The 922,746-nt window shown below is 70.4% G+C and carries 790 protein-coding genes, 1 tRNA gene, 9 pseudogenes and 2 riboswitches (2 of these 802 cut by a window edge); of the genes and pseudogenes, 432 read left to right on the forward strand and 368 right to left on the reverse strand.

The window, feature by feature from the left end; all coding sequences use genetic code 11:
• Positions 1-753, reverse strand: partial view of an endo-1,4-beta-xylanase gene (locus JNUCC0626_RS05925; protein WP_394618638.1) — the 5' portion only. Its footprint begins 591 nt before the window's first position; the window shows 753 of its 1,344 coding nt (coding positions 1-753); its start codon is at positions 751-753; its stop codon lies off the left edge, out of view.
• Positions 754-1,046: 293 nt separating this feature from the next.
• On the opposite strand from JNUCC0626_RS05925, the gene JNUCC0626_RS05930 reads away from it, so the two are divergent.
• From JNUCC0626_RS05930 to JNUCC0626_RS05940, 3 genes are all read left to right on the forward strand, one after another.
• The gene (locus JNUCC0626_RS05930) at positions 1,047-2,498 is read left to right on the forward strand and encodes a non-reducing end alpha-L-arabinofuranosidase family hydrolase (protein ID WP_394618639.1); all 1,452 of its coding nucleotides are present in this window, start codon (positions 1,047-1,049) and stop codon (positions 2,496-2,498) included.
• 98 nt (positions 2,499-2,596) lie between these two features.
• A complete protein-coding gene (locus tag JNUCC0626_RS05935) occupies positions 2,597-2,773 on the forward strand; it encodes a CsbD family protein (RefSeq protein ID WP_394618640.1) in 177 nt (58 codons plus the stop codon).
• A 129-nt stretch (positions 2,774-2,902) separates the two neighbouring features.
• The gene (locus JNUCC0626_RS05940) at positions 2,903-3,046 is read left to right on the forward strand and encodes a hypothetical protein (protein ID WP_394618641.1); all 144 of its coding nucleotides are present in this window, start codon (positions 2,903-2,905) and stop codon (positions 3,044-3,046) included.
• Positions 3,047-3,048: 2 nt separating this feature from the next.
• Here the strand turns inward: JNUCC0626_RS05940 and JNUCC0626_RS05945 are convergent, their stop codons facing one another.
• Complete coding sequence (locus JNUCC0626_RS05945; RefSeq protein WP_394618642.1) at positions 3,049-3,906, reverse strand: DUF1963 domain-containing protein; 858 nt, start codon at positions 3,904-3,906, stop codon at positions 3,049-3,051.
• A 77-nt stretch (positions 3,907-3,983) separates the two neighbouring features.
• Between JNUCC0626_RS05945 and JNUCC0626_RS05950 the strand changes: the two genes are divergently transcribed.
• The 3 genes from JNUCC0626_RS05950 to JNUCC0626_RS05960 are packed head-to-tail and all read left to right on the forward strand — an operon-like array spanning position 3,984 to position 7,442.
• Positions 3,984-4,469 carry a DUF6301 family protein gene (locus JNUCC0626_RS05950; protein ID WP_394618643.1) on the forward strand — a complete coding sequence of 162 codons (486 nt, stop codon included), beginning with the start codon at positions 3,984-3,986 and terminating at the stop codon, positions 4,467-4,469.
• On the forward strand, positions 4,466-5,287 hold the full coding sequence (locus JNUCC0626_RS05955) for a TY-Chap domain-containing protein (protein WP_394618644.1): 822 nt from the start codon (positions 4,466-4,468) through the stop codon (positions 5,285-5,287). The genes JNUCC0626_RS05950 and JNUCC0626_RS05955 overlap by 4 nt, the downstream gene beginning before the upstream one ends.
• 13 nt (positions 5,288-5,300) lie before the next feature.
• Positions 5,301-7,442 carry a DEAD/DEAH box helicase gene (locus tag JNUCC0626_RS05960; RefSeq protein ID WP_394618645.1) on the forward strand — a complete coding sequence of 714 codons (2,142 nt, stop codon included), beginning with the start codon at positions 5,301-5,303 and terminating at the stop codon, positions 7,440-7,442.
• Between the two features lie 9 nt (positions 7,443-7,451).
• On the opposite strand, the gene JNUCC0626_RS05965 is transcribed toward JNUCC0626_RS05960, so the two are convergent.
• Both JNUCC0626_RS05965 and JNUCC0626_RS05970 read right to left on the reverse strand, forming a co-directional pair.
• Positions 7,452-8,108, reverse strand: coding sequence for a Type 1 glutamine amidotransferase-like domain-containing protein (locus JNUCC0626_RS05965; protein WP_394618646.1), 657 nt, complete (start codon positions 8,106-8,108; stop codon positions 7,452-7,454).
• 8 nt (positions 8,109-8,116) lie between these two features.
• Positions 8,117-9,013, reverse strand: a complete 897-nt coding sequence (locus JNUCC0626_RS05970; protein WP_394618647.1) for a hypothetical protein — start codon at positions 9,011-9,013, stop codon at positions 8,117-8,119.
• A gap of 175 nt (positions 9,014-9,188) precedes the next feature.
• Between JNUCC0626_RS05970 and JNUCC0626_RS05975 the strand changes: the two genes are divergently transcribed.
• Both JNUCC0626_RS05975 and JNUCC0626_RS05980 read left to right on the forward strand, forming a co-directional pair.
• Complete coding sequence (locus tag JNUCC0626_RS05975; RefSeq protein ID WP_394618648.1) at positions 9,189-9,677, forward strand: peptidoglycan-binding domain-containing protein; 489 nt, start codon at positions 9,189-9,191, stop codon at positions 9,675-9,677.
• A gap of 199 nt (positions 9,678-9,876) precedes the next feature.
• Positions 9,877-11,592, forward strand: coding sequence for an AfsR/SARP family transcriptional regulator (locus JNUCC0626_RS05980; protein WP_394618649.1), 1,716 nt, complete (start codon positions 9,877-9,879; stop codon positions 11,590-11,592).
• Between the two features lie 43 nt (positions 11,593-11,635).
• Here JNUCC0626_RS05980 and JNUCC0626_RS05985 read toward each other — a convergent pair whose 3' ends face one another.
• The gene (locus JNUCC0626_RS05985) at positions 11,636-12,079 is read right to left on the reverse strand and encodes a hypothetical protein (protein WP_394618650.1); all 444 of its coding nucleotides are present in this window, start codon (positions 12,077-12,079) and stop codon (positions 11,636-11,638) included.
• A gap of 116 nt (positions 12,080-12,195) precedes the next feature.
• The gene (locus JNUCC0626_RS05990; protein ID WP_394618651.1) at positions 12,196-12,882 is read right to left on the reverse strand and encodes an SDR family NAD(P)-dependent oxidoreductase; all 687 of its coding nucleotides are present in this window, start codon (positions 12,880-12,882) and stop codon (positions 12,196-12,198) included.
• Positions 12,883-12,982: 100 nt separating this feature from the next.
• On the opposite strand from JNUCC0626_RS05990, the gene JNUCC0626_RS05995 reads away from it, so the two are divergent.
• On the forward strand, positions 12,983-13,588 hold the full coding sequence (locus tag JNUCC0626_RS05995) for a TetR/AcrR family transcriptional regulator (protein ID WP_394618652.1): 606 nt from the start codon (positions 12,983-12,985) through the stop codon (positions 13,586-13,588).
• Between the two features lie 6 nt (positions 13,589-13,594).
• Here the strand turns inward: JNUCC0626_RS05995 and JNUCC0626_RS06000 are convergent, their stop codons facing one another.
• Entirely contained in the window at positions 13,595-14,179 is a 585-nt protein-coding gene (locus JNUCC0626_RS06000) for a TetR/AcrR family transcriptional regulator (protein WP_394618653.1), read from the reverse strand.
• A gap of 94 nt (positions 14,180-14,273) precedes the next feature.
• On the opposite strand from JNUCC0626_RS06000, the gene JNUCC0626_RS06005 reads away from it, so the two are divergent.
• The gene (locus JNUCC0626_RS06005; RefSeq protein ID WP_394618654.1) at positions 14,274-15,026 is read left to right on the forward strand and encodes an NADPH-dependent F420 reductase; all 753 of its coding nucleotides are present in this window, start codon (positions 14,274-14,276) and stop codon (positions 15,024-15,026) included.
• Between the two features lie 3 nt (positions 15,027-15,029).
• On the opposite strand, the gene JNUCC0626_RS06010 is transcribed toward JNUCC0626_RS06005, so the two are convergent.
• From JNUCC0626_RS06010 to JNUCC0626_RS06020, 3 genes are all read right to left on the reverse strand, one after another.
• Entirely contained in the window at positions 15,030-16,292 is a 1,263-nt protein-coding gene (locus tag JNUCC0626_RS06010) for a hypothetical protein (RefSeq protein WP_394618655.1), read from the reverse strand.
• 45 nt (positions 16,293-16,337) lie between these two features.
• Complete coding sequence (locus JNUCC0626_RS06015) at positions 16,338-17,156, reverse strand: MerR family transcriptional regulator (RefSeq protein ID WP_394618656.1); 819 nt, start codon at positions 17,154-17,156, stop codon at positions 16,338-16,340.
• 311 nt (positions 17,157-17,467) lie between these two features.
• Positions 17,468-17,977 (reverse strand): hypothetical protein, encoded by a 510-nt coding sequence (locus JNUCC0626_RS06020; protein ID WP_394618657.1) that lies wholly within the window; start codon positions 17,975-17,977, stop codon positions 17,468-17,470.
• A gap of 136 nt (positions 17,978-18,113) precedes the next feature.
• On the opposite strand from JNUCC0626_RS06020, the gene JNUCC0626_RS06025 reads away from it, so the two are divergent.
• From JNUCC0626_RS06025 to JNUCC0626_RS06035, 3 genes are all read left to right on the forward strand, one after another.
• On the forward strand, positions 18,114-19,010 hold the full coding sequence (locus JNUCC0626_RS06025) for a CPBP family intramembrane glutamic endopeptidase (RefSeq protein WP_394618658.1): 897 nt from the start codon (positions 18,114-18,116) through the stop codon (positions 19,008-19,010).
• Between the two features lie 43 nt (positions 19,011-19,053).
• Positions 19,054-19,536: a nuclear transport factor 2 family protein gene (locus JNUCC0626_RS06030; RefSeq protein WP_394618659.1), complete on the forward strand. Its 483-nt coding sequence runs from the start codon at positions 19,054-19,056 to the stop codon at positions 19,534-19,536.
• Between the two features lie 104 nt (positions 19,537-19,640).
• A complete protein-coding gene (locus JNUCC0626_RS06035) occupies positions 19,641-21,158 on the forward strand; it encodes a catalase (protein WP_394618660.1) in 1,518 nt (505 codons plus the stop codon).
• A 56-nt stretch (positions 21,159-21,214) separates the two neighbouring features.
• Here JNUCC0626_RS06035 and JNUCC0626_RS06040 read toward each other — a convergent pair whose 3' ends face one another.
• The 3 genes from JNUCC0626_RS06040 to JNUCC0626_RS06050 form a co-directional block, all read right to left on the reverse strand.
• On the reverse strand, positions 21,215-23,104 hold the full coding sequence (locus JNUCC0626_RS06040) for a beta-N-acetylglucosaminidase domain-containing protein (RefSeq protein ID WP_394618661.1): 1,890 nt from the start codon (positions 23,102-23,104) through the stop codon (positions 21,215-21,217).
• A 67-nt stretch (positions 23,105-23,171) separates the two neighbouring features.
• Positions 23,172-24,731, reverse strand: coding sequence for a C40 family peptidase (locus JNUCC0626_RS06045; protein ID WP_394618662.1), 1,560 nt, complete (start codon positions 24,729-24,731; stop codon positions 23,172-23,174).
• A 22-nt stretch (positions 24,732-24,753) separates the two neighbouring features.
• Complete coding sequence (locus JNUCC0626_RS06050) at positions 24,754-26,295, reverse strand: glycoside hydrolase family 19 protein (protein WP_394618663.1); 1,542 nt, start codon at positions 26,293-26,295, stop codon at positions 24,754-24,756.
• Positions 26,296-26,450: 155 nt separating this feature from the next.
• Between JNUCC0626_RS06050 and JNUCC0626_RS06055 the strand changes: the two genes are divergently transcribed.
• Together JNUCC0626_RS06055 and JNUCC0626_RS06060 are read left to right on the forward strand one after the other, a co-directional pair.
• On the forward strand, positions 26,451-29,672 hold the full coding sequence (locus JNUCC0626_RS06055) for an AfsR/SARP family transcriptional regulator (protein ID WP_394618664.1): 3,222 nt from the start codon (positions 26,451-26,453) through the stop codon (positions 29,670-29,672).
• A gap of 54 nt (positions 29,673-29,726) precedes the next feature.
• Positions 29,727-31,205, forward strand: a complete 1,479-nt coding sequence (locus JNUCC0626_RS06060) for a hypothetical protein (RefSeq protein ID WP_394618665.1) — start codon at positions 29,727-29,729, stop codon at positions 31,203-31,205.
• A 7-nt stretch (positions 31,206-31,212) separates the two neighbouring features.
• Here JNUCC0626_RS06060 and JNUCC0626_RS06065 read toward each other — a convergent pair whose 3' ends face one another.
• Both JNUCC0626_RS06065 and JNUCC0626_RS06070 read right to left on the reverse strand, forming a co-directional pair.
• Positions 31,213-31,614 (reverse strand): hypothetical protein, encoded by a 402-nt coding sequence (locus tag JNUCC0626_RS06065; RefSeq protein WP_394618666.1) that lies wholly within the window; start codon positions 31,612-31,614, stop codon positions 31,213-31,215.
• A 54-nt stretch (positions 31,615-31,668) separates the two neighbouring features.
• Positions 31,669-33,048 (reverse strand): ferritin-like domain-containing protein, encoded by a 1,380-nt coding sequence (locus JNUCC0626_RS06070; protein WP_394618667.1) that lies wholly within the window; start codon positions 33,046-33,048, stop codon positions 31,669-31,671.
• 59 nt (positions 33,049-33,107) lie between these two features.
• Between JNUCC0626_RS06070 and JNUCC0626_RS06075 the strand changes: the two genes are divergently transcribed.
• From JNUCC0626_RS06075 to JNUCC0626_RS06095, 5 genes are all read left to right on the forward strand, one after another.
• Positions 33,108-33,734: a TetR/AcrR family transcriptional regulator gene (locus JNUCC0626_RS06075; protein ID WP_394618668.1), complete on the forward strand. Its 627-nt coding sequence runs from the start codon at positions 33,108-33,110 to the stop codon at positions 33,732-33,734.
• Between the two features lie 62 nt (positions 33,735-33,796).
• Complete coding sequence (locus JNUCC0626_RS06080; RefSeq protein ID WP_394618669.1) at positions 33,797-34,504, forward strand: hypothetical protein; 708 nt, start codon at positions 33,797-33,799, stop codon at positions 34,502-34,504.
• Positions 34,501-35,169 carry a DUF4166 domain-containing protein gene (locus JNUCC0626_RS06085; RefSeq protein ID WP_394618670.1) on the forward strand — a complete coding sequence of 223 codons (669 nt, stop codon included), beginning with the start codon at positions 34,501-34,503 and terminating at the stop codon, positions 35,167-35,169. Before JNUCC0626_RS06080 ends, JNUCC0626_RS06085 begins: the two co-directional genes overlap by 4 nt.
• Before the next feature lie 203 nt (positions 35,170-35,372).
• Entirely contained in the window at positions 35,373-36,806 is a 1,434-nt protein-coding gene (locus JNUCC0626_RS06090) for a S8 family serine peptidase (protein ID WP_394618671.1), read from the forward strand.
• A gap of 77 nt (positions 36,807-36,883) precedes the next feature.
• On the forward strand, positions 36,884-37,249 hold the full coding sequence (locus JNUCC0626_RS06095) for a hypothetical protein (RefSeq protein ID WP_394618672.1): 366 nt from the start codon (positions 36,884-36,886) through the stop codon (positions 37,247-37,249).
• 8 nt (positions 37,250-37,257) lie between these two features.
• Here the strand turns inward: JNUCC0626_RS06095 and JNUCC0626_RS06100 are convergent, their stop codons facing one another.
• Together JNUCC0626_RS06100 and JNUCC0626_RS06105 are read right to left on the reverse strand one after the other, a co-directional pair.
• Positions 37,258-38,664 (reverse strand): PepSY-associated TM helix domain-containing protein, encoded by a 1,407-nt coding sequence (locus tag JNUCC0626_RS06100; RefSeq protein ID WP_394618673.1) that lies wholly within the window; start codon positions 38,662-38,664, stop codon positions 37,258-37,260.
• Positions 38,665-38,833: 169 nt separating this feature from the next.
• Positions 38,834-39,727, reverse strand: a complete 894-nt coding sequence (locus JNUCC0626_RS06105; protein ID WP_394618674.1) for an NmrA family NAD(P)-binding protein — start codon at positions 39,725-39,727, stop codon at positions 38,834-38,836.
• Between the two features lie 84 nt (positions 39,728-39,811).
• On the opposite strand from JNUCC0626_RS06105, the gene JNUCC0626_RS06110 reads away from it, so the two are divergent.
• From JNUCC0626_RS06110 to JNUCC0626_RS06120, 3 genes are all read left to right on the forward strand, one after another.
• On the forward strand, positions 39,812-40,375 hold the full coding sequence (locus tag JNUCC0626_RS06110) for a TetR/AcrR family transcriptional regulator (protein ID WP_394618675.1): 564 nt from the start codon (positions 39,812-39,814) through the stop codon (positions 40,373-40,375).
• A 66-nt stretch (positions 40,376-40,441) separates the two neighbouring features.
• Entirely contained in the window at positions 40,442-41,269 is an 828-nt protein-coding gene (locus JNUCC0626_RS06115; RefSeq protein WP_394618676.1) for a patatin-like phospholipase family protein, read from the forward strand.
• 16 nt (positions 41,270-41,285) lie between these two features.
• Entirely contained in the window at positions 41,286-41,675 is a 390-nt protein-coding gene (locus JNUCC0626_RS06120) for a MerR family transcriptional regulator (RefSeq protein WP_394618677.1), read from the forward strand.
• 4 nt (positions 41,676-41,679) lie between these two features.
• Here the strand turns inward: JNUCC0626_RS06120 and JNUCC0626_RS06125 are convergent, their stop codons facing one another.
• A complete protein-coding gene (locus JNUCC0626_RS06125; RefSeq protein WP_394618678.1) occupies positions 41,680-42,603 on the reverse strand; it encodes an NADP-dependent oxidoreductase in 924 nt (307 codons plus the stop codon).
• A gap of 61 nt (positions 42,604-42,664) precedes the next feature.
• Complete coding sequence (locus tag JNUCC0626_RS06130; RefSeq protein WP_394618679.1) at positions 42,665-44,065, reverse strand: dihydrolipoyl dehydrogenase family protein; 1,401 nt, start codon at positions 44,063-44,065, stop codon at positions 42,665-42,667.
• Positions 44,066-44,139: 74 nt separating this feature from the next.
• Here JNUCC0626_RS06130 and JNUCC0626_RS06135 point away from each other — a divergent pair, with 74 nt between their 5' ends.
• The gene (locus tag JNUCC0626_RS06135; RefSeq protein WP_394618680.1) at positions 44,140-45,084 is read left to right on the forward strand and encodes an AraC family transcriptional regulator; all 945 of its coding nucleotides are present in this window, start codon (positions 44,140-44,142) and stop codon (positions 45,082-45,084) included.
• Positions 45,085-45,095: 11 nt separating this feature from the next.
• On the opposite strand, the gene JNUCC0626_RS06140 is transcribed toward JNUCC0626_RS06135, so the two are convergent.
• Positions 45,096-45,461 carry a hypothetical protein gene (locus JNUCC0626_RS06140; protein ID WP_394618681.1) on the reverse strand — a complete coding sequence of 122 codons (366 nt, stop codon included), beginning with the start codon at positions 45,459-45,461 and terminating at the stop codon, positions 45,096-45,098.
• Positions 45,462-45,546: 85 nt separating this feature from the next.
• On the opposite strand from JNUCC0626_RS06140, the gene JNUCC0626_RS06145 reads away from it, so the two are divergent.
• Entirely contained in the window at positions 45,547-46,059 is a 513-nt protein-coding gene (locus JNUCC0626_RS06145; RefSeq protein ID WP_394618682.1) for a hypothetical protein, read from the forward strand.
• A gap of 12 nt (positions 46,060-46,071) precedes the next feature.
• On the opposite strand, the gene JNUCC0626_RS06150 is transcribed toward JNUCC0626_RS06145, so the two are convergent.
• Positions 46,072-46,650, reverse strand: coding sequence for a hypothetical protein (locus JNUCC0626_RS06150; RefSeq protein WP_394618683.1), 579 nt, complete (start codon positions 46,648-46,650; stop codon positions 46,072-46,074).
• 172 nt (positions 46,651-46,822) lie between these two features.
• Between JNUCC0626_RS06150 and JNUCC0626_RS06155 the strand changes: the two genes are divergently transcribed.
• Positions 46,823-47,137, forward strand: a complete 315-nt coding sequence (locus tag JNUCC0626_RS06155; RefSeq protein ID WP_394618684.1) for a hypothetical protein — start codon at positions 46,823-46,825, stop codon at positions 47,135-47,137.
• A gap of 6 nt (positions 47,138-47,143) precedes the next feature.
• Here JNUCC0626_RS06155 and JNUCC0626_RS06160 read toward each other — a convergent pair whose 3' ends face one another.
• The gene (locus JNUCC0626_RS06160) at positions 47,144-47,899 is read right to left on the reverse strand and encodes an SDR family NAD(P)-dependent oxidoreductase (RefSeq protein WP_430623489.1); all 756 of its coding nucleotides are present in this window, start codon (positions 47,897-47,899) and stop codon (positions 47,144-47,146) included.
• Positions 47,900-48,080: 181 nt separating this feature from the next.
• Between JNUCC0626_RS06160 and JNUCC0626_RS06165 the strand changes: the two genes are divergently transcribed.
• Complete coding sequence (locus JNUCC0626_RS06165) at positions 48,081-48,479, forward strand: MerR family transcriptional regulator (RefSeq protein ID WP_394618686.1); 399 nt, start codon at positions 48,081-48,083, stop codon at positions 48,477-48,479.
• Between the two features lie 22 nt (positions 48,480-48,501).
• Here JNUCC0626_RS06165 and JNUCC0626_RS06170 read toward each other — a convergent pair whose 3' ends face one another.
• Complete coding sequence (locus JNUCC0626_RS06170) at positions 48,502-49,074, reverse strand: hypothetical protein (protein WP_394618687.1); 573 nt, start codon at positions 49,072-49,074, stop codon at positions 48,502-48,504.
• Between the two features lie 126 nt (positions 49,075-49,200).
• Positions 49,201-50,358: a mandelate racemase/muconate lactonizing enzyme family protein gene (locus JNUCC0626_RS06175; protein ID WP_394618688.1), complete on the reverse strand. Its 1,158-nt coding sequence runs from the start codon at positions 50,356-50,358 to the stop codon at positions 49,201-49,203.
• 74 nt (positions 50,359-50,432) lie between these two features.
• On the opposite strand from JNUCC0626_RS06175, the gene JNUCC0626_RS06180 reads away from it, so the two are divergent.
• From JNUCC0626_RS06180 to JNUCC0626_RS06195, 4 genes are all read left to right on the forward strand, one after another.
• The gene (locus JNUCC0626_RS06180) at positions 50,433-51,182 is read left to right on the forward strand and encodes a FadR/GntR family transcriptional regulator (protein ID WP_394618689.1); all 750 of its coding nucleotides are present in this window, start codon (positions 50,433-50,435) and stop codon (positions 51,180-51,182) included.
• Positions 51,183-51,364: 182 nt separating this feature from the next.
• Positions 51,365-52,747, forward strand: coding sequence for an extracellular solute-binding protein (locus JNUCC0626_RS06185; RefSeq protein ID WP_394618690.1), 1,383 nt, complete (start codon positions 51,365-51,367; stop codon positions 52,745-52,747).
• On the forward strand, positions 52,744-54,753 hold the full coding sequence (locus tag JNUCC0626_RS06190; protein ID WP_394618691.1) for an ABC transporter permease subunit: 2,010 nt from the start codon (positions 52,744-52,746) through the stop codon (positions 54,751-54,753). The genes JNUCC0626_RS06185 and JNUCC0626_RS06190 overlap by 4 nt, the downstream gene beginning before the upstream one ends.
• Positions 54,750-56,021 carry a mandelate racemase/muconate lactonizing enzyme family protein gene (locus JNUCC0626_RS06195; protein ID WP_394618692.1) on the forward strand — a complete coding sequence of 424 codons (1,272 nt, stop codon included), beginning with the start codon at positions 54,750-54,752 and terminating at the stop codon, positions 56,019-56,021. Before JNUCC0626_RS06190 ends, JNUCC0626_RS06195 begins: the two co-directional genes overlap by 4 nt.
• On the opposite strand, the gene JNUCC0626_RS06200 is transcribed toward JNUCC0626_RS06195, so the two are convergent.
• The 12 genes from JNUCC0626_RS06200 to JNUCC0626_RS06255 form a co-directional block, all read right to left on the reverse strand.
• Positions 56,018-56,755, reverse strand: a complete 738-nt coding sequence (locus JNUCC0626_RS06200; RefSeq protein ID WP_394618693.1) for a ribonuclease activity regulator RraA — start codon at positions 56,753-56,755, stop codon at positions 56,018-56,020. The two genes, JNUCC0626_RS06195 and JNUCC0626_RS06200, sit on opposite strands and share 4 nt — an antisense overlap.
• Positions 56,756-56,890: 135 nt before the next feature.
• On the reverse strand, positions 56,891-57,985 hold the full coding sequence (chvE, locus tag JNUCC0626_RS06205; RefSeq protein ID WP_394618694.1) for a multiple monosaccharide ABC transporter substrate-binding protein: 1,095 nt from the start codon (positions 57,983-57,985) through the stop codon (positions 56,891-56,893).
• A 162-nt stretch (positions 57,986-58,147) separates the two neighbouring features.
• The gene (locus JNUCC0626_RS06210; protein WP_394618695.1) at positions 58,148-59,317 is read right to left on the reverse strand and encodes a fumarylacetoacetate hydrolase family protein; all 1,170 of its coding nucleotides are present in this window, start codon (positions 59,315-59,317) and stop codon (positions 58,148-58,150) included.
• Positions 59,318-59,368: 51 nt separating this feature from the next.
• Complete coding sequence (locus tag JNUCC0626_RS06215) at positions 59,369-60,724, reverse strand: DUF4303 domain-containing protein (RefSeq protein WP_394618696.1); 1,356 nt, start codon at positions 60,722-60,724, stop codon at positions 59,369-59,371.
• A gap of 36 nt (positions 60,725-60,760) precedes the next feature.
• Positions 60,761-61,114 carry a CU044_2847 family protein gene (locus JNUCC0626_RS06220; protein WP_394618697.1) on the reverse strand — a complete coding sequence of 118 codons (354 nt, stop codon included), beginning with the start codon at positions 61,112-61,114 and terminating at the stop codon, positions 60,761-60,763.
• A 10-nt stretch (positions 61,115-61,124) separates the two neighbouring features.
• Positions 61,125-62,411, reverse strand: a complete 1,287-nt coding sequence (locus JNUCC0626_RS06225) for an ABC transporter substrate-binding protein (RefSeq protein WP_394618698.1) — start codon at positions 62,409-62,411, stop codon at positions 61,125-61,127.
• Positions 62,408-63,535, reverse strand: coding sequence for a hypothetical protein (locus JNUCC0626_RS06230; RefSeq protein WP_394618699.1), 1,128 nt, complete (start codon positions 63,533-63,535; stop codon positions 62,408-62,410). The genes JNUCC0626_RS06225 and JNUCC0626_RS06230 overlap by 4 nt, the downstream gene beginning before the upstream one ends.
• Positions 63,532-64,965 (reverse strand): VWA domain-containing protein, encoded by a 1,434-nt coding sequence (locus JNUCC0626_RS06235; protein ID WP_394618700.1) that lies wholly within the window; start codon positions 64,963-64,965, stop codon positions 63,532-63,534. The genes JNUCC0626_RS06230 and JNUCC0626_RS06235 overlap by 4 nt, the downstream gene beginning before the upstream one ends.
• Positions 64,962-67,169 carry a serine/threonine-protein kinase gene (locus JNUCC0626_RS06240; RefSeq protein ID WP_394618701.1) on the reverse strand — a complete coding sequence of 736 codons (2,208 nt, stop codon included), beginning with the start codon at positions 67,167-67,169 and terminating at the stop codon, positions 64,962-64,964. The genes JNUCC0626_RS06235 and JNUCC0626_RS06240 overlap by 4 nt, the downstream gene beginning before the upstream one ends.
• Positions 67,166-68,761, reverse strand: coding sequence for a trypsin-like serine peptidase (locus JNUCC0626_RS06245; protein WP_394618702.1), 1,596 nt, complete (start codon positions 68,759-68,761; stop codon positions 67,166-67,168). Before JNUCC0626_RS06245 ends, JNUCC0626_RS06240 begins: the two co-directional genes overlap by 4 nt.
• A gap of 112 nt (positions 68,762-68,873) precedes the next feature.
• A complete protein-coding gene (locus JNUCC0626_RS06250; RefSeq protein ID WP_394618703.1) occupies positions 68,874-69,869 on the reverse strand; it encodes a zinc-dependent alcohol dehydrogenase family protein in 996 nt (331 codons plus the stop codon).
• Between the two features lie 87 nt (positions 69,870-69,956).
• Positions 69,957-70,292, reverse strand: a complete 336-nt coding sequence (locus JNUCC0626_RS06255; RefSeq protein WP_394618704.1) for an ArsR/SmtB family transcription factor — start codon at positions 70,290-70,292, stop codon at positions 69,957-69,959.
• Positions 70,293-70,368: 76 nt separating this feature from the next.
• Between JNUCC0626_RS06255 and JNUCC0626_RS06260 the strand changes: the two genes are divergently transcribed.
• The 3 genes from JNUCC0626_RS06260 (at position 70,369) to JNUCC0626_RS06270 (ending at position 72,058) form a co-directional block, all read left to right on the forward strand.
• Positions 70,369-70,554: a hypothetical protein gene (locus JNUCC0626_RS06260; RefSeq protein WP_319974135.1), complete on the forward strand. Its 186-nt coding sequence runs from the start codon at positions 70,369-70,371 to the stop codon at positions 70,552-70,554.
• Positions 70,555-70,701: 147 nt separating this feature from the next.
• Positions 70,702-71,565 carry a hypothetical protein gene (locus JNUCC0626_RS06265; protein ID WP_394618705.1) on the forward strand — a complete coding sequence of 288 codons (864 nt, stop codon included), beginning with the start codon at positions 70,702-70,704 and terminating at the stop codon, positions 71,563-71,565.
• Positions 71,555-72,058, forward strand: a complete 504-nt coding sequence (locus JNUCC0626_RS06270) for a hypothetical protein (protein WP_394618706.1) — start codon at positions 71,555-71,557, stop codon at positions 72,056-72,058. The genes JNUCC0626_RS06265 and JNUCC0626_RS06270 overlap by 11 nt, the downstream gene beginning before the upstream one ends.
• Positions 72,059-72,196: 138 nt before the next feature.
• Here JNUCC0626_RS06270 and manD read toward each other — a convergent pair whose 3' ends face one another.
• The 10 genes from manD to JNUCC0626_RS06320 all read right to left on the reverse strand — a co-directional run bounded on the left by manD (position 72,197) and on the right by JNUCC0626_RS06320 (position 82,718).
• On the reverse strand, positions 72,197-73,462 hold the full coding sequence (manD, locus tag JNUCC0626_RS06275; protein ID WP_394618707.1) for a D-mannonate dehydratase ManD: 1,266 nt from the start codon (positions 73,460-73,462) through the stop codon (positions 72,197-72,199).
• Complete coding sequence (locus tag JNUCC0626_RS06280) at positions 73,459-74,304, reverse strand: LamG-like jellyroll fold domain-containing protein (RefSeq protein ID WP_394618708.1); 846 nt, start codon at positions 74,302-74,304, stop codon at positions 73,459-73,461. The genes manD and JNUCC0626_RS06280 overlap by 4 nt, the downstream gene beginning before the upstream one ends.
• The gene (locus tag JNUCC0626_RS06285) at positions 74,301-75,449 is read right to left on the reverse strand and encodes a mannitol dehydrogenase family protein (protein WP_394618709.1); all 1,149 of its coding nucleotides are present in this window, start codon (positions 75,447-75,449) and stop codon (positions 74,301-74,303) included. The genes JNUCC0626_RS06280 and JNUCC0626_RS06285 overlap by 4 nt, the downstream gene beginning before the upstream one ends.
• Positions 75,433-76,437 (reverse strand): dihydrodipicolinate synthase family protein, encoded by a 1,005-nt coding sequence (locus tag JNUCC0626_RS06290; protein WP_394618710.1) that lies wholly within the window; start codon positions 76,435-76,437, stop codon positions 75,433-75,435. Before JNUCC0626_RS06290 ends, JNUCC0626_RS06285 begins: the two co-directional genes overlap by 17 nt.
• Positions 76,437-77,486, reverse strand: a complete 1,050-nt coding sequence (locus tag JNUCC0626_RS06295; protein WP_394618711.1) for an NAD-dependent epimerase/dehydratase family protein — start codon at positions 77,484-77,486, stop codon at positions 76,437-76,439. The genes JNUCC0626_RS06290 and JNUCC0626_RS06295 overlap by 1 nt, the downstream gene beginning before the upstream one ends.
• A 61-nt stretch (positions 77,487-77,547) precedes the next feature.
• A complete protein-coding gene (locus JNUCC0626_RS06300; protein WP_394618712.1) occupies positions 77,548-78,546 on the reverse strand; it encodes a LacI family DNA-binding transcriptional regulator in 999 nt (332 codons plus the stop codon).
• The gene (locus tag JNUCC0626_RS06305) at positions 78,543-79,718 is read right to left on the reverse strand and encodes a Gfo/Idh/MocA family protein (RefSeq protein WP_394618713.1); all 1,176 of its coding nucleotides are present in this window, start codon (positions 79,716-79,718) and stop codon (positions 78,543-78,545) included. The genes JNUCC0626_RS06300 and JNUCC0626_RS06305 overlap by 4 nt, the downstream gene beginning before the upstream one ends.
• A complete protein-coding gene (locus tag JNUCC0626_RS06310; protein WP_394618714.1) occupies positions 79,715-80,551 on the reverse strand; it encodes a carbohydrate ABC transporter permease in 837 nt (278 codons plus the stop codon). Before JNUCC0626_RS06310 ends, JNUCC0626_RS06305 begins: the two co-directional genes overlap by 4 nt.
• On the reverse strand, positions 80,548-81,423 hold the full coding sequence (locus JNUCC0626_RS06315) for a carbohydrate ABC transporter permease (protein WP_394618715.1): 876 nt from the start codon (positions 81,421-81,423) through the stop codon (positions 80,548-80,550). Before JNUCC0626_RS06315 ends, JNUCC0626_RS06310 begins: the two co-directional genes overlap by 4 nt.
• On the reverse strand, positions 81,420-82,718 hold the full coding sequence (locus JNUCC0626_RS06320) for an extracellular solute-binding protein (RefSeq protein ID WP_394618716.1): 1,299 nt from the start codon (positions 82,716-82,718) through the stop codon (positions 81,420-81,422). Before JNUCC0626_RS06320 ends, JNUCC0626_RS06315 begins: the two co-directional genes overlap by 4 nt.
• Positions 82,719-82,778: 60 nt before the next feature.
• Between JNUCC0626_RS06320 and JNUCC0626_RS06325 the strand changes: the two genes are divergently transcribed.
• Positions 82,779-84,320: a glycoside hydrolase family 3 N-terminal domain-containing protein gene (locus JNUCC0626_RS06325; protein WP_394618717.1), complete on the forward strand. Its 1,542-nt coding sequence runs from the start codon at positions 82,779-82,781 to the stop codon at positions 84,318-84,320.
• Positions 84,321-84,322: 2 nt separating this feature from the next.
• On the opposite strand, the gene JNUCC0626_RS06330 is transcribed toward JNUCC0626_RS06325, so the two are convergent.
• On the reverse strand, positions 84,323-85,066 hold the full coding sequence (locus tag JNUCC0626_RS06330; protein WP_394618718.1) for a Gfo/Idh/MocA family oxidoreductase: 744 nt from the start codon (positions 85,064-85,066) through the stop codon (positions 84,323-84,325).
• Between the two features lie 27 nt (positions 85,067-85,093).
• Between JNUCC0626_RS06330 and JNUCC0626_RS06335 the strand changes: the two genes are divergently transcribed.
• The 6 genes from JNUCC0626_RS06335 to JNUCC0626_RS06360 all read left to right on the forward strand — a co-directional run bounded on the left by JNUCC0626_RS06335 (position 85,094) and on the right by JNUCC0626_RS06360 (position 90,886).
• Entirely contained in the window at positions 85,094-85,840 is a 747-nt protein-coding gene (locus JNUCC0626_RS06335; protein WP_394618719.1) for a 6-phosphogluconolactonase, read from the forward strand.
• Positions 85,837-86,562 carry a sugar isomerase domain-containing protein gene (locus tag JNUCC0626_RS06340; RefSeq protein ID WP_394618720.1) on the forward strand — a complete coding sequence of 242 codons (726 nt, stop codon included), beginning with the start codon at positions 85,837-85,839 and terminating at the stop codon, positions 86,560-86,562. Before JNUCC0626_RS06335 ends, JNUCC0626_RS06340 begins: the two co-directional genes overlap by 4 nt.
• A complete protein-coding gene (locus tag JNUCC0626_RS06345) occupies positions 86,559-87,698 on the forward strand; it encodes an N-acetylglucosamine-6-phosphate deacetylase (protein WP_394618721.1) in 1,140 nt (379 codons plus the stop codon). The genes JNUCC0626_RS06340 and JNUCC0626_RS06345 overlap by 4 nt, the downstream gene beginning before the upstream one ends.
• 130 nt (positions 87,699-87,828) lie before the next feature.
• Positions 87,829-89,139: an alpha-lytic protease prodomain-containing protein gene (locus JNUCC0626_RS06350; protein WP_394618722.1), complete on the forward strand. Its 1,311-nt coding sequence runs from the start codon at positions 87,829-87,831 to the stop codon at positions 89,137-89,139.
• Between the two features lie 270 nt (positions 89,140-89,409).
• Positions 89,410-90,111, forward strand: a complete 702-nt coding sequence (locus JNUCC0626_RS06355) for a hypothetical protein (protein ID WP_394618723.1) — start codon at positions 89,410-89,412, stop codon at positions 90,109-90,111.
• A gap of 214 nt (positions 90,112-90,325) precedes the next feature.
• Positions 90,326-90,886: a snapalysin family zinc-dependent metalloprotease gene (locus JNUCC0626_RS06360; RefSeq protein ID WP_394621976.1), complete on the forward strand. Its 561-nt coding sequence runs from the start codon at positions 90,326-90,328 to the stop codon at positions 90,884-90,886.
• A 26-nt stretch (positions 90,887-90,912) separates the two neighbouring features.
• Here the strand turns inward: JNUCC0626_RS06360 and JNUCC0626_RS06365 are convergent, their stop codons facing one another.
• Entirely contained in the window at positions 90,913-92,832 is a 1,920-nt protein-coding gene (locus JNUCC0626_RS06365; protein ID WP_394618724.1) for a heavy metal translocating P-type ATPase, read from the reverse strand.
• 1 nt (position 92,833) lies between these two features.
• A complete protein-coding gene (locus tag JNUCC0626_RS06370; protein ID WP_394618725.1) occupies positions 92,834-93,208 on the reverse strand; it encodes an ArsR/SmtB family transcription factor in 375 nt (124 codons plus the stop codon).
• 224 nt (positions 93,209-93,432) lie between these two features.
• Here JNUCC0626_RS06370 and JNUCC0626_RS06375 point away from each other — a divergent pair, with 224 nt between their 5' ends.
• From JNUCC0626_RS06375 to JNUCC0626_RS06385, 3 genes are read left to right on the forward strand one after another with little or no spacing between them, the layout of a single operon-like run.
• The gene (locus tag JNUCC0626_RS06375; RefSeq protein WP_394618726.1) at positions 93,433-98,208 is read left to right on the forward strand and encodes a hypothetical protein; all 4,776 of its coding nucleotides are present in this window, start codon (positions 93,433-93,435) and stop codon (positions 98,206-98,208) included.
• 46 nt (positions 98,209-98,254) lie between these two features.
• Positions 98,255-98,623: a hypothetical protein gene (locus tag JNUCC0626_RS06380; RefSeq protein WP_394618727.1), complete on the forward strand. Its 369-nt coding sequence runs from the start codon at positions 98,255-98,257 to the stop codon at positions 98,621-98,623.
• Positions 98,620-99,045, forward strand: a complete 426-nt coding sequence (locus JNUCC0626_RS06385; RefSeq protein WP_394618728.1) for a hypothetical protein — start codon at positions 98,620-98,622, stop codon at positions 99,043-99,045. The genes JNUCC0626_RS06380 and JNUCC0626_RS06385 overlap by 4 nt, the downstream gene beginning before the upstream one ends.
• A gap of 29 nt (positions 99,046-99,074) precedes the next feature.
• On the opposite strand, the gene JNUCC0626_RS06390 is transcribed toward JNUCC0626_RS06385, so the two are convergent.
• The gene (locus JNUCC0626_RS06390) at positions 99,075-99,677 is read right to left on the reverse strand and encodes a TetR/AcrR family transcriptional regulator (protein ID WP_394618729.1); all 603 of its coding nucleotides are present in this window, start codon (positions 99,675-99,677) and stop codon (positions 99,075-99,077) included.
• 107 nt (positions 99,678-99,784) lie between these two features.
• On the opposite strand from JNUCC0626_RS06390, the gene JNUCC0626_RS06395 reads away from it, so the two are divergent.
• Both JNUCC0626_RS06395 and JNUCC0626_RS06400 read left to right on the forward strand, forming a co-directional pair.
• Complete coding sequence (locus JNUCC0626_RS06395) at positions 99,785-100,177, forward strand: ester cyclase (protein ID WP_394618730.1); 393 nt, start codon at positions 99,785-99,787, stop codon at positions 100,175-100,177.
• Between the two features lie 19 nt (positions 100,178-100,196).
• Positions 100,197-100,883, forward strand: coding sequence for an SDR family NAD(P)-dependent oxidoreductase (locus tag JNUCC0626_RS06400; protein WP_394618731.1), 687 nt, complete (start codon positions 100,197-100,199; stop codon positions 100,881-100,883).
• An 80-nt stretch (positions 100,884-100,963) separates the two neighbouring features.
• On the opposite strand, the gene JNUCC0626_RS06405 is transcribed toward JNUCC0626_RS06400, so the two are convergent.
• Both JNUCC0626_RS06405 and JNUCC0626_RS06410 read right to left on the reverse strand, forming a co-directional pair.
• Complete coding sequence (locus JNUCC0626_RS06405) at positions 100,964-101,743, reverse strand: isocitrate lyase/PEP mutase family protein (RefSeq protein WP_394618732.1); 780 nt, start codon at positions 101,741-101,743, stop codon at positions 100,964-100,966.
• An 82-nt stretch (positions 101,744-101,825) separates the two neighbouring features.
• The gene (locus JNUCC0626_RS06410) at positions 101,826-102,773 is read right to left on the reverse strand and encodes a ketopantoate reductase family protein (RefSeq protein ID WP_394618733.1); all 948 of its coding nucleotides are present in this window, start codon (positions 102,771-102,773) and stop codon (positions 101,826-101,828) included.
• A gap of 87 nt (positions 102,774-102,860) precedes the next feature.
• Between JNUCC0626_RS06410 and JNUCC0626_RS06415 the strand changes: the two genes are divergently transcribed.
• Complete coding sequence (locus JNUCC0626_RS06415; protein ID WP_394618734.1) at positions 102,861-103,433, forward strand: TetR/AcrR family transcriptional regulator; 573 nt, start codon at positions 102,861-102,863, stop codon at positions 103,431-103,433.
• A 23-nt stretch (positions 103,434-103,456) separates the two neighbouring features.
• Here the strand turns inward: JNUCC0626_RS06415 and JNUCC0626_RS06420 are convergent, their stop codons facing one another.
• The 7 genes and pseudogenes from JNUCC0626_RS06420 to JNUCC0626_RS06450 all read right to left on the reverse strand — a co-directional run bounded on the left by JNUCC0626_RS06420 (position 103,457) and on the right by JNUCC0626_RS06450 (position 108,834).
• On the reverse strand, positions 103,457-103,873 hold the full coding sequence (locus JNUCC0626_RS06420) for a hypothetical protein (RefSeq protein ID WP_394618735.1): 417 nt from the start codon (positions 103,871-103,873) through the stop codon (positions 103,457-103,459).
• 91 nt (positions 103,874-103,964) lie between these two features.
• Complete coding sequence (locus JNUCC0626_RS06425; RefSeq protein WP_394618736.1) at positions 103,965-104,789, reverse strand: serine hydrolase; 825 nt, start codon at positions 104,787-104,789, stop codon at positions 103,965-103,967.
• Between the two features lie 356 nt (positions 104,790-105,145).
• Positions 105,146-106,006, reverse strand: coding sequence for an ATP-binding cassette domain-containing protein (locus tag JNUCC0626_RS06430; protein WP_394618737.1), 861 nt, complete (start codon positions 106,004-106,006; stop codon positions 105,146-105,148).
• The gene (locus tag JNUCC0626_RS06435) at positions 106,003-106,401 is read right to left on the reverse strand and encodes a GntR family transcriptional regulator (RefSeq protein WP_394621977.1); all 399 of its coding nucleotides are present in this window, start codon (positions 106,399-106,401) and stop codon (positions 106,003-106,005) included. The genes JNUCC0626_RS06430 and JNUCC0626_RS06435 overlap by 4 nt, the downstream gene beginning before the upstream one ends.
• 47 nt (positions 106,402-106,448) lie before the next feature.
• Positions 106,449-107,432: an ABC transporter permease subunit gene (locus JNUCC0626_RS06440; protein WP_394618738.1), complete on the reverse strand. Its 984-nt coding sequence runs from the start codon at positions 107,430-107,432 to the stop codon at positions 106,449-106,451.
• 227 nt (positions 107,433-107,659) lie between these two features.
• A pseudogene (locus JNUCC0626_RS06445) lies at positions 107,660-108,175 on the reverse strand (ATP-binding cassette domain-containing protein); the annotation flags it as partial.
• 170 nt (positions 108,176-108,345) lie between these two features.
• Positions 108,346-108,834 carry a molybdopterin-binding protein gene (locus JNUCC0626_RS06450; protein ID WP_394618740.1) on the reverse strand — a complete coding sequence of 163 codons (489 nt, stop codon included), beginning with the start codon at positions 108,832-108,834 and terminating at the stop codon, positions 108,346-108,348.
• Between the two features lie 180 nt (positions 108,835-109,014).
• On the opposite strand from JNUCC0626_RS06450, the gene JNUCC0626_RS06455 reads away from it, so the two are divergent.
• The 4 genes from JNUCC0626_RS06455 (at position 109,015) to JNUCC0626_RS06470 (ending at position 110,826) form a co-directional block, all read left to right on the forward strand.
• The gene (locus JNUCC0626_RS06455; protein WP_394618741.1) at positions 109,015-109,413 is read left to right on the forward strand and encodes a TOBE domain-containing protein; all 399 of its coding nucleotides are present in this window, start codon (positions 109,015-109,017) and stop codon (positions 109,411-109,413) included.
• A gap of 4 nt (positions 109,414-109,417) precedes the next feature.
• Complete coding sequence (modA, locus tag JNUCC0626_RS06460) at positions 109,418-110,212, forward strand: molybdate ABC transporter substrate-binding protein (protein ID WP_394618742.1); 795 nt, start codon at positions 109,418-109,420, stop codon at positions 110,210-110,212.
• Positions 110,213-110,266: 54 nt separating this feature from the next.
• A complete protein-coding gene (locus JNUCC0626_RS06465) occupies positions 110,267-110,443 on the forward strand; it encodes a LysR family transcriptional regulator (protein ID WP_394618743.1) in 177 nt (58 codons plus the stop codon).
• Between the two features lie 173 nt (positions 110,444-110,616).
• A complete protein-coding gene (locus JNUCC0626_RS06470; protein ID WP_394618744.1) occupies positions 110,617-110,826 on the forward strand; it encodes a TOBE domain-containing protein in 210 nt (69 codons plus the stop codon).
• Between the two features lie 235 nt (positions 110,827-111,061).
• On the opposite strand, the gene JNUCC0626_RS06475 is transcribed toward JNUCC0626_RS06470, so the two are convergent.
• Positions 111,062-111,895 (reverse strand): alpha/beta fold hydrolase, encoded by an 834-nt coding sequence (locus JNUCC0626_RS06475; RefSeq protein ID WP_394618745.1) that lies wholly within the window; start codon positions 111,893-111,895, stop codon positions 111,062-111,064.
• Positions 111,892-113,118, reverse strand: a complete 1,227-nt coding sequence (locus tag JNUCC0626_RS06480; RefSeq protein WP_394618746.1) for an MFS transporter — start codon at positions 113,116-113,118, stop codon at positions 111,892-111,894. Before JNUCC0626_RS06480 ends, JNUCC0626_RS06475 begins: the two co-directional genes overlap by 4 nt.
• Positions 113,119-113,230: 112 nt before the next feature.
• On the opposite strand from JNUCC0626_RS06480, the gene JNUCC0626_RS06485 reads away from it, so the two are divergent.
• The 12 genes from JNUCC0626_RS06485 to JNUCC0626_RS06540 all read left to right on the forward strand — a co-directional run bounded on the left by JNUCC0626_RS06485 (position 113,231) and on the right by JNUCC0626_RS06540 (position 133,066).
• Positions 113,231-113,956: a TetR/AcrR family transcriptional regulator gene (locus JNUCC0626_RS06485; protein WP_394618747.1), complete on the forward strand. Its 726-nt coding sequence runs from the start codon at positions 113,231-113,233 to the stop codon at positions 113,954-113,956.
• Positions 113,957-114,111: 155 nt separating this feature from the next.
• Positions 114,112-115,575 carry an FAD-dependent tricarballylate dehydrogenase TcuA gene (tcuA, locus tag JNUCC0626_RS06490; RefSeq protein WP_394618748.1) on the forward strand — a complete coding sequence of 488 codons (1,464 nt, stop codon included), beginning with the start codon at positions 114,112-114,114 and terminating at the stop codon, positions 115,573-115,575.
• 172 nt (positions 115,576-115,747) lie between these two features.
• Positions 115,748-117,121 carry a lysine N(6)-hydroxylase/L-ornithine N(5)-oxygenase family protein gene (locus tag JNUCC0626_RS06495; protein WP_394618749.1) on the forward strand — a complete coding sequence of 458 codons (1,374 nt, stop codon included), beginning with the start codon at positions 115,748-115,750 and terminating at the stop codon, positions 117,119-117,121.
• A 17-nt stretch (positions 117,122-117,138) separates the two neighbouring features.
• Positions 117,139-117,402 (forward strand): MbtH family protein, encoded by a 264-nt coding sequence (locus JNUCC0626_RS06500; protein ID WP_394618750.1) that lies wholly within the window; start codon positions 117,139-117,141, stop codon positions 117,400-117,402.
• 75 nt (positions 117,403-117,477) lie between these two features.
• On the forward strand, positions 117,478-117,891 hold the full coding sequence (gene panD, locus JNUCC0626_RS06505; protein WP_394618751.1) for an aspartate 1-decarboxylase: 414 nt from the start codon (positions 117,478-117,480) through the stop codon (positions 117,889-117,891).
• A 212-nt stretch (positions 117,892-118,103) separates the two neighbouring features.
• Positions 118,104-119,927: an SIP domain-containing protein gene (locus tag JNUCC0626_RS06510; protein WP_394618752.1), complete on the forward strand. Its 1,824-nt coding sequence runs from the start codon at positions 118,104-118,106 to the stop codon at positions 119,925-119,927.
• Positions 119,928-120,006: 79 nt separating this feature from the next.
• On the forward strand, positions 120,007-120,957 hold the full coding sequence (locus JNUCC0626_RS06515) for an ABC transporter substrate-binding protein (RefSeq protein ID WP_394618753.1): 951 nt from the start codon (positions 120,007-120,009) through the stop codon (positions 120,955-120,957).
• Positions 120,954-122,000: a FecCD family ABC transporter permease gene (locus JNUCC0626_RS06520; protein ID WP_394618754.1), complete on the forward strand. Its 1,047-nt coding sequence runs from the start codon at positions 120,954-120,956 to the stop codon at positions 121,998-122,000. Before JNUCC0626_RS06515 ends, JNUCC0626_RS06520 begins: the two co-directional genes overlap by 4 nt.
• Positions 121,997-123,094 carry a FecCD family ABC transporter permease gene (locus JNUCC0626_RS06525; RefSeq protein ID WP_394618755.1) on the forward strand — a complete coding sequence of 366 codons (1,098 nt, stop codon included), beginning with the start codon at positions 121,997-121,999 and terminating at the stop codon, positions 123,092-123,094. Before JNUCC0626_RS06520 ends, JNUCC0626_RS06525 begins: the two co-directional genes overlap by 4 nt.
• Before the next feature lie 80 nt (positions 123,095-123,174).
• Entirely contained in the window at positions 123,175-123,969 is a 795-nt protein-coding gene (locus JNUCC0626_RS06530; RefSeq protein WP_394621978.1) for an ABC transporter ATP-binding protein, read from the forward strand.
• A gap of 43 nt (positions 123,970-124,012) precedes the next feature.
• Positions 124,013-131,188: an amino acid adenylation domain-containing protein gene (locus tag JNUCC0626_RS06535; RefSeq protein WP_394618756.1), complete on the forward strand. Its 7,176-nt coding sequence runs from the start codon at positions 124,013-124,015 to the stop codon at positions 131,186-131,188.
• Between the two features lie 30 nt (positions 131,189-131,218).
• Positions 131,219-133,066, forward strand: coding sequence for an SIP domain-containing protein (locus tag JNUCC0626_RS06540; RefSeq protein WP_394618757.1), 1,848 nt, complete (start codon positions 131,219-131,221; stop codon positions 133,064-133,066).
• A gap of 51 nt (positions 133,067-133,117) precedes the next feature.
• Here the strand turns inward: JNUCC0626_RS06540 and JNUCC0626_RS06545 are convergent, their stop codons facing one another.
• From JNUCC0626_RS06545 to JNUCC0626_RS06560, 4 genes are read right to left on the reverse strand one after another with little or no spacing between them, the layout of a single operon-like run.
• Positions 133,118-133,369, reverse strand: coding sequence for a phosphopantetheine-binding protein (locus tag JNUCC0626_RS06545; RefSeq protein WP_394618758.1), 252 nt, complete (start codon positions 133,367-133,369; stop codon positions 133,118-133,120).
• Positions 133,370-133,424: 55 nt separating this feature from the next.
• The gene (locus JNUCC0626_RS06550) at positions 133,425-134,282 is read right to left on the reverse strand and encodes a class I SAM-dependent methyltransferase (protein WP_394618759.1); all 858 of its coding nucleotides are present in this window, start codon (positions 134,280-134,282) and stop codon (positions 133,425-133,427) included.
• The gene (locus JNUCC0626_RS06555; RefSeq protein WP_394618760.1) at positions 134,279-136,033 is read right to left on the reverse strand and encodes an ABC transporter ATP-binding protein; all 1,755 of its coding nucleotides are present in this window, start codon (positions 136,031-136,033) and stop codon (positions 134,279-134,281) included. Before JNUCC0626_RS06555 ends, JNUCC0626_RS06550 begins: the two co-directional genes overlap by 4 nt.
• Entirely contained in the window at positions 136,030-137,811 is a 1,782-nt protein-coding gene (locus JNUCC0626_RS06560) for an ABC transporter ATP-binding protein (protein WP_394618761.1), read from the reverse strand. The genes JNUCC0626_RS06555 and JNUCC0626_RS06560 overlap by 4 nt, the downstream gene beginning before the upstream one ends.
• A gap of 80 nt (positions 137,812-137,891) precedes the next feature.
• On the opposite strand from JNUCC0626_RS06560, the gene JNUCC0626_RS06565 reads away from it, so the two are divergent.
• Positions 137,892-147,236, forward strand: coding sequence for an amino acid adenylation domain-containing protein (locus tag JNUCC0626_RS06565; RefSeq protein WP_394618762.1), 9,345 nt, complete (start codon positions 137,892-137,894; stop codon positions 147,234-147,236).
• Positions 147,237-147,294: 58 nt separating this feature from the next.
• On the opposite strand, the gene JNUCC0626_RS06570 is transcribed toward JNUCC0626_RS06565, so the two are convergent.
• The 6 genes from JNUCC0626_RS06570 to JNUCC0626_RS06595 all read right to left on the reverse strand — a co-directional run bounded on the left by JNUCC0626_RS06570 (position 147,295) and on the right by JNUCC0626_RS06595 (position 153,237).
• Positions 147,295-148,512: an FAD-dependent oxidoreductase gene (locus JNUCC0626_RS06570; RefSeq protein ID WP_394618763.1), complete on the reverse strand. Its 1,218-nt coding sequence runs from the start codon at positions 148,510-148,512 to the stop codon at positions 147,295-147,297.
• Positions 148,513-148,516: 4 nt separating this feature from the next.
• Positions 148,517-150,142, reverse strand: a complete 1,626-nt coding sequence (locus JNUCC0626_RS06575) for a (2,3-dihydroxybenzoyl)adenylate synthase (RefSeq protein ID WP_394618764.1) — start codon at positions 150,140-150,142, stop codon at positions 148,517-148,519.
• Between the two features lie 210 nt (positions 150,143-150,352).
• Positions 150,353-151,099 (reverse strand): 4-hydroxy-tetrahydrodipicolinate reductase, encoded by a 747-nt coding sequence (gene dapB / locus JNUCC0626_RS06580; RefSeq protein ID WP_394618765.1) that lies wholly within the window; start codon positions 151,097-151,099, stop codon positions 150,353-150,355.
• Positions 151,100-151,273: 174 nt separating this feature from the next.
• Positions 151,274-152,125 carry a pyridoxal kinase PdxY gene (gene pdxY, locus JNUCC0626_RS06585; protein ID WP_394618766.1) on the reverse strand — a complete coding sequence of 284 codons (852 nt, stop codon included), beginning with the start codon at positions 152,123-152,125 and terminating at the stop codon, positions 151,274-151,276.
• Between the two features lie 92 nt (positions 152,126-152,217).
• Complete coding sequence (locus tag JNUCC0626_RS06590) at positions 152,218-152,535, reverse strand: hypothetical protein (protein WP_394618767.1); 318 nt, start codon at positions 152,533-152,535, stop codon at positions 152,218-152,220.
• 102 nt (positions 152,536-152,637) lie between these two features.
• Complete coding sequence (locus tag JNUCC0626_RS06595; RefSeq protein WP_394618768.1) at positions 152,638-153,237, reverse strand: TetR/AcrR family transcriptional regulator; 600 nt, start codon at positions 153,235-153,237, stop codon at positions 152,638-152,640.
• A 166-nt stretch (positions 153,238-153,403) separates the two neighbouring features.
• Between JNUCC0626_RS06595 and JNUCC0626_RS06600 the strand changes: the two genes are divergently transcribed.
• From JNUCC0626_RS06600 to JNUCC0626_RS06655, 12 genes are all read left to right on the forward strand, one after another.
• Positions 153,404-154,618 carry a cytochrome P450 gene (locus JNUCC0626_RS06600; protein ID WP_394618769.1) on the forward strand — a complete coding sequence of 405 codons (1,215 nt, stop codon included), beginning with the start codon at positions 153,404-153,406 and terminating at the stop codon, positions 154,616-154,618.
• On the forward strand, positions 154,615-154,809 hold the full coding sequence (locus JNUCC0626_RS06605) for a ferredoxin (protein WP_394618770.1): 195 nt from the start codon (positions 154,615-154,617) through the stop codon (positions 154,807-154,809). Before JNUCC0626_RS06600 ends, JNUCC0626_RS06605 begins: the two co-directional genes overlap by 4 nt.
• Positions 154,809-155,960, forward strand: a complete 1,152-nt coding sequence (locus JNUCC0626_RS06610) for an NAD(P)/FAD-dependent oxidoreductase (RefSeq protein WP_394618771.1) — start codon at positions 154,809-154,811, stop codon at positions 155,958-155,960. Before JNUCC0626_RS06605 ends, JNUCC0626_RS06610 begins: the two co-directional genes overlap by 1 nt.
• Before the next feature lie 30 nt (positions 155,961-155,990).
• On the forward strand, positions 155,991-156,296 hold the full coding sequence (locus JNUCC0626_RS06615; protein WP_394618772.1) for a hypothetical protein: 306 nt from the start codon (positions 155,991-155,993) through the stop codon (positions 156,294-156,296).
• 15 nt (positions 156,297-156,311) lie between these two features.
• Positions 156,312-156,878, forward strand: a complete 567-nt coding sequence (locus tag JNUCC0626_RS06620) for a helix-turn-helix domain-containing protein (RefSeq protein WP_394618773.1) — start codon at positions 156,312-156,314, stop codon at positions 156,876-156,878.
• Positions 156,879-156,938: 60 nt separating this feature from the next.
• Entirely contained in the window at positions 156,939-157,373 is a 435-nt protein-coding gene (locus JNUCC0626_RS06625) for an SRPBCC family protein (protein WP_394618774.1), read from the forward strand.
• A 53-nt stretch (positions 157,374-157,426) separates the two neighbouring features.
• A complete protein-coding gene (locus JNUCC0626_RS06630) occupies positions 157,427-157,735 on the forward strand; it encodes a WXG100 family type VII secretion target (RefSeq protein ID WP_394618775.1) in 309 nt (102 codons plus the stop codon).
• 5 nt (positions 157,736-157,740) lie between these two features.
• On the forward strand, positions 157,741-158,670 hold the full coding sequence (locus JNUCC0626_RS06635) for a WXG100 family type VII secretion target (protein ID WP_394618776.1): 930 nt from the start codon (positions 157,741-157,743) through the stop codon (positions 158,668-158,670).
• Positions 158,667-158,906, forward strand: coding sequence for a hypothetical protein (locus JNUCC0626_RS06640; RefSeq protein ID WP_394618777.1), 240 nt, complete (start codon positions 158,667-158,669; stop codon positions 158,904-158,906). The genes JNUCC0626_RS06635 and JNUCC0626_RS06640 overlap by 4 nt, the downstream gene beginning before the upstream one ends.
• A gap of 256 nt (positions 158,907-159,162) precedes the next feature.
• Positions 159,163-159,765, forward strand: a complete 603-nt coding sequence (locus tag JNUCC0626_RS06645; RefSeq protein ID WP_394618778.1) for a transglycosylase family protein — start codon at positions 159,163-159,165, stop codon at positions 159,763-159,765.
• Positions 159,766-159,863: 98 nt separating this feature from the next.
• Positions 159,864-160,823: a polyphosphate kinase 2 gene (ppk2, locus tag JNUCC0626_RS06650; RefSeq protein ID WP_394618779.1), complete on the forward strand. Its 960-nt coding sequence runs from the start codon at positions 159,864-159,866 to the stop codon at positions 160,821-160,823.
• A 29-nt stretch (positions 160,824-160,852) separates the two neighbouring features.
• Positions 160,853-161,269, forward strand: a complete 417-nt coding sequence (locus JNUCC0626_RS06655; RefSeq protein WP_394618780.1) for a DUF6892 domain-containing protein — start codon at positions 160,853-160,855, stop codon at positions 161,267-161,269.
• 16 nt (positions 161,270-161,285) lie between these two features.
• Here the strand turns inward: JNUCC0626_RS06655 and rph are convergent, their stop codons facing one another.
• Positions 161,286-163,889 (reverse strand): rifamycin-inactivating phosphotransferase, encoded by a 2,604-nt coding sequence (gene rph / locus JNUCC0626_RS06660; RefSeq protein WP_394618781.1) that lies wholly within the window; start codon positions 163,887-163,889, stop codon positions 161,286-161,288.
• 253 nt (positions 163,890-164,142) lie between these two features.
• Between rph and treS the strand changes: the two genes are divergently transcribed.
• The 4 genes from treS (at position 164,143) to JNUCC0626_RS06680 (ending at position 167,894) form a co-directional block, all read left to right on the forward strand.
• A complete protein-coding gene (gene treS / locus JNUCC0626_RS06665; RefSeq protein ID WP_394618782.1) occupies positions 164,143-165,810 on the forward strand; it encodes a maltose alpha-D-glucosyltransferase in 1,668 nt (555 codons plus the stop codon).
• Entirely contained in the window at positions 165,807-167,141 is a 1,335-nt protein-coding gene (locus JNUCC0626_RS06670) for a maltokinase N-terminal cap-like domain-containing protein (protein WP_394618783.1), read from the forward strand. Before treS ends, JNUCC0626_RS06670 begins: the two co-directional genes overlap by 4 nt.
• A 64-nt stretch (positions 167,142-167,205) precedes the next feature.
• Positions 167,206-167,511: an ArsR/SmtB family transcription factor gene (locus tag JNUCC0626_RS06675; RefSeq protein WP_394621979.1), complete on the forward strand. Its 306-nt coding sequence runs from the start codon at positions 167,206-167,208 to the stop codon at positions 167,509-167,511.
• Entirely contained in the window at positions 167,508-167,894 is a 387-nt protein-coding gene (locus JNUCC0626_RS06680) for a VOC family protein (RefSeq protein WP_394618784.1), read from the forward strand. The genes JNUCC0626_RS06675 and JNUCC0626_RS06680 overlap by 4 nt, the downstream gene beginning before the upstream one ends.
• Before the next feature lie 10 nt (positions 167,895-167,904).
• On the opposite strand, the gene JNUCC0626_RS06685 is transcribed toward JNUCC0626_RS06680, so the two are convergent.
• Positions 167,905-168,894 carry a carotenoid oxygenase family protein gene (locus JNUCC0626_RS06685; RefSeq protein ID WP_394618785.1) on the reverse strand — a complete coding sequence of 330 codons (990 nt, stop codon included), beginning with the start codon at positions 168,892-168,894 and terminating at the stop codon, positions 167,905-167,907.
• 69 nt (positions 168,895-168,963) lie between these two features.
• On the opposite strand from JNUCC0626_RS06685, the gene JNUCC0626_RS06690 reads away from it, so the two are divergent.
• Entirely contained in the window at positions 168,964-169,629 is a 666-nt protein-coding gene (locus JNUCC0626_RS06690; RefSeq protein WP_394618786.1) for a TetR/AcrR family transcriptional regulator, read from the forward strand.
• Here JNUCC0626_RS06690 and JNUCC0626_RS06695 read toward each other — a convergent pair.
• From JNUCC0626_RS06695 to JNUCC0626_RS06705, 3 genes are all read right to left on the reverse strand, one after another.
• Positions 169,610-170,251 carry a maleylpyruvate isomerase N-terminal domain-containing protein gene (locus tag JNUCC0626_RS06695; protein ID WP_394618787.1) on the reverse strand — a complete coding sequence of 214 codons (642 nt, stop codon included), beginning with the start codon at positions 170,249-170,251 and terminating at the stop codon, positions 169,610-169,612. The genes JNUCC0626_RS06690 and JNUCC0626_RS06695 overlap by 20 nt on opposite strands.
• On the reverse strand, positions 170,248-171,789 hold the full coding sequence (locus JNUCC0626_RS06700; protein WP_394621980.1) for an acyl-CoA carboxylase subunit beta: 1,542 nt from the start codon (positions 171,787-171,789) through the stop codon (positions 170,248-170,250). The genes JNUCC0626_RS06695 and JNUCC0626_RS06700 overlap by 4 nt, the downstream gene beginning before the upstream one ends.
• An 86-nt stretch (positions 171,790-171,875) precedes the next feature.
• Positions 171,876-172,940, reverse strand: a complete 1,065-nt coding sequence (locus JNUCC0626_RS06705) for an NAD-dependent epimerase/dehydratase family protein (protein WP_394618788.1) — start codon at positions 172,938-172,940, stop codon at positions 171,876-171,878.
• A 78-nt stretch (positions 172,941-173,018) separates the two neighbouring features.
• Here JNUCC0626_RS06705 and JNUCC0626_RS06710 point away from each other — a divergent pair, with 78 nt between their 5' ends.
• From JNUCC0626_RS06710 to JNUCC0626_RS06750, 9 genes are all read left to right on the forward strand, one after another.
• Positions 173,019-173,987 (forward strand): hypothetical protein, encoded by a 969-nt coding sequence (locus JNUCC0626_RS06710; protein WP_394618789.1) that lies wholly within the window; start codon positions 173,019-173,021, stop codon positions 173,985-173,987.
• The gene (locus JNUCC0626_RS06715; RefSeq protein ID WP_394618790.1) at positions 173,978-174,613 is read left to right on the forward strand and encodes a MerR family transcriptional regulator; all 636 of its coding nucleotides are present in this window, start codon (positions 173,978-173,980) and stop codon (positions 174,611-174,613) included. The genes JNUCC0626_RS06710 and JNUCC0626_RS06715 overlap by 10 nt, the downstream gene beginning before the upstream one ends.
• A 76-nt stretch (positions 174,614-174,689) precedes the next feature.
• Positions 174,690-175,658, forward strand: a complete 969-nt coding sequence (locus JNUCC0626_RS06720; RefSeq protein ID WP_394618791.1) for a DUF1702 family protein — start codon at positions 174,690-174,692, stop codon at positions 175,656-175,658.
• Between the two features lie 89 nt (positions 175,659-175,747).
• Positions 175,748-176,731 (forward strand): DUF1702 family protein, encoded by a 984-nt coding sequence (locus JNUCC0626_RS06725; protein ID WP_394618792.1) that lies wholly within the window; start codon positions 175,748-175,750, stop codon positions 176,729-176,731.
• Positions 176,732-176,778: 47 nt separating this feature from the next.
• Positions 176,779-178,638, forward strand: a complete 1,860-nt coding sequence (locus tag JNUCC0626_RS06730; protein ID WP_394621981.1) for a CRTAC1 family protein — start codon at positions 176,779-176,781, stop codon at positions 178,636-178,638.
• Positions 178,635-179,660 (forward strand): enediyne biosynthesis protein, encoded by a 1,026-nt coding sequence (locus tag JNUCC0626_RS06735; protein ID WP_394618793.1) that lies wholly within the window; start codon positions 178,635-178,637, stop codon positions 179,658-179,660. The genes JNUCC0626_RS06730 and JNUCC0626_RS06735 overlap by 4 nt, the downstream gene beginning before the upstream one ends.
• A complete protein-coding gene (locus tag JNUCC0626_RS06740; protein WP_394618794.1) occupies positions 179,657-185,389 on the forward strand; it encodes a type I polyketide synthase in 5,733 nt (1,910 codons plus the stop codon). Before JNUCC0626_RS06735 ends, JNUCC0626_RS06740 begins: the two co-directional genes overlap by 4 nt.
• A 1-nt stretch (position 185,390) precedes the next feature.
• Positions 185,391-185,828 carry an acyl-CoA thioesterase gene (locus JNUCC0626_RS06745; protein WP_394618795.1) on the forward strand — a complete coding sequence of 146 codons (438 nt, stop codon included), beginning with the start codon at positions 185,391-185,393 and terminating at the stop codon, positions 185,826-185,828.
• Positions 185,829-185,848: 20 nt separating this feature from the next.
• Positions 185,849-186,358: a flavin reductase family protein gene (locus JNUCC0626_RS06750; RefSeq protein WP_394618796.1), complete on the forward strand. Its 510-nt coding sequence runs from the start codon at positions 185,849-185,851 to the stop codon at positions 186,356-186,358.
• Positions 186,359-186,423: 65 nt separating this feature from the next.
• On the opposite strand, the gene JNUCC0626_RS06755 is transcribed toward JNUCC0626_RS06750, so the two are convergent.
• On the reverse strand, positions 186,424-187,182 hold the full coding sequence (locus JNUCC0626_RS06755) for a helix-turn-helix domain-containing protein (RefSeq protein ID WP_394618797.1): 759 nt from the start codon (positions 187,180-187,182) through the stop codon (positions 186,424-186,426).
• A gap of 598 nt (positions 187,183-187,780) precedes the next feature.
• On the opposite strand from JNUCC0626_RS06755, the gene JNUCC0626_RS06760 reads away from it, so the two are divergent.
• Genes JNUCC0626_RS06760 through JNUCC0626_RS06770 form a run of 3 tightly spaced genes read left to right on the forward strand, consistent with a single transcriptional unit; the run spans position 187,781 to position 191,309 of the window.
• Complete coding sequence (locus JNUCC0626_RS06760) at positions 187,781-188,311, forward strand: DUF5987 family protein (protein ID WP_394621982.1); 531 nt, start codon at positions 187,781-187,783, stop codon at positions 188,309-188,311.
• Positions 188,308-189,969, forward strand: a complete 1,662-nt coding sequence (locus JNUCC0626_RS06765) for an FAD-dependent oxidoreductase (RefSeq protein WP_394618798.1) — start codon at positions 188,308-188,310, stop codon at positions 189,967-189,969. The genes JNUCC0626_RS06760 and JNUCC0626_RS06765 overlap by 4 nt, the downstream gene beginning before the upstream one ends.
• Positions 189,966-191,309, forward strand: a complete 1,344-nt coding sequence (locus JNUCC0626_RS06770; RefSeq protein WP_394618799.1) for a cytochrome P450 — start codon at positions 189,966-189,968, stop codon at positions 191,307-191,309. Before JNUCC0626_RS06765 ends, JNUCC0626_RS06770 begins: the two co-directional genes overlap by 4 nt.
• A 210-nt stretch (positions 191,310-191,519) precedes the next feature.
• Here JNUCC0626_RS06770 and JNUCC0626_RS06775 read toward each other — a convergent pair whose 3' ends face one another.
• From JNUCC0626_RS06775 to JNUCC0626_RS06785, 3 genes are all read right to left on the reverse strand, one after another.
• Positions 191,520-192,518, reverse strand: coding sequence for a hypothetical protein (locus tag JNUCC0626_RS06775; protein WP_394618800.1), 999 nt, complete (start codon positions 192,516-192,518; stop codon positions 191,520-191,522).
• Positions 192,519-192,525: 7 nt separating this feature from the next.
• A complete protein-coding gene (locus tag JNUCC0626_RS06780; RefSeq protein WP_394618801.1) occupies positions 192,526-193,512 on the reverse strand; it encodes a DUF1702 family protein in 987 nt (328 codons plus the stop codon).
• A gap of 137 nt (positions 193,513-193,649) precedes the next feature.
• Positions 193,650-194,594, reverse strand: a complete 945-nt coding sequence (locus JNUCC0626_RS06785; RefSeq protein ID WP_394618802.1) for a carboxymuconolactone decarboxylase family protein — start codon at positions 194,592-194,594, stop codon at positions 193,650-193,652.
• Positions 194,595-194,682: 88 nt separating this feature from the next.
• Between JNUCC0626_RS06785 and JNUCC0626_RS06790 the strand changes: the two genes are divergently transcribed.
• Positions 194,683-195,129 carry a winged helix-turn-helix transcriptional regulator gene (locus tag JNUCC0626_RS06790; protein ID WP_394618803.1) on the forward strand — a complete coding sequence of 149 codons (447 nt, stop codon included), beginning with the start codon at positions 194,683-194,685 and terminating at the stop codon, positions 195,127-195,129.
• Between the two features lie 44 nt (positions 195,130-195,173).
• Here JNUCC0626_RS06790 and JNUCC0626_RS06795 read toward each other — a convergent pair whose 3' ends face one another.
• A complete protein-coding gene (locus JNUCC0626_RS06795) occupies positions 195,174-198,302 on the reverse strand; it encodes a BTAD domain-containing putative transcriptional regulator (RefSeq protein ID WP_394618804.1) in 3,129 nt (1,042 codons plus the stop codon).
• Positions 198,303-198,409: 107 nt separating this feature from the next.
• On the opposite strand from JNUCC0626_RS06795, the gene JNUCC0626_RS06800 reads away from it, so the two are divergent.
• The gene (locus JNUCC0626_RS06800) at positions 198,410-199,996 is read left to right on the forward strand and encodes an MFS transporter (protein WP_394618805.1); all 1,587 of its coding nucleotides are present in this window, start codon (positions 198,410-198,412) and stop codon (positions 199,994-199,996) included.
• Between the two features lie 206 nt (positions 199,997-200,202).
• On the opposite strand, the gene JNUCC0626_RS06805 is transcribed toward JNUCC0626_RS06800, so the two are convergent.
• Genes JNUCC0626_RS06805 through JNUCC0626_RS06815 form a run of 3 tightly spaced genes read right to left on the reverse strand, consistent with a single transcriptional unit; the run spans position 200,203 to position 203,546 of the window.
• The gene (locus JNUCC0626_RS06805; RefSeq protein ID WP_394618806.1) at positions 200,203-201,003 is read right to left on the reverse strand and encodes a TIGR03084 family metal-binding protein; all 801 of its coding nucleotides are present in this window, start codon (positions 201,001-201,003) and stop codon (positions 200,203-200,205) included.
• 24 nt (positions 201,004-201,027) lie between these two features.
• Positions 201,028-202,263: a methyltransferase domain-containing protein gene (locus tag JNUCC0626_RS06810; RefSeq protein ID WP_394621983.1), complete on the reverse strand. Its 1,236-nt coding sequence runs from the start codon at positions 202,261-202,263 to the stop codon at positions 201,028-201,030.
• Entirely contained in the window at positions 202,263-203,546 is a 1,284-nt protein-coding gene (locus JNUCC0626_RS06815; RefSeq protein WP_394618807.1) for a nucleotide disphospho-sugar-binding domain-containing protein, read from the reverse strand. The genes JNUCC0626_RS06810 and JNUCC0626_RS06815 overlap by 1 nt, the downstream gene beginning before the upstream one ends.
• 412 nt (positions 203,547-203,958) lie before the next feature.
• On the opposite strand from JNUCC0626_RS06815, the gene JNUCC0626_RS06820 reads away from it, so the two are divergent.
• The 3 genes from JNUCC0626_RS06820 to JNUCC0626_RS06830 are packed head-to-tail and all read left to right on the forward strand — an operon-like array spanning position 203,959 to position 206,730.
• Positions 203,959-204,576 carry a DUF2306 domain-containing protein gene (locus JNUCC0626_RS06820; protein WP_394618808.1) on the forward strand — a complete coding sequence of 206 codons (618 nt, stop codon included), beginning with the start codon at positions 203,959-203,961 and terminating at the stop codon, positions 204,574-204,576.
• 2 nt (positions 204,577-204,578) lie between these two features.
• Entirely contained in the window at positions 204,579-205,742 is a 1,164-nt protein-coding gene (locus JNUCC0626_RS06825; RefSeq protein WP_394618809.1) for an epoxide hydrolase family protein, read from the forward strand.
• Entirely contained in the window at positions 205,726-206,730 is a 1,005-nt protein-coding gene (locus JNUCC0626_RS06830) for an NAD-dependent epimerase/dehydratase family protein (protein ID WP_394618810.1), read from the forward strand. The genes JNUCC0626_RS06825 and JNUCC0626_RS06830 overlap by 17 nt, the downstream gene beginning before the upstream one ends.
• On the opposite strand, the gene rfbA is transcribed toward JNUCC0626_RS06830, so the two are convergent.
• Entirely contained in the window at positions 206,680-207,555 is an 876-nt protein-coding gene (rfbA, locus tag JNUCC0626_RS06835) for a glucose-1-phosphate thymidylyltransferase RfbA (RefSeq protein ID WP_394618811.1), read from the reverse strand. The two genes, JNUCC0626_RS06830 and rfbA, sit on opposite strands and share 51 nt — an antisense overlap.
• A 151-nt stretch (positions 207,556-207,706) precedes the next feature.
• On the opposite strand from rfbA, the gene JNUCC0626_RS06840 reads away from it, so the two are divergent.
• Both JNUCC0626_RS06840 and JNUCC0626_RS06845 read left to right on the forward strand, forming a co-directional pair.
• Positions 207,707-208,810 (forward strand): DegT/DnrJ/EryC1/StrS family aminotransferase, encoded by a 1,104-nt coding sequence (locus tag JNUCC0626_RS06840; protein WP_394618812.1) that lies wholly within the window; start codon positions 207,707-207,709, stop codon positions 208,808-208,810.
• The gene (locus JNUCC0626_RS06845; RefSeq protein ID WP_394618813.1) at positions 208,807-210,198 is read left to right on the forward strand and encodes an NDP-hexose 2,3-dehydratase family protein; all 1,392 of its coding nucleotides are present in this window, start codon (positions 208,807-208,809) and stop codon (positions 210,196-210,198) included. The genes JNUCC0626_RS06840 and JNUCC0626_RS06845 overlap by 4 nt, the downstream gene beginning before the upstream one ends.
• On the opposite strand, the gene JNUCC0626_RS06850 is transcribed toward JNUCC0626_RS06845, so the two are convergent.
• From JNUCC0626_RS06850 to JNUCC0626_RS06860, 3 genes are read right to left on the reverse strand one after another with little or no spacing between them, the layout of a single operon-like run.
• Complete coding sequence (locus tag JNUCC0626_RS06850; protein WP_394618814.1) at positions 210,188-212,314, reverse strand: helix-turn-helix transcriptional regulator; 2,127 nt, start codon at positions 212,312-212,314, stop codon at positions 210,188-210,190. The two genes, JNUCC0626_RS06845 and JNUCC0626_RS06850, sit on opposite strands and share 11 nt — an antisense overlap.
• Positions 212,272-212,673, reverse strand: coding sequence for an SgcJ/EcaC family oxidoreductase (locus JNUCC0626_RS06855; protein WP_394618815.1), 402 nt, complete (start codon positions 212,671-212,673; stop codon positions 212,272-212,274). The genes JNUCC0626_RS06850 and JNUCC0626_RS06855 overlap by 43 nt, the downstream gene beginning before the upstream one ends.
• 21 nt (positions 212,674-212,694) lie before the next feature.
• Entirely contained in the window at positions 212,695-213,840 is a 1,146-nt protein-coding gene (locus JNUCC0626_RS06860) for an acyl-CoA dehydrogenase family protein (RefSeq protein WP_394618816.1), read from the reverse strand.
• 7 nt (positions 213,841-213,847) lie between these two features.
• On the opposite strand from JNUCC0626_RS06860, the gene JNUCC0626_RS06865 reads away from it, so the two are divergent.
• The 7 genes from JNUCC0626_RS06865 (at position 213,848) to JNUCC0626_RS06895 (ending at position 220,553) form a co-directional block, all read left to right on the forward strand.
• A complete protein-coding gene (locus tag JNUCC0626_RS06865; RefSeq protein ID WP_394618817.1) occupies positions 213,848-214,009 on the forward strand; it encodes a hypothetical protein in 162 nt (53 codons plus the stop codon).
• A gap of 40 nt (positions 214,010-214,049) precedes the next feature.
• Positions 214,050-214,604 (forward strand): hypothetical protein, encoded by a 555-nt coding sequence (locus JNUCC0626_RS06870; RefSeq protein WP_394618818.1) that lies wholly within the window; start codon positions 214,050-214,052, stop codon positions 214,602-214,604.
• A gap of 1 nt (position 214,605) precedes the next feature.
• Positions 214,606-215,127 (forward strand): DUF6239 family natural product biosynthesis protein, encoded by a 522-nt coding sequence (locus JNUCC0626_RS06875; RefSeq protein ID WP_394618819.1) that lies wholly within the window; start codon positions 214,606-214,608, stop codon positions 215,125-215,127.
• A gap of 129 nt (positions 215,128-215,256) precedes the next feature.
• Positions 215,257-216,321, forward strand: a complete 1,065-nt coding sequence (locus tag JNUCC0626_RS06880; RefSeq protein ID WP_394618820.1) for a cobalamin-independent methionine synthase II family protein — start codon at positions 215,257-215,259, stop codon at positions 216,319-216,321.
• A 252-nt stretch (positions 216,322-216,573) separates the two neighbouring features.
• On the forward strand, positions 216,574-218,391 hold the full coding sequence (locus JNUCC0626_RS06885; RefSeq protein ID WP_394618821.1) for an FAD/NAD(P)-binding protein: 1,818 nt from the start codon (positions 216,574-216,576) through the stop codon (positions 218,389-218,391).
• Between the two features lie 136 nt (positions 218,392-218,527).
• Positions 218,528-219,742: a putative PEP-binding protein gene (locus JNUCC0626_RS06890; protein WP_394618822.1), complete on the forward strand. Its 1,215-nt coding sequence runs from the start codon at positions 218,528-218,530 to the stop codon at positions 219,740-219,742.
• Positions 219,743-219,872: 130 nt separating this feature from the next.
• Positions 219,873-220,553, forward strand: coding sequence for an SAM-dependent methyltransferase (locus JNUCC0626_RS06895; protein ID WP_394618823.1), 681 nt, complete (start codon positions 219,873-219,875; stop codon positions 220,551-220,553).
• Positions 220,554-220,599: 46 nt separating this feature from the next.
• On the opposite strand, the gene JNUCC0626_RS06900 is transcribed toward JNUCC0626_RS06895, so the two are convergent.
• Positions 220,600-220,989, reverse strand: coding sequence for an HPF/RaiA family ribosome-associated protein (locus tag JNUCC0626_RS06900; RefSeq protein ID WP_394618824.1), 390 nt, complete (start codon positions 220,987-220,989; stop codon positions 220,600-220,602).
• 137 nt (positions 220,990-221,126) lie between these two features.
• Between JNUCC0626_RS06900 and JNUCC0626_RS06905 the strand changes: the two genes are divergently transcribed.
• Together JNUCC0626_RS06905 and JNUCC0626_RS06910 are read left to right on the forward strand one after the other, a co-directional pair.
• Positions 221,127-222,437 carry a flavin monoamine oxidase family protein gene (locus JNUCC0626_RS06905; protein WP_394618825.1) on the forward strand — a complete coding sequence of 437 codons (1,311 nt, stop codon included), beginning with the start codon at positions 221,127-221,129 and terminating at the stop codon, positions 222,435-222,437.
• Positions 222,438-222,520: 83 nt separating this feature from the next.
• Positions 222,521-224,686 (forward strand): M20/M25/M40 family metallo-hydrolase, encoded by a 2,166-nt coding sequence (locus JNUCC0626_RS06910; RefSeq protein WP_394618826.1) that lies wholly within the window; start codon positions 222,521-222,523, stop codon positions 224,684-224,686.
• Between the two features lie 59 nt (positions 224,687-224,745).
• Here the strand turns inward: JNUCC0626_RS06910 and JNUCC0626_RS06915 are convergent, their stop codons facing one another.
• Both JNUCC0626_RS06915 and JNUCC0626_RS06920 read right to left on the reverse strand, forming a co-directional pair.
• Positions 224,746-227,454 carry a GH92 family glycosyl hydrolase gene (locus JNUCC0626_RS06915; protein ID WP_394618827.1) on the reverse strand — a complete coding sequence of 903 codons (2,709 nt, stop codon included), beginning with the start codon at positions 227,452-227,454 and terminating at the stop codon, positions 224,746-224,748.
• Between the two features lie 89 nt (positions 227,455-227,543).
• Positions 227,544-228,812, reverse strand: a complete 1,269-nt coding sequence (locus tag JNUCC0626_RS06920; RefSeq protein ID WP_394618828.1) for a hypothetical protein — start codon at positions 228,810-228,812, stop codon at positions 227,544-227,546.
• A gap of 143 nt (positions 228,813-228,955) precedes the next feature.
• On the opposite strand from JNUCC0626_RS06920, the gene JNUCC0626_RS06925 reads away from it, so the two are divergent.
• Genes JNUCC0626_RS06925 through JNUCC0626_RS06935 form a run of 3 tightly spaced genes read left to right on the forward strand, consistent with a single transcriptional unit; the run spans position 228,956 to position 232,386 of the window.
• Positions 228,956-229,813, forward strand: a complete 858-nt coding sequence (locus JNUCC0626_RS06925; RefSeq protein WP_394618829.1) for a HalD/BesD family halogenase — start codon at positions 228,956-228,958, stop codon at positions 229,811-229,813.
• 10 nt (positions 229,814-229,823) lie between these two features.
• Complete coding sequence (locus tag JNUCC0626_RS06930) at positions 229,824-230,627, forward strand: class I SAM-dependent methyltransferase (protein WP_394618830.1); 804 nt, start codon at positions 229,824-229,826, stop codon at positions 230,625-230,627.
• Between the two features lies 1 nt (position 230,628).
• Positions 230,629-232,386: a choline/carnitine O-acyltransferase gene (locus JNUCC0626_RS06935; protein ID WP_394618831.1), complete on the forward strand. Its 1,758-nt coding sequence runs from the start codon at positions 230,629-230,631 to the stop codon at positions 232,384-232,386.
• Positions 232,387-232,432: 46 nt separating this feature from the next.
• On the opposite strand, the gene JNUCC0626_RS06940 is transcribed toward JNUCC0626_RS06935, so the two are convergent.
• The 5 genes from JNUCC0626_RS06940 to JNUCC0626_RS06960 form a co-directional block, all read right to left on the reverse strand.
• A complete protein-coding gene (locus tag JNUCC0626_RS06940; protein ID WP_394618832.1) occupies positions 232,433-236,053 on the reverse strand; it encodes a family 78 glycoside hydrolase catalytic domain in 3,621 nt (1,206 codons plus the stop codon).
• Between the two features lie 242 nt (positions 236,054-236,295).
• Positions 236,296-236,991, reverse strand: coding sequence for a helix-turn-helix transcriptional regulator (locus JNUCC0626_RS06945; RefSeq protein WP_394618833.1), 696 nt, complete (start codon positions 236,989-236,991; stop codon positions 236,296-236,298).
• A 5-nt stretch (positions 236,992-236,996) separates the two neighbouring features.
• Entirely contained in the window at positions 236,997-237,194 is a 198-nt protein-coding gene (locus tag JNUCC0626_RS06950) for a hypothetical protein (RefSeq protein ID WP_394618834.1), read from the reverse strand.
• Between the two features lie 124 nt (positions 237,195-237,318).
• Entirely contained in the window at positions 237,319-237,993 is a 675-nt protein-coding gene (locus tag JNUCC0626_RS06955) for a TetR/AcrR family transcriptional regulator (RefSeq protein ID WP_394618835.1), read from the reverse strand.
• A 103-nt stretch (positions 237,994-238,096) separates the two neighbouring features.
• Complete coding sequence (locus JNUCC0626_RS06960) at positions 238,097-239,107, reverse strand: LacI family DNA-binding transcriptional regulator (protein WP_394618836.1); 1,011 nt, start codon at positions 239,105-239,107, stop codon at positions 238,097-238,099.
• A gap of 180 nt (positions 239,108-239,287) precedes the next feature.
• On the opposite strand from JNUCC0626_RS06960, the gene JNUCC0626_RS06965 reads away from it, so the two are divergent.
• Genes JNUCC0626_RS06965 through JNUCC0626_RS07000 form a run of 8 tightly spaced genes read left to right on the forward strand, consistent with a single transcriptional unit; the run spans position 239,288 to position 251,430 of the window.
• On the forward strand, positions 239,288-241,090 hold the full coding sequence (locus JNUCC0626_RS06965) for a glycoside hydrolase family 127 protein (RefSeq protein ID WP_394618837.1): 1,803 nt from the start codon (positions 239,288-239,290) through the stop codon (positions 241,088-241,090).
• 30 nt (positions 241,091-241,120) lie between these two features.
• A complete protein-coding gene (locus tag JNUCC0626_RS06970) occupies positions 241,121-242,356 on the forward strand; it encodes an ABC transporter substrate-binding protein (RefSeq protein WP_394621984.1) in 1,236 nt (411 codons plus the stop codon).
• Positions 242,357-242,360: 4 nt separating this feature from the next.
• Positions 242,361-243,182: a carbohydrate ABC transporter permease gene (locus JNUCC0626_RS06975; RefSeq protein ID WP_394618838.1), complete on the forward strand. Its 822-nt coding sequence runs from the start codon at positions 242,361-242,363 to the stop codon at positions 243,180-243,182.
• Positions 243,179-243,967, forward strand: a complete 789-nt coding sequence (locus JNUCC0626_RS06980; protein WP_394618839.1) for a carbohydrate ABC transporter permease — start codon at positions 243,179-243,181, stop codon at positions 243,965-243,967. The genes JNUCC0626_RS06975 and JNUCC0626_RS06980 overlap by 4 nt, the downstream gene beginning before the upstream one ends.
• 10 nt (positions 243,968-243,977) lie before the next feature.
• Positions 243,978-244,799: a hypothetical protein gene (locus JNUCC0626_RS06985; RefSeq protein ID WP_394618840.1), complete on the forward strand. Its 822-nt coding sequence runs from the start codon at positions 243,978-243,980 to the stop codon at positions 244,797-244,799.
• A complete protein-coding gene (locus JNUCC0626_RS06990) occupies positions 244,799-247,231 on the forward strand; it encodes a glycoside hydrolase family 127 protein (protein ID WP_394618841.1) in 2,433 nt (810 codons plus the stop codon). Before JNUCC0626_RS06985 ends, JNUCC0626_RS06990 begins: the two co-directional genes overlap by 1 nt.
• Before the next feature lie 9 nt (positions 247,232-247,240).
• Positions 247,241-248,644 (forward strand): glycoside hydrolase family 43 protein, encoded by a 1,404-nt coding sequence (locus JNUCC0626_RS06995; RefSeq protein ID WP_394618842.1) that lies wholly within the window; start codon positions 247,241-247,243, stop codon positions 248,642-248,644.
• Positions 248,623-251,430 carry a discoidin domain-containing protein gene (locus JNUCC0626_RS07000; RefSeq protein ID WP_394618843.1) on the forward strand — a complete coding sequence of 936 codons (2,808 nt, stop codon included), beginning with the start codon at positions 248,623-248,625 and terminating at the stop codon, positions 251,428-251,430. Before JNUCC0626_RS06995 ends, JNUCC0626_RS07000 begins: the two co-directional genes overlap by 22 nt.
• On the opposite strand, the gene JNUCC0626_RS07005 is transcribed toward JNUCC0626_RS07000, so the two are convergent.
• Genes JNUCC0626_RS07005 through JNUCC0626_RS07015 form a run of 3 tightly spaced genes read right to left on the reverse strand, consistent with a single transcriptional unit; the run spans position 251,417 to position 252,557 of the window.
• Complete coding sequence (locus JNUCC0626_RS07005; RefSeq protein WP_394618844.1) at positions 251,417-251,788, reverse strand: hypothetical protein; 372 nt, start codon at positions 251,786-251,788, stop codon at positions 251,417-251,419. The genes JNUCC0626_RS07000 and JNUCC0626_RS07005 overlap by 14 nt on opposite strands.
• Positions 251,785-252,261 (reverse strand): SRPBCC family protein, encoded by a 477-nt coding sequence (locus JNUCC0626_RS07010; protein ID WP_394618845.1) that lies wholly within the window; start codon positions 252,259-252,261, stop codon positions 251,785-251,787. Before JNUCC0626_RS07010 ends, JNUCC0626_RS07005 begins: the two co-directional genes overlap by 4 nt.
• Positions 252,258-252,557, reverse strand: coding sequence for an ArsR/SmtB family transcription factor (locus JNUCC0626_RS07015; RefSeq protein WP_394618846.1), 300 nt, complete (start codon positions 252,555-252,557; stop codon positions 252,258-252,260). The genes JNUCC0626_RS07010 and JNUCC0626_RS07015 overlap by 4 nt, the downstream gene beginning before the upstream one ends.
• A 56-nt stretch (positions 252,558-252,613) precedes the next feature.
• Here JNUCC0626_RS07015 and JNUCC0626_RS07020 point away from each other — a divergent pair, with 56 nt between their 5' ends.
• A complete protein-coding gene (locus JNUCC0626_RS07020) occupies positions 252,614-253,093 on the forward strand; it encodes a hypothetical protein (RefSeq protein WP_394618847.1) in 480 nt (159 codons plus the stop codon).
• 42 nt (positions 253,094-253,135) lie between these two features.
• On the opposite strand, the gene JNUCC0626_RS07025 is transcribed toward JNUCC0626_RS07020, so the two are convergent.
• Both JNUCC0626_RS07025 and JNUCC0626_RS50520 read right to left on the reverse strand, forming a co-directional pair.
• Positions 253,136-254,005, reverse strand: a complete 870-nt coding sequence (locus JNUCC0626_RS07025) for an HpcH/HpaI aldolase/citrate lyase family protein (RefSeq protein ID WP_394618848.1) — start codon at positions 254,003-254,005, stop codon at positions 253,136-253,138.
• Positions 254,006-254,027: 22 nt separating this feature from the next.
• Positions 254,028-254,697, reverse strand: a pseudogene (locus JNUCC0626_RS50520) (IclR family transcriptional regulator).
• Between the two features lie 194 nt (positions 254,698-254,891).
• Here JNUCC0626_RS50520 and JNUCC0626_RS07045 point away from each other — a divergent pair.
• A complete protein-coding gene (locus JNUCC0626_RS07045; protein ID WP_394621985.1) occupies positions 254,892-255,446 on the forward strand; it encodes an amidohydrolase family protein in 555 nt (184 codons plus the stop codon).
• Between the two features lie 47 nt (positions 255,447-255,493).
• Here the strand turns inward: JNUCC0626_RS07045 and JNUCC0626_RS07050 are convergent, their stop codons facing one another.
• Complete coding sequence (locus JNUCC0626_RS07050) at positions 255,494-256,972, reverse strand: family 43 glycosylhydrolase (protein WP_394618851.1); 1,479 nt, start codon at positions 256,970-256,972, stop codon at positions 255,494-255,496.
• 483 nt (positions 256,973-257,455) lie between these two features.
• On the opposite strand from JNUCC0626_RS07050, the gene JNUCC0626_RS07055 reads away from it, so the two are divergent.
• Positions 257,456-259,156: a hydrogenase maturation protein gene (locus JNUCC0626_RS07055; RefSeq protein WP_394618852.1), complete on the forward strand. Its 1,701-nt coding sequence runs from the start codon at positions 257,456-257,458 to the stop codon at positions 259,154-259,156.
• A gap of 35 nt (positions 259,157-259,191) precedes the next feature.
• Here JNUCC0626_RS07055 and JNUCC0626_RS07060 read toward each other — a convergent pair whose 3' ends face one another.
• Positions 259,192-259,446 carry a hypothetical protein gene (locus tag JNUCC0626_RS07060; protein WP_394618853.1) on the reverse strand — a complete coding sequence of 85 codons (255 nt, stop codon included), beginning with the start codon at positions 259,444-259,446 and terminating at the stop codon, positions 259,192-259,194.
• 914 nt (positions 259,447-260,360) lie between these two features.
• Here JNUCC0626_RS07060 and JNUCC0626_RS07065 point away from each other — a divergent pair.
• The 6 genes and pseudogenes from JNUCC0626_RS07065 (at position 260,361) to JNUCC0626_RS07090 (ending at position 265,626) form a co-directional block, all read left to right on the forward strand.
• Positions 260,361-261,284: a DUF6461 domain-containing protein gene (locus tag JNUCC0626_RS07065; RefSeq protein WP_394618854.1), complete on the forward strand. Its 924-nt coding sequence runs from the start codon at positions 260,361-260,363 to the stop codon at positions 261,282-261,284.
• A 15-nt stretch (positions 261,285-261,299) separates the two neighbouring features.
• The gene (locus JNUCC0626_RS07070; RefSeq protein WP_394618855.1) at positions 261,300-262,136 is read left to right on the forward strand and encodes an SAM-dependent methyltransferase; all 837 of its coding nucleotides are present in this window, start codon (positions 261,300-261,302) and stop codon (positions 262,134-262,136) included.
• A gap of 146 nt (positions 262,137-262,282) precedes the next feature.
• Positions 262,283-262,486 (forward strand): annotated as a pseudogene (locus JNUCC0626_RS07075) (cold-shock protein); the annotation flags it as partial.
• 30 nt (positions 262,487-262,516) lie between these two features.
• A complete protein-coding gene (locus JNUCC0626_RS07080) occupies positions 262,517-263,209 on the forward strand; it encodes a cold shock domain-containing protein (RefSeq protein WP_394621986.1) in 693 nt (230 codons plus the stop codon).
• Positions 263,210-263,329: 120 nt separating this feature from the next.
• Positions 263,330-263,965 (forward strand): TetR/AcrR family transcriptional regulator, encoded by a 636-nt coding sequence (locus JNUCC0626_RS07085; RefSeq protein WP_394618856.1) that lies wholly within the window; start codon positions 263,330-263,332, stop codon positions 263,963-263,965.
• On the forward strand, positions 263,962-265,626 hold the full coding sequence (locus JNUCC0626_RS07090; RefSeq protein ID WP_394618857.1) for an FAD-binding dehydrogenase: 1,665 nt from the start codon (positions 263,962-263,964) through the stop codon (positions 265,624-265,626). The genes JNUCC0626_RS07085 and JNUCC0626_RS07090 overlap by 4 nt, the downstream gene beginning before the upstream one ends.
• Positions 265,627-265,653: 27 nt before the next feature.
• On the opposite strand, the gene JNUCC0626_RS07095 is transcribed toward JNUCC0626_RS07090, so the two are convergent.
• Entirely contained in the window at positions 265,654-266,562 is a 909-nt protein-coding gene (locus tag JNUCC0626_RS07095) for a LysR family transcriptional regulator (RefSeq protein ID WP_394618858.1), read from the reverse strand.
• An 82-nt stretch (positions 266,563-266,644) separates the two neighbouring features.
• On the opposite strand from JNUCC0626_RS07095, the gene JNUCC0626_RS07100 reads away from it, so the two are divergent.
• Complete coding sequence (locus JNUCC0626_RS07100) at positions 266,645-267,463, forward strand: SDR family NAD(P)-dependent oxidoreductase (protein WP_394618859.1); 819 nt, start codon at positions 266,645-266,647, stop codon at positions 267,461-267,463.
• Between the two features lie 4 nt (positions 267,464-267,467).
• On the opposite strand, the gene JNUCC0626_RS07105 is transcribed toward JNUCC0626_RS07100, so the two are convergent.
• Complete coding sequence (locus JNUCC0626_RS07105; RefSeq protein WP_394618860.1) at positions 267,468-268,241, reverse strand: SGNH/GDSL hydrolase family protein; 774 nt, start codon at positions 268,239-268,241, stop codon at positions 267,468-267,470.
• Between the two features lie 89 nt (positions 268,242-268,330).
• Between JNUCC0626_RS07105 and JNUCC0626_RS07110 the strand changes: the two genes are divergently transcribed.
• The gene (locus tag JNUCC0626_RS07110) at positions 268,331-268,849 is read left to right on the forward strand and encodes a winged helix-turn-helix transcriptional regulator (protein ID WP_394618861.1); all 519 of its coding nucleotides are present in this window, start codon (positions 268,331-268,333) and stop codon (positions 268,847-268,849) included.
• Between the two features lie 314 nt (positions 268,850-269,163).
• Complete coding sequence (locus tag JNUCC0626_RS07115; RefSeq protein WP_394618862.1) at positions 269,164-270,468, forward strand: protein kinase domain-containing protein; 1,305 nt, start codon at positions 269,164-269,166, stop codon at positions 270,466-270,468.
• A gap of 4 nt (positions 270,469-270,472) precedes the next feature.
• Here the strand turns inward: JNUCC0626_RS07115 and JNUCC0626_RS07120 are convergent, their stop codons facing one another.
• The 4 genes from JNUCC0626_RS07120 to JNUCC0626_RS07135 are packed head-to-tail and all read right to left on the reverse strand — an operon-like array spanning position 270,473 to position 275,655.
• Complete coding sequence (locus JNUCC0626_RS07120; RefSeq protein WP_394618863.1) at positions 270,473-270,940, reverse strand: (2Fe-2S)-binding protein; 468 nt, start codon at positions 270,938-270,940, stop codon at positions 270,473-270,475.
• Between the two features lie 9 nt (positions 270,941-270,949).
• Entirely contained in the window at positions 270,950-273,184 is a 2,235-nt protein-coding gene (locus tag JNUCC0626_RS07125; RefSeq protein ID WP_394618864.1) for a molybdopterin cofactor-binding domain-containing protein, read from the reverse strand.
• On the reverse strand, positions 273,181-274,395 hold the full coding sequence (locus tag JNUCC0626_RS07130) for an oxygenase MpaB family protein (RefSeq protein ID WP_394618865.1): 1,215 nt from the start codon (positions 274,393-274,395) through the stop codon (positions 273,181-273,183). The genes JNUCC0626_RS07125 and JNUCC0626_RS07130 overlap by 4 nt, the downstream gene beginning before the upstream one ends.
• A gap of 30 nt (positions 274,396-274,425) precedes the next feature.
• A complete protein-coding gene (locus JNUCC0626_RS07135; RefSeq protein ID WP_394618866.1) occupies positions 274,426-275,655 on the reverse strand; it encodes an oxygenase MpaB family protein in 1,230 nt (409 codons plus the stop codon).
• Between the two features lie 144 nt (positions 275,656-275,799).
• Between JNUCC0626_RS07135 and JNUCC0626_RS07140 the strand changes: the two genes are divergently transcribed.
• Complete coding sequence (locus tag JNUCC0626_RS07140) at positions 275,800-276,447, forward strand: TetR/AcrR family transcriptional regulator (protein WP_394618867.1); 648 nt, start codon at positions 275,800-275,802, stop codon at positions 276,445-276,447.
• Here the strand turns inward: JNUCC0626_RS07140 and JNUCC0626_RS07145 are convergent.
• Together JNUCC0626_RS07145 and JNUCC0626_RS07150 are read right to left on the reverse strand one after the other, a co-directional pair.
• Positions 276,438-278,543 carry a 3-hydroxyacyl-CoA dehydrogenase NAD-binding domain-containing protein gene (locus tag JNUCC0626_RS07145; protein WP_394618868.1) on the reverse strand — a complete coding sequence of 702 codons (2,106 nt, stop codon included), beginning with the start codon at positions 278,541-278,543 and terminating at the stop codon, positions 276,438-276,440. The two genes, JNUCC0626_RS07140 and JNUCC0626_RS07145, sit on opposite strands and share 10 nt — an antisense overlap.
• A gap of 19 nt (positions 278,544-278,562) precedes the next feature.
• Entirely contained in the window at positions 278,563-279,771 is a 1,209-nt protein-coding gene (locus JNUCC0626_RS07150; protein ID WP_394618869.1) for an acetyl-CoA C-acetyltransferase, read from the reverse strand.
• Positions 279,772-280,012: 241 nt separating this feature from the next.
• Here JNUCC0626_RS07150 and JNUCC0626_RS07155 point away from each other — a divergent pair, with 241 nt between their 5' ends.
• Genes JNUCC0626_RS07155 through JNUCC0626_RS07175 form a run of 5 tightly spaced genes read left to right on the forward strand, consistent with a single transcriptional unit; the run spans position 280,013 to position 285,049 of the window.
• The gene (locus JNUCC0626_RS07155) at positions 280,013-281,827 is read left to right on the forward strand and encodes an AMP-dependent synthetase/ligase (protein WP_394618870.1); all 1,815 of its coding nucleotides are present in this window, start codon (positions 280,013-280,015) and stop codon (positions 281,825-281,827) included.
• Positions 281,824-282,441: a TetR/AcrR family transcriptional regulator gene (locus JNUCC0626_RS07160; RefSeq protein ID WP_394618871.1), complete on the forward strand. Its 618-nt coding sequence runs from the start codon at positions 281,824-281,826 to the stop codon at positions 282,439-282,441. The genes JNUCC0626_RS07155 and JNUCC0626_RS07160 overlap by 4 nt, the downstream gene beginning before the upstream one ends.
• 12 nt (positions 282,442-282,453) lie before the next feature.
• The gene (locus JNUCC0626_RS07165) at positions 282,454-283,566 is read left to right on the forward strand and encodes an acyl-CoA dehydrogenase family protein (RefSeq protein WP_394618872.1); all 1,113 of its coding nucleotides are present in this window, start codon (positions 282,454-282,456) and stop codon (positions 283,564-283,566) included.
• An 11-nt stretch (positions 283,567-283,577) separates the two neighbouring features.
• Positions 283,578-284,549, forward strand: coding sequence for an NAD(P)H-dependent flavin oxidoreductase (locus tag JNUCC0626_RS07170; RefSeq protein WP_394618873.1), 972 nt, complete (start codon positions 283,578-283,580; stop codon positions 284,547-284,549).
• 44 nt (positions 284,550-284,593) lie between these two features.
• A complete protein-coding gene (locus JNUCC0626_RS07175) occupies positions 284,594-285,049 on the forward strand; it encodes a hypothetical protein (protein ID WP_394618874.1) in 456 nt (151 codons plus the stop codon).
• A gap of 7 nt (positions 285,050-285,056) precedes the next feature.
• Here JNUCC0626_RS07175 and JNUCC0626_RS07180 read toward each other — a convergent pair whose 3' ends face one another.
• Positions 285,057-286,049 (reverse strand): MerR family transcriptional regulator, encoded by a 993-nt coding sequence (locus JNUCC0626_RS07180; protein ID WP_394618875.1) that lies wholly within the window; start codon positions 286,047-286,049, stop codon positions 285,057-285,059.
• Positions 286,050-286,114: 65 nt separating this feature from the next.
• The gene (locus JNUCC0626_RS07185; protein WP_394618876.1) at positions 286,115-287,386 is read right to left on the reverse strand and encodes a DMT family transporter; all 1,272 of its coding nucleotides are present in this window, start codon (positions 287,384-287,386) and stop codon (positions 286,115-286,117) included.
• A gap of 18 nt (positions 287,387-287,404) precedes the next feature.
• On the opposite strand from JNUCC0626_RS07185, the gene JNUCC0626_RS07190 reads away from it, so the two are divergent.
• A complete protein-coding gene (locus tag JNUCC0626_RS07190; protein WP_394618877.1) occupies positions 287,405-287,611 on the forward strand; it encodes a hypothetical protein in 207 nt (68 codons plus the stop codon).
• Positions 287,612-287,627: 16 nt separating this feature from the next.
• Here JNUCC0626_RS07190 and JNUCC0626_RS07195 read toward each other — a convergent pair whose 3' ends face one another.
• The gene (locus tag JNUCC0626_RS07195; RefSeq protein WP_394618878.1) at positions 287,628-289,043 is read right to left on the reverse strand and encodes an FGGY family carbohydrate kinase; all 1,416 of its coding nucleotides are present in this window, start codon (positions 289,041-289,043) and stop codon (positions 287,628-287,630) included.
• 170 nt (positions 289,044-289,213) lie between these two features.
• On the opposite strand from JNUCC0626_RS07195, the gene JNUCC0626_RS07200 reads away from it, so the two are divergent.
• The 8 genes from JNUCC0626_RS07200 (at position 289,214) to JNUCC0626_RS07235 (ending at position 297,985) form a co-directional block, all read left to right on the forward strand.
• Positions 289,214-289,873 (forward strand): DUF2291 family protein, encoded by a 660-nt coding sequence (locus JNUCC0626_RS07200; protein ID WP_394618879.1) that lies wholly within the window; start codon positions 289,214-289,216, stop codon positions 289,871-289,873.
• Entirely contained in the window at positions 289,870-291,411 is a 1,542-nt protein-coding gene (locus tag JNUCC0626_RS07205; RefSeq protein ID WP_394618880.1) for a sugar ABC transporter ATP-binding protein, read from the forward strand. Before JNUCC0626_RS07200 ends, JNUCC0626_RS07205 begins: the two co-directional genes overlap by 4 nt.
• Positions 291,408-292,526 carry an ABC transporter permease gene (locus JNUCC0626_RS07210; RefSeq protein WP_394618881.1) on the forward strand — a complete coding sequence of 373 codons (1,119 nt, stop codon included), beginning with the start codon at positions 291,408-291,410 and terminating at the stop codon, positions 292,524-292,526. The genes JNUCC0626_RS07205 and JNUCC0626_RS07210 overlap by 4 nt, the downstream gene beginning before the upstream one ends.
• Before the next feature lie 17 nt (positions 292,527-292,543).
• Positions 292,544-293,527 carry a D-ribose ABC transporter substrate-binding protein gene (locus tag JNUCC0626_RS07215; protein ID WP_394618882.1) on the forward strand — a complete coding sequence of 328 codons (984 nt, stop codon included), beginning with the start codon at positions 292,544-292,546 and terminating at the stop codon, positions 293,525-293,527.
• A 52-nt stretch (positions 293,528-293,579) separates the two neighbouring features.
• On the forward strand, positions 293,580-294,560 hold the full coding sequence (locus JNUCC0626_RS07220) for a sugar-binding transcriptional regulator (protein ID WP_394618883.1): 981 nt from the start codon (positions 293,580-293,582) through the stop codon (positions 294,558-294,560).
• A 178-nt stretch (positions 294,561-294,738) separates the two neighbouring features.
• Complete coding sequence (locus tag JNUCC0626_RS07225) at positions 294,739-295,803, forward strand: alcohol dehydrogenase catalytic domain-containing protein (RefSeq protein ID WP_394621987.1); 1,065 nt, start codon at positions 294,739-294,741, stop codon at positions 295,801-295,803.
• Complete coding sequence (locus tag JNUCC0626_RS07230) at positions 295,800-297,521, forward strand: dihydroxyacetone kinase family protein (RefSeq protein WP_394618884.1); 1,722 nt, start codon at positions 295,800-295,802, stop codon at positions 297,519-297,521. Before JNUCC0626_RS07225 ends, JNUCC0626_RS07230 begins: the two co-directional genes overlap by 4 nt.
• On the forward strand, positions 297,518-297,985 hold the full coding sequence (locus JNUCC0626_RS07235) for a ribose-5-phosphate isomerase (protein WP_394618885.1): 468 nt from the start codon (positions 297,518-297,520) through the stop codon (positions 297,983-297,985). Before JNUCC0626_RS07230 ends, JNUCC0626_RS07235 begins: the two co-directional genes overlap by 4 nt.
• A 9-nt stretch (positions 297,986-297,994) precedes the next feature.
• On the opposite strand, the gene JNUCC0626_RS07240 is transcribed toward JNUCC0626_RS07235, so the two are convergent.
• Together JNUCC0626_RS07240 and JNUCC0626_RS07245 are read right to left on the reverse strand one after the other, a co-directional pair.
• Positions 297,995-298,657: a response regulator gene (locus JNUCC0626_RS07240; protein WP_394618886.1), complete on the reverse strand. Its 663-nt coding sequence runs from the start codon at positions 298,655-298,657 to the stop codon at positions 297,995-297,997.
• Positions 298,645-299,832 carry a sensor histidine kinase gene (locus tag JNUCC0626_RS07245; protein ID WP_394618887.1) on the reverse strand — a complete coding sequence of 396 codons (1,188 nt, stop codon included), beginning with the start codon at positions 299,830-299,832 and terminating at the stop codon, positions 298,645-298,647. Before JNUCC0626_RS07245 ends, JNUCC0626_RS07240 begins: the two co-directional genes overlap by 13 nt.
• Before the next feature lie 168 nt (positions 299,833-300,000).
• On the opposite strand from JNUCC0626_RS07245, the gene JNUCC0626_RS07250 reads away from it, so the two are divergent.
• Positions 300,001-300,690, forward strand: coding sequence for a DUF4386 domain-containing protein (locus JNUCC0626_RS07250; protein WP_394618888.1), 690 nt, complete (start codon positions 300,001-300,003; stop codon positions 300,688-300,690).
• On the opposite strand, the gene JNUCC0626_RS07255 is transcribed toward JNUCC0626_RS07250, so the two are convergent.
• A complete protein-coding gene (locus JNUCC0626_RS07255) occupies positions 300,675-301,319 on the reverse strand; it encodes a LuxR C-terminal-related transcriptional regulator (RefSeq protein WP_394618889.1) in 645 nt (214 codons plus the stop codon). The genes JNUCC0626_RS07250 and JNUCC0626_RS07255 overlap by 16 nt on opposite strands.
• Positions 301,304-302,596, reverse strand: a complete 1,293-nt coding sequence (locus tag JNUCC0626_RS07260) for a sensor histidine kinase (RefSeq protein ID WP_394618890.1) — start codon at positions 302,594-302,596, stop codon at positions 301,304-301,306. Before JNUCC0626_RS07260 ends, JNUCC0626_RS07255 begins: the two co-directional genes overlap by 16 nt.
• 135 nt (positions 302,597-302,731) lie before the next feature.
• Here JNUCC0626_RS07260 and JNUCC0626_RS07265 point away from each other — a divergent pair, with 135 nt between their 5' ends.
• Positions 302,732-303,628 carry an alpha/beta fold hydrolase gene (locus tag JNUCC0626_RS07265; protein WP_394618891.1) on the forward strand — a complete coding sequence of 299 codons (897 nt, stop codon included), beginning with the start codon at positions 302,732-302,734 and terminating at the stop codon, positions 303,626-303,628.
• Positions 303,629-303,632: 4 nt separating this feature from the next.
• Here JNUCC0626_RS07265 and JNUCC0626_RS07270 read toward each other — a convergent pair whose 3' ends face one another.
• From JNUCC0626_RS07270 to JNUCC0626_RS07280, 3 genes and pseudogenes are all read right to left on the reverse strand, one after another.
• Positions 303,633-303,854 carry a hypothetical protein gene (locus tag JNUCC0626_RS07270; protein WP_394618892.1) on the reverse strand — a complete coding sequence of 74 codons (222 nt, stop codon included), beginning with the start codon at positions 303,852-303,854 and terminating at the stop codon, positions 303,633-303,635.
• A gap of 52 nt (positions 303,855-303,906) precedes the next feature.
• A complete protein-coding gene (locus JNUCC0626_RS07275) occupies positions 303,907-304,368 on the reverse strand; it encodes an ATP-binding protein (RefSeq protein ID WP_394618893.1) in 462 nt (153 codons plus the stop codon).
• A gap of 141 nt (positions 304,369-304,509) precedes the next feature.
• Positions 304,510-305,504: pseudogene (locus tag JNUCC0626_RS07280) on the reverse strand (LacI family DNA-binding transcriptional regulator).
• Positions 305,505-305,616: 112 nt separating this feature from the next.
• Here JNUCC0626_RS07280 and JNUCC0626_RS07285 point away from each other — a divergent pair.
• From JNUCC0626_RS07285 to JNUCC0626_RS07315, 7 genes are all read left to right on the forward strand, one after another.
• Positions 305,617-306,606 carry a substrate-binding domain-containing protein gene (locus tag JNUCC0626_RS07285; RefSeq protein WP_394618894.1) on the forward strand — a complete coding sequence of 330 codons (990 nt, stop codon included), beginning with the start codon at positions 305,617-305,619 and terminating at the stop codon, positions 306,604-306,606.
• A 4-nt stretch (positions 306,607-306,610) separates the two neighbouring features.
• On the forward strand, positions 306,611-307,579 hold the full coding sequence (locus JNUCC0626_RS07290) for an ABC transporter permease (protein ID WP_394618895.1): 969 nt from the start codon (positions 306,611-306,613) through the stop codon (positions 307,577-307,579).
• Positions 307,576-308,379: an ATP-binding cassette domain-containing protein gene (locus JNUCC0626_RS07295; RefSeq protein ID WP_394618896.1), complete on the forward strand. Its 804-nt coding sequence runs from the start codon at positions 307,576-307,578 to the stop codon at positions 308,377-308,379. Before JNUCC0626_RS07290 ends, JNUCC0626_RS07295 begins: the two co-directional genes overlap by 4 nt.
• Entirely contained in the window at positions 308,376-308,990 is a 615-nt protein-coding gene (locus tag JNUCC0626_RS07300) for a nucleoside/nucleotide kinase family protein (protein ID WP_394618897.1), read from the forward strand. The genes JNUCC0626_RS07295 and JNUCC0626_RS07300 overlap by 4 nt, the downstream gene beginning before the upstream one ends.
• 50 nt (positions 308,991-309,040) lie before the next feature.
• Positions 309,041-310,939: a GH32 C-terminal domain-containing protein gene (locus JNUCC0626_RS07305; protein ID WP_394618898.1), complete on the forward strand. Its 1,899-nt coding sequence runs from the start codon at positions 309,041-309,043 to the stop codon at positions 310,937-310,939.
• A gap of 134 nt (positions 310,940-311,073) precedes the next feature.
• Positions 311,074-311,784: a ThuA domain-containing protein gene (locus JNUCC0626_RS07310; protein ID WP_394618899.1), complete on the forward strand. Its 711-nt coding sequence runs from the start codon at positions 311,074-311,076 to the stop codon at positions 311,782-311,784.
• Positions 311,754-312,842 (forward strand): Gfo/Idh/MocA family protein, encoded by a 1,089-nt coding sequence (locus tag JNUCC0626_RS07315; RefSeq protein WP_394618900.1) that lies wholly within the window; start codon positions 311,754-311,756, stop codon positions 312,840-312,842. The genes JNUCC0626_RS07310 and JNUCC0626_RS07315 overlap by 31 nt, the downstream gene beginning before the upstream one ends.
• A 3-nt stretch (positions 312,843-312,845) precedes the next feature.
• Here JNUCC0626_RS07315 and JNUCC0626_RS07320 read toward each other — a convergent pair whose 3' ends face one another.
• Positions 312,846-313,112 carry a hypothetical protein gene (locus JNUCC0626_RS07320; RefSeq protein WP_394618901.1) on the reverse strand — a complete coding sequence of 89 codons (267 nt, stop codon included), beginning with the start codon at positions 313,110-313,112 and terminating at the stop codon, positions 312,846-312,848.
• A gap of 263 nt (positions 313,113-313,375) precedes the next feature.
• Here JNUCC0626_RS07320 and JNUCC0626_RS07325 point away from each other — a divergent pair, with 263 nt between their 5' ends.
• Together JNUCC0626_RS07325 and JNUCC0626_RS07330 are read left to right on the forward strand one after the other, a co-directional pair.
• Positions 313,376-313,786 (forward strand): STAS domain-containing protein, encoded by a 411-nt coding sequence (locus JNUCC0626_RS07325; RefSeq protein WP_394618902.1) that lies wholly within the window; start codon positions 313,376-313,378, stop codon positions 313,784-313,786.
• A gap of 152 nt (positions 313,787-313,938) precedes the next feature.
• Positions 313,939-314,409, forward strand: a complete 471-nt coding sequence (locus JNUCC0626_RS07330; protein WP_394618903.1) for a peptidase inhibitor family I36 protein — start codon at positions 313,939-313,941, stop codon at positions 314,407-314,409.
• A 55-nt stretch (positions 314,410-314,464) separates the two neighbouring features.
• On the opposite strand, the gene JNUCC0626_RS07335 is transcribed toward JNUCC0626_RS07330, so the two are convergent.
• On the reverse strand, positions 314,465-315,148 hold the full coding sequence (locus JNUCC0626_RS07335; protein ID WP_394618904.1) for a nitroreductase: 684 nt from the start codon (positions 315,146-315,148) through the stop codon (positions 314,465-314,467).
• Between the two features lie 96 nt (positions 315,149-315,244).
• On the opposite strand from JNUCC0626_RS07335, the gene JNUCC0626_RS07340 reads away from it, so the two are divergent.
• Positions 315,245-315,847 carry an FMN-dependent NADH-azoreductase gene (locus JNUCC0626_RS07340; RefSeq protein WP_394618905.1) on the forward strand — a complete coding sequence of 201 codons (603 nt, stop codon included), beginning with the start codon at positions 315,245-315,247 and terminating at the stop codon, positions 315,845-315,847.
• Here JNUCC0626_RS07340 and JNUCC0626_RS07345 read toward each other — a convergent pair.
• Positions 315,844-316,302, reverse strand: coding sequence for a MarR family winged helix-turn-helix transcriptional regulator (locus JNUCC0626_RS07345; RefSeq protein WP_394618906.1), 459 nt, complete (start codon positions 316,300-316,302; stop codon positions 315,844-315,846). The two genes, JNUCC0626_RS07340 and JNUCC0626_RS07345, sit on opposite strands and share 4 nt — an antisense overlap.
• Positions 316,303-316,673: 371 nt before the next feature.
• Here JNUCC0626_RS07345 and JNUCC0626_RS07350 point away from each other — a divergent pair, with 371 nt between their 5' ends.
• The 5 genes from JNUCC0626_RS07350 to JNUCC0626_RS07370 all read left to right on the forward strand — a co-directional run bounded on the left by JNUCC0626_RS07350 (position 316,674) and on the right by JNUCC0626_RS07370 (position 322,985).
• Entirely contained in the window at positions 316,674-317,558 is an 885-nt protein-coding gene (locus tag JNUCC0626_RS07350) for a patatin-like phospholipase family protein (RefSeq protein WP_394618907.1), read from the forward strand.
• Positions 317,555-318,757 carry a macrolide family glycosyltransferase gene (locus tag JNUCC0626_RS07355; protein WP_394618908.1) on the forward strand — a complete coding sequence of 401 codons (1,203 nt, stop codon included), beginning with the start codon at positions 317,555-317,557 and terminating at the stop codon, positions 318,755-318,757. The genes JNUCC0626_RS07350 and JNUCC0626_RS07355 overlap by 4 nt, the downstream gene beginning before the upstream one ends.
• Positions 318,757-319,245, forward strand: a complete 489-nt coding sequence (locus JNUCC0626_RS07360; RefSeq protein ID WP_394618909.1) for a hypothetical protein — start codon at positions 318,757-318,759, stop codon at positions 319,243-319,245. Before JNUCC0626_RS07355 ends, JNUCC0626_RS07360 begins: the two co-directional genes overlap by 1 nt.
• Positions 319,242-320,174 carry a hypothetical protein gene (locus tag JNUCC0626_RS07365; protein WP_394618910.1) on the forward strand — a complete coding sequence of 311 codons (933 nt, stop codon included), beginning with the start codon at positions 319,242-319,244 and terminating at the stop codon, positions 320,172-320,174. The genes JNUCC0626_RS07360 and JNUCC0626_RS07365 overlap by 4 nt, the downstream gene beginning before the upstream one ends.
• A gap of 93 nt (positions 320,175-320,267) precedes the next feature.
• Complete coding sequence (locus JNUCC0626_RS07370; protein WP_394618911.1) at positions 320,268-322,985, forward strand: helix-turn-helix transcriptional regulator; 2,718 nt, start codon at positions 320,268-320,270, stop codon at positions 322,983-322,985.
• Positions 322,986-322,993: 8 nt separating this feature from the next.
• On the opposite strand, the gene JNUCC0626_RS07375 is transcribed toward JNUCC0626_RS07370, so the two are convergent.
• The 8 genes from JNUCC0626_RS07375 to JNUCC0626_RS07410 form a co-directional block, all read right to left on the reverse strand.
• Positions 322,994-323,557 carry a YceI family protein gene (locus JNUCC0626_RS07375; RefSeq protein WP_394618912.1) on the reverse strand — a complete coding sequence of 188 codons (564 nt, stop codon included), beginning with the start codon at positions 323,555-323,557 and terminating at the stop codon, positions 322,994-322,996.
• A 15-nt stretch (positions 323,558-323,572) separates the two neighbouring features.
• Entirely contained in the window at positions 323,573-323,821 is a 249-nt protein-coding gene (locus JNUCC0626_RS07380) for a DUF3040 domain-containing protein (RefSeq protein WP_394618913.1), read from the reverse strand.
• A complete protein-coding gene (locus JNUCC0626_RS07385; RefSeq protein ID WP_394618914.1) occupies positions 323,818-324,741 on the reverse strand; it encodes a carbamate kinase in 924 nt (307 codons plus the stop codon). The genes JNUCC0626_RS07380 and JNUCC0626_RS07385 overlap by 4 nt, the downstream gene beginning before the upstream one ends.
• A 1-nt stretch (position 324,742) precedes the next feature.
• Positions 324,743-325,744: an ornithine carbamoyltransferase gene (gene argF / locus JNUCC0626_RS07390; RefSeq protein ID WP_394618915.1), complete on the reverse strand. Its 1,002-nt coding sequence runs from the start codon at positions 325,742-325,744 to the stop codon at positions 324,743-324,745.
• The gene (locus tag JNUCC0626_RS07395) at positions 325,741-326,997 is read right to left on the reverse strand and encodes an arginine deiminase (protein WP_394618916.1); all 1,257 of its coding nucleotides are present in this window, start codon (positions 326,995-326,997) and stop codon (positions 325,741-325,743) included. The genes argF and JNUCC0626_RS07395 overlap by 4 nt, the downstream gene beginning before the upstream one ends.
• The gene (locus JNUCC0626_RS07400) at positions 326,994-328,370 is read right to left on the reverse strand and encodes an amino acid permease (protein ID WP_394618917.1); all 1,377 of its coding nucleotides are present in this window, start codon (positions 328,368-328,370) and stop codon (positions 326,994-326,996) included. Before JNUCC0626_RS07400 ends, JNUCC0626_RS07395 begins: the two co-directional genes overlap by 4 nt.
• Entirely contained in the window at positions 328,370-329,269 is a 900-nt protein-coding gene (locus tag JNUCC0626_RS07405; protein ID WP_394618918.1) for a universal stress protein, read from the reverse strand. The genes JNUCC0626_RS07400 and JNUCC0626_RS07405 overlap by 1 nt, the downstream gene beginning before the upstream one ends.
• A gap of 75 nt (positions 329,270-329,344) precedes the next feature.
• Positions 329,345-332,095 carry an ATP-binding protein gene (locus tag JNUCC0626_RS07410; protein ID WP_394618919.1) on the reverse strand — a complete coding sequence of 917 codons (2,751 nt, stop codon included), beginning with the start codon at positions 332,093-332,095 and terminating at the stop codon, positions 329,345-329,347.
• Between the two features lie 220 nt (positions 332,096-332,315).
• Here JNUCC0626_RS07410 and JNUCC0626_RS07415 point away from each other — a divergent pair, with 220 nt between their 5' ends.
• Positions 332,316-333,005, forward strand: a complete 690-nt coding sequence (locus JNUCC0626_RS07415) for a sigma-70 family RNA polymerase sigma factor (protein ID WP_394618920.1) — start codon at positions 332,316-332,318, stop codon at positions 333,003-333,005.
• Here JNUCC0626_RS07415 and JNUCC0626_RS07420 read toward each other — a convergent pair.
• The 3 genes from JNUCC0626_RS07420 to JNUCC0626_RS07430 are packed head-to-tail and all read right to left on the reverse strand — an operon-like array spanning position 332,979 to position 336,264.
• On the reverse strand, positions 332,979-334,274 hold the full coding sequence (locus tag JNUCC0626_RS07420; protein ID WP_394618921.1) for a cation-translocating P-type ATPase: 1,296 nt from the start codon (positions 334,272-334,274) through the stop codon (positions 332,979-332,981). The two genes, JNUCC0626_RS07415 and JNUCC0626_RS07420, sit on opposite strands and share 27 nt — an antisense overlap.
• On the reverse strand, positions 334,163-335,707 hold the full coding sequence (locus JNUCC0626_RS07425; RefSeq protein ID WP_394618922.1) for a cation-translocating P-type ATPase: 1,545 nt from the start codon (positions 335,705-335,707) through the stop codon (positions 334,163-334,165). Before JNUCC0626_RS07425 ends, JNUCC0626_RS07420 begins: the two co-directional genes overlap by 112 nt.
• Positions 335,704-336,264 carry a CBS domain-containing protein gene (locus tag JNUCC0626_RS07430; RefSeq protein WP_394618923.1) on the reverse strand — a complete coding sequence of 187 codons (561 nt, stop codon included), beginning with the start codon at positions 336,262-336,264 and terminating at the stop codon, positions 335,704-335,706. Before JNUCC0626_RS07430 ends, JNUCC0626_RS07425 begins: the two co-directional genes overlap by 4 nt.
• Positions 336,265-336,418: 154 nt before the next feature.
• On the opposite strand from JNUCC0626_RS07430, the gene JNUCC0626_RS07435 reads away from it, so the two are divergent.
• The gene (locus tag JNUCC0626_RS07435; protein ID WP_394618924.1) at positions 336,419-339,187 is read left to right on the forward strand and encodes an ATP-binding protein; all 2,769 of its coding nucleotides are present in this window, start codon (positions 336,419-336,421) and stop codon (positions 339,185-339,187) included.
• Position 339,188: 1 nt separating this feature from the next.
• Here the strand turns inward: JNUCC0626_RS07435 and JNUCC0626_RS07440 are convergent, their stop codons facing one another.
• Together JNUCC0626_RS07440 and JNUCC0626_RS07445 are read right to left on the reverse strand one after the other, a co-directional pair.
• Entirely contained in the window at positions 339,189-339,401 is a 213-nt protein-coding gene (locus tag JNUCC0626_RS07440) for a hypothetical protein (RefSeq protein WP_394618925.1), read from the reverse strand.
• Positions 339,402-339,505: 104 nt separating this feature from the next.
• Positions 339,506-340,366: an alpha/beta hydrolase gene (locus JNUCC0626_RS07445; protein ID WP_394618926.1), complete on the reverse strand. Its 861-nt coding sequence runs from the start codon at positions 340,364-340,366 to the stop codon at positions 339,506-339,508.
• A gap of 232 nt (positions 340,367-340,598) precedes the next feature.
• Between JNUCC0626_RS07445 and JNUCC0626_RS07450 the strand changes: the two genes are divergently transcribed.
• The 4 genes and pseudogenes from JNUCC0626_RS07450 to JNUCC0626_RS50525 form a co-directional block, all read left to right on the forward strand.
• Positions 340,599-342,146, forward strand: a complete 1,548-nt coding sequence (locus JNUCC0626_RS07450) for a substrate-binding domain-containing protein (protein WP_394618927.1) — start codon at positions 340,599-340,601, stop codon at positions 342,144-342,146.
• Positions 342,143-343,888: a hypothetical protein gene (locus JNUCC0626_RS07455; RefSeq protein ID WP_394618928.1), complete on the forward strand. Its 1,746-nt coding sequence runs from the start codon at positions 342,143-342,145 to the stop codon at positions 343,886-343,888. Before JNUCC0626_RS07450 ends, JNUCC0626_RS07455 begins: the two co-directional genes overlap by 4 nt.
• Positions 343,889-343,908: 20 nt before the next feature.
• Complete coding sequence (locus JNUCC0626_RS07460) at positions 343,909-344,643, forward strand: class I SAM-dependent methyltransferase (protein WP_394618929.1); 735 nt, start codon at positions 343,909-343,911, stop codon at positions 344,641-344,643.
• 50 nt (positions 344,644-344,693) lie between these two features.
• Positions 344,694-347,768 (forward strand): annotated as a pseudogene (locus JNUCC0626_RS50525) (alpha-(1->3)-arabinofuranosyltransferase); the annotation flags it as partial.
• A 900-nt stretch (positions 347,769-348,668) separates the two neighbouring features.
• Here the strand turns inward: JNUCC0626_RS50525 and JNUCC0626_RS07470 are convergent.
• Entirely contained in the window at positions 348,669-349,880 is a 1,212-nt protein-coding gene (locus tag JNUCC0626_RS07470; RefSeq protein WP_394618930.1) for a lipopolysaccharide biosynthesis protein, read from the reverse strand.
• Between the two features lie 87 nt (positions 349,881-349,967).
• On the opposite strand from JNUCC0626_RS07470, the gene JNUCC0626_RS07475 reads away from it, so the two are divergent.
• From JNUCC0626_RS07475 to JNUCC0626_RS07485, 3 genes are read left to right on the forward strand one after another with little or no spacing between them, the layout of a single operon-like run.
• A complete protein-coding gene (locus tag JNUCC0626_RS07475) occupies positions 349,968-351,641 on the forward strand; it encodes a hypothetical protein (RefSeq protein WP_394618931.1) in 1,674 nt (557 codons plus the stop codon).
• 2 nt (positions 351,642-351,643) lie between these two features.
• Positions 351,644-351,814, forward strand: coding sequence for a DUF2613 family protein (locus tag JNUCC0626_RS07480; RefSeq protein ID WP_394618932.1), 171 nt, complete (start codon positions 351,644-351,646; stop codon positions 351,812-351,814).
• A gap of 31 nt (positions 351,815-351,845) precedes the next feature.
• Complete coding sequence (locus JNUCC0626_RS07485) at positions 351,846-352,544, forward strand: class I SAM-dependent methyltransferase (RefSeq protein WP_394621989.1); 699 nt, start codon at positions 351,846-351,848, stop codon at positions 352,542-352,544.
• Here JNUCC0626_RS07485 and JNUCC0626_RS07490 read toward each other — a convergent pair.
• The 5 genes from JNUCC0626_RS07490 to JNUCC0626_RS07510 form a co-directional block, all read right to left on the reverse strand.
• Positions 352,541-353,542, reverse strand: coding sequence for a DUF3068 domain-containing protein (locus JNUCC0626_RS07490; protein ID WP_394618933.1), 1,002 nt, complete (start codon positions 353,540-353,542; stop codon positions 352,541-352,543). The two genes, JNUCC0626_RS07485 and JNUCC0626_RS07490, sit on opposite strands and share 4 nt — an antisense overlap.
• On the reverse strand, positions 353,527-354,693 hold the full coding sequence (locus JNUCC0626_RS07495; RefSeq protein ID WP_394618934.1) for a glycosyltransferase family 4 protein: 1,167 nt from the start codon (positions 354,691-354,693) through the stop codon (positions 353,527-353,529). The genes JNUCC0626_RS07490 and JNUCC0626_RS07495 overlap by 16 nt, the downstream gene beginning before the upstream one ends.
• On the reverse strand, positions 354,694-355,449 hold the full coding sequence (locus JNUCC0626_RS07500) for a glycosyltransferase (RefSeq protein ID WP_394618935.1): 756 nt from the start codon (positions 355,447-355,449) through the stop codon (positions 354,694-354,696).
• A 580-nt stretch (positions 355,450-356,029) separates the two neighbouring features.
• On the reverse strand, positions 356,030-356,632 hold the full coding sequence (locus JNUCC0626_RS07505; RefSeq protein WP_394618936.1) for a hypothetical protein: 603 nt from the start codon (positions 356,630-356,632) through the stop codon (positions 356,030-356,032).
• A gap of 38 nt (positions 356,633-356,670) precedes the next feature.
• Complete coding sequence (locus tag JNUCC0626_RS07510; RefSeq protein ID WP_394618937.1) at positions 356,671-357,267, reverse strand: hypothetical protein; 597 nt, start codon at positions 357,265-357,267, stop codon at positions 356,671-356,673.
• 162 nt (positions 357,268-357,429) lie between these two features.
• Between JNUCC0626_RS07510 and JNUCC0626_RS07515 the strand changes: the two genes are divergently transcribed.
• From JNUCC0626_RS07515 to JNUCC0626_RS07525, 3 genes are all read left to right on the forward strand, one after another.
• The gene (locus JNUCC0626_RS07515) at positions 357,430-358,362 is read left to right on the forward strand and encodes a BTAD domain-containing putative transcriptional regulator (RefSeq protein WP_394618938.1); all 933 of its coding nucleotides are present in this window, start codon (positions 357,430-357,432) and stop codon (positions 358,360-358,362) included.
• Positions 358,363-358,623: 261 nt separating this feature from the next.
• On the forward strand, positions 358,624-359,493 hold the full coding sequence (locus JNUCC0626_RS07520; RefSeq protein WP_394618939.1) for an alpha/beta hydrolase: 870 nt from the start codon (positions 358,624-358,626) through the stop codon (positions 359,491-359,493).
• The gene (locus JNUCC0626_RS07525) at positions 359,490-361,073 is read left to right on the forward strand and encodes an FAD-dependent monooxygenase (protein ID WP_394618940.1); all 1,584 of its coding nucleotides are present in this window, start codon (positions 359,490-359,492) and stop codon (positions 361,071-361,073) included. The genes JNUCC0626_RS07520 and JNUCC0626_RS07525 overlap by 4 nt, the downstream gene beginning before the upstream one ends.
• On the opposite strand, the gene JNUCC0626_RS07530 is transcribed toward JNUCC0626_RS07525, so the two are convergent.
• The 5 genes from JNUCC0626_RS07530 to JNUCC0626_RS07550 form a co-directional block, all read right to left on the reverse strand.
• Positions 361,045-361,353, reverse strand: a complete 309-nt coding sequence (locus JNUCC0626_RS07530) for a hypothetical protein (RefSeq protein WP_394618941.1) — start codon at positions 361,351-361,353, stop codon at positions 361,045-361,047. The two genes, JNUCC0626_RS07525 and JNUCC0626_RS07530, sit on opposite strands and share 29 nt — an antisense overlap.
• A gap of 241 nt (positions 361,354-361,594) precedes the next feature.
• Entirely contained in the window at positions 361,595-362,719 is a 1,125-nt protein-coding gene (locus JNUCC0626_RS07535; protein WP_394618942.1) for an amidohydrolase family protein, read from the reverse strand.
• Positions 362,716-363,171 carry a hypothetical protein gene (locus JNUCC0626_RS07540; RefSeq protein ID WP_394618943.1) on the reverse strand — a complete coding sequence of 152 codons (456 nt, stop codon included), beginning with the start codon at positions 363,169-363,171 and terminating at the stop codon, positions 362,716-362,718. Before JNUCC0626_RS07540 ends, JNUCC0626_RS07535 begins: the two co-directional genes overlap by 4 nt.
• A gap of 49 nt (positions 363,172-363,220) precedes the next feature.
• Positions 363,221-363,793, reverse strand: a complete 573-nt coding sequence (locus JNUCC0626_RS07545; RefSeq protein ID WP_394618944.1) for a VOC family protein — start codon at positions 363,791-363,793, stop codon at positions 363,221-363,223.
• 38 nt (positions 363,794-363,831) lie between these two features.
• Positions 363,832-364,674, reverse strand: a complete 843-nt coding sequence (locus tag JNUCC0626_RS07550; protein WP_394618945.1) for a fumarylacetoacetate hydrolase family protein — start codon at positions 364,672-364,674, stop codon at positions 363,832-363,834.
• A gap of 187 nt (positions 364,675-364,861) precedes the next feature.
• Here JNUCC0626_RS07550 and JNUCC0626_RS07555 point away from each other — a divergent pair, with 187 nt between their 5' ends.
• Positions 364,862-365,608, forward strand: a complete 747-nt coding sequence (locus tag JNUCC0626_RS07555; RefSeq protein ID WP_394618946.1) for a GntR family transcriptional regulator — start codon at positions 364,862-364,864, stop codon at positions 365,606-365,608.
• Positions 365,609-365,623: 15 nt separating this feature from the next.
• Here JNUCC0626_RS07555 and JNUCC0626_RS07560 read toward each other — a convergent pair whose 3' ends face one another.
• Positions 365,624-368,701: a hypothetical protein gene (locus tag JNUCC0626_RS07560; protein ID WP_394618947.1), complete on the reverse strand. Its 3,078-nt coding sequence runs from the start codon at positions 368,699-368,701 to the stop codon at positions 365,624-365,626.
• A gap of 169 nt (positions 368,702-368,870) precedes the next feature.
• Between JNUCC0626_RS07560 and JNUCC0626_RS07565 the strand changes: the two genes are divergently transcribed.
• The 3 genes from JNUCC0626_RS07565 to JNUCC0626_RS07575 are packed head-to-tail and all read left to right on the forward strand — an operon-like array spanning position 368,871 to position 370,495.
• Positions 368,871-369,584, forward strand: a complete 714-nt coding sequence (locus JNUCC0626_RS07565) for an SDR family oxidoreductase (protein ID WP_394618948.1) — start codon at positions 368,871-368,873, stop codon at positions 369,582-369,584.
• Positions 369,566-370,006, forward strand: coding sequence for a hypothetical protein (locus JNUCC0626_RS07570; protein WP_394618949.1), 441 nt, complete (start codon positions 369,566-369,568; stop codon positions 370,004-370,006). Before JNUCC0626_RS07565 ends, JNUCC0626_RS07570 begins: the two co-directional genes overlap by 19 nt.
• A gap of 18 nt (positions 370,007-370,024) precedes the next feature.
• Positions 370,025-370,495: an HIT family protein gene (locus JNUCC0626_RS07575; protein WP_394618950.1), complete on the forward strand. Its 471-nt coding sequence runs from the start codon at positions 370,025-370,027 to the stop codon at positions 370,493-370,495.
• A gap of 119 nt (positions 370,496-370,614) precedes the next feature.
• Here the strand turns inward: JNUCC0626_RS07575 and JNUCC0626_RS07580 are convergent, their stop codons facing one another.
• The 3 genes from JNUCC0626_RS07580 to mycP form a co-directional block, all read right to left on the reverse strand.
• Positions 370,615-370,947 (reverse strand): hypothetical protein, encoded by a 333-nt coding sequence (locus JNUCC0626_RS07580; protein WP_394618951.1) that lies wholly within the window; start codon positions 370,945-370,947, stop codon positions 370,615-370,617.
• Positions 370,948-371,080: 133 nt separating this feature from the next.
• Positions 371,081-372,676 (reverse strand): hypothetical protein, encoded by a 1,596-nt coding sequence (locus JNUCC0626_RS07585; RefSeq protein ID WP_394618952.1) that lies wholly within the window; start codon positions 372,674-372,676, stop codon positions 371,081-371,083.
• Positions 372,677-372,993: 317 nt separating this feature from the next.
• Positions 372,994-374,430 carry a type VII secretion-associated serine protease mycosin gene (mycP, locus tag JNUCC0626_RS07590; RefSeq protein ID WP_394618953.1) on the reverse strand — a complete coding sequence of 479 codons (1,437 nt, stop codon included), beginning with the start codon at positions 374,428-374,430 and terminating at the stop codon, positions 372,994-372,996.
• A gap of 179 nt (positions 374,431-374,609) precedes the next feature.
• On the opposite strand from mycP, the gene JNUCC0626_RS07595 reads away from it, so the two are divergent.
• Positions 374,610-375,050, forward strand: coding sequence for a hypothetical protein (locus JNUCC0626_RS07595; protein ID WP_189154976.1), 441 nt, complete (start codon positions 374,610-374,612; stop codon positions 375,048-375,050).
• 78 nt (positions 375,051-375,128) lie between these two features.
• Here the strand turns inward: JNUCC0626_RS07595 and JNUCC0626_RS07600 are convergent, their stop codons facing one another.
• Both JNUCC0626_RS07600 and JNUCC0626_RS07605 read right to left on the reverse strand, forming a co-directional pair.
• A complete protein-coding gene (locus JNUCC0626_RS07600) occupies positions 375,129-375,254 on the reverse strand; it encodes a hypothetical protein (protein ID WP_394618954.1) in 126 nt (41 codons plus the stop codon).
• A 274-nt stretch (positions 375,255-375,528) separates the two neighbouring features.
• On the reverse strand, positions 375,529-376,368 hold the full coding sequence (locus JNUCC0626_RS07605; protein WP_394618955.1) for a phosphatase PAP2 family protein: 840 nt from the start codon (positions 376,366-376,368) through the stop codon (positions 375,529-375,531).
• Between the two features lie 294 nt (positions 376,369-376,662).
• On the opposite strand from JNUCC0626_RS07605, the gene JNUCC0626_RS07610 reads away from it, so the two are divergent.
• The 3 genes from JNUCC0626_RS07610 (at position 376,663) to JNUCC0626_RS07620 (ending at position 378,654) form a co-directional block, all read left to right on the forward strand.
• Positions 376,663-376,863 (forward strand): hypothetical protein, encoded by a 201-nt coding sequence (locus tag JNUCC0626_RS07610; protein ID WP_394618956.1) that lies wholly within the window; start codon positions 376,663-376,665, stop codon positions 376,861-376,863.
• 136 nt (positions 376,864-376,999) lie between these two features.
• Positions 377,000-377,332 carry an ArsR/SmtB family transcription factor gene (locus JNUCC0626_RS07615; protein WP_394618957.1) on the forward strand — a complete coding sequence of 111 codons (333 nt, stop codon included), beginning with the start codon at positions 377,000-377,002 and terminating at the stop codon, positions 377,330-377,332.
• Between the two features lie 11 nt (positions 377,333-377,343).
• Positions 377,344-378,654: an alpha/beta fold hydrolase gene (locus JNUCC0626_RS07620; RefSeq protein ID WP_394618958.1), complete on the forward strand. Its 1,311-nt coding sequence runs from the start codon at positions 377,344-377,346 to the stop codon at positions 378,652-378,654.
• An 87-nt stretch (positions 378,655-378,741) separates the two neighbouring features.
• Here the strand turns inward: JNUCC0626_RS07620 and JNUCC0626_RS07625 are convergent, their stop codons facing one another.
• Positions 378,742-379,440, reverse strand: coding sequence for a DUF998 domain-containing protein (locus tag JNUCC0626_RS07625; RefSeq protein WP_394618959.1), 699 nt, complete (start codon positions 379,438-379,440; stop codon positions 378,742-378,744).
• 327 nt (positions 379,441-379,767) lie between these two features.
• Between JNUCC0626_RS07625 and JNUCC0626_RS07630 the strand changes: the two genes are divergently transcribed.
• The 15 genes from JNUCC0626_RS07630 (at position 379,768) to JNUCC0626_RS07700 (ending at position 402,222) form a co-directional block, all read left to right on the forward strand.
• The gene (locus tag JNUCC0626_RS07630) at positions 379,768-381,015 is read left to right on the forward strand and encodes an ATP-grasp domain-containing protein (RefSeq protein ID WP_394618960.1); all 1,248 of its coding nucleotides are present in this window, start codon (positions 379,768-379,770) and stop codon (positions 381,013-381,015) included.
• Positions 381,016-381,080: 65 nt separating this feature from the next.
• Entirely contained in the window at positions 381,081-382,070 is a 990-nt protein-coding gene (locus JNUCC0626_RS07635) for a hypothetical protein (RefSeq protein WP_394618961.1), read from the forward strand.
• An 8-nt stretch (positions 382,071-382,078) separates the two neighbouring features.
• The gene (locus JNUCC0626_RS07640) at positions 382,079-382,816 is read left to right on the forward strand and encodes an SDR family oxidoreductase (RefSeq protein ID WP_394618962.1); all 738 of its coding nucleotides are present in this window, start codon (positions 382,079-382,081) and stop codon (positions 382,814-382,816) included.
• Between the two features lie 33 nt (positions 382,817-382,849).
• Positions 382,850-384,178, forward strand: coding sequence for an aminotransferase (locus JNUCC0626_RS07645; RefSeq protein WP_394618963.1), 1,329 nt, complete (start codon positions 382,850-382,852; stop codon positions 384,176-384,178).
• A 17-nt stretch (positions 384,179-384,195) separates the two neighbouring features.
• Positions 384,196-385,182 carry a 3-oxoacyl-ACP synthase III family protein gene (locus tag JNUCC0626_RS07650; RefSeq protein ID WP_394618964.1) on the forward strand — a complete coding sequence of 329 codons (987 nt, stop codon included), beginning with the start codon at positions 384,196-384,198 and terminating at the stop codon, positions 385,180-385,182.
• A 46-nt stretch (positions 385,183-385,228) separates the two neighbouring features.
• On the forward strand, positions 385,229-386,383 hold the full coding sequence (locus JNUCC0626_RS07655; RefSeq protein WP_394618965.1) for an acyl-CoA dehydrogenase family protein: 1,155 nt from the start codon (positions 385,229-385,231) through the stop codon (positions 386,381-386,383).
• The gene (locus tag JNUCC0626_RS07660) at positions 386,380-386,781 is read left to right on the forward strand and encodes a thioesterase family protein (RefSeq protein ID WP_394618966.1); all 402 of its coding nucleotides are present in this window, start codon (positions 386,380-386,382) and stop codon (positions 386,779-386,781) included. The genes JNUCC0626_RS07655 and JNUCC0626_RS07660 overlap by 4 nt, the downstream gene beginning before the upstream one ends.
• Complete coding sequence (locus tag JNUCC0626_RS07665; RefSeq protein WP_394618967.1) at positions 386,778-388,001, forward strand: MFS transporter; 1,224 nt, start codon at positions 386,778-386,780, stop codon at positions 387,999-388,001. Before JNUCC0626_RS07660 ends, JNUCC0626_RS07665 begins: the two co-directional genes overlap by 4 nt.
• Positions 387,998-389,029, forward strand: a complete 1,032-nt coding sequence (locus JNUCC0626_RS07670; protein WP_394618968.1) for a GNAT family N-acetyltransferase — start codon at positions 387,998-388,000, stop codon at positions 389,027-389,029. Before JNUCC0626_RS07665 ends, JNUCC0626_RS07670 begins: the two co-directional genes overlap by 4 nt.
• 2 nt (positions 389,030-389,031) lie before the next feature.
• Positions 389,032-390,198, forward strand: coding sequence for an MFS transporter (locus JNUCC0626_RS07675; RefSeq protein WP_394618969.1), 1,167 nt, complete (start codon positions 389,032-389,034; stop codon positions 390,196-390,198).
• 17 nt (positions 390,199-390,215) lie between these two features.
• Positions 390,216-399,869 carry a MupA/Atu3671 family FMN-dependent luciferase-like monooxygenase gene (locus JNUCC0626_RS07680; protein ID WP_394618970.1) on the forward strand — a complete coding sequence of 3,218 codons (9,654 nt, stop codon included), beginning with the start codon at positions 390,216-390,218 and terminating at the stop codon, positions 399,867-399,869.
• Complete coding sequence (locus JNUCC0626_RS07685) at positions 399,790-400,503, forward strand: 3-keto-5-aminohexanoate cleavage protein (RefSeq protein ID WP_394618971.1); 714 nt, start codon at positions 399,790-399,792, stop codon at positions 400,501-400,503. The genes JNUCC0626_RS07680 and JNUCC0626_RS07685 overlap by 80 nt, the downstream gene beginning before the upstream one ends.
• 71 nt (positions 400,504-400,574) lie before the next feature.
• The gene (locus JNUCC0626_RS07690; RefSeq protein ID WP_394618972.1) at positions 400,575-401,576 is read left to right on the forward strand and encodes a hypothetical protein; all 1,002 of its coding nucleotides are present in this window, start codon (positions 400,575-400,577) and stop codon (positions 401,574-401,576) included.
• A 135-nt stretch (positions 401,577-401,711) separates the two neighbouring features.
• Positions 401,712-401,897 carry a hypothetical protein gene (locus JNUCC0626_RS07695; RefSeq protein ID WP_394618973.1) on the forward strand — a complete coding sequence of 62 codons (186 nt, stop codon included), beginning with the start codon at positions 401,712-401,714 and terminating at the stop codon, positions 401,895-401,897.
• A 64-nt stretch (positions 401,898-401,961) separates the two neighbouring features.
• Complete coding sequence (locus JNUCC0626_RS07700) at positions 401,962-402,222, forward strand: hypothetical protein (RefSeq protein ID WP_394618974.1); 261 nt, start codon at positions 401,962-401,964, stop codon at positions 402,220-402,222.
• 80 nt (positions 402,223-402,302) lie between these two features.
• Here the strand turns inward: JNUCC0626_RS07700 and JNUCC0626_RS07705 are convergent, their stop codons facing one another.
• A complete protein-coding gene (locus JNUCC0626_RS07705; protein ID WP_394618975.1) occupies positions 402,303-402,929 on the reverse strand; it encodes a hypothetical protein in 627 nt (208 codons plus the stop codon).
• Between the two features lie 233 nt (positions 402,930-403,162).
• On the opposite strand from JNUCC0626_RS07705, the gene JNUCC0626_RS07710 reads away from it, so the two are divergent.
• Positions 403,163-406,048, forward strand: coding sequence for an AfsR/SARP family transcriptional regulator (locus tag JNUCC0626_RS07710; protein ID WP_394618976.1), 2,886 nt, complete (start codon positions 403,163-403,165; stop codon positions 406,046-406,048).
• Positions 406,049-406,081: 33 nt separating this feature from the next.
• On the opposite strand, the gene JNUCC0626_RS07715 is transcribed toward JNUCC0626_RS07710, so the two are convergent.
• The 3 genes from JNUCC0626_RS07715 to JNUCC0626_RS07725 are packed head-to-tail and all read right to left on the reverse strand — an operon-like array spanning position 406,082 to position 407,704.
• The gene (locus JNUCC0626_RS07715; RefSeq protein ID WP_394618977.1) at positions 406,082-406,987 is read right to left on the reverse strand and encodes a sporulation-delaying protein SdpB family protein; all 906 of its coding nucleotides are present in this window, start codon (positions 406,985-406,987) and stop codon (positions 406,082-406,084) included.
• Positions 406,972-407,532, reverse strand: coding sequence for a hypothetical protein (locus tag JNUCC0626_RS07720; protein ID WP_394618978.1), 561 nt, complete (start codon positions 407,530-407,532; stop codon positions 406,972-406,974). The genes JNUCC0626_RS07715 and JNUCC0626_RS07720 overlap by 16 nt, the downstream gene beginning before the upstream one ends.
• A gap of 22 nt (positions 407,533-407,554) precedes the next feature.
• The gene (locus JNUCC0626_RS07725) at positions 407,555-407,704 is read right to left on the reverse strand and encodes a hypothetical protein (protein WP_394618979.1); all 150 of its coding nucleotides are present in this window, start codon (positions 407,702-407,704) and stop codon (positions 407,555-407,557) included.
• A 278-nt stretch (positions 407,705-407,982) separates the two neighbouring features.
• Between JNUCC0626_RS07725 and JNUCC0626_RS07730 the strand changes: the two genes are divergently transcribed.
• The 15 genes from JNUCC0626_RS07730 to JNUCC0626_RS07800 all read left to right on the forward strand — a co-directional run bounded on the left by JNUCC0626_RS07730 (position 407,983) and on the right by JNUCC0626_RS07800 (position 436,610).
• Positions 407,983-411,018: an AfsR/SARP family transcriptional regulator gene (locus JNUCC0626_RS07730; protein WP_394618980.1), complete on the forward strand. Its 3,036-nt coding sequence runs from the start codon at positions 407,983-407,985 to the stop codon at positions 411,016-411,018.
• Positions 411,019-411,119: 101 nt separating this feature from the next.
• Entirely contained in the window at positions 411,120-414,107 is a 2,988-nt protein-coding gene (locus tag JNUCC0626_RS07735; RefSeq protein ID WP_394618981.1) for a BTAD domain-containing putative transcriptional regulator, read from the forward strand.
• Between the two features lie 147 nt (positions 414,108-414,254).
• The gene (locus JNUCC0626_RS07740) at positions 414,255-414,998 is read left to right on the forward strand and encodes a thioesterase II family protein (protein ID WP_394618982.1); all 744 of its coding nucleotides are present in this window, start codon (positions 414,255-414,257) and stop codon (positions 414,996-414,998) included.
• Positions 414,995-418,153 (forward strand): non-ribosomal peptide synthetase, encoded by a 3,159-nt coding sequence (locus tag JNUCC0626_RS07745; RefSeq protein WP_394618983.1) that lies wholly within the window; start codon positions 414,995-414,997, stop codon positions 418,151-418,153. Before JNUCC0626_RS07740 ends, JNUCC0626_RS07745 begins: the two co-directional genes overlap by 4 nt.
• Positions 418,154-418,167: 14 nt before the next feature.
• Positions 418,168-421,377 carry a non-ribosomal peptide synthetase gene (locus JNUCC0626_RS07750; RefSeq protein ID WP_394618984.1) on the forward strand — a complete coding sequence of 1,070 codons (3,210 nt, stop codon included), beginning with the start codon at positions 418,168-418,170 and terminating at the stop codon, positions 421,375-421,377.
• Positions 421,374-424,331: a type I polyketide synthase gene (locus JNUCC0626_RS07755; protein ID WP_394618985.1), complete on the forward strand. Its 2,958-nt coding sequence runs from the start codon at positions 421,374-421,376 to the stop codon at positions 424,329-424,331. Before JNUCC0626_RS07750 ends, JNUCC0626_RS07755 begins: the two co-directional genes overlap by 4 nt.
• Positions 424,328-430,030 carry a condensation domain-containing protein gene (locus JNUCC0626_RS07760; protein WP_394618986.1) on the forward strand — a complete coding sequence of 1,901 codons (5,703 nt, stop codon included), beginning with the start codon at positions 424,328-424,330 and terminating at the stop codon, positions 430,028-430,030. The genes JNUCC0626_RS07755 and JNUCC0626_RS07760 overlap by 4 nt, the downstream gene beginning before the upstream one ends.
• The gene (locus tag JNUCC0626_RS07765) at positions 430,030-431,376 is read left to right on the forward strand and encodes an MFS transporter (RefSeq protein WP_394618987.1); all 1,347 of its coding nucleotides are present in this window, start codon (positions 430,030-430,032) and stop codon (positions 431,374-431,376) included. The genes JNUCC0626_RS07760 and JNUCC0626_RS07765 overlap by 1 nt, the downstream gene beginning before the upstream one ends.
• A gap of 9 nt (positions 431,377-431,385) precedes the next feature.
• Positions 431,386-431,562, forward strand: coding sequence for an MbtH family protein (locus JNUCC0626_RS07770; protein ID WP_253325371.1), 177 nt, complete (start codon positions 431,386-431,388; stop codon positions 431,560-431,562).
• Positions 431,559-431,786, forward strand: coding sequence for an acyl carrier protein (locus JNUCC0626_RS07775; protein ID WP_394618988.1), 228 nt, complete (start codon positions 431,559-431,561; stop codon positions 431,784-431,786). The genes JNUCC0626_RS07770 and JNUCC0626_RS07775 overlap by 4 nt, the downstream gene beginning before the upstream one ends.
• Positions 431,786-433,081: a hypothetical protein gene (locus JNUCC0626_RS07780; protein ID WP_394618989.1), complete on the forward strand. Its 1,296-nt coding sequence runs from the start codon at positions 431,786-431,788 to the stop codon at positions 433,079-433,081. The genes JNUCC0626_RS07775 and JNUCC0626_RS07780 overlap by 1 nt, the downstream gene beginning before the upstream one ends.
• Positions 433,078-434,094 carry a 3-oxoacyl-ACP synthase III family protein gene (locus JNUCC0626_RS07785; protein ID WP_394618990.1) on the forward strand — a complete coding sequence of 339 codons (1,017 nt, stop codon included), beginning with the start codon at positions 433,078-433,080 and terminating at the stop codon, positions 434,092-434,094. Before JNUCC0626_RS07780 ends, JNUCC0626_RS07785 begins: the two co-directional genes overlap by 4 nt.
• An 11-nt stretch (positions 434,095-434,105) precedes the next feature.
• On the forward strand, positions 434,106-435,959 hold the full coding sequence (locus JNUCC0626_RS07790; RefSeq protein WP_394618991.1) for an HAD-IIIC family phosphatase: 1,854 nt from the start codon (positions 434,106-434,108) through the stop codon (positions 435,957-435,959).
• Positions 435,952-436,197 (forward strand): acyl carrier protein, encoded by a 246-nt coding sequence (locus JNUCC0626_RS07795; RefSeq protein WP_394618992.1) that lies wholly within the window; start codon positions 435,952-435,954, stop codon positions 436,195-436,197. The genes JNUCC0626_RS07790 and JNUCC0626_RS07795 overlap by 8 nt, the downstream gene beginning before the upstream one ends.
• Complete coding sequence (locus JNUCC0626_RS07800; RefSeq protein ID WP_394618993.1) at positions 436,194-436,610, forward strand: VOC family protein; 417 nt, start codon at positions 436,194-436,196, stop codon at positions 436,608-436,610. The genes JNUCC0626_RS07795 and JNUCC0626_RS07800 overlap by 4 nt, the downstream gene beginning before the upstream one ends.
• Positions 436,611-436,909: 299 nt before the next feature.
• Here JNUCC0626_RS07800 and JNUCC0626_RS07805 read toward each other — a convergent pair whose 3' ends face one another.
• Both JNUCC0626_RS07805 and JNUCC0626_RS07810 read right to left on the reverse strand, forming a co-directional pair.
• Positions 436,910-438,874, reverse strand: a complete 1,965-nt coding sequence (locus tag JNUCC0626_RS07805; RefSeq protein WP_394618994.1) for a CHAP domain-containing protein — start codon at positions 438,872-438,874, stop codon at positions 436,910-436,912.
• Positions 438,875-439,206: 332 nt separating this feature from the next.
• Complete coding sequence (locus tag JNUCC0626_RS07810; protein WP_394618995.1) at positions 439,207-440,883, reverse strand: RICIN domain-containing protein; 1,677 nt, start codon at positions 440,881-440,883, stop codon at positions 439,207-439,209.
• 350 nt (positions 440,884-441,233) lie between these two features.
• On the opposite strand from JNUCC0626_RS07810, the gene JNUCC0626_RS07815 reads away from it, so the two are divergent.
• Positions 441,234-441,584, forward strand: a complete 351-nt coding sequence (locus tag JNUCC0626_RS07815) for a hypothetical protein (RefSeq protein ID WP_394618996.1) — start codon at positions 441,234-441,236, stop codon at positions 441,582-441,584.
• Positions 441,585-441,587: 3 nt separating this feature from the next.
• The gene (locus JNUCC0626_RS07820) at positions 441,588-445,109 is read left to right on the forward strand and encodes a tetratricopeptide repeat protein (protein ID WP_394618997.1); all 3,522 of its coding nucleotides are present in this window, start codon (positions 441,588-441,590) and stop codon (positions 445,107-445,109) included.
• Between the two features lie 117 nt (positions 445,110-445,226).
• On the opposite strand, the gene JNUCC0626_RS07825 is transcribed toward JNUCC0626_RS07820, so the two are convergent.
• The 4 genes from JNUCC0626_RS07825 to JNUCC0626_RS07840 form a co-directional block, all read right to left on the reverse strand.
• The gene (locus JNUCC0626_RS07825) at positions 445,227-446,123 is read right to left on the reverse strand and encodes a DUF1963 domain-containing protein (RefSeq protein WP_394618998.1); all 897 of its coding nucleotides are present in this window, start codon (positions 446,121-446,123) and stop codon (positions 445,227-445,229) included.
• A gap of 261 nt (positions 446,124-446,384) precedes the next feature.
• On the reverse strand, positions 446,385-446,597 hold the full coding sequence (locus JNUCC0626_RS07830; RefSeq protein WP_394618999.1) for a hypothetical protein: 213 nt from the start codon (positions 446,595-446,597) through the stop codon (positions 446,385-446,387).
• A gap of 768 nt (positions 446,598-447,365) precedes the next feature.
• Positions 447,366-448,256, reverse strand: a complete 891-nt coding sequence (locus JNUCC0626_RS07835) for a siderophore-interacting protein (protein ID WP_394619000.1) — start codon at positions 448,254-448,256, stop codon at positions 447,366-447,368.
• A complete protein-coding gene (locus JNUCC0626_RS07840) occupies positions 448,229-448,948 on the reverse strand; it encodes a TetR/AcrR family transcriptional regulator (protein ID WP_394619001.1) in 720 nt (239 codons plus the stop codon). The genes JNUCC0626_RS07835 and JNUCC0626_RS07840 overlap by 28 nt, the downstream gene beginning before the upstream one ends.
• A gap of 322 nt (positions 448,949-449,270) precedes the next feature.
• Between JNUCC0626_RS07840 and JNUCC0626_RS07845 the strand changes: the two genes are divergently transcribed.
• From JNUCC0626_RS07845 to JNUCC0626_RS07885, 9 genes are all read left to right on the forward strand, one after another.
• Complete coding sequence (locus tag JNUCC0626_RS07845; protein ID WP_394619002.1) at positions 449,271-450,278, forward strand: ribonucleotide-diphosphate reductase subunit beta; 1,008 nt, start codon at positions 449,271-449,273, stop codon at positions 450,276-450,278.
• A 16-nt stretch (positions 450,279-450,294) separates the two neighbouring features.
• Positions 450,295-451,980, forward strand: coding sequence for a ribonucleotide reductase N-terminal alpha domain-containing protein (locus JNUCC0626_RS07850; RefSeq protein WP_394619003.1), 1,686 nt, complete (start codon positions 450,295-450,297; stop codon positions 451,978-451,980).
• Positions 451,981-451,982: 2 nt separating this feature from the next.
• Positions 451,983-452,135 carry a hypothetical protein gene (locus JNUCC0626_RS07855; RefSeq protein ID WP_394619004.1) on the forward strand — a complete coding sequence of 51 codons (153 nt, stop codon included), beginning with the start codon at positions 451,983-451,985 and terminating at the stop codon, positions 452,133-452,135.
• Between the two features lie 431 nt (positions 452,136-452,566).
• Positions 452,567-452,836, forward strand: coding sequence for an NUDIX domain-containing protein (locus JNUCC0626_RS07860; protein WP_394619005.1), 270 nt, complete (start codon positions 452,567-452,569; stop codon positions 452,834-452,836).
• Positions 452,837-453,015: 179 nt separating this feature from the next.
• Positions 453,016-453,249, forward strand: a riboswitch (cobalamin riboswitch).
• 119 nt (positions 453,250-453,368) lie between these two features.
• On the forward strand, positions 453,369-455,684 hold the full coding sequence (metE, locus tag JNUCC0626_RS07865) for a 5-methyltetrahydropteroyltriglutamate--homocysteine S-methyltransferase (protein ID WP_394619006.1): 2,316 nt from the start codon (positions 453,369-453,371) through the stop codon (positions 455,682-455,684).
• 71 nt (positions 455,685-455,755) lie between these two features.
• On the forward strand, positions 455,756-456,631 hold the full coding sequence (locus tag JNUCC0626_RS07870) for a methylenetetrahydrofolate reductase (RefSeq protein WP_394621990.1): 876 nt from the start codon (positions 455,756-455,758) through the stop codon (positions 456,629-456,631).
• Positions 456,631-456,894, forward strand: a complete 264-nt coding sequence (locus JNUCC0626_RS07875) for a hypothetical protein (RefSeq protein WP_394619007.1) — start codon at positions 456,631-456,633, stop codon at positions 456,892-456,894. Before JNUCC0626_RS07870 ends, JNUCC0626_RS07875 begins: the two co-directional genes overlap by 1 nt.
• Entirely contained in the window at positions 456,891-457,694 is an 804-nt protein-coding gene (folP, locus tag JNUCC0626_RS07880; protein ID WP_394619008.1) for a dihydropteroate synthase, read from the forward strand. The genes JNUCC0626_RS07875 and folP overlap by 4 nt, the downstream gene beginning before the upstream one ends.
• An 8-nt stretch (positions 457,695-457,702) precedes the next feature.
• A complete protein-coding gene (locus tag JNUCC0626_RS07885; protein WP_394619009.1) occupies positions 457,703-458,287 on the forward strand; it encodes a chloramphenicol phosphotransferase CPT family protein in 585 nt (194 codons plus the stop codon).
• On the opposite strand, the gene JNUCC0626_RS07890 is transcribed toward JNUCC0626_RS07885, so the two are convergent.
• The gene (locus JNUCC0626_RS07890) at positions 458,284-459,669 is read right to left on the reverse strand and encodes a short-chain fatty acyl-CoA regulator family protein (protein WP_394619010.1); all 1,386 of its coding nucleotides are present in this window, start codon (positions 459,667-459,669) and stop codon (positions 458,284-458,286) included. The genes JNUCC0626_RS07885 and JNUCC0626_RS07890 overlap by 4 nt on opposite strands.
• A 123-nt stretch (positions 459,670-459,792) precedes the next feature.
• Here JNUCC0626_RS07890 and JNUCC0626_RS07895 point away from each other — a divergent pair, with 123 nt between their 5' ends.
• Genes JNUCC0626_RS07895 through JNUCC0626_RS07905 form a run of 3 tightly spaced genes read left to right on the forward strand, consistent with a single transcriptional unit; the run spans position 459,793 to position 463,252 of the window.
• Positions 459,793-460,656, forward strand: coding sequence for a 3-hydroxybutyryl-CoA dehydrogenase (locus tag JNUCC0626_RS07895; RefSeq protein ID WP_394619011.1), 864 nt, complete (start codon positions 459,793-459,795; stop codon positions 460,654-460,656).
• Positions 460,656-462,137, forward strand: a complete 1,482-nt coding sequence (locus JNUCC0626_RS07900; RefSeq protein WP_394619012.1) for an MmgE/PrpD family protein — start codon at positions 460,656-460,658, stop codon at positions 462,135-462,137. The genes JNUCC0626_RS07895 and JNUCC0626_RS07900 overlap by 1 nt, the downstream gene beginning before the upstream one ends.
• Positions 462,137-463,252 (forward strand): bifunctional 2-methylcitrate synthase/citrate synthase, encoded by a 1,116-nt coding sequence (locus tag JNUCC0626_RS07905; protein WP_394619013.1) that lies wholly within the window; start codon positions 462,137-462,139, stop codon positions 463,250-463,252. The genes JNUCC0626_RS07900 and JNUCC0626_RS07905 overlap by 1 nt, the downstream gene beginning before the upstream one ends.
• Here JNUCC0626_RS07905 and JNUCC0626_RS07910 read toward each other — a convergent pair.
• The gene (locus JNUCC0626_RS07910; protein ID WP_394619014.1) at positions 463,228-464,079 is read right to left on the reverse strand and encodes an isocitrate lyase/PEP mutase family protein; all 852 of its coding nucleotides are present in this window, start codon (positions 464,077-464,079) and stop codon (positions 463,228-463,230) included. The genes JNUCC0626_RS07905 and JNUCC0626_RS07910 overlap by 25 nt on opposite strands.
• Before the next feature lie 18 nt (positions 464,080-464,097).
• Between JNUCC0626_RS07910 and JNUCC0626_RS07915 the strand changes: the two genes are divergently transcribed.
• Together JNUCC0626_RS07915 and JNUCC0626_RS07920 are read left to right on the forward strand one after the other, a co-directional pair.
• Positions 464,098-464,781: a GntR family transcriptional regulator gene (locus JNUCC0626_RS07915; protein ID WP_394619015.1), complete on the forward strand. Its 684-nt coding sequence runs from the start codon at positions 464,098-464,100 to the stop codon at positions 464,779-464,781.
• A gap of 13 nt (positions 464,782-464,794) precedes the next feature.
• Entirely contained in the window at positions 464,795-465,172 is a 378-nt protein-coding gene (locus JNUCC0626_RS07920; RefSeq protein WP_394619016.1) for an STAS domain-containing protein, read from the forward strand.
• Positions 465,173-465,190: 18 nt separating this feature from the next.
• Here the strand turns inward: JNUCC0626_RS07920 and JNUCC0626_RS07925 are convergent, their stop codons facing one another.
• Genes JNUCC0626_RS07925 through JNUCC0626_RS07950 form a run of 6 tightly spaced genes read right to left on the reverse strand, consistent with a single transcriptional unit; the run spans position 465,191 to position 471,107 of the window.
• Positions 465,191-465,808, reverse strand: a complete 618-nt coding sequence (locus JNUCC0626_RS07925; protein WP_394619017.1) for an adenosylcobinamide amidohydrolase — start codon at positions 465,806-465,808, stop codon at positions 465,191-465,193.
• Positions 465,809-465,822: 14 nt separating this feature from the next.
• The gene (locus tag JNUCC0626_RS07930) at positions 465,823-466,602 is read right to left on the reverse strand and encodes an enoyl-CoA hydratase (protein ID WP_394619018.1); all 780 of its coding nucleotides are present in this window, start codon (positions 466,600-466,602) and stop codon (positions 465,823-465,825) included.
• Positions 466,599-467,462 carry a 3-hydroxyisobutyrate dehydrogenase gene (mmsB, locus tag JNUCC0626_RS07935; protein ID WP_394619019.1) on the reverse strand — a complete coding sequence of 288 codons (864 nt, stop codon included), beginning with the start codon at positions 467,460-467,462 and terminating at the stop codon, positions 466,599-466,601. Before mmsB ends, JNUCC0626_RS07930 begins: the two co-directional genes overlap by 4 nt.
• Positions 467,459-468,463 carry an enoyl-CoA hydratase/isomerase family protein gene (locus JNUCC0626_RS07940; RefSeq protein ID WP_394619020.1) on the reverse strand — a complete coding sequence of 335 codons (1,005 nt, stop codon included), beginning with the start codon at positions 468,461-468,463 and terminating at the stop codon, positions 467,459-467,461. Before JNUCC0626_RS07940 ends, mmsB begins: the two co-directional genes overlap by 4 nt.
• A complete protein-coding gene (locus tag JNUCC0626_RS07945; RefSeq protein WP_394619021.1) occupies positions 468,460-469,599 on the reverse strand; it encodes an acyl-CoA dehydrogenase family protein in 1,140 nt (379 codons plus the stop codon). The genes JNUCC0626_RS07940 and JNUCC0626_RS07945 overlap by 4 nt, the downstream gene beginning before the upstream one ends.
• 8 nt (positions 469,600-469,607) lie before the next feature.
• On the reverse strand, positions 469,608-471,107 hold the full coding sequence (locus JNUCC0626_RS07950; RefSeq protein ID WP_394619022.1) for a CoA-acylating methylmalonate-semialdehyde dehydrogenase: 1,500 nt from the start codon (positions 471,105-471,107) through the stop codon (positions 469,608-469,610).
• Between the two features lie 148 nt (positions 471,108-471,255).
• Positions 471,256-471,423: riboswitch (cobalamin riboswitch) on the reverse strand.
• A gap of 168 nt (positions 471,424-471,591) precedes the next feature.
• Between JNUCC0626_RS07950 and JNUCC0626_RS07955 the strand changes: the two are divergent.
• Positions 471,592-472,212: pseudogene (locus JNUCC0626_RS07955) on the forward strand (GntR family transcriptional regulator).
• On the opposite strand, the gene JNUCC0626_RS07960 reads toward JNUCC0626_RS07955, so the two are convergent.
• Positions 472,199-474,391: a CBM35 domain-containing protein gene (locus JNUCC0626_RS07960; RefSeq protein WP_394619023.1), complete on the reverse strand. Its 2,193-nt coding sequence runs from the start codon at positions 474,389-474,391 to the stop codon at positions 472,199-472,201. The pseudogene JNUCC0626_RS07955 and the gene JNUCC0626_RS07960 overlap by 14 nt on opposite strands.
• A gap of 183 nt (positions 474,392-474,574) precedes the next feature.
• Between JNUCC0626_RS07960 and JNUCC0626_RS07965 the strand changes: the two genes are divergently transcribed.
• Complete coding sequence (locus JNUCC0626_RS07965) at positions 474,575-474,997, forward strand: hypothetical protein (RefSeq protein ID WP_394619024.1); 423 nt, start codon at positions 474,575-474,577, stop codon at positions 474,995-474,997.
• Positions 474,998-475,262: 265 nt separating this feature from the next.
• On the opposite strand, the gene JNUCC0626_RS07970 is transcribed toward JNUCC0626_RS07965, so the two are convergent.
• From JNUCC0626_RS07970 to JNUCC0626_RS07980, 3 genes and pseudogenes are all read right to left on the reverse strand, one after another.
• The gene (locus JNUCC0626_RS07970; protein WP_394619025.1) at positions 475,263-475,952 is read right to left on the reverse strand and encodes a hypothetical protein; all 690 of its coding nucleotides are present in this window, start codon (positions 475,950-475,952) and stop codon (positions 475,263-475,265) included.
• Between the two features lie 240 nt (positions 475,953-476,192).
• Positions 476,193-476,485 (reverse strand): annotated as a pseudogene (locus JNUCC0626_RS07975) (acetyl-CoA C-acyltransferase); the annotation flags it as partial.
• Between the two features lie 280 nt (positions 476,486-476,765).
• Positions 476,766-477,206 carry a MarR family winged helix-turn-helix transcriptional regulator gene (locus tag JNUCC0626_RS07980; RefSeq protein ID WP_394621991.1) on the reverse strand — a complete coding sequence of 147 codons (441 nt, stop codon included), beginning with the start codon at positions 477,204-477,206 and terminating at the stop codon, positions 476,766-476,768.
• Positions 477,207-477,385: 179 nt separating this feature from the next.
• Between JNUCC0626_RS07980 and JNUCC0626_RS07985 the strand changes: the two genes are divergently transcribed.
• The 4 genes from JNUCC0626_RS07985 to dpgD all read left to right on the forward strand — a co-directional run bounded on the left by JNUCC0626_RS07985 (position 477,386) and on the right by dpgD (position 481,250).
• The gene (locus tag JNUCC0626_RS07985) at positions 477,386-478,900 is read left to right on the forward strand and encodes an FAD-dependent oxidoreductase (protein WP_394619026.1); all 1,515 of its coding nucleotides are present in this window, start codon (positions 477,386-477,388) and stop codon (positions 478,898-478,900) included.
• Entirely contained in the window at positions 478,897-479,805 is a 909-nt protein-coding gene (locus tag JNUCC0626_RS07990; RefSeq protein ID WP_394619027.1) for a cyclase family protein, read from the forward strand. Before JNUCC0626_RS07985 ends, JNUCC0626_RS07990 begins: the two co-directional genes overlap by 4 nt.
• Positions 479,806-479,880: 75 nt before the next feature.
• Positions 479,881-480,501 (forward strand): hypothetical protein, encoded by a 621-nt coding sequence (locus JNUCC0626_RS07995; RefSeq protein WP_394619028.1) that lies wholly within the window; start codon positions 479,881-479,883, stop codon positions 480,499-480,501.
• Entirely contained in the window at positions 480,459-481,250 is a 792-nt protein-coding gene (gene dpgD, locus JNUCC0626_RS08000; RefSeq protein ID WP_394619029.1) for an enoyl-CoA-hydratase DpgD, read from the forward strand. The genes JNUCC0626_RS07995 and dpgD overlap by 43 nt, the downstream gene beginning before the upstream one ends.
• Positions 481,251-481,256: 6 nt before the next feature.
• Here dpgD and dpgC read toward each other — a convergent pair whose 3' ends face one another.
• Together dpgC and dpgA are read right to left on the reverse strand one after the other, a co-directional pair.
• Entirely contained in the window at positions 481,257-482,546 is a 1,290-nt protein-coding gene (dpgC, locus tag JNUCC0626_RS08005; RefSeq protein WP_394619030.1) for a (3,5-dihydroxyphenyl)acetyl-CoA 1,2-dioxygenase DpgC, read from the reverse strand.
• 26 nt (positions 482,547-482,572) lie between these two features.
• Positions 482,573-483,691, reverse strand: coding sequence for a 3,5-dihydroxyphenylacetyl-CoA synthase DpgA (gene dpgA, locus JNUCC0626_RS08010; RefSeq protein ID WP_394619031.1), 1,119 nt, complete (start codon positions 483,689-483,691; stop codon positions 482,573-482,575).
• 200 nt (positions 483,692-483,891) lie between these two features.
• On the opposite strand from dpgA, the gene JNUCC0626_RS08015 reads away from it, so the two are divergent.
• The 4 genes from JNUCC0626_RS08015 to JNUCC0626_RS08030 are packed head-to-tail and all read left to right on the forward strand — an operon-like array spanning position 483,892 to position 487,772.
• Complete coding sequence (locus JNUCC0626_RS08015; protein ID WP_394619032.1) at positions 483,892-484,425, forward strand: hypothetical protein; 534 nt, start codon at positions 483,892-483,894, stop codon at positions 484,423-484,425.
• Positions 484,426-484,427: 2 nt separating this feature from the next.
• Entirely contained in the window at positions 484,428-485,855 is a 1,428-nt protein-coding gene (locus tag JNUCC0626_RS08020) for an FAD-binding oxidoreductase (RefSeq protein WP_394619033.1), read from the forward strand.
• An 11-nt stretch (positions 485,856-485,866) separates the two neighbouring features.
• The gene (locus JNUCC0626_RS08025) at positions 485,867-487,354 is read left to right on the forward strand and encodes an FAD-dependent monooxygenase (RefSeq protein WP_394619034.1); all 1,488 of its coding nucleotides are present in this window, start codon (positions 485,867-485,869) and stop codon (positions 487,352-487,354) included.
• Between the two features lie 16 nt (positions 487,355-487,370).
• A complete protein-coding gene (locus JNUCC0626_RS08030) occupies positions 487,371-487,772 on the forward strand; it encodes a hypothetical protein (protein ID WP_394619035.1) in 402 nt (133 codons plus the stop codon).
• Positions 487,773-487,791: 19 nt separating this feature from the next.
• On the opposite strand, the gene JNUCC0626_RS08035 is transcribed toward JNUCC0626_RS08030, so the two are convergent.
• Genes JNUCC0626_RS08035 through JNUCC0626_RS08045 form a run of 3 tightly spaced genes read right to left on the reverse strand, consistent with a single transcriptional unit; the run spans position 487,792 to position 513,592 of the window.
• Entirely contained in the window at positions 487,792-496,437 is an 8,646-nt protein-coding gene (locus tag JNUCC0626_RS08035) for an SDR family NAD(P)-dependent oxidoreductase (RefSeq protein WP_430623490.1), read from the reverse strand.
• Position 496,438: 1 nt separating this feature from the next.
• A complete protein-coding gene (locus JNUCC0626_RS08040) occupies positions 496,439-507,418 on the reverse strand; it encodes an SDR family NAD(P)-dependent oxidoreductase (protein ID WP_394621992.1) in 10,980 nt (3,659 codons plus the stop codon).
• A gap of 24 nt (positions 507,419-507,442) precedes the next feature.
• Positions 507,443-513,592, reverse strand: coding sequence for a type I polyketide synthase (locus tag JNUCC0626_RS08045; protein WP_394619036.1), 6,150 nt, complete (start codon positions 513,590-513,592; stop codon positions 507,443-507,445).
• Between the two features lie 223 nt (positions 513,593-513,815).
• Between JNUCC0626_RS08045 and JNUCC0626_RS08050 the strand changes: the two genes are divergently transcribed.
• Positions 513,816-515,039 (forward strand): FAD-dependent monooxygenase, encoded by a 1,224-nt coding sequence (locus JNUCC0626_RS08050; RefSeq protein ID WP_394619037.1) that lies wholly within the window; start codon positions 513,816-513,818, stop codon positions 515,037-515,039.
• Positions 515,039-515,533 carry a hypothetical protein gene (locus tag JNUCC0626_RS08055; RefSeq protein WP_394619038.1) on the forward strand — a complete coding sequence of 165 codons (495 nt, stop codon included), beginning with the start codon at positions 515,039-515,041 and terminating at the stop codon, positions 515,531-515,533. The genes JNUCC0626_RS08050 and JNUCC0626_RS08055 overlap by 1 nt, the downstream gene beginning before the upstream one ends.
• 6 nt (positions 515,534-515,539) lie before the next feature.
• Here the strand turns inward: JNUCC0626_RS08055 and JNUCC0626_RS08060 are convergent, their stop codons facing one another.
• Complete coding sequence (locus JNUCC0626_RS08060) at positions 515,540-516,130, reverse strand: TetR family transcriptional regulator (protein ID WP_394619039.1); 591 nt, start codon at positions 516,128-516,130, stop codon at positions 515,540-515,542.
• Positions 516,131-516,251: 121 nt separating this feature from the next.
• Between JNUCC0626_RS08060 and JNUCC0626_RS08065 the strand changes: the two genes are divergently transcribed.
• The 3 genes from JNUCC0626_RS08065 (at position 516,252) to JNUCC0626_RS08075 (ending at position 520,616) form a co-directional block, all read left to right on the forward strand.
• Positions 516,252-517,085, forward strand: a complete 834-nt coding sequence (locus JNUCC0626_RS08065) for an SDR family NAD(P)-dependent oxidoreductase (RefSeq protein ID WP_394619040.1) — start codon at positions 516,252-516,254, stop codon at positions 517,083-517,085.
• A 14-nt stretch (positions 517,086-517,099) separates the two neighbouring features.
• Positions 517,100-517,477, forward strand: a complete 378-nt coding sequence (locus tag JNUCC0626_RS08070; protein WP_394619041.1) for a nuclear transport factor 2 family protein — start codon at positions 517,100-517,102, stop codon at positions 517,475-517,477.
• A 346-nt stretch (positions 517,478-517,823) separates the two neighbouring features.
• On the forward strand, positions 517,824-520,616 hold the full coding sequence (locus tag JNUCC0626_RS08075) for an AAA family ATPase (protein ID WP_394619042.1): 2,793 nt from the start codon (positions 517,824-517,826) through the stop codon (positions 520,614-520,616).
• Positions 520,617-520,722: 106 nt separating this feature from the next.
• On the opposite strand, the gene JNUCC0626_RS08080 is transcribed toward JNUCC0626_RS08075, so the two are convergent.
• The 7 genes from JNUCC0626_RS08080 to JNUCC0626_RS08110 form a co-directional block, all read right to left on the reverse strand.
• Entirely contained in the window at positions 520,723-521,178 is a 456-nt protein-coding gene (locus tag JNUCC0626_RS08080; protein ID WP_394619043.1) for a DoxX family protein, read from the reverse strand.
• The gene (locus tag JNUCC0626_RS08085) at positions 521,175-521,924 is read right to left on the reverse strand and encodes a TylF/MycF family methyltransferase (RefSeq protein WP_394619044.1); all 750 of its coding nucleotides are present in this window, start codon (positions 521,922-521,924) and stop codon (positions 521,175-521,177) included. The genes JNUCC0626_RS08080 and JNUCC0626_RS08085 overlap by 4 nt, the downstream gene beginning before the upstream one ends.
• 61 nt (positions 521,925-521,985) lie before the next feature.
• Positions 521,986-523,122, reverse strand: a complete 1,137-nt coding sequence (locus tag JNUCC0626_RS08090) for a class I SAM-dependent methyltransferase (RefSeq protein ID WP_394619045.1) — start codon at positions 523,120-523,122, stop codon at positions 521,986-521,988.
• A gap of 28 nt (positions 523,123-523,150) precedes the next feature.
• The gene (locus JNUCC0626_RS08095; RefSeq protein WP_394619046.1) at positions 523,151-524,371 is read right to left on the reverse strand and encodes a glycosyltransferase; all 1,221 of its coding nucleotides are present in this window, start codon (positions 524,369-524,371) and stop codon (positions 523,151-523,153) included.
• Positions 524,372-524,380: 9 nt separating this feature from the next.
• Positions 524,381-525,547, reverse strand: a complete 1,167-nt coding sequence (locus JNUCC0626_RS08100; protein ID WP_394619047.1) for a class I SAM-dependent methyltransferase — start codon at positions 525,545-525,547, stop codon at positions 524,381-524,383.
• A 17-nt stretch (positions 525,548-525,564) separates the two neighbouring features.
• Positions 525,565-526,254: an enoyl-CoA-hydratase DpgB gene (gene dpgB, locus JNUCC0626_RS08105; RefSeq protein ID WP_394619048.1), complete on the reverse strand. Its 690-nt coding sequence runs from the start codon at positions 526,252-526,254 to the stop codon at positions 525,565-525,567.
• On the reverse strand, positions 526,251-527,441 hold the full coding sequence (locus tag JNUCC0626_RS08110; protein WP_394619049.1) for an FAD-dependent oxidoreductase: 1,191 nt from the start codon (positions 527,439-527,441) through the stop codon (positions 526,251-526,253). The genes dpgB and JNUCC0626_RS08110 overlap by 4 nt, the downstream gene beginning before the upstream one ends.
• Positions 527,442-527,651: 210 nt before the next feature.
• Here JNUCC0626_RS08110 and JNUCC0626_RS08115 point away from each other — a divergent pair, with 210 nt between their 5' ends.
• Complete coding sequence (locus JNUCC0626_RS08115) at positions 527,652-543,707, forward strand: SDR family NAD(P)-dependent oxidoreductase (protein ID WP_394619050.1); 16,056 nt, start codon at positions 527,652-527,654, stop codon at positions 543,705-543,707.
• A gap of 61 nt (positions 543,708-543,768) precedes the next feature.
• Here JNUCC0626_RS08115 and JNUCC0626_RS08120 read toward each other — a convergent pair whose 3' ends face one another.
• The 3 genes from JNUCC0626_RS08120 to JNUCC0626_RS08130 form a co-directional block, all read right to left on the reverse strand.
• The gene (locus JNUCC0626_RS08120) at positions 543,769-545,418 is read right to left on the reverse strand and encodes a thiamine pyrophosphate-binding protein (RefSeq protein WP_394619051.1); all 1,650 of its coding nucleotides are present in this window, start codon (positions 545,416-545,418) and stop codon (positions 543,769-543,771) included.
• Positions 545,415-547,163 (reverse strand): 3-hydroxyacyl-CoA dehydrogenase family protein, encoded by a 1,749-nt coding sequence (locus tag JNUCC0626_RS08125; protein WP_394619052.1) that lies wholly within the window; start codon positions 547,161-547,163, stop codon positions 545,415-545,417. Before JNUCC0626_RS08125 ends, JNUCC0626_RS08120 begins: the two co-directional genes overlap by 4 nt.
• Before the next feature lie 288 nt (positions 547,164-547,451).
• Positions 547,452-547,727, reverse strand: coding sequence for a hypothetical protein (locus tag JNUCC0626_RS08130; protein ID WP_394619053.1), 276 nt, complete (start codon positions 547,725-547,727; stop codon positions 547,452-547,454).
• Between the two features lie 214 nt (positions 547,728-547,941).
• On the opposite strand from JNUCC0626_RS08130, the gene JNUCC0626_RS08135 reads away from it, so the two are divergent.
• Positions 547,942-548,931: a 3-oxoacyl-ACP synthase III family protein gene (locus JNUCC0626_RS08135; protein ID WP_394619054.1), complete on the forward strand. Its 990-nt coding sequence runs from the start codon at positions 547,942-547,944 to the stop codon at positions 548,929-548,931.
• Positions 548,932-549,172: 241 nt separating this feature from the next.
• On the opposite strand, the gene JNUCC0626_RS08140 is transcribed toward JNUCC0626_RS08135, so the two are convergent.
• Genes JNUCC0626_RS08140 through JNUCC0626_RS08190 form a run of 11 tightly spaced genes read right to left on the reverse strand, consistent with a single transcriptional unit; the run spans position 549,173 to position 558,001 of the window.
• The gene (locus tag JNUCC0626_RS08140; protein WP_394619055.1) at positions 549,173-549,910 is read right to left on the reverse strand and encodes an ABC transporter permease; all 738 of its coding nucleotides are present in this window, start codon (positions 549,908-549,910) and stop codon (positions 549,173-549,175) included.
• Between the two features lie 2 nt (positions 549,911-549,912).
• The gene (locus tag JNUCC0626_RS08145; protein ID WP_394619056.1) at positions 549,913-550,830 is read right to left on the reverse strand and encodes an ATP-binding cassette domain-containing protein; all 918 of its coding nucleotides are present in this window, start codon (positions 550,828-550,830) and stop codon (positions 549,913-549,915) included.
• Positions 550,831-550,834: 4 nt separating this feature from the next.
• Positions 550,835-551,203: a holo-ACP synthase gene (locus JNUCC0626_RS08150; protein WP_394619057.1), complete on the reverse strand. Its 369-nt coding sequence runs from the start codon at positions 551,201-551,203 to the stop codon at positions 550,835-550,837.
• Positions 551,187-552,374, reverse strand: a complete 1,188-nt coding sequence (locus JNUCC0626_RS08155) for an acyl-CoA dehydrogenase family protein (RefSeq protein ID WP_394619058.1) — start codon at positions 552,372-552,374, stop codon at positions 551,187-551,189. Before JNUCC0626_RS08155 ends, JNUCC0626_RS08150 begins: the two co-directional genes overlap by 17 nt.
• A complete protein-coding gene (locus tag JNUCC0626_RS08160; RefSeq protein ID WP_394619059.1) occupies positions 552,371-552,886 on the reverse strand; it encodes a hypothetical protein in 516 nt (171 codons plus the stop codon). The genes JNUCC0626_RS08155 and JNUCC0626_RS08160 overlap by 4 nt, the downstream gene beginning before the upstream one ends.
• Positions 552,883-553,677, reverse strand: a complete 795-nt coding sequence (locus JNUCC0626_RS08165) for a hypothetical protein (protein ID WP_394619060.1) — start codon at positions 553,675-553,677, stop codon at positions 552,883-552,885. The genes JNUCC0626_RS08160 and JNUCC0626_RS08165 overlap by 4 nt, the downstream gene beginning before the upstream one ends.
• Positions 553,677-553,934 carry an acyl carrier protein gene (locus tag JNUCC0626_RS08170; protein WP_363759829.1) on the reverse strand — a complete coding sequence of 86 codons (258 nt, stop codon included), beginning with the start codon at positions 553,932-553,934 and terminating at the stop codon, positions 553,677-553,679. Before JNUCC0626_RS08170 ends, JNUCC0626_RS08165 begins: the two co-directional genes overlap by 1 nt.
• 12 nt (positions 553,935-553,946) lie before the next feature.
• The gene (locus JNUCC0626_RS08175; RefSeq protein ID WP_394619061.1) at positions 553,947-555,206 is read right to left on the reverse strand and encodes a diaminopimelate decarboxylase; all 1,260 of its coding nucleotides are present in this window, start codon (positions 555,204-555,206) and stop codon (positions 553,947-553,949) included.
• Positions 555,203-556,453 (reverse strand): ATP-grasp domain-containing protein, encoded by a 1,251-nt coding sequence (locus JNUCC0626_RS08180; protein WP_394619062.1) that lies wholly within the window; start codon positions 556,451-556,453, stop codon positions 555,203-555,205. Before JNUCC0626_RS08180 ends, JNUCC0626_RS08175 begins: the two co-directional genes overlap by 4 nt.
• Positions 556,450-557,406 carry a 3-oxoacyl-[acyl-carrier-protein] synthase III C-terminal domain-containing protein gene (locus JNUCC0626_RS08185; protein WP_394619063.1) on the reverse strand — a complete coding sequence of 319 codons (957 nt, stop codon included), beginning with the start codon at positions 557,404-557,406 and terminating at the stop codon, positions 556,450-556,452. Before JNUCC0626_RS08185 ends, JNUCC0626_RS08180 begins: the two co-directional genes overlap by 4 nt.
• 37 nt (positions 557,407-557,443) lie before the next feature.
• Positions 557,444-558,001: a GNAT family N-acetyltransferase gene (locus tag JNUCC0626_RS08190; protein WP_394619064.1), complete on the reverse strand. Its 558-nt coding sequence runs from the start codon at positions 557,999-558,001 to the stop codon at positions 557,444-557,446.
• 104 nt (positions 558,002-558,105) lie between these two features.
• Between JNUCC0626_RS08190 and JNUCC0626_RS08195 the strand changes: the two genes are divergently transcribed.
• Positions 558,106-559,773: a condensation domain-containing protein gene (locus JNUCC0626_RS08195; protein WP_394619065.1), complete on the forward strand. Its 1,668-nt coding sequence runs from the start codon at positions 558,106-558,108 to the stop codon at positions 559,771-559,773.
• Here the strand turns inward: JNUCC0626_RS08195 and JNUCC0626_RS08200 are convergent.
• The 7 genes from JNUCC0626_RS08200 to JNUCC0626_RS08230 form a co-directional block, all read right to left on the reverse strand.
• Entirely contained in the window at positions 559,756-562,509 is a 2,754-nt protein-coding gene (locus tag JNUCC0626_RS08200; protein ID WP_394619066.1) for an ATP-binding protein, read from the reverse strand. The two genes, JNUCC0626_RS08195 and JNUCC0626_RS08200, sit on opposite strands and share 18 nt — an antisense overlap.
• Before the next feature lie 771 nt (positions 562,510-563,280).
• Positions 563,281-564,120 carry a LacI family DNA-binding transcriptional regulator gene (locus JNUCC0626_RS08205; RefSeq protein ID WP_394619067.1) on the reverse strand — a complete coding sequence of 280 codons (840 nt, stop codon included), beginning with the start codon at positions 564,118-564,120 and terminating at the stop codon, positions 563,281-563,283.
• Positions 564,110-566,572 carry a glycoside hydrolase family 2 protein gene (locus JNUCC0626_RS08210; protein ID WP_394619068.1) on the reverse strand — a complete coding sequence of 821 codons (2,463 nt, stop codon included), beginning with the start codon at positions 566,570-566,572 and terminating at the stop codon, positions 564,110-564,112. Before JNUCC0626_RS08210 ends, JNUCC0626_RS08205 begins: the two co-directional genes overlap by 11 nt.
• Positions 566,569-567,324, reverse strand: coding sequence for an ABC transporter ATP-binding protein (locus JNUCC0626_RS08215; RefSeq protein WP_394619069.1), 756 nt, complete (start codon positions 567,322-567,324; stop codon positions 566,569-566,571). Before JNUCC0626_RS08215 ends, JNUCC0626_RS08210 begins: the two co-directional genes overlap by 4 nt.
• Entirely contained in the window at positions 567,321-569,000 is a 1,680-nt protein-coding gene (locus JNUCC0626_RS08220; protein WP_394619070.1) for a dipeptide/oligopeptide/nickel ABC transporter permease/ATP-binding protein, read from the reverse strand. The genes JNUCC0626_RS08215 and JNUCC0626_RS08220 overlap by 4 nt, the downstream gene beginning before the upstream one ends.
• Positions 568,997-569,995 (reverse strand): ABC transporter permease, encoded by a 999-nt coding sequence (locus JNUCC0626_RS08225; RefSeq protein WP_394619071.1) that lies wholly within the window; start codon positions 569,993-569,995, stop codon positions 568,997-568,999. Before JNUCC0626_RS08225 ends, JNUCC0626_RS08220 begins: the two co-directional genes overlap by 4 nt.
• A gap of 2 nt (positions 569,996-569,997) precedes the next feature.
• On the reverse strand, positions 569,998-571,662 hold the full coding sequence (locus JNUCC0626_RS08230) for an ABC transporter substrate-binding protein (RefSeq protein ID WP_394619072.1): 1,665 nt from the start codon (positions 571,660-571,662) through the stop codon (positions 569,998-570,000).
• Positions 571,663-571,796: 134 nt separating this feature from the next.
• Here JNUCC0626_RS08230 and JNUCC0626_RS08235 point away from each other — a divergent pair, with 134 nt between their 5' ends.
• Positions 571,797-573,017, forward strand: coding sequence for an ROK family protein (locus JNUCC0626_RS08235; protein ID WP_394619073.1), 1,221 nt, complete (start codon positions 571,797-571,799; stop codon positions 573,015-573,017).
• A gap of 7 nt (positions 573,018-573,024) precedes the next feature.
• On the opposite strand, the gene JNUCC0626_RS08240 is transcribed toward JNUCC0626_RS08235, so the two are convergent.
• On the reverse strand, positions 573,025-573,690 hold the full coding sequence (locus JNUCC0626_RS08240; RefSeq protein ID WP_394619074.1) for a TetR/AcrR family transcriptional regulator: 666 nt from the start codon (positions 573,688-573,690) through the stop codon (positions 573,025-573,027).
• A 99-nt stretch (positions 573,691-573,789) separates the two neighbouring features.
• Here JNUCC0626_RS08240 and JNUCC0626_RS08245 point away from each other — a divergent pair, with 99 nt between their 5' ends.
• From JNUCC0626_RS08245 to JNUCC0626_RS08255, 3 genes are all read left to right on the forward strand, one after another.
• Entirely contained in the window at positions 573,790-574,746 is a 957-nt protein-coding gene (locus JNUCC0626_RS08245) for an SDR family NAD(P)-dependent oxidoreductase (protein WP_394619075.1), read from the forward strand.
• A 17-nt stretch (positions 574,747-574,763) separates the two neighbouring features.
• Positions 574,764-574,934 (forward strand): hypothetical protein, encoded by a 171-nt coding sequence (locus JNUCC0626_RS08250; protein WP_394619076.1) that lies wholly within the window; start codon positions 574,764-574,766, stop codon positions 574,932-574,934.
• Between the two features lie 177 nt (positions 574,935-575,111).
• Positions 575,112-575,954, forward strand: a complete 843-nt coding sequence (locus JNUCC0626_RS08255) for a hypothetical protein (RefSeq protein WP_394619077.1) — start codon at positions 575,112-575,114, stop codon at positions 575,952-575,954.
• 164 nt (positions 575,955-576,118) lie between these two features.
• On the opposite strand, the gene JNUCC0626_RS08260 is transcribed toward JNUCC0626_RS08255, so the two are convergent.
• Together JNUCC0626_RS08260 and JNUCC0626_RS08265 are read right to left on the reverse strand one after the other, a co-directional pair.
• Positions 576,119-576,481, reverse strand: a complete 363-nt coding sequence (locus tag JNUCC0626_RS08260; RefSeq protein ID WP_394619078.1) for an esterase/lipase family protein — start codon at positions 576,479-576,481, stop codon at positions 576,119-576,121.
• On the reverse strand, positions 576,445-576,738 hold the full coding sequence (locus tag JNUCC0626_RS08265) for a hypothetical protein (protein WP_394619079.1): 294 nt from the start codon (positions 576,736-576,738) through the stop codon (positions 576,445-576,447). Before JNUCC0626_RS08265 ends, JNUCC0626_RS08260 begins: the two co-directional genes overlap by 37 nt.
• Before the next feature lie 591 nt (positions 576,739-577,329).
• Between JNUCC0626_RS08265 and JNUCC0626_RS08270 the strand changes: the two genes are divergently transcribed.
• Positions 577,330-578,397 (forward strand): IS110 family transposase, encoded by a 1,068-nt coding sequence (locus tag JNUCC0626_RS08270; RefSeq protein WP_394619080.1) that lies wholly within the window; start codon positions 577,330-577,332, stop codon positions 578,395-578,397.
• A gap of 451 nt (positions 578,398-578,848) precedes the next feature.
• Positions 578,849-580,294, forward strand: coding sequence for a recombinase family protein (locus JNUCC0626_RS08275; RefSeq protein WP_394619081.1), 1,446 nt, complete (start codon positions 578,849-578,851; stop codon positions 580,292-580,294).
• A 461-nt stretch (positions 580,295-580,755) separates the two neighbouring features.
• On the opposite strand, the gene JNUCC0626_RS08280 is transcribed toward JNUCC0626_RS08275, so the two are convergent.
• Positions 580,756-582,270, reverse strand: a complete 1,515-nt coding sequence (locus JNUCC0626_RS08280; RefSeq protein ID WP_394619082.1) for a PIN-like domain-containing protein — start codon at positions 582,268-582,270, stop codon at positions 580,756-580,758.
• A gap of 288 nt (positions 582,271-582,558) precedes the next feature.
• Here JNUCC0626_RS08280 and JNUCC0626_RS08285 point away from each other — a divergent pair, with 288 nt between their 5' ends.
• The 9 genes from JNUCC0626_RS08285 (at position 582,559) to JNUCC0626_RS08325 (ending at position 607,259) form a co-directional block, all read left to right on the forward strand.
• On the forward strand, positions 582,559-583,965 hold the full coding sequence (locus JNUCC0626_RS08285; RefSeq protein WP_394619083.1) for a DUF2397 family protein: 1,407 nt from the start codon (positions 582,559-582,561) through the stop codon (positions 583,963-583,965).
• The gene (locus JNUCC0626_RS08290) at positions 583,962-585,203 is read left to right on the forward strand and encodes a DUF2398 family protein (protein ID WP_394619084.1); all 1,242 of its coding nucleotides are present in this window, start codon (positions 583,962-583,964) and stop codon (positions 585,201-585,203) included. The genes JNUCC0626_RS08285 and JNUCC0626_RS08290 overlap by 4 nt, the downstream gene beginning before the upstream one ends.
• Positions 585,200-590,158 (forward strand): SbcC/MukB-like Walker B domain-containing protein, encoded by a 4,959-nt coding sequence (locus tag JNUCC0626_RS08295; RefSeq protein ID WP_394619085.1) that lies wholly within the window; start codon positions 585,200-585,202, stop codon positions 590,156-590,158. Before JNUCC0626_RS08290 ends, JNUCC0626_RS08295 begins: the two co-directional genes overlap by 4 nt.
• Entirely contained in the window at positions 590,155-591,360 is a 1,206-nt protein-coding gene (locus JNUCC0626_RS08300; RefSeq protein ID WP_394619086.1) for a TIGR02679 domain-containing protein, read from the forward strand. The genes JNUCC0626_RS08295 and JNUCC0626_RS08300 overlap by 4 nt, the downstream gene beginning before the upstream one ends.
• 197 nt (positions 591,361-591,557) lie before the next feature.
• Complete coding sequence (locus JNUCC0626_RS08305; RefSeq protein WP_394619087.1) at positions 591,558-591,782, forward strand: hypothetical protein; 225 nt, start codon at positions 591,558-591,560, stop codon at positions 591,780-591,782.
• Between the two features lie 137 nt (positions 591,783-591,919).
• Positions 591,920-592,501 (forward strand): integrase, encoded by a 582-nt coding sequence (locus JNUCC0626_RS08310; RefSeq protein ID WP_394619088.1) that lies wholly within the window; start codon positions 591,920-591,922, stop codon positions 592,499-592,501.
• Positions 592,502-592,794: 293 nt separating this feature from the next.
• A complete protein-coding gene (locus JNUCC0626_RS08315; protein WP_394621993.1) occupies positions 592,795-598,764 on the forward strand; it encodes a DEAD/DEAH box helicase in 5,970 nt (1,989 codons plus the stop codon).
• Entirely contained in the window at positions 598,761-601,127 is a 2,367-nt protein-coding gene (locus JNUCC0626_RS08320; protein WP_394619089.1) for a hypothetical protein, read from the forward strand. The genes JNUCC0626_RS08315 and JNUCC0626_RS08320 overlap by 4 nt, the downstream gene beginning before the upstream one ends.
• A 237-nt stretch (positions 601,128-601,364) precedes the next feature.
• Positions 601,365-607,259: a hypothetical protein gene (locus JNUCC0626_RS08325; protein WP_394619090.1), complete on the forward strand. Its 5,895-nt coding sequence runs from the start codon at positions 601,365-601,367 to the stop codon at positions 607,257-607,259.
• 277 nt (positions 607,260-607,536) lie between these two features.
• On the opposite strand, the gene JNUCC0626_RS08330 is transcribed toward JNUCC0626_RS08325, so the two are convergent.
• Positions 607,537-608,157, reverse strand: a complete 621-nt coding sequence (locus tag JNUCC0626_RS08330; protein ID WP_394619091.1) for a Wadjet anti-phage system protein JetD domain-containing protein — start codon at positions 608,155-608,157, stop codon at positions 607,537-607,539.
• A 265-nt stretch (positions 608,158-608,422) separates the two neighbouring features.
• Between JNUCC0626_RS08330 and JNUCC0626_RS08335 the strand changes: the two genes are divergently transcribed.
• The 4 genes from JNUCC0626_RS08335 (at position 608,423) to JNUCC0626_RS08350 (ending at position 612,608) form a co-directional block, all read left to right on the forward strand.
• Complete coding sequence (locus JNUCC0626_RS08335; protein ID WP_394619092.1) at positions 608,423-608,725, forward strand: hypothetical protein; 303 nt, start codon at positions 608,423-608,425, stop codon at positions 608,723-608,725.
• A 51-nt stretch (positions 608,726-608,776) separates the two neighbouring features.
• The gene (locus tag JNUCC0626_RS08340; RefSeq protein WP_394619093.1) at positions 608,777-609,274 is read left to right on the forward strand and encodes a glycosyltransferase; all 498 of its coding nucleotides are present in this window, start codon (positions 608,777-608,779) and stop codon (positions 609,272-609,274) included.
• A gap of 300 nt (positions 609,275-609,574) precedes the next feature.
• The gene (locus JNUCC0626_RS08345) at positions 609,575-609,925 is read left to right on the forward strand and encodes an effector-associated constant component EACC1 (RefSeq protein ID WP_394619094.1); all 351 of its coding nucleotides are present in this window, start codon (positions 609,575-609,577) and stop codon (positions 609,923-609,925) included.
• Positions 609,918-612,608 (forward strand): caspase, EACC1-associated type, encoded by a 2,691-nt coding sequence (locus tag JNUCC0626_RS08350; protein WP_394619095.1) that lies wholly within the window; start codon positions 609,918-609,920, stop codon positions 612,606-612,608. Before JNUCC0626_RS08345 ends, JNUCC0626_RS08350 begins: the two co-directional genes overlap by 8 nt.
• 40 nt (positions 612,609-612,648) lie before the next feature.
• Here the strand turns inward: JNUCC0626_RS08350 and JNUCC0626_RS08355 are convergent, their stop codons facing one another.
• The gene (locus tag JNUCC0626_RS08355) at positions 612,649-613,005 is read right to left on the reverse strand and encodes a hypothetical protein (RefSeq protein WP_394619096.1); all 357 of its coding nucleotides are present in this window, start codon (positions 613,003-613,005) and stop codon (positions 612,649-612,651) included.
• Between JNUCC0626_RS08355 and JNUCC0626_RS08360 the strand changes: the two genes are divergently transcribed.
• Together JNUCC0626_RS08360 and JNUCC0626_RS08365 are read left to right on the forward strand one after the other, a co-directional pair.
• Positions 612,991-614,205 carry a saccharopine dehydrogenase family protein gene (locus JNUCC0626_RS08360; RefSeq protein WP_394619097.1) on the forward strand — a complete coding sequence of 405 codons (1,215 nt, stop codon included), beginning with the start codon at positions 612,991-612,993 and terminating at the stop codon, positions 614,203-614,205. The two genes, JNUCC0626_RS08355 and JNUCC0626_RS08360, sit on opposite strands and share 15 nt — an antisense overlap.
• 301 nt (positions 614,206-614,506) lie before the next feature.
• On the forward strand, positions 614,507-615,967 hold the full coding sequence (locus tag JNUCC0626_RS08365) for a recombinase family protein (protein WP_394619098.1): 1,461 nt from the start codon (positions 614,507-614,509) through the stop codon (positions 615,965-615,967).
• A gap of 42 nt (positions 615,968-616,009) precedes the next feature.
• Here the strand turns inward: JNUCC0626_RS08365 and JNUCC0626_RS08370 are convergent.
• From JNUCC0626_RS08370 to JNUCC0626_RS08390, 5 genes are all read right to left on the reverse strand, one after another.
• A tRNA-Leu gene (locus JNUCC0626_RS08370) sits at positions 616,010-616,092 on the reverse strand.
• Positions 616,093-616,199: 107 nt separating this feature from the next.
• Positions 616,200-616,805: a response regulator gene (locus tag JNUCC0626_RS08375; RefSeq protein WP_394619099.1), complete on the reverse strand. Its 606-nt coding sequence runs from the start codon at positions 616,803-616,805 to the stop codon at positions 616,200-616,202.
• The gene (locus tag JNUCC0626_RS08380; RefSeq protein ID WP_394619100.1) at positions 616,802-617,968 is read right to left on the reverse strand and encodes a sensor histidine kinase; all 1,167 of its coding nucleotides are present in this window, start codon (positions 617,966-617,968) and stop codon (positions 616,802-616,804) included. Before JNUCC0626_RS08380 ends, JNUCC0626_RS08375 begins: the two co-directional genes overlap by 4 nt.
• Complete coding sequence (locus tag JNUCC0626_RS08385) at positions 617,941-618,648, reverse strand: ABC transporter permease (protein WP_394619101.1); 708 nt, start codon at positions 618,646-618,648, stop codon at positions 617,941-617,943. The genes JNUCC0626_RS08380 and JNUCC0626_RS08385 overlap by 28 nt, the downstream gene beginning before the upstream one ends.
• Positions 618,645-619,529: an ABC transporter ATP-binding protein gene (locus JNUCC0626_RS08390; RefSeq protein WP_394619102.1), complete on the reverse strand. Its 885-nt coding sequence runs from the start codon at positions 619,527-619,529 to the stop codon at positions 618,645-618,647. The genes JNUCC0626_RS08385 and JNUCC0626_RS08390 overlap by 4 nt, the downstream gene beginning before the upstream one ends.
• Before the next feature lie 226 nt (positions 619,530-619,755).
• Here JNUCC0626_RS08390 and JNUCC0626_RS08395 point away from each other — a divergent pair, with 226 nt between their 5' ends.
• On the forward strand, positions 619,756-622,086 hold the full coding sequence (locus JNUCC0626_RS08395; RefSeq protein ID WP_394619103.1) for a LuxR C-terminal-related transcriptional regulator: 2,331 nt from the start codon (positions 619,756-619,758) through the stop codon (positions 622,084-622,086).
• Positions 622,083-624,659: a LuxR C-terminal-related transcriptional regulator gene (locus JNUCC0626_RS08400; protein WP_394619104.1), complete on the forward strand. Its 2,577-nt coding sequence runs from the start codon at positions 622,083-622,085 to the stop codon at positions 624,657-624,659. The genes JNUCC0626_RS08395 and JNUCC0626_RS08400 overlap by 4 nt, the downstream gene beginning before the upstream one ends.
• Here the strand turns inward: JNUCC0626_RS08400 and JNUCC0626_RS08405 are convergent.
• Both JNUCC0626_RS08405 and JNUCC0626_RS08410 read right to left on the reverse strand, forming a co-directional pair.
• Positions 624,640-625,521 (reverse strand): LysR family transcriptional regulator, encoded by an 882-nt coding sequence (locus tag JNUCC0626_RS08405; RefSeq protein ID WP_394619105.1) that lies wholly within the window; start codon positions 625,519-625,521, stop codon positions 624,640-624,642. The genes JNUCC0626_RS08400 and JNUCC0626_RS08405 overlap by 20 nt on opposite strands.
• An 18-nt stretch (positions 625,522-625,539) precedes the next feature.
• Positions 625,540-625,944, reverse strand: a complete 405-nt coding sequence (locus JNUCC0626_RS08410) for a hypothetical protein (protein ID WP_394619106.1) — start codon at positions 625,942-625,944, stop codon at positions 625,540-625,542.
• Positions 625,945-626,044: 100 nt separating this feature from the next.
• Between JNUCC0626_RS08410 and JNUCC0626_RS08415 the strand changes: the two genes are divergently transcribed.
• The 8 genes from JNUCC0626_RS08415 (at position 626,045) to JNUCC0626_RS08450 (ending at position 633,746) form a co-directional block, all read left to right on the forward strand.
• Positions 626,045-626,713, forward strand: a complete 669-nt coding sequence (locus JNUCC0626_RS08415; protein ID WP_394619107.1) for a GAP family protein — start codon at positions 626,045-626,047, stop codon at positions 626,711-626,713.
• Positions 626,714-626,771: 58 nt separating this feature from the next.
• Positions 626,772-627,929, forward strand: a complete 1,158-nt coding sequence (locus tag JNUCC0626_RS08420) for a PucR family transcriptional regulator (RefSeq protein ID WP_394619108.1) — start codon at positions 626,772-626,774, stop codon at positions 627,927-627,929.
• A gap of 144 nt (positions 627,930-628,073) precedes the next feature.
• On the forward strand, positions 628,074-628,667 hold the full coding sequence (locus JNUCC0626_RS08425; RefSeq protein WP_394619109.1) for a DUF6801 domain-containing protein: 594 nt from the start codon (positions 628,074-628,076) through the stop codon (positions 628,665-628,667).
• Between the two features lie 27 nt (positions 628,668-628,694).
• Positions 628,695-629,585: a glutaminase gene (locus JNUCC0626_RS08430; protein ID WP_394621994.1), complete on the forward strand. Its 891-nt coding sequence runs from the start codon at positions 628,695-628,697 to the stop codon at positions 629,583-629,585.
• Positions 629,586-629,604: 19 nt separating this feature from the next.
• Complete coding sequence (locus JNUCC0626_RS08435; RefSeq protein WP_382437916.1) at positions 629,605-630,930, forward strand: M20/M25/M40 family metallo-hydrolase; 1,326 nt, start codon at positions 629,605-629,607, stop codon at positions 630,928-630,930.
• A gap of 12 nt (positions 630,931-630,942) precedes the next feature.
• A complete protein-coding gene (locus JNUCC0626_RS08440) occupies positions 630,943-631,728 on the forward strand; it encodes an SDR family oxidoreductase (RefSeq protein WP_394619110.1) in 786 nt (261 codons plus the stop codon).
• A 64-nt stretch (positions 631,729-631,792) separates the two neighbouring features.
• Complete coding sequence (locus JNUCC0626_RS08445; RefSeq protein ID WP_394619111.1) at positions 631,793-632,626, forward strand: alpha/beta fold hydrolase; 834 nt, start codon at positions 631,793-631,795, stop codon at positions 632,624-632,626.
• Positions 632,627-632,642: 16 nt separating this feature from the next.
• Positions 632,643-633,746: a hypothetical protein gene (locus tag JNUCC0626_RS08450; protein WP_394619112.1), complete on the forward strand. Its 1,104-nt coding sequence runs from the start codon at positions 632,643-632,645 to the stop codon at positions 633,744-633,746.
• On the opposite strand, the gene JNUCC0626_RS08455 is transcribed toward JNUCC0626_RS08450, so the two are convergent.
• From JNUCC0626_RS08455 to JNUCC0626_RS08465, 3 genes are all read right to left on the reverse strand, one after another.
• Positions 633,727-634,188 (reverse strand): hypothetical protein, encoded by a 462-nt coding sequence (locus JNUCC0626_RS08455; RefSeq protein ID WP_394619113.1) that lies wholly within the window; start codon positions 634,186-634,188, stop codon positions 633,727-633,729. The two genes, JNUCC0626_RS08450 and JNUCC0626_RS08455, sit on opposite strands and share 20 nt — an antisense overlap.
• 170 nt (positions 634,189-634,358) lie before the next feature.
• Positions 634,359-638,003 (reverse strand): hypothetical protein, encoded by a 3,645-nt coding sequence (locus JNUCC0626_RS08460; protein WP_394619114.1) that lies wholly within the window; start codon positions 638,001-638,003, stop codon positions 634,359-634,361.
• Between the two features lie 46 nt (positions 638,004-638,049).
• The gene (locus JNUCC0626_RS08465; protein ID WP_394619115.1) at positions 638,050-638,772 is read right to left on the reverse strand and encodes a helix-turn-helix domain-containing protein; all 723 of its coding nucleotides are present in this window, start codon (positions 638,770-638,772) and stop codon (positions 638,050-638,052) included.
• A gap of 70 nt (positions 638,773-638,842) precedes the next feature.
• Between JNUCC0626_RS08465 and JNUCC0626_RS08470 the strand changes: the two genes are divergently transcribed.
• Positions 638,843-639,778 (forward strand): aldo/keto reductase, encoded by a 936-nt coding sequence (locus JNUCC0626_RS08470; protein ID WP_394619116.1) that lies wholly within the window; start codon positions 638,843-638,845, stop codon positions 639,776-639,778.
• Here the strand turns inward: JNUCC0626_RS08470 and JNUCC0626_RS08475 are convergent.
• From JNUCC0626_RS08475 to JNUCC0626_RS08485, 3 genes are all read right to left on the reverse strand, one after another.
• Positions 639,771-639,983, reverse strand: a complete 213-nt coding sequence (locus JNUCC0626_RS08475; protein ID WP_355296552.1) for a DUF5703 family protein — start codon at positions 639,981-639,983, stop codon at positions 639,771-639,773. The two genes, JNUCC0626_RS08470 and JNUCC0626_RS08475, sit on opposite strands and share 8 nt — an antisense overlap.
• A complete protein-coding gene (locus JNUCC0626_RS08480; protein WP_394619117.1) occupies positions 639,980-640,636 on the reverse strand; it encodes a YncE family protein in 657 nt (218 codons plus the stop codon). Before JNUCC0626_RS08480 ends, JNUCC0626_RS08475 begins: the two co-directional genes overlap by 4 nt.
• Before the next feature lie 232 nt (positions 640,637-640,868).
• Entirely contained in the window at positions 640,869-641,834 is a 966-nt protein-coding gene (locus tag JNUCC0626_RS08485; RefSeq protein WP_394619118.1) for an aldo/keto reductase, read from the reverse strand.
• 72 nt (positions 641,835-641,906) lie between these two features.
• Here JNUCC0626_RS08485 and JNUCC0626_RS08490 point away from each other — a divergent pair, with 72 nt between their 5' ends.
• Genes JNUCC0626_RS08490 through JNUCC0626_RS08500 form a run of 3 tightly spaced genes read left to right on the forward strand, consistent with a single transcriptional unit; the run spans position 641,907 to position 644,480 of the window.
• A complete protein-coding gene (locus JNUCC0626_RS08490; RefSeq protein ID WP_394619119.1) occupies positions 641,907-642,956 on the forward strand; it encodes an LLM class F420-dependent oxidoreductase in 1,050 nt (349 codons plus the stop codon).
• Positions 642,953-643,780 carry an undecaprenyl-diphosphate phosphatase gene (locus JNUCC0626_RS08495; RefSeq protein ID WP_394619120.1) on the forward strand — a complete coding sequence of 276 codons (828 nt, stop codon included), beginning with the start codon at positions 642,953-642,955 and terminating at the stop codon, positions 643,778-643,780. Before JNUCC0626_RS08490 ends, JNUCC0626_RS08495 begins: the two co-directional genes overlap by 4 nt.
• Before the next feature lie 10 nt (positions 643,781-643,790).
• Positions 643,791-644,480, forward strand: a complete 690-nt coding sequence (locus JNUCC0626_RS08500) for a histidine phosphatase family protein (protein ID WP_394619121.1) — start codon at positions 643,791-643,793, stop codon at positions 644,478-644,480.
• Here JNUCC0626_RS08500 and JNUCC0626_RS08505 read toward each other — a convergent pair.
• Positions 644,452-645,627 carry an RNA polymerase sigma factor gene (locus tag JNUCC0626_RS08505; RefSeq protein ID WP_394619122.1) on the reverse strand — a complete coding sequence of 392 codons (1,176 nt, stop codon included), beginning with the start codon at positions 645,625-645,627 and terminating at the stop codon, positions 644,452-644,454. The genes JNUCC0626_RS08500 and JNUCC0626_RS08505 overlap by 29 nt on opposite strands.
• Positions 645,624-645,998 (reverse strand): YciI family protein, encoded by a 375-nt coding sequence (locus tag JNUCC0626_RS08510; protein ID WP_394619123.1) that lies wholly within the window; start codon positions 645,996-645,998, stop codon positions 645,624-645,626. The genes JNUCC0626_RS08505 and JNUCC0626_RS08510 overlap by 4 nt, the downstream gene beginning before the upstream one ends.
• Positions 645,999-646,101: 103 nt before the next feature.
• On the opposite strand from JNUCC0626_RS08510, the gene JNUCC0626_RS08515 reads away from it, so the two are divergent.
• Positions 646,102-646,551 carry a YybH family protein gene (locus JNUCC0626_RS08515; RefSeq protein WP_394619124.1) on the forward strand — a complete coding sequence of 150 codons (450 nt, stop codon included), beginning with the start codon at positions 646,102-646,104 and terminating at the stop codon, positions 646,549-646,551.
• A 71-nt stretch (positions 646,552-646,622) separates the two neighbouring features.
• On the opposite strand, the gene JNUCC0626_RS08520 is transcribed toward JNUCC0626_RS08515, so the two are convergent.
• From JNUCC0626_RS08520 to JNUCC0626_RS08535, 4 genes are all read right to left on the reverse strand, one after another.
• Positions 646,623-648,134, reverse strand: a complete 1,512-nt coding sequence (locus JNUCC0626_RS08520; RefSeq protein WP_394619125.1) for a M4 family metallopeptidase — start codon at positions 648,132-648,134, stop codon at positions 646,623-646,625.
• A gap of 366 nt (positions 648,135-648,500) precedes the next feature.
• Positions 648,501-649,619, reverse strand: a complete 1,119-nt coding sequence (locus JNUCC0626_RS08525; protein ID WP_394619126.1) for a site-specific integrase — start codon at positions 649,617-649,619, stop codon at positions 648,501-648,503.
• Positions 649,616-650,662 carry a threonine aldolase family protein gene (locus JNUCC0626_RS08530; protein WP_394619127.1) on the reverse strand — a complete coding sequence of 349 codons (1,047 nt, stop codon included), beginning with the start codon at positions 650,660-650,662 and terminating at the stop codon, positions 649,616-649,618. Before JNUCC0626_RS08530 ends, JNUCC0626_RS08525 begins: the two co-directional genes overlap by 4 nt.
• Positions 650,663-650,713: 51 nt before the next feature.
• Positions 650,714-651,082, reverse strand: a complete 369-nt coding sequence (locus JNUCC0626_RS08535; RefSeq protein ID WP_394619128.1) for a DUF4180 domain-containing protein — start codon at positions 651,080-651,082, stop codon at positions 650,714-650,716.
• 205 nt (positions 651,083-651,287) lie between these two features.
• Between JNUCC0626_RS08535 and JNUCC0626_RS08540 the strand changes: the two genes are divergently transcribed.
• From JNUCC0626_RS08540 to add, 3 genes are all read left to right on the forward strand, one after another.
• On the forward strand, positions 651,288-652,037 hold the full coding sequence (locus JNUCC0626_RS08540; protein ID WP_394619129.1) for an alpha/beta hydrolase: 750 nt from the start codon (positions 651,288-651,290) through the stop codon (positions 652,035-652,037).
• Between the two features lie 109 nt (positions 652,038-652,146).
• The gene (locus JNUCC0626_RS08545) at positions 652,147-652,656 is read left to right on the forward strand and encodes a hypothetical protein (RefSeq protein WP_394619130.1); all 510 of its coding nucleotides are present in this window, start codon (positions 652,147-652,149) and stop codon (positions 652,654-652,656) included.
• A 66-nt stretch (positions 652,657-652,722) separates the two neighbouring features.
• Entirely contained in the window at positions 652,723-653,718 is a 996-nt protein-coding gene (gene add, locus JNUCC0626_RS08550) for an adenosine deaminase (protein WP_394619131.1), read from the forward strand.
• 47 nt (positions 653,719-653,765) lie between these two features.
• Here add and JNUCC0626_RS08555 read toward each other — a convergent pair whose 3' ends face one another.
• The 3 genes from JNUCC0626_RS08555 to JNUCC0626_RS08565 all read right to left on the reverse strand — a co-directional run bounded on the left by JNUCC0626_RS08555 (position 653,766) and on the right by JNUCC0626_RS08565 (position 655,488).
• Positions 653,766-654,092 carry a hypothetical protein gene (locus JNUCC0626_RS08555; protein ID WP_394619132.1) on the reverse strand — a complete coding sequence of 109 codons (327 nt, stop codon included), beginning with the start codon at positions 654,090-654,092 and terminating at the stop codon, positions 653,766-653,768.
• Positions 654,092-654,634, reverse strand: a complete 543-nt coding sequence (locus JNUCC0626_RS08560; RefSeq protein WP_394619133.1) for a DUF4240 domain-containing protein — start codon at positions 654,632-654,634, stop codon at positions 654,092-654,094. The genes JNUCC0626_RS08555 and JNUCC0626_RS08560 overlap by 1 nt, the downstream gene beginning before the upstream one ends.
• Positions 654,635-654,906: 272 nt before the next feature.
• A complete protein-coding gene (locus JNUCC0626_RS08565) occupies positions 654,907-655,488 on the reverse strand; it encodes a DUF4240 domain-containing protein (RefSeq protein ID WP_394619134.1) in 582 nt (193 codons plus the stop codon).
• A gap of 214 nt (positions 655,489-655,702) precedes the next feature.
• Here JNUCC0626_RS08565 and hrpA point away from each other — a divergent pair, with 214 nt between their 5' ends.
• Genes hrpA through JNUCC0626_RS08580 form a run of 3 tightly spaced genes read left to right on the forward strand, consistent with a single transcriptional unit; the run spans position 655,703 to position 661,589 of the window.
• Positions 655,703-659,569, forward strand: coding sequence for an ATP-dependent RNA helicase HrpA (gene hrpA / locus JNUCC0626_RS08570; protein ID WP_394619135.1), 3,867 nt, complete (start codon positions 655,703-655,705; stop codon positions 659,567-659,569).
• A gap of 16 nt (positions 659,570-659,585) precedes the next feature.
• Positions 659,586-660,125 carry a hypothetical protein gene (locus JNUCC0626_RS08575; protein ID WP_394619136.1) on the forward strand — a complete coding sequence of 180 codons (540 nt, stop codon included), beginning with the start codon at positions 659,586-659,588 and terminating at the stop codon, positions 660,123-660,125.
• Positions 660,126-660,167: 42 nt separating this feature from the next.
• Positions 660,168-661,589, forward strand: a complete 1,422-nt coding sequence (locus tag JNUCC0626_RS08580) for an amidase (protein WP_394619137.1) — start codon at positions 660,168-660,170, stop codon at positions 661,587-661,589.
• Here JNUCC0626_RS08580 and JNUCC0626_RS08585 read toward each other — a convergent pair.
• A complete protein-coding gene (locus tag JNUCC0626_RS08585; RefSeq protein ID WP_394619138.1) occupies positions 661,550-661,891 on the reverse strand; it encodes a winged helix-turn-helix transcriptional regulator in 342 nt (113 codons plus the stop codon). The genes JNUCC0626_RS08580 and JNUCC0626_RS08585 overlap by 40 nt on opposite strands.
• 24 nt (positions 661,892-661,915) lie before the next feature.
• Here JNUCC0626_RS08585 and JNUCC0626_RS08590 point away from each other — a divergent pair, with 24 nt between their 5' ends.
• Positions 661,916-662,275, forward strand: coding sequence for a YybH family protein (locus tag JNUCC0626_RS08590; protein ID WP_394619139.1), 360 nt, complete (start codon positions 661,916-661,918; stop codon positions 662,273-662,275).
• Here JNUCC0626_RS08590 and JNUCC0626_RS08595 read toward each other — a convergent pair.
• From JNUCC0626_RS08595 to JNUCC0626_RS08605, 3 genes are read right to left on the reverse strand one after another with little or no spacing between them, the layout of a single operon-like run.
• The gene (locus JNUCC0626_RS08595) at positions 662,244-663,005 is read right to left on the reverse strand and encodes an ATP-binding cassette domain-containing protein (protein ID WP_394619140.1); all 762 of its coding nucleotides are present in this window, start codon (positions 663,003-663,005) and stop codon (positions 662,244-662,246) included. The two genes, JNUCC0626_RS08590 and JNUCC0626_RS08595, sit on opposite strands and share 32 nt — an antisense overlap.
• Entirely contained in the window at positions 663,002-664,000 is a 999-nt protein-coding gene (locus tag JNUCC0626_RS08600; RefSeq protein ID WP_394619141.1) for an ABC transporter permease, read from the reverse strand. Before JNUCC0626_RS08600 ends, JNUCC0626_RS08595 begins: the two co-directional genes overlap by 4 nt.
• Before the next feature lie 4 nt (positions 664,001-664,004).
• A complete protein-coding gene (locus JNUCC0626_RS08605; RefSeq protein WP_394619142.1) occupies positions 664,005-665,018 on the reverse strand; it encodes a sugar ABC transporter substrate-binding protein in 1,014 nt (337 codons plus the stop codon).
• A 135-nt stretch (positions 665,019-665,153) separates the two neighbouring features.
• Here JNUCC0626_RS08605 and JNUCC0626_RS08610 point away from each other — a divergent pair, with 135 nt between their 5' ends.
• Entirely contained in the window at positions 665,154-666,185 is a 1,032-nt protein-coding gene (locus JNUCC0626_RS08610; protein WP_394619143.1) for a LacI family DNA-binding transcriptional regulator, read from the forward strand.
• On the opposite strand, the gene JNUCC0626_RS08615 is transcribed toward JNUCC0626_RS08610, so the two are convergent.
• Entirely contained in the window at positions 666,169-666,945 is a 777-nt protein-coding gene (locus tag JNUCC0626_RS08615; RefSeq protein ID WP_394619144.1) for an alpha/beta hydrolase, read from the reverse strand. The genes JNUCC0626_RS08610 and JNUCC0626_RS08615 overlap by 17 nt on opposite strands.
• Before the next feature lie 108 nt (positions 666,946-667,053).
• Here JNUCC0626_RS08615 and JNUCC0626_RS08620 point away from each other — a divergent pair, with 108 nt between their 5' ends.
• From JNUCC0626_RS08620 to JNUCC0626_RS08630, 3 genes are read left to right on the forward strand one after another with little or no spacing between them, the layout of a single operon-like run.
• Positions 667,054-667,395 carry an effector-associated constant component EACC1 gene (locus JNUCC0626_RS08620; protein WP_394619145.1) on the forward strand — a complete coding sequence of 114 codons (342 nt, stop codon included), beginning with the start codon at positions 667,054-667,056 and terminating at the stop codon, positions 667,393-667,395.
• Positions 667,395-668,672, forward strand: a complete 1,278-nt coding sequence (locus JNUCC0626_RS08625; RefSeq protein WP_394619146.1) for a caspase family protein — start codon at positions 667,395-667,397, stop codon at positions 668,670-668,672. The genes JNUCC0626_RS08620 and JNUCC0626_RS08625 overlap by 1 nt, the downstream gene beginning before the upstream one ends.
• The gene (locus JNUCC0626_RS08630) at positions 668,662-670,020 is read left to right on the forward strand and encodes a Clp protease N-terminal domain-containing protein (protein WP_394619147.1); all 1,359 of its coding nucleotides are present in this window, start codon (positions 668,662-668,664) and stop codon (positions 670,018-670,020) included. The genes JNUCC0626_RS08625 and JNUCC0626_RS08630 overlap by 11 nt, the downstream gene beginning before the upstream one ends.
• Here JNUCC0626_RS08630 and JNUCC0626_RS08635 read toward each other — a convergent pair.
• The 6 genes from JNUCC0626_RS08635 to JNUCC0626_RS08660 all read right to left on the reverse strand — a co-directional run bounded on the left by JNUCC0626_RS08635 (position 670,013) and on the right by JNUCC0626_RS08660 (position 676,977).
• A complete protein-coding gene (locus JNUCC0626_RS08635) occupies positions 670,013-670,762 on the reverse strand; it encodes a dienelactone hydrolase family protein (protein ID WP_394619148.1) in 750 nt (249 codons plus the stop codon). The two genes, JNUCC0626_RS08630 and JNUCC0626_RS08635, sit on opposite strands and share 8 nt — an antisense overlap.
• A gap of 20 nt (positions 670,763-670,782) precedes the next feature.
• Complete coding sequence (locus JNUCC0626_RS08640; protein ID WP_394619149.1) at positions 670,783-671,751, reverse strand: PP2C family serine/threonine-protein phosphatase; 969 nt, start codon at positions 671,749-671,751, stop codon at positions 670,783-670,785.
• Positions 671,751-673,907 (reverse strand): serine/threonine-protein kinase, encoded by a 2,157-nt coding sequence (locus tag JNUCC0626_RS08645; RefSeq protein WP_394619150.1) that lies wholly within the window; start codon positions 673,905-673,907, stop codon positions 671,751-671,753. The genes JNUCC0626_RS08640 and JNUCC0626_RS08645 overlap by 1 nt, the downstream gene beginning before the upstream one ends.
• Positions 673,908-673,920: 13 nt before the next feature.
• On the reverse strand, positions 673,921-674,877 hold the full coding sequence (locus JNUCC0626_RS08650) for a glutamate ABC transporter substrate-binding protein (protein WP_394619151.1): 957 nt from the start codon (positions 674,875-674,877) through the stop codon (positions 673,921-673,923).
• Positions 674,874-676,115, reverse strand: a complete 1,242-nt coding sequence (locus JNUCC0626_RS08655) for a hypothetical protein (RefSeq protein WP_394619152.1) — start codon at positions 676,113-676,115, stop codon at positions 674,874-674,876. Before JNUCC0626_RS08655 ends, JNUCC0626_RS08650 begins: the two co-directional genes overlap by 4 nt.
• A gap of 106 nt (positions 676,116-676,221) precedes the next feature.
• Positions 676,222-676,977: a TetR/AcrR family transcriptional regulator gene (locus tag JNUCC0626_RS08660; RefSeq protein WP_394619153.1), complete on the reverse strand. Its 756-nt coding sequence runs from the start codon at positions 676,975-676,977 to the stop codon at positions 676,222-676,224.
• Between the two features lie 41 nt (positions 676,978-677,018).
• On the opposite strand from JNUCC0626_RS08660, the gene JNUCC0626_RS08665 reads away from it, so the two are divergent.
• The 5 genes from JNUCC0626_RS08665 to JNUCC0626_RS08685 are packed head-to-tail and all read left to right on the forward strand — an operon-like array spanning position 677,019 to position 682,022.
• Positions 677,019-679,340 (forward strand): DEAD/DEAH box helicase, encoded by a 2,322-nt coding sequence (locus JNUCC0626_RS08665; RefSeq protein WP_394619154.1) that lies wholly within the window; start codon positions 677,019-677,021, stop codon positions 679,338-679,340.
• Positions 679,340-680,098: an SWIM zinc finger family protein gene (locus JNUCC0626_RS08670; RefSeq protein ID WP_394619155.1), complete on the forward strand. Its 759-nt coding sequence runs from the start codon at positions 679,340-679,342 to the stop codon at positions 680,096-680,098. The genes JNUCC0626_RS08665 and JNUCC0626_RS08670 overlap by 1 nt, the downstream gene beginning before the upstream one ends.
• 17 nt (positions 680,099-680,115) lie before the next feature.
• Entirely contained in the window at positions 680,116-680,634 is a 519-nt protein-coding gene (locus JNUCC0626_RS08675; protein WP_394621995.1) for a sugar O-acetyltransferase, read from the forward strand.
• Entirely contained in the window at positions 680,624-681,271 is a 648-nt protein-coding gene (locus JNUCC0626_RS08680) for a DUF2238 domain-containing protein (RefSeq protein WP_394619156.1), read from the forward strand. The genes JNUCC0626_RS08675 and JNUCC0626_RS08680 overlap by 11 nt, the downstream gene beginning before the upstream one ends.
• Positions 681,237-682,022, forward strand: a complete 786-nt coding sequence (locus JNUCC0626_RS08685) for a DUF3626 domain-containing protein (protein ID WP_394619157.1) — start codon at positions 681,237-681,239, stop codon at positions 682,020-682,022. The genes JNUCC0626_RS08680 and JNUCC0626_RS08685 overlap by 35 nt, the downstream gene beginning before the upstream one ends.
• Here JNUCC0626_RS08685 and JNUCC0626_RS08690 read toward each other — a convergent pair.
• Positions 682,010-682,975, reverse strand: coding sequence for a helix-turn-helix transcriptional regulator (locus JNUCC0626_RS08690; protein WP_394619158.1), 966 nt, complete (start codon positions 682,973-682,975; stop codon positions 682,010-682,012). The genes JNUCC0626_RS08685 and JNUCC0626_RS08690 overlap by 13 nt on opposite strands.
• Before the next feature lie 49 nt (positions 682,976-683,024).
• Here JNUCC0626_RS08690 and JNUCC0626_RS08695 point away from each other — a divergent pair, with 49 nt between their 5' ends.
• Entirely contained in the window at positions 683,025-683,501 is a 477-nt protein-coding gene (locus JNUCC0626_RS08695; RefSeq protein ID WP_394619159.1) for a hypothetical protein, read from the forward strand.
• Positions 683,502-683,572: 71 nt separating this feature from the next.
• On the forward strand, positions 683,573-684,076 hold the full coding sequence (locus JNUCC0626_RS08700; protein WP_394619160.1) for a DUF2087 domain-containing protein: 504 nt from the start codon (positions 683,573-683,575) through the stop codon (positions 684,074-684,076).
• Here JNUCC0626_RS08700 and JNUCC0626_RS08705 read toward each other — a convergent pair.
• Together JNUCC0626_RS08705 and JNUCC0626_RS08710 are read right to left on the reverse strand one after the other, a co-directional pair.
• Complete coding sequence (locus tag JNUCC0626_RS08705) at positions 684,058-684,789, reverse strand: SDR family oxidoreductase (RefSeq protein ID WP_394619161.1); 732 nt, start codon at positions 684,787-684,789, stop codon at positions 684,058-684,060. The genes JNUCC0626_RS08700 and JNUCC0626_RS08705 overlap by 19 nt on opposite strands.
• Before the next feature lie 488 nt (positions 684,790-685,277).
• Entirely contained in the window at positions 685,278-685,526 is a 249-nt protein-coding gene (locus JNUCC0626_RS08710; protein ID WP_394619162.1) for a hypothetical protein, read from the reverse strand.
• A gap of 114 nt (positions 685,527-685,640) precedes the next feature.
• On the opposite strand from JNUCC0626_RS08710, the gene JNUCC0626_RS08715 reads away from it, so the two are divergent.
• Together JNUCC0626_RS08715 and JNUCC0626_RS08720 are read left to right on the forward strand one after the other, a co-directional pair.
• The gene (locus tag JNUCC0626_RS08715) at positions 685,641-686,219 is read left to right on the forward strand and encodes an RNA polymerase sigma factor (RefSeq protein WP_394619163.1); all 579 of its coding nucleotides are present in this window, start codon (positions 685,641-685,643) and stop codon (positions 686,217-686,219) included.
• Entirely contained in the window at positions 686,216-687,457 is a 1,242-nt protein-coding gene (locus JNUCC0626_RS08720) for a hypothetical protein (protein ID WP_394619164.1), read from the forward strand. Before JNUCC0626_RS08715 ends, JNUCC0626_RS08720 begins: the two co-directional genes overlap by 4 nt.
• Here the strand turns inward: JNUCC0626_RS08720 and JNUCC0626_RS08725 are convergent.
• Positions 687,441-688,148 (reverse strand): hypothetical protein, encoded by a 708-nt coding sequence (locus JNUCC0626_RS08725; protein ID WP_394619165.1) that lies wholly within the window; start codon positions 688,146-688,148, stop codon positions 687,441-687,443. The genes JNUCC0626_RS08720 and JNUCC0626_RS08725 overlap by 17 nt on opposite strands.
• Before the next feature lie 107 nt (positions 688,149-688,255).
• Between JNUCC0626_RS08725 and JNUCC0626_RS08730 the strand changes: the two genes are divergently transcribed.
• The 12 genes from JNUCC0626_RS08730 (at position 688,256) to JNUCC0626_RS08785 (ending at position 697,113) form a co-directional block, all read left to right on the forward strand.
• Positions 688,256-689,872 carry an MFS transporter gene (locus JNUCC0626_RS08730; protein WP_394621996.1) on the forward strand — a complete coding sequence of 539 codons (1,617 nt, stop codon included), beginning with the start codon at positions 688,256-688,258 and terminating at the stop codon, positions 689,870-689,872.
• A complete protein-coding gene (locus tag JNUCC0626_RS08735; protein ID WP_394619166.1) occupies positions 689,869-690,378 on the forward strand; it encodes a GNAT family N-acetyltransferase in 510 nt (169 codons plus the stop codon). Before JNUCC0626_RS08730 ends, JNUCC0626_RS08735 begins: the two co-directional genes overlap by 4 nt.
• The gene (locus JNUCC0626_RS08740) at positions 690,356-691,132 is read left to right on the forward strand and encodes an arylamine N-acetyltransferase family protein (RefSeq protein WP_394619167.1); all 777 of its coding nucleotides are present in this window, start codon (positions 690,356-690,358) and stop codon (positions 691,130-691,132) included. The genes JNUCC0626_RS08735 and JNUCC0626_RS08740 overlap by 23 nt, the downstream gene beginning before the upstream one ends.
• 39 nt (positions 691,133-691,171) lie before the next feature.
• Positions 691,172-691,681: a general stress protein gene (locus JNUCC0626_RS08745; RefSeq protein ID WP_394619168.1), complete on the forward strand. Its 510-nt coding sequence runs from the start codon at positions 691,172-691,174 to the stop codon at positions 691,679-691,681.
• Positions 691,678-691,899 (forward strand): hypothetical protein, encoded by a 222-nt coding sequence (locus JNUCC0626_RS08750; protein WP_394619169.1) that lies wholly within the window; start codon positions 691,678-691,680, stop codon positions 691,897-691,899. The genes JNUCC0626_RS08745 and JNUCC0626_RS08750 overlap by 4 nt, the downstream gene beginning before the upstream one ends.
• Positions 691,900-691,967: 68 nt before the next feature.
• Positions 691,968-692,657 (forward strand): hypothetical protein, encoded by a 690-nt coding sequence (locus tag JNUCC0626_RS08755; protein WP_394619170.1) that lies wholly within the window; start codon positions 691,968-691,970, stop codon positions 692,655-692,657.
• 56 nt (positions 692,658-692,713) lie between these two features.
• Positions 692,714-693,340, forward strand: a complete 627-nt coding sequence (locus JNUCC0626_RS08760; protein WP_394619171.1) for an SGNH/GDSL hydrolase family protein — start codon at positions 692,714-692,716, stop codon at positions 693,338-693,340.
• A gap of 66 nt (positions 693,341-693,406) precedes the next feature.
• Positions 693,407-694,162, forward strand: a complete 756-nt coding sequence (locus tag JNUCC0626_RS08765; protein ID WP_394619172.1) for a TetR/AcrR family transcriptional regulator — start codon at positions 693,407-693,409, stop codon at positions 694,160-694,162.
• Positions 694,159-694,995 (forward strand): NAD(P)H-binding protein, encoded by an 837-nt coding sequence (locus JNUCC0626_RS08770; RefSeq protein ID WP_394619173.1) that lies wholly within the window; start codon positions 694,159-694,161, stop codon positions 694,993-694,995. Before JNUCC0626_RS08765 ends, JNUCC0626_RS08770 begins: the two co-directional genes overlap by 4 nt.
• Positions 694,996-695,056: 61 nt before the next feature.
• Positions 695,057-695,287 (forward strand): hypothetical protein, encoded by a 231-nt coding sequence (locus tag JNUCC0626_RS08775; protein ID WP_394619174.1) that lies wholly within the window; start codon positions 695,057-695,059, stop codon positions 695,285-695,287.
• Between the two features lie 7 nt (positions 695,288-695,294).
• Positions 695,295-696,539, forward strand: coding sequence for an RNA polymerase sigma factor (locus tag JNUCC0626_RS08780; RefSeq protein ID WP_394619175.1), 1,245 nt, complete (start codon positions 695,295-695,297; stop codon positions 696,537-696,539).
• Positions 696,540-696,579: 40 nt separating this feature from the next.
• A complete protein-coding gene (locus JNUCC0626_RS08785; protein ID WP_394619176.1) occupies positions 696,580-697,113 on the forward strand; it encodes a hypothetical protein in 534 nt (177 codons plus the stop codon).
• A 105-nt stretch (positions 697,114-697,218) separates the two neighbouring features.
• Here JNUCC0626_RS08785 and JNUCC0626_RS08790 read toward each other — a convergent pair whose 3' ends face one another.
• Positions 697,219-697,809: a LysE family translocator gene (locus tag JNUCC0626_RS08790; protein WP_394619177.1), complete on the reverse strand. Its 591-nt coding sequence runs from the start codon at positions 697,807-697,809 to the stop codon at positions 697,219-697,221.
• Positions 697,810-697,917: 108 nt separating this feature from the next.
• Here JNUCC0626_RS08790 and JNUCC0626_RS08795 point away from each other — a divergent pair, with 108 nt between their 5' ends.
• Complete coding sequence (locus JNUCC0626_RS08795; RefSeq protein ID WP_394619178.1) at positions 697,918-698,355, forward strand: VOC family protein; 438 nt, start codon at positions 697,918-697,920, stop codon at positions 698,353-698,355.
• Here JNUCC0626_RS08795 and JNUCC0626_RS08800 read toward each other — a convergent pair.
• Entirely contained in the window at positions 698,348-699,118 is a 771-nt protein-coding gene (locus JNUCC0626_RS08800) for a DUF6597 domain-containing transcriptional factor (RefSeq protein ID WP_394619179.1), read from the reverse strand. The genes JNUCC0626_RS08795 and JNUCC0626_RS08800 overlap by 8 nt on opposite strands.
• Positions 699,119-699,185: 67 nt before the next feature.
• On the opposite strand from JNUCC0626_RS08800, the gene JNUCC0626_RS08805 reads away from it, so the two are divergent.
• The 3 genes from JNUCC0626_RS08805 (at position 699,186) to JNUCC0626_RS08815 (ending at position 703,683) form a co-directional block, all read left to right on the forward strand.
• Entirely contained in the window at positions 699,186-699,740 is a 555-nt protein-coding gene (locus JNUCC0626_RS08805) for a TIGR03086 family metal-binding protein (RefSeq protein ID WP_394619180.1), read from the forward strand.
• Positions 699,741-699,744: 4 nt separating this feature from the next.
• Positions 699,745-700,446, forward strand: a complete 702-nt coding sequence (locus tag JNUCC0626_RS08810) for an aspartate/glutamate racemase family protein (protein WP_394619181.1) — start codon at positions 699,745-699,747, stop codon at positions 700,444-700,446.
• 87 nt (positions 700,447-700,533) lie between these two features.
• Complete coding sequence (locus JNUCC0626_RS08815; RefSeq protein ID WP_394619182.1) at positions 700,534-703,683, forward strand: S8 family peptidase; 3,150 nt, start codon at positions 700,534-700,536, stop codon at positions 703,681-703,683.
• A gap of 32 nt (positions 703,684-703,715) precedes the next feature.
• Here the strand turns inward: JNUCC0626_RS08815 and JNUCC0626_RS08820 are convergent, their stop codons facing one another.
• Genes JNUCC0626_RS08820 through JNUCC0626_RS08845 form a run of 6 tightly spaced genes read right to left on the reverse strand, consistent with a single transcriptional unit; the run spans position 703,716 to position 707,893 of the window.
• Positions 703,716-704,618 (reverse strand): AAA family ATPase, encoded by a 903-nt coding sequence (locus tag JNUCC0626_RS08820; RefSeq protein ID WP_394619183.1) that lies wholly within the window; start codon positions 704,616-704,618, stop codon positions 703,716-703,718.
• A gap of 5 nt (positions 704,619-704,623) precedes the next feature.
• On the reverse strand, positions 704,624-705,034 hold the full coding sequence (locus tag JNUCC0626_RS08825; RefSeq protein WP_394621997.1) for a YciI family protein: 411 nt from the start codon (positions 705,032-705,034) through the stop codon (positions 704,624-704,626).
• 5 nt (positions 705,035-705,039) lie between these two features.
• Positions 705,040-705,438 carry a VOC family protein gene (locus JNUCC0626_RS08830; RefSeq protein WP_394619184.1) on the reverse strand — a complete coding sequence of 133 codons (399 nt, stop codon included), beginning with the start codon at positions 705,436-705,438 and terminating at the stop codon, positions 705,040-705,042.
• A gap of 44 nt (positions 705,439-705,482) precedes the next feature.
• Positions 705,483-706,046, reverse strand: a complete 564-nt coding sequence (locus JNUCC0626_RS08835) for a maleylpyruvate isomerase N-terminal domain-containing protein (protein WP_394619185.1) — start codon at positions 706,044-706,046, stop codon at positions 705,483-705,485.
• 4 nt (positions 706,047-706,050) lie between these two features.
• Positions 706,051-706,722, reverse strand: coding sequence for an RraA family protein (locus JNUCC0626_RS08840; RefSeq protein WP_394619186.1), 672 nt, complete (start codon positions 706,720-706,722; stop codon positions 706,051-706,053).
• A gap of 10 nt (positions 706,723-706,732) precedes the next feature.
• A complete protein-coding gene (locus JNUCC0626_RS08845; protein ID WP_394619187.1) occupies positions 706,733-707,893 on the reverse strand; it encodes an MFS transporter in 1,161 nt (386 codons plus the stop codon).
• A 74-nt stretch (positions 707,894-707,967) separates the two neighbouring features.
• Between JNUCC0626_RS08845 and JNUCC0626_RS08850 the strand changes: the two genes are divergently transcribed.
• Positions 707,968-708,705, forward strand: a complete 738-nt coding sequence (locus JNUCC0626_RS08850) for a DeoR/GlpR family DNA-binding transcription regulator (RefSeq protein WP_394619188.1) — start codon at positions 707,968-707,970, stop codon at positions 708,703-708,705.
• Positions 708,702-709,247, forward strand: coding sequence for an HAD-IA family hydrolase (locus JNUCC0626_RS08855; protein WP_394619189.1), 546 nt, complete (start codon positions 708,702-708,704; stop codon positions 709,245-709,247). The genes JNUCC0626_RS08850 and JNUCC0626_RS08855 overlap by 4 nt, the downstream gene beginning before the upstream one ends.
• Here JNUCC0626_RS08855 and JNUCC0626_RS08860 read toward each other — a convergent pair.
• On the reverse strand, positions 709,224-710,030 hold the full coding sequence (locus tag JNUCC0626_RS08860; RefSeq protein WP_394619190.1) for a helix-turn-helix transcriptional regulator: 807 nt from the start codon (positions 710,028-710,030) through the stop codon (positions 709,224-709,226). The two genes, JNUCC0626_RS08855 and JNUCC0626_RS08860, sit on opposite strands and share 24 nt — an antisense overlap.
• Positions 710,031-710,132: 102 nt before the next feature.
• Between JNUCC0626_RS08860 and JNUCC0626_RS08865 the strand changes: the two genes are divergently transcribed.
• The gene (locus tag JNUCC0626_RS08865; protein ID WP_394619191.1) at positions 710,133-710,966 is read left to right on the forward strand and encodes an SDR family NAD(P)-dependent oxidoreductase; all 834 of its coding nucleotides are present in this window, start codon (positions 710,133-710,135) and stop codon (positions 710,964-710,966) included.
• Here the strand turns inward: JNUCC0626_RS08865 and JNUCC0626_RS08870 are convergent.
• The 3 genes from JNUCC0626_RS08870 to JNUCC0626_RS08880 are packed head-to-tail and all read right to left on the reverse strand — an operon-like array spanning position 710,945 to position 712,509.
• On the reverse strand, positions 710,945-711,481 hold the full coding sequence (locus JNUCC0626_RS08870) for a vitamin K epoxide reductase family protein (protein ID WP_394619192.1): 537 nt from the start codon (positions 711,479-711,481) through the stop codon (positions 710,945-710,947). The genes JNUCC0626_RS08865 and JNUCC0626_RS08870 overlap by 22 nt on opposite strands.
• A complete protein-coding gene (locus JNUCC0626_RS08875; RefSeq protein WP_394619193.1) occupies positions 711,478-712,074 on the reverse strand; it encodes a DsbA family protein in 597 nt (198 codons plus the stop codon). The genes JNUCC0626_RS08870 and JNUCC0626_RS08875 overlap by 4 nt, the downstream gene beginning before the upstream one ends.
• A 57-nt stretch (positions 712,075-712,131) precedes the next feature.
• Complete coding sequence (locus JNUCC0626_RS08880; RefSeq protein ID WP_394619194.1) at positions 712,132-712,509, reverse strand: hypothetical protein; 378 nt, start codon at positions 712,507-712,509, stop codon at positions 712,132-712,134.
• Positions 712,510-712,548: 39 nt separating this feature from the next.
• On the opposite strand from JNUCC0626_RS08880, the gene JNUCC0626_RS08885 reads away from it, so the two are divergent.
• Positions 712,549-713,316, forward strand: coding sequence for an NAD(P)-binding domain-containing protein (locus JNUCC0626_RS08885; protein ID WP_394619195.1), 768 nt, complete (start codon positions 712,549-712,551; stop codon positions 713,314-713,316).
• On the opposite strand, the gene JNUCC0626_RS08890 is transcribed toward JNUCC0626_RS08885, so the two are convergent.
• The gene (locus JNUCC0626_RS08890) at positions 713,313-714,728 is read right to left on the reverse strand and encodes a carboxylesterase/lipase family protein (RefSeq protein ID WP_394621998.1); all 1,416 of its coding nucleotides are present in this window, start codon (positions 714,726-714,728) and stop codon (positions 713,313-713,315) included. The two genes, JNUCC0626_RS08885 and JNUCC0626_RS08890, sit on opposite strands and share 4 nt — an antisense overlap.
• Before the next feature lie 35 nt (positions 714,729-714,763).
• Positions 714,764-715,330, reverse strand: coding sequence for a TetR/AcrR family transcriptional regulator (locus JNUCC0626_RS08895; RefSeq protein ID WP_394619196.1), 567 nt, complete (start codon positions 715,328-715,330; stop codon positions 714,764-714,766).
• 112 nt (positions 715,331-715,442) lie between these two features.
• Here JNUCC0626_RS08895 and JNUCC0626_RS08900 point away from each other — a divergent pair, with 112 nt between their 5' ends.
• From JNUCC0626_RS08900 to JNUCC0626_RS08920, 5 genes are all read left to right on the forward strand, one after another.
• Complete coding sequence (locus JNUCC0626_RS08900; RefSeq protein WP_394619197.1) at positions 715,443-715,724, forward strand: hypothetical protein; 282 nt, start codon at positions 715,443-715,445, stop codon at positions 715,722-715,724.
• Positions 715,725-715,846: 122 nt separating this feature from the next.
• Complete coding sequence (locus tag JNUCC0626_RS08905) at positions 715,847-718,672, forward strand: tetratricopeptide repeat protein (RefSeq protein WP_394619198.1); 2,826 nt, start codon at positions 715,847-715,849, stop codon at positions 718,670-718,672.
• Between the two features lie 88 nt (positions 718,673-718,760).
• Positions 718,761-719,639 carry a helix-turn-helix domain-containing protein gene (locus tag JNUCC0626_RS08910; RefSeq protein WP_394619199.1) on the forward strand — a complete coding sequence of 293 codons (879 nt, stop codon included), beginning with the start codon at positions 718,761-718,763 and terminating at the stop codon, positions 719,637-719,639.
• A complete protein-coding gene (locus tag JNUCC0626_RS08915; protein WP_394619200.1) occupies positions 719,602-719,760 on the forward strand; it encodes a DUF397 domain-containing protein in 159 nt (52 codons plus the stop codon). The genes JNUCC0626_RS08910 and JNUCC0626_RS08915 overlap by 38 nt, the downstream gene beginning before the upstream one ends.
• Positions 719,761-719,869: 109 nt before the next feature.
• Positions 719,870-720,046, forward strand: a complete 177-nt coding sequence (locus JNUCC0626_RS08920; protein ID WP_394619201.1) for a hypothetical protein — start codon at positions 719,870-719,872, stop codon at positions 720,044-720,046.
• 3 nt (positions 720,047-720,049) lie between these two features.
• Here JNUCC0626_RS08920 and JNUCC0626_RS08925 read toward each other — a convergent pair whose 3' ends face one another.
• Positions 720,050-720,541, reverse strand: a complete 492-nt coding sequence (locus tag JNUCC0626_RS08925) for an FBP domain-containing protein (RefSeq protein WP_394619202.1) — start codon at positions 720,539-720,541, stop codon at positions 720,050-720,052.
• Positions 720,542-720,608: 67 nt separating this feature from the next.
• Here JNUCC0626_RS08925 and JNUCC0626_RS08930 point away from each other — a divergent pair, with 67 nt between their 5' ends.
• Genes JNUCC0626_RS08930 through JNUCC0626_RS08940 form a run of 3 tightly spaced genes read left to right on the forward strand, consistent with a single transcriptional unit; the run spans position 720,609 to position 722,046 of the window.
• A complete protein-coding gene (locus JNUCC0626_RS08930) occupies positions 720,609-721,178 on the forward strand; it encodes a TetR/AcrR family transcriptional regulator (RefSeq protein ID WP_394619203.1) in 570 nt (189 codons plus the stop codon).
• A 42-nt stretch (positions 721,179-721,220) separates the two neighbouring features.
• Positions 721,221-721,817, forward strand: a complete 597-nt coding sequence (locus tag JNUCC0626_RS08935) for a hypothetical protein (protein ID WP_394619204.1) — start codon at positions 721,221-721,223, stop codon at positions 721,815-721,817.
• A 55-nt stretch (positions 721,818-721,872) separates the two neighbouring features.
• Positions 721,873-722,046, forward strand: coding sequence for a hypothetical protein (locus JNUCC0626_RS08940; RefSeq protein ID WP_394619205.1), 174 nt, complete (start codon positions 721,873-721,875; stop codon positions 722,044-722,046).
• Here the strand turns inward: JNUCC0626_RS08940 and JNUCC0626_RS08945 are convergent.
• On the reverse strand, positions 722,043-722,408 hold the full coding sequence (locus JNUCC0626_RS08945; protein ID WP_394619206.1) for a VOC family protein: 366 nt from the start codon (positions 722,406-722,408) through the stop codon (positions 722,043-722,045). The genes JNUCC0626_RS08940 and JNUCC0626_RS08945 overlap by 4 nt on opposite strands.
• Positions 722,409-722,471: 63 nt before the next feature.
• Between JNUCC0626_RS08945 and JNUCC0626_RS08950 the strand changes: the two genes are divergently transcribed.
• Together JNUCC0626_RS08950 and JNUCC0626_RS08955 are read left to right on the forward strand one after the other, a co-directional pair.
• Positions 722,472-723,398, forward strand: a complete 927-nt coding sequence (locus JNUCC0626_RS08950; RefSeq protein ID WP_394619207.1) for a helix-turn-helix transcriptional regulator — start codon at positions 722,472-722,474, stop codon at positions 723,396-723,398.
• Positions 723,399-723,416: 18 nt separating this feature from the next.
• The gene (locus JNUCC0626_RS08955; RefSeq protein ID WP_394619208.1) at positions 723,417-724,169 is read left to right on the forward strand and encodes a M15 family metallopeptidase; all 753 of its coding nucleotides are present in this window, start codon (positions 723,417-723,419) and stop codon (positions 724,167-724,169) included.
• A 26-nt stretch (positions 724,170-724,195) separates the two neighbouring features.
• Here the strand turns inward: JNUCC0626_RS08955 and JNUCC0626_RS08960 are convergent, their stop codons facing one another.
• Complete coding sequence (locus tag JNUCC0626_RS08960) at positions 724,196-725,446, reverse strand: hypothetical protein (protein ID WP_394619209.1); 1,251 nt, start codon at positions 725,444-725,446, stop codon at positions 724,196-724,198.
• 536 nt (positions 725,447-725,982) lie between these two features.
• Here JNUCC0626_RS08960 and JNUCC0626_RS08965 point away from each other — a divergent pair.
• Positions 725,983-726,141, forward strand: coding sequence for a hypothetical protein (locus JNUCC0626_RS08965; RefSeq protein WP_394619210.1), 159 nt, complete (start codon positions 725,983-725,985; stop codon positions 726,139-726,141).
• Positions 726,142-726,180: 39 nt separating this feature from the next.
• On the opposite strand, the gene JNUCC0626_RS08970 is transcribed toward JNUCC0626_RS08965, so the two are convergent.
• Positions 726,181-726,618 carry an Lrp/AsnC family transcriptional regulator gene (locus tag JNUCC0626_RS08970; protein WP_394619211.1) on the reverse strand — a complete coding sequence of 146 codons (438 nt, stop codon included), beginning with the start codon at positions 726,616-726,618 and terminating at the stop codon, positions 726,181-726,183.
• Between the two features lie 103 nt (positions 726,619-726,721).
• Here JNUCC0626_RS08970 and JNUCC0626_RS08975 point away from each other — a divergent pair, with 103 nt between their 5' ends.
• The 3 genes from JNUCC0626_RS08975 to JNUCC0626_RS08985 all read left to right on the forward strand — a co-directional run bounded on the left by JNUCC0626_RS08975 (position 726,722) and on the right by JNUCC0626_RS08985 (position 729,836).
• Positions 726,722-727,978: an ArgE/DapE family deacylase gene (locus JNUCC0626_RS08975; RefSeq protein WP_394619212.1), complete on the forward strand. Its 1,257-nt coding sequence runs from the start codon at positions 726,722-726,724 to the stop codon at positions 727,976-727,978.
• Positions 727,979-728,033: 55 nt separating this feature from the next.
• Positions 728,034-728,399, forward strand: a complete 366-nt coding sequence (locus JNUCC0626_RS08980) for a hypothetical protein (RefSeq protein ID WP_394619213.1) — start codon at positions 728,034-728,036, stop codon at positions 728,397-728,399.
• 240 nt (positions 728,400-728,639) lie between these two features.
• The gene (locus JNUCC0626_RS08985; RefSeq protein ID WP_394619214.1) at positions 728,640-729,836 is read left to right on the forward strand and encodes a hypothetical protein; all 1,197 of its coding nucleotides are present in this window, start codon (positions 728,640-728,642) and stop codon (positions 729,834-729,836) included.
• Here JNUCC0626_RS08985 and def read toward each other — a convergent pair.
• A complete protein-coding gene (gene def / locus JNUCC0626_RS08990) occupies positions 729,776-730,360 on the reverse strand; it encodes a peptide deformylase (protein WP_394619215.1) in 585 nt (194 codons plus the stop codon). The two genes, JNUCC0626_RS08985 and def, sit on opposite strands and share 61 nt — an antisense overlap.
• 44 nt (positions 730,361-730,404) lie before the next feature.
• Between def and JNUCC0626_RS08995 the strand changes: the two genes are divergently transcribed.
• The 4 genes from JNUCC0626_RS08995 to JNUCC0626_RS09010 all read left to right on the forward strand — a co-directional run bounded on the left by JNUCC0626_RS08995 (position 730,405) and on the right by JNUCC0626_RS09010 (position 733,339).
• Entirely contained in the window at positions 730,405-730,809 is a 405-nt protein-coding gene (locus JNUCC0626_RS08995; protein WP_394619216.1) for a winged helix-turn-helix domain-containing protein, read from the forward strand.
• A gap of 6 nt (positions 730,810-730,815) precedes the next feature.
• Positions 730,816-731,604 (forward strand): pentapeptide repeat-containing protein, encoded by a 789-nt coding sequence (locus JNUCC0626_RS09000; RefSeq protein WP_394619217.1) that lies wholly within the window; start codon positions 730,816-730,818, stop codon positions 731,602-731,604.
• A gap of 83 nt (positions 731,605-731,687) precedes the next feature.
• Positions 731,688-732,776: an agmatine deiminase family protein gene (locus JNUCC0626_RS09005; protein WP_394619218.1), complete on the forward strand. Its 1,089-nt coding sequence runs from the start codon at positions 731,688-731,690 to the stop codon at positions 732,774-732,776.
• Positions 732,777-732,784: 8 nt separating this feature from the next.
• Positions 732,785-733,339, forward strand: a complete 555-nt coding sequence (locus JNUCC0626_RS09010) for a TetR/AcrR family transcriptional regulator (RefSeq protein WP_394619219.1) — start codon at positions 732,785-732,787, stop codon at positions 733,337-733,339.
• Between the two features lie 71 nt (positions 733,340-733,410).
• Here the strand turns inward: JNUCC0626_RS09010 and JNUCC0626_RS09015 are convergent, their stop codons facing one another.
• Both JNUCC0626_RS09015 and JNUCC0626_RS09020 read right to left on the reverse strand, forming a co-directional pair.
• Complete coding sequence (locus tag JNUCC0626_RS09015; RefSeq protein ID WP_394619220.1) at positions 733,411-734,175, reverse strand: alpha/beta fold hydrolase; 765 nt, start codon at positions 734,173-734,175, stop codon at positions 733,411-733,413.
• A gap of 81 nt (positions 734,176-734,256) precedes the next feature.
• The gene (locus tag JNUCC0626_RS09020) at positions 734,257-734,709 is read right to left on the reverse strand and encodes a hypothetical protein (RefSeq protein WP_394619221.1); all 453 of its coding nucleotides are present in this window, start codon (positions 734,707-734,709) and stop codon (positions 734,257-734,259) included.
• A gap of 116 nt (positions 734,710-734,825) precedes the next feature.
• On the opposite strand from JNUCC0626_RS09020, the gene JNUCC0626_RS09025 reads away from it, so the two are divergent.
• Positions 734,826-735,812 carry a sulfite exporter TauE/SafE family protein gene (locus JNUCC0626_RS09025; RefSeq protein WP_394619222.1) on the forward strand — a complete coding sequence of 329 codons (987 nt, stop codon included), beginning with the start codon at positions 734,826-734,828 and terminating at the stop codon, positions 735,810-735,812.
• Between the two features lie 4 nt (positions 735,813-735,816).
• Here JNUCC0626_RS09025 and JNUCC0626_RS09030 read toward each other — a convergent pair whose 3' ends face one another.
• Positions 735,817-736,356, reverse strand: coding sequence for a TetR/AcrR family transcriptional regulator (locus JNUCC0626_RS09030; protein ID WP_394619223.1), 540 nt, complete (start codon positions 736,354-736,356; stop codon positions 735,817-735,819).
• Between the two features lie 85 nt (positions 736,357-736,441).
• Here JNUCC0626_RS09030 and JNUCC0626_RS09035 point away from each other — a divergent pair, with 85 nt between their 5' ends.
• On the forward strand, positions 736,442-737,653 hold the full coding sequence (locus tag JNUCC0626_RS09035) for an FAD-dependent monooxygenase (RefSeq protein ID WP_394619224.1): 1,212 nt from the start codon (positions 736,442-736,444) through the stop codon (positions 737,651-737,653).
• Between the two features lie 13 nt (positions 737,654-737,666).
• Here JNUCC0626_RS09035 and JNUCC0626_RS09040 read toward each other — a convergent pair whose 3' ends face one another.
• Positions 737,667-739,328 (reverse strand): M14 family metallopeptidase, encoded by a 1,662-nt coding sequence (locus JNUCC0626_RS09040; protein WP_394619225.1) that lies wholly within the window; start codon positions 739,326-739,328, stop codon positions 737,667-737,669.
• A gap of 104 nt (positions 739,329-739,432) precedes the next feature.
• Between JNUCC0626_RS09040 and JNUCC0626_RS09045 the strand changes: the two genes are divergently transcribed.
• Together JNUCC0626_RS09045 and JNUCC0626_RS09050 are read left to right on the forward strand one after the other, a co-directional pair.
• Positions 739,433-740,155: a class I SAM-dependent methyltransferase gene (locus JNUCC0626_RS09045; protein ID WP_394619226.1), complete on the forward strand. Its 723-nt coding sequence runs from the start codon at positions 739,433-739,435 to the stop codon at positions 740,153-740,155.
• 64 nt (positions 740,156-740,219) lie between these two features.
• Positions 740,220-740,798 carry a DinB family protein gene (locus tag JNUCC0626_RS09050; protein ID WP_394619227.1) on the forward strand — a complete coding sequence of 193 codons (579 nt, stop codon included), beginning with the start codon at positions 740,220-740,222 and terminating at the stop codon, positions 740,796-740,798.
• 25 nt (positions 740,799-740,823) lie between these two features.
• On the opposite strand, the gene JNUCC0626_RS09055 is transcribed toward JNUCC0626_RS09050, so the two are convergent.
• The 3 genes and pseudogenes from JNUCC0626_RS09055 to JNUCC0626_RS09065 all read right to left on the reverse strand — a co-directional run.
• Complete coding sequence (locus JNUCC0626_RS09055; protein ID WP_394619228.1) at positions 740,824-741,558, reverse strand: class I SAM-dependent DNA methyltransferase; 735 nt, start codon at positions 741,556-741,558, stop codon at positions 740,824-740,826.
• Positions 741,559-741,600: 42 nt separating this feature from the next.
• Entirely contained in the window at positions 741,601-741,924 is a 324-nt protein-coding gene (locus tag JNUCC0626_RS09060) for a hypothetical protein (protein ID WP_394619229.1), read from the reverse strand.
• A gap of 454 nt (positions 741,925-742,378) precedes the next feature.
• Positions 742,379-742,636, reverse strand: a pseudogene (locus tag JNUCC0626_RS09065) (epoxide hydrolase N-terminal domain-containing protein); the annotation flags it as partial.
• Positions 742,637-742,698: 62 nt separating this feature from the next.
• Here JNUCC0626_RS09065 and JNUCC0626_RS09070 point away from each other — a divergent pair.
• The 3 genes from JNUCC0626_RS09070 (at position 742,699) to JNUCC0626_RS09080 (ending at position 744,756) form a co-directional block, all read left to right on the forward strand.
• On the forward strand, positions 742,699-743,625 hold the full coding sequence (locus tag JNUCC0626_RS09070) for a helix-turn-helix transcriptional regulator (protein WP_394619230.1): 927 nt from the start codon (positions 742,699-742,701) through the stop codon (positions 743,623-743,625).
• Positions 743,618-744,193, forward strand: coding sequence for a pyridoxamine 5'-phosphate oxidase family protein (locus tag JNUCC0626_RS09075; RefSeq protein WP_394619231.1), 576 nt, complete (start codon positions 743,618-743,620; stop codon positions 744,191-744,193). The genes JNUCC0626_RS09070 and JNUCC0626_RS09075 overlap by 8 nt, the downstream gene beginning before the upstream one ends.
• A gap of 62 nt (positions 744,194-744,255) precedes the next feature.
• A complete protein-coding gene (locus JNUCC0626_RS09080) occupies positions 744,256-744,756 on the forward strand; it encodes a pyridoxamine 5'-phosphate oxidase family protein (protein ID WP_394621999.1) in 501 nt (166 codons plus the stop codon).
• Here the strand turns inward: JNUCC0626_RS09080 and JNUCC0626_RS09085 are convergent.
• Positions 744,733-746,022 carry a M20/M25/M40 family metallo-hydrolase gene (locus tag JNUCC0626_RS09085; RefSeq protein WP_394619232.1) on the reverse strand — a complete coding sequence of 430 codons (1,290 nt, stop codon included), beginning with the start codon at positions 746,020-746,022 and terminating at the stop codon, positions 744,733-744,735. The two genes, JNUCC0626_RS09080 and JNUCC0626_RS09085, sit on opposite strands and share 24 nt — an antisense overlap.
• A gap of 70 nt (positions 746,023-746,092) precedes the next feature.
• Between JNUCC0626_RS09085 and JNUCC0626_RS09090 the strand changes: the two genes are divergently transcribed.
• A complete protein-coding gene (locus JNUCC0626_RS09090; RefSeq protein ID WP_394619233.1) occupies positions 746,093-747,538 on the forward strand; it encodes a hypothetical protein in 1,446 nt (481 codons plus the stop codon).
• A 1-nt stretch (position 747,539) separates the two neighbouring features.
• Here JNUCC0626_RS09090 and JNUCC0626_RS09095 read toward each other — a convergent pair whose 3' ends face one another.
• Entirely contained in the window at positions 747,540-748,367 is an 828-nt protein-coding gene (locus JNUCC0626_RS09095) for a M55 family metallopeptidase (protein WP_394619234.1), read from the reverse strand.
• Positions 748,368-748,450: 83 nt separating this feature from the next.
• Here JNUCC0626_RS09095 and JNUCC0626_RS09100 point away from each other — a divergent pair, with 83 nt between their 5' ends.
• From JNUCC0626_RS09100 to JNUCC0626_RS09115, 4 genes are read left to right on the forward strand one after another with little or no spacing between them, the layout of a single operon-like run.
• The gene (locus JNUCC0626_RS09100) at positions 748,451-750,169 is read left to right on the forward strand and encodes an ABC transporter substrate-binding protein (RefSeq protein ID WP_394619235.1); all 1,719 of its coding nucleotides are present in this window, start codon (positions 748,451-748,453) and stop codon (positions 750,167-750,169) included.
• A gap of 45 nt (positions 750,170-750,214) precedes the next feature.
• Complete coding sequence (locus JNUCC0626_RS09105; RefSeq protein ID WP_394622000.1) at positions 750,215-751,120, forward strand: ABC transporter permease; 906 nt, start codon at positions 750,215-750,217, stop codon at positions 751,118-751,120.
• Positions 751,117-751,983 (forward strand): ABC transporter permease, encoded by an 867-nt coding sequence (locus JNUCC0626_RS09110; RefSeq protein ID WP_394619236.1) that lies wholly within the window; start codon positions 751,117-751,119, stop codon positions 751,981-751,983. Before JNUCC0626_RS09105 ends, JNUCC0626_RS09110 begins: the two co-directional genes overlap by 4 nt.
• Positions 751,980-753,512 (forward strand): ATP-binding cassette domain-containing protein, encoded by a 1,533-nt coding sequence (locus tag JNUCC0626_RS09115; RefSeq protein WP_394619237.1) that lies wholly within the window; start codon positions 751,980-751,982, stop codon positions 753,510-753,512. The genes JNUCC0626_RS09110 and JNUCC0626_RS09115 overlap by 4 nt, the downstream gene beginning before the upstream one ends.
• 685 nt (positions 753,513-754,197) lie before the next feature.
• Here the strand turns inward: JNUCC0626_RS09115 and JNUCC0626_RS09120 are convergent.
• Entirely contained in the window at positions 754,198-756,915 is a 2,718-nt protein-coding gene (locus JNUCC0626_RS09120) for a BTAD domain-containing putative transcriptional regulator (protein ID WP_394619238.1), read from the reverse strand.
• 165 nt (positions 756,916-757,080) lie between these two features.
• Here JNUCC0626_RS09120 and JNUCC0626_RS09125 point away from each other — a divergent pair, with 165 nt between their 5' ends.
• Positions 757,081-759,192 (forward strand): choice-of-anchor P family protein, encoded by a 2,112-nt coding sequence (locus JNUCC0626_RS09125; RefSeq protein ID WP_394619239.1) that lies wholly within the window; start codon positions 757,081-757,083, stop codon positions 759,190-759,192.
• Between the two features lie 30 nt (positions 759,193-759,222).
• Here the strand turns inward: JNUCC0626_RS09125 and JNUCC0626_RS09130 are convergent, their stop codons facing one another.
• Positions 759,223-759,612, reverse strand: coding sequence for a cupin domain-containing protein (locus JNUCC0626_RS09130; protein ID WP_394619240.1), 390 nt, complete (start codon positions 759,610-759,612; stop codon positions 759,223-759,225).
• 52 nt (positions 759,613-759,664) lie between these two features.
• Between JNUCC0626_RS09130 and JNUCC0626_RS09135 the strand changes: the two genes are divergently transcribed.
• The gene (locus JNUCC0626_RS09135) at positions 759,665-760,636 is read left to right on the forward strand and encodes a GlxA family transcriptional regulator (protein WP_394619241.1); all 972 of its coding nucleotides are present in this window, start codon (positions 759,665-759,667) and stop codon (positions 760,634-760,636) included.
• Here JNUCC0626_RS09135 and JNUCC0626_RS09140 read toward each other — a convergent pair.
• The 5 genes from JNUCC0626_RS09140 to JNUCC0626_RS09160 form a co-directional block, all read right to left on the reverse strand.
• Positions 760,614-761,153, reverse strand: a complete 540-nt coding sequence (locus tag JNUCC0626_RS09140) for a GrpB family protein (protein ID WP_394619242.1) — start codon at positions 761,151-761,153, stop codon at positions 760,614-760,616. The two genes, JNUCC0626_RS09135 and JNUCC0626_RS09140, sit on opposite strands and share 23 nt — an antisense overlap.
• 3 nt (positions 761,154-761,156) lie before the next feature.
• Positions 761,157-762,029 (reverse strand): non-homologous end-joining DNA ligase, encoded by an 873-nt coding sequence (gene ligD, locus JNUCC0626_RS09145; RefSeq protein ID WP_394619243.1) that lies wholly within the window; start codon positions 762,027-762,029, stop codon positions 761,157-761,159.
• Positions 762,019-763,461, reverse strand: a complete 1,443-nt coding sequence (gene ligD, locus JNUCC0626_RS09150; RefSeq protein WP_394619244.1) for a non-homologous end-joining DNA ligase — start codon at positions 763,459-763,461, stop codon at positions 762,019-762,021. Before ligD (JNUCC0626_RS09150) ends, ligD (JNUCC0626_RS09145) begins: the two co-directional genes overlap by 11 nt.
• Positions 763,462-764,286 carry a Ku protein gene (locus tag JNUCC0626_RS09155; protein WP_394619245.1) on the reverse strand — a complete coding sequence of 275 codons (825 nt, stop codon included), beginning with the start codon at positions 764,284-764,286 and terminating at the stop codon, positions 763,462-763,464.
• Between the two features lie 131 nt (positions 764,287-764,417).
• Complete coding sequence (locus tag JNUCC0626_RS09160; RefSeq protein ID WP_394619246.1) at positions 764,418-765,395, reverse strand: tyrosine-type recombinase/integrase; 978 nt, start codon at positions 765,393-765,395, stop codon at positions 764,418-764,420.
• Positions 765,396-766,170: 775 nt separating this feature from the next.
• On the opposite strand from JNUCC0626_RS09160, the pseudogene JNUCC0626_RS09165 reads away from it, so the two are divergent.
• Together JNUCC0626_RS09165 and JNUCC0626_RS09170 are read left to right on the forward strand one after the other, a co-directional pair.
• Positions 766,171-766,546 (forward strand): annotated as a pseudogene (locus tag JNUCC0626_RS09165) (DUF664 domain-containing protein); the annotation flags it as partial.
• 79 nt (positions 766,547-766,625) lie between these two features.
• Complete coding sequence (locus JNUCC0626_RS09170; protein WP_394619247.1) at positions 766,626-767,420, forward strand: LLM class flavin-dependent oxidoreductase; 795 nt, start codon at positions 766,626-766,628, stop codon at positions 767,418-767,420.
• Here JNUCC0626_RS09170 and JNUCC0626_RS09175 read toward each other — a convergent pair.
• Positions 767,409-767,969, reverse strand: coding sequence for a TetR/AcrR family transcriptional regulator (locus JNUCC0626_RS09175; RefSeq protein WP_394619248.1), 561 nt, complete (start codon positions 767,967-767,969; stop codon positions 767,409-767,411). The two genes, JNUCC0626_RS09170 and JNUCC0626_RS09175, sit on opposite strands and share 12 nt — an antisense overlap.
• 9 nt (positions 767,970-767,978) lie before the next feature.
• The gene (locus tag JNUCC0626_RS09180; protein ID WP_394619249.1) at positions 767,979-768,848 is read right to left on the reverse strand and encodes an SDR family NAD(P)-dependent oxidoreductase; all 870 of its coding nucleotides are present in this window, start codon (positions 768,846-768,848) and stop codon (positions 767,979-767,981) included.
• Between the two features lie 146 nt (positions 768,849-768,994).
• Between JNUCC0626_RS09180 and JNUCC0626_RS09185 the strand changes: the two genes are divergently transcribed.
• Positions 768,995-771,886 (forward strand): NACHT domain-containing protein, encoded by a 2,892-nt coding sequence (locus JNUCC0626_RS09185; RefSeq protein ID WP_394619250.1) that lies wholly within the window; start codon positions 768,995-768,997, stop codon positions 771,884-771,886.
• On the opposite strand, the gene JNUCC0626_RS09190 is transcribed toward JNUCC0626_RS09185, so the two are convergent.
• On the reverse strand, positions 771,834-772,100 hold the full coding sequence (locus JNUCC0626_RS09190) for a hypothetical protein (protein ID WP_394619251.1): 267 nt from the start codon (positions 772,098-772,100) through the stop codon (positions 771,834-771,836). The two genes, JNUCC0626_RS09185 and JNUCC0626_RS09190, sit on opposite strands and share 53 nt — an antisense overlap.
• Positions 772,101-772,102: 2 nt before the next feature.
• A complete protein-coding gene (locus tag JNUCC0626_RS09195) occupies positions 772,103-773,047 on the reverse strand; it encodes a helix-turn-helix transcriptional regulator (RefSeq protein ID WP_394619252.1) in 945 nt (314 codons plus the stop codon).
• Positions 773,048-773,099: 52 nt separating this feature from the next.
• Here JNUCC0626_RS09195 and JNUCC0626_RS09200 point away from each other — a divergent pair, with 52 nt between their 5' ends.
• A complete protein-coding gene (locus JNUCC0626_RS09200) occupies positions 773,100-774,182 on the forward strand; it encodes an epoxide hydrolase family protein (protein ID WP_394619253.1) in 1,083 nt (360 codons plus the stop codon).
• A 54-nt stretch (positions 774,183-774,236) separates the two neighbouring features.
• Here JNUCC0626_RS09200 and JNUCC0626_RS09205 read toward each other — a convergent pair whose 3' ends face one another.
• Both JNUCC0626_RS09205 and JNUCC0626_RS09210 read right to left on the reverse strand, forming a co-directional pair.
• Positions 774,237-774,866, reverse strand: a complete 630-nt coding sequence (locus JNUCC0626_RS09205; protein ID WP_394619254.1) for a class I SAM-dependent methyltransferase — start codon at positions 774,864-774,866, stop codon at positions 774,237-774,239.
• 50 nt (positions 774,867-774,916) lie between these two features.
• Positions 774,917-775,612, reverse strand: a complete 696-nt coding sequence (locus tag JNUCC0626_RS09210; RefSeq protein WP_394619255.1) for an SDR family NAD(P)-dependent oxidoreductase — start codon at positions 775,610-775,612, stop codon at positions 774,917-774,919.
• Between the two features lie 49 nt (positions 775,613-775,661).
• Here JNUCC0626_RS09210 and JNUCC0626_RS09215 point away from each other — a divergent pair, with 49 nt between their 5' ends.
• The 3 genes from JNUCC0626_RS09215 to JNUCC0626_RS09225 all read left to right on the forward strand — a co-directional run bounded on the left by JNUCC0626_RS09215 (position 775,662) and on the right by JNUCC0626_RS09225 (position 777,567).
• Positions 775,662-776,249, forward strand: coding sequence for a PadR family transcriptional regulator (locus tag JNUCC0626_RS09215; protein WP_394619256.1), 588 nt, complete (start codon positions 775,662-775,664; stop codon positions 776,247-776,249).
• The gene (locus JNUCC0626_RS09220) at positions 776,246-776,575 is read left to right on the forward strand and encodes a hypothetical protein (protein ID WP_394619257.1); all 330 of its coding nucleotides are present in this window, start codon (positions 776,246-776,248) and stop codon (positions 776,573-776,575) included. Before JNUCC0626_RS09215 ends, JNUCC0626_RS09220 begins: the two co-directional genes overlap by 4 nt.
• Before the next feature lie 128 nt (positions 776,576-776,703).
• Complete coding sequence (locus JNUCC0626_RS09225) at positions 776,704-777,567, forward strand: sucrase ferredoxin (RefSeq protein WP_394619258.1); 864 nt, start codon at positions 776,704-776,706, stop codon at positions 777,565-777,567.
• A 22-nt stretch (positions 777,568-777,589) separates the two neighbouring features.
• Here JNUCC0626_RS09225 and JNUCC0626_RS09230 read toward each other — a convergent pair whose 3' ends face one another.
• On the reverse strand, positions 777,590-778,222 hold the full coding sequence (locus tag JNUCC0626_RS09230; protein ID WP_394619259.1) for a cyclase family protein: 633 nt from the start codon (positions 778,220-778,222) through the stop codon (positions 777,590-777,592).
• Positions 778,223-778,279: 57 nt separating this feature from the next.
• Between JNUCC0626_RS09230 and JNUCC0626_RS09235 the strand changes: the two genes are divergently transcribed.
• On the forward strand, positions 778,280-778,810 hold the full coding sequence (locus tag JNUCC0626_RS09235) for an AAA family ATPase (RefSeq protein WP_394619260.1): 531 nt from the start codon (positions 778,280-778,282) through the stop codon (positions 778,808-778,810).
• On the opposite strand, the gene JNUCC0626_RS09240 is transcribed toward JNUCC0626_RS09235, so the two are convergent.
• Both JNUCC0626_RS09240 and JNUCC0626_RS09245 read right to left on the reverse strand, forming a co-directional pair.
• On the reverse strand, positions 778,793-779,407 hold the full coding sequence (locus JNUCC0626_RS09240; RefSeq protein WP_394619261.1) for a TetR/AcrR family transcriptional regulator: 615 nt from the start codon (positions 779,405-779,407) through the stop codon (positions 778,793-778,795). The two genes, JNUCC0626_RS09235 and JNUCC0626_RS09240, sit on opposite strands and share 18 nt — an antisense overlap.
• Positions 779,394-779,600, reverse strand: coding sequence for a hypothetical protein (locus JNUCC0626_RS09245; protein ID WP_394619262.1), 207 nt, complete (start codon positions 779,598-779,600; stop codon positions 779,394-779,396). The genes JNUCC0626_RS09240 and JNUCC0626_RS09245 overlap by 14 nt, the downstream gene beginning before the upstream one ends.
• A gap of 26 nt (positions 779,601-779,626) precedes the next feature.
• Between JNUCC0626_RS09245 and JNUCC0626_RS09250 the strand changes: the two genes are divergently transcribed.
• Entirely contained in the window at positions 779,627-780,127 is a 501-nt protein-coding gene (locus JNUCC0626_RS09250; RefSeq protein ID WP_394619263.1) for a CGNR zinc finger domain-containing protein, read from the forward strand.
• 21 nt (positions 780,128-780,148) lie between these two features.
• On the opposite strand, the gene JNUCC0626_RS09255 is transcribed toward JNUCC0626_RS09250, so the two are convergent.
• Positions 780,149-781,018: a pentapeptide repeat-containing protein gene (locus tag JNUCC0626_RS09255; RefSeq protein WP_394619264.1), complete on the reverse strand. Its 870-nt coding sequence runs from the start codon at positions 781,016-781,018 to the stop codon at positions 780,149-780,151.
• 80 nt (positions 781,019-781,098) lie between these two features.
• On the reverse strand, positions 781,099-781,596 hold the full coding sequence (locus JNUCC0626_RS09260; protein WP_394619265.1) for a hypothetical protein: 498 nt from the start codon (positions 781,594-781,596) through the stop codon (positions 781,099-781,101).
• A 50-nt stretch (positions 781,597-781,646) separates the two neighbouring features.
• Between JNUCC0626_RS09260 and JNUCC0626_RS09265 the strand changes: the two genes are divergently transcribed.
• Entirely contained in the window at positions 781,647-783,065 is a 1,419-nt protein-coding gene (locus tag JNUCC0626_RS09265; protein WP_394619266.1) for an amidase, read from the forward strand.
• A gap of 36 nt (positions 783,066-783,101) precedes the next feature.
• On the opposite strand, the gene JNUCC0626_RS09270 is transcribed toward JNUCC0626_RS09265, so the two are convergent.
• The 5 genes from JNUCC0626_RS09270 to JNUCC0626_RS09290 all read right to left on the reverse strand — a co-directional run bounded on the left by JNUCC0626_RS09270 (position 783,102) and on the right by JNUCC0626_RS09290 (position 787,814).
• Entirely contained in the window at positions 783,102-784,178 is a 1,077-nt protein-coding gene (locus JNUCC0626_RS09270; RefSeq protein WP_394619267.1) for a hypothetical protein, read from the reverse strand.
• An 84-nt stretch (positions 784,179-784,262) separates the two neighbouring features.
• Positions 784,263-785,537: an RNA polymerase sigma factor gene (locus JNUCC0626_RS09275; RefSeq protein ID WP_394619268.1), complete on the reverse strand. Its 1,275-nt coding sequence runs from the start codon at positions 785,535-785,537 to the stop codon at positions 784,263-784,265.
• A gap of 28 nt (positions 785,538-785,565) precedes the next feature.
• Positions 785,566-785,991 carry a YciI family protein gene (locus JNUCC0626_RS09280; RefSeq protein WP_394619269.1) on the reverse strand — a complete coding sequence of 142 codons (426 nt, stop codon included), beginning with the start codon at positions 785,989-785,991 and terminating at the stop codon, positions 785,566-785,568.
• Between the two features lie 153 nt (positions 785,992-786,144).
• Positions 786,145-787,350: an SPFH domain-containing protein gene (locus JNUCC0626_RS09285; RefSeq protein WP_394619270.1), complete on the reverse strand. Its 1,206-nt coding sequence runs from the start codon at positions 787,348-787,350 to the stop codon at positions 786,145-786,147.
• Positions 787,351-787,376: 26 nt separating this feature from the next.
• Positions 787,377-787,814 (reverse strand): NfeD family protein, encoded by a 438-nt coding sequence (locus JNUCC0626_RS09290; protein ID WP_394619271.1) that lies wholly within the window; start codon positions 787,812-787,814, stop codon positions 787,377-787,379.
• 86 nt (positions 787,815-787,900) lie between these two features.
• On the opposite strand from JNUCC0626_RS09290, the gene JNUCC0626_RS09295 reads away from it, so the two are divergent.
• Complete coding sequence (locus tag JNUCC0626_RS09295) at positions 787,901-788,341, forward strand: hypothetical protein (RefSeq protein ID WP_394619272.1); 441 nt, start codon at positions 787,901-787,903, stop codon at positions 788,339-788,341.
• On the opposite strand, the gene JNUCC0626_RS09300 is transcribed toward JNUCC0626_RS09295, so the two are convergent.
• From JNUCC0626_RS09300 to JNUCC0626_RS09315, 4 genes are all read right to left on the reverse strand, one after another.
• Positions 788,322-789,128, reverse strand: coding sequence for a DUF3097 domain-containing protein (locus JNUCC0626_RS09300; RefSeq protein ID WP_394619273.1), 807 nt, complete (start codon positions 789,126-789,128; stop codon positions 788,322-788,324). The two genes, JNUCC0626_RS09295 and JNUCC0626_RS09300, sit on opposite strands and share 20 nt — an antisense overlap.
• Positions 789,129-789,138: 10 nt before the next feature.
• Entirely contained in the window at positions 789,139-789,789 is a 651-nt protein-coding gene (locus tag JNUCC0626_RS09305) for an aminoglycoside phosphotransferase family protein (RefSeq protein WP_394619274.1), read from the reverse strand.
• A 56-nt stretch (positions 789,790-789,845) separates the two neighbouring features.
• The gene (locus JNUCC0626_RS09310; protein WP_394619275.1) at positions 789,846-790,274 is read right to left on the reverse strand and encodes a hypothetical protein; all 429 of its coding nucleotides are present in this window, start codon (positions 790,272-790,274) and stop codon (positions 789,846-789,848) included.
• Positions 790,275-790,423: 149 nt separating this feature from the next.
• A complete protein-coding gene (locus tag JNUCC0626_RS09315) occupies positions 790,424-791,458 on the reverse strand; it encodes a S66 family peptidase (protein WP_394619276.1) in 1,035 nt (344 codons plus the stop codon).
• 80 nt (positions 791,459-791,538) lie between these two features.
• On the opposite strand from JNUCC0626_RS09315, the gene JNUCC0626_RS09320 reads away from it, so the two are divergent.
• The gene (locus JNUCC0626_RS09320; RefSeq protein WP_394619277.1) at positions 791,539-793,848 is read left to right on the forward strand and encodes a KAP family P-loop NTPase fold protein; all 2,310 of its coding nucleotides are present in this window, start codon (positions 791,539-791,541) and stop codon (positions 793,846-793,848) included.
• Here JNUCC0626_RS09320 and JNUCC0626_RS09325 read toward each other — a convergent pair.
• Entirely contained in the window at positions 793,845-794,630 is a 786-nt protein-coding gene (locus tag JNUCC0626_RS09325; protein ID WP_394619278.1) for an SCO1664 family protein, read from the reverse strand. The two genes, JNUCC0626_RS09320 and JNUCC0626_RS09325, sit on opposite strands and share 4 nt — an antisense overlap.
• A gap of 1 nt (position 794,631) precedes the next feature.
• Positions 794,632-795,198: a DUF3090 domain-containing protein gene (locus tag JNUCC0626_RS09330; protein WP_382437753.1), complete on the reverse strand. Its 567-nt coding sequence runs from the start codon at positions 795,196-795,198 to the stop codon at positions 794,632-794,634.
• A gap of 78 nt (positions 795,199-795,276) precedes the next feature.
• Between JNUCC0626_RS09330 and JNUCC0626_RS09335 the strand changes: the two genes are divergently transcribed.
• Genes JNUCC0626_RS09335 through JNUCC0626_RS09345 form a run of 3 tightly spaced genes read left to right on the forward strand, consistent with a single transcriptional unit; the run spans position 795,277 to position 798,781 of the window.
• A complete protein-coding gene (locus JNUCC0626_RS09335; RefSeq protein WP_394619279.1) occupies positions 795,277-797,163 on the forward strand; it encodes a prolyl oligopeptidase family serine peptidase in 1,887 nt (628 codons plus the stop codon).
• Positions 797,160-798,008 carry a S66 peptidase family protein gene (locus tag JNUCC0626_RS09340; RefSeq protein WP_394619280.1) on the forward strand — a complete coding sequence of 283 codons (849 nt, stop codon included), beginning with the start codon at positions 797,160-797,162 and terminating at the stop codon, positions 798,006-798,008. The genes JNUCC0626_RS09335 and JNUCC0626_RS09340 overlap by 4 nt, the downstream gene beginning before the upstream one ends.
• A 59-nt stretch (positions 798,009-798,067) precedes the next feature.
• Entirely contained in the window at positions 798,068-798,781 is a 714-nt protein-coding gene (locus JNUCC0626_RS09345) for a poly-gamma-glutamate hydrolase family protein (protein WP_394619281.1), read from the forward strand.
• A 10-nt stretch (positions 798,782-798,791) separates the two neighbouring features.
• Here JNUCC0626_RS09345 and JNUCC0626_RS09350 read toward each other — a convergent pair whose 3' ends face one another.
• Positions 798,792-799,574, reverse strand: coding sequence for a hypothetical protein (locus JNUCC0626_RS09350; protein ID WP_394619282.1), 783 nt, complete (start codon positions 799,572-799,574; stop codon positions 798,792-798,794).
• A gap of 146 nt (positions 799,575-799,720) precedes the next feature.
• Between JNUCC0626_RS09350 and JNUCC0626_RS09355 the strand changes: the two genes are divergently transcribed.
• Positions 799,721-801,874: an NACHT domain-containing protein gene (locus tag JNUCC0626_RS09355; RefSeq protein ID WP_394619283.1), complete on the forward strand. Its 2,154-nt coding sequence runs from the start codon at positions 799,721-799,723 to the stop codon at positions 801,872-801,874.
• A 19-nt stretch (positions 801,875-801,893) separates the two neighbouring features.
• Here the strand turns inward: JNUCC0626_RS09355 and JNUCC0626_RS09360 are convergent, their stop codons facing one another.
• Genes JNUCC0626_RS09360 through JNUCC0626_RS09370 form a run of 3 tightly spaced genes read right to left on the reverse strand, consistent with a single transcriptional unit; the run spans position 801,894 to position 804,762 of the window.
• On the reverse strand, positions 801,894-803,105 hold the full coding sequence (locus tag JNUCC0626_RS09360; protein WP_394619284.1) for an acyl-CoA dehydrogenase family protein: 1,212 nt from the start codon (positions 803,103-803,105) through the stop codon (positions 801,894-801,896).
• On the reverse strand, positions 803,105-804,109 hold the full coding sequence (locus JNUCC0626_RS09365) for a phosphotransferase family protein (protein ID WP_394619285.1): 1,005 nt from the start codon (positions 804,107-804,109) through the stop codon (positions 803,105-803,107). Before JNUCC0626_RS09365 ends, JNUCC0626_RS09360 begins: the two co-directional genes overlap by 1 nt.
• Positions 804,106-804,762 (reverse strand): HAD family hydrolase, encoded by a 657-nt coding sequence (locus JNUCC0626_RS09370; protein WP_394619286.1) that lies wholly within the window; start codon positions 804,760-804,762, stop codon positions 804,106-804,108. The genes JNUCC0626_RS09365 and JNUCC0626_RS09370 overlap by 4 nt, the downstream gene beginning before the upstream one ends.
• A 140-nt stretch (positions 804,763-804,902) precedes the next feature.
• Between JNUCC0626_RS09370 and JNUCC0626_RS09375 the strand changes: the two genes are divergently transcribed.
• The 4 genes from JNUCC0626_RS09375 (at position 804,903) to JNUCC0626_RS09390 (ending at position 810,583) form a co-directional block, all read left to right on the forward strand.
• Positions 804,903-806,402 carry a carboxylesterase/lipase family protein gene (locus tag JNUCC0626_RS09375; protein ID WP_394619287.1) on the forward strand — a complete coding sequence of 500 codons (1,500 nt, stop codon included), beginning with the start codon at positions 804,903-804,905 and terminating at the stop codon, positions 806,400-806,402.
• Entirely contained in the window at positions 806,399-807,901 is a 1,503-nt protein-coding gene (locus tag JNUCC0626_RS09380) for a carboxylesterase/lipase family protein (protein ID WP_394619288.1), read from the forward strand. The genes JNUCC0626_RS09375 and JNUCC0626_RS09380 overlap by 4 nt, the downstream gene beginning before the upstream one ends.
• Before the next feature lie 3 nt (positions 807,902-807,904).
• Entirely contained in the window at positions 807,905-809,164 is a 1,260-nt protein-coding gene (locus tag JNUCC0626_RS09385; protein WP_394619289.1) for an MFS transporter, read from the forward strand.
• Positions 809,165-809,395: 231 nt separating this feature from the next.
• Positions 809,396-810,583 (forward strand): GGDEF domain-containing protein, encoded by a 1,188-nt coding sequence (locus JNUCC0626_RS09390; protein WP_394619290.1) that lies wholly within the window; start codon positions 809,396-809,398, stop codon positions 810,581-810,583.
• Here JNUCC0626_RS09390 and JNUCC0626_RS09395 read toward each other — a convergent pair.
• Complete coding sequence (locus JNUCC0626_RS09395; RefSeq protein WP_394619291.1) at positions 810,580-811,422, reverse strand: alpha/beta fold hydrolase; 843 nt, start codon at positions 811,420-811,422, stop codon at positions 810,580-810,582. The genes JNUCC0626_RS09390 and JNUCC0626_RS09395 overlap by 4 nt on opposite strands.
• 10 nt (positions 811,423-811,432) lie before the next feature.
• On the opposite strand from JNUCC0626_RS09395, the gene JNUCC0626_RS09400 reads away from it, so the two are divergent.
• Genes JNUCC0626_RS09400 through JNUCC0626_RS09410 form a run of 3 tightly spaced genes read left to right on the forward strand, consistent with a single transcriptional unit; the run spans position 811,433 to position 812,794 of the window.
• Positions 811,433-811,897, forward strand: coding sequence for a PPOX class F420-dependent oxidoreductase (locus JNUCC0626_RS09400; protein ID WP_394622001.1), 465 nt, complete (start codon positions 811,433-811,435; stop codon positions 811,895-811,897).
• 16 nt (positions 811,898-811,913) lie between these two features.
• Positions 811,914-812,312 (forward strand): hypothetical protein, encoded by a 399-nt coding sequence (locus JNUCC0626_RS09405; RefSeq protein WP_394619292.1) that lies wholly within the window; start codon positions 811,914-811,916, stop codon positions 812,310-812,312.
• Between the two features lie 56 nt (positions 812,313-812,368).
• Complete coding sequence (locus JNUCC0626_RS09410) at positions 812,369-812,794, forward strand: hypothetical protein (RefSeq protein ID WP_394619293.1); 426 nt, start codon at positions 812,369-812,371, stop codon at positions 812,792-812,794.
• Here JNUCC0626_RS09410 and JNUCC0626_RS09415 read toward each other — a convergent pair.
• The 3 genes from JNUCC0626_RS09415 to JNUCC0626_RS09425 all read right to left on the reverse strand — a co-directional run bounded on the left by JNUCC0626_RS09415 (position 812,791) and on the right by JNUCC0626_RS09425 (position 815,868).
• Positions 812,791-813,399, reverse strand: coding sequence for a VOC family protein (locus JNUCC0626_RS09415; protein ID WP_394619294.1), 609 nt, complete (start codon positions 813,397-813,399; stop codon positions 812,791-812,793). The genes JNUCC0626_RS09410 and JNUCC0626_RS09415 overlap by 4 nt on opposite strands.
• Positions 813,400-813,450: 51 nt before the next feature.
• Complete coding sequence (locus JNUCC0626_RS09420; RefSeq protein WP_394619295.1) at positions 813,451-815,454, reverse strand: sensor domain-containing protein; 2,004 nt, start codon at positions 815,452-815,454, stop codon at positions 813,451-813,453.
• Between the two features lie 72 nt (positions 815,455-815,526).
• Positions 815,527-815,868, reverse strand: a complete 342-nt coding sequence (locus tag JNUCC0626_RS09425) for a hypothetical protein (protein ID WP_030475304.1) — start codon at positions 815,866-815,868, stop codon at positions 815,527-815,529.
• Between the two features lie 295 nt (positions 815,869-816,163).
• Here JNUCC0626_RS09425 and JNUCC0626_RS09430 point away from each other — a divergent pair, with 295 nt between their 5' ends.
• Together JNUCC0626_RS09430 and JNUCC0626_RS09435 are read left to right on the forward strand one after the other, a co-directional pair.
• Positions 816,164-816,925 (forward strand): glycerophosphodiester phosphodiesterase, encoded by a 762-nt coding sequence (locus JNUCC0626_RS09430; RefSeq protein WP_394619296.1) that lies wholly within the window; start codon positions 816,164-816,166, stop codon positions 816,923-816,925.
• Positions 816,926-816,979: 54 nt separating this feature from the next.
• Complete coding sequence (locus tag JNUCC0626_RS09435; RefSeq protein ID WP_394619297.1) at positions 816,980-818,392, forward strand: MFS transporter; 1,413 nt, start codon at positions 816,980-816,982, stop codon at positions 818,390-818,392.
• A 3-nt stretch (positions 818,393-818,395) separates the two neighbouring features.
• On the opposite strand, the gene JNUCC0626_RS09440 is transcribed toward JNUCC0626_RS09435, so the two are convergent.
• Together JNUCC0626_RS09440 and JNUCC0626_RS09445 are read right to left on the reverse strand one after the other, a co-directional pair.
• Positions 818,396-819,286 carry a hypothetical protein gene (locus tag JNUCC0626_RS09440; RefSeq protein ID WP_394619298.1) on the reverse strand — a complete coding sequence of 297 codons (891 nt, stop codon included), beginning with the start codon at positions 819,284-819,286 and terminating at the stop codon, positions 818,396-818,398.
• Positions 819,283-819,630 (reverse strand): PadR family transcriptional regulator, encoded by a 348-nt coding sequence (locus tag JNUCC0626_RS09445; protein WP_394619299.1) that lies wholly within the window; start codon positions 819,628-819,630, stop codon positions 819,283-819,285. The genes JNUCC0626_RS09440 and JNUCC0626_RS09445 overlap by 4 nt, the downstream gene beginning before the upstream one ends.
• 235 nt (positions 819,631-819,865) lie before the next feature.
• On the opposite strand from JNUCC0626_RS09445, the gene JNUCC0626_RS09450 reads away from it, so the two are divergent.
• Together JNUCC0626_RS09450 and JNUCC0626_RS09455 are read left to right on the forward strand one after the other, a co-directional pair.
• A complete protein-coding gene (locus JNUCC0626_RS09450; protein ID WP_394619300.1) occupies positions 819,866-820,621 on the forward strand; it encodes a thymidine kinase in 756 nt (251 codons plus the stop codon).
• A 238-nt stretch (positions 820,622-820,859) separates the two neighbouring features.
• Entirely contained in the window at positions 820,860-821,204 is a 345-nt protein-coding gene (locus JNUCC0626_RS09455; RefSeq protein WP_065919117.1) for an RNA polymerase-binding protein RbpA, read from the forward strand.
• Between the two features lie 81 nt (positions 821,205-821,285).
• Here the strand turns inward: JNUCC0626_RS09455 and JNUCC0626_RS09460 are convergent, their stop codons facing one another.
• Positions 821,286-821,927: a TVP38/TMEM64 family protein gene (locus tag JNUCC0626_RS09460; RefSeq protein ID WP_394619301.1), complete on the reverse strand. Its 642-nt coding sequence runs from the start codon at positions 821,925-821,927 to the stop codon at positions 821,286-821,288.
• 30 nt (positions 821,928-821,957) lie between these two features.
• Here JNUCC0626_RS09460 and JNUCC0626_RS09465 point away from each other — a divergent pair, with 30 nt between their 5' ends.
• From JNUCC0626_RS09465 to JNUCC0626_RS09475, 3 genes are all read left to right on the forward strand, one after another.
• A complete protein-coding gene (locus JNUCC0626_RS09465) occupies positions 821,958-822,782 on the forward strand; it encodes an aldo/keto reductase (RefSeq protein ID WP_394619302.1) in 825 nt (274 codons plus the stop codon).
• A gap of 9 nt (positions 822,783-822,791) precedes the next feature.
• On the forward strand, positions 822,792-823,358 hold the full coding sequence (locus tag JNUCC0626_RS09470; RefSeq protein ID WP_394619303.1) for an SMI1/KNR4 family protein: 567 nt from the start codon (positions 822,792-822,794) through the stop codon (positions 823,356-823,358).
• A gap of 210 nt (positions 823,359-823,568) precedes the next feature.
• Positions 823,569-824,009: an MgtC/SapB family protein gene (locus JNUCC0626_RS09475; RefSeq protein ID WP_430623491.1), complete on the forward strand. Its 441-nt coding sequence runs from the start codon at positions 823,569-823,571 to the stop codon at positions 824,007-824,009.
• 9 nt (positions 824,010-824,018) lie between these two features.
• Here the strand turns inward: JNUCC0626_RS09475 and JNUCC0626_RS09480 are convergent, their stop codons facing one another.
• From JNUCC0626_RS09480 to JNUCC0626_RS09490, 3 genes are all read right to left on the reverse strand, one after another.
• Entirely contained in the window at positions 824,019-824,327 is a 309-nt protein-coding gene (locus JNUCC0626_RS09480; RefSeq protein WP_394619304.1) for a DUF1540 domain-containing protein, read from the reverse strand.
• A 109-nt stretch (positions 824,328-824,436) separates the two neighbouring features.
• The gene (locus JNUCC0626_RS09485; RefSeq protein WP_394619305.1) at positions 824,437-825,204 is read right to left on the reverse strand and encodes an amino acid ABC transporter ATP-binding protein; all 768 of its coding nucleotides are present in this window, start codon (positions 825,202-825,204) and stop codon (positions 824,437-824,439) included.
• Positions 825,201-826,670 carry an ABC transporter substrate-binding protein/permease gene (locus tag JNUCC0626_RS09490; RefSeq protein WP_394619306.1) on the reverse strand — a complete coding sequence of 490 codons (1,470 nt, stop codon included), beginning with the start codon at positions 826,668-826,670 and terminating at the stop codon, positions 825,201-825,203. Before JNUCC0626_RS09490 ends, JNUCC0626_RS09485 begins: the two co-directional genes overlap by 4 nt.
• A 67-nt stretch (positions 826,671-826,737) precedes the next feature.
• On the opposite strand from JNUCC0626_RS09490, the gene JNUCC0626_RS09495 reads away from it, so the two are divergent.
• The 3 genes from JNUCC0626_RS09495 to JNUCC0626_RS09505 all read left to right on the forward strand — a co-directional run bounded on the left by JNUCC0626_RS09495 (position 826,738) and on the right by JNUCC0626_RS09505 (position 829,232).
• On the forward strand, positions 826,738-827,517 hold the full coding sequence (locus tag JNUCC0626_RS09495; protein WP_394619307.1) for an alpha/beta fold hydrolase: 780 nt from the start codon (positions 826,738-826,740) through the stop codon (positions 827,515-827,517).
• Positions 827,518-827,625: 108 nt separating this feature from the next.
• Positions 827,626-828,210: an NADPH-dependent F420 reductase gene (locus JNUCC0626_RS09500; RefSeq protein WP_394619308.1), complete on the forward strand. Its 585-nt coding sequence runs from the start codon at positions 827,626-827,628 to the stop codon at positions 828,208-828,210.
• Positions 828,207-829,232 carry an LLM class flavin-dependent oxidoreductase gene (locus tag JNUCC0626_RS09505; protein ID WP_394619309.1) on the forward strand — a complete coding sequence of 342 codons (1,026 nt, stop codon included), beginning with the start codon at positions 828,207-828,209 and terminating at the stop codon, positions 829,230-829,232. The genes JNUCC0626_RS09500 and JNUCC0626_RS09505 overlap by 4 nt, the downstream gene beginning before the upstream one ends.
• Before the next feature lie 4 nt (positions 829,233-829,236).
• On the opposite strand, the gene JNUCC0626_RS09510 is transcribed toward JNUCC0626_RS09505, so the two are convergent.
• Genes JNUCC0626_RS09510 through JNUCC0626_RS09525 form a run of 4 tightly spaced genes read right to left on the reverse strand, consistent with a single transcriptional unit; the run spans position 829,237 to position 832,701 of the window.
• A complete protein-coding gene (locus tag JNUCC0626_RS09510) occupies positions 829,237-829,770 on the reverse strand; it encodes a hypothetical protein (protein ID WP_394619310.1) in 534 nt (177 codons plus the stop codon).
• 14 nt (positions 829,771-829,784) lie between these two features.
• Positions 829,785-830,954: an ABC transporter permease gene (locus tag JNUCC0626_RS09515; protein ID WP_394619311.1), complete on the reverse strand. Its 1,170-nt coding sequence runs from the start codon at positions 830,952-830,954 to the stop codon at positions 829,785-829,787.
• Complete coding sequence (locus JNUCC0626_RS09520) at positions 830,951-831,667, reverse strand: ABC transporter ATP-binding protein (RefSeq protein ID WP_394619312.1); 717 nt, start codon at positions 831,665-831,667, stop codon at positions 830,951-830,953. The genes JNUCC0626_RS09515 and JNUCC0626_RS09520 overlap by 4 nt, the downstream gene beginning before the upstream one ends.
• Positions 831,664-832,701: a peptidoglycan-binding protein gene (locus JNUCC0626_RS09525; RefSeq protein ID WP_394619313.1), complete on the reverse strand. Its 1,038-nt coding sequence runs from the start codon at positions 832,699-832,701 to the stop codon at positions 831,664-831,666. The genes JNUCC0626_RS09520 and JNUCC0626_RS09525 overlap by 4 nt, the downstream gene beginning before the upstream one ends.
• 80 nt (positions 832,702-832,781) lie before the next feature.
• Between JNUCC0626_RS09525 and JNUCC0626_RS09530 the strand changes: the two genes are divergently transcribed.
• The 5 genes from JNUCC0626_RS09530 to JNUCC0626_RS09550 all read left to right on the forward strand — a co-directional run bounded on the left by JNUCC0626_RS09530 (position 832,782) and on the right by JNUCC0626_RS09550 (position 838,122).
• Positions 832,782-833,477, forward strand: a complete 696-nt coding sequence (locus JNUCC0626_RS09530; RefSeq protein WP_394619314.1) for a response regulator transcription factor — start codon at positions 832,782-832,784, stop codon at positions 833,475-833,477.
• Positions 833,467-835,164, forward strand: a complete 1,698-nt coding sequence (locus JNUCC0626_RS09535; RefSeq protein ID WP_394619315.1) for a HAMP domain-containing sensor histidine kinase — start codon at positions 833,467-833,469, stop codon at positions 835,162-835,164. Before JNUCC0626_RS09530 ends, JNUCC0626_RS09535 begins: the two co-directional genes overlap by 11 nt.
• Positions 835,165-835,198: 34 nt before the next feature.
• Positions 835,199-835,990 (forward strand): glycoside hydrolase family 20 zincin-like fold domain-containing protein, encoded by a 792-nt coding sequence (locus JNUCC0626_RS09540; protein ID WP_394619316.1) that lies wholly within the window; start codon positions 835,199-835,201, stop codon positions 835,988-835,990.
• A 186-nt stretch (positions 835,991-836,176) separates the two neighbouring features.
• Positions 836,177-836,896, forward strand: a complete 720-nt coding sequence (locus JNUCC0626_RS09545) for a response regulator transcription factor (protein WP_394619317.1) — start codon at positions 836,177-836,179, stop codon at positions 836,894-836,896.
• Complete coding sequence (locus JNUCC0626_RS09550; protein WP_394619318.1) at positions 836,893-838,122, forward strand: sensor histidine kinase; 1,230 nt, start codon at positions 836,893-836,895, stop codon at positions 838,120-838,122. Before JNUCC0626_RS09545 ends, JNUCC0626_RS09550 begins: the two co-directional genes overlap by 4 nt.
• Positions 838,123-838,210: 88 nt before the next feature.
• Here JNUCC0626_RS09550 and JNUCC0626_RS09555 read toward each other — a convergent pair whose 3' ends face one another.
• Positions 838,211-839,710, reverse strand: a complete 1,500-nt coding sequence (locus JNUCC0626_RS09555; RefSeq protein ID WP_394619319.1) for an aromatic amino acid ammonia-lyase — start codon at positions 839,708-839,710, stop codon at positions 838,211-838,213.
• A gap of 63 nt (positions 839,711-839,773) precedes the next feature.
• Here JNUCC0626_RS09555 and JNUCC0626_RS09560 point away from each other — a divergent pair, with 63 nt between their 5' ends.
• The 11 genes from JNUCC0626_RS09560 (at position 839,774) to JNUCC0626_RS09610 (ending at position 858,920) form a co-directional block, all read left to right on the forward strand.
• Positions 839,774-841,315 (forward strand): NAD(P)-binding domain-containing protein, encoded by a 1,542-nt coding sequence (locus tag JNUCC0626_RS09560; RefSeq protein ID WP_394619320.1) that lies wholly within the window; start codon positions 839,774-839,776, stop codon positions 841,313-841,315.
• Entirely contained in the window at positions 841,302-842,678 is a 1,377-nt protein-coding gene (locus JNUCC0626_RS09565; RefSeq protein WP_394619321.1) for a class I adenylate-forming enzyme family protein, read from the forward strand. Before JNUCC0626_RS09560 ends, JNUCC0626_RS09565 begins: the two co-directional genes overlap by 14 nt.
• Positions 842,663-844,213 (forward strand): NAD(P)-binding domain-containing protein, encoded by a 1,551-nt coding sequence (locus tag JNUCC0626_RS09570; RefSeq protein ID WP_394619322.1) that lies wholly within the window; start codon positions 842,663-842,665, stop codon positions 844,211-844,213. The genes JNUCC0626_RS09565 and JNUCC0626_RS09570 overlap by 16 nt, the downstream gene beginning before the upstream one ends.
• Positions 844,210-845,205 (forward strand): alpha-hydroxy acid oxidase, encoded by a 996-nt coding sequence (locus JNUCC0626_RS09575; protein WP_394619323.1) that lies wholly within the window; start codon positions 844,210-844,212, stop codon positions 845,203-845,205. Before JNUCC0626_RS09570 ends, JNUCC0626_RS09575 begins: the two co-directional genes overlap by 4 nt.
• A complete protein-coding gene (locus tag JNUCC0626_RS09580; protein ID WP_394619324.1) occupies positions 845,199-846,494 on the forward strand; it encodes a cytochrome P450 in 1,296 nt (431 codons plus the stop codon). Before JNUCC0626_RS09575 ends, JNUCC0626_RS09580 begins: the two co-directional genes overlap by 7 nt.
• A gap of 15 nt (positions 846,495-846,509) precedes the next feature.
• On the forward strand, positions 846,510-847,787 hold the full coding sequence (locus tag JNUCC0626_RS09585) for a cation:proton antiporter (RefSeq protein ID WP_394619325.1): 1,278 nt from the start codon (positions 846,510-846,512) through the stop codon (positions 847,785-847,787).
• Positions 847,788-847,868: 81 nt separating this feature from the next.
• Positions 847,869-854,954 (forward strand): beta-ketoacyl synthase N-terminal-like domain-containing protein, encoded by a 7,086-nt coding sequence (locus JNUCC0626_RS09590; protein WP_394619326.1) that lies wholly within the window; start codon positions 847,869-847,871, stop codon positions 854,952-854,954.
• Between the two features lie 132 nt (positions 854,955-855,086).
• Positions 855,087-856,517, forward strand: coding sequence for a phenylacetate--CoA ligase family protein (locus JNUCC0626_RS09595; protein WP_394619327.1), 1,431 nt, complete (start codon positions 855,087-855,089; stop codon positions 856,515-856,517).
• Between the two features lie 102 nt (positions 856,518-856,619).
• Positions 856,620-857,078 carry a peptidase inhibitor family I36 protein gene (locus tag JNUCC0626_RS09600; protein WP_394619328.1) on the forward strand — a complete coding sequence of 153 codons (459 nt, stop codon included), beginning with the start codon at positions 856,620-856,622 and terminating at the stop codon, positions 857,076-857,078.
• 198 nt (positions 857,079-857,276) lie between these two features.
• Positions 857,277-858,182, forward strand: coding sequence for an ArsR/SmtB family transcription factor (locus JNUCC0626_RS09605; protein WP_394619329.1), 906 nt, complete (start codon positions 857,277-857,279; stop codon positions 858,180-858,182).
• A 57-nt stretch (positions 858,183-858,239) separates the two neighbouring features.
• Complete coding sequence (locus JNUCC0626_RS09610; RefSeq protein WP_394619330.1) at positions 858,240-858,920, forward strand: class I SAM-dependent methyltransferase; 681 nt, start codon at positions 858,240-858,242, stop codon at positions 858,918-858,920.
• On the opposite strand, the gene lnt is transcribed toward JNUCC0626_RS09610, so the two are convergent.
• From lnt to JNUCC0626_RS09635, 5 genes are all read right to left on the reverse strand, one after another.
• Entirely contained in the window at positions 858,835-860,310 is a 1,476-nt protein-coding gene (gene lnt, locus JNUCC0626_RS09615) for an apolipoprotein N-acyltransferase (protein WP_394619331.1), read from the reverse strand. The genes JNUCC0626_RS09610 and lnt overlap by 86 nt on opposite strands.
• The gene (gene mptB / locus JNUCC0626_RS09620) at positions 860,297-861,766 is read right to left on the reverse strand and encodes a polyprenol phosphomannose-dependent alpha 1,6 mannosyltransferase MptB (RefSeq protein ID WP_394619332.1); all 1,470 of its coding nucleotides are present in this window, start codon (positions 861,764-861,766) and stop codon (positions 860,297-860,299) included. The genes lnt and mptB overlap by 14 nt, the downstream gene beginning before the upstream one ends.
• Before the next feature lie 66 nt (positions 861,767-861,832).
• Entirely contained in the window at positions 861,833-863,401 is a 1,569-nt protein-coding gene (locus JNUCC0626_RS09625; protein ID WP_394619333.1) for a sigma-70 family RNA polymerase sigma factor, read from the reverse strand.
• A gap of 94 nt (positions 863,402-863,495) precedes the next feature.
• Positions 863,496-864,266 carry an SDR family NAD(P)-dependent oxidoreductase gene (locus tag JNUCC0626_RS09630; protein ID WP_394619334.1) on the reverse strand — a complete coding sequence of 257 codons (771 nt, stop codon included), beginning with the start codon at positions 864,264-864,266 and terminating at the stop codon, positions 863,496-863,498.
• 47 nt (positions 864,267-864,313) lie between these two features.
• The gene (locus JNUCC0626_RS09635; protein ID WP_394619335.1) at positions 864,314-864,895 is read right to left on the reverse strand and encodes a TetR/AcrR family transcriptional regulator; all 582 of its coding nucleotides are present in this window, start codon (positions 864,893-864,895) and stop codon (positions 864,314-864,316) included.
• Between the two features lie 53 nt (positions 864,896-864,948).
• On the opposite strand from JNUCC0626_RS09635, the gene JNUCC0626_RS09640 reads away from it, so the two are divergent.
• Complete coding sequence (locus JNUCC0626_RS09640) at positions 864,949-865,761, forward strand: VOC family protein (protein ID WP_394619336.1); 813 nt, start codon at positions 864,949-864,951, stop codon at positions 865,759-865,761.
• Positions 865,762-865,812: 51 nt separating this feature from the next.
• Here the strand turns inward: JNUCC0626_RS09640 and JNUCC0626_RS09645 are convergent, their stop codons facing one another.
• Positions 865,813-866,871 (reverse strand): SDR family oxidoreductase, encoded by a 1,059-nt coding sequence (locus tag JNUCC0626_RS09645; protein ID WP_394619337.1) that lies wholly within the window; start codon positions 866,869-866,871, stop codon positions 865,813-865,815.
• Positions 866,872-867,004: 133 nt separating this feature from the next.
• Between JNUCC0626_RS09645 and JNUCC0626_RS09650 the strand changes: the two genes are divergently transcribed.
• Positions 867,005-867,835 carry a helix-turn-helix transcriptional regulator gene (locus tag JNUCC0626_RS09650; RefSeq protein ID WP_394619338.1) on the forward strand — a complete coding sequence of 277 codons (831 nt, stop codon included), beginning with the start codon at positions 867,005-867,007 and terminating at the stop codon, positions 867,833-867,835.
• Between the two features lie 9 nt (positions 867,836-867,844).
• Here the strand turns inward: JNUCC0626_RS09650 and JNUCC0626_RS09655 are convergent, their stop codons facing one another.
• From JNUCC0626_RS09655 to JNUCC0626_RS09665, 3 genes are all read right to left on the reverse strand, one after another.
• Positions 867,845-868,498: a GOLPH3/VPS74 family protein gene (locus tag JNUCC0626_RS09655; protein ID WP_394619339.1), complete on the reverse strand. Its 654-nt coding sequence runs from the start codon at positions 868,496-868,498 to the stop codon at positions 867,845-867,847.
• A gap of 175 nt (positions 868,499-868,673) precedes the next feature.
• Positions 868,674-869,276: a response regulator transcription factor gene (locus JNUCC0626_RS09660; protein WP_394619340.1), complete on the reverse strand. Its 603-nt coding sequence runs from the start codon at positions 869,274-869,276 to the stop codon at positions 868,674-868,676.
• Entirely contained in the window at positions 869,273-870,349 is a 1,077-nt protein-coding gene (locus JNUCC0626_RS09665; protein ID WP_394619341.1) for a sensor histidine kinase, read from the reverse strand. Before JNUCC0626_RS09665 ends, JNUCC0626_RS09660 begins: the two co-directional genes overlap by 4 nt.
• A gap of 181 nt (positions 870,350-870,530) precedes the next feature.
• On the opposite strand from JNUCC0626_RS09665, the gene JNUCC0626_RS09670 reads away from it, so the two are divergent.
• Positions 870,531-871,412, forward strand: coding sequence for an ABC transporter ATP-binding protein (locus tag JNUCC0626_RS09670; protein ID WP_394619342.1), 882 nt, complete (start codon positions 870,531-870,533; stop codon positions 871,410-871,412).
• Positions 871,413-871,441: 29 nt separating this feature from the next.
• On the forward strand, positions 871,442-872,161 hold the full coding sequence (locus JNUCC0626_RS09675; protein WP_394619343.1) for an ABC transporter permease: 720 nt from the start codon (positions 871,442-871,444) through the stop codon (positions 872,159-872,161).
• A gap of 4 nt (positions 872,162-872,165) precedes the next feature.
• On the opposite strand, the gene JNUCC0626_RS09680 is transcribed toward JNUCC0626_RS09675, so the two are convergent.
• Positions 872,166-872,948 (reverse strand): MBL fold metallo-hydrolase, encoded by a 783-nt coding sequence (locus JNUCC0626_RS09680; RefSeq protein ID WP_394619344.1) that lies wholly within the window; start codon positions 872,946-872,948, stop codon positions 872,166-872,168.
• Between the two features lie 90 nt (positions 872,949-873,038).
• Here JNUCC0626_RS09680 and JNUCC0626_RS09685 point away from each other — a divergent pair, with 90 nt between their 5' ends.
• Together JNUCC0626_RS09685 and JNUCC0626_RS09690 are read left to right on the forward strand one after the other, a co-directional pair.
• The gene (locus JNUCC0626_RS09685) at positions 873,039-873,641 is read left to right on the forward strand and encodes a TetR/AcrR family transcriptional regulator (RefSeq protein ID WP_394619345.1); all 603 of its coding nucleotides are present in this window, start codon (positions 873,039-873,041) and stop codon (positions 873,639-873,641) included.
• 66 nt (positions 873,642-873,707) lie between these two features.
• Positions 873,708-874,886 carry an acyltransferase family protein gene (locus JNUCC0626_RS09690; protein WP_394619346.1) on the forward strand — a complete coding sequence of 393 codons (1,179 nt, stop codon included), beginning with the start codon at positions 873,708-873,710 and terminating at the stop codon, positions 874,884-874,886.
• Here JNUCC0626_RS09690 and JNUCC0626_RS09695 read toward each other — a convergent pair.
• From JNUCC0626_RS09695 to JNUCC0626_RS09705, 3 genes are read right to left on the reverse strand one after another with little or no spacing between them, the layout of a single operon-like run.
• Positions 874,870-875,349 (reverse strand): hypothetical protein, encoded by a 480-nt coding sequence (locus JNUCC0626_RS09695; protein WP_394619347.1) that lies wholly within the window; start codon positions 875,347-875,349, stop codon positions 874,870-874,872. The two genes, JNUCC0626_RS09690 and JNUCC0626_RS09695, sit on opposite strands and share 17 nt — an antisense overlap.
• Positions 875,346-876,737 carry a sensor histidine kinase gene (locus JNUCC0626_RS09700; protein WP_394619348.1) on the reverse strand — a complete coding sequence of 464 codons (1,392 nt, stop codon included), beginning with the start codon at positions 876,735-876,737 and terminating at the stop codon, positions 875,346-875,348. The genes JNUCC0626_RS09695 and JNUCC0626_RS09700 overlap by 4 nt, the downstream gene beginning before the upstream one ends.
• Positions 876,734-877,408, reverse strand: a complete 675-nt coding sequence (locus JNUCC0626_RS09705; RefSeq protein ID WP_394619349.1) for a response regulator — start codon at positions 877,406-877,408, stop codon at positions 876,734-876,736. The genes JNUCC0626_RS09700 and JNUCC0626_RS09705 overlap by 4 nt, the downstream gene beginning before the upstream one ends.
• Positions 877,409-877,510: 102 nt before the next feature.
• On the opposite strand from JNUCC0626_RS09705, the gene JNUCC0626_RS09710 reads away from it, so the two are divergent.
• The 7 genes from JNUCC0626_RS09710 to JNUCC0626_RS09740 all read left to right on the forward strand — a co-directional run bounded on the left by JNUCC0626_RS09710 (position 877,511) and on the right by JNUCC0626_RS09740 (position 883,906).
• On the forward strand, positions 877,511-878,233 hold the full coding sequence (locus tag JNUCC0626_RS09710) for an SGNH/GDSL hydrolase family protein (protein ID WP_394619350.1): 723 nt from the start codon (positions 877,511-877,513) through the stop codon (positions 878,231-878,233).
• 42 nt (positions 878,234-878,275) lie between these two features.
• Complete coding sequence (locus JNUCC0626_RS09715) at positions 878,276-878,704, forward strand: SRPBCC family protein (RefSeq protein ID WP_394619351.1); 429 nt, start codon at positions 878,276-878,278, stop codon at positions 878,702-878,704.
• A gap of 33 nt (positions 878,705-878,737) precedes the next feature.
• A complete protein-coding gene (locus JNUCC0626_RS09720) occupies positions 878,738-879,121 on the forward strand; it encodes a VOC family protein (protein WP_394619352.1) in 384 nt (127 codons plus the stop codon).
• Positions 879,122-879,367: 246 nt separating this feature from the next.
• Positions 879,368-880,654, forward strand: coding sequence for an ABC transporter substrate-binding protein (locus JNUCC0626_RS09725; protein ID WP_394619353.1), 1,287 nt, complete (start codon positions 879,368-879,370; stop codon positions 880,652-880,654).
• Positions 880,655-880,784: 130 nt separating this feature from the next.
• A complete protein-coding gene (locus tag JNUCC0626_RS09730) occupies positions 880,785-882,383 on the forward strand; it encodes a cellulase family glycosylhydrolase (RefSeq protein WP_394619354.1) in 1,599 nt (532 codons plus the stop codon).
• A 27-nt stretch (positions 882,384-882,410) separates the two neighbouring features.
• Positions 882,411-883,433: an alpha/beta hydrolase-fold protein gene (locus JNUCC0626_RS09735; RefSeq protein WP_394619355.1), complete on the forward strand. Its 1,023-nt coding sequence runs from the start codon at positions 882,411-882,413 to the stop codon at positions 883,431-883,433.
• A complete protein-coding gene (locus JNUCC0626_RS09740) occupies positions 883,430-883,906 on the forward strand; it encodes a GNAT family N-acetyltransferase (RefSeq protein WP_394619356.1) in 477 nt (158 codons plus the stop codon). Before JNUCC0626_RS09735 ends, JNUCC0626_RS09740 begins: the two co-directional genes overlap by 4 nt.
• On the opposite strand, the gene JNUCC0626_RS09745 is transcribed toward JNUCC0626_RS09740, so the two are convergent.
• The gene (locus JNUCC0626_RS09745; RefSeq protein WP_394619357.1) at positions 883,893-884,735 is read right to left on the reverse strand and encodes a helix-turn-helix transcriptional regulator; all 843 of its coding nucleotides are present in this window, start codon (positions 884,733-884,735) and stop codon (positions 883,893-883,895) included. The genes JNUCC0626_RS09740 and JNUCC0626_RS09745 overlap by 14 nt on opposite strands.
• Before the next feature lie 101 nt (positions 884,736-884,836).
• Between JNUCC0626_RS09745 and JNUCC0626_RS09750 the strand changes: the two genes are divergently transcribed.
• Positions 884,837-885,601: an SDR family oxidoreductase gene (locus JNUCC0626_RS09750; RefSeq protein ID WP_394619358.1), complete on the forward strand. Its 765-nt coding sequence runs from the start codon at positions 884,837-884,839 to the stop codon at positions 885,599-885,601.
• Here the strand turns inward: JNUCC0626_RS09750 and JNUCC0626_RS09755 are convergent, their stop codons facing one another.
• The 4 genes from JNUCC0626_RS09755 to JNUCC0626_RS09770 form a co-directional block, all read right to left on the reverse strand.
• Complete coding sequence (locus JNUCC0626_RS09755) at positions 885,602-887,056, reverse strand: alpha/beta fold hydrolase (protein ID WP_394619359.1); 1,455 nt, start codon at positions 887,054-887,056, stop codon at positions 885,602-885,604.
• A gap of 76 nt (positions 887,057-887,132) precedes the next feature.
• On the reverse strand, positions 887,133-888,011 hold the full coding sequence (locus JNUCC0626_RS09760; protein WP_394619360.1) for an NmrA family NAD(P)-binding protein: 879 nt from the start codon (positions 888,009-888,011) through the stop codon (positions 887,133-887,135).
• Entirely contained in the window at positions 888,008-888,502 is a 495-nt protein-coding gene (locus JNUCC0626_RS09765; protein ID WP_394619361.1) for a PaaI family thioesterase, read from the reverse strand. The genes JNUCC0626_RS09760 and JNUCC0626_RS09765 overlap by 4 nt, the downstream gene beginning before the upstream one ends.
• On the reverse strand, positions 888,499-888,786 hold the full coding sequence (locus JNUCC0626_RS09770; protein WP_394619362.1) for a putative quinol monooxygenase: 288 nt from the start codon (positions 888,784-888,786) through the stop codon (positions 888,499-888,501). Before JNUCC0626_RS09770 ends, JNUCC0626_RS09765 begins: the two co-directional genes overlap by 4 nt.
• A 91-nt stretch (positions 888,787-888,877) precedes the next feature.
• Here JNUCC0626_RS09770 and JNUCC0626_RS09775 point away from each other — a divergent pair, with 91 nt between their 5' ends.
• Genes JNUCC0626_RS09775 through JNUCC0626_RS09790 form a run of 4 tightly spaced genes read left to right on the forward strand, consistent with a single transcriptional unit; the run spans position 888,878 to position 892,184 of the window.
• On the forward strand, positions 888,878-889,381 hold the full coding sequence (locus JNUCC0626_RS09775) for a winged helix-turn-helix transcriptional regulator (protein WP_394619363.1): 504 nt from the start codon (positions 888,878-888,880) through the stop codon (positions 889,379-889,381).
• Entirely contained in the window at positions 889,378-890,049 is a 672-nt protein-coding gene (locus JNUCC0626_RS09780; protein ID WP_394619364.1) for a GNAT family N-acetyltransferase, read from the forward strand. Before JNUCC0626_RS09775 ends, JNUCC0626_RS09780 begins: the two co-directional genes overlap by 4 nt.
• A gap of 54 nt (positions 890,050-890,103) precedes the next feature.
• The gene (locus JNUCC0626_RS09785) at positions 890,104-891,864 is read left to right on the forward strand and encodes a HEAT repeat domain-containing protein (RefSeq protein ID WP_394619365.1); all 1,761 of its coding nucleotides are present in this window, start codon (positions 890,104-890,106) and stop codon (positions 891,862-891,864) included.
• Complete coding sequence (locus JNUCC0626_RS09790) at positions 891,828-892,184, forward strand: 5-carboxymethyl-2-hydroxymuconate Delta-isomerase (RefSeq protein ID WP_394619366.1); 357 nt, start codon at positions 891,828-891,830, stop codon at positions 892,182-892,184. Before JNUCC0626_RS09785 ends, JNUCC0626_RS09790 begins: the two co-directional genes overlap by 37 nt.
• Here the strand turns inward: JNUCC0626_RS09790 and JNUCC0626_RS09795 are convergent.
• The 7 genes from JNUCC0626_RS09795 to JNUCC0626_RS09825 form a co-directional block, all read right to left on the reverse strand.
• Positions 892,181-893,107 carry an SDR family NAD(P)-dependent oxidoreductase gene (locus JNUCC0626_RS09795; protein ID WP_394619367.1) on the reverse strand — a complete coding sequence of 309 codons (927 nt, stop codon included), beginning with the start codon at positions 893,105-893,107 and terminating at the stop codon, positions 892,181-892,183. The genes JNUCC0626_RS09790 and JNUCC0626_RS09795 overlap by 4 nt on opposite strands.
• Positions 893,108-893,130: 23 nt before the next feature.
• Positions 893,131-893,733: a TetR/AcrR family transcriptional regulator gene (locus JNUCC0626_RS09800; RefSeq protein ID WP_394619368.1), complete on the reverse strand. Its 603-nt coding sequence runs from the start codon at positions 893,731-893,733 to the stop codon at positions 893,131-893,133.
• Positions 893,734-893,743: 10 nt separating this feature from the next.
• Positions 893,744-895,144: a fatty acid desaturase gene (locus JNUCC0626_RS09805; RefSeq protein ID WP_394619369.1), complete on the reverse strand. Its 1,401-nt coding sequence runs from the start codon at positions 895,142-895,144 to the stop codon at positions 893,744-893,746.
• Between the two features lie 63 nt (positions 895,145-895,207).
• Positions 895,208-895,570 carry a hypothetical protein gene (locus JNUCC0626_RS09810; RefSeq protein WP_394619370.1) on the reverse strand — a complete coding sequence of 121 codons (363 nt, stop codon included), beginning with the start codon at positions 895,568-895,570 and terminating at the stop codon, positions 895,208-895,210.
• Positions 895,567-897,432, reverse strand: coding sequence for a GH36-type glycosyl hydrolase domain-containing protein (locus tag JNUCC0626_RS09815; protein ID WP_394619371.1), 1,866 nt, complete (start codon positions 897,430-897,432; stop codon positions 895,567-895,569). Before JNUCC0626_RS09815 ends, JNUCC0626_RS09810 begins: the two co-directional genes overlap by 4 nt.
• Positions 897,433-897,477: 45 nt before the next feature.
• Positions 897,478-899,820, reverse strand: a complete 2,343-nt coding sequence (locus tag JNUCC0626_RS09820) for a VIT domain-containing protein (protein ID WP_394619373.1) — start codon at positions 899,818-899,820, stop codon at positions 897,478-897,480.
• Entirely contained in the window at positions 899,817-900,548 is a 732-nt protein-coding gene (locus JNUCC0626_RS09825) for a MerR family transcriptional regulator (RefSeq protein ID WP_394619374.1), read from the reverse strand. The genes JNUCC0626_RS09820 and JNUCC0626_RS09825 overlap by 4 nt, the downstream gene beginning before the upstream one ends.
• Positions 900,549-900,680: 132 nt before the next feature.
• On the opposite strand from JNUCC0626_RS09825, the gene JNUCC0626_RS09830 reads away from it, so the two are divergent.
• From JNUCC0626_RS09830 to JNUCC0626_RS09840, 3 genes are all read left to right on the forward strand, one after another.
• The gene (locus JNUCC0626_RS09830; protein ID WP_394619375.1) at positions 900,681-901,670 is read left to right on the forward strand and encodes a hypothetical protein; all 990 of its coding nucleotides are present in this window, start codon (positions 900,681-900,683) and stop codon (positions 901,668-901,670) included.
• Positions 901,667-902,179: a GNAT family N-acetyltransferase gene (locus tag JNUCC0626_RS09835; protein ID WP_394619376.1), complete on the forward strand. Its 513-nt coding sequence runs from the start codon at positions 901,667-901,669 to the stop codon at positions 902,177-902,179. The genes JNUCC0626_RS09830 and JNUCC0626_RS09835 overlap by 4 nt, the downstream gene beginning before the upstream one ends.
• A gap of 81 nt (positions 902,180-902,260) precedes the next feature.
• Complete coding sequence (locus tag JNUCC0626_RS09840; protein WP_394622002.1) at positions 902,261-903,379, forward strand: BMP family lipoprotein; 1,119 nt, start codon at positions 902,261-902,263, stop codon at positions 903,377-903,379.
• Here JNUCC0626_RS09840 and JNUCC0626_RS09845 read toward each other — a convergent pair.
• Complete coding sequence (locus tag JNUCC0626_RS09845; protein WP_394619377.1) at positions 903,376-904,545, reverse strand: CynX/NimT family MFS transporter; 1,170 nt, start codon at positions 904,543-904,545, stop codon at positions 903,376-903,378. The genes JNUCC0626_RS09840 and JNUCC0626_RS09845 overlap by 4 nt on opposite strands.
• Positions 904,546-904,745: 200 nt before the next feature.
• Between JNUCC0626_RS09845 and JNUCC0626_RS09850 the strand changes: the two genes are divergently transcribed.
• Both JNUCC0626_RS09850 and JNUCC0626_RS09855 read left to right on the forward strand, forming a co-directional pair.
• Positions 904,746-905,138, forward strand: coding sequence for a YciI family protein (locus JNUCC0626_RS09850; RefSeq protein WP_394619378.1), 393 nt, complete (start codon positions 904,746-904,748; stop codon positions 905,136-905,138).
• The gene (locus tag JNUCC0626_RS09855) at positions 905,135-906,403 is read left to right on the forward strand and encodes an RNA polymerase sigma factor (protein ID WP_394619379.1); all 1,269 of its coding nucleotides are present in this window, start codon (positions 905,135-905,137) and stop codon (positions 906,401-906,403) included. Before JNUCC0626_RS09850 ends, JNUCC0626_RS09855 begins: the two co-directional genes overlap by 4 nt.
• Here the strand turns inward: JNUCC0626_RS09855 and JNUCC0626_RS09860 are convergent.
• On the reverse strand, positions 906,342-907,382 hold the full coding sequence (locus tag JNUCC0626_RS09860) for an Lrp/AsnC family transcriptional regulator (RefSeq protein WP_394619380.1): 1,041 nt from the start codon (positions 907,380-907,382) through the stop codon (positions 906,342-906,344). The two genes, JNUCC0626_RS09855 and JNUCC0626_RS09860, sit on opposite strands and share 62 nt — an antisense overlap.
• A 90-nt stretch (positions 907,383-907,472) precedes the next feature.
• On the opposite strand from JNUCC0626_RS09860, the gene JNUCC0626_RS09865 reads away from it, so the two are divergent.
• The gene (locus tag JNUCC0626_RS09865; RefSeq protein WP_394619381.1) at positions 907,473-908,177 is read left to right on the forward strand and encodes an SDR family oxidoreductase; all 705 of its coding nucleotides are present in this window, start codon (positions 907,473-907,475) and stop codon (positions 908,175-908,177) included.
• 10 nt (positions 908,178-908,187) lie between these two features.
• Here JNUCC0626_RS09865 and JNUCC0626_RS09870 read toward each other — a convergent pair whose 3' ends face one another.
• From JNUCC0626_RS09870 to JNUCC0626_RS09880, 3 genes are read right to left on the reverse strand one after another with little or no spacing between them, the layout of a single operon-like run.
• Positions 908,188-908,760 (reverse strand): hypothetical protein, encoded by a 573-nt coding sequence (locus JNUCC0626_RS09870; RefSeq protein ID WP_394619382.1) that lies wholly within the window; start codon positions 908,758-908,760, stop codon positions 908,188-908,190.
• Between the two features lie 40 nt (positions 908,761-908,800).
• Positions 908,801-909,646 (reverse strand): endo alpha-1,4 polygalactosaminidase, encoded by an 846-nt coding sequence (locus JNUCC0626_RS09875; RefSeq protein WP_394619383.1) that lies wholly within the window; start codon positions 909,644-909,646, stop codon positions 908,801-908,803.
• A 31-nt stretch (positions 909,647-909,677) separates the two neighbouring features.
• Complete coding sequence (locus JNUCC0626_RS09880; RefSeq protein WP_394619384.1) at positions 909,678-910,256, reverse strand: TetR/AcrR family transcriptional regulator; 579 nt, start codon at positions 910,254-910,256, stop codon at positions 909,678-909,680.
• A 118-nt stretch (positions 910,257-910,374) separates the two neighbouring features.
• Here JNUCC0626_RS09880 and JNUCC0626_RS09885 point away from each other — a divergent pair, with 118 nt between their 5' ends.
• A complete protein-coding gene (locus JNUCC0626_RS09885) occupies positions 910,375-911,268 on the forward strand; it encodes an alpha/beta hydrolase family protein (protein WP_394619385.1) in 894 nt (297 codons plus the stop codon).
• A 1-nt stretch (position 911,269) separates the two neighbouring features.
• On the opposite strand, the gene JNUCC0626_RS09890 is transcribed toward JNUCC0626_RS09885, so the two are convergent.
• Positions 911,270-912,184 (reverse strand): alpha/beta hydrolase, encoded by a 915-nt coding sequence (locus tag JNUCC0626_RS09890; RefSeq protein ID WP_394619386.1) that lies wholly within the window; start codon positions 912,182-912,184, stop codon positions 911,270-911,272.
• A 109-nt stretch (positions 912,185-912,293) separates the two neighbouring features.
• On the opposite strand from JNUCC0626_RS09890, the gene JNUCC0626_RS09895 reads away from it, so the two are divergent.
• On the forward strand, positions 912,294-912,704 hold the full coding sequence (locus tag JNUCC0626_RS09895; RefSeq protein ID WP_394619387.1) for a MarR family winged helix-turn-helix transcriptional regulator: 411 nt from the start codon (positions 912,294-912,296) through the stop codon (positions 912,702-912,704).
• Here JNUCC0626_RS09895 and JNUCC0626_RS09900 read toward each other — a convergent pair.
• The 7 genes from JNUCC0626_RS09900 to JNUCC0626_RS09930 all read right to left on the reverse strand — a co-directional run.
• Positions 912,687-913,937, reverse strand: coding sequence for an MFS transporter (locus JNUCC0626_RS09900; RefSeq protein WP_394619388.1), 1,251 nt, complete (start codon positions 913,935-913,937; stop codon positions 912,687-912,689). The two genes, JNUCC0626_RS09895 and JNUCC0626_RS09900, sit on opposite strands and share 18 nt — an antisense overlap.
• Positions 913,938-914,118: 181 nt before the next feature.
• On the reverse strand, positions 914,119-914,643 hold the full coding sequence (locus JNUCC0626_RS09905; RefSeq protein ID WP_394619389.1) for an NUDIX hydrolase: 525 nt from the start codon (positions 914,641-914,643) through the stop codon (positions 914,119-914,121).
• A complete protein-coding gene (locus tag JNUCC0626_RS09910) occupies positions 914,640-915,854 on the reverse strand; it encodes an MFS transporter (protein WP_394622003.1) in 1,215 nt (404 codons plus the stop codon). The genes JNUCC0626_RS09905 and JNUCC0626_RS09910 overlap by 4 nt, the downstream gene beginning before the upstream one ends.
• A complete protein-coding gene (locus tag JNUCC0626_RS09915; RefSeq protein ID WP_394619390.1) occupies positions 915,854-917,023 on the reverse strand; it encodes a DegT/DnrJ/EryC1/StrS family aminotransferase in 1,170 nt (389 codons plus the stop codon). The genes JNUCC0626_RS09910 and JNUCC0626_RS09915 overlap by 1 nt, the downstream gene beginning before the upstream one ends.
• Before the next feature lie 24 nt (positions 917,024-917,047).
• Complete coding sequence (locus JNUCC0626_RS09920) at positions 917,048-918,088, reverse strand: GNAT family N-acetyltransferase (protein ID WP_394619391.1); 1,041 nt, start codon at positions 918,086-918,088, stop codon at positions 917,048-917,050.
• Positions 918,085-922,488, reverse strand: a complete 4,404-nt coding sequence (locus JNUCC0626_RS09925) for an amino acid adenylation domain-containing protein (RefSeq protein WP_394619392.1) — start codon at positions 922,486-922,488, stop codon at positions 918,085-918,087. The genes JNUCC0626_RS09920 and JNUCC0626_RS09925 overlap by 4 nt, the downstream gene beginning before the upstream one ends.
• Positions 922,485-922,746, reverse strand: partial view of an amidase gene (locus tag JNUCC0626_RS09930; protein ID WP_394619393.1) — the 3' portion only. 1,193 nt of this gene lie beyond the right edge of the window; 262 of the gene's 1,455 nt are visible here — the last part of the coding sequence; its start codon lies beyond the right edge, outside the window; it ends in the stop codon at positions 922,485-922,487. The genes JNUCC0626_RS09925 and JNUCC0626_RS09930 overlap by 4 nt, the downstream gene beginning before the upstream one ends.

Consider the following 922,746-nt stretch of genomic DNA (forward strand, 5'->3'; position numbering starts at 1 on the left):
GTTGGACGGGACGGGGTTGCCGCTGTTGAAGTGGGCCTGGAAGCCGACGCAGTCGATCGGGACGCCGCGCGACTTGAAGTCCTGCACCATCCGGTAGACGCCCTGGGTCTTGGCGTGCGACCAGTTGTCGGTGTTGTAGTCGTTGTAGCAGAGCTTGGCGTTCGGGTCGGCGGACCGTGCGGCCCGGAACGCGGCCTCGATCCAGTCGTTGCCGGTGCGCTGGAGGTTGGAGTCGCGACGGCCGCCGCTGCTGCCGTCGGCGAACGCCTCGTTCACCACGTCCCACGCGTAGATCTTGCCGCGGTAGTAGCTCGCGACCTGGGTGACGTGGTTGAGCATCGCGCTGCGCAGCGACGAGCCGGACATGTTCTGCATCCAGCCGGGCTGTTGCGAGTGCCACGCGAGAGCGTGACCACGCACCCGCTTGCCCTGGCCACGGGCCTGGTTCACGATGCGGTCCGCGTTGCTGTAGCTGAACTGGCCCTGGTTCGGCTCGGTCGCGTCCATCTTCATCTCGTTCTCGGCCGTGACCATGTCGAACTCGCGGTTCAGGATGCCGACATAGGTGCCGTCGCCGAGTTTGTTCGCGGCGACCGCGGTGCCGAAGTACCGGCCGCTCTGCTGCGCGGCCGCGCCGAGCGTGGAGGCCGCGCCGCTGGCGGGGGACGCTCCGATGATCGCGGCTCCGGCGGCCGCGGCGACGAGGGCGGACACGAGCGCGGCTCGTGCTGCTGACTTCGCTGTCAGGGACATCGTGGCGCTTTCTGATGAGGACCCGCGGAAGTCACGGGTCGGACGGATCAACCCGGGGCTGCGCCTTGTCCACGGGTCGCTGTGTCCTGGCGCGAACAGTATTGGCAGAAGTTGTGCGCGTTATCAACGTTTCGAAACGTGCTGCGGCACAACGGATGCGGCCAATGTCCACTGTGGAGCGCGAAGTGCGTGTGCGCGCTTGTCGAACGCGTTCGACGGTTCCTTGACCGCGTTGGGCACGTTCCTCCACAGTGTGGGCGAATCCTCGTCGCCTCTGCGAAGTGGAGCACCCCATGGCCGCATCAGGCAGTCTTTCCGCTGCCCGTGTCCTGGCCGCAGTCGCCGTCCTGCTCGGCTCGCTCTTCGTCGGCGCCACAACGGTTTCCGCCGCGACCGTCGACACAAGTGCCTGGTACGTGCTGGTGAACCGCAACAGCGGCAGGGCACTGGACGTCTACAACCTCGCCACGAACGACGGAGCGCGCATCGTCCAGTGGGCCCGCAACGACGGAAGTCAGCAGCAGTGGCAGTTCGTCGACTCCGGCGGCGGCTACTACCGGCTGAAGTCCCGGCTGTCCGGCAAGGTGCTCGACGTGCACAACTTCTCGACGGCGGACGGCGGCGCGATCGTGCAGTGGGCCGACGGCAACGGCACGAACCAGCAGTTCCGCGTCGCCGACTCCGACAGCGGTTTCGTGCGCCTGATCAACCGCAACAGCGGCAAGGCCGTCGAGGTCCAGGGTGCGTCGACGGCGGACGGTGGCAGCGTCGTCCAGTACGCCGACTGGAACGGCGCGAACCAGCAGTGGCAGCTCGTCCGGGTAGGTGGCGGTACGAGCTGTCAGCTCCCGTCGACCTACCGCTGGTCGTCGACCGGCCCGCTGGCCCAGCCGCGCCAGGGATGGGTGTCGCTCAAGGACTTCACGCACGTCGTCCACAACGGCAGGCACCTCGTCTACGCGACCACCCACGACACCGGCACGACCTGGGGTTCGATGAACTTCGGCACGTTCACGAACTGGTCGGACATGGGCTCGGCGAGCCAGAACGCGATGAGCGCCGGCGCTGTCGCCCCGACGCTGTTCTACTTCGCCCCCAAGAACATCTGGGTGCTCACCTACCAGTGGGGTCCGACCACCTTCAGCTACCGCACGTCGAGCGACCCCACCAACGCGAACGGCTGGTCGTCCCCGCAGACCCTCTTCGCCGGACGCATCCCCGACTCCGGCACGGGCCCGATCGACCAGACGCTCATCGGCGACGGCACCACCATGTACCTGTTCTTCGCCGGGGACAACGGGAAGATCTACCGCGCGAGCATGCCGATCGGGAACTTCCCCGGCAGCTTCGGCTCGTCCTGGACGCAGATCATGAGCGACACGACGGCGAACCTCTTCGAAGGCGTCGAGGTGTACAAGGTCCAGGGCCAGAGCCAGTACCTGATGATCGTCGAGGCGATGGGCGCGAACGGCCGCTACTTCCGGTCGTTCACCTCCAGCAGTCTCACCGGGTCCTGGACACCGCAGGCGGCCACCGAGAGCAACCCGTTCGCCGGCCGGGCCAACAGCGGCGCCACCTGGACCGGCGACATCAGCCACGGCGACCTGATCCGCAGCAACCCCGACCAGACCAAGACCGTCGATCCCTGCAACCTGCAACTGCTGTACCAGGGACGCGACCCTCGTTCGGGTGGAGATTACGGTCTCCTGCCGTACCGGCCGGGTCTGCTGACGTTGCAACGCTGAGAAAGGCAGTCGGAAACTTTCTCGACCCCAGAAGATTGATCTTCGGCTCGTCCGGGAACCCCGATGTGGCAAGACCTGGCACACCGACGGAGGACGAGATGGGCACCGACGACAAGATCGACGCCAAGGCCGACCAGCTCAAGGGCAAGGTCAAGGAGGGCGTCGGCGCCGCGACCGACGACGAGGGCCTGGAGGCGGAAGGCAAGGGCGACCAGGTGAAGGGTCACCTGAAGGAAGGCGTGGAGAAGGTCAAGGACGCCTTCAAGAAGGACTGACTTCTCCCAAACCCGCTATGAGCGTGCCCCCATATGGTGCACGCTCATAGGCGTACATGAACCACACAGCAGTTCAGTCACACAGCAGAAAGCCGAAAGCACTTGCGCACTCAGCACGGTGACGGGCAGATGCCCGCCGCAACCCCGCACGCCGGCCCGACCGACGGCCTGTTCAGCCACCCCGACCTGGTCGTGGCGGACGGCAGGCCCGGCACGCAGCCCGACGTCCAGTGGGCCCACACCAGCCTCTTCCAGGAAGCGCCCACCAGCTGAACCTATTCGCTGAACATGGTGAACGAGCGCATCCGCTCGAACCGCTTCGCCGCCAGGTCGTCCGTGCTGATCAGGAAACACCCGTAGTGGTAGTCGCTCTCCGTGTAGAACTGGGCGAGCGGCACCCATTCCCTGGTCAGCCGGTACTCCTCGACGTCGCTCGCGCCGAACCGCTCCGGATCGGGAAGTCCCGCTTCGTGCCGGCTGCGGACGCCTGCCATCGTCAGCTGCGTGAACGGGGTGTCCTGCCCGCCGATCCGCGAGCAGTACCCGCCGAGGCGCAGCCACGCGCCGCGGTCCTGCTCCGGCCAGAGCTCGTCGGCCAGTTCGCTGAGTTCCTCGGCGTGCTGCAGCTCGCCGGCCAGGTCCTCCAGCACGCCGTTGTCGAAGTCGTCCTCACCGATCCACCTCGGCAGCACCACCTCGACCGAAGCCGAGAGCGACCGCTCACCGCCGGGCTCGCCCGGTCCGGCCGCCGGCGCGGTTTCCGTGCCTGCCGGAACGTGGACGACGCGGGCGAACTCCGGCTCGTCGGCGGTGAGAGGGGCGAACAGGTCGTCTTCGTGCTGGAGGAAGAACAACAACGTGCCGTCCTCCGGCAGAGCGAGTCCTTCCGCTCTCGGGAGGAGCGCGCAGTCGACGGAGGCGACGAAGGGCAACGGCGACCCGTTGGCGCTGCTGGGCCACTCCACGCCCACCGGTAACCGCGGCACCCCGCCGAACTGTCCCATGACCTGCTCGCCGTCGCGGGTGATCCCGGCCCAGACCGCGAACCGGAGCTGGTCGGCGAACTTGACGATCTCGTCGTCGGGGAAGCCCCGATCGGTTGCGGCGCGGCGGAACTGCTCGTAGCGATCCATGGCGCCGCATCGTGGCAGATCGGGAAAACGTTGCCCTGACTGGGCATCGAACAACGTCGACATGAGACGATCGAGCGGTGAGCTGGAAAGCGATGACGCCCGTCGAGGCATGCGACCTCATGGACATCTGGGACGCCGAGCCGTGGCCGCTCACGCGCGACCAGGTGCAGCAGCGGGCGGTCGAGTGGTTCGGATGGACGATCGAGATCGACAACGGCGTCTCGTACCTCATGAACACGGTGTCGGGCTTCACCATCCCGGACGTGTCGACCATCGGCTCCAGGAGAAACCTGTCCTACCTCGGGCTCAACTTCGCGGACACGATCCGCGAGGTCACCAGGGAGTCGCGCGGTTTCCTCGGCGACGCGTACACCCTGATCGTGCGGGAAGGCGAGTCGCGCTGGGGCACCCCGGCGCTGAGCGATCGCGAGGGGACGAGTTCCGCGGTCTGGGACACGGCGTCCGGCGCGCGGATCTCGTTCACCCTGGCCCTGAAGGGACTTCGAGGAAGGTTCGAAACGCCGCAGGGCGTCGAGCTCGACCGGAAGGCAGGACGCCGGTGAGTCTGGACCGCCTGCCGCCGCCCGGACGGTTCGTGAAGTACCGCGACGTCGCCTACCGGTTGCAGCACATGCCACCCGCCAGGTGGTGGATCACGGCGGACCACGCGGTCGACGAGTCGTTCGTCCAGCAGAGCCGGCGCACCTTCACGAGGCAGCTGACGCACGAGGACGTGCTGGACTGCTACGACCTCGCGCGCCCCGGCACCTACCGCGGCCTGGTCGTCGAGGTGTCGACCAACACGGCGGGGGAGTACGTGGTGACCACCGGCGACCCGAGAGCGCAGGACGAGGGCTTCGAGCGGCGCGATCACCGGATGCCGCTGGAGAAGGAGATCCCGTTCGAGGACACCGAGCTGGAGTTCACCACCACGCTCACGCCGGTGCTGATGCCGTGGAAACTGGCGCACGACTGGGGTTTGTTCGCCGAACGGCTGGTGGACACGTTCCGCGACGTGACCGACGGCGTGTTCCTCATCGTCCACGCGGCGGCCGAACCCAGGCGCTACGTGCAGTTCGCCGGGGCTCCCGACCGGCTCTACGCGGAGGCTCCGGGGACGGAGGTCTGGGCGGACGCGGACGAGTTCCAGCTGCGCCGGTTCGACTGGGTCGCGCCGATCGTCACGCAGCCCAACTGGACGTCGGAGCTGCGCCGCCCCGCGCTCACGACCGAGTTCCAGCGGCTGGCGCGGGCGTGCGCCGCGGCGCTGCACGAGGCGTACGGGATCACGAGCCCGGACGAACTGACGTACCGGGCGTGGCGTCAACCCATGGGTGAACAGGCTGCGGCGGTGGAGTTCCCGGCGCTCGGACTCGGCTGACGGAAGGACACGGGTGAGCGACTCGTCGAAGGTCGGCAGGCACGCGCGTGCGGTGCTGGAGGCCGCGGAGGCGTTCCGCGCCGAGGTGGCCGGGGTGCGCGCGGAACCGGACCGGTTGCTGGCGCTCGCCACCGCGCGGTACCAGGCGGTGCGGGACGGGCTGGTGGCCGAACGGCTCGGGGCCATGCCGGTGGACCAGCTTCGCGACGCCGGTGCGAACCTGCGGCTGAGCACGCTGAAGGAAGCCGGGTACCGGACCGTCGCCGACGTCGCGCGGGCGGGACTGGAGCAACTCGACGGCGTACCCGGCGTCGGGCGGCAGTCGGCCGAGCAGATCCTGAAGGTCGTGCGGGCCGTCGTCGACGGGGTGGTGCGCGACACGACCGTGCGGCTGAACCCGGACCGGGCCGACCGCGACCAGACCGAGCTGCTGCAGCTGTTGTCCAAGCTGCGCAGGGCGAACCAGCTCGTCGGACCGTTGCGCGAGCCGCTCGCGGACGTGCTGGGCCGGGTCGACGCCGACGTGCGGGCCGCGGGCCGGGCGTGGAGCCGGCTGCGGATGTTCTTCTCGTCGGGCCGGAACCGGCGGGCCGCCCTGGAGTCGCTCGACCGGCTCGAGACGTTGCTGGGCAGTCGTGACGCGACGGCGTTGCGCGCGGTGGGCGCGCAGCTGCGGGTGCCGGACCTCGATTCTCGTGCGTTGTGGCGTGACTACGAACTCGACGCGGCCGCCTACAACACGCAGCTCGCCGACCTCGCCGGGGTGCCGGATCGCAGTGCCGCCAAGGGTTTCGTGCCGTCCGACATCGAGCACGAGGTCGACGCCACCCCGCTGGACACCAGCCTGCTGAAGGTGTCGTTGCGCGGCTACCAGGTGTTCGGCGCGAAGTTCGCGCTGGCCCGCAAGCGCGTGATCATCGGCGACGAGATGGGCCTGGGCAAGACGATCGAGGCCATCGCGGTGATGGCGAACCTCGCCGCGGGCGGGCGCACCGGGTTCCTCGTGGTCTGCCCGGCGAGCGTCGTCGTCAACTGGGTCAACGAGATCGCGCGGCACAGCGACCTCGTGCCGCACCGCCTGCACGGCGCGGGCCGCGACAGCGCGGTCGGCGAGTGGCTCGCGCGGGGCGGTGTCGGCGTGACGACGTTCGGCACGTTGCCGAAACTGGTGCTGCCGAAGAAGTTCCGCCCGACCCTGGTCGTGGTCGACGAGGCGCACTACGTCAAGAACCCGGACACGCAACGCTCCCAGGCCGTCAACGCCCTGGTGCAGCGCGCGGAACGGGCGATCCTGCTCACCGGCACGCCGATGGAGAACCGCGTCGAGGAGTTCCGCAACCTGGTCGCCTACCTCCAGCCGAGCGTCGCGGCCCGCACGGGCAGCACCGACGCCGTGGTGGGAGCCAAGGCTTTCCGCCGCGTCGTCGCCCCGGTGTACCTGCGGCGCAACCAGGAGGACGTGCTGGGGGAGCTGCCGGAACTGCTGGAGGTCGAGGACTGGGTCGAGTTCGGCAAGCAGGACCGCGGCGCCTACCTCGACGCGGTGCGCGAGGGAAACCTGATGGCCATGCGCCGTGCCGCCTTCACCCCGCGCACCCCGCGCACCCCGCGCGGGTCGGCGAAGCTGGAACGGCTGCTGGAGATCGTCGAGGAGTCGCGCGACAACGGCTGGAAGGTCGTGGTGTTCTCGTACTTCCACGACGTGCTGGACGCCGTCGCGGAGCACGTCGAGGTCTTCGGGCCGTTGACCGGCGCGACCTCGGCGCAGGGCCGTCAGCAGTTGGTGGACTCGTTCACGGCGTGCGAGGGGCACGCGGTGCTGCTGGCCCAGATCGAGGCGGGCGGCGTGGGCCTCAACATCCAGGCCGCCTCTGTCGTGATCATCGCCGAACCGCAGTGGAAGCCGAGCACCGAGGACCAGGCGATCGCGCGCTGCCACCGGATGGGCCAGGTCCGCAAGGTGCACGTGCACCGGTTGCTGGTCAAGGACAGCGTGGACGCGCGGGTGCGGGAGATCCGCGACCACAAGACGTTGCTGTTCGACCACTACGCGCGGGAGAGCGATACGAAGCACTCCTCCGCGAGCGCATTGGACTCGGCGGTGTCGGTGGAACAACGGGTGGTGCAGGCCGAACAGCAGCGCCTCGGGCTCTAGTGGTGTCGCTCAGAACTTGGTCCACTGTCCTTCCGAGACGACCTCGACGGTCCCGTCGACGACCTTGATGGCCGTCTGCTCGTCGATGGCGTAGGCCGGGCCGTCGATGTCGGCGGCCCACCTCTCGGCGTCGGCCAGGGTGTTCGTGGGGAACGCGCCGAGGTGCGGGAAGATCGAGAAGTCGACGACGCCGAGGGTGCGGTCGTCGGGAGCGGACGGCCACTCGACGAAGTACGAGCCGATTCGGGGCGTCATGACCATGCTGCCGGCGCTCACGCCCACCCAGACCTTCTCGCCCAACGAGGGCAGCAGGTCGGCCAGCCCGGACTCGCGCATCCAGTGGCTCAGGTAGGTCGCGTCGCCGCCGTCGACGAGGAGCACGTCCGCTTCCCGGACCCAGGGCACCCACCGCTGCGCGCCGATCGACGGCAGGGCGGTGAGTTCGAGGACGCCGAGCGACTTCCAGCCCAGGCCGGAGAAGTGCTGCCACCGCGGTTCGGCCGCCACGAAACCGCGCACCGACGCCGGGCCGCACATCGGATGTCCCCACTGGGCCGTGGGAACGCAGAGGGCGTGGCACTCGGAGATCGGCTTGCCGAGCAGCTCCAGGAGTGCGGAGTGGATGGTCGGGTTCGTGACGCCACCCGAGGTGAGCAGGAGTTTCATGAGCCGCCCTAGGAGTATTTGATGTCCAGCTCGGCGAAGCCGTGTGCCTCGAACAACTTCTTGCCGGCCTTCTTGAACGGGTTGCCGCAGTCGACGACCATGATGCTCGCGAGCTTCGGGCACTCCAGCAGCGCCTCGACGTTCACGATCCTCTTCGAGTTGAGTATGGTCAGTTGGCTCAGATCCGGCAGCGCCGGGAACACCGAGCAGTCGATCTCGGCCCGGACTCCGTTGAGGCGCAACGACTCCAGCGTCGGGATCGCGGCGAGCCGGGCCACCGGGAAGTCACGTCCGGTGCCGCCGATCTCCAACGCCTGCAGCGGCGCCACCAGGTGGTCGACCACGTCGAAGTTCTTGACGTCCACCACCTCCAGGTGCCGCAGCGAAGGCAGGGTCGCGAGCTGACGCAGCACGGCGACGTCTCCGGACACGTTGGTGCGCAGGAACTTCAGCGGTGGCAGCGGGTCGACCACCTGAGGCAGTCGCGGAGTGGTGAACGAGCTGACCCAGAGCAGCCCTCGCAACGCAGGGAGGGCGGTGTCGGCGGCGAGGGGGAGCGGCGGGGCCTGGCCGTCGTCGTTGCCGATCACGAGCGACGTCAGCGTCGAGGACTTCAGGTGGGCGAGGAGCCGCGCGGGCACCGTGAGGGAGCTCAGGTTCACCAGGTCCGGCAGGTAGGCGGGCAATACCGCCTTGCTCAGCTGGGCCGGCGTCGGGCACAGCGCGAGGCTGCGGATCCGTGCCTTGTCCTCGGGCCGTGGCGCGCGTCCCCAGGGAATCCGGACGGCGCCGTCCTCGGTGTAGTGGTCGCACTCGTCGGCGTTGCCCACGCAGAAGACCCCGTCACCGCCGAACGGGCCGAGGTACCGCTCGCGGCTGGCGCTGAAGACGTCGACACCTGTCACGCCGGACATCATCCAGGACGGGCTCGGACCGTTCGGGAGTGAGGGCCCGCCGCCGAACGGAGTAGAAATGCGGCCACCCGAAAATTGTTGTATTTGCTTCTGAAGTACCCGTGCCGTGGAATGCTATTGGATGGCATGATGCCGTTTAACGGTGACACGTTGTGGCAGGAGAAGGATGAAGCGTTTGTTCAAGGCTGTCGCTGTGGTGTCGTCTGTCGTCGCACTGACGTTCTCAATGGGAGCGGCCGCGCAGGCGTCGGTGTCCCAGGGGTACATCAGCGGCAGTGGCACCGTGACCGACGACTGGGGTGACGAGGGCGAGCTGTCGCGGTCCACGTTCCCCAACAGCTCCGCGACGGGCATCTGGCAGAAGGTGCTCTACGCGGACGGATACATCGGCGTCAACGACATCGACTGCCGGTTCGGGCCGACCACCGAGGCGGCCACCATCAGGTGGCAGGCGGCCAGGCAGCTCGACGACGACGGCCGCGTGGGTTCGCTGACCTTCGGCCGTGCCGACAACCAGCTCCGGACCACCGGTGATCCGGAGATCTTCCGGTACGACGGCACCGTCCGCGACGAGTACTTCCTGCGGGTCAACGGTCGTTACGAATTGTTTCCCGGGCACGTCGCGTACTACCGGTCCATCTCGTCCGCGTGCTGATGAACGCACGTTGGTGAGTTGAACCGGCTCGTTTTCTGAACACGAGTGGTTCCGGCGGATTCGCGCATTCGGTCCGCCGGAATTGTCGTGCGCTTTTTCGGGGAATTGCTTTTCTTTTGGCGGGTTCGGATTGGTCTCGTCGGGCGAACGGCACGGCAACCCGGCCCGCCGCCGCGCACCGGCGTGCTATCCCAGTCGGATGGGGGAAGTGGAGTTCCGGCTGCTCGGAACTGTGGGGGCCTGGCGTGGGGACCAGGCCGTCCAGCTCGGGCACGGCCGAAGACGGTGTGTGCTGGCGGCGTTGCTGGTGGACGCGAACCAGGTGGTGTCGGCGGAACAACTGCTGGACCGGGCGTGGGGCGACGGCGTGCCCCGGCAGGGCCGCGACACGTTGTACACGTACCTTTCCCGGCTGCGGCAGGTGTTCCGCGGGCTGGACGTGGAGATCACTCGCAGGTCCGGCGGGTACGTGCTGGCCGTCGACCCGCAGTCCGTGGACCTGCACCGGTTTCGCGGGCTGGTGGCACGGGGGCGTTCCGAGAGCGCTCTCACCAGTCGTCTGGCCCTGTTCGACCAGGCGGTGGCGTTGTGGCGGGGCGAGGCGTTCGCGGGGATGGGCACGCCGTGGCTCGACAACGTCCGCGAGAACCTCGTGAAGGAACGGTTCGGCGTCGACCTGGACCGCGTCGACCTGCGACTCGCGCTGGGCAGGCACGGCGAACTCGTGACGTCGCTGGCCGCGGCCGTGCGGGAGCACCCGCTGGACGAGCGGCTGACCAGGCAGTACATGCTTGCCCTGTACCGGTCGGGACGGCAGGCGGAGGCCCTCGCGGCCTACCAGGCGCTGCGCGACCGGCTGGCCGACGCGCTCGGCGTCGACCCGTTGCCCGAGGTGCAACGCCTGCACACCGCGTTGTTGCGGCAGGCACGCGAGGTGGCACCCCCGGTCGATGTGCAGCCACCGGCCCAGGTGCCCGGCGTCGTCCCGCACTTCGTCGGCCGCGCGGAGGAGTTGCGTGAACTCGGCCGACCGGTGTCGGTGATCGTGGGCACCGCCGGCGTCGGAAAGTCGGCGCTCGCCGCGCAATGGGCGCACCTGCACAGCGCCGAGTACCCGGACGGCCAGCTGTACGTGAACCTGCGCGGCTACGACGCCGCCGAACCGATGTGCGCTTCCGTTGCGCTGGAGGGCTTTCTGCGCGCGCTCGGGGCGGAGCGGATCCCACCTGGGTTGGCGGAGCGGTCCGCGCTGTACCGCTCAGCGCTCGCCGGCCTGCGCATGGTGGTAGTGCTGGACAACGCGCGGTCGGTCGACCAGGTGCGTCCGCTGCTGCCCGGACGGCACGGCGGCGTGGTGCTGGTGACGAGCCAGGACGACCTGACGGGCTTGGTCGTCCGCAACGGCGCGCACCGGATCACGGTGGGGCGCTTGACCGAACGGGAGTCGCTCGACCTGCTGCGGCAGATGCGCGGCGACCGAGTCGACGCGGAACTCCCGGCGGCCGTCGAGGTGGCCCGGCGATGCGCGGGGCTACCGCTGGCGCTGCGGGTAGCCGCGCAACGGTCGGCGCGACTGGCGGACGTCGTGGTGGCGCTGAACGTGCTGGGCGACCTCGACGCGTTGGACGTGCCCGGCGACCCGGCGTCCTCGGTGCGGAGCGTGTTCTCGTGGTCGTACCAGGCTTTGCCGCGCTCGGCCGCGAGGCTGTTCCGCCTGCTGGGGTCGCGTCCCGCCCACAGCGCGGCGGCCGCGGCGGCGTTGGCCGGAGTCGATCTGCCCGCGGCACGCCGCTCGCTGGACGTGCTGCGTGCCGCGCACCTCGTCGAGCAGACCGCCGCGGACCGGTTCGAGATGCACGACCTGCTCCGGCGCTACGCCCAGCAACTCGACGCGGATCCGTTGCCGCACAGGTGAACTGTGCCGCGGTGGCGCCGTGACGACGCCACCGCGGCCCGGCTCAGCACGCCACGAGGCTGCCCCTGGTTCCGTTGGGGTTGACGTCCAGCAACGAGTCGCTGACCCAGCCCTGCACACCGGTCGTGGTGTCCCGCAGGTACGTCCACGTGAGGTACGTGACGCCGCCTCTGGTGACCGCGTCGCCGCTGGTGTAGCAGTGGTAGTCGACGTTGTGGGACAACTGCCCCTGGCCGTCGGACGTGCACGCGGTGTGCGGCCCGCGGCGGATGTTGACGTTGCTGCCGTCGAAGAGCTTGCCGGTCCGCGAGTCCTTGTTGCTGTGCGTGTGGGTGCACGACAGGATGCCGAACCCGGACTGGTCGGTGTCCGCGGCGCCCGTCGTGATGGGCAGCGGCTTCTGGTCGGCGGCGCTCGCCGTCCCCGCAAACGCGAGTGCTGCCGAAGCCGTCACCAACAGTGCCGCCACAGCGGAAGAGATCTTCACGCTCGTCCCCCCTCAGGGTCGAAGTGTCCTTGCGCTGCCCGAGTCTGCGCGGCGGGCCTTGCCCAAAACCTTGCGCAAAACCTTGAGAGGCCTCAGGGTCTCGGCCCGCTAGCCGCTCACCACGGCAGGACCTGGCCCTCGTGGTCCAGGAACCGCAGACCGGGTTCGCCGTGATGCCGTTCGAGCACGTCGACCACGGCGGGCGCGCTCTGCTCCACGGTCAGCACCGCCCCCGGCCCGCCGAGATCGGTCTGCACCCAGCCGGGGTTGATGAGCAGCACGGCGCGCTCGTCCTGGTGCCGGGCCGCGTAGCTGCGCATCAGCTGGTTCAGCGCGGACTTGCTGGCGCGGTAGAGCTCGTGCCCGCCGTTGGTGTTGAGGGTCAGGCTGCCCTGCCTGGACGACATGACGCCGATGGTGCCGTTCTCGGCGACCAGGGTTCCCAGCCGTTCGACCACCCGGACGGGGCTCAGCGCGTTGGTGATCATCACCTCGGTGAACGACTCGGTGCTCACCGAGGTGATCGGCACGTTGGCGTGGGTGATGCCCGCGTTGACGAACAGCAGGTCGAGGGTGCGGCCGTGCAGGCGGTCGTGCAGGGCGGTGACCTGGTCGGCGTCGGTGATGTCCACGGTCTCGACCTCCAGCCGGTCCGAGGTGGCGGCGAGGTCGTGCAGGGCCGTGTGTCCACTTCGGACTGTGCCGATCACGTGCCAGCCGCGGCGGAGCAGGTCGGCGGAGATGGCGAGGCCGAGGGTGCGGGAGGCGCCTACGACGAGTGCGGTCCTGCGGGTGGTGGGCACGGGGTGCTCCTTCGAGAATTTCGGTGCTTGGTGTCTCGGAACGGTAGGTGTTTCGAGACACCGTGTCTAGTATTGCGCCGGAATGTGGGATGATCAGCGCATGGACGAGGTGCGCCCCCGGGCCGGTCGGCCGCGCAGCGAGCAGGCGCGGCAGGCGGTGTTGCACGCGGTCGACGACCTGCTGGTCGAGGTCGGGTACGCGGCGCTGACGATGAAGGGCATCGCCGAACGGGCCGGGGTCGGCCGCCAGACGATCTACCGGTGGTGGTCGACCAAGGCCGAGGTGTTGTTCGAGGCCGCCATCACCGACGCGGCCAAGGAGCTCGGCGACACGCCGAGGGCCACCACGATCGACGATGTCGTCGCCTACCTCGACGGTGCGGAGCGGTTCTTGACCACCTCACCCGCCGGTGTCGCGTACCGGGTGCTGGTGGGGGAGGCGCAGCACGATCCTGAAGTGGCGCGGCTGCTCGGGTCGGCGGCGCTGTTCGACAGGCCCGTGGACGGCGTGCTCACGCGCGGGATCGAGCGGGGGGACATCGCGCCCGCCGTGCCGTTCGCGGAGGCGGCGGCGATCCTCACCGGGCCGGTGTTCTACCGCGCGCTGACCGGGGCGGGCGGGCCGGTCGTGCCCACCGGTGTGCTCGCGGCCGCGCTGCTGGCCGCCGTGCAGGACCTCGCCCACCGGCACCAGGAGACGGCCTGACGGGCGCTAGTCGCCCCGCGTCATGCCCCGGAAAGCCACTCGCAGGTACCGATCGGCGGCCCTCGGTTCATGGGCCAGCAACGGTTCCGCGGCGCCGAACAGCCCGCACGCCAGCAGCACCACGTCGCGGGCGTCCAGTTCCTCGTCGAGGCTGCCCTCGCGGTGGGCGCGGTCGACGATCGGGCGTCCGGCCTCGATCAGTCGGGTCACCTGCGCCTGGACGTCGGGCAGTTGCGCCGCGCGTGAGGTGTTGAGCAGCTCGATGAACGCGCGGTTGCTCGCGTATCGGTCCACCTGAAGTTTCATCAACGCCAGCAGCGCCGCGTCCGGGGTGAGGTCGCCGGGCAGTGCGGAGGTTGCCGCCACCAGGTCGTCCACCGCGTCGGTGACGATGGCCGTGAGCAGGGCTTCCTTGGTGGGGAAGTGGCCGAAGACCGTGCCCTTGCCGATGCCCGCGCGTGCCGCGACCTGGGCCACGGAAGCGTCGATGCCCAGCTCCGCGAACACGTCCGCCGCGGCTGCCAGCAGGGCGCGCCGGGTGCGCACGGCGTCGGCGCGCAACGGTCGTTCCGCGGTCTTGTCGCCTGTCATGAGGGTCATTCTAGCTAACTCGACCGGCCGGTCGAGTTCGTGCTACGTTCGAAGTCGACCGACCGGTCGAGTTAGCTCGAAGAAAGCTGTGATCATGTCTGGAACCCTGGCCCTCATCGGCAGCGGCAACGTGGGCGGCGCCATCGCCAAGCTCGCCGTGGACGCCGGCTGGAACGTCGTCCTGAGCAACTCGCGCGGGCCCGAGACGCTCGCGGAACTCGTTGCCTCGCTGGGGGAACGCGCGACGGCGGCGACTACCGAGGAAGCCGTCGCGACGGGCGATCTCGTGGTCGTCAGCGTGCCGCTGTTCGCCTACCGGGACCTGCCCGCCGAGCAGCTGAACGGTAAGATCGTCATCGACGCGATGAACTACTACCCGCAGCGCGACGGGCAGATCGCCGAGCTGGAGAGCGGTGAACTCACCGCGTCGGGGCTGCTTCAGCGCGCGCTGCCGGGCGCGCGGGTGGTGAAGGCGTTCAACAACATCGTCTTCCGGCACCTGGCGGAGCTGCCGCGCCCGTCCGGGGCGCCGGATCGCGCCACGTTGCCGATCGCGGGTGACGACGACGCCGCCAAGGCCGAGGTGACGCGGCTGATGGACGCACTCGGCTTCGACGCGCTCGACTACGGCACCCTGGCGGAGAGCTGGCGCAGCGAACGCGACATGCCCGCGTACGTCGTGCCGTACCACGAGGCCGCGCCGGAAGGGCTTGACCTGCAGGAGTACGCGGGCTGGGTCTACCTGACCGCAGCCGCCGCACCCGCGTCGGCCGAGCGGATCAGCGCGTTGCTGGAGGCCGCGACCCGCCAGACGGCGCACGAGGCCGTCGACATCAGCCGGTTCTGAAGGCTACTGCCCGGCCGTCAGCACGGTGGCGGTCTCCTGCAACACCTCGACGATCTCGTCGGCCCGCAGCTGCACCTCGCCTTCGCGATCGCCGACGCCGTCGATCCGCGAGCGCAGTCGGTACCGCAGCGTGCCGTCCGGCTCGAGCCGCGCGGACAGGTCATCGGTGGTGGGGCCCCAGGACCCGAACTCCGGCGAGCGCCGGGCGATGTCGCTCTGCAGGGAGTGCACGAACTGCGGCACGTACGCGATGTTGTCGAACGGCGTCACGACAGCGCCGTCCAGCCACACCGTGCACGTGCGCAGCTGTGGTCCGAGGGGGTCCACCGGCCCGATCTCCAGCGCGAACCGCGCCCGGTCGCCGATCAGCAGGTCCGTGGCACCCCAGCGCGCGACGTCGAAGTCGAAGTCGAGCGCCGCGACCAGGTCCGTTGTGGACTGATCGAGCGTGAACGACTCGGGTACGTCCACGAATCCCAGGCGCTCCAAGGCATCGCGGTCGACAACGTCGAGGTTGCGCAGCGCGGCCACGTGCAGTCGGTCGGGTCCGGAGAGTCGGACGCCGCCCGCGTACACCTGGGCGGACCGCAGGTGTGGCGCGGAGTAATCGGCGGCACCCAGCTCGACAGCGAACGTCGCCTGGTCGCCGTACGTCTTGGCGGTTCGTGCTCCCCAGGCGTCACGCAACTCGTCGGCCAGCGCGCGGTGCTGCGCTGGATCGTCGCCGCTCAACCGCGCGAAACCCTTGTGGTTCGCGATGTCCGGTCTCGACCGCGTCAGCCCGAGCAGCCCGTTGCCGCAGTGATAGCGCACCAGGTACTCCGGGTCGAGCATGCCGCGGTGGAACGCCGCCACCGACCGCGGCGTGCTCGGCAGCGCCGCGAGTGCGATGGCCGCGGTGATCCGAACACCCCAGTGCTCGCCGCCTTCGAGCACCGCGACCACCTCGGACACGTACTCGGCGTCACCGGTCATCTCGCACAACACCTGCGCGACGCGCACCCGGAACGTGCCCTCGGCCGACGGCAGGGTGGACTTCAGCAGCGCCGCCGCGTCCGAAGGCACACGACCGGCACGTGCCAGCGCGCCCAGCGACTCGACCGCAACGTGATCACCCTCGCCGAGGCCGACACGCAGCATCCGCTCCGCCCGCTCCGGCCCGCGTTCGTGCTCTGCGACCAGCGCGTCGACGTCGGCGCCCTCGTGCCACACCAGGTACGGCTCTCCGAACACCTCTCGGCGGAACTCGTGCCACGCATCGCTCACGCGCGTGAGACTAGCGCCGCCCACGCCGACTCCGGCCCGGAACGATCAGTCCTGGGCGAGGAGTTGGCCGGAGCGCACGACGCAGCGCATCCGGGCGGGGGAGAAGTCGTACGGCATCTTGGTGAACGCCTCGTAGACGCTCATCTGGACGTCGTGCTCCTCGTCGTCGTCGGTCTCGAAGAGTTCGTCCTCGACCGCGTCCAGCCCGGCCGCCACGAGCGCCCGTTCCACGGCTTTGAGGTGGGCGTACCGCAGTTGGGCCAGCTCCTCCACGCGCGGGTCGTCGGGGTCGACGCCGTCGTCGAGGGACTCCTCGGCCGCGTCGAGGCGGTCTTCCTCCGCCCGCAGTTCCGGGTGCGTGGCCAGCACGATCACCGAGCCGGCCTGGATCGCGGCGGCGATCGGGCCGAAGATCCGTTCCGTCACCATCAGGGCGTCCACATCGGACTGCCGCACCGCGCCGGGCGGCAGGTGGGCGAGCCGGTCCGTGACGAGGTCCGACAGCAACCCCAGCGGGCTGCCCACGGCGCGCAGGCGTCGCACGGCCGTGAGCTGGCGACGGATCTCGACCTCTTGTGCGGCCAAGGTTTCCTCGAGGCGGCGCAGGTTCTCGTCGACATCCTGCGCGTCGTCGAACGCGGCCCGCACGTCGTCGAGCCCCACACCCGCCTCGGCCATCCTGCGGATCCACAACAGCCGGATCATGTCGTCGTAGCCGTAGCGGCGACGGCCGTCCGCGCCCCGTTCCGGCTCCCGGAGCAGGCCGATCTGGTGGTAGTGGCGGATGGCCCGCGGGGTCGTCCCGGCGAACGCGGCGGCGTCACCGATCTTGACCTGGCGGGGCGACGTGAACGAGAGGTGCATCGGTGCCTTCCGGGCTGGGGTGCCTTCAAGGACAGCACATGCCGTTACGTCAGCTGCAACTCTCAGCCTGCCCGGCGTGCCGCGGCCACGAGGTCGGCGGGCAGGCCGGGACCGGCGCAGGCGAGCGCGATCAGCATCTGCCGGTAGCCGGGGTTCTGCAGCAGCGGCGCCACTTCGACGAGCGCGCACAGGTCGTCGGGCGAGCCGGCGAGCCGCGTCCGGTAGGCGGCCGCGGCCGCGCGCAGGGTGGGCTCGGACGGCTCGTGCGCCAGGCCCTGCTCGGCCTCGCGGACCGCGGCGGCGAAGTCGCCTTATGCGGCGTGCAGGTCGGCCAGGTCGAGGTGCAGGGACCAGTTGGCGGGGTCGAGGGCGACGGCCCGTTCGAACGCGGCCGCCGCCTGGTCCAGATCGCCGAGTTTGCGCCAGGTGCCCGCCCGGACGACCTCCGTCATCATGGACCGCTCCACGGTGTCCGCCTGGTCGCACAACGCGAACGACTCGTCGACGGCGCCGAACCACGGCCGCAGCCGCTCCCGCATCGCATCGCTGTCGAGGTCGCGGCCACCGTCCAAGGTGCGCAGCGCGGCCTCGGCGAACGCGTCGGCGCTCACCACGCCGAGAAACCGCTCGTCGCTGAACCACGGGGCCGAGGCCCACGCGATGTCGGACCGCACCCCGGTGACCGAGCCGAGCATCATCGCCGCGGCGTCCACGTCACCCTCGAGGAAGCTGACGTACGACTGCGCCACCGCCTCCCGCAGCGCGTTGACCTGCAGGACCTCGGCGAGGTCCGCCGGTCTGTCCCGCCGCCACTCGGCCACGATCGCGTAGGGCTCCGGGTTCTCGGGCTCCGCGGCGACCGTACGTCCAGATCAGAGCGTGGTGGAGCAGGCTCCACCACGAGAACGCCCCCTGACTGCACTGACGCGCACAAGATCGATTCCTAGTGTTCCAGCCATGACCTCAACCCCTGCGGCCCCCGCCAAGAACCGTTGGCAGGCAACGGTTCAGCGCTTCCCGCTGATCACGTTCTTCACCCTCGCCAACGGCATCAGCTGGCTCGCCTGGCTGCCTTACATCCTGTCGCTGGACGGGTTCGGCGTGCTGCACTTCCGCTACCCGGACCTGCTGATGGGCAACCAGCTCACCGCGATCCTGCCCGGCGCGTACCTCGGCCCGCTGACCGCGGCGTTCACCGTCACCGCCATCACCGAGGGCAGGGAGGGTCTGCGACGGTGGCGCAGGAGGCTCTTCCAGTTCCGCGCCGGCGTGGGCTGGTACGCGTTCGCGCTGTTCGCCGTGCCCGTGGCGGTCCTGCTCGGCACGATGGCGGCGACCGACGCCGAAGGCCTCCGCACCCCCTCGCTGATGGTGCTGGCGATCTACGTGCCGATGCTGGTGCTCCAGTTCTTCACGACGGGTCTGGCGGAGGAACCGGGCTGGCGCGACTTCGCCCTCAGCCGCCTCCAGCAACGGCACCAGCCGATGGTCGCCACGCTCGTGCTCGGCGTTCTGTGGATCATCTGGCACCTGCCGCTGTTCCTCACGCCCTGGGGAGGCCCGGACGTCACGGCCGAGACGATCGTCCGCTTCGCCGTGATGGCGCTGGAGATGAGCTTCCTGATCACCCTCGTCTACAACAAGGGACGCCAGAGCCTGCCCCTGGTCATGCTGTTGCACTGCTCCATCAACAACTTCCAGTCCGTCGCGTTCTCGGAGTTCTTCCCGGACGCCGGTGAGGAAGCGCTGTGGGGTCCGGCGCTCGGGCTCGGTGTGCTGGCCCTCGTCGTCGTGGTGCTGACGAAGGGACGGCTCGGCTACACCGCTGCCGGGGAGCAGCGAACCGGGGTGTGACGCACCCTCCCGCGACTGCGCGCGCGGACCTAGCGTCCAGATCATGAACGACGTGAGAGCGATCCAGGACCTGCACACGCGCTGGGTGTTCGGCTGGGACCGTCGCGCCGGCGACGAGCCGTTCGACTTCGGCAGCACGTTCGGCGAGTTCTACGACCTCAGCTCACCGGACGTCCGGCTCTACGACGACTTCGACCCCGAGCACCGGGTGGCGACGACGGCCGACGGCTACGGGGCGATCTGGGAGCCGGTCTTCCGCGACGTGGTGTCCGCGCACCACGCCGTGGACGACGGCCCGCACGTCATCGCCTGCGACGACCTCGCCGCGTCCACGCTGCGCTTCGTGGCGAGGATCGTCGCACCCACCGGCACCACGGACATCCGGACGACGACCTCGCTGGTCTGGCGCCGGGCGGGGCAGGTGTGGCGGATCGTGCGCGAGCACAACTCCACCGAGGTCCTGCCGCCCGGGGACCTCGACGGCCGCTTCGCCGACAGCGGTGCCGCCGGACTGCTGCACCGCTGAGCGCGTGAACTCGATCGTGTGTGTTTGCCCGGCCGCCCCGAGGTCGACCCGGTGGGGGAACGGTGCGTTGCCGCCGCACCCGCTCGTGACGCTGAGAGGACCCGATGACTGACCGTCCCACCACGACCAACGACGCCGGTATCCCGGTGCAGAGCGATGAGCACTCGCTCACGATCGGCCCGGCGGGCCCGATCGTGTTGCAGGACCACTACCTCATCGAGCAGATGGCGCAGTTCAACCGCGAACGCGTCCCCGAACGCCAGCCGCACGCCAAGGGCAGCGGCGCGTTCGGCCGGTTCGAGGTGACGGCCGACGTCTCGCGCTTCACGAGGGCCGCGGTGTTCCAGCCCGGCACCACCACCGACGTGCTGGCGCGGTTCTCGACCGTGGCCGGTGAGCGCGGCAGCCCCGACACCTGGCGCGACCCGCGCGGGTTCGCGGTGAAGTTCTACACGTCCGAGGGCGTCTACGACATGGTCGGCAACAACACGCCGGTCTTCTTCATCAAGGACCCGATGAAGTTCCAGCACTTCATCCGCTCGCAGAAACGCCGCGCCGACAACAACCTGCGCGACCACGACATGCAGTGGGACTTCTGGTCGCTCTCGCCGGAGTCGGCGCACCAGGTCACCTGGCTGATGGGCGACCGGGGCATCCCGCGCACGTGGCGGCACATGAACGGCTACAGCTCGCACACCTACCTGTGGGTCAACGCGGCGGGCGAGAGGTTCTGGGTGAAGTACCACTTCAAGACCGACCAGGGCATCGAGTTCTTCACCCAGGACGAGGCCGACCAGATGGCCTCCGCCGACACCGACTACCACACCCGCGACCTGTTCGAGGCGATCAGCCGGGGCGACCACCCGACCTGGACCCTGCACGTCCAGCTCATGCCGTTCGCCGACGCCGAGAACTACCGCTTCAACCCGTTCGACCTGACCAAGGTCTGGCCGCACGAGGACTACCCGCTGACCGAGGTCGGCAGGCTGACCCTGGACCGCAACCCGACCGACCACCACACCGAGATCGAGCAGGCCGCGTTCGAACCGAACAACCTGGTCCCCGGCATCGACGCCAGCCCGGACCGCATGCTGCTCGGCAGGCTCTTCGCCTACGCCGACGCCCACCGCTACCGCATCGGCGCCAACTACAAGCAACTCCCGGTCAACGCCTCGAAATCGCCCGTCCACAGCTACAGCAAGGACGGCGCGATGCGCTACACGAACGTCTCCGACCCGGTGTACGCCCCGAACTCGAAGGGCGGCCCCCAGGCCAACGCCGAGCAGTACGGCCCCACCGCCACCTGGGCCGCGGAAGGCGACCTGGTGCGCACCGCCTACGTCGCCCACGCGGAGGACGACGACTGGGGTCAGGCCCGGACGATGGTCCGCCACGTGCTGGACGACGCCGCACGGGGCCGGCTGGTCGACAACGTCGTCGGGCACCTGCTCAACGGGGTCTCCGAGCCGGTGCTGGCGCGTGCTTTCGAGTACTGGCGCAACGTCGACGAGGAGATCGGCAAGCAGGTCGAGGAAGGCGTGCGGGCGAAGCAGGACGAGACGGACCCGAAGGCGGAGGAGCAGGGGAACCCGGCCCGGTCGAGCATGCAGCACAAGGCCTGACCACCACGAGCAGGGTGCCCAGCGGGATCTCTCGTCCGCTGGGCACCCGCATCACGTCACGGACGAAGATCGGCCGCCTCCTCCAGGAACGTGTCGAGCACACCGTCGCCCAGCTTCACCTTCCCGTCGAACCGGGTCGTCGAGGGGACGTCCTCGGCACGCCGCACCAGCGCGGCCGTCTCCGCGAACCTGTCGGCCGCAGCCTCGTCGTCACCGTCCACACGGGACGCCAGGCCGTTCAGCGCGGTGAGCAGCGCCTCGGACCACAGGGCGCTCGCCCTGAGCCACGGGTCGGTGTCGCGGGCGAAGCCGTCGTCGGTGATGTTGGTGCGGATCAGCTGGGGTGCGCGGTCGAGCACCTCGGCGTAGTCCCAGAGCGCGTCGATCGCCTCGTGGTGGTCGCCGTTGCGCCAGGTGGTGCGGAACGCGGCGATCCTGCGGGCCAGTTCCGGGGCCTGGTCCAGCCAGGACTCGCCCGGCTCGTCGAGCACCGGGGCGAGGTGGTTGAGGTCGAAGAACGCCTGCAGTGACGCGACCGTGGCGGTGTCGCCGCCGCCGAGCCACTCCGCGTACTGGCGGACGCTGCGCTGCGGGTCGAACGCCGCCGAGTTCCAGGTGAAGTCGGCCACGCCGAAGACGGTGACCTTGCTGGCGTAGGGGAGGTTCATCGGGTTCGCGGTGATGCCGGTGAGGTGGGCGTCGATGCCCGCCTTGCGCTCGGCGTACGGGCCCAGCAGCAGGCGGCCTGCCGCCGTGTCGTAGTCGTTGCACGGGTAGTTGTCCCACACCAGCGGTTTGCGGCCCCACACGCGTTCGGCGTCGGCGGCCTCGAACACCTCGATGGACGTCGGCGTCACGCCGACTCCGGTCCACATCATCACGACGCGCTCGTCGAGACCGGCGCGGTACGTGCTCTTGTACGGGGAGTCGTCGGTGTCCCAGTACTCCGCGGGCACGGTCTGCAGCGCGGCGACACCGGGCAGGGTGGGCAGGAACTCGCGCTGCACCCTGTTGAGCAGGTCGACCTGGGCCTGGGCGATGTGCTGGTCGGAGACGGCGCCGTACTTCTGCTGGTCGGCCGTGCAGTTCCACTTGTCCTGCAGGTCGTCGAGCGGCAACGAGAACGACCGCACGCCGATGTCGTACAGGGACTTGTACTTCGCGGTCAGGGCCGTGTAGTCGGCGGCGCCGCTGTAGCAAATGGACAGTCCCGGCGCGAGCGCGTAAGTGAACTTCACGTGGTTTTGCGCCGCGCTGGCAACGAGTTCGGCGAGCTCGGCGCGGCGGGCGGCCGGGTAGAGCTGCTTCCAGTTGTCGCGGTGGTACGGGTCGTCCTTGGGGGCGTAGATGAACGAGTTGAACTTCACCCGCCCGTAGAACTCCATCTGGTCCATCTCGTCGTCGTGCGACCACATGTCGCCGTACGAGCCCTCGACGACGCCGCGCACCTTCATCGTCGGGTGGTCGGTGATCTGCACCGACGGCACCCGCGACGGACCCATGAGCTGCCACAACGTCTGCGCGCCGTGGTAGGTGCCGTCGGTGTCCGCGCCACCGAGCACGATCTTGCCGGGAGAGACCGACAGGAAGTACCCCTCAGCCGGTACACCGGACGGCAGCGTGACGCCGGACGACCGGATGTTGTTGCCGCCCAACGCTCCCAGTCGAACCACGAACGACGCGGGCCGCTCGTTGCCGTACTCGACGACCGCGACGTCCTGCACCCCGCCGTCGTGCAGCGTGTCGACGACGACCTGCCTGGTCGCGGCGTCGGCGCCGGAGTCGGCGACCACGAGCACGTCGTCGGGCAGCGGCACGTCCGCGCCGGTGCTCTGGATCTGTTGTGGCGCGGGCCAGACTGACGGGATCGGCGCGGCCTGCGCGGTGAGCGGAACGGTCAGTGAAGAAGCCACCACCACAGCGGCGGCTACGGCCTTTGCACGCATCTCATACCCCCAGAAGGCGGAAGTGTAGAGGGGGCGGGCGCCTGTGGCACCCGCCCCCGGACGAAAATCAGCTGACCGTCTGGACCGAGCTGCGGTCCGCGCCGATCTGGAAGTCCCGCACCGAGTCGGGGTTGATCGAGACCCACTCGGCGTCGAGGCCGCCCTCCTTCACCAGGAGACTCGCCGACTCGTTCTGGTTCTGCTGGACCGCGATGCGCTCGCCGTCGAGCTGGAACGCGAACGCCTGCTGGTCCAGCAGCAGCTCCGACGGGGCGTCGAGGTCGCCCTCCTGCACCCACAGGGCGAGGACGCGGTGGCCCCGGTCCGTCCGGTACCCGATCCGGGTGCCTTCGAGCTGGAACTCCACGACGTCGCTGTCGACGGTCACCCAGCCGGGCTCCAGGTCGCCCTCCTTGACCAGGAGGTCACCCGACACGGTCTGCGCGCCCAGCCGGTCGCCGTTCAGCTGGTAGCGGCGGATGTCGTGCTCCTGGAACACCGACGGCGCGTCCAGGTCACCTTCCTGCGCCCACAGGTCGTTGCCCTCGGTGTAGGCGATGCGGGTGCCGTGCAACTGGAAGCTCGACACGCCGGCCGCGATCTCCACCCAGCCGGGGCCGAGGTCGCCTTCCTTGACCAGCAACTTGTCGTCGGTCGTCTGCACGCCGATGCGGTCACCGGACAGCTGGAACGACTTGACCGACGCGTCCTGCTTCACCAGCTCCGACCCGAGTTCACCCTCGGACACGTAGAGGTCGTTGCCCTCGGTGAACGCGATCCGGTCGCCGTCGAGGTCGAAGTCCGTCACGGAGTCGGGGTTGACGGTGTGCCAGCCGGGGCCGAGGTCGCCCTCCTTGACCAGCAGCGCGCCGTCGTTGGTCAGCACGCCGACCCGGTTGCCGTTCATCTCGTACTTCTGGACGTCGCCCTCCTGGAACCCGCCGCCCGCGCCCAGTTCGCCGTCCCTGGCGTAGAGCGAGCCGTCGGTCTCCGTGTAGGCGATGCGGTCGGCACCTGCGGCCGGACCGCTCGACGTGCTGCCTTCGAACAGGCGGACCGCGCCGTAGTAGTCGCCGTGCGTGCTCGCGGGCATGACCCGGACGTGGCCGCCGGAGAACGGGGCCTCGATGATCCAGCCGTCGCCCAGGTACATCGTGACGTGGTGCAGGTTGCCGGGCGAGGTGCCGTAGAGGAGCAGGTCACCGGGCAGCAACGGGTCGTAGCCGTCCGACGCCATGAACCTGTCGACCGCGCGGGACGACTGCCACTGGGTCGTGGTGATGCCGTTGATGATGTCCTCGTCGACGGCGAGGGCGTAGGCGTAGCGGACGAAGCCGGAGCAGTCGAGTCCCTTGACGTTGCAGTCGTTGGGCGCGCCGTTGGCGGGGTCGCAGTAGCCGTAGGAGGGGCCGGGGTCGCGTCCGTGCCCGCCTCCCCACGAATACGGGGTGCCGAGCTGGTCGCACGCCCTGTCGACGGCGTCCTGGGCCTCCTGCGCGGCGCCCGGTGCCAGCGCGCCGCACTCGGGAGCGGCGGTGGCGGTGCCGGCGAAGGCGAGGTTGAGACCGGCGGATCCGGAGATCATCGCCAGTGCCAGCACGAGTCTGGTGAGTTTCGACTTGAACATTTCCGTTGTCCCCCAGCAGTGGTCAGTATCGGTTGCAGGTGATGTGGCCGTCGGGCAGTTCGCCGCCGTTGAAGTAGCGCAGCGCGGCCTTGAAGTCGTTGCAGCGCTGTTCGTCCTCGCCTGGGGCGGTGGCGTAGCCGATCATGCGGCCGACCCCGCCCATGTCCAGGTCGTCGGCGTACGAGTTGGTCGCGGCGCGGGCGACGGTCCAGTACCACCGGGCGATGTCCGCGCTGTACTCGAGCGAGGCCGCGGCCTCGGGGTCGGCGACGAAGTCGTGGCCGAGGTAGTCGCCGGCGCTGCGGTAGTTGGCCACGCCCGTCAGCTGGATGTAGCCACGGCCCTTGTAGGTCGCGGTCTGGCCGCCCTCGCCGGCGTTGTAGCGGAAGCCGCTCTCCTGGTGCAGGGTCGCGACGAACGCCGCGATGCGCGCCGGGTTGTTGATCTCACCCTCGTCCATGGCCGCGTTGAGGCTCTCCAGGCCCTCCTCGACGACGTCCTCCTCGCGGATGAGGCCGTAGATCTCCTTCAGGTCTTCGAGCGTCACGTAGGTGTCGCCCGCACCCCGCTTCGGTGCCATGAGCAGTTGCACGCCGGTGGCGGAGTCCTCGTCCGCGACGAACCAGCCGGGTTCGAGGTCGGCCTCCTTGACCAGCAGCTCGCCGTCCTTCACCACGGCCAGCCGGTCGCCGTCCAGGTCGAACGCGTCGATGTCGGTCTCCTGCACGGTCGACTCGGCGTCGAGCTCGCCCTCCTGGGCCCACAGGTCGCCGTCCTCGACGTAGCCGATCCGGTCGCCGTCGAGCAGGAAGTCCGTGGCCGACGGGGTGATCTGCGCCCAGCCGGGTTCGAGGTCTCCGCCCTTGACCAGCAGTTCGCCGTCGGTCTTCAGCACGCCGACGCGGTCGCCCTCGAGCTGGAACTTCTTGACGCCGGTCTCCTGGTCGATGGACGGGGCGTCGAGCTCGCCCTCCTGCGCCCAGAGGTGGTCGCCCTCGGTGTAGGCGACGCGGTCGTCCTCCAGCTGGAAGTCGGTGACGCCGTTGCCGCTGATCTCGATCCAGCCGGGGCCGAGGTCGCCCTCCTTGACCAGCAGCTTGCCGTCCGGGGTGAGCACGCCGATCCGGTCGCCGTCGATCTGGAACTTCTTGACCTTCGCGTCCTGGTGCACGAGCTCGCCGCCGAGGTCGCCCTCGGTGACGTAGAGGTCCTCGCCCTCGGTGAACGCGATGCGGCCGTCGCGGATCTGGAAGTCGGTGACCGAGTCGGGGTTGACGGTGAACCAGCCCGGCGCCAGGTCGCCCTGCTTGACCAGCAACGAGCCGTCGGTCTTGAGCACCGCGATCCGGTCGCTGTCGAGCTGGAACTTCTTGACACCGCGTTCCTGCTCGACCCAGTCGGCGTCCATCTCGCCCTCCTTCACGAAGAGGACGTCGCCTTCGAGCACGGCGATCCGGTCGGCCTGACCGGTGGCCGCGACCGCCTGGGGCGGCGTGACCAGGAGGCTCGTGCCGACGGCTGCCGCCAGGACGGCGAGCGCCGATCTGCGCAGGCTGGACTTCATGACTTCGCTCCGTTCGGGGTGGGAGAGCTGATGCCGCAGAGCCTGCGCAGTGCCGATGCCGGGGCGGTGACTTCGCCTTGACGCGTGACGTCAACTGCGCGCTCGACCACGCTCAGTGGCCGTACGATCACGGACCTTGGGGGTGGATTTCGCCAATGGAGTTCCGGCTGCTGGGTCCGCTGGAGGTGCTGCGGGACGGTGTCGAGGTGACCGTTCCGTCGGCCAAACAGCGGGTCGTGCTCGCGACGTTGCTGCTCAGGGCGAACCAGGTGGTGACGCTCGACGAGCTGATCGACCGGTTGTGGGAGGGCGACACGCCGACAGGGCCGAGAGGCACGGCGCAGGCGTACGTCATGCGGCTGCGCAAGGTGCTCGGCGACGACGCGGCGGCGATCGAGACCGTCGAGAACGGCTACCGGCTGCGGGTCTCGCCGGACCAGCTCGACCTGGCCCGGTTCCGCGACGAGCTGCGGCAGGCCGAGGGGGACGCCGAGGCGGCGCACCTGCGGGCCGCGCTCGCGTTGTGGCGGGGCAGGCCCCTGGGCAACGTGCCGTCCGGGACGATCCAGCGCGAGGACGTGCCGTGGCTGGACGAGCAACGGCTCCAGGCGCTGGAACGCCGCGTGCAGCTCGACGTGGACGGCGGCGGCCACAACGAGGCGATCACCGAGCTGCGGACGCTGACCGCGGAACACCCGATGCGCGAACGGTTCTGGGCGCAGCTGATGCTCGCGCTGTTCCGCGCGGGCAGGCAGGCCGACGCGCTCGACGCTCATCGCAGGCTGACCAGGTGGCTGGCCGACGAACTGGGCGTCGACCCCGGTGAGGAGGTGCGGCGCCTGCACCTGGCGATCCTCGGCAACGACCCGTCGCTGCACCTCGCGCCCGCCCCCGCGGCCGCGCCGGTCGTCGTCGCGCGGCAGTCGAGCCCGTTGCCGCCGGACACCGCGGACTTCGTCGGCAGGACCGCCGAGATCACCCGCGTGACCGAACTGCTGCGCCCGCACCCGCAGCGCGCCGCGCCGAGGTACGTGGTGCTGTCCGGTTCTCCGGGGGTCGGCAAGACCGCGCTGGCCGTGCACATCGCCCACCAGCTGCGGGAGGAGTACCCGGACGGCGTGCTGCACGTGAACCTGCGGGGCCACTCGCACCAGGCGCCGTTGACGACGACGCGCGCGCTCACGCAGTTGCTGCGCGGTCTGGGCACCCGGCCGGAGCAGGTGCCGCTCGACGAGGACGACCAGGTCGAGCTGTGCGCGTCGTTGCTCGCCGGCACGCGCAGGCTGATCGTGCTGGACAACGCGCTGAGCTCCGACCAGGTCCGCCCGCTGCTGCCGCACGAACCCGGCTGCGCGGTCCTGGTGACGAGCCGCAACGACCTGCGCGGCCTGATCGCGCTGCAGGGTGCCCGGCGGATCGCGCTGGACGCGTTGCCCGAGCCGGACGCGCTGCGGCTGATCGCGGAGATCATCGGCCAGGACCTGGCCGCGGCCGAACCCGAGGCCGTGGCGTCGCTGGTGCAACTGTGCGCGCGGCTGCCGCTGGCGTTGCGGATCGCCGGCGCCAACCTGACCGCCCGGCCCGGCACCGGGGTCGCCGAGCACGTGGCGGAGCTGCGCGAGGCGAACCGGCTCACCGCACTCGCCATCGAGGACGACTCGCAGGCTGCCGTGCGCACGGCGTTCGGGCTCTCCTACGAGACGCTCAAACCGGAGGCGCGGCACCTGTTCCGGACGCTCGGCCTGGTGCCCGGCCCCGACTTCACGCCCGAGGCCGCCGCCGCGCTCACCGACGAACCGGGAGACCTGGCGACCAAGCTGCTCGGCGGCCTCGCCACGGCGAGCCTCGTGCAGGCGCAGGCGGGCAGGCGCTTCCAGTTCCACGACCTGCTGCGGCTCTACGCCCGCGAACGCGCCGAGCTGGAGGACCCGGTCGAGCACCGGGACAAGGCGCTGGCCAGGTTGTTCGACCACTACCTCGGGCGGGCGGCAGGCGCGGCGACGTTGCTCAACCCCGCGCAGCCGTTGCTGCCGTGCGCCGTGCCCGTGCATCGGTTCGCCGGGCACGCCGAGGCGGTGGAGTGGCTGAGCGCGGAGCGGGCGAACGTGATCGCCGCGATCGAGTTCGCCGCCGCGCACGAGGGTCTGCGCCCGGCGGCCTGGCAGCTGGCCGACGCGGTCACCGGCTACCTGCACACGCACCGGCACGACAGCGATCTGCTGGCCGTCGCGACGGTGGCGCTGGCGGCGGCTCGGCACGGGAACCGCCCGGCCGAGGCGGCGATGCTGCGCGCGCTCGGTGTCCTGCACTGGAGCGTCGGCGAGTACCGGAAGGCCGTCGACCACCTGCGTCCCGCGCTGGAGCTGCACCGCGAGCTCGACGATCAGGCAGGGGCGGGAGCGGCGCTGACCGTGCTCGGCGCGGTGCACCTGGAGGACGGCAGGCTGACCGAGGCCGTCCGGTGTCTGACCGAGGCCGCGCGCCTGAACGAACCCGCCGGGGGCGCGACGGCCAGGGTGCGGCTCGGCATCGCGTTGCTGGAGATGGGCGACCCGAGCACCGCCCGCACCCGGCTCGAGGAGGCGCTCACCGCGGCCACCCGGCTGGGGCTCGTGCACACCGAGGCCATCGCGCTCAACACGCTCGGGGCCGTGCACCTGCGGCTGGGCGCGTTCGACGAGGCGATCGAGTGCCACGAGGCCGCGCTGGAGCGGTACCGGGCGCTCGGGTCGCGGCACGACCAGGTCGAGGTGCTGCAGAACCTGGCCGCCGTGCACCGCGACGCGCGCCGGTTCGACGACGCGGTTTCCTACGCGGGGCGGGCGCTGGAGCTGGCGCGCGAGACGGGCAACGTGCGGTTCGAGGCGGACACGCTGAACACCCTGGCCACCGCGCACAGCGGTCTGGGGCGGTTCGATGTCGCGTTGCGCGGTCACACCGAGGCGCTCGAACTGTCCCGTCGCGCCGGGTACCGGCAGGGCGAGGTCGCGTCGTTGATCGGCCTCGCGGCGGCCAGGACCGGGCTGGGCAGAGCCGAGTCCGCGACCATCGACGCCTGGCAGGCCGCCGACCTGGCCCGCACCACGAACCTGGCGTTGCGGGAGGCGCAGGCGCTGACCGTGCTGGCGCAGGCCGAGGTGGAGACGGGCCGGTACGCCGACGCGTCCGCGCACGCCACCCGGGCGTTGACCATGCACACCAAGGCGGGCAACCGGCTCGGCCGGGCACGCACCCACCGCGTCCTGGGTTCGCTGGCGCTGCGGCAGGACGACCCGGCAGGCGCGACCGAGCACCTGACGGAGGCGTTGCGCCTGCACGAGGCGTTGCACACCGGCGAGGCCGACGAGATCAGGGAGCTGATCGGCACGCTGGACTGAACGGCGTCATCCCCGAGTCAACGAGCCGTCAACGCCGGAGGTGAGTCTTCTGCCATGGCCGGAATCAGCAGACGAAACATCCTCAGGGGCGGCATGCTCGCGGCGACAGCACTCTTCACCACCCGCCTCGCCGGCACCTCCGCCGCCCGCGCGGCCGAGGCACCCCTCGCCGTCGCGTACAACGAACTGGAGCTCACCGGGGACCTCCGCCAGTTCCCGAGCTGGTGGATGGGCGGCTACGGCTGGAACCCGCGGGGCTGCGCCGGTCCCGGTGACATCGCCCGCCACCTCAAGGCGCACTGCATGGTCATCCACGACAACGGCGTGCCGAACGTGTTGCTGCGGCTGGACATCATCAGCATCCCGCGCGACGTGCACCAGGAGATCCGCCGGCGCGTGGTCGACGAGGAGGGGCTGGTCGCCGCCGAGGACTTCATGATCGTCACGAGCCACACCCACAACGGCCTGTTCGTCGGCGACACCCATCCCGACCCGGTGCTGGTGCTGGGCGTGAACGACGCGGACGTCGACGCGATCAACGGCACGACGTTCGTGCTGATGGACATGCTCGTCGAACTCGTCCGCAGGACCGTGCAGGAGACCCCGATCCCCGCCACCCTCTGGTACGACGAGGGCTACGAGGAGATCGGCTTCAACCGGGCCGGCCTGGACCACGTGATGACCGACGTCCCGGTGCTGCTGGCCCGCAACGCCGACGACGGCACCCCGCTCGCGGTGCTCTTCGGCTACGCGTGCCACCCGGTCGCCCGCCCGCGCGACGAGAAGATCGACAGCGACTACGCGGGCCTCGCCGCAGACCTGATCGCCGACCGCCTCGGCATCATGGCGCTGTACTTCCAGGGCTGCGCCGGCGACCAGAACCCGGCCGAGGGCGTCACCCTCGCCGACGCCGGCCGCAAGATCGCCGACACCGTCGTGGAGGTGATCGAGCGCGATCAGTTCACCCAGGTCACCGGGCCGTTCCAGAACGCGATGACCGAGGTGGAGCTTCTGTTCAACCGCGACCTGACCGACCCGGACGAGGTGGCCGCCCTGGCCGAGCGCTACGAGGCCAGGCTGGCCGCGCCCGGCACCCAGGAGCAGGCCAAGAGGCACGCCCGGCTGGTCCTCGACCAGATCGAGAACGACACGCTCCCGACGTCGATCCCGATGCCGATCCAGCGCTGGCGCCTCGGCGGCCTCACCATCCTCGGCCTGAGCCACGAGGTCCTGAGCACCTACCACGTGCTGCTCAAGGACGTGGCCGCCGACCTGGGCCTGGGCCACCTGTGGATCATGGCCTACGTCGGCGAGACCCAGTGCTACGTCGGCGCCGACGACGCGCTGCGGGCGGGCGGGTACGAGGTGGGCTGGGAGAACGGGGAGGACGACATCGTCAAGCACGACGGCGCCAGCGTCTCGTACGGCTGGCCGCTGCCGTTGCGCTACTCGCCCGACGGCGTCGACCCTGCCGCACCGGACAGCGCCGAGGGCATCGTGATGAAGGCGTGCACGGAGTTGTTGCGACCCTGAGCGCCGGTCACCTGGGGTGGCGGACCCCGGCGTAGAGCACCGTGCCCCCGGCGAACGCGGCGGCGAGCCCCGCCCAGCCGCGCTGGTTCGCGGCCAGCACCGCCGCGTCCTGCTCGGCGCTTCCGGCCGTGGTGCCGGTCAGCAACGGCAACGCGAAGAGCAGCGCCCCGCCCAGGAGCGCGATGGTTGCCACCACGACCGCCCACGCCGGCAGCGTCGGGTTCCGGAGGTTGAACCCGCCTCTGGTCAGGAAGACCGCGGCCGCCATGAGGGCCAGGGAGATCACGGTCAGCACGAGGTTGGCGGAGCGGGGCAGCAGTGGGCTGCCGGTGGCGAACCCCGACGCGATGACGACGGCGTCGAGGGCGACCACCACGAGCGCGGCCCACTGCAGAGGCACCAATCTCATGCCTGCACACCCTAGGGACGTCCAGGCGGGTGCGGATCCGCCTCTGGCACCAGGTCAGTTCCGCCGGTCGGGCGGCACGTACTCGAACGTCGGTCCCGCCGTCGCCGTGCCGTCCGCCAGCGGCATCATCATCAACGCCTGGGCCTGCGCCTTCACCTGGTACATCGCTCCCACCGTGGCGCCGAGCTTCGCGGGCTCGCCGTCGAAGACCTCCTCCAGTTGCTGGAGAAGGCGGCAGTAGGTGACGTTGAACCGTTCCTGGGCCACTCGGATCTCGCTGCCCTCCGGGTGGTCGCTCGTGCGCGGGTCGGGACGCATGGGCATGACCGACTCGAAGTCGACCGCGATCGCCGCGCCGGTCGGGCCGGACTGCGGCGTGTCCCCGGCCTGGTAGCGGCGGCCGTGCTTGAGTTCCTGGAACCGGTAGTAGTGCGCGACCTCCTCCCGTTCGGGGTGGAAGACGTCGCGGTCGCCGTCCCAGACGTCGGTGCGCGCGGCGCCCTCGCCCTGCTCGGTGATCTCGGTGAGCGCGACCAGCGCGGACTTCAGGTCGTGCACCGGGACGACCGCGCCACCGCCGCCCCGCAGGTGGAACTCGCCGACCTGGCGGGCCGGGTCGCCGCTGAAGACGGCCTCCTCGCCCAGTTCGTCGCACAACCGGCGAATGCCCGCCTCGACGGCGGCGTAGAACTGCCCGATCGTCTCGTACGCGTCGGCTTCCGGTGGCGCGCTGACCGACGCGGGCTGTTCGATCCGCAGGAACGACTCCAGCGCGTCCGGTCCGAACGGCGCCAGGTGCACCTGGAACGACCCGTCGCTGTGCGGCAACGGATGCGGGTAGGCCGGCAGCAGGTCGGGGGAGTCGAGCTTCGGCGTGCCACCGACCGCGTTGAGCAGGTTCGCCGCCAGCGCCAGGTGCAGCATCTCCTCGGCGAGCACGCTGCCCACGACCTGCACGGCCTCGGCGTTGCGTCCCGGGTCGAGCGAGTACAGCGCGCACAGGTACGGCGGGATGGTCGCGTGCTCCAGTTCGACCGCCCACTGCAGGTGGCGGCGGAGGTCCTCAACGGACTCGATCCTGGTGGGAGGCCTCAGTTCCACCACCACCCGGTACGAGGCGGGCTCGGAGGCGATGTGCAGGCCGGACTCGTCGAACAGACGCCGCAGCGACGCGCGCCAGGCCGGGTTGCCGACGGCCTCGTCCAGTTCGCTGCCCGATCTCCACTCCGCGACGTGGACGAACCGCGCGTCCGGCCCGTCGCCGAGGGGCGCGTGCAGGCGGGAGCGCACGAAGCCGGGCTGGGCCGACATGATCCGCGCGTTCTCCTGGTACGCCTCGACGAACCGCGTGGCCTCGGCGGCCGGCACGGTGTAGTTCTTGATCACGACGACCGGCTCGTTCGTGCCGGTGGCCGACTCCAGGGATTGGCTCACGTTCAGGAAGACAGGACAGCCCCCGAGCTTGTGACAACCGGCGGCTCTACGGTGTGGGCGTGGCCGACACCCGACAACGCCTGATCGACGGCGCGATCGACACCCTCCGCACGCACGGTCTGACCGGCACGACCGCGCGGAGCATCGCGGCCACCGCCGGGGTCAACCAGGCGCTGGTCTTCTACCACTTCGGCACCGTCCACGACCTGCTCCAGGCCGCCTGTCTCGCCGCCACGCAGGCGCGCGTCGAGCCGTTCGTCGCACGCCTCGACCAGATCACCGACCTGCGGCAACTCCTCGCGCTCGGCCGTTCCCTGCACACCGAGGAACGCGCCGAGGGCAACGTCATGGTGCTCGCCCAGCTGCTGGCGGGCGCCCAGACCAGCCCCGAACTCGCCGAGTCCACGGCCGCGTCCCTGCACCTGTGGATCGCCCCGATCGAGAGCGCCCTGACGAGATTGCTCGCCGGTTCGCCGCTCGCCGACCTGATCGACACGGCGGGGCTCGCCCGCGCGGTCAGCGCCGGGTTCATCGGCCTGGAGCTGTACGAGGGCGTCGACCCGGACGGGGCGAAGGCCGCGCTGGACGCCCTCGACCGGCTGGCCGTGCTCATCGAGGTCGTGGACGACCTGGGCCCCATCGCGCACCGGGCCCTGCGCGCCAAGCTCCGCAAGAAGAAGTTTTGAGCATCTGCTCAAAACTGCGTTACCCTCCCGTTTGAGCAACTGCTCAAACGGGAGGGGGTCTCATGGCGCGACGACGAACTCTGTACGTGGAGACCGTGATCCACGCCGACCTCGACGAGGTGTGGCGGCTCACCCAGGAGCCGCGCCCGCACCAGCGGTGGGACGTGCGATTCAGCACGATCGACTACTTGCCGAAGGCGCACGAGGACGCGGAGCAGCACTTCCGGTACGCGGTCCGCGTGCTGGGTCTCGAGGTGGGCGGGGTCGGCGTCAGCGTCGGCGAGCGCGTCACCCCGGACGGCTCCCGCACCTCCGCGCTGCGCTTCAGTTCGGCGCACCCGTTGTCGCTGATCCGCAGCGGCGCGGGCTACTGGCGCTACGTGCCGACCGCCGACGGCGTCCGCTTCCTCACCGGCTACGACTACCGGCCGGGCTGGGGACGCCTGGGCGCGCTGGCCGACCGCCCGTTCCGCCGGCTGATGGGCTGGGGCACGGCCTGGTCGTTCGACCGCCTCAGGCTCTGGCTCGAAGACGGCGTGCCGCCGGAAGTGTCGCTCCGCCGTGCGTTGGTGGACTCGGGAACGCGCCTCGCCGTCTGCGCGGTGGCCTGGGCGACCGGTCCCGTGGTGCTCGCCGCCGTTCTTTCTCTCGGTGCGCTGCTGGCGCCGCCGCTGCCGTACACCCCGGCCGCGCGAAGGTGCCGCCGAACGCCACCGGACCGCCGTTCGTCCACCGCGCCCGCGACCCTGTCCACTTTGGAGCACCCGTGACGTCGATCTTCCAGCGCGCCCTCGGTTCGGACTTCGACCGCCTGCACCCGCAACTGCGCCGCCGGTTCGGGTTCGGGTCCGAGGACGGCATCGCCTGCGTGGGCACCGGTGTGATGGAACGGGTGTGGCACGGCCGCGGCTTCACCAGGCCGTTCCTCTGGCTCGGCGCCCAGCGGCACATCCTGCTGCCGAGCCGGGGCAGCGACGTTCCGTTCACCATCCAGAACTACCCGTACCGCGACTCGCTGGGCCGCGAGACGGTCACGTTCGTGCGCACCTTCGTGTTCGACCGGCCGCAGCGGTGGGACGCGACGATGATCTACAGCCCGGAGCGCGGCTGTGTCGTGGACTACCTGGGGACGCACCAACACGTGTCCGTGGACCTGCATATGTCTGTTGTGGACGGTGCCCTGGTGATTCGCAGTGGTGAGCAACGGTTTCACGAGGGGCCGCTGCACTTCCGCATTCCGTCCTGGGTGACCGGTGCCGCCGAGGTCCGTGAGTCGTACGACGAGAAGGTCGGGCGGTTCCGGATCGACGTCGAGGTGTCGAACCGTCGGTTCGGGCCGCTGTTCGGCTACAGCGGGACGTTCACCTGCACCTTTCCCTCGGTCGAGGGTGTTCCCGAGGAGATCCGGCCGGTGCGGGAGCAGGCGAGGGTCTAGCGGCCGGAGTGCCTGCGCGATTGCCGGGAGTAGCCACCTTATCGCCGATCCGCGATTCACCCGAATGCCGATCTGCGTGGTTGTTAACGAGGTCTCCCGGAAAGCGACATCGCAGGTACGACAACGCCTTTTGTGGGCCGTTGCCTTGATTATGCACGCGGTTATCGGTTCTTTTCCGCGTGGAATATCAGGATTGAGGGACCATGGCAGCGCAGGGGACACCCGAACCACTTCCGAATCTCGTCTACGCACAGGCTTCGCCCAAATCCGTCGGTGGCGCGTCGTTGTTCGACGCCGCCGACTCGATCGATCACAACAACGTGGTGAATTACACCTCCGAGGAATCGGTGGTGGCGGACTCGGTGTCGCGCCTGGAAGCGGCCGGGTTCCAGGTTCTGCAGGTGGCGCCGACGACCATCAACGTCGCCGGTCCTCCTGGGCTCTACGAAAGCTATTTCGAGACGCGGCTGGTGACCGAGGAACGCACCGTCATCAAGCCGCAGGTGGGTGAGGACACCGCCACGTTCATCGAATGCCCGGACACCGACGTGCCGGGGCTGATCGACGTGTCGCGCAGTCCGGCCGCCGACGTTCTCGAAGGCCTCGCCATCGAGGAACCGGTGTACTTCCATCAAAGTCCGTTCGCGCCGAAGCGGTCCTATTGGCACCTCGACGTGCCGGGGGACGTGTCGCTCGGGATGAACGCGGACCGGGCGCACCGGATGCAGGTGACCGGTGCGGGCGTGCGGGTCGTGATGGTCGACAGCGGCTGGTTCCGGCACCCGTACTTCACCGGCAGGGGTTATCGGTCCGCGCCGGTGGTGCTCGGGCCAGGAGCCTTGAATCCCAACGACGACGAGTCCGGGCACGGCACCGGGGAGTCCGCGAACCTCTTCGCGGTCGCGCCGGACATCGACTTCACCATGGTGAAGATCAACTTCGTCAACTCCACGGCCGCCTTCAACACCGCCGTCGCGCTCGGTCCGCAGGTGATCAGCTGCAGCTGGGGATCGGACGTGCCCGGGCGGCAGCTCTCGGCGGCCAACAACGCGTTGGCGGCGGCCGTCGCCAACGCGGTGGCGAGCGGCATCATCGTCGTCTTCTCCGCGGGCAACGGTCAGCACGGCTTTCCCGGCCAGCACCCCGACGTCATCTCGGCGGGCGGCGTGATGATGGAACCGGACACCAGCCTGCATGCCACGCCCTACACGTCCGGGTTCGTGAGCAGGGCGTATCCGGGCCGGAAGGTGCCCGACGTGAGCGGGCTGGTGGGCATGCCGCCCAGGGCCGCCTACATCATGTTGCCGTTGCAGGCGGGAGACGCGATCGACAGGGATCTCGGCAACGGGCAGCAGCATCCGGCGGGGGACGAGACCCCGATCGACGACGGCTGGGCGGCGTTCAGCGGCACCTCAGCCGCGGCACCGCAGATCGCCGGCATCTGCGCGTTGGTCCGGCAGGTCGCTCCCGGCCTCACCCCGGTGCAGGTCAAGGACGTTCTCGCCAGGACGGCGCGGGACGTGACCGCCGGGCGCAACGGCATGGGCGAGCAGGCGGTCCCGGGGTACGACCTGGCGACCGGGCACGGTCTCGCCGACGCGCACGGCGCCGTGCAGGCCGCGCAGGGCGGGAACTGACCCGGTGGGGCGCCTGCCGCACGGCTGGCGCCCGCCGCGTCCACCGAGGAGAATCGAGGCCTACTCCCGGAGGAGCGATGGCCAACCAGGAGCGTCCCGACGAGCTGTTGTCGGCGGAGGTCGTCCTGCGTGACGCCACGGGCAGGACGGCGCCACCGATCACGAGTGCGAACCTCGACCGGCACCGGCCCGATCCGGCTCAGGTCGCGCGGGCGCGGAAGTGGTTCGACGACAAGGGTTTCACGACGGGCGAGCCGGCCGGTATCAGCTTCAGCGTCACCGGCCCGCGCGCCCTGTTCGAGGAGACCTTCGAGGTGGAACTGGGAGATGACCACCGGCCGGGCGTCGACGTGCTCGAACTCCCGGTGCCCGCCGCCGCCGCGAACGCCGTCGAGAGCGTGACGTTCGCGGCGCCACCGGACTTCGGGCCGACCTCGTACTGATCCCGCGGTCACGCCGCCTTGCGGGAGCGCGCGAAACCGATGATCCCGTCGAGGATCAGGAACGCCAGCAGGCTGATGCCGAGCAACGGCATGGCGATGCCGAGCGCGATCAGCACGAGCGGTGCCGGGATGACGAACCACAACGGCAGCTGCTGCCAGCCCCCGCGCTGGGGTGCCGTGCCGAACGGGGCCTTGCGGTCCGCACGGGTGGGGCGGCGCTGCCACCACATCCGGTAGCCGAAGAAGATCAGCGTCAGGATCGTCCCGGCCAGAAGGAGAAGCGCGATCTGGTTGGCCAGGCCGAACAGCAGGCCCATGTGCGCGAGAATGCCCAAAGTGGACAGTCGGGCGAGGAACGGCCGGTCGGCGAAGTCCGCTCGGGCCGTGACCGTGCCGGTGGCGGGGTCGACGGCGGCCTTGTCCTGACGGACCGGCCAGAGCTGGTCGGTCTGCCCGACGGACCAGGCGGTGCCGGGCGCGGCGGCCGGGGTGAGTTCGAGCGGCCCGTCGAGACCTGCCCCGCGTCCGGCGGCCAGCACCGTGTCGAACGACTTGGCGTCGACTGGTTCGGTGCCGCCCGCGGAGCTGTGGTGGTCTCCTGCAGCGGGAGCGGTGGGCGCCGAGCCGGGCAACGCGGTGTCGAGGGCGGGTGCCTTGGCGTTGAGGGCGGTCAGCACGGCGCTGAAGTTCTCGCCGGCGTAGTTCGACCACGTCAGTCCGGTGGCGGACAGGAACAACGCGCCCACCAGTGCCCACACGCCGAGGCTCGCGTGCCACGAGCGGCTCTTGCGCACGCCCTTGGCGCCCTTCTCCGGCAGCAGCACCGCGCGGACCCGGCGCCGAGCGGTGCGACGGCGCTGGATCCACAGCACGAGACCGACGATCGCGAGCACCCACAGCCAACTCGCCGCGAGCTCCGAGTAGAGGTTGCCGACCGCGCCGAGCTGGAGGTCGCGGTGGAACTGGTCGAGCCACGTGACGGCCGGTGTCGCGCCGGCCCACGTCGTGAGCTCGCCCTCGACCTCGGCGGTGTACGGGTTGACGTAGACGGTCTTGCTGTACTCCTCGGCCAGGCCGGGGGCGGCGAACACGACGCGCGTGGTGGCCTCGGGGTCGTCGAAGAGCTGCACCGCGGTCACGGTGCCCTCGGGCAACGAGGCCTGCGCGGCGGCGACCTGCTCGGAGACGGGACGGGCGGTGCCCGCGGGTTCGACCCACAGCTTGTCGCTGTAGAGCACGTCGTCGATCTGGGGCGCGAACGCGTAGAGCATGCCGGTGACAGCGGCCACGACCAGGAACGGGCCGATGAGCACTCCGGCGTAGAAGTGCAGCCTGCGCAGCAGCGGCACGACGGAGATCTGGCTGGTGCGGGGTGTCTCGTCGGTTCTGTCGAGCTCGAGCAGGGGAGCGGACATGGGGACCTCTGTCGTGGGGGAGGGAGTGCGGGGGTTGGAGACCTAGTCGTCCGCGCACTCCGGTTGGTTCCCACGGGTTTCGAGCGTGACTCACCGCGCTCGGACCGTCACGGAGGTGCCCGCGACTCATTTGCCCCTCTCACGTCCCGCCGAGGTGCACCGCGCGTCCTCAGTGGACGTTCTGCTGCTTCGCCCAGTCCGCGAACGAGGTCATCGGAATGCCGAACCGGGCCGCGACCGCCGGGTCCGCCGAGATCTCGCTGGTGTTCATGCCCGCCTGGTTCGCGAGCAGCAGGGGGAGCATGCCGCGCGCCTCGCCCTGCTCGACGGTGACGTGCTCGACGTGCGCGGGAGTGCCGGCGGCCGTCAGCGCCTCCGCCATGTCCCGCAACGACAACAGCTCGCCCGCGAGTTCGATGGCGTGGCCGTGGAACCGGGCCGGGTCGGCGAACGCGGCTGCCGCGGCCGTGCCGATGTCGTCGGGAACGATGACGGCCTGGGGCTTGTCCGGGTCCAGCGCGGTCACGATCGCCTCGCCGGTCCCGTGCTCGAACCAGATCGACGGCCGCCGCAGGTTGGTCGCGAAGAACGCGGGCCGCAGTTCGGTCCACGCCTCGAACCCGCTGTCGGGCAACGCCTGCCCGACCACCGCCTTGCTCAGCCAGTAGTGCGGGTCGCCCCGGCGCCCGGCCTGCCCCACCGCGGCGGCCCGCAGGTAGTCGCCGACACCGGACACGGAGGAGTGCACGAACTGCGCCACGCCGGCCCGGCGCGCGGCCGCGACCAGGTTGAGGCCCATCACCGCCTCGGCGTTCGAACCGAGGTCCGCGAGGCTGGGCGTCTGCACCGAGAAGACCGCCCGCGCGCCCCGCAGCGCCGCCACCAGCGACTCAGAGTCGGTCAAGTCGCCCTTCACGAGTTCGGCCCCGGCGTCGGCGAGTGCCTGCGCTGCCTCGGGCCGCCGCACCAGTGCGCGCACCGGCACGCCGTCCGCCAGGAGCCGCCGCGCCACGGCTCCACCCTGCTGCCCGGTCGCGCCCGTCACGACCACCACGTCCGTCATCACTGCCTCCGTCTAAATGGGGTGTGCCCCCGTTTGTCGTTGCTACGATATGGGGCCTGACCCCAGTTGGCAACGGAGCGGTGCATGAAGACCTTGCGGGCCGACGCCCTGCGCAGCCGTGAGCAGATCGTGCGCGCCGCCAAGGGAGCGTTCCGCCGACAGGGGGTGGACGCGTCCCTGGAGGCGATCGCGAAGGACGCGGGCGTGGGGTCGGCGACCCTGCACCGCCACTTCCGATCGCGGCGCGACCTCGTGGAAGCGGTCTTCCAGGACAGCACGACCGCGATCGCCGCCGAAGCCGGCCGCCTCGCCGCCGAACACCCGCCGGGCCCCGCGCTCTTCCACTGGTTGCAGGCTGTGCTGGCCTACACACTGGCCAACCGGGGCCTCGCCACCACCCTGATCCCGGCAGCGGACGAGCACCACGAGGGCTTCTGCGGCCACGACGCCCTGGAGGCCGCGGCGGCAGCCCCGCTGGCGGCGGCGAAGGCGGCGGGGCAGGTGCGCGCGGACGTCACCGTCGCGGAGGTGCTCTCCCTGGTGAACGCCATCTCGTTGCTGGCCGACCACGACCCCGGCGCGGACCCGGAACGGTTGCTGGGCCTCGCGATCACAGGCTTCGCGCCTGGCCAGTGCGAGCAGCACTAGCACATGCCCGGCGGTGACCCAGATGCTAGGTATGCTGGACGACATAGCATCCTGGAGGGAGCCGCCATGCCTTTCGAGGAGAACGCGGAAGCCGGGCGTCCTGGCACAGCCCTGGTCCTGGGCGGCGGCGGACCGGTCGGAGCGTCGTGGACGTCGGCCCTGCTCACCGGACTGGCCGCCGCCGGGATCCCGCTCGCCGACTGCGACGTCCTCGGCACGTCCGCCGGAGCGGTGGTCGGTGCCTGGCTCACGATCGACCCGGACGGACTGCCGAACGTTCCGGCGCTGATGCGCGACCGCGCCGCGTGGCACGCCCGCAACGCCTCCGCCGGACTCCAGGACACCGCGACGTTCGAGGCCGTCCTGACCGACTCCGCGCCCGGCACCGGACGGCCCGCGATGGCGCCGATCTCCGTGGACCAGGCCGGTGACCTGTGGCGCGACCTGCTGCCGGCAGGTCCGTGGCCTGCCCGGCTGCGGATGGTTTCCGTGGGAGCCACCACCGGGGCGGCGCGGGTCTGGTCGGCCGGGGACCACCTGCCCCTCGCCGCCGGTGTCGCGTGTTCCACCGCGGCGCCCGGCATCGCGCCGCCGGTCCGGGTGGACGGCGAGACCTGGCTCGACGGCGGCGTGCGCACCGGTACCAACGCCGACCTCGTCGACGCGTCCGTCACGCGGGTGCTGGTGGTCGCCCCGCTGCCGTCCGCGGACCTGGCGACGGAAGCGGCCCTGCTGACCGGCCGCGGCTGCCGCGTCCGCACCGTCGTCGCGCAACGCTTCTACGCCAAGCCCACCGACCTGATCGACGCGCGGTTCGTCGACGTCGGGGCGGCCGCGGGCGCGGAGCAGGCACGGGACCTCGCGCCGGAGCTGGCGGCCTGGTGGTCGGCGTGAGTCGTAGGCTGGGTGCGTGGCCACGAACTCGGACGCGATGAAGATCGGCGAGCTGGCGCGGCTGACCGGGGTCAGCGCCCGTTCGCTGCGGTACTACGAGCAGCAGGGGCTGGTGCACAGCACGCGGTCGGCCGGCGGGCAACGGCACTACGCGGCCGGGGAGGTCGCGCGGGTCGAGATGATCCGGCGGCTGTTCGACGCCGGGCTGAGCAGCAAGGTGATCGCCCGGTTGCTGCCGTGCGTCGACACCGGCGGCACCGAGGTGGCGGAGGACGCGTTCACCACCATGCTCGGCGAACGCGACAGGCTGACCGCCGACATCGGCCGGCTCGTCGAAGCCAGGTCCGCCCTCGACGAGCTGATCGAGATCAACACGCGCTACCGGCACGAGGTCGGCGCCGCTTGAGAGGTCAGAGGCTCAGGTCGAGGACCAGCTTGCCCGTGGCGTGACCGGATTCGACGAGCGCCAACGCTTCGGCTGCGCGCGCCAGCGGGTACGTCTCCGTGACGTGCGGATCCAGGCGGCCTGCCGTCATGAGTTCGGCGACGCGTTCGAGGTTCGCCCGGTCGAGACGGCGGCGCACCATCTCGCCGCCCAGTTCGGTCACGGACGGGTCGCCGACGGAGACGATCGCGCCCTCGCCCGCCAATGAGGCCATGGCGCGCAACGATTCCCCGCCCACGGTGTCCGCCACGGCGGCGAAACCACCCGGAGCGAGCGCGCGCAGCCGGTGCGCCACGTCGCCGCCGGTGTAGTCGACGAACGTCGCGCCGGTCGCCGTCACGAGGTCCTGTTTGGACGGTCCGGCCGTGCCGGTCACGACCAGCCCCCGGTCCCGCGCGAGCTGGGCCAGCGCGATGCCCACGCCGCCGCCGATGCCGTTCACCAGCAGCGCCGCCCCGGCCGGCAGGTCGAGTTGGTCGAGCACGTCGAGCGCGGTGGTGCCGGCGACGGGGATGGTCGCCGCCCAGACCTCCGGCAACGCGTCCGGGATGCGCGCGGTGGACTCGCCGAGCAGCAGCGTGGTCTCCGCGTACGTGCCCGCGCCGGTCAGCGCGAACCCGGTGACCCGGTCGCCGACGGCCAGTCCGGTCACGTCGTCCCCGACGGCCAGCACCGTGCCGGCCGCCTCCATACCGAGGACCTGGGGGAAGGGCACGTGGCCGTTCAACGCGGTGCCGTGGCCCGACCGCAGCTTGTGGTCGAGCGGGTTGACCCCGGCGGCCGCGACGCGCACGAGCACCTCCGACGGGCCCGGCACGGGATCCGGCCGCTCGAAGAACCGCTGCACCTCGACGCCGCCGAACGCCTTGTACCCCAACGCCTTGCCCATGATCGTCCGCTCCTCAGCCGTCTGTTCGGGACGGTTTCGAAGCTATTCGATGACACCGGTGTCAGCTTCCACCGGTTGTGACGGCCACCACCTTGGTGAGGACCTCGTTGAACGCCTCGGTGGTGCTCGGGTGGGTGTAGATCGACTCGCTCAGCTCGGTCGCGGTGATGTTGTGCCGCATGGCCAACGCGACCGTGTTGACGACCTCCTGGGCGTCGATGCTCAGCAGCGCGGCGCCCAGCACGAGGTCGGTGTCGGCGTCGATGACGAACTTCACGACCCCGCGGGTCTCCTCGACCGTGTAGGCGCGGGGCATCGCGACGATGTCGGCCACGTTCTCCTTGGCCACCTTGATGTTCAGGCCCCGGGCCCGTGCCTGCACCTCGGTCAGCCCGACGGTGGCGAGCGGGGGAGTGATGAACAACGTGTGCGGCACCGCCCTGCGGTCGGAGGTGGTGCGCTTTCCCCGTCCCAGCAACTGGTCCAGGACGACGCGGGCGTCGTCGAGCGAGATGTAGGTGAACTGCTCGCCGCCGTTGACGTCACCGAGCGCGTAGATGTGCGGCTGGCTGGTGCGCAGGTGTTCGTCCACCTCGATGGCGCCGCGCGGGGTCGTGCGCACGCCCGCCGCGTCGAGGCGCAGGCCCTCGGTGACCGGCTTGCGGCCCGTCGCGGGGAGCACCGCGCCGGCTTCGACGGAGTGCGTCCGGCCGTCCTGCTCGTAGACGACCGTCGAGGTGGCTCCGCTGTCGCGGACCTCGGTCACCTTCGCGCCGGTGACGATCGTGACGCCGTCGCCGCGCAGGATCTCGGCCACGGCCGCGGCGATGTCCTCGTCCTCGCGGGGGAGCAGGCGATTGGCGGCTTCCAGCACCGTGACGTGGGTGCCGAAGTGCCGGTAGATCGACGCGAACTCGAGGCCCTGGTAGCCGCCACCGACGACCACCAGCCGTTCGGGCAGGGCCGTCGTCCTGGTGAGTTCGGTGCTGGTGACGAGGTGCGGACTCGTGGCCAGGCCGGGGATCGCAGGGAGGATCGGCTCCGAACCCGTGTTGACGAGGATCGTCGGCGCGGTGACGGTGATCCGGTCCTCGCCTTCGCCGACGGCGACGGTGTGCGGGTCGACGAAGTGCGCCGTGCCGGTGAGGACGGTCGCGGTGTCCTTGCCGTCGAGTGCGTCGAAGTTGCCCGCGCGGAAGGCGGACGTGAGCGCGCGAACGCCCTCGACGGAGTTCGCGAAGTACTCCTGCGCGTCGTCACTGATCCGCCTGGCTCCGGAGAAGTGGACGAGCATCTTGGTGGGGACGCACCCGATGTTGGGGCAGGTGCCGCCGTACATGTTCGCGGACCGCTCGATCAGGACGACCCGCTTGCCCGCGTCGGCCAGCACGTGCGCGGCCGTCTTGCCGCCCTTGCCGAAGCCGATGACGAGCACGTCCGCGGTGATGGTCGTGGTTTCCATGCGGCCCAGTCTGGCCAGGCAGTTGTGATACAAACAGGCTGACGGAACTCATTTTTCGGCCCGAAAGTCGCACGATGGATTCGATCAGCCGACTGCTGCGGATGGCTCGGGTCGGGGCGGAGCTCGACCGCCGGTGCCTGCTGGCCGGAGCGACGAGGATGGACGTCGCCGGTGTCGCGGAGACGCAGGCGCCGTTCCACGTGCTGCTGGAGGGCGAGTGCGCGTTCGCGGTCGGCGGCACTTCGCTGCACCTGCGGGCGGGCGACGTCGTGATCGTCCCCAGTGGAGCGCCACACCGGGTGACGACGCCGGGGCGTGGCCGCGAGCGCGGCGTGGAGTCGTCGACCGGCGGGGTGCTCATCCAGACCCGGACCGCCGGGGACGTCGATCCGCCGGTCATCGACCTGTTCTGCGGGCACTACGAGTTCGGCACGGGCGCCGGACGGCTGCTGTTCCGCAGCCTGCCCGATCCGGTGCACGTCTCGTTCGGGCGGACGGAAGAGGGCGACGAGGTCCTGCGCATGATCAGCGCGCTCATGCGCCGGGAGGCCGGGCGCGACGGCGAGGGCACCGCGGCGATCCTCGCCTCACTGGCCACCGTGCTCCTGGCGATGGTCCTGCGCACCTCGCGAGGTGACGCCACCAAGGCCGCGCTGTGGACGGCGGCCGCCGACCGGCGCATCGCGGGGGCGGTCGAGGCGATGCTGCGCAGTCCCGGTGAGGCCTGGACGATCGACCGGCTCAGCCGGGCCGCGAACACGTCCCGCGCCACGTTCCAGCGGCACTTCACGCGGCACACCGGCACCACCGTCGCGGCGTTCCTGGCGCGCGCCCGGTTGATGGCGGCGGCCGAGCTCCTCGGTTCGTCGGACGCGACGGTGGGTGCGGTGGCCCTGCGGGTCGGCTACCAGTCCGAGTCGGCCTTCTCCCGGGCGTTCCGCGCTGAGGTCGGGACGACCCCGGCGCGGTTCCGGCGCGAGCAGGCGGGACGGAGCAGGGGAACGGGCTTTCCGCGCTGACCGGACGCGGCTCACGACGTCACGATCTCGTCAGGGTCGTCCTGCACGACCTTGCCCGCGATGTTCTTGCGCGGCACGCCGTCCACGTCCACGCAGAGCCCGAAGACCTTGTCCCTGGACGTCCAGCCGTTGATCCCGCCCCGGTTGTTCCCGATCTGCACCCGCTGGCCGGACAACGCCGTGACCCGGTGCAGGTACACGGTTCCGGCGACGCGGACGAGCACGATGTCGTCGACCTCGAGCTTCGCGGTGTCGACCGGTGCGACGGTCACGAGCTGGCGGCTGACGATCAGCGGCACCATCGACGACCCGGTCGGCCGGAACCGCACTCTTTCGCCCTGCGCGACCCGAGCCGCGACGGCGTCCATCATTCCCACGCGCCGTAGCTTCGGCGGCACGTCCGGCGCCGCGCAACGCATTTACCCGCTTGTCCGGTCTTCCTCCAGGCCGGACAATGCGGACATGGGGGAGTGGAAGCGGATCGTGCCGAGTCAGGGCGAGATGTCGGGCCTCGGGATCTTCGCGGGCTTCCTAGCCGCGTTCGCGGTGCTGTTAGCGGGAATGGTCCTGATAGCGCCGGGCAAGGTCGTCACCTGGTGGGGGATGATCTCCGCGATCGCGCTGTGCGCGGGACTGGCCGGTTTCCTGTGGAGGGCGAGCCACGCGGGTGTCCACTTCGGACCGCGCGGCGTGCTGGTCCACCCAGCGACCCGCGGCGCCGAGGTCGTGCCGTGGGACGAGTTCGTCCGGTTCGAGGCCCGCCCCGAGCGGGCGGCGGGCATCGAACCCCGGGGTGCCGTCGTGCACGTCGTCCGCATGACCGGGGACCCGGTGGCGACGCCGCTCAAGCAGTCGATCGAGGCCAACTGGGACCGGACGTTCTACTTCCTCGATGTCGTGCTGTCCGAAGTGGAGTTCGCCGACGCGCTCGCACACCTGAACGCGCAGGCGATCGCGTACAACTCGCGGGCATGAGCGGAGAACGGCCTACCTGGCCGTCGAGTGAATTCCTCGGCCGTACACGAACCGCAGCCCGGCCTCCGCGATCAACCGCTGGGCGTGCGGCAGCACCGGCCGCGACCCGATCTTGTCCACGGCCAGCCGCCGAATCGCCCGGTTGAGCCGCCCGGACGCACTGGTGACGGCGGCCCAGTCCCACTCGGCGGGGTCGCCCAGCCTCGGGTAGGTCGCCGCCCACGCCGAGGCGCGCTTCTCTGAGTTGTGGTTGGTGTGGCTCCACCCCAGCTCCCGCACCCCGTCGACCAGGCCGCGATCGAGCTGGATGAGCCCCCACCCTTCGAGGGTGTAGCGGAACGGGGCCTCCGGGGACACGCCGGGAGCGAAGTCGATGCGGTTCCGCAGCGGTTCCGGCCCCGCCCCGTCGACGAACAACGACAGGTACGCGCAGCGCTGATCGGCCGGCACCTCCGCGACCGAGCGGAACTCCTGAATCTCCGTCCCCGGTTCGGAGTCGGACTCGAACACGCGGAACACCCCGAGACCGAACACGGTGTCCAGCACCGCCGTCCAGTCGTCACCGGCGGCGAAGAAGTCGAGGTTGGGCACGCTCACACAGTATCCGTGCCCGTGTGTTCGTCCCGGACGGTCGGTCTGCCGCCGGGTGGGTGTGGCACACCCCGGTCGGCGCGGCCTTCCTGCGCGTGGCTTCCCGAGGTTGCCTGGTCGAGGACGGTGATCACCGCCGTCGTCACCGAGCACTGACCACGAGGAACCCGACATGCCTGAGATCCTGGAGATCACCACGCTCTCGCCCGCCCCCGGCCTCGCGCCGGAGGACTTCGTGGCCGCGAACGAGGACATCAACGACTACCTGCGGCGACAGCCCGGGTTCCGCTGGCGCCGCATCGCGGTGCGCGACGACGGCACCGTCGTCGACATCGTCGCCTACGACTCGATCGAGCACGCTCGGGCGGGCGCGGGCGGCATCACGGGCGAGATGGGGAACTCGCCCGTGCACGCCACGATCGACCACGGCACCGTCGACTGGCAGCTGACCACCGTGCTGCAGGCCGTCGACGGTCCCGGGGCGTGAGTCCGGTCAGATGCTGAAGCCGCCGTCGACGGTCAGCAGCGCGCCGGAGATGAACGCGGCCTTGTCGCTCGCGAGGAACGCGACCGCCTGGGCGATGTCCGCGGTCTCGCCGTACCGTCCGAGCGGCGTCATCGCGACCTGCGCGGCACCGAACGGCCCGTCCGCGGGGTTCATGTCCGTGTCGACGGCGCCCGGCCGCACGACGTTCACGGTGATGCCGCGCGGCCCGAGGTCACGCGCCCACCCGCGGGCGAGCTGGTCGACGGCGGCCTTGCTGGCCGCGTACTCCGCGACGCCGGGCGTGGCGATCCGGTCGGACACGATGCTGCCGACCAGGATCACCCGACCGCCGTCGGGCAGGAACCGGGTCGCGGAGTGCGTGGTGACGATGGGCCCCAACACGTTGGTGGCCAACATCTTCTGCACGCCGTCGAGCAGGTCGAGGTCTTGCTGGTCGACCGTGCCCATCACGGCGACACCGGCGGAGTTCACCAGCACGTCGATCCGTCCACCGAGGAACTCCGCTGCCTCCTCGACGGCGGTCGACGCCTGGTGCGGGTCCGACTGATCGCATTGCACGGCAAGGGCCTTCGTGCCGAACGAGGTCAGTTCGGCGACCACCTTCTCCGCCTGCTCCCGCGAGTGCCGGTAGGTGATGACGACGTCGGCCCCTTCCCGGGCGAGCTCCCGGGCGATCCCGGCCCCGATGCCCCGCGACCCTCCGGTCACGAGAGCGGTTTTTCCTTGCAGTGACTGGGACATGAGCTGAAACTCCCTGCGCTTTCGGCTGAGTGGGGCGAACTCGGCCAAAGCTAAAGTCTCTCATTAATGAGAAGGTCAAGCCGCCGATCGCGCGGCGGTGACGGAGGCCACAGCCTCGGCGTGACACAGCCCCGAACCTTCCCAATAATGTGAAGGTCCGGACTCAGACGAGGAGTGCCACGTGAACATCGGAGCCCTGGCGGAGAAGACCGGAGTCAAGCCGCGGCTGCTCCGCTACTACGAAGAGGTCGGCATCCTGCACCCCGTGCGCAGCCCGAACGGCTACCGCACCTACGGCGAGCCCGCCGTCGACCGGGTCCTGCAGATCCGGGAGCTGATCGAGTCCGGGCTGACGACGGAGATGATCCGCGAGGTGCTGCCCTGCCTGCTGTCCGGGAAGCCCAACCCGGACATCGAGTCGTGTCCCGCGTCGAAGGACCTGGACGGACTGCGCCGCCAGCTCGCGAGCATCGAACGACGCCTGGACGTGTTGCAGCGCAACCGGGACGCGATCAAGTCGTACCTGGGGGCCTGGGAGGACACCCTCGCAAAGAAGAAGGCCGGCCGGTCCACGAGCTGACCGGCCGGCCTTCTGATCGGGGTCAGGCGATCCGCACGAACCGGCCGATCGGGTACACCCAGCCGCGGGTGAACTCGAGTCCCAGCTGGTGGTCGTACACCTGGCACGCGCTCGGCTGTGGCAGGTCAGGACAGAAGTACACGGTGAGGGCCGAGTAGGTGTAGACGTCGTTCGGGGTGGACGGGTTGTCGATCGGGACGATCGTGTTCCGCACGGAGAACGCCACCGACGCCAGCCGCACGTCCTGGACGCCGTTCGGGTAGTGCACCTCCGATTCGGGGTCGTACACGAGGATGTGGTCGCTGAAGATGCAGACGTTCGCCCCGAAGAAGAAGTCGTACATCTTCTGACCCTGGCTGGTTTCGTAGATGGATTCCGTGACCTCCTCGCGGTAGCAAGGAGTGTTGGGCGGGAACACGCGCGGCGGGCTGATCGGCCACGCGTTGGTCTTGACGTCGCCCGTGCCGGTCGACGACGTCTTCTCCAGGGACGACTTGGCGGACGACTCCGACGCTGATGCCGCCGGAGCCGCCATCACGATCACGGCCAGGAACGCCACGGCCGCCGCTGACAGGCGTGTGAAGCGTGCGAACACTGGAACACCCCTCTGGTTGCAGTGTTTGAACAGGCTTCAGCCTCGCGGGGCGGACTGGACGCAGATTGGACGGAGACTGGTTTCGCCCCGGACCGGCCCGAGATCGCTCCACTGTGGACCGAGCGGCTACTCGAACACCCCGTAGCCCGCGACGGCGTGCGCCCGCACTCCGTCCATGTCGAGCTCCACGCCGATCCCGGGGGTGTCGGGCAGCGTGATGTAGCCGTCCTTCACGATCGAGCCGCTCCCGTCCGGGGCGTGGACGTAGCTGTCCCACACCTCCCGTTCCTCCAGGGCGTGCCACTCCTGGACGTAGAAGTTGGGGATCGCCGCGCACTGGTGCGACGTCGCCATCGTGCCCAGCGGCGTCGACACCAGGTGCGGCGCGAACGGGACGTAGTGCAGCTCCGCCAGGTTGGCGATCTTCTTGGCCTCCGCCAGCCCGCCGCACTTCGGCACGTCCGGTTCGATCACGTCCACGGCGCCGCGTTCGAGCAGTTCGCGGAACCCCCAGCGCAGGTAGAGGTTCTCGCCCGCGCAGATGGGCGTGCTGGTCTGCGAGCGCACCCGCACCAGCGCGTCGACGTTCTCGGCCGGCAATGGTTCTTCGAGCCACATCAGGTCGAACGGCTCGAGCGCCCGCGCGATCCGGCACGCGCTCGGCACGTCATAGCGGGCGTGCAGGTCGATGGCGAGGTCGACGTCCGGCCCGATCGCCTCGCGGACGGCGGCCACGCGCGCGACCATCGACCGCAGTTCGGCCGCGTTGACCGTGTGGTTGAAGTCGTCGAACTTCGCCGGGTGGCTCATGTCGTCGACGTCGAACTTGAGCGCGGTGAACCCCTCGGCGACCATCCGCTGGGCCCGGTCCACGCACCCCGACACCGATCCGGCCGGGTCGTCGCCGTCGCCGCAGTCGGCGTAGAGGCGGATCCGGTCGCGGAACTTGCCGCCGAGCAACCGGTGCACCGGCTGGCCCGCCGCCTTGCCCGCGAGGTCCCACAGCGCGAGTTCGATGCCGGACAGGGCGATCACGAACACCCCGCCCTGGGGGCCCGCGAAGACCTTGCCGCGCCGGAGCTTCTCCCAGCACCGCTCGACGTTGCGCGGGTCCTCGCCGATCAGGAGGGGGGTCAGGAACTCGATCATCCCGACCACGCCGGCCGCGCCCGCGTCGGGATTGGCCTCGCCGAACCCGCTGAGGCCCTCGTCGGTGTCGATCCGGACCAGCGTGGCCTCACCGTGGTAGGCGACCACCGCCGTTGTGACGTTCACGATCCGCATTGCTCTCTCCCGCCACCGGGTTGTGCATATGAACGGACGAACGCGACATCCAACTTGTCCTATAAGCTGATGACATGCAAAGGGGACAAGAGTCTTCGGACGCTGTCAAGGTCCGGACCCTGCCCGTGCAGGTGGCCGCACACCTGACCCGGCGCATCGTGAGCGGCGAGCTGGAGGACGGCCGGGGGCCGTCGGAGCTCGACATCTCGCGCGAGTTCGGGGTGTCCCGCGTGGTGGCGCGGGAGACGCTGAAAGTCCTGGCGTCGCTGGACATCGTCGAGGTGGCGCAGGGCCGCCGCGTCGTCGTGCGCCCGCCGGCGGAGTGGGACTACCTGAGCCCGTTGCTGATCGAGTGGCTGCCCGCCGAGGTCGTGGGCGAGCTGCTGCAGGAGCTCGACCAGATGCGGATGCTGCTCGAACCGGAGCTGGCCGCGATGGCCGCCGCCCTCGTCACCGACGAGACGCTGGAGCGGCTCCGCGGTGAGATCAGCCGGATGGAGGCGCTGGAGGCCGATCCGAACGCCTACCTCGAGGTCGACCACGAGTTCCACATGGAGATCTGCCGGGCGGCGAACAACCGCATCCTGGACCGGATCATGTACTCGGCCCGCTGGCTCGGCACGGCCAGCAGGCGCATCACCAATGAGGCGCCCGCCGCTCTGTGCAAGGCGACCGCCGACCACACGGAGATCTACGAGGCGCTCGTGGCGCGCGACCCCGACCGGGCCCGTGCGGCGATGCGCAAGCACCTCGCCAACAACTCCCACCTCCTCGCGGAGAAGAAGCGGCAGACCAAGCGGTCATCCCGCCGCCGTCAGCCCTGACCGCGACGAGCACCCGAACACCGCGTCAGCAGTCCTTCACCACATGAACGACCCGGCAGCGAAAACCTCGCTGTCCCGCCGGTAGCAGCGTCGCCCCGTCGGACGCGTCCGCCTGACCGGACGCGGGAGGAGTTGTTGTCATGGAAGCGAAGACGGACTTATCGAGGCGTACTTTTCTCGGCGTGAGCGCGCTCGGCGTGCTCGGTCTCGCCGGATGCGGGGGTGGCGGCCCGGCCGCACCGCAGGTGGACGTGCAGGTGCCCCAGGCGTTGCTCGACCAGGCGGCCTCGCTGCGCGGCGGGTCGGTCGGGATGCTCTCGCAGAAGCTGTACTCGGAGGCCGCGAACAAGGCGCTGGACAGGTCGTTGCAGGTCTTCGCGGAGGCCACCGGCACCACGGTCCGCAACGACCTGGTCTCCGGCGACGCGGGCGACATGGTCGCGAAGATGGACGCCGAGGTGAAGGCGGGCACCAGCCGCGACTTCGCGTTCGTGAGCGACCGGCGGTTCGTCGGCCAGCTGCACAACCTCGGCGCGCTCACCGACGTCACCGACGTGGTCGAGGAGATGCGCAAGCTCTACGGGGAACCCGCGACGGAGGCCACCAACTACTGCGTCTTCGGCGGCCGCTGGTTCGCGATCCCGTACCACTTCATCGCGACGGCGATGTACCTGCGCAAGGACTGGTACCAGGAGAAGGGCCTCCCGCTCAAACCGCACTACACGTGGGAAGAGTTGCGCGACAACGCCTTGGAGGTCTCCGACCCGGCGAAGAAGCGGTTCGGCTGGGGTCTCACGGTGAACCGCTCGGGCGACGCCAACGGGTTCATCGCGAACGTCATCAACACCTACGGCGGCGCGCTCGCGGACAACACCGGCACGAAGGTGGTGCTGAACTCGCCGGAGACCGTCGCCGCCGTCACGTTCATGGGCGACATCTACACGAACCCCAAGTACGCGCCGATGCTGCCGCCCGGCATCGGGAGCTGGACCGACTCGAGCAACAACGAAAACTGGCTCGCCCAGATCCTCGGGCTCACGCTCAACCAGTTCAGCGTGTACGCCGACTCGAAGACCAAGAACAACCCGGTCTACGCCAACACCCACCCGTTCAACGGCGCCACCGGCCCGGCGCTCGACAAGCCGCTGGCGTTCGGCGAGTCCAACTCGTTCGTCGTGTTCAAGGGAGCGAAGAACCCGGACCTCGCGAAGCTCGTGGCCAAGTACATGGTCAGCGGGACGGCGCTGCTCGGTGTCGCGAAGGGAGCGCCGTGCCTGGTGAATCCGTCGTGGGACAAGGTGTGGGACTCCGATCCGTACTACACCACCGGTGACCCGGCGTTCCCGGCGCTGCGCGAGCAGACCCGCACACCGCTGCCGGTGACCACGAAGACCGGCTTCAAGTTCCCGCAGGCGCCGAGCCCAGGGGAGCAGGCCGCCGTCGCCGCCTACCTGCTCACCGACATGATGCAGTCGGTCATCCAGGGCACCAGGCCGGCCGACGCCGTCGCGGCGACGCACGCCCGGATGGTGCAGGTGTTCGAGCAGCAGGGCTACAAGCAGTGACCGACCTGCGCACGCGGCCGGCGCCGGCTCGTCCGGCGCCGCGCACGTCGTCCTCGCTCACCCCGTCGCAGCGGGTGCTCGGCCGCGACTGGCGGCTCGCGGCCGCGTTCGTGGGGCCGACGCTGGTGCTGGTCGCCGGCCTGATCCTCGTCCCGATCGTCGACTCGGTCATCACCAGCACGACCGAACGCCACGGCGCCGAGACCGTCTTCGTAGGACTGGACAACTACACCGCTCTCGTCGGCGACTCCTTGTTCCACAAGGGAGTCCTGAACTCGTTCGTCTTCACCGCGTACGCCGAGATCTTCAAGGTCACCCTCGGCCTCATCGCGGCGTTGATGCTGCACCACATGCGCCGCGGCCGGGCGATCGTCGCCGGGGTGATCCTGCTGCCGTGGGTGGTGCCGACGGTCGTCACGGCGTTCACCTGGCGGTCCCTGTTCGACCCGATCTTCGGCAGCGTCAACGTTCTGCTCACCGATTCCGGCATCGGCCCGGTGCTCGCCTCGATCGGGCTCGTCGATCGGTGGCCGGCTGAGTGGTTGTCCGATCCGGCGCTCGCGATGCCGTCGGTCATCCTGGTCAACGTCTGGAAGGGCATCCCGTTCTTCACGGTGACGTTCCTGGCCGGCCTGAAGGCGATCGACAGCCACCTCTACGAGGCGGCCATGGTGGACGGTGCGTCGCCGTGGCAGCGGTTCGTGCACATCACGCTGCCCGGCCTGCGGCACGTCATGATCGTGACGGTGCTGCTGTCGTCGATCTGGACGTTCAACAACTTCGACCTGATCTGGCTGATGACCCAGGGCGGGCCGGGCGACGCCACCGCGCCGTACGTGATGGTGGCCTACTCGAAGGCGATCCAGCAGCTGCAACTCGGCGCGGGCGCCGCGGTCACGCTGGTGATGCTGCCGATCATCGCCGTGCTCGTCGTGGTCCTCGTGCGGATGATGCGCCGCAACGAACTGCCGGTCGCGGGCGATCTGGGCCGCAGGCGGCTCACCCCCGCCCAGCGCCGCGCGCTGCCGTGGGTGATCGTGCTCGTCTCGGTTCTCCTGCTGGTCTGGGCGTCGCCGCACATCGTGTGGAAGGCCGCGCTCGTGCTGGGCGTGTTCGTGGTGCTCGCGGCCGCCGTCGGACGGGTCGTGTCGGCGTTCGCCGCACGGGGCAACAGGGTCGCCGCACGTCTGGTCGGCGGCACGGGTTCGGGCGTCGCGCTCGTGGGGTTGCTGGGTTTCGTGCTCGCCCCGCTGTACTGGATGACGGTCACGGCCTTCAAGTCCGACGACCAGATCGTCGCGCGCACCGACGACCTCTGGCCGACCCCGTGGACCACCGAGCAGTTCACGAACCTCTTCACCGACAGGGCGTTCGGCACCTGGTACCTCAACACGGTCCTGGTGTCGGTGGCGTCCACGGTGATCGCGCTGGTCTGCGCGGCGCTGGCCGGGTACGCGTTGGCGCGCTTGAGGTTCCGGGGCTCGGAGAGCTTCACGGTGACGATCCTGCTCACCTACGTGATGCCGGGCGCGTTGCTGTTCATCCCGCTGTACCAGCTGATGAGCGGCATCGGTCTCAACGACTCGTTGTGGTCGCTGGTGCTCGCCTATCCGACGTTCACGTTGCCGTTCGCGACGTGGCTGCTCGTCGGGTACTTCCGGTCGATCCCGGCGGATCTGGAGGAGGCCGCGCTGGTCGACGGCTGCACGCGGTTCGGGGCGTTCCTGCGGATCACGTTGCCGCTGGCCAAACCGGGTCTGCTCGCGGTCGCGCTGTTCACGCTCACCAACGCGTGGAACGAGTTCCTGTTCGCGTTCGTGTTCATCACCCAGGACGACTACAAGACGTTGCCCGTCGGCATGCAGTCGATGATCTTCGGTGACGTCGTGCCGCAGGGCCAGCTCGCCGCGGCCTCGCTGCTGATCAGCATCCCGGTCGTGACGATGTACGCGTTCGGGCAGCGGTTCCTGACCGAGGGCCTCACCGCCGGGGCGGTGAAGGGATGAGCGAGGCGGTCACCGAGGAACACGTCGACACGGCGTCGCGCCCGAGTGCCCTGCGGATCACCGATCTGCGGGTGGCGAACCTGACCGGCGTGCCGTTCCGCTCGTCGATCATCCGGATCGACACGAACCAGGGCCTGGTGGGCTACGGGGAGGTGCGGGACCAGGCCAGCTCCAGTTACGCGCTCATGCTCAAGAGCCGGCTCGTCGGCGAGAACCCCTGCAACGTCGAGAAGGTCTTCCGCCGGATCAGGCAGTTCGGGCACCACGGACGGCAGGGCGGGGGAGTGTCCGGCGTCGAGATGGCGCTGACGGACCTCGCGGGCAAGGCGTACGGGGTGCCCGCGCACGCGTTGCTCGGCGGCCGCTACCGCGACCGGATCCGGTGCTACGCCGACACTCCGTCGCTGCCGGACCCGCACGCCATGGGCGACCGGCTGCTGGAACGCAAGCGGCGCGGGTACACGATGTTGAAGATGGACGTCGGCATCGACCTGTTGTGGGACGTCCCGGGGGCGTTGATCGCGCCGCCGGGGGCCCGCGAGGACCTGACGACCATGCACCCGTTCACCGGGATCCAGGTCACCGACCTGGGCGTGCAGTACCTGGCGTTCTACGTGGACGTCGTGCGGTCCGTGGTGGGCTACGACGTCGCGCTCGCCGCCGACCACTTCGGTCACATCGCGCTCGACTCGTGCATCCGCATCGGCCGCGCGCTCGAACCGTTCACCCTGGCCTGGATCGAGGACCTGATCCCGTGGCAGCTGACCGACCAGTGGCGTCAGCTGACCGAGGCCGTCGCCGTCCCGACCTGCACGGGCGAGGACATCTACCTGCTCGACGGCTTCCGGCCGTTGCTGGACACCGGTGCCATCCGTGTCGTGCACCCGGATCCGGCGACGGCGGGCGGCATCGCCGAGACCAAGCGGATCGGCGACCACGCGCAGGAACGCGGCATTCCCATGGCGTTGCACCTCGCGGCGTCACCGATCGCGACGATGGCGTCCGTGCACCTGGCCGCCGCCACCGAGAACTTCCTCGCGCTCGAACACCACGCGGCCGAGGTGGAGTTCTGGAGCGACCTCGTCACCGGCCTGCCCCGGCCGTTGACCCAGGACGGCCACATCGCCGTGCCGGACACGCCGGGACTGGGTTTCGGCGACCTCGACGAGGAGCTGCTGCGACGCCACCTCGACCCGCGCGACCCGGTCTTCTTCGCCGAGACCAAGCACTGGGACGCGGAGTCGAGCCATGACCGCCTGTGGAGTTAGCGTCCTTGCGCGGCGCGCCACTTCTCGTACTCGGGCCAGGCGTCCTGCGACAGCGGGTAGTACCGCCGCAGGTCGCCACCCTCGGCCAGCTTGATCCGGGAGAACTCCTCCCACTCCGCGTGTTCCTGGGCGGCGGCGACCAGCGCGGGCGCGAGCTTGACCGGCACCACGACCGCCCCGTCGTCGTCCGCCACGACGATGTCGCCGGGTTCGACGAGCGTGCCGCCGCAGGCCACCGGCACGTTCACAGCGGTCGGGACGATGCCGGTCTGGGCGTGGTAGTTCGGGGTGGCGCCGCGGATCCACAGCCCGAGGCCGAGCTTCTTGGCCTCGCCGACGTCGCGCAGGCACCCGTCGATCACCACGCCCACGCCGCCGCGGCCCTGGAAGTACGTCAGCATCATCTCGCCGAACACGCCGCTGCCCATGTCGCCGCGCGCGTCCACGACGATCATGTCGCCCGCCTGGGCGTGGTACATGACGTGCCGGTGCAGTTGCTTCTCCGGCTCGGCGTACTCCTCGTCGGGGTAGAGGTCCTCCCGCTTCGGCAGGAACTGCAGCGTCAGCGCCGGACCTGCCACGCGCACACCGGGTGTCACCGTGACCGGGCCCTGGATGAACGCGCTGCGGATGCCCATGCGGCTCAGTTCGGCGCTGGCCGTCGCACTGCCGAGAGCCGCGAGGGCGGTGCTGAGTTCTGCGGGCGGGCGAACGATGTCGTGCGTCTCGACCACGTCGGCAACTCCCTCGGATTCGCGATGACCGCCGGTGAATCTCGATGAGCCTGCGATCCGAGACTAGTGCAGGAAACCGTTGTGCAGAGCCAGGAGTTGTTTCGAAAACTCAGGAGACCTTGCGCGGCAACGAGTTCAGCGAAGCTGGTCGTCGGTGTAGTACCCGGAGTCCACCAGGACCTCGTGGTAGTTGGCCTTGTCGACGCTCACGGGGTTGAGCAGGAAGGCCGGGACGATCTTGACGCCGTTCTCGTAGTCGTTGAGGTTGTTGAGCTGGGGCGGTGTCCGGCCCTTCAGCACGGCCTCGGCCATCGACGCCGTGGCCGTCGCCAGTTCGCGGGTGTCCTTGTAGATCGTCGAGTACTGCTCGCCCGCGATGATGGACTTCACGGAGGGGAGTTCGGCGTCCTGTCCCGTCACGACCGGCAGGGGAGCGCCGTAGCCGCTGTTCTTCAGCGCGGTGAGGATGCCGAGCGAGATCCCGTCGTAGGGCGAAAGCACGCCGTTCACCTTGTTCTTCTTGTACGCCGTGGTGAGGATTTCCTCCATCCGCTTGCGGGCGGTCTCGCCGTCCCACCGCAGGGTCGTCACCGCCGTGAAGTCGACCTGACCGCTGCGCACCACCAGCTTCTTCTCGTCGATGTACGGCTTGAGCACGGACATCGCGCCGTTGAAGAAGAACGCCGAGTTGTTGTCGTCCGCCGAGCCGGCGAACAGTTCGACGTTGAACGGGCCGGGCTGAGGGCCGGGGGTGCCGTCGCCGTTGCGCAGGCCCAGCCCGGTCAGCAGCGACTCGGCCTGGTAGATGCCGACGCGGAAGTTCTCGAACGTCGCGTAGTAGTCGACGTTCGGGCTGCCGCGCAGCAGCCGGTCGTAGGCGATGACCGGGATCCCGGCCTCCGCGGCGATCGCCAGCGGTTCGGTGAGGGCGGAGCCGTCGACCGAGGCGATGATGAGGAGTTTCGCGCCGGCGGCGATCTGGCTCTGCACCTGCTTCACCTGCGTGGGCACGTCGTTCTGCGCGTACTGCAGATCGACCCTGTGCCCGCGTGACTCGAGGTCGCGCTTGATGTTGTCGCCGTCGCTGATCCAGCGCTCCGACTTCGTCGTGGGCATCGTGACACCCACGAGAGCGCTCTCATGCGGTTTGCTCTGCTGCCCTGCGGCGGGGGAGCCGCACGCCGCAGCGAGCAGCGCGATCACGGGCACCGCGTACTTCAGTGATCGCATCCACGCACCTCACGTGCCGTTTTGTGACCTGCACCACAAGCGGGTGTGCACGTTAACAACTGATTGACGGCGGATCAAGCGGAGCGCACACAAGGACTTCCGGTCATCAAAGACCTGAATGGCTAGGCCCTGTCCGGCAAGTCCGTCAGGACAGGGCCTGGGTCAGCTCAGCAGTCCGCGGGCGGCGAGGTTCGTCATCAACGCGGTGATGCCGAACGTCCAGTCCTCCGCGTTCTCGGCCGTGGTCACGACGTTCGTCAACGCGCCCAAACGAGGCGACGAGATGCGCACGACGTCCCCGATCCGGTGCGTGAACCCCTCGCCGGGCCGGTCGCGGTCCTCGGTGGGCGCGAACATCGTGCCGGTGAACAACACGAACCCGTCGGGATAGCGGTGGTGGGTGCCGAAGGCGTGGGACACCAGGTCCTCGAGCTCCCGGCTGATCTCGGACACCGCGCTCACACCGTGCAGCTCGAACCCGTCGGGACCGGTGATGTCCAGGGAGATCTCGGTGGCCTTGGCGTCCGCCAGCGTGAACCCGTCGTCGAACAGCCGCAGGAACGGCCCGATGGCGCAGGAAGCGTTGTTGTCCTTGGCCTCCGTGAGCAGCAGAGCGCTGCGGCCCTCGAAGTCGCGCAGGTTGACGTCGTTGCCGAGCGTCGCGCCGACCGGTGTCCCGCGCGAGTTCACCACCAGCACCAGCTCGGGTTCGGGGTTGTTCCAGACCGAACGGGCGAGCACGCCGACCTCCGCGCCCGGCCCCACCGCCGAGAGCACCGGTGCCTTGGTGAAGATCTCGGGGTCCGGCCCGATGCCGACCTCGAGGTACTGCGACCACAGCCCTTCCGCCTGCAACACCCTCTTCACCTCCGCGGCCTCCACCGACCCCGGCCTCAGGTTCGAGAGGTGCCCCTGGACGATCGCGCCGATCTTCGCGCGCACCTCCTCGGCCAGCGCCGGATCGCCGTCCGCCCGCTCCTCGATGACCCGTTCGAGCATGCTGCGCACGAACGTCACGCCCGCGGCCTTGAGCACCTGCAGGTCGACCGGCGCCAGGAACCTGGGCACCGCACCGGCCGGGTTCGTCGTGGCGGCAAGCACTTCCGCGAGCGGCCACGAGGTGCCCGCGTGACTTCGGACGGCCTCCACCGCGTCCGGCCGTTCGAGCAACGACGACACGGTCGGTGCCAACGTCGAGAGGTCGACTACCTCCTCGCCGCGGATCGTCACGACCGAAGGTCCTTGTGCGGAGGGGTCGAACACCCTCGCGACCAGCGTGGCGTCCGCCGCGTCCCGGGGGAGGACGTCGGCGGCGTCGAGCGAGATCCCCATGGAAATCCTCCTCCTGCGCACTGCGGTTCGCAGAGCAGTGAACCGCAGACTTCACCGCTCCAGCGCCTGTTCGCGCAACCAGTACTTCGCTGCCTCCCGCACCTTCGCATCCGGGTCGCCCAACGCCTCCCGGACCAGATCGGCCAGATGACGCGAGTCCCGCCGCCAGTACAGCAACGACAGGATCGCGAGACGGCGCACCGACGCGTCCTGGTCGTCCCGCATCGTCCGGCACAGCACGGGCAGCACCCGCCGCCCGACCTTCTTGCCGAGCTGCCGCCGCCCGAGCACGCTGACGGCGTGCCGACGGATGACCGCGTGCGGCGAACTCAGGCCGAGGACCGCGGCATCGACCTCGTCAGCGGTGATCTCGCAGTAACTGGTGCCAGGAGCCAGCCTCGCCTCCAATGCCGACAGGTAGGCGGGCGAGCGTTCGATGACCTCCGCCAACGGCCCGTAGTCCAGCGGTGGCGCGACGACCGAGTGGTCGCGGAAGGAGGTGTAGGGCCCGGCGACCGCACCGGCCACCACGCTCGCGGGGAGGGTGGCGGCGAGCACGAGGTCGAGCCGGCCGAGACGGGACAGTGCGACCGCGACCCAGTGCTGCGCGTCAGCCCGACCAAGAGCGGCGCGCAACGCGTCGATGACCTGGTCATCGCGCCGGCCGATGTCCGCGAGCAGCTTCGCGGCCTGCCAGGCCCGGCCCGAACCGAGCAGATCGACCAACGCCGGGATCGCCGCCGGACCGAGATCCCGCAGAGCCGCCTCGGCCTCCTCGGAGCCGACGGGCCCGTCGAATGTCCCCAGCAGACCTGCCAGACTCCTCGCGCGCTCGGCCGGTGGGAGCGCTGCGAGCTGGGCCAGGGCGGCCGTTCGCTCGTCCAGTTCCGGAAAGTGGCGGCGCACCTCGGCCTTGCTCAGCACGCGCTTGATCAGCGATTCGTGGTGCTCGTCGTCGAGCAGCAGCACCACGAACTCCCGATCGGTGACGCCACTCGTGCGCAACGTCGTGCGGGCTCGCCGGCACACGCGGACCACCGCCCCGAGGTACCGCTCGAACGTCCGTTGCCAATGACGGGTCGTTCCGGCGCACGCCAGCGCCGTCAGGGCCCGCTCCCACTGTTCGGCAGGCCCGGGCGAGAGCCAGTCGTCGAGGTAGCGGTCCCAGTCCGGGGCACTCCACCGCAGCTGCTCCCGGACGTCCTCTGGTTCGCGCGCCAACGCCTCGACGCTGTTGATCCCCAACTGGGGCAACGCGATCAGGCCGTCCTCTTCGCGGTAGACGTGGTCGAGCACCGCCGCGTAGAGCCGTTCGCCGGGGTGATCGGCCATCGCCGACTCGACGGACCGCACCACGCCGTCGTGCAGAACCCGCTCGAACTCCGCCCAGTCAAAGGTCGCCGTCACGGGAGCACTCTACGGCGAGTCTGATGTGGACGGACCTCAGTTCTCCTCCTCGACCACTTCCTCCTCGATCGGCAGGTCGTCCTTCCGCCACCGCAGCTTGACCTCGAACTGTCCCTGCACGCCGGTCCGCGCGATCACCGCACCGGCCTCCGCGTCCAGCTTCACGCCGAACTTGAGTTCGACCTCGTCCGGCGGGCGGGCCATCGTGCGGAACTGGTCGAGCGCGGTCGAGGCGGCGTCGCGCACGTCGGTGAGCGCCTTCTCGAACGACGCGCGGGCGTCGCGCAGCACGCGGCCCGGACGGCTCGCCCGGGAGACGCCCGGTTCCTCGTCGACCTCGACGACGACCGAGCCGCCGCCGTCCAGTTCGAATCGCGCTAGTTCAGTCATGCACCACTCCTCATCGGCACGGGAACTCCACCCGTTCTTCTTCCGACACACCGGCTCGGACGACCTCGAGCTTCTCCAGCAGCGAGTCCAGCCGCGACGGATCGTCGACGTGTTCGAGCACCGCGCGGTAGAACGCGGTGCGCATCTTCGGGGGCATCAGGTCCGAGGCGTCGAAGCACAGGGACTGGTCCGACGTCAGGATCGTGGCGATCTTCTTGCTGACGTCGTCGCGGTGTTCCGACGTCCCGACCTCGCGGTTCGTCGAGAACGCGCCGCCGTTGCGCGGCCAGATCCGTTGCGCCTTCTCGGAAGCGAGGTAGCTGATCAGCTTCCGGGCCTGGGGCGTGTCGGTGAACATTGCCGCCAGGTCGGCCGAGACGACCGAGGCCGGTGACTTGCCGGCGAAGGCGGGGAACGGGAAGAAGTCGAAGTCCTGCGCGACCTTCGGGGAGGACTCGTAGCCCTGGTAGACGCCCAGGATGAACGACGCCTGGTGGTCGAGCAGACATCCCGGCTGCGGGCCGAACATGGCTCGGCCCGCGTCGCCGAAGTCCGTCAGCAGCGCGGACTTCGGGCCGCCGCGCACGGTCGTGCCTCCGGCCAGCCGGCTCCAGGTCGTCCACGCCGCGCGCACCTCGGGTGACGTCCACGGCAGCTTGCTCGCCGCCCACTGCCGGTAGACGTCGGGACCTGCCTGGTGCAGCAGGACGTCCTCGATCCAGTCGGTGCCGGGCCAGCCGGAGTCCGGGGTGGCGCCGAGGCCCATGCACCACGGCGTGCGGCCGCCCGCGGCGAGTTCGTTCGACAGCGCCAGCAGTTCCTCGCCGGTCTGCGGCTTCGGTCCGGGCAACGCCTTGGTGTTGAACCAGATCGCGCTCTTCAGGTCGGCCTTGACCGCGACGGCGAAGCGCTGCTTGCCGCCGTTCTCCAGCGAGACCTTCTCGAGTTCGAGCCACTGGGCGCTGTACTGGTCCTGGCCGGAGGGCACGATGCCGTCCAACGGAACGAGGTGCCCGTCGCGTGCGTAGGCCGCGAGTTCGCCGGGACTCGGCAGCAGGGCGATGTCCGGGGGAGTGCCCTGCCGCACCTCGGACTGGAGCACCTGGCTCAGCGCGCGGGTGCCGACGTACTCGACGTCGACGTCCTCGTCCTTCTCGAACTCCGCCAGCACTTCGAGGAACCGCTGCTCCTCCTGGCCGGTCCAGGACGCCATGATCTGGACCCTGCCCGCGGCGCCCGCGCTGGAGCAGGCGGGCAGCGCGCTCAGCAGGACCAGCGCGATCAGCAGTCGGATCATCGTCGCTCGTACCTGTATTCCTGGATGCGCGGGTGGAGGCCGAGGAGCACGGCCAGCCCGATCAGCACGGCGCCGATCGGGAGGAGCGTTTCCAGGCCCGAGTAGTCGTCGGCCGCCGCGACGGAGGCGTTGACGTGCCTGGCCGCGTCGGTGAGGGCCTTGTCCGGCACCGGTTCCGGCGTGCCCGTCTGCCGCAGGTCGGACAGGAACCGGACGACCGTGTCGCCGCACCCGCCGTCGGCCGCGGCGCAGATCTTCGTGACGAGGTTCTTCAACTCCTCCTGCGCCTCGGCCCGGGTCGTGGTGATCTGTCCGTCCCAAGTGGACGTAACCTGGCGCAGTTCGTCGGCGGCCGTCTCCACCTCCTGCTGCGCCAGGACGCCGAACACCGTGATCGCGCCGCAGCCGGCGAGCACGACCGTTGCGAACACCAGCGGCAGGTTCCACGACCGGCGGAACCGGTGACGCAGAAACCGTTGCGCAACAACGAGAAGCACGAGCAGTGCGAGGATCGGCACGGCGACGAGCAGCCCCCGCCAGAACGTCGTCGAGCTGCCCGAGAGCTGGCCGCCGAGCGCGTCGTGCTGGGCCTTCACCAGTTCGTCGAACTGGGCCAGCACACCGCTTTCCGGTTCGTGCAGCAGCCGGGACGCGTACCAGAGGTCGACCGCGGCCAGCGACGTGCTCCCGCCACCCTGCCGGTAGTGCGCGTCGGCCTGCTCGACCCACCCGGTGTACGCGACGACCAGTCCCGCCACCACGCGCAGCTGTTTGCTGCCGGCCTCGCCCAGGGTGTTGTCCTCGGCGACCTGTGCGATGGCCTGGCTCGCCACCGCGATCTGGTTCTGGTAGCGGTCGCCCGGCCCGATCAGCTGGGCCTCGCCCGAGCTGAAGCTCCTGATGGCCACCGAGTCCGCCTCGGCGAGCGCGGACCGTGCGACGGCGGCCTCCAGCAGAGCGGGGGCACTGCGGTCCCGCACGGTGTCGATGGTGTCGTGGACGTTGTCGAAGGCGTACCACGACGAGAGCAGCACCAGCGCGGTCACGCCGAGCAGCGCCGCGCGCAGCCGCAGCAGACCGCGCCGGGTGGTGGAGCGGACGTCCGGTCGAGCGAGGGCTGTCATGCGCCCACCTCGAACGTTCTGCCGCAGCCCTCGCAGAACTTCGCGCGGGCGGAGGAGACGTACCCGCAGTGCTCGCACCTGCGATCGGGGCCGGCCGGGTGCGGGCCGGGATCCGGTTCGGCCTCGGGGCCGCGCGTGCCGTGGCTCCGGCTGACCTCGCTCAGCTTGACGTCGAGCAGGTCCAGGTCGGTCCGGATGCGCACCTCGCCGAGTGCCGGATCGCCGACGACGTCGACCAGCCGGTGCAGCCGGGTGAGCACCTTCTCGTTGCGTTGCGCGGAAGCCAGCGCCACCGCCTTGCCCCACTCCCGCGCCGCCCGTTCGGTGTCGCCCTCGTCGTACGCCTCGCAGCCCGCCATCACCGCCCGGCCCAGCTCGGCCTGGTTCGTGGCGTGTGCGACCCGCGAGTCCATCACGCTGGAGAGAACGGTGTTCTCGGTCCACTGCGCGACGATGGGCCGCACGTCGCCCGCCGCGGTTTCGCGTCCGGCGCGCACAGGCAGCAGGGCGACCTCGGCGATCTGGTACTCGAGCAGTTCCAGCCCGTCCGGCCGCACGTCCAGGCAGACGTGGAAGTCCCGGCTCTCCTCACCCCAGGAACCTGTGGGGTACAGGGTGGTCAGCGGGCCCGTGGACGTGCCGAGCGCGGTCAGGTCCGTCTGCGTCGGGAACGTCTGACGCAGGAAGCGCACGCGGGCGAACGGCGAGGTCTCGACCTGGATCAGCAACTCCGGCACGACCTTGCGCATCGCGGCCCGCATGATCGCGGTGAAGTCCTCGGCGAGTTCGGACTCCTCCCGGACGGCGTCGGCCGTGCCGTTCAGCGCGGACACGATGCGCAGCAGCTCCTCGGGTTCCCAGCCGTCACCCACACCGCGCGCGTCGCAGACGAACCGGCCGGAGCAGTCGGCGAGGACCTGGTCGAGCTCCGCGGACGTCTCGTGCTCGTTCTTGCCGTCGGTGAGCAGCAGGACGTGCCGCACGGCCGTCGGACGCGCGGCCAGCAACCGGTCCGCCAGCCGCAGCCACGAGCCCATGGCGGTGCCGCCACTCGCGGTCAGGCGCCGCACCGCCCGTTTCGCTGCGGCCCTGGTCTCGGCGGTCGCCGCGACGAGTCCGTCGTCTTTCGGATAGATCACGCGCGCCGTGTGCGTGCCCTCGACCACGGCGAAGAACGCTCCGTCGCGCAGGGCGTCGATCGCCGCGCCGGTGGCCTCCTGCGCGGCTCGCAGCTTCGTGGGAGGGCTGTGCATCGAGCCGGAGCAGTCGATGGCGATCACCTCGGCGGCTTCGGGGATCTCGCCGCCGGTCAGGTCTTCGAGGCCCTGCGTCGTCACGGTGAGCACCGCGTGCATCTCGGTCTCGCCGGCGAACAGGTACGGGTTCTGGCTCACCGCGAGGCCGAAGGCCGGTTGCGCGTCCGCTGTCATGACCACGTCCTCGGGCGAATCGTGTTGGCCAGGTCGATGAGAATGCCGTGCTCGTCCTCGTTCTCCGCCTGTCCGGCCAGGCCGCGGTACGACTCCTCGAGCAACCGCCGCAGTCCGTCCTCGCTGGGCGCGGAGCCGAAGACCTCGTCGGAGTCGAGGCGGGTACCGGGCTCGCCGACGAGCGGCAGCGCGGCTTCGCGCAGGATCGTGACGAGCCGGTTGCGGCCGTCGGTGTCGAGGTAGAGCGACGGCAGGCGCGTGGCCGCCTCGCGCAGATCGGCGACCTCCGGGGTACCGGACGACAGCCGTCCACAAAGGATGATCACGGCCGCGACGGCGGCGGCGTCGAAGTGCCGCGACACCCTGGGCACCTCGTCGAGCACGGCCACCGCGCCCGCCCGGTCGCCCTCGGCCAGCCGGATCCTGGTCAGTCCGAACGCGGCGCTGCCCTGCGACCGGTCCCGGCGCCAGACCGCCTCGTAGAGCCGACGGGCCCGCTCGAGCTTGCCCTCGTGTTCGGCGCAGAAGCCGAGCGCGATCTTCGGTGCCTCCTCGCCGGGCAGCGCGTCGTACACCGCGGTGAACTCCTGCCGGGCCTGGCCGACCTCACCCCGCGCGAGCGCGAGGAGCCCGCGATGCCACGTGGCCCGCCAGTCGCCGTCCGCGCACCGGGCCTCGCGCAGGCTCGCCGCGGCGAGGTCGAGCTGTCCGATCTCGATCTGCGCCCGGCAGCGGGCGAACCAGCTCTCCGCGGTCGTGAGCTCGGCGGTCTCCAGCTTGTCCAGCAACCGCAGGGCGTTCGACGTGCCGGTGGCGGCGAGGTACTCGGCGGCCTCGTCGACCGGATCGACCCGCGGCACCGGCAGCCCGATCGCGACCTCGGCGGCACTCGGCCGTCCGTCGGGCAGCGGCACGCCGGTCCCGCTGTACCGGTCGGGCCGCGTCCACCTGTGCAACGGGGGCACGTCACCGAGTCCGGAGTCGAGCAGCGCGGCCGTGGCTTCGAAGACGGCCGACGGTTCGGGCCGGGCGACGCCGTCGCGCAGTGACGCGATCTCCCGCCGCACTCCCCTGAGCTGCTCGGCCATCTGCGCGGCCGAGTCGAACCGCCGGTCGGCGTCCTCGTGCCGGGCCCTGGCGATCAGCCGTTTGAAGGACTCCAGTCCCAGCGCGAGGTGTTCGTCGGTCGCGCCCGTCTGCTGGTCCAGCCAGTCGGACGTGCCGGTGTACAGCCGTTCCAGCGTGACGCCGACGGTGTGGACGTCCGACTGCACGGTCAGGCCGCGTGCCTGGAACTCCGCCTCGTCGACCTCGAAGGGCTTGGTGCCGATCCGGCTGCTGTCGCGGTCGTCGGCCTTGCGCACCGCGCCGAGGTCGATGACCTTGACCCGGTCCTCCTCGCCGTGGTGCCCCGGCCGGACGATCACGTTGTCGGGCTTCATGTCGCAGTACAGGTAGCCGCGCCGGTGCAGGTACTCCATCGCCTCCAGCACCTGCAGCACGCAGAAGATGACGTGCTCGACCCGCAACGGCTCCGTGCCGAGCGCGCGTTGCCGGGTGGCCTCGCGCAACGTGAGCCCGTCGACGTACTCCATCACGATGTACTCGCGCTGCTTGCCTGCGCTGTCGGGGTGCGCGACGAAGTTGAGGATCCGCACGATGTTCTTGTGGTCCATCATGGTCATCGCGCGCCGCTCGGCCGTCGCGAGCGCCGCGTACCGCAGGTCGATCAGTCCTTTGAGGACGACCAGGTGGTCGTCCAGTCGCCGGTCCCGCGCCAGGTACACCCAGCCGAGCCCGCCGCGCGCGAAGCAGCCGATCACCTCGTACTGGCCGTCGACCAGGTCACCCTCGTGCAGGTTCGGCAGGAACGAGTAGGGGTGCCCGCAGGCGGGGCAGAACCCCTCGCTGATGGCGGGCTGCCCCGCGTAGCCGCGACCGACCGGCGCCCCGCAGTTCTCGCCGGGACACTTGCGGTTCTCCTCGGGGATGGTGGTGTCGTTGAGGATCCTGCTCGACGGATCGGGGAACTCGAACACCGGCAACGCGAGCGGATCACCGTTCGACCCGCTCACGACGGAGGTGGCCGACACCGCCGTCACCTCCGCGAGGGCCTCCTCGGACAACGGCCGCAGCCAGCACGTGCCGCAGAAGCCCGTGGCCCGCACCGTGCCGCCGCACCCCGGCCGGTTGCACGCCGTCACCGCCGTTCCCCTCTCTTTTCGCCGAGCGCCTGCCGGACCGCGGCCCCGTACCCGCGCACGGCTTCCTCAGCTGGTTGCACATCGTCGAGCCCGCGCGCCAGCAGGTCATGCGCCCGCCGGTACAGCCCGGCGAGTCCGGTGTCCTCGACCAGGCCACCGCCGTCGGCCTTGGCCTGGTAGGCGTTGAGCAGCCCAGCCGCCTCCCGCCGTCTCTCCAGCAGCTCCTCCACCGCCCGCGCCGCCTGCCCGGTGCGCCGCGAGGCCCTGGCGAGCGAGCCCTCGGTCTCCTCCAGCAACGGCCGCACCGACTGCGCGTCCAGCCGCCCGACCGCGGCCCGCAACCGAACCAGCCGCATCCGCAACCCGGCCGCGCGGTGCACGACCTCGCGGTGGTGCCGATCCAGCAGTTCCTCTTGCGCCGCAAGCACCTTGATCTCATCGTTGATGTGGTCCAGCCGCCCGGTGAGCGAACCGAGCTCCCACGACCGCGCCGCCGTGAGACTCGGCGACGACTCGCGCCGGAACCCGAGCACCACCCGTGACCCCTGCTCGACGAGAGGCTTCAGGACCTCCTGCAACAACACCTCGGGCTGCTCGGCGTCGTCCACCCCGTCGATCACGACGGTCATCGGCGGCGTCCCCGCCCGCACCTGCTCGCTGGGAGTGCTGCTCTCGTCCGGTTCGACCCCGGCGCGGTCGATGATCCGCCGGGACACCTGCTCGACGGTCTGGTGGGACGCGGCGATGGCGAGATCGACACTCCCGACCGCGGGCACGGTTCCCTTGGGCGCGCTGCTGTTTTCCGGCCGTGACTCCACAGTGGACAGCCCGACCGCGCGGTGCAACACCTCGCGATCACGCCCCACCACCACCATCACGACATCGCGCGAGTGGTGCCGATCGAGCCACCCGGCCAGCGCCCGCGCCAGCCCGACCTGCTCGACGTCCGGCGTCCCGACGAACCCGTCGTCGAGCGGTGCACCCCCCACGGCCCACCGCGCCACCCCGGGCAGATGCACCAGAATCGTCTCGACGGGAATCATCCAGGCGAGGTGTGCGACGTCGTTGGCGAACTCGCCGACCACGATCCCGATGACCGCCCGCCTGCCGTCCGCGTCCTCCACCACCCCGGCGCCGCTGAACCCGCTGGTCACGGGATATTCGTTGGCGGAGTCGCGGTTGAGCTGCACCCACTCGTGCCCGGGCCCACCCCGCCCGGCGAGCCGCGCGAGCACCGACACCCCGTCGTGCACGGGCCCGGGAAACCCGGCCGTGCGCACCACGAGGTTCCGGCGCAACGCGGTCCGGCGCAGCATCGCGCCCGCACCCTCGACGGGCCCCACGAGATCCAGCAACGCGACGTCACCCCGCCGGTCCTCGAGCGGAGGCACGAAGTGCTCCTGCCTGACGTCGGCGCGCACGGCGGCCCCGCGCATCCGGTCGACGAAGACGTGGTCCGCGCCCTCGGGCACCACATGCGCGCAGGTCAGCACATGCGTCTCGCCGAGCAGCACGCCCGCGCCGAGAACCCCGCCGTCGGCGTCGAGCACGCGCACCCGCCACGGCTCGTCGTCGGGCATGTGATCGACCACGCGACCGACACTAAGTCGGATCTTGGGACGTTCGGGGCCAGTTGGTCGTCAATCGCTCGTATGGACCAAAGAGACGGCCAGGCGCCGCCGGATGGAATTTTCCTTGCGTGGACTAGGAGTGGGACACGGTCACGACGACCTTGCCGATGTGGTTGCTCGCCTCCATGTGCCGATGCGCGTCCACGATCTCGGTGAGGTCGAACGTGCGGTCCACGACCGGCCTGAACGACCCGGTGGCGAGTCCCGCGTTGACGAACGCCACGGCTCGGCGCAGGCGTTCGGGGTCCCTGCTGATCGAGTGCATCGAGTACGTGCGGCTGGTGAGCTGCGGGTAGCTGCTCGCGTTCGGCAGAGGAGTGGGGCGCGGGTCGAGGGCGCCGTAGACCACGAGGTGCCCGCCGGGGGCGATGGCCTGCGCGATGGTTTCGACGCCGGGGCCCGCGATCGGGTCGAACGCCAGGCGGACGCCCTCGCCGCCGGTGATCTCCTTGACGCGCGTGGGCAGGTCCTCGTCGCTCGTGACGATGACGTGGGCGGCGCCCGCGTCGAGGAGGCGTTGGCGCTTCGACGCGTCGCGGGTGGTGGCGATCGGGACCGCGCCGATGTGGCGGGCGATCTGGACGGCGGCCTGGCCGACGCTGCTCGCGGCGGCGCTGATCAGCACGGGGTCGCCGGGGCGGACCTCGCCGGACTCGAACAGCGGTCCGTACGCGGTGATGTAGGCCATCCAGACGGCGGCGGCCTGCACGGCGCCGACGTTCGGCGGGCGGGGGACGACAGCGGAGGCGGGCACGATCACGTGGTCGCCGTAGGTGCCGTAGCTGTTCTGGGAGAAGGCCGGCACGACGGCGATCGGGTCGCCCTCGGTCAGGTGTGAGACGCCCTCGCCGATGGCTTCGACGACGCCTGCGGCCTCGTAGCCGAGGGTGGCGGGGAAGGTCGGCTGTTCGTAGTAGACGCCCTCGCGGAACATGATCTCGGCTCGGTTCAGGCCGATCGCGTCCACTCGGACGCGCACCTCGCCCGCCGCGGGCTCGCCCACCTCGACGTCGTGGAGCGCCAGCACCTCGGGGCCGCCGAGCCGGTCGAACCGCACGTGTCTGGCCACGAGGAGGCCGCCCTTCGGGGTCGGTGAGCAGTGTCGCCCACCCTGCCCCAAAGTTTGAAGGGCGTCAAACTTTGACCATCATCAAAGTTAGGACTCGGCCTCCGCGGCGGTGACGACGGCGGGCAGCAGACCGGGGAACCTCGCCTCCATGTCCTCGGTGCGCAGCGAGTTCAGCTTGGTCGTGCCCCTGTAATGCTGCCGGATCACGCCCGCCTCGCGCAGCACGGCGAAGTGGTGGGTGAGGGTGGAGTCCGAGACCGGCGTGTCGAACGTGCCGCAGCCCTTCTCGCCGCCCTCCCGCGCCAGTTGGCTCACGACCATGCGCCGCACCGGGTCCGCCAGGGCTTCCAGGGCCTGCTGCAACGTGACCTCGGCCAGGTCCGGGTGCTCCACGGTCCGCGGGGTGGTGCGGGGACGTGCCACGGTGCCTCCTCAAGATCGGGCGACGTTCATGGTACGACCGCGATCGAACGTTCGGGGGTCGGTAGCCTTCCCGGTCATGAGCAGAAAACTGCTGGTCGGGCTCGGAATCGTGCTGTTGCTGGTCGGCGGCGTGTGGACTGCCCAGGGGCTGGGCTACCTCAAGGGCAGTTTCATGACGGGGCAGCAGCTGTGGACGACGATCGGGCTGCTGTGCGCCAGCGCGGGCGTGATGATGCTGATTCCGTGGCCCAAGAAGAAGTGACGGAGCGTGCGCCGTCAATCACTGATCCGGCTGGTCTGTGAAAGACGGCGAAATCTGTGAATGAACGTTCTGGTCTTCGGCCCGTATCTAGTCGGAGAACGGAACGCTCATTTGTGTCACGGATTGTCCGACGCCGGGGGAACGCCATTGCCCAGCACAGCCGACTCCGCCGCTCCCGAGGCGGGAGCCGTCCGCCGCTTCTGGTGGCGCACCAGCCAGCCCGCACGGCTCGCGATCGGATGCCTCGGCGTCGTCACGGCGCTGGCCGCCACCGGCGCGGTCGCGTTCAGCGGTGACGACCCCTCGCGAAACCGGGGGAACGGCGCGCACGAGGCGAGCGGGTTCCGGGGCGACGCACTGCAGGTGACCGTGAGTTCGGTGTCCGAGGTGGACCTGTTCGAGGGCGCGGAGCCCGTCAGCGGACGTGTCGTGCGGGCCCGCGTCGCCGGGGTGAGGCCGGTGTCGGACTGCTGGGTGGCGCAGTCGCGCGCCGCCGCCCAGGAGTTGTTGCTCGGCAAGGACGTGCGGCTCGTGGTGAAGCGGGAGGACGCGTCCGGGAGCGATCGGATCCTGGTCGACGTCGAACTGCCGGACGGCGCGGACTACGCGCGGACCGTGGTGAGCGGCGGCGCCGTGCAGGCCGACCTGACGGCGCGCGGCGACCTGGCGTCCGACGAGTCCGCCGCACGGCTGGGGCGCCTCGGGCTGTGGACGGCCGGCTGCGTGCCCGGCGGCGTGACGACGACCGTCTCCGTGGCGCCGACGACCTCCGCCGTGCCGAGTTCAACTACTACGACAACGGTCACGACCACCACGGAGCCTGCTCCGCCACCTCCTCCCGCGCCGGTGCCCACGACCACCGAGCCGGAACCGCCGGACGAGGAGTGGGACGACTTCAGGCTGGGCCGACCGTGTCTCTTCGAGGGCGCGCGCCGGACGACCAAGGACGGCTACGAGATCGTCTGCTCCCGCAACGGCAAGAACCAGTTGAGGTGGCGACGTGCGGACTGACGACGAGGTCGACCTGTTCAGCAAGGTCGCACCCGCTTCCGAGCCGGAGGACGAGCGCACCCCACGAGGCCTGACGCCCGGTGGCTGGGTCCGCACGACGGGCTGGCTCCAGGTCGGCCACCACCCGGTGAGCTCGGTGCTCGTCGCCGCGCTGGTGGGCCTGCTGGGAGCGGTCGTGGTCGCGGCCGCCCTGGTGCGCGCCGATCCCGTGGCCGCCGGAGTCGTCGTGCTGCTGACGCCGGTGGCGTGCGGCGGTGCGTGGTGGTTGTTCACGACGCGGCTCAAGCCCGCGTCCCCGGCGCGCAACCTCGGGACCGTGCCGGTCGGCGCGCTGTCGCCGGGAGATCACGTCCGGCTGCACGGCTCGATCGGGCCGGTCGGCCAGGTGGTGGCGGTGACCGTCGGCGAGGACGTCGAGGTGGACTTTCGCGGCGGGACGCGGCGGACTTGGCCCGGCGACCACGCGGTGCATCGCGTGCAACTTCTCGGCTGAAGACCGCATCTGTTTGGGTTTCGAACACCTCGATGTGCAGGTCTCCTGTCCGCAGGGGCGCGAGTGCCGACGAGGGCGATTCACCCGGCCTGTTGGGCGGGGTGACCGACCTCGTCGCGCCGGTGGCGGCCGGCGTGCTCACCAGTCGTGCATCGACCCGTCCAGCTTGAGCCGGTTCACCGGCAGGTAGGCGCGGGAGTACGGGTGGCGGTCCGCTTCCGCGTCGTCGTGCTCCACGCCCAGGCCCGGTTCGTCGGACGGGGCGAGCAGGCCGTCGGTGAAGCTGTACGTGGGGCGGAAGACCTGGTCGGTGGCCTCGGTGTGCTTCATGTACTCCTGGATGCCGAAGTTCGGGATCGCGACGCCGAGGTGCAGCGCCGCGGCGAGGCCGACCGGGGAGATGTCGGTCGGGCCGTGCACACCGGACTTGATCTGGTAGACGGCGGCGTAGTCGAAGATGCGGCGCAGCGCCGTGATGCCGCCCGCGTGGGTGACGGGGGAGCGGACGTAGTCGATCAGCTGTTCCTCGAACAGTTCGCGGTAGTCCCAGATCGTGTTGAACACCTCACCGATGGCGAGCGGTGTGGTGGTGTGCTCGCGGACCCGGCGCAGCACGGCCGTGTTCTCGGCCGGGGTGACGTCCTCCAGCCAGAACAGGTCGTACGGTTCGAGCTCCTTGCCGAGCTTCGCGGCCTGGATCGGGGTCAGCCGGTGGTGGGCGTCGTGCAGCAGCGGGAGTTCCGGGCCGAACTCGGCGCGGACGGCCTCGAACACGCGCGGGGCGTGCCGCAGGTAGGCCCTCGTGTCCCACTCCTCCTCGACCGGGACGGCCGCGCGGCGGGCGGGTTCGTGGTCGTAGCGGGACGTCGCGCCGGAGCCCACCGCGGCGTTCGCGCTGGACGCGACGCCGTAGACCGAGCCGAGTCCGGGCACTCCGGTCTGGACGCGGATGGCGCGGTAGCCCTGGTCGAGGTGCGCGCGGATGGAGTCGAACAGCTCCAGCAGCTCGGCGCCGCTGGCGTGGCCGTAGGTCAGACAACCGCGCCGGCTGCGGCCGCCGAGCAGTTGGTAGAGCGGCATTCCGGCCATCTTCGCCTTGATGTCCCACAACGCCGTGTCGACGGCGGCGATGGCCGCCATGGTGATCGGGCCGCGACGCCAGTAGGCGCCGCGGTACAGGTACTGCCAGGTGTCCTCGATCGCGTGCGCGTCGCGGCCGATCAGCAACGGCGTCACGTGGTCCTGCAGGTAGGACACGACGGACAGCTCGCGGCCGTTGACCGTGGCGTCGCCGAGGCCGGTCACGCCGTCGGCCGTGCGCAGCCGCAGCGTCACGAAGTTGCGGCCTGGCGAGGACACCAGGACCTCGGCGGAGACGATCCGCGTGCCGTTGTCGTCGGTCATCGAGAGAACCCCCGGTGCTGGGACGTGGTGGTCATGGCGGTGGTGTGCGCGGCGATGCGCGTGGCGGGCAGTTCCCGGTCGTAGACGGCGACCTTGCCGACGGCGCCAGCGAACCACGAGCCGAAGTCCCTGGTTCCCACCCGGAACGGCGCGGTGCCGCCCTCGGGCGTGATGACGACGTCGCGGATCACGAGCTGGTCCTGGTCGCGCAGGACGCCGTCGCGGTAGACCTTGACGTACCCGTGCGGGTACTCGGCGCTGACGGCCGCCGGGTTGATCACGAGGGCGTAGTGGATCCACTGCCCCGCGACGACCGCGTCCTGGAAGTAGGAACCCGCGCCCAGGCCACCGTCGCGGTTGAAGGCGTAGCCGGAGATCCGGTTGGGGCGGTTCTCGGCGTTGGTCTGCGAGTACATCCGCGCGACGTACTCGTGCTGGCCCGGCGCGCCCTTGCCCATCCAGTGCACGTACCCGGTCGACTCGGCGTGCGGGAACTCCAGCGTGTCGGGCCGCATCCACGCCTCCAGGGTGAACGCGCCGGTGGTGGCGGGGCTCAGCGCGTCGCTGCCGGGCACCTGGAGGTAGCCCGTGGCGCCGTCGAAGTCGGTGGCCCGGTCACCGTTGGGCAGGAACGCGACCGAACGGCCGCCCGCGTAGGTGCCGGTGCGGCCGTGGCCACTGGCGTCCTTTTCGGACGAACCGCCGGACATGCGCCAGTAGGCGACCGGGGAGTCCGCGAGCACGGCGGCGTCGTACCCGCAGTGCACCGGACGTGCTGAAGCGGCAGGGGAGAGGCCTGTGAGAAGAGCGATGGCGGTGACGGCGACGAGCAACCTTCTCATGATCTGCACCTTCCGTCGTGGTGGATCCGGGGGTCGGCCGCCCAGCCGGGTGCGAGGCGGTCCAGCGAGTCGGTGTTCTGTCCTGAGTGGACGAGCCAGGCGTCGACGACCCGCAGTGCTGGGCCGGGGTCGACGCCATCCGCGAGCAACTCCCGCACCAGCGGCACGATCCGTTCGCGGAGCTTGTTCTCGGCGTCCAGCGCGATCTGGGCGAGCGCGTGCCGGATGCGGCCGTTGGTGAACCGGACGCGCAACTGCCGCACGTACTCCTCGGCTTCCGGCACACCCCGGGACGCGACGGCCCAGTACTCCTCCAGGTGTTCGGTGAGCACCGGGTCGGTCATCGCGTCCGCCACCGCGGCGTGCCCGCGCGCGAGACCGGCCAGGGCCAGCAGCAGGTGGGCGCCGTTGAGCAGCCTCAGCTTGCGCCGCTCGAACGGCCGGACGTCCTCGGTGAACACGGCCCCGGCCCGCTCCCACGCGGGACGCCCGGCGGGGAAGCCCCCGGCCAGCACCCACTCGGCGAACGGTTCGGTGACCACGGGCGCGCGGTCCTCGACGCCGAGTGCGGCGAGCCGGGCGACGTCGTCCGCCGTGGTGGCCGGCGTGATCCGGTCCGACACCGTGTCCACGAAGGACACGTGCCCGTCGATCCAGCGCGCCAGGTCGTCGTCCGCCTGCGCCAGCAACGCCGACCGGGCGCGTGCGCCGTTCGCGAGCACGTTGTCGCACGGCACCACCGCGATCGGCCCGGCACCGGAGCGCCGCCGGGCGTCCAGCGCCTGGACGAGCCGCCGGGGTGCGGCCGGGTCCGCGTAGCCCGCCTCGGTGATGGTCAGCGTCACCACGGCCACGTCGGGACCGGCCACCAGCCGGTCGAGCACGTCCTGCCGGTCCGCGCCGTACGCGGCGACGAGCGAGGACATCCGGTGGTGCGCGTCGAACTCAGGGCCCCGTTCGACGAGGGTGTAGCGGCAGTCCTGGGCCGCCAGCGTCTCCGCCAGCCGGGCCGACCGGCCGCTGAACGCCGCCACGCCCCACTCCGGGTCACCGAACTGGGTGAACCACACCTGGTGCGCGCGGTGGAACGCGCCAAGTCCGATGTGGACGATCCGCACCGGCGGGCGGTCAGCGGAGCCAGTCATCGCGGTGCTCCTCCACGAAGTCCTCGTCCAGCAACGCCGGGAACCGCTTCCGGGCGTCGGCGATCAGGTCGGCCTGGCCGGGCGACAGCACCTCGGCCGAAGCCAGGCACGCCGACGACGCGAGCAGGCCCTGTTGCCGCAGCACCTCGTTCACCCCGGCCACGCACCCGGCGAACCGGTGCGCCACGTCGAAGACCGCCGCGTTCACCTCGACCAGGTCGGCGCCGGTCGCGAGCAGTTCCCCGGTCAGGTCGACGGCCCGGCGCCGCACCGCGACCGCCGCGCGCGTCCCGACCGCCCACTGGCCGAGCAGCCCGCCCGCCACCCGCAACGTCCGCTCCTGCCCGCCCACCACCGCGCGCCACGGTGTCACGAGGTCGGCGACGATGGTGTCGTCGTTGCCGGTGAGCAGCGCGATCCGGTCCCACCGGTCGTGCTCGACCAGGGCGCGGGCGATGTCGTTGGTGCGGTAGCGGTCGAACGGTGCTGCCTTCACACCGACGACCGCGTCCAGGTCGAACAGCCTGCTCCAGTACGACTTGGGCAGCGGCCGTCCGCCGACCGCCTCCTGCAGCGCGAACCCGATGACGGGCAGCACCTCGCCGACCGCGCGGGCCCGGTCGAGCTGGGCGTCCGGTCCGGAGTCGCTCATCCCAAAGGGGCACAGCAACACCGCGTCATAACCCGCCTCGGCCGCCACCGCCGCCTCCCGGACGGCCTGCGCGGTGTCGCCGATGACACCGGCCACCAGCAACGGCCCGGTGCTCGCCGCCAGGGACAGCACTTCCGCGAACAGCCCGGGGTCGTCGTGCAGCTCGAACTGGGTGGTGTGCACGCCGACCGCCAGACCGTCCACTTCGGACGCCAGGTAGTAGCGGGTCAGCGCGCGCTGGGCACGTTCGTCGAAGGCGCGGTCCGGGGTCAGCGCCAGCGGGTGCGCCGGGATCGTGACGCCCGCGAGCAGTCGTTCCCGCACGTCGGTCGTCATCAGTACCGCCCCTGGCGCTGCTCGAACTTCGTGGCCTTGCCCAGCTGACGACCGCCCGCCCCGACCCACCGCGCTGTCCACTCGATGAGCGTCCTCGCGGCGAGGCTGGGGTAGCCGAACCGCGCGAAGCAGTCGCCCGCGTCGTTGAGCAGCGCGTCGGAGGCCTCAGTGCCGGTGAACTCGACCTCGCGGCCCATCGCCGCGCCGAGCAGCGACGCGATGCGGCGCACCGGGATCGTCTCCGGACCGGTGGCGTTGAGCACCGGCGCCGACGGGTCCGCGAGCAGGACGCTGCGCAGCGCCCACGCCGACACGTCCCGCTGCCACACCACGTTCACCGCGGGCATGGTCACGTCGACCGGACGGCCGTCGGCGATCCGGGCGGCGATGTCCGCGATCACGCCGTACCGCAGTTCGCAGGCGTAGTTCAGCCGGAACATCAACGACGGCGTGCCCCACTGCTCGGAGGCGCCCGCGAAGACCCGTTCGCGGGCCAGACACGACTGGGCGTACTCGCCGAGCGGCCCCGGGGCGTCCTGCTCGGTGCAGCCGCCGTGGGCGAGCGGCGTGAACGGGTAGACGTTGCCGCTGGAGTACACGACGGTCGGCACACCGCGGTAGCGCGAGGCCACCAGCGCGGGCACGGCGGCGTTCGTCCACCACATCCGGTGCTCGGCCCCGGTCGTGCCGAACTTCATGGCCGCGAGGTAGAACACCCCGGCCGCGTCGGGTAGCCCCGCGTACGCCGACGGGTCACCGAGTTCGGCGCTGTGCGTGCGGATTCCCTGCTGCTCCAACGACTCCCGCGTGTCCTTTTCGGACCAGCGCGACACGGCGTGCACGGTCGCGGACGAGCCCGCCGCCTCCAGCGCCCGCTTGGCCATCACGGTCATCGTCGGGCCGATCTTGCCGCCCGCGCCGAGGAGCACGACGTCACCGCCGAGTGCCGCCAGGTCGGTGCCCACGCCGTCGAGCGGCGCGGAAAGCAGGTCCTCCAGCTGTTTCTCGTCTGCGGGAGCCGGTGGCCGCGCGGTGGTCTGCATCAACATCCTCCGATTCAAACGTTTGCACGGTGGAGCGTGAAGAAGGAACGAGAGGGGGAGAAGGAACTCAGGCGCGGGGCTTGCCGACGCTCGCGCGCCAGATCACCTTCGTGCCGACGCCGAGGTGGTTCGGATCGGCCGTGATGCCGGGTTCACCGGCCTCCAGCAGGCGGTCGACGGCCAGCTGGCCCACGCGGGCGCTGAGCCCCTCGACGGTCGTCAGCCCCGGCTGCACCAGTCCGGCCATGACGTCGTCGTGCCCGGCGACGCTGATGTCGTCCGGCACCGAGAGTCCGAGCCGGCGGAAGCCCTCGATCAACCCCGCCGCGAGCACGTCGTCGAACGCCACGACCGCCGTCGCGCCGCCGTCCGCCACCGCGCGCGCCGCCGTGACGCCGTCCTCGTGCCGGGCGGCGGTCGGGTCGAGCTTCACCAGTTCGGCGCCGTGCTTGCGCACCCGGTCCGCCACCGTGCGGGCACGGACCTTGTTCGCCCAGGACCCGACCGGGCCGGGCAGGTACGCGATCGTCTCGTGCCCGAGCTCGCACAGCCGGTCCACCAGTTCGGCGACCGACGCCGTGGAATCGGTGTAGACGCAGGGAATGCCGTCCACCGGCCGGTTCACCAGCATCAACGGGATCATGTCCGCGATCTCGCGGATGTGCGAGACGCTCATCCTCGGCGCGCACAGCAGGATGCCGCGTGTCTGGCGGGCGAACTGCTCGCACACCTGCCGTTCGATGTCGGCCGCGTCGTCGGTGTCCGCGACGAAGACCCCGATGCCGCGCGCCCGGGACCGGGCCTGGGCGGACTTGAGCAGCATCGTCATGTACGGGTTGCTGATGTCCGGCACCACGACGCCGATGTACGGCGAGTCGCCCGCCCGCAGCGCGCGGGCCATCGGGTTCGGCGTGTACCGCAACCGTGCCGCGACCTCGCGCACGTTGCGGACGGTCTCGGGCGAGAGCAGCTCCGGATTGGAGAACACCCTCGACACCGTGGAGATGGAGACCCCGGCCTCGGCCGCCACGTCGGCGAGCTTCGTCTTGCGAGCGCGCCCGGTCATGCCGCGACCAGTTCGGGGTGCATCAGGCCACGGTACTCGGTGACGTCGATCCGCCCGGTCGAACCCGCCCACTCCGGAGCCACCTCGGACAGCAGCGCCGCCCGGCGCGCGCAGGCGGCGACGAGCCGGCCGAGCCCCGCGACCCGTTGTCCGTCCCATGTGGACGAACGGGGCGGTGTGCCCGGTGCGCCGACGGCCTGGGCCACGGCGTTGGTCGTGAGCACGAGATTTCTGGTCGAGCGCAGGGACAGCAACGGGTCTGCCGGCCCGCGGGGGTCGGTCACCGCGCGTTCCAGAGCGGACACCACCGGAGCGGCGTGCGGCACCGGAATCCTTCGCCTGCCTCGACACGCGACCACGCGCTCTCCTCCGTCCGTCACGCGGATGGTGCCGTTCCGGGTGTGCACCAGCACTCCGGGGCGCACGACGACGTCGGTCGAGGTCGTGCCCACCGCCACCACCCTCGGGCCGCGGTGCGGGGTGACGCGCAGGGCGGAGACGTCGTCGCCCTCGATCGGCCGGGCGTGGAAGCACTCGGCCTCGACCGACGCAGGTGCCCAGTCCCGTTCCACCTGGCCCGCGAACAGCAGCGCCGCCTGCACGACGTGCGCCAGCGGGTTGAACAACGGCCCGTCCAGCACGGCCTGCCCGTCGAGGAACCACGTGCCGGCCCACCTGCTGCGCCGGTAGTACTCGTCGGGCCGCGTCAACGCGCCGTGCGCCACCACGTCGTCGACCGGCGGCCTGCCCAGCGCGGTCCAGGCCCGGTGCAGCGCGCCGACGGTGGCGCCCGCGGCCTGGAACCCCACCTCGACCCGCCGGGTCGCGGGCAGGGCGGCGAGCGCGTCGAGGTCCTGCAGCAGCGTCACGGGCGGTTTCTCCAGGTACACGGCAGTTCCCGCGCGGATCGCCGTCCGGGCGAGGTCGAAGTGCGTGTGCGGCGGCGTCGCGATGACCACGCCGTCGACCTGGTGCACTGCCAGCGCCCGCCCGAGGTCGGAGTACCGGGCGAGAGCGCTGCGGTGCTCGGCGAGCAACGCCGACGCCTGGTCACCGACGTGGACGTCGACCAGCGCCACCAGCCGCAGCCGCCCGGCGCGCTGGAGTTCGAGCAGGCTGCGCAGGTGCCGCAGCCCGTAACCGCCGGTGCCGACCAGAACCGTGTCGTTCATCCCTTCAACGCCCCTCCGGCCAGACCCGAGAACACATGACGTTGCAACAGCAGGTACACCAGCAGCGGGGGCACGATCACGACGAGCGCCGCGGCGGAGATGACCCGCTGGTCGGCGGAGAACGCGCCGGACAGGTACTGCACGCCGACGTTCACCGGGTATTTGTCCGGGCTGCTCAGCACGACCAGCGGCCAGATGAAGTGGTCCCACGAGTCGAGGAACCCCAGCACGGTCACCACGGCCAGCGAGCCCTTGGCGTTGGGCAGCATGATCCCGAGGAACGTCCGCACCGGACCCGCGCCGTCGATGGTCGCGGCCTCCTCCAGCTCGTCCGGGATGGCGCGGAACGCCTGGCGCATCACGAAGATCGAGGTGATCGACACGGCCTGCGGGAGCACCACGCCGAGCAACGTGTCCTGCAGCCCGAGGTTCCTGGTGACGAGCAGCGTCGACACGAGGATCACCTCGAACGGCAGCGCGGCCGTGGCGAGCAGCGCCGCCATGTAGAGGTTGCGGCCGCGGAACGGGATCCGGGCGAGCGCGTACCCGGTGAGGGTGGCGAGCAGGAGGTTCGTCGTCACCCCGAGCGCGGCGATGCCCGCGGAGTTCAGCAGGTAGCCGGCGAGCGGGATCTGCGTGAAGGCGGTGGTGAAGTTGTCCAGCGTCGGATCGCTTGGCACGAGACCGCTGAGGAACCCGGTGGTCGACTCGCCCGGTCCTTTGAGGGCGGTGCTGAGCTGCCACAGCAACGGGCCGAGCACCACCGCCGAGGCGAGGAGCATGAGCACCCACCGCAGCGTCGCTTCCCCGCGCGAGACGGTCAGCTCGTTCATGCGGCCCTCCTGCGGCTCGCACCCCAGGTGACGGCGGCGGCCGCCAGCACGAACACGAACAGCACCAGGCTGATCGCCGAGGCGTAGCCCGCCTGCGTGCCGGGCGCGACGCCCTTCTCGAACAGGTAGAGCACGATCGTCTCCGTCGCGTCGCCCGGTCCGCCGCCGGTCATCACGTAGGGCTCGGTGAACACCCGCAGCGCGCTGATCGAGGTCAGCACGGCGACCAGCACGGTCGTCCCGCGGATCTGCGGGAGCGTCACGCTCCACGTCCGGCGCACCCAGCCCGCGCCGTCGATCCGCGCCGCCTCGTCCTGCTCGCGGGACACGTTCTGCAGTGCCGCCAGCGTGATCAGCGTGGCGAGCGCGCAGCCCCGCCAGACCGTGACCAGCGTCAGGCTGACCAGCGCGAGGTGCGAACTCGTCAGGAACGGCAGCGGACCGCTGATCACGTGCAGCCCCTGCAGCAGCTGGTTCGCCAGACCGTCCGAGCGCAGCACGAACTGGAACATCACCGCCACGGTCGCGAGCGGCATCACCATGGGGGAGAACAGCAACGACCGGACGATGGCCGAGCCGCGCAACGACGTGTTGACGAGGATCGCCAGCGAGGTCGAGATCGCCACGATCAACGGGACCGTGATGAGCGCGTAGAGGAACGTCCTGCCGACCGCGGCCCAGAACTCCGAGTCCGCGAACAGCGTCGTGAAGTTGTCCAACCCGGTGAAGCGGCCGCCGCCGACCGTGCTGGCGTTGGTGAACGCCAGCACGAACGTGTTGACCAGCGGGGTGAACAGGAAGGTGCACTGCACCACCAGGATCGGGCCGACGAACAGCAGCGGCACGAACCACCGGTGACGGGCCGCGATCACTGGCGCGCCTTGAGGATCGAGTTCAGCTTCGTCTCGGCGTCCGCGAGCGCCTGGTCGGCCGGCACCTCACCGACGATCGCGCGCTGCACCGACGACCACAGCGCGGTCGTGAACTCGGAGTCGACCGCGGCGGGGGTGGCGTTCGTCGTGCCGTTCTTCAGGCTGGCGGCGGAGATCGCGCGTGCCTGCGCGACCAGGTCGCCGCCCTCGGCAGTGAAGAACGCGTCCTCCAGGGACTTCGCCGTGCTGGGGAACACGCTCGACTGCTTTGCCAGGGCGAGCTGGTTGTCCGCCGACGTCAGGAACTTCGCGAACGCGACCGCTGTGGGCAGGTTCTTCGAGGCCTTCGGCACGGCCACGCCGTGCGCCACGACCCAGGTGCCCTTGCCGTTGACCGCCAACGGTTTCGTGAGCGTCGTCCGCGCGTACACCGCGGGCGCGTTCTGCTGGATGATCTTCAACCTGGAGCCGCCGGTCTCCAGGTAGGCCGTCTGCCCCTCCTGGAACGTCTCGATCTCGCCGCGCTGCTGGGCGGACACGGCGTCGGCGGGGATGCCCCCGGACTTCTGCAGCTTCGCGAGCGACTCGACGAACGCGATCGCCTCGGGGGTGCGCACGACCGCCTCGGTGCCCTGGTCGTTCACCAGCGGCACGCCGAGGCTGCGCAGGTAGGTGTGGAAACCGAGCTGGGTCGGCTGGAAGCCCGCCTTGCCGGTGGCGGCGGCGATCTTCGCGGACGCCTCCACCAGTTCCGGGTAGCTCGCCGGGTCCGGCGCGGAGCCGAGTCCGGCCTGCTCCAGCAACGCGGAGTTCTTCATCAGCACCGGGGTGTTGAGGTACCAGGGCAGGGCCGAGGCCGACGACCCGCCGAAGCTCACCGACTTCCAGGCGGACTCGACGAACCCGCCCTTCAGGTCGTTCGCGGCAGCGCCCATGTCGACCACGAGTCCCTTGCGGGCGAGCGGCGCGAGCGTGCCGGTGTCGAGGTCCATCACGTCCGGCAGCGACCCCGCCACGGCGTCCGCGTTGGTCTTGCGCGCGGCCGAGTTGCTGGGGATGTCGGTCCAGGTGACCTTCGTGCCGGGGTGGTCTTTCTCGAACGCGGCGATCACCCCGCGCAGGTAGCCGTCGAACGTGGGGGACAGCTGCAGGGTCTGGAACGTGATGTCGCCCTTGACCTCGCCGGAGGTGTCCACGCCGCTGCCGGTCTGGGGGCCGTCGCCGAGCCCGCACCCGGCCAGGGCCAGTGCGCCGGCGGCGGCCGTGAACAGCCGGAACGCGCTTCTGCGAGCCATGGTCCCTCCGATGTGAGGTTGGTGTTTACTGGTCGTGCAAACGTTTGATAGAAACTAGATATGCGTTCTGGCAATCGTCAAGCCCCCTTCGCCGATCCGCTCGGTGACGAGGCGGAGACCTGGGTCGACCGGTGGCTCGGACGACTCACGCCTCGGCAGAAACTCGCCCAGCGGCTCGTCGTCCTGCCTGGTCACGACGGTGGCGGCCGTCCTGACGTCGATGTGCGGGCTGCGCTCGCCGCCGGACTGGGCGTGCTGCACGGCCTCGTCGGGACCACCGTGTCGGGCGCGGGCCGCTACCACGCCGAGGTCGACGACCTGTGCGCCGGACTGGGCGTGCCACCCGTGCTGGTGGCCGCCAACCTCGAGTCGGGGATCGGCTACACGCTCGGCGGAGGCGGCACGGACTTCCCGTACCCGCGCGGTGTCGGGTTCAGCGGTTCCACCGAGGTCGCGCGGCGGATCGCCGAAGCCGCGGCACGAGAGGCGCGGCTGGTCGGGTTCCACTGGACGTTCAGCCCGTGCGTCGACGTCCTGACGAACCCCGACGACCCGATCCTCGGTGTGCGGGCGTTCGGGGTGGACGCGATACGCACTGGTCAGCTCGGCGCGGCGCAGGTGCGCGGCTACCAGGACGGAGGCCTGCTCGCCACCGCGAAGCACTTCCCCGGCCACGGGGACAGCGCGCAGGACACCCACTCCGAGTCCGCCGTGCTGGCGAGGACCAGGCAGGACCACGACCGGCTGCACCTGCCGCCGTTCCGCGACGCGGTCGCCGCCGGGGTCGCGTCGGTGATGGTGGCGCACGTGGCGTTGCCCGCGCTCGGCGTGGACGGCCCGGCGAGCCTGTCGTCCCAGGTCAACCGCACCTGGCTGCGCGAGGAGATGGGCTACGACGGCCTGGTCGTCACGGACTCGCTGCGGATGGGGGCGATCGCCGCGCGCTGGAGCACGGCGGACGCGGCGGTGGCCGCGCTGGCCGCCGGAGCCGACGTCGCCAACGTGAAGTGCCTCGCGGGGGAGGTGCCCGCGCTGCTCGACGCGCTGGAGGAGGCGTTGTCGGCCGGGGTACTCGACGGCGGCGAACTCGACCGGTCGGTCGCGCGGTTGCTGCGGGCCAGGACGTGGCTCGGCCTGCACCGCGGGCACAGGATCGACCTCGACCGCTGCCGTGAGCTCGACGCCGGAGGGGAGTGGGAGGACTCCGGGCTGGCTCGCACGGTGAGTGCGCGGGGCGGTCCGGTGACCGGGCCTGTCATCGTGGTCGGGGACAGCGACCTGGCCGCGCGGGTGGCGGCACGGCTGGGCGTCGCGCACGTCGCGGAGCGGCCGGAGGAACCCGGTGCGCTGGTGCGGCCGGGAGCCGTCGTCGTGGCGGTGACCTGCCCGTTGCCCGTCGACGGCGGACGTGACTCCGAGGCGTTCGCGGCGGCCGTCCGGTCCGCTCGCGCCGCAGGTCAGGACGTCGTGGCGGTGGTCAACTCCACCTGTGTCGCCGACGACCTGCGGGTCGGGGCGCCGTCGGTGAGCGTGCCGGCGGTCGACGCGTTCGGGATCGTCTCGCGCGCCGCCGTCGCCGCCGTGGCCGAGGTGCTGCGGTGAGGTCAGCCCAGGATCCGTTCGAGCAGCATGACCGGCTCTACCAGCGCTTCCGGGTCCTGGGTGCCGAGCCCGCGCTCGACCGCGTCGAGGAACGTGGCCACCTGGTCCTCCAGGTAGGCCGCAGGAGCCTCGACCCTCGTTCGCTCGCCCGCCGTGATGGTGAAGGCCTCGGCGTTGGGGCGGAACATCAGGTCGACGGTCAGGTTCTCGCCGATCAGCCGGGCGCGTCGGTTGGTCGCGCCGTGCACGTCCAACGGCCGTGCGGCCAGCTCGCAGGCCAGTTCGACGTGATGGACGCCGTAGTGCGCCAGCCCGCCGTACGGGCTGTGCGGGTCGGCCGGTCCGTCGATCGTCACGGTCACCGCTCCTGTCTGGTCACGCACCCACGCCGCGGCCGTGCGCGTCGCCGTGGCGTCCCGGAATCCCGACCGGCAGGCGAGCACCACCCGCGCTGTCCCGGCCGCGTCGACCAGGGCACGCGCGTCGGCCTCACGGGTGGCCAGCGGCTTGTCGACCCACACCGAGATCCCCGCTCTGAGCAGCGGCAACGCCTGCGCGGCGTGATCACGGCCGTCGCGCGTGCACAGCAGCACCGCGTCCACCTGCCCGATGAGTCCCCCGGCGTCCTCCGGGGCCACCAGCGCCACCGGCCCGGCCAGGAACTCCCGCAGCCGCGCGGGGCGTGAGCTGTCCAGCCCGACGATCGCCAGGCGCGCGGTCGTGTTCAAACGTTTGCACAAGTCCACCGGCTTTTAGTACCACACGGAGGGTTCATGCTCATCAGGGCCGAGAGTGCGATGACGGTCGTCGGAGCGCCGACGCGGGAGGAGATGGGCGCGCTCGCCGGCGCCCACGCGGGCCGGGTGCTGCGCGACGTCCTCGCCGAACGCGCCACGGCACGGGTGATGCTCGCCGCGGCGCCCAGCCAGAGCGCGACCCTGGCCGCCCTCGCGCGGGAGGACGTCGACTGGACCCGCGTCGACCTGTTCCACATGGACGAGTACATCGGGCTGCCGCCCGGTGCGCCGCAGGGCTTCGCCACCTGGCTGACCACGCACTTCGTCCGGCACCTGCCCGGCGCGGTGCTGCACCCGATCGACCCGGCCTCCGACGCCGAGGCCGAGGCCGTGCGGTACGAGGCGGTGCTGGGCGAGGAGCCGTTCGACCTGGTGCTGCTGGGCCTGGGCGTCAACGGGCACCTGGCGTTCAACGACCCGCCCGCCGACTTCGCCGACCCGCGCGGCGCCCGCGTCGTGGCGCTGGACGCGACCAGTCGCACGCAGCAGGTCGAGGAGGGCCACTTCGCGACGTTCGGCGACGTGCCCGCGACCGCCGTGACGGTGACGATCCCGAGGCTGCTCAACGCGGAGGTCGTGATCGCCTCCGTGCCGGGACGGGCCAAGCGGACGGCGGTGCGCCAGACGCTGACCGAGCCGATCGGCCCGATGCACCCCGGCACCGCGCTGCGCACGCACCCGGACGTGACCCTGTACCTCGACGCGGAGTCCGACCCGCGATGACCGCGCTGCTGAGGACCTACGCGGACCGGTTGTGCGCGGCGATCGACGCGATCGTCCGCGACGAGGCGGAGTCGATCGCGGCGGCGGCCGCGCTGGTCGCCGACCAGTTCCGGCGTGACCGCCTGGTGCACGTCCACGGCCCTGGCGGCCACTCCGCCCTGGCCGCGCAGGACGTCTTCTACCGCGCCGGTTGCCCGGTGCTGGTCGCTCCGGTCGCCGATCCCGGCACGTCACTGCTCGGCGGCGCGCTGAACTCGACCGCGACCGAACGCCAGGCCGGCCGTGGAGCCGCAGCCGTCGAAGGCCTCGTCGAGGGCGACCTGCTCGTCGTCGTGAACGCGTTCGGCGTCAACGCGGCCTCGGTCGGCGCGGCCAGGACCGCCCGGGCGCGAGGGGTCCGGGTGATCGCGTTGTCCTCCCGGGCCGCCGCGTCCAGACTGCCCGCCGACCACCCGGCCCGTGCCGGAGACCTGCCGTCGCACGCCCACGTGCACATCGACACGCACGTCCCACCGGGCGACGTCGTGCTCGAAGTGGCACCCGGTGCTGAGATGGGCGGGGTGTCGACGGCGCTGAACTCGTTCGTGCTGCACGCGGTGCTCGCGGCGGCGGTCGCGCAGGCGCCCGGGACGACCGTGTGGCGGTCCAGCTACACCGAGGGAGGCGACGCGCACAACGCGCGGGCCGCCGAACAGGTCAGGGGAAGGGTGCCGCAGCTGTGAAACCTTCCGAAGCGGTCGGCCGTACCGCAGCCGGTGCCGTCGAGGTGGCCTGGCGCGACGACGTCATCACGTCGATCACCCCGATCGGCCCGGCGTCCGACCTGCCGTTGCTCGCGCCCGGCCTGGTCGACCTCCAGGTCAACGGCTACGGCGGCCTCGACGTGAACGGCGGGTCCGTCGGCCCGGACACCATCGCCGAGCTGTCGCACCTGCTCGCGACCCACGGCGTCACGACCTGGCTGCCGACCGTCATCACGGCGAGCGAGGACCGCATCACCCACGCCCTGAGGTGCGTCGCCCGGGCGCGGGCGAACGACCCGGTGGTGGCCCGAGCGGTGCCGACGGCGCACGTCGAGGGCCCGTTCATCTCCGACCGGCAGGGCGCGCGCGGCGTGCACGACCCGGCGTTCGTCCGGCCGCTCGACCCCGGCGAGGTCACCCGCTGGCGGCGGGAAGGCCCGGTCGGGATCCTCACGATCTCCCCGCACGGCGACCAGGCGATGTCCCACGTGCGCGAACTGGTCGCCGCCGGCGTCACCGTCGCGATCGGACACACGCACGCCACCCCGGACGAGGTGACCGCCGCCGTCGACGCGGGCGCCACCCTCTGCACCCACCTCGGCAACGGCATCCCGACCACGTTGCCCCGCCATCCCAACGTGCTCTGGCGGCAGCTGGCCGACGACCGGCTGAGCGCGGGCCTCATCGCGGACGGCCACCACCTGCCGTTCGACACGCTCGAGGTGATGCTCCGCGCCAAGGGACCGGACCGCGCGTTCCTGGTCTCGGACGCCACCGAGATCGGCGGCAGGCCACCGGGCCGGTACCGCACGGCGGTGGGCGCGGAGGTGGACCTGGACGAGCACCAACGACTGTCCGAGGTGGGCAGCGACCTGCTGGCGGGCGCTGCGGCCACTCTGCTGGACGGCGTGCGGAACGTCGCCGCGCACACCTCGTTCGGTCTGTCGGCGGCGCTGGACCTCGCGACCAGGAACCCGGCGCGCCTGATCCCGGGCGCACGACCGGGTGTGGGGGAGTTGCGCGTCGGCGGACCGGCCGACCTCCTGGTGCTGGAACCCGGTCCGGCCGGGCTCTCGCTGGCTGGGGTCCTGCAGTCCGGACGCCGGGTGCGGTGACGGTCCGCGGTTCCCGGATCAGCGGCTTTCCACTTGGGTGGTCTGAACCTTATGCCCAATTGGTATGTACCACTTGCGGTGAGCCCGTCGTACGTTCTGCCCGCAATCACCCTGCGTGCAAGGAGCGGACATGAACCGCAAGCTCATCGCCGCCGCCACAGCGGCGGTCACAGCAGCCGGGCTGACTCTCGCGGTGGCGCTGACGACCAGCGCCACCGCGGCCAACTCGGCTGACCCTGCCCTGCTCGCCGCGATGGCCCGTGACCTGGGCATCTCCTCGGACCAGGCGCGCGACCGCCTGGCCGCCGAGCAGGTCGCGGGCCAGACCGACGCCACCCTGAAGGCGCAGCTCGGCCCGGCCTACGCCGGGTCGTGGCTGGACGGCACCGGCCACACCCTCACCGTCGCGGTCACCGACCCGGCGCTGGCGAACGCGGTCCGCTCACGCGGCGCCGTCGCCACCACGGTCAAGCACAGCGCGTCCGCCCTGGACAGCGCGAAGGTCAAGCTGGACGCTCGCGCCACCACCGCGCCCGACGCCGTTCCCGGCTGGTACGTCGACGTGCGCGCGAACAAGGTCGTCGTGCTCGCCCACGCCGGCGGCGAGCAGCAGGCCAGGGCGTGGACGGCCGAGGCGGGCCTGCGCGGTGACGTCGTCACCTTCGAGGCCAGCACCGAGGACCCCAAGCCGTTGATCGACGTCATCGGCGGCAACGCCTACGGCCTGCCCGGCGGCGGCCGTTGTTCCATCGGCTTCGCCGTCGAGGGCGGCTTCGTCACGGCGGGCCACTGCGGTTCCACCGGCGGCCGCACGTCCAACCCCAGCGGCACCATCCAGGGCAGCAGCTTCCCGGGCAACGACTACGCCTGGGTCCGCGTCGACGCGGGCAACACCCCGCGAGCCCTGGTCAACCGCTACCCGGGCACCGTGCCGGTCGCGGGTTCCCAGGAGGCGGCGGTCGGTTCGTCGGTCTGCCGTTCCGGCTCCACCACCGGCTGGCGCTGCGGCACCATCCAGCAGAAGAACGCCTCGGTCACCTACCCCGAAGGCACCATCACCGGTCTGACCCGCACGAACGCCTGCGCCGAGCCTGGCGACTCCGGCGGCTCGTGGCTGACCGGCGACCAGGCCCAGGGCGTCACCTCCGGCGGTTCCGGCAACTGCCAGTCCGGCGGCACCATCTACTTCCAGCCGGTGACCGAGATCCTGCAGGCCTACAACCTGCGCCTGGTGACCACCTCCGGCCCGACCACGACCACCCCGCCGACCACCACGACCACGAGCACGCCGCCCGGCAGCGGCACGTGGGCTCCGTACACCAGCTACGGCAGCGGCGCCCAGGTCACCTACGACGGCGCGACCTACCGCGTCATCCAGCCCCACACGTCCGTCCCCGGCTGGGAGCCGCCGAACACCCCCGCCCTCTGGCAGCGGCTCTGAGGTGAACCGCCTCCCGACGGCTGCCCCCGTCGGGAGGCGGTTTCGGTGCGAACAGGATCACTCTTCGGGGTAACCGAGCGCGCCGCGATCAACGGCTGACACAATGGGCGAATGGCACTGGGTTACGTCTTCGCTGTGCTGGCCACCCTGGCGTCAGGCAGTGGGTCGATCCTGGAGTCCCTGGGTGTCCGGCGTGCGGGCGCATACGGCGGCAGGTCTCTCGACCTCATCGCACTGCGGCACCAATGGCTATACTTCCTCGGCCTGGGAGTGAACCTCCTGGGCTTCGGCTGCGCGTCCGCCGCCCTGCACCGCCTGCCGTTGTTCCTGGTCCAGTCGATGCTCGCGTTCAGCGTGGGCGTCACGGCCATGATCAGCGCGTTCATGGGCCACCGCCTGCGTGCACGGGGCTGGGGCGCACTGCTCGTCGGAGCGATCGGCCTGGTCCTGCTGGGCGTCTCCGCGGAGCCGGGCCCCGCCCAGGCCCTGTCCTCGCACTGGCGGTGGATCCTCGTGGCCACCCCGATCCCGGTGCTGGCGCTCGCCGCCTACGCCCGCCGCCACCGGCACGTCTGGGCGACCGCCGCGCTGGCGTTCGGCTCCGGCATCTCCTACAGCGTCGTCGGCATCTCGGCCCGCACGCTGCACCTCCCGGACGCCGTCTGGAAGATCGTCCTGGAACCGGCGGCCTGGTCCATCGCCCTCAACGGCCTCACCGCGGCGGTGCTGTTCGCGATGGCGTTGCAGCGGGGCGGCCCGACCGGCGTCACCGCCATCATGTTCACCTCGAACACGGTGCTGTCGTCGTTCGTCGGCCTCGTCTACCTCGACGACCAGGTGCGCGACGGCTACTTCACCGCCGCGACCGTCGGGTTCCTCCTGGCGATCGCCGGAGCGATCGCCGTGGCGCACTACTCGGCCGAGACCCGGCAGAAGTCGCCGGAGAAGGTGCCGGCCGGTACCCCCGCCTGACTCGTCGGCGAGCTGATCTGACGCACCGTAACGGTCATTTGCTCCGTTTCTGCAACTTTCGCTGCATTCGTCCGAATGGTGAACGAAGTCAACCGTCAAGACCGTTGAATCGCATCACGCCAATGGCGGACGAGTGGGTGCGCCGACTTTCTTTACGTTGGACGGCGGAATCCCCGGGATTCCATTCTTCGCACCCTGCAAGCGAGGAGAAATGATGTTCAAGAAAGTCGTTCTTTCCGTCGCGCTCGCCGCGGCCACGACCGTCATCACGCCCCTGACCGGCCAGGCGTCGGCTGCCGAGGCCCCGATCAGTGCCGCGGCGGTCAACGTCTACTACGACGTCAGCAGCGCACCCACGTTCGCGAGTGCCATTCGGCAGGGCGCGGCGAACTGGAACGCGCGGGTGAGCAACGTGAAGCTGGTGGAGAACCGCAACTCGGCCACCCTGCGGTACCGCGAGGGCAATGATCCACGCGGTTCGTACGCCTCCACCAACGGTCACGGGCGCGGCACCATTTTCATCGATTACACGCAGGCTCGGCAGTACTACGTCACCCGCATCACCGCACACGAGACCGGGCACGCGCTCGGCCTGCCGGACCACTACAGCGGTCCGTGCTCGGAGCTGATGTCGGGTGGTGGTCCGGGCACCTCGTGCACCGTCGCCTCGCCGAACGCCAATGAGGTGGCCCGGGTGAACTCCTTGTGGGCCAACGGGTTCGTCGGCACCTACGAGTGGAAGGTGATCTACGAGCAGGTCCCCGTCCACGCCTGACGGCAGCGGACGATCGGGGGCGGCGACTACGTGGTGCCGCCCCCGATCGCCTCGCCCGTCCTGGCCGCGCGGATGGCGTTGGCGATGACGAGCACCTCGGCGAGTTCGTGCACGAACACCACGGTCGCGAGGCCGAGCACGCCGAACGCGGCCAGCGGGATCAGCACGCCGATGATCGCCATCGACAGCCCGACGTTCTGCATCATCACGCGCCGCGCGTGGCGTGCGTGCGAGAGCACCTGGGGCAGGTGGCGGAGGTCTTCGCCCATCAGCGCGACGTCGGCGGTCTCGATGGCGACGTCGGTGCCCATGGCTCCCATGGCGATGCCGACGTCGGCGGTGGCGAGCGCGGGCGCGTCGTTGACCCCGTCGCCGACCATCGCGACCTTGCGCCTGGTGCGCAGCGCGGACACCAGGGACGCCTTGTCCTCGGGCAGGAGTTCGCCGTGCACGGTGGTGATGCCGGCCTGGCGGGCGAGTGCGGTGGCCGTGCGGCTGTTGTCGCCGGTGAGCATCGCGGTCTCGATGCCCAACTCGCGCAGCCTGCCGATCACTTCGGGTGCTTCGCGGCGCAGCTCGTCCCGCACGGCGATCGCTCCGAGCAGAACGCCGTCCCGTTCGACCAGCACCACCGTCGCGCCCGCCTCCTGCCACCGTTCGACGTCGTCGAGCAGGTCGCCCGGTGCGACCCAGCCTGGCTTGCCCAGTCGCAGCCTCTGTCCGTTGTGGACACCGCGCAGTCCGTGACCCGCGACCGCGGTGACGTCGTCGGCGGCCTCCACATCGCCTGCGGCGGCAAGGATCGCGCGAGCGAGTGGGTGCTCGCTGCGGGCCTCCAACGCGGCCGCGGAGGTCAAGACGTCGGCACGACTCGCGCCACCGACGGCGATGATGTCGACGACCTGAGGGGAGTTGCGGGTGAGCGTCCCGGTCTTGTCGAGGGCGACCGCGCCGATGCGCCCCAGTTCTTCCAGTGCGGCACCGCCTTTGACGAGCGCACCCTGCCGACTGGCAGCGCCCACCGCGGCGACCACGGTCAACGGAACGGAAATCGCCAGGGCACAAGGGGAAGCGGCCACGAGCACAACGAGCGCGCGCTCGATCCACACGAGCGGGTCACCCAGCAGCGCGCCGAACCCCGCGATGGCCGCGGCGAGGACCATGATCGCGGGGACAAGTGGCTTGGCGATGCGGTCGGCCAGCCGTTGACCGGTTCCCTTGCGTTCCTGCGCTTCCTCGACGATGTGCACGATGCGCGCCAGCGACGACCCGGACGTGAGCGCGGTGACCCGGACCTCGATCGCGCCACCGCCGTTGATCGCTCCCGCGTGCACGACCGCACCGGCACCGGCCTCGACCGGCACGGACTCCCCGGTGATCGCGGACAGGTCGAGACTCGTGTGGCCGGCCGTGATCACGCCGTCGGTGGCGGCCCGTTCGCCTGGCCGCAGCACCATCCGGTCGCCGACCACCAACTCGCCAGGAGCAACCCGCTGCTCGACCCCGTCGCGCACCACGGCCGCGGTCGGGGGCACGAGGCCGAGCAGGGCACGCAACCCACGACGTGTGCGCGCGATCGCGTAGTGCTCCAGCCCTTCCGCGATGGAGAACAACACCCCGAGCATCGCGGCCTCGGTGAACTGCCCGAGCGCAACCGCACCGATGGCCGCGATCGTCATCAGGGTGCCCACGCCGACCCGGCGACGCAGCAGGTTGCGCACCGCGCCGGGTGCGAACGTGGCGGCACCAGCCACGGCCGACGCGAGCGTCACGACGTCGCCGACGAGTTCGGCTCCGGACAGCTCGACGGCGAAGCCGACGGCCAGGAGCAGCGCGGCTAGGGCGGCCAGTTGGAGTTCGCGGACCTGCCAGATCCTTTGTGGACCATGGTTCTGCTCCACCTCGGCCTTGGGTGTCTCTGCGGGGCCGCAGCACGCGTCGGACACGTCACTCTCCCTTCAGGGCAACGGTGTCGAGGCCGAGGACGGCGGTGACGAGGGCGCGCCCCCGTTCGGTGAGCGCGTACATGACCATGCGGCCGTCGCGGCGGGCGGAGACGAGCCCGGCGATCTTGAGCTGGCGCAGGTGGTGGGACACGAGGTTCTGCGCCTGGCTGACCACCCACGCCATGTCGCACACGCACAACTCGTCGCCCGACAGCAGCGCGGTGGCGATGGTCAACCGGGTCGGATCGCCGAGCGCTCGTGCGCCGGCCGCCGCGACCTCCGCCTCGGGCAACGCGGGGAGGGTGGCCCGGATCTGCTCGGCGTGGGGGAGGTCCAGGCACAGGAGTTCGCAGCCGTCTTCGCGCTCGTTCGTCATATCAACATACTAACGGACGTTGATATGATCTACCTGCAGGGGATTTCCCGGTTGAGGTACACGGGCGCCGCTACTCCGTTAGGGTTGCGTGACCGCATAGTGCAACTGGCTGTATCTGCGCTGCGAGAATCTTTGGAGCCAATGCCTGGCGGACTGATGGGGGAGGGCTGCGCTGTGCCCGCACGCTGTGACTCGCGTGGACCCGGCTGGGTCGGGGGTTCGCGATGACGAACCCGAACCCCTTGGTGGTCAAGCCCGACGCTGAGCCGGGCGGCCTCTTCAACGCGGGCACCGGCGACAACGGCTGGGCGACGGGCATCTCGATCGCCGAGTCCGCGATGGACACCTTCAACGGCATCAAGGACGGCAACTGGATCGAGGCCGGCCTGGGCATGGTCGGGCTGGTCGCGGACGCCGCCGCGATGGCCATCGACCCGTTCGGCACCCTGCTGTCCTCCGCCGCTTCGTTCCTGATGGAGCACGTGCAGCCGTTGAAGGACATGCTCGACTGGCTGGCGGGCGACCCGCCGGTGATCGAGTCGTACTCGGCGACCTGGGGCAAGGTCTCCGAGGAGCTGGGCAAGATCGCCCAGGACTACGTCGCCCAGGTGACGTCCGGCACGCAGGGCTGGACCGGCCCGGCGGCGGACGGTTACCGCGCGAACGCCAAGGTGCAGAGCGACGCGCTGACGGGTGCGGCCTCGGCGGCCGGCACCGTGGGCACCGTCGTGGGCATGATGGGCATGGTCGTGGCGTTCGTGCGCGAGATGGTGCGCGACCTGATCGCCGACCTCGTCGGCAAGCTCATCGCCTGGGTGCTCGAGGCGGTGTTCTCGCTGGGGTTCGGCACGCCGGTGATCGTCGCGCAGGCGGTGACCGCGATCTCCAAGTGGGCCGCCAAGATCACGAAGATCATCCAGGACCTGCTGAACACGATCAAGAAGGTCTCGCCGCTGCTCAAGCGCCTGGTCGAGGTCTTCGAGAAGATCATGAAGGCGGTGGGCAAGCTCGCCGGCAAGGTCACCGGCCTGGACGCCCTGAGCACGAAGAACATCAAGCCGGGCGGCTTCCTGCAGACGGGCCGCACCGACGTGGACCTGCCTTCCGGCAGCCCGGGCCGCGGCAACGGGGGCTCGTCGTCCGACCCGGACAGCCCGGACGCCCCGAACTCACCCAGCTCGAACTCGCCGGACTCAAGTTCGCCGGGCTCGAACTCGCCTGGCTCGAACTCTCCGGATTCGAACTCGCCGTCCGACCGCCCTCGCGACACGACCACGGCGTCGAACACCGCGACCCCGACGAGCGATCCCACCACCTCCCGCCCCGGCCGCGGCGACCCCGGCGACGCACCCACCTCCGCTCCCCGTCCCGGCCGCGATCCGGACGCCGACGCACCACGCAGCACGCCCGGCCCCGGCAACGACGCGCCACGCGGCAACACCCCCAGCCCCGGCAACGACGCCCCGCGCAGCAGCACGCCCAACACCCCCGGTTCGGGCGCCGATGCCCCGCGCGGCAACACCCCCGGCGCCGATGCTCCGCGTGGAAGCACGCCGACCAGCAGCATTCCTGGCGGCGATACCCCGCGCGGCACCGCGCCGTCGGCTGAACACCGTGGCGGAGCCCCGAACTCTCCAGGTAGCGGCTCACCCACCGGTGGCCCGGCCGCGCCGCCGCCCCGCGTCGACAACACGTCGGCGGCCACCGCCGCAGCCCCGGAAGCCCCGAGCCGCCCGGCAGATCCCCACACCGCGAACACAGGTCCGCAGGGCAACCCGCCCGTCACCCCCGCCGGCCAGCCCACCCCTGGCGGAGCGCCAGGTGGTGCGCCCGGCGCGCCTGGCGGTTCGCCGGCCGGTGGTGGTGCGGGCCCGAGGCCGGGCGGCGGAGGTGGCTGGACCGGAACCCCGGGCAGCCGCGGCGACCTGGGCTCCAGCACGCCGCTGAGCCGCGCGGCGGACAGCTCCCGGCCGTCGTCCTTCACCCCGTCGAACGCCGGTCCCGGCCACTCGGCCGGGCCGAACGCGGGCCCGTCGTCCCACGGCGGCCCGACGGGTGCCTCGTCCCATGGCGGCCCAGGTGGTCCCTCGCCCCATGGCGGCCCGACCGGCCCGTCGTCGCACGGTGGCCCGAGCGGTGGCTCGCCGCACGGCTCCGCTCCGTCCTCTGGTCAGCCCGGCTCTCCGGCGCCGAGGCCGCACACCGCTCCGGGCGGTCCGAACCAGCCCGGCCCGAGCCCCCGAGGCGCAGGCCCGGCTCATGCCGGCGGCCCGAGCCACACCGGTCCCGGTGGCACATCGCCGTCGCAGACCGGCCCCAGGCACGCCGGTCCCGGAGGCAACAACGCCGGTGGGAACGGCCCGTCCAACCACGCCCCGCCGCGCACCAACCAGCCCAACACGGGACCGCACCCCACCCAGCCGCACACCGGTCCCCAGCACGGCGGTCCGCAGCACAGCAATCCTCAGCAGCCCGGCCGTCCCCAGCAGAACGGCCCCCAGCACGCTGGCCCGTCCCACGCCGGTCCTTCGCACGCGGGTCCGTCGCATGCCGGACCTTCGAACACTGGCCCGTCGCACGCCGGTCCCTCGCAGTCAGGCCCTCCACGCGGCGGTCCCCAGCACTCGGGTCCCTCGCATGCAGGTCCGTCCCACGCAGGCCCCACGCACCCAGGCGGCCCCCACTCGCGCGGCGGCGACGCCCCCGCAGGTCCCGCCGCACCACCACGCCACCCGGACGCCCCCGGCACCCGGTCCCACGACGGCACCCAGCCGTCCCGCCACGACGCCGGCTCGCCCCGCACCCCGGAGAACGTCCCACCACCCAGGCACGACCCCGACGGCACGCCGGGACCGCACCACGACGCCGACCCCGGCTCACAGCCCGACGCGCACCACCCGGAAGCCGACCGGCCGAGCATCGACGACGCCCACACCCGCCACGGCGAGACGACGCCCGCCGGCATCTCGCACCACCGGGGTGACCCGGAGATGGGCGATCTGCCGCAGCGGGTGCCGCCGGACCCGCGCTACTTCACCGCCGACGTGCACGTCACGCCGGACGGCCGGGCTCGCATCGGCAACCACACCTACAGCCCCGAGGAGTACGGGGATCTGTTGCGGCGCAACGGGTGGGACGGCAAGACGCCGATCCGGTTGATCGGGTGCGACGCGGGGTCCAACGACTTCGCCAACCGGCTGTCGCGGCACACCGGCGCGGACGTGCTCGCGCCCACCAAGCCCGCCTGGACCGACAGCAGTGGCCGGGTTTACACGAGTGACGCCGAGATCGGGCCCGACGGCAACCGGCAGCCCAAGATCCCGCCGAACGGCGAGTGGGAGACCCACCGGCCCGACGGCACGCGGACCAAGGCGAGTGAGGACGGGTTCGTTCCGGGCACTCGGGACGGCGACAAGGCCGACCTCACGCCGGACGACGCGGTCGATCGGGGGCAGCGTCCGCGTGACCTGATCACCGACCCGCCGGAGGGGCGCAACCAGACGCCGCAGGCTTCGGTCGAGTGGGATCCGCCCACGCGGCCCGACGGCAGTCCGCTGCCCGAGGTGCCGGTGCAGGTGCCGCGGGACCGCAGTGTGTTCGACCTCAACGGTGGCGAGCCGTTGCAGCCGAACTCGCGCATGGTCGTCACCGATGCGGACGGCAACCCGCGCGGCACCTACTACACCGACGCGAACAGCAACGTCACGCACGTCGACCGGCAGGTGCCGAACACGCCGCTGGGCACCGGGATGAGCGGCGACCCGGACGCGTCACGGCTGCGGCCGGGCGTGACCTACCGGCTGGAGACCGGTGTCGGCGACCCGCACGTGCTGGTCGGCCGCGACTTCACGCCGTTCCCGGAGGTCGGTTCGTCGCGACCGGACGTGGACGCCCCCAACAGCAGCACCCCGAACACGCCGGACAGCCCGAACACGCCGGACGCCCCGAACGCGCCGGACGCGGACCCGCCGGGCACCCGTTCGCCTGACCGGTTCGAGGGCTTCGACAACGGCCAGACCCCGCCCGCCGTGCACTGGGACCCGCAGGGCGACCCCGACCTGGGTGGTCGCTACCACGACCAGCCGGCTGTCAACGGCTACGACGCCCGCCCGGAACCCGACGGCACCGGGCCGTTCAGCACGCGCAACCACGAGCCGCCGTTGCAGGCGCACTCGCGGTACGAGGTCAACGGCCCGGACGGCGAGTGGCACGGGACGTTCTACACCGACGCGGACGGGCGGATCTCGCACGTCCAGACGTGGTCGGGCAACCAGGCGAACGGCTTCAACCCCGAACTGGGCGACGACGTCACCTGGGGCAGGTGCCCGTTGCCGGACACGACGTACGCCGTGGGGCCGCGGCACGTGGACGGGCTCGACCCGCGCACGCCGATGCAGATGTACCGCACGGACGTGCACGGCGACACGATCGCGGCTTCCGGACGGCCGCACTACGCGCCCGATGGCGTCGACACCAAGTCGTACTACGAGGGGCGGCGCGGCGAGACCCCCGGCAAGATCGCCGAGGGTGTGCAGTCCGACGTCGGCCGCATCGCGGGTGGTGGCTCGGCCGGCAAGACCGACGGGAGCGCCGGTGAGTACGCCGCGGCCAACTACGACCCGGCGGACGTCAAGCAGTTCAAGTGGGCCGGTGGCCACATCATCGCCTACGAGATGGGCGGTCCCGGTGAGCGAATCAACCACGTCCCGCAGTGGGCGCACGAGAACAGCGGCTACAAGATCGACGGTCGCGGCCGCCCGGACACCTGGTACGGCATGGAGACCGACATCGGTAAGCTCGCCAGGCAGGACGGCACGTCGGTCGACCGCATCGACTTCTTCGCCGAGCGGACGACGCCGGACATCCACACACCGGACGTGCTGCACACCCGTGTGCAGGTGACGGACGCGACGGGACCGGGTACACACACGAGGAGCTTCCACAATGTCCCACCCGCAGCCCGGGGTCCCAAGTACAACCCCGCCCCCGACCCCTCCTAGCCGGCGCGAGGAACTGCTGCAGGGCGTCGGAAGCGTCCTGGCGACGGTGCTGCCGGACGGGTGGTACCGGGCGGATCTGCGGTTCTTCGACGCGTCGGTGGTCAGCGACACGAAGCTGGCCGTGCTGATGCGCGACGGCAGCAGGCCGTACGTGGACGCGCCGACGTCGGTCGTCGAGGCGGCGCGGGAGCTGCGCGGACTGTCCTACCAGGACGGTGCGGGCACCTGGTTCTCGTTCCGCTACCTGCTTGATCCGCCGACCCGCTACACGGTGGTGTTCAACTACGACTTCGATCCGATGTGGAGCCCGGAGATCCCCGCCGAGGTGTGGCGGACGGACCTGGAGGTCTACCCGCGCGACGAGGCGCACACGCCGGAGTGGCTGCGGTCGAAGCTCGTCGAGGGGGAGTCGTGACGCTGAACCCGGTGCAGCAGGACGAACTGCTGCAGAAGATCACCGAACGCCTCGTGTACCTGCTTCCCCTGGGCTGGCACCACGTCCAGCTCGACTACCGGGCGCTGGGCGACCACGTGTCCGCGGGCGTCCTGCTGCGGATGGCCGACGGCGGCGTGTCGGGGTGGCCGTTGCCCGCCGAGGTGATCGACATGATCACCGAGCTGAGGGCCGGCACGGCCCGTCCGGAACGTGGCGCCTGGGTGCAGGCGACCTACTGGTTGACGTACCCGGACAACTACCAGGTCGAGTACAACCGGGACAAGGACCCGGGTTTCGCGACCCCGCCGCCGCCCGAGCAGTACCGGCGGGAGCTGGAACGCTTCCCGCGCCAGGAGGAGCACGTCCCGGACTGGCTGCGCGACACCGCCGCCCAGGCCTGACCAAGACGGGAAACTCGGTCCGGCCCGCGTCAGAACGGCCAGGCGCGCAGTGAGGCGTCCGCCAACTCCTGGAGTTCCTCGGCGCTGACGCCGCTCGCCGCCTGCACGGCGATGCCCGCCTGCAGGGTGTGGACGTAGCGGGCGAGCAACGCCGGGTTCGCGTCCGGCGGCAGGTCGCCCTCGTCGACGGCGCGCTGGAACCGGTCGCGGATGCGTTCGTGGCCCTTGTTGCGCCAGTCGACCAGCAGCGCGCGGATCTCGCGCCCGGCCTCGCCGGTGGCCAGGGCTGCTTGCACGCCAAGGCATCCGTGCGGCTGCTCGGGGCACGTGGTGGTGCGGATGGAGCCGGCGAGCAGGGCGGTGGCGACGCGCAGCGCGGTCGGCTCGGCCAGGGCGGCCACGACGTACGCGCTGGGGCCTTCGTCGTAGCGCTGCAGGGCTTTGCGGAACAGCTGCTCCTTGTTGCCGAGGGTCGCGTACATGCTGGCCGTCGAGATGCCCATCGCCTCGGTCAGGTTGGCCAGGCTCGCGCCTTCGTAGCCCTGTTCCCAGAAGACGAGCAGGGCGCGGTCGAGCGCCTCGTCGACGTCGAACGCCCGCGGGCGCCCGGTCGCCCTTCGTCGTGTCTCCACGAGGTGAGTCTACCTGTTCTGGATCGATCGATGCAGAACGTGCTACGGTCGGATTCTGAAACGATCGATGCAGAACTGCGCCGGATCCGCACGAGGAGAGGACGTCGTTGTCCGACAACGAGTTGCGCGAGTTCTACCTGCGCTACCTCAGCGACCTGAACGCCCACCGGTTCGATCGGATGGACCGGTTCATCAGCGACCGGACCACGTTGAACGGTGAGCCCGCCACCCGCGACGACCTGCTCGCGGTGCAGAGAGCCGACGTGGACGCGGTTCCCGACCTCCGCTGGGAGCTCGAGGAACTGCTCTTCGACGGAGACCGCCTGGCCGCGCGCCTGGTCAACACCGGCACTCCGATGAAGGAGTGGCTGGGCGTCGAGCCCACCGGCGCGTCGTTCGCCATCACCGAGTACGCCATCTACCAGGTGCGGGACGGACGGTTCGTGCACATGACCGCCCTGCACGACGCCGGCGAGCTTCGCCGGCAGCTGACCCGCTGACCTTCTCGAGAGGAAACCCATGACCATCACGCTGATCACCGGAGCCAACAAGGGCATCGGCTACGCGACCGCACAACGGTTGCTGGAACTCGGGCACACCGTCTACATCGGAGCGCGCGACGTCGAACGGGGCGAGAAGGCGGCGGCCGACCTCGGTGCCCGGTTCGTGCAGCTCGACGTGACCGACGACGCCTCGGTGAGCACCGCGCTGGCGAAGATCGGTGCGGAGGAAGGACATCTCGACGTTCTCGTGAACAACGCGGGCGTGCTCGCCAACGAATCCCTTGACGGCTCAGCGGCTTTGCGGGCCTTCGACGTCAACGCCGTCGGCGTCGTCCGGGTGACGGAGGCCGCCCTGCCGCTGCTGCGCAAGTCCGCGAACCCGACCGTGGTCACGGTGTCGAGCAGCATGGGGTCGTTCTGGGTGGTGACCAACCCCGAGCGGCCCGAGTACCAGATGCACCTCGCCCTGTACGCCGCGTCCAAGGCGGCGGCGACCATGCTGACCGTCCAGTACGCCAAGGCTCACCCCGGCATCAAGTTCAACGCGCTCGAGCCGGGCACGACCGCCACCGACATGACGGCGGCCTTCGGGATCGGACGGCCGGTCGAGCAGAGCGCGGAGGTGGTGGTCCGGCTGGCGACGCTCGCCGAGGACGGCCCCACGGGGACGTTGCAGGACGAGAACGGCGTCCTGGCCTGGTGAGTGGTCGTGCGTCGACCGCTGCTCTTTCCTGCGACAACCCCGCTCACACCGCAAGTGCGAGCGGGGTCCTGGGGCCGCGGTCAGTTCAGCTTGCGGGTGTCGGCGGGAAGGCCGCCGCCCGCGTAGACGTCCTCGGCGAGCTTCGCCAACGCGGTGAGCGCGACGTTCTGGCTCCACGGCCCGTAGGACACGCGCGAGACGCCGAGTTCCTGCGCGGTGGCCAGGGGGATCGAGCCGGGAATGCCGATCAGGTTGACCTTGCGTTCGCCCAGCGCCTCGACGAGCCGTTCGACCTGGGTGGTGTCGAGCTTGCCCGGCACGAAGAAGTTCGACGCCCCGGCGTCGAGGTAGGCGCGGCCGCGGGTGATCGCCTCCGCCAGCACCTCCTCGGGGTCGCGGTCGCCTGCTCGGACGAACGCGTCGGTGCGCGCGTTGAGCACGAAGTCGACACCGGCGGCCTGCGCGGCGGCGACCGCGGCCTCGACTGCCCGTACGGACTCGTCGAGCGGCTTCATCTGGTCTTCGAGGTTGGCGCCCGCCGCGCCGGCGTCGATGGCCCTCGCGATGGTGCCGCCCGGATCGCCGTAGCCCGCCTCGAGGTCCGCGGTCACCGGCAGGTCGCCGGCCACGCGCACGATCAGGGCGACCTCGGCGATCATCTCGTCGCGGGGGATCTTCTCGCCGTCCGGGTAGCCGCGCGAGGCCGCGATGCCGTGGCTCGGCGTGGCGAGCGCCTGCGTGCCGGGCGTCTCGGCGACGACCTTCGCGGTGATGGCGTCCCACACGTTGACGACGAGCAGCAACTCCGGTGCCGCGTGCAGGGCCTGGAGCCGCTTTGCCTTGTCAGCAGTGGAGGTCATGCCAGCCTTCCGGTCGGCAGGGTCGATGTCCTGCATGGACCACACTCTTCCAGCACTCGTTGCCCCGTGCCCGAGGCGCCGGTCAGGGCGTGAAGGTCGGTTCCGCCGCCTCCAGTCGAGGCACGGCCACCCCCAGTCGTCTGGCCTCGGCCAGGGTGTCGCGGCAGACCTCCCGCGGCTCGGCGGTGGTGGGGTCGGAGTGCGCCTCCAAACTCAGGCGGGCCAGCGCGAAGTGGGTGACGAGCCACGAGAACGCGGGTGCCATCAGCCACGCGGGCAGCCGGTACCGCAGCACGGAAGCCCGGTGCCGGCGCAGGTCCACGCCGCGGGCCTCGACCAGCGGCAGGAGTTCGCGTCCGGCGAGCAACGCCTCGCGGAAGGCCGCCGGCTTCCCGACCAGGTCGGACAGCGATCCCAGCCGCAGTCCCTGGATGAACATGCCCGCGTCGGACACGAAGTGGATCAACAGCCAGCCGGGCAGATCGGGGTGTTCGCGCAGCTTGAAGCCCGCCTCGCGGAACACCTGGCGCACGGCCCGTTCACGCTCGTTCGGAGGAGGGCCCGCCGTCCCGAAGTACACGGCCGGCAAGATCGCGCCGCGGAGCACGCCGTTGTCGCCGAAACCGCCGCCCGCCTGGGGAAAGCCCCACGCGACCCGGTCGAGGGGGAGGGGAGCGACGGCCACCGACGGGTCCTCCCAGACGTTGCCGAAGACGAGCACCGTGGCCTTGCCCAGGCGCGGGGCGAGGAAGGCCGCCGCCTCTGCCAGGCGGTGGTGGGACACGCTCACCACGATCAGGTCGAAGTCGTGGTCGGCGGGCAGTTCCTCGCGCAGCCGCACGGGCCACCGTTCGACCACGCGCTTGCCCGGCAGCCGCCGCCGGGCGTCGATCAGGTCGAGGTCCACCGCGTCCCCGTAGGCCGCCGCGCGGCCCGGCCGGACGTAGAACTCGACGTCGTGTCCTGCTTGGTGCAAGGTCCAGCCGTACACCGTTGCGATCACGCCGCGGCCGAACAGGAGGATCTTCACCGGCACCTCGTGGGGTACGATCTAACTGGAGGTCATCTCCACTTCGACGATATGGAGATGACCTCCACTTGTCAACGGAGGTGTCGCGTGAACGCCGTCAAACCGCTGCGGGCCGATGCTCGACGCAAGCGGGACGCGCTGCTGGTCAAGGCGCGAGAGATGTTCGACGCCGGAACGTTCTTCGACCTGCGCTTCGACGACTTCGCGGGCCTCGCCGGGGTGGGCGTCGGGACGCTGTACCGGCACTTCCCCACGCGGGAGGCGCTGGCCGAGGCGGTCTACCACGAGGAGGTGGCCGCCCTGTGCGGTCGCGTCCGGCAACTCCAGGACACGCTGCCCGCCGCCGACGCCCTGGCCTCGTTCCTGCGCGGTTACGTCGACTACCTGGACGTCCACCGCGGTCTCGCGCGGACGCTCGCCACGCTGATGGCGACGCGCTCGAGCACGCTGGCCGAAGGCAGTCAGGCGCTGGAGCGGGCGGTCCTCGGCCTGGTGGACGCCGCCGTGCGGGACGGCGGCATCCGCCAGGACGTGGACGGTGGTGCCGTGATGATGGCGATGCACGGCATCGGCGCGGCGCACGACCGCGAGAACTGGCGGGCCGAAGCGGACGGCCTCGTCACGCTGGTGCTCGACGGCCTGAACGGCGCTCAGCCGTGACCGCTCCGCACTGAAATCACCGATCAGGAGTCGCGTGAGAAAGTCCCGACCTCGAATTCAGCGGAGTCGGGAGCAATGTTCGCCTTGAGCGTGATGGTGACGTGGGTGATTCCACCCGGAGGGCCCTGCTTGCCGGGGTAGCCCGAAATGCGCCCGTTGTCGACGGTTCGGCTGTCGGTCCCGGCCCACCCGTTCGCCGTGTAGAAGTAGAAATACGCGGTGGTCGACCCGGCGTTCTTGTCGTCGAACAGTCGGATGTTGAGGTTGGCCGACCGGTTCGACCAGTTCACGACCCCGGAGATGCAGCCGCTTCGACCGTTGCACGTCTCTGGAATCGGGTCGGACGGGTAGGCGGCCGCGGTAGCGCTGGTCGCCGCGGTCGACAAGGCGATTCCGATGGTGCCGAGCAATGCGAAAAAGCGGGCATGACGACGCTTCATTAAACTCCCCCTGAAATATCTGACTCCCCCTGAAACAAATCCCTCTTCACCCTGGCATGGTCGCCGAATAGCGGTACCGCTGATTGAGTGACTACCGCATCACGGTGCGGAGGGCCTCGACTGCTCGGGTGAGCGCGGCGCTCATCGTCGCCAGATCGGCGTCCTTGCGCCAGGAGGTCAGCACCGTCACGGCGTACGTGCCGCCGAGCTCGACCAGCCCGGTGCTGTTGAGCACCCGGCGCTCGCCCGAACTGCCCCAGCCCTGCTTGATCGCCCACGTCGCGCCCGGAAGGCCGCCGGGGATGCCGAAGTGCTGGTCGACCCCGTCCGCCGCGACCCGCGGTGCCTCGGCCATCGCCGACGTCAGCAGCGCGCGGTCCTCGGGGTCGAGCGTGCCCGCGATGTGGCGGTAGACGAGGGAGACGTCGGAGGCCGACATCGTCGTGCTGCCCCACTGTCCCGGGACCGCCGGCGGCCGGGTGTGGCGCAGGCCGAGCGCCTTGACCTGGCGCGCGACGATCTCGGACCCTCCGCCCTGCTGCCACAGGCGGCTCGCCACGCCGTCGTCGCTGCGCGTCAGCATGGCGGTGACGTCGTTCTCCACCTCGTCGGAGTTCGCGGAGGTGCGGTGCAGGAGGTCCAACGCGATCAGCAGCTTCACCACGGAGGCCGTCGGCTGGGCGAGATCGCCCTTCCAGGACAACGTCGTCGCACAGGTCTTCAGGTCGACGATCTCCATCGACAGCAAGGGATCGTGCCCCGCGCTCAGCAACGCCTGCCGTGCCTTCTGCACGGCGGGCACCTCACCTGAGGCCGGGGTGAACTCGGTGCACCGCGTGCGCCAGTCGTCCGAGCCGGTTCGCACGACGACCACGACGAGGACCGCGAGCAACGCGGCCACGAGCCCCGTCGGCACGACCCACCGGCGCCGCCGCCGTCGTGGCGGACTCCAGGCGACCGGGCGGGGAAGCAGTTTTTGGGTAGGCGAATCCGCATCACCGTGCATTGGCTGTGGTCCAATCCGAACGAAGGCAGCAGAAAGCCGCACAGCAGAGCCGAAAAGCGAGCCGTGTGAACGAGAAATCAGGCGCGGTTGCCCGCGAGGTGTTCTAGGTCGTGTCCTGCAAGTTTGTTAGGTGACAGGCGCGGGCGAGCGACCCGGAGGCAGTGCCGCCGCCCTGCCCTCATACCGGGCGTATTCGGGCATGGCGGCGGTGCTGTCTCCGGGTCCCTCGGCCGCTACTGTCGCCCGACGAACTTGCAGGACACGGCCTAGCCGCGTGGAGCCGAGCGTGCGCGCGATGCCCGCAGGTAGCCCATCACCAGCGACTCCAGGTCGGGTTCCGCGGCCGTCCAGCCCTGCGGCGCGGGCCGGGAGTCCTTCAGCAGCAACGTGGCCTGGCGCTGGGTGCGGGTCGCGCTGACGAGCGTTCCCTCCACAGCGGACTCGTCGGCGGCCGGACCGACCAGAATCCGGTGCCGTGCCAGGACTTCGTCGATGTCGCCGTCGACCTGGACCCGGCCCTCGTCGACCAGGAGGAGGTGGTCGCACACCTCGCGCAGGTCCGCGAGCAGGTGCGAGGACATGACCACGGTGGTGCCCCGGTCCGCGACCTCCGCCATGATGATCCGCAGCGTCTCGTCGCGGGCCAGGGGATCGAGGTCGGACAGCGGTTCGTCGAGCAGGAGCAGCCGGGGCAGCCGGCCCAGCGCCAGCGCGACGGCCACCTGCGTCCGGGTGCCGGCGGACAGGGTGCGGATCTTCGCGTCCTGGTCGACGCCCGCCTGGAGGCCGAGCACCTCCTGGACGCGGTCGGCGGACCAGCGGTCGTTCATGCCCGCCGCGACGCGCACCATCTCGCGCACGGTGAGGTGGCCGTAGAGCGGCCGGTCCTGGCCCAGGAACGAGACGTCCGGGTGGGTGCCGCCGCGCACCGGCGTGCCGAAGACTCGCAGTTCCCCGGTGGTCGGGCGGACGAGGCCCGCAGCCAGGCGCAGCAGGGTGCTCTTGCCCGCGCCGTTCGGTCCGACCAGGGCGATGACCTTGCCCTCGGGAACGGAGAAGGTGCAGTCGCGGACCGCCCACCTGCTGCGGTACCGCTTGCCGACGGCGGTGGCGCTCAACGGGATCATGATCGTTCCTCGACGGGGTAGTGCTCTTCGCGGACCGCGGAGTACAGGGCGTCGACGTCCTCGACGACCAGGCCGCCCTCCCGCGCGAGACTCATCCAGCGCGCGAGTTCCTTGCGCAGCGGCGCGTCGTCGCCCGCGGTCGCCGCAGAGGCCAGTGACTTGGTCACGAAGGTGCCCAGGCCACGCCGGCCCTCCACGAGTCCCTCGCGTTCGAGTTCGCGGTACGCCTTGAGCACGGTGTTGGGGTTGACGGCGGTGGCGTCCACCACCTCGCGCGCTGAGGGCAGCCGGTCGCCGGGGGCCAGCAGTCCCAGTCGCATGGCCTGCTCGACCTGGTGGACGATCTGCATGTACGTGGAGACCCCGGAGTGCCGGTCGATCCGGAACTCGATCACGTCGATCAGCATAGGTGCTCTCCCGCTCCAGGGCGTCCACCACGCACTCAGCTCTGCCTGCGCAGCGCCCAGACCGTTCCCGCCAGCAGCACCACCGCGAATCCTCCGAAGATCGCCGCGTCGTACAGGTGCGCCACCCAGGCACTGCTCTCCGGCAGCACGAGCGAGTACCGGTTCGCAAGACCGGACTCCCGCATGCACGCCAGGAACTCCTCCTGCCCCTGCGACGCTCCCGGCGTCGCCGCCCGGCACGCGTCGGACACGGTCACGGACCTGTCCCACGGCACCTCCAGCCCGGCGGCGTCGAGCCAGCCCTTGCCGACCGGCAGGGCACCGTCGCGCAGGTCCACCGTCAAGCCGTCCGCAGCGACCCGCCGCTCGGGCGACACGAACCGGTTCAGCTGCCCCTCCAGGGCGAGACGCGCGACGACGAACACCCCGAACGCGGTTGTCATCGCCACGAGGGTGCGGCGGGACACCACGCCCACGAAGGCGCCGACGGCGAACGCGAAGAGCGTGTAGGCGACCGGCGAGACGTGCTCGATCGCGAAGTTGACGGGATGCCACGCACCGTTGATCTGCGGCCCCAGCGTGCCTGCCGCGTCGAGCCACCACCAGACCAGGTACTGCAACGCCGCCACCACGACCAGCGCCGGCACCAACGCGACGACCAGCTTGCTGAGCATCCACCGGGTGCGGCTCACCGACTGGGTGAAGGCCAGGACGTGTGTGCCGTGCTCCAGTTCCTGGGCGAACAGCGGAGCCCCGACGAACACGCCGATCACGATCGGCAGCACGAGGATCAGGATGCGTGCGAGCTGGAACAGATTGCTCCAGTCGTCCAGGAACTCGTTCTGCGCGGCCGACGCGCACGCACGACCGCCGCGCTCCACGCACTCCGTCAGCCCGGAGGACGTGATCTGGTCGACCATGGTCGAGCGCAGCAGCACCAGCACACCCGTGCCGACGACCACCACCCCGAGCAGGGTGAGCAGCTGTACCCGCTGCAACCGGAACGATGCCCACATCATGCCGCTGTCTCCTGTGCCGCCGCCGCACGCATGTGGTGCAGAACCAGTTCTCCGAGCGGGGTGCCGTTCGTGCTGAGCCGGTCGACGTCCCCGGCCAGCAGAATCTGTCCTTTGTGGAGCAGCACGAGGTGGTCGCACACACCTTCCAGCTCTGCCAGCACGTGCGAGGACAGCACCACGGTAATGCCCTGCGACCGCGCCTCGGTCATCAACGCGCCCAACACGGCCTCCCGCGCCAACGGGTCCAGATCGGCCAGTGGCTCGTCGAGCAACAACAGCCGCGGCCGCTTGCCCAGCGCCAGCGCCAGCGCGACCCGCGTCCGCTGCCCACCGGACAGCGTGCCCACCTTCGCGTGGACCGGCACCCCGGCCTGCTCGACGAGGTGCGAGGCGTACGCCTGGTCCCAGGTGGGGTTCGTGCGTGCCCCGAACAGCATCGTCTCGGCCACGGTGAGCTGCCTGTACAACGGCTTCTGCTGGGCCAGGTAGGACACCGCGGGATGCAGCCCCCTGCCGTTCGGCTGGTCGCCGAACACGGAGATCGACCCGGTCGACGGGCGCAACATGCCCGTGATCAGCCCCATCAACGTGCTCTTGCCGGCACCGTTCGGGCCGACCAGGGCCACGATCCGGTTGCCGGGGATCACCAGGGACGCCGGTCCCAACGCCCAGCCCCTGCGGTACCGCTTACCCACGTTCTCGGCGAGCACCGGGTCCGGGTTTCCTCGCACGGTCACGGCCACCTCCTCTCGTCATCGACGAGCTGAAGGTAGCACGGTTCACTATTTAAATAGTGAACCGGGTGACCGGCACCTCCCGGAGGCAACCTGTGGGCTGCCGCGGCGTCCTGAATGGGGGCGTTGTGGTGGAGATTCCCGAGAGCCGAGTCCGTTGTGGACGGTTCCGGACCGGGTCACGTCCTGGTCGTCGCCCGTGCCGCGATGCGGGAGATCTCGATGCACGCGAGGTCGCGGACGTAGCGGCTGGAGCGACCGTCCTGCGGGGTGACGAGCGTGGGCCGGGTGAGCCGGCGGCCGTTGTAGCGGGTGGCGAGCAGGGCCGAGCAGGAGCCGAACTCGGGGTCCACCTCGGCCCAGGACAGCGCCACGCGGAAGCCGTCCTGCGAGCTCGCGATGACGACGAAGCTGAGCTTGTCCATCTTGCTGGCCTGGTCGAGACGCAGCACGACCCTGCCGAGGACCTCGTGCAGCGGCACGCCCTGGACGCAGTGCACCTCGCTCACGCGGGTCGTCCGGTACTGCACGTTGACGGGCTCGCGGGCGTGGGCGTCGAGGTGTGCGGTGGAGAAGGTCCATTCGTCGCTGATGTCCCCGGTGACCAGGACCTGGTCGTCGGGGACCGGGGTGCGCGGTGACGGTACGCGTGCAAACGAGAGGTCCACGCTCTCCACGGTACGACGCCGAACGGTTCAGCAGAAGGCGAATTCTCCGGTTCGCCCGCATGAACGCATCTGCGGCGAACGCAACCCCGGCGATGTCGTGGCAGCGGAGCGAGATCACGATTAACTCCGCAAACACAGCTGAGTCTTGCTTCCGCAAAAGCGGAACCTAGGATGGCTGTCGTGCCGAATTTGCGGATCAGCGAGGCTGCTGTGCTCATGGGGGTCAGCGATGACACCGTGCGCCGGTGGATCGAGAACGGGCGCCTGGCTTCCTTCGTCGGGGAGAACGGCCGCAAGGCCATCGAGGGCACGGAACTCGCCGCGTTCGTGCAGCGGATGTCCGAGACCGCCGAGCTCGGCACCACCGTGGCCGCATCCGCCCGCAACCGGATGCGCGGCATCGTCACCCGCGTCCTCAAGGACGGGGTGATGGCGCAGGTCGAGATGCAGACGGGGCCGTTCCGCATGGTGTCGCTGATGAGCCGTGAGGCCGCCGACGAGCTCGGTCTGGAAGTCGGCAGCATCGCCGTCGCTTCGGTCAAGTCCACTCATGTAGTCGTAGAAATCCCGGAGGCCTGAGGTCATGTCCAGAATCGCGCGCGGAATCGTCGTCACCGCAACGGCCGCGCTGGCGCTCGCGGGCTGCGGCTCCGGCGGGCAGACCGGCAGTGCGCCGTCGTCGGGCTCGGAGGCGCCGACGGTCACCGGCGACGTCACGGTGTTCGCGGCCGCGTCCCTGACCGAGACGTTCACCCAGCTGGGCAAGGACTTCGAGGCCGCGAACCCCGGCACGAAGGTCAAGTTCAACTTCGGCGGCAGCTCGGCGCTCGCGCAGCAGCTCAACCAGGGCGCGCCGGCCGACGTGTTCGCCTCGGCCGCGCCGACGAACATGAAGCAGGTCACCGACACCAAGACCATCACGGACACGCCCACCACGTTCGTGAAGAACAAGCTCGCCATCGCGGTGCCCAAGGGCAACCCCGGCAAGATCGCCGGTCTGCCGGACTTCGCCAACGCGGACAAGAAGATCGCGTTGTGCGCGGAGCAGGTGCCCTGTGGCGCGGCGTCGAAGAAGGTCTTCGAGGTCGCCAAGGTGACGCCCGCGCCGGACACGCTGGAGCAGGACGTCAAGGCCGTGCTGACCAAGGTCTCGCTCGGCGAGGTCGACGGCGCGCTGGTCTACAAGACGGACGTGAAGGCCGCCGGGGACAAGGTCGAGGGCATCGACTTCACCGAGGCCGACCAGGCCGTGAACGACTACCCGATCGCACCGGTCGCCAAGGCGCCGAACGCGGCCGCGGCCAAGGCGTTCATCGAGTTCGTCCTCTCCGACAAGGGCAAGTCGGTGCTGGGCGCGGCGGGCTTCGTCAGCCCGTGACACGGCGCCGAGGGCGGGGACGACGTCCGGTCGTCCCCGGTCCGGCGTGACGCGGTGCTGCGTCGGCTGGAGTACCTGGTGGCGCCGGCCCGCGAGAAGCACTTCGCGCGGGCCGCGGAGTCCTGCCACGTGTCGCAGCCGTCGTTGTCGGCCGGCATCAGGAACCCGTGGCGCGGCTGTTCGCGCACGAGTGCGAGCATCGTCCACTCCGCCAGGGCGAGCACCATGTGACGAAGCCTGTTCGGATTCTTTTCTGCCGCACGGGCGGGCGTGTCCCGGACGCGCCTGCGGGTCGGCGCCGTCCGTTGTGGTCGCACCTGAGGATCAAGGTCGAAGTCGCTGCGGTGCAAGGGTTTCCGAACCCGCATAGGCTTCGGGCAACCCGAAGGTCCAAGGAGAACGAAGTGCGTCTTTCGACCCGCAACCAGCTCACCGGCACCGTCGCGTCGATCAAGGACGGCGCCGTCATGGCCGTCGTCACCGTGGACCTCGACGGCGGCCAGCAGGTCACCGCGTCGATCACCATGGACGCCGTGGCGGACCTGGGGCCGCAGGTCGGCCAGCCGGTGACCGCGCTGGTGAAGTCGACCGAGGTCATGATCGGCGTCGAGTGAGGACCCGGTAACCGGACGGACGTCCGCGTCGGGCACCGTGTTCGCATGCGTCCGGAGTGCTGCCTCGACCTACTGCTGTCCACTGTGGAGGACGGGCGTTACGTGTCGGAGACGGTGGCGCTCGACGTCGGCTGATCGGCGAACTCGCGGTTCCCGGAGTTCTCGCGTCCGATCGTCGAAAGCGAAAGGCCGCAACCGCACGCGCACGGCATGCGCGCGGACGCGGCCGACCTGATCAGCGGACGAGTCGGCGGATCTCGTCGGCGACGAGCGACGGATCGGTGATCGGGACCATGTGCCCCGAGTTCGGCGCGAGCACGTGCCGGCCGCCGGCGTCCAGGGCGGACGCGCGGTGTGCGGCGGTGACGGCCTGACGCACCTTCGCGCCCATGCCCGCCGACCCCAGCGCGCCCGAGATCACGACGACGTCGATGCCGGACAGGTCCGGTGGGTTCTCCAGGAGGGCCCGCAGGTCGCCGACGACGTCACCGAGTTCTGCCTTGCGCGTGCGCATGGTGGCGACCGTGAACCCCTCGCGGCGCATGTCCTCCCGCGCGTCGGCGGGCAGGGCGCTCAGCGTCGAGCGGTAGGCGGTGGCGAGCAGGCCGAGGCGGGCCAGGAGCGTGCTGCCCACCTGGCCGATCGTCTCGACCGCGCGGGCTGCTCGGCTGAACACGAGGTCGCAGCGTTCGTCGGTCGGGTCCACCAGGACGAGGCCGGCGACGCGGTCTTTGCGTTGTGCCGCAGCCGATCGGACGACCGGGCCGCCCCAGCTGTGGCCGACGAGCACCACCTGGCCGTGGTGCGCGTCGATGACGTCGACGAGGTCGCGTGCGAGGTCTGCAAGTCGTCGCTTGGCCGCGGGCGCGCTGCGGCCTAGTCCGCTGCGGTCGTAGACGACGGACGGCAGCGCGAGGTCCTGTTGCACCAGCGCCCAGTACGACCGGTTCGCGGCCAGGCCGCTCTCGAAGATCACCGTGGTGTCGCCGGTGCCGGTGCGGCGTTGCGCGTGCAGCGTGCGACCGTCTCGGGTCGTCACGGCAACGGGTTCGCCTTGCGTGTGCGTCATGTCCGAACTTCCTGGGGAGTGGCGGTGGGGCGCAGCGCGGGGTGCAGCCAGACGAAGAGCGTTGCCACCGCGCACAACCCGGCGGCGACGGCGACGGGCAGCCACGACGCGATTCCGTAGAGAGTCGTGCCGGCGAGCGGTCCGATGACGAACGTCAGGCCGGTCACCAGTTGCACGAGTCCCGCGACCGCGCCCTGCTCGCCGGGGCCGACGAGCAACGTGGGTGCGGTGGTGAATCCTGGTGTCGCGAGGCCGAGACCTGCCGCGAGCACGGCCACCGCAACGGTGATCGACCACAGGTGGCCCGCGGCGAGCAGCGCGAGCATGCCCGCCACCGCGATCGGGGCACCGGCGCGCAGCAGGCGGGCGGCGGGCCAGCGCAGCTTCGGCACCACGGCGCCCTGCGTCGCGACGAGGACGACCCCCGCGGCGAAGCTGACGGCGCCGGTCGCGGTCACCGTGCCGGCCGCGTCGAGGGCCAGCCGGTCCTGGATCAGGAACCCGAGCACGATCAGCACGACGCTCAGCGCCACGTACAGGGCGAACCCGCACACCAGCACCGGCCACAGCCGCCGGTCCCACAGTCGCAACGAGCCGCGCTTCGCCCGCGCCGCGACGCCGGGGGAGTGACCCCGTGCGCCGGGCAGGGTGAGCGCGATCAGGGCCAGGGCGAGAGCGAGCAACGCCGGTGCGGCCCACACCGGTCCCAGCAGTCCGGCGAACCCGAGCGCGCCGCCCAGTGCGGGGCCGAGTGCGATGGCGAGTCCTTGTGCCGCACCGACCTGACCGATCCGGCGGGTGCGGGCACCTTCGTCGGCGGTGATGGTCGAGATCAACGCGATCGCCGCGACCGGCACGGCCCCGATCCCGGCGCCGAACAGCAGGCTCCGGGTGACCAGCATGCCCACGAGCGTGGCGGTGGGGGACAGCGCTTCCGCGACCGCCGCCTGCGCCACCACGGCGAACCCCACCAGGCCGAGCAGGGACAACGTGACCCCGCACAGCAGCACCGGCCGTGGACCGTGCCGGTCGACCGCGCGCCCCCACGGCACCGCCGTGGCCGCGAACACCACGGCCGCGCCGGTGATCACCGCTCCGATCGCGACCTCGGCCAGCCCCAGCGTGCGGGCGAGCGGCGCCAGCACCGGCGACAGCGCCTGCTGCGCGGTGAACGCCACGAGCACGCTCACCAGCAACGCGGGAACCACCCGGTTTCCCTTCACCCCAGCCCCCTTGATTACGCCGTAAACTTGAGTAAGGGTCACCTAAGTAAGATGCGGAAGTCAAGGGCGTGTCGAGGTCGACCGGCAAGGCGGGAGCGGCACAATGACGTCCATGTCCGATCGCGAGCCGGACCGCCCGGAGGTGCCCGCCACCTCGGCGGCGCGGGTGCGGGAGCACGGCCCGCTCAAGCGACCGGTCGTGTCCCGCAGACCCGCCCGTCCGGCGCTGACCCGGGACCGCATCGTCGGCGTCGCGATCGGCGTCGCCAGGGCGGAAGGCGTTGCCGCGGCGAGCATGCGCCGCATCGGCGAGGAACTGGGGACGTCGCCGATGGCGATCTACCGCCACCTCGCCGACCGGCAGGAGTTGTTGCTGGCCATGCTGGACGAGGTCGCGGCGAGCATCGTGCTGCCCGACCCGGTGGACGACCCGCGCACCGAACTCACCGCGATCATGACCGCCGCGCACGCCGCGTTCCGGCGCGATCCCTGGGTCGTCGAACTGCTGCTGGTGGACGGACTGGCCAGCCCGCTCATCCTCCCCGCGGTCGAACGCGTCTTCCTCGCCCTCGAACACGGCGGCCTGACCGGACGTGCCGCTGCGGCCGGGTATTCCTTGCTGTGGCACTACCTCTACGGCGAAACGCTCTCGGCGCAGCACGACCGGCCGGACACCTTCGCCCGTCAGATGACCGAAGACGCGCTCTTCGCCTACCCCGCCATCGGCCGGGTCGCGGCCGCGCTCCGGCCCACCGGCGACCGGGACTTCTTCGCGGGCAACCTCGCCCGCCTGGTCAACGGACTCCTCATCACGCCGGACGAGACGACCGGTCCCTGACGCGCGACCGGAGATCGACAACCAGGTCACCGGCAGTGGTTCAGAACACACGAACAATCAATTTAGGTAAGGCTAAGCTCCACGCCGAGCGGCGGACGGGGCCCATTCGTCCGCCTTGGTGAAGTGCCGTGGTGGGCGGAGGAGCGGGGTTGTCGGTGGGGGAGGCGGACGTGCGCGAGGCGGAGGTTGTCGTGGTGGGCGGCGGAAACGCCGGTTACTGCGCGGCGCACGCGGCGGCTGAGCGCGGGCGACGAGTGGTGCTGCTGGAGAAGGCGCCGCGTGCGCACGCCGGCGGGAACAGCTACTACACCCTCGGTTCGACCCGGCTGGTGCACGACGGTCTCGACGACCTGATCGCCGTCCTCGAACCGGACGAGCGGCACGCGCGCACCGAGGTCCCGCCGTACTCGGCGGCGGAGTTCCTGGACGATCTGGAACGGGTCACCGGCGGGCGGGGCGACAAGGAACTCGCCGAGGTCGTCGTCGAAGGCTCGCGGGACGCGGTGCGCTGGCTGCACTCGTTGGGGCTGCGATTCCGGCTGATGTACGACCGGCAAGCCCACGTGGGGCCCGACGGGACTTTCGTGTTCTGGGGCGGATCGCACGTGTCCAACGTCGACGGCGGACCCGGACTGATGTCGGTGCACGAGGACATCGCGGCACGGCTCGGGATCGAGGTGCGCTACGACAGCGCGGTCACGGGGCTGATCACCGAAGATGGCGCGGTCGTCGGTGTGCGGATGGGCGAGGAAGAGCTCCGGGCCGAGTCGGTGGTGATCGCCAGCGGCGGTTTCGAGGCTAACCCCCAATGGCGTCAGCGGTATCTCGGAGACGGCTGGCAGAACGCGAAGGTGCGCGGCACGCCGTACAACACCGGTGACCTGATCCACGCGGCGCTGGAGATCGGCGCGGATCGTGGCGGTGACTGGTCGACCTGCCACAGCGTGCCGTGGGACGCGTCGTTTCCCGAGAACGAGAGCAATCGCGAACTGACGAACCGGCTCAGCCGGTACGGCTATCCGCTCGGCATCGTCGTCAACCGCCTGGGGCAACGGTTCTTCGACGAGGGCGCGGACTTCCGCAACTACACGTACGCGAAGTACGGAAAAGTGATCCTCGAACAGCCGGGTTCGGTGGCGTTCCAGGTGTTCGACGCGAAGTCGCGCGCGATGCTGGCGGCGTACGAGTACGAGATGCCCGGCATCGTCCCGTTCGTCGCCGACAGCGTCGAGGAACTCGCCGCGGCGATGGACGTCGACGTCGACGGATTCGCGCGGACGGTGCGGGAGTTCAACGCGTCGATCGACACCAGTCGTCCGTTCGACCCGACGATCAAAGACGGCCGCAGTGCGACGGTCGAGCCCGTCAAGAGCAATTGGGCATCGGCAATCGAGGCGGCGCCGTTCTACGCGTATCCGGTCACTTGTGGGATCAGTTTCACTTTCGGTGGTCTTCGCGGTGACGTCGACAGCCGGGTGCTCGATCAGTCGGGCGATCCCATTCCGGGACTTTTCGCGTGCGGGGAAACGCTCGGAGGACTGTTCAGCGCGAACTATCCGACGGGTGCCGGCTTGATCGCGGGAATGGTGATGGGGCGACGTGCCGGCGCGCTCGCCTGAACCGCCACTCGGCGCGCGGGCACGCGTGCGGCGGGGTTCCTCGGTGGCGTGGAAGGTACGTCGACCAAGGTTAGGCTTGCCTAAATCATGTGCTAGGGTTGGCCCTCGATGAGAGATGGTCGGTCATTGTGCTGTTCGTGTTCGACCGGTGGTAAAAGGGGCCAATCGCCAGATGACTGCGAATGAGTTGATCGAGGGTGGTGACCGTCGTCTCGGATCGGGAGATCCGGCCGGCGGTGAGGTCGACGTTCTCGGTATCGGTTTTGGCCCGTCGAATCTGAGCCTGGCGATCGCCATTCAGGAATTGAATGAGCGGCGTCGCGGCGGCCAGCCGCTGACGGCGAGGTTCGTCGACGTCCGGCCGCGGTTCGGGTGGCACGACGGGATGCTGTTGCCGGGCGTGACCATGCAGATCAGCTTCATGAAGGACCTGGTCTCGCTGCGGAACCCGATCAGCCCGTTCACGTTCCTGAACTACCTGCACGAGCAGGGCCGGCTGTCCGACTTCATCAACCTCAAGACGTTCTTCCCGACCAGGCGCGAGTTCCACGGCTACCTGAGCTGGGCGGCGAGCCGGATCGACCTGCCGGTCTCCTACGGCACGAGGGCGACCCGCATCGACTGGCGTGACGGGAAGTTCGAGGTCACGCTCGAATCCACAGCCGGCCCCGAGGTGACGCGGGTCGCGGCACGGCACGTCGTGCTCGGGTCCGGAATCCGGCCGGTGCTGCCGGCGGGGATCGAACCGGGCGACCGGGTGTTCCACAACCACCAGCTGCTGAACCGGCTGGCCGAACTGCCTTCGCGGCCGCACGGCCGTTTCCTCGTCGTGGGGTCCGGGCAGAGCGCGGCGGAGGTCGCCGCGTACCTGCACGACTCGTACCCCGACGCGGAAGTGCACGCGTCCTTCCGCCGGTACGGCTACAGCCCGTCCGACGACACGCCCTACGCCAACCGCATCTTCGACCCGGAGGCGGTCGACGAGTTCTACACGGCGCCGCCGGAGCTCAAGCAGCAACTGCTGGCCTACCACGCGCAGACCAACTACTCCGCCGTCGACGCCGACCTGATCAAAGACCTCTACCGGCGCGAGTACGACGAACGCACGCGGGGCGCGCGGCGGCTGATCGTGCACCGGGTCACCGAGATCGAGCGGTTGAGCGAGGGCTCCGACGGGGTCTCCGTGACGATCCGCGATCTGGGCAACCGGGGCAGCACCGAACTTGAGGTCGACGCCGCCGTCTTCGCCACCGGGTTCCGGGCCGCGGACACCCGCGGCCTGCTCGGGCCGAGCATCGACGGGTCGTCCTCGTTCGAGGGCGACCTCCCGATCGTCGAGCGCGACTACCGGCTGCGGCTGCGCGGCGTGCCCGAACGGATCTTCCTCAACGGCGGCGTCCAGCACAGCCACGGGTTGACCTCGTCGCTGCTGTCCAACGTCGCGATGCGCGCCGCCGACATCCTGCGGGCGATCACCGACGAGCAGCCCGACCACTCCGCCGCTCCGCAACGACTGCCCGCCGCGATCCGCACCGACCCCCGCTAGGACGAGGAGCAGCACTGATGGCCCAGAACCCGTTCGACGACGACAACGGCTCCTTCTACGCCCTGATCAACGGCGAGGAGCAGCACTCGTTGTGGCCGACGTTCAAGCCGGTGCCCGCCGGGTGGAGCATCGCGTACGGCGAACCCGACGGCAGGCCCCGTCAGGAAGTGCTCGACTGGATCGACCAGAACTGGACCGACATCCGGCCGAAGTCGTTGCGGGACCACATCTCCCGGCACGAGGCAGCCGGCGCCGGCACCTCCGATGCCGCTCTCGCCTAGCCACACCTCTTTGCACAGCAACACCTTCCACTGATCGACCTGAACCCACCCGCACAATTCATGGAGGAGCCGGACATGCTTCGCGTCGTCATGGGCGGAAAGATCCACCGCGCCACCGTCACCCAGGCCGACTTGCACTACGTGGGTTCGCTGACGCTCGACGCAGACCTCGCGTACGCGGCGGGCCTGGTCGAGGGCGAGAAGGTTCAGGTCGTCGACATCACCAACGGCGCCCGGCTCGAGACCTACATCATCATCGGGGCCGCCGGCAGCGGCGAGATCTGCATCAACGGTGCGGCGGCGCACCTCATCCACCCCGGTGACCTGGTGATCATCATGTCCTTCGTGCTGGCGGAGGAGGCCGAACTGCTCAGCCACCAGCCCAAGGTCGTCCACGTCGACGCCGACAACCGCATCGTCGCGCTGGGCAACGACCTCGCCGAGCCGGTCCCGGGAGCGGACGGGCAGGTCACCGGTCGCGTGAGGTGACTTCGGCACGGAGCCGCCGCCGCGGCCGGGTTCCCGGAATCGGCGGCGGAAAGCCGACGCTCACCATCTGGTGTTTGAGGTAAGCATTACCTAATATTTCCCGGGGCTCGCGTCGCTGGAACGCGGCCCCTCCGTTCGGAAGAAGAAGATCGGAAAGGCCCGCCCCCGGCATGCCGAAGACCTCACGCAGTCTCACGGTGCACCCTCTTTCCTTGCGAGAGGTCGAGGTCGTGCGGGTGGTGGACCTGACGCCGGGCATGCGCCGGATCACGCTGAGTGGCGAGCAGCTCCGCGAGTTCACGTCGGCGAACGGCTTCGCGCAGCCCGCCTTCGACTCCAGGGGTTTCGACGACGACATCCGCCTGGTGTTCCGGCACCCCGGCCGCGCCGAGACGATTTTGCCGGTGCAGCAGGAGAAAGGCCTGGACCTGCCGAGGAATCCGCGGCCCCTGTCGAAGGTCTACACGGTGCGCCGCTGGGACCCCGAGGCACGCGAACTCGACGTGGACTTCGTCCGGCACGGCGTCGGCGTGGGCACCACCTGGGCATACCGCGCCGAGGTCGGCGACCGCGTCCACTTCTACGGCCCGAGCGCGTCCCGTGCGCTCCCGCACGACGCGGACTGGCTCCTCGTCGCCGGTGACGACACCGCGCTGCCCGCGATCGGCCGCCTGCTCGACGAACTCCCCGGCGACGCGCGGGCCCAGGTGTTCGTCGAGGTCGCCGAGGACGCGCATCGGCTGGAACTGCGGGCGCTGCCGCACGTCGAGGTGACCTGGTTGGTGCGCAACGGGGTTGAGCCGGGGACGACCGGCCTCCTGCGGGATGCGGTCGCGCAGGCCGACTGGTGGGAGGGGCGCCCGTTCGCCTGGGTCGCGGGAGAGCAGACGACGGTGCGCGATCTGCGCCGTCACCTGGTCGAGGACCGGGCGGTGCCGAAGGGGGACGTCGAGTTCACCGGGTACTGGCGTCGCGGCGAGGTCGTCGTCCTGGAGACCGACGGCGCGGTGCCCGACCCCGAGAAGTCGTTGACACCGTTCGAAAAGCTGCACGACTTGACCGAACTGATCCGGCCGATCGCCATCCGCACCGCCGTCGAACTCGGCGTGCCCGACCTGATCTCCCGTGGCGTCACCGGTGTCGCGGACCTGGCGAGCAAGACCGAGAGCGACGAGCGCGCGCTGGGCAAGCTGCTGCGCTACCTGCACTCCGCGGGCATCCTGACCGGGACCGAGCCGGGCCACTACGGCCTGACGTCGGTGGGCGAGGTGCTCACCAACGAGTTCGTCGCCGACACCCTGCACACCAACGGAGTCGTGGGCCGGGAGATGCTCGGCATCTACGGCCTCACCGAGTCGATCCGCACCGGCCGTCCCTCCTACAAATCGGTGACCGGGCAGACCTTCGCCGACGTGCGCGCCGAACAGGGCTACGAGGACCGCTACCTGGAGCGCCTGGCGAAGTTCCAGTCCGCGCTGGCCCTGTCGATCGCCCAGTCCGACCTCCTCACCGGGGTCCGGCAGCTGGTGATCCACTCCGGCGGCGCGGCGGCCCAGGCGCGTGAGTTCGTTGCGGTGCACGAAGACCTGAACGTGACGATCTGCGCGCTGCCCGCCCAGGCCGACTGGCTGCGCCGCGACCTGCCCGACACCATCCCCGACGACCAGCAGCGCGCGCGGGTCGGCGTGGCCGAGCAGTCCGTCTTCGAACCGGGCCCGGCCGCGGACGTCGTGTTCATCAGCCGCGCCCTCAAAGCACTGCCCGACCCGGACGCCGCCCACGCGTTGCGCCGTGCGGCCGAGAACCTCCTGCCCAGCGGCCGGGTGCTGCTGATCGAGGAGGTCCTCGACCCCGCAGCCCTGGACGAGCACGACGGCGAGGCGGACCTGCTCGGCCTCACCGCGCACGGCTCCGGTCTGCGCACCGCCGCCGAACTCGACGCGGTGATCACGCGCGCCGGACTGGTTCGCACGACCAAGCACACCGTCGGCTGGGGCACCACCGTCCACGAACTCGTGCCCGCTGACACCCACTGACCCCCGCCGTGCCCCAAAGAAGAAGAAAAGGATCCGCACACCCATGACCACGACACCCCAGAGAGGGCGCGGAGCGGCCGTGACCGCCGCGATCCTGAGCGCCGCGCTCGTCCTCACGGCCTGCGGCAGCGCTGACAGCGGTAGCGGCGACAACGCCGCCAAGTCCGGCGAGACGCGCACCATCAAGGCCGGCAACGGCGACATCAAGGTCCCCGCCGCCCCGCAGCGGGTCGTCACGATCGGCAACACGGACCTGCCGTTCATCGACATGGGCGGCAAGCCGGTGGGTGTCACCGAGGCGGCCGAGTCCGAACTCGGCCTGCTGCCGGAGGACCAGCGCGCGACGTACCAGAAGGCCACGAGGCTCGGCCAGGAGGTGGACCTCGAGAAGGTCGCCAGCCTCAAGCCGGACCTCATCCTGGTCCAGATCCCCGACGACGAGTTCAAGAAGATCGAGACGCAGCTCGGATCGATCGCCCCCACGGCGTTCTGGGGACTCGACACCGAGTGGAAGGCGCTGGCCGAGGGCCTCGCCGAGGCCGGCAACGTGAAGGACGCGCTCACCAAGCAGAAGTCGGACTACGAGGGCCGCGTCGCCAAGATGAAGCAGACGTACGCGGACGCCATCGCGAACACGAAGTTCGTCAACCTGGACCGCTACTCGAGCTCCGACCCCGGGACGTACGTCATCGGCGACATCGGCTGCGTCGAGATCGCCCAGGACGACATCGGCTTCAACTTCCCGAAGGCGCCCGCCGGCTCTGACCCGCTGGCCTACGCGAACCTGCCCTTCGAGCAGCTCGCCGAGCTGTCCAAGTACGACGTGATCACCTACCCCGCCGACGCCCAGGGCAAGGCGACCGAGGTGTTCTCGCCGGTGGTCGAGACCAACACCTGGAAGGCGCTGCCGTCCGTGCAGGCCGGCAAGGCTCTCGGCGTCTTCTGCCCCGGCAACAACTCCTACGGCGCCGTGCTGCGGTACCTGGAGTCGCTCGACAAGGCACTGGCGACCCTCCCCGCCAAGAAGTGACCGATCTCGCGCTGCGACGACCCGCCGGTCCGGGCACCAGGAAGGTGTCCGGACCGCGTCGTCGTCTGATCGGCCTCGCTGTCGCGCTCGTCGTGCTCGCGGTGTTGCTGGTGGCGAGCATGATGATCGGATCGACGGCCATCGCGCCCACCGTGGTGTGGGACGCCCTGTTCCACCCGGTGAACGACATCGACCAGTTCGCGATCCGGGACTTCCGGCTGCCGCGCACCGTGGTCGGCTTGGTCGTGGGGATGGCGCTGGGGCTCTCGGGGGCGTTGATCCAGGCGTTGACCCGCAATCCGCTGGCCGATCCCGGCATCCTCGGACTGGACGCGGGCGCAACCTTCGCGGTGACGGTCGCCGTGGGCCTGCTCGGCATCCGCCAGATCCAGGGCTACATGTGGTTCGCCTTCGCCGGAACGCTGTTCGTCACCCTCGTGGTGCTCGTCCTCGGATCGACCCGGCGCGGCCAGTCGCCGGTGATGATGGTTCTTGCCGGGCTGTGCGTCGGCTCGGTGTTGCACGGTGCCGGTTCGGCACTCGAGCTGACCAATCCGGATGCCTTCGACGCGATGCGATCCTGGAACGCCGGGACGATCGTGAGCCGCCCGCTCGACCTGCTCCTGCCCACCCTGCCGTTCTTCGCGATCGCGCTCGTGCTGATCTTCGCGGTGGCAGGCCCGCTCAACGCCATGGCCCTCGGCGACGAACTGGCCACGGCCCAAGGCGTCCGACTGGTGCGCACCCGGATCCTCGCGATCATCGCGCTGACCCTGCTCGCCGGCGGTGCCACCGCGATCGCAGGGCCGATCGGCTTCGTCGGACTGATGGTCCCGCACGTCGCGCGCTGGATCGTCGGCCCGGACCAGCGCTGGATCTTCGCCTACAGCGCGCTGCTGGCCCCGATCCTGCTGCTGGCCTCCGACATCCTCGGGAGAGTCGTGATGCGGCCCGCCGAGATCCCCGTCGGCATCGTCACCGCGTTCGTCGGCGCCCCGGTGCTCATCGCGTTGGTGCGGCAGAAGAAAGCGAGCGGACTGTGAGCGTGCGCAGCGGACTCGATCCGCATGCCGGTTCCTCCCGGACCGGGACGAGCCGGGTGGACTTCGGGCGGCGGGTGCTGGTGCTGCGGCGCCGGCGGTTCGCGGTCCGGCTCGACCTGCGCTCGGTCGTCGTGTCCGCGGTCCTCGTGCTGGCGGTCGCCTGCATGGCCGTGCTCGCGCTGATGACCGGCTCGTACCAGCTCAGTCCCGGCGAGGTGATCTCCGCGCTGACCGGGGGGACGACCGGGCTGGTGCACGACATCGTGGTCGAGTGGCGGCTGCCCCGCGTCCTCGCGGCGCTGGTGTTCGGTGCCGCGCTGGGGGTGAGCGGCGCGCTCTTCCAGTCGACGATGCGCAACCCGCTCGCCGATCCGTACATCATCGGCTTCTCCCAGGGCGCCTACACCGGGGCGCTGGTCGTGATCCTGCTCGTCAACGGAACGTACTGGCAGTTGTCCGGTGGAGCCCTGATCGGCGGGACCGTGACGGCCATCGCCGTGTACCTGCTCGCGTACCGGCAAGGCGTGCAGGGGTTCCGCCTGATCGTCGTGGGCATCGGCATCTCGGCGATGCTCGCCTCGCTCAACACCTGGCTGATCCTCAAAGCCGACCTGGACGAGGCGATGGCGGCCGCGACCTGGGGAGCCGGGTCGCTCAACGGCGTCTCGTCGGGCCAGGTCGCCTTCGGCGGCGCCTGCATCGCCGTGCTCCTGCTGCTGGCGGCGCTGTCGAGCAGGTCCATGCGGCAGCTGGAGTTGGGTGACGACGCGGCCGCGGCCCAGGGAGTGCGGGTCTCGGCGACCCGGCTCGGGCTGATCGTGCTGGGGGTGGCGTTGACGGCGACGGTCACCGCCGCGTCGGGACCGATCGCGTTCATCTCCCTGCTCGCACCCCAGATCGGACGCCGGTTGGCCCGCAGCGCGGGGATCACCCTCGGTTCCGCCGCCCTGTTCGGCGCGCTGCTCTGCCTGGCGGCGGACTACCTCGCCCAGCACGTCGCCCCCACTCCGTTGCCGGTCGGCATCGTCACCGTCGTGCTCGGCGGTGGCTACCTCGGCTGGCTGCTGATCATCGAGGCCAGGAGACGCCTTTGAGCACCAACACCAGCGCCGTCGACGGTCTCGCCGCAGCGGGAGACGCACCCGCGGCCAGTTCGCACCCGAGCGGCTCACGTCTGCACGTGGAGTCGGCGACGATCGGCTACGACAAGCGCGTCATCTCCCGGGACCTGTCGGTGGCGATCCCCGACGAGTCGTTCACCGTGATCGTGGGTCCGAACGCGTGCGGCAAGTCCACCCTGCTGCGCGGCCTGTCCCGGCTGTTGAAACCGTCTGCCGGGCAGGTCGTTCTGGACGGCGCGGACATCCACTCCTTCAAGACCAAGGAGGTGGCGCGGCGGGTCGGGCTGCTGCCGCAGTCCTCCATCGCCCCCGAGGGCATCACCGTGGGCGATCTGGTGGCCAGGGGCCGGTACCCGCACCAGGGGTTCGCCCGGCAGTGGACCGAGGCCGACGAGCAGGCCGTGCTGCGGGCGATGGACCAGACGTCGGTCACCGAGCTGTCCGGCCGCCTGGTGGACGAGCTGTCGGGTGGTCAGCGCCAGCGGGTGTGGGTGGCCATGGCGCTCGCGCAGCACACCAGCATCATGCTGCTCGACGAGCCGACCACGTTCCTCGACATCACCCATCAGATCGAGTTGATGGAGCTGTTCACCGACCTGCACCACGTCGGCCACACCCTGGTCGCCGTGCTGCACGACCTGAACCACGCCGCCCGCTACGCCACGCACCTGATCGCCATGAAGGACGGGCACGTCGTCGCGGAGGGCCCGCCGTCCGAGATCGTGACCGCCGACCTCGTGCACGAGGTGTTCGGACTGCGGTGCCTCGTCGTGCCCGATCCGGTCGCCGGCACGCCCTCGGTCGTGCCGCTGGGCCGGGAACGCCCGCCTGGGCGTCCCACGTCCTGACCTTCGTTTCTGCGGTGTATCAAGAGAAGTGGGTGTGCTTCCGTTGACGGCTTTCGATCGTGTGCGGCTGACTGCGAGCCAGCGCGGCAACTGGGTGGCACGGAAGCTCGCTCCCGAGGCCTCGGTGTTCTGCGCCGGTCAGCTGATCTGGCTGGACGGCGCGGTCGACCCGGCCGCGTTCGCGTCAGCGGTGAGCACTGCCTTCGCGGAGACCGACACGCTGCGGGTTCGTTTCGGTGACGACGACGGCGTCCCGTTCGGCTACGTCGACACCACGACCACTCTCTCGACGGAGATCGTCGACGCCGGACTCGGCGATGACCGGGTCCGGGTGCTGGCCTGTGAACGCCTTGCCGCTGCCGGGGAACCGAGGACGACCTCGGCCCTCGTCCGCCGCGAGAACGGCACCTGGGCGTGGATCCTCGTCACCGACATCCTGCTGGTCGACGGCTACAGCATCTCGCTGTTCATCCGTCGCGTCGGCGAGGTCTACTCCGCGCTCCGGGCAGGCGTTCCGGTACCGGACCCGTGGTTCGGCAGGCTGACCATCACCGAGCCCGACGGTGCCGGTGCCGCAGAGGACGTCACGTACTGGAGTGATGTCCTCGGGATCGAGAACTCCGGCCACGGGGAGGACCTGGCGGAGGTCTTCACCTCGTCGAGCCGGCCGGTGGTCGTCCCGGCACCCGATGACACCTACGCGTTGGTTCAGCAGTTCGCCCGCACCGCAAGGGTTTCCTGGACTGACGCCCTGATCGCGTTGTGGGGCGTGTACACCGCTGTCGTCGAGGGTCGTGACAGCGTGGCGGTCCGGGTTCCCCTGATGTTGCGCGACGATCGCGAGTCGTTGAAGACGCCGAGCGCGATCTCGCGGGCGATGCCGGTTGCCACCGCGATCAGTCCGCAGCACGTCTTCGCCGATGTCCTCGGTGTCGTCACGGGCCAGTTGAAGACCTCTCGGCGGCACACGACTGTCGAAGATCACCAGCTCGCTCGGCTGTGGGGCGGTGGTCAGGCCTCGTACCTCGTGCTGCCGACGATCAACATCAGGCTCTTCGAACCGATGTCGAGCCTGGGTGACGTTCCCGCGGTCTCCGAAACGATCAGCACCGGCCCGGTCGGGTCGCTCGACCTCGCGGTGTATCGCAACGCCGACAAGGGAATCCGGCTGGAGCTGACCACCGGGTCCGCCACCGGCGACCCGGTGCGGCACGCCGACCGGTTCAGCCGCTTCCTCGACGCCGCCCTCCGCGGTTCGCCCGCCCGGACCCTGTACGACCTGAGCACCGGAATCGCACCGGATGCCGAGGGGACGCGAGGCGAGACGCTCGCCATCGAGCCGTCCACAGTGGACGCGTTGGTGCGTCGGCGGGTCGAGGCTGATCCGGACGCGGTCGCGATCGTGGCCGATGGCGTCGAGCTCACTTACGGCCAGTTCGATGCTCGGGTGAACGCCTTCGCGCACGCCCTCATCGATGACGGCGTGCGGGTCGGTGACCGCGTTGCGATCGCCATGGCGCGCTCGGTGGACCTGGTCGTGGCGCTGGCCGGGGTGTTGCGTGCGGGGGCGGCCTACGTGCCGATCGATCCGGGATATCCCGTGGAGCGCATCAAGTACATCCTCGACACCGCCGCTCCTGCGCTGGTCGTCACCGAAGTTCAGGACCTGGCCGCCGGTCCGCACACCGCGCCCGTGCTGGATCGGCCGCTGAGCGAGTTCGACGCGGCCGTGGTGATCTTCACGTCGGGTACGACGGGCAATCCGAAGGGTGTGACCCTCACGCACCGCACGCTCGTCAACCGCCTCGCGTGGGGCGAGCGGGTGCTGGACCACCGGGCCGGCGATGTGGCGTTGTCGAAGAGCGGCGTGGGTTTCGTCGACGCGGTGACCGAGTTGTTCGGGCCGATGATCGCGGGTGCCCGAATCGTTGTCGTGTCAGCGGAAACCGCGCAGGATCCGGCGGGTCTGCTCGCCACGGTCGCCCGGCATCGGGTCACGCATCTGCTGACCGTGCCCAGCCTGGCCGACGTGCTCGTCCGTCACGACGACGCACCTGCGGCGTTGGCGTCGGTCCGGTCCTGGGTTTCCTCTGGTGAAGCACTCACTTCGGGCACCGCGGACACGATGCGAACTACCGCGCCGCAAGCAACCCTGCACAACTTCTACGGCTCGTCCGAGGTCACCGGTGACGGCACGGCGGTCGTCATCGTCGGCGACACCTCGATCGGTGTGCCGGTGGCGAACACGACGGCGCACGTTCTCGACGCGTGGTTGCGTCCGGTGCCGGTCGGGGTGGCGGGTGAGCTCTACCTGGGTGGCGTGCAACTCGCGGACGGATACTTCGCCCGGCCAGGCCTGACCGCCGACCGATTCGTGGCCGACCCGTTCAGCGACGACGGCGGACGGCTGTACCGCACCGGCGACGTGGTGCAGTGGAACTCCTTGGGGCACCTGGAATACCTCGGTCGCAGCGATGATCAGGTGAAGATTCGCGGGTACCGGATCGAACCCGGCGAGATCCGTGCGGTCCTCGAACGGCACCAGGACGTGTCGGGTGCGGCGATCGTCGCCCTGGACCACCCGGCCGGCGGGAAGTACCTCGCCGCGTACGTCACCACGACCACGGACGCGCTGTCGTTCGACGCACTCCGCGAGTACCTGGCGAGCTCGGTGCCGGACTACATGGTGCCCACGACGTTCACGCGCCTGAACCGACTCCCCGTCACCCCCAACGGGAAGCTCGATCGCCGCGCGTTGCCGCAACCGGACCTCGCCGCGGGTGCGGCCGACGGCCGAGCGCCGCAGACCGCCACCGAGATCGCCCTCGCCGGCATCTTCCGCGACGTGCTGCACCTCGCCGACGACACGAACCTGGGCGTGGACAACGACTTCTTCCGCCTCGGCGGACACTCGCTGCTCGCCACCCGAGTCGTCGCCCGCGCCAACGCGGTGCTGGGCATCGCACTCACGTTGCGCGACGTCTTCGACCACCCCCGGATCAGCGACCTCGCCCTCATCGCGGACACCTCCACCGCACCCACCGAGACGTCCGGCCCGCGCATCGGCGACCTGCCGCGCCCGGCCGTTCTGCCGGTTTCCCACGGCCAGCAAGCACTGTGGCTGATCGATCAGCTGGGTGGGCCGGGTGGCCGGTACGTGGTGCCGGTGGTGCTGCGGCTGGGCGGCGCGCTGGATCCCGATGCGCTGATCACGGCGGTGCGGGACGTGGTGTCCCGGCACGAGGCGTTGCGCACGTTGTTGGTGGAGGAGGACGGCACGCTGCGGCAGGTCGTCGTGCCCGCTGACGAAGCGGCAGACCGGCTTTCCGTGCTCGTCGAGGACGGGACGAGTGTGGACGCGGTGGTGCAGGCCCGGTTCGATCTCGCGGCCGACCTCCCGATCCGCGTCGCGCTGCTGCGGGCCGACGCGGACGACTGGGTGTTCGTCATCGCGGTCCATCACCACGCGGTGGACGAATGGTCGTTCCCGTCGCTGCTGAGCGACCTGTCGACGGCCTACGCGGCGAGGGCGGCGGGGGAGGAGCCGGGCTGGGCGCCGTTGCGGGTCCAGTACGCGGACTACGCGATCTGGCAACGCGAAGTCCTGGGCGAGGCGGCGGATTCGGGTTCGCTGCTGTCCCAGCACCTCGACCACTGGCGTGACGTCCTCGCGGACGCGCCTGACGAGTCCACGATCACCCCGGACCGGGCCCGCCCGGCGGCACCGAGCCACCTCGGCGCGGATCTGCGGTTCACCGTCGATCCTCAGGTCGTGACCGGCCTGCGCCGGGTCGCGGACGAGCAGGGCGTGAGCATGTTCATGACCCTGCAGGCCGCGACCGCGCTGACCGTGTCGGCGTTGGGCGCCGCCAAGGACGTGGTGATCGGGTCACCGGTCGGCGGACGCACCGAGGACGGCCTGGAAGACCTCGTCGGCTACTTCGTGAACACCCTGCCGATCCGCCACCGGTTCCGCGCCGACGAGTCGATCACCGACGTGCTGCGCAACACCCGGCGGACGGTGCTCGACGGGTTCGAGCACCAGGCCGCGCCGTTCGAGGCGATCACCCGCGCACTGGGCACCGAACGAGCCGTCGGCCGCAACCCGCTGTTCCAGATCATGCTCACCCACCGCGTCGCGGACAGCCGCCGTCCGAACGGCCTGCGCATCGGGAACGTCCTCACGACACCGAGTCACGCGGCGGTGGGCGCGGTCAAGACCGACCTCGACCTCGACGTCTTCGACTCGCTCGACGGTCTGTCGGGGAAGCTCGCCTACGCGACCGATCTGTTCGACGGCGCCACCGCCGAGCGGTTCGTCGCCGTCTTCACGTCGGTGCTGGAGAAGATCGCCGCCGGTCCGCAGACGCGGGTCGGCGACCTGGACCTGTTGCCCGCACAGGAAACGCGGCAACTGGACACTTGGTCGAGCGGCGACACGGCCGACGTTCCCGCGACGACGCTGGACGAGTGGATGCGCCAGCAGGTCGCGGCGAGCCCGGACGCCGTCGCTGTGATCGCGGACGACGGCGTCGAACTCACCCGTCGCGAGTTCGACGCGCGGGTCAACGCTCTCGCCCACGTCCTCGTCGAGGAGGGCGTGCGGGTCGGGGATCGGGTCGCGGTCGCACTGCCGCGTTCGGCCGACCTGGTGGTCGCCCTGGCCGCGGTGATCCGCGCGGGCGCGGCGTACGTGCCGCTCGACCCCGAGTACCCCGCCGACCGCGTCCAGCACATCCTCGCGGACGCCGCACCACGGGTGGTGCTCACGGACCGGCATGTCGAACTGGTTCGCCAACGCCTCGACGCCGGTGTGATCGACCCGCCACAACTCTCGCGTCCGCTGCTTCCCAAGGACGCCGCGTACGTGATCTTCACTTCCGGCACCACCGGACGCCCCAAGGGCGTGCAGATCACCCATCAGGCCATCGTCAACCGACTGTGGTGGATGCGTGATCTCTACGGGATCGGCGCGGCGGACCGGGTGCTGCTGAAGACCCCGTTCACGTTCGACGTGTCGGTGTGGGAGTTCTTCCTGCCGCTCGTCACCGGCGCGGTGGTGGTCGTGGCGCAGGAGGGCGGGCACAAGGATCCGCAGTACCTGCTCGACGTGATCGATCGTCGCGCGGTGACGGTCACCCACTTCGTGCCGTCGATGTTGCAGGCCTTCCTCGCCTCGGACCCGGACCGCAAGTCGGTGGCTTCGATGCGCCGGGTGTTCTGCTCCGGCGAGGCGTTGCCCGTGTCGCCCGCGGCCGGTGCCGTCGCGTTGTTCGAGAACGCGGAGCTGCACAACCTCTACGGGCCAACGGAAGCGGCCGTCGACGTGACCGCTCACCCGGTGGTCCGGGCCGGGCTCGCCGACGCGGTGGGCGTGCCGATCGGCGTTCCGGTCGCGAACACGACGACGCGGGTTCTCGACGCGTGGCTGCGTCCGGTGCCGGTCGGGGTGGCGGGTGAGCTCTACCTGGGCGGGGTGCAACTCGCGAACGGATACGTGTCCCGCGCGGGCCTGACCGCTGACCGGTTCGTGGCTGATCCGTTCAGCGACGACGGCGCGCGGTTGTACCGCACGGGCGATGTGGTGCAGTGGAACTCGTTGGGACAGCTGGAGTATCTCGGTCGCAGCGACGACCAGGTGAAGATCCGCGGCTTCCGGATCGAACTCGGCGAGATCAGCGCCGTCCTGGAACAGCACCCGGACGTGTCGGGCGCGGCGGTCGTCACCCTGGACAACCCGGCCGGGGGGAAGTACCTCGCGGCCTACGTGACCACGGCCGGGGCTGCGGAGGACGCAGAGCTGTTCGACGCGCTGCGCGAGCACCTCGCCCGGTCGTTGCCTGACTACATGGTGCCCACGGCGTTCGTGCGCCTGGACCGGTTCCCGGTCACCGCCAACGGAAAGCTCGATCGCCGCGCGTTGCCGCAACCGAGCCTGGCCGCCGGCAGCGCCGACGGCCGGTCACCGGAGACCGACGCCGAGATCGCCCTGGCGGGCATCTTCCGCGACGTGCTGCACCTCGGCGACGACGTCGAACTGGGTGTGGACAACGACTTCTTCCGCCTGGGTGGCGACAGCATCTCCGCAGCGGGAATCGTGGCCCGTGCCCGTGCGCACGATCTGACGTTCAAGCTGTCCGAGGTGTTCGCGGGGCGCACGATCGGCGCTCTCGCCGCGCTGGTCGAGCCGCCGGACACCGTTGCGGCGGAACCGGTTCTCGTGCCGACCTCCGCCGCCCTCGAACGCCTGCGCGAGGCCGACCCCGCACCGGGCGAGTACGTCTTCACCGAGCTCATCACCCTGCCCGCGGAGTCGACGGTCGCCTCGTCCTTCCGCTCGCTCGTCGCCGCCACGGACGCGCTGCGCCTGTCGGTCGACACTTCCGGCCGGCGGCTCTGGTTCACCCACCTGCTGCCTCCGGACGCGGTCCAGCCCCAGCTCGTGGAGTTGCCCGCCGACACGGACGTCGACGCGCTCAGGGCGGCCGCGGTCGATCTCGTCGACATCTCGGCAGGCCGCCCGGCGGCCCTCGCCTGCACGCCGACGGTCGCGGTGCTCGCCGTCCACGCGGCCATCGTCGACCGAGCCTCGCTGCACCTTCTGGCACAGGCACTTCAGCACGCGGAGGTGTCGCGCCCGGCAGCTCTCGTCCCGGCGCTCGAAGCCGTCGAGGCGGCCGGTGACGCGGTCGCCACGGACGGGCTCGACCGCTGGAAGGGCCTGCTCGCCGGTGCCCAGTCGATCGACGAGCCCACCTTCGCCGACCACGTCTCCATCTTCCGCTGGGACAGCGCTCTCGCCGAAGACGTTGTCAGCAAAGCCATCCGCGACGCGCTCCGCTCGACCGGCATCGCACCGCTGATCGGCGGCGTGGTCGACGAGGACGTCCCGCTGACTCCCGGGAACGCGATCGGTCCGTTCACCGCGACCGCCACCGTCGCTCTCGACGAGGCCGAGCCGGCCAAGACCGCCGAGCTGGCCCTGTTGCGCTACCACAACAAGGCCGGCCGCCGAGCGTTGCGGCGCGCCCCTTCGCCCGCGGTGATCCTCACACGGGTCTACGGGGACGCCGGGGCACCGGAGGGCGTCGAGCGGTTGTACCGCGCGGTCATCCGGTACCACCTCGGCCCGGACGCGACGACGATCACGTTCCTCGGCTTCGCGGAACAGGTCGCCGACGATCTTCGAGCAGCTCTGGCTGATCAACTCCGTTGCTAAAGTCTTGATGTCCGACCACGAGGAGTCGTAGTGCCGCGTCGTGCCCGTCCCACCTTCGTCCACACCATCGCCCTGCGGGAGTTGGAGGTGGCGCGGGTCGTCGACGTCACTCCCGGGCTGCGCCGGGTGACCCTGACCGGTGAACAGCTGGGATCGTTCACCGGCGACGACGGCACGACGTTCCCCGCGTTCACCACCGAGGGTTTCGACGACAACGTCCGGTTGATCTTCCCGTACCCCGGCGAGAGCGACCCGGTGCTCCCGGTCTACCGGGACGGCAAGTTCCGGTGGCCGGCCGACCCGCCCGCGCTGTGGCGGGTCTACACGGTGCGGCGCTACGACGCGCAGGCCGGTGAGCTCGACATCGACTTCGTGAAGCACGGTGTGGGCGTCGCGACGACGTGGGCGTACCGGGCGAAGGCGGGCGACCGCCTGCACGTCGGGGGACCGTCGGCGTCGAGCGGCCTGCCCGAGGGGTACGACCGGTTCCTCGTCATCGGTGACGACACGGCGATCCCGGCGATCGACCGGTTGCTCCGCGAGCTTCCCGACGGCACCCAGGCCGACGTCTACGTCGAGGTGGCTGAGGAGTCGCACCGGATCGACTTCCCGGCACGTTCCGGCGTCGAGGTGACCTGGGTCGTGCGGAACGGACGGGCGGCGGGCACGGAGTCCTTGCTGCACGCGGTGCGCGAGGCCGGCGAGCGCGAGGGCTCGATGTTCGCCTGGCTCGCCGGGGAGCAGTCCGTGGTGCGCGATCTGCGGCGGTACCTCATCGAGGAACGCGGGGTCGACAAGGCCGACATCGACTTCACCGGCTACTGGCGGCGGGCCGAGGTCGTGGCGCTGGACGAGGACCCCGCCCTGCCCGACCCCGAACGCAACGACGAGGCGTTCGAGAAGTTCCACGAGATGTCCGAACTGCTGCCGCCACTGGCGATCCGGACGGCGGCGAACCTCGGCATCGCCGACTGCATCAGCCGCGGCGTGCGCACCGCGGCCGCGCTCGCCCAGCACACCGGAGCGAACGAACGCTCCCTCATGAAGTTCCTGCGGTACCTCCAGACGCTCGAACTCCTTGCGCGAGAAGGCGATGAGTACCAGCTCACGGAGACCGGCGAGTTCCTCACCGACGAGTCCGTGCTCGACCACCTGGTGTCCACCGGGGTCGACTTCCGCATGACACAGGCGTTCCACGGCCTGGAAGCGGCGGTCCGCGACGATCGTCCGGTGCTGGAGTCGGTGACCGGCCAGGACTGGGACGCCCTGCGCGGCGACGCGACGTTCGAGCACAAGCGCCTGGAGGACAAGTCCCGCTTCGCGCAGGTGCTCGCCGAGCCGCTGGCGAAGTCACCCGCGCTCGCGGGCGTCGGCAGGGTGGTCGTCCACGCGCCTGCCGCGGCGGTCCACGCCGACTACCTCACTTCGGGGCATCCGGAGGCGACGGTCGACATCGTCGCGCTGCCCACCGCGGCGGAGTGGTTCCGCAGCGACATTCCCACCAGCATCGCGGACGCGGCACGCCGTGATCGGATCCGGATCGTCGAGCAGTCGGTGTTCGAGCAGACCGAACCCGCCGACGCCGTGCTGATCATCGACACGCTCGGGCAGCACCGTGACGCGGAGGCGAAGCTCATCCTCCAGCGGGCCGCCGCGAGCCTGCGCCCCGGTGGCCGGGTGTTGGTGGTGGAGGCCACTTTCGACGTCGACGAGTTGGACGAACACGACGCCGAACTCGACATCCTGCGGCTGACGCTGCACGGCTCCGGCTACCGCACCGCGGAGGAACTCGACGCGGTCATCGCCGGTGCCGGGCTGAAGGTGGTCGCGACGTCACTCGTGGGCTGGGGCAACACCTTGCGGGTGCTCGCGCCCTGATTGCGTTGTCTCGCCGCGTTCGCACGCGGCGAGACGCCCTCCCTCACCCGGTCAGGAAGCCACTTCCTCACCGGCCTGGAGCTTCTCCATGACCTCGATCCAGTGGCCCAGCCGCGAGTCCTCGGCCAGAGTGATGAAGTCGATCCGGTCGACCCCCGCGGTGCGCCACCGCTCCACCAGATCCATGAGGCGCACCGAGTCCATTCCCTGGTCGCGGAGGCTCAACTCGTAGTCGATCTCCGCGGGCTCGATGAACAACACGTCGGCGACGTCGGCGATCATCTGCTCGGTGGTCAGGCTCATCAAAACTCCTCGTTCACTGCGTGCCAACATCTTTGGACAGTTCCCACCGGCCGTGTCACACGGTGGAGATCAGGACTTCCTCGCCGCTGTACGGGCGCAGGCCGTCGGTGCGGCCCGCGAAGTAGCGGTCGGCCAGGTCGGCCGCCGAGACGTACTCGGAGCCGGTGAAACCCGCCTGCCGCGCCAGTTCAGTGATCTGGTCGGGCTTGTAGAAGCTGATGAACGGCGTACCGGCCCGCCGGTTGCCCTCCCGGGAGGCGCGCCGGATCTGCACGTCCTCGGGGAGGAGATCTTCGAGGTGGCGGAAGAACGTGAGGATCAGCGAGGAGCCGGACGGCAGGCTCGCCACCCGCTTCAGCGTCGCCGACGTGGCCTCTTCGGTCAGGTACATGGTGACCCCGAGCCAGGACACCACCGCGGGACGTGAGGTGTCGAATCCCGCCGCCTGCAGCCGTTCCCACCAGTCGTCGTTCGCCTCGAAGTCGACCGGGACGAGCCGCAGCCAGTCCGGGATGCCGTACCCGAGTTCGAGCAGCCGGTGCCGCTTCCAGTTCTGCGTCTCCGGCTGGTCGATCTCGAAGACGGTCATGGTCGAGCCCGCGTCGGGATGACGCTGCGCGTAGGTGTCCAGGCCCGCGCCCAGGATCACGTACTGGTCCACGCCGCGGCTCACGGCCTGCGCCACCAGGTCCTCGGTCAGCCGGGCCCGGGCGACGACCGTGCCGCGCTTTCCGCGTGAGGCCTCGGGGACCATGTCTCCGCGCTCGCGCCAGTCGTCGTCGTCCTGCGCCAGCCGGGCACCCAGCACGTCCTCGAGGACGTGCGGCTGCTCGTCCACCTGCGTGTGCAGGGCGCGCCACAACGCCGTCCGTACCGCCGTGTTGTCCGGTGTGCCGACAACGTCATTCGTCACGAGCCAGTCCTTCCTGCTTTGTCGTTCATGGTCCGTCCGGCTTCCCACGCGCTCCACAGCCCGCCGTACACGCCACCTGCGGCGACCAGTTCGTCGTGGGTGCCGGTCTCGATGATCCGGCCGTGCTCCATGACGACGATCCGGTCGCACGTCGCGGCTTGGGAGAGGCGATGCGCGATCACCAACCCGGTGCGTCCGTGCAACGCCGCTTCGGCGGCACGGTCCAGCAAGCCCGCGTGGGTGGAGCCCGCCTCGGCGGTCGCCTCGTCGAGGATCGCCAGTTCCGGGTCGGCGAGCAGCAGCCGCGCCAAGGCGAGTTGTTGTGCTTGCGCGTCGGTGAGCGGATGTCCGCCGGTGCCGATCATCGTGTCGAGACCGTCCGGGAGCAGCGCGACCAGACCGGCCGCCCCGGTGGCGTCCAGTGCCGCGCCGATGTCGTCGTCGGTCGCGCCCGGAGCGGCCAGCGTGAGGTTGTCCCGCACCGTGCCGGCGAAGACGTGCGTCTCCTGGGTGATCAACGCGGTCCGGCCGGGCTGGGCCACCGTCCCGGCGACGGGCAGGTGGACGCCCGCGATGACGGCGGCGAGCGTCGTCTTGCCCGCCCCGGAGGCACCGACCACGGCGATGCGTTCACCGGCGGGGATGTCGAGGGTGAGGTTGTCGAACACGCTGGGGCCGTCGCCGTAGCGGAACGCGACCTCGTGCAGCCGCACGGCGATGCCCTCGTCCGCGGTCGCCGGCGCCTCGTCGGTCTCGTCCGGGATGGTGGCGACGCCGATCATGCGGTTGAGCGAGGCGAGGGCGGACTGGAGGTCGTCGACGACGAACAGCAGTCCGTTGACCGGGTCGAGCAGGCGCAGGACGATCAGCGTCGCGGCGGTGGCGGCGCCGACGGTGGACGCGTCCGCCTCGATCAGGAAGAAGCCGACGACGAGCACGGTGGCGAGGCTGAGGCATTCGCCGAGGTTCAGGCGGAGGCTGAGCATGGCCATCACGGTGCGCGACCGGAGCGTGTGCACCGCGACACCCCAGGACGCGGTCATCACGGTCTGGTGCCGCTGCTCCGCGAGCCCGAGCCCGAGCACCGTGGCGTAACCGCGCTGGGACTCGAGGATCTGTTGTGCCCGAGCGCTCATCGCCGCGCGTTCGGCGCCGTACACCCGAGGGCCGATGCGCAGGTACCAGCGCATGACGAGCACGTAGACGGGCAGCACGACGGCGAAAGCGACGGCGTACGGCCATTCCAGCGCCGCGAGCCCGCCCAGCGACACGACGATGGTGAACGCGGAGACGGTGAGCGCGGGGATCACCGCGGGGGCGGCGTCGGCCACGGCGGTGACGTCGTCACTGGTGCGGGAGATCAGGTCTCCGGTCCCGGCGCGTTCGACGAGGTGCTGGGGGAGCGTCATCGCACGGCTCACGAGTTGTTCGCGCAACCCGGCGAGAACGGTGTGGTAGACGCGGGTGGCGAGCACGATCGTCACCGCGGTGCCGGCCGCGCCGAGCACCGCCGAGAGCACCATGGCGGCCGTGACGGTCAGCACCGTGCCGACGTCGGCGGTACCGGCCTGCACCCGGTCGACGAGGAACCCGATGATCACCGGCGGGATCAGGTTGACGGCGGTGCTGACGATTCCCAGCACTCCCACCAGGGCGAGCCGGAGCCGATGCCCTCGGCTGAGCCGCCACACCTCCCGAGCCGTCTCCTTGCCGCCCGCGACCGGCAGCGTGCTCGTGGTTGCCGCGCTCATGAGGTCGTCCTCGCGGGTACCGGTGCGGCGTCGAGCAGGTCGACGACGCGGTCGCAGCTGCCCAGCAACGCGGGGGAGGAGGTGATCAGCAGAGTCGAGTGGCCCGCCCGGACGTCGCGCAGCCGTCGCGCGATCGTGTGTTCCGTGACCGGGTCGACGGCCGTGGTCGGGTCGTGCAGCACGAGCACCGGGGCGTCGCTCGCCAACGCGCGGGCGAGGGCGAGGCGCTGGAGCTGACCGCCGGAGAAGCTGTTGCCGTCCTCGCCGACGGGGTGGTCGAGATCGGCGGCGAAGTCACCGCACGCCGCCGCTTCCGCCGCAGCGGTCACCAGCTCGGGTGAGGCCGCGGTGGCGGTGAGGTTGTCGCGGATCGTGCCGCTGAACAGCATGACGCGGTGCGGGGTGAACGTGACCCGGGAGCGGTACTCCGGCGCGGTCAGCTCCCGCGCGGCGATGCCGTCCAGCCGCACTTCCACCTCGCTGCCGGGATCACGCGGATCCAGCAACGCCTCCGCGACGCGGGCGGCGCTCAGGTCGTCGATGCGCACGCCCACGAGTTCGCCGGGCTCCACCCGGATCGTGCCGCCCGGCGTGGACACCTCCAGCACCGGCAGCGGTCCGACCACTGGCCGGGCTGCGTCGTCCGGCTCGGGTGTTGCCGTGGCGTCGGTCTGCAACGCGTCGAGGATGCGCGCGGAGGAAGCACGGGATCCGGCGAGGTTGGGGATGGAGTCGTTCGCGATCGACTGGATCTGCGGCAGCAACGCCTGAGCGAGGCCGACGGCGGCGATCAGCTGGCCGACGGTCAGCTGCCCGTCCACGGCGAACCAGCCCGCCAGTCCCATCACGGCCGCGACGAACGTGCCGGTGACCACGCCGGAGCCCATCAGGAACCGCCCCAGCACTCCCGCGTTGCGCTTGGCGCCGACCAGCGTGCCCTGGCTCGCCTCCCGGTACCGCCTGGTCGCCTCGGCCTCGGCGCGCATTCCCTTGACCACCCGGTACCCGGCCACGACGTCGGTGGCCAGACCGACCGTGCCGGCGAGCAGTCCCTGGTACTCGCGGGTGTCCCGGGACAGCCGCTCGCTCAGCACGCCCATCAGCCACACCGCGACCGGCGCACCGATCAGCACCGCGAGCCCGAGCACCCAGTGCGTCCCGAGCAGCGACACGGCGATGAAGCCGATGGTCATGATCCGCGCGATCGGCATGATCGAGAGCTGAACGCCGTTGGCCAGCCGGGCGACGTCGTTGGTCATCACCGAGACGACACCGCCGTCCGGCGCGTGGGCGCCGCCCCCGACCGGATGCAGCACGCGGGTCGAGAGGGTGGTCCGGAGGCGGTGCTGGAGCGACTGGATCGCGTACGCGGTCAGCTGGACGGCGAACTTCGCCGCCACCGTCAGCACGAGGTACAGCGCCACCAGCACGCCCAGCCACAGCACCAACTGGCCCGCGTTCCCGGTCGCCAGCGCCCGGTCGATCGCGAGGCCCATCACCACCGGGACGGCCGCTTCGCCGACCTGCCACACGATCGCCGCCAGCGTCGCGGGAACGGTGATCCGCCGCGCGGAGAGGATCACGCGCACCAGGAACCGACCGGCCGTCGTCCCCTCGGGGGTCTCGAACGGCGTGACCTCCGGCGGCACGGTGGGCGCCTGCAGGAGCACGGGCAACCACCGGGTCAGAGGTCCCCGCCCCAGCCCCAACGGGTCAGGACGGTGGACGGACCCGGCGTGGGCGTCGCCGCGGTCAGGTGGCGGGATGGGTGGTGGCACGGCGCAAGGTTAGCCTAGCCTTCATTGACGTAGTAGTGATCGTTGCCTCGGTCGGCGATCTGGTCTCAAGAGAAGTGGGTGTGCTTCCGTTGACGGCTTTCGATCGTGCGGAGTTGACTGCGAGCCAGCGGGGCAACTGGGTGGCACGGAAGCTTGCCCCCGAGTCCTCGGTGTTCTGCGCTGGTCAGCTGATCTGGCTTCCCGGTCCGGTGGATCCGGCCGTGTTCGCGTCCTCGGTGAGCGCGGTGTTCGCGGAGACCGAGGCGCTGCGGGTGCGGTTCAGCGACGACGACGGTGTTCCGTTCCAGGTCATCGACGACGCCGCGACGCTCGCGACGGAGATCGTCGACACCGGCCTCGCCGATGACCGGATTCGGGCGCTGGCCCGCGAGCAGCTCATCGGACCGGCGGCCACCGCGGGAGAGCCGGCGACCTGCTCCACCCTGATCCGCCGGGAGAACGGCACCTGGGCGTGGATCCTGATCACCAACATCCTGCTCGTGGACGGCTACAGCATCTCGCTGTTCATCCGCCGCGTCGCCGAGGTCTACTCCGCGACGCACGCCGGTGAGGCGATTCCGGAGCGCTGGTTCGGCAGCGTGAAGAACATCACGGACGCCCAGAACTCCGGCACCGGGCTCGAAGAGGGTGTCGCGTACTGGAGTGGCGTTCTCGGCGTCGAGTCCGCAAGCCTGGAGAACGGGGAGGACCTGTCCGGGGTCTTCGTGTCGTCGAGCCGGCCGGTGGTCGTCCCGGTTCCTGACGACACCTACTCGAAGGTGCAGCAGTTCGCTCGCACGGCACGGGTTTCCTGGACCGACTCGCTGATCGCGTTGTGGGGCGTGTACACCGCTCTGGCCGAGGGGCGTGACGTCGTCGCGGTCCGGGTTCCCCTGATGTTGCGCGATGATCGCGAGTCGCTGAAGACGCCGAGTGCGATCTCGCGCGCGATCCCGGTCGTCACCGAGATCAGCCCCTACGAGTCCTTTGCTGATGTGCTGGCGATCGTCGCGGGCCAGTTGAGGACTTCTCGGCGGCACACGACCGTGGAAGATCACCAGATCGCCCGCTTGTGGCCTGGCGGCCAGGCTTCGTACCTCACGCTGCCGACGATCAACATCAGGCTCTTCGACTCGACTCCGCACCTGGGTGACGTCGAGGCGGTCTCCGAAACGATCAGCACCGGTCCGGTCGGATCGCTCGACCTCGCGGTGTATCGCAACGCCGACACCGGCATCCGGCTGGAGCTGTCCACGGGCTCCACCATCGGTGACCCGCTGCGGCACGCCGAACAGTTCAGTCAGTTCCTCACCACAGCGTTCGACGGGTCTCCGGCTCGAACCCTGCACGACCTGAGCACCGGACTCACATCCGATGCCGGTCCGGACCTGAAGTGGGCGAGCGGCGAGACTCTCGACGTCCCTCCGTCCACAGTGGACGAGCTGGTGCGCCGACGGGTCGAGGCCGATTCGACCGCGGTCGCGATCGTCGCCGACGGCGTCGAACTCACCTACGGCCAGTTCGACGCACGGGTGAACGCCTTCGCTCACCACCTGGTCGAGCAGGGTGTGCGGGTGGGGGACCGGGTCGCCATCGCCATGACGCGCTCGGTGGACCTGGTCGTGGCGCTGGCCGCGGTGTGGCGCGCGGGGGCGGCGTACGTGCCGATCGACCTGGGGTACCCGGCGGACCGCATCGAGTACATCCTCGACACCGCCGCACCTGCGCTGGTCATCACCGAAGTGCCGCAGCACCTGGCCGAGATCGCCCCGGCGTTGTCCCGGTCGCTGAACGAACTCGACGCCGCCGTGGTGATCTTCACGTCGGGCACGACGGGCAATCCGAAGGGCGTGACCCTCACGCACCGCGCACTCGTCAACCGCCTCGCCTGGGGCCAGCGGGTACTGGACTACTCACCGGACGACGTGGCGCTGTCGAAGAGCGGCGTGGGGTTCGTCGACGCGGTGACCGAGTTGTTCGGGCCGATGATCGCCGGTGCCCGAATCGTTGTCGTGCCAGCGGAAACCGCGCAGGACCCGGCGGGCCTGCTCGCCACGATCGCCCGGCATCGGGTCACGCATCTGCTGACCGTGCCCAGTTTGGCCGACGTGCTCGTCCGTCACGACGACGCACCGGCAGCGCTGACCTCGGTCCGGTCCTGGGTCTCGTCCGGTGAAGCGCTCACCTCGGGCACCGCGGACACCATGCGCACCGCTGCGCCACAAGCAACCCTGCACAACTTCTACGGCTCGTCCGAGGTCACCGGCGACGGCACGGCGGTCGTCATCACCGGCGACACCTCGATCGGTGCACCGGTCGCGAACACGACCGCGCACGTTCTCGACGCGTGGCTGCGTCCGGTGCCGGTCGGTGTCGCCGGTGAGCTCTACCTGGGTGGCGTGCAACTCGCCGACGGATACTTCGCCCGCCCTGGCCTGACCGCGGACCGATTCGTCGCCGACCCGTTCAGCGACGACGGCGCGCGGCTGTACCGCACCGGCGACGTGGTGCGCTGGAACTCGTTGGGGCAGCTGGAATACTTCGGTCGCAGCGACGACCAGGTGAAGATCCGCGGACACCGGGTCGAGCCCGGCGAGATCCGTGCGGTCCTCGAACGGCACCCGGCGGTGTCCGGTGCCGCCGTCGTTGCCCTGGACCACCCCGCCGGTGGCAAGTACCTCGCGGCCTACGTGACCACGTCCGGTACCGAGGACGCTGCGCTGTTCGACACCCTGCGCGAGCACCTCGCCCAGTCGCTGCCGGACTACATGATGCCCACGACGTTCACGCGCCTGGACCGATTCCCGGTCACCCCCAACGGAAAGCTCGACCGTCAGGCGTTGCCGCAACCGGACCTCGCCGCGGGTGCGGCCGATGGCCGGTCACCGCGCACCGCCGCCGAGGTCGCCCTCGCCGGCATCTTCCGCGACGTGCTGCACCTCGACGGCGACACCGATCTCGGCGTGGACAGCGACTTCTTCCGCCTGGGCGGGCACTCGCTGCTGGCCGCACGGGTCGTCGCCCGCGCCAACGCCCACCTCGGCACCGCGCTGACCCTCCGCGACGTCTTCGACCACCCCCGCGTCAGCGACCTCGCCCGCATCGCCGAGACCAACACCGGCACCGTCGAGCCGTCCGGTACGCAGATCGGCGACCTGCCCCGCCCCGACCTGATCCCGGTCTCCTACGGGCAGCAGTCCCTGTGGTTCACCGAGCAGATCGCCGGGCGTTCGGTCTACCGGACCGAGATCGTGCTGCAGGCGGGCGTGCGGCTCGACCTGGACGCGCTGGACACGGCGGTCCGCAGGGTGGTCGCCCGTCACGAGATCCTGCGCACGATCCTGGTGCCGGACGAGGAGTCCTCGTCGCTGCGGCAGATCATCTGCGCGGAACCCGACGGCGACACCTCGGTCCTGGAGGTCGAGGAGGTCGGTGACGAGCCGCTCGGTGACAAGATCGCCCAGGTGGCCGCGCTGCCGCTCGACTTCACCACCGAGTTCGGGCTGAAGTTCCACCTGCTGCGGCATTCCGACGGCGACGTCCTGATCGCTTACGGGCATCACATCGTCACCGACGCGGACTCCTTCGGGATCCTGGTGCAGGAGCTGAACGAGTTCTACCTCGAAGCGGTCGACGGCCGTGCCACCGAGGTCGCGCCCCTGTCGATCCAGTACGCGGACTTCGCGGTCTGGCAGCGGCACGTGCTGGGCAGCCGGAAGGACCCGGAGTCCCGCTACCAGGCGGATCTGCGGTACTGGCAGGACGTGCTGGCGGAGCTGCCGACGGAGACCGTGCTGCCGCTCGACCAGTCCCGCGACGCCTCCGAGGAACGCACCATCCGACCGGCCACCACCTCGCTCACCGGCGAGGAGACGGCCGTGGTCGACGAGTTCCTGGTCGAGCACAAGGCAACGCCGCTGCAGGCGTTGATCGCGGCGTTCTCGTTGGCGCTGTGGGACGAAGGCGCCGGTGACGCGGTGCCCATCGGCACCCCGGCCAGCCTGCGCGACCAGCCCGAGTTGCAGGACCTCATCGGGTACTTCGTGAACACCGTCGTGGTGCGCGCCGACGTCGACGTGAAGGCGGGCTTCGCCCAGTCGTTGCTGCGCTGCCGTGATCGGATGCTCGAAGCCGCCGACCACAAGCTCGTTCCGTTCGAGCACGTCGTCGAGGCGGTGAACCCGCCGCGCCAGGTCGGGATCAGCCCGCTGTTCCAGGTGATGGCCGCGTACGTGGATCGCGGTGGGGATTCGGGGGCGGATTCGCCGCTGACCAACTACACCTCGACCACGGCGGACGGCCCGCTGGCGGCACAGCCCGCGTTGTTCGATCTCGTGTCGAGCATCGAGAGGCTTCCCGGCGGGGCGTTCGGCGTGAACCTGAACGCGGCCCGCGAGCTGTTCTCGGCCGACACCACGGCACGACTGCTGCGCAAGACCGCGCGGTTCCTCGTGCTCGGCGCCCGGCACCCGGAGGTGACGGTCGCGCAACTCGCCCAGATCGTCCGCGCTGACGACGACAACCGGGCCAAGGCCGACGACGGCGCCAGCCGCTTCCGGTTGCCGCTGGAGGACTTCGACATCACCGCGGCTCCGTTCTGGCGGGCGGCGATCGACCACGTCGGTCACACCCTGCGGCTGGCGGTCCGCGACGACGGTGCCGGTGACCTGGTCGCCGAGACCGGCAACCCCGAGCTGCTGGACGCGGTGAAGGAGAAGCTCACCGAGCTGGTCACCGCGTATCAGGCGAAGGTTCCGATGATCGTCGTCCCAGGCGCGGCTGCGGCCGGGTACGAGGACGACGCACTGGCGGCTGTCCTCGACGACCCGTTCTGGGAGGACTGGGTAGATCAGCTCGCCGACGCGAGCGACACCGTGCTGCCGCAGCGAGGCGACTCGGCGGCGTCGAGCGGTACGGCGTCCCGTCAGGTTTCCGTCGCGGACGGAACTTCCCTGCCGTCCGTCGTGCTGGCGGCCGTGGCCGGGGCCCTGGCCGGGATCGCGGAAGGCGACCTGGTCGTGGAGTTCCACGAGTCCGACGGTCCGTTGAGGACCCGCAGGTTCCCCGTGCTGCTCGACGACCGCGATGCCGCCGGACTGAGTCCGCAGCGCGCGGCCGAGTACGCCGCGCTGGCCGGACACTCCCGGTTCAGCCGCTTCTTCGACGACCTTCCGATCCCGCGGATTCGGGTAGGTGTGTTCCGCAGCCTCGCGGAGCCGGTCGCGGCGGTCGGTGTGCCCGAGGACGGACTCGGCATCCAGGTCCACGTCTCGGGCGGCGTGGTCCGCGTCTGGGCCGAGTCGGCGCCCGCCGTCGACGTCGACACGACGGCGCTGGCCGCCACCATCGCCGAGGAGATCGCCGACGCCGGCGTCCCCGCGGCCGGCCGCGAGCGCAGGGACGCGTTCACGCTGCGGCGCGCGGACCGGGTCACGCTGACGCCCGGCGAGGAAGAAGCCATCCGGGCCCGGTACGGGCGTGACGCGCAGATCCTGCCGCTCGCGCCGTTGCAGCGCGGCCTGTTCTACCACCTGTTGCGGTCGCAGGAATCCGACGACCACAACACCTACGTCTCGCAGGTCACCCGGCAGCTCGCGGGAGATCTCGATCCCGAGCGGATGCTGGCGTCCATCGCCGTCACGATGGAGCGCTACCCCAACCTGCGGGCGGCGTTCGTCCCGCCGGGCGACGTGCAGGTGATCCCGTCCGGCGTCGAGGTCCCCGTGCGGGTCATCCGGCTGGACGAGTGGGGTGACGGCGGCGTCGACGTGGAGCGGTTCCTGGCGGCCGAGCGAGGGGAGCCGTTCGACTTCGAGACGCCACCGCTGATCCGGTTCACGCTGCTCGAACACGGCCACCAGGAGTGGACGTTGGTGATGAGCTTCGAGCACATCCTGCTCGACGGCTGGTCCATCAACGCGGTGTTCGGCGAGATTCTCAGCGTCTACGCGGACGACGGCTACGCCGAGAGGGTGCGACCGGCGTCGTTCCGGTCCTATTTGGACTGGGTCGACGACCAGGACCCCGCAGCCGCCTACCGTGCCTGGGACCACTACCTCGCCGAGCTGTCCGGCCCGACGTTGCTGTGCCCCGACCTCGGGGACGCGCAGAGCGAGACCGGTGAGCTGCACCTCGACCTCAGCCCGGCAGAGGCCGCGACGGTGTTCCGCACCGCGCGCGAAGCCGGGGTCACGGTGGGCACCCTGCTCCAGACCGCCTGGGGCATCGCGCTCAGCCGGCTCGTCGGCAGCAACGACGTCGTGTTCGGCAACACGGTGTCCGGGCGGCCGCCGTCGTTGCCCGACGCCGACCGGATCATCGGCCTGCTGTTCAACACCGTGCCGATGCGGATGACCCTGCCGCCGTTCGAGACGAACCGGCAGTTGCTCGCCAGGGTCCAGTCCGAGCAGCTGCACGTCATCGACTACCCGCAGGCCGCGCTGACCCAGATCCAGACGAACGCGGGCGTGCCGGTGCTGTTCGACACGCTGTTCGTGGTGCAGAACGTGCCGCTGGGCAAGAGCACCGGGGCGGACGGAGACGGGTTGCGGGTCGTCGGCGCGAAGGTCGACGACGCGACGCACTACCCGGTGACGTTCGCGATCGACCCGGAGGAACGCGACGGGTCGGCGACCGTGCACGTGCGCCTGTCCTACCGCCGCGACGCGTTCGACGCCCCGACCGCCGAGCAGGTGCTGCGCCGCTACGTGCAGGTGCTCACGTCTCTCACCCGCCGGCTCGACGAGCCCGTCGGCACGATGTCCGCGCTGCTCGCGGACGAGACCACCCCGCACACGGGTGTCGCCGCCGACCTCGTCCGCGACGTCGAGCCGGTCACCGTCGCCGAGTTGCTGGACCGGCAGGTGTTGTTGTCCGGCAACGAAACGGCGCTGGTCGCCGGAGATCGCGTGTTCACCTTCACGGAGTTCTTCGCCGAGGTGAACCGCTACGGCCGCCTGCTCCTGGACGGGGGAGTGCGCCCCGAGCACAGGGTCGCGCTGCTCCTGCCGCGTGACGAGCGGATGGTCATCGCGATGTTCGCGGTGTTCGCCGTGGGGGCTGCTTATGTTCCGGTGGACGCTGAGCTGCCGGACGAGCGGATCGGCTACATGATCGAGGTCGCGGAACCGACCGTCACCCTGGTGACCGACCGCGACGTGGAGCGGCTCACCGGCAACGTCGGCAAGGCGATCAACCTCGACGACGCGACGACGCTCGATCACCTCGCCCGGGCCGACACAGCGCCGATCACGGCGGCCGAACGAGGCGGGGAGATCTCCCTCGACAACCTCGCGTACATCATCTTCACCTCGGGCACGACCGGGCGGCCCAAGGGAGTCGCCGTCGGTTATCGCGGCCTGACGACCATGTACGTCAACCACGTCGAGAAGATCTTCGACCGGGTGGTGGCCCACCAACAGGGTCGCCGGATGAAGATCGCGCACACCACGTCGTTCTCCTTCGACGCCTCGTGGGAGCAGTTGTTCTGGCTGCTGAACGGCCACGAGGTGCACGTCATCGACGAGGAGATGCGCCGCGACCACCAGCGCCTGCTCGCGCACTACGACGAGACGCGGATGGACGGCTTCGACGTCACCCCGTCCTACGGTCAACTCCTCGTCGAAGAGGGCCTGCTCGACCGGGACCGGCCGGCAGGCAGGTCCGTGGCCTCCGACGCGCCCGGCGTCGTGTTCGTCTCCCTCGGCGGCGAGGCCGTCCCGGACAGGTTGTGGCAACAACTGCGCGACGCACCCGGTGTCGAGTCCTACAACCTCTACGGGCCAACGGAATACACGATCAACGCGCTCGGTGCCGACCTGGCCGACAGCACCACGTCGAGCGTCGGCACGCCGATCTTCAACACCCGCGCGTACATCCTCGACGAGAACCTGGACCCCGCGCTGCCCGGCGTCGCCGGAGAGCTCTACCTCGCCGGTGACGGCACCGCGCGCGGCTACTGGGGCCAGTCCGCGCTGACCGCCGAACGGTTCGTCGCCTGCCCGTGGGAACCGGCGGAACGCATGTACCGCACCGGCGACCTCGCCCGCTGGAACGACGACGGGATGATCGACTACCTCGGCCGCGCCGACGAACAGATCAAGATCCGCGGCTACCGCATCGAACCGGACGAGATCCGGGACGTGGTGCAGAAGTTCCCGGAGGTGACGCGCGCCGAGGTGGTCGCCTTCGAACACTCCACGGGCAAGCAGCTGGCCGCCTACTACAGCTCCACAGTGGACGGCGACATCAGCGAGCAGTTGCGCGACCACCTGACCAAGTTCCTGCCGGACTACATGGTCCCGGCAGCCCTGGTCCTGGTGGACTCGTTCCCGCTCACCCCGACCGGGAAGCTGGACCGCCGGGCCCTGCCCCCGGCCGACGTGGCCGCGTCCGGACTCGGCACGGGCCGGGCGCTGGAGACGGACACGGAACTCGCGCTCGCCGCGATCTTCCGCGACGTGCTCGACCTCGACGAGGGTCTTGTCCTGGGCGCTGCCAACGACTTCTTCCGGCTGGGCGGGCACTCACTCGCGGCCATGCGACTGGCCTCGCAGATGAACCGCAAGTTCCCCGTGAACACGGCGATGCGGGACGTCATCACCGCGTCGACGATCGGCGAGCTGAGTGCGTTGCTGGACAAGAAGATGCACCCGGACGCCGATCCCGAGGCCGACATCTCCTCGATCGCGACCTGGTTCACCCCGTCGGCGAACGGGCGCACGCTGTTCTGCGCGCACCCGAAGTTCGGTGCCTCCTCCATGTACTCGGAACTGGCGCCGTACCTGCCGGATGGCGTCGGGCTGGTCGGCATCGACGATCCGGCGATCATCGGCCTGGACGTCGAGTTCGACGACCTCGACAGCCTCGCCGCCACCTACGCCGACGTCATCCAGGGACTGCAACCGGCCGGACCGTACGAGCTGCTCGGTTGGTCCTACGGCGCACACATCATGTTCGCCGTGGCACGCCAACTCCTCGCCAGAGGAGAACGCGTGCGCCCCTTGGTGATCGTCGACGCCATGCCCGCCGGTTCGGAGAACACGACGGAGCTCACCGAACGACCGGGTGGCGCCGAGTCGATGCACGACGAGATGCGCAAGGCGTTCGGCGAGGAGGCGTACACCGAGTTGGTCGCCGACGTGAAGCAGCTCAAGGCCGTCGAGACGGCGGGCCGCCGTTGTGACGTCCTGACGTCGACGCCGACCAAGGGAGTTCTCGACATCGAGGCGCTCGTGATCGCGTCGTCCGCGACCCACACGCCCCGAGTGGCGGAACTGGGCCGCGAGGACGCGCTGGGATGGTCGGGGCACCTGACCAACTTCGCGTTCTTCCTCGCGGAGGACGAAGACCACCAGTCGATCCTGGAGCCGGACTCTGGGCTGTTGAAGTGGGGACCGCTGCTGACGAACCTGTTGGCCCGCTGAGAAAAACCCGAAGCCTGGTGCAGCACGGCGAACCGTGTTGCACCAGGCTTCGAGTCGCTCAGACGACGGCGGCAGCGTCCTGCAGGCTGTCGAACAGGGCCGCGCGCCGCATGTAGGCGCGCGCGGTGTCGAACTTCTCGGCGGTGCGGCGCATCTCGTCGAGCTTCTGCTGACGCACCTGGGGATCGCGTTCTTCCAGCAACCGCTTGTTGGCGATCGTCTGGGCCTGCACGTAGTTCACCGCCGCATGGCGACGCTGGCGGCTGTACAGGTCGAGCAGATCGTCAGCCGCACCCGCGAGCACCTTCGCGAGCTTCTCGGTCAGGTTGACGGCGTCGTGGATGCCGCCGTTCATCCCCATGCCGCCGATCGGGTTGTTCACGTGCGCGCTGTCGCCGGCGAGCAGCACACGTCCCTGCCGGAAGGTCGCGGCCACGCGCTGGTTGACTCCGTACACGTCGCGGTACTCGACGTGGTACGGGCCGCTCTTCGGCAGGAACTTCTGCAACCGCTCCTCGACGCGGGTCGGTGACAACGCGGTGGCGTCGTCCTCGTCCTGGCCGATCGGCAGGATCACCCGCCAGAGCCCCTCGGGCGATTCCCCCCTCACCTTGAACACGTTCGCCCACTCGTTGGGGTCCGAGAAGTAGTTGCGGTACACCAGATCCGGCTTGACCGACTGCAGGTCGAAGCTGGTCGCGATCTTGATGAACCGCTCCGGGTAGGTGAACCCCTCGAACTCGATGCCGGCGAGCCTGCGCACCGTCGAACGGCCACCGTCACAACCGACGACGTAGGCCGCCGTCATGCGTTCCGGACCGGCGGGGGAGGTGTACTCCACCTCGACGCCGTCCGCGGTTTCGGTCAGCCCGGTCAGCGTGTGGGAGAACCGCACGTCGAAGTCGGACTCGTTCGCGTACTCCGCGGAGATGGCGGCGGTCAGCTTGTACTGCTCGAACTGGAGCACGTACGGGAACCGGATCTCGTCCTTCAGGCGGCCGAGATCGAACTCCGCCACGACTTCCCCGGTCGGCCGGTCGTGGAAGCGGTAGATGCTCGACAGGAGGCTGTGGTCCCGGATCTTCTCGGTGACGCCCAACTCGTCGAGCATCTCCAGCGTGCTCGGGTGGATGGTCGCCGCGCGCTGGTCCTTCACCGGCGCGGGCTCTGCTTCGAGCACGGTCACCGGGATGCCGTGCCGGTTCAACGCCAGCGCGCAGACCATGCCGACCGGGCCCGCGCCCACGACGAGGACACGTGTGTTCTGGTTCGGCATGCGGCTAGCTCAGCTCGCGCTGCAGACGCTTGCTGACCTTGCCGACCGCGGTGTACGGGAACTCCGCGACGACCTCCACGACATCGGGCAGCTTGAACGTCGCGAGTCCCTTGTCCCGCAGGAACTGGCGCAGCTTGGCCAGGGTGAGGTCGGCCGCGCTCTCCGGCGTCCGGGGGATCAGGTACGCCTTGATGCGTTCGCCGAGCACGTCGTCGTCGACGCCGACGACGGAGACGTTGTGCACGCCGGTGTGCGTGAGCAGTGCGTTCTCCAGCTCCTCCGGCGCGATCTTCTCGCCGCCCCGGTTGATCTGGTCCTTCGACCGTCCGACGACCCTCATGAACCCGCGCTCGTCGCGCTCGACGATGTCACCGGTGCGGTAGTAGCCGTCCGGGGTGAACGCCAGCGCGTTCTGCTCGGGGTTGCGGTAGTAGCCGCGAATGACCGACGGCCCTCGCGTCAACAGGTGACCGGCCGCGTGCGGAGGAACCTCGTTGCCCTCGTCGTCGATGACGATGCACTCGTCGGCCTCCGAGGCGGGCTTGCCCTGGTAGCGCACGCTGGTGGCGCGGTCGACATCGGCGGGATTGCTGACCACGAGGCCTTCGCCCATGCCGAAGCTCTGCGACAGCTGCACGCCGAACTCCGGCTCGACCCGGCTCGCCACGGATTCGGTCAGCTTCGCGCCGCCGCACATGAGCGTCTTCAGGCTGGAGAGGTCGTAACGCTTGCGCAGCGAGGAGTTCAGCCAGGCCAGCAGGATCGGCGGCACCAGCGAAGCGCGGGTCACGCCGTGCTTCTCGATGAGCGGGAACGCCGTGTCGGGGCTGCCGTTCGGGGCGATCACGATGGTGGCGCCCACGCTGAACGCGCCGAGGAAGCCGGGCGACCGCGTCGACATGCTGTGGCAGATCGGGATGACCAGCAGGTGCACGGTGCGTTCGGTGATGCCGCGTTCGCCGACGCTGCGCCGCAGCGCGTAGCCGTACGTCTGGTGCGTGTGCGGCATCAGCTTCGGCACACCCGTTGTGCCGCCGGACATCTGCAACAGCGCGACGTCCTGCGGGCTGCACCGCCGTGCGTGCTCGAGCGATCCCTTCGACTGCAACGCCTTGTACTCGTCGCCGCCACCGTTGGGTTCGAGCACCACGGTGTGTTCCAGATGGGGCCACTTCTGCTTCAGGTCGGCGGCCATCGCGGCGAGGTCCGTGCCGCTGTCCGACGCGACCGTGATGTACGCCCGCGCCTCGCCGATCTCGATGAAGTGCTCGATCTCGGCACGCCGGTGCGCGACCGGGGCGACGATCGGAACAACCCCGAGCTCCCACAACGCGAAAACGATGGCGATGTACTCGTAGATGTTGGGCAGGTGCACCACCACTCGGTCGCCCCGCTGCAGACCTAAATCCTGCAGGCCGGCCGCGAGGCGCAGCACCTCGTCCGTGAGCTCCGCATAGGTCAACTCGGCCTTGCGGTCGATCACCGCGAGCTTGTCAGGACAACGCTCTGCGGTGGCGAACAGCAACTCCGGCAGCGTCTGATCGCGCCAGTACCCCTTGGCGACGTACTCGGCTGCCGTCTCCGGCGGAAACGGAACGACCCCGTCAAGCGCCAGCGGTTCGATGCTCATTGGTTTCCCTTCGAGGAGCTGCCTCCCAGCCCGTGAAGGGAAGGCTACCCTAAGGTCACCTCGAAAAGCGGTGCAAGATCCGCCACAGAAAACGCTCGGTGTCGATCACTCACGTGACCGGATCACGTTGGTAACGCTGGAAGACGGTGAGGTCGACACCCGGCGCCGGTCAGCGCCAGGTCCCCACCGTCGTCCTGGTGTTGCTTCGTGTCAGCCGAGGTCCAGCACGGCGTCGAGGCCGACCGTCACTCCGGTGAGGTTCGAGACCGCGCGCAGCGAGGTGAGCACGCCGGGCATGAGCGACTCGCGCGTCACGGAGTCGTACCGCAGCCGCAGGATCTCGCCGTCGACGCCGAACAACACCTCTTGCGACGACATGAATCCACGCACGCGGACCGAGTGCACGGAGACGCCCTCGATCTTCCCGCCGCGCACGCCGTGCGGGTCGAGGTAGGTGGCGTCGGGCGACGGCGCGCACCCGGCCTGGGCGCGAGCACGACCGATCAGTTCGGCCGTGTGCTGCGCCGTTCCGGACGGCGCGTCCACCTTGCCGGGGTGGTGCATCTCGATGATCTCGACGGACTCGAAGTACGGGGCGGCCTTCGTGGCGAACCTGGTCATCAGCACCGCGCTGATCGAGAAGTTCGGCACGACGAACACGCTGACGTCGGCGTGGTCGACCAGCGCGTCGCGGATCTGCTCGATGGAGCGCTCGTCGAAGCCGGAGCTGCCGACCACCACGTGCAGCCCGTTCTTGATGCACCACTGGACCTGCTCGTGGGCGACGTCCGGCGGGGAGAACACGAGCACTACATCGGCGTTGTGGTCGAGGATGTCCTGCACGTCGTCATCAATGTCGACCTCGGATACCACGGTCAAGTCAGAGCTGGCCTCAATCGCGCGGACCGACGCCACACCCATGCGCCCGCGGGCCCCCAACACAGCAACTCGAGTCATATGGGTAGCCTAACCTACGTTCACGGCCGACTCTAGTGCGCTGAGTCTCACAGGCTGGGAGCTGCCGGTGCGTTCGACCGTTCGGCTGCGGCCTGCTTCGGCGACGTTCGGGGTGCGGTGGAACAGAGGTGTGGCGTCGTGTCCGGGTCCGTCCTCAATGGACTTCGCTGAGTCTCAGCGCACCTGCTCGGCCTTGAACTGCATCCGCGGCGCCGCGTAGAACTCCTGCGCCTGCACCAGTCGCAGCTCGCGCTCGCCGGAGCGGTAGGTCAGGTCGATCAGGTCGAAGACGCTCGACGAGGTGCGCTCCAACGCCAGCGCCGCGTCCTTCGTCTGCACGTAGTGGGCGGTGAACAACGCGGCCGTGACGTCGCCCGACCCGTTCGCCTTGAACGGCAGGTGCGGCGTGCTCACGAGCCACGCCCCGGCGGGGTCCACGACGAGCATCTCGATCGTGCCCTCCGCCCGGTCGGGCCGTTCGACGCTCGTGACCAGCACGGTCGACGGCCCCATTTCGCGGGCGAGGTCGGCCGACGCCAGCGTCTCCTCGACACTCGCCGGCTCGGTACCGGTGAGGAAGCCCAGTTCGAACTGGTTCGGGGTGATGATGTCCGCGACCGGCACGACCCGGTCGCGCAGCAGCACGGGGATCTCGGGCGCGACGAAGCACCCGGACTTGGCGTTGCCCATCACCGGATCGCACGCGTAGAGCGCCTCGGGGTTCGCGGCCTTCACCCGGCGCACCGCGTCGATGATCACATCGGCGATCCCGGTGCCGCCCTGGTAGCCGGACAGCACGGCGTCGACCTGCCCGAACACCCCGCGCTCCTCCACCCCGAGCAGGATCTCGGCCACGTCCGACGGCGGCAGCAGCGGACCGCGCCACGCGCCGTACCCGGTGTGGTTGGAGAAGTTCACCGTGGGGATCGGGACGACCTCGACCCCGATGCGCTGCAGCGGGAACACGGCGGCGGAGTTGCCGACGTGGCCGTGGGCGACGACCGACTGGATGGACAGAACCTTCATCCGTCCACCCTAGACGGACACCCGGCCACCGCCGTGCCGCCTGGCCTGGCCGACGTGGCGGTGGTGCGGGCCTGAAACCACGTCCGCGCAGGTCAGCAGGCCCTGACGATGACCGCGTGCGCCTTGGGGCTGACGTCGAGGACCTTGACGGTCTTGGCACCGGCGGGCACCCGCACCACGTAGGTGCCGGGGTAGACCGGGTAGCCGAAGCTGCTGCCCGCGGGGGCGGCCGCGGTGCCCGCGATCATCGAGCCGTTGGTGCGGTGGATCGTCGTCGAGACCGCCTTGCCGCAGTTGTTGTTGATGACGATCCGGCCCTTGGTGGCCGCCGTCGCGGTGCCCGCTGTGAGGGCTGACATGACCAGGGTCGCGGTGGCCAGGCCGGTGATGACGCGCCGGGTGGTGGTCATGGTGCTCCTTCAAGCTTTTGGGGCGTTGAAAGATCAAAATAGCCAGGCGCGCGGCTGGGCGCAGTGGGTCGAACGACCGACACCGCGAGTGGAACGACCAGGTCAGCCGGCGGGGGTGGGGACCGGGATCGTGTTGGTGCGCAACAGTTTCAGCGTGGCGCGGGTGATGTCCGCGACGTCGGTGGCGCCGCCGTCCGCGGTCCAGGTCTGGACGATGACCTCGATGACGTTCATGGTGCTGGCGGCGGTCAGCGTGGCGAACAAGGGGTCTGCCGTGTCGCCCGACCTGCGGAGGATCTCCTGGGCCAGCCGCTGGCGCCACGACCAGTCGAGGTCGGCGAGGCCCGCGCGCAGGCCCGTGGTGCGGTAGAAGATCTCGTACAGGGCCAGCAGGCGTGCCGAGTTCGCCGTGATCGTTCGTTCGACGCTGTCCACCACCGCGTAGAGCGCTTCGGACAGTGGAGTGTCGTCTGATTGCGCCTCGAAGGCGTCCATCGCGGCGTTGAGGCCGTTGTCCACGAAGCTGGCTACCAGCGCCTCTTTGGTGGGGTAGTAGCGGTAGAGGGTGCGAGGGCCCACTTCGGCCGCGGCGGCGATCTGCTCGATCGTGGTCGCGTCGTAGCCCTGGGCCACGAACAGGTCGAACGCGGTGTCCGCGATGAACCGCCGGGTGCGTTCCATCTTCGTCTCACGCAAGCCCACGGCGTGCCCCTCCCTCTGGCAGACCTCGAACCGTAGCACTGCCAGGTGGCAGTGGCTGTCATCTGGCAGTCGTTGCGGCAGGGAGTGCCGTCTGGCAGCATCGGTCAAGTGACAGAGACTGCCATTATTTTCGACGGAAGCGGGCTCGACCGTGAGTGAGGCCGGCGTGGACACCCAGACCGGGGCTTTCCCCACCGCGCGGGACGCCCGGTGCCCGTTCGACCCGCCCGCCGAGTACGCCGAGCTGAGGGAGCGGGAGGGCACGGCCGCGCTGACCTGCCCGGTCGGCGTCGAGGCGCGCGTGGTCAGCCGGTACGCCGACGTGCGGGCGATGCTCACCAACCCGAACCTCAGTTCCCACGCCGCGCCGTCCACGCACGTGGTGGCGGGCGGTGTGCTCGAGCGGCCGGTGGCGCCCGGCAGTCTGCTGAACATGGACGGTGCCGGCCACGCGCGGCTGCGGCGACTGCTGACGCCGGAGTTCACCGTCAAGCGGATCCAGGCCATGCGGCCCTACGTCCAGCGACTGGTCGACGACCACCTCGACGCGCTGCTCGCCCACGGCGGTCCGGTCGACCTCGTGGCCGACTTCGCACTGCCGATCCCGTCGCTCGTGATCTGCGAACTGCTGGGCGTCGACTACGCCGACCGCGACCACTTCCAGGAGCAGACCGCGGTGCTGGTCGGCACCACCAGCGACCCCGAGGCGCTCGCGAAGGCCAACCAGGAGGTCGTCGGGTTCATGACGAACCTGGTGCTGGCCAAGGTGGCGGCGCCGACGGACGACCTGCTGGGCCGACTGATCGTGCGGGCCAGGGAGAACGGTCAGGAGCTGAGCGTCGAGGAGCTGGTGACGCTGGGCATCACGCTGCTGATCGCGGGGCACGAGACGACCGCCAACATGATCGGGCTCAGCACGCTGGCGTTGCTGCGGCAGCCCGATCAGCTCGAAGCGCTGCGGGCCGACCCGGAACTCGCGGGCACCGCCGTCGACGAGATGCTGCGGTACCTGTCGATCGTGCAGTTCGGCGTGCTGCGGCAGGCCATCGGCGACGTGACCATCGGTGCCGAGGAGATCAAGGCCGGGGAGTGGCTCGTGGCCGCGCTATCGGCGGGCAACCGCGACGAGTCGGTGTTCCCGGACGCCGACCGCATCGACCTCAAGCGCGAGGCGACCGCGCACCTGGCGTTCGGGTACGGGATCCACCAGTGCCTCGGGCAGCAGCTGGCCAGGGTCGAGCTGCAGGAGGTGTTCGCCCGGCTGCACCAGCGGATCCCGACGTTGCGGCTCGCGGTGCCGTTCGAGGACGTCGAGTTCAAGAACGACGCGCTGGTCTACGGCGTCCGCGCCCTGCCGGTCACCTGGGAGGACGCGCGATGAAGGTCCGGATCGACGTGGACGCCTGTGTGGGTGCCGGCCAGTGCGTGCTCGCGGCGCCCGACGTGTTCGACCAGCGCGACGACGACGGCATGGTCGTCCTGCTGGTGGAGGACCCGCCCGCGCACCTGGAGGCGGCCACCGAGCACGCCGCGTTGCTGTGCCCGGCGCTGGCGATCGTGGTGGACAAGTAGTGGCAGACCTCGACCGGGTGGTCGTCGTCGGCGCTTCGGCGGCCGGCGTCACCGCCGCCGAGACGCTGCGCCGCGAGGGCTATCGGGGCGAGCTCGTCCTCGTAGGAGCCGAGAAAGCGCTCCCATACGACCGGCCACCACTGTCCAAACAGGTCTTGGCGGGCACCTGGGAACCGGAACGAACGCTGCTGCGGCCCGAGTCCGCGTACGCCGGCAACGGGATCGAGCTCAAGCTCGGCAGCGCCGCGGTCGGTCTGGACCTCGACCGCCGCACGGTCTCGCTCTCCACCGGCGAGCAGGTCGCGTGGGACGGTCTGGTGATCGCCACCGGAACCCGCCCGCGCGAGCTGCCGTTCGGCCACGACCTCGCCGGCGTGCACGTGCTGCGGACTGTGGACGACGCCCTGGCGTTGCGCGGAGATCTGCTGCGGGCGTCGTCGGTAGTCGTTGTGGGGGCGGGATTTCTCGGCACGGAGGCGGCGGCGTCGGCCCGGCGCCTGGGCCTCGACGTGGCGGTGGTCGACCCGCTGCCGTTGCCGCTCGTCCGGCAGTTCGGTGCCGAGGTCGCGGAAGCGGTCGCCGCACTGCACGAACAAGGTGGTGTGCGGCTGCGTACCGGGACCGGTGTGGCCGCGCTGCACGGCGAGGGCGCGGTGTCGGCGGTCGAACTGACCGACGGAACCCTGCTGCGCGCGGACGTCGTGCTGGTGGCGATCGGCGCGGCCCCTGTCACGGACTGGCTCGCCGGCTCCGGCGTGCCGGTGGACGACGGCGTGCTCTGTGACTCCACCTGCCGTGCCGCGGAGAACGTGTACGCGGCCGGCGACGTGGCCCGCTGGGTCAACCCGCACTTCGGTGGCCTGATGCGGGTCGAGCACCGGATGAACGCCACCGAGCAGGGCATGGCGGTGGCCCGGGCCCTGCTCGGCGCGCAGACCCCGTTCGCGCCCGTGCCGTACTTCTGGACCGACCAGTTCGACGTGAAGATCCAGGCGTACGGCGTGTTCCCGGCCGGATCGGAGATGGTGGTGGCCCACGGCGGGATCGCCGAGGGGAGGTTCGTCGCGCACTACCTGGAGCACGGCCGGGTCGTCGGTGTGCTCGGGTGGAACATGGCGAAGCAGGTGCGCCAGGACCGGCAACTGATCTGACCGGCCGCACGCGGGCGGTAGGGTCGGCTCGTGGTGTTCGACTCCGCGCGCTTCGACCTCCAGCCGTACGTCGGGTTCGACGAGACCGGCTACGTGCGGCGGACGTACTGCAGCTGGGAGAGCGAGGGCTGGCGATCCCTTCTGGTGCAACGGTTCGAGCACGCGCCGGTCGTCGACGACATGGCGCTGCCGGGAACCGCCGACCTGCACCTCGTCCTGCCCCTCTCCGGCACAGCGGTGATGGAGACGCAGCGGCACGGAAAGCTCGTCCGGCAGTCGTGGGTTCCCGGGCGGCTGGAACTGGTGATCCCGGACCATCCGTCCGTGCGCAGTTAGCGCGGAAACGGTGCCATGCGGAGCCTTCAGGTGCACATCCCGCGTGACGTCGTCGACTCGGCCGCGGTGCGACTGGGTGGCGACGAGGTGGACTTCGAAGCCGTGGCCGAGTCGGTGAACGCCGGTGATCCGCTGGTCGAGGAGGCGATGCGGGCTGTCGGCGCCGCCACCGGGGCCGACGAGCTCTACGCCGAGTCCGCCTCGGCGTTCCTGGCCGTGCACCTGCTCACCCGGCACGTGCGGGTGGCCGTGCCGCGCACGACCCGGGAGGACACGCGGGTTCGCGCCGCCGTGGCGATGATGCGTGAGCGGCTGGCGGAGCCGCTCACCCTGGCCGACATCGCCGGCGAGGTACACCTGTCGGTCTACCACCTGGTGCGGGTCTTCCAGCGCGCGACCGGGCAGACGCCGCACCGCTTCCTCACCGGACTGCGGATCGAGGAGGCGAAGCGGTTGCTGCGCGACACCGACCTGCCGATCGCCCAGATCGCGCGGCGGTGCGGGTTCGCCAGTCCGGGCGCCCTGTCGACCGCCTTCGCCCGGCACACCGGCGTTCGGCCGTCGGTCTACCGCAATTCCTGATCGGCAGCCCGCAATCTCGCGCATTCCTCGCCGGGCGGGGCCGTCACTACCGTCGGCCGCATGAGCGACTACGACGTGACGGCCGAATCAGCGGCGTCGCCTTCAGCGGTGTGGACCCTGCTGCTGGACGCGCGGAGCTGGCCGTCCTGGACACCGATCGACGCACTGGAGATCGGCCAGTCCGAAGGCCTTTCGCCGGACGGCCGGGACGGCGTCGGGGCGACCCGGGCCTTCCGCACCGGCGACGTCGTCACCAAGGAACGGATCACGGCGCTGGATCCCGAGCGGGTGTTCGGCTACGAGGGCGTCGAGAACCCGTTCCTGTCCGACTACCGCGCCACGATCGAGCTGCAGGAGTCGGACGGCGGCACGCGGATCCACTGGCGCGGCGAGTACGTGGTGGCTGAGGAGATGCGCGAGGCGTTTCCGGCCTACCTGCAGGAATTCATGCAGGGCATGGCGAACGGTTTGGCGGAGCATTCGGCCAAAATGTAGGCGAAGTCCGGAAACGTCCGCGCAGTGATGGCGGCCGCTGCCATGCTGGCCCGGTGAAGTACGACAAGGACGCCATCGCCGCCTTCGCCGAGGTGTTCGACGCGGCGCGCGAGCAGGTCGAGGAGATCCGCTCGTCGATGATGAAACCGGAGCTGACCGAGACCGATCTCGGTGAGTCGTGGCACGCCGAGGGCACCGAGTTCGTCCGGCAGTTCGACCGGATCGATCTCGACCTCGGCGACCTGGCGGACGTGCTGGAACACCTGCGCACCACCATGGTCGAGTCCGCCGAGACGATGGTCGGCGCCGACGACGCCCAGCGCGTGCGGATGGACGCCGTGCACCGGCCGGGACAGGGGTGACGGCGATGGACTTCGCGAAGCCGGACGCGGTCGACGAGATGAAGCGGACGATGCTCGACACCGCCGGCACGGGCGAGAGCTCCGACGAGATCGGGCAGCCGCTCGACCGCGGTGTCGAGAAGTTGTTGCCGGAGTACGACGAGAAACTGCGGTTGGACCTGCAGCCGCAGCCCGGCGCGAAGCGCACCGAGATCTCCGGTGTGCAGTGGGGAAAGGTGGAACGGGAGGGTGCCCGGCTGTCCGGTCTGGCCGCGGGCCTCGCCGACATCGCGCGGTGCCTGAAGGACGGCGCGGTGAAGATCGAGGACGCGTGGGACGGTGAGGCGGCGGACGCCTTCCAGGAACGGGTCCGGCAACTCCTGATCGCATTGGCCGCGTACGGCAGTTCGGCGCAGAACGCGGGCAAAGCGGTCGACGAGACGATGCGCAAGGCACGCGAACTCTACGGTGGCAACGGTTACCGCGACTTCTCGGAGAGGCTCTTCGCGTTCGAGGGCGTGCCGAAGCCGCACGAGGTGCACCGCCTCGACGGCGAGAAGATCGACCATATCCCGTTGTGCGGCATCGGCTGCCACGGCGAGGAACCGGGGCAGGGCGAGGCCTACGACATGCCGATCGGCTGGGATCCGAGCGTGAACGGGCGCAGGACCGTGGCCAGGGCCTTCGCCTCCAACCACATCGCCACCGAGAAGTGGTACCGCTGGTACGGCTGGGAGTGGACCGAGGGCGTCGACCACAAGCGGGACATCAACACCGTGCTGACCGAGTCGCGGAACCAGGTCAGCGGCATCCCGATGCTCATCGGCTTCTGGTACCAGGCAACCGACTCCGTGAAGCGGACGATGTCGGAGAACTACCGGGCGATGCTCGACCTGCTCACCAAGCACTCCGAAGCGAAGACGTTCCACAAGCTGAAGCAGGACATGGGCGCATGATCGACGACGCCGACCTGCTCCGCTTCCGCGCCCGCATCGCCGACACGACCCAGCACGGCACGCGGTCGTTCGCGGCGTTGCGGGAGCACGCCGCGGTGCTGGCCGGACAGGCGCAGGCGGCGGAGCGGCGAGGTGAGCAACTCCGGGCGGCCGCTCCTCCCGTGCCGAAGGCACCCCCGGCCCGGCGACCGGCCGAGGACGACGGCTACGAGGTCCGGCTCGAAGACAGCTGGTGACCCTGGCGGGACACCTGTACCAGGCCCGAAACCTCTCAGCCAAGATCACCACCGATTGAGTGATCTTGTCCGCCTCCGGTCGTGCGGATCCCCGAAGTTGTTCTTACGGTCCTGCCTGCGGCTCCCGGAGCCGCTGCAGCACCAGGGCCGGCCGTGCGCTCACCTGTCCAGCGGCAGGCCCTGCCACATCACGGATCAAGCCCCCGTGGGACAGGCGCCGGCAGCGGCGAGAGCAGGACGGGGCCCGAAAAGGGACATGCGTCATCTCCGTGGCAACTTCGCTGGCCGTGCCGTGCTCGTCGCCGTTTCCGCGACCGCGTTCATCACGACGACCGGCGCCATCGCGTCGGCGTCGGCACCGGTCGACTGGGACCGGATCGCGCAGTGCGAGAGCGGCGGCAGGTGGTCGACCAACACCGGCAACGGCTACTCCGGCGGACTGCAGTTCAGCCCGTCGACCTGGCAGGCCAACGGTGGCTCGGGCAGCGCCCACCAGGCTTCCCGCGAAGAGCAGATCCGCGTCGCGGAGAACGTCCTGCGCACGCAAGGCCTCGGGGCGTGGGGTGCGTGCGGGCGACGCGGGGCGAACGGCGGGCAGCCTCAGGCACAGCCCGTCCGGCAGGGACGCGGCACGACCGCCGGAAAGGCCGTTTCCCGGGTGGCGCCAGTGGTGCCGGTGGCCCCGCCGTCCACCAGCAACCCCGACGGCGACTACGAGATCAAGGTCGGTGACACGCTCAGCGGCATCGCCGAGCAGTTGCGCGTCGAGGGCGGCTGGCAGGCGTTGGTGGCGAAGAACGCGCACCACCTGACCAATCCGGACCTCATCAAGCCCGGCGACAAGATCGTGACCAGGTAGCCGGGTCGATCGGCTGGGCGACCTCGGGCGTGCGGCCGCCGCACGCCCGAGGTCGCCCGCGTGATTGCGGGGCGGTTACGTCGGGTATGTACGAATTCGTGACGGACCTGACCTTCGCCTCCGGTGACCTCCTCGTCGAGGGGTACACGGCCGACTTCTCCGACGCGGACCAGCCGACCCTGCTGGACGCCAACGGTTCCCCGGTGAACACCTGGCGGGAGAACTACCCGTACTCCGAACGGATGCCCCGCCCGGAGTACGAGCGCCTCAAGCGGCTGCTGCAGATCGAACTGCTGAAGCTCCAGTACTGGGTGGCCGACACCGAGCAGCGGCTCGTGGTCCTCTTCGAGGGCCGCGACGCCGCCGGCAAGGGCGGCACCATCAAGCGCTTCACCGAACACCTCGATCCGCGGGGCGCGCGGACCGTCGCCCTCGGCAAGCCGAGCGAGCGGGAACGTGGCGAGTGGTACTTCCAGCGCTACGTCCGCGAGTTGCCGACGGCGGGGGAGATCGTGCTGTTCGACCGGTCCTGGTACAACCGCGCCGGCGTCGAGCACGTCATGGGCTACTGCACGAACGAGGAGTACGACCTGTTCGTGCGGCAGGCCCCGCTGTTCGAGCAGATGCTCGTCGAGGACGGGGTCCTGCTCGTGAAGCTGTGGTTCTCGGTGTCCCGCGACGAGCAGCGGACCAGGTTCGTCATCCGCCAGATCGACCCGGTGCGGCAGTGGAAGCTCAGCCCCAACGACATCAAGTCGCTCGACCGCTGGGACGACTACACGGAGTCCAAAGTGGCCATGCTGCGCGCCACGGACACCCGGATCGCGCCGTGGACGGTGGTCAAGAGCAATGACAAGAAGCGGGCGCGCATCGAGGCGATGCGCAGCGTTCTCGCTCGCTTCGACTACGCCGACAAGGACGTCGAGGCGGTCGGCACGCCGGACGTGCTCGTGGTGGGCGCCGCCGACACGCTCCTGGAGGAGGGCGAGGACGCCACCAGCCTGAGCCCCACCCCGATCGCGCCCGCCGCCGAGCCGGGACCGGGCCTGCACCCGTGACCGCACGTCCGTCCACGTACGGTGCGGGGATGAGCCAGCCGATTCCCTTCGTCGACGCCAACTTCAAGCTCGCCGTCGTCCAGGAGCTGATGTACAACCAGGAACTCCTGCCGAAGTTCAGCCTGCGCGACCACGCTGCCGAGCAGGGCTTCACCTACGACGACGGCAGCTTCGAGGCGGTGCCGGAGGCCCTCGCCTACTTCGCGGCGCTCGAAGTGCCGGTCGAGCTCGCCGACAAGATCACCGAGATCTACCTGGACGGCGGCAACGAGATCTACCTGGAGATCGCGCCGGGCTGGGACGGCGAGGACGGGCTGTTCGACGTCCACGAGTTCGCCGACGTGCAGTACTTCCCCAATCTGAAGTCGATGACCCTCCTCTACACGGGCGACGAGGGGGCGCTGGAGGCGCTGCGTGCCCGCGGGATCGAGGCGGACTGGCTCTGACCCGCGGTTCGGCAGGTCAGTCCGACTTCGTCGGTTCGTCGAGGATCTCGACGAACCCCTCGGTCCCGTTCACCCTGATCCGCTGACCGTCCTCGATGGTCCGGGTCGCACCCTCGACGCCGACCACGGCGGGCAGTCCGTACTCCCTGGCGATCACCGCGCCGTGCGTCATCATGCCGCCGACCTCCGTCACCAGTCCCGCGACCGCCACGAACAGCGGCGACCAGCTCGGGTCGGTGTAGGCGGTGACGAGGACGTCGCCCGGTTCGAGGTCGGCGTCCGCGACGTTCAGGACGACGCGTGCCCTGCCCTCGACGACGCCTCCCGAGACGGCGAGGCCGGACACCGCGCCGGACGGCAGGTCGTCGCGGCGGTAGCGGCCGTTGATGGCCTCGCCGTCGGAGGTCAGCACGCGCGGAGGGGTGAGCGCCTCGTACGTCCGGAAGGCGTCCCGGCGGGCGCGGACGATGTTTCCGTAGTCGCGGCCGGTCAGCGTGAGGTCGTGGAACTCCTGCAGCGTCAGGAAGAAGCAGTCCTCTTCGGACTGGAGCAGGCCCGCCGCGACGAGACGCCCGGCCTCCTGCAGGAGAGCCCGCTTGTAGACGGCGTAGCGGCTGATCATCCCGTACTTCGGGTACTCGCGGTAGCCGACGAACGTGCGCACGCGGTCGATCATCGCCTTGGTCTCGGCGGCCTTCCGCTCCCCGTCGGGGAGGGGGAGCAGGCGGGTGAGGACCTCCTGTTCCTGGGCCTGCGCTTCCTGCCTGCCCTGCTCGAAGCGGTGCGCGGCGGCGCCGTGGGCGAAGTTCCGGACGTTCGTGAGGATCATGGGCAGGAGTGCGGCGGGGCGTTCGCTCCAGCGCGTCCTGGTGATGTCGATCTCACCGACGCACCGCATGCCGTACCTGCGTAGGTAGTCGAGGACGGCGTCACGCACGGCGGAGCCGCCGGGGAACCGGGGCAGTTCGTCGAGGAAGTCGTCGCCCGCGCGCTGGAGGAACGCGACGACCTCCGGGTGCGGCCGGACGACGTCCGCGACGTCGAGCAGCGCGAGCCCCATCTCGGAGGTGACGTTGTGCGGCGCGGACAGCGAGAGGGTGTCGGCGGCGTTCTTCTCGCCCAGCCAGTCCGCCAGGTGTTCGTTCAGCCACCAGGTCGCCTGCATCCCGGCCATGATCACCTGGTTGCTCCGCGGGGCGAAGAGGACCCGGCGGAGCTCCTCGAAGTCCGCGAGGACGAACTCGACCAGGTCGGACCCGGACCTGCCCGCGATCGCCTGCTCCAGCGCGGCGACGGACGCCTCGGCGTGGTGGATCAGTTCGGTGACGAGGTCCGGATCCGTCTCGACGTCGGCCTGCTCCGTGCCGGGGAACGAGGGGCCTGACGTCGAGGTGGCCGCAACGAACCCGGTGCGGCCCAGGACGGTGCGCAGCGCGTCGCCCATCAGCGGATCCGCCCTGTCGGCGACCTCCAGGAACGCCGTGCGGCTGGGCGGCGCGGCGAGGATCTGCGTGACGTCGACGAAGAGGCGCCCGGCCGCCTCCGCCATCGGCCGCGGCGTCGTGTGCTGCCAGACGGAGAGCCCCAGCGGCTTCATGGCGTCGGTCATCATCTGCTGGTGACCGACCGAGACGTAGACGTGGTTGTCGTCGTCCGCGGTCTCCGGGATCGGGAAGAGCGTGGTGATGGGCCTGCTCTGGACGATCTGGAACTCGTCGCCGGTCAGGCACCACTCGATGTCCTGCGGGCTGCCGAAGTGCGCCTCGATCCTGCGCCCGAGCCGGGTCAGGCGCACCACCTGCGCGTCGGTCAACGCCGGCTGCTGTCGCCGCGCGGGGTCGACCTCGACCTCACGCGTACCGCCCTCGGGCGCGGCGCGGAGTGCCATGTGTTTGGTGGCGATCTTCCGCTCGATGACCTCCTCGTCGAGGGCGCGGTAGACGTCGGCGTTGACCAGGCCGGACACGAACGCCTCGCCGAGCCCGAACACCGCCTCCGCGCAGGAGATCCGGCGGCTCGACGTCACCGGGTCGGCGGTGAAGAGCACGCCCGCCGAGTCGGGGACGACCATCCGCTGCACCACCACGGCCATCCGCACCCCGTGGTGGCCGAACCCGTTGCGCAGCCGGTAGGTCACCGCGCGCTCGGTGAACAACGAGGCCCAGCAGCGGGTGACGTGCCGCAGCACCTCCGCCGCGCCCACGACGTTCAGGTACGTGTCCTGCTGGCCCGCGAACGAGGCGGACGGCAGGTCCTCGGCGGTCGCGCTCGACCGCACCGCCCAGGCCGTCCGGTCGCCGAGCAGCGCCACGGCGGCCGTGATCCCGGCGGCGACTTCGGCCGGCACGGTGAGGCGCTCGATCTCCTGACGCAGGTGCGCACTTCGTTCGCGAATCGCCTCCCGGTCGTCCTCGGCGAGCCCGCTCAGCCCGTCCAGCAGCACCTCGATCGCCGGAACCTGCCGCAGGGCGCGGTCGAACGCCTCCGTGGTCACGCAGAAGCCGGGTGGCACCGCGACACCGTCGATTCCGGACAGTTCTCCCAGATGCGCTCCTTTGCCACCACAAAGGGCGATTCGCGTGTCGTCGATCTCGTCGAATCCGAGTACATAGCCGTTCATCCGAGCAGTTCCCCCACATCGCCGTGCCTGCGAGTCTCGCGTCAGGCCGCAGATTCTGCGCGGTGGACGGGGTCTTGCCGCAAGCCCCGGGGTGCGCTATACGTTGAAGTGGGAAGAGACGGGCTGGGACGTCCGACGACCTGCTGACGTCGTGGCCACGCACCATCTCACCTGATCCGGTGAACGATTTGATCTTGGCGCCCGCCGTGCCTCACGCTGCCGCAAAACCGACGAGGTGCGAGCGAGAGGTGCCATGGAGCACGAGGCGAACTGGTTCAAGGGCGCGGTCTTCTACGAGGTGCTGGTTCGCGCCTTCTGCGACTCGAACGGTGACGGCACAGGCGATCTGCGCGGGCTGGCGTCCAAACTGGACTATCTCCAGTGGCTGGGCGTCGACTGCCTGTGGCTGCCGCCGTTCTACGCGTCGCCGTTGCGCGACGGCGGGTACGACATCAGCGACTTCCGGTCGGTGCTGCCGGAGTTCGGGACCGTCGAGGACTTCCAGCACCTGCTGGACGAGGCGCATCGGCGGGGCATCCGGGTGATCACCGACCTGGTGCTCAACCACACGAGTGATGCGCACCCCTGGTTCCAGCAGTCGCGAGAGGACCCCGAGGGCCCGTACGGCGACTTCTACGTCTGGAGCGACGACGATTCGGCGTACAGCGACGCGCGGATCATCTTCGTGGACACGGAGACGTCGAACTGGACGTACGACCCGGTGCGCGGGCAGTTCTTCTGGCACCGCTTCTTCAGCCATCAGCCCGACCTGAACTACGACAACCCCGCCGTCCAGGACGCGATGCTGGACGTGCTGCGGTTCTGGCTCGACGTCGGCATCGACGGGTTCCGGCTCGACGCCGTGCCGTACCTGTTCGAGCGCGAGGGCACGAACTGCGAGAACCTGCCGGAGACGCACGACTTCCTGCGCAAGTGCCGCAAGGTCGTCGACGACGAGTACCCGGGCCGGGTGTTGCTGGCGGAGGCGAACCAGTGGCCGTCGGACGTCGTCGAGTACTTCGGTGATCCGGAGGTGGGTGGCGACGAGTGCCACATGGCGTTCCACTTCCCGTTGATGCCGCGGATCTTCATGGCGGTGCGGCGGGAGTCGCGGTTCCCGATCTCGGAGATCCTGGCGCAGACGCCGTCGATCCCGGAGAACGCGCAGTGGGGCATCTTCCTGCGCAACCACGACGAGCTGACGCTGGAGATGGTCACGGACGAAGAACGTGACTACATGTACTCGGAGTACGCCAAAGACCCGCGGATGAAGGCGAACATCGGCATCCGCCGGCGGCTCGCCCCGTTGCTGGAGAACGACCGCAACCAGCACGAGCTGTTCACCGCGATGCTGCTGTCCCTGCCCGGCTCGCCGGTTCTGTACTACGGCGACGAGATCGGCATGGGCGACAACATCTGGTTGCAGGACCGCGACGCCGTGCGCACGCCGATGCAGTGGACCCCGGACCGCAACGCCGGGTTCAGCAGCTGCGACCCCGGCCGGATCTACCTGCCGGTGATCATGGACCCGGTCTACGGCTACCAGGGCCTCAACGTCGAGGCGCAGACCCGCAGCCAGTCGTCGCTGCTCAACTGGACGCGGCACATGATCGAGGTGCGCAAGCAGCACCGCGCGTTCGGGCACGGCGACTACACCGAGCTCGGCGGCTCGAACCCGACCGTGCTCGCCTACCTGCGCACGCTCGGCACCGACGTGGTGCTGTGCGTGAACAACCTGTCCCGGTTCCCGCAGCCGGTCGAGCTCGACCTGGCCGAGCACGCCGGCGCCGTGCCGATGGAGCTCACCGGCGGGGTGCGGTTCCCGGCGGTCGGCGAACTGCCGTACCAGCTGACCCTGCCCGGTCACGGCTTCTACTGGTTCCAGCTGAACTCCGACGTGGAAGGCGGCGACAAGAAGTGACGACGAGCGAGGCCGTCCAGGTCCTGCCCGAGCAGTTCGACCGCTGGCTGGAGGCGCAGCCGTGGTTCCGCGGCCGCGGGCCGGTGACGTGCGAGCGCGCGACCGTCCTGCACCACGGCGATCCGTCGCTGGTCCACCTGGTGCTGGCCTGCGACGACCGCCGGTACCAGCTGCTCCTGGGCGTGCGGGACGAACTGCCGGAACGCCTGACGCACGCGCGGATCGGCGTCGCGGGGGAGCGCGTGGCGTACGAGGCGGTGTACGACCCGGAGCTCACCGCCGTGCTGCTCAGCCACTTCGAGGACTCCGCCGAGGTCGAGGACCTGCGGTTCCAGGGCGCGCTGCCGCCGAGGTACACCGCCGCGCCCGTCGGCCGTCCGTTCCCCGGCCCGCAGCGCAACTCGTCGGTCGTCTACGGCCAGCGGCACGTGCTGAAGTTCTTCCGCGAGCTGACGCCCGGCGACAACCCGGAACTGGTGCTGCACACCGCACTGCACTCGGTCGACGACCCGCACATCGCGGCGCCGCAGGGTGCGCTGGAGTCCGAACTGGACGGTGAGCGCACGACGTTGGCCGTGCTGCACGAGTTCGTGCCGCTCGGCGCGCTGGGCTGGCCGATGGCCACGGCCAGCGTGCGGGACTTCCTCGCGAGCCCCGGCGACGACCCGCAGGCGGCGGGAGGTGACTTCGCCGCCGAGGCGCACCGGCTCGGCCGTGCCGTGGCCCGCGTGCACGCGGACCTGCGCGAGACGCTGGGTGAGCAGATCGCCGGCCCAGGCGAGGAGGTGGAGTTCGTCGCGGCCCTGCACAGCCGCCTGGACGCCGCACTCGCCGAGGTGACCGCGCTCGCGGAGTTCGAGACGGGCGTGCGAGCCCACTACGACGCCGTTCTCGCGACCGGTGAACCGCTGCGCCTGCAACGGGTGCACGGCGACCTGCACCTCGGTCAGGTGCTGCGCTCGCCGCTCACGTGGGTGCTCGTCGACTTCGAGGGCGAGCCGTACCGCGAGGCCGCCGACCGCGTCCGGCCGCGTCCGGCCGAGCACGACGTGGCCACCGCCCTGAGGTCGTTGCACTACGCGGCGGCCCAGCTGCTGGTGGGCGCGGACGACGCGGAGCTGCGTCCCAGGGCGGCGAAGTGGTGGGCGCACAACCGCGCCGCGTTCTGCGCCGGGTACGCGGAGGTGTCGCCGGACCGTGCCCCCGGCGGCGCGTTGCTGACCGCCGTCGAGCTGGACCGGGCGGTGCTGGAAGTGCGGCACGAGCACCGGTTCCGTCCGGAGTGGACGGTCATTCCGCTGGCCGCGATCGCCGAGGTCGCCGGTCGGTAGCCGGCCGACCGGGTTACCTCCACCACAGGCAAGTGACGACTTGCAGGTAGGCGCTCACTTGCCTATGGTTGGGGGCGTGGAAGAGGCACTGTTCAAAGCGCTGGCGGACGCGAACCGCCGGCGCATCTTGGACGAACTCACGGAGCGCGACGGGCAGACGCTGTTCGAGATCTGCACCAGGTTGATCTCCAAGCACGGCCTGAGCCTCACCCGGCAGGCGGTCAGTCAGCACCTGGCCGTGCTGGAGGAGGCGGGCCTGGTCCGTTCGCGTCGTGAGGGCCGCTACAAGTTCCACGACCTCGACACCACGCCGCTCGAGCACGTCGTCACCAGATGGCTCAAGCCACGACCGCCGGAGGGCACCTCATGAAGATCCACCTGACCAGCGTCTTCGTCGACGACCAGGACAAGGCGCTGCGCTTCTACACCGACGTGCTCGGCTTCGTGAAGAAGACCGAGGTGCCGCTCGGCGCGGACCGCTGGCTGACCGTCGTCTCGCCGGAGGATCCCGACGGCACCGAACTGCTGCTGGAGCCCGCCGGTCACCCCGCGGTGCGGCCGTACCGGACCGCGCTGGTCGCGGACGGCATCCCGGCCACCCAGTTCGCCGTGGACGACGTGCGCAAGGAGTACGAACGGCTGAGCGTGCTCGGCGTCCGGTTCACCCAGGAACCGCTCGAGATGGGGCCGGTCATCACCGCCGTGCTGGACGACACGTGCGGCAACCTGATCCAGATCGTGCAGCACGGCTGAGCCCGGCGCGTCAGGGCAGTGGCTGCCACGTGGTGCGCGTGGCGATCGGCACGCGCACGGGCAGCTTGACGACGCAGCGCGGGCCGGCGGCCACGTCGGCCGTGTCGAGGACGGCCACGTTGCTCGAAGCGTTGTCGCGGAACGGGACGAGGAGCCATTCGCCCGCGATCGCGGGCTGACCGAGCGCGCGGCCGCGGCCGAAGTCGTAGCCTGCCGAGTGGTGTGAATCGTGCCGGAACACCGCCGAGCCCCGCACTCCGCAGAGGGTGCGGTGCCGCCGGCCGGACACGACGGCGGAGTCCGCGCTGAGCAGGGGCTCCTCGCTCGCGGCGCCCGTGTGCGTGTCCAGGGTCCACCGCGTCAGTTCGCGCGGCCCGCCGAGCGAGGTCTGCCGCACCGCGTCGAGCACCACTTCCGGTCCGTCCTCGTGGGCGTCGACCGCGTCCGGCACGAAGCACGGCGACACCGGGAACCACTGCGGGTTGCCGCGGGACCGGCGGGGCAGGAGACCGATCCGGGCCTGTTTCCCCGGCCGCCAGGCGAACGGAGGGCGCAGGCCGATCAGTTCGGTGGCGCGGTCGTGTTCCACGGACAGGTCGAGGACGACGACGTGATCCGGGGTCAGGGCGACGGTGTCGATGCGCGCGGGGCCGCTGAGCACGAAACAACGGCCGCGCCGGACCGCTCCGGCGGCGCTCATCGTCACGTGTTCGGCCAAGGAGGAGCCCGGCCTGGTCGCGATCGTGTGCCATTCGCCGGTGCGGGGATCCTGCACCGGCCGGGCGATGCGCAGGCCGTCGCGCACCGCGGGCGCCAGGGTGGGTACGGCGCCCAGCAACGAGAAGCCGGTGGGGCCGCGGTGCCAGGCCGCGGTACCGCCGGAGAGGTGGACGCCGGTGATGGAGACCGGATCGGTGCCGTGCGCGGGATGCGGGACGGACTGCAGGAACCTGCCGTGCAGGTTCGCGGGCAGGTCACCCTCGACGAGGAGTGCTTCCACGGTCGCACCTCCGACCATTGCATAACAGCGTTGTGCTAAACATATCGCTGTTATGCAACAATGTCAAAGGTGAGCCCACGCCGAATGGACCCGCGCACGCACACCTCCCTCATCGAGATCACCGCCGCGTTGCTCGCCACCGAAGGGCCGCAGGCCCTCTCGACGCGCCGGATCACGGCGGAGGCCGGCACCTCGACGATGGCCGTGTACACCTACTTCGGCGGGATGAGCGGTCTCGTGCGGGAGGTGGTGCACGAGGGCTTCCAACGGCTGGAGCGTCATCTGACCGCCGTGCGCTCGACGTCCGACCCGGTCGCGGACATGGCGTTGCTCGGCCGGGCGTACCGGATGAACGCGCTGGCGAACCAGCACCTGTACAGCGTGATGTTCGGTGGTGCCTCGCTCAGCGGGTTCTCCCTGACCGACGACGACCGCCAGCACGGGCGGTACACCCTGACGAGCGTCGTGGAGTGCGTGGGGCGCTGCGTCGCGGCGGGCCGGTTCGCCGACGCCGACGTCGCGCACGTCGCGCACCAGATGTGGATCGCCACCCACGGCCTCGTGACCCTGGAACTGGGCGGGTACCTGGCGGCGCCGCTCGACGGAGAGGCCCTGTTCGATCCCCAGCTCGTCGCGCTGATGGTGGGCGCGGGCGACCGGCCGGAGGCGGCCGTGCGGTCCGTGCGGTCGTCCCGCCGGCGCATCGAGCGCGAACTCAGTGCGATGGCGGGGTGAACGGGCCCCAGGTGAAGGCGGGCAGCCACGGTTCGTGCGGCCCGTCCCAGTCCAGCGCCGCGATGTCGGCGTGGGACCGCCGTCCGGAGAGACTGCGGTGCAGGTCGTGGGTTCCGGCCCGCAGCGTGCGCTCGACCGGGCCGTCTCCCGCCGTCCACGTGCCGCCGGGGCTCTCGATCCGCACGGCGGGCAGGTCGTGCGCCCGCACGGTCGCGGAGAAGCCGCCGACGAGCAGGTCGAGCGTGCTGGGGTAGGCGGGGTGTTCGGGGTCGGGCGGCACGTCCAGGGCGGCGTGCAGGTCGAGGAGGTGGGTGAACGCGTCCATCACCATCCGCGCGGCCGAGCGCGGCCCCTCCAGTTCGACCAGCGGCTCGAGGACGCGGGAGACGCGGTCCCACTCCGCGAGGGCGAGATCGACGTCGGCCCGGTCGTACAGAGCCGTGCCCGCGGGTGAACCCAGCCGTGCCGACACGTTCCCCGCGACCTCCACGAGGTGGTCGACCAGGTCCGCCACCGTCCACTCCGGACACGCGGGCACCGGCACGGCGGCGACCCGCCGGGTGGCGAGCAGTCCGATGTCGAGGCGGACCTGCCGGTACAGCAGGTGGTCCGGCGCGGTCACAGCGGCACGTTCCCGTGCTTGCGCGCCGGTGCCGCGGCCCGTTTCGTGTCCATCATCTCCAGACCGCGCGCGATCGCCGCCCTGGTCTGGGCGGGGTCGATGACGTCGTCCACCAGGCCGCGTTCGGCGGCGTAGTGCGGGTGCATGAGCTGCTCCTCGTACTCGGCGATCAGCTCGGCCCGCAGCGCCGCCGGGTCGGCCGCCGCCGTGAGTTCCTTGCGGAACAACACGTTCACCGCGCCCTCCGCTCCCATGACCGCGATTTCGTTGGTGGGCCAGGCCAGGGACACGTCCGACCCGATCGAACGGGAGTCCATCACGATGTACGCGCCGCCGTAGGCCTTGCGGATGATCACCTGGATGCGCGGGACCGTGGCCTCGCAGTAGGCGTAGAGCAGCTTCGCGCCGTGCCGGATCGCGCCGCCCTGCTCCTGCGCGGTGCCCGGCAGGAACCCGGGCACGTCCACCAGCGTGATCAGCGGGATGTTGAAGGCGTCGCAGAACCGCACGAACCGCGCCGCCTTCTGCGCCGCGGCCGAGTCGAGCACGCCGGCGAGCACCAGCGGCTGGTTGCCCACCACGCCCACCGTCCGGCCGTCGACGCGGCCCAGCGCGCAGATCACGTTGCCCGCCCAGTGTTCGTGCACCTCGATGAACTCGCCGTCGTCCACCACCTCGGCCACGACCGAGCGCATGTCGTACGGCTGGTTCGGCTCCACCGGCACGAGCTGGGCGAGCCCCGGTCGTTCGTCGGTCGTGGCGCCGACCGGGCCGTCGCACGGCGGGGTGTCGAGGTTGTTGGCGGGCAACAGGGACACGAGGTAGCGGACGTCGGCGAGGCACGACTCCTCGTCGTCGTGCACGAACGTCGCCACGCCGGACTGGCTGCCGTGCACGTCCGCACCGCCGAGTTCCTCGTGCGTCACGACCTCGCCGTTGACGGCCGCGACGACGTCCGGCCCGGTCAGGTACATCTTCGCCGTGCCGCGCACCATGAACGTGAAGTCGGTCAGCGCGGGGGAGTAGGCGGCGCCGCCCGCGCAGGGACCGATCACGACGCTGATCTGCGGGATGATCCCGGACGCCGCCACGTGCCGGCGGAAGATGCCGCCGTAGGCGTTGAGGGCCATCACGCCCTCCTGGATGCGGGCGCCACCGCTGTCGTTGAGCCCGATCAACGGACATCCCGTCGAGATCGCCAGGTCCATCACCTTGTGGATCTTCGAGGCGTGCGCTTCGCCGAGCGACCCGCCGAACACCGAGAAGTCCTGGGCGTAGACGAACACCCGGCGCCCGTCGACGGTGCCGGACCCCGCGACCACCCCGTCGGTGTGCGGCCGGTTCTCGGAGATCTTCATCCCCCGCGCCTGGTGCCGCCGGTACAGGTCGATCTCGATGAACGAGCCGGGGTCGAGCAGCAGGTCGAGCCGTTCGCGGGCGGTGTGCTTGCCGAGCGCGTGCTGACGGGCGACCGCGTTCTCGTCCCCGCTCACGACGCGCGAACGCAGCCGGTCCGACTCGTCCAGCACGGACCGCATCGTGCGCGGTTCCGGTGCGGGCGCGGGCCGGGGCACGGCGACCGGCACGAAGTCGAGCTGCCGCAGCGATCGTTCGGACAGGTCGGTCATGCCACCCTCCCCGCTTCGCGCAACCAGCGCACGGTGTCGGCCATCGTCTCCGCCAGCGGACGTGCCGGTGCGGACGAGGCGGTGCGCTGCGCCGCCCGGCACGTGCGGATCGCCCCACCCTGCACCGGAATCGGCCACGGCCACACCGCCTGCAGCGCGTCGGCGAGCATGCCCACCGGCGCCAATGCGGCGGCGGGCAGGAACACGGCGGGCAGCCGGCGTTCGGTGACCTCCCGCAACGTCCGCAGGTAGGCGCGGGTCGAGACGAACCGGCCCGGTCCGAAGCACCGGTGCGGGCCACCGGTGAGCAGGCGGGCGTGCAACGCCGCGGTGTCGCGCACGTCGCCGATCGGGAAGCCGCCGGTCGGCCAGATGGGCATGAGTCCGCGCAACGTGGCCCGCAGGCGGGTGGTCTGGTCGCCCAGCCGTGGATCGTGCGGCCCGAGCAACGCCGGCGGGTAGCTGATCACGGCGTCGTGCTCCCGCGCTATCCGTTCGGCCGCGGCCTTCGACGCCGCGTAGGGCTCGGAAGACGTTGTCACAGGCGAGTTCTCGTCGAGAACCGCCCCGCCGAGCGCGACGAAGCTCGACACGTGCACGATCCGCCCGACGCCGGCCTGCCGCGCCGCTCCCAGCACGGTCTCGGTGGCGAGCGCGTTCGTGTGCCGCATCTCCTGACGCCGGCGCCGGTCGAACGAGTAGACGGCGGCGGCGTGCAGCACGGCGTCCGCGCCGCGCACCAGTTCCGCCACCCGGTCCGGGTCCGTCGCGGTTCCGGCGACCACCTCGACGGCGGCGGGATCGATGCCCAGCGGCCGCAGCACTTCCGGGACCGCTCGCGGGTTCCTCGTGAGGAGGCGGACCCGGTGGCCGTCCGCGATGACCGCCGCGATCGTGTGCGATCCGACGAAGCCCGTGCCTCCGGTCACACTCACCAGCATCCGCACCCCGTTCGCCGTGACGACGAACGCCAGCGTGCCCGCGCGGCAGTCGTGGTGCTTCTTCCAGAGTGCGATGTCCGCTTCGCCGCAACCGCGCACTTTGGAATAAGCGATTGTCACCACGCCACCCCCATTCTGTGATAGGCGCAGCAGCGTGCGAGTCCTTTGTGGATGGATGTAGGCGGCGGAGGAGAACCCATGTCGACGAAGCACCCCGCACCCCGAACAGCGCGGCCGGTGGCCACCTCCGCGTTCGTGAACGGCCACTTCCCGCGCAGGCGCGGGCTGATCGTCCTGCTGAGCGCGCTCGCGGGCTTCGCACTGACGGTCGTGTGGTCGGCGCACTTCGTGGACTCGACCATCGGCGACAACGTCGCGAACACGTTGCTGGGTCACGACGCCAAGGCCACGCCGATCGCCGGGATGGCCGCCGGCATCGCGTTCGCGTTCGTCACGGGCCTCGCCGGCACCTTCACCGCCTGCAACATCGCGGCGTTCGGTGCGATGGCGCCGATGCTGGGCGGGTCGAGCAGCCGTGCCGAACGGATCCGCGGCGCGGTGAAACCGTTGCTGTGGCTGTCGGTGGGCATGCTGTCGGTGTCCGCGCTCTACGGCGCGATCGTCGGGCTCGTGGGCACGTCGATGCCGCAGTTCTCGAACGCGCAGAACGTCGCGGGCACGCTGTCCGGCCGCAGCGTCCAGTCCCTGGTCGTGTTCGGCGTGATCGGCCTGGCGATGACCTACCTCGGTCTCGCCGCACTGGGCGTGGTCCGCGACCCGTTCGCACGCATCGCGCAGCGCTATCCCAACGCCCCCATGGTGTTCATGGGCGTGCTCATCGGCGGGTTCCTGATCGGCCGGCCCTTCGGCCTGTTCCGGCAGCTGTTCCGCGACGCGGCGGAGAGCGGCAACCCGCTCTACGGCGCGGCCGCGTTCTGCCTCCAGTCCCTCGGCAACATCGCGGTGCTCGCGCTGGCGCTCGTGGCCACCGCGGCGTTCCTCGGCGACCGGGTGCGGCGGTGGCTGACCGAGAAGCCCGTGCGGCTCGCCGTGATCACCGGCGTCGCGCTGATCACCGTCGGCGTCTTCACCTTCCTGTACTGGGACGTGCGGCTGCTCGCCCGGCGCGAGCTGATCCCGTGGTACCCCACGGCGCCATGGGCGTGACGGGCGGCGGCCTGCGGATGGCGGGGCTCAGCGGCCTCACGCAGGTCAGCATCCCGACGATCAAGTTCTACCTGCGCGCCGGTCTGCTGCACCCCGGCAGGAGGACCGGGCCGAAGCAGATGCGCTACGACGAGAGCCACGTGCGCAGGCTCCGCGTCGTGCGCGCGCTCGTGGATCGAGGCGGTCTGTCCATCGCCGCGGTCGCCGAACTCGTCGGCGGCAGCGGCGACGTCAGCGTGCCGGACGTGCTCACCACCATCTCCCGCACCACCGCACCCGAGGCCACCCCGCCCGATGTCGGTGAGGTGCGGGCGAAGTGGCGTGACCGCGTCGACGAGGTGCTGGCGAGGGACGGCAGGAAGGTCGCGGACGACAACGCCGCCGCGACCGAGCTGGCGGAGGTGCTGGCGGGCCTCGAACTCGCGGGCCACGCGCCCGACGACGCCCTGCTGGAGACCTACCTGCGCGCCGGTGCGGCGGTCGCGGCCGCCGAGGCGGACCAGGCGCGCGGCGCCGGCGCGACGAGGGAGTGCGCGGAACGCCTGCTGGTGTCCGTCGTGCTGGGCACGGTGGCGCTCGCGGCGGCCCGCAGACTGGGCCACGACCTCACCGGCGAAAACGGCTGAGCGTCACCGCAATTGGAAAGATGCACAATGCCAAAGGTCCGGATGAAGATGGGAGGAGCCTACTAGAGGAGCGCTGATGTCGACGGTGCTCGGTTCGATCAGAAGACTGGTTTTCGCGCCCGCTCTCGCGGACGTCACGTTCGCGGCCCGTGGATTCTCGATTCCTGAATCGGAGACGACCCGGGCACTGGAACAGATTCCCCAGACCGTGATCGCGGGATTCGAATGGGGAATCGACTGCCGCGGGCTGTGGGAGCTGGAACGCAGGTTGTCACTCGTCGCGCCCGAGCTGCGCGGGTTCGCCTACGAGGGCGCGACGATGGCCTGCACGGTCCTGGACGCGATGGACGGCCGCAAGCGCACCCGCGACCTGCTGCGCGGTCCCGGCCTCCCGCACCTCTTCCTCGCCTACATCGGCATCGGGTTCGCCATGGCCCGGCTGCCCCGGCCGCTGTGGCGCAAGGTGGTGCCCGACCTCGACGGCGTCCGGTACCACCCGGCGATCACCTGGCTCGCCGTCGACGGCTACGGCTTCGACCGCGCCTACTTCCAGCCGCGGCGCTGGGTCACCGAGCAGGAAACGCCGAAGCCCTACCCCTGGCAGGACACGCCGTCCTACTTCCCGCGCGCCTTCGACCAGGGGCTGGGCCGCGCGCTGTGGTTCATCCACGGCGCGGAGGTGAAGTCCGTCGCGAGCGCCGTGCGGAAGTTCGCCGGCCATCGTCAGTCCGACCTGTGGAGCGGGGTCGGGCTCGCCGCCACCTTCGCCGGGGGCGCCACCGGCGACGACCTCGAGTGGCTGCGGGCCGAGGCGGGGGAGCAGGCGCCCGAGCTCGCGCTGGGGGCCGCGCTCGCGATCATGGCCAAGGCGGCGGCCGGCCACGTCGACGACCGCGCGGAGCAGGCCCTGCACGCGCTGAGCGATCTGACCGCCACCGCCGCGGTCACCCTCGTGGAGACCTCGTCGATCTCCACCGGCGAGTCGGGTCAGGAGCCCGAGTACGAACGGTGGCGCGCCCGCATTCGCGCGCATTTCACGCAGTGAGAAAACGGTCGAGCATGCTGGAAGATGTCAGACCGCCTCGGTCCTGCAAAGAATGATGACGGGAAATTATCAGTTTGGGAGAGTGCATCGTGACCAAGGCGGGATGGCGCGCTTTGCGGCGTCGGTTGCTGACGCCGAAGAGTTCGGAGGCGACGCTTTCAGTACGTGGATTTCATCACAAGGACGAGGCCGCGAAAGAACTGCTGGAAAGCATCGGCCGGAACTTCCTCTTCGGCTTCGCGACGGCGGTGGAGGCGCGCTCACCCGGTGACGTGGAGCGGCACCTCGACACCGTGCCCACGCAGTTCCGCGGCTTCGCCTACGAGGGCGCGGGCATGGGGTTCGCCACGCTCGACGCGCTGCCGTTCGGTGGTGGCGGCCGGGTGGCGGAGTTCCTCGAGGGAGCGGGCGGCAAGCACGTCTACATGGTGTACGTGGGCGTCGGCTGGGCGATGGCCCGCGTGCCGAGGTTCCGCTGGCCGGAGCTCGCGGTCAGCGACGAGCTGCTGCAGTGGCTCCTGCTCGACGGCTACGGCTTCCACCAGGCGTACTTCCACACCGCGAAGTACGTGCACGGGCACTACCGCGAACCCGACTTCCCCTGGCCCTTCAGCGGACCGGCCTGGTACGCGAACCGCGCGATCGACCAGGGCATCGGCCGGGCGCTGTGGTTCGTGGGCGGTGCGGACGCGGCCCAGGTCGCCGAGCTGATCGACGGCTTCCCCGACACCCGGCGTGCCGACCTCTACGCGGGCGCGGGCCTCGCCGCGACGTACGCGGGCGGCGCGGGACCCGAGGAACTGCGCTGGTTCGCCGAGCACGCGGGACGCCACCGGGCGGTGGTGGCCCAGGGCAGCGCGTTCGCCGCGGAGGCTCGCGTGCTCGCGGGCCTCGCCGTCGACCACACGCACGTCGCCGCCCAGATCCTCTGCGGCACCGACGCGGACGAGGCCGCGCGCCGGGTCCGCGATCTCAAGCCGGCCGGGCCGGGACGGGACGACGTGCCCGCCTACGAGCTGTGGCGCCGCGGCTTCGCCGACCAGTACGTCCACTCAGGAGGTGGTGAGCAGTGAACTGGACCCGCAAGCAACTGCCGGGGATCCTGGCCCTCGTTCTCGTGATGGTGACCTTCCTGATGGCCCGGCTGCCCGCCGCGTCGCAGGCGGAGAAGCGCGACGTGGCGAGCGGTTACGGCTTCACGTCGATGTCGATCTCGCTGCCGGGAGGGTTCGACCAGCAGACGATCCGCAAGGTCAACAAGGACTACTCCCACATCGACGGCTGGATCTCCTCCGTCGGCGCGGCGATCGCGATGAACGACCTCGACGGGGACACCCTCGCCAACGACCTGTGCATCGTCGACCCGAGGATCGACCAGGTCGTCGTCACGCCGGCACCCGGTGCGAAGGAGGAGCGCTACGAGGCGTTCGCGCTCTCGCCGGGCTCGCTGCCGATGAACGACGTGATGGCGCCGATGGGCTGCGTGCCCGGCGACTTCAACGAGGACGGCAAGGTCGACCTGCTGGTCTACCTGTGGGGCCGCACGCCGATCGTGCACATCGCGAAGGACGGCCAGGAGAAGCTCACCGCCGACTCCTACACCGCCACCGAACTGGTGCCCGGCGCGAACGCCACGTCCGGCCGCTACTCGGGCCCCCAGTGGAACACCAACGCCGCCGCGGTCGCCGACTTCGACGGGGACGGCCACGACGACATCTTCATCGGCAACTACTTCCCGCACGGACCGGTGCTCGACTCGTCGGTCAGCGGCGGGGTCGAGATGAACGACTCGATGTCGGCCGCCTACAACGGCGGGGAGAACTACTTCCTGCGCTGGACCGGCGCGTCGGCTGACGGAGCCCGCTACGAGATCCAGGAGGGCGTGCAGGACCTGGACTCCTCCAAGGGCTGGGAGCTCGCGGCGTCCGCCGCCGACCTCGACGGCGACCTGCTGCCCGAGCTCTACCTCGCCAACGACTTCGGCCCGGACCGCATGTTCCACAACAGGTCCACGCCCGGCCGGATCGTGCTCGCCCCGGTCGAGGGCGTCCGCACCGCGCTGACCCCGAAGTCGAAGGTCGTCGGCCAGGACTCGTTCAAGGGCATGGGCGTCGACTTCGGCGACCTCAACCGCGACGGCGTGTACGACATGTTCGTCAGCAACATCACCACCTCGTACGGCATCCAGGAGAGCAACTTCCAGTTCATGTCCCAGTCCGGTGACCGGGACGTGCTGCGCGCCAAGCTCGCCAACAACGAGGCGCCGTGGGAGGACGTGAGCGCACCGGCCGGCACCGCGTGGTCGGGCTGGGGCTGGGACGTCAAGATCGCCGACTTCGCCAACTCCGGTGAGCCCGCGATCGCCCAGGCGACCGGCTTCGTCCGCGGCCAGGTCAACCGCTGGCCCCAGCTGCAGGAACTGGCCACCGCCAACGACCTCGCCCTGCGCCACCCCGTGTCCTGGCCGCGCGTGACGGTCGGCGACGACGTCGGCGGCAACCACCGCCTCGCGTTCTACGTCAAGGACGGCGACCGGTACGTCGACGTCGCCGAACAGCTCGGCCTCGCCATCCCGGTGCCGACCCGCGGCATCGCGACCGGGGACGCCGACGGCGACGGCAAGCTCGACTTCGCGGTCGCCCGGCAGTGGGCGGAACCGGTGTTCTACCGCAACTCCGGACCGTCGCAGGGCAGCGCTCTCACGTTGCGGCTGTGCCACGACGGCGGTTCGCCCGCGGTCGGCGCCCAGGTGACCGCGAAGACTCAGGACGGCCGCACGTTCATCGGCCACGTCGACGGCGGCGGTGGCCACTCCGGCAAGCGCAGCCACGAGGTCCACATCGGACTCGGCAAGACGGACGGACCCGTCGAGGTGCGGATCAACTGGCGTGACCGCACGGGCGAGACCCGTGAGGACACCGTGACGCTCGACCCCGGCAGGCACACGCTCGAACTCGGTACTGAGGCGAAGGAGAGGTGACGGACGTGACGGACGTGGCGGCGACCGTGCCCCGGCACGACCCGAAGGTCATCAAGGCACTGCGCAACTTCGCGATGTCGATGACCGTGTTCAACATCATCGGCTACTCCGTGCTCGGGTTCGAGCAACCGTGGCTGTGGCCGTTCATCGCGCTGCTGACGGGATACACCGTCGAGATCGTGCTCGAGCTCGTCGGGTCCAGAATGGAGGGACGGGCGCCGAGGTTCCTCGGCAACGGCGTGCGGGGCATGGTCGAGTTCCTCTTCCCCGCGCACATCACCAGTCTCGCGATGAACATGCTCATCTACGTCAACGACCAGGTCTGGGTCATGATCTTCGGCGTCACCGTGGCCGTCGGCGCGAAGTGGGTGCTGCGGGCACCGTTGCGCGGCCGACTGCGGCACTACATGAACCCGTCGAACTTCGGCATCGCGATCATCCTGCTGATCTTCCCGTGGGCGAGCATCGTTCCGCCCTACCACTTCACCGAGAACGTGCACGGCCTGTTCGACTGGCTGATCCCGGCGATCATCGTCACCGCCGGCACGATGATCAACGCGAAGCTCACCGGCCGCATGTGGCTGATCGCGGCGTGGCTGTTCTTCTTCGTGGTCCAGTCGGTGGTCCGGGGACTCCTGTTCGGCACGTCGATTCCCGGCGCGCTGCTCACCATGACCGGCGTCGCGTTCGTGCTGTTCACCAACTACATGATCACCGACCCGGGCACCAGCCCGTCGAAGCCGATCTCGCAGATCGCGTTCGGTGGCGGCGTGGCCCTCGCGTACGGGTTCTTCACCGGGGTGCACATCGCCTACGGCCTGTTCTTCGCGACGGCACTCGTGTGCCTGATCCGCGGCATGTTCCTGTGGGGCATCCACTTCGTGAACAAGTCGCGTGAGCAGTTCGAGGCGGCCCAGGCCCTGGCGGCGAAGGAGGCCGAGGCCGACCCCGAGGCGACCACGGAGAACGGCAAGGTCGTCACGCCCCCGTCGACGTTGGGCAAGGAGGTCGTACCGGCATGACGAAGATCGCGATCGTCGGTGTGGCCTGCCGCTATCCCGACGCGACCTCGGCGGCGGAACTCTGGGAGAACGCGCTCGCGGGCCGCAGGGCCTTCCGGCGGCTCCCGGACGAGCGGATGCGCCTGGAGGACTACTGGGACGCGGACCCCGCGACGCCCGACCGCTTCTACGCCCGCACCGCCGCCGTCATCGAGGGCTACGAGTTCGACCGGGTGGCACACCGCATCGCGGGCAGCACCTACCGCTCGACCGACCTGACCCACTGGCTCGCGCTCGACACCGCGGGCAGGGCGCTCGCCGACGCGGGGTTCACCGGCGGCGAGGGCCTGCCCCGCGAACGCACCGGCGTCGTGGTCGGCAACACCCTGACCGGCGAGTTCGCCAGGGCCAACCTGATGAGGCTGCGGTGGCCGTACGTGCGCCGCACGGTCGCCGCCTCGCTCAAGGCCAGGGGCTGGGACGACGAGGAGCTCGGCGGCTTCCTCGCGGACCTGGAGGCCACCTACAAGGACCCGTTCCCCGCCATCGACGAGGACAGCCTCGCGGGTGGTCTCGCGAACACGATCGCGGGCCGGGTCTGCAACTACTTCGGCCTCAACGGCGGCGGCTACACCGTCGACGGCGCCTGCTCCTCGTCGCTGCTGTCCGTGGCGACGGCGGCGGGCAGGCTCGTCGACGGCGACCTCGACGTCGCCGTCGCGGGTGGCGTCGACCTGTCCATCGACCCGTTCGAGATCGTCGGATTCGCGAAGACCGGGGCGCTCGCGCGGTCGGAGATGCGGGTCTACGACCGCGGCTCCAACGGGTTCTGGCCGGGTGAGGGCTGCGGCATGGTCGTGCTGATGCGCGAGCAGGACGTTCAGCCGCACCAACGCGTCTACGCGACCGTAGCCGGGTGGGGCGTGTCGTCGGACGGCTGGGGCGGCATGACCCGGCCGGAGGTCAGCGGCTACCGGCTCGCGCTCGCCCGCGCCTACGAACGCGCGGGGTTCGGCATCGACACCGTGCCGATGTTCGAAGGCCACGGCACCGGCACCGAGGTCGGCGACGCGACCGAGCTGAGGGCGTTGTCCGACGCTCGTGCCGCGGCGAACCCGGCGGCGGCCCCGGCCGCGATCAGCACCATCAAGGGCATGATCGGGCACACCAAGGCGGCGGCGGGCGTGGCCGGTCTGATCAAGGCCGCGCTGGCGTTGCACCACCAGACGCTGCCGCCGACGATCGGCTGCGTCGACCCGCATCCCGTGCTGGCGGAGGACGAGGCGACCCTGCGCGTGCTGCGCGCCGCCGAACCGTGGCCCGCCGGCACCCCGCTGCGGGCCGGCGTCACGGCGATGGGCTTCGGCGGAATCAACACCCACGTGGTGCTGGAGTCGTCCGCGCCGCTGCGCACCCCGGACGCGCGGGCGCTGGAGATCTCGTCCGCCGCGCAGGACGCCGAGGTCCTGCTGGTCGACGCCGAGTCGGCAGAAGCGTTGCGCGCCAGGCTGTCCGAGCTGGCCGAGTTCACGGCGCGGGTGTCCTACGCGCAACTCGGTGACCTGGCGGCGGTGCTGCACCAGGAGTTGTCCGGGCGGCCGTACCGGGCGGCGGTGGTCGCGCGGTCGCCCGAAGACGCCGTGCAGGGGTTCACCCGCGTGCTGGAGGCGGCGAACTCCGGTGCGACGACGTGGTTCGGGCCGGACGGGCGGAGTTTCCTCGGCCACGCCGCGGAACCGGCGACGGTCGGATTCCTGTTCCCCGGTCAGGGTTCCGGCCGGGGCACCAGCGGCGGTGCGATGCGCCGGCGGTTCGCGGCGGCGCGGGAGGTCTACGAACGCGCGGCGCTGCCGTCGTCGGGGGACATGGTCGCCACCTCGGTGGCCCAGCCCCGGATCGTCACCGGGTCGGTCGCGGGCCTGCGCGTGCTGGCGGCTCTCGGCATCACGGCGGAGGTCGCCGTGGGGCACAGCCTCGGCGAGATCACCGCGTTGCACTGGGCCGGGGCGATCGACGAACGAACCCTGCTGCGCGTGGCGTCCGTGCGCGGCGCGACCATGACCGAGCACAGCGCGTCGGGCACCATGGCGAGTCTCGGCGCGTCCGCTGAGGTCGTGAGTGAACTCGTCCGCGGCCTGCCGGTGGTGATCGCGGCGTTCAACGGTCCCAAGCAGACGGTCGTCGCGGGCAGCGAGGACGCGGTGGCGGCCGCCGTCGAGGCTGCGGCCGAAGACGGTGTGTCCGGCACGGCGTTGCGGGTCTCGCACGCGTTCCACTCGCCTCTCGTGGCACCGGCGGCGGACGCGTTGCACGCCAAGCTGAGCACGGAGACGTTCGGCGCGGTCAGCGGGCACGTCGTGTCGACCGTGACCGGAGAGGCGCTGTCGGCCGACGTCGACGTTCCCGCGCTGCTGCGGGCCCAGATCACCGACCCCGTGCTGTTCGCTCAGGCGGTCGGGGTCGCGGCGAAGGACGCGGACCTGCTCGTCGAGGTCGGTCCCGGCCGGGTGCTGACGACGCTCGGGGCTGAGGTGACACAGGTGCCCGTCGTCGCGCTGGACACCGACGACGAGTCGCTGGTGTCGCTGCTCGGCGTCGTCGGTGCCGCCCACGTCACGGGCGCCGCGCTGGACCTGCGGGCGTTGTTCGCGGACCGGCTGGTGCGGCCGCTGCGGGTCGGCCAGGAGTTCTCGTTCTTCGCGAGTCCCTGCGAGCAGGCACCGGAGTCGTCGGTCGGCGCGGCCAACCTCGTCGTGACGGCCGTGGCGGGCATGACCGTCGTCGGCACCGCGACGTCCACTGTGGACGTGCTGCGGGAGATGGCGGCCGCCCGCGCCGAACTGCCCAGCGACGCGGTCGCCCCGGACAGCAGGCTGCTCGACGACCTGCACCTCAGTTCGATCACCGTGGGGCAGCTCGTCAACGAGGCCGCCCAGCGACTCGGGGTGCCGCCCGCCAGCGCGCCGACGAACTTCGCCACCGCCACCGTGCGGGAACTGGCCGACGCCCTCGACGACCTCAGCGCCACCACCAGGGACACCGACACGGCGGCGGCGGTCGTCACCGGTGCCGGACCGTGGGCGCGGGCGTTCGCCGTGGCCGACGAACCGGTGCCGTTGCGCCCGGTCGCGGCCGCCGAGGACAACGGCCAGTGGCAGTTCTACGCCGAGGACGGGCATCCGTTCGCCGAACGGCTGCGGCGCGATCTCGAACGCGGGGCGGCCGGCGACGGCGTCCTCGTGTGCCTGCCCGAGGTGTGCGAGGAACGGCACCTGGAGCTCGCGTTGCGCGGCGCGAAGGCCGCGATGGCGCGCAACGACGGCCGGTTCGTGCTCGTGCAGCACGACACGGGCGCGGCGGCCATGGCGAAAACGCTGCGGCTGGAGGCGCCCGGGGTGCGGGTGACGATCGTGCGCCTGCCCGCCGGGGCGGGTTCCGACGTCGTGCTGCCGGAGGTGCTGGCGACGACGGCGTTCAGCGAGGCGCACTACGACCTTGCGATGCGGCGCACGGTGCCGACGATGCGGGCGCTGCCGGTGGCTCCGGCCGCCGAGATCGCGCCGCTGACCGACACCGACGTGCTGCTGGTCACGGGCGGGGGCAAGGGGATCACCGCCGAGTGCGCGCTCTCCCTGGCCCAGGAGTGGGGTGTTCGGCTCGCGGTCGTCGGCAGGTCCGAGCCCGCCGCGGACGCCGAGCTGGCCGCGAACCTCGACCGGATGAGGGCGAAGGGCGTCGAGGTCGCGTACGCGGCGGCCGACGTCACCGACGCCGAACGGCTGCGGGCCGCCGTCGGTGAACTGGAGGCCGCGCTCGGTCCCGTCACCGCCGTGCTGCACGGAGCCGGACGCAACGAGCCGGCCGCGTTGTCCACAGTGGACGCGGAACGGCTGCGGTCCACGATGGCGCCGAAACTCGACGGCCTGCGCGCGGTGCTCGCCGCCGTCGACCCGGGATCGTTGCGGCTGCTGGTGACCTTCGGCAGCATCATCGGCCGTTCGGGGTTGCGCGGCGAGGCGCACTACGGCACCGCCAACGACTGGCTGGCGGCGTTCACCCGGGAGTTCGCCGACACCCACCCGTCCTGCCGGGCCCTGTGCCTCGAGTGGTCGGTGTGGTCCGGTGTCGGCATGGGGGAACGGCTCGCCGTGGTCGAGTCGCTGGCACGGGACGGCGTCACGCCCATCCCGCCCGACGAGGGCGTGCGGATCCTGCGCCGGTTGCTCGTCGACCCGCAGGCGCCGGACGTGGTCGTGGTGAGCGGCCGCACCGAGGGCGTCGACACCGTGCGGCACGACCTGCCGCCGTTGCCGTTGCTGAGGTTCGTGGACAAGCCGCTGGTCCGGTACCACGGCGTCGAACTCGTCACCGAGGTGGAGTTGAACGCGGGCACCGACCTGTACCTCGCCGACCACCTGCTCGACGGCAACCTGCTGTTCCCCGCCGTCTACGGGATGGAGGCGATGACCCAGGTCGCCGCGGCGCTCACGGGACACGAGTCCACGCCCGTGCTGTCCGGGATCCGGTTCCTGCGGCCGATCGTGGTGCCGCCGCGCGGCACGACGACGATCCGCATCGCCGCGGTGGTCACCGCCGACGACGTGGTGGACGTGGCTGTCCGCAGCTCCGAGACCGGGTTCGAGGCGGACCACTTCGTGGCCCGGCTCTCGTACGGAAAGCCGATGCCCCAAGGGGATCCGGTCGTGCCCACCGGGCTGCCCCCGGTCGCGCTCGATCCGGCGGCGCAGCTCTACGGCGACACCATGTTCCAGGGCCCGAGGTTCCAGCGGCTGCGTCGGTTCCACGAGGCCCGCGCCCGCGACGTGATCGCCGACGTGGCCCTGAGCGCGCAGCCGGACGGGTTCGCCGGCTACCTGCCCGCCGACCTGCTGCTCGCCGACCCCGGCATGCGGGACGCGTTGATGCACGGCAACCAGGTCTGCGTGCCGGACGGGACGTTGCTGCCGGAACGGATCGACCGGCTGTACCCCGCCGGCTCCGGCGTCACCACGGGTGAGGTGCGGATGCACGCCACCGAACGACACCGCGACGGCGACACCTACGTCTACGACGTGGTGGTGTTCGACGGGGACGAGGTCGTCGAACGGTGGGAGGGTCTGCACCTGCGGGCGGTGCGGCGCAAGGGTTCCGCGGGTCCGTGGGTGGCCCCGCTGCTGGGCTCGCACCTGGAACGGGAGCTGGAGGACCTGCTGGGACACCGGGTCGCGGTGGTCGTGGAACCCGACCGCGAGGTCGGCATCGACCGGGCGACCAGGCGCAGGAGCACCGCGCTCGCGGTGAGCCGGTTGCTGGGACGCGAGACCGAGGTCCGGTACCGGGCCGACGGACGGCCCGAGGTCGACGGCGGGACGGTCGTGTCGGCGTCCCACACCGCCGGGGTCACCCTCTGCGTGGCGGCCGACCTCGTGACGGCCTGCGACCTGCAGGACGTGCGCGAGCAGGAAGACCAGGTGTGGCAGGGATTGCTGGGCCGCCGTCACCGCACGGCGGCGCTGCTGGCCGAGGCCGGTGAGCCGTTCGCGGTGGCCGCCACCCGCGTGTGGTCGGCCGTCGAGTGCCTGCAGAAAGCCGGCCTCTCGCTCGACACCCCGCTCACGCCGGAGCCGGGTGGACCGCAGGGCTGGCGGGTGTTCTCGGCGCCGGGACTGAGGATCGCGACGCTGGTGACAGCGCTGCACGGGGTCGCGGAACCCGTGGTGGCGGCCGTGCTGCTGGGGCAGGGGAGCTGACGTGGAGTCGTACTTCGAGATCAGGCACACGGTCGGGTTCGAGGAGACCAACCTCGTCGGCAACGTGTACTACGTGAACTACCTGCGCTGGCAGGGCCGGTGCCGGGAGATGTTCCTGGTGCGGCACGCGCCCGACGTGCTGCTGGAGCTGCAGGACGACCTGAAGCTCTTCACGCTCAGGGTGGACTGCGAGTTCTACGCCGAGCTCACCGCGTTCGACGAGCTGGCGGTCCGGATGACCCTGGTCGAGCTGGCGCAGACCCAGGTCGAGTTCGGCTTCGACTACGTGCTGGTCGGGCCGGACGGGTCGGAGAAGCTCGTGGCGCGCGGTGCCCAGCGGGTCGCGTGCATGCGCGGCCCGAACAACGCGACCAGGCCTGCCCGCGTGCCCGACTCGCTGCGGCTGGCACTCGGGCGGTACGCCCCCGCGGCGGCCTGATCATGACGGGGGAGACCTGCATGGACGAGTTCGAAGACCCGAAGACGTTGCGGCGCGTGTTCGGCACGTTCGCCACGGGCGTCACCGTGGTCACCGTCGGTGGCCCGGTACCGCACGGCATGACCGCGAACTCCTTCACGTCCGTGTCCCTCGACCCGCCGCTGGTGCTCGTGTGCGTCGGTCGTGACGCGTCGATGCACCGGCACCTCACGGACACCGGGACGTTCGGGGTGTCCGTGCTGGCCGCGGACCAGGAGGACGTCGCCCGGCACTTCGCCAGCAGGTGGCGGCCGGCGGGCCAGGCGCAGTTCGACGAGGTGGACTGGGTGCCGGGCACGAGGATCGACGCGCCGCTGATCGGCGGCGCGCTCGCCCGGTTCGAATGCGCGTTGTGGCGCACTTACGACGGAGGTGACCACACGATCTTCCTCGGACGGCTCCTCGCGACCGACGGTCCGGCCGGCCGCACCGCGTTGCTGTTCCTCAACGGCAGCTTCCACGCGCTGGAGCACTCCGGCCTGTCGGCCTGAACCACTGGAGCACCAACGGAAGAAGGCGGGTCGCCACTGGCGACCCGCCTTCTCGTCGTTCCCGCTCAGCTCGCCCGGGAGATCTCCAGCGCGGTGGTGCGGACGTCGAGCAACGCCATGAGCACCGGAGGGTCGATGGCGGACATGGGGCGCAGCACGACGTCGACGACGTGCGCGACCGCACTGCTCGACACGACCAGCGGTCCGTGCGAACCCACGGACGGCGTGCGGTCCGCCGTGTGCTCACTGCCCGGCGGAACCGTGTGGATGAGCAGGTGCCACGCGCCTTCCGGCACGTTCTCCAGCTGGAAGTGGCCCGGGCCGGGCAGCACCGCGCAGCTGATCGGCGCGCCCTGCGGGATCGGGTCGCGAAACAAGCCGACGAACGTGGGGCCGGGCTCGCACTCGATCGGGCAGTAGATCCGGCCGCTGACCGAACTCGTGCGCCGCAGCATGATGTTCTTGCGGTTGTCGACGGAGATTCGCGTCGTGCGGCCGCGCAACTGCCGGTACTCGGTGGGGGAGAGTCCGACGCTGATTTTGAACCGTGAGCTGAACGTCCCGGGGCTGTTGTAGCCGACTCGGTGACTGATCTCCGTGACCCTCAGATCGGTCGCCACCAGAAACCGTTTGGCTTCTTGCAATCGCAACGCCGAGAGAAAACGTGCCGGGGATACTCCGGTGACCCGTTGGAACACGCGGGTGAAGTGAAACTTGCTGAACATCGCGACTTTCGCCATGTCGTCGATGGTGATGCGTTCTCCTAGGTTCGTCTGCATCGCGCCCACGACCCTGGCGACTGCCTGTTCGCCGAGCTTGTCCATTGGCCCCCCGATTCGGCTAATGCGGTGGATGTGGCAGAATATCCAGTTGTTGTGAAAGTGCGTTGGAATCGTCCCAACCGAAGCTAGCAGCGGGCAAAACGCCAGGCAAGGTGCGATTCAGGCATTGCGACCGCGAATCGCCCTCACTCTCGGTAGGCGATTCGCGACTTCTATGTCGCCGGTACGTTCTGCCTATCAACTGAGTGCACGGTCGTACTTTCGTGCGGAGGTGTCGCATTGGTCCGGTTGGTCCAGCGATCTGGATCAACCGGAGTTGTGGGTGCGCTCCCAGAAGGCGCCTTATCCCGGGTTGCTCTCCGTGTGCAAGGGCGATCATTCCATCTGCTGAGTTGATCTCCAATTCATCGAGACCGCAATCCGAAAGATGCGCCGTTCGGGCGACGGTCGAGACAATGGGTGTCCGCGGAAAGCCTCGGCCCGCATTCGGCCGCCTTCCGCGTCTTCCGCCGAACGGGTTGTTCGGCCGGTGAAAGCCATTGCTCGCACCATCGCCGGGCGTTCGCCCGACCGAAGAGGACAGGAGGTCGCGCACGTGACTGCCACCGAACCGGAGACAGGGCAGATCGACGTCACCACGATGACGTTCGAGGCGTTCGCGGACACGATCGTGCCCGGTGAGAAGAGGTGGCCGGAGGACGTCGCGGTCGCGGGGGCGAGCGCGGGTCCCGGTGCCGTCGCGGCCGGCGCCATCGACCTGCTGCGCATGCCGGAAGGCGGCATGGCCGCGTTGCTGGACCCGCTCGCGGGCCTGCTGAACACCCACGCGGCGACGTACGCGGCGGAGCACGACATCGAGCTCGATCCCGCGTTGCCGTCGTTCGTCGCGCTGCCGTTCCCCGGCCGCACGGAGCTGGTGCAGGTGCTGACCACGCCCGGCCATCCGGAGAAGGACGTCTGGGTCGGCATCGCGCTGTTCAGCAACATGGCCTTCGACACGGGCGCCCACATGCACACGACCGACGCGATCGCGGCGGGCCATCCCGGCCTGCTGACGATCGGGTTCGCGCCGCCGGACCCCGACGGGGTGTGGCGCTTTCCCGACTACACCTACGGCAAGCCCCTCGCGCGCCGCCACCCGGACACGACACCCTCAGGGAGCCCGGCATGAGTGCGTCCACAGTGGAGCAGACGGACGTCGTGGTGATCGGCAGCGGGTTCGGTGGCGCGATCACCGCCTACCACCTCGCCGCCGGTGGCGCGCGGGTCGTCGTCCTCGAACGCGGTCCCTGGCTGGAGGCCGACGAGTTCGACCACGACTTCCGGCTCGGCTCGTCGTCCACCCGCGTGTTCGAGTTCGTCGTCGGTGACGGCATGAGCGTGCTGAGCGGCAACTGCGTCGGCGGCGGCAGCGTCGTCTACTTCGCCGCGATGCCCAGGGCGCCCCGGTTCGTGTTCGACCGCCAGGGTTCGATCGGCAGGCGGATGTGGCCGGCCGCGATCACCAGGGACAGCCTCGACCCGTGGTACGACCGGGTCGCGGAGGCCTTGCCCATCAGCACCACCGACTGGGACACGATGACCTACGGCGGTGGCCTCTTCGGCGCCGCGTGCGCCCACGCGGGCCACACCGCGAACCCGGTGCCCGCCGCCATCGACACCGCGCTGTGCACCAACTGCAACTGGATGATGTCCGGCTGCAAGTTCGACGCGAAGCGCTCGCTGCTGCTCAACTACCTGCCCGCCGCCCGCGCCCACGGCGCGGAGATCCGCCCGCTGCACGAGGTCCAGCAACTGTCCAGGACGGACGATGGCGGCTATCGCGTGCACTACAACATGATCGACGTCGAGGACTACCGCGTGTCCACCGGCTCCGGCGCGATCGACGCGAAGATCGTGATCCTCGCCGCCGGCGCGGGCGCCACTCCCGTGATCCTGCAACGGTCCGAACCCACCCTCGGCGCGATGCCGCACGCGGCGGGGCGCTACTTCTCCGGCAACGGCGAACGCCTCAACACCGCGATCCTGGACGAGGACCGGGTGCGGGAGGTGCTCGGCATCAGCATCGACGAGGCCGTCACGTTCCAGGCCAACCAGATCGGCCGCGGCCCGTGCGTCGCGAGCTGGGACCGGCTCGACGGCTCGTTGCCGGAGTACTCGCGGTTCTCGTTGGAGCAGCTGTACTTCCCGCCCGGCCTCGGCACGATCCTCGCCCAGGTGCCCGACGCCACCGGCCCGTCGTGGTTCGGCGTGGAGAAGAAGGAGATCCTGCGCCGCTGGAAGTCCTGGCTGACGGTGTTCACCATGTCCGAGGACGACAACGAGGGAGTCTTCGGCCCTCCTCCGCCGACCGGCAACGCCCACCGCATCTCCCAGCAGATGCTCGGCCGCGGCACGATCAGCTACCAGCCGACCGAGAACACGCGGCGTGGCTGGGCGGAGTCCGACGCCGCCGTCCGCGACATCCTCGAACGCGACGGCATGTCCCGGGTGATGCCCTGGACGAACGACGTCGTGGGCGCGTACACCGTGCACCCGCTGTCCTCCTGTCGCATCGGCGACGACCCGGCGACGTCGGCGCTCGACGAGAACCACGAACTGCGCGGCCATCCCGGCATCTTCGTGACCGACGGCTCCGCCGTGCCGGGCGCGCTGACGGTGAACCCGGCGATGACGATCGCGGCGCTGGCCGAACGCGCGGTGCCCGCGATCGTGCGGGCGGCCCGCCAACGCGGCGTCGGCGTGACCTACGGGGCACCGTCGCCGGACGGCGAGACCTCGGCACGCAACGGCGTCCTCCCGCTCGTCTCGCACATGGTGTCGGAATGACGGCCGCGACCGTCCCCGCCGCGGTGGCTCCCGGTCCACCGCGGCGGGCGACCCTGGCGGTGCTCGCGCGGATGGCCAGGAACCGGTTGCGGGTGATGTCGTCGATGTCCGCCCGGTACGGCGACGTCGTGCGGCTGCCCCTCGGACCCAAGACGCTCAACTACTTCAACCACCCCGACCACGCGAAGCACGTGCTCGCCGACAACGCCGCGAACTACGTCAAGGGCATCGGCCTGTCGCACGCGCGGCGGGCGCTCGGCGACGGCCTGCTCACCAGCGACGGTGAGCTGTGGCGCAAGCAGCGCAAGGTGATCCAGCCGGTGTTCCAGGCCAAGCGGATGGCGCGCTACGGCGGAGTGATCGCCCAGGAGGCGGCGGACACGGCGGAACGGCTGCGCGCGCTGAGCGGGCAGACCGTCGACATCCGCGCCGAGATGACGGACCTGACGCTGCGGGTGCTCGGCCGGGTGCTGCTCGACGCCGACCTCAGCGAGTTCCACACGCTCGGCGCGTCGTTCGAGGCGGTGCAGGACCAGGCGATGTTCGAGATGATGTCGCTCAGCGCGGTGCCCACCTGGGTGCCGCTGCCCCGGCAGCTGAGGTTCCGCCGGGCCCGCGCCGACCTGCAGGACGTGGTGGACCGGCTCGGCGCAGACGGAGCGCGAGCGGGCGGGGACGACGTCGTGTCGCGGCTGGTCGAGTCCACCCGGGCCGAGTCCGACGCGGCCGTCGGGCGGCTCCGGATGCGCGACGAGCTCGTGACGTTGTTGCTCGCCGGGCACGAGACGACGGCGAGCACGCTCAGCTGGGCGTTCCACCTGCTCGACCGCCATCCGCACGTCGCGGCCGCGGTGCACGACGAGGTCGTCGGCGCGCTGGGCGACCGCATGCCGGTGTTCGAGGACCTGCACGCGTTGCCGTACACGTCGGCGGTGCTGCAGGAGGTCATGCGGCTGTACCCGCCGGTGTGGATCCTGCCGCGCCAGGCCAGGGAGTCCGACGTGATCGGCGGCTACCGCGTGGAGGCCGGCGCCGACGTGCTGATCTGCCCGTACACGCTGCACCGGCACCCGGACTTCTGGGAGGACCCCGAGCGGTTCGACCCCGGTCGCTTCACCGGTGCCGCCGCGGGCCGGCCGACCTACGCCTACATCCCGTTCGGTGCCGGACCGCGGTACTGCGTCGGCAACCACCTCGGGATGATGGAGGCGACCTTCGTGCTGGCGACGGTCACCAGGGCGATGCGGCTCACCGGGGTGCCGGGGCGGGCGGCGGTGCCGGAGCCGATGCTGACGCTGCGCATGCGCGACGGGCTGCCGATGACCGTGTCCAGCTGGTGAACACCACAGAAGTGCCGATGGCTGATGGCCATCGGCACTTCAGTGGTGTGGCGCGGAACGTTGCCGGGGGAATTCGCGGTCAGACGGGTGCATCGTGGTGCCGCCCCCACGTCCTCGTACTGGTGGTACGGGGGCGTGGGGGCGGTGCCGCGAGGCACCCTGCTGAGTGTCAATTACCTCGCCGACGTTCCGCGCCACACCACTATGTCCTCAGTGGACGGTTCCGGCCTTTCGCTCGCCGAGGTGGCGGGCCGCCGTCAGCGCCGCCAGGGACAGCAGTCCGAGCAGGTCCCGGTCTTCGGGGTACTGCTCCCGGAACCGCGCCACGTCCTGGTCGGCGACCTGGTGCGGTGACAGCGCGGTGAGCAGGGCGAGCCGGGCGGACGGAACGGCCTTGCCGCCGAGGGCGCGCAGGTGTTCGTCCACCCAGGCCGCGCTGAGCCCCAGCGGACGGCCCAGCCGCGCCGGGACCACGGTGTCGAGCGCGTGGCGCGTTTCCTCGGGGACCTGGGCCGCCGCCACCGCGGTCTCGCTCGCCAGGGTGGCGAACGCGGCGGCGATGGCGGGGGATCCGGCCGCCCAGCCGAAACCCTCCGGCAACTCCGCGTCGAAGCGCAGACCGGTGGCGCGACCGGTCTCGTTCCGCGCGGCGACCTTGCCGGCCATCACCCTGCCGGCGACCCGCCGGGCGATGGCCTTGGCTCGCGGGGGACCGGGCAGGAACGTGCCGTCGAGCAGCACGTTGATGACCCGGTTGAGGAAGTGGAAGTACACCAGCACACCGACGTGCTCGGCGGTGTGCGCCGCGGGGAACGGCGGCGGTACCGGGCTCTCGGCCCAGACCGCGAACGGGCGCAGGGCCGGGTCGAGCTGGTCGCCGCCCGCGCCGGACAGCAGCTGGGTGGCGAACGATCCGGCGCCACCGCCGTAGAGCATGATCGCGTGGGCGTCCACGCAGTAGGTGCACTCGTTGAGCCGGGACACGGTGGCGGCCACGGCCTCCTTGGCGACGCGGGACGCCGAGCCCGCCAGCAGGGGTTCGCGGAACGCCGCCCACGACGCGGCGAGCAGGGCGGGCGCGGCGGAGAACATCGTCACCGCCTCGACGAGCCGCCCGACCTCCTTGGTGGACTGCGCGTAGACCTCGCGGACGAGGCCCGTCGCCCGTTTCGCCGGGACGACCTCGACGTGTTTCACGATTCCGGACATGGCGGCCTCACCGGAAGTAGTTCTGGACGCGCTGACGGAAAACTTCGTACGCGGGCACGGCGCCGTCCTCCGGAAGGTCCAGGATCTCCTTCGCGGCGATTTCCGAACACCCTTCCGCATCGCGCCCGCAGAACACCCGGGCCGCCATTTCGCTGTGCGGCGTCACGAGGTCGGCGACCACCCTGGCGCGCAGGGCGAAAACCGCGCCCTGGGCGACCTCCGGCAGGAATTCACCGGCGCCGTCGGCCAATTTGACCAGTTCCTGCTCGGTGACTCCGCCCGCGTAGGAAGCGGCCAGTCCCGCCCCGCTGAGCAGGTCCGCGTGTCTGTCCGGGGGAAATCGCCTGATGCTGCGCAGGAGCCGGTCGACGTCGCCGCCGTGGATGAACCACATCGCCCGCCCGATGCCGTGGTCGATCACCCGGTTCGTGTACGCGGCGGGCCCGGGCCAGGCGAGCCGCCCGGCGACGCGGTGGTTCTCCACCCACGAGACGTGGTCGAAGTAGGCGAGGTGGAAGCCGTAGCCGTCCATGATCAACCAGCGCAGCGACGGGTGGTCGGCGAGCTTGTGCGCGTCGGGGATGGCCCTTGACCAGAGCATTCGCGGCAGCCTGGCCAAGGCGAACCCGACGCCGATGTAGGCCATGAAGATGTGCTTCGACGCCGGCGCCGAGGTGAAGTCGGGTCCGGCGAGGAACTGCTCGACGTGGCCGCGGCCGGGCAGCGGGGTGAGGGCGTCGCGGATCGCCAGGGCCATGGTGGCGCCCTCGTAGGCGAAGCCGCGGTATTCCCGGGACAGTGCGTCGAGGCGCGCGATTATCGAGCTGTGGTCCTTGTGTTCTATCCCGAACTCGAATCCGTACACGAGCTGCAGAGCGCTCATTTCGAGCTGGGCGCGCGCGGGTGTGTCGACAGCGAACCCGCGCCGGTCGAAGAGGACGTCCGAAGCGTCCGGTGTGATGAACCGTTTGCGAATCAGTCCCGTGGTTGTCATTTCCGGTGGGACCTCCTCTTGAAAAGGCGATTATCCACCTTTCAATGCTGGCACACCGTCCGGTCTGGACGCTTCTCTCACGTTGCTCCCCGGTGAAAAGAAATCGTCGGACAACGGCAAAGCGAGGTGTCGGACAATCAGGCCGGCGACTTCGTCAGCGCCGTCGCGCGGACGGCGGCGGTCATGCTCGCCCACGCCGTGAGCCCGATCAGCGCCGCGTCGTCCGCCCGCACGTCCCGGACCACCTCGTCGTCCACCTGGTACGGGGCGAACGCGGTCAGCAGCGCCAGCCTGGCCGCCGCCCGGTCCGGTGGCCCTACCCGGTCGGTCGCGTCCGACACCCAGGCCCGGCTGATGCCCTTCGGTGTGCCGTCCCAAGTGGACAGTTCGGCGGCGAGCAGGGTGCGCACGGCGTCAGGAACCGGGCCTGAGTCGAAGACGGCCTTCGACCGGGTGAGGGCCTGGGCGACGACCGGGCTGCCCGCGGCCCAGGCGAGGTCGTCGGGCAGCGGTGTCTGCGGCGGCGGGCCGGGTGCGGGTGGGGTGCTCTCGGCGGAGGCGATGAGACCGGTGAGCATCCTCGTCACCGGACCGAGCATGAAGGCCGGCGCGTACGGCGGCATCGGCCGTTCGGTGAGGAAGACGCTCACCATCCGGTTGAAGTACTGGAGCGTCGTCGCGACGCCGAGCACCTCGGGCAGTTCGGCGGCGGTGAACCGGCCGGTGTCCGCGAGGTCCACCGCGGCGCCACCGAACGTGGTCATCGTTCCAGTGTGGACAGTCACGCAGTAGGGGCAGTCGTTGGCCTTCGACACCGCCGCCGCGACGGCCTCCTTGGTGCCGCGGTCGAGCAGTCCGGGCGCGAGCACGACGTCCCGCAACATCAACCAGGACGCCCGCAGCACGCCGGGTGCCGCCGCGTGCAGCACGACCGGCGGCGCCAGTACGCCGAACTCCCGTTCCACGGCGTGGTAGACCTCGAGGACCTCGGGACCGGCCCGACGGAAGGGAACGGGCGCGACGTGCCGGACCTGGGCGAGGGAGAGACCGCGCAGGGCCTTGCGGAGCAGCGAGCGCGCCATCCAAGCCCCCAAAAGGTTGCATGATGCTACTCACTGGAACGCTACGGTACGTCGGTTCGATCACGCAACTGGCGGTTTAGCATGAGGAATGCTCGGACGAAGGTACGACGACCAGGTCTGCTCGGCCGCCCGCGCGCTCGAGGTGGTGGGCGAGCGGTGGACGTTGCTGATCGTGCGGGACGTGCTGCTGGGCACCGTGCGGTTCGACGGTCTGCTGGCGAGTCTGGGCATCGCGCGCAACGTGCTCAGCGACCGGCTCACCGGTCTGGTGGAGCACGGTGTGCTGGAACGCGTTGCCTACCAACAGCATCCGCCGCGCTACGAGTACCGCCCGACCGCTGCCGGTCGTGAGCTCGCGGTCGTCGTGATCGCGTTGATGCAGTGGGGCGATCGGAACGTGCCGTCGCCGGACGGGCCGCCGCGCACCGCCCTGCACGCGCCGTGCGAGGGCGAACTGGTCGCGTGCCTGACGTGCCCGGACTGCGGAGAGCCGGCCGGTCCCGGCGAAGTAGGGATGAGGTGGAACCGAGCCTGACCTGGGTCGTCTGGTTCCGTTGGCACAGGGGCGATCCCGGTCCGCTAACGCGGCACGACCGCGGACCCCTCGTTCGACTCGAACCCGCGCGCGTACTCCGCCGCGAACCTCTCACCCAGCCGCTGCCGGGCCCCGCTCTCCACTCGGTCCCTGTCCGCCCTCTCGGCGGCCGTCAACGTCGCTCCGACGGACCGTCGTGCCGCCGTGGCGACCCCGAGCAAGCGTGCCGCCTCCGCCGGTGACGAATCGGCGAGGCATGCCCCGGCCAGCCCTTCCAGCGCCACGGCGACCGCCCGCTGGTCGCCCAGCGCGCGGGCCACGGTGAGGCCTTCGAGGTGCCGGGCCCTGGCGGTCGCGCTGTCGCCGCGCTGCTCCGCGACGAACCCGAGTTCGGTGAGGATGAGCCACAGACCGATGCCCGGCTCCCAGTCCCACTCCAGCACCGTGCGCAGATGGCGCTCGGCGGCCTCCAGGTCTCCCGCGCGCCGGGCGATGGTGCCCAGGTTGATCTCGGCGAAGAGCTGGCCCGGCTTGTAGCTCTGCTCCCGGGACAGGCGCAGGGCTCGTTCGTTCAACTCGCGGGCGCGCGCGTGGTCACCGCGCAACATCGACGCACGACCCAGCCAGCTCAGGCGGTCCGCGGCCTGCGGCCACAGCCTCAGCTCCTCCGCCATCCGCAGGCCGTCGCTGTGCAGGCGGGTCGCCTCCTCGTAGTCGCCCTCGATCTCGGCCAGGCCGCCGAGCGCCTCGGTCGCGCGCAGCTGCCCCCACCGGTCACCGAGCTCGCGGAACAGCGCCAGACTTTGAGAACCGTTGCGCCGCAACGACTCCAGGTCGCCCCGGGTGTGTGCGCGGATCGCCTGCAGGCTGAGCGTCGCGGCGACGCCCCACCGGTCGCCCAGCGCGCCGAACGTCTGCTGCGCGCGGTTCAGCAGGTCCTCGCTGGTGGTCTGCGCGCCGAAGTCCGACTCGACCAGGCCGAGGAAGAACTGGGCGAACGCCTCACCGCGCGGGTCGTCCAGCGAGTCGTACGCGGCGAGTGCCTCCGCCCGCACGGCGGCCCGGTCCGCGACGTCGCTGCCGAGGAAGGTGATGCCCGCGTGCCAGGCGCAGGCGCGGGCCCGTTCGGCTGACGGCGTGGTGTCGAGGGCCAGGGCGGCCGACAGCGCCCGGCGGGCCTCGGACAGCCTGCCCCGCAGGTACCAGTACCAGGCCAGGGCGTTGACCAGCCGCAGTGCGCCGGGACCGTCGGCGGTGTCGAGGGCGGTGCGCAGGTTCGCGGACTCGGCGTCGAGGCGTTCGAGCCACTCGCGCTGGGCGGGTCCGCGCAGGTGCGGCTCGGCGGTCTCGGCCAGCGCCGTGTAGTGGAACCGGTGCGCCTGCTGGACGTTCTCGGTCTCGCCGGCCTCGTCCAGCCGCTCGCGGCAGTAGGCGGCGACCGACTCGAGCAACCGGTACCGGGTGCCGTCCGGGGTGTCGACGACGGTCACCAGCGACCGGTCGACCAGGCCCGCGACCGTGTCCAGCACGTCGTCCGCCGCGACGATCCCGCCCGCGCACACCGCCTCGGCCGCGGTCAGCGTGCACCCGTCGGAGTGCGCGGCCAGCCTGCGCAGCACCGCGCGTTCGACCGGGCCGAGCGGCTCCCAGCTCCAGTCGATCACCGCGCGCAACGTCTGCTGGCGCGGCGGGGCGTCGCGGTACCCGTCCGCGAGCAGCCGGAACCTGTCGTCGAGGCGGGTCAGCAGTTCGCGCAGCCCCAGCGACCGCGCCCTGGTCGCCGCGAGTTCCAGCGCCAGGGGCACCCCGTCGAGCCGGGTGCACAGCTCGGCGACGGCGTGGGCGTTGCCCGCGTCCAGGGTGAACGAGGGTGCGGAGCGGGCGACGAACAGCCGCACGGCGCTCGACCGCATGACGACGTCGGGTGGTGTGCCGGGGGCCGGCAGGTCGAGCGGGGAGACCGTCCACACCGACTCGCCCGCGATGCGCAGCGGCTGCTGGCTCGTGGCGAGCACGCGCAGCCCCGGCGCGGCGGCCAGCAGTCGTTCGGTGAACGCCGCGACCTCGCGGGTGAGGTGCTCGCAGTTGTCCAGCACCAACAACATCCGCCGCGTGCGCACGGCCTCGGCGAGCACGTCCGCGCCCGGCACGTCCCGGATGCCCAGCGCCGCCATCACGGCGCTCGCGAGCAGGCCGCCCTCGGAGATCGTCGCGAGTGCGACGAGCCAGGCACCGTCCGGGTAGCGCGCGGCCGTCCGGGTGGCCACCTCCACCGCGAGCCGGGTCTTGCCGACGCCGCCCGAGCCGGTGAGCGTGACGAGACGGGAGGAACCGAGCAACGCGCAGACGTCGGACACGGCGGCGTCGCGGCCGATCAACTCGGTGGGGGGCACCGGAAGGGTGGTGCGCTGCCGGCCCAGCGGGGCGAGCGAGGGGTCGTGGCGCAGGATCGACCGGTGCAGCTCGGCGAGCCGCTCACCCGGATCGAGCCCCTGCTCGTCGTGCAGCAGCGCCCGCAGTTCGCGGAACGACGCCAGCGCCTCGCTCTGCCGCCCTGCCCGGTAGAGCGCCAGCATGTGCAGCTCGCGGAGCCGTTCGCGCAGGGGATGGGCCGCCACCAGGTCGCCGATCTGGCCGAGCAGCGCGGTGTGCTCGCCGAGTTCCAGCCGGGCCTGCGCCAACTCCTCGGCGGCGACCAGCCGGTGCTCCTCGAGCCGGGTGATCTCCGCGCGGGCGAACGTCTGCTCGGCGAAGTCCGCGAACGCCGCCCCGCGCCACAGCTCCAGCGCGTCGGTGAGCAGGCGTGCCCGCGCCTGCGGGTCCGTGCTGTCGCGCGCGGTGGTGGTGAGGGCGGCGAACCGGTCGGCGTCGACCGAGTCCGCACCGGTCCGCAGCACGTACCCGGGCCGTTGCGAGGCGAGCAGGTCCCGGGCGCCGGGCTCGCCCGCGGCCAGGGCCTGGCGCAGCTTGGAGATCTTCGTCTGCAACGCGCCCGTCGGGTTGACCGGCAGGTCGTCGCCCCACAGGTCCTCGATCAACGCGGTCGCCGACACCGGGCGGTTGCGGTGCGCCAGGAGGTTCGCGAGCAGGGCCCGCACCTTCGACTCGGGGATCTCGACCGGGCGGCCGTCGGTGGTTCGGACGGCGAGCGGCCCGAGCACCGCGAAGAACATGCGCACACGATACCGGCCGAAAGAATTCCGACAGTGCGGGCGCGCAGGGTGACCGGGATCGATGAGTTCGGGTGCCGACCAGGGCACCACACGGAAGGACTAGTTCCATGGAATCGACCGATCCGGCCGGCAACACCACGCGGGCGGGGCGGCGGGAGTGGATCGGCCTCGCGGTGCTCGCCCTGCCGACGCTGCTGCTGTCGCTCGACCTGAGCGTGCTGTTCCTCGCGCAACCCCAGCTGAGCGCCGACCTGAACCCGACGGCCAGCCAGCAGCTGTGGATCATGGACATCTACGCGTTCATGATCGCGGGCTTCCTCGTCACGATGGGCACCCTCGGTGACCGCATCGGCCGCCGCAAGCTGATGCTGTTCGGCTCCGCCGCGTTCGCCGTCGCGTCCGTGCTCGCCGCCTACTCGACGACGGCCGAGATGCTGATCGTCGCGCGGGCCCTGCTCGGCATCGCCGGCGCGACCCTGATGCCGTCCACCCTCGCGCTGATCATGACGATGTTCACCGACGCCAAGCAACGCGGCTTCGCGATCGGCGTCTGGCTGAGCTCGTTCATGGGCGGCATGGCCATCGGCCCGGTGATCGGCGGCGCGCTGCTCGGCTGGTTCTGGTGGGGCTCGGTGTTCCTGATGGCGGTGCCGGTGATGGTGCTGCTGATGATCACCGCTCCGGTGCTGCTGCCGGAGATGCGCGACCCGGACGCCGGCCGCATCGACCTGCTCAGCGTGGTGCTGTCGCTGGTCGCGATCCTGCCGGTGGTCTACGGCCTGAAGGAGATCGCCCAGCACGGCTTCAGTGCGTTCGCGGGCGGTTCGGTGCTCGTCGGCGTCGTGTTCGGCGTGCTGTTCGTGCTGCGCCAGCGGACGCTCGACAGCCCGCTGCTCGACCTGAAGCTGTTCCGCAGCAAGACGGTGACCGGCGCGCTGGTCATCATGCTGCTGACCTCGGCGACGATCTCGTCCAGCATCATGCTGTTCAGCCTCTACCTCCAGACCGTCCGCGGGTACTCGGCCGTCGAGTCGGGCCTGTGGCTGATCCCCGCCGCGACCGCGCTGATCGTCACGTCGCTGGTGGCGCCGAAGTTCGCGCAGAAGATCCGCCCCGCCTACGTGGCCGCCGCCGGTCTCGTGGTGGCGGCGATCGGCCTGGCGGTCGTGTCGCAGGTCGGCACCGCCACCAGCCTCGTGGCCGTGCTGCTCGGGTTCATTCTCGTGCAGGCCGGGGTGGGCCCGATGGGTTCGCTCGGCACGGAGATGGTCGTCGGCTCGGCGCCGGAGGAACGCGCGGGTTCCGCCGCCTCGGTGTCGGAGACGAGCACCGAGATGGGCGTGGCCATCGGCGTCGCGACCTACGGCACGATCGCCGCGGCGGTCTACCAGAACGTCGTCGCGGTGCCGCCGGGCGTGCCCACCGAGGCCGCCGCGACGGCCGGGGAGACGATCAGCGGCGCCGTCGCGGTGGCGGGCGGACTGGCCGCCGACACCGGCGCGGCCCTGCTCGACTCCGCGCGCGCCGCGTTCACCAGCGGCGTCAACACCGCGGCCGGAGTCGCCGCGGTGATCATGGTGGTGCTGGCCGGGCTCACCGTCGCCCTGCTGCGGCACGTCGGCAAGATCGGCGAGGAGCCTCCAGCCTCGGCCGAGGCTGGCGTTCCCGTGGCGGCGGAAGGGGAACGCCGCTGAGCCGGTCGTGCCGGAACCGGTGACAGCGATCTCCGATCGTTGGTTCCGGCACGACCACCCACGGGTGAGCCCGGCGTCGTACCCCCCACGACGCCGGGCTCATCCGCTTTCCCTCCCCACGACGCGGGGCTCGTTTGCTCGTCCCCACCTCGTCGGCGGCGCGCGAAAGAGGGCCGGGAGTCCCCGGCCCTCTTTCCGTTACCGGGTCACGCGGGCAGACCTGAGAACTGCCCGGCCTCCCGACCCACCCCCGCCGGCCCGCGGTAGGCCTGCGCGATCTCCAGCCAGCCGCGCGCCTCGTCCCCCTCGGCCACCACCGCGAGGTCGGAGTGGTGCCGCCGCCGGGCCACGAGCAGGCAGAAGTCCAGCGCCGGCCCGGAGATCCGCTGGGAGGCGTCCTCCGGCCCGAACGTCCACACCTCGCCCGACGGCCCGGTCAGCTCGAACCGGAACGGCGTCTCCGGCGGCGTCAGTCCGCGCGCGAGGTAGCCGAACGTCATGGTGTGGAACCCGAATCCGCAGAGGTGCTGCAACCGGGCCGTCGGCTCACGCCGGACGCCGAGGGCGTCGGCGATGTCCTGGCCGTGTGCGAAGAGCTCCATCATGCCGCCGGCCGCGAGCACGGGCGCGGGCAACGGGTTCACCAGCCACGGCACGAGCTGTCCGGCGGGCACGGTCGACAGCGCGCCGCCCGCCGCCTGGCGTTCGGCCCGCCAGCGTTCGAGCAGCTTGCGGGGACCGAGCGACAGGAACGGGGCGAGCGCGCCCTCGACGGCCGCGTCGAAGTCGGAGCCGATGCCCGCCACGAGGCCCGCGAAGGCGGCCGGGTCCGAGGCGGCGAGGCCTGCCATGCGGGCGGTCGAGGCGAGGTGGGCGATCTGGTGCGCGATCGTCCAGCCGGGTGCGGGGGTCGGCAGCGACCACTGCTGTTCGGAGAGTGAGGAGACCATGCGGTCGACCTCTTCACCCTCGGCTTTCAGGGCGAGGAACACATTCTGTTCGGTCACGCGTCTGTCCTCCTGGGACCAGGGCTACACGATGTGGACGTCGGGCACGTAACGGATCCAGCGGCCGCCCGACTCGCGGAACCCGATCTCCTTGGCGAGGATCTCTTCGGCGTGGTTCCACGCGAACAGCACCGCGTAGTCGGGGTACGGGTCGGCGAAGGCGTCCGGCGGGCGCACCGGGATGTGCGAGCCGGGGGTGACGCGGCCCTGCTTGGTGACGCTGGTGTCGCAGATGAACGGGATGAGCTCCGGCCCGATGCCGCAGAAGTTCAGCACCGTCGCGCTCTTCGCGGTCGCGCCGTAGCCGACGACGGTCTTGCCCTCCGCGCGCAACGACCGCAGCAGCTCCACCAGGTCGGTTCTGATCCGGGCGACGTTCGAGGCGAACCCGGCGAGCGTCTCCGGCGAGGTGAGGCCGGACCGCTCCTCCTGGGCGGCCAGGTCGGTGACGGCGAGGGACACCGCGCGGGTTCCCTTGCGCGCCAAGGTGTAGCGCAGTTCGCCGCCGTGCACCGGAAGCCGTTCGACGTCGACCAGTTCCAGGCCGTGCATGAGGGCCATGTGCTGCACCGACCGCACGGTGAAGAAGAAGAAGTGCTCGTCGTAGATCTGGTCGAACGAGTTGCGCTCGACGATGTCGGCGAAGTACGGGTCCTCGAACACGAAGACCCCGCCGGGGGAGAGCAGGGCGGCGACCCCGCGCAGGATCGAGCCGATGTAAGGGATGTGGCACAACGTGTTCGCGGCGAACACGACGTCCGCCGGGCCGTGCTCGGCGAGGATCTCCACGGCGGTCGGCTCGTCGAAGAACGTGTTGCGCACCCGCACGCCCTTCGCGGCGGCGCGCTCGGCCACCCCGCCGGACGGTTCCACGCCGAGGTGGTGGACGCCGTCCGCGGCGAACGACTCGAGCATCACGCCGTCGTTGCAGCCGATCTCCACGACGAACGGCGCCGGCCCGGTGAGCTCCTCGCGGCGCAACTTCTCGGCGAGTGCCGCGAAGTGCTCGCGCATGAACCGCGATCCCGACGACAGGTACGGGTAGTCGTGGTGGAACATCCGGTCCCGGGGCACCTCGGACATCAGCTGCACCATCGTGCAGGACTCGCAGACGCCGACGGCGAGCCGGAAGCGGAAGTCCCCGGCGGGATCACCGGGCTGCACGAACGCGTCGGACAGCGGCTGCGACCCGAAGTCGACGAACTCGCGCACGACACCGGCACACACGTGGCAGACGGAGTTCTTCGCGGCGACGCCCATCACGCCCCCGCTCGCTGCTGCTCGACGAGCCGCGCCAGCACCGGCACGAGTTCACCCGGACTCGGCGCGGCGGCGGCGTCGAGGCGCAGCCGTTGCGCTCCCTCGGCGAACGACGGTTCCTCGACGACCCGCATGACCCGTTTGCGCATGACGTCGATCGAGTGCCGGGCGAAGTCGAGGGTGAGTCCGGCGCCCTGGTCGACGACCCACGCCGCGGTGTCCGACGACTCGATGTCCTTGGCCGCCAACGCCCACTCGGTGCCGGCCTCGCCCTCGGTCAGCAGTCCCTCGTCACCGCCGGAGTCGAGGATGAGCTGCGGCACCCGCAGTCCGGCCGCGGCCGAGAACGTGCCGACGCCGCCGTGGTGGATCAGCGCCGCACACGTGGGCAGGAGCTGGTTGAGCGGCACGTAGTCGACGATCCGCACGTTGTCCGGCACCGCCCGCACACCGGCGAGCTGCGTCTCGTTCAGCGTCGCCACGACGTCGACGTCCACTTCGGACACCATCTCGAGCAGGCCGGGCACGTGGTCCCAGCCGCCCTTCATGACCAGGCGCCGCGACTGCCCGAGCGACAACGCCACGCGCGGCCGGTCCTGGGGCTCGTAGAGCCAGTCGGGGACGGCGGTCTGGCCGGAGTAGGGGATCCAGCGCATCGGCACGGTCCTGGTCGCCACCGGCAGCCGCATGCCGGCGGGCAGCGGGTCGATGGTCCACTGGCCGAGCAGCAGGTCGCGGTCGACCTCGACGCCGTGCCGTTCGGCGGCCGGACGCACGGTCTCCGCCAACGGGTTCCAGTTCGTTCCAACGCGGTCGAGCACCCAGGCGAAGTAGTCGAGGCCCCAGTGCAACCGGGCGTGCGCCGCGCCGGTCACCCGCGCGCCGATCGCCGCCGCCGGGAAGCACGCGTCCCACACCACGAGGTCCGGTTTCCAGGCGCGGCAGAACTCCACGAACTCGTCGACCACGGGCAACGGGTCGGACGCGCCGGCGCCGACGGGGTGGAAGTCCCAGATGGGCGGCAGCATGAACTGGCAGAAGACGTCCCACAGGTTCTGCTCGGCCGGGGTGAACGGGCCGAGCGCGCGTCCCGTCTCGTCGAGCAGCACGCGCGTCTCCGGCGGCGTCGGACGTCCCGGACCCATCAGGGCCGGTGCGCTGTCCGCTGATCCGAGGGACACCCCGGTCAGGCCGACCGCGGCGACGGCGTCCGCCAGCGCCGGGTGCGCGGCGACGCAGACCTCGTGGCCCGCGCTCTGCAGCGCCCAGGCGAGCGGAACCATCGGATTCAGATGCGATGGCGTTGGCCAGGGGGTGAACACGACTCGCATGCGGCTGCTCCTCAGCGTGGGGAAAGCGAATGACGGAGGCCCGGCGACGGCCATCCTCAGCCGCGCGGCGCGCCGCCCGCATCTCCGAAGTTGCGGAGCGTGAAACCGCTGGCACTCATGGGTTTCCGACCCCGATTTGCAAGGCGTCGTGAGAGCAATCTGCGAGAAGGAAGTGCCGCTGTCCAAAGCTACGGTCAGCGGGCGCGCGCATCGGATGGAATTCGCAGGTAGAGGAGGAAGTTCCGTGACGGATCAGCTCGCTCCGATCACCGATCGCGCGCCCGCGGCGAAGCCCAGGACGGGCCCCAAGCCCGTGTGGCGAAACCCTTGGTGGATAGCGTTAGTGGCGCTCGTGGTGGCATTCTTGGTCTACGCCTTACCGCCCTACCTCGACCTCGACCCGGCGAAGTCGTTGTCGCCGATCGTCGAGGGCTCCTCGATCCACTACCCGTTGCTGATCCTGCACATCGTCGCGGGCACGCTGGGACTGCTCACCGCCTGCCTCCAGATGTCGACATGGGTGCGGAGCAGATACCCGAGACTGCACCGGACGAGCGGGATCATCTACATCTTCGGCGGCGCGCTCCCCGTCGCGGTGACGACACCCGTTCTGCTCATGTTCTCCGGCGAGATCGCCGCGGGACCGGGCAGGGTCGGCAGGTTCGTGCTCGGCCTGCTGTTGCTGCTGAGCACGCTGGTGGCGTACCGGATGGCGCGCAAGCACCGGTACGCGGACCACCGCCGGTACATGATCTACAGCTTCGCGCTGATCATGGACGGGGTCCTCACCCGGCTCGTGCTGTTCCTGCTCGGTGTCGTGCCGGTGTTCGGCGTGCAACTGCCGTGGACCGCGCAGATCGACCAGGCGCTGCTGTTCGAGATGGTCGGGTGGTGCGTGTGGATCACCAACCTGCTCGTGGCCCAGTGGTGGATCGAGCGGACCAAGCACCGGAAAGTCCTGCCCGCCAACGTGAAAGGCTGACCATGCGCCCGTTCCGGATCGACGTCCCCGACAGCGCGCTCGACGACCTGCGTGCCCGGATCGCCGCGACCCGCTGGCCCGCCGCCGTTCCCGGCACGGGCTGGGAACGCGGAGTGCCGCCGGAGTACCTGCGGGAGCTCGCCAAGCACTGGTCGACCGACTTCGACTGGCGCGCGGTGGAGCAGCGGCTGAACTCCCACGACCAGTTCGTCACCGAGATCGATGGCGCGACCGTGCACTTCCTGCACGTCCGTTCGCCGGAACCGGACGCGCGGCCCCTGCTGCTCACGCACGGCTGGCCGGGCTCGGTGATCGAGTTCCTGGACGTGATCGGTCCGCTGACCGACCCGCGCTCCCACGGCGGCGATCCGGGACAGGCGTTCCACCTCGTCGTGCCCTCCCTGCCGGGCCACGGTTTCTCCGGTCCGGTGGCGGAACCCGGCTGGGACGTCCCCCGGATCGCGGGCGCGTGGGCGGAGCTGATGTCGCGGCTTGAGTACGACTCGTACTTCGCGCAGGGCGGCGACTGGGGGTCGTTCATCTCGCTGGAGCTCGCCAGGCGCGATCCGGAGCACGTCCGGGCGGTGCACGTGAACATGCTCGTCACGGTGCCGTCCGGTGATCCCGCCGAGCTGGCCGCACTGTCCGAACAGGACTTCGGGCGGCTCGGCGGGCTGCAGCGGTTCGACCAGGAGCTCTCGGGCTACCTGAAGCTCATGTCGACCCGGCCGTCGACGGTCTCCTTCGGGCTGAACGACTCCCCGGCCGGTCTGCTCGCGTGGATCGTGGAGAAGTTCAAGGACTGGACGGACCCGGCTGGCGAGCTGCCGGAGGACGCGGTGGACCGCGACCTGCTGCTCGCCAACGTGTCGCTGTACTGGCTGACGGAGACCGCCGGGTCGGCCGCGCAGCTGTACTTCGAGGCGGGGCCGCAACTCGGCGCGATCTTCACGCCGGGTGTGCGGCCGGAACCCGTGCCGGTCCCGCTGGGGGTGAGCGTGTTCGGCGGGGACGTCGTCGCGCCGGTCCGGGCGCTGGCCGAGGCCGACTACCCGGCGATCGTCTCGTGGTCGGAGGTGCCGAAGGGCGGGCACTTCGCCGCGATGGAGGAGCCCGAGGCGTTCGTCGACGAGGTAAGGAAGTTCTTCGGTGCCATCGACGGCTGACCTGCGCGGCCGCACCGCCCTGGTCACGGGGGCGACGGGTTTCCTCGGCGCGCACGTCGCCGAGGAGCTCGTCGCCCGCGGTGCGACCGTGCTGTGCCCGTGCCGGTCGGGGGTGCTCTCGCTCCCGCCGCACGACCGCCTCCGACCGGTGCGGCTCGACCTGCTGGACAGGTCGGGCCTCGCGCGGCTCGTGGCCGCCTACGACGTCGACCTGATCGTGCACAGCGCCGCCCGGGACGGGACGCCCGAGGACAAGCGGCTGCGCGCCGGCACGATGATCGACGAGAACGTGCGGATGGTGTCGAACGTCCTCGACAGCGCGCGGCGCGGCGGGGTCGCGGACACGGTGCTGGTCAGCTCCAGCGACGTCTACGCGGGCACCGTGCCGTGGCCGGTCCGGGAGACCGAGGACCACCACACCGACATGAGGTTCGCGCAGGACGGCTTCTACCTGTCGAAGGTGCACGCCGAGGTGCTCGCCGAGCAGTACGCCGCCGAGCACGGGATGCGCGTGCACCTGCCCAGACCCGCCAGCATCTACGGACCCGGCGACGACTTCGGGCCGCGGTCGCTGCGGTTGATCCCGCGGCTGATCTCCCGCGTGCGGGCGGGGGAGGAGGTCGAGATCTGGGGGAGTGGTGAGCAGACCCGCTCGTTCGTCTACGTCACCGACGTCGTGCGCGCGGTGCTGGCGATGGTCGAGCACCCGCAGCACCGGGTGGCGAACATCGGTACCGGAGAACAGGTGTCGGTGCTGGAGCTCGCGCGACTCGTGGGAGAGGCGCTGGGCAGGCCGGTGCGGATCAGGACCGACCCAGCCAGGCCGGAGGGCCGGTCGAGCCGGAACCTCGACCTGACCCGGATGCGGCAGATCGACGGTACCGAGCCCGTCCTGCTGCGGGAAGGCCTGCGCCGGACCGTCGCGTGGTACCTGGGCTCAGCCGCCGAACTCGCGGACGATCTCCGTGATGTACCGGCCGTATCGTGAGTTGCCGTACCGGCGGGCGGCCGCGAGACAGGCGTCGGTGTCGATGAAACCCATGCGCAGCGCCACTTCCTCCAGACAGGCGATGCCGACGTCCTGGCGTTGCTCGAGGGTGCGGACGTACTGGCTCGCCTCCAGCAGCGCCTCCGGTGTGCCGGTGTCGAGCCAGGCGAAGCCGCGACCGAGGTCGACCATCTTCGCGAGACCGCGGTCGAGGTAGACGCGGTTCACGTCGGTGATCTCCAGTTCGCCCCGTGCCGACGGCCGCACCTGCCGCGCGATGTCGACCACGTCGTTGTCGTAGAAGTAGAGGCCGGTGACGGCGAGGTCGGACCTCGGCCGCACCGGCTTCTCCTCGAGCGACACCAGCCGGCCGGTGTCGTCCAGTTCGCCGACGCCGTACCGTTCGGGATCGCTCACCCGGTACCCGAACAGCACGCACCCCTTCACGGCGGTGCTGTGCTTTTCCAGCACGCGCTGGAATCCGGGTCCGTGGAAGACGTTGTCGCCCAGCACGAGCGCGACCGAATCGCCGCCGATGTGCTCCTCACCGATCAGAAAAGCCTCGGCCAGGCCGTTCGGATGCGGTTGTTCGGCGTAGTCGAGGTGGATGCCGAACTGGCTGCCGTCGCCCAGCAGTTGCCGGAACAGGGGCACGTCGCGGGGCAGCGAGATGATCAGCACCTCGCGGATCCCGCTCAGCATGAGCACCGACAACGGGTAGAAGATCATCGGCTTGTCGCCGACCGGGAGCAGCTGCTTCGAGATCGCCGCGGTCATCGGCCCCAACCGGGAACCGGTGCCGCCCGCGAGAATGATTCCCTTCACGAATCCAGTTAACGGCAGCGGCCGGGGAAAGCCGTGCTATTTGTTCGATAATGCGGTTCAAGGGGTGGTAGGGGGTGATAGGGGTTGGGTCTTCGGGTGCCGGTGAATCTAATTGTGGTGATTCGCTGGAAACACACCCGGAGGTAGTGCCGTGGGAACGTCGGTGTGGGATTACCTGGCCGAGTACGAGGCCGAGCGCGACGACATCCTCGACGCGGTGGACAGCGTCTTCCGGTCCGGCCGGCTGGTCCTCGGCGAGAGCGTCGCGGGGTTCGAGGCAGACTTCGCCGCCTACCACGGCACGCGGCACTGCGTCGGTGTCGACAACGGGACGAACGCGCTCGTGCTCGCGCTCAGGGCCCTGCAGGTCGGGCCGGGCGACGAGGTGATCACCGTGTCGAACACCGCGGCACCGACCGTGGTCGCCATCGACTCCGTGGGCGCCACCCCGGTGTTCGTCGACGTGCGCCCGTCGGACTACCTGATGGACGTGAGTCAGGTGGCCGCCGCCATCACCCCGCGCACGAAGTGCCTGCTGCCCGTGCACCTCTACGGCCAGTGCGTGGACATGGCGCCACTGCAGGAGTTGGCGCAGGCGCACGGCATCCCGATCCTGGAGGACGTCGCCCAGGCGCACGGCGCCCGCCACCACGGCCGGATCGCCGGCAGCATCGGTGAGGCGGCGGCGTTCTCCTTCTACCCCACCAAGGTCCTCGGTGCCTACGGCGACGGCGGCGCGGTGATCACCCCGGACGACAAGGTCGAGGAACGGCTGCGGCGGTTGCGCTACTACGGCATGGCCGAGCGCTACTACGTCGTGGAGACCCCAGGCCACAACAGCCGTCTCGACGAGGTGCACGCGGAGATCCTGCGCCGCAAGCTCCGCCGCCTCGACACCTACGTCGCGGGGCGGCAGGCCGTCGCGCGGCGGTACGCGGAAGGCCTGGGGGACACCGAACTGGTGCTGCCGCACGTCGCGGACGGCAACGAGCACGTCTACTACGTCTACGTGGTCCGCCACCCAGACCGGGACCGGATCATCGAGGAGCTCAGGGCCCGCGACATCTTCCTCAACATCAGCTACCCGTGGCCCGTCCACACGATGACCGGCTTCGACCACCTCGGCTACGCGCCGGGCTCGTTGCCGGTGACCGAGGCGCTGGCCAAGCAGATCTTCTCGCTGCCGATGTACCCCTCGCTCGACCCGGCCGTGCAGGACGAGGTCATCGACGCGCTGCGGGAGGTGCTCCGATGACGGACATCGTCACGCAGATCGCGTTGTCCGCGCACGACGTCGAGGGCGGGCACCTCGACCTGCCGGACTTCCACCGCTGGTTCACCGGGCTCGCCGAGCGGTGCTTCACGGACACCCGGCGGATCCCGCTGGACGCCCTCGACGGCTGGCACACCCTGCCGGGCAGCGGCGACATCGTGCACGCCAGCGGGAAGTTCTTCACCGTCAACGGTCTCGACGTCGCCATGCCCGGCAACGCCGTCCCGCACTGGACCCAGCCGATCATCAACCAGCCCGAGGTCGGCATCCTCGGGATCCTGGTGAAGGAGTTCGACGGACGGCTGCACCTGCTGATGCAGGCGAAGCCGGAACCGGGCAACCCCAACGGTCTGCAGCTCTCGCCGACCGTGCAGGCCACCCGCAGCAACTACACGCGGGTGCACGGTGGCCAGGACGTGCCCTACCTCGACTACTTCCGCGACACGTCCCGGCACACCGTGGTCGCCGACGTGCGGCAGTCCGAGCAGGGCGCGTGGTTCTACCAGAAGCGCAACCGGAACATGATCGTGTCGGTGAGCGAGGACGTCGAGCTGCTGGACGGGTTCTGCTGGCTCACCCTCGGCCAAGTGCACCGGCTGCTGCTCGTCGACGACCTGATCAACATGGACGCGCGGACCGTCCTGTCCTGCCTGCCGTTCACCGGCGCCGGCGAGCTCTCCGGTGCGGGCGACGGATTCCGGGACGTGGTGGCCCGGTCGTGCGGGCCCGCCGTGCCGGGCGTGCACAGCGAGGACGAGATCCTGCGGTGGATCACGGACGTGCGGGTGCGCACCGAGCTGAGCACCCGGTTGATCCCGTTGCACGAGGTGCGGCAGTGGCACCGCACCGAGTACGCGATCACGCACGAGACCGGCAGGTTCTTCGACGTGATGGCGGTCGAGGTGCGGGCGAGCGGACGCGAGGTGCGCACGTGGACGCAGCCGATGATCGAGCCGTTCGGCACCGGGCTCGCCGCGTTGCTGGTGCGCCGGATCGACGGCGTGCTGCACGCGTTCGTGCGCGCGAGCGCCGAACCGGGCTTCCTCGACGTGGCCGAGCTCTCCCCGACGGTGCAGTGCACGCCGGAGAACTTCGACGTCCTGCCCGCGGCGGCCCGTCCGCCCTTCCTCGACCTGGTGCTGCGCGCCCCGGCGTCCTCGATCCGGTTCGACGCGGTGCTCTCGGAGGAGGGCGGCAGGTTCTTCCACCCGCGCACGCGGTACGTGATCATCGAGGTGGACGACGACCTGGAGCACCCCGACTTCCGCTGGGTGGTGCCGCACCAGCTCGTGGGTCTGTTGCGGCACAGCCACTACGTCAACGTCCAGGCGCGGACGCTGGTGGCGTGCCTGCACAGCCTCACCTCGTGAGCAGTTCGCGCGGCAGGTCGTCGCGGCCCGCGATCGAGAGCTTGCGGTAGACGCGGGTGAGGTGCTGCTCGACGGTGCTGACGGTCACGTACAGCCGGCGGGCGATCTCGCGGTTGCCGTGCCCCGCGGCGGCGAGCGCGGCGACCTTGCGTTCCGCGGCACTGAGCGCCCCGTCCTCCGCGGCCGGCTCGCCGGGAAGTCCTGACTCCCGGCGGGCCCTGCGGCCGAGCAGCCGGGCGTCGGCCAGCGCACCCCGTTCGCTCCGGTCGTGGGCGAGATCGGCGAGCGCGCGGGACAGTTCGAGGTGGTCACCGGCGTGCTCGAGCCCGCGCACCGCGTCGTGCAGCAGCCTCGACCGGTCCGCGCCGGACGAGATCCGGGCGAGCAGCCGCACCGCGACCCCGGTCGTCCGAGGGTCCGTCGTGGCCGCGATCTCCTCCTCCAGCAGCGTTCTCGCCCAGCCGGGCTGCCCGAGTTCGATCCTCGCCGCGGCCTCGCCCAGCCGGTCTGCGCACGCCGTGAAGTCGTCGAGGGCCGCGTGGGGCCGGCCCAGCGCGAGGTGGTGGTGGCCCCGGGCCCGCAGGTACCCGGGCCAGAAAGCGCTGCGGGACAGGGCATCGGGCACGCGGTGAGCGCGGGATTCCCGGCCGAGGGCGGCGTCGGCGAGCAGCGCGAACTGGAGCGGGAACCCGAGGGCGGCGCCCCAGCCGTCCGGGCTCAGACCGCCGAGCGCGGACCTGGCGGACGCGGCGGTGGCCAGGACGTCGCCCCGCCGCCAGGAGTCCTCGGCCCGGACCGCGTCGAGCAACGCCCTCAGAGTGCCCTCGGCTTCGTTCGCGATCCTCGCCTGCCAGCGATCGGTTCTGACCAGTCGCAGCGCCTGGGCCAGCGCCTCGGGGGCGGTGTCCGGCCCGCGCTGGCGCAGCACGGCCTCGGGGTCGACCGCCTGAAGTGGCCGGCCTGTCAGGAACTCGTGGCACAGGGACAGTTCCGCCGTGCACCGGCTGATCGCGGGGGAGAAGTCGCCCTGCCACCACCTCGCGCGCACCACCACGGGATCGTCGGAGGTGCAGGGGAGCAGAGTCCGTGCCGCTGCCGCCGGATCGGTGCGCCACTGGGCCCTGCCGAGGTCGACGCGCACGGCCTCGTCCTCGCCGGCCCTCAACGCGAGCCGCAGGCAGTCGACGGCGAACGCGGAGGCGGCGGTGCGTGCCGCCCGGCGCAGCAACGGGATTCCGCCGGTGAGGTCGTCGACCGCCTGGGCGGCGACGCAGTGTTCGGCGACGTCGACGTCCGGAGCGCCGGCGTCGTGCAGCAAGGCCGCCGCACGGCGACGCAGGTCCGCGACCTGCGCGGGTGGGAGTGCGCCGAGCAGGATCTCCTCCGCGCCGGGAAGGACGAACCCGGTGCCGTCGTGTAGCCCGCTGTCCGTGAGCGTGACGACGTCCTGCGGGTGCCGGTTCGTGAGGGCACCGAGGTGGGCGCGGTGGCGGCCGAGCACCGCGAGTCCACACGCGACCTCGAACAGGTCGTTGTCGCGCACCAGGTCCAGGAACGTTCGCCGGGTCACGGGACCGACCTCGCCGCCGTCAGCGCGCGCTGCGGCCAGCAGCGCCGGGTTGCCGGTGGACAACGGCCGCAACCAGATCTGGTGCCAGGTCGACAACTCGACGCGGTGCGGGGAGTCCGTCGCCGCGTGCGTCACGACGACGCGGATGTTCGGAAACCGGCGCAACCACACCAGGAACGCGACGGACTCGGGATCGGCGTGCTGCACGTCGTCGACCACGACGAGCGTCGGCCGGGTGCGGGAGAGGTGCGGCGCCAGCTGGTTCGCGATGCCGTGCGGAACCGACCGTTCGGACCGGACGGCGGTGGCGGCCGCCACCCGTGCCGTCGTCCGGTCGAGAGCCGCGCGCACCAAGGAGGTGCGGCCGCACCCGAGGCCGCCGCTGACGACGACCTGAGGTGGACCGGACAGCACGGCCCGCAGCGCCGCGTCTCGTTCGAGTAGAGGGTGAGAATCCGTGCCCCGCCGGGAATCCCCGTTCGACCGGCGGGGCACGGATCGGGTCAGGCGTTGATCGGGGTGTTCTGGTACGCGGCGATCAGCCATCGGCCGTCCTGCCTGGCCAGCACCCAGGTCGCCCTGATCGCGCGTTCCGGCGCGACCGCCGTGTCGCCGGGCGCGAGCACACCGCCCTGCGTGACGATCACGCCGGCGTCCTCACCGAGGTAGCGCGCGTCGAGCGGTTCGCCGAACACGCGCGTGCCCTGGTAGGGGCCGCCGAACGCCTGCGTCATGAACCCGCGGATGCCGTCCCGGCCGCGCAGGAAGATGTCGTTCGGCAGGATCAGGGTGGCGTCCTCGGTGAACAGCTCGCTGAACGCCGCGCCGTCGTTGGTGGCCCAGGTCTCGATCATCTTGGTGGGCAGCTCGTGCATCTGCGCCGCACCGAGTTCGGTGATCGACATGGTGTGTCCCTTCCCGTTCGATCAGAGGTAGTCGGTGTTCGGTTCGAGGCCGCAGAGCACTCGCCCGTACAGCTCGTAGTTGGTGTTGGGGTGCATGAGGGCGTGCATGTTGAGTGCCTGGACGTCGCGCAGGATCCGCTGGATGGGCACGGTGTTGTAGAGCGAGGAACCGCCGCTCGCGGTCGCCAGCACCTCCACCGCCTGCTTCGACAGGTCGAACACGCGGCCGAGCGCCACCCGTGCGCGGGCGCGTTCGTGGATCGACCACGGCTCGTCGGCCTGCCGCGCGTCGATGTGCTCGGCGAGCCGGGTGGCCTGAAAGGTCGCCTCGTCGATCTTCATGGCGGCCTCGGCGACCTGCAGGTGCGTGATCGGGGCCTCGCGCTGGCTCTCGTACTTCGTGTAGGTGATCTTGCGGTTGGGCAGGCGGTCGAAGAAGTTCTCCCTGGCGGCGTTGGCGAGGCCGATCGCCGCGCCGGTGAACGTCGCCGAGCCCGTCACCATCAGCGGCGCGCGGAACATCGGCGCGCCGGCGTTGGCCTGCGAGGCGTACTGGCCCTGCAGCACCATGATCAGCGGCAGCACGCGTTCCGCCGGGACGAACACGTCCTCCGCGACGGTCGTGACGCTGCCGGTGCCGCGCAGGCCGTACGGGTGCCAGTCGTCCACGATGCCGAGGTCCGACATGGGCACGACGGCCATCAACGGCCAGAGGCTGCTGCCGTCGGGCGTGGGCCCCATCGCGAGCACGACCTGCCACTTGCTGTGCAACGCGTTGCTGACGAACTGCCAGCCGCCCTTGATCACCACGCCGCCGTCGCGCGGGGTGGCCATCGCCGTCGGGCTGAGCACCGAGCACACCCGCGAGTCGGGGTCGGCGAAGACCTCGTCCTGCACGGCGTCCGGGAAGAGACCGGCGAGCCAGCAGCTCACCGCGTTCACCGCGACGTTCCAGGCCGCCGACCCGTCGCCGAGGCCGAGCTGGCTGATCGCCTCGAACGTCGTGGTGGCGTCGGTCTCCAGACCGCCGTACCGGGTGGGCACGCGCATCCGGTAGAGCCCGGCCTCGGTCAGAGCGTCCACCACGTCGTCGTGGAGGCGGCGGTTGTCCTCGTGCCACAGCGCGTGCGACTGCAACAGCGGAACGAGTTTCGAGGCGTTCTGCACGAATTCCGTGCTCGACTGGGAGTTCAACCTGTCCTCCGAAAAGTGTGTGTGGAAAGTCCCGCTGCACGATCCTGACAGCGAGTGGCGGCAGAACGCTTCTCTGGAATTGCAGAATTGTTCGCGCAACCTGCGCAATCTGGAAGAAGCGACCCGGCAGCACGCCCAGTAACGTCCGCCAGGCTGTTCACCTCCCTGGACGGAGCCGGCACATGACGACTCATGCCGGGGCGCGGTCGGCGCCCGGCTCACTCAACGACCGATGGCACCGCGTCGCGCTCAACCTCTTCGCATTCGTGGTGCTCGCGCACTGGGCCGAGCACATCGTGCAGGCCATTCAGGTGTTCGTGCTGGGCTGGCCGCGCCCGCAGGCCGGCGGTGTGCTCGGCCTGTGGATTCCGTGGCTGGTGACGTCCGAATGGATGCACTACGGCTACGCGATCATCATGCTGATCGGGTTCTTCGTACTGGCTCCAGGATTCACGGGCCGCGCGAAGAAATGGTGGAAAATCGCTCTGTGGATCCAGTTCTGGCATCACATCGAGCATTTCCTGCTGCTGGTTCAGGCGTTGACCGGACGAAACCTGCTCGGTGGCCCGGTGCCGGTCAGCATTCTGCAGCTGGTGTTGCCGCGCGTGGAGCTGCACCTGTTCTACAACTTCGTCGTGTTCGTGCCGATGGTGGTCGCCATGTACTTCCACATGAGGCCCTCGCCGCAGGACCGGGCCGAGATGCGCTGCACCTGCGCGGTCGGAGCGGCGGCCTGACGTGCACGACCACGGCTCGACGGTGCCGGTGCTGTTCGGGCCGGTGCTGCTCTACCTGATCGGCTACCTGTCGGTGCCGGCGGTGGCGGGGTTCGCGCTCATGCGGATCGTGACGCCGCCGCCGCGCCGGAGTGACGCGCTGCTGGTGACCGGGGCGTCGATCACGACGTTCGTCGTGGCGATGCTGCTCTTCCCCTCGTTCGCGTTGCCACCGCAGGCGATCGTGGCGCTGCTCGCCGCGGGCATCGTCCCGTTCGTGCTCTGGTGGCGGGCACCGCACCTGATCGCCCGGGTCGTGCTCGTGGCGCCGTGGCTGGTGGCCGCGGCGTTCGTGACGGCGGTGCTCCGCGCTCCCGTCGACCAGCCCGGTGGCTTCATCGCGGCGTTGACCGCGGTGTCGTGGCTGACGTTCTGCGTGCCGAGAACACGCGCCGGCCGCGTCGTGTTGCGGGGGGCGGCGGGAACTCTCGCGCTGGCGGTCACGGCGTTCACGGCGTCGGTGGCGGCAGGTGGCTCGCTGTAGCGGGCAACCGGCAGTTTGATCCACCACATGGGTGGCATGCATTTGTACGCCGATGTTCCTCCATGCCCGCACTGCTAGCTTTTCGGCGAAATTTCCGGTCTGTCCCGTACTGTGCACATAGGGGTGGTCTTGCTTATTCCAACCGAGCCGATCGGCAGCATTCCCCGTTCCCCCGAACTCGTCAGGGGATTGTCCGGGTTCGCTTCCGGCCAGGTGAGCCGGGCCGAGGTCGACGCCCTGACGCAGCAGGCGATCGCCGACACCGTGCAGCGTTTCGAGGCCACCGGATCTCCTGTCGTCACCGACGGCGAACAGGCGAAGTCGAGTTTCGCGACCTACCCCCTCGACGGCGCCACGGCATTGGCCGGTGACGGTGCGGTCATTCCGTTCGCCGATGGGCACACCCGCCAACTCCCACGCCTTACCGGCGGTCCTTTCCGCTATGCGTCGTTCGCCGAGACGTACTTCCGCGGGGTTTCGCAGCACACGGATCTGCCGGTCAAACAGGCGGTGATCGCCCCGTCCGCGCTGAGCCTGCTCTACCCGGCCGACGGGATCGCCGGCTATTCGCGCGAGGAGTTCATCGCCGACCTCGTCGACCAGAGCGAGGCCGACATCCGGCGTTGTCTCGACGCTGGTGCCGACTCCGTCCAACTGGACTTCACCGAGGGCCGGTTGTCGCTCAAACTCGACCCGAGCCGAGGCCTGCTGCGCAGTTTCGTGGAGCTCAACAACCAGGTCCTCGACCGGTTCACCGACGAGGAACGCGCCCGCATCGGCGTGCACACCTGCCCCGGTGGTGACCAGGACTCGACCCACAGCCTCGACATCGACTACGCCGAACTGCTGCCCGACCTCTTCGCGTTGCACGCGGGCCGCTTCTACCTCCAGCTGGCCAGCGAGCCCGACCGCGAACGGGTCCTGCGGATCATCAGCGAGCACGCCCCGGCCGACGCGCGGCTGTTCGTCGGCGTGATCGACCCCATCGACCCGCAGGTCGAGACGCCGGAGGTGGTCCGCGACCGCGTGCTGGAGGCGGCCCGCTTCCTGCCCGCCGACCGCCTGGGCACCTGCGACGACTGCGGGTTCTCGCCGTTCGCCGACGACACCTCGACCTCGCGCGACACCGCGTTCGCCAAGATCGCCGCTCGGGTGCGGGGCACCGCCCTGGCGAGGGAAGCGCTCGGCGTCTGAACCGTGATCGACCTAGTGGTGCGTCTCGGAACGTCGGCGAGGTAATCGGCACTCGGCAGGGCGCCTCGCGGCACCGCCCCCACGCCCCCGTACCACCAGTACGAGGACGTGGGGGCGGCACCACGATGCACCCGTCTGACCGCGCATTCCCCCGGCAACGTTCCGAGCCACACCACCAGCACGACCAGGCGACGCCCGGTCGAACGAACAGGAGTGACGACCAGGGTGCGATTCTCCGACAGATCTCGGCGAGTGGTCATCGTCGGAGCGGGACTCGGTGGCACCGCCACCGCCGTGCGGCTCCTGCGTTTCGCCCGGGAACCACTGCAGGTCGTGCTGGTCGAGCGCACCCCGGAACACCGCAACGCGGGGGTTGCCTACCACCCGGCGGGCAACCCCTGGCACCACGTCTTCAACATCCAGGCCGGGCGGATGTCGATGTTCCGCGAGGACGTCGACGACTTCGTGGCGTGGGCCAACACCGACGCGGACCGCACCGGCTGGCCCGCGCAGTGGCGGGACGTCACGTTCACCGAGTCCGGGCCCGCGCCGCGCCGGATCTACGCCGACTACCTCGCCGACCGCCTCGCCGAAGCCGCCCGCGAGGCGTCGGCGGGCGTGACGCTGGCCGAGGTCGACGGCGAGGCGGTCGAGGTGGTGGTCGACGCCGGTGACGTGCACGTCGTCGTGGAGAACTCCGCTCTGCCAAGGGATTCCACGACACCCGACGCGTCCCTTGTGCGCCTCCGGGCCGACCACCTGATCGTGGCGACAGGGCTGGAGCAGCGGGCACATCCGTTCGCGGCCGAGGTGCTCGACCACCCGTCGTTCGTCCGGCAGCCGTACTCCGCCGCGGGAGTCGAGAGCGTGCAGGGGGTGCGGCCGGACGCCGTCGTCGCGATCATCGGCTCGCTGCTCACCGGGTACGACTCGGCGGCCCTGCTGCTGCGCCGGGGCCACACCGGGAAGATCCACATGATCTCGCGGTCCGGCCTGACGATCCGCACCTATCCGCCGGATCACCGCCACCAGGTCCTCGACCTGCCGCCGCCGAGGTTGAGCGGGGACTACGAGGGCCCCGGTGATCTCGTCCGGCGGGTGAAGGAGGAATGGGACCAGGCCTGCGCCCTCGTCGCCGAGAAGCACCCCGACGTGGCACCGGTGGTGGTGACCGAACGGGTCGCCAAGTCGTGGGAACCCCATCTGCCCCCGCTCCTGCACTGCGTGCCGACAGCCGATCTGCGCATGCTCCTCGACGGCTACGGCAGCGTGCTGGCCACTCTGCGGGTGAGCGCGGTGGCGTACACGACCGAGGTGGTCGACGCGGCGATGACCGAGGACGGGCAGATCAGCCTCGCCACCGGGACGGTGACCCGCATCGACGCCACCGGGAACGGCACGCTGGCGCTGACGGTGTCCACACCGGACACCGCGCGGACCGTCGAGGCGGATCTCGTGATCTCGAACTTCGGCCGGGAGCCGGACTACGAGCGAGCCGGGTCGGCGCTCTGGACGAACCTGCTCGAGAACGGCCTCGCCGTGCGGCACGGGCGCACCGGGCGCGGGGTGGAGGTGGACGAGACCGGTGTCCTGCTCGGCCCGTCCGGTCTGCCGTCCGGCCCGATCTCCGTGGTCGGCGGTCCCCGGGAGGGCGACGAGATCGTGCGGTACGGCCGCATCGGCGCGTTCGCGTTCAACCTGGCCGCCATCAAGAACCACTCGGTCGGCGTCGCCGCGGACGTCGTGCGGCGGCTCGAGTCCTGCTACGACGACGACCAGATCGTTGACGTGACAGCAGATCCGGCCACACCGGCGTTCGCCTGCGCGGTCTCGCTCGAAGCTCGCAGGATGGCCGCACGACGCCGGCACGACCGCGAGGAACTGGCGCACCACCTCGACGACAGCCTGGCGGACGCGCGAGAAGCCCTGGGAGACAACCGACCCACGACGGCCACCCTCCGGTTCGCGGTGAACACGGCGGCCACCACGAAGCTCAACGACCTGTCGGTGACACCGAGGGAACTCCGTTCCTTGCTGCGACTGGACGAACCGGCCACGCCTGCGGGCTGACGTGTGCGGGCACCGGGCATTCCGGAAGATGCAGGCCCGGTTTGGCGACTGCCATCCTCGAATTGATCTGGACCGTGCCGTCAACGCGCTGTCACCGCGCCGCGGCACACCGGCTGGGATGGGTGGAAGGAAGCCTGTGAACCTTCACGAAACACGCGCGGACGTACTGGTCGGCGGACCGCTGAAAACCGTCCGCGGCACCTGCAACCGAACCGGAAAGCCCGTTCACGGCGCCGTTCTGCTGACCGCTGAGCTCGGCCCGAACCTCTACGACGCCATCCTGGCCTCTGCGGCGGTGATCTGCGCACGCGGCGGCCGGACCGGCCACATGCAGTCGCTCTGCCGCTCCCGCGGCATTCCCGTCCTGCGCGTCGACCCGCACGACCTGGACGCGCTCACCGGCGACGTCACCATCAGCCTCGACCGCGGCGTGATCGTCCACGGCGACACGGTCCACGTCCCGCAGCAGGCGGGCCCCCCGGCTTCCGGCCTGAACGACGTCGAGTCGATCTGCGTGGTCATCGCCGACGCATCGGACATCCGTTCGACCAACGACCTCACCCCGCACGTCGAAAGCTACTTCATCCGCGAGGAGTTCCTGTGCCTCAGTGCGGGCCTGAGCCCGGTGGACGCCCTGCGCGCCGGCCCCCGCGAAGCCGAACGCTACGGCCGCGCCGTAGCCGCGGAACTGCACTCGATGGTGAAGGAACTCCTGCCACACCAACGACTGGTCATGAGACTGCTCGACCTCCGCTCCGACGACGCCGCTCGCATGACCGCGCGAAGCCAGGTGGACGCGGAGCCCAACCCCGAGATGGGCCTGCACGGAGCCCGCTGGCTGCTGGCCGAACGCCACTACCCGGCGGCGTTCCGAGCGTTGCGCGCCCACGTGGCCGACCACTTCGGCACGGCCGCCGACCGCCTGAGCTTCGCCGTGCCGTTCATCAACGACAGCACCGAGTTCCTCCGCCTGCGCCTGCACCTGGGCCTGACCACCGACACCCCGCTCGGGGTGTTCGTGGAGACCCCGGCCGCAGTGCACTCCGCCGCCGGCTTCTGCGCCGCCGGTGCCAGCGAACTGTTCGTGGGCACCAAGGACCTCATCCAGTTCTACCTGGCGGCCGACCGCGGCAACCACCGCGTCGCGGACACCTACCAGACCCGCCACCCGGCCGTGCTCGCGGCGCTGCGCGAGATCGTCGAGTCGGGCCGCGCCTCGAAGGTGCCGGTGCACGTGTTCGCCCTCGGTGCCGACGTGGACCACTACCTGCGTCATCTCCCGGCCCGGCGACTCATGATGTGCAACGCCGAACTCCGGCAGTCCGCCGGGCCGGTGCAACTCCCGGCCTGACCCCGAGGCAGCGCGAAAGTCTTGCGACACAAGATCAGGATTCTGCTAGACAGCCCTGGTGGAACGACGTGAACTCAGCGCTCTCGCGCACGCAGACCATCCGATTTCGGCTCCACTGAGCGACAGCACGGTGGAACACCTCCTCCACCGGGCCATCCGCGGGCAGCACGACCACCTGCTCGATCTGGGCTGCGGCGACGGCACCTGGTTGCTCCGCGCGCTGCAGAAGCACAGCGGCGCAACAGCTGTAGGCGTCGACATCTCCGGCGAGGGCTTCGACGCCGTCCTCGCCGAGGCCGCCCGGCGAGGTCTGGCAGATCGGCTCGAACTGCGCCGCGAGGACGTCACGAAGTACCAGTCGTCCAGGAAGGCCGACCTGGTGCTCAGCGTGGGAGCCGCCTACGCGTACGGCGGGCTGCTCCCCACGCTGAACGCCGCCCGGGAGCATCTGACCGAAGACGGGATGCTCCTGCTCGGCGACTGCTTCTGGGAGCACGAGCCCACTCCTGAGGTCCGGGCGCAGCAGGAGATCGGTCCGCAGAAGTTCGCGGATCTCCCGACCACCGTGGCCCAGGTCGTCGCCGACGGATGGACACCGGTCTACGGGTACGTCAGCACCTTGGCGGAGTGGGACGAGTACGAGTGGTGCTGGACCGGCACGCTCGCCCAGTGGGCGCTCGACAATCCCGAACACCCGTCCAGCGACCTCGCCGCTCGGATGGCGGCGGACCACCGCACCGACTGGCTGGGCGGCTACCGCGGTTTCCTCGGGTTCGTCGTTCTCCTGCTGCGGCGCACACCTCCGGCGTGAGCCGAGCGGGGCTGCTGACCGCGCACTCGACGTCGTGGCGACCTGACTAGCCCCGGGGTTCGTCCTCCAGCGTGGCGACCTGGTCCGGGTCTTCCGGTGCGGGCATGTGGCGGATGCTGTCACTGCCCTTGTGGTCGTGGGCGCGGGAGTACCGGGAGTCCAGCACCCGTCCCAGCTTGTGCGCCGCTCCGGCGTAGGCGTCGTCCACAGTGGTCGCGTGGTGGGTGACCGCGACCGGCTGCTTGCCTCCCGGCCGTGCCTCGATGACGCACTTCTTGTCCTCCGGCTTGCTGCCCCCGTCCTCGCTGAGGTGCACCTCCACGCGGGTCAGCCAGCCGCTGAATCGGGACAGGCCGTTCTCCAGGTCGGTGGTCACATAGGTGGCCAGCCGTTCGCCACCGTGGATGTTGTGGTCGGTGTTGACCTGGATCTGCATGAGCACCCTCCGGAACGGGACAGAAATGGTCCTGATCGATACCACTGGAGCGGCCGGTTCAAACAAGGCAGTGATCATCGCGGGGGTCCGGACAGAAACGAAAAGGATCTGTTTCGTAATAGGGTAGGGTGGGATGCATGACCACAGCAGACGGACCCACGGCCGTGTCCGGCGTGATCGTGGTCGGCGCCGGGATGTCCGGGCTGATCGCCGCGCGTGACCTGCGTCGCGCGGGCGTCGACGTGCTCGTGCTGGAGGCCGCGGACCGCGTCGGAGGCCGGGCGATGGCCGAGACGACCGCCCTCGGGTCGCGACTCGACCTCGGTGGCCAGTGGATCGGCCACGACCACCACCGGATCATCGCCCTCGCCGCCGAGCTCGGTGCCACCCAATACCCGATGCACACGGGGCTGTTGCCGACGATGATCGAGCACGGCCGCCCGGTGCGGCTGACGTCGGTGCTTCCCGCGGTGCTCGCCCTGGCAGGGTTGGGCGCGCTGAGCCTGACCGGTACCCACGGCCACTGGAACACCACGACCGTCGCCGAATGGCTGCGGCACCTGCCCGGCGCCACCACGCGCCGCCTGCTCGAGGTCGTCGCGGGGATCTCGTGGACGGCGGACCTCGACCAGTACTCGGTGCACGCGATGGTCGAGATGATCCGGCGCCAGGGCGGCCTGCCGACGATCCTGTCGACCAAGGGCGGCGCGCAGGAATCCCTGCTGGTGGAAGGAATCGGCACGCTCACCGACCGCCTGGCGGCCGACCTCGGGGACCGGGTCCGCACCGGCCACCGCGTCACCGCGATCTCCCGCGGGGATGGCGGTGTCACCGTGACCACGACCGCCGGCACCTTCACCGCGGCGAAGGTCGTGATCACCGTGCCGCCACCCGTCGCCGCCCGGATCGAACACTCGCCGTCGCTTCCTCCCGAACGGATCTCGTTGCAGGACAACACCTGCATGGGATCGGTCCACAAGGCGATCGCGGTCTACGACTCGCCGTTCTGGCGCGAACGCCGGCGAGGTGAGTTCGTGGTGCTCGACTCGCCGGGCCGAGCGGTGTTCGACTCCTCGCCGCCGGACGGGCCCGGTCACCTGTGCACGCTCGTCTCCGGTCCCGAGGCCCGGGCGCTCGACGACCTCGCACCGGACGCGCGCAGGAAGGCGTTGCTCGACCCGTTGATCCCGCTCCTGGGGGCCGGCATCGCGGATCCGGTGGGGTGGCACGAGAAGGCGTGGCACCGCGACGAGCACGTCGGCGGCGGTTACCTCGCGTTGCCGCTGCCGGGCACCACCGGGGGAATCGTGCCGATGGCGCACTCGCCGGTCGGCGACCTGCACTGGGCGGGCACGGAGACCGCCGACGACCATCCCGGTTACCTGGAGGGCGCGATCGCGTCCGGCGAGCGCGTCGCGAAGGAGATCATCGCGGTGCTGTCCCGCTGAACCGCGCGGGCTCACCTCGTCGTCATGGTTTGCGGACGGCGACCTGACAATTTCCCGACATTCGCGTCCTAGCGTCGCGTCACATGCGACTTCCTATCGCGTTGACGAGCGTCGTGGCGACGGCCGCGGCGTTGGTGGCGGTGGCCGGTTCCGGTGCCGCGGCTGACGGTCCGGTGGTCACCTACGAGGACGTACTTCCTCACCTGCAGAAGTTCCAGTCGATCGCCGATCAGCACGGCGGGAACAGGGCGCACGGCACGCCGGGGTTCAAGGCGTCACTCGACCACGTGAAGTCCACACTGGACACAGCGGGGTTCGTGACGCGGGTGGACTCGTTCGAGCAGGACGGTGCGCCGGGGTACAACCTCGTGGCGGACTGGCCGGGCGGGGACGAGAACCACGTGGTGATGCTCGGCGCCCATCTCGACAGCGTGCCGGACGGGCCGGGGATGAACGACAACGCCTCGGGATCCGCCGGTGTGCTGGCCACCGCGCTCACGGTCGCGAAAGAGCGCCCGCAGACCGGCAGGCACGTGCGGTTCGCGTGGTGGGGTGCGGAGGAGACCGGGCTCAACGGGTCCAGGCACTACGTCGACGGCTCGTCCGCCGCGGATCTGGCGAAGATCGACGTCTACCTCAACTTCGACATGGCCGCGACCCGTGACGAGGACCAGTACTTCAACCTCGACGCGGGCAGCGCCGAGGCGACGGAGGCGTTTCGGACGTACCTGGGCGAGCACGGCAAGCAGACCTTCGAGGTCGGCGGCGGCGAGGGTTCCGACAACTGGCCCTTCCAGCAGAAGGGGGTGCCGGTCGGAGGCTTCGCGACCGGGCTCGACGCCTGCTACCACAAGGCGTGCGACAACCTCGCCAACATCGATCCGGCCGTGCAGACGCTGAGCACGAACGCGATGATCAACGCCTTGTGGCAGTTGAAGAATCTCCCGGCGCAGGACATGTCGGGCGTGGGTGATCCCTACTTCCCGAAGGACGGGAACGCGGGGTACGACGTCGAGCACTACGACGTGAAGCTGCGGTACGACCCGGCGAAGCCCGATCTTCTCACCGGTGACGCGACGATCACCGCGACCGCCACCCAGGACCTCTCGCTGTTCCACCTCGACCTGCTGGGCTTCGACGTCGTCGAGTCCACAGTGGAGGGAAAGCCCGTAGTCACCCGGCGGGAGGACGAGCACGAGCTGGTGCTGACCCCGCAGGACATAGTGCGCAAGGGACAGAAGTTCGTCACCCGGATTCGCTATCAGGGGAAGCCCGCGGGCGCGGGGTGGCATCCGATCGAGGGAGGCGGTTTCGCCGCCTACGGCGAACCGCACTCGGCGACGAGCTGGTTCCCGGCCAACGACCATCCCGGTGACAAGGCCACGTTCGCGCTGACGGCGACCGTGCCGGACGGGTGGAGCGTGATGGGCAACGGTGTACCCGGCGAGACGACCAAGGCCGACGGACACAGCACGTTCCGCTGGCACGAGGACAAGCCGATGGAGACCACGCTGGCGACCGTCGCGGTGGACAGGTTCACCATCCACGAACGCACCGCGGCCGGCGTGCCCGCCTACTTCGGGTACGGCTCCGGCGTGACCGTCCTGCCGGAGTCCGAGGAACTCCTCGACCCGATGCTGACGTTCTTCAGCGAGCTGTACGGGCCGTACCCGTTCTCCAGCACGGGCGCGATCGTCGTGCGTGCCAAGACCGGGCACCCGGCGATCGAGACGCAGAGCCGGCCGACGTTCAACGGCATGATGTTCGACGCGAACATGGCGCACGAGTTCACCCACCAGTGGTTCGGCAACAGCGTCTCGATCGCGGACTGGCGCAACGCCTGCATCAAGGAGTGCGTCGCGCAGTACGCGAACCAGCTCTGGGACGAGCACAACGGCGCCGACCTCGACAAGGGCTTCTACCCGGCGATGTACGAGGAGAGCCACGGGAAGCCGGAGTTCTGGGCGACCCGGCTGTACGACCCCGGACCGGGCAAGGAGCTGGATCCCGCGCTGTACTCCAAGGGGTCCATGATGATGCACGCGTTGCGCAAGGCGATGGGTGACGACAACTTCTTCACCCTGCTCCGCACCTGGATGCAGGACCACCGCTACGGCAACGCCACCTGGCCGCAGTTCGAGGAACTGGCCCAGCGCACAGCAGGGAAAGACCTCAGCGGGTTCTTCCAGGCCTGGGCCCACTCGACCACGGAACCGGAAGAGAAGTACCTGTTCCCCGCAGGCCGCTGAGTCACGAACTCGGCGCGGCGTACCAGGACAGCACGTCCTGGTACGCCGCCCGAGACCTGCTACGAGCCGGCGTAGACCTCGAACTCGTAGATCCGCGCGGCCGTGTTGCCGTTGTTCGTCGGCGTGGTCACGTTGAGCTTCACGTACCGCGCCTGCCGTTGCGTGATCGGGTGGTACGACCGGCTCGCCCGCACCGAGGACGCGGTCACGGCGTTCGTCCAGTTGGTTCCGTCTACGGACGTCTGGATGTTGTACGCACCCGTGTTGAACCCGGTGGTCTCACCGCCGAGGCCCGCGTGCTTCAGCACGAACGACCCGACGTTCTGCGTCGACCCGAGGTCGACCTGCAGGAACTTCGTGCCGGACGCCAGCGAGCACCACTTGCCGGACAGGCTGCCGTCGAACGCCTTCGCCGCCTCCTCGGCCGAGTTGCAGGCCGCGGACGCCGTGGCGGGCTTGCCCTGCGCCAGGTTCGTGCCCAGCGCGGGAGCCGGCGGCGGGGGAGTGAAGCCGTCGTTGAACGAGGGCGGCACGTCCGTGGCGGCGGTTCCCCACGAGCTGGGCGACGAGCCCATCGCGTAGTTCAGCGTCGTGTTGCCCGCGATGTCGCCGTACCGCAGCCAGGACCGGGAGGACGCGACCCCGTTGCGGTTGAACGACTGCACGTACTGCGCGCCGGCTCCGGAGGCGTTGATCTGCAGCACCGCGGAAGGCCTGGTGATCGTCACCGACGGGAACAGCGGGCCGTGCAGCGCGAGCACGTCCGAACCCGGAGTCGGCGGGTACATGCCGAGCGCCGCCCAGACGTACCACGCGGAGGTGGCGCCCAGGTCGTCGTTGCCGGGCAGGCCACCGGCCGCCGTCGTGAACGACTCGGTCATCACGCGCCGCACCGCCGCGCTCGTGCCCTGAGGGTAGGCCGCGTAGTGGTACGCCCACGGCACGCCGTGCTCGGGTTCGTTGCCGATGTAGAAGTACGGCAGGCTCAGGCCACCGTTGAGCTGCGTGAAGTGGTGGTCCAGCCGCTGGATCGCGGTCTTCGGCCCGCCCATCAGGTTGATCAGGCTGCTGAAGTTGTAGGGCACCATCCAGGTGTACTGCGACGCGTTGCCCTCGGTGTAGCCGGACGGGCTCGCCGGCGTGACCGGCCAGGCCCACGAGCCGTCGGCGTTGCGCTTCTGCACGTAGCCCGACTCGGGGTTGTAGACGTTCTGCCACCACTGGGCACGCGTCATGTAGGTGTTGTACTTCGCCGTGTCGCCGACGGCCCGCGCGAACTGGGCGATGGCGAAGTCGGACGCCGAGTACTCCAGCGAGTCCGACGGGTCCTCGGTGACGTAGTGCCGGCTGAGGTAGCCCGCCTGACGGCCGCGCGTCGGCTGGCCCTGGGTGGTGCCGCCGTTGGAACTCTTGTCCATCAACGCCAGCGCGGCGGCGGTGTCGAAGCCGCGCACGCCGAACGCGTAGAGGCTCGACACGACGATCGGACCGGGGTCGCCGGTCATCACGAAGTGCTCGTTGCTGTTGTGCGACCACTTCGGCAGCAACCCGCCCTGTTGCCCGTCCAGCACCATCGACTTGGCTATGTCACTGGATTCCGCTGGTGCGAGCAACGCGATCAGCGACGCCCACGAGCGGTAGATGTCCCAACCCGAGTAGTTCTGGTAGACGGTGTGCGACGCCGTGCGGATGGTCTGGTCGAAGCCGCGGTACTGGCCGTTGACGTCGCTGGCGATGTTCGGGTTCTGGAACACGTGGTACAGCGCCGTGTAGAACTTCTGCAGGTCCGCCGCCGACCCTCCCGACACCTGCGCCTTGTTCAGCACGTCGTTCCACGCGCCGTCGGCAGCGGTCCGCACGCCGGCGAAGTCGAACCCGGAGTTCTCGGCCGCGAGGTTGGCCTGCGCGCCCGCCACGCTGACGAACGAGACGCCGATCTTCAGCTGCACCACGGGGTTCGACGACGTGTCGAACGTGACGTAGCCGCCGGAGTTCACGCCGCTGGTGCTCGCGGACCCGGCGTTCACCGTCCCGCCCAGCCACGTGCCGAAACCCGTCGGCGCGCGGTCGAACTGGATGGCGTAGAAGAGCTGGTAGGTCTTGGACGAGCCGCAGAAGCCGCCGCCGGTGAACGTGCCGGTGAGCTGGCTGCCGTTGATCGCGATCGACCCCGAGCGGTTGCCGGTCGCGCTGCGGCTGCTGTTGACCAGCACCCGTGCGGTGGTGGTCGCCGGGTAGGTGAGCTTCATGAACCCGGTGCGCTTGGTGGCGGTCAACTCGACGCCGGTGCCGTAGTTGTCGAGGCGGTTCTTGTAGTAGCCGGGCGCGGCCGACTCGTTCGCCTTCGTGTAGTTGCCGGCGTAGGAGGTCCAGTTCGTGCCGGGAGAGGTGGGGAAGCCGGTGGTGATCGGGAGGATGCCGAGGTCCTCGTTGTTGGGGCAGCCCGCGCCGTTGAAGTGGGTGAGGCTGAACTCCTCGATCTTGGTGTCGCTGTAGCGGTAGCCGGACGGCGAGGCGGTCGGGGTGTCCGGGCTGAGCTGCACCATGCCGAACGGCACGACGGCGCCGGGGTAGGTGCTGCCGCCCGCGCCGCCCGGGACGGGGTTGGGCGAGTTGGAGTTGTCGGTGCCGATGAACGGGTTCACGTGCTGGGTCAGCGGGATCGGGGCGGCGAGGGCGGGAGTGGCGGTGAAGAGGCCTGCGGTGAGCAGACCGGCGACCATCAGGGGGAGTGAGCGTCTGGCACGTCGGTGCAGGGAGCCGAACATGGACCTTCCTCTCTCGGACACGGGCTTCAGACAACGTTGTCATCGCCCGGACGGGCACGAGGTTCGTGCCCGCAGCACTCGGGAGTTCCCTAGCAGGTGGGGAAGAACGACCGGGTGCCACCGGTGGCGGTCCGGTCGGAGAAGCGGCAGCCGAAGCGCGGGTCGCCGGTGCGGCGGACGTCGTCACCGGCCGGTCGCTTGCCTCGGTCGACCCAGGCGGTCAGGTCGCCCCACGCCGTCTGGACCTCGGCGGGGGAGAACTCGCAGTGGTCGATCGTCCTGATCGCCCGCTGCACCACCAGACCGGAGCGACCGTTGCGGGCCGCGTCGTCGCGGTAGTCCTGCTCCATCGAGAACGGCACGAACAGGTCGCCCAGCCCGTGCAACGACACGACGGGAGCGCTCGGCCTGCCCTGGACGGCGGGGATCTCGGTCAACGCCGGGGTGAGGCGCGCGATCGGGTTCGCCGGCCGGACCCGCTGCACGGAGGCGTTGAGGTTCACCGGCTGGTTCGGCCCGTAGCGGGTGGTCAGGTTCGTGGCCAGCTGCAACGGGTTGCTCGCCAGGGTGTCGCCGGTCGGGGTCGCGACGAGGCCGAACAGGAAGTCCTGCCAGTAGGCGAACGCCGCGTCCGTGCCAGGTCGCGCGCCACCGGACAGTTCCGCGACGACGGCGGGGAACTGGGTGTTGCCCGCGAGCGCCTGCCGGATGCGCGGCACCACGACGGTCGCGTAGTCCGGCGGCAACGGGTAGGCGCGGATCCCGGTCAACGCCTGCGCGGTGAGCTGGTAGCTCAGGAAGTAGTCGAACAGCTCGTGGTCGCCCAGCACGCCGCACATCGGCAACGCGCCCGCGTAGAACCCCGGATACTGCTCCAGCGACCGGGCGATGACGTGCCCGCCCATGGAGACACCGGCCAGGAAGACCTTCTTGGGCCGCTGCACCTTCTGCCCGAACAGGGACGCGAGCTCGCGAGTCGTCGTGACGCCGGCCCGGACGTCGTAGCTGTTGCTGTAGTAGGACGACGCCGCCCACGCGTAGCCCTCGTCGAGCCAGCGTTGCCTGAGTCCGTACGGAGGCGCGTCCACGGTGAGGACCTTGCCCTCGCCGCGATAGCCGTGCGCCCACAACGCCAACCGGCCGTTCCAGCGCGGCGGCACCTCGATGACGTAGCCCGCGTGGCTGGCGATGCCCTGGATCACGCGGGTCGGCTTGCCACCGACCTGCGCCGGGGCCAGCGGCGGATTGACGATCGTGTAGCCGGGCAACGGCTTGTCCCCACCGCCACCGGAGGCAACGGCGGGCTGGGCGGTGGACACGAGGAGGAACGACAACGCGACGGTGAGCAGTCGTCTCATACCCGGGACGCTACTAGCGGCCGGGCTCCGCCGACAGGGAGCCGTTCGGCCGCCGCGAAGGTGATCCGGTACCGCCGAATGCGTGGCACGGACAATCTCACAAGGGGCTTGGCGACCGTGATCGCCGCCGTGACACTGACCGGATGGAAGCGGGACTGCTCGAACAGGTCGTGAACACCGCGGACTATCCGCTGGCCGAACCGGACGGCGCGGCGTGGCGGGAGGTCGTCGCGCGCACCCACCGCGACCTGCACACCGTCGGGTGCAGCGTCCTGCCCGACTTCATCCGGCCCGCGCTGCACGAGGACCTGCGGCGGGAGGGCGCGGACATCGCCCCGCACGCCTACTACGACGTCGAGACCGTCAACGCCTACAACATCGACGTCGACACCCCGCTGCTGCCGGACCACCCCGGCCGCACGACGATGGAGCGCGGCAACGCGTTCGTCGCCCGCGACGTCGTCCCGCGCGACGCGATCATCCACCAGCTCTACACCAGCGAGGTGTTCCAGCGGTTCGTCGCCGCCTGCTTCGAACTGCCGGAGCTGCACGAGCTGGCCGACCCGCTGTCCGGCCTGGTGCTGAACGTGATCCCGCCCGGCCGCGCGCACCCGTGGCACTTCGACACCAACGAGTTCACCGTCAGCATGCTGACCCAGGCACCCGAGGGCGGCGGTGAGTTCCAGTACTGCCCGAACATCCGGTCGGCGGACGAGGAGAACTTCGACGACGTCCGCGCGGTGCTCGCGGGCGACGACCGGCTCGTGCAGCGGCTGACGTTGCGCGTCGGCGACCTCCAGCTGTTCAAGGGCCGCTACTCGCTGCACCAGGTCAGCACGGTCCAGGGCGACCGGCAGCGGCACACGGCGATCTTCGCCTACAGCCTGCGGCCCGGCGTCGTCGGCACGGTGGCGCGGACGCGGCAGCTGTTCGGCAGGGTGCTGCCCGAACACGTGGCGGCGGACCAGGCCGGCGTGCGGGTCGACCAGCGACTGGCCTGAGGGGAGACACGTGCGATTCGACGCGACCGGCAAAGTCGAGCTCGACCACATCTACACCCAGCCCGACCCGCGCTCGTACTTCTCTTCGTTGCGCGGGCTCGAGTACCAGATCCCGCAGCTGGCCAAGCCCCACTTCACGGCGTTGATCGAGGAGTACCGCGCGGCGACGGGGATCGACACGCCGACCGTGCTCGACGTCGGCAGCTCCTACGGCATCAACGCGGCGCTGCTGCGGTGCGACCTGACGATGGACGACCTGTACGACCGCTACGAGATGGACGCACGGTCGTCCGCCGAGGTGCTGGCCGACGACCAGGAACTGGTGCGCGAACGCGGGAAGGCGATCCCGGCGCGGTTCGTCGGCCTGGACATCTCGTCGCAGGCCTTGTCCTACGCGACGGCGGCCGGGTTCCTCGACGACGGCGCGCTCGCCGATCTCGAACGCAACGAGCCCACGCCGGAGCAGGCCGGGAAGCTCGCGGACGTCGACCTGGTCGTCTCGACCGGCAGCCTCGGGTACGTTGGCGCGCCCACGCTGGCGCGGGTCGTCGAGGCGAGCGGGGCGCCCTGGATGGCGCACTTCGTGCTGCGGATGTTCCCGTTCGACGAGATCGAGGCGAGTCTCGCTCAGCTCGGCTACGAGACCGTGCGGCACGACGGGGTGTTCCGGCAGCGGCGGTTCATCTCGGCGGAGGAGCAGTCGCGGGTGCTCGACACGCTGTCCGGCGTCGGCGTGGACCCGAGCGGCCGGGAGGACGGCGGCTGGTTCTACGCTCAGCTCTACCTGTCCAAACGACCCATCGAACGCACCTGAGGTGATTGTGAGCGACGGCAAGACGTTCAGCTACGAGGACCAGCTGCCGCGGGTGCCCCTGCCGACGCTGGAGGAGACCTGCGCGCGGTTCCTCGAGTGGTGCGCCCCGCTGCTGACCGCCGCCGAACTGGCGACCACCGAGGCCGCCGTGGAGCAGTTCCTCGCGCCGGACAGCACGGCCCGGTCGCTGCACGCCGCGCTGGAGGAGTTCGACGGCACCGAGGGCGTCCGCAGCTGGCTCGACCTCTTCTGGCCGACCCGCTACCTCGGCCGCCGCGACCGGATCGCGTTGAACGCCAACTTCTTCTTCCTCTTCCGCGACGTCGAGGAGACGCAGGAGCAGCGGGCCGCGGCGTTGATCTCCGCCGCCGTCGCCTACAAGGTGCGGCTCGACGCCGAGGCGATCCCGCCGGTCGTGCTGCGCGGCGAACCGCAGTCCATGGTGCAGAACAAGTTCCTGTTCTCCGCCACCCGCATCCCGCACGCGCAGCAGGACACCGCGCGCACGACGTTCCCGTCGGACGCACGGCACGTCGTGGTCTTCTTCCGCGGCAACGCCTTCAAGATGGACGTGGTCGGGCCGGACGGCGTGCCGCACGACCTCGGCGACCTCGTGAGCGGCCTGCAGGCGATCATGAAGGCGGACCGCGCGGAGTTCTCGGCCGGGCCGCTGACCACCAAGGCGCGGGCGGCGTGGGCGGACAGCCGGGAGGCGCTGCTGGTGGACAACGCCGCCGCGCTGGAGACGATCGAGACGGCGTTGTTCTGCGTGGCGCTGGAGGACTTCGCGCCCGCCGACACGCTGGCCGCGTGCGACCAGCTGCTGCACGGCGACAGCGCGAACCGGTGGTTCGACAAGGCGGTGACGTTCGTCGTCTTCGCGGACGGCCGGGCAGGCATCAACGTCGAGCACTGCGAACTCGACGGCACCACCATCCTCGCGTTCACCGACGCGATGCTGAGCGTGCCGACCGAGGAACACCTCCGGGTGTCCGGCGCTGCCGCACAGGGGCTGCCCGCGACCGAGCCGGTCGAGTTCGTGCTCTCCGAGGAACTGCGCGAGGACAGCGTGGCGGCCGCGGCGTCGTTCGCCCAGTACGGCGCGGACACGGCGACCGTGACGCTGTCGTTCGAGGACTTCGGCAAGCAGCGCGCGAAGGAGCTGAAGATCTCGCCGGACGCCTTCGTGCAGATGGCGTACCAGCTCGCGCACCAGCGGTCGAAAGGCCTGCAGGGCGCGACGTACGAGTCGATCGGCACCCGGCAGTTCCAGAACGGCCGGACCGAGGCGATGCGCGTGGTGACGCCGGAAGCCGTCACGTTCGTGTCCACTGTGGAGGATCCGTCGTCCTCGCGGGCCGACCGTCGCGCGGCGTTGCGGGCGGCGGCGGACGCGCACGTCCGGCGTGCCAAGGAGTGCCAGGCCGGGTCGGCGCCCGAGCAGCACCTGTGGGAGCTGCAGCTGATCCACAAGCGGCGCGGCGGCACGGAGCTGTTGCCGCTGTACGACACGCCGGGCTGGACGATCATGCGCGACGACTACCTGAGCACCAGCTCGGCGCCGTCGGAGCACATCCAGTACTTCGGTTTCGGCTCGACCAGCGCCAAGTGCATCGGCGTCGCGTACGTGCTGCTGCCGGACCGCTTCAACCTCTACCTGAGCACGCCCCGGGCGGTCGCCGAGGAGATGCACAAGTTCGCGACCTACCTCGGTGAGGCCATCACCGAGCTGCAGGACCTGCTCGCCACCGACGACTGACCGCGCGGCCGATGGTCAGGCACGGGCCTGACCATCGGCCGGGCGATCACCCGGTGGCGGGTGCCGTGAACACGTGATCACCGGCGGGAACGTGGAACGACGCCACGCCGGACCCGTACCCGAGCGGAACGGCCCCGGCCGGAGCCGACACCACCGCCGCGCTCCCCGCCGGAACCCGCACCACGGCGGACGTCCCGGAGGGCACCACGACGTGCAGGCTGAACCGCCCACCCGCCGTGCTCCACTCGCTGAGCGCCTCCCCGTACGGGGTGCGGTGCGACGACCGGGCCGACGTGAGGCCACCGCCCGGTTTCGGCGCGACGAGCAACGACCGGTAACCGGGCGAGGTGGAACTCAGCCCTCCGACGGTGCGGTAGAGGAACTCGCCGACGGACCCCATGGCGTAGTGGTTGAACGAGTTCATCCCGGGATCCTGGAACGAGCCGTCCGGGCGGATGCTGTCCCAGCGCTCCCAGATCGTCGTCGCGCCCTTGCCGATCGTGTAGCCCCAGCCGGGGTAGTCCGGCTGCATCAGGATCTGGTAGGCGACGTCGGCGCGTCCGTGCTCGGCCAGCACCGGCAGCAGGTGGGACACCCCGACGAAGCCGACCGTGAGGTGGTTGTTCGCGGCGCGCACCCTGGCCACCAGTTTGTCCACAACGGACTGAACGCGGTTCTGCGGCAGCAGCCCGAACGCCAGCGCGAGCGAGTAGCCCGTCTGCGTGTTGCCGGAGACGGTGCCGTCCGCGGCGACGAGCCGGTTCGTGAACGCGGCCGAGACCTGGTCGGCGAGCGTGCCGTAGGTCGTCGCCTCGGTGGTCCTGCCGATGGCCTGCGCCATCCGCGACACCAGGCGCGCGGACCACGCGAAGTACGCCGTCGAGATGACGTTGCGCGGGGTGTCGTCCTGCACGTTGAGCCAGTCGCCGAACCCGCCCCGGTCGCGGATCAGCGAGGCGTCCGCCGTCGAGCGCAGGTAGTCGACCCACCTCGTCATCGCGGTGAAGTGCTCCTCGACCACGCGCAGGTCTCCGTAGCGCTGCCAGAGGGTGTAGGGGACGATCACGCCCGCGTCACCCCACGCCGCCGTGCCCGCGCCCATGTTGCTGACGTCGGGTGCGACGTCCGTGAACGCGCCGTCGGACCGTTGGGCGTCGACCAGGTCGTCGGTGTACTTGTCGAGGAACGCCGACACGTCCAGGTTGTGCGTCGCGGTCGGCGCGAACGACGCGATGTCGCCGGTCCACCCCAGTCGCTCGTCGCGCTGCGGGCAGTCGGTGGGGACGTAGAGCATGTTCGAGCGTTGTCCCCACACGATGGCGTTCTGCAGCTTGTCGAGCACCGCGTCGGAGGTGTCGAACCCGCCGATCTCCGCGCCGCCCGTCCAGGCGGCCCGGCCGGTGATCGTGTCGAGCGTCGGCGTGCCGGGCAGCCCGGTCAGTTCGACGTAGCGGTAGCCGTGGACGGTGAACCTCGGTTCGACCGTCTCGGGCTGACCCGTGCCCGCGAGCACGACCTGGTCGGTGACCTGCGCCGCCCGCAGGTTCGTCGTGTAGAGCGTGCCGTCGGGGTTGAGGACCTCCGCGTGGCGCATCGTGATCGTGGTGCCTGCCGGACCCTGCGCGCGGAGCCGGTTCCAGCCGGAGAAGTTCTGGCCGAGGTCGAATACCCACACGCCCGGTTTGGGCTGCGTCAGCGCCACCGGCCGCAGGTCCTTCTGCACCTTGGTGCCGGCGTCCACCTGCGCCACGAGGTTCGGCACCGCGCCCTGCCGCACCTGGGCGGTGCGCCAGCCGCTGTCGTCGAACCCGGCACCGTCCCAGCCCGGTGTCGCGAGCCGGGCGTCGTAGTGCTCGCCGTGGTAGAGGTCGTCGGCGGTGATCGGGCTCGGCTTGTACTTCCAGGTGCCGTCCGTCGCCACGGTTTCCGTCGTGCCGTCCACATAGGACATGACCAGCTGCGCCGAGTACCACGGCTGCGTGCCGTAGAACTTGTTGCCGCCGATGCCGAGACTGCCGGAGTACCAGCCGTTGCCGAGCCACGCGCCGATCGCGTTGGAGCCCTGGCGGATCTGCGTGGTGACGTCGTGCACCTTGTACTGCACGCGTTTGCGGTAGTCCGTCCACGCCGGCGCCAGCACGTCGTCGCCGACCTTGGCGCCGTTCAGCTGGGTCTCGTGCAGACCGAGCGCGGTTGTGACCAGCCGGGCGCTGCGCACTGCTTTGCTGACCGTGAAACCCTTGCGCAGCAACGGAGCGGGCTGCGGCACCGTCACCTGGTCGCCCCACGGCGCTCCGCCGATACCGACGAGTGCCCTCGCCTGAGGCCACGCGCTGTCGTCGAACCCCGGCTGCTCCCACCCGGCCGGCGACTGGGTGGACGCCTTCCAGGTCCCGTCGGTCCGCGTCACGACGTCCCCGGCCGTCAGTCTGGCGACCAGACCGGCGGGGGAGTCGGAGGTGTTGGCGCTCGCCACGGCGATGGTGTTGGTGCCGGTCCGCAGCCTGCCGGAGAGGTCGATCGTCCCGGCCCGCTTCCAGGAGTCCGCGACCCGCGGGCTGGCGTAGACCTGCACGCCGTTGACCCACACGGTGGCCGTGTCGTCGGCGGTGACCGCGAGCGTCGCGGCGGCCGGGACGGAGGGCAGCGTGAAGGACTTGCGGAAGTACCTGGTCGCCGCCGGCACCCCGCTGGCAGGGGAGCCTTCCGGGTACCAGATCCAGCTGGCGCCCTCCAGGCCGTGGCCCGCCGGACCCCCGATGAAGGCCCCGCGCCACTCCGACGCGACGTCGTAGAGCCCCGTCTCGAACGACGAGACCGCGCTCCAGGCGCCGGCCCGTCCCTGCGTGTCCCAGACGCGCACCCGCCAGTGGTAGGCGGTCAGCGACGTCAGTGCACGCCCGCCGTGGACGACGTCGACGGACTGCTCGTCGTGCACCCGTCCGCTGTCCCAGACGTCCCCGGTCCCGGCGTCGGCCAGCGCCCGCGTGCTCGCGACGAGCACCTGGTAGGAGCCCTGGCGCTGGGAGGACGCCAGCGTCCAGCCGAACCTCGGCCGCTGGGCGTCCACGCCGAGCGGCGCCACGCGTCGTTCCGTCGTCATCGAGGCGACGGACAACGGCGACACCTCGCCCGGATCGGCCGCCGTGACGCGGTCACCCCACGGCGCCGTGCCGTACGAACCGAGGTCCGCCGCCTGGGGCCAGGCGGCGTCGGCCGAGCCGGGCCGTTCCCAGCCCTCGGCGGCGCTGCGGCCCGCCTTCCAGGACCCGTCGGTGATCAGGTCCGCGGTCGCGCCGGCCGTGACGATCCGCGCGCGGGCGATGAGCCCGGCCGGACCGGTGTTGCTGTTGCGGACCGCGATCGCCAGGGTGTTGGCGCCGGTGACGAGGGCGGAGCGCAGGTCGACGGTGACCGCGCGCTGCCACGAGTCGGTGGCGCGGGCCGACGCGGCGAGCGGTTCGCCGTTGAGCCACACGTCCACGGTGTCGTCACCGGTGACGATCAGCTTCGCGTCGCCGACCTGCCCGGCGGGTTGGGTGAAGGTGCGGCGGAAGTAGCGGGTCTCGGCAGGGGCGGAGACCGCGGGACTTCCTTCCGGGTACCAGATCCAGTGCGCGCTGGAGAGATCGGCGGGCGCCGCGGCGGCGGGGACCGCGACGACCACCGATGTGGCTAAGAGTGCGGACAACATAACGCTGAGTAGTCGTGTGTGAGCGTGCTGCAGGGATCGACTTCGCATCGCGTGCTCCCGGTCAGTGGAGGTCTGTCGGCGCCGGCGGTCGATTGAAACGTTTCAATTCACTGCTCCACCGACAGTAGGACCGGGTCGGTGACCTCGTCAACGCACGTCCGTCATCCGCCTGTGACATTCACACTCGCGGAGTCGCCCGCGCGGCCTCGGGGTGCTCAGGAGCCGGGCGAGACCGGGCGGCGGTGCAGGGGAAGGATGCCGACGCGGTAGGCGAGGGCGACCGCGTGCGCGCGGTCGTGGGCACCGAGGCGCAGCCGGGTCGCCCGGACGTGTGTGCGCACGGTGGGGATGGCGACGTTCAGGCTGCGCGCGATGTACTCGTCGTTCCTGCCTTCGGCGACCAGGGCGAGGATCTGGCACTGCCGGGACGTGAGCAGCTGGCGCCCGCGGGGGGCCGGGTGGTGGCCGTGGTGGGTGAGGGCCGGCACGAGCCGGGGGTCGAGCACGAGTCTGGGATCGACGTAGTGGCCGGACAGGGGTGTCTGCAGGATCGCGCGGAACATCACCGCCGCGTCGGTCTCCCTGCTCAGCAGGCAGTGTGCGCCGGCGGCTCTCGCGAGGCGCACGCCGGCCGGGGTGTGGTCGCGTTCGCGGAAGAGGATCGCGACCCGCAACTGGGGGTTGGTGCTCAGGAGTTCCTCCGCGATGAGACTGCGCGGGTCGACCGCGCTGTCCAGCATGACCACGTGCGGCCGCGAGGTTCGCACGGTGTCGCGGATGACGTCGGGATGATCCGTGCCGCCGGCCCACTCCAGGCCGATGGTGCGCTGGACGGCGGTGCGCAGTCCCTCGCGGAACACGGGAGTCGCGTCCGCGGCCAGTACTCGGACGAACGAGGCCGCGGGCTGCATCGAGGTCACAGAACGCCGCCGAACCGGGGCGCGTCCGCTGTGTCCTGGTCGCTCGTCGTGCCGGTCGGTGCCGTCGTGCCGGACGGAACCGGAGTCCGCGTCCGGAGGAGTGACTCCAGGCCCTCCTGGTGCAGGGACGCGATGTGCTCCCGCGCCTGCTGTGCCGCGTGGTCCAGCCACTGCTGGTTGGTCGGCTTGCTCATCATTAGGCCGTTCGGTTCAGAGTGAGTGGGCCGTGTTGGCCAAACTCCAAGTAAGGGCTACAGGACTGTAGCAGTAACATGGCCGCCCGCACCGAACGCGTCGACATGGCTCTGAACTGCGTGTTCAGCTCTGCAGGAGGGACAGCGGGGGGAGCGGCGCGTCCGGGTCGAGTCGCACCCCGATCGCCTGCAGCGCCACGTCGAGCGAGCCCCAGGCCCACCCGGTCAGGTGAGCGACCAGTTCGTCGCGGTCGAGCAGGGGATCGGGCGACGTCACCCAGCGGACCGCCGCCGTCTCGACCATCCCGATCAGGCCGAACGCCAGCGGGTCGGCGATGCGCGGATCCCCGCCCAGCAGGGCGACGTACGCGGCGAGCAACTCCCGCAGTTGCTCGCCGATCTGCAGGCGCACCGTGGCGGCCGGCTGCTGTTCACCTGTCCGGGTGTTCAGGGAGCGGGAGACCAGGTAGTCGTAGAGCCGGTCGTTGGCGGCGAACCACAGCACGTAGGTGTGCACGATGCGCGAGATGATCTCGCGTGCGCTGCCTTCGGGGTTGTTCATGGTCGGAGCCAGCTCGCCCACGAGCATCTCGCCGATCCGGCGGGCGACCGCGTCGTAGAGGTCCTCCGCGTCTGCGAAGTGCCGGTACAGCGTGGGCCGGGCGATGGCGGCGCGTTCGGTGATCTGTTCGGTCGACACCTGCGGCCCGTGTTCCGCGATGGCGAGCAGGGCGGCCGCCACGACTTTCTCGCGGCGCGCCTCGCGTTGCCCCGCCCAGCGCGCGGCCCGTCCGTCCACAGTGCGACCTTGTCCGTCGTAGGTGCGTCTTCCCTGGGTATTGAACTCACAGGCGGCGGAACCCGACAACCGGGCGCGGCGCCGAAACCCGTTTCGGCGGCGCTCAGGCGGTGGACTCGCGCACGACCAGACGGCAGGGCTGCTGCACGACGCCGCGCTCGGGTGTGCCGCCGAGTGCGGCGAACAGGTGTGCCACGGCGGACGCGCCGAGCCGCTGGAGGTTCAGGTCGATCGTGGTGAGCGGGGGCCGGCAGTCCGCGGCGAAGATCTCCCAGTTGTCGTAGCCGACGACCGCCACGTCGTCGGGCACGCGACGGCCCAGGTCGGTGAGCGCCTGGGCGACACCGCTCGCGATCTGGTCGTTGCCGCAGAAGATCGCGTCGACCTCCGGTGCCGAGGCGGCCAGCAGCCGGGCGGCGTGCCGCCCCCAGCGCTGCGACCACTCCCCGTGCAGCGGTTGTCCTCCGGCGAGGGACAGGCCCCGTTCGCGCAGGACGGAGCGGACCGCCGCGGCGCGGTCGCGGGCGGCCCGGTAGTACTCGGGACCGGTGACGTGGGCGATGTGCCTGCGCCGCAACGCCAGGAGGTGCTCGACGGCGAGTCTGGCCCCGCCCGCGTCGTCCGACACCAGGCTCAGGTCGTCGGGGCTGGTGGACCTGCAGTACGCGTACACGGCCGGCACCGGGATGTCCGCGGTCAGCGACGGGCGCACGTCGTTGCTGTCGCCCACCACGATGAACCCGTCGACCTGCCGTGCCATCAGCGTGCGGATGTGGTGGTTGCGGCGGATCGCGTCACCGCGGGTGTCGCACAGCAGGACCGACATCTCCTTGTCCGACAACGCGTTCTCCGCTCCCAGGAGGATCGGGATGGCGAACCGGCCGTCCAGTTCGTCGGTGAGCAGGCCGATCGCCCGCGTGCGCCCGGCCACGAGGCCCTGCGCGAGGACGTTGGGCTGGAACGACAGGTCCGCGGCGGCCCGCAGCACCCGTGCCCTGGTGGCGGCCGCGACCTGCGCGCGGTCGTTGATCGCCTTGGACGCGGTGGCGATCGACACGCCCGCGCGCTTCGCCACGTCGCCGAGCGTCACCGTCTCCGAACGCCGTCTTCCCATCGAAATCCTTTCGAACGAAATTCGACTGCCCATTCGACGACTTCTGCTCCTGTTGGCGCATTGTCGAAATCGTTTTCGGTCTCCAGAGTGCGTTACGTGACGATGACGCGCAACACCCGATCGATCCGCGGGCCCGTGGTTCCCACCCGTGGTCCTCTCCGTCCATTGGGGACGGACGAGGTGCGCGTCACCGGAGGTTTTTGGGCGGCCAGGCAACAGATCAACGGCACTCGCACCCTCGTGCACGCGCTGCGGTGGATGGACGCCCTGGGCTGGACCGGCAACTTCTCCGCCGTGCGGTCCGGTCGTGGATCACGGGAGCGCAAAGGCCGTGAATTCTCCGACTCCGAGGTCTACAAACTCGTCGAGGCGATGTCGTGGGAAAGCGGAAGAGAGCCCAATTCGGAGCTAGACGAACGAATTGAGGCGCTCACCGCCGGGTTCGCCGCCGCCCAGGCCGACGACGGCTACCTCAACACCTCCTTCGGCAGGGACTGGCAGCGGCCGCGCTACAGCGACCTGGCCTGGGGCCACGAGCTCTACTGCACCGGGCACCTCCTGCAGGCCGCGGTCGCCCGCACCAGGACCGCGGGCGACGGGCCGCTGCTGGAGGTCGCCCGGCGCGCGGCGGACCAGGTCTGCGAGACCTTCGAACGGGAGGACAGCGGGGTCTGCGGGCACCCGGAGATCGAGACCGCGCTGGTGGAACTGGCCCGGCTGACCGGGGAGCAGCGCTACCTCGACCAGGCCGCGCTGTTCGTCGACCGCCGAGGTCACCGGTCGCTCCCCGCGCACGAGTTCGGCTGGTCCTACTTCAACGACGACGTCCCGGTGCGCAAGGCGACGGTGCTGCGCGGCCACGCGGTGCGCTCGCTGTACCTGGCCTGCGGAGCGGTCGACGTGGCGGTGGAGACCGGCGACGACGACCTGCTGCAGGCGGTGGCCGGGCAGTTCGGCCGCGCCTGGGCCAGGCGTGCGCACATCACCGGCGGCATGGGGTCGCGGCACCAGGACGAGGCGTTCGGCGACGACTTCGTGCTGCCCGCCGACCGCGCGTACGCCGAGACGTGCGCGGGCGTGGCCACGGTCATGCTCGCCCAGCGGCTGCTGCTGGCCACCGGCGACGGCCGGTACGCCGGCGTCACGGACCGGGTGCTGCACAACCTGGTCGCGGGCGCGTTCGGCGACGACGGCCAGAGCTTCTTCTACGCCAACACGTTGCACCAGCGCACGCCCGCGCGGCCGGCGCGGGACGGGGAACGGCTCGACGTCGTCAGCGGGTCGCGAGCGCCGTGGTACGAGGTGTCGTGCTGCCTGCCGAACATCGCGCGGCTGCTGGCGAGCCTCTCCTCCTACCTGGTCACCGCGGACGACACCGGGTTGCGGCTGCACCAGTACACCGACTGCGCCGTCGGCACCACGCTGGCGGACGGGCGCGCGGCGGGGTTCGAGGTGCGGACGTCCTACCCGGAGGGCGGGGACGTGACCGTGCGCGTGACCAGGGGCGGCGGACCCTGGTCACTGACCCTGCGCGTGCCCGAATGGGCGGCCGGCGCGGTGCTCGTCGTGGACGACGAACGCCGCCCGGCCGCACCAGGCGACGTCACCCTGACCCGCGACTGGGCCGTGGGACAGGAGATCAGGCTCGAACTGCCGATGGCACCGCGGTTCACCTGGCCGGACTCCCGCATCGACGCGGTGCGGGGCTGCGTCGCGGTCGAACGCGGCCCTGTCGTGCTGTGCGCCGAGTCGTGGGGCGAGCACGACCTCGACGCGCTGAGGGTCGGCACCGGGCACGTCCCGGAGCCGGCGGAGGACGGCGCGGTCGTGCGCGCCCGGTTCGACGCCACCGAGGACACGACGTGGCCGTACGGCGAACCGTCCGGCAGGCCGGGTACGTCGCTGCCGCTGCACCTCACGCCCTACCACCGCTGGGCGCGGCGGGGCCCGTCCACGATGCGGGTCTGGCTGCCCACCGCCTGACCAAGTCTCGAAGGAGAGACCGTGAAAGCGATGTTCGCGGCAGCGGTGCTGCTGCTGGCCACCGCCGCGTGCGGTGCGGACGAACCCGGTGCCGCAGACGACGGCGCGACCCTCACGCTCTGGACCCGCGCCGCGACCGAGTCGGTGTCCAAGGCCTACGCCGAGGCTTACAACGCCACGCACCGCAACAAGGTCGAGGTCACCGCGTACCCCAACGAGGAGTACCCGGCCAAGCTGGCCTCCGCGGCGGGTGCGAGGTCGTTGCCCGACCTCTTCGCCGCGGACGTCGTGTTCGCTCCCCAGTACGCGGTCCAGGGGCTCTGGGCCGACGTCTCCGACCAGTTCAAGTCCTTGCCGTTCAAGGACTCCGTGGCCCCCTCCCACGTCCGTGCGGGAACGTGGGAGGGCCGCACCTTCGCGGTGCCGCACACCATCGACCTGTCCGTGATGCTCTACAACAAGGACCTCTACGCCAAAGCGGGCCTCGACCCGGAGAAGCCGCCGCGCACCTTGACGGAGTTCGCCGAGCACGCCCGCAAGATCGACAAGCTGGGCGAGGACGTCCACGGCACGTACTTCGGCGGCAACTGCGGTGGCTGCGTCGAGTTCACGTTCTGGCCGTCGGTGTGGGCCGCCGGGGGAGAGGTGCTGGACGCCGACGGGCAGAGCGGGCGGATCGACTCGCCTGAGATGGCGGCGGTGTTCTCCCTGTACCGCGACCTCTACGACGAAGGCGTCGCCTCGCCGGGGTCCAAGGGGGAGCAGGGCCCGACGTGGCTCGGCGCGTTGCAGAGCGGCAAGGTGGGCATCGCGCCCGGTCCGTCGGTCTGGCTCGACGCCATCGAGAGCAAGGGCGTGAAGACGGGCCTCGCCCCCATCCCCGGCATCGTCGGTGGCGAGTCGACGTTCGTCGGCGGCGACGCGATCGGCATCGGCGCCACGAGCGCGAAAGCCGTGCAGGCGTGGGACTTCCTGGCCTGGACGCTGTCGGACGAGGCCCAGGTCGAGGTGATCGCGAAGCGCAAGGGCGTGCCCGTGCGCACCGACCTCGCGGCGAACAGGTACTCCTCCGCCGACCCGCGGCTCGTCACCGCGAACGGGTTGGTGGCCAAGGGGAAGACGCCCTACGCGCGCAACTTCAACGCCACCTTCAACGACCCGCAGGGACCGTGGCTGACCGCCGTGCGCGGCGCCCTGTTCGGCGACGCCTCCAGGGCGCTCATGAACGGCAACGACGCGATCACCCAGTCGCTGCGGAAGGAGTGACCCCGTGCGCAGGCGAGCGGTGACCGGAGCCCTCTACGCCACGCCCCTCGCGGTGCTCGTCGGGATGTTCTTCGTGGTCCCGTTGCTGCTCGTCGTCTGGATGTCGCTGCACCGCTGGCCGTTGCTCGGCAGTCCGCGGTTCACCGCGCCCGACAACTACACCGCGATCGCCGGCAACGACCTGGTGGTGTCCGCCGCCTGGTTCACCGCCCGGTACACGGTGCTCATCACCGCGCTGCTGTTCGTCATCGCCTTCGGGCTCGCGCTGCTCGTGCAGAACCGGAGGCCGGGCGTCGGGTTCTTCCGCACGGCGTTCTTCCTGCCGATGACGGTCGGCTTCGCCAGCGCGTCCCTGCTCTTCCTCGGCCTGCTGAGCGACGAGATCGGGGCGCTGCCGGCGGGAGGGGACAGCCCCGCGCTGGGCTCGGCGGTGACGTTGGTGCTGTGGCGGTTCGCGGGCTTCAACATGCTGATCCTGCTGACCGGGCTGCAGGCGATCCCGCTCGACGTCTACGAGGCCGCGCGGATCGACGGCGCGAGCCGCTGGCAGGTGTTCGGGCGGATCACCGTGCCGTTGATGCGGCCGACGATCGCGCTGGTGCTCACGATGATGGTCACCGGGTCGCTGCTCGCGTTCGACCAGTTCTGGATCCTCACCAGGGGAGGGCCGGACAACAGCACCACCTCGCTGGTGATGGTGATCTACCGGGAGGCGTTCGTCCGGCTCGATCTCGGCTCCGCGGCCGGCCTCTCGGTCGTGCTGCTGGTGCTGCTCGCGGCCGTCGGGTCCGTGCAGTTCGCGGTCCTGCGCCGGAGGTCGGCATGAGGACCTCTTACTACGTCACGGGTTCCGCTCTCGCGATCCTGTTCCTGTTCCCCCTGCTGTGGAGCGGATGGGCGTCCGTGCGCACCGACACGGGGTTCGGGCTGGAGAACTACGCGCGGCTGTTCGGGTCCGGCAACGGGATCCGGGCGGTCCACGTGCTCAACAGCGTCGTCGTCAGCGCGCTGACCGTGGCCGCGACCCTGGTCGTGGCGACGCTCGCGGGCTACGCGTTCGGCCGCTTCCGCTTCCCCGGCCGGGACCTGCTCTTCCTGGTCACGCTCGCGATCCTGATGGTCCCGTACGCGACGATCCTGATCGCGCTGTACGTCCTGCTCGGCTGGCTTGGGCTGGAGGACTCGCTGGTCGGCCTCAGCCTCGTGCTGACGGTGTTCCAGCTGCCGTTCTCCGTCTTCATGATGCGCAACAGTTTTGAGGCCGTGCCGATCGAACTCGAGGAGTCCGCGCGCGTCGACGGCTGCACGAGCTTCGGCACGCTGGTGCGCATCATGCTCCCGGCCGTCCGGCCGGGGCTCGTCACCGTCGGGCTCTTCGCGTTCCTCTCGTCGTGGAGCGAGTTCTTCGCACCACTGATCCTCCTGAACTCCACGGACAAGTTCACCGCCGTGCTCGCCGTGGTCAACATGCGAACCGCCAGTCACGGCTCGATCGACTACGCCGCCCTGGAAGCCGGCGTGGTCTTCATGGCCGTGCCGTGCCTGGTGCTGTTCGCGTTCCTGCAACGCAGCTACGTCCGGGGATTCACCTCGGGTGCGCTGAAAGGCTGAGGAGGCCGGTATGACCCGGTTCTGGAAAGGACTTGTGACCGCCATCTTCGCGGCGGCGATGACGGCGAGCGTGGCGGCACCGGCGAGAGCGGACACCTGGGCCCCGCCGTCGAACCTCGTGGCTCCGCTGAACCAGGTGTGGCAGCACGTCGAGAGCACCTACGGCGACCTCTACGGGTTCCGCAACTACGGCTGGGACCAGCTGTTCGCCAACCGCGGCTACCTGAACTTCTGCGTGCGCTGGGACTCGCCCCAGCCGGTGACCGCGCAGCAGCGCGACGCCGTGCACGCCCAGCTCGCGCGGCAGTACCAGAAGTGGATGGCCGTGATGGCGGGCCACAACAACTTCCCGTACGCGTCCGTGCCGATCAAGGTCGTCGGCTGGGCGGTGCGCGACCGCAACCAGCTCAAGTGGACGGACAACTCGGTCGACGTCTACGTCGACGACATCCGCGAGAACGCCCCGCAGTGCTCCGAGGGGTGCGGCAGGTTCTTCAACCGCAACGGTTCCTATCCACGCTGCCCCGGCGGCGTCGCCCGGCACTACGACCAGTCGCTGTGGCTCACGGCGGGCATGGGCGGCGGTGCGGGCGGTGACTGGGGACAGCGGATCGGCAGCGAGTACTTCATGGGCAACCTGAACTCGTCCGACGTGCACATCCTGCTGCACGAGATAGGGCACACGTTCGGTCTGGACGACTTCTACGACTGGACGCCCAGTGGCGTCGGCGGGTTCCTCATGAAGGCGGGCAGCGCGTCCGTGATCACGGAGTTCGACAAGTGGATGTTCCGCGACTGGTGGCGGCACCTGAAGAACAGGTACGGCTTCTGATGGCGCCCCTGCCTTCCCGGCGCGCGGTGCTGCGCGCGGGTGCGATCGCCGTCGCGGCGGCCGCGTTGCCCACCCGCGCGCTCGCCGCGGCTCGCCCGGACTTCGGGGTGTCCGCCGAGCTGTTCGGACTCGGCGCGGTGACCCTGCTGCCGGGGCCGTTCCGGGACAACACCGCCCGCACCCACGCCTACCTGAAGTTCCTCGACCCGGACCGGCTGCTGCACACGTTCCGCCGCAACGTCTCGCTGGCGTCCGGCGCCGTCCCGTGTGGAGGGTGGGAGTCGCCCTCCACCGAGCTGCGCGGCCATTCGACGGGCCACGTCCTGAGCGCGCTGGCCCAGGCGTACGCCGCCACGGGCGACACGGCGTTCTCCGCCAAGGCGGCCTACCTGGTGGGACAGCTGGCGGCGTGCCAGGACCGGGCGAGCGCCGTCGGGTTCAGCACCGGTTACCTGTCGGCGTTCCCCGAGAGCTTCATCGGCAGGGTCGAGGCGCGCGAACAGGTCTGGGCGCCCTACTACACCCTGCACAAGATCATGGCAGGCCTGCTCGACGTGCACCTGCTCACCGGCAACGCCCAGGCGCTGACCGTGCTCGCCCGGAAGGCGGCGTGGGCGGGGTGGCGCAACGGCAGGCTGTCCTACGACCAGCGGCAGAACATGCTCGACACCGAGTTCGGCGGCATGAACGAGGTGCTGGCGAACCTGTACCAGCTCACCGGCGACCCGGCCCACCTCACGACCGCCCAGTACTTCGACCACGCCGAGGTGTTCGACCCGCTCGCCCAGAACCGCGACGCGCTCAACGGCTACCACGCCAACACGCAGATCCCGAAGGCGATCGGGGCGATCCGCGAGTACCACGCGACGGGCACGGCCCGGTACCGCGACATCGCCCGCAACTTCTGGGAGTTCGTCGTCGGCGCGCACACCTACGCGATCGGCGGCAACTCCAACGGTGAGTACTTCAAGGCACCGAACAGGATCGCGTCGGAACTGTCGGACAACACCTGCGAGTGCTGCAACTCCTACAACATGCTGAAGCTCACCGCGCAGCTGTTCCGCACGAACCCGGCGGACGCGCGGTACTTCGACTTCTACGAGAAGACCCTCTACAACCACCTGCTGGGCGGGCAGAACCCGAGCTCGGCCCACGGCCACCACAGCTACTACGTGCCGTTGCGCCCCGGCGGCATCCGCACGTACAGCAACGACTACAACGACTTCACCTGCTGCCACGGCACCGGGATGGAGACGAACACCGCCCACTCCGGCCGGATCTACGCGCACTCCGGCACGACGTTGTACGTCAACCTGTTCATCGCCTCGACGGTGAGCTGGCGCGGGTTCACCGTGCGGCAGGAGACGTCGTTCCCGGAGACGGCGTCGTCGCGGCTGACGATCATCGGGTCCGGGGCGATCGACCTGCGCGTGCGCGTTCCCGGGTGGGCCTCCGGCGCGCAGATCAGGGTCAACGGGGTGGCACAGCCGGTCAGTCCTGGCACCTATGCGCGGATCGACCGGTCGTGGACGAGCGGTGACGTCGTGGAGATCAGCCTGCCGATGGCGCTGAACCGCGAGTCCACTCCGGACAACCGCACGGTGCAGGCGGTGCGGTGCGGCCCGATCGTGCTGGCCGGTGCGTACGGCACGAACAACCTGCAGTCGATGCCGGTGCTCCAGCCGTCGACCCTCCGCGCCACCTCGACCCCGTTGCAGTACACGGCGACGGCGAGCACCGGCCAGGTGACGCTGATGCCGTTCTACAAGGTGCACGGGCAGCGGTACTCGGTGTACTGGACCGTCGCCGCCGAGATTCCGCCGTTCGTCGCGCACTACCCGTTCGACGGCAACGCGAACGACGCCACGGGCAACGGCCTGCACGCGATGCTCGCGGGCGGGGCGGCCTGGACGACCGGCCGCGGCGGGCAGGCCGTGGACCTGTCCGGTTCCGGCGCCCACGTGGTGCTGCCGTCCGGACTGCTGGCGACCGCGTCGTCGTTCAGCATCGCCACCTGGGTGCGGCTGGACACCGTGACGACCTGGTCGCGGGTGTTCGACCTCGGGTCCGGCACCGGGGCGTACGCGTTCCTGACCCCGCTGAGCTCAGCCGGTGGCGCGCGGTTCGCCCTGACCACCGGGGGAGCGGGGGCGGAGCAGCAGATCAACGCGTCCGCCGCGCTTCCGCAGGGCGTGTGGGTGCACGTCGCGGTGACGCAGAACGGCGATCTCGGTGTCCTGTACGTCAACGGCGCAGAGGTGGGCCGCAACTCGTCGCTGACGGCGAGGCTCGGCAACTCGACGCAGAACTGGATCGGGCGCTCGCAGTACGCGAACGACCCGTACCTCGACGGCGCGGTGGACTCGTTCCGCGTCTACTCCCGCGCCCTGAGCGCTTCGGAGGTAGCGAACCTCCACTCGACCGGCACATAAGGAGAATCGATGCGCGCCACCCTGCTGGGCGCCGCGATCTTGCTGGTGGCGGGCGTTGTCGTGGCAACGCCCGCCCACGCGGCCAACCCGATCGTCACCTCCGTCTACACGGCCGACCCCGCACCGCTGGTCGTCGGCAACACGATGTACGTCTACGCCGGACGCGACGAAGCCGCGTCCGGGCAGCAGAACTTCCTCATGCGCGAGTGGCGCGTCCTCTCGACCACCGACGCCGCCACGTGGACCGACCACGGCGCGAAGGCGAACATCGGCACGTTCCGCTGGGCCGGCGCCGACGCGTGGGCCGGCGAGGTGGAACCGCGCAACGGCAAGTACTACTGGTACACCTCGGTCAACGGCAACGGCGCCGGGTGGATGGACATCGGCGTCGCGGTCGGCGACAGCCCGCTCGGGCCGTTCACCGACGCCAAGGGCGGGCCACTGGTCAGCGACAGCACGCCGAACTCGTCCGGGCTCAACATCGACCCGACGGTCTTCACCGACGACGACGGCCAGGCCTACCTCTACTGGGGCAGCTACTGGGGCGCGCGGGCGGCGAAGCTCAAGCCGAACATGATCGAGCTGGACGGCGCGGTCGTCACACCCCAGGGCCTGACGAACTTCTGGGAAGCGCCGTTCCTGTTCAAGCGCAACGGCCTCTACTACATGATCTACGCGGCCAACGACACCAACGGCTGCGTCACTTCGTCCAGCTACGCCTGCCAGCGCTACGCCACCGCCACGAACCCGATGGGCCCCTGGACGCACCGCGGCGTCGTGCTCGGCCAGGTCTCCTCGACCACCAACCACGCGGGCGTCGCGCAGTTCAACAGCCAGTGGTACATGATCTACCACAACGCTCAGGCGCCCGGTGGGGGCAACTTCCGCCGATCCGTCGCGGTCGACCTGCTGAACTTCAACGCCGACGGCACGTTGCAGCGCGTCGTGCAGACGACGACCGGCCCACCGCCGAACCCCGGCGGTGGCAACGCGAACATCGGCCCGGCGGCGACGGTCACCACGTCGTCCGTGTCGCCGTGGGAGACCACGGCGGCGGTCAACAACGGCGTGACCCCGTCGAGTTCGGCGGACCGGTCGGGTTCGGTCTACGGCAACTGGCCCGAGCAGGGCACGCAGTGGCTCGAGTACACCTGGCCGTCCGCGCGGTCGATCGGCCGCAGCGCCGTCTACTGGTTCGACGACGACCAGGGGATCGACCTGCCCGCGTCGTGCCGCCTGCAGTACTGGACCGGCACCGCCTACGCCGACCTGCCCGGTTCCTGCGGGACGGCCGCGAACACCTTCAACACCACCACGTTCCCCACCGTGTCCACCACCCGGTTGCGGCTGAGCTTCACCGCCAGGACCGGCTTCTCGACGGGAGTCCTGGAATGGCAAGCCTTCGCCGCCTGACGGCGCCCGCGCTCGCCGTGGTGCTGGTCGCGGCCGCACTGACCCCCGCCTCGGCCGCCCAGCCCATCGGCTATCCCACCTTCACCGGGCCGTCGATCCCGGCGCCACCGGTGGGCTACAGCACCGGCAGCACCATGCGGGCGATCTACGACGCCGAGAGCGGCGGCACGGACTTCTGGATGGACCGGCTGCTCGCCCGCCCCGGCAACGACCCCGCGGGCAACTTCCTGATGACCCGCGGCCGCGGCCTGTTCATGTACACCCACAACCCGTCGGTGATCGGGTTCGGCGGTCGTTCCGCGTACTGGGACGACATCAGCGGCCAGAACGCCTACTCGGTCGCCGTCTCACCCGGCACGTTCACCGAACAGGTCTCCGGCCGCGTGCAGAAACCCAGCCACTACAAGGGTGTCTTCACCAGCGGTTCGCTCCGGGTCGAGATGACCAAGTTCATCACGCACAACAACGTGGCGGTCACGAACCTGGCGATCGTCAACACCGGCGGCTCACCCGCCACGCTGCAGCTCCGCGCGACCTCGCCGTACGCCACGACCGCGAGCGGCACCGAACTGACCGGCAGCAGGCAGGTGAAGAACAACCTCACTACGATCAGGCCGCGCCTGGCGGGTGACGGGTTCGCGGTGAGCAACGGTGGCCTGGGCCGGTCGGTCACCGTCGGCGCCGGGCAGACCGTCACCACCAAGGTGGCCATGGGCTTCCTCACGACCGAGATCCCGGAGTCGTCGACCGAGTACCAGGCCTACCGCGGGTACTCGCCCGAGACGGCGTTCGCCGCCCACGTCCGCACTTACAACCGTTGGTGGGCCGACAACATCCCGTACGTCGACGTCCCGGACGCGGCGATCAAGAAGAACGTCTACTACCGCTGGTGGCTGATGCGCTTCAACCACCTCGACGTCGACATCCCCGGCCAGGACTACCAGTTCCCGATCTCGGTCGAGGGCGCGACCGGCTACAACAACGCGATCGTGCTCACCCAGCCCATGCACATCGACGACCTCAAGTACCTGCGCGACCCCGTGTACTCCTACGGGCCGTGGCTCTCCGCCGGGCAGACGTCCAAGGGCGGGCGCTTCCTGGACAACCCCGGCGACCCGGAGAACTGGTCGAACTCCTACACCCAGTACATCTCCGAGGCCGCGTGGCGCAGCTACCAGGTCCACGGCGGCCAGCCGTCGATCGCCGCCCTCCTCGCCCGCTACGCCGAGGGCGACGCCAAAGGCCAGCTCTCCTTCTACGACACCAACAACAACGGCGTCATCGAGTACGACTGGGGCGCCCTGACCGGCAACGACGCGGACGCGGTGTCGTTCGACTGGCGCGCGGGCAGGCTGGACCGGGCGGAGACGGCGTACGTGTGGAGCGGAGCCGTTGCCGCGCACCAGGCCTACGCGCTGGCGGGCAACTCGGCGAAGGCCGCCGAGATGCAGACGCTCGCCGACCGCATCCGCACCGGCGTGGTCAACACCCTCTGGAACCCGTCCCGGCAGCTGCTGGAGCACAAGCACGTCGCCACGAACACGCACGTGCCGTGGAAGGAGATCAACAACTACTACCCGTTCTCCGTGGGCCTGATGCCGAACACCGACCAGTACAAGCAGGCGCTGAGGCTCTTCGCCGACGCGGCCGAGTACCCGGTCTTCCCGTTCTACACGGCGAACCAGCGCGACAAGGCGGCCGCCGCGGCGGCGGGCCACCCCGGTTCGAACAACTTCTCCACGATCAACTCGACCGTGCAGTTCCGGCTCTACTCCTCGGTCCTGCGCAACTACCCGAACCAGTGGATGAACGCGGAGGACTACAAGAAGCTGCTCTACTGGAACGCCTGGGCGCAGTACGTCGGCGGCAACACGCAATGGCCGGACGCCAACGAGTTCTGGGCCGACTGGAACGGCAGCTCGATCCAGTACCGGTCCTGGATCCACCACAACATCCTCGGCAGCGGCAACTGGACCGTGATCGAGGACGTCGCGGGCCTCCGCCCGCGCACCGACGCGTTGATCGAACTCTCACCCATCACCATCGGCTGGTCGCACTTCGCGGTCAACAACCTGAGGCACCGCAACGCCGACCTCAGCGTCGTGTGGGACGACCCGTCCGACGGCATCACCCGCTACAACGGTGTCCCGCAGGGCTATTCGGTCTACCTCAACGGAAACCGCGTCTTCACGGTGGACCGGCTGACCCGAGTGCTCTACGACCCCGCGACCGGTTCGGTCACGCTTCCCGCAGGAGGTGCGGTGACCTACCAGACCTCCGCTCCGGGCGTGCGCGCCCCGCAGGACGTGGTGCAGAGCGGCGCGCGGACGGTGGACGTGTTCGCCAAGGCCGGAGTGGACCTGACGTCGTCCAGGCCGAACCTGGCCCAGGGCGCGTCCGCCTCCTACACGGCGTCCGGCACGTCAGCCGCCGCCGCGGTGGACGGCTTCCCGACCAACGACCCGATCTGGGGCACCGCGGGCTCACCCAACGCGACCGACTGGTACGAGCTGAACCTCGGGCAGCAGCGCCAGGTCTCCGAGACACGGCTGTACTTCCGCGACGACCGCGCGGGCAACCGCTACCGGGCGCCCGCGTCGTACCAGGTCCAGTACTGGAATGGCAGCGCGTGGGCCGACGTGCCGGGGCAGGCGCGGACACCCTCCGCACCCCGCGCCAACTACAACCTCGTCCAGTTCACCCCGGTCAACACCCAACGGCTCCGGGTGCTGCTGACCCACGCCGGTGGCTTCAAGACGGGACTCACGGAGATCAAGGTCTACTGAGGCGCAGCAGCAGAAGTCCGACGACGGCGGCAGCGCCGACAGCCAGGTGCGCCGCCGTGAGGGTGATCGCGCTCGCCGTGTCGAAGTCGACGGCGAACACCATGACCGGCACCGTCACGATCGCGAGCGTCACGGCGATCCCGGCCGCCACCGGGACGACCCACCGCCGGCGGGCGAGAACGGCCGCGAGCGTGAAAGCGTCGACGTGCGCGGCTCCGGCAGCGGAGGTGAAGTCGAAGCTCGCCCCAAGCGCGGACCCCAGCGCATAGATGACCAGGTTGATCACAACGGCGCCGACGACCGTGAGGGCCACGACGCCCGGCCGCCGAAGCCGTGCCGCGGCAACGAGGTCGCTCATGATCGGCCGTCTCCGATCCCGAGGAACGCCTCGATGCGGTCGAACGCGCCCACCCACACCTCGCCCACGAAGAAGTCGCGGACCTCCGGCACGGGGAACCCGGTCTGGACGACGCTCATCAGCGTCGCGTCGCCGCGGGCCTCGAACGTGACCACGATGCGCGTGGTCACGGTCATGCCGTCCGGGCCGGACCCCACCGACTCCGTGACGAGCCGATGCGGCCGGTCGATCTCCAGGAACGTCTGCACCTCGCGGATCAGCGACTGCTCGTCGGGTCCCCACACCGCGACCTGGTGCCCGCCCACGCGCAGATCGGTGGTGATCTCCACGAGCCTGGGCTTCTCGTCCAGGATCGAGAACCAGATCTTCTGCTTCTCCGGGTCGGTGTACGCGTCGAACACGTCCTCGGGCGAGGCCGGAAGCAACCGCTCGACGCGCAGCTCCAGCCCTTCGGCCGCCACCTGCTCGCTCATCCCTGCTCTCCGTTCCGCATCGTGAAGTAGGCGTCCAGACCGTCGAGGCGACGTTCCCAAAGCCTTTGGTAGAACCCGATCCACGCCATCGCCTCGTCCAGCCGCTCGCCGCCGAGCCGGCACTGCCGGGTCCGCCCGACCTTCTCCGTGACGACGAGTCCGGCGTCCTCGAGCACGCGCACGTGCTTGGCCTTCCCGGTGACCGTGATCCCCGCGGGCTCCGCCAACTCGCCGATGCTCGCCGCACCGCCACTGCCCAGGCGGAGCAGGACGTCCGGCTGATCGTGGCGGGACAATGGCGTTGAGGCTGGACGTTCGCTGTCGGCCGTGGGACCGAAGGAGGCAGACCGGGATGGCAGACGACCTGATGGCCAAGGTCACGGCGATCGTGCAGCGCGGGCAGGCGGGTGAGCGAGATGCCGCCCGCGCGGAGCTGGAGTCGATGTGGGCCGAGGTCGAGGCCGGCGGGGGCGACGACTTCCACCGCTGCGTGATCGCGCACTTCCTGGCCGATCTGCAGGACGGCCAACGCGACGAACTGATGTGGGACGAGCGGGCCCTCGCCGCGGTCGACGGTGTGAGCGACGAGCGCGCCCAGCAGTTCGACCAGTCGTTGCAGGTTCGGGGGTTCCTGCCGTCGCTGTACCTGAGCCTCGCCGAGGACCACCGGCGACTGGGCGACGCGGCCAGCGCTCACGAGTTCCTCGAGAAGGCAGAAGCCGCTTCTGATGCTCTCGGCGACGACCCTTACGGCGAGCTGGTCAAGGGCATCATGGGCAAGGTGAGGCAGGCGTTGGCCGAGGGCTCGACCGACCCGCTGCCGACCGACTGACGCCGCGGCCGCGAGACAGCGGTCGTGCACGACGTCGACGGCTCACCGAGCCCGGTCGAGCACCTCCCACGCGCTGCGCACCACCGCCGGATCCACCAGCCGTCCGGCCGGGTCCACCGCCGTCGCCTGCCCGCGCCGCCGCGCCTCCTCCAGAACGGCGAGCACCGCGGTCGCCTCCTCGACCTCCGCGGGAGTGGGGGTGAAGGCGGCGTTGATCACCGGAACCTGCCGCGGGTGCAGTGCCGTTCGCGCCCGGAACCCCTGGCGCAACAACAAGGACGTGGAGCGAAGAAGTCGCTCTTCGTCGTGCAGCGCGATCTCCACTGGGCCCACAGGGGGTGCGAGGCCGGCGGCCGCGCTGGCGAGCACGACGGTAAGGCGCACGCCGTGCAGCTGATTCGACTCGGCGTCGGGGCGCAGTCGCAGCTCGCCCGCGAGATCGGCTGCTCCGATGCCGAGCCGCACCACCCGCGGGGCCTCGCAGAGCTGTTCCGCTCGCAGCACACCGGTCGCGGTCTCCACGAGCGCGATGACCGCGACAGCGCCGGCCGGAAGTCCGGCGCCGAGTTCCAGTGAGGTGAGCCTCTCGTCCACCTCGGCCAGCAGCGCGGGCTCTGCCTTCGGGACCCAGACGCCGGTGAGAGCGGGGGACACGACGGCGGCGAGGTCCGCCGCCAGGTGCGCGGGATGGGAGTTGACCCGCGCCCACACCCTGGCTCCGCCGGTCAGGTCGCCGGCCAGCAGCCGGGCGCAGGCCTCGCGGGCCTGGTGCTTGGCGTCGGCGGGGACGGCGTCCTCCAGGTCCACCACCACGTCGTCCGCGCCGCTGTGCAGTGCGCGTGCGTGGCGGCTGTCCTGGTGGCCGGGGACGTAGAGGTAGCTCCGTCCCGGTGGCGCGGTCCTGTCGGGCATTGCGCACCTCTTTCCGGCTGGCTCAGCCGTTGTTGCCGCTGAGCAGAGCGGACATCTTCGCGGCGGCCTCGGTGATCACCGGGCCGAAGGTCTCCGACACGGCGTCCTTGAGACGGTCGTGGGGGCCGCACACGCTGAAGCAGCCGATGGCGCGGTTGCCTCTGGCGACGATCGGCGCGGCCACCGCGGCGGCGTAGGGCTCGCGTTCGCCGTGGCTCACGGAGAAGCCTCGGCGACGGTCCACGTCGAGCATTCCGCGCAGGGTGGTGCGGTCGCGGATCGTGCGGTCCGTCAACGGGGTGAGGTCCACGCCTGCCCACCTCCACGGTCATGCGGACGTCCTGCTTGCTCTCCACCTGGGCGACGTACATGCGTTCCCTGCCCACGACGAAGCTCAGGGTGACGGTCTCGCCGACGGCGTCGCGGACGTCCTCCGTGATCGGCTGCGAGAGCGTCCGGATGTCCATGGAGCCCAGGGAGGCGAGGCTCAGCTCCGTCATCCTCGGGCCCAGGCTGTAGCGGGCCCGCTCCTGGTCCTTGGCGAGCAGCCCGGACTTCGTCAGCGCTTCGAGAATGCGGTGCACGGCGCTCTTGGGGAGGTTGACCGCGTCCGCGATCTCGGTGACGCCGAGGTCCCGGCTCGACTCGGTGAAGCTCAGCAGCACCGCTGAGACTCGCTCGACCGCCTGCATGGCCGTCCTTCCGGTTTGTCAGAGACGGCCGCGCAGCGTGGCCGCCGCGGCTGACCGGCCTGGAGGCCTCCCGCCCGCCGCACTCCGAAGGCCTGGCGATCACGATCGCGTCCTACCTGGCACACGAGACCGGCCTCGCCAACATCAACCTGCTGCACCTGACCTCCCGCAAGGCACTGGACGCCGCCGTGCGGATGGCGGAAGCCTTCCCGCACATCGACTTCCGCCGCGAGGTCACCATCGGCCACCTGCTCGCCGACTACACCACGGCGAGCGGCCTGGGAGGCAAGGTCAACCCACCACTGCGCGACCACGCCTGCTGCAAGGACGAGCGCAAGTTCGGCGAGGGCGAACACCGCGACGACGTCTTCGCCGTCAAGTCGGGCTTCGGCGGCACCGAGTACCTGCTGGCGGGCCTGGTGAGCGAAGGCCGCCGCCGAGGCGTGCCGCTGGGCCGGCTGGCGGACCTCGTCACGGCCGCCCCCGCCCGTCGCTACGGCCTGCGCAACAAGGGAGACCTGGCCGTCGGCTTCGACGCCGACATCGCCCTGGTCGACCCGGACCACCGCTGGGTGGTGCGGGCGGAAGACTCCGAGTCGAGCCAGGAGTACACGCCGTTCGAGGGGCAGGAACTGACCGTCAAGGTCACCGACACGTTCCTGCGCGGCACCCGCGTCCTGCAGGACGGCAAGATCGTCGGTGAACCGTCCGGCCGCTACCAGTCCCGTCCGGTCGGCGCGACGGGCTGACCACCCGACCGGGCGGGGCGTCCGTCCCTGCCCGGTTCAGCTCACGATCAGCGATGCGCCACAGCGAAGTCGTCGAACGCGGCACCGGTGTTGAAGACGCGGACTCCGTTGGCACCGCTGGAGAAGCTCGTGTCGGTCACGGAGATCTTCGGCGTGGTCAGGTCGCCGACGTACACCTTGATCGATGAGCCGACCGCCTCGACCCGCAGGCGGTGCCGGACGTTCGGCCGCACGGTCACCGGTGCCGACGCGAGCTGCGTCCAGTTGTTGTCCGCCTTGCCGAGCACGACCCGTCCGTTGCCGGTGATCCCGGCGTAGTAGCCGCGGTAGGCGTCCGTGCCGGTGGCCACCTGCGTGGCGCGGAACACGACCCCGCTGTCCCCGTTCGCCGACCGGGGCGTGATGTCCGCGTCCTGCACGAAGTCGGTGAAGTTCGTGTCCAGCAACGACTTCCCGCCGTACGACGCACCGGTCTCGTACCGCCCGCCACTCGCCGTCCAGGTGCCGCCGTGTGTGGTCCAGCCGATGGCGTTGTTGTCGTCGAAGTTGTCCTCGACCCGCATGGTGACGGGCTGGATCGTGCCGTCGGCGTTGAACGTCATGCGGTCGTAGGCGAGCTGCCGGTCGTTGGCGCCGGAGCGGCTCAGCGGGCGACGGTGGTAGACGATGTACCAGATGTCGGTGCCGGGCACGTTGATCACGGAGTTGTGGCCGGAACCCCGGGCGACGGCGGCGTCCTGGGCGAGGACGCGGCCGAGCTTGGTGAACGGGCCGGTGGGGGAGTCGGAGATCGCGTACGCCACGGCGTAGTTCGGGCCGGTCCAGCCGTCCTCGGACCACATGAAGTAGTACTTGCCGTTGCGCTTGAACATCTGCGAGCCCTCGGTGAAGTTCGCCGGGGTGATCTCCTTGTACGTGCTGCCGTCGGCGAACGTGCCGAGGCTCGTCATGTCCGCGTTGAGCTTCACGACGTTCGCGTGACCCCACCCGCCGTAGTACATGTACGCCTGGCCGTCGGTGTCGATGAAGACGTCCTGGTCGATGGGCTGCGCGCCGTTGACGAACTGGCTGATCAACGGCTTGCCGATGGCGTCGCGGTAGGGGCCTTCCGGGCGGTCCGCGACGGCGACGCCGATGCCGCCGAGTTCGGAGTTGCTCTGGATGTCGTTGGCGCCGAAGTAGAGGTAGTACCTGCCGTTGCGTTCGATCGGGGCGGGGGCCCAGACCGCGCGGCGGGCCCAGGAGATGTTCGCCTTGGTGAGGACGTCGGGGTGCTTGGTCCAGGTGACGAGGTCGGTCGAGGAGAAGGCGTCGAGGTAGGTCTGCTCGTCGTAGGGGCGCGACGAGGTGGGGAAGACCCAGTACCGGTTGCCGTAGACCGCGACGTCCGGGTCGGCGTACCACCCGTCGACGAAGGGGTTGCCGGCCTCGGCCGTCGAGAAGTCGGGCGGTGCGGGTGCGGCGGCCACGGGCACGCCGCCGAGCAGGGAGAGCGCCAAGGCCGTCACGACGATCTTTGACGTCACGTCTCGTCCAATCTGCAGGGTGTTTACAACGTTGTAAATCACGTCGTGCATCGATCCAAACACTCTCTGTGCGCGACTGTCCAGCCCCGGCGTTGTTGCGATTGAGGTCGAGCTGAACGGAGAAGATTCGACGAGATTCCGCTGCGGCCTTGGCAAAATGATCGCGGAACAATTGCCGGTGGAGATTGCGATTGGCCTGTGCTCATTTAGTCGGACCCGGTTATTCGCTCTACTCAGAGTGGTGCTGAACTGAGCGCGACCGGCCTTTCACACTTCGTGGTTGGGTGCATGTGTGCTTTTTCGGACCTGTTGTGCGCGTCAGGATCCGCACGTAAGCTCCGCTCTCCGATCGTTCTGCTGAGTCGAAAGGGTTGCATTCAGCCACTCACAGTAGAGCGTTCCGAGCCCGGCTCACTTTTGCAGAGCCTGGATTCCTCGAATTGGCGCGAAGCCTCGTCTTGATCAAATGTCGCGGAGGTACCGTTGCGGATCTTGCTGCTCTGTTCGGCTTTCAACGGTCTGTGTCAGCGAGTCTGGCTCGAGCTCAGGGAGGCCGGGCACGAGGTGAGCGTCGAGTTCGCGCTCAGCGAGGACCTGATGCGCACCGCGGTCGAGTCGGTCGCTCCGGATCTGATCCTCTGCCCGTTCCTGCGCGAACGGATCCCCGCTGACATCTGGAGCCGGCACCGCACGGTCGTCCTGCACCCCGGCCCGGTGGGCGATCGGGGCTCGTCGTCGCTGGACTGGGCCATCGCCGAGGCGGAACCGATCTGGGGGATGACGGCGCTCCAGGCGGAGGAGGAGATGGACGCCGGCCCGATCTGGGGCACCCGCACGTTCGCGGTCCCGGCGAGCCCGCCCCGCAAGAGCGCTCTGTACAACGGCCTGATCGCGGACGCCGCGGTCGAACTGGCGCTCGAGGTCGTCCGCAAAGCCGCCGATCCGATGTTCAGACCGACGCCGCTCCACCGAAGAACCGACGCGTGGGGCAGGCTGCGGCCGACCATGCGACAGGCAGACCGCGAGTTCTCCTGGACGGATTCCACCGAGGAGATCCTGCGCCGAGTGCGGGCCGCGGACGGCTCACCCGGCGTGCGCACCGCACTCGCGGGCGTCGACTTGTCGATCTTCGACGCTCGGCCAGGAGCCACGACCACCGGCGAGCCCGGCACGATCGTTGCGCGACGTCACGACGAGGTGCTGGTCCGCACCGGCGACGGCGCGTTGTGGGTCGGCCATGTGCGCGTCAGGGGAAGCGTGAAGCTGCCCGCCGCCACCGCGTTGGCACAACACGGCGTGAACATCCCGCTGTCTTCCGAAATCCCGGCGGACGAGGACATCCGTTACCACCGCGTCGGCGACGTGGGCGTCGTGAGTTTCGGCTTCTACAACGGCGCGATGTCGACCACGCAGTGCGAACGCCTCGCCGCCGCGCTGCAGCACGCGAGTGACCAGGACACCAAGGTCCTGGTGCTCCGCGGCGGAGAGGCCTTCTCGAACGGCCTGAACCTCAACGTCATCGAGACCGCGGCGGATCCGGCGGGCGAGGCGTGGCGGAACATCAACGCCATCGACGACGTGTGCCGAACCATCATCACCTGCACCCGCCAGTTGGTGGTGGCCTCGGTGGCGGGCAACGCGGGAGCGGGAGGCGTGATGCTGGCGCTCGGCGCCGACCGCGTGCTCGTCCGCGACGGAGTCGTGCTGAACCCGCACTACCGCACGATGGGGCTGTTCGGTTCGGAGTACTGGACGTACGTCCTGCCCCGGCGCGTGGGCGAACTCCAAGCGTGGTCGATGACCGAGAGCTGCCTGCCGATGAGCGCGATGACCGCGCTCCGCACCGGTCTCGCCGACGAGATGCTCGAAGGGCAACCGCAGGAGTTCGAGGCAGCGGTCCTCCGCTACGCCGAGAACCTCGCCGCGCACAACAGGTACGAAGAGCTCTTGAACGACAAGCGATCGCGACGCGCGGAAGACGAACGCAACCGTCCATTGGAGACGTACCGCACGATGGAACTCGCCGAGATGTGCCGGGACATCTTCGACGACCGTCGCGGGTTCGCCGCCAAGCGCCACGCCTTCGTCACCAAGCAGAAGCCGACCTCGACGCCACCGCACATCGCACCGCAACGAGCGGTTCAGCTGGCGGCCCCAGCGCTGTGGACACCAGCAGGGCGTTGAGCTGAACCTGGCGGCTGGTCGGGTGACTCCCGCCATCACCCGAAGAGGAAGCGGGCGACCTCGCGGGCCAGCCACATCGGGGAACGGTCCGGTGTGGACGATCGCTCCGGCGGCAGCATGGCCCGCAGCTCGTCGTCCGAGGGCGGGTGCGCGGCCAGGGCGGCGGTGCGCAGGACGTCCCGGCCGACCGCCAGGCCTCCCCGGACCGTCACCTCCTTGTCGTCCGCCGCCCGCACGACCGTGTGGGCGTCCTCGAACCGCTCGTAGCGCACCGACGGTGACTCGACCACGCACTCCAGCGCGCCGTAGGTGCACTTGCCGTCGAACGAGGTGCGGGTGGAGAACTCGATCTTCCGGGCGCCGGGCAGCGGCGCTGAGCAGTGCGTCCCGCAGCACGGCGCGGTCGAACGACTTCGGGGCGACGAGGACCAGCCGCCGCCCGTCGACCCGGTGAGCGTAGGCGTTGCTGTCCTGGCCCTGCACGAAGAACAGGCCGGGCCGCTCGACCTCGCAGGGCGGACCGGCCGGATACCGCGTCTGGTACAGGTCGACCTGGCAGTCCGGCGCGTCGTCCTCCGTGTAGAGCTGCACGAACGGCGACGGCGGGATGACGTTGGGATCCACGCCGAGCGGTATCAGTTGCCACGACAGCTGGTTCGACACCACGCCGTAGCCAGGCACGGAAGCGACGAGCAGCGGTTCGAGCCGGTTCTCCAGCACTCGCCGGTCCACTTCGGACGGCAACGTGGCGGCGAGCGCGTGCAGCAGCACCAGGCCGAAGACGGTCAGCCCGACCACGGACCCGAGCGCCAGGTACCACCGGCGCAGCAGCGCACCCGCCACCAGCGCGAAGAGCAGGGTGCTCGCGGGCACCCACCGCACCACCGACTCACTGAGGCCGAACCGCGACTCCTCGGGCGCCACCTGGGCCACGAAGGTCAGCAGTGCCACGAACACCACCACGGCGAGGAGCGCCACGGCGGCGCTCCCGCTCGTCCCCGCCAACACGGCGACGACCACCGCACCCGGCCACTCTCGCACCGAAAGCCGCCGCGGGGGCATCCGCAGATCTCCTCACTCAGGACTTGCGGCGCGGCACCCCGAGCGTCGGACACGGCTCGACAGTCTCACCTCGGACGCGCTACCAATTGACCTTGAACGGACCACGCGGGTGACGGTTCCGCGACCATTCTTGGGGGACCTCTTGGCAGAGCCAGACCTGGCCTGGGCCGACGCCGGGCACGGCGATCCCGCGTTTCTCGGTGAGATCTTCTCGCTCGCGTTCGTGCGCGGCGTCGAACCCCTCGACGCGTTGCGCCGCATCGGCGGCCTGGAAGACACCCTGGCGCACCGAACGCCCGCGGAGATCGCGGCGACCCTGACGTTCGACGACGGCTATCCCGAGGTGGCCTCGGCGTTCGCGCTGGGCGAGTGGACGGTCCTGGTCCAACCGACCAGTTACACGCTGGGACACCTGGTGGATGCGCTCTCACGCGGCACCGAGGCGGTCGCCCTCGTGCGGCACGACTACGCGTCGCCGAGCTTCGGCCACGCGGTCGACGGCACCGTCACCACCCACTTCAACCTCAACTACCCCGAGAGCCGTGGCGGCTCGGATCCGGACCGGCTGCTCCCACTGATCCGCGCGGCGGGCTTCGACCCGGACGACGAGGACGACTCCGATGACGAGGACGACGAGAGCTGGCGGTACCGCTACGAGGGTGCTGTGGCCCGCGGCATGGCGCTGGCCGGTCGGGTCGTCGGCGCTGCGCCCACGTTCGAGCAGGTCAGCGCCTCCCTGCCGAGCATGCACGTCGACAGCTGGTTCAGCCGCAGCACGCCGGCGCACGTCGAGGACGCCCACGCCGAGGCCGCCCGGCTCGTCGCCGAACTGGACGTGGCCGCCACCCCCGGTCTCGCCGCCGCCCTCGCTGCCGCGCCCGTGGTCGTCACCCAGGACAGCGACCTGGGCCGGCACGTGCGCGAGTGGTCGGCGCTGGCACGGCGGGCGAGCTGGTCGCTCAACCTCGACCGCAGCCGCATGACCGACGAGCAACGCGCCCGCGGCTACCGCTTCGGCCAGCTGACCAGGGCGCTGGCCGCCACGTTCCGCGCCGACCTGGCCTGACCGAGGGAGAACCCGATGCCGGACCTGAAGATCCCCGCCGACGGACTGAGTCACACCGCCCTCTACACCGCCTGGGTCCGGCACGTCGAGGCCTCGCACCCGCACCCGCTCTTCGTCGACCCGCTGGCCGGCCACCTCGTCGCCGAACTGGAAGGTCACCCGGCGCTGGAGGCGTTCATCGCCCAGATGAGCGTCACGTCGAGCGGTTTCCCCGCGTACCACGTGGTGCGCACCCGGTTCTTCGACGACCGGATCACCGAGGCACTGGCCGGCGGCGTGCGCCAGGTCGTGACCCTCGCCGCGGGCATCGACGGACGCACGACGCGCCTGCCGTGCCCACCCGGCACCCGCTGGTTCGAGCTCGACCTGCCGGGCATGACCGAGTTCAAGAGCGCCGTGGTCGCGCGCTCCTGCCTGACACCGGTCTGCGAGCGCGTCGGGGTGGCCGCCGACCTCGCCGCGGACTGGACAGAACCGTTGCGCGCGGCCGGGTTCGACGAGGACCAGCCGACCGCGTGGCTCGTCGAGGGCGTGCTGATGTACCTCACGCCGGCGGAGGGCGACGCGCTGCTGGCCGAGGTGACCGCGCTGTCGGCTCCCGGCAGTCACCTGTTCCTCGAACACCTGCAGGTGTCGATGCTCGACGAGCAGGGTGCCGAGGTGCGCGAAGGGCTGGGCAAGCACGGGGTGGTCTTCACGGCGGCGCGGGACGACATCGGGGACTGGCTCGGCGCCGCCGGGTGGGAGGCGAGCGTCCACGAGGGCGTGGATCCCGCGATCGGCCACGGCCGGTCCGTCGCAGCGGTGCCCGCGGCGTGGCTCGCCGCCGCGACCAGGGCCGCCGGAAAGTGACGGGCCGCCACTCCACCTCGACATGCTCTGAAGCCGCTCACGGCCTGCCGAACGCACTACGACGAGCACCGCGCGCCGGGGTCAGGACTCACCCCCGGCGCCTGGGACACTGGACCCTCGATCAACCGTGAGACCAGGAGTGCACTGTGCAGCAGGGAACCGTCCGCTGGTACGACCTCGAGCGCGGCTTCGGCTTCCTCGCCCCCGACGACGGCAGCGCCGACATCTTCGTGCACGTCTCGCAGGTGCAGGGTGAGGGTGCGGCGCGGGCGCTGCGCGAGGGGCAGACGGTGGAGTTCGAGACCGGTGAGGGGCCCCGTGGTCCGCAGGCGCTGCACGTCGCCGTCACCGGCGATGTCGCGCCCGACGCGGCTCTGGGGGTGCTCGCCACCGTCTCCTGGTACGAGCCGGCCAAGGGGTACGGGTTCGCCGCGCCGGACGGCGGGGGTGCGGAGGTGTTCGTGCACTCGTCCGCCATCGTCACCGGGGGCGTCCTCGCAGCAGGGCAGCGGGTGGCCTTCGTCGTCGTCGCCGGGGAGAAGGGGCCGCAGGCCCAGCACCTGGTGCCGTTGAGCTTCGACGCCGGGGTTCGCAGGGGGCCCGTGGTCGCGGCCGGGGACGGTGCCGACGGCTCCGTTCTGTGGTTCGACGAGGAGAAGGCGTTCGGCTTCGTGGCCGCCGACGACGGGGTGGGTGACGTCTTCCTGCACGTGCGCGCCCTGGTCGACGAGGCGTACCTGCCGGCCGAGGGCGACCGGGTCTCGTTCACCACGGTCAGCGCGGACCAGGGGCGTCAGGCGCGCGACGTGCGGTTCGTGGCCGGCGGCGAGCCGGTGGAGGCCGCTGCGGCTCCCGGTCCGGCCCGTCCGGCGGCTCGCGCCGGCAACGGCACGGTGGCCCGCTACGACGGCGACCGCGGCTTCGGCTTCATCACCCCCGACGCGGGCGGACCCGACCTCTTCGTGCACGTCTCGGTGGTCTCCGGCGAGCCGTTGGAGGCCGGCGATCGGGTGCGCTTCCGCATCCGGCAGAGCGACCGGGGCCCGCAGGCCGACGCCGTCGAGCGCGCCTGACCCCTCCAGGACGGTCACGCCTCGAAGCGGTCGGGACAGCGCCTCGACCGCTCGGCGGAGGACCTCTTTCGATACATCGGTGTATCCGATACATTCTTGTATCCGCGATCGGAGACGAGAGTGACCGGCACCGAGCCCAAACGGCTGACCAAGCGCAGGGTGGAGACGCGGCGGCGGCTGCACCAGGCGGCGCTGGAGGAGTTCGCCGAACGCGGGTTCGGCGTCGTGACCGTGGAGCAGGTGTGCGCCGCGGCCGGGTTCACACGGGGTGCCTTCTACTCCAACTTCGACTCGCTCGACGAGCTGTTCCTCTCGATGTGGGAGGACCGTTCCCAGGTGCTCCTCGCCGACCTGCACGAGGTCCTCGCCGCCGTCGACCTCGGTGCAGTGCGCTCGGTGCGGCAGGTGGTCGAGCTCATGGACCAGGCCGTCGGCCTGGACGACGCCTGGTACCGGGTGACGGCCGAGTTCTCCGCGCACGCGTTGCGCGATCCGGCGCTGCGGCGGGTGATGGCGGCACGCGAGGAAGCCATCGTCGCCACGCTCGCGTCCGTGCTGCAGTCGTTCCTGCGCGGCGCGGGGCGGCGGGCCGAGGATCCCCAGGCTCTCGCGCTGGCACTGGTCGCGGTGCACGACGGGACCTCCCTGCAGTGCCTGACCGAACCCGATGATCCACGGCCGCGACTTCGGCGGCTCGACCTGTTCGAACGGGTCGTGTTCGCCTACACCGCCGAATCGACAGGAGACTCCGAATGACCGCTCAGCACGACGTGATCGTGGTCGGTGCCGGCCTTGCCGGGCTGGTCGCGACCTACGAGCTGACCAAGGCCGGCAAGCGGGTTCTCGTCCTGGACCAGGAGAACCGGAACAACCTGGGCGGGCAGGCCTTCTGGTCGCTCGGCGGGCTCTTCCTCGTCGACTCGCCGGAGCAGCGCCGGATGGGGATCAAGGACAGCTACGAGCTGGCGCTGCAGGACTGGCTCGGGAGCGCGGGCTTCGACCGCGAGCGCGAGGACCACTGGCCGCGGCAGTGGGCGAAGGCGTACGTCGAGTTCGCCGCGACGAAGAAGCGCCAGTACCTGCACGACCTCGGGCTGCGCGTGGTGCCGATCGTCGGATGGGCCGAACGCGGTGACGGCAGCGCTGACGGGCACGGCAACTCCGTGCCGCGCTTCCACCTGACCTGGGGCACGGGGCCCGAGGTGGTGCGCGTCTTCGCGGAGCCCGTGCTGGCCGCCGAACGCGCCGGGCTCGTCACGTTCGCCTTCCGGCACCAGGTCGACGAGCTCCTGGTCGAGGACGGCGCGGTCGTCGGCGTCCGGGGCACGGTGCTGGAACCGTCCGATGTGGAGCGAGGCCGTGCTTCGTCCCGCACGGCGGCGGGAGAGTTCGAGTCGCGAGCCAAGGCGGTCGTCGTCACGACCGGGGGCATCGGCCACAACCACGAGCTGGTCCGCAGGAACTGGCCGGTGGACCGCTTCGGTCCGTGCCCGGAGACGATGATCGCGGGTGTGCCCGCGCACGTGGACGGACGCATGCTGGAGATCAGCGAGAAGGCGGGCGCCAGCCTGGTCAACAGCGACCGCATGTGGCACTACACCGAGGGCGTCCACAACTGGGACCCGATCTGGCCGAACCACGCGATCCGCATCATCCCGGGGCCGTCGTCGATGTGGTTCGACGCGACCGGCACACGGTTGCCCGCGCCGAACTTCCCGGGCTTCGACACCAACGGCGCCATGAAGGCGTTGCTCGCCAGCGGGTACGACTACTCGTGGATGGTGCTGACCCAGTCGATCATCGAGAAGGAGTTCGCGCTCTCCGGTTCCGAGCAGAACCCCGACATCACCGGCAAGAGCATCCCGGACGCCCTCAAGAGCAGGCTCACCAAGGGTGCGCCGGGACCTGTCGAGGCGTTCAAGCAGCACGGCGTGGACTTCGTCGTCGCGAACACCCTGCGCGAACTCGTGGACGGGATGAACAAGATCGCGCGAGGCCCGCAGATCGAGCACGCCGACCTCGAACGGCAGATCCGCGCCCGCGATCTCGGCGTCGCCTCGGGGAACGGCAAGGACCTGCAGATCATGGCGATCGAACACGCTCGCCGGTACCGCGCCGACCGGCTCTCCCGCGTGGCGAAGCCGCACCGGATCCTCGACCCGGCGCACGGGCCGTTGATCGCGGTTCGCCTGAACGTGCTCACGCGCAAGACACTCGGTGGAGTGGAGACGAACCTCGACTCGCAGGTGATGCGCCCGGACGGCAGCGTGCTGCCGGGGCTCTACGCGGCGGGCGAGGTCGCCGGGTTCGGCGGCGGGGGAGTGCACGGCTACAACGCGCTGGAAGGCACGTTCCTCGGTGGGTGCATCTTCTCCGGGCGTGCGGCGGGAATGGCACTCGCGAAGGAGCTCGGCTGAGCCTGAAACCGTTGCCGCATCGCGTACTCAACGCTCGGCGATCAGGCACGCCTGTTCGACGAGGGCGGTGCGAACCGCCTTCGCCGGCCCGGTGAGCCCACCGACCCAGGCGAGGCTCATCGCGCGGCCCACCCAGTCCGGGTCGTGGACCTCCACGCACACGATGCCGTCCGGCAGGGACGCGGCGGCGAGACTCGGAATGGTCGTGATCCCCAGGCCCGCCGCGACGAACCCGAAGCGCGCCGACCAGTCGCCGAGCGCGGCCACCACCCGAGGGTGCGGCACGGTCGGCCACGCGCCGAACTGCGGTTCGCCGCGGGCTCCCGTGCCGACGACCCACCCCTCCCGCGCGAGTTCCGTCACCGGTACGCGCCGGGCACCGGCGAGGCGGTGCTGCCGTCCCACCGCGAGCAGCAGCGCGCCGGACGGCAGCGGGTCGACCTCGACGCCGGTGAGATCCCAGTCGGGCAGGTCTTTGCCGGAGGCCAGGATCGCCAGGTCCAGCCGCCCGGCCCGCAGCCGGCGGATCTGCACCGGTGTCGAGGACTCCAGGAACTCGACCTCGACGGACGGGTGGTCGGCGCGGACGCGGGCGATCGCGCGGGGCACCAGGCGCAGGGCCGTGGTGGGGAAGCCGCCGAGGGCGATCCGGCCGCCGAGCGGCACCGGCGCGTCCTCCAGTTCGCGTTCCGCGACCTCGTACTGGTCCAGGATCGCGGCCGCCCGCACCGCCAGCCGGGCGCCGGCCGCGGTGGGCACGACGCCGCGCGAGACCCGCTCGAACAGGCGCACTCCCGCAGTCGCTTCGAGCGTCGCGATCTGCTTCGACAACGCCGACTGCGTGAACCCCAGCCGTTCCGACGCGGCGGTGAGCGACCCGGTCTCGACGACCGCCCGCAGTGCCCGCAACAGCTGAGGATGAACGTCCAGGCCCATGCTCCCAATCATGCCATCCTGGAATAGCTGATCTGACAAAGCTTCCTTAGTGGAATGGCGGTCGCCGGATCAGACTGGGTTCATGAGCAAAGTTTGGTTCGTCACCGGCACTTCGACCGGCTTCGGCCGTCTCTGGGCGGAAGCGGCGCTGGAGCGCGGCGACCGCGTCGTCGCCACCGCCCGCAACCTCCAGGCCCTCGAAGGTCTCCGGGAACGCTTCCCCGACACCGTGCTGACGCTGGAGCTCGACGTCACCGACCGCGAGGGGGTCTTCGCCGCGGTCGACGACGCGGTCCGCCGGTTCGGGCGCATCGACGTCGTCGTCAACAACGCGGGCTACGGCCACTTCGGCATGGTCGAGGAACTCGCGGAACGGGAACTGCGCCGGCAGATGGAGACCAACTTCTTCGGCGCGGTCTGGGTCACGCAGGCCGTCCTGCCCGTGCTGCGCCGCCAGGGAGCGGGCCACCTCCTGCAGGTGACCAGCGAGGGCGGCGTCCGCGCCTATCCCGGTATCGGCGCCTACCACGCGTCCAAGTGGGCGCTCGAAGGCCTTTCCGAGTCGTTGTGGCAGGAGGTGGCGGGGTTCGGGATCCACGTCACGTGCGTCGAGCCCGGTCCGTACGCGACCGACTGGCTCGACCGCGGATCTCGCCACAGCGACCGGTTGCCCGACTACGCGCAGCGTCGTGCGGAGACCTCCGTGGAGTTCGAGGTCGGCGAGGCCGCCGCTACGGTGCCCGCCGTCCTCGCCCTCGTCGACGCGGATCAGCCGCCGCGCCGGCTGATCCTGGGGCGGCTCTTCCCGGCCATCGAGGAGATCTACGAGGACCGGCTGCGGACCTGGCGCTGCTGGCAACCCGTGTCGCTCGCGGCGTTCGGCACACCGGACGGTCGCTGATCGCTCAGCGGTGTGTTCCCGCGTCGCCGAGGACCCACGGTCCCCGAGGGAGTTGAGTGGGCAGCGGTTGGCCGCGATCGGCCCGCAGGATCGTGTAGAGCGAGCGGATCTCGGCGAGCCGTTGCGTCGCGGTCACCGCCGGGCCCGTCGGCGTCCAGGGGGAACGAGCCCGGCCGAGGATGAGTTCGGCGAAGCTGTGGGCGATGCCGGCGTGCCCGTGCGTGCCGGGGTGGACGCGGTCGATCGACCACATGCGCGGCGCGTGAGTGCGTTCGTCGTGCCACAGATCGTGCATGATCGCGTCGTGCTCGGCCGCGATCGTGCGCACGTGGTCGTTGACCACCTCGAACCGCGAGCGCGTCGCCTGGTGCAGGCGTGCGGGTCCCGGCCAGCGGCGGGTGATGTCCGGCAGGGTCGCCATGACCACGCGGGTGCCGGTGTCGCACAGGGCCGCCACCGTCCGCCGCAGCACGCGGCCCACCTCGGCGCCGTCGAACCCGTGCCGGTCGAAGGCGTCGTTGGCGCCGACCATGACGCTGGCCAGATCGGGTTTGAGCCGCAACGCCTGCTCGAGCTGGTGCTCCAGCACGTGCTGGGCGTGCCATCCGCGCACGGCAAGGTTGTCGTAGCGCAGTCCGGGCCACGCGTGATCGAGCTCGCCGGCCAGGACGTCGGCCCAGCCGCGCAGCGTGCCGTCGAGCCGGGGGTCGCCGACCCCTTCGGTGAGGCTGTCGCCGAGCGCCACGAACCGCCGCACCGGCTGAGTACCGTAAACCATATCCAGCACGGTAGCCGAACCCCTCGGCACGTCGCACGACAGCGGTTCTCGCGGACGCCGGCCGTCCGGCCGTGTGACACAGTGCGCGCATGCAGCAGCGCCGCGCGCACGATCCGACCGAGGACGCGGACCCGCCGTGGAACCGCGACGCGTGGCTCCTGGAACCGGACGCGGTCCAACGAGCGCTCGACGTGCTCGTGCCGCGCAGCGCCGGGCAGGTCGTGCGGGAGGCGTTCTACGGCACCCGGCGCTTCGACGACTTCCGCCGCCACACCGGCCTGACGCCGGGTGTGCTGTCCGCACGCCTGCGCGACCTGACCGACCAGGGCATCCTGACCAAGGTCGCCTACCACGACACCGGATCACGCGGCCGCCACGAGTACCGCCTCACCGACAAGGGCCGGGACCTGGCCACCGCGATCATCAGCCTGCTGACCTGGTCCGACCGCTGGCTTCCGGCCCCCGGCGGCCCGACCGTCGTGCTCGCCCACCGCGGCTGCGGCGCACCGATCCGAACCGAGGTGCGCTGCGCTCACGACCACCTCGTGGATAGCCTCGGCGACATCCAGGCTGCCCCCGGCCCCGGCGCGAGACACCGCGTCGACTGAGAGCTCGACTCGGCGCAGCAGCCACGTGCCATGAATCTGGTGCACAAAGATCGCTATTGCTTCAGTGTTGACCAAATTGAATGCCCAAGCGGTTCTGCCGCCCAGCGCATCCAGCCGACTCACACACGGCACCGACCGGACGGTCCCAGCGGTTCGAACTTCCCACGTGCACGTCGGCGACTGACTCCGGTGTGCGGCACCGCAGGTGGGCCCGGCTGGAGCGGGATCTCGTGGCAGCGGAGACCCGACGGAGAACTCGGCTCGCGCGAAGTCGAAGGTGGCCGATGGACGGCTCCGCCCAGTAGCGTCAGCCCGTGCCAGAAGAGGGTGAGGTCATCGCCGGGCGGTACCGGCTGGTCTCGTCGATCGGGCGAGGATCCATGGGGGTGGTCTGGCAGGCCCGCGACGAGCAGCTGGATCGCATGGTCGCGGTCAAGCTGCTCACCACGGACCGGCGGTCCCCGGACGCGGTGGCGCAGATGTTGCGCGAGGGCCGGGTCGCCGGTCGGTTGCGGCACCCGCACGCGATCAGCGTGTACGAGGTCGTCGAGCACGACGGCAAGCCCTGTCTGGTGCTGGAGCACCTGCCGTCCCGCAGCCTCGCGGCGCTGATCGCCGAACGAGGCGCGCTGGCGCCGGGCGTGGTCGCGGCCGTGGGCAGGCAGGTCGCCGCCGCACTGGCGGCGGCGCACGCGGAGGGCATCGTGCACCGGGACGTCTCGACGTCCAACGTCCTGCTGGCCGAGGACGGCATCGCGAAGATCACCGACTTCGGCATCGCCCGCGCGGTCGGCGAGGGCACGGTGACCGACGCCCGCCTGATCGTCGGCACGCCTGCCTTCCTGGCGCCGGAGGTGGCGGCGGGTGAGCCGGCGACGTTCGCCTCGGACGTGTTCTCCCTCGGCGCGACCCTCTACACGGCGCTGGAGGGCACGCCGCCGTTCGGTGTGGACGACAACCCCTACGCGCTGCTGCAGCGCGTGGTCCGGGGAGAGTTCGAGCCGCCACGGGTAGGTGGCCCGCTCAGCGAGGTGCTTCAGCGCCTCCTGCGTCGTGACGTGGCCCAGCGCCCGACGATGGCCGAGGCCCACAAGCTGCTCGCGGCGGTCGCGGAGGGACTGCCGCTGCCCGCCGGGCCACCGAAGAGCGGGACGCGGATGCTGCGCGTCCGCCGCCACCTGCCACGCCGGGTGATCGCGATGGTCGCCGGTGCGGCCGTCCTGGTCGCCGCCGGTGTGGTGATCGGCACCGTCGTGCAGGGCGATCGGCCCAGCAGCAGCGCCCAGACCAACACCACGACGACGACAACGGCCGCGACCGCCTGCGTTGCCCGCTACGAGGTGACCAACTCGTGGCCGGGCGGCTACCAGGTCGAGGTGACCGTGGGCAACACCAGCGCAGACGGCCTGACCGGCTGGACCATCACGTGGCAGCAGGCCGCGGGCCACACCATCGGCAACCTGTGGAACGGCACCCTGACCCAGAACGCGACCGCGGTGACCGTCACCAACGCCGGCTACAACGCAGTGCTCGCTGCCGGGGGAACCACCTCGTTCGGGTTCGTCTCCGCCGGTCCCGAACCTGATCGCCCGGCCGTGACCTGCTCCAGCGGCACCTGAAACGTCACATCTCCGCGGCTCCGGCCCTGATCGCGTCGCGGATCCGCGGGTAGGTGCCGCACCGGCAGATGTTGCGGATGCCGTCGAGGTCGGCGTCCGTGATCGAACGCCCCTCGGCCGCCACCGCGCGGACCAGGGCGACCGCGGCCATGATCTGGCCCGGCTGGCAGTAGCCGCACTGCGCCACGTCGTGCTCGAGCCACGCCCGTTGCATCGGGTGCAGGTCGGTGCCGGCGAGTCCTTCGATGGTGGTCACCTCGTCGTCCGGCACCAGGTCGCCGACGGGGATGGAGCAGGGGCTGACGGCCTGGCCGTTGAGGTGGCTGGTGCACGCCTTGCACACGTTGATGCCGCAGCCGTACTTCGGGCCGGTGACGCCCAGGAGGTCGCGCAGGACCCACAGCAGTCGCACGTCGTCGGGTGCGGTGACGGTGACCTGTTCGCCGTTGAGGCGGAAGGTGTGTGCTGGCAACGGGTTCTCCTACCTCACGAGGCCGTCGGTGGGGGACTGCGGGATCGGTGGCACGGTCGGCTTGGGGGTGAAGGACAGGGTGGCGTGGTTGATCGGGAAGGTGGTCGGCGTGGTGCCCGTGGCCCGGCCGTAGGCGCAGGCGACGGCGGCCATCGACGCGGCCACGCCCAGTTCGCCGGCACCGCCCGGTCTGTCCGTTGTGGACGGCATGACGAAGATCCGCACCACCGGCGGTGTGTTCCACTGGCGGGTGTAGAAGTAGTTGTCCCAGCTGGCTTCCAGGAAGTGGCCGTCGCGCAGGTGCAGGCTCGAGGTGAGCGTCTGCGCGATGCCGTCCATCAGTGCGCCCATCATCTGGGCTTCCAGGCCGCGCGGGTTCACCGTCAGGCCGACGTCCACGGCGACGAACGCCTTGGTGACGCGGGGTCCGGTCACGCCGTCGCGGATCGGGCGCCGCACGGTCTCCGGCCGGCAGTCGATCTCCACGAGCACCGCGGAGAAGGCGTGGTACTCGCCGTGGAACGCGATGCCCTGGGCAGTGCCGGCGGGCATGGCACGGCCCCAGCCGCCTTCGGTGGCGACCTTCGTCAGCACCGCACGCGCCCGGTCGTCGCGCAGGAAGCCGAGGCGGAACCGGAGAGGGTCCTGGTTCAGCCGGGCGGCCAGCCTGTCGACGATCAGTTCGCGAGCGCAGACGACGTCGGGGGAGTAGACGTTGCGCATGCTGCCGGTGTTGAAGCCCTTGTCCGTCTCGGCGAGCAGGTGGGTGGCGGCGCCGAAGTTGTAGGGCATGGACTGGGAGAGGTGGAAGAACGTCTGGGAGAAGCCGATGTCCCCGACCGGCAGTCGCGCGGCCATGGCCGTGAACAGCTCGCCCAGTCCGTGACCGAGGTCGGTGCTGACGCCGGTGTGCCGTTGGGCGTAGCTGAGCACGGTGTTGCCCACATAGGACACGCGGACTCGTGAGGTCGCCATCGGGTGCGTGCGGCCCTGGCGCGTGTCGTCGGCGCGGTGCCACAGGAGTTTGACGGGCTTGCCGACCTTCTGCGAGACCTCGGCGGCCTCCAGCGCCGCGTCGAAGAAGAGCTTGCGCCCGAACGAACCGCCGCCCTCCGTCACGTGCACGGTGACCGCGCCCGGTGGCAGGCCGAGCCGGGCGGCGATCAGTTTCTGGGCGACGATCGGTGCCTTCAGCGACGACCAGATCTCCGCCCGGCCGGGGCGCACGTCGGCGATGGCGCAGTTGGGTTCCAGGGCGCTGTTGCCGCGGAAGTGGAAGGTGAACCTGCCTTCCACGGTGGGAGTAAAGGGTGGCGGGCCGAGCGGGAGTTCGGCCGCGCGGAGTTCCGCCAGCACGGTGTCGTCGGATTTTCCTTCGGCCGTCCCGGGTTTCCACGACACCCGCAGTGCGCGCACGGCGTCGATGCACTGTCCGAACGTCGACGCTCGCACCGCCACCCCGGTCGAGACGGTGACGACGTCGGTGACGCCCGGCAGCGCGCGGACCTCGGCGAGGTTGAGGACCGAGCCGACCCTGCCGTTGATCGTCGGTGGCCGGCAGAGCATCGTCGGCAGCGCTCCGGGCACGGCGAGGTCCATGGTGAACTTCTTGCGCCCGGTGACCGCCGCCAGTGCGTCCACGCGGTTGTGCGGCTTGCCGATGACGGTGCAGTTCTCCCGTGCCTTCAACGTCACGGCGACCTGCTGCGGTCGCGCGCTGGCGGCTCTTCCCGCCAGCGCGCCGATGCCGATGCTGCGGCCGGCACCGGTGACGATCCCGTTCGCCAGCACCAGTTCTCGGGTGCCGAGCTCGGCCGCGGCGGCCTCCAGCAGGCGGAACCGTGCGGTCGCGGCGGCGACGCGAATCGGGGTGTAGGTGGAGATGGTCGTGTTCGAGGCGCCGGTGAGCTGGTTGAACAGCAGTTCGGGGCGGGCATCGGCCAGCGAGACGCGGACGCGGTCCGGTGACACGTCCAGCTCCTCGGCGATGAGCATGGCCGTCGAGGTGGTGATGCCCTGGCCGACCTCGGCCCGCGGCAGTGCGAACGACACGGTGCCGTCGGCGCCGACCTCGACGGTGATGAGGCCGGACGTCGGCAGTGCCGCCGCGGTCATCACGTCGTTGAGGTCGACCAGCCGGGTGAGGTCCGGCGAGGGGATCTCCTCCTCGCCGGACCCGAACCTGGCCGCGGTGACCAGCGTCGGTGCCGCCAGCACGTATCCGAGGAAGTGACGTCGCCTCACGAGGGCCGGTTCATGTCGGGGATCTCGATGGAGATGCGCCGTCCCTCGGCGAAGAACAGCAGCACGAACCGGCGGATGACCTCCTCGAGCGTCCAGGCGGCCTCCGGGATGAGCGGCAACGGGATCAGGTGCTCGCGGAACGCCACCAGCCTCGGCCACGCGGCGCCGATCAACGCCTCCCAGAACGGCTCACGGCTCAGGCCGATCCAGTTGCCGACGCGATCGCCGACCGTGTACCGGGAGAACGCGCTGATCATCGGCCGGGTCAGGCCGCCGTCGACCTCCGCCACGATGTCGAGCAGGTCGTTCGCGAGCGCCACCCCTTCCCGAGTGGGACCCAGTGTCGGGTCGAGCAGTTGCCGCGACTGCTCGTTGGCGGCGGCCCACGTCGCCGGGATGTACTCGTCGCGGATGCCGAGCATGTGCGCGGTCACCTGCCACACGTGCAGGTAGGCGGCTGAGTCGGCCGGACTGATCCGGACGCCCCACTCCAGCATCTTGCGCATCACGAACGTCGGCAGGCTGTGCCACGTGACGAGCATGTCCGCCAGGCTGATCGGGATCGTCTGGCCGCCGCTCCCGCCCGACCAGCCGGGTGACTGGGGCAGCAGGTGCCGCACGGCCGCGTGCACCATGCGGGTCTTCACCGCGGTCACGATCATCTCGCCCTGCGGCTGGTAGGCGTCCAGGTCACCGACGTCGTAACCGAGCTTCGCGGTCTTGGCCACGCGGTCCTTCATGTCCGCGCCGCCCTTGGAGTAGTAGACGGCACGGGCCTCCTTGGGAATGGCCGTGCTCATCAGGCCGCTGCCGAGTCCATAGAGGACACCGACGTAGATGCCCTTGGTGCGGTTGAACTGTGCAGCGGCGTCGAGCTTGCGCGGGTCGGCCCAGGTGGGCAGTTGGCGTGCGTGCTCGATGAAGTCGCGCACGTCCGACGGCATCCCGGCGGGCACCGGCTGGTCGTTGCGGGTCCACGCGCGCAACGCCTGGTTGACGCGCGGGGTGTCGCCGCGGTCGATCACCGACGCGAGCAGCGCGTCCGCCTCGTCGTCCCACACCCAGTTCGGGTCGGTGCCGGTCCCCGAGCCCGCGAGAGATCCGCTGGGGGACCACGTCCACAGCGACTTGGCGCTGGCGGGCGACGCCAGGCAGAGCGCGCCGAGCGTCCCGCCCGCGACCAACATGCTGCGCCTGCTGATTTCGTTCATGACAGGGAACTCCTCGTCGAGTCCACGTGCTCAGGAAGGCCGGTTGGTGTCGGGGATCTCGATGTGCGTTTCCTTCCCCTTGGTGAGGAAGAACATGATGTAGCGGCGCGCGGCCTCGTCGAGGGTCCAGGCGAGCTGCGGCACCAGCGGCAACGGGATGAGCTTTTCGCGGAAGCCCACGAGCTTCGGCCAGATCGTGGCGATCGTCGGGTCCCAGAACGGTTCGCGGGAGATGCCGTCCCAGTCCGCGATCCGGTCGCCCACCAGGTACCGGGCCAGCGCGTTCACCATCGGACGGCTGATGCTCGCGGGGCTGGTCTGCTCGGCGAGCTGGCCCAGCAGGATGTCGGTCAGCTCCACGCCTTCACGCGTCGGGCCGAGCACCGGGTCGAGCAGTTGCCTCGACTGCGCGTTGGCCGCGTCCCACGTGCCGGGGATGTACTCGTCGCGGATGCCGAGCAGATGCGCGGTCACCTGCCACACGTGCAGGTACGCCGTGGACTCGGACGGGGTGATCGGGACCCGCCACTCCAGCATCTTGCGCATCGCGTAGGTCGGCAGCGTGTGCCAGGTGACGAGCATGTCCGCGAGGCTGATCGGGATCGTCTGGCCGCCGCTCGTGCCGGACCAGCCGGGTGACTGCGGGAGCAGGTGCCGGACGGCCGCGTGCACCATCCGCGTCTTGACCGACTCGACGATGATGGAGCCGCTCGGCCGGTACGCGTCGAGGTCGCCGACGGCGAAGCCGAGCCGGCTGGTCTTGGCGACGCGGTCCTCCATGTCGGCGCCGCCCTTGGAGTAGTACACGGCACGGGCCTCACGGGGGATCGCCGTGCTCAACATGCCGCCGCCGACACCGTTGAGCAGGTTGAGGTAGAAGCCCCTGCTGACGTTGAACCGCGCCGCGACGTCGAGCTTGCCCTGGTCGGCCCACACGGGGAGCTGCCGTGCGCGTTCCATGAAGTCGCGCACGTCGGCCGGAAGGCCGGTGGGCAGCGGCTGGTCGTTGCGGGTCCAGGTCCGCAGGATCGGGTTGATCCTCGGGACGTCGCCGCGGTCGATCACCGCCGCGAGCAGCTGGTCGGCTTCGTCGTCCCACACCCAGTTCGGGTCCGCGCCCGGACCGGAGCCCGCCACCGAACCGGCGGGCTCCCAGGACCACGGTGTTCGCGCCAGCGCGGGAGAGGCCATGCCGAGCGCCCCGAGTGCTCCGAGCGTGCCGCCCGCGATCAACATGTTCCGCCTGCTGAGTCCGTCCATCGCAGGGAAGTCCTCCTCGACTTCGATGTCGGGTTGATACAATGAAACAAGTTCAGTATCTCTGTATCATGGGAGCACGGGAGCGGTCATGATCGCCAGAGGTCGACAGGGGTAATGGCAGTGGAACCTGTACCGTCGGTCGCCATGAGTTCTCCTGACGCCCCTTCGGTTCTGGAGCTGGCGTTCAGCGACGCGGTCGAGGGCGCGGACTCCGACGACGAGGTCACCACGCGCCTGCTCGACGCCGCGTACGAGCAGTTCCGCCGCAAGGGCATCAAGAGGTCGAGCGTGGCGGACGTGGCGAAGCTCGCCGGCCTGTCGCGGATCACCGTCTACCGCCGATTCGCCACCAAGGACGCGTTGGTGCAGCAGGTGGTGCGCCGGGAGTTCCGGCGCTACTTCGACCAGTTCATCGTCGACGTCCAGGGCGCCGAGACCGTGGCGGACCGGGTCGTGGTCGGGTTCGTGAGTTCGTTGCGCGCCATCCGCGACAACCCGCTCATCGGCGGCCTGATGGAGGTCGAACCGGACGCGGTGGTGCCGTCGATGACCGGTGACGAGGGCCGGACCCTCGCCGCCGTGCGGGAGTTCGTCGCGAGCAGGCTGCGCTGGGAGCAGCACGCGGGCACCGTCGCCGAGGCCGTCGACGTGGACGTGGTGGCGGAGATGATGGTCCGGATCTCCGCCTCCTTCCTGGTCATTCCCAGCCACGTCATCGACCTCGACGACGACGAGCAGCTACGCGCGGTGGCCCGGCGGTACCTGGTGCCGATGCTCGACCCTCACTCGTAGCGCTCGCCCTTCTCCGCCTTCTCGACCAGTGAGGCCGGCGGGTCGAACCTGTCGCCGTACGCGGCGGCCAGTTCCCTCGCACGGGCGACGAATCCGGGCAGACCGCCCGGATAGCCGTTGACGTACTGCAGAACTCCGCCGGTCCAGGCCGGGAAGCCGATGCCGAGGATCGACCCGATGTTGGCGTCGGGCACGGACCGCAGCACCCCCTCGTCCAGGCACCGGATCGAGTCGAGCGACTCGGCGAACAGCATCCGCTCCTTCATGTCCTCGAACGGGATCTCGCGCCCTGCCACGGTGAAGTGCTCCTGGAGACCCGGCCACAGCCCGGTGCGCTTCCCGTCGGCGTAGGAGTAGAAGCCCGCGCCGCTCGACCTTCCGCCCCGGCCGAATTCGTCGATCATGCGGTCGACGACGGCCTCGGCGCCGTGCGCGTGCCACTGCCCGCCCTCGGCCAGCACCGCCGCCCTGGTCTCCTCGCGGATCTTGCGCGGCAACGTGAGCGTGAGTTCGTCCAGCAGCCGCAACGGTGGCGCCGGGTAGCCCGCCTGGGACCCGGCCTGCTCGATCGACGCGGGGTGCAGGCCCTCGCCGAGCATCGCCACCGCCTCGTCGATGAACCGGCCGATCACGCGGCTGGTGAAGAAACCCCGGCTGTCGTTGACGACGATGGGCGTCTTGCCGATCTGCCGGGCGAGGTCGACGGCCTTCGCGATGGTCTGCTCGCTGGTCTTCGCGCCGACGACGATCTCCAGCAACGGCATCTTGTCGACGGGCGAGAAGAAGTGCAGGCCGATGAAGTCCTCGGGGCGTTGAACACCCTCGGCCAGCGTCGTGATCGGCAACGTCGACGTGTTGGACCCCAGCACCGCGTCCGGCGCGACGACGTCCTCGATCTCGGCGAACACCTTCCGCTTCACCTCGGGGTCCTCGAACACCGCCTCGATCACCAGGTCGCAGCCCGCGAGGTCGGCGGCGTCGGCGGTCGGCGTGATGCGCGCGAACGCCTCGGGTGTCCTCGCGGAGTACTGCCTGCCCTTCTCCGCCGCGTCGAGCGAGACGTCCTTGAGCACGACGTCGATGCCTGCCTTGGCACAGGAGTAGGCGATGCCGGCGCCCATCATGCCCGCGCCCAGCACGGCGACCTTGTACGTGACGTGCCGCGGGTGGCCGAGTGGGCGGTTGCCGCCGGAGTTGACGTGCTGCAGGTCGTAGAAGAACGCCTGCATCATGTTCTTCGCGACCTGACCGGTCATCAGCTCGACGAGGTAGCTCGTCTCGACCTTCTCGCCGGACGCGAAGTCGAGCTGCGCGCTCTCGACGGCGGCGGCAAGGATGTTGCGCGGTGCGGGCAGGTTCGCGCCCTTGAGCTGCTTGCGCAGGTTCGCCGGGAACGCCGGAAGGGTCGCCGCGACCTTCGGGTTCGTTGGCGCACCACCGGGGATCCGGTAGCCGGCGACGTCCCACGGCTGCTTCGCGTCCGGGTTGGCCAGCACCCACTCCCTGGCCTTCGCGAGCATTTCCGCTGGCGTGTCAGCGAGTTCGTGGACCAGTCCCTTGGTGAGTGCTTTCGCCGGGCGGTACCGGGTGCCGGTCAGCAGCACGTCCATCAGCGCGGTCTGGAGCCCGAGGAGTCGGACGGTCCGGCTGACCCCGCCGCAGCCCGGCAGCAGGCCCAGGGTGACCTCCGGCAGTCCGATGCGGCTGTCCGCGGAGTCCAGCGCGACGCGGTGGTGGCAGGCGAGCGCGATCTCGTAACCGCCGCCGAGCGCGCTGCCGTTCATCGCGGCGGCGACCGGCCTGCCGAACGTCTCCAGCCGGCGCAGCTGGGACTTGAGCACCCGGCACACCTCGCTGATCTCGGCGGCGTTCTCCGGTTCGGCCTTGCTCATGAAACCGACGTCGCCGCCCGCGAAGAAGCTCGCCTTGGCGGAGGTGAGCACGACACCGGTGATCGTCGCGCGCTCGGCCTCCAGCCGGGTGACGGTGGTCTCCATCGAGTCCACGTAGGACTGGTTCATCGTGTTGACGGGCTGGTCGGGGTCGTCCATGGTCAGCACCACGACGCCGTCGGAGCCCTGTTCCCAGTGGATCACGGTGTTCTCCTCGGGGTCGTCAGAGTCGTTCGATGACGGTGGCGATGCCGATGCCGCCACCGGCGCAGAGGCTGACCACGGCCCGGCGGGCGTCGCGGCGTTCGAGCTCGTCGACGACGGTGCCGACCAGCATCGCCCCGGTGGCGCCGAGCGGGTGGCCCATGGCGATCGCACCGCCGTTGACGTTGACCTTCTCCCACGGCAGGCCGAGGTCCTTGACGTACTTGAGGACCACGGAGGCGAAGGCCTCGTTGATCTCGAACAGGTCGATGTCGTCGACGGTCAGGCCGGCGAGGGCGAGTGCCTTGCGGGTGGCCGGGGCGGGACCGGTGAGCATGATCGTCGGGTCGGCCCCGCTGACCGCGGTGGCCACGATCCGGGCGCGGGGCGTGAGTCCGTGCTCCACCCCCGCCTGCTCCGAGCCGACCAGGACCAGTGCGGCGCCGTCCACGACGCCCGACGAGTTGCCGGGCGTGTGGACGTGCTCGATCCGCTCGACCCAGTGGTACTTCTGCAGGGCGACCGCGTCGAACCCGCCCATCTCGCCGACGCCGGCGAACGAGGGCTTCAACTCGCCCAGCGCCGCCTCCGTCGTGCCGGGGCGGGGGTGTTCGTCCTGCGTCAGGACGATGACGCCGTTGCGGTCCTTCACCGGCACCACGGACTTCGCGAAGTAGCCCCCGGTCCACGCCTGCGCGGCCAGCAGTTGCGACCGGACGGCGTACTCGTCGACGTGGTGCCGGGTGAAGCCCTCGATCGTCGCGATGAGGTCCGCGCTGATGCCCTGCGGGACGAAGTACGTGTCGTAGGCCGTTTCCGGGTCGGCGGCCATCGCCCCGCCGTCGCTGCCCATGGGAACGCGGGACATCGACTCGACGCCGCCCGCGAGCACCAGCCGGTCCCAGCCCGACCGGATCTTCTGCGCCGCCGTGTTCACCGCTTCCAGGCCCGAGGCGCAGAACCGGTTGAGCTGCACGCCGGCCGTGGTGTCGGGCAGTCCGGCCGCGAGCGCCGCGGCCTTCGCGAGGTTCATGCCCTGGTCTCCGACCGGGGTCACGACGCCGAGGAGCAGGTCGTCGAGCCGGGCGGGGTCGAGGTTCGGGTGGCGCAGCCGCAGTTCGTCGATCAGGCCGGTCACCAGCGACACCGGTTTGACGTGGTGCAGCGCGCCGCCGCGGCCCTTGCCGCGCGGGGTGCGGAGAGCGTCGTAGATGAATGCTTCGGTCACAGGGTCCTCACGCTTCCTCTTCGCCGCGGCGGGGCCGGCGGGGACAGGTGGTGGGAGTTGTTGACTGACTGTCAATAAGCTCGAACGTAGCAGTCTGTAGCTAGATTACAACAGGTTCTCGGTCTGAATCGACACCGACGAACCGGCAAGGGCAGCTCTATTGACAGACGGTCAACAGTGGCGGCACGGTGGGATCGCTCGCCGACACCTCGTCCGTGGATCGCGTTGGAGGGAGCCCGCCGTGGCCGCAGCAGAGCAGCTGCACCAGTCCGTCGAAGGCCTCACGATCACGAAGCTGTTGCGCCGCAACGCACAGCGGTTCGCCGACCATCCCGCGCTCACCGACGGCATCGGCGAGGACCCGCACACGCTGACGTGGTCCGGACTGCGCACCGAGGTCGCCGTGCTCACCCGAGGTCTCGCCGCCGTGGGACTCGGGCGGGGCAACCGGATGCTGATCGCCATGTCGAAACGGCCGGAGCACTGGATCGTCGACCTCGCGGCGGTCCACCTCGGTGCCCTGCCGTGCAGCACCTACGACACGCTGAGCACCGAGCAGATCCGGTTCGTGGCCCGGCACAGCGCCGCCACCGTGCTCGTGCTGGAGGGCGCGGAGCAGATGCGCCGCTGGCAGCCGGTGCTCGACGACCTGCCGCACCTGCGGTCGATCGTCGTGCTGGACCCGGACGTCGCACCGAGCGGTGACATCCGGTTCGTCAGCTACGCGGACCTGCGCGGCGCCGAGGACCCCGCGTTCGAGACGCTCACCGACGAGGTCACCCCGCACCAGCCGCTGGCCGTCGTCTACACCTCGGGCACCACCGGCGAACCCAAGGGTGTCGTGCTGTCCCACCACAACGTGATCTACGAGTCGTTGATGCAGGACCACCTCGTGCCGTTGACCGAACACCCGCGATCCGTCGCCTACCTGCCGATGGCGCACATCGCGGAACGGGTGCTCGGCATCTACATGCCCATCTGCAACGCGGGCCACGTGACGATCTGCGCGGACCCGACGCAGTTGCTCGCCTCGCTGCAGGCGGTCCGGCCGCACGGGTTCTTCGGCGTCCCCAGGGTGTGGGAGAAGCTCGCCGCCGGGCTGCGGGCGAAGCTCGCCACGCTCACGGGTGAGCAGGCCGCCGCCGTGGCGCTGGCCCGGGACACCTCGTTGGAGGTGTTCCACCTGAGGTCGGCGGGCAAGGAGGTCCCGGCCGGACTCGCCGCCCGTCAGGGACAGCTCGACGCGCAGGTGCTGCGGCCGATCCGCGCGGCCATCGGGCTCGGCGAGTGCGGGCGCGCGTTCAGCGGGGCGGCGCCGATCCCCACCGCGGTGCTGGAGTTCCTGGCCGGGGTGGGAATTCCGGTGTACGAGGTGTGGGGCCTGAGCGAGACGACGGGCGCCGCCACGGTCAGCACCCCGGAGGTGTTCGCGCTGGGTGCGGTCGGACGTCCGGGGCCCGGCATCGAGGTCAGGGTGGCCGACGACGGCGAGCTGTTCGTGCGCGGTCCTGTTGTCTGCCAAGGCTATCTCCGCGCCGACGGGGGAGTGGACCCCGCGACCGACGCCGACGGCTGGTTCCCGACCGGTGACGTCGGTGTCGTCGACGACCGGGGCGTAGTGGCCATCACCGACCGCAAGAAGGAACTGATCATCACCGACGGGGGCAAGAACGTCGCCCCGACGAAGATCGAGTCACTGTTGCGCGCACACCCGCTGATCGCCTACGCGGTCGCCATCGGCGACCGCCGCCCGTACCTCACCGCCCTGATCGTGCTGGACGAGGAGGCCGCACCGCTGTGGGCACGAGCCCGCGGCCTCGACCCGGCGGACCTGGCCGCGCACCCGGAGGTGCTCGACGCGATCGGTGCGGCGGTGGCGGAGGCGAACGAGGTGCTGTCCCGTGCCGAGCAGGTGAAGGAGTTCCGCGTGTTGAGCGTGCCCTGGACGGCGGAATCCGGTGAGCTGACGCCGAAGCTGAGTCTGCGGCGCAAGGCGATCGACTCCCTGCACGCCGCGTCGATCGAGTCGATGTACACGAGGGGAACCACGGGATGAGCGGTCAGCACCAGGCACAGCGACGCCGGATGGAACCGGACGCGCGGCGTGCGGAGATCCTGGGCGCCGCCCGCCGGCTCTTCGGCGCCCACGGCTACACCTCGGTGTCCACATCGGACATCGCGACCGAGGCGGGCGTCACCCGTGCGTTGATCCACCACTACTTCGACACCAAGCGCGCCCTCTACCTTGAGGTGGTGCGGCAGATGATGGTCGTGCCCGCGTCCGTGTCGGAACGGCTGCCGCGGACCACGTCCGAGGAGCGCGTGTCCATCTGCGTCGACCGGTGGCTGGAGGTCGTGGAGCGCAACAGGGAGATGTGGCTCTTCGCGATCGGCCTGGAGAACCTCGGCAACGACCCGGAGATCGAGCAGATCATGCTGGAGGCCGACGAGATCGCGACGGACCGCGTTCTCGAAGCCGTGATGATGACCGACGTCGCCGAAGGGCAGCAGAAGCTGCGGGCGATGGTCCGGGCCCACAGCGGCATGCTCAAGGCCGCCTCCCGCGAGTGGCTCGTGCGCGGCACGCTCAGCCGCGCCGACCTGCACGTGATGCTCACCCGCACCGTTCTGCACCTGGTCGACACCGTCTTCCCCGCCGTGCGGGACTGAGGAGGTCGCACAATGGCAAGAAAACTGACCGACGAGCGCCGCGATCTCGTCGACGCGATCGCGGACTTCTGCCGTCGCGAGCCACGGGTCCAGGGCGAGCCGCACGACCAGGTCGTCTACGAGAAGATGGCCGCACTGGGCTGGCTCGGCATCGCCGTTCCCGAGCAGTACGGCGGTTCCGGCCTGGGCATGACCGACCTGTGCCTGTTCCTGGAGGAGACCGCCTACGGCCTCGCGCCGATCAGCGGGTTCGGCACCACGATCATCGCGGCGGCCGCGTACGAGAAGTTCGGTACGGAGGACCAGAAGCGCGTCGTTCTCGAGGGCGTGGTGAAGGGCCGGGTCGAGGCCATCTCGATGTCCGAACCGGGAGCGGGTTCCGACGTGAGCGCGCTGACGTGCCGCGCCGACAAGGTCGACGGCGGCTACCTGGTCAACGGACAGAAGACCTGGTGCTCCAACGCCCACTTCGCCGACCACGTCCTGCTCATCGCCCGCACCTCGCAGGAGGGGTCCCGGCACCAGGGGCTCACCCAGTTCATGGTGCCCACCACCGCCGACGGCCTGCAGATCAAGGGCATCGACACCATGGGCGGCCGCGAGGTCAACGACCTCTACTTCACCGACTGCTTCCTGCCGGACTCGGCGGTCGTCGGCACACCAGGAGCCGCGTGGACGCAGCTCATGGCCGGGCTGAACCTGGAACGGATGATCCTCGCGGCGCTGATGCTGGGCGTCGCCAGGCGGGCGTTCGACGACACCCTCGCGTACGTGCGTCAGCGCGAGCAGTTCGGCCGCCCGATCGGCTCGTTCCAGGCGTTGAAGCACCGGATCGCCGACATGGCCACGGAACTCGAGTGCGCCCGGCTGCTGCTCGACGACGTGGCCGCCGCGATCACCGCCGAACCGGACCGCGTCTTCGCCCGGGAGGCGTCCATGGTCAAGCTCAAGTGCACCGAGCTGGCCAAGCACGTTGCCCTGGAAGGAATGCAGATGATGGGCGGCTACGGCTACGCCACGGAGTACGGCATGGAAGCGTTGTTGCGGTCGGCCGTCGTGTCCACTGTGTATGGAGGAACGAGCGAGATCCAGCGCGACATCATCGGCAAGACCTACGGGCTGTAGAGGAGTCACGAGTGCTGAGGACGAGGTTCTGCGAGACGTTCGGTGTGGAGCACCCGATCGTGCAGGGCGGCATGCAGTGGGTGGGCAGGGCCGAACTGGTCGCGGCCGTGGCGAACGCGGGCGCCCTCGGTTTCCTCACCGCGCTCACCCAGCCCACCCCGGAGGCGCTGGCGCGGGAGATCGCGCGCTGCCGCGAGATGACGGACCGGCCGTTCGGCGTGAACCTGACGATCCTGCCGTCCATCACCCCGCCGCCCTACGACGAGTACCGGCGCGCGATCGTCGAGTCCGGCGTGAAGGTCGTCGAGACGGCGGGCTCCAACCCGCGTGAGCACCTGCCGGAGTTCCACGCTCACGGGATCAAGGTGCTGCACAAGTGCACCAGCGTCCGCCACGCGGTGAAGGCGCAGGAGATCGGGGTGGACGGCGTGAGCATCGACGGGTTCGAATGCGCCGGCCACCCCGGCGAGGACGACATCCCGGGCCTGGTCCTGATCCCCGCGGCCGTCCGGCGGCTCACGATCCCGGTCATCGCCTCCGGAGGTTTCGCGGACGGCAGGGGACTGGTCGCCGCGCTGGCACTGGGAGCCGAGGGCATCAACATGGGCACCCGGTTCCTGTGCACGCGGGAAGCCCCGGTCCACCAACGCGTCAAGGACCAGATCGTCGCCAACACAGAACTCGACACCGAGCTGATCTTCCGGCCCCTGCGCAACACCGCGAGGGTCGCGGCCAACGCGGTCAGCCGCAAGGTGGTCGACGTCCTCGGCGACGGCGGCGAGTTCCCCGACGTGCGCGACCTGGTGGCGGGCGCGCGGGGGCGGAAGGTGTTCGAGGACGGCGACCTGGAGGCCGGCATCTGGAGCGCGGGCCTCGCCCAAGGACTCATTCACGACGTGCCGACCGTCCAGGAGCTGGTCGACCGCATCGTGCGCGAAGCCGAGGAGCTGATCACCGGACGGCTCGCCGCGGTCTGCCTCTGACACGCGGTGGGTGGCTCGACCGCGCCCACTACGCTCCAGCACCTGTGGCGACGAAGACGGCTGTGCTCGAGGCCGAGGTCGGGATGGGCAACCAGCACTGCTACGTCGAGGACGTCGCGCTGAGGGAGCCGATCGACGCACTCGACTTCTCCGACCCCACCCGATGGTTGCTCGCGATGAAGAACCGGCTGGCACTGATGAGCGAGGCTCGCCGGTATCACCACGCGTCGGTTCGAATCGAGGCCTGGACCGCCGAACCTCCGGCGCACGACGGGTGGGGGTCCCCGCAGGAGGTCGAACTGCGGCTGGACGAGGGCCGGGTCGAGCTGTGGGAGCTCGGCGCGGGCGTGGCGACAGCAGGGCCGGTCGCGCTGGGGTTCCGGGGCGACGTGCGCGTCCGCGGTTACCGCAGAGGCGGGCGTGAGGTGGACGCGCAGCCGGGCATCGTTCGTGGCGTGGAGATGTTCCTGGTGCGGTTCTGGCCAGCCGACCGCGGGTGAACGGATCTCAGCGAAGCGGCACCGCGGAGGCGCGCAGTGCCTCGGCCAGCCACTCGTACGGGAACAGCTCCGGGGCGCTGTCATTCACGGCGGCCACCAGTTCCATGTACCGGTCGAACGGGCTCTTCGGGTCCGGTGGCGTGCGCTCCCACTCGGCGCCCGCCTCCATGTGGTCGGCCGTTTTGAGCCGGAACTCCCGCGTGTCCGGGATTCCCGGCTCGTCCGGCGTGGCGAAGAGGCCGGTCAGCCAGGCGATCCACTGGTCGGCGATCTCCCGGCCCCGCGGCGAGTCCGGCGGCACCTGCGCGCGCGCCGCGTCGATCGCCGCCTGGCCGATCGGCGTGGCTTCCTCGAACGCGTCCAGCATCGGGCCGGAGGACATCATCGGACCGGCGCCGGTGGTGCACACCTCGTGCAGTTCGCGGCGCAGGGACTGCCGGACCTCGTCGTCGCTGAGCAGTTCCGCCAGCGCGATCCACGCTTCCAGCTGGGCCGCGCTCGGGTGGTCGGGGAGTTCCGGGCGTGCGGCACGCCACCACTCGACCATGCGTTCCGGCGCCTCCCAGCCGGTGGTGACCTCGGTCCAGAACTCGTCGATCAGCCGGTCGCGCTCCTCGTCCGGCATTCCCACCAGCCTGTGCATCAGCATGACCTGCTCGGCCGTGGAGTCCTGGCGCAGGATCACCGACAGCACCGCGCGGCGGCTGCGCAACCTCGCCTCGTGCTGCGCCAACAGGGCCATGTGGGCGGTGGCCAGGTCGCGCAGCGTCGCCTCTCCTGCCAGCACCTGACGGATCTCGTCGAGTCCCGCGTCCAGTTCTCGCAGGGTCCTGACCAGTTCGAGGCGTGCGATGCCGGACACGTCGTAGAGGCGATGGCCCGCCGCGGTGGTCGCCGCGGGCGTGACGACACCGGCCTCCGCGTAGTAGCGGACGGCACTGACGCTCAGCCCGGTCCGCCGGGCCACGTCTCCGATGGCGTACAGCTCGTCCATGTCCATGAACACCACTATGGGATCTCAAGTGGCTTCAGGTGCAAGTCCCGGGTCAGCGTCTCAAGTGGTCTTCAGCGGCGGGCCAGGACGACGCCCGCGATGATGATCGCCCCGCCCAGGGGTTCGTTCCAGTGCAGCGTTTCGCCGAGGACGACGACACCCAGGACCACACCGACGACAGGGGCGAGGTAGGTCACCGTGGAGGCGCTGGTCGCGCCCCAGCCGGCGACGACGTTCGTGTTCCACACGTAGGCCAGCCCGGTCCCGACCACGCCCAACGCGCACACCGCGGCGAGGACGCCCCAGCTCGGGACGGCCGCGCTGGTGATCCAGGCGGGGGCCAGGACGAGCACGATCGCCGCGGCCAGTCCGACCTGGACGGTGGCGAGCGGCTCGGCGCCCAGGCCGCGCGGGGAGACGAACCGGCGCAGGTAGACGAACGCCAGGCCGTAGCTGAAGGTGGCGAGCACACAGGCCAGCTGGGCCACGGCGCCACCGCCGAGCAGGATCCGCCAGGGTGCGAGCACCACCAGGACGCCGAAAAAGCCCAGGGCGAGCCCGGCGAGCTTGGCGCGCGTGGGCCGTTCGGCCGGGAGGGCGGCGAGCGCGACGAGGGTGGTCATCAGCGGGGTGGTCGCGTTGTAGATGCTGGCCAGTCCGGAGTCGATGTGCTGCTCGGCCCAGGCGAACAGGGTGAACGGAAGGACGCACAACACCACCGCGACGACGCCCAGGTGCAGCCACACGACCGGCTCGCGAGGCAGGCGCCGGCGGCCGAGCGCGCAGACGGCGCCGAGGGCGAGTGCGCCGGTGATCAGGCGGCCCGCGACCACCTGCAGCGGGGTCAGGCCCACCAGCGCGAGCTTGATCAGCAGGAAGCTCGATCCCCAGGCGATCGCGAGCAGCGCGAACTGACTCGCCACACGATCGGGGACGTGCGCAGGACTGGCTTGCTGTCGGTGGAGCACGTGATCAGGGTGAGGGTGCGCGGGCCGGTGCGCTGGCGGCAATCGGCCGTGGAGCTCGTCAGACGGACGCGGTGACGTTCGTTGATCGGCGAGCCGTTCCTGCAACCGGGCGTGCCGGAACTGGTAGACCGCACCGACCTGCCGCAGCACGCCGCGACGGTGCGCGTCATCGAGAAAAGTCATGAACCGCACCGGAATGTGGCCGCAGGCAGCCAGCCACAGCCGCGTGCAGCCGAACGCGCCCCAGGCTCGGGACAGGCAGACGCTGAGCCCGACGGCTAGCCCGAACAGGCCGCCGGCCGCCACCGCGTGGGCCACGTCAGGCACGTCCCTGATCACCTGTCCACCGATCAGCGCCCGCCGCCGCTCCGACAACGCCGCACCGCGCCCGCCATGCTGGGCCGCGTCAGCGCCTTGATCAACGCGGTCACCGTGGCGACGGTGCCACTGGGCGCCGTCATCGGCACCGCACTCGCCGGACTAGTGGGCCTGACCTCGGCGATGCTGGTGCTCGCCGTGCTCGCCGCCACCACCCCGGTCTTCTACTGGAGCCGCGGCTTTCGCACGGCCGACCTGGCCAGGCCGCGACCGGTGCGGTGAGGTCCGGCGCCTGAGCTCAGGCCGTCGACCGGGCTGCCTCGCGGTGCCGCCGGTACCTCAGGTACCCGTCCTCGTACTGCGGCACCAGCGCGGGCAATGGATCCACGACCGCCTCGGGTGCGGTCCACGCCGTGACGTCCGGGTCCGCGCCGGTCGCCCGCAGCGCGGCCAGCACCGCTCCGCGCGCTCCCACTTCCGGACTGCGCGCCACGTGCAGCGGGCGGTTCAGCACCGAGGCGAAGATCTCCAGCCACGCCCGTGACCGCGCGCCCCCGCCGCACACCACGACGCGTCCGCGCAGACCGGCGGCCTCGAAGCACTCCCGCGCGGTGTACGCGAGGCCCTCGCAGGTGGCCCTGACCAGGTCGGCAGGGGTGGTGGTGAGCCTGATCCCGGTGAACTGACCGCTGGCCGTCGGGTCCACCACCGGCGCGCGTTCTCCCGACGGCGCGAGGTGGGGGAGCGCCTCGACGCCCGACGCACCCGGCGCGGACGTGGCGAGGACCGCGTCGAGGCTCTCGTGCCGCAGGCCCGTCAGGTTCAGCACCCAGTCCAGCGCCGAGGAACCGGACATGGCCGCCATGACCCGCATCCACCTGCCGGGCGCGGACGTGACGTGCATGCCCGCCGGAGCCCCCGACGTGTCGAGCCGGTCGGTGAGCACCTGGCAGCCGAGCGTGGTGCCGACGATCAACAGGCCGTCGCCGGGCAGGTCCACGCCGCCGCCGACGGCGCACGCGGGCAGGTCGAACGGGCCCGAGGTGACGAGGGCGGACGAGGGAAGCACCGGCGTTCTGCCCGGAGCGATGGGCAACGGGGACACCACCGGGGCCAGGAGGTCGGCGCGGTGGGCGAGGCCCGTGAGTCGCAGGATGTCGGCCGAGTAGGTCCCGCCCTCGGGGGCGCCGAACGGGAGCGAGGCGTCCGAGGTGTCCGTCGCCCGCACGCCGGTGAGCTGCCCGAAGACGACGTCCTTGCAGTGCGCGGCCGTGGTGGCGAGGTCGAGTGAGCGGGGCTCGTGCCGGTCCAGCCAGGCGAGGACGGGCGCCATCGAACCGGAGAACACGGCGTTGCCGTTGACCGAGTAGATCTTGGCCGTGGTGCCGTCCTGCGCCCACTCGTCGACGATGCCGGCGCTGCGCCCGTCCATCCAGTTGATCGCGGTGCGCACCGGTCTGCCGCGGTCGTCCACGAGCCAGCAACCGTCGCCCTGGCCGGTGACCGCGACGAGCGACGGGGTCGCCGCGGCCGTCACCTCCTCGATCGCCGAGAGGACCTCGCGCATCAGTTCGCCGACGTCCTGTTCGACGTGGTCGCGCCGGGGGTGCAGCAGGGTGATCGGCCTGCTGGCGCGGCGGATCACCTGTCCGTTCTCGTCGAAGAGCACGGCTTTCGCGACCGAGGTCCCGACGTCGATGCCGAGAAGATCCACCGCTCACCTCGCTCGTCGCGACCGCGCCGTCTCAACGTTCCTGGGCAGCGTAGGCGCCAACAGTCTCGATTCAGCCGTGAACATTTGTCGTGGACATATGTTCACGGCTCGGTTACTGTCCGCTGGACACGTGATCTGGACCACTCGGACCATCGTCTGGAGGACTCGCCTTGTCCGCTCTGACAGTCCCTGGCGGCGCGAGCAGCCGGTCGCTGCGGAGAGTCGCCGTCGCGGTGGCGGCGCTGCTGCTGATCGTGGTGATGGCGCTGAACACCCGGTTCCTCACGCGGGACGAGGTCGCGGCGCTCGCCCCCAAGCCGTTCGACCCCGCCGCGACCGCCGCGGAGCTCTGGAACCGCGCCCGCACCGACCTGCCCGCCACCGCCACGCCGCTCGCCCAGGTCGTGCCCGCGTTGCAGACCGACGTCAAGGCGGCCGCCGCGCAGTTCAAGGCGGTCGCGCCCAACCAGAACGCCTACGCCTTCCCGGTCGCCGTCCAGGGGGCGATCACGGAGGCGACTGACGCCGGTCTGCGCGTCCAGATCGAGGGCGTGCCGACCGTGACCGTCGCGGCCGGGCCCGCGCTCAACGGCTCGGTCGTGCGCGACGCCGTGAAGTTCACCTTCGCGCAGGCGCCGGACCAGACGCGGTTCCAGCAGGTCGGCGACGAACTGCGCAAGCTCATGACCGCCGAGCTGCAGAAAGCCGGGCCGCTGCAGGGGAAGACGGTGAAGGTCGTCGGCGTGATGAACGTCGTCGCGCCCGCGAACACCATGCCCGCCACCAAACCCGTCGTGATCCAGCCGCTCGCGGTCGAGGTGGTCTCGTGACGAGCGACGTGGTGCTCCGCGCCGTGGGCGTCACCAAGGTCTACGGCGTGACGCAGGCCCTGCGGGGCGTCGACTTCGAGGTGCGGCGCGGGAAGGTCACCGTGCTGTTCGGTGAGAACGGCGCCGGCAAGTCCACGTTGATGAAGATCCTGTCCGGCGTGGAACAGCCGACCTCGGGCGACCTGGTCCTCGACGGCGAACCCGTCGTGCTGGCGTCGACCGACGACGCGGTGAAGCGCGGGATCGCGATCATCCACCAGGAGCTCAACCTCTGCCCGAACCTCTCCGTGCGCGACAACGTCTTCATCGGCCGCGAGCTGCGCACCCGGTTCGGGTCGATCGACTACGCCGCCGAGAAGCGCATCACCCAGGACCTGATGGACCGCCTCGAGGAACCCATCACGCCGGGAACCCTGGTGCAGGACCTGAGGGTGGGGCAGCAGCAGATCGTCGAGATCGCCCGCGCGCTCGCCGCCGACGCCCGCGTGCTGATCATGGACGAACCGACGTCGGCGCTGTCGGCCGGCGAGATCGAGGTGCTGTTCAAGGTCATCCGCGAGCTGTGCGCGCAGGGCGTGGCGATCGTCTACATCTCCCACCACCTCGAAGAGGCGATCGAGATCGCCGACCACGCGGTGGTGTTCCGCGACGGCTCGCTGGTGGCGAAGAAGGACGCGGAGGACCTCGACCTCGCCTGGGTCGTGCGCACGATGGTCGGTCGCGACGCCGACTACGACTTCAGCGACGAGCCGCGCGAGCACGGCGAGGTCGCGCTCCGGATCGAGAACCTGACCGTGGCGGAACCGGCGACCGGCCGCGTCGTCGTCGACGACCTGTCCCTCGACGTCAAAGCAGGCGAGATCGTGTGCCTCTACGGCCTGATGGGCGCCGGACGAACCGAACTGCTCGAAGCGATCGCCGGCCGCACGCCGGTCGCAAGTGGACGGACGTTGCTCGGCCCGACCGATCTCGCCGGACGGTCGATCGCCGACCGGATCGCCCTCGGCCTCGGCCTCGTGCCCGAGGACCGGCAGCGCGACGGCCTGGTGCAGATGCTCGGCGTCGGCGCGAACCTGTCGCTGGCGAGCCTGCTCACCACCGTGCGGCGCGGCTTCATCGGCCGCGCCAGGGAACGCGAGGGCATCGACCGGCAGATCGCGGACGTGCGGGTGAAGACCGCGCACCCGCAGGCGCCCATCACGTCGCTCTCCGGCGGCAACCAGCAGAAGGTCGTGATCGGCAAGCTGCTCCTGACCAGCCCCTCGGTGCTGCTGCTCGACGAGCCCACCCGCGGCATCGATGTCGGCGCGAAGGGCGAGATCTTCGCGCTGCTGTACCGGAAAGCCCGCGAAGGCATGGCGGTGCTCTACGCGACGTCCGAGGTCGGCGAGGCGCTCACCGCGTCGCACCGCGTGGTCGTCATGAGCAGGGGCCGCGTCGTCCGCGAGTTCGACCCCCGCACCTGCACGCGCGACGAGGTCATGGCCGCCTCCGGCGAGCAGTCCCCGGTGAACGCCCGAAACGGAGGCGAACTGTGAACACGACGACCACCCCGCCCGTCACCGCCCGGCAGGCGGTGCCCGCCGCGCGGACCCGCTCGCCGATCACGCTCAACGCGGTGCTCGTCGAGGGCAGGGCGCTCATCGCGCTGATCGTGATCATCGTGGCGTTCGCGCTGCTGTCGGACAACTACCTCTCCGCCGGCAACATCGTCACGATCATCAAGCAGGTGGCGTTCAACGCCGTGGTGGCGCTCGGCATGCTGCTGGTGATCCTCAACGGCGGCATCGACCTCTCGGTCGGGTCGACGGTGGGCCTCACCGGTGCCGTGGCGGGAACGTTGTTCCGCGGCTTGGACGTGCCGCTGACCGAGGCCATCGCCTACCCGTCGGTGTGGGTCATCGTCCTGGTGTGCGTCGGCGTCGGTGCCCTCACCGGCTACGTCAACGGGTTGCTGATCGCCCGACTAGGGCTCGCGCCGTTCATCGTCACGCTCGGAATGCTTTATGTGGCAAGGGGTCTGACCCAGGTCCTGCTGAACGGCCAGAACATCACCAACGAGCTGAGCGGCCAGCCCTACCTGGGCAACACCGGCTTCTTCGAGGTGTTCGCCAGCAGGCCGCTCGGACTTCCGCTGGCGGCGTGGGTGATGGTGGCGCTGGCCGTCCTGTTCTCGTTGCTGCTCACCAAGACCCCGTTCGGCCGGTGGCTGTACGCGACCGGCAGCAACGAACGCGCCGCCCAGCTCTCGGGCGTGCCCGTGAAGCGCGTGCAGACCCGGATCTACGTCCTTTCCGGACTGTGCGCGTCCGTCGTGGGAATCCTCCAGGTCGCCAACATCAGCTCGGCGACCGCGGATCTCGGCCAGTTCTACGAGCTCAACGCGATCGCCGCGGTGGTGATCGGTGGTGCGGCGCTCTCGGGCGGCCGCGGCACCGTGCGCGGCACGATCATCGGCGCGTTCGTGATCGGGTTCCTGGCCAACGGTCTGGTCATCATCGGCGTCTCGCCGTTCTGGCAGCAGGTGATCACCGGCGCCGTGATCATCCTCGCGGTCGCCGTCGACCAGATCCAGCAACTCCTCCAGCGGCGCCGCAACGCACGCCGTGCCGCAGCGGCCGTGCGCTCGGCAGAACAGCCGCAAACCTCGTGAGTGAAAGGCAGAACCCCATGACGCACCGCAGAAAGCACGGACGCCGGTTCGCCGCGCTGGGCCTCGCCGCCGCACTGACGCTGACCGCGTGCGGGAACGGCGACAGCCAGGGCGCCTCGACCCAGGCCGGCGGCACGATCGCGATCATCACGGTCGACCCGTCGAACCCGTACTGGAAGGCCGAGGTCGACACGGCCCAGAGCGAGGTCACCAAGGCGGGCTACAAGTTCACGCTCTCGGCGCACAAGAACGACCCCGCGCAGCAGAACACGATGGTCGAGACCGCGATCAACGACAAGGTCGCGGGCGTGATCCTCGACCCGGCGGGCGCGGAGGAGAGCATCGCCGCCGTGCAGAAGCTGGTGGACGCGAAGATCCCCGTCGTGCTGGTGAACGCCGAGATCAACAAGACCGGCCTCGCGACCGCGCAGATCGTGTCGAACAACGCCCAGGGCGCCACGCTCGGCGCGGAGGCGTGGGCGAGCGCGATGGGCTACAAGGGCACCTACGTCGAACTGCTCGGCAAGCCCAGCGACAACAACGCCCAGGTCCGTTCCGACGGCTACAAGGGCGTGCTCTCCCAGTACCCCGACCTCAAGAAGATCGGCCAGGAGATCGGCAACTGGGACCGCACCGAGGGCCAGCAGAAGATGGAGGCGTTGCTGTCCAAGAACCCCGACGTCAACGGGGTGATCGCGGGCAACGACGAGATGGCGCTCGGCGCGATCAACGCGTTGAAGCAGGCCGGGAAACTGGCCCAGGTGAAGGTGCTCGGCTTCGACGGCAACCAGGACGCCGTGGAGGCGGTGAAGCGCGGCGAGATGGTCGCCTCGGTGCTGCAACCGATCGTGGAAGGCACTACCAAGGCGGTCGCGCAACTCGCCGAAACGATCAAGACCGGGAAGAGCGGAGCCTCCGAGGAGAAGCAGGCGCTCGACTGTACGCTCGTCTCGAAGGACGTCGCTCCCAAGGTCAACAACTTCGTCCTCGCCGCGGGGTAGGAGCCGGCCTGTCCGGCGAGCACGACACCGAGAGCGGGGAGACCGCGCGATCATGACTGGCAGCGGGAACGCCTCAGGGCGGGAGCAGCAGCCGCGCATCACGCCCCAGCTGCTCTACGCGGTGGGAGCCCTCTACTACCTCGAAGAGCAGACCCAGGCGCAGATCGCGACCCGCCTCGGCACCAGCAGGCCTACGGTCAGCAGGTTGCTCGCCGAGGCGCGGCGCCAGGGCGTCGTCCGGATCGAGCTCGTGGCTCCCGGCAGCGAGGACGACGAGTCGCTCGCCGAACAGGTGCGGGTGGCGCTCGGGTTGCAGAAGGTGCACCTGGCGCCGTTCGCGCCGCGGGCGGTCGTCGGCGCGTCGCTCGCCTCGGCGCTCACCCGCGCGTTGCGGTCGATGGACCTGATGTCCGACGACGTGCTGCTGGTCGGGTCCGGACGCGCGGTGTACGAGGTCGCGCAGGCGGACCTGCCAGAACTGCCCGGGGTGACGATCGTGCCCACGGTCGGCGGCCAGGACGATCCCGAGCCCTGGTACCAGACCAACGAGGTCACCCGGCAGATCGCGGCGAAGGTCGGCGGCAGGCCCGTCTTCCTGTACGCGCCCGCGCTGCCCGGTCCCGACCTGCACGAGAAGCTGATGGACGACCCGTCGTTCACCAGGGTGCAGGAGCTGTGGGGCCGGGCGCGGTGCGCGGTGGTCGGCGTCGGCGCGCCCCCGGCCGCACGCCGGTCGTTGCCGAGCTTCGTGCCCAAGGACGCTCCGTGGATCAAGGAGGCCGTGGGCGACGTGTGCACGCGGTTCTTCGGCGCCGACGGTCAGCCGCTGGTGTTCGAGGGGTCCGACCGCGTGGTGTCGACGAGTCTCGAGGTGTTGCGCGGGGTGCCGACCGTGATCGCGGTGGCGTCCGGGCACGAGAAGGTCGAGAGCATCCTCGCCGCGGCGGGCGCGGGCTGGTTCACCGAGCTCGTCACGGACTCGCTGACCGCCTCCGAACTGCTCGACGCCGCGAACGGGCGCCTCGCCTCCTGACCCCCGCCGGTGGTGCCGGCCCGCGCTGGGCCGGCCCTTTAGCGTGCCCGAAAACAGTCGCTGAACTGCATGAACAAATGTTCTGAACATGTGTTGACAGCGAGGTGGGTGGCGACCCAGGCTGGAGCGGTAGCAACCGCAGAGGAGGTCGCCGGTGTTCTCCGAGATCCCGAACCGCATGCAGGCCGTCGTCGTGCACGGACCCCAGGACTACCGACTGGAGGAGGTCGACGTTCCCCAGCCGGGAGCGGGCGAACTGCTCATGCGGGTCGAGGCCGTGGGCATCTGCGCGAGCGATCTGAAGTGCTTCCACGGCGCCCCGAAGTTCTGGGGCGACGAGAACCGCCCCGCCTGGGCGCAGACCGGCATCACGCCCGGCCACGAGTTCGTCGGCACGGTCGTCGCCGGTGAGTCCGCGCACGGCGTCGCGATCGGCGACCGGGTCGTGTGCGAGCAGATCGTGCCGTGCGAGGAGTGCCGCTACTGCCGGCGCGGCCAGTACTGGATGTGCGGGCCGCACGACATGTTCGGCTTCCGCAACTACAACGGCGCGATGGCCGAGTACCTGCTGATCCCGGCCAAGGCCAGGGTGCACCCGATCTCGAAGGACCTGCCCGCGCACCACGCCGCGTTCGCCGAACCGCTGTCCTGCGCGCTGCACGCCGTCGAACGAGCGTCGATCACCTTCGACGACGTCGTGGTCGTGGCCGGATGCGGCCCGATCGGCCTGGGCCTCGTCGCCGGGGCGCGGGCGAAGAACCCGAAGCTCCTGGTCGCGCTGGACCTCGACGACGCCAAGCTGGAGCTGGGCCGCCGTTGTGGCGCCGACATCGTCATCAACATCGGCAAGCAGGACGCCGTCGCGGCCGTGAAGGACATGACCGACGGCTACGGCGCCGACGTCTACCTGGAGGGCACCGGCCACCCGTCGGCGGTCGGCCAGGGCCTGAACCTGCTGCGCAAGCTCGGCACATACGTCGAGTACTCGGTGTTCGGCTCGGACGTCTCGGTCGACTGGTCGATCATCTCCGACGACAAGGAGCTCGACGTGCTCGGCGCGCACCTCGGCCCGCACTGCTGGCCCGCCGCCATCAAGATGCTGGAGGACGGCAAGCTGCCCGTCGCCGACATCTGCACGCACCAGCTGCCCATGGCGGAGTTCCAGAAGGGCCTCGACCTCGTCGCCGACACCGGCGGCTCGTCGATCAAGGTCTCGATCCTGCCGAACGGGGCGAGCGCGTGACGAGGATCTTCGACGACCCCGCCCGCTTCGCCGAGGACCAGCTCGAAGGGTTCCTCGACCTCTACGCCGACCGGCTGCGCGGCGTCCCCGGCGGCGTCGTGGCGCACCGCACCGACCGGCCGCAGGTCGCCGTCGTCATCGGCGGCGGGTCAGGCCACTACCCGGCGTTCTGCGGCACCGTCGGTCCCGGGTTCGCCACGGGTGCGGTGGTGGGCAACATCTTCACCTCGCCGTCGGCGTCGCAGGCCGCCTCCGTCGGCCGTGCCGCGGACCAGGGCAGGGGCGTGATCTTCAGCTTCGGCAACTACGCCGGCGACGTGATCAACTTCGGCCTCGCCGCCGACCGGATGCGCGACGAGGGCATCGACACGCGGATCCTGCTCGTCACCGACGACATCGCGTCGTCCCCGGAAATCGCACAACGACGGGGGATCGCGGGCGACTTCACCGTCTTCAAGGTGCTCGGCGCCGCCGCGGCCGAGGGCCACGACATCGACGTCGTCGAGACGTTCGGCCGCCAGGCCAACGACCACACCCGCACGCTCGGCGTGGCGTTCTCCGGCTGCACGATGCCGGGCGCCGACGATCCGCTCTTCACCGTCCCGCCGGGACAACTGGGCCTCGGCCTTGGCATCCACGGCGAGCCCGGCATCCGCGACATGGCAACGCTCCCCGCCACGGAACTCGGCAGGATGCTCGTCGACGACCTGCTCGCCGACGCACCCGACACCACCTCGCGCCGGGTCGCCGTGATCCTCAACGGCCTGGGCACCACCAAGTACGAGGAACTGTTCCTGCTGTGGCGGATCGTGGCCGCCCGCCTGCGCGAGGCCGGACTCACGATCGTCGCGCCCGAGGTCGGCGAGCTGGTCACGAGCCTCGACATGGGCGGCTGCTCGCTGACCCTGATGTGGCTCAACGACGACCTCGAACGCCTGTGGTGCGCCGACGCCTACACCCCCGGCTACCGCAAGACGGCCGCTCCGCTGCAACCGCTGCTCAAGCCGACCGCCTCGGAACACCAGCTGGTGCCCCCGGTGCTCGCCGTGCCGTCCGCGAGCGCGGACTCCGTCGCGCTGGCCGCGACGATCCGGGCCGTGCTGAAGGCCGCCCGCGACACCATCGCCGAGCACGAGCACGAACTGGGCCGCATCGACGCGGTCGCGGGCGACGGCGACCACGGCCGCGGCATGCGCAAGGGAGTGGAAGCCGCCCTGGCCCGGGCGGAGGGCACCGGCCAGGACGCGGGCGCCGGCTGGGTGCTGCGCCAGGCCGGCCAGGCGTGGGCCGACGAGGCGGGCGGCACGTCCGGTGTCCTCTGGGGAGCCGCGCTCGAAGCCGTGGGCCGCGACCTGGACGACTACGGCGCCGCGTTCGGCCCGGACGACCTGGCCCGCGCGGTCCGCGAGTTCACCGCCACCATCCACAAGCTGGGCAAGGCCAAACTCGGCGACAAGACCATGGTCGACGCGCTGGTGCCGTTCGGCACCGAGCTGGAGACGGCGCTGAACACCGGCGTCGCGACCGCGAAGGCGTGGTCGGTGGCGGCCGCGGTCGCCACGCTCGCGGCGGCGGAGACAGCCGAACTCACCCCGCGCATCGGCCGGGCCCGTCCCCTCGCCGAGAAGAGCGTGGGCACCCCGGACGCGGGCGCCACCTCGTTCGCGCTGCTGTGCACCGCGATCGGCTCCCACCTCACCTCGGAGCGACCAGCATGACGACCCTGCGCATCGTCGTCGGATCGGACGACGCCGGTTTCGAGTACAAGGAGTCCATCAAGGCCGACCTGGCCTCCGACGCCAGGGTCGGCGAGGTCGTCGACGTCGGCGTCGAGGCGGACGGGCACACCGCGTACCCGCACATCGCCATCGACGCCGCCCGCCTCGTCGCCGAGGGACGCGCCGACCGCGCGATCCTCATCTGCGGCACGGGCCTGGGCGTCGCGATCTCGGCCAACAAGGTCGAGGGCGTGCGCGCGGTGACGGCCCACGACTCGTACTCCGTCGAACGGTCGGTGCTCAGCAACAACGCCCAGGTCCTGTGCATGGGACAGCGGGTCGTGGGCCTCGAACTGGCGCGCCGGCTGGTCGCCGAGTGGCTCGGGTACACGTTCGACCCGAGCACCGGCTCCGCCGGCAAGGTGCGGGCGATCGACGAGTTCGAGCGCCTCAAGCGAGCCTGAAGGAGCCGATCAGGCCTCGCCGTCCTGCACGCACCGGGCCACCTGGACGCGGTTGGTGACCTCCAGCTTCGCGAACACGCTGCCCACGTGCGTCTTGACGGTGGCCAGGCCGAGGTGCAGCGACCCGGCGATCTCGGCGTTGGACAACCCCTCGGCGACCGCGACGGCGACCTCGCGTTCGCGGCTCGTCAGCCGCGCGAGCAACGCACGGGCCGTTCTTCGCCGTGCGTCGTCGCCCTGGCTGGTGACGACGTTGATGAGGCGGCTGGTGACGCTCGGCGAGAGCATCGGCTCGCCCTGGGCGACGCGGCGCACGGCGGCGACGATGTCGGCGGGCCTGGTGTCCTTCACCAGGAACCCGGCGGCGCCCTCGCGCAGTGCCGTGACGACCAGTTCGTCGGTGTCGAAGGTGGTCAGCACGACGATCCTGGCCGGAGATCCCCGGTCGCGGAGCTGCCGCAGGGCGGTCAGGCCGTCCATCCGCGGCATCCGGACGTCCATCAGGACGACGTCCGGTCGTTCGCGCAGGACCACGTCGACCGCCTCGCGCCCGTCGGCCGCCTCGCCGACGACGTCGATGCCTTCGGCGCCGCCGAGGATCATCAGCAGGCCCGCCCGCACCAGCGGGTCGTCGTCCACCAGGACCAGCCGGACCGCGGTCAGCTCTGCCACGGCAGCCTCGCGGTCACGGCGAACGACCCGTCCGGCCGCGGTCCGTGCACGAGCGTCCCGCCCGCGAGTTCGGCCCGTTCGGCGAGGCCGAGCAGTCCCACCCCCGGTGCTGACGCCGTGCCGGGACCGGGGCCCAGCGGGTTGCTGATCTCCACTTCGAGCACGTCGTCGGCGATCCCGGCGAGGCGCACGACGACGGGCTCGCCGGGCGCGTGCCTGCGGGCGTTCGTCAGGGCTTCCTGGACGATCCGGAAAGCCGTGCGCGACAGGGTTTCCGGAAGCCCGGGCACCTCTCCGCCGTCGAACCGCACCGTCGAGCCCGCCTCCCGTGCGTCGGCGAGCAACGCGGGCAACTGCGCGAGCGTCGGCTGCGGAGGTTCGGGGGACGCGTCCGCGGCTCCGCCGGAACGCAGGACGCCCAGCACCTCGCGCAGCTCGGCCAGCGCGAGCCGGGCGTTCTCCTGGATGGTGTGCGCCACCTCGGCGGTCTGCGCGCGGTCGAGGTCGTCGCGGTAGGAGAGCGCTCCGGCGTGCAGCGTCACCATGGAGATCCGGTGGGCCAGCACGTCGTGCATCTCCCTGGCGATCCGGTTCCGCTCCGCGTCGCGGGCGACCCGCGCGGTCAGCGCCTGTTCCCGTTCCGCGGTGAGAGCGCGCTCGCTCAGCGAGCGGACCAGCGCCCGGCGAGTGGCGGCGTAACGACCGGTGGCCACGGCGGCGGCGAAGAAGACCGCGCTCAGCACCACACTGCTCGCCGGTTCGAATCCGCTGCCCTCGGTGAACAGAAAGCCTGGCCGGTAGAGGAACTCGGACACGACCGCACCGGCGAGGAACACGCTCGCGGCGACCACGAGCGGCTCCCGTCGGCGCCGCGTGGCGAGCGAGGCGACGGCGAGCGCGGCCGGGCCCATGCTCGCCACGGACACGGTGCAGGCAGCGCCAGTGAGGCAGGCCGCGAGCAGAGGATGACGCCGCCGCAACGGGAGCACCGCGAGCGCCGCCACGCCGACCGCGAAGTCGAGCACCAGCGCCGCACCCACGACGTCCTGCTGCGCCGGGGTCAGCGTCCCGGACAGCACCACCGCCGTCTGGGCGCACCACAGCGCCACGCCGACGACCGCGGCGAGCAGGTGGCGCCAGGAGCGGGACCCCAGGCGCAGCAGCAGTTCCGGCATGCCCGAAGCCTAAGGGCGCGAGGTGTGTCGCGGATCAACCGCAAGGCTCGAGCTCCTCCACCTCTGGGTGGAGACGAACGGGCCTCCGTGGGGAGTCGCCCGGTCCTGCGACGGGGCACCGTTGGCGTCATCACCACCACTACCGGCGTTGCGCCACAAGGAGAAGCCATGACGAATCCCAAGACGCTGGCGAGGACGGCCGGTCTGCTGTACCTGGTGGTCGTCGTCCTCGGCACGTGGGCCGAGTTGGTCGTCCGCGCCGGCGTGCACGTCCCCGGCGACCCCACCACCACAGCGGCCAACATCGTGAACCACGAAGCGCTCTTCCGCTGGAGCATCGCGGCGGACGTGCTGATGGCGGTGGCCTTCGTCCTGTTAGGACTCGCCCTGCACCGGCTGCTGCACCACGTGGACGAGGGCGCCGCGATGACGCTCCTGGTCTTCGTCGCGGTCGGCGCGGGCTCCATCCTGCTCAACCTCGCGCTGCAGGCGGGCGCTCTGCGCGCGGCCACCGATCCCGCGCAGGCCGACGGTCTCGCGTTGCTGCTGCTCGACCTCCACGGCGACGGCTACACGCTCGGCGGCGTGTTCTTCGGCCTGTGGCTGCTGCCCATGGGCCGGCTCGCCCTGCGCTCGGGCCTGTTCCCGAAGCCGTTGGGCGTGCTGCTGGTCGTCGGCGGAGTCGCGTGGATCGCCGACCCGGTGATCGCGTTCGCGCTGCCGGAGGCGCCGGAGTTCGTCCGGGCCGTGGTGTCGGCGCCCACGTCGCTGGGCGAGTTCGGCCTGATGATCTACCTGCTCGTCCAGGGCGTCCGGACCTCCGCCCGCCCCGTGGTCCCGGCTCAGCCCTCCAGGTAGGCGAGCACGGCCAGGACGCGGCGGTTGTCGTCGTCGGACTGGTCGAGCCGGAGCTTGGTGAAGATGTTGAAGGTGTGTTTGCTGACCGTCTTCTCGGTGACGAGCATCCGCGCCGCGATGGCGGAGTTGGAACGCCCCTGGGCCATCAGGGAGAGGACCTCCCTCTCCTTGGTGGTCAAGGTGTTCAGACCGGGATCGGCCGACCGGCGGCTCACCAGCGCGGAGACCACCTCGGGGTCGATGACCGTCCCGCCGCCGGCGACCCTCCGCACGTCGTCGACGAACTGCCCGACGTCCACGACCCGGTCCTTGAGCAGATAGCCCACCGCCCCGGCGCGGTCAGCCACGAGTTCCCGCGCGTACAACTGCTCCACGTACTGCGACAGCACCACGACCGGGAGGCCGGGGACCTCGGCACGGGCCTCGATCGCGGCGATCAGGCCCTCGTTCGTGAAGGTCGGCGGCAGGCGCACGTCCACGACGGCGACGTCCGGTCGCAGCGTGGTCAGGGCCCGCAGCAGGGCGGGGCCGTTGTCGACGGCGTCGAGCACCTCGCACCCGTTCGCCTCGAAGATCCTGATCAGGCCGTCGCGCAGCAGTGCCAGGTCTTCGGCTAGGACGATGCGCACGGCAGCGACATCCTTATCTCGGTGGGTCCTCCGGGCGGGCTGTGCACGGTCAGGGTGCCGTCGAAGGCGGCCAGGCGGCGAGCGACGCCACGCAGCCCTTGGCCGGCGTTGACGTCCGCGCCACCACGTCCGTCGTCGGTCACCCGCAGCACCAGCTCGCCCGTGTCCGCCGTGCGGGGCGTGAACTCGACCTCGATCCGGACGAGGTTCGCGTGGGCGTGCTTCATGGCGTTCGACAGGGCTTCGCTTACGGCGAAGTAGGCGGCCGACTCCACCGGCGCCGGCAGTCGTCCGGGCAGGCGGGTGTCCACAGTGGTCTCGACGGGGTTGGTCAGGGCCAGCGCTCGCAGCGCGCCGTCCAGGCCGCGGTCCGCGAGCACCGGCGGGTGGATGCCGCGCACGAGGTCGCGCAGTTCGGCCAGGGCGTCGGCGGTCACCGCCTGGGCGTCGGACAGCATCCGCCGCACGGCCTGCGGGTCGTCTTCGAGCACCTGCTTCGCCAGCCCCAGGCTCATCCCCAGCGACACGAGCCGTGCCTGCGCGCCGTCGTGCAGATCCCGTTCGATCCGGCGCAGTTCGCCGGCCTGGGCGTCGATGTTCTCGGCGCGAGTGGTCGCCAGGTGGGCGACGCGGGCGCGCAGGCGGACCTGCTCGGAGGTGCCCAGCAGGGAGCGCGTCACGACGGCGTTCAGCCGTGCCAACGGACCGGACGTGACGTACCAGAGCGCCAGGAACACCGGCCCGAGCGGCACCAGGGCGAACGACTTCCCGACGCTGTCCAGGCGGAAGCCTTCACCGAGCGGTGTGCGGAACACCTGCGGTGGCGTCAGTTCGTAGATCAGCGGGTAGAGCAGGCAGGTCACGCCGAAGAGGAAGAGCACGAGCGACAGGCCGCTGGTGAACCAGATGGTGAGCGAGTTGACCACCAGCCACGCCCAGTCCCGCCAGCTCGCCGGATCACGCAGGATCGTCCACAGCCGACGCGGCCAGTTCGCCTGGGGGAGTGGCAGGTAGGACCGGTCCACCGGTGCGCCGAGCCGGTCGGACGCCCAACCGCGATGCAGGTCCGCGAACCAGCGCACGAGCACCGCCGCGAGCAGCGTGAGCGGGATGCCGGCGCCGAGCGCGATGAGCGGGATCGACGTGAGCCAGAGCGTCGCCAGCGCCGCCCCCACCGCCGCCGCGAGCAGCAGCACCAGCGACCAGCCCAGCTGGTTCAGCCGCAGGAGCACACCCGATCGCCACGGGTGGGGGACAGGCGCACTGGTGTCGGTCATCGCGCTCCAACGTCGGCTGCGGTCTCCACACGATCATGGCCGGGTGGCCGCTCTTCGCACAGTGGAGTTTCCTCCACCACGATCCGGTGGCGCACCGGATCGTGACACGGCAGCGGGATTCCTAGTGTTCTCGCCATGGTCAATCACACGAACCCCCTGTGCCGCAACAAGATCGCCGTCTCCGGCGTGATCCTGCTGGTCGTCTCGCTCGCCGCCTGCTCCACATCGGACGCCGCGCCGAGCGCACCCACGTCCGCACCCGCTTCCGAGACCACGACCCACAAGGTGGTGAACGCCGAGCATGAGGTCGTCTTCCACGTGACGGACGGAAAACTGCCCGCGCTGGTGCTGGACGCGGGCGGCGGGCTGAGCTCGTCGTACTGGAAGGACCTGGCGCCTCGGCTCGCGCGGGCCACCGGGTCGAAGGTCATCACCTACGACCGGGCGGGGGAGGGCGAGAGCGACGAGGTCTCGGGCCCGTGGCGGGTGGAGAGCGCGGTGTCGGACCTGGAAGCAGGGCTGAAGGAGCTCGGGGTGACCGACGACGTGGTGCTGGTCTCGCACTCGATCGCCGGCGAGGTCGCCACGAACTTCGTGACGAAGAACCCCGGCTGGGTGTCCGGCGCGATCCTCGTCGACGCGAACGTGCCCGACTTCTTCACCGACGAGATGCTGACGGCGTTCGCCCCGGCCGTCGAGGAGCAGAAGGCCGCGCTGCTGGCCCAGCCGTCCACCAAGAAGAACCGCCAGCTGCTCTCGGTGATGGTCGACTACGCCCCAGTCCACCGCGCCTACCACCGGCTCGCCTGGCCGCAGGACGTGCCGGTCACCGCGATCGTCGCGTCCCAGACCCCGTTCACCGACTCGCCCGCCGCGGCCCAGCTGTGGCGCGACGCGCAGGCGAGGTTCGCCCAGGCAGCACCGAATCGCAGGCACGTGGTCGCCGAGAACGCCTCGCACGAGGGGATCGTGACCGAACAACCGGACGTCGTGGCCGGCGCCGTCGACGAGATGCTCAAGACCGTCCGCTAGCGGCTCAGCCGAGCGGAGCGGTGTCCGCGTGCCGGTCGAGAGCGGCGGTGACGCGCCGGTCGGCCGCCAGGCCGCGATCGTCGGCGGACGCGGTCTGGCGAAGGACGTCAGCCAGCCGGGAGTCGGTGGTAGCGGCGGTGTGCGGGCGGTTCTCCGCGATCAGGGAGGCCCTCACCGCGTTGGCGTCGGGGATCACCCTGGTCGCGGTGTCCACGATGCGCCGCAACGCCTCGTCGAGCGGTTCCTCGCCGGCGAAGGCCTCGTGCAGGGCGGCACTGCTAGAGGGTCGCCGTTCCCTCCGGAATGGGCAGTCGTGCCCAGACGACCTTGGTGTCGCGGTCGACGTGCACGCCCCAGTCGACGCAGAGGCTTTCGACGAGCCGCAGACCGCGACCCCGGGTAGGTCCGATGCGCGAGACGCCGAGCACGGGAGCGGTGTCGACGGTCGCGTCGCGGGCCTCGATGACGAGCTCGGCGCCGCGATCGGGGCGCACTTCGCGGCGCAGGACCAATCGCCGTGGATCGTCCGCGTGGTCGCACGCGTTCGCCGCCAGTTCGGTGGCCACGAGCTGCACGTCCGCGACGAAGTCCTCGTCGTGCGTCAGGAGGACTTCGGCGATCTTCTCCCGCACCACCGAGAGGTTGTCACAGCTGAGCGACGTGTCGATCTCGACCTCGTCCGTGGAGCGGTCGAGGACCAGGTGTTCGTTCTGCCCCGCCGCGGAGCGTGGATCTCTCACGCATCCCGATTGCCCTGATCGGCGTTCACCTACACGTCGTTGACCCGAACGGATCAACGGACTGCGTCGATCAGTCGGTCAGGCCTCGTCCGCTTCGGCCCGTTCCCCGGCGGCTCGCACCACGGGGCCTCGGCTCCTGACTCACAACCCGCACCCGCAGGAGCTGCGATGGTCCACTTCGTCGGAAGCCTTGCCGTGAAAGGCTTTCTGGTCGGGTCCGCGATCCGGTCGAGCAGCATGCGGGCGGCCGTGCGGCCCATCGCGGCGATCGGCTGCGCCACCGTCGTGACGGGCGGGTCCACCAGGTCCGCCCACTCCACCTCGTCGTACCCCACGACCGCCAGGTCGCGGCCGACCCGCACCCCGCGTTGCCGGCACTCGTGCAGCACTCCGGAGAGCATGCTGTTGTTCGCCGCCACCACCGCGGTCGGTGGCGACGGCAACGCGAGCAACCGGCCGAGCGCCGCGGCGGCGGGAGCGGCGGCGGATTCCCCGCACAGCACCAGTTCCGGGTCCAGCGGCAGCTTCTCGCGGCTGAGCCCGAGCTGGTAGCCGAGCACGCGTTCGGTCGACGTGGCCAGCCCTTCGGCGCCGCTGATCATCCCGATCCGCCGGTGCCCGAGGGACGCGAGGTGCCGCACGAGTCCGGACGTGGCGTAGATGTTCTCCGGCCCCACCTGGTCGACGTCCTGCGCGGTCGTCAGGCGGTCCACCAGCACGACCGGCATCTTGAGCTGCCGCAGTTCGGCCACAGTGGACGCACCACCGCCCTGCGACGGCGTGAGGATCAGGCCGTCGACCTTGCGCGACCGCAACGTGCGCACCGCGGCCTGCTCGGCGGACGGCTGGTCGTGCGTGTCCACGAGCAGCAGCGTGTAGCCGGACCGGGAGAGCTCGTGCTCGATCGCGGTGAGCAGCTCGCCGAAGTACGGGTTGGCGACCAGCGAGATCGCCACCCCGACCGTTCGGGTGCCGCTCGTGGAGACCGTCCGGGGCACGGCGTCGCCGGTGTACCCGGTCCGTTCGACGGCGTCGAGGACCCGCGCCCTGGTCTCGGGAGCGACCGATCTCGTCGAGTTCACCACGTGCGACACGGTCGTGATGGACACGCCGGCCAGGTCTGCAACGTCCTTCATCGTGGCCACGGGAACTCCTCGGCAGTGCGGCGGGAGGCGTTTGCGCAAATTATTGCGCCGCGTTTGCCGAGCGCAATACCTTTCCGGAAATCCGCCAGCCCGGGAGGCTCACATGGGACATCGAGGTCCTGCTCTCCTCGCCTTACTCGCGACCGTTGCGCTCACAACGGCTTGTACCAGCGCGAAGTCCGGCTCCAGTGAGTCCACTGGCGACGGTCCAATCAGGATTGGACTTGTTACGAAGACGGAGAGCAATCCCTATTTCGTCGCTTTGCGCGACGCGGCCAAGGCGCAGGCGGACAAGAGCGGTGCCGAACTGATCGCGCTGGCCGGGAAATTCGACGGCGACAACGACGGCCAGGTCGCCGCGATCGAGAACCTCGTGCAGAAGGGCGCCAAAACGATCCTGGTGACGCCCAGCAATTCGACCGGCATCCTCGCCGCGATCAAGAAGGCCCGTGACAAGGGGGTGCTGGTCATCGCGCTGGACACGGAGACCGACCCCCGCGACGCGGTGGACGCCACGATCGCCACCGACAACACCAAGGCCGGCTCGTTCCAGGGCAAGTACGTCAAGGCCGCGCTGAACGGGCAACCCGTGCGGTCGATCCTGCTCGACGGCACCCCCGGCTCGACCGTCTCCGAGCAGCGCCACCGCGGTTTCGTGGAGGCCGCCGCGCCGGAGGACCTCGGCACCGAGTGCACCAACGGCGAGCAGAACAAGGCGCAGCAGGCCACCGAGAACCTCCTGCAGCGGGTCGCCGACAAGATCAACGCGGTGTACACGCTCAACGAGCCCGCCGCCCGCGGCGCGTTCAGCGCCCTGAAGGCCAAGGGGCTGTCCGACAAGGTCGTCATCGGCTCCATCGACGGGTCGTGCGACGGCGTGCGGGCGGTGCAGAAGGGCGAGATCGCCGTGACCGTCATGCAGTTCCCCAAGAAGATGGCGGAACAGGGCGTGACGTTCGGCGTCGAGTTCGCCAGGACCGGCCAGAAGCCGAGCGGGCTGGTGGAGACCGAGACCGCGACGATCACGGACAAGCCGGTCGCGGGCGTGGACAGCAAGGACACCGCCTGGGGCCTGCAGAACTGCTGGGGCTGAGCCGATGTCGACCCGCATCTCGCCCAGCGAGTTCGTGCTGCGCACTCCCGCCGTCGGACCCGCCATCGCACTCGTCGTCGCGGTGGCCGTGTTCGGGCTGACCACCGACACGTTCTCCACCCTCGACAACCTGTCGCTGGTGGTCCAGCAGTCGCTCGTGGTCGGCACGCTCGCGCTCGGTCAGACGCTGGTCGTGCTCATCGCCGGCATCGACCTCGCCAACGCGGCCATCGCCGTCTTCGCGACGCTGCTCGTCGCGAAGCTGACGCTGACCGGCACGGCGGGGCCACTGGCACTGGTCGTGGGCCTGCTCGCCGCGGCCGCGATCGGCGCGGTCACCGGGGGTCTCGTGACCGGGCTGCGGCTGCCTCCGTTCATCGTGACGCTAGGCCTGCTGACGATCGTCACGGCGGTCAGCCGCGTCTACGCCCAGGGCCAGAGCTTCCCGGTCACCGACGACGCGCTCGGCTGGCTCGGCACCACCCAGTACCTGTTCGGCCAGATCGAGGTCACCTACGGCATGGCCGTGATGATCGCGATGTTCGCCGGCCTCTGGTACGCGCTCACGAAAACGGGCTGGGGCAGGCACGTCTACGCAATCGGCAACGACCCCGAGGCGGCACGCCTGTCCGGCATCCACGTCCGTCGCACGGCGCTGTCGGTGTACGCCGTCGCGGGGCTCTGCTACGGGTTCGCGGCCTGGCAGGCGCTCGGCCGGGTGCCCAACGCCGACCCGAACGCCTACCAGCTCGGCAACCTCGACTCGATCACCGCCGTGGTGATCGGCGGCACCAGCCTGTTCGGCGGCCGGGGGAGCGTGCTCGGGACGCTGGTGGGCGCGTTGATCGTCGCCGTGCTGCGGTCCGGTCTCACCCAGGCCAGCATCGACAACCTCTACCAGGACATCGCCACCGGCGCCCTGGTGATCGTGGCGGTGGCCGTGGACCGGTTCTCCAGGGGAAGGCAGCGATGACCGCGGTGATCGAGGCGCGCGGACTGGTCAAGCGGTACGGCCGGGTCACCGCGATGGACGGCGCCGACTTCGAGTTGCGGCCGGGCGAGGTCCTGGCCGTGGTGGGGGACAACGGCGCGGGCAAGTCGACGCTGATCAAGACGTTGTCCGGGGCGGTGGTCCCGGACGAGGGCACGATCCTGCTCGACGGCGAGGAGGTGCGCTTCCACGGCCCCCTCGACGCCCGGCGCGCCGGCATCGAGACCGTCTACCAGGACCTCGCGCTCGCGCCCGCCCTCGACATCGCGACGAACCTGTTCCTCGGCCGCGAGCGCCGCCGCGACGACCTGCTCGGATCGGTGTTCCGCCGGCTCGACACCAGGGGGATGCGCGAGGAGGCCGGCCGGATGCTCGACGAGCTGGGGGTCGCGGTGAAGTCCATGAGCCAGCTCGTGGAAACGCTCTCCGGTGGCCAGCGCCAGGCCGTCGCCGTCGCCCGCGCGGCGGCGTTCGGGTCGCGGGTGGTCATCATGGACGAGCCGACGGCCGCCCTCGGCGTGCAGGAGTCCGGCAAGGTGCTGGAGCTGATCGACCGGATCCGCGCCCGCGGCCTGCCGGTCGTGCTGATCAGTCACAACATGCCGCACGTCTTCGAGATCGCCGACCGCGTCCACGTGCACCGCCTGGGCAGGCGTGTCGCGGTCGTGTCGCCTCAGGAGCAGTCGATGAACACGGTCGTCGGCTTGCTGACCGGGGCGTTGCGGATGAACGCCGGCGGCGCGATCGACGAGGTCGGGCTGACCACCGGGCTCGGCAGGTGACCGCGCGGGTGCGGTTCGCGGAGCTCGTGGCACGGGTGCGGGCGCTGCCCGGCAGGCCGCTCGTGGGCATCTGCGGACCGCCTGGTGCGGGCAAGTCGACATTGGCCGACCGCCTCACCACCGCCCTCGGCGAGGCGATCTGCGTCGGCATGGACGGCTACCACCTCGCCCAGGCCGAACTGGCGAGGCTCGGCCGCGCGGAACGGAAGGGCGCGCCGGACACGTTCGACCCGGACGGGTACGTCGACCTGCTGCGCCGCGTGCGCGGCCAGGGTTCCGGAGTCGTGTACGCGCCGCGGTTCCACCGGGAGATAGAGGAACCGGTGGCGGGCGAGGTGCCGGTCCGGCGCGACCACGGCTACGTCGTGACCGAGGGCAACTACCTGCTGATGGACGGCCCCTGGCGGCCCGTGCGCGAGCTGCTGGACGAGGTCTGGTTCCTGCGCCCGGACGAGACGCTGCGCCGGGACCGCCTCATCGCCCGGCACCGCGAGTTCGGACGGAGCCTCGACGAGGCCCGCACCCGCACGCTCGGCTCCGACGAGCACAACGCGGTGCTGATCAACGCCACCGCCGCACGCGCGGACCTGGTCATCTCCAGCGTCCTCTGAACAGTCCTCTGTGGAACGTCCCCGTTCGAAACCCCTGCAGGAGGTACGCGATGAAGCGTAGAGATCTGCTCCGCACCAGTGCCGTCACCGGGCTCGCCCTGAGCCTGCCACCGGCGGCCGCCACCGCCGCGGCCGCCGACTCCGCCGCGCCGAGAGGCCGGAAGGCGGCCCCGGACCTGGTGATCGCCGACTTCGAGGGCACGGACTGGAACGGCTGGACCGTCACCGGTGACGCGTTCGGCGGCGGCCCGGTGCACGGAGGGCAGCAGCTGCTGTCGATGGACGTCCGCGGCTACCGCGGCGACGGGATCGCGAGCAGCGAACGAGCGGGCGACGGTCCGATCGGGACGGTCACCTCGCCCGCGTTCACCATCCAGCGCCGGTACATCTCCTACGGCGTCGCGGGCGGCGACTACGAGTACGTCACCTGCCTGAACCTGCTCGTGGACGGCCAGGTGGTCCGCAGCGCGACCGGCCGCACCAGCGACACCTTCAAGCAGGGCAGCTGGGACGTCGGCGAGTTCGCCGGGCGCCGGGCGCAGATCCAGATCGTCGACACGGCCACGGGGGACTGGGGCCACGTCCTCGTCGACCACGTGGTGCAGACCGACGAGCCCGAAACACCTCCGCTGCTCACCCAGCCGTTGTACCGCGAGACCTGGCGTCCCCAGGTGCACTTCACCGCGCGTCAGTGGGCGATGGAACGGCTGGAACCCGGCCAGCGGCAGGAGGGGTGGCTCAACGACCTCAACGGACTCGTCTACTACGAGGGCGAGTACCACCTGTTCGCCCAGCGCTGGAACAAGTGCTGGATCCACGCCGTCAGCCCGGACCTCGTGCACTGGACCGAGCTGCGGCCGGCGTTCTTCGAGGAGTCACTGGGCTCCGGCGTGCAGTCCGGGTCGATCGTCATCGACTACCGCAACACCTCCGGCCTGTCGCCGAACCCGGCGACCCCGCCGATGGTCGCCTTCTGGTCCCGCAACGACAACCGCAGCCAGTGCCTATCCTACAGCCTCGACAAGGGCCGCACCTGGAAGCACCACCCGGGCAACCCGATCCTGACCATGCCCGAACGTGACCCGAAGGTCTTCCGGTACGAGCCGGGTGGCCACTGGGTCATGTTCCTCTACGGCGACGGCGCGTACCACATCTTGACCTCGCCGGACCTCCTGCACTGGACCAGAACCGGCAACACCATCCCGAACAGCTTCGAATGCCCCGACTTCTTCGAACTGCCGCTGGACGGCAACGCCGCCAACAAGAAGTGGGTGCTCGTCCAAGGCAACGGCGACTACACGACGGGCAGGTTCGACGGGCGGAAGTTCACCGAGGAGACCTCGCGGGCCAGGTCCGACACCGGCCTCAACTTCTACGCCACCCAGAGCTGGAACAACACCGAGACCGGGGACGGCCGCCGGATCCAGGCGGCGTGGATGCGCGACGGCGCGTACCCCGGCATGCCGTTCAACCAGCAGGTCACCATCCCGTGCGAACTGAAGCTGCGCACGATCGGCGGCACACCGAGGCTCGTGCGCACCCCGGTGAAGGAGCTGGACCTCCTGCGGCGCAGCCAGAAGCAGTGGTACGGCACGCTGCCTCCGGGATCGCCGCTGACCCTGAGCAGCGGCCGGGGCGAGTTCCGGATCACCGCCAGGATCGACGTGTCCGCGCGGGCCTCGCTGAGGTTCGACGTCTTCGGCGTGCCGATCCTCGTGACGAGGCAGACCGTCGACGCGGGATCCGGTCCCCAACCGCTCGCGGAGCCCGTCACGTCGCTCGACGTCGTCATCGACCGCACGTCGATCGAGGTGTTCGCCAACGACGGCGAGGTCTCGATCTCGCGGTGCTACCTGCCCAGCGGAAGCGCCATCACGCTCAGCGCGTCCGGCGGGACCGCCGAGTTGAGGCCGGTCGTGACCCAGACCCTGGCCTCCGCCTGGAAGTAGGACCGCGCCTGCGGCAGGCCACAGCGGCTCCTCGTCCTTGACCGATCGTGACGTGCGCGGCACTGTGCGGTGCGGAGCTCCGGTCGAGCGATTCCGGGACCGGACTGGCGGTAAGCGGTTTCCAGGAGGTGCGCGTGGCACAGCCGAAGGCACTGGTGGTCCGCGGTGGGTGGGAAGGCCACCACCCGGTGGCGGCCACCGAGTTGTTCCTCCCGTTCCTGGAACAGAGCGGCTACGCCGTGCGGGTCGAGGAGTCGACCGAGGTGTACGCCGACGCGGCCGCAATGGCACGCACCGACCTGATCGTGCAGTGCGTGACGATGTCGCAGATCACGACGGCGCAGCTGGCGGGGCTGCGCGCCGCGATCGAGGCCGGCACGGGCTTCACGGGCTGGCACGGCGGCGTCGCGGACTCGTTCCGCGCGTCGTCGGACTACCTGCACCTGGTGGGCGGCCAGTTCGTCACGCACCCAGGCAAGGAGCCGTGCGAGCACCAGGGCACGCAGGAGGACAACTTCCTGCCGCACGAGGTGAACATCACCGCGCTCGGCCGGGAGCACCCGATCACCGCGGGGATCGAGGACTTCGCACTGGTCACCGAGCAGTACTGGGTGCTGCACGACGACCTGATCGACGTGCTGGCCACCACGACCCACCCGGCCCGGCCGTGGCAGCCGTGGCACCGGCCGGTCACCTGCCCCGCGATCTGGACGCGCCGGTGGGGCGCGGGGAGGATCGTGGTGACGACTCCGGGGCACAGCCTCGACGTGCTGGAGCACCCGAGTGTCCGAGCCGTCATCACGAGGGGGATGTCGTGGGCGACCCGCACCGCATCGGCGTCGTAGGTCTCGGCGTCATCTCGCGGGCGTATCTGGACACGCTCCGCGGGCGTCCCGAGGTGCGTCTCACCGAGGTCGCCGACCTCGACAGGACCCGTTCGGAGGCGGTCGCGGCCGGACTACCGGGCGTCGAGGCGGTCGACGTCGAGCACCTGCTCGCCGGCGGGAACGTCGACACGGTGCTCAACCTCACCGTCCCCGCCGCCCACGCCGAGATCACGCTGCGCGCCATCGACGCCGGCAAGAACGTCTTCGTCGAGAAACCGCTCGCCGTCACGTTCCAGGACGGCAGGACGATCATCGACCGGGCCCTGGCCGCCGGTGTCCGGGTCGGGTGCGCGCCGGACACCGTTCTCGGCACCGGTACGCAGACCGCGCGGGCGGCGATCGACGGCGGGCTCATCGGACGCCCGCTCTTCGCAACGGCCGTGATGGTCACGCCGGGGCACGAGCGCTGGCACCCCGACCCCGACTTCTACTACACCGCGGGCGGCGGTCCGTTGCTGGACATGGGGCCGTACTACATCACCGCGCTGATCCACCTGCTCGGGCCGGTGCGGGCGGTGATCGGTGCGGCCGGTCGCCTGCGCACCGAGCGCGTCATCGGATCCGGCCCGCGGGCGGGCCTGCGCATCCCGGTCGAGGTGGACAGCCACGTCTCCGGCGTGCTCGAACACGTCAACGGCGCGCTGTCCACCATCACGACCAGCTTCGACGGCGTGGCCACCACCGCCGCGCCGATCGAGGTGCACGGCGAGCTCGGCACGCTCGCGGTGCCGGACCCGAACCACTTCGACGGGGACAACCGCCTCTTCCCGCTCGGCGGCACTGGGTGGCGAACCCTTCCCCGCAGTGCCGGTCACGTCGGCGCAGGGCGGGGAATCGGCCTCTTCGACCAGGTCGCGGCCGGCAGGGAGCGGACCCCGCGCGCCGGCGGCGAGCTCGCGCTGCACGTGCTCGAGACGATGACCGCCGTGCTCCGGGCGGCGAGTGAGGGGCGGCGGATCGAACTGACGACCACGGCGGAGCGGCCGCCGCCGGTGCCGCTCACACCGGCGCGGTGAGCGTCACGCGACGTCGCTCAACGGCAGCACACCGCTCATCGAGTCGATCCCGTCGTCCTGGACGAGGTGAACGGGGCGGTCGAACCGGTACTGCACGACTTCGCGGGCGGAGTCGGTGGTGACGATGCGCACGACGTGGCCGTGCCGGCTGACGGCGGCGGCGCGCAGCGGCACCCGGTAACCAGGCCACGGCTCGTGCCAGAACCACTGTCCGGCAACGACATCGGCGGCGATGTCGCCGACCCGCATCTGTACGACCGACGTGTTCATTGGTCCCTCTCGAGCCGGAGCGGTGGTGGAGCTCGCCAGGAAGGTTCCCGTTTCCGGGCGAAGTCACGCTCACTCGTTCGCGGTACACGGCCCACCGCCAGTCCCCGCTCTTCGGCTCAGGACGCCGGGTGCGTTTGCTGTTCGCCGGACGCGTCTTTACGGTGAGGGCACAACGCGCTGATCGTCCTCTCGAGCCACGGGAGTCGGCACCTGACATCGAGCGCTGACTCCCTGCTCGCGGGGTCGGCAGGGGAGAGCGGCTCATGTACGCCCGCCGGTGCGAGGAATCGGTGTCGTTGTCCGTGCACACCAGTCATCACAGCCTCGACGGCGCTCTGCCCGTGGTGGTCGTGGCGGGCGAACTGGACCACGCCGGCGCCCGGCTGGTCAGAGCGGCGGTGCTCGACCAGGTGGCGCTCGCTCCTCCTGGCGTGATCGCGGATCTGCGCGCGGTCACGTTCCTCGCCGCCACCGGGATCGAGTCGTTGATCAGCACCGACGAGTCCGCCCAGTCGGCCGGGGTCAGGCTGGCGCTGGTGGCCGATCAGCACGCGGTGATGGAACCGCTTCAGGTCACCAGCTGCGACCTCGTGCTGGACGTGTTCGAGAACGTGCCCGACGCTTTGTGGGCCTTGCTCAGCTGGTGCCCGCAGCCGAGTCCTGTTTTGCCATGAACGGTTGGAATCGCAGGTAACGCGCGTCGCCCGCTTACGAACTCGTCCGAATACTTCCGCGGTGTCGCCATGGCTAGTCTCAAATAGGCGTCCGGCGTACCATGGATGCGCAATACTTCACGTCTCTGTTGATTGATTCCATGGGGGGCGTCATGAAGAGAACGCTGTCGATGTTGTTCGTCGCCGTTGTGGTGATGTTGTCATCGCTGGGGACGGCGAGCGCCGAACTCGCCGCAGCAGGGCCTGATGCGCCGAACGGTCGGCATGTGATCGTGCACATGCCGACGCAGCAGAATGTGTCGACGATGGCTCTGTCATGCGGTTCGGGGGACTTTTGCGCGTGGCGGACCTACGACGGCAGCGGTGGTCGCTGCAGCTGGTCGAATGCTGACAATGATTGGTGGACGGCGCCGGTAACCTGTTCCTGGTCTTCGTCCAACCCGGTGTGGTCGGTCTACAACAACGGTGCCAACGCGTCCTATGCCGGTGTGTGCATGTATCCCGTCGCCAACTACGGGGGCAACGAAGCGTGGTGGGCTCCCCGGGGCAAACCGCTCCAAGGTTGGCCAGTCGTGATAATCCGCTCGCACAAGTGGGTCACCGGCGGCCCTCTGAACTGCTGAATACCGCAAATGCAGTGTGGCAGCGCATTTCTCCCTGACCTGGCGTGAGGTTTTCTCAGTTGCGCCCGGCACAGTGCTGCCCGACGAACGACACGGTCTCCGTGAGCGGTGCTCGGCCTGTCCGGGGTTCCGTCGCGGAGATGTCCTCGTAGCCGATCGAAAGCCCGCAGAACAGCACGAGGTCGTCGGGTGGCGCCACGACCTCGGCCACCGAGCGGTGGAACTTCGCCCATGCCATCTGCGGGCAGCTGTGCAGTCCCTCTGCCCGCAGAAGCAGCATCACGGACTGCAGGTACATCCCCGTGTCGGCCCACTGGGGCGAGCCCATGTCGCGGTCCAGGTAGCAGAACAGCGCTGCGGGCGCTCCGAAGCACTGCCAGTTCGCGGATGCCGCCCGCTGCCGTGCTTCCAGGTCGTCGCGATCGATGCCGAGCGAGCCGTAGCGCTGCGTGCCGAAGGCTGAGCGCCGGTCGAGGTACGGGGACTTCAGCGCGGGCGGGTACTGCTGGTACTCCGGCTCGTCCCACGGGTCCTCGGTGGCGAGCCGTTCCGCGGTCCGCTTCTTGAGCTCCGCCAGCGGCTGCCCGGTGACGACGTAACTGTGCCACGGCTGGATGTTCGACGCGGACGGCGCCCAGGTCGCCGCTTCGAGCACGCGTTCCAGCACCTCTTGCCGCACCGGGCGATCGGTGAACGCGCGCACCGCCCTCCTGCTCCTGACCGCCTCGTAGACGTCCATCACAACCTCCACCCCTCACTTGACGTGGTCGTGTGGTTACATCTGAAATAGTATCGTTCGATACGATCGTGATCGATGCGAAGTAGGAGAGACCACATGGCCACGCTGTTGCACATCGACTCGTCCGTGTTCGCCGGGGACGCGTCCCACTCGCGGACCGTCGGGGCCGCCTTCCGCCGGACCTGGGAGGAGCAGCACCCGGACGGCACCGTGATCCACCGGGACCTCGCCGCCGAGCCGGTCCCGCACATCACCGCGGAGGGGCATCTGGACCGGGAGTCCGCCGCGTTCGCCGCGCGGCTGGTGCTGATCGAGGAACTGGAACAGGCGGACGCGGTGCTCATCGGTGCGCCGATGTACAACTTCGGCATCTCGTCGACGTTGAAAGCCTGGCTGGACAACGTGATCCTGATCGGCCGCACGTCCGGGGAGCGCCTGTCGTGTCAGGGCAAGCCGGTCACCGTCATCGCCAGCAGGGGTGGTTCGTACGAGCCGGGCACGCCGCGCGAGGGCTTCGAGTTCGTGCGGAACTACCTGCGGGCCGTGCTCACGGACAAGCTAGGGCTGACCGTCGGCTTCATCGTCCCCGAACTCACGATGGCCCCGCGCAACCCGGCCATGTCCGGGCTCGTTCCGCAGTACGAGGCGTCGCGTCGCCGTGCCCTGGAGGAAGCGGTCGTCGCGGCGAAGAGCGACTAGCCGTCGCTGTGGGCGATCTTGGTCAGCAGCGCCTCGAGCTGATCGCGCTCGCCGGGTTCGAGGACGGATCCGAGCCGTTCGGACTGCGGCGCCGCCACCACGTGGATCTCGTCGAAGAGCGCGAGTCCTGCCGGGGTGATCTCCACCGCGCGCGCCCGCCGATCACCCGGCACGACCGAGCGGGTGGCGAGGCCCTTGCGCTCGAGGTCGTCCACGACGCGCATGATTCCCGCCTTGTCGGTGCCCGTCGCCGACGCCAGGTCGCGTTGCATCACGGGGCCGTGGTTGACGAGTTCCACGAGCACGGCGAAGTGCCGCAGTTCTATGTCAAGTGGACGGAGCGCTTCCCCCATCACCGCGGCCGCGCGCCAATGGGCCCTGCGCAGCAACAGCCCCAGCGCGAAGGGCGAGGCGTCACCAGGGCGGTCGGTGGCGCGGACGGGGCCGGTGCTCATGACGGGAATGCTACCCACGTCCCGGTTGCGGGCCCTGCGGATTCGAGTCCTGCGCGGCGGTGTCACAACCGCGGCGGCTGTCCTGTCCTAGTGGCGTGGCTCAAAACGTCGGCGGCGTATCCGCGCCCAGCAGGCCGTGTCGCGGCACCGCCTCCACGCCCCCGTACAACCAGTACGAGGACGTGGGGGCGGCACCCCGACACGCCCGTCTGAACACGAATACACCGGCAACGTCTTGAGCCACGCCACTAGCTGGTGAACGGATCCGATCTGGTGCCGCGCTGAGGAAGGTGGGTCGTCATGAGGGGCACTCGTCGTCGCAGAGCGCGCGTTCGCGGTGGTTCGCCGAACGTCGTGAGGGGTGCTGACCTGTGAGCGGCGGCCTCGGGACGGCCTTGCGCGCCCTGCCCCGGCCGGTGGCCGTGGCGGTGGGCGGCGGGGGAGTGCTCGGAGCGGCGCACGTCGGTGTCGGGCACGCGTTGGAGGAGCGTGGCTTCGTGCCGGATCTCGTGGTCGGCACGTCGGTGGGTGCGCTCACCGGCGCGATCGCGGCGGGGCACCCCGGCAGGGCCGCGCAGTGGCTGGACACCGTGTGGACCCGGTTGCGGCGCCGGGAGGTGTTTCCGCTCGGGTACATGTCTTCGCGGGCCAGCGTCTTCACCGATCGCGGCCTGCGCCGGTTGATAGGTCGTGCCGGGTTGCCGGAGCGGATCGAGGAGCTCGCGATCCCGTTCACGGCGGTGGCCATGGACCTGGGGTCCGGGGCCGAGGTCCTGCTGGACCACGGCGACCTGGAGTCCGCTCTGCTCGCCAGCGCCGCGATTCCCGGGATTTTGCCGCCGGTGGACAGGGACGGGCGCACGCTCGTCGACGGGGGAGTCATCGCCTACGTGCCGGTGCGCGCGGCGTTGCGGGCCGGGGCGGCCAGCGTCGTGGTGCTCGCGGTCGGGCCGGAGACCTCGCCGCTGTGGCCGATCGTGCCCCGGCGGAGAGCTGGGGCGATCGCCGCGCGGGCGACGGTGCTGGCGTTCCGCCACCAGATCGAGCGCGACCTGCGTGAGGTGTCCGAACGGGTTCCGGTCGTCGTGGTGCCGACCGGGGTCGAGGAGTGGCCCGCGCCGTGGGACTTCCGGCACTCCGGGCGGTTGATCACCACCGCGGCGCGGACCGCGGGGCGGTTTCTGGACGACATGCGGGTCAGCGGGCCCGGTCTGTACCGCGACGCGGGGGCCGGGGTAGTGGAGGTGGGGCGATGAGCACGATCGCGTTCCTGAACATCGGCATGCACGGGCGGGTCAACCCGACGTTGCCGGTCGTGGCCGAGTTGGTCCGGCGCGGACATTCGGTCAGCTATCACACGTCACCGGCGTTCGGCGCCGAGATCGAGGCCGCCGGCGCGACGGTGCACCTCTATCCGGGAGGCGATCAGCCGTTGCCCGATCCGCCCATGCCGATCACGCTGGTGGACGGGCTCGCGCGCACCGCGGCACAGCTCGTGCCGTCGGTGCTCGGCGATCTGCGGCGCGTCCGGCCGGACCTGATCGTGCACGACAACGCCTGCGTGTGGGGAGCCGTCGCGGCGCGTGAACTCGGCGTGCCGGCCGCCTCGTCGTACACGACGTTCGCCTTCAACCGGCAGGTGCCGAGCCCGACCCGTGCCTCGCTGGAACTGCTCTACGGGGCGAAGCCGTCGTACTTCGGGCGGTTCCTGCTCTCGCGGTGGCGGCTGGGGCGCCGCTTCGACACGCGCGGGTTGCCCGTGGTCGACCTGGGCAACATCCGCCAGCCGCTCAACCTGGTGTTCACCTCGCGGGAGTTCCAGCCCGGTGCCGACGACTTCGACGAGTCCTACCGGTTCGTCGGCCCGAGCATCGGCGCCCGTCCACCGGACTCGTCGTTCCCGGTCGACGAGTTGCGCGGCCCGGTGTTGTACGCGTCGCTGGGAACGGTGTTCAACGCCGATCCCCGGCTGCTGCGCACCTTCGCGGCGGCGCTGGCCCCGCTGGGCGGCACCGTGATCGTCTCGACTGGACAGACTGATCCGGCCGCGCTGGAACCGTTGCCCGCCAACGTGATCGCCCGCAGTTTCGTGCCGCAGCCGGAGGTGCTGGCGCGCGCCGCGCTGTTCGTCACGCACGGCGGGATGAACAGCGCCAACGAGGCGTTGTACGCCGGGGTACCGACGCTGGTGGTGCCGCAGGGCGCGGACCAGCCGCTGGTGGCGCGCCGGATGGTGGAACTCGGCGCGGGGCTGTCGATCCGGAGCGCGGAGGTCACCGAGGACTCGGTGCGGGAGCGCGCGCGGCTCCTGCTCGAGGACCCGCGGTTCCTCGTCGCCGCCGGCCGGATGCGGACCGCTCAGCACAGCGCCGGTGGGTATCGGCGCGCCGCCGACGAACTCGAGCGCTACCTGCGGGCGACGAGCCCGGTCGCGCTGCGCAGCGAGGTGGAGTGATGTCGGCCGCCGTCGTGGTGCTGCTCCTGGCCGCCGGGTTGTCCGAGGCCGTCGGCCGCGTGCTGCCCTTCCTGGTGCGGCGACCGGGCACGTCGTGGCAGGCCGTGGCGAGCCTGCTCACGACCGGTGGCCTGATCGAGGCCGCGGTGTTCGCCCTGTGGCCGTTGGCCGCGTGGACCCTGGCCGGGCTGGTGCCGTCCACGTCGTCTCCGGGCGAGGTGCTGACGTGGACACCGGGCCTGGTCGTGCCGCTCGTGCTGGCGGCCGTTCTCGCGTTCCCGCTGCTCGGACCGCTGCTGCACCTCCTGCTGCTGGTGGGCGTGGGCGCGAGCCTGGCGGGCCCGCTGGCGGTCGCGACCGGACTGGGCTGGTGGGCCGCCGCCGGATGCGTCGCCGTCGCGGGAATCGGGCTCGGTGTCGCGGTGGAGGGCGTGCGGCGGCTGGTCGGGCAGTTGACCGCGACCGGGACGAGGGAGGCGATCGCGTGAACGGGTTCCTGCTCTGGGCTCTCGTGCTCGGGCCCGTCCTGCTCGCGGAAGGCCTGCTGGCCCGCTACGAACTGCTCATCTACGGAGCCGGGTGGCGGACTCCCACGAGCGAACTGCCGTCGGGGGTGCCCTACGCGCGCGGCGCGGAGCCTGACCGTCCTCCGGCCGCCTACCTGGTCTACCTGGACGGCATCGGCAAGCGCAGGGTCCGCGACAGCCGTGACGGTGGCCAGCTGGTGAAGGCACTGCTGGAGGGTGCTCCCGAACTCCGGGTGCTGGGCCAGGTCCAGCCCTACTCGCCGCTGGCCGATCCGCTCGCCGACCGGCCGGTGTGGACGTGGCTGCGGCGGCGCGCGGGGCTGCTGTTGTTCCTGCACAACGTCGTGCAGATCTTCGTGGCCGCCGACCACCGGTACCGCCCGCTGTACAACCGCGCTGTCGGCGTGCAGATCGCGACCCAGCTCCAGCGCGCCGGCTACCAGGCCGGCAGCGGCGTGCCGGTGGTGCTGCTCAGCTACAGCGGCGGCGCCCAGGTCGCCACCGGTGCGGTGGAACTCCTGCACGCGACGCTGCGGTGCCCGCTGGTGCTGATCACGCTCGGCGGGTTCCACAACGGCGCCAACGACATCGGCCACGCCGAGCACCTGTACCAGCTCACCAGCGCGGCGGATCGCATCGAACGCGTGGGCACCTGGCTGTTCCCCCAACGCTGGCGGTGGGCGCGCACGAGCGGGTGGAACAAGGCGGCGCGCGCGGGAAAGGTGACCACTCTGCTGCTCGACCCCGCCACCCACGTGGGCCCGTTCAGCTACATCAGCCCCACGGCCGAACTCCCCGACGGCCGCACCCACCTCGCCCGCACCGCCGACACGGTGATCAGGCTGATCCGCGCCCGGCAGAACGCGATCAAGGACGACACGCTGCCGTAGGACTTTCCCGCCGGGACATTTCGGACGAAGATGACTGCCGTCGTCGATCGCGGGCTGACCAGCACTGATCGGCCGAAGCGAAGGCGGGCAGCGGTGCGCAAGCGGGTGGGACTGATCGGCCGGGAGCCGGAGCGGGCGGCTTTCGACCAGATGCTCGCCGCGGTGCGCTCGGGGGAGAGCCGGGTGCTCGTGCTGCACGGCGAACCCGGCGTGGGCAAGTCGGCGTTGCTGGACCACGTGCGGGACTCCGCGACGGGCCTGCGGGTGCTGCGGGCGTTCGGGGTCGAGTCCGAGATGGAACTGGCGTTCGCGACGCTGCACCAGTTCTGCGTGCCCCTGCTCGACCGGATGAAGGACCTTCCGGCACCGCAGCGCGACGCGCTGGAAACGGTGTTCGGGATGCGCGCGGGAGACGCTCCGGAACGCTTCCTGGTGGGGCTGGCGGTGCTGAGCCTGCTGTCGGACGCGTCCGAGGACGGTCCGGTGCTGTGCCTGGTCGACGACTCCCAGTGGATGGACCAGGCCTCGGCCCAGGTCCTCGGGTTCGTCGCGCGCCGCCTGCTCGCCGAGTCCATCGCCCTCGTCTTCGCCTCGCGGGAACGCACGCAGGACCTGTTCGGCCTGCCGGAGCGGGAGGTCGGCGGCCTGACCAAACCAGACGCGTCGGCCCTGCTGGACTCGGCGACGCACGCCGGACTCGACCGCCGGATCCGCGACCGCATCCTCACCGAGGCACGGGGCAACCCGCTCGCCCTGCTCGAACTCCCGCGTGAGCTGACCGTCACCCAGGTGGCGGGCGGCTTCGGGCTGCTGCACACCGACGCCCTGCCGAGCCGGATCGAGGAGAGCTTCCTCAGCCGGATCGAGGGACTGCCGGCACCCAGCCGGATGCTCCTGCTCGTGGCGGCCGCCGAACCGGTCGGCGACCCCACCGTCGTGTGGCGTGCCGCCGAACGTCTCGGTGTCGCGCCGGCGACGGCGCTCGGCGACGAGATGAACGAGCTGCTGTCGTTCGACGTGCGGGTGATCTTCCGGCACCCGCTGGTGCGCTCCGCCGTCTACCGCGCCGCCGGCGAGGACGAGCGCCGGACCGTGCACCGCGCGCTGGCCGAGGTCACCGACCCGGTGACGGACCCGGACCCGCGGGTGTGGCACCTGGCCGCCGCGGCCGCCGAACCGGACGAGGTGGTCGCCGCCGAGCTGGAACGGGCCGCCGTCCGCGTGCAGGCGCGCGGCGGACTGGCTGCCGCCGCGGCGTTCCTGCGCCGGTCCGTCGCGCTCACCGTCGATCCGGCCCGCCGGGTGGAACGTGCGGTGGACGCCGCCGACGCCAGCGTCCGGGCGGGCGACCTGGCCGCGGCGCAGGAACTCGTCGACCTCGTCGAGCTGGACGCGACGGACGAGTTCCACCAGGTGCGGGCGCAACTCGTCCGAGGGCGCATCGCCTACGCGGCCGGCTCCTTCACCGAGGCGCAGGGCACGCTGTTGGCGGCCGCGCAACGGCTGGAACGCTTCGACATGGATCTCGCGCGGGAGACCTACCTCCTCGCGTGGGGTACCGCTGCCGACGGAGGACGGCTCCGGGCGATCTCGCAGGCGATCAGGGAACTCCCCGCACCCGAAGGCGGGCCGCGCCCGATCGACCTGGTGCTCACCGGGTGTTCCCTGCTCGCCATCGACGGCCGCAGCGCCGCGATCGGCACGTTGCGCAGGGCCATGACCGCGTTGTCCGACCTGCCCGTGCAGGACCTGCTGAAGTGGGGCTGGGCGGCCTGTGGAGTGAGCCCGGCGGTCTGGGACGAGCAGGTCATGTGCGCGACCTACGCGCGAGCGGTCGAGGTGGCGCGGTCGGCCGGAATCCTCACCGAGCTGCCGATCTACCTCGTCTGCCTGGGCTCGGCGAACTCGTTGACGGGGGACTTCGCGAGCGCCGCCTCGATGATCGCCGAGGCCGACGCCGTCGCCGCGACCACCGGTGTGCCCGTCGCCCCGTACGCGACGCTCATCCTCACCGCGTTGCAGGGCAAGGAAACGGAGGCGGCACGTCTGGTCGCCGCCACGATCGGGGAACCGGTGGTGGACCGTCGTGCGGCGGGGGTGACGACCGCTCACTGGGCCGCCGCCGTGCTCTACAACGGCCTGGGCCGCTACGAGGAGGCACTGGCTGCCGCGAGGGCGAGTGCCGGGATCGCGCAGCTGATCGTCTCGGTCTGGGTGCTGCCCGAACTCGCCGAAGCGGCGATGCGGGTCGGGGACGACGAGATCGCGCTCGAAGCGGTGCGGCGCCTGGCCGAGGCGGCGGAGGCATGCGACACGAACTGGGCGCAGGGAATCCTGGCCCGCTGCCGTGCGCTGCTGGGCGGGACCGGGGCGGAGGAGTTGTACCGCGAGGCGATCGAACGGCTGGGCCGCACCCTGCTGCGCCCCGACATCGCACGCGCACACCTGCTGTACGGCGAGTGGTTGCGCCGGCAGTCGAGGCGGGTCGACGCACGGCACGAGCTGAACACGGCGTACGAGATGTTCGTGTCGATCGGCATGGCGGCCTTCGCCGAACGGGCCCGGCGCGAACTGCTCGCCAACGGCGAACGCGTCGGTGAGCGCGTCGTCGAGGTGGCGCCGACCGCGAAGCTGACACCGCAGGAACGGCAGATCGCGCTGCTCGTCCGGGAGGGCCTGTCCAACCCGGAGGTCGGCGCGCAGCTCTTCCTCAGCACGCGCACGGTCGAATGGCACCTGCGCAAGGTGTTCACCAAGCTGTCGATCACGTCGCGGCGGCAGTTGCGCGAGGCCCTGCCGCACGGTGACTGACGCCGGTCTCAGGTCCGCCGCAGCACCGCTTCGACGTCGAGGGTGATCTGCACCTTGTCGCCGACCACCACGCCACCTCCGTCGAGCGGCAGCTTGATGTCGACGCCGAAGTCGTTGCGGTCGATGGCGGTCGAGGCCGACACGCCGAGCCGCGTACCGCCCTGGTCGTCCACTCCGATGCCGTTGAACTCCAGCGCCAGGGCCACGGCCCGCGTGACGCCCTTGATGGTCAACGACCCGTCGAGGACGAGGCCTCGGGCGCCCAGGCGGACGCCGGTGGAGTGGAAGGTCCAGTGCGGGTGCCTCTCGACGTCGAAGAAGTCGGCGGAACGGACGTGCGCGTCCCGCTGACTGTTGCCCGTGTCGATGGACGCCGGCCGGATCGACGCCGTGACAACCGAATCCTCGATCTGGGCGCCGGTCACGATCTGCCCGGAGAAGTCGGCGAACCGGCCGCGGACCTTGCCCACCATGAGGTGCCGGACGCTGAACGAGACGTCGGAGTGCGTCGGGTCGATGTCCCAGGTGCCCGCGAGGTAGCCGGGGACGTCGGTGGTGGCCGTGATGGTCATCGTTGCTCCCTGAGGTCACTTCATCACTTGGAATGTCCACTTGAGACCGAGAATCAGCACGATGACGAGGCCGGTCAGCAGCAGCACCGGTGAACCAGCGTTGGCGCCGATCAGCATCAGCACCACCGCGGTCGCCGCCGCGTACCACTTCCTCCTCGTGCTCTTGTCGTCGCCGAACGTGCGGAGCTTCTCGGCGAGCTCGGGATCGTCGAGCTTGATGTTCTTCTCGATGGCGCGCAACGCGCGTTGCTCTCGCCGGTTCATGGCACAGGGCTCCTCGACGTCGTGATCGTCGTGCCCGCGGTGCCCGCGAACACGGCGGCCGCGTCGGCGAGCGAACCGATCGCGGCCGGTCTTCCGGTGGTGCTGACGAACCAGGCGCAGGCCTCGGCCTTGGGGCCCATCGACCCGGCCTGGAGGTCCAGCGCGCGCAGCGCGTCAACGTCCACTGTGGACAGTGCGCGCTCGTGTGTGGTGCCGAAGTCCGCTCGCACCGAGTCGACGTCGGTCAGCACGATCAGCCGGTCGGCCTCGAGTTCGATCGCGAGGAGGGCGGCGGTCAGGTCCTTGTCGACCACGGCCTGCACGCCCTCCAACCGGCCGTGTTCCCGCACGATCACCGGCACGCCTCCGCCACCTCCACAGATCACCGTGGCGCCCGAGGCCAGCAGGCGGCGGATCGTGGGCAGCTCCACGACCAGCCGGGGCTCGGGAGACGCGACGACGCGCCTCCAGCCGGAGGTGTCCCTCGCGACGGTCCAGCCGTGCTCGGCCGCGAGACGGCGCGCTTCCCTTTCGGGGTACGTGGTTCCCACGAACTTCGCCGGAGCGTCGAACGCCGGGTCGTCGTGGTCGACCACGGTCTGCGTGACGACCGCGACGACCGGCGTGGGCACCCCGGCGTTGCCCAGTTCCTGCGCGAGCCAGTAGCCGATCATGCCCTGGGTCTGCGCGCCGAGGGCGTCGAGCGGGTACGGGTGCGTGAGCTCCGGGTCGTTCTCGCTCTCCAGGGCGAGCACCCCGACCTGAGGCCCGTTGCCGTGGCACACCACGAGTGCGTGTTCCGCGGCCAACGGTGCCAGTGCCCGCGCCGCCGCCCGCACGTGCCGTTGCTGCACGGCCGCATCGGGGCGCTCTCCGCGTTCGAGCAGTGCGTTTCCGCCCAGGGCGACGACGAGCACCATGTCATCGCCCCAATGCCGTCACGAGCAGGGCCTTGATGGTGTGCATCCGGTTCTCGGCCTGCTGGAAGACCACCGAGGCGGCGGAACCGAACACGTCGTCGGTGACCTCCGCGCCCACGAGCCCGAACCGTTCGCAGACACGGCGGCCCACGGCCGTGGTGGCGTCGTGGACCGCCGGAAGACAGTGCATGAACCTGGTGTCGGTGCGGCCGGTCCTGGCCATCGCGTCTGCCGTCACGCGGTAGGGCAGCAGCAGCGGAACCCGGTGCTCCCACTGGGATTCGGCCTCGCCCATGCTGACCCACACGTCCGTGTACACGAAGTCGGCGCCCAGCAGACCGGCGTCGACGTCGTCGGTGACCATCACCCGCGCGCCGCTCGCGAGGGAGTGCCGCTGAGCGTCCGCGACGAGGGAGTCCGGCGGCCACAGCTCACGGGGCGCGACGATGCGCACGTCCATGCCCAGCAACGCACCTGTGGCCAGCAACGACCTCGCGACGTTGCTCCGCCCGTCACCGAGGAAGCAGAAGCTGATCGCGCCGACCTCGCCGGGACGGCACTCGCGCATCGTGAGCACGTCGGCGAGCATCTGGGTCGGGTGCCACTCGTCGGTCAGGCCGTTCCAGACCGGTACCCCCGCGTGCCTGCTCATCTCCTCGACCGTGCTCTGCGCGAACCCGCGGAACTCGATGCCGTCGAACATCGCGCCGAGCACCCGCGCGGTGTCCGCGACGCTCTCCTCCTGCCCGAAGTGCGAACCCGACGGGCCGAGGTAGGTGACGTGGGCGCCCTGGTCGTACGCGGCGACCTCGAACGCACACCGCGTGCGCGTCGAGTCCTTTTGGAACACCAGGGCGATGTTCTTGCCCGTCAGAGTGCGCTGTTCGCGGCCGGACGCCTTGGCCGCCTTGAGCTCGGCGGCCAGGTCGAGCATCTCGACGAACTCCGCGCGGTCGAGGTCGGTCACGGTGAGCAGTGAGCGCGGTGAGCTGGCGAGGGTCATGACGGCTCCTTGGACGGGACGGGGTCGCGCAGGATCGGGCAGCTCATGCACCGCGCGCCACCGCGGCCGCGGCCGAGTTCGCTGCCGCGCAGGCCGATCACCTCGATGCCGTGGTCGCGCAGCATCTGGTTCGTGGTGGTGTTGCGGTCGTAGCCCAGGACGACCCCCGGTGCGACGGCGAGGAAGTTGTCCGCGTCGTTCCACTGCTCGCGCTCGGCTTCGCGGCGGCCCTCGGCCGCCTTGAGGATGCGGACGTCGGTGCCGAGGGCCTCGCCGAGCGCCCGGGCCAGGCCGACGCGGGGCTGGACGTCGAGGTCCTTGCCGTTCGGGGTGAGCGACCAGAGCCGGGCGCCGGCGTCGTCGAAGAACGGGTAGGCGACGAAGGTCGCGGTGTCGACCATGGTCAGCACGGTGTCCAGGTGCATCGCGGAACGGGCCTTCGGCAACTCCACGGCCAGCACCCTGGTGGCGTGCCGACCGGCGAAGAGCCAGCGGGCCAGCACCTCCACGCCCATCGGGGTGGTGCGCTCGCCCATCCCGACCACGACCACGCCGTCGTCGATCACGTGGATGTCGCCGCCCTCCAGGGTGGCGGGGAAGTGGTCGAAGTCGTCGTCGCCGTAGAGGAACTGGAAGTCGGCGCCGGCGAACATCGGGTGGTACCGGTAGACGGTGCGGCTGTTGATCGACTCCCGGCGGCGGGCCGGTTTGGCCATCGGGTTGATGGTGACGCCCCGCCCGATCCAGGCCGAGTTGTCCCGCTGGAACAACGTGTTGGGCACCGGGGGCAGGACGAAGTCGTCGGCGCCGAGGCTCTGCCACAGGACACCGTCCGGCCTGATGGCGGGCAGATCCGACTTGAGCGCACCGGCGACGAGGTAGCAGGCCAGCACGTCCGCGGGGAGGTCGAGGAACACCGCGCGCAACTGCCTGGCGGCGGCCGGCCCGAAGCGTTCCTCGGTGCAGACCCGGCTGACGGCGAAGTGCCTTCCGGCCTCGGTTTCCAGTGCCTGCGCGAGAAGGTCACCGAACAGGTGCACGCGCACGCCGTGGTTCGTCAGCACTTCGACGAACTCGTCGTGCTCGCGGCGAGCCTGGTCGGCCCACATCACGTCGTCGAAGAGCAGGTCGTCGACGTTGCCCGGGGTCAGGCGGTCCAGCTCCTGGCCCGGCCGGTGCACGATCACCTCGCGCAGCCCGCCGATCTCCGAGCTGATGCCCACCCGCAGGCCCACGCCCGCGTCGGCGCTCATCGGACGATCTCCTGACCGCGTCGCACCCTGGTCCACACGTAGACGGGCACGCCGAGCAGCAGGCAGAAGACTCCGTAGTAGGCGGCCTGGTAACCGCTTCCCGCCAGCGCCCAGAACCCGAACGCGAGGGCCAGCGCCGAGACCGTGACGTCACGGGCGAGATGCGCGATCCGCAGCCGCCGGCCCTCGCCGAGCAGCCAGCTCAGTTGCGCCGCGGCGGCGAAGAGGTAGGGGATCACCGAGGTGAACACGGACAGCAGCACGACGGTGACGAACACCTGCTCGAAGCTGGTGTAGCTGATCACGGTGAGGCCGGACGCGAACAGCGTCGAGACGATGATCCCGAACGCCGGCACCCCTGTGCGGCTCTGGTTCGCGAACCGCGTCGGGAACAACCCGTCCAGTGCGGCCGCGCGAGGCATCTCCGCCACCGTCAGCGTCCAGCCGACCAGGGCGCCGAACCCGGAGACGACAGCCGCGACGGCGACCGTCGCTCCCGCCCACTGACCGCCGAAGATCGCGTCGGCCGAGTCGCTGAACGGCGCGGTCGACCCGACGAGGTCGTCGTTCGCCACCGTGCCGAAAACCGTGATCGTGCCGAGCAGGTAGACCGCGGCGCACGCCAAAGTCCCCAGAACCGTTGCCCGGCCTACGTTGCGCTGCGGATCGCGGACCCGCCCGGCCACCACCGAGGCAGACTCGATGCCCAGGTAGCTGAACAGGGCGATGGCACCGGCGGCGCTGATCGCGCCGAGCCAGGACGTGCCGCTCGCGTTGAACTCGCCGAAGTTGGCACTGTTGACGAACAACAGCCCGACCGTCGCCATGAACAGCAACGGGATGAACTTCAGGACGGTCGTGACGACCTGGAAGACGGCGATGCTGCGCAGACCGGCGAGGTTGACCAGGGCGGGCAGCCACAGCCCTGTCAACGCGATGACGATCGACCACCCGGTGCGGTGACCGGTGTTCCAGAAGACCTCGACGTAGCCCACCCAGGCCACCACGATCGCCGCGTTGCCCGCCCACGCGGTGATCCAGTAGCTCCAGGCGATGAGGAAGCCGCCGAACTCGCCGAACGCCTCGCGGGCGTAGACGTACGGGCCGCCGGTTCCCGGCCACCGGGCCGCCAGGGCGCGGAACGCCAGGGCGAGAGCGATCGCGCCGATCGTGACGAGTGCGAACGCCACCAACGAGATCGGGCCGAACACCGCGAGCGCGGAGGGCAGGGCGAACACACCGGTGCCGATGACCGATCCGACCACGAGCGCCGACGCCGTACCGACACCGAAACGGCGTTCCGGCTCGGTCCCAGCGGCCGGTGGGGACACTGCGCCGTCCAGGTGCTGAGGGTGTGCGGTGCGCGGGCCCATCACGGCACCTCCGTCGCGTGCTGCGGCCGCACGACCGCCACCGGGCAGGGGGAGTGGTGCAGCACCGAGTGGCTGACCGAGCCGAGCACGAGACCCGCCGCGCTGCCCCGGCCGTGCGATCCGACCACCACCAGCTGGGCTTTCGCCTCGGCTGCCTGGTCGAGCAACGCGCGGGCGGGCTGGTCGCGCACGACGACGCGCCGCACCTCGACGTCGGGGTGCTTCTCGCTCCACCCCGCCAGCCGTTCGGCGAGCACGCTGTTCTCCCCGGCCTCCACCGCGTCCCACTCCACCGGCTCCGTCACGGCGACGGGAATCGCGTAGTCGTTCCAGGCGTGCACCGCGATCAACGGCACGCCACGCGCGTCCGCCGCGTCGAACGCGAACTCAAGTGCCGTCTCGCTGATCGGTGAGCCGTCGACGCCGACCACGATCGGACCGGCGTCGACCGCGTCGTCCCCGCGCACGACCACGACCGGGCACTCCGCCTGGGCGGCCAGCCTGATCGCGACGGAACCGAGCAGCAGCGAGGTGATCCCGCCGAGACCGCGGTCACCGATGACCAGCAGCCCGGCGGTGCGCGACTCGGCGACGAGCAGCGCCACCGGGTAGCCGTCCATGGTCAACTCGGAGATCTCGACACCTTCGGAGGCGTGCCGCGCGGCGTCGGCGGCCGCGGCCACCGTCTCCCAGGTCTTCTGCAGCATCGACTCCCGGTAGTCGCCGAGTCCCGGATCGCCCAGGTGCTTCCTGCCGGACCAGCCGAACGCGCTCACCAGGTACACCGGTGCGCCTCGGCGCGCGGCCTCGCGTGCGGCCCAGCGGGCGGCGTCCAGTGCTGAGGACGACCCGTCGATGCCTACGACGACCGGGAGGCTCTTGTCTCGCCACTGTCCCATCTCGTGCTCCTGTCCGAAGTGGCCGTGTGGCGACTAGGACAGGACGGGTGCGCGGAACCGTGACAGCGAAGCCGGTCAGATGTCGGACAGTGCGGCGCGGAGGTCCCTGCGCGAGCCGATGTCGAGCTTGGCGAACACCTTGCGCAGGTGCCATTCGACGGTGCGGGGACTGAGGAACAGCTCGGCACCGATCTCGGAGTTGGTCCTGCCGTCGGCGGCGAGCCGCGCGATCTGGGCTTCCTGAGTCGTGAGGGCCTCGCGGGATTCGGCCGCACGAGGGCGCACCGTCTCGCCGATGGCCTGCAACTCCCGGCGGGCGCGCTCGGCGAAGGCGTCGGCACCGAACCCGTGCAGCATGGCGTGCGCGGTCCGCAACTGGTCGCGTGCCTCGTCACGCCGGCCCTCGCGGCGCAGCCACTCGCCGTACCCGAGGTGGGCGCGGGCCAGGTACACGGCGACGCGGGTGCGTTCGAGGTGTTCGATCGCCTTGCGGTACAACCGATCCGCGGCGGAGCCGGCGCGCAGCATCGCCTGCGACCAGGCGAGCACTCCGAGCGCCCACTCCGTCCCACTGGCGACGGCGCGTTCCTCGATCAGCCGTGCGGCAGCGGTGGCCGCCTCCGCAGCGCCTGTCTTCACGCCCGCCTCGACCAGTTCCACGAGCGCGAGGCCGAAGATCCCCAGATCGTCGTGCTCGCACGCCTGCTCCGCGCACGCCAGGGCCTTCTCGTGCTGACCGAGTCCGTTGCACAGCACCGCGTTCAGGAAGTACCGGCCGCCGATCGCCCGGCCCTCACCCCAGGTGCTCGCCCAGCGGGCACCGGCCTTGAGAGCCGAGGTCGCTTCGGGATCACCGCGCCACGCCTGCAGCGCCACCCTGGGATAGCCGAGGTGCGAGTTGCCGGTCACCTTCAGAATCGCGTCGGACTCCGCGATCAACGCCGAGGCGAGGTCGAATTCGCCGGAGTGCAGGTGCACGACGGCGCGGTAGGACAACGCCAGAGGCAGGAAGTGCAGCGCACCGGTGTCCCGGGCCGTCCGCACCGCGTGCGTGACCAGTTCGTGCCAGGTCTCGTCGTCCCACATGTCCGCGGCGGTCAGCCACGCGAGCCACAGCCAACGCATGACGTCGTCGCCGCGTTCCGATGCCTCTCGGCGGAACGCGCGCAACGCGTCGTTCAGCAGCGGCGCGCCCTCGACGTAGCCTTCGGCGAACCGCACGGCCAGGCCGTCCAGCAGGGCGTCGACGGGGCGCGCGGGCAGCGGTCCCGCCGGCGCGGCGAGGGCGGCCCCGGCCACCTCCCGCAGCGCGTGCGGGCCGTTCAGCCGACCGGCGAAGACGGCGGAGCCGATTGCTTCGAGGTAGACCTCGCGGGCCTGGCCGTCGTCGAGCCGTTCCAGCCGTCCGGCCGCGTCGAGCAGCAACGGCAGCGCGTCACCACCACGTCTGCGGGCGAAGGCGATCTGGGCGCGCAGCCGGGTCGAACGGCCGCGCTGGAGCGCGTCCAGCGGGCTCATCTCCGCGGCGGCGAGCAGTTCGAGCGCCGCGTCGGGGCTGCCCGCCTCGAACGTCGCGTGCGCCGCGGCCAACGCCCTCGTGCCGCGCCGGAACGGATCCGGGGTCAGCGCGGCGGCGCGAGCGAGGAACGCCGCTGCCGCCGCGACACCGCCACGGGCCTGAGCCCTGTCCGCCGACAGTTCGAGCTCACCCGCCACGGCTTCGTCGGGTTCGGCGGCGGCGTGGGCGCGGTGCCAGGCCCGGCGATCCGGGGCCGACTCGGGATCGGTCGCCGCGGCCAGCGCGCGGTGCACGTCCCGGCGCACCTCGTGGTCCGCCGCGCGGTAGGCCGCCGATCGCACCAGGGGGTGGTGGAACCGGACCCGTGCGCCGAACTTGATCAGACCGGCCGCCTCCGCCGCCGACGCCGCCTCCACCCCGATGTCGAGCAGTTCGGCGACCCGCCGGAGCAACGACAGGTCGCCCACCGGTTCCGCGGCCGCCACGAGCAGCAGCCGTTGCGTCTCGTCGGGGAGCAGGCCGATGCGCCGCAGGAAGCTCTGCTCGATCTGACTCGCGAGCGGGCGCACGTCCGGCCTCGCGAACCCGCCTGCCAGTTCGGCGCCGGTCAGGCCGCGCGGCAACTCCAGCAACGCCAGGGGGTTGCCCCGTGCCTCGGCGACGATCCGGTCCTTCACCCGCTCGTCCACCCGTCCGATGAGGACTGAGTCCAGCAGGGCCCGCGCGTCGCGGTCCGGCAGCCCCCGCACCAGGAGTTCCGGCAGGCCTTCCAGGTGGTCCTCACCCGCGGAGGTCCGCACCGCGAACACGAACACCACCCGTTCGGCGAGCAGCCGCCGCGCCGCGAACGCCAGCGTCTGCGCCGACACGCGGTCGAGCCACTGGGCGTCGTCCACGACGCAGCACAGCGGCTGGTGTTCCGCGGCCTCGGCCAGCAGGCTGAGCACGGCGAGCCCGACCAGGAACCGGTCCGGCGCGGTCCCCGTGCTCAGCCCGAACGCGATCATCAGCGCGTCCCGCTGCGGTCCGGGAAGCCGGTCGAGGTGCGCCATCATCGGCACGCAGAGCTGGTGCAGGGCCGCGAACGCCAGTTCCATCTCGGACTCGGCACCGGAGGCGCGCGTGATCCGGAACCCCGCCGCTCCGTCCACGACGTGTTCGACCAGAGCGGACTTGCCGATCCCCGCCTCGCCGCGCAGGACGAGCACCTGGCTGCGCCCCGACCTCGCCGCCGAGAGCAGCCCGTCCAGCACCCCGGACTCGTCGCGCCGTCCACGCAGTCGGGGTTGAGGTCCGCTGCTCGTCATCACCACCACCGCGCGGGTCGGACGGACCCGCCGATGATCACGCCGGGCCGCCCCATGATGCCCGGTCGGGGTGCGATCCGCACCGGCGTCCACGGGGTGGGGCCAGTGACCACGGGGCCCCTGGTCCCCAGGGGGCCAGGGATCCACCAGTGGCGGTCAAGGGCGCGATCGCGATCCGCGGGGGACGACGGTGGCAGTCCCCGACGAACGGATGCCCGTCATGAACTCGACGAACGAGAACATCGCGCCGATCCCGAGTCCCAGATCGCACCACGACGGGGACGCCGCCGACGCGGCGGACTTCCAGCGCCTGCGGCCGCGCCTGTTCGGGATCGCCTACCGGATGCTGGGCAGGGCCGCCGACGCGGAGGACGTCGTGCAGGACGTCTGGCTGCGCTGGCAGGGCGTGGACCGGGAACGGGTGCGGGACCACATGGCGTACCTCGCGACGATCACCACGAGGACCACGCTCAACTTCCTCGCCCTGGCCCGGGTCCAGCGCGAGATTCCCGTCGCGCGATGGCTGCCGGGCCAGGAACCCGTGACCGACGACCCTTCGCTGACCGTGGAGCGCACGGTCGACCTCGAACAGGGCGTCGTGGTGATGCTGCAGCGGCTGTCCCCGGCCGAGCGGGCGGTGTTCGTGCTGCGGGAGGCGTTCGGCTACCCGTTCCGCGACATCGCCGAGGTGCTCGGGCTGAGCGAGGCCAACGCCCGGCAGATCCGCCGGCGTGCCGGTGAGCACCTCGCCGGGGGCCAGCTCAAACCGCTTCGGCACGAGGACTGCGACCGGCTGGTGGGCGCGGTGCTCGACGCGGGCCGGGTCGGCGCCCTGGAGGACCTCGAACGCACGCTGGCCGGCGACGTGCTGGCCCACCGCCTCTCAGCCGCGCTGAGCCGCGCGTCGTGAGGTCGCGGTGCGTCCTCGCGACCGAAGCCGGGACGCCGCGTTGACCGCCAGTTTGACCAGTTCTTCCGTCCACAGCACCGAGGACGCGACCGCCGCGGCCAGCACCCAGTCGGCGCCGGTGAGCGCCTCGGTGCCGAACACCGACTGCGCGGCAGGGACGTGCACCGCGCAGATCTGCAGGACGAGCACCGCTCCCATCGCCGTCCACAGCTTCCCGTTGCGGAACAACATCGGTCCGAACGCGCTGTCGCTCTCGTCGCGGACGTTGAGGATGTTGACCAGCTGGAACAACACGAACGTGGTGAACGCCAGGGTGTGCGCGACGCCGGCGCCGCGCTCGAGCCCGTGGTGGTGGACCGCCAGGGTGCCGGACACCATCACCACCGCGGACAGCACGATCCTGCCCAGTCGTCGTCGAGACAGGATGTGCGCGCCACGGCGCCGGGGCGGTTCCCGCATCACCGACCTGCGGGCCGGCTCGAGGCCGAGCGCGAGAGCCGGGGGACCGTCAGCGATCACGTTGACCCACAACAACATCAGCGGGTTGAGCACGCCGGTGCCAGCGAACAGGAGCGACCCGGTGATCATGGTGAGGATCGCCGCGACGTTGGTGGTGACCTGGAACCGCACGAACTTCACGATGTTGTCGTAGATCGTGCGACCGGCGCGGACCGCGCGCACGATGGTGGCGAAGTTGTCGTCGGTGAGGATCATCGCCGCGGCCTCCTTGGAGACGTCGGACCCGGTGACGCCCATGGCGATGCCGATGTCCGCGCCCTTGAGCGCGGGCGCGTCGTTGACGCCGTCACCGGTCATCGCCACGGTTTCCCCGCGCCGCTGCAGCGCCTGGACGATGCGGATCTTGTGCTCGGGCGCGACGCGGCCGAACACGCCGAGGTCGGCGGCGGCCTGTTCGAACGCCTCGTCGTCGAGCGCGTCGAGGTCGCGTCCGGTCAGGCCGCGGTCGTGCACCCCGACCGCGCGGGCGATGGACGTGGCGGTGGCCAGGTGATCGCCGGTGATCATCTTGACGGTGATGCCGGCGGTGCGGCATTCGGCGATGGCGTCGTGCGCTTCCGGTCTCGGCGGGTCGAGGAGCCCGAAGAGCCCCACCAGCACCAGCCGTTCGGGCAACGCGGGCGTGTCACCCGTCGCGATCACCTGCGCCGGGCAGGAGCCCGCCGCGATCGCGAGCACGCGCTCGCCGCGTTCGGCCAGTCTGTCGAACTCGCCGGTGAGGTGGGCGCGGGCGGCCAGGTCCAGCGGCACTTCGCCGGAGGACAGCCGCACGTGCGTGGCCAGGCCGAGCAGGACGTCCGGGGCGCCCTTGACGAAGCGTCCACGACGTCTCCCCGGCGGTGGTAGGTGGCCATGTACCTGAGCGCCGAGTCGAACGGGATCTCGGCCACCCTGGGACGGGACGCGCGCAGTGCGGCGACGTCGATCCCCGCCTTGCCCGCCACGGCGACCAGAGCGCCTTCGGTCGGGTCGCCCACCAGCGTGCTGCCGTGGACCTCCGCGTCGTTGCACAGCACGGCCGGGACGAGCAGCCCGCTGAGATCACCGGGGTCCGCGTGGTCCTCGGCGGTGATCGTCCCGCCGGGACCGTAGCCCTCGCCGCTGACCCGGTAGTGGCGGCTCGCGTGCCACAACGACCGGGCGGTCATCTCGTTGAGCGTGAGGGTGCCGGTCTTGTCGGTGCAGATGACGGTCGTCGACCCGAGGGTCTCCACGGCGTTGAGGCGCTTGACGATGGCGCGCTGGCGGGCCATGCGGCGCAGGCCGAGCGCCAGCGTGACGGTGACGACGGCCGGGAGACCTTCGGGGATCGCCGCGACGCCGAGCGCGACCGCCAGCGTGATGATCTCCCCGACGCCGCGACCTGCGTACCACTGCAGCGCCACGACCAGCAGCACCGCGCCGCCGGCGAGGTAGGCGAGGTGCGTGCCGAGCCGGTCCAGCTGGTGTTGCAGCGGGGTCCTGGTGGTCTCGGTGCGGTCCAGCAGACCGGCGACCTCGCCGATCTCGGTGCGCATGCCGGTGGCGGTGACGACGAACTCGGCGCGGCCCCTGGTGACGATGCTCGTCATGTGCAGCATGGAGGTGCGGTCCGAGACGGCGACGTCCGCGGCGACGGCCGCGACCGACTTCGCCGTCGGCAGCGACTCTCCGGTCAGCCCCGACTCGTCGGCCTCCAGCCGCACCTGGGACAGCACCCGTCCGTCGGCGGGCACCCGGTCACCGGCTTCCAGCAGCACGACGTCACCGGGCACGAGGTCCGCGGCGGGCACTTCGGTCACCTCGCTCGCCCGGCGCACCCTCGCGGTCGGGCTGAGCAGGCCGCGCAACGCGGCGACCGCCTGGTCGGCGCGGCGTTCCTGCACGAAGCCGAGAACCCCGTTGAAGAGCAGGACGAGGCCGATGATCAGGGCTTCGGTGAAGGACCGCTCGACCACTCCGGCCAGGGCGGCCGCGACCACGAGCACCAGGTTCAACGGGCTCGCCACCTGGGCCACGAGCGTGCGCCACCACGGCCGTGCGGCGGTCTCGGCGAGCTGGTTGGGGCCGGTGGCGGCGAGCCTGGCCGCAGCCTCGGCCGGAGCGAGGCCGCGCGCCGGGTCGACCTCCAGGCCCGCCGCGACGTGTGGCGCGGAGAGGTGCCACGGAGCCCGCGGCAGCACCCGGCCGATCTCCGTGATCACGGCTCCGCCACGACGACAGGTCCGGGCACCAGGTAGGCGTGGACGAGGTCCGCGAGCTTGACCATGCCCACGAGCAGGCGGCCGTCGACGACCGGGAGGTGCCAGGCGCCTTCGGGCAACATCAACCGGATCGCGTCGGACACGACCACGTCCGCGCGGATCGTCATGAGCTTGGCGGTGACGACCTCGTGGACGCGGGCGTCCTCCACGCTCCTGCCGCGCGCCACCGCCGTGGCGATGTCGGCCTCGGTGATCACCGCGACGGGTTCGCGGGTGTTGTCCGCGACCACCACGAGCGAGGAGTCGTGCGAGTGCCTCATGAGGAACGTCGCCGCGGCCAGGTGGGCCCCGGCCTCGATCGTGATCAGCGGCGGCTTCATGACCTGCCGCACGGTCTGCTGGCACTCGGCCGGGGTCACCTCATCGAGGCGCAGGGAGTGCTCACCGAGCGAGGAGACCGGCAGGAAGAACCAGTGCCGGTTCACGCAGAAGATCTTCGCGTGCTCGACCGGGCCGTCGGTGCTGTCCATGACCGTGAGCCACTGGATCTCGCTCACCTCGGAACACTTTGGACACAGGGTCAGGTCCATCAGCTCGCCTTCCCATCCGCCGGGGGCACTCGTAGCCGTTCGGTCACCACGTGAGACCGGGCGTGGGAACGTGTTGTGACAGTCGTGAGCCGCGCCGTATCGTCGCCGCGGTGGGGGTCCTGTGACGGGCAGCGGCCCGAGAGCCGAGCTCCTCGGCCGGCGTGACGAGTGCCAGGCCCTCGACGACCTGTTGGCAGGCGCCAGGGCCGGGCGGAGCGCGGCCGTGGTGGTGCGCGGCGAGCCGGGGATCGGCAAGTCCGCCCTGCTGAAGTACGTCCGGGAGCGCGCCGACGGATGCCGGGTCGTGCGGGCGTCGGGCGTCCAGTCCGAGATGGAGCTCTCCCACGCCGGCCTGCACCAGCTGTGCGTTCCTCTCCTCGCCGGTCTCGACCAGCTGCCCGAACCGCAGCGGGACGCGCTCGGCACGGCGTTCGGGCTGAACCGCGGTGCGGCGCCCAACCGGTTCCTCGTCGGTCTCGCCACGCTGAGCCTGCTCGCGGACGCCGCCGGCCCGCAGCCGCTCGTCTGCCTCGTCGACGACGCGCACTGGCTCGACCGGGTGTCGGCGCAGACCCTGGAGTTCGTCGCCCGCAGGCTGCAGGCGGAGTCGGTGCTGCTGGTCTTCGCCGTCCGCGAACCCAGTCCCGGCGAGACGTTCGGCGGGCTCGCGGACCTCCGCCTGCCCGGACTGACCGAGCACGACTCGCGCAGGCTCCTGGCGTCGGTCGTCACCGGGCCGCTCGACGACAAGGTGCGCGACCGGATCGTGGCCGAGACGCGGGGCAACCCGCTGGCCCTGCTGGAGTTCCCGCGCGGGCTGAGCGCGGCGGAACTGGCGGGGTTCGGGCGTTCGGGTGCCAGGCCGTTGCCCAGCCGGATCGAGCAGGAGTTCCTCCGCCGGGTGCAGGCCCTCCCGGCCGAGCCGCGCCGGCTGCTGACCGCCGCGGCCGCGGAGCCGGTCGGTGATCTCGCCCTGCTCCGGCGCACGGCCGACCGCCTGGGCATCGACATCGAGGCAGCCGTGTCCCACGCGGAGGTGTCCGCGATGCTCACGCTGGGGGTGACGGTGCGGTTCCGGCATCCGCTGGTGCGATCGGCCGCGTACCGCGCGGCGCGGCAGGAGGACCTCCGGGAGATCCACCAGGCGCTCGCCGACGAGACCGACGCCGAAGCCGACCCCGATCGCCGCGCGTGGCACCTGGCGCGGGCCACCGCCGGACCCGACGAGGTCGTCGCCGCGGAACTGGTGCGCTCCGCCGACCGTGCGCGGGGGCGTGGCGGCGCCGCGGCGGCGGCCGCGTTCCTGGAGCGCGCGGTGACCCTCACCCCGGATCCCGCCCGCCGGGCCGAGCGCGCCGTCGACGCCGCGCAGGCCAACCTCCACGCCGGTGCGTTCGAACAGGCGGCCGCCGTGCTCGCGACGGCGGACAGCGCGCCGATCGACGGCTTCACCCGCGCGCGCGTCGACGTGCTGCTGGCCCAGATCGCGTTCGCCCACAACCGAGGCGTGGAAGCACCGGGTCTGCTGCTCTCCGCGGCGAACCGGTTGGAGCAGCACGACGTCCGGCTCGCTCGTGACACCTACCTGGACGCCACCGCGGCGGCGATCTTCGCCGGTCGCCTGGCCGTCGGCCCCGGACTGCGCGAGGTGGGCAGGCACGCCCGTGCGGCCGCGTCCTCTCCGTCGCCGCGGCTGCCCGATCGCCTCCTGGACGTCATCGCGGTGCGTCTCACCGACGGCTACGCGGCCGCGGCTCCGGCGATGCGGCGCGTGCTCGAGTCGTGCTGCGCAGACGAGGTGACCGCCCACGACGTGCTGCGCTGGTCCTGGCTCGCGTCCGTCATCGCCGCGGACCTGTGGGACGACGAGCGCTGGCAGGCCCTGGTGACGCGCCAGACGAGGATCGCGCGTGAATCCGGTGCGCTCAGCGAACTGCCCGACGCCCTCGACTCGGGCGTGCACATGCGCCTCGTCAGGGGAGAACTTCGCGCCGCCGCGTCGTTGCTCGAAGAGATCAGCACGGTGTGCGCGGCCACCGGCAGCACACCGGCGCGGACGGGACCGCTGGGCCTGGCCGTCTGGAGCGGCCGCGAGCAGGAGGCCCGCGCGTTGATCGACGCGTTGATGAGCGACGCGGTGCCGAGCGGCCAGGGCGCCGTCGTCACCGTCACGCAGTGGTACGCCGCCGTGCTCTGCAACAGCCTGGGCAACTACGCGGACGCGCTCACCGCCGCCCGATCGGCCTCCGCACACCAGGAGGAGTTCGCCTCACCGCGCTGGGGCCTCGCCGAACTCGTCGAAGCCGCGGCCAGGGGCGGCTCACCCGAACAGGCCGCCGCCGCACTCGAACCGCTGTCCGCCGCAGCGCGGGGGAGCGGCACGAACTGGGCACTGGGCGTGGAGGCGCGCTCGCGAGCCCTGCTGGCCGAAGGCACCGCCGCCGCAGACCTGTTCCACGAAGCTGTCGAGAGGCTCTCCCGGACGAGCGTCCGGATGGAACTGGCCCGCGCGCACCTGCTGTTCGGCGAATGGCTGAGACGCGAGGGCCGGCGCGTCGACGCCCGCAGCCAACTGGGGATCGCCCACGAGATGTTCGGCGAGATGGGTGCCACGGTCTTCGCCGAGCGCGCCCGCCGCGAACTCCAGGCCACCGGCGTCACCGTCCGCAAACGCGCCGCCACCCCGGCGAACCACGCCCTGACCCCGCAGGAGACGCAGATCGCCCGCCACGCCGCGAACGGCCTGACGAACGCCGAGATCGGCACCCGCCTGTTCATCAGTTCGCACACGGTCGAGTGGCACCTGCGCAAGGTGTTCTCCAAGCTGGGCATCGCCTCCCGCAAGGAGATCCGCGACATCCTGCCCGAGGACGCGGCGACCTCGGCCTGACTCACAACGCGAACGGGTCCCGGGGCGGCCCGGCGTCCCTCGTCTCCACCGCGTCGAGCAGGCTGTGCAGCCCGACCTCGTAGCGCTGCACGTCGGTCGGATCGAACTGCCAGTTCGCGATCGGCTCGAGCATCTCCTCGGCGAAGTGACTGCCCTCCACCAGTTTCAGCTCGTCCTGCACCGAGTGCTCCAGTTCGCGCCGGTCTCCGGTCATGGTCGTCCCCTTCCTCCGCTGGTTCCCAGTGAAGACCGGACAGCCGATCGTTCTGTGACACGGACCGCGCCGCCTGCGCGACGCGGTCCGTGCCGAGATCGGGGTCAGCGAGCGTCAACGGCCGCACGCGCGGCCCGTTCGATGATCCGCGTGACGGACTTCGGGTCCGTCATCAGACCGAGGTGCCCGGCGCCGTACTCCACGACGGTGGCGCCGGCCTTCCTGGCCATGGCCCGCTGAGCGCCGTACGGGATGACCTTGTCCTTCGTGCCCACGAGGCTCCACGAGGGAATCGTCCGCCAGGCAGGCACCCCGGACGGCTCGTCGATCGCGAGGGCGGCCGGCCGCTGCGTGGCGGCGACGAGAGCCTTCCCCTCCGCGTTCAACCCGTCCGCGAACGCCTTGAGGACAACCGACTTCTTGATGTACAGGTCACTGGCCGGCGTAGGCGGGAGGGACGCGGGAACGAAGTCGAACACGGTCGTCGGATCCCCCGAGAGCGCGGAGTCCGGCCCCGCCAGAGCCACCACCCGCTCACCCTGATCGGGAGCGAACGCGTTGACGTACACGAGCGCCTTGACGTTCGGATTCCCGTTGGCAGCATTGGTGATCACGGCCCCGCCGTAGGAATGTCCAACGAGGACGATCGGGCCCGGCTGCGCCTCCAGGAAGGTCTTCACGTACGCCGCGTCGCTGCTGAGCGACCGCAACGGATTGGCGACGGCGACGACCTTGAAGCCCTCGCGCTCCAGTCTCGTCACCACACCGCTCCAACTGGAGGCGTCCGCCCACGCCCCGTGCACGAGCACGATGGTGGGCTTCTTCGCAGACCGGTTCTCCTGCGCGGTGGCGCCCAGCGTCGGCGTGACGCTCAACGCGAGGAGGACCGCCGAAAGAGCGATGAACGCGATGGAACCGCGCCGCGTCCTGGCACGGCGAACAGCGGAACTGGGTTTGCTGGTCATGGTTCGGTCCTGTTCTGGGGGATGGTCGACTCGGCCAGGAGGACCGGACGACCTGCCCGCCGCGTGACAGCAGTCCCGAGACCGGTTCGCTGCGGAACTCGCCACGACCCTGGGTGAACTGGGACCGGCGCGGGCCGGGCGAACGCCCGCAGATACCTCAAGGATCAACTCATCCGGGAAAACTCGGGCTAGGCTGCCTCGACCAGTCAGCGGCGACGAGGGGTTGGGGCCTGTGGCTCGACGTTCGGACTCACCCGTGGTGATCCTGAGCATCCTGCTCGTGCTCTCACTCGCCGGGTGGTTCGGCTTCGACTACCTGCACGAACGGCTCTCCTCTTCGAGCTGTGACACGGTCGCCACGCTCAGCGTCGTGGCCGCGCCGGGCATCGCCTCGGCGGTGGCCCGCGTGTCGGAACAGGACGGTGCCGCGTGCTATCGAGTCGAGGTGATCGCGCGGGATTCCGCCGAGGCCGTCGAGTCCCTCGCGCAGGCCAAACTGGATGTGTGGATCCCGGAGTCGTCCCAGTGGCTGCTGCGCGCCCAGCGGCGGGATGCTTGGGACATCCCCGTCACCGGCCCGTCGATCGCGTCCTCGCCCGTCGTGCTGGGGCTGACCGAGACCGCCGCGCGGCGGTTCGGCTGGCCGGAGCGAACGCCCACCTGGGCCCAGGTGTTCAGCGGCGAGTCGGCGATCGGACTCGTCGACCCGGCCGTCGACCCGGCAGGCCTGTCGGCGTTGATCGCCACGGGTGAGCTGGCCGGGTCCGCTCCTGACCCGGCCGGTTCCTACGCTCTGACGCTGCGCAAGCTCACCAAGCACACCGTCCAGAAGCCCGCCGACCTGTTCGATCCCGCCCGGCCGCTGGACGGCGTGGTGACACCGGAGTCGGACCTGGGAAAGCACGGCCTGGTCGGGGTGTACGCCGATCCCGCGGTGCCTTCGCTGGACTACCCGTACGTAGTCCTGCCCGGTGCCGATCAGGGCAAACGTGATGTGGCGCAACAGTTCCTGAGCCGCCTGCTCGACCAGGCCTCCGCCGGGCAGTTCGCGCAGGAGGGCCTGCGCGGGCCCGACGGGCGGGCCCTCGGGGGTTCGAGCGCCGCGGTGGTCCGGCCGGTCGCCCCTCCCGCCGACCCCGACCAACTGCTCAACCAGTGGGCGGCGGTCAACCGCAGCGCCCGGATGCAGGTGCTGCTGGACGTGTCCGGGTCGATGGCCCAGGTCGTTCCCAAGGCCGCCACCGACCGGATGACGCTCACCGTCCGGTCCGCCGAGTTGGGCATCAAGCTGTTCAAGCCGACCACGAAGGTCGGTCTGTGGCGGTTCTCCACGAACCTTGACGGGGACAAGGACTACAAGGAACTCCTGCCGGTGCGGCCGGTGGGTGACCTCCTGGCCGACGGCTCGCTGGACGAACTCCGCAAGGTCAAGGCGATCAACAACAGCGCCACCGGCCTGTACGACTCGGTGCTGGCCGCCTACACCTCGGCCCGGCAGAACTGGGAGCCGGGCCGGATCAACCTGGTGGTGGTGCTCACCGACGGCAAGAACGAGGACCCCCGGGGGATCACCCAGGAACAGCTGCTCGCCCAACTGGCCGAGTTGCAGGACCCGAAACGGCCGCTGCAGATCATCGGCATCGGCATCGGTCCGGACATCGACCCGGTCGAGCTGCGGGCGATCTCGCGGGCGACCGGCGGCGACGCCTACACCACCGAGGACCCGACCAAGATCGTCGACGTCTTCTACGCAGCGATGGGCAGGTTGCTGGAGACGTGACCACTTCCACCACCGAACCGCGGCAGATCGTCCTGGCCTGGCCCCGGCCGATCACCCTGGCCGCGATCGCGATCGGCGTCATCCCGTTCGTGATCCACGCCTGGATGGCGTTCAACGGCTACTTCGGGCACGACGACTTCGTGATCCTGCACCGGGCGGCGGCCCACGGGCCGTTCGACCTCGACTACCTCTTCCAGGACTACAGCGGCCACCTGGCGCCCGGCATGTTCCTGCTGGCGTGGTTCGTCACGGCGGTCGCGCCGCTGAGCCACGTGGTCGCCGTGCTCCCGCTGCTCGTGATGCTCGCGGTGGCGTCCGTCCTGTTCTGGCGGGTGCTGACGCGGTGCTTCGGGTCGCGCTGGACGCTGCTGGTGCCGTTCGCGGTGTACGCGTTCTGCCCCCTGATCCTGTACCCCACGCTGTGGTGGGCCTACGGCGTGCAGCTCTTCCCGTTGCTGCTGACCATGTTCGGCGCGATCAACGCGCACCTGACCTACCTGCGCACCCGCGCCACGAAGCAGGTCGTCATCACCCTGCTGTGGACCGCCGCCGGGCTGGCCTTCTACGAGAAGGCGGCGTTGTTCGTCGTCGTGCTGTTCGGGCTCACGCTGCTGCTGGGCGAACGGGTGCCGTGGCGGGTGTGGCTGGTGCACGCGGTCCCCGTCGTCGCGTTCGCCGTCCTGTTCCTCAGCCTGACCACCAGCCGTGTCAAGAACGACCTGCCGTCCGCGGACGCCATCGTGGAGTTCGCCGGCCTCGCGGTGGGGAACACCTTCCTGCCGGGGTTGTTCGGCGGCCCGTGGACTTCTCCCGCGCCCGGTGCGACCATCTCGACGTCACCGCTGTGGTTGCGTCTCACCGTGGCCGCGGTGGCCGTGGTGGTGCTCGTGGCCGGACTGCGCGAGGCGCCGCGGCGTGCCGGGGCGGCGTGGCTGATGCTGGCCGGGTACTTCGCGGTCGACCTGGGGCTGGTGATCGTGACCAGGCTGCCCGAGATCGGGCCGCTGATCGGCAACGACCCCCGGTACATCGCCGACGCGGTGCCGATCGCCGTGCTCTGCGCGACGTTCGCGTTCCTCGAACCGGGCGAGCGCGAGCGCACCGGCGACCTGAAACGGCCGGTCGTGCTCGGCCTGGTGACGTTGCTCGGGATCAGCGCCACGTTCAGCTTCCTGTGGCTCGCACCCGGTCTGCGGTTCGCCAAGTCGGAGCAGTACGTCAGCACCGCGCGAGCCGCGCTGACGGCGAACCCGTCGATCGCGCTCTACGACACGCACGTCCCGGGCGAGATCATCTCGGAGTGGTTCGTCTACGACGGCCTGGCCTCCAGGGTGGTCGGTCTGCTCCCTCAGCGGCCGAAGTTCGACCAGCCCGCGGAGGAGATGTTCCTGCTGGACGACAACGGATCGCCGCAGAAGATCACCGGCGTCGAGGATCCGGTCGTCGGCAGGAAGGGGCCGGTGGCCGACTGCGGCTACCCGGTCGGCGGCCAGGTCGTGACGATTCCGCTGAGCGGCCGGGTGGAGGGCCGCCAGTTGCTGCGGATGGAGTACTACACCTCCAGTGCGGGCCCGGCGCGGCTCGCGCTGGGCACGGTCGTCCAGGAGGTGAACGTCGCCGCGGGCCTGCACGTGCTCTACGTCGCCGTGAACGGCGGCTCGGACCGGCTGGAGATCAACCGCGGCACCGATGTGGACCCGATGTGCGTCGTGGACGTCCGGATCGGTTCCCCTGCGACGTGACCGGACCTACACTCCGGCGGATGACCTTCGACCAGGTGCGCCGCGACTGGACCCGGCTCGGCGAAGCGGATCCGCTGTGGGCCGTGCACGTGGCGCCGGACAAGCGCGGCGGCCGGTGGGAGGTCGACCAGTTCCTCGAACTGGGACGGCGGGACGTGGCGATCGCCCGTGAGTGGCTCGCCCGGCTCGGCCTGCCGGTGACCTGGCGGCGGGTGCTGGACTTCGGGTGCGGGGCCGGGCGGCTGTCGCAGGCGCTGGCCGAGCACGCCGACGAGGTCGTCGGCGTGGACGTCTCGCCGCCGATGCTCGCCACCGCCGAGAAACTGGACCGCAGCGGCGGGAAGTGCCGGTTCGTCCACAACGACACGCCGGATCTGCACCGGTTCCGCGACGGCGATTTCGACCTGGTCTACACCGAACTGGTGTTGCAGCACCTGCCGCGCACGGCGATCGAGGGCTACCTGGCGGAGTTCATGCGCGTGCTGCGTCCCGGTGGCGTGGCGGTGTTGCAGTGCACGACGAGTCCGTTGTGGACGGTCCGGGGCGTGCTCTGGCGGTTCGCTCCCTACCGCCTGGTGGCCTGGGGGCAACGCGTCGTGCTGCGCTACCCGGCGCCGATGCGGATGACCGCGCTGGCACCGGACCGGCTCCGCGCCGTGGTGGCCGCGCACGGCGGTGAGGTGGTGGACAGCGTGTCCGAGGACATCCCGGTGAGCCACTGGCGGTCCACGAGATACGTCGTCCGCAAGAGGTGACGCGCGTCAGAGTGGCCGTGGGCTTGTACCGCAACCCCACGGCGTGGGTCATGCTGGGTCTCACGCTGCTGTCGTTCCTGCAACGCCCCGGCCGCACGACCTTCGACACCAAGCTCGACCTCGTGGTCGACCCGCTGGCGTTCCTCGGCCGCGCGCTGCACCTGTGGAACCCCGCGGCCAGCGGTGGCGAACTGCAGAACCAGGCGTACGGCTACCTGTTCCCGATGGGGCCGTACTTCGCGTTGTGCGACGTGCTCGGGCTGCCGCCGTGGATCTCCCAGCGCCTGTGGTGCGCCCTGCTGCTGTGCGGCGCGTTCGGCGGTGTCCTCGCGGTCGCGCGGGCGTTGCGGATCGGCACCGCCCCGGCGCAGTACCTGGGGGCCGTCGCGTACGCGCTGGCGCCGCGGATGCTCACCGAGATCGGCCCGCTGTCGGCGGAGATGGTCGCCGCCGCGATGCTGCCGTGGATCCTGCTGCCCCTGATCAAGGCCGACCGGATCTCCTCGCCACGACGGGCGGCCGGCCTGTCCGGGCTGGCGACCCTCGGCGTCGGCGGGATGAACGGCGCACTGGTGCTCACGGTCCTGCTGCTGCCCGGTCTGTGGCTGCTCACGCGGCAGTGGACCGCGCGGCACGTCCGGCTCGTGCTCTGGTGGTGCGCGGCCGTGGTGGCGGCCGTGCTGTGGTGGTTGCTGCCGCTGATGCTGCTCGGCGAGTACAGCCTGCCGTTCGTCGACTACGTCGAGTCGGCCGCCAACACCACGGCGCCGACGTCGCTGTTCCAGGTCCTGCGCGGCACCAACCAGTGGGTCGCCTACGTCGTGCAGGGCAGCCCGTGGTGGCCGTCCGGTTTCATGCTGGTCGACAACCCGGTCCTGATGCTGGCCACCGGGCTCCTCGCGGCGGCCGGCCTCGCCGGGCTGGTCCGCCGCGGACTGCCGGAGCGGCGCTTCCTGACGATCGGCGTCGTCGCGGGCGTCGCCGTGATGACCATCGGTTACGTCGGGGCGCTGGACAGCCCGCTGTCACACACCGTTCGCGCCCTGCTGGACGGTCCGCTGGCCCCGCTGCGCAACGTGCACAAGTTCGAGCCCGGCCTGCGGCTGCCGTTGATGCTCGCGTTCACGCACGCGGCGTCCAGCGTCCGGATCCCGGCCGCCGCGACCACCGCGGTCGCGGGCAAGGTCCGGCTCGCCGTCGGCGTCCTGCTGGTGGCCGTGATGGCCGTGCCCGCGTGGACGCTCACGTTGCGGCCGGGGCCGGGGTGGCAGGAGATCCCGGACCACTGGCGTTCCGCGATGACGTGGCTGGCCGACCAGGACCCGCACGCCCGCACCCTCCTGCTGCCCGGCACCGGGTTCGGCGAGTACACCTGGGGCAGGACGGTCGACGAGCCCGCCCAGGCGCTGGCTCGGGCACCCTGGGCGCTGCGCAGTCAGATCCCGCTCGGCTCGGAGGGCAACACCCGGCTGATGGACGCGGTCGAGGACGCGCTCGCCGACGGGCGCGGCGCACCGGGACTGGCCGACTTCCTCGCTCGGTCCGGGCACAGGTTCCTGTTGGTGCGCAACGACATCGACCGGGTCGCCACCGGTGCGCCACCGGTCGCGATGATGCGGGACGCGCTGGCCCGCTCCGCCGGGATCGAACGCGTGATGACGTTCGGCCCGATGGTCAGGCCGGGGGACCAGCCGGTCGTCAACGCGATCGACCTCGACGCCGCGCCCGCGCCCGCGGTGGAGATCTACGAGGTGAAGCGGCCGGTGCCGCGCGCGGTCGCGGTGAACGCCGAGGACGTCGCGACGGTGAGCGGTGGGCCGGAATCCCTGTTGCCGCTGCTCGACTCGGGAGTGCTGCGGGGAGATCGTCCTGCCGTGCTGGCCGGTGACGGCGGCGCGCCCGAGAGCCGGGACTGGCTCGTCACCGACGGGCTGCGCCACCGGGAGCGCAACGTCGGGCGGGTGCGCGACAACCTGAGCCAGACCCTCGCCGCCGACGAACGGCTGAGGCAGGACCGGCCGGTGGCCGACATCCTGCCGTTCTCCGGTCCGGAGCACCTGACGGTCGCGGCCTACCGCGGGATTCGCGGCGTCACCGCGTCGAGTTCGGCCGGGTTCGCGGACTCCGTCCGCGCCTCCGACGCGTCGTCCATGCCGTTCGCCGCGATCGACGGAGATCCGTACAGCGCCTGGCAGGCCTCCACCTTCGCCGGACCGGCCGGGCAGTGGCTCGAAGTCGGCCTGGACACACCGCGGGTCGTCGACCAGGTGACGGTGCGGATGGTCGACGACATCCGGGTCGGCTGGCCGGTCACCCGGATCAGGATCACCACCGACTCGGGTTTCCGCGACCACGACGTCGCCAGGGGCACCGCGGAGCAGGTGTTCGCGGTGTCGCCGGGGCTCACGAGCAGGGTCCGGGTCACCGTGCTGTCGGTGGCGGCGGAGTTGACCAGCGGCTCCGTCGGCATCGCCGAGCTGTCGGTGCCCGGAGTGACCGCCCACCGGGCGTTGCGGGTGCCCACCGACGTCCTGCCGAGCCCCGAACAGCGGACGACCTTCGCCTTCAGCCGCGGCCCCCTGCCGCGCTACTCCTGCACCGGTACCGACGGAGACCAGCGGTGCGACGTGGGACTGGCCCGCAGCGGCGAGGAACCCGACGGGATCCACCGGCTCTTCCGCACCCGCGACGACGCCAACTACCGTCTCGAAGGGACGGTCCTGCCCGCCGTCGGCGGCACCCTTCCCGTCACCGCACCGGGGGTGACCGTCTCCAGCACGACCCAGTTGGCCGGTGACCCGGGCGCCGCTCCGCTGGCCGCGGTCGACGTGAACCCCTCCACGACGTGGATCGCCGACTACACCGACGAGGAACCCACGCTGCGCCTGGCCTGGCCCACCGCCCGCGACGTGACCGGCTTGCGGCTGACCACGTCGGCGCAGTCCGGCGCGTCCCGCCCGACCGAGGTGCAGATCACCACCCCGGAGCTGAGCCGGACCGTGCCGGTGTTCTCCGACGGCTCGGTCGACTTCGTCGCGACCACCGACCGGCTGGACATCACGATCAAGAAGAGCGAAGGGGTGCCCGGCCGCGTTCCGGGACCGGCGGGCATCAGCGACGTCGAGATCGTCGGCGCGCCCGACCTGGTGCGGCCGATCCCGCTGGACACCCCGTTCACCGTGCCGTGCGGCTCCGGCCCGGCCGTCACCGTCGACGGAACCTCCTACGCCACCACGGTTTCCGGCACGCTGCGGGACGTGTTCCAGCACCGTCCGCTACCGCTGGGCACCTGCCGGGACCTGGTCGAAGGCGTCGACCTCGGAGGCCGGGAGCACGAGGTGAGCACAGCTCGATCGGCCTCCTTCGTGGTGCAGGACCTCACCCTGCGGCCCAGTGCTGCGGCCGCCACCGAGCCGCCGCCGGGTCAGCGCGCGATCGACTTCGAGCGGTGGGATGCCGCACACCGAGAACTGCGGGTGGCCGCCGGGCAGACCGCGGTCCTCAGCGTTCCGGAGAACGCCAACGACGGCTGGGTGGCCAAGGTGGACGGCAAGCCGCTCGCCCGCACCAGGATCGACGGGTGGCAGCAGGCCTGGGTGCTGCCGGCCGGTGGCGTGACGACCGTGGTGCTGGACTTCGAGCCCGACACCACCTACCGGCAACGGCTGCTGGCCGGCGCCGCCGCGGCGGCGCTCCTGCTGGTGGTCACGCTCCTGCCGGTGCGCAGACGGGTCCGGATCAGCACGTCCCCCGCGGGCAAGCGGTGGGTACCGGCGGCGCTGGTGGTGCTGCTCGCGGCCGTCGGCGGGATCCTGCCGGTCGTCCTGCTGATCGCGAGCCTGCTCGTCCGTGCCGTGGCCCAGCGGTTCACCGCGCGGTTCAACGTCACGGCCTTGATCGTCGTCGCCGGGATGGCGACCGCCACCGTGATCGCGGTCGTCGGACGCCTGCAAGGACACGGGCAGAACTGGGCGTACGGAACCGCCACGCAGGCCGCCATCCTCGTCGCCCTGGCCGCGGCGGTGTCACCGTGCCTTGCCTGGTTCGACCCGGGACCGGAACTCGATCAGGGCTCCGAAGCAGGCGAGCAGGGCGGTGGCGGTGACGGCCCCGGCGACGACCTGGACCGGCGAACCGTGCCACCAGCCGAGCACGAGCACGACCTCGAACCCGACCGCCAGCCAGGTCAGTGACGTGGACCAGCGGTCGGCGCCCGCGATCCTGGAGTACAACAGGATCTGCACGAGCGACAGCAGCGATCCGACCAGGGCGAACGGCCACACCGGAAGGCTGCTCGCCGCGTAGGCCGAACCGCCGACGAGCGACACCACCGTGCGGCCGAACACCGCGCATCCCAGCACCACCACCGCGTCCACGGCGGCGCAGACGCCCAGCGCGATCGGCACGATCCGGCGGCGGGTCTTCTCGTCGGCCAGCTTGGGCAGGACGACGACGGCGATCGCGTACGGCAGCCAGTACGCGATCTTGGTGATCACCGAGCCCACCGCGTACTCCCCGGCCTCGTGGGCGGGAAGGCTGTGCCGGGCCAGCACCAGGTCCACGTTCACCAGCAGCACCAGCGCCAGCAACGCCTGCACGGTGTGCAGCACGTCGCGCACGTGCCCCGCGGTGCGGGGGCCCGGCACCGGTCTGCCGCAGATCAGCCAGCCTGCGAAGGCGACGACGACCGACCCCGCGAGCGTTCCGGCGAACGCCCCGGCGGGCGTGCGGAACACGAGCAGGCCGAGCAACGTGCCGCCGACCCGCCCGACCCCCTCGGTCGCGATCAGGCGGGCCATCGAGCGGAACCGCTGCGTGCCCTGCAGGACTCCGTAGCACAGGCCGACGAGCGTGATCGGCGCGAGCGAGCAGGCGAGCAGCAGCACCGCCCACGGCCCCGGCAGGTGCAGCAACACCATCAGCACGGGGGACACGGCCAGCGCGGTGACCAGGACGGTGGCGCTGGTCAGCAGACCGAGCGTCACCAGCGGCCCGCGATCCTGGTCGGGCGCCCGCGCCACCCGCAGGGCGATCACGGTCTGCAAGCCCATCGCCGGCACCGCGCCGATCGCCAGGAGCGCCAGCAGTGACCCCATTTCGCCGAAGACCGCCGGCGCGAGCAGCCGCGCGGCGATCACCGTGAGCAGGTAGCTGGCGACGTTGCTGCCGCCGAAGGCGACCGTGACCGCGATCGCGTCGACGCGGGTCCTGGCCGGAAGTGTGTCCGCCACTGGCATCTTCCCCTAGGTTACCGAGGGGTAATGGTCGGGGAACTATAGTCCCGCAGTCCAGGCTTCGGGCTGCCGACGAGAAGAGCGGGTGCGATGCGGCTGGTTCTGCCCGCGGTGTCCGCCGTGCTGGCCCTGCTCGTGCTCACCCCGTTGCTCGGCCGCGGCTTCGTCCTGAACTACGACATGGTGTTCGCGCCGGACCAGTCGCTCCTGCCCGACGGCCTCGGCCTCGGCTCGGCGCTGCCCAGGTCGGTCCCGGCGGACGCGGTGATGTCGTTCGCGACCGCCCTGCTGCCGGGCGACGTCGTGCAGAAGATCGTGCTCCTGGCGGCCTTGTTCGCCGGTCCGCTCGGCGCGGGCAGGCTCGTGCCCACGAACTCGGTGGCGATCCGGGTCGTGGCCGCGGTCTGGTACGGGTGGAGCGCGTACCTGGCCGAGCGACTTCTCATGGGCCATTGGCCGTACGTGGTCACGTACGCCTGCCTGCCGTGGATCGCGGCGGCCGGGCTCGCGGTCCGCCGAGGGGACCCCAAAGCGCTCCCGAAGCTGATCCTGGCCTGCGCTCCCGCGGTTCTCACGCCGACCGGTGGCATCATCGCCGCGGTGCTCGCGGTCGTGTGCTCGGGCCGCCGCGCGCTCGCGGTCACCGTGCCGGTCACGGTCCTGCTGAACCTGCCGTGGCTGCTGCCTTCCGTGCTGCACCCCGGCGGTTCACTGTCCAGTCCGGACGGTGCCGGGGCGTTCGCCGCCAGGGCCGAGAGCTGGGGCTCTCCGGTCATCAGCGTGCTCGGCCTCGGCGGGATCTGGAACGCCGAGGTCGTGCCGGGCAGCCGGGGGATGCCGCTGCTGCCGGTGATCACCCTGCTGTCGGTCGCCGTGGCCCTGGTGGGGCTGCGTTCGCTCGCGCCGCGATGGGGCCTGGCGCCCGCGCGGTCGTTCGTCGTCCTCGGCGCGATCGGCGTCGCGATCGCGGTGTTCGGCACGCTGCCGGGCGGCGGTGACGTGCTGGCGTGGGCGGTGTCCCACGTGCCCGGCGCGGGTCTGCTGCGGGACTCGCAGAAGTGGGCCGCGTGGTGGGCGCTCCCGCTCTCGCTCGGGTTCGCCCTCGGGGTGGAGGCGGTGGGGAAGTACCTGATCAACAGGACCGCGCTGGTGGCGCTGGCGGCGGTGCTGCCGCTCGTCACGATGCCCGACTTCGCCTGGGCGGGATTGGGGCGCCTGGAGGTGGTGGACTACCCGGCCGACTGGAGTGCCGTGCGCACCGTGCTGGAGGCGGATGACGGAGCGGGCGACGTGCTGGCCCTGCCGATGTCCGCGTTCCGGCGGTTCTCCTGGAACGGCGACCGGACGCAACTCGATCCGGCGCCCCGGTTCCTGCCGAGGACGGTCGTCATCGACGACGTTGTGCACGTCGGTGGCAGACCGGTGGCAGGGGAGGACCGCAGGGTTGCGACGATTCGCCGGGCGATGGCCCGGGGCGGCGATCTCGGCGCGGTCGGGATCGGCTGGGTGCTGGTGGAGCACGGCACCCCCGGCAGGGTCGACCCCGGTGTGCTCGGGGGTCTGCGGGAGGTGTGGTCCGGGCCGTGGCTGACCCTCTACCGGGTGCCGGGGGTGATCGCGCCGCCACCGGCCGGAGCGCCGCGATTGCCTGTTGTCGCAGGAGATCTCGGTGCGTTGGCGGTTGTCGCGGGCAGCCTATTGTGGCTGCTGTTACCAGCCGGTAGATTCAGCCGACCTAGGCACTCGCGGACAGTCGAGGAGTAAGCGTGCGCACATTGATCGGTGCCGTCATCGCGGTCGTCGCCGGGCTCGCGTTCGCCGGTGGCGGAACGTACGCCCTGGTCACCTCTCTCGCGCCGGACAAGGCGGTCCAGCTCGAGAACGCCCCGGCTCCCAACAACTCCAACCCCGACACCGTCAACTACGGCACGCCGTAAGGTGCCGAGCCAGGCGACGCTGGACCGGTCGATCCGCCTGTTCAAGGCGTTCCGCAACGAGCAGACCGACCGGGACACCTTCTACCGGTTGCTGGCCGAGGACTCCGCGCGGCAGGTCGCCGAGTTCACCTCCCTCGCCGGCCGGAGTGTTCTCGACGTCGGTGGCGGCCCCGGGTACTTCGCCGACGCGTTCCGCGCGGCCGGTGCCTACTACGTCGGCCTGGATCCCGACGTCGGCGAACTGTCGGCCCGCGGCGAGTACGCCGAAGGCATGATTCGGGCCAGTGGCACGCGATTGCCCATCCGAACGTCCTCAGTGGACATCTGCTATTCGTCGAACGTGCTGGAGCACGTGGACGAGCCGCGCACGATGCTCGACGAGATGGTGCGCGTGACGAAGCCCGGCGGGACGGTGTTCCTGTCGTTCACGCCGTGGTACTCCCCGTGGGGTGGCCACGAAACCTCGCCGTGGCACTACATCGGCGGTCACCACGCCCGCCGCCGATTCCGGGACAAGCACGGCCAGGAGCCCAAGAACCGTTACGGGGAAAGCCTTTTCGCGGTGTCCGTCGGCTCGGCGCTGCGCTGGGCGCGGAACCACCCGGAGGCCGGCCTGGAACGCGCACTTCCCAGGTACCACCCGTGGTGGGCGACCTGGGTCGTGCGCGTTCCGGTGCTGCGCGAGGTCGTGTCCTGGAACCTCGTGCTGGTACTGCGGAAGAACCCTTAGTCGGCGCGGCGGCGGCCGGCGAGCAGCAGGACGACGCCGGCGGCCAGCAGGACGCCACCCGCGATCCACAGGATCACCGGAAGGCCGGTGAGCAGCCACAGCTTGGACTTGTTCTCCTCGGCCACCCGGACGTTGGCGTCGACCGTCTTCTTGTTGACCTCCAACGTTCCGTCGAACACCGCGGTGCCCCGGCCCGCGTTCTGGTCCGGGGTGCGCAGCTCCTGCTTCACCGACTGACGCAGCTTGATGAGCGCGCCGGTCTCCGGCTCGATCCACATCGTCTTCTCCGCCTGGTAGTACAGCTTCACCGCGACGGACGGTTCGGACTTGCCGATCAGCGAACCGGGCACGTCCCGGCTGTCGACGTCGGTGGCCGGCACGGACTGCTTGAACCGGTACACCGGCAGGCCCTGCAGCGTCTCCTCACCGTCGAACTTGGCGTCCACCGGCCTGCCCACCCCGCTGTCGTACCAGGGGTAGGTCCGCTTCTCGGTCTGGAAGGGGAACTTGAAGTTCAGTCCGGGGAACTGAGCCTGGCCGCGCGTGCCGGGGATCTTCGTGTCCTTGCCGTTCTCCTGCTTGGCCTTCTGGAGGTACTGCGTGGTGCAGGGCGCGACGGCCTCCGCGGTGAACCGGTCCAGGCACAGCTCGCGCACGCTCGCGCTGAGCGTCAGCTTGTCCTCGTCGTCCGTGATGCGGGTGGCCTCGACCCACGCGGTCACGCCGCCGTCGGCCTGGACCTCGGGCGCCCGCAGGTCGCCGGAGACGAACGTGGTCGACGTCAGGTTGAGGTTGCGGCGGATCTCCGGCTGGGCCGGGCCTCCGTCCTTCTCCACGTAGACGAGTGCGGTGATGCCGCTGCCCTGGGCGACCGCGGTCGTTTCGGGGCTGTGCGGGACCTTGGCGAGAGCCGGATAGGCGTAGAACCGCAGCAGCAGCCCGGTCGCGATCCCGAACACACCGAGTCCGAGCAGGACGAAGGTCAAAGCGCGTCGCAAAGGTCCTCCTCAGGAGTTGGGCCGCCGACGCGGCCTGTGGTTGAACTGTCGAGCAGGGTGGAGACCACGACGACGAACATTCGTCCGCTGGTGGCCCAGTCGAAACCGCCGGCCCAGGCCCGGCACGCGTCGGCCACGGCCGCGGCGTCGTCGGGGCGGGACAGCAGCGTGAGAGCGTCGTGGATCGCGCCGCCGACGTCCTCGTCGTCCCGCACCAGCCAGCCGGTCTCCTCGTGCCGCACGGAGTCGCGCAACCCGTCGACCTCACGGCAGACGGTCGGGACGCCGTGCGCGGCCGCCTCGATCACGGCCAGTCCCCAGCCTTCGCCGTCCGACAGGGTGACGTTGAGCCAGGATTCCCGCAGCAGAGCGCTTTTCGTCGAGTCGTCGACGAAACCGTGCACCACGACGGAATCCGCGAACGGTGCCGCGGCTTTGCGCACCGCGGCTTCGTCCGGTCCGCGGCCGATCACGTGCAGGCGCAGACCGGGCCAGTCGCCGCGCAGCGTGCCGACGATCTCGATCAGCCGGTCGACCCGCTTGTGCGTGACGAGCCTGCCCAGGCACACCAATGAGGGGTGTTCGGAACGTGTGCCGTCCGCGGACGGCGGGTGGTCCGTGCCGTTGGGCACCACGAAGATCCGGCCACGCCAACCGAGGCGCTCGCGCATCGCGCGCACGGTGGAGCGCGACACGGCGACCGTCACCGCGTGGCGGTAGACCCTGCGCGCGGCAGGACCTTCGAGCCAGCGGCCGATCCGGGCCAGCCACGGCGGGAAGTGCACGGCGAACTGGGCGTCGTGCACGTGGTGCATCACCAGCACGACCTTCGTCCACCTGGCGACCACCAGAGGGCTGAAGAAGGGAATCCCGTTCTGGCAGTCGATCACCAGGTCGATGCGGCTTCGGTTGCGCAGCAACCACAACAGCGCCCAGAAGTACACCGTCCACCGGCCGCCGCGACGCACGGTCGACTCGTCGCCGCCGCTCTGCCCCTCGCCCTTGGCCGTGAGGAAGGTGACCTGCGCACCGGCGGCGGTCATCGCGTCCGCCATGCGGGCGGCGTACTCCTCGGCGCCACCGGCGTGCGGATGCCCGCGGTCGCGCCAGTTCACGACTACCACCCGCGCACCGTTGAGCGGTGGTCTCACTCAGGCCACCTCCGCGACGGAGGGCACGACCGGGGCCACGGCGGGCGTCTTCTCCGCACCGAGGATCGCCCGGATCCTGGCAAGCGCGGCGAAACTGCGGTAGCCGTCCCGCATCGGGCGGAACGTGGACCCCGGCACGTCCCTCCAGTTCACCGGCAGTTCGACGATCATCGCGCCGATCCGTTGCGCCCTGGCGAGCAGTTCGACGTCGAACGCCCATCCCGGTGTGCGCAGCGGCCGGAAGATGGCGTCGGCGGTGTGCCGGTCGAAGAACTTGTAGCCGCACTGGGTGTCGCCGACGCCGGGCACGATCGTGTTGGCCGCGTACCGAAAGGCCCACGCACCTGCCTGCCGGACCTGGGTGTGCCTCGCCCGCACGATCGAGTCCGGGTGCGCCCGCGATCCGACGACCACGTTCACGCCGGTGCTCAGGAACCTGAGCGTCGGCGCCAGCGCTGCCATGTCGGTCGCCAGATCGGCATCGCAGAAGCCGACGTAGCGGCTGTCGGTCCGCAGCACCCCGGTCCGCACCGCCGCGCCCTTCCCCGGCTGGGCACAGCGGATCAGCCGCACCGGGATCGACCCGGACCGGTGCTCGCGGGCGACCTCGCCGCTGCGGTCGGTGCTGGTGTTGTCGACCACGACAATCTCGCACTGCTCACGGGTGGCGGCGAGCGCCGCCGTGAGCCCGGACAACGTGGCCGACAGCCGCGACTCCTCGTTGCGCACAGGCACGACAACGGAAAGCAGTGTCATGTCTTCGCCCCTGTTCCGGGCGCGCAGAACCCCGCAGGGTGTCGCAAGAGTCCTCCCATGACGTGACGCAGGTCTCAGGGCGGCGAAAGTTACCCAACGGTAGTTCCCGGGAAATAAAATGGAAGTGTGATGTGCGTCACATGACCTGCGAAGTGACAGACGCCTCCGAACTTTGTACCGTTCAGCGCCAAAAAATTGAGCTGGACGGGCTAATCAGGTGGCCGATGACCGAACGGGCATCTTCGTCGAACAAAGACCCCGCGAAGAACCGCCACGCGTCGGGCGGGAGTATCGTCAATAGACGAAGAACGCAGGTCAGATCATCTGAATGGATCTACCAGCGTGATGAAGTGGCGGGTCAGGCGCTTCCGATACCACAAGTCCGCGCACTTGACCGCGTCGTCCCTGGCGTCAGTTGCGTATCGATTCATGCAAGATCGGCATCGGGGACGCAAAGAAAGCGGCCGTCCGATTCAAATAGTTAATGGATACGGTCCGTTCCGTAATATGGGCAAGCAATTCAGGCGCACCACGAGTCGCGCTCTCTCCGTCGTCACGCGATCGTCCGACTACCTCCGGATCAGCACTCGAGCAGGTCGCTGGTGTTCTCCTTGATGTCGATGTCCGGGATGTACCCGGCGGTGTACGCCCACTGCACACCGTTCCGGCCGGCCACCTGGATGCTCAGCACCATCCGGTTGCCGACGTTGTCGGTGGTCCGGCACACGCCGATCACCACCCGGTCGAACCACGCGGTGCCGATCCTGGGAGTGCTCAGGCCGGGCGCCGCGTACATGCCCGTGTCCCGCCGCGGGTAGAACCTGCCCCAGAAGTCGCACGGCAGCAGATCGCTCATGGGAGTGCTGAAGTCGCCCGGCCAGATGTAGCCGACGGATTCGGCCCACTGCACGCCGGTGCGCCCGGTCCTGTTGATGGCCAGCGCCATCATCACGCCGTTGCTGTCGGTCGCCGTGCAGACGGCGTCGACGTAGTTGCCCACCCACACCGTCCCGGACCGGGGAGTGCTCAGGCCGGGCGCCGAGTACAGGCTGGTGTCGTGCCGCGGGATCACCCACTTGCCGACCCCCAGCACGCCCGCCTCCGGTGCCGCGGCCTGCGCCGGGATGCCCGTGAACGCCATCGTCAACGCGACCACCGCGGTCGCGATCTTCCAGATCCTCATGTGAGCCCCCAGGTTTCTTGGTCGTGGATCGAACCGGTTCAGCACCAGGCCAGGTCGCTGGTCAACTCGATGATGTCCTGGTCCCAGACGTAGCCGGCCGTGTTGGCCAACTGGACACCCGCGCGGCCCGACTCGGCGACGCCGAGCACCATGCGCCTGTTGTTGCTGTCGACCGTCTTGCAGACCCCGAACAACCGTTGCTGGGCCCAGACGGTGCCGGTGCGTGGCGTGCTCAGACCGGGAGCGGAGTACAGGCCGGTGTCGACACTCACCCGGAGGGCGGGGAACTCGGTGCAGGTGAGCAGGCTCTCCGGGACTCCGTCGAGGTCGCCCGGCCAGATGTAGCCGGCCGTGTTGGCCCACTGCACACCGTTGCGTCCCGGACGGTTGGCGCTGAGGGTCATCAACTTGTTGTTGCTGTCCGGCTTGCGGCAGTACGCGGTTGTGGCGTCCCCGCCCCACGCCGTGCCGACGCGAGGCGTGCTGAGGCCGGGGGCGGCGTAGAGGCCGGTGTCCCGCACGACCGTCACCCCGATGCCCAGCACCCCGAACTCGCTCGCCGTCGCCGGCGATCCGGCTCCGGTCAGGACGGACGCGGCCATGACGAGCGCCGCCGTGATCCCCCAGGTCTTCACGAGAACTCCTCCGTGGTCGATTCGGCCGGGCTGACGCTACCGACGCGACGTTGGCCGGGACGTTGGTGCGCAGCTGACCGCCAGGACACGGCGGAACAGTTGCTTCACGGCGTTTCTGGGGCAGGATGGACCATCGAGGTTGCCGGTCTGGGGGGATCGAAGGTGACGGAGCACGACGCGCTGCGCGATCAGCGCAAGAGCAGCGGACTGACCCAAAGCGAGCTGTCGCGGCTCAGCGGGGTGTCCGTGCGGACCATTCGCCACATCGAGTCGGGCCACGTCGCGCGGCCCCGGCACGAATCGGTGCGGCGGCTGTTCGCGGTGCTGGGGCCACCCGCGACGAGAGCGCTCTCCGTCGACGTGCTGGGTCCGCTGGTCGTGCGCAGGGGCGGTGTCCTGCCGATCAGCTCACCGCAGCAACGGGCCCTGGCAGGCCTGCTCGCGTTGCAGCCCAACAGGATCGTGTCCCACGCGGAGACCGTGGACGTCCTGTGGGGGCACACGCCGCCCGCGACGCACCGGGAACTGCTGTACGCGATCGTGTCACGGCTGCGGCGGCACCTGGGCGACACCGCGATCGAGACGACGGGCTCCGGCTACCGGCTGAACGTCGAGCCGGACCGGGTCGACCTGTGCAGGTTCGCCGAGCAGTCCGCCAGGGCTCAGGAGGGCGGCGACCCGCAGGCCTTCACCGAGGCGCTCGGCCTGTGGCGCGGCCCCGTGCTCGCGGACCTGCCCGAGGCGTTGCGCCGGCACCCGCGCGCGCTTTCCTTGCAGCAGCAGCGAATCGAGACCGCGGTGGCGTTCGCCGACCGGGCTTTCCCCGGCCGCGCGGCCGCTGTCCTGCCGTGGCTCGCGGAGCTGGCCGAGATCGAGCCGTGGCACGAGGAACTGCACGCGCGGCTGATCCTGCTGCTGGCGGACACCGGCAGACAGGCCGACTCGATCTTCGCCTATCAGCGGATCCGCGACCGGCTCGACCGGGATCTGGGGTTGCTTCCCGGTCCTGCGCTGAAACGCGCGCACGAGTCGGTGCTGCGGCAGGAGGTGCCGCGGGCCGACGACGCGGACCGGTACGGAACCGGCCGTTGGTGAGCCCGCCGAACCCCAAGCCGTGCACGGGTGTTGTCCGTCGGTGATGCCTGAGTTGAGAGTCGTCCGGACAGACTTCCCAGGTGCCTGACCGACGGGCGTTCTCGCGTCGAGCGTTGGGCATGACCGGGCACCACCGCAGCCGAGCACGGTTCCTGGTGGGGCGGTGGGAACGGCCGCGGTGTTCGGTCGGAATCCGTCGGTCTTGCTGTTATCACATATTTCATTTAGTGTGACCGCGGCCACTACCAGCAGGAGAAGCCCGTGGATGACCTGACTGTCACCGTCGACGGCACCACCATCGCGATGACCGCCCACCCGCCCACGTCCCGCGTCGACGGGCTGCCGCTGATCGTCACGCTGCACGGCGGCACCTACACCAGCGCCTATTACGACGTCGCCGGCGGGCCGCTCGGGTCGTTCAACGACGTCGCTCGCCGGGCCGGGTTCGCGGTCCTCGCGGTGGACCGTCCCGGGTACGGCGGCAGCGGGACGTTGCCGGAGGAGGAGAACACCTTCGCGCGGCAGGCCGAGCTGCTCGACACCGCGATCGGAGTCGTCGTGGCCGGTCGCCCGGAGTCCGGCGTGGTGCTGGTGGGGCACTCGATCGGCGGCATGGTCGCGCTGGAGATCGCCGCCCGCCGGCCCGAGTGGCCGCTGCTGGGCGCCTCGGTCACCGGCATGGGCGCGCGGATCCCTTCCGGTGGCGCGTCCGAAGCGTTGGGAAGTCTGGGACTCTCGGGTGTGATCGACCTTCCGGTCGAGCAGCGCGACGCCGTCATGTTCGGTCCGCCGGGATCGTTCACCGACAGGGCGCGGGAAGCCGCGCACGCGAGCTACGCGCCGACTCCGTTCGTCGAGCTGGTGCACGCGCCGCGGTGGGCGCGGGAGCGGCTGGCGGAGGTGGCCGGGAGGGTGTGCGTGCCCGTGCACAACGCGCTGGCCGAGCACGACGCGTTGTGGGACAGCTCGCCGGAGGCGCTGGCCGAGTTCGCCGCCGCGTTCAGCTCGCCGGCCACCGCGGAGCTCGTGCCGGGGGTCGGGCACTCGATCGACCACCACCTGCTGGGCGGGGGAGTCCACTTGCGACAGCTCGCGTTCGCGTTCCAGTGCGGCACGGCGGTGCGCGCGTGACCCACACGCCCGTCCTCATCTCCGGTGCGGGCCCGGTCGGCCTGTGCGCGGCGGTCGAGCTGGGTCTGCGCGGCATCGGGTGCGTGGTCGTGGAACCGCGCGCCGAGCCGACCCGCCTGCGGCCGCGGGCCAAGACCCTCAACACCCGCACGATGGAGCACTTCCGCCGCTGGGGCCTGGCCGACCGGCTCCGCGCGCGGGCGCCCCTGCCCACGTCGTGGTCGAGGGACATCGCGTTCCGGACCACGTTGCTCGGGCGGGAGCTCACCCGGTTCAGCGGGGTGCTCGGGCTCGGCGACGAGGGCGTGTCGCCCGAACTGGGCCAGCAGATGCCGCAGTACGTGCTGGAGGACCTGCTGCGCGACGTGGTTTCCGAGCTGCCCGCGTGCGAGCTCCGGCTCGGGTCGCGGGTGGTGTCGGTGGCCGACGGCCAGGACCACGTCACCGTCGGGGTGCGGACGGGCGACGTGGTCGAGCACGTCACCGCCTCCTACGTGATCGGCGCGGACGGGGCGCGCAGCGCGGTCCGCGAGGCGATCGGCGCCTCCTACGTCGGAACGTGGGCGTCGCGTCCCAACGTCGGCGTGACCTTCCGGTGCGAGCAGCTGCTGGGACGGGCCGCGCCGGCCGTGCAGTCCTGGCTGCTCAACGACCGCGTACCCGGCATGACCGGCCCGGTGGACCTGGACGGAACGTGGTGGCTGATCGCGTTCGGCGTGGACGGCACCGCGCCGGACCTGGACCCGGTCGCCCTCGTGCACGGCGCACTGGGCGAACCGCTGCCGGTCGAGATCGTCAGCACCGACCCGTGGACGGCGCGGATGGAGCTCGCCGACCGGGTGCGCGCCGGGCGGGTGTTCCTCGCCGGCGACGCGGCCCACCTCAACCCGCCCTTCGGCGGGCACGGCCTCAACACGGGGATCGGTGACGCCGTCGACCTCGGGTGGAAGCTGGCCGCGGTGCTCGACGGGTGGGGCGGCCCCGGACTGCTCGACTCCTACGAGGCCGAGCGCCGCGTGGTGCACGAGCGGGTGGTCGAGGAGGCCACGGCGAACATGGGCACGCTGGCCAGCCATCTCGTGCGCGACGAGCTGGAGAACGCGGGCCCCGTCGGTGACACGGCGCGCGCGGCCGTCGTGCGGGAGGTCCACGCGACCAAGCGGCGTGAGTTCTACAGCCTCGACCTCGTGCTGGGCCACGGGTACGAGGGCTCCTCGGTGATCGCCCCCGAGCAGGTCCCCGGTGCGGCGGACGACTGGGCCACCCGCGTGCGCGCGGGCCGCAGGTTGCCGCACGCCTGGCTGGAACCCGGGGTGTCCACTCTGGACAGAATTGGAACCGGCTACACCGTGTTCACAGTGGACGGTGCGCCGGTGACCGAGCTGGCGGAGGCCGCCGAACGCGCCGGCGTGCCGCTGTCCGTGGTGCGGTGCGACGACCCCGCCCTCGCCGCGTCGCTGGGCGCGGACGTCGTCGTGGTCCGGCCGGACCAGGTCGTCGCGTGGCAGGGGACCGGGCAGCCGCACGACCCGGCGGGACTGCTCGACACGCTCACCGGTCGCGGCGCGGTGAAGGCCTGACCGCACCGGCGGCCATCATGTCGTTGAACCGCGTCGTGACGCCGACCTCGTCCGGTCGTTGCGCGTCCCGGCGGGCACGGGCCGACGCCACCAGCACCTCGGTGGCGCCGGTCTCCAACTGCCGCACGGTCTCGGCGAGGAAGTCGTCCAGCGGCATGGCACGGGGATCGGTGCGGTTGACGTCCATCAGATCGGTCCGCGTGTACGGCGGCGCGATCTCGCGCACCTCGACCGCGGTGTCCCGCAACCGGTAGCGCAACGACAACGTGTACGAGTGCATCGCCGCCTTGGTCCACCACGTCCCGCACGCCGAGAGCGCGCAGGTGTGCGGCTGAGGCCTCCGACCGGACGCACGCGCGCACCTCCCGGCCCGCGGCGAGCAACTTGGGGACTAGGCCGTGTCCTGCAAGTTCGTCGGGCGGCACTGCCTCCGGGTCGCTCGCCCGCGCCTGTCACCTAACAAACTTGCAGGACACTACCTGGCAACCGGCCCTGGTTGCCGTTCGCGGCGGTGACGAGGATCAACGGTCCACCCTCGTGCCACCGATCCACACCCCGCGGATCCGGCGGGTGGCGGTGATGTCCCGGGTCGGATCGCCCTCGACGAGCACGAGATCGGCGCGACGGCCGGGTAGGACGGCGCCGCGGTCGGTCAGCCCGAACGTCTCCGCCGCGAGCGAGGTGGCCGCGCGCAGGGCCTCGACCGGGGTGAGCCCGGCACCGACGAGCCGGTCGAGTTCGTCGTGCAGGGACGAGCCGTGAGGGACCTGGAACGGCGTGCGCGGGTCGTCGTTGGCGTCGGTGCCCGCCAGCACGACCTTCCCCTTGCGGCGGAAGAGGTCCACGGTCGCGGTGGCGTGCCGGTAGTGCATCCGCGCCGCCGGCACGACGAGCGACAGCAGCCGCATCTTCAGCTGACCGCCGATCGACCGCACGACGCCGTCCATCATCGCCAGGGTCGGGATGATCGCGACCGGCGTGTGCTCCAGCAGAGCGGCGTCCTCCTCGCCCAGGCCACCGGTCAGCGCGGTGTGCGTGACCACGTCGACCCCGGCGGTCACAGCGGTGCGCAGGGTGGCGACGCTGACGACGTGGGCGACCGTGACGAGACCGGCCCGCCGCGCCGCCGTGGCGACCGCCGCGACGGTGTCCCCGCCCAGCGGACGGGCGCCGGGCATGCGCGCGTCCTCCAGGATGATCTTGATGTGGTCGGACCCGTCGGCGACCCGGTCGGCGACGAACCGCGCGGCGTCGGAAGGTCCGGCCACGGCCGCGGACGGCGGGAACCCCAGCTTCGTGACGAACGACGAGCCCGGGGCGACCGCGGGACGACCCGCCGAGCGCAAGGTGGGCAGACCGGGCTGGTGCTTGAGCGCCATGGTCGCGTCGAACTTCGGCGCCGCCATGTCCAGCGCGGTCGTCACGCCCCACCCGGCCATCGCTTCCAGGTGGGCGCGTTCGCTGACGTGCGCGTGGGTGTCGACGAACCCCGGCAGGAGGGTGTGGCCGGCACCGTCGACGTGTTCGGCGTCGGCGGGAGCAGGATTCCGGTCGATCAACCCGCCGGCGAGGACGACGCTCGTGGGCTCGCCGAGTCCGTCGCCGTCGAAGACCCGGACGTCGTGGATCACGGTGGCGCGGCTCATCGGGCGACCTGTGCGGTGGCGCGCTCGTAGGCGGCCCTGACGGCGGGGACCAGCCGGGCGGCTTCGACCGGGTCGACGTGGTCGGGCACGAGCTGCAGGATGGCGCCCGAGCGGCGGTGCGGGGGCACGTCCTCGCCCCGCGCGGTGATGACGGCGTGGAAGTGCGGGTAGTTCTCGCCGAACACGAGCAGGTACGTCGCCGGTGCCCCGGTCGCCTCGGTCACCGCGCCGACGAGGTCGCGTGCGCGGTGGGCGAGCGAGCCCAGTTCGTCGTCGTTCAGGCCGGTGATCCGCTCGGCGTGCCGCCGGGAACGCAGGACGAACCAGCCCGGCACGGCGTAGGCGGGCACGACCTCGGCGGCCCAGAGCTCGTCGCGGAAGACGATCGAGGCGTCATCGATGCCCTCCATCCCGCACAGCAGGCATTCGGCGTCGGGCAGGTCAGCTGACATGGGTGTCTCCGAAGCTGGTCATGGGTGCCGACACGGGACTCCGGGGTGGTCAGGGAGCGCCGACGAGCACGGACAGGGGGTTGGGCAGGTTCGCCTTGAGCGACCACGCCCTGTTCGTCAGCTCGTCGACCCCGGCACCGGCCCGGCGCGCCTCGAGCATCGCCTGCGGGTCGAACGCGGGACCGACCGAGTCGGCGGCGTACTCGGGCCCGTTCATGTAGGCGGTGGCCTCGGCGGGCTCGGCGAAGTTGTCGACCTGCATCTCGACGAAGTTGCCGTCCGGGTCCTGGTAGTACATCGACGTCGTCACGCCGTGGGCGATGCAGACCGCCGGGGTGAGTCCGTTGGCGCGCAACGACTCGTAGCGCGCCAGCAGGTCGTCGAGGTGGTCGAAGGTGTAGGCGGAGTGGTGCATCGCCGCGGTGGCCGGGGTCTTGCGCTGCAACGGGGCCGGCGAGTTGAGCAGCGCGATGCGGTGGTGCTCCTCGTCGAAGGTGATGAAGGTCAGGTTGGCGTCCTCGTAGACGACGTGCGCGTCGAGGACCGCGCAGTACCAGTCGCGCATCTCGCCGGCCTGGCTGGTCTGGAACACGATGTGGGCGAACTTCGGGGTGGCGGACATCGGCTTCCCTCTCTCGTCGGTGAGCGAAGTGCTGGGATCTAAGGGGCGGTGACGAAGGTCGTGCGCATCGAGCCGATGCCCTCGGCGAAGGTCACCAGCTCGTCGCCGGGGCGCAGGAACCTGGCCGGGGTGCGCGCCATGCCGATCCCGGCAGGCGTCCCGGTGAAGATCACGTCCCCCGCGTGCAGGGGCACGACCGCCGACAGGTAGGCGATCAGTTCCGCCACGGAGAACACCATGTCTCCCGTGCGGGACTTCTGCATCTCCTCGCCGTTGAGCCGGCAGCCGAGGACGACGTCGTCGCGGTCGGCGAACTCGTCGGGGGTGACCAGCACCGGCCCCATCGGTGCGAAACCGGGGTAGGACTTGCCGAGGCTGAACTGCGGCGCCGGCGGCTTGAGCTGCAGCTGCCGCTCCGAGAGGTCCTGGCCGATGGTCAGGCCGGCCACGTGGTCCCAGGCGTGCGCCGCGGGCGTGCGGTGGGCGTCGCGGCCGAGTACGACTACCAGTTCGGTCTCGAAGTCGACCGTGCCCGGCGGGAGGCCCACGACGGCGGAGGGCCCGGTGATGCTGGCGGGGAACTTCGTGAACACCACGGGCGTGTCCGGCAGGTCCATTCCGGACTCGGCGGCGTGGTCGCGGTAGTTGAGCCCGATCGCGAACACCTGCCGGGGTCGCGGTGCCGGTGCCTCCAGCCGTTCCTCGTCGTACGGCGCGGTCGCACCGCCGTCGTACGCGGCCGCCCAGGACCGGAAGTCGTCCCAGCGGGCGAGGAGAGCCTGCGGGTCGGCGGAGAACGCGCCTTTGGAGGCGGACTCGACGTCGACGAGCCCGTCGTCGGCGAGCAGGCCGGCCCGTCCGGCGGCGTTGACGATGCGCATGAGAGCTCCCTTGCGTGGGGTCGTGTCGAGGTCAGCGCACATCGAGCGTCGTCATCGCGCTTCCCGGCCCAGCTGCACCAAGTGTTATCACATATATCGAGTGGTGCGCCAGGTGCGGATCGGGCGGCCGCTATAGTTGATATCGGTCGAGACCGGGCCGTCCGGACGCGGCGCAGGAGGAGTTCACGTGGCAATCCCGTCGACCGGTGTGCGCCCGATCGAGACGCGGTCCGTGGCCGAGCAGGTCACCGCCGAGCTGCGCCGGTCGATCCTGTGCGGAGACCTGGAACCGGGCCGTGAGTTCTCGTTGCGCGAGATCGCCGGGATGCTCAACGTCAGCTTCATCCCGGTCCGCGAGGCGCTGAAGAACCTCGAGACCGAGGGCCTCGTCATCACCCGGCCGGGCCGCAGCGCCCTCGTCGCCCCGCTCGACCTCGCGGACCTGCAGGCCATCTACCGCCTGCGGCGCACGATCGAACCGGAGATCGCCGGCCGGGCGTGCCTGCTGCTGCCCGACGCCGAGCTCGACCGGCTGGACGCGATGGCCGCGGGGTTCGGCGACGAACGCCTGGGCATGGACGCGATCTACGACGCCCACCACGAGTTCCACCTGGCGCTGCTGGCACCAGCCGCGAGCGCGTGGGACGTCCGCCTGCTCGGCACGCTGTGGCGTGCCGCCGAACGCTACATCCGGATCGGCTTCGGAGCGCTGGACCCCGACCCCGGCGAGCACCACCGCCGGGAGGAGGCCCACGGATCGCTGGTCGACGTCTTCCGCCGGCGCGACCCCGAGGCGGCGGCGGTGGCCGTGCGCGAGCACCTCGAACGCAACGAACAACTCGCCCTGCGCGCACTCGGCGACGGGACAGAGACTCCGCCCCAGAAGCCTTCCACACCAAGGAAGAGCCGCGCCCGCCGCACGTCGCAGGACTGACCGCTTCTGGCCGTTTCAGAAGAGGTGGTCCTGCACCGCCTGCCGCAATCCGACGTCGTCCAGCCCGCCGTACGCGCGCAGCATCCTCGCCGCGCCTCCCTCCGGCACACTCAGGACCGCCAGCGCGAGACCTCCCGCCGGGACCGGGTCCATGCCGTACCTGCCGGCGATGTCCGGCAACAACCTCAGCGCCGTCATCAGGTCCTCCGACACCACGACCGGCCACACACCCTCCAACGGCAGCGGTGAGTCCGCGGCCGCGCCGTTGGTGTCGTGTGCGCGACGCAGGTCGCCCGGTGACGCGGAACCCGTGTGCAGGCTGAACCGCGCCCAGTCCTCCGCTCTGGGATCGGCCTCGATGAGGGCGGCGAGCAGCCAGCCGGTGCCGACGACGCCGGAGCTGGTGCGCGCGGCGTGCTGCAACGCCTGCGCGGCAACGTCTCCCAGCGTCGCCGAGGTCCACAGTGGAGGTTCCGGCGGGGTGGACGCGCGGAGGCGGTCGAGGACGTCGGCCAGCTGGCTGCGCATCGCCTCGTGGAAGAACGTCGGGCCGGGTGTCGAGGCGCGCTGGTCGAGCAGCGCGATGAGGTCGTCGCGCACGGGCGGCCGGGTCGTCGACACGAGGGAACCCCACGCCCGCAACGCGTCGCGGTGGTTCTGGAACGAGCGCAGGCCGCCGATGAGCGTGCCGGGGTAGGCGTCGACCTGGCGGACGTGGAACTGCGCCAGCCCCATCGCGGCGTGGTCGGCGCCGTTGTCCACGGCGTGCTCCCACCACTCCCGCGCCCGCACGAGCCGCCGTGCGCGTTCGTACCGTTCGTTCACGTACCAGCGGCGCCGCGCTGCCCACCGTTCGTGGACCAGGGCCAGTTCCACGGCCGCGCGGAGGTCGTAGTTCACCAGCCGTTCGAGCTGGCCGACGGCGAGCTCGAACCGGCCCGCGGCCGCGTGGTCGCGAACCTCGGCGAGCACCTCCTCGGTCGTGCGGCCGGCGCGGTCGCGGTCGGCGAGGTACCACTGGACGCGGCGGTGGCGGAACTCGAAGACCGGGCCGTCGCGGCGCAGCACGCCCCGGCGGTTCGCGTCGTCGAGGAACGCGAGCAGGTCGGCTGGCAACTGGCGCAGCGTCGCGCGTTTCACCTGGCCCACGCGCAGGTGCCACCAGGCGCTGTGGACGACCACCGCGGCTGCCGCCGCGAGGCCCGCCAGGACGCTGACGGCCACCGCCCACCAGAAGACGCCGTCCTGGTGCCTCTCCGCCCAGGCCGTGACTACGCCGGATCGTGGTGCGGTGCGGTCGATCCACGGTGCGGCGGTCTGCGCGAACCAGCCCCACACGCCGTCCTTCACGAGGAACACCGCTCCCGCCGCGAGGACGAACGCCGGGAGCGCGCGGACACGGGTGATCCTGGCGTCCGCGGCGATGCTGTCCCGGGCGCCGGCGATGGCGGACGTCTCCTGCTGGTCCGCCTCCATCGTGAGCCAGGTGCTGAAGCCGACGCCGGCCACTACCGCCAGCGCCACCGCCGACAACAGGACCGCGGGAGTCGTCACGAAGCTGCGCGCGAGGTTCCCCACGTCGACCTCGCCGAGCCAGGTGTACAGCGGCACCAGCTCGCCCGGCATCCGCGGATCCGGTGGCGGGAGCAGGTGCAGCGCCTTCGCTGTTGCCCAGCCGCCGCCCGCCAGCACCAACCCGAGGAGTGCGGCGCCGAGGAGGGCGCCGGGCACCAGCAGCCCGATCCCGATCAGCCACAGCCGCCAGTTCCACCGGTCCACCAGCCGTCGTGGCGCCGGCCCGAACCCGGCGAGCTCCCACCAGCGGAACACCGTCGTGTGACGGGTGTCGAGGAAACCGGCCAGGTGGCGAAGCCAGCGTTCGGCGTCGGCCGCCTCGAACCGCACGGCCGACTCGGTGGCGAGGTCCGGTGACTGCTCGCGTGGCGCGTAGGCGGCCGGCACGTACGACCGCAGCAGCTCCGCCTCGACCGACTCCCGCGCGTCCAGCCCCGGTGCCAGCAGCTCGGCGGGATCGCGCCGCGAGTCCTCGAACACCACCCGCGTTAGGTAGAGCATCAACGGCGTGGACAAGGCCGCCGCGACCGGACTTCCGTTCTCCCGCATCGCATCGAGCACCGGCCGCCACCTCGCCGGCTCCACACTGGACTTCACCAGGTAGTCCTCGGCGGACGTGAGCGACACCGGCTCGACCCGCACCACCTGCGTACCGGCCACCCCGATCACGTCGTCGGGCACCAGGGCGGCGAAGGCGTGTTCCGCGCAGGCCAGCGCGAACTGCCGGTCGCGGCCACCGAGCGCCGTGCCGAGCTCGCGCCGCGCGTCCTCCCACAGGTCCTCGGGGATCTCGTCTAGCCCGTCCAGCAACGGCACCACGAGCCTGCTGCTCACCAGGTCGTCCGGCGTGACGTCGAAGGTCCGCCGACGGCGCCACCACGCTCTTCTGCGTTGCCGACCGCCCCGCCGCACTCCGGTGATCGCCCGCCGGACCACGTCGTCGAGCCGTTCCTCCACCGGGTTCCAGGTCGAGAGGTTCACCGGCACCGGGATCGGCGAGTCCGCCCCGCCCCCGGTCACCAGCTCGTCCGCGACGCGCAGCAACATCGTGCTCTTGCCGCTGCCCACCGCGCCGACGACGACCAGCCGGCAGTGGTCACGGGCGCTGCCGGCCACCTCCTGCAACCCACCGACGCGCACCGCGCCGTGGTTGGCGGCGTGGCGCGACATCGGCACGTTGATGACCCGGCGCAGCTTCCCGGCGCCCAGTTGCTCGTCCAGCCGAGCCCGCACCTGCGCGAGCAACGCCTCCCGGTTCTGCCGGAACTGCTCGGCCCGCACCGCTGCCCGCTGCCGGCGACCCACGACCTGCGCGGCCACCGCGAGCACCGCCGAAACCACCACGAGCGCGCCGAGCCACTGCCAGGCGTGCACCCGCAGGTGCTCCAACAGCCACGGCCACCGCGGGTCCGACGACGCCGCGTTGGTCACCAGACCGACCCCGGCGGCGACGAGCACGGACAGCGCGGCGACCACGAACCCGGCTCGCGGCAACCGTTCCGGTTCCTGCTGCGCCATCCCCATCCACCCCAGTTCGCAAGGTCGAACCGGACTTCGCGACACGGCCGGAAAGCGTTACACGGCCGGCGGGTGGGGGAGGCCCTGGTCACTCGGGCCCGTCCGGTTGTCACATTCAGCCCGCTTCTCCTGTCTTACCTGTCGAGTCGACGTGAGAGGACAGGACACGATGAAGATGGCAGTAGCCGGGGGAACCGGCTGGGTCGGCAAGCTGGTGGTCCAGGAGGCTCGTGGGCACGGCCACGAGGTCGTGGTGATGTCCCGGTCGGCCGGCGTCGACCTGATGACGGGGGCCGGTCTGGACGACGCGCTGCGCGGTGTGGACGTCGTGATCGACGTGGCGAACGTGTCGACGCTCAGCCGCAAGGCGTCGGTGGCGTTCTTCGAGACCGAGACCCGCAATCTGCTGGCGGCCGAGGAGCGGGCGGGCGTGGGGCACCACGTGGTGCTGTCGATCGTGGGGGTCGACCGGGTCGACTCCGGCTACTACTTCGGCAAGCGCCGTCAGGAGGAACTGGCGCTGGCCGGGCCGATCCCCGTGACGCTGCTGCGGGCGACGCAGTTCCACGAGTTCGCGGCGCAGATGCTCGACAAGGTGCCCGGTCCGGTGAAGGTGGCGCCGTTGATGAAGAGCCGTCCGGTCGCGGCCTCCGAGGTCGCCGCCGAGCTCGTGCGCCTGGCAGAAGGCCCTGCCCAGGGCCGGACGACCGAGCTCGCCGGCCCCGAGGAGCTGACGATGGCGTCCATGATGCGCCGGCTCGCCAAGGGCAAGCTCGTGCTGACCATGCCCGTCGGCAAGGCGATGGCGAACGGCGGTGTGCTGCCGACCGGCGACTTCCACCGAGGCAGGATCACCTTCGAGCAGTGGGCGAAGTCGCGATGACGGTCAAGCGCTGGATGGCCGGGGTGCTGGCCTTCGCCGCGGCCTACCAGGGAACGTGGGCGGCGGTGTTCCCGCTGTCGTTCTACCGCGACTTCCCCGGTCCGGGGTTGCACTGGGTGGCGGCGCTCGGCCCGTACAACGAGCATCTGACCCGCGACGTGGGGGCGCTCAACCTGGCGCTGATGGTGCTGAGCGTGTGGGCGCTGCGCCGGCGGACCCAGGAGGCCATGGTGGTCACCGGGGCGGCCTGGTCGATCTACAACGCGATCCACTTCCTGTGGCACGTGCTGCACCTGGAGGTCTTCCGGACCATCGACAAGATCAGCGTGGTGACGATCTTGGCGGGGCTCCTGGTCCTCTCCGTCCTCCTGATGTTGCCCGTCAAGCAGAGCAACGGAGTGGCGCAGCCAGCCACATCCTGACCATGCAACGCTTTGCACGTGAATGACCAGAGGCCGGAGAAATGCGTTTTCTGCGCCATTGTCGCCGGAGAGGCCGAGGCGAGCGTGGCCTACGCAGACGACCGAGTCGTTGCGTTCATGGACCTCGGCGCGGTGACGCCGGGGCACGTCCTCGTAGTGCCGCGGCTGCATGCCATCGGGCTGGAAGACCTGGACGAGGAGACGAGCACACACGTCTGGCGGATCGGCCACCGCGTAGGCCGCGCCCTTCGGCGCTCTGGGCTGCGGTGCGAGGGCGTCAACGTGTTCCTCGCCGACGGAGAAGCCGCCTTCCAGGAGGTCTTCCACTTCCATCTGCACGTCTTTCCGCGCTTCCGCGGCGACAGCTTCCGCATCGACGCGGACTGGGCCACCCGTGCCCGCCCTCTGCTCGACGAAGAAGCCAGTGCCGTTCGCCGGGGGCTGGACCTCATCGACGCCGACGCACCACCCGCCAACACAGCGAACTAGCGCACTGCGGGGATGCGGACGCGCGAATCCAATTTGTGCGACGTCCGAACGGGTGGCGTACGGGACGGTCGAGGATCCCTTGTCGTGCCGGCACGCCACCCAGGTCGTTTGAACGCCGCTCAGCAGGCCTTCACGGCCACGGTGTGCACCCGGCCGGAGATGTTGAGGACAGTCACGGTGTCCCAGCCGCCGTTCGCGGTGACGTTGTACTTGTAGCCGGACGGCACCTTCTGGCTGCGCTTCGTGCCTGCCGGGACGTTGCTCTGCTGCACGACGAGCCGGCCGGACCTCGTCCCGCTGGCGTAGATGATCGAGTAGAGCGTGGGGCCGGAGCAGTTGTTGGTCCAGTTGATGTAGCCGTAGGTCGCGGCGGACGCCGGGCCGGCCGTGACGGCGAGGCCGCCGAGGGCCAAGGCCAGGGACGCGAGCAGGACGGGCAAGCGCTGACGCACGTGTTCTCCTTCGGGCGCGAGTGGATCATGTGCAGTCAACACCCATGCTGTTGATCACCACATCGGTCGTTCGCACCACAGATCGGCTGGAACTCGACGGATTCCGGCGCGCGTTCTCGCGTACTCCTGCTGCTCAACCGGCTGAATCTGGAACAGACGGCCAAGGAGGGTCGGGGACGAAGTCGTCGGTGCTCTCCGGGTCGGAGCCGTCCCACCAACCGGCAGCGACGACCAGGACCATGCATCCCGCTGCGAGGATCAGACCGAGTTCTCCGACGATCCCGCGTTCGGGTGGAAAGCCGAGGGTCCAGCCGAGGGAGGGTCCGAGGAACGCCAGGCCGGTCAGCACGGCGGCGGCGTCCACCACCGCCGCACGTGATCGGCGCACCGCTCCCTGCGCCATCGTGAGACCGATGCCGACGCCGACGAGACACAGCGCGAACACCAGTGCGGGAACGGTCGACTTCCCGGAGCTGGAGTTGGAGCTGAAGAACGCCATCACGCCGGCGATCGGGACGGCCGCCACGAGGAGGAGGACGAGTGGCAGCATCACGACGAGCCCCTGTCCGAGCCGGGCCCGGGCCCGCCAGGCCGCGACCGACATGCCGATCAGCAGGGCGAGCAGGGTGATCATTCCGGCGTACCTCACGTCGTCGCCGATCACCTGGCCGAACCCGGTGATCGGTGCGGGACGGAGCTTCAGCCCGGCCGCCTCGATCACGACCGGCACGCGTCGCCAAGCGCCGTCGGCACCGCGAACCGCGAGCCCTTCGACGCCGTTGGCCACGATCACTTCGTGTCCACGCGGGACGACACGGATCTGGACATCCACACTGGCCAGTTGGGACGTGCCGGTCAACGGGTGATGGCGCTTCACGAACGGCCACCGGGCGGCTGGCACCTCCCAGGCGGTGTGCCAGGTCTGACCGGCGTCGGTCGTTTCGTCGACGCCGAGCAGCCGGCCGCCGAGCGGCGTCGGTTCAACGCCGAGCAGGCCGCCGCCGCGTGGCGTCGGTTCATCGGAACCGAGGCCGAGGTCATCGCCGTGCACCCGGTAACAGTGTGCGGTGTCATCAGGCACGCAGGCTTCGAACTGCCGACGTTCCGACACCTGTCCGGGCGGCGTCTCCGGTAGCGGCGTCCAGTCGCCGACACCGGAGCCGGAACCGTACAACCGCTCGTCCACCTCGATGACCACCTGCTCGCCCACGACTTGCACGGAGTCCACCGACGGTGCGCTGTTGCGCGGCGGGGAAGTCGCGGCGATCGCCAACACCGCGAACGGCAACGCGAGCACCACCCGCAACCGGTGAGCCAGGCGGTCCGGCAACGGCGGAGCCGCCGCCGACAGTCGCGAGGCCCACCACGCAAGGCCCAGCGCGGGTAGCGCGATCAAGTCGACCGGGTCGGCCAGAACAACCGAAGGCCCGTTGACGACAGACCACGCCGCCGACGCCACCTCGGCTCCCGTGCTGGTCAGCTTGACCCACGCGAAACCGGCTCCCGTCAGCAACGTCGCCACCGCGGCGCCGATCCGGCCGGCGCGGAACAGCCCGGACAACAGACCCAGCACCGGCGGCGCCACCACCAGACCGGCGACGTCACTGAGCTTGCCGGTGACGAGGCCCGGCCACGCCTGTTTGAACACGTGGTCGTTGAGCAACAGGACCGCGGTGGCCCCGATGGTCAGCGGATGCGCCACCCAGCGCAGGAACTCCCCAGCTCGCATTCGGTCAGCCTGCGGTGCCGTGATCACGGCAACGACTCGGCCCGGCCCCAGATCGGCCTAGGCCCTGTCCTGTAAGTCCGTCGGGCGGCAGTAGCGGCCGAGGGACCCGGAGGCGGCACCGCCACGATGCCCGAATACCTCCGGTATGAGGGCATCGCGGCGGCACCGCCTCCGGCTCGCTCACCCGCGCCTGCCACCGGACAGACTTACAGGACAGCGCCTAGTGCGTCTCCTGCAAGGCATCGAAGCCGGAGCGCGATGGTCCTCGCGGCCTGGCGAACGCACTACAACCAGCACCGGCACGCCGAACCCGGCTGTCAGCGCGTTGCTCGCCGCCCTCGTCCTCCGAGTTCGGCACGACGTTTGCGGTTGATCGAGTTGAGGACGAGCAGCGTCAGCATCAGCAGCCCGAAACCGACGCTGATACCGCTCAGCGCCACGATGATCGGCGGCCAGTCGCGGTCCGGCGGCGCGGTGACGGTCGTGACCAGGTCCCTGGGCGGCGGACTGGAGAAACCCGTGGACTCGGCGGGCAGCACGGCGGTCAGGGCGGCCACCGGGTTCACCATGCCGAAGCCGATCCGGTTGTCCCTGCCGGACGTGTTGCCGGGGTGCAGCGCGGTGGCCTTGAGCCGGTCCATCACCTGGCGCGCCTTGAGGTTTGGGAACCGCTCGCGCACCAGCGCGGTGATGCCCGCGACGTACGGTGCGGCGAAACTCGTCCCCTGGATCTTCCCCACGCCGTCGGCCTTCACGTTCGCGTTGGTCAGGCCGGTGCCCTTGGGGTCGACGGAGATGATCTCCTCGCCGGGTGCGGCGATGCTGACCCACGGGCCCCAGACGCTGAAACCCGACACCTCACCGGAGCGCGCCATCGACGCCACCGACAGCACGTCGTCGGCGAACCACGCGGGCGACGAGACCGAGTTGATGATCGCCGGGTCGAGGTTGTTGTTCTGCAGTGGACAGCCGGCCTTGCTGTCGAGGTTGCCGGCCGCCGTCACGATCACGGTGTTCTTGACGTCGACCGCGTACCGGATCGCGGCCTGCAGCGCCCGGTCGTCCGCGCTGAAGTCCTTGGGAGCACCGCAGTTCGTCAGCGAGATGTTGACCACCCCGGCGCCCTGGTCCGCAGCGCGCACGATGGCCTGCGCCAGCGTCGAGACCTTGCCGGCGGACGTCCGCTTGTCCCTGGTGGCGTCACCCTTGAACTCGAAGCGGTCGCTGGTCTGGCGGATCGCGAGGATCGTCGCTTCCGGTGCGGCGCCGACGAAGTCGCCCTCGGTCTTGGCCGCGGCGGCGACGCCGGCCACCTCGGTGCCGTGACCGTCGCAGTCGTCCGCGCCGTTGCTGTTCCCGCTGACGTACTCACCGCTGGGCACGACCCGGTTGCCGAAGCGAGGGTTGCGCGGGTCGACACCCGTATCGATGATCGCGATCTTGACGCCCTTGCCGGTCGCGAACTGGTGTGCCTGCTGGAGGTTCAGGTGGACCTGGCCCCACGGCATGTACTCGATCAGTTCGTTCTTGGTGTCGGACTCGACGCAGCCCTTGCCGGTGGGTGTGTACGGCACGTCCGGCCCGCCCGTGTCCCGCGGTGGCTGGGTGCCGGGCGGTAACGCCGGCGGCACCGAGTTCGGCTGGACCGCGGACGACGGTGGTGCGGAAGCTGCTGGAACCGATCCCGTCAGCAGCAACAGTGCGGTGATCGCCGCCGCCGTGACATGGCGGATCCCCGTGGTAACGATCTTCACCTGTGACCCCCCGGTCCTCACCCACCGACCCCCCGATCGGTGCTGACCGAAGTCCACCACGGAAGGTCCGGAGCGCGCAAAAGTCGAGGCGCCCCAACCTGAAACCCGCTTCAGGCAGGCGGTCCCGCGGAGCGAGAGGGCCGTGCGCCGCACTCCGGCACATCGGCTAGTTTGCTGGCGTGAGTCTTCTCGACGACGTGGCCGAACGCGACGGCTGGCGATGCTGGGTGTGCGACGAACCGGTGGACCCCGGCATGTCCGTGAACGACCCGCGCGGCCCCAGCGTGGACAGCCGGACCGCGGACCGGAAGGCGAAGATCGCCGAGCGCCTGGCCCACCGCGGCTGCAACACCCGCAAGGGCGCCGTGAAGGTGGTCATCGCCTGGCCGGACCGGCTGCACGTGGCCGAGCCCGCGCCGTTGATCACCGTCGCCGGACGCCTGGAACGCAAGGGCGGCCGCGAACTCGTGGCCCGCTGCCCGACGCGGCAGGACGCCCAGGAGGCGGCGGAGTGGTTGGAGGACAGGTTCTCCCGCCTGGTGCCGGGACTGCCGGTGACTGCGGGCGTCGAGGCGGGCGGCGGGCAGTTCCTCGTCGTGCTGTCGACCGGTCGCCGCTGACCGGAGCCGGTGCGGCCGGCCACCGTGTCGTAACGGCCGCAACGTTCCGGAGGAACGGCACGAGGCAGATTCAGCGCACTAGTTGTGTTCGTCCACCTGCGTCTGCGGGTCGCCGTCCACGCAGGTGATCGTCACCCTGCTCTCGGACTTGCCCCTGTCCGCCCTGAACTTCACGAACGCCTGCGCCGCCGGGCCCTGGTTCACGTCGTGCGAGCGGTAGCCGGGGTCCGGGGTTCACGTCGTCAGGGTCACGAGGCCGTTGGTGCACTCCGCCACGATGCTGCCGGTCCTCGTCTCCCACGACGTCGAGCAGTTCGCACCGGAGCGGCGACGACGGTCCCACGCACGGCCGGTACGACCACCGCGGCAGAGGCCGGGGCCGGGGCGGCGACGACCACCGCTGACCCCCTGGTAGTCGGACCGATCCGTCGGCGGGAGTGCGGGCCTCAGCCGGCCGCGCCCGGACTCCCGCGCGGGGCTAGCGGTCCCACCTCGATCCGACCAGCGCGATCGCGCAGGCCCAGGCCGCGCCCAGCAACCAACCGGCCAGCACGTCGCTGACGTAGTGCACGCCCAGGTAGACACGGGAGAAGCCGATCACGCCGGTGAACCCGAGCGCGGTCGCGTACACGGTGACGCGTCCGGCCCACGAGGTGATCAGGTCCCTGGTGATGAGCCAGGCGCACAGCAACGCGATCGCGGACGTGCCGGTCGCGTGGCCGGACGGGAACGAGTAGCCCTGTTCCGTGATGGCCGCGATCAGCGAGGACGGCCGGTCCCTGCCGACCAGGGTCTTCGCCAGGGTGATCACCAGGCCGATGCCGGCGGCACCGACGAGACCGAGCACGACCGGCCGCCACGATCGGCGGCGCGACGCGACCGCGGTGCTGACCGCGGTGACGAGCACGGCCAGCGCGACGGGGCTGCCCAGTGCGGTGACGGCGCGCAGCGTCGCGGTGAACCACGGTTCCCGGTGGTCGGCCAGCCACTGCGAGACCGGCTGGTCGACTGCCGCGACGCCCTCGCCTTCGAGCACGTCCTCCAGCAGGGACGTGAACCCGAGGGCGAGGGCGAGGACCACTCCCAGGCCGACGAGCAGAGCCACGCCGGCGGCCTCGGCGACCGGGAACCGGCGGACCAGCAGGTGCCAGGCGTGTGCGAGCCGATCGGTCGTCCACGTTCGTGCTCTGCGGATCGCGGGCACGGTGCCGAGCCGGGTCAGAGCGGTGCGCATCTGGTCGGGGTGTCGCGCGATCGCGGTCGCGGCCACCGCGAAGAGCACGAGCAGGACGAGGGCGCCGATGCTGACAAGGCCCATGGTGAGAATCCGATCAGGAGCTTGACGCCGCGAGCGACGTCCCGGCTGCGGCGATCCCTCGCGGTGGGTGAGCAGGTCTCCCGCACCATAAGTGGCGATCTTGGTGTGTGCAGGGTGAGCGCGTCGGCGGCCGCGCACTTCACCGGTGCCGCGGCGGTGTAGCCGTCATTCGCGCGGTGGGGTCCGGCGCGAGGGTGCCGTCGGGTGCGGTGCCGTGATCACGGCAGTGACTCGGCCCGGCCCCAGATCGGCCTGGTGCGTCTCCTGCAAGGCATCGAAACCAGAGCGTGAGGCTTGAGCTGCAGCGATGACTTTCCGGACGGTACAGGTCGCTTCCACCTGGCCGTTGCGCTGGGCGCACTGGGGCCGCTGCTGCGCGGCGAGCCGGTCGCGCACGAGGGAGACCTGACCACCGCCGCCGCGAGGCATTTGCTCGCCGTGCGGGAGCTGGTCCGCGAGCTACGCGCGGGTGCGGCGGTGGTCGATCGGCACTGAACCAGTCTCGTCAGGACGGCGGATTCCGTGCTGTACCTCGTAATCAGAGGTATCGGACTTGGCTGCTTCCGCAGACCTGTCTTCACTTACCGTAAATCTACTTGCGTGCATATATGTCTTCGCATATGTTCGCTGCATGGACGCCACTGTGCAGCAGCGGCTGGCGGCGATCTCCGAGCCGAACCGATTCCGGATCGTCGAGTTGCTGAAGGAGGGGCCGCAGCCGGTCGGCGGCATCGTCGACGCGCTCGGCATGGCGCAGCCGCAGGTGTCCCGACACCTGCGGCTGCTCGCCGAGGCGGGCGTGGTCGAGGCGACCAAGCGGGCGCAGCAGCGGATCTACCAGCTGCACCCCGACGCGATGCACGTGATCAGCGACTGGGTGCAGGGCTTCGCATCCCTGTGGGCGGAACGGATGGATCGCCTCGGCTCCTTCCTCGACGACCACGCGCCCGAGTCGAACCAGTGAGGAGATGGACCGTGCCCGACGGCATCGTGATCGACAGGACGAACAACACCGTCCACATCAGCCGTACCTACGCCGCCGGCATCGACCGCGCCTGGTGGGCGTGGACCGACCCAGAGGCGATAAGTCGGTGGTGGGGGCCGCACGGCTGGACGGCCACCGTGTACGAGATGGACGTGCGCCCCGGCGGTCGCTGGCGGTTCGAGATCGCGCCGGTGGACGGCTCGGCGGCCGCGGTTCGCGGTGTCGCCACCTACAGCGCGGTGGTCGCCTGTGCTCGATTGGCCTACGACGACGCATTCGCCGACGAGGCATGGCAGCCCGACGGTGCGGAGACCTTCCCCACCACGGTCACCTTCGTCGCGGCCGGCACCGGTTGCACCGTCGATGTCGCGGCGAGCTTCCCCGACAACGCGGCGTTGCAACGGGCCGTCGAGTTCCGGATGGCCGATGGCTACGCCGAAGCGCTCGACCGGCTCGGCACGGTGCTGGACACCCGGAACAAGCCCGCTGAAGGAGAAACCATGGACACCCTCATCTCGGCCGACGGCACCACCATCGCCTACGAGCAGGCTGGTTCGGGGCCCGCGATCATCGTGGTCAGCAACGTCGCGGACGACCACACCAGTGTCGCCGGCCTGGTCACGGCGTTGGCCAAGGACTTCACCGTGATCACCTTCGACCGGCGCGGCCGCGGTGCCAGCGGTGACCCGCAGCCCTACGAGCCGGCGCGAGAAATCGACGACATCGCGGCATTGATCGACGTCCTCGGCGGGTCTGCGGCCCTGACCAGCGGCTCCGGAGGTTGTGGGCTCGTGCTGGACGCGGCCAGCGCGCTGGGCGCCAAGGTCAGCGGCCTGTACCTCTACGAGCCCCCGTTCATCGTCGATGACTCCCGGCCGCCGGTTCCCGCCGACTTCGTCGAGCACCTGGAAGCGCTGGTCTCGGCCGGTAGGCGCAGCGACGCCAGCGAGTACTTCATGACCGAGGTGGTCGGCGTCCCGGCCGAGTACCTCCCGATGATGAAGGCGGACCCGTCATGGCAGCAGATGGCGGACTACGCCCACACCTACGCCTACGACGGCCGGATCTGGCGCGGCCTCCAGGACGGCACACCACTGCCCACCGACCGCTGGACCATCAACGCGCCGATCGCCGTCGCCGTTGGCGGCAACGGCGAGGCGTTCATGCGCACGGGCGCCGAGGCGCTGGCCGCGATACTGCCGAACGTCACCGTGCTGACTTTGGCCGACCACGACCACGGCGCCTTCTGGGCGGCCCCCGAAGCCGTCGCCGAACAGATCCGCACGTTCCTGCTCGGCTGACCCACCAGAACCGCGAGACACCACGAGCTTTCCGGAGGCTCGGTGCGGCTCAACCTCGCGCCCGGACCCGCGACGGCGCGTTCGTGCTCAAAGACGCGGCTCCGTCCCGCGTGACCCCGCAGCTGTGCCCGGCCGGTTGCCGCGCCGGCTGGGACTGGTCTTGGGCCGAACCGGCAACAACACGCCGCAGGCCACTGCCCACAGCAGCACGGGGAACGCCGCGATGCGTTCCCACAGACCGAACAGCGCCGGACCACCGACCTGGGCAGCCATCAGAACGAGGGCCACCGCCGCGATGATCGCTGCACCGGCGCCGATGCGGCCCAGCAGGCGCCACCGGGTCGTGCCCGCCAGTGCGAGCCCTGTCAGCAGCATCGCGACCTCACCCACCGGGATGGCGACGAGCGCGCCGGCGATGTGCAACGACCGGCTCGTGTCTTCGGGGTTCAGGCCGACGACGACCAGGGCCAGACCGGTGACGACGAGGAGCAGGAGGCCGAGTCGGGCCGTTCGCACGTCCGGGAACAGCGGACGGACCAGCAGGGCTCCCACCGCCAGGCACAGACCCGCGAGCGTCCAGGACACACCTGCGACGACGTGCCACGGCGAACAGACCCAGCGGTCGACCTGGTCGGACTGGAAGCAGGTGGCCGCGCCCAGGTCACTGATCGCGTTTCTCGCCCAGCTGTGCGGGACCTCCCAGCGCGACTCCACCACGAACAGCAGCACGAAGTACTGCGCGACCAGCACCCACAGCACGGCGCCCAGCCGCGTCCGTCCGTCCACGGGGAGAGTGGAACACAAAGCATTTGACCGCGCCGGAGGGACATCGCCGCCGTACGCGACGTACCACGTCGACTGACAGGGCCGGAACTGAAAGATCATCCCGTCCGACTCGTCGGACAGGAGTCCATCGAGCAACTGGAGAACAGCGGTACGGTCGCCAGCCCGGTGTCTCCGGGTCGCCTCGTCACGTCCTGAGCAGGACTTTCGTCCTAAGTGGACCCGGGCTGGTGCTCGTCCGGCCCCCTGGCATCAAGCTGCCGGAGCCTCGGCAGCTTGATGTCCGCCGAGGCGCTGTCGGGGCGCCGGAACGCATGCCAGATTCGAGTCATGCCTGAGAACGAGCAACGGTTCGACCGCATCGGAAAGCTCGACATCGTCGTCCAGAACGTCGCGTCGTTTCGCATCGATCCGGCGACGTTGGCTCGGCCCGACCGGTCACTGGTCCTGGTCTGCAGTCCCGTCAAGGAGGCGGCGCTGCGGCAGCGCGGCCGGGGCGACGTCTTCGACCAGGTCGTCGTCACGGCCGACTTCACCCCGGACGGTCTCGCCCGCACGATCGGCGCGATCGTCGAGGAGCACTCGGGGGAGACTCGGCTGCTGTGTCACGACGAGTACGTGCTCGGTGCGGTCGCGGCCGTGCGGGAGAAGCTCGGCCTGGGCGGTGACCGGCCGGTGAACGTCGCGCCGTTCACCGACAAGCTCGCCATGAAGGCCGCGCTGCCCGGCATTCGGGTGCCGCGGCACCTGGCCTGGGACGCCGAGGCGTACGCCGAGAACCCGGAGTTCTACGTGGCGCGGGTCGTGGACGCCGTTGGCTTTCCCGCGTTCGTGAAGCCGGTCAACGAGTCCGGTGCGGTCGGCGCCGCGCGTGTCGACACGGTCGACGAGCTGAGGGCCTGGGCGGAGAGCGCGGGGCCGTGGGAGTTCGAGATCGACGAGTTCGTCGAGGGAACCCTCTACCACGTCGACTCCGCCGTGCGCGACGGCGAGGTCGTGCACGTGCACGTCAACCAGGACCTGCACCCGTGCCACGAGTACGCGTACGGCAAGGTCAACGGCTCCTTCACGCTGCCCGACGACGACCCGGTCGTGCCGGTTCTCAAGGCGTTCAACGAGAAGGTGCTCACGACCCTGGCGGACAAGCCCCGCGACGGGGTGTTCCACCACGAGATCTTCCTCGACGCCGCCGGCGAGCCGATCTTCCTGGAGATCGCCGCCCGCGCTCCCGCCGCGCTGATCCCGATGACCGGTCGCATCCGCTGGGGTGTCGACATCGAGCAGGCGCTGTTCACCCTGCAGCGCGGCGAACCCTTCAGCCCGCCCGAGCACCACCGCGGCCCGTTCGCCGCCTACGTGTACTTCCCGAAGAAGGCCGGCACCGTCGCCGCGCTGACGAGGCCCGAGATCGCCTCCGACCACCGCTGGACGTGGAACGTCCAGCCCGGCGACGCGCTCGCCGACGCCACCGACATCCGCGACTTCGCCGCGTCGGTGCTGCTCTGGAACGACGACTACGCGGCGCTGCGCCGCGACCTCGCCCTCCTCGACGCCGCCGCGGTGTTCGAGCTCGTCTGATCCCGCTCCCCACACGAACGGCCGGGCACGCCTGCTCGTCCGTCGCCTCACCCTGGAGGAAAACGGTGAAGTTCATCGACTACGGCTTCGTGTTCACCCGCGAGGAGTCCGAGGCACTGGGCAAGGTGCTGCTGGACGTCGAGTCGCACCCGTACACCGACTACGACAAGTTCATGCACGAGCTCTCCCAGCTCCGGGACGACCGCAGGGTGCCGACGCGGTTCGTCGACTTCTGCGAGACCTCGATGCTGCGCGACTTCGCCAAGGAACCGTTCGTGGTCATCGGCAACGCGCCCATCGATCCCGAGCTGCCGCGCTTCGGCACCGAGAACCCGGTGCACGACAAGTACCAGCTCAAGAAGACCTGGGTCGCCGAGGGCTTCCTCGGCGTGTACGCGCTGCTGACCGGCACCGAGATGATCGGCCACCTCAGCGTCAACGAAGGCGACTTCTTCCACGACATCTACCCGAAGGAGTCGATGTTCGACACGCAGTCGCAGAAGACCCTCAAGACGCTGAAGTTCCACCGCGACTTCACCAACCACTTCGTGTGCCCGGACTTCGTGAACACGCTGACCCTGCGCGACACCCCGGAGAACGAGGTCTACTCCACGTTCACGGTGACCCGCCACGCCGTCGAGGAGCTGTCGGACCGCGACGTCGAACTGCTGAGCCAGGAGCGCTTCTACACGCCGTTCGACGACGTCTCCACGACCTCGATGGAGATGGGCCGCGCCAAGGACCACCCGGTGCTGATCGAAGGCCAGGGCGCCAAGGTGTTCGAGGGCCGCACGGAGGGCCTCGACGAGGAGGCGCAGGGCTCGCTCGACCGGTTCCTCGCGGCGCTGCACAAGCGCAAGCAGGTCCGCATCTCCCGGCCGGGCGACTCGGTGACGTTCTCCAACCACCACGTCATCCACGGCCGCGAGGTGCACGAGATCCGCGACATCGAGTCGCTCAAGCAGCGCTGGCTGCTCAAGACGCACAACGTCTACAGCCTGCAGGCGTTCGAGGGCTTCTTCCTGCCCGAGCGCTTCGGCGTCGTGAACGGCTGAGCGCGGTCATGATCGTGGTCACCGGGGCGGGCCGCGGCATCGGTGCCGCGGTCGCCCGGCGGGCTGCCGCCGCCGGAACGCCCGTGTGCGTGAACTACCGCGCCAGCAAGGACTCGGCGGAGGCCCTCGTGCGCGAGATCGCCGACGCGGGCGGCACGGCGGTCGCGGTGCGGGCGGACGTCGCGGTCGAGGAAGACGTGCACGCCCTGTTCGACACCGCGACCGCCGCGCTCGGCCCGGTGACCGCGCTCGTCAACAACGCCGGCACCACCGGGGGACTCACCCGGATCCTCGACCTCGACCTCGGTCAGGCCGACGAGGCCTACCGGACCGTCGTGCGCAGCACCCTGCTGTGCACGCGGGAGGCGGCCAGGCGGATGGCGCGCAGCCGGGGCGGCGCCGGCGGTGTCGTGGTCAACGTGTCGTCGACCGGCGCCCGCACCGGCGGTGGTGGCGAATGGGTCCACTACGCGGCGATGAAGGCCGCGGTCAACACGTTCACCTGGGGTGCGGCGCAGGAACTCGCCGGGGAGGGCATCCGCGTCAACGCCGTCGCCCCCGGCCTGGTGCAGACCGATCTGCACGAGGACAACGGCGTCCCCGACCGTCCCGCGCGGCTGCGCGCCTCGGTTCCGCTCGGGCGGATCGGCGAGCCGGACGAGGTGGCGGAAGCGGTGTGGTTCCTGCTCTCGCCCGCGTCCTCCTACACCACCGGCGCCGTGCTCGAAGTCGGCGGAGGCCGCTGAACCTCCGTCCCCACCACGTCTGAGGAGTCCGAGATGGACAGTTCGACCCTGCTGGAACCCCACACCGTCGTGGGCCTGCCGACCGCACCGCACGTGATCACCCGAGGTGAGGGCGTGCGGGTGTGGGACACCGACGGCAAGGAGTACGTCGACGGCGTCGCCGGCCTGTGGTGCGTCACCCTCGGCTACAGCGAGCCGCGCCTGATCGAGGCCGCCACCAGGCAGATGGAGAAACTGCCGTTCTACGGTTCGTTCAACCACCGCACCGCCGACGTCACCGTCGCGCTCGCCGAGGACATCGCCGCGCTGTCCCCGATCCCGATGGGACGGGTGTTCTTCGGCAACTCGGGGTCCGACGCCAACGACAGCGCGATCAAGTTCGCCTGGTTCTACCACTGCGCCAAGGGACGCCTGCACCGCAAGAAGATCCTGTCCCACCACCGCGGCTACCACGGCGCGACCACCGCGGCGGGGTCCGCCACGGGCCTGGCCCACATCCACAACGGGTTCGGCATCCCGCTGCCCGGGTTCCTCCGGATGCACACGCCGGACGTGCTCTCCACGCAGGCCAACGGCCTGTCGGACGAGGAGTTCGTGGACTGGCTGATCGACGAGCTGGAGCTGCTGATCAGCCAGGAGGGCCCGGACACGATCGCCGCGTTCATCGCGGAACCGATCATGGGCGCCGGCGGCCTGGTCATCCCGCCGGACGGCTACTACGCCCGCGTCGAGGAAGTGCTGAAGCGGCACGACATCCTGTTCATCGCCGACGAGGTGATCACCGGGTTCGGCCGCACCGGCTCGATGTTCGGCACGACCGAGTTCGGACTGCGGCCCGACATGATCACGGTCGCGAAAGGACTGTCGTCGGCCTACCTGCCGATCTCGGCGGTGCTGGTGTCCGGCGAGGTCTGCGCCGTGCTCGCCCGGGGCTCGCAGGAGATCAGGTCGTTCGGCCACGGCTTCACCTACTCCGGGCACCCGGTCGCGGCGGCCGTGGCCCGCGAGACGATCGCGATCCTGCGGGAGCGCGACATCCCCGGTCGCGTCCGGGCCGCGGCACCGGTGTTGACCAACGCGCTGGACAAGTTCCTCGGCGCCCCGCTCGTCCGCGACGTCCGCACCTACGGCCTGCTCGGCGGCGTGGAGTTCGACGCCGCCGCGTGCGGCATGCGACCGGGCGAACCCGGCAAGGAGCTCGTCGCGACCGCGGCCGAGCACGGCGTGCTGCTGCGGTTCGCCGGTGACACCGTGGTCTTCGCGCCTCCACTGGTCAGCACCGACACCGACCTCGAGGAGATGGTCGACCGCTTCGCGGCCGCCTACCGCTCGTTCCTGTCCACGCACGGCGTCACGGCCTGAGCCGGGGGAGCGTCGACATGGCGATCGGCATTCTCAGCACCGGTTCGTTCCTGCCCCGCAGGGTCGTGACCAACAAGGAACTCGAGTCCGTCGTGGACACCACCGACGCGTGGATCGTGTCCCGCACGGGCATCCGCGAGCGGCGCCGGGCGGAGGACGGCGCCGCGAGCTCGGACCTCGGCACGATCGCGGGGATGCGCGCGCTGCACTCCGGCGGACTGAGCCAGTTGCAGATCGACGGACTCGTCGTGGCCACCTCCTCGCCCGACTACATCCAGCCGGCCACGGCGTGCGTGCTGCAGGCCAAGCTCGGCATGGGCGCGGTCACCGCGTTCGACGTGTCCGCGGTCTGCACCGGGTTCGTCTACGGCCTCACCGCCGCCGTCGGCATGATGCGCGGCTTCCCGCAGCAGTACCGCCGCATGCTCGTGGTCGGTGCCGAGGCCTACAGCCGGATCCTCGACCCCACGGACCGCAGCACCAGCGTGTTCTTCGGTGACGGCGCCGGGGCCGTGGTGCTGGGCGAGGTGCCCGACGGCTACGGAGTGCTGTCCGCGCACCTGATGGCCGACGGCACGCAGGCCGACGTCGTCGGCGTTCCGGCGGGCGGCAGTGCCGAGCCGGCGTCGCACGCGACCGTTTCCGCGCGACGCCACTACTTCCACATGAACGGCCCGAAGGTGTGGGAGTTCGCCACGACCCAGCTGCCCGGAGCCATCAAGGAAGCACTGCTGCAGGCCGACCTCGGCGTCGAGGACGTCAGCCTGATGATCACCCACCAGGCCAACGCGCGGCTGATCGAGGCCGTGGGCGCCGCCGTGGGTATCTCCCAGGACAAGGTCGCGCTGACCGTGGAGCGCTACGGCAACACCGCCGCGGCCTCGGTCCCGATCACCCTCGACGAGGCGGTCGCCGCAGGCCGGCTGAAGCGTGGCGACGTCGTCGTCCTCGCCTCGGTCGGCGGCGGCATGACCGCGGGTGCCGTGGTCCTGCGCTGGTACTGAACCCAGAAGAACCGACTTTTCCCGTGCTGGCAGAAAGGCTTTCCCGATGTCCATCGCACTCATCCAGCCGCCGACACTGCCGCTGGACGAGCAGTTCGCCGAACTCTCGCGGCTGATCGTCGCGCCCAGGGCCGAACGCGCCTACGAGGCGGAGGCGTTCGACCGGATGTCGTGGCGGCAGCTCGCCGACCACGGCCTGTTCAAGATCGGCGTGCCGCACGAGCTGGGCGGCAGCGGCGGCACGTGGCGCGACCTCGCGGTGGCGGTGGCGGGGGTGGCCAAGGGCAGCGACGACCTCGGCTTCACGTTGTCGCTGATCGCCCACGTCGGTCTGGTGCGCGCACTGGTCCTGCACGGCGACGACTGGGCGCACCAGCACTTCCTGCCGCCGCTGCTGCGGGGCGCGGTCGGCGCCACCGCGCTGACCGAGACCCGCGGCGGCTCGGACGTGGCCCGCACCGCCACGGCCGCGCGCCGCACCGACGACGGCTGGCGGCTCAACGGCGCCAAGAACCACATCACCAACGCCCCGGTGGCCGACCGCGGTCTCGTGCTGGGCCGGGTGCCGGAGCTGGGAAGGCGGGACATCACGCTGTTCCTGGTGAACTTCCGCGCGCCCGGCGTGCGCCGCGGAGTTCCCGAGGAGCTGCTCGGCCTGCGCACCAGCCCGACCGGGCCGCTGCAGTTCGACGAGGTGTTCCTGCCGGAGCAGGCCGTCCTCGGCAGGCCGGGCGACGGCCTGCAGACGCTCTACGACGTGATCAGCTTCGACCGTGCGCTCTACGGCCTGGTCGCCGCCGCCTACCTGGAGCCGCGCCTCGACAGCGTCCTCGACTTCTGCGAGCGGCGCGAGGCGTTCGGCTCCGCGATCATCGACCACCAGTACGTGCAGGGACGCGTCACCGACATCCGCGTCACCATCGAGGTGGCACGGGCGGTCTCGCTGGCCGCGATCGACTCGCTGGTCGACCGCGACCCCGAGGCGTCGCTGCGCTGCTCGGTGGCGAAACTCGTCGGCTCTGAAGGCCTGGTCGAGGCCGCGACGAACCTGATGCGGCTGCGCGGCCACGTCGGGTACATGCGCGGCGACACCACCCGCGACGTGCAGGACGCGCTCGGCACGCTGATCGCCGGCGGCACGTCCGAGATGCAGCGCAAGAACATCATGAACCAGATCAACGCCCTGCGCGGTGCGCGATGAGCGACCGGTTCGCGGTGGGCGCCAAGGCGGTGCGCGAGCACGTCGTGCGATCCCAGGACTGCGCCACCGCCTGGGAGAACGACCTCCCCGTGCTCGCCACGCCGGTGTTGCTGTGGCTGGCGGAGGTCACCTCGATGAAGGTGATCGAGGACGTGCTGGCGCCCTCCGAGATGACCGTGGGCTTCCAGCACGACAACGCCCAGCACGTGGCCGCCACCCCGGAGGGCTGGACCGTCGCGGTCACCGCCGAGGTGACCGAAGTGGACGGACGCATGCTGACGTTCTCCGTGCAGGCGCACGACGGTGTGGAGGTCGTGTACCGCGGCACGCACGTCCGCGCGGTCGTCGACCGGGAGAAGTTCCTGCGCCGCTTCGAGGAGAAGGTGGCCCGCTCATGACCGCCCCCGCGCCGGCCGCCGCCCCCGCGGCGGCCGGGCCCTCCCGGTTGCCCCGGTCGTTCCACTGGCTGTGGGCGAGCGCGGGCAGCGCGACCTTCGCCGACGGCGTCTACCAGGTGGCGCTGCCGATCGCGGCCTTGCAGCTCGGTGGCGGACCGGCGGCCGTGGCCACCGTCTACACGGCGGCGCGGCTGCCGTGGGCGCTGACGGCGTTGCACGCGGGTGTGCTCGTCGACCGGTTCGACCGGCGCCGGATCATGGTGATCGCGAACGTCGTCCGGACGCTGATGCTGTTGTGCGGCGCCGCCGTGGTCGTCTTCGGCGGTGGCGTCCTCGCGCTGGCGGCCATCGCGTTCGTGCTGGGCGTCGCGGAGACCGCGGGCGACACGGCCATGCACAGCATCACGCCTCGCGTGGTCGACAAGGACCAGCTGGAACGGGCGAACAGCCGCATGCAGGCCACCGAACTCGTGACGCGGTTCCTGATCGGACCCGCGGTCGGCGGTCTGGTCGCCGGCATCGCGCTCGGGTACTCGTTCGGCGCGGTCGCGCTGCTCTACACGGCGGCGGCGCTCTCCGCGGTCAAGCTGGTGACCCGCGACGAACCCTCTGCGGCACCCACGAAGTTCTCGGTGCGCGAAGGGCTTTCGTTCCTGTTCACGCGGCGCAGGCTCGCGGTCTACGCGATCGGCGTCGGCCTGGTCAACGCCGGGTACGCGGCGTTCCAGACGGCGCTGCCGATCGTGGCGTTGCAGGGCGGCCCGCTCGGGCTGACCGCCGCCCAGTACGGGTTGCTGATCGGCGCGTCCGGCATCAGCGGCCTGGTGCTGGGGCTGTGCGCGCCGGCACTGGTCCGGTGGCTGGGCAACCGCGGCACGTTGCTGGTGGGCCAGGGCGTGCTGGCGCTCGGCATCGCCACCGCCGGTCTCACGCTGCACCTGCCGCTGATCGTCCTCGGCATCGCCGGCACCGGGTTCCTGGTGCTGGGCAGCGTGATCACCGTGTCGTACCGGCAGCGCGCGGTGCCGGACCACCTGCTCGGCCGGGTGACCGCCGCGTACCGGCTGCTCGCGTTCGGAGGACTGCCGCTGGGCTCCGCGCTCGCCGGTGGTCTGGGCGCGATCTCGTCACCGCGCGTGGTGCTGATCGCCGCCGGCGCGCTGGTCCTCGTCGCCGGCCTCGGGATGGCCGCGGTCACACCCGCCCAGGAGGAGTCATGACCACCCAGGAACGGGTCGCACTGCCGGCAGAGGCTCTCGGCCGGATCGACGCGACCGACCACCTCTACGCCTCCCGCCGCTGGCTCGCGGTCGAGGAGGAGGTGGCCGACGCGCCCCCGCTCTACGTGTCGTCGCCCAGCGGGTTCGCCGCCGCGTACCACTTCGACGAGCGCAGCAACCCGTGGCCGATCGCGCGCCTCGACCTGTTCCTGGAGGCCCTGGAACGGCCGTCCGCCGACGTGCTGCCGTGCTACCTGCTCGGCGGCAGAAGGCCGGGGCACAGCCGGTTCCTGGTCGACGACGGGCCAGACCGGGCGGAGGCGCTCACGTCGCTGGTGGGCACGGCGGCCGAGGCCGCGGCGGAGTCGGGGGCGGCGACGGTCGCCGCCCTCTACTGCGACGACTCGGACACCGAACTCGCAGCGGCTTTCCAGGCACACGGCGGGATTCGGGTGCCCTCGCACGCCACCTACCGCCTCGAACTGCCGGGTGAGTCCTTTGAGGACTGGCTGGGATCGTTGCCGCGCAAACAGCGCTACAAGGAGCTGGCCGACGTCCGCAAGCTGGAGGAGGCCGGCGTCAGCTACGACGTGCGGCCGCTCACCGAGGCCGACGTCGAGTGGATCGTGCCGCTGGAACTGGGCCTGTACCACAAGTACGGCAACGACTACCGGTCCTCCGAGGCCGCGAACCTGCACCGCGCCTACCTCCGGCACCTCGGTGAGGACGCGCTGATCGTCGAGGCACGGCGTGACGGTGACCGGGTCGGGTTCGCGTCGGTGGTCCGTCACCGCGGCACGGCCTTCGTGCGCCAGGCGGGGTTCGACGACGAGGCGACCGCCGGTGCGCCGGTCTACTTCGGCGCGGTGTTCCACGCCGTGATCAGGTGGGCGTACTCGGCCGGCGTCCGCACGCTCGACCTCTCCATCTCGTCCGGCCAGGTCAAGCAACGCCGGGGTGCCGCCGAACTCGCCCGCTCGGCGTGGATCGTGCCACTCACCGCCGCGGCCCGCCGGACGCTGGGCTGACCATGACCGCCGTGCTCGCGCCGCCCGCCCGGTTCACCGCGCTGGTCACCGCGGTGTCGGTGTCGGCTTTCGGGAACTTCCTCAACCTCGTCGCGCTGGCGCTGTTCACCTACGCGGTGACCGGCAGCGCCTGGGGTCTCGGCCTGGTGATGGCCGTGCGGCTCACCGCGGGGTTCGCGGGTGGGCTGGTCGCGCCGTCGCTGGTGCGGCTGCTGGGGTTGCGGCACCTCATGGTGTCCAGTGACCTCGCGCAGGCACTGGTGATGTGCGCGCTGGCCGTGCTGGGTTCCTCGGCGGGTCTTCCCGGTCTGGTCGTGACGGCGCTGGTGCTCGGCGCCGGCAACTCCGTCTCGAACGTGTGCGTGCGCGCCAGCGTCCCCGACCTGGTGCCGGAGGGCGAGAACGCCCGCTCGAACGGCAGGCTGGTGACCTGGCGGGCGCTGGCGGTGATCGCCGGGTACGCGTCGGCGAGCACGATCATCGCGTTCGGCGGCTTCGGCCTGGCGTTCTCCGTCAACGCCGCGTCCTTCGCCTTCTCCGCGTTCGTCGTGTCCCGGTTGCGGTGGAACGAGTCCCTGCCGCCGGTGCGGCGCGCCTCCGGGCCTTCGGCGTCGTTGCTGCGCGCGGTCGGGCCCGCGATCGCGGTGCTGGTGGCGGTGCGGGCGGCGGACGCCTTCGGTTCCGCCTCGCACAACCTCTCGTTGCCGGTGCACGCCTCCGCTGTGGCAGGCGCGGACGCGGCCGTGTTCATGAGCGGCTTCTGGGCCTCGTGGGCGGTCGGCGCGTTCACCGCGCGGTTCGTCGCGCCCCGGTTCGCCTGCAGCACCACCGCGTTCGTCGTCGGCACCTGTGTGATGTCGGTGTCGTTCGTGCTCGCGTTCACCGGTCCGCCGTGGCCGGTGCTGATCCTCGTGATGGTGTGCGCCGGTTTCTCCGACGGGCTCACCGAGATCGTCTACACGTCCCGGCTGCAGGAGGTCCACGGCGACCTCCGCGTGCGGTTGTTCGGCCTCTCCTCGACGGCCGAGACGGCCGGTTTCGCGTCCGGGACCCTCGTCGCCTCCGCGTTGCTGCCGACGCTGCCCGTCCTCGGAGTCGTCGCCGGGTTCCACACCGTCGCCGTGGTCTGCGCGCTCGCGCTGGCCCTGGTGTCCCGCCGGCTCACCTGACCTGTGGAAGGACCGACATGGCCACCTCCCTGTGCCGCGGACCCGAGCTGAGGTTCCCGGCGGAGCACCCCCTCGACCTGGCCGCGGCCCTGCGCCGTGCCGCCACCCGGTTCCCGGACTCCCGCGTGACCACCGTGACCGCCTCGGGCACGACCGCGGTCACCTACGCGTCCCTGCTCACCCGCGCGACCGAGCTGTCCGCCGGCTTCGAACCCGGTGCGCGGGTGGTGCTGGCAGACCTGCCGCTGGAGGAGTTCTTCCCGGCGTTCTGGGGGTGTGTGCTCGCCGGTGCGGTGCCCGTGCCGGTGTTCGGCCGCACGCCCCAGCCGCTCGGACGCGCCGACGACGGCGAGGCGCTGGTGCTGCTGTCGTCGGGCAGCACCGGTTCGGCCAAGGCGATCCCGCTGACGCACCGCGGACTCGCGGAGTTCGCCGCGGGTGCGGGGGAGAGCCTGGATCTGCGCGCCGGCGAGACGACGCTCAACTGGTTGCCGCTCGACCACAGCGCGGCCCTGCTGCTCTACCACCTGCTGCCGGTGTTCACCGGCGCCTCGAACGTGCACGTGGCGACCGACCTGATCACCTCGGAACCGTTGCGGTGGATGGACTTGCTCGCCGAGCACGGTGCTCAGCACAGCTGGGCGCCCGCGTTCGCCCACCGGCTCGTGGCGGACGCGTGCGAAGGCCGCTCGTGGGACCTCTCGCACGTCCGCACGCTGGTCAGCGGCGGCGAGCAGATCCCGGCGGAGCTGATGCGGCGCTTCGCGGCCGGTCTGGGACTCGACGAGTCGGTGCTGCGGCCCGCGTGGGGCATGACCGAGACGTGCACGGGCATCACCATCGGGCGGTTCTCCGACGGCCCGCACCGGGTGGTGCGGGGGAGTCTCACCGGCGAGCTGGAGTTCGCTTCTCGCGACGATTCCCGGCCGTGCGTCGAGTTCGTGCCGGTCGGACCGCCTGCTGCGGGAGCGTCCGTGCGGATCGTGCGGGGCGAGGAAGTCCTCCCGGAGGGCCGGATCGGTGCCCTGCAGGTGCGGTCGGCACGGGTCACGCCGGGTTACGTCGGCCTGGGCGAGCCGACGGGGGAGTGGTTCGACACCGGTGATCTCGCGTACGTCCTGGACGGCCAGGTCGTGATCACCGGGCGGGCGCGGGACGTCGTCATCGTCCACGGGCAGAACCACTTCTGCCACGAGATCGAGTCCGTGGCGGTGGACGCGGGCGCCCCCACCGGATGGGTCGCGGCGTGCGGGGTGCCCAACGCCCGCCGGGCCACCGAGGACCTCGTGCTCGTCGTCGGATCGGCCGATCCCGTGCCGGTGGAGGAGATCCGGGCGGCGGTGTTCGCGCGGCTGCGGCTGCCGGTGGCACGGGTGGTGGTCGTCGACCCCGCACGCTTCCCGCGCACCGGCGGCGGCAAGATCCGTCGCGGGGAGGTCAGTCGGCTGCTCACCGACGTGCCCTCGGTGGTGCGGGCGGCCGTCGAGCGGGTGACCGGTGTCCGCGCCGACCCGGCGAAGGCCTTCTACGACCTGGGTCTGACGTCGGTGATGCTCGCACGACTGCGCGCCGAGTTGGAACAGGACCTCGGCGTGTCTCTTCCCCCGACCGCGCTCTACGCCCATCCGTCGATCACCGCGCTCGTCCGGTACCTGGAGGGCGCGCAAGCGGCGCCCGCCGCACCCGAGCCGGTCGCGGCGGACACCCGGATCGCCGTGATCGGCATGGCGGCACGGGTACCGGGCGCGGACGACGTGGCGGAGTTCTGGGCGAACCTGCGCGCCGGTCGGTGCTCGATCACGCGCTTCGACGCTTCCGGCCGGGTCGGCGCCATGGGCACGATCACCGGCGCGGAGGAGTTCGACCACGCGTTCTTCGGCATGACACCGGCCGAGGCGGACCTGACCAGCCCGGCGCACAAGCTGTTCCTCCAGGAGTGCTACCGCGCGCTGGAGGACGCCGGATGCCTCGGCACCTCGGCCCGGGTCGGCGTGTTCGCCGGTTCCGGCATGCACCTGTACGGGCATCAGGACGGCCTGTCCGCCGCGGACGTGCCGGCCGCGATGCAGGCGGCGATCGGCGTGGAACCGGACTTCCTCGCCTCCCGCGTGGCGCACCGGCTCGGGCTGACCGGTCCCGCCATCGGCGTGCAGACGGCGTGCTCCACCGGTCTCGTCGCGGTCCACCTCGCGGTGCAGTCGCTGCTGACCGGCGACGCCGACGTCGCGGTGGCCGGTGCCGCCGCCGTGCACCTGCCGCAGGACGGTGGCTACGTCGCCCACCCCGACGGCATCCTGTCGCCCACCGGCGCGTGCCGGCCGTTCTCGTCCGATGCCGACGGCACGGTCGGTGGCAACGGCGTCGCCGCGGTGGTGCTCAAGCGCCTCGACCAGGCCCTCGCCGACGGGGACGTCGTGCACGCCGTGATCGTCGGTTCCGCGGTCAACAACGACGGCGCCGCGAAGGCCGGGTTCACCGCCCCGAGCGTGAGCGGGCAGGCCGAGGTCGTCCGGCTGGCGTTGGAACGAGCCGGTGTCGACCCCTCGTCGGTGTCCTATGTGGAGTGTCACGGCACCGGGACCGCGCTGGGCGACCCGATCGAGGTGTCCGCGCTGCGCGAGGTGTACCCCGGTCCGGTGCGGCTCGGGTCGGCGAAGGCGTCCGTGGGGCACCTCGACACGTGCTCCGGACTGGTCGGGCTGATCAAGACGGTGCTGATGCTGGAGCACGGGGAGATCGTGGCGACGCCCGGTGTGGGCGAGCCGAACCCCGCGCTGGACCTCGGACCGTTCACGCTCGCCACGGAGGGGCGCGGATGGCCGGCTTCGCCTGCGGCGGCGGTGTCCGGACAGCCGCGCAGGGCGGGCGTCACCGCCCTGGGGGTGGGTGGCACCAACGCGCACGTCGTCCTGGAGCAGCCGCCAGCGGTGGCGCAGCCGTCCGCGCTCTCGTCGCCCACCCGCGCCACCGCCGTGGTCCCGTTGTCCGCCCGCACCCCCACCGCCCTCGCCCGGTCCGTCTCCCAGCTCAAGGCCCACCTCACCGCCCACCCCGAGACCGCGATCGCCGACGTCGCCACCACCCTCGCCGCCCGCCCGCGCCACCGGCACCGCCTGGCCGTGACCGCCGAGACCACCGCCGACCTCGTCACCGCCCTGGACGTCCCGCTCAGCGACCCCGCCGGAGGCCCCGTGGTCTTCGCGTTTCCGGGCCAGGGCCAGGCACGCCCGGGCATGGCGACCGAGCTGTACGCCGAGTTCCCCGTGTTCCGCGCGGTCATCGACGAACTGTCCGAGCTCACGGATCTCCGAGCCCTGCTCGACCCCGCCGCCGAACTGGCCGTGCAGCCCGCGACGTTCGCGTTCCAGGTGGCCCTCGCCGAACTGTGGCGCTCGTGGGGTGTGGAGCCGGAAGTCGTGGTCGGCCACAGCATCGGCGAGTACGCGGCACTCGTCGTGGCGGGCGGGCTCTCCCGGCACGACGGCCTGCGGCTCACGGTCGCGCGCGGTGCGCTGACGGACCGGACCCCGCCGGGCGGGATGGTGGCGGTGCACGCGACCCGTGAGCAGGCGGAAGCCCTCGCCGAGGCGAGCGGCACCGACCTGGCCGTGGTCAACGGCTCGTTCAGCCACGTGCTGGCCGGTGACGCCGACGCCGTCGAGGAGGTCGCGCGCCGCGCCGGGGTGCCGTGCACGCGGCTCGGTGTGGACAGGGCGTTCCACTCGCGGTTCATGGATCCGGCGGTCCGCGAGTTCACCCCGGACGCGCGCTTCACGCCGTTGCGGATCCCGCTGGTGCGCGGGGTCGACGGCGTCCGGTTGCCCACGGGCGCGGTGATCGACGCGCGGCACCTCATCGAACACCTGCGCCGGCCGATGCGGTTCGACCTCTGCCAGGCCGAGCTGGGGGAGGGCGGGCCGCGGGTCGAGATCGGGCTCGACTCGGTGCTGTGCCGGCTGGGCCGCGCCGAACAGCCGGCGGCACGCTGGATCGGTGGCCGGATCGCCGACGCCGTCGCGGCCGCGCACACCGCGGGCATCGACGTCGACCTCTCCGGGTTCGCGGGCGGGAGGCGGATCTGGCTGCCCGGCTACCCGTTCGAACGCGGGCAGGGCGTCGCACCGGTCGAGACCGCGCCGACGGACGTCCTGGGCGGGGTGTGGCGGCTGACCGCGACCCGGCTCGGGCTCACCGGCGAGCCGCGGGCGGACGAGACGTTCCTCGCCCTGGGCGCGGACTCGCTCGCGTTGATGGGGCTGGTCAGCGAGATCGAACGCGACCACGGCGTGCGCCTGCCGGTGAAGGACCTGTTCACCGTGGCACCGACGCCCCGCGCCGTCGCCGCGCTGATCACCGGCGAGGCCGTCGACGAGGAGGTCGACGCTGTCGAGGAACCCGCGGCGCCGCCGGTGCCGTCCGGGTCGTGCGACTTCAGCCTGTCGTTCTTCGGCGACTACCCCGACGAGGCGCAGCAGGACAAGTACGGGCTCGTGCTCGCCGCCGCGGAGTTCGCCGACGAGCACGGTTTCCACGCGGTGTGGTTGCCGGAGCGGCACTTCAACTCGTTCGGCGCGCTGTTCCCGAACCCGTCGGTGCTGGCAGCCGCGATCACCGCGCGCACCCGGCACGTGCGGCTGAACGCGGGGTCGGTCGTCCTGCCGTTGCACAACCCGATCCGGGTCGCCGAGGAGTGGTCCGTCGTCGACAACCTCTCCGGTGGACGTGTCGGCCTCGGCTTCGCGAGCGGTTGGCACGCCAAGGACTTCGCGCTGGCCCCGGAGGCGTACGCGCGCAACCGCGAGCTGATGTACGAGCACATGGAGACGGTGCGCGCGTTGTGGTCCGGTGCGGAGGTGACCGCGACGTCCGGCACCGGCGAGCCCGTGGCCGTGCGGCTGCAACCGCGGCCGATCCAGGAGATGCCGCCGATGTTCACCGCCATCGCCGGCAACCCGGACAGCTACGTCAAGGCCGGTGAGGCCGGGCTCGGCGTGCTGACGAACCTGATGACGCAGTCCGTCGACGACCTGGCGCGCAACATCTCCCGCTACCGCAAGGCGCGCGCCGACGCCGGTCTGGACCCCGAGGCCGGGCGGGTCGTCGTGCTGGCGCACACCTACGTCGGCGCCGACGGCGACCAGGCACGCGAGGAAGCGCGCGAGCCGTTCCTGCACTACCTCAGGTCGTCGCTGGCGCTCGCCGGCCAGGCGCAGAGCCTGGGCCTGGCCGAGATGCCGTCCGAGGACTCGGACTTCCTGCTGCGCCAGGCGTTCGAGCGCTACACCGAGTCGCGCGCGCTGATCGGGTCCGTCGCGGACGCGGCCCAGGTCGCCGACACCCTCGTCGCCGCGGGAGCGGACGAGATCGCGTGCTTCGTCGACTTCGGGCTGCCGCGCGAACGGGTGCTCGAAGGGTTGCGGCACCTCGACGTGCTGCGCGCGGACAAGGTCGCCCGCCGCGCCCTGACTCCCGCCGAGCAGCGGATCTGGTTCATGGACCAGCTGAGGCCCGGCAGCGGGCTCTACCACGAGCCGAAGCTCGTGCGGCTCGACGGCGAACTCGACGCCGGCCGGTTCCGCGAGGCGGTGCTGCACGTCGTCGAACGGCACCCCGCCCTGCGCACGGTCTTCCTGGCCGAGGACGGCGTGCCCTACAAGGAGGTGCGGCCGGACCCGTTGGTGGAGTGGACCTTCGGCGAGGCCGTCGGACTCGACGAACGGAGCGCGATCGCCGGCATGGCGGCCGAGGCGGCTCGCGTGCGGTTCGACCTGGCGACAGGCCCCCTCCTGCGGGTGGCGGTGCTGCGGATCGCACCGGACCGGCATCTGGTGCACGTCCTCGCGCACCACATCGTGTTCGACTCGGCGTCGACCGGTGTGCTCCTGCGCGAGATCGCCGCGCACCTCCAGGGCGCGCCGCTGCCGCAGCCCGTGCCGGCGCCCGCAGTGGACCACGGCGGAGATGTCGAACACTGGCGGGAACTGCTCGAAGGGTCGCGCCCGTTGCGCCTGCCCGCCGACTTCCCTGCGTCGGCCGAGCCGACCGGGGAGGGCGCGGCGGTGACCCGTGCCTTCCTCACCACGCCCCGAAATCCGGAACTGAAGGCCACTCCGTTCATGGTCGTGCTGGCGGCCGTGAGCGCGGTCCTCGGCCGTCACGCCGGGGAGACCGACGTCGTCGTCGGCACCGCGATCAGCTCCCGCCCACCAGGGGCACGGGACGCGATCGGGCTGTTCCTCGACCTGGTGCCGCTGCGCGTCGACACCTCCGGCACGTTCCGCGAGCTGCTCGACCGGGTGGTGGCCGGGACGCTGGCCGCGTTCGAGCACCGCGGGGTGCCGTTCGACGAGCTGGTGCGGGCGGTCAACCCGGACCGGGACGGCGACGGCACACCGCTGTTCCGGGTGCTGGTGGAGTACGAGACCGAGCAGCCCGCGGAGTTCGGACCGCTGACGGCCGCGGTGCTGGACCCGCCGATCAGCCGGTCCGCCTACGACCTCTCGCTCTACTTCACCGAGAGCGCGGACGGGCTGCGCTGCGTGGCCGAGTACCGCACCGACCTGTTCGCCCCCGCCACGATCAGCCGCCTGCTGGCGAGCGTGGACGACGTGCTGGCGACCGCGCTGTCCTCTGTGGACTCTCCCGTCGCCGAGCTGACGGCGGCGAGCGACGCGGACCGAGCCGAGATCCTGTCGTGGCAGGGGAAGGTCGTGCCCGAGCCGGACGTGTGCCTGCACGATCTGGTCGGCGACTCGGACGAGGTCGCGCTGACCGGAGACTGGGGCAGCTGGACCTACCGCGAGCTGCAGTCCCGTTCCGACGAGATCTCCCAGGCCCTCGGGCCACGACCCGGTGAGATCGTCGCGGTGTCGTTGCCGCGCGGGCCGGAGTTGATCGCGGCACTGCTCGGCGTGCTCAAGAGCGGTGGCGCCTACCTGCCGATCGATCCTGGCCTGCCCGTCGCGCGCGGCCGGTTCCTGATCTCCGACAGCGGCGCCCGGGTGCTGCTCACCACCTCCGGCTCCGAGCTCGACGCCGGCACCACGCTGCTGGTCGAGGAGATCACCGCGCCCGCGGTCGTCGTGCCGCTGCCGGACGTGAAGCCGGACGACCTCGCCTACTGCCTCTACACCTCGGGGTCCACCGGGAAGCCGAAGGGCGTGCTCGTGCCCCACTGCGGGCCCGTGAACGTGATCCGCTGGCAGCAGCGCCAGCACCGGCCACTGAGGACTCTCGGCTGGACGTCCGCAGGGTTCGACATCAGCGTGCAGGAGATCTTCTCGACGCTCGCGTCCGGCGCCCCGCTCGTGCTCGTCGGCGACGAGGTGCGGCACGACCACGCGGCACTGGCCGACGTGATCCGGCGGCACCGGGTCGAGCGGCTGCTCATGCCGTTCACGCCGCTCAACGCCCTGCTGGAGTCCGGGCTGTCCGCGCCGTCGCTGCGGGTCGTGCTGTGCTGCGGCGAGCCCCTCGTGCTGACGCCGGCGGTGAGGGCGTTCTTCGCCGGGCACCCGAAGTGCGTGCTGCACAACCAGTACGGGCCGACCGAGGCGTCGATCATCGTGACCGACCACCCCGTCGACACCGCGGCCGGACCCGTCGCGCCGCCGATCGGGCGGCCGATCGACGGGGTGCGCGTGGCCGTGGTGGACAACGGCCTTCCCGTGCCCGTCGGCGCGGTCGGAGAGATCTGGCTGAGCGGGTTCGTGCTCGCCCGCGGCTACCGGAACCGGGACGAGGAGACCGCGGCGGCGTTCGTGCGCGACCCGTCCGGGCAGGTCTGGTACCGCACGGGCGACCTGGGACGGTGGCGGCCGGACGGGCGGCTCGCGTTCCTCGGCCGCGCCGACGACCAGGCGAAGATCCGCGGCAACCGGGTCGAGCCGGGGGAGACGCTGCACGCGTTGTGCGCGCTGCCCGAGGTCGGCGACGCCACCGTGGTCGTGCGGCGCGACCAGCGCGGTGAGGCCGAACTCGTGGCGTACGTCGTGCGCACGTCGGACGAACCGGGCCTGTGGCTGCGTCTCGCCGCCGCGTTGCGCCGGGTGCTGCCGTCGTACCTGGTGCCCACGCGCTGGGTCGCGCTGGAGCGGTTGCCGATGACCGCGAGCGGCAAGGTCGACAGGGCCTCACTGCCCGACCCCGTGCCCGTGGCGGCGGACCACCGGCCGGCCACGGACGCGGAGCAGGCCGTCCACGACCTCTGGTGCGCCGAGCTCGGGGTGCGGGAGGTGTCCGTGACCACGCCGTTCTTCGAACTGGGCGGGCACTCGCTCGCGGCCATCCGGCTCGTCGGCCGCGCGGCGGCCCAGCTGGGCCTGACGTGCTCGATGGCGGACTTCTTCGCCCAGCCGACCGTCCGCGCGATGGCCAGGCTGCTCGACGTGGCGCCCCTCACCGCGACGCAGGAGCGCCTGTGGCGCAAGAACACCGCGTTCGGCACGGCCGTCTACAACATGGCCTACCGGGTGGACATCACCGGCGACCTCGACCCCGGCCGGTTGCGGCAGGCGGTGAACGGGCTCGTCGAGCGGCACGACGCGCTGCGCGTGCGGGTGTGCGGAACGCCGCCGCGGCAGGTGGCCGCCGAGGTCGGCGAGATCGCGCTGCCGGTCGAGGAGCCCGCCGACGTCGACGCCTGGTGCGCCGAGCAGGCGAACCGCCCGTTCGATCTGGCGACGGCACCGCTGCTGCGGTGCGCACTGGCCAGGACGGCGGACGGCTGGGTGCTCGTGCTCGTCGCACACCACCTGGTCGTCGACGGGGCGTCGATGCCGTTGCTGTGGCGGGACCTGTCCGCGCTCTACGCCGGTGAGGAGCTCGACGAGGCCGCGAGCTTCCTCGACCTGGTGCGGAACCAGCCCGAACCCTCCGAGCGCGACCTGGAGTTCTGGCGGCGCGAGCTGTCCGGGGCCGAGGTGCGGTGGACGCTGCCGGTGGACCGTCCCGGACGGGCGAGCGGACGCGGCGCGACGCACCGGGAGGTGTTGCCCGCGACCACCTGGACGGCTCTCACGCGGACGGCCCGAGCGGCGGGGACCACGCCGGTCGCCGTGCTGGCGGCGGAGTTCGCCGGCTGGGCGGGCGAGCTGATGGGCACGGACGACCTGGTGCTCCCGCTTTCCAGCGCCCGGCGCACGACGGCCACCGCCGAGGTAGTCGGGATGCTCGGTGACGTGGTGCCGATCCGCGTCCGGCTGGACCAGGACGACCTCGTCGGGGACGTCGGCAGGCGACTGTTCGCCGCGCTGGACCACCAGGACGTGCCGCTGCCGGACGTGCTCGCGGCCGCGTTGCCCGACGACGAACCCGCGACCCTGCCGAACGTGCTGTTCAGCGTGGTGACGACACCGCCTGCGCGCGTGGAGCTGGGAGGTGCGCGGACACGGGTGACATCGCTGCACGTGGACGGGTGTGCGCGCACGGACCTGTACGTCGCCGTGGTGCCGGACGAAGCCCTGTACGTCGAGTATTCGAGCGACCTGTTCGACGCGGCCACGATCGCGAAGTGGGCGCGGGAGCTCGTGGCGCGGTTCGCCCGCGTGGAAGAGCTCTGCGCGCCACGCGCTCATGTGCCAACATCGGGCAGTGCTTCAGGTGTGCCTCAACGGGGCCTTGCCCCGGTCCGCGTCCGATCATCTGCCGTTCACCCCCGCCGAACTGGCTGAGTCCGCGCGCGCCGCGGTCGAGGCGGGCGCGCAGGACGTCCACCTCCACCCGAAGGACCCGCAGGACCAGGACACGTTGTCCCCCGAGCACGTCGGCGCCGCGGTCGAGGCCGTGCGCGCCGCCGTGCCGGGGGTTCCCGTCGGCGTGACGACCGGCGACTGGATCGACCCCTCCCCGCACCGCAGGGCCGACCTGATCAGGTCGTGGACCGTGCTGCCCGACCACGCCTCGGTGAACTGGCACGAGGACGGTGCCGAGATCGTCGCGCAGGCCCTGTTGGACAAGGGAGTCGGCATCGAGGCAGGGCTCTTCTCCGGCACCGTGGGCACCAAGAAGTTCCTCGACTGGCCGCACGCGCGTCTCGTGACGCGCGTGCTCGCCGAGATCACCGACGAGGACCCCATGACCGCGCCCGCCACCGTGGAGACGGCGCTGGAGGAGCTGGAGGGCTTCGACCGCCCGGTGCTGCTGCACGGCGAGGGTGACGCGGCCTGGGAGGTCCTGCGCATCGCACTCGCCCGCGGCCTCGACACCCGGATCGGGCTGGAGGACACGCTCGTCCTGCCCGGCGGTGATCCGGCGACCGGCAATTTCGCACTCGTGCGGGCCGCATTTGCCTATAGGGTTCCCTGATGGCGGGCAGGTGGTACGTTTGATGCCGCCTGAGCCGTGGTAGCCATGGCAAAATAGTTCGGGGGAAACCGATGGCCGGTGAACAGGTTCTGTCCAATCTGGGATTAACGGCCATCGAGGAGATGTTGTACAGGTTCTTTCTACGACATCCGAATTTCGCGCCGGACCTCGACGAAATAACATTTGACACTGATCGCAACGCGATCGACCGGGCGTTCGAGAGGCTGAAGGAACTGGGCCTCGTCCGTTACCACCACGACCGGGGGGTCGTGGCAATGGACCCGGTCGTGGGAATCGAGAAGCTGATCGAGGGCCGGATCGAGGCCCTCAACGAGGAACTGCGCAGCGTCTCGGCCGCGCGGACCGCCATTCCGCTGCTCCTGGAGGACCAGCAGGCGGGCAGGCTGAGCCCCGTCTCGTCGGACATCGAGCGCATCGAGGGCCTCGACGAGATCCGCGCCCGCCTGGACGACCTCGCGTTCTTCGCCCACCGCGAGGTGATGGCGATGCAGCCCGACGGCCCGCTCTCAGCCGAGTACATCGAGGCCGCTCGCCCACTGGACCTGCGCTGCCTGCGCAGGGGTGTCCGGATGAGGACGATCGTGCTGCACGAGGCCGTGGCCGACGACCGCACGGAGAAGTACGTGCAGGAACTCGTCGCCCTCGGTGCGCACGTTCGTTCGGTGGAGCACTCCATGGAACGGATGCTCATCTACGACCGCACGGTCGCCGTCGTCCCGATGGACCCCGGCAACAGCGCGCGGGGCGCGTTGATCATCCGCCAGCCCGGCCTCGTGATGAGCATGATCGCCCTCTTCGACCGCGTGTGGAAGGACGCACGGCCGGTCCAGGCGAGCGAGCCGGCCGCAGCCACCACCGGTGAGCACCTGCAACTGCTCGAGAAGCAGATCTTGACCGTTCTCAGCAATTCCAGCAAAGACGAGATCGCGGCCCGCGAGATGGGCATGTCGGTGCGCACGTTCCGCAGGCACGTGGCCGACCTGATGACCCGGTTAGGCGCAGAGAACCGCTTTCAGGCCGCGCTGCTCGCCAAAGATCGCGGCTGGCTGTGATCAATCGCAATCACGCGGCAGCAAGCTGCACGACCCGGACAGCATGCTGAAGGTCGAGGATCTGTCGGCACCGAGCGGGAGAATGCGAATCTCTTGGTGTCCAACAGCCACCCGCCACAGCACCGGGGGAAGAAAATGTCGTTCCACATCGCACTGAGCCGCGAACTCACGATCGGTTTGTCCGGTATCGCGCTCGGCGCGGCTTTGTTGCTGAGCGCCGCCACCGCCGGCGAGGAGAGCAACGGCTGGCAGGCGGCGGGCACCACGACCGTCAGCGCCGAATGCCCCGACAGCAACGGCTGGCAGTGCACCTCCCTCTGACCCCGCGCCGCCTCCCCGGCCGTTCACAGGGCAGCCGGACAGCTCGAAGACCCAGGTGACCACCGTGCACACGCGAACGTTCCAGGTGACGCTCCAGGCCAAGGACCCGGACGTGGCCCACAACGCCTCGATAGCGGCGGCGCGACTGATCTCGCTGCTGCCGCCGGGCTGGGGCGGGAGGATCGACGACGTCGCGCGGGGAACAGTCCTGATCCTCGAGTCGGAGGTCCCGGTACCGCTCGGCACCGCTGCCGCCGTGACGGCGTCGGCCATGGCGGACGTCTCGCTGAGGGACTGGGAAGTGGGCCGCTGCACGTCGTTCTGACAGCGGCACCCCGAAGGGCCGTCACCACGCCGGTGACGGCCCTTCCGCCGTTCAGCGGGCCCTGACGACCCGGCGGCGCATCAGGTGACGGTGATCGAGACTGATGGAGCGAACGACACGCACAGCGTTCCGTCGAGGAGCAGGACGTAGGAGTAGACCGGCACTCCGGCCGCCGCAGGGCCGCGGGTCAGCGTCAGCGTCCGAGGAGACGGGTCGAAGTAGTGACTTCCCCGGGCAGCCGAATAGCCGCCCTGCGTGGAGCTTCCGCCGTTGTCCGTGATGATGACGCGCCAGTTGACGTCCCAGATCCCGGACCAGTCACTGCGCACGTACGCGCCGGTGTCCATGGTGACCCGGGAGTTGCCCAGAGCCGACATGCTCACCATGGACCATCCGCAGTCGCCGTACTTGTAGTTCGAGGCGTTCGTGCTCACCTCACCGGAGCCCGTCGCCACGAGCGCACCGGAGGGCTTGACCAGCCCGGCGCGTGCCGCGTCGGCCTGGGCCTTGGGAACGGAGTCCTGGTAGCCGTCCGGGCGAGTGATGATCTCGTAGCCGTTGGCCTCGGCGACCGCTCGGTCGAAACCGACCGCCCGCAGACCGTTCGAAAGATCGCTCGGCGCGGGTGATGACGGCGTCGCATCCGCCGACAGAGGAGCCATCGCCAGCAGGAGTACCGCCGCTGATGTCGCGATGATGGACCGCATTGCTCGCATAGTTCTTCTCGTCTCCAGAGTGGGTGAGTGCATCGGTTCCTCGCCGAGACACCGACCACGGGGCGATCGCCACACCTGGCACCTTCGCCGCCGGTCTCCTCGGCACGTACGGACGTGGTGGAGACGGTGGGCCGCTGATTCGCCGTGACCTCACCGACTTTTCGCAATCGCCAGGTCAGAGCTCGTGAGCCGGGGTAGGAAGGGGAGCGGGGAGGTAGGGCGTCGTGGGGACGGAACTGCGTCTGCTCGGCCCGGTCGAGCTGAGGGTCGGCGGCCGGGTGGTGGAAGTCGGCCATGCGCGCCAGCGGTGCGTTCTCGCGGTCCTGCTGGTGGAGGCGAACCGGGTCGTCACGATGGAGCAACTGCTGGACCGCGTGTGGGCGGATCGGTTGCCTCGCAAGGCGCGGCTGGTGGCGAGCAACTACGTGTCGCGGCTGCGGCAGGTGCTGGCAGGTGAGATCGCGATCGTGCGGCGGGGCGGCGGATACGTGCTGGAGGTGGCACCGGAGGCGGTTGATCTGCTTCATTTCCGTCATCTCGTGCGACAGGCCCGCACCGCGGACGACGCGCAGGCGCTGATGCTGCTCGATGAGGCGACTTGGCTGTGGCGGGGTGAACCGTTGGCCGGGTTGAACACCCCGTGGTCAGCCGCTGTGCGCGTCGGTCTCGAGCGGGAACGCACCGCCGCCCGCCTCGACCGCGTCGAAGTCGCGTTGCGCTGCGGCCGGCACACCGAGATGCTGCCCGAGCTCTTCGCGCTGACGGACCAGGAAGAACTGGACGAGCGCGTCGCCGGCCAGTTCATGCTGGCCCTGCACCGTGCCGGACGCACCACCGACGCTTTGGCCCACTACCGGCAACTCCGCGTCCGGCTGATCGAGCAACTCGGCACCGAACCCGGCACCGCACTGCAGGACCTCCACCACCGCATCCTCGACACCGACCCCGCCCTCACCCAGCCCGCCGCGGCCACCACGGGAGCGGCTGTCCACAGCGGCACCGCGGCGAAGGCGAAGCTGGTACCTCGGCAGTTGCCCGCGGCTCCGCGGTGGTTCGCCGGTCGTGAGGGCGAACTGGCGCGGCTGGACGAGGAGCTGGCCCTCGACGATCCCGGGCCGTGCGGACCACGATCACCATCGGTGGTCATCTCGGCGGTGGGCGGCGCCGGCGGGATCGGCAAGACCTGGCTGGTGCTCGCGTGGGCGCACCGCAACGTCGAGCGATTCCCCGACGGGCAGCTGTTCGTCGACCTGCGCGGGTTCAGCCCGGCCGCGGAACCGATGTCCCCAGCCGTGGCGGTGCGCGGTTTCCTCGACGCGCTGGGCGTCGACCCCGCCCGCATGCCATCGGACCTCGACGCGCAGGCGGCGCTGTACCGGAGCCTGGTCGCGGACCGGCGAATGCTGGTCGTCCTGGACAACGCCGCCACAGCGGACCAGGTCGTGATGCTGCTGCCGGGCTCCCCGGCGTGCACGGTGCTCGTCACCGGCCGCACCGGGCTCGCTTCCCTCATCGACCGGTACGGCGCCCGCCACCTGCGACTGGACGCGCTCACCCGGGCCGAGGCGCGCACGCTGCTGTCCGCGCGCCTCGGCACCGCCCGCGTCGCGGCGGAACCGGACTCCGTCGAGGACCTGGTCGAGCGGTGTGGAGGCCACCCGCTCGCCCTGGCGATCGCCGCCCGCAACGCCGCCACCCACCCGGCCGTCTCGCTGGCCGAGGTCTCCACCGAGCTGCGTGAGCACGGCCTGGAGATGTTCGACCACGACACCGACCCCACCGCGAGCCTGCCGGCCGTTCTGTCGTGGTCGTTGCGCCGGCTCACCGATGCCCAGCGCACCGCGTTCGGATTGCTCGGCATCGCTCCGGGCCCCGACATCACCCTGCCCGCCGCGGCCGCGCTGGCCGGCCTGCCCGCTGTCGCCGCACGCCGGGTGCTGTCGGCACTGGAGGAGGCGTCTCTGCTCGAACGACGTCCAGGCGGCCGGTACGCGATGCACGACCTGGTCCGGGTCTACGCCGCCGGCACGGCCGGAGAGTTGCCCGCGGACGTGCGGGAGGCGGCCCTGGTGCGGGTGCTGGACTTCTACCTGCACACCGCCCATGCCGCGGACCGTCTTCTGGACCCGCACCGGCATCTGCTGCAAGCGCCCGATCCGCCGATGGCGGGTGTCGATCCGCAACCGCTGGACGACGCCGACAGCGCGATGGCATGGCTCGAGGCCGAGCACACCACTCTACTGGCCAGTCAGAACGCGGCGGTGAACCTCGGCCGTCATGAGGTCGTCTGGCACCTGGCCCGGTCGCTGGACACCTTTCACCTCCGGCAGGGGCACCTGCACGAAGCACTCGCGGTGTGGCGCGCCGCCGTGGGTGCCGCCGCACACCTGCCGAATTCCGCCACCCGCAGTCGCGCTCACCGGTTCCTCGGACGTGTCTGCTCCCGGCTGGGCCTGCACGAAGAGGCCGAAGGACAACTGGATCGCGCACTCGGCCTGGCTGAACGCGACCAGGATCTCGTCGAGCGAGCGCACACCCACCTGACCTTCGCGGTGGCCCACGAACGGCGAAACGAGGACAGCCAGGCCCTGCACCACGCGCGTCAGGCCCTCGACCTCTACCGAGCCGTCGGCAACCAGGAGTGGGAGGCCGACGCGCTCAACCTCGTGGGGTGGTACGCCGCACGCCTGGGCGAGCTCGACACGGCACGGGAGCACTGCCACGCCGCCCTCGCTCTGCACAGGCGCCACAACCACCTCGACGGCGAAGCGGCGACACTGGACAGCCTCGGGTACATCGCCCACCGCAGCGGCGATCACCGGCAGGCCGTGAGCGACTATCGCCGGGCAGCAGCCATCTTCCGCAGCCTCGGTGCCGCCTACGAGGTGGCGAACACCCTGGACGGCGCAGGCCACCCCCACGCCGCATTGGGCCAGCCCGACCTCGCGTGCGCCGTCTGGCGGGAAGCGTTGGAGCTGTACCGGGAGCAGGGCCGGGACGCCGACGCCGAACGGGTGCGAGGGCAGCTCGACGGCCTCACCCGAGCACGCACGGCTCACAAGGCCGTCGTCGCAAGCCGAAGCCTGCGTGCACAGCGTTCCAGCGGCTGAGGTGCCTGCCCGGACGGTTGTTTCGCTGCTGTGTCACACAACGCGTGCGCTCCTGTCCGTGCCGGCGGTCCTGCTCGCTGGGACGCCGCCACCGAGCCCCTGCTCCGACCGGCCGCTGCTCGCGGCCGCCACGAAGCCGATCATCACGAGGCCGAAGCTCACCAGGCCGAGCGCCAGCACGATCCCGCCGTGCAGCACGACGGCCAACGCGAGGGCGGCGTGGCGCGCCCGGGAATTCCCGAGCACGCAGATCAGGATGGCCGATTCGAGCAGGATCGTTCCCCATGTGATCACAGGGGACAGAAGTGCCGAATCCGCGAACGGCACGAGTAGCGAACCAGTTCCGAAATACGCGTCCTGCATCACATGGTGCATCGCGCTGCCGTCGCGCCATTCCGGTTCCTGGAGTTTGATCCAGACCGCCTGGCCGTAGACGACCACGACCTGCAGTCGAACGGCCCAGTGGGTGATCCAGGACGCGCCGCTCCACCACGCCGGTAATGGCGTGTCCGGACGTCTCCAGTGCCAGACGCGATCGTCGGCGAGGCACAACGGGATCAACAGGAGGGTGACGATTCGGGCCACGTTCTCGCCGCCGTTGGGCACGTGCATCGCGGCGGCGAGACTGAAGGTCGCGTACCAGTGCGGAATGCACGTCCAGCGCGGCCGGTAACCCGAGGCCGCGAGCACGAGTGCGGCGATCGTGACCAGTCGGACAACGGTCTGCGCGGCCGGAGAAGTGTCTGCGCACCAGAGCGAAAGGGCCCGCAGACCGTCACATCGGGGGCCGACTGGTCCATTCGGCACAGCGGGGAATAAGTCGGTGTCCGAGGTGAACACGAGTGCGGACAGTTCCGCGATCGCGACCAGCGACCGAGCGGCGCCGAGGGTGCGCGTGCGCGGTTCGAACGCGAGCGCGCGGGCTACCGGGGTGCGCACGTGAGTTCCACGGGGACGACCCGGACGACGTGCCGGGTGGTGCCGTCCCGGCTGGGCCTCTCGACGGCGAAAACGGTGGGACCGCACGCCGCAGGGTCGGTGAAATAGCTGGTCAAGACCACTGCTGGGGTCGTGGAGACGACGGTGGCGCAGTCGGCCACGGTCGGTCCCGCGCAGTCCCGCCAGCGGTCCTCCGGCAGCTCCCGCGCCAGGGCCAGCAGCCGGACCAGGTCCGCGTAGGCACCGCGGTCGAGGCCGCCCAGGTAGTCCCGGTCACCCGCGGTCCGGGTGATCGGGACGAACGTGCCGGCGGCTTCGTCGTGGCGGTACACGACGGTGAACTCGCGCCCCGCCGCATTGGTGAAGAGTTGCATTCCGACGGGCCAGATCAACCGGAACGCGTCTCGCTGGGCGCTGATTCCCCCTCCGACGACGTCGGCGGGCAACTGGGCGGCGGCGGTCGCGAGCAGAATCACGCCGAGTGCGGCGCCGGTGAAGGCCATGCCTTTCGCGGCACGGGCCTGGGTGTCCATTTCGGTGGACATCGGACCGGAAATCCCGGTCGGTTCAGCACTCGCCCGTCGTGCACGGCCCGATGATGAGTGCCGTCTTGTTGCCTGAATCGACAGGTGTCGTGTCCGAAGCAGAGCTTGCAATGGTGATCGCGGCGAGTGCCGCGGCCGCCAATAGCGCGCCGAAGAAACCTGCGGTTCTCATTTCTTGATCCCCTCCTGGATGCGCTGAGGAACCTCCCTTCCTCATCGCTGCGGAGGGAATATGGCAGCGTTTGTCCACTTCGTCAACTGGTAACGTGGTGTGTCCGAGCGGCTCCGAAGCGTGATTCCACGTGAGGCTGAATCGGTACAGAAACCCGGGCGTATCTTTTCGCCTCTGGCCCACTCTTAAAGGTGATATCTCCTGTATTCGCCGCGGTGCCACCGTTGTCCGCCGACGGCCCACACTGGCGTACTCCGAGACGGAAAGCGTGCGGCTGAATGGATTATCGGATTCTGGGCCCGCTCGAACTGCGGTCCGCGGGGCGCCCCGGAGGGCTCGGCGGGGAGCGACAGCGCAAGCTGCTCGCGCTCCTGCTGCTCGGCGCCGGCACCGTCGTGTCCTTCGACCGGCTGATCGACGAGCTGTGGGAGGACCCGCCCCAGACCGCCCGCCGCCAGGTCTGCAACGCGGCGGCCGCGGTGCGCCGCGTCGTCACGTGGGGCGGTGGCCACCTGACGACCACCACCCACGGCTACCGTCTCGACCTGCCGGAGGGCAGCCTCGACGCGGATCTGTTCCGCGCCCGGATCCGCGAGGCGGACGTCTTCGCCGGGAAGGGAGAAACTGCGCAGGCCGTGGCGTTCCTGCAGAGCGCGCTCGACCTGTGGCGGGGACCGGTGCTGGCCGGGCTCACGTCCCCGTCGATCGACGCGGAGGCCGAGAGTCTGGGGGAGCAACGGCTGCAGGCGGTGGAGCGGCTCGCCGAGCTGCGGCTGGAACTGGGGGAGGTGACCTCGCTGCTGGGAGAGCTCGTGGGCCAGGTCGCCGAGCACCCGTTGCGGGAGTCGTTGCGCGCCACGCTGATGCGGGCACTGGATCGAGCCGGGCGTCGCGGCGACGCGCTGACGGTGTTCGAGCAGGGTCGCCGGGCGCTGGCCGACGAGCTGGGGGTCGATCCCGGTCCCGAGCTGACCGCGCTGCACGCCGAGTTCCTGCGCGTGCGGCCGGTTCCGGTGGCGGAGCCCCGCCGGTCGCCGCTCCCGTTCGACATCCCCGACTTCACCGGCCGCGAGTCCGAAGTGGACGAACTGGTCGAGGCGGTCGGCGACCGGGCGGGCGCCGTCGTCACCATCGAGGGCATGGGCGGCATCGGCAAGACCGCGCTGGCCGTGCACGTGGCGAACCGGCTGGCGGACCGCTTCTCCGACGGGCTCTGCTACGTCGACCTGCGCGGGTTCACCGCGGACACCGCGCCGCTGGTCGCGGCCGCCGCACTCGAACTGCTGCTGCGCCAGATCGGCGTGCCACCGGAGCGCATCCCGGTGGATCCGGCCGCGCGCCGCGACCTGTGGCTGACCGAGGCGTCCGGCCGCCGCCTGCTGGTGGTGCTCGACAACGCCGCCGACGCGGGCCAGGTCCGGCCGCTGCTGCCGGGCGCGTCCCGCTCCGTCGTGCTGGTGGTGAGCCGGTGCCACCTCATGTCCATCGAGGGTGCCGTCCCGGTGTCGCTCGACGTCCTGCCCGCGGCCGACGCGGTGGCGTTGTTCAGCCGGATCGCGGGCCAGGAACGGGCGAACGCCGAACCCGAGGCGGTCGCGGACGTGATCTCCCTGTGCGGCGGGCTCCCGCTGGCGATCCGGATCGCCGCCTCGCGCTTCCGGCGGCGGCCGTGGAGCGTCGCCCACCTCGCCGAGCAGCTGCGCGACCGGCAGCGCCGCGCCCGTGCGTTCACCGCGAACGACGTCAGCGTGGCGGGCGTGCTCGCCCTGTCGTACCAGCACCTCCCGGCCGACCGGCAGGAACTGTTCCGGTTGGTGTCACTCGTGCCCGGCGCCGACTTCGACGCGTACGCCGCCGCCGCGCTCGCCGGGGTGCCGGTCTGGGACGCGCAGGACGTGCTGGAGGAGCTCGTCGAGTGCAACCTGCTGATGCAGCGCAGGTCCGACCGCTACTGCCTGCACGACCTCGTCCGCGACTGCGCCCTCGACCTCGCCGACCGCGCCGGCACACCGTCCGAACTGGACACCGCGCGGCACCGGTTGTTCGACTACTACCTGCACCTCGCCGACGTGCGCGGCCGGCGCTCCCTGCCGGGACGGCGCGGCTTCGAGCCGGATCCGACGTGGCAACCGGAGCTGCCCGCCTCCGAGTCCGAAGAGGACGACGTGCGCCAGCTCCGGGCCGAGTACAAGAACATGGTGGCGGTGGCCGGGTACGCGAGCGCACACGGCTGGCACGTGCACGCGTGGCAGCTGCCGTGTCTGCTGATGCCCTACCTGACCCGCGTGGGACTGCGGTCCGGCGTGCTGGAGCTGTCCCGCAACGCGTTGAAGGCCGCTCGGGCCCTAGGCGACCGGCGCGGTGAGTCGATGGCATTGACGAACATGGCGTTCGCGTTGCGGGAGGAGGGCCGCCACGGCGAGGTCCTCGACTTCCTCGGCCGGGCCATCGCGATCAGCCGCGAGCTGGGCGACCTGCCCGCGGTCGTGGGAGGTCTGCGCGACCTGGGCGCCGCACAGGTGCAGGCGGGCATGCTGACCGACGCCGCCGGGAGCTTCGCGGAGGCGGTCGAGCTCGCGCGGTCCGTCGGCGACCAGCGGGCCGAGGTCAACTCGACCATCGACCTCGGGTTCGTCGACTGCAACCTCGGCCGCCACGCCGAGGCCGAGACCCGGTTCCGCGCCGCACTGGCGATGCACCAGCGCGGCGGCTACTCCGGCGGCGAGGTCGTGGTGCTCATCAACCTCGGCTGGCTCGCCCAGTTGCGCGGCCGCGACTGCGAGGCGGCCACCGCGCTCGAACGAGCCGTGCGGCTCAGCCGGGAGATCGGCATGAGCCGGGGTGAGTGCATCTCGTTGGCCTGGCTCGGGGTCACCTACCGCAGGCAGGGCCGGATCGCGGACGCGTTCACCGCCGGGCGGGAGGCCTTGGACTCGGCGCGGCGGATGGACCTGCGCGAGCCCGAGGGCGACGCGCTGAACGGGCTCGGTGAGACCTGCCTGGCCGCCGACCGGGTGCGCGAAGCCGAGGCGATGTTCCGCGACGCCGAGGACCTGGCGACGGCGGGCGTGCTGCCGATGGTGCGGGCACGGGCGCACGAGGGACTCGCCCACGTCGCGGCCCGCCGCGGTGAGCACGAGTGGGCGCGCACGCACTGGGAACGGGCCGTCGAGCTCTACCCGGACGGCGCGGTGGACGCGGACAACGCCCGCGCGCACCTGGCCGGCACCGGCACGGGCTGCATGCGGTGCGCGTGCGGACGACCCGAGCCCCGCACGCTGACCGTCGTGCGCGAGGTCGTGAAAGTGGGCTGACCAGCGACGACATCCGTGCATCGGTCATCGATGCGGCACGGATGCACGGCGTTGGTGCACTGCTTCCGACAGGTCGTACAGGTAGGAAGTGGTGCTCGAAGATGCTGCAGCCCGCGTTACCCGCAAGGCTGGTGGATCGGCCCTCGCTGACCGCGACGCTCGACGCCGCGGCCGCCCACCAGGTGGTCGTGGTGTCGGCGGGGCCCGGTTGGGGGAAGACGACGTCGGTCGCGGGGTGGGCGGCCACGCGCAGGGCGGCGTGGCTCGATGCCGCCGACGTGTCGCTGGAACGCCTGTCGCGCGGGCTGTTGCGCGCGCTGAGACACCGATTACCGCGCCTTCCCGCCGAGCTGATCACGACCACGGCCCAGGGCGCCGAGACGGTCGCCGCCCTGATCTGCGGCCTGCTGGACGTGCACCTCGACGAACCCCTCGTGCTGGTCGTGGACGACGCCGACGCGGTGCGCGGCGAGAGCGCCCGGCTGCTGGAGGCGTTGTGCCGCGACAGCCCCCACCGGTTCGGCCTGGTGCTGCTGACCCGCGGCGCGCTGGCGTTCGATCCCGGACCGGCCGCCGAGGTCGGCGCGCGCGAGCTCGCCTTCTCCGAGCAGGAGATCGCCGCGCTCGTCGACGGGGACGCGGGGGAGGTGCTGACGCGCACCGGCGGCTGGCCCGCGGCGGTGTGCCACGGCGAGCTGACCGAGGAGATGGCGGCGTCCGCGCTGGCGGCGGAACCTGAGCGGAACCAGGACCTGCTGCGGGCGATCGTGTTGCTGGGCAAGGTGTCCACCGCGCTCTGCGTCGCGCTCGGGTTCTCCGACGTGCGCGAGACGCTGGCCGGACTGGCCGGGCGGGGACTGGTCACCGGGCCGGACTGGCGCGTCCTCGAACCCGTCGCGGACGTGCTGCGCCAGGAAGGCCTGGAGGACGAGGAGATCCGGCTCAAGGCCGCCGTGTTCTGCGAACGCACCGGTGCGCACGCCGACGCGCTCGCGCACCTGGTCGCCGTGCGGAGGTGGGACCTGGTCTCGCAGTTGTTGCTGCGCCGCGACGAGCAGATCGTGGCCGGCGGCGACGCGGACGCGGTGCTCGCCGCCCTGGAACAGCTGGAGATCGACGACTCGCGGTTGTACCTGGTGTGGGGCTTCGCTCTGCAGCACAAGGGGGACTGGCTCGGCGCGCTGCACTGCTACGAGCAGGCGGGCGAGCACACCGTGCGGTCGTCGTGGCGCCGCGGGCAGCTGCACGCGCTGGCGGGCCAGACCGGCCAGGCCGTCGAGGTGTTCGAGCGCACGGTTTTCGACGACATCGCGTCCCTCGACGAGGTGAGGCTGCTGTCGCTCGCGGTGGGCTGGTTCCGGGAGACCGGGCGCGTCGAGCGCGCGGAGGAACTGGCGCAGCGGTGCGCCGAGTCCGCGAAGAGGTGCGGAGGACACGGCGCGTTCGCCTGGAGCAGCAGGGCTTTCGGGGTGCTCGCGGGCTTCGGCGGTGACCGGGTGGCGTTCGAGATGCACTACGGCCAGGCCGCAGACCGGACGCGCCGGGCGGGCTGCCGGATGCTGGAGCTCACGATCCGGTGCGAGCGGGCGCGGTTCCTCGCGGAGGAGTTCGGGCCGGAGCAGGCGCTCGCCGAGGTCGACGAGCTGCTCGTCCTCGGCAGGCAGGCCGGGCTCACCGGCCACGAGCAGGACTGCCGCGGCGTCCGGGCGCTGGCGGCCGTCCGGCTCGGGCGCTTCGACGACGCCCTGCGCGACGCCGGCACGTGCCCGCGGAACCTGGTGGTCAGGGCGGAGGCGCACCGCAGGCGGGGAGAACCCGGGCAGGCGCAGGCGTTCCTGGACGAGGCGCTGGTGCTGCCCGGTGCCGATCCGCTGGTGCGCGCGATGTTCGCGCGGGTCGTCGCGAGCGAGGACGTGGTCGCCGCGCGGGCCCTGGCCGAGGAAGCCGTTGCCACGAGCCAGGTGCTGCGGGTGCGCGAGGTGCCTGCGCTGCTCGCCCGCGGCTGGGTCGCGGTGCTCGCGGGGGATCGGGAGACGGCGCGGGCGGACGCGGCGACGGCCCGGTCGGTCGCGGGCAGGCGCGGTGACCGGGCGGGACTCGCGGACGCGCTGCAGCTCGCGGCGGCGACCTCGGCCGACGGACCGGCGTTGCTGGCCGAGGCCGCGATGGTGTGGCGGGCGGCGGGCGACCCGGTGGGCGCGGCGACCGCGGAACTGGCGCTGGCGCGCTCGACCGGTGCCGAGACGACGTCGTTCGAGAACGAGCTGCGGGCGCACGGGGTGCGCACCGACGTCCTGATGGCCGACGTGCTGGGCGTGGGAACGCGCCGGCGCGCGCGGATCGCCGTGCGGACGTTGGGCGGGTTCCAGGTGCTGCGCGACGGCGTTCCGGTGCCGGCCGCGTCGTGGCAGTCGAAGAAGGCGCGCGACCTGCTGAAGATCCTGGCGGCGAACCGGGGACGGGCGGTGCCGCGGCCGCAGCTCGTGGAGTTGCTGTGGCCGGACGACCGTTCGGACCGCACGGCGAACCGGCTGTCCGTGCTGTTGTCGACGTTGCGGGCCGTGCTGTCGGTGCCGGGTCTGCCGGCCGACGCCGAACCACTGGTGGCGGACCGCGACACGGTGTCGCTCGACCTGTCCTTCGTGGACCTCGACGTCGCCGGGTTCCTGGACGCCGCGAGCACCGCGCTCGTGGCGGACCGGCGCGGAGACCCGGCCGCGGCGTCGTTGCTGACCGACGCCGACGAGCTCTACCTCGGCGAGTTCCTGGCCGAGGAGCCCTACGAGCAGTGGGCGGTCCAGGTGCGCGAGGAGGTCGGCGCGCGGTACACGGCCGTGCTGCGCGCGTTGGTGCGGCTGGTGCGCGACCCCGACCTGCAGGTCGGCTACCTGATCCGGATGCTCGAGCTCGACCGCTACGACGAGAGCGCGCACGTGCGGCTGGTGCGGGCGTTGCGGGCCGCCGGACGGCACGGCGAGGCGCGGCGGCGGTACCAGGTGTACCTGGAGCAGATGCGCGACATCGGGGTCCGGCCCGCCGAGCCGGATCTGTTCGGCGCCTGCGGTTCGGAGGTTCTTCGGGCGGGCTGAGCCTGCTCTTCGGCGACCGGGGCCGTCGTTCGTGCCAGCACTGGTGCGAACGGCGGCCCCGGTCCCGTTTGTGCTGGCAGGACAGGCATAAGACAGCCGTCAGGTTTCCTGAAGGGTGCGCTAAGACCCGATTCGTAGCTTCGTCTGGTGAACGAAAACGGGGGAAGCGGCTGGCTCGTCCGGCCGAAGCCGAGGCCGGGCGCGGCAGTGCGGGTGGTGTGCCTGCCGTACGCCGGGGGCGGCGCGTCGGCCTACTGGGACTGGGCGGACCTGCTGGGCGTGTCGGTCGAGGTGTGGGTCGCGGCGTTGCCGGGCAGGGAACGGCGTTTCGGCGAACCCGCGCTCACCGAGGCCGCGGCGATCACCGGACCGCTGGCCGAGGCGATCCGCGCGGAGATCGCGGCACCGGTGGTGCTGTTCGGCCACAGCATGGGCGGCTTGCTCGCGTTCGACGTGGCCCGGCGCCTGGACGGGCTGGCCGAGCACCTCGTGGTGTCCGCGGCCAAGGCGCCGCACCTCGCGTTCGGCGGCGCACCCCACCTGCTCGACGACGCGGGCCTGCTCGACTGGATGTCCACGCTCGGCGGTGTGCCCGCGGACCTGCTGGCGCACGAGGACATGCTCGCGCTGATCCTGCCGACGCTGCGCGCCGACCTGACGGTGTGCGCCGGGTTCCACGGCACGCGCGACGTCGTCGGCGTGCCGGTCACCGCGTTCTCCGGCACCGACGACCCGCTCGCGACCGTGGCCGACGTCGCCGCCTGGCGGCACCACACCGTCGCCGGCTTCGACCTCGTGGTCCGGCCGGGCGGCCACTTCTACCTCAAAGACGATCCGGCAGCGGTGACGAGCGTCGTGCGGTCGCTCGCGGCCAGGGAAGGTGTGCAGTGACCGACCAGTTCCCCGCGACGCGGGGCCAGCAGCAGATCTGGTTCTCCGACCAGCTCGCGCCGGACGTCACGTTCAACACCGTGCCGGTGCACGTGGAGATCACCGGCGAGCTCGACACCTACGCGCTCGCCACCGCGTTGAACGCGGTGATCGACCGGCACGAGCCGTTGCGCACCAGCTACCGGCTGGACGGCGACGACCTCGTGGCGTCGGTCGCGCTGGAGGCCCACGTGTCGATCGCGGCACGCGACCTCCGCGACCTCGCACCGGCCGAACGCACCGCGCGCGCCGAAGCGTTGGTAGCGGCCGAACTCGCCCGGCGCGTCGACATCACGTCCGGGCTGCCGTTGCGGATCGTGTTGCTGCGCCTGGAGGACGACCGTCACCAGCTCGTGCTGCTGGTGCACCACATCGCGATCGACGGCGCGTCCGTCGCCGTCATCCAGGACGAGTTGCCGCGCTGCTACCAGGCCGCGGTCGACGGAGGGGACGTCTCGCTGCCGCGGCCCGCGGTCGCCTACCGCGACATCGCGCCGCTCGCCGGCGGCGTGGAGCACTGGCTCACCGAGCTGGCCGACCTGCCGGAACCGCTGGAGTTGCCGGCCATCCGCACCCGTCCCGCGCCACCCGACTTCGCCGCCGACTCCTTGCCGCTGGTCGTACCGGAGGACCTGGCGAACGCGGTTCGGCGAGCGGCGAGCACGCACCGGTCGTCGTCGTTCATGGTGCTGCTGAGCGCGTTCTCCGTGCTGCTGCACCGCTTGACCGGCTCGTCGGACGTCGTGGTCGGCTCGCCGTCGGCCGGCCGGGAGCACGCCGACACCCATGAGCTGGCCGGCTACTTCGTGAACATGCTGGCGCTGCGGGTGCGCCTCGGCTGGGACCCGACGTTCGGCGAGGTGATGGACGTCGTGCGCGGCTCCGTGCTGGACGCGCTCGACCACCGCGACGCTCCGTTCCACGAGGTCTGCTCCGCGCTCGGGCAGACCGGGGACGGCGACCGGCACCCGGTCTTCCAGATCGTCTTCGCGTCCCCGCCGCCGCTGGCCGGTCCGCTGGCCGCCGGCGGGTGCGTGTTCACGTTCGTCCAGGGCACCAGCGACCAGAGCCTCTACGACCTCGAACTGCAGCTGCCCGACCACGGCAGCGGCGAGATGCGCGGCTGGGTCAAGTTCCGCACGGCGCTGTACCGGCGCGCCGACGTCGTCGACCTGACCGAGCGCTTCGTCACCGTGCTCGGCCAGCTCACCAGCGCGCCGGACACGCGGCTGTCGAACCTGTCGTTGCTCTCCGGCGACGAGCACGGCCGGATCGTCCGCGACCTCAACGCGAACGCCACCGCGTACCCGGCGGACTCGACGCTCGTCGAGCTGTTCGAACAGACCGTCGACCGCTTCGCCGCGGACGTCGCCGTCGAGTTCGGCGGCGTGCGGCTCACCTATGCCGAACTGGACCAGCGGGCCAACCGGCTCGCCGCCCACCTCGGCACCCTCGGCGTGGTGACGGGAACGCCCGTCGGCATCCTGCTGGAACGCGGCGTGGACTGGATCGTCGCCGCGATCGCCGTGCTCAAGGCCGGTGGTGCGTACCTGCCGCTCGACCCGGAGTACCCGCTCGACCGGCTGCAGTCGTTGTGCGAGGACGCCTCCGCCGCCGTGGTGATCGCCGGCCGCGCCGTCGAGCTGGACGTCGAGCTGGTCGACCTGTCGACGATGGTCTTCAGCTGCCCGGCGGACCGTCCACACCGGACACTGGTCGCGGACGACCTCGCGTACGTGATGTACACGTCCGGGTCGACCGGCATGCCCAAGGGCGTGTGCGTCAGCCACCGCAACGTGGTCCGGCTGGTCCGCGACACGAACTACGTCGACTTCGCGCCCGGTGACCGGGTCGCGCAGGCCTCGACGACGACGTTCGACGCGGCGACGTTCGAGATCTGGGGCGCTCTGCTGAACGGCGGTCGTCTGGTCGGCCTGCCCAAGGACGTCGCGCTCGACCCGGCGGCACTGGGGGAGTGGTTGCGGGCCAACGCGATCGACACGTTGTTCCTCACCACGTCCGTCGCGATGCACGTGGCGCGCGAGCTGCCGGGCGCGTTGTCCGGCTTGCGCTACTTCGTGTTCGGCGGCGAGCAGCCGGATGAGCACGCGATCGCCGCGCTCGTCGCCCACCCCGGCGGTCCCCGGCACGTCGTGAACGGCTACGGCCCGACCGAGACCACGACCTTCGCGTCGAGCCACGAGTGCGAGCGTGCGCCAGGCCGCATCCCGCTGGGGCGCGGGCTGAGCAACACGCAGCTCTACGTGCTGGACCAGTACCTGGAGCCGGTTCCGCCGATGGCCGTGGGCGAGCTGTGCGTCGGCGGTGACGGCGTCGGCCGCGGTTACGTCGGGAACCCCGCGCTGACCGCCGACAAGTTCGTCCCGGACCACCTGGGCGGCAAGCCCGGCGCACGGCTGTACCGGACCGGCGACCTCGCGCGGTTGCTGCCGGACGGGGCCTTCGAGTACCTGGGCCGGGCCGACCGCCAGGTCAAGATCCGCGGCTTCCGGATCGAGCCGGGCGAGGTCGAGGCCTGCCTGCACTCGTCGGGGCTGGTGCGCCAGGCCGTGGTCGTGCCGCTTCCGGACGCCGCCGGTGACGTCCGCCTGGTCGGGTACGTCGTGCTGGAGCGGGCGGGCGAGGAGCAGCTCGACGAACTGGCGCGGCACGTGCGCGGCGCGTTGCCCGCCTATCTGGTGCCGTCCGCGCTGGTGCCGCTGGAGTCGTTGCCGTTGACCCGCAACGGGAAGCTCGACCTGCGCGCGTTGCCGGACCCGGAGATCGCCGCGGAGGAGGAGCTCGACGAGCCGCAGACGCTCACCGAGGTCGCCGTCGCGAACCTCTGGCGCCAGGTGCTCGGCGCGGAGTCGGTCGGGCGCGACACCAACTTCTTCGACTGCGGCGGCCACTCGCTGAAGGCGGCGAGGATCCTCGCCCGCGTCGAGAGCGAACTGGGTGTCCGGCTGCCGATGCGGTCGCTCTTCGACCACCCGACCGTCGCCGGCATCGCGACCGAGGTCGACCGGTTGCGCGACACCACACCCGTACCCGTCGGCGTGATCCGGACCGAGGCCAGGGCCTCGCGTTCGGTCGCCGACCTGCTCGATCTGTGACTGGAGGGGAAGTCGTGCAGGAAGTGTTGCGGCGCTTGAAGGCGCTGGACCCGGAGAAGCGGGCGGCGGTGTTCGCGCAGCTCGCCGAGCGGGGTGAGGACTTCGGCGTCTACCCGGTGTCGTCCGGGCAGCGCCGGCTGTGGCTGCTCGACCAGCTGCACCCCGGCAGCGCCGTCTACAACGTGCCGTACGCCTTCCGGCTGCGCGGCACCGTGGACGCCGACGCGCTGGGCAAGGCGTTGCTGGAGGTCGGCCGGCGGCACGAGGTGCTGCGGACCGTGTTCCTCGACCTCGACGGCGAACCGCGCCAGGTGATCCTGCCGGAGCCGCAGTTCTCGCTCGTGGTGTCGCATGTGGACGTTGCCGACCGCGACGCGTTCGCGGCCGAGCGTGCCGCCGAGGTGGCGGGGGAGCCGTTCTCGCTGGCGGACGGGCCTTTGCTGCGGGCGGAGCTGGTGGTGTTCGACGCCACCGACGCGCTGCTGCTCGTGTCGATGCACCACATCGTCTGCGACGGGTGGAGCACCCAGCTGCTGTTCGCCGAGTGGGAGGCCGCCTACTCGGCCCGCGACCTCGGACCCGCGCCCGCGCAGTACCTGGACTTCAGCCGCTGGCAGACCGAGTGGCTCGACGGTCCCGAAGGCGCGCGACTGCTGGAGTACTGGACCACGCAGCTCGCCGGGGTGCCGCCGGTGCTGGAGCTGCCGTCGGACCATCCGCGTCCGGCCGTGATGAAGATGCGGGGCGGTGCCGTCGAGTTCGCCTGGCCCGCCGCGTTGAAGGAGCAGCTCGACGCGTTCTGCCTCGCCGAGCGGGTCACGCCGTTCATGGTGCTGCTGACCGCGTGGAACGTGTTGCTGCACCGGTACTCCGGCGCCGACGACGTCGTGGTCGGCACCAACGTGGGCAACCGGCGGGCCGAGATCGAGGACGCCCTCGGCTTCTTCGTCAACACAGTCGCCCTGAGGACCCGCGTGGACGCCGACGTCAGCTTCTTGGGGCTGCTGCACCAGGTCCGCGACACGACGCTGGCCGCGCAGCAGCACCAGGAGCTGCCGTTCGAACGCGTCGTCGAGGCTCTGGCCCCGCCGCGCAGCACCGCGCACCAGCCGGTCGTCCAGACGATCGTCGGCATGGAGGACGGCCAGCACTCGCTCCTGTCGTTGTCGGGCGTCGAGATCTCCCGCGTGCCGGCGCATTCCGGCACCGCGAAGTGGGACCTGGAGCTGGGCGTCACGTCCACCGAGGGCGGGATCACCGGACTGCTGGAGTTCGACAGCGCGTTGTACGAACCCAGCACCGCGCGGCGCCTGCTCGGACACCTGGAGACGCTGCTCGCCTCGGGGCTCGCCGACCCGTCGTGCCCGATCGGCCGCCTGACCATGATCACGGCTGCCGAGCGCGCGCAGCTCCTGCAGGAGTGGAACCCGGTTCCCGCGGCCCGGCTCGACGGCCTGCTGGTGCACGAGCTGGCCGAGGCGTCCGCCGACCGCACCCCCGACGCTGTCGCGCTGGTGTTCGAGGACCAGGAGCTGACCTACCGGGAACTGGACGAGCGCGCCAACCGGCTCGCGCACCTGCTGCGGTCGCGCGGGATCGGCCGGGGCGACTTCGTCGGCATCAGCCTGCCCCGGTCGCTCGACCTCGTGGTGGCGCAACAGGGTGTGCTCAAGTCCGGCGCCGCCTACGTGCCGCTCGACCCGGAGTACCCGGCGGACCGGCTGGCGTACATGGTCGCCGACTCCGGTCTGCGCGTGGTCGTGACGCTGGCGGCGTTCTCCTCGCGTTTCCCCGACGTGGCCACGCTTCCGTTGGACGAGACGGACCTCTCAGGAGTACCCGCGGCCCGTCTGGCGCGGACCGTGGCACCGGACGACCTCGCGTACGTGATCTACACGTCCGGGTCGACCGGCAAGCCCAAGGGCGCCATGCTGCCGCACCGCGGCGTCGTGAACCTCGCGGACGAGCTGGCGCGGATGCTCGGCATCGGGCCTGGCAACAGGATGCTGCAGTTCGCGTCGTTCAGCTTCGACGTGTCCGTCGCGGACATCATGGTGACGCTGCGGTCCGGTGCCACCGTGGTGCTGGCCGCGCAGCACGACCTGCAGCCCGGCCCCGACCTGGCCCGCACGATCAACGACCAGCGCGTCGACGTGGCGTGCCTGCCGCCGACCGTGCTGCGGCTGACCGACCCGGCCTCCGTGCCTGGGCTGCGGACCCTGATGGCGGGTGGCGAGGCCTGCCCGGAGGAGGTCGCGGCCGCGTGGGCGGCGGACCGGCGGTTCCTCAACGTCTACGGGCCCACCGAGGCGTCCATCTGGATCACCGCCGCGGAGTGCGACGGCACCGAGAGCCCGTTGCCGATCGGACGTCCGATCACCGGCAGCACCGCCTACGTGCTGGACGCGCACCAGGAGCCGTTGCCCGTCGGCGTGCCGGGGGAGCTGCACCTCGGTGGCGTGCAGGTGGCGCGCGGGTACCTGCACCGGCCGGAGCTCACGGCCGAGAGGTTCGTGGCCGACCCGTTCGGCGGCGGGCGGCTGTACCGCACCGGTGACCTCGCGCGGTTCCGGCCCGACGGTCAGATCGAGTTCCTGCGCCGGATGGACGACCAGATCAAGCTGCGCGGCTACCGGATCGAGCTGGGCGAGATCCAGACCGCGGTGTGTGCGCACCCGTCGGTGCGCGCGGCGGTCGTGATTGCCCGCGAGGACGTGCCGGGCGACGTGCGGCTGGTCGCCTACGCGGTCGCCGCCGACGGCCGCGAGGTCGACGCCGCCGAGCTGCGGGCCTCGCTGCGGCGCGGGCTGCCCGAGTACATGGTGCCGTCGGCGTTCGTCGCGGTGCCGACGATCCCGCGCAACCCCAACGGGAAGCTCGACCACCGCGCGCTGCCGAAGCCGGAGTCGGTGCGCTCCGAACGGGTCGTGGTGCCCGCGGGCAACCAGACCGAGCGGACGATCTCCGACGTCTGGCGCGAGGTGCTGCGGATGGACCGCGTCGGCGCCGACGACAACTTCTTCGACCTCGGCGGCAACTCGGTGCTGCTGGTCAAGGCGCGCAGCCGGCTGGCGGAGCTGTTCGCGCGGGAGGTGCCGACGGTGACGCTCTTCACCTACCCGACGGTGCGGGCACTTGCCGCCCACTTCGACGGCGGTGGCGTGGTGCAGACGCGGTCTACCGGTGGCAGGAAGGCATTGCTGGCTCGGGGGAGGAAGTCGTGACGGAGTACACCGGACTGGAGATCGCGGTCGTCGGCATGGCCGGCCGCTTCCCTGGATCGTCCACAGTGGACGAGTTCTGGGACAACGTGCTGGCCGGTGAGGCCGGCGTGCGCCGCTTCACCGATGAGGAGCTCGACGCGGCAGGCGTGTCGGTGCAGCGACGCGCGGAGCCCGGTTTCGTGCCGATGGGCGGCGCGCTCGACGGCATCGAGTTCTTCGACGCCAAGCTGTTCGGCTACAGCCCGCGCGACGCGGCCGTGCTGGACCCGCAGCAGCGGGTGTTCCTGGAGTGCGCCTGGCACGCGCTGGAGCACGCCGGCCACCTGGGCGGCGGACGGGAGGTCGGCGTCTACGCCTCGGCGAGCGTCGACACGTACCTGCTGCGGCACCTGTGGGGCAACCCCGCCGTACCGGGCGGCCTGCAGCCGCTCGACCTGTTGCTGGCCAACGACAAGGACACGCTCGCCAGCCGCGTCGCGTACCACCTCGACCTGACCGGTCCCGCGATCACCGTGCAGACGGCGTGCTCGTCGTCGCTGGTGACGATCCACGTGGCGTGCCAGGCGTTGCTGGGCCACGACTGCGACATCGCCCTGGCGGGCGGCGTCTCGATCCGGCCGCCGGTGCACGAGGGCTACCAGCACACCGAGGGCGGCATCCTCGCCGCCGACGGCCGCTGCCTGCCCTTCGACGCTGCGGCCCACGGGGTGGTCGCGGGCAACGGCGTCGCCGCCGTGGTGCTGCGCCGCCTGGAGGACGCCCTCGCCGACGGCGACACGATCCACGCCGTGGTGAAGGGCACCGCCGTGAACAACGACGGCGCGAGCAAGGTCGGCTTCACCGCGCCGAGCGTCACCGGGCAGGCGCGGGTCATCAGGGCCGCGCACGACCTGTCCGAAGTGGACTCCTCCACGATCGGCTACGTCGAGGCGCACGGCACCGCCACCCCGCTGGGCGACCCGATCGAGGTGGCCGCGCTGACGCAGGCGTTCGTCCACCCGCCACAGGCCTGCGCTCTGGGGTCGGTCAAGGCCCTGATCGGCCACCTGGACGCGGCGGCCGGTGTCGCCGGGTTCGTGAAGGCCGCGCTCGCCGTGCGGGAGGGTGTGGTGCCGCCCAGCCCGTACTTCACCGAGCCGAACCCCGAGACGGGGCTCCCGGACAGCCCGTTCTTCGTCAACCGCGAGCCGGCGCCGTGGCCGCTGGACGGCCCGCGCCGGGCCGGGGTCAGCGGGTTCGGCATGGGCGGCACCAACGCGCACGCCGTGCTGGAGGAGCCGCCGTCGCCCGAACCGATGCCGCCGACCCGGTCCCGGCACCTGGTGGTGCTGTCGGCCGCGAGCGAGAAGGCGTTGCAGGAGAGCAGGGAACGGCTGGCCGCGCGGCTCGCGGAGGGTGGCCAGGAGTTGGCGGACGTGTCGTACACGTTGCGGACGGGCCGAAAAGCGTTGCGGCACAGGCTGGCCGCGGTGGTAGGTGCCGAGGTCGTCGATGATCTGTCCGAAGCCTGGACCGGCTCCGGCGACCGGCGCGACGTCGTCTTCCTCTTCCCCGGCCAGGGTTCGCAGTACGCGGGCATGGCCGCCCAGCTCACCGCCGAGGAACCGGTCTTCAAGGCCGCCCTCGACGAGTGCGCCGCGCTCCTCCCGTTCGACCTGCACGAGGTGCTGGCCGACGCGGACCGCCTGACCCGCACCGAGTTCACCCAGCCCGCCCTCTTCGCCGTCGAGTACTCGCTTGCGAAGCTCTGGGAGCACTGGGGTGTGCGGCCGAGCGCGATGCTCGGGCACAGCGTCGGCGAGTACGTGGCCGCGTGCCTGGCCGGGGTGTTCTCGTTGCCGGACGCGCTGGAGCTGGTCACGGCCCGCGGCGCGCTGATGGGCGCGTTGCCCGGCGGCGCCATGCTGTCCGTGCCGCTCGGCGCCGACCAACTGGAGTTGCCGGAGGACGTGTCCCTCGCGGCGAGCAACGCGCCGAACCTCAGCACGGTCGCCGGCACGTTCGAGGCGATCGAGCGCTTCGAGAAGACCGCGGGTGTCGCGTGCCAGCGGCTGCACACCTCGCACGCGTTCCACTCGGCGATGATCGACCCGATGCTCGGTGAGTTCACCGCGCTGGTGAGCCGGATCGAGCTGCGCGCGCCGCGGATTCCCTTCATCTCCAACGTGTCCGGTACCTGGATCACCGCCGAGGAGGCGACTGACCCCGGCTACTGGGCCCGGCACGCCCGTGCGGCCGTGCGGTTCAGCGAGGGGCTGACGACGCTGATCACCGAGCCGGTGACCGTGCTGGAGGTCGGGCCGGGCAACGTCCTCACGACCTTGGCACGCCAGCACGACCTCCGCGGTGGTGCCGCCCTCGGGTCGCTGCGGCACCCGCGCGAGGACAAGCACGACCTCGACACGATGCTGGCCGCGGCGGGCAGGATGTGGATCGCCGGTGTGCCGGTCGACCTCGGCGCGCTCACGGCGGACGAGCGGCGGCGCAGGATTCCGCTGCCGGGTTACCCGTTCGAGCGCGCCCGCCACTGGATCGACCTGCCCGGCACGGCGCCGCGGCCGATCGAGGTCGTCGAGGTGCTGCCGCAGCCGGCCGAGCTCGTGCTGCCCCAGGGCGACCTCGCGGTCGTCACCGGCATCTGGCAGGAGCTGCTCGGCATCGCGCGCATCGGCCCGGATGACGACTACTTCGAGCTCGGCGGGCATTCGTTGCTGGCCACCCAGATCCTCGCGCGGATCACGGCGGAGCTCCAGGTCACTCTCCCGGCGGGCGCGATCTTCGAGGCGCCGACGCCGCGCAGGCTCGCCGCGCGGATCGACGAGCTGCGCGACGACCAACCGGAGCAGGACGACGAGTTCGCCCGGCTGCTCGCCGAGATCCGCGACATGTCACCGGAAGAGCTGCGGGCCGAACTGGACCGCGAGCGGGACGCCCAGGAGATCTCCCAGTCATGACAGACCACCTGACCAGCTCATTGACCGAGGAGCAGAGACAGCTCCTCGCGCTGCGCCTGCGCAACGCCGACCGGTCGCAGCCGGTGTCGTTCACCCAGGAGCAGCTCTGGTTCCTCGACCGCCTCGACCCCGGCAACCCCGCCTACGCCATCCCGTTCGGGCTGGAGCTCATCGGGCCGCTCGACCGCACCGCCCTCGAACTGGCCGTCGGCCGGGTCGTGGACCGGCACTCCGCCCTGCGCACCACGTTCTTCGAGCGCGACGGCGAGCTGCGGCAACGAGTGCGCGACAACGTGTCCATCGCCATCGAGGTCGTGGACCTGTCCGAGAACCCCGAACGGGCCGAGGAAGTCGCACAAGACCATGCCCGGCACACGTTCGACCTGAGCGCGGGACCGCTGGTGGCGTTCCGGCTCGTCGCGCTCGGACCGGAGAAGCACCTGCTGCTCGTGACCGCGCACCACATCGTTTTCGACGCCGCGTCGGCCGAGGTGTTCGGTGCCGACCTCGCCGCGTTCTACGGCGGGGAGGCGCTGCCCGAGCTGACCACGTCGTTCGGCCGGCACGCCGCCGCCGAACGCCGCCGGCTGACCGCCGAGGTGATGGACGAGCACCTCGCGTACTGGCGGGACAGGCTCGCCGACAGCCCGGCGCGTTCCACCGTGCCGTCCGACCTGCCGCGCCCGGCTATTCAGACGCACACCGGCGGCCGGCGGCACTTCGTCGTGCCGCGCGAGCTGACCGAGAAGCTCGCGGCTCGTGCCCAGCAGCTCGGTGTGTCGCTGAACGCCGTGGTGCTCAGCGGTTTCGCGGCGCTGATCGGCCAGGACCGGGTGCTGCTCGGCCTGCCCGTGAGCGGCCGCGGCCGTCCCGGTCTGGAGCACCTGATCGGCTCGCTGGCGAACATGCTGGTGCTGCGCGTGGACCTGGACGGCGACGCCGACGACGTGGTGCGCGGGACGCACCGCGCGATCAGCGAGGCGTACTCCCACCAGGATGCGCCGTACGCACGGGTGGTGGAGGCGGTCGACCCGCCGCGCGACCCGAGCCAGAACCCCTTGTTCCAGGCCATGCTGAGCCTCACCGAGGCCTCGGCTCCCCGCACGGCCGCCGGCGTCGAGTTCCGCCCGTTCGAGGTCGACAACGGCCTGACCGACTTCGACCTGTTCGTCGTGCTGTCCCGGACCAACGGTGAGCTGCGCGGCGTCCTCGGCTACAACGCGGACCTCTACCTCGACGAGACCGTCGGCGAGCTGGGCGAGCAGTTCCTCGCCGTGCTCGCCGACCTGGCGGAGGGCACGCTCCCGCGCCGGGACCGGATCTCGATCGCCGCCACGTTCACCGCCGACCCCGTCCGCGCACCACTGGACGTGCTCAACGGCGTGCTGCGGCTGCCCGTGGACGTGGAACTCGCGCCGTACCAGCAGATCGTCCAGCATCTGCTCCAAGGCGACGACGGCAGGCTGGCCGACGTCGTGCTGCTGCGCTGGGAGGACTGGACGCGGCACGGCGACGCGGTCGAGGCGAACTGGCAGGACCTGGAGACCGCCGTCACGGCCTACCGGCAACGGTCGTCCGCGCCGCTGCACCTCGTCGTCTGCCCGTCCGAGCAGACGTTCGGCCACCTCGACGACCGGCTCGCGGTGCTCGCGGACTCCATCGAGGGCGTGCACGCCACGTGGTTCGCGGACTGGGCCAAGGATCTGCCGGTCAGTGCCACCTTCGACGCGCAGGCCGACAAGCTCGGCCACGTCCCCTACCCGCAGGAGATGTTCGCCGCGCTGGCGATCCTGCTGACCCGCGTGCTGCACCCGGAGGCCGACCGACTGCACCTGCTCGGCACCTCACTGGGCGAGCCGGCCGCACTGGCCGAACGGGCCGCGCCCGCCGTCCGGGCGGTCTCGATCGACACGCCCCCGGTGGCCCCGCGCACGCCGACCGAGGAACGACTCGCCCGCGTCTGGCGCGAGGTGCTCAAGCTCGACGAGGTCGGCGTCACGCACGACTTCTTCGCGCTGGGCGGCCACTCGCTGCTCGCGACACAGCTGCTGTCCAAGGTGTTCGCGGAGTTCGGCGCCGACGTCTCGCTGCACGCGCTGTTCACCCATCCGACCGTCGAGGCGCTGGCCGAACTCGTCGACGAGCCGCACGAGACCGGGCATCCGCTGTCGCCGGTCTCCCGCGACGAACCCCTCGAGCTGTCGGCGATCCAGCGGCGCATGTGGGCCGCGACCCAGCTCGATCCCACCACCACGAGGATGAACACCACGTTCGCGGTGGCGCTGCGCGGCTCGCTCGACGTGCCGGCCTTGCGCGCCGCCGTGGCGAACGTCGTGCGGCGGCACGAAATCCTGCGCACCACGTTCGCCGAGCAGGACGGCCGGCCGGTCATGGTCGTGCACCCGGACATGGACTGCTGGCTGCCCGAGGCGGTCGGCTCGCCCGAGGAGTTCCTCGCCGAGCACACCACCCACGTCTACGACCTGGAGCACGGACCGCTGCTGCGCGTCCGGCTGGTGCGCACGTCCGCGCAGGAGCACCACCTGCTGCTCGGCATGCACCACATCGTCTGCGACAACACGTCGTGGGGAGTGCTGCTCGCCGAGCTGTCCGCCGGCTACCAGGCCGGTGACCTGCCGGACCTGACCGTCCAGTACGCGGACTACGCGGCGTGGCAACAGGTCCTGCTCACCGACGAGGCGCTCGCACCGCACCAGGAGCACTGGCGCACCTACCTCGCCGACGCGCCGTCGCAGCTGGAAGTGCCCGCGGACCGCCCTGAGCGCAACGAGACCCGGCGCACGTCGTCCGTCGTGCCGGACAGGGTGGCGGAGGCGCTGAAGGACCTGGCGCGAGCGGAGGGCAGCACACCGTTCGCCACGCTGCTCGCGGCGTACGCGGTCGTGCTGTACCGCCGCAGCGCGCAGCCGGACGTCGTGCTGAGCGTGCCGCAGCAGGGCAGACCGCGGCCGGAGGTCGAGCACCTCGTCGGCTGCTTCACCGACCTGCTGCCGATCCGCGTGGACCTGGCCGGGCGCCTCACCTTCCGGCAGGTCGTGCAGCGGGTGCACCGCGCGATGGTCGACGGCTACCAGCACGGCGACGTGCCGTTCTCCAGCGTCGCCCACGTGCTGCCGCGCCGGCGGGGCAGGCACCCGGTCTACCAGTGCGCGTTCAACTACGCGGACCTGCCCGACGAGGCGATGAGCTGGCCGGGGCTGGAGCTGGAACCGCTGGAGGTGCCGGTCACGAGCCTCGACTTCGACCTGTTCCTCACGCTCACGACCGAGCACGGCGAGCTGGCCGCGACGCTGGAGTACAGCGCCGACCTGTTCGGCACCGACGGCGCCGGTGAGCTGCTCGACTCGTTCGTCGCGCAACTCACCGAACTGGTCGACGCGCCCGACACGCGCGTCGAGGTCGAATCGTCCACAGTGGATGGCCCGACGATGGGCATCGCGTCGTCACGGCCGCTCGACGGCGTGCTGCCGGTGCTGACCTCGTGGCTCGGCGAGCTGGACCTGCCGCTCACCGTCAGCACGACCGCGGCCGGTCAGGTCCTGCGTCCGCTGCTGGACCCCGCGGCCGGGTTCGGCGGCGGGACGACCGCGCTGGTGCTGCGGTGGGAAGACCTGTTCGACGGTGGCGTCGCCGCGTTCGAGCTCGCGTTCGACCGGCTCTGCACCGCGGTCGAACGCTGGACCCAGCGCACCGGCGGGGAACTGGCCGTCCTGGCCACGTCCGAGCGCGCCGAGAGGCCGTGGCCCGGGGTGTTCGGCCACGCCGCCGACCGCCTCGCCCGCCGGTTCCCGGCCCTGCGCGTCGTCGATCTGCTGACCGCGCAGGGCGACCAGGACGTCGTGCTGGGCACCGAGCTCGCCCGGCTGCTGGGCGAGCTGCCGCAGGAGACGCGGGCGAAGGAGCTGCCGCGGACCGATGACGAACGCGCGCTGGCGGCAGTCTGGCAGGACGTGCTGAAGCTCGCGGAGGTCGGCGTCCACGACGACTTCTTCGAGCTGGGTGGCGATTCGATGACCGCGATCCAGGTGGTGTGGCTCGCGAATCAGGCGGGGATCAAGTTCATGCCTGCCCAGCTGACGGCCAAGCGCACGATCGCGGAACTGCTGCGCGTGCCGATGTCCGAGGAGCAGCAAGCGCTGGCGGCTGTGTGGCGCGAGGTGCTCAAGGTCGGCGAGGTCGGCGCGCACGACGACTTCTTCGAGCTGGGTGGCGACTCCATGACCGCGATCCAGGTGGTGTGGCTCGCGAACCAGGCGGGCATCAGGTTCACACCCGCCCAGCTCACCGCCAAGCGCACGATCGCCGCGCTGCTGGTCGCGGACGCACCGGAGCAGGTCGCAGACCAGGGGCCGGTGGAGGGCGACTTCCCGGCCACCGGGGCGCAGCGCTGGTTCTTCGAGGCGCTCGCGACGTCGATGGTCGCGCCCGCCCACTTCAACCACCCCTACTACCTGCGCCTCCGCGCGCCGGCGACGCCGGATCAGCTGGAGCGGGCCACGAACGCGCTGGTCGCCCACCACGACGGGATGCGCCTCCGGTTCCGCCGTGAAGGCAACGACTGGCACGCCTCGCACGGCCCGGTCGACGGTGCGATGCCGTTCGTGTCGTTCGACGTCACGGACGCCACCGACCGCGAGAAGGCGATCGAGGCCCACCTGAACGAGGTGCACCCGACGCTGGACGTCGCCGAAGGCCCGCTGGCCAAGGTCGTCCACTTCGGACTCGGCGGCCACGAGCCCGACCGCGTGATGCTGATCTGCCACCACCTGGTCACCGACGGCGTCTCGCGCAGCCTGATCCTGGAGGACTTCCAGAACGCGCTGCGCCAGGTCCTCGCCGGCGGTTGCGTCGACCTCGGCCAGAAGACCACGTCGTTCCGGGACTGGGCGCGGAAGATCGACGGGTACGCCCGCGGTCCGTTGCCCCTGCAGGAGCTGGAGTACTGGGAGCGGCAGGCACCCGGCAGCGAGGACATGACACCCGACCTGCCCGGCCGCAACACGTTCGGCGTCATGCAGGACATCCACACGACGATCGACGCCGACACCACCACGCGGCTGCGCGAGCTGGCCAAGGCGCACCACGTCGGAGTCAGCGACCTGCTGGTGTGGGCGTCCGTGCGGATGGCCTCGGACCGGTTCGGCGGTCCGGAGTGGACGATCGCGACCACCGGGCACGGCCGCGAGGCGCTGTTCGACGGCCTCGACCTGTCCCGCACGGTCGGCTGGTTCCAGGTCATGTACCCGGTCCGGCTCACCCTGCCCGACGCGGTCGACACCGCCGCGATCACCTCGCTCGCCGGCCAGCTGAAGCAGGTGCCCGTCAACGGCATCGGCTACGGCCTGCTCCGTTACAACCACCCGGACCCCGCCGTCCGGCAGCGTCTGGAGACGCCGAACCCGCAGCTCACCGTCAACTACGCGGGTGCGTTCGGGTTCACCGACCTCTCCAGCGCGGACGAGCTGTTCGAACTGTGCCAGTCCGAACTCGGTGTCCTGCAGGACAAGGGGACCGAGTGGCCCGGCCGGATCGACGTCGTCGGCTCGCTGGTCGACGGCCGGATCCGCATCGAGATGAACTACGGCACCGAGATGTACCTGCCGGAGACCGCGCGCCGGATGCTCGGCGAAATCGAAGGGCTGCTCCGCCAGCTCGTTGACCAGAACAGGATGAGGTAATGCCCAAGCCTTCGGGATTCGGCGCGTTCACGATCATGTGGGTAGGACAGCTGCTGTCCGCCCTCGGCACCCGCATGACGAACTTCGCGCTCAGCATCTGGGTGTGGCAGCACACCGGCTCGGCCACGTCGATGGCGCTGATGATGTTCTGCGGCTTCGGGTCGACCGTGCTCTTCAGCCCGCTCGCGGGCAGTCTGATCGACCGGCTGAACCGCAAGGTCTCGATCATCATCTCCGAGATCGGGTCGATCGTCGTCACGTTCATCCTGCTCGCGTTGTTCCTCACGGACTCGACGCAGCTGTGGCACCTCTACCTGGTGAACGTGCTGACCGGCGCGTTGCTCGCGATCCAGGGGCCGGCGTTCGGCGCGACCATCGCGCTGATGATGGAGAAGGGCAAGTTCCTCCGCGCCAACGCGATGATGTGGTCGGTCAAGAGCTTCCCGGTGATCTTCGCGCCGGCGTTCGCCGCCACGCTGCTCGGCCTGACCGGCATCAAGCTGATCCTGTTCATCGACGGGCTCACGTACGTCGTCGCGATCATCACCGTGCTCGTGGTGACGATCCCGCCGGTGCCCGGTCAGGACCGGGAGAAGAGCACCTTCTGGCAGGACTGCGTGTTCGGGTTCCGCTACATCGTCGAACGGCCGCCGCTGCTCGCCGTGCAGATCGTCCTGTTCTCCATCAGCCTCCTCGCCGCACTGGCGTGGGCGCTGATCGTGCCGCTGGTCCTCGCCCGCACCCTGGGCGACGAGGGCACGCTCGGCCTGGTGCAGAGCATCGGCGCGGTCGGCGGCGTCCTCGGCGGCACGCTGCTCGCGTTCATGAGGCCGCCGCGCCGCAAGATGCTCGTGGTGCTCGGCGCGATCCTGGTGTTCAGCATCGTCGGCCGCATCCTCTACGGCGTCGGCGACGGCCTGATCGCGTGGGCCGCGGCGATGTTCTTCGTCGAGCTGACCATCCCGTTCATCGACGGTCTCGCGCAGACCATCTGGCAGGAGAAGGTCGACCCGGGGGTGCAGGGCCGCGTCTTCGCCGCCCGCAACTTCTTCGAGAACCTCTCGGTCCCGATCGGCTTCGCGGCCGCCGGACCGCTGGTGGACAAGGTGCTCGAACCGGCGATGCGCGGGGACACGGCGCTCGCCGACACGTTCGGCTGGCTGGTCGGCACCGGACCTGGCTCGGGCATCGGGCTGCTGTTCGTGGTCGTGGGCGTGCTCGGCGCGGGCGTCGGCGTCGTGGGCTTCCTCAACCGCAACGTCCGCGAGGTCGAGACGCTCGTGCCCGACTACGAGCCGGAGCCGGAAGCCAAGCCGCTCGACCGCCAGCCCGCGCTGGCCGACTAGGAGATCGACATGACCCACCGAGTGGTCGTCAACGACGAAGAGCAGTACTCGATCTGGCCCGCTCACAAGGACAACGCGCCCGGCTGGCACGACGCGGGCGTCAGCGGGTCGAAGGACGAGTGCCTGGAGCACATCGGTCGCGTGTGGACGGACATGCGCCCGCTCAGCCTGAGAGGACGGTCATGACCTTCACCGACGTGGTGGCCGGTGCCCTGGACGTCGATCCGGCGCACGTCACCGACGACGCGGGCCAGGACACGCTGTCGAGCTGGACGAGCATGCGCCACATCCAGCTGATCGTGATGCTGGAGGAGGCCTACTCGCTCTCCTTCGACTACGAGGAGATCGCCGGTGTGCGGACGGTCCGGGAGGTCCGGGAAGTGCTGCGCGCCAAGGGAGTGGAGGTCTGATGGACACGCGACTGCGCTGGCAGGAGATCGGCCGGACCGACGTCCGCCCGGTCGTGCGCGTGGGCCTGCTCGCCAGCTACACGATCGACCCGCTGGCGCCGCACCTCGGCGTCGCGCTGCACGACGCCGGCCTCCCGGTCGCGTTCGACACCGCGCCGTACAACCAGATCGTGCGGCAGTGCCTCGACGACGCGTCGGAGATGGCGCGGGTGAGGCCGGACGTGCTGATCGTGGCACCCCGCTTCGAGGAGCTGGGCGACGAGCTGCTGACCGCGGTCGACGCCGCGGTGTCGGCGGCCCGGCGCTGGAGGTCGTTCCTGGTCGTCGTGCTGCCCGCCGTGCCGGAGGACCGGCCGTTCGGGCAACTGGACGACGGGCGGGCCGCGGGGACGGCCGCGACTGCGTACGAGGTCAGGGAGACGATCCGGGCCGAGCTCGCGGGCCGTCCGGACGCCTGGGTGGTCGACGCCGAACGAGCCGTGCGGGCGGTCGGCACCGCCAAGGCGCACCACGCCGCGATGTTCAAGTTCGCGAAGATCCCTTACACCGAGGCGGTGTTCGGCGAGCTGGGAGCGCAACTGGCCGGTGTGCTGCGGGCAGTGCACGGGGTCACCCCGCGACTCGTCGTCGTGGACGAGGACCCCGCGCTGGAGGAGCCGGTGCGGTGGCTGCGCGAGTCCGGCGCCCGGCTCGTGGTGCGGGCTCCGGACGAGGAGATCGCGGACGTGGCGGCGCGGGAGGGCGTGCCGGCCGAGTCGGCGGTGCTGCTGACGCTGGACGGCAAGCCCGACGAGTGGCGCGCCGAGGTGGCGCGGTCCGGTCTGCTGGACCGCATCCCCTCCCCGGACCGCACGGCACGCCGCGTTCGCCACTCCGCCAGGGAGGCCGTTTCGCTGGACGACTTCGTGGCCGGCCTGAACGTCGAGGTCGAGCTGGAGCCCGTCGGTCCCGAGTCCGCGGCCAAGGTCGCGGAGGTGGTCTGCCGGGCCAAGGACTTCACGCTCGGCACCGAGAAGCTCGACCTGACCGAGGACCGCGAGGTGTTCGCGGTCCGCGTGCGCGACAAGTTCGGCCAGTACGGCATCAGCGGCGCGGTCGGCATCACCGGCGGGACCGTCGTGGACGTGTTCTCGCTGTCCTGCGTCGTGCTCGGCAAGGGCGTCGAGGACGTCGTGCTGCGACGGCTGCGCGACGAGCACGGCGACCTCGTGTTCCACCACCGCGCCACCCCGCACAACCAGATCACCGCCGGGTTCCTGACGGACGCCGGAGCGAGAATCGAGGAGATCCCGTGACCGTCCACTTCGGAGTCGTGGCGCTCGGCCACGTGCTCGGCGACCCCGTCGACGTGGCCGCGGCCGCGCCGGACTACACCGACGACGTCGACCGCGTGCTGGGCTGGGGCTTCCGCACCTTCCACCGCGCCGAGGACGGCGTCGGCCTCACCGACCTGGCCGCCGAGGCCGGTGCGAAGGCGCTCGGTGACGCGGGCGTGCAGCCGCACGAGGTCGACCTGGTCGTGCTCGCCATGTCCGACCTGTCCGAGCACCTGTACTGGGACGCGGCGGGCGCCACGCAGGCCAAGATCGGCGCCCACAGGTCGGAGAACGTGCTGCTGACCCAGGCGTGCGGCGGGGGAGTGGCCGCGTTCGACGTCGTCGCCGGCAAGTTCGCCACGCACCCGGACTACCAGACCGCGCTGATCATCGGCGCCAACCGCGTGTGCGAGCCGTACTGGAACCGGATGGAGATCAACACCAGCATCTTCTCCGACGGCGCCGCGGCGGCCGTGGTCAAGCGCGACCACCCGCGCAACCGGTGGCTCAACACCGAGATCATCAGCGACGGCCGGTACGCCGACTTCATGATGATGGACGTCGGCGCGGCGGCTCGGCCGTTCGCCGGCCAGCAGGACGTGGGCGTCAAGAGCCCGCAGAAGCGGCTGGAGGAGTTCTTCGCGGGAGACATCCGCAAGATGTTCGAGTTCGTCTCGACCATCCGCACGAACAACCACGAGGTCGTGCGTCGCTCCTGCAAGCGGGCCGGCATCGAGCCCGCCGACCTGCGCAAGCTGTTGCACCTGCACGACAGCGTGCCCGCCATGACGTTGCTGGCCAAGGACCTCGACCACGGTCCGGAGTGGACGAACACCGAGGTGTCCCAGGCCTACGGGCACGTCGGCTGCGCCGACCAGCTGATGTCGCTGGAGCACTACCTCACGACCGAGGAGCTCATCGAGGGCGACGTCGTGGCACTGACCAGCACGGCCAGCGGCATGCACTGGCTGTGCACGCTGCTGGCGATCTGAGGGGGAGAACTGTGGAGACCAAAGAGATCCTGGCGCGGATCCGCCAGTTGACCAAGCCCGGCGCCGCCGCCGACCCGGCGCTGATCGGCGACCTTCGCCACCTGACCGACGTCCCGGCGTTGCTCGAAGCCGGACGGCTGCTCGGCAAGGTACCGGCCGACCTGCTGGGCGAGCTCAAGCCGTTGAAGGTCGCCGTCACCGGCACGTTCACCGCGTCCGGAGTCGCACCGCTGCTGCGGATCGCGCTGCTGGGCAAGGGAATCGCGCCGGAGATCCACGTGTCCGGCTTCGACCAGCTCGCCGTCGACCTGAGCAGCCCTTCTTCGCCTCTCGCGGAGTTCGGGCCGCAGGTGACGCTCTGCCTGCTGCACGACGACTGGTTCGTGCCGGCCGAGTGGGACGACGTGGAGGTGCTCGACAGCGCCGTCCGCAGCCGGTGGTCGATGTTCGACAACCTCGTCGGAGCGTTCACCGAACGCTCCGGCAGCGCGGTCCTGGTGCACACCGTGCCGTTGTCGCCGGTCGAGATGCGCGGCGTCGTCGCGTTCGACGGCAGGGCGGCGCTCGGCCGGACGTGGCGCGACCTGAACAGCGACCTGCTCGGCATGGCGCTGCGCCGCGACCGGGTCCACGCGCTCGACCTGGAGGCCTACCTGGTCGACGCCCCCGTCCGGCTGCGCGACGAACGCCTCTACCGGTTCGCGAGCGCCGCCTGGACACCCGAGGTCGAGCAGGTCTACGCGACCGAGGCCGCGAACTTCTGCCGCGCGTTCCTGGGCCTCGCCAAGAAGGTCCTCGTGCTCGACCTGGACAACACGCTGTGGGGCGGCGTCGTCGGCGACGACGGCCCGAGCGGCATCCAGATTGGCTCGATGTACCCCGGCAACGCCTTCCGCGAGATGCAGCGGCGTGCCGTCCAGTTGCGCAAGCAGGGCGTGGTCCTCGCGCTGGCCAGCAAGAACGAGGCCACGATCGTCGACGAGGTGCTGGAGACCCACCCGGACCTCGTGATCCGTCCCGCCGACATCGCGGCACGCGCGGTGAACTGGCAGCCCAAGGACCACAACATCCGCGGGCTCGCCGGCCAGCTCAACCTCGGTCTCGACAGCTTCGTCTTCGCCGACGACAGCACGTTCGAGACCCAGCTGGTGCGCGGCTCGATCCCCGAGGTCACCGTCGTGCACCTGGACGGCGACCCGGCCGACCACGTGACGGCGTTGCAGCGCAACGGTTCCTTCGACGTGCTGACGACGACGGCGACCGACCGCGAGCGCACCGCGCTCTACAAGGCCCGCGCCGAACGCACCGAGTTCGCGGACTCGTTCAGCTCGGTGCAGGACTACCTGCGCAGCCTGGACATCGTCGTCACCGTGCGGGAGGCCGACGAGTTCAGCCTGCCGCGCCTGGTCCAGCTCGGACAGCGCACCAACCAGTTCAACATGACCGGCACCTCGCACGCCGAGGTCCGCACCAGGGAGATGGCCGCGTCGAGCGACCACCTCGTGCTCGTCTTCGAGGTGGCGGACCGCTTCGGCGCCGAGGGCATCGTCGGCGGCGTGTGGGTGTCGAAGCACGACGACCGCTGGCTGGTCGAGAACTTCGTGATGAGCTGCCGCGTCTTCACCCGCGGCGTCGAGCACACCGTCGTGCAGCACATCGCCGACCGCGCGCTCTCGTCCGGCGTCTCCAGGCTGGAGGCGGACTTCACCGCCACCGCCCGCAACAAGGCAGCGGCCGCGTTCTACCCGGACGCCGGCTTCACACAGGCCCCCGGAGGCCGTTTCACCCTGCCGCTGCACCCGCAGCCGCAGATCGGTCCCGAGTGGACCACCCTCGTCGTGGAAAGGGAGTCCGCCGATGTCTGAGATCTTCGTCGACCTGGCCGACCTCGTCGGCCAGGTCACCGACCTGCCGGCCGAGGAGATCGCGGCCGACGCGCGGTTCGACTCGCTCGCCAACTGGACGAGCTACGACGCCCTGCGCCTGCTCACCGGAATCGAGCAGAAGTTCGCCGTGCGCCTGGACCTCCAGGAATACTTCGCGATCAAGGACGTAGGCGGCCTGGTCGCCGCCGTGGCAAGCGCCCAGGAGAAGTCGGGATGATCCTGCGCATCGACCACGTAGGCGTGGTCACCTCCGACATCGGGGCGGCCGCGCCGGCGCTGGCCCTGCTGGACCTGAAGTGCACCTACGAGGACGACGTCGACGTGTACGGCGTAGCGACCTCGTTCTGGCAGTGCCCCGGCGACACCACCTCGATCGAGCTGGTAGCACCGGTCCGCGAGGACGCCGCGGTGCACGGCCACCTGAAGCGCCTGGGCCCCGGCCTGAACCACGTGGCGTTCGAGGTGGACGACATCGCCGCGGACCTGCGCGCGCTGCAGGACCGCGGCGCGATCCTCGTCGACGAGGAGCCCCGCCGCGGCGGACGTCCCGGCCTGAGGGTGGCGTTCGCCCACCTCGGGCCGGCGACCGGCCTGCTGGTCGAACTCGTCGACTACGGCAAGCGGGCCTGAGGGGACGCGGGACCCGCCGGGGAGTCCAGTTCGCTCTCGCGGCGGGTCCCGTCTCACCTCGACCCGTCGGTGAAGATCAGCAGACGTCGGCGCGCCACTCGCCATCGAGCATGATCGCGACGCATGAGCGATCGTGAGGAGGACGTCGAGACTGCGGCCACGGGACAGGGCGTTGCGACTTTTTGGTGTCCGAGGCCAGAGTCGTGCGACGCGGGTGACGGTGTGGACGAACTCGTCGCCTGACGCGGACGACCAGCCACCGCAACCGAATGCGGTGACTGGTCGCTGCTCATGCCCTCTCAGAAGGAGTCCGGATATCCCGTGTCCACCGATGGTGAGAATGCCGTCGTCCAGTTCGCGCCGTCGAACCGCTCACACCTGACCAGGTCACCCGCGCCGACCCGGCGGCAGTACGAGACGGTGCCGTCGGAGTTGGTCAGCCACGCGCGATCCGTTCCGTACCCCCAGTCGCCGTGCGCCGTCGTGGCCGAGGTCCACCCCGACGTGGTCAACACGCTGCACACCAGCGCCTGGTGCTGCGGTCCGCCGGCCCGGCCGCACAGCGCCGGTCCGTACTTCGTGGTCACGAACGCCCGGTTCTCCGGATAGCCGACGTCGACGTTCGGTGAGATGGAACCGCTCCAGTTCGTGCCGTCGAACCGCTCGCACCTGACGTTGCCGCCGGATCCGACCAACCGGCAGTAGGACACGGTGCCGTCGGAGTTGGTCAGCCACGCACGATCGGTTCCGTACCCCCAGTCGCCCGCGCCGGACGTGACGGAGACCCAGCCGGACGGGGTGAGCACCGTGCACACCAGTGCCTGGTGCTCCGGTGAGCCCGCACGACCGCACAGCGCGGGACCGTCCTTCGTCGAGAGGTAGGTTCGGTTGTCCGGGTAGCCCGCGTCGACCTGTGGCGAGATCGAACTGCTCCACGTCGTCCCGTCGAACCGGTCACAGCGGACCTGGCCGCCGTCGCCGACCCGGCGGCAGTAGGAGACGGTGCCGTCACGGTTCACCAGCCACGACCGGTCGGCCGCATAACCCCAGTCCCCGCCACCGGATGTCACCGAGACCCAGCCGGACGCGGTGAGCGTGGTGCAGACGAGAGCCTGGTAGTTGTCGCCGCCCGCTCTGCCGCACAGCGCCGGACCGTCCTTCGTGGAGAGGAACGCGCGGTCTTCCGGGTAACCGGCGTCGATGTTCGGTGAGATCGCCGTGGTCCAGCCGACGCCGTCGTAGCGTTCGCACCGGATCTGGTTGCCCGCGCCGACCCGCCGGCAGTACGACACCGAGCCGTCGCGGTTCGTGAGCCACGCCCGGTCGGCCAGGTACCCCCAGTCGCCGTGCCCGGTCGTGGCGGAGGCCCAGCCGGTGGCGGTGCGAACGGTGCACACGATCGCCTGGTAGCTCGGCGCCCCTGCTCGTCCGCACTGGCCAGGTCCGTCCTTCGTGGACAGATAGGCGCGGTCGGCCGCCTCGGAGCTCGTGGCGACGCGTTTGAGGGTGGCAGCTGATGTTCCGCCCGAACTCCGTGCCACGACGGCGTAGTTGTACTGCTGTCCGGAGGACACCTGGGCGTCCAGGTAGGTGGTGGTGCCGACCGTGGCGATCAGGGTGCCGTCGCGGTACACCTGGTAGTCGGTGGCGCCGGAGCTCGCACCCCAGGACAGGTTCACCCGCGATCCGTGGGCGAGCGCCGTGATCGAGCCAGGTCGCGGTGTCGCGGAGGGTGCGTCCGCGATGTCCTTGAAGTGGATGAACTCCGCCGGGTACCGCTCTCCGGGAGTGAGCCTCTTCCAGTGGAACTCGCCGCTGCTGCCGGCCATCGGGAAGTTGTCCTCCGACACGAGGATGTACCCAGGGCCGACTTCCTCGACGTACGCGACGTGGCCTGAGCTACCGCCCCACCAGGCAATGGCGCCGACGGCGGGTGTCTGGTTCACCGGAACGTTGAACTGCCTGGCACGTGCCGCCCACTGGTTGGCGTTGCCGTACCCGCGCAGATAGCTCGCGTCCGCGCCGTTGCGTGTCAGCCGGTATGCGGCGTAGTTGGTGCAGTTGTGGCCGGGGTACATGCCCCAGTAGGAGGTGCCGCTGTTGGTGCCGTACCCGGCGTCGCCGCGACCGGACGCGGCACACCCCGCGTACCCGGTGCACAACGTCGTCGACGCCGCGGAGGCCGGGGCCGCGAAACCCGCCAGCGCGACCGCCAGCACGGCCAGCAACGCGAAACGTCTGCGCAGGAGATGAGAAATCCGCACAATCGGCTCCTCTTTTCCGTGGAACGACAGGGACTCTGTCGCACGGCCGAGTCGATCGGTTAGCTATGAGCTGCGGACACCACCCGAACCGCTCAACTGGAAAACCTATACAGGAACAAAAAGTGGTCAACACACGGAGGTAATGCCCGAATCCGGTGTTGAACTCGTTGTCCGTCTTTTGGATCAGGTGGTCGTCCGGGCGAGTTCTGTTCTTTGCGCCGAGGCGCGGCGCGACCTCGCCGCGTTGCGCATCGCCACGTTCCACGCGAATGCCGCAGGCCGGGCCACCGCAGCGGAGGCGATGACCCGGCCTGGACCGGTGGCGACGGTGGTCAGAAGGTGACGGGCTTTCCGCCGAGGGTGACGACGAGCCTGCCGTCGGAGGCGAACGACCAGGCGAGCGCGCCGCTGTAGCCGGAGCACCGCGAGCCGTTGGTACCCGCCCAGAACTGGTTGGACGAGTCGGCGTCACCGACGACCTTGTCGTTGCTACCGCTGCTGCTGCGGCAGGACGTGTTGCCGCGGAACGTGGAACTGCCTGCTTCGAAGGTGAAGTTGCGCTCGTCGTTGTCGATGGCGAGGTTGCTCGACACGGTGAGCGAGCCGGGGTTGCGGTTGTAGGTGAAGCCGTGCTTCCCGTTGTCGTAGGCGATGGTGCGGACGACCGTGTGGTTGACGCCGATGTCCTCGCCGCCGAGCTTGAAGCCGTTGCGGTCGCCGTTGCCGGCCTGTCCGCCGTTGCTCAGGGTGCCGTTCTTGTAGGCGAGCGAGTCCTCGATGGTGACGGCGCCGATCGGTCCGGTGTCCGACTTGGTGTAGAGATCCCAGCCGTCGTCGATGTTGTTGTGCGAGACGGCGTGGCGGAACACGTTGCCGGGACCGACGGTGAGCTTGGCGGCGAACCCGTCGGCGTCCTCGCCGTCGGAGTCCGCGTTGTCGTGCGACTCGGCGCTGAGCACGAGGTTGTAGGACGGCCACTGGTCCTTCGGCGTGCTCGACAGCGCTCGCGAGAGCTGCAGGCCGGTGTCGCGGTTGAACCGGGTGACCGTGCGTTCCAGGACGTTGTGGCTACCGCCGACGAAGATGCCGTTGTCACCGGCGCGCTCCACCGTGATGCCGTGCACGTACCAGTGCGAGCCGTTCACCGCGAGGCCTCGGTTGGCCGGGTCCTCGGTCTGCGCCGAGAAGTTCAGCACCGGCTTCTCGCCCTGGTAGGCCATCAGCTTCTTGCGCGCGGCGGCGGTGCCGTTGTTGGTGGACGGGATCGTCACCGTCTGGGAGAAGCTGTACGTGCCGCCCCGCAGGAAGATCGTGCCGCCCGCGGCCACTCGCGGCAGCGCGGACGTCAGCGTCGTCGGGTCGGAGATCGTGCCGGAGGCACCGTCGCGACCGGTCGGCGACGCGTACAGCGCGTCAGCGGGCGGAGTGCTGGTGGTCGTCGTCGGCCCGGTGGTGGTGGTTGTGGTGGTCGGCCCGGTGACCGGAGCGAGCGTCCACTGCTTGGTGGCCGCGCTGTCGCAGGAGTTGGTCTGCGTCAATGCTCCCGCCGTCGTCGCGTTGTCCTTGATGTTCAAGCACTTTCCGCCGTTGGCGTTGACCAGACGGTGATTCGCGCCGTTCGCCGACAACGACCAGACCTGGCTCACGGCACCGGTGCACGCCTCGAGCTGCACCGGCTTACCGGCACTGGTCGAAGCATCGCGCACGCCGACGCACAGACCCCCGGCCGTGATCCGGACACCACCGTCGACATCCGTCAGCAACCACTCCTGACCGGAGCACGCCTGCTGCTTCAGCTGCGTCCCGCTGGTGGGACTCGGTCCCGCGTCCAGGCATAGGCCGCTACCCGCGTTCTTCAGCACGTAGGTGCCCGCAGCGTTCGCCGGCGGCGAGACGAAGGGCCACGCCGCGAGGGTGGTGACCAGTGCGAGGACGGCGCCACCCGACACGAACCCGACGCGCACGCGCGGCCGCCGCGCCGAGTGAGCGGGCTGTTCCGAAGTGCCCATGAAGACTCCACATCCCAACGCCGGGAGAAAGGGTTTCGTTGCTGGATGCTAGAAGTCTTCTTTTGGTGCGGTCAATGCCGAGTAGGGGTGTGTAAATCGGCTCTTCGAAGTCGAATAAATCGAACTGGCAGGTCAGGTGGTGTCGAATGGAACGTCGGTGAAGTTGCGGTAACTCGCGCTGGTCACACTTGTGAAAGCGACGTCGGCATTTGTTCATGTCTGTGAACAAATGCATGGGGGTTGTGCGCCGGAGCTGTTCCGAGGCTGGGGAATGGGAGAGTGTGCCGGCCAGTTCGCACGTGCCATCGGCTCCGTGTAGCGCGAGCAGGTGTCGACGCGATCACACGGGCATGATCGAACCATCCGGCAAGGTGGCGGAAGCGGCGACCGCAGCGGCCGATCGAGTGGATCCCAGTGGCAAGCTGCACGCTGACGTGCTTGCTCTGCTGCACGCACCTGACCGCCCTGTCGAGCGGTACAGCGAGATAGTCGACATCGCGGCACTCGTCGTCAGCACGGCCACGTTTGCGTGGACGGTGGTCGTGAGCCTCCGCGCGCAGAAGAAGAAGCCCGAGCCCGAGGTGCTGGCGCGGCGGGTGAGGGTGGAGTTCCCGTTGGCGGACAACATCTCTGCGGAACAACGTGATCTCGTGATCGACGTCGTGGTGGAGCGCATCCTGACCGGGGACGAGGAGCGCTAGCGGGTGCGCGTCGAATTCCCGGTGCCCGGACGGGCCGTGGTGTCGCCCGGACCCGAAGATCCCGTCGTCATGGACGGGCAGGAGCGCGAGGATCTGCGCTGGTACGTCGAGGACTACCTGCGAGCGCCGTTCGGTGTCTACGGCGAACGCGGCGAGCGTGTGGCGGCCAGGCTGCGCGATTGGGGGCGGACTCTCTTCGGGTTGCTCTTCGCGGGGAGTTCTGACGGGTATCGGGCGCTGCGTGCGGCCGGTGCCCCGGAGATCGAGCTGCGATCGGATTCGGCGGACTGGCTGAGCCTGCCGTGGGAGCTGTGCGCGGACCCCGACCGGCCTGCTCCGCTGGCCGTCGACGGAGTCCGATTCACCCGTGTTCTGGAGTCCGCCGAGCGGATCGCGCCGTTCTCCGTGGCAGGTCGGCGGCTTCGGGTGTTGATGGTGATCTCACGTCCTGCCGGTCCGCGGGACGTCGCCTTCCGCGGTATCGCCCGGCCCATGCTCGACGCGGTCGACGACCAGGCGGACATCGTCGTGCTGCGGCCGCCAACGCTCGACGAGTTGACCGTCACGCTGCAGGCGGCCCGGCTGGAGGGCAGGCCGTTCCAGGTCGTCCACCTGGACTGCCACGGCGAACTCGGTGAGGAGGCATCGCTGCTGTTCGAACGGCCGGGAGCAGGGCCGGAACGGGTGCGCGCGGCGCAGTTGGCTCAGGTGCTCGCCGAGGCCGAGGTCCCTGTCGTGGTGCTCAACGCGTGCCATTCCGGAGCGGTGGGCGCGTCGCTCGAGGCGGCCGTCGCGACGAGGCTGATCGCCGGTGGTGCCGCCGAGGTCGTCGCCATGGCCTACGCGGTCTACGCGAAGGCCGCGACCGAGTTCATGACCGGGTTCTACGCGGCGCTGTTCACCGGTGGATCGGTGGCCGAGGCGGTGTCGGCCGGACGCGCCCGGATGTCACTGCACCCCCATCGTCCCAGTCCGGCGGGGCAACTGCCCTTGCACGACTGGTTCGTTCCTGTGCACTACTCGCGCGGTGAGGTGCGGTTCGGCCGGGTCGAAGCGCACCTGCCAACGGCGGTCCAGGACGATCCACTGGCGCCAGTCGGAGTCTTCGTCGGGCGGGACGACGAGTTCCACCGGTTCGAGAGCACCGCCGCGGTGTCCGGAGCGGTGGTGCTGCACGGACCCGCGGGTGTCGGGAAGTCCGAGCTGGCGAAGGCACTCGGCCGGTGGTGGCGCAGCACCGGCGGCGTCCGGACGCCTGAGCACGTGGTGTGGCACTCCTTCGAACCGGGCACGCCTCTGACAGGCGTGGACGGAGTTGTTTCCACCATTGGACTTCAGATCATCGGCGCGTCGTTCGGCTCGTTCGGCGACGTTCAGCGCCGCCAGATCGTCGAAGGCCTCCTGCGGCGCGAACGGCTCCTCGTGGTCTGGGACAACTTCGAGTCCGTTCCGGACGATCAGATCGAGGACCTGCGAGCGTTGCTCACGCAGTCGGGTGACAGCGTCTTCCTGATCACGAGCCGCAGCCCGGAGCCACGCCTCGGTGAACGCGTGCGCATCGACGTGGAGGGACTGTCTTCCGAGGATTCCGCCATCTACACCGACGCCGTGCTCGCACCGTTTCCCCGTGCGTGGCCCCGGCGGCGCACGGCCGCGTTTCAGGAACTGCTGACCTGGCTGGACGGCCATCCGCTGGCCATGCGACTCGTGCTGCCCCACCTCGACACCGAGGAGCCGGCTGCAGTTCTCTCGGGTCTGCGTGGACTCACCGCGCTGCCGCCGACCTACGGCGAAGGCCGGCTCGGCTCGCTGGACGCGAGCATCGGCTACTCGACGTCACGGCTGCCGGAACGATCGCAGGAACTCCTGCTCACCGTGGCACTGTTCCAGTCCGTCATCGACCACGACGTCCTCGGGCTCCTCTCGATCCACACCGAGACGCCCCAGCGCTTCCTGGACGTGTCGATCGACGAGTGGCAGGCCCTGCTCGAGCGCGCCGACGAGATCGGGCTGCTCACCGATGTCGGCGGCGGCCTTCACCGCATGCATCCCGCGTTGCCCGGCTTCTTCCTGAGCCGCTGGCACGCTGTCGCTTCTGACGCCGCAACGGAACTGGCCTCCTGCCGGCGTGCGATGACCGATGCCATGGCCCAGCTGGCGAACTGGGGGTTCGGGCAGATCGAGAGCGGGGACGCCCTGCTCGGACACGGTGTTGCCGTGTTCCACGCCGCCAACTTGGCTCGTGCGCTCACCGACGCCCTCGACCACCGCAGGTGGAACCAGGCCATGGCACTCGGCCTGCTCATGAACGCCGAATGGGGCTGGAGCGGCCGAACCGCCGAGGCGAACAGCTGGTCGGACAGAGTCAGGTTGGCCGTTGAAGGGGAAGACGGCACTCCACCGAGCACCCACGACTCCGGTAGTTCGCTTTGGCTGTTCTTCGTCGGCATCCAGCTGCAACGATCGCCCAGGAGCGATGCGGAACAGTTGTACCGCAAGGTCGTCACGACCTTGCTCGCCCAGCCCGAGGACAACCGCCGTGAGCGGCAGCTCGCCGTGACCTATCAGCTGTTGTCCGGAGTGCTCCGGACACAGGGTCGGGTGGAGGAGGCGAAACCGTTGCTGGCCGAAGTTCTGCGGATCGCCCAGTCCCTGGGTTACCGGCAGGGCGTCAGCAGCGTCTACCACGACTACGGTGAAATGGCCGTGGCACAAGGCAACTGGGACGAGGCGGAGCAATGGCACAGCCGGTCCATGGCGGAGAGCGAGTCGGCCGGTGACCTTCCCGGTGTGGCGACCTCGCAGCAGGACCTCGGCCGGATCGCCTGGATGCGCCGCGACTTCGACGAGGCGCAGGAGCGGTATCAGAAGGCGCTGGACATCCGCGGCCGCCTGGGCGACCGTCCAGGTACCGCGGCCCTCTGGCAGGCACTCGGCGAAGTCGCCCAGTACCGAGGGCAACACGCCCAGGCCGAGGGCTTCTACAAGGAAGCCCTCGTGATGCGGGAGCAGAGCGGCAACGGTCCCGCCATCGCGTCGATCTCGTACGCACTGGGAGAACTGGCTTCGGCCCGTGAGCGCTGGGACGAGTCGGAGCAGTGGTTTCTGCGCACCCTGCCGATCCACACGATCCTCGCGGACAACGGTGGGCTCGGGCTGTCGCACCACGCCCTGGGACGGATCGCCGAGTCACGAGATGATCTGACAGCAGCCGACGTCTGGTACGCACGGGCACTCGCGGACTTCACCGCCGCCCGCCAACCGGCCGGCATCTGCGCCAGCCACGGTGCGCTGGGCGTCACGGCCGAGAAGCGCGGTGACTTCACCACAGCACTCGACCACCTGGTGCGCGGAGTGACGGCGTTCGACGACTTCCCCAACCCAGGCATGGGAGCAGCCCCCGAACACCTTCGTTCGATCACCCGGCTGACAGGCGTCGAGCCGCTCGACGAGACCTGGCTTCGCGTGACCGGGAACCAGATGCCCGACCACGTGCGTGCGTTCGTCAACCCTGAGACGGAGTGAGAGCTGAGGCGCTTGGCGACCTGTCCACCAGGTGGCAAAGGACGTCGTCACTCATGACCTCCGTCTCGGCGACCGCGGTCTTGTCGAAGTCCGTGTCGCCGAGGTCGGGGAGACGACTCACTCGGTGAACATCGTGAACGACCGCATCCGGTCAAAGCCCTTAGAGGCGAGGTCCTCGGCCTTGATCAGGAAGCAACCGTAGTAGACATCGCTCTGCGTGGGGAACTGCGCGAGCGGCAGCCACTCGCCGACGAGTCGTTGCTCCTCCTCGCGCTGCAGGCGCCACCGTTCGTCATTTGAGAGGCCGGAGTTCGCCTGCTGTTCCTGGACGCTGTCAAAAGACATCTGCGAGTGCGGGGCGTCCGAGCTGCCGACGTTGCGGCAGTACCCGCCGAGGCGGAACGTGGAGCGGTGGCGGGGATTCCCTTCCGGCCAGAGCTCACCGACGAGCTCGCACAACTGGTCGACGTGCTTCAGCTCGTCGAACAACTGCTGCACGGTCTCGGCTTCGAACTGAACTCTGCGGTCGACGATCCAGTCCGGCAGCTCGGGCAGAACTCGCGCGGTGATCCGTTGCTCGGGAACGAGGAACGGGATGCTCTCGCAGAAGAACGTCCTGGAGTCGTGGTCGGGTGGCGGTGCCGCGTCCTGCGTCTGCGTGCCCGCAGGAATGTGCAGAACCCGCGCGTAGTCGGTGGAAGGGTGTTCTTCCATGTCTTCCTCGTGGTGCAGGAAGAACAACAGCGATCCGTCCGCAGGCAGGTCGAGTCCCTCAGCTCGCGGCAGGGCAGCGCAGTCCACGGAACCGATGAACGGCAACGGGAAGTCGCCGCCCGGCCAGTCCACCCCGATCGGTAAGCGGGGAAGGCCTCCCATCCGACCGGCGATCTCCTCGCCGCCCTCAGCCGGCCACGCCCAGACCGCGAACCGGAGGTGCTCGGTGAACCTGCCGACCTCGTCCTCGGGAATGCCTCGATCGACGGCCGCACTGCGGAACTGCTCGTAACGATCCATGGCGCAGCATGATCGCAGACCGCTGGAATCGCTCTCACGAGTGACCCGTTCCCCGCGGTTCGTGTCGATCAGAGTTTTCCTTGGGCGCCAATGGAACTTCTGCCTGTTCGTCGAGTGCGGATCCGGGACGCAACTCGCACGGGACGGGCGGTGACTGTGGTCGCGGCGGTTCTGGAGAACCTGCGAATGGAGGGAACGCCGCGCGGTCCGCGGACCTGCTACCGCTGTGCTCTTCGAACGATGGTGCCCGGTTCGCCCGCGCTAGTGGGGCATCCGACAGGTGTGCATCTGTCCGAGGTCGCCGCGGTCGACGCGCTGAACGAGTGGATCGATCGGCTCTTCGATCCGCTGAACCTTGAGCAGACGGTCTTGGCTCTCGTCGAATCGCAGGACGGCGGAACCTCGGAAGTGCGCGGCGGCCCAAGCCGGGTTGAGCGGGACACCGAGACCTGTTGCGCGGGATGCGGCGGCCATCTACGCGATGTTCGATTCGCTGGGCGACGTGAAGAAGGTGACTCTCGATGGGAGCATCCGGCCTGTTGGTAGGGATAAACCAGTGTCCGAGGCCCGAGTTGACCACTACGTCCACGTGCTCTACCAGCGGTTTTCGATGAGGCTTGACAGCTGAGGGTCACCTGGTCCGGGTTGGTGCGCTTCGGATCGGTTGTGGCACGCATGCCACAGCCAGCGGTTCAAAGGGACACGAACCTCTACGCCTGGACCACGCTCAAGGCGTGATGAACGCGATGGCTGTCGACGCACTCTGATCAATGTGGTCAGCGCTGATCGTGCGTCCCTTCTTCGGCGCGTGTTCGGATGGAAGCGCGCCACGCCAACCGCCAAGCAGATGTGAACGACCAGGCCCATCGTCGTGAGGCCGGGGATGATCACTGACGCGGTGCCGATTTCAGGAGCAGTGCGGAGGGTCAGGAGGCCTGCTGGGGAGGGCGTGGTGCCCGCAGCGTCCAATGCCGGTCAGCTCCTCGCCGGGTCGCATCGCGATCCCCCCAGCTCCTCGTGGGCCTTGGCCTTCGCAGAGGCCTACCAGATGCCAGCTGAAGGACAGAGCCGCAGACGCCTCGGACCTCCGAAGAGATGCCACTGGGGGACGCACCTCAGCGTGGGTCACTCGTTCTGTTCGGCCGTCTTCCAGGCCTTCGATTCGAACACTGCGAACCGAACGCACGGAGTCGGTCCGCTCCCAAGCCAAGATGACAACGGTTATCGTTGTGAGGTGATGCGTCAAAGCGAGGTCGACGGCTGGGTGGTGTCGCGACGCCGGGTGGCTGCCGCAAGGGGGCGACGTGTTGCGAAGGTCGATCTGGTGCGGGGCTGCGGTGGCGGCGCCGGTTCGGGTGTCAGGGGTGCGGCGACCGGTTCCGGCTCGCCGCGGCGTTTGCCGAACGCCAGGCCGAAGTACCAGTACGCCTGGGTGTACTGCTCGGATTTCGGGAATCCGAACTCGTCGCGGAGCCGGGTGCGCAGGTGTTTGAGAGAGCCGGCTTCCGGTCCGGCCCACGCGTACCAGTCGGACCAGTCGCGGGCTTCGATCGCGGCGGCCAGCGATGCCGGGCCCAGTCGTGGCACCGAGTGGATTCGCGCCCGCGGATGTCCGGTCAGCGGGATCGCGCGGTCGGCGTCGTGGTGCTGCTCCAGGTAGACCTCCACCGGCACGTCCGGCGGCACCGTGCCGAGAATCGCGTTGATCGCCGGCAGCGAGGCGGAGTCGCCGACCAGCAGATACCCGGCCGGCGGCTCGGGAGGGACCTCGAACTTCGTCGAACCCATCGACGTTGCCATGATCCGCTGACCGGGTCGCACGGTGGCGGCCCACGCCGACGCCGGTCCGGCCGGCTCGTGCAGCACCATGTCGATGCTGAACTGGCCGGTGGCCTCGTCAGCGGAGGAGATCGTGTACGCCCGCTGGTGCTCGCTGACGCCGTCGGCCGGATGCGGGAACCAGAACCGCAGCCAGGCGGTGGGTACGGCCATCGCGTCCTCGAACACTGTGGGCGAGTGCAGTCTCATCCGCACGAAGTGGTCGGTGATCTTCTCCGTGCCGAGAACCGTGACCTCGTGCTCGCGGGCGCCGTAGCCTCGCATCATCACGCCGGTGAACCCGCGCTTGGCCATCCTTGCAGCTCCCTTTGGGTGGCGGCGAGGTCGGTGATGATGTCGGCGACCGGCCGTCCGGGCGGTGCCACGCCGAGCAGGCCCCGGATCGCCCCGGTCAGCACCAGGAGCACGTACGTCCCCCGCTCGAACTGCGGCAGCACCGCGTGCGCGGCACCGAGCCCCGCATCGACCTCGAGGCCGGCCACAGCGGACCGGCGCTCACGGCCGATGCCGTCGGCATCGGCGAGCTCGATCGTGATGCTATGTTCCTCGGAGGCCGTGACAGCGATCGTCAGCGACGCGATCGCGCCACTGAGCACCACCGCGGCCTCGGCCGTGTAGCCACGCCGCACCAACGCCTCGACCTCGTCGGTCAGCACGCGCCGACCGGCCTCGCCACGCGGGAACAGCACCTGCAGGTACCGGGCGATCCCCGGATGGCCGAGCACGAACTCCCGCAACTGCGACGCGAACGACAGCAGATGCGGCTCGATGCCGTGCCGGGGGTCGTCGGTCAGGGTCAGCTCGGCGAGGAAGCTCTCGCCGACCAGCCGTTCCAGTCCCCACCGCCCGTCGACGTGCCGGTAGAGCGCGGCAGCGGTGACGCCGAGCTCCCCGGCGACCGCTTTCACGCTCAACTCGTTCATGCCCAGGGATCGGCCGGCCCGCACGATGTCGTCCGAGCTGATCCGGGCGGCACGACCCACCATCGGCATCCTTAGTTATAGGGGGTAACAAAGGGCACCCTAACTAAGGTCTTTCCCGACGTCAATCCAGACTTGCCGGCGGCGGGCGAGGTTGCGGCTGTCCTGGCTGGTAGCTGCGGCTGGCACAAGATGTAGTGGGGCGTGAGATCACTTACAGCATCATCTGGTGTGTCGAGTTCGCGCTAGATGACCTTGGGGCTTATGCTCTCGCGAACGATCTCGCCTCGGCGGCGTCGTAGTAGTAGCCGACGTGCACCTCGACGTCGGAAGCAGAGATTCGCCGGGCCTGTTCCACGGCGTACACATGGGAAGGACCAATCCGGCGATGATCGAGACCGGTGGGCTGCCGATCCGGCAGCCCAAGGAGGCGTACGTCTTCGACTACCCGTTCGCCGACGAGCTTGCCAAGACGCAGCGCAGCATCTTCTGGACGGCGGAGGAGATCGCGGTCCAGAACGACAAGCAGGACTTCCTGGCGAACATGAGCCCTGCCGAGCAGGAAGCGGTCAAGACGACCCTGAAGCTGTTCACGATCTACGAACTGATCCTCGGCGGGGAGGTCTGGGGCGACCGGCTGTTCCACGCGTTCCCTCGCCCCGAGCTGCAGATGATGTGCAACTCGTTCAGCTTCGCCGAGCTGAACATGCACGCGCCGTTCTACGCGAAGCTCAACCAGGTCCTCATGATCGACACCGAGGAGTTCTACACCTCGTACAAGAACGATCCGGTCCTGGACGAACGGATCGCGTTCGTGCACGAGGCGATCGCCGACGACGACCTGCTGTACGCCCTCGCGGTCTTCACGCTGATGGAGAACTGCGTTCTGTACAGCAACTTCGCGTTCCTGAAGCACTTCCAGTCACAGGGCAAGAACCTGATCCAGAACGTGGTTTCCGGCATCAACTTCTCGGCCCGTGACGAGAACCTGCACGCCACCGGCGGCGCCTGGTTGTTCAACACCCTCCTCGACGAGTACCGCGCCACGCCCGGCGCGGTGAAGGAGGAGATCGACGACCTGGTGACTCGCGTCCGGGCCGTGGCGGAGCACCTGTACCACCACGAGGCACGCATCGTCGAAATGCTCTTCTCGCACGGCCCCATCGACGGGATCCGCGAGGACGACCTGGACACCTTCGTGAAGTCCCGGGTCAACATGACGCTGGAGAACATGAATCTCGAGCCGCTGTTCGAGATCGGTGACAATCCCGTCGCCGAATGGTTCTACTCCGGCATCAACGGCACCCAGTTCCACGACTTCTTCCAGGTCACCGGTAACGAGTACAACCGCAACGTCGGCGAGATGGACTTCACCTTCGACGACGATGCTTTCTGAGCAGAGAGAAGCCGCAGTGAGTATCTGGGAGTCGCTGAGCGCCGAACGCAAGGCGCTGCAAGCAGCCGGGGAGATCCCACCCTTCATGACGACAGCCGGATATTCGATGTTCGTCAAGAAGTACATCGAGATGGACGGGACGGTGAAGTCGCGGTACGAGAAGATCGCCCGTACCGCCGCCGACATCGCCGACGAGTTGTATCCGCGCACCGGCGGCGAGGGCTGGTACGACGCGTTCTTCGAGGTGATCTGGAAGGGCTGGCTGTCGCCGTCCACGCCGGTCCTGGCGAACCTCGGTACCGACCGCGGGTTGCCGGTCAGCTGTGAGGGCTCCTACATCGAGGATTCGGTGTGGGGTTTCTACGACACCCTCAAAGAGGCGGCGCTGCTGTCCCAGCAGGGTTTCGGCACGTCCGCCTACCTGGGTGACATTCGTCCGCGTGGCGCGAAGTTCTCCGACAACGGCAAGGCCAACGGGGTCGTGCCGGTGTTCCAGAACTTCGTGGAGATGACCAACCAGATCAGTCAGGGTTCGACCCGGCGCGGGTCGTGGGCCGGGTACCTGCCGGTCGACCACGACGACTTCTTCGAGCTGGCCGACCTGATCTTCCGGGAGCCGGCGAACAAGAACGTCGGCTGGATCTTCACCCAGGACTTCATCGACCGGCTCGTCTCCGGCGACGCCGACGCACTCGCCCGGTACAAGCGGGTTCTGAAGATCCGGGCGGTCCTCGGCAAGGGCTACATCTGGAAGGTCGACACCGTCAACGACCTCCAGACCGAGAGCTACAAGGCGAACGGCCTGGCCAACAAGGCGTCCAACCTGTGCTCGGAGATCACGCTGTTCTCCGACGAGGACCACTCGTACACCTGCGTGCTGTCGTCGCTGAACCTGGCCACGTACCGCGAGTGGGAGGGCACCGACGTCGCGTTCACCGCGACGGTCTTCCTCGACGCGGTCGCCGAGGCGTTCCTGCGCCGGGCCCGTGAGATCCGCGGCCTGGAGCGGGCGATCCGCTACACCGAGAAGGCCCGCAGCCTGGGCCTCGGTGTCATGGGCTACCACGACATGCTCCAGCAGCGGATGATCGCGTTCGAGTCGCCGGAAGCCCGCGAGATCAACAAGGCGGTGTTCGCTTCGATCGCCGAGCAGGCGAACCGGGCCTCGGTGTGGATGGGTGAGGTCGCCGGAGTTCCCGAGTGGTGCGTCGGGCGGCGCAACAGCCACCTGATGGCGGTCGCCCCGACGATGAGCACCGCGTTGATCGTCGGCGGCACCAGCCAGGGCATCGAACCGTTCGTGGCGAACGTCTGGAACCAGACCACCTCGGCGGGTGAGATGGCCCGGGCCAACCCGAACCTGGTCTCGTTGATGAAGGAACGGGACGTCTACACCAGCGAGACGATCGACGACATCGTCGACAACGACGGCTCGGTGCAGCACGTGGACTGGCTGAAGGACGAGGAGAAGTCGGTCTTCAAGACTGCCTACGAGATCGACCAGGAAGTCATTCTCACGCAGGCCGCCGACCGGCAGCGGTTCATCGACCAGTCGCAGTCGCTGAACCTGTTCTTCAACGCGGACGCGACCCCTCAGGAAATCAGCCGCATTCACAAGAAGGCGCTGCTGGACCCGTACATCAAGAGTCTTTACTACATGCGTTCCCGGGCGGGCGTGCAGGCAAGCAAACAGAGGAGATGAGAATGAGTGAGCAGAGTGCCGTGATCGAGGCGGCGGGTCCGGTGGCGACGGAGGGCTCCGCCGACGCGGACTTCGCGATCGACTGGGACGACGACGACATGGAAGTGGGCCTGACCTGCCGCATGGAAGAGGGCTGCGTGACCTGCGAAGGCTGACCCTGGCGGCCACAGCTGCACGCCGGTGCCTGGTGCGGAGGTCGACGCCTCCAGGTGGTGCCGCTCTGGTCCGTGCGCCTTCGGCCACAACGCGGGCAGGTTTTTCCTCTGGCGGGCGGCAAGTTAGGTACCTAACTTGCCGCCCGCGGCGGCGTTAGGTCGCCTGTACCAGTTTCCTGAGTCTCCCTGGCTGGGCCGAGGACGGGCTTGCGGGCGGATGCTGTCGAACGTGCGTGGTGACCACTCGCCACCGATCAACAGCATGCGGTTCAGGTGGTCGAGCACTCGCTGGACTTTCCTCGTGTCTGGTTTTGTTGGCGTGTCGAGGCTCTTGCGGCGAACGCGGAGACTGTAAGTGGTTTCGGTGTCAGTGGAGCTGCCTCCCCAGCCGGTGCTGGTAGCGATGTCCCAACCGCGTTGGCGTCGCATCTGTGCGGCGAAGGCACGCAGGTCGTGGATCTTGCAGCCGCAGTTCAGGCGCAGACTTTTGCCCACGTAGGTGGCGCGGTCATTGGGTTCGCGGTCTTGAGGGACCAGCTGACCGAGTGCCAGGTGGGGGCTTGCAGTCCGGCGAGACCCCTGTGCAGGCGCTACGGCGGGAGTTGCGCGAGGAAGTCGGCCTCGTCGTCGACGATGATCCGCCGCGTGTCTGGCGTCAGGAGGTGCTGTCGCCCAGGTACGCCACGGACTGCAGGTGGTAGACGTTGGCTGAGATAGCCGGCTATCGAGGTGCTGACTTGTTCTCCCCGCGCGACCTCGCCTCGCCGGTCGCGACCTTGCTCACCGAAGAAGTTCCGGCTGAGCCGCTCTTGCTCGGGTTGTGAACAACTGGTTCCCATGGGCTGGGACAAGACCTAGAAATCGAGCGGTCCTGTACCGCTACAGTGAGTGTGCAGCTGGTTCGGCCGTCGCGAGTTCGTGGTGGTGGTCGAGGCAAGAGGGAATCCGGTGTGAATCCGGGACTGCCCCGCAGCGGTGAGTGGGAACGACCGCCGTCTGCCTCTTCGAGAGGCGAGCACTGAGCCGGGAGGCTTGGGAAGCGACGGCCAGTAGGAACCCGGCGCGAGCCGGAACGCCCATGAGTCCGAAGACCTGCCCGCTGTGCATCCACGACCGTGGGTGCAGGCCGAGACCTCGCGGGTGGGTCGGTGGCGAAGCACGGCCCGGTCAACGGCCGTGGTTTGTCGCGCGCTCCTTTCCGCAGGTCCACGTGGACTCGCGAAGGAGAGCCCCGTGACCCAGACCGTTCCGTCCAGCCGTGCCACCGTCCACGGCTATCCGCGCCAGGGTGCGCAGCGGCAGTTGAAGAAGGCGATCGAGTCCTACTGGGCTGGTCGCAGCGATGCCGATGCCCTGCTGCGTACCGCGCGTGAGCTGCGGTTGCAGAACCTGGCGGAGCTGCGTGACGCCGGGATCGACGAGGTTCCGAGCAACTACTTCTCGTTCTACGACCACGTGCTGGACACGGCCGTGCTGTTCGGTGCGGTTCCGGAGCGGCACCTGGCCGCGGTTCCCGACGCCACGACTCCGGCAGGTCAGCTGGACCGCTACTTCGCGATGGCTCGCGGTACCGCGGAGGCGCCGCCGCTGGAGATGACGAAGTGGTTCGACACCAACTACCACTACCTCGTGCCCGAACTCGGCCCAGACACCACCTTCACCCTCGACGCGAGCAAGCCGCTCGCCGAGTTCGCCGAAGCGTTCGCCGAGGGTGTGACGACGCGGCCGGTGCTGGTCGGGCCGGTCACGTTCCTGTTGCTGGCCAAGGACCCGACGGGCACCGAAGGCTTCCGGCCACTGGACCTGCTGGACCAGCTCGTGCCGCTGTACGCGGAGCTGCTGGGCAAGCTGCACGAGGCAGGCGCGGAGTGGGTGCAGATCGACGAGCCCGCGCTCGTGACCGACCAGCCGGCCGACGTGCTGGCCAAGGTCGCGGAGACCTACGCGCGGCTGGCCGCCGCACCTGCGCGCCCGAAGATCCTGGTCGCGACGTACTTCGACCGGCTCGGGGACGCGTTGCCGGTGCTGGCGAAGGCTCCTGTCGAGGGGCTGGCGCTGGACTTCACCGGTGATGCCGCGGCCAACCTCGACGCGCTCGCGTCCGTGGGTGGGCTGGGGGACAAGCGGCTTGTCGCCGGTGTGGTCAACGGGCGCAACATCTGGGCCGCGGATCTCACCGCCGCGTTGAGCACCCTCGGCACCCTGCTCGGGCTGGCGGGGTCGGTGGACGTGGCGGCGTCGTGTTCGTTGTTGCACGTGCCGTACGACGTGACGCTGGAGAGCGATCTCGACACCGAGATCGCGGGCTGGTTGTCGTTCGCGCGGCAGAAGCTCGAGGAGATCGTCACGCTGCGACGCGGGCTGACCGAGGGCCACGCCGCGATCAGCAACGTCCTGCACGTCAACCAGAGCCGGTTGGCGTCGCGGGCGGCGTCGCCGATCGTGAAGGTGCCCGCGGTGCGTGAGCGGGTCGCCGCGGTCACGGCCGCGGACCTGCGGCGCACCAGCGCGTACGGCACGCGGGCGAAGGCTCAGCACGAGCGGTTGAACCTGCCCCAGCTGCCGACCACGACCATCGGCTCGTTCCCGCAGACGCAGGAGCTGCGCAAGGCCCGTGCCGAGGTCCGGTCCGGGAAGATCGACCAGGCCGCGTACCAGGAGGCGATGCGCGCCGAGATCCGGTCGGTGATCGCCGAGCAGGAGAAGATCGGGCTGGACGTGCTGGTGCACGGCGAGCCCGAGCGCAACGACATGGTGCAGTACTTCGGCGAGCAGCTCACGGGGTTCCTGGCCACGCAGCACGGCTGGGTGCAGTCCTACGGCACGCGCTACGTCCGGCCGCCGCTGATCGTCGGCGACGTTTCCCGGCCCGCGCCGATGACCGTCGAGTGGTCTACCTACGCGCAGAGCCAGACGGAACGTCCGGTCAAGGGCATGCTCACCGGTCCGGTGACAATGCTCGCGTGGTCGTTCGTGCGCGACGACCAGCCGGAGGGCGACACCGCACGGCAGGTCGCGCTCGCGTTGCGCGACGAGGTCGTGGACCTGGAGGCGGCCGGGATCTCGGTGATCCAGGTCGACGAGCCGGCGCTGCGCGAGACCCTGCCGCTGCGCACGGCCGACCGGGCCGCGTACCTGGAGTGGGCCGTCGCCTCGTTCCAACTGGCGACGGCGGGCGTGCGGGACGACACGCAGGTCCACACGCACATGTGCTACGCGGAGTTCGGTGATGTCCTCCAGGCCATTGTGGACATGGACGCCGACGTGATCAGCCTGGAGGCGGCGCGGTCGAACATGGCCATCGTCGACGGGCTCGCACAGGCCGGTTACCCGAACGAGGCAGGTCCTGGCGTGTGGGACATCCACTCTCCGCGCGTGCCGTCCGTCGAGGAGATCGTCGGGCACCTGAGCGTCGCGACCGCGGCGTTCCCGGCTGAACGGCTGTGGGTCAACCCCGACTGCGGTCTCAAGACGCGTGGTTACCCGGAGGTCCGGGCGACCTTGACGAACCTGGTGGAGGCCACCGGGCAGTTGAGGTCTCGCGCGTGACGAGTGGGCAGCTTTCCCCGCGGCGTGCGTTTTCCTCGCACGCCGCGGTTCCCGCGCCGCGTTCCCCGCGCCTGAGCACGGTGCGGGAGCGCCTGTCCGCCGGCAAACCGTTGTTGTCGCTGGAGTTCATGCCGCCGCGTGAGACCGACGACGCCGACAAGATCTGGCAGAACGTGCGAAAGCTGGAGTCGCTGCGGCCTGGTTTCGTGTCCGTCACCTACGGCGCGGGCGGGTCGACCCGGGACAACACGATCGCGGTGGCGGCCCGGATCGCCGACGAGACCACGATGTTGCCGGTCGTCCACCTGACCGCGGTGGACCACTCGGTGCGCGACCTGCGCTCGTTCGTCGGGGCGCTGGCCGACGCCGGGGTCGTCAACGTGCTGGCGTTGCGCGGAGATCCGCCCGGTGACGTCACCGGTGAGTGGGTGCGCCACCCGGAAGGGTTGGAGTACGCGAGCGAACTGGTGACGTTGTTGCGCGAGCACGGCGACTTCTGCGTCGGGGTGGCGGCGTTTCCGCATCGGCATCCGCGTTCGGACACCGTGCGGGACGACACGCGGCACTTCGTGGCGAAGTGCCGGGCGGGCGCGGACTACGCGATCACGCAGATGTTCTTCGACGCGGACGACTACCTGAGGTTGCGGGACCGGGTGGCCGTCGAAGGGTGTGACACGCCGATCATCCCGTCGCTGATGCCGGTCACGACGATGAGGACCATCGCCCGTTCGGAACAGTTGTCCGGCGCGCCGTTCCCGCCGCACCTCGCGCAACGGTTCGCCGCCGTCGCGGACGATCCGGCGGCGGTGCGGGCGCTCGGCATCGAGCAGGCGATCCTGCTCGGGCAACGACTGCTGGCCGAGGGCGTGCCGGGGCTGCACTTCGTCACGTTCAACTTCGCCCGGGCCACCACGGAGGTGGTCGCCGAACTCCCGATCCCGCTCTGATGCCCCCGAAACCACGCCGCATCCAGGTCGACGGGAACGAACTGGTCGTGCTCTCCGCCCACGTCTACGAGAGTCTGGAAGGTCAACGCCGCCAGATCGGCGCGCAGAACGCCAGGCTCCGAGCGTTGCGGACGCGGCTCGACCAGTTCGCCGAGTTCGTCGACCGACTCGAAGAGCTCGCGGCCACCCTGCCCGCGTGCCCGCCGGAGCTCCTCGCCGAGCTCGCGAACCGCCCTGACAGGACGAGAGACCAGCGACCGTGACCCTTGACCAGACACTGTTCGCCGCGCCGGGCGTGAGCAGGCCGGACATCGGCCCGCTCAAGGTGATGGGCGTCCTCAACGCCACCCCGGACTCGTTCTGGCCCGGCAGCCGGTACGACGCCACGGCGCGAGCGATCGCCGCGGGCGAGCAGATGTTCGCCGACGGCGCCTGGGTCGTCGACGTCGGCGGGGAGTCGACCCGGCCGGGCGCGGTGCAGGTGTCCGCCGACGAGGAACTGGACCGCATCGGCCCGATCGTCTCGGGGCTGGCGGTCCACGGCCGGGTGTCCGTCGACACCCGGCATGCCGAGGTCGCGGAGGCCGCCGTCCGGCTGGGCGCATCGATCGTCAACGACGTGTCCGGCACCCTGCACGAGGTGGCCACGCGCCTCGGCGTCGGCTACGTCGGCATGCACTCGACGGTCGTTCCGGTACCGGCCGGAGCGCAGCCGAGCTACGACGACGTGGTGGCCGAGGTGAGCGCGCACCTCCTGGAGATCGGCGCGGCGGCCGGGGCGGTCGAGTTGTGGATCGACCCGGGAATCGGCTTCGGCAAGGGCATCGAGGACAACCTGAGGTTGCTGCGCCGCCTGCCGGAGCTCTGCGGCCTGGGCATCCCGGTCCTGCTCGGCGTGAGCCGCAAGTCGTTCATCGGCACGATCACCGGCCGCCCGGTGGAGGACCGGCTCGCGGCTTCGCTGGCCGTGGTCGCGCCGGCGTGGTCGGCTGGTGTCGACGTGATCCGGGTGCACGACGTCCCGCAGACCAGGGACACCATCGCTGTGCTCGAGGCGATCTAGGGTGGGCGGTGACGAACCAGGAGCGGAACGGCCGGGTCGTGTTCCTCAACGGCACGTCCAGTTCCGGCAAGACGACGCTGGCACGCTCCATTCAGGACCGTGCGAACCGGCCCCACCTCCACTGGGGGATCGATGGGCTGTTCGCGATGGTGCCGCCGCGCTGGGGTGGTGGGCTCGACGGCCCGCTGAGCAGGGAAGGCTTCTGGTACGACCGGACCGGGCACGATGAGCGTGGACCGCTGGCCGTCATTCGCTACGGCCCGGCCGGTGCGCGGATGCTGGCGGCGGGGTGCCGCGCGGCGGCCGAGCTGGTACGGGGCGGAAACGACCTGATCATCGACGAGATGCTGCTCGCTCCCGAGCTCGCGCCGCTGTGGCTGGACGCGCTGCGAGGCCTCGACGTGCTGTTCGTGCACGTGACGTGCCCGTTGCCGTTGTTGGAAGAACGCGAACGGGCGCGGAACAACCCCGCTGGGCTGGCACGGGGGCATCTCGCCACGACCGGGGAGGCTCCGTTCGACTACGGCCTCGTGGTCGACACGAGCACGGCATCGCCGGAGGAACTGGCCGACACCGTGCTGAACCTGGGTTAGGCCGGTGGGTAGGGCAGCATCGTGCTGCTGTGCTCGTCGACGCGCAGCGGCTTGCCGATCACCGGGAACGCCCGCTGCGGGCACGCCGGTCGTTCGCACACCTTGCAGCCCATGCCGATCGGGGTGACGGCGGCGTCCGCGCCGAGCGCGAGGCCGTCGGAGTAGACGAGCCGGTGGGCGTGGCGGAGTTCGCAGCCCAGGCCGATGACGAACGTCTTGCCGGGGTCGTGGTGGCCGCCCGCCTGCCGGGAGATCGTGCGGGCGATCCAGAAGTACTTCTTGCCGTCGGGTAGTTCGGCGATCTGGGTGTGGACGCGGCCGGGCGCGCTGAACGCCTCGTAGATGATCCACAGTGGACAGGAGCCGCCGACCCGGGAGAAGTGGAAGCCGGTGGCGGACTGGCGTTTGGAGATGTTGCCCGCGCGGTCGACGCGGACGAACGAGAACGGCACGCCGCGGGTTCCCTTGCGTTGCAACGTGGACAGGCGGTGGCAGATGGACTCGAAGCCGGTGCCGAACTCGGCGGAGAGCCTGCCGATGTCGTAGCGGTGGCGTTCGGCGGCACCGAGGAACACGCGGTAGGGCAGCACGAGCGCACCGGCGAAGTAGTTCGCGAGGCCGATGCGGGCCAGCGCGCGGGCGGTGTCGTCGCTGAACGGGCGTACGAGGCGGTCGATCACGTCGCCCGCTTCGAGCAACGCGAGTTCGGTGGCCATGCGGAACGCGGCCTGGCCCGGCCGCAAGCCCGGAGACAGGTGCAGGACCCGCCGGTCGGGGTCGTAGCGGTGCTGTTCGGTGTCGGCGCCGCCGGTGGTGACGTCGATGCCGTGTCGCCGGGCCAGGCCGGTGATCAGGGCGGCGTGGGCCTGGCCGGGGGCGATGCGCAGGTCGGTGGCGAGCTGTTCGGCGGGCAGGTCGAGTTCGGGGATGTAGTTGTTGCGCCGGTAGAAGTAGTCGCGGATCTCCTCGTGCGGCTGCTGCGCCGAGGTGCGGTCGAGGCCCTGTTCGGAGACGAGGGCGGCGATGTTCTCGGTCGCCTCGCGGTAACGGCGGTGCAGGCCCACCAGGACGTGCGCGACGCCGGGCAGGTTCGCGGTGAGCTGGTCGAGGTCGGCGAGGGAGAGGGCGCCGCCGATCGACGAGTCGGCGAACACCTCGCGGACGTCGGCGATGAGCCGTGCCGTGTCGCGCGGGGCGAAGAACTCGGCGTCGGCACCGAACTTCTCCGTCAACCGCAACAACACCGGCATCGTCAACGGCCTGGTGTTGTGCTCCAGCTGGCTGACGTAGCTGGGGGAGATGTCCAGCTCCGCGGCGAAGTCGCTGACCGACATACCACCGCGCAGCTGACGCAGCCTCGCGCCCGCGTAGATCTTCTCCACTTCACAAGTTTTACAAAACGTCCCCAACCCTGCACAAGTTTTGACAGCGCAGAACGCTGACAGGCGCTGATTCGGGGTGGAAAGGTCGTTGTCAGGACGTGACAGCCGTAGCAAGGAGTCGTTGTGGAGATCGCACGGGTAGGTGTCGTCGGTGCCGGGCAGATGGGCGCGGGCATCGCGGAGGTGTGCGCTCGGGCCGGTCTGGACGTGCTGGTGTGCGAGGAGCACCAGCTGGCGGCGGACTCCGGGCGGGAGCGGGTCCTGGCCTCGCTGAACCGCGCCGTGAAGGCGGGGAAGCTCGACAAGGCGGCGGCCGAGCAGGCGTCGTGGCGGCTGCGGTTCACCACCGACCTGACGGAGTTCGCGGACCGGCAGCTGGTGATAGAGGCGGTCGCGGAGGACGAGCGGCTCAAGACCGAGCTGTTCACGCAGCTGGACAAGGTGGTCGAGGACCCCGCGGCGATCCTCGCGACCAACACCTCGTCGATCCCCGTGATGCGGCTGGCGATGGCGACCAACCGCGCCGCGCAGGTCGTCGGCCTGCACTTCTTCAACCCCGTGCCGGTGCTACCGCTGGTCGAGGTCGTGGGCTCGCTGCTCACCTCGCCGTCCACTGTGGACCGGGCGACGCGGTTCGCCACCGAGGTGCTGGGCAAGCAGACGATCCAGGCACGTGACCGGGCGGGGTTCGTCGTGAACGCGCTGCTGGTGCCGTACCTGTTGTCGGCGATCCGGATGGTCGAGTCCGGGTTCGCCACGGCCGCCGACGTCGACCGCGGCATGCAGCTCGGCTGCGCGCACCCGATGGGCCCGCTCAGGCTGACCGACCTGATCGGCCTCGACACCGTCGCGGCCATCGCGGACTCCCTCTACGAGGAGTTCAAGGAACCCCTGTACTCACCGCCGCCGCTCCTGCTGCGCATGGTCGACGCCGGCCTGCTCGGCAAGAAGACCGGCCGTGGCTTCTACGTCCTCGAGGCGAAGTGATGATCAACCACAGCGTGCGCACCTACCCGTCCGCCGAGCCCTTGCCCCGCGAGGAGCAGCTGGCCTGGAAGCTCGCCGCCGCCGCGACCGACGACGTCGAGATCGCCGCCGACGTCGTCGACATGGTGATCAACCGGGTCATCGACAACGCCGCTGTCGCCGCGGCCTCGTTCACTCGTGGCCCGGTGCTCGCCGCCCGCGACCAGGCGGCACGGCACCCCGCCACACCCGGAGCGACGGTGTTCGGGCTGATCGGGCGCTACTCGCCCGCGTGGGCGGCGTGGGCCAACGGGGTCGCGGTGCGCGAGCTCGACTACCACGACACGTTCCTCGCGGCGGACTACTCGCACCCCGGCGACAACATCCCGCCGATCCTCGCTGTCGCCCAGCACACCGGACGCACCGGCGCCGACCTGGTCCGCGGCATCGTCGCGGGCTACGAACTGCAGGTCGACCTGGTGCACGGAATCTGCCTGCACGAGCACAAGATCGACCACATCGCGCACCTCGGCCCGTCCGCGGCGGGCGGCATCGGCGCGTTGCTCGGACTCGACACCGAGACCGTCTACCAGGCCATCGGCCAGGCCCTGCACACCACGACCACGACCAGGCAGTCGCGCAAGGGCGAGATCTCGTCGTGGAAGGCCTACGCGCCGGGCTTCGCGGGCAAGGTCGCGATCGAGGCCGTGGACCGGGCGATGCGCGGACAGGGCGCGCCGAGCCCGATCTACGAGGGCGAGGACGGCTTCATCGCCTGGCTGCTGAGCGGGAAGAACGCCACCTACACCGTCCCGCTCCCGGCGCCAGGCGAGGCGAAGCGCGCGATCCTGAGCACCTACACCAAAGAACACTCCGCCGAGTACCAGAGCCAGGCGCTCATCGACCTCGCCCGCCGCCTCGGCCCGCGCGTCGGCGACCTCTCCAACGTCGTGCGTATCGTCATCCACACGAGCCACCACACGCACAACGTGATCGGGTCCGGCGCGAACGATCCGCAGAAGTACGACCCCGCCGCCAGCCGCGAGACCCTCGACCACTCGATCCCGTACATCTTCGCGGTCGCGCTGCAGGACGGCACCTGGCACCACGAACGCTCCTACGCGCCGGAACGTGCGCGCCGCTCTGACACCGTCGAGCTGTGGCAGAAGGTCACCACGACCGAGGACCCGGAGTGGACCCGCCGCTACCACCTGCCGGAGCCGGCGTTCGGCGGTCGCGTCGAGGTGGAGCTCGTCGACGGCACTGTAGTCAGCGACGAGATCGCGGTCGCCGACGCGCATCCGGCGGGCGCGCGGCCGTTCGGAAGGGAGCAGTACGTGGCGAAGTTCCGCACGCTGACCGAAGGTGTCGTCACCGAGGCGGCGCAGGACCAGTTCCTCGACGTCGTGACCCGCCTCGACACGCTGACCGCCGAAGAGGTGGCCGGACTCTCGCTGCTGCCGGAGCACATCCTCCCACCCGCGACCAAGGGGTTGTTCTGATGGCCGTCACCATCCACAAGGGACTGGCCGGCGTCGCGGTCGACACGACGGCCGTGTCGATGGTGAACCCGGACACGAACTCGTTGACGTATCGCGGTTACGCCGTGCAGGATCTCGCGGCGCACTGCCGGTTCGAGGAGGTCGCGCACCTGCTCTGGCACGGCGAACTGCCCACCCCGGCGCAGCTCGCCGCCCAGAACGAGTTCGAACGGGCGCACCGGGCGCTGCCCCGTGACCTGGTGACGCTCCTGCTCACGTTGCCCGCCTCCGCGCACCCGATGGACAGCCTGCGCACGGCGGTGAGCGTGCTCGGCGCTCACGACCCGTTCGAGAACGACGACTCGCTGGAAGCCAACCGCGCCAAGGCGTTGCGGCTGTTCGCGATGCTGCCCTCAGCCGTCGCCCTCAACCAGCGGCTGCGCAGGGGACTGCTGCCCCTGGAGCCCCGCGACGACCTCGGTTACGCGGAGAACTTCCTGTACATGACGTTCGGAGCGGTCCCGGAACCCGAGATCGTCCGCGCGTTCGAGATCTCCCTCGTCCTCTACGCCGAGCACAGCTTCAACGCCTCGACGTTCACCGCCCGCGTGGTGACCTCGACGCTGTCCGACCTCTACAGCGCGGTCACGGCGGCGATCGGTGCGTTGAAGGGTCCGTTGCACGGCGGCGCCAACGAAGCCGTCATGGACACCTTCGAGGAGATCGGCAGCGCGGACCGCGTGCCGGAGTGGCTGACCGGGGCGTTGGCGGACAAGCGCAAGATCATGGGCTTCGGCCACCGCGTCTACAAGCGTGGCGACTCCCGCGTCCCCACGATGGACGCCGCACTGCGGTCGGTCGCGGAGCTGAAGGGCGCGGGGGAGTTGCTGGCCCTGCACGACGGTCTCGCGGCGGCGATGCTGGAAGCGAAGGGGTTGCACCCGAACCTCGACTACCCGGCCGGCCCCGCCTACCACCTGATGGGCTTCGACACCGCCGTGTTCACGCCGATCTTCGTGGCCGCCCGCGTCACCGGCTGGACCGCGCACGTCGTCGAGCAGCTCGAAGGCAACAGCCTGATCCGCCCGACGAGCGTGTACGACGGCCCGGCTCAGCGGGAGCTGGCGCTCAGGTAGTCCTTCGTCCGCACGATCTCCTCGCGTTCGGCGAAGGTGGACAGCTCGTCGCGCACCGACGAGCTGTCCCCGTCTTCGAAGATCGCGCGCAACGTCCGCTGGTAGGCCGAGATGGCGGCGCGTTGCAGGTCCGACGGGATGATCACCAGCCGGTAGCCGAGTTCCCGCAGGCGTTCGGCCGGCACGACCGGGGTCTTGCCGCCGTGGAACATGTTGATGAGCTTGGGTTCCGGGATCGCCTCGGCGACCAGTTCGATCTGCTCGACGGTCTCCGGCGCCTCCACGAAGATCACGTCCGCGCCGGCGTCGAGATACGCGCGGGCACGGGTGAGCGCGGCGTCGAACCCCTCGACGGCGATGGCGTCGGTGCGGGCGATCACCACGAAGTCCGGGTCCTGGCGTGCTTTCAGCATCGCCCCGAGCTTGAGGGTCATCTCCTCGACCGGCACGAGCGACTTGTCGTCGAGGTGCCCGCACCGCTTGGGGAACGTCTGGTCCTCGACGTGCAGCCCGGCCACGCCGATGCGTTCGTAGGACTGGATGGTGCGCACGGCGTTGACCTCGTTGCCGAACCCGGTGTCGGCGTCCGCGATGATCGGCAGGCTGGTGACCTCGGCCATCTGCGTCAGCCGGTCGAGCACCTCGGTGAAGCTCAGCAGCCCGATGTCCGGCACCCCGGCGCTGCGGGCGATCGCGCCGCCGCTGCCGTAGACCAGCTCGAACCCCGCCTGCTCGACGAGGCGCGTCGTCAGCCCGTCGAACGCTCCGGGCGCGAGGTGCACGCCGTCGCCGTTGATCATTTCGCGCAGCTTGGCCCGTGTATTCACTGTGTATACAGTACAGGTGTGAGCCAAAGCCTCAAGGCCTATGAGCAGCTCCGCGAGGAGATCGTGGCGTGGGATCTGTCACCCGGCACGCACCTGAGCGAGGTGCTGCTGGCCGAACGACTGGGTGTGTCGCGGACGCCGTTGCGGGAGGCGATCCAGCGGCTCGCGCGGGAGAACCTCGTGCGGATCACGCCGGGGCGCGGCGCGTTCGTCACCGACGTGTCGTTGAACGACGTGACGCACCTGTTCCAGATGCGGGAGGCACTGGAGACCTACGCTGCCCGGTTGTGCGCCCGGAGTGCGGAGCGGGGCGCGTTCGCCGCGCTGGCAGACGACCTCGCCACCTCGGCCGACGCGTCCGCCTCGATCGAGCGGATGGACGCACTCATCGCCGAAGTCGCCGGGAACCCCTACCTGACCGAGTCGCTGGCGTTGCTGCGCGGTCAGGTGCGCCGGTTGCGGCAGCCGGCGCGGCGGTCACCTGAGCGCCTGGCCGATGCCACGCGCGAGCACATCGCCATCTGCCGGGCCATCGCGGACGGTGACGAGGACGCCGCGGCCACGGCGGTCGTGTTCCACATCGGGGTGAGCCTGAACACCATCGCGTCGATGCTCGTCGGCGGGCCGGTGACCGGCGCGGACATGCAGCGTGACGGCGCGCTTCGTAAGATCGACGCGAGGAGAGCCGTCGGGGATCTCTAGGAGTGGTGTTTCCGTGACTTCGGACGAAGCGACGCCCGCGGCCGGCGTGGCGACCAGTGACCGTGACGGTGTCGTTGTCGCTGTTGTCAGCGGTGAGCTCGACATGATCAGCGTGGACAAGGTCGGTGCGGCCCTGTTCGACCTGTCCGACGAGAAGCCGGACGGCCTGGTCGTGGAGCTCGCCGTGGACTTCATGGGCTCGTCCGGACTGTCGATGCTGCTGGAGCTGGCCGCCCGGGCACAGCGCGACGGTGTGGGCTTCGCCGTCGTGGCCACGGCGGTCGCGGCCGCGCGGCCGCTCATGGCCAGCGCCCTGACGCAGGTGCTGCCGATGTCCGAGTCGGTGGACGAGGCGGTGAAGTCGATCCTGGCGGAGCCCTCCAGGAGGTGACGAGCGGCTCAGAACCAGTCAGGTCTCGTAGAGCTCGATCCAGTCACGGGTGCCCTGCACGGTGGCCGCGTGCACCGCGCGGGCCAGCCGGGCGCCCCAGGGCGACCTCGGCCCGCCGAACTGCTCACCGAGGCCGTCCGGGCAGGCGATGACGATCGCGTCGCTCGCCGTCCCGGTGCCGGGCACGCCGAGTTCGGTCAGCGCCTGCGTCTTGGCCTCCGTCGCCGTCACCACCGCGTTGACCAGCGCGGCGTCCGAGAGCGGCACCGGCACCCAGCAGAACGTGTTGATCGTGCCGATCAATCGCACCTCCTCGGCCGGCGCCGCGGCGAACACCGGGTGCGAGAGTCCGACGGTGGCGGCGCAGTCCACGCCCTCGTCGGACGCGGTGACGTAGCGCTGGACCTCGGCGGCGGTGAGCATGCCCGCGCCCCGGCCGGGCAGGCCGAGCTCGGTGACGAGTTCGGTCAGGTGCTCGACCGGGTCGCGGTGGTACGCGTTGTGCACCTCGACGTTCATGACCCACTCGCACGGACCGATGCCGCCGCCGGTCACCGCCGTGGATACGGCCCGCGAGTGGGCGGGCAGTCTCCACAGCAGGAGCGGGCGGTCGAGCCGGTGAATCTCGGGGATCATGAACGTCACGGTAGTTAGGCGTGCCGGAACTCCGGCGTGCGCTTCTCGCTGAACGCCGCCATGCCTTCCTTCTGGTCGTGCGTGGCGAACGTGCCGTGGAACGTCCTGCGCTCGAACAGGATCCCCTCCGACAGCGGCACCTCGAAGGACCGGTTGACCGCTTCCTTGGCCATCATCGCCGCGGGCAACGACATCGAGGCGATCTTCGACGCGACCGCCACCGCCTCGGCCAGCAGGTCGTCCGCGGCGACGATCCGCGAGACGAGACCCGCGCGTTCGGCCTCGACGGCGTCGATCGTGCGGCCGGTGAGGCACAGGTCCATCGCCTTGTACTTGCCGACGGCCCTGGCCAGGCGTTGCGACCCGCCCATACCGGGGATGACGCCCAGGGTGATCTCGGGCTGGCCGAACTTCGCGGTGTCGGCGGCGAGCAGGACGTCGCACATCATCGCCAGTTCGCAGCCGCCGCCGAGCGCGTAGCCGGAGACCGCGGCGATCAACGGCGTGCGGACCCGGGACAGGGCGTCCCAGCCCGCGAACCAGTCGGCCGCGTAGACGTCGCTGAAGCTCTGCGGCGCCATCTCCTTGATGTCGGCGCCGGCCGCGAACGCCCTGGCGGAGCCCGTGATCACGATCGCGCCGACGGACGGATCGCGGTCGAGTTCGGCGGCCACCGCGGTGATCTCGTTCATGGCCTGGAGGTTGAGGGCGTTCAACGCCTTCGGGCGGTTCAGCGTGATCAGCGCGACGCGGTCGGCCGGGCGGTCGAGCAGGATCGTGCCGTAGGAGGTCATGAGGTTTCCTCGCGGAGGCTGGTGACGATGGCGGAGAAGTCGCGGCCGGGTCCGTCCTGCTCGACGAACGCGGCGTACAGCTCGGCGGCGTGCCTGCCGAGCGACGTCGGGACGCCGTGGGCGTCGGCGGCGGCCTGGGCCAGCAGGAGGTCCTTGAGCATCAGGCCGCTGGCGAACCCGCCGGTGTAGCCGCGGTTGGCGGGGCTCGCCGGCACCGGGCCGGGGACCGGGCAGTTGGTGGTGAGCGACCAGCACTGGCCGGACGCGGTGGACGCCACGTCGAACAGCACCTGGTCGTCGAGCCCGAGCCGCTGGCCCAGCGCGAACGCCTCGCTGACGCCGATCATCGAGATGCCGAGCAGCATGTTGTTGCAGATCTTCGCGGCCTGCCCGGCGCCGGAGTCTCCACAGTGGACCTGACGGGCGCCCATGTGCCGCAGCAACGGTTCCGCCGCGGCGAACGCTTCCGCAGCGCCGCCGACCATGAACGTCAGCTTCGCCGCCTGCGCGCCGACCACGCCGCCAGACACCGGGGCGTCCACCGCGAGATGCCCGGCGGCCGAGGCCAGCTCGGCGGCCGCCCGCGCGTCGGCGACGTCGATGGTCGAGCAGTCGAGGAACACCGTGCCCGGCTCGGCCAGCGGCACGATCTCGCGGTAGACGTCGAGCACGTGCCGCCCGCTGGGCAGCATGGTGATCACGACGTCCGCACCGCTGACCGCAGCCGCGGCCGACTCTGCCAGCGGAACCTCGGCCTCGGTCACGACGGGGTCGTAGCCGACGACCTTCTCGCCTGCTCGCAGGAGGTTGGCGGCCATGAGGCCGCCCATGTTGCCCAGTCCCAGGAACGCGACGGTCATCGGGTCACCTCCGCGAAGAACGACGCGACCAGCTCGTCGTCCACCTCGGACAGTTCGGCGGGCTGCCAGCGCGGCGACCGGTCCTTGTCGATGATCTGCGCGCGGACGCCCTCCGGGAGGTCCGGGTGGCGCAGGGCGTGGGACGACACGCGGTACTCCTGCCCCAGCGCGGTCGCCAGGTCCGGCAACGGCGACCGCAACGAGCGCAGCGTGACCTTCAACGCCGTGGGGGACTTAATTTCGATCTCCTTCGCCGCCGAGAACGCCGCGTCGCCCCCGCGCCGCAACCGCTCGAGGACCTCCTCGACGGAGTCGGCCGAGTAGCACTCGTCGATCCACGGCCGGTCGGCCTCGAGCTGGCTCGCGGGTGGCGTCTCCGCGAACGTCGCCAACGCCACCGCGGGCGTGCTCGTGGCCAGCGCGTCGAGCAGGTCCGGCAGCCGGTCGGACGGCACGAAGTGGTCGGCGAACCCGCAGTGGATCGCGTCGGCGCCGGACATCGTCGCCGTGGTCAGGGCGACGTGCGTGCCGAGCTCGCCGGGAGCGCGGGAGAGCAGGTAGGTGCCGCCGACGTCGGGGACGAACCCGATGCCGACCTCGGGCATGCCGACGCGCGACCGTTCGGTGACGACCCGGTGGCTGCCGTGCGCCGAGATGCCGACGCCGCCGCCCATCACCAGGCCGTCCATGATCGCGACGTACGGCTTGGGGTAGGCGGCGATCTGCGCGTTGAGCCGGTACTCGTCGGCCCAGAACGCGAGCGACGCCGTGCCGCCGGAGCGTGCGTCCTCGTAGATCGACCGGATGTCCCCGCCGGCGCACAGACCGCGTTCACCGGCTCCGTCGACCACGACGGCCCGCACACCGGGATCGTCCTGCCACGCCGTGAGCCGGTCGCTGATCGCGCGGACCATGTCGTGCTTCAGCGCGTTGATGGCCTTGGGCCGGTTGAGGGTGATGCGGCCCAGTCCGCTGTGGACGTGGAACTCGACGTCGCTCACATCGCCTCCTGGAACATCCGGCGGGAGATGATGATCCGCATGATCTCGTTGGTCCCTTCCAGGATCTGATGCACCCGCAGGTCGCGGACGATCTTCTCCAGCCCGTACTCGGTCAGGTAGCCGTAGCCCCCGTGCAGCTGCAACGCCTGGTTCGCGATCTCGAACCCCGCGTCGGTGCAGAACCGCTTGGCCATGGCGGACAACGCCGTGGCGTTCGCGTCGCCGTGGTCGAGCGCGTCGGCGGCCCGCCACAGCAGCGTGCGTCCGGCCTCCAGTTCGGTGCGCATGTCGGCCAGCCGGAACCGCAGCGCCTGCGCCTCCGACAGCCTGGCGCCGAACGCCGACCGTTCGGACAGGTGCCGCAGCGCCTTGTCCAGCGCGGTGCCCGCGCCGCCCAGGGAGCAGGCGGCGATGTTGAGCCGTCCACCGTCCAAAGCGGACATCGCGACCTTGAACCCGCCGCCCTCGCCACCCAGCAACGCCGTGGCGGGTACGCGCGCACCGTCGAGGACCACCTGGCGGGTGGGCTGGGCGTTCCAGCCCATCTTGACCTCGTTCGGTCCGAACGAGAGCCCCGGAGTGTCCTTGTCGACGACGAACGCCGAGATCCCGGCCGCGCCGATGCCTCCGGTGCGAGCCAGCACGACGTACACCTCGGCGGCGCCCGCGCCGGAGATGAACTGCTTCACCCCGTCCAGCACGTAGTCCTCGCCGTCGCGCACCGCCCTGGTGGACAACGCGGCGGCGTCCGACCCGGCGTCCGGCTCGGTGAGGCAGTAGCTGCCGAACCAGTCCATCGTCGCCATACGCGGCAGGTAGCGGTGGCGCTGGGCCTCGCTGCCGAACCGGTCGATCATGGTGGCGACCATGTTGTGGATCGAGGTGTAGGCGGCCAGTGACGGGCAGCCGGTCGCGAGCGCCTCGAACACCAGCACGCCGTCGAGGCGGCCGAGCCCGGAACCACCGACGTCCTCCGGCAGGTACACGCCGCCGAGCCCGAGCTGGGCGGCCTTGCGCAGCACGTCCGCGGGGAAGTGCTTGCTCTGGTCCCATTCCACGGCGTGCGGCGCGAGGTGTTCGGCGGCGAACTCGGCCACCGTCTCGCGCAGCGCGCGTTGGTCTTCGTCGAGCCTCATCCGCGGCCTCAGCTCATCGTCGGGATCACGAAGCTGGCGCCGTTCTTCACACCGGACGGCCAGCGCGAGGTGACGGTCTTCGTCTTGGTGTAGAAGCGGATCGAGTCCGGCCCGTGCTGGTTGAGGTCACCGAATCCGGACCGCTTCCACCCGCCGAACGTGTGGTAGGCGATCGGCACGGGGATGGGCACGTTCACGCCGACCATGCCGGTGTTGACCCGCGAGGTGAAGTCGCGCGCGGTGTCGCCGTCCCGCGTGAAGATCGCGACGCCGTTGCCGTACTCGTGCTCGCTCGGCAGCCGCAGCGCCGCCTCGTAGTCGGCGGCGCGCACGATCGACAGCACCGGCCCGAAGATCTCCTCGCGGTAGATCCGCATCTCGGGCGTGACCCGGTCGAACAGGCACGCGCCCAGGTAGAAGCCGTTCTCGTGGCCCGGCACGGTGACGTCCCGCCCGTCCACGACCAGCTCGGCACCTTCGGCCACACCGATGTGCACGTACTCGCGCACCCGGTGCACGGCGTCGGAGGTGACCAGCGGCCCGAAGTCCGAGGTGTCGTCCAGCGCGGGCCCGACCTTCAACGCCCGCGCGCGTTCCGCGAGCTTCGCGACCAGCGCGTCCGCCGTCGCCTCACCGACCGGAACCGCCACCGAGATCGCCATGCACCGCTCGCCGGCGGACCCGTACCCGGCACCGACCAGCGCGTCCACGACCTGGTCGAGGTCGGCGTCCGGCATTACGATCATGTGGTTCTTGGCGCCACCGAAGCACTGCGCGCGCTTCCCGTGCGCGGCGGCGGTGGTGTAGATGTACTCGGCGATCGCGGAGGACCCGACGAACCCGACCGCCTCGACCCTCGGGTCGGTGAGCAGCGCGTCGACCGCCTCCTTGTCCCCGTTGACCACGGAGAAAACGCCCGGTGGCAGACCAGCCTCGAGGAACAGCTCGGCCAGCCGCAACGGCACCGACGGGTCGCGCTCGGACGGCTTGAGCACGAACGCGTTGCCGCAGGCGATCGCCGGAGCGGCCTTCCACAGCGGGATCATGGCGGGGAAGTTGAACGGCGTGATGCCCACGACCACCCCGAGCGGCTGACGCATCGAGTAGACGTCGATGCCGGTGCCCGCGTTGTCGGTGAAGTCGCCCTTGAGCAGATGCGGAACGCCGATCGCGAACTCGACGACCTCCAGTCCCCGCTGGATGTCCCCGCGCGCGTCGGCCACGGTCTTGCCGTGCTCGGACGACAAGAGCCGCGCGAGGCTCTCCTCCTCGGCCCGCACGAGCTCGACGAACTTCATCAGCACGCGGGCCCGGCGCTGGGGGTTCCACGCGGCCCACTCCCGCTGGGCGGCAACGGCGTCCGCGACGGCGTCGGAAACCTCGGCGGCGGACGCCAGCGGCACCCGCGCCTGAACGGCGCCAGTACTCGGGTCGAAGACGTCGGCGAACCGGCCGGACGTGCCGGGCACGGGCTTGCCACCGACGAAGTGGTGCAGTTCCTTGCTCACAGGAGATCCTTCCGTCAGAGCGCAGGACGGAGCCGCCCGAGTCGCATATGGACGACCGGGCACGGCGACAGCACGGCTTATGGCTGTGGGATCGCGTTTCTCGCGCAGGCAGGAAGAATCTGCATGCGTTCAGCTCCATCCTCGTGGACGAACACGGACGTCCACAGCCGGTATCCTGGCTCCCGGATCGACGTGGGGCCCCGGCCTTCCCGGCTCGCGCCAGTGGCCTGCTGATGGGACACCACTCCCCGGTCACAGTGGCGGGACCGCGCCGGACTCGCACCGGCTTCCCTGCACCGTGGACCTTCGGCCAACATAAAGTAGGACTTCCTACTATGTCGAGAGTGCGCCAGGTCACGTCACCCGGAAGAAAGCGGCGCCCCCGGGCCGTGACCAGCCGGGGGCGCCGCGGGCCGCTCCGATGTAGTGCGAGAGACGGGCGTCGTCGGGCAACTGGAAGGCGCCCTCCGGCAGCTCAGTACCGATCCGGAACGCGATCATGCGCGGCGCCCACGCACCCGGCGACCCGCTGAAACCGCAGGCCCTCGCCAAGGAACAGGGCGTGAGCCTGGCCGTGGTGCGCGAGGCGCTCGTCCGCCTGGTCAGCGAGGGCCTCGCCGACCAGCTGCCGAACCGCGGCTTCGCCGTCCCCGTCTACTCGGACCGTCGCCGGCAGAAGATCGCGGAGGCCCGGATGACCGTCGAACCGGCCGTCCTGCGCTCGTCTGTCGAGCGGGGCGACCTCGACTGGGAGGCCTGGGTCCGCGCGGCGCACCACCGGCTGGCACTCACCCCCGCGTTCATCGGCGACTCCGACGAGCACCACAGCGAGGAGTGGGCGGAAGCGCACCGGATCTTCCACCGTATCCTGCTGGAAGGCTGCGGCAACGCGTCCCTGCTGGACACCTTCGACCGGCTGTGGACCGCGAGCGAACTCGACCGCCGCTGGTCGGCGAGCCGCAATGGGGAGCGCGACCACCTCGCCGAGTAGCGCGCCCTGGAGGAGGCCGCGCTCGCCAGTGACGCCGACGCCGCCGCGACGGCGTTGCTCCGGCACCTCGGCCACACCGCGACCGGCCTGCTTTCCGACGTCACGGCGTCGTGACGGTCAGCCAGTCCAGTTCGGCGAAACCGTTCCGCTTCCGCAACGCCACCCTGTTCTCTCCCGCGGTCAGCGGCACCAGGACCGTCGCGGCGCGGGCGGCGCGGTCGTGCTGCTCGGTGCCCAGCCACGAGCCGCTCGGCGGGTACACCGCGACCGCGCGCTCCACTCCGCCCACGAGCACCGTGTGGTCGGCCGGAGCGGTCGTGCCGTTGGCGTGACCGATGGCGAGCCGGTACGTGCCGGTGACCGGGGCGTCCACCACGAACTCGACCTGGCTGTCCGGCGCGTCGATGCCGCCCACGTAGTCGGGCACGTAGTTCGACCGGTACGGCACCGCCCGCGCCGACGTGATCGCCGCGTTCTCCGCCTCGTACCGGTGGGTGTCCGGCCGCACGTCGACGTAGTCCAGTTCGGCGTAGCCCGTGCCCCGGCCGAGCCGGACGTCGTTGCGGCCCGCCTGGAGCACCAGTCGTTTCGTGACGGTGCCCAGCTCGGAGCTCGCCCAGCCTCCCGTGGCCGGATAGCCGACCTCGCCCTGGCGCACGCCGTTCACGCTCACCGCGTGGGCCGCCGGGCCGACGCCCGCCGCGTACCGCACGGTCATCGCGTACACGCCGGTCGCGGCGACGGTCACCGGGAACGTCACCGCGCTGCCCGCGTGGTCGAGGCCTCCGACGTACGCACCGCCTGACGCTGGAACACCGTTGTGCCGCAGGGCTTCCGTCACCACGGCCTGCTCCGCCTCGTACTTCGACGGGTACGCGTCCGGGCCGGCCGCCGGGCTCACGACGACGCGGTACCCGTCGTATCGGTTCATCCGGCGGATCGGCACGACGAGGTTTCCGCCGCCGTCGACCGTCAGGATCTTGTCGAAGACGTTGTAGGTTCCCGTTTCCGGGTCACCGCCCGCGTCGACTCGGCGGTTCGCCTCGCGTGGGTCCTTGTCCCACACCGTGGTGTCGAGCCGCACCCGGACCTGGCCGGTCAGCCCGCGCGCGTTCAGTCCGGTGACGCGCACGTCCACCGGCCCGTCTTCACCACCGGCGAGCACGGTGAGACTGCGTGCCCCGTCGTCCCAGGAGGCGAGAGCGTCCGACCGCAGGTACGCGCGCCCGTTGGTCGTGTCGTCCCAACGGTTCACGTGCGCCTTGCGGCCGCGCATGTCCTTGTACCACTTCATCATCCAGAAGCCGCCGTTCGGCGCGAGGGCTCCGCCTCCGGTGCGACGCAGGGTGTTCCCGAGCAGTCCGGGGTTGGTGTAGATCGCCATGGCGCCGAAGTCGACGTCGTAGCGTTCCAGGTCGGCCCAGTAACGGATCATCGATCCGGGCACGCCCTCGAAGTCGCCGGGGTTCGCCGAGTCGGTGGTCTGTGGCCCGTACTCCTCGACCACGACCCGCAGCGGCCGTCCCGGCACCCCGAGCTCGTTCTCCAGCGGCCGGTAGTAGCGGGTCAGCGCCTCCGGCACGTCGCCGGGACTCCGGCCGAGGTTGTGCCAGCCGACGATCTGCGGCACGGTCCCGGTGTCGACGGCGTTGCGCAGGAAGTCGCGCATCTTCTGCTGCTGCCCGGCCTGCCACGGCAGGTAGAACTCCCAGTTCGGCCCCATCACCGGCACGGTCGGGTCGATGGCGCGGACACGGCGGACGGTCTGCGTCCACAACCAGTTGAACTTCTGGTCGTACGTGCCGCCCGGCACCGCCGCGTCGCGTTCGAGGCCGTGCAGCTTGTTGTCGGCCTCGTTGAACGGCGCCACCGCGAGCAGAGTGTCCCGATAGGACTGAATGCGCCGGGTGGCCTCGTCGACCCGCTCGAACCAGTGGGCCGTGCCCTGCCACTGGTACCAGGGATTGCCGCCCATGAGGTCGTTGTACCGCGCGATCATCTTGACGTCCGTGCCCCGCACCTTGGGCGCGACGACCTCGGTTCCGGCGCGCTCGCCCTCGTTCCAGCGGGCCGTCATGTGCTGCGAGACGGTCAGGTGGGTCTGCGCGAGCAACGCCGCCGGGGTCTCCGTGGTGCGGGACGTGACGCCCAGCAACGAGCCGAGCCCCGGCTTCTTCAGGGCGCCGCCGAGTCGGTTCGCGTCGACCACGATCACCGGAGCGGTCGCGGCGTTCGCCGGCAGCGGCGCGACGGTGGCGCTGAGCACGACCGTCGCGACCACGACGAGCCTCATGCCTCGAACCGCACTTCGCATGGCTGTTCCCTTCGCGACTCCGGGAGCGCTCCCAGGTCAATTACGATGGAACACCCGTCCCCGTCGCGACAAGAGCGAAGTCCGAAAGAACGAGGCTTTCGCGATCAGCCCCGCGCAGGCCCCGAAAGTCGGGACTTTCGAGACCCCGGATCGTCGAATTCGATGGCGTGCAACGAGGTCATCGGAGAAGACGGAAGCCTTGAGGAGGCCTCGATCTACCAGGAGAGCTACGGCACGCTCCGCCCGCTGCCCGAGGAGATCCGGGAGCACACGGCACAGTTCTTCGCCAAGGCCAAGCGGCTGGACGTCGGCCACGTCCTCGACCACCCCAACGGCACCCGTCAGCTGCAGAAGAGCCGGCACACCAAAGGTTTCAGGGCATCTGGACCCAGTTCAACCGGCGCTGCGACGGTGAACGCACCCGTTACGTCATGCTGCCCGTTCGCACGTCATGTGACCAGTCCAGGGCATCCGCTGCTGTTCAACAGTCCCAGCCTCCCGTACAGGCCGCGCTCCACGGGCGGCACGACCAGCGGTTGTTCACGGCCTTGCGGTCACCAAAGCACAACCTGGCGCTGGTGCTGAGCGGTGACGCCGGGGTGGGCAAGTCAGCGTTGGTGCGGGCGGCCGCCGCCGAACCGTCCGCAGGTCGTCGGGGGTGTCACTGCTGTCGACCCGTTCGCACGTGGATTCTCGGTCGGGTGATCAACGAGTACCGATATGCGGCTTGAGCTGCAGCGCCCGCTTTCCGAGCGGCACAGGCGCGGGTGTGCGCGTTGACGTACTTCTGCACAGACACCGACGCGCACCTCACCCCGGCCGGGCACGAGGCCGTCCTGGCCGCCGCTGGTTACTGGTTCAGCTGGTTCGCCGCGTACTCCGCCCGGTTCCACAGCGCGAAGTAGAGGACGTCGGTCCACCAGCTGAGGCCGATCGGGTTCTCGGTCCTGTCGTCGCGCGTGTTGTCGAAGTCGTCGGTCAGCACGAGCCCGTGGAACGCGTCCAGCGGCGGCGCCGACCGCTCGGCCGCTGCCGCGGCGAGCACGGCTCCGGCCGCCGCCGCGTCGTCGGGCAGCGCGTCGATGGCCTCGCCCGCCGCCCGGCACAGGTCGAGGTGGCCCTCGATGAGCGCCCGCAGCTCGTCTTCGCCGCTCTCGATCATGGTGTCGAGCTCGATGGTCTCAAGCAGGACGTACCGGTCGCGGTGCGCGTCGAGGAACCGCTCCGCCTCGGCGAGTCCGGCGTGCAAGTCCTTGGCGTCGCTCACGGCGCGCACGGCGGCGGCGAACTTCTTCAGCCGCGCGAACCCGGCGTCGAACTCACCGCTGATGGCGTACAGCGTGGTCCTGCTCTCCGGGGGCTCGCCGTCGAACCCGTCGGCGATCAGGGACGCGCACAGCCGGGGATCGCCGGACAGGAGCACCAGGAAGGAGAACGGGATGGCGTAGGGCCATTCGGACAACCCGGAGACCGTCTCCGGCCGATCCTCGTAGGACTCCGGCCGGTTGCCGGTGCTGTACAGGTACGAACGGTTCGCCATGACCGGATCCTATGACGGGCCTGCGGCGGGGCTGGGCCTGGCCGAGGCAGATGATCCGTTTCGGTTGCGGGTAGACGCGGGCGTTCTCCGCTTCCCCCGCCCCGCAGGAGTTGGCCCTTGAGACTGATGGGTTCGCGTATTCAACTGTCGCGAGTTTTCAGCGGTTGTCGCGGTGAGCGATCGCCGGGTGTGCCGTCCGGTCGTGAGTTCAAGCAGGACTCAACCGGCTACGCGATCCGTTCGAACGCCGGTGACGCCGACCGGGTGGCCCAGCGAGATGCCGGAGCCGTGGACGTTCGTCCGCTCGTGGTCTCCGGGGTGAACTTCCACTCCCGTGTACACGCGAGCCCTTGTGCGACAAAGGTTTCGTTGAGTTCGACGACGTCCATGTCGGCGAGGGTGCCGGCGGTGACCGTCGCGTCCGGGCCGGTGCGCTGCATCAACGGGCGCAGTCGGCTCAGGGCTTCGACTGTGGTGTCGGCGCGTGGGTGTTCGTCGGTGTCGACGACGGTGTCGCGCACGGTCACGGCCACCTCGCTGGCGCCCGAGCCGACCTGCAGGACTGCGTTGACCAGTCAGAGGTGCGCGCCGACGTCGTGACGGACTCGTCCTTGCTGAACGTCTCCGGGAAGCTCGCCGTACACCCCGGCGTTGTTCGGTCTTCCGTTCCTCGCTGTGCGTCCTAACAGGACAGGTCATCGGCCAGACTGCGATCGACGGTCGTCCATCAGCTCCGCTGCTGCCGGCTCGTCAACGCTCGCGTGCGTTCCGACTCCTGCGAGGAGATCGTGGTGTCCATGCTGGACTTTGCGTTCAGTCATCACTCCAGGGTCCGTCGACAGGCGAAGAGGGCGGCTTTTCGCGACCCCATGCGCGGCTGAGCAGCGACCTGAGTGTGGTCAGCTCGTCATCACCCAGTCGTCCGGCGATTTCTCGCTCCAGGTCCGCGAGGTGGTCCAGCGCTTGACGGCGCCGGTGTTCGCCTGCGGGAGTCGGGATGATGATCTTGTCACGGCCGGATCGAGGGTCGGATTGCTGGGTGACGATCCCGAGGTCGAGCAGTTCCCGCACCACCGTGTGCACGTGCTGGCGACTGACTCCCATTCTGCGAGCGACGTCCGCGGCGCGGACTCCTTCTGGCCGCAGGTAGGACATCAGCATGCCGGCCGAGGCGCTCAGACGTGTGGCGCCGGCCAAGGCGGCGTGGTCGTTGAGCTGATCGATGAACCATCGAAAGCCTTCCCGCAGCAGCACCGCCAATGGCTCCTCGTCGCTGCGGACCGGAGTTCCGCCGGATCCCGTCATGTCGCCTCGAATCTTCCGGGTCCCCGTACGTAGTCGTCGGCGCGTTGGAGTGCCGGGGGTTGCGCTCGCACCTTGCGGCACTATGCTAACCGTCAATTCACTTGACGATCCGTGGAGGTGTCTGAGCGGTGGACGTCTTGGTGGTGGGAGCCGGGCCGGTCGGGTTGATGGCTGGGTACGAGCTTCTGCGGCGTGGGGTGCCGGTGCGGATCATCGATGCCGCGACAGCCCCGGCGACGACCAGTCGAGCGGCTGCCATGCATGCGCGCACGATTGAGTTGCTGGATCAGGTTGGCCTCTACGACCGGTTTGCGGCGCTGGCAGTCGACGGCAGGGGTATCGCCTTCCACGTCGACGGGACCGAGATGGCCTCGATGGATGCGACGTTCACCGCTCAGGCCACCCGCTTCGACCAGGTCTGGTTCCTCGACCAGGTGATCACCGAAAGGTTGCTCCGGGACGCGGTCGAGGAGCTCGGCGGCCGCGTCGAATGGGGCGTGCGACTGCTGTCGCTGAGTCAGGACGACGAAGCTGTGACGGCGACGCTCGAGTGCGCCGACGGCACCCGCCAGACAGTGACGACATCGTGGCTCGTGGGGGCGGACGGGGGCCACAGCCTGGTCCGCCGGGACCTCGGCATCGAGCTGCAGGGCGACTCCGACGAGACGTGGTTGATCGCGGACGCCGAGGTCGACTTCGCTCAACCGGTGTCGCACGATCGCATCCGATGGGTTCGCGCCGACGGTGAGTCGCTGATGACCTTCCCCCTGGTCGGATCTCGACGATGGCGGCTGCTGGACACCGTCGAAGTCGACTCCGCCAACGAACCCGCTGCGGTCGCCAAGCGCTTCAGCCGCAAACTCACGCGCGGGATGGGCATGGACGTCACGGTGCACACCCCGACCTGGGTGTCGGTGTTCACCATCCAGCAGCGGGCGGTGGGCACCATGCAGTCCGGTCGGTGCTTCCTGGCAGGCGACGCGGCCCACGTGCACTCACCCGCCAGCGGCCAGGGTCTCAACACCGGCATGCAGGACGCGATCAACCTCGCCTGGAAGCTGGCCGCCGTGACCCGCGGCACCGCGGACCGACGGCTGCTGGACACCTACAGCGCGGAGCGAGTTCCTGTGGGACAGGCCCTGCTCACGACCACCCGGATGGCGACCATGCTGGTCGCCATCCGCAACGAGACGGTCGACAAGAACCTTCCCGCTCTGTTCGAGACGATCTCCGCGCTCCCACCGCTGTTCCACGCGATCAACCAAGGCGTCCTCGGCGGAATGTCCGGCTTGGGCATCGCCTACACCACCAGCCCGCTGACCGTGCACGACAGCGAAACCACGTTGGCCGGACCTGCTCCCGGACAACGGGTGACCCAGGTCCGGGCCCAGTCCGCCGCGGACGACAGCTGGCAGCGGGTGCTCGCCGCGCTGAGGTCCGGTGAGTGGACGCTGCTGGCCGCGTCCGCCACATCACTGCAGGCGCCGGACTGGGCGATCCTGCAGCACGTGGAGGGGCCGGCAAGTGCGGACCTGGCTCTCACGTCCGGCCGCTGGCTGCTCGTGCGGCCCGACGGGTACGTCACCGCCCGCGGCCACGACCAGCGTGAACTCGCGGACGCCATCGAAAGGATGCCGCTGTGACCGACGCGCATGACTCCTCGGCAGACCCGGAAGGTGCCGATCCGATCAGCAACTGGGGGCGCTGGGGCGCCGACGACGAGCGCGGCTGCCTCAACTACATCACCCCGGACGTCCGTGCCGCGGCGGTTGCCGAAGCCCGGACCGGCCGCTTCGTCTCCCTGGCCCGTCCGATCGATCCGCTGCCACTGGCAGGCGGACCGCTGGCGACGACGACCACCAAGGCACCCGCCCCGGTCACGCACGCCATGACCTACACGGGCTTCCCACCGCCGGCGCTGACGGACATCCTGACGATCAACACCCACCACGCCGAGCTCACCCACATCGACGCCTTCGGGCACATGCCCGTCGACGGCAAGGTCTATCCCGGAATTCCAGTCGGCGACGTCGCCGACAGCCAGGGGCTGCACCGCAGCTCGACGACAGCGTTCGCCAGCGGAATCCTGACCAGAGGCGTTCTCGCCGATCTCGCACCCGGTGGTGCGCTCCCGCCCGGGCACCCCGTCACCGGCGCCGACCTCGACCGCGCCCTGGCACGCCAGAACACCCGAGCCAGGCCCGGCGACGCTCTCGTCGTGCGATGCGGATGGGACCTTCCCGCCAGCTCCGGCCGTCCAACTCCCGGCATGACCGTCGACGCGGTCACCTGGATGCACCGCAACCAGGTCAGCGTCTACCTCGGCGACATCGGTGACGCTCACCCTCCAGTCGATCCGACACTGCCCTTTCCGCTGCACCGGATCGGCTTGGCCCGGCTCGGACTTCCCCTCGTCGACGCGGTCGCGGTGGACGAGCTGGCCGAAGCCTGCGCCGAACTCGAGCGCTATCAATTCCTACTCGTGATCGCGCCCATTCCCGTACCCCGCGCCACCGGAGTACCCGTGGCACCACTCGCGGTGTTCTGACCGTCGGCCTGGACGTCCGCGCACTGTCGCTTCGATCCGCCGGCGCGTCCTGCGCCTGGCAACCGAGAACCCGTCGTGGGGTATCGACGTATCCCCGGCGAACTCGCGCTGCTCGGTGTCGTGATCGCCGCGTCGACGGTGTGGGAGATTCTCAAGACCGCCGGCGTCGATCCAGCGCCGTGCCGGACAACCGTTACCTGGGTTGACCTCCTGTGCTCGCAGGCCGAGGCGATCCTGGCGATGGACTTCATTGAAACGGTCACGCTGACCGGGCGGCGCCACCACTTTCTCGCCGCCATCCACCACGCCAGCCGGCGCGTGCAGATCGTCGGCACCACCGCACACCCCACCCACGCCTGGGTAAGTCAGGCCATCCGCAACCTGCTCATGGACCTCGAGGACACCAGACACCTTGCACAGATCAAGTCCTCCACGAGTATCGGCACGCACAACGCGCCCGTGGTACTCAGCTACGACGACTGCGCGGCAGGCGTCTGCGCGCACGAGGACGCCGCCGACTGCTACGGCCCGAACCCGGTCCCGGCATGCGGAGTGCTTCCCGCGCCCGCCGCGTCGCCGCTTCATCTTGCGCCGCAATGGGCTGTGCGCCTCGATCGAGGCTTCGCGGCGCGGAACGACGCTAAGGTCGAGGCATGGGGGTCAGGTACGAGAAGGACGGCCGTGTTGCACGCGTGACGCTGGACCGGCCCGAGGTGCTCAACGCGATGGACCGGGCGACGCACGCGCGGCTGGCCGAGGTCTGGGACGACTTCGAAGCCGACGACGACGTGTGGGTCGCGGTGCTGACCGGTGCCGGTGAGCGGGCGTTCTCGGTGGGGCAGGACCTCAAGGAGCTCGCGGCGTTGCAGCGCGAGGGCCGGGCGGAGCCGTCGTCGTTCGGCAGCAGGGGCAAGCCGGGGTGGCCTCGGCTGACCGAGCGGTTCGACCTGGCCAAGCCCGTGGTGGCGGCGGTGCGGGGGTACGCGTACGGCGGTGGGTTCGAGTTGGCCATGGCCTGTGATCTCGTCGTCGCGGCGGAGGACGCGGTGTTCGCGTTGCCCGAGGCGCGGCTGGGGCTCGTGGCCGGGGCGGGCGGGGTGTTCCGGCTCGCCCGGCAGGCGCCGTTCCGGGTGGCGCTCGGGCACCTGCTCACCGGGCGGCCCATGACGGCGGCCCGCGCCTACGAACTGGGGCTGGTGAACGAGGTCGTGCCGGCGGCCGAGCTGGAGTCCTGTGTGGACGGTTGGGTGGCGGATCTGGTCAGGGCGGCGCCGCTGGCGGTGCGCGCGGCCAAGGAGGCGGCCACCCGGTCTGTCTCCTTGTCGTTGCCCGAGGCCTTCGCCGCCGAGTACGTGTGGGAACGGCGACGGATGGCCAGCCTGGACGCCGCCGAGGGGCCGGCGGCGTTCGCGGAGAAGCGGGAACCGCGGTGGCTGGGGCGCTGAGCGGGGTCAGCCGGCGGTCGTGAACCTGCGGACCTTCGCCAGGACGTCCGCACTGTGCAGGCGGAGGGCCTGCGCCAGCGCGAACTCGGCGGCGTACGCGCGGAACGCGTCCGGTGGCTCCTCGCCCAGGTCGATCATGCGGCGGTTCACCGCGACGGCGGGGGAGGCGAGGTTCTCCGCCGCGCGGGTGGCGGCCGCGCCGACCTGGTCGGCCGGCACCACCTCGTCGCACAGCAGGGCGGCCTCCGGTTCGGTCGCCGCGATCCGGCGGCCGCTCAGGATCACCTGCCGGGTGAGCCTGCCGCCGAACAGCGCCGCCAGCCGCAGGTTCGCCATGCCCGGCACGATGCCCTCCTGGGCGGCGGGCAGGCTGAAGTACGCGTCCTGGGCGGCCACCACGTGGTCCGTCGCGAGCAGGATCTGCATGCCACCGCCGATGGCGAACGTGTCGACGGCCGCGACCCACGGCTTGGTCTCGTCCACCAGCGGCCAGCGCTGCGGGGAGTCCAGCAGCAGGCCGCGCCGCAGCTTGCTCAGCAGGCCGAACTCCCGGCCCAGCAGGAAGCCGACGAACGAGATGCGGCCCGCGTGCAGGTGCTTGAGGTTGATGCCCGCGCTGAACACCCGCCGGCCGGCGTAGCGCGGGTGGGTCATCTCGGCGCCGCGCAGCACGCCCGCCTGCACGTCCGGGCTGAGCAGGGCCAGGTCGACCGCGGTCTCCAGGTCCTCGTTCAGCTCGTTCGTCTCGGCGTTCAGGCAGTCGAGGTTGCTGATCGTCACCTCGGCCACCGCGCCCGACCGCCGCAGCCGCACGGTGCCGAGGTCCAGTTCCTCCCGCGCGGTGAAGATGTCCAGCAGGTCCAGGGCCCGCCGCGTGGGCGTGCGCATCGCGTCCAGCAGGTGCGGCCCGCACACCGGATCGGCCAGCACCCGGCGGAAGAAGACGCCGTGGTCGACGGCGAGACCCTCCTTCTCCGCCTGGGGCAGGCGTTCCTCGGCGGCGAGGCGGCCCGCGTCGGGGAGCAGGCCGGGGACGAGCCGGGCGGCCCGCTCGGCCAGTTCGCCGAGCCGCAGGTGCTGGGTGCGGTGCGCGGTGACGAGGTCGTAGACCTCGCGCCCGTGGTCGAGCATGAACCTGTCGCGCAGTTTCCACATCGCCCGCGACGCCGTGTCCGCGTTCTGGTGCTCGGCGTCGTCACGCACCGGTTTCGGTGGCAGCGCGGCGATCGTCGCGTCACAGGCGTCGGCCTGCTCGGCGAGGTGGGCCGCGGCGGAGGCGAAGCTGGTCGGAGGCACTCGTACCGCCTTGTCTGGTGGTGGGCTCACCGGTAGCGGAGCAGGGCCGTCTCGATGGTCGAGCCGGGGCCCATCGTCATCAGCACCGCGTGGTCGCCGGGGCGCACGACGCCCTCCGCGACCAGCCGCTGGTAGGAGAACAGGAACGAGCCGCTCGACAGGTTGCCGTGGTCGCGCAGCACGCCGGTGGTGTGCCGGACGTCGTGGCGGGTCAGGCCGAGGTTGATCTGGACCGCGTCCACGACCTTCTTGCCGCCGGAGTGCACGACCCAGTGCGCGATGTCCGACCGCCGCAGTCCGGTGCCCGCGAGCAGCCTGCCCACCACGTGCTCCGCGTTCGCCCCGACGACGTACGGGATGTCGCGGTCGAGGAAGAAGCTGAACCTGCCGTGGTCCTCGTCCCAGTCGTAGCGCATCGCGTCGATGGCGTCGGGGATGATCCGGCTCTCGGTCTTGAGCACCTCCGGGCCGGTGCGCGTGCCGTGGTCGCCCGTCGTGAGCGCGGCGGCGGCCGCACCGTCGCCGAAGAGCGAGTTGACCACCGAGGACCGCATCGTGCCGTCGAACACGTAGGCGGCCGAACAGACCTCGACGCACACCGTCAGGGCGAGCGAACCGGGGTGCGTCGCCGCCCACCCCGCGGTCGCCGACATCCCGTTGAGCCCGGCGTTGCAGCCCATGCCGACGACGTCGAGCCGCGCGGTGTGCTGCGCCAGCCCGAGTTCGCGGATGAGGTGCGCGCTGAAGCCGGGGGTGAGGAAGCCGGTCGAGGTGACGCAGCACAGGTAGTCGATGTCGGCGAGGCCGGCGTTCGCGTTCTCCAGGCACCGCAGGACGGCCTGCGCGCCCAGCTCCACGCCGCGGCGGCGGTGCTTGGCGAGCAGTTCGCCCTGCGACTCGAAGACCGGCTTGCCGTCGGCGCCGAGCGGGGGGAGCACGAGGTTGCGGCGTTCGATCGCGCTGTTGCGGAACACCGACCGGACGCGCGGATCGGAGATGCCGAAGCGGTCGAGGACCTCCTCCTGCGTGTACGACGTCTCCGGCACCGCGGTGCCGGACCCGACGATCCGCGGCCGGAGCGGGGTGCGGAGGTCCTCGGCAGGTGCCGGCCGTTCGGTCACGCGTGGCAGCACGGCTTGGCTCATCGGCTCTCTCCTGCCAGGAGGGGACTCTTGTTCGCAGGCTAACGCCGCACCGGCTCGCCGGGACCGCCTCGGACGGTGTTCAGGGGTGCCCGCGTTAGGGGGAGCGGCTAGGGGTTGACCCCTGCTCGCCGAGCCGGTGATCGTAATCCGCGAATCACTTGTGCCGCAGCGAGTTCCAGCAGATGACGAGGTGTCCGACCGTGACCGCGAGCACCACCGATCCCGCCACCGCTCTGCAGGCCGACCTGGTCGCCGCCGCCCTGGGCGGTGGCGCGGTGCGGGTCGTGCACACCGGTACCGTCCGGGTGAGCTACTCGTGCTCGCTGCCCGAGCGGGACGAGCCGATCGTCGACGAGATCGAGTTCGGCATCACCGCTCCGCTGGTGGTGCGCAAGGGCTCGTACGTCGACCTGTGGCTGACGCTGAGGACGTTGCACGGCACCAAGTTCGAGCGTCCGGCCAACGACATCAACGGCGAGATGGGAGTGGCGATCGGCGGGGCCTCCACCGCGGAACCGACCGCTTTCGGCCTCACCAACGTCGAACCCGCCCGGATCGGGCACGGCGTGCTGCTCAGCGGCGGCCACACCCGGTTCCTCGCCGAGGAACCCGGACTGCTCACCTTCGCGCCGGGACACCGCGTGGTCGTCGTGAACGGCGGCGCCTCGGGCCCGCGCACGATCTGCGAACTGGTGGGACAGCCCGTGCTCGCCACCCAGACGCTGGTCGTCTGACGGTGGCCGCGCCGGCACTGGACTTCACGGCGCTCGCGGCCGAGTTGCGCGGCGAGGTCGTGCTGCCCGCAGACCCCGGCTACGACCGCGCCGTGCAGCTGCAGATCGCCGAGTACGACGCGGTCGCTCCCGCGTGCGTCGCGTACTGCGCCGACGAGCACGACGTCGCGGCGGGCCTGCGGTTCGCACGCGAGCGCGGCGTTCCGATGCGGCTGCGCAGCGGCGGCCACAGCTTCGCCGGCTGGTCCACCACACCGGGACTCGTGCTCGATCTGTCCGAAATGGACCACATCGGCCCAGTGGGCACCACCGTCCACTTGGGACCTGGAGTGCAGTCCGTCGACGCCATGGGCGCGTTGTGGCCACAGGGCTTGGTCGTGCCCAACGGCATGTGCCCGACCGTGGCGATGGGCGGGTTCATCACGGGCGGAGGTCACGGGCCGCAGAGCCGGCAGCACGGCCTCGCCTGCGACAACCTCGTCTCGGCACGGGTGGTGCTCGCGGACGGGACGGTCGTGCGGTGTTCGGAGGCCGCCGACCCCGACCTGTTCTGGGCGTTGCGCGGTGGTGGCGGCGGGAACTTCGGCGCGGTGGTCGACTACGAGATCGTGCCGCGGGCGATCCCGAGCGCCGTGCTGTTCAACCTGGTCTGGACGGCCGAGGCGGCGGTGGACGTGCTGTGCGCCTGGCAGGACTGGGTGGCGCGGGCTCCGGACGAGCTGTCGACGTCGGTGAGCCTGGTGCTGCCCGACGGCGCGGAGGGCGTGCCGGTCACCGTCGTGCTGGTCGGGACGTTCACCGGTCCGGTGCGCGAGGCCGAGGCGCTGCTGGCGGACCTGGTGGCGCGCTGCGGCAGCGCACCTGTGCACCGCCTCGTGCTCGACCAGACCTACCTCGACACGATGCTGTGGTTCTACGGCGGTGGCCAGGCCCGGCCCGCACACGAGTGCCACCGGGAAGGTTTCCGGGGCGGAGTGCTGCCACGTCAGCAGTTCCAGCGTGAACGCAACCAGGTGTTCGACCGCCCGTTGCCGGAGCCGGTCGTCGCGGAACTGGTGCGGGAGTTCGACGCCGGCCGGGAACCCGGCCAGACGCGGTTCGTGAACCTGACCGCGCTCGGCGGCCAGATCAACCGCGTGGCCCGCGGTGCCACGGCCTACCCCCACCGTGACGCACACCTCCTCGCGGGCCACGTGGTCCTGCTGCCCGAGGCCGCTCCGCCGCCGGCGCGCGAACTGCGGGCGGCCGCGTTCGCCGGCGCCGGGTTCTCGCTGCTGCACCCCCACGCGGCCGGGTCGTACGTGAACTTCCCCGATCCGGCCCTGACCGACTGGCGGCGGGCCTACTGGGGCGACAACCACGCGCGGCTCGCCGAGGTGAAGCGGCACTACGACCCCGACCGCCTGTTCCAGCTGCCCCAGGGCGTGTGAAGGAGTACCGGATGACCGCGGTGAACGTGCTGGTCGTCGGCGCCGGTCCGGCCGGCCTGACGGTGGCGTGCGAGCTGGCACTGGCCGGGGTCGTGCCCACCGTGATCGACCTGCTGCCCGAGCCCAACCGGCACTCGAAGGCGCTGGGTCTGCAGCCGAGGACGGTGGAGCTGCTGGACTCGCGCGGCCTGCTCGGCGCGGTGCTCGCGGACGCCGTGGCGAAGATCCCGGACGGCCACTTCGCGGGCCTGCCGGTGCCGCTGACCTACGACAGGTGGGACAGCCACCACGCCTACCACCTGATCTACCCGCAGAACCTGCTCGAATCGGTGCTGGAGGCCGAGCTGACCCGGCTAGGTGGCCGCGTGCTGCGCGCCCACGAACTCGTCGGGCTCACCCAGGACGAGGACGCGGTGGCCGCCGTCGTGAAGGCACCGGACGGCGAGGTCCGCTACACCGCGCGGTACGTCGTCGGGTGTGACGGGCACGCCAGTGCGGTGCGCGCGCTCGGCGGGTTCGCGTTCCCCGGCACCTCGACCGACTTCTCCGGCGTGGTGGCGGACGTGGTGCTGGAGAGCGCGCCGCCGGAGGTGCTGACCAGGCCGAAGCGCACCGCCGACCTGCTGGGCGAGGACCGCGAGGACCGGCGTGACGTGTCCTACCCGCTGGTGCCGCTGCCGAACGGGCGTTACCGCGTCGTGTGGGCCGAGTACGGCCGCCGCGCGGACGCCGAGGTGACCGAACGCGAGGTGCGCGACGCCGTGGCCCAGCGCTACGGCGACGAGGTCCGCATCCGCGAGGTCGACTGGGCGTCGCGGCTCTCCGACGCCGCCCACCAGGCCACCGACTACCGCCTCGGCCGGGTGTTCGTGGTCGCCGACGCCGCGCACGTGCACATCCCGGCCGGCGGGCAGGGCCTGAGCGTCGGGGTCCAGGACGCGATGAACCTCGGCTGGAAGCTCGGCCTCGTGGCCTCGGGCCGGGCACCCGCGGACCTGCTCGACAGCTACCACGCCGAACGCCACCCCGTCGGGGCCAGGGTGCTGGAGAACACCCGCGTCCAGGCGATGCTGACCAACCCGGCCGCCGCGCACGACCCGTTGCGGCGCACCTTCGTGGACCTGTTGCGGCTCAAGGAGGTCAACGACAGGTTCGCGGGCATGCTCTCCGGCCTCGACGTGCGCTACGACGTGCCCGGCCCGGTCCGGCACGAGGTGCTCGGCGCGCGGATGCCCGACCTGCCGCTCGGCACCGGGCGGTTGTTCGAACTGCTCCGCGGCGGCCGGGGAGTGCTCGTGGGCGACGGCCGATGGGCGGACGTGGCGCGGGGCTGGGCCGGCCGCGTCGAGACGGCCGGCGGCGACCTGTCGCGCTGGGACCTGCAGGCCGTGCTGGTGCGGCCGGACGGGCACGTCTGCTGGATCGCACCGGACGCCGGCGCCGAGCACGCCGGCCACCTCACCAAGGCGTTGCGGACCTGGTTCGGGCCGTCCGCCTGAACCGGGGGAGACCCACGTGGAGATCGAGGAGTTCTTCGCGCGGTACGCCCGCGCGCTGACGTCGGGCGACGCGGACGAGGTCGCCTCCTGCTACGGCTGCCCGTCGATGGTGCTCGCGGATGGTGCCGTGTTCGCCTCGCGGGAGCGGCACGAGGTCAGGTCCGCGTTCGCCGGCGCCGGTGACGCCTTCCGCGCCAGGGAGATCGTGCGCGCCGTGCCCGCGTTCGAGACCGTCTCACCGATCACCGGACGGCTCGCCGACGTCGAGGTCCGCTGGACGTACCTCGACGCCGCCGGTGCCGTGCGCGGCGTCGAACGCATCCGCTACCTGCTGCGCGCCGAGGACGGATGCCTGGCGATCCACGTCGTGATCTCCGTCGAGCCGCCGACGACCCCGGACGGACGGAGCCTGGTCTGACCAGGCCCCGTCCCTCCGCTCAGCCCTTCAGCCACCTGTCCACCGCGGCCGCGGTGCTCGCCGCGTGCTCCTCCAGCACGGAGAAGTGGTCGCCCGGGACGTCCGCCTCGTCGTGCGGCGGCTCCCACCGCGACCGCCAGTCCGCAGGGACCTCCGCGGCGAACGGTTCGGTCGCACGGAGGTGCAGCGTCGGCACCGAGGTGGCTTCGGGCGCCCAGCCGGCGAACGCCTCGAAGTACCGTCCCATCGCGATGAGCCGGGTCTCGTCGTGCAACGCCCCGCCGGTCTCCCTGGCCGCGACGGCCTGGTTGAGCGCCCGTTCGATCCAGGGGTGCTCGCGGGTCAGCGCGGGCGGGTAGACGTCGATGACCACCACGGCCCGCACCGGGTCGCCGCCGGCCTCCAGCGCGGCGGCGAGCGAGTGGGCGAGCAGCCCGGAGGCGGACCGTCCGATCAGGACGACCTCGCCGCCGCCGGTGACCGCGCGCACCGCCGCCCGCTGCGCCGCGACGAGGGCGGCGAGGTCGGCCGGAATCGCCTGTCCCGGACCGAAACCCGGTTCGGGCAGCGCCCACACGTCGCGGTCGAGCGCGTGGGCGAACCGGGCGAACTCGTGCGGCCCGGCGACCGGGTTGAACGACGGCAGGCACACCAGCGGCGGGCCACCGCCGCGGGCGAGCCGGGTCGCGGGCACCGGTGCGGGCGGGGCCGCGGCGGTGAAGGACGGGCGCAGCCGGGCCGCGGCCCGCAGCAGGTCACCGCCTTCCGCGCCACGTCCCCTGGCGCACGCCTCCCAGTACAGCGCGCCCATCCCGGAGGCCGCGGCGGGCTGTGCAGAGGCGAGGTGCCGGGCGAGCGCGGCCGCCGTCGGGTGGTCGAACACCGCGGTGGCGGAGAGCCGCACCGACGTCGCCCGCTCCAGCCGGGTGCGGATCTCCAGCGCCGTCATCGAGTCGATGCCGAGGTCGGAGAACGCCGCGTCCGGGTCCAGCGCGTCCGCCGCGTGCCCGAGCACGACGGCGACCGTGCGGCGCACCAGTTCGGGCAGGGGCAGGTCGTCGAGGTCCGGTTCGGGGACTGCGGTGGCGGGCACCGAGTACCCGCCGTCGAGCCAGTAGCGGGTGTGGTGGAAGCCGTAGCCGGGCGCGGACGATCCCGAGCCGGGCAGCAGACCGGACCACCGCACGTCGGCGCCGTCCGCCCAGAGCGCGGTCAGCGCGCCGGCCAGGCCTTCGACGTCGTCGCGGTCGCGCCGCAGCACGGGGCAGACCACGTCGTCGGCCGGCACGAGGTCGCGCACGAGCGGGGTGAGCACCGCGTCCGGGCCGAGCTCGACGAACCGCACGACCCCCAGTTCCTTGAGCCGGGAGACGCCGTCGGAGAACCGCACCGCCTGCCGGGCCTGCTCGACCCAGTACCGCGGCGTGGTGATCTCGTCGCCCGCGAGAGCGCCGGTCACGTTCGACACCAGCGGCGACCGGGGCTCGCGGAAGGTCACCCCGGCCGCGATCGCGGCGAACTCGCCGAGCAGGCCGTCGAGTTGGGGTGAGTGGAACGCGCGGTCGACGCGCAGTCGCCTGGTCCGCGCGAACCTCGCCGCCACGGCGGTCACCGCGGCCTCGGGCCCGGACACCACCGTGGCCAGCGGGCCGTTGACCGCGGCGATGGCCACGTCCTCGGGCAGCACGTCCCGCACCTCCGCTTCGGAGGCGGTGATGGCGACCATCGCACCGTCGGCGGGCAGGCGTGCCATCAGCCTTCCGCGCGCCGTCACCAGTTTCGCCGCGTCGGCGAGGTCCAGCACGCCGGCGACGTGCGCGGCCGACAGTTCGCCGACCGAGTGGCCGAGCAGGAACGCGGGCCGCACGCCGTGCTCGGAGGAGAGGAACGCGGCCAGCGCGACCTGGAGCGCGAACAGGGCGGGCTGCACCAGGTCCGTCCTGGAGAGCTGGTCCGCACTCGGGTGCAGCACCAGGTCCCGCGCACTCACGTCGAGGTGCCGGTCCAATGCCGAGCACACCTCGTCGAGCGCCTTGGCGAAGGCGGGGAACCGGTCGTGCAGCTGCGCCGCCGCGGCCCGTTGCGAACCCTGGCCGGTGAACAGGAACGCGGTCGCGCCGTCCCGTGCGACCGACGGTGCCGCGGCCGCGATGGCCTCCGCGACGTCCTTGCCGGGTGCCGCGACGACGGCGAGCCGGTGCGGGAACCGGGCGCGGCCGGTGGCGAGCACGTGGGCCGTTCCCGCCGCGGATGCCTCGGCGAGGTGGGCGCGCAGCCGCCGTGCCTGGTCGCGCAACGCCGGGAGCGTGCGGGCCGAGAGCAGCAGGGGGACGGGCAGATCGGACTCCGCGGGGTCGGGGAGGTCGAGTCCCTGTTCGAGCACGACGTGGGCGTTCGTGCCGCTGATGCCGAAGGACGACACCGCCGCGCGGCGGGGCCGCCCGGTCTCCGGCCAGGGGATCGCCGCGGTGGCGAGCCGCACGGTGCCGGCGCTCCAGTCCACTTCGGACGTCGGCTCGCCGGCGTGCAGGGTGGGCGGGACGACGCCGTGCCGCAACGCCTCCACGATCTTGATCACGCCGGCCACGCCCGCGGCGGCCTGGGTGTGCCCGATGTTGGACTTGACCGAGCCCAGCAGCAGCGGCCGCTCGCGGTCGCCGCCGTAGGTCGCGATCACCGCCTGCGCCTCGATCGGGTCACCGAGCCGCGTGCCGGTGCCGTGCGCCTCGACGACGTCCACATCGGACGGTCGCAGCCCGGCGTTGTGCAGCGCCTGGCGGATCACCCGTTGCTGCGCGGGTCCGTTGGGCGCGCTCAGCCCGTTGGAGGCGCCGTCCTGGTTGACCGCGCTGCCCCGGAGCACGGCGAGCACGCGGTGGTTGTTCTCGCGGGCGGCGGAGAGCCGTTCGAGGAGCAGGACCCCGATGCCCTCCGCGGGCCCCATGCCGTCGGCGCCGGCGGAGAACGCCTTGCAGCGCCCGTCGGCGGCGAGGCCGCGCTGCTTGCCGAACTCCTGGAACACCGAGGGCGTCGCCATGACCGTGACACCGCCGGCGAGCGCGAGGGTGGACTCGCCGGAGCGCAGGGACTGCGCGGCCAGATGCAGGGCCACCAGCGACGACGAGCACGCCGTGTCGACCGTGAGCGCCGGTCCTTCCAGACCCAGGCAGTAGGCGACCCGGCCGGACAGCACGCTGCCCGCGTTGCCGGTGCCCAGATAGCCCTGCACCTCGGGCGGCAGGTCGCGGGCGAGCCGCGGGTAGTCCTGGTTGCTGATGCCCGCGAACACACCGGTGCGGGTGCCGCGCAACGACGTGGGGTCGATGCCGGCGTCCTCGATCGCGTGCCAGGCCGTTTCCAGCAGCAGCCGCTGCTGGGGGTCCATGGCGAGCGCCTCGCGCGGCGAGATGCCGAAGAACTCCGCGTCGAACCCCGCCACGTCCTCGAGGAATCCGCCTTCGCGGGCGTAGCTGGAGCCGAGGTCGCCGTCGTGCAACGCGTCGAGGTCCCAGCCGCGGTCGCCGGGGAACTCGGCGACCGCGTCCCCGCCGCCGAGCACGAGACGCCACAACCCGTCCGGGGAGTCGACGCCGCCGGGGTACCGGCAGGCCATGCCCACCACCGCGACGGGTTCGTCCACCGGTGCCGTCACCGCGGCGTCCGCGACCGTTGCCGCACCGCCGAGCAGTTCCGCGACCAGGTGCGCCGCGAGGGCGTCCGGGCGGGGGTGGTCGAACACGAGCGTCGCGGGCAGTCGCAGCCCGGTCGCCTCGTGCAGCCGGTTGCGCAGCTCGACCGCGGTGAGCGAGTCGAACCCCAGTTCGCGGAACGGGTGCGCGCTGTCGATCAGGTGGTCGTCCTGGTGACCGAGCACCGCCCGCGCGAGCCCGAGGACCAGTCGCAGCACCGTTTCGCGCCGCTCGGCGTCGGTCTGCCCGCGCAGCCGCGTCACCAGTTCCGAGACGTCCTCGGCGGACGTGGCGCTGCGCAGCCGGGAGGTGCGGCGGGCCGGCACGAGGTCGCGCAGCAGAGGGTGCGTGGCACCGGAGCGCAACGCGATCGGGCTGGCCACGAGATGCGCGTGACCCGTCGCGCCCACGGCGTCGTGCAGGCCGAGCGCCTGCGCGGGCGTCATCGGCAGGAACCCGCCGCGGCGCACCCGGTGCCTGCTCTGGTCGCCGAGCTTCGCGGCCATGCCCGTGCCGGTGTCCCACAGCCCCCACGCCACCGACGTGACGGCCGCGCCGCCCGCCCTGCGGTGCTGGGCGAACGCGTCGAGGAAGGTGTTCGCGGCGGCGTACGCGGCCTGCCCGGCGCCACCGAACGTGGCGGAGGCGCTGGAGTACAGCACCAGTTCCGCGTCGCCCGCGAGTTCCTCCAGCACCAGGGTTCCGGCGACCTTGGGGCCGAGCACGCGGGTGAGCTGGTCCGCCGTCGTGGACGGCAGCGTGGCGTCGTCGAGCACGGCCGCGGTGTGCAGCACCGTTTGCACGGTCACGCCCGCGGGCAGTGCCGCGAGCGCCTCGGCCACCTGGTCGCGGTCGGTGACGTCGCACGCGCGGGCGAGCACCTCCCGTCCAGGTGCGGCGAGCCGGTTCGCGAGCGCGGTGGGCGCGGTGCGGCTGATCAGCAGCAGGTGCCGGATCCCGTGCCGGGTCACCAGGTGCTCGGCGACGTGTTCGGCGATGCCGCCGTTCGCGCCGGTCAGCACGACCGCGCGTGCGGGGTCGAGGGCGACCGGTTCCGGTACGGGCACGCGGACGAGCCGGGGTGCGAGGAACCTGTTGCCGCGCACCGCGAGTTGCGGTTCGTCGTGACGCAGCGCACGAGCCGCGAGCGCGTCCACGTCGGGTGCGGGGTCTGCCGGGTCGAGGTCCAGCAGCACGATCCGCCCGGTGTGCTCGGCCTGTGCCGTCCTCGTCATGCCCCACAACGGCGCGTGCACGAGATCCACGCGTTCGGCACCGATGGCGACCGCTCCGGTCGTGACGACGACGAGCGGTGCCTCGTCGTCCTCCGCCATCCACTCCCGCAACCGCCGCGCGTGCCGTTGGGCGGCCAGGACGACGGCGTCCGCGAGATCGCCGGACTCAGCGGCCGGGAACAGCCACACGACCGGAACCGGTTGCGCGGCCTCGGTTTCGGGTTCGGCTGCTCGCCAGTCGACGCGGAACAGGCCGTCGGCGGGGCGTCCGGCCGCGGGCACCTCCCGCAGGCTCAGCTCGTCGATCGAGGCGACCGGAGCCCCGGCCGTGTCGAACACCGTCAGCGCGAGCGCCTTCTCGCCCTTCGGCAGCAGCCGCACGCGCAGCACGGCCGCGTCCCTCGCGTGCAGGGTGGCGCCGGTGAACGCGAACGGCATCACCGGCGTGCCGGAGGCGAAGAGCGCCAACGGATGCAGGGCCGCGTCGAGCAGCGCGGGGTGCAGGCCGAACTTCCCGCCACCACCGGGCAGCACCACCTCGGCCCAGGTCTCGTCCCCTCGCCGCCAGACGGCACGCACCGCGCGGAACGCGGGCCCGTACTCCAGTCCGGCGGCCGCCATCGTGTCGTAGATCCCGTCCACCGGAACGGCTCGGGCGTCGCGCGGCGGCCACTCGCCCAGCGGCACCACGGCCGGAGCGTCGGCGTCCAGCGTCGCGGTGGCGTGGTGCGCCCACTCGCCGTCAGGTCCCTGCGTGTGCACGAGAACCTGGTCGCCGACGGTCACGCGCAGCCGTGCGGGTTCGTCCGGCACCGGCACGGGGGAGTGCAGTGCGAGCTCGCGGATCGAGCCGGCGCCGGACTCGTCGGCGACGTGCCAGACCAGGTCCAGCAGCGCCGAGCCGGGCAGCAACGCCTGCCCGGCCGCCACGTGCTCGGCGAGCCACGGCTGCGCGGCCCGGTCGATCAGTCCGGTGTAGACGGTGCTGCCGTCGGTCAGGTCGACCCTCGCGGTGAGCAGCGGGTGCTCCGACGGTTCCTGCCCGGCCCGTGCGGGCGAGTGACCGCCGCCGTTCGTCGCCAGCCAGTGGGAGGTGTGCTGGAACGGGTAGCCCGGCAGGCGCGCCGGCGTCCCCTCTCTGGTGGGGAACCGCACGGGGAGGCCGTGGGTGTGTGCGTGGGCGAGGTTGTGGTGCAGCCGCTGAGGTTGGTCGCGGTGCAGAGACGCCGTGGTGATGGCGTCCGGCAACGTGGTGTGGATGGGTGCGGTGAGGGTGGGGTGTGGGCTGGTCTCGATGTAGTGGGTGTGGTGGTGTTGGTGGAGGGTGGTGAGGGTTTGGTGGAGGTGGACGGGGTTGCGGAGTTGGTCGTACCAGTAGGTGGAGGTGAGAGTGGTGGTGTCGAGCGGTTCGGTGTGGATGCCGTGGGTGGAGTAGAACGGCACCGTCCCGGCCGTCGGTGTGATCGGCAGCGCCACAAGAATGTCGTGGAGTGGGTCGATGTGCGGGGTGTGGGAGGCGTAGTCGACGGGGATGAGCCGACAGCGGATGTTGTGGGCGTTGCAGTGTTCAAGCAGTTGGTGCACCGCTTCGACATCGCCCGCGACGATGGTGATGGTGGGCGAGTTGTGGGCGGCGATGTGCACGCCGGGCGGCAGCAGCGAGACTAGTTCGTGGGCGGGCAGGTCGATCGATGCCATGGTTCCGCTGCCGGCCAACGACTTCAGGGCGAGGGACCGTTGCGCGGAGAGCAGGGTGGCGTCGTGCAGCGACAGCGCGCCGGCGATGTGGGCTGCGGCGATCTCACCTTGGGAGTGGCCGATCACGGCGTCCGGCTGGATGCCGCGGTCCTGCCAGAGCCGGGCCAGCGCGATCATCATGGTGAACAGGGCGGGCTGGATCCGCTCGACCCGATCCAAGGGTCCCGCGTTGCCGCGCAACAGGTCCACCATCGAATAGTCCAGATGCGCACGGAACTCAGCGTCACATTCCTCAACCACAGAAGCAAAGACGGGTTCGGTCGCGAATAGATGCGCGCCCATGCCGTCCCACTGAGAGCCCTGGCCGGGAAACACGAACACCGTGCCACCACGATCAGCGGGCACGGTCCCGGTCACCACATCGGCGTGCGGACGACCCGACGCCAACGCCGACAGCCCGTCGGCCAACCCCGCACGGTCTGACGCCACGACCACCGCGCGGTGCCGCAACAACGCACGTGACCGCACCAGCCCGTCCGCGATCACCGGCACCGGCTCGTCCACCGTCACCAGCCGACCAGCCAGCTCCCGCAACGCCGGCTCCGACGCCGCCGACAACGGCACGAGCGTCACGGCGCCGGACTCCGCCACCGGCTCGGCGGGCAGGTCCGGCGCCTGCTCCAGCACCACGTGGGCGTTCGTCCCGCTGATGCCGAACGACGAGACCGCCGCGCGGCGAGGGTTCCCGGTCTCCGGCCAGGGTGATGCCTCGGTCGCGAGCCGTACGGTGCCGGCGCTCCAGTCCACTTCGGACGTCGGCTCGCCGGCGTGCAGGGTGGGAGGAACAACGCCGTGCCGCAACGCCTCCACGGTCTTGATCACGCCGGCGACCCCGGCGGCGGCCTGCGTGTGACCGATGTTCGACTTCACCGAACCCAGCCACAACGGCCGGTCCCGCTCACCGCCGTAAGCGGCGATCAGGGCGTCGGCCTCGATCGGGTCGCCGAGGCGCGTGCCGGTCCCGTGCGCCTCGACGAGGTCGACTTCGGCCGGGGTGAGCCCGGCGTTGCGCAGCGCCGCGCGGATGACTCGTTGCTGCGAGGGGCCGTTCGGCGCGCTCAGGCCGTTCGAGGCGCCGTCCTGGTTGACCGCGCTGCCGCGGATGACGGCGAGGATACGGCGATTGTTGAGTCGGGCGCTGGAGAGCTTCTCCAGCAACAGCAGGCCGGTGCCCTCCGCGGGTCCCATGCCGTCGGCGTGCGCGGAGAAGGCCTTGGAACGACCGTCGGCGGCGAGTCCGCGCTGTTTGCTGAACTCCTGGAACACCGACGGCGTCGCCATCACGGTGACGCCCCCGGCCAGCGCGAGCGTGGACTCGCCGGTGCGCAGCGACTGGGCCGCCAGGTGCACCGCCACCAGCGACGACGAACACGCCGTGTCCACCGTCAGCGCGGGCCCTTCCAGGCCGAGCGAGTAGGCCACCCGGCCGGACACGACGCTGGCCACGTTGCCGGTGATCACGTGACCGGCGGTGTCCCCGGACGACATCGCGAGCGACGCGTAGTCCTGGCCGGTGACCCCGGCGAACACCCCGGTCAGGCTGCCGCGCAACGACGCCGGGTCGATGCCGGCGTCCTCGACGGCGTGCCACGCGGTCTCCAGCAGCAGCCGCTGCTGGGGGTCCATCGCCACGGCCTCGCGCGGTGAGATGCCGAAGAACTCCGCGTCGAACCCCGCCACGTCGTCGAGGAACCCGCCGCCGTGCGCGTAGGTGCTGCCGGGCCGGTCCGGGTCGTCGTCCCGCAGCGCGGCGAGGTCCCAGCCGCGATCGGCGGGGAACCCGGAGATCGCGTCACCGCCGTCGAGCACCAGCCTCCACAGCCCGGCCCCCGACGTCACCGCGCCGGGGTAGCGGCAGCCGACGCCGATGATCGCGATCGGTTCGGTGAAGCGGTTCTCGGCCTCGCGCAGGCGGTTCCGCACGTCCCTGGTCTCGGCGATGGCCTTCTTCAGGTACTCCCGCAGTTGCCGTTCGTCGGCCACGTCAGCTCCTCAGCTCCGGCCCGTCGACGAGCCGGAACAGGTCCTCGTCGCTCGCGTCGTCCAGGTCGTCCGCGGCGGGGGCGCCCGCCAGTTCCTCCACCCGGGCGCGCAACGCCCGCAACCGCTCCTCGACCCGTTCGTCGGCCGCCGTCGCGGCGTTGAGCGAGGCCATCAGGCGTTCGATGCCCGCCAGCACCGGCGCGACGGGGTCGGCGGGCGGCGGCGCGATCCGCTCGAGCAGGAACGCTCCCAGTGCCTCCGCGCTCGGGTGGTCGAACGCGGCGGTCGCGGGCAGCCTGACCCCGCTCGCCGCGGCCAGGCGGTTGCGCAGCTCCACCGCGCTCAGCGAGTCGAACCCCAGCTCGCGGAACGCCCTGGCGGGCGGCACCGCCGCAGCCGACGAGTGACCGAGCACCGATGCGGCCTGCTCGCGCACCAGCGACACGAGCAGCGCGACGCGGCCCGGTTCGTCCAGCCCGGCGAGCCGGTCGGCGAGGCTGTTGCCCTGCACAGCAGCGGCGGCGGTGCGCAGCTTCGGCCGCACCAGCTCGCGCAACAGCGGCGCGACCGGTCCGTCGTCGTGCGCCGCGACGTCGACCCGTGCGGCGACCACGGCCGGTTCGGGCGACGCCAGCGCGGCGTCGAACAGCGCCAGCGCCTCCGCAGTGGACAGTGCGGTCAGACCGCCCCGTGCCATCCGGGCGAGATCGGTCTCCGTCAGCCGTGCGGTGGTCGTGCTCCGCTCCTCCCACAGCCCCCACGCCACCGAGGTCGCGGGCAGTCCCGACGACCTGCGGTGGTGGGCGAGCGCGTCGAGGTAGGCGTTGGCCGCGGCGTAGTTGCCCTGGCCCGCGCCTCCGAAGACACCGGCCGCCGAGGAGAACAGCACGAACGCGGACAGGTCCAGGTGACGCGTCAGCTCATGCAGGTGCCACGCACCGTGGGCCTTCGCCGCGAACGCCCGCGTGACCTGCTCTCCGGTCAGTTCCTGCACGACGCCGTCGTCGACCACGGCGGCCGCGTGCACGACCGCGGTGAGCGGGTGCTCGGCCGGGATCGCGTCGAGCACCGCACGCACCTGCTCGCGGTCGGAGACGTCGCACGCCACCGCGTCGACGTGCGCGTCCAGTTCGGGCGCGGTGCCGCTGCGACTGAGCATCAGCAGCCGGGTGACGCCGTGCTCGGCGACCAGGTGCCGGGCGACGAGCGCGCCGAGGGTGCCGCTCGCCCCGGTGACGAGGACGGTGCCGGCCGGGTCGAGCGGCGCGGGCATGGTGAGCACGACCTTGCCGACGTGCCGGGCCTGGCTCACGTACCGCAACGCCTCCGGGGCCTTCCGCACGTCCCACGCGGTGATCGGCGGTGCTTCGAGGGCGCCCCGCTCGAACAGCGCGACGAGTTCGCGCAGCATCTCCGCGATGCGGCCGGGACCAGCCGCGACCATCAGGTCGTAGGGCTCGTACCGGATTCCGGCGGGGACGTCGTCGCGCAGGTCGAGTCGCCCCATCTCGAGGAACGTGCCGCCCGGCGCGGTGAGCCGCAGCGAGGCGTCCACGAAGTCGCCGGTGAGCGAGTTGAGCAGGACGTCCACCGCCGGGAACCGCTCGGCGAACGCCAGGTCGCGGGAGGACGCCACGTGGTCGCCCGGCAACCCGAGCGCCGCCTGCTTGGCCGGTGACGCGGTCGCGTACACCTCCGCGCCCAGGTGGGCCGCCAGCTGACGGGCCGCGGTGCCGACACCGCCGGCGGCCGCGTGGATCAGGACCGACTGGCCCGCGCGCAGGCCCGCGAGGTCGACCAGGCCGTAGTACGCGGTCAGGTACGCCACGGGGACCGCGGCGGCGGTGGCGAAGTCCCAGCCGGCGGGCATCGCGGCGAGCAGTCGCGCGTCGGTCACCGCCGTGGTCGCGATGGCCTGCTCGAACACCCCGAACACCCGGTCGCCGGGCCGGAACGCGGTGACGTCCGCGCCGACCTCGGTGACGACGCCGCTCGCCTCGCTGCCGATCGTGCCCTCGGGGTCCGGGTAGAGGCCGAGGACGATGAGCGTGTCGCGGAAGTTCACGCCCGCCGCCCGCACGGCCACCCTGACCTCGCCGGGCCGCAGCGGCACGCGTTCGTGCCCGGCCGGCCGCACGTCCTCGAACGTGCCGTCGTCCGGTGTGACCAGCCGCCAGTCGCCTGCGGGCCACGGCGTGGGCTCGACCCTGCGCAGCCGTGGCGCGAGCAGCAGGCCGTCCCGTGCGGCGAGGTGCGGTTCGGATGGTGCGGACGGCACGTCGCCGCCGGTCTCCGCGACCGTGAACCGGTCGGGGTGTTCGGCCTGGGCCGAGCGCAGCAGTCCCTGGACCGCCGCCGCGACCGGATGGGACAGGTCGCGGCAGGTGACGACCAGGCGCGGCCCGTCGATGGCGAGAGCGGCGCGGACGGCCGCGAGCGTCTCGTGCACGGCGGCCTCGGCGTCGCCCGCCGAGAGACCGCCGAACTCCGGCAGTGCGATGACCTCGGCGGGTTCGGCGTCCGGCCCGGCGGGCTCGACCGGTGTCCACCGGACCGCCAGCAGCGGGCTCACCGGCGTGGTCAGCCGTTCGGGAACGGGCCGCAGCCGCAGCGACCCGATGGCGGCCACCGGCTCGCCCGTGCCGTCCGCGACCGCGACGGCGATCCCGCCGTCCTCGGCCGGGGCCAGGCGGACCCGCAGGTCGGTCGCGCCGACGGCGTGCAGTTCCGCCGAGGTCCACGAGAACGGCAGGCTCGTCGTGCCGCGCAGCTCCGGTGGCACCAGCTCACCCAGTGCCATGGCGTGCAGGGAGGCGTCGAGCAGTGCGGGGTGCAGTCCGAACCCGTCGGTCTGCTCGTCGTCCAGCCGTACGTCGGCGAACACCTCGTCGCCCCGGCGCCAGGCCGCCCGCACGCCCCGGAACACCGGACCGTAGGACACGCCCAGTTCGGCATAGCGGTCGTAGAGGTCGGCGACGGGCAGTTCGGTGGCTCCGGGCGGTGGCCACGCGCGCAGGTCCGCGGGGGCGGCGCTGGTCGACGGACCGGCGATCCCCTCGGCGTGCCGGGTCCAGGGCGCGTCGGCGGGGGCGTCGTCCGGGCGTGAGTGGAAGGTCAGTGCCCGCACGCCCGAGGCGTCGGGCTCTCCTGCGGACACCTGCACGCGCACCGCCCGTCCGGCGGGCAGCACCAGCGGGGCCTCGATGGTCAGCTCGGTCACCGCGGGTGTGCCCGCGTGCCAGGCCAGGTCGAGGAACGCGGTGCCGGGCAGGATCGCGGTGCCGTGCACCGCGTGGTCGGCGAGCCACGGATGGGACTGCGCCGAGAGCCGTCCGCTGTAGACCACACCGCCGCCGGCCAGTGGAACGGCGGCGCCGAGCAGCGGGTGCTTCGCCGCCGCGAGGCCCACCGAGCCCAGGTCGCCGGCCCCGGCCCCGGACGCGGCCCAGTAGCGCTGCCGGTCGAACGGGTAGCGCGGCAGTTCGGCGACCGGCCCGGTGCCGAGCCAGGTGCTCCACGCCACGGGCAGGCCCGCCGCGTGCGCGTCGGCCAGCGCGCGGCCGAACCGGGTCCGGCCGCCCTCGTCGCGGCGCAGCGTCGCGAGCACCCCGGCGTCCTCCAGGGTCGTGCCCAGCGCGGTGCCGAGCACCGGGTGCGGGCTGACCTCCAGGAACACGGTGTGCCCCACCTCGGCCAGCGCCCTGGTCGCCTGCTCGAACCGCACCGGTTCGCGCAGGTTGCGGAACCAGTAGGCCTCGTCGAGCACCGAACCGTCCACGAAGGACCCGGTGACCGTGGAGCAGAACGGGGTCGTGCCCGTCCTGGGCGACAGGTCGGCGAGCTCGTCGGCCATCCGGTCGCGCAGGGAGTCCATCAACGGCGAGTGCCCGGCGGTCTGGATTCCGCTGATGCGCTTGGCGCGCACACCCTGGGCGGTCAGCACCGCCTCCAGTTCGGTGAGCGCCTCGGCCGTGCCGGACACGGTCACCGCCGCCGGGGCGTTGATCGCGGCCACCGACACCTGGTCGCGCCACGGTTCGAGCGCCTCGATCACCCGGTCCACGTGCAGAGCGACGCTGAGCATCGCGCCCCGGCCGGACAGTTCGGTCAGCGCCGCGCTGCGCCGGGCGATCACCCGCACGGCGTCGGCCAGTGGCAGGGCCCCCGCCACGTAGGCGGCGGCGACCTCGCCCTGGGAGTGACCCACCACGGCGTCCGGTTCGACGCCGTGGGAACGCCACAGTTCTGCCAGCGCGACCATCGTCGTGAACAGCACGGGCTGCACGACGTCGATGGACCGCAGCGGCAACCCGCGAGTGAGCGTCTCCGCGACCGACCAGTCGAAGTACCGCGAGAACTCCGCGTCGCAGGCCGCGACCACGGCGCGCACCTCGGGCGACTCGGCGATGAGCGCGGACATCATCTCGGGCCACTGCGTGCCCTGCCCGGGGAAGACGAACGCCACCTTGGGACGGCCGCTCGCCGTTCCCGTCACCACGTCCGGATGCGCGGTGCCCGCGGCGAGTGCGGCCAGTGCCTCGCGCAGTCCGTCGACGTCGCCGGCGAGCACGGCCGCGCGCACGGGCAGTCCGGCGCGGGTGGCACTGGCGCGGGCGATGTCCGCGACGGGTGCGTCGACCTCCCGCAGCGCGGCGGCGTGACGAGCCAGGGCCTCGGGGGTCTTCGCCGACAGCAGCACCAGGTGGGCGGTGTCGTCCGCGGGCGCCGGCCGGGGTTCCGGTGCCTGTTCCAGCACCACGTGGGCGTTGGTGCCGCTGATGCCGAACGACGAGACGGCCGCGCGCCGGACGCGTTCCCCGCGCGGCCACGAGGTGGCCTCGGTGGCCAGCCCGACCGAGCCGGACGACCAGTCCACGTGCGGACTGGGTTCTCCGGCGTGCAGGGTCTTCGGCACCATCTCGTGGTGCAGCGCGAGCACCATCTTGATCACACCGGCGACGCCGGCCGCGGCCTGCGTGTGGCCGATGTTGGACTTCACCGATCCGAGCAGGGCCGGTACGTCGTCGCGCTCGCCGTAGGTGGCGATCACGGCCTGGGCCTCGATGGGGTCGCCGAGCCGCGTGCCGGTGCCGTGGGCCTCCAGTGCGTCCACATCGGACGGTCGGAGCCGGGCGTCCGCGAGCGCGGCCTGGATGACCCGTTGCTGAGCCGGGCCGTTGGGCGCGCTGAGTCCGTTGGAGGCGCCGTCCTGGTTGACCGCGCTGCCGCGCACGACCGCGAGGATGCGGCGGCCGTTGCGCACCGCGTCGGACAACCGCTCCAGCACCACGACACCGGCGCCCTCCGCGAACCCGGTGCCGTCCGCGTCGGCGGAGAAGGCCTTGCACCGCCCGTCCGACGACAGCGCGCCCTGCCGGACGTAGTCCACGAACAGCCGCGGCGTCGACATCACCGTGACACCACCGGCGAGCGCGAGCGAGCAGTCGCCGTCGCGCAGCGACCGCACCGCGAGGTGCAGCGCGACGAGCGAGGACGAGCACGCGGTGTCCACCGTGAGCGTCGGTCCCTGCAGTCCGAACGAGTAGGCGACCCGGCCGGACACCACGCTGCCGGCGTTGCCGGTGCTGCGGAACCCGGCGATCTCCTCGGGCAGCTCGCCCGCGCCGTCCAGGTAGTCCTGGTACATCACGCCGGTGAAGACACCGGTCTGGCTGCCGCGCAACGAGGCCGGGTCGATGTGCGCGTGCTCGACCGCGTGCCACGTCGTCTCCAGCAGGAGCCGCTGCTGCGGGTCCATCGCCAGCGCCTCGCGCGGCGAGATGCCGAAGAACGCCGCGTCGAAGTCGGCCACGCCGTCCACGAACCCGCCCTGCCGCACGGCACCGGACAGCTCGGCGGCGTCCCACCCCCGGTCGTCCGGGAACGGGCCCATCGCGTCTCGTCCGTCGCGCAACAGCCGCCACAGGTCCTCCGGCCCGTGCACACCGCCGGGATAGCGGCACCCGATGCCGATGATCGCGACGGGTTCGCCTTCCACCCTCGTGGCGTCGTGCTCGCGGACGTCCTGCGGCGCGCCCAGCAGCTCCGCCGTCAGATGAGCGACGAGTGCCGCGGGCGTGGGGTGGTCGAACACCAGCGTCGCGGGCAGCCGCAGCCCCGTCGCCTCGGCGAGCCGGTTGCGCAGCGTCACGGCGGTGAGCGAGTCGAAACCCAGGTCGCGGAACGGCCGCGCGTCGTCCAGCGGGTGGCCGGCCTGGTGGCCGAGGGTGATGTTGACGTGCTCGTGCACGAGGCCTGCCAACCGGTCCTCGCTCAGCCGCGCCGGACCGTCGGCGGCGGCTTGCGGGCGCGCCCTGGTGACACCGCGCAGCAGTGGCGGCAGCGCGCCGCCGGCGTTCACCAGCAGGGGGAGCAGCACCGGCGTGGTGGCCGCACTCGCCGCGTCGAACAACGCCAGCCCGTCCTCGGTCGACAACGGCAGCAGGCCGCTCGCGCCGAGCCGGTCGCGGTCGGCGCCGGACAGGTGGGAGGTGGTGCCGGTGCTCTCCTCCCACAGCCCCCACGCGAGGGACACCGCGGGCAGTCCGGCCTCGTGGCGATGCCGGGCGAGCGCGTCGAGGAACGCGTTGGCCGCGGCGTAGTTCGCCTGGCCGGGCCCGCCGAACGTGCCGGAGGCGCTGGAGAACAGCACGAACTCCGAGGCACCGGTGACCAGCCGGTGCAGGTTCAGCGCGCCGAGTGCCTTGGGCCGCAGCACGGCGGCCAGTCGCTCCGCGGACAGCGCGGCGACCGTGGCGTCGTCCAGCACTCCTGCGGCATGCACCACGGACCCGATCGGCCCCGGCGCTTCGAGCAGGGCGGCGGCGAGTTGCCCGGCGTCGGCGACGTCGCACGCCAGCGCGACGGCCGTGGCCCCTTCCGCGGCCAGTTCGTCCGCGAGGGCCTGCGGGCGGGAACGGCTGAGCAGCAGCAGGTTCCGCACGCCTCGGGTGCGCACGAGGTGCAGTGCGATCCGCCTCGCCAGCACCCCGCCGGCACCGGTGATCAGCACGGTGTTCTCGGTGCGCGGGGTGATGTCGGGCAGTGGGATGCGGGCCAGCCGGAGCACGTGCACCTCGCCGGCGCGGACGGCGGCCTGGGGTTCGGACTCCTCGAGGCAGTGGTGCACCGCGGCCGCGACGCCGCTGCCGGCGGTCTCGTCGACCTCCGCCTCGACGAGGTGGAACAGGCCCGGGTGCTCGGCCTGGGCGCTGCGGGTCATGCCCCACACCGGGCCCTGCGGCGCGATGACGACGAGCGGCACCTCGTGGTCCAGCCAGGACTGCAGGGTGCGCAGGTGGTCGTCCAGGACGCCGACGTCCAGCGCGGGCGAGGTGTACCGCAGCAGCACGGCGTCAGGCGAGTCACCGGACGCCGTGAACTCCGCCAGGCCGCGCCACGACTTCGTGGTGATGCCGGACTTCTCCAGCGCGGCAGCGAGTTCCTCGTCGGCGATGACGTCGTAACGTCCCTGCGCGGGCCGGGCCGGGACCGGGATCCAGCGTGGTTCGTACAACGCGCCACGGCGCGTGCTCGTGGCCGCCGGGCGCAGCCGCAGGCCTTCGATCGTGGCGACCGGAACGCCCGCGGGGTCGGCCACGTCCACGGCCACCGCATCGCCTTCGGAGGTCAGCCGCACCCGCAGCGCGCTCGCACCCGCGGCGTGCAGCCGGGCACCGGTGAACGAGAACGGCACCAGCACCTCGTCGCCGGTCCGTCCCAGCGCCAGCGGGTGCAGGGCGGCGTCGAGCAGCGCGGGGTGCAGGCCGAACGTCGTGGTGCCGGCGGGCAGCACCACCTCCGCGTAGGTGTGCCGGCCGTCGCGCCACGCCGCGCGCACGCCCTGGAACACCGGGCCGTAGTCGAGCCCGCGTGCGGACAGCCGGTCGTAGAGGTCGTCCACCGGGATCGGCTCGGCGCGCGGAGGCCACTCGGTGAGGCTCACCCCGCCGGACGTGCCGGTGACGAGGGTGCCGGTCGCGTTGCACACCCAGTCCTCGCCGTCGGCCGCCGTGTGCACGGACACCGCACGGGACCCGTCGCCGGCGGGGGCCGCGACGACCACCCGGAGCCGGAGCCTGCCGGCGAGCACGACCGGGGAGTGCAGCGTCAGCTCGGCCTCGGACATCTCACCGCCGACCGTCCACAGCAGGTCCACGAGCGCGGTCCCCGGCAGGATCGCCACCCCGGCCACCGCGTGCTGGCCGAGCCACGGCAGCAGTGCCGGGTCGATAAGTCCGGTGTGGACGGACGAGCCGTCGGGAAGGTCCACTTCGGACCGCAGCAACGGGTGGTCCACCGGCCGCTGGCCGCCGTGCGTCTCCTGCGCGTGCTCCAGCCAGTGGGTGCTGTGCTGGAACGGGTACGTGGGCAGGTCCGGCGTGGCGTTGGTGGTCCGGTGCCGGAGGGGGAGGCCGTGGGTGTGGGCGTGGGCGAGGTTGTGGTGGAGCAGGTGGGGTTTGTCGCGGTGCAGGGAGGGTGTGGTCGTCGCGGTGGGAAGGGTGGTGTGGATGGGTGTGGTGAGGGTGGGGTGTGGGCTGGTTTCGATGTAGTGGGTGTGGTGGTGCTGGTGGAGGGTGGTGAGTGTTTGGTGGAGGTGGACGGGGTTGCGGAGTTGGTCGTACCAGTAGTCCGCGGTGAGGGTGGTGGTGTCGAGTGGTTCTGTGTGGGTGCCGTGGGTGGAGTAGAACGGCACGGTGCCGGTGGTTGGTGTGATCGGCAGTGCGACGAGGGTGTCGTGGAGTGGGTCGATGTGCGGGGTGTGGGAGGCGTAGTCGACGGGGATGAGCCGGTAGCGGATGTGGTTCGCGCGGCAGTGGTCGAGCAGGGTCCGCACCGCGCCGACGTCTCCCGCGACGATGGTGATGCTGGGGGAGTTGTGGGCGGCGATGTGCACGCCGGCCGGCAGCAACGGAACCAGTTGATCGGCGGGCAGGTCGATGGAGGCCATGGTGCCGGTGCCCGCCAACGACTTCAGGGCGAGGGAGCGTTGTGCGGAGAGCAGGGTGGCATCGCGCAGGGACAACGCGCCCGCGATGTGCGCCGCGGCGATCTCACCTTGGGAGTGGCCGATCACGGCGTCGGGTTGGATGCCGCGGTCCTGCCAGAGTCGGGCCAGTCCGATCATCATGGTGAACAGGGCGGGCTGGATCCGTTCGACCCGGTCGAGGGGGCCTGCGTTGCCGCGCACCAGGTCCACCATCGAGTAGTCGAGGTGTGTGCGGAACTCTGCGTCGCATTCCTCGACCGCAGAAGCAAAGACGGGTTCGGTCGCGTAGAGGTGGGCGCCCATGCCGTCCCACTGCGATCCCTGGCCCGGGAACACGAACACCGTGCCACCACGATCCGCGGGCACGGTCCCGGTCACGACGTCAGCATGTGGACGACCCGCGGCCAACGCCGACAGCCCGTCGGCCAACCCCGCGCGGTCCGACGCCACGACCACCGCGCGGTGCCGCAGCGAGGATCGTGACCGGGCCAGGCCGTCGGCGATCACCGACACCGGCTCGTCCACGGTCACCAGCCGGCCGGCGAGCTCGCGCAGCGCCGGTTCCGACGCCGCCGACAACGGCACCAGGACGACCTCACCCGACTCCGTCACCGGTTCGGCTGGCTGGTCCGGCGCCTGCTCCAGCACGACGTGGGCGTTCGTCCCGCTCATGCTGAACGCGGACACCCCGGCCCGGCGTGGCCTGCCCGTCTCTGGCCACGGCAGGGCGGACGTCAGCGGCACCACCGAGCCCGCCGACCAGTCGACGTGTGGCGTGACCTCGGTGGCGTGCAGCGTCGGCGGCAGGGTCGCGTGCCGCAGCGCGAGCACCGTCTTGATCACACCGGCGACGCCCGCGGCGGCCTGCGTGTGGCCGATGTTCGACTTCACCGAACCCAGTCGCAGCGGGTGATCCCGTTCGCCGCCGTACACCGCGATCAACGCCTGTGCCTCGATCGGATCACCCAGCCGCGTGCCCGTTCCGTGCGCCTCCACCAGGTCCACTTCGGACGGTGCCAGGCCCGCGGCCGTCAGCGCCTCGCGCAGGACCCGTTGCTGTGCCGGGCCGTTGGGCGCGGTGAGCCCGTTCGACGCGCCGTCCTGGTTGACCGCCGAACCGCGGACCACCGCGAGGATCCGGCGGCCGTGACGCCGTGCGTCGGACAGCCGTTCGAGCACCAGCACGCCGACGCCCTCTCCCCAGGCGGTGCCGTCCGCGTCCGCCGAGAACGGCTTGCAGCGGCCGTCCGGCGCCAGCCCTCGCTGCCGGCTGAAGCTGGTGAACGCCTTGGGAGTGGTCATGATCGTGACACCGCCCGCCAGCGCGAGCGTCGCCTCGCCGGCGCGCAGCGAGCGGGCGGCGAGGTGCAGCGACACCAGGGACGACGAGCACGCCGTGTCCACCGTCAGCGCGGGCCCCTCCAGGCCGAGGAAGTACGCGATCCGCCCGGACAACACGCTCGGCGCGGTGCCCGTCGCGAGGTGTCCCTCGATGCCGTCGGGCACCGCGAAGTCCGACGCCGCCGCGTAGTCCGTGCCGCTCATGCCCATGAACACGCCGACCTGCTTGCCGCGCAACGACACCGGGTCGACGCCGGCGTCCTCCAGCGCGTGCCAGGCCGTCTCCAGCGACAGCCGCTGCTGCGGGTCCATCGCGACCGCCTCGCGCGGCGAGACGCCGAAGAACTCCGCGTCGAACCCGGTGGCGTCCTCGACGAACCCGCCGCGGCGGACGTAGCTCGTGCCGGGGTGGTCCGGCTCGTCGTGGAAGAGCGCGCCGAGGTCCCAGCCGCGGTCGGTGGGGAACTCCCCGGTGGCGTCGTGCCCGCCGGCCACCAGCCGCCACAACTCCCGCGGGGAGGCGGCACGGGGGAAGCGGCAGCCCATGCCCACGACGGCGATGGGCTCGCCCGCGCGCTTCACCTCCTGCCTCAGCAGGTCGTTCTCCTTCAACGAGGCGCGCAGAGCGGTGACGATCTGTTCGGTGTTCACGGTCATGTCGGCCTCCGTCGGTGGTCAGTCGCCCAGGGCGCGCCGGACGAGGTCGGCGACTTCCAGTGCGTCGATGTCGGCGGGCACGTCGGCGTCCTGCTCGTCGCCCAGGCGCAGCAGCCGGTCGTAAAGACCGGTGGCGCGCAACCGGGCCGTCGGGATCGCCGCGAGTGCCGCGCGGAAACGGCGTTCCTCGTCGTCGGGGGAGCCTGCCTCGTCCTGCCCGGCGAGGTCGGTGACCAGCCTGGTCACCAGGTCCGCCGGGGTGGGGTGGTCGAACACCAGCGCGGCGGGCAGCCGCAGCCCGGTGGCCGCCGTCAGCCGGTTGCGCAGGTCCACCGAGGTGAGCGAGTCGAAGCCGAGGTCCCGGAACAGCAGGTGCTCGGCGAACTCCTCGTCCTCGTGGCCGAGCACGCCGCGCACGTGCGTGCGGACGAGTTCGGCCACGGCCCGCCTGCGCTGGTCGGCGGGCAACGCCGACAGCCGCTCGCCGGCCGTCACGTCCCGGTCGTCCGACACGCGCTTGCGTTGCGGGACAACATGATCACGGAGCAGCGGAGTTGCGTCGGCGGTCAGACCGGTGGTGTCCAGGGGTGCCACCACGACGTGGGGATCGGCCGAACCGCGCACGACGTCGTGCAGCGCCAATGCCCGTTTCGGTGCCAGCGGGAGCACGCCGCCGGAGAGCATCCGGCGCAGGTCCGCGTCCGAGAGTCCGGCGCCCATGCCCTCACCCGCCCACAGCCCCCAGGCCACCGACGTCACCGGCATCCCTTCCGCACGAGCCCGGTGCGCGAGCGCGTCGAGGAACGAGTTCGCCGCCGCGTAGGCCGCCTGGCCCGCACCGCCCAGTGCCGCGGAAGCGCTGGAGTAGAAGGTGATCGCCGCGATGTCGTGCCCGCGCACGGCTGCCAGCACCGCGAGCGCGCCGTCCTTCTTGGGCCGCAGGACGTCGTGCAGCCGCTGTTGGTCGAGCGCGGTGACGACGCCGTCCCCGAGCACGCCCGCCGCGTGGATCACCTCGGTGACGGGCGACGGGGCCAGGGTGAACGCGCGCCCGAGTTCCTCGGCGGAGGCGACGTCGCAGGCGAGCGCCACCGCGTGCGCCCCGAGTCCGGACAGTTCCGCTGCCAGCTCGTCCGGCGCGGTCCTGCTCAGCAGCAACAGGTCCCGCACGCCGTGCGTGGTCACGAGGTGCACCGCGACCTGCCTGGCGAGCGCACCCCGTGCCCCGGTGATCACGACCGTGCCGGCCGGGCCGGGTGGCAGGGTCAGCACGTTCTTGCCGATGTGCTTGGCCTGGCTGACGTGCCGGAACGCGTCCACCGCACGACGCAGTGGCCAGTCCGTGCGCGGCAGGTGCCGCAGCGCGCCCTCGCCGAAGAGCGCCAGCACGTCGGCCAGCATCTCGCCGATGCGGTCCGGTCCGGCCTCGATGAGGTCGAACGCGGTGTAGTGCACGCCGGGATGTGCGGCGGCGACGACGTCGGGGTCGCGCACGTCCGCCTTGCCCATCTCCACGAACGAGCCGCCGCGGGGCAGCAGCCGCAGCGAGGCGTCGACGAACTCACCCGCGAGCGCGTCGAGCACCACGTCCACCCCGTTCCCGCCGGTGTGGGCGAGGAACCGGTCCGCGAAGTCCAGCGTGCGCGAGGAGGCGATCCGTTCCGCCGGGACACCGCTGTCGCGCACCACGTGCTGCTTGCTCTCGCTCGCGGTGGCGAACACCTCGGCACCCCAATGCCGCGCCAGCTGCACTGCCGCCATGCCGACACCGCCGGCCGCCGCGTGCACCAGCACCGACTGCCCGGCGCGCAGCCCGCCGAGGTCGCGCAGCCCGTAGTAGGCGGTGAGGAACGCGATCGGCACGGCCGCGGCCTCGGTGAACGTCCAGCCGTCCGGGATCCGCGCGACCATCCGGTGGTGGGTGGTCGCGAACGGCCCGAACGCGCCGCTGAACACCCCGGTCACCCGATCGCCGACGGCCAGCCCGCGCACGTCCCGCCCGACAGCCGCGACGACACCGGCGGCCTCGCCGCCCATCACCGCCCGCCCGCGATACGTGCCGAGCGCCACCAGCACGTCGCGGAAGTTGAGCCCGGCCGCACGCACCGCCACCCGCACCTCGTCCGGTCCGGGCTCGACTGTTTCGGCGGGCACGAGCCGCAACCCGTCCAGCGTGCCGCCGGGATCCTGCTCCAGCCGCCAGGCCCCGTGACCCTCTGGAGGCAGCAGCGCCGCCACGGGCACCAGCCGAGGCACCCGGACCACTCCGCCACGCGACGCGATCTGCGTCTCGCCACCCGCGCGGGCGGTCGCGACCAGCGTGCCGAGCACCGCGTCCTCGGCGTCGGAGTCGAGGTCCGCCAACGTGATCCGGCCGGGGTGCTCGGCCTGCGCCGACCGCGTCATGCCCCAGACCGGGGCGACGTCGAGGTCGACGTCCTGCCCGTCGTCGGTGACCACACCACGGCTCGTCACCACCACCAGGTGCGCCCCGTCGTCCGGCCCGGCCAGCCAGTCGCGCAGCACGTCCAGGTGTTCGGCCACGTTCGCCGGGCGTACGACGGTGACACTGCCGCGGTCCGGCCAGTGCGTCACCGCGACCGGCGCCGAAGTCTCCTTCACCGGCCGCCACACGATCCGGTGCACGGCGGCAGGACCGTTGACGCGCACCCGGTCCGCCGTGATCGGCCGAAGCCGCAACGAGCGGATCGACGCGACAGGGGCACCGGTGGTGTCGGCGAGCGCGATCGCCATCTCCTGCGGGCCGGTCACCGTCACCAGGACCCGCAGCCTCCTCGCCCCGACGGCGTGCAGTGCGGCACCGGTGAACGAGAACGGCAGCGCCGCACCGGACTGCTCCACGCCCGCGAGGGCGAGCACGTGCAGCGCGGAGTCCAGCAACGCCGGGTGCAGCACACAGCCGCTGAGGTCGGTGCCCTCCGGCACCTCGATCTCGGCACGGACGTGCCGGCCGTCGCGCCAGGCGGCCCGCACGCCGCGGAACAACGGCCCGTAGGCCAGGCCCCGTGTGTGCAGGTCGTCGTACAGGCCGTCGACCGGGATCGGGTCGCCCACCGGCCATCGGCGCAGCGACACCGCGTCGGGCCGCGCCGGTTCCGGTCGCTCGCCACCGGGCACCGACACCGGCTGGTCGCCACTGGGCACCGCGCCCGGTCGCTCACCTCCGTGCACCGCCTCGGGTTGCTCGCCACCGAGCGTCGCCGTCGCGTGCTGCACCCAGTCGCTGTCACCCGTCCGCGTGTGCACCTGCGCTTCCCGTCCACCGTCCGCGGCCGCGGCCGCCAGCACCACCCGCAGCACGACGTCCGCGTCGTCGGGCACCACCAGCGGCGCGTGCAGAGTCAGCTCCGACACCACGTCCGCACCCGCCGACCACAGCAGCTCGAGCACCGCGGCACCGGGGAGCACCACCACGCCGTGCACCCGGTGCTCGGCGAGCCACGGCTGCGCGGCCGCGGACAGCCGCCCGGTGAGCACCACGCCACCGTCCGGCAGGTCCACCGCGGTGGTCACCAGCGGATGTCCCGTCGCCCGCTGGCCGGCGCTCGCCGGGTCACCGCCGCCCGGAGCCCGTTCCGGCCAGTGGCGCCGCCGTTCGAACGGGTAGGTGGGCAGGGTGCGCACCGCGGTGGTGGGCACCAGGGGTGACCAGTCGACGTCCACGCCACGTGCGTGCGCCAGCGCCAGGGCCTTGACGAACTGTGCGCTGTCGTCGAAACCCTTGCGCAGCAACGCTTCTGCCGGCCTGTCGTCGAGCAGCGGCACGAGTGTCGAGTCGGGGCCGACCTCCAGCACCGCCACGTCGCCGAGTGCCTCGACCGCGTCCGCGAACCTGACCGGCTCGCGCACGTGCCGCACCCAGTAGTCCGCGTCGAAGTCCTCCACGAACGCGCCGCTCAGCCCGGACGCGAACGGGACCGCGGGCGGTTTGCCGGCCAGGGTCTCCACGACCGCGCGGAACTCCGCGAGCATCGGGTCCATCAGCGGCGAGTGGAACGCGTGGCTCACCCGCAGGCGGCGGTGTTCGTGGCCCAGTGCCGCCACCGCCGCCAGCACGTCCTCCTCCACGCCGGACAGCACGACGGACGGGCCGTTGACCGCGGCGAGTGCGACCTTGTCGTTCAGCCGCGGGCGCACGTCGGCCTCGGTGGCGCGCACGGACACCATGGCGCCGCCGGGCGGCAACGCGGACATCAGCCGGGCGCGGGCGGTCACCAGGGTGCACGCGTCGGTCAGCGACAGCACACCGGCCACGTGTGCGGCGGCGATCTCGCCGACGGAGTGCCCGGCGACGGCGGCGGGGGTCACCCCGAAGGACTCCAGCAGCCTGGCCAGTGCGACCTGCACCGCGAACAGCGCCGGTTGTGCGATGCCGGTGTCGTCGAGCGGGCCGCCGCTGGACAACGCCTCGCGGACCGGGGCGCCGTGGTGGGCGAGTTCGGCGCACACCTCGTCGAGAACGGTGGCGAACACCGGGAACGCCTCGCCCAACGACCGTGCCATGCCCGCGTGCTGGCTCCCCTGGCCGCTGAAGACGAACGCGACGTCGCCGCGTCCGGGCAGGGGCGCGCCGCCGGCTACGGCCCGCAGTCCGGCGACGAGCTCGGCGGTCGTCGTGCCGGTCACCACCGCCTGGTGCGGGAAGCCCGGGGAGCGGCGCAGCAGCGTGTGCGCGACCTCGGCCGGGGCGAGGCCCGCGACCGCGTCCTGCAGGCGGCGGGCCTGCTCGCGCAGGGCGGCGGGGGACTTCGCGGACAGGCACCACGGCACCGGGCCGGCGTGCTCGGCGGCCGCGGCTGGTGCCGGTGGTTCCTCGACGATGAGGTGGGCGTTGGTGCCGCTGATGCCGAAGGACGAGATGGCGGCGCGGCGGGGCCTGTCGGTGGCGGGCCACGGGGTGGTGCGGGTGGTGGGGCGCAGGGTGGTGAAGGGGGCGTGGGAGGTCGGCTGGGTGTGGTGGGGCGTCGGGGGGAGTTGCTGGTGCTGCAGGGCGAGGATCATCTTGATCACGCCGGCGGCGCCCGCGGCGGCTTGGGTGTGGCCGATGTTGGCTTTGACGGCGCCGAGGTGCAGTGGGGTGGTGCGGCCGGGGCTGTAGGTGTTGTGCAGGGCGTGGGCTTCGATCGGGTCGCCGAGTTTCGTGCCGGTGCCGTGGGCTTCGACGACGTCGATGTCGGCGGGACGCAGCCCGGCGTTGGTGAGGGCCGTGCGGATGACGCGTTCCTGCGCCGGGCCGTTCGGAGCGCTGAGCCTGCTCGACGCGCCGTCCTGGTTCACCGCGCTCGACCTGATCACCGCGAGCACCGGCCGCCCGGCGCGTTGCGCGTCGGAAAGCCTTTCCAGCAACAACATCCCGGCGCCCTCGCCCCACGCCGTGCCGTCGGCGTCCGCCGAGAACGGCTTGCAGCGGCCGTCCGCCGCGAGCCCGCCCTGCCGCGCGAACTCGGCGAAGAGGTTCGGCGTGGACAGCACCGTCACACCACCGGCCAGGGCCAGCACGCATTCCCCGCGCCGCAAGGATTCCGCGGCGACGTGCAGCGCCACGAGCGAGGAGGAGCACGCGGTGTCGATCGTCAGCGCCGGACCCTCCAGGCCCAGCGCGTAGGACACCCGGCCGGACAGCACGCTGCCCGCCGTCCCGGTGCCGATCAGGCCCTCCAGGTCACCGGCGGAGCCCGTGGCCACGCCCACGTAGTCCTGCCCGCTCATCCCGATGAACACACCCGTGGCGCTGCCACGCGCGGCAGCAGGGGAGATCGCGGCGCGTTCGAAGCACTCCCACGCCGTCTCCAGCGCGAGCCGCTGCTGGGGGTCCATCGCCGCGGCCTCGCGTGGGGAGATGCCGAAGAAGGCGGCGTCGAACCGGGTGGCGTCGTCCAGGAACGCGCCCTCACGCGCGTAGTCCGCGCCGGAGTCCACGGCCCACCCGCGGTCGGCCGGGAACGGGCCGTACCCGTCCTCGCCCGCGGCCAGCATCCGCCAGAACCCCTCGGGATCGGAGACCCCGCCGGGGAACCGGCACGCGACAGCCGTCACGGCAATGGGTTCAGTGCGTTCCCGTTCGAGTCCGCGCAATTTTTCGCGAGTCTCGTACAGGTCCACCGTCAATTTCTTGAGATATTCGACGACCTTCTGATCCTCGGGCATGTCCCACCATGTTTTCATGCATTCGGGTTCGGCTTAACGTACTTGTCCGATGATCGGCGGGTACACCCCTACCCGACGCCCCTAACTGGCCTGGGATAACCCCTACGGGCACCCCTCCACTATTCCTTGAAATAGCTTGCCCCATTGTGCCGGAAGTGCGCTACGGTCGGAATCGCGATCTGTTGAGCGGGACTGGTCCAGCCGTGTCCGGAGGTTTTTGCAGATGACCGCATCGCGGCCGAAACGCGCACTCGTGGTTGGCGCCGGAATCTCCGGGTTGGCCACCGCGTTGCGCCTGTCCCAGATCGGCTGGGAACCACTGGTGGTGGAACGCGCACCCGCGCGCCGCACTGGTGGCTACTTCACCGTCTTCATGGCTGACGGCTTCGAGCCCGCGAAAAGGCTCGGCGTGTTCGCCGGCATCAACGACAGGGCCGACCCGCAGGGCCGGTTCCTGGAGATGGACCGGCGCGGCCGGCTCGTGCCCGCGATGAACCCCGCGGCGATGACGGGAGCGGGCCCGCAGTCCTACACCGTGTTGCGCGGCGACCTGGAGAGGGCGCTCTACGACGCGGTGCACGAGCGGGTGGAGATCCGGTTCGGCGTCGGCCCGGCCGCGATCAAACCGGGACGCCGCCACGTGGACGTCGATCTCACCGACGGCAGCACCGGCCGGTACGACCTCGTGGTCGGCGCGGACGGGCTGCACTCCACGGTCCGGGAGCTGGTCTTCGGCCCGGAGGACCTCTACCGCCGGGACTTCAACCACGTGATCGCCACGTGCCTGCTCGACCGGCCGGTGCCGGGACTGCGCGGCGGCGACAACCTCCTGGTGGTCGACACCCGCCGCACCGTCGCGGTGCAGGCGTTCCACGACCACGACCCGGTGGCGATGTTCATGTACTGCCACCAGTGGCCCGCCGCCGAGATCCGCAAGCGTCCGGGTTCGGCGCTGCGCGAGGTCTACGGCGACTTCGCGGGCCCCGTCGTCCCGTGGCTGCTCGACGCGCTGGACCGCGCCGAGTCGACGCTGTTCGACCAGATCAGCCAGATCCACCTGGCGGCCTGGAGCCGCGGCCGGGTCGTGCTGGTCGGCGACTCGGCGTGGTCGCTGACGCTGTACTCCGGCTTCGGCTCGTCACTGGGCATCGCCGGCGGTGACCTGCTGGGCACGTTGCTCGCCGAGCACGGCGACGACGTGGCCGGCGCGCTCGGCACGTGGGAGCACCGGCTGCGCCCCGAGGTCACCAAGCACCAGAAGAGCGCCCACTTCGCCAAGAACTTCCTGCTCCCGCCCAGCATGCCCGCGCGGCTGCTGCGGCGCGCAGTCGTGCGCACCGCGGCGAGTCGTGCGGGCGGGCGGCTGTTGCAGGCGCTGCTGCCCGCGTCGCGTGCGACGAGGACGGCGGCAACCACCTCGAAGAACAGGATCGGAGGATCTGTCTGATGAAGCGCTTGGCGGCTGTGCTGTCCGCCGTGCTGGCCACGACGGTGCTGGTGACGCCCCCGGCGGGGGCGGACACGGCGTCCGTCGTCTACTCCTGCACCGAGATGGGCTCAGCGCCCGTTCCGCTCACCTACTCCGTGTCGATCACGGCACCGGTGAAGGTGCGGAAGGGGACGAAGATCAGGTTGAAGGTGTCGGCCACGAAACCGGCGCCCGCGGACGTCCCCGCGGGAGGCATCGACGGCGACATGGACATCGCGGTCGGCGGCGCCGGCTCCGGCACGGTCACGGCGACCGGGCTGGCGAACGCCACCGCCGTCCCCGTCGGGCAGCCGATGGTGCTCGGTCCCGGCTACGCGACGTACACCCCGGCCACGACCGGCGTCGTCACGTTCGCGCCCGGCCACTTCGTGATGGACATCTGGATCGGGGCGACGCTCGACTGCTCGCTGCCGGGAGGCGGCCCCGTGCTGGCGTCGACGACCGTCTACTGAGTCGGTCTACTGCTCGGCCGGCTTTCCCAGCAGAACTGCGGCCACCCGCTCGAAGTGCGGAGACACCTCGGGCAGGGTGGTCGCGGACAACGCCTCGCTGCGCACGACCGACCGGATCACGCTGATCCCGAGCAGCCAGGCGCTGAAGAGCTCGGCGCGCAGGTCGGCGTCCGGCCCGTCGCACAGTTCGCGCAACCGGGCCACGTAGGTGTCGCAGACGTGCTCGCGCAGCCGGTCGCGGATCGCCTCGTCACCGGCGGAGCGCAGCATCGCGATGAACGGGTGCTCGCCCGCCGAGTCGGGCCACTCGTGGGCGAGGATCGACTCGAGCAGGCGGGCGGGCAGTTCCTCCGGCGGGCCGTCGAGTGCCGCCTCGGTCGCGCGGGCGTCCTGCTCGGAGCACTCGTCGAAGAGCTTGCGCTTCGTGCCGAAGTACCGGAACAGCAGGCTCGCGTCGACCCCCGCGTCCGCGGCGATGTCGCGGACGTTCGTCGAGGCGTAGCCGTCGCGGGCGAACCGGCTGCGTGCGGACGCCAGCAGCGCCGCACGGGTGGCCTCGCGGTTGCGCTTGCGTAGTGGCGTGTCGCCCGGTGTCACGGCCAAGAGCCTGCCTCCAGCAGTCAAGTCATCAAGCGTTGACATCCTACAACGACGACCGCTAGCTTCCGGTAAGTCATCAACTGATGGCTTAGCCGAGAGTTCCTGAGGGGTTCGCAGAGTGAAGACGTTCGTCGTATCCGGCGGTACGGACGGCATCGGCAAGGCCGTGGCCCTCGCCCGCCTCAAGCAGGGCGACCGGGTGGTCGTGCTGGGCCGCAACGCGGAGAAGGGCGCGGCGCTGCTGGCCGAGGCGGACGGATCGGGTGCCGCGGACCGGGCCCACTTCGTCCAGGTCGACCTCGCGTCCGTCGCCGGCACCAGGGCCGCTGTCGCGGACCTGCTGTCGCGGTTCGAGTCGATCGACGGTCTCGTGCTGTGCGCGCAGCACTTCCGCTCGGAACGCCTGGTCACCGAAGAGGGGTTCGAGAACACCTTCGCGCTGTACTACCTGAGCCGCTACGTGCTCAGCCACGGGCTGGCCGGTGCGCTCGAGAAGGCAGCGGCGCCGGTCATCGTCAACGTCTGCGGCCCCGGTGTCCCGATGGGCGAGGTCCGCTGGGACGACCTCGGCCGCGAGCACGGCTACACCGGCATCGACGCGCTCATGCAGGGCAGCCGGCTGAACGACCTGCTCGGCGTCGGGTTCGCCCAGGAGCACGCCGGTTCGCCGATCCGCTACGTCCTGCTCAACCCCGGTGGCGTGCAGACCAGCTTCTCCGGTGAGTACGACGCCGAGATGGCCGCGCAGATCGACGCCATGCGCGCGGTCGCCAAGCCCGTCGAGGAGGGCATCCTGCCCGTGCTCGCGCTGCTCGACACCCCGCCCGCCGAGCAGGTGAGCGCGTCGATGATGGGCGAGCCGCTGCCGCTGGAGGGTTCCGCCTTCGATCCCGAGGCCGCGCGGAGGCTGACCGAGGTCACCACCGGTCTGCTCGCGGCGCGCACCCACTGAGGAGGACTTCCGTCATGACCGGTCAGCCCGCGCTCACGCGGGAAGAGGCGAACCTCGCGTTCGTCGAGCGATGGGTCGAACTGCACAACACCGACCCGCTGCGGATGGTGCGCGAGTGCTACGCGCCGGACGCGGTGATCGAGGTGCCGGGGGTGGAGTCGTTCGGCGTCGAGCGGCTGCGTCAGCTGGAGCTGTCCGGGCCGCCGCGGAGCACGCGCGTGCTCCGCACCGTGGCCGCCGGTGACGTGGTGGCCGTGGAGGGCACGACCGCGACGCTGTCCGAGGAGGGACAGGGGCCGGAGGTGCGGTGGTGCGTCCTGCTCACCATCCGGGACGGCGTCATCGTCTCGGATCACGCCTACCTCAACACCCATCAGCCGACCCCCGCCTGACCGGTCGGCGGAAGAACTTCGGTTTTCAACCTCTCGCTTCGCTGCGGCCGAAATGCCCTGAACAGGCGTTTGCCGACTCCGGGTTTACGTTGTGGTGCTGATTCGCCAATCGTAGTCACGATACGTGAATGACGTGCTCCAAAGTGGTGAACCGGTTGCCGGTGACCGGACGGTCACGTACGGTGGCAGGAAAGCGGGGGCGTTTGCGCGCCGGGATGTGTACGCCGGTCCTGATCCGGCTCTAGGGGCTCATTCCGCACGCATGTCACTCGACAACGTTGTCGTGAAGTGGCATTTGCGTTTATTTGTTTGCGCGCACCCCGGTTAATTCAACGCTGACTTCAGTGTGTGGACGACTGGGGGGTATCTGTCGTTGCTGGTCGAGCGAGAGGAACATTTACGCGCGTTCGGCGGTCACCTGGATCGGCTGGCCAGAGGCACGGGTGGCACCGTGGTGGTCAGCGGTCCGGTGGCGAGCGGCCGGACGCGTCTCCTGCGGGAGTTCCTGTCCGACGTGGCCGAGCGCGGCACGCCGGGCGGAGAACTGGAGGGTGTGCTCGTCCTCACGGCCACCGGCACTCCCGCCACCAGCGGGTTGCCCTTCGAGATGCTCACCCCGCTGCTCGCCGCGTTGCCGCTGCCCGCTGACCTGCACCGCGAGGTGGAGGCGCTGGTGGCGGCCGGGGGTGAGCTGAGGCCAGAGGACGCGAGCCTCGCGCACCGCGTCGCAGACGCGGTGCTGGCGCTGACGGCGGACCAGCCGGTGGTGCTCGCGGTGGACGACGCGCAGGACGGCGACGAGCTGTCCCTGCGCTGCCTCGCGCACCTGGCCCGGCGGTTGGTCGCGGCGCGGATGTTGCTGGCGGTCGCGGTGCGCACCGGTACCGGCTACCACGGCCCGATGCACGCCGCGTTGCTGCACGAGGGCTTCGGCAACGGTCACCGGCTCGGTCCGCTGAGCGAGCGCGGGGTGACGGCGCTGGTCGCCGACCGCCTCGGGCGCGCGGGCGCGGACCGCGTGGCGGCCGAGTGCTTCGCCCTCACCGGTGGCAACTGCCTGCTGGTCAACGCGGTCCTGGAGGACCTCGCCGCGCGGGCGGGCGGGTTGCCGCTGCAGCGCGGCGCCCGGCTGTCGGTCGGCGAGGCCTACGGCCGTGCCGTGCTCTCCTGCCTCGACCGCGGGGGAGAGGTGAGCAGGCGCACGGCCGAGATGCTGGCGGTCGTGGGCGACTGGCCCGCGTCCGTGCTCGCCGAGAAGCTCGGTGTGCACGAGCGGAACGTGCTCGACGCGATGGCCGCGCTGGAGAGCGTCGGCGTGCTGAGCGGCCGAGACTTCCGGCATCCGGTCGCACAGGGTGCCGTGCTGGCCGGGCTCACCGAGTCCGGGCTGGCCGAACTCCACCTGTGGGCGGCGGCCAGGCTCCAGCAGGGCGACGGCTCGATCGAGGAGGTCGTCGACCACCTCCTGGCCGCGGGCCAGGTCCGCGACCAGGAGTCCATCAGCCTGGTGCAGTGCGTCGCGGAACGAGCGCTGATCGCGGACGACGTCGACCGGGCGGTCCGCTGCCTGCGGCTCGCGGCGGAGCACTGCGCGGACGACCGGCAGCGCACCGCGGTGATCGCCAGACTGGCGTCGGTGGTGTGGCGCAGCAGCACCGTCACCGTGGCGCAACGGCATCTGTGCGTGCTGGTCCAGGCGATGCACGACGGCACGTTGCCGACCGCGCAGGTGCCCGCCGTGCTGCGGTACCTGCTGTGGCACGGCCGCATCGAGGAGGCGACCGACGTGATGGGCGGCCTGTCCGCCGGCGGCGCCGCGGCCGCGTGCGTCGAGTCGCTCCAGTGGTGGCTGCGGCACAGCTATCCGTCGGTGGCGGCCCGCGTGCCGACGAGGCCGGACGGCGTCGATGCTCCGGACGTCACCCCGGGCACCGCCGGCGCGCACCGCGAGATGGCGGCGCGGGTCGTCGGGGCCGTACTCGGCGGCGGTGATCCCGGCGAGGTGATCGTCGCCGCGCAGCACGTCCTGCAGAGCTGCGCGCTCGACGAGGACACCATCGAGATCCTGGTCACCTCACTGCTCTCGCTCACCTACGTCGACCGGCTGGACCTGGCGCGCATGTGGTGCGACGACCTGGTGGCGTGCGCGCACCGGCGCCGGGCGCCGACGTGGGCCGCGGTGCTGACCGCCGTCCGGGCCGACATCGCGTTGCGGGAAGGGGATCTGGCCGGCGCGATCCGGTTCGCGCGGTCCGCGCTGGAGATGATGCCCGTGCCCGGCTGGGGCATCACCATCGGGTTCGTGCGGGCGGTGCTGGTCGCGGCGCACACGCACATGGAGGAGCACGAGGCTGCGGCGGAGGAACTGCGCCAGCCGGTGCCCGAAGGCATGTACGAGTCGCGTTTCGGGCTGCACTACCTGTTCTCGCGCGGCCAGTACTACCAGGCCATCGATCGTCCCTACGCGGCGCTGACCGACTTCCGCGCGTGCGGAGAGCTGTTGGCCAACTGGGACATGGACGTGCCGGGCATCGTCGCCTGGCGGTCGGCCGCCGCCCAGTGCTACCTCACGCTGGGACAGCACGACGAGGCGCGGGAACTGGCGGAGGAACAACGGGCGCTGGCGACCGGGCCGTTGTCGCGGCCGGCCGGTCAGGCCCTGCGGGTGCTGGCGGCAACGGTGCCGGCGGTGCAGGCGATCACGTTGCTGGATCAGGCGGTAAGCGCTTTCACGCTCAGTGGCGCGCGGAAGCTGCTCGCGCAGGCGTTGCTGGACCTCGGCGGTGCCTACCACGAACTCGGTGACGACACCAAGGCGCGGATGACGCTGCGCGAGGCACGGCGCATCGCCAAGGAGTGCCAGGCCCGCGGCCTGGAGCGGGAACTGCCGTTCCAGCGGCCGGTGGAGGAACAGTCGCCGAGTTCGTGGCCGCGCCACAGCGAGGAGCTGAGCGAGGCCGAACGGCGAGTGGCCACGCTCGCGGCGGACGGCCACACCAACCGGCAGATCGCGGACAAGCTCTACGTCACCGTCAGCACGGTCGAGCAACACCTGACGAGGACGTACCGCAAGCTCGGCATCGGCCGCCGGTCGGACATCGGGACGGCGCTGAGCCTGCGGATGGTGCGGGCGGTCTGACACGACATCGGCCCGTGTTCCCGGAATCCGGGGCATGGGCCGATGTCGTCGTCGTGAGGTTCGCCGGTCACCGCGCGATGGCCTGAACCGGCCGCACGTCCGGGAGTCAGGCCACCGAGACGGGGCTGCGCCGCGTGCGCCCGGTGAGACGTGCCCACGCCGGCGATCGGCGGGCGAGTGCCGCGTCGAGCGCGAACCGATCGCCGGCCACGGACAGCGCGAGGCTCGTCACCGCGAGCACGAGCACGAACTCGTACCCCTGCTCGTGCACGTAGAACCCCTGTGCCCCGTGCACGAACACCAGCGCACCGAGGGTGACGACGGCGAACAGCACGCCGATCAGCGGCAGCGCCGCGCCGATGATCATGGCCGCGCCGCCGCCCAGTTCGACGAGGATCGTGAACCAGTAGGACAGCGAGGGCAGCGGGATGCCCGCCTTGCCGAACCCGGCGATCGCGCCCGACACGTCCTCGATCTTCAGCAGTCCGTGCGCGATGAACGTGACGCCGACGACGATCCGGGCGATCAGGGTCAGCACGTCCCTGGTGAGGTCGGAGATCATGGGGTCTTCCTCCAGTAGGCGGCGGTGCCGTCGATGTCGACGACCGGTTCGGTGATGCCGTGCGCGTCGCGGTAGTGGTGCACCGCTTCCGCGCACGCGGGGATGACGTAGTCGTCGATGATCGTGAAGCCGCCGGGCGACAGCTTCGGGTAGAGGTTCTCCAGCGCGACGGTGGTCGACTCGTACAGGTCGCCGTCGAGCCGCAGCACCGCGAGCCGTTCCACCGGGGCGGTGGGCAGGGTGTCCGCGAACCAGCCCGGCAGGAACCGGACCTGGTCGTCCAGCAGGCCGTAGCGCTCGAAGTTGTACCGCACGGTGTCCAGCGAGATGGCCAGCACGTCGTTGTACTTGTGCAGTTCCATCGCCACGTCGGCGGCGTGCCCGCTCGCGGCGACCTCCGGCATGCCCTGGAACGAGTCGGCGACCCAGACCGTGCGGCCGGTGTCGCCGTGCGCGCGGACCACGGCGCGCATGAAGATCGAGGCACCGCCACGCCAGACGCCGGTCTCGATCAGGTCGCCCGGCACGTTCTCGCGCAGCACCGTCTCGACGCACCGCTGCAGGTTGTCGAGCCGCTTCAGGCCGATCATCGTGTGCGCGACGCTGGGCCAGTCGCGGCCGACCAGCCGGTGCTCGACCTCCTCGCCGTCGCCGTAGTCGAACTCCTGGATGGCCTCGTCGCGGTAGATCGTGTTGATCAGGACCCGCTTCATCAGGTCCAGGTACATCTCGGCGGTGTCGGCCATGTCGCTCCTCGTCGTGTGCTGTGTCGCCGGCCTGCCCGGCAACGGGCGCGCGGGCAGGTCGTCATTCGTCCGGGGTGGCCAGACCGGCCGCGAAGGGGTTCTCGTCGCGGGGCACCCACGCGGGTGCCGGGCGCTCCGAGTTCAGGCCCTTCTCGATGAAGACCATGTTGTGGTAGAAGTGGATCCCGGTGACTGTGTCGTCCACAGTGGACGTCTCGCTGCTGAACTCGCGCCGGTTGAGACCGTCGGTCAGCGACTTGAACAGACCCATGGACGTCGCCGGGTTGCCGAGGTCGTGCCGGTCACCGCCCCAGCCGGGCCAGTAGGACGTCTGGAGGTCCTCCACCACGTACAGGCCACCGGGCCGCAGCCGGGGGAACAGCGCGTGGAACGAGGTGATCACGTCCTGGCTGAGGTGGCTGCCGTCGTCGATCACGATGTCGAGCGGCCCGGTGGGCAGGTCGCGCAGGAACGCGGCGTCGCCCTGGTCGCCCTGGTGCGTGTGCAACCGGGGCGCGCGCAGGCCGGGCTTGGGGAAGTGGTCGAGTCCGTGCACCACGCCGCGGCGGAAGTAGTGCCGCCACATCCGCAGGGACGCGCCGCCCGCCGCCGGGTCGTCGTACCCGCCGATGCCGAGCTCCAGCACGGTGACCCGCCGGTCCTTGAACGGGGCGAAGTGCCGGTCGTAGTGCCTGGTGTACCAGTGCTCGCCCCACTTGTCCGAGCCGAATCGCACGGCCAGCTCGGCGAGATCGCGCAGCGGTTCGTCGCAGGCGGTGGTGAACTGCAGGGCGGCCCTGGCCAGGTGTGCCCGGTCGGCGTGCCCCGCGACGCGCGGGTCCGGCACCTCGGCGGGCAGCACCTCGCGCGTGGCGGTGCTCAGGTCCGGCCCGAACAGCGACCGCACGAGTTCGCCGAGGTCCTGGCGCACCAGCAGGTCCGCCTCGGGGACGGAACCGGGGGTGACCTTGGGGTCGGGGCCGAGCACCAGCACGAACGGCAGCGTGCGCGTGCCCGCGGTGAGCTCCACCTGCACGGGCACGTCGCGGTCGGGAGCCGTCAGCGCCGCCGCGCGGGTGACGATCTCGCCGAGCGCGGCCGCCGCGACCTCCACCGCGTCCACCGCGTCCAGCCAGTCGCGCACGGCCTCCGGTGACCGCGCGGCGATGTCGAGCAGGTGCTCGTCGAGCGAGCTCATCGTTTCTCCTCCAGGGTCTCGAGCGCGATCACCACAACTCCTCGATGAGGTCGCACGCGGTGGAAACGCCGTCCTCGTCCGCCATCTCCGCGCTGATGTCCCCGGCACGCCGCGCCATCGCGCCGTCCGAGAGCACCCCGGCCAGGGCCGCCGCCAGTGCGTCGACCGACAGCGAGGCCAGCGGCAGCGGTGCGGACGCGACGCCGAGCTCCACCGCGCGCCGGGCCCAGAACGCGTTGTCGGCGAACATCGGCACCGGCACCTGGGGCACGCCGGCGCGCAGTGCGGCGGCCGTCGTGCCGCAGCCCGCGTGGTGCACGATCGCCGCTGCCTGGGGGAAGAGCGCGCGGTAGTCGGACTCGCCGGCCTGGTGCACGTGGTCGGGCAGGTCCTGTGCCGGCCCGCCCACGAGCACGAGGTCGCGGCCCACGCGGGCGGCCGCCTCGGCGAGGATCGCCAGCACGCGCCGCTGGTCGTGCACCGGCCACAGGCTGCCGAACGTCGCGACGACCGGTGCGCCCGGCCGTGCGAGGAACGCCGCGAGCCGCTCGTCCGGTGTCCACGAAGGACGGTCCCAGAACCAGTAACCCGTGACGTGGCAGCGCGGGGGCCAGTCGCCCGGCGGCGGGATCACCACGGGGCTGACCGGGTAGAGCACCGGCACGTCGTGCCCGAGCGTGGTGAGCGGCGAGCGGGTCCCGGCCGGCGGCAGGCCCTGGGCGGCGCGGTAGCGGTCGAGCGGGCCGCGGAAGACGTCCCACTCGGCCTGGTGCGCGAGCGCGTACCCCGTCAGGTTGTCCACTCCGCTTGGGGCGCCCCAGGCGGGGAACGCGGCCGTCGGGGTGTTGGGCGTCCAGGCCGCCGCCACCCACTTGGCCTTCGTCCCCGTGAACGCCGCTGTGTACGTCGTCGGCGCGGTCACCACGACGTCCGCGCCCTCGCAGGCCTCGGCCATCGACGCGTGCTTGCGCACCGCCGCCTCCTCGGTCTGCGGCGGCAACGCCATCGCTACGTCCACTGTGGATCCGCCGCGCCGGATCGCCTGCGCGACACCGGGCAGCTCGAACAGCTCGCCGCCGATCGAGTCGGTGAGCGGGGCGAACGCCAGTCCCGCTCCCTCCACGAAGGACCGCGCCGACTCCGCCGAGGCGACCAGCACGTCGTGGCCGCGCCGGGCGAGGCCGGTGCCCAGCGCGGCGAACGGCTGCACGTCGCCGCGCGACCCCAGCGACATCAGGGTGATCCGCACGATGTCTCCTCAGTAGTAGTCGACCGTGCGCGGGGCGAACGAGGGGATGCGGCCCTCGGCGTTGACGCCCTTGTCCAGGAACGCGATGTTGCGGTAGACGTGCAGCCCGACCGTGCTCGCCGCGTACGGCGCCCGGTCCGGGTCGCCGCCCGGTGCCGTCCACTCCTCGTGGTGCAGAGCGTCCACAACGGACTTGAGCAGCCCGATGGAGGTGCCCTCGCCCGCGCTGGAGGTCTCCTGCCCGCCGTAGCCGGGCGCGTAGGCGGTCCAGAGGTCCTCGATGACGTAGACCCCGCCGTTGCGCACGTGGGGGAACAGCTCGCGGAAGGTGGTGAGGATGTGACCGTTGATGTGGCTGCCGTCGTCGATGACGATGTCGAACGGCCCGTGCTCGGAGGCCAGCGCCCGCAGGAAGTCCGGGTCGTCCTGGCTGCCCTGGACCGTGGTGATCCGTTCCTCGTCGAGACCGTTCTTGGCGAAGTAGTCGACGCCGAACACGTGACCGCGCGGGAAGTAGTCGCGCCACATGCGCAGGGACCCGCCGCCGACGTCGGGGTCGCGGTAACCGCCGATGCCGATCTCCAGCACCCGCACCGGTTCCGCGCGCAGCCGCGCGAAGTGCCGGTCGTAGTGCGGGGTGAACCAGTGCCAGAGCCCCCACTTGTCGGCGACGTGCTTGGCCGCGAGCGCGTTGAGCTCGTGGCCCGCCGACGACACCGCCGCCAGCACGGTCGTCGTCGCCTTCATGTACGACTCGATGATCCGGAACGGGTCGGACGGGTCGCCGTTGGTCATGAACCAGTCGTCGGTTCGTTCGAACCGGTGGGTACCGGCCGCCGGAGACGGCTGTGACCCGTACAGCGCCACCACCAGGTCGGCCAGCTCGAACACGAGCCGGCAGGGGACCGGTCGCGCCGAGGACTCGGCACGGACGGGTTCCCCGCGCACGAGCCGCAGCACGTGGTCCGTCCGTTCGTCCCGGTGTGTCACGGAAATGGCGATGTACGCCTCGTCGGTGTTGATGGGAACGCCACAGCGCACCACCAGTTCGGCCACCGCGGTCGCGGTGGCCGCGGACAACCCGATGTCGTCCAGTGCGGCCGGGAGGTCACGGCGGGGGCCACCGGCCACACGCGCCAGTTCCTGAGCCACGCGCACAGGTGTCGTCGCGGTCATTGCTCGCTCCTGTTCCCTCACCACTCGGGGAGCTGCTCGGCCGGTGCCTGCCCGCGCTCCCGCCGCAAAGTCCTGTCGCAGGCGGCCAGATGCGCGCCCAGTGCTTCGTCGAACCCGGTCGCCGTGGCGTCGAGCAGCAGCCGTCTGCGCACGCCCGCCTCGGACCCGGCGAGGCCCTCGCAGCGCGCCAGCACACCGGTCAGCGCGGCCGCCACGTCGTCGACGACCTCGTCCACCAGTCCGATGGCCGCGGCCTCGTGCGCGTCCACGCGCTGCCCGAACACGGTCAACCGCCGTGCGCGCGCCAGTCCTGTCTGGTGCACGAGCCGATGCAGTGCCATGCCGGGCCACGGGGTCGTCCCGGACAACGGCACGCCGAACACCGACCGCGGCGAGGCGATCCGGTGGTCGCAGCAGAGCAGCAGCTCCAGCGCGGTGCCGGTGCAGTCCCCGTCGACGACCGCGACGGTCACCGCGCCGAGCCACTCCACCCGCCGCAACGCCCGTTCCCACTTGTTGACCAGGTGCACGTCGACCTCGTGGAAACCGCTCTGGCGCGCCTTGCCGCCGAGCCGCACGACCAGCGGCACCGCGCCGCCCAGGTCCTCCGCCGCCGCGCAGGCGTTCTCCAGCGCCGCGAGCACCTGCCGGGCCGGCGGCTCGCCGCCCGTCACGCGGATCTCGGGGACGGTCACCGCATCGCTCACGACGTCACCGCCCGGTGGTGCACGTAGTTGCTGCAGCTGTCGATGTTGGAGATGAGCGTCTTCGACATGATGCCGTCGGCGCCGCGCACGCTCTGGGGCAAGCGGTGCAACAACATCAGCGCCTTGTTGCTGCGCCGCGCCACGCTCTCCAGCCGCCGCACGTGCCGCGCCCGGTTGCGCCGTTCCCGCTCGTAGCGCCGCAGCAACGCCGCCGGCTCACCGCGTTCGGAGAGCACGTGCCCGAGCATCCAGCTGTCCTCGAGGGCCTGGTTCACGCCCCAGCCGACCCGTGGCGGCACGGCGTGCGCCGAGTCGCCGGCGAGCGTGATCGGGCCGCGGCCCCACCAGCGCGGCACCCGGTGCACCACGTGCGGGTACACCTCGACGTCCTGGTCCGGCAGGTTCGCGACGAGTTCGGCGACGGGACGTGCCCAGTCGCCGAACCACTCGGCGAGCCGGGCTCTGCGATCGGGCGGCTGGGGGTGGTCGAGCCACGCCGTGCGCCTGCCCGCGCGGTCCAGGTCCTCGTTCGGCCACGGCACCTCGACGGCCCAGTGCACGAGGCCCTTGCCGACCGGGTGCATGGTGCACAGCCGCAACTTGTCGTAGTAGGTGGGCACGACGTGCTCGGAGCGCAGCCCCGGCGGGATCGCGGCCAGCCCGTACCACGACGCGAGGCCGGTGTGCGCGGCCACGTCCCCGAAGAGCCGGTGCCGCACGATCGACCGGTAGCCGTCCGCGCCGATCAGCACGTCGCCGATCTCGGTGCCGCCGTCGTCGAAGGTGACCTCCACGCCCTGGCGGGTGTGCCGGATCGTCGTGCAGCGCCGGCCGAACGTGATCGTGCCGGCCGGCAGGGACTGGGCGAGCCGTTCGATGATGTGCCCGCGCAGCACGCCGATGGTCGGCGCGCCGTACTTCTCCTGCGCGCCTTCGAGGTCCATGCGCATCAACGGGGTGCCGTCGTGGGCCAGGACGTCGGCCTCGTCGATGCGGCTGCCCAGTTCCGGCAGCGACACCCCGAGCTCGCGCAGGATCGCCGTGCCGTTGGGCCACACGAGCACTCCGTTGCCGGTGGCGCGCAGCTTGTCGGCCCGTTCGAAGACGGCCACCTCGTGTCCGGCGGAGGTGAGCGCGACCGCTGCCGCGACGCCGCTGACACCTGCCCCGACGATGAGGACTTTCATGTGGCTCCTCACTGCCGGTCCGTTTCCGGAAATTGCGCCGGCGTTTTTGCGTCATCCTGGTACGAGGGTGAAACTATCCATTGGGATAAGCGGTGACAGCCCCTAAGGGCTACCCCTACGAAGAATCGGGGCTCCTGCTCCCACTACGGGTTCCGGGCCCGTCGCCTCCGTGTTTATCTTGTCCTGCCACGGGTTTTAGGAGGCGACGCGTTGTTCCACGCCCATCTGGTCCGTTCTCTTCCGGAATCCGTCGCGGCCAATGCCCGGCGTTTCGGAGACCGAATCGCGTACGCGGACGAACGCCGATCGGTCACATTCACCGAACTCGCCGCCCGCACCGGCCGGGTGGCCGGGCACCTGGCGGCCCGGCTCGGCCGGGGCGACCGCGTGGTGTTGCTGATGGGCAACGAGGTGGAGACCGTCGAGGCCTATCTCGCCGTGCTGCGCGCGGGACTGGTCGCGGTGCCGATGAGCCCGTTGTCCTCCGGTCCCGAGCTCGCGCACGTGCTCGCCGACAGCGGCGCGGTGGCCGTGCTCGCCGGACGTGGCGCGCTCGGGCACGCGCGGCGAGGCGCGACCGGGCTGCTGGTGGTGGGCGTGGAGGACGGCGGGTTCGAGCGGCTGGCCACGTCCGAGCCACCCGCCCCCGCACTCGACGACCTCGGCCTGGACGAGCCCGCGTGGCTGCTCTACACGTCCGGCACCACCGGCGTGCCCAAGGGCGTGCTGTCGACGCAGCGGGCAGTGCTGTGGTCGGTGGCCGCCGCGTACGCGCCGATCCTCGGGCTGTCCGGGGACGACCACGTGCTGTGGCCGTTGCCGCTCTTCCACAGCCTGTCGCACGTGCTGTGCGTGGTCGGGCTGACCACGGTGGGGGCGTCGGCGCGGCTGGTCGCCGACGCGGCACCGGAGAACGTCGTCGCGGCGCTCGCGGCCGAGCCGGTGACGCTGATGGCTGGTGTGCCCGCCGTCTACCACCGGTTGCTGGAGCACGGTGCCGAGGTGCCGGCGTTGAGGGCCGCGCTCTGCACCGGCGCGGTGGCGCCGGCCGAGCTGCGCACCGAGTTCGAACGCGTCACCGGTGTGCCGCTGGTGGACAGCTACGGCAGCACCGAGACCTGCGGTGCGATCACGATGACCCGTCCCGGTGACGCGGTGCCGCCCGGTTCGTGCGGCAGGCCGGTCGACGGGCTGGACGTGCGGATCGCCGGGGACGGCGCCGAGGGCGAGGTCTCGGTGCGCGGCCCGAACCTGTTGCTGGGCTACCACGGTTCCGCCGAGAGCCCCCTGACCGACGGCTGGTACCGCACCGGGGACATCGCCTTCCAGGACGACGACGGCAACCTGTTCATCCGCGGCCGGGTGAAGGACGTGGTGATCCGCGGCGGGGAGAACCTGCACCCCGCCGAGGTCGAAGCCGTGCTGCAGACGGTGCCGGGGGTGACCGGGGCCGGTGTCACCGGCCGGCCGCACCCGGTGCTCGGCGAGGTGCCGGTGGCCTACCTGACCGGTGCCGGCATCGACACCGCCGCGGCGATGGCCGCGTGCCGGGAAGCCCTCTCGCCCTACAAGGTGCCCGTCGAGCTGCTGCTCGTGGACGAGCTCCCGCACACCCGATCGGGCAAGGTCGTGCGGCACGCGCTGGCGTCGGTGCCCGCCCGGCTGCTCTCGGTCGAGGGCACGGAGTTCACCGCGCTGCACCGCTTCGACGACGACCGGCTCGTCCGCGTCGCGGCGGGTGGCGCCCGGCTCACCGTGGACCCGGACCTGGCCGTGGTGGTGACCGGCGACCCGGACGGGCTGGCCGGACTCGTCGCCCGGCACTTCACCACCCGGCACGGCGCGCGCCACGTGGTGGTGTCGCCCGACGGCGCGTTGCCCGCCGGGACCCCCGGCCTGGTCGTGCACGCGCTGGATGCTCCGCCCGCCGACGTCGGGTGCCCGCAGCTGGTGCTGGTGCCGTTCGGCTCGCCGGTGGCCGAGCGTCCGGGACGGGTCGTCGTCGCCTACGGCCCGTGGGAGGCCGAGCCCCGGTTCACCACCCCGTCCTGGCTGCCCGCGCGGACCCTGCCGGTCGCGGACGGCCTCGCGTTGCTGGACGCGGCGCGGTCGACGGGGGAGCGGCTGATCGCGGCGGTCGACGTCGACCTGACCCGCGTGCGCGATCCCCATCCGGTGCTGCGCGATCTCCTGCCCCGCACCGAGTCCACAGCCCTCGCGGACTCGGTGCGTGCGCGCAAGGCCGGGCGGCCCGGCCTGCTCGTCGACATCGTGCGCCGCGAGGTGGCGGGCGTTCTCGGCAGGACCGTGCCCGCGGACGGCGAGTTCCGCGCGCAGGGCCTGACCTCGCTGCTGTCGGTGGCACTGCGCGCCCGGCTGACCGGTGCGACAGGCCTGGCCGTGCCGGTGACGGCCGTCTACGACCACCCGACGCCGCGCCGCCTCGCCCGGCACCTGGAGGACCTGCTCGACGGCACTTCCGCCGAGTTCTCCGCTGAAGCGCCGCGGGCGGACGACGACGATCCGGTCGTCATCGTCGGCATGGCGTGCAGGCTGCCCGGCGGCGTCGGTTCGCCGGAGGAGCTGTGGGACCTGATCGCCTCCGGCGGTGAGGGCATCGGACCGTTCCCCGACGACCGCGGCTGGGACCCCGGCCTCCACGACCCCACCGGTGCGCGTCCCGGCTCCAGTTCCGTGCGGTACGGCGGTTTCCTGGACGACGTGGCGGGCTTCGACGCCTCCCTGTTCGGCATCTCACCGCGCGAGGCGCTCGCCATGGACCCCCAGCACAGGCTGTTGCTGGAGGCCTCGTGGGAACTGCTGGAACGGTCCGGCATCGCGCCGGACTCGGTGCGCGGCAGTCGGACCGGCGTCTTCGCGGGCCTGATGTTCCACGACTACGCGGGTCTCGCCGAGCGCTCGTCCGACGACCTCGAGGGTCACCTGAGCATCGGCACGGCGGGCGGCGTCGCGTCCGGCCGGATCGCCTACACCCTGGGCCTGGAGGGCCCCGCCCTGACCGTCGACACGGCGTGCTCGTCGTCGCTGGTCGCCCTGCACCTCGCCGCGGAGTCCCTGCGGCGGGGCGAATGCACGCTCGCCATCGCGGGCGGCGTGGCCGTGCTCTCGACGCCGTCGGTGTTCGTCGAGTTCAGCCGCCAGCAAGGGCTGGCACCCGATGGCCGCTGCAAGTCCTTCTCGGCCGACGCGGACGGCACGGCCTGGGGCGAGGGCGTGGCCCTCGTCGCGCTGGAACGCCTGTCCACCGCCCGCCGGGCCGGCCGTCGGGTCCTCGGTGTGGTGCGCGGTTCGGCGGTGAACCAGGACGGCGCTTCCAACGGCCTGAGCGCGCCGAACGGGCCGTCACAGCAACGAGTCATCCGCGCGGCCCTGGCGGCCGCCGGCCTGGAACCGTCCGAAGTGGACCTCGTCGAGGCGCACGGGACGGGCACGCGGCTGGGTGATCCGATCGAGGCGCAGGCTGTGATCGCCGCTTACGGCGGTGAGCGGGACCGGCCGTTGTGGCTGGGTTCGGTGAAGTCGAACATCGGTCACACGCAGGCCGCCGCGGGCGTCGCCGGTGTGATCAAGGTGATCGAGGCGATGCGGCACGGTGTCGTGCCCGCGACCCTGCACGCCGGCGAGCCGACGTCCGAAGTGGACTGGTCATCCGGCGCGGTGGCACTGGCGACCTCGTCCTCACCGTGGCCGGAGACGGGCAGGCCGCGGCGCGCGGCGGTCTCGTCGTTCGGCGTGGGCGGGACGAACGCCCACGTGGTGCTGGAGCAGGCGCCTGACCTGCCCGCCGAGCCGGTGGCGGAGTCCGGCGCCGTGACGCTCGTGCCGTTGTCGGCGGCGTCGGAGTCGGCGTTGCGGGAGCTGGCCGGTCGGCTGGTGACGGTGGACGAGCCGGTGTCGGTGATCGCGGACGGGCTGGTGCGGTCACGTGCGTTGTTGCGGCACCGCGCGGTGGTCGTGGCATCGGACCGTGCGGGCTTGTCGGATGGGCTCTCGGCTTTGGCGTCGGGTCGTCCGCACGCCGATGTGGTGACCGGGACCGTGCCCGCTGATCGTGGCGGCACGGTGTTCGTGTTCCCCGGCCAGGGCTCTCAGTGGGACGGCATGGGCGCCCACCTCTACGCGACCGAACCCGTCTTTGCTTCTGCGGTCGAGGAATGCGACGCGGAGTTCCGTGCGCATCTGGACTATTCGATGGTGGACCTGTTGCGCGGCAACGCGGGACCCTTGGATCGGGTCGAGCGGATCCAGCCCGCCCTGTTCACCATGATGATCGCGCTGGCCCGGCTCTGGCAGGACCGCGGCATCCAGCCGGACGCCGTGATCGGCCACTCGCAGGGTGAGATCGCCGCAGCCCACGTCGCAGGTGCGTTGTCCCTGCACGACGCCACCCTGCTCTCCGCGCAACGGTCCCTCGCCCTGAAGTCGTTGGCCGGCAGCGGAACCATGGCATCGATCGACCTGCCCGCCCACGAACTAGTCTCGCTGCTGCCGCCCGGCGTGCACATCGCCGCCCACAACTCGCCCACCATCACCATCGTCGCGGGCGACGTCGAAGCGATACATCGGCTGCTGGAACACTGCAACGCCCACAACATCCGCTGTCGGCTCATCCCCGTCGACTACGCCTCCCACACCCCGCACATCGACCCACTCCACGACATTCTTGTGGCACTGCCGATCACACCGGTCGCCGGCACCGTGCCGTTCTACTCCACCCACGGCACCCACACAGAGCCGCTCGACACCACCACCCTCACCGCGGACTACTGGTACGACCAACTCCGCAACCCCGTCCACCTCCACCAAGCACTGACCACCCTCCACCAGCACCACCACACCCACTTCATCGAGACCAGCCCGCACCCCACTCTCACCGCACCCATCCAGACGACACTGCCCACCGTCACCACCACTCCGTCCCTGCACCGCGACAAACCCCACCTGCTCCACCACAACCTCGCCCACGCCCACACCCACGGCCTCCCCGTCCAACTCCCCACCGCCGGCACCACACCGCCGAACCTGCCCACGTACCCGTTCCAGCGAACGCGCTACTGGCCGGCTCCAGCGCCCACCACCCTGGGGCTGCGCGGCACGGGCCACCCGGTGCTGACCGCCGCGCTGGACCTGGCACGCCCCGGCGCGACCGTCCTGACCGGACACGTGGACGCCGTCACCCCGGCCGTGCTGGTGGACCTGGCCCTGGCGGCAGGCGACGCCGTGGACCTGCCCACCGTCGCCCACCTGGTGGTCGACGCGGTGAGCGAGGCGAAGGAGTCGCTCCAGGTCGTGATCGAGGCGCCGCTGGAAGACCGCCGCCACTTCACGATCCACCTGCGCCAGCAGGACGACTGGCTCCCCGTGGCCCGAGGCGCGCTCAGCGCCGACGAGGTGACACCGCCCGCGCCCACCGGCCCGCACACCGAGGTGTCGGTGGACGAGGACACCTCCGCCCACGTCCTGCACCCCGCCCTGCTCGCCGCCGCCACCGAGGGCCTGGACGGCGACCTGCTCCCGGTCGAGTGGACGAACCTGGCAGTCCACGCGACCGGCGCCTCCACCTTGTGCACGAGGTCGACCAGCACCGGCCCGCACACGCTCCACCTGACAGCACACGACGCGACCGATGCCGCGGTCTTCACCGCCACGGTCCGGTTCGGCGCGGTGCGCGAAGTCCGTCGCACCACGGGGAAGGGAGGCCTCTTCACCCCAGGCCACCGCCGGCTCGAACTGCCCGCCGGGCGGCCGCTCGCCTGGGCACCGCTGGGCGACGTGCCCCGTGCCTGCCGGCCCTGCGAGCCCTCGGAACACCCTGACGTCCTGCTCGCACACTTCCCGCCCGCCGGAACCGAGGTGCGGCCGGTCCTGGACCGCGCGATCGACCTGCTTCGCGGGTGGGTGACCGAGAACCGGGCCGAGCGGCTGGTGTTCCTGACGGAGAACGCTCCCGAGGACCCGGCGACGAGCGCCCTGTGGGGTCTCGTGAGGGCAGCGCAGGCGGAGCACCCGAACCGGTTCACTCTGGTCGACCTGGACGGCTCGCACGATTTCGCCGCGAACGGCGGGCATGCGCACCGCCCCACCACCTTCGCGCCGGTGGCCTCCACGTCCTCTCCGGCCGCCCTCCTCGCGGCCATCGCCGCCGACCGCCCCCGCCTCCGGGTCCGAGGCGACGAGGTCTTCGCCGAAGAACTCCTCCCGGCGAAGACCGGCGCCACCGCGGCCGACTGGGGCGACGGAACGGTGCTGGTCACCGGCGCCACCGGAGTGCTCGGCGGACTGGTGGCCCGCCACCTCGTCGAGGTGCACGGGGTTCGGCACCTGCTGCTCGTCGGCAGGCGCGGGGCCGAGGCGGCGGGTGTGGCCGAGTTGCTGGACGACATCGGCGATCGCGCCGACGTGGCCGTCGCCGCGTGCGATGTCGCTGATCGTGCGGCGCTCGCCCGCGTTCTGAGCGCGCAGGTGCCGGCGGTGACGGCTGTCGTGCACGCCGCGGGCGCCCTGGCTGACGGCGTGCTCACCGGCTTGACGCCGGATCGCGTCGAGGCGGTCCTGCGGTCCAAAGTGGATGGTGTGCTCAACCTGCACGAGCTGGCGGTGGACGCGCGGGCGTTCGTGTTGTTCTCGTCGGTCGCGGGGGTGCTGGGCACGGCGGGGCAGGCGAACTACGCCGCTGCCAACGCGTTCCTCGACGGCTTCGCGCATCGGCGCAGGCGCGCCGGCCTGCCCGCGGTGTCGTTGCCGTGGGGGTTGTGGGAGGTGCGCAGCGGGCTCACCGCGCACCTGCGGGACGACGAGCGCGCCCGGCTCGGGGACGACGCGTTGCGGACCGAGGAGGCGCTGGCGCTGTTCGACGCCGCGCTGACCGTGGACGCGCCGGTGGTCGTGGCGGCGAAGAAGCGCGCGGAGACCCGGACGCGGCGGGCGGCGGTCAACCGGGCCCGTCAGGACGACCTGGACGAGGTGGTGCGTGCTCATGCCGCCGCGGTGCTCGGACACTCCTCCGCGGCGGACGTGGCGCCGGACCGGGCGTTCAAGGAACTCGGGTTCGACTCGCTCACCGCGGTGCGGCTGCGCAACGAGCTCGTCGCGGCCACCGGGGCCGAGTTGCCGGTCACGGCCGTGTTCGACCACCCGACGCCCGCCGCGCTGGCCGCGTTCCTGCGAGGACTGCTCGGCGGTGCGGCGGAGAAGCAGGAGGCCGTGAGTGCGACGCGTGCCGACGAGCCGGTCGCGGTCATCGGCATGGCCTGCCGGTTCGGCGGGGGAGCGGACTCACCGGAGGCGTTCTGGGAGTTGCTGGTGTCCGGCGGGGACGCCATGACGGGGTTCCCGGACGACCGCGGCTGGCGGGTCGGGCCGTTGACGGATCCCGACCGCCCCGGCGTCGTGCTGAGTCCGCGCGGCGGGATGCTGCACGACGCGGGCGACTTCGACGCCGAGTTCTTCGGCATCTCACCGCGCGAGGCCGTGGCCATGGACCCGCAGCAGCGGCTGTTCCTGCACGCCGCGTGGGAGGCGGCGGAGCACGCCCGGATCGCGCCGGACTCGTTGCGCGGCACCGCGACCGGCGTGTTCGCGGGCAGCAACGGCCAGGACTACGTCTCGCTCACCGGCGAACGGGAGAAGGCGAGCGGCGGCTACCTGATCACCGGCAGTTCCGGCAGTGTGCTGTCCGGACGGGTGTCCTACACGCTGGGTCTGGAGGGGCCCGCGCTGACGATCGACACGGCGTGCTCGTCGTCGCTGGTGGCGATCCACCTCGCCGCGGAGTCGTTGCGGCGCGGCGAATGCGGTCTCGCGTTCGCCGGCGGCGTCACCGTGATGTCCACGCCGGGCGCGTTCCTGGAGTTCGCACGACAGGGCGGACTGGCGGCGGACGGCCGGTGCAAGCCGTTCTCGGCGGACGCCGACGGCACCGCGTGGGGCGAAGGCGTCGGTGTCCTGCTGCTGGAGAAGCTGTCGGACGCGCGCCGCAACGGCCGCCGGATCCTCGCCGTCGTCAAGGGAAGCGCGGTGAACCAGGACGGCGCCTCGAACGGCCTGACCGCCCCGAACGGTCCGGCGCAGGAACGCGTCATCCGCACCGCCCTGGCCAACGCGGGCCTCGACCCCGCCGACATCGACGCCGTCGAAACCCACGGCACCGGCACGAAACTCGGCGACCCCATCGAGGCCCACGCCCTGCACAACACCTACGCGCCAGGCCGCACCACGCCACTGCACCTCGGCGCCGTCAAAGCCAACATCGGCCACACCCAAGCCGCCGCGGGCGCCGCCGGCACCATCAAGATGATCCTCGCCTTGCAGCACCGGCAACTCCCCGCGACCCCGCACATCACCGAGCCCACCCCGCACGCGCCGTGGACCACCCTGCACCCCACCACCGACACGACCCCCTGGCCCACTGCCGACAGGCCCCGCCGCGCCGCCATCTCGTCCTTCGGCATCAGTGGCACCAACGCCCACCTCATCCTCGAAGAACCACCGCCGAGCACCGAACAAGGCGCCGCCCACGACGGCCTGACGACCTGGCTGCTCTCGGCTCACTCGGCGCCGGCGTTGCGCGCCCAGGCCGCGAAACTCGCGGGGGCCCAGGGATCTCCCGCGTCGATCGCCCGCTCGCTCGCGACCACGCGGTCGGCGATGGAGCACCGCGCGGCCGTCTTCGGCCGCACCGAGGAGGAACTCCGCACAGCACTACGCGCGCTGGAGACGGCAGGGCAGGCGCCGAACCTCGTTGCGGGAGAAGGCCTGACCCCCGGACGCACCGCGTTCCTGTTCTCCGGCCAGGGTGCCCAGCGTCCCGGCATGGGGCGAGCGCTGGCCGCAGAGTTCCCGGTGTTCCGGACGGCCTTCGCCCAAGCCCGCCAGGCGGTGGAGGAGCACCTCGGCACGTCGCTGAGCGCCGCTCTGGACGACGAGGAGGCCGTGAACCGCACTGAGTTCACCCAGCCCGGCCTCTTCGTGTTCCAGACCGCACTGCACCGCCTGCTGACGGACTGGGGCGTCGTCCCCGACCGGCTGGCGGGCCACTCGATCGGCGAGATCGCCGCCGTGCACGCCGCCGGCGTGCTGTCGCTGGACGACGCGGCGAGGCTGGTCGTGGCGCGCGGCAGGCTGATGGCCGCGATGCCACCGGGCGTGATGATCGCCGTCGAGGCCGCCGAGCAGGACATCACACTCGAACCAGGCGTGTGGATCGCCGCGGTGAACGGCCCGCGGGCCGTGGTGCTGTCCGGTGACGCCGAGCCGACCTCCATCCTCGCCGCCTCGCTGGGCGTGCGCACCCGCAGGCTCCGCGTGGAACGCGCGTTCCACTCCGGCCACGTCGACGCGCTGCTGCCGGAGTTCGCCGAGGTGCTCGGCGGCCTGGCGTTCACCCCACCGGCCATCCCGGTCGTTTCCACCGTCACCGGTCGGCTCGACGAGGACTTCGACGCGGCCTACTGGCTGCGACAGGCCCGCGAGCCGGTGCGCTTCGCCGACGCGCTGCGCACGCTCGACGCCCGCCACCACCTGGAGATCGGCCCGAGCGCGACGCTCGCACCGCTGGTAGAGGGGCACGCGGCCGCCACGGGCGCACAACCGGAGACCGTGCTCGCGGCGGTCGCGGCGGTGTACGTGCGGGGTGTCGCGTGGAATCCCACGACCCCGGCACCCCTGGTCGACCTGCCGACCTACGCGTTCCAGCCGCAGCGGTACTGGTGGCCGGTCGAACGCACCGACACGCTGCGGTACCAGGAGGCGTGGCGTCCTGTCGCGGCGGCGGGCAGGCTCGACGGGCACTGGATCGTGCTCGGCGGCGACACCGGCGGCGCGGGCGGCTCCAGCCAGACCAGCGGCGCCGGCGAGATCGGCGGCTCCGGTGAGACTGGCGCCACCAGCGCCACCACCCTCACCACCTGCGCGGCCGAGATCGCGGCCGCGCTGACCGCCAGGGGCGCGACCGTCACCATCGTCGCCACCCCGGCCGACCTCCAGGCAGCCCTGCCCGCCCGAGGCGTCGTGTCCCTGCTGGCCCTGGCCGACACCGGACTGGGCGACGACGCCGTGCCGGTCTCGCTGACCGCGACCCGCGACGTCCTCGCGACCCTGGCCGGCACCGGCACGAGGCTGTGGTGCGTCACGGCCGGCGCCGCGCACACCGCCGCGAACCCCGTGCAGGCGATGCTGTGGGGCCTCGGCCGGGTCGCGGCGCTGGAGCATCCCGGCGACTGGGGCGGCCTCGCCGACCTGCCCGCCGAGCCGTCCGGACGCGACCTCGCCCGCCTCGCCGCCGTGCTGTCGGGCGCTGAGGACCAGGTGGCCATCAGCGACGGCGCGGTGCTCGCTCGCCGGCTCGTGCCCGCCGGTGAGGCCGAGCCGGCCGCGCGGTTCTCCGGCACGGTGCTCGTCACCGGCGGAACCGGGGCGCTCGGGCGGCACGTCGCCCGCTGGCTCGCGGCGCGGGGAGCCGACGAGGTCCTGCTGGTCAGCCGCAGGGGACCGGACGCTTCCGCCGGGCCGATCGAACCGGGTGTCGCCGTCGTCGCCTGCGACATCACCGACCGGGCGCAGGTCGACGAGCTGATCGCCCGGTATCCCGTCACCGCGGTCGTGCACGCGGCCGGGGTGCTCGACGACGGCGTGCTCGCCGCGCTCACTCCGGAGCGCTTCGCCGCCGTCGCGGGACCCAAGGTCCTCGGCGCCCGGCATCTGCACGAGGCGACCCGGCACCTCGACCTGAGTGCGTTCGTCCTGTTCTCCTCGTTCGCGGGTGCTGTCGGGGGCGCCGGCCAGGCCAACTACGCCGCGGCCAACGCCTACCTCGACGCACTGGCCGGCTTTCGGCACGCGCACGGGCTGCCCGCCACGTCGGTGGCGTGGGGACCGTGGGCCGGCGAGGGCATGGCCTCGGACGAGGCCGTCGCCGCGCGCATCGCCCGCACCGGGGTCGTCCCGTTGTCCCCGGACGACGCGATCGACGCGCTGGCCCGCGCTCTGTCAGCCGGGCACCCGTCCTCGGTGGTCGTCGACGTGGACTGGCAGGTGCTCGCCACGGCCCGGCCGGAGCCGCTCTTCGCCGAACTGGCCGAGGTCGAGCCGCGCACGGCCGAGCAGGCGCCGCTCGGCGAAGTGGTCGGCACCGAGATCGCCCGCGTGCTCGGACTGACCGGGCCGGTCGCGCCGCACCGGCCGCTGCGTGAGCTGGGGCTGGATTCGCTGACCGCCGTGGAGCTGCGCAACAGGCTCGCCACCGCGACCGGTCTCGCGCTGGCCGCCACCGTCGTGTTCGACCACCCGACCGCCGACGCGTTGACCCGCATGCTCGCCGAACGGCTCGGCGAGCAGCAGCCGCGGGTCGAGGACCAGGTCGCGGCCGCGCACGACGACGAACCGATCGCCATCATCGGGATGGCCTGCCGGCTGCCCGGCGGCGTCACGTCCCCCGAGGAACTGTGGGACCTGGTGCTCGCCGAACAGGACGGCATCGTGCCGTTCCCCGGCGACCGCGGCTGGCACGTCCCCCACGACCCGACCGGTGCGACGCCCGGCTCGAGCTACGTGAACGTGGGCGGATTCCTCGCCGACGTCGCCGGGTTCGACGCGGACTTCTTCGGCATCTCCCCGCGCGAGGCCCTGGCGATGGATCCGCAGCAGCGGCTCCTGCTGGAGGCCTCGTGGGAGGTGTTCGAACGGGCCGGGATCGACCCGGACGAGCTGCGCGGCTCCCGCACCGGGGTGTTCGCGGGCACCAACGGCGGCCACTACGCCGCACGCCTGCACAGCGTTCCGGACGAGGTCGAGGGTTACCTGGGCACCGGCAACTCCGGCAGCGTCGTGTCCGGGCGGATCTCGTACTTCTTCGGGCTGGAAGGCCCGGCGCTGACCGTCGACACCGCCTGTTCGTCGAGTCTGGTGGCGATGGACCTGGCCGCGCGGTCGCTGCGGCGCGGGGAGTGCGGGCTCGCGCTCGCGGGCGGCGTGAGCGTGCTGACGAGCCCCGAGCCGTTCGTCGACTTCAGCAGGCAGAACGGTCTCGCGCCGGACGGCCGCTGCAAGTCGTTCGGCGCCGGCGCGGACGGCACGGCCTGGTCGGAGGGCGTCGGCGTGCTGCTGCTCGAACGCCTCTCCGACGCGCGGGAACGCGGCCACCGCGTGCTGGCCGTCCTGCGCGGCAGCGCGGTCAACCAGGACGGCGCGTCGAACGGCCTGACCGCGCCCAACGGGTCGGCCCAGCAACGGGTCATCCGCGCCGCACTGGCGGACGCGGGCCTGACACCGTCCGAAGTGGACGTCGTGGAGGCGCACGGCACCGGCACCCGGCTGGGAGACCCGATCGAGGCGGAGGCCCTGCTCGCCACCTACGGACGGGACCGCGCCACCCCGCTGCTGCTGGGCTCGGTGAAGTCGAACATCGGCCACACCCAGGCGGCGGCCGGCGTCGCGGGAGTGGTGAAGGCGGTGCTGGCGCTGCGGCACGGCGTCGTGCCCGCCACCCTGCACGCCGCGCGGACGAGCCCGCACGTCGCCTGGTCGTCCGGTGCGGTCGAGGTCGTGACGAGCGCCCGCCCGTGGCCGGTGACCGACCGGCCGCGACGGGTGGCCGTGTCGTCGTTCGGGATCAGCGGCACCAACGCCCACGTGGTGCTGGAGCAGGCACCCGAACCGGCCGCGGAGCCCGAGGTTCCCGCCCAGGACAGGGCGGTGCCGCTCGTGTTCTCCGCCCGCGGCGAGGAGGCGCTGCGCCGCCAGGCCCACCGGCTCGCGGCCGTGTCCGCGTCCCCGGCGGCGCTCGCGCACTCACTGCTCACGACCCGCACCACCCACTCGCACCGCGGCGTGGTCGTGGCGCGGACGGAGGAGGAAGCGCGCGCCGCTCTGCTCGCGTTCGACGCCACGCCCACCGGCCCCGCCGGACTGAGCTTCCTGTTCTCCGGACAGGGTTCCCAGCGCGTCGGCATGGGACGCGGGCTCGCGGAGGCGTTCCCGGTGTTCCGCGCGGCGATCGAGGAGATCGGCACGGAGCACGTGTGGAGCGAGGACGTCGGCCGCACTGACCACACCCAGCCCGCGCTGTTCGCCTTCGAGGTCGCGCTGGTGCGGCTGCTCGCGTCGCTCGGCGCGCGGCCGGACGTCGTCGCCGGGCACTCGATCGGCGAGGTCGCCGCGGCCCACGTGGCCGGGGTGCTGTCGCTGGAGGACGCGCTGACCCTGGTCACCGCGCGCGGCCGGCTCATGCGGGCGATGCGGCCCGGCGTGATGGTGTCCGTGCGCGCGGCCGAGGCGGAGGTGCTGCCGCTGCTGCGGCCGGGCGTGTGGATCGGCGCCGTGAACGGACCGGCGTCCGTCGTGCTGTCGGGCGACGAGACCGCGGTGTCCGCCGTGGCGGCCGAACTGGCCGAGCGCGGGCACCGGACCCGGCGGCTCGCGGTCGACCGCGCGTTCCACTCCGGGCACGTCGACGAGATCCTGCCGGAGTTCGAGGAGGTGCTGCGCGGCCTCACGTTCCGGGCACCGGAGCTGCCCGTGATCGCCTCGGTCACCGGTGAGTCCGAAGTGGACTTCGGGGCCGGCTACTGGCTGCGGCAGGCCCGCGAACCCGTGCGGTTCGGCGCCGTGCTGGCCGCGCTCGGCACGCGCACCCACCTGGAGATCGGGCCCGGCAGCGTGCTCACCCCGCTGGTGGGCGGCGGACTGGGCGTGCCCGCGCAACGCACCGGCGTGCCGGAGGACACCGCGCTGCTCACCGCACTGTCCGCGCTTCCGGTCGAGGTGGACTGGCGGGCCCTCGTGCCGCCGGCGCCACCGGTCGAGTTGCCCACGTACCCGTTCGAGCACACGAGGTTCTGGCTCAGCGAGTCGTCACCGCGGCCCGCCGCCACCGGGCACCCGGTGCTCACCTCGGTGCTGGAGATCGCGGGCACCGGCGAACTCGTCTTCGGCGGGGAGCTGTCCACGGCGACCCTGCCGTGGCTCGCGGACCACGTCGTGCTGGGCGAGGTCGTCGTCGGCGGTGGCGTGCTCGCGGACCTCGCGGTCCACGCGGCCGCGTCGGCCGGGTTCGGCGCGGTCGCCGAGCTGCGGATCGAGTCCCAGGTCGTGCTGCGCGGAGACGCGGCGGCCGAGATCCAGCTGCGGGTGCGGGCCGAGGACAGGACGCTGAGCCTGCACCGGCGCACCGGCGACGGCTGGATCAGGTTCGCCGCGGGCCTGCTCGGCCCGGCGGTGGGCCCCTCCCGCCCGGTGCGCAGGCCCACCGGCACACCGATCACCCCGGTGCCGCACGAGTCCGCACGGCTCGGCGAGGCCTACGCGATCCTCGGCGCGTGGCGCTCCGGCGACGAACTCGTCGCCGAACTGCCCGAAGCCGGCCTCACCCGCTGGGACGGCGCCTGGCAGGCGCTCGGCGGCCTGGCGGGACCGCTCGTCACCGGGTTCCGGGACCTGACCGTCCCGACTGGACCGGCGACGCTGCTGCGGATCACCAGGACCGGCGACGGCGTGGCGCTCGACGCCGCGGCCGCCGACGGCACCCCGGTGGCGTCGATCGGGCTGGTCGAGTTCGGCCCGGCCGACCACGCCGTGCTCACCGCCGATCGCGACGTGGCCGCCGGCTCGCTGTTCCGCGTCGACTGGGCGCCGCTGGCCCTGCCGCCGCCGGCCGCCCCGGACGTGGTCGTGCTCGACGCGGCCGGAGGTGCCGCGGTGGACGCCGTGTCCGGCACGCTCGACCTGATCACCGGCTGGCTCGCCACCGGTGACGCGTCCCAGCGGCTGGTGCTGCTCACCCGGCGGGCCGCCGCGGTGGGCGACGACGACGTCGATCCGGACCAGGCGGCCGTGTGGGGACTCGTGCGCTCGGCCCAGTCCGAGCACCCCGGGCGGTTCGTCGTGATCGACCTCGACGACACCGCGGACGACGACCTGGTGCGGCGCGCGGCCGCGACCGGGGCGCCCCAGCTCGCCCTGCGCGCCGGTGCGGCGTTCGCACCGAGGCTCGTCCGCGCCGAACCGGCACCACCGCCGGACTTCGCGGGAGCGGGCACGGTGCTGGTCACCGGCGGCACGGGCGGTCTCGGCGCTCTGCTGGCGCGGCACCTGGTCACCGCTCACGGCGTCCGCGACCTCCTGCTGGTCAGCCGCCGTGGCGGCGAAGCGCCTGGCGCGCGACGACTCCGGGACGAACTGGCCGCGTCCGGCGCGAAGGTGGAGATCCAGGCGTGCGACGTCGGCGACCCGGACGCCCTCGACGCCGTGGTGCGCGCGGCCGAGCCTCCGGTGACCGCGGTCGTGCACGCGGCCGGCATCACCGACGACGCCGCCGTGACGTCGCTCGACCGTGATCGGGTGGAACGCGTGCTGCGCGTCAAGACGGCGGCCGCACACCGGCTCGCCGGGCTGCCCGGACTGACCGCGCTGGTCCTGTTCTCCTCGGCCTCCGGGGTGCTGGGCGGACCGGGGCAGGGCAACTACGCCGCGGCCAACGCCTACCTCGACGCCCTGGCCCACCGCGTGCGCCGCGAGGGCGGCCACGCCGTCTCACTCGCGTGGGGACTGTGGGCCGAGCGGGACGGCATGGGAGGCAGGCTCACCGACGCGGACCTGACCAGGATGGCGGCGGCGGGCATGCTTCCTCTGTCCACTTCGGACGGTCTCGCGCTGTTCGACCGCACGGCCGCGGGGGCGCACGCCTACGTGCCCGCCCGGCTGGACGTGGCCGGGCTCAGGGTGTCCGGGGACGTGCCGTTCCTGCTGCGCGACGTAGTCGGTCCGTTGCGAGCCAAGGAAACCGCCGCCCGAGCACCGTCCACGCCGGACGAACTGGTGCTGTTCCACACCGCCGCCGTGCTCGGGCACGCCGGTGCCGGCGCGGTCGACGCGAGCAGGGGCTTCCTCGACCTCGGGCTCGACTCGCTCACGGCGGTGGAACTGCGCAACCGGGTCGAACGAGACACCGGGCTCTCCCTGCCCGCGACCATCGCCTTCGACCACCCGACGCCGAAGGAGCTGGCGGCGCACGTCGCCGCGCTGCTCGCACCCCGCTCGTCGGTGGCCGAGACGCTCGACCGGCTGGAGACGGAGCTCGCCACGGCCGATCCCCGCGAGCACGCCGGAATCGGGGCCAGGCTGAGCGATCTGCTCGCGCTGTGGGCCTCCCGCGACGGGCAGCCGGTCGAGGCCCGGCAGGCGCCCGACCTGTCGGAGGCGTCGCTGAGCCAGGTGCTGGACTTCATCGACGCGGAGTTCGCCGGGGACTGACCTCGCCGGGCACGACGGATCCCGGGCGGCCTCGGCCACCCGGGATCCGTCGTGCCCGGTCTCAGTGCGCGGAAGGCACGTGCCGCAGCCACCAGGCCACGGTCGCCGGCGTCACCTTCGCGTCCACCACCAGAGGCCGATCGCGCGGCCCCGCGAGCCAGGACCCGACACCGGCGAGGTCGGCCGCGGTGCGCACGGTCAGCCCGGCGCAGCCGAATCCCCGCGCGATTGCGGCGATGTCGGTGTCGGGGAACGTCACCGCGTCGAGCGGATGTCCCTTGGGCCCGAAGTGGTGGACCTCGGCGCCGTACCCGCTGTCGTCGTAGACCACGACGAGGATGCCGAGCCGCAACCGCACCGCCGTCTCCAGATCGGCGATGCCCATGAGCGTGCCGCCGTCACCGAGCGCGGCGACGACCAGCTGTCCCGGCCGGGCGACGGCGGCGCCGATCGCCGTCGCGAGACCCAGCCCCACCGACTGGAACGACTGGGTGAACAGCAACTGCCCGGCGCGGGCGCAGGAGAGGAACATCGTCGGGAAGCCGACGAAGTGCCCGGAGTCGACGGCGACCGTGCGTTCGGCGGGCAGCAGGTCGTCCAGCGCGATCGTCAGCGCGCGCGGATCGATGCGGCCGCCGTCCGAGTCGTCGGAGAACGGGACGTCGCGCCACTTCCCCTCACGGGCGAGTCGCGCGGCGACCCCGGGATCCCGGTAGCCGGCCGGCACGTGCTCACGCCGGACGAGTTCGCGGGTCACCGCACGCGCCGTGGCCGCGACGTCGCCGAGAACACCGAGCGCGATGTCGGTGTGCCGGCCGAGCCGCTCCGGATCGACGTCGACCTGCGCCACCACCGCACCCTCGCCGAGCAGCGCGCCGTGCCGCAACGTCCACGAGTTCAGCCCGGCGCCCCAGCCGACGACCAGGTCCGCGGCACCGATCAGGTCCACCGCGGCGGGCGTGGCGAACCCGCCGCTCACGTCGAGGTCGAACGGGTCGCCGGCGAAGAGGCCGCGGGCGACCGCCGACGTCGCGAGCAACGCACCACCCCGTTCGGCCAGCGCCCGCAGCGCCTGCCCGGCGTTCGAGAGCCAGGCGCCCCGCCCGGCGACGAACACCGGACGCCGGGCCCGCGCGATCAGGTCGGCCAGGGCCTCGACCGCCTCGTCGGAGGCGGCGGGCGTGGTGGGCACGATCGGCGTCCTGGGCACCTCGCCGGACGGGAACGCCGCCGCCTGGACGTCGAGCGGCAGGTTCAGCACGACCGTCCGCCTCGTGTGCAGCGCCGTGCGCACGGCCCGGGCCAGGTCGTCCGCCGCCGTGTCCGGCGAGCCGATCCGGTCCGCCACCGCACCGACCGACCGGGCCAGCGCCGCCTGGTCGATCCGGAAGTTCGACCGCACCCCGCCCGCGCCCGTCTCGGCCGCGAGCACCAGCAGCGGCGTCCCGCTCTTGGCGGCCTCGGTGATGCCCGTGACGGCGTTGGTCAACCCGGGACCCTGGTGCAGCGACAGCACACCGAGCCTGCCGGTGGCGCGCGCGTAGGCGTCGGCCATGACCGCGGCCCCACCCTCGTGCCTCGCGGCGACGAACCGGGCGCCCGCGGCGACCAGCGCGTTGGTGATGTGGAAGTTCCCGCTGCCGACGACGCCGAACACCGCGTCGGCGCCGTACTTCACCAGGGTCGTGCCCAGCGCCTCCGCGACGTTCACACCGCACCCCCGTCGTGGCCGAGGAAACCGCGCCCGCTCTTGCGGCCGAGCACGCCGGCCGCCACGAGGTCGGTGAGGTGGCGTGCCGGTGCGGGCACGACCGGGGCGAACGCCGCGTGCAGCGACTCCTGGATGGCGAGTGCCACGTCGAGCCCGATGGTGTCGAGCAGTCTGAAGGGGCCCATGGGATGGCCGTGCGCCCCGGTGATCACGCGGTCCACGTCGGCGACCGCGACGTGGTGCCGTTCGACGGCCGCCACCGCGTTGTTCAGGTAGGGGAACAGCAACGCGTTGACGATGAACCCGGTGCGGTCCGCGCAGGCGACCGGCGTCTTGCCCAGTGCGCGGGTGAGCGCGAGCGCGCCGGCGACGACCTCGGGCGCGGTGAACAACGTCCGCACCACCTCGACGAGCCGCATCGCCGGGGGAGGGTTGAAGAAGTGCAGGCCCACCACGTCCTGCGGCCGGCCGGTGGCGGTCGCGCAGTCGAGCACGGACAGGCTGGAGGTCGTCGTCGCGAGCACGGCTCCCGGCCGGGCGATCGCGTCGAGCTCGCCGAACACCCGGCGCTTCACGCCGAGGTCCTCGGCGACGGCCTCGATCACCACGTCGCACCCGGCGATCGCGCCGAGCTCGGTCTCGCAGGTCAGCAGGTCGATCGCCGCCGCGAGGGCGTCCGGTGTGATCCGGCCCCGGCGCACCCGGCGGTCGAGCGAGCGCTCCACCGCCGCCCCGGCCTCCTTCGTGCGCAACTCGGTCCTGGCGACGAGGGTGGTGGCGAACCCGGACGTGGTGAGCACTTCGGCGATGCCGCGGGCCATGGTGCCCGAGCCGATGATCCCGATCCGTTCCGGCAGACGTGCCGAGGGTGCGGCGACCGGTGCGGTGGTGCTGTCGGGGGAGGTCCGGTAGTCGTGGAAACCCCGGCCGGTCTTGACTCCGAGCAGGCCGGCCGACGCCATCGCCGTCAGCAGCGGAGCCGGGCGGTGCTGGGGTTCCCCGGTGCGTTCGTGCAGTGCGGTGAGCGCGTCGAGCGCGACGTCCACGCCCATCCGGTCGAGCTGCGCGAGCGGCCCGACCGGCAGCCCGCACCCGAGCGTCATGGCCGTGTCGATGTCGTCGCGGGAGGCGTACCCCTCGCCGTACATCCTGGCCGCCGCGTTGAGGTAGCCGAGCCGCAGCCCGTGGCCGATCAGCCCGGGCCGGTCGTGGACGTCGACAGGGGTGCGGCCGAGTTCCCCGGCGAGTGCGCGGACGTCCGCGAGCACGTCGGCGTCGGTGACCGGGGTCCCGGCCAGCTCCACGACCGAGGCGTCCGGTCGTCCCGGCTCGCACAGGGTGAGCCCGACGGTGCGGGACATGCGGCCCGAGCGGGCGGCGATCTCCGTCACGGACAGGGTCATGGCGGTGGTGACGAAGACTGCGCCGGGCGGGCAGAGCGCGTGGGCCCGCGCGAGGACGTTCGTCTTGGTGTCCAGGCGCTCTGGCACCGCCTCGACGACCAGATCGGCCGGTGCCGCGGTGTCCATCCGGGTGGTGAGTTCGAGGCGGGCGAGCACCTCCTCCGCGTCGTTCGGCCGTGCGGCGCGGACGAGCCGTTCCAGTCGTTCGCCGGTCTCGGTCAGCGTGGCGGCGTCCGGCACCACGCCCACCACCCGCCGTCCGCTCGTGGCGAGCAGGACGGCGGTCGCGGCACCCACCGCGCCCAGCCCGACCACCCACACGGTCCTGAACCTGCCCTCCATGGGGGAGCACCTCCGCACCTCGTCGAGCCGGCAGCGGAACCGCGGCCGGGCCACCGCCGGGGTCACCGCCGCGGTACGGGAGCTCACCCGCGGCAGGTGCCCGAGCCTTCCGGACCGACCCTGCCGCCGTTGACGGCCGCGTCACAACCCCTATTCCAGGCCCCAGTCCGATTCCTGTTCCCGGTATCGGAAAAGCGCGCGCGGAAATGCGTTCACGGCACCGTCCGACGAGTGCCGGCGGAATTTCCGAGACGAACGAGTTCTTCGCGGCGGTGTTCGCTCCGGCATTCACCGGGGATGGCGGCGGTGCCCCCCGACGCCCTCGTCGTCGGCGCCGTGCCAGAACGCCGGCTCGTAGGGCGCGTCCGACACCAGCACGACCTCCTCGCGTTGCTGCGGCACCGCTGCGAACAGGTTGTTCAGCTCGTCCACGTCGATCGCGACCCGCTCGACGTCGTTGACGAGCCGCCGTACCCCGTGGTCGTGACCGGACCGCAGAGCGAGCCGCCGCACGTTCTCCCGCAGCCTCGCGACCAGGGTTCTCAACTCGCTGATCTCGTTCATCGTGTCCCGCGACCTCCCCGGAGTCCGAACCCCGAAAATGACAGCGGACGCAAAAACGGGCAACCCCTATCGCGAGTGCGACGGCGAAAGGATCCCCTGATCCCGAACGGTAGGGGTGGGGCCTCGCGGCTGTTCTCGCTATTGTCGGTCAGGCCACCGCAGAGCGTTCTCGTGCCATTTCCCGTTCAGGGCCCGATGCACAGGAGAGGTGACCATGAGCTCCTCCGTGGGCGTGCTCGGCACCGGTTCGTGCCTTCCCGACCGCGTCGTCACCAACGAGGAGATCGCGGACCTGGTTCCCGGCGCCACCCCGGAGTGGATCCTGAGCCGGACGGGGATCTCGACGCGCAGGTGGGCCCGGCCGGAGCAGGCCACGTCGGACCTCGCCGCGGTGGCCGCCGCCCGAGCGCTGCGACGGGCGGGCGTGCCACCGGACCGGATCACCCACCTGATTCTCGCGACCTCCACCGGCGACCACCCGCAACCCCCTACGTCGTGCCTGGTCCAGGACCTGATCGGCGCACGGGCGGCGGCCTGCGTCGACGTGAACGCGGTGTGCGCCGGCTTCGTGTACGCCCTGGACCTGGCCCGGTCGCTGGTGGCCACGAGACCGGGCGCGATCGCACTGGTGATCGGCGCGGACGTGTACTCGCGCATCCTGGACCTGACCGACCGCCGCACCGCCGTGCTGATGGGCGACGGCGCGGGTGCCGCGGTGGTCGGCGAGGTGCCCGAGCCCGGCGTCCTGGACAGCGAACTGATCAGCTTCGGCGAGTCGCACGACCTGATCAAGGTCGAGGCGGGCGGCAGCCGCGTTCCCACGACCGCCGACACGGTCGCCGCCGGCCTGCACCACTTCACCATGCGGGGAAGAGACGTCCGCGACTTCGTGATGAACACCCTCCCGCCACTGCTGGACGAGGTGGTCGGCAGGGCGGGCCTCACGTACGCGGACATCTCCTGCTTCGTCCCGCACCAGGCCAACGCCGCACTGCTGCGCGCCCTGACCGTCCACTGCGGACTGAAGGAGGCGCAGGCGCACATCACCGCCGACCGCTACGGCAACCTGGGCAGCGCCTCGGTCCCGGTGGCGCTGGACGACGCCGTGCGGTCCGGCCGGATCCGAACCGGTGACCTGGTGCTGCTGGCCGGCTTCGGTGGCGGCATGTCGGTCGGCACCGCCCTGCTGCGCTGGACGGCGTGAGGGATTCGCTGCCCCGCAGGCGTTCTGACGCTGTGCCGCCCGGAAAGTCATCGAGGTGTGGCCGCTGAGGATGCGGAGCTTTTTGTTCTGCGGTACGAGAACGTTGTGCTTCGTCGGCAGTTGACTGGTTCAGTTCGCGGGCACCTACGAGTGGAAGACGACCTACGAGCAGATCCTCGTCCACTCCTGACGCACGAACGCGAGGCCCCCGGTCTTCCCGTGGACCTGGGCCTCGCCCGTGTCAGGTCGCCTCGCGGCGGAAAACCCTTGCACCCCAGGCGATCGCTGCCCCAGCCATGCCCATCGCCACGAGGAAGCCCGTCAGCACGTTCGTCGTCGCGTAGTGGCCCAGGAACGCGTCGCGGATGCCGTCGACCACGTACCGCAGCGGCGTCAGGCGCGAGACGACATCGAGCCACGGCGGGGCCAGCGACATGGGCAGCAGGATGCCGGAGAGCAGCAACAACGGCACCGTGACGCTGTTCAGCAACGGGGCCAGGGACTCCTCGCTGCGCGTGGCCAGTCCGAACGTGTACGACAGGCTCGCCAGGCCCGCGGTCAGCAGGGCGATCAGCAGCACGCCGAGGATCGCGCCGAACACCGGTGCGCGCAGCCCGAACGGCACGGCGACCAGCAGCAGCACGCAGGACTGCCCGACCAGCAGCAGCACGTCCCGCAGCACGCGTCCCAGCAGCAACGCCAGCCGGCTGACCGGCGTCACGCGCATCCTCTCCACCACGCCGGAACGGACGTCGGCGATCACCGAGAACCCTACGAACGCCGCGCCGAACAACGCCAGCTGCACCAGCAACCCCGGGATGTACACGCGCCACGAATCGGCGCCCAGGTCGAGGCCCTGCAACAGCGGACCGAAGAACACCAGGTACACCACCGGTTGCACCAGTCCGACGACCAGCCACAGCGGGCCGCGCAACGACATCGCGAGCTGCCTGCGGAAGACCAGGTAGGTGTCGCGCATGATCACCCCACCACCACTCGGCCGGGAACGTCCAGCGAACGTCCTGTCACGGCGCGGAAGACGTCGTCCAGGGTCGGTTGGTGCAGTTCGGCGGACGCGACCTCGAAACCGGCGTCCTCCAGGACCCGCAACAACGAGACCAGGGCCCGCGAGCCGTCCGCGACGGTCAGGCGGACCGACGAGCCGGACACCTCGACGGAACGGACGAGCGGGTGCGACTCCAGCAACGAGACGCCGCCCGACACCTCGAAGGTGATCACGTCGCCGCGCAGCTGCCGCTTGAGTTCGGCGGGCGTGCCGGAGGCGACGACGGCGCCGTGGTCCACCACCAGCACGCGGTCGCACAACGCGTCGGCCTCGTCCAGGTAGTGCGTGGTCAGCACGACGGTGGTGCCCGTCAACGCCCGCAGGTGCGCCCACAGGTCGTCGCGGCTGGTCGGGTCCAGGCCGAGGCTCGGTTCGTCCAGCAGCAGCAACTCGGGGGAGTGCACCAGACCCAGGGCGATGTCCAGCTTGCGGCGCTGCCCGCCGGACAACGTCGCGACGAGCCGACGCTCCAAACCGGACAGTCCGAAGACCTCGCACAGTTCGAGGGCGCGGGAACGCGGGACGCGGTAGAGGTCGGCCTGGAACTCCAGCTCCTCCACGACCCGGCAGCGCGGTTCGGTGCCGCCGGTCTGCGCCACGTAACCGATGCGCGACCGCACCAGTGAGGCCTCCGTCACCAGGTCCGCTCCCGCGACCACGGCAGTGCCGGAGGTGGGGCGCAGCAACGTGGTCAGCATCCGCATGGTGGTCGTCTTGCCCGCGCCGTTGGGGCCGAGCAGGCCGACCACCTCACCCGCCGCGACGTCGAGATCCACGCCGCGCACGGCTTCCACGTCGCCGAACGACTTGCACAGGCCGCGTGCGGAGATCACCCGGTCACCACCCCACGGCGACGGCGGCGACCAGATCGCGCTTGTGCGTGATGGACACACTCACACCGCTGATCCCGGCCCGCGCCGCCGCGTCCGAGGCGGTGCCGGACAACGTCACGCACGGCTCACCGCCCGCCGCCCGCGTCACCTCGATGTCGTGCGGCACCACGCCCTGGAACAACCCGTGGCCCAGCACCTTGAGCACCGCCTCCTTCGCGGAGAACCGGCCCACCAGGAACTCGGCCCGCCGGGTCGCGGCCAGTCCGTCGGCGTGCGCGAGTTCGGCCTCGGCGAAGACGAAGTGGCGGAACCACTCGCGGCGCAGCAGCGAGTCCAGCTCGTCCAACGCGGTCAGGTCAACGCCCAGCTTCACCGGTCTCGCCCTCCCCGAAGAAGTCGCGCTTGAGCAGCCCCTGGAACACCGAGAGCCGGTGCAGGTTCGACGTGCCCTCCATGAACTCGAACGCGCGCAGGTCGCGGTAGACCTTCTCGAGCCACGGGTGCTCGATCAGCGACGCGGGGCCGAGCAGTTCGGCGGCCAGCCTGGTCACCTGCTCGCCGAGCTGGGCCGCGCGCATCTTGACCAGGCCGATCCGGTGCGGGTTCACCACACCCCGGTCGATGTCGGCCGCGACCTCGAGGATCATCCGCCGCACGGCCGCCACGCGGTCGAAGACGCCCTGCACCCGCAGCTCGTTCCAGCGCGACAGCACGGGTTTGTGCTCGGACAGGTAGTCGCACGCCGCCTGGGTGAGGCCGAGCGTCATGGCGGCGAGGCCAGGCCGGAAGCGCAGCAACGCGTGCAGGGCGCCGTAGACACCGCGCCTGCTGGGCGGGCGCTGCCGGCCGAGCACGCGGTTGGCGGGAATGCGCACGTCGTCGAACCGCAGCGCGCTGATCCGCGCACCGCGCAGGCCGATCATGGGCAGCAGTTCGGCGTGGAACCCGGCCGCGGCCGGGTCGACGATCACCGCCTCGATGCCCCACGGTCCGGGCGCGCGGCGGCAGAACACCACGCCGATCTGGGCCCGCGCGCCGTTGCCGACGTAGCGCTTCTGGCCGTTCAGCACCCAGTCGTCGCCGTCCGGGGTGAGCGTGGTCTCCAGCTCCAGCGCCGCGGAACCCTTGCCGGGTTCGGTCAGTCCGAAGAACGTCCACACAGGACCGCCGCCGAACCGGCCGAAGAAGTGCTCGCGCTGCTCGTCGTCGCCGAGCTCCCTGACCACGTCCCGGGACAGCCCGGCGCCGGGACCGGCGAGGATCGGGCCGGGGTCGCCGTGCGACAACGCCTCCAGCACCACGCACAACGCCGTGCAGGTGGGCTCGAACGACTCGATCGACGACGGGGCGCGGAACTCCGGCGGCGTGAAGACCTGGTCCAGCACGGAGAACGCGGGCAGGTGCAGGAAGTCGGTGATGGAGTCGGGGTTCCGGTCGAGCGCCAGGCCGACGTCGCGCAGCGCCGGGGCCACCTCGCGGCAGTGCGCGCGCAGCCGGAGCAGCGGGGCGTCCAGCAGGTCGTCCCGGGTCAGCAGGCTCGTCATTCGCTCTCCTGGTGCAGGTAGACGTTTCCGGTGACCTCGGCGAGGTGCAGGTCGCCGCCGGGGCCGGACACGAGGAAGCTGCTCGCGCCGAGCAGGCTCAGCAGCAGCCGGCCCGCGTCGACCAGGCCGAGGTGGGCGCGCCACCGTTCGTGCGGGTCGGCGGTGGGCAGCGCGGCGTTCTCCCGCACCTCGATCGCCACGTCGGCGAGCGCCGTCTGCACGAGCTGGCGGTCGAGCAGCGGCGAGCCCTGCGACGTGCGTCCGCCGAGGTGGGTCATGGCGTGGTCGAGGCCCTGCCGCAACAGGTCGCGGTGCAGGCCGAGCAGGCCGGTGGCGAACCGGTCCAGCGACTCGCCGTCCGACGGCGTGCCGCGGCCGACGCCGAGACCGAATCGGTGCAACGGGTGGTCGGGCGAGCTGATCCTGTTCGAGGAGGCGAGCGCGACCCCACTGGGCGCGGTCACCAGGACGTCGCCGTGCAGGCGGTCGAGCTCTGCCGCGTAGGAACTCATGTGGTGCCTTCCTGACTGGCACGGCGCAGCAGCGCCGCGTGACTTCGCCCGGTGCGCGGATCGGTGTCGCACAGGACGAGTGCGTCGTGGGTCTGTGCCCACTCCTCGTGGTGGCGGGCCAGTGCCAGCCACACGCTGGTGCAGTACGAGCCGGGCGGAACGCGGTGCACCGGCAGGTCCGGCAGTTCACCGGCGAACGGGCCGGCGACCACCAGCGGCCGTTCGCCCGCGACGGTCGCGGACACCAGCCTCACCAGGTCGCCGGACGCCGGTGGCAGGGCCGCGATCTCCCACGGCCCACCGCCGCCGAGCACCAGCACGGCGGCGGTGTCGGCCAACCCGCCGCGGGCCAGCGGCTCGTCGTTGCCGAACGTGCCCTGCTCGACCACGACGACCGCGCCCACCGTGCACCGGCCGGAGCGGTGGTAGGCCGCCGCGACCCGCAACGCGGTGAACGGCGCGCGCAGACCTTGTTCGGAGATCGCGAAGTTCTCCGACCCGCCCCCGAGCAGCTTGTCGACGTGGCCGCCGATCGAGCGGAACGGGTAGTGGTCGGGCAGACCGTGCGCGACCACCACCAGTTCCGGCTTCGGCGGCACCGGCAACCGCTCCAGCGCCTCTGCGGCCAGTTCCTGGAACAGCACTCCGGTGCCGCGCGCGAGCCGTTCGGCGTCGAACTCGACACCGAACGGGGCCATCAGGTCGCGCTGGTACGACAGCAGCCATTCGTCGGGCACGTACGGGTTGCGGTGCGTGGCGACCACCGCGCTCGCCGCCGTCAGGGTCAGCATCACACCGCGACGTCGAGGTTGGCCTCGAGGTAGTCGGCGAGCGTGCCCACCGTGCGGAAGTTCTCCATCTGCAACGACTCCGGGTCGACCTCGATGCCGGTGTGGTCCTCCAGCGCCATCAGCAGCGTGAGCACCGACGTCGAGTCGAGGTGCAGGTCCTCGAACAACCTGGTGTCCTCCGTCGCGTCGGAGTAGTCGCGCTGCATCACCTCGGTGAGAGCGTTCGTAATCGTCTTGAGCACCGTCAGCCTGTCCATTGTGGAGACTCCTTATCCGAGCTGGATGAGTTGCTGCTTGCCCAGCAGGTCTTCCGCCGTGTCACGCCGCCGCACCAGGTGCGGGGTGCCGTCGAGCACGAGTACCTCGGCGGGGTAGCCGTGGCTCAGGAACAGGCCGGGGGAGGCCGACGGGCCGTACGCGCCGGACCGCTCGACGCCGAGCAGGTCGCCGGGACGGACCTCCGGCAGCGCGACCTGCTTGGCCACCACGTCGTTCGGCGTGCACAGCGGTCCGGTGATGTTGTACGGCCGGTGCGCGGGCTCCTCGTAGCGGGTCAGCGATCGCACCGGGAAGTTGCGCTTGACGAAGCTGCCGATGCCGACCGCCGCCATGTGGTGGTTGGTGCCGCCGTCGGCGACCACGAACCACTCGCCCATGGACTCCTTGACGTACCTGGCCCGCACGACGTACGTGCCGCACCAGCCCACGAGGTATCGGCCGAGTTCGGTGATGACGCGGCTCGAGTTCCGGCCGAGGAAGTCCGCGACCGCCGCGTTGACGCCCAGCGCCAGCGCCTCGACGTCGAGGTCCTTCTCGTTCTCGAAGTACGGCACGCCGAACCCGCCGCCGACGTCCACGGTCTCCAGGTCGAACCCGAGTTCGGCGGACAGTTCCTCGGCGGCGGCCAGGATGCCTCGGGTGTTCTCCACGACGTTGCTCGCGTCGAGGATCCGGGTGCCCATGTATCCGTGCACGCCCATCACCCGCACGTGCTTCAACGACCGCAGGAACGAGCCCGACCGCATCAGCACGGCCTGGTCGATGCCGAACTGCCGGGGCTTGCCGCCCATCGACAGCCGGGCGCCCTTCGCGGTGAACGACGGGTTGACCCGCAGCATCACGTCGACGCCGCCGGGAACGGCCATGTCGTTGAGCTGCTCCACTTCGTCCAGCGACTCGCACACCACGGCGTGCACGCCCATCTCCACGCACGCCCGCAGTTCCTCGGCCGACTTGCCCGGCCCGAGGAACAGGATGTCGCGAGCCTCGGCGCCGGCCCGGTGCGCGGTGATCAGCTCGACCAGCGACGAGACCTCGATGCCCGCGCCGAGCGAGCGCAGCACCGCGCAGACGCTGATGTTGGGATTCGCCTTGGCGGAGTACAGGATGTCGATCCGCGGGTCGAGCAGGTCCCGCAGTGACCGGTACACCTCGCGCAGCACGTCGCCGTCGTAGACGTACAGCGGCGTGCCGAACTCGGCGGCGAGCGCGCTGATGGGAAGTCCCTGCACTGCGAACTCTTCGGTCACAACGTCTCCAGTGCGGTAGTGGTTGCGGCGTCCAGCGCCTCCAGCGCGGCCCGATCTCGCGCGAACGACATGGTGTAGAGCCGTCCTGCGGCCGCCGTGCCGAAGCACGTCACCACGACGCCCGGCGGCAGCACCCGGCGGACGTCGGCGAACCCGCTGTCGCCGATCGGGTAGTGCCTGGCCAGACACGTGTGGCCGGGCGGGACCAGCCGTTCGACGACGCCACCCTGGTAGGTCGACATGTTCAGCCGCGCGTTGATCTCCAGCACCGGGTGCAGAACCTCGTCCGCGCCGACGATCGCGTCCACGCCCGCCACGCCGTGGAACCCGTCGCGGTGCAGTTGCGTGCCGACGACACGGGCCGCGTGGCGGAGTTCCTCGTGCTGCGCATCGCTGAGTTCGGCGGGCATGATGTGTCCCTTGTGGACACCCTGTTCGGTGAGGGCCTGCTTGACGAAGTCGAACGTCACCGAGCCGTCCCGCGCGACGGTGAACTGGTAGTTGAGGTCGCACCGCTTCGGCAGCCAGTGCTCGACCACGACGTGCAACCGGTCGTCGCCGGTGCGGGCCGCCCGGCGGTGCACCAGCTTGAGCAGCCCCTTCACCTTGATCGGCGAGTCGAGCACCACCAGTCCCTTGCCGGACACGCCGTACGAGTCCTTCACCACGACCGGTTCGGTGACGTCGGCGAGGATCGCGTCGAGTTCGGCGACGGTTTCGACGGTGTGGCCTGGAACGGGCCGCAGTCCGGTGCCGTCTACCAGCCGGCGGCTGTAGATCTTGCCGTTGACGCGTTCGAACACGTCCGCCACCGGCACGGCCAGTTCGATCCCGGCGGCGTCGGCGAGCTTCTCCTCGTCCACCGTCGTGCCCATCGGGAGGAGTTGCCTGCCGTGCAACGCCTTGAGCAGTTCCGGGGACGCGATGGCGTTCTCCGTCGTGGAACCGCCGGTGCGTTCCGGCACGAGCACCTGGGGCAGCGCGAATCCGAGTTCCTCCGCGTACCGGCGGAAACCGGGGTCGAGGTCGTGCGACGCGATCAGCACGTCGTCCGGCCCGGCCAGCAGCGCGCCGAGCTGTTCCATCCGGCGCACGACGTCCGTGGACGCCGACACGGCCGCCGCGGGCAGGCCGACGTAGTTCGTCGCCCACCTGGCCTCCGCCTCGAAGTTGCACACCAGCGCGAGCGGCGTCGTGGCGGAACCGGTCAGCGCGGACTTGATGGCCCGCAGGTAGTCGCTTGTCATCTGCCACCCCTGTGCTCGATCACCATCGCGGCGTAGGTGGCGCCGAGACCGACCGACGTGAGCAGGTACAGCCCGCCGTCGATCAGCCGGCCCTCGTCGCGCAGCGTGGCGTAGTTGAGGAACGGGTCCGCGCAGCAGCAATGGCTGTAGCGCGGGATGTTGTCGAAGTACGCCTTCGACCGGGCGACGCCGATCTCGTCCAGCGTCCGCTGCCACAGCAGCCTGCTCACGTTGTGCGGCACCAGCATCGTGATGTCGCCCAGCGCGACGCCGGCCCGTGCGACGGCGTCGTTCACCGCGTCGGCGAGGATGGCGACGTAGTTGTCGTTGAACTCCTTCACCAGGTCCTCGGCGAGGTACACGCCGTCGGACAGCAGCACCTGCGTTCTCGTGGCGTAGGACCGCACGACGTCGCCGGTACCGCCCGCGCTGACGAGGCACGCGGTCGACGCCTCGCCGAGGATCGTCGTGTTGTTGACGACCCGGAACCGCGCGGTGACGGGCTTCTCGCCGGTGAGGACGAGTGCGCGGGCGTCCGGGTCGTCCTCGGCGCGCAGCAGTTCGCCCGCGACGTCGATGGCGGCCAGTCCGCTCGCGCAGTGCTGCTGCGTGATCGCGAACGCCTCCGCGTCCGGCAACCCGAGCGCCTGCCGGATCACGTCCGACGCGTCGATGGTCGACGGCGTCACGTCCAGCACGGTGTGCGCGTACAGGACGTACCTGATCACCCCGGGATCCGGCAGGTGCTTGACGATCTGCTCACCGGCGGCGGCGACGAGGCTGAACACGTCGATCGCCGGGTCGTCGCGCACCTGGTCGAACCCGTGCAGGTTGCGGAACATCCGCACGACGTACTTGCCCAGGCCGAGCCGTTCGCCCAACTCCTCGATCGGCACCGACCGGTCCGGCGTGTAGGCGGCGATCCGCTCCAGCGTGGTGATCCGACTCGGCATGGGGCGGAACGCTAGGTCGGGAAGGCCCTGCCCAGCATCAGGGCGCACCCTGCATCTGACCCTTCAAGGGTTTCAGCAGGCAGTCGAACTCGGGCCCGTCCCCGGCGAACGCCGTGCGCGCGACCGGCGACCAGCCCCAGCGCAGGTAGGCCGAGCGGGCCGGCTCGTTGCCGGGCTGCACGCAGATCAGGCCGCGTTCCTCGGGACGGTGGACGAGGAAGTCGTCGTGCAGGGTGCGGGCGATCCCGTTGCCGCGCCACCGCCTCCGCACCATGATCTCCTGGATGAACACGGTGCGGCTGCCGGTCTCCTCGGTGACATCTGGCGGCAGCTCGTCTTTCAACGGCGTCCACCAGCGGGTCCAGCGCGGCAACGCCCAGCCGTAGAGGTACCCGGCGAGTTCGCCGCCGTCGAACGCGGCGACCAGCTCGAACCCCGGCTGGCGCAGCGCCACGACGAGCCGGTCGCGGAACCGTTCGTCGGAGAAGTAGTCGATGCCCGCGAACCGGGGTTCGCGGTGCACCTCGCCGTGCACGGCGACGAGTTCGTCGAGCAGTTCGCGAGCGTCCGGGCGGCGCACGGTCAAGACGGTCATGGCGCTGATCGTGTCCCCGCTCGGTGCCCTCGGCTACCCGCAACGGCGCCAATGCAGGGTTTCACCCCATGCTGCGCGCCGATCCGCTGTCTAGCGTGCGCGGGATGGGACAACTCGAGGTGGAGTTCACCGGATCACGCGAGGGTTCAGGGCCCGTCACTCTGGGACAGGCCAACGTGCTGGAGTGGATCGGCGCGCAGGAGCAGGAGCGCTCCGACATCCTGTGTCGTTTCGTGCCCGTGCCCGAAGGCATCGGGCTGGAGGACGTCCGGGAGTCGCTGGTCGTGCTGCTCGCACGGCACGAGTCGTTGCGCACCACCGTCCAACCCGGTCCGCGGGCGGTTCAGACCGTCGCGCGTTCGGGCACGCTGGTCGCGGAGATCCACGAGGGCGACTCCGAACCCGCGCTGCGCGAACGGATCGCAGGCACGCGGTTCGACTTCGGCCGCGACCTCCCGTTGCGGGTGGCGATCTCCACCCGGGACGGCGTACCGCACGTGGTGGCGCTCGCGTTGTCCCATCTCGCCGCGGACTTCGCGAGCATGGAACTGCTGGCCGGGCAGTTCGGGCGGATGCTCGCCGATCCGGCCGCGCGTTCCGCCGGCGCGGTCTCGGTGCAACCACTGGACCAGGCCGAACACGAGTCGCAACCACCGGCCCGCCGCCGGGCGGAGTCGGCGCTGCGGTTCTGGGAGACCCAGTTGCGACGCATGCCGCAGGCGATGTTCTCGCACCCGCCGCTCGGTCCGGCGGGGTGCCGGGAGGGGTACCTGAAGTCGCGCGCGGCGGGCCTCGTGCTGCCGTCGCTGGTGGCGCGCACGGGTGTCAGCCACTCGACGGTGCTGCTGGCGATGGCGGCGACGCTGCTGGCGGTGCGCACCGGCAACCCGCTCGGCGCGCTGGTGTCCATCTGCGGCAACCGGTTCCGGCCGGGCATGACGTCGTACGTCGGCACGATCGCGCAGGACGCCCTGGTGCCGTTCGAACTCGGTTCGTCCACTGTGGACGACGTGGTGCGCGGGGTGCGGCTCGCGACCATGAACGCCTACCGGTACAGCCAGTTCGACGCGCGGAGGCTCTGGCCGGTGATGGACGCGGTGGCCGACGAGCGCGGCACGCGGTTCCAGCGCGACTGCGTCTTCAACGACGTCGGCGCGCACCAGGAGGACCGCGTGGCCGACTCGGCCGCGCCGGACCTGGTGGAGGTGACAGCGGCGCTGGCGGACACGGGCTTCCAGTGGCTGCCCGCGTCCTCCTACCCGGTGGCCTGCTACTTCACCGTGATCCGGGCCGGCCGCGACGTGGAGCTCGCGCTCTACGGCGACACCCGGTACCTGCCGGAGGCGGGCATCGAGGCGTTCCTGCGCGGAGTGGAGGCGCTGGTCGTCGCCTCGGCGGAGGGGCCGGTACCGGTGGCGGACGTCGCCGCGCTGACCGGGATCAGGCCGGTCGAGCGCGGCGCCGGGTGGGTGTACCGGGACGCGTGCTGGGTGGAAGTCGCCGCGGTGCAACGGTTGCTGGACGACGTGGTGAGCGGCCCGGCCCGCGTCTTCGACCACGACGGGGAGGTGGTCGCGTACGTCGCCGAGCCGGTGACGCCCCGCGAGCTGCACCTCAGGTGCCTGGCCGCGTTGCCCGGCCGCTACACGACCGTTGCGCCCAACCGGTACGTCGTGGTGTCCCGCGCTCCGCTGGATCTCACCGATCGGGCGGCGTGGACCGCGCAGCCGGTGGTGGCGGCGGGAACGGGCCGGTCAGCCGGCATCGCGTGACGCGACCCGCTGCGCGACCCCGACCCGCGACTTGACGTCCAGCTTCGTGAACACCCGCGCGAGGTGCGCCTCCACCGTCTTGACCGACAGGAACAGCTTCGTGGCGATCTCCCGGTTCGTGAGCCCGGCCGCCACGAGTCCGGCCACCTCGCGCTCCCGTCCGGACAACGCGTCCACGGTGCCCGCCACCTCCGGCCGGCGCGGCCGGGGAGACCGGGCACCGAGCCTGCTCTCGCTGTTGCGGACCGACGCGAGCAACCAGCTCGCGTCGCACGCCGCGTAACCTTCCTTGGCCCGCCCGAACCCCGCCCGGGCACCCTGCAGATCACCCGCAGTGGCAAGGCTTTCCGCGCCCAGCGCGTACGCCATCGCGACGTGCAGGGGAGAACCGGCGCACGTGAACCACTTCGCCGCCGTCTCGGCCTCCGCGACCGCCGCCGGCAGCTGCCCGCAGTGGGCGAGCACACGGGTGCGGGCGAGGTGAGCCAGACCCCGGTGGAACGGCAGATCCAGCGCGGAAGCCAGTCCCAGCGCCTGTTCGGACAACTCCAGCGCCTCGTCCCACGACCGCAGCGCCGCCTTGGCCACGGCGAGCGACGAGCACCAGTGCACCGCCGCGAGATCGGCCGTCTCGGGCCCGAGGTGCCCGGCCACCCTGGTGACGACACCGGCGGGCCGATCGGCGAGCAGCTCCGCCGTGACGACCGCCGCGTCCGCTTCGGCCGCCCACCAGGCGGAACTGGGCGACGAGGTGCTCGCGAGTTCCAGCGCGGCGTGCGGGCCCAGTTGCCACAGGGCGGTCCGCAGCCGCACCGCCGTGGCCATCGCCATCAGTTCCGGGCTGCCGATGGCCGCCGCGGCGTCGTACGCGTCCAGAGCGTCCTGCCACGCCACGTCCAGCCGCCCGGTCCGTTCCGCCAGCGCCGAACCGGAGATCAACAGGTACGGCACGACGTGCGCCCGGCCGCTGCCACGAGCGATCTCCTTGCCCCGCGCGAGGTGCCGCGCCGCGTTGCCGTAGTGCTCCAGGTGCAGCTCCAGCAACGCCAGCGGCGGCAGCACGTGCAAGTGATCCCGCAACTCGGCGTCGCCCAGCCCGTCCACCCCGCGCGCCGCCTCGGCCAGCCGTTCCCGCGCGCACGGCACGTCCCCCTGCACCAGCGCGGCCAGTCCCTGCAACGTGGTCCCCGCCGCGACCTGCCCCCGGTCGCCGGTGACCAGTCCGTCCTCGGCGGCGTCCCTGGCGTGCCGCGCGCACGCCACCAGATCGCCCTGCAACAACGCGGCCGCCGCCAGTTCCACCACCAGGGGCCCACTGCCCTCGCCGCCCGCACGCAGTTCGGCCTCCAGCAACGCCCGCGACTCGTCCAGCCGCCCGAGCAGCCGATCGGTCACCGCGTACAGCCGCACCGCCTCACGCCGTTGCCCACCGGCACTGTCCAGCACACCGTGGAGGATCTCCCTGCTTTCCAAGGGGCGTTCGCTCAGCGCCACCGCCCTCGCCAGCGACACCACCAGTTCCGCCCGCCGGGGATGCGTTCCCGGCAGCATCCGCACCGCCGTGCGCAACCAGTCCGCCGCACATCCCGGCGCTGTCTCCACCACGACGGCCGCCGCGTCCAGCAACGTCTCCGCCGCGTCCTGGTCACCGGCACCGGCCCTGCTCAGATGATGTGCGCGCAGCACCAGCGCGCCCTGCCGAGCCCGCACGTGCTCCTCGGCCCGCCGATGCGCGACGATCCGCCAGGCGGGCCCCGCCGACTGGTAGGCGGCGGCACGCACCAGCGGGTGCCGAAACCGGAACCGCGCGCCCACGGTGTGCAGCACGCCGATCGCCACGAGCTCGTCGAGGCCCCTGATCACTTCGCTCTCCGGCCTGTCGACGATGCCCACGACCAGATCCAGCTCGGCCGGATCACCCGCCACGGCGGCGGCGTGCGCGATGAGCCGCCGGTCGTCGTTCAACGTCCGCAACTCCGAGGTCAGCAACGCGCGCAACCGCCGCGGCATGTCCTCGGGATCACCGCGATCAGGCGCGGCCAGCGCAGCGAGAGTCCGTTCGTCGGCGGCCGCCAGAGCGTCGAGGTACAACGGGTTTCCGCCGGTGAGGGCCACCAGCGACCTTCTTCGCCGCACAGGCAGGTCCGGCAGCAGCTCCGCCACCGCCTCCTCGTCGAGCGGCGCCGGTGCCAGCCGCGTCACGGCGGCCCGCGTCCGCGCCAGCGCACCGGGCAGCCCCGGCGGCACCCGATGCCCCTGGTACGTGACGGCGACCAGCAACGGCGCCACCGGCAGGTCCAGCAGCAGGTTCTCCACCCACTCCTGCGACGCCTCGTCCGCCAGGTGCAGGTCGTCCAGCAGCAGCGCGAGCCCCGGCGGCGTGGCCCGCCGCCGCAGCACCTGCCGGACCACCCGGCGCGCTTCCGGGCTGGAGCCGATCGCCGCGACGACCGAGGAGATTTCCTCGTCGGCCTCGACGATCCCCAGGCGGCCACCGTTCCCGTATTCCCCGGCCCGCCCCAATACCAATTCAATTGAGTGGTCTTCAACCATTCGGGCTAGCACGTCGAGTAATCTGGTCTTGCCGATTCCGGTTTCGCCGTAGATCTCGACCACCTGCGGAACTCCGGCCGCGACACGTGCCACCACCTGGCGCAACGCTTCGACGTCAGACCGTCTGCCCACAATCGTCGACCTGGCGTCCAACACGATGTCTCCCGCGTTCGGCAATTCCACTCAAATGCGAACGCGTCGATGCTATGTCGGCGAATCGGGACCGTCGATCAGCTCATCGGACGCACCGCAGGGCGTTTCTCATTGAAAAACGCTATTGCGCCCATAAGCGGCGGTGGAGGACGAAGAAAGAAAGCAGGCCCGAATCTCGGGGACAACTGGGTCGCGACGGATCGAACGGCGCCTGTGCGCTGGTGGCACGCGAGCACGGGGGATGCGAGCTGACATGGCGGGATCACTTCGTCGACGGCGCCTGGTCCTGGGGGTCGTGATCGTGCTCGTGGCCGGCGGTGCGTGTGGGGTGCCAGAACTCCGTACACATGCGTTGAGCTGCGGTGGTCGGGCCCTGGTGTTCGGTCGGCATGATCGTGGGCGTGGCGCTACGACTGCTGTACCTCATCCTCGTCCAGGTGGGTGGCTGGCTGGTGCTGCTCGGCCGGTCGTCGGCGGCGAAGGACGTCGAGTTGTTGGCAACTTGCGCCCGATCACGGCGTAGCGCGTGGCTCCGTGATCGGCTGCCGATTGTTCACCACAGTCAGGCGCGTGCGACCGAGACCTGCCTTCCGCCGTGGTCCAGAACAGCCAGTACGGCTACAAGGCGAGGCCGCTTGAGCTGCAGCGATGGCCTTTCCGGACGGCACACGCTGTGGACACTCGGACGCACGGGGTGGCTTGGTGATCGTGCTGACCGTCAGGGTCGGCTGACCAGCAGGCAGCGTTCATCCTCGGTCGTTCGTCCCCACAGCGCCTCGTCGTCGAGCTGCGTTGACGTCGTTATGCGCGTGACGGAGGCGCTGTGGTTTCGCGTTCCAAGTAGCGGGCGGTTGGAGACCAGCGCTGTTTCACCTCCGCGCCTCCGATCAGTTCGAGCACTGATTCCGCCACGGAGACGCCGAACTGGTGCACGTCGACGCTCATCGTGGTGAGCGCGGGGGAGGCGAGGCGGCACAGCGTCGAGTCGTCCCACGCCACCAGGCTCAGGTGGTCCGGTACCGCGGCGCCGAGCGCGGTGGCCGCCGAGAGACCGGCGACCGCCATCACGTCGTTGTCGTAGAGGATCGCCGTGGGTGGTTCCTGGCTGGTCAGGAGTGCGGTGGTGAGCTTGGTGCCGGCTTCCTCCGAGTAGTCGCCCTCGACGATGACGGGCTCGACGTCGGTCTTGGCGCACCCGGTGAGGAAGGCGTCGGTGCGTGCCTGCGTGTGCAGCAGCGCGCTGGGGCCGGTGACCCTGGCGATGCGCCGGTGGCCGAGAGCGAGCAGGTGGCCGAGTGCGTCCGCCACCGGGCTGTCGTGGTCAGTGCGCACGCTGGGCAGGTCTGAGTCGCCCACGACGATGGCGGGCAGCTTGATCTTCGTCAGCGCGGCTGTTCGGGGGTCGTTCGCGACCAGGTTGACGACCACCACCGCGTCGACCAGGCTGCGGTCCGCCCAGCGGCGGTAGGCGGCGATCTCGGCCTCGTGGTCGGCCACGACGTGCAGCAGCACGGACATGTCGCGGTCGGCGAGCGGTTCCTCGATGCCCGCGATGAACTCCATGAAGAACGGCTCCACGCCGAGCAGGTGGGCGGGGCGGGCCAGCACGAGGCCGACCACGCCAGTTGGCTCAGCGTGCATCGGGCACCGCGTGGAGGTCGTTGGCGCAGCGCAGGACGAGCGGGTTCGTGAAGGCCGACGGGTCCACGGACGCCTTGGTGCTGATGTGGAACGTGCGCACCTCGCCCGCCAGCATCGGCACCAGGGCGTCGTCGACGACCGCGTCGGGGGCGACCCTGTCGGCCAGGATGGCCACGTCCTGTGCGAACGACTCGGCGCGCACCTCGACCTCGTAGCCGCCGGATACGGCTTTCGCCACTGCGGCAAGGGGGTTCGGGTGGTAGGACAGGTCGATGTCCGGCCGGAACGGCTGGACGGTGCGTGTCTCGGAGGTGGTCGCCACCATGACCTCCGCGGTGTCGTTCTTCGGCTGCACGAGCTCGTCCGGCAGGGCCAGCTGGAGGACCGAGCGAGGTGGCACTGTCCGCCGCAGTCTAGACAGGCTGAGCGTGACGCCTCGGAAGCTCTGCCGGTCCAGGGTGAGGTGCGCGTCCCACGGTTCGTCGTGGTCGTTGACGACGATGAGCACGAGCTGGTCCTCGCGGGGCTGAAAGGTGAGCAGCCTGGGTGCGAACGCGTGCCGCAGCCCGTACCAGAGCGGTTTGACCCGCTCCTCGCTGTCGATCGCGGCCCACGAGGTGACGGGCCAGCAGTCGTTGAGCTGCCAGACGATCGCGCCGGTCGTGCGCGGCCACCACGAGCGGAAGTGCTCGATGCCGAAGCTCACCGCCCTGGCCTGGTTGAGCTGGGTCGCCCAGTGCCAGTCCGCGAAGCCGGACGGCACGGGCAGGTGAGATGCGAGGCCGCGGTCGAGCTTGCCGTTGCCGTCCTCGGCCTTCTGGTGGGTGAGGAAGCTCGGCGACGTGGGGGACAGCGGCTGGTCGTGGATCCAGCGGGTGAGCGTGGACCACGTGGGCGGCCCCTGGAAGCCGAACTCCGAGCAGAACCGGGGGACGTGGTCGCGGTAGCGGGTGTGGTCCAGCCGGTTCCAGACCTCCCACTCGTGGCGCGTGCCGTGGTCCTGGTCGTTGGGGTGCACGCCCTCGGCGGGGCTGTACGGGCTGCTGGGGCAGTAGAAGCGGGTCGAGTCGAGCTCGGCGACGATCGACGGCAGCAGGTCGTCGTAGTAGCCCGCTCCCCAGGTTCGGCCCTCGAGCTGGTCCGCCCAGCCCCAGTCGGCGAAGCCCCACACGTTCTCGTTGCCGCCGTTCCACAACGCCAGCGACGCGTGCGACATCAGGCGGACGACGTTCTCGCGGGCCTCGGCCTCCAGCTCGCCGCGCAGCGGTTCTTCCTCCGGGTACGCGGCGCAGGCGAGCGGGAAGTCCTGCCACACCAGGACACCTCGTTCGTCGCAGACGTCGTAGAAGTCGTCCGACTCGTAGATCCCGCCGCCCCACACCCGCAGCAGGTTCACGTGCGCGTCCACGGCCTGGTCCACCCTGCGCGCGAGCCGGTCGCGCGTGATCCGGGTGAGGAAGTGGTCGTCGGGGATCCAGTTGGCGCCCTTGACGAAGAGGGGCCTGCCGTTCACGACGATCGTGAACGGGGTGCCGTGCTCGTCCGGCGTCGTGTCGACGGTGATCGTGCGGAACCCGATGCGCGTCGCCATCTGGTCGAGCGGTTCGAACTCGTCGCGCAGCACGACGTCCAGGTGGTAGAGCGGTTGCTCGCCGTACCCGGCGGGCCACCAGATCTCCGCGTCGGCCACGTCGACGCGTGCGGTCACGGTCTCCTGGCCGGCGGGGATCCGGACGACGCGCTTGTGCGCGCCCACCGTGATCTGCAGGGCGAGGTCTTCGCGCAGGTTCTCCGCCCACTCGACTACGACGTGCAGTTCGACCTGGCCGGTTCCGTCGTCCGCGACGGTCACGATCGGACGGACCTGGGCGAGTCGGGCCGTGTGCCAGCGTTCCAGCCGGACCGGCCGCCAGATCCCGGCGGTCTGCAGGTCGGGGCCCCAGTCCCAGCCGAAGCTGCACGCCATCTTGCGCACCATGTTGAACGGGTGGGCGTTGACGTGCTCTCTGCGCCCGAGAGTCGCCTCGACCTTTTCGGCGTGCGTCAGCGCGGAGGCGAACGACACGGTCAGCTCGTTCGTGCCGTCGCGCAGGAACGGCCGCACGTCGAAGCGGTAGCCGCGGTGCATGTTCGCGGTCTGGCCGACCGGGTCACCGTTGAGCTCGATCGTCGCGAGAGTGTCCAGCCCGTCGAAGACGAGGTCCAGCCGCTGGTCCTGGCCGGCGGCCGCAGCGAGGAACGTGGTGGTGTAGCGCCAGTCCGCGCGGTGCGTCCAGGCGAGCTCGGCCTCGGCCCGGTCGAGGTACGGGTCGGTGATCAGCCCGGACGCCAGCAGGTCGAGGTGGGTGCTGCCGGGCACCGTCGCGGGGACGGTCTTGCCCCTGATGTCGTCCGGTACCTCGGTCGTCGTCGCGGTCAGCTGCCATCCGTCGTGCAGGTGCTGGCGGATCAAGGCTTTCCTCCCTGGCGGAAACGTGCTTCGGGGTCGGGCGCGGCGGCGGCGAGTCGTCGGGTGTAGGGGTCCTGCGGGCGCAGGAGCACGTCGTCGCTCGGCCCGCGTTCGACGACGCGGCCCCGGTGCATCACGAGGACCTCGTCGGAGAAGTGGCGTGCTGTCGCGAGGTCGTGCGTGATGTAGAGGACGGCGAGGTCCTCCTCGCGCTGCAGGCGGTCGAGCAGCTTCAGCACGCCGAGCCGGATCGACACGTCCAACATGGACACCGGCTCGTCCGCGATGATCACCTTCGCGCCCGGAGCGAGCGCCCGGGCGATCGCCACCCGCTGCCGTTGCCCGCCCGACAGCTCGTGCGGGCGCCTGCGGGCGAAGTCCGGCGTGAGGCTCACCCGTTCCAGCAGGAGCGGCACCTCGTCGCGGGAACGCCCGTGCAGTCGCAACGGCCGGGCGAGGTGGTGCTCGACGGTGTGGAACGGGTTCAGCGACGCGAACGGGTCCTGGAAGATCATCTGCACGTGGTCGCGGTAGTTCCGCCGCGGCACGGTCGCTCCGCCGGGGCCGGTCAGCAGGACCTCTCCGGACGTGGGCCGGGTCAGCTGGGCGATCATCCGCGCGATCGTCGACTTGCCGGAGCCGGACGCGCCGACGAGCGCGGTCGTGCGCCCGGCCGTGAGGGTGAACGACACGTCGTCGACGGCGTGGGTGCCGTGGAAGGTCTTGGTGAGACCGCGTACTTCCAGCGTGGTCATGTGATCAGTGCTCCTGCCTCACCGGTCAGACTCGGGAACGCCGCCAGCAGCTCGCGCGAGTACGGGTGCCTCGCCCTCAGGTAGAGGTCCTCGGCGGTGGCGAGCTCGACGACCTCGCCGTCGCGCATCACCGCGATCCGGTCGCTCAGCTCCAGCAGCAGCGGCAGGTCGTGGGTGATGAACACGACCGCGAACCCCAGCTCGTCTTTCAGGCGCATGACCTCGTCGAGGATCTCCCGCTGCACCAGGACGTCGAGCGCGGTCGTCGGTTCGTCCATGATCATGACTTGCGGGTCGAGCAGCAACGCCATCGCGATCATGACCCGTTGCCGCATGCCACCGGACAACTCGTGCGGGTAGGCCCCGAGCCGTGCGGGGTCGACACCGACCAGCCTGAGCACCTCGGCACACCGCGCCGCGCGATCGAGGGCGGGCATCTCGGGGCGGTGCGTGCGCAGGACGTCCTGCAGTTGCCCGCGGATCGGGGTGACCGGGTTGAGCGAGTTCATCGCGCCCTGGAAGACCATCGAGAGCTTGACCCAGCGAAACTCCCTGAGCTCCCGCGGGCCGAGCCCCAGCACGTCCAGGTCCTCGAACGTGACCGAGCCCGAGGTGACCTCGGCGGGTGGCCGGTGCAGGCGGTTGATCGCGTAGGCCAGCGTGGTCTTGCCGCAGCCCGACTCGCCGGCCAGGCCGAGGATCTCGCCCCGGCGCAAGGTCAGCGACACGTCTTTGACGGCGTGCACGGGTCGCGGGCCCTGGTAGACGACGTTGAGATTCCGCACGGTCAGCACGGCGTCCGGTTCGGGTTCGACAAGCAGTGCTGTGGTCGCCGCGACATCGGGCTTGCGCCGGCCTCGGTCACGCAGCTTGGGATTGATGACCTCGTCGATGCTGAAGTTGATGAGCGCGAGCGCGCCACCGAGCAGGGCGATGACGAGGCCCGGAGGGACGAACCACCACCAGGCTTCCCGTTGCAGTGCGAAGCCGTTCTGCGCGTAGTAGAGTATCGTGCCGAGCGTCGGCGAGTTGGCCGCGCCGAGCCCGAGGAACGACAGGCCCGCCTCGCTCAGGATCGCCAGCACGACGGCGAACACGAACTGCGAGGCCACGATCGGCAGCAGGTTCGGCAGGATCTCCACGCAGATCACCCGCGAGGTCTTCTCACCCGAAACCCGTGCCGCGGCCACGTAGTCCCTGTTGCGCAACGACAACGTCTGCGCGCGCAGCACTCGCGCCGCGGCGGCCCAGCCGGTGATCGCCAGCACGAGCGCGATCGTCAGGGTGCCACGCTGGTCCGCCGGGACGAACCCGGCCACGACGATGACGAGCGGCAGTCCGGGGATGACCAGGACCACGTTGGAGAACAACGAAAAGGCCTCGTCGACCACGCCGCCCGCGTAGGCGCCCACGATGCCGAAGAACGCGGACAGCAGCGTCGCCATGACCCCGACGAGCAGGCCGATCCACAGTGATCCGCGGGTGGCGTGGGCGAGCTGCGCGAGCACGTCCTGCCCGGTGATCGTGGTGCCGAGCAGATGCTCACCGCCCGGTGAGGTCAGGCCGATGTCCCTGATGGTGGCCGGATCGCCGGTGAGCAGAGGACCGACCAGTCCGAACAGGACGATCACGGCGGCGAGGCCGGCGCCGGTGACGAGCTTGGGGGACCAGGTCACGACACCGTGCTCCGATCCCTCGTGCGCGCGTCGATCAGCCCGTACAGCAGGTCGACGACGAGGTTCGCGCCGAGCACCGCGATGGTGATCACCAGGAAGATGCCCTGCATCAGCGCGTAGTCGTTGTTCTGCACGGCCTGCAGCAGCTTCGAGCCGATGCCGGGGTAGGAGAACACCTGCTCGGTCACGATCGACCCGGACACCACGAAGCCCAGCGAGATGGCGAAGCCGGCCACGGACGGCAGCACCGCGTTGCGCGCCGCGTACCCCACCATGATGCGGCGGTCGCGCAGCCCTTTGGCCCGCGCGGTGAGCACGTAGTCCTCGGACATCGCCGACACCATCATGTTGCGCATGCCGAGCAGCCAGCCGCCGATCGAGGACAGGACGATCGTCAACGCGGGCAACGCGCCGTGGTAGATCGCCGACCCGAGGAACTCACCGCTCCAGCCGGGGTCCAGGACGACGTCGTAGCCACCGTTGAGCGGGAACCAGCCGAGGCCCGACGACAGCACGGCGACGAGGATCAGCGCCAGCCAGAAGTACGGCACCGCCGAGAGCATCGTGGTCGCCGGCACCAGCGAGTCGAGCCACGTCCCGCGCTTCCAGCCCACGACCGCGCCGAGCCCGACGCCCAGCGCGAACGACATCAGCGTCGCGAGCCCCACCAGGACGACGGTCCACGGCAGGGCGTCCGCGATCACGTCGGAGACCCTGGCCGGGAACGCGCTGACCGACACGCCGAGCTCGCCGCGCAGCAGGTTTCCCAGGTACGCCAGGTACTCCTCGGCGAACGACCGGCGCCCGCCGGTACCGAGCAACGTCTCGAAGGCGGTGCGCGCGGCAGGATCGACCGTGCCGCCGCGTTGCTGGAGCTTGGCCATCAGGATGTCGACCGGGTTGCCCGGCAGCAGTCGCGGGATGACGAAGTTCAGCGTCACCGCGGCCCACAGCGCCGTGAGGTAGAACGCGAGTTTGCGCAGGTAGTAGCCCATGGTCAGTTACCGGCGGGCTTGAGCTTCACGTACACCTGCGAGGCGTCCGGCCGCTTCCAGACCGCCGGGAACGCGTACAGGTCGTCCTTGGTGGGCCAGCCGGTGAACGCCTTGGCGTTGTACTCGGTCGGCACACCGCCGGTCAGCACCGGGATGTAGGGCATCGACTTCTCCAGCTCGACCTGGATGGCGTCGTAGTGCGACTGCCGCGCGGGGTTGCCGCGGTCGGTCTTCTTCAGCTCGGCCAGCGCCGTGTCCACCACAGGGTTGCTGAAGCGCGAGTAGTTCGGGCTCGCCGCCTGACCGACGGGTGCGGTCGTCGCGGTCGAGAAGAAGTAGCTGTAGGTGTAGTACGGGTCGGGGGCGGGGCCCTGCTCGACGGAGTCGATCAGCAGCTCGAAGTTGCCGCGGCCGCGCGCGTCGGCCCACTCGTTCCACGACAGCTGCTGCGGCGTGATCTTGATGCCGATCTTCAGCAGCTGCTGGGCCAGCGTCTCCAGAGTGGTGATGTAGTCGGTCCAGCCGGCGACCACCTTCACCGTCAGCGCCAACGGCTTGCCGTCCTTGGCGTAGATGCCGTCGGAACCCTTGGCGTACCCGGCGGAGGTGAGGATCTGCTCGGCCTCGGCGCTGTCGGCCTCCATCGGCGCCATGCGGTCCGCGAGCCTGCCCGAGATCAGCGACTCGTCGCGGGGCTGCAGGGTGTAGCCGGGCGACATCGGGCTCGCGGTGTTCTGGAAGGCCAGCGAGTTGATCTGGGTGCGGTTCATGCCGTGGTAGATCGCCCTGCGCACGGCGGGGTCGGTCTGCGCGCCCTGGCAGCCGAGCTGGGAGTTGGAGCAGGTGAACAACGCGACCTGGTTGAGCGGAAGCGTGACCACCTTGTAGCCGGGGTAGTTCTTCTCGACATCACCGATGTCGGGGACCGGGCCGGTCTGCCAGTCGATCGACCCGGCCTTGAGCGCGTCCACGCCCGCCTGGTTGCCGGACAGCGACAGGTAGCGGACCTGCTTGAGCGCGGGTTCGCCGCCCCAGTACTTCGGGTTGGCCTTGAGGGTGAACGACTGCGCCTTGAAGTCGCCGAGTTGGAACGGGCCGGTGCCGACGGGCGTCGCGTTCACCTCGGTCGCGGGCGTGGCGTAGCTCTTCCACACGTGCTCCGGCATGATCCAAAGCTGCCCCAGCACCTGCGGTCCGTCCATGTAGGACGGTTCGGCGAACTTGACGGTGACGTGCGTGTCGTCGACGGCCGTGGTCTCACCCTTGAACCCCGTCCGGTTCATGGCGGGGGTCTTCGCGACCATGTCGAGCGTGAACTTCACGTCCTCGGCGGTGAACTTCTCGCCGTCGGACCACGCCACGCCGTCCCTGAGGGTGATCGAGAGCTCGGTGCCGTCCGCGTTCCACTGGAAGCCGGTGCCGAGCAGGGGCTTCGGAGGCACGTCCTTGGCGATGTTGAAGAAGAACAGCGGTTCGTAGATCGTGCCCGGCCCCTCGATCTGGGTGGGGGCGTACGGGTTGAAGTTGAGCTGGTAGTCGCCGGCCTGCCCCGTGTAGACGACGAGGGTGTCCCGCGACTGCCCGCTGGTGCCGGACCCGGAGCACGCGGCAGTGGCTGCGACCACCACCGCGAAACCTAACGCGCAGAGCCTCTTGTGCAGGAACATCGCTGGTCCTCCTCGTGGCTGGTCGAGCGTGGCCGAGATTCTTCAGTTACTAAACAAAGAAAGTCAACGACTCCGAGTGCTTTACTGATCCCGAACCCGCAGGACGTGGGTTCGTCGTTCGACGAAGGAGTGCGGTGAGCCGACCGGCGCGCGTGACCCATGCCAGCACCAGGGCGGTCGTGCTCGACCTGGTCCGCGCGGCGGGGATGATCAGCCGGGTGGGCCTGGTCAACGCGACCGGGCTGACCGGCGGGACGATCTCCACGGTCGTGCGCGGCCTGATCGACGAGGGCCTGGTCGCCGAGACGGGGCACGCGGAGTCGACCGGCGGCAAACGCCGGGTCATGTTGCAGCTCAACCAGTTCGCTCGCTACGCCGTCGGCGTCCACCTCGACGACGCGCGGACCACCTACGTGCTGACGAACCTCGGCGGCGCGGTCGTGGCCCGGATCTCGCGGGCGGCGGCGACCGGTGACGTGGTCGGCCGGGTGACTCGCGAGGTGGACGCGCTCATCGACAGCGTCGGTGTCGAACGCGGTCGAATCCTCGGGCTGGGTCTCGTGTCCGCGCGGCCGTCGGCGCACCACGAGCTGGGGAAGTCACTGGAACAGGTGACCGGCCTGCCCGTCGTGCTCGACCACGACGCGACGGCCGCGGCGATCGGCGAGCACTGGTCCGGAGGCGTCGGCGCCACCTCGACGTTTGCGGCGCTCTACATGGGCAGCGGCATCGGCGCGGGAGTCGTGCTCGGCGGGACGACCTACCGAGGATCGAACGGGCACATCGGCGAGATCGGCCACGCCTGCCTCGACATCGACGGCCCCCTGTGCTGGTGCGGCGCGCGGGGATGCCTGGAAGTCCTCGCCGGTCCCGCGGCGGTCGTCGAGCAGGCGCGCGCCGACCGCGGCCTGGCACGTGCGGCGGGGCTGGCCGGCGGCCGGACCCGCGCGAGCACACCGGTCTCGGCGGACTTCGCGGCGATCAGCAGGGTCGCGCGCCAAGGCGACGCCCGTGCCGTGGCGTTGCTGGAACGGTCCGCGCGCTACGTCGCGGCGGCCGCCCGCACGCTGGCCAACCTGTTGGACCTGGAGGTGCTGGTCCTCACCGGACCGAGCTTCGCGACCGCGGGCTCCACCTACCTCCCGGTGCTGCGGGCGGAGCTCGACGCCGCGTTCATCGCCCGCGACGTCCACCCGATCTCCGTGCGGCTCTCGCCCTCGGCGGCCTCGGCCTCCGCGATCGGCGCCGCGGCGATCGTGCTCCAGTCCGAACTCGTGCCGCGCAACCAGGGGCTGCGCCTGCCGGACGACCTCGCCGCGGGGGAGCCGCCGGTGTTCCAGCAGCTCGTTCGCTGAGATCCGCTCAGGAGCGCGGCAGCGCGCCCACGAGCGATGTCATGATCGCGAGCCGCAGAGCCGGTTGCAGCTCGACGCGGTGCACCGCCAGCGCCGGCTCGGACTCGTAGACGGAGAGCAGGCTCGGTGGCGGTGAGGTGTAGGCGGACAGACCGCCCGCCACCAGCAGGAGGAGCAGGCAGAACTGCTCGGCGCGATCGCCGACCTCGGGCAGGTACCGCCGGATGAGATCGGCCATGACCGCGAGATTGCCCAGCGAGGCGTGCTTGTGCCGGCGGATCACCTCGACCGAGACGTTGCGTTCCAGCACGGCGCTCTGCGAGCCGTAGAGGTCGCAGAGCGCCGTCTCGGCGGCGAGCGAGCGGCTGAGCACGTCGGCCACCTGCTCGGCCCGTTCCGCTTCGGACTGTCCCAGATCGACGACGTCGGCCAGTTCCTGCTCCAGTTCGGCCAGCCACGTCGCCGTGCGGTCGTCCATCAGGTCGAGCAGCACCGCCTCGCGGGACTCGAAGTAGCGCTGCATCGCCGTCTTGGCCAGGCCGACCCGCCGGCTCAGCTCGTTCAGGCTCACCTCGGCCACCGGCATCTCGTCGAGCATCGCCGCGGTCGTCTCCAGGATCGCCCGACGCCGGAGTTCGCGCTGCTCTTCGGTGCGTGCCCGCTGGAACGTCATGCGGTGATCCTAACTTGCGTACCGCCGGTACATTGACAATGTACCGGCGGTTCATTAGCTTTGAGCTATAAGTTACCGTCGGTACATTGGGAGTGCGCGATGAAGTGGACCGAGCAGCAGATCCCGCGCCAGGACGGGCGCGTGGCCGTGATCACCGGTGCCAACACCGGACTGGGCTTCGAGACGGCCCGGCGGCTCGCCGAGCACGGGGCGTCGGTCGTGCTGGCGGTGCGCGACGCCGAGAAGGGCGAGCTGGCCGCCGCGCGGATCAGCGGTGACGTCTCAGTGCAGGAGCTGGACCTGACCTCGTTGGACTCGGTGCGCGCCGCGGCGGCCGGCCTGCGGGCATCTCACCCGCGGATCGACCTACTGATCAACAACGCCGGCGTGATGTACACGCCGAAGCAGACCACCCGCGACGGCTTCGAGATGCAGTTCGGCACCAACCACCTGGGACACTTCGCGCTCACCGGCCTGCTGCTCGACCTGCTGCTGCCGGTGCCCGGCTCGCGGGTGGTCACGGTCAGCAGCACCGGTCACCGCATCAACGCCGCCATCTACTTCGACGACCTGCAGTGGGAGCGTTCCTACAGCCGCTCCGCGGCCTACGGCCAGTCGAAACTCGCCAACCTGATGTTCACCTACGAGTTGCAACGCCGCCTGGCCGCGCACGGCACCACCGCCGCGGTAGCCGCACATCCGGGCATCTCCAACACCGAACTGGCCCGCAACACCCCGCCGGTCGCCCGCCGGTTGATCACCTGGCTCGCCCCGGTGATCACCCAGCCCGCGGCGGCGGGCGCGCTCCCCACACTGCGGGCGGCCACCGACCCGTCCGTCCTCGGCGGGCAGTACTACGGACCCGACGGACTGGCCGAACGGCGCGGCTCCCCGAGGCTGGTCACCTCCAGCCCCGACTCGTACGACGTGACCGTGCAGCAACGCCTCTGGGCGGTCTCGGAAGACCTCACCGGCGTGCGATTCCCGGTCGGCCGTGCAACGGCCGAGCTGACGACTCACGAACCTGCGGGACCGGAACAGCTGACGCGCGGCTGACCGGGCACGGCCGTTCCATGCGCGCGTTCCTGGGCCGCGAACGCGATGTGGTGCAGACGCGGGCCGTCGCCGCCGGCACGGCGGTGCTGACCGTCGACCTCGACCCGGCCACGGTGCGGGACAAGTCGGCAGGGCCGCACAACAACGTGATGGACGACCGCGGGATCGAGCTGTACGGACATTTCTGAACGGAGCGACATGTCCGAGTTCGAAACATGCCGTGTTTTCGAGGAATTCCCGCAAACGGGCCGCCTTTCGGAGTTTCCCGACTCCGATCGTTGACCCGCCGAATCCGAAGTACCTAACCTGGGGTTCCGCCGCGTCCTGACCGATCCATTCGCAGCGATCTCATCACGGGAACCTCAATGAAGATCAGTGTCGAACGTGCGCTCGCGACCCTCGTCGCCGGATTTCTGATCGCCGGGGCGGGCTCGTCCGCTGTCGCCGGCGCCACCGAAGCGAGCGGCACGATGCCGTCCGCCGCGGCGTCGGTGCAGCGGCCCGTTCCCCAGGCCGTCGTCGACCGGTACCGGCTCGACACCAGGTGGTACGCGAAGTACGTGCAGGGACCGACGGACGTGCACACCGGTCAGTCGATCGCGGTGCTGGGATCGGCGCTGGTGGCGGACGCGACGTTGCTCAAGGCCGCGCGCCAGCTGGAAGCGATGGTGCGGACCTATCCTTACTACCCGGTCCCGGAACTGGACCGGCGCAACGTGCGGGTGGTCGTCACGGCACGCGGCGAGAAGATGAGCTCCATCCCGGAGGTCCGCGCGATCTACGGCACGTCCCTGGACGCCCGGTACTGGGCGGGAATGGGAGCGACGGACTCCCTGCCGCTGTCGGTGGGGACCGAGGCCAACCTCGTGGACGGCCAGGGCGGGGAGAACTGCTACCTCCACGAGTTCGGTCATTCGGTCGCCGACATGGCGTTGCGGCACATCGATCCGAACTTCACCCGAGAACTGCGGGCCGCCTACGACCGCGCCCGGTCGACCGGGCTGTGGAACAACACCTACGCCGCGTCCAATACCTCCGAGTACTGGGCGGAAGGCGTTCAGAGCTACTTCGACGTCAACCGGGAAGGGCCGCGCAACGGCGACGGCGTGCACAACGACGTCAACACGCGGGCCGAACTCGCGACCTACGACAGGCCACTGCACGCCCTGCTCGAACGCGTCTACCGCGGCGCGACCATGCCCACCTAGCCCCGATTGTGTGACAGGTTTACATCTCCTGTCACACTGTAGCTATGACAGGGGCGCGGCGCCTGAGCCGCCGTCAGGTGCTCGCGGCAGGAACGGCGGCGGTGCTCGCCGGCGGCCTCGGCTGGGGCTGGTCGGTTGGCAGGCGGTACGCGCCCCCCTCTCGGCTACCGGCTCCGGGAGACCTGCGCGGCGCCGCGTTCGTGCGGATACCGCTCCGGCGAACCGGCGATGGCCGGGTACCTCGGCAGCAGGTCGTACGCCGACGGCCAGTTCCGCAGCAGCGCGGTCAAAGCGCTGAACCGCTTCGGACCGAACTTGACCCCGTTGACCAGCCAGTCCAACGCCTTCGGGGCTCCGCCGTGCGGCGTGCCCACGGTGATCAACGCCGCACAGTCTGCCGCGCCATCGAGCGGACCCAGCCAATAACGAGCCACCAGCCCGCCCATCGAATGCCCGATCACGATCACCCGCTCACGCCGCGCGTCGGGAGTCAGGTCACGCAGCCGCGCCTCGACCACATCACGCACGTACTCGGCCGCCGCGACCACACCCGGCGAAAGTCGTACGGCACCGTCACCACATCCGCTGCCGACGGCGGCACCCCCGGCCGGGCCGTCTCCACGACCGAACCGGGGAACGCGTTCAGGATCTGCCGGATCAGCCGGTCATAGCCGGGCACCCGCCACACCGGCGGCACCACGGAAATCGTCGGCAGCAGCGCGACCGGGTTCAGCGAAGGATGCTCGGCGAGATTCAGCCGGTCGGGCCGGACCAGCGTCCCCACGACACCACGAGGCCCAGGTCCCCAGACCCGGCGTCCGTGGTCGTCGGCAAGCACGCTGCCACCGATCCCCGGCACAATCACCACCAGATGCCGCAACCGATCCACGCGTGCTCCCACCTCCGCTGGCAGCCAGTGACCACTGGACATCCAAGGCGTCGGTCGCAGTGGTGAATCCGTTACGGTTCGTGGTCGGCACCTATGCCGGGTAAGCCTTCGATGATCCAGAGCAGGACCGGACCACGGACTGAGCAGCATGCAGGACCGGGCCTCCGAATCGGACCAATCCGGCCTGCCGCGACAACCACCGCCACACTGCGAATTCCGGGATGGCCTCTCGACGCACTCCTGCTCGGCAAGTCCGCTCATCGGCTACTTGTTGAATGGCGGCACGATCGATGCCCGGCCAGGCTCGGTCGAGGTGTTCGACGGGACGCTCTCTCATCGGCTGTCCACCAGTGATCCAGGGTGTGGCTCACTCGTGGCGTGCGTCCTGTCGTGGACCGCGGTGGGGTTGTGGCTCAAGAGGGGTTTGCTCAGCTCGAAGTAGCGTTGCCCTCCTCGCCTTCCGTTCCCGGCTGGCGAGGAGACGACATGAGCCCAGTGATCATCGGTGTCGATCCGCACAAGCGGTCCGTCACGATCGAGATCGTCGACGGTCGGGAACGCAGCCTCGGCCAAGGACGTTTCGGCACCGACAACGACGGCTACCGGCGGATGCTCGAGCAGGGCCGTCGCCGACCCGACCGGCTGTGGGCGGTCGAAGGTTGCAACGGCGTGGGCAAGCACCTCGCGCAACGCCTGGTCGCCGACGGTGAACCGGTTCTCGACGTCCCTGCCAAGCTCGCGGCCAGGGCGAGGGTGTTCGACACCGGTCATGGTTGCAAGACCGACGCCGCCGACGCTCGCTCGGTAGCCGTGGTCGCGCTGCGTACCACCGGACTGCACCGTGTAAGTCTTGACGATCACACCGTGGCTCTACGGCTGCTGGTCGACCGCCGCGACGAACCCGGCCGGGCCCGCACGGACACTGTCAACCGGTTGCACAGGCTGCTCACCGAGCTGATTCCCGGCGGTGCCAAGAAGTTCCTGTCCGCCACCCAGGCACGTGCTCTACTCGCCACGGTGCGTCCACGCGATGTCGTGGGCCGGACCCGCCGGCGGCTCGCCGCAGAGTTGATCACGGAACTGGCGACGATCGATCGCAAGATGACCGCGGCCGACACCCAGCTGACCGAGCTCCTGGACGCGACCGGAACCGGTCTGCGCACTCTCTACGGGATTGGTCCGTCCAGCGCGGCCAGGATCCTGGGTGATGTCGGCGACATAGGTCGGTTCCCGGACCGCGGACGGTTTGCTAGTTGGAACGGCACCGCGCCTATCGACGCCTCCAGCGGTGAGCACCAACGCCATCGACTGTCCCGTGCGGGCAACCGGCGGATCAACCGGGTTCTGCACATCATGGCGATAGTCCAGCTCCGCAACGACACTCCGGGCCGGGCCTACTACCGCCGCAAGCTCGCCGACGGCAAGTCGCCACGCGAAGCCATCCGCTGCCTCAAACGACGCCTCTCTGACACTGTCTACAAGCGACTCGTAACCGACGCCAAGATCCGCACTGCCTCGACCGCCGAGCCGTCAAGTTCCCGCCTCTTGACATAGAGGGGAGCCATGAGAGGACACCGGTGGCGTCGGCTCACAGGGCGTCGCCCGAAGGGTGATTGTTGGAACGACGATTCTGGGCGTCTTCTTCACTCAGAGACGATTGGGCAAACAACGCGGTACGCCGACAGGTGCCGGTCAGCGACGACAGCACTGTGGTGGCGGTGTAGCCACTGACCGCCAGGCGGCGCCCGATGTCCTCGGCCCAGGGGCGCCGACGAACCGGCTTGCGCCGGCCAATCCGTTGCAGATGCCTTCGATCAGCCCGAGCGCCGCGGCGGGCGCGAGGTGCCTGTGACTGGGCTGGCCATCAGCGCAGTCGGGATCTCGTGCTCGACGTCGGCGAGGGATTGTCCGGAAGTGGCGGACTGCGCTGTTTGGGTGGACGTGAGAGGGGGCTCGTCATGCGCCTGCGGTGTTGAGGTCTCGGCTCTGACCTGAGGAGCAGGTGATGACCGTGCTGACAAACGTCGAATTGCTGGCTGTGGTGGCAAATCACCGCCCAGTGCCAACGCCGATGCTCGAGGCAGGTGTGCGGTTCGCGTTCTATGGCCGGATGTCCACAAGTGAGTTCCAGGACCCGCAGACTTCTCGAGCGTGGCAGCGTGCCGTGCCGGATGAGTTGATCGATGGCGTCGGCTCGGTGGTGGTGGAGTTCTTCGACGCGGGGCGGTCGCGTCGTTGGTCGTGGTGGGAGCGTCCTGAGTCATCTGCATTGCTTGGCGCGGCGGCCAGGTCGGACCGTGTGTTCGACGCAGTGGTGATCGGCGAGTACGAGCGGGCGTTTTACGGCGACCAGTTCCGTGAAGTGGTCTCGCGGTTGAACGAGCTGGGCGTTCAGGTGTGGTTGCCCGAGGCCGGCGGTCCGGTTGAACTGGACAGCCCGGTCCACCAGGCGTTGATGGTGTTGCTCGGTGCGCAGGCTCAGCGGGAGGTGGCCCGTGCTCGTCAGCGTGTGCTGGCGGCGATGCGGGCGCAGACCAGTCAGCAGGGTCGATACCTCGGCGGCCGGCCGCCCTACGGGTATCGCTTGGTCGACGGTAGCCCGCATCCGAATGCCCGCCACAGCGGGTGGGGTCGGCGTTTGCAGATTCTGGCGCCGGATCCGGTGACCGCGCCTTGGGTGCGGCGGATGTTCCGGGAACGAGCGCGTGGTCGTGCGCTCGCGTCGATCGCCCGCGAGCTCAACGACCGTGGTGTGCCGTGTCCGTCGAGTGCGGATCCAGGACGCAACTCGCATAGGACGGGCGGGCGGTGGGTGGTGACCGCGGTTGCGGCGATCCTCGAGAACCCGTGCTACACCGGCAGGCAGGTGTGGAATCGGCACGGCACACGGCGGAGAGGACCAGGAGGCCGGCGCGGTGGTCGTGCCGCAGGCCGGGTGACCCGCAACCCGGTCACGGTGTGGGAGGTGTCGGAGAAGCTCTCGCACGAGCCGCTGGTCGACGATGAGACCTTCGTGGCCGTTCAGCGGATCAGGGCACCGAGGCAGGCCAAGGACGGCGGGGTGCGCAGATACGCGTTGGCAGGTCTGGTCGTGTGTGGGGTGTGCGACCGGAGGATGGATGCTCACTGGGTGCACGGCAGGCCCGCCTACCGGTGTCGGCACGGCTTCAACAGCGCGTCGACTCGGCCTCCGGACGCACCGGCCAATACCTACGTTCGCGAGGACGTCGTGCTTCAGGCGCTCCCGAGGCTGATCGCTGAGCGCGGGCGCAATCCGGAGTCCGATCTGGCAGCACAACTCCACGATCTACAGCTAGCAATTACATGCGTAGGGTCTGATCTGGACTTAAGGCCATGGCTGACCAGTCGAAATCCCGCGCGAGCTCTACCTGCAACACAAGCGGCGTTAGCGCTGGATTGGGGATCGGGGGCACCGGAAGTGCCCATATAAAGCAATTACCCCACGGAAAAATTGCTCCCGTGGGGTAATTCCGTGTCCGAATACGTAGCAAGATTGCGCAGTTCGTGTGTTCATGCGCTATTGGATAGCTCGAACTCAGTATAGAGGGCCAGGCGACACTGATCAATCTTTTGGGCTGATCTGTATCGACTGGAGCAAAGATTTCGCAGCGACCTGTTCGACTGCGTGCCGATCTGAATCAGGCCAATTTGCGCCACGCGCTGCGTGAGTACGTGTGGCACCGCGGCGAACACCCAACCCGCCGATCGCTTGCGGGCGCGCGCCACTCCCTGCGGGGCCGGCCTCATCCTGGCGGACCCGCTCATCTACCGCCTCATCATAGATCGACATGATCTTCTCGGCTGAGTCATCCGCGAGCGCTGTCTCGCCATCGAGGAACGGCGGCGATCGAGCACTACCTCGGAGAGCGACATCTGCCGATGACCGAGGTCTCAGGCCTCGTGGTCGAGGTTCACCCGTAGTTCCTGGGCGAGGAAGAAGAGGTCGACACCTGCTCGATCCGCCGCGTCGGCGCAGCGGCTTGCGTCCTTGATGGGCTCGTCGTAGAGGATGACGATTGCTGGTCGAGCCGGCTCGACCGACCTGTTGCTGGTTGCGGCGAAGAGGAGGTCCTTGAACGATCGTTCAGGGCCCCAGCAGACGTAGCGATGGTCGGTACCGTCGGTCGCGAGGCAGTGATACGGCCTTAACCCCTGGGAGCCGGGCTTTACGTACCAACCGGTGCCACAAGCTGCGGCAATCACCTCGTGCGGTGTCTGGTGTCGGACTGGGACCAGCTGCGGGTAACGGCCCAGCCCTTTCATCGCGTGGTCGTACTGCCGGGCGACGTCTGTGAGCCAGGTGTACGTGGACGAAGGACTAAGGTGGCTGCGCAACACGCCTCCGATTGCGGGATCGCCCAGCATGTCAGCCAGGTGCCTGCTTCGGTCCTGATCGTCGAGGCTGTCCAGGTGACGGGTGGTGGCCGAGGCGAAGATGCTCGTGATCAGCTCCAGCGCGACATCAGCGGGAAGGGCGTCGCCGCGAGCGTTGTCGACACGTTCGATGTCCTCCGCCGAATGGGGATTGACGCGGACGTTCGTGAGCGCTTCCGCCCTCCTGACCAATTCGGAGGGCGTGAGCATCAGCAGCCGGTATCCGACTCGGCGGCGGAACTCCACCGCGAGTTCCGGCCGCGGGCCTCGTAGTTCATTCTTGTTCCTGCACCACCAGTCTTCCTTGACGTCGCTGGTCACCATGAGTGCGTCACATCCGCGGCGCTCTGCCTCGCGGAGCAACTGTTCCCACACGAGGTAGTCGCCCGCGCGCAGTTCGTCGTCGGTCTTGTCCGCGTCGAGGAAGCCAGGCGGCTCCTGAGCCACGATGCGGCGTTGTGCCTCGGTGACAGCGGCGGCGTGGTCCTTAGAGGACAGTGCAGCGCCGACTCGGTTCGCGAGGGTCGAGGCCAAGGTGTCGAGGATCGCGTCGGTGTTCGTGTCGCGAGCGTGTTCGGCCGCGTCCGCGGCGGCTTGTTCGCTGATCGTCTGACGGACAGACTGGAACGCGGCTTCGAGCGTGTCCAGCAGATGAGCCTTGCGTGCGTCATTCAACGCGATCTTCTTGCTCCATGAGGACACTGCGTTCTCGGCCGATCTGCTCGCCTTGTCCAGCAGGTCGAGCGATTCCTTCGGGCCGTCGCTGATGCGGTCAAGGGTCGGTTCGCGGTTGCGCCAGAACTCCCGCATCACCTGGTGGGGGATCCACAGGCTCTCGCCGAGACCCTGCATGACGGCGATGAGGTCACGGCGGGTGGTGCTGTTGAACCGGTAGAGGTTCAGCAGCACGTTGGCGTCGAAGACCACCAGGCCCGAGGTGAGTACGCGGCGGTAGTCCTCGTCGGTCGGTGTGCGGTAGTCCTCGAAGCCCTCGAAGATCCCGCCGGTCGTCGGCGAGTCGGCTGGGTGCACCAAGAACCTCCAGGAAGCTGGTCGCAGGCATGGTAGACGCGTTGAAAGCCTGACTCGCGACGTGGAATATTTCGTGTCAAAGTCCTGTGGCGTAACGGTTCTGGTAGTTGTTGACGATGCACTTCCCGTCAGCAGCTGACCTAGGGGGCACGGTTGCGGGAGCCGCGCAGGTGGTGGCAGGAAGTCGAGGCGAGCGACTGGTCCGCGTTCGCTCAGCCTGTCGACCTTGTCCGCGAGCGTTGCACCGCGGTGCTGGCGGCCCTGGAGGAACTCTCCACACGAGGCCCGATGGCGACTCTCGGTGAGATCGCCGTGCAGGCGAAGGAGGTCGGCTATCACGACCCGTTGCCGGAGAGCGATCTGAGGTCAGTACTGGACAGCCTGGCGAAGTGGGGGTTCGCGGAGCCGTTCCGCGACTACGCGGCGCCTGTGCGGAGCCTGCGTGGGGTGATCGTCCGACAGGAGGCTTGGGCGCTGACCCGCAAGGGCAGAGGTGTCGTCGCGGCCGTCCGGCTCGCGGTCGTGGACGCGCGGCGAGCGCTGCAGTTGCCGAGTCGGCTGCTAGACGGCGTCGAGAGCACCGTCCGGGCGTTGCTGCACCACGTCGCGAACGACTGCGGAAGGCTGCCGGCCGGCCTCAACGACGTCCGGACGCGAGTCGACGAGCTTCGGCGGGTGACGGCCGACTTCTACGCCGCGCTCGCTCAGATGGTTCAGTCCGACGTCACGGACGACGACGTCTTCGGGGCGAACCGCGACAGGGTGATCGAGGCGCTGCGGCAGTTCCCCCGTGAGTACGGTAGGGCGCTGCGACGGGTGGAGACCGCTCTCGACGACCTGTGGGCGGTCGGTTTCCACGCGGTGGTGGAGGCCGCGGTCGAGCACGCTGGACTGATCGACGTCGCCGACCAGCAGCACTGGATCGAGGAGCGGGTTCGCTGGCTCGACGATCTTGGCGCGTGGTTCCAGCCGGACGGCACCGTGCACCAGTTGATCGAGTCGGCGACGGGCGCCGTGCACACGTTGCTCGTCGCGATTGATCGCCGGTACGCGGCTCGCCGCAGAGGTTCGGACCTCGGGCATGATTTCCGTGTGTTGGCCAGGAGCCTGCACGGTCAGGTAAGCGACAGCGAAGCGCGACGTGTGTACGCGGCGGCATTCGGCGACTGGCCTGCGTGGCACGCGGTGACCCGGGAGACCGAGGAGGACGTGCTGCACGGCACGGCGGCCGGCAGCCGTGCGCGTCACCACGTCGAGGTGACGTTGCGCGAACACGAGCGTCACGGAAATCCGAGCGGTCGGCCGCGCAAGGTTCTTGACACCAGAGAGGAGCGCAAGTCTGCGGTCGTTGGCGCCGTGTCCCAGGTAGCGCAGCGTCGTCGGCTGACCGCTCTGCTCGTGACCGACGGAGAGGTGGCCCTCGACCACTTCACCGGCCTCTCCGCTGACGCTGCGTCAGTGCTGTTGCGGGCGATCGAGGTGGCTCTTACGCGGCTCGACCCGGTGACCGGGTGCGGGCAGGCGTACGCGGATGGTGCGAGTCTCGAGATCCTGGTTCGCCTCGGCGTACCGGGCAAGGTGGTTCGGCTGAGGCTCGCCGGCGACGGTGTGCTGGCGGCGCCGGATCTGCGCGTGTGGGTCAGACCCGCCGCGGACGTGGCCTCCGGTGACCGGAGTGAAGGCGGGATCGCGTGAGCTCTTCACGGGGGTTGGTCCCGGAACTCAGAGACCCGGCTCGCAGGCTGATCGCCACCGGCCGCATCAGGGCCGAGCAGGACCTGGATTTCTACCGGGCGGCGGTGCAGGGACGCCGTGAACTGGCGGAATTCTTCCAGACGGAACTGGGCTGGGTAGTGGAGGTCGACGAGTCTGCGGAACTGGTCAGGCTCCACAAGCGCCGCAGCGACGTGCCCGCCGATCGGGGACCGGTGCTGCCTCGGGACGGACGAACGGCGGCACTGGCGTCTAGGGACGTGCTGGTTCTCGTCGTGCTCGTCTGCGAACAGCTTTGGCGTCGGCCGAGGATGAGCCTGCGTGAGCTAATGCAGAGCATCGCCCAGGTGTGCGCGGCCGAAGCACCCGCGGGTCAGCTCCCCACATTTCGCATCGTGGCCTCGGACGGCACCGGGAAGGCGGAGGCGAGAACGAGCCGCAGCAACCTCGTTGACGCCCTCAAGCTCCTGGTCGCGGAGGGGTCGATTACTGTGGACACGGATCTCGAACGGGCGCTCGGCGCGGACGAGACGGACATGGTGGTGAGCGCGTCACGGGAACGACTGGCGCAGAAGTTCTCCTCGCTGTCGCCAGCGCTGCTGGACCTCGAGAACCTGCCCTTCGAGCGGCATGCCGAGGCGTTGTGCTCGGAAGCACTTGTCGACGACAACGAGGACGAACCGACGCTGGACGACCGGAGGTTCTTCGCGTTGCGCCGCCTGGTCGATGATCCTGCGACTGACCCGTTCGACGGTCGTACCGCGACTCCCTACCTGACAACGCCCGCCGGTCGTGACCGCGCCCTCGAGGTCACCACCGCACTCGGGTTCACCACGACCGCACGCCGCGACTGGTGGGAGACGACCGATCCCAGCGGTGTCGGCACGGCGATCGACTTCCCCAACGGCAGGCGCAACGAACGACAGGCGGCGCTCGCCCTGCTCGACGCGGTGAAACGACGCGCGGAACCGCTGCGCGAACTGCAGTTGTCCGAAATGGTCGCGTTGTTCGAGGACGTGCGGGCGCTCCAGCCACGGTGGGCAGCCGCCTACGAGGATCGCTTGCCGGCGCTGGCCAGGGCCGCGGCGGCGGAGCTCGTCGCGGTCGCGTTGCTCACCCCGGTGACCCGGGACATTTGGCGGCCTACCGCCGGAATCCACTTCTGGCGGGTGGCGGTACGCCGCGGCGCGACGAACACTGAGGAGGGTGGCGATCGATGACCACCACGGACCATCCCGCCTCCAGGCTGGCGGCAGTACGCGAAGAACCCGCGGTCGGCGAGCCGGGCACCGCCGGTCGCTGGCAACCGACCCGTGCCGGCGCGGTCAACTCCTGGGCTTGGGCCGACGAACTGCTGGTGTTCGCCGACGGCTGGATGACGCTGACCGGACCGAACGGATCCGGCAAGTCCCTGACCGCGTCCATGTTGGTCACCCTGCTCGTGGACGGCGACACCTCCCAGACCGCGCTCTCGGTGTCCGGGAAGGCCGCCGGAACGCTCACTAGCAGGCACACCGATCGCAACGATCGCGAGGACCGCACCGGCACGTGGTGGCTCGAGTACGGGATGCAGGACGAGACCAGCGGTGAGACGAGCTACTTGACCACCGGGCTGTGGTTGCGCGCGGTGGGCGGGAACCTCCACCGCGCGTTCTTCCTCGCACCCGGCCGAGTCGGACACGAACTCGTGCTGACGCACGACGGCAATCCTGTCGGCGTCGACGAACTCGCCGCCCAACTCGCCGCGATCGACGGCGAACTGTTCACCTCGGTCCCGGCGCTGCGATCCAAAGCGTCTTCCCACCTCGCCGCAGTCAGCGACGAGTCCGGCTATCGCACCGCTGTGCGCACCCAGCTCTTCGCGCCGCTCGACGAGGTGCAGTTCGACGCACTTGTCGGGGTTCTGCGCAGCCTGCGAAGCCTGCGCACGGCGGAGGCGATTCCGCCGGCCCAGATGCGCGCGGTGCTCACCGAAGCGCTGCCAGCGCTCGATCCCGACCGGCTGACCGTGATCGGCGAAGCCATGGAACGCATCTCCGAGCTGGAGACCCAGCTCGCGGACATGCGGTACGAAGCCAAACAGCTCACCGGCACCGACAACCGCTACCAGCGCTACGTCTCGGCTCTGGTTGAGCTGGAGGCCGCTCAACTCACCGCCGCCGTCACCGAGTTCGACGCCCAGACACGGCGCACTCGCGATGCGACCGGCAAACTGGAAGCCGCGCAACGCACACAAGCCGACACCGCCGAGCAGCTCGACGAACTCAACGCCCAGATCTCGACACTCGAGGGCCGCCGCGAGGCCGCCGACGCTGCGTTGCGCGACCACGCCGGAGCCGAGCTTCCGCTGCTCGAACGCCGGGCGGAGGAACTCGAAGCGGAAGCGGCCCGCGCTCAAAGCCGTGCCCAGGAGGCCGAGAGGGACGCTGCGTCGTCGTCAGGACAAGCCACTGAAGCGACCGAGAATGCGCAAGAAGGCTCGGCCCACCTCCTGCGGCTGACTGAGGAGCTTCGCGCGGTGTCCCGCGAGGTCGGTGCGGACGCGGCTCTGGAACACCTCGCCGAAGCCACCTCGACGCTGACGTCCCCCGGTGGGACGCAGTTGACCGCAGCCGGCCTCGATCAGGCTTGCGGCACCCCGCTGGCCTGGGTGGCCATGCGAACGGACCAGGTGACGCGAGTCGACGGGTCTTTGAGGGTGCACGCGGATGCGCAGCGCCATGAGCAGTCGTGTGCCGAAGAGCTGCGCCGGTGCGAACGCAGCGAAGACGAGAACCGTCAACGAGCAGAACGTTCGACCGCGAGCCGCCAGGATGCCGAAGGGCATTTCGTCCAGGCCATCGCCGAGTGGGGGACTCGATCTGACCATCTCGGTGTCGTGCCGGGAGAACTCGTCGACTCCGCGGGTTCGGAAGGAGAACGCCTGCCGCTGCAGCGCATCGGCGCCTGGGTCTCGGCGGCCGCGAACGCGGCACGCTCACGAATCGACGTGTCTGGCCGGCACCGGGCGGCGGACACTGCAGCGGCACTGCGAGACGAGGCTCAGCAGACGCTGATAGCAGCACAGGGTGAAGAGGACGAAGCCGCGTCCACGCTGGAAGAGATCGCCGCAGCCCTTGAGTTCACACGCGACCGAGCACGGTCCGAGGAAGAAGCTGACGAGATCCGGCGCGCGGAGGCCACTCGCTCCTGCGAACAGGAAACCTCGGTTGCCAGAACTGCACTCGCTCAAGCTGAGGAGGCCGCCGCTGATGCTCGCCGCACGGCGGACCAAACGGCTGTCGGCTGGGTGCAGGACCTCCAGCAGTGGCGGGGCTCCACGCGGTTCCTCACCGGTGTACCGCTCCCGCCGCCGGAGCCCGACGTTGATCCGTTCACGGTCCGCCTCGCAGTGGAACAGACGCACAACGAGGTCAGCGGGCATCTCGCACTGTCTGTGAACGCTGCCAGGGGAGCGTCCGAGCGCGCTCAGACAAGAGTCGAGGAAGTCGAGTCACAGTTGCGCGCCGCTCGTCGCGCTGCGCCCACACCCGCAGCGCCACCCTGGCGGACCCGAGACGACGACGAGTGCGCGCCGTTGTGGGCGCTGGTGGACTTCGCGGACAACCTGTCGACGGACGAAGCTGACCGGTTGGAGGGCGCCTTGCTGGTCTCGGGTCTGCTCGACGCGCTCGTGACTGCGGATGGTGTGGCACGGACCGGCGATCTTGTCATCACGGCGACCATCCCCGCACCGGGACGCAGCCTCGCCGATCTCCTCCGGCCGGAGGTGGCCTCGTCCGTTCCCGGATACCGGGTCGAGGCACTGCTGCGGTCGATACCCGCTGATCAGGTCCTTGAACAGGGCCACATCGGTACAGGTGCGCTCACCGCGGCAGCGCCCGTCGGGTACCGGGCGGAGTTCATCGGCCGCACCACTCGCGAACGCGTACGTCTGCAACTCGTCGCCGCCCTGGAGATCGAGCTGGGCGAAGCCTCCGCCGTGCTCCGCGCCGCGAAGGCCGAGGTCGACAGGTGCGAGTCGGAAGTCCTCCTGGCGGCAACGGAACGAGATGCCCTTCCTTCGTTCTCGGCACTGCTTGATGCTCGTGAGGACGCGCTACGGCTTCGAGATGAAGCGCGCGCGATGCAGCTCCACACGACGCGGCGAATGGCGGACGCGGAACAGGAACGAGCCCGCGAGTTCGCCGTACTGGATTCCGCGGCGCTCACCCGCGCATCGGTCATCGACGCCGCCACGCAACGGCTCCGTCACGCGGAAAGCAGCGTCGAACGGGCCGCTCGCAAGACTGCGGACGCGACGCGCTTCGCGGAAGAGAGGCAGGAGCGGGCAGAAGAGGCCGGCCGTGAGCTGGCCGCGGCGAGACGAGCACAGCAGGAGGCCGACGACGAACGTCTGGCGTTCCCGGACTTCGCCAACGTCACCGTTGCCGCTGCCGACGAGGATCGTCAGACGGAGGACCTGCGCCGAGCGAGCGCGGCCGTGCTCACCGCGGCCGAGAACCACCGCGTCGCCGGCGAGGAAGTGCGGCAGGCGCTGCGCGAACTCAACCAGGCCGCCGCGTTGCCCGACGGCGGCCTCCTGCCGACCGCGTTCGGCCAGCTCAAGGACCACGCCGAGGCCGTCGTGCGGCTGGGTCACCAGGTCGCGCTCTGGCGTCAGGCCGCCGAACGCGCGGCCGAGCTCACCCGGCAGGCGCGCACCGTCATCAGCACGGCCGCTCACCGTGCTGACGCGGCCAGTAGGGCGAAGGACGAAGCCGACCAGGCGAGGCTCATCGCCATCCGGGAAGCCGCGACCCTGGCCGAGACCCGGCAGTTGCACGGCGCCGCCTACGAGGACCTGCGCACGGCAAGGGAAGAGATCGGAACCACGCTGAGCCGCACCAAGGACGCGGTCCTCGTGATGAGCGGCCGATACCAGCAAGCAGGCGAGACCGCCGCCGCGGCCCGTGCCACCCTCGACGGCATCGCACCTCAGCGGGAGGCCGCCGAACGGCGGCGAGACGACTGCGTCCGGCAGCTCGGCAGGCTCGTCGACGAACGCCTCGCCACCGTGCCGGAGGACCTCCGCGACGACATGGGCAGGCCCGCCCACCTCACGGCGGCTCTCAACTGGGCCAGGAGGTTGCTGCAGCACCACGCCGGTGGCACCGACCGGCTGGAGACGCTGCGCCAGGCGCGGGCGCGGGCACTGTCACTGCTCGAGACCAGCGCCCGTTCCACCAGCACCGCGCTCGCCCGCTTCGACCGCCAGGTCGTGATGGAGACCATCGAGGGAACGGACTGGCGCCGTGCTGTCGTCGCGGATCCTGGCGCCGGTCGAGGCGAGGACCTGCACGTCGCCGTTGAGAAGCTGGAGGCGACGGCCCAACAGCTCGAAGAGGATCTGCGCGACGACGTGAAGCGCACGCTGAAGACGAGCCTGTTCACCCAGCTCCGGCGGGACATCGTGGTGCGCAGGGAAGCCGCACGCGAGTTGGTGCGCCAGATTCGCGACACCCTGAGCGGAGTGCGCACTGGCGTGGCCGACGTGGGAGTCCAGGTCGACTGGGTCGTCCGCGAGGACGAGGACGCCCAGCGCATGGTGGAGCTGATCGCCCTTCCGCAGTCGGACGAGGTCTTCGAGGACATGTACACCGTGCTGCGCAACCGAATGAACGAGAAGTCCGGTGACTCCTGGAAAGACCGCGTCGCGCACACCTTCGACTACCGCTCCTGGCACGAGTGGAAGATCTCCGTTACCCACGCGTCCTTCACCGGGCCGAACAAGGAGCGTTTCCGCGAGGTCAGCGCGCGCTCCAACCCTTTGGAAACCTTGTCCACCGGTGAGCGCAGACTTGCCACCATGCTGCCGCTGCTGGCCGCCGCGTGGTCGATGTACTCGGGACCGGACTACTGCGGACCCCGGTGGATCTCGATCGACGAGATCGATGCGGCGTTCGACGAGCCGAACCTCCGGCAGGTGCTCGCGCTCCTACGGTCGTGGGAGTTCGATGTGCTGGCGACCGCTCCCTTCATCACGCCCATGATCAAGAAAGAGACCGGACGCGTCGTACTGCACGAGGTCGTGACCGCGGGGAAGAAGCGGATCACCGTGCCCTGGCTGTGGAACGGGGAGGGCGAGCCGCAGGTCCTCACGTTGGACCTTGTCATCGACGAGAAGGCTTCATGACTGCGACTTTCCTGGCGGAACTGGCGCACGACGCGGACCTCGCTCCTTTGTGGACGGCTGTGCACCGCAGGCTCTGCGCGGGCGTCCCGGCGGAGTCCATCGCCTCCGTGCGGGTGGAGAACCTGTCGAGTGCAGGAACCGCGGTGCTCCGATCATGGATCGACACGACCTCTCGCCGCGGCCGCGACCGTTCCGGTGTGAAAGTCGACGGCAGCTCGACCGTCGTTCCGCTCCGCGACGTGCTCGCCGCGATCGCCCTACCCGTCGCCCAGCTAGTTCCCCTGGTCGAACTCGCGGTCGGCCGCCCGGTCGTCAACAGCGCGGCATTGCGGCGGCAAGCCTCTACACGGCGCCGTGATCTGTGGGCCGAGGTCGAGGCCCGGCTACCGCAGCTGCCCGGACTCGTCGCACGGATGCGCGCTGCGGGCACCGACGACGTGGAATCGACCCGACATTTTGTGCGCGTATTGGCCGAAGTCGTCGCGGCCCTGCCGTACCGTCCGCCGACAAGTCTCGCCAAGCTGGCCCACGACCTCGCCGGCGACCCGCACTACTTCGACCTTGACCGCAACACCGGCTCGCGCCTCGTGAGCGCGGTCGCCGAGTGGTCCGGCAAACCCGAGCCCACCCGTCCCGACCACGTCCGCAGCCTGCTGGCCAAGGCAGGCATCCTGGCAGACCGGTTGTCTTCGACGGTCCTGCTCCACCAGGTACGAGTGGTCGGCGACGGCCCGATAGATCGCCGTCTGCGGGAGGTAAACACCCCTGTTGCCGTGACCCTGCTTGACCTGACTGTCCACCCGCCCGTGTTCGCTGAACAGCTTCTCACGGTGGTGGAGAACCCCTCGGTCCTCGAAGCAGCAATGGCTCGCGGCATCCACCAGGCGTTCGCCTGTACCAGCGGACATCTCGGTAGCGTCGACCACGCACTGCTCCAGCTCGCCATCGACCAGGGCGTCACGCTCCGCTACGCGGGTGATCTCGACGGCCCAGGTCTGCTCATCGCCCGGCAAGTGGCCGAGATCTACGGGGCCACGGTGGTCGCCATGTCCGCCGACCTCGTCCGGCGCGCGGGAGCGGAACCGTCCGCCGTGCCGTTCTTCGGCGTCGACCGCGTCGAAGACGACCTTCGTGATGCCATCACCGCCTCGGGACGGGTCCTGTTCCAGGAACACGATGTCGTCCTGGACGAGCTGCTGTGACATCGAACAGTGCAGCGGCAGCGCAGGGCGAGCAGACGGATGTCGTCTCGATGGACAGTGGGCGACCCGCGATGAGGTTTCGCAGCAGTACTTGCAGGGTGTTCGGACGCACAAGGTGTGCTCCAGTTCGGTGCGCAGGCGCGCCACGCCCTCGTCCTGTGTGCTGCCAGAATTCTGTACGCATGCGTTGAGCTGCGGTGGTCGGGTCCTGGTGTTCGGTCGGCGTGATCGTGGGCGTGGCGCTGCGACTGCTGTACCTCATCCTCGTCCAGCTGGGTAGCTGGCTGATCCTGCTCGGCCGGTCGTCGGCGGCGAAGGACGTCGAGTTGTTGGTGTTGCGGCATGAGGTTGCGGTGTTGCGCCGCACTCATGGTCGCCCGCGCGGTTGGACTGGGCCGACCGCGCTGTGCTGGCCGCGCTGATGTGGCGGCTACCACGCTGGCTCCGGGTGCACCGGTTGGTGTCTCCGGACAAGGTGTTGCGGTGGCTTCGGCGCCTGGTCGCCAAGAAGTGGACCTACCCGAATCGGAGTGGTCGTCCGCGGGGCAACGAGACCGTAGTGGCGTTGATCGAGCGTTTGGCGCGGGAGAACGCCGGCTGGGGTTACAGGCGTATCCACGGTGAGCTGCTCAAGCTGGGCCACCGGACGTCCGCGTCGACTGTTCGTCGTGTGCTGAAGCGGCTTCGGATTCCGCCCTCGCCGACTCGAGACTCCGACACGTCGTGGAGGCGGTTTCTGCGTGCTCAGGCGGTGAGCATGCTGGCGTGCGATTTCTTCCATGTCGACTGCGTCGTCACGTTGAAGCGGGTGTACTTGTTCTTCGTGATGGAGGTCGGCACCCGCTACGTCCACATCCTCGGCGCCACCACCAACCCGGACGGTCCGTGGACTACACAGCAGGCTCGCAACCTCCTCATGGAGTTGGACGACCGGGCCGACGAGCTTCGATTTCTGGTTCGCGACAGGGCTGGTCAGTTCACGCTGTCGTTCGATTCCGTTCTCGCTGACGCCGGCATCGACATTGTGAAGATCCCACCGCGATGTCCGCGGGCCAACTGCGGTGAAGTAGGTAACGGTCGTCCTTCAGCGGTAGATACACCCCGAAACAACCTCGCTTGGGCGTTGAGGGGTGGAGCTTGACCGACGTCGATGGGGACGGGATCAGTGTCGCCGTGCAGCAGGTCGTCAAGATAGTTGCGCAGGCCGATCGGAGCCTCACGAGAAGTGAGCTGGTTGCGGCCGCACGATCGACGTTTCGAGGGCAGCCCGCGAGTCGGATAGGGAAGCTCATCGACGAAGCGATAGCCGCCCGCGCTTTGATCGAGGTCGGCGAAGCTCTGACCGTGGCCGGTGAGCACGCAGTTCAAGGTCACGGAGCGACAACGGGGGACTTCCGGCAGTCGCACCGAGATGGCGCCGTACGTGCTGTGGTTGTGGATCTAGAGTGCGTTGTGCGTACTACTGCGACCGCGCCGTACACGGACAGGCGCATCTTTCAGATAGGTGCGATCAGAATGGGCCGTGACGTTACCTGGGTCGATGAGGAGCCGGCATTCAGCAGGTTTGTGTGCTTGCCGGAAGGTCATGATGGCATTCGATCGCCCAAGGTTCGCGCACTTCAAGAAGCGAGCGCCGTGTCTCCTGCGGAGGCGTTGATCGCATTACAGCAGTACTGCTCAGGTGCGGACGTCATCGTGAGCTACAACGGGACGGAGAGCGACTTCCCGGCGTTGGAGGAGGCATTCGACAGAGAACAGCTGCCGCGATTGGAACAGGCGAAGATCGATGCGTACTACTTGGCGTTGGCTCTGTGGCCCTCGGCGAAGAGCCATCGGTTGGCGGCTCTGGCCGACGCTCTCGGCGTGGAACGGGAAGGGCTGAACTGGCACGATGCCGTCGACGACTGCGTGCTACTAGCCCGTCTGATGGATTACGCGGGCCGGGTGGTGGCAAGCTGGGAGCCAGGACTCCTCGATCTGGTGGCCTCGGTCTGTCCTGATTCGACGGCGTGGACGCTGGTACGCCAACTCGCGGCGCGAACCGACGTGGCTGTCCACGGCCAGGTAATGGGCAAGACCAGCGTGCACCTGTACGCAGATGTTGCGCACCTCATGTCGACGCATCTGTCGGTGCAGCCTCCCCGGCGGGCGCAGGTAGGTTGGGAGCGCCCCTGTACGAGCATCGAAGTGGGTCGACAGCTCCGCGGAGCTGATGGCCGGGTCGATCCCGTGCTCCTTGCGGCGGTGTCCCATGGAAATGCCGCGACACGCCGGTCCGCGCAGGAAGCCATGACGTCCGCTTTGCACGTCTGGGCGGACGAAGGCAAGCCCGCGCTGATCGAGGCGCCCACAGGTACTGGGAAGAGCTTCGCAGTGCTGGCCGCCGCCCTCGACTGGCTTGCTGGCGGTAAGGAACGCACGGCGATCATCACCACCTTCACCAAACAGTTGCAGCAACAGCTCGCGGATGACGTGGTCAAGCTGAATGAGGTGGTGCCAGGGCTGCTCAACGCGAGCGACCTCGTCAAAGGGCAGTTGAACCGCTTGTCGCTTAGGGCACTCGTGGTTGCCCTCGCGGATGCGACCGCGTTGGGCGAGCAGCGCTCGCCTCGGCTGCGGAATCAGAATCGATTTCTCGAACGTCCGCTGTTCCGCGAGGTTCTCGTGTACCTCGTGTTGAGGTTGGTGGCGGCTCACGACGTGAGGAGCCGATGGACAGCGCACTCGGTCGATGCGGTCGACATGCCGGCGTTCTTCGCTGGCTACGCGGGACCGGCTTTGGCGGTCTGGCTAGAATCGCTTTCTCAGGCCGCCAACGGTGAGTACGCGGCGAATGCCGAATCAGCGGTGTCCTCACACACCGACACGGTGCGCGAGGCGCTCTCGTCCCATCGTCTTCTCCTGGCCAACCACGCGCTCCTGCTGGCTCACATCGATGACCTGGACGCGCTCGGGCCGGACACCCTCCTGGTAGTGGACGAGGCGCACCAGCTTGAAGATGCGGCGACCGCGGCGTTGACAACGTCGGTGGACTACCGGTCGGTCGAAGATCTTCTCGCCGAGCTCCAAAGTTGGGTGGGCGGCGCGCGGCCAGGCAAAGACCGCGAGTCGGTGCGCGAAGCGGTGGACAATCTTGAGGCGCTGCTGGATCACGAGCACTTGCCGAAGGTGGCGAGCACGGCGTTCGATGCCAAAGGCACGGGGGCTGGTGTCGTCGTCGGAGCCAGGACCGTCACATTGACCAGCTCCTACACGGGGACTGCTGGCGTGATCGAGGTGCGGAGGCTCGCGGGGCTGCTCATGCGCCTGGCTGGGCAGTGTGAGGCGTTGGTCGGCGCGTTTGCTGCTTATCGCAAGACCCATGAGTCGGGGGCCGACTTCTTCGAATTCGAGCGTGTCAAGGCGCTGCTCGCCAGGTGTGCGGAAGTACGGGACGCGGCACACTCGATCGTGTCGGACATGAACGCTGTAGTGGGAGCTGTCGGCACGGCGGCACCTGATGCGGACGGACCTTCCGCAGACCTCACCGGCCCTCTGCCAGACGGTGGCGACCAGGTAGATGACGCAGACGTCGGTTACGACGAGGACGAGGTGCCGTTCGACGAGGCGGAAGACGAGGACGTTACCGAGCCGCCGCTGGGTGAGCTTCCGCCGAACGTTTCGAATCGCGTCGTCTACGCCGAGGAACTCGGTGCGCTGCGCGAGGGTCTGCGTCGCTATCAGTTCGGCATCTCGAGCAGCCCTGTCGAGCTCGCCGCAGACTCATCCTGGCAGCAGTTTCTAGCGACCTTTGCCCGCACCTACTACGTGAGCGCCACGCTGCGGGTGGCCGGCAGATGGGACTTCATCCGGACTCGTCTGGGGTTGCCCGCTGGCATCGCGACCCTGGCATTGAATACACCGTTCGACCTGGGACGGCAGGCGGAACTCGTCTGTCTATCGGACTTCCCGTCCTGGGCGGAGCAGGCTGAGGCCGCCTCACGGACCGTGGCTCACCAACTGGCCGGGTATGCGAGAGAAGTGGTCCGGCCCGTGATGTCCGATAGCGAGGGAAGCTGCGATCTTCGTGGCGGATACGACGGTGGTGCCCTTGTCCTGACGACGGCTCGGTCGACTGCGGGGAGCATCGCGGACCACCTGGCCGGGGAACTCCGCCGACGCGGTGACGAGACGCCGGTGCTGTCCACCCTCGTCTTGGGCAACCACCGTGGTTACCAGCAGTTCAAAGACGTGGAGCACGGGGGCGGTTTTCTCGTTGGTACCAAAGGGCTCTGGCAAGGTGTGGACATCCCGGACGAGCGACGCCTGCGCCTGGTGTGGATCAACAAGCTGCCGTTCGCGCCGTTCGCTGCCCCGGTGATTGAAGCGCGTCGGGAAGCGGTGAAGGCACGGGCCGAAGCCGCTCACGTGGACGACCCGGACGCAGTGGCGACGCAGACTTACTATCTTCCGTTGGCCGCCCTTCAGCTCAGGCAGGCGGTTGGTCGCCTCATCAGGTCCGAGCGCCACCGCGGCGTCATCGTGATCAGTGATCGAAAACTAGCGGGTAGGACCGCGCTTCGACGGTCCTACCGTGAGACGTTTCTCGGTTCACTCGACGACGGCCCCGATGGTGCCCAGGGGTTGCTCAAGGCCGATCCGGTCACGGGCGAACGGGCTGGTGGCAACGTCGTTCCGATGGCGGAGGGATGGACACGGATCTGGCGCTTCCTGGCCGATCAAGGGCTCTTGACGCAGGAACGTGCGGCGCAGCTGTGCACCGCGGAAGCACTGCACGAGCACACGTTGTTACCGCAGACGCGGCGAATCCGGGAATTGGCGCTGACCCGGGAGCAGGTCGAGCGGCGACGGGAGGAAGGGACACTCGAGGCCGAGGTGCTGCGCCGCGCGGCGGTCGTGGGCGGCCTGCTGCAGCTGTCGGATGAACCGGCTCGGCTGAAGTCCTCTCAGGAGGCCGTCATCGCGGCGGTGGCTAGTGGAGTCAACGTTCTCGGTTTGTTGCCGACGGGGTTCGGCAAGAGCTTCTGCTTTCAGTTGCCGGCACTGGTGCTTCCTGGTGTCACGCTGGTCGTATCCCCATTGGTCGCTCTCATGCACGACCAGGCGCTCGAGTTGAACCGCAGCATCGGTGGCGCTGTTCGCGCGCTGGTGGCGCCGATGCGCGAGTCGAGCTCCCGTGCGGGCAAGACAGAGGTCTCCGACCAACTCCTGGGCCGACATGACCACGGGATACGGATGGTGTATGTCTCGCCGGAAAGATTGTGCCAGCGCCGGTTCCGGGAGGTGGTTCGGAAGGCGGTCGCGGACGGAACTGTGTCTCGCATCGTGTTGGACGAGGCGCACACGTTTGTGCAGTGGGACGACTTCCGTCCTTCGATGAGCCGCGTCGAACGCTTCCTCGACGAGCTGCGGGAGGGTTTCGGTTTACCGGTCACAGCATTGACCGCGACTGCGAACCGGAGCGTTCACACCGGTCTGCGCGAGGGCGTCTTCGGTCTGTCCGCGAACCCACCGGGCGGTCCGGCCGGGGAGGACCTGGAAGCTCGTTCCGGTGTTCTAGTGACGGTCCGAGAGAACCCGATCCGTCCGGAACTAGCGATCTTCCGGCGGACGTTGCGTAGGGACAATGGAACCGTCGCGGGACTGGCGGAGGAGGTGCTCGGTGCGATCGACGACCACGCGATCTTCTACTGCCTAACTGTCAAGGAGGTTGTCTCGCTGCACGCTCACCTGCGCGAGTACCTGGGCGAGGCGGGAATCCGGGTGCGCCGCTTCCACGGACGCCTGACCGAGGCCGAGAAGTCCTCGGTGATGACCGAATTCAGGGAGGCGCCCGCTAGGGGCCAAGAGGGTTTTGCGCCACTGGTGGTCGTTGCTACGAGCGCATTCGGCCTTGGCATCAACCGTCCCGACGTGAGAACGGTGTTCTGCGTCAGTGCACCGACGGACCTCTCCGCCCTCTATCAGCAGTTGGGGCGTGGGGGCCGGGATGCGGCAGGTAAGGGCAGAGTGCCAGGCCCGCCGCCTGCCGAGGATGGCTCTGCAAGAGGCGTGTCGACAGAAGACAGGGCGGTTACAGCCAACGTAGGACTGGCCTTGATGACGACCAGGGGTATCCGAACCGTCGCGTTCATGACCTGCCAGGATCTGCGCCCGGCCCTGCTTCAGGACATGGGGCGTGCTGTCCTGGCGTGCGATGCCGTCCTCGACACCCACGACATCGCTGACAGGTTGATCGGGGCGGATCTGGCCGGCGGAATGCTCAATCGTGACGAAGCGTCGAAGAGCCGGACGGCCGAGCAGTACCAGGCTGGTGTCGTTCGTGTGTTCGCCGCGCTTGCCGGGCTCGGTTGGGTGGAGGACCTCGGTGATTTTCCGCCGCTGTGCGCCGTCAAACCCGGCGAGCTGTTCCACCAGGGGGGCACAAGCAAACCGGACCAGCGGTCCATCGGCGCGATGGACCAAATGGATACCGAGAGCGAGGTGGTGGCCGCTGTGCTCGCACTATCAGCCCGAAAAGGCCGCGGCGATGGGCTGTACCGGTCCCGCTTGGACGTCGTGCGGTTGGACGCCCACCTAGCGCAGTCCATCCCCCACTTCCGCAACCTCTCCGAAGATCCGCCGAGCACGTGGCACCTGCTGGCTGACCTTCACGACCGTGGCCTGCTCGACGTGAGTGCGGCGCCTGCCGGACGCCTGGTGACGGGGCTGCGGGTCCTGAGCACCGAACTGCCGCCGGGTTTCCTCTCTGCTCTGTCCGGAAAGGCGGCCCGTGCCCGGGAGGAAATCGCGCTCCTGAAGGACTTCTACGAGGACGCGACCACATGCGCCAACCGCAAATTCGCGGACTACTTCGGTGTAACGGAGCTGCCTGCAGGCTGTTGCTCGAACGAGGGCAACCGCTGCTCCGCGTGTTGGGGGGCCGGCGACTGGCCGATCGGTGAACGCCAGCCCAGGACGGCTGAAAGGTTGATGACGGACCGTCCGCGTCCTGCAGGGCGGCGCGTCGATGCGGCTTACCGGAAACGAAGACTCGACCAGCAGGTATCGAGGCTGGTCTGGGAGGTGTTCAACGGCGTCCACGAGCGGGACGTCCACCGTGCGCTGCGGGGCGAAGACTCCTATTACCACCCGGTGTTCCGGCGGCGGGTGCGCCTGCGATCCGGACTTGTCACGAGCAGGTTCTTCGGTGCTGGTCCGGCGCTGACAGTCCAGGAGATCGTTGAGTCGCTGGGCCGTCTGGAAGCCGCAGGCACCGTGGTGAGGACCGGGATCCTGTGGCGAGACGCCGGCCACGTGCGGCGTGAGCAGGCGAAGGCGGCGCGTGCGGCGGCTCAGTTGGCGGTGTTCGACGTGAAGGTCGAAGGCTCCGGCACGCACGCGGACAGGAGAAGTGGGCGATGAACCGCACGGACGCTGGTGTTGCACGCGGGCCGGAGGGCACAACAGCGGAGGACCACTCCACCGATGAAACAACGGTGTGGCGACCGTACGAAGACAAGCCGGTGCTCACCCCGGAGATGGTTCTCGGTCTCAACGAGGCCGACGAGGAATCTCAGGGCAGACTCATCCGCTATCTCGATGCGGTGGTGCAGGCGCGAACTGGTCCGGTACACGTCAACGTCGCATTCAACGCTGTCTACTTCGGCTACGACACAGGCAGGCGAGCCTATGTCGGCGGTGCAATTGAGAGCCTGGACTTGCTGCCTCTGCTTGGAGTCGGCGATGCCGCAGTGCCGGTGGGGGCCTTGATCAAACTTGAACCGGGTCAACACGACATCTTCGCCGAAGTGGTCTACAAGGAAGGGGCCCACTCCGAGCTCGGTGACGACGGCAGTCTCCCCGCCTGGCTTTCGGGAGCACCATCCGGAGCGGTTGGGCTTGGGGAGACCAATGCCGATCCGCACCCGGTGCTCCGTGAGCGGCTGGTGATCGACGTCGACGCGTTCGGCCACGGGCTTTCGGTCACTGACACGCAGCTGGTCAGGCTCAGCCGGCAGGGCCGGGTTCTGGACGAGTTCGGGCACGTTGTGATCGATGCCCGGTACGGCTCCCGCGAGGAAGCCGACCTGGACGAGTCCTCCTTCTACGCCCGCTACCTGCTTTCTCAGGGCCGCGACCTGTTGCTCAGCAGCCTGGCACCAATGCCGCTGGCTGCTGCTCTGACGCGGGACGCAGGTACCGAGCAGTACGAAGCCGCTCTGCTGGGCCTGCTCGGCACGGTCGAGGAAGCCCTGCGGCGGTCCAGCAATCTGCGAATGTGGCGTGGTTACGCCTTCACTCGGGACGGTTTCGCCGCGAGGCTCCGCGACAACGGCCCGTTGGGCGGGCCGGACCTGGAGACGATCGCGACTCAACTGCGCCGCGGCGCGTTGCCGGACCGGCCGTCGCGATGGCAGCCGCGCAGGCGCGTGGTCCACACTGCGATCGGCCCCCGCCTCCGCGATGTTCGAGGTGCCGCTGAACTGCTCCGCAACACCTGCTACCCGCTCGTGGTCTGCCATGCGAACTCGGTTGTGAGCGCCTACGTGCGCGGCGAATCCGATGAGCTGACCGGCCTGCTCGAGGACGAAGTGAGCCTTCGGCTCGATGACGCTTGGCAGGGCGGTGGAGTGTGGCGGGCCGAGTACCCAGGGAGCGTGGACGCACGCCTTGATCCCACACAACCGCTGGGGCGAGGCTGGTCGGAGACGCTCTCGGAGCGAGTGTCAGATTCCGCTGAGGTGCCCGAAACGGTGATGGCTTTCGAGTTCGACCTCGACGCTGAACACGACGACTGGGGACTCGGTCCGCTGCTGGTGACCGACAGCCAGCTGAGCTGGAGTCAGCCATTGAGACTGAGCCACCAAGTTGACGGGTTCCTGCCGATACCCGAGCACGTGGCCGCGAAGATGCGTGGGAACGTACCGAGATTGAGAGTGATCCTCACTCACGCTGGGTGCGAGTTGCCCCGCGCCGCACGACAGCAGGACACCCAAACCGAGCTTTACGGACCCAGGCCGCTGCTTCGCGGAATCGAATGGCCCTTGGAGTTCTTTCCAGGGATCGTGTTGACCTGCAGGTGGTCACGCGGTGCGGGCGTGATTTATGTGGAATCGACGCTGTTGGACCTCCCGGTCATGGTGGACGATATGGAGATCGAGCACCGCTACGACGCCGGGATTCTCACCAGGGACACCGCACCCGGCAGTGGCCAGCGGAGCATCGGTGGACCGGGCAGTTCGGCCGTGCCGATGAATACCAGCACGCTTTCCCAACGGGTGCTCGGTGCCGTGCGCCGTCTCGGCCTGTTGGATCCCGAGGGGCGAGCGGTGCTGCCCCGCGTGAATCTGGCGAGAGCTATCTACGGTGTCCCCGGCGCCGCACAGGTGCGCGACGTTGGTGAGAGTGCGCTCGACGATGTGGTGGACCGCCTCGTAGCGGATGCCGCGCTGAGAATGGATGCCGCGAGTTACGACCCGGCTGCTCGCCGCCTGCGGTTCCCGGCAGTGCAGGGGGAGACCACGGTGGAGGTCCTCATCTACGAACCGGTGATCATGACCGCAGCATCCGGACATCCCCGATCGGTGACTCGGCGACTGGATTCGAAGTTCGTGCGCGAGTCGGAAGTCGCCGGACACCTGCGCCGCATCGGCCACCGCGGACACGCAGCGAGTGACGACCAGCGCCTCGCCTATCGCCGGGACCGCGAACGTTTCGGCCTGGTGGGACCTGTGGAACTCCCGGAAGGCTATACCTACATCGCGCCGTTCACGAGGCGATCCTAAGCGTTACTCCATAGGTGGAATGCGTAGTAACGTTTCCGCTTTATCGCACGATATCCGGCCACGCGTGCCTGTGATTTGGAAACCGATCAATGCCGTGCAGCGTGCGGTGTGGTTCGACAACTATGCGGAGGGTCCATGGGCGGACATCGCCGGTCTCATTCCGAATGTCGGTTCGTCCCAGGGCGCCCGTACCCCGTGTCACCTACGGCCGGCTGGCCCCTGGATGTCGATGCGGAGGTGGACGAAGCCCTCGACGCGTTGGAGCAGATGCTGACGTCGTGCAGCGAGGTCCTGCGGGCCGCGGCGTCGAAGCTCGACGTCGCCGATGTTGTGAAGGCATTGCGCTTCATCCCTTGGCAGCACCGCCGCTCGGTGCTCGAACCGCTCGGTCTGACGATCAGGCCACGCAACGTCAACTTTGCGACTGGGCAGCACGTGGCTACCCGAATCGCGCGGGCCAACGAGCACGACCTCCGACATGCGGTCTCCGCGCTCTCACTCGGGGCGTGGATGGATATCAGTGACGAGGCGTTCAGAGGACAGTCAGACGACTCGGTGCAGAAGTGGGGCGAAGCGCTCTGCCGAGTGGCCGTCTGGGCCAACGGACTCACCTCTGTCCACGACGCCCGGATCTGGTTCTGGGCAACGGAGAGGGAGTGGTTCCGGATGGACGGCTTGTCCGACGCGCAGGTCGAGAAACTCGCCGCAGCATCGGAGCGGGTCGTCGTTGCGACATCGTCGTACAAGCACGGTGTGGAAGCCGAGGCGGTGGAACGAGAGGATGACGCTTCACTGGACAACCCGATGGATGACGAGTTGCTTCCGCACACCGACGACGCTCGGGCCGAGGACGCACTGGGGTCATCGTGGGAGACGGCGGACGACCTGATGGTTGCGGTCGACAATTTCGATGTGGCGTTCGCGGGCGCGCTGGGCGCCGCGCAGAGGGTTGTGAAGCGGCTGGGTGCGAAGCAGGTGCCGCTCCGCAGTGACCTCGATGTTCTGGTCAGGACACGGGAGTCCTTCGATGATCTCGCTACTGCTTTGTCGGCAGCGGGAGTGGTCGCCGAGGATGAGAGTGTGGCTGCTCTTCGGACAGCCGTGGAGCAATTGACAGCGCACGAAAGCGATGTTGCCGCGCGGGAACTTCTCGGCGCTGTGTGCGCTCTTCGCAGCCCTGACGAACCTCCGATGCTGTTGGAACAGTTGACCCGCGCGCAGAAAGAAGCACAGGAGTTGCTCGCCGCAGACCCCTGGGACAACGAGTTGCGCGAGCGAGCGGAATCGTTGGGCGTGCTCGTTGGGTTGGTTTCTACCGATTCCGCCAACGCGGAACGGATGCCTCTCGTGATGATGTGGTCCTCGGCGAGGCCCGAGCTGTCGTTTCTTGCGATCCAGGCAGGGCTGCTGATGGCGCCCGACGGTCCCTGGGACCCGTCGCAAAAATCGGACGACGTGAAGACCGCCGAGGAGCCACCGTCCCCGGACATAGACTGCGTCGCCGAGCTGGGTGCCGCTTCGTTGCAAGGTGCTGACTTGCCCAGGCAGGCAGTGCCGGAGGTGATCGAGGAACCGGTGGACACTGTCCTGCCCGAGCCGGTCCACGCGGAGGTGGAAACGGCTGCCGGGGATACTGGCACGGCGTCGTTCGACACCACGATTGAGGACACCCTCGCCCGCCTTGTCGAGGACCGGCGCTTCGGTCTCGCAGCGGAAGTGCTCAAGGCGACAGGGGAAACCGACGTCCAGTTCACGGCACTGCGTATCGCCGCGCTGTCGGGCGTCGTCCGCAACCAGGCTGGCGCCGTCGCAACGTTGCTGCAGGACGAGTTCGACAATCTGGAAGCGGTCGCGGTCGCCGGAGACACGCCGAGCCTGTTGCTCACCGTCCCGGCGTTGATTCGGGTTGCCCTGGTCACCGGGCAGCACGCCACGGGCGCTTTGCTCAACCAGCTCGCACCGCACCTCGAACCGAACCTGAACATCGTGGCGGAGGAGATCGGGCGCCGCGCACTGCACGGGATCCTGGCCGAGGCTCAGACTCCGCTCGTCCTCGCCGACGTCACAGAGGTCGAGCGGGGTATTCAAATGATCACCCAGGCTGCGGGTCACATCCGCAGCCGAAACCGGACACTGCGATTCAAACGTGCCACAGACATCAGCAAGATCTGGCTCGACGCGAGGGGAATCCTCGGCCGACCGCTGAGCCTGGTGGAGCGCAACGACAGCACTGCAGTCGACGAAGTCGCCGATTTCGTCGACAAGCTGTCGACCAGCAGCTTCATCAAAAGCGAACTCGACAAGCTTGACCGGCGATTCCAAGGCACCTCGGGCAAACCGATCGAGGGTGCCGGACGGCAGGACCTCCTCAACCTGGTCCAGGAAGCGCTCAAGCCGCTCGCCGACTGGGTCGTTGCCGTCCGCTCACTGGACAACCGCGAAATGCTGGACCGTCACTGGAGCGCGGGTGAAGTCGCCGAGATGCGCCGCGCGGTTCTGGACCGCCGGGGCGGCGTTCTCGGCGCGCTGGAGAACCTGACTCACCACAACGACCCGCTGACGGCCGCCGCCGCGCGGGCCGCGTCTCACGCGATGATCACCACGTTCAACATCCTCGAGGGCACACGCAAGCTGCCGGCCCGCGAGCCGTCGCCTGAACTTGTGCTGACCGTCGAACTGCTCAAGCTGGCCGACGCCACGGTGGATCACGGGACGGAGTGCGTCGTCGCACCACGCGAGACCACCGTGCAGCACCTGTTAGAAGTCGTCGACCGCTCATGGGACCAGGCGTTGAGCGGCCTGGTGGGTGCGAACAACTTTGCTGCCGCTCACTTCCTGCTTGAACTGGCGGCGGCGGGCAAGGTCCCGCAGGAGAGCGGCAGCGTCGAGGGGCTGGTCGAACGCGCTACTGCGGTTGACCGGGCGGAACTGGAGAAGCGCACCGCCCTGGCGGACGAGCTGCAGAACCTCCTGACGACGTTGCGCCGCGAACGTCTCAACAACGCGATCTCCGACGAACAGGACGGCGAGCTGACCAGCCTGCTTGAGGACGCACGTAGGAACCTCGCTCTCGACTTGGTATCGGTCGATGGAACCCTGCGCCGCATATCCGACCTCTTGCCCCGCTACCGCGCTGAGGCCACGGCGCGGCTGACCGTCCGTTTGAAACAGCTGCAGAGCAGCGAGCAGATCGATCCAGGAACCCATGAGCGGGTCGTCCGGCTCCTGGACGATGGGCAGCTGTCCACAGCGGAGGAGCTGATCTACTTCCTGGAGATCGACGAGGACGTGCCCGCGATCTCGCAGTCGCTGGACCTCACCAGGTTCTTCCCGGCGGTCCCTAACGCTCTTGGTGAAGGCATCAGTCACGACCTGGTGGCACTGGTGGGCCAGCGTGGTGTCGTGGCGGACTGCCCCGTGCTGAACTTCAGCGCACTGAGCCCGGACCTCGCCGAGATGGCCTCCGAATCGCTCAACAGCTGGCGACAGCTGTCACAGGTCGAGCCGGCTTTGCGCAACAACACCAGCAACTTTGCGATGGCGGGCCACATCTTCCCCGCACTGCGCATGATCGGTCTGGAGGTGTCGAACCTGCACCGGTTGGAGAGCCTGCCGCGTAGCCACGACCGCCGCTTCGTCGAGGTGGTGGTGCGGGCAATCGTCGGCAACGCGCTGGTGCCGGCGTTTGGCTCGAAGCTCGACGGGCGCCTGCGCGTGCTGTTGGCGTGGGGGCGGCCGAGCGCCGAGCTTCTGATGAGCTGGGCCGACGGTGATCCGTCGGGTGAAAGTCTGTTGGTAGTGCATTTTGGCACGATGAGCGCGCAGACCCGGCGTGACCTCGCTGTGAAGGCCGCAGGGCGAAGCGCGCCCGTCGTGGTTGTGGACGACGCGGCACTGGCCTATCTCGCCGCTCACGGCAACCGGCAGATGACCGCAACCATGAACGTGCTACTGCCCTTCTCCAGCGTGAACCCCTACATCAGGCAGAAGCGCGGCGTGGTCGCTCCGGAGATGTTCTACGGACGCGACAAGGAACGGCGCAGCGTCATTGACCCAGACGGCACCCAGTTGGTGTTCGGCGGGCGAGGGCTGGGCAAGTCCGCCCTGCTCAACAGCGCGGCCCAGCAGTTCGAGAACCAGCGCCACACGGTGGGCGAGCGCGTTGCGCTCTACCTGGACCTCAAGGCGGTCGGCATCCGCGCGAACTCGCCGATCAGCCAGGATGCGATCTGGGACGCGCTGCACACGGCGCTAGTGAGAAGGGAGGTGGTGGCGCCAGTAAGTAAAAACGCGCCTGACCGGCCTTCGCGGGACTTGGTCGAGAAGGGAGTGCAGGCCTGGCTGGACGCCGATCCGGCGCGGCGGTTGCTCGTACTCCTGGACGAGGCCGATCAGTTCTTTGAAGCCGACATGCCTGATTTCTCGGAGACGACCCGGCTGAAGGCGCTCGGCCAGATGAACAACGGGCGGGTGAAGGTCGTCTTCGCGGGTCTGCACTCGGTGCAGCGTTACGCGAAGACCGCTCGCAATGCCCCTTTCGGGCACATGGCACAACGTCCGACGGTCATCGGCCCGCTCAGTCCTCAGCACGCGGCCGATCTGCTGACCAGACCTCTTGCCGCCCTCGGGTACGACTTTGAGGACCCGGACCTGGTCAACCGTGTTCTGGGGTACTGCTCGTATCAGCCGTTCCTGTTGCAAATCTTCGCCAGTCGCCTCATCGAGCAGATGCATTTCAAGCGAGACGCCGGCCTCTCCCGAGGCATCGAGCCGCCGTACGTGATCACACGCGGTGACGTGGAGGCGGTGGAGACGCACGCGGACCTCCGCGCCGACATCCGGGCTGCGTTCCACGAGACGCTGAACCTGGACCACCGGTACGGAGTCATCGCGCATGTGCTCGGCTACCACGCCCACGAGCAGGGACTGGACTCGCGGCTGACGGACAAGCAGTTGAGGGAGGAGTGCCGCAGCTACTGGGAGAATGGTTTCGCGAAGCTGGACGTTGAGGGCTTTCGCGCGTACCTCCAGGAAATGATCGGTTTGGGCGTCCTCGCACCCAACAACGACGGACGCGGGTGGCACCTGCGCAGCGCCAACGTTCTGAGCATGATCGGCACCCGGGACGATGTCGAGACGGAGCTGTTCTCCGCCGAGGAGAGGTCCGTGCCGGACGAGTTCCTCGCCCTAGAGTCGCGGCAGGAGCTGAAGGACGGCAAGCGTTCGCCGTTGACGGCGGCTCAGATTGACGACCTGTTGGGCGACCACCGCAACCAGGTACGAGTCGTGCTGGGGTCGCATGCGACGGGTGTCCACCTGGTTCCCGAAGCTGTGCACGCCGCAGCGTCTGTGGGAAACCGCTTCTCCCTGCCTCCGATCGGGAATCGGCGCCAGTTCGAGGAGCAGCTCGTGTCGGGCAAGCCGGGGGAGTGGCGGGTTGTCCTAGACGACCTGGTCAGTTTCGCGCCGCATGAACAGGCTTGCCTTGAGGCGCTGGAACTTGCTCAGACCCGGACGCCTGTGGCGTCGGGTGTGACGCGTTCTGCGGTGATCGTGGCAGGTCCGGAGCAGATGGCGTTGTGGCGGCACACGTTCGCCCAGATCGACGAAGCGAGCTTTCGTGCACCGGGGGCGCTGTCATTGAGCACCGTGACCCTCCGCCGCTATGACCTCGCGACGCTCCGAGTGTGGTCGATTGAGGCGACCATGTTCACGAACGAGGAACGGCGCAGCGAGTTGCTCCGGGTCACCGGTGGTTGGCCGACGTTGGTGGAAAAGGCTGCGCAGCTGGTCAGCGGCGTCGGCGCTACGCCGCAGAACTCCTCCGGCATGGAGGAGGCTGAGGCGCTGCGCAAGCTGGAGCGGGGGTTCGAAACGCCGGGCGGTGCCGCGGCTTTCGTGGCGCAGGTCGGTTTGGTAGATCAGGAGCTGTGCACTGCGTTCGACACGATGCTTGACATGATCGGTTCGGCTGGTGTGAGCCGAGCAGACCTCGAGGCAGCTGCCGAACTGGTGGTGCCGGACCCGTCGATCACCGTTGACTGCCTGATCGCGCTTCAGGTATTCAACGTCGACCGAGACGGCCGGTTTCTCCCCGAGCCCAGACTCGCTGCATGTTGGCCGCATCGCTGACACTTGCCAGTGTGCGACGGGGTGGTCATTGGTCAAGGACCGGAGGCCACCCTTCCGCATTGGAGCTTAGCTGCAGGCCGAAACGGGGTGGCGGGCTTCTCGGGCGACGGTCGCTCCGGCGGTGGGCCGCTCCTGATCAGCTACCCATTTCGAAATCCAGAAGGGGCATGAGTCACGGTGGTCAGAGCCCATGGATGCGGCCGGAGCACAGGGTCTTGCTGGCCCACCCTCCTCGTGCCCCTGGCCCGCGCGACCCCGCGCCGGCTCCGGCTGCTGGTCAGCCCCGTACACGGTGCTGAGGTGGCACCGCGACCTGATCGAGTGGGGGCCATGCCCGCACGAGCGCGAACCGAAGCGCCGTGGGTCCGCTCTCCGTGAGCTGGGCTGCCAGAGTTCGAGCGGCCGCGAGGGTCTCCTCACTCTGCTTTCGCTTCACTGAGGTGTCCCACAGCTCGACGGTCATCCCGACGGGGTGAACCGGTACGCGGACTCGTCTGGCCACATCGTGGATGATCTTGATCCCGTGCGCGTCCAGGTCGCCCCACGCGGCGACGGGCACGGGTTTGTCCTGCAGGAAGTCGATCAGGCCGGTGCTCACGAAACCCTTGCCCCACACGCAGAGCCAACGATCGGCTATCTCGGGCGTGCGGCACACCTGGTCGAAGGTGTCGCTGTTCTCGACCAGCAGGATCCCGGCGGCGGTGAACTCCGTGGTGCCCAGCACGCGCAGACCTCTTGCGGGAATGCTGGGCCATGGCTCGCAGATCTGGGCGTTCGCGATGACGTCCTTGCATGTCCAGACAAGTGGTCCGCGCATGCGCAGATCCGTGTCGGGTACGTCGAGTGCTTCGTGGAACGGGAGGTTCAGCAGCTTTTGGAACGCGAAGCGGCGGTGCATCGTCCACTTCGCCTTCGTGTTCCGCCATGCCTGGCGAGCCAGATCTTTGGGACTGAAACGCCTGTTCTCCCGGCGAGCGAGGTAGTACGCCGTGGCAGCTCGAAGCGCTGCTTCGAACAAGCTCCACCTCGCAGTTCCACAACGCGAGTCAGAGGGAACGACCGGCGTCGGTGACGGCGGGGTTCTGCGCAGGCCGGTGTGTTCGAGACGCAGCTCGGGAACGTTCGCGGTCAGGCTGAGTAGCTCTGTCGCCGCGCCTGAGCAGGTGCTGCGTGATCTCGCCGCACGGCACGACGAGCTCCGCCCCGACTGGTACGTGGTCGACCAGATCGACTACGCCACAACACTTGCGCTGCACGCGCTCGACCTGCAGCTCGTGTCCTACATCACCGGCCACCCGACCTGCCTGGTCGCGCGGGACGACCAGTTCTTCGGGCTGCCCCAGGCATGGCCGGCCGCGGTGCACCCGTCACCGTCCGAACTCGCGTTGCTGTCCAGCGAGGTGCGTCTCACCGATCTCGCCCACACAGCGGCGTTCTCGCGTTTTTTCCGTGACTTCGCGCCCTAACGTCGGTCGCCGCGCCGGGCTTTGGGCCTGACCTCCTCCCACGCCGCGGTCGTGAACTACCCGGAACTTCCTTGGCTGCCACCGCTGCCGGAGCACCAGCGGCAGATCTTCCTCGGTCACTGCACCACCGCCGACACGCTCGACGAGGTCTTGCTCGACCGGGTACGTGAACGACGTGTTCTACTGGTGGCGCTGGGAAACTTCCTGTCCGCGAGGCACGACGTGCTGCGCGAGGTCGTGGAAGGCGCATTGCGCATCCCGGACCTGACGGTGGTGGTCGCCGCAGGAGGCCGTGTCGCCGAACTCGCAGACCTGGCCGAGGACCCACGTGTCGTCGTGGAGTCCGACGTTCCGCAACGAGCTCTGCTGCCGCACGTCACCGCGATGGTGTACCACGGCGGCAACAACTCGTTCACGGAATGCCTGGCGGCGGGAATGCCCGCCCTGGGGCTCCCATTCTCGAGCGACCAGTTCCACATCGCCCACGACACCGAGCGGTCGGGCGCGGGTCTGTGCCTCGATTTAACGCCGCCACATCCGAGGACGTGACGACCGCGCTGAGCCTGCTCCTGCGAGGCCCGAACCCGTTCGCCGCCGTGCGTGACGCGGTGAGGGCAGCAGGACCCGACCGAGGCGCCGCGTGGCTGCTGGAGGTGCTCGGCACGGCTCGCGAGGTCGGAGGCACTTCTCGAGTCCACGGTTGCCGGGCGCCGCCGCCCTTGCATGATGAGTGAGGCTGTCACGTCACTGCGGGGCTGGCTCCGCAAAGACACTCGGTGATTGTTGATAACGATGCCTACACGCGGAGCGATCCCCACTGCGAACTGTTCCGGCCAAGGGAGCGCGACGATGCAGATGGTGATCACCGGCGACGACGCGGTGGCGTTGAGGAGCTTTCACGCCTGGCTGCGCGATGACGTCGATGTCGCCAGGTCCTCCGCGGTGAACCTGGTGTCCGCGGGCGGTCCCGGGGACATGGGCGCGGTCGAGATCATCAACGTCGTGCTTGCCAACACGATTGGTCTGGGAAATCTCGTGCTGGCCTACACGAACTGGCGTCGCACGCGCACCGACCCGCCTTCGCTCACCCTCGCGGTGGAGTCGGAGAAGGTCACCCCTCGCGACGACTCGCCGGAGGAGTTGCGGGGCATCAACGAGACCTTCTCGGGCTGGTTCGAGAAGGGGCGGAGCGATGACTGACCGAGTGGTGGGTCTCCCGGACCCGGCCCGATCACGTGCGGTCCTGCTCGGCGTCTCCCGTTACGAGTCGATGGACGACCTGCCGGCCGTCGACCGGAACATCGCCGCCCTGCAGCGGCTGCTGACCGATCCGGATAAGTGGGGTCTAGATCCCGCGCACTGTACCTCGCTCGTCAACCCGGACTCGGTGCACGAGGTGCTGGACGTCGTCCAGTCCGCCGCCGAGGAGGCGACAGACGCGCTCGTGTTCTACTTCGCCGGTCACGGTCTGCTGGACGAGAACTCCAACCTCTTCCTCGCGCTGCCGAACGTTGCGCCGAACCGGCTCTACCGGGCCGTCCGGTTCGACGACATCCGCCGAGAAGTGATCACGACGGCGCGCGGGTGCTACGGCAAGGTCGTCATCCTGGACTGCTGCTTCAGTGGTTCGGCGATGCGGGGTGCGATGGGCTCGGAGGTGGAACTGGCCGACCACGCCCAGGTTGACGGCACGTACCTGATGACCGCCAGTTCGGAGAACTCCGTCGCGAAGGCCGTGCCGGACGCGGAGTACACCGCGTTCACGGCCGCGCTGATCGACAAGATCGAGAACGGTGTCGCGGACGGCCCTGACCTCCTCGACATGGAGACCCTGTTCCACCACGCACGCGTCGACCTCGCCGCTTCGGGCATGCCGACGCCCCAGCAACGCAGCCGCAACGACGGCCGGATGATCGCACTCAGTCGCAACCGGCGCGGTCGCAGGAGCGCGGTGGCGGGGGAGTCCAAGCCGCGTCGGCGAGTGCTGCCCGAGTTCCCCGACGGCGCCGGCGCCCTGGCCCGGCAGACCCCGTCCGAGGTGGTCGTGCACGTCGCCGAGCTGCGAGCGACCGGCCGCTCCGACCTCGCCGACCAGGTGCTCATGGCGTCGGCCGCGTCGCGGATCGACCAGGAGGTCGCCGGCATCATCGACGCGCTGAGCGGCCAGCAGCACCGATCAGACCTCGACGTCGTCGTCACCGCGATCTGCCTGCGCTCGCCAGGAGAGGTCATGGCCGTCGTCGACGCCCTCCGCGAGATCGACCTCTTGGGCGAGTCCAGGACACTGCTCGCGAGAGCGGCGACCGGTGACGCCGCGGACGTGGCCGAGCTGGCGGCCGCGCTCCAGACCGCCGGACGAGTGCTGGAACTGGGACAGTTGCTGGACGTCGCGCTGGGTGCCGCTCAGGAGCGGGAGAACCTGATCGACCTCATCAGCGCGCTCTGGCTCGCCGGTCTGCGTCAGGAGGTCGACGACCTCATCAGCCGGGCGCTGCCGCGACTGGCCGGTCCGGCGGTGCTCACCTTGGCGGAGCAGTTGCGAGCCGTCGGAAGTGAGCCGGTCGCGTTCGGTATCTACGTCGCCGCGGCGGAAGCGGCCGCACAACAGCCCCCGGACACCATCGCTCAGCTCTGCCGTTCGATGATCAGCGCGGAGCAGGCGGACAAGGCCGAGCGGATCGCGGCCACCGCAATCGCCGCGGTCAGCGACCCTCGGCAGGCGTCGGCGCTGGCCACCGCCTTCTGGACGACCGACCAACCGGACTTCGCCGCGCGGACCCTGGAGCACGCCGCGACGACCCTGGACATCAACGGAGTTGTCGCCCTGGCCGCGGACCTGCGCGCCCAGGGCCGCGACGACGCCGAGTTCAGCCTGTGCGAGCGGGTCGTCACCACCCGACCGGCCGACGACATCTGTCAGCTGGTGACCGCGGTGCGTTCCGCCGGTCGCCCGGTCACCGCCAAGAACCTAGTGGTGAGCGCGACCAACCACGCCCAGGTGGACGTCGTCGCCGATTTCGTCCTCGCGGCGGCCGCCCGAGACCAGAAACAGGTCCTGACCGCCCTCCTCGACGGTACGCCACACCGTCTCGCCAGGATGATCAACGACCTGGCCGCGGCAGCACCTTCGGAACACCTGGCTCGCTCGCGGTCGCAGGCCGGTTTCGTCGACCTCCTCGCTGTTGTCGCCGTCGGCCTCGGCGAAACGCCGGTGGATCAGGTCGCGACCTTCGCGGCGCTCCTGCGTGAAGTTCCCCGCCAGGAGTTCTTCCGGGTGCTGCTGCGCGGGTGGCCGAGCGATGTCGTCGCGAAGCTCCTCCAACACCTCTCCCGCGACGATGCGAGCCTCCTCTTCGCCATGGCCGTGGAGATTGGCCAGCCGGTCCTCGGGAGGGTCGTCGACAGCGTGGCGCGCGGGAGCGCGTCCGTCCGGCTCGACGCCCTGCTCGACAACCAGCCGGCTCACCGATTCGCTTCCCTGTGCCGGGGACTGAGGGCCGCCGGTCTGTCCGCGCACGCCGATCGCATGATGTCGAGAGCGGCCACGGACGTACCCGCTCGAAGGGTCCTCGCCACCGTCACGGACCTCCGCCGGTCCGGTGAGGGCTCGGAGGCCGACACCTTCCTCCAGCTCTCACTCAGCAGTCGCACGGTGCGCCAGCTGCGGGAACTCATTCAGGTCCTGTACCTGGAAGGCGATGAACCCGGCCTCGGCTTGGCGCTGTCCTGGATCAGGGAGCAACGCCCGGCCGACGTGAACGAGCTGGCCGATCTCCTCCACCACGCTGACCTGTCCCAGTGCGCGCGAGAGCTCAGACGCGGAGTTGACACGGACACTCCGGACGCCGTCAAAACGCGTCGTTTTCCTTGGCTCCGCAACTGAAGCAGCTCCCTGGAAGGTGCCTCGAACAGGCCGAACGTGCTCACCGGCCCTCCGCCATGGACGTGATTCGCCGCTGAAGGGTGGCGTAGGAGTTGACAGCCGACAGGCTGTCGCTTAACGACTTGCTGAACAGCGGGGCGTCGCGTTGCTTGAGGGCGCGCTGACACCCGTCTCCCGAGCGCAGGGCATCGGGGAGCGTCTTCGCCCAGGCGGCTTGCGCCGGAGGATCGGGAATCGCGACGAAGTTCTTGGCGTCGGCGGCGTCCTGGGCCAGGGCGGTGCAGATCGGCAGTTCAGCCCTGCTGTTCGTCGACCAGCGGTACCTGACGTCAGTGCCGTACCGCTGCGCGTTGGCCGGAGCCTGGGAGGCATGCTGACTGCCATGAATCGTGAGCACGACGTCGTCGTCTACGGCGCCACCGGGTTCGTTGGGGCGCTGACCGCCGCATACCTGGCCCGGCACGCCCCCGAGGGCGTACGGTTCGCGCTGGCCGGGCGGTCTGCGGACAAGCTCGCCGCGACCAGGGCCGGGTTGCCTGCGGCGGCGCGGGAGTGGCCGCTGGTCGTCGCCGACTCGGGGGACCCGGTTGCGCTGGCGGCGCTGGCCGCGTCGACGCGGGTGCTGGCCACCACCGTCGGTCCGTATGCGCGTTACGGGCTCCCGGTCGTCGAGGCGTGCGCGCGGGCCGGCACGCACTATGCGGATTTGACCGGTGAGGTGTTGTTCGTCCGGGCCGCGATCGACGCCGTGCACGAGCTGGCTGTGGAGTCCGGAGCCCGGATCGTGCATGCCTGCGGCTACGACTCGATTCCGTCGGACCTGGGCATGCTGTTGATGCACGAGCGGGCCGTGGCTGACGGCGCGGGTCCGCTCACCGACGTGCGGTTGGTGGCTACGGTTCGCGGCGGTTTCAGCGGCGGCACGATTGACTCGCTGCGGGCGCAGATCGAGGCCTACGAGCGCAATCCCGGCCTGCGCCGCGTCGCCGCTGATCCGCATGCGCTCAGTCCCGACCGCGCAGCAGAGCCGACGCCCGCCCAGCCCCGTGACGCGGGGATGCCCTCCCGCGCCGCCGACGGAACGTGGCAGGCGCCGTTCGTGATGGCGCCGTTCAACACCCGCATTGTGCGGCGCAGCAACGCCCTGCTCGACTGGGTCTACGGGCCGGAGCTGCGCTACGGCGAGGTCATGGGCGCGGGGCGGGGCGTCACCGGAGTGCTCGTGGCGGCCGGTATCACCGGTGGGCTGGCCGGGCTGGTCGGCGCGATGTCGGTCAAGCCCGTCCGCGGCCTGCTCGACCGGGTGTTACCCGCGCCCGGTACCGGGCCCAGCGAACAGGCTCGTGCGAAGGGCTGGTTCCGGTCGGTGCTGCACGCCACCACCAGCTCCGGGCGCCGCTACCGGGCCACCGTCGCCGGACCGGGCGATCCCGGCTACGCCGCCACGGCCGTCATGCTCGGGCAGAGCGCCCTCTGCCTGGCCCTCGACGACCTCCCGCAACGGTCCGGCTCGCTCACACCTGCGACGGCCATGGGCCGGCCTCTGATCGATCGCCTGCGGCTTGCTGGCCACACCTACGACGTCACGACCGCCTGACCCACACCGCCGTGAGGGTTGGATGCTTCCCGCGGCCTCGGGAAGCGTGTCCTAGTCGTGGTATTGACGCCTCGGAAGGATGGTCCTCGGTGTCGATGCGTCACGCGGGCCTTGAGGGAGGTTGATCCAGGCGAGCACGTCGAGCCTGGTTTGAGTGGCCCGTGTGGGAGATCTCCGGGCTGGGGTGAGCTGGCCTGATGTCTGGTGTGGCTTGCTCCTGGTCTGTTCGGGTGGAGATGGACAGGACGTCGTCACGACGCCTTTGACAGCTGAGTCTCGGTTGTGACCGAGGGAGCTGACTGTGGCCACGTTGACGAACGCCGAACTGGTCGCCGCGTTGACGGGACGTCGCCGTCCAGCGGCACCGTCTGAGGAGCCTGGCCTGCGCTTCGCGTTCTACGGCCGGATGTCTACGAGCACGTTTCAGGACGTCCAGACATCACGTGCGTGGCAGCGCGCCGTGTCGGATGAGCTGATCGAGGGCATCGGCTCGGTCGTCGCGGAGTTCTTCGATGTGGGTGTGTCGCGACGGTGGTCGTGGCTGGACCGTCCGGAGGCCGCAGCGTTGCTGGCCGCCGCTGCAGATCCTGATCGTGCCTTCGATGCCGTCGTGGTGGGGGAGTACGAGCGTGCGTTTCACGGTGATCAGTTCCGTGAGGTCGTGGCTCGGCTGAACGCACTGGGTGTCGAGGTATGGCTGCCGGAAGCGGGCGGCCCGGTGGAACTCGGCAGTCCGGTGCATGAGGCGTTGATGGTGTTGTTGGGTGCGCAGGCGCAGCGTGAGGTGGCGCGGGCTCGTCAGCGAGTGTTGGCGGCGATGCGGTCTCAGACGCGGTTGCAAGGCCGGTTTCTGGGCGGGCGGCCGCCATATGGGTATCGGCTTGTTGATGGTGGTCGTCATCCGAATCCGGTGCATGGGCGGTGGGGTCGGCGGGTGCAGGTGTTGGCGCCGGATCCGGTGACGGCTCCGTGGGTGCGGTGGATGTTCTCTGAACGTGCTCACGGTCGCACGGTGGCGTCGTTGGCGCGCGAGCTCAACGAGCGTGGCGTGGTGTGCCCGTCGGGCGCGGATCGCGAGCGGAATGCGCACAGGTCGGGGGAGCGGTGGATCGTCCGGACGGTTGCGATGATCTTGGAGAATCCGCGTTACACCGGCCGGCAGGTGTGGAACCGAAGCAGCACGACAGGTTACGGGTCAGGCGGACGTGTTGGTGGCCGCGGCTCGGGCGCGCTGCGGTACAACCCGGTCAGTGAGTGGGAGGTGTCCGAGCGCATCGTGCATGAGCCTCTCGTCGATGACGAGATGTTCGTCGCGGTGCAGGGGATGCGGGTGACAAAACCCGCCAAGGACGGCGAGGTCCGGTGCTACATGCTGGCTGGCCTTGTCGTATGCGGGTTGTGTGGCCGTCGGATGGACGGGCACTGGGTTCATGGGCGAGCTGGCTATCGGTGTCGGCATGGCTTCACCAGCGTCAAGCGACGTTCTGACGGCGAACCGCGGAACATCTACGTCCGAGAAGACCACCTTCTTGAGGCACTGCCGCACCTGCTCGGGCGGGCTGCGGCACCTGTGGAGATAGGCGCGGGCGAAGATCTGGTCGATCAATTTCGCGAGCAACACTTGCAGATTCACTGCAGCGAGCAGCGTCTTGAAATTCGACCCGCGCCGCTAACGCTCAAAGCTCTGGAAACTGCCCATCGCCCAGTTCGGCCGGCACTTGCGCTGAACTGGCGTGGCGACGTGAAAACGGCCGAAATATGAATTACCCCACGGGATTCTGAGGAATCCCGTGGGGTAAGAGAATGTCCGAGGGGGGACTTGAACCCCCACCCCCTTTCGGGGACTAGCACCTCAAGCTAGCGCGTCTGCCATTCCGCCACCCGGACTTGTTTAGTTGTACCGCGGCTCGCGCCGTGGTGTGTGCATAGATTACATGATCGTCAGTGTGGGCCAAAATCGGGGGGTTGGTGCGGCGTTGGTGCTGGTAGGAGTACTAGATCCAGCCCTTGGCTCTGGCGAAGCGGGCCGCTTCGTGGCGGTTGGAGGCGCCCGTTTTGCCCACGGCTGAGCTCAGGTAGTTGCGGACTGTGCCTGGGGACAGGGAGGCTCGGCGGGCTATTTCGTCGATGGGGGCGCCTTCTAGGGCTAGTTCCAGGACGTCTGCTTCGCGTGGGGTCAGGGGGCTGTCGCCTGCGCTGATGGCCTCTGCGGCCAGGGCCGGGTCTACGTAGCGGCCGCCCTGGTGGACTGTGCGGACGACTGTGGCCAGGACGTCGGAGGAGACGGTTTTGGGGAGGAAGCCTCGGACTCCTGCTGCCAGGGCTCGTTTCAGGTGGCCTGGGCGGCCGTGGCTGGTGACGATCATGGTGCCGCAGGTGGGGAGTTCTGTGGCCAGTGATTGGGCTACGGAGACGCCGTCCAGGTCTGGCATTTGCAGGTCGATCACCGCTACGTCTGGGCGGACGATTCTGGCTGTCGCCAGGGCTTCTTTGCCTGTGGCGGCTTGGGCTACTACCTCCAGGTCGTCCTCCAACGAGAGAAGGGCGGCCATTGCGCCTCGGATGAGGTGTTCGTCGTCGGCCAGGAGGATGCGGATCATGGGAGCTCCACGGTCAGGACGAAGCGGTTGGGGGGCTCTGGGGTGGCTGTTACCGAGCCGCCTAGCGCTGCTACTCGTTCGTGGAGGCCTGTTAGGCCGCTGCCGAAGCGGAACGCGGAGGACGAGGCGCCATCGTTGGACATGGTTAGGACTTTGCCTCGCAACGTGATCGTGCACGTGCGGGCCTCGCTGTGGCGCAGGACGTTGGTCACGCCCTCGCGGACTGCCCAGCCGAGGGCGCCGGCCGGTTCGCCGGTGAACGTGACGTCGCCTATTACTCGGCAGTCGATGCCTGCTGAGGCCAGTAGGGAGCGGGCGCCTGCCAGTTCTGCGGTCAGGTCTGCTGTTCGGTAGCCGCTGACGACCGCTCGTAGTTCGTCCAGGGAGTCCTGGGCGATTTGGCGGACTTCCAGCATTTCGTCGATGGCTGCGGCTGAGCGGTCGCGGCTCGCCAGTTTGGCTGCCAGGTCGGCTTTTAGGGCTACTGCGGAGAGGTTGCGGCCTACTACGTCGTGGAGGTCTCGGGCGAAGCGCAGGCGTTCTTCGGCTACGGCCAGGTTGGCTCGTACTTCTCGGGAGCGGTCCAGTTCCCAGACGATCTTGAGCATCCAGAGGGTGGAGCGGAAGGCTGCCACGAGGAACTGGAGCATCAGGGAGATGAAGAGGGCGTGGCCCGGGGGAGCGGTGAGGAGCATCCAGGCGCCGCCCAGGAGACCCAGGAGGATCAGGGTGCGGGGGCGCAGGACGGCGGAGTACGTGGTGACCGCTAGGACCAGGAAGATCACCGAGATGCCGTCGCCTGGGCTGTCCGGCTTGCCGGGCAACGGGTCCGGGTACGCGAGTTGGCCTGCTACGAGGATCGCGGCGGTGATCAGCAGGTGGATCGTGAGGATGCGGCGGGGGAACTCGGTGCGGCCCAGGTTGTACTCGAGGCCCTGGTGGACCAGGCGGAAGCTGATGACCGTGTAGGCCAGCACCGTCGCGACCAGGACGGCCAGAGCGACGGTGCTGACCTCGTTGGCGAAGCCGATGATCAGCAGTGGTGGCAGGAAGATGTACGAGAGGTAGAACGTGTAGCGGACGAAGAGGTCGAACCTCGCCGCGCTGCCACGCGAGCGCCACCAGCCGAGCAAGTTCACCTCCGCGGGTCCCACCTGAACCACTTCTGCACAGCGTAGGTGCCCAGCACGATCCACACCGCCATGACGGTCAGCGGCTTGATCACCGGGCCGTCGGCCCACGCGGCGTTCAGGAGTTGCAGGACCGGGGTCAGTGGCAGGTACTGCAGGATCTTGGCGAGGATGTCAGGGAGGTTGGATAGCGGGAACATCATGCCGGAGCCGAAGAGGCACGCCATCAGGATCGGCAGGGAGGTTATCTGGGCCATCTCGACGGTCCTGGTGAACGCAGAGGAGGCTGCGGCCAGGAGTACGAAGATCGCCACGCCGCCTAGGACGCCCAGCAGCAGGAACCACGGGCGGGACGGCAGGTCGACGCCGGTGACCACGGCCACGACCAGGCAGTAGAGCACCATCTGGCCCAGGGCGATCACGACGGACGGGAGTGCGGCGCCGACGAGGATCTCCGGGTCGGTGAGTTCGCCGACGCGCAGGCGCTTGAGCACCAACTCCTCGCGGCGGGCCACGAACGTCGTGACCAGGTTGTAGTAGACCGCCATCAGCAGGGCGAATCCGACCAGGCCGATCACCAGCGGCACGCCCGAGGCGTCCACCGCGATCAGCACCGGCACGAGCAGCAACGGCATCAGCAACGAGTTGAACAGCGCGGTTCGGTTGCGCCAGAACAACTTCAGCTCGGCCTGCCCAACAGCCACGGCCCTCATGCCGCCTCCTCCGCGATCGCCAGGAACGCCTCTTCCAGCGACGCCGAGCGGGCGTCCAAACCGGACAGTTCCACGTTGTTGAGATGTGCCCAGACGAGAAGTTCGTGCAGGGACGACTGCAGTGCGTTGGTCCGCAGCGTCACGCGGCCCGACGACTCGGCGTCCACCACGAACGGCAGCGTCACGCCGGTGGGCGGGACGAACGAAATGCGCGACGGATACGCGTCGACCACCTCGGATACCGTTCCCTGCGCCACGATCCGGCCGCGGTGCATGATCGCGAGGCGGTCGGCGAGCGCCTGCGCCTCCTCCAGATAATGCGTTGTCAACAGGACTGTCACGCCGTCGCGCAAAAGGGCACGAATCAGTTCCCAAGTGTTCCGGCGGCTTTCCGGATCGAGACCCGTCGTCGGTTCGTCCAGGAACAGCACCTCGGGTTTTCCGAGCAACGCCAGCGCGAGGTCGAGACGGCGTCGCTCACCCCCGGACAGCTGCTTCACCCGCACCGTGGCGCGATGAGCGAGGTCCACCATCTCCAACGCCTCGTCGACCGGTCGCGGCGACGTCAGCGTCCCCGCCCACATCCGAGCGGCTTCAAAAGCGGTCAGATCAGGCGGAAAGCCGCCTTCCTGCAACATGACGCCCATTCGCGGGCGCACGGCAGCGCGCTCCGCGAACGGGTCGTGGCCCAGCACGCGCACGGTCCCCTCCGCCGGACGTGAGAGCCCTTCCACCACCTCCACGGTCGAGGTCTTTCCCGCACCGTTCGTGCCGAGCAACGCGAACATCTCGCCGCGCTCCACCTCAAATGAGACGCCCCGGACAGCTTCGAATCCTCCGCTGTACCGGCGGGTCAGCCCCCGCACCTCGATCGCTGTCATAAGCCCACGATCTCGGTAAACACGCGGAATCGGCAGTGCGGTCCCACATCAAAACCCCATGACAGATGTCATGGTCGTCATCTGAGGGGTTTCCCCGCGTCCACTCTCGACCGTCGCGCTCTCACCTACTCTCCATTCCAGTGACTGTTGGTCACCATCGGGATTCGGCGAGTGGCAGGGGCTCGCCGGGTCCCGCCACATCCGAAGATCCGAGGGGAGTCGTCACGTGCAGGAACATCTGCGCGGACGCCACGGGGAGCTCGCCGCGCTGCGGGCCGCGTTCGAGGCCACCACCTCGCGCGGACGGCTCGCGGTCGTGCGCGGTGAGCCGGGGAGCGGACGTACCGAACTGCTGAGGCAGGCCGCGGCGATGTGGCGGGCCGAGGGCGTGGCGGTGGTGGGGCACCGCCCGAGATCGCGGGCGGTCGTGCTGCTCGACGACACCGACCAGCTCGCCGAACCGGTGCTCACCGCCACGGCGATGCGCATGCCCGGCTGTCTCGTCGTCGCGGTCACCCACGACGACGCCGAACTGGCCGAGGCCGCGGACGTGGTCGTCGACCTGTCGCCGTTGCCCGACGACGTGGTCACGGAGTTGATCACCACGCGCGACGCGCTCGACATCGGCGTCGTCGAGGCGCTCAGAACCGCGCTCGGCACCCTCTACGGCAACCCCGGCACGGTCCTCGCGACGCTCAAGAACGCGGAGCTGACCTGGATCGGTGACCGGATGTTCCTCGCCAACGACCGGATCAGCCTGCCCAGAAACCATCCGCTGCTCGAGCACGTCCACGGGCTCGCCCAACGGGTCGCGCTGCTGTGCGTCGTCCGCGAGGGCATCGAGGTCACGGACCTCCAGCTGCTGGGCGAGGACCCGGCGAGCTGTGGCCGCGCGCTCGACGACCTGGTCGAACGCGGTGTGCTCACCCCGGACCTGCACGTGCTGTGCCCGGCGCTCGCGCACGCGATCGTGGACCAGAGCGGCGAGGACACGGTGCGCCGCGTGCACGTCGCGCTCGCCGCCGGGACGGCCGATCCGGACCTGGTCGCGCTCGCGGGCCCGGACCTGCCGGACGCGCGGAAGTGGGCGCTGTGGCTCGGCAACCGGGCTGTGGAGATCCAGTCCACCGACCCGCAACGGGCCGGGCGGTGGCTCGCCGCCGCGGTCAGCATGACCGACCCGCAACCGTGCGGCAGGCTCTTCCACAGCGCGATGACCGCGCTCGTGGCCACCGGCCAGGACGAGCTGATGCGCACGGTCCTGGACGACCGCCCGCACGACGACGCGACCACCGACGCCGCGACGATGCTGTTGCTGCTCAACGGCGAGACGGTCGACACCGACGACGGACCGGCCACCGACCTCGCACGGTGGTGGATCGGTGAACGCCCGCACTGGACGCCTCTGCCGATGAACGCCAACGACGCCGAAGCCGTCATCACCAACGCCGAGCTCAACGCGATCTATCACGCACTCAGGTTCGACGCGGCGGCTCTCCGCACGTCCTTGAAGTTCGTCCGCAACACCCAGGCCAAGGAACACTTCGACGAACTGACGGAGGCCGGCACGGCCGGTGACGTCGCCACGGTGCTGGAACTCGTACTCGGCACGCGGTATCGCACACCGGACCACGGCCCGTTGAAGCTCTATCAGCGCGTGGTCCGCGAATACGCCAAAGCCAGCTACACGACCGCACTGCAGACGGTGCGCCAACTCGAACTCACCCGCCCGATGCCCGCGCACCACCTGGCGCGCGTGCTCGCCGCGGCGATGCACACGGCGCGAGGCGAGAACCGGCAGGCACACGCGTGGCTCGCCAAGGCCAGCGATGACGTCCGGTACGCACCGGTCAGGGCGCTGGTAGAGGCCCGGTTGCTGCATCGCGCGGGCGACTCCGAGGGTGCGGTCAACCTCGCCTGGCGCACGATCGGCCTGGCCAGGCACGCGGGGGTGCGGCCGGGCATCGGACGGCTGATGCTGCTGACGTTGCAACTGGCGCTGCGCAACGGCGACGAGCACATCGCCCGTGCCGCCTTGGCCGCCATGACCGAGCTGCACAGCCAGGACGACTGCCGCGCCACGCTGCAGATCCTGTTGCTGGGCCGAGGTCTGCTGAACCGCGACCCGGCCGAGGCGGCGAAAGGCGCCGACGTCGTGCGCCAGCGCGGCCACAAGTCCGACCTGCTGTGGGCGTGCCACATCCTCGCCCAGTTCTGCGACGACCCGCGTCAGGTCGTGCGGGAACTGCACGCCATCGCCAGGGAGGGCGGGGCCGCGTTCCTGTTGCCCGCCAAGGTGTCGGCGTTGATGCGCAGCTTCGGCGTGGCCGCGCCGAAAGCGACGCAGAGTGGCCTCACCGCCACCGAACTGCGCATCGTCGAACTCGTGCGGACCGGCCAGACGAACCGGCAGATCGCCGCGGAGCTCGAGGTCAGCGAGAAGGCGATCGAACACCATCTCACCCGCCTGTTCCTGCGCACCGGGGTCCGGTCGCGGGTGGAACTGGCCGCCGCGAGCCTGGCGGGCAGGCTCGACGACCGAGGAGCCACCGGATGACGGGCACGCTCAACCCCATCGGCGCCACGGCTCTCATCGCGCGCGAGCAGGCGCACACGAACGTGGTGTGGCCGTTGTTGTCGGGGAGCACACGGCTGGTGCTGGTCACCGGGCACGCGGGCATCGGCCGCACCGCCTTGCTCAACGAGGTCAGGGACACGCTGGAACATCAGCGCGTGCGCACCACGGCCGTTCCGCTGCTGCGCGCCGACCACGGCCGTCCTGAGGCCGTGGTCGCCCGTGTCACCGAGGAGCTCACACGGTGGTCACGTCCGCCGGTGCTGTTCCTGGACGACCTGCACCGGCTGGACCGCGACGTGCTCGGCGCACTGCTGGACGCATTACCCGGACTGGGCGCCAGCGTCGTCGGCAGTTACCGCACGCCCGTGCGTCTCGAACACGCCGATCTTGCTGATGCGCTGCGCCTGAACGCACTGACCGAGGTCGTGCCGCTCACGCCGTTGAACCGGTCCGGCGTCAGCCACATGTTCACCCGCCTGCTCAACGTCTCCGCGGACGCCGACCTGGTGCGCCGCCTGCACAACGACAGCCGGGGCGTGCCCGGCCTGGTAGACCTCGCCGTCGACACCTACCTGCGCGGCGACGCGCTGCGGATCATCGACCGCACCGCCTACCTGGTCGGCGAACCGCGCGGCACCGGCCACCGGCACGCCGCCGTCGACCGCGTGAAGGCCCTCGGCGAGAACGCCTGGCGGACCGCGAAGGCGATGGCCGTGCTGCACCCGCTCGGCCTGGTCGCCGAAGAACTCCTCGATGACACCAGTGCGTTGCCCGAACTCGAAGCCGAAGGTGTGCTCGTAAGGCACGGCGAAGGCTGGCGGTTCCGGGCACCGGTGCTCGCCCACGCGTTGAAGGCGAGCATCGGCCCGTACGAGCGCAACGACCTCGGATGGCGTGCGGTCAGCGCGATCTGGGACGGCCGGGCGTTCGTCCAGGACCCCGGCTACCTGCCGGACCGGCTGATCGACGCGGGCGCGTTCGCCGACCGGGAGAAGGCCGCCAGCCAACTCCTCGCCGCCGGACGCGCGGGCGTGCTGCGCGACCCGTCGGCCCGGCGCTGGCTGCACGCCGCCGCCGACCGTGCCACCACGCCCACACAACGGGCCGAGGCGCTGTACACCCACGCCGTCGCGTGCAGCGTGCACAACGACATGACCGCCGCACGGGCCAGCATCGAGGTCGCACTCGAACGGTCCGATGAGTTCACATCGGACCAGTTGCAGGAGATGCACCTCATCCGGCTCGTGGGCATGTGCGCGGCGGGGGACAGGGCCGGGTTGCGCAAGGTCGCGGACAGTGCGTGGCGCACGCTGCCCGGTGGTGCGTCCGCGCGGTTCATCGACCGTGCGCTGGCGTTGTGCTACTCGGACCGATGGGACGAAGCGGCGACTTTGCTCGCGAGCACGCGCACGGTCTGGAGGCTCGGCAATGCGGCCACGGTGACGTTCGGCGAGCTGTTCAGCATGTGCGCGGCGCTGATCACCGGGCGGATGGCCGAGTTCGAACGGGTCGTCAACGACCCAGCGCTGTGCCCGCTCTTCGCCACCGAGCAGGACCGGCCCCACGTGAAGTCGACCGTGGCGCGCAACCTGCTGCTGGCGGGCGAGGCGGCACGGGCGGAGCGCGTCCTCGCGGGCGAGCGGGTGCTCGACTCCGACCAGGCGCTGCTCGACGTCGCGGCCGGCCGCTGGGACGACGCCCTCGGACACGCTCGCAAGGCGCTGGTCAACGGCTCGACGCTCGGCCAGGTCGTCGTGCACACGGCGTTGGCACGCGATCTCACCTCGATGCTGCTCGCCCGCGCGAAGCTCACCCGTGCGCGCGAGGTGATCGCCGAGGTGCGCACGGGCCAGAACGTCCTGCCGCACGTCCTGGACGCTCCCGAGGCCGACATCGAACTGGTCCTCGGCGCCCGCGACAAGGGCAAGCAGGTGCTGCACCGGGGGCTCGCCTACGCGGCCCAGCACGGCATCGTGCTGGGCACCGACGAGCTGGAGCTGCGGCTCGCGCTGCTGTCGGTCGAGGACGGCGACCACGACGACGCGGCGGCCCGCGTCGAACGGCTCGCCGGCATCGCCGAGCGCATGGACACCGGCCGAGCCCATCGCAACCACCTGCTGGCCCGGGCCCTGACCTGGCGCGACGAGGCGGCCGTCGAGGAGGTCCGGCGGATCGTCGGGCAACGGGGCCAGCCGCACGAGATGGCGCGGACGTGGACGACGCTGGTGGCGTTCCGGCTCGTCGACCCGCTGCTGCTGCGTGAGGCCTACGAGCTGTTCGGCACCATGGACGCGTTGCTGCCCAGGGCGTTGCTGCGGCACATGATGCGGGAGAACGGTGTAGCGGTTCCCGGTCGTGCGGCGACCACGGCCGAACAGGAGCGCCTGCTCGCGTCCCTGGTCGCGGAAGGCCTGACCAACCGGGAGCTGGCGGGCGTGCTGCGGATGACCGAGAAGAGCGTGGAGGCCAGGCTGACCCGGCTGTTCCAGCGCACCGGCTACCGGTCACGGGTGGAGCTGGCGACGGCGATGCTCACGGGCGAGTACCACTGACGAGCGCGTCCACCACCACGGACGCCGGTTCGGAGAGGTTGAGCCACGCGACGACGACGCGCTGACGTTCCCGTGAGCGCACACGGATCACCTGCACGCCTTGAGGTACCAACGTCGCCAACGGCTCGGGCAGCGTCGTGATGCCCGCACCGGTCGCCACGAGCTGAAGCTTCGCCAACCAGTCACGGGCGACATGGGCGACCACGGCCCGTTCGTCGAGACCGGGCCACACGCCGAACCCCGGCGGCCCGGTGATCCACGCCCAGCCACGTAGGTCGGCCACGTCGACGAAGTCCTTGTGCGCCAGCGGATGCGTCGACGGCACGGCCAGCAGCAGCTCGCGTTCGTCGAGCACCTTCGTCCGTAACGCCGGCGTCTCGTCGTCCAGCGGCGGGAACGGCGGTTCGGACGCCAGCACCGCGATGTCCACCGTGCGCGCCCGCAACGCCCGCACCAACGACGCCGTGGTGCCGTCCCGCGTCGTCACGGTCAACGCCGGATGACTGCGCCGCAACGCCGCGAGCGCCGACGGGACCACCGTGCCGCCCGCGCTCGTGAACCACCCGAGCCGCACGGTGCCCGCCGTCGCCGGCAGCCCGGACAGCTCACGGCTGGCCGCGTCGAGCTGCGTGAGCACCAGACCCGCGTGCCGCAGCAGCACATGCCCGGTATCGGTCAGTTGCACGACGTCGAGCTGACGGTCGAACAACGGCGCGCGCACCACGCGTTCCAGGGCGGCGATCTGCCGGGACACCGCCGACTGCGTGTAGCCCAGGGCGGCGGCCGCGGCGCTCAGCGAGCCCCGCTCGGCCACCTCCTGGAACACCCGCAACGCCACCAGCGGCACCGCACTCAGGTCCATGACCCACCCTTATACGGGTTACGGGTGGTATCGCCCCTGAATCTCGGTGATCTCGCCGTCGCCGTTGAACGTCAGCCGCGGCGCGTAGATCGGTTCCTTCTCGGCGAGGAAGTCGGTTCGCGCGCACGGGGCGTCGCCCATGCCGAACAGGGTGAGCGTCAGGCCCTCCGCCTGGCCACAGCCGAACGGCGTGCGGATCACCACGTCGTCCGCGAGCCGGGAGACGTGCTTCTCGCCGGGTAGTTCGTGCACGGCAGAGCTGTTCTCCTCGGCGGGCCTGATCTCGCCGTCCACCCAGGTCACGGTGCCGTCAGGGCTGATCGCGGTGATCACCGCGACGTCCGTCGTGTCGGGCAGGGCCCACCAGATCGCACCGGTCACGACCGGGACCGCGGCCACGGCCGCCCAGATCCATCGCTTCACGAGCTGTTCGACGCCTCGTGCGGCCGAGGGGTTGCCCAGCCGCGTTGCGAAGATCAGGTCGAGGCCGTAATATTACGATCGTGCGAAAACGGGGGAGCGCATGACACTGGGACTCATCGCGGCGTTGGCGGGGCTGGCGCTGCTCGACTCGACGAGCATCGGGACGTTGTTCATCCCGATCTGGCTGATGCTCACGCCAGGCAGGCTGAAGCTGAGCAGGTTCGCCGTCTACCTCGGCACGATCACCGTCTTCTACTTCGGCGTGGGCGTGCTGATCGTGCTCGGCGCGTCGCAGGTGATCGACCACCTCGACGGGCAGGTGGCGTTGTGGATCCAGCTGGTGATCGGCGTGCTGCTGTTCGCCGTCAGCTTCCGCTTCGACGGCAAGAAGAAGCCGTACACCGGCAAGTGGCAGAACCGCCTGAACGCCAACGGGTCCGCGGCGGCGCTCGCCGGAGTCGCGCTGCTCGCGGGCGTGGTCGAACTCGCCACGATGCTGCCGTACCTCGGCGCGATCGGGATGATGAGCGCCGCGGACCTGAGCACCGCCCAGGTCGGGCTGCTGCTGGCCGGGTACTGCCTGGTCATGATCGTGCCCGCGCTGGTCCTCCTCGTGGCACGGCTCGCGTTGCGGCACCGCGTCGAGCCGTTCCTGGCGAAGATCAGCACGTGGTTCGCGGAGAAGGGCGCGAGCACCACCGGGTGGATTCTCGGCATCGCCGGGTTCCTGGTCACCCGCGACGCCGTGGTCAGGCTGTTCTTCGTGTGAACCACTTCGTCCGGTTGGCTGAACGACCCGGTTTCGTTTTCCTCCTACACTCGCCAGGATGACCGGCCTGGACGATCCGCGCAGATCGGTCCCGCGCGAACTGGCGCCGTTGCTCCGAATGGAAGTGGCGCCGGTCGCGGTCGGCATTTTCGAGGCCATCGAGAAATCGATTCCCGAATACAGCGAGTTCCGTGACAACGTCGTCGACGGAATCCGGCAGGCGTTGGTGAAGTTCGTCGACCGCATCGCCGCGCCCGATTCCGAGCCGGATCCGCACGACGACATCCACCGCAAGCTCGGCGCGTGGGAGTTCAAGTCCGGCCGCAGTCTCGACAGCCTCCAGGCCGCCTACCGCATCGGCGCGCGGGTGGCCTGGAGGCACGTCTGCGGGTTCGCCGAGCAGCGCGCGCTGTCGCTGCGCGAGATGTCCGTGCTGGGCGAGGCGATGATCGCGCACGTCGACGAACTCGTCAGCCTGTCGGTCGAGGGCTACGCGGCCGCGCAGGCCAGCGCGGCGGGCACGCTCGAACGCAGGCGGCGCAAGCTGATGGAACTCCTGGTCGGCGATCCGGCGGCCAACTGGCAGGCGGTGGTGGACGCGGCCCAGGCGGCGGCGTGGCCGGTGCCCGACCGGCTCGTGGCGGTAGCGCTTGAGCCGTCCGCCGCGCCCGCCGACGACCTGCCGGCCGACGTGCTGGTCGACTTCGAGGACGCCACCCCGTACCTGCTGGTGCCGAACCCGGTGGCGGTCAGCCGGTGGCTCGTTCGCGCGTTGCCGGGCTGGCGCGCGGCGGTCGGGGTGCCGGTCGCGCCGCACGACACACCGAGGTCGCTGGCCAGCGCACGCCGGGTGCTCGCGCTGGCCAAGGACGGCGTGCTGCCGCGCCGGACCGTCCTCGACTGCGCCGACCACATCGTCGAACTGACCGTGCTCGCGGACGAGTTCCTGGCCCGGCAGCTGGCGGAACGGGCGCTCGCGCCGCTGGCCCCGCTCACCGACCGGCAGCGGACCAAGCTCGCCGAGACCCTGCTCGTGTGGCTTTCCGCGCGCGGCGGCGCACCCGAGGTCGCCTCCCGGTTGCAGGTGCATCCGCAGACCGTGCGCTACCGGGTCAACCAGTTGGACGAACTGTTCGGCGACCGAATGCACGACGCCGAACAGCGGTTCACCCTCGAACTCGCCCTGCGCGCGCACTATTTGTTGCAGCGCGGCTGACAAATCGCCGCAACACATTTCGCACCCAAGTGACAAAAGCTGATTTTTGCTTGCCACGAAGAAACCGGCCTGGTTACTTTACTGGCGAGTAAAGCAACACCGCCTTCTTGCAGTTCAATGTCGTACTCATGGAGGTCCCTGCAGATGAAGACCGGACTTTTCGCGCGCGCCGCCGCCGTCGCTCTGGTTGCCGGAGCGCTGAGCGTGGCGACGGCCGGCACGAGTTCCGCCGCGACCGCCTCGCTGGACATCACCTACCGGTGCGAGTTCTCGATCACCGGTACGCACGACGTGCCCACCGTGGTCACCTCACCGGACGTGCCGGACTCGGCCGCTGTCGGCGTGCCGACCGCACCGGCGTCCACGTCGGTGACCGCCACCGTGTCGGATGACATCCGCAACACGCTGTGGTGGATCGGCGGCCGTTCCGTGGACGGCACGCTGAGCACCGCCATCACGGTCACCAACGGCAGCAGCGTCCAGAACATCACCGCGACGTCGGCCATCCCGAACACCGCGGTGCCGTCCTCCGGCACGTTCCAGGTCGTCGCCACCGGCACGTTCCCGGCGCTGACGCTCCCGAACGCGGGCACGGCGACGATCTCGCTGGGCAACGCGACCCTCTCCCTGACGCCGCGTTACGCCAACGGCGACCCGACGTGGATCGGCACCGTCAACTCGCCCTGCACCGTGGGGGCGGGCCAGGCCACCAAGTTCCACGAGTTCCCGGTGGCGTGAGGCTCATCCCGTGATGGGATGAGCGGCATGGAGCTCCAGCAACTGGTGGACCGCATCGCGTCCGAGGTCACACCAGGTGGCTCAGCCGCCGACTACATCCCGGCGCTGGCCAGGATCGACCCGCACACCTTCGGCCTCGCCGTCGCGACACTGGACGGCGAGGTCTTCGGCGCGGGGCAGTACGAGAGGCCGTTCTCGATCCAGAGCATCTCCAAGGCGTTCACGCTCGCTCTGGCCCTCGCCGAGAACGACGACGTGTGGACCCGCGTCGGCCGCGAGCCGTCCGGGTCGCCGTTCAACTCGCTGGTGCAGCTGGAGACCGAGCAGGGCATCCCGCGCAACCCGTTCATCAACGCCGGCGCCGTCGTCGTCACCGACCACCTCGGCCTCGGCGCGGCAGACCGGCTACTCGACTTCCTGCGGCAGGAGAGCGGGAACCCCGGCCTGGACGTCGATCCCGAGGTCGCCAAGTCCGAACTGGACCACAGCGACCGCAACCGCGCGCTCGCGCACTTTATGGCCTCCTACGGCAACATGCGCAACCCCGTCGACGTCGTCGTGCGCGAGTACGTGCGGCAGTGCTCGATCGCGATGAGCTGCGCCGACCTCGCCCGCGCCACCCTGTTCCTCGCCCGGCACGGCGTCCGCAACGACGGCACCCGGCTGCTCGGCGTCAGCGGTGCCAAGCGCGTCAACGCCGTGATGCTCACGTGCGGCACCTACGACGCCGCCGGGCAGTTCGCCTACCGCGTCGGTCTGCCCGGCAAGAGCGGCGTCGGCGGCGGAATCATCGCCGTCGTCCCGGGGAAGTGCGCGATCTGCGTGTGGAGTCCAGGATTGGACGCACGCGGCAACTCCGTCGCGGGAGTCGACGCGCTGGACCGTTTCACCACTCTCACAGGGTGGAGCGTGTTCTGAACAGTGATAGAACGACGGGGTGAGCACAACGGGGAACGCACTGGCACTGGCTGAAGAAGAGGCCGTCACGCTCGTCAGCGAGCTGATCAGGATCGACACGACCAACACGGGTGATCCCGCCACGGTCGTGGGGGAGCGCGCGGCCGCCGAGTGGGTCGCCGAGAAGCTCTCCGAGGTCGGCTACGAGACCACCTACGTCGAGTCCGGCGCCAAGGGCCGCGGCAACGTCGTCGCACGCCTGGCCGGAGCCGACCCCAGCCGGGGCGCGCTGCTGGTGCACGGGCACCTCGACGTCGTGCCCGCCGACGCCTCCGAGTGGTCGGTGCACCCGTTCTCCGGCGCCGTGCAGGACGGCTACGTCTGGGGCCGCGGCGCCGTCGACATGAAGGACATGGTCGGCATGACGCTGGCCCTCGCGCGGCACTTCAAGCGCGAGAACGTCGTGCCACCGCGCGACATCGTGTTCGCGTTCCTCGCCGACGAGGAGGCGGGCGGCCTGTTCGGCGCCAAGTGGCTGGTGGAGCACCGGCCCGAGCTGTTCGAGGGCGTCACCGAGGCGATCAGCGAGGTCGGCGGGTTCTCGATCACGCTCAAGGACGACGTGCGCGCGTACCTCGTCGAGACCGCCGAGAAGGGCATCCGCTGGCTCAAGCTGCGGGTCAAGGGCACCGCCGGGCACGGCAGCATGATCCACCGCGACAACGCCGTGGCGAAGCTCGCCGCCGCCGTCACGAAGCTCGACCAGCACCAGTGGCCGTTGATCATCCGGCCGTCCGTGCGGGAGTTCCTCGACGGCGTCACCGAGATCACCGGCCTCGAGTTCCCCGACGACGACGTCGAGGGCTCGATCGGCAAGCTCGGCGCGCTCTCGCGGATGATCGGCGCCACCCTGCGCGACACCGCGAACCCGACGATGCTCTCGGCCGGGTACAAGGCGAACGTCATCCCGTCGACCGCCGAGGCCACTGTGGACTGCCGCATCCTGCCGGGCCGCGAGGAGGCGTTCGACCGCGAACTCGCCGAGCTCCTCGGCCCGGACGTGGAACGGGAGTGGGTCGGCCTGCCGCCGGTCGAGACGACGTTCGACGGCGCCCTGGTGGACGCCATGACGGCGTCGATCATCGCGGAGGACCCCGGCGCCCGCGTGCTGCCGTACATGCTCTCCGGCGGCACGGACGCCAAGTCGTTCCAGCAGCTCGGCATCCGCAACTTCGGCTTCGCGCCGTTGAAGCTGCCCGCCGACCTCGACTTCTCCGGGCTCTTCCACGGCGTGGACGAGCGCGTGCCGGTGGACGCCCTGAAGTTCGGCGTCCGGGTCCTCGACAGGTTCCTGCGCAACAGCTAGAGGGTGATCGCCGTGTCCACTGTGGACTTGACCGGCCAGGTCGCGCTGGTGACCGGAGGCGCGCGCGGCATCGGCGCGGCCGTCGTGCACCGGCTCGCGAAGCTGGGTGCCCGCGTCGTCGTGCTCGACCTCGACGGGGCCGGGGCGCAGCGGGTCGCGTCCGCGGTGGGCGGCGTCGCCATCGCCGGTGACGTCACCGATCCCGCGACGATGCCCGCCGTCGTGGCGCAGGTCGAGGCTGACCTCGGCGGCCTCGACGTCGTGCTGCTCAACGCCGGGATCGGTGGCGGCCAGGCCGGGGTGGACGACGCGCTCGACGTCGCCCGCTACCGCAAGCTGGTCGGCGTGAACGTCGATCACGTCGTGTACGGGTTGTGCGCGGCGGTACCGGCGTTGCGGCGCCAGGGCGGCGGCCGGATCGTGATCACCGCGTCACTCGCCGGGCTCACCGCGATGCCGTCCGACCCGCTGTACACGCTGACCAAGCACGCGGTCGTCGGGTACGCGCGGGCCGCCGGTCAGGCGCTGGCGGGGGAGGGGATCACGGTCTCCGCGCTGTGCCCGGGGTTCGTCGACACGTTGCTGCTGGGCGGTGCGAAGGAGGAGTTCGCCGCCGCCGGGTTCCCGTTGCTCACGCCGTCCGACGTCGCCGGGGCGGTGGAGAACGTGCTCGCGGACGGCCAGCCGGGGGAGGCGTGGATCATCCAGCCCGGCGGGAAGGCCACCGCGTACGGCTTCCGCGGCGTGCCGGGCGTCGGGGGCGGGCAGCGGCCACCCGATGTGGTGCTTCGCCACTAGACCGTGTCCTGGAACCGGGTTGTCTCGTTAGGACGAACAGACGACACGGCGAAAGGACTCGCGCATGGTGCGGCTGGAGGACGGGACCGAGCTGAACGTGGTGCGGGCGGGGGATCCCGACGCCCCGGTGACGGTCGTGCTCGCGCACGGCTACGCGCTCGACCACCGCAGCTGGCACAAGGTCGTGGACCTGCTGAGCCCCGACTTCCAGGTCATCGCCTACGACCACCGCGGCCACGGCGACTCGGGTGCCGCGACCAAGGAGACGGCGACGATCGAGCAGCTGGGGGAGGACCTCGGCGAGCTGATCGAACGGGCCGTGCCGCAGGGCCACGTCGTGATCGCCAGCCACTCGATGGGCGGCATGGCGGCGTTGGCGATGGCCGAACGACGGCCCCGGTTGTTCCGGCAACGCGTGCTGGGCAACGTGTTCGTGTCCACGGCGGCGAGCGGGATGTCCGAGACGTCGCTGGCGTGGCCCAAGGCCGTCGGCAAGCTCGTGCGGGAGTTGGAACGGGCGTTCGGGCCGCTGGTGCGGGCGGTGCGGGAGAAGATCGAACCGACCAAGACGGCCGGGCTGCGCTGGTGGTTGTTCGGCGACCAGCCCGCGCCCGAGGACGTGGAGCTCACCGCGGACATGGTGTGGGCGCACTGGCCGGAGACGGTCGCGCTGTTCCGGCCCGCCGTCGACCGCTACGACCGCGAGGCCGGGCTGACGGTGGCGAAGGAGAAGGCCGTCGTCGCCGTGGTGGGGGACGAGGACCGGCTGGTGCCCGAAGCGGACGCGGTCCGGTTCGGCGGAACGTCGGTGATCTTGTCGGACGCGGGACATATGCTTCCCCTGGAGCGGCCGGCCGAGCTCGCGAACCTGATCCGGGAGGTCGCCGCCAAGGCATAGCTGGGGGTCGGCTGTGGTGCAGTACCTCGAACCGAGCACGGACGTGCCGGCGACCGACGACTGGTCGACGGGCCTGATCCTGCGGGACCTGCGCTGGGGCGCGAGGAATCTCGGAGGCATCGCCCTGGTGACCGGGGCGGGCGCCGTGGTGTGCTGGCTGCTCGCGTCGACGCCGGGCAACATCGGCGCGTTCGCCGTGCTGGCGCTGCTCACGTTCCTGCTCGGGCTGGGTCCGCTGATGTACCGGGTGGAGACGCGGGCGCAGCGGCGCGGTCTGCTGGAGCAGCCGTGGCGGCGGATGCCGGCCGAGGTGTTCGAGAAGCACGAGGACGGCACCGACCGGCTGCGGTTATCGGACGGCGTCGTGCTCAAGGGCTGGTTCCAGGACCTGCCGGACATGGTGCTGGAACGGCAGGAGGTCTTCGTCTGCGGACCCGACGCGGCGGGGAAGGCCGTGGTGCGCGCCGCCGGGTTCGCGAAGATGGAGAACGCCAAGGTCGACCGGTCCCCGGACCCGGAGCACCCGGTGCGGGAACGGGTGGAGCGGCCGATCGGGCGTCCGCTCGACGACTCGGCGACGGCGCAGGCGTTCAAGGGGTTCCGCTGGGGTGAACGCGCGTGGCTGTGGGCGGTCGTGCCCGTGGGCGTCGGGGCGGTGCTGGTCTTGCTGAGCCTGTTCCCGCTCTCGCCCGCCGGGCTGGTCGTCGGCGGACTCGTGCTGGTGCTGGGCCTGCTCGGCGTGCCCACAGCCGTCGAGATCGGCCGTTGGTACCGCGACGCCGTCCGCGCGGTGCAGAACTCGGCGCAGTGGACGCCGGTGACGATCACGCTGTTCCCGTGGCAGCCCAACCAGAACGTGGCCGGGCTCGCCCAGATGCCCGACGGGAGGCTCGCGCTCGTGCAGTTCGTGGTGCCCGAGCTCAGCGTGATCGCGAACATCGCCGACACCGGCGTGATGTGGATCGCCGGCACGCACGACGACGTGATCGCGGTCGGTGTGCCGCGCGTGCCGGTGCTGACGTTCGCCGCCGTCCAGCCGGATCAGGACACCCCGAAGGAGGCCCCGATCCCCTGGATCCAGCGGTTCACCCAGCCTGACTTCAGCGGCCTGCCGCGCTAGAGCGGCGCCGGCCGGGCGGGCGGCCGAAGAGCCGGACGTGCTCGTCGACCAGCCAGTCCTTGAGCGGCGCCCACTCCGGGTGATGGTTGAGCACCAGCAGGCGGTGCATCCACCAGTTCGGGTCGTCGCTGCGGGGGAACGCGGCGAGCCAGGTGGCCCGTTCGTCCGCGGACAGTCCCCAGAGGTGCTGCAACTGGCCTTCGGCGTCCGTGTCGAGCTGGGCCGTGATGCGGCCGTCCTCGGTGGTGTACTCCGCGCGCAGTTCGCGCAGCACGGCTATCGCGCGTTCGTCACCTTCCTCCGCGGTGACGACGACTGTGTGCAGGCCCTGCGCGGCGGCGTGCGCGAGCAGGGCGCGGGCGGACGTTTCGTCGTGCGGCAGTGCGCTGTGTGCGACCCCGACTTCGTGCGGCACGAGCTCCATGACCCAGAATCTGATCATATCGACAACCAGTTCGGTGAATTTTATTGCTTCAGTGTTGACTGATGGATCACCTCACCGGGTGCGGACCGCCGTGTTGAACGAACGTTGTTGTACGACGCCTGGACATCGACACCGCACAACGTTTTCGCACTAGAAAAGCGGTGTAGAAGAGAGGTGGGTGTCCTTGTTCAGCAGAGTGGCCTCGGGTCGACACCGGGGAAGTAGTGGTCCCAAAGACGACTGGACAGGTGCGCCGTCGTAGTCGAGCACACACGGGCGGCGGTGGCCTCGGCGTCGAGGTCCCACACGCGGACGGTGCGGTCCGCTCCCGCCGTCGCCAGCGTGCGGTTGTCCGAGGCGAACGCCACGCCCCACACCCGTTCGGTGTGACCGTGCAGCACTGCCCGCACCTGGGGGTTGCGGGGATCGCGCACGTCCCACACGCGGACGACGTCGTCGGTCGTACCGGCCGCGATGAGGGTGCCGTCGGGGGAGAAGGCGAGGCGTTGCAGCGGCCCGCCGTCGTTGGGCAGGGTGCCGAGCTCGCGCGGCTGTGCGGGATCGCTGATGTCGTACAGCGCGCCGCTCGAGCCCTGGTTCGCGATCGCCATGACGGTGCCGTGGATGACGACGCTGAGCACCTCCTCGCGGCCCGCCGCGCCGCCGCGGCGGATGGGGCTCGGGTTGTCGTCGGTGCGCAACGGCGGGTGGGCTCGCGGGTTGGCCGGGTCGCTGATGTCCCAGAGCTGGAGTTCGCGGCTGCCGTTGGCGATGACGACCGTGCGGTCGTCCTGGGTGAGCTCGACCTGCCACACGGTGTCGGTGCGGGGGATGGTGAACCCGCCCGCCTTGACCGGCTTGGCGGGGTCGCTGACGTTCCACAACGTGACGGCGCCGTCCTCGTCAGCGGTGACGAGCGTGTCGCCGTCGTGGCTGAAGCTCGCGGCGACGATCGGGGTTGCGTTCTCGACCACCTTGCTGAGCTCGCGCGGCCTGGTCGGATCGCTGACGTCCCACAGTGCGGTGCCCGCCGAGGTCGAGGCGTACACGACGTCGTCGACGGGGCTGATGTCGACGGTCTGGCCCTCGTCGTCCGGGGCGAGCGCGGGGAGGGTGGAGAGCTCCAGGGCGTGCCGGTCCTCCGGGCGCCACAGCTTGATGGCGCTGTCGGAGGAGACGGTCGCGAAGAAGCGGCCGCGGGGGTCGTAGTCGAGCTTCCAGACCGTCCGCTGGTGCACGGGGACGCTGAGGTTCGCGAGGTCGATGACCCGGACCTCGGCGTCGTTGGTGGCGGTGACCATGTGGCGCGAGTCGGCGCTGAAGGCGACGGACCAGAGGGAGTCGCTGTGGCCGCCGAGGAGGGCGGCGAGTTCGGCGTTGCGCGGATCGCGCACGTCCCACAGGCGGGTGGCCTTGTCACCGCCGCCGGTCGCGAGGAACCGGCCGTCGGGGGAGAACTCGACGGTGTGCACGCTGAACGTGTGGCCGGGCAGCTCCTTGATCTGGGCGGGGGAGCGCGGGTCGGTGACGTCCCAGAGCCGCACGTCGTTGGCGCTCGCGGTGGCGACCGTGCGGCCGTCGGGGGAGAAGGAGACGCCGTACATGGCCTTGTCGACGTTGCTGTCGCGGGCTGCCGGGGCGATCGTGGCGAGTTCGGTACCGGTCGCGAGGTCCCAGAGCTTGACCGTGGTGTCCCAGGAGGCGGACGCGAGCCGGGTGCCGTCGGTGGTGAGGGAGATGGCGTGCACGACGCCGGTGTGGGCCTGGATCGTGCGGACCGCGGTGCCGGTGACGTCCCAGACGCGGATGGTGCCGTCCTCGCCGCTGCTGACGAGGTTGCGGCCGTCCGGGGTGAACAACACGGCCTCGACCTGGCCGTCGTGCCCGCTGATCTTGGCCTTCTCGAACGGCTTGCGGGGGTTGCTGACGTCGAACAGGCGGATGAGGCCGTCCCAGCCGGCCGCGGCGATGATCTTGCCGTCTGGGCTGAACGCCATGCTGTGGGTGGCGTGGTCACCGGCGTGGACGCGGCCGAGCTCGGTGGGGTGGTAGGGGTCCTGGAAGTCCCTGATGATCAGCGTTCGGTCGTCGCCCGCCGTGGCGAGCAGCTTCCTGTCCGGGCTGAACAGGGCGAACGAGGCGGGCTCCGCGTGGCCGGCGACGACGGTGACCTGGGGTCCGGCGAACGTGCTGAGCAGGCTGTCGCGGGCGGCGGGGAGGTCCGTGAGCCGGTAGGCGGCGAGCCTCAGCCGGCTCGCCAGGCCGGGGTCGCGTTCCTGCAGGTCGTTGGCCTCGGCGATGGCTTTCTGGGCGAGCGCGATGGTGCGTTGCTCGGTGGTCTGGCGTTGCGCGCTGACGGCGAACACGGTCGCGGTGGTGGCCACCAGCAGCAGCGCGGCCAACAGCGCTACGACGCGCCTTAGGTTCGTGGTGCGGCGTCGGTCCGTGGCGAGGTCACGTTCGACGGCGGTCTTGCTGGCGTCGAGGAACGCCTGTTCTGCGGCGTTGAGGGCGTCCGGTTCGCGCTGGGCCCAGTCGGTGGCCTGGCTGAGCGGGACGCCCCGGTACAGCGAGCCGGGGTCGCGGTCGTGGGCCTCCCAGTCGGCGGCCGCGGCGGTGAGCCTGCGGTGCACCCGGAGGTCGTCGCGTGCCTCCGCGACCCAGTCCTTGAGGCGGGGCCAGCTGCGGATGACGGCCTCGTGGCTGATCTCGACGCTGTCGTCGTGGACGGTGAGGATGCGGGCCGCCGCGAGGTGTTCGACGACCTCGTCGGCCGCGAGCTCGGACCGTTTGACGTGCCGTTTGGTGTCCTCGGTGCCTTCGCCGGGGGTGATCAGCCGCAGGAAGACCTGCCGGGCCTGCTGCCGGTGGGCCTCGTCGAGGTCGTTGTAGGCGGTCTCGGCGGTGTTGGCGATGGCGCGGGCGATGCCGCCGCTCTCGTGGTAGCTGGCGAGGGTGAGGGTGTTGCCGCGCTTGCGTTGCCACGTCTCCAGCAGCGCGTGGCTGACGTGGGGGAGCACGCCCGCCTCGCCGGTGGCGTCGGCGATCAGCCTGGCCACCAGTCCGGTTTCCAGCGCGCAGCCGGCCTCGACGGCGGGTTGGGTGATGGCCCTGCGCAGTTCGTCCGTCGTCATCGGTCCGACCAGCACCTGGGCGTCCTCGAAGGCCTCGACCAGCTCGGGGTGGCGGGCGCAGTGGCCGTAGAAGTCGGCGCGCAGGCCGATGACGGTCTTCGCCGTGCGTCTCGTGAGCGCGGCGATGAACTCGTTCTGGTGGGGGAGGGCGAAGATCTCCTCGAACTGGTCGACGACCAGGAGTCGCTGGGTGTCCGGCGGCGTCTGGTGAGTGCCGGGGGTGATCAGCTCGCCGCCGTTGCGGGCGAGCAGACCGGCCCTGAGCAGCGACGACTTGCCTGACCCCGACGCACCGATGACCAGCACGACGTCGTGGTGCTCGAGCTTGCCGAGCAGCTTGCCGAGGAGGCGTTCCCTGCCGAAGAACCGATCGGCGTCGTCCACCGTGAACGCCTGGAGGCCCGCGTAGGGGGAGTCGGGGCGCAGCGTCTCGGCTTCGGCCTCGCCGATCTCGCGCCAGCGCCGTTCCCACGCTTCCTCGTCGCCACCGCAGGCCCGGACGAACGCGAGTGTGACGGCGAGGCTGGGGAGGCGCTGGCCGCGGGCGGCGTCGGCGAGGGTGCTGGCGGAGTAGTGGCTGAGGCTGCCGAGTTCGCGGTAGCCGGGGGAGCCGGCCTTCTCGCGGAGCTTGCGGAGGTCGAACGCGAACTGCTGGACGGGCCCGGCGAACGGGTCGAGCGGCTTCTCCGGGCGAGGCATGACCAGGATTGTTTCATCCGCTGGAATATCGTCATGTTCTATAGCTTCAGTGTTGACTGAAGTAGATCACCAGGCGGTGTTCGGCCTCTCCGGGCACGTACAGGGACTCGAACGCCAGGAGGTGAGGCCCCCAGCGTTCGGTGCCGGTGGCCGGGGGCAGGGCGGCCGCGGTGTCGTAGCGGCTGGTGAAGGCGGTGCCGGCGGTGAGGGAGAGTTCGAACGCGAGCGCCGCGGCGGCGTGGTCGCCCAGGTCGGCGGCGGCGCGGAGGGCGTGGGCGCGGCTGGTGGCGATGGCGTCCCAGTCGGGGTAGTGGGTCCTGGCGGGCTCGCTGAAGGCGAAGCGGGCGAGGTTCTGTTCGCCGTTCAGTCCGGACTTCTCACGGAACCCGCTGGTGCACGCCCGCACGTCGAGGGCGGGGGTCAGGACGGCGGCCGCGGTGGGTTCGAGGGCGGCGAGCGTGGCGAGGATCGTCGGGCGCAGCGGTGGCGGCGGGGCGGGGGAGCAGGTCGACTCGGCCTTGATGAGGCGGTACAGGTGCACGCGTTCGTCGGCGCTCAGGGCGAGCGCGTCGGCGAGAGCGGTGAGGACCTGGCCGGACGGGGAGCGGTCGGTGCCGCGTTCGAGGCGGGTGAGGTACTCGACGCTGATGCCCGCGCGGTCGGCGAGTTCGCCGCGGCGCAGGCCGGGGGTGCGGCGGCGTTCGGTGGTCGGGGGAGTGGTGGCTTCGCGGCGGGCACGCAGGAAGCGGCCCAGTGCGTTGTCGGCCATGGCGCCCGAGCTTAGAGGGGCCCTGAGCGGGTCTCCCTGTTGTCGCCGGGGTGCGGCGATGCTGTGGATCATGCGATACCGACTGTTCGGGCAGACCGGCCTGCGTGTCTCGGAGTTGTTGCTGGGCACGATGACGTTGCGTTCGGAGGAGGCGGCGCGGCCGGTGATCGAGGCGTACGCCGACGCCGGTGGGAACTTCCTCGACACCGCCTCGGCGTACGGCGAGAGCGAGGAGGTGTTGGGCGCGGTGCTGGGGCGGCGGCGGGACCGGTTCGTGGTGGCGACGAAGTACTCGTTGTCGCGGGATCCCGGTGATCCGAACGCGGGCGGGAACCACCGCAAGAACCTGGTGGGGTCGTTGGAGCAGTCGTTGCGGCGGTTGCGCACGGACCACGTCGACGTGCTCTGGGTGCACGTGTGGGACCGGCACACGCCGGTCGAGGAGACGATGCGGGCGCTGGACGACGTGGTGCGGGCGGGGAAGGTGCTCTACGTCGGGATGTCGGACGCGCCGTCGTGGGTTGTGGCGCGGGCGAACACGCTGGCCGAGTGGCGGGGCTGGTCGGCGTTCGCCGGTCTGCAGGTGCCGTACAGCCTGCTGTGGCGGGACGTCGAGCGGGAGTTGCTGCCGATGGCGTCGGCGCTCGGTCTGACGGTGGCGGCGTGGGCGCCGCTGGCCGCGGGCAAGTTGTCCGGTGGCACGCAACGGTCCGGGCGGCTGTCGGAGCGGGAGGAGGCCGCGGCGCGGGCGGTGCGGGAGGTCGCCGGGGAGCTGGGGGCGACGCCTGCGCAGGTCGCGTTGGCGTGGGTGCGGGGCAAGGGGGCGCTGCCGTTGGTGGGCGCGCGGACGCCGGAGCACGTGCGGGACTGCCTGGGCGAGGTGGTGTTGCCGCCGGAATCGGTCGCGCGCCTGGAGGCGGCGGCCCCGTTCGTGCGGGGCTTTCCGGCGGACTTCGTCGACGAGTGCGAGCCCGTCGCGTTCGGGGACGGCCTGGTGGTCAGGTGATGAGGCCTGGCACCAGGGCGGGCTGGACCTTGCGGCGCAGCCACATCTTGCGGGAGCCGTCGCTGTAGAGCAGCGTGCGCGACAGTTCCCAGCCGGAGAACTCGGCCTGGATGGCCAGCTGCGTGGTCGCGGCGCGGCGGGAGATGCCGGGCGGCAGGCGCAGTGGCCTGTACTCCCAGTCTCCGTCGATCACCCCTTCGGTCATGGCGAGATCACCTGTATCCCTCCGTTGTCGCCGGACGTCACGGTGACTCGTCCGGATTCCTGGTCGACGCTGACGGTGTTGGGTTGACGCACGGTGGGGAACCGGTACTTCTCGGCTGGTTCTCCAGCGGCGACGTTGAGGCCGACGACCTCGTTGCGCTCGGTGAGGGTGATCCACGCGATGTCGCGCTTGGCGTCGTAGGCGATGCCGTAGGGGGTGCCGGGCATGGGGTAGCGCTGACGCATGATCAGCGGGTTGATCGAGAACGCGATGAACTCGCCGCCGCGGGTGTCGACGACGAGGAGGCGGCCGTAGCGGTCGGGGACGCCGTTGGTGGCGCCGTCGCCTGCGCGCAGGCCTGCGCCGCGGGTTTCGGTGCCCTTGTCGTTGGTGGTCATCTCGAAGACGGCGCTGCGGAGGCGGTCGAGTTCGACGTTGCGGCCGTTGACCTGGAACTTCAGCGTGGTGCCCGCCTCGGTGAACGTGCCGCCGGGGGCGATCTCGCCGGGCGGGGTGGCGTTCTGGGCGGGGGAGTGGGCCGGTTTGGCGGCTTCGAGGGTTTCCGCGACCTGCAGCGGGTCCTGTGACCCCTCGCTCTGGCCGCACGCGGTCAGCGTGGCGGTGGTCAGGATCAGAGCAGCGAGCCGGCGCAAGATCGGTTCCTCCTGTGAAACGTCGTGGTCTCCAGCATCCCTGACGTTCGCTTCGAGGTCACGCAAGGGGTGGGGTGAAACCCCGTTCGGCCGCTTGGCGGCACTTACCTCTATAGCTTCAGTGTAGACCAAAACTAATGTTCCTCCACCGACCCGCAGAACACACAAACCAAAACACAAAGAAGAGGGCCGACTCGAACGCCGAGTCGGCCCTCTGAAGAGAAGTGGCAGGTCAGGGCATCGGGCGTTCGGGGTAGCCGAGTTCGATGGCGCTGACGTCGTCGAGTGCGGCGCGGATGGCCGGGGGCAGGGTGAGTGCTTCGGCTTCCAGGGAGGCGATGAGCTGGTTGGTGTCGCGGGCGCCGACGACGGGGGCGATGACGCCGGGCCGGTCGCGGACCCAGGCGAGGGCGACGCACAGGGCAGAGGTGCCGAGGCCTTCGGCGGCGGTGGCGACGGCCTGGACGATGCGGGCGGCGCGTTCGTTGCGGTGTTGTTCGACGTAGCCGGCGAAGTGGGCGGAGGCGCCGCGGGAGTCGGGTGGGGTGCCGTTGCGGTACTTGCCGGTGAGGACGCCGCGGCCCAGCGGTGCCCACGGGAGCAGGCCGAGGCCGTGGTGGCGGGCGGCGGGGGCGACTTCGCGTTCGATGCCGCGTTCGAGCAGGGAGTACTCGACCTGGGTGGAGATGAGGGGGTAGGTCGTGGGGGTCATGGCGGCGGTGGCGAGTTGCCAGCCGCTGTAATTGGAGATGCCGGCGTAGCGGACCTTGCCGCTGGTGATGGCGAGGTCCAGTGCGGACAGTGATTCTTCGATGGGGACGCCGGCGTCCCAGGCGTGGAGTTGCCAGAGGTCGATGTGGTCGACGCCGATGCGGCGCAGCGATCCGTCCAATGCGGACAAAAGGGCGCCTCGGGAGGCTCCTCCGCCGAAGGGGCCTTCGGTGCGGCGGGCGGTGGCTTTGGTGGCGAGGACGAGTTCGTCGCGGGGGACGATTTCGCCGAGGAGGGTGCCGAGGATGCGTTCTGCTTCGCCGTCGGCGTAGACGTCGGCGGTGTCGATGAGGGTGCCGCCGGCGTCGGCGAAGGCCATGAGCTGGGTGGCGGCCTCGTCCGCGTCGGTGTCGCGTCCCCACGTCATCGTGCCCAGTGCCGTCCTGGACACGCGGAGGCCGCTGCGGCCGAGGTATCGCTGTTCCACGTGCGCGATGCTAAGGGGTGATCATCGTGTGAGCCTGGCAATCGGTGTTACTGACCGGTAGGGTCACGGTTCGTGAAGCTCGGATTGAACCTCGGATACTGGGGCGCCGGCAACGACGCCGCGAACCTTGAGCTGGCCAAAGAGGCCGACCGTCTCGGCTTTTCGGTGGTGTGGGCCGCGGAGGCCTACGGTTCCGACGCGCCGACGGTGCTCGCGTGGGTGGCCGCGCAGACCGAACGCATCGACGTGGGTAGCGCGATCTTCCAGATTCCGGCGCGGACGCCGGCGATGGCCGCGATGACCGGGGCCACTTTGGACACGTTGTCGGGTGGCCGGTTCCGGATGGGGCTGGGCGTGTCGGGTCCGCAGGTGTCGGAGGGCTGGCACGGTGTGCGGTTCGACAAGCCGTTGGCGCGCACGCGTGAGTACGTGGAGATCGTCAAGAAGGCTTTGACGCGGGAGAAGCTGCGGTATGAGGGTGAGCACTACACCCTGCCGTTGCCGGATGGTCCGGGTAAGGCGTTGCAGCTGACCGTGCATCCCGTGCGGGACCAGATTCCGATCTACCTGGCGGCGGTGGGTCCGAAGAACCTGGAGCTCACGGGTGAGATCGCGGACGGCTGGCTGGCGATCTTCTTCTCGCCCGAGTTCTCGGCGGAGTCGCTGGCGGCGGTGAAGGCCGGGCGGGAGAAGGTCGGCAAGACGATGGACGGCTTCGACGTCGTCCCGACCGTGCCGTTGATCGTGGGTGAGGACTGGAAGGCGTGCGCGGACCCGGTGCGCGCGTACACGGCGTTGTACGTGGGCGGGATGGGTTCGCGGAAGCAGAACTTCTACAACAACCTGATGGTGCGCATGGGTTTCCCGGCTGAGGCGGAGGAGATCCAGGAGAAGTACCTGGCCCGCGACTACGCCGGTGCGATGGCGGCGATCCCGCTGGAGTTCCTCGACGCGACGTCGTTGCTGGGCCCGAAGGAGCGCATAGCAGACAAGATGAAGGCGCTCGCTGCCGCGGGGGTCACCACGCTGTCCGTTTCGCCGATGCTGCAAGATCTGGAGCAGGGGATCGCGGGCCTTCGCACCGCGGCCGAGGCTCTGGATCTGGCAGGAGTGGGTAGTTGAGCTGGTTGCAGGCTCTTGTCCTCGGACTCGTCCAAGGACTGACGGAATTCCTGCCGATTTCCAGCAGTGCGCACCTGCGCATCACGTCGACGCTGTTCTTCGGCAACGACGCGGGCGCTTCGTTCACCGCGGTGATCCAGTTGGGTACCGAGGTGGCGGTGCTGATCTATTTCGCCAAGGACATCGGGCGCTTCATCAGCGCCTGGTTCCGCGGCCTCTTCAGCGCGGAAGCGCGCAAGGAGAAGGACTACAAGCTCGCCTGGTACGTGATCATCGGTTCCGTGCCGATCTCGGTGCTCGGGTTCTTGTTCAAGGACGAGATCCGGACGTCGGCGCGGAACCTGTGGATCACGGCGACGATGCTGGTGGTGTTCGGTCTGCTGCTGGGTTTGGCGGACCACATGGCGAAGCAGCAGCGTGATGAGCTGCGGATGAAGGACGCGATCGGGATGGGGCTGGCGCAGGCGCTGGCGTTGATTCCGGGTGTGTCGCGTTCGGGTGGCACGTTGACGGCCGGGTTGTTCCTGGGGCTGACGCGTGAGGCGGCGGCGCGGTATTCGTTCCTGCTGGCGATTCCGGCGGTGTTCGGGGCGGGGTTGTTCTCGATTCCGGACGTGCTGGAGCGCACCGGTGCGGCCGGGGAGGCGTCGATTCCGCAGATGATCGTGGCGACGATCATCTCGTTTGTGGTGGGTTACGCGACGATCGCGTGGTTGTTGAAGTACGTGTCGAAGCATTCCTACTCGGTGTTCGTCTGGTATCGGTTGATGCTGGGTCTGGTGCTGATGGGGCTGCTGTCGATGGGGTTGTTGCAGCCGATCTAAGGTGGGGGCCGTGGCCACGGTGATCCTGCTTCGACATGCTCGTTCGACTGCCAACGGTTCCGGTGTGCTCGCCGGGCGTTCGTTGGGGGTGGGTTTGGACGAGCGCGGGCAGGCGCAGGCTCGGGCGCTCGTGGGTCGGTTGAAGGACGTTCCGGTCAGCGCGGTGGTGTCGTCTCCTTTGCAGAGGTGTGAGGAGACGTTGGCGCCGTTGCTGGCCGATCGTTCGTTGGAGGCGGTGGCGGAGCCGGATCTGTCCGAGGTGGACTACGGCGCGTGGACCGGTAAGGCGTTGAAGGATCTGTACGACGAGCCGTTGTGGGCGGTTGTGCAGCAGCACCCTTCCGCCGCTGTGTTTCCCGATGGTGAAGGTTTGGCGCATGTGCAGGCGCGTGCTGTTGCGGCGGTGCGGGCGCATGATGCTCGGATCACCGAGGAGCATGGTCCTGGGGCTGTGTGGATTCTGTGTTCGCACGGTGATGTGATCAAGGCTGTGCTGGCGGATGCGCTGGGTGTGCATTTGGACGGGTTTCAGCGGATCGTGGTGGATCCGTGTTCGGTGTCGGTGGTGCAGTACACGCCGACGCGGCCGTTTGTGTTGCGCACCAACGACAACGGTGGGGATCTGTCGGGTGTGGTGCCTGCTGCTCCGAAGGAGGCGCCGTCGTCGGACGCTACCGTGGGTGGCGCGACCGGTGCCTGAGGTACCGCTGTTCGGGCACGCTCAGGGTTAGTTTCGCTGCCTTCTCGTATTCCTGCCTGGCTTCGTCGTGTTGTCCTTGCAGGTCAAGGAGATGCGCTCGTACGGCGTGGACCCGGTGGTGGTCCAGGTCCAGTGTGGACAGTTCGTCGAGTGCCTGGTGTGGTCCGTGGACCATGGCGACGGCGACGACGCGGTTGAGGGAGACCATCGGGCCGGGTGCGGTGACGGTGAGCAGGTCGTAGAGGCCGAGGATCTCGTCCCAGTCGGTGTCTTCGGCTTTCGTGGCGTCGGCGTGGACGGCGGCGATCGCGGCCTGCAGCTGGTAGGGGCCGATCTGCTGCGTAGTGAGGGCGTTGTGGACGAGTGCGGTGCCCTCGGTGATCGCGTCCGCGTCCCACTTGGTGCGGTCCTGCTCGGCGAGTGGGATGAGCGCGCCGTGGGGGTCGGTGCGGGCGGGGCGGCGGGCGTCGGTGAGCAGCATCAACGCGAGCAGGCCGGTGACTTCGCCTTCGGGGCGGCGTTTGTGCAGCCGGCGGGTGAGGCGGAGGGCTTCGGCGGTGAGGTCGACGCGCAGCAGGTCGTCGCCGGAGCTGGCGGTGGAGCCCTCGGTGAAGATCAGGTAGAGCACGTGCAGGACGGCGCTGAGGTCCTGGGGCGGGCGGAACTTGGCGCCGGCTTGTTTGATCTTCTGCTTGGCGCGGCTGATGCGTTGCGCGACGGTGGCTTCGGGGACGAGGAACGCGCGGGCGATCTCGGCGGTGGTGAGTCCGCCGACGGCGCGGAGTGTCAGGGCTATCTGCGACGCTGTGGTGAGGGACTCGTGGCAGCACAGGGCGAGGATCGTGAGGGTGTCGTCCTGTGCGGGTACCGGGTCGGGTGGTGGTGGCGTGAGGGCGACGACTTTGTCCTCGCGCTGGCGGCGTGCGGTCTCGGAGCGGTACTGCTCGATCCAGCGTCGTGAGGCGGTGGTGATGAGCCAGCCCTGGGGGTTGTCGGGGATGCCGTCGCGTGGCCACTGCTGGGTGGCGGCGAGCAGGGCTTCCTGCACGGCGTCCTCGCAGACGTCGAACTGGCCGTGGCGGCGGACGAGGACGCCGAGGACCTGCGGCGCGAGTGTGCGCAGCAGGCCCTCGATCTCTCGGTTCACGCGCCGTCCAGCATGGACATGTCCCACACGGGCCTGACCTCGATGCCGTCGTTGTGGGCGTCGGGCAGGGTGGCGGCGTGGGCGATGACCTGGTCGATGGTGTCGGCTTCGACGAGGTAGAAGCCGGCGAGGTATTCCTTGGCCTCGGCGAACGGTCCGTCGGTGACGACGACCTCGCCGTTTTTGATGCTGACGCCCTTGCCGGTCTCCGGTCCGGGGAGTCCTTCGCTGACGACGAGTTCGCCGCTGGCGCGGAGTGTGGCGCTGAGGTCGTAGTGGTCCTGGCCGAACTTCATCTGCTGCGCTTCGGTCAGCTTTTCCCAGGCTGCCCGCGACTTCGGGTTGCTGTAGATGAGGATCAGGTACTTCACGTCGGTCTCCGCTCGTGGCTTGCGAAAAATCTTCTCACCGTCATGTCGAGACCGCGGGCTGTGTCTCGACACCGGAGTGTCACTTCGAGACGGAGGTACTGAGATGACTCGCACGCTGACGGTGGACGAGGCCGCGATCCGGGAGACGTTCGCCGAGCACGAGGAGGGTATGCGGCTGCGTGATCCGGCGCGGATCGTGGCCCGCTACGCGCCGGACGTGGTGACCGCGACGTTGGCGCCGCCGCTGCGGAACTCGCCGCTGGACGCGCGGGACGTGGAGGCGCTGGCGGGGTGGATGGCCGGGTTCGAGGGGCCGATCACCCTGGAGTACCGGGATCTGACGGTGGTGGTGTCGGGTGGGGTGGCGTTCGCGCACGGGTTGGCGCGGCTGGCGGCGGTGCCGGTCGGCTACCCCGAGGGCTTCTCGATGTGGATGCGCACGACGGTGGGGCTGGAGAAGCGGGACGGCCGCTGGTTGGTGACGCACGCGCACGATTCGGTGCCGTTTCACATGGACGGGTCGTTCCTGGCGGCAACCGATCTGGAGCCCTAGGCGTGGATGTGCCGGGGCCCGGACCGTGCAGGGGGTCGGTCCGGGCCCCGGCGCTTACTGGCGGCGGAGTTCTACTTGACGTTGACCGCGGCCCAGGCCCGGTTGACCGCCGCGTACTCGGGCGACGAGGCGCCGTAGAGGTCGGTGGTGGCCGCGAGGGTGCCGGTGCGGGCGGCGGCGTACTTGGTGCTGGAGGTGAACTTGGTGGTCAGGGCGCGGTACCAGATCTTCTCGGCCTTGGCGCGGCCGATGCCGGTGACGGGCTGGCCGTCGATGGTGGGGGAGTCGTAGGCGACGCCGTTGATGGTCTTCTGGCCGCTGCCTTCGGCGAGCAGGTAGAAGAAGTGGTTGGCGATGCCGGAGGAGTAGTGGACGTTGACGCTGCCGGCGCTGGAGGTCCAGTAGTCGAGGCTCTTGCCGTCCTTGGACGGCTTGTCCATGTAGCGCAGGGGTTTGCCGTCGCCCCGGATGTTGATCTTCTCGCCGATCAGGTAGTCGCCGGTGTCGGCGCTGTTGGCGGCGTGGAACTCGGTGGTGGAGCCGAAGATGTCGCTGGTGGCCTCGTTGAGGCCGCCGGACTCGCCGGAGTAGATCAGGCCCGCGGTGGCGGAGGTGACGCCGTGGCTCATCTCGTGGGCGGCGACGTCGATGCTGGTCAGCGGGTTGCGGTTCTGGGCGCCGTCGCCGTAGGTCATGCAGAAGCAGGAGTCGGTCCAGAAGGCGTTGCTGTAGTTGTTGCCGTAGTGGACCTTGCTCAGGGCGCCCTGGCCGTTGTTCTTGATGCCGTTGCGGCCGTGGACTTCCTTGTAGTAGTCCCAGGTCTTGGCGGCACCGAAGGCGGCGTCGACGCCCGCGGTGGCCTTGTCGGTGTAGGTGCCGTTGCCCCACTTGTTGTCGGCGTCGGTGAACAGCGTGCCGGTGCCGCTGCCGTTGTTGAGGTTGTTGACGGCCTGGTTGCCGCGCGCGGGGTCCTTGAGCTGGAAGGTGGCGCCGGACTGGGTGGTGTTCACGGGCACGGTGCCGCTGTAGGTGGACTGGCCGGTGCCTTCGACGTGGTGCACGCCGTCGTAGGTCAGCAGCGTCTCGCCGGTGCGGGCGTCGGTGAAGGTGTGCAGTTCGCTGGGCGTCTGGTCGTCCTTGACGCTGTGCGTGACGGCTTCCCACGCGAGGGTGGGGGTGCGGTCGACGGCGAACACGACGAGCGTGCCGTTCGAGGCGGTGGTGGGCGTGGAGGTGTCGAGGCCGGCGAGGGAGGCCTCGGACGCCTTCGTCACGCTCGTGACCTGGCCGGCTTTCTGGGCGACGACGAGGTCGCCGCCGATGACCTTGAGGCCGTTGAGGGTGCGGTCGAAGCGGAGGTGATTGGTGCCGTCGGCGTCGCGCACGACGTCGCGGGGGACGAGTTGTTCGCCGCCGGACAGGCCGAGGGCGGAGGAGATCGTCCCCGCCTGCTCGGCCGCCGCGTGCAGAGCTTGTTCTTGCGGCCTCGGCTGCGGTGCGGCGTTGGCTCCCAGCGTGCCCGTGGCGGCGAGTGCCGCTCCGGTCACCAGGGCGGTGGTGATGCCCAGGGTTTTGCGCTTCATGAACGCTCCTTGTTCCGGTGCAGGGAGTGATCGCTCCGGCGTTACAGGGGTGCCGGGTCGATCACCGTTGGAACAGCCCGACCATCGTCGATGACCGGGCGTGGTGATCGTATTGCTCTGGGTGCATGCGACCAGCCACTCCCAGAGTGCGAGATCGATTCACGATTTTCGCCGAGCCGCTGGTCAGGACCCCGGGTTTTGTCCGAATGGCGGGACATAAGAGCAGCTCAAACGGCGTGGAAACACGACGGAAACTTCCCGGTACGCGCGTTCTTCCGGCCTAACGGTCTGCGCCGTCCGGCTCAGCCCTGCCGGAGGGGATCTTGTTTACAGTTAACTACGCAGAGTGAGAGCTGGGTCACAGATTCACAGGCCCAGGCGGGTCACGGCGTTGTCCTCCAGGGGGTTCGCCGTGCGGATGTAGCGGTGCACCGTGCGCGGATTGGTCCACCGGCCCTGCCGCATGATCTCCCGGTCACTCGCCCCGCCCAGCGCGGCCTGCGTCGCGAACCCCGCCCGCAGCGAGTGCCCGCCGAACAACGCCGGATCCAGCCCCGCCCTGACCGCGTAGCGCTTGACCAGCTCCGCCACCGCGCGCCCCGACATCGCCTTGCCGCTCACGCCGCCGTGCCGGTTGATGATCGGGAACACCGCGCCCCGCCGTGCCGATTGCTGGAACCCGTGGCAGCGGTGCAGGCCCGTCTCGGCGAGAGTCTTGCCGTCGAGCACGTCGGACCAGTCCGCGAACGCGCACACCGGGCACGTCGGCCTGCGACTACCGCGCGGCAGCACCACCTGCTGCTGATGACGGCCCGTCTGGTCGGTCTTCGTCGTCCCCAGCCGGATCAGCAGCAACGGCTCGTGCGTGCGCGGATCCACGTCCACCGACACGTCCTCGAACTCGATCGCCGCCAGCTCGCTACGCCTGAGTGCCCCCGCGAACCCCACCAGCAGCAGCAACGCGTCACGCGTGCGCGCCGGGCCGTCCTGCGGGCGTTCGGCGAGCAACGCCTCCAGGGTGTCGAGCAGCACCGGCCGTTTGCGCTGGGGCTGCGTCTTGCGGGTGCGGCGGATACCGCGCAACGTCAACCGCACCACGTCACTGCGCGTCGGGCTCGGCAACCCGTTCGCCGCGTGCACCGCCGCGATCGCCGCCGACTTGCGTTCCAGCGTCGACGCCCCGAACGCGGGCGACCCGTCCGGCTTCACCGTGTCCGCCGCGACCGCCAGGTACACCGCCACGTCCAGCGGATCCGCCGGCAACGCCTGCCTGCCCTCCGCCTGGCACCACCCGGCCCACGCGATCCAGTCCGACCGGTACGCGCGCACCGTGTTCGGCGACTGCGCGCTGCGCAGATAGGTGCCCAGCGACGCCGCCTGCTCGTCGTCGAACCGCTCGCGCACGCTCTGCAGCGCGCCGGCGTCGATCAGCACCGAGTGCGACACCCTGACCAGCGCGTGCACAACGGGTTCGGGCAGGCTCACACCCGCGATGGTAGCCCTCTGATCAACTCCGCCACCTCGCGCGGCGTGAACTCCAGCCCGCTGATCCCCACGCTCACCTCGAAGCTGGTGCGGCCCGGATCCGGGTTCGACCGGGCGTACAGGAACAGCTTGATCCCCGTCTCCTGCAGCAGGTGCTGTGCCGCCCGTTGCGCGTCGTGGCGTGACATCGGCAAGTGCACGTGGAACAGGGGAGTGGACGGGACCTCCGGCACGGTGTGCGCGAACCCGTCTGCGTTGATGGCGTGCGCGAGGGCCTGGGCGTGGTCGCGGAACTCGTGCATGCGCGGCAGGTTGACGTCCATGCCCATCAAGGCGATCGCCGCCAGCGGCCACGCGTCGACCAGCGCCCCGCCCATCCGCCGCCGCCACACCGAGGCCTGCGCGATCGTGTCGTCGTCCCCGGCGAGGACCGCGCCCCGCACGCCTTCGAGTCCTTTGTAGAGCGACACGTACACGGTGTCGAACAACGTCGCGATCTCCGGCAGCGACGCGTCGTAGCCGGTCTGCGCCTCCCACAACCGCGCCCCGTCGCAGTGCGCCGCCGCACCCGTGCTTCTGGCCCACGCCGTCTGCGTGGCGAGATCACCGAACTCCGGCAGCACACCGCCGATGTCGCGCTGCGGCAGTTCGAACACCACCGCCGCCAACGGCTCGTGCACCGCCTTCAGGTCGTCGAGGCCCATCAGTTCGTTGCGGTCACCCGCGGGGTGAAAACGCAGGCCGTGCAACGCGTTGTAGCCCTGGTTCTCCCACACGTGCAGATGCGACTGCGGGTGCCCGGCGAACGCCTGACGGCCCGTCCGTTCGGCGTGCACCCGCAACGCCACCTGCTGCGCCATCGTCCCCGACGGGAAGAACAACGCCTTCGGCTTGCCGAGCAGCCCCGCGACCCGTTCCTCCAACTCCCGCACCGGATCCTCCGGCCCCGTGTCGGGCGTGACGTGCTCGGCCAGCCTGCGCAGCACCTCGAACGGCGACTTGCGCGGACCACTGTGCTGCGACAACGAGCGGCGAACGTCCATACCGCGACACTACCTATTGCAAGTATATGGCAATAGAGCCGTTCGCGGTGGTCAGGCCGCGCCGAGCCGCGCGTCCAGCTCCGCCTCGTCCGCCACGAACCACAACTGCCGCCCGCGATTGGACTCGTAGACGAAGTCGCGCAACGCCGTGCTCGCCGCCACCTGTTCCGCCACGTCCCCGAGCACCGCGACCTTGAACCCGTACTGCTGGAACTTCTGCACCACCGCGCCCGCCACCCGCGTGCGCAACACCAGGAAGTCCTCCGACAACCGGCCCGTGGGCAACGCGATCCACTGCACGTCCTGCCCCCACAACGTGCCGATCAAGTCCACAGCGGACTGCTCGTCACCGATCGTCGGACCGTCCGCGGCGCACATCAGCACCGTCGCGCCATGGCGCGTCTGCACAACATCAGGCATGGCACCGAAACCTAGCCGCGCCCCACACCCGATGTCGCGCCCAATACCTGTTGCTAGGGTGATCGGCGTCGCGATCGGCCAGAGGAGGTGAGTCCCATCAACGCGGTCAACTCGTATGGGCGCTCCCTCCATCCCACGGCCTGACGCCACTGTTCCGCGCGTCGCCCCGGGAGCGCTCCAGCAGCGTCCCGAAAGGCGAACCACCATGCACTTCACCACCTCCACCTCCGTCTCCGGCGTGACCAGCCGGGACTTCGTCCACGACGGTGTCCCCGGCGTCCTGTGGACCCCGCCCGGCACCGCCACCGGCCTGCTGCTGAGCGCCCACGGCGGCGGCCAGCACAAACGAGCCCCCGGCATCACCGCCCGAGCCCACGCGTGCGCCCAGGCCGGACTCGCCGTCGTCACCCTCGACGCACCCGGCCACGGCGACCGCCCCCGCACCCCCGACGACGACCACTACGCCATCGAGATCCGCGCCCGCATCACCACGGGCACCGACGCCGGTCCGCTCGTCGCCGAGTACAACGCCCTGCAAGCAGCCCGCGCGATCCCCGAATGGCGTTCCGCGCTCGACGCGCTGCTCGGACTGCCCGAGTTCACGCACCTGCCCGGCGCCGGGTTCTGGGGCGTGTCGATGGGCAGTGCCCTCGGCATCCCGCTCACCGCCGCCGAACCCCGCGTCGCCGCCGCCGTGTTCGGCCTCCTCGGCGCCGCCGACCACCTCACGGCCGCCGCCGCGTCGATCACCGTGCCGGTGCGGTTCCTGCTGCAGTGGGACGACCAGCTCATCGCCCGCCCCGCAGGACTCGCCCTGTTCGACGCCCTCGCCACACCCCGCAAAACCCTGCACGCCAACCCCGGCGGGCACGGCGACGTCCCGGCCCACGAACTCGCCGACGCCGTGCGCTGGCTCGCCGACCGAGCCCGCGAGACCACCCCGGCCCCGCGCTAAAACGGGCCGCGGCGGCCACCAGGTGCACCGGTTCGGGTGAACCGGTGCACCCGCACGGCCTCGGTAAGGTCGCACCGCCGGTGAAAGCCCGAACCCCTGAGATCGCGAGTTGCAGATGTTGCTGTGGGACTACGAGATGCGCGAACTACGGCCCCTGGTCGACGACCTGCCACCACGGCAGTGCTTCGCGCTCTCGCTGCGAGCGATCCGGCACGTCCTGACGTACGACGAGACCGTCATGGCGGAGATCGACCTCGCCATAGCCGACTTCGTGCGGCGCTCCCTCGACCTGGCTGACGAGGCCGCCGCGGCCGGTCGCGCCACGATCGGCTCGCCCGCCGGGTACCGGACCGAGGTCCGCGCGCTTCTCGCCGACTACTCCGACGACAATCCCGCCTACCCGGAGGACGGCGCCGACTCGCTGGTCATGGCCCTGCTCGAGCTCTACGGCGAGACCGACGCGGCGCCCGCGAACACTTACGAGGTCCTGTCCTTCACCTACCAGGTGGTGCTGATCAGGCTGCGGATCGACGTCGTCACTCCCGAGATCGAACGGGAGCACGCCACCCTGGTCCAGCTCATCGCCGAGCAGAAGGACCTGGTGCGAGCGGCCGCCTGAGCACCGCCGCTCGCGTGGCGGTAAATCGCGGGCGTGCGTCCGGCGGTCCTGGGTAGCGTCGCGATCATGCTCGACCTCGCGGCACTGCCCAAGGCCCACCTGCACGTCCACCTCGAGAGCACCGTCCGCGCGGACACCCTCGCCGACCTCGCCGCGCGCTACGGCGTCGACGTGCCGGCGGTGCAGGTCGGCGCCTTCGCGGACTTCGCGCGGTTCGCCGCCCACAACGGGGCCGTGCGGGACTGCCTGCGGCGAGCCGAGGACTTCCACCGGATCGCGTACGAGTTCTGCGCCGAGGAAGCAGCGCAGGGGACCCGGTACGCCGAGGTGACGTTCACCGCCGCAGCGCACGGTGAACGGCTCGGTGATCCGGACATGCCGCTCGAAGCGGTGTTGTCCGGGCTCGCCGCAGGACAGGCCGCCCACGGCATCGAATGCCGTGTGATCGTGGACCACCCCAGAAAGCGGTCGGTAGCGCGTTTTCAGGACTCGTTGCGGCTCGCGCAGGCACACCCGCACGTCGTGGCGATCGGCACGGCCGGAGCGGAAGACCACCCGCTCACCCCGTTCGCCGACGTGTTCCGCGCCGCCCGCGACGCCGGCATCGGGCTCGTGCACCACGCCGGCGAGTCGTGCGGGGCCGCCAGCGTCGCCGAGGCCGTCACCGTCGGGCTGGCCGACCGCATCGGTCACGGGTTCCGGGCGCTGGAAGACCCCGAGGTCGTCGCCCTGCTGCGGGACCGCGCGATCCCGCTCGAGTCATGCCCGTCGTCCAACGTCGCACTGGGACTGGTCGACTCCGTCTCCTCTCATCCGCTGCCACACCTCATCGCGGCCGGGCTGACCGTCACGCTCAGCACCGACATCCCCGCCTCCACCGGCACCACGCTCACCGACGAGTACCGCCTGCTGCGCGAACACCTCGGCCTCGACGACGACACCCTCGCGCGCATCGCCACCAACGCCGTCGACGCCTCGTTCGCCCCGCAGACCACGAAAACCCTGCTGCGTCAGGACATCGCCACCTGGCGAGCCGGCCTGCCTCAGGACATCGCGACCTGACAGGCCGGACTGCGTCAGGACATCGCCACCTCGCGAGCCGGAGCACCTCAGGACATCGCGACCTGACAGGCCGGTTCGAAGCACACCAGCCCGTGACGCGACGCCAGCAACGCCACCAGATCCAGCACCTGCCGCCGGCCCGGCCACACCACGTGCACGATCACGGCGTCCACCCCCACCGTCAACGCCTCGTCCCACGACACCGCGGACGAAGGATCCGGCGAGGTCCGGCGTAACTCGCGCACGAACGCCGCCACCTCCGGATCGAACGCGCCCAGCGGCGACGACCGCAACTCCGCGTACCGCGCCGCCGCCTCCGCGAACGAACCCGGCCCCGGAGCCCGCCACACCACCACATCCACCGGCACGTCCATCACGCCACCTTTCCGAACAACAAGCCCAACCGCGGCACCCGCGCGGCGATCTCCGCCGGGTCAGCGAAATCCCAAGGCACACCAGCAGGCGCCGGACCCGACAACAACTCCGGCGGCAACGCGCCCTCACCCACCACCTCGGCGGCCACGTAGGCGAGCGTCTCCCACTCGGGCCACCGCTCATCGCCCCACGCGTGCATGCCACCGCACGCCGCCAACGCCCGCACCTCCGGCACGTCCGCCAAGGCGTCCGGATCGGCGGCCACCCCCTCGAACACCTCCCGGCCCAAACCGATGAGCCACAGCTGGAAGTAGAAGAACGAGTCCATGCCGCAATACCCGCCGTAGATCACCGTGGCCGCGTGCCACAACGCCCACGTGTCGACCCGGCGCCGCAACTCGTCGAGCCGCACCGCGAACTCCACCACCTCACTCGGAGGCAGCCCGGCCAGAGCGGCGGCCAGCCACTCCCGCCGAACGTCCCGATCGGACCCCTGCTCGGCGGAGGCCTCGACCAGGACCCAGAACGCGTTCAGGTCCATGCCCCAGACGCTAGCGAGGGGGTCTGACAATTTTGGACGGTCGGCTGTCGCCGCAGGTCAGAGCAGCGAGAAGCGGCCGGGGCGCTGGGGAGGGGGCTGAAGACACAGGGGCGGGCGGTGCGGAGGCGGGAGGTGGGGGTTGCGGGAGAGCCCCAGGGCGAGGACCGAGCTTGCTTTGCAGGGAGGTGGTGGGAATCAGTACAGGGTGGGAGAGGGCGTGGGGGAGCGCAGCAGGGAGAAACGGCGGGCCTGCGGCAAGCGGGAAGGCCGCGTCAGGCCGCCTCCTCCACGCCTCCCGACAGTTCCCACAGCCGCGGCAACCGCACCGCCGCCTCCACCGGCGAGTCCAGGTCCCACACCTCGCCGCCGAACGGCCCCGCGTCCGTCACCGGCACGTGCCCCAGGATCGCCAGCGCGTTGTCCAGCGAACGCCCCGTCGCCGTGAAGAACGCCTGCCGCGCCACCCCGGACAGCTCCTCCCACATCGGCCACGCCGCATCCGGCCACGACTCCGCTCCCACGGCCAGCAAGATGCGGACAGCCGGGACGTCGGCGAGGGCGTCCGGGCACGACGCGACCGAGGCGAGGACCGGGCGGCCCAGGCCGATCAGCCACGACTGGAAGGCGAAGAAACGGTCAGCGGAACACAATCCGTCGCACAGAACATAAGCCGCGTGCCAGTGTGAGAACGTGTTCACCCGGCCACGTGAGGCACTTAACAGAGTCTCGAAGCCACAAATGTCGGAAGCGGGCAGCAAAGACAGGCGCGACACCAGCCAAGCGGCACGTTCGGACTGGTCAGAGGTCACACAAGCGGATTCGTCCAGCAGGGCCCAGAAGAGGTCGAGATCCATGCGTCAGACGTTATCGGGAGGGTCTGACAATTCCGGGAGACGGCCGGACGGAGCAGCCAAGAAAACACGCGAGCGAGCAACGACGAGAGCCCAGAAGTAAAACAAGCGGGCGAAACAACAGCAGGGGAGCGGGCAGGCCGGGGCGGCGGCCGAGACGCGGCACACGGTTATTGAGGCGAACGAAGTGGCGGAGGCTGACTATCCTTGAGCCCAAATGGACACCCCGCACGCTGAACTGCACAAACGCCTGCCCGAGCTCACGCCGCGTGATCAACGCCGGCTCGCCAGGCGCCTCGACGGCGCACGCCGGGTCAAGGACCCGCTCGCGCGCAAGAAGATCACCGAGGAGATCGCCGCCCAGATCGACGAGGCCGCGCTCAAGGTCGCGCTGCGCCGGGAGTCCGTTCCCAAGATCAGCTATCCCGCCGAGCTGCCCGTCAGCCAGCGCAAGGACGACATCAAAGAGCTGATCGCGGCCAACCAGGTCGTGATCGTCGCCGGCGAGACGGGCTCGGGCAAGACGACGCAGCTGCCCAAGATCTGCCTCGAACTCGGCCGCGGCATCACCGGCCAGATCGGGCACACCCAGCCCAGGAGGATCGCCGCCCGCACGGTCGCGGAGCGTGTCGCCGAGGAGCTCGGCACCAAGCTCGGCGACACGATCGGGTACAAGGTGCGGTTCACCGACCAGTCCGGTGACGAGACGCTGGTCAAGCTCATGACCGACGGCATCCTGCTCGCCGAGATCCAGACCGACCGCACCCTGAGCCGCTACGACACGATCATCATCGACGAGGCGCACGAACGCAGCCTCAACGTCGACTTCCTGCTCGGCTACCTCAAGCAGCTGCTGCCGCAACGGCCCGACCTCAAGATCATCATCACGTCCGCCACGATCGACCCGCAGCGCTTCAGCCAGCACTTCGAGAACGCCCCGGTCATCGAGGTCTCCGGCCGCACCTACCCCGTCGAGACCCGCTACCGGCCGCTCGAGGAGGACGACGACCAGACCCAGGGCATCATCAACGCCGTCCACGAACTGCAGGCCGAAGGCGCCGGCGACGTCCTGGTGTTCCTGTCCGGTGAACGCGAGATCCGCGACACCGCCGACGCCCTCAAAGCCGAGGACCTGAAAAACACCGAGATCCTCCCGCTCTACGCGCGACTCAGCGTCGGCGAGCAGCACCGGGTGTTCCAACGGCACACCGGCCGCAGGATCGTGCTCGCCACCAACGTCGCCGAGACCAGCCTCACCGTGCCCGGCATCAAGTACGTCGTCGACCCCGGCAACGCGCGCATCTCCCGCTACAGCCACCGCCTCAAGGTCCAGCGCCTGCCCATCGAACCCATCAGCCAGGCGTCCGCGAACCAGCGCAAGGGCCGCTGCGGCCGCGTCAGCGAAGGCATCTGCATCCGCCTGTACTCCGAAGAGGACTTCGAGGCACGCCCGGAGTTCACCGACGCGGAGATCCTGCGCACCAACCTCGCCAGCGTCATCCTGCAGATGACCAACATCGGCCTCGGCGACGTCGCGAAGTTCCCCTTCATCGACCCGCCGGACTCCCGCAACATCAACGACGGCATCGGCCTGCTGCAAGAGCTCGGCGCCATCAACGCCGCCGAGAAGAAACTCACCGCCACCGGCCGCAAACTCGCCGCCCTCCCGGTCGACCCGCGCCTCGGCCGCATGGTGCTCGAAGCCGACACCACCGGCTGCCTGCAAGAGGTCATGATCATCGCCGCGGCGCTGTCCATCCAGGACCCCCGCGAACGCCCGGCCGACCAGCAGGAGGCCGCGACCCAGCAGCACGCGCGGTTCGTCGACAAGGAATCCGACTTCGTCACGTTCCTCAACCTCTGGCAGTACCTCAAGGAACAGCAGAAGGAACTGTCCGGCAACCAGTTCCGCAAGCGCTGCAAGGCCGAGTTCCTCAACTACCTGCGCGTGCGCGAGTGGCAGGACATCTACCTGCAACTGCGGCAGGTCGCCAAGCAGATCGGCATGCACGTCAACGACCAGCCCGGCGACCCCCGCAACATCCACATCGCGCTGCTGTCCGGTCTGCTCAGCCACATCGGCGTCAAGGACGTCCTCAAGAAGCAGGCCCCCAACGAGAAACGCCGGCCGCTCACGGAGTTCCTCGGCGCCCGCAACGCCAAGTTCGCGATCTTCCCCGGCTCGGCGCTGGCGAAGAAACCACCGCAGTGGGTCATGGCCGCCGAACTCGTCGAGACCAGCCGCCTGTGGGGCCGCATCGTCGCCAAGATCGAACCCGAGTGGGCCGAACGCCTCGGCGAACACGTTGTCAAACGCCAGTACAGCGAACCGCACTGGGAAACCAAACGCGGCAGCGTCGTCGCGCTGGAGAAGGTCACCCTCTACGGGGTGCCGATCGTCGCCGGACGCAAGGTCAACTACGGCCGCATCGACCCCGAACTCTCCCGTGAGCTGTTCATCCGCCACGCCCTCGTGCAGGGCGAGTGGACCACCCACCACCGGTTCTTCCACACCAACCGCGCGATGCTCGACGAGGTCGGCGAACTCGAGAACCGGGCCCGCCGCCGCGACATCGTCGTCGACGAAGAGACCCTGTTCGACTTCTACGACAAACGCGTCGCCCCCGAGGTCGTCTCCGCGCGGCACTTCGACTCGTGGTGGAAGAAGCAGAAGGACAAGAACCAGCTCACCTTCACCAAGGACATGCTGGTCAACGACCGCGCCGACATCACCCCCGACGCCTACCCCGACCAGTGGCGCCAAGGTGAGCTCACGCTGCCGCTGAGCTACCACTTCGAACCCGGCACCAAGAACGACGGCGTCACCGTCCAACTCCCGCTCCCGGCGCTCACCACGCTGGACGACGACGCGTTCTCCTGGCAGATCCCGGGCCTGCGCCACGACCTCGTCGTCGCGCTGATCCGCAGCCTGCCCAAGCAGATCCGCCGCAACTTCGTGCCCGTCCCCGACGTGGCCACCGCCGTGCTCGCCCGCATCAAGCCCGGCGACACGTCGTTGCTCGGCGGTGTGGAACGCGAACTCAAAGCCCTCACCGGTGTCACCGTGCACCGCGAGGACTGGCAGTTCGACGCCGTCCCCGACCACCTCAAGCTCACCTTCCAGGTCGTCGACGAGCAGAACCGCACCCTCGCCGAAGGCAAGGACATCGCCGCCCTCAAGGAGAAACTGCGCGACGAGGTCCGCGAATCGCTGTCCCAGGCCGCCGGGCACCTCGAACGCACCGGCCTCACCACCTGGGACTTCGACGCGCTGCCCCGCACCATCGAGCAACGGCAGTCCGGCATCACCGTCACCGCCTACCCGTCGCTGCTCGACCAGGGCGAGACCGTCGCGATCAAGGTCCTCGACACCCCCGGACGCCAGGCCCACGCCCACCGCCGCGGCGTGCGCAGACTCCTGCTGCTCGGCGTCAACTCACCGGTCAAGCACCTGCAACGCCACCTCGACAACGCCGCCAAACTCGCCCTCACCCGCAACCCCCACGGCGGCGTCGCGGCCCTGCTCGCGGACTGCATCATGGCCGCCGTCGACCGCCTCATGGGCGACCCCGCCTGGGACGCCAAGGCCTACGCCGCCCAACTGAAGAAGGTGCAGGCCGCGCTCAACGACACCACCTGGGTCGTCGTGCAGGAGGTCCGCAAGGTCCTGGAAGCCCACCACGAGGCGGAGTTGAAGCTCTCCGGCCTCAAGGGAGCCCCCGACTCGGCCAACGACATCCGCGCACACCTCAACTCGTTGGTGTACAAGGGTTTCGTTACGCACACGGGTTACGACCGGCTGCCGGACCTGGTCCGGTACCTCAAGGGCGTGTCGCGGCGGATCGAGAAGATCCCCGAGAACCCGCGCCGCGACCTCGACTGGACCGACAAGGTCCACCAGGTCCACGCCGAGTACCGGGACCTGCGCTCGCAGACCCCGCCCGACGAACCCGCGCCCGAACTCGACGAGATCCGGTGGATGATCGAGGAACTGCGGCTGTCCTACTTCGCCCAGACCATCAAGACCCGCTACACCGTCAGCGACAAGCGGATCTTCAAAGCGCTCGACGCCGTGCCGTTGTAGGCCGCTACCGTGGCACATGCACTTTCCTGGGGATTCCACGTGGCAGGTGTCCAGCGGCGGCGCGGACACCTTCGTGCTCTACGTCCGTGACGCCCTCGGCGTCAGCACCCCCACCGCCGACGCCATCCCACCCCTGTACCCGCCCGTCGACCGCCTGCACGACGTGTACGTGCCGGAGACGTTCGGGTCGGGGTGGGACCGGTGGTGGAACGAATCGCTCATCACCGGCGGCGGAGGCAGACCGCCCATCGGCGTGCCTGAACACCTGCACGCGGCCCACCGGCAGTGGCGACCCGACTTCACCTCACCCGAGCAGTCCCGGTTGCGCGACAACGCCCGCGCCGACATGTCCGAGGTGCTCCGGGAGATCGTCGAGCAACTCACCACCGAACTCGGCCACCCGCCCGTGTTCAACCTCAAGCTCGTCGAGATCCCCGTGCAGGGCCAGTTCTGGCGTCGCGTCAACACCACGACCGCGCTGGTGTCCGACGAACTCAAAGCGTCGCGCAACCTCATCGCACCCCTGGAAACAGTGCTGCGAGAGCTTGCCCGATAACGGATTTTATGGCTCCAGAGCTGGGCAAATACGGTCAGGAACATGGACTGGAGCCTGCACACCGCCACGGCCCTCACCGCCGCCCTGCGCGCCGGTGACGTCACCTCCGAGCAGCTGACCGACGAGGCGATCGCCCGCATCGAACGCGACGACCACGCCGTCAACGCGATCTGCGCACCCGACTTCGACCGCGCCCGCGCCGCCGCACGCCACGCCGACCAGGCCCGTGCCCGAGGCGAGGACCAGCCCCTGCTCGGCATCCCCGTGACGGTCAAGGAGTGCTACGACCTCGCCGGCCTGCCCACGACGTGGGGCATGCCCGAGCACCGCGACCACCACCCCGCCGCGGACGCCGTCCAGGTCACCCGGCTCAAGCAGGCGGGCGCGGTGATCCTCGGCAAGACCACCGTCCCTCTGGGACTGCAGGACATCCAGACCTTCAACGACCTGCACGGCACCACCCGCAACCCCTGGGACCCCGACCGCACCCCAGGCGGTTCCTCCGGCGGGTCCGCGGCGGCGCTGGCATGCGGGTTCGGCGCCCTGTCCATCGGCTCCGACCTCGGCGGATCCCTGCGCACGCCCGCCCACTTCTGCGGCGTCTACGCCCACAAACCCACCCTCGGCGTCGCGGCGACCCGAGGCATGGGCGCACCACCCGGCCCGCCGTCCCCGGCCGAGCACGACCTCGCCGTCGTCGGCCCCATGGCCCGCAGCGCCCGCGACCTCACCCTCCTGCTCGACGTCATGGCCGGACCAGACCCACTCACCCACGGCAAGGCCTACACCCTCACGCTGCCGCCACCCCGCCACGACCGGATCAGCGGCTTCCGCGTCCTGGTGCTCGACGACCACCCGCTCATCCCCACCTCGGCAGCGGTCCGGGCCGCCGTGCACCGAGTCGCGGACGCGCTCACCAGCGCCGGAGCCCGCGTCGACCGGCACAGCCCGCTGCTGCCCGACCTCGCCGACGCCGCCACCGTCTACACGCGACTGCTGTACTCCGGCTCGGTCGCACGGTTCGAGATCGACGAGAAACAGCTGCACGAGCTGGAACTCAGCCACCACGAGTGGCTCGCGATCAACGCCCGCCGCGAACACCACCGCCACTCCTGGCGGGAATTCTTCGCCACCTACGACGTCGTCATCAGCCCGATCACGCCCACACCGGCGTTCCCGCACGACCACCACCCCGACGTCATGGCACGCAAGATCGACATCGACGGCCGGCAGCACCCGTACTTCGACCAACTCGCCTGGGCAGGGCTGGCCACCATGCCCGGCCTGCCCGCCACCGCCATCCCCGCGGGCCAGAACCAGGACCTGCCGGTCGGCGTCCAGCTCATCGGCCCGATGTTCGAGGACCGCACCCCGCTCAAGCTCGCCGAACTGCTCGAACCCGACCTCGGCGGCTTCCGGGCACCTCAGCCCCGCGCCTCCAGCACCGCCTCACCCGTGCGGTAGAGCTCCACCAGCAACGGCCGCAACGCCAACCCGGCCGCCGTCAACGAGTAGGACGTGCGCACCGGGAAACCGGGGGAGCGGTGGCACAACACCAACCCCTGCGCCACCAACGACTCCAGCCGCTCGGTCAGCACCTTCGCGCTCAACGACGGCAACCCCGCCCGCAACGCCGAGAACGACTTCGGCCCGTGCATCAGGTCCCGCAACACCAGCGTCGCCCACCGGCCGCTGATCGCCGCCAACGCCACCTCCACCGGGCAGTCGGCACTCGGGCGGTCCCACGTCACCGTTTGGTGACCCACGGAAGCGAACGCAACGCTGTCGGCATGCACCCCTCCAGTGTCGCCCACGCCTTCGCCGCCGCCTTCAACTCCCGCGACGCCGAGGCCGTCGACGCCGTGTACGAGCCGTCGGGCCTGTTCGTGCCCCACCCTGGCACCACCCTCACCGGACAGCACCGCCGCGACGCCAACCAGCGGTTCCTCGACCTCGGCCTGCCCATCGACGTCCGACCCAGGCACGTCTACGAACACGACGGCATCGCCCTGCTCATCGTCGACTGGACCATCGGCGACATCACCGGCACGGCCACCGACGTCGCACGCAAGGGCGCGGACGGCCGGTGGCGGTACGTGATCGACAACCCCTTCGGCACTAGGCAGGCGGCTCCAGAGCCCCGGTCATGATCGCCACCGCGTCCGACATCGACACCTGAGCGGGGTCGACGACGGCGATGCGGCGGCCCAGGCGCTGGATGTGGATGCGATCGGCCACCTCGAACACGTGCGGCATGTTGTGGCTGATCAGGATCACCGGCAGACCACGCTCCCGGACCTGCAGGATCAGGTCCAGCACCGCGCGCGACTCCCGCACGCCCAGCGCCGCCGTCGGCTCGTCCATGATCACCACCCGGCTGCCGAACGCCGCCGCGCGCGCCACCGCCACGGCCTGGCGCTGACCACCCGACAACGTCTCCACGGCCTGGCCGGGGTGCTGGATCGTCATGATGCCCAGCGCGTCGAGCTGCCGGCGCGCCTCCTCCCGCATGCCCGCCCGGTCGAGCATCCGGAACACCGACCCCAGCACGCCCTTGCGGCGCCGTTCGCGGCCCAGGAACAGGTTCGCGGCGATGTCGAGCGACGGCGCGACCGCCAGCGACTGGTGCACCGTCTCGATCCCCGCCCGCCGCGCGTCCAGCGGGGTGGAGAACGACACGGGGGAGCCGTCGAGGAAGATCTCGCCCTCGTCCGGCACCACCGCCCCCGACAACGCCTTGATCAGCGACGACTTGCCCGCGCCGTTGTCTCCGATCACCGCGAGGATCTCGCCCGGCAGCAGCTCCAGGTCCGAGCCCGCCAGCGCGGTCACCCGCCCATAGCGTTTGACCAGGCCCGACGCCCTCAACACCGCCGTCATGACCTGACCTTCCTGATCCACTGGTCCAGCGACACCGCCACGATGATCAGCACGCCGACCGCCATCGTCTGCCACAACACGTCCACGCCCGCCAAGGCGAGGCCGTTGCGGAACACGCCGACGATCAACGCGCCGATCAGCGATCCCACCACCGCGCCGCGGCCGCCGAACAGCGACGTCCCGCCGATCACCACCGCCGTGATGGAGTCCAGGTTGTCCGTCTGACCGGCCTGCGGGCTCGCCGAGGCGATGCGGCCGATCAACGTCCACGCCGCCAGCGCGTAGATCAACCCCGCCGTCGCGTACACGCCGATCAGCACGCGCGTCGTGCGGATACCGGACAGGCGCGCGGCCTCGACGTCGTCACCGGTCGCGTACACGTGCCGGCCCCACGCGGTGTTCTTCAGCACGAACGCCATCACGCCCACCAACAACACGAGCATCACCGAGCCGTAGGTGACGCGTGTGCCGAACACGGTGAACGTCTGACCCGTCCACAGCAGCAACGACGGCATGTCCGTGCCGCGGATCGTCGCACTGCCCGAGTACCAGAGGTTCAGCGCGAAGAACACGTTCAACGTGCCCAGCGTGACGATGAACGGCGGCAGCTTCAGCCGCGTCACCAGCAGGCCGTTGAGCAACCCGCACAGCGTGCCCACGACGAACCCCAGCAGCAGCGCGGGCAACCCCGGCAGCCCCGTCTCCGCCGCCACCTTCGCCATGACGATCGAGGTCAGCACCATGATCGCCCCGCACGACAGGTCGATGCCCGCCGTCAGGATCACGATCGTCTGCCCGACCGCGAGCGTGCCCACCACCGCCACCTGCTGCAGGATCAACGAGATGTTGCCCGGCGTCAGGAACCGCTCGGACAGCACCGCGAACACGATCACCGCCACCAGCAGCACCACCGCCGGCCCGATCGTCGCCTGCGCGTGCAGCAGGTGCTGAAGGCGCGTCAGCGGTGAGCGTTCCCGGGACTCCACCACGGCCATGCGATCAGCCCCAGCAGTTCTGCAGGCCCCACGCCGAGTCCTTCGACTCGACGCCGGTCGCCGGCTGGTCGGTCACCAGCGTCACGCCCGTGTCCGTGTTCGACGGCTTCGACCCGTCCTTCGCGAACTTCGCGATCGCCTCCACGCCGAGCTGCGCCATCTTCAGCGGGTACTGCTGCGACGTCGCGCCGATCACCCCGGCCTTGACGTTGTTCACCCCGGGACAGCCGCCATCGACCGAGACGATCGTGACGTCCTTCTCCTTGCCCGCCGCCTTCAACGCCTCGAACGCGCCCGCCGCCGCCGGTTCGTTGATCGTGTAGACCAGGTTGATCGACGGGTCCTTCTGCAGCAGGTTCTCCATCGCCCGCCGACCACCCGACGGGTCACCGTCGGTCACGTCGTGTCCCACGATCCGGGGATCGGACTCGTCCCCGATTCGGGTCTTGTCCTTCACGTCGACGCCGAAGCCCTCCAGGAAACCCTGGTCGCGCTGCACGTCCACCGACACCTGGTTCGGGTTGAGGTCCAGCAACGCGATCTTCGCCTGCTTGTTCTCGGCGGCGAACTTCGCCTTCGCCCACTGCCCGATCAGCAGCCCCGCCTTGTAGTTGTCCGTCGCGAACGTCGCGTCCGCGGCGTCCGCGGGTTCGAGCTGCGTGTCCAGCGCGATCACCAGCAGACCCGCCGCCCGCGCCTTGTCCACCGACGGCACGATCGCCTTCGAGTCGCTCGGCGTGATCAGGATGCCCTTCGCACCCGACGCGATCAGGTTCTCGATCGCGTCCACCTGCGTCTGGTTGTCGCCGTCCTGCTTGCCCGCGAACGACTGCACCGTCACCCCGGAGGGCCCCGCCGCCTGCTGCGCGCCCTCCTTCATCTTCACGAAGAACGGGTTCGTGTCCGTCTTCGTCACCAGTCCCACCAGCGTCGAACCGCCGCCGGACGAGCCACCGCCTCCGCACGCGGTGAGCGCGAGCAACGCCGCTGCGCTGAAAACCCCGACCGTTCTGCGCATGACAACTCCTACGTCAACGTTGACGTATCCGGCCCTCCGCTGTATCACCGTGAGTAACGGAAGAGCGGCTACGCGTGATATCGATCGGGTATACCGTTTGCGTCATCGTTGACGCAAGAGGCCAAGGACGTGTGCATGGATCCCGCAGCGGGCAGACGTGAACCGACCATGCGCGACGTCGCCGCGCTGGCGAAGGTCAGCACCAAGACCGTCAGCCGCGTCATCAACGGCCTGCCCGGCGCCGGGGCCGAGGTCACCGACCGCGTCCGCGCCGCCGCCCGCACCCTGGGGTACCGGCCCAACCTCACCGCCAGCAGCCTGCGCCGCTCCGACCGGCGCAGCGCCACCATCGGCGTGCTGTTCGAGGACCTCTCCAACCCCTTCGACGCCGCCCTGCTGCGCGCCGTCGAGGACCACGCCCGCCGCCACGGCGTCCTCGTCCTCGCCGGCAGCAACGAGGACGACCGCACCCTGCAACGCGAACTGCTGCTCTCACTGTCCGCGCGCCGCGTCGACGCCCTCGTCGTCATGGCCGCCGGCGGGCACCAGGACGCGTTGCAGCACGAACGCGAACGCGGCACCCCGATGGTGCTCGTCGACCGGCCACCCACCTTCGGCGGCACCGACTGCGTCACCACCACCAACCGCGACAGCGCCCGCGACGCCGTGACGTCCCTGACCGCCCTCGGGCACCGCGACATCGCGTTCCTCGGCGACCGCCGCACCCTGTGGACCAGCCAGGAGCGCTACACCGGCTACCTCGAAGGCCTCGCCCGCGCCGGCGTCGCGCTGCGCCCCGAACTCGTCCGCGGCGACCTGCACGGCGCCGACCTCGCCGAAACCGCCACCGCCGCGCTGCTCGACCTCGACCGGCCACCCACGGCGTTGTTCACCGCCCAGAACCTCGTCACCGTCGGCGCGTTGCGGGTACTGCGCGCGCGAGAGCTGCACCGCCGTGTCGCCGTCATCGGCTTCGACGACTTCCCGCTCGCCGACCTGCTCGACCCCGCGGTCACCGTCGTGCGCCAGGACGTGCCCGGCATCGGCCGCAAAGCCGCCGAACTCGTCCTGGCCCGCGTCGACGGCGACACCTCACCGCCCGTGCACGCCATCGTCCCCGCGACGCTCGTGCGGCGCGGCTCCGGCGAGATCAGCCCCGCGCGGTGACCCGCACCACCGCGTCGATCACCTGCGGCCCCGACACCAGCACCTCGTCGTTGTGGTCCGCGCCCTCGATCTCGACGAGCTCCGCCCGTGCCGCGGACGCCACCTCACGGCTCTGCGCGGGCGGCACGACCGAGTCCTTCGTGCCCAGCAGCACCACCGTCGGAACGTCCACACCGGACACCCGTTCCAGCACCGGGTACTTGTCCTGCAACAACATCCGCACCGGCAACCACGGGTAGTGGTGCGACCCGGCCGCCGCCAGCGACGTGAACGGCGAGCGCAGCACCAACGCCTTCGGCGCCCGGAACGTCGCCAGCTCGGCCGCCACCGCCGCCCCCAGCGACTCCCCGAAGTACACGACCGGACCGTCGATCAGGTCCAGCGCCGCCCGCGCGTCGTAGGTCAGGCCCTCCTCCGACGGCAGCCCCGGGTTGCCGCCGTACCCGCGGTAGTCGAACAACAACACGGACAACCCACGCGCCGTCAGCCCCTGTGCGAGCGACAGACGTCCTTCGCGGTTGCCGCCGTTACCCGGGAACACGATCACCGTCGCCGGCGCGTCGGGCAGTTCGAAGTGCCAGCCGTCCAGCATCAGACCGTCCGCCGTCACCAGCCGGACGTCACGGCCGCCGGGCAGCACCTCGTCCGCGGACGGCACCGGGCCGGGGGAGGGGAAGTACACGAGCTTGCGCTGGAAGGTGAAGACCACGGCCAAGATGGTGACAAGGACCGCCGCGACGATCAACACCGCCCTCCGCACCGCCCCACCTCCTCACCCCCAGTGTGAGCCCCCGAGCACGTTTTCCACCCCGCGCGGAAACAGTCCGATCTTCGTAACAGGAGGTCACCGCCCGTCGATCGAACGGCTGTGCACCTCGTACTCGCGGCCGGTACCCCGGCGGACCTGGAAGCGCTGTTCGACTGGCTCGACGGCGACGCCGACATCTCGGTGCGCAGGCACCTCACCCCACCCGAGCCCGGCGAACTGGGTCCCCTCGCCGACGCGTTGATCGTCTCGGTCGGAGCGGGCGGCGCCCTGACCGTGCTCGCCGCCTCCCTGCGCGGCTTCTTCCAGCAGCCACGCCGCTCGAAGGTCAAGGTGTCGGTGCGCCGCGAGGCCGACGGCGCCGTCACCGCCGAGATCGACGCCGACCGCGTGCGCGGCGCCGACGTCGAGGCGATGCTCGCCCGGATCCTCGACGAGAGCTGATGCCCGGCACCAAGGTCGTGCTGCTCGGCACCTCCAAGTACGCCGACGACCGCCTCCCCCCGATCCCGGTCGTCGGCCAGTGCCTCGACGACCTGCGCCGCGTCCTCACCGACCCGGCCACCGGCCTCGTCGCGCCCGAGGACTGCACCGTCGTGCTCGACGAGTCCTCCGTCCCCACCCTCGGCCGCCGCCTCGCGTCCGCCATGGCAGGCGCCGAGGACCTCCTCGTCGTCTACTACGTCGGCCACGGCATCGTCGGCCGCCGCCACGAGCTCTACCTCGGCATGCACGACAGCGACCCCGAAGACCCCACCTTCGGCTCGCTGTCCTACGTGTCCCTGCGCGACCGCGTGCTCGACAGCGACGCCAAGACCAAGATCGTCGTCCTCGACTGCTGCTACTCCGGCCGCGCCATGGGCGACCCGATGGCCGACCCGGTCACCGCCGTCCTCGGCCAACTCGACATCGACGGCACCTACCTGCTCACCTCGGCCCAACGCGACCAGGTGGCCCTCGTCCTGCCCGGCGAACCCCACACGGCGTTCACCGGCCGCCTGCTGCGCGTGCTGGAAGACGGCATCCCGGGCGCGGGCGAGTACCTCACGATCGACGACGTCTACCGCCGCCTCAGCACCGTGATGACCCGCGAGGCACTGCCGCGTCCGCACAAGCGCGGCACCTCCACCGCCGACCGGTACCGCGTCGCGCTCAACCGCGCCCACCAGACCGACCCCGAGGAATCGCTCGACCAGCGGTTCGAGGCCGCTGTCCGGCACGCCCGCCGCCACGGCTACCAGACCGTCCTGGACGACCTGCGTGCCCTGCTCGCCGCCCAAAGCGAGGTCCTGGGCGAACAGCACATCAAGTGCCTGCGCACCCAGCAGCACCTCGCCCTCGCCGTCGGCGCCTCGGGCGACGCACCCGAGGCGTCGCGCATGCTCGAAGACCTGCTCGCTCGCGGCGGTCCGCTCGAGGACATCCTCAACACCCGGCAGTTCCTCGCCGTCACGATGACGGCGCTGGGCAGACGGGCCGAGGCTGTGCGCGCCATGCGCGTCGTGCTGGCCGACCGCCGCCGTCTGCTGGGATCCGACCACGAAGGCACCACACGGGCGCAGCACGTCCTCGCCCGGATCGCCGCGATGAACGGCGAGACCACCGACGCGATCTCGCTGCTCCGCGAACTGGACGACCGCCTGCGCGGACACGGCCACACCGGCGGACGCGTCCGGCACGACCTGGCCCTGCTCACCATCGAGGCACCCGATGGCCGTTGACCAGCTCACCGACCAGGCCCGCGGCGTCCTTGCCGCGGCACAGGACGAAGCCCGGTTGCTCGGCCACGACTACGTCGGCACCGAGCACCTCCTGCTCGGCCTGATCGCCGAAGCAGGCACCGTGGCCACAGCGCTCGCGCTGTGGGACCTCGACATCAGGAGAGGCCGCGAACTCGTCGCGCAACTGATCGGCAGAGGGCGCCACCGCCTCCGTGAGAACCTCGCCTTCAGCCCGCGCGCGAAGCGCGTCATCGAGAACCACGCCCCTGCGGAGGCACGCGCCACGGGGCGGCACCACGTCGGCCCCGAACACCTCCTGCTCGGAATTCTCCGGGAGGGCGACGGGACCGCGGTGCAGATGCTCAGGGGCGCCGGAACCGACCTGGACCACCTGGCGCGCGCCGTCGTCGCGCCGCCGCCAAGGATCCGCCCCCTGACGCGGCTGGTGGACGACCTGCGCCTGGGCAAGATCATGGAGCGGGCCGCTCCCACGCGGGTGCGCGGCAGGGACCCGGAGATCCAGCGGGCCGCACAGGTGCTGGCCAGACACAACCGCATGAACCCCGTGCTGGTCGGCCGGCCGGGGATCGGCCGTCGTGAGGTGGCCGAGGGACTGGCCTGGGCGCTGATCGACGGCACGGTGCCACCGGCGCTGCGCGACCGGCGGATCTACGACATCTCCGGCGACACCGACGCCGTGGTCGCGCAGCTGCGGGACAACCCCCGCGCGATCGCCTGGATCGGCGAGATCGGAAAGGCGGACGAGCAGCTCCGCCAGGCGATCGTCGACGGTCAGGTGCAGGTCGTCTGCACCGCCACACCCGACTCGTTCGCGGCGCTCGACCACGCACTCACCCGGCGGCTGCAGCCGGTCCGGGTCGAGGAGATGTCCGTCGCCGCCGTGGCCGAGGTGCTCGACGGGGTGCGCGACCGCATGCAGGACCACCACCAGCTGTGGATCACCGACGAAGCCCTGGCGGCGGTGGCACGGTTCGCTCGCACCATCGATCCGTTTCCCGCCACCGCGATCGAGCTGCTCGACGAGGTCTGCGCGCGCGGCCGCTCCCACGCCGTCGCGGCCGACGAGACCGGCGAGCAGGCGGACGAGGTCCGCCGGATGAAGGCGCGGACGTTCGCCGCACATGACATGGAGCTGTACGGCAACTGGCGCGGGATCGAGACCGAGCTGTTCCTGCAGCGCCAAACCGGCAGGACACCGACCACGACCGCCGTCACCGCGCTCCTCGTGCGCAAGGTGGTGGACGCCCTCACCGCCGAGTCGTACTTCCCCGAACCGGCGCCGGACCCGTTCACCCGGTCCGGCGCCGACCTGTGGATGATCAGCTGAGCGTGCGGCCGAACAGCGCCAGCAGCTCCGTCCAGTGCCGCTCCGCCGCCTCAGCGTTGTAAGCCGACGTGTCCGACTGGGTGTAACCGTGGTGCGCGCCCTCGTACACCTCGCACCGATGCGTCACACCCGCCTCGGTCAACGCCTTCTCCAGCCGGTCGACCTGCTCCACCGGCATCGCCGCGTCCTGGTCGGCGTGCGCGAAGTACAGCTCCGCCGTGACGTTGCCGGCGAGCAGGTGCGGGCTGTCCGGCGCTTCCGACGCCAGGTTCGCGGCGTGGAAGCCCGCCGCGGCCGCCACCCGGTCCGGGTAGGTGCCCGCCGTGCGCAGCGCCACCCCAGCGCCCATGCAGTAGCCCGTGACGCCCACCGGGCCGTCCACCGTCAGCGGTGAGTCGGCCAGGTAGCGCAGGTAGGCGCCCGCGTCGCTCATCAGACCGGCCGGGGTGAGCGACTGCATCACCGGCATGATCTTCTCGAACAACGCCGGGCGGGAGTCCGCGTCGATGAAGTCCGGCAGGTCGAACAGCGGCGTGCGGCCCGCGCGGTAGAAGACGTTGGGCACCAGCACGACGTAGCCCTCGGAAGCGAGCCGGTCGGCCATCGCGGTCAGGTGCGGGCGCAGGCCGAAGGCGTCCATGTAGAACAGGACCGCCGGGAACGGGCCGTCGCCGTCGGGCACGGCCAGGTAGGCGTCGGCGACGCCGTCCGCGGTGGTCACGTCCACGGTCGTGCCGGGCATGGAAGTTCCTTCCGAAAGAGCTAGTCGGCCGGTGCGAACGGCACCAGGACGACGGTGATGTTGTCGTGGCCGCCCGCGTCCAGGGCGACCTTCACGAACTCCTCCGGGCCGCACGGCAGCAGCGGCTGCAGGTCCTCGGGCTCCGGGCGGTAGTTGTGCAGGCCGTCCGAGCACAGCAGGAACACGCCGGGAGACGTGGGACGGATGGTCGCCACCTGGGGGACGACCTGGCCCGCGTCGGCGCCGATCCAGCGCGACAGCACGTGCGCGCGGCGGTCGGTGCGGGCCTGTTCCTCGGTCAGCACGCCCTCGGCGACCAGTTGCGCCGCCCACGTGTCGTCCGTGGTGAGCTGCTTGGAGCCCTCGTCGGACAGCCAGTACGCGCGTGAGTCGCCGACCCAGCCGATCGTCACCGACGACTCGGTCACGAGGGTGGACACGAACGTGCACGACGGCGCCACTCCGCGGCCGCCCGCTTCGAGCGGCTCGTTCTCGACGAGCTTCTCCACCGCGAAGCACGACGCCGAGACCGCGTCGATCATCGCCTGCTCCGGGTCGGCCGTGTCGATCAGCGCGTTGAGCAGCACCTCGACGGCGGCGTCGGCGGCGGCCTGGGAGGCCTGCTCGGCGCGTTCGGAGGAGGCCACGCCGTCGCACACCACGGCCGCGACGCCCTTGCCCGCGACGTGCCCGAACGCCATCGAGTCCTCGTTGCGGGCGCGGCGCTTGCCGCGGTCCGACACACCGGACACCGCGCCCAGCGCGTACTCGACCCGGTCGCGCGCCGACGGCTGGTGCCGGCCGCACTGGGTGCAGTAGTCCTCGTCATCGATGTCCGGCGACCCGCACAGGATGCACGAGGCCTGCGCGGGACCGGTCGGTCCGCCCAGCGGCGTGCGGCGGACCAGCAGGTTGCGTCCGCACGCCTCGCAGAACCGGTCCTCCGCCGCCACCGGCTCGGAGCACTCCGGGCACTTCAGGGTGTCCATCAAACCAACGTCCTAGGCCTTACCGCGTTCGCGCGGTCCACCAATGCGATCCGTTCCTCCGGCGTGGCCGCGAACCGGGCGAGCGTGCGGTAGCGACGCTCCAGACCCAGCCGAAGTTCGTGTTCGGAGAGTGCACAGTCCAGCACCTTGCCCTCGGCGGCCTGATTGCGGGTCACGTAGTCGTACGCCGCCTCGAGCACCTCGGCCGACAACTGGGTGTGCGACGCGACGTCGATGTCCAAGGCGTGCAAGCGTTCCCCGGCCGCGACGAGGTCCTCCGCCGCACAGTCGCCGAGCTGCGCGCGCACCGCCGCGATCTGCGCCGGCAAGTGTTGTGAAGACGTGTCCGGAACCGAAAGCAGCACCTCGACCGCTCGCGCACGGTCACCACACGCGAGCAACACCCGCGCCAACCCGAACGCGGCAGACACGAACGAGTGATCTGTGCGCCACACCAGCTCGTACCACGCCCCAGCCGACTTCAGATCCCCGACGGCCTCGAAGCACACCCCGAGCGCCAGCTTCGGCGCCGCCTCACCCGGCACCGCCGAGCACACCGCGTCGAAGAACCCCCGCGCGTCCGCCGAACGCCCGTCCACCAGCGCCGCCAGGCCCCGGTACCAGTCGGGCCGCCAGTCCTCGGCGGGGTCGAGCTCCGGCTCGTCGAACATCGACGGCGCCGTCAACGCCTCCAGCTCCCGCAACGCCGCCGCCGTGTCCCCGGACTCGATCAGCACCCGCACGATCCGCAGCCGCACCTCCACCGTCAGCTCCGGCGCCTTGCGCAGCCCCTCCGGATCCGACGTCGTCGCCGTCGCGAGCCACGAGGCCGCCGCGTCCGACGTGCTCACCGACGGCGCGGGCAACGCCAGCGCCACCTCCGCGAGATCCAGCGAACCCTCCACGCCGAACCGGCGGCGTTCCGGCGTGAACTGCCGCGACAGGCCCGGCCGCGCCACGCCGTCCTCCAGCGCCAGCACCTCGCGCAACACACCGGTCAGCTGCTCGGCCATGTCCTCGGCCGAGGAGAACCGCAGCTCCGGGTTCGGGTTCGTCGCCCGCAGCAGCAACCGGTGGAACGACTCGAACCGGCCCAGCAGCGGTTCCTCGGCCACCGTCGGCAGCCGGTCCTTGCAGCGGCCCCGGAAGTCGAACGGGAAGCTCATCACCGCCAGGGCTCGCCCGACCGTGTAGATGTCGGAGAACACCGACGGACCGATCGTGCCGATCTCCGGCGCCTGGTAGCCGATCGTGCCGTAGATGGGGGAGTGGTGGTCGTCGATGCGCCGCACCGCGCCCAGGTCGATCAGCTTGAGCTGCTCCTCGGTGTGGATCATGTTGTCCGGTTTGAAGTCGCAGTACAGCAACCCCACCCCGTGCAGGTAACCCAGCGCGGGCAGGATCTCCAGCACGTACGCGATCGCCTGCGCCAGCGGCAACGCCTCGTCGCCCCGGCCGTCGCGGCGCCGGCGGGTGATCATGTCCTTGATGGACTCGCCGCCCACGTACTCCATCACGATGTACTCGACGAGCTTGCCCAGCTCGCGGCTCTCGTGGCGGATGAAGTTGTGGATCTTCACGATGTTCGGGTGCTCGACCTCCGCGAGGAACCGCCGCTCGGCCAGCGCCGCCGCCATCGCATCGGCGTCACCGGAGTCGAGCAGGCCTTTCAGCACCACCCAGCGGTCGCTCACGGCGTGGTCCAGCGCCAGGTACAGCCACCCCAGACCGCCGTGCGCCAGACACCCCAGCACCTCGTACTGGTCGTGCAGCACCTCACCCGGCCGCAGCTTCGGCGTGAACGAGTACGCGTGCCCGCAGTGCGGGCAGAACCCCTCCACCCGGCCCGGCTTGGTCTCGCTGCGGCGGCCGACCTTCTTGCCGCACTTCGAGCAGAACCGCTTCGCCTCCGGAACCTCGGGGTTCTCCAGCACCGCGGTCTTCGGGTCGCGGTAGGGCACCCGCGGCACCTCGACCAGGCCCGCGCCCAACCGGCCGCGGCTCATCGACCGCCCGCTGCCCCGCCGCGCCCGTCCCGACGCCGACCGCGACATGTCCTGCGACGACGACCACGGCGCGGTCCCCGGCGCCGTGGCAGGCCCCGTCTGCGGTCCTGTCTGCGGCCCTGTCGCGGGCAGTTCCAGTTCGTCACCCATCAGCGCACACCCCCTAGTCCCGATAACGCGCGACGGGCGGCGTCGGTGCCGGGCCCAGCGGCGTGAGCCACCGGCCGTAGATCGAGGCCCACGTGCCGTCGGCGCGCATCCGCTCCAGCACGCCGTTGACGAACCGCACCAGGTCCTCCTGACCCTTCGGCACCCCGACGCCGTACGACTCGTCGGTGAACCGCGCGCCCACCACCTCGGTGTACGGGTCCTGCGCCGCCAGCCCCGCGAGGATCGTGTCGTCGGTGGAGATCGCGTCGGTCTGCCCCTGCTGCAACATCACCAGGCAGTCCGTCCAGTTCGGCACGCTCACCGTCGTCTTCACCCGGTTCACCACGTTGTTCAGCGACGTCGACCCCGACGCCACGCACACCCGCTTGTCCGCGAGCCCCTCCACCCCGGAGATCCCGGAGTTGCGGCGCACCAGCACCCGTTGCCCGGCCTGGTAGTAGACCTGCGAGAAGTCGACGTCCTTGAGCCGCTCGCAGGTGATCGTCATCGTGCGCACCACCACGTCGACGTCGCCGCGTTGCAGCATCGGGATCCGCTCCGCCGCCGTGACGACCTTGAACTGCACCTTCTTCTCGTCGCCGAACACGGCCTTCGCGATCTGCCGGGCCACGTCGACGTCGAAGCCCTCGATCTCGCCGGTGAACGAGTTGCGGAACCCCATCAGGTACGTGTTCTGGTCCACCCCGGCGATCAACCGTCCGCGCTGCTGGATCTTCGCCATCGTCGACCCGTCGGGCATCTGGTTCACCGGCGGCAGCGTCCCCGGCCGCAGGCTCGCCGTCGCGTCGCACGCTGGCGGAGCGCCCGCCGCACTCGACGGCGCCGCCGACACCGTGCTCGCGTTCGCCGGCTGCGGCGCCGCGGCCGTGCGCGGTACCACCTCACTCGGCGGCGGCCCGGCCGAACACGCCCCGACCAGGAGCAACGCCGTCAGTGCCAGTCGCCTCATCGGTACTCCTTGAGCCGCTGCCACAACCCCGTCGTGGAACCCGCGGCGCTGATCAACGCCAGCACCAGCACCCCCACCACCGTGCCCGCGAGCGACGCCCGCGCCACCGCCACCTCATCGCTGAAGTCCTGCCGCGCCTCACCGATCGCGCGCACCAGCGCCTGGTCCAGCGAGTCGAAGTACGGATTGTTGATCAACGCCACCGCGTCGTTGTACTGGCCCGCGTCGTCGGCCTCGCGGATGCGCTGGTGCACCTGCTGCCACTGCCGGAAGTGCCGCATCGCCTCGTCCGCCGCCGCCGTGTCACCCATTCTCAACGCCTGGTCGAGCAGCCCCTCCAGCCGTTCCGACACCTCGACGAAGTTCTTCTCGTAGCTCTGCCCCGCCCCGCGCGCCACCAGCGTCAACGTCTCCTCGCCCCGCGCGGTCAGCGTCGCGATCCGCGCCTGGGCGAGCACGTCGACCTTCTTCGACGCCGCCCGCGAGTCCGACACGTCGTGCATCACCAGCACCGACACCGTCGTCACCCACAACAGCGACACCGCCGCCGCGCCCGTCGCGACCAGCAACCCGACGTTGAGCAGCCGGTTCGTCCGGCGCGTCAGGTACCGCTGGGTGCCCACCAGCGCCACCACGAACCCCAGCGCCACCGCCACCGAACCCCACGGGAACGTCGCCTCGTCCTGCGCGCGAGCCACCCGGTCGGTCTCCGCCCGGTACAGCTCCTGCGCCGCCGGCAGCAGCTGCGTGCGCATCAACCCCGACGCCTCCCGCAGGTAGGCCGCGCCCACCGGGAAGCCCTGCCGGTTGTTCGTGCGCGCCGTCTCGATCAGGCCCGTGTACACCGGCAGCTGCGCCGCCAGCGTCGCCGTCAGCTCCGGCGAGGACGCCGTGGCCACCGACAACGCCGCCTGGGCCTGCGCGATGTCCGCCTCATAGCGTTCCCGCAGCTCAGAGGGCTCCAAGCCACCCGAGAGGAACGCGCTCGCCGCCGTCGCGTCCGCGTCCTGCAACGCCCGGTAGACCTCCTGCGCGGCGTGCGCGAGCGGCTCCGAGCGCGTCGCCAGGTCCTCCAGCGCCCGTTCCTGCCGGTTCACGCTCCACGTCGTCAGCCAGCCGCTCGCGAGACTCGCCACCACCAGCACCACGACGATCAGGCTCAACCGGCCGGGAGTCGACCGCGCCAGACCGGTGACACGGCGCACCAGCGCCTGCCGGGGACGGGAGTCGATCACCACGAGCGGGCCTCCCAGCGACGAAGTTGATCGGCGTGGCGTAACTGTAGGCACCCAGATCACACCGCGTGGGAATTAACGACGCATCCCGGCCCGCGTCACTCAGGTGTTACAGCGCACGCGACTCGATCAGCCGATTGACGCCGTCCAGGATCATCCCCAGACCGAACTCGAACGAGTGCTCGGGGGAGTAGGCGCTCTGGTGCGCCTCTCCGACCGCGCCGCCCACCCGTGCCGCGACCGGATAGCGCGCCGGGTCGAACACCGTCATCAGCACCGGCGCCGCCGCGTCCCACCACTGCTGGTCGGTGAGACCTGTCTCCTTCTCGGTCACCGCGGCCGCCGTCAGCCCGCGCGCCGAGTTCTGCACGTGCCCGAGCACCAGGTTCAGCACCGAGTCCATCTCCACGTCGGACAGGCCGATGCCGTCCAGCCCGCGCAACTCGAAGTCGTACTTCGCCGCCACCTGCGGGCCCAGCACCGTTCGCGACGGCGCCACCTGCAACAACCACGGATGCCGCCGGTGCAGCTCCAGGTTCTCCCGCGCCACGTAGGTCAGGTGCTCGCGCCAGCCGGGTTGTTCCTCCCGGCCCGTCACCGCCTGCACGGTGTCGACCATGACGTCGATCAGCTCGCCCTTGCCCGGCACGTAGGTGTAGAGCGACATCGTCCCCACGCCCAGCGCCTCGGCCACGCGCCGCATCGACAACGCCTTGAGCCCGTCGGAGTCGGCCAGGTCGATGCCCGCCCGCACGATCCGGTCCACGCTCAGGTCCGGCTTGCCCTTGCGCGACACCCGCTCCTGCGTGCGCCACAGCAACGCCAGCGTCCGCGCCGGGTCACCGCTGCCCGTGTGTTCGATCACGAGCGCGACACTACCGTACCGTATGCTGTACGGTACAGAGTATGTTCGTCCCCGCCGATCCACCCAGATTCGGTCAGCTCCACTCGAAACCCCTGCTCGAAGCCCTGCCCGGCGTGCTGGAGGGCACCGATTACTGGTCAGTGGCCGCGGCGACGGCGCTCGCTCTCGTGGCGCGCGGGCGGATCGTGCCCGACGTGACCGCCGGCGGGTTCGACACGTGGCGGGTCGGGCCGCTCGACCACGCCGACGAACTGCACCTGCGGCAACTCGCGGCGCACGGCGACTACGAGAACCTGCGGGCGTTCCTCGACGCCGTCGCCGACACGCTGCCGCGCGGTGGCGGTGCCGGACCGTTCGCGGGGCACGAGGCCTGCGACGTGTCCGAGCTCAAGGGCTGGGCCGACGAGCAGATCACCCTGTCGTTGCGCATCGAGATGACCGCTGAGCAGCGATTCCGGGCGATCGTGCAGGTCCGCGCCGTCACCGACCCCTCCCCGCGCGACGTGCGCGGCTCCGGCCGGGAACTCGACGCCATCCGGGCGATGGCGCGGATCGACTGGCCGCCGTTGCAACGCCTGCTCGACGAAGCCGAACTCAGCGACACCGAGGTCGGCGAGCTGCTCGGCCTCGACATCGAGGTGCACTGGCCGCGCGAACTCTCCACCGGGCTGTCCGCGCGGGCCGTGATCGGCGAACCCTCGGGGGCGTTCCAGGCCGGCGACCTGCTGACGTTCGACTGGCGGCTCGCCCTCGGCGGCGCCGAACTCACCGAGGTCGAGATGGACCTCGTCGCCGAGGCGTCGCGGCCGGTCGTGCGGCTGCGCGACCAGTGGGTGCTCGTCGACCCGTCGCTGCGGCGCAAGGCCCGGCAGCAGCTCAAGCCGATCAGCGCCGTGCAGGCCGTCACCGCCGCGCTGACCGGCGTCGTGGTGATCGACGGCGAACAGGTCGAGGTCGCACCCCACAGTCTCAGCTTGGCGATCACCGCCGTGCCGGAGTTCCCGCAGCCCCCGGCGTTGCAAGCACAGCTGCGCGACTACCAGCTGCACGGGTTGCGCTGGCTCGCCCACATGACCGGACTCGGCCTCGGCGCGTGCCTGGCCGACGACATGGGCCTGGGCAAGACCATCACGCTGATCGCGCTATACCTGCACCGGGCGGACGACCGGCCCACGCTCGTGGTGTGCCCGGCGTCGTTGCTGGGCAACTGGGAACGCGAGATCCGCCGGTTCGCCCCCGGCGTGCCGGTCAGCCGCTACCACGGTCCACAACGGACCCTCGCGGCCGAAGGCGTGGTGCTCACGACCTACGGCACGATGCGCCTCGACGTCGAGGCGTTGCGGGACCACGAGTGGGGCATGGTCGTCGCCGACGAGGCGCAACACGTGAAGAACCCGCACTCCGGCACCGCCAAGGCGTTGCGGTCGATCCCTTCCGCGGCTCGCGTCGCGCTGTCGGGCACGCCCGTCGAGAACTCGCTGTCGGAGCTGTGGTCCATTCTGGACTGGACGACACCCGGCCTGCTCGGCACGCACCGCGCGTTCCGCACCCGCTGGCCCTCGCCCGACGACACCCTGACCAAGGTCGTGCGGCCGTTCCTGCTGCGCCGCCGCAAGTCCGACCCCGGCGTCGCGCCCGAACTGCCCGCCAAGACCGAGACCGACCGGTACGTGTCGCTGTCGGTCGAGCAGGCCGCGCTGTACGAGGCGTTGACGCGCGAGACGCTCGAACAGATCGCGACGTCCGACGGCATGGCCCGGCGCGGCCTGGTGCTCAAGCTGCTCACCGGGCTCAAGCAGATCTGCAACCACCCGTCGCACTACCTCGGGCACCCGTCGTTGCAGGGCACGTCCGGCAAGCTCGACCTGCTCGACGAACTCCTCGACACCATCGTCGCCGAGGACGGGTCCGCGCTGATCTTCACCCAGTACGTCGGCATGGCCCGGCTGCTGGAACAGCACATCAAGCAGCCCACCAGGTTCCTGCACGGCGGCACCCCCGTGCCGCAGCGCGAGCAGATGGTCGACGACTTCCAGCAGGGCCGCGCACCCGTGTTCCTGTTGTCCCTGAAGGCCGCCGGCACCGGCCTCAACCTCACCCGCGCCGACCACGTGATCCACTTCGACCGCTGGTGGAACCCGGCCGTCGAGGACCAGGCCACCGACCGCGCCTACCGCATCGGCCAGACCAGGCCCGTGCAGGTCCACAAGCTCGTCGCCGAAGGCACCGTCGAGGAACGCATCGCCGCGCTGCTGCAGGACAAGCGCGACCTCGCCGACGCCGTGCTGCACGGGGGAGAGGCCGCGTTCACCGAACTCACCGACGCCGAACTCGCCGAGCTCGTCCTGCTGAGGAGCACCTGATGACCGCCCGCGGATTCGCCGCGTTCCCCAAGGTCAAACGCCGCGTCGCCACCACCTGGTGGGGCAAGACGTGGGTCAAGGCGCTGGAGGACACCGCCCTCGACACCACGTTGCTGCGCCTGGGCCGCCGCTACGCCCACGCCGGCGTCGTCGGACCGATCACCGTCAGCCCCGGCCGCCTGCACGCCCAGGTCCACGACAACGACACCGTCCACAGCACGACGGTGCTGATCCCCGTGCTGTCCGAAGTCCACTGGGGACGGTTCCTCGACCGCGTCGCCGAGAACCCGGCCCACATCGCGGCGTTGCTGGACAACGACATGCCGCGCGACCTCGTGCAGGCCGCCGAAGAGTCCGGAGTGGACCTCGTCCCCGGCATCGGCGACCTCGAACCCGAGTGCGACTGCGACGGCTGGGAACTCCCGTGCCGCCACGCCGCCGCCCTCGCGTTCCAGGTCGGCTGGCTGCTCGACGCCGATCCGTTCGTCCTGCTGCTGCTCAAGGGAAAACCGGAACAGGAACTTCTCGACGCCCTTCGCCTGCGCGTAGCCGGACCGCTCGCTACCAGAACACCTGTGGTGGTTTCCGCCGAACCCGCAGGTCAACTGCCCCCTCGTCCGCCACTGTCGACCACCACACCTGTGGTGCTTCAGGTCGAGCCACCACCCGGCTTCGAGGCGTCGGAGTTGGTCGCGCTGATGGAGATCGCTGCCGTTCGTGCCCGCGCACTGCTGCGTTCGGGCACTCTCGAAGAGTGATCACCGAAAAGCAGAAGATGACGACCGGCCAGCTGTACAAGGACTCCGACCCCGAGTTGGTCGCCGAACGAGTGGCCGCCCAGCAGCTGGTCGACGAGTTCAACGCCACCCGCTCCGCCGACGTCATCACCAAGCTCTTCGGCTCCATCGGTGAGGGCTCCTGGGTCATGCCGCGCTTCCAGTGCGACTACGGCTACCAGATCCACCTGGGCTCCAACAGCTTCCTCAACTACGACGCCATCCTCATGGACTGCGCCACCATCACCATCGGCGACGACGTCTCCATCGGCCCGCGCGCCCAACTCCTCACCGCCCTGCACCCGATCGAGGACCACGAGGCCCGCCGCCAGCGCTTCGAGTCCGCCGCCCCCATCACCATCGGCGACAACGTGTGGCTCGGCGGCGGCGTCATCGTGTGCGCCGGCGTCACCATCGGCGAGAACTCCGTGATCGGAGCCGGTAGCGTCGTGACGCGCGACATCCCGCCGCGCGTGCTGGCCGTCGGCAATCCCTGCAAGGTGATCCGTGAGCTATGACAAACGCGTCGTCGAACCGCTGGTCCTGCTCGGCCTGACGGTCGTCGCCCTGGTGGCGTCCGGGATCGGCCCCTACTCGCGCGGCACCTGGTACCTGGAAGTCGCTCCCGTCGTGATCGGCGGGGGCATCCTCGTCGCCACCTTCCGCCGGTTTCCGCTCACGCCGCTGCTGTACCGGCTGCTGTTCCTGCACGCGCTGGTGCTGATCCTGGGCGGGCACTACACGTACGCGCGGGTGCCTGTGGGGTTCTGGGTGCAGGACCTCTTCGACCTGGCGCGCAACCACTACGACCGGTTCGGCCACTTCGTGCAGGGGTTCGTGCCCGCTGTGCTGGCGCGCGAGGTGTTGCTGCGGCGGACACCGTTGCGGCCGGGTGGGTGGCTGTTCGTGCTGGTCACGTCGGTGTGCCTGGCGTTCAGCGCGTGCTACGAGATGCTCGAGTGGCTGTCGGCCGTGCTGGGCGGGGAGGCCGCGGGGGACTTCCTCGGGACGCAGGGCGACGTGTGGGACACCCAGTGGGACATGTTCATGGCACTGCTGGGGGCGGTCATCGCGCAGCTGGTGCTGGCACGGGTGCACGACCGCCAGCTGGCAGGCCTGAGTGGAGTGGGAGACGGGCGCGCGGATGCTGGGTGAGCGGGCCATCGCGCACGTCGAAGCCCTTTCCTCCGGCGGCCCCCTGCCCCGCGACCTGCGTGTCACCCTCAACTTCCACCCTGGGCGAGGCGTCCTTGAACGACTGGCCCGCGACGGCGTCTACCGCTCCCAGTTCGAGACCGGCACCAGCAACGGCGGCCTCACCGCCCACCCCGGCGGCGACCGGTGGCAGTGGGAGAGCCGGCTCTTCGGCGGCGCCTACGACCACGACGAGCCCTCCGCGCGTCCCAAGTACGGCGCCCTCGACCACCGCCGACAGGGTTGCGGGGGAGCACCCCGCTTCGGCTCCGCCCACCTGCGGCTCACCGAAGCGGTCCTGGACCGCACCACGTTCTGCTACCCCGACAGCGTCTTCGAGCCGGTCGACTTCGGCACCGCGCGCCGCTTCGCCCTGCTGGACCACGCCGCCCCCGCCGACCTGCTCGACGACTACGTCGAAGCCCACGTACACGGCCCCGTCACGTTCGACGACGTGGAAGCCGTCGTGCTCGACCCGACCTTCCCCGAGGTCGACCTGCCCTGCCGCGTCGAACGCCACGCGGGCTTCCGCCTGTCCACACAGGACCTCCTGCGGCACGCCGACTACCGCACCCCCGAGTCGGTCGAACTGGGACTCGAACTCGCCCACGACGGCGCCCTCACCCCGGACCTGCTCGACACCGCCACCGCGCCACCCCAGGTCGTCAAGCACCTGTGGCACCACCTGGCGAGGTTCGGCTACCCCAGGTAGATCTCGGCCAGCCGCCGCACCGCCGCCGTCACCTGCTCCCGCAGCTCCACCGGCTCCAGCACCTCGACCTCACCGCCGAGCCGCAGCAACATCCCGGTCGCGTGCGACACCGACTCGATCGGGATCGTCACCCGCAACCAGTCGCCGTCCTCCACAACGGACTCCACGGCGGCACGGGCCACCAGCGGCAACACGTGCGAGTCGAAGACCTCCCACCCGCGCGCCGACAACCGGATCACCGCCGTTCCCGTGTACTGCCGCGCCTGGAAGTCCTCCAGCGACGCCGCCCAGTGCGCGGCCAGGTCGAAGCCGGCGGGCCGTTCGAACGGCTCCAGCACCTCGACCGACTGGATCTGCGCCACCCGGTACGTCGAGATCCGCGACGACCCCAGCGCCACCAGGTACCAGCGCCCCGCCTTCAGCACGAGACCGAGCGGCCTCAGCACGCGCGTCACGTCCTCGGGTGAGCGCCACCGCCGGTAGCCGACCTCGATCGTCCGCTCCCGCCACACCGCGTCCGCCACGACCTCCAGCAACGGCGAGCGCTCCGCGTCGGAGTACCAGGACGGCGCGTCGAGGTGGAACCGCGTGGCCATCCGCGAGGCCCGGTCGCGCATCGGCGTCGGCAACGCCGCCATCAGCTTCAACTGAGCCGCCGCCACCGCGTCGCCCAGGCCCAGGTCAGCGGCCGCTCCCGGCAGTCCGGCCAGGAACAACGACTCGGCCTCCTGCTCGGTCAACCCGGTCAGCCGCGTGCGGTAGCCGTCGAGCAGCTGGTACCCACCGGTGGGGCCCGCGTCGCCGTACAGCGGCACACCTGCGGCGTGCAGGGACTCCACGTCGCGGTAGATCGTGCGCACCGAGACCTCCAGTTCGGAGGCCAGTGCGGACGCCGTCATGCGGCCCTTCGTCTGCAACAGCAGGAGCAGGGACACCAGTCGGCTCGCACGCACGCGGAATACACTGACACACCCTGTCAGGGTTAGCTCATACGTTCGACCTATGGCTTTTTACGAGAAGCAGCTGGCGGTGAAGGAACCGCTGGTCGTCGCGGGCAGACGCGTCAAGCGCTACGAGGTGGTCACTCCCGGGCTGGAGATCACCGACGACATCCGCGACGCCGCCTACGCGTTCCTGCCGCGCATCTACCCCGACTTCGAGGACCCGACCCCTCCGGCCACGGTGACGGTGCTGCACCGCAGCGCGGCCGGCATGTACCTCAACGCGTACAACTGGGTCTGGGACAACGTGCTGCACTGCCGCACGGCCGTGTCGGGTGACCAGCCGTTCCTCGGCAGCACCGATCCCGATCTGCGCGCGTTCAGCGTCATCCCGAAGGACCTCATCGGCTGCGTCTGGGAGTTGCCGCCGCTGGAGCACGAACGGTCGGCCTGGGTGCGGCACGTCCTCGAACCCGACGCGCCCGACCTCGACGCCTACCTCGCCGACAGCCTCACCGCGGGACTGGTGGGCCGATGAACGACGAGTGGCAGGGCGCCGCGTCCCGGTAATGCGGTAAACCGGTGGACGGCGGCGTTAGGTTCGCAGACATGACCACACCGGAGAACGTCGTGCGCGCACTGGCCGAACCCGCGCGGCTGCGGGCCTACGCCGCCGTCGTCCTCGGAGCGGGCACGCTCACCGACGTCGCCGCCGCTTCCGGACTCAAGCCCAAGGACGCCGGCACGGCGCTCAACAAACTCCGCGAAGCCGGGCTGATCGAAGGCGAACCGGCCCGGCCCGCCGACCTCAAACCGCTCGCCGCGACGCTCACGGACGCCATGCCGGCGGACGGGCTCGCGCCGTTCGTCCAGAAGGACAAGCTCGTCTCCCTGCCGGTCGCCCATGAACGGCGCCGCAAGATCCTCGAGCACGTCGCCGCGCACGCCTTCACCGCGCGCACGTACTACGAGGAGAAGGAGATCAACGAGCGGCTCAGGGCGTGGTGCGACGGGGGAGAGGTCGACCACGTCACCATCCGCCGCTACCTAGTCGACCTGGGTCTGCTGGAGCGCGGCGGCGGCATGTACCAGGCTCAGCCTCTACCGATGTAAGGCATTGCCGTGGCCATCACGGTCATGAACTGCACGTTGGCGTTCAACGGCAACTGCGCCTGGTACAGCACGACGTCGGCGACGTGTTGCACGTCGAAGGTGGGCTCCGGCCGCACCTCGAAGTCGGCCTGCAGCACGCCGCCGCCCATCCGCGCGGTCATCTCCGTCGCCGCGTTGCCGATGTCGATCTGCCCGCACGCGATGTTGTGCGCGCGGCCCTCCAGCGACAACGACTTCGTCAGCCCGGTCATCGCGTGCTTGGTGGCGTTGTAGGCCACGGAGTGCGGGCGCGGCACCGACGCGGAGATCGAGCCGTTGTTGATGATCCGGCCGCCACCATGGGTTTTCATCACCTTGAACGCCTCGCGGGCGCACAGGAACGCGCCCGTCAGGTTCACCCCGACGACCTTCTCCCACGCGCCCAACGAGAACTCCTCGATCGGCGTGGCGCGGACGTTCATGCCCGCGTTGTTGAACAGCACGTCGACCCGGCCGAACCGGGCAACCACCGTTTCGAAAAGTGCCACGACCGAGTCCTCACGGGACACATCGGCCGGCACCACGAGAGCGCTCTCGGGAAAACCCTCTCCGGTCTCGATCAACGCGTCCTCGCGCCGTCCTGCCAGTGCCACCTGGAATCCCGCAGCCAGCAGGGTGCGCGCCGACGCGCGCCCCACACCCGATCCGGCACCCGTCACGACCGCCACAGCCATCGGTGATCTCCCCTCGATCCAGCGATTGCCCGAAGTGTCCCGTGTGGAGTAATTACCAGGGGTGGAGTGTGAAGAGGACACCTGCCTGCTGTGCGCGGGGTCCGGAACCATGTCGTGGCAACAACCCGTTCCCGGTCCGCAAGGCCTTGTGCTGCACGAGATGTCGCACCCGTGCCCACGCGGTTGCTCGGGCTGGTGGAAGCTGCCGAACGGCGAACGCAGAGGCATCGTCGCAGGCAATGTCGCACGTGCCAACGAGATTCCAGCTCGTCCGTCCACCCAGGCCTGATCACCGAGCGTGAACGATGGGGGTCACCCATTATTGCCGGGAGGGTCCCTGCTTGGCGGCTGCCCCCACTCCGAGTAGAAGCGGACACTGTTCTTCTGTGAAGGAGTGCAGCCGTTGCCTTGGTTCTGGGCTCAACGAGGACCGGACCGCCTGCCGGGTCTGCGGAGGCTTGGGTCAGGTCCCCGACCGCTAGCTGGGCCTATCTCTTCGTCATCAAGGTCGGGCCGAGGATCCGGCGGGCCAACCGCCGGGTCAACGACTTGGGCGCGGGCTTGGACTTCGCCGCCACGGCTGGCGCCGGAGTGGCTGCTGGTGCAGGTGGAGCGGGTGGTGCGGCCACCGGCTCGACACCGGGGATCGTGGCCTCATCGGGCTCGTGCGTCGGGAACTTCGCGAACACCTGGGTCTCCGCCTCGACATTGCCGGGCTGCTGCTGCTCGAACGGCACGCGAAGATCTTGCCATCGGCGTCATTCACGCCTCGAATGAGGGGTAACTCCCCGGTAACGAGGTGACCGGCGTCACGCAGCACACTGGGTGGTGGTGGCCCCAGGCGGAGTGTGATGACAGAAACGTCCGAGCGCGCGAACGTCGGCCCGCCCGACACACAGCTCTGGGAGCAGATCGCGCAGGGCGACCACGCCGCGTTCACCGAACTGTTCGAACGCCACGCCGAAGCGGTCTGGAACTACGCCTACCGGCTCACCGCGTCCTGGTCGCAGGCAGAAGACCTGCTCTCCGCCACGTTCCTGACGGCCTGGCGCAAACGCGGCGACGCCCAGCTCGTGCGCGACTCCGCCCTGCCGTGGCTCTACACCGTCACCGCCAACCGCGCCCGCACCGAGTGGCGTGCCAAGCGCAGGGCGTTGCGGCTGGTCACGAAACTGACCCCGCAGGACGAACGCGACCACGCCGACGACGTCGCCGCCCGCACCGACGCCCAGCGCCGTCTCGTGCAGGTCGTGGCCGCCATCGCGAAGCTGCCGAACTCCGAACGCGAGATCGCCCAGCTCTGCCTGCTCGGCCACGTGTCCGTAGCCGACGCCGCCACGCTCCTCGGCATCACCGAGTCGAGCGTCCGCGCCCGCGTCTCCCGCACTCGCGCCCGGCTGCGCGACCTCACCCCCGAGGACAACGCATGATCGACCAGCTGCCCGACCACCGCCCGTTGCCCGACGACGTCCGCCTGCGCGCCCGCCGACGCCTGTCCGAAGGCATGGACCCGCGCGCCCGCAACGGCAGGCCCGTGGTCATCGCCGCCGGCGTCGCCCTGCTCGCCGCCACGACCGTCTTCGCGAGCCAGGCCCTGCTCGGCAGTTCCGCCGAGATCGCGGGCCCGCCCATGCAGTACAACGGCGAGTTCGTCGGCAAGGACCGCAACGTCGTCAACAACGTCGGCAAGGGCCCGCTCGGCCCCGACATGATGGCCCGCTGCGTCGCCGCCGCGACCGCGCACCCACCGGCCGACCAGTGGTCGCTGATCGCGGTCAGCCACAAGAACGGCACGGTCCTCAGCGCGTTCCGGGCCCCGGCCGGCGTGTTCTTCTGCGCGAACACCGCCACGACCACCACGATCTCCGCCCCGGACGCGGCGCAGCTGGGGGAGGGCCGCCGCCAGGTGAAGGTCCTGTTCACCACCCCGACCGGCGCGATGGCGGGCCTGGTCTCGCCGGACGTGAAGTTCCTGAGCCTGACCCGCATCGCCGACTCCGGCTGGAACACCGCCTCACCCGGCCTCATCGACGGCCTGTTCCTCGCCCCCACCGGCTACGTCAAGGCGGAGACCGGCACGAAGGCCCTGGTCAACGGCCAGGAGTCCGCCCTGAGGGGCGTGCCGGGGCCGTCCGCGTCCGTGACCGACCTGCCCGCGCCCCCGGCCGACCGCAGCACGCCCGAGGCCCAGCAGCTCGCCGCGTGCATGCGGGACCGCGCCGTGCCGGACGCCGACCAGTTCTCCCACGGCGTCACCGTCAAGGTCAGCGCGACCAACACGATCGTGCTCGGCGGGTTCGGCAACCTGATGTTCTACTGCCTCGACGACGGCACCCAGCGCCGCGGCCTGGTCTACGACCTGCGCGAGACCGACGACATGGAGCTCGTGCTGGGCCAGTACGTCGGGTCGGTGCGCGCGTCGTACGACTTCGTGCCGGTCGAGGGCGGCGGCACCGCGAGTTCCAGCTACGCCGCCGTGGGGATCCTGTTCGACCCCGAGGTCGCCTCGATCACCTACACCGCTCCGGGTGCCGCGGACGTGCCTGCAGTGATCGGCAACGGGACGTTCGTGCTGGCCGCGCCGTTCGTCGAGAACCGGCCCGGCGCCCAGGTCGTGGTGCGCAACGCTCAGGGCGTCGTGATGGAGACGATCACGCCGAAGCGTTGAGGGCGGCGGCCACCCTGGCCGCGCGCTCGGGCGGCAGCGCGAAGCTGTTGGACGGGTTGCGGTAGGAGGAGATGCCGTTGTTGACGGCATAGCCCGGCCGGTCACTCCAGCGCGCCGGCCCTGGTTCTCCCTGCTCTTCGAGGAAGTAGGCGGCCAGGGCGTCGGCGTCGTCCACGGCGGTGCGGGCGCGCAGTGCCTCGGCCAGACGGTCGACGGCGTCGTCGGGTACGTCGGCGTCGGCGAACGCGGGCAGCAGGAGCAGCAGCCGGGCGTGCGGGTCGGAGGTGCTCCCGCCCGGCGGTGAGGCGTCCGCGGCCGCCACGAGTTCGGGCCACGACATGCCCTGGCCCATGTCAGCGCCGTCGTCGCCGGCGAAGCACTCGGCACTGTCCCAGTCGGGGTGGTGCACCAGGTAGTCGACGACGGTGTCGTGCTCGAGCGTGCGGTAGACCACGTGCAGGCGGTGGTCGCCCGCGAGCGGGACCGTGAACGCCGTGAAGCTGCCCGGCTCCCGCAGTTCGTCGTAGAGCTCGTTCGCGGCCTCGTAGTCCGCGCCGAACCAGGCCTCCCCGTACTCGTCGTCGCGCACGAAGCCGCCCAGGTGCGTGAGCCAGAACAAGGGCTCGTCCAGCAGTTCCGGCCGATGGTTGAGCGGGCCGAACTCGTAGCCCGGGATCGCACTGTTCGTCACGACGCCGATCTTTCCCTGGACGGATTGGTTAGCATAGCGAAGTGACTGTGCAGGCGCCGGCCGAGGCCGGGTACAAGTGGATCGCGCTGTCCAACACCACGCTGGGCATGCTCATCGCCACGATCAACTCCTCGATCGTGCTGATCGCGCTGCCCGACATCTTCAAGGGCATCGCGATCAACCCGCTCGACCCGGCCAACACCGGCTACCTGCTGTGGATGATCATGGGGTTCCTGGTCGTCACGGCCGTGCTGGTGGTGAGCTTCGGGCGGCTGGGCGACATGTACGGCCGGGCCCGCATGTACAACCTCGGCTTCGCGATCTTCACCGCGAGCTCGGTGATGCTCGCGATCACCTGGTTCGACGGGGACGCGGCCGCGTTGTGGCTGATCGGCTGGCGGGTCGTGCAGGGCGTGGGCGGGGCGTTCCTGATGGCGAACTCCTCGGCGATCCTCGCCGACGCCTTCCCGGTCACCCAGCGCGGCATGGCGTTGGGCATCAACGGGGTCGCGGCGATCGCCGGGTCGTTCCTGGGGCTGGTCATCGGCGGGCTGCTGGCGCCGGTCAACTGGAACCTGATCTTCATCGTGTCCGTGCCGTTCGGCCTGTTCGGCACGGTGTGGGCGTACCTCAAGCTGCGCGACACCGGCGAGCGGCGGCACGCCGAGATGGACTGGTGGGGCAACATCACCTTCGCCGTCGGGCTGATCGTGCTGCTCGTCGGCATCACCTACGGCATCCAGCCGCACGGCACCTCGCAGACCGGCTGGACCAGCCCGTTCGTGCTCACGTGCCTGATCGGCGGGCTCGCGACGCTCGTGGCGTTCGTCGTCATCGAGCACCGCGTGGCCAATCCGCTGTTCGACCTGCACCTGTTCCGGCTGCCGTCGTTCACGTGGGGCAACGTCGCGAACTTCGCCTCGGCGCTGGGGCGCGGCGGGTTGCAGTTCATCCTGATCATCTGGCTGCAGGGCATCTGGCTGCCGCTGCACGGCTACTCCTACGAGGAGACGCCGTTGTGGGCGGGCATCTACATGCTGCCGATGACCGTCGGGTTCCTGCTGGCCGCGCCGACGGCGGGCATCCTGTCCGACCGGCTGGGCAGCCGCGCGCTGGCGTTCAGCGGCAACGTCCTGACGGCCGTCACGTTCGCACTGCTCATCGCGCTGCCGGTGGACTTCCCGTACTGGGAGTTCGCGGTGATCCTGGTGTTCACCGGTGTCGGCATGGGCATGTTCTCCTCGCCCAACCGTGCCGAGGTCATGAACTCGTTGCCCGCCAACGCGCGCGGGTCCGGCAGCGGCATGATGACCACGTTCCAGAACACCGCGATGGTGCTGTCCATCGGGTTCTTCTTCAGCCTGATCATCGTCGGGTTCTCGCAGTCGCTGCCCGGCGCGATGCGCACGGGGCTGGTCGACCACGGCGTCTCGCAGACCGCGGCCGCCCAGGTCGCCGCGCTGCCCGCCGTGGCCGTGCTGTTCGCGGCGTTCCTCGGCTACAACCCGATCCAGCAGCTGCTCGGCGACCAGCTCGCGACGCTGCCGCCGGACCAGGCCGCGTTCCTCACCGGCCGCGGCTTCTTCCCGAGCCTCATCTCCGGACCGTTCGCGCAGGGGCTCGCGATCGCGTTCGGGTTCGCCATCGCGTTGTGCCTGGTGGCCGCGTTCGCGTCGCTCAAGACCGGGAAACCGGTCGACAACCGCGTCACGATTCGAGGGTGAGAACCGAACGCCTGACCCTGCGGCCGATGCGGCCGTCCGACGCGGACGCGCTGAGCGTGCTGCACGCCGACCCCGAGGTCATGCGCTACCTCGACCCCGCGCCGGTGGCGAACTACCTCGGGGAAAGCTTCCTCGCCGCGCACGAGAACGCGACGGGCCGGTTCGTCGGCTGGTTCGAGTTCAAGGGCACGCGCGAGGTCGAGCTCGGCTACCGGCTGCACCGCGAGTTCTGGGGGCTCGGCTACGCCACCGAGGGTGGCCGCGCGCTGATCGCACGCGGGTTCACCAGCGGAGACGTCGAACGGGTCGTCGCCACGACGATGTTCGTCAACGCGGGTTCGCGGCGCGTGATGGAGAAGTGCGGACTGCGCCACGTGCGCACGTTTCACCTCGACTTCCCCGATCCGTTGCCCGGCACGGAATACGGAGAGGCCGAGTACGCGCTTACGAGAGAGGAGTGGAAGCTGGTTCGGGGGGACGCGCATGTGGCAGACGGAAAAGGTTGACCTGGAGGCCTACTTCGCGCGAACGGGCGCTTCGGCGTCGAGTTCGCTCGCGGAGTTGCACGAGAAGCACGTCCTGACCATTCCGTTCGAGAACGTCGACGTGGTGCTCGGCAAGATCCCGTCACTCGATCTGGACGACATCCAGGACAAGATGCTGCACAAGACGCGCGGCGGTTACTGCTACGAACACCAACTGCTGTTCACCGCGGTTCTGGAACGACTCGGCTACACCGTGAGCCGGCAGATGGGCCGTGTGTTCACCGGTCCGCGCACGCATTTCCTGTCCATCGTGGACGACCAACTCGTCGACGTCGGGTTCGGCGCGGGCGTGCTGCGGCCGATGCCGTTGCGCGACGGCGTGGAGGTCGACCAGGCCGGGTGGCCGCACCGGCTGCGCCGCGAGGACAACCGCTGGGTGCTGGAGAAGCTCGAAGAGGACGGCTGGAAGCTCCAGCACGCCTTCGAGACCGGCGTCGAGCAGCGGCCCGTCGACTACGACGCCGCCAACTACTACGTCGCGACCCATCCGCGTTCGCCGTTCAGCCGCCAGCTCGTGGCCATGCGACTCGAACCCGGACTGAGCCGCCGGCTGATCGGCGGGAAGTTCGTCGTCGAACGCGCGGGGGAGAAACCTGAGAATTCTCAGGTTGACGACCTCGGAAAAACGCTGGAATCGCTGGACATCGTGCTCACCGAAGGGGAGCTGAGTCACATCGGCTCAACTCTGGGAACAAAAGAGGGCGCAAGTTCGTAATACCGGGTGTAAGGGGATCGCATTTCGGAGGTGTTGGAAATGACCACCGCGACTCCGTTCGCCACGGGAGCAAATTCCACGGGCGTCAACGCACTGCCCACCCCGCCCACGGGCTGGCCGATCGGTTCCTACGCGACCTACGAGGAAGCGCAGCGGGCCGTCGACCACCTGGCGGACAACAACTTCCCGGTCGCGGACGTCACCATCGTCGGCGTCGAGCCGATGATCGTCGAACGCGTCACCGGCCGTCTGACCTGGGGCCGCGTCCTCGGCGCGGGTGCCGCGTCGGGTGCCTGGTTCGGTCTGTTCGTCGGTCTGCTGCTGGGCCTGTTCTCCACCGGCGGCGCGCTCGCCCCGATCATCACGGGTCTGCTCGTCGGTACGGTGTTCGGCCTCGCCAGTGCGGCCGTCCGCTACTCCGCCACCCGCGGCAAGCGCGACTTCGTCTCGGTGACCCAGCTCGTGGCCGGGCGCTACGACGTGCTGAGCCACCCGCGCAACGCAGAACAGGGCAAGGACATGCTCACGAAGCTCGCGTGGCGAGGATGAGCACCCCGCTGACCGTCGACGAACTGCGCACCACGCTCGACGAGATCCGGCAGACCAGCGCCAGGCTCGGCGCGCAGGCCACGAACCTGGCCGCGCGCGCCGATCACGACCTGGGCCGCGACGTCGCCGAGATCGTCAAGGACCTCCGAGCGGCGGCCCGCCAACTGCGGGTCACGCAGCTGCTGCTGGAACCGGCCAAGGCCGATCTGGCAGCCTGATTCCCCGCTCCCACCACAGGAAACGCCGTCCCGCACCAGCGGGGCGGCGTTTCCGCTTTACTGGCGAAATGCCGATCTTGGGGGAAACGGTCCGCACTCACTGGTGGAGGTGCGCGCTCGTCGGCGCGGCCGCGGTGGTGTGCGTGCCGACGTCGAGTCTGTTCGGGGTGGTGCCGGTCCTGCTGTGGGCGGCGCTGGCCCGCACGCGAAGAACGGGCCTGATCGTCGGGTGCGTGCTCGTGGCGCTGCTGGCGTGGTTCGTGCTGCCGCGCTTCCTCGGTTTCGCCGGGCCGTGGGTGCCCTCCTACGTCGAGGTGTTCTGGCTCTACCCGGTGTTCGCCGCGCTCGTGTGCCTGCCTGCCGTGCCCCGCGAACGCAGCATCGCGGCGGGCGCGCTCGTGCTGACGACGATGGTGCTGACCGGCCTGATCGCGGCCGCGTTCGTGCTGCTCGTTCAGCTGGAGTCCAAGCCCGGTGACGAGGGGGTGCTGCCGGTCCCTGGTGGTGTGCAGGCCGTGGAGGGGACTGGCCACTGCGGGTCCGGCAACTGCTCGCGTGAGGTGACGGTCACGGGTGACCGCGCGCCGGAGGTGATGCGGGCGCACCTCGCGGAACGCGGCTTCACGCCCCGGTATCCGCTCGACTCCGGTGACGAACGGGTGTGCCGGGCGGACGGGCTCGTGTTCACCCACGAGGTGTGCGCGGAGTCCCGCACGCGGACGTCCACCGAGGTCAGGGTCGTCTGGTACGTGAGCTAGCTCGGCTGTCAGCGGGGTGAGCGGCACCTGTCAGCGGCCGCGACCAGCCTGGCGTCGTGACGATCACCCTGAAGGCCGGGAGCACCGCGATGTTCACCGGCGACTCGATCACCAGCTTCGAACGGCACGGCGGCGACGACCCTGCGGGCTACCCGCTGCAGGCCGCCGGACGGTGGTGCTTCGAGCATCCGGATAGGCCACTGACCTGGCTCAACACCGCCCACGCCGGCGACTCGACCGCCGACCTCGAGGCGCGCTGGGAGACCGACGTGCTCGCCGCGCGCCCCGACGTCCTCACGATCCTCGTCGGCATCAACGACGTCGGCAACGGCCGCACCCCCGAGGAGTTCGCCCACACCCTTTCGCGACTGCTCACGCCGTTGGACGGCACACCGCTGATCCTCGTCGAACCGTTCCTGCTGCCGGTCAGCACCGTCGTGCAGACCCGCCGCGGCCTGATCGGCGCACCCGAACGCGCGCGGTGGCGCGAGGCCCTCGACCCGATGATCACCGTCGTCCGCGAGCTCGCCCGCACGCACGGAGCGGAGTTGCTCGCCACCGACCGCATGTTCGCCGAACTGTCCGAACGGACCGGCCCCGAGCACTGGACCGACGACGGCGTCCACCCCAACGCCGCAGGTCACAGCGCTCTCGCGGAAGCCTGGCTGACCCTGGTCGACTAATCGCTCCGAGTTTCCGTAGGCCGTACGGTATTATTTCCGTATGGCCTACGGAAATGGGGTGGACGGATGGCCGCCGAACGCAGCGGCGGGGGAGACCCGGCGCGGACGCTGGCCCTGCTCTGGCGTGACCCGCCGGAGCCGAAACCGGTCGGCAGGAAACCGAAGGTGAGCGTCGACCAGATCATCACCGCGGCGATCGCGGTGGCCGACCGCGAAGGGCTCGGCGCGATGTCGATGGCCCGCGTCGCGCAGGAGTTGAGCGTCGGCACGATGTCGCTCTACACGCACGTGCCCGGCAAGGCCGAGTTGATCGACCTGATGACCGACACCGTGCTCCAGGAACGCGACCTCACCGCCGAGGGCACGTGGCGGGAGCGCGTCAAGCACTACGCGGACCGCACACGCGTCGTCTACCAGGCACATCCGTGGATGCGGGACGTGTCGATGGTGCGGCCGCCGCTCGGGCCGGGGCTGATGGACGGGCAGGAGTTCCTGCTGGCCGCCCTCGCCGACTCCGGGCTGGAACCGCGGCACGTCACCGTCGCGCACGTGGCCGTGGAGGGGTTCGTCCACGGCGCGGCGGCGTCCGAAGTGGACGATCAGCAGCTCGCGGCCACGACCGGGGAGTCCGGTGACTCGTGGTGGGGCGCGCGGCAGGTGTTCTGGGACGACTACTTCGACGTCGAGCGCTACCCGACGATGACGACCCTCTGGAACGCCGGCGCCTACGAGGTCGGGGACTCGCTCGCCGATCACGTGCACAACTCGTTCGACTACGGGCTCGACAAGCTGCTCGACGGCATCGAGGGAGGCATGCGATGACCACGCTCGTCACCGGTGCGACCGGCAACGTCGGCCGATTAGTGGTGAGAGGGCTCTCCGGGCACGTCCGCGCGATCACCCGCGACCCGGCCAAAGCATCGTTCCCGGAGCACGTCGAGACGGTGAAAGCCGACCTCGACGACCCGGACAGCCTGCCGTTCGACGGCGTCGAGAAGCTCTACCTGTTCGTGCACCCGCCGACCGCAGCCGAGGTCGTCGAACGGGCGGTGCGCGCAGGCGTGCGCAGGATCGTCACGTTGTCCTCGGGCGCGGTGACCTACGGCTACGACAAGACCCACCACCTGCCGGTCGAGCAGGCCGTCGAGGCGTCCGGCGTGGAGTGGACGCACCTGCGGCCCGGCGAGTTCGCGGCCAACAAGATCGACCTGTGGGGGCCGTCGATCCGCGCGGACGGCACGATCGTCCACCCGAACCCCGACGAGTTCGGCCAGCCCATCCACGAGGCCGACATCGCCGACGCCGCGATCAAGGTGCTCGAAGAGGACGGGCACGCGGGCCGCGCCTACGACCTGTCCGGACCCCCGCCGCTGTCCCAGCGCGACATGGCCCGCGACCTCAGTGCCGTGCTCGGGCGCGACCTGACGTTCCGCGACGTCACCGTCGAGCAGGCGCTGGAGTACTACGTGAGCGTCGGCTGGCCGCGTGAGATTGCCGAGTACGTGCTCGGCGTTGCCAGCTACGAGGGTGGTGAGGCCGACGACTTCTCCGACTACGAGTTCGTCGTGTCGCCGGACCTGGAACGGCTCACCGGGCGCCCGTACCGCACGTTCGCCGAGTGGGCCCGCGATCACGCGGCGGACTTCCGCGGCTGATCATCGGCGTCGATTCCGGCACCTCCTCGTTCGACGTACCTGTGAGGGCGAGGAGGTGCCGGTGCGGTTCATGGTGTTCGTCAGGAGTCCGGACGTGGCGGTGGCGCGGCACGCCGAGGCGTTGCTGCGCGCGGGTGTGCTGCTCGACGCGGGTGACCTGGTGCCGGACGCGTGCGGGGTGTCCGGGTACTGGCTGATCGACGTCCGCGACCACGAGGAGGCCGTCGAGCGGGTCAGGCGGATCGCGCTCCCGGCGTGCGTCGTGGAAATACGTCAGGTGGCTGTGGTCTGATTCCCCCATGGGGGCTACCTCGGTGCATCGCACCATCGACGCGGTCTGGCGGATGGAGTCGGCGAAGGTCATCGCCGCGCTCGCCCGGTACACCCGCGACGTCGGCCTGGCCGAGGAGATGGCCCAGGACGCGCTGGTCCAGGCGTTGGAGCAGTGGCCGGCCGAGGGCGTGCCGCGCAACCCCGGCGCCTGGCTCACCACCGCCGCCAAGCGCCGCGCGATCGACCAGATCCGCCGCCGCGAGAACCTCACCCGCAAGGTGGAGGAGATCGGCCGCGACGTCCAGGAGGCCACCCCGGACGCCAGTGAGGGCATCGAGGACGAGATCGGCGACGACCTGCTGAGCCTCATCTTCACCGCCTGCCACCCGGTGCTGGGCACCGAGGCGCGGGTCGCGCTGACGTTGAAGATGCTGGGCGGCCTCAAGACCGAGGAGATCGCCCGCGCGTTCCTGGTCAGCGACTCCACCGTCGCCCAGCGGATCGTGCGCGCGAAGAAGGCCCTGGCCGACGCCGGTGTGCCGTTCGAGGTCCCCGAAGGCCCCGAACTCGCACCGCGCCTCGCCAGCGTCCTCGAGGTCCTCTACCTGATCTTCAACGAGGGCTACTCCGCCACCCAGGGCGACGACTGGCTGCGCCCCGAACTGTGCGCCGAGGCGTTGCGGCTGGGCCGGGTGCTCGCCGAACTCGCGCCCAAGGAGGCCGAGGTCCACGGCCTGGTGGCGTTGATGGAGATCCAGGCCTCCCGCACCAAGGCCCGCACCGGCCCCGGCGGCGAACCCGTGCTGCTGCTGGAGCAGGACCGGGGCAAGTGGGACTGGCTGCTCATCGGCCGCGGTCTGAAGGCGCTGGAACGCGCCGAAGCCCTCAACCAGCCACCCGGCCCGTACTACGTGCAGGCCGCTCTCGCCGCGTGTCACGGCCGGGCCCGCCGCGCCGAGGACACCGACTGGCACCGCATCGCCTCCCTCTACCAGGTGCTCGCCGGCATCGCGCCGTCCCCGATCGTCGAGCTCAACCGCGCGGTGGCGTTGTCGATGGCGTTCGGCCCCGCCGCCGGGCTCGCGCTGGTGGACGAGATCGCGGGCGCGAAGGCGTTGCAGGGCTACCACCTGCTGCCCAGCGTGCGCGGCGACTTCCTGGTCAAGCTCGGCCGCACCGAGGAAGCACGCGCGGAGTTCGAGAAGGCCGCCTCGCTGACCCGCAACGAACGCGAGCGCACGTTGCTGCTGGACCGCGCCGCGAGCTGCTGACCCGGGACCCCTCCCGACACCACCGCCCTACGGTGCCGTCGTGACCAGGCGGGCGTGGACGGCGACCGCCGTCGTGCTGACCGGAATCCTCGCGGCCATCGGCTACCACGCGCTCCGCAGCCCCGCGCCGGACGACGAGGACCTCCTGCGCACGTGCGTCACCGCCGCCGCCCACCCCGGAGCCGCGGCGCTGTCCGGCGAACCGGTCACCCGCACGTTCGCGAACACCACCGGCGTGTACGAGCACCGGCCCGCCCTCGACCTGTCGCCGACCACCGACCCGGCCGACGTGCAGCAGGTGGCCTGCCTGCGCCGGACCAGATCCGGAGTCCAGCTCAACACCTGCCGCTACGGCAACGTCTCGGGCGTGGAGGCCGTCAGGACGAAGCTCTACCAAGGCGGCTGGGAGCTGACCGTGTACGAGGTCAGGACCGGCCGCCGGATCGCCGTCCGCGCACTCGCCGGAACGGCCGACTCGACCTGCCCACCCACCACGATCCTGCGCGGTGGAGAGGGCGACGACCACACCGAACCCGCCCGCGCCGACCTCGTGGCAGCGATCCGCGCCCGCTGAGCCGGGACCCCTCCCGACCCCACCGCCCTACGGTTCCGGCACAGGCCGGGGGTGGGGAGGGACGGAGCGGTGAGCGGGAATGAACCGCTCACCGCTCCGCCTGGGTCAGGTGAGCGCGAGCTTCACGCCCAGCGCCGCGAACGACGCCGCGAAGAACCGCCGCAGCCACACCATCACCCGAGGCCGCGCCAGCACCCGGTCGCGCATCGACGCCGCGAACACCCCGTACACGGCGAACACCGCGAACGTCAGCGCCATGAACACCGCGCTCAACGTCAGCATCTGCCCGAACCCCGTCGCGAACTGCGGCAGGAACGCCACGAAGAAGATCGTCAGCTTCGGGTTGAGCAGGTTGATCAGCACCGCCGACACCACGACCTTGCGCGCGGACGCCGGTGCCGCGGCGGTGTCGACGACCAGGTCGCTGCGGTCGCGCCACGTCGCCCACGCCAGGTAGATCAGGTACGCGACACCCAGGTACTTCACGATCTCGAACGCCAGCGCGCTCGCGTGCAGCAACGCCGCCAGCCCGGTGACGGTCGCCAGCACGTGCGGCACGATCCCCAGCGTGCAGCCGAACGCGGCGATCACGCTCGCCTTCCGCCCGTGCGCCAGACCGGCCGACAACGTGTACAGCACCCCGGTACCGGGCGTGGCGACCGCGATCAACGTCGTGATCAGGAATGCGAGGCTCATGCCCGCAACCCTGCCGCGCGACTGGTCCAGTTGACAGGTCCAAAAAACGCTCGCGAAGTTGGACCACTTCCGATGTCGAGAACCGGCCGTGAGTACCGTCCCTGGAGCATGAGCATCAAGAGCATGCACCACGTCGGAATGACCGTCACCGACCTCGCGGCCGCTGTCGCGTTCTTCGAGGAGCTCGGCATGGAGCTCGAAGGCAAGGCGCACATGGAAGGCGAGTTCGTCGACGGCGTCATCGGCCTCGACGGCTCGGTCAGCGAGATCGCGATGCTGAAGACCCCGGACGGCCAGTACCGCATCGAGTTCAGCCAGTTCGCGAAGCCCGACGCCATCGACGGCAGCTCGCACGCCCCCATCAACGCCCTCGGCCTGCGGCACGTCGCGTTCACCGTCGACGACCTCGACGACACCCTCGCCCGCATCAAGCCGCACGGCGGCGAGGTCGTCCGCAACGTCGAGAACTACAACGGCATGCTGAAGACCTGCTACGTCCGTGGCCCCGAGGGCATGCTCATCGAGCTGTGCGAGTACCTCACGTGAGAGCGCGCGCGTACGCCGTGGGCGACACACCGACGGTCTGCGTGAAGTCCCGGACGAGATGGGCCTGGTCGCTGTAGCCGAGGTCAGCGGCCAGATGCGCCCACTCGACGTCCGACTCGGCCCGCTCCAACGCCTCGTGGATGCGATACCGCAGGATGACCCACTTCGGGCTGACGCCGACGTAGTCCGCGAACAGCCGTTGCACCGACCGCACCGACATGCCGCACTCCCGCGCGAAGTCCGCGACCCGCTGGATCTCCCGGTCCTCCCGAATCCGTTGGACCAGGTCCATCGCGAGCGTCGCCTGTGGATCTGGGGTAGGCCCCATGCCCAGCAGGAACGCGTCCAGCGCCGCGACCCGTGCGTCCTCGTCCTCCACGTCGAGCACGAGCCGGGAGTCGACGTCGAGCCGCACGTGCCGCCCGGTCCACTCCGACACCGGCTCCGCGCGGAACGGCCGGAACCCACCGGGCCGGAACTGCACACCCGCGACGCGGATCAGCCCGTCGAGCGTCCGGCTGAACAGCCCAAGTCCCACGCCCGCGACTTCGGGCTGAGCATGTCCCCGCTCGAAGACAACGTTCACCGACGGGTGCGGCACGACGTGCGAGGTGTACGGCGCGTCCAGTTCACCGTCGATCAGCCAGTAGTGCTCCAGGTACGGCTGCAACTCCGCACACGGCATGCGCCGCCGGAACCGCACGCGGGCGAACAGCTCCCGCGCGTCCACGATCCCCCGAGTGTCCCGGCGCGGCCCCTGCACAGCGACAGATCCTAGGTTGGCGCGTTTCTTCAAGAGCACCAGTGCACGGAGAAATACCGTGACGGGCATGAAGCTCAGCGTTCTGCTCGACCGAGCCCGTGACCACGCACTACCCGTCATCGCGAACATCACCGACGACGACCTCACCAAGCCCACGCCGTGCGCCGACTACGACGTGAAAGCCCTGCTCGACCACCTGCTGCACGTCGTCGTCGAGTTCCAGAAGCTCGCCGCGAAGCAGGACGCCGACTTCAGCCACACCCCGGCCTACCCGGACTGGCGCGCCCAGTACCCGGCCGAGACCGCGAAGCTCGTCGACGCGTGGGGCGAACCCGGCGCCACCGAGGGCATCGCCGGCAACATGGGCATGCCCGCCCAGACCGTCGGCGGCCTGGTCCTGCTCGACCTCACCATCCACGCCTCCGACCTCGCCCAGGCCACCGGCCAGCGTTTCACGCCGGACGACGAGGTGTTCACCGAGGTCCACGCCCTGGTCACGCAGATGGGCCCGATGGCCACCGAGATGAACGTCTTCAAGGCCGCCGTCGAAGCACCCGCCGACGCCTCGCCGTTCGAGCAACTATTGGCCGCGACGGGCCGCGACCCCAGGTGGAATGCTTGACCGCATGCTGACGATCGGGTTGCTGGGCGGAATGAGCTGGGAGAGCACCGCGGAGTACTACCGGCTGGCGAACGTACTCGTACGCGAACGCCTCGGCGGCCTGCACTCCGCGAAGCTCGTGCTGCACTCCGTCGACTTCGCCGAGATCGAACGCATGCAGGTCGAGGGCCGCTGGGACGACGCCGGCGCCGCCCTGGCCGAAGCCGCCGCGAGCGTGCAGGCCGGTGGCGCCGACTTCCTGCTGATCTGCACCAACACCATGCACAAGGTCTACGACCAGGTGCAGGCCGCCGTCGACATCCCGGTGATCCACCTCGGCGACACGACGGCGGCGGCGATCCGTGCCGCGGGCATCACCACCGTCGGGCTGCTCGGCACCGGGTTCACGATGGACCAGCCGTTCTACCGCGAACGCCTGGAATCGCACGGCCTCAAGGTGCTCGTGCCGTCTGAGGAAGACCGCGCGACCGTGCACCGGATCATCTACGACGAACTGTGCCTGGGCGTCGTGCGCGACGAGTCACGGCAGGCGTATCAGCAGATCATCGCCGAGTTCGAGGGCGCCGAGGGTGTGATCCTCGGGTGCACCGAGATCGAGTTGCTGATCTCGCAGGCCGACGTGCCGTTGCCGGTGTTCCCGACAACCCGCCTGCACGTGGAGGCGGCCGTGGATCGGGCGATCCAGACGAAATCTGGGAACAACTGATCCACTCGCGCCTGCAACGCGGCCACGCAGCGAACTGTCCTAGTCACTGAGGGCTATTCCTTCTTCAGTGAACTAGGGGAGTTCGCGTTGAAACGATCACACATCGCCCTGGGGCTGACGGCTGTCGTGGTTGCCGCCACGGCAGCCGTTCCCGCCTCCGCGGCGCCGCAGGACCAGCAGGTGCGCGCAGGCGACCTGACCACCAGGGTCACGCTCGTGACCGGTGACCAGGTCGTCGTCAACAAGGGCCACGTCGAGGCCAGAGGCGCCAAGGGCAGGGAGAACGTCGGGTTCCGCACGTTCACCGACGCGCGGGGCGACCTGCACGTCATCCCGCTCGACGCCCAGGCCCGGCTGGGCTCCGGCGAACTCGACGAGCGGCTGTTCGACGTCTCGCTGCTCGCGAGATCCGGCTACGACGACGACTCCAGCAAGACGCTTCCGCTGATCGTGCAGGGGCAGGGGATCAGCGCGGCGAACGCCGAGGCGTTGCCGAGCATCGACGCCCGCGCGATCACGGTCGCGCGGGACAGCGGGTTCTGGACCGGCGCCCGAGCCGCGGGCACCGGCAAGATCTGGCTCGACGGCAGGGTGACCGCGTCCCTGGACCGCAGCGCCGCGCAGATCGGCGCGCCCCAGGCGTGGGAGAAGGGCTTCACCGGCAAGGACGTCACCGTCGCGATCCTCGACACCGGCGTCGACGAGACCCATCCCGACCTCGCCGGCGCGGTGCTCGAGTCGAAGAATTTCTCCGACAGCGCCACCACCGACGACATGGTCGGACACGGCACGCACGTCGCGTCCACGGTCACCGGTGACGGCAAGTACAAGGGCATCGCGCCCGACGCCAAGCTGATCAACGGCAAGGTGCTCGGCGACTTCGGCGGCGGCCGCGAGAGCGACATCATCGCCGGCATGGAGTGGGCCGCGGCCAAGGCCAAGGTCATCAACATGAGCCTCGGCAGTTCGTGGCCCGAGGAGGGCACCGACCCGATGTCGCTCGCCCTCAACCGCCTCACCGAGCAGACCGGCGCGTTGTTCGTCGTCGCGGCCGGCAACTCCGGTGGCCCGATCGGGTCGCCCGCGTCCGCCGACGCAGCCCTCACCGTCGGCGCCGTGGACCGTGACGACAGCCTCGCGAGCTTCTCCTCGCGTGGCCCGCGCTGGGTCAACAACGCGGTGAAGCCCGACATCACCGCGCCGGGCGTCGGCATCGTGGCCGCGAAGGCGAAGAACGGCCGCATCGGCACGCCCGTCGGCGACGGGCACGTGGCGTTGGACGGCACGTCGATGGCCACCCCGCACGTGGCCGGAGCGGCGGCGATCCTCGCCTCGAAGAACCCGGCGTGGAAGGCCGAGGACATCAAGGCGGCGTTGATGAACAGCGCCAAGCCCAACCCGTCGCTCACGATCTACGACCAGGGTGCCGGACGTCTCGACGTGGGCCGCGCCGTGTCCGCCGCCGTCACCACGAACCACGGCAGCTTCTCGCTGGGCACCGCGTTGTGGCCGCACGACGACGACCAGCCCATCACGCAGAAGGTGACCTACCGCAACCCCGGCACGACCGACGTGACGCTCGACCTGAGCATCGCCGAGGCCAAGCCCGCCGCGGGCCTGCTCACGGTCGCACCGGCCAAGCTCACCGTTCCCGCTGGTGGCAGCGCGGACGCCGTCATCACCGCCGACACCCGCGCGTCCGTGCCCGACGGCATCTACGGCGCCGTCGTCCTGTCCTCCGACGGCACCCGCGTGCCGGTCGGCGTGGTGAAGGAGGTCGAGAGCTACAACGTCACGCTGAAGTTCGTCGACGGCACCGGCACGCCGACGGGGAACTACAACTACCGGTTCGTCAGCCTCGCCGAGCCGCAGGCGTACTTCCGCTTCGACCCGTCCGGCACGATCGTGCAGCGCCTGCCCAAGGGCAAGTTCTTCTTCGACTCGTCGGTCTACACGCCCGACGCCGACCCGACGAAGCGCGGCGTCAGCACGATCGCCATCGAACCGGCGTTCAGCGTCACCGGCGACACGACGCTCATCGTCAGCGGCCGCGACGGCAAGAAGCCTTCGATCGGGGTGGAGAAGGAGACCGCGACCGCCCAGGCCGAACTGGCGTTCAGCCTCGAAGCCCCGTGGGGCGGCACCGGCACGACGTGGATCCTGAACGACTTCGAGGGCGTCGCCGTCCGCCCGTCCACGACGAGCTACCCGGAGTTCTCGTTCCACGCGCAGAGCGTCATGGCCAAGCCGGACGGCAAGGGCGGCTTCGCGGGCAGCCCGTACCAGTACTACGTCCGCATCGCCGAGAAGACCCGCGTCCCGGCCGACGTCCAGCGCGTCGTGAAGGACCGCGACCTGGCCCGCGTCGACTCGGTCGTGCACTCCCGCGTCGCGGGCTCCGGCGGCCAGCGCGACTACGGCGCCTCGGGCCCGCTCCCGTTGCGCCTCAAGGAGTTCTACACGCCGAACGTCCCCTGGACGGGTTCGCTGAACGAGCAGGCGACCCCCGGCGGACCCGAGATGATCGGCTACCAGTTCGGCGTCGTGCCGCGCGTGTTCAAGCAGGGCAGGACGGTCACCGAGCACTGGAACAGCGCGGTCTTCGGTCCCGGCGTGCCGCACGACGGGCAGAACGTCCGGTTCGCGGGCCGTGTCGGCAACCTGCTGCGCCTCGACGTGCCGCTCTACAGCGCGCAGAACTCCTACGGCTCGACGGGCGAACGTGACGCGCGCACGGTCGTGAAGGCCGACGGCCAGGTGATCTCCGACGTGCCGTACTCGGGTTCGGCGAACGTGCAGAACGCGCCGGCGGAGCGGAAGCGCTACACCGTCGAGACCACCTCTGCCCGCGACGGCCTGTCGTCGAAGGTGGATGCGACCTGGTCGTTCTACTCGGAGAACGTGCCGGGCGAGGAGTTCAAGTCGATCCCGCTGCTGGCCGTCCGGTTCGCACCGCAGCTGGACGCCCACAACCGCGCCGGACGCGTCGTCACCGTGCCGATCACGGTGGAGCGCAACGGAACGGGGCCCGTCACGAACATCAAGGACCCGGCGGTGCAGGTGTCCTACGACGAGGGCAAGACGTGGAAGCCGGTGCCGCTGCGCAAGAACCGCGCAGGCTGGCAGGTCACGTTGATCCACCCGCACGGTGCCAAGAACGTGTCGTTCAAGGCTCGGGCGGCGGACGCGGGTGGTGACGTCCAGCAGACGATCATCCGCGCGTACGACCTGAAGTGAGCGCTGGTGAGGGGGCTTTGGCCCCCTCACCGTCAGGCGGTGATGTGCCGCACGACCGCCGCCAGCGACAGTTCGCGCGGTTGAGCGGTGTCCACGACGAACGCCTCCCCGTGCCACGAGGGGAACCCGGCCAGTCGCCGCTGCACGTCCGCCCAGTCACCCGCGTCGTGCCAGCCGGGGATGCCCCGGCTGCGGCCCTCGACCCTCTCGCGGTGGACGTCCGGGTCGGAGCACCGCACCTCGACCGCGCGGAACTCCGCCCCGGCCCGGCGTGCCAGACTGCGCCAACGATCCCGGACCGCCACCCGCTCGCTTGGGTGGTCGAGGATCACGGACTGCCCGGCGTCCAGCTGCCGCAGCGCCAGCGTGGTCAGCAGCTCTTCGGCGATCTCCATCGACTCCTCGAAGTGCCGACCGCCGAACGGGGTCAGCGCGCCGAGCAACCAGTCGGTGGCGAACACCGGGAACCCCAATTCGGCGCCCGCCGCGTCGGCCAGGGTGCTCTTCCCGCTGCCGGGCACCCCGGAGAACACGACCAGCCGGGCATTCGCGGCAGACGGCAGGTCGTGCTCCGCGAAGTCGTCCGGCAACCTCGGTGTCAGATCGGTCGGCACCAGCCCGACCACCCACGTGGACGTGATCCGATGTGGCCGCGCGGCCTCGACGACGCAGGTCACGACGTCGACGGTGCCGTCGTGGCGCCGGATCCGCGCCCGCGCTGTCGTGTCGCCGACGTCGAGACCCACCACGACGACCGGCTCGTACCCGGCTGCGCGACCACGGGTGACCTCGACGTACCTCTCCGGCGTGACGAACGAGGTGAACTCGGGAGCGAGCACGTCGGACGCGTCCGCTCCCCAGCCGGGTGTCCCGTCCAGTCCGTCCAGAACCCATTCCAGCCGCGCCAGAGCGGGGCTGGTTCCGACACGTCGCACTGGACCTACTTCTGGTACGGCGCCAAGGTTTCCGGGTCCACGTCCGGCGCCGACATGATCGGGTGCACCTCGATCGGCTGGTTCAGCACCGTCCCACCTGGCCCGGGACAGGCCGACGCCCTCTGCGCGATCTCCAGCAACCGCTCCTGGCTGGCGACGTCGACCACCCAGTACCCGGCGATCACTTCCTTGGACTCCGCGAACGGTCCGTCGACCACCACCGGCCCGGACTCACCGCCCCGCACCACGAACGCCCGCGCCGGACCGCTCAACCCCTCGGACTGCAGCAGCTCACCGGACGCGCGCAGTTCGGCGTCCAGGTCGCGCATGTAGCCGATCATGCGGTGCATGTCCTCGTCGGACCACGCGGCGAGCCCCTCCCAGTCCTCCTGGTTGCCGCCGTAGCTGACCAGCATGTACTTCACTTCCACTCCCCACCGGTAGCGCGAGCCTTGATCTCCTGCACGGCCCAGCTGTTGCCGTCCGGGTCGTCGAAGAAGATGAACGACCCTCCGTCCGCCTCGTTCATCCGCACGATCTCGCCCACCTCGACGCCCCGCTCGACCAGCTGCGCGCGGGCCTTCTCCAGGTCGGAGACGACGAGTTGGACGCCCTTCAACGTGCCCGGCTCGCCCTTGACGATGCCCTTGCCCAGGACGATCGAGCAGCCGGAGCCGGGCGGGGTGAGCTGCAGGACGCGGGTGTCCTCGTTGAACGTCGTGTCGTGGTCGACGGTGAAGCCGAGCTGCTCGGCGTAGAACCGCTTCGAGCGGTCCAGGTCCGACACCGGCACGACGACGACTTCCAGGGTCCAGTCCATGATGTGGTTCCTTCCAGCGGCCTTTGCACACCCGTCGAACCAGGTCAGAGGTTTTTCGACATGGGGTCCCGACCCACATACCCGAGCAGCCGGTCCTGCAACGAAGCGTCTTGAGCAACCGGTACCTCGGGCCCGTAGACCTCGATGCCCGGCCCGAACGCGCCGGGCGTGCGGAACCGTTCCATCAGCTCAGCCGGTACCGACACCGCCGCGGCCCAGAGCCGTTCGACGTCGGTGGCCGGGATCGTCTCGTCCTGGCCGGTGGCGCGGGCTAGGTCCCAGCCGTGCAGCACCAGGTCGTCGCTCACCACTTGGTCGACGTGGTCCTCCAGCGGCATCGGACCGGCGGGCGTGCTGACCTCCTCGGCACCCCGCGACACCAAGGCTTCCTCGACCATGCGGCGGGCCGTGCGGAAGTCGGTGAGCGGGTCCTCGGTGCGGGGGATCGGCTGGCCGACCATCACGCCGTGCATGTCGATGACGTGGTCGACGACCTCCAACGCCGTCCACCGCGCACACGGCGAAGGGTTGTCCCACTGATGGGACAACACCGCCGCGACCTTCGCCTCGAAGGCGTCAGCCCGGGCCCGGTACCGCTCCGCGATCATGGTCTCACTCCTCGACGGCGCCACCGATGCGGCGCAGGTGCTCGCGGAAGGTGACCCCGCTCGCGAGGTACTCGCCGAACCGCAGCTGGCCGCGCAGGGACTCACCCTGCCGCACCCGGTCCGCCTGCGCTCGTTCGACGTCACGAATGCCGCGCGCCTTCTCCAGCAACGCCTCGACGTCGGCGGCCGGAACGAACAGCACCCCGTCGTCGTCACCGAACACGACGTCGTCGGAGGTGACGGTCCACTGGTCGACCTCGGCCGTCGACAACGCCTCGGGCGCCCGGTCGCGCAACGACAGCGGGCCGGTCGGGTTCGCGCCGAGACTGAACACCGGCAGGCCGATCGCGCGGATGTCCTGCGTGTCGCGGTGCAGCCCCCAGATCACCACGCCCGCGAGCCCGGCGGCCTGCGCTTCGAGGACGATCAGGTCGCCCACGCACGCCTCGTCGCGGCGGCCTTCGTTGTCGACGACCAGCACGTCGCCGGGTTGGGAGCGTTCGAGCGCCTCCAGGAAGATGTCGACGCTGCCGGCGTGCCGGGCGGGCAGCACCCGGCCGCCCGTCTTCCAGCCCGCGACGACGGGGGAGACGACGGCCGTGCGGACCGGCACGCCGGACCGGATGCAGGCGTCGGCGAGGTGCGCGGTGGTCAGATCCAGTTCGGCAAGATCCATGCGGACATTCTTACGCCGAGACCTTCTCCTCGGTGTGCTCGGTCCTCAACACGTTCGCCGACAGAGCCGCGACCAAGCAGAACACCACCGGCAGCAGGAACGCGTAGTTCAACGGCATGACGTGCGTGAGCCAGCCGATCACCGCCGGACCGGCGAGAATGCCCAGGTAGCCGAGCCCCGCGACGCGAGAGACGTTGGCCGCCGCCGCGCCCGGTTCGTGATGTCCCGCCGCACTGAACAACTGCGGCACCGTGCCCGAGAGGCCGATGCCGGCGATCGCCCAGCCGACCAGCGCGAGCCAGATCCACGGGGACAGCGCGGCGGTCGCGATGCCGACCGCGCCGATCACCGAACCCCAGCGCAGCACCGGTACCGAGCCGATCTTGGCGGTGACCCGGTCCGCGAGCAGCCGGCCGACGGTCATCGTCGTGGCGAACGCGCCGTACGCGAAGGCGGCGAGCTGCGGCGACGCACCGAGGATGTCCTGCAGGTGCAGCACGCTCCAGTCGTTGGCGGCGCCCTCGCTCAGCATCACCAGCGCCGCGAGCACGGCCATGATCCAGATCTTGCGCGGCACCTTGCGCTTCGCGGTCTCAGCGGAAGCGTGCTGCTCTTCCTTCTCGTTGAGCAGCAACCGGCCCGTGGCGAGGCTGACGACGATGCCCAGCACACCGGCGGCGGTGAGCGTGACGGCGGGGGAGAGTTCCCAGCTCAACGTCCGTGCGCCGGTCAACGCCGCCGCGACACCGCCCAGCGACCACGTGGCGTGGAACGCCGACATCACCGGACGCTTGTAGTGCCGTTCGACGACCACGGCGTGGGCGTTCATGGTGACGTCCATCAGGCCGTTGCCGACGCCGAAGAGGAGTAGTGCCGCACCGAGCGTCCACTGGTTCACGGCGAACCCAGGCAGTGCGGCCGTGATGCTGCACAGCACACCCGAGAGCGGCACGATGAACTTGACGCCCAGCCGGTCGGTGATCTTGCCGCCGATCCGCATGCCGATGAACGCGCCCAACCCGAGCAACAGCAGCAACCGGCCGAGCTCGGCGTGCGTGATGCCCGTGCGGTCCTCGACCGTGGGGATGTGCACGAGCCACAAGCCGAGCAGGAACCCGTTGAGCCCGAAGTACGTGAAGGTGGCCACCCGCGCGGCCTTGAGAGCGCTCACACATCGCACACTAATGAACATGCGGCGTGTTTGAAAGCTTGTGTTTCGAACACCACTGATGTTCAATCCGAGCCGTGTCCCGACTCAAGCAGATCACCGAGGCCGTCCGCGACGCCGGCGCGCTCGGTGTGGCGGACCTGGCGACGCTCACCGGCGCGTCCGAGATGACCATCCGCCGCGACCTGGAGGTGCTCGCCGCCCAGGGCGTCCTCGAACGATACAGAGGCGGCGCCAGAAGTCTGCTCCTGCGCGGCGAGGAACCCCCGTTCGCGCTGCGCTCGGACGAGAACACGGACGCCAAGCGCCGCATCGCCCAGGCCGTCGCCGCGCTGATCGCCGACGGCGAGTCGGTTGTTCTCGACAGCGGAACAACGTGCCTCGAGGTGGCCCGTCTGCTGCACGACCGGCGTCTGACCGTCATGCCGCTGTCGCTGCACTCCGTCAACGCGCTCTCGTCGTCGTCGACCATCACGCTGCTCGTCCCCGGCGGCCGTCCAAGGCCGGGCGAACTCGCCCTGACCGGACCGTTGACGCTCGCCTCGCTGCAGGCGCTGCGCTTCGACACCGCCGTGATCGGCTGCTGCGGCCTGTCCGCCGAGCACGGCCTGACCGCCTTCGACCTGGAAGACGCCTCCGTGAAACGCACCGCCATCGCCTCGGCCCGACGGGTGATCGCCGCCGTCGACGCCTCCAAGCTCACCCGCACCGCCCTGGCCCACGTCGCCCCGGCGTCCGCGCTGCACGCCGTGGTCACCGACGCGGACGGCGACGACGGCCTGACCGCCGCGGGCGTCACGGTGGTGACGGCATGATCGTGCTGTTCGACATGTTCGGCGTCATCGCGCGCGACCAGTCACCCGAGGTCATGGCGGAGATGTCCGCCGACCAGGACTTCTGGGACGCCTACTGGGCACACCGTCCCGCCTACGACCGTGGCGACGTCACGGCCGATGAGTACTGGGCACGCGTGGGCCACCCACCACTCGTGGAGCAGGACGTCGCCAGCTGGAGCCGCGTCGACTACGAGATGGTCGCGCTGCTGCACGAACTGCACAACGCGGGCCAGCGCATCGCGTTGCTCTCCAACATCCCCGAGGACCACGCGCAGAACTTCGAACGCGCCCACGCGTGGCTCGACCTGTTCGAGGTGCGCGCGTTCTCGTGCCGCATCGGCCACGCCAAACCGGACCGCGCCGCCTTCGAGTGGTGCCGCGACCGGCTCAACGACGACGACATCCTGTTCGTCGACGACCGCGTGGAGAACGTCCAAGCCGCCGAACTCGTGGGCATGCGCGGCCACCACTTCACCGGCATCGACGGCCTGCGCGCCCTACTCGGCACCGACCATCCCTAGCAACGCCAACCGCTCCGCCGTCGCGGTGCCGACGGCGGGGGAGAACAACGCGAGCAACTGGAACCGGTCCTCGTCCAGCAACGCCGTGCAGTCGAACTCCAGCAACCCCACCGACGGGTGCAAGATCCGCTTGCGCCGGTTGCGCATCACCCCGACCTCGTGCAGCCGCCACAACGCCGCGAACTCGGGACTCTCCCGCATCAACCGGTCGATCAACTCCCGGGCGTCGACCCCACGCCCGGCCGCCGCCCGCAGGTCCGCGACCAGCGCCTGCGACTCGGCCGCGTGGTCGGCGACCGGGTACCCGGCCCGCGTCGACGGATCGGTGAACCACCGGTACACCACCGACTCCTGCCCGGTGAGGTCGCCGAACACCGCGCGCGCCAGGTCGTTCTGCACCAGCGTCACACCGAGATCGGTCATCACCTGCGCCGGCACGTCGTAGAGCCGGTCGAGCACCCCGAGCAGACTCGGCGCCACGTGGTCGTCGCGCCGCCGACGGTCCGGCGCCGGGTGCCCGGCCAGCCGGAACAGGTGGTCACGCTCGTCCAGCGACAGCCGCAACGCCCTGGTGATCGCCTTCAGTACCCCAGGCGACGGCTGCGGCGCGCGGTCCTGCTCCATCCGCGTGTAGTAGTCCGTGGAGATGTCGGCCAGCCGCGCGACCTCCTCGCGCCGCAACCCCGGCGTCCGCCGCCGCCCGTTCCCGGTCAGCCCGACGTCCTTCGGATCGAGCGCCTCCCTGCGCACCCGCAGGAAGTCCGCCAGCTGCTTCGTGTTCACACCACCGAGTCTGCGCCACCGCGCACGACCCAGCCAGAGATCGCGAATCCCTGGGTAGACCGACTCTGCCTACCCCTCCCGAACAGCGAAAAGCTCGTGGACATGAAGACCTGGTTTCTCACCGGAGCGTCCCGCGGCCTCGGCGCCGTCTGGACCAACGCCATCCTCGCCCGCGGCGACCGGCTCGCCGCCGCGGCCCGCGACACCACCGAACTCGAGCCGTTGGCCGAGCAGTACGGCGAGCGCTTCCTGCCGATCAAGCTCGACGTCAGCGACGCCGAGGCCGTCCGCGCGGCCGTCAAGACCGTCGAAGCCACGTTCGGCGGCATCGACGTGCTCGTCAACAACGCGGGCCACATGCTGACCGCCGCCGTCGAAGAAGCCACCGACGACCAGATCAGGGCCCAGATGGAGGTCAACTACCTCGGTGCCCTCTGGACCACCCGCGCCGTCCTGCCCGGTATGCGCGCCCGCCGTTCCGGCCGGATCCTGCAGGTCTCGTCCCTCGGCGGCCTGCTCGCCTACCCAGCGCTCGGGATCTACCAGGCCTCGAAGTGGGCGCTGGAGGCAGTGAGCGAGTCGCTGGCCGCCGAGGTCGCCGCGTACGGCATCCACGTCACGTTGATCGAGCCGGTGATGTTCCCGACCACCCTGATGACGCAGTCCCCTCAGTCCGCCAAGGACCCGGCCTACGCGCACGCCCACGAGGCGCTGTACGCGGGCGCGGCCTCCAGCGGTTTCAGCCCCGGCAACCCGGCGACCACCGCCGACGCCCTGTTCGCGCTGGTGGACGCCCCCGAGCCGCCGATCCGCGCGTTGTTCGGGACCGGCGGCCTGGAGGCGGTGCGCACCGAGTACGCGGGCCGCCTCGCGAGCCTGGAGAACTGGGACCACGTCGCCCGGCTCGCCCAGGGTCACACGAGCGACGACCAGTAGAACCAGAACGCTTGCAACACTCCGGCCGTGATCACCAGGTACCACAGGATCAGCACGACGCTGTGGAACTGGAACTGCGGCCGGATGTTGCGCAGCGTCGTGTACCAGAAGATCGGGATCGTCACGGCCCACACGACCATGCAGTACGGGCACAGCGCCTTGATCTCGTACAGCGACTGCACGATCAGCCAGTGCACGAACAGCACGGCGAACGTGGCCCCGACCTGCAGCCCGATCCACACCCACGACGGCAGCTCGACGCCGGCGAGCAGCAGCACCCCGAGCGTCGTCACCACCGCGAAGCCCACGACGCCGATCAGCGGGTTCGGGAACCCGAACACCTCGGCCTGCGCGGTCTTCATGATCGAACCGCAGCTCAGCACCGGGTTGATGCTGCACGTCGGCACGTAGAACGGGTCCTTGAGCAGCGCGATCTTCTCGATCGTCAGCACGAAGGAGGCGCCGAGGCCGATCGCTCCGCCGACCGCCAGCACCCACGCGACGATCCGGTTCACGAAAGCTCCTTCTCGATCGCCTTCTTCAGCGCGTCGTACGAGGGGGCGCCGGTGAACTTGGTGCCGTTGATGAAGAACGTGGGCGTGCCGGTCACGCCGGCCTTGCTGCCCTCGTCCCGCGAAGCCAGCACGCGCGTGCGCAACGCCGAGTCGTCCAGCGCCTTCTCGAACGCGGCCTGGTCGAGCCCGAGCTGCTCCGCGAACAACCTGAACGCCGCCCGCTGCGACGTCTGCTGCCCGCCCCACTGCGGCTGCGCCTCGAACATCACCTTGATCATCTCGTCCCGCTTGCCCTGCGCGCCCGCTGCCTCGACCGCGACCGCGGCGAGTTCGGCGTTGCGGTGCATGGGGATCGGGAAGTGCCGCACGTCGAACGTCACGCGGTCGCCGTACTCACCCTTCAGCTTCTCCACGCCGGGGTAAGCGGCGCGGCACGATGGGCACTCCATGTCGAGGTACTCGACGACGGTCACCCTGCCGTCGGCGGACTGCGGTGCCGCGGTGGTGTCGGTGCGGCTGAACAGGAAGAACCCGGCGACCACCACCGCCACCACGGCGACGATGATCAACGACAGACGAGCGTTCTTGGACATGACAAAACCTCCACGAGGTACGCGAAAGAGACCGAGGAACCGCGGAACGGGTTCGGTCTAGGCGCGCAACACGCAGAGCTGGGCGAGCCGCACTTCCAGGCGGCGCGACGGGGGAGAGAGCATCGAGGGCAGGCGCAGCGCGAGCGTCCGGAACGACCCGGACCGGCGCAGCACCGCGAACCCGATCAGCACGGCGAGCGCCACCACCAGGCACGCCCCCGCGACGAGGATGCCGTCGAGCATCGACGAGCCGGCGTCCACGTCGTCCACTACGAACGCGATCGAACTCGTCGCCGACGTCGGACACTGCGCGGTCCAGGCGAACTCGGTCTCGCACGGCGTGCCCTGCATCATCGCGACCCCGGCGACCAACGCGAGCACGGCGAACACCCGCGCGAAGTACGCACGGGTTCGCGAGCTGCGGGTGCCAGGCACGTGATCCAGAGTAGCGACCCGCGGCCTACGCTGGCGCGGGTGGGCACATTGCAACGCGTCGGCGTGATCGGTGTCGGAGAGATCGGCAAGGCCGTGGTCGAGGGCCTGCGGCACGACGGCGACCCGACCCCCGAGATCCACCTCTCACCTCGCGGCGCGTCCGCTGACCTGGCCGAACGCTACGAGGCCGTGCACCTGTGCACCGACAACCAGCAGGTCGTGGACCGCTCCGACCTGGTCCTGATCGCGGTGCGCGGCCCCGACCGCCACTCACTCGCCGGACTCCACATCCCCGGCGACAAGATCGTCGTCAACGTCATGGCGGGCATCTCCAATGACGACCTGCGGTCCATCCTGGACACTCAGGCGTCGCTCGTCCGCGCCATCCCGTTGCCCGCCGTGCGCGAACGCATGTCCGTCACCGTCGTGCACCCCTCCGACCCGGTCGTGAACGCGATGTTCGACATCCTCGGGGGAGCGATGCCGGTGGCCGACGAGGCCGCCTTCGACGTATTCTCGGCCCTGACCGGCACCCTGACCAGCCACTACGCGTTCCTCGTCACGCTCGCCGAGTGGGCGTCGAGCCACGGCATCGCCCCCGACGACGCCGACCGCTACGTCCGCGGCCTCTTCCAGAACGTCGGCCGCTCGCTGGGCGACGAGACCCGGACGTTGCCCGGCCTCGCCGCCGACCACGAAACCCCGAACGGCAGCAACGAACGCATCCGCACCACCTGGTTCGCCCCGACCGCCGACGGCCTGAGGGAGTCGCTCGACGCCCTGCTGACCGACCTGCGCCGCCCCTAACCCCAGAACGCGAGCTTGTGCTCGTCCGCGAAGTCCACCGGCCCGATCGCGCCCGGCGCCAGCGACTGCACGTACTGCCCCTCGTCGAACCGTGCCCAGCCCGGGTTCCCGGTGCGGGCGAAGTCCGTCCACGCCTTGATCATGTAGTCGGACAGCCCGCGGTCCTTCGTGAAGTCCCCGTCAGGGAACAAGTACTCGATGTCCGCCGAGTGCCTCGCATCCCGGTCCGCGAACTCAAACGCGTAGACGGGCGCCTTCTTCGCGTACAACGTGTTCTGCCGGAACGTCGCCCGCGCCCACACCCGATCCGTCAGCAACGCCGCCCAAGCCTGCTTCGGCGAGGCATACGCACTGACCGGGTACTCACGTTCGATCTCCGCCGCCCGATCCGGAAACGCCTCCCGCACCAGCCGCGAGTAGTCCTCGCCGGTCATCTCCTCGGGCCGGAACAACTCCACGAAGCTGGTGTGCTCGTCCCGCGTAGACCCAGCCAGGATCGGCACGTCCGCGAACTCCCCGGCTTCCAGCGACTCACCCGGCAACTTCGGCAACAGCTCACCGCCATAGCCCACCGGCTGGAAGATGTTCATGATCTGCGGGTAGTCCAGCAGTTTCTCCACCGGAAGCTGCCGCAGACACTCGACGTCGGCACACCCCAGCTCCTCGCCGATCATCTTCCCGATCTCCTGGATCTCCGGCACCGCCCGCCACGCGAGCGACGGCAACGCCTCCAGATCCGGGAACCAGGCCCCCTTCGGCACGTCCACGAGCGTGAACGAACTGTGCATGATCGCCTTGTGGAACAAGGCCTTCTGCCCGATCAGATGCGCGCCCACAGCCGTGGCCCCGAACGACACCCCGAACAACGTCACGTTCCCGGGATCCCCACCGAACGCGCCGATGTTGCGTTGCACCCACTCCAACGCCGCCCGCTGATCCAACAACCCGAACTCGCCTGAATGCTCCAGCCCAGGCAACCCGAACCCACCGAACACCCCCATCCGGTAGTTGAACGTCACCACGACGACATCCCCTTGCCGCGCAAGGCGTTCCGCGTCGAAGTAGTGCCCGGCCCCGATCGCCCCGTCCCCGTGCACCCACACCAACACGGGCTTGCTCCCGCTGGTGGACGACGTGGTGACGTTGGCAAAGAGACAGTCTTCTTCAACCGACTTGGTCTCGGAGTAACTAGACCCCACCTGCGGACACGGACTACCGAGCTTAGTCGCCTCCCGCACCCCGCTCCACTGCGCGGCCCTGACCGGCGGCTTCCACCTCTCAGGCTTTGCCGCGTACGGCACCCCCTGAAACCGCAGATGCCCGTCCCGCTGCTCACCCCGAACCTGCCCGGTGTCGAGCTCAACCACGTCCGACGACACAGCGACCCCCGCCCCACATCCACTGACCAGCACCAACGCGGCTAACAACAACGTCCCCCAACGCATGCCTACCCTCCCGTCATCAGCTCGACGGCCGCGATCAACTCCCTCTCGCAGACGTCGAGATCAAGTGCCCCGGACCGCAACACGACGCCGTTGCGCATGGCGAGCACGAACACCGCCATCACCTCCGGGTCGAACACGCGGAACTCACCGGCCTCCTGCCCCCTGCGCAAGAAACCGGCGAGCTCCACGTGATCGGCATCGGCGATGCCCCCGTCCGTCACCGCCGAGTGGGCACGAATCCGCAGGAACGCCACCATGTCGTCCCGGTGCTCCCGCAAAAAGGCGACGTTGGCGCTCATGAACGCCCGCAACTCCTCCTTGGCGGACCCCTGGCCCATCCGAGCGCTCACAAACCCTTGGAACCGCTCCAAGATGTCCGCGAACACCATGTCCACAAGCTCCTGCTTGTTCCTGAAGTGGTACGAGATCAACCCGGTACTGCTCAGCCCGGCCCGAGCCGCGATGGCCTTGAACGACGTCTCCGCGTAGTCCAACTCCGCCACGGTCGCAATCGCCGCCTTCACGATCTGCGCCCGCCGAGCCTGCTCAGTAACCGACTTTGCTCGCACAAGCAAAACGTAGCACGCCCGAGCAAACTCGCGCTCATTCGGGTGGAAACACCTTGACCCGAACGCACGATCTCAAGTAGGTAGCTCTCACATCGCAGCAAGGGGAGTAGCCGTGGCTCAGGGTTCCGCCACCCGCCGAGTGATCGCACCGACGATCGCCATGGCGGTAGTGCTGTCCGGCACCGCAATCACGATCAACCTGGCCACGGGTTGGATGAACAACCTCTGGGCCTGGCTGGGCGTAGTCCTCCTGACCGCCGCCACGGCCGCCGTGTCCTACTGGCTCTACAAGGCCCAGGACCAGGCGCAGCCAGCCTCCGTCGAACGCTCGGTGACCGGCGACGTCTCCAACAGCACCGTGATCATCGGCGACGGGAACCAGGTCCAACGGTGATCGACCGCTCGATCCTCGGCTCGGTCGACCACAGCCAGGTGGTGATCGGCGACCACAACACCTTGAACGTCACGGCGGACCGCCCACCGATCAAGGTGCGCTCACCGCTGCGCCGATCGGCTGTGGCGCACCTGCTGTTCGGCACTCCCACCGACCACCGCGCCACCGACCGCCCACTGACGTGGCTTCGCCCCGACGCCGGCGTCGTGCCAGTCCGGCACCGCCCGGAAGACGAAGACCTGCTCACGTGGTGCACGGGCGCGTCCCCACTGCAGGTCCGTCTGCTCTGCGGACGCGGCGGCCAGGGCAAGACGACCACCGCACGTCAACTGATCAAGGCCCTGCGCGCCCGCAGGCACATCGCGGGCTTTCTGGACCTGAACGGCGCAGACGGCACCGAATCCGACCCGGCCCGCCGCCGCTGGGCCGAAATCGAAGCCGCCCTCACCAGCGGCCCAGCTCGCCGCGCGGGGACCCTGCTGGTCGTCGACTACGCGGAGAACGAGCTGGTTTCCCTGCGCCGCCTTCTTGGCCTGATTCGCACGGCGCCGACGACCCGTCTGCTGCTCCTGAGCCGCGACGAAGGCAACTGGTGGCCAGAACTCCTGACCGACCCCACTTGGTCAAGCCTGATCGACGCCGAACCGACCCGCCTCGACTCGCTGACCACGCACCTCCCCTCGGCCGAAGTCCACGCGGACGCAGTCCAACGTTTCGCCGATCGACTGCCCACATCCGTGCCGCCGGAGGAGACGGTGCCGGAATTCGCCACCACCCTCGACCTCTACGCCGACGCACTCCTGCGAGTCCTCGACGCCGCGGCGGTGGGGCGCGGCGAACAGCCGATCCGCAGCGCGGGCAGCGACCCGATCACCGACCTGCTGGCCCATGAGTCCCGCCATGTGAAGTCCATGCTCGTCGACCACCGGATCGAGATGCCCGCGCATGACCGCGACCTGGTCCTCGCAGCCCCGTTCCTGGTGCCCGCGCCTGCCCTCGACGACGCGGTGCGCCTGCTGCGCACGCTGAACCTCGAAGGCGGCCACGACGACGCGTGGTTCCGCAGCACAGCCAAGGTCCTCGGCAAGCTCTACCCCGGTGACCAAGCGGTGTGGGCAGCCCCGCACCCCGACCGCCTGCCGGACACCCACCTGCTGGGCCTGGCCGAACGAGCGGCCTCGGACGCCGACTGGGTCGGCGTAGTTTCCCGCCTGTGCGCCACGGATGACCGAGAACTGGCAGAGCACATCTCGAAGGTGCTGCTGCGGTGCCTGTCCACACCCGGCGCGGCAGGCAGGTTCAAGGCCGGGGTCAGGCGTCTCGTGGCCACCGCGGACTGCCTGGTCCGCACCCACCCCAAGGGATACCTGCTGCCGATCCTCCTGCTGAGTCCCGGCCGGTTCACAGACGCCATCGGTGCCGCGCTCGGCGATCCCGAGGCATTGCCGACGGCTGATCTTGAGGCCGTCGACGACGTGCTCCTGGGGCTCGGCTTCTCCACCAGCCGGGCCGCCGACGTCGTCCTGATCTCCCAGCGCCTCGTGCAGGACACCGAACCGAAGTCGGACGCGGACCACGTCGCTGTACACCGGCACGCCAGGTCATTGACGGTGTTCGGCATCCGGTTGGCGGAGGTCGGACAGCGTGACCAGGCCGTCGAGCCGTCTCAACGTGCCGTCGACCTTCATCGGCAACTGGCCGACGACAACCCTGGCCTCTACTTGCCAGACCTCGCGATCTCGCTCAACAACCTCGCCGTCCGGCTCGGCGCCGTCGGCCGGCACGAGCAAGCGCTGGTCCCCAGTCGTCAGGCCGTGGACATCCGGGAACAGCTCGCGAGGACCGATCCCGACTCCTATCTCCCGAAACTCGCCGAATCGCTCAACACCTTCGCTGGCTTGTCAGCAGAACTCGGACAGCGCGAGGAGGCACTGACCTCCGCTCATCGCGCTGTCCAGATCCGGGAGCGGCTGGCTGCCGCAGCCCCTGATCTCCACCTACCGGACCTGGCCCGCTCGCTCACCGGGATCTCCCACCACCTGTCGGAGACAGGGCTGCGCGAGCAGGCGCTCCGCCCATCAGAGCGGTCCGCCGAGATCTGGCAGGGACTTGCCGAGGCGAACCCGGACGCCTACCTGCCCAACCTCGCCACAGCTCTCAACACCCTGTCCATCCACCTGGCGGCGGTCGGGCACATCGACGAGGCGCTGGAAACCGCGAAGCGTGGTGTCGACATCAGGGAGAGCCTCACCGAAGCGAACGCCGACGTCCACCTTCCACACCTCGCCATGGCGCTCACCAACCTGTCCAGTCGGATGTCGGAAGCAGGATTGCACGAGGAGTCGCTCGAACCTGCCCTGCGGGCAGTCGACGTCTTCGAACACCTTGCCGATGCCAACGCCGATGCTCATCTGCACCACTTGGCCGGATCACTCAGCAACCTCGCGATGCAACTGGGGGCGGCAGGGCGTGATGAGGAGTCGCTCGATCCTGCGCTAAGAGCCGTGAAGCTCTATGTGCAACTCGTCGACAGGAATCTGGACGCTCATCTGCCCAACCTTGAAATCGCGCTCAGAAACATGTGCTTCTACTTGGAAGTGGCCGGACATGGTGAGATCGCGCGGGAACTTCTCCATGTCCTTGAACTGGTCGGCGAAGAGCCCGCCGCTCTCAATGTGTACTCGCACCTCGCTTCCCGCTGCCTAGTCGCCGACTCAAGAGATCACCTGATCGTGACCTCCCCGGAGATCGAAGCGGTCGGGCGTGTCCTGGAGATCCTCCAGGAGCTCGGTTCCGGGGCGGAGATGAGCCGCGAAGATCGGAAAAGAGCCGTTGCTTTGCTTCACGATCTCTCCGAGACCTGTCCTCCGGACCTCCGCCCACAACTCCGCGAGTTCGCGGACCATCTCGGCGAGTTGATTGACGGGCCTGACCAGGATTCGGACTGACTTTGGAGAAGTTCCAAAACGCATGCTTTCAGGTTGACCTCCGGCGAATGGGTGGAGCCAAACGGAACGGTGGCCCTACCGTTCCCGCATGCCATTGCGGAGATCAACGGTGCGCGGCCGTGAGTTCGGGGACGCCCTCCGCGCGTTGCTGCGGGCGGCCGGTCTCACCAACCGCGAAGCCGCCATCGTGCTGGGTTGGCAGGAGGCCAAGGTCTCCGAGCTGATCAACGGCAAGGAAGGCGTCAGCGACGTCGAACTCGCACAGTTGCTCGGGCTGTTGCGGACGCCGCCTGCCGAGTTCGCGCATTTGATGGCGTTGCATCGGGAGACGCACCAGCGTGACTGGTTGCAGCCTGCCAAGTCCGGCATCACGGACCGGGCTCGCACCCTTCGCGAGCACGAGAAGATCGCGTCCAGTGTCACTGGCTGGTCCATGAACGTCGTGCACGGATTGCTTCAGGTCCCCGACTACACCCGGCATCTCGCCATCGCGAAACCAGTGCCCGCCGACGAGATCAACCCGCTCGTCGCGAACCGTGGCACGCGGCAGAGTGCCGTTCTCGACGGCTATCGGGCTGTCACGATCTTCATGCACGAGCAGGCGTTGCGGTTGCCGGTGGGAAGCCCCGAGATCATGGCGGAACAGTTGCACCACCTGTTGCGCGTGTCGGTGAGGCCGTACCTGACACTTCGCCTGATGTCGACGGCGTTCGGGCCGCACGCGGGGCTCGCTGGTGACTTCGATCTGCTGAAGTTCAAGAAGATCCCGCCACTCGTCTACGTGGAGAGCGAAGGGGCTAACGTCTTCCTCGAAGATCAGCCTTCCGTCGCGCTCTACGACACCGTGGTCGAATCACTCTCTCGGACGGCGTTGGACGAGGCGCAATCGAGGAAGCTGATCACCGACATCATCGGTGAGGGGTTGCGCTATGACCAGGTGGCGGAAGAGCAGCTACAGCGCGAGTGACGGCAACTGCGTGGAGGTCGGCCGCGGAGTTGGCATGAGGGACAGCAAGTCCCCGGCCGTGGAACTACCGGTCACCGCTCGCCAGTGGGCGTCGTTGCTTCGCCTGGTCAAGGCGGGCTGACAATTTTCTGTCGCTTGTCATTCGCACCCGTTCGGTGATTTGCCGCCCGTGATCGGCGTCACAGGTGCATGCTTGAGTCCGACGACCTCAGAGCCGAGGACTGATGATCATGACGAGTGCGACCGCGGGCTCCCGCCACGACTGGGAGTCGGACCTGGAGCGCTACCGGACCAGGGCGGTTCAGGTGCTCGACACGCACCTGCCCGCCACCACCGGCTGCACCGAGTGCGGCGACCCCTGGCCGTGTGCCAGGGCGTGCACCGCGGAGTTGGTCCTCGAGCTCTGACACCTACGAGTTCACCCGGCTCAGGAACGCGCTGATGCCGGCCGTCATGCGTTCGACCTGTTCGTCGAGCGACAACGACTCCTTGAACCGCGAACCCGGTCCCGCGCTCTTCTTGCCGCGCAGGTAGAGCGAGCACGCCAGGTCGGCGCACACGTAGACGCCGACCGTGTTGCCGAGCTGCCCCGACTTGCCGGCCTTGCGCGCGGACATGAGCGACACGCCGTCGCCGGAGTGCGTGGTCAGGCACCACGTGCACATCGTCTTGCGCGCCCTCCCGGCCTGCGCGGCTCGCCGCAGCGCGATGCCGGTGAGCGTGCCGTCGAGGTCCATGACGAGGTACGAGCGGTCGGGTGCGGCCGGGTCGGTCCAGCCGAGGAAGTCGAGCGAGTCCCACGGGCGTTCGCCCAAATCCTTGGGTACGTGCATGCGCTTCGCCTCGCCCTTGGTGGAATTGACGAAGGACGCGCGGATGTCGTGTTCGGTCAGCGGCTTCATGACCAGGAACGCTAGGCTTACCTAGAGGTCCTAGGCAAATCATTAAGCCCCCTAGGAAGGGTGACGGATGGCACGTGCGGGGCTTTCGGCCGACCGCCTCACGGAGGCAGCGGCGGTCCTGGCGGACGAGGTCGGCTTCGAGAACGTCACGGTGTCCGCCCTGGCGCGGCACTTCGGCGTGAAGGACGCCTCCCTCTACTCGCACATCCGCAACGCCCAGGACCTGCGCGTACGCCTCGCGGTGCTGGCCCTGTCGGAACTGGCCGACAAGGCATCGGCCGCCATCGCGGGCCGGTCGGGCAAGGACGCGTTGGTGGCGTTCGCCGGCGCCTACCGCAGCTACGCGCACGAACACCCCGGCCGCTACACCGCGACGCAGATGGCGCTGGACCCGGACACGGCCGCGACCGGTCCGTCCGAACGGCACGCCGACCTGACCCGCGCGGTCCTGCGCGGCTACCGGCTGTGGGAGCCGGACGAGACCGACGCCGTCCGCTTCCTGCACAGCACGCTGCACGGGTACGTGTCGCTGGAACGAGCGGGCGCGTTCCACAGCCATCCGCGCGGCGTCGAGGCGTCATGGCTGCGTGCGCTCGACGCGCTGGACTCGTTGCTGAGCGCCTGGCCTGCGGGTTAGGCTCCCGGCCATGATCGACAGAATCGAGTCCTGCGTCCGCGCATGAGCGGATCCCTCTACGACCACGCGGTCGCACTCCACCGCCGGTTCCCCGACGGGCCACTGCCCAGGGACGGCGCCCCTTATCCCGACGAGGAACGCCAGCGCGCCCGTCCGCCTCGGCCACGGCACAGCCCCCGTCGCGTCGGCGCCGACACCGCCGCGGTCCTCGACAACTACTTCTCCTCTCCGCAGCGGCGGATCGAGTGGCTGGCCGAGACGTTGTCCGAGGTCGGGGCACCGAACCGGCTCAACGGGCACGTCACCGCCGCGGCACTGCGCGCGAACAGGTGGCAGGTACGCCGAGCAGGACGCTGGCTGGTGCGGTACGGCGAGGACCGCGCGGTGGTCGCCGCCGGTCTGGGCCTGCTCGCGAGCGACAACCACGACGGTGACATCCCGCTGCTGCGCACGATCGGACTGCTGTCCGACGCGTTCGCCCCGCTCGTCTCCGACGCCCTGCTGCGCCGCAAGAGCGGGACCGTGGCCCTGACCTGGCTCGCCGACCACACGGCCGGGTGGGGCCGGGTGTACGTGGTCGAGGCGCTGTGCCACCGTCGCACACCTGCACGCGGCGCTGACCTGCGAAGAAGTCGATGAGGAGATCATCGACCACACCGGTCGACTGCTGGGCGTCCTCACCTACGCCGGCGGGATGGGCATGGACCTGTGGGGCTATCCCGCCGCGGTTCCGGTGGTCGAGGCGTACGCCCGGCACGTCGCGCGGCTGCCCGAGACCGAAGGCCGCCGCGCCCTGCGCACTTACCTGGCCGACACACTGCGCGAGAAACCGTTGCCCGGCCTCGACCCGTCCGTGCTCCTCGCCTAGGCGGGCCGCTTGAAGAAGTTGACCAGGTTGCCGTCGGGGTCGCGGACCAGCAACGACCGGTTGCCCCACGGCATCGTCGTGGGCTCCTGGACGACCTCGACGCCGGACAGGTTCCGGTGCACGCCGTCCACGTCGTCGACGAGGAACTCGATGATGACGCTGCGGTTGGCCTCCGGCTCGGCGCTGCCCGCGGCGAACATCGCGACGGTGCGGGTGCTGCCGATCGCGAGGGTGGCGGCGGGCAGCTTGAGCTCGGCGAAGTCATCAGTGGCCCACTCGGCGGGGGTGCCGGTGGCGCGTTCGTAGAAGGCGGCGAGGCGGGCGACGTCGGTGGTGATGATGCGGATCGATGCGAAGTTCATGGCACGAACGCTAGGAGCTATACCGGGCAGAATCCGCCCGGTATTTCCGGGATACTTCGTGATGTGACCCGGCCGATAGCTCGTGTGCTCTCGCTCTTGGAGCTGCTCCAATCCGGCGGTGTCCGGACGGTCGCCGAGCTCGCCTCGCGGCTGGAGGTGGACGAGCGGACCGTGCGCCGGTACGTCGGGCACCTGCTCGACCTCGACGTTCCGGTCGAGTCGGTGCGCGGGCGGCACGGCGGGTATCGGCTCGTCGCCGGGTACCGGATGCCGCCGTTGATGCTGAGCGACGACGAGGCGTTGGCGGTGCTGGTAGCGCTGGCACCCGTGACAGGGACAGCGAGCGAGACGGCGGCCGCGAAGATCCGCCGGGTGTTGCCCGCGCGGCTCGGTGGACGGCTCGACGACCTGATGGGCGCGCTGGCGTTCACCTCGCCCGGTACGAACGCGGCACCCGAGGCGGCGGTGCTGCTCGCGCTCGCCGACGCGGTGACGCACCACCGGCCGGTGTCGATCCGCTACCCCTCCGGCGAACGGGCGTTGCACGCGCACGGACTCGTCGCGCACGCCGGGAAGTGGTACGTGACGGGCGTCGATCCCGCGCTGGGCGAGGAGCGGACGTTCCGGCTGGACCGGATCGCCTCCGTGCGGACGTTGCCGGGGTCGTTCGAGCCGCCCGAGGCGTTCGATCCGGCCGAGCGCCTGCTGGCCGGGTTCGCCACCGCGCCGCACCGGCACGAGGTGACGCTGCGGATCCGGGGGAGCGTCGAGCAGATCCGCGCGCGGCTGCCGGCGAGCGTCGCGGTGGTGGAGCCGGGCGCGGACGGGTGGCCGCACGTGGAGCTGCGGGTGGAACGGCTCGACTGGCTGCCGGGGGTGCTCGCGGCGCTCGACCTGCCGTTCGTGATCGAGAGGCCTGACGAGCTGCGTGACCTGGTCCTGGGGCTGGCCGAACGGCTGGGTCGATCAGCACAGTCGATCAGCCCGTGAACTGCTTGGATGAGGTGCATGCGAGCACTGCTGCTCTCCCTGCTGCTGACCGTCTCCGTCACCCTCCCCGCGCACGCCACCAGCGGTTTCGTCGTCCTGAGCGACGTCGACCCGACCATCCGGCACGACATCCGCTACTACACCGCGCACAACTTCGTCGGCACTCGGATCGATGGCTACCGCGCGCCCCTGTGCGTCCTCACGAAACAGGCGGCGAAGGCGCTGCGCACCGTTCAGCGCGACCTGCTCAAGCAGGGCTACACGCTCAAGGTCTACGACTGCTACCGACCGCAACGCGCCGTCGACCACTTCGTGCGGTGGGCCCGGGACCTCGCCGACCAGCGGATGAAGACCGAGTTCTACCCGCGGGTCGACAAGACGAGGTTGTTCCAGGACGGGTACATCGCGGAGAAGTCGGGGCACAGCCGCGGCTCCACGCTCGACCTGACCGTCGTGCGCCTGCCGGCCCGCCACCAGCGGCCGTACGTGCCGGGCGAGCGGCTGGTGAACTGCGACGCGCCGAACCGGTTTCCGGACAACACCGTCGACATGGCGACCGGCTACGACTGCTTCGACACGCTCTCGCACACCGACGACCCGCGCGTCACCGGGCAGGCCCGGGCGAACCGGCAGCTGCTGAAGTCGGCGATGGCGCGGGCCGGGTTCCGCAACCTGCCCGAGGAGTGGTGGCACTTCACGTTGAACGACGAGCCTTTCCCGGACACCTACTTCGACTTCCCGGTCTCGCGGTCGGCTGTTCCGCGCGCCTGACCCGGTAGTTCGCACCGGGCCGTGGTCTACGGCCCGGTGCGGATCAGGTCGACCACGTCGTCCTGCTTTTCCGGCGCGTCCACGCGGTCCTCACCACCAGGCACCTCGAGGGTGTGGACGTCGGCGGGGTCGCCGGGCAGCTCGGGCTTGTTGGCCGGACCTTCGGTCGTGAGCTCCGCCATCAGCGGCTGCACCACCTGCATCGCCACGACGTGCTGTTCCAGCACACCTTCCAGCACCTCTCCGGGTGGCACGACGCCGTCGTACACGATGGAGCGGTACGGCCCCATGGTGTCGTCGCGATCGGGTGCGTCTCCGTACCGGCTGAGCAGGTACGTGCGCAGGAAGACGGCGAGGAACCGCTCCTCGGGGGCGGTGCGCGACAGCCCGGTGACCGGCTGGTCGAGCAGGTTGTAGACCGTGGCGCCGATGGCGAAGTCGGCGTCGCGCAGCCACAGCACCGGGTCGACGTCGCCGCCCGCGGTGACCGCGTCGAGACAGGCCACGACCAGCGCGAGCTGGTTCGAGGTGATGGCGTGGTCCGCGGTCTCGCGCGTGAGAACCGCCTTCACCTCCTCCAGTTCTGCGGCCAGCTTCTCCGTGGTCCTGCGCAGCTCGTGTTCGACGGTCGTGCGGTCGCGCCGCTCCTGGGTCGCGATGATGCGGATCAGCAGGCGTTCGCAGTCGCGCCGGTGCTCGTTGTCCGCCCGCACCTCCTGCAGCTCGCGCTGGGAGAAGATCACGGTCGTCTCGTGGGTCTCCCGGAACTGGCGGAAGCTCTCCTCCAGCTCGGCCTTCTCCCTGGCCAGCATGTCCGCCCGGATCCTGTCGGTAGGCGCCTCGCTGCTGTCCGCGTACGGCAGCGGCGCGCCCTCGGGCGTCTCGACCGGGCCCTCGTAGCCGGGCGGCAGGTAGCGCTGCGACGCGAGCCAGAGCCCGGCCAGCCGCGGGTGCGCTGAGGCGTCCTGACCGCAGGCCGCGAGCACGTAGGTGATGAAGTCCCAGGCCGGGGGCTCCTTGGCCGGCCTGCCGACCCGTTTGCTCGCCGCCTTCATAGCGGCGTCGAACGCCTTCGTGTTCTCGTGGTCACCCCTGATGCACTGCGGCGCGTCGACGGCGCCCATGTGAGCCAGCAGGAAGCCTGTCAGCGACCCGTACCGAGCGGTGATGAGGCCTGCCAGCTCTAACGCCAGCGCCGCCGCGAACGGGTCGAGACCCGTGTACTCGCTGACCGAAGTGGGCAGTGTGCGCCCACCGCGACTGGGGCCAGGCTTCATGAATTCCTCTGCAGGGTGTCGGGGACCGGAGATTCGAAGGAAAGGCCGGACGCGCCGCCGTGGGGATATCGGGGAAACCCTGGCGATTCGTTCCGTGCACTGTCTCAAGTGTCTCGTTTGGGCCTTGCTCTGGGTACAAGTTTTTCGAATGCCACCTGTTCGTGTGAATTGTTCCGGCGTGTCACAACCTCGGGCCGCGAAGTTCCGCACGCCGGACAACCTCGCCGCGACCACCCAAGCCGATCACTTCGCGGGTGAGGCCCTGAACTGCCGTTATGTGCGCACTGAGCAAGTTCCACGGCGGGAACAACCCGGTGTTCGGCCGCACTGATGACCTGGAATGACCGCCCGCTGCTCTGAGCGGACCGTTCATCGAAGAGAAATTTCTTGGAGCCGAATCAAGCCGATCACCGCTGCGATAGTGGGGACAGCCCACGCTTCGGTGTGGGCGCACTAAAAAGCGGGCTCTCCGATGGCAGTCGAAGAGCCCGCAAATCGTTGTCCAGCCCCGATTCCGACATCAGGAGTGAACTGACTTGCGAAGTGTAGACCCCCGGCAGCGCTGCCGAACGGGACCTGTCGTCCAGGCCCGCCATCGACGTGAGCAGTCGAATCCCGGCTGCCTGCGCGCCGTGCTGACCATCCCGCACGTGCTCCTGCGCCTGGTGATCGTGCGAGCCGCGTACGGCCAGTAAGTGATCGGTGTGAGCGCCGTCGTCGGCCGACGACGGCGCTCACCCGCGCGGGCGGGTGAGCAGCCTGGACAGGACGATCGCGCTTTCGGTGCGGTCCACCAGCGGCGTCGCGCGGACCCGCTGGATGGCTTGTTCCAGGTGCGGGATGTCGCGGGCGAGCATGTAGAGCATCGCGTCGGCAGCACCGGACACCGTGCACGCCTCGACGACCTCGGGGATGTCGTGCAACGCCTGGGTGAGCGCGGCCGGAGTCGGGTTGCCCTTGCAGTAGACCTCGACGAACGCCTCGGTGCGCCACGCCATCGCCTGCGGGTCGATCACGGCGCTGAAGCCGCGGATGGCGCCGGTCGCGACCAGCCGGTCAAGCCGCCGCTTCGCCGCGGACGGCGACAGCCCCGCCTCCTTGCCGATCTCGGCGTAGGTGGCGCGGGCGTCGCGGAGCACGCAGCGGATGATCGCCTCGTCGATGGAGTCCATGCGCAAAGATCTGCCACAGCGGGCCGTACTTTGCAAAGTTTCCGCTGTTGAACGCCGTCGATGGCGATTGTTGGCGTGGCCGGGCGTACCTAGTGTCCGGCTGGTGACCATCAACGATGTCGAGGCGGCCGCGCTCGCGGCGGTGGACGAGGCGGCGATCGGGCCGCTGCTGCTGGACCTGCTGCGGGTGCCCAGCGTGACGGGCACTGCGGCGGAGTCCGATCTGCAGCACGTGCTGGCCGGGCACCTGCAACGCCTGGACCTGGACGTCGACCTCTGGTCGATGGATCTGGACGGCCTGAGGACGCATCCGGGGTTTCCCGGTGGTGAGGCGCCACGGACCGAGGCGTGGGGGCTGGTCGGGACGCGCGGTGCCGGGGACGGGCCGACGTTGATCCTGCAGGGGCACGTCGACGTGGTGCCGCCCGGTGATCTGGCGCAGTGGCAGGGAGACCCGTTCCGGCCGCGGGTCGAAGGCGACATCGTGCACGCGCGTGGGGCCTGTGACATGAAGGCCGGCGTGGTGGCGATCCTGGTCGCGCTCGACGCAATCCGGAAGGTGTCGTTGCGGGGCAAGGTGTCCGCGCACTTCGTCGTCAGCGAGGAGGACGGCGGGCTCGGCGCGTTCGGGACGCTCCAGCGCGGGCACACCGGGGACGCGTGCGTGATCACCGAGCCGACCAGCGGGGCACTCATGGTCGCCAACGCCGGCGCGCTCACGTTCCGGATCGAGGTTCCCGGCAAGGCCACGCACGGCAGCACCCGGTACGCGGGGGTCAGCGCGATCGACGCCTACCTGCCGATCCACGCCGCGCTCGCCCGGCTCGAGGCCCGTCGCAACGTCGGGCCGGATCCCTTGTTGTCGGACTACCCGGTGCCCTACCCCTTGTCGGTCGGCACGGTGCAATCGGGTGACTGGGCCAGCAGCGTGCCCGACCTGCTGGTCGCCGAGGGGCGGCTCGGGGTGGCGCTGGGGGAGGACCCTGCCCGGGCCCGTGCCGACCTGGAGGCCTGTGTGGCCGAGGCCTGCGCTGAGGATCCGTGGCTGCGGGAACACCCGGCGGTCGTCACATGGCCCGGTGGGCAGTTCGCCAGCGGCCGGTTGACGGCAGGGCATCCTCTCGCCGACCTGGTCGGAGACGCGCACGCCGACGTCACCCGGAGTTTCCGTCCCGCGGAGCGAGGCGCTCCATACGGCAGTGACCTGCGGCTGTACGCGGACGCGGGGATTCCCACTCTGCAGTACGGGCCGGGTGACGTGCGGCTGGCACACGGTCCGCGGGAGCAGGTCCTCATCAGTGAGGTCGTCACTGTCGCCCACACCCTGGTTCTCGCCGTGCTGCGCGGCCTACCGGGGTGAGATCCGCAGTACGGCCGAAGTGCCTGCGACGGCGACGACCGCCACTGTCACCTGGTTGAACCTCGCCTTCGCGCCGACCCGCACGGTCATCACGAAGCCCTGGGTTCCCTCGATGATCGTCGCGCTGATGCTGCAGGCGTCGAGAGGATCGCAGTCGGTCGAGGCGTTGTTGGCGGTCGGCAAGAAGGCCAAGTCCACAGAGCCGTTGCCGACCGAGTCCAGGGTGAGCCTGGCTCCGGTGGTCTCGGGAAGTGCGATGGGGCTGGCGGCGGACACCTGCACCTCGCACGTGCCGTCCGAACACGTTGCCAGGTCGGTCCCGTCTGCGGCTGCGGGCAACGCGGTCGGTGGTGGGCTGGATGTGCTGGACGTGCTCACCGCCGTCGTGGCGCTCGAAGAAGGAGCGGTGGGGGTTGCCTGATTCTGGGGCGATGAGCATGCGGTCATCGCGAGCAGGGTGACCCCACAAGCGGTACCTACCAGTTTTTTCACGGGCACAGGAGAGCGCGAAGCGGACGGGACCGGTCCCGTCCGCGTTCAATCCATCCAGATTCTGGCCGCCGATAACGTTCACTTATCGGCGGCCAGCTTTCTCATGCCCAATTGGGTAGCGTTGCGTTGGGAAACGTTAGTGCACACGTAATTCTGCTACGATATTCGGGTGGAGACGAGCTGTAACTTCCCGGGCTGTGAGCGCCCCGTTTTTCGAGGTGGCGGGCCCGGCAGGCCCTCGGAGTACTGCGACCTGCCCGAGCACACGCGCTGGCGGGCGTGGCGGGAACGGCAACGGCTGACGGAAACCCCCGAGCAAAACCTGGAGGTCGTCACCGTGACGAATCTCCCCAGGGTCTCCGGTACCGCCAAGATCAGGGCCGAAGAGCTTCTCGACCGGTTTCGGGTGCTGTCCGAGCAGATGACGCAGACTCTCGGCCGGGCCGTCGGCGAACTGAACGCGATGGCGGACCCGAGCGTCGCGGAGAGCCTGGTGCAGGCGGCTGAGGCCGAGGCGGCTCGGAGGGTGGCGGAGGCACAGGCCGATGTGGCGGCCGCGGAACGGCGCCGGCACGAGGCGGAGCAGGCGCGCAAGGCCGCCGAGGAGATGACCGAGCAGGCGGTCCGGGCCGCGGAGGAAGCCGACGAGGCCGCGGACCGGGCGATGACCGAGCGCGATGCGGCTGTGGAGGCGGCTCGGGTCGCTCAGGAGTCCGCGGAGGCTGCGGTCGCCGAGGTGCGGGTGCAGGCGGCGGCGGTGGTCGAGGAGATCCGGGCCGAGGCGGAGCAGGCCAAGGACGACGCGGTGAAACACGCGGAGCAGGCTCGGCGGCAGGCGGCCAAGGAGATCGAGCAGGCAAGGGTGTCGGCGGCCGAGGAGGTCGAACGCGTGCGGGGCGAGGTCGAGGAAGTGCGGGCGCGGGCTGCTCAGCAGGTGGAGGAGGCGCGGGCCCAGGCCAGCGCGGAGATCGAGCGGGCGCGAGGCGAGGCCCAAACTGCCGCTGACCAGGCCAAAGCCGAGGTGTCAGAGGCGGTTCAGGCTGCTGAACGGGCGCGGCAGGAGGCGGCCGACACCGTCAGCCGGGCCGCCAAGGCCCGGGATCTGGCGGTGGTGCGGGCTGAGCGGGCCGAGCAGGCAGCAGGGGATGCCAAGGCCGAGTTGGAGCGGTCACGGGCCGAGTTCGAGGTTCGGTTCGAGCGGGTCAGGCAGGAGTCGGCGGAGCAGGTGGCTGCGGTGCGGCAGACGTTGGCCGCGGTGGAGGAGTCGCGGGCTCAGACAGTGACTCGGGCTGAGCGGGCCGAGCGTCAGTTGGACGAGGCCAGTGAGGAGCTTCGGGCTGCTCGGCGGGCGAAGACGTCGTCTTGAGAGGCGGCCATTTCGCGTAGGGCCGACTTGCGTTCGCGGGTGGTGAGGCGGTCCAGGTAGAGGCGGCCGTAGAGGTGGTCGGTCTCGTGTTGAAGGCAGCGGGCGAAGTAGCCGGTGCCTTCAACGACGATGGGGGTGCCGTTGCGGTCCTGGCCGCGCACGATCGCGCGGTCGGGGCGGGCCACCGTGCGGTACGGGCCCGGCACGGACAGGCAGCCTTCCGGTTCTTCGAGGAGCTTGCGCTGGTCGCCTACCAGGTCGTCCAGGACCGGGTTGCAGATGTGGCCTCGGTGGTGGGTGCCGCGTTCGTCGGTCATGTCCCACACGAACAGTTGCAGGTCCACGCCCACCTGGTTGGCGGCGATGGCGGCGCCTTCGGCTACCCAGTTCGTGGCGAACATGTCGTCGATGAGCTGGTCGAGCGAAGGGCTCCCGAACTCGGTGACCTCGCGGCAGCGGACGGCCAGGACTTGCTCGCCTACGACGGTGATGCGGCGCGGGGTGCCGCGGAGGGACTCGGACATGCTTTGCAAAGTAGCAGTCTTTGCAAAGCGATATGGTGTTGGGCATGTCTCGACGGCCACTTCCTGACCATCCCGTGCGTGTGGCGTTGCTCGATCTGCTGGCTGAGCACGGCACGCTGACCTCGACGCAGGCCGCCGCGCTGCTCGGGCAGAGTTCCGGGTTGTGCTCGTTTCACCTGCGGCAACTCGCCGAGTTGGGGCTCATCGAGGAGGCTCCGCACCAGGGCGGGAAGGCGCGGCCGTGGCAACTGCGGTGGGAGAGCGAGGACGAGACGCCGGCTGAGGAGGGGTTCAGCGCGCTCATCCACGTGACGCCGCGGGAGATGGCGGAGATCGGGGCGTCGATCCAGCGGTTGTTGTTCCGGTATCGCGATCGGGGGACGCGGCCGGCGGACGCGGTGGCGGTGACGGCGGAGGTCCGGTTGCGCAGCGGCAACCCAGTAGGCTGAGCGGCGATGTCTCAGCTGAAAGGCGACTGCGCCAACTGTTTCGGGTTGTGCTGCGTCGCGCTGCCGTTCGCCAGGTCCGCCGACTTCGCCGCCACCAAGGACGCCGGTACGCCGTGCCGCAACCTGCTGGCCGATCACCGGTGCGGCATCCACGACAAGCTGCGGCAGAGCGGGTATTCGGGCTGCACGGTCTACGACTGCTTCGGTGCCGGTCAGCGGGTGTCGCAGACGGTCTTCGCGGGCACGGACTGGCGCACCGCCGAGCGCGAGAAGATGTTCGCGGTGTTCCCGGTGGTCAGGCAGTTGCACGAGCTGTTGTTCTACCTCGACCAGGCACAGCGGCTGGATCCGCACGACGACCTGGCCGAAGCGTTCGCCGAGGTCGAACGGCACACCGTCGCCGCCCCGGACGACATCCTGGCGCTCGACGTCGCGGAGGTCCGCGCGAAGGTCAACGTCCTGCTGCTGCGCACCAGTGAACGGCTGCGGACCAGCGCGAAGTCCTACCGGGGCGCGGACCTGATCGGTGCGCGGCTGCGCAACAAGAACCTCGCGAGCGCCGACTTCCGCGGTGCCTACCTGATCGGCGCTGATCTCACCGGCTCGGACCTGTCGCGGGCGGACATGATCGGCGCCGATCTGCGCGGGGCGGACCTGTCGGGGGCGGATCTGAGCACCTGCCTGTTCCTGACCCAGCCGCAGGTCAACGCCGCGCGGGGCAACGCGAAGACGAGGCTGCCCGAGGGGCTGACCCGTCCCGGGCACTGGGCAGCCCAGCCCGCCCGGCGCCGCTAGCCCACCGTCACTTGACTACCTGATTGGGTCTGACCAGCGGTTTCGGTTTGACTGAAATTTCAGTCAGGCCTACCCTGGCTCTCATGAACAGGCGCAACTTCGTGCAGACGGCGGCCGCGGCCATCAGCGGCGTGCTCGCCGGCTGCGCGAGTGGGACGAGCGGAGACACCGTGTCCAAGGCGAGCAACGGCACCAAGCAGTGGGTGATGCCGGAGGAGGGCGAGCCACACCGCCGGACGTGGATGGCGTTCGCGGCGAGCGACCGGATCTGGGGTCGCGATCTGCCGCGGGTGCGGGCGGATCAGGCCCGGATCGCCACCACGATCGCCCGGTTCGAACCGGTGTCGGTGCTGGTGCGGGCCGAGGACCTGGAGAGCGCCCGGCCGCTGCTGCCCGGCGTCGAGTTGGTGACCGCCGAACTCGACGACCTGTGGATGCGCGACACCGGGCCGGTGTTCGTGCGCGACGGCGGCGCTGTCGACTTCAACTTCAACGGCTGGGGCGGCAAGCAGCAGCACAGCCGCGACAAGCGGGTCGCGGGCTTCGTCGCAGGTCAAGCCAGGGCGGAGCACGTGCGCACGGACCTGGTGCTGGAGGGTGGCGCGCTGGAGGTAGACGGCGAGGGCACGGCGATCATCACCGAGAGCTGCGTGCTCAACAACAACCGCAACCGGGGCTGGACCAAGTCCGACGTCGAGCAGGAACTCGCCCACCTGCTCGGCATCAGGAAGGTCATCTGGCTGCCGGGCATCGCCGGCAAGGACATCACCGACGGCCACACGGACTTCTACGCCCGCTTCGCCGGGCCGGGTGTCGTGGTGGCGGGCCTGGACAACGACCCCGAGTCGTTCGACTACGAGGTCACGCGTCGACACCTGGAGATCCTGCGCAGCGCGACGGACGCGGCGGGCAGGCCGCTCAAGGTCGAGGTGCTGGAGGGTCCGGAGCAGACGCGGGTGCGCGACGACGACTTCGCGGCCGGGTACATCAACTTCTACGTGTGCAACGGCGCGGTCGTCGGGCCCGAGTTCGGGGACGCGCGGACGGACGCGGCGGCGAAGGCGACGATGGAGCGGCTGTTCCCCGGACGTACGGTGGTGCAGATCAACATCGACGCCATCGCGCTGGGCGGTGGCGGCATCCACTGCGCCACGCAACAAGAACCCAGGTGAGGACACCAGTGTCGGACCGCAGGACCCAGATGCTCGAAGCCGCGGTGCGGGTGATCGCGCAGGACGGCGTGCGCGGCCTGCGGGTGGAGAAGCTCGCCGCCGAGGCCGGGGTGTCGACGGCGTTGATCTACTACCACTTCAAGGACCGCGCCGGGATCCTGCGGGCCGCGCTGGAGCACGTCAACCACCGCGCCCTGACCTACACCAGCGAGGAGACCCGCTCGGAGGATCCGCGCGAGCAGGTCGAGCAGATGCTGCTGGGCGAGCTGCGCGACGACGACCGGGTGCGCGAGACCAGCGTCGCGTGGGGTGAGCTGCGGGCGAGCGCGGCGTTCCACGAGGAGCTGCGGGTGCCGTTGCGCACGGCGACCGAGGCGTGGAACGACGACGTGGCGGCCCTGGTCCGGCAGGTGAGCCCGGACGTGGACGCGGGGGCGGTCGCGGAACGCCTGACCTCGCTGGTCGAAGGGCTGAGCGAACGGTGGCACAGCGGGTCGTTGAGCGTGGAACGGGCGCGCGAACTGCTGTCCGGCGCGCTCACCCGGGAGCTGGACGGGGCGTGACGGAGGCCTACCGCGAGGTCGGTGCCGACGAGCTCGACGACGTGTCGAGGCTCGCCGGCATCGTGCTGTAGCTAGACCGCGAGGCGTTGCTGGGCGACGGCGCGGGCGAAACCCTCGACGTTGTCGATCATGATGTTGTGGCCGGTGTTGGGCACGGAGACGAGCTGGACACCGGCCCCGGCGAGTTCGCGGCCGCCGCTGGGCGGAGCGTCCTCGGGGTGCAGGAAGACGCGCGGGATCTCCAGTTCCAGCAACAACTTGCGCATCGTCGGCGACGTGCCGCGGACGAGGTCGACGGCGCTGCGGTAGAGGGCTTCATGGCCCGCCATGCGCATGGTCGCGGCCCAGTGCGGGCCGACGTCGCGCAGGACGCGGTCGAAGCCGTGGCTGAGGAAGTCGGCCTCGCCGTAGGCGGCGATGCCCCGGCTGCCGGGCGCGCCCAGCGACGGCGTGGCGGGGTCGATGTGGGGGTCCACCAGGACGAGCGAGCGCACCATCTCGGGGTGGCGCGCGGCGAGCACGATGGCGACGGCGCCGCCCATGCTGTGGCCGATGATCTCGCAGCGGCGCAGACCGATCTTGGCGAGCGCGACGGCGAGGGCGTCGGCGTGGCCTTCCAGCGAGTAGGCGAACCCGCTGGGGCGGTCGCTGATGCCGAAGCCCAGCATGTCCATCATCAGGCTGCGGCGGCCTGCCAGCAGCGGGTGCGCGACGGCTTCTGCGTAGTAGGGAGCCGACGAGGCGCCCAGTCCGTGCAGGTAGACGCGTGCGGGTGTGGCTCCCGGCACTTCGACCCAGCGGATCCGGACCCCAGGTCTGATCTCGACGGCGCGCATGTCTCTCCCGGCGGTAATCGGTTTCCGGACCCTACCCCGCGCGCCGAACGGCCGAGCACGGTTTCGAGAGTCCGTTCTCATCTAGTCAACGAGCCGTGCGGACAACACCGCGAGCAACAGCGTCACGGCGGTGAACACGAAGGTGTAGGCGAATCCTATGGCGGCGTGCAGCGGGCGTGAGCGTGCTCCCTCGCACAGGTGCAGCTGCCAGAACCCCGCGCACAGACCGAACACCAGCCACAACACGACCAGCGGCAACGGTGTCGGCGCGCCCAGCACGGCGTTGACGGCGAACGGCGTGGCAGCGGTGGCCAGGCCAGTGCCGAGCGCGAGCACGCGCGGGCGTTCGGTGGGGTCGCCGGAGATCCGGGACGCCACGGCGGCGATCGCGGCGGCCAGCAGCGTGGTGATGATCACCAGGCCGAGCAGCCAGGTCTGCTCGCCGTACGGGGGTGCGGCGAGCAAAGCGAGCGCGATCAGCAGGACGACGGCGGTGGGGGCCAGTGGCAGGACCCAGGCACGGCGAAGGGCCATCGCGTGATGGTCGTCCTTCGCGGCGGCGATCAACAGCGACCGAACGGCGGCTTTTGAGACGGGCCTTAGCTCGTGTGTGCGGGTGCTGGCAAGGCATAGCTGTCTTCGATTCCGCGATGTGGGCGTCGTTGGCTGATGTTGTTCGGCTGCGGATGATGACCGTCAACCTCGACGGATTGGACGCCGGCATGCGACAACTGATCCTTCTCGCGTTGGTGGGCCTGGGTGCCCAGCTGGTCGACGGAAGTCTCGGCATGGCCTACGGCGTCACGTCGACGACGCTGCTGCTGGCGATCGGCACGAACCCGGCGGCGGCGTCGGCGACGGTGCACCTGGCAGAGATCGGCACGACGCTGGCGTCCGGGTTCTCGCACTGGCGCTTCGGCAACGTCGACTGGAAGGTCGTCGCGAAGATCGGCATCCCGGGCGCGGTGGGCGCGTTCGCCGGGGCGACGTTCCTGTCGAGCCTGTCTACCGAGGTGGCGGCACCGATCATGTCGGTGGTGCTGCTGGCGCTGGGTCTGTACGTGCTGATCAGGTTCACGACGTTCGGGCTGCCCCGCACGAACCTGGGCAAGCCGCTGCGCAAGAGGTTCCTCGCGCCGCTGGGCCTGGTGGCGGGGTTCGTCGACTCCACTGGCGGCGGTGGCTGGGGCCCGGTCGGCACGCCCGCGATCCTGGCCAGCGGACGGCTGGAGCCGCGCAAGACGATCGGGTCGATCGACACCAGCGAGTTCCTCGTGGCGGTGGCGGCGAGCATCGGTTTCTTCGTCGGTATCGGCAACGAGGGCGTGAACTTCTCGTGGGTGCTGGCGTTGCTGGCCGGTGGCCTGATCGCGGCGCCGATCGCGGCGTGGCTGGTGCGGCACATCCCGCCGCGCGTGCTGGGCTCCGCGGTCGGTGGCCTGATCGTGCTGACCAACACGCGGACGTTGCTGCGCAGCGACTGGATCGACGCGAGCGACGCGGTGAAGTGGTCGATCTACGCGGTGATCTGGGTGGCGTGGGCGGCGGCGCTGGCGTACTCGATCCGGCAGTACCGGGCCAACCGCGACGTGGAACGCGAGGACGTGGCGGCGAAGGGCGAGACGGCCAGCGCCTGAGCGGTCAGTCCTCGAGACCCAGGGCCGCGAACGCGGCCGTGATGGTGGCCTCGCGCAGTTCCTCGACCGGGGCGTCGGGGAACTGCATGGTGCAGTCCTGCATGCCGCCGAACGTGAGCACCGCGCGGGCCTGCTGCTCCAGGGTGGCGTCGGGGCCGAACACGATCCGGGTGAGCCGGGCGCGCCAGGCGAGCACGAGGTCGATCAGGCCGAGTTCGGCGAGCGTGGTCATCTCGGTGAGCAGCAGCAACATGTCCTTGCGGTGGCGGTGGTGGAAGTCGAAGAACCCCTCCAGCACCTCCCGCGTGGTGACGTCGGCGCGCGCCTCGGTGGCCGAGAGGAACCGTTCGCCGTCGTCGATGAGCGGCGTGACGATGCTGCGGATCAGCTCCTCGCGTGAGGAGAAGTGGTAGTAGAGCGCCGGTTTGGTGATGCCGAGGCTCTCGGCGATGTCCTGCAGGCTGGTCTGCTGCACGCCCTGGCGCGCGAACAGGTCGCGGGCGGTCTGCAGGATGCGCTGCTTGGTGTCGGACTGTCGGGCCACGGCGGAAATCTTACTTAACGATCGGTCAGTTGCGGTGCTAGAGTCGGCCGTGTTGCTTACCGACCGTTAAGTAAGGGGGTGTGACGTGCGGATACTCGTTTCCGGGGCCAGCGTCGCCGGTCCGGTGCTCGCGTTCTGGCTCACCCGGTACGGGCACGAGGTGACGGTGGTGGAGCGCTCGCCGGTGCTGCGCAAGACCGGCGGGCACGCGGTCGACCTGTTCAAGCCCGCGATGGACATCTCCGAACGCATGGGCGTGCTCGACCGCGTCGAGGCGCTGGCGACCGGGACCACGCGGTTGTCGTTCCTGCGCGAGGGGAAGCGCACGCCGATCACCGGGGACGTCACGAAGATCTTCGCGGCCGCGTCGGACCGGCACGTCGAGATCATGCGCGACGACCTGAGCGAGATCTACTACGACGCCACGCGCGCGGATGTCGAGTACGTGTTCGGCGACTCGATCACGGCGATCGGCGAGGACGGTGAGGTGACGTTCGAGGCCGCGCCGCCGCGGCGGTTCGACCTGGTGATCGGGGCGGACGGGCTGCACTCGAACGTGCGGCGGCTGGTGTTCGGCGAGGTCGAGAAGGCGTTCGTGGGCGCGTACCTGGCGGTGTTGTCGGTGCCGCGGGAGATCGGTGACCCCGGGGCGATGACGGGGCACATCGGGCCGGGCCGCATGGCCGCCGTCTACGGGGCGCGGCATCTGGACGACGCGCGGGCGTTGTTCCTGTTCCGGTCCGGGGAGCTCGCCTACCACCACCGCGACGTGGCACGGCAGAAGCAGTTGCTGCGCGAGGCGTTCGCGGACCTGAACCCGCAGGTCGACGGGTGGATGCGGTATCTCGACGACGATCGGGCCTTCTACTTCGACTCGATCACGCAGCTGCGAGAGGACACCTGGTCACGGGGACGGGTGGCGCTGGCCGGCGACGCGGCCTACTGCCCCGGCCCGGCCATCGGCGGCAGCACGAGCCTCGCCGTCCTGGGGGCATACGTGCTGGCAGGCGAGTTGTCCCAGAGCGGGGACCACTCGGCGGCGTTCGCGCGCTACGAGCACGAGATGCGGCCGATCGTGCACGACAGCAGGGCGTTCGCGCTGGGCGTGGCCAAGACGCTGATCCCGGCGACGAAGGCCGGCGTGTGGGGGCTGACGCGCGGCATGCAGCTGGTGACGACGTTGCCGTCGTGGCTGCTGCGGCCGCTGGCGAAGCTGAACTCCAAGGGCGTGCGGATGCACGACTCGTTCCCGGTGCGCGACTACGGGCGTCAGGGCGCCGGAACACCGGCGCCCTGAACCGGTCAGCCCGCTAGAACTGGAGGCTCCACTTGTCGAGGAACCCGGTGTCCTGGTTGGCGTTGTCGTTCACCCGCAGGTTCCAGGTGCCGTTCGCGACCTCGCTGGAGGCGTTGACGGTGAAGGTCTGCAGGATGTTGTCCGCGCTGCCGCCCGCACGGTTGTGCAGGACGTAGACGGTGCCGTCCGGCGCCACCAGGTCCACCTTCAGGTCGCCCTTGTAGGTGTGCTTGATGTCGACGGCGACCTTGAGGGTGGCGGGCGCGTTGCCCGCCACGCCGGACACGGTGATCGGCGAGTTGATCGTGGTGTTGTCGCGGATCTGGAAGTCCGCGGCGTTCTCGAAGAACTTGCCACCGGGGTCCGGCGGGTCGACGCCGCAGTACTGCGCTTCCTTGCCGATCGCCTCGTACGGGCAGTCGGCGCGCTCGAGCAGTTGCAGCACGGCTTCCTTGTTGCGCGAGGTCTGCGCGGGGATGACCTCGTCGGGCGGGTAGAAGCCGCCGCCACCGGCACTGCCGGGGTACATCTCGAAGGTGTAGGCGAAGATGCCCTGCGTGCCCCACAGCCAGTCCGGGATGGACCCGTCGGTGATGTAGAGGTCGCTGGACTGCTCGGGCGTGTAGCCGTTGCTCTGCGCCATCGACTGGCCGATGGCGGCGAACGTGTCGCGCTGGTCCTGGGTCAGGCCCGGTGCGACGTCGTCGTAGGTCCAGCCCCACGGCCACAGGATGAGCTCGCTGTAGGTGTGGAAGTCGATGGACGCGCCGATCTGCTGCTTGCCGCCGACGTTGCGGCTGCGCACGAAGTCCGCCACGACCCTGACCTCGGGCGCGGAGGCCGCGCTCGGGCCGCGGTAGGTCTCAGAGCCGGTGCTGCCCGACGAACCGCCGCAGCAGCCCCACTTGTAGTCCCAGTTGCGGTTGAGGTCGGTGCCGACGTTGGACGACCCGGCGTTGGGCTGGCGGTTCTTGCGCCACGACCGGTAGCTGCCGGTCGCGATGTCGTACTCGCCGCCGTCGGGGTTGACGTCCGGGATGATCCAGATCTCGCGGGTGTCGACGAGCCCCTTGATGCGCGCGTCGGTCGCGTACTGGGTCGTGAACGTGTTGATCAGGTACAGCGCCATCTCGACGGTGAGGTGCTCGCGGGCGTGCTGGTGGTGCGTGAACAGCACCTCCGGCTCGGCCTCGTCGACGCCGACGTTGTCGCTGATCTTGAGCGCCACGATGTCGCGGTTCTCGTAGGACTTGCCGATGACCTGCTTGCTGATCAGGTTCGGGTACGCCGCGACGGCGTTGTTGATCGCCGTCGTCATCTCGGCGTAGTTGTGGTAGTTCGAGTCCGCGGCGGGGAAGTCGAACGGCCCGATGGCGGCGTTCGCCTCCATCCGCTTGGGCAGCTCGGTGACCTCGAACCCTTGCGCCTTCAGGTTCCTGACCTCGCGGCCGGTCGCGGTGATCACGACGATGCCGTGCTCCTCGACCGAGTCGATGGCGGCACCCGACTTGGCGAGCTTGGTGCGCTGTTCAGCGGTGCGAACGTTGCTGACCTGGTAGTTCGTCGACGTTTCCGAGGCGTCCGGGGCCGCGCCGGTGGGCACGCCTCCCATGGCGAACACGACGCTCGCGGCGACGGTGACCCCGATCAGGGGTCTGAGATGGCTCTTTCGCATGCAGGGCAACCCTTTCGTACCACGGCAGGGACATGGCTTCTCGATGTTTAGTCCGTGTGAAGGCTCACTGTCAGCCCGCCATTCGTATGGGGTTATGTGGTGGGATGACGCGCTACGACGCTGTGGAGGCGGGTTCGTACCGGCTGGCGCGGGAGATCGCGCTCGAGGGGTTGTCGTCGTGGCGGGACGCGGTGGCGCCGCATCTCCTGCCGGAACGGGTGGTGCTGGACCTGGGTGCCGGCACCGGGTTGTTCGTGCGGGCGTTCGGGTCGTGGTTCCCGGACGTACCGGTGATCGCGGTGGAACCGTCGGCGGACATGCGCGCGGCGTCCGGGCTGCCGATGCTGGCCGGGGACGCCTGCTCGGTGCCGTTGGACGCGGGGTCGGTGGACGTGGTGTGGATGTCGACGGTGATCCACCACGTGCGTGACCTGCCGGCCGCGGGAGCGGAGTTGCGGCGGGTGCTGCGGCCGGGCGGGGTGGTGGTGTTGCGGTCGTTGTTCCGGGAGCGGCATTCGGGGATCGGCTTGTTCCGGTTCTTCCCGGAGGCGGTGCGGGCGTTGACCGGGTTTCCCACGGTGGGCGAGGTGGCGGACGGGCTGGGGTTCGCGGCCGAGCGGCTGGAGCCGGTGCCGCAGGTGACGGCGTTGTCGTTGGCGGACAAGGTTTCGACGGTGCGGCAGGAGGCGGACACCCTGTTGCGGTCGCTGTCGGCGCAGGAGTTCGCGGCGGGGCTGGAACGGCTGCGTGCGGCGGCCGCGGTGGAGTCCGGGCCCGTGGTCGATCACCTGGATCTGCTGGTGCTCAAGCCCGTCGGTGGTGTCTGAGGCGCCGCGCCGGGGTGGTGGAAATCGCCGACGCCGCGTGCCGGGCTCTGTCAGGGTGAGAGGCATGGCCGCTGATCCGAAAGCCGATTTGCACCGCTATCTCAAGACCGCCCGTGAGTCGTTCCTGTGGAAGCTCGACGGCCTGTCGGAGTACGACGTGCGCCGCCCGTTGACGCCGACGGGCACGAACCTGCTCGGCCTGGCCAAGCACCTGGCGGGGGTCGAGGTGGGGTACTTCGGCGAGTGCCTGGGGCGGCCGTTCCCGGAGAAGCTGCCGTTCGACATCGACGCCGACCCGAACTCGGACATGTTCGCCACGGCCGAGGAGTCGCGCGAGGACGTCTTGGGGTTCTTCGCGCGGGCGACGGCGTTCGCGGACTCGAGCATCGAGGAGTTGCCGCTGGAGGCGCCCGGGGTGGTGCCGTGGTGGCCGGAGGAACGGCGGTACGTGACGTTGCACCTGTTGCTGGTGCACGAGATCGCCGAGGTGAACCGGCACGCCGGGCACGCGGACATCCTGCGGGAGGGCCTCGACGGGGTGGCCGGGTTGCGGTCGGGGAACTCGAACCTGCCGGAGCAGGACTGGGCGGCTTATCGAGCTCGGGTGGAGCAGGAGGCGCTGCGGGCGTCGGGCCAGGCCTGACGCTTCGACGGTTCGGTGGTGCGCCTCAGACGGGCTTGCGCCACACGGAGATGTGCTTGGTGGAGTCCTGGGTGAACGGGGTGCCGTGCCAGTCCGCGACGCGCCGTTCCAGTGCGAGTCCGGCGATGCGGGCCATCAGGTCGAGTTCGGCGGGCCAGGCGTAGCGGTGCCGGGAGCCGGCGCGGCGGTAGTGATCGCCGTCGCGGGTGAAGTGGTGTGAGACGAGGATCTGCTCGACCAGGTCGAAGGTGTCGAACCCGAGGTGGTGTGCGGAGACGTCGAACGGCACCGCGACCTGGCCGGGAGGCAGGAACCGCAGCGGCGGCACGCCCAGTTCGATGACGAAGCGGCCGCCGGGCGCCAGGTGCCGCGCGGCGTTGCGGAAGCACTCGACCTGCTCGTCCTGGGTGAGCAGGTTCGTGATGGTGTTGTAGACGAGGTAGACCAGCGTGAACTCGCCGGGGACGACGGTGGTGGCCATGTCCCCGATGACCACCGGGAGCGCGTCCTCGTCGATCTTGCGTCGTAGTACCGCCGCCATGTGCTCGGACAGTTCGATGCCCGTCACCGGCACGCCGCGTTCTCGCAGCGCGATGCCCACGCGTCCGGTGCCGATGGCGAACTCCAGTGCCCGGCCGTCTCCGGCGAGCCCGGCGAGGAACGCGGTGGTCGGTTCGAGAACGGCGGCCGAGAAATTTTCCGTTTCCTCGGCGTCGTAGCGTTCGGCGGTGGCCTGGGTCCACAGTTCGCTGCTCGTCACGAACAGCCACCTTGCCGAGTGCCGAGGGCGCTGTCGAAGTATTTAGACGCCGGCGAAGTACGTGCGGACGTCCGCGGCGTAGAGGTCGGGGACCTCGATGGCCGGGAAGTGACCGCCCCGGTCGTACTCGGTCCAGTGGGCGATCTCGTGGGCCGGGTCGAGCAGCGTGCGGATGCCGTTGTCGGCGGCGAAGGTGGCGAACCCGGTGGGCGCCGGGGTGGGGCCCCAGGCGCCGGGGGCGTTCATGGATTCGTAGACGAACTCGGCCGCCGTGGCACCGCTGCCGGTGAACCAGTGGATCGAGGCGGCGGTGAGCAGGGCGTCGCGGTCGACGGTGGTGCTCCAGGCGTGGAACTTCTCGTACATCCAGGCGAGCAGGCCGACGGGTGAGGCTGTGGCCGATGGTCCACGGCTTGGTGGACATGAGTTGCAGGTAGCCGAGGCCGGTGGCGACGAAGTCGTTGAAGCGTTCGGCCCGGGTGAGTTCGACGCCGGTGAAGCCGTCGAGCGGGAGCGGGCCGCCGAACGGGTGGGCGCTGGTGCCGTTGAGGTGGATCGCGGCGACGGCCGGTGTCTGGCGGCTCATGGCCCCGGCGATGCCCGCGCCGACGTCGCCCGCCTGGATGCCGTAGCGCTCGTAGCCCAGGCGCTCGGTGCGGGTGATGCCCCAGGCGCCGGTGACCGGGGTGGAGAAGCCGAAACCGGGGATGGACGACACCACGAGGTGGTGGTCGCGGGCGAGGTCGGGCAGGACGGCGGCGTACTCGGCGAACGTCGAGGGCCAGCCGTGCACGAGCAGCAGCGGCAGGGCGTCTGCGCGGGGGCTGCGGACGTGGGCGAAGTGGATCTGCTGGCCGTCGATCTCGGTGAGGTGCTGCGGGATGGTGTTGAGGGTCGCTTCCACGGCGCGCCAGTCGAACTCGTCGGCCCAGTAGGTGGCCAGGGCGTGCAGGTCGTCGGCCGGGACGCCCCTGGTCCAGCCGCCGATGCCGGACTGCGCGGGCCGGCGGGCGGCGTGCAGGCGGTGGCGCAGGTCGGCGAGGTCGGCTTCGGGGATGGTCACGCGGAAGGGGTTCATGAAGCCAAGGTAGAAAGGATTGCGGAAAGGTTCGTTCCGCGATTCGGGAGAGAATCAACGTCATGCTGGAGACGTCGGCGCGGTTGCTGAAGCTGTTGTCGTTGTTGCAGGCCACGCGGGACTGGACGGGCCGCGAGCTGTCGGAGCGGCTCGGGGTGACGACGCGGACGGTCCGCAACGACGTGGAGCGGTTGCGCGCGCTCGGGTATCCGGTGCACGCGACGCCCGGTGTGGCGGGCGGGTACCGGTTGGGGGCCGGGGCGAAGCTGCCGCCGTTGCTGCTCGACGACGACGAGGCGGTGGCGGTCGCGTTGAGCCTGAGCGGGCAGGACTCGGAGACGGCACGGCGGGCGCTGGGCAAGCTGGAGCAGGTCCTGCCGAGCCGCTTGCGGCACCGGGTCACCGCGCTGCAGGAGGTCGCCGTCGGCACGACCGCGGAACTCGATCCCGAGGTGACGGTGCAGATCGTGAACGCCTGCCGGGCGCGGGAACGGCTGCGGTTCGACTACGTGAAGTTCGACGGGGAGGCCGACCGGCGTGAGGTGGAGCCGTACCGGCTGGTGCACACACGCGGCCGCTGGTACCTGATCGCGTGGGACGTGGGCAGGCAGGACTGGCGGACGTTCCGGGCCGACCGGGTGCGGCCGCGCGTGCCGACGGGGCCCCGGTTCGCGCCGCGCGAGTTGCCGGACGTGCAGGCGCACCTGGAGAAGGGGCTGGCCACGGCGGCGTGGCGGTTCCGGGCGACGGTGACGGTGCACGCGCCGGCCGAGCAGGTGGCGGCGAAGGTCCCGGCGGCACTGGTGGAGGCCACCGGTGAGCGGGAGTGCCGGTTGACCGCGGGCGCGGACACGCCGGAGATGCTGGCGGTGTACCTGGGGATGCTGGGGTGCTCCTTCAGCGTGGATGGGCCGCCGGAGCTGGTCCGCCACCTGGGAATGACGGCTGACAGGTTCCGCGCCGCGATCAATACTGCTGAGCATGGGTAAGGAATACGCGCGGATCGAGCCGCGGCTGTGGGAGTTCATCGAGCAGCAGAAGGTGTTCTTCGTGGCCAGTGCGCCGCTGGCCGGGGACGGGCACGTCAACCTCTCGCCCAAGGGACGGCAGGGCACGTTGCGGATCCTCGACGACCGCACGGTGGCCTACCTGGACTTCGGTGGCAGTCACGCCGAGACGGTCGCGCATCTGCGGGAGAACGGCCGGATCACGCTCATGTGGTGCGCGTTCGAGGGGCCGCCGACCATCGTGCGGGTGCACGGGCGGGGTGAGCCGGTGTTCCGCGACGACCCCCGGTTCGCCGAGCTGGTGGCGGGGTTCGGCGAGGCGGACGGGCCGGCGTTGCGGGCGGTGATCGTGGTGACGGCGGAGCTGATCAGCGACACGTGCGGGTTCGCGGTGCCGTTCATGGACTACCGCAGCGAACGCGACCTGCACGCGGACTACTTCGCCCGCAAGAGCGACGAGGAGTTCCGCGAGTACACCGAGAAGAAGCCCTACAACATCGCGAGCATCGACGGCCTGCCCGCGATGGAGCTGCCACTTCCGCCTCGCTGAAAGTTTCTGAGGGGACGGTGTCGAGAACGGCGGCGCGGCTCCGTCCCAGGGGCATGACGACGATGACGCGGGACGAGATCTTCGAGGTGCTGGGCCGGCCGCACAGCCAGGAGCTGCTGGGGCGCGACATGCTGCGGATGGCGTACGTGGCCAAGGACGGCACGCCGCGCGCGATCCCCATCGCGCACACCTGGAACGGCGCGCAGATCGTGCTGTGCACCTCGACGAACGCGCCGAAGCTGCACGCGCTGCGGGCCAACCCGGTGGTGGCGCTGACGATCGACACCGAGGTGCACCCGCCGAAGATCCTGCTGATCCGCGGCACGGTCGAGCTCGACGAGGTCGAGGGCATCCCGGAGGAGTACCTGCAGATGAACGGCAGCTACGCCATGAGCGCCGAGCAGCGGGTGGAGTGGGAACGCGAGGTGCGCTCGCTCTACGACGGCATGGTGCGGATCGTGGTGACGCCGACGTGGGCGAAGCTGATCGACTTCGAGCAGACGCTGCCCAGCGCGGTGCAGGAGCTGGTGGAGCGCCGGTCAGCTCGACAGGAAGCGGTCTAGCACGCGCACGCCGAACTCCAGGCCGGCGACGGGCACGCGTTCGTCGACGCCGTGCGCCATGGCCCGGTAGTCGTAGCCCTTCTCGGGCAGCAGCAGCGGCGAGAAGCCGTAGCAGGCGATGCCGAGCTGGCTGAACGCCTTGGCGTCGGTGCCGCCGCCCAGGCAGTACGGCAGGACGTGCGCGGCGGGGTCCTCGTCGCGCAGCGCGTCGGCCATGGCGGTGAACCACGGGCTGTCGACCGGCGCCTCGACCGGCGGCTGGTGTTCGAGGAACTCGCGGGTCACGCCGGGGGCGAGCAGCGCGTCGAGGGTGGCGACGAGTTCGTCGACCGTGCCGGGCAGGGTGCGGACGTCGAGCTGCGCGGTCGCGGTGCCGGGGATGACGTTGACCTTGTACCCGGCCTGCAGCATGGTCGGCGTGGTGGAGCAGCGCACCGTGTTCTCCACCAGCTTCGCCGCCGGGCCCAGCCGGGTGAGCGTGCCGTCGACGTCGTCGAGGTCCACCTCCACACCCAGCGCCTTGCCCGCGCCCACCAGGAACGCCTCGACGGTCGGGGTCAGCCGCACCGGGTGTTCGTGGGCGGCGATCCGCGCCAGCGTCGTGACCAGCGCGGTCACCGCGTTGCTGTCGTTGCGCCGCGATCCGTGCCCGGCGCGGCCGGTGGCGGTGAGCTTCATGTGCGACGTGCCGCGCTCGGCGGTGCCGACCGGGTAGAGCCGCACGCCGCCGACGTCGTAGGAGAACGCGCCGGACTCGCTGATCGCCGCCTGCACCCCGGCGAAGTGGGCGGCGTGGTGCTCGACGAGCCAGTGCGCCCCGTAGACACCCTGGTCCTCCTCGTCGGCGACGAACGCCAGCACGACGTCCCGGCGCGGCCGCCGCCCCTCGGCGTGCCAGCGACTGAGCACCGTCAGCGTCATCGCGGCCATGTCCTTCATGTCCACAGCGCCGCGGCCGTGCACGAACCCGTCGCGGATCTCGCCGCCGAACGGGTCGAAGCTCCACTCGGCCGGGTCGGCGGGCACGACGTCGAGGTGCGCCTGGACCAGCAGCGCGGGCAGCGACGGATCGGTGCCCGGCACGCGCGCGAGGACGTTGGCGCGGCGTGGGGCGGGTTCGAGCAACGTCGGCGGCACGCCGCTGTCCTGCAACAGCCCGGCGACGTGTTCGGCGGCCTCGCGTTCGCCCGCGCTGTCGCCGCCACCGCGGTTGGTGGTGTCGAAGCGGATCAGCTCTGCGCACACCTGCGCGACGTCCAACGCCATGAATCCCACCGTATCCGGCCGTCCGATGTGGAATCGTCACAGGTCTGCGCTGATCTTGGGGGAACTCGCGATGCACCTGTCCGCGGTCTTGGAAGGCCTCGCTCTCAACCCGGCCCTGCCGCAGGACGCGGTCCGGCGCCTGATCGGTCACCGCGGCGGGATGGGAGAGGTCGGAAAGCGGCCCGACCTGACCGACGAGCTGGCCGGGGAGATGATCGACACCGGCTGGACCCGGCTGCGCTGGTCGCTGGCGTTCAACGAGCACCTGCCCGCGACCGCCCGGCTGCGGCTGGCCCGCGACCGCGACGACTCGGTGCGGGCCGCGACCGCCTCCGGTTGCGGCCACGGCACGGCGCGCGAGGTGTACGAGCTGCTGCTGGCGGATCCGGAGGAGCACGTCCGCGACTCCCTCGCGCGCAACGACGAGATGCCCTCGGAGCTGCGGGAGCGGCTGGCGGCGGACCCGAGCCCGAAGGTCCGGGCGTCGCTGGCCCAGCACTGGCCGGGTGCACCGGAGCACGTGCGGCGCGCGTTGCTGACCGACGCCGCCGACCAGGTCAGGGCGAGTGCCTGCGACACCTACTACCCCCGGCTCCCGCATCCTGTGCACCCCGCCGACCTCGTGCCCGCCCTGCTCGCCGATCCGGTCACCAGGTCCGGAGCCGTCGCCCAGGCCGCTGTGGACGCGGAGACGGCCGCGCGGCTGGCGGCGGACCCGGACCCGCAGGTGCGCGCCCAGCTGGCCCGCCACCCCCAGCTGCCCGCGCAGCTGCGCGACGTGCTCGCCGAGGATCCCAGCGCGGAGGTCCGCCTGGGCGTGTACGCGCGCCAGGACACGCCGGACGTGGTGCGCGCGGCGATCCACGCCTGGATGCTGGCCGCGCCGCACCCGATGGACATCGACCCGGACCTCGACGACGAGGCGGCGGAGCTGGAGTTCATGCGCAGCGTCCTGGTCGCCGAACTGCACATGATGCGCCTGGAGTGGGTGCGGGACGACCCGTTACCGCACGTCGGCTCGCCCTACCCGTGCTTCCGCATCTCCGCCGCGTCCACCCGTCAGCCGCTGCCGCCCGAGGTCGTGGCCCGCCTGCTCGCCGACGAGGACCGGGAGGTGCGGTTGGCGATGGCGAGACGTGCCCCGCATCTGGTGGACCCCGCGACGGCCGAGCGGCTCGAGCGCGAGTACCGGCCGTTCAAGCCCACGCCGTGGCGTCCCGCCGACGTGCTGGACTTCCCGCCGGATGCGCTGCGCCGGTTCGCCACCGATCCCGAGCCGCGGATGCGGTGCCTGGCGCCGCGCGACCCGGACCTGCCGGTCGATCTCGCCGTCGCGCTCGCGCGGGACCCGGACGCCGGGGTGCGTCAGGAGATCGCCGCGCATCCCGCCCTGCCGGTGGCGGTGCTGGTCGCGTTGCTCGACGACGAGGACGAGGGAACCGTCCAGGCGGCGGCGGGCTCGCCGCGGTTGCCGGTCGAGCAGATGCACCGGCTGCTCGACCTGGCCGGGTTGTGACTCAGCCGTAGAGGTCCTCGATCGCGGCGGCGGCGATGTGGGTGACGACCTTGAACGCCTTCATGGCCTCGGTCATGGAGGCGGCGTCGAAGCCGACGCGCCGTTCGCCGAGCAGGTCGACGGTGGGCACGATCGCGGCCGCGTCGGCGAGGTGGGTGGCGTCGAACTCGATCTCGATGCGGTGCGGGGTCACCGACTGCGCCGTTCGGCCCGCCAGGGACATGGCCGAAAGCGACGCCTCTGTGATCTGTGAAGAAGTCACCGCCGGGGGCAGGCACACGGCGGCGTAGCGCGACACGCACTCCTTCACGGCCACGGTCCGTGCCCCCGGAACGTAGTGCGCGGCGTCGGCGCAGGTGAGGTCGTCACCGGTCACGAGCAGCACCGGAACGCCGTGTTCGGCGGCCAGGGCTGCGTTGAGACGGCCTTCGGAGGCGTGCACGCCGTCGAGCCACACGCCGGTGATCGAGTTCTCGAGGTAGGTGTGCGAGAGGACGCCGCGCGCGCCGGCACCGGTGTGATAGCCCAGAAAAACCACTCCGTCCACTTCGGAGTCGATACCTTGCATCATCGACAACGGCTTGTGCCGGCCGGTGAGCAGGCGCGCGGAGTGGTGGAGGTCTTCGAGCAGCAGGTTGCGTTGTGAGGAATGCGCCTCGTTGACGACGACCTGTTTCGCGCCGCCCGCGACGAGGCCGGTGACGCAGGCGTTGACGTCTGCTGTGAACAGGCGCCGAAACCGTTGCCACTGCTCCGTTCCGGGAACGACGTCCCCGGTCCAGGTGACTCCGGTGGCGCCTTCCATGTCTGCCGAGATCATGATCCGCACATCTCGGTAAGTTAGTGGTGGGCTGCTGGGGAAGAGGGGTTTTCGTGCGGGTGAAGTTGTGCGCGTTGTTTGCGATTTCAACAATGTTGGGGCTCGTGACATCACCGGCGGCGGCGCAGCAGCCGGTGATTCTCAAGGTCGCGATCGTGCAGCAGATCGACTCGATGAACCCGTTCCTCGCGGTGTTCCAGTCGAGCACGGAGATCGGCCGGCTCATGTACGACTACCTGACCGCCTACGCGGCCGCCGACCAGGCGGTGACCGAGGGGCTGGCGAACAGATGGGAGCCCTCGGCCGACAAGCTCACGTGGACCTTCACCGTCCCCGAGGGCAAGAAGTGGTCCGACGGCCAGGCGATCACCGCCCAGGACGTCGCGTTCACCTACAGGTTGATGATGACCGACGAGGTCGCGCGCACCGCGAACGGCAGCTTCGTCGCGAACTTCCAGGACGTCACCGCACCCGATGACCGCACGGTCGTCATCCGCACGAAGACGCCGCAGGTGACGATGCTGGCGCTGGACGTCCCGATCGTGCCCCGGCACGTGTGGGAGAAGGTCAGCGCCATCAAGGACTACGCCAACGACCGGATGCCGGTCGTCGGATCGGGCCCGTTCGTGCTGACCGAGCACGTCGCCGGGCAGTTCATCAAGCTCAAGGCCAACAAGCAGTACTGGCGGGGCGCGCCGAAGTACGACGAGCTGCACTTCGTGTACTTCCAGAACTCCGACGCCGCCGTGCAGGCGCTGGCCAAGGGCGAGGTCGACCTGGTCAACCGCATGGCGCCCGCGCAGTTCGACTCGCTCGACGGCAAGACGGGCGTGACCCGCAACAAGGCGCAGGGCCGCCGCTTCACCGAGTTGATGATCAACCCCGGTGCGCAGACCCGCACCGGTGAGCCGATCGGCGACGGCAACCCGGCGCTGCGCAACGTCGCGGTGCGGCGTGCGATCGCCCAGGCCGTCGACCTCGACGCGTTGGTGCAGCGAGTCAACCTCGGCTACGCGGAGAAGGGCGCCGGGCTGGTGCCGCCGGTGTTCGGCAAGTGGCACTGGCAGCCCTCGGAGAAGGAGCTGCGCAAGTTCGACCCGGCCGCCGCCAACGCCGCTCTCGACGCCGCCGGCTACCCGCGCGGCGCCGACGGCACCCGGTTCGGGCTGCGGCTGGTCGGCCGGGCGGGCCGCGCCTACGACGAGCAGGCCAGCGAATACCTGAAGCGGTCGATGAGCGACATCGGCATCCCCCTCGACGTGCGGCTGGTGTCGGACAACCAGCTCAACGAGGCGACCACGGCGGCGACCTACGACCTGGCGTTCTCGGGCTGGGCGACCAACATCGACCCGGACTTCGTGCTGGGCCTGCACACCTGCGCGCAACGTCCCGGCGCGGACGGCAAGGGCGGCACGACCGACACCTACTTCTGCGACGAGACCTACGACAAGCTCTACGCCCAGCAGCTCTCGGAGTTCGACGAGGCCAAGCGCGTGGAGATCGTCAAGCAGATGCAGGCGCGGTTCTACGACCAGGTGCCCGCGGTGGTGCTCGCCTACGACAACGCGCTGGAGGGCTACCGCTCCGATCACTTCGCGCGGTTCACGACCCAGCCCGCGCAGGGTGGCGTGATCATGGCGCAGAACGGCATGTGGGGTTACTACGGCGCCGAACCGGCCGTGCGCGCGGCGGCGTCGTCGGGCGCGGGCTGGCAGGGGTTCGCTCTCGTCGGCGCCGCCCTGGCCGTGCTGGCGGCGGCGTTCGTGATCATGGCCCGGCGCCGCAGGGCCACGGCGGGGGAGCGCGAGTAAGTGCGTCTGGCCGGTCGGTTCGGTGGTGCCGCGCTCAGCCTGGTGATGGTGGCGGTACTGGGTTTCTTCCTGTTCCGGGTGGTGCCCGGCGATCCCGTCGTGTCGATGACGCGCGGCCGTCCGACCACCGAGGCGCTCCAGGCCGAGCTGCGCGCGCAGTTCGGCCTGGACCGTCCGCTGCACGAGCAGTTCTGGAGCTACTTCACCTCGCTGCTGCAGGGTGATCTGGGCACGTCGTTCACGTTCCGCAGGCCGGTGGCGGAGGTGATCCTCGAACGCCTCGGGCCGACGCTGCTGCTGGTGGGCACCTCGACGCTGATCGCGGTGCTGCTGGGGTTGTGGCTCGGGGTGCGGGCGGCGTGGCGGCGGGACTCGGCGTTCGACCGGGTCACCACGGGGGTGTCGCTGACGTTGTGGGCGGTGCCGACGTTCTGGCTCGGCATGCTGCTGATGATGGTGACCGGGGACCTGTTCCCGTCGCGGGGCATGCGCGACACCGACACGGCACCGGACTTCGTGTCGCAGGCCCTCGACGTCGGCCACCACCTGGTGCTGCCGTCGATCACGCTGGTGGCGGTGGTGTGCGCGGAGTACGTGCTGGTGATGCGCTCGTCGCTGCTGGAGGAGACGCACGCCCCGTACCTGACGACCGCGCGGGCCAAGGGGTTGCGTGACGACCTGGTGCGCACCCGGCACGCGGTGCCCAACGCGGTGTTGCCGGCGCTCACGCTGGTGTTCCTGCGGTTCGGGCTGGTGGTGGCGGGGGCGATCACGACGGAGACGGTGTTCTCGTGGCCCGGGTTGGGGTTGCTGTTCTACGACGCGCTCACCGGGCCTGACTACTTCCTGTTGCAGGGGCTGCTGGTGGTGACGGCGGGCGCGGTCGTGGTGATGAACCTGCTGGCCGACCTGCTGCACGGCGTGCTGGATCCACGGGTGAGGGTCGTATGAGCGGGGATGCCGTGGCGAGGTTCGCGCAACGGCCCGGGGTGGCGAGGTTCCTGAGCCACCGGGCCGGGGTCGCCGGTGCCGGGGTGCTGGCGGCGGCCGGAGTGGTCGCGGCGCTGGCGCCGTTGTTCATCCCGGCCGAGGCGCTCGACGTCACGCGCGTGACGGCGGCGGCCTGGCAGGGCCCCAGCACGGAGCACTGGCTGGGGACCGACCACGCCGGACGGTCGGTGGCGCTGCTGATGGCGCAGGGAGCCGGCACGTCGTTGCTCGTCGGTCTCGCGGCGGCGGTGCTGTCGGTCGGCATCGGCACCCTGGTGGGGATGGTGAGCGGGCACTTCGGCGGCTGGCTCGCGGGCGTGTTGCTGCGGGTCACGGACTTCTTCCTGGTGCTGCCCGCGCTGGTGCTGGCGATCGCGTTGTCGACGGTGCTGCCGCGCGGCCTGGGCACGATCGTGCTCGCGATCGGTCTGACGAGCTGGCCGTCGACGGCGCGGATGGTGCGGGCGCAGACGCTGACGATCGAGGCCCGGCCGTTCGTGGAACGCGCGCGGGCGCTGGGCGGCGGGCACGCGCACGTGATCGGGCGGCACGTGCTGCCGTCGGTGGTGCCGCTGATGCTGGTCAACGCCACTCTCGCGGTGGCGTCGGCGATCGTGGCGGAGTCGACGCTGGCGTTCCTCGGGCTGGGCGACCCGACCCGGATCTCGTGGGGCGCGCTGCTGCACCAAGCCCAGCTGCACGGGGCGGTGCCGCAGCGGGCGTGGTGGTACCTGCTGCCGCCGGGCCTGGCGATCGTGGCCGTGGTGCTGGCGTTCACGCTCGTCGGGCGGGCGCTCGAAGCCGTTGTGACGCCGAAGAGGTGACCCCGTTGCTGGAGCTGAAGAACCTCACCGTCCACTACGGACACAAGCGCGTCGTCCACGACGTGAACCTCACCCTGGCACCCGGTCAGACCCTGGGCCTGGCGGGCGAGTCGGGATCGGGCAAGTCGACACTGGCCATGTCGGTGCTGCGCCTGCTGCCCAAGACCGCCCGCGTTGACGGCGAGATCCTGCTCGGCGGCGAGGACGTCCGCACGATGGCGTGGGGACGGCTGCGGGCGGTGCGGTGGGCGTCGGCGTCGGTGGTGTTCCAGGGCGCGATGCACTCGCTCAACCCCGTGCACCGCGTCGGCGACCAGATCGCCGAGCCGATGCGCCTGCACGGCACGGGCGGCAGCGTCGCCGATCTCCTGGACCAGGTGGAGCTGCCCCAGGACAAGGCGCGGGCGTATCCGCACGAGCTCTCGGGCGGGCAGAAGCAGCGGGTCATGATCGCGATGGCGCTGGCGTGCGGGCCGCGGCTGATGATCGCCGACGAACCCACGACCGCGCTCGACGTCGTGGTGCAGGCCCAGGTCCTCACCCTGCTCAAGCGTCTGGTCGCCGAGCAGGACCTCGGGCTGCTGATGATCAGCCACGACCTGTCGGTGCTGGCCGAGACCTGCGGCGACCTGGCGGTGATGCAGGCGGGCGAGGTGGTGGAACGCGGCCGCACCCGTGAGGTGATCGCGAACCCGCGCCACCCGCACACCGCGGCGCTGACGGCGGCGTTCCCGGTGATCGGCGACCCGGCACACCGCTGGACCGAGCCACGACCGACCCCGCCGCCCCTGCTGGAGGTGCGGGACCTGACCGTCGACTACGGCCGCACCCGCGCCGTGGACGGGGTGGACCTGACGGTCGGCGTCGGTGAGATCGTGGCGCTGGTCGGTCAGTCCGGATCAGGAAAAACGACACTGGCTCGTACCATAATGGGGTTGCGGGCGCCGTCCTCCGGTCGGGTGATCTTCGACGGGGCGGAGGTGCCGCGCGGAGGCAAGGCGCTCAAGGCCGTGCGGCGGCAGGTGCAGCTGGTTCTTCAAGATCCTTCCAGCGCGCTGAACCCGCGTCATCGGGTGTTCGACGCGGTGGCCGAGGCGCTGCGCGTGCACGGCCTGCACGACAACGAGGAAGCCCTGGTCACGGCCGCTGTGGAACGCGCCGAACTGCGCCCGGCGGAGCTGTACCTGGACGCGCTGCCGCACGAGCTGTCCGGGGGGCAGCAGCAGCGGGTGGTGATCGCCGGGGCACTGGTGCTGGGACCCCGGTTGCTGGTGGCCGACGAGCCCGTCGCGTCGCTGGACGCCTCGGTGCGCGGGGAGATCGTGGCGCTGCTGCTCCGGTTGCGGGCGGAACTGGGCCTTGCTTCATTGATCATCACGCACGACCTAGGGCTGGCGTGGCAGATCGCCGACCGGGTCGCGGTGATGCATCAGGGGAAAATCGTGGAACAAGGCTCAGTCGAAGAAGTCCTCCTCACCCCCTCTCACGACTACACGCGCGCGCTGGTGCGTGCGGTGCCCGCGGTCTAGAGCGTGATCCCGATCGAACACGCCCGGTCCCGGGCCTCGCTGACGCCTGCCGAGATCGGGCGGGGCGGGGCTGATGGCTGGGTGGACGTGGGCGAGGTGCCGACGCTGGCGAGGCTGGCGTGGCACGACCTGGGCTGCCCGCCCGGGGTGCTGGCCGAACTCGCGCAGGCCGACGACCCGGAGCACGTGCGGGAGCTGTGCCGGATCCTGGCCTCGACCTCCCGCGCGGACACCGCCGCGGTGTGGCGGTACCTGGCCGCGGACTGGGAACGCACCGGCGAGCGCTCCGACGGGCGGCAGCGGTTCCTGCTGGACCGGGCGATGCGCGGCGACGGCGTGGACTGGCACGACTACGCGGCGCTGATGGGCGTGTCCAGGCCCGAGGAGGTCGACGCGGCGTTCGACCGAGACGAGGACATGGTCGGGGTCGCGGTGATCGGCCTGGCGATGTCGTGCCCCGATCCGCTGATCGTCTTACCCCGCGTCGCACGGGCGTTGGACCACAACCGCCTCGAGGTCCGCGAGCAGGGCGCGACGGCGCTGGCGCACGTGGCCCGGCTGCACGGGGTGGTGTCGTGGGAGTGCCTGGAGGTGCTGCGCCGCCACCCCAACGACACCGCCGAGGACGACCTGTGGACGTTCATCGCCCACCACCGCCTGCCGCCGTGGCTGTGGTGGCGCCGGATCACCCGTCCAGGGCGGCGAGTTCCGCGCGCACGGCGGTCTCGGTTATCCGGTTGCGCTGCCCGGCCGCCCGGCGCAGCGCGTCCTCGAAGTGGGCCCGCGCCGCGACCAGGTCTCCTGCGGACGCGGCGACGCGACCGCGTTCGCGGGCGATGTGGCAGCGCATCTCGTCGGGCCCGTACCAGCCGCCGGGCGTGAGGTCCCACGCCTGGTCGCACTCCGCGGCCGCCACGACGTAGTCCCCGCTCACCCGCGCCAGTTCGGCGAGCCCCAGATGCGCGCCGGCCTGCACGACCAGCGCCCCGGACCGGCGTGCGAGCGTGAGGGCGAGCTCGAAGTCCTCCCGCGCCCCGGCGAGGTCCCCGGCCGCGATCTTCGCCTGGGCCCGCCCGGTGACGGCTTCGGCGGTGTCCTCGGTGGCGCCGAGCTCCGCGAGCAGCACGCGGGCCCGTTCGATGTTCTCCAACGCGTCCGCGTGTTCGCCGTCGACCAGCGCGATCTCGCCGAGCTGGTTGAACGCCAGCGCCGCACCCCACCGGTCACCGACCCGCGTGAACGCCCGCGCGCCGTCCCTCAGCATGGCTTTGCCGGTCTCGGGGTCTCCGCCCATCCGCGCGACCAGGCCGTCGCCGACCAACGCGAGCGCGGCGCTCCACGGTTCGTCGTTGAGCAGGCGGTTGCGCCGGTGCCACACCTGCGAGTCGTCCTCCGGCGCCCCGAGCGCCATGCCCCACATCATCGTCATGATCGGGTACCGCGGCGGCGCGTCCAGGGTGGCCAGCAACGCGTCGGCCTGCCGGATCCGCGCGCTCTGGTCCCCGGCCGCCACGGGCCACGCGATCAGCAGGCACAACGCGTACTCCTGCTCCCGCCCCGCCGGTGGTGTCTCCCCACACGCGCGCAACACGGCGTCAGCCAGAGAAGCGGCCTCCGTGCGCAGCCCACGACACCAGTAGTAGGTCGCCAGCGCGGCCACCAACTCCAGCGCCAGCCCGTGGTCGTGCGCGGTCGCCCACCCGACGGCGGCGACGAGGTTGTCGTGATCGGCCGACAACCGCTCCAGCCACGTGATCTGCTCGTGCGCGCGCAGGTGCGGTTCGGCGTCCTGGGCCAGCCGCAGGAACCACCGCGCGTGCCGTTCCCGCAGATCCGGGGCGTGGCTCGCGCAGAACGCCCGGATGGTGTCGAGCATCCGGTACCGGTCGTCGACGACCTCGACGAGTGACTTGTCCGCCAACGACTCCAGCGTGTCCACCGCGGACTCGCACACCGCCGTCACCGCGGCCAGGTTCGCCCCGCCGGAGAACACGGTGAAGCGGGCGGCGAGGTCGCGTTCGGCGTCGGTGAGCAGGTCCCAGCTCCACTCGACGACGGCGTGCAGCGTGCGGTGCCGGGGCGCGGCGGTGCGGCTTCCCTTGGACAGCAACCGGAACCGGTCGTCGAGCCGATCGGCGATCTCGGCCAGGGGGAGTGACCGGACCCGTGCCGCGGCCAGTTCGACGGCGAGCGCGATGCCGTCCAGCCGCCGGCACACCTCCGCGATCACCGCCACGTCGGCGTGGAAACCGGGCTTCACGGCCTGCGCCCGGTCCAGGAACAGCCGCACCGCCGCCTCGGAGTCCAGCGCGGTGACGGGGCTGAGCGTCTCCCCGGTGATGCCGAGCGGTTCGCGGCTGGTGGCGAGCACCCGCACGTCCGGGCACGCCCCGAGGATCCCGGCCAGCACGCGCGCGGCCTCGTCGACGACGTGCTCGCAGTTGTCCACCACCAGTACCACCTCGCGCACCGCCAGCGCCGCCCGCAGCCGTTCCTGCGCGCTGGGCCCGCCGGTGTGCAGCCCGGCCTCGCGCACCCCGATCCCGTCGAGCAACGCCCGCACGACGTCAGTGGTAGCGCTCAGGTCGACGAACGCCACCTCACCGGCCTCGCGGTGCGCGACCTCGACGGCCAGACGGGTCTTGCCGGTGCCACCGGGCCCGACCAGCGTGACGAGGCGGCTCTCCCGCAGCCACTTCGCCACGCGCCGCAGGTCCTCGTCACGCCCGACGAAACTGGTGAGCTGCGCCGGTACGCCGCGATGCGGCGACACCGCCCGCAGCACCTCCAGGTGCGCGGCGCTCAGCACGGGGGAGGGGTCGACCCCGAGTTCGTCGGCGAGCAGTTCCCGGCCGCGCGCGAACACCTCCAGGGCCTCGCTCTGCCGTCCGGCGCGGTGCAGCGACAGCATCAGCGCGGCCCTCAGGTCCTCCCGCAGCGGATGCTCGGAAAGAAGGTCGCGGTGAACTTTTTCGGTCCCGCCGGACAGTGCGCAGGTGATGAGCACTTCAGTCAGGTTCTGCCGCGCAACCTGCACGAACGGCGCCTCGACATCCGCCAGAGCCGGTCCGCGCCACAACGCCAGCGCCTCGGAGGCCCGTCCCGCGTCCAGCAGCTCCACACATCGCAGGTGATCGACCTCGGCCGCCGTGGCGACGAGCCGGTACCCGGCGGGGTGGTGCTCGATCACGAGCCCCGGCACGGTGCGCCGCAACCGCGACACCTGCGACTGCAGGGCGTTGGCCGCCCCGGCGGGAGGCTCGGTGTACAAGCCGCCGATCAGCTGGTCGTGCCCCACGATCCGCCCAGCGTCGAGCACGAGCATCGCCAGCAACGCCCGTTGCCGCGGCGCCGCGACCTCCACGCCGTCGACCTGCACCGGACCGAGCACACCGAACCTCACACCCGGTGATTCTTCCCGACTCCCAAGATCGACGAGGCCGGAACCCGCGTTGCTCCACTTAGGTCGACTATCTATGCATTCCGGTGACCCGCCGTATCCGTGCCGCCACGTGCGGTCTCCTTCCGTTCGGTCGGGGACGAATCTCACGAGCGGAGAAGGCACAGCATGAGACCCATGATCACGGTCGGCACCGCGCTGGTGACCACCGTGGCTCTCGCACTACCCGCGCACGCGGCCGTCGGCAACCTGCCGGGCGGCACCAGCATCGGTGTGACCATCACCAGCCCCGCGAACAACTCCGTGCACCCGCCGGGGCTCGTGAACGTCACCGGCAAGGCCAGCATCGGCACGGGTGTCGCCGTCGTCGACACCGCGCTGACCTACGTCATCGACGTGTCCGGCTCGACCTCGACCGTCGTGTCCGCGGGCTGCGGCGGCGACCAGAACGGCGACGGCCAGCCCGCCTCCATCCTCGACTGCGAGATCGCCGCCGCCAGGGCCCTCAACGCCAAGGCCGCCGTCCCGAACACCGTCGTCGGCAGCGTCGGCGCCGCCGTGTTCGGCTCCGGCGGCGCGACCATCGACGTCGGCCCGGCCGCGGGGGACCAGAAGATCACCGCGCCGACCGCCGACGCCAACGGCAACGGCGTCAACGACATCTCCGAGGTGCTGGGCAGCGTCCGCTTCAGCGGCGTCGGCCTGTTCACCGACCGCAACGCCGGCGGCGGCACCAACTACGCCGAGGGCCTGGCCGCCGGTCTCTCCTCGGCCACCGCGGCGCCCCAGTCGCGCAAGCTCATGATCTTCCTGTCCGACGGCACCGGCGCGGGCAACGTCGACTCGGCGTTGCAGCAGGCGGTCGCCGCGGGCATCACGATCTTCACCTTCGCCGTGTCCAACGGCGTCGCGTGCGGCCCCGCCAACGGCGCGAGCTCGTTGCGCCGCATCGCCGAGGCCACCGGCGGCACCTGCACCGAGGTCCCCGACGTCTCGCAACTGCCCGACGTCGTGCCCGGCGTCATCGCCTCCAAGCTGACCGGCCTCACGCTCAAGGTCGACGGCGGCGCGGACCTGCCGATCACCACCATCACCCCGGGCCTGCCGCAGGACGGCCCCGCCACCGTCGACTACACCGTCACCACCCCGGCTCTGACGCCGGGTGATCACCAGCTGTGCGTCACCGCCCGCGGCACCGACGGCGGAGGCGCGGGCGACGTGCAGGAGTGCGTCACCGTCAAGATCAACGCCCCGCCCGTGGTCGTCGCCGGAGGCCCCTACGCCGGACAGGAAGGCACCGACGTCGGCCTCGCCGGCACCGTCACCGACCCCGACGGCCCGTCCCTGACCACCACCTGGACCGCCACCCCGCAGTCCGGCGTCGACGCGGGCGCCACCTGCGCGTTCGGTAACGCCGCCGCCCAGACCACCACCGTCAAATGCACCGACGACGGCGTGTGGGAGCTCAAGCTCACCGCCAACGACGGCGTCAACGCACCCGTCAGCACCACCACCACGCTCACGCTGACCAACGTCGCGCCGCAGGTCAGCCTGAACGCCGACAAGACCCTGCTCACCCGCGGCACCACGGTGAACTTCACCGCCCCGTTCACCGACATAGCCGCCAACGACACCCACACCTGCACGTTCGACTTCGACGACGGCTCACCGATCGTCAACGGCACTGTCAACCAGGGCACCTGCAAGGCCTCCCGCACGTTCACCGCCCTGGGCGCCCACAACGTCCTGGTCAAGGTCACCGACGACGACGGAGGCGCCGCCACCGCCGTGCTCAAGGTCGTCGTCTACCTGCGCGGCGAAGCCTGGGCACTCAACGCCACCGGCCTCATCAACGTCGCCAAGACCCCGCACGCCCAATGTCCCCCCAACGAGGACAAGACCGTCGCCAGCATCAACGTGCTCGGCCTGGCCCAGGTCAACGCCCTGCACGCCGACTGCACCCTCAACCCCGACACCGGACGCACCGTGGCCAGCGCACGGGTGGAAGGAGCCACCCTGCTCGGCGGCGCCATCAAGCTCAACGCCATCGAGGCCAAGTGCGAAAGTGACGCGAACGGCATCGTCGGCTCGTCCAAGGTCGGCACGCTCAACGGCCAGCCCATCGGCACCGGCCCCGCCACCGTCGGCATCCCCGGCGTCGCCACCGTCCACCTCAACGAAACCGCCACCGGACCGAACGGCCAGCTGATCCAGAACGCCGTCCGCGTCCGCACCCTGCTCGGCCAGGAGATCATCCTGTCGGCCTGCCGCTTGGGCTGACGCCGCTGACACGTGCTGGGGAGCACCGCGCTAGCTCCCCAGCACGTGCCCCGTCGTCGCGTCCACGTGCGCCGGCACCTCCTCGTGCCGATCACCCACGGTCGACGTCCCGGACGGCTCGAACATCAGGATCCGCGCACCGCCCGGCGACGACGGCTTGTGGAACGTCCCCCGCGGCACCGTGAACACCGCACCCTTCACCAGCACCACCGCACGGTCCGGCCCGCGCAGATCGATGCGCAACTCACCGTCGAGCACCAGGAAGAACTCGTCGGTGTCGTCGTGCACGTGCCACACGTGCTCACCCTCGACCTTCGCCACCCGCACGTCGTAGTCGTTGACCCGACCGACGATCCGAGGACTCCACAACACGTCGAACGAGGCCAGCGCCTCGTCCAGAACAACAGGATGCTCAGTCACGAACCCAGCCTCGCCGCTACCGGGCCCCGGCTGTGAGTGCTAGGAATCGCACATGCCGCAAGAATCCTCGCACCGGGTGGTCGTCATCGTCGACGAGAACTCCAACCCGTTCGAACTCGGCTGCGCCACCGAGGTCTTCGGCCTGCACCGCCCCGAACTCGGCGGCCACCTCTACGACTTCCGCCTCTGCTCACCCACCCCGCACACCGCGATGCGCGACGGGTTCTTCACCCTGACCGGCGTCACCGGCCTCGACGCCACCGACCACGCCGACACCCTGATCGTCCCCAACCGCCCCAACGTCGAGACCCCACGCCGCCCGGACGTCCTCGACGCCATCCGCCGCGCCCACACCCGCGGCGCACGACTCGTGGGGTTCTGCAGCGGCGCCTTCACCCTCGCCGAAGCAGGAGTGCTCGACGGCCGCCGCGCCACCGCCCACTGGCAGTGGGCAGACGAGTTCCGCACCCGGTTTCCCCAGGTCACCCTCGAACCCGACGTGCTGTTCGTCGACGACGGCGACATCCTCACCTCCGCCGGCAGCGCCGCCGCCCTCGACCTCGGCCTGCACCTCGTCCGCCGCGACCACGGCGCCCAGATCGCCACCACCGTCAGCCGCCGCCTCGTCTTCGCCGCCCACCGCGACGGCGGCCAGAAGCAGTTCGTCGAACGCCCCGTCCCGCACGTCCCCGACGAGTCACTCGCCCCCACACTCGCCTGGGCCCAGCACCACCTGGACACCCCGCTCACCGTCACCGACCTCGCCCACCACGCCGCCGTCAGCCCCGCCACGTTGCACCGCCGGTTCCAAGCCCAACTCGGCACCACCCCGCTCGCGTGGCTCACCGGTGAACGCGTCACCCTCGCCTGCCGCCTGCTCGAACTGGGGGAGAAGCGCCTCGACGTCGTCGCCCGCCGCACCGGCCTGGGCACCACCACCAACCTCCGCGCCCTGCTGCGCCGCGACACCGGCCTCACCCCGTCGCAGTACCGCCGCCGCTTCAGCCCAGCGCCCGCGCGATGATCCCCTCGACGACCTGCGTCTTCGCATCGGCGTAGTCCTGCACGCGTTCCCACGTCCGCACCGCGAGCGCCCGCTTCACCCGCTCGTACTCCGCCCGCTCCTCGTCATGCGTCCGCAGCCGGTCCCGGAACGCCAGCATCCGCTCCACCTCGGCACACCCGGCCGAGAAGACGTGCATGTTCACGTTCGGCGCCGTGCCCTTCAAGAGCCGGTGCTCGTACCAGCCCCGCTCCCGCACCCGCAGGTAGTAACCCGCCTCCACCAACGCCGGCACGTACGCCGCCTCATCAGCAGAATCCGGCACCACCAGCACCACGTCGATCAACGGCTTCGCCGCCAACCCCGGCACCGACGTCGACCCGCAGTGCTCCACCAGCACCACCCGATCACCCAACGCCGCCCGGATCTTCGCCTCCTCCGCGGCGTACCAGCGCGGCCACTCGGCGTTGTACTCCTCCAACGTCACCGGCGCGTTGTGCGGCGGCTCCGGCGTCACGTACTCGACCTCGTCCGACATCGTTCACCCCCCGAACAGGTCCCCGGCCTCCTCCACCCGCGCGAGCACCTCGTCGGCCAGGAACAGAAGATCCTCAACAGCCTCGCAGTCTTCCACCTCGTCCCACGTCACCGGCGTCGACGCCGCCGGACGCTCCCGAGCCCGCAACGAATACGGCGCCACCGTCGTCTTCGCCGGATTGTTCTGCGACCAGTCGATGAACACCTTCCCGGTCCGCTGCGCCTTCGCCATCGTCGACACGATCAACGCCGGCGACTCCTGCGCCAACCGCCGCGCCACCGCCTTCGCGTACTCCGCCGTGTCCTTCGCCGGCGCGTACGCGTACACCTGCATCCCCTTGTTCCCCGACGTCTTCACCCACGAATCCACACCGTCGTCATCGAGCACCACCCGGATCTGCTCCGCCACCCGAGCACACTCCACGATCGTCGCCGGAGCCCCCGGATCGAGATCGAACACCAGCAGATCAGGATCTCGCTTACCCCCGCGCGGCCCCACCGTCCACTGCGGCACGTGCAACTCCAGCGCCGCCAGGTTCGCCAGCCACACCAACGTCGCCAACTCGTCCACCATCACGTAGTTGACCGTCTCGTTGCCCTTCGAGCTACCGGGAGAGTCCAGCCGCATCGTCCGCACCCACTCCGGACGGTGCTCCGGCGCGTTCTTCTCGAAGAACCACTTCCCGTCCACCCCGTTGGGATAGCGCTTCAACGTCACCGGACGATCCTTGAGATGGGGGAGCAGCACCGGCGCGATCCGGGTGTAGTAATCGATCACCTCACCCTTGGTGAACCCGAACTCCGGGTACAACACCTTGTCCAGGTTCGTCAGCTTCAACACCCGGTCCTCGACCTTCACGGTCGCGTCACTCGACAACCCGACGCACCTCCCCAGCCGCCTTGTCCGGCCGCAGCCCGCGCCACGACGGAAACCGCATCCGCCCGTCCGGCGTCCACTGCCGGAACACCACCTCCGCCACCAACTCCGGCTCCACCCACTTCGCGCCCTTCGCCCGCTCCCGCGGCATCTCCGTCACGAACGGCGACACCTTCCGGGCGAGTGCCTTGAGCCGTGGCGTCAGCACCGCCAGCTCCGCGTCGTTGAACCCCGTGCCCACCGACCCCGCGAACGCCAGCCCACCGTCCTGCGGAATACCCAGCAACAACGCCCCGACAACGCCCGCGCGCTTGCCCTCACCCATCCGCCACCCGCCGATCACCACCTCCTGCGCCAGCAGATCGGTGATCTTGCGCCACACCGGGCTCCGCACGCCTGGTTGATAGGGGGAGTCGAGCCGCTTCGCCACCACCCCCTCCAGCCCCTGCTCCCGGCTCGCCGCCAGCACCGCCGCCCCGTCATCGTCATACGACGGGGGAGTCAGCCAGTTCGAGCCCCGCAGCTCCAGGCCCCGCAGCAGCTCACGGCGTTGCCTGAACGGGAGCTGGAGGGTGGAGGTCCCGTCGAGGTGCAGGAGGTCGAACAGCAGGAGAGTGATGGGGTACTGCCGCGCGGCCCGTCTCGCGGCCTCGGACTTCGTGACGTGCATCCGGTTCTGCAGAGCGCTGAAACTGGGGATGCCGTTCTGCAGAGCGACGATCTCGCCGTCGAGCAACGCCTCCGTCGACCCGAGCTGCTCACCGACCCCCTGCAGCTCCGGGTAGGCGACCGTGATGTCGTTGCCCAACCGCGACCACGCCTGCACCCGGCCACCCTCGACCCGCAGAATCGCCCGGACACCGTCCCACTTGAACTCGTACGCCCACTGATCATCATCGTCGTGGGGGAGCGGCCCCGGCACCGCCAGCATCGGCTTCACCTGCTCCGGCAACACCTGCCAATCCGGCCGCACCGCCGCGTGCCGACGCTTCATCATCCAGTTCTTCTCGTCCTTCCCCGACCGGAAGAACACGAACTGACCCTGCGTCCGATGACCGTGCAGGACGACGTCCACCTCACGGTCCGACCACTTCACCGTCTCGTAGCGGCCCCGGTCCCAGATGACCATCTCGCCGCCGCCGTACTCACCCTTCGGAATCTCACCCGAGAACTGCGCGTACTCGAGAGGGTGGTCCTCGGTGTGCACGGCCAGACGCACCACATCAGTCGTCGACGGCAACCCCTTCGGCACCGCCCACGACACCAACACACCATCACGCTCCAACCGCACATCCCAATGCAGGCTGGACGCGTGATGCTCCTGAATCACAAACGTGTCGTTGTTGCCCTTCGGCAACTCCTCAGCAGCAGGAACGGGCTCCGGCGTCCTCGCCGGATCCCGCTTGCGCCGGTACTCGTCGAGCCCGGCCATCTACGCCGACGAAGCCTTCTTCTTCGGCGCCGACTTCTTCTCCGCGCCCTTCCGCCCCGCCTTCGCCTTCTCCACACTGCGCTCGAGAGCCGTCATCAGATCGATCACGTCACCCTTGTCCTCGGCCTCCGGCTGCTCAGGCAGCTCCGCACCCTCCGCCTTCGCCGCGATGACCTTCTCCAGCGCATCCCGGTAGTCGTCGGTGAACGTGTCCGGATCGAAGTCACCCGCCATCGACTCCACCAGCGACGTCGCCATCTTCAACTCCTGCGGCCGCACCTCGACGTCGGAGTCCAGGAAGTCGAACTCCGCCTTGCGGATCTCGTCCGGCCACAACATCGTGTGCATCACCAGCACGTCATCCCGCGCCCGGATCGTCGCCAGGGTCTCCTTCTGCCGGATCGTGATCTTCACGACCGCCAGCTGACCCGTCTTCACCAACGCGTCCCGCAGCAGCACGTACGGTCGCGCGGCAGCCTTGTCCGGCTCCAGGTAGTACGTCTTCTGGAAGTAGATCGGATCGATCTCCTCCGCCGGCACGAACTCCAGGACGTCGATCGACTTGTCGGTCTTCACCGGCAACTTCTCGAAGTCCTCGTTCTCCATGATCACCATCCGGCCGTCGTCCAGCTCGTAGCCCTTGGTGATGTCGCCGTACGCGACCTCTTCACCGCACACCGAACAGACGCGCTTGTACTTGATGCGCCCGCCGTCCTCCCGGTGCACCTGGTTGAACCGAAAGTCGTGCTCCTCGACAGCCGAGTAAAGGCGCACGGCGATCGTCACCAACCCGAAGGAGATGGCCCCACGCCACACGGATCTCATTCTCACTGGGTACCCCTGAAATGCGGTTTTCGCACTATCAGGTCACCCACTTGGCCTAACGATCCGGCAACTGAGCGACCCCCGGCCCACGCGTCTCCTACCCGAGCGTGCCGCAAGTCGCTGGAACACCGCTAGATGTCCCGCAGCGCCCGATACGTCCTGTTGCTCGCCACCGCAGCCCGCCGCTCCCGCGCCGTCGCCTCGATGTAGTTCTGACTCGTCGCCAAACTCGCATGCCCCAGCAACGCCATGATCTCGCTCGCGCTCGCCCCGTCCTCCGCCAACCGCGTCGCGAACGTGTGCCTCAACGCGTGCAGATTCGCCCCCGTCGGCACCCGATCGTTCAACCCCGCCCACCGGAAGCACTGCTTCACCAGGTACTCCAGCCCACCCCGCCCGATCGGCTCCCCGTGCCGATCCCGCAGCAACGCGCTGTCCCGATCGAACCGCCCCTGCGGAAACCGCTCCTTGCAGCTCTTCAGATACGCGTCCACGATCCGCTCCATCGGCGGCTCGATGGGCACAGACCGATCGCGGTTGCCCTTGCCCTTCACATGCAGCCTGCGGTCACCCTCACGCCCTACGATCGACGCGAGGATCAACGTCCTCATCTCCGCACTCCGCAGCCCCGCCACCAACCCCAACGCGATGACCAGCACGTCCCGCTCCGGCCACGGATCACGCCCCTTCCGCGCCCCCTCCGCCGCAGCCGTCAGCAACTGCTCAGGAGTGTCCTCACCCCGTAGCGGCTTCGGCACCAGCGGAGGTGTCTTCGGACGAGCCACCGCCCCCATCGGATTCCCCGCGATCAGGTCCTCGGCCACGCAGAACGTCAGGAACTGGTTCCACGTCGACCACGCCCTGAGCACCGAACTCTTCGCATGGGTGTCCGCGAACATCCCGAACGCCAACCGCAGATTTCCACCCGTCAGATGCCCGATCGTCAGGTCCTCGGCGGGCACCAGCAACGTCTCGGCCAGCAGCGTCGTCACGCCAGCGAGATCTCGCTGGTAGGCGGCCGTGGTGTGCGGCGAGTCCTTGCGGGTCCGGCGGGCGAGGAAGAAGGCGTCCTGGGCGGCGCGCACGTGCATATGGATCTTGTACCGCACACCACCGACAATCCTCGCCGCAGGGGGAGGGGAGCGGCTGCCTGTTGTTGGCCTTGACCTGCGAAAACAAGGCGTTCGCGGCGTCTTCGATGATCACCCGGAAGCGCGGGCCGAGGTGCCGTCACCCGGCCTGATCAGGCGCTGAGTTGTGATGTGGGCGCACGGCGGGCGAGTGAGCCGTTTCTCCCCTTGTTCCGTGCTGGATAATGGCAATTATGCATGAAATGTCCGTTTAGTCCGGTTGAACCGTGGCGTGAAAACGGCCCATAGGGACGCTGGACCAGGTGGCGTCACTTGTCGGGGATCGTGAGCGTAATGGCGCCCCGCCACGTACGTCTCACTGACGACACGTCGGTGTCGACCGCGCTCCGACATCGCCGTGGATCTGATGTTGTGGCGTCTGCAAGCGCAGCCGGCCTGCCCGCGGGCTGTCTTGCAGACGCGCCAACACGGGCGTTTCAGCCCCTTCTGAGACGATCTTCGCAGGTCGCCGTTTCGCCGATAATCTACATTATGTCAAGTAACGCAGATCTGGCCCTGCCCCAGGGCTTGTCCTGACGACCTCCTGCGGCCCTCGCCGTCCGCCCGTACGCCGGCGTGCGCGCGTTGGTTCGCTCAGACGGCTCCTGCTGACGTTTGGCCGTGCGGCGTCGCGCCCGTTCTTCGTTCTTGTCGCGAGCGCGACTCGATCTTGTTGGGCGCTTCTCCCGTCTCCCGCGTTCCGTCTGCTTTCGTCACCGTGGCGTTAGGTGTTGTCCTGGCAGGCTCTCGGCTCGTGATCGACGACTTCGCGAAGGCGTACTTGCACAGCGATCTGCGCGAGTTGCGTCAGGTGCTGGTGTGGAAGCTCGACGGTGTGCCCGAAGCCGATGTGCGACGCCCGCTGGTGCCGTCCGGGACGAACCTGACGTGGCCTGGACATGCACGCTGACGAGACGGAGTCCCGTGAGGACATCGTGTCCCGGTATCAGCGAGCCTGTGCCCACTCGGACGCGACGATCGAGGCGTTGGCGGTCGACTCCCCCGGCCATGTGCCGTGGTGGCCGCGTCCTGACGTGATGTTGTTCAGCGTGCTGGTGCACGTGGTGTCGGAAACGGCGCGGCACGCGGGTCACGCGGACATCCTGCGCGAGCAGTTGGACGGCGCTGTCGGCGAGGGCCGTTGAGTACGTTTCCGCAGCTCCAACGCTCGTAAACGATCTTGTCAGGGTCGGTTGCCACACTGGTCCCATGCGATACGCGATCTATGTTCCTTCGTTCGGAGAGTCGCTGGGCGACCCGTCCGTTCTCGTCTCTCTGGGCGTGGCGGCCGAGGAGGCGGGCTGGGACGGTTTCTTCCTGTGGGACCACGTGGTGGTGCCGGATGAGCCGCTGGTGGCTGATGTCTGGGTGACGCTGGGCGCGGTGGCGGCGCGCACGACGTCGATCCGGATGGGTCCGATGGTGACGTCGCTGGGCCGCCGTCGCCCGTGGAAGGTGGCGTTGGAGGCCTCAACCCTCCAACGCCTGTCAGGCGGTCGTTTGGTGCTGGGCGTAGGCGCGGGCGTGCCGCAGGACTTCGAGCCGTTCGGCGAGCGCACGTCACGTGCTCGCGCGTTGTCGGAGGGCGTCGAGCTGGTGCGAGCGCTGTTGTCGGGTGCCGAGGTGGAGCACCGCGGCGAGGTGTTCGAGGTGTCAGGCGTGCGGTTCGCTCCGGTGGACGTACCGATCTGGGTGGGTGGCAACTGGCCGCGCGAGACCCCGTTCCGCGCGGCGGAGCACGCGTCGGGCGTGGTGCCGGCGACGTTCGGTCCGGAGGGCTTGGCCGTGCTGTCCCCTGCCGACGCCGCCCGCCTGAAGGCCGACTTCGTGTCGTCGGGTGGCCCGGCAGAGGGCGACGTGACGATCTGGGGTGGCGCCGACTTACCCGCCGAGGTCGCCGAGTACGAGGCTGCCGGGGTGACGTGGATGCTCACCGACGGCGGCGCTTACACTCTCGACGACCTCCGAGCCTTCGTCGCCGCGGGCCCTCCATCACGCCCGTAGCCCGCGCAGCAACGTCTCGAGGTACCGACGAGCAGTGGGCAGCCGGTCGTCGGGGTTGTCGCCGTGTACGTAGGTGGCGTAGGCGATGCCGCACATGAGCGGAACGATGTCGGCGTCATCGAGGTCGGCTCGCACGGCTCCGGCTTCACGCGCTTTCGTGAGCAGCTTCGCACCGTTGCTCATGATCTGAGTCTTGAGCTCGGTGGTGCGCGGCAGCACGTCCTGTGCCGCCGCCGACACCTTGACGAGCGCAGGATCGGTGACCTGTCCCTCAACGATCTTGGCGAGGAACGAGGCGAACGCCTCCCACGCATCGTCGTGGGAAAGCCCCTGCTCCCCCTGGCTCGCGAGCGCCTCGAGACAGGGCGTGGCGACGGTCTCGAGCAGCGCCTCGGTGGTCGGAAAGTGCCGGTACACGGTCCCGACCCCGAGCCCGGCCCGCCGAGCCACGTCGTTGAGCTGCAACGGAGTGCCCTCGTCCACGAGCTCGCGGGCAACGGCCACGATGTGCTCCCAGTTGCGGGCGGCGTCCTTCCGCTGCGGCGTCATACCGAAAGACTAATTGGATACGCCATCCGCAACGCGCTGCAGTGGCGCGTACCTCTCACTGAGCCGCCGCACAGCCAACTGCACCCGCGGATCGGCAGCAGCCCGAGCAGGCTTCACCGGCACGGCGTGCCGCCCGACAACAGTGCCACTGGGTAGATCCCCGACGGCAGCGACGATCGACGACCGAGCGGCCACGGCCGCGGGCCCGGAGGTGGACTTCTCAAACGTGCGCCGCACCAACGGCCACAACACCCGAAGCCCAGGCGACACGATCTTCGGCGAGAGCAGCGTCCCGTCGGTCATGTCGGTGGCCGCTCCCCCAGGATCGGCAGCGAACACCTTCACCCCCGACCCTTCCAGCCTCTGGGCGAGGTCGAGCGTGTAGGCGAGGTTCGCAAGCTTGGCGCGCCCGTACCAATGGAACCCGTAGTACCCACCAGGAGGCTCAACGGCGTCGAACACCTTCTTGGCCGTGACGATGGACCCGGACGTCACGTTGACGACCCGATCGGCGAGCACCGGCAACAACAGTTCGGCAAGCAGGTAGGGCGACAGGTGGTTGACCACGAACGACCCTTCCACCCCACCAATCTCCACCCGCTCGGCGAACATGGCCCCAACGTTGTTGACCAACACGTCCACCTCCCCCTCACCACCGATCACCGAGGCCAACGCCCGTACCTCGTCAAGCGACGAGAGATCGGCCTGCAGGAACCGAGCGCCTTCCCCTCCCCTGGCGTTGATCCTCTCGACGGCCCGAGCTCCACGCTCCGCGTTGCGCCCAACGACGGTGACGGCAAACCCGGCCTCCGCGAGCCCCAACGCAGTCTCCAGCCCGATCCCGCCGGTCCCAGCAGTGACAACAGCCTTGCGCCCCATGCCCACTCCTCAATTCGGATACCGAATCCGCTTACGTCACCGAAGCTAGCACAAATCCGGATGAGCTATCCGCTTCTGTGTCGCACGATTGGTCTGTTGGTGTCGTTCCGGACCAAAACCAGCACGCCATCAGGTACACAGTTCGGGTGCGAAAGACCTACAGCTACAACGAGGCCGTCAAGATCCTCGGCGGCAGCAACCACCCCGTGGTCGACGCCATGGACAAGCTCCTGGGCGGCGCGCTCCTGGCGGGCTCGTTGGGACTGTGGGAGGTGCTGAGCCTCTTCGACGCCAAGCCGGACTTCATCAAGCTCAGCAACGAGCTCATCACCAAGCTCTCCCGCACTCGCCGCGAGGCGAGCCGCTACTCCCGCACCCAGCAGCTGCACGCCGCGCACGCGATCGTGGTGATGACGGCGTTCTTCGAGGCCTGCGCCGAGCAGCAGATCAAGCTGGACAGCAGCGACGAGAGACTGACCACCAGCAACAGCCCATGGCAGATGGAACTACCGCTGCCGTCGGCGGATCGCCCGTACGAGCAGAACTTGATGGTGGTCGAGCACCTCTACCTCAGCCTTGGTGACCTGGTGCACTTCAACTTCGGCGTTCTGGACAGCTGGAACCAGCGAGGCCAGGTCGAGCGGGACCGGCTGCGCGACGTCGTCACCCGTGTCGTGCCGGAGCGCGCACTGGAGCGCTACGAGGAGTTGCTCGCGCAGCTGGCAGCAGACCACCCCGAGGTCGGCTTTTGGTGCTCGACCGCGGACGGCATGGCCACCCGCAAAGCGCTGGCGGGTCTGGAGGACGTGCTCCGCGAGATCATGACCGCCCGGACGCCCGCGCCGTGGATCGCGGAGCTCGCTGGTGCCTATGAGGGCGCGTTGCGGCGCCCGCTGGCGAAGGACGTGCCCGGCGGCGTCCGAATCCCGAGCCTGGAGGAGGCGTACGTCGATCCGCGGTTCCAGGTGTTCGCCAGTACCGAGAGCTTCGAGGCTCCGTCGCTGCTCGAATGGTGGGGCTCGGTGCCGGCCCGCGACGATCTGCACGCGTACCTGGTGGGGTACCTGACCTCTCCGCAGGCCCTGTCCGCTCCGCTGCTGGTGCTGGGTGATCCGGGTTCGGGCAAGTCGGTGCTGACGGAGATGCTCGCCGCGAGGTTGCCCGCAGAGGACTACGCCGTCGTGCGGGTGGAGCTGCGCAACACTCCAGCGGATGCAGGGCTGGACCAGCAGATCGAGCACGGGCTGCGCCTGCTGCTGCAGGAGTCGGTGAGCTGGGCGGACTTCTGCCGCGAGGCCGGCGGTGCCTTGCCGGTGGTGATCCTGGACGGGTTCGACGAGCTGCTGCAGGCCACCGGCGTGAGCCAGACGCGCTACCTGTCGGCGATCGCCGACTTCCAGCAGCGGATCGAGGACATGGGCAGGCCGGCGGCGTTCGTCGTGACGAGCCGGTTGAGCGTGCGCGCCGGTCTGGAACTGCCCCAGGGCACGCAGGTGGTGCGGCTCATGCCGTTCGACAACGACCAGGTGCGGGCGTGGCTGGAGGTGTGGAACGCGGTCAACCGGCCGTTGCCCGCGGCCACAGTGCTGGACTATCCGGACCTCGCGTCGCAGCCGCTGCTGTTGCTGATGCTGGCGTTGTACGACGCGGTCGACAGCTCGTTCCAGCGCGACCACCTCGGCCTGAGCCGAGGCCAGCTGTACGAACGCCTGCTCACCCAGTTCGCTCAGCGCGAGGTCGTCAAAGGTCTCTCGAACGTGTCGGCAGCCGACTTGGGCAGCGACGTCGAGGTCGAGCTGGAACGTCTGTCGGTCGTCGCGCTCGCGATGTTCAACCGCGGCGTGCAGTGGGTGGCCGAGCACGCGGTGACGTCCGACCTCGGCCAGTTGCTCGGCATGGAGTCGGCGGAGCGCCTGTCCGGCACCCGGACGCCTCTCACCGCTGGTGAGAAGGTGCTGGGGCGGTTCTTCTTCGTGCAGAAGTCAGAGGCCGTGCGTGACGACCTGACGAAGCTGCGCACGTATGAGTTCCTGCACGCGACGTTCGGCGAGTACCTGGTGGCGCGGTTCGTGTGGGACAGGCTGCTCGAGCTGCACCGGGAAGACGCGACGCGATCTCGGCGCAAGAACGCGCAGGACGACACGGAGCTGTACACCGTGTTGGCGCACATGTCGCTGACCACCAGCAAGCCGGTGCTGGACTTCCTGCGGGAGCGGTCGGACACGCCGGACCGGGACGAGTTGTTCGATCTGGTGTCCCGGCTGCTGGCCCAGCGGGACGACACCAGGAAGTCGCGCGGCGACTACGAGCCGACGCGGTTGTCGGACTCGGCCAGGGACGCGAAGTACTCGCTGAACCTGGTGGTGCTGGCGTTGGCGTTGAAGGGCGAGATCTCGTCCGGTGACCTGGGGCTGAACGTCGAGGACTGGCAGCGGCTGACGCTGTTCTGGAAGTCACGCGTGTCGTCGGGTGAGTGGGCCAGCGTGGTCCGTGCGCTCTGGGTCCTGCCGGTGGAAGGGACCCAGAGGTTCACGTTGGCGCTGGGTGACCGCACTGAGAGCTACCTGCCGATGGCCGAGCCCTATGTGACGTTGGACGAGGTCAGCCTCACGTTGTGCAATGCGGTGCGGCCGCTCGCGGAGAAGTACGGCATCGATGTGGCTGGTGCGTTGGCGGGGCTGGACGGCGCAACCGACCAAGAGTGGTTGCCCGCCTTGCAGCGGCTCCGCGACGCGGACAAGAACAACGTCGTGTTCTGGCATGAGTTGTACGCCAGGCTCGGCACCGGTGGCGACGACCTGGCGCTGATGCGGGCGTTCGCCGACCACACGACGGGAATTCCTGTGTACTCACAGCTGGACTGCTTGCTGAGACTGCACGATCTCGGTGTTGATGGCACTGAAGTCGATGAGTTCCGATTCGGGCTTGCGTCCGCGCTGGAGCGCCTTTCACAGGAGAAGGTCCCTCCACTGCCGCCCTATCTGGTCAAGCGGGCCAGGCGGGCGGCGGAGGAGTTGGGTATCCGGTTGAACTGGTGAGTTCGGCGGCCAGGTCGGCCAACTCGCCCTCGGACAGGTCGCGCTCCCCCACCCTTCGCAGCAACTCCGCGCGTGAGCAGACCACGACGGCTCCGGGCCGGCGCCCCAGCTCCGCGGCCGCGACGATCGAGGTCTCCCCGTTGTGCAGGACGAGGATCGGGTCGGGCGTGTCGGTGTAGAGCAGGCGCTCGATGTCACGTCCGGTGATGGCCATGCTCAGTCTTGTACGGCGCGGGCGTAGCGGGCCGCAAGGGTGCGAACGTGTGCCACGAGTTCCGGTGGTGAGGTGATCTCGAAGTCGAGGTCGAGCATGCCGATCCACACGGCGAGGGTTTCGAGGGAGTCGGAGCCGGTCACCAGCACGCACGAGACGTCGTCGACGGCTTCCACGGTGCCGATCATGGCGTTGATGCGGGCGGCCACCACGTCGGCCGGGGCGTGGATGAGGACTCGGGCTTGGAAGCGCCAGGCGGCCTGGTTGACGCGGGAGGCCACGTAGGTGGTGGCGTCGAAGTCTCGTGGGGGGAATCGGGGGCCGTACGGGGGCTGGGGTGGGGTGATGCGGTCGACACGGAAGCTGCGCCAGTCGGACTTGTCGGCGTCCCAGGCGACGAGGTACCAGCGGCGGCCCCAGTTGACCAGGCGATGGGGTTCTACGCGGCGGCGGGTGGGGGTGCCGTCGTGTGCCTGGTAGTCGAAGCGGAGGGTGTCGCTGTCGCGGCAGGCGGCTGCCAGGACCGAGAGCAGTTCGGGGTCCAGGGCTGGGGCTGGGTGGTCTCGGGGGACGGATTCGATCTGTTCCAGCGCGGAGACGCGGTGGCGAAGGCGGGAAGGCAGGACCTGTTCGAGTTTGAGCAGGGCGCGCAGGGAGACCTCTTCGAGGCCCGTGACGGCGTTGGTGCGCAGGGCGGCGGCTACGGCTACGGCCTCGTTGTCGTCGAGGAGCAGGGGTGGGAGTTCGGCGCCGGCGCCGAGGCGGTAGCCGCCGAACGAACCCGTGGTGGCGTTGACCGGGTAGCCCAGTTCGCGCAGGCGGTCGACGTCTCGGCGGACGGTGCGGGGGCTGATCTGCAGTTCGTCGGCCAGTTCGCTGCCCTGCCAGTCGCGGCGGGACTGGAGCAACGCGAGCAGGCGCAGCAGGCGGGCCGAAGTTTCCAACATGGACGGACACTTTAGGACAGGAGATGGCCGCAAGGCTCGTTAGCCTCGGGTTATGACGGAGATCAGGGAATTCCACATCGCGATCGACGACGCCGACCTCGACGAACTCAAGGCTCGGCTCAGCAGGACGCGGTGGACCGACCAGGTCGAGGGGGCCGGTGCGCGCTACGGGGACACCGTCGAGGACGTGCGGGAGATGGCGCGGTACTGGGCGCAGGACTTCGACTGGCGGGCGGTCGAGGCGCGGCTCAACTCCTTCCCGCAGTTCGTCACCGAGATCGACGGCACGAACGTTCACTTCCTGCACGTCACCAGCCCGAACCCGGACGCGCTGCCGGTGCTGCTGATCCACGGGTGGCCGGGGTCGGTGATGGAGTTCGTGGACGTCGTCGAGCACCTGCGCGAGGACCACCACCTGGTGATCCCGTCCATCCCCGGGTTCGGGTTCTCCGGGCCGACCAGGGACACCGGCTGGCACTCCGGGCGGATCGCCGCCGCGTTCGCCGAGCTGATGGCGCGGCTGGGGTACGCGCGGTACGGGGTGCACGGCAACGACGCGGGCGCGATCATCGCCCCTCAGGTCGGGCAGGCCGATCCGGAGCACGTGGTGGGCGTGCACGTCACGCAGATCTTCTCCTTCCCCTCCGGCGACCCGGCGGAGATGGAGGGGCTGACCGAGGACGACTACCGGCGCCTCGGGGTGCTGCAGAACTTCTGGGAGAGCATGTCCGGCTACGCCAAGCTCCAGCAGGCGCGGCCGCAGAACGTCGCGTTCGGGCTCGCCGACTCCCCCGTCGGCCAGCTCGCCTGGACCATGCAACTCATGAACGAACCGGCTGTCACGAAGGACTTCCTGCTGGCGAACGTCGCGATCTACTGGTTCACCGCCACCGCCGGGTCGAGCGCGCGGCTGTACTTCGAGGACGCCCACCGCGAGGAGCAGCCGGGGCCGACGACCGTGCCGATGGGCGTGGCAATCTTCCCCGACGACTTCCAGACCATCCGCCGCTTCGCCGAGCGCGACCACCACAACCTCGTGCACTGGTCGGAGTTCGAGACCGGCGGTCACTACTCCGGGCACGACGCGCCGGAACTGCTGGCGGGTGACATCCGGGTGTTCTTCGCGAAGATGTGAGGCGGCTCGAAGCGGGGTTGGGGGGACTGGCAGGCGGCGGGTCGAGAGGCCCGGCTAGGCGCGCCAGACCGTGGCGCTGCGGGTCTCGGTGCTCTCCAGCGTCATCGGCACCGGCACCTCGTAGCGGGCCTGCGCGGCGAACCGGTCGCGGGGCAGGTGCGCCCGGTCTGGATCCCCCAGCAGCACCACCGCGCCCCGGGCCGCCGCCCGCAGCAGGAACGGCAGCACCAAAGCCGTGATCTCGGCGTCGTAGAACACGTCCCCGGCGAGCACCACGTCGGCGCCGTGCGCGTCGCTGTCGAGCTGGTCGTCGCCCAGGACGTGGACCGTGACCCCGTTGGCGGCCGCGTTGAGGTCGGTGGCCGCCAACGCCAGCGGGTCGATGTCGTTGGCCGTCACCGAGTCCGCTCCGGCCAGCGCGGCGGCGATCGCCACCAGGCCCGAGCCGCACGCCAGGTCGAACACCTTCCGGTCGCGCACCAGGCCCGCGTTGTCGAGCAGGTGCCGCGCCAGCGCCTGGCCACCCGCCCACGGGAACGCCCAGAACGGCGGCTGGTCGTGGTGAGTGAGCTCCCACAGGTCCATCGCCTCGGCGGCGCTGTGCAGCAGCACCTCGGGCACCAGCGGCACGGGGGCCAGCGTCGTGTTGGCGAGCACGAAGTCGGTGAGCGTGGGCGCGGACATGACGGTGAAGCTTAGGGGCAGCGCTCTGGCCTCCCGCAGAGGCGAAAGCCTCACATCCCGCCGGCCACCCGCAGGATCGCCCCGGTGGTGTAGCCGGCTTCGTCCGACAGCAGCCACGCGATGGCGTTCGCGATCTCCTCGGCCTCACCGGGACGCCCGAGCGGGATCTTCGAGGCCACCCGGTCGGGACGGTCCGGCACGCCGGAGAGCGCGTGGATGTCGGTGCGCACGGTGCCCGGCTGCACGCAGTTGACGCGGATGCCGCGCGGGGCGAGTTCCTTGGCCAGGCCGATCGTCAACGCGTCCACGGCCGCCTTGGTGGCGGCGTAGTGCACGTACTCCCCCGGACTGCCCAGCGTCGCCGCCCCCGACGACACGTTCACGATCGCGCCGGAGGTCATCCGCCGCGCCGCCTCCCGGGCCACGAAGAACGCGCCGACGACGTTGACGTCCACCACCCGGCGCAGGTCCTCGGTGCGCAACTCGGCCAGCGGGCCCACGCGCGAGGTGATGCCCGCGTTGCTGACCACCCCGGTGACCTCGCCCGCCGCGTCGAACAGCCGCGCCACGTCGTCCTCGTCGGCGGTGTCGGCGCGCACGGCCGTGACGCCGAGTTCCTTCTCCAACGCCCGCGCCTCGTCCTCGGCCTGGCGGTAGCTGATCACGACCTCGTGGCCGTCGCGGACGAGCCTGCGCGCCGTCGCGGCACCGATACCCCGGCTTCCCCCGGTGATCACCGTTGTCATACCGCCCACCCTAACCCGTATACTCGGCGCCGGATATACGGGAGCGGATATGACGTTCAAGCGCACGAACCCCCTGGCCCTGGCGGTGCTCGCGCTGCTCACCGAGCGGCCGATGCACCCCTACGAGATGGCGCAGACCATGCGCGAACGCCACCAGGAAGAGGTCATCAAGCTCAACTACGGCTCCCTTTACACCGTCGTGGAGTCGCTGCACCGTCACGAGCTGATCACCGCCGCGGCCGTGCAGAAGGCCGGCAACCGCCCCGAACGCACCGTCTACGCCGTCACCGACACCGGCACCGCGGAACTGCACTCGTGGCTGCGCGCCCTGATCGCCGAACCCGCCCGCGAGTACCGGCAGTTCGAGGCCGGGATCTCGATGGTCGGCCTGCTGCCCCCCGCCGAGGCGCTCGACGTCGTCGAACGCCGCTCCGCCGCCGTGGCCGAGCAGCTCACCGCGCTGGCCGTGCTGCTGGAGAAGCTCGCGGGCATGGGACTGCCCCAGCTCGCGTGGATCGAACTCGACTACCGCCTGGCGATGCTGCGCGCCGAACGCGAGTGGCTCGCCTGGTTCACCACCGCCACCCGCGAGGGCACGGTCGGCGGCTACCCCGACTGGGAGGACGGACACCGATGAGACTGCTGTTCGAAGTGACCGGCGTCGTGCGCCGGCCGTTGGAAGTCGTGCGCGAGCGGATGTTCGCCGACGCGGGCGAGTCCGGCTCGCACCGGCTCGTGGACCGCGAGCAGGGCGTCATCGCCTACTGGGGCGACTGGTGGTACCACGGCGAGGACTCCCTGCACCCCCACCCCGACGGCGCGCTGATCCGGCACCGCGTCTACAACATCGCCCGGCAGGGCAACTGGGCCCCGTATCTCGCCAACAAGCTGTTCATCGGCTACCGCGCCCGCCTCGAGGACACAATGCGGGCCCGCGTGCGCGACCTCGAAGCCCAGAGCTGAGACCTCACTCTTGTTTCGGCTTCGCCGTCCGGGTGAAGCCTCGGACACGAAGGCGGATGTTCAAGATCACATCCGATCGAGTAAGGGTGTCCTTAGTCCTCACCCGAACGGCCGTATAGAGTGTGCAGATGAGGTGCTCGATACTCTCCGACTTCGCGGGTGAACCGCTGGCCGGAACGGCCGCGACCGCGACGGCGTGGCTGTGCCTGGAACAGCCGGGCCCGTGGGGCCGCGACGCGCTGCTGGAGAGCCACCTCGACCCCGAACTCGGCGCCGAACTGTCCCGCCGCGCCGTCGGCACGGGTGTGCGGATCCTGCTGATCCGCCGCCCCGGCAAGCACTTCGACGACCATGTCCCCGCGCGCCGTCGCCTGTACCTGGCCTCGACAAAGCCCGGTGCGTCGTGGCTCGAGCAGGCCGATCTCGCCTCGCCGGAGGAGGCCCTCGAACTCGACTTCGAGGCGCTGGGCGCGGGCCGCTCCACGGCGTTCGGCACCCCGGTCGAAGATCCGCTGCTGCTGGTCTGCACCAACAGCAAGCGTGACGTCTGCTGCGCCCTGTACGGCCGCCCGATCGCCACCGCGCTCAACCTGTGGGAGTGCACCCACACCGGAGGGCACAGATTCGCGCCCACCGGGGTCCTCTTGCCCACAGGTCACCTGTACGGACGCCTCGACCACCAGTTGGCCCAGCGCGTCGTCACGGAGGGCATCGTCGCCGACCGGTGCCGCGGCCGCTCCTGCTTCACCCCGCGAGGGCAGGTCGCCGAGGTCGCGGTGCGCGCGCTGATCGACGAGTCCCGCGACGTGCTCACCGTCGTGGGCGAGACGCCCGACTCCGCGACCGTGCGGCACACCGACGGCCGCGAGTGGCGAGTGGCGCTCACCGAACAGCCGGTACCGCCCCGGCCCGCGAGCTGCGGCAAGTCCCCGGACATCGCGATCGCCCTGGTCGCCACGGCGATCGACGAACTCGTGCGCGTCTGCGGCTAGGCCCTGGCCGGCGAGAGGCGGTTCACTCGTCCACGACCGCGATCGCGCGCACCGGCATCGTGCCCATCCCCACGACCGGCATCGGCAACGCCGTGAACCGGGCACCCCGGGCGGGCACCTGCTCCAGGTTCGTCAGGTGCTCCACGATCGGGATGCCCGCGCCCAGCAACCCCTGATGCGCCGGCCGGGTCAGGTCGGTGGCGTCGTCGATGTTGAGCGAGTCGATGCCGACCAGCGCGGGCCCGGCGGCGATCAGCGCGTCGACGACGTCGCGGGTGAGAAACGGGTGCCCGTGCTGGTAGGTGTCGGTGCCCCAGTGCCGCGACCAGCCGGTGTGGAACAGCACCGCGTGCCCCGCGAGCTCCGGCCCGACCGGATCCCCGATCCGCAGCACCGCGACGGGAACGTCGACGACCCGTTCCAACGGCAGGCCCGCCGTGTCGTAGCCGCCCCGGTGGTAGTGCGACGGGGTGTCCAGGTAGGTGCCGGTGTTCGCGATCAGGTCGATCTGCCCGATCTCGAACGACACCCCCGGCCCCATCCGCGCCGCGGACTCCTCCCTGCTGACGTAGGTCGACACGCTCGGCGTCCTCATGCCGCCCATGGTCGTCATGCCGTGCACGATGGGGTGGCTGAGATCAACGATGCGCCGCATGCGCCCAGTATGAGATGAACGCCGCACGAAGTGATCACCGCGGCTAACCTCGATCCAGTGCCCCGGCTGATCCACCTCAACGGCCCCACCGGCGTCGGCAAGTCCACGATCGCCGCCCGCTACGCCGCCGACCACCCCCGCACGCTCAACCTCGACGCCGACGAGATCGTGCGGCTCGTCGGCGGCTGGCGCACCGACTTCTACGGCGCCGTCGACCTCGTGCGGCCCCTCGCGCTGAGCATGGCCGCCACCCACCTGGCCTCGGGCCACGACGTCGTCATGCCGCAACTGATCATGCGCCACTCCGAACGCGACAGGTTCGCGGCCGCCGCGACCTCGGCGGGCGGGACCTACACCGAGTTCGTGCTCCTCACGCCCGCGCGGATCGCCGTCGACCGGTACCGCGAGCGCACCCACCACATCGACCACGTCGTGGAGGCTTTGGGCGGAGAGCGGGTGATCCATGACAGCCATGCGCGGATCGAGGGTTATCTCACGGCCGACACTGAAGTCATCGAGGCATCAGGCGCGGTGGAACACACCTACGCGGCACTGCTCGGCAAGCTCGCCTCAGCCGGACTCCGCTGACCTCGCACCCGCGCCAGGGCCAGAACCCGGCACGGTCGCGGAGAACACGCCGATCCCCAGCGCGTACGGGTCGTCCAGCCCCACCGTGCGCAGCGTGTCCACCGGCAACGCCAGCAGTGAGATCGCCACCCCGAGGAAGTAGGCGTCCAGCAGCCCGGTGTCGCGCACGGTCGAGGGCAGGCCCGCCGCCTGTTGCAACGCCGCCCCCGCCTCCGCGTTGGCCAGGACCATCCCGGACAGGGCCTCCCGCACGCCCGGTCGCCGCACGGCCTCCAGGTACAGCTCGACCATCGCGAGCATCTGGGTCGGGTCGTCGGCCACCGCGCGGCGCAGCAGCGCCGGGTAGAGCTCGGCGACGTCGGTGGCGCTGATGGCGGGCGGGGTGGTCTCCCGCAGGCGTTCGACGGCGGCCTGGTGCAGCGCGGTCATGCGGGCGGCGCAGGCGGTGAGGATCGACTCGCGGGTCGGGAAGTAGTTCTTGGTCGTGCCGATCGGGACGCCTGCCTCGCGGTCGATCGCGCGGTGGGTCAGGCCCCGGCCTCCTTCCACCGCGAGGATCTGGATCGCGGTGTCGCACAGAAGATCACGACGGCTCACGGTCCGGGACACTAGCAAGATCACCACCGGTGTGGTGAATCGGGGCGAACGTGCTGGTCCCGGCCGTCGCGGTGACCTCGCCGCGTTCCATCACGAGGAACAGGCCGCACACGCAGCGCACGTAGGCGACCGTGCCGTGACAGGAGACGGGAGAGGCGCTGGGCCAGTGGCAGGCGGGGCAGGTGGCGATCATGCCCACCAGCGTGCTGTCATGGTCTAGTGCATTTCAACCCTTACGGCGGGGCGGCCGCCGAACTCGCCGCGGCGCTGGTCAACGCCGATCCGGCCGACGAGCTGCTCGACGTGCTGAAAGCGTCGGACTACAAGCCGCTCGGGTCCCTGGACGCCCGCCAGGAACGTGACGTACGAGACTGGATCGAACGGCTGCGGCAGGTGTTCCGGGAGCCCGCGGTGGACCTGCTCAACGACCTGCTGGCCCAGTCCTCGACCACGCACTACATCTCCACCCACGACGGACGCGCGCCCCACCTGCACTACGCGCGCGAGGACGCTCCCACGGACGTGCGGCTCAAGGCCTACACGGCGGCGGGGATGGCGGCGTTGTTCTGCGAGGACGCCGGGCGCATCGGCTGGTGCGACCGGGAGGGCTGCGACACGGTGTTCGTCGACACCAGCCGCAACGGCAAGCGCCGCTTCTGCTCCACCAAGTGCGCGAACAGGGTCGCGGTCGCGGCGCACCGCCACCGCCAGGCCGGGTAGAGCCCAGCCCGCCTGACCGACTCAGTCGGCGTGCACGCGGTGGCCGAAGCGGGCGTTCTCGAACGACGACTCGCCGCCGAACGCCGCCTCCACGAAGTCCTCCCGGCCGCGGAACCAGGTGCGCGCGAACGTCGACGCGCCCGCGAACCAGGCCCGCCGGAACACCGCCCGCCCGCCGAAGCGCACGTCGGAGCTGTCCAGGTCGGACCCGAACCGTGCGCCCGTGAAGTCCGCACGGCCCGAGAACCGCGCACGGCCCAGCGTCACGGGCCCGGCGACCTGGATGTGCGACAACTCGCCGTTGCCGCACACCGTCACCCCCCGCAGGCCCAGCCGGCGCGCGAACACCGAACCGGTGAACAGCACGTGCCGCCCGAAGAACGCCCCCGCGGCCTCGAACGCGCCCAGGAACGTCGTCCGGTCGAACCGGGTGTCACCGAGGAACCGGGTCCCGTCGAAGCGGGCCGAGCGCACCCGGCACTCCGACAGGTCGAAGTCCACCAGCGTCGTGTGCCGCAGGTCGACGTCACTGCCCAGCCAGAACCCCGGACCCGGCCGCAGCCGGGCGGCCAGCGTCGCCTGCAGCACCTGCCGCCACCGCCCGTCGACCTCCGAGCCCGGCGACGGCAGGTCCCGCAGCACCGCGCACAGCACGTCCAGCGCCGGCTGCCGGTGATCCACCAGGCTCTCGCCGTAGCCGATCCAGTCCCGCAACCCGTCGAGCCGCACGTCGGACTCGCCCGAGCGCAGCCGTGCGGCGATGTCCTGCAACGGGGACACCGGCGACGACAGAGTCACCAGCTGCGGGGTGGTCGCCACGCGGCGCCTGCCGAGCGTCACCGCGGTCAGGGCACCAGAGGTCGCTGTGAGCCAACGCGAGAGGAGGGACATACCTCGATGATGTGACGTGGGTCATCCTCACTGACAGTGGTGGAGTTCAACCCGGCCTTCCACGATCGGCCCACCGGTCGTCACCCGGTCACGTTGGTCAGTCGTCGCGCCACGTACTGGTCGCCGCCCAGCCCGTAGCGCAGGACCCGGTAGGACGTGCCGTAGGTGCTGCGCTGTTCGTAGGCGTGGTAGGCGGTCTTGTACGGGTCGGCCCACTTGTCGAAGATGACGACGTGGCGGGTGTTCCCGTCGCCGACCGGGTCGACCACGATGTCGCCCCACCGCAGCTCGCTCATCGCGATCTCCTTCGACAGCGGCGACTGGGCGAGCTCGACGGTCCGCTCGCCGGGGGCGCCGAGCTTGGCGGCCATCGACACGAACCCCGAGCAGTCCTGCCGGTAGCGCTCGGCACCCCAGAACTGCTCCTGGGAGTACGGCACGGGACGGCCGTTGTTCGCGGTCAGCCACGACTTGGCGCGGGTGATCATCTCCTGGCGGGACACCTGCACGGCGTGGGCCGGGGACACCAGGGTGCTCAGGCCGATCAGGACGACGGCGGCCATCGCGAGAACTCTCATGCGGACTACTCCCATTCCGTAGATCACCTGTGGGCGCTTAGGGTCGGTTCATGGAGCTGACGGAGCTGTGTTTCGCCGGGGCCGCGAGGCAGGCGCGGGCAGTGCGCGACGGCGAGGTGAGCGCGGCCGACCTGGTCGCCGAACACCTGCGGCGCATCGAGCGGATCGACCCGCGGCTCAACGCGTTCCGGCTGGTCTTCGCCGAGCAGGCATTGGCGGAAGCGCAGCGGGCCGACGCGCGCCGCGGTGAGGACCTGCCGCTGCTGGGCGTCCCCATCGCGGTGAAGGAAGACATCGCGATCGCGGGCCTGCCGACGACGAAGGGCACGAACGCCGCCCGCACCCCGCAGCCGCAGGACTCTGCGATCGTGGCGCGGCTGCGCGCGGCCGGGGCGGTGATCATCGGCCGCACCCGCATGCCCGAACTGGGGCTGTGGCCGTTCACCGAGAGCCAGTGGGCGGGGCCGACGCGCAACCCGTGGTCGCTCACGCACTCCCCCGGCGGCTCCAGCGGCGGGTCGGCCGCGGCCGTGGCGGCGGGACTCGCCGGGGCGGCGATCGGTACCGACGGCGCCGGCTCGATCCGCATCCCCGCCGCGATGACGGGGCTGTTCGGGCTCAAGCCCCAGCGCGGCCGCGTGTCCCTCGCGCCCGAGGCGCAGATGTGGGGCGGCATGGTCGTGGCCGGACCGCTCACCCGCACCGTCGCCGACTGGGCGCTGGTCGCCGACCAGATCCACGGCGCCGCCCCCGGTGACGCGCACGTCGCCCACCCGCCGCGCACCAGCTTCACCGAGGCCGCGCGCACTGAGCCCGGCCGGTTGCGGATCGGGGTGTCGCTGCGGCCGTGGGGTCCGGGCATCGCGCTCGCCGACGAGGTCCGCGACGCCGTGCAGGACACCGCCGCGCTGCTCACCGACCTCGGCCACGACGTGGTGCGCCTGGACCCGCCGATGCGGGACCTGGGCGCCTCGACCCAGTTCGCGGCCCGCTACCTGCACAACGCCTACCTGGCGCACACGGGCATGGAGTTCCCCGACCTCGTCGAGGCGCGCACGCGTGCGGTCAGCGACCTGGGCCGCCGGGTGCCCAAGCCGGTCGCGCGGTGGGCGGCCAAGGACGACGCGGCGCTCACCGCCTACGCCAACCGCGTGTTCACCTCGATCGACGTGCTGCTGACCCCGGCGCTGACCCGCGCGCCGATCCGGGTGGGTGAGTGGGATTCCCGCAGTGCGTTCACGGCGTTGCTGGCGGCGTCGCACTACACGACGTTCCTGCCGTTGTGGAACATCGTCGGCAATCCCGCGGCCTGCGTGCCCGCCGGGCGTTCCTCGACGGGTCTGCCGCTCGCGGTGCAGCTCGTGGGCCGCCAGCACGACGAGTGCACGCTGCTGTCGGTGTCCGCCCAGCTGGAACGTGCCCGGCCGTGGGCGGACCGGATCCCCTCCGGCCTCGATCATGCGAACTAGGATATTACGAGTACGGACTATCCGACTTCGAAATGGTCAGAATCCGCGCCTGGACAACTCGTCGAGCAGTTCGCGGTCGGCGACGTGGCGGGACTTGATGTGTTCCAGGTAGTCGGCGAACGCGTCGGGCTGCAGACCGCGTAGTTGCTGGAGCCATTCGACGACGAGTTCCTGTTCCTCGATGCCGCGGCGGGCGAGTTCGACCTCCACGATCCGCCGGTACACCTCCACCGCGAGACGGCTGGCGTCCTGCACGAGGTGGTGCACGAGTTCCGCGCGCAACGGCGGCCACTCGTCGGTGTGCACGACCAGCGCCCGCAGCTTGAGATAGACGTCGAGGCTGGGCCGCGCGAGGAACGCCTCCCGGCACACCGCCACCGCCCGCTGCGGCGCTCCCCGGCGCAGGTGTTCCTCCACGGCCAGGTCGATCAGCCGCAACGACGCTCCCCGCCCGCCCACGGCGCGCAGCCCGCGTTCCACCCACTCCAGGGCCTCGTCCGACCGGCCGTTGTCGCGCAGCACGGTCGCGACCTGCAGGTAGTGCCAGCCCGAGGACAGGTCCTTGGACAGCACGAGCAGTTGCAGGTCGACGTCCTCGGTGTACTCGGCGAGTTCCTCCATGACGCGCAGCAACGCCCACCGGGCGCGGTCGTAGCGACCGGTCTCGCCGAACCCGATCACCGGCAGCGGCTCGAACAGCTCCACCGCGCGGCGCCGGTAGTGGGCCAGTCCTTCGTCGTCGAGGGCCTCGCCGTAGGCGGCGAGGCTCACGTCGGGCGCTTCGGGGTGCTCCAGTTGCAGGTCCAGCAGCCAGTCCGCGAGCCGCACCGGGTCGGTCGAGGTCTGGGCGCAGGCGCGGGCGTGGGTGCCGAGCACCCGGTGCGCGAGGTCGGCCAGCTCGACGCGGTGCCGGCGACTGGTGGTGACACCGTCGGCCAGCTGGGTGACGATCTGCTCGATCAACGCCAGCAGCCGCGGGCTCGGGTCCGTGACCAGCAACGACTGCAACTCGACCGACACGGCCGTGAGCGCCTGCCACTGCGCGGGCCAGTCGGTGGCCTCGCCCTCGGCCTCGGCCAGAGCGGAGGCGACGGTGGCGGGCAGCGAGTCCATCACAACATCATCTCGCCGTCACCTGGTCGAGTGCTACCGATGTCGCCCAGACGGATTTAAGGTTCACCCTGCGTGTCTGAACAGCTACAGTTCCGCGAGCTTGCGGGACAGCACGACGCGTTCCCGTTCGTTGCCGCACAGCCGTATGGCCTGCTCCAGCTCGGTGCGGGCCTCCTCGACCCGGCCCAGGCGCCGCAGCAACTCTCCGCGCACACCCGGTAGCTGATGCGAACCCTTGAACGCCTCACTGCCCGCGAGCGAGTCGACGATCGGCAGCGCCACCTCCGGCCCCTGGGCCATCGACACGGCGACCGCCCGGTTGAGGTCCACCACCGGCGACGGGGCGAGACTGCCGAGCCCCTCGTACAGGGCGACGATGCGGCCCCAGTTGGTGTCCTCGACCGACGGCGCCACCGCGTGGCACTCGGCGATCGCGGCCTGCAGCCCGTAGTAGCCGTAGCCGCGCCCGGCGTCGGCGGCCTTCGCGAGCGCGGCCCGTCCGCGCGCGATGGCGGAACGGTCCCAGCGACGCCGGTCCTGGTCCTCCAGCAGCACCGTCTCCCCGTCGGGGCCGCGGCGAGCCGGGAAGCGGGCGGCGGTGAGTTCCAGCAACGCGAGCAGGCTGTGGACCTCGGGTTCCTCGGGCATGAGCCGCGACAGGATCCGCGCGAGCCGTTGCGCCTCCCCGGCCAGGTCCAGGCGGATCACCTCGTCTCCGGAACTCGCCGACGAGCCCTCGGTGAAGATCAGGTAGAGCACGCTGAGCACCTGCGCGAGGCGCGCGGGGCGTTCGTTGACCGGCGGCACCTCGAACGGCACGTTGGCCGCGCCGAGGGTCTTCTTCGCGCGGGTGATGCGCGCCTGCACGGTCGCGGTGGGCACGAGGAACGCGCGGGCGATCTCGTCGCTGGTCAGACCGCCGATGACGCGCAACGTCAACGCCACCCCGGACTCCCGCGACAGCACCGGGTGACAGGAGGTGAAAATCAGGGCGAGGGTGTCGTCGTCGATCTGGTCGGGGTCCCACAGCACGTCGTCGGGTGCGGGGCTCGGGTCTGCTCCGGTCACCGCACCTCCCTCGGGCAGGTTGTGGGCCATCGCCGCGTACTTCTCGTCGCGGGCGCTGCGCCGGCGGAACGCGTCGATCGCGCGGCGGCGCCCGACGGTGAGCAGCCAGCCGGCGGGGTTGTTCGGCACGCCCTCACGCGGCCAGGTCACCAGCGCCTCGGCCAGGGCTTCCTGGGCGAGGTCCTCGGCGAGGGCGAAGTCGCCGGTGTAGCGGGTGAGCGCACCGATGATCCTCGCGGAGTCGATGCGCCACACCGCTGCCACGGCCTTGCGGCCGGTCGGGTCGCTCATGGCGCCCAAAATAGATCAATCAGGGCGCTCAGAGCTGGTTGTTGGCCTTGCGCCAGGCGAGTTCCTTCTGGATCCACTCGTTGTCCTGCGGGAACTCGTCGATGGTCGGCACGCGGCGGATCTCGGTGGCGAACCCGGGGCCCTGGATCGGCGCCTTCTTGGCCCACGCGATCGCGTCCTCCTTGGTGGGGACGTCGATCAGGTAGAAGCCGTTGAACAGCTCCTTGGTCTCCCCGTACGGGCCGTCGGTGACCACGGGCGGTTCGGAGGAGAAGTCGACCACGACGCCGTTGTCGGACGGGTCGGCGAGGCCTTCGGCGGCGAGCAGGATCCCGGCCTCGATCATCTCCTCGTTGAACCGGCCGACGGTCTCGATCATCTTGTCGAAGTCGATGTCGCCGTAGTTGTCCCAGACGGTGTCGGAGGTCGTGCGCCAGATCAGCATGAACTTCATCTCAAGTGCTCCCAGTGCGGTCGTGCGGGTCCGTTGTGGACCCTTTCACGCACAGGTCGAACAGACAGGCCGTTGGATCGACACGACCCCCGGAAAAAGTTCGAGCGGCCCGCCCCCGAGATCGGGACGGGCCGCTCACCTGCTGTTCTGTCGTTAAATTCGGTCTTCGGGCTGGTGCAGCGACCGGGGCTGCTCGGCCTCGAGTTCCGGCACCGGCGAGGCGGCGGCGACCGGACGCGGTGAGCTCGACAGCGGGCCGGGCACCTCCTGGCGGGCCACGGCCTCCGCGGCGGCGACGGCCTCGGCGACCTTCGGGTCGGACTTGAGGTCGAACCACGCGGCGACCGACTCGTCGTCGTCCTCGGGCTTGGGACGCTCGGCGGTGTCGGCGGGCGCCTCGTAGCGGAAGACACCGTCCTCGCCGGGCGCGCCGAGCATGCGGGCGAACCCTTCGAGTGCCTTGCCGTAGTCGGTCGGGATCATCCAGACCTTGTTCGCGTCACCCTGCGCCATCTGCGGCAGCGTCTGCAGGTACTGGTACGCCAGCACCTCCGGGGTCGGCTTGCCGTCCTTGATCGCGCCGAAGATCTTCTCGATGGCCTTCGCCTGACCCTGGGCCTGCAGGTAGCGGGCGGCGCGTTCACCCTGCGCGCGCAGGATCTGCGACTGCCGCTCGCCCTCCGCGGACAGGATCGAGGCCTGCTTCGCGCCCTCGGCGGCGAGGATCTGCGACTGCTTCTGACCCTCGGCGGTCTTGATCGACGACTCGCGCTGGCCCTCGGCGGTGAGGATCATGGCGCGCTTCTCGCGGTCGGCGCGCATCTGCTTCTCCATCGAGTCCTGGATGGAGGGCGGCGGGTCGATCGACTTGAGCTCGACGCGGGCCACGCGCAGGCCCCAGCGGCCGGTGGCCTCGTCCAGAACGCCGCGCAGCTGGCCGTTGATGTGGTCGCGCGAGGTCAGGGTCTCCTCGAGGCTCATGCCACCGACGAGGTTGCGCAGCGTCGTGATGGTGAGCTGCTCGACACCGACGATGTAGTTGGAGATCTCGTACACCGCCGAGCGCGGTTCGGTGACCTGGAAGTACACGACGGTGTCGATGGACACCGTCAGGTTGTCCTGGGTGATCACCGGCTGCGGCGGGAACGACACGACCTGCTCGCGCAGGTCGATGCGGGCCCGCACCTTGTCGATGAACGGGACCATGATGTTCAGGCCGGGTGCCGCGGTGTTGCGGTAGCGGCCGAGGCGTTCGATGACGGCGGCCTGCGCCTGCGGGATGACCAGCACGGACTTGACGGCGATGGTCAGCACGAAGATCGCGATGACGGCGGCGATCACAGCGGTGATCGGGTCCAACTCGGTTCACACCCTCCTGGGGGCGCTCACACCGCGGCTATCACCACGGCGACGGCGCCCGAGATCTCGACAACGGTGACGGCTTCGCCTTCTTCGACCACGGACCCGTCGAGGGTGCGCGCGCTCCAGGTGTCGCCGCCGATCTTCACCTGCCCGCCGTGCTCGTCCACCCGCGTGACCGCGACGGCCCTGCCACCCAGCAGCGCCTCGTGGTGCATCCTGACGTCCGAGCCGAGCTGCAGCCGCTTCTTGAGCAACGGCCGGGCCGTGACGATCAGGCCCAGCGACGTGGCCGCGAAGACGAGCACGCTCACCAGGTCGGCGCCACCCACGGCGGACACACCCGCCGCGGCCAGCGCGGCGGCGCCGAGCATGACCAGCACGAAGTCACCGGAGAGAACCTCGGCGACGACGAGCAGTATCCCGACGATCAGCCAGATCAGCGCGGCCATGAGCCCAGTCATACACCAACGGGCACCCCGTGACCGGGAGATTCACCGTGCTGGGCACCGGACCGTAACGAAATCGATCAACGGGAGATGTTCTGGTCGTGGCGAACTCGGTGAAGTCGCGCAGGGGACGGTTCATCTCCGGACTCGCGCTGGTCGGTGCGTGCGTGGGTCTGGTGTTCCTGCTCCAGACCGCGAACGAGCAGCACTCGTGGTCGAGCACCGAGGCCGTGGTGCAGGAGCGGATCAAGTCGGGCAAGAACGCGAAGGTGCGCGTCGAGTTCCCGCTGCCCGCCGGCGGCACGCACGTGACGACCCTGTCGGAGAACGGCTCGATCCACGAGACGGGCACGCGCGTCGAGGTGCGGTTCGACCTGGGCGACGACGGCACGGTCGTGGACGCGGCCCTGGCCGACAACGACCAGGGGTTCTGGGTGATGGGCGTGATGCTCGGAGTGGTGATCTCCGGCCTGATCGTGATGAACCTGGTCGCGTGGTCGCCGGTGCGCCCTGCCGCTGGTTCTAGTCCTGAGGAACGGTGACGAAGTCGATCAGCCGCTCCACCGCGCCGAGCAGGTCGGACTCGATGTCCTTGTAGCTGCTGACCGAGCCCAGCACGCGCTGCCAGCCCTCCCACGTCTCGCCCCAGCCCAGCCGCTCGCACACGCCGGTCTTCCAGTCGGTGCCGCGCGGGATGACCGGCCACGCCTCGATGCGCACGGCCCGGGGTTTGACGGCCTGCCAGATGTCGACGTAGGGGTGGCCGGTGACCAGCACGTCGTCGTTGTTGATCTGGTCGACGATCTGCTGCTCCTTGGAGTGGGCGACGAGGTGGTCGACCAGCACGCCCAGGCGGCGGTGGGGCGCGGTGCCGAACTCGGCGATGCGCTGCGGGAGTTCGTCGACGCCGTTGAGGGGTTCGACGACGATGCCCTCGACGCGCAGGTCGTGACCCCAGACGCGTTCGACGAGTTCGGCGTCGTGCTTGCCCTCGACCCAGATGCGGCTGGCCTTGGCGGTCTGGGCGCGCAGTCCTTCGACCTTGACCGACCCGGACGCGCTGATCCTCGGCTTCTGCGGCTGGGGCGCGGGCTTCACCAGCGTGACGGGCTTGCCGTCGAGCAGGAACGCGGCGGGGGTGAGCGCGAACAGCCGCTGCCGTCCGTGGCGGTCCTCCAGCACGACCTGGCCGTACTCGAACCGCACGACCGCGCCGCAGAAGCCGCTGCCGGGATCTTCGACGACGAGGCCGGGTTCGGCCGCGACCTCGGGCACCTTCTTGCGCTTGGGGGTGTTGAGGACGTCGCGGCCGTAGTCGTGGGAACGCACGGCCGGAACCCTATCCGTAGAAGGGTTTGAACGCGGCGAGCCACTCGTGCACGCGGTCGAGGTCGACGTCGGCGCCGTGCAGGTCGTAGCCGGCGTGCACGAAGTCCAGCCAGTCCACCGCCGGGTCGCCCACGCAGGCTCGCGGATCGATGGCGACCGGTCCGTTCTTGCCCTGCAGGACGTTGCCGGGGTGCATGTCGCCGTGCAGCAGCACGGGTTTGACGTTGTCGTCGGCGAGTTTGCGGGCGCGGTGGTGTTCGGTGGCGTAGTAGCTGCCGGTCTTGCGGGTCAGCACGGTTTCGAACAGGTAGTCGACGCGGGCCTTGAGCGGCGGGAACCCTTTCGGGCGCGCCTCGTGCAGCAACGGCACGACGGTCGCGGGATCGGTGGCTTCGGTGCCGGGGTCGAGGCGTTCGAGCAGCAGCGCGCCCCGGCCGAGGTCGGCGTCGAGCAGGTCGACCATCGCTGTCGTGTCGGCCCACGCGGCGAGCGCCCTGGCCTCGTGCACGGCGATGTCGTGCTCGGGCGTGAGTTTGAGGACGGCGTTGGTGCACAGGAACGTGGCACTGGTGCCGCCGGGCAGATGTCGGACGAGCGTGAGACCCCAGCGGGCGGTCAGGGAGGCGACCAGGTCGGGCAGCGCGTCGATCCAGGCGGTCACCCCAGGTCCGAACCGGCGAACCAATCTCGCTCTCGCGTCCTCATCGATCACCCGATTCAGATTAGCGAGTTCGCTCCCGACTGGCGGCGGAACTGGTAGTCCGCGAGCGCCGGCCGCCACAGGCCGTTGGCGTCGAAACACGTAGACAGCAGCTTGAGGTCCGCGCCGTCACGGGTGATCGCGACCTTGCCGTCCACGACCCACCTGTTGACCGGCAGCAACGGCACCGGCCACCCCGCCACCAGCAGCCGGTCGCACACCAGCCGCTGCAACCGCCCGCCGTCGTTCTCGACGATCACCGCGGGCGTGTCGAGGTCGAACTCGCGCACCGTGGCCCGCTCGTGGTGCCGCACCCCTGCGTCGGCGAGCCGCTCCGCACCGGGCCCGATGAGGTCGACCGGCCCGAACCTGCGCGCCAGGCACGCCGCCGCCCACGCACCGAGCCCGGCCGCGCCCACCACGACGATCCGTTCGAAATAGGTCATGTCACCGTGTCCCGCATTCACCATTCGAATGTTTCCGCAGGTCAGAACACCCTGAAGAAAGATAGGGGTGGTGTCGATCGCCCGTCAAACACTTGTTGGGTCTCAATTGGGGTATATCAATGGGCAAGGAATACTTCTCCGATGACTTCCTAGTACGTGACGGTGATGCGGCGCCGCGGCCCGTCGACCTCGATCGCGCCGCCGACGGGAATGATGACCTGCGGGTCGGTGTGCCCGAGGTCCACGTCGAACACGATCATCGCCTCGGGCGCGTACTCGCCGAACGCCTTCAGGACCGCTTCCCGCTGCTCGCGCGTGTGCGTGGCCCGGTCGGTGTCCTGGTTGTCGAAGAACCACGCCTTGGCCCGTCCGACGAGCACAGCCGGGAACCGTTGCAGGAGTCCGCGCTCCCCCATGTTGCGCAGGATCCGGTAGACCTCGGTCGCACTCGGCATCTCCTCCGAGGTCTCGAAGAACAGGACCTTGCCGTCGTAGTGCTCGGGTGCGTTGATCTCCTTGCCGGCCATCATCAGCCACGACAGGATCTCCAGGTTCCCGCCCCACGCCGGCGCCTTGATCTTTGTGTTCGGCTGGTGCCAGATCCAGCCGCCGGCGGGTTCGAGTTCGGGCTCTTTGGCGAACGTGTCGGGGTCCTCCCACGAGCTGTCCTTGTCTCCGTACGCGGTGGACTCCGTGAGCTCGTACTCGCCTTCGGTGAACAGCGCGGCGTGCAGCGACTCCTTGGTGGCCGGGTGCATGGCGCCGGGCCGGCCGAACTGCACCATGACGCTGCCGCCGTAGAACCCCTGAATACCGCGGTTGTGCAGCCACGTGAGGACGTTCGTGTTGTCGCTGTGCCCGAAGTACGGCTTGGGGTTGGCCGTGATCAGCTTCTCGTCCAGGTGCGGCAGCACGGTGATCTGGTCCTCGCCGCCGATGGTGGCGATCACGGCCTTGATGTCCGGATCGGCGAACGCCGCGTGCAGGTCGTCCGCCCGTTCCTGCGGGGTCGCGCCCATCTTGCGGGTGGCCGGGTACTCGACGGGGATGAGCCCGAACTCGGTCTTGAGGCGCTGCAGGCCCAGTTCGTAGGGCAGCGGGTAGAGGCCCGCGATGCCGGCGGCCGGGGAGACGATCGCGACGCGGTCGCCGGGCTGGGGTTTGGGCGGGTTGATCAACGACATGGGTGCCGAGCGTAGTAACGAGGTGGGGTGGGGGCGCGACCTTTAGCGGTGCCGGTCACCGTTCGTCTTGGGGATCACACATGACACTGGTAGTGGTGCTCACGTCGGACAACGACGTCTTCATGGCGATGCGAAGGCTCCTGGACCACAAAGAGGAAGTCCGATCCCCGGAGGGGTACACGTACGAGGTCGGGACACTGTCGGGCGGCACCAAGGTCGTGATCGGTGGTATCAACACGCCGTCGCCGTGGGTGAAGGCCTTCGCGCCACCCGCGATCTCACTGTTCAGCCCCACAGCGGTGGTGGTCGTGACAAGCGGCGAACCGCACAACGCACCAGAGCACGGCGTCCTGGTGGCTACTGGCGTGCACGAGCATCCGATGCCCGCGCTGATGAATCTGATGACCTCGGAGCGGCTTGACGTCGTCTACGGCGTTGCCGTCAGCGGCACGAGCGACGACCTGCCGGAACCGTCCGGCCCGTACGTGATTGACGGTGGCGATGCCCGCGAGGCGGCTGAGCTCATGTCCACGACGACCGCGCCGATCTTGGTCGTGTACAAGCTCAGCGAACTGTCTGCGGACACCGCCACACGCTTCGCGATGGCGTTGGCCGCTCAGCTCAGCGGCGAACCCGTCGTGGCACGGCAGCTCAAGACGATGGGCCACGGTGACCAGACCGCCCGAACCGACCTGCTCGCCCGGCAGGCCTACGTGCAGACGCTGGCCGAACTGCTGAAGCACCCCGGCGAGGACGCCGAAGCCGCTGGTCCGAAGGTGATCGCCATCGAGGGTGCGTGGGGCTCGGGCAAGAGCACCCTCATGGAGATGACCCAAGACCTCCTCGACACGCCCGATGCCTGGGACGTCGAGGTCGGCGACTGGCGGCAGCGCAGGGTGGCGGCGTGGGACGCGGACCTCATGTTGCGCGGGTGGCTCAGGCGGCCGTGGCTGGCCCAGCCGGAGGTACGGCCGCGGGTGCTGACGGCGAGGTTCAACCCGTGGTCGGCGCAGACCGGTGAGCACGTGTGGGCGGGGCTGAGCGACTGCATCGTCGCCACGGGCGCGCCGGTGATCGCGCGGGAGTCGCACTCGTCGTTGCAGCGATTCTGGTTCTGGCACAACGTCGAGCAGCTCGACCGCAGCCATTTGCAGCGGACGTTGCGCAAGCGGCTCCTGTCGCCCGTGCTGAGGCTCGCGGTGTTCGCGTTGCCGGTGCCGGTGCTGGTCCAGGTGTTGCGGACGCCCGGCTCGGTTCGAGTGTTCGGGTTCGATCTCGCGCCGCCGCACCTGGCGTTGTGGATCGTGGTGCTGATGCTGCTCGCCGGTGTGCTGCACACCCTCGGCAGGTACCTGTTCCGGGCGGCGGACACGGTGTTGCCGGCGGAGTTGTTCGGGCCGTCGGGGGCGTTGGGCGCCTACTCAGCTGCCGTGGGCACGGACGACCCGGTGCGCGATCCTCGGCGACGAGCCAGGAAGGGGCAGTTGCTCAGCGCGCGGGAGGACGTTCACCGGCTGGTCCAGCAGCTCGGGAACAGCGGGACGCGGCTGGTCGTGTTCATCGACGACCTCGACCGGTGCACGCCGCGGACCACGGCGGAGGTGTTCGAGGCGATCAACGGGTTCCTGGTGGAGCCGTTTCCGGCGATCCGGTTCGTGCTGGGCATCGACGCGGCCGCGACGGCCGCGCACCTGGACGCCGCCTACTCGGCGCTCGTGGTGTCCGATCCGGCCGATCCGAGTCCGGGGTGGACGTTCATGCGCAAGTTGATCCAGTTGCCGCTGCCGGTGCCGAGAGTCGCGCGGACGCAGGTCGAGCCTTTGCTGGAGGGGTTGCTGGGCAAGGCGCCCGAGCGGCCGGTGACCACCCAGGAGGAAGTGTCGCGGCTGCAGCCGTTCGCCACAGCGACCGCGCGGATCATTGGTTCGGGACCTGTTGAGATCGTGTCCAGTGAGCTCGTGGTCGACGCGTTGGAGCACGACGAGCGGGTGCAGGCGCGATTCGTGGAGAGACTGAAGGCTCAGCCCGATCTGTCGGTCCGGGAGGCCAAGCGGATCGTCACCGTGTGGATGTTCTACGTGCGTGTCCTCACCCGGATCAGACCCGAAGAAGGCACGGACGCGATCGACCGGGCGTGTGAGCTGGTGTTGCTGGCGGAGATCGTGGCTCGGTGGCCCGCGTCGCAGCGCAACCTGCACCGGCGGGTCGACGGGGTGCACGGGCTACGGGCGCTCGCGGACACGGCGAACGACAACGTGCAGTGGGAGATAGCGGTCAAGAAACACGAACTCGACGGCGATCGGCACAAGGCGTTCCGCAAGGGTGTCTTGGCGATCCTGAGCGAGTACGACCGTGACCAGATCGCCGACCTTGCCGAGTTGTTGACCTAGAACGCCGGCCAGGGGATCGCGGGCCAGTCGCCGGAGGGTTCGGGGTAGACGCCTGCGGCCAGGAGCTTGTCGATTCGCTCCCCCACCGCGCGGACTTCGGCGCGGGTCAGGTGGTCGTGCAGCGCCTCATCCAAAGGGCCGTCCACAGCGGATCTCAGGCGGCGCAGGGTTTCCAGCACGGACTCGGGGAGGGGTTCGCGGGCCCAGCCCCACAGGACGGTGCGGAGTTTGGGTTCGGTGTGCAGGCAGATGCCGTGGTCGACGCCGTAGACGGAGCCGTCCAGGGCGTGCAGGACGTGGCCGCCCTTGCGGTCGGCGTTGTTGACGACCACGTCGAAGGCGGCCATCTCAGCCATGCGGGGGTGGTCGGCGTGCACCAGGACGGCCGGGTCGCCGAAGCGGTCGTGGGCGTGGAAGACGGGGATCCACCCAGGTTTGACGTCGTCCACGCCGACGATGTCGACCAGTTCGTCCTCTTCGCGGGTGTCCACCCAGAGCTGGACCATGCCGGTGCCGAACGGGCCCGGTCGCAGCAGGGTGGGTGGGACGACGCCGAAGGACGCGGCGGAGATCAGGTAGGTGGCCACCTCGCGGCCCGCGAGGGTGCCGTCGGGGAAGTCCCAGAGCGGGCGTTCGCCGCGCACCGGCTTGTAGACGCACTGGGCGTCGACGCCGTCCAACGAGATCTTGCAGAACAAGGTGGCGTTGGAGGCGTCGACGAGGCGTCCCTCGACCTCGATGCGGCCGTGTTCGAGCAGGTGCAGGGCCGCGGAGGTGTCCACGTCAGTCTTCTTCGGTGCGGCGGTACCCGTTTTGCCGCGGGCAGATGTGGCCGTCGGTGTCGAGCGGTTCGGCGCACAGGGGGCAGGGTTTGCGGCCGGCGTTGACGACGCGGTCGGCTCGTTCGGCGAAGGCTCGGGCGGCGGACGGGGACAGGAAGACCCGCACGGCGTCGGGGCCTTCCTCGGTGTCGTCGAGCACGACGGCCTCGTCGACCTCCTCCTCAGAGATCGCGAGGAGTTCGATGACGACCGCCTTGGACTCGGCGTCCCAGCCGAGGCCCATGGTGCCGACCCGGAACTCCTCCTCGACGGGGACGTCGAGGGGCTGCGTGTCGAGGTCGTCCGGTGGGGAGTCGTCGGGCACGTCGGTGCCGAAGCGGCGGTGCACCTCCTCCAGAAGCGAGCCGATGCGTTCGGCGAGGACCTGGACCTGCTGCTTCTCCAAGGCGACGCTGATCAACCTGCTCTGCTCGGAAGCCTGCAGGTAGAAGGTGCGGTCGCCGGGCTGCCCGACGGTTCCTGCGATGAACCGGTCGGGTGCGCGGAATACGTGAATGACGCGAGCCATGGCAGATACGACCCTAGGCCACGCGGAGATCGTCGGCAGGTCCTCCCCCACCAAACACTCCGCGTATAGGGTCGGGTTGTGGTGAAGATCGCTTCGTACGGGACCTGGACCTCGCCCATCACGGCTGGAGACACGTCGAAACCCGGCGGTGGGTTCCAGTGGGCGGACCTGCACGGTGAACGCGTGTGGTGGGCCGAGAGCCGACCGGCTCAGGCCGGCAGAGTGGCGTTGGTGCGCGACGGCGTGGAGGTGTTGCCCGCGCCGTGGAACGCCCGCAACCGGGTGCACGAGTACGGCGGGCGGCCGTTCGTGGTGCTCGCCGACGATCTGGTGGCGTTCACGCACTGGGACGACCAGCGGGTTTACGTGTTCAACCCGGACTCTCCGCAGCCGACGCCGTTGACGCCCGAGCCGCAACGCCACCACGGCGTGCGCTACTCGGACCTCTCGGCGGGCCCGGACGGCGAGGTGTGGTGCGTGCGGGAGACCGTCACGGGTGAGGCGCGCACCGACGTCGCCCGTGACCTGGTGGCGATCACACGATCCGGTGAGATCCGGGTGCTGGGGGCGTCCCATCACTTCATGACGGGCCCGAAGATCAGCCCGGACGGCACGAAGTTCGCCTGGATCGGCTGGAACCACCCCCAGATGCCGTGGGACGGCACCGAACTGTGCGTCGCCGAGGTCGGCAGCAGCGATCACAAGGTCGTGGCGGGCTCGGAGACCGAGGCGGTGTGCCAGTTCGAGTGGGAGGGTGACTCCCTGCTGGCGCTGACCGACCCGGACGGCTGGTGGAACCTGCACCGGATCTCCCCCGACGGCACCGTCAAGAACCTGGCGCCGTGCGAGGAGGAGCTGGGCGGCCCGATGTGGCGGCTGGGCAACCGCTGGTTCGCCACCCTCTCGCCCGGCCGCTACCTGGTCGTGCGTTCGGGCAGCCTGGCGGTGCTGGACGAGCGCAGCGCGACGGTCACCGACGTGCAGACCGACCTGCCGACGTGGGTGCCGGACCTGTCGGTGCGCGACGGCGTGGTGATCTGCGCGGCGGCGGGGCCGACGTCGGACTTCGCGGTGGTGCGCCTGGACCTCTCGAACGGCGAGCTCACCTACCTCACCGGCGGTGAGGAATCCCCGGAGGCCGCGTATCTGCCGGTGCCGGTGGAGCGGATGTTCGGGGAGATCCCGGCCTACGTGTACGCGCCGTCCAACCCGGACTTCGCGGGCCCCGAGGACGAACTGCCGCCGTACGTGGTGCACGTGCACGGCGGCCCCACCGGGCGGGCGTTGCCCAAGCTCGACAGCGACATCGCGTACTTCACCAGCCGCGGCATCGGCGTGGTGGCGGTCAACTACGGCGGCTCGACCGGCTACGGGCGGGCGTTCCGGGAGCGGCTGCGCGAGCAGTGGGGTGTCGTGGACGTGGCGGACTGCGCGTTCGTGGCCCAGCAGCTCGCCAAGGAGGGCACGGCGGACCCGGCCCGGCTCGGCATCCGGGGCGGTTCGGCGGGCGGCTGGACGTCGGCGGCGTCGCTGACCTCGACCGACGTGTACCGGTGCGGCATGGTGGCGTTCCCGATCCTGGACCTGGCGGGCTGGACGGGCGAGGGCGGCGAGACGCACGACTTCGAGTCGCGCTACGTCGAGGGCCTGGTCGGCACGCTGCCCGAGGCCGCCGACCGCTACCGGGACCGCTCGCCGTCGAACAAGGCGCGGTCGGTGTCGGGTCCGGTGTTGTTGTTGCAGGGCCTGGAGGACGAGATCTGCCCGCCGGAGCAGGCGGACCGGTTCGCCGCCGATCTGGCCGGCTCGGGGATCCCGCACGCGTACATCACGTTCGAAGGTGAGCAGCACGGGTTCCGGATGGCGCAGAACATCAAGACGGCGCTGGAGGCGGAGCTGTCGTTCTACGGGCAGGCGTTCGGGTTCACGCCGCCCGGTGTGCCGGTGCTGGAACTGTCGCAGTGACCCTGCTTCGTCGCGGGGACCGGGTCGCGCTGGTGTCACCGGCCGGCCCGGCCCTCCCGTCGAGGGTCGCCGCGGGTGCCGAGGTGCTGCGGTCGTGGGGCCTGGAGGTCACCACACCGGCGATCGAGCCGTGGGCGTTGCCGTACCTGGCAGGGTCGGACGAGGCCCGCGCGCAGGAGTTCGTGCGGGCGTGGTGCTCGGACGTGGCGGCGGTGTTCTGCGTGCGCGGCGGCTACGGCTGTCTGCGGATGACGGACCTGGTGCCGTGGAAGGACCTGCCGCCGCGGGTGTTCGTGGGTTCGTCGGACGTGACGGTGCTGCACGCGGAGCTGGGCGCGGTGGGTCAGCCGACGGTGTTCGGCCCCATGCCCGGCACGGCGGACTTCGTGGACGACCCCGTGGCGCAGCAACGGCTGCGGGCGGTGCTGTTCGACGGGGTGTCGTCGTGGACGGCCGGAACGCCGGTGGTGCCGGGGACCGCGCGCGGGGTGCTGGTGGGCGGCAACACGGCGTTGCTGGCGGCCTCGGTCGGCGGCCCGCGCTGGCAACGTCCGGCTGACGGCGCGATCGCGTTGCTGGAGGACATCGGCGAGGAGCCCTACCGGTTGGACCGGATCTTGACGCAGGTGCTGCGGGCGGGCTGGTTCGAGCCGGTGGCGGGGATCATGCTGGGGTCGTGGACGGACTGCGGGGACGTCTCGGACGTCCTCGCGGACCGGCTGTCGGGGCTGGGGGTGCCGATCTTGGGTGACTTCGGTTTCGGGCACTGCGCGGGTTCGTGGTCGTTGCCGCTGGGTGTGGCCGCGGCGCTGGACGTGGACGCGCGAACGCTGACATTGGTGTGAGTGTCGTCACCCGGTGGGCGGCGGCCGACCGGGTGACGACAGGTAGGCTTCCTGCCGCCATGAGACCCCAGCCTCAGTGGGCGGCGTTAGACGTCTACGCGTCGAACTCCGACCTCTACGCCGATCCCCGACTGGTGGAACGGGTGGACTACCGGCGTCGCTTCAAGCGGCACCGCCCCCGCACGCCTTCCGTCGTGCTCGCCCCGCACGGGGGCGGCATCGAAGTCGGGACGTCCGAGTTGTGCCTGGCCATCGCGGGTTTCCACCCCGGCACGCGGGTGCCGATCGGCCAGACTCACGACTACTGGATGTTCGAGGGTCTGCGCACCGCCGCCAACGACGAGCTGCACGTGACGTCGTCGAACTGCGACGACCGGGTGGCGCGCACGCTGGTGACGGGTGCCTCGCACGCCCTCGGGCTGCACGGGTGCACCGCGGCGGCGGCCGGGCTGGAGGACCACGACCGAGCCGTGCTGGTGGGCGGCCGGGACGCGTTGCTGCGCGTCGAACTGCTCACGCGGCTGCGGCGGGCCGGGTTCCACACCATCGACGCCGTCGACCACCCGATTCTGGGTGGGTTCGACCGGGCGAACATCGCGAACCGGACGCGGTCGCGCCAGGGCGGGCAGCTGGAGCTGACGACGCCGTTGCGGTCGGCGATGTTCGAGGAGAACTCGCGGTCGGACCGCCGGCACACGACGACCGAGGTGTTCTGGGACTTCGTGCACGCGTGCCGGGCGGCGCTGGCGGCCCGCGAGGCCCTCAACAACTGACGGCGCTTGGTCAGTCTCCGCCCAGCATCGTGACCTCCACGTAGACGAACCACCGGCCTCCCTCGTAGTCGAGGTTCAGGGATTTGACCGCCTCGTCGCCCCGCATCAGCTTGGTGTCAGCGGTGTTGGGGTTGCGGTTGATCTCGACCTCGCCCACCGTGAGCTCCCGCAGCTCCTCGAACCGCTCGGCGGAGATCGTGGTGAAGACGCGGTTGTTCAAGTATTCGACGCAGGACTCTGCGACGGTCCCGATCCGCTTCGACTCATTGATGAACGCGCAGGTCCGTTCGGCGTCCTTCGCGACGAACGCCTCCCAGTAGCCGGTCGCGGCTTCTCTGACGCCTTCCTCTGTGCGTTCGGTGCCGATCTCACCCGGATCGGTCTCGCTGGACGCGGCGACCACGGTGGTCGTGCCGATGGTGAGGGCGAGAAGTCCGGCCACGATCCAGCCGCCGGTAGGGATCTTGGTGGTGCGTTTGGTGTTGTGGGTGGAGTTGTCGAACGCGCCGCCGGTGACGCTGATGTTGTGGTCGCCCGTCGAGGTGAGCGCCACGGACGTCGGGGTACCGAGCACGGCCCGGCGCAGGGTGTCGCGCAGTTCCGGGTCGGCGGCGGCGAACTGGGCCAGGGCGGAGGAGGCCATGTCGCGGCGGGCCTGGTCGGCGGGGTGTTCGCGGAGGCGTTCGAGCAGTCCCCTGCCGACGTCGAACGTGCCGAGTTGGCGGGCGACGATCCGCATCATCGGGCCGTCCTGCGCGGGGTTCGCTCCATCGGGTGATTCGGTGGCGATCATTTCGTTTGCGGCCAATTCAACCGCGCGAGCTGCCAACGTTGAGGTGTCCATGCCGATCACCGTGGGGGTGCGGTGTGCGGCGTTGCGATGCCACCGGCGGGCCATCTGATGCCGGTGCCGCTGACCTGGGAGAAGAGGGAGTTTTCGTGGCGCGCACGTTCGGTGAGGTGCTGTGCGAGTTACGCGTGCGTGCGGCGCTGACGCAGGAGGGGCTGGCCGAACGGGCCGGGGTCGGGGTGCGCACGATCCGCGGTTACGAGCGGGGTGAGCGGACCAACCCGCAGGCGGGCACGGTGACTCTGCTGGCGGACGCGTTGGCGTTGTCGGAGGACGAGCGCAAGGCGTTCTACGTGTGGGCGGCGGGCCGGGAGCCGGACGGTCCCCAGGAGGCGCGGCCGCTGGGGCGGGTGGAGCGGGCGGCGGACGAGTTGGCGTTGCGGGTGCGGATCCGGGCGCGGGCGGAGTACGAGCACCAGCAGCTCGACGATCCTTTTCCGCTGCCGGTGCGGTGGGAGCACGTGTTCGGTGAGCTGAGTGATCACGCGCGCAACATCGCCGCCGGGCCGTTGGACGGCCGGTTCGCGCAGATCGCGGAGGTCTACCGGCGGGTGCCGACCGGGCGGCTGGTGGTGCTGGGGGCGGCGGGGTCGGGCAAGACGATGCTGGCGACCCGGTTGACGCTCGACCTGATCGACGAGCGCGTTCCCGGCGGTCCGGTGCCGGTGCGGGTGGGCATCGGGTCGTGGGATCCGGGCCGGGCGGACTTGCGGACGTGGCTGGCGGAGCTGCTGATCCGCGACCATCCGGAGCTGGCGGCGGTGAACGGGTCGTTGACGCTGGCGGCGGAGTTGCTGGGGTCGGATCTGGTCGTGCCGGTGCTGGACGGGTTCGACGAGATGGCGGCGGGGCTGCGGGCTCGGGCGTTGCGGCTGCTGAGCCGGTCGGGGTGGCCGCTGGTGCTGACGAGCAGGCCCGCGGAGTACGAGAACGCGGTGGCCGCGGACGTGCTCACGCGTGCGGCGGTGGTGCGGCTGGACCGGCTGTCGCCGGCTGATCTGGCCGAGTACCTGCCGCTGGCGACGCCGTCGAGGTCGGGGTGGGACCGGGTGATCGCGCGGCTGGACGAGTCGCCCGCGGTGGCGGAGGCGTTGAGCACGCCGTTGATGGTGTCGTTGGCGCGGTCGGTCTACGGCGACACACCGGGTGCCGACCCGGCTGAGTTGCTGCGGTTCCGCGAGGCGTCCGAGGTGGAGGCGCATCTGCTCGGCGGGTACGTGCCCAGCCGCTACGACGGGCCGGGCCGGTGGCGTGCGGAGCAGGTGGGGCGGTGGCTGGGGCATCTGGCACGGCACGGGGTGAGCGGGCGCGAGTCGGGGATCGCGTGGTGGCGGCTGGGGTTGCCGTTGTGGTCGCAGGCCGCGGTGGTCGCCTTGGTGTCGGCGCTGGCGATCCTGCTGATCTACGTCGTGGTCGGTGCGCCGCTGACGGTGCTGCTGCACGAGGTGACGTTCCCGCAGGCGGTGCGCCGTCAGGTCGGCAACGGCCTGGCCAACGGTCTCGCGGCGGGGCCGGTGCTCGGGATCGCGCACGCTCTGGTGCGGCGGTTCCGGGCGATCGGGCCGGCGCCGTCGCGGATCAGGCTGCGGTGGGACCGGGCCGGTGCGATCCCGCTGGCCCAGGTGCGGTCGAGGGTGGTCACGGCGCTGCTGGGCGGGCTGGGGTTCGGGGTCGTGGCCGGGACGCTGAGGGCGTTGTCCGGTGCGATGCCGCTGCGCGACGGCGCCGTGCTGGGGGCGGTGTTCGCGGTGGTGTTCGGCAGCGCGGCGGCGATGGCGATCGCGGTGGTGTCGTGGTTCGAGTCGCCCGCGGACGCCGACGCGGCGGCCAGTCCTGGTGATTCGCTGCGGGCCAGCAGGGAGGCGGTGCTGGTGCAGATGCTGCTCGGGGGCTCGGTGTTCGGGGTGACGGCGGGGCTGGTCGGCTACGCGTTCGCGGACCGGATCCTCGGCATCGCCTCGCCCGGTGACTCCACGGCGTTGAGCTACGCGCTGGGTGTGGGTGCGTTGAACTGGGTGATGGGTGCCCTGGTGTACCTGGTGACGGTGTCGGCGTGGGGGCACTGGCTGGTCGTCGCGCGGGTGTGGCTGCCGCTGACGGGTCGGGTGCCGTGGCGGCTGCTGGGGTTCCTCGACGACGCCTACGGGCGAGGTGTGCTGCGGCAGTCGGGGCCGGTGTGGGAGTTCCGGCACGAACGGCTGCAGCGACACCTCGCCCGGCAGGCGGTCAGGCGTACTTCCTGAGTCAGGCGTACTTCCTGAGTCAGGCGTACTTCTTGAGTTCGCGCTTGGCCAGGGACATGCGGTGCACCTCGTCGGGGCCGTCGGCGAGGCGCAGGGTGCGGGTGGCGGCCCACAGTTCGGCGAGGGGGAAGTCCTGGCTGACGCCGGCGCCGCCGTGGGCCTGGATGGCCTTGTCGAGGACCCATTCGGTCATGGCGGGCACGCCGATCTTGATGGCCTGGATCTCGGTGTGGGCGCCCTTGTTGCCGACGGTGTCCATCAGCCACGCGGTCTTGAGCACGAGCAGGCGGGCCTGTTCGATGCGGACGCGGGACTCGGCGATCCACTCGTGCACGACGCCCTGGGCGGCGATGGGCTTGCCGAACGCCACGCGGGACAACGCGCGCTTGCACAGGAGTTCGAGGGCGCGTTCGGCCATGCCGATCAGGCGCATGCAGTGGTGGATGCGGCCAGGGCCCAGGCGGGCCTGGGCGATGGCGAAGCCCTCACCCTCGCCGGAGATCAGGTTGGACGCCGGGACGCGGACGTTGTCGAACACGATCTCGGCGTGGCCGCCGTGGGCGTGGTCGCCGTAGCCGAAGACGTGCATGGCGCGTTTGACGGTGACGCCGGGGGTGTCGCGCGGGACGAGGATCATGGCCTGCTGGCGGTGGCGTTCGGCGTCGGGGTCGGTCTTGCCCATGACGATGAAGATCGCGCAGTTCGGGTTCATCGCGCCCGAGGACCACCACTTGCGGCCGTTGATGACGTAGTCGTCGCCGTCGCGTTCGATGCGGGTGGCGATGTTGGTGGCGTCCGACGACGCCACGTCGGGTTCGGTCATGCAGAACGCCGAACGGATCTCGCCGTCGAGCAACGGCTGCAGCCACTGCTTCTTCTGCTCGTCGGTGCCGAACATGGACAGCACTTCCATGTTGCCGGTGTCCGGGGCGGCGCAGTTGAGCGCCTCGGGGGCGAGGTGCGGGCTGCGGCCGGTGATCTCGGCGAGCGGCGCGTACTGCAGGTTCGTCAGGCCGCCGCCGTGCTCGGGGTCGGGGAGGAAGAGGTTCCACAGGCCCTGGCGGCGGGCCTCGGCCTTGAGCTCCTCCAGGATCGGCTGGCGTTCCCACGGGTCGGCGGCGTCGTGCAGTTGCTGCTCGAGGACCGCTTCGGCCGGGTAGACGTGCTCGTCCATGAACGTGAGGAGCTTGGTGCGCAGTTCCTCGGTCTTGGCGTCGTAGGCGAAGTCCATTAGAGCTCCTTGTGGGCGGCGGCGAGTCCCTGCCGCACGAGGGGAACGGTGAACGCGCCGAGCTTTTCGAAGCCGGCGCCGACGGTTTTGCCGCTGGCGAAGCGGAAGTGGATGCCTTCGACGATGACGGCGAGCTTGAAGTAGCCGAAGGCGATGTACCAGCCGAGGCCGGAGGTGTCGGTGCCGGTGCGGGCGGTGTAGCGGGCGACGAGTTCGTCGGCGGTGAGGAACCCGGGCAGTGAGGTGACGCCGCCGGTGATGGGGTCGTTGTCGGCGCCCAGGCCCGCCCAGTAGACGTAGAGCAGGCCGAGGTCGGCGAGCGGGTCGCCGAGGGTGGCCATCTCCCAGTCCAGGACGGCGCTGATGGCGAGGGGTTCCTGGGTGACCAGGGCGTTGTCGAGGCGGTAGTCGCCGTGGATGATCGTCGCGCGGGGTGAGGCGGGGACGGTGTCGGCGAGCTTGTCGCGCAGTTCCTCGATGCCGGGCAGCTCACGGCTGCGGGAGGCGTCGAGCTGCTTGCTCCACCGCTTGACGTTGCGGGCGAGGAACCCGTCGGGACGGCCGAAGTCGCCCAGTCCCACCGACTCGGGGTCGACGGAGTGCAGGTCGGCGAGCACGTCGACGAGCCGTTCGGACAGGGTGCGGGCCTGCTCGGGGGTGAGCCACGGGCACTGCGACCGCTCCCGCAGCGCCGCGCCGGGCATTTCCTCCATGAGGTAGAACGGCGCGCCGATGACGGAGGTGTCCTCGACGAGCCGGCGTGCGCCGGGGACGGGCACGGAGGTGCCGGCGAGGGCGGAGATGACGCGGAACTCGCGGGCCATGTCGTGCGCGGTGGCGAGGACGTGGCCGAGCGGCGGGCGGCGCAGCACCCAGCTCTGGGTGCCGTCGCTGACGCGGTAGGTGAGGTTGGAGCGGCCGCCGCGGAACAGTTCGCCGGTGAGCGGGCCGGTGCCGAGGTGGGTGGCGAGCGCGCCGAGGTCGAGGCCGGGAAGGTCGGTCACAGGGTCACTCCCAGGGTCGCGAGGTTCGCGCGGGTGTCGTCGGCGTCGGTGTGGCGGAAGGCGTGCATGCCGACGGCCTGGGCGGCTTCGACGTTGATCGGCGCGTCGTCGAAGAACACGCACCTGTCGGCGGGGATGCCGACCTGCTCGAGGGTGTGCCGGTAGATGGCCTCGTCGGGTTTGCGCAGGCCGATCCGTCCGCTGATGACGATGGTGTCGAACAGCTCGATCAGCAGGTCCTTCGGGTAGCCCTCGCCCCAGCTGTTGGACAGCAGCGCGGTGTGCAGGCCGGCGGCCCGGGCCTTGCGGACGAGTTCGACCATCTCCGGGTTCGGGGTGGCGCCGCCGAACATGCGTTTGAGCAGCCCGTTCTCGTCGATGGCCGCGCCGGAGGTGGTGATCAGCTCGGCGGCGAGCAGGCGTTCGAACTCGGGCACGGTCAGCTCGCCGGTCTCCAGGCGGAACACCGGGTTGTCCGGCAGCGCCTCGCGGCTGAGCCAGTCGCGCATGATCCGGCCGTAGACCTCGCGGTCGATGGACTCGGCGTGCAGCCAGGCTCCGACGAACTCGGGCACGGAGACGGTCAGCACCCCGCCCCAGTCGAAGATCAGGGCGTCGACCAGCGGCTGCTGAGGAAGCGTTGTGTCACCCACGGATCGGAGGGTACCGACCGGTCGGTATGTCGGCAACCGGGGAGGGTGAGCGACAACTTTCGGATCTGGAACAACTGTCTTTCTGTGGTTCCCGGGTCCTGCCGGCCCTCGATACGTTCGAGTCCGAAGGGGGTCCATTCATGGCAAGGATGTTCACGGTGGCCGCGGCCGCCGCGATGGCGTTCGCCGTCGTTCAGGTGCCGCTGGCACACGCTGGGGACGGCTCGGTCGTCCGGACGGACAAGGGGGCGGTGCGCGGCACGGTCACGCAGCAGGTGCGGACGTTCGGGAACATCCCGTTCGCCGCTCCCCCGGTCGGCGAGAACCGGTGGCGTGATCCGCGACCGGCGGCGGCGTGGCAGGGCGTGCGGGACGCGACCGGGGTGTCGCCCAGGTGCGCGCAGACCGAGGGGCTCGGCGAGGCGGGCTCGGAGATCGAGGACTGCCTGTACCTCAACGTCACCACCCCGGCCGCGAAGTCACGGGCGGCGCGGCCGGTGCTGGTGTGGATTCACGGCGGCGGGTTCACCAACGGCAGCGCTGCGGGCTATGACGCGCGGTGGCTGGCGGCGAAGAACGACGCCGTGGTCGTGACGGTGAACTACCGGCTGGGGGTGTTCGGGTTCTTCGGCTATCCCGGGCTGCCGGGGTCGGGGGCGTTCGGGCTGGCCGATCAGCAGGCGGCGTTGAAGTGGGTGCAGCGCAACGCACGCGCGTTCGGGGGCGATCCGCGCAACGTCACGGTGGCGGGTGAGTCGGCGGGTGGGCTGAGCGTGTGCGCGCAGCTCGCGTCACCGCGGGCGGCGGGGTTGTTCGCCAAGGCGATCGTCCAGTCGGGGCCGTGCGGGCTGAGCGTGCCGGACCCGGACGTGCAGGGCGGGCTGGAGACGTTCTGGCGGCCGCGCGCGGACGTGGAGAAGGACGGCGCTGCGCAGCCGCTGGGGTGCGCGGACCTGGCGTGTCTGCGGAAGTTGGCGCCGTCGGCGCTGCTGGCGTCGCACACGGTGTTCGGGCAGCCGGCGTTCGACACGGCGGTGCTGCCGATCAGTCCGTACGTCGCTCAGAGCACGGGTCGCACGCATCGGGTGCCGACGCTGGTGGGCACGACGCACGACGAGATGACGTTGTACGCGGGCCTGATCTACCCGACGGCGATCCTGGACCGCGACTACGCCAAGAAGGCCGGTGAGGTGTTCGGCCCGGAACTCGGCGCTCAGGTCGTGGCCCGGTATCCGCTCAACGGCAACGGCGATATGCGCGACGAGCTGGCGGCGGCGCTGACGGACCGGTCGTGGGCGTGCCCGGCGCACGAGACGCGGCAGCAGCTGGGCCGCCGGATGCCGGTGACGGGCTACGACTTCGCCGAACCGGACATGCCGATGATCTTCCCCGGGATGCCGGAGTTCCCCGGTGGTTACCGGGCTTATCACGCCTCGGAGCTGCCGTTGCTGTTCGAGTTCCCCGGTCTGGCGCTGACGGCGGGGCAGCGGGAGCTCTCGGAGCAGATGGTGACGGCGTGGGGCAGGTTCGCCCGCACCGGTGATCCGGGCTGGCGGGGTGTGCGGTCGCTGGCGGCGGGCGCGTCGGGGCCGGCCGACTTCGTGAACGACCACAAGTGCGGATTCTGGGGGTCGCTGTGAGGAAAGCACTGACAGCCGTAGTGGCAGTGGCGTTGTGCGCGTCGGTGGTGAGTCCGGCGAATGCGGCGGACCTGTCCGATCGGGGCGGGACCGACCGGTCTGTCGTCCGGACCGACAAAGGCGTCGTCCGGGGGACGGTCACGGGCACGGAGCGCACGTTCGGCTCGATCCCGTTCGCCGCTCCCCCGGTCGGCGAGAACCGGTGGCGTGATCCTCAGCCAGCGGCGGCGTGGCAGGGGGTGCGGGACGCGACGACGCCCGCGCCGATGTGCGCGCAGACCCCGGAACTGGGCGGGCAGCCGTCGCTGGTCGAGGACTGCCTCTATCTGAACGTCACGACCCCGGCGGCGGACACGCGCACGCCGCGGCCGGTGATGGTGTGGATCCACGGCGGGTCGTTCGTGTCCGGGGGCGCGTCGATGTACGACGCGCGCTGGCTGGCGACGAAGAACGACGCCGTGGTCGTGACGGTGAACTACCGGCTCGGGGTGTTCGGGTTCTTCGGCTACCCCGGCCTGCCCGGTTCCGGCACGTTCGGGCTCGCTGACCAGCAGGCGGCGCTCAAGTGGGTGCAGCGCAACGCTCGGGCGTTCGGCGGGGACGCCCGCAACGTGACGGTGTTCGGGGAGTCGGCGGGCGCGTTGAGCATCTGCGCCCAGCTCGCCTCACCGCGCGCGGCGGGGTTGTTCACGAAGGCGATCATGCAGTCCGGGCCGTGCGGGGTGCAGGCGCCTGCCGAGCCGGGGACGTTCGAGACCCTGTGGAAGCCGCGCGCCGTGGTGGAGCAGAGCGGTGTCGGTACGGCGGGGTGTGCTGATCTGGCGTGCTTGCGCGCGTTGCCAGTGGACACGCTGTTGACGGTGCACGAGCAGTTCTCCACGCCGGCGTTCGACACGGCCGTGTTGCCGATCGACCCGGTGGTGGCGCAACGGACGGGCCGCATGCATCGGGTGCCGTCGTTGGTGGGCACGACGCACGACGAGATGACGTTGTTCATGCCGCAGGTGTTCCCGCAGCCGATCCCGGAGGCGGCGTACGGGCAGGCGTTGGCGGGGTTGTTCACCACGAACGCCGAGAAGGTCGCGGCGCGGTATCCGGTCAACGGCAACGGTGACGCCCGTGACGAGATCGCCCGGCTGCTGACGGACAAGCTGTGGTCGTGCACCGCCCAGACCACGCGCGACGAGTTGCGCGGCCGGGTGTCGGGGTACGAGTTCGCGCAGAAGGACGTGCCGATGTTCTTCCCGGGGCTGCCCGAGTTCCCGGGCGGCTACGGGGCGTTCCACGCCTCGGAGATCCCGCTGCTGTTCGAGTTCCCGGGCCTGCCGCTCACCGCGGGGCAGCGAGAGCTGTCGGACTACATGATCGCGGCGTGGGGCCGGTTCGCCCGTACCGGCGACCCCGGTTGGCGTGCCGGCGTGCAGTCGTTGAAGGCGGGTGCGATCGGTCCGGCCGACTTCCGCAGGGATCATCAGTGCGGGTTCTGGGCCACCATGTGAGGCATGCCCGGCTACCGCGCCCTCGCGAGTGATCGCGAGTTCCGCGCGCTGTTCACCGCGCACGTGGTGTCGGTGGCCGGGGACCAGTTCGCGCGGGTAGCGCTGACGGTGCACGTCTACGACCGCACCGCCAGCGCGGGCCTCACGGCGCTGGCGTACGCGTTGACGTTCCTGCCGGACCTGATCGGCGGGCCCCTGCTGTCGGGGCTCGCCGACCGGTTCGAACGCAAGCAGGTGATGGTGGCCGCCGATCTCGTCCGGGCGGCCCTTCTGCTGTTGATGGCCGTGCCGGGGCTGCCGTTGTGGGCGCTCGCGGCGGTGGTGGTGCTGGTGCAGTTCGCCGGGGCACCGCACGGCGCGGCGCGGGCGGCGCTGCTGCCGCACGTGCTGCCCGACGAGCGCTATCCGCTCGGGCAGGCGGTGATGGGCACCGTGACGCAGGCGGCGCAGGTCGCCGGGTTCATCGCGGGCGGCGCGCTGGTGGCGTGGTTCGGACCGGCATTGGTGCTGGTCGCGGACGCGGTGACGTTCGGGGTGTCGGCGTTCCTGCTCGGCGTCTTTCTGCTCGACCGCCCCGCACCGCAGCGCACGCACAAGAGAGCGTGGCCGACGGACCTGGTCGGCGGCACGAAACTGGTGTGGGGAGACCAGAGGCTGCGCGCACTGGTCGCGCTCGCCTGCGTGTCGGGCTTCTACATCGTCGGCGAAGCACTCGCCGTCCCCTACGCCGCGCATCTCGGCGCGGGACCGGCCGGGGTCGGCATGATCTTCGGTGCCTACGCGGCGGGCGCGGCCGCGGGCATGCTCGTCGTCGCACACCTGCCCGAACGCCTGCAGCTTCGGCTGATGCCGTGGCTCGCGATCGCGGCGTGCGCGGTTCTCGTCCCGGCCGCGCTGCGGCCGGGCCTGGTCGTCAGTGTGGGGATGTTCGCGCTGTCCGGGGCGGCCAGTGCCTATCACCTGGTCGCGAACACGCGGTTCGTGCGCGCCGTACCGGACGAGTCACGAGGTCAGGCGTTCGGGCTGGCCGTCACCGCGCTGCGCGTCTCCCAGGGCGTCGGGGTGGCGCTGGCCGGTGTGGCCACCGAAACGATCACCGTGCACCGGGTCGTCGCCGCCGCCGGAGCACTCGGGGTGCTCGCGGCGGGCGGTGCGGCGATCCTGTGGTGGCTCAGCGACGCCAGTCGGTCGGACGGGCCCAGTCAGTCGGACGCAGCCAGTCGGTCGGGCGAACGGGACGGCCGGTGGCGGAAGCGCGGTTGATCATGACTGCTCCTATGGGTGTTCGTTGTGCGGTAAATGCAAAGGTTTTTGGCGTGCGAACAGGTGCGGACTACTCACGGTGAGGTCCCCCACATGGAGCCACGACTTTGTGTTACCCGGTAGCTACAGTGGTTGGTTCCTGGACGGTGGTGTGGGGGTGGCAGCGTGCCTTGGCTCGACCCGCGCCGGTGGAAGTTATGGTCGCTTCCTCCTGTGGTGCTGGCCTATGTCGTGACGGTGGTTGTTCTGGCGACCCTCGTCACGCTCGCCACCGCATGGCGTACCCCTGCCGAGGCCTTGAACTGGCCCTGGTTCCTGCTGCTCGCCGGTGGTGCTGTCCTGCACCTGGAAGCGGCACGGGGAATCGAACGGATCCGCGAAATCGGCGCCGAAGGGTCACCGCACGCCCACATGCAGTCGGTGTGGCTGTTCGCGGGCGTGCTCGTACTACCGATGCCACTGCTCGTGGCGCTGATCGTCATCAGCTACACGCACTCGTGGTACCGGGTCTACAAGCGGCGAGCGGTCCTGTTCCGCAAGGTGTTCTCCGCGGCCACTGTCGTCCTGGGCAGTGCCGTGGCGCAACTCGTTCTAGGTCTCTTTCCGGACCGTGCTGTTGACGTTGACGGGCCGCTCGGCCTGTTGGCACTGGTTACGGCCGGCGCCCTGTATTGGTTCATCAACTATGCGATGGTCGTGGCGGCCATCTACTTCACCAACCGCCAGAACCCCCTGCGCACCGCCCTGGGCAACGCCTCCGACGTGCTCATCGTGCTCGCCTCGGTGGGCCTGGGCTCCGGTGTCGCGATCATCCTGAACTGGCGGCCGTGGCTCACGCCGATGCTGCTGCTCACCGTGCTCGCCCTGCACATGGGGCTGCTGCTGCCGCAGTTCCGCGTCGCCGCCCGCACCGACTCCAAGACCGGCCTGGTCGACGCCACGTTCTGGCACGACGTCGCCGAACGCGAACTGCAACGCGCCCGCCGCCTGACCTCCACCGTCGGCGTGCTGCTGCTCGACCTCGACCACTTCAAGCTCATCAACGACACCTACGGCCACCTCGCCGGGGACCGCGTCCTGCGTGCCGTCGCGGACGCGTTGAAGCACTCGGTGCGCTCCTACGACCTCGTCGGCCGCTTCGGCGGCGAGGAGTTCGCGGTGCTGCTGCCCGGCGTGAGCACCGACGAGGTCAAGGCGACGGCCGAACGCATCCGGTTCGAGATCGCGAGCCTGCACATCCTCGTCGTCGACCGCCTCGGCGCCGACCAGGTCGTCGCCGGACTCACCGCTTCCGTGGGTGCCGCGGTCTGCCCGGACACCGCGACCGAGCTCAGCCCGCTGCTGCTGGCCGCCGACGAGGCCCTCTACCAGGCCAAGAGCAACGGCCGCGACCGCGTCGCCACCGCCCAGGTCTCTTAGGACGCCAGGAACGCCTCGAGACGCGACGACACCGCCTGCGGCTCCTCCACCCACGGGTAGTGCCCGACGCCTTCGTGCACGTGCACCGTCACGTCCGGGAACAGCTCCGCCAGCTCGACACAGCGCCGCACCGGCGAGATCGGGTCCTCGGAGCACGCGTACACCAGCACCGGGTGATCGAACTCCGTCAACGCCCGCCGCAACACACCCGGCACGAACGCCCCCTCGGCGTTGTACCCGGCCGCCACCTCGAACTTCCACTGCCCGAGCTCGGCGTCCGCGTGGGCCCGCGTCGTCTCGTCCCACCGCGCGTACAGCAACGGCGACGCCGCCACCCGGTTCTGCACCGAGTCGTCACCCGCGGCGTTGCGTTCCAGCGCCGTCGTCGCCGCCTCGAACCACGGCTGATCGGCCCGTGCCGCGAGGAACGTGTCCCAGTCGGACTGCTCCGGCGACAACCCGACACTGCGCAACGCCGGCGTCAGCAACACGAGCTTCCCGACGTGCTCGGGGAAGTCCGCCGCGTACCCCATCGCGATCCCCGCGCCCGCCGAGTGCCCGAGGACGTCCACCACGTCCAGCCCCAGATGCCGGCGCAGCACCTCCACGTCCCGCACCAGCATGTCCCGCCGGTACGTGAACGGATCCGCGGGCTCCGCCGACTCCCCCGTGCCCCGGTTGTCCAGCACGATCAACCGCCGCGACGCGTCCAGCCCACCCAACGCCCCCAGGTACTCCGAAGCCCGGCCAGGACCACCCGCCAGCACGACGAGCGGAACCCCCTCACCCGCTTCTCGATAGGCGAGTTCAGTACCGTCGAACGAGGTGAAGCGTGCCATGCTGCACATCATGCCGAAGATCGCCACGGCCGACCTCGTCGACCGGCCGCAGCTGCTCGAGTTCCTCAAAACCCGCCACCACGGCCTCCTGATCACCCACCGGTCCAGCACCGACGGCCTGCAGGTCTCCCCCGTCTCCTGCGGCGTCGACACCCAGGGCCGCATCGTCATCGCGACCTACCCCCAGCGCGCCAAGGTCCGCAACGCCCGCCGCGACCCCCGCGTCACGATGTGCGTGCTCTCCGACGACTTCGACGGCGCCTACGTCCAGATCGACGGCACCGCGGAAGTCCTCGACCTGCCCGAAGCCCTCGACGACTTCGTCGAGTACTACCGCTGCATCGCGGGCGAACACCCCGACTGGGACGAGTACCGCGCCGCCATGATCCGCCAGGGCAAGTCCCTCATCCGCGTCACCATCGACACCTGGGGCCCCATCGCCACCGGCGGCTTCCCACCCGAACTGGACGCCTGACCCCGTGAAGCTCTGGATGAAGATCGTCCTCTGGGTCTACATCGCGTTCAACCTGCTGCAGGCCGTCGTCCTCTCGGTGAACCCCGAACTCACCGACCGCGCCTACCTCGGCGGCGAGATGACCCCGACCCGCGCGTTCCAGTGGTACGCCGTCGCCGGCTACCACGTGCTGATCATCGCCGTCACGATCATCGCGATGGGACTCCATCGGGCGCAGGACCGGCGCAAGATCATCCTGGTCAACGCGCTGCTCTACCTGTTCTGGGACGCGGGCTCCCAGCTCGTCTACTGGGGCCGCGAGATCGGCATGGCCACCAGCGATCTGCTGATCAACTCCGGCGTCAGCATCGCCACCGGACTGATCCTGCTCGCGATCGCGTTCCTGGACCGCGACCCGGCCACCAAACCAGTCTGATTCGCCACCACGCGGAATACTGGTCTGGCGCCCACCCCGCCAGAAGAGGTCCCAGCATGCCCGTGCCCACCCACCCCGACGACGACCCGGCCGCCACCCTCGACGCCCTGACCTGGGCGCAGGCGGCCCTCGCCGCCACCCTCCACGACGCCGCCACCACACCCCTGGCCGAAGTCCTCAAGACCAACCCCCACCGCACCGCCGTCCTCGACGCGGCCGGACTGCTCCACGACGGCACCCTGCGGCACACCGACGTCGCCGACGTGACGGAACAGGCCACCTACGACCTGGTCTGGCTACCCGCCCCGTTCCTGCCCGAGCCCACACTCACCCAGGCACTGCCACGACTGATCGACGCACTCAAACCAGGAGCCTGGATCGTCGCCGGTACCAACGCCACCGCCCACGGCCTGCACCACGCGCAGCAGTTCCCCGCCGTGCCCGGCGGCCCAGTCCTGGTCGCCGCCCAACGCGAGAACTAGCCCGCCCAGGCACCGCCCCAGCCCGCCGGCTTCTCCAGCAGCACACAGGAACCACCGTGCGGGCCCTCGATAGACGCGACCCGCCCCGTCGGCACGGTCGCCGGCTCCAGCAGCACCCGACCGTCCAACTCGGACACCCGCGCCACCACGGCCTCCAGATCGTCGACGGCGAAGAACGGCCGCCACCTCTCCTGACCCTCAGCCAGGACCCGGCCCGCCACCGCACGAGCATCGCCATGACGCGCGGACGTGAACACCACCAGATCCTCGGCCGCGTCCCGGCTCACCCAGCCGAGCTCACCACACCAATACCCGTCCTCAGGCGAGCCCGTCGACAGCTCCACCCAACAAGGCTCACCCGACCGCGGCGGCGGCGCCCACGGACCGTGCAGCACCCTGCCACCGTCCACAGAGGAGTTGACCTTCAGCTCCCGCACCTCGTCACCACCGAAGAACACGGCCCAACCCTGGTCCCCCGCAACGATCTGCGCCGCGAGCCGATCACCGACCCACCCCGAGAACGACCCGCCCGGTTCCGCGATCACCGTCCACCCGAGAACCCCGGCGAAGAAGTCCACCGACGACTCCGGCTCGGCAACGCTCAACTCAAGACGACGAAGACCACAAGACGACACGGGCATCCGATCGGGCGGGGATCAAGGGCGGCGGGCACCATCCTCTGCTCCGACCACCTGAGACGACAATGCGCCATTCGGCGGCATGCGCTCCGCGCTCACGATGTCACTCAACGGCACCGGCTTGCCGAGGTGGAAACCCTGCCCCACCCGCACGCCGAGGCCCTTGAGAGCGTCCACCTGGGACGGACGCTCCACCCACTCCGCCACCGCCGACAACCCGAGCCCGTTGGCGATCTGCACGATCCCCGACACCAGCACCGCGTCCGCGTCCGACGTCTCGATGCCCTTCACGAACTCGCCGTCGATCTTGATCCCGGTGATCGGCAGGTGCTTCAGATGAACGAACGACCCGAAACCCGACCCGAAGTCGTCCAGCGTGATCCGGCACCCGAACCCGCGCAGCTGCGTCGCGAGCGTCACCGCCGCGTCCAGGTTCGTCACCGCCGCCGTCTCCGTGATCTCCAGCCCCAACCGGCCCGGCGCCACACCCGCAGAGCCGAGCATGTCCAGCACGAACCCGCCGAAGTCCGGATCCTCCAGCGTCCGGCCCGACACGTTCACGTTGAACCGCAACCGAGGATCCGGCTGCGCCACCAACGCGTCGATCGCCGTCGACAACACCCACCGGTCGACCTCGAGGATCAGGTTCGACCGCTCGGCCACCGGCAGGAAGTCCGCCGGGCCCAGATACGGCTCCTGACCGTCCTGCAGCCGCAGCAACAACTCGTGCCCCAGCACCTCACCGGTCGCCAACTCCACCATCGGCATCCCGTACAGCGCCAGGCCACCACCCGCGAGCGCCGCCCGCAACCGGTCCAGCACGCTGACCCGCTTCACCGTGTCCGCGTAGTGGTTCGGCTCGTACACCGTCACCCGGTCCCGGCCCGCCGCCTTCGACGCGTACAACGCCAGATCCGCGTTCGCCAGCACCAGCTCCCACGAGTCACCCGGACCGAACTCCGCCAGCCCCGTGCTCACCGTGATCCGCGCCGGCGTGCCGATGCCCGCAAGGGGGAACCCGGCCACCGCGTCCCGCAGCCCATCGGCCACCTCGGACGCGTCCTTCGGCGACGCCCCCGGCAGCACGACCGCGAACTCATCTCCACCCAGACGAGCGATCAGCCTGTCACCCAATCGGGACTGCAACGCGGACGCCAGCATCCGCATCACCCGGTCCCCGACCGCGTGCCCGCGCAGATCGTTGACGTCCTTGAAGTTGTCCAGATCCAGCACCAGCAACGCACCCGAACCGTTGTTCGCGAGCTCCTGCTCCAACGCCCGCGTCAACGCCCGCCGGTTCGGCAACCCCGTCAGCGGATCCTGCTCCGCCATGCGCACCAGCTCGTCGTGCACCCGCGAAGACTGCGTCACGTCGTGCGCCGTCCCGAGAGCCCGCAACGGCGCACCGTCATCACCGAGCACGACCTCACCGAAGCACTCGAACACCCGCTCCTTGCCGTCCGGCCGCAACATCCGATGCGTGTACGTGAACACCGACCCGGTCTTCAACGCGTTGTCGAGGGTCTCCTCGATCATCGGCAGGTCTTCCGGATGCACCAGCTGCGAGTACAACCCGAAGTCGAACGCCGTGCCCGGCGCGAACCCGAACATCTCCAGGAACGAATCCGACCAGGTCACCCGGTCGTCCCGGATCGACCACTCCCACGTCCCCATCCGGCCCAGCGCCTGAGCCCGCCGCAACGCGTCCGCCTCCTGCGTCACCGTCAACTCACGATCACGCCACGCCGACACGTCCACGACCTCGTACATCAGGTCGTCACCCAGCTTCGAGCACCGCACCTCGAGCCACTTCGGGCCCGGCACCAGCACTTCCCGCACCGGAGCAGGCACCTCGGGCACACCCGGCAGCAGCGCGGGCAACGACCGCCCGTACGCCTGCTCGACCGGCACCCCCAGCACCACACCCAGCGCACGGTTGCACCACAACAGGTTGCCGCGCGAATCCGTCACGGCATAGCCGACACCCGCCCGGTCCAGCACCGTGCGGCAGTAGGAGGTCACGCGCGTCATGATCGTCCGATCACCGGACGTAAGCAACCCGCTACGCCGGTCAGTTCGCTGTTGTGCGAACGGCTATCGCAGCCGCTCCAAACCCTTCGCCGACTCCACCAGCTCCGCCGCCAGCTTCCTCAGCTCCTCGTTCTCCGCCCCGTCCTGCGCCGCCGTCACCACATCCTCCGCGGCGCACCGCAGCTGGAACAACCTGTCCTGCAGATCCGCCAGCTCCGCGGTGCTCAGCACCACCGCGTCCTCCGGCAGACCACCCCGCTGCAACGCCGCCCTGCGCTCGTACGCGCGCTGACGACACGGCTGCGCGCAGTACCGCCTCGGCCGGCCGATCCGCCCGCTCCCGGGCAACCGCCTCCCGCACCACGCGCAGTGCCTGGGCTCATCCGCCTCCATGGAGCGCTCCATGGCGCGCGACGGTAGCGAATGGCGGTGGGTGGTCTCCAGCGACGCGCCAGAAAGCCCGACCTTCGTAGGGAACCGGACAGTACCCGCAGGGCCGTTCGTGTCGCTTTTGGGTCCGGTTTGATCAACTTCCGTTGGTTTCCCTCGGCCCTTGGCGGCTTTGGATCAGGGATGCGCTGCGACAGATGGCCGAGAAATCTGGTTTCAGGCAACACTGAAGCTATAGAGATAAATCAGAAAGTGTGTCGCCACCCACTGTCCACCCCGGAGCCACCGCCGGAAGGCAGACTCACCACCCGTGACACATCCCTACCTCGCAGGCCCACGCCCCCGAGCCTTCGCCCACCGCGGCTGGCACGTCGGAGACCTCGCCGGCATGGAGAACTCGCTCAGCTCGTTCCGCAGGGCCGTGCAGGAGGGCTACCGCTACATCGAGACCGACGTCCACGCCACCGCCGACGGGCACGTCGTCGTCCACCACGACGACACCCTCGACCGCACCACCGACGCCCAGGGCCTCGTCGCCGCCCTCCCCTGGACCGAGGTCAGCCGCGCCCGCGTCGGCGGCCGCGAACCCGTCGCCCGCCTCGCCGACGTCCTCGAGGAACTCCCCGGCACGTTCTTCAACATCGACGTCAAGTCCGAACAGGCCGTCGACCCGATCATCACCCTGCTCCGCAGGACCAACGCCCTGCACCGCGTCTGCCTCGCGAGCTTCTCCGACGCCCGCCTCGCCCGCCTGCGCAAGATCGCCGGCCCCGCACTGCTCACCTCCATGGGCCCCCGCTCCGCCGCCGCCCTCTGGGCCGCCCGCCGCGTTCCCCTCGCCGGAGCCGCGGTCCGCGGCCAGGTCGCCCAGGTCCCCGTCAGCCGCGGCGCCCTGCACATCGTCGACCACCGCTTCGTCCAGGCAGCCCACCGCCGCAGCCTCGAAGTCCACGTCTGGACCATCGACGACGCCGCCGACATGCGCGCCCTGCTCGACCTCGGCGTCGACGGACTCGTGACGGACAGGCCAGAAGTTCTGCGCGAAGTTCTCCAGTCCCGCAACAGCTGGTAACAGGTTGGAACACAGATCATCAGCGCGGTCGGCGGACAAGTACAGTCCGCCGACATGAAGAGCACGGGCGACGACACCGCCGCCGCCAACAACGCACGAAACCGCAAGAGGGAACAACGCGGCTGGGTCTGGTACGACGTGGCGAACTCCGTGTTCCCCACCTCGGTGATCACCGTCTTCCTCTCGCTCTACCTCACGAGCATCGCGACCAACGCCGCCAAGGCCGACACCGCGCTCAACGGGGCCAACCCGTGCGCGAACGACAACGCCTTCGCCAACTGCGACGTCACGATCCTCGGACTCCAGTTCCCCAGCGGCTCGCTGTGGGGCTACCTGCTCTCCATCGCCACCGTGGTCCAGGTGCTCGTGCTGCCCGTCATGGGCGCCATCGCCGACCGCACCCAGAACAAGAAGAAGATGCTCGGCTTCTTCGCCTTCACCGGCTCCGCGGCCACCGTCGCGCTCGCCGCCGTCGAAGGCACCAACTGGAAGCTCGGCATCGTCCTCTTCATCATCGCCAACATCTGCTACGGCTCCAGCGTCGTCGTCTACTACGCCTTCCTGCCCGAGATCGCCCTGCCCGACGAACGCGACGCCGTCTCCAGCCGCGGCTGGGCCTTCGGCTACCTCGGCGGCGGCGTCGCCCTCGCCATCCAGCTCGGCATCACCCTCGGCGCCGACTTCCTCGGCATCACCTCAGGAGACGCCGCGCGCATCGCGTTCGTCATCTCCGGCGTCTGGTGGGCGGCCTTCACGATCATCCCGCTGCGCGCGTTGACCGAGCACCAGCGACCGCACGGCGGCGAGCACGGCGCGTCGGTGATCTCCGCGGGCTTCAAGGAACTCGGCACGACCCTGCGGCAGGCCAAGGCCTTCCCGCTCACCCTCGCGTTCCTCGGCACCTACCTGATCTACACCGACGGCATCGCGACCGTCGCCAACGTCAGCGCCCAGTACGGCAGCGTCGAGCTCAAGTTCGAACAGCAGACGCTGATCACCGTGATCCTCATCGTCCAGTTCGTCGCCTTCGTCGGCGGCGTCCTGCACGGCTTCGTCGCCAAGCGCATCGGCGCCAAGAAGACGATCCTCGGCTCCCTGGTCGTCTGGATCGTCGTGATCACCGCGGCGTTCTTCGTGCAGGCGGGCGACGAGACCTCGTTCTACCTCGTCGCCGCCGGCATCGGCATCGTGCTCGGAGGCACCAACGCGTTGTCCCGCAGCCTCTTCAGCCAGATGGTGCCGCCCGGCCGGGAAGCCCAGTACTTCTCGCTCTACGAGGTCGGCGAACGCTCCACCAGCTGGCTCGGCCCGCTGGTGTTCGCGGGCGTCGGCCAGGCCACCGGCAGCCTCCGCCCGGCCATCCTCGCCCTGATCATCTTCTTCGTGGCGGGCTTCATCCTGCTGATCTTCGTGCCGGTCCGCCGCGCCATCAAGGCCGTCGGCAACGAAGAACCCGCCCTCGTCTGACGCTCACACCTGCGGCGCCGCCTTCACCGGGCGGCGCCGCACCGGCAACACCGCCACCAGCAACAACAACGCCGCCAACCCCATCGCCAGCGTCATGACCTCCGTCTCCGCGACGATCAGGAACACCAGCGGCACCAGCTGCAGCGCGGCGAACAACGACAACGCCCGCCCGAACACCGCGTCACCGCGCACGAACGCCACCACCCGCACCACCGCCGTGATCAGCCCGATCGCGATCAGCCCCACCCCCGTGGCCACCCCGCCGAGCACGCCCAGCAACACCGCTCCCCCGCCCCACCACAGCAACCGGCGAGCGGGCGGCGTCGGCGCCTCCCGGTGGAACCCCAGGCACAGAGCCACGAACGTCACCAGCGACGGCAACTGGAACAGCCCCCACGCCAGCGCGTACGACGGCTGCCCCAGCGACCCCACGGCCAGCAGCACCGGAGCCGCTGCCGCGACCTTCGCCAGCGTCCGCTTCCCGGCCAGCAACGCCCCGAACGCCAGGAACGGCCCCAGCTCCAGCACCCGCCACCACCCCGGGTCGGGCTGGTTCGGGTTCGCGAGCCCCACCGTCGTCACGCTCACGACCGCGGCCGTCGCGTAGAAGAGCCCCAGCAGCAGCCCGAGCATCCCCAGCGCCCGCACCACCTCGCCCCGCCACACGACCTTCGCCGGCACGCTGCTCATCCCCGCACCGGCCGCGAGGTGCGTCCGGACCGACAGCCCCAGCACCGCCCAGGTCTCCCCCCACCCCGGCCAGCTGTGCTCCAGGTCCAGGTCGTCGTCCCGCTCGGCCAGGAAGATCCCGACCATCTCCTCCTCGCGGTCCTGCCGGTACCACCCCGGCAACACCTTCAACAGCGCCCGGTACCGCCGCTCCAGGTTCCTCATGCCCGCCCCGCCCACGCCTGGACACCTCGGGTCTTCAACACGGCCGACGCGGCCCGCACGTTGGCGCTGAGCCGCGCGACCTCCGCCTGCAACGCCCGTACACCGGAGTCGGTGAGCTTGTAGTAGCGCCGCAGCCGCCCCTGGTGCACCTCCTCGCGGTCGCGTTCGGCGAACCCGTCCGCCACCAGCCTGTCCAGCACCCCGTAGAGCGTGCCGACCCGCAACACCATCCGCCCCTCCGACAACTGCTCCACCGACTGCACGATGGCGTAGCCGTGCAAGGGCTCCTCCGCCAGCGCGGTGAGCACCAAGAACGTCTGCTCGGACATGACCCGACCACTCATGTCTCGGAATATATCGCAGCGCGAGCTATATCGGGAAGCGGAACAACTGCGGAGGCTTGGACTTCGGTCAACACTGAAGCTTTCGAGTGATCCGAGCCGAGACGATGTTTGAGGTACCGGCGCAGCGGCTATGTCGACCGGAAATGGCAGGTCGCACCGAACGAGACCGGATGAGGGGGTGCACAGACCGTGGGGATTCCTCATGATCGGGATCGAGGCACTAGGGTGACCCGCCGTGGACGCCCTTCCCGATCCGACAGACGCCCTTTCCGCTGTCCCTGTCGCTGGTTCCCGGCGCTCGACGCCGGTGGTCGGGCACCTCAAGTTCTTCTTCGGTCCGATGGACTGCGGCAAGTCGACGCTGGCGCTGCAGATCGACCACAACAACTCGCGCCAGGGTCGGCGCGGGCTGCTGCTGGTGCGGCACGACCGGTCCGGCCGGCCCCAGATCTCCAGTCGCATCGGCATCACCCGCGAGGCGGCGGAGATCCGCGACGACGACCTGCGCATGCTCGTGCGGTCGGAGTGGGCCGAGGGGCGGCGGGTCGACTACCTGATCGTGGACGAGGCGCAGTTCCTCACCGGCGAACAGGTGGAGCAGCTGGCGGAGCTCGCGGACGACGTCCAGGTCGACGTCTACTGCTTCGGGCTCGCCACGGACTTCCGCGGGGAGATGTTCCCGGGGTCGCGGCGGCTGTTCGAACTCGCCGACGAACTGAAGGCGATCCAGGTCGAGGTTCTCTGCTGGTGCGGGGTACCCGGAAGGTTCAACGCACGGGTGCGGGCCGGACGGGTGATTCGCGCCGGGGACACGGTTCTGGTCGCCGACACGGTTTCGGACACGGAACAGCACCGATCGGGTACAGAGAGCAACAATGTAACGGACACCACGGAAACTACTGTCCGTTATCAAGTGCTCTGCCGGCGTCACTTTCGGTTGGGCGACCTAGGCCCTGACGTCGCACAAAGTGGTCAGCTTCGGTTGGCATAGGCGACTACCCACAGGCCCGGTTGGGCCATTAGAGTGATGCATGAGCGCAGGAGCTTGATAACGCGTCACGATCCTGTGGCGATCGCATCCATTAGTAGGAAGCCTTCGTTGACGAGTGAACGACGTCACTGTGGGCGACCATGAGAGCGAACCGGAAACAAACGGAGCAATCCGGGCGTTGCACACGGTGAGCAAGAAGCCTGGGCCCCGGCCCTGAGCCGAGCGAAAGGACACCGCCATGGCCGACCGCGTTTTGCGTGGAAGCCGGCTCGGAGCAGTCAGCTACGAGACCGACCGAAACCACGATCTCGCTCCGCGCCGGGCAGCGCGGTACGCCTGCCCCAAGGGACACGACTTCGAGGTCCCGTTCTCCGACGACGCCGAGTTGCCGCCGACCTGGGAATGCCGTCTCCACGGCACCGAGTCGAAGATCATCGACGGTGTCGAGCCGGAGGTGAAGAAGATCAAGCCGCCGCGCACGCACTGGGACATGCTCCTGGAGCGCCGGTCGATCCCCGAGCTCGAGGAGTTGCTCGACGAGCGACTCGAAGAGCTGCGCGGACGCCGCACCCGCACGGCCTGATCCAGGCCAGCCAGGTCGCAGACGCTTCAAGCCGTCCCGGTCTCCCGCCGGGGCGGCTTTTTGCGTGCCCCGCAAAGGCCCCTAGGACGCACGCAGAGCCCCTGTGATCAAGTTCCGGCCCCACCACGCCGTCACGAGCGTCAGAACGGTCCAGATCGCCATCACGATGATCGAGCGCGGTGAGCCGAAGTCGCTCAGGGCGTCGCCCAGCACCGCCGCGAGGACCGTCGGGGGAATCAGCCCGAGCGCCGTGCCCAGTGCGAACTCCCTGCCGCGCACCGCCGTCACCCCTGCGCCGTAGTTCACCAGCGTGAACGGCAGGATCGGCAACAATCTGATCACGAGCGTCGCCTCGAGACCCCGGCGCGCGAAGAGCCGTTCGAGCACCGCGAGCCGCTCACCGAGCCACTTCTTCACCATCTCCCGGCCAAGTCCGCGGGCGATCCAGAACGCGATCAGCGCGCCCACCGTGAACCCCGCGATCGAGAACGCGCTCCCCCACCCCACGCCGAACAGCAGCCCCGCCGCCATGGCGAGGACGGGCTTCGGGATGAAACTCGCCGCACCGACCGCGCACACCCCGACGAACACGACCGGCGCCCAGACACCCGCCCGGTCCACAAGTGCACGCAACTCGGTGCCGTCGGGCAGATCAACGAGTTGTGCCACGACCGCCAGGGTGACGACCAGCAACACCAACACGATCAGCCCCGCACGTCGCATGATCCCAACGTACCCGGCAGGCTGGAGCGCATGACCGTGCTGCTCCCCTCCGGCGAGACCGTCCCCGTGCTCGGCATGGGCACCTGGATGATGGCCGACGACCCGACCGGGCGCGACGACGAGATCGACGCCCTGCGCACAGGCCTCGACCTGGGTCTGACCCTGATCGACACGGCCGAGATGTACGGCTCCGGCAGGTCCGAGACCCTCGTCGGGGAAGCGATCGGGAACCGCCGCGACGAGGTGTTCCTCGTGTCGAAGGTGCTGCCCTCCAACGCCTCCACCCGCGGCACTGTCAGCGCCTGCGAAGCGAGCCTGCGCCGCCTGGGCACCGACCGCCTCGACCTCTACCTGCTGCACTGGCGCGGCACCGTCCCGCTCGCCCGGACCCTCGACGGCTTCGCCGCACTCGTGGACGCGGGCAAGATCCGCCACTGGGGCGTCAGCAACCTCGACCTGGACGACATGCGCGAGCTGACGGCGTTGCCGGGCTTCTGCCAGACCAACCAGATCCTCTACAACCTCACCCGCCGCGGCCCGGAGCACGACCTCCTGCCGTGGCACGCGGCGGCGGGCATCCCGATCATGGCCTACTCCCCCGTCGAACAGGGCCGCCTGCTCGACTCCCCCGCCCTCGCGGCCGTCGCCTCACGGCACGACGCCACGCCCGCCCAGATCGCCCTCGCCTGGGTGCTGCGCCTCCCGCACGTCACCGCGATCCCCAAGGCGGGCACACCCGACCACGTCCGCGAGAACGCCCGAGCCCGGGACCTGACCCTCTCCCCCGAAGACCTGGCCGACCTGGACCACGCCTTCCCTCCCCCGACCGGCCCCAGCCCGCTCGCCATGCTTTAGTCGCGCCCCATGAGCTGGACCGAGATCGAGCGCTGGATCGCCGGGACCCTCCCGAACCTCCACACCACCCTGCTCCCGCCGTCGTCCACTGAGGACCTCCAGGCAGCGGAACGAACGCTCGGCCGCGCACTGCCCGCCGACCTGGCCGCGTGGTGGCGGCAGTTCGGCGGCATCGGCGAGAAAACCCTGCTGTGGGACCTCATCCCGGGCTACTGGCAGCCCCAGGGCCTCGCCACCGCCCTCGAAGACCGCGCCATGATCATGGAGGTCCGCAACGACCTCTTCGACTCCTCCCCCGAGGAGGCGTCCCGCGCACCGGCGGGCACCCGCAACGGCGAGCTGTGGCTGCCCGCGTGGATCCCGGTCGCCACCAACCTCGGCGGCAGCCACCTGTTCGCGGACCTGCGCGACGGCCCGCTGCACGGCTGCGTCATGGCGTGGGACAACGTCGAAGGCGCCGACACGAACCCCTTGTACCCCAACGTGACCGCGATGCTCGACCACGCCGCCCGCGCGTTGCGGGGCGAGACGGAGCATCGCGTCGTGGTGCAGGACGACTACTTCGAGTGGAAGTGAGACGCGCGTCCCACTCTCACGACGGGCAAACACCCGAACCGCTAACGTGACGGCTCGGTTTCACCGACCACGACACAAGGAAGCGAGGTGAGCGACACATGCCAGGCGACAGTAGCCAGCGCGGGTGCTCGCACCTCGCTGAACCCTCTGGGGCACGCTCGTAGTTCTGGCGTGTGACGCACACCCCCTGCACACAAGGGGAGTCACACGATGCACGTCTTCGACATGACCTTGCGCATCGCCGAGAGCATGGGCCTCGGCGCGCTGATCGGTTTCGAGCGCCAGTACCGCGCTCGCATGGCGGGCCTGCGCACCAACGCACTGGTGGCCGTCGGCGCCGCGTTGTTCGTCCTGCTGTCCGCCCAGGGCTTCGACGGCCAGGGCGACCCCACCCGCGTGGCCGCGCAGGTGGTCTCCGGCATCGGTTTTCTCGGCGCGGGCGTGATCTTGCGCGACGGCCTGTCGGTGCGCGGCCTGAACACCGCGGCCACGCTCTGGTGCGCGGCCGCGGTGGGGTCACTGGCGGGCGCCGGCCTGCACGTCGTCGCGGCGGCCGGCACGGTCGCGATCATCGCGGTCAACGTGGGCCTGCGCGAACTCGGCAGGGCCGTCGACCGCAAGGACGACGAGAAGGAGGACGAAGAGGTCTGACGAAGAGGTCTAACGCGGTTGGTACGTCAGGCAGTTCGCGTGGTGCCCGCCCTCGCCCTGCCCGACCCGCACGCTCTGCGCCGTGCACTCCAGCGAGGCGTTGTGCGTGCAGTCGGTGCGGGAGCAGGCGCCGACCTGCGCGACGACCTCGTCCAGGCCGCCCTTCGTGCCCAGCGGGATGAACGTGCCGCAGTCGGCCGCTCCGTTGTCGCCGCGCACGGTGATCGCGAACGCGTGACAGCCGTCGTGGTTGTAGGAGCAGTCGCTCACGGTGCAATCGTGGACCGCGGGCATCGCCGGGTTCTCGAGGGTGGTCATGTCCGCTCCTGCCGTGGTGGGAAAGGTTCGGGTATTCCGGACGATGCCACCGCAGCAGGAGCCCCGCAATTCGAGAGGGATTAGGCGAGCCTATCCTTCAGGAATCATTTCACCCGTGGTCGAGAACGCGCCGCAGGAACTTGCGGGTGCGTTCTTCCTGCGGATCACCGATGACCTGACCAGGCGTTCCGCGTTCCACGATCACCCCACCGTCGAGGAAGAGCACCTGGTCGGCGACCTTCTCGGCGAACCGGATCTCGTGCGTGACAATGACCGTGGTCCACCCCTGCGAGGCGAGATCTTTGATCACGCCCAGCACCTCCCCCACCAGTTCCGGATCAAGCGCGGAAGTGGGTTCGTCGAACAGCACGACACGAGGTTTCAAAGCCAGCGCACGGGCAATCCCGACACGTTGTTGCTGACCGCCGGAAAGCTGGTACGGGTACGAATCGGCTTTGTCCGCGAGGCCCACCTGATCGAGCAACGCCCGCGCCTCCCCCATCACCTCCTCCAGCGGCCGCTGCTGCGCGACGACCGGGCCTTCGGTGAGGTTCTGCAGGACTGTGCGGTGCGGGAAGAGGTTGTGCGACTGGAACACCATGCCGCTCTGCGCCCGCAGCCGCGCGCCCTCGGCCCGGCCCGCCTTGCCCGCGGGCAGCGCGGAGAAGTCGACCGACACGTCGTCGATCCGGACCACGCCGGCGTCGGGGGTGTCGAGGACGTTGAGCGAGCGCAGCAGGGTGGTCTTGCCGGAGCCGGACGGTCCCAGCAGGACGGTCGAGGTGCCGCGCGGGGTGGTGAAGTCGATGCCGCGCAGGACGTCGAGCGAGCCGAAGGACTTGTGGAGGCCGGTGACCTCGATGCGGGTGTCGGTCATGCGATCACGTACCTGTTCAGCCTGGTCTCCAGTCGTTTCTGCCCGGCGGACAGCGCCACGCAGATCACCCAGTAGTAGAGGCCCGCGAAGGCGTAGAGGGCGAGGAACTCGTTGCTCTCGGCCGCGGCGAGCTGGGATTCGCGGAACAGCTCGGTCAGCAGCACGACCGAGCCGAGCGAGGTGTCCTTGAGCAACGACAGCAGCGTGTTCGACAGCGGCGGCACGGCGGTGCGCGCGGCCTGGGGCAACACGATGCGCCGCAACGTCTGCGCGTACCCGAAGCCGATGGTCGAGGCCGCCTCGAACTGCCCCTTCGGCACCGACAGGATCGCCGAGCGGATCACCTCGGCCGCGTAGCCGGCGACGTTGAGCGAGAACGCGACCACGGCGGCGGTGAACGGCGGGAACTTCAACCCGATCTGCGGCAGCCCGTAGAAGACGATGAACAGCTGCAACAGCAGCGGTGTGCCGCGGATGATCGAGATGAACGCCCGCGCGAGCCCGGACAGCACCCGGTACGGCGAGATCCGCGCCAGCGCCACCAGCAGCGCCAGCACCAGTCCGATGGCGAACGACAGCGCCGTCAACGGAATGGTGACCTTCACGAGCCCCACGAACATGGGCCACGCCGTCGAGGCGAGGATGTCCCACGTGCTGCGCGGACCGCGGCCTTCCGACAGGTCCGCCGCGCCACCGTCCTCAACGGACACGTCGGCCTTGAAGTACTTCTGCGAGATGCCGCGCAACGTGCCGTCGGCCTTCAGCGCGTCGATCGCCGTGTTCGCCTGCGCCAGCAACGCCCCGTCGGCCTGCCGCAACGCCAGCACCTGCTCGCTGCCCGCCTGCCCGGCGTCGCCCGCGATCTCCACGTCCTTCGACCCGGTGGTCGCGAGGTAGTCCAGCACGGCGATGTTGTCGTTGACGATCGCGTCGACCCGCCCCTGCTGCAACAACGCGGCGGCCTGCGCGAACCCTTCGACCGCCTCGACCTTCGCACCGGCGTCCCGCGCGACCTTGGCCCAGTTGCTCGTGCTGGACTGCGCCGTCGTCTTGCCGCTGAGGTCCGCGATCGACTTGATCCGGTCGTCCCCGACCCGCCGCACGATCACGCCACGCGAATACGTGTAGGTGCTGGACAGCCCGTACTTGGCCGCCCGCTCGGGATTGCGCGACACCTGGTTGGCGATGAGGTCGATCCGTGACGAGTCGAGCGCCGGGAAGATCGCGTCCCACTGCGTCTCGACGAACTCGAGCCGCCACCCGGCCTTGGCCCCGATCGCCTTGACGACCTCGATGTCGTACCCGGTCAACTCCTGCGTACCGGGATCGTGGAACGAGAACGGCGGATACGTGCCCTCGGTGCCGACACGGACCAACGGTGGTTGCTCTTGTTGCGCGTACGCCGGTGCGGGGACGACGATCAACAGCAGCAGGAGCAGCACCGCGCCCCTGAACACTTGTCGCATCCGGGCAGGGTAGAGCGAACGGGGCGCGCGCCGCTGAAGATCCACTATGCGGGACGGGGTGCGCGGCATGGCGACGGTGACCACGGCAAACGGTCAGCAGGTGTCCTACGTGGACCATGGCGGTGACGGCCCGGCCGTGGTCCTGCTGCACAGCTACCTGATGGACGTGACCATGTGGTCGCCGCAGGTCGAGGCCTTCGGTGACCGCTACCGCCTGATCGCGATCGACGAGCGCGGCCACGGCGACACCCCGGTCACGGCGCCCTTCGACCACTGGGACGTGGCCCGCGACACCCTCGCCGTCCTGGACGCACTGGAGGTCCCCCGCGCCGCCGTGATCGGCACCAGCCAGGGCGGGTTCGTGGCCCTGCGGATGGCGTTGCTCGCGCCGGAGCGGATCACGGCGCTGGCGTTGCTGGGCACCTCGGGCGAACCCGAGGACGAACAGGTGGCCGCCGCGTACGACCAGCTCGCCGAGGTGTGGATCGCGCAGGGCCCGGAGACCGTGATCGAGGCGGTGGCGAAGATCTGCCTGGGTGACTACGACCCGTCGGAGTGGACGCCGAAGTGGAGCGCCGTCGAACCCGACCGGCTGCGCCTGATCATGAGCGCGCTGGTCTCGCGGGAGGGCGTGCTGGACCGGGTCGGCGAGATCGAGGTGCCCGCGCTCGTGCTGCACGGGACCGCCGACCTGGCGTACCCGGTGGCCAAGGCGGAGGCGTTGGTGGCGGCGTTGCCCCAGGCCGAGCCACTGGTGCTGGTGGACGGGGGCGCGCACTTCCTCAGCCTCACGCACGCCGCCGAGGTGAACCCGCACCTGGCTCGGTTCCTCGACAAGACCCTCTGACCAGCCGGGAACAGACACCCGACACCGCACAGCACACCCCCGCGGAATTATCCGGGGGCTGGTCCGGTTACGCTTGATGACACGTCAACTAGCCAGGTCGGGTGTGCTGTGAAGATCGCTGTTCTGGGGGCAGGCCACGTCGGCCCCGTCATCGCGCGCCTCGCCCTGGCCGCGGGCTACGAGGTAGGCATCGCGGGGTCGGGCGACCCCGCCCGGATCGAGATGATCGTCGACTTCCTCGCCCCCGGCGCGAAGGCGCAACGCACCGCCGACGCCGTCGCGGACGCCGACCTCGTCGTGCTGGCCATCCCGTGGCACCGGGTCCCTTCGCTCGAGCCGAAGACGTTCGACGGCAAGGTCGTCATCGACTCGATGAACCACTGGCCACCGGCCGCGGCCCCGCTGGGCACCAGCGAGGAGGTCGCGCAACGGCTGGCCGGCGCGCGCGTCGTGAAGTCCCTCAACCACGTCGCCTACCAGGACATGGAGCCCGCGAACGGCCGGGCGGTCGGGTTCGCCGGGAACGACCCGGACGCGCTCGACGCGGTCGCGGAGTTCCTGCAGCGCATCGGGTTCGACCCCGTCCCGATGGGGGCGCTCACGGCGGGGCGGTTGCTCGAACCCGGCAGTCCGCTGTTCGGGGTCGCGGCGCACAGGCACGAATTCGAGACTTTCCTGAAGGAGCAGTCATGAGCACCACCACGTTCGGGCTCGACACGTTCGGCGACGTCACGCACGACGCCACGGGCTCGCCGATCACGCACGGGCAGACCATTCGCAACGTCGTCGCGCAGGGCGTGCTGGCCGACCAGGTCGGGCTCGACTTCTTCGGCATCGGCGAGCACCACACGCCGGACATGCCGTTGTCGGCGGCCGACGTGGTGCTGTCCGCCATCGCGGCGCGCACCGAGAACATCCACCTCGGGTCGGCGGTGACGGTGCTCAGTTCGGACGACCCGGTGCGGGTGTACCAGCGGTTCTCGACGCTCAACGCCGTGTCGGACGGGCGTGCGGAGATCATTCTGGGGCGTGGGTCGAGCATCGACTCGTTCCCGTTGTTCGGGTACGACCTCGCCGACTACGAGGACCTGTTCGAGGAGAAGACGCACCTGTTCGCGGAACTGCTCAAGGGCGGCAAGATCACCTGGGAGGGCAAGACGCGTCCGGCACTGCATGAGCAGGACGTGGTGCCTTACACGGCACCGTTCCCGACGTGGATCGGCGTCGGCGGCAGTCCGCAGTCGGTGGTGCGGGCGGCCTCGTACGGGTTCTCACTGATGCTCGCGATCATCGGCGGACATCCCGGCCGGTTCGCGCCGTTCTCCGAGCTGTACAAGCACGCGCTGGAGAAGTTCGGGCGGGAGCCGTTGCCGATCGGGATCCACTCCCCCGGTCACGTGGCGGAGACCGACGAGCAGGCGCGTGAGGAGTTCTGGCCGCACTACCTGGACGTGATCGGCCGGCTCGGCAAGACGCGCGGGTTCTCCACCCCGACGCCCGAGTCGTACGCGCACGAGGTGGGGCCGCACGGCGCGTTGTTCGTCGGGTCGCCGGACACGGTGGCCGAGAAGATGGCGCGCACCATGAAGAAGCTCGACGCCAGCCGGTTCGATCTGAAGTACGGCATCGGCGGACTCTCGCACGAGTCGCTGATGCGCACGATCGACCTGTACGGCACGAAGGTCGTCCCCATGGTGCGCGACATGCTGGCCTAAGGGATCACTTCTTGGAGGAAGCGATCTCGCACTCCTTCGCGTGCTCCAGACCCAACGAGATCGACGCCGAGTCGTTGTTCGGGCCGCCGAGCGCGTAGCTGATGGCGGGCGAGCCGGGTTCGTTGTGCACCTCGACGTAACGAACCCCCTTGCCCCGCAGGCACTGCACGACCCGGTTGGCGAAGTCGAGCGCCTCCGGGTTCGTGACGTCCTTCTCCCACGGCGGCAGCGGCGTCTTCTTCTCGCACTCCTGCACGGCCTTGTCGAGCTCTTCCTTGACCGGCTGCGGGGTTCCGGGGTCGGCGGCGCGGCCCTTGCGGTCCAGGCCGTGCTTCGCCATGCACTGGTCGTAGGGCACCTGGAGCGCCTCGAGGTCCTCGGGCGTCATGTCGAGGCGCTCGCGCGGACGTTCCTCCTGCGGCGCCGAGGTCTGGGCGGCACTGCTCGGCGGCGTCGAGATCGACGCGACCTGAGGGGCTGCCTCAGGTTTCGAACAGGCGGCCAGGAACAGCACCGCGACCAGGGTGGCCTTCTTCATCGGTTTCCTCTCGTTCACGCGGCGAGCGCCTGCGTCGGCGTGAGCCGGGCGGCGCGGATGGACGGGTAGAGCCCGGCGGCGGCGCCCACGACGAACGCGGCGAGCACACCCAGGGCGAGGACTTCGAGCGGGATGACGAGCGGCCACCGGTGCAGCGTCGCGTACCCCGCGACGCCCAGCGCGCCCAGTGCCGTGCCGGCCAGCCCGCCGAGACCGGACAGCAGCACCGCCTCGGTCAGGAACTGCGACCGGATGTGCCCGCGGGTCGCGCCCAGCGCCCGGCGCAGGCCGATCTCGCTGCGGCGTTCCAGCACGGAGATCACCATCGTGTTGGCCACGCCGACGCCGCCCACCAGCAACGCCACCCCGGCGAGCCCGAGGAACAGGGCGCTGTAGGAGTTCTGCGTGGCGCGCTTGGCCGCGAGGGCGTCCGACGGGCGGCTGACCTGCACCAGCCCGGGGACCTCGCTGTGCAACGTCGCGGGCAGCACCGCGCGGACGTCCTCGATGGACTCCTCCCGCGCCTTCACGTACACGACAGTCGGGTGCCCGTCGAACCCCAGCTGCGTGCGGGCGGCGTCCCAGCCGACGAGCACGGACCGTTCGAGGTCGGGCGCGAGCGGCAACGGCCCCAGCACCCCGGTCACGGTGAACCACCGCTCCCCCACGAAGATCGCGGGCCGCGCGCCGACATCGGGGATGCCGAGCCGCTGGGCCGCGACGTTGCCGAGCACGACACCGGGGAAGTCCGGCTTGGGCAGGAACTCGCCGCTGCGCAGGTGCCCGTTGACGGTGTCGAGCAACGCCGGGGTGGCGGCCAGGACGGTGATGTCGGAGCTGTGGCCGGGGTCGAGCAGGTCGTTGCGGCGCACGCGGGTGTGCGTGTTCGCGACGGCCGCGGCGCCGGTCACCGGCCCGATCCGCTCGACCATCGCGACGGACTCCGGCGGCAGTTTCACCGGGTCGTCCTGGCGCGGGGCGGGTTGGGCGCGCAGGAGGTTGGTGCCGAGGGTCGTGAGTTCGTCGAGCAGCGCCTGCTGGCTGGAGGCCGGGATGCCGGTGACGACCACGACGGTGGCCGTGCCGAGAGCGATGCCGAGGGCGGAGAGGGCGGCGCGGAGGCGGCGGGTGCGCATGCCCTGGGAGCCGACGGACAGCAGGTCGCGCGGGGAGAGACGGGTCATCGCACGCCTCCGGCGGTGACGACCGGAAGCACGGCCGTGTCGGCACCTGTGTCGGCGACGATCCGCCCGTCCCTCAGTTCCACCCGGCGCGGCAACGACGCCGCGATGTCCCGGTCGTGCGTGATCAGCGCGATGGTCGTCCCCTGCTCGTTCAGCTCCCGCAACAGCTCCAGCACCGCCTGCCCGTTCGCCGTGTCGAGCGCCCCGGTCGGTTCGTCGGCCAGCACCAGCGCCGGGTTGTTCACCACGGCCCGCGCGATCGCGACCCGTTGCCGTTCGCCGCCCGACAACTCCTGCGGCCGGTGCCCGACGCGATGCCCCAGCCCGACCCGGTGCAACGCCTCCACGGCCATCGGATGCCGGTCCTTGCGCCGGACCCCCGCGTACAGCAGGCCGGTCGACACGTTCTCGGCGGCGGTCAGCCCGTCGGACAGGTGGAACTGCTGGAACACGAAACCCAACCTGCTCCCCCGCAACGCCGACAGCCGCCGGTCCGGCAGCTTCGACACGTCCTGCCCGTCCAGCTCGACCACCCCGGACGACGGCAAGTCCAACGTCCCCACCAGGTGCAACAGCGTCGACTTGCCGGAACCGGACGGGCCGACGATCGCCAGCAGCTCGCCGGACGACACCGACAACGACACGTCGTCCAGTGCCGTCACGCCGCCCGGATAGTGCTTGCTGACCGAACGCAACGCCAGCACCGGGGTCACGACGCCGTCACCACTTCCAGGCCCGCGGCCACGCCGTCGCCGGAGACCTCGACCTTGTCCTGCGAGTACAGCCCGGTCTGGACGGCCTTCAACTCGCCGGATCGCAGCTGCAGCGCGTAGCCGCCCTCCTTCAACGCCACCAGCGCGGCCAGCGGCACGACCAGCACACCGGTGCGGCTCTCCGACACCACCGTCACCCTCACCGGGGCCGTGTCGAGGTCCTCGACGTCGGCCGGGTTGTCCGGGGTCACGACGATGTCGGCCTTGGGGCCGGAGCCGTTCTCGGGTGGGGCCGCCACCGGCGTCACCGAGGTGACCTTCGCGGGCACGGCGCGGTTGTCGGGGCGCACGACCATCACGGCCATGCCCGCCTTCAGCGCGCCCGCCTCGGTCACCGGGATCTGCAACGTCACCAGCCGCGTCGTCGGGGTGAGCTCGAACAACTCCTCCGCGGCCGGCGCGCCCAGCTGGGCCTTCACCGCGCCCACGCGCATCGGGCGGTCCAGCACGAGCACGCGGCCGGGGGCGAGGGTGCCGGTCTGCTCGACGCCCAGCGCCTTCTGCCACTTCTTCAGGGCGTCGACGACGCGCTGGGTGAACTCGGCCTTGGTCGCGTCCTTCGGGCGGGTGCCGACCGAGTAGCCCAGGGCGGCGAGGTTGTCCATCAGCACCGCCACGTCCGAGCCCTTCAGGCCGGGGGCGTCGAGGGCGCGGAACAGCGGCGTCGCGCCGAAGAACACGACCACGGGCTGGTCGTCGACGCGGTAGAGCTCCTTGCCCAGTTCGGTGGCCTGACCGGGGGCGGGCAGCTTGGTGACGGTGCCCGTGGCGGCGCCCTTGAGCGAGCGGGCCGCGCCGAAGCCCAGCTGGGCCTGCATCGTGCGGGTGTTCGTGAGGTCGCCCAGCTGCACGGTCGTGGTCTGCACCGCCACCGACGCGGGCGCGGAAGGCTCGGGTGGCCTGCCTCGCACCACCAGCACGACGGCTATGACGACCACGACCACGACGGTGATCGCGACGATTGTCCTGCGCATGCTGTGGATCTTCGGAGGCACTTGTGAGGATCCTGTGTCGAACCGGTGAGAGCGGCGAGGGCGTCCCTATGATCGGCCCGGTGAGCGCTCTCATCCTGGTCGCGGAGGACGACGAGAACCAGGCCGAGCTGGTGCGCCGCTACCTGGAGCAGGACCACCACCGGGTGCTGGTCGTCCACGACGGACGGGACGCGCTCGACGCCACCCGCGCGCACCACCCCGCGCTCGTCGTGCTGGACCTGATGCTGCCTGGCCTGGGCGGGCTGGACGTGTGCCGGGCGCTGCGGGCGGATTCCGACGTCCTGGTGCTGATGCTGACGGCCCGGTCCACTGAGGACGATCTGCTGCACGGGCTGGGCATCGGCGCGGACGACTACATGACCAAGCCGTTCAGCCCGCGCGAACTGGTGGCGCGGGTGCGCACGTTGCTGCGCAGACTCCCTGCCAGGACACCGGCACCGGCGTTGCGAGTGGGGCCGATCGTGGTCGACCAGCTGCGGCACGAGGTGACGGTGCGCGGCGAGCTCGTCGAGTGCACGCCGGGCGAGTTCGGGTTGCTGGAGGTGCTGGCGTCCGAAGTGGACCGGGTGTTCAGCCGCGAGCAGCTGTTGGAACGCATGCACGGCATCGACAGCTTCTTCACCGCGCGCACGATCGACACGCACGTGAAGAACCTGCGCCGCAAGATCGAGACCGACCCGCGCGCGCCGCGGCACCTCCTGACCGTGTACGGGATCGGCTACAAGCTCACGGCCGGGCGCGGCGATGCGCCGTAGCGTCTTCACCCGGCTGCTCGTGGTCGTCGTGCTGATCGCGGTGTGCTCGATCGCCGCGACCGCCTGGCTCGCGACCCAGCTGACGCAGGCGTCGATCGCCCGCGAGCAGGGCCGCGAACTGGCCTCCGACAACAGGATCTACGCCACGCTGCTCACCTACTCCACCGACCACCGCGACTGGTCCGAAGTGGACGGCTACGTCGACTCGCTGATCCGCGAGCACCCGGGACGGCGGATCGTGCTCGTCACCAAGGACGGCCGCACGGTCGCCGACCTGGGCGGGGACGGTGGCCAGCTGCCCGCGAAGGCCGCGGCCGTGGTGGACCCGCTGGAGGTCGACCCGGTGCTGGTGCCGGGCGCGCCCGCCGACCGGATCGACAAGCGCGTGCTCGGGCCGTTCCGCACGCCGATCGACTTCCGCGACCGCGAGGACCCCACCGGCGCGCTGTACTGCCTGCGGCTGAACAAGAAGGAGCGGACCGGGCTCGACTGCCGCGAGCGCGACCTGCCGTTCGACACCAGGGCGGACTTCACCGCGCTGCTCGAACTGGAGGACCTGGTGAACGCGTGCCTCGCGCGCCGGCAGCTGCCCCCGGTCGATCTCGATCCCGACTACACGCCCGCCCAGAAGCAGTCCACCGGCGTGCAGCCGCCGGACGAGCCCGCTGTCGGCGCCTGTGTCGCCGCGTCGCGCAAGGAGCAGCTCACGCCGTACGTGGCGCAACCGGTGCTGCTCTACCTGACGAACCCCACGGGCACGCCGACCGCCGCCATCTCGTTGTCGGGCAACGGCTGGCGGGTCGTGGGGGCCGCGGCGGCGGTGCTGCTGGTGGCCGTCGGGGTGGCGGCGTTCGCGGGCGCCCGGATCACCCGGCCGTTGCGGGCGTTGACGGCGGCGGCGACGCACATGTCCGGCGGCGGGGACATCCCGCCGGTGCCGGTGCGCGGCCAGGACGAGATCGCGGGCCTGACCAGGGCGTTCAACACGATGGCGGCGAACAGGGCGCAGCTGGAGCAGGCGCGCAAGGCGATGGTCAGCGACGTCGCGCACGAGTTGCGCACGCCGCTGAGCAACATCCGGGGCTGGCTGGAGGCGGCCGAGGACGGCGTGCACGACCTCGATCCCGCGCTGATCACCCTCCTGCTGAAGGAGGCGCTGGTGCTCCAGCACGTCGTGGACGACCTCCAAGACCTCGCCGTCGCCGAGGCGGGCTCACTCCGCCTGACGCTCGAACGGGTGAACGTCGTGACGACCTTGGAGCAGGTCCAAGCAGCCCATGAGGCTCGTGCGACGCAGGCCGGTGTCACGTTGTCGGTGACGGCCGACCCGGCGTTGTTCGTGCGGGCCGACGCGCTGCGGTTGCGGCAGGTCCTCGACAACCTCGTCGCCAACGCCGTCCGCTACGTCCCAGCCGGTGGGACGGTCGCCGTCGAGGGCACGTCGGAGGACGGCGACTGCGTGATCACCGTCAGCGACACCGGCCCCGGCATCGCGGCGGACGATCTGCCGCACGTCTTCGACCGGTTCTGGCGGGCTGACAAGTCGCGAAGCCGCAGCACCGGCGGTAGCGGACTGGGTCTGGCGATCGTCCGCAAGCTCGTCGAGGCACACGGCGGCACGGTCGGTGTGAGCAGCACAACAGGCGTCGGAACCACGTTCCGCGTCCGATTGCCGGAACTCACCTGATACACCCAGCGTTAGTTCGCTGGAGAGGAAACCGGTGATTGTTCCCATGCCTGCGAGCGCGCCCCGTCGCACGGGCTCGTTCGTCCTGACCGAAGACGTGACCGTCCGGGTGACCGGGCAGGCGCGCACCGCGGCCGCGTTGCTGCGCGAGCACGTCTTCCGGGAGACCGGCTACCTGCTGGCGGAGTCGCCGGACGGGATGCTGATGATCTCGCACGACCCGGCCATGCGCGGCCTGGGTCCCGAGGGCTACGCGCTGCTCGTCAGCAACGACGCGATCATGCTGCGCGCGGGCACGCAGGCGGGGTTGCGGCACGGCGTGCAGTCGTTCAAGCAGCTGATGACCCGGGACGCGACGGTCCGCGCGGCCGACGTGCGCGACTCCCCCAGGTTCGCGTGGCGCGGTGTGTCGAGCGCGCTGCTGCCGCCCGCGGAGATGCGCCAGGCGATCGACCGGATGGCCGCCTACAAGCTCAACGTGCTGCACGTGTTCCCCGACGGCGACCCGGAGGCGATCCGCGAGCTCGTCGAGTACGGCCGCGACCACGGCATCACGGTCGTGCCGGAACTGAGCCCGGCGACGATCGAACTGCTGGAGCTGTTCCCGAGCCGCTGGGTGCACATCGGTACGGCCAAGCTGACCACGAAGTTCGCCGGTTTGCTGGAACGCCACGGCAAACTCCCGGTGCGCTGGCACGAGGGCGGCGCGGACGTGCTGGGCCCGCACGGCAAACTCGCCGAGGGCGACGCCGGACTGCGCGCGGTCGCGACGGCGGGCTGGGTCGGCGAACTGCAGACGACCAGGGCCGTGGCGCCCGCCTGGTAGCTCGTTCACAGCGTTGCCGTGAACGCAGGTCACGCGACGGCCGCCGTTCACATGTGGAAGTTTGACAGGTGGGTGCGTCGGGGCAGGGTTCCCTGTCCCACGAGGGAAAGTGTGCTGCACCTGGCCTCGCGGTCCCGTCGACGACCATGTCGGTTACCTGTTGTCCGGTCGCCAAGATCTGTTTCGGTGCAGTGGCCGCGTGCCATCGTGATGATTGTGCGGGCCTCTTCGAAGTTCCGGTCGGTGCAGCGCTTCCGGTTGCTGCTCGTGGACGACGACCGGGAGCTGGTGGAACTGCTCGCCGCGGTGCTGCGCGGCGAGGGGTACGACGTCGACGTCGCGTTCGACGGGCAACGCGGGCTGCACCTCGCGCTCACCCACCCCTACGACGTGGTCGTGATCGACCGCGCGCTGCCGGTGCTCGACGGCCTGGACCTGGTGTCCCGGTTGCGTTCCCGGTCCGTGCGGACGCAGGCGCTGATGCTCACCGCGATGGGGTCGGTGCACGACCGGATCGACGGCCTCGACGCCGGCGCCGACGACTACCTGACCAAGCCGTTCGACCTGCGCGAGCTGATGGCGCGGCTGCGGGCGTTGTGCCGGCGGTCCGCCGAACTGGCCGCCGTGCTGCACATCGGCGCCGCCAGCCTGGAGCTCGAACAACACCAGGTCGTGCTGCCCGACGGCGAGAAGGTCCCGCTGACCACCCGGGAGTTCGCACTCCTGCGGGTGCTCGCCACGCACCCGGAGACCGTGCACACGCGGGCGGCGCTGCGGCGCACGGTGTTCTCCGACGCCCCCTCGCAGTCCATTGTGGACACCTACGTGCACTACCTGCGCTCGAAGGTGGGCCGCTCGGTCGTGCAGACGGTCCAAGGCATCGGCTACCGGTTGGGGGCGCTGTGACGGCGTGGGAGCGCTCGCAGTTCCGGCGAGCCAGGCTGCGGGTCAGCCTGGCTGTGGGCCTGGCGATCACCGTGATGATCGCGTTCGTGGGCGCCATCGCGTACGCGGTCATGGCGCACGCCCAGGAAACCGAGGTGTCGCGCGAACTCCGCTACAACATCACCTACGGCGTACCGGGCGTCGCACCGAAGTGCGCGTGGGTGTTCGTGCTGGAGAACGGCGTGCTGAACGAGGGCCCGTTCGACGTGCCCGCCGGGTTCCCGCTGCGCACCGACCTCGACACCGTGCACACCTCGGGTACGCCGGTGTCGCGGGACGTCGCCGCGAACGGCACCGAGTACATGGTCCTCACCGCACCGGGCGCCGCCGGCACGACCGTCCAAGCCGTCTTCGACCTGCGCTACCAACTGGCCGACCGCGCACACCTGCTGCTCGCACTGGTCATCGCGCTGGTCGCGGGCCTGCTCGTGGCCGCCTTGATCGGCTTCGGCGTGGGCCGCCGCACCGTGGCGCCGTGGGCGGAAGCCCTGGCCCGCCAACGCCGTTTCGTCGCCGACGCCTCGCACGAACTGCGCACCCCGATCGCCCGTGCCTACCTGCGCGCCCAACTCCTCGCCGCCGCGGCGGACCTCCCGGACTCCCAACGCTCCGGCCTCGACGCACTGGCCAAGTCGATCCGCGGCCTCGCCGACGTGGTCGACGACTTGTTGCAGTCCGCCCAACTCGACCACCGCGCGGGCACCCCCGTCGACCTCGCCGACGTGGCGGAGGCCGCCGTGGTCGGCGAGACCGAACGGGCCGCCGAACGCCACATCACCCTGACCCTCGACCATCCCGGCCGTCCGCTGGTGGTGTGCGGCATCGAGACCGGGCTGCGGCGCGCGGTCGACGAACTGCTGGCCAACGCCGTGCGCCACACGCCGGAGGGCGGGCGGATCGCGGTGGCGGTGCGGGAGGTGGGCGGGCAGGTGGAACTGGTGGTCGCGGACAACGGCGAGGGCTTCGCGGCGGGCGATGGGGCGCGGTTGTTCGAGAGGTTCCAGCACGGTGGCGGGGAGGGGCGGTTCGGGTTGGGGCTCGCGCTGGTGCGGGAGATCGTGACCGGGCACGGCGGGACGGTGGAGGCGGAGGGACGGCCGGGGGTGGGTGCGCGGTTCACGCTGCGGATCCCGATGACGAGCGAGCGGGCGGTGGCGGCGGAACGGATCACCAGCGCCTGCCCGTGAGAGCGCGAGCACGGGCAGGCCTCGGCTGCGCCTGAGCACCACGACGCCCAGCCACCACCGCCCTCGCCCCGCGCCGCACCTGGCGCTATCACCACCACTCGCCGGCGACCACCACCTCGGCCGCCACCCGGACGTCCTCGTCCAGCGGCCGGTCCGGATCCACCGGCTCGATCGCCGCCGCCAGCGCGTCCAGCAGCGCAGCGCACCGAGGCGCGGTCGGACGACGACCCCCGACGTGCACCGCCTGCCGCAGTCCCAGCGCGAGCGAGCCGCACAGCAGCCGCAACAACTCCGCCAGGTCGTAGGCGCGCAGGGCGGCCTGGGTGCCGAACGGCACCACGTCCTGGTTGTGCAGGTTGGTCGGCAGGCTCTGGGTGCTGGCGGGCAGGACGCCGCGCCGGATCTCCGCCACGAACGCCGTCGTGGCGAGTTGGACGCCCTGCAAGCCGTGCTGCCGGCCGGGTCCGGCGGCGAGCATCGGGGGCAGGCCGGTGTTGCGGGCGGGGTCGACGAGGAGGTCGAGTTGGCGTTCGGCGAGGTTGCCGAGGGACGCGGTGACCATGGCCAGGACGTCGGCGGCGAAGGCGGCGGGCTGGCCGAAGAAGTTGCCGCCGTGGGCCACGAGGTCGTCGGTCGGGAAGAACAGCGGGTTGTCGCTGACGCCGCCCAGGTCTGCGGTGACGACACCGTCGACGTAGCGCAGGGCGTCCTCGGCGGCGCCGAGGAGTTGGGGTGAGCAGCGGATGCTGTAGGGCTCCTGCAACGCGCGCAGGCCGCTCGGCGAGGTCCCTTCCAGCATGGAGCGCATCCACGACGCCACGGTCGTCGCGCCGGAGTGGCCGAACGCCGAGATCAGCCGGGCGTCGGCGAACCCGGGATCGGCGCCCACGACGTCGACCAGCAGGCAGGTCAACGAAGCCAGCGCGCGGTGTGAGGCCCGCACCGACGTCAACGCCAGCGCCAGCGCCGCCGTCGTCAGCGAGGTGCCGTTCACCAGCGCCAGGGCGTCGCGGCCGTCCAGTTCCAACGGCGACAACCCGGCGGAGGTCAACGCCTCGGCCGCGGGCAGCCGGACGCCGTCGAGGTAGGCGTGGCCCCGGCCGCGCAACGCCTGGGCGGCGTACGCGAGTGGGATGAGGTCCCCGCTCGCGCCGACTGATCCGTAGCGCGGCACGGCGGGGACGAACGACGTCGCGAACATCGCCGACAGGCCCGAGACGACGTGCGCGGAGACGCCGGACAGGCCCTGGGCGAGCGACCAGGTGCGCACGAGCAGGGCGGCGCGGGTGATGTCGAGGGGCAGGTCGGGTCCTTGGCCCGCGCCGAGGTGTGCGAGGGTGTTGTCGCACTGGTCGGCTTCGGTCGCACGGCCGGCAAACCCCACCAGGGCACCGAATCCGGTCTTGGCGCCGTACACGGGGCGTTCGTCGTCGGCGAGCACCGTGCGCAGGTAGGCGCGGCCGCGTTGGACGCGGTCCAAGACGGCATCGCCGGCCACCACGGGCAACGGCGCCGAAGCGCGTGCGAGGTGCTCGGGAGTCAGGGGCGAACCCAGGTCCACGGACGTGTCAGAAGCGGTCGTGGTCACGGCACGGACGGTAGGCAGCCGATCTCAGAAAGTTCTGAGATCGCGTGGGTAGCTTCCCCGGTCATGGCTCACGACTACCTGATCATCGGCGCGGGACCGGCCGGTGTGCAGCTCGCCGCACTGCTCGACCGGGACGGTCGCGACTACGCGGTCCTCGAACGGGGCAGCGGGGCAGGCACGTTCTTCACCCGCTACCCGCGGCACCGCAAGCTCATCTCCATCAACAAGGTCCACACCGGGTTCAGCGACCCGGAGCAGCGCATGCGGATGGACTGGAACTCGCTGCTGCTCGACGACCCCGACCTGCTGTTCACCCGCTACACGCCCAAGTACTTCCCCGACGCCGACGACATCGTCCGCTACTTCCAGGACTGCGCCGCCGGGCTGAACGTCACCTACGACGTCGACGTCACCCGGATCTCCCGCGACGACAACGGGTTCGTCGTCGAAGCCGGCGACCGGACCTGGCACGCGAAGAACCTCGTCATGGCCACCGGTGTCTCGCAGCTCTACGTGCCGGAGATCCCCGGCATCGAACACGCCGAGCGCTACGACACCTTCGACACGAACCCCGAGTCGTTCACCGACCAGCGGGTGCTCGTGATCGGCAAGGGCAACTCGGGCTTCGAGACCGCCGACGCGCTGGTCGAGCACGCGGCCGTCATCCACGTCGCCGGACCGCACTCGGTGAAGCTCGCCTGGCAGACCCACTACGTCGGACATCTGCGGGCGGTGAACAACAACTTCCTCGACACCTACCAGCTCAAGAGCGAGAACGCGGTCATCGACGGCGCGATCGAACGCATCGAACCGCGGCCCGAAGGCGGGTTCCGCATCCAGTTCCGGTACGCGCGCACGGTCGAGAAGGTCCGCGAACTGGAGTACGACCGCATCATCGCGTGCACGGGGTTCCGGTTCGACGCCTCGATCTTCGCCGACGACTGCCGCCCGGCACTGATCATCAAGGACCGCTTCCCGCAGCAGACCTCGGCGTTCGAGTCCACCAGCATCCCGGGCCTGTACTTCGCGGGCACGATCACGCAGTCGCGCGACTTCAAGAAGTCCACCAGCGGCTTCATCCACGGCTTCCGCTACGGCGCCCGCGCGTTGCACCGCGTCCTGAGCGCTCGCAACCACGGCGTCGACTGGAAGGGCGCCGATCTCGACCTCTCCCCCGAGACCATCAGCGACGCCGTGATCGCCCGCGTCAACACGTCTTCCGCGCTGTGGCAGCAGTTCGCGGTCATGGGCGACGTCGTGAGCGTCAACGGCACCCAGGCCCGCTACTCCGAGGAGGTGCCGGTCGCGTTCGTCGCGGACGGCGGTCTCGGCCCGGCCGAACACCGGTTCGTCGCGACGCTGGAGTACGGGCCGGACCACGACACGATCGACCCGTTCGACATCACCATCCCGCGCGTCGCCGAGAACGACGCGGTCAACGCCGCCGACGCGAGCTACCTGCACCCGGTGGTCCGCTACTACCGGCACGGCGTGCTCGCCGCGACCCACCACCTCGCCGAGAACCTCGAGAACCACTGGGACCTGCCGGAGGTGCACCAGCAGCCGCTCGGGGTGTTCGTGAAGGAATGCCTTGCCGGCGCGTGACCCGTTCCCCGGCGCGGTGCTCGACGTGCTCCGCGCCGCCGGGGACCGGCCGGTGTTCGAGCACGGCACCCGCGTGGTGACCGCCGCCGAACTCCTCGACCTGGTGGCGCGGATCGCGAACGGGTTGCGCGCCAAGGGGATCGGGCCGGGCGACGGACTCGCGTTGCTGCTCGGCGTGCACGTCGAGGCGTTCGCCGCGATCCTCGCCGGGCACGTGGTCGGCGCGCGGGTGGTGGGAGTGCGACCGGGCCTGACCGACGCCCAGGTCGAACACCTGCTGAGCCTCGACATCAAGCTCGCCGTCAGAGACACCGACGACCTCGTCAAGGCACCCGCCGGCGAACTCTCCTGCGACGGCCGTCCACAAGACGTCGCCCGCCTCATCCACACCAGCGGCAGCACCGGCGCCCCCAAGGCGTGCGCCCAGACCTACGCCTCCATGACCAACGCCTGGACCGCACACCCCGAGGCCTGGCCGCCCGCGATCCGGGACCTGGCCACCCGGCTCGACCGCTACCTGGTGTTCGGTTCGCTCTCCAGCCAGGTCATGTTCGAGTACGCCGTCCTCACCCTCACCGCCGGCGGCACGATCGTCGTCGCCGACACCCCCGCGACCGCGATCACCGACCTCAGGGCCACCGCCCGCGTGATCACCGTCCCGGGCCTGGCCAAGCTCGTCGCCGCCCAGCAACGAGAACCGGCGGACCTGTCGTCGCTCAAAGCCCTGCTGGTCTCCGGCTCTCCCCTCACCCCCGACCGCCACCGCGAGGCCCTGGACACCCTGGGGCCCGTGCTGTTCCACGGCTACGGCCAGACCGAGACCGGCATGATCTCCATGGCCACCCCGGACGATCCCCCTGGCACGGTGGGAAAACCACCCGTCGACGTCGAACTGCGCGACGGCGAGCTGCACGTCCGCACCCCCGGCCAGGGCTGCGGCTACTGGGGCGATCCCGAGGAGTCCGCCGAGGTCTTCCAAGACGGCTGGGTCCGCACCCGCGACCTCGGCCGGTTCGACGCGTTCGGATACCTGCGGCTCACCGGCCGCGCCCGCGACGTCGTCATCGTCAACGCCAACCTGCACTACATCGGGCCCATCGAGCAGGTGATCGCCGAGCACCCGGACGTCGCGGAGGCCTACGTCGTCGCGGTACCCGACGACGACACCGGCGAGACACCCCACGCCTACGTGGTCCCGAAAGACCGCGTGCCCGAACTGCACGAGCTCCGCGAGCTCGTCACCGAACGCCTGGGCGCGGCCAGCGCCCCCACCCACGTCACCGCGATCACCGAGGTTCCCGTCGCCCCCAGCGGCAAACCCGACAAGCGCGAGCTAAGGAGAAGGTCTTGTCCAGCGAGGTAACGACCGAAACTCTCGTGATCGGCGCGGGCCCGGCGGGACTGCAAGCGTCCTACCTGCTCAAACAGGCAGGACGCGAGCACCTGGTGCTGGAGTCCGGCGCGGCCGCGGGAACGTTCTTCACCCGCTTCCCCCGGCACCGCCAGCTGATCTCCATCAACAAGATCTACACCGGCTGGGACGACCCCGAGCTCAACCTGCGCGTCGACTGGAACTCGTTGCTGGTCGACGATCCCGCGCTGCTGTTCACCGGCTACACCCCGCGCTACTTCCCGCACGCCGACGACATGGTCCGCTACCTCGGCGACTTCGCCGTCAAGAACGACCTGCCGATCCGGTACGACACCAGGGTCGCCGAGGTGACCCGGCCGGACGACTTCGTGGTGCGCGACCAGCACGGCGGCACCTACCGGGCGAAGCGGATCATCGTCGCGACCGGTGTCTCCCGGCAGTACGTGCCCGACATCGAGGGCGTCGAACACGCCGAGCACTACTACGACGTCTCCGTCGACCCGCAGGACTTCGTCAACAAGAAGGTGCTGATCATCGGGCGCGGCAACTCGGCGTTCGAGACCGCCGACGCGTTGATGGAGACCACCTCCGTCATCCACCTCGCCGGACCCGGCTCGTTGAAACTCGCCTGGCAGACGCACTTCGTCGGGCACCTGCGCGCGGTGAACAACAACTTCCTCGACACCTACCAGCTCAAGTCGCAGAACGCGTTGCTGGACGGACACATCAAGGGCATCCGCCGCGACGGCGACGACTTCTACGTCAAGGTCGCCTTCCAGCGGGTCGACGAGATCGTCAAGGAGATCCGGTACGACCGGGTGATCCTCGCGACCGGCTTCCGGTTCGACGCCTCGATCTTCGCACCCGAGTGCAGGCCCCAGCTCACCATCAAGGACCGCTTCCCCGACCAGACGGCGGCCTGGGAGTCGGTGAACGTCCCCGACATGTTCTTCGCGGGCACGATCACGCAGATGCGCGACTTCAAGAAGTCGACCAGCGGGTTCATCCACGGCTTCCGCTACGGAGTGCGCGCACTGCACCGCATCGGCGAACAGCGCTACCACGGCGTCGACTGGCCCAGCCGCACCGTCGAGCCCACCCCCGACGCCGTCACCGAGGCGATCATCGAGCGCGTCAACCGCACTTCCGCGCTGTGGCAGCTGTTCGCGTTCCTCGCCGACGCCGTGCTGACGTCGAAGGACGGCACCGTGCGGTACGTCGAGGAGGTGCCACTCGCACACCTGCACGAGGCCGTGGCACGCGGCGAGTTCGGCGACGTCGAGTCGTACCTGACCGTCACCCTCGAATACGGCGCCGACCACGACAAGGTCAACCCCTTCGACATCACCGCCGGACGCACCTCCCAGGAGGACACCAGCGGACTCGACGGCCGCTACCTGCACCCGGTCGTCCGCAGGTTCCGCGCCGGTGACCTCGTCGACGAGCACCACGTCACCGAGAACCTCGAGAACGAATGGGACAGCGAGAAGGTCCACAAGGCACCGCTGCGGGAGTACCTCCGGTGAACCCAGTGCTCGCGGAACTGCACGACAAGGCACGCGCGGTGCTCGACCCCGTCCACTACGACTTCTTCGCGGGCGGGGTCGGGAACGAGGCCGTGCTCGCGGACAACGAGGCGGCCTTCCGCCGCCTCGCCCTGCTGCCGAGAGTGTTGCGCGGCAAGGAGATCACACCGGACTTCCCGGTACTGATCTCCCCCACCGCGTTCCACAAGCTCGCCCACCCCGACGGCGAACTCGCGACCGCGCGGGCGTTGGACGGCACGGTGCTGGTGTCGAGCATGGCCTCGACCGTGCCGATCGCCGACGTCGTGGCCGCCGCGACCGGACCCGTGTGGTTCCAGCTCTACGTCCAGCCGGACATGGAGATCACGGAACTCCTGGTGCGGCGCGCCGAACGGGCGGGCTGCGAGGCGTTGGTGATCACGGCCGACTCCCCCGTCTTCGGCCGCCACCGGCGCGACCTCGCACACGGGTTCCACGACCTGCCCGCCGGACTGGCCGCGGAGAACATGCGCGACCTCGCCGGGGTGCCGTTGCGAAACATCGAGATGTCCCCGGCGCTCTCGTGGGACCACGTCGACCGCCTCCGCGAGATGACCGCGCTTCCGTTGTGGGTCAAGGGCGTCCTGCACCCGCAGGACGCCGTGATCGCGGTGGGGCACGGCGTGGCGGGGATCGTCGTGTCCAACCACGGCGGACGTCAGCTCGACCTCGTCCCGGCCGCGCTCGACGCGCTGCCCGCCATCGTCTCCGCCGTCGCCGGACGGGTGCCGATCGTGCTCGACGGCGGCGTCCGAAGCGGAGGCGACATCGCGCTGGCACTCGCGCTCGGAGCGTGCGGCGTGGGCATCGGCCGACCGGTGCTGTGGGGGCTCGCGGCCGACGGCGAACAAGGTGTGCGGCGAGTCCTCGACGTGCTGCGCGACGAGTACCAGCACGTCCTCACGCTGTGCGGCGGCGAACTCACCCCCGACATGGTGGTGACGAGGTGCTGAACTGGTTGCCCGCACGGGTGGTCGCGTTGCGCGCCAAGGTGTTCGAGAAGGTCAACGGCGACAACGCCATCACGTTCCCCAACTCCCAGGTCGGCCCCGACCGCTTCCAGGAGCTCTACAGCCACCCCGCCGCCAACGGCCGCAGCAAGGGCGCCGGACTGTCCGACCTCTTCTGGTACTGGCTCTCCCCCGGCCCCGAGGTCCACCAGGAACACCTCGAAGCCGGACCGCGCTACGACGACGTCGCCCGCGCGACCCGCACGTTCCTCGCCGGACCCAGTGACGACCTCGCCGCCGCCGCGACCCGGTGCACCGCGAAGGTCCTCGACGAAGTGCTGCGCGGCCGCGTCACGCACGTCCGGCTGCGCGAACTGATGATGCCCGTGTGGGCCGAGTACTTCTACGAACTCGTGTTCGGCGAACCCTGCCCCCGCCACGCCCGCGACCTGATCGTCGCCCACGCCACCGACGTCGTCACCTCGCTGAAGTGCACGGGACTCAGGCACCCCGCCCGCCGCGCCCGCCTCACCCGCTACCTGAAGGTTCGCCTCAAGGACGTCCGCCATCCGCTGCCCGCGACACTCACCGAAGACGAGCAGGTGCACTACCTGCAAGGCACCTACTTCAACACCGCCGTCGTGCAGATGGCCGAGGCGATGGCCCACCTCCTGCTCGCCCTCGCCCAGCACCCCGAAGCCGCGCAACGGATCGGCGAAGACCGCTACTTCGCCCACGTCCTCGACGAGACCTTCCGGCTCTACCCCCTCTTCGGCATCGCCCACCGCATCACCACCGACGACATCGTGCTCGACGAGCACACCTCGTTCCCCGCCGGATCGGTGCTCTGCTTCAGCTACCCCGCCTACCACGCCACCGGCTACCGCGACCCCGACACGTTCGACCCGAGCCGCTGGGAGAACACCGCCGCCCGAAACGTTCACCACATCCCGTTCGGCGTCGCCGCCAACCGCCCCTGCCCCGCCTGGCGCCTGTCCCCCATCGTCATGCGCGCCTCCGCCCGCGAAGTCCTGCGCCGCGTCACCCTGCACTCCACCGTCACGCACACCCGCTCGTTGCCCAGCCGCGGCCCGTGCCTGCTCGTCCGCGACGGCGCCGCACCACGTCGGCTGCTGCGCTACCTGCGCGTCCGCGACCGCTGGGAAGACCTCTGGCGCAGCGTCGTCCAGCTCGTCCTCGGCACCGCGATGGTGCTGCACGCCCACCACCTGCGGCCCGCGGGCCGCTACTTCGACACGCACGACACACAGGGCTGCCCGGTCCGGCACTGATCCCAGGAGTTCCCGGTGAACCAGATCCACTTCGCGTTGCAGGTCTTCGCCGCACTGGCCGTCGTGCTCGTGGCCACCACGGTGTGCGGACGCCTCGCCATGCTGATCAAGCAACCCAGAGTCGTCGGCGAGATGATCGCCGGCGTCCTGCTCGGCCCCGCCCTGCTCGGCGCCATCGCCCCCGGCGTGCAGGCACAACTCTTCCCCGCCGACGTCAAGAGCACCCTCTACGTGCTCAGCACCATCGGCCTCACCTTCTACATGTTCCTCGTCGGGTCCTCTTTGGACCACGGCCTCACCACCGGATCCAACGCCCGCAAGGCAGGCGTGCTCGCCGTCTCCGGCATCGTCCCGACGTTCCTGCTCGGCGCGGGCGCCGCCGTGCTGTTCTTCGACACGCTGAGCCCCGAGGGATCGAGCCTCTGGGTGTTCATGCTGTTCGTCGGCGGCGCACTGTCGATCACCGCGTTCCCCATGCTCGCCCGGATCCTGCAGGAACGCGGCATCGCCAACACCCCGATCGGCGGCCTCACCCTCGTCGCCGCCGCCATCGACGACGCCGTGGCGTGGGCGTTCCTCGCCCTGATCATCGCCGTCGGCGCCTCCGGCAGCGCCACCGGAGCCCTGCGCACCATCATCGGCGCGGCGATCTTCGCGGTGCTCATGCTCACCCTCGGCCGCAAGTGGCTCGCGAAGCTCGGCGAACGCGCCGAACGCGACGGCAAGCTCAGCCGCGACATGATGGCGATCATCCTGCTGATCGTGCTCGTCGCGGGCTGGTTCACCGACTGGATCGGCGTCTTCTCGGTGTTCGGCGGCTTCATCACCGGACTCGCGATGCCGAAGTCCGCCGTGGTCCGGCACGAACTCGAAACCAAGCTCACCGACCTCAACTCCATCCTGCTGCTGCCGGTGTTCTTCGCGTTCAGCGGCCTCAACACCCAGATCTCCGGCTTCGGTTCCGGTGGTGCGCTGTGGTTCCCGCTCGCGGTGATCATGCTGGCCGCGTTCGCCGGCAAGTACCTCGGCTGCGGACTGGTGGTGCGCGCCCAGGGCTACTCGTGGCGGTACGCGTCCGCGGTGGGCGGCCTGATGAACGCCCGCGGCCTGATGATCCTCATCTTCATCAACATCGGCCTCGCCTACGAACTCGTGACGCCCGAGATGTTCGCGATCCTCGTCGCCGTCGCGATCGTCACCACCGCGGCCGCGATGCCCATCTACCGGGCGTCCTTGCCTGACCACCTGGAGGCTGCCGCGGACGTCCGCACCCCGGCGAAGGTTTCTTCTTAGTCTGCACTGAAGCTGTAGAGCTGACAGGTCTGGCGTCTCAACACGATCATTTCGCTACCTTCGAAATCTGGGGAGGTAGCGGTGAAGACGATCTCCGAGTTGCTCGTGGACAACGCCCGCGAGTTCGGTTCCAGGGACGCCTACAGCGATGACCGGCGGACCGTCACGTGGTCCGCGCTGGCCGACCGCACCGGGCGCCTCGCGGCGGGACTCGACGTCCCGCGCGGGGCGCGCGTGGCGGTGCTGCTCGACGACGGCGTGGACCTGGTCGAAGCCGTGTTCGCGGTGGCGCGGGCGGCCGCCGTGTGCGTGCTGCTCAGTCCACACGCGACAGAGGCCGAGCTGCGGACGTTGCTGGCGGACTGCACGCCGTCGCTGGTGATCTGCTCGCCGCGGCTGGCGCGCTCGCTGCCCGCAGGGGTGCGGGTGCTGACCGATGTCGAGGCGTTGGCGGCGGGTGGTTCCGGGGTGCCTCGGGACGATCTCGGGCTGGACGAACCCGCGTGGATGCTCTACACCTCGGGCACGACGGGTGCGCCCAAGGGTGCGGTGTCGACGCAGCGGGCCGGGTTGTGGTCGCCGTCGACCTGCTACGGGCCGGTGCTCGGGATGTCCTCTTCGGACCGGTTGCTCTGGCCGTTGCCGATGGCGCACAGCTGGGCGCACACGATGTGCCTGCTCGCGGTGCTGACGCTGGGCGCCGAGGCTCGGGTGTGCGGGCGGGTCTCGCCTGCCGAGCTGAAGAGCCTGCTCCGGTCGTACGCGCCGACCGTGCTGACCGGTGTTCCGACGACGTACCGACTGCTGCTGGAGTCGTCGCCGGAGCCTGTGCCGTCGTTGCGCTTCTGCCTCACCGCCGGGGCGCCATCTGATCCTGGGCTGCTGGCGGACGTCGGTGCGGCGCTCGGGGCTCCCCTGCTCGACCTCTACGGCGCTACCGAGACGTGCGGTGCGATCAGCATCGGGGCGCCGGCCGCCGGGGTGTCCGTGCGGATCGTGGACGGGGAGATCCAGGTCCGTTCGCCCGGCCTGTTCTCCGGCTACTTCGGGCGTCCTGACGAGACCGCGCGGGTGTTGCGGGACGGCTGGTACCTCACCGGTGATCTCGGGCGGTTCTCCCCGGACGGCGTGCTGCACGTGACCGGGCGCGTCGGGGATCTGATCATCCGCGGCGGGCAGAACGTCGACCCCGTCGAGGTCGAGTCCGTCTTGCTGGGATTGCCCGGTGTGCGGGACGCGGCTGTGGTGGCGCGGCCGGATGCGGTGCTGGGCGAGGTGCCGGTGGCGTTCGTCGTCGGGTCCGCTGATGGTGGTGCTTTGCTGCGGGCTTGTGCGGAGGTGTTGTCCCCGTACAAGGTTCCGGTCGACGTGCGGTTCGTGGACGCCGTTCCGCGCACCGGTTCCGGCAAGGCGCGCAGGAACGTGTTGCGCGCTCAGGCCGTGCCGTTCGCCGGGTCCTTGGTGCAGCTCGTGCTGGACGAGGTGGCCTCGTTGTGCGGGGTGGCCGACCTCGACACCGCGTTCGCCGACATCGGGATGACGTCGCTCGACGGCATGACGTTGCGGCATCGGCTGAGCGAGCGGACCGGGTTGTCGCTGCCGTCGACGCTGGTGTGGGATCACCCGACGCCTTCGGCCGTCGCTGCGCACCTGGCGTCGTTGCGCGGAGGGGGTGCTGCCTCGCCCGTGGTGGAACCTGGTGACGGGGCCGAGCCGATCGCGATCGTGGCCGTGGGGTGCCGGTTCCCCGGTGGGGTGCGGTCGCCCGAGGACCTGTGGCGACTGGTCGCGGACGGGGTCGACGCGACGAGCGAGTTCCCGGTGAACCGCGACTGGGACCCTTCGGTCTACGACCCGTCTCCGGACGCCGTGGGCAAGACTTATTCGCGGCGTGGCGGTTTTCTGCACGACGCGGCCGACTTCGACGCCGGGTTCTTCGGGATCTCGCCGCGCGAGGCCGTGACGATGGACCCGCAGCAACGGCTGTTGCTGGAGGTCGCGTGGGAGACGATCGAACGGGGTGGCATCGCGCCGACTTCGTTGTCCGGCAGCGATACCGCGGTGTTCGTCGGGTTGATGCACAACGACCACGCGGGGCGGGTCGACGGGCACGGCATCGAGTCACACCTCGCGCTCGGGTCGACCGGCAGTGTGGCGTCCGGGCGGATCTCCTACGTGCTGGGGCTGCGCGGGCCTTCGCTGACGATCGACACCGCGTGCTCGTCTTCGCTGGTGGCGATGCACCTGGCCGCGCGGTCGCTGCGGGCCGGTGAGTGCTCGCTGGCGCTGGCCGGTGGGGTGACGGTGATGGCGACGCCTGGCCCGTTCGTGGCGTTCAGCCAGCAACGCGCTTTGTCACCGGACGGCCGGTGCCGGTCGTTCTCGGCTTCGGCGGATGGCACCGGGTGGGCCGAGGGTGCCGGACTCGTGCTGCTGGAACGACTTGCCGATGCTGAGCGGCTCGGGCATCCGGTGCTCGGGGTGCTGCGCGGGTCGGCCGTGAACTCCGATGGCGCCTCCAACGGTCTTACCGCGCCGCACGGGCCCGCTCAGCAGGCCGTGATCCGGGCCGCGCTGGCCGATGCGGGGTTGCGCGGGTCCGATGTGGACGTTGTCGAGGGGCACGGCACCGGGACCACCCTGGGAGATCCGATCGAGGCGTCCGCGCTGGTGTCGGTGTACGGCGGTGATCGCGCCGAGCCGTTGCGGCTCGGGTCGGTCAAGTCGAACATCGGCCACACGCAGGCGGCGGCCGGGGTCGCGTCGCTGATCAAGGTGTTGTGGGCGATGCGGCACTCGGTTCTGCCCCGTTCCCTGCACGCCGACACGCCTTCGCCGCACGTCTCGTGGTCGGGTGTGCGGTTGCTCGCCTCTTCCGAGCCCTGGACTGGTGATCGGCCGCGGCGGGCGGGCATCTCGTCGTTCGGGATCAGCGGCACGAACGCGCACGTGATCGTGGAGGAGCCGCCCGCCCGGCCGGTCGTGGCTCCTGGCGTCGGGTCCGCTCCCTGGTTGCTCAGCGGGGACGACGACGAGGGGCTGCGGGCGCACGCCGCCGCGCTGATCGGCGTCGCGGGGTCCTCTGTGGACATCGCGTTCTCGCTCGCCACCTCCCGCGCTCACCTGTCTCGCCGGGCGGCGGTGTTGTCCGGCTCGGTCTCGGCGCTGCGCGACCTCGCGGCCGGCGTTCCCCATCCGTCCGTCGTCGTCGGTACAGCGCAACGGCCTTCGCTCGCCTTCCTGTTCACCGGTCAGGGTTCCCAGTTCGCTGGGATGGGAGCCGATCTCGCCGCCGCGTTCCCCGTCTTCCGGTCGGTGTTCTCGGACGTGTGTGCGATGTTCGACCTGTCGTTGGAGTCGATCTCCGGGCCTGAGGTGGACCGGACCGAGTACACGCAGCCGGCGTTGTTCGCCTACGAGGTGGCGATGTGCGCGCTGCTCAGTTCGTTGGGCGTTCGCCCGGCCGCGGTGACGGGCCACTCCGTCGGCGAACTGGCCGCCGCCCACGTGGCCGGTGTGCTGTCCCTGCCGGACGCCGTGCGGCTGGTGAGAGCGCGCGGGCGGGCGATGGCGTCCCTGCGAGGGGGCGCGATGGTGGCGGTGCGGGCCGATCCCGTTGAGGCACAACGACTGGCCGACTCCCTCGGCGTCTCGCTGGCGGCGGTGAACGGGCCTGGTTCGGCGGTGCTCTCCGGCCCGGCCGCCGCTCTGGCCGACGTGCCCGGACGCCCGCTCGGCACCTACGCGTTCCACTCCGCTCTGCTGGACGACCTGCTGGCGGAGTTCCGCTCGGTGGCGGAGTCGATCACGTACTCGCTGCCGCGGATCCCGTTCTTCTCCACCCTGACCGGCCGTGCCGAAACCTCGGCGCTCACGTCCGCCGACTACTGGGTGCGCCAGGCCCGCGAGACCGTGCTGTTCGCCTCCGCGATCCGCGGCCTCTCCGCGTTCGGCGCCACCGCGTACGCCGAGGTGGGCCCGTCCGCCACCCTGACCCTGCTCGCGCAGGAGTCGGCTTCGGGGACGTTCACGGCGATGTCCGAGGGCGTCCTCGACGGCCTGGCGACGCTGCACGTGCACGGAGTTCAGGTCGACTGGAGCGCCGCTCTGCCGCACGCCCGGCGCTGCGACCTGCCCACGTACCCGTTCCAACGCGAGCGCTACTGGCTCCCGGCGGGCACCACCCCGTCCGGCTCGGTCCTGTCCGCGGTCCGTTCCCCGTGGCTGGCAGACCACCGCGTGGGCGCGGACGTGCTCGTGCCCGCGACGGCGTTCATCGAGATGGCCTGGCAGGCGACCGGCGACCGCCTGGACGACTTCGTGGTGCACGAGCCGCTGGTCCTGGGTGCGGACGTCGAGGTGCAGGTCCTGGTCGACCAGGAGCGCACCGTCAGCATCTGGTCCCGCTCCGCCTCGACGTGGACCCGCCACGTCTCCGCCACCGCCGTCCGCTCGCACGGCCCGGTGGACTCCTCAGCCTCGTGGCCTCCCCCTGGCACCACACCGGTCCCCGTCGACTACGCGGCGCTGGCCGCCCGCGGCTACCACTACGGCCCGGCGTTCCGCGGCGTCACGGCGTTGTGGCGGTCGGACGACTCCGTGTTCGCCGAGATCTCCCTGCCCGACAGCCCGTTCCCCTGCGTGCTGGACGCCGCCCTGCACGCCTCCGTGCTCGCCTCGGGCAGCGACGAGGTGCGCGTCCCGTTCGCGTTCGACGGCGTCGAACTCTTCCAACCGGACGCGACGTCGGTGCGAGCCCACCTGACCCGCACGGCGCCCGACACGGTCCGCGTCCTGGTGACCGACACCTCCGGCAACCCGGTGGCCCGAATCGACTCCCTGACCACCCGCCCGCTGAAGCTGGACGTGGTCCAGCACCTCACCTGGGTCCCGGCCTCCCCCACCCCTGCGGACGGCACGCTGTACGAGGCAACCGACGTGACAGCAACGTTGGAGCACCTCCAATCCTGGCTGGCGACGTCCTCCGAACGGCTGACGGTCGTCACCCGCAACGCCACCACAGCCGACCCGGACCTGAGCGCGGCCGCGATCTGGGGCCTGGTCAGCAGCGCCCAGGCCGAACACCCCACCCTGACCTTGGTGGACCTCCGCACCCCGACGTCCACCCCGCTGATCACCTCCACCCCACGCCTCGCCATCGCCGACTCGACCGTCCTGCAACCAGAACTGGCCCCCGCACCACCACCGTCGGCCCCGCTCCCCGACTTCGACGGCCCGGTCCTGATCACCGGCGGCACCAGCGCCCTGGCCGAACCCCTGGCCCGCTACCTGGCCCCGAAGACCGAACACCTGATCCTGGCCAGCCGCACCGGCCGCACACCGGACTGGGCAGCCGACCTCCCCTGCCGGGTGACAGCGGAGGCCTGCGACGTCTCCCACCGCGACGAGGTCTTCACCCTCGTCGCCACCCACCCGCCGTCCGCCGTCTTCCACCTGGCAGGCGTCCTGGACGACGGCCTCCTGTCCGCGATGACCCCAGAACGTCTCGCCGCAGTGATGTCCGTGAAGGCACAAGGCGCCTGGCACCTGCACGAGGCGACAGCCGACCTCCCCCTGACCGCCTTCGTCCTCTACTCCTCGGCCTCAGGAGTGCTGGGCCGCCCGGGCCAGTCGAACTACGCCGCCGCCAACGCCTACCTGGACGCCCTGGCCCGCCACCGAACGGCCCGAGGCCTCCCGGCCCACTCCCTCGCCTGGGGCCTGTGGGACACCAAGTCCGGCATGGGCGCGCACCTCCCGGCAGACGGCGTGGTCGCGATGACCGCGGACACCGCCATAGCCGCCCTGGACCGCGCCCTCCGCACCGCCGAGCCGGTCCTGGTCCCGATCCAACTGGCCCCCGCCGCGCCTCCCGCGGCGGAGTGGGCCGACGTCGAGTCCGGCGTGCGCGCCACGGTGGCGTCGGTCCTCGGCTACGCGGACGCGTCGGCGCTGCCCTCGGACAGGGAGTTCGGCGACCTCGGCTTCGACTCCCTCACGGCGTTGCAGGTGCGCAACCGCATCAACGCGGCCACGGGCCTGAAGCTGGCCGCCACCCTCGTGTTCGACCAGCCGACGCTGCCCGACCTCGTCGCCCACGTGCAACAGGCCCTGGCCACTGAGGCCGGAATCGATCCAGACTCGCAGGCCCCCTGGGGGGATCGGGTCCCCACTCCAATCGTCTCAAGCAGGTCTGACAATTCCGGCCGCAGCACCTTCGCCGGTGGCAGCGGCCTCGTCGAACAGACGGCAGACGGCACGACCTTCCGGAGCAGTGCCCGTGGAGGTGGCGGCCGGAGGACCAGCAACACAGCCTTCGCGGGCAACCGCGGGAACGAAGTCGCCTGGCAACCCGACACCGCGCGCCCCGCGAGCAGCGGCGGCATCGCCGACCTCTACCAGCGCGTCCTCCGCCACCAAGGCCCGCGCGAAGCGATGGCCCTGCGCTACCTCGCCTCCTACGCCCTCCCCACTTCCACCACCCCACCCCGCCAGTCCCCGCTCCGCCTCACCCGAGGCAAGAACTCCCCCACCCTCGTCTACCTACCGAGCTACCTCACCCCACCGGATCGCCCGCCCCTGACCCTCGCCAGCCACTTCGACCCCGAACTGCTCCTCCTCCCCTACCCCGGATTCGGAGACGACCCGACCCTCCCCGCAGACGTCGAAACCCTCCTGACCCACCACTCCGCGGCGATCCCGACCAACGCAGTCCTAATCGGACACTGCCTGGGCGGGGTGATCGCCCAAGCCCTGGCAGACCGGGCCAACGCCAAAGCGGTCGTCCTGATCGACACCGACGAAGGCGTCCTCACCCGAGACGACGACCGAGCCCTGGCCCTGATCGCCGGCGAGACCAGAATCCCGAACCACCACCCGACCGACGCGGCCGTCCTCGCCGGCGGCGGCTACGTGCGCCTCTTCGACGGCTGGCGCCCACCGCCGTCCACCACACCGACTCTCCTGCTCCAGGCCGGCCCGACCCCGGAGATGCGGGACCCGGACAGGGACTGGCGAGCGAAGTGGCCACTCCCCTGCGACACGAGGCAAATTCCCGGCGACCACGACACCGTGCTCACCGAACACGCCGCCACCACGGCCCAGGCGATCAAGGACTGGCTGGCTAGGCCCTGTCCTGCAAGTCCGTCAGGTGGCAGGCGCGGGTGAGCGAGCCGGAGGCGGTGCCGCCGCGATGCCCTCATACCGGAGGTATTCGGGCATCGTGGCGGTGCCGCCTCCGGGTCCCTCGGCCGCCACTGTCGCCCGACGGACTTGCAGGACGGGGCCTAGGCTCGGCTGATGGACACCAGCCGGCAGACGCGTGTGCATCAGGCGTTCGACGACTTCTTCCAACCAGGACAACCGAACGAGAACTGGGTGCTGGACCTGTTCCAGCGCACCGCGCGCACCGTGCCGGCGTACGCGAAGCTCTTGCAGGCCAACGACATCGACCCGGACACCATCCGGACCGAAGCAGACTTCCAGCGGTTGCCGCTGCTCGACAAGGCGAGCTACCACGAGCGGTACCCGCTGCCGGAACTCTGCCGCGACGGGGAGCTCACCGGCTCGGACATGATCGCCGTGTCGTCGGGTTCCAGCGGCAGGCCGACGATCTGGCCGCGGGCGCTGGAGGACGAGCTGCACACGGCCAGAAGGTTCGAGCAGGTGCTGGTCGACGGGTTCCACGCCGACACCACGACGACGTTGGCCGTCGTGTGCTTTCCGCTCGGCACGTGGGTGGGCGGGTTGTTCACGCAGGCGTGCGTGCGGCATCTGGCCGCCAAGGGGTGTCCGATCACCGTGGTGGCGCCGGGCAACAACAAGGCCGAGATCCTGCGGGTGCTGCCGGAGTTGGCGCCGCACTTCGAGCAGGTGGTGTTGCTCGGGTACCCGCCGTTCGTGAAGGACGTCATCGACAGCGGCGAGAACTGGGCGGCGCACCGGATCAAGCTGGTGCTGGCCGGCGAGGTGTTCAGCGAGCAGTGGCGGGACCTCGTGGCACAGCGGGCGGGCATCGCGAATCCCCGGGAGGACGTCGCTTCCCTTTACGGCACAGCGGACTCCGGGGTGCTGGGGAACGAGACGGCGCAGTCGGTGAGCATCCGGCAGTTCTTCGCGGGGCATCCCGACGAGGCGCGCGAGGTGTTCGGGGACTCGCGGTTGCCGACGTTGGTGCAGTACGACCCCGGCAGCAGGTTCTTCGAGGTGCACGACGGGACGCTGGTGTTCACGGCGGACGGAGGGATCCCGCTCGTGCGGTACCGGATCGCCGACGAGGGCGGGATCTTCAGCCACGCCGAGATGCTGGAGATCTGCTCCCGCAGCGGGTTCACCCCGCAACCAGGGCCGGAGCTGCCGTTCGTGTTCCTGTTCGGGCGGTCGTTGTTCACGGTGTCGTTCTTCGGCGCGAACGTCTACCCGGAGAACGTGACGGTCGGACTGGAACAGCCGGGCATCAGCGAGACGGTCACCGGGAAGTTCGTGATCGAATCGGTCGAGGACGAAGAGCGCGACCGGCGGCTCAGGGTCACCGTGGAAGCCGCGCCAAACGCCGACCCGGACGCGGGTGTGATCGCTGCGGCGATCAGGGCCCAGTTGTTGCGGCTCAACAGCGAGTTCGCGCACTACGTGCCCGCCGAACGGCAGCTGCCCGAGGTGGTGCTGCGGCCGCACGGCGATCCGGACCACTTCCCGGCCGGCGTGAAACACAGGTACACGCGACGAGCCTGAAATGTGCTTTTGCGCTACGGAGCAATAGCTTTTCGAAACTTCCTCCTGCTGCTTAAAGTTGCGCCTGACCGAATTCAGGGGTGCGGTTAGGGAGGAAATACTTTGAGCATTGTCAGGCGCGTTGTGCTGGCGCTGATGCCGCTCGTCATGCTGTTCACCGTCGCGTTCGCGGCGCCGAGCGCGCAAGCGGAGGCTCCGGTCGCCGAGGCCGCCGTCGTGGGCGCGGCGTTCGACTCGGAGACCGGTCAGGCGCTCGCCGCCTGGGACTGCAACACCGGCAACGTCTGCTTCTGGAACGGGTTCGGCGGCACGGGTGGCCGCTGCATGTGGTCCGTGGCCGACGACGACTGGACCGCCGGCCCCATCAAGTGCTCCTGGGCCACGACCAAGGAGGTCAAGTCGGTCTACAACCGCGGCACGTCCTCCGCCAAGGGCGTCAGGTTCTACCGCAACACCGGCTACAACAACTCGATCGGCTGCACGAAGCAAGGCCAGAAGGGTGACCTCGCGGGCACCTACCAGGTCCGCTCGCACAAGTGGGTGAGCACCAGCTGCGGCTGAGCCTGAAATCGACGTGAACCGGACGCGAAGACCCAGGTCTCGCGTCCGGTTTTCGTTGCGATAAATGGCGGAGTGACACGCCCAGTATCGTTGTGCGCGGTGACCTGGCCTGGGGAGGTTGCTGTGTTGCGCATCCATTTTTCCGACGGTGATCTGGAGCGTACGCAGGTAGCGGAAAGGGTGGATCCACTCTGGGAAATGGTGTTCAGCTGGCTTCGGCTGACCGAGTTGGACAGCGGGTTGTTGTTGCAGCCGTGGCTGCGCGACATCCGCCGCAACGGCGACCGGCAGGTGATCACGTCGGGCGTCCGGATCCTGTCGGTGCTGGCCCCGAAAGGGCCGTACTTCCCCGACTTCATCACGCCACCCGAAGGGGCGAACGGCCTGGGGAGCGCTCTCGCCGCGATCCGGTCGACACCCCGGCAGCGGTTGCGGGACGAGCTCGGGCGGCTGGAGGAGGTGCGTCCCACGCCGTCGTGGACACGTCCGCTGGCGGCGGGTGACGGCGAGTCGCTGCTGGAACTCACCGAGGCGCTCGCCCGCTACCACCGCGCGGTCGTCGAGCCGTACGCGGAGCTGATCGACGAGGCCGTCGAGACGGACCGCGTGCACCGCAACGGGCTCGCGTCCACCGTGGAGGGCCTGTTGAAGGGCATGTGGCCGTTGATGAACTGGCGGCCGCCCGTGCTGGAGGTCCAGTACGCGCACGACCGCGAGCTGCACCTCAACGGGCGCGGCCTGCGGCTGGTGCCGTCGTACTTCTGCCGCCGCACACCCGTCGCGTTCGCCGATCCGGGCCTTCCCCCGACCGTGGTGTACCCGCTGCACCACGACTGGACCTGGCAACGGCAGCTCGCGAGCGGCCGGCGCGACGACCACGCGCTCTCGGCGTTGCTCGGCAGCACCAGATCGGCGGTACTCGCCGCCATCGGCACCGGTGCCACCACGACCGAGCTGGCGGTACGCCTCGGCGCGTCCCCGTCGGCGGTCAGCAGGCACACGTCGGTGCTGCGGGAGGCGGGACTGCTCACGACCGAACGGCAGGGGCTGTCCGTGCTGCACCAGCGCACGTTGCTGGGGTCGGCGCTGCTCGGCAAGAACTGAGTCAGCCGTGCGCGGAATCCGTGGCAGGCGAGGCGAGGCCGCTGGTCGACTGGGAACGTGGCTGCCTACGACGAGATCGCCGACTGGTACGAACACCGGTTCCTCGGCACGCAACGAGGTGACCCGCTCGGGGTCGGCCGCGCGCTGACGGACCTGCTCGGCGAGGGCGCCGGGACGTGCCTGGAGATCGGCTGCGGCACCGGCGTCCACGCCGCGCTCCTGCGGGAGCTGGGGTGGACGCCGGTCGGCGCCGACCTGTCGGCGGGCATGCTCGGCCACGCGCGGGGCAGGCTGCCCGTCGTCCAGGCCGACGCGAGCCGGTTGCCGCTGCGCGAGAGCAGCGTTCCCGCTGTGGTGTCGGTGCTCGCGCACACCGACATGCCCGCCTATCCGGACGTGCTGCGCGAGGTGGCACGGGTGCTCGAACCAGGCGGCACGTTCGTGCACGTCGGTGTGCACCCGTGTTTTTGTGGTGGGTTCGCCGACCGCACGAACGCGGACGCCGTCGTGATCCGCCCTGGGTACGCCGACGGTCACTGGACTCGCGAGTCGTGGACCGACCAGGGCCTGCGCGACAAGGTCGGCGCTGCGCACTGGCCGCTGCCGGCCCTGATGGACGCGTTCCTCGACGCCGGGCTGACCCTCGGCCGCTTCAGCGAGGGAGGTGCGCCGACTCCCGTCGTGCTCGCCGTCGCGACCACAAAGCCACCACGCACGCCCCCAGCGCCCCTGCGGTGAGCAGCACGTGGAGCGCGCCGCCGAACCGCGTGGCGAACGTCAGGTCCGTGCGCAACGGAACGGTGCCGGTCATCAGGTCCTCGGTGAACATGCCGGTCGACTGCACCACGCTGCCGTCCGGCCGCACCACCGCGCTCACGCCGCTGATGGCCGCGACGACGACCGCGCGGCCGTGTTCGATGGCGCGTAGCCGGGCCATGCCGAGCTGCTGGTAGGTCATCTCGCCGCGGCCGTACCAGGCGTTGTTCGTCGGCACCACGAGCACCTGGGCGCCCTCGGCGGTGCTTTCGCGCAGCACGTAGTCGTAGGCGACCTCGTAGCAGATGCCGATGCCCACGCGGGTTCCGGCGACGTCGAGCACGCCCGGTGCGTTGCCGGCGATCAGGTCGGGCTGGTCGGCGAACGGGGTGAAGATGCGGGCCAGCGGGCGGAGCGGGATGTGCTCGGCGAACGGCACGAGCTCCTGCTTGGCGTACGACTGGCCGGGGCCGCTGACCGGGTCCCAGGTGATGACGGAGTTCTGGCCGTTGCGCAGGGCGCTGACCAGGGTGGGCACGCCGAGGTCGGCGATGGCGGCGTCGATCACCGGGTCGCGGTCGCGGGTGCGGGTCGCGCTTTCCGGCCACACCACCAGGTCCGGGCGCGGTGTCGCGCCGCCGCGGATCTGGGCCGAGAGTTCGGCGGTCTTGCGCAGGTGGTTGGCGCGCAGGGTGGCGTTCTCGGAGAGCAGGCCCAGGCCCAGGTCCGGGGCGTTGCCCTGCACGACGGTGACGGTGCGTTCGCCGGTCTGGGCCTCTACGGAGATCAATGGCGACACGACGAGGGCGGCGACGACCGGTACGAGGGCCCACGCACGGGTCCAGCGCGGCAACCAGGCGGCCAAGCCGAAGCCGGTGAACACCACCGCGAACGTCACCAGCGGCGCGCCACCCAGCACGGCGAGCCGCGCGAACGGGCCGTCTACCTGGCCGAACGCCACGCGGCCCCACGGGAAGCCGTTGAACGGGATCAGGCCGCGCAGGGTCTCCTGCAACACGAACAACAACGTCGCCCACACGGGTGCGGCGGGCAGCGTGGACACCAACGGGAAGAGCGCGCACACCCCGCTGATGAACAACGCCATCAAAGCGCTGAGCACCAGCCATGGCCACGGCCCGAAGTCGTTGCCCAGGAAGTGCTGGATCCACCACAGGTGCGGCAGGAAGAACGCCAGCCCGAACGCGAACCCGAGCCCGGCCGACCGGCGTGCACGAACACCCCGCAACACCAGCCACAGCACCACGAACGCGGGCACGGCGAGCCACCACAGCACCCGAGGCGGGAAGCTCAGCGCGAGTGCGCCACCGGCGAGCAGAGCGGCGCCGTAGCGCCTGAGATCACGCTTGCTCAACGGACACCCGAGACGCCTGGGACACGCGAGACACCGGAGACACCCGGCGCAGCACCAGGTACGCGCCACCGACCAGGGCGATCCCGACGACGTAGGCGGCCACCAGCTCCGGCACGCGGCCGGTGAAGTTGCCCGCGAGCGGCGGCACCAGCAGCGCGAACACCCCGGCGAGCACGGCCGCCCGCGTCCGCCAGACGTCTTCAGAAAGGCAGGCGGCGAGCGGCACCAGCGCCCACAGCAGGTACCAGGGCTGAACGACCGGCCCCAGCGCCACGATCACGCTCATCATCAACCCCAGCGACGTCACCTCGGAGATCCGTCCGCGCAGCTGGCCGCCGACCAGCACCACCACCGCGCCGAGGATCAGCACGAGCCCCGCGATCCGTGCCGAGGAAATCATGACCTGACCGGTCTGCGGGCCGAACACCGCACCCGCCAGGTAGCCGGGCCAGTTGGTCGGCGCCATCCAGCTGTTCACCTTCGACGGCGTGCCGAGCGCCTGCACCCAGCCGAAACCGGTCTGCCCGGCCAACGACGTCACGACCGACACCACCACGAACGCGGCGAGCATCGCGAACCCGGAGGCCACCAGCCGCACCCATCCCCCGCCGAGCCTGCGGGCCAGTGCCGTGCCGACGACCGCGAGCGCCACCAACGCCGGGAGCTTGACCTGCGCGCCCAGTCCGATGAGGACGACACCGGCCGTGTACTGCCACCAACGAAGTTCAGGCAACGCGTGCAACGCCACGACAGTGCCCGACAGCATGAGGCCGAGCATCAGCGCGTCGTTGTGGACACCGCCGATGAGATGCCACAGCACCAACGGGTTCATCACCCCCAGCCACAACGCCTTGCTCTCCCGCACCCCCGCCATCTCGGCCAGCCGCGGCACCGCCCACACCACGAGCAGCAGCCCGGCGACCGCCGCGAGCCGGTACAACCCGATGCCCGCCACGGGATTCCCGCCGGTCACCCCGGTGATCGCCCGTTCGATCGTGTTGAACAGCGGCCCGTACGGCGACGGCGTCTCCCGCCAGTACACGCCGACCCGCGCCACCGCCTCCGCACTCGCGCCCAACGCAGGGCTGACCACGTTCGGGTCGAAGCCGTTGCGCGCCACCTCGCCCTGGGCCAGGTAGCTGAAGACGTCCTGGCTGAACAGCGGTGGCGCGACCAGCAACGGGCCGCACCACCACGCCAGCGTGCGCCGCAGCCACGACGCGTCCGGCCGGGCGCGGCCGAGCAGCGCCCACGCCAGCACGACCAGCCCGGCACCCGCGATCGCCACGCCCAGCGCCACCGCGCCCGCTCTCGCGCTGACCGCCCACGCACCGGCGGTCAGCAGCAGCGCACCGCCGAACCCGGTCCAGCGCAACAGCTCCGGAGTGTCAGTGGTGGTGGGACGGACGGTGACGGTCTGCACGAGGAAGACAGTGCTTTCCGGACGGATCGTCACGCGTCCGGCTGTGGTCGCGTCCCGGGTACTACTTCAGGATGATCTTTTTTAAACCGGCGTTCACGCTCAACTTCCGGCGAAGTCGTGCGTCATCCACACGGTGCCCTTCGCGTCGCGGATGACGACGATGCCGATGCGGGTGGACGACTTGCTGAGGATGTTCTTGCGGTGGCCGTCGTTCGGCGGCTTCTCGTCGATCATGCCCTGGGTGAGGCCGAGCGCCATCTTGGAGATCGCCTCGACGTTGTCCTTGACCGGACCGCCCATGCCGACGTTCTCCGCGACCGAACTCCACTTCACGCCCGCCGCGCTGCTGCGTTCGCCCAGACCGCTCTCGCCCGCGCACTGGTGGGACAGGCCGCAGTCGTTGCTCATCATCGCCCTGGTGTGCCGGTCGGCCGCGGCGACCAGCGCCGGGTCGACGGACAGCGGCGGCAGCCCGGCCGCGGCGCGGGTGTCGTTGATCAACGCCAGGACGCGTTCCTCGGCCGTCGCGACCTTGACCTGTTGCGGAGCTTGAGTTGTCGTCGTCGTGGTGGTGGTCGTGGTCGTCGTAGTAGTGCTGCTCGCGACCGACGACGACGTGGGCGCCGCGCTCGACAGTTCCGTGGAGGACACGAGAGTCGTCGGCGGTGGCGTGTTCGGCACGGCGATGGCCGCCGGTGGGTCCGAGGGGAACAGCACGATCGTGCCGACCACACCGACGAGCGCGCACACTGCGGCCGCGCCCGCCACCGCGAGCACCGGCTTTCCGGCGAGCTTCGCGAACACGCCCACCGGTTCGGCCAGGTGTGTCGGCGCCTCGACGGCGTGCGCCACGAGCTCGGGCGTCACGTCCCCGAGGTTCTCCAGCAACCGCGGCAGGTAGGCGGCCGGGACGACGAGCAGCGCCGCACCGGTGAGGATGCGTTCGACCGGCATCGCGTCGTCCACGCCGCGGCCGCACCGCCCGCAGTCGTCGACGTGCCGCAGGAGTCGCTTGCGCCACAACGGGTTGGGCTCGCCGTTCCAGCCCTGCGCGGCCCGGTCCAGGCCCGCACAGCGCGGTTCCATCGACAGGGCGCGCACCAGGTGCCGAATCGTTTCGAGGCGGCCCTTGAGCCTGCTCACCCGCACCGTGACGGCGTGCGCGCCGAGGTCGAGCGCGTCGGTGACCTCGGCCCTGGTGAGCTGCCCGACGCGTTCGAGCGTCCACAGCGCCAGCAGTTCGCGGTCGGCCGGGTCGAGCCACCGCGCGGCCTCGTCGACCTCGCGGCGTTGCTGGGCGAAGTGCAGGCGGGACAACGCGGTCTCGACGAACTCGGCGCCGGGATCGGCCCTGTCGTACTCCTCCAGCGGCGCCGGGGCGAGGTCGCGGCGGCGGTAGTGCTCGCGGACCTGGTTGATCGTGACGGCCACCAGCCAGGACCGGAACCTGTCCGGTTCCCGCAGCGCGTCGATGCCGCGGATCACGCGGACCATCGTCTCCTGCACCACGTCGTCGACCTCGGCGTCGGCGTGCAGCGCCCGACCGGCGACGTTGTAGACCAGTGGCAGGCACCCCGCGACCACGGCGTCGAGCGCCGTCCGATCACCGGTCCGCGCGGCCTCCACCTGCTCCGCGTCCACCTGCCCCAGCCACTCCCGACCCGTCACTTCCGCACCCTTCGCCGACCGAGTTCCTCTACGCCATGGGAGACCGGCGAGTCTCACCTCAGGTCACAGAAACCGGGGCGATAGGTGACCCAGGTCACACGGCGACAACCGCCACTCCGGTGCGTCCGCCGTCGACGTCCAGCACGATGCCGTGCACGAACTCGGCGTCGTCCGAGGCCAGGTAGACGGCGGCCCGCGCGATGGCGTCCGGGCGGCCCGCCTCCCCCGCCGGGGTGCCGCGCATCATCACGTTCGAGACGGCGCGGATCTCCTCGTCCCACTCGTCCGAGGCGATGACACCCGGCGAGATGGCGTTGACCCGGACGCCCTGCGGACCGAACTCCGAGGCCCAGGCGCGGGTCAGCGTCTCCATCGCGCCCTTGGTCGAGCTGTAGACGGAGCCGCGGTGCACGCCGAGGCGGGTGATCCACGAGCCGAGGTTGACGATCGTGCCGCCGCCCGCCTCGATCATCCCGGGCACCAGGGCCTGGGTCAGGAAGAACGGCGCCTTCACGTTGACGTCGTAGATGCGGTCGAACGTGTCCTCGTCGGTGTCGAGCGTGCCCGGCGACGGGTAGATGCCGGCGTTGTTCACGAGGACGTCGACACGGCCGCCGAGCAGCGCCTTCGCCTCCTCGGCCAGCGCCTGGCTCGCGGCCGGGGAACCGTCGAGGTCGGCGCGGGCGAAGTCGGCCTTGCCGCCGTCCGCGCGGATCTGCGCGACGACCTCCGCGCCGCGCGTCTCGTTGCGGCCGGAGACGACGACGTGCGCGCCTTCCTTCGCGAACGCCTGGGCGATCGCGCGGCCGATGTTGCTGGTGGAACCGGTGATGAGGGCCGTCCTGCCCTGCAGTCGCTGTGCCATGCGTTCGAAGCTACGAGCGCCATTTTGGACCCGCAAGTCCAGAACTGCTAGTCGCGGAGGTGGTCGACCAGCATGTCGAGCACGGCCTCCAGGTGGGTGGCGCTGCCGGTGGAGCGGATCACCTGGACCCCGCCCTGAATACCCGCGATCAGGGCCGCCGACATGCGGTCGGCGTCCACCCCGGCCCGCACCAGGCCCGCGTCCTGCATGTCCAGCACGCCCTGGCGCAGCTCGGCCTGCCACCGGGCGAGCAGCGTGCTGATCACCTCGTGGGCGCCGGGCGTGCTGCCCAGTTCGTTCATCAGCACCCCCAGCGGGCAGCTGCGCCCCTGCGCCCGGTAGCGGGCCACGACGACGTCGCGCCAGCGTTCCCAGGCGGCCCACGTCGTGAGCGCGCCGAGGTGCGGCCGCTGGTCGGCGAGCACCCGGTCGGCCTCGAAGCGGGCGACGGCGAGGAAGAGCTCCTCCTTGCCGTCCGGGAAGTAGTGGAAGATCTGGCCCTTGCTGGTGCCGGTGATCGCCCTGATGTCGTCGAGCGTCACCCCGCCCGCGTCGTCACTGCGCAGGTACGCCGCCGCGCCCTCGATGATGCGCTGCCGGGTGGCTTGACCCTTCGCGGTGAGCTTCACCACCTCACGGTACGGCTTTCTAGACCAGCCGGTCCACTTCTACAATCGCTCTCATGATCATCCAACCGGGACATCCGTGCTGGGTCGAGCTCGCCACCAACGACACCGAGCGCAGCACGCGGTTCTACGAGACCGTGTTCGGCTGGAAACACCACTGGACGAAAGATGACTCGGGCCAGGACTACGCGATCGCCGTGCTGGACGGCGAGCCCGTCGCCGGCGTCCGCCCGCTGGACCGCGCCACGCTCGACTGGACGCCCTACCTGGCCGTCGCCGACCTGGCCAGGACGAGCGACCGAGTGCGCGCGCTCGGCGGCAAGGTGCTGGAGTCCCACCCGCAGACCATCCCCGGTCACGTGGCCAAGGTCCTGGTCGACGACCCCAGCGGCGCGACCGTCGGGATCGCCCAGCCCGTCGACGGCGGCGGGTTCACCGCGGGCGTCCCCGGCGCGCTGGTGTGGCTCGAGTTCGTCACTCGCGGCCCGCGCCAGGCCGACCCGTTCTACCGCGCGCTCTTCGGCTACCGGCAGCAGCAGGTGGGCGACGGCAAGGCGGTCGACCACGTCGTCTACTCCACCGGCGGCGACACCGTGATCGGCCGCGTCCGGATGGCACCGGACACCCCCGCCACCGTGCCTCCGCGCTGGATCGCGCACTTCGCGGTCCCGGCCGGTCTGGACTTCGCCGAGACGCTCAACCGGGCTCGCACGGCGGGAGCACGCCTGCGGTTCCAGCCCTACCCCTCGCCGCTGGGCCAGGTGGCGGTGCTCGCCGACCCCCTCGGCACGCGGTTCGCGATCATCGACCCGGAACTGGCCTCGGACTGGGACACGGCGTCCCCGGCCGACGACCCCTACGACGACTAGGCGGTGTCTGACAATTCCGTTTGGTGACAGGCGCGGCGGATCCCTCGGCCGCTACTGTCGCCCAACGGAATTGTCAGACACCGCCTCACCGGCGAGAGACCGCTGCACCATGCTCTGCCCGGCCGCGAGCACGGCCTCGCGCGCCGGGCGCGGCTGCCAGCCGAGCACGCGCCGCGCCTTGTCGTTGGACACGACCTTGACGAACCCGAGGTCGGCGGCGACGGACCTGAACTCGGGCTGGAAGCGGGACGCGAGCCGCACCACGAAGTCGGGCATCGTCCGGGTCGGCACCTTCCGCGCGGCGGACCCCAGGTTCTCCCTCAGCAGCGCCCCGACGTCCTTCAGCGCGATCGACGGGCCGCTGGACACGAGGAAGCGCTGGCCCGCCGCGTCCGGGGTGGTCATCGCGAGCACGTGGGCGGTGGCGACGTCGCGGACGTCGACGATCGGCATCCACATGTTCGGGTACGCGGGCATCCCTCCGTCCAGGATGCGCTGCACGACGTGGTTGGAGCCGGAGATGGCGTCGCCCATCACCGGTCCCATCACGGCCACCGGCAGCATCGTGACGAGCTCCATTCCGTTCCCCTGCTCCGCGACGAACTCCCACGCGGCCCGTTCGGCCAGGATCTTGCTCTTGCCGTAGGCGTCCATCCCGGGGCCGTCGAGGACGGACCAGTCCTCCTCGGTGAACGTGCCGTGCGTGTGCGGATGCCCGAAGCCCACGGCGTGGAAGGCCGAGGTCAGCACGACCCGGCGCACTCCGGCGTCCCGGGCCGCGCGCAGCACGCGGAGGGTGCCTTCGCGGGCGGGGTCGATGACGTCGTTCTCGTTCTCGACGCGCTGCAGGTGCACCGGCGACGCCACGTGCAACACGTGCTCCCGGCCCGCCACGGCCTCCGCCCAGCCCTCGTCGGCCATCAGGTCGGCGGTCACGAACGTGAGCGCCGAGTCGTCCCGCAGGCCCGCGTCGGCGAGCACCGCGCGCACGGCCTTCTCCTTGCCGGGCGACCGCACCGTGGCGCGGACGTCGTGGCCCTCCTCCAGCAGCCGGATGATGATGTGGCCTGCGATGAAGCCGGAGCCCCCGGTCACCAGAACGTTCGCCATGTCGGTCACTTTCCCTGGTCAGATGTGGTCGTCACCGATGTTTCGCCCGAACGTGCGGAGCTACCAGGGCCCCTTCCAGCCTGGGGTGTGTCAGGACCCCTCACGGACCGGGCGGTCGCCTTACCGTGGTGCCATGACCGACGATCCGAACCTGCTCGGCGAGTTCCTGCGGGCGCGGCGCGAGCTCGTCACGCCCGAGCAGGCGGGCATCCCGGTGCACGGGGTGCGGCGGGTTCCGGGGCTGCGCCGCGAGGAGGTCGCGATGCTCGCGGGCATCAGCGCCGACTACTACCTGCGGCTCGAACGCGGTCGCGACCGCCACCCGTCGGTCCAGGTGCTGGAGTCGCTCGCGGACGTGCTGCGCCTGGACGACGACACCCGCGAACACCTGCTCGGCCTCGCCGCCGACAAGCCCCGCCGACGCCGCCGCGCCCGCCGCGAGGTCGTGCCCACCGGCACGGCGAAGCTGCTCGCGATGCTGCCGTTCCCGGCCTTCGTCGAGGGCCGCTACCTCGACGTCCTCGCGGCGAACCCGCTGGCCACGGCGCTCTCACCGAGACTGACCGCCGGCGCGAACCGGCTGCGGGACGTGTTCCTCGACCCCGAGGAACAGGAGATGTTCCCCGACTGGGAGATGGCCGCCGCGTACCTCATCGCGGGGTTCCGCCAGGCTGCGGGCACGGCCACCGACGATCCGCGCTTCATCGAACTCGTCGGCGAACTCACGCTGGCGAGCCCGCTCTTCCACCGGCTCTGGGCCCGCCACGACGTCCGCCCGCGGATGAGCGCCACCGTCCGGTTCCGGCACCCGCAGCTCGGCGACCTCACGCTCAACCGGGAAAAGTACCTGGTCAGCGGCACCGACGGCATCATGCTCGTCGTCTACCACCCCGACGCCGGCAGCGAGGCGGCCGACCAGCTCGCGCTGCTCGCCTCGGCCTCGCTGCGGCAAGTGGCTCGCTGAGAACGGCACTCAGGTCACGGTCGTGACCACCACGGCGGCGGTGACCGCTGCGGTCGACGCGGCGATGCCCGCCGCGGCCACGGCCACCGCGGTGCTCACGGCCTCCGCGCCCCAGTTGCCCTTCTCCAGTTCCTTCGCGCGCCGGTGGACCTCGCCCGACCACGCGAGCGGCGGTTGCAGGACCGGCAGGGCGCCGCTCGCGGACAGCAGTGCGGTCAGCGCGGCGGTGCGCGGGTCCGGGGTCTCGCCGTCGACGAGCACCGCGTGGATGCGTTGGCGGACCTCCTGCTCGTGGGTGTTGTCGGTGGCGGGCAGCGTGTTCATCCGGAACACCCCGAGCACGCGCTTCTTCTCCTTGGCGATCAGGCCGCGCTCCACCAGCCGGTCGACCACCGCGGACCACGTGTCCGCGCCGATCCTCGGCAGCAGGGAGCCCACGGACCTGGGCTTCTCGGTCACCTTGTCGTAGCCGGCCCGCAGCAGCGGATCGTCGGGCGCCTCGCCGGTCGCGACGACCTTCTTGTCCTGGACGTCGACCAGGCCGGCGAGGGCGAGTTCGACCAGGACGGCACCGCCCATCGTCGGGTAGAGGGTGCCGGCGGCGGCTGGGGTGCCGGACTCGTCGTCCATCAGCAGCAGGGCCAGGTCCTCGACGATCAGCATGCGCGTTCCTCTCTAGTGGTGTGGCTCGGAACGTTGCCGGGGGAATTCGCGGTCAGACGGGTGCATCGCGGTGCCGCCCCCACGTCCTCGTACTGGTTGTACGGGGGCGTGGGGGCGGTGCCGCGAGGCGCCCCGCTGAGTGCGGATTACCTCGCCAACGTTTCGAGACGCGCCGCTACAGCCAGTCGTGTTCACGTGCGTAGCGGGCGGCTTCGTGCCGGGTTTTGGTCTGGGTCTTCTGCATGGCGTTGGACAGGTAGTTGCGGACCGTGCCCTCGGCCAGGTGGAGCTGGCGGGCGATGTCGGCGACCGAGTACCCCTGGGAGGTCACCCGCAGAACGTCGACCTCGCGCTCGGTGAGCGGGCAGTCGTCGACCACGGCCAGCGCGGAGACGTCCGGGTCGATCCAGCGCCTGCCGCCGTGCAGGGCCGCGATCACCTTCGTGATGTGCGCGGGGTCGGCCGATTTGCTCACGAAGCCCTGCACGCCGAGCTTGAGGGCCTTGCGCAGGACGCCGGGGCGGGCGTGCCTGGTCAGCATCAGGACCACCTGGCCGGGCAGGGCACGGCGGATCTCGGCCACCGCGTCCAGGCCGTCCATGGTGGGCATCTCCAGGTCGATCACCAGGACGTCCGGGCGGTGTTCGAGGGTCGCCGTGACGGCCTGCGCGCCGTCTTCGGCTTCGGCCAGGACGGTGATGTCGCCCTCCATCGGGAGCAGCGCCGCCATCGCCTTGCGCAGCAGGGCTTCGTCGTCGGCCAGGACCACGGTCGTCATCGCGCCACCCCCGCCGGGAGGCTCGCGGCCGTGGTGAACTCGCCGTCCTCCCTGGTCGCCGTCAGCTCGCCGCCGAAGCCCGCCAGGCGGTCCCGGAGCGTGGACAGTCCGCGCAGGTCGGGCTGGTCGTCGCCGGACGCGCCGTCGTTGACGATCGTGATGGCGGACTCGGCGAGCGTGATCCGCACCTGCGCGGCCTGGGCGTGGCGGAGGATGTTGGTGGCCGTCTCGCGCAGGACCTGGCCCAGCAACTCGCCCGCTCCCTCGTCCACCGTCGCCGTGCGCACGATCCGCACGCGGATTCCCGCCGCCTCGAACAGGTTCTTCGCGTTCTCCAGTTCGCCGGTGAGGTTGAGCCGCCGTTGCGCGTACGCGAGTTCCTTGGTCTGCCTGATCGTGTCGCCGACGAGGGCGTGGATCTCCCGCAGTTCCTCCTCCGCGCGGTCGGCGTCGCGGCGCACGAGCTTCTCGGCCAGCGCGGTCTTGAGCTTCACCACGTGCAGCGTGTGGCCCTGGATGTCGTGCAGTTCGCTCGCGAACCGGATGCGTTCCCGGGCGACGGCCAGCTCTCGTTCGTGCTCGCGAGCCTCGTCCAGTTCGGCCAGGACCCGGTAGAAGGCGTCGTTGGCGAACATGAACCCGAGCGTCACCACCATGACGGCCGTGGGGACCAGCACGAACTCGAACGTGATCGCGAGCACGCTCTCCGGCGACACCAGCAACCTCGACGCGCCTGCCACCGCGACGAACGCCACGAGTCCGGCGGCCGCCGTGATCCGGTGCCGCTTCATCTGCGGCACGATGAGCGGGCCGACCAGCGTGATGCTGTAGAACGCCGTGGTGCTGCCGCTGACCACCACGCCGAAGACCCACACCGCCGCACTGATTCCCAGCAACGGCAACGCGTAAACGTGGATGTCGTCCCTCGCCCAGCGCACGACGGCCACAATGGACGTCAGCACGCCGACGACCAGGACGGCCGCTTCCCACCAGGTCCGCGAGTCGAACACGACGAGACCCGTCCCGACGGGGATGATCACCGCGAGCTGCGTGGTGATGTTCAGCCTGCTCATCCGTCCCCGCGCGGACGAGGCGTAACTGGGCGGTACCGGCGTCATCACCGGCCCAGTATTTCCCCGGTCGCGGGACCGCACCAGTGACGCCACGTCATGCCTTCGGGGGCACAAATGTCACGGTCGGCTGATGACGTGGCGACACTGCCGCGGAGTCGTCGCCTCCGGTGAAATCGACGGCATGTCAACCACACCCGTCATCGAAGTGGACCAGCTGAACGTCGTCTACGGCGACTTCCACGCCGTGCAGGACCTGTCGTTCCACGTGCGGCGCGGTGAGCTCTACGCGTTGCTGGGCACGAACGGCGCGGGCAAGACCTCGACGCTGGAGACCGTCGAAGGGCATCGCGCCGCCACCTCGGGCACCGTGCGGGTCTTCGGGCACTCACCGTCCGACCGGGCCGCCGTGCGCCCGCGGATGGGGATCATGTTGCAGGACAGCGGGTTCACACCGGACCTGACCGTCGCGGAGTCCGTGCGGCTGGTCGGCTCGCTCACCCGGCGCACCGACGAGGTCGCACGCGTGCTCGACGTCGTCGACCTCACCCGCAAGGCGGACACGCGGGTCTCGCAGCTGTCCGGCGGCGAGAAGCGGCGCCTCGACTTCGCCACGGCCGTGTACGGCACGCCCGAACTGGTGTTCCTGGACGAGCCCACGACGGGCCTCGACATCCAGTCCCGCGACGACCTGTGGTCCACAGTGGACCGGATGCGCGAGACGGGCACCACCGTCGTGCTGACCACGCACTACCTCGAAGAGGCGCAACAGCACGCCGACCGCATCGGGCTCATGCACCGCGGCCGGTTCCACCGCGAGGGCACCGTCGCCGAGCTCACCAGGACGTTGCCGTCGATGATCCGGTTCGGTCTCGGCACCGGCGCGCCCGTGCTGCCGCTCGACGCCACGCGGGAGACCGACGGCCGGTACCTCGTCGAGACGTTCGAGCTCCAGCGGTCGATGTCGGCGTTGCTGCGCTGGGCCGAGGACCACGCCGTCGAGCTGCGCGACCTGGAGGCCGGGCCGACACGCCTCGACGACGTCTTCCGCGCCATCGGTTCCTGATCCCCGTTCAGTCCGGAAAGGACACAGCAGTGCTCCCGATCTTCCTCAGCGAACTGGCCCAGCTCTTCCGCAACCGGTCGGTGCTGGTCACGAGCTTCGTCATGCCCATCGCCGTCAGCGCGTTCTTCCTCTACCAGCACGAGGTCTTCGCCCAGCTCGGCAGCCTCGGCTACATCGGGGCGATCGTGATGTTCACGGTCAGCGCGTTCGGTCTCTACACGAGCGCCGTCACGACGCTGGCCTCGCGCCGCCAGAACCTGTTCCTCAAGCGGCTGCGCTCGACCGCCGCGAGCGACGCGAGCATCCTCACCGGACTCGTGCTGCCCGCCACCGCCGTGGCGCTGGTGCAGGTCGTGGCGATCATGGCCGTGCTCGCCGCGGTCACCACCACCCCGGACAACATCGCGTTGCTGGCACTCGCCGTCGTCACCACCGTGCTGATGATGGTCGGCCTCGCCCTGGCCACCGCCGGCCTGACGAACTCGCCCGAACACGCGCAGATCACGACGTTGCCCGTCAGCCTCGGCGTGATCGCCGTGGCGAGCTGGGTCGGGATCACCGGAACCGAGGAGCTGACGCTGCTCAAGCGACTGCTGCCGGGCGGATCGGCGACCGAGCTCGTCGTGAACGCGTGGACCGGCGGCGTTGCGGTCGCGGACTCGCTGGTCCTGCTGCTCCCGACGCTCGCCTGGGTGGTCGTGGCGGCGGTGGCCGCCGCGCGCCTGTTCCGCTGGGAGCCGCGCCGGTGACGGCTCACGCCGCCAGATCGAGCCACTCCCCCACCGCGAGCACGCGGGCACGGTCGCCCGCGTGCTCGCGGAACTCCCGCTCGGGGTCGGCGACCTCGACGTAGCCGGGAATCTTGAACGGCTGCTCCGTCTCGTAGTGCATCGGCACGGCGTGACGGGCGTTCAGGATGTTGGCCGCCGCGGCCGCCTGCAACGGGTCCATCGCGGCGGTGACCGGGCTCGGTGGCTGGAGGTGCGGCGCGTCGACGACCGCGCCGTTGGCGGGCACGAACACCGCGTCGAACGGGCTGAAGCGCCGGGCCACGAGCCACCACCAGCCGTGGAACAACGTGTCGCCGCCGTGGAAGACCCGCTGCCCGTCCGCCTCCACCACCCAGTTGAGCTGCGGGTCGCCCAGCCCGTCGACCGACGGCACGGCGGTGACCCGGAACGGCCCGAACTCCCTGGTGGACCACGTGTCCACGGCCTCGGCCGCGAGCCGGTGTTCCACGATCTCGCGCTCGCTCGGCAACGTCGCCACGTTGTCCACGTCGTCGCCGTGACCACGAGCGGGCCGCAACACCGGTGCACCGGCGGGCAACACGCTCGCGAGCGCCGCCGCGTCCGTGTGGTCGCGGTGCAGGTGCGTGACCAGCGCCGCCGTGGCCGCACCACTCGCCGCCGTCAGACCGATGCCCGGCCGCCAACCGGTGAACAGCGGCGAGAGGTCCTGTACGTAGTCGATCAGCAGCCTCTTCCCCGCCGCCTCGACCTCCACGCCCGCCCAGCCCAGCCGTCGCACCCGCATGCCGCACTCCTCCGTCGGTGGTTTCGGCGGAATTTAGCGTACGAGCGTTCTCCAAATCAATAGCGGACGCTCGTACGCTATTCTCGCCGCATGTCACCGCGCCGTTCCGCCGCCGAGGCGCTCCTGACCCGAGCGCGGATCCTCACCCGTGCCGCCGAGATCGCCTCGTCCGAGGGCCTCGAGGGCATCACCATCGGCCGCCTCGCCGAGGAGCTGGAGATGAGCAAGTCCGGGGTGCACAAGCACTTCGGCACCAAGGAGTCCCTCCAGATCTCCACGGTGGACAAGGCGTTCGTCGACTTCTGGCGCCTGTACGTGGAGCCCGCCCTCACCGAGCCCACCGGCCTGCGCCGCCTGCGCGTGCTGTGCGACAACTCCGTGCGGTACCTGACCGAGCCGCTGCTGCCCGGCGGATGCCTGCTGACGGCGTCGCTCAGCGAGTACGACGGACGGCCCGGAGCGGTCCGCGACGCCGTGGTCGAGGCGTGGTCGGGCTGGCAGGGCCAACTCCGCGCCGAACTCGACGCCGCCGTGGACAACGGCGAGCTCACCGGGCCGTTCGACGTCGGCCAGGCGCTGTTCGAGATCCTGGCCGCGGGCTTCGCGCTCAACTCGGCCGTGCAACTCGGGCAGGACCCGTCGGCCGCTCTGCATGCCCGCCGCGCGATGGAGCGGGCGATCGTGCAGGCCTGAGTTCTGCGACCAGATCGCGACACGGTTGCCACGGGGCCCGGATGCCGTTGCCCCACAGTCGGGTTCATGACTGCACTTCTGCCCGCCAGGACCTGGCGCGGCGCTCACGTGTCCTCATTGGACGGACTGCGCGGCGTCGCGGTGCTCGGGGTCCTGCTGTTCCACGCCGACCTGCTCCCCGGCGGTTTCCTGGGCGTCGACCTGTTCTTCGCCTTGTCGGGCTACCTGATCACCGACCTGCTGCTGCGCGAGGCCGCCGCGACGGGAACGGTGTCGCTCGTCGCGTTCTGGGGCCGGCGGATCCGCCGGCTCTTCCCCGCGCTGGCCACGGTTCTCGTGGTGGTGACCGTCGTGGTGTGGCTGGTCGCACCGGACGACGTCGTGCGCACGACGCTCGGCGACGGGCCGTGGGTGCAGGCGAATCTGCAGAACTGGCACCTGCTGGCCGAGTCGGCGAGCTACTGGGACCGGTTCGGCGCCAGCCGCGTGTTCGAGCACCTGTGGAGCATCGCCGTGGAGGAGCAGTTCTACCTCGTGTGGCCGGTCGTCGTGCTGGTGCTCGCCCGGCGGAACGGCAACGCGGTGGCGGTGACCGCGGCGCTGGTCTCGCTCGGCTCGCTGGTCCTGATGATCACGTTGTTCGACGCGGCGGATCCCACACGCGCCTACACCGGCACGGACACCAGGGCGTTCTCGCTGCTGCTGGGCGCCGCAGTGGCGACGCCGCTGGTGCGGGAGGCGCTGGGGCGGGCCGTACAGAGGTGGGCCGGTGGAGTGCTGATGGCGCTGATGGCCGGGATCGCGGTGGTGTGGGCGCTGGCGGACGGAACGGGGTCGCCGTGGCTCTACACCGGTGGGCTGTTCGCGCACTCGCTGACGGCCGCGCTGCTGGTCGGGCTGTGCGCGCAGGCTCCGGACGCGCTGGTGCCCCGCGCGTTGTCGTGGCGGCCGTTGCGGTGGTTCGGCGAGATCTCCTACAGCCTCTACCTCTGGCACTGGCCGGTGTTCGTGGCACTGGCGGCGACGAGCGGCCGGGAGCGGACCGCCCTGGCGTTCGGTGTCTCGATCCTGTTGGCGGCACTGACGAAGTACCTGGTCGAGGACCCGATCCGGTTCCGCGCGAGGTGGGCCTCCGGACGGCGCGGGCTCGTCGTGTTCGTGGCGGCGATGGTGGCGCTGGCGTTGCTGTGGGTGCTGCTGCCCGCACCCGCGCCGCCGTCGATCGACGTCAGCCGCCTGGGGTGATCAGGGGGCACGTCCGTGCCACCGCGGACTCGGGCGCGGGCTGCGTGAAGGTGACCTGCGCCTTGGTCGTGCGCGTGCCGCCGCTCTGCACGTGCACGCCGAGCGTCGTGCACACGATCTGGTCGATGCCCAGCGGTGTGACGTCCTGCGCGGTCAGCGGGAGCATCACGCGCAGGACGTCCGGGGTGCTGGTGACGACCACGCGCGTGACCGGGGTTGCGGCGATCTCGGTGCGCAGGCCCGAATCGCCCGGCCCGGTCAGCAGCAGGCCGAGAGCCTCGGAGATCGAGCCGAGCCGGGCGGACTCGCGCAACTGAGGCTCCAGTTCCCCCTGGGCGTTCACGAAGTACAGCGTCACGCCGGGAGCCACCCCGGTCGGCGGATCGCCCCCGTCGGCGATCCCGGACGGCTTCACCCCGCACCCCACGAGCAGCAGCACCACCGCGAACCAGACGCGCCTCACTCCCGTTCCCCTCCCGGCATCCGCACCACGAACCTCGCTCCGCCGCCCTCCCGGTTGGCCGCGGTGATCTCCCCGCCGTGCAGCCGGGCGTTCTCCAGCGCGATCGCCAACCCCAGCCCGCTTCCAGGTGTGCGCGTGCGTGCGGCGTCGGCTTTGTAGAACCTGTCGAACACATGGGGCAACACGGCTTCCGGCACGCCCGGCCCGTGGTCGGTCACCACGATCACGACCTGATCGCCGTCCCCCGACACCGCGACGCGCACGGGCGGGGCGCCGTGCCGCAGGGCGTTGCCGACGAGGTTGGCGACCACGACGTCGAGCCGCCGCCGGTCCAGGCGGGCCGGGAGTTCCCGGGGCGCCTCCAGTTCCACCCGGTCGAGCCAGCGCCGCGCCCGCAGGCAGTCCCGCACGGCGGTGGCGACGTCGAGGTCCTCCCTGCGCAGCTCGGCCGTTCCGGCGTCGAACCGCGACACCTCCATCAGGTCCTCGACCAGCCGCACCAGGCGTTTCGTCTCGACGATCGCCAGTTCGGCGGACTCCCTGGCGTCCGGCTCCATCCCGTCCGCGGACATCGCCAGGACCTCGACGACCGCCGTCAGGGTGCTGAGCGGCGTGCGCAGTTCGTGCGACACGTCGGCCGCGAACCGGCGCGCGTCGGCCTGCATGCGCTGCATCGCCGCCATCGTCGACTGGACGGACTCCGCCATCTCGTTGACGGTCACGGTCAGGTCGGCGAGCTCGTCCACGCCCTGCGGCTGTGACCGCGCTCCCATGTCCCCGGCCGCGAGCCGTCGGGCGGTGTCCCGCAGGTCCCGCACGGGACGCAGCACGCTCGACGCGGCCAGCAGCGCCAGCAGCACCGCCAGGGGCAACGCGAGCGCGGCGGTGAGCACGGCCGTCCTGGTCAGACCGCCGATCTCCTGGTCCACGGCGGCGAGATCGCGGGCCGTGTAGACCTCGATCCCGGACGGCGTGCGCGTCCCGTCCGGTGCGGTGATCACGACCGGGGTGCCGACGAGGAGCCACAGTGTCCCGTTCACGACGACCCGCTGGGTGACGAGGCGGTTCCGGGCGCGCACCCCGTCCCGCAGTTCCGGGGTGGTCAGGTCGGGGCCGTCCGCCGACGACAGGCCCCGGTAGGTCACCGTCGTGTGCGGGCCGACCGCGGCGCGCAGCCGTTCCAACGCCTCCTGGTCCGGTGGGAAGGTGAGCCCCGGCGCGACCGCGGTGATCTGGCGGGTGACGCTCTCGGTGAGCCGCTGCTCGGCGGACGTGACGAGCGCGGCGCTCGCGGACCCCGCGCTCGACCACGCCGCGGCGCCCGCGCCGAACACCGTCACCAGCACGAACGCGACGAGCAGCCGGGACCGCAGCCCGCGCGGCCTCACACCGGCCCGAACCGGTAGCCGAACCCGCGCACGGTCTGCACGTACCGCGGCGCGGCGGCGTTCGTCTCGATCTTCGCGCGCAGCCGCTGGACGCAGTTGTCCACGAGCCGGGAGTCGCCGAGGTAGTCGTGCTCCCAGACCTCCTGCAACAACTGCACGCGGCTGAACACCCGCCCCGGCGCGCGGGACACGGTCAGCAGGAACCGCATCTCGGTCGGCGTCAACGACACCGGCGTGCCGCACACCGTCACCGTGAGCCCGGTGGTGTCGATGCGCAGCTCGTCGTGCTCCCGGACGTCACCGGAGACCATGGCGGTGCGCCGCAGCACGGCCCTGATGCGGGCGTCGAGGACGGTGGGTTGCGCGGGTTTCACCACGTAGTCGTCCGCGCCCGCCGCCAGCCCGCCGACGACGTCGAAGTCGTCGCCTCGCGCGGTGAGCATGATGACCGGGACGTCCCCGTCCGCGCGGATCTGCCTGCACACCTCGAACCCGTCGACGCCGGGCAGCATCAGGTCGAGCACCACCAGGTCCGGTGTGGACGATCGGAACTCCCGCAGCCCGTCCTCGCCGGTGCACGCCGTCCGCACGCCGTGACCGAGCCGGTGCAACGCGAGCTCCATGCCCCGCCGGACCAGCGGATCGTCCTCGATGAGCAGAATCGACGCCACCCGTCCAGTATGGACAGCCCTCCCACCACCAGCGAGTTCTTGCGACACAACCGCGACAAAGGGGCGGAGGCCCTGCGACGAGGGGTCGGCACGGTGGACCCCATGACCAAGTCACGACTCGCCGTTCTCGGCGCGGCCTGCCTCCTGCTGACCGCCTGCTCGAGCACCACCGCCGCGCCTCAGCAAGAACCGAAGCTCTCCAAGGTGTTGTTCGCCGGCGACTCGATCGCGGTGGGCGAGGCGTTGCCGCTGGGCGCGGCGTTCAAGGCGAGCGGTGTCGGGTTCGAGTCCATCGCGGCCGAGGGCGGCGGCAACGTCGTGGGCCCGTTCGCGGACAAGAACTGGCCCAAGATCTCCGAGCAGATCACCAACGCCAAGGCGGACGTGGTGATCTACCAGCTCACCACCTACGACTGGGGCACCGAGCAGGAACAGCGCACCGGCTACCAGAACCTGCTCGACGTGACGACCCGCGCGGGCTCGAAACTCGTCTTCGTCACCGCGCCACCGATCCGTCCCGACGACTTCTACCAGCCGCACATGGCCGACCTGGACCGCACACCCGCCGTCGCCCGCGCTGTCGCCGGGGACCAGGCCACCGTCCTGGACGCGAACGCCGTGTGGGGCGGCACCTATCAGCAGACCAGGGACGGCAAGGCCGACCGCAGCGCCGACGGCATCCACACCTGTCCGCAGGGCGCGGCGCGGTTCGCCCGGTGGCTGGTCGGTGAGATCGCGAAACGGCCGGGCGGCTTCACCCCGGCCGACCCCGGCTCGTGGGCCAACACCGGCTGGTCGGCGGACAAGCACTTCGCGGGTTGCTGACCCCGTTGTGCACGGCGGCGGCGCCGATGCTTGGCTTGATCCATGCGCAGCGTTTCCGTCTCCGCCGTGGTGCCCGCCCCCGCCACCGGCGTCTTCAACCTCCTGGCCGACCCTGCGAAGCACCCGCTCATCGACGGGTCGGGCACAGTGGTGGCGCCGCGGGCGGGTGCTCCCGGACGGCTCGCGCTCGGCAGCACGTTCGGCATGGACATGAAGATCGGCGTCGGCTACCGCATCGAGAACACCGTGGTGGAGTTCGAGGAGGACCGGCTGATCGCGTGGCGGCACTTCAACGGCCACCGCTGGCGCTGGCAGCTCACCCCGCTGCCCGACGGCGGCACCGAGGTGACCGAGACGTTCGACTGGTCGACGGCGCGGGTGCCGCTGCTGCTCGACCTGTCCCCGATCCCCCGCCGCAACAAGGCCTCGATGCGCCGGTCGCTGGAACGGCTGTCGGCGTTGTTCGCCTGACGTCCCAGCCGGGCGCCGGTTAGCCTGCCGGGCATGGCTTCTCACTGGACGCTCGGCTGCGACGCGGTCGAACCACGTGCGCTGGCGGCGTTCTGGGCGACGGCGCTCGGCTACGTCGAGGAGGCCGGCTACGACTTCCCCGACGGCGCCTCCATCGTCGACCCGGACGGCCGGGGTCCCGCAATCGGGTTCCTCCGCGTGCCCGAGGGGAAGTCCGCGAAGAACCGGATGCACATCGACATCCGGGTCGCGGGAGAAGGTCCCTGGGACATGGAAAAGCGGGAGCGCATGATCCGTGCGAAGGTGGCCGAACTGGTCGCCGCCGGAGCCGCGGCCGTGCGCGAGGAGGCGGACGGTGACGTCCTCGGGCACGTCGTGATGCACGACCCCGAGGGCAACGAGTTCTGCGTCGCCTGACCGCCTAAAGCAGCAGGGCAGCAACCTCCCCTCAGCCGATTTTCTGGGAGCGTTCCCACCTCGGATACCTCCGGCCGATGATCGCGCCAGACCTGCGACAACACGCTTCTCTTTGCCGCCTAACGACTTGCACGCCGAAGCCCACTCGGCAAGCGATGACACTTGACACTCCTCCGCGCGGTATTCACACTCCCGTAACCTGGGAACGCTCCCAGGATCCGCCGCCGCCGTCCGAGGAGTTCTCCCGTGCGTTCCCACCGCTGGGTCACAGCGGTGGTCTGGGTCGTCCTGTCCGTCACCGTCGCTTCCTGCGGCGCGGGCAGATCCGCGAACCGGACCGCCGATGGCAAGACAGAGCTGAGCATCGCCACGTTCAACGAGTTCGGCTACGAGGAGCTGTTCGCCGAGTACGAGGCAGCCCACCCGGACGTCAAGATCGTCCAGCGCAAGACGGGCCAGGGCGCCCCGCACCACCAGAACCTGTTCACGAAGCTCGGCGCGGGGGCCGGACTCGCCGACGTCGAGGCGGTCGAGGAGGGCTACCTCAGTCAGGTCATGGCGAAGGCGGGCCAGTTCCACGACCTGCTGGACATAGGACCGAAGGACGTCACGCCGGACCGTTGGCTGAAGTGGAAGGCCGACGCCGCGACGACGAGGGACGGCAGGCTGATCGGCTACGGCACGGACATCGGGCCGCTCGCCATGTGCTACCGCAAGGACCTCTTCGCCGAGGCCGGCCTGCCGTCCGATCCCGACGAGGTCAAGCGCCTGTTCGCCAGCTGGGACACCTACTTCGCGGCGGGCGACAGGTTCGTGGCGGCGGTCTCCGGCGTCGCCTGGTTCGACAGTGCCGCGCAGATCTTCAACGCCATGCACAACCAGCACGACGTCGGCTACTTCGACACCTCCGACACACTGGTCGTCGAGTCCAACCAGGACATCAGGAACGACTGGGCCGCCGTCACGAACGCCGTGGCGCGAGGGCAGTCGGCGAAGCTGGCCGCGTTCAGCGCCGAGTGGAACACCGGTTTCAAGCTGGGCAGGTTCGCCACGAAGACGTGCCCGTCGTGGATGCTCGGCGTCATCGAGGCCCAGGCAGGACCGGAGAACGCCGGGAAGTGGGCCGTCACCGACGCGTTCCCCGACGGCGGCGGCAACTGGGGCGGCTCCTACCTGACCGTGCCGAAGCAGAGCAGGAACCCGGACAAGGCGGCGGCGCTCGCGGCGTGGCTCACGGCCCCGGAGCAGCAGATCAAGGCGTTCCAGGCCAGGGGAACCTTCCCCAGCCAGGTCGACGCGCTGGAGAACAGGACGCTGCTGGAGCAGGTCAACACCTACTTCGACAACGTCAAGGCGGGCGCGCTGTTCGCCGCGCAGGTGCAGAAGGTCAAGGCCGCGCAGTACAAGGGTCCCGCCGACGGGCTGATCCAGGAGACCGCGTTCGGCCCCGCGCTGCAGTCGGTCGAGCAGGGCAAGAACCCGGCCGAGGCCTGGAACACCGCGGTGAAGGAGGCGAAGAAAGCCGCCGAATGACGGGTTCGAGTCGAATCGACCGTCGAAAGTGGACTGAGATCCGGCGTCCGCGTTGACCTCCGCCTCCGCCACTCGGATTCTGGGAGCGCTCCCAGAATCCGAGGGAGTGCACGTCGACGGAGGAGACCAGATGAAACGGCACGGAGTCCTGGGCGCGGTGGTCGCGGCCCTGGTGGCGGCGAGCGGGGTGGTCGCGCTGGGAACGGCGGGCCACTCCATCGCGCTCGCGGCGGGTGGCACGGGCACCGGGTACCTGCACACCAGCGGGAACAAGATCCTCGACAGCACGAACGCGACGGTCCGGCTGACGGGCATCAACTGGTTCGGCATGGAGACCGACAACAAGACCTTCCACGGCCTGTGGTCCAGCCGCACGTGGCGCCAGCAGCTCGATCAGATGGCCCAGCTCGGCTACAACACGCTGCGCGTGCCGTTCTCCAACGACGCCCTGAAACCCGACGCCAAGGCCACCGGGATCAACGACTACACCAACCCCGACCTGGTCGGGCTGTCGCCGTTGCAGATCCTGGACAAGGTGATCGACCACGCGGGCCAGAAGGGCATGCGGGTGATCCTCGACCGCCACCGGCCGACCAGCGCGGGCCAGTCCGCCCTCTGGTACACGGCGGGCGTGCCGGAGACCACGTGGATCAACGACTGGAAGGCGCTCGCCCAGCGCTACGCGGGCAACACCACCGTCATCGGCGCCGACCTGCACAACGAGCCGCACGCCGAGGGCACCAACCCCGCCGCGACCGGGTCGTGCTGGGGCTGCGGCGACACCGCCCGCGACTGGCGCCTGGCCGCCGAACGCGCCGGCAACGCGATCCTGAGCGTGCAGCCGAACTGGCTGATCTTCGTCGAGGGCGTGAGCTGCCCGAGCGGCGGACTGTCGAACGTGTGGGACGGCGACCCGTCCAACGACGAGGACTGCGGCTGGTGGGGCGGCAACCTGTCGAAGGCGGGCCAGTTCCCGGTGCGCCTGTCCGTGCCGAACCGGCTGGTCTACTCCCCGCACGAGTACGCGACCTCGGTCTACAACCAGCCGTGGTTCAGCGCCCCGGACTACCCGGCCAACATGCCGGCGATCTGGGACAAGTACTGGGGTTACCTGCACCGCCAGAACATCGCGCCGCTCATGATGGGCGAGTTCGGCACCACCCTCGCCAACCCCGTCGACAAGGTGTGGCTCGAGAACCTCATGGCCTACACCGGCACCGGCGTCAACGGCATCTCGTTCACCTACTGGTCGTGGAACCCCAACAGCGGCGACACCGGCGGCATCGTCGGGGACGACTGGACCACCGTCAACCAGGCCAAGCAGTCCATCCTGCAGCCGTACCTCATCCCGCCCACCGGCGGCGGCCCCGGCCCCACGACGACGACCACCACCACCACGACGTCCGGTGGCGGCACCGGTGCCTGCAAGTCCGCCTGGAAGCTCGACAACTCCTGGCAGGGCGGCTTCCAGGGCTCGCTGACCGTCACCAACACCGCGACGAGCGCCGCGAACCCGTGGAAGGTCGTGTTCACGCTGCCCGCCGGCGCGACCGTGGCGAGCGGCTGGAACGGCACCTTCACCCAGTCCGGCACGACGGTCACGGTGACGGCGCCGACCTACAGCCCTTCCCTCGGCGCGGGAGCGTCGGTGTCGCTCGGCTTCACCGCCAACGGCCCGGCAGGCACTCCCGCCGCGGTCACGCTCAACCAGGCGGCCTGCACCACCTGACGTCACCAGGGGTGTTGACTGGGGATCATGCTGCCCTGGGACGCACCCCTGGCCGGTCGGCTCGACCGGCACACGATCTCCTCCGAACTGTTGCGCGGGAACCCGCTCGGCGATCCGCACGAGCGTCCGTTGTGGGTGTACGTGCCGCCGGGCTACGACGAGAGCGCCGAACGCTATCCGGTCGTGTACATGATCCAGGGCTACACGGGTCATCTGTCCATGTGGGAGAACCGAATGCCGTTCCGCCAGCCGTTCGTGGAGACCGCCGACGCCGTGTTCGCCGAGGGGGCTCCTGGCTGTGTCGTCGTGTACGTCGACGCGTGGACGTCGTACGGCGGGTCGCAGTTCGTCGACTCCCCCGGCACCGGCCGCTACCACTCGTACCTGTGCGACGAGGTCGTGCCGTGGGTGGACGCGCACTACCGCACGATCGCCGACCGGGAGTCGCGGGCGATCGCGGGCAAGTCGTCGGGCGGGTTCGGCGCGATGATCACGCCGATGCTGCGGCCCGACCTGTTCGGCGCGCTCGCGACGCACGCCGGTGACTCGCTCTACGAACTCTGCTACCTCGCGGACTTCGGCAAGGCGGCGCGGTCGTTGCGCGGCTACGACCACGACATCCAGCAGTGGTGGGCGGACTTCCGCGCGCGGCCCGCGTTCACCAAGCCCGCGGACATGGACCTGCTGGGCGTCCTCGGGGTGGCGGCGTGCTTCTCGGCGGACGACGACGGAACGCCGCGGCTGCCGTTCGATCCGGTGACCGGGGCGCCGGTTCCCGAGGTGTGGCAGCGCTGGCTCGACTGGGACCCGGTGCGGATGGTGGCCGGGCACCAGGACGCGATCCGGTCGTTGCGGGCGGTGTGGATCGACGCGGGCACGCGCGACGAGTACTACCTCGACCTGGGCGCCGAGGCGTTCCGCCGGGAGATCGCCGCGGTGGGTCTGCCGGACGAGCGCGTCCACTTCGAACTGTTCGACGCGGGCCACGGCGCGATCGATTACCGCTATCCGCTTTCCTTGGCGTGGCTGGCGGATAGGCTCGCTCGATGATCAGTGACGTGACGCTGCGGCCGGTCGAGGAAGCCGATTTCGACGTGCTGTTCGAGTTCATGAGGGATCCCGAGTCGGTGGCGATGGCCGCGTTCACCGCGAAGGACCCGGACGACCGCGAGGCGTTCGACTCCCACACCCGCCGCAACATCGCGAACCCCGAGACCACGAACCGCGTGATCGTGGCCGACGGCCGGGTCGTGGGGTCCATCGCGGCGTTCGTGATGGAGGGCGACACCGAGGTCACCTACTGGGTGGACCGTTCGGTGTGGGGCCAGGGCGTGGCCGGGCGGGCGCTCACGCTGCTGCTGCAGGAGGTCACGGTCCGGCCGATCTTCGGCCGTTGCGCTAGCGACAACGAGGCCTCGAAGCGTGTGCTGCTGAAGGCGGGCTTCGAGGTCGTGGGCTCCGACACCGGCTTCGCCAATGCCCGGCAAGGCGAGGTCGAGGAGACGATCCTCAGGCTGAGCTGAACTTCTCCGTGCCCAGCACGCCGAGCAACTGGATCTTGTCGAACGCCTCCGAGCGCGGTGGCGCGGTGAGCACCAGCAGCAACTGCGACTGGTCCTCGGTGAACAACGCCTGGCAGTCCACCTCGATCTCGCCCAGCTGCGGGTGGATCAGCACCTTGTGGTCCTCGTACCGGTTGGCCACCTCGTGCCGTTCCCACAGTCCGGCGAACTCCGCGCTTTCCTTGCGCAGCACCCGGACGAGCTCGCCCGCACGGGACTTCGGGCCCATCGACGCGTAGGCCGCGCGCAGGTTCGCGACCTGGGCGCGGCTCTGCCGGTCGCGGTCGTGCGCGGGGTAGACGAGGCGTTCGCCGGGGTCGGTGAACCAGCGGTAGATCATGCTGCGGGCGTGCCCGGTGAAGTGCGACGAGTCGCCGAACAACGCCTCGGCGAACCGGTTCTGCACCAGGATCTCGCCGAGGTTCGACAGGATCAGCGCGGGCGTGTCGTCGAGGCGGTCCAGCACCCGGCGCAACGCGGGCGCGACGTGCGTGGCGGTGACCTGCGGCGAGGGGGCGTTGCGGCCGGATACGCGGAACAGGTAGTCGCGTTCGTCGTCGGTCAGCCGCAACGCGCGGGCCAGCGAGGCGAGCATCTGCTCGCTGGGCTGCGGGCCGCGTTGCTGTTCCAGCCGCGTGTAGTAGTCCGTGGACATGGCGGCGAGGGAGGCCACCTCCTCGCGGCGCAGACCCGGTGCCCGCCTGCGCGCCCCCACGGGCAGGCCGACGTCCTCCGGCCTCAGTTCCTCCCTGCGGCGGCGCAGGAAGGCCGCGAGCTCCTCACGTTCCATGCTTCCCAGTATCCGGGGCGTCCGGCGCTGAACCAGGGATCGCCGATCCCCCGATAAGGGCTCTCTGCCGCAGGGTCGGGAATCACCCGAAGCTCAGTGCCATGGACATCACCGGAAACACCGTCTTCATCCCCGGCGCCACCAGCGGTATCGGCCTGGCGCTCGCCCTCGCCCTGCGGGAGCGCGGCAACACCGTGATCGTGGGCGGCCGGCGCACCGAACTGCTCGACCAGATCGCCGCCGAGCACCCCGGTGTCGAGACCGTCCGCATCGACACGGCCGACCCCACGAGCATCGCGGAGGCCTCGAAGGACGTCCTCGCGCGCTTCCCGGCGACGAACGTGCTGATCACCATGGCGGGTGTCATGCGCATCGAGGACTGGCACCGCCCCGAGTCGTTCCTGGAGTCCGCCGAGGGCATCGTCACGACCAACGTCCTGGGCCCGATCCGCCTGATCGCCGCGTTCGTCGAACACTTCCAGACGCTGCCGGACGCCACGATCATGACCGTCTCGTCCGGGCTCGCCTTCACCCCGCTCAAGATCACGCCGAGCTACAACGCGTCCAAGGCGGCGATCCACATGCTCAGCGAGTCGCTGCGGCTCCAGCTCGCGGACACCTCCGTGAAGATCGTGGAGCTGGAGCCGCCGTCGGTGCAGACCGATCTGCTGCCCGGCCAGGCGGAGAGCGAGCACGCCATGCCACTCGACGAGTTCGTCGCCGAGGTCATGAACCTGATCGAGACCCGGCCCGACGCCCGCGAGATCCAGGTCGAGCGGGTGAAGTTCCTGCGCTACGGCGAGGCGCGCGGGGACTACGACCAGGTCGTCGCCGTGCTCAACGCCGACGACCCGCACGGCAAGTGATCAGCTCACACCGGGACAGCTGCCGGAGGAGGTCTGTCCGGTCCTGAGGAACCGGACGGCCTTCTCGGCGCAGTCGACGCCCCACAACGACCCGTGCGTGGCGTCGTCGACGGTCAGCAGCTCTCCGCCGATGCGCTGCTGCATCTGCTCGGCCCAGAAGTGCGGGGTGACGGTCTCGTGGCTGTGGCCCACGAGCTGCAGTGGGCTGGTCGCGTGCTTGAGCTGCCAGGGCGTGGCGGGCAGCGGCCAGCCGGCGCACCAGTTGCCGTATCCCGCGCCGTTGCGGAAGAACGGGTACTGGGCGGCGCGGCTCTGCTCTTGGCGCCACGCCTGGTCGGCGTCCGGTGCCTGGCCCTGGTCGTTGCACACGACGGCGCGTTGCATCAGCAGCCCGCCGTACCAGACCGGAGTCAGGCCGAAGCCTTCCAACTCCGGTTCCTCGCCGGTGAGTGGCGGCACCCCGCCGTCGCGCAGGGCGACGAGCGACTCGGCGACCTGCGGCCACGCCGTGCGCTTGTAGGTGAGCATCGAGCGGACGCTCCCGCCGGTGTACGTACGCGGTTTGCCGTCGACCGTGACCGCGACGGGGTTCGCGTCGAGCTTCGCGACCAGGCCCGCGATCGACTTCGTGACCTCGTCCGGTGACTGGCCGAGGCGGATGGTCTCGTCCCGTTCGGCGAGCCAGCCCGAGAGCACCTCGTAGTTGGCCTGCTTGGCCTTGGCCGAGCCGAGGTTCATGGTCTCCAGCGTGAAGTCCGCGGGCATGACCGAGTCGAGCAGCATGCGGTCGACGCGGTGGTCGTAATGGCTGCGGTAGACGGCGCCGAGCGCGGTGCCCCAGGAGATGCCGAAGAAGCTGATCTTCTGTTCGCCGAGGGCGGCGCGGATCAGGTCCACGTCGTCGGCGACGGCGCTGGTGGAGAGGTTGGTCAGCAGTTCGCGGTCGTAGCCGACGCAGCGGGCGTTGGTGTTGGCGTTGCGGGCGTGGTCCTGCCGGAACCGCTCTTCGGGGCTCGCTTTCGGTTCGGGCTCCGGGCCGTCCTCCGGTGTGGCCTCGCACTCGACGCCGCCGCTCGACCCGACCGCGCGCGGGTCGAAGCCGATGAAGTCGTGGTCGGTGTTCAGGTCGGCGAACTTCGTCTTGAGCATCAGGGACGGCATGTCGATGCCCTGGTTGCCGGGGCCGCCGGGGTTCATCAGCAGCACGCCTCGCCGTTTGTGCTGGTCGGTTGCCTTGATGCGGCTGATGGCGAGGTCGAGTTGCCGTCCGTGCGGGCGCGCGTGGTCGACCGGCACCCGCACGGTGGCGCATTCGGAGCGGGTGTCCTCCGGATCCCAGTGCTCCTGGACCTCGCGGCACGGCTTCCAGTCCAGTGTGGACGCCTGCGCCGGTGCGACGGTGAGGAGCGGGACGGCGAGCACGACCACGGCCGCGACCTTCAGTGCGTTCGACATGGTTCGAACGTAGGCAGCGGACCGGGGTGCGCGGATCATGCGAACGAATGAGCCGCGCACCCCTTGGACCAGCTGATCAGATGAGGCGCACGTACTCGCGGAACGTCAGGGGCTCCCGGCCGATCAGGGCCTTGAGCGCCTGCGCGTCCGCGGCCATGGTCGAGCCGTGCTGTGCCACCCGCGCCGCCACCTCGGTGATGTGGCCCGCCATGTCCGGGTTGACCACGTCCTCCACAGTGGACAGCGCGACCAGTTCCCGCCGCCACTGCTCCGGTTCGATCGGCTCGAACCGGACGGGCTTGCCGTAGCGGTCGGCCAGGATCGCGGCGATCTCGTGGTGGCTCAACTCCTCCGCGCCCTGCGGGTAGCAGATCGGGCCCTCGAACCGTTCGGGGTGCAGCAGCGCGGCCACGGCGAGTTCCGCCGCGTCCCGGCCGTTGATCCAGGCGACGCCGCCGTCACCGAAGCAGTTGCGGAGCACGCCCTCCTCCGCGACGGACCTCCCGTGCAGCGCCGGGACGTTCTCGTGGAACGCGGCCGCGATCCGCAGCACGAGCACGTCGAGCCCGGCCCACTGGAGGATCTCTTCGGCCAGCCACTGGTCGCGGCCGCGTTCACTGGGGTGGGCGGGGTGTGCCGGTCCCATCGACATCACGACCACGCGCGTGCCGGTTCCCCTTGCGGCGGCGGCGAAGTTGGCCGCCGCCGGGATCACCCCGGCGTCGATCGGGTAGGTGAAGTAGGCCTGGCTGGCGCCTTCGAGCGCGGGCACGATGCTGCGCCGGTCGCGCAGATCGCCGAGGACGACCTCTGCGCCCAAGGCTTCCAGCGCTTCGGTGCGCTCGCTGTGTGTGCGGGCGAGGACGCGGACGTCCCTGCCCTCTTCCTTCAGCCGCCGCACCACGTGGGCGCCGGTGCCGCCGTGCCGTCCGGTGGCGCCCGTGACGAGGATCAACGCTTCGCCTCCTGGATCAGGCACGTGCTAGTGGCGGTCGCGAGCAACCTGCCCGCGCCGTCGACCAGCCGCGCCTCGGCGATGGCGGTGCGCCTGCCCTGGTGCACAACGGTTCCGACGCACGTGACCGTGCCGGTGTCCGTCGTGATCGGACGGACGAACCGCATCGCGAGGTCGAGGCTGGTGTAGCCGGTGCCGGCCGGGAGCGTTGAGTGCACGGCACACCCCGCCGCCGAGTCGAGCAACGTCGCGTAGACGCCGCCGTGCACCGAACCGATCGGGTTGTAGTGGAACTCGGCGGGGTCCAGCGTGAACGCCACCGAGCCGCTGTCCACCGACACCAGCCGCATGCCGAGCACCTCGGCGATCGGCGGGGCGGGCAGTTCGCCTGCGGCCACGGCCTTCAGGAAGTCCAGTCCGGCTCGTTCCCGCGCGTCCTGTGCGGTCTGGCGCGGGTCGGCCCACCCGACCGTTCTCTTGCGCTCCGTCATGCGACGTTGCCCTTCATGAGCCACGTCGGGCCCTCGGCGTACGCGCTCGCCTCGGCGAAGAACGCGCCGAAGTACGGGCCGCCCGCGTGTGCCTGGAACGCCTCGACGTCGGCGTAGACCTCGTTGAGGTAGAAGAGATCCGGGTTCTTCTCGTCCGCGATGACCTCGAACCGCAGCGAGCCGGGCTCGTGCGCGAGCGAGTCCTCGGCGGTCCGGCGCGCGACCTTCACGAAGTCCTCGCGGTGTTCGGGCTGGACGGTGAACGACACCAGGAACTGGTACATGGCGGCCTCTCAGGGGTTTCGCATTGAGTTCATTCACTGAACTAGTCGGACGGTAGCACGGCAGTTCAGTGAATGAACTACAGTGGGACCCATGGCACTGCCCAGCACCTACGCGGACCGCAACTGCTCGCTGGCACGAGCGCTCGAGATCGTGGGCGAGCGGTGGACGTTGCTGATCGTGCGCGACGCCTTCTTCGGCGTGGCCCGCTTCGGCGACTTCGCCACGCAGCTCGGCATCCCGCGCGCCGTCCTGACCAACCGCCTGAAGTTCCTGGTGCAGGAGGACGTCCTGGCCCACGTCGACGGCGAGTACCGCCTCACCGCCAAGGGCCTGCAGCTCTGGCCGATCCTGCGCGCGATGATGACGTGGGGCGACGCCCACTACTCCCCCGGCGGCGTCAAGCGCACGTTCCGGCACGAGGCCGACGGCGGTCTTCTAGACCCCCAGAACCGTTGCGAGGCCTGCGGCGGCGTCGTCCCGATCGCCGAGACCAGCGTCGAACCGGGCCCCGGCTACACCGTCTTCGACACCGACCCGGATCCGGTGTCGGCCCTCATCACCCAGCCCCGCCGACTCCTGGAGCCCCTCACGTGAACCCCTTGGACAACGCCACCCACTCGGCTCTCACGGGCCCGCACGCCCGCTTCGCCGAGTCCAAGGGCTCCGCGGTCCGGTACCCGCCGGACATGTCCCCGTTCGCGGGCCTGCCGTCGACCCCCACGCCCGCGGACTGGGCCGACCTAGCCGCCCTGGCCCCGCACGCCGTCCTGACCGGCCACGAACCACCGTCCGACTGGCAGGTCGACACCCGCCTTCCGCTCCTGCAGTTCGTGGACGACGGCATCGCGGCCGCACCCGAACCCGAGGCGGTAGTGCTCGGCGCCGCCGACGTCCCGGAGATGCTGGCGCTGGTCGAACTCACGAAGCCGGGCCCGTTCCTGCCGCGCACCATCGAAATGGGCACCTACCTCGGCATCCGCCGCGAGGGCAGGCTGGTGGCGATGGCGGGCGAACGGCTGCACGTGCCCGGCTACGCCGAGGTGAGTGCCGTCTGCACGCACCCGGACGCCCGCGGCCAGTCGCTCGGCACCCGGTTGTTGCTGGCGGTGGCACACGGCATCCGCGAGCGCGGCGAGACGACGTTCCTGCACGTGCTGGCATCCAACACCGGCGCGATCAGGCTGTACGAGAAGCTCGGGTTCCGGCAGCGGCTCAGCACGGAGTTCCTGATCCTCACGCACACCGGCCAGCCGGTGTTGTAGCGTGGACGGCACATGATCGCTCTTCAGCGGTCCCTCTGAAAAGAAGATGCCTGGATGATCCAGGATTCTGTTGTTCTTCTCGCCGATTCCGGTGATCAAAACGCGTTCTGCTCGTTGTCCGGTGACCTGCAGCACCGGAGCGGAGCGATCGACGCCGACATTCCGCCTCTGCTGCCCCTCCTCCTGCGGTGGGCTGTGAGCCCCGATCACCCGTTCCGGGTCGAAGCGATCAGGCTCATCGACCAGCTCGCTGACACGGCCCACCTGGCACGCCCCGAGTTCGTCGCCCCGGTCTGGGCCGAGGAGTGGCAGGGCGCTGTGTCCCGGCTGCTCGGCCTGCTGGACGATCCCGATCCCGTTGTCCGCAGGGCTGCCGCGTTCGCCCTGGAACACTCCCCTGTCGAGACCACCTCGGTCTTGCTCGCCCGGTTCCGGGTGGAGCCCGACGCGGCGGCTCGCCTCAACTACGTGACGGTGACGGGACGACTGCTGCGCGACACGGACAGCGAGTGGCCGGCGGACGTGATCGACTGGCTGTCGTCGTTGCCGCACCACGAGGACAGCACGCTGCGGTACGCCGGCGTCCTCGCCGCACGAAGGTGCGGACTGGGCGGCCGGGACCCGCGGCACGTCGACGAGGCCGTGTCCTATCTGTCCACATCGGACTTCACGGTGTGGAAGGACATCGGGCCCGGGCGGCGGAGTTTCGCCGTGATGATGGCGATGACCGAGGAAGCGCTGGGCGACGACCGGGACGGCCGCACCCGGTTGAGCGCCGCACTGGTGGACCATCCAGATCCGGTGCGACGCCGGTGGACGATGAAAGCCGCAGCGGGGGTGATGAACCGTTGGCGCTCCCCCGTGCCGACACTGCTCCCGCACATCGCCCGCCGTCTGTCCGATGAGGACTCCCTGGTGCGGAGTTCGGCGGCGAAGATCCTCGCCTCCGCGGGCCAGGCAGCGGAGCCGTGGACGCAGGACCTTCTCGCGGCCTGCGAGGACGAGCCCGAGGTGGCACAGCCCGCGCACGTCGCGCTGGCCAGGATCGGAGCCCCCGAGGCCGCGGACCTGATGGCCGATCTCCTGGACACACCTGGTGACCTCGGGGTCGCCCGAGCCGTCAGCGCGCCGATCTCGTGGGTGATCGAAGCCCTCCTCCTGTTGCCTCCCAAAACAGTGCTGCCGGCGGTGCGGCGGCGGCTGATGGAGGCGCCCCTGCTCGTCGAGCAGGTCGACTACCTGCGGGTGCTGGCGAACTGGGGCCCGGCGGCCAGAGAGGCGTTGCCGGACATCGCGTCCTTCCTCGGTACGAGGGCGGAGCTCCACGCGGTCAAGGCCCTCGTCGCACTGGACTGCGACGAAGCCCTCGAACTCGCCCGGCCAACCGCGCTGAAGTACCCGCCGGTGCGCGGCGCGGAAGCGCTGCTGCGGTGGCGGCTGACCGGAGAAGTGGACGAGTTCCTGCACGATCCGACCGTCGTCGACTGGGAGCTCGTCGAAGCGCGGCACGCGTTGTGGCGCATCACCGGCACCGAGGAAAACGGCCGCTCGTTCGCCTCCGCCGTCCGCCGTGCGATCGACGCGACACCGGTCCTCGGCAACGACCACATCGAGCAGATCTCGAATCTCGTCTCGCTCGGGCCGCTCGCCCACCGCGCCGTACTAGCGCTGCGGCCGTTGCTCACGACCGACGTGCGGCCGACGACGTCGATCCCAGATGATGATCTGCTGTGCGCGACGATCCGCGACGTCGTGGCCGCCGCCGGTAGCGTGGGCGCATGCCACAGATCACCGTCGAGTACTCCGCTGAACTGAGCGAGGCCTTCGACCGCCGCGCCTTCGCCCTCGCGTTGCACCGCACCGTCGGGCCGCTGGTGAGTGCGGAGGTGGCGGCGTTCAAGACGCGGTTCCGCGCCATCGAGGAGTCCGTGATCGGGGACGGGTCGCCGGCGGCCATGGTCCACATCCGGGTCGGGTTGCTGACGGGGCGGCCGGTCGAGCTCAAGCAGGAGGTCGGGCGGGTGAGCATCGGGATCGCGCGGGACCACCTCAAGCCCGTCGAGGGGTTGCCCACGCAGGTGACGCTGGAGGTCTACGACCTCGATCGCGAGCCGTACCAGAAGATCGTGCTCTAAGGCAGGATCCCGGCCGCGCTCGTGCAGTACTGCCAGAAGGCGACCACGTCCTCGGACCGGGTCGTGGGCAGCAGGTGGGTCGGACGCTCGCGGCGGTCGTGCCAGAAGCGTCCGGCCGGCTGACTCGTCGCCGCCAGCCAGACGATCGTGTCCGCGCCCTCTTCCGGGGTGCGCAGGAACGTCTTCGTCAGGCGGTGGAAGCCCGGCAACGAGCTCGCGACACCCGGTGTGTCGGCCCAGCCGGGGTGCATGGCGTGGACCGCGATGTCGTCCTGGGCGTAGCGGGACGTCAGCAGCGGCGCCAGGGTGACCTGCATGCGTTTCGTGCGGGCGTAGGCGGTCGCGCCACGGTAGGTGCCGGAGCGGTACTCGGGGTCGTCGACGGGCAGGCGCTGGGTGTACATGCCGCCGGACGACACGAAGATGACGCGGCCGCCGGCCAACTGGGGGCGCAGCAGGTCGGTCAGCAGCAGCGGGCCGACCACGTGCGTGGCGAACGTCAGCTCGTGTCCGTCCGGGGTCTCCTTGCGTTCTGAAGGAAGAACGCCCGCGTTGTGCACCAGCACGTCCACCCGGTCGAACTCCAGCGACGACGCGAACTCGCGCACGGAGGCCAGGCTCGACAGGTCGCAGTGGCGGACCTGGACGGACGCGCCAGGGACGGTAGCGAGGATGTCGGCACGGGCCGCCGCGCCCTTCAGCTCGTCACGCACCACCAGGATCACCTCGGCGCCCAAGCGCGCCAAGCCCACAGCCGCCGCCTTGCCGATGCCCGACGCGGCGCCGGTCACGACGGCCCGCTTGCCGCGCATCGGAGGCAGGTCGTCCCAGCCCCGGCGGCGGAGCAGCAGGCCCCACCGCGAGTAGCCGGGCACGACCAGGCGGTCCGCGACCGTGTCGAGCACGCCGAGCAGTGCGCTCACCGGTGTATCTCCTCGCCTTGAAATCAGCCGTACCGCAGGGGTTTCCTCGCCGGAGCCGCCAGCACACGTGACGCCAGCCACGCGAGGCCGTCGGCGGTGGCACCCGGCGTGCCGGTCGGTTGCACGACGTGGCTGAGCACCGTGCGGGTCATGAGGTCGATCAGCACCTCGACCTGCTCAGCGCCCAGGCCCGTGTCGTAGGACTCGACCCGGACGGCCAGCATCGCCTTCACGTCGGTCAGCAACGTCTCGGAGTGCGTGGTCAGCAGCGGGACCAGTTCGGTGTCGGCGCCGTGGGTCGCGGAGGCGATGGCGCGGACCAGCAGGTTGCCGCGCGCGAGGTCGAGGACGTCGCGGACGGCGTCGTGGATCGCCTCGACCAGGTCGGCCGGGTGGCGTTCGAAGGCGGCGCTGATCGCGGTGAGGAACCTGTCGAGCTCGTGCGCGAGCATCGCGTCTGCCAGCGAGTTCTTCGAGCCGATCTCGTTGTAGACGGTCTGCCTGCTGACGCCGACCTGCTCGGCGAGCCGCGTCATGGTGACCGCGGCCCAGCCGTCGCGGGCGGTCATCTCGAGTGCCGCCTCGATGATCGGACGCCTGCGACCGGCGGCCGCGGGAGAAGCCATGACACTGATCCTAAGCGGCCGTCGCCCGGCCCGGCGCCACGAAGTCGATCTTCTCGCGGACTCCGCAGTCCGGGCAGCACCAGGTGTCGGGGATGTCGGCCCACGGCGTTCCGGCCGGGAAGCCCTCCCGGGGGTCGCCCGTCTTCTCGTCGTAGACGTAACCGCAGCCCGGGCACATGCCACCGGCCGTCGCGTCGCCGCGCGTGTCGTCGGTCAGCGCCTCGCCGGCATCGGTGCCGCCGTAGCGGGCGAGAACTGCCGCGCGCTTGCCCGGCTGGATGTTGGCGCGGCCGATGTCACCGCCGAAGTGCGCCTGCACGCGCGGGTCCATCACGCGTCGCCACACCGGCGGCACCAGGGCCAGCAGGATCATGCCCGCGTAGCCCGTCGGCAGCACCGGGGACTCCGCGAAGTCCCGCAACGTCTGGTAGCGGCGGGTCGGGTTCGCGTGGTGGTCGCTGTGCCGCTGCAGGTGGTAGAGCAGCACGTTCGTGGCGATGTTGTTGGAGTTCCAGCTGTGGCTGGGGTCGACCCGCTCGTACCGGCGGCGGCCGGGCGCGCCGACCATCTGCCGCAACATGCCGTAGTGCTCCATGTAGTTGACGACCTCGAGCAGCGAGAACCCGATCACGGCCTGGACCAGCAGGTACGGCACGATGCCCGGCCCGAGCCACACGACCATCGCCGCCCACAGCACCGCCGACATCAGCCACGCGTTGAGCACGTCGTTGCCCAGCCGGTACGGGTGCCGGTCGCGCCGCCCGTAGCGCTTCACCTCGAGCCGCCACGCCGACCTGATCGACCCGAACACCGTGCGCGGCCAGAACCGGTAGAAGCTCTCGCCGACGCGGCTGCTCGCCGGGTCCTCCGGCGTCGCGACCCGCACGTGGTGGCCGCGGTTGTGCTCGATGTAGAAGTGGCCGTAGAAGCTCTGCGCGAGCGCGATCTTCGACAGCCACCGCTCGTGGCTCTCCTTCTTGTGCCCCAGCTCGTGCGCGGTGTTGATGCCGATGCCGCCGATGCAGCCGATCGACACCGCGAGCCCGATCTTGTCGACGACGCTCAGGTCGCCGCGCGCGATCAGCCAGAACGCGAACACGAACCCGACGTACTGGATCGGCAGGAACAGGTACGTGACCCAGCGGTAGTAGCGGTCGTTCTCCAGCCGTTCGAGCACGTCGTCGGGCGGGTTGCTGCGGTCGAGCCCGGCGAAGAGGTCGATCGCCGGGACGATCAGCAGCACCACGATCGGGCCGATCCAGAACCACACGCCCCAGCCCGTGACCGCGTGCATCCCGATCGCCAGGAACGCCAGGGACGGCACGACCAGTCCCAGCAGCCACAGGTACCGCTTGCCGTCCGTCCACTGCTCCGTTGAGCCGACGGGCACCGTTGCCTTCGTGTCGCTCATGCCACACTCCTCAGGAGGTTGACAGAACGGTAGGACACGTAAAGCGAGTTTGACAATAGGCGCCTATTTGTAAACCGCGAGGAGCGTGGTGGAGCGGCGCCGGTACGCGACGGCCGTGATCTCGACCCACACGGGCACGTCCGCCAGCACGGCGGCGAGCGCGGCGTCGAGGTCGTGAGCGGTCCGTTCAGGAGAACTCCCCCGCCACACCACCACTTCAGCGTGGATCTCCGCACCGGAGGTGAGCTCGACGCTGTGCACGGCCGGGTGGCACAGCACGGTCTGCTCGACGAGGAACAGCCGCTCGTCTTCGGACAGCGGCGTGCGCAACGGGACCACTCGGCTGGGGCAGCTGGACAACGGAACTCCTCGGGCTGGTGCGGGGGCCTGCACCGGTGCAGACCACAGCAGCAGCCGTTTCGTCACGCCCATTCACCGGATCGGGGTACAGAACGCGTCAGGGTTCCGTCCGGTAGTGGCTCCACGCCGAGCAACCGCAGGTAGGCGAGCAACGGCTGGGAGTGGCTGTGCAGGTTCGCGATCGGATAGGCCTGCATCGCGATGCCCGACTCCGGCAACGCCCACGTCTCGCCCGGACGGTCGCTCTCCGGCGCCAGGTAGCAGTCCGGGCCGGACAGCGTGCCCGTCCACACGTCCGGATAGGCGGCCGTGTGCGCGTGCAGCGTCATGCGGTGCCACTCGTCCCACGCCAGCTCCGGGTCGTAACGGGAAGCCGCCCAGATCAGGGTCATGTTGACCGACGACCACACCTGTCCCTGCGTGCCTTCGGCCACCGGCCAACGATGACGCGCGCCCAGCGGTGAACCGGCCCGGCAGGTGTCGTTGATCGTCGTGAGGAGGCTGCGTGCCTGGTCCGGGGTCGCGGCGCCGCACAGGATCGCCCACGGCTGCACCTCCAACCACAGGTCGTCGTCGCCCACGACGCTGCCGGGGCCGTGCGCGCGCCGGAACCACCTGCCGTTCCACTCATCCGCGACGAGGATCCGGAGGGCTTCGGCACGCTCGCGGGCCTCCTGAGCGGTCGCGGTGTCGCCCAGGCGGTCGGCGAGGCCCGCGTAGACCGGCAGCACCCAGGCGGCCATCGCGGAGTTCAGCACCGACTCGCCGCGTTCGATCATCACCTCTCTGTCCACTCCGGACTCCCGGATGGCGAGGTCGTTCCAGTCCGCGTTGAGGATCCGGACGTGACCGTGTTCGCCCGTGCCCACGACATCGGCGAAGAACCTGAACTGGCGCCTCAGGTTCTCGGCCAGCGGCACGGGTTCGGCGGCGTGGCTCGGGTGGTACGGGACGGGCCGCTCGAACGCGTCGAGGTCGCCGGTCGCGGCGGCGTGCTCGGCAGCGAGCCAGAGCGCCCACAGGTTCAGGTCGGACGGCCGGAACACCTGCGTCCACGGCTGTTTGCGGCCGTCGAGGGCGTACGGGAGGTCGCCGTCCGGAGTGCCCCAGGCGCACGTGTTGCGCAGCACGGACAGCGCGAGGTCCGGTTCGCAGTGCACCAACGGCAGGGCGTGCTGCAACGGATCCCTTGCGGCGCCGTTGAAACCGTGCCGGAACGAGTACGCGCTGCCCTGGTTCAGGGTGTGCCCACCGAGCACGCCGTCCGCGCACGCACCACCGGTCAGCAACGCCGCGTGCCAGCTGATCTCGGGCGTCCGGCCTCTCGGAAGCCGCTCCCGCAACGCGGCGAGACTGTTGGTGTACAAGGCTTCTGGGTCAACCGGGCCGTCGAGGAGGCCGAAGCGGAACCACACGGTGGTCCCTGCTGACACGGTGATCTTCAACGGCCCGTCGGTGGCTTCCACCCGCTCGCCGCCGATGTGTTCCAGCGCCACGACGGCCAGGTCCGGTGGGGCGTCGCCGTGCACGGGGCCGAACTCGAGGTCGACCTCGCGCTGACGCACCAGCCATTCCTCGGTCACCTCGGCCGCACCGGTCACCTTGATCAGCACCCACGGCACATCGCCTTCCGGGCACAGCACCGTGCGCGTGCCGTTCTCGCTCGTGAACCGGACGAAAGTGGGCCCGAACAACGGTTTCCCGTACCCGCCGCCGGTCCGTTCGGCGAGCCACCGGCCGCCGAGGTGCTCGTCCCAGAGACCGAGGAGCCCGTCGCCGTCCGCCGCCAGGGTGATGCGGCGGTTGCCGAGGTGCAGCCGGTGTGTGGTCGACGGCGGGTCGATGATCGGATCCCACGGCGTCGGGCCTGCCCGGTAGTCGAACGCGGGCAGGCCCTCGGCTGTCGTCCACTCCCCGAACGCGCTCACGCGTCCGAGCGTTCCGGCATCACCCCGGCGCGGGCAATCGGCCGATCAGCGCCAGAACCTGCGCCGGCGCTCCGGTTCGACCTTCTCCGACCCGGTGAACTCGCCCAGCACGCGGACCGCCCGCGCCCACAGCTCGTCGGTGTCACCACCGGCGTTGATCGCGGCGATCAGGTCGTGCACCGGCTGGAACTCCGCCCCCTGCCGGGAGGCGAAGAGCGTGCCGAGGCGGCTGGCCAGGTCGGCGAGCAGATCACGGCGTTCCCACACGGGCAGCGCCGCGTCGGTCTCCAGCCTCCGCACCTCCCGCTCGACGACCAGCCGCAGGTCGTCCTGCGGAGGCGTCGGCGGCGTGCTCTCCGGCATCGGCATGCTCTGCGGAGCCGCCATCTTCGGCGCGCCGCGCCCGCCGGCCCTGCGGGAGCGGGTGACGCCACCGGGACGCATGCCGTCCATCATCGCCGGAGCCGCCGCGAACGGACCTGGGGCGAACGGAGCGGGCGCCGCAGCCGCGAGCGGAACGGGCATGGCGCCGCCGAAGCTCCGCACCGGCATCGGCGTCTCCCAGCCCGCAGGCTGTTCGACCGGCTGGGTCACCCGGTGCACCGTGCCGTCCGACACCACCCGCTCGTCGACCGCGACGAACGCGGTGAACCGGCACAGCACGCCGTACTTCAACGACGTGGCAACGATCTGCGGCTCCACCGTGCTGTCGCCGGTCGCGTACCGGTCCTCCAGGTCGCGCAACGCCGCCCGCGCCCACTGCGCCCGGACCGCCTCCGCCGCGTGCTCGGTGACCGCGACCGTCTCGTGCCACTCCGACCCGTCCCGCGTCTTCCCCCGCACGCTGAACTCGGCGGGCTTGCCGGAGTACCGCCCGAACGCCACCAGCGGCACGCCGGGGTAGATCGCCGTGGGCAGCTTCGGCAGGTCGGAACCGGGCTCCACCACGACGTCCGTGACGACCGGCGCGCCGATCCGCCGCTGGATGTGCGTCATCGCCTCGTCGAGCCGGTCCTCGCTCTCGACCAGCTCGCACCGCCCGGCCCCGGCCGCGGCCAGCCTGCCGAGGAACCCGGCGTTGACGGCCGTGTCGATGCCGACGGCGTGGATCCGCGTCCTGTTGATCAACGACGAGATGTCGCGCAGCATCTGGTCCTCGTTGCCGACCTGACCGTCCGTCACGAGCACCAGCACCGGGTCCCGGCCCGTCGCCACGTCGGACAGCAGGCTCAGCCCCTGCCGCAGCGGCTCGAACATCTCCGTCCCGCCGCGCGCCTGCACCTTCGCGAGGTGCTCGACCGCCCGGAACCGGTGCCGGTCGGTGCCCGTGACGAGCCCGCCACCCAGCTCGGCCCGTTCGATCGTGTGGTCGAACGTCAGCACGGCGAACGTGTCGTCGTTCGTGAGGGTGTCGACGATCCGCGCCGCCGCCCTGCGCGCCGCGACCATCTTCCAGCCGCCCATGCTGCCGGACCGGTCGAGCAGCAACACGACGTCACGCGGCCGGGTCTTCGTCTCAGGCTCGGGCGGCAGCACCGTCAGCTGGTACGTGCCTTCGTCGCCCTCGGCGTCCGGCACGCACACGACGGCGGAACTGTTGCCCTGGTAGGCGAGCCTCAGGATGAAATCGCGGTCGACCCGCTCCCCCGGCGTGACCGACACGGTGCTGCCCTCGGTGACGACGGTGTGCAGACTCGACCGCACCTCGCCCAGCTCCAGCCCGCCCGCGTCGACGTCGACCTCGATGCTGAGCCGCACGGGGTTCGGGAAGCCCGGCAGCAGCACCGGCGGCGAGATCCGGGACGCGTCCGGCACCAGATCGGTGTCCTGGGCGTGCCCGTCCCCGACCGACGGCCCCGGCAACGGCTCGCCCGGCACGTACCGCGGCGCCACCACCAGCGGGAACCGGAACGTGCCCGCGCCGTCCTCGAACACCAGCGGCCCGGTCATGGTCAACTCGACCGTGACCCGCTCGCCCGCCGGGATGTTGCCGACGCGCATGGTGAAGACGTCCGGCCGCTCCTCCTCCACGATCGACGCCTGCTTACCGGCCGCGATCGCGTCGTCGTAGGTCTGCCGGGCCTGCGCGCGTTCCTGGAGGTCGGCCACGACCGTGCGATCGCCGGCGGTCATCTTCATGCCGGTCACGGCGGCGCGGTCCGGCAGCGGAAACACGTAGGTCGCTTCGAGCGCGGTGTCGTAGGTGTTCACGAACCCGGTCGTCAGCACCGTGCGGCCGGTCAGGCCGGTGATCTGCGTGCGCACGTCGAGGCGTTCGAGCGGCAGGTTGCCGCGGTCGGTGCGCAGCGCGCCGAGACCCGCGTCCTCGGTCGTCCTGCCGATGCGGTCGGCTTCCGCTTCCTTCATCGGGGCGACGGAGATGGTCATGACTGGTCCCTTTCGGTGAGCAGGCCGCGGGCGGCGAGGAGGTCGAGCAGTGGCTGGGCGGCGGCAGCGATGTCGGCGCGGTCGGCTTCGGTCGGGGTGGCGGGCAGGAGCAGAACGGCACCTCCGGGGAGGGGAACGCCGGTCAGGAGGGGCGGCAGCGCGGGAACGGCGGCGGACGAGGGCAAGGCGGGCGCGCGAGCAGGCGTGTCGGCGGCGGAGGGAGCGGGCTGGGCGGGGGTGGGCTGGGCGGGGGTGGGCTGGGCGAGGGTGGGCTGGGCGAGGGTGGGCTGGGCGAGGGTGGGCTGGGCGAGGGTGGGAGCCCCTGCGGGTGCCGCCCAGAACCTCGGCCGCACACCCTCCGCCGCCGACGCCGAGCCACCCACGTCCGGCGCCGGTGCCGCGTCACCCGAGTCGAGCAGGTGCGCCGGCACGCGGGCGATCGCCGTCAGCGTCGCCTCGGTCGCGCCCGTCAGTTCCAGCTGGATGTCCGCCAGCGTCCTCCCCTCCGACTGCAGTCGCTTCACCGCCACCAACTGGAGCAGGTGGCGCTTCTCGTACAGGGCCGTGCGGCCGCGCATCGCCGACGGTCTGTCGACCAGGCCCGTCGTCGCGTACCAGCGGACGGCCCGCCGGTCGGGAACGTCCCGGACGCGGCCGTTGGGCGCGCCCGAGTACTCCGCCGTCAGTGCGGCGGAGACGCGGTCCAGCAACTCGTCGAGCGTCCACACCCCTAGATAGTGACACTGTCATCGTGACAGTGTCAACGAGAAAACCTGATGATGTTCACGCCTCGTAGCCGGGTAGGGTCCGGCGGGTCCGCGTGCCCCCTGCAAGCCCATCGATGAGGACGGAGAGCACGAGTGACCACGGACGAGGTCGGCACCCTGACCGACCACAGCGTCGAGTTAGGTCGGCGAAAGACCCAGAAGGCCCAGATCCAGTACGCGCTCGAGCACATGCCGCACGGCGCCTCGGTCGAGGACGTCCGGCGGTGGCTCAGCCGTCAGGGTCAGAAGGTTCCGGGAAGGCCGTACGCGACGCCGATCGTGAACGAGTGGCGTGCGCGCAACGGCGTCACCGACACGGCGGGCCAGGTCGTGCTGACGCCCGAACTGATCGCGCAGCTGGACGCGCAGCCCACCGACGACCGCTCCCCCGAACCCGAAACCGCGCCCGAACCGGCGAAACCAGCCGGTGCCAAGGGGTTCTACCTCGTGGCGCTCATGAGCATCGGGGTCAGCGTCGACACGTCGTGGCGGTTCTTCGAGCAGCGGCTCGGCATCACCGACGTCGTCGAACGGGTCCTGCTGTTCTCCGTCATGGAAGCGGCGCTCATCGCGTGCGGCTGGGCGATGCGCGGTGGCGTGCGCCAGAACGGACGACCGGGACCGGCCAGGCTCGTGGCGTGGGCGTTGACGGCCTTCGCCGCGTTCGCCGCCTTCAGCCTGTCCGGACCGATCGCGGGTACGGCACGTGTGCTCCTCGGACCGGTGCTGGGCCTCGTGATGCTGCACCTCGCGCTCGGCATCGAAATCCGCGCCGCACGGCAGCGCACGACGACGTGGGCGCGCATCGGCCGTGAGGTGCGGGAGCGGTTCCTCTCGCTGCTGGGCCTCGGCGACGACGGCCGCGACGCCCTCGCGCGCACCAGGGACAAGGCCGCGCTGCGGGCCGCGAAGCTCGCACTGGCCGGCAAGGGCACGCCGTGGCGCAAGGCACGGCTGCGCAAGGCGTTGCACGCGTCGAACGTCGCGCACGACCCGAGGCAGAAGGACAAGATGCTGCGCGAACTCGGCGTCCTCCAGCACGCCGACAAGCTGGCCCAGACGAACCAGCCCGCGCCGTGGTGACGTTCACCGACGACACGACGCAGGCAGCGGAGATCGCCGCGCTGATCAACCGCGTCTACGCCGACGCCGAGAAGGGCATCTGGCTCGACGGCGCCGAACGCACCACCCCGGAAGAAGTCGCCGGGCTCATCGCAGCCGGTGAGATCGCGATCGCGCGAGACAACGGCAGGCTCGTCGGGTCCGTCCGGATCCACGAGCTGGACGACGGCGCGGGCGAGTTCGGCATGCTCGTCGCCGCCCCCGAGGAACGCGGCACGGGCATCGGACGGAGGCTCGTCGAGTTCGCCGAGAACTGGGCGCGCGACAAGCAGATGACCGAGATGCAGCTGGAACTGCTGGTGCCGCAGGACTGGCAGCACCCGGTCAAGGAGTTCCTGCGCGCCTGGTACACCCGCCTCGGCTACCAGCAGCAACGCCGGGACGACCTCGCGCAGGCCTACCCGTTCCTGGTGCCGCACCTCGCGACCCCGTGCGACTTCCTGGTGTTCCGCAAGGATCTCACTGGGTGAACGCTCAACAAGAACGAAACAGTCGCGAGGTACCGTCCCGCTCCTGAGCCGAAAGCAAGAGGGGGACCTGTGCGCCGTCGTATCCGTGGCACCGCCGTTGCCGCGATCGCGCTGACCATGGTGGTGAGCGCGTGCGCCAAGGACAACGGTGGCACGACCACCACGCAAACCGGGAGCGCCTGCGAGTTCGCGACGCCGCCCACCGCGCCCACCACGTCGCAGGCCGCCGCGACCGACAGCAAGAAGGTCGACGGCAGCGCGTTGAAGATCGGCCTCGCCTACGACATCGGCGGCCGGGGTGACGCGTCGTTCAACGACCTCGCCGCCGCCGGGTTCGACAAGGCGATCGCCGACATGGGCGTGAAGAAGGAGAACACCCGCGAGCTGTCCGCCGCGCCGAACGAGGACGAGACCGCGAAGCAGACGCGGCTGCGGCAACTGGCGAGCGAGGGCTTCAACCCGATCGTCGGCGTCGGCTTCGCCTACACCGAGTCGCTGAAGGTCGTGGCGCCGGAGTTCCCGAACGTCAAGTTCGGCCTGGTCGACTCCGCCGTCGAGGGCGTCTCCAACGTCACGCCGCTGGTGTTCGCCGAGCAGGAGGGCGCGTTCCTCGCGGGCGTCATCGCCGCGTACCAGAGCAAGAAGTGCCACATCGGCTTCGTCGGTGGCGTCGACATCCCGCTGATCCAGAAGTTCGAGGCAGGCTACGTCCAGGGCGCGAAGACCGCGGCACCCAAGATCGCCGTCGACAAGAAGTACATCACCCCCGCCGGTGACTTCACCGGCTTCCAGGACCCGCCCAAGGGCCAGGAGGCCGCGAAGGGCCTGATCGACAAGGGCGCCGACGTCCTCTACCCGGCAGCGGGTGCGTCCGGCATCGGCGTGTTCGCTGCGGTGAAGCAGTCGGGTGTGCTCGCGATCGGCTGCGACGCCGACCAGTACAACCAGCCCGCACTTGCCGCGAACCGCGACGTCATCGCGGCGTCCAGCCTCAAACGCGTCGACGTGGCCGTCTACGACTTCTTCCACGCGGCCGCCGGCAACGACCTCGCGTCGCTGCCGAAGGTGTTCGACCTCAAGTCGAACGGCATGGGGTACGCGACGTCCGGCGGCAAGGTGGACGCGACGTTGCAGGGCATCGTCGAGGGCTACAAGGCGCAGATCATCGAGGGCAAGATCAAGGTCAACGACAAGATCTAATCCCTGCTGCGCCCGGCCGCCACCGCGACGCCGACCTGGGCCAGGCCGAGCACACCGACCATGACGAGGGACGCCGTCCACGTCCCGGTGTGCTCGGCGAAGAACCCGGCCAGCACCGGGCCGAGCGCCGCGAGCAGGTACCCGAGCGACTGGGCCATGCCGGACAACTGCGTGGTCCCGTGCTGGCCCCGGCCGCGCAGGCTGATCAACGTGAGGGCGACGACCAGCGCCGCACCGGAACCGACCCCCGCGATCACCGCCCACACGACGTTCCACGCCGGGAACGCCAGCAGCCCGGCCACGCCGAGAACCATCGGGACACTGGCCGTGACCGCGGCCCTGACCAGGTCGTCACCCCGGCGCATCAGCCGGGGGATGGCCAGGCCCGCGCCGACCCCGACCAGCTGGTAGACGAACAGGTGGAGCCCGGCCTGCTCGGCCGGCACCCCTTCGGACATCTCGATGGTGGGCAGCCACGTGACCATGACGTAGAACGTCGTGGACTGGAGCCCCATGAACGCCGTGACCAGCCACGCGTTCGGCTGCCTCCACACGCTCACCGCCGCGTGCCCCGCGACGACGACCTCGGCCGGGCTGCCCCGCCACGCGCGCACCACCCAGATCCCGGCGACGACGAGCGCCGGAATCGCCCAGAACGCCAGCGCACCGCGCCAGCCCGCGGCGTGCGAGAGCGGAACGGCGACCGCGGACGCGACCGAGGCTCCGACGGTGATGCAGGCCGAGTAGACGCCGGTGGCCAGCGACACGTGGTCGCGGTAGTCCCGTTTGACGACGGTCGGCACCAGCACGTTGCCCACCGCGATCGCACAGCCCGCGACGGCCGTTCCGACCCACAGCCCGACATCACCGGCGACGGCCCGTGCCGCCGCGCCGATCGCGAGCACGACGAGCGCCACCAGCAGCGTGCGCTCGGCCCCGAACCGCCGCGCGGGATGCTGTACCAGCGGCGAGACCACGGCGAACGCCAGCAGCGGCAACGCTCCCAGGAACCCCTGCGCCCCTTCGGAAAGCCCTGCCTCTCCCCCGATCTGCGGCAGCAACGGCCCGAGGGACGTCAGCGCGGGCCTGAGGTTGAGCGCGACCAGGAACACCAACGCGACCAGCAACGGCGCACTTGTCCGCACGGCCGACGTGCGCGCGTTCATCGATCACCCTCCGCAGCACCACGCCGAACGTGACGACGCCTCATGACCCCATCGCAGCCGATTCTCATTCGAACCGCATACAAGGTCTACATGACACGGACTACAGCTCGGATGTAGACGTGGCGCGGCCCGCTCCGACGTCCCGGGCGAGGATGGGTCGCGCGGACGCATCCACGACGTCGTTCGAGAAGGAGCCGAGGGTGAAGTACGTGATCATGATTCACTCGAATCCGCAGCCGTGGGGGCACCCGACCCCCGACTACCTGCCGGACTACCAGGACATGCCGCAGGAGCAACGGGACCGGCTGAACGCCGAGTTCGAGAAGATGCTCGGCGAGTTGCACGAGCGGGGCGAACTCCTCACCGGCGAGGCGCTGGGGGCGCCCGAGTCGTCGCGGCTGTACCGGTGGGACGACGGCAAGCCTCTGGTCACCGACGGCCCGTACTCCGAGGCGAAGGAGCACCTCGCGGGGTTCTTCCTGATCGACGTGGACACCCACGCCCGTGCCGAGGAGATCGCGGCGCGCTTCGCCGGTCCGGGCGAGACCGTCGAACTGCGGCCCACGATGTGGCCCGGCGGTGGCGAGCAGTGACCGCACGAGTGGTCGAGGACGTGTGGCGGCACGAGTCACCGCACGTCCTCGCCGCTCTGCTGCGCAGGCACGGCGACCTGGGCGACTGCGAGGACGCGGCGCAGGAGGCGGCCGAAGCGGCGGCGCGGCAGTGGGAGCGCGACGGCGTGCCCGACAACCCGCGTGGCTGGCTGATCCGGGTCGCTTCCCGGCGCCTGATCGACAGGATGCGCTCGGACGGCGCCAGAGCGGGCCGCGAAGTAGCGGTGGCCTCGCAGGAGCCCGCCCCACTCGCACCGGCGGCTGACGAGCGGCACGACGGGGACGACACACTGCGGTTGTTGCTGCTGTGCTGCCACCCGAGCCTGAGCCGCTCCTCGCAGGTCGCCCTGACCCTGCACGCCGTCGCGGGCCTGAGCACCGCCCAGATCGCCGCTGGCTATCTGGTGCCCGAGCGCACCATGACACAACGCCTGACCAGGACGCGGGCGACGTTGCGAGCGGCGGGCGCGGAGTTCGGGCTCCCCACCGAACCCGAGCTGCCCGCTCGCGTCGCCGCCGTGCTCGACGTCTGCCATCTCATGTTCACCGAGGGACACACCCGCTCCACCGGTGACGCGCTCGTGGACTCGACGCTCGCCGACGAGGCCATCCGCCTCACCCGCCTGCTGCACGCGGTGATCCCCGACCACGACGAGGTCGCGGGTGCCCTGGCGCTGATGCTGCTCACCCACGCCCGCACCCCGGCGCGCACCGACGGTGGACGCCTGGTGCCGCTCGCCGAGCAGGACCGCTCGCGGTGGAACCAAGAACAGATCGCGGAAGGGGTGCGCCTCCTCGAGCGCGTGCTCCCGCGCGGCCACGTCGGGAGGTTCCAGCTCCAGGCCGCGGTCGCCGCCGTGCACGCCGAAGCCATCACCTGGGAGAGCACCGACTGGCGCCAGATCTGTCTGCTCTACGCGATGCTCGCGCGGGTGGCGCCCAGCCCGGTCGTGACGCTCAACCAGGCGGTCGCGGTCGGCATGGCGATCGGCCCGGTGGACGGCCTCGCCCTGGTCCGGCCGCTGCTCGACGACCCGGCGATGCGGCGGCACCACCGCACCCACGCCGTGCGCGCCCACCTGCTGGAGATGAGCGGCGACCTCGTCGGCGCGCTCGACAGCTATCGCCGGGCGGCCGCGCTCGCGACCGGCCTGCCCGAGCAGCGCTACCTCAACTCGCGGATCAGCCGCCTGGACGACCCGCCGCCAGGCGATCGCCGTCCACCCGCGTGCCCGCCTGCTTGAGCTGCCGCAGCACGGGACTCACCTCCATCGTCTCCACCCCGGGCAGCCCGCCGAGCCGACCGGTGGTGAACTCGAAGAGGGCGTCGACGTCGCGGCACTGCACGACGACGTGCAGGTTGTGCGGCCCGGTGACGGCGGCGGCGAAGCCCACCTCGGGCATCTCCACCGTGGCCCGCCCGACCTCCTTGATCTTGCTCGGATGCACCCGCAGCCACAGGTTCGCCCGCGTGCGGTACCCCAACGCCTCCGGCGTGATCTCCACGTCGACGTGCACGACCCCGCTGTCGACCAGTGCGTGCAACCGTCGTGTCGCGCGGCCGGGCGTGAGACCGGACGCGGCACCCAGGTCCACGAAACTGGCCCTGCCGTCGACCGCGAGCGCGGCGAGCAGCTTCTCGTCCTGCACGCTCAACTGCTGCGGCTGCCGCACGACAGGGCGTTCCGCGAACGGACTTCCCGCAGATCCCAGCGCCGTTTCCTGGTCGGGCGTCAGGGCTCCGGCGAGCGCGGCCCAGTAGTGCGCCCGGCCGCCGACGAACTGGTGCAGGATCGCCGAGGCCTGGAGGTCGAGCACCGCCGCGGCGCGCGGAAGCCGGTGACCGAGCAGGTCGTCGCGCTGTTCCTGCGAACGCGACCGCACGGCGAACGTGACCTCGGCACCGGCGGCGCTCAGCGCCACCCAACTCACGTCGTCCCGCTGCGCCAGCGCTTCGGCCATCGCCGTGGCGCTCCCGGGCCGGCACCGCAGGCGCACCATCCACCGGCTCTGCCCCAGCGTGCCGGGGTCGACCACGCCGATCACCCTGATCGTCCCGGCCCGCACCATTCGCCGGTAGCGCCGCGCGACGGTGAGTTCGGACAGCCCCAGCACGGTCCCCACCGTCGCGAAGCTGATCCTCGGATCGATCTGCAGCGCACGAAGGATTCTGATGTCCTCCAGTTCCAGAGTGGTGGAATCGGCGATCGACGGCCCGTTCATGGTGGTGATCTTACGAAGAGACGCGGTTGTGGGCAGTGGAGCGCCTCCCTGCGGCGCACCCTGGAACGCCACCGACAGAAGGAGCCCGACTTGTCTCTTCCCCGCACCTCCCCCACGATCCTGATCGTCGCCGCCGGACGCGGCCTGGGACACGCCATCGCCGAACAGTTCCACCTCAGGGGATGGCACGTCATCGGCACCGTCCGCCCGGACAGCGGCCGCACCCGGCTCCACGAGCTGGCCGAGAACGGCGGCGTGGAGATCGAAACGCTCGACATCAACGACCCCGCGCAGATCGCCTCACTCCGCCGCCGCCTGGACGGCCGCGAGCTGGACGCCCTGTTCGTCAACGCGGGCATCACGACCGAGGACCAGGACGTCACCATCGCCGAGGTCACCGACGAGGACTTCACCACCGTCATGCTCACCAACGCGCTGAACCCGATGCGCGTGATCGAGTCGCTGCAGGACCTCGTCACCCCGACCGGCCTGCTCGGCGTCATGTCGTCCGGCCAGGGCAGCATCACCAACAACGAGCGCGGACAGCGCGAGATCTACCGCAGCAGCAAGGCGGCCCTCAACCAGCTCATGCGCAGCTACGCGGCCCGCCAGCCCGAACCGAAGCGCACGCTGCTGCTCACCGCACCCGGCTGGATCCGCACCGACCTGGGCGGACCGGACGCCCCGCTCGCCATCGAGGACAGCATCCCGAGGCTCGTGAACGTCATGCTGGACCAGCTCGGCACCCCCGGCCTGCGGTTCCTCGACTACCAGAACAAGGTCGTGCCCTGGTGAGGTGGCCGGATCAGTCGAGGACGGCAGCGGCCAGTCCGGCCAGCAGCAGCACCGCCGCGGCGAGGCCGGCCAGGACGAACAGGCCCTGGCCGTCGCCACCACCACTGCCGGCCGAGACGATGGAGGTCTGGGCGGGGTCGTAGCGGACCGTGACGCGACTGCCCACCTGGCGGGGCTCACCGGATTTCGCCTCTGTGAGGGCCGGCGGCCCGTCGCCGTGACAGGACAGGCCGTACACCCAGTTGTAGGACGTGACGTCGAGCATCTCCTCGGTGAAGGAGGTGATCTGACAGTCCGCGTCCCGCCCCCGGTCGTGCAGCACGCGTTCACGGACTCCGAACGCGGTGCAGAACACCAGGACCAAGGTCGCGAAGATCATCAACAGCCCCGCCGGCCACCCGAACGAGAACTCCAGCTGCGCGAAGACGAAGCCCAGGATCGCCGCGAGCACCACGACCACACACCCGATGAACAACCCGGAGTCGGCTCGGCCGTGATAGGCGGTCACCGCCCCGACCACCACAGCGCCGATCAGGGCGAGCTGCGGCGCAAGCCCGAGCAAGATCCGCAACGGCAGGCTCACCGGATCATGGTGGCACACGGAGCGCGGTCACCGGACCGCGTCAGCAGTGCTGGAACACGTGGTCCGCGTTGTCCGACCCGACCAGCTTCCGATCGCGCAACGTCGTGGTCTTCGGCGTCGCGGCGTCCGCACACACATCGGCGAACGTGCCGCGCAGGTTGTCGGTGTACTCGACGTCCATCACGTGCGCGCCGTAGACCTCCGTGTACGACGAGCACTCCTTGAACGCGTGGCACTCCTCGGTGACGGCGAAGTCGAACCCGACCTCGTCGTGCGCGCGCCTGCTGACCTCCGCCGAGTTCTTCTGCCCGATCGGCAGGCCGCGTTCGTGGGCCCGCGCGCTCAGCAGCGCCGCGTAGGCGAGGTTGTGCTCGACCGTGAGCCGGTCGCCCGACCGCGAGTACGAGTCGAGGTTGTCGATCTCCACGGCCCCGAACCCCCGCTCCGCGCACCGCGTGATCGACTCGCCGGTGATCCGCGCCAGTTCGTCCCGGTTGGACGGTGACGAGGTGTCCACCAGGAACTCGTCCGGCCACTCCGGATCGATCACCGGCTCGCCGCCGGAGTCCTGGAGGATCAGGTGCCTGCGCTGGTTCAGCCACAGCTCGCGATCCTGCGGCTGGGTCTGGAAACCGTTGACGTAACAGACGTTGAACACGCCGGGAGCGGGTGACGCCGTGCTGTCCCGCGCCACTAGGGTGACGCCGGCGGGTGGCACGTACGCGGTGCCCAGCTGGTAGTCGAGCACGGCGGGCGACGGCGGCAGCTTCACCTCCGCCCGCGGCACCGTCGACGCCGGAGGCGAGGCGCCCTGCCCTTCCGCGCATCCGGCGAGCAACGCGACCAGCGAGAGGACAGTCCACAAGGGACGAACGGGCGTGCGCACCACGCCATTCGACCACACGGTGGCGCTCGCTTCAGCCGCTGTACCGGCAGCCGTCGAGCAGCAGCCCGATGGTGATCTTCGGGTCGTACCCGGAGTCGACCCGCTCGGCTCCCGCGCACACGTCACCGATCGCGCGGAGCAGTTGCAGCGCGGGCACGTCCACCTTGACCTCCCCCGCCGCGCGCGCCGCGGCGAGGATCTCGTCGAGCACCGGCAACAACCGGTCGAGGAAGAGCCCGTGCAGCGCGCCGAAGCCCTCGGGGTCGTTGCGCGTCGCGGCGGCCAGCCCGTGCTTGGTCACCAGGAAGTCCACGAACAGGTCCACCCACCGCCGCAGCGCCTCGAACGGCGACTCCTCCGCCGCGAGCAGCGCGGGCCCGGCCTCGGCGCACGCGTCGACCTGGTGCCGGTAGACGGCCACGACCAGGTCCGCGCGCGTCGGGAAGTGCCGGTAGATCGTCCCCATGCCGACCCCGGCCTCGGCCGCGATGCGGCGCACCGGCGCGTCCACGCCGTCGGTCACGAACACCGCGGCGGCCGCGTCGAGCAGCGCCTTCTCGTTGCGCCGCGCGTCCGCCCGCTTCGCGGTCGCCGACTCCCCAGCACTCACTCGGACACACCTCTCACCAGCACGGTTGACAAGCGGAACAGCGCTCCATATATTCGGAACGTCGCTCCGATTAGGAGCCTACCAGCCCCACCCCTCGCCTCTTCAGGAGCAATTCGCCATGCCCGGAATCATCAGCGTCAAGCCCGTCGTCCTGCCCGCCCCCGACCGCGGCGACGACCTCCAGGTGCGCGTGTCCGCCCCCGTCACCGGTTCCGATCTCCCGATCGTCGTGCTGGCACACGGCTTCGGCGGTTCGATGACCTACTACGACCCGCTGGTGGACCACTGGGCCGCCAACGGGTTCGTGGTCGTCCAGCCGACGTTCCTCGACTCGCGCACCCTCGGTGTCACGCCGGCGGATCCCCGGTACGCGGACATCTGGCGCTTCCGCGTCCAGGACGTCCAGCGCGTCCTCGACGACCTGGACGTGCTGCTCGCCGCCGTGCCGGGACTGTCCGGCCGCGCGTCCCGCGACCGCATCGCCGTCGCGGGCCACTCGTGGGGCGCGCAGACCGTCGGCACGCTGCTCGGCGCACGGGTCCTCGACGCGGACGGACGCCCCGGCCCCGACCTGACCGACCCGCGCGTGAAGGCGGGCGTGCTCCTGGCGGCCACCGGGTTCGGCGGCGAGAACCTCACGCCGTTCGCCCAGGAGCACTTCGGCGCGTTCATGTCCCCGGACTTCGAGCGGCTGACCACGCCGTTCCTGACCGTCGCCGGTGACGCCGACCAGTCGCTGCTCGGCAAGCGCGGCCCCGACTGGTTCACCGACGTCTTCCACCACAGCCCCGGCTCGCGAGCCCTGCTCACGCTGTCCGGCGGCGAGCACTCCCTCGGCGGCATCCACGGCTACAACGCCGCGGACACCACCGACGAGAACCCCGCCCGCGTCGCCGTGATCCGGCGCGTCGCCCACGCGTTCCTGCTCGACGCGCTCGGCGTGGACGGCCTCGCGTGGAAGCAGGCGCAGGCCGAGGACCTCTCCCCCGAGGGCCGCCTCGACCTCAAGTGACCTACAGGTGGTGCGAGTAGAAGGCGGCCAGCCGGTCGACAGCCGCGTCGACGTACTCGGGCACGTCGTACATCTCGTAGTGACCCGCGCCCTCGACCACCATGAGGTCGACCGGATTGGGCGCCAGCTTCCACAGGCGCATGCCGGCCTCGTAGGAGCCGGTGTTGCCGACACGTCCCGCGAGAACGACCTGCAGCGGCTGGGTCATGAGCCGGTCGACCAGGTGGAACGCGTCGTAGCCGATGAGCAGCGAGTCGCTGCGCGAGAGACGGCGGTTCGTCGAGCGCTCGTGCCCGCCCCGCCCGGTGCGGTAGAAGGTGATCGCCTGGATCGTGTCGATGTCGGTCATCCCGGCCGCAGCGGCCTGTTCCACCGTGTCGGGGAGCCAGTTCACGCGGACCAACTCACCGGAGCGGGCCTCCTCGACCCGCGCGGCCGCCATGGCCTCGAGCGCCGCTACCGGTCCGTCCGGCTGAAACCCGCGGAACGACGTGCCCATGTCGCCGGGAACGACCGTGCCGACCGCCTTGATCCGGTGGTCGGTGCGGGCGGCGTGGACCGCGTAGCCACCACCGGCGCAGATGCCGAGAACGCCAATGCGCTCAGGGTCCACACCAGGGACCGCGCCGAGAGCGTCGATCGCGTAGGAGATGTCCTCGCCGCGGCGGTACGGGTCTTCGAGGTCGCGCGGTTCACCACCGCTCTGCCCCTGGTGAGCGGGGTCGAACACGAGCGCCGGAATCCCCCGGGCAGCAAGCCGGGACGCGTAGTTCGCGCCGATCTGCTCCTTGACGCTGCTACCCGGCGTGCAGAGCACGACGGCACGCGACGGCGTGGCCTCGTCGAAGTCGTCGGGCAGGTGGAGGTCGGCGGCCAGCGTGATGGGTCCGCGCGGGATCGTGACGTGGTGAAGCACCTGACAGCACCCTTCGCGTATGGTTCGTTCAACAACCGATCAGTACGAACACCGGATTAGTACGATGCTGTACTAGTACAGAACTGTACCATTTGACGAAGGGGTTAGCGTGGCCGTCGACGCCGCACAGCTGTGGACGCTGAACCACCGCCTGCTCACCGTCGTGCTGGACGCCTGCACCACCGAACTGGCCGAACTGGGCCTGGAGACGAAGGAGTTCTTCGTGCTCGCCGAGGTGGCCACGTCCCCCTACCCGGCAGAACTGGCCACGGCGCTGGTGATCCCGAAGGCCAGCGTGACCGTCTACGTCCGCAGCCTCGTCGCAAAGGGCTTCATGCGACGCGAGATCGACGACGCGGACCTGCGCCGACACCGACTCGCACTCACCACCGAGGGCGAAGCGGCACGCGACCGCGCACTCTCGGCACTCGCGAAGGAGTTCGACCGCCGCCTGGACCGGATCGACCCACGCGATCGCACCGAACTGCAGCGAATCCTCCTCTCACTGCTCGACCGCTAGCCCGGCTCGCTCGGGCGTGTGCTCGCGGGTGTCGTACCGCCAGAACGACCGCGCACTCACCGCCGCGACCAGCACGACCGCGATGCAGAGCGCGGCCGCTCCGGACCAGGCCAGCGTGAACGTCGTGGCCGCCGCCATGAACCCCGCCCGCAGATCCCCCAGGCGCGGCCCCCCGTTCACCACCACGGTGAACACCCCCTGCAGACGTCCGCGCAGCCGGTCCGGCACGAACGTCTGCAGGATCGCCTGCCGGTAAACCGCACTCACGAAGTCCGCCGCGCCCGCGACGACCAACAGCAACACCACCGCCCACAAGCTGTGCAGGAACCCCGCGACCGCAATGGCGGCCGACCAGACAACGACAGCGAGCGTGAGCGCGACACCCTGCCGCCGCACACTCCCGATCCACCCGCTGAGCAGACCGGCGAGGATCGACCCGGCGGCGATCGCCGAGTACAGCGGCCCGACTCCCCCGTCGAACCTCGTGGCGGCGGCCTGCGGGAACAACGCCTCCGGTGTCGCCAGCACCATCGCGGCGATGTCGACCGCGAACGACATCATCAACACCGGGTTGCCGCCGAGGAACCGCAAACCCTCCACAATGGACTTCAACCCGGGCCGCCCCAACCCGTCGGCCACGCCGAACGAAGGCAGCCGGGCCGTGGCGTACAGCGAGGCCGTGAACAACACGGCGTCCGCGGCATAGGCGAGGCCGAACCCACCCGGCAGTCCAATCAGGACTCCAGCCACGAGCGGCCCCAACACCTGCCCGAGCGTCGACACCGTGTAGCTCAACGCGTTGGCCGCCGGCACCAGCTCGGCAGGCACCAGCAACGGCAAGATCGCACCCCGCCCGGACGCCGACACCGCGAAACTCCCCGACTGCACGGCCACCAGCCCGAGGATCAACACCGGCGAGCGCACCTCGGCGAGACTCTGCGCGAGCAGCGCGAGCGTCACGACCCACGACACCGACGACGACACCAGCACCAGCTTCCGGCGGTCGACCGCGTCCGCGATCGCCCCGCCGTAGAGGCCGAAGACGACGACCGGGAGCAGCCCCACCACGCCGCTGAGCCCGACCACGAAGGACGAGCGCGTCAGCTCGTAGAGCTGCACCGGCACCGTGACGGCCGTGATCATCATGCCGACGACCGCGGTGCCCTGCCCCAGAAAAGACCGCCGGTAGGCGGGAATCGCGAGCGGGCGGGTGTCGGCGAAGAACCTTCTCATCCGTCCACGGTGATCCACTGGCCACTGGAAAACTTCCGATAAACTGCCCGTCTGTATCGCAATACCGCCATGGGCTGAGGCAGGCACGCTCAGTCACGGCGGTAACCCAAGCCGGTGTTCTCCCGCGCCATCCGCTCGAGCTTTGCTGCCGACAAGCGGCCGCGACGGGACAGCGACCGACTCAGCTTGACGTGACGGCCGACCTGTCGGTCCTGGTGCGGGCTGCCGTGAGGTGACTTCCGGCCTCCTTTCGGGCCGTATCCGCCAGGTAGCGTTCGACAATCGGCCTCTCCGGTGCGAACAAGTCCTCGGGCAGTGAATCGAGCGGGAAGAACTCCGCCGCGCTCACCTCCGCCGGGTCGACGTGCAGGTCGCCGCGAGACACCACCGCCGTGTAAGCCGCGGTCACGTTGTGCACCTCGTCTCCGTTCGGGCAAACGGCGAAGTACTCGGGGCCCGAGAACACGTCGAGCAACGCCATCGAGCTCACTTCCAGGCTGGTTTCCTCGCGGACCTCACGGACGCCCGTCTCCGCGAACGTCTCCCCCGGTTCCATGAAGCCGCCCGGGAGGCCCCACGTCCCGCAGTCCGCGCGCCTCACCAGGAGCAGCCTGCCTTCCTCGTCGCTCACCAGGACCGAGGTGCCGGGGAGCATCAGCGGCATGGTTCCGACGAGTGCGCGCAGCTTCGCGATGTAATCGATCATCGTGGACTCTCCTCGTGATCAAGCTCGGCGCCGCGGAGCGCGGCGGAACTGAAGGCGGTGAACGCCGCGGTCAGAACCAGCGTGCCGCAGCCGACGAACACCGCGGTGACACCCAGTCCGGCCGCGGCCACACCGGTCAGCGGGTAGAGCAACGGCGTGAGGCCGACGGTGGCCAGTGCCAGCACCGACGCCGTTCGGCCCAAGTAGGCCGGGTCGCAGTGGGCTTGGCCGAGAGTGGCGGCGAGAGTGCTCGCGACGCCGATCACCGCTCCGACGGCGGCCGCCAGCGCGGTCACGGTCACGAGGTCCGGCACGCGCACCATGCCGATGATCGCGATGCCGCCGACGGTCAACAGCGCGGGCATGACCAGTCCGGGTCGTGGCGGGCGCAAGCCCGCCGCCAGGGCCAATGCGGCCAGTCCTCCCCCGACAGCGAATCCGCCGACGATCCACCCCATGCCGATGGGTCCCCAGCCTCGTTGCTCCACCAGCAGGACCACACCGATCACCAGCGGGCCGGCGAAGCTCAGCTCGCTGATTCCGATCACGAGCGTGAGCGGTGCGAGCACGCGATGTCCGCGCAGATAGCGAACACCGGCGCGGAGGTCCAGCCAGTGCGACCTCTCCGGCCGGGTCGCCACCCCGGGGTTCGTGCGCACGACCAGCAACAGCGCCAGTGACACCAGGAACAGCACCCCGGCGCCACCGAATGCCGTCGGCACGCCGCTGTGCGCCAGGACACCACCACCCACCAACGGCCCTGCCAGGTTGCCCGCGCGCAGTGCCAGTCCGCGCAGTCCCTGGACGCGGTCGAGCCCGTCCGGAGTGGTGATCAGGGCGGGCAACGCGTTGACCGCCGGCAGGTAGAGGGCGTCAAGCACACCGAAGACGAAAGCCAGCGGCAACAACAACCACAGCTGCGGAGCCGCGATCGTCATGATCGCGGCGGCCGCGAGAACGAGGACACCACGGCTCATGTCCATGCCGATCGCCAGACGGTGTGCGCCGATGCGATCGGCGAGCACGCCACCACCGAGCAGCAGCACAGCGCGCGGCAGCGCACCGGCCGCGGTGACGATCCCGACGGCTTCGGGACCTCCCGCGCGTGCCGCAGTCCACGACAGTGCAAGGAAGAACACGCTGTCGCCGGTGACCGACGAGGTGTAGGCAGCTGCCCATCTCAGCGCGTTGCCGCGGTCGGACATGCGCATCACGCGGTCAGGGCGGCGACTGCCGGGCCGTGCGCGTGGACGCGGCGGATCGCCGAGCAGACCTCGTCCACCGACTCGTCGTCGAGGTGCGAGGACAGCGGAAGAGCGACGACCCGAGACGCGAGCGAATCCGTGCGGGGCAGGACGGCATCCGACCGGTAGGCGCGATGACGGTGCACGGGCGGGTCGAAGTAGGTGCGCGTGGCGATGTTCTCGCTGTGCAACGCCTTCACGAGCCCGTCGCGATCCACCCCGAACGCCTGCTCGTCGATGGTCACGCAGAAATCCTTGTAAGTGCTGCGGCTCCTGCTGGGAATCCGCTGGAATCCGACACCGCCGACACCCGCGAGCCCCTTCAGGTAACGCTCGGCCAGCTCGCGCCGCCGGACCACCCTCGCCGGCACGTGCGGCAGGTTGTGCCGGGCCAGGGCCGCAGACATCTCCGGCAGCCGCGCGCTCAAGCCGACGAACCGGCTGTCGTAGTCGCCGGGGTTGGCGTACTCACGCCCGATCCGCAGTTCCCGCGCCAACTCGGCGTCGTTGGTGGCCACCAGGCCGCCCTCGCCGGCGGTGAGCAGTTTGGTCGGGCTGAGGCTGAACACCTCGGCGAGTCCCTTCGAGCCGATCATCATGCCGTCTGCGTAGGCGCCGCCGAAGCCGTGCGCCGCGTCGGCCACGAGCGGAACACCGTGCGAGGAGGCCACCGCGGCCAACGCCTCCATGTCGGAGGGAGCACCGAACGTGTGCACGGCCATGATCGCCGCCGTGCGTTCGCTGATCGCGGCTGCCGCGGCGGCCGGGTCGAGGGTGAAGGTGTCGGGATCGATGTCCACGAACACCGGCGCGAGCCCGTTCCACGCCACGGCGTGCGCACTGGCCATGAAGGTGAACGAGGGCAGGACGACCTCGCCTCGCAGACTGAGACACCGCAGCACGAGCATGAGGCCGCTGGTGCAGCTCGACGTGGCCACCGAGTGCTCGACACCGAGAAACGCGGCCGCCTCGCGTTCGAAAGCGCTGACGTGGCGTCCGTTGGTCAGCGATCCGGAAGCCGTGATCTCCGCGAGGTCGGCGTGCAGCCCAGCGTCGGTGGACACCGTGGCCCTGGTGATCGGCAGCTCGCGGGAACGGACGGGAACGCCGCCCAGGATGGCGGGGAGGTCTGGCACGGTGGTAGCTCCTTTTGCGGGTTGTCAGCGGTAGGCAGGAAAGCGGCGCGGCACGTGCGCCTCGAGCCGCTCCCGCTCGTGGAAGGCGTGGCGAAGCCGGACGAGCTCGGCGTAGGCGGCCTCGTCGTAGACCTTGGAACCAGTCGAGTAGGACCGGCGGCCCCCTGGCGCGAACCGGAGCTTGTACTCCAGCAAGGCGTCGTCGGGCCGGTTGCCGCCTCCCAGGACGAACTCCTGCCAGGGGCCGCGAATCAGCCAGTCGCAGACAGCCCCCTTGCAGAGCTCGTTCGCGTGCGAGCGCCTGCCAGGGCCGGTCGAGCCGGCGAGATAGGAGTAGGCCCTGGTCGCACCGAGCAGGACCACCTCGCCGGACAGCGGTTCACCGGCGGCGTCGCGCACCACGAACAGCCTCGCCAGGTCGCCCAGCAGACCGTGCAACCGGACGAAGAACGCATCGGTGAAGTAGTAGCTCCCGCCGGCCCGCCGCCGATCCATCGTGCCGCGGTAGATCTTCCGGAATGCCTGCCACGCCGCGTCGTCGTCCTCGACCGCCACGGTCAGCCCTGCTCGCCTGGCCAGGCGGATGTTGCGCCGGACGCTGCTGCTGAACGACTGGTGGCCGAGCGCGCGGTAACCAACCAGGTCGACCACGGCGCTGTCACACGCGGGCTGCTCCGACCAGCCGCTCATCGGCAGCACCTCGTCGCGCTGCAGGAAGATCCGGGCGTCTGCGCACACCACGCGGTGGTCGAGCGCCCAGCTGTCGAACCTCTTCCAGAAGAGGTCCGGGTCAGCGCCCGGCGCGGTCACGAAAGCCCCGCCGTAGCCGTAAGGCACGGCCACGTCGCGCCGCTTCTCGCCCGGCTCGGTCCAATGCTCCGCCTCCAGGTCCCTGAGCAGGAACGGGAAGACGACACCCGAGTCCACGGCGGCCAGCGGCCGCACTCCCCTCGCCGCGAACATCGCGACGAAATCAGGGTGAGCGAACGGTTCCCGCGCGGGCAGCCGGCGCCATGCCTCCAGCCAGCGAGCGCGGTCCGTCTCGGCGTGCAACACCAGGTTCACGCGACCAGCTCCGGGCTCGCGACGATCCGGTCGACGGGCAGTTCCGGCGCGGCGGCCATCACGTCGAGCACCTGCGTGACGCACGAGGCGATCCGCTCGGCCGTCTCCGCGTCGAACAGATCGGACGCGTAGTCGAGGACGCCGGTGATCACTCCGCCGGAGTCGGTGAGGTCGAGGGTCAGGTCGAACTTCGCCGGTCGCGCCTCGATCCGCAGTGGCTTCACGTCGGTGCCGGCCAGCTCGAGTGGCGCGGCCGGTGCGCCGTCGAACGTCAACATCACCTGGAACAACGGGTTCCGCGCGGTGGACCGGCGCGGTCCGACAGCGGCCACCACCCGTTCGAACGGCAGGTCCTGGTGAGCGAAGGCGGCGAGGTCGACCTCTCGGACGGACTCCAGGAGGTCGCGTACCGACGCAGACCCGTCGACACGGGTGCGCAACACGACCGTGTTGACGAAGCAGCCGACCAGGTCTGCGGTCTCCCCGACCGGCCGCCCGGCGACCGGGGTGCCGATCGGGATGTCGTCACCGGCGCCAAGCCTGCGCAGCGCGATCACCAGCCCCGCCTGGAGCACCATGAACAGCGTGGTGTTCGTCTCCCGCGCCAGCGCCGCCAGCCCGGCGCGCTGCTCACGCGTGAACGTGATCGGAACGTATCCGCCCAGCTGCGACGGGACGTCCGGACGGCGGCGATCGACCGGCAGCGAGAGCTGGTCGGGCGCACCCGCCAGTGCGGTGGCCCAGTAGCGCGCCTGCCGCTCCGCCAGCCCGGCATCGAGGACCTCCCGTTGCCACACCGCGTAGTCGCCGTAGTCGACCGCCAGAGGCCTCCAGTCCGGGATGCGGCCCGCCATCCTGGCGGCGTAGGCCTGCGCGAGCTCGCGGTGCAGTGGCCGGTAGGACCAGCCATCTCCCGCGATGTGGTGCAGGGCCAGGAGCAGCACGTGGTCGTCCGGCCCGAGCCGGAACAGAGTGGCGCGGAACGGTGGGTCGGCGTTGAGGCGGAACGGCTGGGCAGCGGCACGGGCGAGATCCGCGGCAATGCTGTCGTTCGTCGACTTGATCTCCTCCAGCGGCCACCACTCCACCGGGTCGAGGACCTGGGGTTCGGGTCGCGCACGGCCGGTGAAGGCGGTGCGCAGCACCTCGTGCCGGCGGGTCAGGTCCGCCAGCGCGAGGCTCAGTGCGGTGCGGTCGATCGGCCCGCTCACCCGATGTGCGTCCGCGAGGTTGTACGCAGCGTTGAGCCCGTGCAGCCGTGTCAGGTACCAGAGCCGGTGTTGCGCGTGCGACACCTCTGGACCGGCCGGACGTGGCCTCGGCCTCAGCGCCGGCAGATCGGAAGCGAGACTGAGGCGCCGCGCCAGCTTCGCCGCCGTACCGCACCGCAGCACGTCCCCGAGCGAGATCGTGAGACCGAGGACGGTCCGGAGGCGGTACACCAGCAGCTGTGCGGTGAGCGAGGAGCCGCCGAGCGCGATGAGATCGTCGTCCGGGTGCACCTGCGGCAAGCCGAGCAGATCGGCCATGATCTCGCAGAGCAGCTGTTCTGGCACCGAGCGGTCGACGGAACCGGCGACCGGTGCGGAGGGAGAGGCTGCCGGCAGCGCACGGCGGTCCAGCTTGCCGTTGGGCGTGAGCGGCAGGGCGTCGACGACGATCAGGGCCACGGGGACCATGTAGCGCGGCAGTGAGCGGGCCACGTGAGCGGTGACCTCGTTCAAATCCGGAGGGACCTCGTCGCCGGGAACGAGGTAGCCGACGAGTCGCGGCTCGCCCGACGAGTCGACGGTCGTAGCGGCCTGCCGGACGGCAGGGTGCGCGGTCAGCACAGCATCCACCTCGGACAGTTCGATCCGGTGGCCGTGCACCTTCACCTGACCGTCGGCCCGCCCCAGGAACTCCAGTTCGCCGTCCAGCCGGAACACAGCGAGGTCACCGGTCCGGTACATCCGGCTGCCATCGGCTGCGAATGGGTCGGCGACGAAGCGGTGCGCAGTTTCGGCGGTCCGCCCGAGGTAGCCCCGTGCGAGTCCGGCGCCCGCGATGTACAGCTCGCCGACGCAGCCCGCCGGCAGGACGCGCAGCCTCGAGTCGAGCACGTAGAGCCGGGTGGAGCGAATCGGCCTGCCGATCGGCAGCGCGCCGTCGGGCACCGGGTCGCCCGGTCTCAGCTGGAAGGTGCAGCAGCCGACGGTGGCTTCGGTCGGGCCGTACTCGTTCGTCACCACGGCGTCCGGGTTGCCGTCACGCCACGACCTCAGTGCCGCGCCGAGCAGTTGCTCGCCGCCGATCACCAGATCCTGGGTGGGTGACGCGGACGCCGGCAGCTCGGTGAGCAGGGCCAGGTGCGCCGGCGTGATCTTGAGGAACTCCGGTGCGGGCCGAGGCTCGTCGAGAGCTGCCAGGTGCACGCGGCCACCGCAGGTCAGCGGGGCGAGCAGCGCGGTGACGGTCAGGTCGAACCCGACCGGCGAGTGCGCGGTGGCGGTGCCGCGAGTGCCTGGATAGGCGCTCGTCGCGTAGTCGAGGTACTCGCACACGGACCGGTGTTCCACTGCAACGCCCTTCGGGCGGCCGGTAGACCCCGAGGTGTAGATCACGTAGGCGAGGTCTGCCGGGCTCGCGGACGTCGCGAACGGCTCGTCCGAGAAGGCGGGAAGCGCGTCCACGACGCCCGGATCGAGCAGGAGCACCTCGGGAACACCCAGCAACGCCTCGGAAACCGACGTGGGCACATCATCGCCGGTCATCGCGACCGCGACCCCGGAGTCGGCCAGGATCTGCTGGATCCGCTCGGTCGGGAGGTCGACGTCCACGGGCAGGTAAGCGGCTCCGGCCTTCCAGATCCCGAGCAGCGCGACGAGCAGTTCGGGCTCCCGGTGCATGGCCACGGCGACCAGGTCACCGGTGCGGACCGCGCGTCGTCGCAGCAGCACGGCCACACCGTCAGAGGCCCGGTCCAGCTCGTGGTAGGTCATCGTGCGTTCGCCGTGGCTGACCGCGATCGCGCACGGGGTGCGGGCGGTCTGCTCCGAGATCAGGTCGTGCACGCGGCGCGGCGTCACCGGCCGAGTCGGGCCTTGGCACAGCTCGGCCAGTGCGGCGGACCGCTCGTCGTCACCGAACACGTCGGCCTCGGCGACCGGGGTGCCAAGGGCGATCGAGGGCAGCATCGCGATCCATCTCAGGAACCGCCTCAGGTGCGTGGCGACCTCCTCGTCGCTGTGCACCACGGGGTTGGCGCTCAGCTCCACCTCGATGCCGTTGCCGTCCATCCTGTCGTCGAACGAGAAGGCCAGCCCCTCGATCGGTCCCAGGGAGAGGTTCTTGCCGATGGACCGATGCCCGTCGAAGGAGAAGCCGGCATCGAACCGGAGAACGTTCACCATCGAGCCGAAGTGGGGTCGTGCTCCCGCAGACGCGAAGTGCCGGTGACTGTCGCGGTAGCGGTGCCGGCGTTGTGCCTGGGACGTCTCAGCGCGCACCTGCTCGGCGAGCCCGAGCATCGTGGTCTCGGCGTTCACCGTCAGCCGGACCGGCAGGATGTTCGACATAGGTGCGGTGACCGCGCGCAATGCCGCGGTGGCGCGGGCCGACAGCACGAAGCTCAGCCCGATGTCGTCCGCTCCAGTCACCGCGTGCTGGTACGCCGCCACCGCCGTGGTGAGCAGCTGCGGCACGGACAGCCCGAACGGCGCGCCGTGCTCGCGGAGCACGGCCACCTCCGCTTCCGGCAGACGATGAGCGAGCCGGACCGGGGGCAGCGTCGTGGCCGCCGAGCGGAACCGGGTGCATTCCGGCCAGTTCGCGAGCCGGGCGCGCCAGTGTTCGTCGTCGGCGGCACGGCTGTTGACGGCGTACCGCCGGTCGTCCTCCAACGCCAGTTGCATCGGTGCGAACGGGGTGTCACCGATCGGCTCGCCGCGCACAAGCGCGGTGTAGACCTCCGCGATGCGGCGGCCGATGAAGTGACCGGAGAACGCGTCCACCACGATGTGGTGGTACCGGCGGTACCAGAGGTAGTGGTCCCGCGCGAGCGTGAGCAGCGCGCTGGTCTGCAGCGGACCGCGCCGCAGGTCGAACGTCCGGCGCAGGTCCTCCGCCATCCACCGGTCGGCTTCCGCTCGCGGATCGTCTGCCGCGGTGAGGTCGACGTGGTGGAACACCCAGGGGGCGGTGCAGCGCGTCTGGCGCGGCACGCCTTCCGGACTGGCCACGAACCGCATGTTCACCGTGTCAGCTTCGGCCGCGGCCTGTCGTGCGGCTCGTTCGAGCAGCTCCGGCACCAGCGGCCCGCGGATCTCGTGGTAGTCGGCGAGGTTGTACTGAGGACTGTCCGGGTTCAGCTGCTGGGCCAGCCAGATCGCCAGCTGCGCCGAGGTCAGGTCAAGGGTCACTGCGAACCTCCGTGGGTGTGCAGCGGGGATGACGTCCAGATCGACGGGCGGCGGTCACGCCACGGCCGCGCCGACTCCAGTTGCGCGGCCAGTGCGATCAGCACGTGCTCGGCCGCTGGGCGACTGGCCAGCATCACGCCGATCGGCAGGCCCTGTGCCGTCCACCGCAGCGGCAGGGTGATCGCGGGCTGTCCGGATACGTTGTGGGGAAAGGTGAACGGGGAGAACTCGAGCTGGCGTCGCAGGTTCGCCGCCGGG

Source organism: Lentzea sp. JNUCC 0626 (assembly GCF_043632865.1).
In the GTDB taxonomy this organism is placed as follows: domain Bacteria; phylum Actinomycetota; class Actinomycetes; order Mycobacteriales; family Pseudonocardiaceae; genus Lentzea.

What these genes read in the sequence shown, in the direction of transcription:
- JNUCC0626_RS05930 (WP_394618639.1), top strand. Translation starts at nt 1,047, where the DNA reads ATGGCCGCATCAGGCAGTCTTTCCGCTGCCCGTGTCCTGGCCGCAGTC.
- JNUCC0626_RS05935 (WP_394618640.1), top strand. Translation starts at nt 2,597, where the DNA reads ATGGGCACCGACGACAAGATCGACGCCAAGGCCGACCAGCTCAAGGGC.
- JNUCC0626_RS05940 (WP_394618641.1), top strand. Translation starts at nt 2,903, where the DNA reads ATGCCCGCCGCAACCCCGCACGCCGGCCCGACCGACGGCCTGTTCAGC.
- JNUCC0626_RS05945 (WP_394618642.1), bottom strand. Translation starts at nt 3,906, where the DNA reads ATGGATCGCTACGAGCAGTTCCGCCGCGCCGCAACCGATCGGGGCTTC.
- JNUCC0626_RS05965 (WP_394618646.1), bottom strand. Translation starts at nt 8,108, where the DNA reads ATGAAACTCCTGCTCACCTCGGGTGGCGTCACGAACCCGACCATCCAC.
- JNUCC0626_RS05975 (WP_394618648.1), top strand. Translation starts at nt 9,189, where the DNA reads ATGAAGCGTTTGTTCAAGGCTGTCGCTGTGGTGTCGTCTGTCGTCGCA.
- JNUCC0626_RS05980 (WP_394618649.1), top strand. Translation starts at nt 9,877, where the DNA reads ATGGGGGAAGTGGAGTTCCGGCTGCTCGGAACTGTGGGGGCCTGGCGT.
- JNUCC0626_RS05995 (WP_394618652.1), top strand. Translation starts at nt 12,983, where the DNA reads ATGGACGAGGTGCGCCCCCGGGCCGGTCGGCCGCGCAGCGAGCAGGCG.
- JNUCC0626_RS06000 (WP_394618653.1), bottom strand. Translation starts at nt 14,179, where the DNA reads ATGACAGGCGACAAGACCGCGGAACGACCGTTGCGCGCCGACGCCGTG.
- JNUCC0626_RS06005 (WP_394618654.1), top strand. Translation starts at nt 14,274, where the DNA reads ATGTCTGGAACCCTGGCCCTCATCGGCAGCGGCAACGTGGGCGGCGCC.
- JNUCC0626_RS06015 (WP_394618656.1), bottom strand. Translation starts at nt 17,156, where the DNA reads ATGCACCTCTCGTTCACGTCGCCCCGCCAGGTCAAGATCGGTGACGCC.
- JNUCC0626_RS06025 (WP_394618658.1), top strand. Translation starts at nt 18,114, where the DNA reads ATGACCTCAACCCCTGCGGCCCCCGCCAAGAACCGTTGGCAGGCAACG.
- JNUCC0626_RS06030 (WP_394618659.1), top strand. Translation starts at nt 19,054, where the DNA reads ATGAACGACGTGAGAGCGATCCAGGACCTGCACACGCGCTGGGTGTTC.
- JNUCC0626_RS06035 (WP_394618660.1), top strand. Translation starts at nt 19,641, where the DNA reads ATGACTGACCGTCCCACCACGACCAACGACGCCGGTATCCCGGTGCAG.
- JNUCC0626_RS06040 (WP_394618661.1), bottom strand. Translation starts at nt 23,104, where the DNA reads ATGCGTGCAAAGGCCGTAGCCGCCGCTGTGGTGGTGGCTTCTTCACTG.
- JNUCC0626_RS06045 (WP_394618662.1), bottom strand. Translation starts at nt 24,731, where the DNA reads ATGTTCAAGTCGAAACTCACCAGACTCGTGCTGGCACTGGCGATGATC.
- JNUCC0626_RS06050 (WP_394618663.1), bottom strand. Translation starts at nt 26,295, where the DNA reads ATGAAGTCCAGCCTGCGCAGATCGGCGCTCGCCGTCCTGGCGGCAGCC.
- JNUCC0626_RS06055 (WP_394618664.1), top strand. Translation starts at nt 26,451, where the DNA reads ATGGAGTTCCGGCTGCTGGGTCCGCTGGAGGTGCTGCGGGACGGTGTC.
- JNUCC0626_RS06060 (WP_394618665.1), top strand. Translation starts at nt 29,727, where the DNA reads ATGGCCGGAATCAGCAGACGAAACATCCTCAGGGGCGGCATGCTCGCG.
- JNUCC0626_RS06065 (WP_394618666.1), bottom strand. Translation starts at nt 31,614, where the DNA reads ATGAGATTGGTGCCTCTGCAGTGGGCCGCGCTCGTGGTGGTCGCCCTC.
- JNUCC0626_RS06080 (WP_394618669.1), top strand. Translation starts at nt 33,797, where the DNA reads ATGGCGCGACGACGAACTCTGTACGTGGAGACCGTGATCCACGCCGAC.
- JNUCC0626_RS06090 (WP_394618671.1), top strand. Translation starts at nt 35,373, where the DNA reads ATGGCAGCGCAGGGGACACCCGAACCACTTCCGAATCTCGTCTACGCA.
- JNUCC0626_RS06095 (WP_394618672.1), top strand. Translation starts at nt 36,884, where the DNA reads ATGGCCAACCAGGAGCGTCCCGACGAGCTGTTGTCGGCGGAGGTCGTC.
- JNUCC0626_RS06100 (WP_394618673.1), bottom strand. Translation starts at nt 38,664, where the DNA reads ATGTCCGCTCCCCTGCTCGAGCTCGACAGAACCGACGAGACACCCCGC.
- JNUCC0626_RS06105 (WP_394618674.1), bottom strand. Translation starts at nt 39,727, where the DNA reads ATGACGGACGTGGTGGTCGTGACGGGCGCGACCGGGCAGCAGGGTGGA.
- JNUCC0626_RS06110 (WP_394618675.1), top strand. Translation starts at nt 39,812, where the DNA reads ATGAAGACCTTGCGGGCCGACGCCCTGCGCAGCCGTGAGCAGATCGTG.
- JNUCC0626_RS06115 (WP_394618676.1), top strand. Translation starts at nt 40,442, where the DNA reads ATGCCTTTCGAGGAGAACGCGGAAGCCGGGCGTCCTGGCACAGCCCTG.
- JNUCC0626_RS06125 (WP_394618678.1), bottom strand. Translation starts at nt 42,603, where the DNA reads ATGGGCAAGGCGTTGGGGTACAAGGCGTTCGGCGGCGTCGAGGTGCAG.
- JNUCC0626_RS06130 (WP_394618679.1), bottom strand. Translation starts at nt 44,065, where the DNA reads ATGGAAACCACGACCATCACCGCGGACGTGCTCGTCATCGGCTTCGGC.
- JNUCC0626_RS06135 (WP_394618680.1), top strand. Translation starts at nt 44,140, where the DNA reads ATGGATTCGATCAGCCGACTGCTGCGGATGGCTCGGGTCGGGGCGGAG.
- JNUCC0626_RS06145 (WP_394618682.1), top strand. Translation starts at nt 45,547, where the DNA reads ATGGGGGAGTGGAAGCGGATCGTGCCGAGTCAGGGCGAGATGTCGGGC.
- JNUCC0626_RS06155 (WP_394618684.1), top strand. Translation starts at nt 46,823, where the DNA reads ATGCCTGAGATCCTGGAGATCACCACGCTCTCGCCCGCCCCCGGCCTC.
- JNUCC0626_RS06160 (WP_430623489.1), bottom strand. Translation starts at nt 47,899, where the DNA reads ATGTCCCAGTCACTGCAAGGAAAAACCGCTCTCGTGACCGGAGGGTCG.
- JNUCC0626_RS06175 (WP_394618688.1), bottom strand. Translation starts at nt 50,358, where the DNA reads ATGCGGATCGTGAACGTCACAACGGCGGTGGTCGCCTACCACGGTGAG.
- JNUCC0626_RS06180 (WP_394618689.1), top strand. Translation starts at nt 50,433, where the DNA reads ATGCAAAGGGGACAAGAGTCTTCGGACGCTGTCAAGGTCCGGACCCTG.
- JNUCC0626_RS06195 (WP_394618692.1), top strand. Translation starts at nt 54,750, where the DNA reads ATGAGCGAGGCGGTCACCGAGGAACACGTCGACACGGCGTCGCGCCCG.
- chvE (WP_394618694.1), bottom strand. Translation starts at nt 57,985, where the DNA reads ATGCGATCACTGAAGTACGCGGTGCCCGTGATCGCGCTGCTCGCTGCG.
- JNUCC0626_RS06210 (WP_394618695.1), bottom strand. Translation starts at nt 59,317, where the DNA reads ATGGGGATCTCGCTCGACGCCGCCGACGTCCTCCCCCGGGACGCGGCG.
- JNUCC0626_RS06220 (WP_394618697.1), bottom strand. Translation starts at nt 61,114, where the DNA reads ATGACTGAACTAGCGCGATTCGAACTGGACGGCGGCGGCTCGGTCGTC.
- JNUCC0626_RS06225 (WP_394618698.1), bottom strand. Translation starts at nt 62,411, where the DNA reads ATGATCCGACTGCTGATCGCGCTGGTCCTGCTGAGCGCGCTGCCCGCC.
- JNUCC0626_RS06230 (WP_394618699.1), bottom strand. Translation starts at nt 63,535, where the DNA reads ATGACAGCCCTCGCTCGACCGGACGTCCGCTCCACCACCCGGCGCGGT.
- JNUCC0626_RS06235 (WP_394618700.1), bottom strand. Translation starts at nt 64,965, where the DNA reads ATGACAGCGGACGCGCAACCGGCCTTCGGCCTCGCGGTGAGCCAGAAC.
- JNUCC0626_RS06260 (WP_319974135.1), top strand. Translation starts at nt 70,369, where the DNA reads ATGAGCAGAAAACTGCTGGTCGGGCTCGGAATCGTGCTGTTGCTGGTC.
- manD (WP_394618707.1), bottom strand. Translation starts at nt 73,462, where the DNA reads ATGACCGACGACAACGGCACGCGGATCGTCTCCGCCGAGGTCCTGGTG.
- JNUCC0626_RS06280 (WP_394618708.1), bottom strand. Translation starts at nt 74,304, where the DNA reads ATGAGAAGGTTGCTCGTCGCCGTCACCGCCATCGCTCTTCTCACAGGC.
- JNUCC0626_RS06285 (WP_394618709.1), bottom strand. Translation starts at nt 75,449, where the DNA reads ATGACTGGCTCCGCTGACCGCCCGCCGGTGCGGATCGTCCACATCGGA.
- JNUCC0626_RS06290 (WP_394618710.1), bottom strand. Translation starts at nt 76,437, where the DNA reads ATGACGACCGACGTGCGGGAACGACTGCTCGCGGGCGTCACGATCCCG.
- JNUCC0626_RS06295 (WP_394618711.1), bottom strand. Translation starts at nt 77,486, where the DNA reads ATGTTGATGCAGACCACCGCGCGGCCACCGGCTCCCGCAGACGAGAAA.
- JNUCC0626_RS06300 (WP_394618712.1), bottom strand. Translation starts at nt 78,546, where the DNA reads ATGACCGGGCGCGCTCGCAAGACGAAGCTCGCCGACGTGGCGGCCGAG.
- JNUCC0626_RS06305 (WP_394618713.1), bottom strand. Translation starts at nt 79,718, where the DNA reads ATGAACGACACGGTTCTGGTCGGCACCGGCGGTTACGGGCTGCGGCAC.
- JNUCC0626_RS06310 (WP_394618714.1), bottom strand. Translation starts at nt 80,551, where the DNA reads ATGAACGAGCTGACCGTCTCGCGCGGGGAAGCGACGCTGCGGTGGGTG.
- JNUCC0626_RS06320 (WP_394618716.1), bottom strand. Translation starts at nt 82,718, where the DNA reads ATGGCTCGCAGAAGCGCGTTCCGGCTGTTCACGGCCGCCGCCGGCGCA.
- JNUCC0626_RS06325 (WP_394618717.1), top strand. Translation starts at nt 82,779, where the DNA reads ATGCGTTCTGGCAATCGTCAAGCCCCCTTCGCCGATCCGCTCGGTGAC.
- JNUCC0626_RS06335 (WP_394618719.1), top strand. Translation starts at nt 85,094, where the DNA reads ATGCTCATCAGGGCCGAGAGTGCGATGACGGTCGTCGGAGCGCCGACG.
- JNUCC0626_RS06340 (WP_394618720.1), top strand. Translation starts at nt 85,837, where the DNA reads ATGACCGCGCTGCTGAGGACCTACGCGGACCGGTTGTGCGCGGCGATC.
- JNUCC0626_RS06350 (WP_394618722.1), top strand. Translation starts at nt 87,829, where the DNA reads ATGAACCGCAAGCTCATCGCCGCCGCCACAGCGGCGGTCACAGCAGCC.
- JNUCC0626_RS06360 (WP_394621976.1), top strand. Translation starts at nt 90,326, where the DNA reads ATGTTCAAGAAAGTCGTTCTTTCCGTCGCGCTCGCCGCGGCCACGACC.
- JNUCC0626_RS06370 (WP_394618725.1), bottom strand. Translation starts at nt 93,208, where the DNA reads ATGACGAACGAGCGCGAAGACGGCTGCGAACTCCTGTGCCTGGACCTC.
- JNUCC0626_RS06375 (WP_394618726.1), top strand. Translation starts at nt 93,433, where the DNA reads ATGACGAACCCGAACCCCTTGGTGGTCAAGCCCGACGCTGAGCCGGGC.
- JNUCC0626_RS06400 (WP_394618731.1), top strand. Translation starts at nt 100,197, where the DNA reads ATGACCATCACGCTGATCACCGGAGCCAACAAGGGCATCGGCTACGCG.
- JNUCC0626_RS06405 (WP_394618732.1), bottom strand. Translation starts at nt 101,743, where the DNA reads ATGACCTCCACTGCTGACAAGGCAAAGCGGCTCCAGGCCCTGCACGCG.
- JNUCC0626_RS06420 (WP_394618735.1), bottom strand. Translation starts at nt 103,873, where the DNA reads ATGAAGCGTCGTCATGCCCGCTTTTTCGCATTGCTCGGCACCATCGGA.
- JNUCC0626_RS06430 (WP_394618737.1), bottom strand. Translation starts at nt 106,006, where the DNA reads ATGATCCCGTTGAGCGCCACCGCCGTCGGCAAGCGGTACCGCAGCAGG.
- JNUCC0626_RS06440 (WP_394618738.1), bottom strand. Translation starts at nt 107,432, where the DNA reads ATGATGTGGGCATCGTTCCGGTTGCAGCGGGTACAGCTGCTCACCCTG.
- modA (WP_394618742.1), top strand. Translation starts at nt 109,418, where the DNA reads ATGTCCAGAATCGCGCGCGGAATCGTCGTCACCGCAACGGCCGCGCTG.
- JNUCC0626_RS06475 (WP_394618745.1), bottom strand. Translation starts at nt 111,895, where the DNA reads ATGACGCACACGCAAGGCGAACCCGTTGCCGTGACGACCCGAGACGGT.
- JNUCC0626_RS06485 (WP_394618747.1), top strand. Translation starts at nt 113,231, where the DNA reads ATGTCCGATCGCGAGCCGGACCGCCCGGAGGTGCCCGCCACCTCGGCG.
- JNUCC0626_RS06495 (WP_394618749.1), top strand. Translation starts at nt 115,748, where the DNA reads ATGACTGCGAATGAGTTGATCGAGGGTGGTGACCGTCGTCTCGGATCG.
- JNUCC0626_RS06500 (WP_394618750.1), top strand. Translation starts at nt 117,139, where the DNA reads ATGGCCCAGAACCCGTTCGACGACGACAACGGCTCCTTCTACGCCCTG.
- panD (WP_394618751.1), top strand. Translation starts at nt 117,478, where the DNA reads ATGCTTCGCGTCGTCATGGGCGGAAAGATCCACCGCGCCACCGTCACC.
- JNUCC0626_RS06545 (WP_394618758.1), bottom strand. Translation starts at nt 133,369, where the DNA reads ATGAGCCTGACCACCGAGCAGATGATCGCCGACGTCGCCGACGTGTTG.
- JNUCC0626_RS06555 (WP_394618760.1), bottom strand. Translation starts at nt 136,033, where the DNA reads ATGAGCGCGGCAACCACGAGCACGCTGCCGGTCGCGGGCGGCAAGGAG.
- JNUCC0626_RS06570 (WP_394618763.1), bottom strand. Translation starts at nt 148,512, where the DNA reads ATGCCGAACCAGAACACACGTGTCCTCGTCGTGGGCGCGGGCCCGGTC.
- JNUCC0626_RS06575 (WP_394618764.1), bottom strand. Translation starts at nt 150,142, where the DNA reads ATGAGCATCGAACCGCTGGCGCTTGACGGGGTCGTTCCGTTTCCGCCG.
- dapB (WP_394618765.1), bottom strand. Translation starts at nt 151,099, where the DNA reads ATGACTCGAGTTGCTGTGTTGGGGGCCCGCGGGCGCATGGGTGTGGCG.
- pdxY (WP_394618766.1), bottom strand. Translation starts at nt 152,125, where the DNA reads ATGAAGGTTCTGTCCATCCAGTCGGTCGTCGCCCACGGCCACGTCGGC.
- JNUCC0626_RS06590 (WP_394618767.1), bottom strand. Translation starts at nt 152,535, where the DNA reads ATGACCACCACCCGGCGCGTCATCACCGGCCTGGCCACCGCGACCCTG.
- JNUCC0626_RS06605 (WP_394618770.1), top strand. Translation starts at nt 154,615, where the DNA reads ATGAAGGTCCGGATCGACGTGGACGCCTGTGTGGGTGCCGGCCAGTGC.
- JNUCC0626_RS06620 (WP_394618773.1), top strand. Translation starts at nt 156,312, where the DNA reads ATGCGGAGCCTTCAGGTGCACATCCCGCGTGACGTCGTCGACTCGGCC.
- JNUCC0626_RS06625 (WP_394618774.1), top strand. Translation starts at nt 156,939, where the DNA reads ATGAGCGACTACGACGTGACGGCCGAATCAGCGGCGTCGCCTTCAGCG.
- JNUCC0626_RS06635 (WP_394618776.1), top strand. Translation starts at nt 157,741, where the DNA reads ATGGACTTCGCGAAGCCGGACGCGGTCGACGAGATGAAGCGGACGATG.
- JNUCC0626_RS06640 (WP_394618777.1), top strand. Translation starts at nt 158,667, where the DNA reads ATGATCGACGACGCCGACCTGCTCCGCTTCCGCGCCCGCATCGCCGAC.
- JNUCC0626_RS06645 (WP_394618778.1), top strand. Translation starts at nt 159,163, where the DNA reads ATGCGTCATCTCCGTGGCAACTTCGCTGGCCGTGCCGTGCTCGTCGCC.
- JNUCC0626_RS06655 (WP_394618780.1), top strand. Translation starts at nt 160,853, where the DNA reads ATGAGCCAGCCGATTCCCTTCGTCGACGCCAACTTCAAGCTCGCCGTC.
- rph (WP_394618781.1), bottom strand. Translation starts at nt 163,889, where the DNA reads ATGAACGGCTATGTACTCGGATTCGACGAGATCGACGACACGCGAATC.
- treS (WP_394618782.1), top strand. Translation starts at nt 164,143, where the DNA reads ATGGAGCACGAGGCGAACTGGTTCAAGGGCGCGGTCTTCTACGAGGTG.
- JNUCC0626_RS06675 (WP_394621979.1), top strand. Translation starts at nt 167,206, where the DNA reads ATGGTTGGGGGCGTGGAAGAGGCACTGTTCAAAGCGCTGGCGGACGCG.
- JNUCC0626_RS06680 (WP_394618784.1), top strand. Translation starts at nt 167,508, where the DNA reads ATGAAGATCCACCTGACCAGCGTCTTCGTCGACGACCAGGACAAGGCG.
- JNUCC0626_RS06700 (WP_394621980.1), bottom strand. Translation starts at nt 171,789, where the DNA reads ATGCGGTCCGTGCTGGACGAGTCGGACCGGCTGCGTTCGCGCGTCGTG.
- JNUCC0626_RS06710 (WP_394618789.1), top strand. Translation starts at nt 173,019, where the DNA reads ATGTCGACGAAGCACCCCGCACCCCGAACAGCGCGGCCGGTGGCCACC.
- JNUCC0626_RS06715 (WP_394618790.1), top strand. Translation starts at nt 173,978, where the DNA reads ATGGGCGTGACGGGCGGCGGCCTGCGGATGGCGGGGCTCAGCGGCCTC.
- JNUCC0626_RS06720 (WP_394618791.1), top strand. Translation starts at nt 174,690, where the DNA reads ATGTCGACGGTGCTCGGTTCGATCAGAAGACTGGTTTTCGCGCCCGCT.
- JNUCC0626_RS06730 (WP_394621981.1), top strand. Translation starts at nt 176,779, where the DNA reads ATGGTGACCTTCCTGATGGCCCGGCTGCCCGCCGCGTCGCAGGCGGAG.
- JNUCC0626_RS06740 (WP_394618794.1), top strand. Translation starts at nt 179,657, where the DNA reads ATGACGAAGATCGCGATCGTCGGTGTGGCCTGCCGCTATCCCGACGCG.
- JNUCC0626_RS06750 (WP_394618796.1), top strand. Translation starts at nt 185,849, where the DNA reads ATGGACGAGTTCGAAGACCCGAAGACGTTGCGGCGCGTGTTCGGCACG.
- JNUCC0626_RS06755 (WP_394618797.1), bottom strand. Translation starts at nt 187,182, where the DNA reads ATGGACAAGCTCGGCGAACAGGCAGTCGCCAGGGTCGTGGGCGCGATG.
- JNUCC0626_RS06760 (WP_394621982.1), top strand. Translation starts at nt 187,781, where the DNA reads ATGACGTTCGAGGCGTTCGCGGACACGATCGTGCCCGGTGAGAAGAGG.
- JNUCC0626_RS06765 (WP_394618798.1), top strand. Translation starts at nt 188,308, where the DNA reads ATGAGTGCGTCCACAGTGGAGCAGACGGACGTCGTGGTGATCGGCAGC.
- JNUCC0626_RS06770 (WP_394618799.1), top strand. Translation starts at nt 189,966, where the DNA reads ATGACGGCCGCGACCGTCCCCGCCGCGGTGGCTCCCGGTCCACCGCGG.
- JNUCC0626_RS06775 (WP_394618800.1), bottom strand. Translation starts at nt 192,518, where the DNA reads ATGTCCGGAATCGTGAAACACGTCGAGGTCGTCCCGGCGAAACGGGCG.
- JNUCC0626_RS06780 (WP_394618801.1), bottom strand. Translation starts at nt 193,512, where the DNA reads ATGACAACCACGGGACTGATTCGCAAACGGTTCATCACACCGGACGCT.
- JNUCC0626_RS06785 (WP_394618802.1), bottom strand. Translation starts at nt 194,594, where the DNA reads ATGGCGCGCTCGCTGCTCCGCAAGGCCCTGCGCGGTCTCTCCCTCGCC.
- JNUCC0626_RS06790 (WP_394618803.1), top strand. Translation starts at nt 194,683, where the DNA reads ATGCTCGGACGAAGGTACGACGACCAGGTCTGCTCGGCCGCCCGCGCG.
- JNUCC0626_RS06795 (WP_394618804.1), bottom strand. Translation starts at nt 198,302, where the DNA reads ATGTTCTTCGCGGTGCTCGGGCCGCTCGCCGTCCGAACCACCGACGGC.
- JNUCC0626_RS06800 (WP_394618805.1), top strand. Translation starts at nt 198,410, where the DNA reads ATGGAATCGACCGATCCGGCCGGCAACACCACGCGGGCGGGGCGGCGG.
- JNUCC0626_RS06810 (WP_394621983.1), bottom strand. Translation starts at nt 202,263, where the DNA reads ATGGGCGTCGCCGCGAAGAACTCCGTCTGCCACGTGTGTGCCGGTGTC.
- JNUCC0626_RS06815 (WP_394618807.1), bottom strand. Translation starts at nt 203,546, where the DNA reads ATGGTTCCGCTCGCCTGGGCGCTGCAGAGCGCGGGCCACGAGGTCTGC.
- JNUCC0626_RS06825 (WP_394618809.1), top strand. Translation starts at nt 204,579, where the DNA reads ATGCGCCCGTTCCGGATCGACGTCCCCGACAGCGCGCTCGACGACCTG.
- JNUCC0626_RS06845 (WP_394618813.1), top strand. Translation starts at nt 208,807, where the DNA reads ATGACGGACATCGTCACGCAGATCGCGTTGTCCGCGCACGACGTCGAG.
- JNUCC0626_RS06850 (WP_394618814.1), bottom strand. Translation starts at nt 212,314, where the DNA reads ATGGCTGATCGCCGCGTACCAGAACACCCCGATCAACGCCTGACCCGA.
- JNUCC0626_RS06855 (WP_394618815.1), bottom strand. Translation starts at nt 212,673, where the DNA reads ATGTCGATCACCGAACTCGGTGCGGCGCAGATGCACGAGCTGCCCACC.
- JNUCC0626_RS06870 (WP_394618818.1), top strand. Translation starts at nt 214,050, where the DNA reads ATGACGACTCATGCCGGGGCGCGGTCGGCGCCCGGCTCACTCAACGAC.
- JNUCC0626_RS06900 (WP_394618824.1), bottom strand. Translation starts at nt 220,989, where the DNA reads ATGCAGATCCAGGTCAACACCGACCACAACATCCACGGTGGCGAACGG.
- JNUCC0626_RS06905 (WP_394618825.1), top strand. Translation starts at nt 221,127, where the DNA reads ATGACCACAGCAGACGGACCCACGGCCGTGTCCGGCGTGATCGTGGTC.
- JNUCC0626_RS06910 (WP_394618826.1), top strand. Translation starts at nt 222,521, where the DNA reads ATGCGACTTCCTATCGCGTTGACGAGCGTCGTGGCGACGGCCGCGGCG.
- JNUCC0626_RS06915 (WP_394618827.1), bottom strand. Translation starts at nt 227,454, where the DNA reads ATGTTCGGCTCCCTGCACCGACGTGCCAGACGCTCACTCCCCCTGATG.
- JNUCC0626_RS06920 (WP_394618828.1), bottom strand. Translation starts at nt 228,812, where the DNA reads ATGAGACGACTGCTCACCGTCGCGTTGTCGTTCCTCCTCGTGTCCACC.
- JNUCC0626_RS06925 (WP_394618829.1), top strand. Translation starts at nt 228,956, where the DNA reads ATGGAAGCGGGACTGCTCGAACAGGTCGTGAACACCGCGGACTATCCG.
- JNUCC0626_RS06945 (WP_394618833.1), bottom strand. Translation starts at nt 236,991, where the DNA reads ATGCAGCCCGCGGCCTCGTTCGTCCGAGTACTGGCCGCGGACGCGACT.
- JNUCC0626_RS06950 (WP_394618834.1), bottom strand. Translation starts at nt 237,194, where the DNA reads ATGAGCAAGCCGACCAACCAGCAGTGGCTGGACCACGCGGCACAGCAG.
- JNUCC0626_RS06960 (WP_394618836.1), bottom strand. Translation starts at nt 239,107, where the DNA reads ATGGGAAGACGGCGTTCGGAGACGGTGACGCTCGGCGACGTGGCGAAG.
- JNUCC0626_RS06970 (WP_394621984.1), top strand. Translation starts at nt 241,121, where the DNA reads ATGTTCGCGGCAGCGGTGCTGCTGCTGGCCACCGCCGCGTGCGGTGCG.
- JNUCC0626_RS06980 (WP_394618839.1), top strand. Translation starts at nt 243,179, where the DNA reads ATGAGGACCTCTTACTACGTCACGGGTTCCGCTCTCGCGATCCTGTTC.
- JNUCC0626_RS06985 (WP_394618840.1), top strand. Translation starts at nt 243,978, where the DNA reads ATGACCCGGTTCTGGAAAGGACTTGTGACCGCCATCTTCGCGGCGGCG.
- JNUCC0626_RS06990 (WP_394618841.1), top strand. Translation starts at nt 244,799, where the DNA reads ATGGCGCCCCTGCCTTCCCGGCGCGCGGTGCTGCGCGCGGGTGCGATC.
- JNUCC0626_RS06995 (WP_394618842.1), top strand. Translation starts at nt 247,241, where the DNA reads ATGCGCGCCACCCTGCTGGGCGCCGCGATCTTGCTGGTGGCGGGCGTT.
- JNUCC0626_RS07000 (WP_394618843.1), top strand. Translation starts at nt 248,623, where the DNA reads ATGGCAAGCCTTCGCCGCCTGACGGCGCCCGCGCTCGCCGTGGTGCTG.
- JNUCC0626_RS07005 (WP_394618844.1), bottom strand. Translation starts at nt 251,788, where the DNA reads ATGAGCGACCTCGTTGCCGCGGCACGGCTTCGGCGGCCGGGCGTCGTG.
- JNUCC0626_RS07010 (WP_394618845.1), bottom strand. Translation starts at nt 252,261, where the DNA reads ATGAGCGAGCAGGTGGCGGCCGAAGGGCTGGAGCTGCGCGTCGAGCGG.
- JNUCC0626_RS07020 (WP_394618847.1), top strand. Translation starts at nt 252,614, where the DNA reads ATGGCAGACGACCTGATGGCCAAGGTCACGGCGATCGTGCAGCGCGGG.
- JNUCC0626_RS07025 (WP_394618848.1), bottom strand. Translation starts at nt 254,005, where the DNA reads ATGCCCGACAGGACCGCGCCACCGGGACGGAGCTACCTCTACGTCCCC.
- JNUCC0626_RS07045 (WP_394621985.1), top strand. Translation starts at nt 254,892, where the DNA reads ATGGCGGAAGCCTTCCCGCACATCGACTTCCGCCGCGAGGTCACCATC.
- JNUCC0626_RS07070 (WP_394618855.1), top strand. Translation starts at nt 261,300, where the DNA reads ATGCCGGACCTGAAGATCCCCGCCGACGGACTGAGTCACACCGCCCTC.
- JNUCC0626_RS07090 (WP_394618857.1), top strand. Translation starts at nt 263,962, where the DNA reads ATGACCGCTCAGCACGACGTGATCGTGGTCGGTGCCGGCCTTGCCGGG.
- JNUCC0626_RS07095 (WP_394618858.1), bottom strand. Translation starts at nt 266,562, where the DNA reads ATGGGCCTGGACGTTCATCCTCAGCTGTTGCGGGCACTGCGGGCGGTC.
- JNUCC0626_RS07100 (WP_394618859.1), top strand. Translation starts at nt 266,645, where the DNA reads ATGAGCAAAGTTTGGTTCGTCACCGGCACTTCGACCGGCTTCGGCCGT.
- JNUCC0626_RS07105 (WP_394618860.1), bottom strand. Translation starts at nt 268,241, where the DNA reads ATGGTTTACGGTACTCAGCCGGTGCGGCGGTTCGTGGCGCTCGGCGAC.
- JNUCC0626_RS07110 (WP_394618861.1), top strand. Translation starts at nt 268,331, where the DNA reads ATGCAGCAGCGCCGCGCGCACGATCCGACCGAGGACGCGGACCCGCCG.
- JNUCC0626_RS07130 (WP_394618865.1), bottom strand. Translation starts at nt 274,395, where the DNA reads ATGAACGAAATCAGCAGGCGCAGCATGTTGGTCGCGGGCGGGACGCTC.
- JNUCC0626_RS07135 (WP_394618866.1), bottom strand. Translation starts at nt 275,655, where the DNA reads ATGGACGGACTCAGCAGGCGGAACATGTTGATCGCGGGCGGCACGCTC.
- JNUCC0626_RS07140 (WP_394618867.1), top strand. Translation starts at nt 275,800, where the DNA reads ATGAGTTCTCCTGACGCCCCTTCGGTTCTGGAGCTGGCGTTCAGCGAC.
- JNUCC0626_RS07160 (WP_394618871.1), top strand. Translation starts at nt 281,824, where the DNA reads ATGAGCGGTCAGCACCAGGCACAGCGACGCCGGATGGAACCGGACGCG.
- JNUCC0626_RS07165 (WP_394618872.1), top strand. Translation starts at nt 282,454, where the DNA reads ATGGCAAGAAAACTGACCGACGAGCGCCGCGATCTCGTCGACGCGATC.
- JNUCC0626_RS07180 (WP_394618875.1), bottom strand. Translation starts at nt 286,049, where the DNA reads ATGGACATGGACGAGCTGTACGCCATCGGAGACGTGGCCCGGCGGACC.
- JNUCC0626_RS07190 (WP_394618877.1), top strand. Translation starts at nt 287,405, where the DNA reads ATGCTGGGCCGCGTCAGCGCCTTGATCAACGCGGTCACCGTGGCGACG.
- JNUCC0626_RS07215 (WP_394618882.1), top strand. Translation starts at nt 292,544, where the DNA reads ATGACGCACCGCAGAAAGCACGGACGCCGGTTCGCCGCGCTGGGCCTC.
- JNUCC0626_RS07220 (WP_394618883.1), top strand. Translation starts at nt 293,580, where the DNA reads ATGACTGGCAGCGGGAACGCCTCAGGGCGGGAGCAGCAGCCGCGCATC.
- JNUCC0626_RS07225 (WP_394621987.1), top strand. Translation starts at nt 294,739, where the DNA reads ATGCAGGCCGTCGTCGTGCACGGACCCCAGGACTACCGACTGGAGGAG.
- JNUCC0626_RS07235 (WP_394618885.1), top strand. Translation starts at nt 297,518, where the DNA reads ATGACGACCCTGCGCATCGTCGTCGGATCGGACGACGCCGGTTTCGAG.
- JNUCC0626_RS07245 (WP_394618887.1), bottom strand. Translation starts at nt 299,832, where the DNA reads ATGCCGGAACTGCTGCTGCGCCTGGGGTCCCGCTCCTGGCGCCACCTG.
- JNUCC0626_RS07250 (WP_394618888.1), top strand. Translation starts at nt 300,001, where the DNA reads ATGACGAATCCCAAGACGCTGGCGAGGACGGCCGGTCTGCTGTACCTG.
- JNUCC0626_RS07260 (WP_394618890.1), bottom strand. Translation starts at nt 302,596, where the DNA reads ATGACCGACACCAGTGCGCCTGTCCCCCACCCGTGGCGATCGGGTGTG.
- JNUCC0626_RS07265 (WP_394618891.1), top strand. Translation starts at nt 302,732, where the DNA reads ATGGTCAATCACACGAACCCCCTGTGCCGCAACAAGATCGCCGTCTCC.
- JNUCC0626_RS07285 (WP_394618894.1), top strand. Translation starts at nt 305,617, where the DNA reads ATGGGACATCGAGGTCCTGCTCTCCTCGCCTTACTCGCGACCGTTGCG.
- JNUCC0626_RS07290 (WP_394618895.1), top strand. Translation starts at nt 306,611, where the DNA reads ATGTCGACCCGCATCTCGCCCAGCGAGTTCGTGCTGCGCACTCCCGCC.
- JNUCC0626_RS07295 (WP_394618896.1), top strand. Translation starts at nt 307,576, where the DNA reads ATGACCGCGGTGATCGAGGCGCGCGGACTGGTCAAGCGGTACGGCCGG.
- JNUCC0626_RS07305 (WP_394618898.1), top strand. Translation starts at nt 309,041, where the DNA reads ATGAAGCGTAGAGATCTGCTCCGCACCAGTGCCGTCACCGGGCTCGCC.
- JNUCC0626_RS07320 (WP_394618901.1), bottom strand. Translation starts at nt 313,112, where the DNA reads ATGAACACGTCGGTCGTACAGATGCGGGTCGGCGACATCGCCGCCGAT.
- JNUCC0626_RS07325 (WP_394618902.1), top strand. Translation starts at nt 313,376, where the DNA reads ATGTACGCCCGCCGGTGCGAGGAATCGGTGTCGTTGTCCGTGCACACC.
- JNUCC0626_RS07330 (WP_394618903.1), top strand. Translation starts at nt 313,939, where the DNA reads ATGAAGAGAACGCTGTCGATGTTGTTCGTCGCCGTTGTGGTGATGTTG.
- JNUCC0626_RS07335 (WP_394618904.1), bottom strand. Translation starts at nt 315,148, where the DNA reads ATGGACGTCTACGAGGCGGTCAGGAGCAGGAGGGCGGTGCGCGCGTTC.
- JNUCC0626_RS07340 (WP_394618905.1), top strand. Translation starts at nt 315,245, where the DNA reads ATGGCCACGCTGTTGCACATCGACTCGTCCGTGTTCGCCGGGGACGCG.
- JNUCC0626_RS07345 (WP_394618906.1), bottom strand. Translation starts at nt 316,302, where the DNA reads ATGAGCACCGGCCCCGTCCGCGCCACCGACCGCCCTGGTGACGCCTCG.
- JNUCC0626_RS07355 (WP_394618908.1), top strand. Translation starts at nt 317,555, where the DNA reads ATGAGCACGATCGCGTTCCTGAACATCGGCATGCACGGGCGGGTCAAC.
- JNUCC0626_RS07360 (WP_394618909.1), top strand. Translation starts at nt 318,757, where the DNA reads ATGTCGGCCGCCGTCGTGGTGCTGCTCCTGGCCGCCGGGTTGTCCGAG.
- JNUCC0626_RS07375 (WP_394618912.1), bottom strand. Translation starts at nt 323,557, where the DNA reads ATGACCATCACGGCCACCACCGACGTCCCCGGCTACCTCGCGGGCACC.
- JNUCC0626_RS07380 (WP_394618913.1), bottom strand. Translation starts at nt 323,821, where the DNA reads ATGAACCGGCGAGAGCAACGCGCGTTGCGCGCCATCGAGAAGAACATC.
- JNUCC0626_RS07385 (WP_394618914.1), bottom strand. Translation starts at nt 324,741, where the DNA reads ATGGTGCTCGTCGTCGCCCTGGGCGGAAACGCACTGCTCGAACGCGGA.
- argF (WP_394618915.1), bottom strand. Translation starts at nt 325,744, where the DNA reads ATGACCCTCGCCAGCTCACCGCGCTCACTGCTCACCGTGACCGACCTC.
- JNUCC0626_RS07395 (WP_394618916.1), bottom strand. Translation starts at nt 326,997, where the DNA reads ATGAGCGCCGACGCGGGCGTGGGCCTGCGGGTGGGCATCAGCTCGGAG.
- JNUCC0626_RS07400 (WP_394618917.1), bottom strand. Translation starts at nt 328,370, where the DNA reads ATGGGCCCGCGCACCGCACACCCTCAGCACCTGGACGGCGCAGTGTCC.
- JNUCC0626_RS07405 (WP_394618918.1), bottom strand. Translation starts at nt 329,269, where the DNA reads ATGGGACAGTGGCGAGACAAGAGCCTCCCGGTCGTCGTAGGCATCGAC.
- JNUCC0626_RS07410 (WP_394618919.1), bottom strand. Translation starts at nt 332,095, where the DNA reads ATGACGAGCAGCGGACCTCAACCCCGACTGCGTGGACGGCGCGACGAG.
- JNUCC0626_RS07415 (WP_394618920.1), top strand. Translation starts at nt 332,316, where the DNA reads ATGAACTCGACGAACGAGAACATCGCGCCGATCCCGAGTCCCAGATCG.
- JNUCC0626_RS07440 (WP_394618925.1), bottom strand. Translation starts at nt 339,401, where the DNA reads ATGACCGGAGACCGGCGCGAACTGGAGCACTCGGTGCAGGACGAGCTG.
- JNUCC0626_RS07445 (WP_394618926.1), bottom strand. Translation starts at nt 340,366, where the DNA reads ATGACCAGCAAACCCAGTTCCGCTGTTCGCCGTGCCAGGACGCGGCGC.
- JNUCC0626_RS07460 (WP_394618929.1), top strand. Translation starts at nt 343,909, where the DNA reads ATGACCTTCGACCAGGTGCGCCGCGACTGGACCCGGCTCGGCGAAGCG.
- JNUCC0626_RS07470 (WP_394618930.1), bottom strand. Translation starts at nt 349,880, where the DNA reads ATGCCAGTGGCGGACACACTTCCGGCCAGGACCCGCGTCGACGCGATC.
- JNUCC0626_RS07475 (WP_394618931.1), top strand. Translation starts at nt 349,968, where the DNA reads ATGCGGCTGGTTCTGCCCGCGGTGTCCGCCGTGCTGGCCCTGCTCGTG.
- JNUCC0626_RS07500 (WP_394618935.1), bottom strand. Translation starts at nt 355,449, where the DNA reads ATGACACTGCTTTCCGTTGTCGTGCCTGTGCGCAACGAGGAGTCGCGG.
- JNUCC0626_RS07505 (WP_394618936.1), bottom strand. Translation starts at nt 356,632, where the DNA reads ATGAGGATCTGGAAGATCGCGACCGCGGTGGTCGCGTTGACGATGGCG.
- JNUCC0626_RS07530 (WP_394618941.1), bottom strand. Translation starts at nt 361,353, where the DNA reads ATGCACTCGTACACGTTGTCGTTGCGCTACCGGTTGCGGGACACCGCG.
- JNUCC0626_RS07535 (WP_394618942.1), bottom strand. Translation starts at nt 362,719, where the DNA reads ATGAGCCGCGCCACCGTGATCCACGACGTCCGGGTCTTCGACGGCGAC.
- JNUCC0626_RS07540 (WP_394618943.1), bottom strand. Translation starts at nt 363,171, where the DNA reads ATGTCAGCTGACCTGCCCGACGCCGAATGCCTGCTGTGCGGGATGGAG.
- JNUCC0626_RS07545 (WP_394618944.1), bottom strand. Translation starts at nt 363,793, where the DNA reads ATGTCCGCCACCCCGAAGTTCGCCCACATCGTGTTCCAGACCAGCCAG.
- JNUCC0626_RS07550 (WP_394618945.1), bottom strand. Translation starts at nt 364,674, where the DNA reads ATGCGCATCGTCAACGCCGCCGGACGGGCCGGCCTGCTCGCCGACGAC.
- JNUCC0626_RS07560 (WP_394618947.1), bottom strand. Translation starts at nt 368,701, where the DNA reads ATGGCGCAGCAGGAACCGGAACGGTTGCCGCGAGCCGGGTTCGTGGTC.
- JNUCC0626_RS07565 (WP_394618948.1), top strand. Translation starts at nt 368,871, where the DNA reads ATGAAGATGGCAGTAGCCGGGGGAACCGGCTGGGTCGGCAAGCTGGTG.
- JNUCC0626_RS07585 (WP_394618952.1), bottom strand. Translation starts at nt 372,676, where the DNA reads ATGCGAGCTGGGGAGTTCCTGCGCTGGGTGGCGCATCCGCTGACCATC.
- JNUCC0626_RS07605 (WP_394618955.1), bottom strand. Translation starts at nt 376,368, where the DNA reads ATGGGCCTTGTCAGCATCGGCGCCCTCGTCCTGCTCGTGCTCTTCGCG.
- JNUCC0626_RS07615 (WP_394618957.1), top strand. Translation starts at nt 377,000, where the DNA reads ATGGACGCCACTGTGCAGCAGCGGCTGGCGGCGATCTCCGAGCCGAAC.
- JNUCC0626_RS07630 (WP_394618960.1), top strand. Translation starts at nt 379,768, where the DNA reads ATGCCTGAGAACGAGCAACGGTTCGACCGCATCGGAAAGCTCGACATC.
- JNUCC0626_RS07640 (WP_394618962.1), top strand. Translation starts at nt 382,079, where the DNA reads ATGATCGTGGTCACCGGGGCGGGCCGCGGCATCGGTGCCGCGGTCGCC.
- JNUCC0626_RS07645 (WP_394618963.1), top strand. Translation starts at nt 382,850, where the DNA reads ATGGACAGTTCGACCCTGCTGGAACCCCACACCGTCGTGGGCCTGCCG.
- JNUCC0626_RS07650 (WP_394618964.1), top strand. Translation starts at nt 384,196, where the DNA reads ATGGCGATCGGCATTCTCAGCACCGGTTCGTTCCTGCCCCGCAGGGTC.
- JNUCC0626_RS07655 (WP_394618965.1), top strand. Translation starts at nt 385,229, where the DNA reads ATGTCCATCGCACTCATCCAGCCGCCGACACTGCCGCTGGACGAGCAG.
- JNUCC0626_RS07660 (WP_394618966.1), top strand. Translation starts at nt 386,380, where the DNA reads ATGAGCGACCGGTTCGCGGTGGGCGCCAAGGCGGTGCGCGAGCACGTC.
- JNUCC0626_RS07665 (WP_394618967.1), top strand. Translation starts at nt 386,778, where the DNA reads ATGACCGCCCCCGCGCCGGCCGCCGCCCCCGCGGCGGCCGGGCCCTCC.
- JNUCC0626_RS07670 (WP_394618968.1), top strand. Translation starts at nt 387,998, where the DNA reads ATGACCACCCAGGAACGGGTCGCACTGCCGGCAGAGGCTCTCGGCCGG.
- JNUCC0626_RS07675 (WP_394618969.1), top strand. Translation starts at nt 389,032, where the DNA reads ATGACCGCCGTGCTCGCGCCGCCCGCCCGGTTCACCGCGCTGGTCACC.
- JNUCC0626_RS07680 (WP_394618970.1), top strand. Translation starts at nt 390,216, where the DNA reads ATGGCCACCTCCCTGTGCCGCGGACCCGAGCTGAGGTTCCCGGCGGAG.
- JNUCC0626_RS07690 (WP_394618972.1), top strand. Translation starts at nt 400,575, where the DNA reads ATGGCCGGTGAACAGGTTCTGTCCAATCTGGGATTAACGGCCATCGAG.
- JNUCC0626_RS07695 (WP_394618973.1), top strand. Translation starts at nt 401,712, where the DNA reads ATGTCGTTCCACATCGCACTGAGCCGCGAACTCACGATCGGTTTGTCC.
- JNUCC0626_RS07705 (WP_394618975.1), bottom strand. Translation starts at nt 402,929, where the DNA reads ATGCGGTCCATCATCGCGACATCAGCGGCGGTACTCCTGCTGGCGATG.
- JNUCC0626_RS07720 (WP_394618978.1), bottom strand. Translation starts at nt 407,532, where the DNA reads ATGTCCACCGAAATGGACACCCAGGCCCGTGCCGCGAAAGGCATGGCC.
- JNUCC0626_RS07725 (WP_394618979.1), bottom strand. Translation starts at nt 407,704, where the DNA reads ATGAGAACCGCAGGTTTCTTCGGCGCGCTATTGGCGGCCGCGGCACTC.
- JNUCC0626_RS07730 (WP_394618980.1), top strand. Translation starts at nt 407,983, where the DNA reads ATGGATTATCGGATTCTGGGCCCGCTCGAACTGCGGTCCGCGGGGCGC.
- JNUCC0626_RS07735 (WP_394618981.1), top strand. Translation starts at nt 411,120, where the DNA reads ATGCTGCAGCCCGCGTTACCCGCAAGGCTGGTGGATCGGCCCTCGCTG.
- JNUCC0626_RS07760 (WP_394618986.1), top strand. Translation starts at nt 424,328, where the DNA reads ATGACAGACCACCTGACCAGCTCATTGACCGAGGAGCAGAGACAGCTC.
- JNUCC0626_RS07765 (WP_394618987.1), top strand. Translation starts at nt 430,030, where the DNA reads ATGCCCAAGCCTTCGGGATTCGGCGCGTTCACGATCATGTGGGTAGGA.
- JNUCC0626_RS07770 (WP_253325371.1), top strand. Translation starts at nt 431,386, where the DNA reads ATGACCCACCGAGTGGTCGTCAACGACGAAGAGCAGTACTCGATCTGG.
- JNUCC0626_RS07775 (WP_394618988.1), top strand. Translation starts at nt 431,559, where the DNA reads ATGACCTTCACCGACGTGGTGGCCGGTGCCCTGGACGTCGATCCGGCG.
- JNUCC0626_RS07780 (WP_394618989.1), top strand. Translation starts at nt 431,786, where the DNA reads ATGGACACGCGACTGCGCTGGCAGGAGATCGGCCGGACCGACGTCCGC.
- JNUCC0626_RS07795 (WP_394618992.1), top strand. Translation starts at nt 435,952, where the DNA reads ATGTCTGAGATCTTCGTCGACCTGGCCGACCTCGTCGGCCAGGTCACC.
- JNUCC0626_RS07800 (WP_394618993.1), top strand. Translation starts at nt 436,194, where the DNA reads ATGATCCTGCGCATCGACCACGTAGGCGTGGTCACCTCCGACATCGGG.
- JNUCC0626_RS07810 (WP_394618995.1), bottom strand. Translation starts at nt 440,883, where the DNA reads ATGGGCACTTCGGAACAGCCCGCTCACTCGGCGCGGCGGCCGCGCGTG.
- JNUCC0626_RS07815 (WP_394618996.1), top strand. Translation starts at nt 441,234, where the DNA reads ATGATCGAACCATCCGGCAAGGTGGCGGAAGCGGCGACCGCAGCGGCC.
- JNUCC0626_RS07825 (WP_394618998.1), bottom strand. Translation starts at nt 446,123, where the DNA reads ATGGATCGTTACGAGCAGTTCCGCAGTGCGGCCGTCGATCGAGGCATT.
- JNUCC0626_RS07830 (WP_394618999.1), bottom strand. Translation starts at nt 446,597, where the DNA reads ATGGCCGCCGCATCCCGCGCAACAGGTCTCGGTGTCCCGCTCAACCCG.
- JNUCC0626_RS07835 (WP_394619000.1), bottom strand. Translation starts at nt 448,256, where the DNA reads ATGGCCAAGCGCGGGTTCACCGGCGTGATGATGCGAGGCTACGGCGCC.
- JNUCC0626_RS07840 (WP_394619001.1), bottom strand. Translation starts at nt 448,948, where the DNA reads ATGGTGGGTCGTGCCGCCCGGATCAGCTCGGACGACATCGTGCGGGCC.
- JNUCC0626_RS07845 (WP_394619002.1), top strand. Translation starts at nt 449,271, where the DNA reads ATGATCGAGACCGGTGGGCTGCCGATCCGGCAGCCCAAGGAGGCGTAC.
- JNUCC0626_RS07855 (WP_394619004.1), top strand. Translation starts at nt 451,983, where the DNA reads ATGAGTGAGCAGAGTGCCGTGATCGAGGCGGCGGGTCCGGTGGCGACG.
- JNUCC0626_RS07875 (WP_394619007.1), top strand. Translation starts at nt 456,631, where the DNA reads ATGCCCCCGAAACCACGCCGCATCCAGGTCGACGGGAACGAACTGGTC.
- JNUCC0626_RS07900 (WP_394619012.1), top strand. Translation starts at nt 460,656, where the DNA reads ATGATCAACCACAGCGTGCGCACCTACCCGTCCGCCGAGCCCTTGCCC.
- JNUCC0626_RS07905 (WP_394619013.1), top strand. Translation starts at nt 462,137, where the DNA reads ATGGCCGTCACCATCCACAAGGGACTGGCCGGCGTCGCGGTCGACACG.
- JNUCC0626_RS07925 (WP_394619017.1), bottom strand. Translation starts at nt 465,808, where the DNA reads ATGATCCCCGAGATTCACCGGCTCGACCGCCCGCTCCTGCTGTGGAGA.
- JNUCC0626_RS07930 (WP_394619018.1), bottom strand. Translation starts at nt 466,602, where the DNA reads ATGACCTCCTACGGCACGATCCTGCTCGACCGCCCGGCCGACCGCGTC.
- mmsB (WP_394619019.1), bottom strand. Translation starts at nt 467,462, where the DNA reads ATGACCGTCGCGTTCCTGGGACTGGGCAACATGGGCGGCCTCATGGCC.
- JNUCC0626_RS07945 (WP_394619021.1), bottom strand. Translation starts at nt 469,599, where the DNA reads ATGAGGCTCGACGAAGACCAACGCGCGCTGCGCGAGACGGTGGCCGAG.
- JNUCC0626_RS07960 (WP_394619023.1), bottom strand. Translation starts at nt 474,391, where the DNA reads ATGAGGCTCGTCGTGGTCGCGACGGTCGTGCTCAGCGCCACCGTCGCG.
- JNUCC0626_RS07965 (WP_394619024.1), top strand. Translation starts at nt 474,575, where the DNA reads ATGGCGTGCAACGAGGTCATCGGAGAAGACGGAAGCCTTGAGGAGGCC.
- JNUCC0626_RS07970 (WP_394619025.1), bottom strand. Translation starts at nt 475,952, where the DNA reads ATGGCGAACCGTTCGTACCTGTACAGCACCGGCAACCGGCCGGAGTCC.
- dpgD (WP_394619029.1), top strand. Translation starts at nt 480,459, where the DNA reads ATGGGGGTCAGGTACGAGAAGGACGGCCGTGTTGCACGCGTGACGCTG.
- dpgA (WP_394619031.1), bottom strand. Translation starts at nt 483,691, where the DNA reads ATGAGCCAAGCCGTGCTGCCACGCGTGACCGAACGGCCGGCACCTGCC.
- JNUCC0626_RS08025 (WP_394619034.1), top strand. Translation starts at nt 485,867, where the DNA reads ATGACCGCGGTGAACGTGCTGGTCGTCGGCGCCGGTCCGGCCGGCCTG.
- JNUCC0626_RS08045 (WP_394619036.1), bottom strand. Translation starts at nt 513,592, where the DNA reads ATGCCCGAGGATCAGAAGGTCGTCGAATATCTCAAGAAATTGACGGTG.
- JNUCC0626_RS08050 (WP_394619037.1), top strand. Translation starts at nt 513,816, where the DNA reads ATGACCGCATCGCGGCCGAAACGCGCACTCGTGGTTGGCGCCGGAATC.
- JNUCC0626_RS08055 (WP_394619038.1), top strand. Translation starts at nt 515,039, where the DNA reads ATGAAGCGCTTGGCGGCTGTGCTGTCCGCCGTGCTGGCCACGACGGTG.
- JNUCC0626_RS08070 (WP_394619041.1), top strand. Translation starts at nt 517,100, where the DNA reads ATGACCGGTCAGCCCGCGCTCACGCGGGAAGAGGCGAACCTCGCGTTC.
- JNUCC0626_RS08080 (WP_394619043.1), bottom strand. Translation starts at nt 521,178, where the DNA reads ATGATCTCCGACCTCACCAGGGACGTGCTGACCCTGATCGCCCGGATC.
- JNUCC0626_RS08085 (WP_394619044.1), bottom strand. Translation starts at nt 521,924, where the DNA reads ATGGCCGACACCGCCGAGATGTACCTGGACCTGATGAAGCGGGTCCTG.
- JNUCC0626_RS08090 (WP_394619045.1), bottom strand. Translation starts at nt 523,122, where the DNA reads ATGAGCTCGCTCGACGAGCACCTGCTCGACATCGCCGCGCGGTCACCG.
- JNUCC0626_RS08100 (WP_394619047.1), bottom strand. Translation starts at nt 525,547, where the DNA reads ATGACCGCGACGACACCTGTGCGCGTGGCTCAGGAACTGGCGCGTGTG.
- JNUCC0626_RS08110 (WP_394619049.1), bottom strand. Translation starts at nt 527,441, where the DNA reads ATGAAAGTCCTCATCGTCGGGGCAGGTGTCAGCGGCGTCGCGGCAGCG.
- JNUCC0626_RS08125 (WP_394619052.1), bottom strand. Translation starts at nt 547,163, where the DNA reads ATGGAGGGCAGGTTCAGGACCGTGTGGGTGGTCGGGCTGGGCGCGGTG.
- JNUCC0626_RS08130 (WP_394619053.1), bottom strand. Translation starts at nt 547,727, where the DNA reads ATGAACGAGATCAGCGAGTTGAGAACCCTGGTCGCGAGGCTGCGGGAG.
- JNUCC0626_RS08135 (WP_394619054.1), top strand. Translation starts at nt 547,942, where the DNA reads ATGAGCTCCTCCGTGGGCGTGCTCGGCACCGGTTCGTGCCTTCCCGAC.
- JNUCC0626_RS08140 (WP_394619055.1), bottom strand. Translation starts at nt 549,910, where the DNA reads ATGCGCGACACCTACCTGGTCTTCCGCAGGCAGCTCGCGATGTCGTTG.
- JNUCC0626_RS08155 (WP_394619058.1), bottom strand. Translation starts at nt 552,374, where the DNA reads ATGACGAGCCTGCTGACCCGGGACGACCTGCTGGACGCCCCGCTGCTC.
- JNUCC0626_RS08160 (WP_394619059.1), bottom strand. Translation starts at nt 552,886, where the DNA reads ATGAGTTCCTACGCGGCAGAGCTCGACCGCCTGCACGGCGACGTCCTG.
- JNUCC0626_RS08165 (WP_394619060.1), bottom strand. Translation starts at nt 553,677, where the DNA reads ATGCTGACCCTGACGGCGGCGAGCGCGGTGGTCGCCACGCACCGCAAC.
- JNUCC0626_RS08170 (WP_363759829.1), bottom strand. Translation starts at nt 553,934, where the DNA reads ATGGACAGGCTGACGGTGCTCAAGACGATTACGAACGCTCTCACCGAG.
- JNUCC0626_RS08180 (WP_394619062.1), bottom strand. Translation starts at nt 556,453, where the DNA reads ATGACAAGCGACTACCTGCGGGCCATCAAGTCCGCGCTGACCGGTTCC.
- JNUCC0626_RS08185 (WP_394619063.1), bottom strand. Translation starts at nt 557,406, where the DNA reads ATGCCGAGTCGGATCACCACGCTGGAGCGGATCGCCGCCTACACGCCG.
- JNUCC0626_RS08190 (WP_394619064.1), bottom strand. Translation starts at nt 558,001, where the DNA reads ATGACCGTCTTGACCGTGCGCCGCCCGGACGCTCGCGAACTGCTCGAC.
- JNUCC0626_RS08195 (WP_394619065.1), top strand. Translation starts at nt 558,106, where the DNA reads ATGGGACAACTCGAGGTGGAGTTCACCGGATCACGCGAGGGTTCAGGG.
- JNUCC0626_RS08205 (WP_394619067.1), bottom strand. Translation starts at nt 564,120, where the DNA reads ATGCACGCTGAGCCAACTGGCGTGGTCGGCCTCGTGCTGGCCCGCCCC.
- JNUCC0626_RS08215 (WP_394619069.1), bottom strand. Translation starts at nt 567,324, where the DNA reads ATGACCACGCTGGAAGTACGCGGTCTCACCAAGACCTTCCACGGCACC.
- JNUCC0626_RS08225 (WP_394619071.1), bottom strand. Translation starts at nt 569,995, where the DNA reads ATGGGCTACTACCTGCGCAAACTCGCGTTCTACCTCACGGCGCTGTGG.
- JNUCC0626_RS08230 (WP_394619072.1), bottom strand. Translation starts at nt 571,662, where the DNA reads ATGTTCCTGCACAAGAGGCTCTGCGCGTTAGGTTTCGCGGTGGTGGTC.
- JNUCC0626_RS08240 (WP_394619074.1), bottom strand. Translation starts at nt 573,690, where the DNA reads ATGACGTTCCAGCGGGCACGCACCGAAGAGCAGCGCGAACTCCGGCGT.
- JNUCC0626_RS08245 (WP_394619075.1), top strand. Translation starts at nt 573,790, where the DNA reads ATGAAGTGGACCGAGCAGCAGATCCCGCGCCAGGACGGGCGCGTGGCC.
- JNUCC0626_RS08250 (WP_394619076.1), top strand. Translation starts at nt 574,764, where the DNA reads ATGCGCGCGTTCCTGGGCCGCGAACGCGATGTGGTGCAGACGCGGGCC.
- JNUCC0626_RS08255 (WP_394619077.1), top strand. Translation starts at nt 575,112, where the DNA reads ATGAAGATCAGTGTCGAACGTGCGCTCGCGACCCTCGTCGCCGGATTT.
- JNUCC0626_RS08270 (WP_394619080.1), top strand. Translation starts at nt 577,330, where the DNA reads ATGAGCCCAGTGATCATCGGTGTCGATCCGCACAAGCGGTCCGTCACG.
- JNUCC0626_RS08275 (WP_394619081.1), top strand. Translation starts at nt 578,849, where the DNA reads ATGACCGTGCTGACAAACGTCGAATTGCTGGCTGTGGTGGCAAATCAC.
- JNUCC0626_RS08285 (WP_394619083.1), top strand. Translation starts at nt 582,559, where the DNA reads ATGGCGACTCTCGGTGAGATCGCCGTGCAGGCGAAGGAGGTCGGCTAT.
- JNUCC0626_RS08295 (WP_394619085.1), top strand. Translation starts at nt 585,200, where the DNA reads ATGACCACCACGGACCATCCCGCCTCCAGGCTGGCGGCAGTACGCGAA.
- JNUCC0626_RS08300 (WP_394619086.1), top strand. Translation starts at nt 590,155, where the DNA reads ATGACTGCGACTTTCCTGGCGGAACTGGCGCACGACGCGGACCTCGCT.
- JNUCC0626_RS08320 (WP_394619089.1), top strand. Translation starts at nt 598,761, where the DNA reads ATGAACCGCACGGACGCTGGTGTTGCACGCGGGCCGGAGGGCACAACA.
- JNUCC0626_RS08330 (WP_394619091.1), bottom strand. Translation starts at nt 608,157, where the DNA reads ATGCACCGCCGCTTCGCGTTCCAAAAGCTGCTGAACCTCCCGTTCCAC.
- JNUCC0626_RS08345 (WP_394619094.1), top strand. Translation starts at nt 609,575, where the DNA reads ATGCAGATGGTGATCACCGGCGACGACGCGGTGGCGTTGAGGAGCTTT.
- JNUCC0626_RS08350 (WP_394619095.1), top strand. Translation starts at nt 609,918, where the DNA reads ATGACTGACCGAGTGGTGGGTCTCCCGGACCCGGCCCGATCACGTGCG.
- JNUCC0626_RS08360 (WP_394619097.1), top strand. Translation starts at nt 612,991, where the DNA reads ATGAATCGTGAGCACGACGTCGTCGTCTACGGCGCCACCGGGTTCGTT.
- JNUCC0626_RS08375 (WP_394619099.1), bottom strand. Translation starts at nt 616,805, where the DNA reads ATGATCCGCATCCTCCTGGCCGACGACGAACACCTCATCCGAGGCGCA.
- JNUCC0626_RS08385 (WP_394619101.1), bottom strand. Translation starts at nt 618,648, where the DNA reads ATGAGGGCCGTGGCTGTTGGGCAGGCCGAGCTGAAGTTGTTCTGGCGC.
- JNUCC0626_RS08390 (WP_394619102.1), bottom strand. Translation starts at nt 619,529, where the DNA reads ATGACAGCGATCGAGGTGCGGGGGCTGACCCGCCGGTACAGCGGAGGA.
- JNUCC0626_RS08400 (WP_394619104.1), top strand. Translation starts at nt 622,083, where the DNA reads ATGACGGGCACGCTCAACCCCATCGGCGCCACGGCTCTCATCGCGCGC.
- JNUCC0626_RS08405 (WP_394619105.1), bottom strand. Translation starts at nt 625,521, where the DNA reads ATGGACCTGAGTGCGGTGCCGCTGGTGGCGTTGCGGGTGTTCCAGGAG.
- JNUCC0626_RS08415 (WP_394619107.1), top strand. Translation starts at nt 626,045, where the DNA reads ATGACACTGGGACTCATCGCGGCGTTGGCGGGGCTGGCGCTGCTCGAC.
- JNUCC0626_RS08420 (WP_394619108.1), top strand. Translation starts at nt 626,772, where the DNA reads ATGACCGGCCTGGACGATCCGCGCAGATCGGTCCCGCGCGAACTGGCG.
- JNUCC0626_RS08425 (WP_394619109.1), top strand. Translation starts at nt 628,074, where the DNA reads ATGAAGACCGGACTTTTCGCGCGCGCCGCCGCCGTCGCTCTGGTTGCC.
- JNUCC0626_RS08430 (WP_394621994.1), top strand. Translation starts at nt 628,695, where the DNA reads ATGGAGCTCCAGCAACTGGTGGACCGCATCGCGTCCGAGGTCACACCA.
- JNUCC0626_RS08445 (WP_394619111.1), top strand. Translation starts at nt 631,793, where the DNA reads ATGGTGCGGCTGGAGGACGGGACCGAGCTGAACGTGGTGCGGGCGGGG.
- JNUCC0626_RS08455 (WP_394619113.1), bottom strand. Translation starts at nt 634,188, where the DNA reads ATGATCAGATTCTGGGTCATGGAGCTCGTGCCGCACGAAGTCGGGGTC.
- JNUCC0626_RS08460 (WP_394619114.1), bottom strand. Translation starts at nt 638,003, where the DNA reads ATGCCTCGCCCGGAGAAGCCGCTCGACCCGTTCGCCGGGCCCGTCCAG.
- JNUCC0626_RS08465 (WP_394619115.1), bottom strand. Translation starts at nt 638,772, where the DNA reads ATGGCCGACAACGCACTGGGCCGCTTCCTGCGTGCCCGCCGCGAAGCC.
- JNUCC0626_RS08470 (WP_394619116.1), top strand. Translation starts at nt 638,843, where the DNA reads ATGCGATACCGACTGTTCGGGCAGACCGGCCTGCGTGTCTCGGAGTTG.
- JNUCC0626_RS08475 (WP_355296552.1), bottom strand. Translation starts at nt 639,983, where the DNA reads ATGACCGAAGGGGTGATCGACGGAGACTGGGAGTACAGGCCACTGCGC.
- JNUCC0626_RS08515 (WP_394619124.1), top strand. Translation starts at nt 646,102, where the DNA reads ATGACTCGCACGCTGACGGTGGACGAGGCCGCGATCCGGGAGACGTTC.
- JNUCC0626_RS08520 (WP_394619125.1), bottom strand. Translation starts at nt 648,134, where the DNA reads ATGAAGCGCAAAACCCTGGGCATCACCACCGCCCTGGTGACCGGAGCG.
- JNUCC0626_RS08530 (WP_394619127.1), bottom strand. Translation starts at nt 650,662, where the DNA reads ATGGACGTTCGCCGCTCGTTGTCGCAGCACAGTGGTCCGCGCAAGTCG.
- JNUCC0626_RS08535 (WP_394619128.1), bottom strand. Translation starts at nt 651,082, where the DNA reads ATGCCTGATGTTGTGCAGACGCGCCATGGCGCGACGGTGCTGATGTGC.
- JNUCC0626_RS08540 (WP_394619129.1), top strand. Translation starts at nt 651,288, where the DNA reads ATGCACTTCACCACCTCCACCTCCGTCTCCGGCGTGACCAGCCGGGAC.
- add (WP_394619131.1), top strand. Translation starts at nt 652,723, where the DNA reads ATGCTCGACCTCGCGGCACTGCCCAAGGCCCACCTGCACGTCCACCTC.
- JNUCC0626_RS08555 (WP_394619132.1), bottom strand. Translation starts at nt 654,092, where the DNA reads ATGGACGTGCCGGTGGATGTGGTGGTGTGGCGGGCTCCGGGGCCGGGT.
- JNUCC0626_RS08560 (WP_394619133.1), bottom strand. Translation starts at nt 654,634, where the DNA reads ATGGACCTGAACGCGTTCTGGGTCCTGGTCGAGGCCTCCGCCGAGCAG.
- JNUCC0626_RS08565 (WP_394619134.1), bottom strand. Translation starts at nt 655,488, where the DNA reads ATGGATCTCGACCTCTTCTGGGCCCTGCTGGACGAATCCGCTTGTGTG.
- hrpA (WP_394619135.1), top strand. Translation starts at nt 655,703, where the DNA reads ATGGACACCCCGCACGCTGAACTGCACAAACGCCTGCCCGAGCTCACG.
- JNUCC0626_RS08575 (WP_394619136.1), top strand. Translation starts at nt 659,586, where the DNA reads ATGCACTTTCCTGGGGATTCCACGTGGCAGGTGTCCAGCGGCGGCGCG.
- JNUCC0626_RS08580 (WP_394619137.1), top strand. Translation starts at nt 660,168, where the DNA reads ATGGACTGGAGCCTGCACACCGCCACGGCCCTCACCGCCGCCCTGCGC.
- JNUCC0626_RS08590 (WP_394619139.1), top strand. Translation starts at nt 661,916, where the DNA reads ATGCACCCCTCCAGTGTCGCCCACGCCTTCGCCGCCGCCTTCAACTCC.
- JNUCC0626_RS08595 (WP_394619140.1), bottom strand. Translation starts at nt 663,005, where the DNA reads ATGACGGCGGTGTTGAGGGCGTCGGGCCTGGTCAAACGCTATGGGCGG.
- JNUCC0626_RS08600 (WP_394619141.1), bottom strand. Translation starts at nt 664,000, where the DNA reads ATGGCCGTGGTGGAGTCCCGGGAACGCTCACCGCTGACGCGCCTTCAG.
- JNUCC0626_RS08605 (WP_394619142.1), bottom strand. Translation starts at nt 665,018, where the DNA reads ATGCGCAGAACGGTCGGGGTTTTCAGCGCAGCGGCGTTGCTCGCGCTC.
- JNUCC0626_RS08610 (WP_394619143.1), top strand. Translation starts at nt 665,154, where the DNA reads ATGGATCCCGCAGCGGGCAGACGTGAACCGACCATGCGCGACGTCGCC.
- JNUCC0626_RS08625 (WP_394619146.1), top strand. Translation starts at nt 667,395, where the DNA reads ATGCCCGGCACCAAGGTCGTGCTGCTCGGCACCTCCAAGTACGCCGAC.
- JNUCC0626_RS08630 (WP_394619147.1), top strand. Translation starts at nt 668,662, where the DNA reads ATGGCCGTTGACCAGCTCACCGACCAGGCCCGCGGCGTCCTTGCCGCG.
- JNUCC0626_RS08635 (WP_394619148.1), bottom strand. Translation starts at nt 670,762, where the DNA reads ATGCCCGGCACGACCGTGGACGTGACCACCGCGGACGGCGTCGCCGAC.
- JNUCC0626_RS08640 (WP_394619149.1), bottom strand. Translation starts at nt 671,751, where the DNA reads ATGGACACCCTGAAGTGCCCGGAGTGCTCCGAGCCGGTGGCGGCGGAG.
- JNUCC0626_RS08645 (WP_394619150.1), bottom strand. Translation starts at nt 673,907, where the DNA reads ATGGGTGACGAACTGGAACTGCCCGCGACAGGGCCGCAGACAGGACCG.
- JNUCC0626_RS08650 (WP_394619151.1), bottom strand. Translation starts at nt 674,877, where the DNA reads ATGAGGCGACTGGCACTGACGGCGTTGCTCCTGGTCGGGGCGTGTTCG.
- JNUCC0626_RS08665 (WP_394619154.1), top strand. Translation starts at nt 677,019, where the DNA reads ATGTTCGTCCCCGCCGATCCACCCAGATTCGGTCAGCTCCACTCGAAA.
- JNUCC0626_RS08670 (WP_394619155.1), top strand. Translation starts at nt 679,340, where the DNA reads ATGACCGCCCGCGGATTCGCCGCGTTCCCCAAGGTCAAACGCCGCGTC.
- JNUCC0626_RS08675 (WP_394621995.1), top strand. Translation starts at nt 680,116, where the DNA reads ATGACGACCGGCCAGCTGTACAAGGACTCCGACCCCGAGTTGGTCGCC.
- JNUCC0626_RS08695 (WP_394619159.1), top strand. Translation starts at nt 683,025, where the DNA reads ATGGCTTTTTACGAGAAGCAGCTGGCGGTGAAGGAACCGCTGGTCGTC.
- JNUCC0626_RS08700 (WP_394619160.1), top strand. Translation starts at nt 683,573, where the DNA reads ATGACCACACCGGAGAACGTCGTGCGCGCACTGGCCGAACCCGCGCGG.
- JNUCC0626_RS08705 (WP_394619161.1), bottom strand. Translation starts at nt 684,789, where the DNA reads ATGGCTGTGGCGGTCGTGACGGGTGCCGGATCGGGTGTGGGGCGCGCG.
- JNUCC0626_RS08715 (WP_394619163.1), top strand. Translation starts at nt 685,641, where the DNA reads ATGACAGAAACGTCCGAGCGCGCGAACGTCGGCCCGCCCGACACACAG.
- JNUCC0626_RS08720 (WP_394619164.1), top strand. Translation starts at nt 686,216, where the DNA reads ATGATCGACCAGCTGCCCGACCACCGCCCGTTGCCCGACGACGTCCGC.
- JNUCC0626_RS08730 (WP_394621996.1), top strand. Translation starts at nt 688,256, where the DNA reads ATGCTCATCGCCACGATCAACTCCTCGATCGTGCTGATCGCGCTGCCC.
- JNUCC0626_RS08740 (WP_394619167.1), top strand. Translation starts at nt 690,356, where the DNA reads ATGTGGCAGACGGAAAAGGTTGACCTGGAGGCCTACTTCGCGCGAACG.
- JNUCC0626_RS08745 (WP_394619168.1), top strand. Translation starts at nt 691,172, where the DNA reads ATGACCACCGCGACTCCGTTCGCCACGGGAGCAAATTCCACGGGCGTC.
- JNUCC0626_RS08750 (WP_394619169.1), top strand. Translation starts at nt 691,678, where the DNA reads ATGAGCACCCCGCTGACCGTCGACGAACTGCGCACCACGCTCGACGAG.
- JNUCC0626_RS08755 (WP_394619170.1), top strand. Translation starts at nt 691,968, where the DNA reads ATGCCGATCTTGGGGGAAACGGTCCGCACTCACTGGTGGAGGTGCGCG.
- JNUCC0626_RS08765 (WP_394619172.1), top strand. Translation starts at nt 693,407, where the DNA reads ATGGCCGCCGAACGCAGCGGCGGGGGAGACCCGGCGCGGACGCTGGCC.
- JNUCC0626_RS08770 (WP_394619173.1), top strand. Translation starts at nt 694,159, where the DNA reads ATGACCACGCTCGTCACCGGTGCGACCGGCAACGTCGGCCGATTAGTG.
- JNUCC0626_RS08780 (WP_394619175.1), top strand. Translation starts at nt 695,295, where the DNA reads ATGGGGGCTACCTCGGTGCATCGCACCATCGACGCGGTCTGGCGGATG.
- JNUCC0626_RS08790 (WP_394619177.1), bottom strand. Translation starts at nt 697,809, where the DNA reads ATGAGCCTCGCATTCCTGATCACGACGTTGATCGCGGTCGCCACGCCC.
- JNUCC0626_RS08795 (WP_394619178.1), top strand. Translation starts at nt 697,918, where the DNA reads ATGAGCATCAAGAGCATGCACCACGTCGGAATGACCGTCACCGACCTC.
- JNUCC0626_RS08805 (WP_394619180.1), top strand. Translation starts at nt 699,186, where the DNA reads ATGAAGCTCAGCGTTCTGCTCGACCGAGCCCGTGACCACGCACTACCC.
- JNUCC0626_RS08810 (WP_394619181.1), top strand. Translation starts at nt 699,745, where the DNA reads ATGCTGACGATCGGGTTGCTGGGCGGAATGAGCTGGGAGAGCACCGCG.
- JNUCC0626_RS08825 (WP_394621997.1), bottom strand. Translation starts at nt 705,034, where the DNA reads ATGCTGGTCAGCTACGGCGGCAACCAGGAGGACTGGGAGGGGCTCGCC.
- JNUCC0626_RS08830 (WP_394619184.1), bottom strand. Translation starts at nt 705,438, where the DNA reads ATGGACTGGACCCTGGAAGTCGTCGTCGTGCCGGTGTCGGACCTGGAC.
- JNUCC0626_RS08835 (WP_394619185.1), bottom strand. Translation starts at nt 706,046, where the DNA reads ATGATCGCGGAGCGGTACCGGGCCCGGGCTGACGCCTTCGAGGCGAAG.
- JNUCC0626_RS08840 (WP_394619186.1), bottom strand. Translation starts at nt 706,722, where the DNA reads ATGGATCTTGCCGAACTGGATCTGACCACCGCGCACCTCGCCGACGCC.
- JNUCC0626_RS08855 (WP_394619189.1), top strand. Translation starts at nt 708,702, where the DNA reads ATGATCGTGCTGTTCGACATGTTCGGCGTCATCGCGCGCGACCAGTCA.
- JNUCC0626_RS08865 (WP_394619191.1), top strand. Translation starts at nt 710,133, where the DNA reads ATGAAGACCTGGTTTCTCACCGGAGCGTCCCGCGGCCTCGGCGCCGTC.
- JNUCC0626_RS08875 (WP_394619193.1), bottom strand. Translation starts at nt 712,074, where the DNA reads ATGTCCAAGAACGCTCGTCTGTCGTTGATCATCGTCGCCGTGGTGGCG.
- JNUCC0626_RS08910 (WP_394619199.1), top strand. Translation starts at nt 718,761, where the DNA reads ATGCCATTGCGGAGATCAACGGTGCGCGGCCGTGAGTTCGGGGACGCC.
- JNUCC0626_RS08915 (WP_394619200.1), top strand. Translation starts at nt 719,602, where the DNA reads ATGACCAGGTGGCGGAAGAGCAGCTACAGCGCGAGTGACGGCAACTGC.
- JNUCC0626_RS08920 (WP_394619201.1), top strand. Translation starts at nt 719,870, where the DNA reads ATGACGAGTGCGACCGCGGGCTCCCGCCACGACTGGGAGTCGGACCTG.
- JNUCC0626_RS08925 (WP_394619202.1), bottom strand. Translation starts at nt 720,541, where the DNA reads ATGAAGCCGCTGACCGAACACGACATCCGCGCGTCCTTCGTCAATTCC.
- JNUCC0626_RS08930 (WP_394619203.1), top strand. Translation starts at nt 720,609, where the DNA reads ATGGCACGTGCGGGGCTTTCGGCCGACCGCCTCACGGAGGCAGCGGCG.
- JNUCC0626_RS08935 (WP_394619204.1), top strand. Translation starts at nt 721,221, where the DNA reads ATGAGCGGATCCCTCTACGACCACGCGGTCGCACTCCACCGCCGGTTC.
- JNUCC0626_RS08940 (WP_394619205.1), top strand. Translation starts at nt 721,873, where the DNA reads ATGGGCATGGACCTGTGGGGCTATCCCGCCGCGGTTCCGGTGGTCGAG.
- JNUCC0626_RS08945 (WP_394619206.1), bottom strand. Translation starts at nt 722,408, where the DNA reads ATGAACTTCGCATCGATCCGCATCATCACCACCGACGTCGCCCGCCTC.
- JNUCC0626_RS08955 (WP_394619208.1), top strand. Translation starts at nt 723,417, where the DNA reads ATGCGAGCACTGCTGCTCTCCCTGCTGCTGACCGTCTCCGTCACCCTC.
- JNUCC0626_RS08960 (WP_394619209.1), bottom strand. Translation starts at nt 725,446, where the DNA reads ATGAAGCCTGGCCCCAGTCGCGGTGGGCGCACACTGCCCACTTCGGTC.
- JNUCC0626_RS08970 (WP_394619211.1), bottom strand. Translation starts at nt 726,618, where the DNA reads ATGGACTCCATCGACGAGGCGATCATCCGCTGCGTGCTCCGCGACGCC.
- def (WP_394619215.1), bottom strand. Translation starts at nt 730,360, where the DNA reads ATGTCCGAGTCCCTCCGCGGCACCCCGCGCCGCATCACCGTCGTAGGC.
- JNUCC0626_RS08995 (WP_394619216.1), top strand. Translation starts at nt 730,405, where the DNA reads ATGTCTCGACGGCCACTTCCTGACCATCCCGTGCGTGTGGCGTTGCTC.
- JNUCC0626_RS09000 (WP_394619217.1), top strand. Translation starts at nt 730,816, where the DNA reads ATGTCTCAGCTGAAAGGCGACTGCGCCAACTGTTTCGGGTTGTGCTGC.
- JNUCC0626_RS09005 (WP_394619218.1), top strand. Translation starts at nt 731,688, where the DNA reads ATGAACAGGCGCAACTTCGTGCAGACGGCGGCCGCGGCCATCAGCGGC.
- JNUCC0626_RS09015 (WP_394619220.1), bottom strand. Translation starts at nt 734,175, where the DNA reads ATGCGCGCCGTCGAGATCAGACCTGGGGTCCGGATCCGCTGGGTCGAA.
- JNUCC0626_RS09020 (WP_394619221.1), bottom strand. Translation starts at nt 734,709, where the DNA reads ATGGCCCTTCGCCGTGCCTGGGTCCTGCCACTGGCCCCCACCGCCGTC.
- JNUCC0626_RS09025 (WP_394619222.1), top strand. Translation starts at nt 734,826, where the DNA reads ATGTGGGCGTCGTTGGCTGATGTTGTTCGGCTGCGGATGATGACCGTC.
- JNUCC0626_RS09040 (WP_394619225.1), bottom strand. Translation starts at nt 739,328, where the DNA reads ATGCGAAAGAGCCATCTCAGACCCCTGATCGGGGTCACCGTCGCCGCG.
- JNUCC0626_RS09045 (WP_394619226.1), top strand. Translation starts at nt 739,433, where the DNA reads ATGACGCGCTACGACGCTGTGGAGGCGGGTTCGTACCGGCTGGCGCGG.
- JNUCC0626_RS09050 (WP_394619227.1), top strand. Translation starts at nt 740,220, where the DNA reads ATGGCCGCTGATCCGAAAGCCGATTTGCACCGCTATCTCAAGACCGCC.
- JNUCC0626_RS09060 (WP_394619229.1), bottom strand. Translation starts at nt 741,924, where the DNA reads ATGTACGAGAAGTTCCACGCCTGGAGCACCACCGTCGACCGCGACGCC.
- JNUCC0626_RS09070 (WP_394619230.1), top strand. Translation starts at nt 742,699, where the DNA reads ATGCTGGAGACGTCGGCGCGGTTGCTGAAGCTGTTGTCGTTGTTGCAG.
- JNUCC0626_RS09075 (WP_394619231.1), top strand. Translation starts at nt 743,618, where the DNA reads ATGGGTAAGGAATACGCGCGGATCGAGCCGCGGCTGTGGGAGTTCATC.
- JNUCC0626_RS09080 (WP_394621999.1), top strand. Translation starts at nt 744,256, where the DNA reads ATGACGCGGGACGAGATCTTCGAGGTGCTGGGCCGGCCGCACAGCCAG.
- JNUCC0626_RS09085 (WP_394619232.1), bottom strand. Translation starts at nt 746,022, where the DNA reads ATGGCGTTGGACGTCGCGCAGGTGTGCGCAGAGCTGATCCGCTTCGAC.
- JNUCC0626_RS09090 (WP_394619233.1), top strand. Translation starts at nt 746,093, where the DNA reads ATGCACCTGTCCGCGGTCTTGGAAGGCCTCGCTCTCAACCCGGCCCTG.
- JNUCC0626_RS09100 (WP_394619235.1), top strand. Translation starts at nt 748,451, where the DNA reads ATGTTGGGGCTCGTGACATCACCGGCGGCGGCGCAGCAGCCGGTGATT.
- JNUCC0626_RS09105 (WP_394622000.1), top strand. Translation starts at nt 750,215, where the DNA reads ATGGTGGCGGTACTGGGTTTCTTCCTGTTCCGGGTGGTGCCCGGCGAT.
- JNUCC0626_RS09110 (WP_394619236.1), top strand. Translation starts at nt 751,117, where the DNA reads ATGAGCGGGGATGCCGTGGCGAGGTTCGCGCAACGGCCCGGGGTGGCG.
- JNUCC0626_RS09125 (WP_394619239.1), top strand. Translation starts at nt 757,081, where the DNA reads ATGAGACCCATGATCACGGTCGGCACCGCGCTGGTGACCACCGTGGCT.
- JNUCC0626_RS09135 (WP_394619241.1), top strand. Translation starts at nt 759,665, where the DNA reads ATGCCGCAAGAATCCTCGCACCGGGTGGTCGTCATCGTCGACGAGAAC.
- JNUCC0626_RS09140 (WP_394619242.1), bottom strand. Translation starts at nt 761,153, where the DNA reads ATGTCGGACGAGGTCGAGTACGTGACGCCGGAGCCGCCGCACAACGCG.
- ligD (WP_394619244.1), bottom strand. Translation starts at nt 763,461, where the DNA reads ATGGCCGGGCTCGACGAGTACCGGCGCAAGCGGGATCCGGCGAGGACG.
- JNUCC0626_RS09155 (WP_394619245.1), bottom strand. Translation starts at nt 764,286, where the DNA reads ATGAGATCCGTGTGGCGTGGGGCCATCTCCTTCGGGTTGGTGACGATC.
- JNUCC0626_RS09170 (WP_394619247.1), top strand. Translation starts at nt 766,626, where the DNA reads ATGCGATACGCGATCTATGTTCCTTCGTTCGGAGAGTCGCTGGGCGAC.
- JNUCC0626_RS09175 (WP_394619248.1), bottom strand. Translation starts at nt 767,969, where the DNA reads ATGACGCCGCAGCGGAAGGACGCCGCCCGCAACTGGGAGCACATCGTG.
- JNUCC0626_RS09180 (WP_394619249.1), bottom strand. Translation starts at nt 768,848, where the DNA reads ATGGGGCGCAAGGCTGTTGTCACTGCTGGGACCGGCGGGATCGGGCTG.
- JNUCC0626_RS09190 (WP_394619251.1), bottom strand. Translation starts at nt 772,100, where the DNA reads ATGGCCATCACCGGACGTGACATCGAGCGCCTGCTCTACACCGACACG.
- JNUCC0626_RS09195 (WP_394619252.1), bottom strand. Translation starts at nt 773,047, where the DNA reads ATGTTGGAAACTTCGGCCCGCCTGCTGCGCCTGCTCGCGTTGCTCCAG.
- JNUCC0626_RS09200 (WP_394619253.1), top strand. Translation starts at nt 773,100, where the DNA reads ATGACGGAGATCAGGGAATTCCACATCGCGATCGACGACGCCGACCTC.
- JNUCC0626_RS09205 (WP_394619254.1), bottom strand. Translation starts at nt 774,866, where the DNA reads ATGTCCGCGCCCACGCTCACCGACTTCGTGCTCGCCAACACGACGCTG.
- JNUCC0626_RS09210 (WP_394619255.1), bottom strand. Translation starts at nt 775,612, where the DNA reads ATGACAACGGTGATCACCGGGGGAAGCCGGGGTATCGGTGCCGCGACG.
- JNUCC0626_RS09215 (WP_394619256.1), top strand. Translation starts at nt 775,662, where the DNA reads ATGACGTTCAAGCGCACGAACCCCCTGGCCCTGGCGGTGCTCGCGCTG.
- JNUCC0626_RS09220 (WP_394619257.1), top strand. Translation starts at nt 776,246, where the DNA reads ATGAGACTGCTGTTCGAAGTGACCGGCGTCGTGCGCCGGCCGTTGGAA.
- JNUCC0626_RS09225 (WP_394619258.1), top strand. Translation starts at nt 776,704, where the DNA reads ATGAGGTGCTCGATACTCTCCGACTTCGCGGGTGAACCGCTGGCCGGA.
- JNUCC0626_RS09230 (WP_394619259.1), bottom strand. Translation starts at nt 778,222, where the DNA reads ATGCGGCGCATCGTTGATCTCAGCCACCCCATCGTGCACGGCATGACG.
- JNUCC0626_RS09245 (WP_394619262.1), bottom strand. Translation starts at nt 779,600, where the DNA reads ATGATCGCCACCTGCCCCGCCTGCCACTGGCCCAGCGCCTCTCCCGTC.
- JNUCC0626_RS09255 (WP_394619264.1), bottom strand. Translation starts at nt 781,018, where the DNA reads ATGTCCCTCCTCTCGCGTTGGCTCACAGCGACCTCTGGTGCCCTGACC.
- JNUCC0626_RS09260 (WP_394619265.1), bottom strand. Translation starts at nt 781,596, where the DNA reads ATGAGAGTTCTCGCGATGGCCGCCGTCGTCCTGATCGGCCTGAGCACC.
- JNUCC0626_RS09265 (WP_394619266.1), top strand. Translation starts at nt 781,647, where the DNA reads ATGGAGCTGACGGAGCTGTGTTTCGCCGGGGCCGCGAGGCAGGCGCGG.
- JNUCC0626_RS09270 (WP_394619267.1), bottom strand. Translation starts at nt 784,178, where the DNA reads ATGGACTCGCTGCCCGCCACCGTCGCCTCCGCTCTGGCCGAGGCCGAG.
- JNUCC0626_RS09275 (WP_394619268.1), bottom strand. Translation starts at nt 785,537, where the DNA reads ATGAGCGACCCGACCGGCCGCAAGGCCGTGGCAGCGGTGTGGCGCATC.
- JNUCC0626_RS09280 (WP_394619269.1), bottom strand. Translation starts at nt 785,991, where the DNA reads ATGAAGTTCATGCTGATCTGGCGCACGACCTCCGACACCGTCTGGGAC.
- JNUCC0626_RS09290 (WP_394619271.1), bottom strand. Translation starts at nt 787,814, where the DNA reads ATGACTGGGCTCATGGCCGCGCTGATCTGGCTGATCGTCGGGATACTG.
- JNUCC0626_RS09310 (WP_394619275.1), bottom strand. Translation starts at nt 790,274, where the DNA reads ATGACCTATTTCGAACGGATCGTCGTGGTGGGCGCGGCCGGGCTCGGT.
- JNUCC0626_RS09315 (WP_394619276.1), bottom strand. Translation starts at nt 791,458, where the DNA reads ATGTCGTTGATCAACCCGCCCAAACCCCAGCCCGGCGACCGCGTCGCG.
- JNUCC0626_RS09320 (WP_394619277.1), top strand. Translation starts at nt 791,539, where the DNA reads ATGACACTGGTAGTGGTGCTCACGTCGGACAACGACGTCTTCATGGCG.
- JNUCC0626_RS09330 (WP_382437753.1), bottom strand. Translation starts at nt 795,198, where the DNA reads ATGGCTCGCGTCATTCACGTATTCCGCGCACCCGACCGGTTCATCGCA.
- JNUCC0626_RS09345 (WP_394619281.1), top strand. Translation starts at nt 798,068, where the DNA reads ATGAGACCCCAGCCTCAGTGGGCGGCGTTAGACGTCTACGCGTCGAAC.
- JNUCC0626_RS09350 (WP_394619282.1), bottom strand. Translation starts at nt 799,574, where the DNA reads ATGATCGCCACCGAATCACCCGATGGAGCGAACCCCGCGCAGGACGGC.
- JNUCC0626_RS09360 (WP_394619284.1), bottom strand. Translation starts at nt 803,105, where the DNA reads ATGGACTTCGCCTACGACGCCAAGACCGAGGAACTGCGCACCAAGCTC.
- JNUCC0626_RS09375 (WP_394619287.1), top strand. Translation starts at nt 804,903, where the DNA reads ATGGCAAGGATGTTCACGGTGGCCGCGGCCGCCGCGATGGCGTTCGCC.
- JNUCC0626_RS09385 (WP_394619289.1), top strand. Translation starts at nt 807,905, where the DNA reads ATGCCCGGCTACCGCGCCCTCGCGAGTGATCGCGAGTTCCGCGCGCTG.
- JNUCC0626_RS09395 (WP_394619291.1), bottom strand. Translation starts at nt 811,422, where the DNA reads ATGGCACGCTTCACCTCGTTCGACGGTACTGAACTCGCCTATCGAGAA.
- JNUCC0626_RS09400 (WP_394622001.1), top strand. Translation starts at nt 811,433, where the DNA reads ATGCCGAAGATCGCCACGGCCGACCTCGTCGACCGGCCGCAGCTGCTC.
- JNUCC0626_RS09405 (WP_394619292.1), top strand. Translation starts at nt 811,914, where the DNA reads ATGAAGATCGTCCTCTGGGTCTACATCGCGTTCAACCTGCTGCAGGCC.
- JNUCC0626_RS09410 (WP_394619293.1), top strand. Translation starts at nt 812,369, where the DNA reads ATGCCCGTGCCCACCCACCCCGACGACGACCCGGCCGCCACCCTCGAC.
- JNUCC0626_RS09425 (WP_030475304.1), bottom strand. Translation starts at nt 815,868, where the DNA reads ATGGAGCGCTCCATGGAGGCGGATGAGCCCAGGCACTGCGCGTGGTGC.
- JNUCC0626_RS09435 (WP_394619297.1), top strand. Translation starts at nt 816,980, where the DNA reads ATGAAGAGCACGGGCGACGACACCGCCGCCGCCAACAACGCACGAAAC.
- JNUCC0626_RS09440 (WP_394619298.1), bottom strand. Translation starts at nt 819,286, where the DNA reads ATGAGGAACCTGGAGCGGCGGTACCGGGCGCTGTTGAAGGTGTTGCCG.
- JNUCC0626_RS09445 (WP_394619299.1), bottom strand. Translation starts at nt 819,630, where the DNA reads ATGAGTGGTCGGGTCATGTCCGAGCAGACGTTCTTGGTGCTCACCGCG.
- JNUCC0626_RS09455 (WP_065919117.1), top strand. Translation starts at nt 820,860, where the DNA reads ATGGCCGACCGCGTTTTGCGTGGAAGCCGGCTCGGAGCAGTCAGCTAC.
- JNUCC0626_RS09460 (WP_394619301.1), bottom strand. Translation starts at nt 821,927, where the DNA reads ATGCGACGTGCGGGGCTGATCGTGTTGGTGTTGCTGGTCGTCACCCTG.
- JNUCC0626_RS09465 (WP_394619302.1), top strand. Translation starts at nt 821,958, where the DNA reads ATGACCGTGCTGCTCCCCTCCGGCGAGACCGTCCCCGTGCTCGGCATG.
- JNUCC0626_RS09470 (WP_394619303.1), top strand. Translation starts at nt 822,792, where the DNA reads ATGAGCTGGACCGAGATCGAGCGCTGGATCGCCGGGACCCTCCCGAAC.
- JNUCC0626_RS09475 (WP_430623491.1), top strand. Translation starts at nt 823,569, where the DNA reads ATGCACGTCTTCGACATGACCTTGCGCATCGCCGAGAGCATGGGCCTC.
- JNUCC0626_RS09480 (WP_394619304.1), bottom strand. Translation starts at nt 824,327, where the DNA reads ATGACCACCCTCGAGAACCCGGCGATGCCCGCGGTCCACGATTGCACC.
- JNUCC0626_RS09485 (WP_394619305.1), bottom strand. Translation starts at nt 825,204, where the DNA reads ATGACCGACACCCGCATCGAGGTCACCGGCCTCCACAAGTCCTTCGGC.
- JNUCC0626_RS09490 (WP_394619306.1), bottom strand. Translation starts at nt 826,670, where the DNA reads ATGCGACAAGTGTTCAGGGGCGCGGTGCTGCTCCTGCTGCTGTTGATC.
- JNUCC0626_RS09495 (WP_394619307.1), top strand. Translation starts at nt 826,738, where the DNA reads ATGGCGACGGTGACCACGGCAAACGGTCAGCAGGTGTCCTACGTGGAC.
- JNUCC0626_RS09505 (WP_394619309.1), top strand. Translation starts at nt 828,207, where the DNA reads ATGAGCACCACCACGTTCGGGCTCGACACGTTCGGCGACGTCACGCAC.
- JNUCC0626_RS09510 (WP_394619310.1), bottom strand. Translation starts at nt 829,770, where the DNA reads ATGAAGAAGGCCACCCTGGTCGCGGTGCTGTTCCTGGCCGCCTGTTCG.
- JNUCC0626_RS09515 (WP_394619311.1), bottom strand. Translation starts at nt 830,954, where the DNA reads ATGACCCGTCTCTCCCCGCGCGACCTGCTGTCCGTCGGCTCCCAGGGC.
- JNUCC0626_RS09525 (WP_394619313.1), bottom strand. Translation starts at nt 832,701, where the DNA reads ATGCGCAGGACAATCGTCGCGATCACCGTCGTGGTCGTGGTCGTCATA.
- JNUCC0626_RS09535 (WP_394619315.1), top strand. Translation starts at nt 833,467, where the DNA reads ATGCGCCGTAGCGTCTTCACCCGGCTGCTCGTGGTCGTCGTGCTGATC.
- JNUCC0626_RS09560 (WP_394619320.1), top strand. Translation starts at nt 839,774, where the DNA reads ATGGCTCACGACTACCTGATCATCGGCGCGGGACCGGCCGGTGTGCAG.
- JNUCC0626_RS09595 (WP_394619327.1), top strand. Translation starts at nt 855,087, where the DNA reads ATGGACACCAGCCGGCAGACGCGTGTGCATCAGGCGTTCGACGACTTC.
- JNUCC0626_RS09605 (WP_394619329.1), top strand. Translation starts at nt 857,277, where the DNA reads ATGGTGTTCAGCTGGCTTCGGCTGACCGAGTTGGACAGCGGGTTGTTG.
- JNUCC0626_RS09630 (WP_394619334.1), bottom strand. Translation starts at nt 864,266, where the DNA reads ATGGCACAGCGACTGCAGGGCAGGACGGCCCTCATCACCGGTTCCACC.
- JNUCC0626_RS09640 (WP_394619336.1), top strand. Translation starts at nt 864,949, where the DNA reads ATGATCATCCAACCGGGACATCCGTGCTGGGTCGAGCTCGCCACCAAC.
- JNUCC0626_RS09645 (WP_394619337.1), bottom strand. Translation starts at nt 866,871, where the DNA reads ATGGCGAACGTTCTGGTGACCGGGGGCTCCGGCTTCATCGCAGGCCAC.
- JNUCC0626_RS09650 (WP_394619338.1), top strand. Translation starts at nt 867,005, where the DNA reads ATGACCGACGATCCGAACCTGCTCGGCGAGTTCCTGCGGGCGCGGCGC.
- JNUCC0626_RS09655 (WP_394619339.1), bottom strand. Translation starts at nt 868,498, where the DNA reads ATGCTGATCGTCGAGGACCTGGCCCTGCTGCTGATGGACGACGAGTCC.
- JNUCC0626_RS09660 (WP_394619340.1), bottom strand. Translation starts at nt 869,276, where the DNA reads ATGACGACCGTGGTCCTGGCCGACGACGAAGCCCTGCTGCGCAAGGCG.
- JNUCC0626_RS09665 (WP_394619341.1), bottom strand. Translation starts at nt 870,349, where the DNA reads ATGAGCAGGCTGAACATCACCACGCAGCTCGCGGTGATCATCCCCGTC.
- JNUCC0626_RS09670 (WP_394619342.1), top strand. Translation starts at nt 870,531, where the DNA reads ATGTCAACCACACCCGTCATCGAAGTGGACCAGCTGAACGTCGTCTAC.
- JNUCC0626_RS09680 (WP_394619344.1), bottom strand. Translation starts at nt 872,948, where the DNA reads ATGCGGGTGCGACGGCTGGGCTGGGCGGGCGTGGAGGTCGAGGCGGCG.
- JNUCC0626_RS09685 (WP_394619345.1), top strand. Translation starts at nt 873,039, where the DNA reads ATGTCACCGCGCCGTTCCGCCGCCGAGGCGCTCCTGACCCGAGCGCGG.
- JNUCC0626_RS09690 (WP_394619346.1), top strand. Translation starts at nt 873,708, where the DNA reads ATGACTGCACTTCTGCCCGCCAGGACCTGGCGCGGCGCTCACGTGTCC.
- JNUCC0626_RS09710 (WP_394619350.1), top strand. Translation starts at nt 877,511, where the DNA reads ATGACCAAGTCACGACTCGCCGTTCTCGGCGCGGCCTGCCTCCTGCTG.
- JNUCC0626_RS09715 (WP_394619351.1), top strand. Translation starts at nt 878,276, where the DNA reads ATGCGCAGCGTTTCCGTCTCCGCCGTGGTGCCCGCCCCCGCCACCGGC.
- JNUCC0626_RS09720 (WP_394619352.1), top strand. Translation starts at nt 878,738, where the DNA reads ATGGCTTCTCACTGGACGCTCGGCTGCGACGCGGTCGAACCACGTGCG.
- JNUCC0626_RS09730 (WP_394619354.1), top strand. Translation starts at nt 880,785, where the DNA reads ATGAAACGGCACGGAGTCCTGGGCGCGGTGGTCGCGGCCCTGGTGGCG.
- JNUCC0626_RS09735 (WP_394619355.1), top strand. Translation starts at nt 882,411, where the DNA reads ATGCTGCCCTGGGACGCACCCCTGGCCGGTCGGCTCGACCGGCACACG.
- JNUCC0626_RS09740 (WP_394619356.1), top strand. Translation starts at nt 883,430, where the DNA reads ATGATCAGTGACGTGACGCTGCGGCCGGTCGAGGAAGCCGATTTCGAC.
- JNUCC0626_RS09745 (WP_394619357.1), bottom strand. Translation starts at nt 884,735, where the DNA reads ATGGAACGTGAGGAGCTCGCGGCCTTCCTGCGCCGCCGCAGGGAGGAA.
- JNUCC0626_RS09750 (WP_394619358.1), top strand. Translation starts at nt 884,837, where the DNA reads ATGGACATCACCGGAAACACCGTCTTCATCCCCGGCGCCACCAGCGGT.
- JNUCC0626_RS09755 (WP_394619359.1), bottom strand. Translation starts at nt 887,056, where the DNA reads ATGTCGAACGCACTGAAGGTCGCGGCCGTGGTCGTGCTCGCCGTCCCG.
- JNUCC0626_RS09765 (WP_394619361.1), bottom strand. Translation starts at nt 888,502, where the DNA reads ATGACGGAGCGCAAGAGAACGGTCGGGTGGGCCGACCCGCGCCAGACC.
- JNUCC0626_RS09770 (WP_394619362.1), bottom strand. Translation starts at nt 888,786, where the DNA reads ATGTACCAGTTCCTGGTGTCGTTCACCGTCCAGCCCGAACACCGCGAG.
- JNUCC0626_RS09775 (WP_394619363.1), top strand. Translation starts at nt 888,878, where the DNA reads ATGGCACTGCCCAGCACCTACGCGGACCGCAACTGCTCGCTGGCACGA.
- JNUCC0626_RS09785 (WP_394619365.1), top strand. Translation starts at nt 890,104, where the DNA reads ATGATCCAGGATTCTGTTGTTCTTCTCGCCGATTCCGGTGATCAAAAC.
- JNUCC0626_RS09790 (WP_394619366.1), top strand. Translation starts at nt 891,828, where the DNA reads ATGCCACAGATCACCGTCGAGTACTCCGCTGAACTGAGCGAGGCCTTC.
- JNUCC0626_RS09800 (WP_394619368.1), bottom strand. Translation starts at nt 893,733, where the DNA reads ATGGCTTCTCCCGCGGCCGCCGGTCGCAGGCGTCCGATCATCGAGGCG.
- JNUCC0626_RS09805 (WP_394619369.1), bottom strand. Translation starts at nt 895,144, where the DNA reads ATGAGCGACACGAAGGCAACGGTGCCCGTCGGCTCAACGGAGCAGTGG.
- JNUCC0626_RS09820 (WP_394619373.1), bottom strand. Translation starts at nt 899,820, where the DNA reads ATGACCATCTCCGTCGCCCCGATGAAGGAAGCGGAAGCCGACCGCATC.
- JNUCC0626_RS09845 (WP_394619377.1), bottom strand. Translation starts at nt 904,545, where the DNA reads ATGAACGCGCGCACGTCGGCCGTGCGGACAAGTGCGCCGTTGCTGGTC.
- JNUCC0626_RS09860 (WP_394619380.1), bottom strand. Translation starts at nt 907,382, where the DNA reads ATGAACGGGCCGTCGATCGCCGATTCCACCACTCTGGAACTGGAGGAC.
- JNUCC0626_RS09885 (WP_394619385.1), top strand. Translation starts at nt 910,375, where the DNA reads ATGCCCGGAATCATCAGCGTCAAGCCCGTCGTCCTGCCCGCCCCCGAC.
- JNUCC0626_RS09900 (WP_394619388.1), bottom strand. Translation starts at nt 913,937, where the DNA reads ATGAGAAGGTTCTTCGCCGACACCCGCCCGCTCGCGATTCCCGCCTAC.
- JNUCC0626_RS09905 (WP_394619389.1), bottom strand. Translation starts at nt 914,643, where the DNA reads ATGATCGATTACATCGCGAAGCTGCGCGCACTCGTCGGAACCATGCCG.
- JNUCC0626_RS09910 (WP_394622003.1), bottom strand. Translation starts at nt 915,854, where the DNA reads ATGCGCATGTCCGACCGCGGCAACGCGCTGAGATGGGCAGCTGCCTAC.